The sequence below is a fragment of the Paenibacillus sp. J31R120 genome (genome assembly GCF_056269225.1).
The window spans coordinates 576,714-1,432,022 of the sequence record NZ_JBWDNN010000001.1 but is presented as its reverse complement, the minus strand read 5'-3'; the positions used below and the strand labels follow the sequence as shown (position 1 = coordinate 1,432,022).

Genomic DNA, 855,309 nt, shown 5'->3' with positions numbered 1-855,309 from the left:
CTGGTGTACCAGTTGTTCCGCCAGGAGCACCGCTGGGTAGCCAAGTACGGACGGGATAAGCGCTGAAAGCATCTAAGCGTGAAGCCCCCTTCAAGATGAGATTTCCCAATTCGTAAGACCCCTTGAAGACGACGAGGTTGATAGGTTCGGGGTGGAAGCACAGCAATGTGTGGAGCTGACGAATACTAATCGGTCGAGGGCTTATCCTACTGCTAAGGATGATTGAATAGTTACTTTCGTATCCAGTTTTCAGGGTGCAAAATCCATTTAAAAAACCACCATTAGGTGGTTTTTTATCGTGTAGATGTAATTTCTAATTTTTTTTTAACGTTACATCATATTAAATAGGTTTGATTGTAACCGTAAAATTTTTCTTTTGAGTTAAGGGGGATTTCACCTCACAAATATAAAAAGTATTAGAGTCAACATAGGCTAACCTAGAGCCATTTCTAACCTCAGAAAATTTCAATTCATCATTTCCACCTTTGTCGATTGCTAAGCTGAACGTAAGATCATTGTTTATTACGCCGTCAACCGTCACTTCAATGTCCATGGATGAGCAGGAGCTGAACCATTTCGTTGAAAAATTTCCGCTTGTTCGGCTCCTTTGATCTGTTAATTTTGTAAAACTAGAAACTACGATTGCAATAGGTCTGCTCATTCTCGTTCCTCCTATACAAAATCAATCTTTAATAGAAAATCGTCCTTCATTCATGGAATAGCTTTATTTCTAATTAGCCACATAAGGATTAATTGTAACCTTAAAATTTTTGTTTGGTGGACATTGTTTTACTATAATATAAAGTGAATTGCTCTCGATATACGATAATTGTGTGTTGTTGCGTACATTATCAGCTCTTACAGGGTCGCTGCCGCTCTTATCTTCCGCGATTTTAAAGACGATCGTATCATCAATCTTACCGTCAACTGTAACTTCCACGAGCATTTGATGAGCACCTCCAAACCAAACAGTCGAGAAGTTGCCGCTGGAACGGCTGCCTTGGCCTGGTAGAGGCTTTGGATCCGATACAATGATTCCTATAGATCTATCTGCCATAAATAATCCTCCTTCTACTTGTGGTAATTACACTTCGAGTGTATTCATCCAAGGATTTTGATATTACAGAAATTGGTTCAAATACGAAATCCTGAGATCGACTGTACATATGTAGCTAAGACAACTGTGACTGCAGATCCGAATGCTGTTCAATACGACAACGAAACATATGATGATACACCAAAATGAATTGGCATATCGAGTAGTAAACCTAAATTTTCTAGTGTCCAATTTTGGGATGTCACGCAAGCAGAAGCGATACTTTAAAATGGGTTTAGAAGAAACCAACTAGTTAAGAATCCTCGTTAAAGAAACATGGCTAATTGATGAAAGTCCTGTATACATTTAGATAGAATCTAAAATTGCAACGTAGGCTAGTAAGGTCAACTGGGATAGTTTATCATTTTTCTAAAGAGAGAAAAGAAAAAAGAGAAAAGTGTCAGTAAAAAAATAAAATGCAAAAACAAAACACGGGATTGTGACACAATTCATAAAAACATGGATATCGAATGAACCAGCTTTGTTACGAGGTTTCACTTCATACTTGTTCACAAAACTCGTATTTTGTACATATGTCTGTAAGAATACTCAAAGCCTTTTGCATCAAGACTTCTTATATGATGTGCCACATTATATAGGTTTGTTTATGAGTTGTTCTCCTCGTTTGAAATACTAAGTTGTTTTTCTTATGTAGTTTATCCTCGCAGCTTGGTTTTGTGTCTCGGGATTCGTGCCTTTCAACTTCATCCTGGAGTGGTCGCATTTCTTTTACGTAATTTTTTAAATACCGAGTATTCCTTATTGGACTTAATAAAACTTAATATCTTTTCCGCACATTCTGTTGGATTCATCTCTTCCGTATTTACTTCGAGGTCATATTCATCAAAGCAATATACTTTGCTAAACTGTGAGGCTACTAGTCCAATCCGTCTATCTCCTCTTGTTTGCTCTCTTCTTATGAGTTCTTCTTTCGAGCATATTACACCTATAAATAACGTAGGCTGATCCAAAAATTGAACAAGAAACTCATTAAACCTCTTGTCATTGTCGATTACGGTATCTACTATTACATTAAAACCTAGTTCTGATAACAATTTAATTGTCGAATGGTACACTGAGAATACTGAATTATCAATTATTTGCGAGACAACTTGATGATCTATTTCTCTTGGAGGTTCATCTGGAAATTTATTATTAATAAAATCATTGTAATTTTTAAAAAAATCATCAATTGATAAATGATAAAAAGGAATCTCCTTCTGATTTATCAGTTCAGTCGATATGGAGGACTTTCCAGAACTTGAAGTTCCATTTAGATAAACTAATATCCCTTGCTTCAATTTAATCATCCCTTCAAAAAATAATCTTTGCATATTTTTCAGATACGTTATATTCACAAAGTTTATAAAACTATCCATCTCAGAAAATATTCGAGAAACGATTGAATTATCCTGCCTGTTAGCTGAACGCCGCCGCACCAGTATAGAACTTTATTTTCACCAGATACGTACGGCGTAACTAATGTTTACTGGTGCTTTTCAAATTCTTCTTTCAACCAGAGCTTATTATTCTGTGCGATGTATTGCTCTGATTGGATTAACAACTCCACAAGCTCTGACTTTGAAAGCTTCATATACCGCCTTCTAACGCGTTCTATATCTCGGTCTTCCTTAACGTATAAATGGTTTCTTCTCATCATCAAATACGATGAGTCTGTACTTACTAACTGTCCCCTCTGGACAATATTGATGAAAATAGCTCCTCATATTTCCCCCTTAACTAACCGTTCAAAGGCAATAAAAAAAGGCCACTCCCGATAACAAAAAGGGACGCGCCAATATCATGTGACACATTATATGAGAATACAGGTCTAGCATAGCTTCATCAATCAAACTTATAACTCATTACTCGTCTGTAGATTTGTGACACAAACATTACCTTAAAAGGGTTCTACATAATAGTCATGCATAAATATGTAGAACCCCTTATTTTATATGATTTGCGTAAGTTTAGTTCTTAATAACATTTGTCTCGAACTTTATTTTTTCAGTCTACAACTTTCTTTTCTATCGACTTTCCATAACTCCACCCTAACCAACTGAGCCGCTATCTTCTCGTGGTTATACTGTCCCGTATTAGCGAGTTTCCCTATGAATCGTATATTTTTTTAGCCGCGGCGAATACTTCTTTATCTCCAACCGCTCGGGCGTTCTGCGTTTGTTTTTGGTCGTCGTATAGTTGCGGTCTCCGCTTTCCGTGCAGGCCAACGTAATAATAACTCGCATCGCTTATCCTCCTTTCCTTTAAAACGTGCTGAACGCAACATTTCAACACGTCTTGGGCTGGTATTCGGCCAAAGCCTCGTCAATATGAGCCGTTCGGAGGCGACGATCCTCAATAATCGCCTTCCTCTTGGCCTTAAGCACAATTTGATCCATATCTGCATAGCTGCAGCCAATCAGCCGCTCCGAGGCGATGGCCTGAACGCCTTCCTCATGCCCGAATTCGCCAATCAGGAGCGAAATATATTGCTCTCTACCCGCTTCATCCGGCAAGCTGTACGCCATCTTCGTGTCGAAGCGGCGCCAGATCGCGTTGTCGAGCTCCGTCTCCAAATTCGTTGCGGCCATAAAGATACTGTCGCCCTCGAATTCGTCCAGACATTGAAGCAGCGTATTGACGACCCTGGCCATTTCTTTTACTTCATCGTTGTTTTCCCGCGTTCTTGCAATAGCGTCGAATTCGTCCAGGAACAGCACGCAGGGCGTTGCCTTCGCATATTCGAATATTTTGCGCACGTTGCTCGCCGTCTCCCCCAAATGGCTGTGAATAATTGCATCCAGGTTCACCAGAATGAGGGGCAGCTCCAGCCGGGACGCCATATAGAAGGCGGTCAGCGTCTTGCCTGTGCCGGGAGGACCGAACATGACGACCTTATTCGGAATAGGCACCTCATGTTGCTCGAACCTCTCCTTCATCCCCAAGATCGTAATGAATTCCTCAACGATCTGCCGGTTCTGGGAAGGCAAGACGATCCGCTTCACTTTCCTTGTACATTCTTTTGCCGCGTAATAAGCGGCCATGTCGATTCCTTTGGCTCGCGGTAGCCGCGCATTCGATGCCGTTTTGCCCATCTAGCATTCTCCCTTGATGATAATTGCGCCGCTCGCAGGCGGGTCATGCCACCCTCGTCGCTCACGATATCCAGAACAAGCCTTCCAGATCCATCTCCACCTGCTCGAGCTGACGCTCGAAGTCGGGATCCGGCTGTATGGCGGGAGGACGGGGACGAAGGCCCCGTCCTCCCGCCTTGCATACACGCGCCAGCTCCCCGCGTCCAACCGGAATTGCGCGATGACGACGCGGCTCCACTCCCGCTCCGGATAGGACGGCCTTCTCTCGCACAAGGTCAAGATGTTGCCGTTCCACTCATAAACCAATCTGACCTGCGCTATTACCAGCTGGACTTCTTGATGCCCGGAATTTGGCCTTTGTACGCCAGCTCCCTGAACACGATGCGCGATACTTTGAACTTGCTCAGGTAGCCATGCGGCCTGCCGGTCACTTCGCAGCGGTTGTGCAGGCGAGTCGGCGACGCATCCCTCGGCAGCTTGCTTAGACCTTCGTAATCCTTGTTTTCCTTCAGCTGTTTTCGAATTTCCGCATATCGGGCTACAATAGCGCGTCTTTTCATTTCTTTGACAACCCTCGATTTTTTGGCCATATCGATCTCCTCTTTTATTTGTAATAATTACGATTAATTATAATCGACCATCTTCAAATTGCAACCCCTACGACGCAGCGAATTCATTTTGTTACTTAAAATCCTAATTAATTTCCCTCATGACATGCCTCAGCTCCGGCACGATAATTCGGCTGACCGCCAAGCGAACCGCTCGGGAGGAGCCCGGCATGGAGAATACGGCCTTCCCGATTTCCTCCGCGTAGCTCAAGCAGCGGAACAATTCACCAAAGCCGTGCATCTCCTATCCAGCAAATCCCTCACTGCTTCATAGGTGGGTCCAGCATGGCGATTCCCGTTCCTCCGTTCAACAGAATCGTCTCGACGGATTCATGCGCTAGCCGCCGCATAATCGTCTTGAACGATCCGGTACGCGCTTACAACGTATCCCGCTGTCTCCCAGCAGTTCGTGCATCAGCATTCCGCTCTTGTCCAACTGCTGCGTTCTCGTATCCGACACGATAATAATTATGCAGCAGACTGATGCGGGACTTTCCTTGCGATGTTTTTAAACGGACGTTTCGGTCATATCGATCTCTCCTTCAATCGTTATCGTCATAAGTTGCATCGCTGCGCAGCGGCGTACGCAGCGCAATAGCGAACAAGAGGAGCATCAGCGCCGAGAGGAGCGCAAAGGTCGGCTGAGCGCCGATGCTCGCGGCGGACAATCCGCCGAGCAGCGCGCCGAATGGCGACCCGCCATAAGCGATCATCCGGCCGCCGGCATGCACTCTGCCTTGCAGATGATCCGGCGTCAGCTGCTGGCGCAAGGTGATTCCGTTCATTATAATTAGCGTACTCGCGCCGCTCCAGAGCAGATAGAATGCCGCCGCTGAAGGAAGAGTGCCGCTCATAGCGAAACCGAATAACGAGGCGCCGCTTCCGGCCAAGCCTGCGATCGTAATTCGCCCCGGCCGAAGCCTGGCTCGGAGACGGGGCAGACTCAGGCTTGTCAGCAGGGCGCCGAGCGAGCCGGCTGTCAGCAGCAGGCCGAACTGCGGCGCTTCGTCCGCAATGCCCAGCTCGCTTGCGGCGAACACGACAAGCAGGCCGGCCGCAGCTCCGCCGACGAAGCTGTTGCCGAAACCTAGCATTGTCAGACTGCGGATGAGCGGCTCCGCCCATATAAATCGCAGACCCTCGCGTATATCCGTCCCGAGCTTTCGCAACCGTCCCTCGGGAATTGTCTCCGAGCGAGGGCGTTCTGACTGGAACGACTGACGAATCGAAACGATCATGAATGAGGACACGAAATAGCAGACCGCCGTTACGGCAACGGCCCATTCCGCGCCCCACGCCGCGATGATCACTCCGGCAAGGAGCGGAGCCGCAATGCGAATGACAGTATCCGATGCGATAAGCAAACTGTTCGCAGCCACCAGATTGCGCCGTCCCACAAGCTGCAGCAGCGCGCCGTGACTAGCGGAGTCGAAGCCAACAAAGGCAACGGCTGCCAGGAACGACACCGCAATCATGTGCCAGGGAGAAGCGTGACCGACCAGCAAAGCAGTGGCAGGCACAGAAGCGAGAGCGGCCGCGCTGAACAAGTCGCAACCGATCATAATCCGCTTGCGGTTTCTGCGATCGGCAAACGCTCCCGCAAGCAGACCGAACAGCAAATACGGCAGACTTCCGCTGGCAGCGACCAAAGACGTGAAGATCGGCGACGAGGTCTGCTCGTAAATATAGAACGGCAGCGCCACAACCGATATTCCCGAGCCGAAGTAGCTGAGCAGATTGAAGGCGTAATAACGAGCGAAGCCCTTGCATGTCCACAAGGAAGCTTTGCTTGCAGCTGATTCCGTAAGCCGGCTCACTTCCTCACCCCCGGTCTACGCAGCAGGTAGAGGAAGAAGGGCGCCCCGAGCAGCGTCGTTACCGCTCCAACCGGCAGACTGGACAAATGATGCTCCATACCCGGCAGGACGAACGTAAGCGTGATGCTCTGCCCCGCCCAGTCGGCTGCCGTCAGCAGTACGGCGGATAGCAGCGCGCTCGCAGGGAACAGCCGGAGCGGTTGAGAGCCAACGAGCCGGCGGGCGATATGAGGCCCGATCAGACCTATAAAGCCGATCGCTCCTACCGCGGAAACCGCCGCAGCCGTCAAGGCGGCCGCAATCAGCATCAGCCGCAGCTTCATCCGGTTCACGGCAAGACCGAGCCCCGCGGCTGTCTCGTCGCCCAGCCGCAGGAGCGATGCATGCCGCGCGAGCAGCATAGCGAGGCCGAATAGCGCCAGCCCCCACGGCCATATATGACTCCAATGCGTCCACACTCTGCCGTTCAATGAACCGAAATTCCACAGCAGAATAGAGGACAGCCCATCTTGATTGCGGAGCAGCAGAAGCGATGTAGCCGACTGGATGATCGAGGTAGCTACGATCCCCGTCAAGGCTAGCCTAGCGCCGTTGTTGCCCTTTCTGCCGTTCAGTAAATAAATGATGACGACAGCAGCCATGCCGCCTGCCATCGCTGCCCACGAGAGCCCGCCGTTCGCCAGCCCTGCGCCCGGCCACCATTGCATAGCAAGCACAACGGACAGTACGGCGCCTGATGATACGCCGATCAGCCCGGGCTCCAACAGCGGATTGCGCATCACGACCTGGAGAATCGCTCCGGCCAAGCCCAGCATCGCGCCTGCAGCCATCGCCACCAGAACGCGGGGAAGCCGTAAATTCCATACGATATGCCGTGTACCGGCATCTTCCGAGACATTTAGAAGCGCCTTCACTACCTCCGCTATGGAGAAGGAGGTGCGCCCAAATGCAATATGGAGCACGAGCATCGCCGCAAGCAGCACGGTTAGCACAGCCAGAATGATGATATAGGATACGCGGAGCGAATCGCGTTCTCTGCCTATCATTCGATTAGCCAACGGGTCCGCCCCCTCTCCGAATCAGGACGTACAGCAGGAAGACGCTTCCGCCGAGCAGCGTCGTCCATACGCCGACCGGAATTTCCATTGGAGCGAACAGCAGCCTTGCAAATCCGTCTGCAGCCGACAGAAGCGCCGCCCCGCAAATCGCAGAGACGGGCAGGACAAGCCTGGCATCCGTCGTGCGAAGCATAGCCCGGGTCAAATGCGGCGCCAGCAGCGAGATATAGCCAATCGGGCCGCATTGCGCCACGGTTACCGCGACCAGCAAGGCGCAGGTCACAAGGAGCAGCATCCGAGTACGCTCGACCTTCATACCGAGCCCGGAGGCGACATCGTCGCCAAGCTGCAGAAGATTAACGGAACGCGCCAACAGCATCGCGATAGGGAGTATAATCACGAACCAGGGGATGAGGCGATCGACATGCTCCCAGCTGCGGTTGGCCAGCGAGCCTAACAAATAGGTATAGAGCAGATTGACATCGTTGCTGGTCCCAAGCGCGATAAGCACGACCAGAAGGCCGTTCAGCATGGCAGAGACGGACATGCCGACAAGCAGCATGCCAGCGGCTCCCCGGCTTCCCCTTGCCGCAAGGACAACGATCGCTCCGCCTGCCAGTCCCCCGACAAGCGCCAGCAGGGGCTGTAGCTGGAATGGCACCGGCAGCCGCAGTACCGTCAAAGCAGCTATGACCAGTGAGGCGCCTGCGGATATGCCGAGCAGCTCGGGCCCTGCCAGCCGATTGTTTAGCGTACCCTGCATCAGCGTACCGGAGGCGCCCAAAAGAGCACCGACCATCAGTCCGAGGATGTAGCGCGGCAGCCGAATTTCGCCTGCGATAATTTGCTCCAGCTCATCCCCTCCCGGGGCGAACAGGGCAGACCACACGACATCCCAGTCGAGTACGGGAGTGCCGTATTTCATTCCTGCCGCAAAGGACGCCGCAAGGATGAGCGCTAAAGCAAAGACCGTAAGAATAAGGGTTCTTCCGGCCTTCATGATTGGAGTCCGATTCGGCATATGTCTGGTCAGCCTCCTAGTACTGGTCTGGGTACAGGAAAGCCAGTGCCTCGTCCAACATAATCGATAACGAGCGCGTTCCCCGGCCATCTCCCCAGATCGGCGAGCGTACCTCGTGCACTTGACCGTTCTCTACCGCCTTCAGCTTGCTCCACAATGGCGATTCGGCCAGCTGCTCCGATACAGGCTTCGTCCCCGGACTGTAAGAATAGCTCTCGACAAAGATTATGTCGGGATTCTCGACCAGCAGCTTCTCCAGGGAATAAGGAACGCTGCCCTCTCCATATGTATCGTCCTCCGCTTTCTCGACCTTCCAAGGGTAGTTGGAAATTTCCTTCATCACTGTACCGCCGAGTCCACTGTCTGTAATGATCGAGAAGTTGACGTCGGAGCCATAAATAATCAACGCCTTCTTGTCCTTCGGTGCCTGCTCGCGAGCCGCTTCCAGCTTGTCGAGGAATCGCTGCTTGGTCACTGCCGCCTCCTCCGTTCTACCCGTCAATTCGCCGATCGTCTCGAGGAACGCAATCGACTCCTCATAGCTCTTCGGATTGCCCAGGAAGAGTGGCGCAACTCCGTTCAAGCCTTCGCGGAGCGAGTCGTGCACGCCCGAAAGGCCGATGACGAGATCCGGCGCCGCGGTCACGAGATCCTCCAGACTCGGCTCGAAGAAGCTGCCGCCGATCGAAGGGAACAACTCTCCTTCGCTTCCATAAAATTCTGGCGCGCTGGCGATGGTGCGAACGCCGCTCTCTGCAATTGCGGTCGGCTTCATGCCAAGCTCAGCCAACACGTCTACGCATAGGGATACGACGCACGCCACCTTCTCGACAGGTTTGTCGACCGTTATCGTTGCGCCCGACACGTCGGTTGCCGTCACAGACTGGAAGCTTGCCACCTCGTCCGACTTTAGCGACGGAGACGACGACTCTGCCGGGGAAGACTCTTCCGCAGTGTTAATGGCGTTGCCCGCGTTGCTTCCGCATGCCGCCAGCATAATCATCATAAGAATAAGTGCCAAGTGTATCGCTGCTTTCTTTTGTCGCATGAAAGTTAACCCCTTTGTGTTCAATTAAAAATGATATTCGACATCGCATGATCTCATACAAATCGAAATCATTTCGATTATTAATCGTAATAGTTACTATTAAAATTGTCAATGCATTTAGCACATTTTTCGTATACGACTCCAGAAACCGCTTCAATTTCGCTTTCCGATAATTGCTCCCCCAAAAATACAGCTACGTCACGCTGACCCTCCCAGGGCTCGATCTCATAGACGTCCAACGTCTATTCAATCGGCCCATATTCTTGGCCCCATGCGGCAATAGGTACATATTCTTGACATTTGCAATTGACAAGAATTTGTTCCTATAAAACAATAAAACCGCGATTTACGTGGTATTTAATCGGCCCCTATTCTTGACATCCTACAATTAATGGTTCTTAGAAAGTATTTTTTTTCTATAGATAATTTATGAGCTGCTCTCTTTTAAGTTGTAACATTTTGAATTAATCTTTCAATAATAAAAAACAACAGTCTTCGAAAATGGACTGTTGTTTTTTATTACTGTGTTGTTACACACCTCATGTTAAATCTAGATTTTACTGAAACGTTCCTTCGGATATAAACTTCAATATCTACATTAGGAAGCACTTTATCGAGCCATTATGGTAAGTACCATGCACTACGATTAAGAAAGAGTCATAATTGCATTAGCTGGATTGAGGGGCATTTTTCCATTAATGCTTTTTGCATTAATAATCAAAATATACACCTTTACTGATATTGGCAAAAATATAAACTATAGTTAGATTCGCGCAAGTAGTTTAATTATACGTGTCTGCTTTAATGAGGTTATGCCTAAAAGGGGTGATGCTTCTAAGCGTAAAACAAAAATGTGAAATCGATCATTTAGAACAGCATTAGTTGCAAAGTAAGGAAAATACAACAAGTCGCTGACAGAAATGATCTCCGATTGGATATTCTATCTCAAATTAGAGGAGATGATGTTTAATGAAGGCTCGTAAATTAGTGATGTTATTTGTTGTTGTTGTAATGTTGCTCGCATTACCGTTAAGCGCAAGTGCTAGTGACGCAGGAACGATTCAAGGACAAGGAAATCTTGTTGTTTCTGGTACTTTTGGCGGTGCTGGAACCCCATCATTATGGATCGATGTTTATAGTGTCGTTAACGGTGTAGAGACACTTGTAGGAAGTGCTGCTCAAGGGGGACAAATGTACGTGCAGAACGAATTTACTTTCACGTTTTACAACCTACCACAAGGCACTTATAAGATTACTTATTTTGTCGGTCCTAATGCAGGTGCTGATTTCACTACGATTGCGTTCTATTAATACCTAATCGAAGGTGACGATATTCAATTAGTAGCAGAAGCCCCTCGAATCGGCTGATGAATGGTGCTCTCTTGTGGATCACAGTTCAATCGGACGATCAAGGGGCTTCTCTACATTACCAGTACCATGGAGCCTTTCGGTATAAATACGTTGAATCAACGTTTGAATAGCAATAGGTAATTGACAAGAATTTGTTCCCATAAAACAAAAAAGCTTATTTTACATAATTGTGGCTGATTAGAATGTCAGAAAGGACTTTGGTCGGAATGACGAACTCTTGAACTCCCATATATCCGGGTGCTACTTCATATTTATCAAATGAAATGACAAGATGGTTATCGGAGTTAATGTAAAAACTTTGATCGGCGCGAACACTCTGGAACATTTCTATTGAAGAGTCACCCTCTTCGTTCTCTATCCAGTAAGTCTTATCAGGGTCGGCTTTCACACGCTCTTTCATTTGTTCCTTAATGTTTTTGCTAATCACTTCAATGTACTGATCATCCTTAAATAGTAAAGGAAGAGTCAATAAGATTTGATTCTTCTTATCGATTGTATCATACTTCATATTCTCGGAGGATGAACCGGTTGTCTCGACGACGTATCGGGCAATGGCGAATATATCGTCTGTATCGGTCAATACGGTATAACCCGCATCCACTCCTAGAGCAGCTTTGCTTGACTCTTCCTGGAATTGAACGTATAGCGCTTTGGCCTCCTCCAAATATTTCTCATTCAAGCCAAGCTCTAACGCTTTATCCTCGAGATTCGTGATACCTGGAACTTTTATATTGGCGTTGTGACTGTCTTCATTCACGATATACTCCCTAATGGTGAGTACCTTTATTAATGGCCCTACTCCAGGAATTGCGGAAAAGGCATTGGCTACGGACGTACTGACGTTGATTCCAATTAAAAAAAGCAGGACCGCTGCAACCGCGGCGGATATCCACCTAGAATGCGTTTTTCTCCTATAGCTTTTCTTTAAAGCTTGATTAACGATGATATCTAATTCATCTGGAATTGGAATTTGCTTATATTGTTGCTTTAACTTCTCCAGTTGATCATCCATTCTTATCGCTCCTCCTTGGACATGTAGTCTTTCATCTCACCTTTTAATACATGCAGCGCCTGATACAATCTGGTCTTGATCGTATTCACGTTCTCGTTTAACACGTCTGCCACTTCTTCGATCTTTAAGTCCTCGAAAAACCGGAGTACAATTACACTTCTATATTTCTCGGGCAGTTCCTCAAGCGTTTTTTCGATATCCATGTCCGAGTACACATCTTCCGCTCCGTTCATAAACGTCTGAAGCTTCTCATCCTCCATCGGTTGAACCTTCTTGCGTTTTCTCAAAAAGTCCAAAGAAGTATGAACGACAATACGGTAAAACCAACTCTTAACAGCACTTGGATCCTTCAGAGATGCCTTGGTTTTCATCGCTTTATAGATGGCATCTTGAACGACATCCAAAGCGTCGTCTTTATTTCTTACATAGCTGTAAGCCAGCCGATATATGCTATCTTTATTAAGCGAAATAAATTGCATGACCATGGACTTTTCATCGATATTTCTCACAATTTTTCATCACTCCTCCTGTTGTATGGCTTCAAAAACAATGGAGGCATAATACTTTGCACCTTCCAGCTTCAAATGGACGCCATCATTAGTGAAAAATGAGCCTTTATTTTCGCTGGCGGAATACCAATCCACAATCTTCGCTTTTGGAAATTCCGCTGCTACCTCTTCTAAGGTAGAGTTGACCGAATTTTGCCATTTTCGAGGAACTCGTGTGTTCACTAGCAAAATCTGTTCCATATCTCTGAGGGAGGTCAGCAATTCACGCAATTGCTTTTTGCTGAAGGCACCGTTTGTCCCTAGTTCGATGATTATTCGATCCCCAAGCTTTCCTTCCGCTTTGAGTTGGTCTACGACGTCTTGAGCCTGGGACATTTGCCTGCCTACCTTGCCATCAATGACAATACCAGGCAGCAGCTTCTCCAAATGCGGTGCAGCATCCAGAATGACGGAATCGCCTATCGCTGTTATTCCTTTGCTTGTCTCCGATTTCGATTCATCGGGTATTTCTATCGGCTTAACGGTTGACGATTCCTTGGGAACCACAGTTGGCGATGTATCTTCTATTTTAATCTCCGGAGTCACAGTGTTGATTGTCGTCTCATTGATCATTGGTTTTTCGGCATTCAAGCTGCTGGAACAAGAGATGAGAAATAAGATCAAAGCAAAGAGAGCTATTGTAAACCCATACCGAGGGTTGAAAGGAATTTTCTTCAAAAGAGTCGCTCCTGATCCACGACGGATTGGCTCCTCGATATATTTCCAAGATATAGTGGCCAACAGTAAACTCAAAATGAGCTGAAGAATAACTCTGCCTCCATTAAATCCATCCGTATTCACGCTTGGGCTCGTCAGGATAATCACGGGAAAGTGCCAGAGGTATAGACTGTATGAACGTTTGCCGATCCATCGAAGCGGCTTGCTTCCCATTACTTTGGCAACGATGCTTGCCGGATGAGCAAGTACTGCCGTGACTATTGCTGACAGAATGGAGAAAAGCATCAACCCGCCTTGATATAAAAAAGGATTATATTCATTCGATCTCCAAACCAACCAGATCATTCCTAACAAACCTACCCCGCCAACGATGTCGAGCAGCAAACGAGATTTGCCGGAAACCTCCCCGGATAGATTCCGGCTAGGCCATGCCACCGCTAAAGCCGCGCCAACAAGCAGAGCGAACGCTCGCGTATCCGTACCATAGTAGACCCGGCTTGGATCTGTGCCGGGAACGTAGATCATAGCCATCGCGAGAGCCGAAGCCGCTGCGCCGAGCAATATGAGCAGAATCAATTTGCCTCGTCGCGGCGCTATAAGTAATCCGAATGCTAAGACCAACGGCCATACGAAATAAAATTGTTCTTCAATAGCGAGCGACCAGAGATGACCGATTGGAGATGGCGGGCCAAAGCTTTCAAAGTAAGATACCTGATGAAAAATAAGCCACCAGTTGTTGAAGTACAGGACTGAGGATAAGAAATCTCCCTGCAGCGCATCAAGTCGCGGACGATCAAACAACATTAACCAAGTTCCCACAACAGCAAGCATGAACAACATCGCCGGCATCAGTCTGCGAATGCGTCGCACCCAGAAATCCCCCAGATCGATCCGTCTTTTGCTTTGCCATTGCACCATCAGTTGATCGGTAATAAGATAACCGGACAACGTGAAAAAAACACCTACTCCAAGAAGTCCACCGGGCGCCCAGGATACATTGAGATGGTATGCGATGACAGCCAATACCGATAGAGCTCTCAACCCGTCCAGTCCTGGCATGTAATGAGCTGTTCCTACACGAATGTCAGGTTTTTGTGCTTTGTTCATTGAATGTAACCTCCAGCTGATTTGCGTATTGATGCTTAGTTGTTAAACATGACGAGTACAAGACGTGCAGGGTACAAAAAAAGTTTGATTTCGGTGCAAAACTTTATTGCAGCGGAAAGTTCAACTTAAAAGAGCATTTCAATTAGAAAATGTGAATGTTTTGTGTCAGGAAAACTTTTTCATATGCATCGTCCGTCTTTACCATGCAAACTAAAAAACGAAAACAAGGAGATGGAAAGCAAATGAAAAAGAGTACTTTTCGTATTCTAAAAGTTGGTGTCGCATGTAGTGTTTTGTTAGGTGGAGCAAGCTTCGGAGGTATGGTTTCCGCAGCAGCCGGATCCGCTGTGCCAACAGTCCCAATCTCAGCGAAGATCACGAATCCCGTTACAGTTAAAGAAGAAATCCTAACATCGAGTACAACTTACCTAAAAACGAATATACACGTTCCCCAATTATCAGGCATGCAGGATACTCGATATCAAGACCAGCTCAACGATATTATCTTGTCTCACGCTCACAAAGACCTGAAGCATTGGGAAGAAGAAGCGTCGGCTGCTGCTCAGAAAGCGAATGAGAATGGGTTTACATACCATCCGTATGAGTTGACCATTCATTATGAATTGAAATCCAATGGAACCGAGGAAGGCATCATTTCGTTAGTCGTCACAACTGAAGGTGCTACCGGCGGAACGAGTATGCCGCGTGTAGACACTTACAACGTGCGCAATGTTCAGGAAGCCGCGCTTGTTACGCTGCAGGACTTTTTTGGATCCGATTATACAAAGAAGATTGATGAGCATATCTCGAAAATGATCAATGAGCAACAGGATGCCTATTTTGCAGATGAATTCAAGGGTATCCACGAAGAACAAAGCTTTTATGTTGAAAACAAGCAGGCTGTCGTTGTATTCCCGAAATACGCCATCGCTCCAGGCTCGACAGGAACACCGGAGTTCCGGATCCCGATGGAGGAGTCGAAGGCCGAAGAAGGCGCAAAGCCTGGCGATGCCATTTCCATCGTCATAAACGGCAAAAAAGCTCTCCAACCAGGGTTTATGAACGAAACTGGCAACCGGATCATGCTGCCTCTTCGTGAAGTTTCGGAAGCCCTCGGGTTTACGATTACATGGAATGCCGAAAAAAGGTCGGCAGAACTGACTAAGTCGGAGTCACCAATCTGGACACTTGTACAGGTAGGGAAGGATCAATATACCGTGAACAAGATGGCGAAGCCTCTTGGTGCTGCCCCTATCATAAAAGAAGGAACCATGTATGTGCCTGCTGACTTCTTTAAAGAAGTATTACAGGCGAATGTATGGGCGGAAGGAAAGCGGGTAACAATATCCTCCAATGGAGAAAGTTCATAAATAGCCACAACGTGGTATCGGTGGTATCCTTATGAATTAGGAGCTTCTGTGTGCTAATCTTTGGAATAAAGCTGACATATGTAAAAACAGGTCACTTCATCGTATTCACTGATACGAAGTGACCTGTTGTTTTTTCGAAGTACCTGTGTAGCATATTTGTTTGGTTTGCCGAACAAAGTGAAGAAGAGTCAATACCAAAATTAAGAAGATGCGTGGAAGAAATGCTATCTGATACTGAGAAATACCGAAAATTGAATCCTTCGAACGGCTGGGGAATTACGAAGTTGCATAGGGTCGTAATCTGTTGTTAAACTTGCTGAACAACTGGGAACATTGTTAGAGGAATCTATGATTTATTCTGGCTGTAGTAGTGCGCCCCTGACCGGCATTAGCTAGGTCAGGGGCGCTGAAACAGATAAATATTGCAACAGTCTATAACGTGACTACGTCCGCATAAAATTGAATATCGTTACGGCAACTGGAATTTCTTTTTCGACAAGCCCATTTTGTTTATTTAGATCATTCAATTATTCGCAAATACAAAAACGTTATGTTAAGAAAATTGGTTTGTGTCGATTGTGAATTGATAAGTTGCGGAATAACGATCGCGATCGTTTCCCGTTAGCTAAGAGATGATATTTTTAACCAGCCGCTGCACTGCATCATATTCCCCCACTCTTCCTGCTCCTCTCTAAAACAAATGTTACCAACTAATACAACTTACTCTTCAGCGAAGTAAACATTCGAACGGAACAAACGAGATCGGCAACTCTTAAACACCTGGTTTTCCCCATACGATAAGTTCAAATGAGGCAGATATTATTTCCTATCTTCAACATTTCTAGACCTATAAATGCCGGCTTTCCGGAAATCACCAAGGTACATTTCTTTACTTCATTTATCAGCATCGTGAAATGAATCGGTAATCGGTACATATTCTTGACATTGTTCCTATAAAACAAAAAAATGCGATTCACGCGGTATTCAATCGACCCATATTCTTGACATCCTACAAATGACAAAGACCTCTCAGCTTTTTCAATTTTGTAGTGGTTCTCGGGTACATTTAAGTATTCAGATAAGTCACGTCGTACTTGTTCGCTAAAATAAACGAATTGTTCTTTGTTTCCTTTTCTTATAACACGGATGCAACCTCTTATTACCCCCAGTTAGTGCAGATACCGAGTTTCAATCTCTCTCGTAAACGGAGTGCGCTCCCACCCAAAGTAGCTCCGAAATCGTGAGGATCGAATCGCACTTGAACCTGTGAGCCTGAAAGCTTTGCCTCCACTTCATAGGTCGTGCCCAAGAGCGAATTGCGGCCTGTCTTGTCGGCCTTTCGCGACTCCTCCAGCAGGAATACTTCCGCGAGCTCATGCGGAGGCATCGTACGAATCGAGTGGTCGTCCTTCTGGTAACGGTCAAGTGGACGCTGCTTAAAGCTGTTATGGACTTTCTGGTGGTAGGCGACCTCAAGCCACGCTGCGAAGAAACGGTTGAGGTCGATGAGCGTCTGAATCTCCCCTTGCTCGATGAGATCATACTCTTCCGGACAAAGCTCTGATCCACGAACCGGAAGAACTCTTCTTTTTTACCGCGTACTTGCGGACGCCCAGGGCGAGTATGCTTAAGCTGTATGAAGAATATAAAGCATTAGACTTAAGTTGTTGATCTGACGCGATTTTTCAGTTTATTAATCGTCAGTTTTTGATAAATAAGTATTAGACGGATTATAATGATGGCAACCCTAAATAAAAACCCATTTGAGGCTAAAGTTAGAAACTAATTTGAGCACAAAAAAAGAGGGAGAGTATTGACTCCCCCGTTATATATCTAGAAAGTAAAAGCTTCGCTCGTACCTTGTTCCCATTTGTTAGAACTGGTTGACCAACCAAAACCGAAAGGATAAGAAATAGAGTTTAACGTTGTGGTTGACCACGTATGTCCAAAGCTAGCGCTAAAGCTTATAGTTTGACCAGTCGGTACACCACCTACAAAATCAAAATAATACCAACCAACTTGTCTCCAATTATCATAATCCGCCCATTTAGCGAAAACAGTACCACCATTTTCTAATTTAAGACGATCTTGGTACGCCCAAGCATACCCTCTTTTATCGGGGTATTTAGCTGCAGCAGTTGACCAATCTTTATGAAGTGCAGAAGGATCATCATAGCTAAGTACCCATAGTTCCCTGTTATAAGTGTTGATATCTTTATGAAGAGAATAAATTGAATATCCCTCAAGCCCCCCAAGGTCCTTCCAACCATTATTCCCAGCAAACACTGGATTACTATCTTCTTTCCATTTAGTATTTATAAAATTCCCTGCTGAATGAAGTAGGTACTTATTAACTGCAGAGTCATAATACAATTGTAGTTCTGTTATTTCGTAATCACCTGCTGAGGATGCTAGGGTACCAACTTTATCCTTTTTTACTTTATGAACTTTTTCTAGTCCATAATCGGCATAACTTGCTTGTAAATTAATTAACTCTTGTTTTGCATCTTTAATTTTTCTATCTAGCTGTTGTGTGTTCATGCTGTTATAAGAAACCTCATTATTCTCAACAGCCATCATTGTATCTTCTAATTTCATCAAATTACCTTTAGCTTGCTCTAATTTCAAGAAATAGCTTCTTACTTCATCAGATCTAGCATCTAGTAGTTGCTGTTCTTCATCTGTTAACTCAATTATTGAATAGTTGCTAGATTCTGCACTAACAATTCCCGTTAAAAAGAAACAAAGTAATAAAAATGACAAAAACACCTTTCTCATTTAATCATCTCCTAAAGTATAGTATTTTTTTAATACATTATTCATACTACTAAATTATACTAAAATAGTCAACTAAAGTGTATATTCATCTTTTATGGATGAGCAATGTCAAATAACAAAGATTAATAAAAATCCGGTCAGCCCACCCAGATTGAAACTAGGGTCCCGCCAAAGTTGAAGACACACCTCTCCCCTTTACGGAACATGCAAAGGTTGGCAGTATGAAGATAATATGGATAGTCAATCCATTCCACGCATCATTCTGGATCTCTGTCAAAATAGTAGATAAAAAATTATCAAATCACAGCATTAAAGTATATTTATGTTCAAAATGACTGGGAGTGGCATAGCGAATCGATGAATAAATGCACTCATTGTTGTATAAAACTTCGATGTACTCGAAGATACTTTTCTCAGCTTGTGCACGGCTTCGCGTATTTGTTCAGAAAGGATTCGATGCATGCATTGTCGTAGCAGTTGCCTTTTCGGCTCATGCTACCGGTCATGGAATAGAGTTTGAGCTGTATCTGGTACTCGTGTTAGGCATACTGGCTGCCACGATCGGAATGATGTAAGACCTCTTCTTCGGGACGTTGACTACGCTTATGTGAAACGAAGTTTATCTTTTTTATCTGACATTTGGAAGTCAGAATGGCCATCAAATGGGTACACAAAAGTCTTCTACCTGATGCGATATTCAAGCGAAAAGGACTCTTTTATTTGCTGGGAGATGATCCAGAAATGGCAACAAATCAAATTGAGTTATCCCCCAATAAGGAAGACAGTGTAATCATCTGTATCTGATTTTGAGACGGATTTTGCAATGAGACATTAGCATTTTAGCCTATAACATCCCATAAAGGAACATTTAACCTGTATAGCATGTATAATCCCTAGAATGTGCCGTGCCTTCTACGTGAGAGGGCTTAAATGAAGCTTTCACACTCCAATGCAAGCAGTTAGCTCATTTGTGGTAATGAAATAAGCCACTCGATTGAGTGACTTATACGGGACTGCCACCCGTTTGTGAGACAGGGATCAAAACACCTTTTAATTTATGTGACCAATCGTCAGTATTCAACAGGCGACTGACTATTTAGTTTCGTTTGAATCCGAATTGAGTTATAGTAAGTGATGTGGTAATGCCTTTTCCTTTGACAGCTTCCTGGTACGCTTGTGCCGTCTAGACATTGCCCTGATCGCTGTGGAGCATCATTCCTGACAGAGCAGGCAATTGATGAAGTGTGTCGAGTTCAAAAGCCGTGTTCTGCTTGTCCGATATACTCCACGCTACAATCTTTCCGTTGAACAACTCGAGAAGACTTGAAAGGTACAATATTTTCCCGCCAAACGGCAAGTACTTAATATCCGTTTCAAGCTTTTGCACGCTTTAAGAGATGTTCTGCTACATACGCTGGCTGACCTGTTGTCTTCCGCCTCTTGACTCTGACTTGGCATTGTAGCTGCTCCTGTTGCATGATTCGTTGTATGCGCTTGTAGTTCATCGTATGCTATCTACGCAGCCAAGCAGTGATTTTCCTGTATCCATAACAGTACTTGTGCTGCATACAGAGCTTCCGAACTTTTTCGACCACGCGATCTAATGGCTTCTCCTTCGCCACTCGCCCGCGATAGTACGTTGCACGAGAAACGCCGAGCCAATTATAAACTTGAGCAACACTCACAAACCCTCGAAGCATCTCGACCAATTGCACCACAAGACACCTCCTCTCCAACTCTTTGTACTTTTTTAGTACGTCCAGCTGTTGTTTCAAGAAACGGTTCTCCGCCTTTAACTGCTTATGTGCTGTACTCAGGCCCTTTCCCATAACTGTATTGTTTGCCTACTGGATGCTTTAACCGATTAAACTCACCATTACGATACCATCTCATCCATGTTTTAACTTGTGTCTTATTTCGGATATGGAGGCGTTCCATGACCTCTTTTACGGGCACGCCTGCTAATCTCATTTCAATGGCCTTTATCTTCATTTCCAAGGGATAGCTCACTTTAGTTGCCAACGCAAAATACCTCCAAGGTTATGCCCATTTCTTACGACATGGATCTATGTTCCTGAAGGTGATTTGATTTGTCTCACGTTATGGGGTCAGTCCCTACATCACTAAGTGTTGCAGGAATCTTTTTTCTCACATAGCTCTTTTATTAAACATAAATTGTAATACTCATATAAATCAGTTCCATTACCATATCAAATATTGTATATTTAGCTAAATTAATAAATTTATAAAATAAAGATTTATAATAATCACCAAATTTGAATTTTTTCCCTGGATTTATGATTGATTTATTATAATGATAAATTGGGTCTCAAATACTTTCTTGATGTTCCTATTTACTTTATTAATGTGACACATTAGATGGAGCCCATTGGAACATGTAAAGAACTATTGTCTTCCACGTTTATTACTTGGCACATTATTTTCAGTTCTTTTTCTGTAACATTATTTAAATAATCTTTGGAATTTTTTTTTGTTTCTGTTCCAATGTTGCATTTATAAACATTGCTCATTCAAGCAGACGCGGAGGAAGGAATTTGCATTGGATACGAACACTTCGTTTTTTTCTCGGGGAGTTCCCCGATGTTGGTTATCTTTGTCTCGATCCCCGCACCTTCTTTAATCCTTTGCTTCGTCTCTGCCTCTAGCAGCGTCAGCAATTCCACCGCAATGACTTGCGCTACATCCCCTCCCTCCATAAAACTACCCGTTAGTTCAGCTCCTCATTTTTTTCTCCAAATATTTTTATATAGATCAGTAATCGTTATTTCAATTATACTAGTGTCTTCATTGTTTTCTTCATTTGATTCATCACTCAAAAAGAAAGCAAAAGAAAAACAATCCCCATCCTTATAATTCAAACCACATCTGCCAGCTACTCTAGCTTCGATTGTATTACCATCGTATTCGGCTGTTAATTTTGCTGTTGTTGATGTAGTGAAAAAATGAACGTTGATCGTCTCATGATGAAGACCCGAAATAAGCGTAGCTCCTGACAAAGAATACTGTCCAATGGATCTAAATCCGATTTCATATCCTCCGTTGCGTATCCTCTGAAGCGATGAAACGTATATCCTATGTTCTCCATCATTATAGATCTCTTTTCCAATGTTACTTTCTAAATCTGACAAATCAACTTTAATTGAATACCTTCCATCCACCAGGTTACCATTTTTATTTGTATATTCTTCTGTATTATTTGCAATAAACCTCATTCCACTAGACCATAAGCCGAATAACCCCGATGACCAAAGAAATACAACCATCACTGCCATAAGAAGTATAGTGATGTAGAGTATCTTTCTCACTTTCACGTCTATCAAGCTTCCCCTCGTATGATTGGTCCTTAATGTCGCGCAGCAGAACCAAAATATTACCAACACATAAGTAAGACGGTTTACCCTGAAATAATGATCCATTTTTTAAAAAAATTTTAGTGATAAACTGTCTGTTAGCCTAACAAGGAAATTGAGTAACTACTACAGTAAAATGCAATTTGTTTAATCAACTACCATATCCCGTCATCAAAAGATAAACAGGAAGGTTCATAGCTTATATCCCCCTATATATGCGTTTTAGGATCGGCGGTTGATTCATATAATCGTCTCCTCAATTTTGGGATTCACGTAGTTTCCAGGGCAATTTATACGTAATCCCCTGATTTTTATTTGCCCTATTATCGATTAAATGTCTTCTCATAAGACATCACTCCTCTCATTTTTAATACCACAATTATCCACCTTATACATATAAATTGCAAACCACAGTTGAGGTCTCCTACTCCGGGTATACTCTTCACTAGCTCTACTTCGGGGAGACTCGATGCCATCTTCTTCATCTGCTCTTCCAGCTTACTTAGCTGCTCTGTAAACTGAAGCAATAAAGAGACCATACCGAGCAAAGCAACGGTTTGAGAATGGCTTTTTCTCTGCTCTTTCCAATCTGCCAGCACGTTCCGCTTTTTCTTGTACTCAGCGCTTGGAGCGCGACTTTCCGGCTCCGCTATTCTGGATTACCTCGTGAAGACTTCCGAGATTCCCCTCTAGACAACGTGCCAACACCTTTAAAGACGTAACCGAAAACAGATCCCGAAAAACCTTCTCGTATGCCGGAAAAACCTGATCTATTAAGGCTCTGGTGTTTAACTTCGCTTGCACAAACAACCCCGTCACAAACTCATGTTGTCTTGTCACATGTTGCAGCTCTGTAAACGCCTCGTCCCATCTACGATGTGGCGTGACGTCTCCGCGATAATACATTCCCGCTAAATGCCATGCATCCGCAGCATCTGTTTTGACCTTACGTAATTGCGTTCCTTTGGCCCGTTTCGACTGCAACGGATTCACGATAAAGTACGTCCAGCCGCTACGCTCCAAATACGCTACCAGTACACGATGGTAGTGCCCTGTTGGGGCAAGTCCTGTTGTCTCCTGCAACTCCGCGAGCAGCTCTCCCAGCCGTTCAAATCCCCATATGCTCTCCGCCTTTCCATAAGGTTCGTTTCTTTTCGTAAAGCCCTGGACCACACTAAATCCTTTTGCCACATCCACACCTACTACTGGCTCCATAATAACCTCCTACAGCATATCTTGCCGGCACTCCCACGATAGTTCCAAACCCATAGCTTCGCTTGTGATGCAAGGTCAAAAGCCTCTACCAGCTCAAACATGGTCATTGGGGGTAGTGGGAGAACAGTTTTTGTGACGGGGTCTGACCCCTAAAAGACGCACGTTCTCCCGGCTACCGCCATCGTATACCGACCATAAAAAAAGGCCAACCAGTAATAACTGGCTAACCTGATAATACGAAAAGGACAATACCGTTCACATGAAACGAATGTCCACATATGATGTGTAACACTATATGAAAATACAGTAGTTTCATAGCTTCGTAAACTAAACTTAGAAATTGATTTTATATAGTGTTTTGTACATATGTCTATATATTAGTTACATCGCACAAACGCTTCTACGACGTTAATCTGTATACTTATTCCTATCTCCTCTTTGTGAAATGAAAATGAATTTTCAACCGTTCAAACTTCTGGATTTTTAGCAAGAATTTCTTTCTCTCCATATTGATATAGCGAATCAGTAATTTTAATGTTGCTGGATAAATTTAGATGATTGAACTGCTAATTTTGAATCATTCCATTTAACTCGCTCACCTTGGAAGAGGCTTTTCTTCTTTAACCAGTAAAAAAATGTTTCAAGCATGTTCAAGTAGGATAGAGCGGTCCCTTCGCTTACCCTTCTTAGTTGGAAATGATAATACTCAGAAGCGGAGCGTTGAACTTTTTCCATATAAAAAAAGAGGCAAGTAGTCACTGTTTTGTGATTACTTGCCTCTTTTTATCGCAAATTTATAATCAATCCGCTAAAAAGACATCTTTTTGGGTAGTTAGTAGTAACCTAAGAGTATTAGGTATGAGCGGCCCTGATTGGAACCCGTTTGAATAGAAAATTGATAATATAAAGTGAACAATACTATTTACTTCGATTATCTGATGTATCTACAGCCCCATCAAATTTGTAATGATATTTTTGAAAGGTTATTTATCCTTTGCAGACACAAGATCAGAAAATACAGCTTTTATCAATTCGATATGTGCTTTGTCGTAAGTCAGAATGCCGACTTCCTGCAGTAGATACTCATTTTTCACAGGAAACGGTTCGAGGTGAATAGTTAGCATGTACTCATTATCTACTATAATTCGAGTTCCTCTGACATCAGAGAACTCCTTAGTGGCAACACTCTTTTCATTTATCATTCCTTTGATTTTTGAGACTACGGGTTTTGATTTTACCCCATGGCCAATATAAATCATCGAATTCTTAGAAATTGCTTCAATCAAAGCCAACAGGCTATATTCACTCTTTTCTAACATGTACAAGTTATCTGTAATAACGACAACTTCTCTGGGTTTCCTTTGCGTAAGAGATCGTAGAATGGATTGGTATTCTTGGTACAACAAAAGCCGGTCTGTAAAATAACTGCTGTAGATTTGATCCATGTCTATACTTGAACTTTGGATATGAGTTACGAACACAGATCGCTTATCCTCTAAAGTCTCTATTGCATACTCCTCTTCAGGATACCATTTGAAGAATGTAGAATTCTTACGCTGACCGTATTCCCTCGTATCATATATTTCATAAAATGATCTAGGGTGACTTTTCATTTGTTCTCTAAGAGAAGTGTAATACAAATCATTATTAGCGTCGCTTACCAGTTCAAAGTAAATGTTGTCAGTATCTTGGGAGTAGTAAACATGAGCTGGCAATTGATCGTACACTCGGTCGTAGTCCTCAATAGTAATGACCCGGTATAATTCGTCTACACCAGCAGTGTCATTTCCCATAAATCTGTCGCGGCTCTCACTAACTCTTATATTATACAACTCTCTGATTTCATGTTCGTTGTTGGCAAGAAAATGTCCAGAGAGATCTTCTATGTTATTTAGGTAAACCGTACATTTCGAATTGTTTCGAAGCTTGGATCTGTACGTGTTCTCATCTTTTACAATTACACCTGTAAGCATGTTGACGTAGACATTTTCCATATAATCCGGTTCGATTCGTATGGATTTTAGTTCGCGCAAAACCTTCCTTCCCGCATTGGAGAGGGAGATAACCCTCCCCATGTGGGTAATATAATCAGCTACGCCGAGTTCCAGGAGAATTTTGTCGAAATAGTCTTTGTCAACGCCAAGCACTTCACGTATCTCATCATAGTTTGTCCACTTCTCTTCAATGAGGCGGAGAACGACTTCTTGTGCCAATGGTAGATGATATTCCCTTCGAGTAGTGATATTCAATTTCATTCGAACATAAGGAATGCCGATCGTAATTGTCTTCAAATACCGTAGACCCTCAATTTGTGGAGGAATATTCAACTTCAAATTTAGAATGTAATCATTTTCTCGCATGACTTGGCTCCTTGTATTCAATAATTTCACAGCCGTCTGTTTGAGAAATATAAAGGTCAATCTCTGGGAGTTTGTTTGTAGGTTGTCTATTTCGCATGAAATGATCTTTGTCTCCAACTATAACTAACAATCTACGTGCTCTGGACAAAGCTACATTAATTCTCTGCGCAGATTTCTGAAAACCGATATCATTCTCTGTATTACTGCGGACGGTACTAAAAATGACTATGTCTTTGTCTTTTCCTTGATACGCATCGACCGTATTTACCTCTATATTGCAGATATTTTTGAAGTCAGCCCTCGCGACAAATTCTCTAATAATGGACTTTTGATAGCTGTAACCTGTTATCACTGCGATTTCATATTCACGAGCGGCCTCTTCTTTATCTATATCCCAAAGCATCTGCTTTATAATTTGAATTTCTTTATCATTTTTATAGGTTTTTTGATCTTGGTGTGTCTGATGCCTTCTTTCTCGCCGATTCCATACCTTACTAGTACTCACCCATATCAATTGTTTTCCTTTATACAATTTCAGTTCATGAGTTCGTTCATCATTGGGGATTCCAGTGTGAATCTCATTTCCATAAAAGACTCTACTAATCATATCACCAATGGTTCGGTGCATCCGGTATTGCGTCGTCAAGCGGATCCGGTTGGATTGCGGGAAATTATCATAGAGACGCTTAAAAATACCGTTCTCAAAATCTTCTTGTATTCCATGTGAAGTTAGCTTGATGGCCTTTGCATTTAGTACAGGTGGCAATTGTTGATGATCTCCGACTAGGATCAACCGGCTTCCCTTAAGGAGAGGGATAAGAAGTTCCGGTACACTCGCTTTCGCTCCTTCATCAACAATGACATAATCAAAATTCATATTTCGGGTAGATGGATTCGAATTAAAACCTGTACAGGTGCCCGCGACAATGGTTGCATTTTCGATTAGTCGTGATTCTGAATCACTGGCAATTCCAAGACGATTTATCCAGTTATTTTGAATAATAGCGGTTCGAATAATCCGTTGCTTTTCCGGTTCATCCAGATATTTGGACTCCAATTGCTGGATCAGCAACTCTTCCTCCTCTGAACGGTTCGTTTGTGAGTGCATTTCAACGTATCGCTTTAGCTCATGCGGATCAATTCCATATTGTGTGGCTAGATCAATCATCTTTCGGTTGGAAGCTTCTTTTGTTTCTTTTGCCCATAAATTTCTGGCATTTAAGACACTGTATTTATCCCGTATAGCTGGCAAGATATTCTCATCTAGTCCAATTCGGATTATTTTCGTACTGAAATCTTGTGGAAAGTGTAACCCTTCCAAGACGTTGTCAACAGCGGTATGTGACTGCGACACAATCAGGATTTTAAACTTTTCTTGTGAAATATCGACATTATTACGGTTTAAGATCTGATTAACAAACTCTCGAATGACCGTAGTTTTTCCTGTTCCAGGAGGACCTTGTATGACTGCAATCGAGGATGTGTTTAAGGCCAATTTTACGGAATCCTTTTGGTTGGAATCTAACCTCTTATTGAAGAAGTCAATGTTATTGAAACTTCCTATGGATTTAGGGGGTTCAAATCCTAGAATAATATCCCGTAAATTTTCATTGCACAAGGCCTCATCGTTTTTAAATGAACGGATAGCGCTCATTTGCTTGTCAAACAGATTAATTTTAAAACGATAATCTTCAACGAGTTTCCCTGAACGCGGAATCCCATTAATTTTTTTAGGAGACTTAACAACAAGATACACGGTATCATCCTGGTAAGCGATTTCCTTGAACTTTCCAATCACCACTGGCTTTGTTCTGTACTTTCGATCAGGTTCCTCTAGTTGGAGATCGAAAATAATTGTTGTTTCATTCGTAAATCCTAAGCTTTCTACCGTCGTATTCAGTAGTTCGAACTCCATCGTTTGATCCTCTGCGTTATAGCGATAGCTCGTGTAGTCTAAGCTTTTGGCTGCTGAAAAAAGTAAGTCTTTTTCCTTTTCGAGATAGTCTAACCATATTCCAAAAAACTTCTCAAACTGAGTTTGTTTACTCGCATCAGATTGATAATCGATCCGATGATCCACGAGATCATTTACAACTTCGTAAGTTTGGAAATCCATCTGTATTGATTGATTCATCGAATGATTAAAGATGGGTTTGCCAGCTATACGCAAGTACATTTTCTCATAACGTGATCGATCTGTCTGTTTGAGAAATTTAATATCATTCACTAGAAAATTTTCGTCGTAATCCTGGTACACGCCTTTCAAAAGGTATCCGTCCGTCGAGAAAAATGACACTTCATCTCCGTTTTCCAACCTACCACTATCAAGCTTGGAATCGACAAATCCATATATATCTTTTTCGAACCACTTGTTTAAGTATTGATCAATAAATTCATTAAGCTTGACGTGTCGTGGTACAAATCTTAATGTTCTGGCCTGCTCGAGCATTTCTAGAGGAAATTTGATCGAGAATTTCGTAACTGACATTAGGGTGCCGATTATCTGAGCCAGTTCTCGTTTTAGATCAGTAATGGTTTCATATCTTACTTTAAGATCAGTTTCGACAGCTTTTATCAGGATGTTCTTTAATGGTGGAGTAATGTCGGAACTCTGTGAAATGGAGACATGGAGGTTTTCAGGCAAATCGGGCTCACAGCCGGTTAAGAAAAAATAGATCGTGGCCCCTAAAGAGTAAATGTCGCTTTGAAAAGAAGCATTTTCTGGATGATACCCCACTTCTGGAGCTGAATAAAGATTCGAACCGAATTTATTAATGGTTTCACCCGTTACCATACCCTTAATCTTGGAGAGACCGAAGTCAATCAGTTTCGCTTGTCTGTGTTCGATGATCATTATATTAGACGGTTTGATATCTCTATGTAGTATAGCTTGGCTGTGCGCAGCTTCAACAGCATCAATAAGCTGAAGAATGATTCTAATTTTGTCACTATATTCAATAAATGATCGATCAATCGTTTGAAGGTTTTCGCCGTTAATATGTTCAAGAAAGATTCTTCCTTTTTTTTCGCCATTTTCACCAGGTAAGAACTCAAAATCATACATTTGGATAATGTGATTATGATGTAGCCGGCGTAAGGCTCCTACCTCTCTTTCAAAAAGAAGCCTCGTATAGCGATCCAAATTTCCTTTTGTCTCTTTTAAAACAATATACCGCTCCTGCGCTTCGTCATAAAACCTAGAAATCAACGAAAATTCAGTTTCAGCAATTCTTTCAAGGCGGCGCAGTGAATTAAATTCCATTGAGAACCCTCTTTTCCTGCATCTTTTTTCCTATATTATATCATAACAGTCAGAATGGAACGTGTGTTAGTAGGCAATTCCACCTGTCTTTAAATATGGAACCTATAAGTTGTCAGTAAAAGGTTTAATTTTATGAAGTGGCACTGGTTAGGTGAGGTTGGACGAGCCTTTCTTTGGATTGGAATGCGGTTACCTGAACGTTATAATATAAGAATCAATTGTATTATTGAAGATACGCAGTAAATAAGGGGCGAAGCTCGTCAGTTCCCGCTCCGTTTAATTCACTGGGGTTGCGAACATGCTGGCCGTTGCAAACTCAGTCTTGACTGAAGAGGACTACGTTGCTCAGCTTACCTGCAATCTTCTCGAGTCAGCCGAAAGCCACTGCAGCCTCCGGGGCGCATTGCCGGAGAATCGACAATACTTTCACTTTACCACTCCTAAGGTCGGCCGTTGTCGCATCAACCCATCTTCGCGCAGATTTCCTGCAGCCGGATGGTCAGCTCATCATGACCGTCCGCAAGTTGAAACGTGCGACTTGCAGCGTCTCCTGTCCGGTGCCCGCTACAACTACTGGCATAGCCGGACACCAGCGCTTCAGCCCCTCAGCGATTAAAGTCACGCCGCTGTTCACTAATCTGCTCCGGTTTGAAGCTATACGGTACTCGCTTGCAGCATCTTCACGGATGATCTTCTTTGACATGGACATCGACACCGAAGGCATCGTCAAATCCTGGACTTCTATTTGGGCGGCCAGGAATGCGCCAATAGCTGGCGTGAAGTACTCAAAGACCTCTATGACCGCGGAGTGCAAGAAGTGCTGCTTGGCGTATTTGACGGGTTACCCGGACTGGATGCGGCCTTAAGGAAGTCTATCCGAAGGCAGTCATACAACATTGTGTCGTTAATAAAGTCCCCTCAACGTTTCGAAAATCTTAAGTACAGCCCGCTCTGAAGTCATTCATGACCTGAAGACGGTGTACACCGCTGTCGATGAAGAGTTAGCCCGTGCAGCTTTTGACACCATGAAAGCGAAATGTGGCAAGCTGTACGCCAAAGAAATATGTTCCTGGGAAGATCAGCTCCCAACTTTGTTGACGTTCTACAAGTACCCGCGCTCATCAAAGAAGCCATCTACACCTCGAATCCGATTAAGTGAATGAACAAGGAGATCCGTAAGCGTCTATAGCCGATGAATAGTCTAACGAACATTGATGAACATAAAAGGTTGTCTACCTCGAAGTCATCGACTACAATGAGGATTTGTAGAGCGGAGACAAAGAAGTGAAGTCCAAGTTAAACAGCATACTTGAAGAACGGTATCTTTACGGGTTCTTCTGAAATGATCTAGCAATTGGTGGCGGGAGACCTCCTACCAATCCAAGGAGTCGATAATCCCCTCGACTTTGTTACAGCTCAAGCAAAACCTCCATGCACGAATCAGTCTTTCCCCGCTTTACAGAACCTTTCTTGAAATGAACAATTGCCCTCAGGTTGAGGACTAATTGCTCCCATCCAAATCTCTCCAATATTGAGCGTGCTTTGTCGATAAATATAAGAAGTGCTGCTGGGTTATAACAAAAATAAGGGGGATTTATGCGAACTGAAATAATGATGCTCATTGAAGTTGTTCTTACAGTTGTCGGAATAACAGTTGCCGGAATCATTTTAGGAAGAATTAATTCGAACTATTTATTAAAAGGCTCAATGGAGAGTCCGAGATTTCGTATTTATGTTGCATTATCGTATTCCATTGTTGCAATTTTACTTTGTGCTACACTCGTTTTAGGTGCAATCGCGGTTCCGACCTCTATGATACTGACAGTTATTTCTTTTATAAACGATACTGAGGCTCCGTATTTTATTGTCATGCTATTTCAATGGATATTAGGGGCTTTATTCTTCCTTGTCTCAGTAAATATTTTAGGAATTAATAGTCCTGAAAAAAAAAGAAGAGAATTAGTTAGTTTGCAGTACACAAAATATGGCCGATTGCGAAATTGGAGCAGGGCTACAAGCGCTTATCGTAGAAGATCTGGCTGGACGGACCGCTTTACGTCACAAGCGGCAGCTGTTATTTCAGAAGGCGGTGAAGGAGAAATTCAAATTTTAGCTCCTTCTGCGAATACCGCCGAATATGAATATTTAACAGCATGGAAAGCATCTGCTATCTTAAAAAATCGTGTATTCGTGAGCGCTAGCGATAAGGTAGATATTGAGAATCCCTTAGAGTCTTATCAGGATGAACGGGTTAGTTTACAGTATACCTCTGGCATTAATGGTTACGATCTAAAGAACATTTATGCTGACCAGCAATTCGATGCCGTATATGATGTAAAAGGTGTACTCTGGCATTCCCTAAACCCCGTTAATGACGGAACGAATACAGGAAAAATTATGAGCATTTATTATGATTTGCTTAAGCCAGGCGGCATAGTCATCATTGACGGAGGCAAGGAGAAAAAAGGGAAATTTAAACCATTTTTAACTATGATTGAATTGCAGTTATTCGGTCGCTTATCCTCGTTCGGTGAAAGCTCGACATTCGATAGCTTCGAACAGTTTTTCGAGAGGAACGCTACACTTCAAGGCATGTTTGAACAGGTCGTTAAAGAGGACGGCATAGCGACTCTTGTTTACTACAGAAAAAGGATTCTTCCATAGAAGCGTTTGAGTCGCAAATGCTGTTTCATCCACTTAAAAAACGTCTCAATCGCCCAGCGACTATGGTACATATCCGTGATTTCGTCACTTGTCAGATTGAAACGATTTTTTACGAGATGAGCACACTACCAATTCTCTGCAATCTTCTCCGGGGGACTAGAGCTTCTCCTGCAGCTCTGTGGTAAATTCAATCGAAAACTAGCCTGTTGGGATACTTGAAGCTCTTCGCAGTTGATAGGCCTTCTGTGCGACTTCATACCGTTAAATCATTGTGCGGTTCTGGTGTAAATGATGGTTGCGATATTCCGTTTTACACGAGTTCATTCATTGGCTTCTTTGTTGTTCTAGCTGTCGTACTTCATATTACAATTCTTTGTAAAAAGAGAAACAGCTAGCTGTTATCTCCTCTTAGACATAATCTTAATTGTGTCACAACCCATATAGAGCTGCGGTGATACTGTCTTTTTTATCAGCAATACCCATCATTCAGGCTTGAAATCTATTTAGTGTCATACACTATATGCCTCGCTTTTTAGAGTTTATAAATAATAAGTTTGAAAAAGCCGCCAATGGCGGCTCGATTTTAAAATTATCAATTTGAAGGATATGCTTCATCCAGTTCATTCTTTACAGCCCAATGTACTAATGTAGTACTCTACCAAGCATGAGGTGCGCTTAGTAATCACCTCTATTTTTTAATAATGAATAATGCCGAAAAAGTCAGCATGACCCTACTATTTTCTATACTCTCAAACGTAAAAAGGGGCTTATCGCCCCTATCTTTTACACTTTAAATTGACGTAAGTAAGATTGTAAATCCTCTGCCATCTGTGCCAATGATGTTGCCGAAGCACTGACCTGCTCCATTGCCGCCAATTGCTCCTCAGTTGCAGCCGATACATTTTGTGTACCCTCTGCTGAACGTCCTGCAATTTCGGTAATCACATTGACCTGATCAACTGCGTGTTCCGTGTTGCTGTTCATCTGGATGGAATAAGACGTTACTTCTTGAATTTGTGCAGCTACTTGCTGAACAGAATCTAAGATCTCTGTAAACGCTGCGCCTGCTTGGTTCACGACATCCATTCCAATCGCAACTTCACGCGTGCCTTCTTCTATTGAATCAATCGCTAGCGCGGTCTCGCTCTGAATGGAGGCGAGCAGTTCAGCGATCTGATTCGTTGATTGAGCCGATTGCTCGGATAGCTTGCGCACCTCGCCTGCTACGACTGCGAAGCCGCGTCCATGCTCACCGGCACGTGCCGCCTCAATCGCAGCATTAAGCGCCAGCAAGTTTGTTTGAGCCGCAATTCCAGAGATGACCTGAACGATATTGTCGATGGCAGCCGAGCGCTGTCCGAGCTGATTAACGGTGCCGTTTATCGTATTAACCGTATTTTGTATCGATTGCATTTGCTGCATGACCGATTGTAGTCTACGGTTACCCATCTCCGCGCTTTCCGAAGCGTTCAGAGCAGAAAGAGCAACACTCTGGGCATTGTTTGATATTTGCTGTACCCCTTCGGCAACTTGATGGATGGAACGCACACTTTCCTCCACGTTATGTACCTGCTGCTCAGAACCATCTGCTACCTCTTGAATCGATACTGCAATATGTTCTGTCGCCTTACTTGTATGCTCCGCGTTAGCAGACAGTTCCTCTGCAGATATCGCTACATTCTCAGATGTACGACTAACTTGTTGAATAAACTGACGCAACGTACGAATCATCGTATTTACTGCACTAGTCAGCTTGCCAACCTCATCCTTCGACTTCACGGCTAATTCCACTTGATTCAGATCACCGTTAGATACACGTTCCGCCGCTTCCGCAACCGCAACGATCGGACGCGTAATCTGCTGTGCAATAAAGTAGGCCAGAAGGATGACAACTAAACAGACGGCAACTACGATAAAGAATACTGACCATTTAATAGAAGAAACTGCTGCTGTAATCGAATCTTCTGGAATGTGCATATAGATGTTATACCCTGCGGTAGGGACTGAAGCATAGGCAACCATGTATTTTTTCCCATCATCCGAGTAGTCAAAAGACGTTGCTTCAGACTTGTTTTGGCCCAAAATTTGAACTAATCCAGAACTCAAATTCGCTTCTTCCGCCGTCTTTCCAATTAATTCTTTATCCTTGTGGAGTTGAATCATCCCTTGATTGTCTACGACGATCGGATACCCCACCCCATTATCAATGTACAAGCTATTAAAAATCTCATTCGTGAATTCTTCGAAATTGACAAGTCCCGTTAAGGCACCCGTCACTTTTCCATCGGCCTGCTTTACAGGTACGGCTACAATGATCGAGCGTTGACCTGTAGTCTTTGCTAAAATAACTTCTGTATATGTTTCGTTTCCTTCCATTGCGTTTTTAAAGAAAGGACGCATACCTAAATCAATACCTACACTTCCTTCAAATGTGTCTGCTTTCACAATGCCATCCATACCGATAAATGTGTTACCGTCATAGTGCGGGGCGTTCTCTTTTAAACTTTGAATAAATGTCATCTTATTTGTATTATCATCTGTACGAATATCAGAAGTACTAGCGAGTATCCTCATTTCACTCATACGTTCTTTAAAATACTGATCCATCATTTCAGCTCTGCTTTTCACCAGCGAAACATAGGCATCACTTTGTTTCTCAATCAATTTAGAGGATGCTGTACCATATACGAATATGGAGGTGAGGACAAGGGGAATAAGGGAAACAATAAGAAACCAAGCTATTAGTCGATTATTAAGCTTACCTTTAAACACCTTGCCCACTAAAGCAACTGTGGATGCATCCTTCTCTTTTGGTTTTGCCTGTTCTTTCATTACCTCATACCTCCATTTTGTAAGCAAATAAATATCATTAAATCGATTAATGCTATATTTCCTAGTCGCGTCAGTAGAATTTGAGCATGGTGAAGAGGTCGCCAAGGCAATCTACCCTAACTGCCTTTCTTGACAACCTCTTCATACGTACATTGAATTAATTATGCCTTAAAAGATTAATAGCCTAAAGCCGCACCTTCACCGCGCGGGTCAGCGCCAGCAAACTTAACTTTTGAGATTGGATCGATCACAACCATACCGGATTGACCAACCTGATCTGTGTAGTCGTCAATCTTTTGCACTGGATGGCCGCGACGAATCAATTCATCCATGACGGATTGAGGAATACGGCCTTCCATTCTTAATCCGTTAGCAGTCTCTCCCCAGTTACGGCCATGCAACCATCTTGGAGCTTCAATTGCATCTTGAACTGTCATGCCAAAATCAACGAAACGTGTGACCAACGCTGCTTGTGTCTGAGGTTGTCCCTCGCCGCCTTGTGTACCATATAACATATACGGCTTGCCGTCTTTCATCAACATAGCAGGATTAAGCGTATGGAATGTACGCTTCTTAGGCTCCAAGTGGTTAATGTTTGTTTTATCTAAGGAGAAGAAGCTGCCACGGTTTTGCAATAGAACGCCTGTGTCTTTCGCAACTACACCTGCACCCCAGTCAAAGTAATGACTTTGAATAACGGATACAGCGTTGCCATCTTTATCAACGATTCCGAGCCATACGGTGTCACCTTTAGGGTCAAGCGGTTTTACGTTTGTTGCAGCTTTTTTCATATCAATGCGTGCCGCTAACTTTTGACCGTGCTCTTTTGACAACAACTCATTAACTGGAATTTTAACGAAGTCTGGGTCAGTCAGCCATTTATCACGATCAGCAAATGCTTGCTTCGTAGCTTCAACCATAACATGGTAGTAGTCAGCTGTGCCCTCGCCCATTTTCTTCAAGTCAAAATTGTTCAAAATGTTCAAGATAGACAAGGAAGCCATACCTTGAGAATTCGGTGGAACGTTGTAAGCTTGATAGCCACGATAGTCGACAGAGATTGGCTTAACCCAATCCGCTTTGTGATTAATGAAATCTTGATGAGTCAAGGAGCCGCCATTCGCTTGAATGTCAGCAGCAATCTTTTTACCCGTTTCACCTACGTAAAATTCACTAGCGCCGTTTATGGCAATACGTTTCAACGTCTTTGCCAAATCTTTTTGCTTCATCATTTCACCTGTTTTGAAAGGTGTGCCGTCCGGCTTCAAGAAAACTTTACTGAACGTTTCAAACCGTCCCAAATCTTTTAGCTCTTGATCCGTTGGATCGATAGCCGTGTTTGTCCATCTTTCTTGGTTAGGAGTTACAGGGTAGCCTTTCTCCGCATACTGAATTGCGCGTTTCAACAAATCATACCAGTCCATGGACGATTTCATCGTTTTTTCAGCATATTCGTAAGCTTCGCCCCAACCTGATACTGTCCCTGGTACTGTGTTAGCTGCCAAGTACCCGCGGGAAGGAATTTTATCAAAGCCCTTATTTTTATAAAATTCAATGGTTGTCTTCTCACCGGAACGTCCGCTTGCATTCAACGCTTTAATCTCTTTCGTCTTCGCGTTGTAAATAAGCCAGAATGCATCCCCGCCTATACCTGTGTATTGCGGATATACTACCGCAAGTGTCGCCTGCGCAGCAATCGCTGCATCAACCGCGTTACCACCATTCTGAAGCACTTCGAGTGCTGCAGCGGAAGCTAAATAATGAGGTGTTGTAACGATGCCGTTCGGCGCCATCGTCGTAGGACGATTAGCTGCACCGGCAGATGACCCAAAAATTGAAAAGCACATGACTGTTGTCATCAACAAAACGGACCATTTTTTCAATTGAGTACGCATATTTCTCCTCCTTAATAAGTATTCTGATATTGCTTTGCAGAACTAACCAATCCCTCTTGTAACCACCCCCTTCAATAGGACAGACAGCTTCATTATGCAATTTTTCGATTAATTTATGATCATATGATCATATAAGTAGCGATAATTACCTAGCTTACATTTCATATCGTGATTAGTAAGCCAGCAAAAGGATCATTTATTTAAGACTATCGATTCAGTAATACGACAAAGATGTCTTTTATTGTCACTATTACTATATCGGTTAGGAGTATCCACTTTTTATATTTTTGATGAAAAATTATTTATTCTTATATAATTTCCAGTCATTACTTTAAAGGGCCTTTCCTGCATTCACAAAATTGGTACTATATTCCTATATAAATATTTAGTTCTATATTCCTAGAAAGAGTGTCATTTACACGAAAACGGCAGCCGATTGTCTGGTTGGCTGCCGCGGTATCCTATCCACTCTATTAATTAACTAATCAACGGAAAACGAATTATAACTTCTGTACCACGCTCTATGGCGCTGTTAATGTGGATAGAACCTTGGTGTTGGTCGACGATCCAATGCGCGATCGATAGCCCTAGACCCGCTCCATGATACCCTCTATCTCTAGAGGAATCTCCCTTATAAAAGCGGTTAAATACCAGCGGCAAATCATGTTCCGAAATACCCACTCCGTTATCCTTGACGGTTACGAGTACCGACTTTCCCTGCCTAAGGCACCCAAGATCTATTTGTCCATCCGCCTGCGTAAATTTAATGGCATTGTCGAGCACAATCATGAACAGCTGTATAAGACGATCCTCATCACCATTTATGAGCAATTCCGAGCCTTCGACATGAAGCTCTAACCGCAGCTTTTTATAATCTATGATTGGCTCCATTTTTTTTGCAATCTCTTTCATGATTCCGTCAACTCGCACAGGTTGGCATAAGATGACTTCCTCATGTGAATCGCCTCTTGCCAGAAGAAGCAGACCGTCTACCATGTTTCTCATTCTTTTCGTTTCTTTCAGAATGGCTGAAATTGGAGCGCTCTCTTCCTCGATCGTATGAACGGGATGGCGTAACAATATTTGTGTTTGCCCCCGGATGACCGAAAGCGGGCTCCTCAGCTCGTGAGAGGCATCTGCAACAAATTGCCGCTGCTTGTCCCAGGCTTTCTGAATCGGAATGAGCGCCCGTCTAGCCAATCCGTAACCTGCGATGACAGATAATAACGCGCCGATACCAATTCCGGTACTAATATTCCTTAATAACAGTTTCAAATAATGGATCTCTGTAGAAATTTCCGTAATTGCCTGAAGTGTTTTCAAAGGCGCTGTATCAGACAGCTTCTCTATCATTGGCAAATTGCCTAGATAAGGTCTGCTTACGAATCGAAAGGTTCTCTTACCCACACGTATCGACTCCGGCTCCATGTGGCCTTGTTTTTCCCGAAGTTTTGAAGCTAATTTGTCATATGGCGATTTATAATATATGCTTCCAATCAAGGTATCGTTGGAATCCCAATAAAATGTCATAAAAAATCGTTCCGGTTCATCCCAGTTAACGTTAAGGACATGTTCCCCGTTGGGTAGCGTATATTGATACAAGTTGTCCATATTAAACACGAGATGACGGTCAATGTCGGAATAGATCCGATAACGCGCCAGCCCGTATAACGCTCCCCCCAGTATGATGAGCAGGCAAAATACGACCGCACTGTTCCAGATCGTCATTCGTACTAGCGTGCGTTTGATCATATCGGGGTCTCTTCTCCTTTTATTTGGCGGACTTGATATACTGATTCACTTGCTGCTCCAATATCGGAAATGGCATACTACCGTTTCGAAGAAGAACGGAATGAAAAGTTTTAATGTCGAAACGATCCCCGAGTTCGCTTTCCGCTTTCTCTCGTAGGGATTGAAATTGATCATATCCGATGGAATAGCTCGTTGTCTGTCCCGGAAAAGCAATGACGCTGTCAATAAAGGCATCTGATTTCTTTCCAGTCATGCTAACCAGGTATTCATTAGCTTGTTCTCTTGTCCATCTCAGCCCATTAATGCCCGTGTCAATAACCGTTCCAACGTGAAAATATAGCAGATGTTCTTGAACCGTCGCCTGATTAAGCAAGCCCATCTCTACGCCTAAAGTTTCCACATAGGTGGCCCATCCTTCTGTGAATCCGGGTAAACTAGTCATTTTCCGGACTAATGGAATTTCCGATTGGTTGTATTGAATGGAATATTGAAAATGGTGTCCTGGAACGCCTTCATGCATCGCAAACATTTTGGCAGAATCTTTGTAAAATGGTATGTCGGGCGGGAAAAAAAATCTTCCATTCCTATCGCCATTAATAGATGGGCGGATATAAAACGCGCCTACATTAGATAGCGGAGCCGGATATAACTGTACATCCACTGAATTGTCGGGAATAAGCGCTTCTTCAAACCAATCGGATAATTTGTGCTTTACTTCCGAGATACTGTCGTTAACGGTTTGCAGTAATTCATCTCCTTTTACTGTGTTCCACGAGACAGAGCCTCTTTGCTCCTTTACATTCTCTTCTGCTCTGCGTTTGGCGATCTCGTTAATTTCCAGAGGACTGAAGTCCGTGCTCGTGTAAAATCTAAGTTGGGCAGAATAATATTCGTCGCCACCCGGCTGACTCCAAAGCCCCTGACTCAGGGATGCTTGATTCAAAAAATCATTTTCGATCAAAACGGCAACTTTGCCGTAAGAAGGCAGTACATGATCGCTTATAGTCTGTAGAAGCTCCTTTTTCAGTTCCTCTTCTTTGAACGGTTCGAGCTTTATCTCCGATAATTTCTCTACATATGAAGTGTACAAAACCGATTCCTCCGGTTTCGTCTTCTTCAAATTTTCGTAGCTCGTGCGTATTTCCTTTAAAAATTCTGAAGAGGGAATGAATCCTTTCTCTTGTTTGCCCTGAATTCTGTCTATGATATGTGCGACCTTGTCGGAAAACCCATTCAGCGCAACAATATAATTTTCGGCATCTGCTTGGTTACGAATCGGATAGTTATTAGCAAAAGCTGGCGCGAAATTAATGAGGGAAAAATATACGTCTGTGTCCATATCCGAGTTTTGGTTCAATTGTTGTGACGTGATTAGTTGCCATTTGACGATATCATAGGTAAGCTTGTCTTTCGAGGACAGCTTGGCAGCGTTATATGTATTCAATTCTCCTAAAAATTGTTCGATATCATCGTATTTTTTTTGGTAATAGTCATCTGAGTAAACGGAAAGCTTAGTGGGATCCCACCCGAGACCATTCACATCTTCTAAACCAAAATAAAGCTGTGCTTCGGGGTCCTCATTCAGACTGGCAACCACTATCTTTTGCATCATATTGGCAAAGTTCTTTGACTGCTGATCAGCCCACCATAACGAACCGCCTGCAATCAGCAAAACAAGTAATCCCGCTGTCAAAAGAATAGTCAATCTGGTGTTCTTAAACATCTGTCTTACAAAGTTCATTCATTCATCTCCCCTCTAAGCGTATAAGAAGAATATACACGATAAAGCTTTGATTTCCCTTTGAACTGCTACTCGTTTATTCTGAGTATATAGCCCAAACCTCTTACGGTCTGGATATATTGATCGGCATGCCATGAGGACAGCTTCTTCCGAAGATAATGGATATAAAGCTCCACGATGCCAATTCCCGCTTCCGAATCGAGTCCCCAAATCCGGTTATAGATTTGCTCCTTCGTCACGATCTGTTCTTTATTCATGAGCAGGTACTCAAGCAGCTCAAATTCCTTTTCTGTTAAAGTCAGCTCTTCTCCTGTAACCGTTATGACTCGGTTCCGAACTTGAATAACAATCGGGCCGTAGCTAATTTGCTCTTCTAGATTAACCTTGCCATAACGGCGCAGCAGCACTTTAGCTCTGACGATCAGCTCCGGAATCTCGAAAGGCTTTACCATATAATCGTCCGCTCCGATCGTTAACCCCTTTATCCGGTCGTTCAATGCGTCTTTGGCCGTCAGGCACAGAATCGGGGTATCCACATTTTGCTTCCTCAGCTCTTGGATAAACGTAAATCCATCAACCTTAGGCAGCATAATATCCAAAATAATTAAATCGAACTCGCCGTACAATGCGTGATGCAAGCCCTCATCTCCGCTGTAACACTCCGTAACCTTATGCCCTTCATCCTGCATAACTCTTGCAATGGTATACGCTATCGCAATATCGTCCTCGATAATCAGAAGCTTCATATTCCCCTCCATCAATGAATATATATGGAATAGTATAACATATTTTAATAGGATTGAGAGTTTACTGCCAGTAAGATTTCCCCTCCTAAGTCTCTCTGAAATCACATAGTACATCTTTTGAACTGAGGAACAGCGCCCCGATAATACAGCAGCCATCGCGACAGCCATCGTGAAATGAATCAGTCAGCGGAACATATTTTTAACATTTGGAGATGACAAGAATATGGTCTTATAAAAGAATCTATGATTTAGTAAATAAGCTTTGGATATTACCATTTATATACAGCTTCCCTATTTGTCCATATCATTATCTTTTTTGAATCATATATTAGAGTATGGAAACTTGTCTTAATCGAAAATGAAAGGAGGGATTTTATTGAGTCATAAAACAAAGATTTTATCAACTGGCGTGTTACGAAGACACTCGAGTACTGAATTTCTTACTGTTGAAGCAATGAACGTTGATCTAATGATTCGCGATCAGTAACAGTTCAAATGTTTGACTGGTCATCCGGTTCCCCTGTTTTAATATCGATGGCTGATCCTACAACTCAAACAATACCACCTAATCAATACAGAACCTTTAGATCATTTGAGCTTACTCCCTCAACATTTGCTTATGAAGTAAGAATAGTTCATCCAAAAGATAAGGATGTTGTGACAAATGTTTTTGGACTTAGCGATATTGCATTTGACCCACAGGAAGGAAACAATGTCTTGCAACATGACTTAGCTAAATTGAAATTGCGTTAATCCACTCGTGTGAAGAATAGCTGTTTAGATGAAAGCGTTTGGTTATTGTGACCAGGCGCTGTTTTCTTTTACACGATGTCGGCTGCCTTACCCATTATGCTGTCTCCCTGCTCCTCATTTGTCGAAAGGTAAATATGTCTATATTCCTATTGAGAATAAAACATACATAAAATAGAATCTATGTAATCGTCCTCCTTTCACTCTCTCAGCGTTGTTACACTCTTCCCTTTCCATTGTGAGTTGGACAATGAACTTCAAACTCTTTGGAAAGGAGAATGTGGAACTTATTGAATGAACAGTTTGCAAGATGACTCGATTTTGTATCCATTCGCTTGACTGAAAGTCCATTCTAAGGAGGAATCGTTAATGATGATGGAACAGCAAGTTATTTCGAATCGAATGATCAGAGGTACCGTGATGAAAAGAGCTTTTATCTCCGTCGTGCTGATGGTAGCCCTAATGGTTTCATTCGTGTCGTCGGCATCCGCTGCTTTTTCTTATACGAGCCCGATCTACAACCTCAGTGGCGGTACCATCTATTTCGGCAACGGCGTAATCGTCAACACCGGTCAATATTACGACACTCTTACCGTCAACGTGTACAAAAAAGAATGTACCACAACATCCACCTCATCTTGCACGAACGTATGGGTCGGTTCAAAAACCATTTCCCTGTCCTCTCAGCAATACGTCTATCCTGGCGCATCAGGCGCACCTGTAATCCCTATCGTTACAGGAACGACAGCAGGTCAATATTTTTATACATTGTCCGCTCCCGGCAGCTGGCATGTAATGGCTGGCATCCACAATTAAGCGTAAAAGCCACTCCTTGGGATCGCTTTCTTGATTAAAACAGCAAAAATAAAGGAATGGCGATGCTGAAGGAGTTCATCCTTGCATCGCCATTCAATATGCCCCGATTAATCTTTCTACTCCCATACTCTTAGAACGTAATCACCACATTCCCTCTTTTGCGTTCCGAATCCACATAGGCGTGCGCTTCCGGAACTTGCTCCAGCGCGTATTCGCGATCGATATCCGCGCGGAGCTTACCGGTATTGTAGAGCTCAGTTATATATTGCAGGTTAGCCTTGCTCTGTATGAGGCCGGCCGTTGCGAACTTGGCTTTACTGCCTCTCGACAAGGAGGTGAGGAGGACGGCGAGCATAATCGACAAGGATCGGACGGTAGAGAGATAGATGCCGTTGCCGGAGAGCGATCCCTTACAATCACGGTATATCCGCTTGCCAACCGCGTCGAAGATCACGTCGTATGTGTTGCCATTTCGCGCAAAATCTTGTTTGGTGTAATCGATAACGGTATCGGCACCGTTCGCCAGCACCAGCTCGGCGTTCGCTCCGCTACATACGCCGATTACTTCAGCGCCAAACGCCTTCGCGAGCTGTACGGCCGCCAGTCCGACGGCTCCGGAGGCTTCATTGATCAGCACCTTCTGGCCAGGCTGCAGCCTGGCTTTGTCGCGAAGGAAGGTCAGCGCCGTTGGGGTGCCGTCGCAGATCGCGGCTGCTTCCGCGAACGTCATGCCCTCCGGCATGACCGCAAGCGGCTTGGATTCCGGCAAGCATTTGTATTCGGCGTAGGCGCCGGAAGTAGTCGCGCTAATGCCTAATACGCGATCCCCAACGCGAAAGTGCTTAACGTCGTGGCCGACAGCGTCGACGACTCCCGCAAGCTTCGTTCCCAGGATGGGCTGCTTGGGCTTCTTCAGCCCATAGACGAGCCTTACGATGAAAGGATATCCCTTGCGGAAGGCACAATGCGCCGGGCCCACGGTAGTGGCTGCTATACGAATGCGAACTTCGTCATTCCCGGGCTCCGGCATCGCGACGTCTTCCAGCCGCAGGACGTTCGGAGAGCCGTATTGGGTACAAATGATCGCTTTCATCCTCTTTCCTCCTCGAAATAAAAAACTTCCTCAAGCGGAACGCCGAACGCGCGCGCGATACGGAACGCGAGCTCCAGCGAAGGCGAATAATTGTCCTTCTCAATGGTGACGATGGTCTGCCGCGTGACGCCTGCCAAATCCGCGAGCTGCTGCTGCGTCATCTCGTTATGGTTAAAGCGAAGCTTGCGTACATGATTGCCAATCAGACTCTTACCCATGTCAGACTCCCCTGCGATAGTAATTCAACTGCGCGATATACCCGACGGCCTCTGACAGGAAGGCGAAGCCGACGAAAGTGACGAACATCGTGTTCGGCGTCATGCCTAGCGCGAGCGTACCCATGGCTAGTACTGTCCCCATGCTGAACGTGATATGGGTGACCCGGGTAGCCTTCAGATTGATCAGCTTGTCGAGCTCGTCAGCGAACGAAGGCTCGTCTTCGTTCGTCGCTAACCGGTTAATAATCGAGAAGAGAATATGCAGAATAATCTTCACTGCGACGGTGACCGGAATGAGCACGACGACGAAGAGTCCCCAGAAGCGAAAGGGGTCCTCTTGATCAAGCGCGCCGAATGGTGCGGTCCGAAATACGTACAAACAATAAGAGCCAAAGATCAGAAAAGTGCTGAGAAAATAAAAGATCGTTTTTTTCTCCTGAAAGGACAAGCGGAACGCCTCCTCGATATGAGTAAAGTTTGATATACACAATGTAAAATAAAACAAACTGGCAAAAAAATAAAACAACAGCTGGATTCTTGCCAGCTGCTGTGGTCTTGAACTATTAGAGGATCAACCCAACCAACTAGGCGGCAGCTGCTCCTGGATTGCATTGCTGAACTATCTTTCACCGTCAGCGTAATGAACTCTGTCAAATGCCCCAAAGCGTAGCGTGAACATAGTGATATCTGAAGGATACGCTTCTATGAAACACCAACACTTCTTTTATGTAACTTCTTAAATGCAGAGAATTCGCGATTTAATTTAATAACATTTAATATCAAATTGGCGCATTCATCTGGTTTCAAGGCTTCAGTATTTAGTTCAATGTCGTACTCCTTAAAGCCATAAACATTATCATACTGTGAGATTGCTAATCCAATCTCTCTATCTCCCCTTCGTTTTTCTCTTCTAATTAGTTCCTCTTTCGAACAGTTTACGCCTACAAATAGAACAGGATGATCTAATAATAAATCTATACATGTATTAAACCTCTCGTCACTATCATTTACTGTATCTACAATGATATTCATCCCCTTTGCCGACATAAATTTAATGGTTGAATAAAATACAGCAACCAGTGGATCAATAATGATATCGTTCGAAATTTGGACATCTTCTCTATGGTCTGATTCAACACTAGAACATTTAGTGTTAATAAAATCAATGTAGCCATTAAACAATCTTAGAAAAAAATCATCAATCGATAAATGATGAAATGAGATTTCATTTTGATTTAATAGTTCTGTCGATATGGAGGTCTTTCCCGAGCTTGAAGTTCCATTTAGAAAAACGATTATGCCTTGCTTCAATTTAAACACCCCTTATTTAAGGTATTCGTGTAGTGATCAAGAGATCCTGACCGTTAGTTAACTTAGTACTTGTCTTGGGTTAACTATTTGATGAGAGATATAATAACCAGCTGTCTTATCAAAGAGTTCAAAGCCATCATCCTCAAAGCTATATCTAAATATGGTCTGCTTTGATATCTGTGTATATCAATCACTTTCTACTGTAACTATAATATTGGCAATCGTGTTATTAAAGAAAAGTTGCATTTGTTGATCCGTTGTCATTTCATCTCTTCTCAGTACAATACGCGGACAATCGAAAATCGGGACGATTTTGTTTTTCTTTGGGAACAAATATTTTGATACTATCATCCTCACTAAAGTGATACAGCATGTCATTTCTCCCCTTTCCTATATTAGAGTCTCAATACGGTAATTAGTTCGTTGTGACTGATCTCGCCGTTCTCACGAAAGCCAAAGCTTTCATAAAGCTTTTTAGCGACGAAGTTATCGGGCGCATAACAAATCCAACAGTAATGTGCAGGCCCAGCCGGTAAGGTGCGAATAAATTCCAATATTTTCTCCATAGCTTCCCGGCCATAGCCCTTGTTCTGATATTGTTGATCAATCATCAGTCGCAAGATGCAATAGCTGTCGTCTGCAATTGAGGGGAGCTCGTCGTAACCGGTGATTCCATAAGTCAGCATAACAAAACCGACCGGCTGCTCATCTGCATAAATGGCCAACGGAAATGGATGTCCGCCATTGGTTGTAAGGACATAACACGAAGCAACACTTGAAAGATTAGACGCAACAAAGCGACGTTGTTCTGCTGATACTTCCAAGTTAAATATGGCGCGTCTGTTTTCCAGCGTTATTGTTCTGAGAGTAATCATTCAGTTTTTCTCCCTTTATCCACTATCGTTTTGCTCCGCGGTCGCATATATAATATTACAGTTTTCACCAAAATATTGTAGACTTATATTGAATTTTTTTATACACTATTATGTATCCATGTCTTTTTTAGGTGTATCCTTTTTGGCATATGGCAACTAGTAAATCGGCACATAGTTGTGCTGGTTTTATTTTTTATTAACGTAATCTTCCCATGGAATGACCGGTAGTAGAAATGGAACAAAGACGCTTTTCTGTTCATTTGCAGCTAACTAGTTATTTTGCTTTTGTTGCGGTCGATGATAGTCGTAGGTAAAAAGCGATTCCGACAGCAGCTGTCAGGAATCGCTTTAGCTTGTTTTCTATGCAAAACGAGCTTGTTGCCTCAAAGGGAGTCAACAAACGTTGACGCTTGGCAACAACACTATTGGCGAATGATTAATACATCTCTTGGCGGTGTGCCCGTACGACGAATCTCGTTAATCTGAGCATTCGTCAGATTGCGTCCTACAAGAACGAGGGAAGAAGTTAAATCGTTAAAATCCCCCAGGCTAGCTACGTTCTGATTGCCGCGGAATACGCGGAAGGAGCCTCTGAAATTAATATCTGAGAATAGTACAAGCGTCACTTGTCTTCTATTTACAACATTGCGCAATCTAAAGCTAGAGAGCTCATCATTGAAAACAAATGCGTTCAAGTCTCTGATCGCTACTCCGCCGCGTCTAAATAAAATCCTTCTCCCAGAAAAGTTATTATCTCTGAACAGAGTCAATCTCACATCTCGATTTGCCAATTCTATCAACCTCCATATCTGTGATTAAATAGATTATGAAAACTCACAATGGAATGATATGGATAAGAATCCTAAGTAAAATACCCGTTTCGCAAATGGAGATAAATAGCAGCGCCTTTCGTTGGCTAAAATAAAAAGAACCCTCCACTTCTGGAGAATTCTTTTATTGGTTGTAAATGTACCAATTGCAGCCTGTATGTAAAACTAATGTCTTCGTTTGTTTAGCTACACTTGTTTAATCGGTATATAAATATCAAGTATCAGTACTTTCTGTCCACTTCTTTGAGGCATTCCAAATCTTTGATCCGTATAAACTTCACATTTAAAGTAATTTTGCCAATCTACTTCATAGCCATTTTGGCGAATGGCTTCTATTGTCAGTTGATCTGCATTCGGGTAGATCTCATGCTCTTCGCCCTCAATCCAAGTTTTTGCAATGGTACAAGCTGGTATGTCATATGCTACATATCCATCAGGCACAGGTGTATTCACTTTCATTAAAAAACCTGCAACGTATGTAAATGTTCCATCCTCATTGTTGAAATCTCTTACGTACCCCTCATATCCATTCGGCGTTTCGGCAGGGCAATATTCAGTCATGTTTGCAAGCGTATCAAATGTTCCGTCGGAGAAGCATTGTTGCCACAACGATGGAATCGTTGGATATTTTGATGGGAAAACAGGATTAAAGTTTTCAATCTTGGTTCTTATTTCTTTTCCAACCATCTTGTACGGACCAAACTCAACAAATTCAATTTTTTTCAATATAGCCATAGTCATCTTCCTTTCTGAGTAATAGGAACCCACAGTTCATTTTGAGGAGAGTGTCCTGGAGGATAAAAGCATTCAACTGCTGGCAGGTCTGCCAGTACATAATCAGATGTTGGAACCCAATCCGTATACAAACACTTCCAAGTGCTTACGAGGTCGGCAGGATTTTGGGCTTCAAATACAACCCATTGGCCCTCAGGGAATGTTAACTTTTCCATATCCTCAGGTGTTTCTTTTTCATATTGTACCGCCAAGTAATAGAAGAAAGTATCATTCTTACCCCAGTCACCTTCTGTTAAAATGCCCAATATGCCATTAGGTGCTTTTTCTGAGTTTTCACCCATTAAACCAAGTAATTTGTCGCCAATGCCGTTCATTTGTGCTTCTTGCCAGAGCTTAGGTATGGAATGGTACGCATGATCCGTATTCACGCAATTTTTGAAGCCTGCAGCTGAAAATCCAGGATTTTTTTCAATTCTGTAGTTCATCTCTGCCCTCCCCTTAATCGAAATATGGAAAGACATACGTGGATAAGCCTTCAGGTTTACCCCTGATTTACGAGCTGATGTTGGTGAAATCCCGTGCAGCTCACGGAATGCTCGCGTAAAAGCAGCATGAGATTTATAACCATAGGTTTGCGCAATTTCAATCACACTTTTGTTGCTTTGTTGCAGCTCAAAAGCAGCAAGTGTCAGCCGCCTTCTTCTGATATAATCAGAAAGCGTCACCTCTGATATAAAGGCAAACATTCGTTGGAAATGAAAATTCGGGCAACAAGCTGCTTTTGCAGCTTGCTTATAATCGATTTCCCCACTCAGGTTGCCCTCAATATAGTCAATTGCTGCATTCATTCGATCAAGCCACTCCACTAATGGTCCTCCTTCCATACATAAGTCTAGCAGAAAAATAAACTGCTGCTTTGCAGTTGTTGTACAAAAAATGCAAAGAACTGTTACCTTACATTGAGTTATTTTCCAGTGATCTTTTGTTCTATCTCCTTTAAAGATAGATATATCGCTCGAAGATAGAAAATAATATACAAGAAACCCAGGATTAAAATAAAAATCAAAAAACTCATGATAGTCACCTCTTTCAAATAGTAATGCAGCTTATAGATGTTACTTAAACCTCAAGTCTATACTAGATAGAAATTAATGAGAGATAAACACACGGGGTATCATTATAAAAATTAACAATCAATTATATCGTTGGGAATATCTTGCTAGAAGAGATTATAACAGACTTGACTATTACAAATAAAACAAAAAATCGCTCTGGTCATAGGTACAGTGAATCCCAGTTCCTCATAGATTAAGATTCGGTTCAGCTCCAGAAGCTGATCTTCGGAATAGTAGCAGTAGCCAGTATCGTGAAATGTAAATTGAACAAACAGCCCATCACGCTGATCGGCTGCCTTGTTGTTTTATTCATCAATCATCCAGCCTGAGTCTGTCGGTCCTGGATTGAACACCTTTGCTGTTCTATTCAGCCGCGCTAAACCGACTCGATCTTATCAATCACTGCCGACTTCATAGCAATGTATGCAAGATTATTCGAGTCAGGCCTCCTTTTTCTTACTGCCATCTATCTGTTATGCCTTGTAGTTTCCACTTACCATCTTCTAATTGAAACAAGACTACTGATCTTTCCTGTAAGCAGTAAAGCTGCGAGCTTGTTTTCGCTGCTGCAGGTATTCCCTGCTTTATTCCTTGGCATATCGCTTCCAATCGTTTGGCTCAATCGTTACATTTATCTATCTGTTATTCATTTCATAGATTTTTTGTAAGGTATTAAGGTGCATTGCTTTATCTTCGGGCGACTCAGCGAATTTATACCACTCCACAAGCCTGTATCCGAACATAACAAGGATTAGTTCATGGATACAATCATCGGAGATATGGGACACATCCGCATATTCCGAGAAGCCCCTGTAATACGCTGGAATGCATTTTTGGTAGTACTCAATCATATGAGAGACGTCCACTTCATCCGTTATTAAACTCGCGATATCCTCGCCCATGTAACCCCATCCGGCGGTATCCCAATCAATAAGTACGATTTTATTGTCCGAATAGAATATGTTGGCCACCCAAAAATCTTTGTGGCAAAGCACTATTGGCAGCTTTTCAATGCGACTGAATATTTCATCCGCGTTATTATCTATGTCTATGAGCATTTTACACAGATGCTTCGGAATTCCGCAGTCATCGAAGCGTATGTAATCATACACAACATCCCATGACCGATACCGCAAATAAAAGTTTTTCGTAAGCTCAACCTTGCTTAAGTTGGACAGATTCTGCATTACGTCTGGTCGTTCAGTGTATAGCTTGCCTTGAAATCGCCCCAATTCCTCGGCTATACGTGCATACATATCCGAGGTCAGATCTAAGCCTGATACCCCATCGATATATTCCATCCATAGCTGTATCTCATCGCCGTTCATCTCTGCGTGATAGCATTCTGGCCAGCAGAGCGATTCAGTGAAAGATTCACCGAAATCCGATGTATAAAGGTCGTATTCCCTGCGCCATGAATCTGGGTCGCCGTAGCGTTCCCATTTTCTCTGTGTTTTCCAAACCAGCCTATACGGCAAACTTTCACCGTCGGAAACTTCAGCCATGCCCGTTACAAGCCGAACAGCTCCTACTGTCCCGCCTTGCAGCTCTTTGAGTTGATAATCTGCGCGGATTATCGTTTTATCGAGCATTTTACTCAAAACAAGCGCTAGTATTTCGGGCTTTACAAAGCTTTCATCATGGTTGTTCATTTCTTGTATCCTCCCCTTTACGTATAAGGTAACGCTCCCAAAGCTCTGGCGCTTCCGAATATCAACCTATCGGCGGCGTTTCAGCTTCAATTTAGCTAATTATTTCAATCAATCATTGAACCGATCCTCACCAAAAAAGTAATGTTGTTTATTGGACATAAAAATACCGCGAACAAGCAGCCTCCTAAGAAGCTGCTGTTTCGCGGTGAAAAGCCAAAGGCCGGTTTATCAAAAAGGATGCTATCCCGTTAACAGCAGTATTCACAAAAGGTTACTATGCCCGATATTCAGTTAAGTTAAAACCACCAATACCATATAAGCAGACATTAAAAACATCTCCTATCGCGTGAAAAGTTGAAATCCAATTTCACTTCTATAGTGTCACATAACCCTTTGTGAGTAATCCATAGAAAATTTGATTATAAACAAATTTTACCACTTCCATTTCATACGCCCCATGTGCTTTTCCAAGTCCCCCGACTTCAGTGCCGCCTCCATTACTGTTACTGATCTTACTTTAAATAACTCCCTGTTAGCGATTGTTTCGCTTGAATGATTTGCGAAGGCATCCCCTCAAATACGATCTGGCCGCCCTTGCTGCCTCCATCAGGCCCCATGTCGATAATCCAGTCAGCCTGGCTGATCACGTCAAGGTTATGCTCAATGACGATGACCGTATTGCCTTTATCTACGAGTCGGTTTATGATCTCCATAAGAAGGCCGATATCCGACATATGCAAGCCTGTCGTTGGTTCGTCCATCACATAGATGCTTCCATCCTTATGAAGCTCGCTGGCCAGCTTGATGCGCTGACATTCTCCGCCCGATAGCGTACTGAGCGGCTGACCAAGCGTAATGTAATTCAGACCGACATCGCTCATCGCCTGTAGCTTACGCAAGACGTCCTTCAGCTGGAAGAAGTCCAGGGCCTGTTCTACCGTCATCTCCAGCACATCCGCAATGGACTTTCCATGAAGGTTGTAAGCTAACACCTCTTCCTTGAAACGTTTTCCGCCGCATGCATCACATGGCAGCTTCACGCTGTCGAGAAAAGCAAGATCCGTATACACAACGCCTAACCCTTGGCAATTCTCGCAAGCTCCTTTAGAGTTAAAGCTGAATAAGCCTTGATTCACTTTATTGGCGGAAGCGAACGCTTTGCGAATGTCATCCATGATGCCCGTATACGTCGCGGGATTCGACCGAGTTGATGCGCCAACTGCGGATTGGTCGATGACGATTGCATCCGGATGCTGATTCAGGAATAACTCGTTAATCAACGTGCTTTTCCCCGAACCAGCCACTCCGGTAACGACTGTTAATATTCCTGTAGGAATATCTAGGTTCACGTTCCGCAAATTATGAAGAGATGCGTTCCGAATCGACAGCTTGCCGGACGGCTGTCTGCAATCTTGCTTCAGGACAAGCGGGCGTCTCATATGCTTGCCTGTCAGCGTACCAGATTCCAGCAAGCCATGGAAGCTGCCTTCATACACGATATTGCCCCCTCTGCTGCCCGCGTGAGGTCCAACGTCAACGATATGATCCGCCACCTTAATGACATCGGGATCATGTTCGACGACAATAACCGTATTCCCCTTGTCGCGCAGCCGCTGGAGCAGTTCGCTCAGTCGGTGCACATCGCGAGGATGCAACCCGACGCTAGGCTCGTCAAATATGTACGTGACATCTACCAAGCTGCCGCTCAAATGCTTCACCATCTTCACGCGCTGGGACTCGCCGCCGGACAATGTATCCGTTGCGCGATCCAATGTCAGGTAGTCCAGTCCAATATCTACAAGATGCTGCAGTCGCTCCGTCAAGGATCTGACGATTGGCACAGCAACGGCATCATCGATCTCTCGAACGACTTTTATGAGCTGGCCAACCTCCATTGAAGTCATTTCTGCAATATTGTGTCCGTTAATCCTGCAGCTCAGCGCAGCCTGACTGAGTCTCGCTCCACGGCAACTCGTGCACGGACCCTCGGAGATGAAAGGCGCAACCGCTTTTTGGGTGCGTTCGGACTTCGTCTTCACGTCCTGCTTGATGTATTTATTGGTGAATTTCTCGATAATGCCTTCCACCGTCATATTCATCGCTTTACCTGCGAAATCCATTTGAACTTTCCTCGCCTTAGCGTATAGAAGACGCTCAAGTTCATCTTCCGAATAGGCGTCCAGCTTCTTGTCGGGGTCTAGAGCACTCGATTGAATGACCATATTCCATTCCCATCCGTCCACTGCGTAATCTGGAAGCAGAATAGCCCCTTCGTGCAGTGATCTCGACATATCCACTGCTTTGTTCAAGTTTACTCCAAGCCTTCGCCCCAATCCGCTGCACTCCGGACACATCCCCTGCGGATCATTGAACGAGAACATGCTTGCTTGCCCGATATGAGGTTGTCCCACTCTTGAGAAAAGGAGACGAACAATCGGAGTAATATCGGTAATCGTGCCCACAGTAGAATGAGAGCCGCCGCCTAATCTCTTCTGATCCACAATGAAGGCCATGCTTAAGTTCTCTATCGCATCCGTATCAGGCTGCGGAATTCGAGGCAGAAAGTTTCGCACAAACATGCTGAAGTTTTCGTTCAGCAACCGCGTCGATTCCGCTGCGATTGTATCAAAGACGATGGAAGACTTCCCAGATCCGGATACTCCGGTAAATATCGTGATTTTTCGTTTGGGTATACGCAAGGAAACATCTTTGAGATTATTCTCCCTCGCTCCAGTGATGACAATATGATTATGATCGTATGCAGGCATTCCTAACATCCTTTCTTCCGCAAACTGTAATTGAACTGAACGTGTCCATAACAGAAGTAAACCGGCTGCAATCGATATGCAGCCGGTTTACGAAACACGGTTTATGCCGTTCTCCCTGCTACCCACTCACTCTGCTATGATCTGTTAGAAGCTCCCAGCTTCGCTGCATGAATCCCGACAATGATTAGCCACGCAATGTCGGCTAAGATCAAAATGCGTCCAAACAATCCGGCCAAAACCTCAGGCCCAAATTGCCCGTCTTGCGGGATTTGCAGAATGAAAACGAGCATCGCGATGATTGCAATAACCGCGCTGGTAAGGAGTCTGTTTTTTATAGGTCTCCAAGCATCAAGTCGAGATAACGAAAGGCTAATCAACAATGCAGCTACCGGCGTATAGTCCAGCATCGCTCCGATAGAGTGCATCCTGCCATTAAACGTGGCATCATCCGGACTCATGGAGATAGGATCGGTCACGAAGATCCCAGCGATTATAACGCCAATTGCACTAATTCCAAGAATGACAAGTCCAATGTATCCCGTAACCGTACGAATTTGCGGGAAAATGGTAATCGCCACACTGATTTGGGCGACAGCCAGCAATCCAAAAGCCACGTGCATCATCCAACCAAAGTTGCCTAAAGCGTATTCGCTGATAAAGCGCCATGTCGGATCAAATTCAGGCTGCAGCAGATGAAGAATACTAAGAAGCAGTATGAACAATGCTCCAGAGAAGATCGACACAAGCGCAAATCTGGAGGCAGTCACCGTTAAAGGTTTTGCAACGACCAGCTGCTTAGCCAATACCCCATCCTCCCTCAGTCGAGACTCTCGTCATCGTGGATTCATATCCTCCACCGCCGGGATAATGCCATGCCCCCGTATTAGTGGTTCCATCAGAACTGAATTCTCCTTTAAAATAAGAAGGTGACCCTTTGCCTCCAGCCCAAATGACAAGCATATCCCCTTCTATTTCGTAAACATAATCAAACGTATTGCCCAGCGTATCGTAATAACGGGATTGAATATCCGCGCTACCGCTCTCGCCGAACGGTTTCAAGTGTCCTATCATCTCAATGCCTTTCACTTCCTGTCCATCTTGGGATAGATGGACGCGCTGAATCAAAAAGTGTCCGCCTTCCATCCACTCATAGGTTACCGTTCCTTCTGCTCCGCCGCTAATATGCCAAGTACCGACCAGACGATTGAGTGTTTGAAGATCCGTCATAGTACCCTTCTCCTCGCGCCATATGTCTTATGATTTGAAATCAAATACAGCCTTTGCCAATCCATCAGGAGCCATCATGACTGCAGAATGGTCTTGTCCAGCGAGAGAGTGAATTGCAGCCTTTGGCAATTGATTGACAAGCGCGCCTGCCGCGTCATGGAAGAGCGGTTCGCTGTTCTCCCCTGTCATAATCAAGGTTGGAATGCTAATGTTCCATCTGTTCGCGGGAAGCGGGTTCCCCGACTGTGTGGTTCCCATAATCAGTCCATCATAAGCAAGCGTATGTGCCAGAGACTCCATCTTGTTCCAAGAAGGGTCCGCCTTCATGTATCCGATGTATTCACCTGGAATACCTAGAGCCTCGGAGGCGAAGTATTCGACTGCTTCTGATCTGTTCCCGGCTTCAATCAATGAATTCAAATGTTTAACGTAGTCACCAGGCACGGGCTTACGGCTGTCGTTGATAATGAACGGCGGTTCGTACAAATAGAGACTTGCGATCCGATTCCCTAGCAGGTTTGCTGTCTCAAGTGCCAACACGGCTCCGGACGAGCTTCCGAACAGGCAAGCTTGGCCGCCTGCGACTTCGATTAGAGCCTCGATATCTTCCACTTCTCTTGCGACTGCGTAAGGAGCAGTATCCGTACTGCGTCCCCGTCCACGGCGATCGTAATTGTATACGGTGTAATGAACCGACAAGTGCTCGGCTAACTGCGAAGCATCTTGATGGTCTGCGGCTGCCGAAGAAACCAAGATGAGTGCAGGACCAGTTCCTTGTTTGGTATAAGCAATCTGTGTGCCATCCTTTGAAGTAACCGTCTCCATCTTGTCATTGCCTCCCATTAAGTTTTCTAAGTATTCTTCCAGTCGATCGTAGGCATCCGTAAATCCTTCCATCATGCCCATTGCTTCTGCATTGTCCAATTGTTCGCTAGTAGCGAATCGCGTCACGATACTAATTCGTGTTCCTTCGCTTTTTTCCTCGAACAATACGGTTGTGTACATTTCACTGTCCGTAACCATATTCCACTCGCTGTCGGCAAAGGTGTCGGTATACACCAGTTTGTGTGGTACCTCTACCTCATCATAAACAGCTCTGCAGTAGGCCTCTTCGCTGCTATTGTCATCCGCTTTTAAGCTGTATCGCCACACTCCGCCTGGCCGCACATCCATTTCATAAACGGTTGTCGTCCAGCCTTTCGGCCCCCACCATTTTGTAATATGTGTGGGTTCCGTCCAGCCTTCCCATACAAACTTGGCAGGAAGCGCAACGTTACGTTCGATAGTGAGTTCTCTGCGCTCGTGATTTTTACGTATGGTTGTTTTTCTTTTCATCTGCAGTCATCCTTTTCAGGTAGTTTTCAAGGGAATCCAGCCTTTTGTTCCAGACATCGCGGTAATTTAGCATGTAGCTCGCGATAAAACTGTTGATACCTGTCATAGATCCTCCTTCTTTTTGTAATCCTGCATATACTCCTCAAAATGGTCGAGACGTTCTTCCCATAGAATGCTGAAGGAATCAAACCATTCATCCAGCTCCTGAAACGGCCCGGCTTCAAGGCTGTAAATTCGCAGCTGTGCTTTGCTGCGTGCGCGCACCATCCCGGCCTCGCTCAAAATGCGTAAATGACGGGAAACGTGCGGCTGGCTGATACCTAGGGCTTGGACGATTTCTCCTACCGACTTAGGACCATTCCTAAGCAATTCAACAATGTTGAATCGATTAGGTTCGGCAAGAGTAAGTAACGTTAACTGCATGGTTGCTGATCTCATGTCCTTAATATATATTATGGTGTATATACATGTCAATATATATAAAGAGCATTTTATAGAATATAAGTAAACAAAGAAACTCCTAATGTATATAGGAGCTTCTTAGCGTATTTTTTAGTTATATTTTTGAAGATAACAAGGATGAACCGTTATAGGGAATCATCTTCTTTATATGCGCTCATTGATTTTGATCAACAATTTCTTTAAGACTTGCTTCTCCTCGTCGGTAAGGACTTGAACGATTTCTTCCTCCACCTTTTGGAATGAATCTTGAAAGTCTTCAATCAGTTCAATCGCTTTTGGCATTACATATATATTTTTTTGCCGTTCATTATTGGCTGGGATTTTGCGTTCGATGAACCCTTTTTGCTCTAGACCTTGAAGCATGCTTGTAATGCTAGCCCCACGTAGATGAAACCGATCTGCAAGGTCCTTTTGAATAATATGATTATTTTGGTTCTCGTATATATAGTCGATTACCTTTCCTTGTTGAGCATTTAACCCGAGCTCTTTTATACTCTCGTCTGCTCTTTTCTTTAACTTAAGACCGATAATCTGAAACAAATCCAGATAAGGCGTATCCTTCCGGGATTGCATGATCGTCCCCCCTGTAATTGTTAGGAATCTAATTGTAAGTAAATAAACTATACAGCGATCCTATAGGCTTGTCAAACAAACATTAGTTTATTGACAGTTAGGTTTCTAACAGTTATACTTCGAAGTGTTGAATGACATACACTCAGGAGGAATTCAAATGGAGAAGGTAACTCAAAACGCTGCGTTAGAACAAGTTACGGTGATTACAAATGTACGTATCTTTGATGGAGTTCAAATTATTGCGGCCAGACATGTTGCCATTAAAGGGGAGTCCATTATTTCAGTGGGTGGAGACCTTCCGTCCGATGCAGCGATTATAGATGGAGAAAATGCAACTTTAATGCCTGGACTGATTGATGCACATGTCCACACTTCAATCGGCGGATTACGAGATGCCTTGAAATTCGGCGTTACAACAGAACTTGAAATGAACGGCGATTTTACTAAAAGAGGGCGCGAGATTCAGCTTAAAAATATAAATGACATCGCAGACGTCCGTTCTGCTGGCACAGCGATCACCGCTCCGGGCGGACACCCAGATGAATTACTGCCGGATGGAGATGAAATACCGGAATTCGTATTAAAGGAACTAGCGAAGTTATCGGAGGAAGACCGGGAAGCGATGATGGCCGCATACGCTCACGATCACGAAGAAATACCGCAAGTGACGACAGTGGAAGAAGCGATAAAACATGTGCATACCCAGGTGGAGAATGGAGCCGACTATATTAAGATCATGATTGAAGAAGGAACGGTCATGGGTGCACCTGGCCTGCCAGTATTAAGCGACGAGATTCTAAAAACAGCCGTGACAGAAGCCCACAGGTTCAATAAGCTGGTCATCGCCCACGTCTTGACGGCTCATTCATCGCAAGAAGCCATCGACTTTGGAGTCGACGGTTTAGGCCACTTGTTTATTGACAGACCCGAGTACACGTCCGAGTTAGTGAAATCCATAGCTGGTTCAGGCGCTTTTGTTACACCATGCTTGGTGTTGAATTCATCGATTATTGGAAATCCGGCATCGGAATTGGCGAATGATCCGCGTGTTCACTCCAAATTGAGTCCAGACTGGATCGATATATTAAACTCAAGCTTTAATACGTTCCCACAAGGCAATATGGAAAACAGCTTTAAGAATGTGATGGACCTTCACCGTGCCGGAGTTGATATTCTGGTAGGGACAGATGTCGCGCCGGTCCCCGTTCCGAACCTTGGCGGACTTGCTCATGGGGCCAGTGTCCACCACGAAATGCAGCTGCTGGTGAAGGCGGGGTTCACTCCGATCGAGGCTCTGCAGTCGGCTACTAGCAAACCGGCCCGTTGCTTTGGTCTTCAAGATCGCGGCCGTATTACCGAAGGTATGCGCGCTGATCTTATTCTAGTCAACGGTGATCCGACTACTCATATTTCGGATACCTTGTCGATCAAATCCGTGTGGTTTAATGGTTCACAGCAACTAGGTTAATCCGATTCGATTACCCAGTACAATAAAAACTAAAACTCCGTGCCAAAGGTCGGAGTTTTAGTTGAATGAATTGATTATTTTAAGATTGATGCTCATCGCTTCCAACAGAATTATTAGTTAGCCACTGTTGAAGCTTTCAAATTGAGTTTGTAACCAACGCTGATTCGGTCAAAATAATCGGACCTTCCGCAGTAATGGCGATTGTATGTTCGTACTGCGCGGAAAGCGAGCCGTCAGCGGTTCTGGCGGTCCATCCGTCATCATCAATCGTCATTAACGCTTTTCCGGCATTTAGCATCGGCTCGATCGTAAAAACCATCCCTTCCTTCAAGCGGAACCCTTTACCCGGACTCCCGACATGGGGAAAGTTAGGTTCCTCATGCATCTCTCTTCCTACACCATGAGCGAGCAGATCGCGCACCACTGAGAATCCGTTTCGCTCCGCATGGGATTGAACCGCGTGCATCACATCGCCGATTCGGTTTCCGACAACCGCTTTTTCGATACCGAGATATAAGCATTCTTTCGTTGCACGCATCAATTTACGCGCTTCCTCCGTCACCTCGCCGACCGCATAACTCCATGCTGAATCGCCGATCCAGCCATCCGCTTCCGCGACAATGTCGATGGTGACGATGTCGCCTTCCTTGAGCGGCTCCCTGCTCGGAAAACCATGTGCAATGACGTCATTGACAGACGCACATGTTGCATACGGATAGCCGTTGTAGCCTATTGTATAAGCCTTGGCGCCATTCTCCTTCAGGAACCGCACCGCAAACGTCTCAATATCGAGCGTTGTGACACCCGGCCGTATCCGATCTGCAATGGCTTGATGGAAAGCAGCGACAATTCGGCCGGCTGTTCTCATTTCTTCAATTTCTTCTTTCGATTTTAGAATGATCATTTCCTTTAATTCTCCTTTGACTGTAAGTCAGAAAAAATCATATCGACGATCCCTTCCACATCGATCTCGTTCCGCATGTTGTGGTGGATATTTAATGCTGCGTAACCCACAAGCGAGCCAAAAATTAGATTAGCCCTTTTATCCGATGATTGGGAACCAATGCCATCACGAATCATTGCCACAAACGGCAAATAGATCCGTTCCTGAAATTCGGCAAACAGCTTGCTGAACCGGTTTCCCGGGAAGTGATGAAAATTATCCGAAACCGTTTTAAGTAAAATAAATATAGAAGGATCCTGGATGCAATTCCGCAGGAGCAGCCTGGAGAACGACGCAGCTTTAAGCAAACTGCTGCCGTCCCCCGATATAGCGGGCTGTACGGCCGACTCCGTTCGATTCAGGGCATCCCACAGTAAATCTTCCAAAAGCATGTGCTTATTTTTGTAGTAATGATATACGGTTCCGTAGCCGAGCTCTGCTTTGACCGCAACATCTCGTACTTCCAATTGAATGCCCTTCTCCAAATATACTTCCGCAGCCGCTTGCATGATTTGGTTCATCCGCATCTCCCGAATCGCATCATTCTGTTCTTTGGTACGTGGTGACATGGCTCCTCCTTTTTAGACCTGCTGTAATGTCAATGTAAAAACTAATATACATCAAATAGAAGTAAGGATCAAGCTCTTCAACCTTACACACAACTTAATTCCGCTAAACTCAAAGAAGCCGCGATTTACGCGGCACTTAATGAGATAACGTTCTTGTCATCCGACACATGGCTGTGACAAGGCTGGTTAAGAGATCCTGATGAGCTCATTTCGTTCATGAATTAATACGTATTATATATGTTATCACATTCACCCGGAGTCGGTTCATAAAAACAGTGCTTCTTCCAGCGTCCTGCGAGCGGCTGATTATACCAAGTTGGCGGACATGGTCCGGGACTTTCGAACGATCCTGGGCGGAAATACCATAGGGAATATTTTCCAGGCCAATTCCGCTCCCCATTCACAGACCGTTGCGCCAGACGGCGTTCCCTCTCTCTTGCATTTTGATAATACAAACTATGCTGCAACGCTTCGAACGCATGCGGCTGGTTGATCATTTGGGGTATGGTCCGGATATCTTTAAAATCGGAACAATTCCCTCTTATTCGGTTAATGCCAACATTTCCAACAAGGAGCATGCCCATTTCGCCTTCGGTCTCAGCCTCAGCTCGAAGCAACCTTGCCAACATCTTAATGTCCTGTTCCCTGGCTTTTACGACTGCCATTGGCTCACCTCTTTAGATTTCTAGACTCATCATATTGTAGGTAAAGCGGATGTGTTACTCGGTATGCATGAAAAAACCGGACCCTCACAAGGAATCCGGTTCTTATATTAGCTAGCAGTCTCAATTAACGTCATCTTTAATGTAGCAACCCATGCTTTTCTTAACTGGCTTCTTGTTTGCTACTTTTATTGTTTTCGGGGGAAGCCATGCCTCTTAGCTCTCCACGAAATAAGCAGCGCCACAAGCAAAAGTGCCAACAGTACTCCCGGGAAGGCCTGTACACCAACTTGCTCTAATAAAATCCCGCCTATAATGCCTCCGCTGGCTATGGCTCCATTCCATACCATTACATTAATGGGCATCACGATATCAACGCCTTCTTCACCGCTTGCATCAGCCAACGCGGTTTGCAATAACGTGGCGGCACCGCCGAAGGTTAGCCCCCATAACGCAACAGCTATATATACGATCGACGCCGATGTGCCGCCAGCCCACAGAGCAACAGACGCGAGCGCAAAACCGAATAAACTGATCAATACCATCAGGCGCAGCTTGCGGTCTATCAGCATGCCGACAATCCAGATGGAGACAAGCGCGGTGATTCCAAAGACGAGCAAAACAAGATCGACACGCTCTGAAAGTCCGGAATGCTCAAGAAATGGCGCAATATACGTATATAGAATGTTATGTGCCAGCATCCAGGTTAGCACCACCATTAATATCGGACGGATACCTGGCATAACAAACACCTGACGGACTGTCATTCTCTTCACAACAGGTTGCCCGGGATAATCCGGCACTTTCCATAACACCCAGCAGATTAACAAAAGAGTCAGAGAAGAGATAAGTCCAAATACCGCGCGCCAACCGACCAGGTCACCAAGCAAAGTTCCGGCCGGCACCCCAAAGGTAAGCGCAATCGGTGTTCCTACCATTGAGACAGCAAGGGCGCGTCCCCGCAGAGCTTCAGGAACCATTCGTCTCGCGTAACCGGCGATCATCCCCCAAGCCCCGCCGGCAGCTACACCAGCGAGAAATCGTGAAACAAGAATCAGAGCATAGCTGGTCGACAAAGCGGTAACCGTGTTGAAGATTAAAAATCCCGCAATAATGGCGAGCAGCAGCGGACGCCGCCGCATCCCTCCGGTGAACATGACGAATGGAATCGCCGCAACAAGCGATCCAATGGCATATAGGGTTACGAGCTGCCCAGCCATCGCTTTCGAAATATTCAGCCCTTCCCCGATTAATGGCAGCAGCCCGGCTGGAATGGTTTCTGTAAGAATACAGATAAACCCTGTCATCGCCAATGCCAGCAGGGCAAGCCAAGGAAGCCTATCAGGCATGTGGTCCGATTGGATCACGCCTGTGGATGATGAAAAATTAGACAAATTAGTTTCCTCCTTAAGATCAGTTCACTTCTGGATCAATCATTCCAAATGTTAAACCAACGACACTTTACTTGTCAAGGACTTATGGATCGATTAGTATAGAAGTATTAAAGGAGGTCTTCTTATGGCACGAACGGGACGCCCTCGCGCATTTAATCGTGACGAGGCAGTCATTTCGGCGATGCTTCTATTCTGGGAACATGGCTTTGAATCCACTTCCCTTGCTCAGCTGCGCGCTGCGATGGGAAATATATCTGCAGCGAGTTTTTACGCGGCCTTCGAATCCAAGGAAGCTCTGTTCCGCGAAGTGGTGGATCAATATATCTCTACTTATGGACAGGTATCGGAAAGCTTCAGGGATCAAAATCTGACAGCGAAAGCATCCATCGAGCAGGGACTAAGGCGATCGGCACAGATGCAAACAGAGAGTTCCCATCCTTTAGGCTGTTTGTTGGTTTCATCCGCTGTAACCTGTTCTCCTGAGCAAAAACACATTCAAACCATGCTCTCCAAGGAACGAGCAAAGGTACGCGGTTGGCAGAAAGAATGTATAGAACGGGCCGTAGTCAATGGTGAGTTGCCCGATTCGACGGATATCTCCATGCTAGTTACTTTGTTTGACACCTTTCTTCAAGGCATTTCATCACAAGCCAGGGATGGTGTTTCACTTGAGGACATTGATGCTGCTATCACCCTGCTGATGAGAGTATGGGATGACCTATCTGCTAACGGGGAAATGATAAGTGAGGATTAGTTAGGCTTCGTGTAAAAGCAACCAAAGTTGCTGCTGCGAGAACGGTACCTGCAACACCGGACAAGGACATCCATTCTCGCGCATTGCACAATGAGTGCAGTGCCTATGACTCAAAAAATTGAAACAGCGACAGCAAAAGGACAAGAACATACAGTCCTAGCTGTCGCTATTTCATTGAGATATCGTGCTCCTCGTACTCTACAATGAAGTTCTGGTAGACGATCTTGAGCGGCTTGATGCCCCTACCACTCCTGTCGATTTAAGTGCTCGTGTTCACATTTCTGACAAATTTAATTGGCATATAACTCTAAAGTGCCATAGTGAATATCGAGTTCCTCCACGTATAATTACCGTCGTACCAATGTAGATTTTAAAATCACAAGGAGGTCCCCATGAGTCTTAATCCCCCCACTGCCCCTGCTTCACAAACTGCGGTAGAGAACAAAACTTCTAAACCGAGACTTCTATCCGCGCTATACCAATCTGTCTGGAGATGGCATTTTTATGCCGGAATAATTTTTGCCCCGTTTCTAATTATTCTCGCGTTCAGCGGCTCAGTCTATCTCTTCAAGCCACAAATCGAAGCCTATTTGTATAAGGACATGCTGACCGTTCGAGAGGTTGGCGCAGCACAGATGTCAATTGATGAAATCATTGCAAAGACAGAACGAGCTTATCCTGGGACTTCAGTATCCTCGGTTGAAGTTTCGGGGGATTCCGCCGCTACAATTAAGCTATCCGCCAGCCGCAATGACGTCACCACGACGATGTATGCGGATCCCTACACTGGCAATATTGCCGGCATGATGAACAGCGATAAAACATTTACAGCATTTTTCAAAAAAATGCACAGTCAGCTCGTCATCGGCGGTACGTGGGCCAACCGTCTTGTCGAATTGGCCGCATGCTGGGCGATTATTCTCGTCGTAACCGGCTTGTATTTATGGTGGCCGCGTAACCGATTCCAAATTTGGGGGACGATTCTGCCAAGGTTCAGCAAGCCGGGAAGCCGCCAGTTTTGGCGTGATCTCCATGCTGTACCGGCCTTCTGGCTCTCCGTGTTTATCATCATTTTAATTGCATCCGGGTTGCCGTGGTCTGGAATACTTGGTGGTCAAATTGACCGTATCGCCAATTCCACGAATACCAATTACCCGCCATACGCGCTCAGCTTTTTGGATAAGCCTGAATCAGTAACCTTGACCAAAGATATTGCCGAAGATGTTCCGTGGGCTTCCGAGAACCTTCCGGTTCCCGAATCAAGTGCTGGAGGCTATCTGAAGCTTAAGGTTGAAGATTTAAAGACGATTGCCGACAAGCAGGAAGTGGCACCTCCCTATACGATATCGCTGCCCCGCGGCGATAAAGGCGTGTACACGATCGCTACTTCACATTCAAGACCAGGGGATAATGCCACACTGCACGTGGATCAATATAGCGGAGCTGTGCTCACGGATGTTCGGTTCGGAGATTACGGGGTAATGGCGAAGGTTATTACAATGGGTATCGCTCTCCACGAAGGAAGGCTCTTTGGACTCGCAAATCAAATTCTTGGACTAATTACAGCCCTTGGCGTAATGCTGTTGGCCTTAAGCTCCTACTTCATGTGGCGCAAACGGAAGCCGAGTGGCAAGCTAGGCGCTCCTCCGCGGGCTAAGGACAAACGCATTACAATAGGCGTGCTTGTCATAATGCTTATATTCGGAGCCTTGATGCCTTTGGTGGGCTTATCCATCATCGTTGTTATCTTGCTTGACTGGTTGATCATTCGCCATATTAAATCGCTGAGAGCCTGGTTCTCGGCTTAATGTAAGGAGGAGCGAATTAAAATGTCGAATCGCAATAACTGGCGAAATATAGGCTTTTCCACACTGCTTGCTGCTATGCTTCTGTTAAGCGCATGTACCGCCAATGTTGATTCTGTTGATGAGAATGGGCTGCAGCCGCATCTGAAAGTCGACTTACACATTCCGGAGAAATTGGTCCTGCATGAGAATAACTCATTTAGTGTTCAGGTGATGAAGGACAGCCAACCTGCGGCGGCAGATCAAATCCACTTTCAGTTCTGGCCTGAAGGCAAGTCTGAGCAGGCAGTGACACTCGATGGCAATAAGATTGACGAGGGTGTATATGCAGTCGATTATCGTTTAATGGAGCAAGGGATATATGTTGTAAGATGCTTTATTGCATCTGACTCATTAGAAGTGATGCCAGCCAAGAGGTTTGCCATCGGCTCGGAAGCAGTGCTTCATCTGGAGGCATTGGAGGAGCAAGAAGCGCAAGGCAGTCTGTCACAGTCGAATCAGGCAGCGGGTGGACATCATCACCACTAAGCCGATGTCCAGAAGCGCTAACCACATCTCAATTGCTCCAACGGCAATGCTTGATGTATGTTGGATTTGTTCATGATAAAGTGTTACATTAGTGTAGAATCGCACATACGTTCGTCATCCATATGTGTTGTTGAGATTACCCGCAAGTCACTTGAGGAGGGTATCGACATGGACAAGAATACTGTACATCAAACAAACATTATAGGCGCTGGCGAGGTTGGCTCCGCCGTCTCGATCGACATGGACAAAAATGCTGTGCATACAGCAAACAGTCTTTATTGGGATACACAAGGAAATGACTTCTTAGGAGCAATCGTGCTTCCTTATTATGGAGCGTTTGTCTCAGAAGAAAAATGCCAGCTGTTTGGCGATGTCTCAGGGAAAAAGATGCTGGAGATCGGCTGTGGAAACGGGCAATCCTTGCACTATCACGGAGAACGCCAAGCATCTGAACTATGGGGTATGGATCTATCAGAAAAACAAATCGAAAAGGCAACGCAACATCTAAAGTCATGCGGTCTTGCGGCGCAACTGATCTGTTCTCCCATGGAAGAAGAATGCGGCCTGCCCGTCCATTATTTTGACTATGTTTATTCGATTTATGCCATAGGCTGGACTACTGACCTTGAGGGTACTTTTGACCGGATCGCATCTTATCTCAAAAAAGACGGTGTATTTATTTTCAGTTGGTCTCACCCTATACATAAATGTGTTGCTGCAGAAAATAATAGCCTTGCTTTCAAAAAAAGTTATTTCAATGAATCGTGGTATTCGGTATCTCTTGCTGAGGGTGCGCTAACCTTATCGGACCGCAAACTATCCACCTATGTGAATGCCTTGGCAAAGTCGGGTTTTGTCATTGAGCAAATGATTGAGGAATCTGATGAAGAAATGATGCAAGCGCGGGGCGAAAACAACGATTTTGCCCAAAAAGCAATGATGCTTCCTGTCACATTTGTAATCAAAGCAAGAAAATTATAGCATCCCTATCCCATTACTCCTCGGAATCGGATTTCGAATCCTCCGAACGCTCCTGCCGCGGCTTTCTGAACCAGGTAAAGAACGACAACACGATTGCAGCTGCGGCAAAAAACACCGGTTGCGCCCAAGGATATTTCAGCATCATATCGGATTTCCAAAACGCCATAAAGCTTGCCATCCTATCACCTCCCCGCTTATTCGTCAGACTTGTTTTCTTCGCATCCAGGATACCGCCATCAATAACATGGGGATGAATATCATTAAGGATAAATATATGGGGCTGTATGGGACGATCTTCTCTACCACAGTAATATGTACGATCACATTCGGTGCCATGGTTAGGCCGAGTACAAACGCAATGAAGCAGACAGGTATAATAAAACTGCGGTTGCTCTGCGCGTAGGTTAGCTTTTGAATACTCCGGATCGTAGCAAACAGATAGATATACGTCTTTAAGAATGCCATGAAGCAAAAGTACAGAACACCTGTCGCATCGAGCTGCGTAATGAAATCCGCAACGTTAATGGTTTGGATTAATGCATACATGGGGTAAGTCGCCCGTTTAAATATCTCTTCTCCAAATACAGAAACCGCCATGGCATCCGTATAAGCGATAAAGGTGCCTGCCAGAAGAGTCGACAGAAGCATCGTTCGGCCCACCCGTCCCTTGGGCTTGACTGATGTCCAGACCATCGCCAAAGCAAGCGACTCCCCATAGGATTGAATGATCCCCAGCGGCCAGACCACCTTCCACACCCTGTCCCATCCTTTGTCCAGCAATGGGAATAAGTTATCGAGGTCGATCACTCCGGTGCTCATAATTAATACCACTTCAAAGATATAGATGAGACCCAGAAGCGGAAGGATGATTTCGGCCAATCTTCCCATCACCTTTAAACCCAGGAATAGCGCGTATCCAATGACCATGATAAAGATCGCCAGAATGGCCCATGAAGGCGTACCGGGCAAAATCGTCGAAGGCACCAAATTGTTGATGTCTGCAACGATCCTCCCTGCGATATACAAAAACAATAACGGATGGAGCCAAGCGATAGGCGTACCCAGCCATTTGCCGAATTGTTTCGGGTAACATTCAATATAGGTCAGGCCCGGGTTTAATTGAGTGACACTGACATAAACCATGATGACGACTGCTCCCAAAACGGTGGAAATCAAAACCGCCAGCCAGGAATCTCTTCCTGCCCCAGAGGCGAATCCAAATATAATGGTTGTCCCGATCTGATAGATAATGGAGATCGCCAGCAATTGATGCCTAGAAATAGTGTCCATACCGTAATATTCCTATTCCTTATGCGAATTTAATGGTTCTATTTTTCCAACTCTTCTTCATCTACAACGGATTCATTCGCACGTCCAGTCCCGATAAGCTTAAATTTGGCTTTCGTGTTGACCTCAATATTCGGGAATTCTTCTTCCCATCTGGCCACATATCTTTTGTTCCAGTCGTTCTTATGCTGCCGATGCAAAATATTCCCAAAACCAATGACATCCGATTTATACTGCTCCTGCAGCTTTTTCACTGTCAGGGTTACACGGTCTTCAATCTCTTTTTCCAGCGCATGTTGAATGAGGTTCAAATTGTTCATTTCTTTCATGCTTAGTTTAGTTGAGTTTTCGAATAATTCACCACTCATTTTAACCGTTACATCAAATTGAATCTTCTCCCCCGAAATGTTCGATTTGAACTTGGTTTTCGCGCTAATAAGCTGGACGCTTACTCTGCCTGTCGATTTATCTTTCCCGGGTATAGCAACCGTCAGAACGGTGTTTTTCATCCTGTTTCTTAGCCATAATAAACATTCAGCTTCAGACCGGTTCATCCACCCGAGTAATTTGTCCTTGCGATAAATTCCGACACCGACCAGTCCCAGCCCTTGCTCGTCTTCTTTTGTCGGCTTGCCGCTCTGATCACTCAACGGTACGACCTGCATCTGGGAGCTGGTAGGCTCTATTCCTTTTTCAAATAAACGGTAAATAAAATCTCTAATGCTGGCGCTATCCAGCATGCTTGCTTTCTCTTCCTCCCTCATCTCCTCCGCTGTAAATATTTCAAAGTTCGCAGGAGCTTTCAATAACTCGATGGCCTCTCCCCGTGTCGTCAGCAAATAGCTGTTCCCCCGGGCCTCCCGATGCCTGGAGAAGAAATCAATAGCGGGTGCAATACCTGCTCTGGCCAGTTTTTCACCCACGATTATGACCCGATTATGAGAGAAAATAAGCTGACGAGGGATCTTTTTCTGAATCACGTTAAGCGCATCCATGATTGTATCCCCTTTGGCAGAGAGAATCAGGGTAGCATTTTCACTGGAACCGCCCTTCTCACTCATTCCCTTGGTCATTTTCATTTTTAGAATCTGTACACTTAATTTGTACTTTCCATCTTGGGCAAGGTCGATGGCTGACGCTGTGACGATGGCGACATCGTTTAATTCTATCCTGCTCCAGCAACCGGTCTGCAAACTAAGGATGAGCAGCGTGAGCAACAGAAGGATCAGTTTTCTCATCACGACCTCGCATAGAACCATTTATTTTTGAGTCGGTCTCCGGTGAAACAAAGAGGACAGGATAGGAGTATGATGACTCTCTCCGTCTGATTGGGAGGACTTCGTCATCTTCACCCAGTTGGCCCGGAATAAGACATCTTTGAGATCACCTGCACGCAAAGGAGACAAGGGTGACATATAGGGAACACCAAATGACTGGAGATTAAGCATATGAAGCAGCAACAACAGTACCAGCATTAAGATGCCATAGAGGCCAAATGTTGCAGCTGCAATCATCATGGGAAAACGAAGCAGCCGGAAAGCAAGTCCCAATTGAAAGCTTGGGAACAAAAAGGAAGCGATGCCGGTCATTGACACAATGATCAATAGTGGTGAAGATACAATACCAGCTGCTACGGCCGCCTGACCAATAACCAAGGCTCCCACAATGCTTACCCCTTGTCCTACCGGACGCGGAAGACGGACACCGGCCTCCCGCAATCCCTCAAAAGCAACCTCCATCAGCAAAGCCTCCACAAAGGCGGGAAATGGTACCGTTTCCCGGGAAGAAGCAATACTGATTAGCAGCATCGTCGGTATCATTTCATGATGATAGGTAGTTAGCGCAATGTAGAGAGACGGCAGAAGCAGAGAAGAAACAACGGCGATAAAACGCAAAATACGAATAGCAGAAGCAACAAAATACCGTTGATAATAATCTTCAGGGGTTTGCAGCAGTTGAAAAAAAGTACCTGGGACAACTATGACGAACGGCGTGTTGTCCACGATGATGGCGACCTTGCCTTCCAGCAGATTTCCGACTACTTTATCCGGACGTTCCGTCACCAGCACTTGAGGGAATGGCGATACGGAATTATCCTCAATCAGTTCCTCCACATAACCGCTTTCCAATATAGCGTCAATTTGAATCCGGCCGACTCTCTCTTTTACTTCTGTAATTAAACTTTCTTTTGCAATGCCCTCCAGATAGGTAATGGCAATGTCTGTGCCGGATAACTTGCCTGCCGTACATATTTCCGTCTTTAACTGCGCTGTTTTTAGCCTTCTGCGAATCAGACTGATATTGGTGCTTATGTTTTCTTGAAAGCCATCCCTCGGGCCGCGGATTACAGCTTCCGTAGCCGGCTCTTCAATGGATCTTGTCTCCAGCTCTTTCACGTTCAGGAATAAGACTTGAGTTGAACCATCCAGAAGCACGGCAAGCTCTCCCGATAAAATCCTTTCAACGGATGCCTGAAAATCATCGCTCCAGCTCGTTTGTGACGTGAAGCTGAGCTTTGACTGGATGGCGGCTTTATGATCGTCAGTTAGCCCCTCTGATTCTCCTGTCAGGCTTGATTCAATGGCATATTTCAACACGTTCATATCAACAGCACTGATATCACCCAGTCCGCTTAAAAAGATAAACGCACCTTGCTGCGCTGTATTCAATTCAAAGTGTCGGTACTGGATATCCCCGCATTTGTTAAAAACAGCCTGGAAGTGCTTGAAATTCACATCCAAATCTGCACTTAGCATATCACTGCTGGCAGCGCTGTCTCGTTGCTCGTTGGGTGCCAATTCAAAATCATCCTTTTTTTGCCTAACTGATTTTTATTAATATGGGCCAGCTGTTTTCGGATTATACGAATACAAGCGATATCACGGTGTGACATCGCTTGTTTCCTATATATAATCACACGCTGATAGGCAATTCACGGATCTTAAGCTTTCGTTGCTGGTGTCCATAGAAACCGGCCAGCGCAGCGGCAATCGCCATAAAGATAGCGCTGGATGCCACGCCGAATTGCAAGCCATGCCGCTCGACCACCCCCCCCCCAACGATGGGACCGATAATCTGTCCAGAGGCAAAAAAAGCTGTGGCTATGCTAAGACTTGCCGCATATGCGTGGTGAGGAACATGACGACGAAGGAGCGCAGTTGTCATCAGCGGCGGGGTAATGAAGGAAACCAGCCCAATCATGGCGGCTCCGAGCACCGTAAATAACATATGATTGGTGATTACCCCTATCACACCGATTGTCCCCAAGGTTAACCCCGAAGCCAGCGTATAACCGCTCGGCCATCGGTCAATGGCTTTGCCTCCGATCCATCCATTGAACAAACCCGCAAACCCGATTCCGGACCATATCAACCCGGCATAGAGGGACGGTATGCCTTTGCTCACGAGATAGGGAATCAAATAGGTGAAATAGATGATGTATCCCCAGCCGAAGAAGAAATAAGAAGCGATCAGAAACAAGAGCTTCTTCGGGTTCAACAGGAGATGATACACATGAACATTTTCTTTGACCCGTGAGCTCGATTCGGTCTGCGAGGGTAGTGGCTCGGCTCCCCTTTTTCTGGTGACAAACTCGAAACCAAGCGCGGCAATGACCCCGAAAACGCCCATGGCTACCCAAGCATACCGCCACCCTTGCAAGTGTAAAGGATCTATAGTTAAGGGGGCGAATAAACCCGTTATTAGTATGCCGGCAGATCCGCCTAGCCATATAAGCCCCGATGCCACTCCTCGTTCTTCTGGTCGAACAGCATCCATGGCAATGGACAGGACTAACACGGTTGCGTAAGCCGATAACAACCCGATTACGAACCGCCAAAGCCCCAGCGCAGTGAAATGATCACTAAAAGCCGAACCGATCAACGTCAATCCGAGCAACAAGCACGTCATCCGATTTAAGGCATGTTTGCGGTTTGGATAACGTGTGATCAAGGGAGACAGACATAATGTCCCGGCCAAATAACCGATAAAGTTAACTGTGCCAAGTATACCGAGCTGTCCGTAGCTCCCCCCGATCTCCCTCTGTATCCCAGGCAAGAACATACCGTAGGAGAGCCGGGAAAATCCAAGTATGACGACAAACAATAACGATGCCCATAGCGTAATCCAATTCAATGCGGATTTCGTACCCATATCCCCCATCTTCCCTCTCTGATGAACCTGTATCCTATCCTTGTCTTTGTATGTTGTACTGGATATAAGTCTACGATTGAACCGTTATCCTTCTTGCAAGACAATCTCCGCTTCGAAGCCCAGCTGCTCGCACAGCTTGTGTATACGGCGCATGTCCTGTGTGCTGGTAACCCACTCGCAACCGGAGATGGATGCCTCATGCGCTGCCCATTGCAGCATATAGACCAAGGCATCCGCATGGGGTTCCTTCGTAGCGAAGTCCTCCAGCACCAGCGCGTCGCCACGGACTGAGGCACACGCGTAGGCCCAGTGCTGGTCGGCAAAGCTGCGGGCGACCACACGCGTTTCGCCATCCGACTGGCCCTGCGTGGATAGCATTTGCAGCCATTTGCTATAGGCGCCAGGCCCGATCGGGGCTTTCGGGCTCCCCCATGCAAGTGAATCGGCAGCCAGCTTCCGCCATTCCTCATCCCCGGCTACATGCTTCCATTGCTCAAGGTGGATAGAGTCTTGGAAAGTCGGTTTGAATCGGACTTGCCAGCGGCGTTCGCCTGACCTGATGCCATCAGCTTGAAGCAGCTCGGATACAGGAACTATGGCAAGACCTTGGGCCAGCGTATGTTGAACAAGCGATTTAACAGCTTGCGGCGTTTCCTTGGCGATTTCGTTGGCATGAAAAATTAAAATCGAACCTTTGACCAGATGAGGTATCACCCGCTCCACAAGCTGCGCGCTTGGCGGTCCCGACCAGTCCACGGTATCCTCCCCTTCGATGAGCAGATAATTCCACTCCCGGAGCCATTCCAAATTCTCCTCCCCATAAGAGGCGTAAGGAAAACGCATAAAGGTTGGGGCTGGCCTTCCCGTTGCTTCCTGATAAGCGAGCTCAGCCAGCTTCAGCTCTTCGAAGAAAACGGCTTTGCTCACATCTGCCATTCTGCGATGATGGTAGGTATGTGTGGTGAGCTCATGGCCCCTGGCTAGCATTTCTCTTGCTTTCGCGGGGTACCGATCGAACCACTCGCCTGTTAAAAAGAACGTCCCGCGCGCGCCACCCTGCTCCAAGGCATCCAGCCAGGCGTCAATCGATATCCGCATCGGACCGTCATCGAACGTAAAGGCACAGTGAGAAACCGCTGAATTGCCGTGAGTAATAACCAATTTTGTCATTGTAAATCCCCCTTCTGTGGTATCTATCCAACAAGATACCGTTGTCCCTATTGTAAAATCACGGTAATGTTTTGTAAAATTGAATAATATGAATGAATGGTTCAAATTAATTAAACAAAGGTGATGACAATGGATCTTCGAGCTTTAAAGACCTTCGAGACTTGCGTGCGTTATGGACATTTTCTGAAAGCCGCCGAGGAACTCCAATATGCACCCTCTACGGTAACCCTTCAAATTCAGCGCCTCGAAGCTGATCTGGGTGTTTCCTTATTCGTACGCGACGGAAAACGCGTGATCGTGACTGAAGCCGGCCGATGGCTCTATCAGGAGGCCTCGACTTTACTGAAGTCGATCGGAGCTATGAGGCAGACCGTCTCGGATATTGCTGAGGGAGGCAGCGGCTCGGTGCGATTTGCTTCTATCGAGCCCTTCGCAAGCCAGCAGTTAGCGACCGTTATAGCCCGCTTCTGCAAAGCTCGACCGAAAGTGGAGTTATCCATGGAAGTAGGCGGCAGCAGATCAATTGCGGAGAGGATTCGTGCTGGCGAATTGGATTTCGGTATTTGCTCGGCTCCACCTTCGAAACACATGCTGGAGTTTGAGCCGCTGATCGAGGAAAGATTAGGGGTTATGTTAAATAGGAATCACCCATTAGCCGAACGAAACAGCATCACGGCCAGCGACCTGGTTGGGCAAACCGTTCTAGTCAAAGAACCAACCTGTACCTATCGAGAGCTTTGGGAAACGGCAATTTCTGAGGCTGGACAAAACGGGTTCGCTTGTATGGAGGTTGGAAGTTTCTTCGTCATTCAACAAATGGTGAAGGCAGAGCTCGGCATGGGAATTGTTCCGATATACAGCGGTCTGGAACAGGAGGGTTCCTTGGTTATACGACCACTAGCTGATTTGAACCCTCTAGTTACAATAGGCATTGCTTATAAAGATAAAAACTATCTAGGCCAGGCAGCATTATTGTTAATGGAAGAAATTAAACAGATCTAAACTGGACTTGCAGCAGTAAAAAAGGAACCTTCTTGCAAAATAACGCAGGGGTTAACGCCCTCTGCTCTCGAGGCGAACAGGTATCGCAAGCCAAAGAACCTCTGCTTGACCAGAGGTTCTAGTCCTTTTTTTGCATTTACGCTCTATTTTGGGATGCTTGTGCTTATAAGACTTAAGTAGCCGTCGAGACGTTGCTTAACATCCTTCCACTCACTAGCCAGAATGCTGTACAGCACGACGTCGTGTACGGTTCCGTCGGGTTTGATTCTTGCCTGCCGCAGGACTCCTTCTTGTACGGCCCCAAGCCGTTCGACGGCACGCTGCGATCTGACGTTGTAATGACTAATCGAAAATTGGACGCGAAGCGTGCGCAGGTGTTCGAAGCAGTAGTCGAGCAAAAGCCTCTTGCATTCGGTGTTGACGGAGGTTCTCCATACGCGGGGCGATAGCCAGGAGTAGCCGATCTCTGCATGGCGATGTCCCAGGCTGATCCCTGCGATTCTCGTTGTGCCAACGATGCGACCCGTACTTTTTTCGATTACGGCAAAAGGAAGCTGAGAGCCTTCTGCCCGCTCCCGCAGCGCTTCATCGACCAGGGCTAACGCTTGTTCCAGCGTCGTGATTTTCCGCCATGTAAACTCCCATATTGCATCGTCATGCAGCACAGCAGCCAGCTCTTCTTTATGCTCCGGCTCCAGCATTACGAGATCGATCGTTTGCCCCATCAGCTTCATTCCGACATCCATTATGGTCGTATTCATAGGATTGCGCCGCCTGTTCGTTTTGTTTTTTTGTCTAGTTCTATCATACCGGATAACGAGCGGACGGAGATTGGATGTTTTGTAAAACGACGCTGGAAAATGCTAACATAGCCAAAAGCCCCCGCCCGGTCATCCTTGACCAAGCAGAGGCTTCTACCTTCGCTCTATTCGCGTTTACTTGTTGTGCGAATTCACTGCCGCCCGCTTATCCGCCAGCATGCTGCCCGCTCCGATGGCCAGAGCCAAGCCCACCAGTATGGCTCCAACCCACGGAAGAGAAGCCAGCGACATATGGGTAATAACCCACCCGCCGACGAAAGCGCCCACCGCATTGCCGAGATTGCCCGCAGAATGGCTGGATGTGGAGGCTAATGCCGGGGCGTCCTTGGCGATGCTCATAATGCGCACCTGCAAGCCTGGCATAACGGCGAAGGCGCCTGCGCCCCAGACAAAGATCGTCACAATAGCGGCAATCTCGTTTTGGATCGTAAAGGTCAATGCCGTTAAAGCCACAACGACGACGGCATAGGTTCCCAGAAGCGAAGGCATGAGCTTCCAGTCCGCCAGTTTGCCGCCGACGATGTTGCCGACGGTTACGCCAACGCCGAACAATACCAGTATCCAGGTGACGCTGTGCTCAGCAAATCCTGTAATATCGACGAGCAACGGCGTGATGTAAGTGAAGACAGCGAACAGCCCCGCGTTGCCCAGCGCACAGATGAGCAGGAATACCATCAGCTTCGGATTGACCAGAGCCGCCACCTGCTGAAGAATACCGGTCGCCTTCGGCTGCTGCAAACGCGGGATTAATAGAATGATGCCGATCAACGCGATAACTCCCATCAGGGCAATAGCCCCGAAGGACGCACGCCAGCCCATATTTTGCCCGATGTAAGTGCCTAGCGGCACGCCTAAAATATTCGAAATGGTCAAACCGGCCATCATAACGGACACGGCGCCTGCTTTCTTGTCGGGCCGTACCAGGCCTGCCGCGATGACCGCCCCCACGCCGAAGAAGGTGCCGTGCGTGAGTGCGGTCAGTACTCTCGCACCCATTAGAAAGGCGTAATTCGGTGCGATTACGGCTAAGCCGTTCCCCGCGATGAAGAGCAGCATAAGCACGATCAACAGCTTTTTCTGCGGAATTCGGTGAGTCAGCAATGTAAGGATTGGGGCGCCGACCGCCACACCTAGTGCGTACATCGTGATTAGCTGGCCCGCCGCGGGTATGCTTACGCCCAGATCGCTCGCTACGTTAGGCAGAATGCCCATAATAACAAATTCGGTCATACCGATGGCGAAAGCGCCGACGGTAAGCGAGAACAATGAGATCGGGAAACTTCCTTTCGCCTCTCCCGGGAGGCTTTTATCTGGTTGCTTTAATTCCATGATGCCGTTATTCCATCCTTTCAATCTGTTAAATCATGCAGGAAGCGTCGATGCTTGTATTCAGTCCATAGAGAGCATTCTACTAGAAGTTAAACGAGATGTCTCTACTGTATAGAAATAAAAATCGGCTACCCACGCATAAGCTCGGCTTAAAACGCTTTCAGCTCAATTAAGTCGATCTAACCGACTTAACGTAATGATTGGCGCACCTACGCTGCATTTAAGCCGGTCTCATCGACTTATCGTTATCTCGGGACACTTTTAGCCCAATTAAGTCGATCTAATCGACCTTGCGAAACGATTGGCGCACCTTCGCTGCATTTAAGTCGGTCTGATCGACCTATTTTTAAAGGACAGGAAAAAAAAAGCCTGCTTCGCCGCAGACTTTGCTTTCCCCTCTATCGTGTTCATTCTTATCTTGAATCCTTGCATTCCTTTACTCATTCCGGCTATAAAGTCTGCGTCTACTTCTTCATGCTGGTATGGACTATCTGGGCTTCATTCTTCAAAATCATTTCATACAAGGAATCCATTAACTCCTTCTCATCATCAATAAACTTTTGTTGTATAGGCAACATCAATCACGAAAATAAAAAACCGCGATTATCGCGGCTTCTTCTGAATACTATGTCCTATCATACATGTTCCCTAAGTGGCGCTCATTTGACGTGCACGAATTTGTTCCCTGGCTTCATCGCTTATTAAAGCAGGCGTCCATTTTGGTTCAAACACAAGCTTCACTTCGGCTTTTTCTATTCCTTCGACCGATTCTGCCGCTTTTTTGACATCTGCTACGATTTGATCAACCAAAGGACATTCGGGAATGGTAAGCGTCATCTCTATGACGACTTTCCCGTTGCCTTTCTCTTCAATTCCGTACACAAGTCCAAGATCAACGATATTTATGCCGATTTCAGGATCGATAACCTCTCCGAGTGCCGTCATAATCTGTTCTTCCTTCATGGGCAGCCCATTCCTTTCGCTGTTGGCATTGAGTCATTACTCGTCATAGTATGCGTATGGAAGCACCCAAACAATCGGAATTAACATTCGGAATAGACCATTTACGTAAAAGTCAGCAGAGACGGAACATTTACGACCTGGCTCCAACATCTGAAATTCCAATGATGCCGCAAACTAATGGACATGCAATCATAAATAAGACCTAATTATGAAAGGCCATCCTTTGCAGGACAGCCTCTCTTAGATACCGCATATACTGCTGCCATTGCGCAGCTAAACTTGTCTTTGATGCATGACCTTAAATCCAGCATCTGAAGCAGTAACGTACTCGATATAATTCACGGAGCCGTTAAAGTTCAAGTAAGCTTCATACCGCATGCGTATTCCGGGTAAAGTAATGAAATCCAATACATTTTCCTTTGGAACCCACTTGCACTCGCTCGTTTCATCAGAAGTAGCCAACTCTCCACCCGCTGCAATGCAAACGAAATCAAACATGACCTTCGTAGGAACATCCGTCAAACCGTCATACCACTTATGGATCGCTGTATTCGATACAACACTAACTAAATGGCTGACAGTAGCGTCTATTCCACTTTCCTCTTTGATTTCACGAATTACGCCATCAATCAGGTTTTCTCCCACTTCCGTTATCCCGCCTGGATACACCCAGCCATCATCATGGGCTTTGACTAACAGGATGTTTCCCTTCCCATCTTCTACAATTCCGCCTGCCGATACAATATGTGTCGGAAACGCCATTATACAACCTCCTGATACCGTAAGTTGTATATTTATTCCTCATCCTCCTTGTAATTTCCTTCGTCTGCGGATTTGCTTCAGGCGTCTTACTCCAAAACAAAGCAATTTGTCTCTTGTCGTCCCTCCGCCTCAATAGCGATAACTTCCCTTGCTGCTTCTATAAATGATTCTATGATTGGTGAAAGCCACTTGTCTTTATGCCATAACATCTGTGTATATACGTGCAGGTCCGGTATTTGCCAGGGAAGTGCAACAAGTTCGCCCCGTTCAACTTCGGCCTTCGTCGTTATTTCAGGAAGAAAGGCAATGCCAATCCCTGCGATTGCACATTGTTTAATGGCTTCGGCATTTTGAAACTCTAAATACGTAATGCTATCAATGCCCTCTTGCTCAAATCCCCGGTCAAACATGGTTCGATACGTACAACCTTTTTCATTAGTCAAGAACACTTCTCCATGAAAATCTTCCAGCTTCAGTGAGGTTTGTTTCACGAGCGGATGATCTGGAGCGGCAAAAAAGCGGAAGGTTTCTTCCACCAACGGTTCTACGGTTAACCCTGTTGATCGAATGGTCTCGTCCAACATAAAGACGACATCCGCGGTTCCGTCAAAAAGTGTCTGTTTGAGCTGCTGATTAGGAACAGAGCGGAAGATGAGACGCACTCCCGGATGGCGCGAGCGAAACAGGCGAAAGACAACTGGAAGCCGATAGGCGCAAAGAACCTCGTTGGCGCTTATCGTTAGCGTACCGCTCAGATGTTCATTGTCATGAACGACGCTGCGGGCTTCGTCCAATTTTTCAAGAACGCTTTGGATTTGAATTAAAAAGCGTTTACCCGCAGATGTGAGAACAAGCTGCTTGCCCAAGCGGTCAAAGAGTCGAACGCCAAGCTCCTCCTCCAATGCTTTTATTTGCATGGTGACGTTGGAAGGAACGTAGTTCAGCACTTCCGCAGCCCGGCTAAAATTTAATGTGAATGCAACCGTGCGGAATGTATTCAGTTGGCGCAATTCCATCCTACGACCCCCGTTTGCTTTCAATAATTTTGAATACTACTTTGAATTCTGTTCACTTTTATTGAGGGTATCACGAATCTATACTAACAACAAGCCATACATTCTATGGTTTCATTTTGAAGGGAGAGACAACACGATGGATTATGAGATTTTCGATTTAGGTGACGTAGCCTTGCAATCAGGCGTAACGTTGCCTGGCGCTTTTCTAGCTTATAAGACTTATGGAAGGCTGAATGCACGGAAGGATAACGTCATCATCTATCCTACTGCTTTTGGCGATCAGCATGTTCAAAATGAATGGTTGATTGGAATAGGCAAAGCACTGGATCCGGAGAAATACTTTATAATCGTCCCAAATCTGCTGGGCAATGGATTATCTTCATCTCCCAGCAACACGCCTTCCCCATTCGACCGGACAAATTTCCCGCAGGTAACCATCTATGACAACGTTAAATTTCAGCACCGGCTGGTCACAGAGAAATTCGGCATTCAAAAGATCGCTCTCGTAGTAGGGTGGTCTATGGGAGGTATTCAATCCTTCCAATGGGGAGCAAGTTATCCCGACATGGTAGAACGAATCGCACCCTTCGCCGGAGTTGCGAAGACATGGCCGCAAACGTATGTGGTTCTAGAAGGAATGAAAGCTCCGCTCATGGCTGCAGCCCGCTACGCTTCCAGTAATCTAAACGGATTGACTTCGTCAGATATGCGTGCCGTTGGGCGTGTTTATGCCGGGTGGGGGCTGTCGCAAGCTTTTTACAGAAATGGACTGTATCGTGAGCTGGGCTTCGACACATTGGAGGATTTTATAGTCGGTGTCTGGGAGGATACCTTCATGAAGCTGGATCCGCATAATGTGCTGGCCATGTTATGGACAGGCCAATTTTCAGATATAAGCGCTAACCCCGCTTATAATGGAGATTTTGATAAAGCGCTCAAAAGTATTAAAGCGCATGCCTGCATCATGCCAGGAAGCACGGATCTCTTCTGCACAGCGGATGATAACGAATACGAGGCTAAGCTTATCCCTAATGCTGTTTTTAATCCGATCAAGTCAATCTGGGGTCATCTAGCCGGTCGCGGAATCAACAATGCCGATAATCAATTTATTGATGACAGTCTAAAACGATTGCTGGCGCTTGGTGCAAACGGGTAGATAGTTGAGACAAGATTAACTAAAAAAATCAAGCGATAGAAGGTTCTATCGCTTGATCTCTATTGCTACACTTTGCAATTGATGCCGCCGTCAATCGCTTCACTACATTGTACTGTCGAGCAGCTTCCTATCTATTAGAACGCACTAAGGAACATAGGTTATGCTGGAGGCACTGGACATATTGCTGCCATTCGAATTTTTCATGAAAATAACATAAATGATATGTACCCCGCTAACATAATCTGAATCAATATAATAGTTTGTCCCGAACGATAGCGTTACGTCTTTGATGATAAACTCCCCATCTTGGGTTTTTTGAATGCTTCTCACGACAACTTGATCACGGTGAACGGCATTCGGAGGATAGTTCCATTCAAGTGTACGTTCATTGCGTGATGCCCCTGTGAAATGAAGATTAGTGACAGGCGATAAAACATCTGCAAAGATCGTTGTAGCAATGCTTAACAATAAAATGACAGCAAATACAGTGGAAACAGAAGCTTTAAAGCCCAATCTTCTCAATAACATAACAATACCCCCTAGTGGCTTGAATTTATTCACACTATAAGTGTATTATAGAAAATAATGGATGTAAATCATTAATTCAATACCGCCAAAGAACATGAATTAGATCATAAGTGTCGGTCCAATTGCATAATGCTCCGTCTTCGCCACCGCCGTCGCTTCTCTCCATCCTTAAGAGGATAACTATATAGATCTCTTATTCGGCAATTACAACGTTTGAGATACGACCGGGTCATTTTCATCATCTCCGATTAAACGTTTGGAAGGAACTGATAATCCTTGATAGAATAACTATGAAGATGATCAGGTACTACATTTTGTGTCAATAAGGAGATAAAACTATGGCAAATAACAAATTATTAAGAATGGACAATGTTGGCATCGTTGTAGAATCCCTTGATGACACAATCTCTTTCTTCGAGGAGATTGGCTTGACGCTCGAAGGGCGAGCTACTGTCGAAGGTGAATGGGCTGGTCGCGTAACCGGGCTGGGTTCACAGTGTGTAGAGATTGCTATGATGATTACCCCGGATGGCCACAGCCGACTTGAGCTTTCGCGTTTTCTCACCCCGCCTACTATATCAGATCACCGAACTGCTCCTGTAAATGCCCTCGGTTATCTTCGCGTCATGTTCACCGTTGAAGGCATTGACGAAATGGTATCCAGACTCATCACTAAGCATGGCGCTCAGCTCGTTGGCGAAGTGGTACAGTACGAGGACTCCTACCGACTCTGTTACATTCGTGGAAAAGATGGACTTCTAATCGGTTTGGCGGAACAACTCGGTAATAAATAAGTGGCGTTTATCCACGGTCCCGAAATAAGGAACGAGGAAGTTAATGCCGGGACATATCCGCACCGACTAACCGCATCGCGGCCGGCAGCAAGCTGCCTTAACTCGGTGGGACTTCGTGATGCATGAACTTTTACGGCTATCAATGCAAAACCAAATTAAAGGGACTCAACTAACGGGTACGATAGCTCAATAAACCGCCTAGGATTTAACATAGCCAAAAAAAGCACCTCTCAAAAGCATATGCTTCTGAGAGGTGCTTCCTTTTGCTCATAGGACGCGATACAAGAAATCAATACAATGTCTGAACGGATTGAGGCGTAAAAGGAATAAGCTCCTCTATCTTGCCTTCTTGAATCTTGCGGACCCAAGCCGGGTCCGCAATCAGCGCCCGGCCGATGGCGACCAGATCGAACTCCTGATTCTCCAGTTTAGGAATCAAGCCATCCAGGCTTGCATTGCCCGAGCCGCTTCCAGTCGTGAAGAAAGTCGACACGTCACCTTCCAAGCCGACGGAACCCACTGTAATAGTCGGTTTGCCGGTCAATTGCTTCACCCAGCCCGCGAAGTTCAGCTCAGAGCCTTCGAATTCCGGCTCCCAGAATCGACGAGTCGAGCAATGAAAGATATCCACACCCGCTTTCACCAACGGCTCGAGAAATTGCTTCAACTCCTCCGCTGAAGATACGAGCTTCGCTGAATAGTCAATACCTTTCCATTGCGAGATGCGCAAGATAATTGTGAAGTCGGGACCAACAGCTTCACGGCAAGCTTTCACCACTTCTGCGGCAAAGGTCGTGCGTGCGATGAAATCGCCTCCGTAACGATCCGTTCTTTGATTCGTTTTCTCCCAGAAAAATTGATCGATTAAATAACCATGAGCGCCGTGCAACTCAATGCCGTCAAAACCGAGACGTTTGGCTTCTGCAGCTGCTTTGGCGAATTCCTGCACAATATGTGCAACTTCTTCTTCCGTGTACTCATTCACATTTCCGCGAGCGCCCATATGCCAGATTTGTGGGACGATCTTGCCTCCCGCTTCGTGAACTTCGGATACAACTTTAGCCCAGCCGTTCAAGGCTTCTTCGCCGTAAATGTGCGGGACGTCTTTCTGATTACTGGAATCGGCATGGTTAATGACCGTGCCCTCCGTTACGATTAGTCCAACTCCGTTTTCTGCTCTGCGACGGTAATAAGCCGCCACATCGGGACCGGGAACGCCGTTTGGCGATTTTTGACGCGTCATCGGCGCCATAACCGTCCGGTTAGACAAGGATAGGTTACCGAGCGAAAAAGGACGAAACAAAGATTGTACCGTTTGTGTATTAGTCATGATTACCCTCCATGATAGCTATTTTTAGAAGCATGCGCATGCATATAAATTACCGAAATAAAAGTATTCTGTCAAGTTGCTCTCATTTTAAAAGCTTTTGAATCAGATTTTCCAGTTCTTTCAAGGTTCCATCACCTTGAAGCTCCTCATTCAGCACCTGCCTGACGGTTGCAAGGGCTTGCTCATATTTATGTTCCCCTAATTCTGTAATCTTAGTATAGATGCCTCGTCGATCCATCGTGCAGGTGTGCCGTTCCAGCGCTCCAACACTAGGCGCTTCCATACGATCCACAAGACGCGACGTTGCGCTTTGACTTAACCCCACCTTCTCTTGGAGCTGCTGCAATCGCAGTTCTTTGCACGGGGAGCTGGATACGAATTTAAGGACGTAAAATTCCTTTAATGATATATCATATTGCCTCAGCAGCGCTTGTTCCAACTTATCGTTGACGCTGGAATGGATTTGGGATACAGACAGCCATAGATCCAGACGTTCGGTATTATTATGCAAGACTAGACCACCCCATGAATAATTGTTCGTACCGTACTTATTGTAGCAAGCTTGTCTGAAATGGTCAAAACCTTGATGTGCTGCGTTTCAGATTGGTATGCAGAATGGTTTCTGCTTGTCCGATAGGTCGATTGCACATAAGAAACACTTCGTACCGTTAGCCAATTAGCAAAGGCAGCCGATCTTTCTTGCCGGCTGCCTTCGTGTCTTTTATTTAGCTATCGCGGAATTTACTTTTGTAATGCTGCAGCACCTTTTTCAAGAAAGCTCTTGTCTCCAGCACTAACCAAGGAGTACTTGCCATCAGATACCTTAAGAATCGTCACCGTGCAATTGCCGATATCTTCACCTTTGTACTGTCCTGGTACAAATGCTTCCAAAATTGTGGCAATCTCACCTCCATGAGAAACAGCCAGTGCATTTCCGCCGCCTGCTTTCTTTGTCTCATCCACGATTTGTTGGATCGCCTGTTTCGTCCTTTCCGTGATTTGGCTGTAATTTTCGGCAGTCTTCGTTGGGTCGTTGGCTGCAATCGTATTGCTGATCTCTTCATCGCTCAGCTTTTGAACCAATGTACCGTATTGTGACCAATCCTCATCAAAAGTCAGGCCTTGCGATTCAAATATGGGGATCCACATCTCTGCATTTGTCTTTCCTTCATATCCTCCATAGAACCACTCACGAATACCCGTAAGTTCTTTGGCCATCAGACCTCCCCGATCCCCTTTTTCCAAAATATAGTGGGCAGTTGAGCGAGCTCTCCCCAGATCACTTGAGTATGCAGTTACGAATGAGATATCTTTTAAACCCTCCGCTACCTCTTTTGCTCCTTGTATGCCCTTGTCTGTTAATGGGGTATCCGACCACCCTTGCACTTGTCCGGTGGTATTAAAGAATGTTTTTCCGTGACGTACAAGGTAGATATAAATATCGTCGGCTTCCTGGTTTGCCTCTGTATTCGTTTGACTAATGGATGGCTTATCTTCATTAATTGAACATCCGCTAAAAATCAGTAATCCGATCAACAATATAGAAAAACTCTTTATCTTATTATTAAATATCATTTTTGATCTCCCCCATTATTATAGTGTTAAAAAGAAAAGTGCTTAACATGCCCGAAATGAAATTATTCAGATTCATACAAGAGTAATTAAGGGACCGATATAAATCATCGGCAGCGTACAAGATCGTTACTTAAATTGAATCAACCCATACGTCTTTGGTGAAGGTTACCAGTCACAGGGCAAAACACTCTGTCATCCACTTCATTAATCGATACATTCTAATCCCTCCCAAGTTATTATTTTCGTAATGTGCATGCTCAGTATATCTACAAATGACAGCGCTTTCTTGTTGTTCTTTGCGCAGGATAGGGGTGTTTTTTGTGGAAACATTTTTATTATTTTCTGTTTTGCACTTAACGGTCTGGGAATATACAGCAAAAAACACCCCTGCATGTTGTTAGCAAGAGTGCCTCTTGATTCACGAGAAAGCAGTAGAGGGGTGCGAAGAAATAGAAGTAGTGGTCGACTAACCCGACAAGGTAAAATTCCCATTCGTCAGGTATGCAAAAGCGGTTAAGGCAGATAGAGATAAAGAGGTTACGATCGGCAACACAAACTCCAGGGAGTTGCCAAACTTCAGACATCCTTTTATAAGCGGGCGATGCAGGATTGCGCATTTCCTTTGTATGATGAGCTTCAGGCCACCTCGACTCCATCATTTCTCAATTAATATAATCGAATTGGAATTTATTTCAGAATTGACGGTGGTCGATTCATAAAGCGCTAGAGTACATCAATTTATAATATTGAAGATCGTTAGGGTTGAGCCAAGCAATAAGTCTAACCGCGGTACGATTCTATACTTCGATAGTTCCATAGAATATTGCATATTGAATTCAAGGTATATAGAGTTTACACCAATCCCTCGATTCATTAACCTAAAAAAATACTGCACAAAATTTTCATTTTGTGCAGTAACCTCGTAATGTAATCTATATCAAGATTACTTGATCCGGCGCGACTTCCTGCTTTGGCGCTGTGCCCTTCGTCGCGATTCCAGAAAACGATTCAATGCTGTCCGTATTACCATGCGCCCAGGCTTCAATCCGCATGGTCTGTTACTCCATGGACATCGGACAAACAGGCAACTTCTATAACAATGTAATTTATCGCGCAGCCCATACCGTAAGCGAAGAAGTCGTCACCCTGCGGAGCAATATTCCCGTGACAGCTTGTGCTGCTCGTCGAATAGGCGAACCATTTTATCGGATAGCGCCAAAATGCTGTTGCCGCTCAGCAGCTCGCCGATCATCGGCGCGACGCCAAGCTCGTTCAGCAGCCGCGCCCGCAGCCGGATTGCCATCATGGAATCGAGGCCGATCTCCGGCAATGCTTTGGTCGTATCCACGGTATCAGCGGTGAAGTGCAGTAAATCGGCAATGATCGCTTCTACGTGCCGTTGCACGGCAAGCTCCCGCTCAGGCAGGGCAAGCGTCTTGATCGTCTCCATCGCAAGCTCGCCCGAAGCCGATGTGCCAGCGTAGCCGGGCTCATCCTCCTCCAGCAGCTCAAGCAGCGGTATGTCGTCGTACAGCTTGCGGAAGGCGCGCCAGCCCGCGGAAAGTGCTACGATTTGGGTCATGTTTTGCCCGATCAAATGCTCAAACAATCGCATACCGACGGCCGGGGTAATGATGTCGATACCATTCGTCTCGAAAATATCGGTCAGTTGCAGCTTCTTAACCATGCCGACGGACCATGGCCCCCAATTGATGCTTAGCGCTGGCAAGCCGAGGGAGCGACGATAAGCGGCGAGCGCATCCAGGCACGCGTTGCCTGCCGCGTAGTTCCCCTGTCCCGCCGCGGGAAGCAGCGAGCCGAGCGAGGAGAACAGGACGAAAAACTCAAGCGGCTGCCCGAGCATCGCCTGATGCAGTAACCATGCGCCTTTCGCTTTCGGATCGTATGCTTCGTCGAATATCCGGTCGTCCATCTGCATCAGCAGCACGTCCTTCACCGCTCCCGCGCAATGTACGACGCCGCGTATGGGCAGCGAGACGCTCGCTTCGTATTGCTGAATAAAGCCGGTCATCGCCGCTTCGTCGGTCATGTCTACGCCAACGACCGAAACATGCGCGCCCGCCGCTTCCAGCTCCCGGACAAAAGCGATCCGCTCCCCTTCCCGGCTGCCTGCAGTCTGCAGGTCCCACATCGACCGCTCGGGCAAGGGGTTCCGGCTGAGCAGAAGCAGGTGTCTAGCGCCTTTGTACACCAGCAGCCGCGCTACCTCCTGACCTATCGCACCGAACGCTCCCGTCACGAGATAGGCTCCGTCAGCCCTGCATTGCAAGGGCAGCGAAGACGGAGTCTCGCTGTCTCGCTTCAGCCGCAGCGCATAGCGCCGACTGTCGCGGTAAGCGATTTGATTTTCCGCGTCGCCGGCCGTCATTTCGTTTACAAGGCATTGTGCCGCCTCTGCGGCCGAAGCGAGCGGGTCCACATCGATCAGCCCTTTGCCGTACTGGCGCAGCTCCTGCTGGCCGATATACCGGCCTAGCCCCCAAGCTCCCGCTTGGAACACGGCAAGCGGGCGTTCCGCCTCGGGCACGCTCTGCGCCCCCTGCGTGACGATCCATACGCCGGTGTCGGCGTCGGTACGCGCAAGGCTCTGTGCCAAGTACAGGAGCGAGTGCGTGCCGAGGCTCTTGATCCGCGCCCATTGGTTGCCGAGCGGCCGGCCGGCCAGCTCCTCAGGCGCAGGCAAGTCGGCGTTCCAGACATGTGCGACACCGGACAGCGTCCCTCCTGCCACCTGCGCAGCATCAGCCAGCAGCCGGTCGTAATGGCCCGGGTTGGCCGGGTCGATCCGGCTGGCCAGAGCTTCGCCGCCGAAGGCGTACTCGTCCCCGGCGACGGCCAGCAAGCAGCGGCTGCCCGCTTTGCGCAGAAGCGCCGCCGCTTCTTCAGCGATGCTCTTGGCATCGGCCAATAGCAGCCACGTGCCGGTAGGCCGGCGGTCCAAGGCGACGGCTGTACCCGGAGCGGAGGCTGGAAGCTCGGCTGCCTGCCACTCCAGCCGGTTCAGCCAGCGTCGCGCCTGTAATCCGTTCATCCGGCTTGTCGCCGCATCGACGGACTGCTTCACAAAGTCGAGAAACTCGGCGACCAGCATGCCCCGCTCGTTATAAACGCGCAGATTGCCGCGGGTGAGCACCTCATTGCGCTCGACCATCTGGCTGTGCGCCCATAGACGCCCATCCGGCCTGGCGTAAAAGCGAATGCTCCCGATTCGCACGGGAATGCGGAACTCATGCCCGAAATCTCTGGGCTGCTCACCTTCAGCTGGAAATTCGGCGGCGAGCAGCGCTTGGAAGCACGCATCCATCAAGCTCGGATGGAAGATGTACTCCCGCGTAGCCGCTTCCTCCAAGGGCAACTCGATTTCAACCCAAGCTTCGTCCACCCCCAGATGAACCCGCTGGATGCCTTGGAATGCAGGACCGTAGTCGAATCCGGAATGTTTTAAAATGCGGTAAGCCATCGCTTTGTCGATAACCAGAGGCGTCCTTTGGCGGGCAGCCGTAATATCGCTGGCCACTCCCTCCGCATGGAGCTGAAGCTGCCTTACCCGGCCAGAAGCGTTCAGCACGAACGCCGAGCGCTGATCGTCCTGCGCAGAGAAGATGCGGAACGTGCCATTTTCCGTGTCCAGCACATGCTGCATGACCGCCGACGGCTGGCTCGCGGGCAGCGTCAAGCCACGATGAAACTCTAACTGCTCCAGCACGCAGCTGCCTTCGCCCAGCGACAACGCCTGCGTCAGCGTCGCCATCGCTCCCTCGATATACGCCGCCGCCGGATACAACACCTGGTCCAGCACGCGGTGATCGCGCAAATATGGGAGGCGGTGCAGCGTGATTTCACTTTCCCACGCTTGGACAGCTCCCGGCAGCGGCCTGCCGAGCAGCGGATGATCCTTGTGACCTTGGCGGATATGCCGGACAAATTCCGGTTCGTGCCAATAGCGCTTTTTTTGCCACGAATAGGCTGGAAGCGTCATCCATCGCCCTTGGCGATAGATCGCCTGCCAGTCCGGTTCAAAGCCTGCGGCATACAGCTCGGCCAGCCCGCGCATCATCGCTTCCGGCTCATCCTCCTTGCGGCGGATGGAAGCAACCACCAGACCCGGCTTATCGCTCAAGCATTCCGCCAGCGGTCCCGACAACACGGGATGGGCGCCGATTTCCAAGTAATTGGTATACCCTTGCTGGATGAGCTGAGCAATGGCGGACGCATATGCTACCGTTTCCCGCACGTTGCGCCACCAATAAGCGCCGTCGATCTCCTCGCCGCGAATCTCGCCCGCAGTTACGGAAGAATACAACGGAACGGATACCGGCCGGGACGGAACATGCCTTAAGCTCTCTATCAATTCTTCCCTGATCGGCTCCATATACGGGCTATGAAACGACGCTTGCACGCGAAGCTTGCGGGTGAACAATCCCTTCTCCTCTGCCCGCCGCACAGCTTCGGCCAAAGCCTCCACATCGCCCGACAGCGTGACGGAGGTCGGACTGTTGACCGCACCGATGCAGACCTTATCCTCCAGGTCGGCCAGCAGTTCCGCGGCTTCCTTCTCGGACACGGCGATGAACGCCATTCCCCCGGTGCCGCTCATCCGGTCCAGCAGCCGGCTGCGGTGGTAGACGACGCGCAGCGCGTCCTCCAGCGTGTAGACGCCTGCCTCGTGAAAAGCGGCCACTTCGCCTGCACTATGGCCGACAATCAAGTCCGGCACCATGCCCCAGGAGCGCCACAGCGCGGCGAGCGACACTTGCAGCAGGAAGCTGATCGGCATCGAGATCGCCGTTTCGTTCATGCGGCTGTCGGCTTCGTCCTTGCGAAGCTCCGCCAGCATAGACCACCCAGCAATCGGGGCGAACAACGAGTCACCGCGCTCCATCGTTTCACGGAAGACCTGCTCATGCCGCAGCAGCTGCCTGCCCATCCCGTACCATTGTGGCCCCATGCCAGAGAAAGTCCATACCAGCTTGGGCTTCTCTCTGGCCAGCTTTCTGCCGGAGAAGACGTTCTTTGGCTGCGCCGCATTGCCTGCCGAACCCGAGCCGTCCAACTGCGCGGCCAGTTCCTCGCGGTTGCGGAACACGAGTGCCTTCCGGTGGCTGTGGTGCTCGCGCCGTACGCCTGCGCTCCAACACAAATCCTCCAGCGCGAGCGGCTTCAGATGGCTGCTTTCCATCAAGTGTCGCCAGTACGCGGACAGCGTCTGTGCAAGCGCTTCGGCTTTGCGGGCCGACAGGGGCAGCACATACACCCGCTCCCGTACGTTATCCATGCCCGCAGCTTCTGCGCCCGCTTCCGAAGGTGCCAGCCCGGGCTGCGCTCCCGTTGCCTCGGCGCCGACCAAGACCGCCGCCCGCATGCCCTCGCCAGCTCCACCCGCCAGTGCCTGCTCGTTCGGCAAAGGCTCCCGCACAATGGCATGCGCGTTGGCACCGCCAAAGCCGAACGAATTAACAGCGGCAATGGCCGGACCTTCGTGCTCGGGCCATGGCTCCACGGCTGTTGGCACCTTCAGCCTCCAGCGGTCAAACGCAATCGCCGGATTCGGTTGCTGTAAATGCAAGTGCGGCGGAATTTGCCGATGCCGGAGACAGAGCACCGCTTTAATGAAGCCGGCGATACCAGCCGCCGACTCGGTGTGGCCGATGTTCGTCTTGCACGAGCCGACAAGCAGCGGCTCACTCACCGGCCGTCCTTCGCTGTACACCTCCCCGATTGCCCTGGCTTCGATCGGATCGCCAACTGGCGTCCCTGTACCATGCGCTTCGACATAACGGATGTCCGTCGAGTTCACACCGGCCTTGCGAAGCGTATCGCGGATCAGCCGTGCCTGCGCATCACCGCTCGGCACCGTAATGCCGGCCGTATGCCCGTCCTGGTTGACGCTGCTGGCGAGAATGACCGCTTGGATCTGGTCGCCCGCCTCCATCGCATCGGCCAGACGCTTGAGCGCAACGACTCCGACGCCTTCCCCGCGAACGTAGCCGCTAGCGGACGCATCGAACGTCTTGCAACGCCCTTCAGGAGACAAAAAGCCGCCCGCGCTCTCGACCACCGTATATTGCGGCGCAAATGTCAGCACCACGCCCCCTGCAAGCGCCATCGCGCTCTCCCCGTTGCGCAAACTCTCGCAGGCGAGATGCAGCGAGACGAGCGAGCTCGAGCAGGCGGTATCGACTGTCATCGACGGGCCGCGAAAATCGTAGATGTACGATATCCGGTTCGACAGCATCGTGGCCATGCTGCTGGCCGCCGTGTACGTGCTGACGCTGCGCTGGAACGGGTCGCCGAATTGCAGCGCGTGGTAGTCCAGCGCGAACGCACCGATAAACACGCCGACATCGGTCCCCCGCAGCTTCGCGGGTACGTGTCCGCCGTCTTCCAGCGCCTCCCAGGTGACCTCCAGCAGCTGGCGCTGCTGCGGGTCCATCCGTTCGGCCTCGTTCGGCGAGATGCCGAAAAATTCCGGATCGAACCGGTCCATGTCGTCGATAAAGCCACCGAAGCGGGTCACCATTTTGCCATTGCGCTCGCGGTCCGGATCATAATAATCGTCTACGCTCCAGCGCTCCGGAGGAACTTCGATGATGGCGTCTTGTCCGCTACGGAGGAATTCCCAAAATTGCTCCGGGCTATTCACCCCTCCGGGGAACCGGCAGCCCATGCCGACGACGGCAATGGCCTCCCGCATGTCTCGGCCATCGGCGGTTTGGAACGGCTCTTTTTTTTGCATCGGTCAGCGACCTGCCTTTCTGCATTTATCTACTGTTGCAAATGGAGCCCATACGCAGACGGAGGCCACATAATCGCCTTCCGGCCCTTCCATCAGCTCATAACCGAGCGTATAGACGTTGCCCCACGGGTCGACGCACAACTTATCCGCATTGACGCCTGCGGTGGAAGAGAGGAGTGCGCCGTCTGCGCCGTAAATGTCCAACCTATATTGGCTCGGCTGCGAGCCATCTCCTTCATAATATAAAAGGTACATTCTTCCTGAACTGTCGATATCTAAATCTAAATAATGGATATGGATGTCCGGCTTTAGCGGCAACAAGACCGACATTCCGAAGTATGGGTACGGATTACCGAATACGTCGAACGCCTGAAGCCGGCGGTTGCCCGCCTCCAGCACCATGAACTGGCCGCCCGGTGTAACCGCAACCGAGACAGGCATGAACAGCAGTCCTTCTCGAGTTCCCCGGCCACCGGCCGACATCGGAACCGGCGCATCCTCATCGCTCATAGCTACTGTGCTGAGGCGCACGACTTGCAAGCGATCAGCCGCAGCGCCTACGGCAGCGGCGAAGCCGGCCGGATGGACGGCCAGATCATCCACGTAGCTTAGCCCAAGCGTCCCGAGGCTTGAGCCCGAAGGGAAGCGAAATGACGTCGTATCGCCCACTTCGATGGACCTAAGCCCATATGGAGCCGTGCGGTTGTCGTAAAACAAATTGTCCGCAGCTCCGTTGCCGCAAGCGATCGTCGCCACCGTATACAAGCCACATGACGCGGGCTTGAGTGACTGCTGCGCGGAGGCCGACACTGACACAGCTTGCAGCCGGTACAGCTGCTGTCCGCCGGACCCGCCGCTGCACGGAAGCGCCCCCGGCCCCGAGGCTCTCCAGCCATAGACCAGCGTGCGGACCGCCGCATTGTAGGACAAACCGGTCAACCGGCACAGGTGCGTACCGGTGTTGCTGCAATCGAGCGCGGTATGCGTAGCCGAGCCGGACGAAGAAGCAGGCTTCCAGCCGTAGCCGTTAACCTCGTCAAAGGACAGCGCCATTACCGGTTTGTATACCGTGGACGAGCCAATGACCGCTTCCGCTTCTTTAAGCACGATAACCGGCTGCTGCGCAGCTCGGCTCGTTAACGTGCCTTGGGCCAGCACCGCACCGTCCTCGTCATAGACGAACGCCTGCACCAAGGCGTACTCCCCGCCGAGTACAGCCGGGAACGACGCCTGTACGGGACTGCTGGTCCATAGGCCGTTCATTGTCCCTTCAGTGTGCTTGCTTCCCCCGCTCGCTTCCCAGGTCACGCGATAGGATGCCGCCTTCAGCGGGTACGCGCCATGAGCAGGATCGGGCCGAAGCTCGACGACCGCATCGACAACGAGCTGCATACTGAACGGTTGCACGAACGAGGCAGGAACGGACAGCGTCTGGACAATGCCGCTCACCGCCCCCGGCAATGTCGCAAGCAACCCGGAAATTGGCCAGTTCAGCCCTTGGGCGCCAACGATCAGAGCGTCATGGCTGAATTGCTTTTTCAATTCTGCCAGCAGTCGCGGCAAGGCGCCGCCGAACAACAGCATTCCTATCTGCTGCTGCAGCAGCAGAAGCGCTTCCTCTGTAGACGGCGCGTTCACCAAAAGCCCGGCGGCGCTTACAACTTCATCCAAAAACCTTTTATTAGCAATCAGCGAATTGTACCAAGCCTGATCCGGGTTAGCCGTCTGCTCTCTCATCAGCCAAGGCACGGCATAACCGAGCAGGCCGGTGACGATCAGCGGCAGCGCGTTCACGGTCGCGTTCCAGCCTAGTGCGCCAAGCGTGCCGAAGGTAAGGCGAATCGTCGCCGTCCCTTTCGGGGCGCTGCCTTCGAGCGTCACCTGCTCCGCCGTCATGGGAATGCCCGCGATGGCGAGAGTTGGCGGCGCGAAGCCGAGAAATTTCAGCGTCGCCGTCTCGAAGACTGAGCTGCCTTCCGGCAGCCGGGACGTCCAATCAGCTGGTGCAATCACTTGACCGTCCGCATCGGCAAATTCCGCGTAGACACTGTAAAAGGCCGGAAACGCATTGGACAGCACGAATTGAAACGCTCCAGTAACCGGGTCGGCGCTGACAGACTGGACCGTCAGGCCGAATTGCGGCCCGAACCGTTCCGCTGTCCACGCAAAGGGCGCAACCGGCGGAACGGACGATTGTATCGGACCCGATATGCCTTCCTGTACCGTCCACAGCTTGTCTTGCAAGGAAGCGTCCTGCTTGACAAGCGCCAGCGTACCCTGAAGGATTGCTACGGCGCTGCTCGCCGTCTGTTCCGACCAATTGTATTGATAAACAGGCTCCGTTCCGAGCTTGCCGACTTCCACCTTGCGGGCCCAGCCGCTTGCCTCCGTTACCGGGCCTTGCTTGGAAATGGCGGTGGCAAATGCGTTGAGCACATTTTCCTGGCTGTTCATATAAGCGAGTACCGAGGTACCGATCGAAGGGTCGGGCGAGGACAGCTCGGCATGGCTGCCGGCCATTGAGCGCGCGTAATCGATCGGCGTCGGATTGCTCGCAAGATCGTTATCGGATTGGTTCATAATCGCAACAACTCCTCTCTTTACGGGCACCAGTGATCCGGGCTCGGTACACAAACAGGCGGCTTCGGAGGGGCGGCCGACGTCATCATCTGCTCCCACGTAATGCGCTCCGGCGGTCGCTGGTCCAAATAGCGGGACAGCCGCATGCCGTTCGGACATGTCGTCGACCGGTCCATGACATTCTGCGTCAGCTGCGTCGTCGGCAGAGCGATCCGCACATTTTCCAGCTCATGATTCGCTCCAGTGCGAATGATCATCAGCACCCGGCCGTAAACATGCAGCGTGTTGTCGTCCGTGCTGTTCAGTACGTAGAACTCGGAATAGCCGTATTGCAGCTTCGACGTATCCGATTCGATATTTTTCATGTGCCAGAAGCTGCCCGGGACGATCACTTGATCGATATTGGCTGTCGGCAGCAGAGAATAGCCATTATTGCTAAACGCGTCCTTGATGGCTTGGGATACTCTTTTTCGGTCCAAATCGGTGCTGAGAGACTGCGCCATATCGAACAGATGAACGCCGAACGGACGGCCCGATACGTTCAGCTTCTGGTTCACTTCCGCGATATTATAAACCGGATATACCGGGTCGGAGCCATTTAAGATCGTCCAGCTGCTGCTTGGAATGTTTACAGTGACCGTCGCATTCGAGGCGAGCGGATAGTTTTGGGTCTGAAATTGTGTCCGCAAATCGGACGAAATCGTCCCATTGTTCAGACCGGTCGCATAAGACATAGGCAGCGTGAAAAACGGCCCTTGATCGAGCGACACGGCCGCATTCGTCAGCACAGCCCCTTGCAAATGCGCTTGGACGAATGATGCGCCTTGCAAATTGGCGAAAGCGAGCGACGCGGACTTTTTGCTGACCGAGGTGCGCAAATAAGCGCCGTTGAAAATCGTTTCGATCAAAATCGCCTGGCTTAACGTGCAGCCGTACATGCGAGCCTGCGTGAAATCCATGCTGCCCAAGTTGGCATTCGATAAATTGACATCCTCCAGATCGGCGTTATTAGCCTTCGCGGAAGCGCCGTACCAGTTCACGCCCGACATATCGACCGCATACAAGTTCGCGTTCGTGAACACCGCGTTAGGCATATAAGCGCCGGCCAGCACGGCTGCATCGTGCACGTCGGAGTACACCCATACGATCAGCTCCGAGCCGTTGTTCGTGATCGTATAAATCGTGTTGACATCGGTAATGACCCAGTTCTCATTCGGGATGCGCGCCTCCAGCGTGGCGCTGCCCGACAGCGGATGTCCCCCGTTCTGAAACGCGGTCCGCACACCGGAGGTGATCGAGCCGCTGTTCAAGTCGGGAGCAAGTGACTTGTTCAGCGTGAACGACGCTTCCTTCGCGCCAAGCTGTGCGCCGGTGAAATCCGCCGATGTTAACGTCGCGTTGGACAGGCTGGCACTGTACAGCTTCACGCCGCCCGTAAGCTTTGCTTTAGTCAAGTTGGCATAGCTAAGATCCGCACCGGTCAGGTCAGTGTTGTCAAGCAGCGCTTCGGTCAGGTCGGCGCGGGTGAACGTCACCTTAGACAGTGCGCAGCCGATCAGCCGCACCTTCTGCATGCTCGCGCCCGTGAAATTCGTATTGGCGTCGATTTGCGCCGTCCGCAAATCCAACTCATCCAGCTTGGCAGAGACGAGTGTCGCGCCCGGCAGATGAATATCGTCGACGCTCGCTTTCCTGAGATCGGCGCGCGTTAAATTCGCATGGTCGAATCGGGCGTCTCTAATAAGCGCTTCGCTCAAATTGGCGTCGGTCAAATTGCCGTTTTGGACGCGTGCATTCAAGAGCACCGCTTTCGTCATATTCGCTCCGGTGAAATTGCTGCCTTCCAAGTTGGCATCGGACAGCTTCGTGTTTAGCATTGTCGCATGGGTCAAATTAGCGCCCGGCATCGTTACCTGATTCATGACGGCGTAAGACATCGTAGCGCCTGAAAAGTTCACGCGCGTTAAATTTGTAGTGGCGTTCGGAAATACAGCCCCGTATACGTTGCAGGCCGACAAATCGGCATCCGACAAATTAGAGTCGATAAAAGTAACTCTGTTCAGATCCGCAGAAGCCATGTAAGCCCAAGTGAGGTCTTTGTTTATCGCCATCTTGGAAGCTTGAATTTCCGCCAGTCCCGGCGAAATAGTCTCTTGATTTAGCAGCGTACTCGCCGGCGGATTGTTGGCCGGCACCCTGCTCACCGTACTGCCGCTGACGTTAACGTAGTGCCTCGTGCCAGACGCTTGCTCCACAAGCCGGACGGAAGCTCCCGACATCTCCAGCATAAACAAAGCAGGGGAGCCGGTTCTCGGCTCCGCTGCGGTATACCCGCTACCCTTATAAGTGACATATTTCCCGTTATTGCCTTGCAGCCAAAATCCGCTGCTTGTATTGCCATAGCCGTTGAACCGCTGGTTCCCGCCCGGCGTCGAAGCGTTGACGGCCACAAGCTTACCGCTCGCATCCAAGCTGATGTACGAGCTTACACTCGCGCTGCGCAGCGCCCATTTTCCGATAAACCTCATATCTGATGACATTGATTATCCTCCCAGCACGCGGCTACAAATGATCAACTTGTTGGATGGAAACATTTCCGCTCGTGCCTACCGCGCCGGGAGTACCCGCCGTTCCGGACACCCCGTTCGCCCCATCGCCCGCGGTGGATGGCGGCACGCCCGGCTTGGAGCCGTTCACTCCTCCAGGGCCGCCTACACCGCCACTGCCCCCCGAGCCGCCTGCTCCGCCTACACCGCCGGTTGAATTGCCGGATACAGGCTGTATCATGGAAGCCGTCACATACCGAACCGTAATATCGCCGCCGTTGCCGCCGTTGCCGCCATTGCCGCCGTGTCCGGCATTGCTGCCGCTGCCGCCGACACCGCCTAGCCCAACGGGAAGTGAATCCTCGCATTTGGCCGCCTGCTGCCCGGCATTGCCGCCGGCGCTGCCATTGCCGCCATTGCCGCCGCTTCCGCCGCTTCCGCCATTGCCCCCCTGACTAATAATCATAATAATCGACTGCGTTACGATCTCCCCGCAGCGCAGCACGAAATCAAACGCGTTTTCTCCCGCACCGCTATTGCCGCCGCTCTCTCCCGTCGTCGGCGCATTATGGCCCGACTGTCCATTTGTTGCGGGGGTGCAGTGAGGATTATGATGTTTGTTGTACGATCCATTTTTTCCGTTCGCTCCGCTTTGCGTAGCACTTTGCCCGTCGATACCTGTTGCTCCTGCTACCCCGTTCGCGCCTTGAATGACAATATCGCTCATATGATCATTCCTCTCCTAAAAGTGATGCCTGGCTCCATTTTTATTAGATCGGCACGTTATTGACGTAAATTCTACCCGGCGTGCCGGTGATGCCATTGGAGCCGACCCTGCCCGCGTTGCCTCCGCTGCCGATAGAACTCCCCTGACCGCCGTTGCCGCCGTTGCCGCTCCGGCCGCCTTGTCCGGCTTTGCCCTTGTTCGGATTGGGCGAGAACTGAAACGACGTGCCGGGAGCGGCCGACGAGTAAATAATATTAACGATTCCGCCGTTGCCGCCATTGCCGCCGTTGCCTCCGCTTCCGCCGTTGCCGCCTGTGCCGCCATTGCCCTGCGCTCCTGCCGAGCAATGCCCCGTTTTGTCTCCACCGGCACCGCCGGCTCCGCCGATCCCCCCGTTGCCGCCGACTCCGCCATTGCCGCCGTTACCTCCAATATTACTGACCTTGACGATACCGCTAATTTGGTCGTAAGTCATCGTTATGTCTCCAGATGCGCTGCCGGCAGAACCGTTGCCGCCATTGCCTCCAGGCTTTCCTGACTCGCCTGTGCCGCCCTTCCCAGGCTGTCTGTCGCACGAGTTTTTCCCGCTGGAGCCGGAAGAGCCTTTACTCCCGGTGCTGCCGTTGCCGCCGTTGCCTGCTACTGGGCCTGACGAACCGTCTACGCCTTCGTTCGTAATCGTCGGGTTTGAGCCGCTACCCGGCTGCTGGGTGAAAACATTGGATAATATTTTGACTTTTCCGGTAGTGTTAATACGCCCGCCTGGCTCTATCGTTATCGTATTGTAGCTGAATGTCACCGGCTGGCTGGAGCCTCCTTGCAAGTTCGCCGTCTGACCGCTCCGCACGATTAAATCGTTCGCCGCCAAAATAGCCAACTCCGTCGGAAAAAAATGCTTCTGAATGACTTCTTTGTACGACTGTACTTTCTTCGAATTGCCCTCAATGTACGCTGTGTAGGCCTTGCAAATCGCACTTTGCTCCTGAGCCGTCAGTTCCTCGTACGACAGCAATGTTCTGGCTGCCGGCCATGACGGCGGCACCTCGTACAGTTCCTCCAGCGTGCCGTTTTCGTACAAATGATCCGGATTGCCGCCGAATTCCTTGAACTCCTCAACCGAATTGATCGTTACAAAAACCGGTTCCACGACGGACGGAACATTAGGATCAGCGGAAAAGTATACAGGATCAGGGCCGGCCACATCGATCGTCTCCTTATGGATAATGTCTTCCGTCAGACCGTAACGGGACATAAACGTATTGCGCAATTGATTGACTATGCTCATGGCTTAGCGCCTCCTCGATTAATAAATAGTTCCGGTTTTGATGCTGATTGGCTTACTGCTTGATGAATTTGTTCGCCATAATAATGACGGGAGTATGGCAAAAGATTTGTCCGCCCGGCTCCAGCGTAATCGAATTGACATTGAGGATGAGCGGATCGTGGCCTTCCTCAGGCTCGATCACAAGCGGATGATCCGGTTTGACGACGATATCTTCCACGGCAAACACACCGGCCTGAATGGGGAAATACCTCCGCTCCACAATACCCGTGTAGCTTGACACCATCTCCTGTTGCCCGGCAAGCATCGTGCGCAGAGCGGCATAGACTTGACGCTCCTCCGATTCGTTCAGATGCTTGACATCGACTTCTTGCTTGCTTTGCGGCCAAGGCTCCGGAATAGTTCGGGGAGCGGCCGCTCCTGTGGAGCCGCCGACAAGCTCCTTCAATTCCTCGACCGTACGAATCGACACCATCTTGGCCTTCACCGCCGATGGAACCTGCGGCTTGGTAGACAAATATGTCGGACCCGGCTGGTCCCCCGTTGTCAGGGTGCCTTGGTAGATGTCCGCTTCCGTCAAACCCAACCGGCTGGATGTTTCTTTGAACAGATCGACCACATGTTCTCCTCCTTATATGTGAAACTATATATTTATGAAAAAGTCCCTTTCCCGTCTTTATGCGCTGTACCATGAAGAAGCAGGCGGGCAGAGACGCTTCATACAGCAAATTGGGAGCGGCTTCTACGATGCCGGAATACTGTATACTTGCAGGCTGCTGCCGCTGCGGATGACATCGTACGTTTTGGCCCCGTCGATGACGTGCCAGAAGCCGCTTTCGCTCACCGTCTCGATCCGCGTGGAGGCGCTTAGCGTAATTCCGTTCGCCGCAAAATCCGCCTGTACGGCAGTCACGTTATGATTGTCGTAGTTCGGCTGCTTCTCCAGCGGAAGATCGAATAACGGCGGCGTCGGCGTCCAGTGGCTAATGCTCGGCTCCGTTCGGTTGTTAGGCCCGACGATCGCCTCGTAGTTGAGCGTGTACACGCTGCGCCAAACATCGATGACGAATTTGGCCGCGCTTATATATTGCGGATGAGTCGGCTGCAAGCGAGAGTTCGGTGTCCGTACGAGGAACGAGCCGTCGGGGTTGTAAATATCCATGATGTAATTGCTCGTCACGCTGCCGCTCGACACATACGAGAGTACGTAAATATACCCTTTCGCCTCGACCGCGACGTCGAGGTACGTAATATCCGTGCGCCCGTCCGGATTGTAGAGCTTCATGTGCGGCAAATAGCGGTTCACATTCAACTGCCGGCTGTTCGCCGCATCTTGGGCTATATAATAAGACTTGGCGCCGGTCCGGTCTTCCACGACCCAAGTACTGCCCTCGGCACGTACGTCGACCACAACGTTTGTCAGCGCATGGTTGACGCCTAGCACATTGCCCCCTTTCTTGATGTCGAAGACGGCGCTGCGCGTCGGGTCGGTAATTAACCATTGCTGGCCTTGCACGACAATCGTCACAAAAGCGCTGATTTTATGATCATTCATGTGCTCTTTGTCGTACGCTAGGTAGACGCCTTCGTCGGCGAAAGCATCAATCAGGTAATCGGTCAGCACGCCCGAGTTCAAGTCGGAGGCCAGCGATCCGGCCAAATCGAAAATATGCGTCAAGCCGTTCGCTTGGAACTGCTGCTGCAGCGCCGCGGAAAATTGGCCTTTGTCCAAATCGGCGGAATAGTCGGAAGCCAGCAGCGTAAACAGCTTTTCGCCCAGGAAGCTGGCCACCGGGTTTCCTTTTGTATCGAACGACTGAATACGCTGGTTGACGGTTTCGAGAATGAGCACGCGCCCGTCCGGCGTCACCGCCAGCGCCCGTGGTCCGCTCAGTAGCCCTTGCCTCACGCCGAGCCCCGATACCATCTGCGCATCCTCCGCCTTGTTGTCGTCCGACGGCGCCTCGGGAATTTGCAAAATTTCCATCTTGCTGTCCCGCCAACTGACGGCAATTACCGCACCTTCCGGATGCACAACGACTCCGTCGAGATTGGACAAATTGAATTTGCCCCAGCTTTTCAAATTCGGACCGTTCAAGCCGAAGCCCGGCTTGCCGTCCATCAGATCGACACGGCGCAAGTGAAACTGGTTATTGCGCGTATCGACAATAAAGTTGTTCAGGCTGACCTCACGATCCTGTCCTTCCTTCGGCTCGACACCGAACTGGTCGTAAGCGATAGCCGGCTGGACGGCAAACGCCGTCTCGGACAGCTTGAAGCGTGACTGCGGATCGGCCAGCACGGACAAGTTTTGCGCCAAATAATTTTGACTGCTGGCGCTCCATACATAGCCGACCTGGTACGCCTGCCCGTTCAGCGTCATGCCGACCGGCTTGCACAGCCGATTGCCTCCGCTGCTGCAATCGAGACTCGCCACCGTCGCCGTCGGCAAATCGCCCGCATGCCAGATATGCTTTTGACTCGGAGCGTCGTAGACGATTTTTTCCTTATATTTGTATTGGGTATCCTGCGTGAGCGGAACGAGAATTTCTGTAATGCTGCCAGAAAGCCGCAGCGAGGGTGAGCCGTCGTCCGGGAAAGCGGGCAGCCATTCGCCCTGATATTTGCCGCACAGCCAGCCGTTCTCGGAGTAGATGCCCGCCATAATTTGCAGCTTGCCTCCGACCGGAATATCCGCGAACGTAAGCTTAAGCGGCGTGCTGGACGTCGTCTCCGGCATTTTGCCCTTCAGCACGAAGTTCGTTCCGCCCTGGTACTGGACGGTCACTTGATAGTGATGGGACACAGCTGGCCAGACGGCCGTCTCCGGATGTCCTGCTTCGCCGTGCTCAGGGTCCGGCTTCAACGTAAACTCCAGATCCATGGAACGGGCCACGGTGGCCGCCAGCGTCGATGGGGAGGACATAATTTCGCCCGTCGTAACAGCCATGCTCGCAACATTAATCGCCATGTTCGCCGCCCGAAGCGCCCAGCCGACAAACGGAATGTTAGTGGCAAGCGCAGCCGCTGTAATTTCGCCCGTTATTTTCAGTGCGAGCTTCTCCAGTCCCTTCTTCACCAGCATGCCCGCAACTGCATTGGCTACGGTGGACAGCGCCCACTTCGTATGACCAAGCGCAGATGCCGTCGCCACCCCTCCGCCGACGATTGGGAAAGCAACGCCCAATACGGCGATAATGTTATCCCAATCGTCGACGAATTCGTTAAACCATTTGGAGCTTGTAATCGCCGCTCCCGCTACGAGGAAGATGGTCGGGATGCCGTACTGCATAATGCCCGTCATCAGGGACCCGACCAGTGCTATATCCTTATCCCACTGAGACGTGCCCAGACCGCCGAATTGCAGCTTAAGGCTCGTCGCATCGCTTGGAAATTTGAACGACAGCGTTTTGGGATCGGTGGGCATCGGTATGCCCATCACCGAGTTGACCGCCGAGACCGGCGTAATAAATTTTTTGTAATCCGTCTCGAACCAGCTTCTCATAAATTCCGGTAGCTTCTCTTCCCAGCCCTCCGGATTTTTGATTTGCTCGCCTTTCTCGTTAAAAAACTGCGCAAACGCGCCTACCGATCGCAAATACGTATTTTTCACATCGATGGAAAACGTGCCGTCCGCATGGAACTTCAGCGAGCCTGCATTCACGTCCAGCCCGTGGTTCGGCGTAAGCTCCTTTACCGTCCACTTGAACTGAGGGGCGGCAGGCTCTAAGCCATCCACACCGGTAGCGTACGCTCTGCGAACGGTGACATTGCTGGAGCCGCTGTTGTCCTGATGCTCGCTCGCCGTTTTGCCCTGGTTTACGCTCCACGTCTGGTTTTGCAGCGCGGTATCGTTGCTCGCCGTCTGCATCGCTCCGCCGTTCGGCGCTGTCGCCGCATCTGTTGTCATTTCCGACCATTTGTACTCTAAAACGCGGTCGCCTACTTTGCGATCAGCCAAATCGAACTCAAAATAAAGCGGGTTGCCGTCCTTATCAACGGAATCGGTAATAGTCGCCCATCCGCCCGTCGAGCTGGCTTCGCCTTGTTTGCTGAGGATGATTGCCAGATTTCGAACCCGGTTATATTGCTGCGGATTAACGATTTCGGAAGGGTAAATATGATCGTTGGTCACAATGGCGGCCGTATGCGGCCGGTTGGAAGCAAGCTCCGGATTGGAGAACAGAATCGAGATCGCAGTATCTATTGGCGACTGCAGCAGCTCGGCATCGACACAGGCTTGAATGAGCTCGCTATTGCTTAAGCTATTGGCCAATTTGGTTAGGCCCAGTGCGCTCAGCTTAGGATGGTGGTATATACCGTTCCGCGCCATTTTGCGCTCATAGTACTTTCTGCGATGCCGCTCGGGAATATGGATCGACACGTGATGTAGCGCAGGTAGATAAATGTCGGGGTTGGGATCGGGCGATGTGACCCGAATACGGGTCAAATGCTCGGTCGGAAGCAGCTCTTCTGGAATTTCTGCATAGTGTGTGAACAGGCTACGGCTCGTTTCCGAGAGCAGCGAAAGCGCCCCGTTGCCCGAAGCGGCAGTGCGAAGGGTATGTACGGTATGCGCCTTCGTTACCACCTTTTCCGTGCCCACCCAAGTGGTGAGTTCTTGGCCCTTATAGCCCTCCACCAGTTGGAAATGAAATGTTTTTGCCATCTACATTCTCCTTTCGGAATTTACTTCTGAGACGCAAGGGCTACCGACATTTAGATGTAAAAACTTGTGAAAAAACCCTTTTGTTGTACTCTTATAAATTATAGCAATAAATAGTAACATTTGGGAATTTATTTTTCGGAAGATTGCGAGCTTGCCAATTCCGTGCATGACGAACTTGGGCTGCCAATGGCAGTCCTTTAAAAAGGGGGAATTATGAAGCGATCCTTAAACCTAATCTTTTACTGAATTCAGGAGCAAGAAGATGAAAAAATGCGCGGCGTCAAGATTGGAGCCGATATGTACGGATTTTCAGACGAATGTTATTCAAAATCACGTTAAGCTTCCTCCCCTGTTTGTTTACAGCCTGCTCATCGAGGAGTAAGATTTATCAATGTAAGCTCACAAATACATGAATCCTTGATCGCTTAATTCTGCGCAGCAGAAACGGGGGAACCATCGGAATGGCTTGCCGTTCCAGGGGTGAATCGCTTGATTGTCTCAATCGGCGTAAGGTTACTTTCAGACCTGAATCCGTCAGCTAACCTCGTAAGCGTCTCGAAAGAGGAACTCATCGCGTTTTTTAGAAACCGCGGGAAGGTCCCTACTTTCCTGCGGTTTTTTTGCCATTCGATGAAGAGATTAAGGTTTATCGTTGACTCGGAATTGAGCTGCAATCCTCATAAAATGGAGTGGATGACGACATGGCAGCTTTTAAACGTTTTTTAATCGGCAAGCCTTTGAAGACAAACGAACTGGGCGAGCAAAAATTGAACAAGAAAAAAGCGCTCGCGATTTTATCCTCGGACGCTCTCTCATCCGTCGCATACGGACCTGAGCAAATATTATTGGTTCTCATTACGGTTAGCGCCGCAGCATTCTGGTATTCGATCCCCATCGGGATCGGCGTGTTAATCTTGCTGACTGCCCTGATTTTGTCGTACCGTCAAATCATATTCGCTTATCCGCATGGTGGCGGGGCTTATGTCGTTTCGAAAAATAATCTCGGCGTATACCCCGGTCTGGTGGCAGGCGGGTCACTACTTGTTGATTATATTCTGACGGTAGCCGTCAGCGTATCAGCCGGTACCGATGCCATTACGTCCGCCTTTCCTTCGTTGCATGAATACACGGTTCCAATTGCCGTCGTATTCGTACTTCTGCTTACTCTGCTGAATTTGAGAGGCGTGACAGAATCAGCGTCCATTCTGGCTTATCCGGTATACTTGTTTGTTTTGTCCCTATTGATCTTGATCGGAGCCGGCTTATACCGCATCATGGTCGGCGGCGTAGCTTCGGATCTGCATACGCCAATCGGCACGCCAATCGCAGGGATCAGCTTATTCTTACTGCTTAAGGCATTCGCTTCCGGAAGCTCCGCACTGACCGGGGTCGAGGCGATTTCTAATGCAATTCCGAACTTCAAGAGCCCTGGCCCTAACAATGCAGCCAAAACATTGTCTGCTATGGGAATATTGCTCGCTCTGTTGTTTTCGGGGATTGTGGTGCTCGCGTACTTGTATGGCATCAAGCCGCTTGAGGAAGCCACCGTCGTTTCGCAAATCGCCGAAACAACGTTCGGACGCCATATTATGTACTTTTTCGTCCAGGGGACTACTGCTCTTATTCTGATACTTGCCGCCAATACGGGATACTCGGCATTCCCGCAGCTTGCAGTCAACCTGGCGAAAGATAAGTTCATTCCAAGAATGTTCACCGTTCGCGGCGACCGGCTCGGCTATTCGAACGGCATTATAATTCTAGGATTGCTGTCGATTCTGCTCATCATCGCTTTTCAAGGAAAGACGGAGCATCTGATCCCGCTCTATGCTGTTGGGGTATTCATCCCCTTCACATTGTCCCAATCGGGCATGATGGTGAAGTGGATACGCGAGAAGCCGGCAGGCTGGATCACAAAGCTGACCATCAACTCGACGGGAGCTCTTATCAGCTTCACGGTTACGATGATGTTCTTCATCACCAAATTGGCGCAGGTATGGCCGGTACTTGTGTTTTTGCCGCTCATCGTTTATTTGTTCCACCGCATCAAAAAGCATTACGAAGCGGTCGGCGATCAACTGCGTCTTGCCACATGTGAGCCGGCGGTTCCGATCAAAGGCAACGTCATCATCGTGCCGGTATCCGGCATCACCCATGTCGTGGAGCAGTCGTTAAATTATGCGCAGTCTCTCGGCGCCGAGCAAATCATCGCCGTCTACATCCCGTTCGACCGGGAAGAAGAATCAAAGTTCGAGAAGAAATGGAGCCAGTGGAAGCCGGAGGTTCGCCTGGTCACGCTGCACTCCCCATACCGAAGCATCATCCAACCGCTCAGTAAATTCATCGACATGGTGAAACGCAAAGCGGATGAGTCGAATTACCAGGTAACGGTCGTCATTCCTCAGTTCATTCCAAAGAAGGGCTGGCATAATCTTCTTCATAACCAAAGCAGCTTTATGATCCGGACGCATCTGCTCTACCGCAAGGACATCATCATTACGACCGTACCGTACCATTTGAAGAAATAAACGAAAAAAGCTTGGATTCCTGATTGGATTTCCAAGCTTTTCTAGTTGCATTTTTAGGTGAATAAGTTAGCAGTTCTGTACGCATATTATCTTCGACATTTTTTTATAGACTTGTTACGTCTAAACTCAAGTTAGTGTGGTCCAGCGAGAAAATGGAGATGATACCTATGGAACCCATTGAAGTCAGTCTGTTTATGACGGGAGAACCGTATCCATTCAAAAGCTTTAAACTTACTTTTTCGGAATTCAGAGTATTTCTCGATTACATTAAACAAAACGGTTTGAATCGGGATTATCACGATCGGCAAGAAAGGGACAAGCTCGTCCAAAAAAGAATCTGATTTTGTACTAGTTGAGAAAGCGGAGCGAACTAATGTATTTGAAACTGTATTGACCTTCGAATTTAAGGATAAATAGCTTGAATTCTCTTTGTATCATGTGAGTATGCACGAATCCCTATCTACTAATCGACGAGAAAAAGCCCGATTCACTATTAGGAGTGAGTCGGGCTATTATAATGTGACATCAATATATCTAACATTATCTAATGGATTATTTAAACTAAAATCTATGAATCCACCATTATATGCTCCCTCATTGTACGTGATTAAAAAAGTTTGTTTTTTTAACGCAAGCCCGTGATTTGAAAGCCACATTAAGACCTCATTAGCTCCTTCGCTAACTGTTAGGTTGTCTAGAATTGTTTTCCTTGTATAATAATGCTCAATCGATCCAGCAACTAAGTCAGAAAGACTTAAAAGATCTAAGAAAAGAGGATCTGTCCCTTTTTGAAACGGTTTTGAATAGCCTACTACAGGATATTCTGCTCCCTTAAAGGAGTGTATTGCATTTTTAAACATTCTCGCTGTAGCTTTAGATAATTTTTCATTAGCCATAATGCTATCTTCATCAGTCATCCAAAATATCTTTTTTCCATTCGGCACCATTAAATTAGTCAAATAAGCCATTGTACCAATAATTCTCTGTACCTTTTCGGCAGTATCAGGTTTCCACTTCCCCAAGTTTTCTTTCTCGAGATGATTAACCAGTTGCCTCAGTGACTCCAAATTGTTTTGGCCAAAAACAGAAATTACATCCTTTTCTACAACCAAAGTAAAAATGAGCCCATTGACTGCCCAATTCATTAATTCTAGATACTCTTTCAATGATCTTTTGATGGGACCATAATGAAGGTCTTTAAATGCGATTTCCTTATAAGGATGGTTTAATCCATATTTAGTGCGTAATTTTAGTATCTCTTTCTCATATAAGATACCGAGATAATCGTAGTCTACAAATGCAAACGTATATGTGTAATATTTACTATTAGGAGATTCCCCTCCATAATCAGACAATATTGCAACTGTATCTGTTTTTTCAAAGTTAGGTAATAGTAAGCGTTTGTTCATCTTTCTCTTTATAAATGATGTATTAAATAATTCAAATAGAGTAGGATTTCCACTTTCCAACATCACAGGAAGATCAATTTGTTTTAAAATTAATGAATTTACAAACTTAGTTAAGTCCTGCTCCAATGTTATGCCTCCAAAAACCTCTAGTCAGCTTTGCACGTATTGCGACGATTCAAATCTAGAATCTCGTTAACGTCGTATTCCTCGAACTTATCCAGCAGCGGGTCGCTGCCATGCTTTAGCTTAAGATCCATCTCTTCCGGGTACAGTGGAACGATAGCGTAGAAATGCACGGTCCGCCCATCCTCCATTTCTAGCGAAATAAAATCTTCATCTACTTCAAGAGGAGGCAACAAAATGATTCCGCTCATGCTCGTTTGCTGTGAAAGCGGTTCGGCCGGATCTCCGTTAGGTATCGTATGCTCCCAGCCTAGCCAAGTATCGTAGTCATGGGGAAATCTAGCCAGCATCTTCAGCCATCGAATAGGCCAATAGTAATCCGGATTTTCTAAATCCTCTTGCGAGAATCGCCAATCCGGAGGCAGGCAGATCATCAATTCCGCAAATTCATAGCCTTCCGCATCTTCTGGCGTATTCATAGGCAAAAAGCTCATGCCCGTTGTGAACAACGTATAGTAGTTGCGCTCAGGAGTCGGATGAATAATGTGAACGTCAATATGTACAACATCCGATAGGATTTCGTGAAATACGGAATTGATCTCCCCGATATGCCGTTGCACATGTTCTTCAATTCTGCTCACCCATTCTTCTTCCCCGTATTCCGCTGGTTGCCATTCCCGCTGTCTATCGCTGTAGCGATAGATCGGGTAACCTGACTCCGAATACTCCGATGATTTCGACATGTTCGCCTCTCCTCTGCTTCATCCAATTTCTACCCAATGGAATTAGTATAACGAAGCTGTATATTTTAGACAATGAGAGTAGAGTCCCTTACTCCATATTTCCAGATTGATTCAGCCATTGCTTTCAAGGCATCAGTTCTCCTCCGTCAAAGCGTCAATCTCAATCACAATCGTTGATCCTTTGCCAACTTCGCTCAATACTGCGATGTCACCGCCATGCGCTTCAACGATGTCCCGGGCAATCGCCATGCCAAGGCCCGATCCTTGATGCGCTGCTCCCGTATGGGTCCCCCGGTAGTAGCGGTCAAAGATACGCTCCAACTCCTCCTCGCGAATGCCCTTCCCGTCATCGCGAATCATGATCCGCGTCCGCTCTCCGCTTTCCAGGCTGACCGTAATCCGAACATGTTCGTCATTATGGACAACGGCGTTATAAAGCAAATTGAAAATGACCCTGCGGAACAAAATGCCGTCTACTTCCTGCATGATGTCCTCCCGATCCGTCTGAAACTCAATATGCCGATCCGCATATCTCTGATCATTAAGTACATCAATGACTACACCACGGAGCAGGCCAGTCAAATTTATCCGTTTCCTATCAAGCGAAAAATCCTTATTTCTGAGCCGTGTCGATAGATTCAAATCCTCGATCACTTCTTCAATGTACACCGACTTCTTTTCAATAATAGCGGCGTATTCACGAATTTCCTCCCAAGTAAAACGGTAATCGGGGTCCTTCATCATTTCGGCGTATCCTTTGATCGAGGATAGCGGAGTTTTCAAATCATGCGAAATATTGCCGATCCACTCCTCTTTCATCCGATCCAGTTTTATTCGCTCACGCTCCGATTCCTTCAGACGGGAAGACAGCAGATTCATATTTTGAAAAACGCCGTGATAAATTCCTCGCTCCTCCATCTTCGGATAAGCCTCTTGACTTGCGAGGCTGCGAATGCCGCCGATCAGTGTCTGAAGCGGCAGGGTAAGCTTTGTGCTGAACAGGTATCCGACGATAAGCGCAATCAAAATATCAACCGCAAATACAATCAGCGCCGCGCGCAGCGTCATCAGAAAACTCCGGTGATCAAATGAAAATACATACCGTTCGAGATACGGGTTTTCGATGCCGACCAAATAGCTGAGCCTGCGATCTTCAAAGCCTGCCTCCCCGACGAAAACGGTCGTATCCTTGTTCACTTCCTGATATTTGTACATCTGTACAATATCCGCTGGAGTATAACGGTCCGGGAGCTGCATAGGCTGCCGGTATTCATACAACACCTGTCCGCTTTCGTCCAGAATCTGAATCCAGGCGTTCTGCTCCTCCAATTGCCGCTGCCCCTCATCCGTGATTCCCGCTGACGAACCGGAAAATTGCATATGCCGCTGAAACTCGCGGGTAAACGACTCTGGCGAAGTTGCCTCGCCGGGAAAAAAGGGCATCTGGTTCACTGCTCTCACCACAATATAACCAATCGTCATCAGCCCGTTCAGCACAATAACCAGACTGACAATGAGGACGATCGAAGCCAGGTATCTCCCCGTCAGCTTCCATTTCATCGCTATTCATCCTTTACAACAAGCTTGTACCCCAGCCCTTTGACAGTTAAGAGATAATCCGGTTCGGATGGCCTCTGTTCGATTTTTTCCCGCAAGCGACGAATATGTACCATAACGGTGTTGTCCATCCCCATAAATTCTTCCCCCCAAACGGTGTCGTATAGCTGCTCCTTACTCATCACCTTGTTGGGATAAAGCAGGAATCGCTTCATCAGTCCAAGCTCCTTCGGCTTTAGATCGATGCTCCTCCCGTTTTTGAGAAGCTCCGCCCTGTCCTCATCCAGCTGGAACGGCCCTGCGCGCAGCACATGTCCGGCAGCCGTCTCCTCCTTGCCGAACGCGGCTCTGCGAAGCTGCGCCTTGACTCGGTAGGCCACTTCCTTCGGGCTGAACGGCTTCGATATATAATCATCGCCTCCAATCGCGAATCCCAATATCTTGTCGATCTCTTCCGTTTTGGCAGACAAAAATAAAATCGGAATATGCGAAACGGCTCGTATCTCTCTGCAAACCTCGTACCCTTCCCCGTCCGGCAGCATAATATCGAGCAGCACGAGATCGGGAGCATGCTGTCGGAACTGCCTTAATCCTTCCTGCGCTGTTCCAGCCGTCACAATCTGCTCGATCCCTTCCTTATGCAGCACCGTTTCCAGCAGTCTGACAAGGTCTTCCTCATCGTCGATAATCAGTACCTTCCTATTTGGCGTCATCGTGTCGAACCCCCAACCGTTTCTTTCTTTTATTATAGCTTTGTTAAACCTTATTGTTGAAATTTGATAATTACGAACGAACGTTCTATTTATTCTAATTAAGCTAACGGGCAGGTTTGGGATTAGCAATCCATAAGAAACAACCCAATTTGAATTATGCTAAAATGCAGTAAATGTATAATGAAGGTATCCCTCATAAACAAAGGAGAACTGAAATGAGAAAACTCGTTCTATTTCTGCATGCATCGCTTGACGGTTTTGTAGAAGGGCCGAATGGTGAAATGGACATTGGCTGGATTTCCTACGATGCTGATTTGGAGAAACATGCGAAAGAAATTCTGAGCACTGCCGACACTGTCATTTGGGGGCGTGGGACTTATCAGATGATGCACAGTTACTGGCCATCTGTGCCTTCGAACCCATCAGCTTCGCAGCACGAACGGAATCATGCCGAGTGGATTGAAAAGACAGCCAAAATCGTTTTTTCCACGACGCTGGAGAAAGTCGAATGGAATAATTCCAGACTCGTGAAAGAAGACATCAAGGAAGAGATCAATAACCTCAAACAGCAGCCAGGCAAGGATATGGTCATCCTCGGCAGTCCTAGGTTCGCACACCACCTTATGCAGCTTGATTTAATTGATGAGTATAAAATTACGGTTTCTCCCGTCCTGATCGGTAAGGGATTACCGTTATTCCAAGGTCTCGAGGAGAAGATCAATCTTAAGCTAATCGAAAATAAGACCTTTGATTCTGGAGCTATAGGTCTCGTTTATCAGACGGTTAGATGACCCTGTCACTTAAGGTGATTAGGCTAACGGGAGACGATAGCTCAATTAACCGCCTTTTCACAAAGGCGGTTTTCTTATGGTCACAAATCAACATTAGCATTTAACACAAGCGACTTAGAGGTTTCTTCCACCTAGTACGCAATCCGCTCGCCTATCCGAACCTTTTTTGCGCGGCTTCGGGAATATCATCAAAACTCACTTCCTGATAAGAGGTGACGCCTTTCCCTTCCTTGACGTACAGCTTAAGATATGCTCCTTCCCGAAGCTGCTTCGCTGCGGTAAAGGGCAGCTTAGCCACTTCCCCGTCGTCCTTGTACGACGGAAGCTCATAGGCATACCGGATATAGTCATCCGGCATATCTTCGTTCACTTTCGCTCCCGCACCTTCAATCTTCGTATAATAAGCATCGGCTCCCAACCGATTGAAATTGAGAGTTTGCAGCGTAATCAGTCCCAGCAACGCGCATCCCCCGATAATCGCGATAACGACCCATGCTAAATTTGAGCTTCTCATCCTTCTCCTCTTCCCTTCTTCTTAAACCAGCCAACCGGTGCGACTCTAACGCTTGACGCAGCGAAGATCGGCAACATAGTCAAAATAAAAGCTTCGTTTTCCCCTATGCAAAACAACGATAAGCGCATGCACAAACAGCGCTGCCCACATGATGGTGGCTATCAAAAACAATACAATCTGCAGCCATACGCCGTATTCATAAAAGGGAGAACCGTACGGCAACGACATATCGGTCAAAGCCCCGAACATTCCCGATAACAGCCATGGCACATATAGAGCGAGCGTCCGCTTCAGAAGAGACCTGAGCGTCGGCGGCCGTCCCTCGCGATCCGTCAGACGGAGCCGCAGAAGGCTGCTCCCCAGTGTCTTGCCTTTCAGGACATAAGGCACAACCCCGAACATGACCAAAAATCCGATCGTAACATGCGTCGCTTCGGCAAAAGCGTTAGCGGTCACAATCCCCGTAGTCAAGGAATAGCTGAACCGGATGATCGCATAATCGACTAGCAGTGCAAGCAACTGTGCCACCGGAGCCGCATGTCTTTTTTCCTCGAAGCTTTCCTTTTTCGCTTGCAAGCTCGCCCTGGAGGGGAACAATGCCAGCACAATCGGCGCCATCATATAACCGACCCATGTACCCGTACTGTTCAAGAGCAGGTCGTCGACATCAAACAAGCGGTAAGGGCATTTGTATAACCCGTAAATTCCGGTCAATTGCGTCACTTCGTAAAACAGCGATAGCAAAAAGCCAAGGCCAAACGCTCTTCTCCAATGCCGTTTCTCACGGAAAAAGTAGCGCAGATAGACGCCGAACGGCACAAGCAGCAGCATGTTAAAAGCGGCCTGCCAAAACGCTTTTTGCTTAAGAATTTGCGGATACGTGCCCGGCTGCGACCATACGACGGTGCCGTCTTTCAACATATCCGTCATAAAGGTAAACGGCATCAGGGAATAATATTCCGTGCCCGGCGCTTGCTGCGCGCAAGTGTCGTAAGAAGCGGGCAGCGGCAGCAAAACGAGAAACAACGCTGAAATCATATAATAGATAAACGAAAACATGACCACGGTAGCCCATGAGCTGAAGAAGCCGTATTTTCGATAGCTGTAAATGAGCCATGGCACGAACAGCAGCATCCCGAGAAAAATAGAGAACAGAACGGCCACTAGCAGCGGCTGCGTATAAAAAGACATTCCATCACCTTATCCTGTTTTGCGGATTGATTTTAACAATATGGTTAAGATTGGCATCTTTTATGCGCCATTTGCAATTGAACGCTTCTGTCGCTTCCGGGCTGACTTGCCGTAGGTCAGCGCTCTCCACAGCTTCTCCAGCGGCCCCATTCGGAAAAAGTGCAGCCATACGACGCTGATTGCCATTTGAATGGCATAAATAGCTGCCGCAACCCATACGATTTGCCCGGGAGTCGGCAGTTCGATGCCGAATGCATTCAGCAGGGCCACCCCTATCAAGCTCTGAGCCACATAATTGGTAAGCGCCATACGCCCCACCTTGGCGACCGGGCTAAGCACAGCGGCGATTAAGCGACTCTCCAGCAGCCAGAACAATCCGGCAAGATAGAAATAAGTTAAGGGAACCGCTCCAAAAGCGACAATGGAGGATAACTGCGGGTTATCGTTGATGGACGCCACCCATGTCCACGCCGCGAGCCCGACCGCAATCGGCAGCAGCAGGAAAAACAGCTTCCGAATCGAGCGCAGATGCTCGCTCGTTCGACCGATCCATCCCGCTTTGGCGGCAAGGAAGCCCGATAGAAACATCAGAAAGATCGTAACCGAATCATTTGCGAGAAAGCCGGCCGTCCCGGCAACCGCTGGCGCCGGGTTCGGCAGCCACAGCATGAATGAATTCGCCATAAGATGAAGCGCAAGCAGCACGCCCCCGAACCGTGTAATGGTCGACAAGCTAGCCCTGTAAAAAGGGATCAGCAGAAACCCGGCAATCGCGTACATCGGCAATATGCTGCCCCAAAATATAAAGATGTGCACAATGCCCATCAGCAGCAGAACAGTCAGTCTTCTTGCAAAACGCCGTCGCGGTTTGTCGCCGCGGCTTTCAGCCCGCGAAGCAAACAGGAAAAATCCAGCTCCGAATAGAAACGAAAAGATGGAAAAGAACTTTTTTTGCACCAATACGGTAATAAGCGATTGGATGATGGCGTCAGCCCCGGCGATTGCGGGCATCTCCATGCCTTCTGTTATGACGCGATAGCCGCCGACATTAATCAGCAGAATCCCGAACAGCGCCAGGCCGCGGATCATATCGAGCGAACCGATTCTTTCATTTGGCATAATCGATGGTTGTTGCATACGTAAACCTCCCGACAAAGATGTAAGCTAATTCAGTGTAGTTCCCGCAGCTTACACCCTCTTTATGCCAACCTTACAAGAACCTTAAACAATGCTTAGATCACTTCTTGTGCTGGATACGACTTCAATAGCAAATAAAAAATGCCGATCATAGATGATCAGCATTTTTTTTGATTTTAGGAAGAGGAATATTGCTCGTCGCTGACTTTTTCCAGCCATTCTACCGCCTGACCGTTAAGTCGTTCCTGTATGGCGATATGAGTCATAGCTGTAGTGGGCGACGCTCCATGCCAATGCTTCTCGCCTGGCGGGAACCAGACTACGTCACCTGGACTGATTTCCTCGATCTGGCCTCCCCAGCGTTGAACCCGCCCTTTGCCTGCCGTTACAATTAAAGTCTGGCCCAGAGGGTGAGTATGCCATGCGGTCCGTGCTCCTGGCTCGAACGTAACGCTAGCCGCAGCTACGCGAGCAGGATCGGCTGCCTCAATCAGCGGATCAACTCGAACAGTGCCGCTAAAATAATCAGAATTTCCTTTACCTGAAGGTTGCGATCCCACTCGTTTAATTTCCATTGTTTCATCCCTCCGATTAAGTTGCGTATTCTGTCCTTGCTCTCCTGATGAAGACAAGATAGGAAAGGATGGCCAGAACACTGGTTGTAAAAATAACGATGCCAAAAGGGATGGCAGAATTCTCGCCTGCAATGCCTACTAGCGGAGATGTAACTGCGCCTAAAGCATATTGTAAGCTGCCGAGTACGGCAGAGGCGCTTCCTGCTATTCCTCCATGCTGTTCCATCGCCATGCTAACCGAAACCGGTCCCACGATGCCAATAGATACCGCAAACATGAAAGTAGAACCAAAGATCATCCATAAGGATCCCTTCCATAATACTACAATGAGGAGAGCAGCTGTGGAAATAAAGGATAACGTTAATCCCATTCGCAATAGACTGCCTCCCTTCAGCTTTCCTGCCACTCGTTTAACGACTTGCGATCCAATCATAATAGCCAGGCCGTTCAAAGCAAATAAGAGTGAAAATTGATGCGGTGATACCTCGAATATATTTTGATAAATAAATGGAGTTCCAGCAACAAATGCAAATACACCAGCGAATAAGATACCGTTAACGAGAGCATATCCCATGAACATCCGATCACAAACCAGTCGCTTATAGTTCCTGATCAGTGTCATGAAATGGCTTGGGACGCGATGCTGTACAGGCAAGCTCTCCTTCATGCCCCATGCTGTGAGCCCTGTTAATAGGATTCCAAACACGCCCAGAACGATAAACACGCTGGTCCATGTGCTAAATGATGTAACAGCACTTCCTGCATTAGGGGAAATTAAAGGTGCAACATTGCTGATTAAAGTAAGCAGGGAGATAAATTTCGTCAGTTCGACTCCGCTATATCGATCCCGAGCAATCGCTCGGGATATGACAAGTCCAGCCGAGGCGGCAGCCCCTTGAATGAAACGCAAAAAGATAAAGACTTCAATATTGGGCGCGAAACTACAAGCCAACGATGAAACGATGTAAAAAATCATAGCGATCAGCAATGGCTTCCGTCTGCCGTAACTGTCGCTTAATGGTCCCATAACTAGCTGGCCCAAGCCTAATCCTAACAGGCTAGCGGTTAAGCTTGCTTGGATCAGGGATGCGTTCGTTTCGAAAGCATCCATCATTTGCGGCAGCGACGCAAGATACATATCAACCGTAAAGGGACCAAGCGCGGAAAATGCAGCCAGAATCAATGCCAGTCGAAGCGATAGATTTTTGATTTTATTGTTCATATTTACAGAGTGGATATATCGATCACAAATCGATACCGCACGTCACTGCGCAGGATTCGCTCATAAGCTTCATCCACTTGCTCGGCACGAATGACTTCAATTTGAGGAGTTATCCCATGGCTGGCCGCAAAATGCAGCATTTCTTGCGTTTCCGGAAGTCCGCCGACCAAGGAGCCCGCAATGCTGCGGCGACTCATGATAAGAGAGAACACCTGGTATTGACTCGGTTCAGCCGGTGCGCCCACATTAACGAGCGTACCATCTACGCGAAGCAGCGATAAATAAGCGTCAACATCAATAGCAGCGGATACCGTGTTCAGAATGAGGTCGAATCGGCCTGCCAGCGTGTCAAAGGTCTCTGGGTCCAGCGTTGAAAAGTAATCATTCGCACCAAAAGCCCGTGCTTCTTGGTCCTTATCTTTGGCCCGGCTTAAAACGGTAACTTCCGCGCCCATCGCATGCGCAAACTGGATCGCAACATGACCAAGACCGCCCATTCCCAGAATGGCTACCTTTTTTCCTGGACCGGCATTCCAGCGTTTGAGCGGAGAATAAGTCGTAATTCCCGCGCATAGAAGCGGGCTGGCTGCATCCAGCTCCAAGCCGGCCGGGATATGCACCACGAATCTTTCGGTAACGACAATCTTTTGGCTGTAACCGCCATAAGTAGGATTGCCGTCATAATCCAATGAGTTATAGGTGGCTACATGCCCTTTGGTACAATACTGCTCTTCTCCACGGAGGCAGTACTCGCATTCTCCGCAAGAGTCCACGTAGCATCCTACGCCAACTCGATCGCCTATAACAAAATTCGTTACCTTCTCTCCTACTGCCGTTACAATCCCTGTAATCTCATGACCAGGCACCATTGGGAATATTCCTCCCGCCCAGTCCCCGTGAGCACTGTGAATATCAGAATGGCAAATGCCGCTAAACTTAATATCGATCAAGACATCATCAGGACGTAGCGCTCTTCTTTCAATCGTCGTTTTTTCAAAAGGCGCTTTCGCCGTTGGAACACGTAAAGCGTATGTTTTGCACATAGGCATAAACTCCTTTTCCATAACTGAATAGGTTTCGGCTAATCAACTAGATTTGATTAATCGACATGTGTCTATTATTATGGAAAGAGGCGCAAACAATCAATGGTTAAAAAAACGGATTCTGTTGAGATATCAACAGATCAGCGGAAATTGTCAATTAATTCGAAAAGTGTGGTGGGATACTGTGGTTAAAATGGATCGGAGAATACTTAAAACCCAGGAGTCTTTGAAAAATGCGGTTGTCGAACTCATGACTGAAAAAAGTTTTGATCACATAACCATTCAAGATATCGCAGACCGGGCCAACGTAAATCGCGGGACCATCTATCTTCACTATCAGGACAAATTTGATTTATTGGACCAGCTAATCGAAGCTCATCTCCATGAACTAGGAGCGATGGATGAATGGGCATGCGACCTGGATTGGGTCGATGCCCTTGTCCCTTACTTTGAATATTTCGAGAAAAACTATTTGTTTTTTTCGACGATGTTGGCAAGTACAGGCGTTCCTTCATCGTTCAGAACCCGGCTTCTTGCTTCATTTATGAGAGGCTTTAAAGGCGAGATCGACCGGGAAAGCGGAAGAAATACCGACTTAATGGATGATGTCATCCTCCAATATGCCGGTACCGCTTATGTAGGAGTCATTGAATGGTGGATTCGATCGGGAATGCCCTATCCGCCTCGCGTGATGGCCAAGCAAATTGGGACTTTGTTGGAGAGAAGCTTATAATGCTCCATCAGCATAGATGAATGGAAGGCTCATAGGGTTCAATTGACTGCGATAAACAAAGGGACAACTCGATAAGTTGTCCCTTGTTTTATTGGTGAATTACTGAATTGCAGTTTAGGCTTTCAACCGCTTAATATCTTGTCTCGGAGGAGAGCCAAACATTCGAGCATACTCACGGCTAAATTGTGACGGGCTTTCATACCCTACTCGAAATGCCACATCAGTGGCATCTGCTGATTCCGTTAATAGCAATCGCCGCGCTTCCTGAAGCCTCAGTTGTTTTTGAAATTGAATCGGACTCATCGCCGTTACCTCTTTAAAATGCCTGTGAAAAGACGAAACACTCATATTCGCTATTTCGGCTAGTTCTTCAATCCGGAAAGAACGAGCATAGTGCTTTATAATGTGCTCGATCACTTCTTTCATTTGATGGAGCGAGCTTCCTTCCATAACCACTTGCTTTAAAACATGTCCATTCTCGCCTTCCAGCACCCTGTAAAGTATCTCCTTCATAAATAACGGAGCAAGCACCGGAATATCCTTGGGACGATCTAATAAACGAGCTAATCTAAGGACGGCATCCAACAAAGACGATTCCATCCGGCTGACAAACATAGCTCGTTCAGGAGTTCCGCTCAGATCCTCTCCATATCCTGCTTCATGTATCGTGTCTACGATTTGACTAGGAGTAAATTCAAGCTTGAACCCCAGGTATGGAGCGTCAGGGGTTGCTTCCGTCACTTGAGCTAAAACCGGCAAGTGAACGGATGCCACAAGATAATCCGCCGGGCTGTATCTGAAACGCTCCTGTGCCAGCCACACTTCCTTTGCACCTTGAACGACCATGCATAAAGAAGGTTTGTAAACGCCATGTCTTGGAACGTCAACATTCGAGACACGAATGAAAAATAAAGATGGAATTGCCGTGGAGTGTACTCCGTCACCTTCTGAATAACGCTCAATGATCTGGAACAGTTCATTCTGCAGCTTCTCGATCCTATCAGACATTGGTTCCTCCCACCCCGTCATTTTTACAATTCGATTATAGCCCATATCCATTGGATACATAAGAGCAGTGAGAGGATTAGGCAAACAATTGATAGAAATGGGATAACTGTCTCTTTAACAACAAGCGCATAATAAGGAGGTCAGCAGTCATTAGTGTACAGGAGGATTCTATCATGCAAAAAGTAACGTTGAACAATGGTGTTGAGATGCCGATTCTAGGTTTTGGCGTATTTCAAATTCCGGATGCAAATGAATGTGAACAAAGCGTTTATGACGCTATTATGGCTGGTTATCGCCTGATTGATACTGCTGCATCTTATCTTAACGAAGAAGCGGTTGGGCGAGCGATAAAGCGGAGCAGCGTATCACGTGAAGAGTTATTTATTACTACAAAGCTATGGGTTCAAGATACGGGTTATGAGCGAACAAAGAAGGCATTTGAACAATCGCTAAGAAGATTGCAGCTTGACTATCTGGATTTGTATTTGATTCATCAGCCTTATGGCGATGTGCATGGCTCCTGGCGTGCTCTGGAGGAGCTGTATCGTGAAGGAAAGATCCGTGCAATTGGCGTAAGCAACTTTCACGAGGACAGACTCATTGATTTGATCATTCATAATGAGGTTGTTCCAGCAGTAAACCAAGTGGAAACACATCCCTTCCACCAACAGATGGAAAGTTCAACGTTTATGAAAGAAAATAATGTTCAAATCGAATCCTGGGCGCCGTTTGCGGAAGGAAAAAATAACTTGTTTCAGAACGAGGTGCTGGTTGCAATCGCTGAGAAATATAAAAAATCTGTTGCTCAGGTCGTATTGCGTTGGCTGACACATAGAGATGTTGTTGTCATACCAAAGTCGGTTCGTAAAGAAAGGATTGTCGAAAACTTCAATATTTTCGATTTCGACTTAGACAATGAAGATATGAAGTCTATTGCTGCGCTTGATACGAAACAGAGTCTGTTTTTTTCACATCGAGACCCTGAAATGGTGAAATGGATCGGTACGAGGAAACTCGATATTTAACGATTGTGCTCGGAGCTAAGCTTCAGAAGTTACATTGGGCTGGGGAATCCATTCGATCCCAAGTGGGAGAAAAATCAAGGTGCCCGTCTGAGACAAGCACCAAATCCTTCTCAGCTCAAATCGGAATGCCTATCATTGCCTGTCTGTGACTGATAAGCATGGAAATTATCAAATTCTTCGCCTTTCCACATCCAATACGCCTGAGCTTTGGTGCTATAGTGATTAAAGTCAACGATATTCCCTTCGTTTTGGGTGAACTCGTTTGTGATCATTCGACCATCCTCATTCGCTTGGATGTTGTTGTTGCTGAGTTCATTGTTCCTTGTGTCAAAGGCCAAATTGATTTCACCATAGCCAAGTCGCTTGGCGTTGTTTTCCGTTAACGTATTTTCTTTAATGATACAATTTTCCGTTCGTCCTCGATCTTCGTCATAGCCGCCAAGCGTAATACCTGCAGCACTATTGTTATAAATCCGATTAAGTGACACCTCAACATTCGAAGTCGCGCCTCCGGCATGCTCACTTGCCAGTTCAATCCCGAAATCATTGTCGTGTATGTCGTTGTCGATAATCTTGATATCTTTGCCACCGTCCACATAGATGCCAGCGGCTGAGTATTCGTTGCCATAGGCGGGATTGCCATATGAAGAGATATGGTACACCTGATTTTCTTGAATCACACCGTTCCGTGCCTGATCCTGGGCAGGGTTCGGTGCGGTACCTTCGAACCCGATAATATCAATGCCGATATTGTCGTTATCATGCACGATGTTCTGCTCTACCCGAAAGCCGTCTACATTGCCATTGATCGCCATCGCTTCGCTGGCTCCCAGCTTCAGGTTGTACAACTCATTTTGGGTAATGGCAATCTGATTTAGCGGGGCTTCCGAGTTGCCGTATACGGCAATGCCGTGTGCATTGCCGCCGCCTGCTTTCTGCCCCGCAGTGGTCCCCATATCGTGAATGCGATTGCCTGTAATCTCAATATTTCTGCCGCTTCCGCTCACATGTATGCCGATAGGTGTGACATCTGCGGAGCTTGTATCGTAGTTGCGTATTTCAAGTCCTGACACACGTATAAAGCTGGCATTGTTGATGCTAATTGCTCCATCATCTATTTGCTGTACGCCTTTGCCATCCATTATGACCGTATGTCCCTTTTCGTTGCACAGAGATATGTACCCCTCTTCTGGCGATCCGGATTTTTCGATGCTTACTGTTTGGTGATATACACCTTCAAGAAGGATAACAGAGAAGCCTGGCTTCACTAATTCAATTGCTTTTTGGATGCTCGCGAGCGGCGCATTCCTAGTTCCCGAATTGGTGTCTTTACCTTGCGGTGAGACATAATAATCCATTGCCAGCGTCTCACTCACCGCTTCTGATTGTTCCGTGACAGAATCTATTGCGTCATTAGCATCTATCCCCGTCATGAAGTAAATGGCACCTGCCGACAACAGTATAAGAAGACTAGTCCACATCATAATCGATTTCTTTTTTTTGCTCATGATACGATACCCACATCCTTAATACTCCACTCTAATCAAACTGGTACATAGATGCCGCTGCCCCTGCCAAGCCTGCCACCTGCTTGTAAGTACGCTTTTGCAGCACGCTGCAAGCTCGTTTCCTCGCCATATTCGGATGGATCTGCTGCGACTCGATTGAAGATTCGTTGCTCGGCTTCCTTAGAAGCCTCATCGATCTCGTAAATTTGGAACAGCCGCTGAAACTGCAGAATGTTCGAATCGGCCTTCAGGATTTGATCAAGACCGGGGTACAGCAGCCAAGATTGGCAAACAAAAACGGACGGGATGCCTCTGAAGAAATCACGGGCTAACGAAAAGGAATGAACAACTTCTTGCGGAGCTAACGGGTCCCCTTCTGGAATGTGGACATTCAGCACGAGCTGATTCTTCTCCACTGTCAGGCCTCCAGCCTTCAGATCGCCTTCAATAGCAATGGGCTGAAATTGCAATCGACCCAGCCGAAACAGACGAAGCCGGACATGCTCCTGCAGCCAGTTGTACTCCTCAATGCCATACTCACCATAACCCCGGTAGCACACCTCGCTCCAAATCCGTATATCTGAAAAAGTATCGAAATATACGCTATCTGCGATTCCCCGCACTCGATACTCCTCATAAGCATCGATGGCAAGTCTAACAAATAGATAAAGCAGCTGTTGCCTGTAACCAGCAACACCCGTGACATGCTGGAAGAACGCATACCGATTCGTCTGAAAATGTCGTACTAACTCCGTATATTCACGCTCACTCATACGATAATCAGCAACGATCCGGCTTGCTGCCTCCCCTAACTTGATTCCGTTGCAAAACTCCCTTATATGCATGAAACTCATCGCTCTCCTAATCGCATAGATGTAGTTGTTAGATTCTGTTGATGCGTTTGATTCGTATAACATAACTGCTTGAGACAAATAGTCTCATTTGAATAACTCGCCGTCAACCTAAAATCTAAATAGCTGCGTCGTAAAAATGAATGAGATCAAATAATTAACATCCACTCGATATTAGCCAAGCTCCAGCAAAAAAAGCGCAGTCCATAGGAGACCACGCTTTTCAATATATTTAACATAATTAATTATAAGTTTTCAGACTTGCGATTAAAGCAAATCAAAGGCTTTCAGCAAGGCGTATTCACTTGATTTGGCCCACCGTTCAAGCTTCTCCAAAGGTTAAGAGTTACCGCAATAAATCTTGGTAGTCACTGCCCTTAACAATATCTTCCGCTTTAAATCGCGTCCATTTATTAACCGTTACTTCAGGATTATTTTGTAAATAGCTTTCCATGATGGTAAAGCCTAACTTATAACTCGACCACATAGGGATCCCCTTGTTATAATTCCCCTGATGCAATTCCTGGTATACCGATGTGAAATCTTCCAATTTCATAGATGTTCTAATCACATCCAAGACAATCTGTTCCGAGTCAGCGGATAAAGCTTCGGTCCATGGAACTGTCTGATCCGGGTAAATCAATGAGGCAAAAGTATCTGCTTTCCCCTCAAGAATGACGGAATTCACTAATGTATAATCGCGCGCACCGAGGCTTTCCAAAGCGACGGTAAGATTATATTCACGTGCAACTGTATATTTTAGCAACGCTTCTGAAAATGCAGGATCAACATGCAATAAAATGACATTCTGATTCAGCGCAGCACCTGTTACACCCCCCATCTCTTGAACATGAGTTGTGTTATCCGGGTTAAGCGGCATAACAAAGATTGTTTTATTTCCCCCTTTAAGCAGTTCTAAAGAGGATATAATCGCTTCCTTAATTAAAGAATTTATGTTGTCCTGATTGTGAAGCAATTCTATCGTGTTGTCTTCCAATTGTTGCTCCAGAAGGGTCGGCGTAAAATAAGAATCCATATCTTTGGACAAACCCAAGTTCCTCTTCTTTGTCAAATTATAGAAAGGGGTGAACACTTTATTGTAATGCTCCTCTTTATTGTCTAGAGAAGGATCTTCCTTAATGGAAGCCGTGTAATGAAGTACTTCTTTATACAGCGGTATGATTTCAAATTTTCGATCTTGATGAGTAAATTCGACCACCATTGGCTTAGGAACGTTCAAATTTTCTATAACCTTATTAGAATCGTTGGTTGTGCAGCTAGACAATAGTAGCAATGAGAGCATACATAATAAGGTGATTGTTTTCTTCATCTTGTTCTCCATTCTATCTATATTTTCATACTTATTAATACAATTAATAATTTCGCCAAAATAACGATAACTCCTCCTAAATTATAGGAAAATATTTTCTTGATTTATGAAAAAAATAGGAAGAGACATCACCGTTATCGGCGATGTCTCTCTTGTGGTGCAGCTACTCCAGCTTCAAAATCTGGAATTCGCATTTTTCCGTTTTTCAACCGGCAATATGGCTTCTATCACATCCCAATGCTCCGCAATCTTTCCATTCTCCACTCGGAACAAATCATAGAAGGCGGTAGGCTGGCCGTCGAAGGTCCCTTCACTCACCGCAAGCACAAAATCTCCTTGCCCAAGCACCTGATGGATTCGATTATACTGAAATTCTATATTCCTCTCCTTCAACGATTGCAATGCGGCATGAACACCTGAGAGGCCGTCTGCGATATGCGGACTATGCTGAATATAGCGATCGCCATCAAAGTAGGAAGAAAGCAGATCAGGATTTTTCCCCAGCAAAATATTTTCCATATAGCTCGTGACCAATGCTTTATTCACATCTGTCTTGTCGATATCCTTGATCGTAACCGCCCCGTCAATCATCGTATGATGGCTTGGTGTCCTCTCCACCATCTCTTGCATATTGTCCCAGTGTTCGACAATCAGCCCATGCTCAAAACGGAAAATATCAATGATAATTTTCGGGCCAAAAAACTGATACACGGAATGAAGAACAACATAATCACCATCAACCAAAGCGCGCTTAACACTTACCTTTGTACCGATTTTCTGCAAATGATCAAGTGCGCCAAGCATAGCCTCTCGCCCATCGGACAAGGCCTGGTTGTGTTGAATATAACAATCTGGATGAACGTAAGCCGTAATTGCTTCTGGGCTTCCGCTTTCGAAGCTTTCAAGCACAGCAATTGCCTTACGCACTAGCTCATTTTGATGTTGAATAGTCATAGAATGTTCCTCCTTGGAGTTTATAGTCATTCGATAAATAATGAACACATTGTTGTTTATTTATCTTTCGCTCATTATAATAGAGGCAACTATCATGCTCAATATTCAATATGTTGCTTTACGAAACATAACAGACAACTAATTAAACTTTGTCGTTTAACGACGATAAATAAGTGTGGGGAGAACCATAACATGAACAAAATTAAGAAAACCGACCTCAGAATATTGCGCACCAAACAATCTATTCGCAAGGCGTTCTATGAGCTGCTCCAGGAAAAAGGTTATGAAGCGATAACCATCCAGGATATTGCCGACCGGGCTGTGATCAATCGAAACACCTTTTATCTTCACTACCAAAGCAAACCCGATTTATTGGATACCTATATAAATGAATTGTTGAGCGATCTGAAGAATGCAGTCGTTCTTTGCCCCATTAGTATGAATCCGTTCAGTATTTCTGTACTTGAGACCGTTATGCAGACTGTACTGGAGCATATCTCACTGAACATGAAGTTTTACCATTCGATGTTAACGGAGGAGAATAGAATCTATCCTTTTCAAATGAAGATGGAGAATATCATTAAAGATAAATTAAATGAGGAGTGGAAGCCTGCTCGGAAAAACTCCGCAATAACCAAGGAATTGCTGCTTGAATATCTGGTATCATCTTTCATGGGGATTGTCCTTTGGTGGATCAAGAACAATAAGCCCCTGCCAGCAGATGAAGTTTCAGCTCAATTTAGCAGTCTTGTCGCTTACGGACATTTGAAGGCAGCCGGTATTGTTGTTGAGGACTAGAACTGGAATATGAATAAAATTTTTACTTTTTTCCTTGGTACCTAAACACAGAAGCAGCTGAGATGATGCTCAGCTGTCTTCAGTGCTTATTTATCGCCCTTCACTTCAACTTTAACTTACCGCTTCCTAGTTAAGCATATGGATTTCTTAGTCGCAACAGGAAGTCTTGTTTGCACTTGATGCTATAGTTCGGCCGCTATCAAGGCTGTTGCCATATTGAACGGAACGATTGACGCTGCACACACCCGTCTCCGGTAAATCCAGCTCTACTTTCACAGCCGCTTCCCAATCCCCCGTAATTGCTGCAACAATGGATCTGACTTGCTCATAGCCGGTAGCCATTAAGAACGTTGGCGCGCGTCCGTAACTCTTCGATCCGACGATATAAAAGTTATGGTCCGGTTGCCGCAGTTCTTTTTCACCATGTGGTCTTACGGTACCGCAGCTATGAATGTTAGGATCAATTAATGGCGCGAGCGCAGTTACGCTCTCGATGTCTGTATCCATGTCCATCCTGACTTCTCTAAGGAAAGAGATATCCGGGCGTGATCCCGTATTGCTGATGACTTCATCCATTCCATTAATGCTCACCGGTTCCCCATTCACGTTACCGAGAACATTAATCCTGGCTCCATCCTTCTCCAAACCGTTAATTAGAAAAGAAGTGTATACCGTGATCTTTCCCGATTCGACCAGCTTCTGAAGCCGCACTCCGAGCAAACCTCGCTCACGAAGAGCATCTTGTTCCTGACCACCAAAAACCTCTTGCACGTTAGACTTTCGGATGATCCAAGTTATCGTTGTTTGCGGATGCTGCTCCTGCAGACGCTCCAAGTCCAGCAACGCATGAATGGCGGAATGGCCGCTTCCGACTACAAGCACATTCTTGGCCGCATATCGTTTCTGTTCCTTGCCTAATAGATCTGGAATGCCGTACGTAATCTGACTGCCTAATGCCTGCTCCTCCCTTGTCCAGACCCCATCCGAAGCAACAGGATTCGGATTCGACCATGTTCCTGAGGCGTCTATGACCGCCTTGGCTTCATACTTGATCGTTTGATTTTCGTGTTGAACATGCAAGACAAAGGGCAGCTTATCGCGACCGGCTGTTTTCGCTTTGCTCAAACCTTTGCGACTCACGGCAACGACTTTGGCATCATAATGGACAAAGGGCTTGATCGCAGGAAGCTGTGCCAGCGGCGCCATATACTCGTCGATCAAATCCTTGCCTGTTGGAAATGCTTCCTCATCGGGCAACTTCCATTCTGATGCCTCCAGCAATTGCCTAGCCGCTTTATCTGTAATAAATGGCCACGGAGTAAACACGCGTACATGTCCCCAATTGCCCACATTTCCTGCAATATGCGCAGCGGCTTCAAAGAGAATAAAGGACTCTCCCTTCGTGACAAGATGGGCAGCAGCGGCCAAGCCTACCGGGCCCCCGCCGATTATCGCTACTGGCAGATCATGATTAGTTAACACAGGAGTAGAAGCTTTCATCGTAAGCTGAACCGGAACCGGTTTTGAACAACATTGACTCATAGGGATAACCTCCAATTATTTAGATATTACTCAAGCGTCATTCATCAAGCTTTTTGGTTTATGTATTCTCACCTCCTTTTCGTTTATTATTTGCAATTTGCAAGTATCTGTCGAAAGAAAATCACCCGAGAGGGGTGATACAACACATGCTGGATTTAGCCATGGCTCCATTTAATAGCTTGATCGATCGCAGGACGGTTTCTTTCTCAAAGTCATTCATATGAGAGAACACTTCATCCAGGTATTCGTTCATTTGATGATCGATTGTTGCAGCCACGTACTTCCCTTCTGTCGTGAGTGAAAGCACTTGTACTCTCCGGTCTTCAGGATCAGGAACCTTCTTGACTAAATTCATTTTTATAAGGGCCTGTATCTGCCGGCTAAAAGTGGTAACATCCGTACCTAGCGACTCTGACACTTGCTGTATGGATGGTTTAGTTTGTCTGTCAATTTCATAAAGAATATGGCTTTGAACCAGCGAAATCTCGAATCCCCCAGCTGTACAACAGTTTTTATTAAGAAACCCAAACCGGCGTGTCATAATTTGAAAAAGACCCCGAACATTTTCCATTGGCTTCACCTCATGTATTTAGTTATACATTATAAATTTGCATATTGCAAATAATAATTGAAAGGAAAGCGGAACACAAGTAATCAAGCATCTAAGGCAATCATCAACGACGCACCAGTTCCCGTATCGGAATCAAATTGTTTTATAACCGTTGCTTACGTTATTATCAAACGATGCCAAAGCAAAACGAGGCACTCATTAACTTGAGGCCTCATTATTTTGGATCAGATCGAAATGATTGTAGATTGAACTGTTCCCTGTAATTTGTTACTTTCCTTCTTCAAGAAACTGCTCGATTCGCTGCTTGATTGCATCGCGGACTGAGCGGAATTGATCCATAATTTCCTCTTCCGTTCCGTCGGCCTTGGCTGGATCATCAAATCCCCAATGCCATTTGGTTACGTGAGGGTTAGAAATCACAGGGCAATGTTCATCGGCATGTCCACATAGCGTAATGATATAATCAGCTTGGTTTAAAATAACTGGATTTATCACATCTGAGCTGTTGCGGCTAATATCAATACCAGCTTCCTTCATCACGCTGATCGCCCGCGGATTAAGTCCATGCGCTTCAAGCCCTGCGCTTTTCACATCATACTTATCCCCTCCCAAAGCACTCAGAAAACCATCCGCAATCTGGCTTCTGCATGAATTGCCGGTACATAAGAAATAGACAAGCGGTTTGTTTTGAACCATCCGTATACCCTCTCCTTTATTTAATTGGTGCCGCCCTGATCACGGCTAGGTTGTTGACGCCGATTCATTCGTGATTTAACGAACAGTCCTATCAACAAAAGCAAGAGTACTGCGCAGGCATTGCCTAGCCAGGGATTGATCTGGAACGTTTCGAGTATTGTGAGCCACATAAATAGACCGACAAGCGTTATGAACAGCGTAGGTATAGTCAGCAGCATCCCGACTTTGAAGTAGTACCCCCAACTGATCTTGACGTTTTTTGTGGACAGCACATGAAGCCACAATAATGTTGCTAATGAACCAATTGGTGTAATTTTCGGACCTAAATCAGACCCGATCACATTGGCATAAATCAGGGCTTCTCGAATAAATCCATCCGTTTGCGTACCTTGAATAGCGAGAGCGTCAATCATAACGGTCGGCATATTATTCATTACAGATGACAAAATGGCGGCGATAAACCCCATCCCTACCGTAGCGGCGAACATTCCTTTGTCCGCAACCCATTGGATGACGTCGCCAAGCGCATCCGTAAGACCCGCATTCCGGAGTCCGTACACAACGACATACATGCCAATCGAGAAAAAAACGACAGCCCATGGCGCATCCTTCACTAACTGCCATGTCCGTATCACAGGGCTTTTTCTTGCGGCATATAAGAAAGCAATCGCAGCAAGGCCGGCAATGATGGATACCGGTATCCCAAACCATTCGCTGACGAAATATCCGATTAATAGAGCACCTAAAATGAACCAAGACAAACTGAAGAGCCTGATATCCTTGATGGCTTCACTTGGCCGTTTCAGCTGTGTTAAGTCGTAGTTTCTTGGGATACGTTTGTTAAAGAACAGATATAACACGACTATACTTGCCGCGATGGAGAAAAAGTTCGGTACAAGCATGCGACTGGCATATTCCGCAAACCCGATATTGAAATAATCAGCGGACACAATATTCACCAGATTGCTCACTACAAGCGGCAATGAAGCCGTATCGGCAATAAAGCCACTTGCCATAATGAAAGGTAGAATCATCTTCTGCTCGAACTGCAGCGCCCGAACCATTGCAAGCACAATTGGCGTTATGATTAAAGCTGCTCCATCATTGGCAAATAGTGCAGCAACCGCAGATCCCAGCAAAATAATATACAAAAACATGAGCAATCCGTTCCCGCGTGCCAGACGCGCCATATGCAGGGCTGACCACTCAAAAAATCCGATGCTATCAAGCACTAATGAGATGAATATAATCGCGACAAAAGCTAGAGTAGCGTTCCATACAATTCCCGTCACCGTTCCTACATCGGCTAAGCTCACAACGCCCAAGAGCAAGGCAAGCATAGCGCCTGCAGTTGCGGACCATCCGATGCTTAATCCCTTCGGCTGCCAGATTACGAATGTTAACGTAAGCAAGAAAACAAGAACAGCTATGATTACCATGGAAGATCCCCCGTATTAATCACACACATTTTTTAATTGATCCACTTTCTCCTTTAGAGATGGCAGCAAATTCACAATGGCCTGAACCTCGGGCTTGTCTTCGATGTGTAGTGAATAATAAATCCACTGGCCCTTTCTGGATTCGCTGACGAGCCCTGCGGCTTTTAATTTCCGCAAATGCTGGCTGGCATTGGGCTGCGATGTTTCAAGGAGTTCCACAATGTCACACACACATAGTGCGCGTTCTTTCAGCATGGCTACAATCGTAAGTCTTGTCTTATCCCCCAGCAGCTTTAATTGCTCCGCTAATGTATCGATCCCTTTCATGCGGATTCTCCTCCTTTCTGATTACTTCTTGGTATTATTATATACGCATATAATTATATAAGTAAATGATTATATTATTAACATAAAAATGCTTGTCCAGACACTAGTCAAAGCCAGAATTGATTACGAACACAAAACAACCTCAAATCATTTGATTTGGGTTGTTTTGTATACCGATGCTGCTCGTCCCTAACACAAAGCTACGTTAAATCCCTCATAGTACCGTCAACGCTTATGATGCTGTTTTTTTAACGACAGGAATCCAAATTTACATCTCATACATGCCGCCGCTTCTGTCATAGCTCATCTCGAACTCAGGTCCTTTGGCGTATTCATAGTCACTGGTTGGAAACCATTCCGACGAAATTCGTCTCCACAAAGCATGGATATCGTTTTGCGGGTTTACGCCAGTTGTAAATATCGCATAAGTTTGCGGAGGAATCTGCACCTGTTCAAATCCTTGCGGCAAGCCGCTCTGTGGCATGAAATAACTAATCATGTAGGAAAACTTCTCGCCATTGTTATTGTAAAAAACCGAATGAATCTCGCCATCTGTCCCCAAGCCTGCTGCAGCACGGATTCGGTCGACGGTTCCGTCGGCAATGCTCCTCTTCCAAAATTCCGGTATTTCAATATACGGATTTTCGCCACCGGCTTTGATCTTAGTTGAAACACCAAACATGTCAAAGCCTTGCTTTTCTTCGATTTTGTAATTCATCTCCACAGCTCCTCGAATCGAAATCTGAAAGGATAATCGAGGATAAGCCTTGAGTGAGACACCTTTGTCGCGCGCAGACATTGGCATCACACCATGCAATTTTTTGAACGCTCTGGAAAACGCCTCAGGCGATTCATAACCGTACTTGTATGCCACATCAATAACCTTCACGCCACTATTTTGCAGTTCAAATGCGGCAAGCGTTAGTCGCCTGCGCCGAATATATTCCGACAACGGAACATCGGTGATGAATGGAAACATGCGTTGAAAATGATAGGTTGAGCAGCAAGCGATTTGAGCCACTTGGTCGTAGTCGATCGTTTCCGTAAGATGTGTTTCTACGTAGTCCATGGCACTATTCATGCGTTCCAACCAATCCATATCGATCATCCTTTCAAAAGTTATTATAAGGGACTTTTGGAAAGGAATCCTTGCAATTGATGCACAGAAATATCATGTTTGCCAGTCCCTAATTATCATCTTTTTCAATAATGGTTTAGCATTCGAATCAACTAATACCATAAGTCCTGTATCTACACAGTATAGGCCTCCTATCGTTTTCTTGCCTAAGAGGTAACAGCAAATCTAACGCAAACGGCTTACAAGATCAACACCTACAGCTGCCAGAACACCCGCTCCGATTGTCCAGACCAGAACGCCGACCGTCATCCATAGTGTCACATAACGTCTGGATGCTCCCGATACGAGCGAAATAAACGCCCCAATATGATGACCGAACACGATAGGCCCAATCAATGCGACACCAGGCACCCCGTATTTATTAAACAGCTTGCGAGCGGCTTCCATTCTCTTGCCGGAACCCCCGTCCTTCTGTTTAGCTTTTCGGCGTTGACTCAGCTTTTCGTACAGCACAACAATCGCCATAACGGACAGCCAGTTCCCAAGCGAAGCAGCTATGATCGTCGGAATGGCCGAAAAGCCAATAACAATCCCCACTGAGGCCGCAACATAGCCTTCCAGGAAAGGCACGAGCGAGACCAGAAACACAACTCCTAATTGAATGAATAGATTCGCTTCCTTTACGCCTTCCAATATGCTCCCAATATCCATCTGCCAACCTCCAACGCTGCAATATAACAGCAAGATTCAATCAAAATAAAAGAGTTCTTCGAACTTCTTGTCCAATGCAATACATAGAATCAAGGCCAGTTTTGCTGTTGGATTAAATTGTCCTGTCTCAATGGAACTAATCGTATTCCGGGAGACACCGACTAACTTTGCAAGCTGTGCTTGTGATAAATGTTTTTCAGTCCGTACTTCTTTCAAATGGTTTCTAAGGATCAATTCATCTTCCATCGGCTCACCCTATATACTTCCATAAGTTGTGATCAATTTTAAAATATGGACAATCGATAAAATCAGCGTCGCAAGAGTATAAATAATTGAAAATGCAATATCGCGTCTGCGTTTCATCCGGAATGCTTTGTAGATGAAGCCGGCCGCGGATACCGAAAATATGACGGCGTATAAGCCAAAATCAAAACCATCGCCAATCACACTTTGCGTCACAAATAAAAAAGTAGCTAATATTGTCGCCGCAAGAGAACCGATATTGCCCGCTTTGATCTGAACTTCTATTTGGTATAAATCCTTATTCTTGTTTTCTTTTCTGCTTTTAGACAAAATTTCATCTTTATTAATGAGGATCCCTCCTTAGATATTTGCCAAGTTTTATTGGCATAGATTCAGTATAGAGTTGCCAAGTTTACTTGTCAAACATTTCGTATGATCCATGCACAAAGTAACACCTGTCAGATAAACCGACAGGTGCTTCAGAACCCTTCTGGAATCAACTTTATTTCACTGTAAAAATTCGAGCACAGCACTCAGAAATCCGGCTTGATCCTCCACATTAGATAAGTGAACTACGGGCAATAGGAGCAGCTTGGCGTTCGGCACTGTCTCGGCAATCCATTCACTGTGTGCGGGAAGCGTCACCGTATCATATTGGCCCCCAATAACCAAAGTCGGGTTTTTGATTAACGCGGCAGTCCGTCGCATATCCATATCACGGATCGCAGCCCAGCTTCCAGCAATTCCTTGCGGACGGGTAGCCAGCACCATCTCGCGGAAGGAGGCGACTTGCGGGGTTTCTGACTCCAGCATGTGCGAAGGAAACCAGTTCTGAATGAACCTATCTGCGAATTCGGGCAGCTTCCCAGGCTCCAGCACGGAGGTTATTAAACCTTGCCATTGCTCGGCTGGCCCCAAATAAGAAGACGTATTGCTCAGAATGAGCCGGTCAATCCGCTCCGGTGCGTAAATACCTACCCATTGGGCAATGACGCCGCCGAGCGACAGACCGAGGAAATGCACACGGTCGATGTGAAGCGCGTCGAGCAGTTCGGTGACATCTCTTCCCAATCTATCAATCGAATAAGGGCCGTCTGGCGTTTCCGAGTCGCCATGCCCCCGATAATCGTAGCGAAGAACGCGGAAATGCTTGGAAAGCTCAGGGATTTGTCCCTCCCACATGTTCATTGATGTCGCGATAGAGTTCGCAAGCACGAGTACGGGCTTGTCGACCAATCCATCGAACCGGTAAGCAATCCGAACGCCATCTCCTGTCGTAAAATAGTTTAGCTCCTCAACTCTTCCCGTTTCCTTTGTCTTCATTATGCTCAGTCTCCCTTTTTCCTTTATAGTTGCATTTTATGGAAACTGCACTACAATTTAAATAAGAAAATGACGGCATTTGGGGCTTAAAAACTTAATTTTATCGTCGTTTCCCATTTAAACTTTATAAAAATGAGGTGATCTGTTTTTGGACCACATCGATGGAAAAATACTGTCCATTCTTCATGATAACGCCAGAATTACGGTATCTGAGATGAGTCGCATGATTGCGATGTCGCAACCGGCTGTAACGGAACGACTTCGGAGATTGGAGGAACGAGAGGTCATAACGGGTTATCGTGCAGAGATTTCTCCGTCCAAGCTTGGCAAGTATACAACCGCGTTTGTACTGTTCAAATCCAATAAGTGCAAAGAATTCGAAGCTTTCAGCGAAGCTGCTCCTGAAATCGTAGATTTCTACAGAACCAGTGGAGAGTATAATTATTTATTCAAAGTTGTAACAGAAACCGGTGAGTCGTTAGAAAGCTTCTTAGAAGTTTGCCACGCATTTGGATTTTCAACGACCCTTGTCGTCCTTTCCACTCGCTTCGAGAATAAAAGCCTTGTTGCGAGCCGTAAAGCATCAAGCGTCACTCCATTGGATCAGGCAGGAGAAGATGAATAAATAACTGGTGTATCATGCACTGACAACTTTCCAACATATATAAAAAAGAAAGCCGATTATCAAGTAACCGGTTTTCTTCTTATTGGCGATGGTGTAACCATGTCCATCTACTAACTGACCATTAGCTAATAGGCGGAACGCCGTGTTCAGAATGGAAAGTTCTTGCCTCTTTGTTTTCCATGGCTCTAACAAACCTTCCATTCCCATAAGTTCCTTCCGGTCCAGATCGGTGTACGGACTCGCAGCCCGAGACAGTCAAAATCCAAGCTGCGTACCAGCGGCTAAGACCTCTAAGCAGCAGTGGTAACAGCAGCGTGAGAATGACGCCGACCCCGCAGGCGATCCAGGAACGTTCGGCGGATGTCAAGTTCCAGTCGAACAGCAGGTCCAGTCCCCATTCGTTTGCAAATAAATAAAAATCGAACAATCTCATGCTTACTTCATAAGCGACCGGCGAGCAGCACTGCGAAGGACGTTATCGGCAGCACGATAGCAAAGGTGAACGCCGCGATACTAATAGGAAACTGCATAATCCCGAATAAGATACCACGATATGAACGACCATTTTTCAAAACGGATGACACCCATGACCACCATCCCTGCTGCTCTCCGGGAGTCGGGTCTGTTGGAGTGGAAAAAGCAGGATGCTCTTTTCCCTGGAGCCAGGCCGACACGTATCTCGCTTCCCCTTCCATGATCGTCCGGCATAGAACCAGCGTCACAGCTAACAGCGGTAAACCTATCAGAAATATTGATAGCGGTAGGCTTACGGACAATCCGGCTACGAAAATGACGAATGCAGCGATTCCCTTAGGAAGAGACAGGACGAGCATTTTCCACGCCTGCAAGACGCTTGGCTTTTTCATAAGTACAACCACACTTTCTCGTTTTGTTGCTCTCATTGTAGCCTTTTCCGCTAGGTATCATCCTCATTCTGACGAATGGAATCGGAGCAAGACCTTAGTCTAGTTCGGCGATTCCTCCCGCATCATAGCCCTACAACAGTTCGAAACGCAGCTTGGACTCTTGAACCACTGTTCTCTCTTCTGAAAAAGACACGTTATACCCCATTTCCAGTACCGCAGCGATACGCTCATTCCCCTGTACGCCGAACGATTCAGCATGGCTTCGGTCATACATCCATTCATGAAGTGTCCAACGGACCCCTAAGTCCCGCTCATGTGCAAGGAGGCGGAAGTTTTGGATGAGGCAGCTAACCGCCGCAAAATCCTCCTCTTGTTTATGATGATCCGCCTCTTCCCTCATTACGATAAGCAGATAAGCTGGTGCCGGCTCCTGCAAACCTTGAAGGATCTGGCCAGTGCGGTTATCGGCGAAAATAAAACGCCATGGCTCGCGAAGGCCATCGTTCGGTGCCCATACGGCAACATTAAGAAGCTCCAGAATCAGTTGTGGAGATACCAAGCGATCTACAAAGTGTATCGGTTTGCTCATCTCTCCAGCTAGATCGGATAGTTTCATATTCACACTCTCCTTTATATAGCGCTGCCCTGCAATATTGTCCACTTCCGCTCGGCAGGCGTTCTTTTGCGGCCCCTAGGGGCTTTGTCATAGTAGCCCAAATGGAGTATGCCAACAAATCTTTCATCCTCGCGCTTTCCGATACCTCTAAAGAAGCTTTCTTGCTGAAAGATGGATTCCGTATCCCAAATCATGCCTAATCCCTGTTCCCATCCCAGCAGCTGAAAGCTCTGCATCATCCCGCAGACAGCTGCATAATTTCGGTCGCTCGTCAGGCGATCCGGCCCTTTAGCGGACAACACAATGACATGAGCAGGAATGTCGGTAAATCTTTTTTTCAACACATCCAGCAGTTTTCCTGGAATCAGCTTGCCCAGCTTACTCTGCGCCATCTGCGCAAGCATATAATCGACCAACCGTTTGCTGGACTCGGGAGTTCCGGCATACATAACGCGCCATGCACCATCTTCGAGGGCAGGCTGCAGCCGGGCTGCATCTCTCAGCAAGTCAACGACAAGCTCTTGCGCTACCGGCTTGTTATTGCATTTTCGAATACTTCTCCGATCCATGATCAATTCAGCCAAATTCATGTCATTCATTCCCTTCTGATCATCTGGATTCAATGTATATACGACTGTCCTGAAGAAACTGATGGATCACCTTCAGTTCCTCTTCCGAGTATTTGTCCAAGAAGCGATAAAATCGTTCAGCTTCAAGCTCATGAAGACGTTCATGCAATTCAAAGACTTTTTTGCCTTGCGGCGACAAGCGAAAATAACTCTCTTTCTTGTTGTCATTCATTTGCGTGCGTTTGACGAAGCCTTCCTCCAGCAGTTTGTTGCCGATTTTGGTAATACTCGCCTTCGACAAATTCATTTTCTCGGCAATCCCCGTATTGTTAATCGGTTCATGCCTTCCAATGCAATCAATGACATGAACTGTGGTCAAATTTTGTGGGAGCTTCTCAATAGCGACCCTCTCTGCAATATTGAAAAATTGATCGATTTCCGTATCCTTATAGCTTTCAAATACGTGCAGAAACCGGATATATTGATCATACAAATGCTGTTTCGTTCGATCATGCGTGTCCATTCTTTAGTCACTCCTTGTTTACTAGTTAATTTAAAATGAATGCTAATTTATGAAGAGCCAAGCGATTTCAATGATTATTTTGTTAACCTCTTAACAATATAACATAAGTGATAATCATTATCAACTATGCTTTAAGTGCCTCATCAGCTTTCGTTATCTTTCCGCCATGAACATTTGAAGATATAAAAACACCTTCAATTTCTTGAAGGTGCTTCCATTCATCTAATTAATATGGTCTTATTCAAAATGGTATAAATATACATCCTCCAGATTCGGTTTTACTAACCTGGAAGGTTTCCCTTCTAACGGTTTCTCATGTATGATTCGTGCCCATACACCGTCAGTTTCACGAGTAATTTGACTCACCCGGTATTGCTTTTGAGTTTGAACAAGCTCCTCCTCTGATAATAAATACTCTCCTACCTTACCTTCAATAGTCTCTGTAACTTTTACAGCTTCATCCATCAAGACCAATTCTCCACGCTTTAATAAGATAATCTGTTTGGAAATAAACTCTATGTCGGGAACGACATGCGTTGCTATAAGAACAATCTTATTAGCAGCTATAGTTGAAATAAAGTTTCGTATTCGAATACGTTCTTTTGGGTCCAGCCCTGCAGTTGGCTCATCAAGAATGAGAATCTCCGGATCATTAAGCAGCGCTTGCGCGATTAATATACGTTGCTTCATGCCCCCAGAATAAGCTCCAAGCTTTTTATCCGCATCTTGAGTTAAATTTACCGTCTCAAGCAGAAAATCAATTCTCTCTCTGGCCGTTGTAGCTGTCAATCCCTTTAATGCAGCTATGTACCAAAGAAAACGCCTTCCAGTAAAATCTTCATATACTCCTTGCTGCTGTGGCATGTAGCCCAAGATTTGGCGATATTTTTCACCTAAAGATGTGATGTTTTTTCCATTGTATCGGATTTCCCCTTCATCAGGTTGAAATTGATCCGTAATTAAATTCATAAGTGTAGTTTTTCCTGCTCCGTTAGGACCAAGAAGCCCATATATACCTGGAGTTAATTCCGCAGTAAATTGGTTTATTGCCGTTTTGCGCCCGCGTTGATAACGTTTTGTGATTGCGGAAATACTCAGTTGCATGAACGGTTGCCTCCAAACTGTCATCTATTGTACAAACGTTTTGCCATAATACTTGAACAAAAGAAGAGTAAAAGCAGGACAGTATAATAAATTGTTAATCCGAGTGAATACGAGTTTTGAGAGAAAGCGTAATATAATTGAAAGACCGTATTGAATGTAAACGGCGCTATCCATTCGCCTCCTATATATTGCAAGCCGAGTGGAAGGATAAACAAAAAAGTTGCAACTATTAAGAACGTAACCTGTTTTCTCATTAGTACAGCCAGCAAGAATAACACTTGTATAAGAATGAATAGTCCGATAATTTGCAGTATGCTACTCGCAATTAGATATTCAAAGATGGAGAAACGCCATTCGATTTTTTCTAAATCTTCAATGCTTTGAACCTTCGCATGTATATCCCATTTAGGATATAACCTAAATGCATTTAAAAATTTCGGGACTTGCAATAGTATAAAAGTGGAAGCTCCATATAACAGTGCAATTATAAGCTTACTCCTATAAAGATGCTTCCTTCCGTGTGGAGTGCTTCTTAGCAATCTTGTCATATCTTTACGATGATCTAATGCAATCAACGAACTCATACCTATAGCAAGAAATACGATATACACAATGCTCTCCAGTATATCTTCTTTCTGGCGGTTGAATAATTGATCTGTAGATATTTTATTCACAAAGCTAGCCTGAATTCCTCGCTCATCCTGTAGCCATAGTAAATAGTCTCTTTGTTTTTCTACCAACCGAAAAATTTCTTCTTGTTGCATAAGACTCTGAAGACGTAATAACTCGCTATTATATTCAGAAAACTCGATCACACTATCGTGATATAGCTCATCTAATCTATCAAGTTGATCAGGAATTCTATCAAAGTTAGTTCGCTCCTCTTGAAGAAAGCGTATCTTTTCATCCGTAATAACACCTTCAAGCTTGGATAAGTAAGCGTTATATACAGATGCTTCTATTCCAAACCGTTTTTCTTCATGATCAATTAATTGCCACGCATATAGTAATGCAACAAATACTACCAGTATGGTTTTTGCACTAATATACAATTTATATGATTCGTGAATCATTAATGAATTACTTTTCTTTTTCATAAAAATCAAACGACTAAACCATTCTGTCCATCTACTCCAAAACGGTTTTCCCATCCAAAAAAAACCAGTTGAATGCACACGAATACTAACAAATAATAATATGACTGAAACAATACCTAGAATAGAAAACGTCAGATTATCTTTGCTAATAGGATAGCCGGCAAAATTCAAATTTCTATAATCTCCAAGAAGACCATATGTATCAAAAAAGGCAATAGGATTTGAATATTTAAGAATATTTAATGCGGAATTAGGGTTTATTGAGTAATAAGCGAATAAACCAGTTCCAACTAAGATAATAATTATGACATAGACAGCACCTGAATGCTGAAATAACAAAAACAATAATACGAAAAAGATAGCAATAAAAACAACACTTGCCAGCTTCAAAAGAAAAAACTGAATCAAATAATGGTTTACAGAAAGAAGATGAACAGCGTTTTCAAATGAAGGCATGGATTGAATAAATCTAGACTTATCTCCAAAACCATATAGATATTCCATAACGCCCAATAAGCTTCCGTAAGCAAACAAGGAATAAATACTCGCAACTCCAATGAATACAATAAGCTTTCCAATTAATAGGCGCATTCTTCCGTAACGTGTTGTACGCAGGAATGCAACGAGCCCAAGTTCCTTATCCATTTGAAACAAGATAAAACCGAGTAAAAACAATACGATCACGACAATGGCATCTGTTGCTCCTAAGCTTGTACCTTCAATGATACCATTCTCTATACCAAGTTTAAGTTCAGTACCTTGAAGCAGATTGAAATCAGCAATCGTTTTATCAATATTTCGGTACGAAAAAGATTCCTTATCTGCAAAAATGGAAGTCTCTTGCATCTTCTTCCCATGTTCTTCCATTAAAATAAATTTTTTCTCGTAATTTTCGAAGTATTCATATTGATTTTTGATTAAAGTAATAACATGCAGATCTTCGTATATTCGTAGCGGTTCAAGAACATAAACGCTTTTTTGAAACTCAATATAGAGATCAGGATGTTGTTTTTGAGCTTCTTCCGCCATCCTCTTCCATATTTCATCCTGCTGATTAAGTATGGGCATAACGAAAGTTAATAATATATTCAATCGTTGTTGTTCGCCTGCAGCTTTGAGAATTCCATCACTTTGGTTTAAATGATTATAGTCCTGTTCCTGAATTTCATACTGATGTTTTATATTAATAAGTTCACGATTTTCTGAAATTTGATTATTGTATTGAACCAAAAGATTGATAAACAAAATACTCAAGGAAATATACAAAAACCATTTTCGATTCCAAACTTTTAATAGCTCGTAGGCGACAATCTTATGCATACTGTCAATTCCTCGCGGTTTCTATCAAGGTTTGCAGCTGTACTTCTTTTGATCCAAGAAAAAGATCTTTATCCAAAAACAACAGCGTGTTTTTATTGTCGATCACATTCCTGGCAAATAGATAACGATCGTCACCAACTATCATTTGAGCACTGATATGCAATTGGTTAAGATCAACTTCATTGAACTTAGTTCCATCTTTGTAAACAGATAACTTATTCTCTTTCTCTCTAGCTTCTTCAGATAAAAAAACTGGTATTGGCCAAATATAAGAGTATAGGGAATCTTGAGAAAAGTTAGAGAGCAGCGATTCAGAAGTTTTCCTAATATCAACCTCTTGTTCATTTTCCCCATGTAGATCAGAGCTATAGAAATTAAAGCTACGTTTATCTGACTGACCATAAAAGTGTCCATAGTAAACCCTATTATTTGAAATAGCTTTAATACTAGAAGATCTATTTTCTTCAGACGACCACATATCATCAACCGTACCACTAACAATGTCATAACGCTGAGTATCATACGAATGCGTTGTTTCACTTGTTTTAAGTTTCGTCCAATATACTTGCTTACCATATGGGAGCAAATCCACGATCCTTAATTCTTGGTCGTTACTAGTAAAAAGATTCTCTTCTTTATTGTTTTTTGCTAATGAAACTCTACTAATGGTTGTAAGTGAATTGCCGTCTTTATCGCTATTAGTCGCAGAAAAATACAAATACCCTCGGTGTATTGCTAATCTATTGGGTTCTGATGCAAATGTAAACACTTTTTTGTGGTTTGTGCCATCTGCATCCCTGCGGACCAGGCTCCAAATCCTGTTGTGTGGATTCTCGATGTCGTCTGCATCTCTGACACTCTCCAAGATATATAGCTTTGAATCATAATACTGAAGAAATCTTGGAAATTCTCGAGTTTCGACATACGCATAACAATTATTAACGTTTGGAGTAGTATCGCATCCGTTATTCGGCCGATTGTCTAGTACAACTGGCTTCATGCTCTGCTTATCTGTATAATAAAGTAATTTTGAATGTTCAAAATAGTAGCCATGATCAGAAGGAGTTAATAATAATCCCATTCCTTGATGATGAAATGAATAAGGGTAATCAGTTTCTGTATGATAATTGTCATCTTGCACGAACGTTTGATTCTTGGAACAGCCGATCAAAAGAACAATTACAAGTAAAACCGTCGAAATTTTCAGATATTTGTTCATATGTATCCCTCTCATTGCTTGTTGAAATTCTGTTAATGCTGCCGTAAATGAAGTACCATTCACGGCAGCTATTATTTTAATTAGAAATTACAGATCCGTATATCCTACATGATAACTACTACCATACGTTACCTCGTGCGTACCGCTTCCCGAAAGGAAGTGAGCAGGTTTGTATGTTGCATTCGCAATTGCGGTAACCCCATATTGTTGATTAGTGTTGCCAGAAGCAGAAGCTGTACGAGTATCAAAAATTTGTGACGATTGATAATTATAAATAATTTTCACTGAAACCTGAGCATTCCTTCCTGTATAAGAAGTTGTTCCCGAAAGAGAGTAATTGACATCGTTTTTGGAAATATGTCCCGAGAATGAATTTCCGGAAAGGTTTTCATAAACGCTACTTGCTGCAAATGCTCCGTTAACAGTCATAACTGATGCGATTGCAAACACAGCTAAAACAAATAGACTTTTCTTAAATGTTTTCATCCAATATCCCTCCATAAAATTTGGTTAAACCGGCCGGTTTATTTGGAGATCAATCCCATATATGTATATTACTATAAATATATTGAAAGATCAACCATATGAATCTATTTAATAATATGATTTTAGTAGAGATAATTCACTGTATAGTCTGAAATCATATTCGCTCTAAAGTATAATTTTGTTCAGAACTCTACATATCCTAATACTAGAACACCTATAAACAATGTTTGGTTGCATGTAAAAACAATTTCCAACTATAAAACTTTCTTACATTTCTCTTTTTTTATATTAAGGTTTCATTGGCGTTGATCCTACTAATTTCCAATGTAAAAACACCTCCAAGGCTATCCCCATATTTTTCGACATGGTTCTATTTTCTTGAAGATGTTTTAATTGGTCTCATGTTGTGGAGTCAGTTCCTTTTCAGAATACTGGTAATCACTATACTACTCCTTGTGATTTCACTGAATATGAATTTTAGTAAATTATTGACTCAGAAAACACATTAATAAAAACTAGTATGACTCTGTTAATCTAATTTACTCAGATTGCCCAAATGTCTACCCGCTTTAATTTGAAAGTAAAATCTTTTTTTACCCTCCGCATGAAATTACTCCATATCTGCACCAGATAGATTAAACGCAGCATACCTACTATTAGCTTCCTCACTCGCTGAATACTAGCAGCAAATTGTACATAGCTGTTATTTTAGATATAAACTGAAAGGCCCATATAACAAAGCTTATTTACTCCCATGAAAAAAAGCTGCGATCCGAAGTGACACATATCAAAGAATATCTTATAGTTAATATTTGCAAACATGGCATACTATCGAAACTATCAACATGGATAATCCGTACTGCTTCTCTTGCATGGAGGCCAGGTATGCCTCTCTATCTCGTCATAAAAGTAAAAAATGTTGAACTACATCGTATGTTTACAGTCTGTTTTTGGGATCAAAGAGGCACGCATGTCCTACATTACGCTACATAACACTAACCAAATTCAGAGGGCACGATTCAAGTATGCCAATATTTATTGACCAAATTCGCTCGGAAACGCCTACATCCAATGGGTCATCCTTCGGTATCATTGCTCATCAATATCCGGAATTTTGAGGCTTACATCGGTATAGGACAAAGGATGCGCATTGGATTCCAAAATAGAAACCTACAAATATCTCTTAGAGAAAACTCCGATATAATGAATAGAATGGATGTATCCAAAGCTATGCATAATTCCTCTGATATTGCGCAGATAGTCGATATCTAATTGAATAACTCTTCGCTTCCATTTTTCATTTTTTCTTCAGTTTTCCCCCATCTTCTAAGTTTCTTTTTAGAACGAATATCCAACATTAACCCTCCAAAGATGTGTTAACTGCCAGAAACTGCAGTCAGTCCTTATTATTATTCAATAAATCTTTGATGAGTTTATTGCTATTCTCAAGTATTCTTAGCGTTTCAACCGATTGCTCAGAATCAGTCAAAAAGCTGGACGAGAGAGGGTTTAGTTCTCTTACGGCTTCAATAATTTCCTGCATCTGTTCATCTTGCACATGAATGTCATTTCGTTTTTCATCTTCAATGTTTGATTTAATCTGTTGTAAATGCATTCCGATGTTATGAGCAAATTCGTATAAAGGTTCTTGTAAGTCTTTGGCGATCAATGCATCCACTTCTTCTTGTGAAATGTTGGTTAAAGACCTCATTCTCGAAAGCTGACTCCATTTAAAGGGACCATCGATCTGCCCAACAATAAAACGATAATCTTCAGATGATTGGGCTTGAATTGTATATTCGAGTATAAATGAATAATTTGTCCAAGCACCAAAAATTTCTGTCCGCAACGCGTTATCGGCATCAGCCAGTAGCCAGATTTTTTCCTGAGAGTATTCCTTGGATGACGTACAGCTTGCTAAAAACACAGTTACTAGTATGGAAATGCACAACAGTAGCTTTTTCAGTCCCCTTCACCTCCAAGTATAGAACGTCAACTATTATCACTTAGTTGCTGTATATTACCTGCCCGTTCCATATGAGTTGTTGTATCCCAGTATCATCCACTGCCCCAATGTACAAAATAAAAAAGCCAATCAATGTAATTGATGGGCTACTCTTGTTGTGTATATGTCTAGGCTTTAGGATAGGAATTGACTTTTTAGAATCGATTAATGGAAAACGGTGAAATATCAATATCATTTTTTCCAGAAATAATCAAGTTACTTAAGGCTTCGCCAACTGCACTGCTAAACTTGAATCCATGACCAGAGAACCCCGCTGCAATTGCAATGTTGGGATACTTAGGATGTAAATCGATAACAAATTTTTCATCAGGAGTTAGGGTATACATGCATGTTTTACCGTACTTTAAGTGTTGAATGTCGGGGATATATTGTTTCAAAAATGAAACCAAGTCACCTTCATCCTCTGTTAATTCACCAAAACCCAGTATCGATTCATCTGGATGAATGGGAACACCGCCATCATGACGGCCTACTTTTATACCGCTGCCCGCAATACTCGGAAAACCGTAGTAAACGCCTTGGGGTGTCATAACATCAAAGGCTGGAAAACGGTTTTGATTATAACGTTCCTCATCAGCTTCAAACCAAGCAAATGTCTTCCTCACAGGTGTAAGAGGAATATCCAAATCCAGCATAGACAGCAACTTCCCTGACCATGCTCCTGCGGAAACAACTAACGAATCTGCGCAAAAGGTTTGGGCGTCTGTCTTAATGGTGACTCTCTCATCTTGAATGGATATTTCCTTTACCCTGCTATTGGTAAGAATAGTAGCACCGTTCGACTCAGCAAGCTCTTGATAGGCCTCAATACATTCCTCACATTTCAACACGCCCGACGCGGGTTCAAAGCAGCCAATGAAGTCTTCGGGTATCGTAATGCCAGGCCAACGCTGATGGATTTCGTTTGAATCCAATATATCGAGTGGAAGCGAATACTTCTTGGCACTAGCGATAATATTTTGCATGGATTCGGAATCTGACTGCCCAATACTGAGAACCCCTGTTTGAAGAAATAGTTGCTTGCCGGCAGCCTTTTCTAATTCATTCCATAATTGTTGCGCTTTAAGGACAAACGGGACATATTCCTCACCCTCGGCATAAGCATGTCGAATAATTCTCGTTTCCCCGTGATGGCTTCCTCTAGGATGTGGTGGGTTAAAGGAGTCTAATAATAAGGTTTTTTTCCCACTCTTGGCTAAAAAATAACCTGCTGCCATTCCCATTGATCCTGCACCAATGATGATTACATCATAATTCATGTCTTACAACCTCCATAACCGCAGCTTAATTGTATGCAATCTAAACCGTTTGGCTGCATATTCCAACTTGATTAATAGGTTAAATTATAATGTCTGGTACTGCAAGAAGAAGTCTTTCGCCAAGACAGACATCACTTCTTCATTCTAGAAAGTCGGTATGAGCTTGAGCATCATCCCACAGCTCTGCTACCACGTATTTCGAACGCTATGCATGCAAATAGGATATCACTACTTATATCTAATTATAATGAAATGATGAGGACATTGATTGTGTTATGCAAAGATATCAATTATTATATAGTTGTTTATCTAACATCATTGATTTGAATATATTGTCGATTAGAAATGAGGAATAGTTATGCTGCAAAAAGCAACTTTCGCTGGTGGATGTTTTTGGTGCATGGTAACCCCATTTGAAGAGCAGCCTGGAATTCACGGGATTGTATCTGGGTATATGGGAGGTCACGTGGAGAATCCTACTTACGAGCAAGTACTAACCGGGGAAACCGGACATTTAGAAGTAGTTCAGATTACTTTTGATCCTGAGATATTCCCCTATGAGAAATTGCTCGATCTTTATTGGCCGCAGATTGATCCTACGGATGCTACAGGACAAGGAAACGATCGCAAGAGCCAATATCGTGCTGCAATCCTGCATCACAATGAGGAGCAAAGATTGTTAGCGCTAAAATCGCGTGAAGAACTTGGAAATAGCGGTCGCTTTGAGAATCCCGTCGTTACTGCAATTGAAGAAGCCTCTACCTTCTATCCGGCAGAAGAGTATCATCAAAATTATCATCGCAAGAACCCGGATTTTTACAAAGAATCCCGAATCTATTCAGGTCGCGATGCTATCATTGAAAAATACTGGAGTAAAGATTAACAATCATAATAGAGAGTCAACCAAACTATTAATTCCCCCTCTATTCTAAGGGTTGCCGCCTTTTCGGCAATCCCTTAGACTTCAGCATTTGCTTTCTGTTTGAAGCTCGGCTATTAACTCTCCCAATTTAGATGCCCTTTTCTCATTTTGGCTATGTAAAAGATTTGTCCCGTATGGCTCGGGAGATGTCTGAATTGATGCAGAAGCATTTCAAGAACGGTGGCATGATTGTCTAAAGCTCCATTTAAGGTTGAATAATCCCTGTAGGGTTGTTCCAATAATCTTTCAGGATTTGCTTTCATCATTTCAAGCACTTGTATAATGCAGTCATATGATTTCTTTGAAAGCTCCAATGCTTGCTCTTTTGACATTTGCAGATCACGAGCAAATTCTGTTGTTCTATCTTGGTTTTTTGGAGCAGCAAAGTATACCGTTTCAAACCATTCGTAGACAGCTCCTGAAATATGTGCAACCAAGTTAGCAATGCTGTTGCTCTCTGGCGTAGGTGACCATACGATATCCTCTTCAGCTAATTGTTCAAGTACCATTCGAGTCCACTTCTGATCAGCTTTGTATTTCCTTAACAAAAAATCAATTACGATAGCCGAAGTGTCCATATTCCCCACGCTCCCTTTTGCGCACATTTCAAATAATGGTAGGCTTGTCAAGCAGACGGTCACTTGCGAAACATCCATCAGCTTAAGATCATTCTTGCCAGATGCTCTCCAAGACGATTCATCGTATGCTCGGCCCCTGGGACGGCATAAGTTTTCACCTTATCGAATACAGCGGCAGTTTCTTCAAATAAGGTATGATATGTAAGTTTGGTCTTGCCATTCATGTCCTCGAACATTGCAGCTGCCGTAAAATGAGGGAACACCGCATGCTTGAACACAATTCGCACAGGTCTAACGATCTCAACGAAAATGTTCGTATTTGGAAAGTCCACGCCATCAGGACTGTGCATGATAAACTCCCATGCTCAGTTCGGCTGCAAATCAAATTTCTGAAAGGTCGACGTAAAGCCATCCGGCCCCCACCATTTCGCCAGATGCTTCACTTTCGTCCAAACACGAGATCGCGCGGGGCATTCAATTCGCGAGTGATGTCAATCTCATGGTCGCCTACTTGCGCTGCACGGATATTTGCATCATTGATCTGGCACGCTTCCATCCCCACAATTGAGACTCTTATGATCTAAGCATACCAAATAAATCATACCCCGATTTCTTTTATATTGCTTTCTCGCACAAGTAAACAAGTGAAGTGATAGGTAACGTCTAAATTTCCCTTGCATGATAGCTTCGCAGAAGTGTTTTTCAAACCTGTACATATTATTATATATCGTAGCACGAGAGCCGAAAATTATTGTTACTTTCAGCTTTAAAAGCGAGGCTTACATCAGGCACTGCTACTCTCCTTGCTGTAAGCCGATTTTCTCGGCTTGCATCACCCACAGACGGCTACTTCCGCGCTCTAAGCCGATTTTTTCGGCTTACATCATCCACAGACAGCTACTTCCACGCTCTAAGCCGATTTTTTCGGCTTGCAGCACCCACAGAGGGCTACTTCCACGCTCTAAGCCGATTTTTTCGGCTTGCAGCACCCACAGAGGGCTACTCTCCTTGCTCTAAGCCGATTTTTTCGGCTTGCAGCACCCACAGACGGCTACTTCCACACAATAAGCCGTTTTTTTCGGCTTGCAGCTTTCAAAGATGGTCACTCCTTCCCCATCTCCTTCAATTCGAAAGTAATCAAAGCTCCCCCGCACTCTTCAGCTTCTCCATAATTCTCCGCTTCCGGTACATCATTTTACCCGTCTCTGCGACATCCTGAAGCGTGGATCGGTTCAAGAAAGCGCCGAACAGCATGCCTGCGATCGGAATCATCTGGAACAGCTTTTTCCATCCGAAGTTGTCCCTGTACGTGAGCATCACCTCGCGCCAGCCCTCTAGCTGGGACATGACTTGTCCGCTTTTCTCCCCTGAATGGAAAGCAGCAAGATCATCCAATATCGCTTTCTTGCCGACGATATCGGAGGAGGAGAACTGAAGACACTTCACAATAAAGATGCGCTCCGATTTCTCTTCCGGGTCATAGCCGTAGCTAATCGCGATCTCCTGCAGTGCTTTGAGGGAGATGCCGAGCAGAAGCGGAATGTCGATGGCGAGCGTGAAGAAGCCGCCAAATCCCGTAGTTGCGCCTTGCACCGTAGCGGTCTTGGTGCCTGATTCGATTATGCTGTCCGCCATCTGATCCATTCTGCTAAGCTCAAGCTGGCCGATCCGGTTCAGATCCGATGATCCAACATGGTCCTCATTCGGAAAAAACTTGCGGTACATCTGCTCCTTGCTGATCAAATAATGCCCGCCGCTCTGAACGTAATTCCCAAGCTCGTCAAGCGCCGTTCCTATTTTCTCCTGAATGAACTTGGGCGTAATCCGGTCCAATAGGGCAAAGGGCAGTCTGCCGAGCTTTTCCCAGAAGAAAAGGTCCTTCTGATCTTTCTCCCATTGTTCGATCTGTCTTAATTCCGCCCTTAATTCATCTGCAGCCTCTATATTCGTCATCTTGACACGGACACCTCGCATGAAATTTTCTTATGCCTTACATACTGACAATACCGCCTCGACGTTTCACAAAATGCTGATTAATCTTTTATACATGTGTAATTTACAGTAATGTTACTCAAAGAAAAAGAAAGGAAGCGCACCAGGCGCTTCCGCTCTTCCATCGCTTTATTCCTCGAAGGACAAATTCTCCGGCTCGTCCCGCAGTTCTCCGCTGATCTGCATATTCGTGCTTGGCGTACGCGCATCCACGATTTCGAATGCAAAGCTGTCCATCCATACTTTTCCTTGACCTGTAAGCAGTACGCCGAAAGAAATCGAGTCGCTGTCCGCCGACACATCAAGCACGATAGAGTATAGGTTCCATGGCAGGGTGCCTTGAATTGGGCGATCGCTCATGTTATCGAACTGAACCGTGTCCCCCGTCGCGTTGTCAACTCTCATCCAAAGCCCCGCAAAATCGCTCACCTTCTCCGCCTGGATAAACGCGGATAGCTTGATGCGCTCGCCTTTATATTTGTCGGACTTGAGTTGCTGCATAATCGTCGCGAACTGGGTTTCCGACGTTGCGGATACGGATTTCAAATAACCTGACACCTTTCCCATATGCACCGTCTCCCTGTCAACCCCCATCTCGTAGTGCGACGGATCACTGCCGCTTAAGATCCAGCCCTTTACTTTTCCATGCTCGCTCATATTCGTATTCTCCTCTCGTTTCCCCTTTGTCTGTTGCACGCTCCCCATCATCTTGCGGTAACGTCCGGGAGGCATGCCGTATTCTTTTTTGAAAGCGCGGGTGAACGCTTCCTGCGATTCGAACCGGCTGCGGAACGCGATTTGGATAATATCTTCCTTCGAGTACAAAAGTAACGAGGAAGCGCTGGCTAGTCTGCGCGAGCGGATATAATCCGTCACGCTTATGCCGACCTGCTCCTGAAAGATCCGGTGGAAGTGATACATCGAGAAGCCCGCGGCGGCCGCCGCGTCCTCAAGCTTCACCTCCTCCTCCAAATGCGCTTCGATATAACCTAAAGCTTGATAAATCATGGGATGGTATCTCACGTGATCACCTCTTGTCATCAAGAATAGCATAAGCTCGGACAGCGATTTTTGATTTGGATTGCGATATTTCAGCTTCGTCATTGGCAGCCAGCGGCTCCAAAAGCAAAAAGGCTGCCTGTTCGACTGGCAGCCCTAAAGTAATCCATATTCATTTATCCTTAGCTATTATTCACGCTTTACGAATACCCAAAGAAGGCATCCTTTTTGATATTGCCTTTTGGAATTTGTTTCTTCTGCAAGTAATCCGATATGGAGTCAACCAGCGGCTTCGGTCCGGCAACAAAATATTTGCCGCTGTCCTTATGCACACCGGCGAACTTGTCGATCTCCCCATTCAAATCATCCCTCGAATCCAGATACGTGATACGTATGGAGACACGTCCAGCTATAGCATCAAGCTCTTCCCTATATGGAAAAGACTTTTGGCTATCCAGATAAAGCAGTTGGATTTGCCGCCCGTTCCGATTGCCTTCCGCCTCGATTTGCTTGAGAATTGAACGAATCGGGGTAATGCCAATGCCGCCAGCAATCAGAAGCGAAGGGCTGTTATCCTGTATCGAAAATGCCCCTACAGGTCCACTCATCTTAACGGTCATCCCTTGCTTTAATTCTAACATCGCTTTTTTAAACTCGCTTGGGTTATCCCCTATACGCATAGTTAACCGAATCACGTTCTCTGCCGGAGCAGAAGCAATACTGAACGGTTTGGTTGGATTCTTCACTTTCTTATGCGTAATGCTGAACAACCCATATTGCCCTGCTTGCCAGTTCAGATCCTTGTCTTTCTCAAAAATAAATGTGTATACATCGTCGGCTTCCTTGCTGCTTGATAAAAATAACAACTCTCTCTTCTTGAACATAGCGACCATATCCTGAATGAAACCCACTTCCCCAACCCCCTCTACAATTAAGCGAGCATTACTGCAAGTACCGTCCCGTAATCGACTGCTCCGCATGAATGATCTGTGAAGGCAGACCTTCGAACACGACCTGGCCGCCTTTGCTGCCTCCATCCGGCCCCATATCGATAATCCAATCCGCTTGGCTGATGACATCGAGATTATGCTCTATTACAATGACCGTATTGCCTGTATCTACAAGGCGATTCATGATTCCCATCAACTGGCCGATATCTGACATGTGCAGGCCAGTCGTTGGCTCGTCCATCACATAGATGCTGCCCTTCTTATGAAGCTCGCTTGCAAGCTTAATGCGCTGGCATTCCCCGCCCGAGAGCGTGCTGAGCGGCTGGCCGAGCGTCACATAGTTCAGCCCCACATCGCTCATGGCCTGAAGCTTGCGCACAACTTCTTTCAGCTCGAAAAACTCCAGTGCCTGCTCAACCGTCATCTCCAGCACATCGGCGATGGACTTGCCGCTCAGCTTATATTCAAGCACTTCTTCCTTGAACCGTTTGCCGCCACAGACTTCGCATGGGAGCTTCACACTTTCCAGGAATGCAAGGTCTGTATATACGACGCCTAACCCTTGACAGTTCTCGCAAGCTCCCTTGGAGTTGAAGCTGAACAGTCCTTGGTTTACCTTATTAGCAGAAGCAAACGCCTTGCGTACATCATCCATAATTCCCGTGTAGGTCGCAGGATTGGAGCGTGTAGACACGCCTACCGCCGATTGGTCAATGACGATCGCATCCGGATGTTGACTGAGAAATACTTCGTTAATCAGCGTACTCTTTCCTGAACCGGCGACTCCGGTAACGACAGTAAGCACTCCGGTAGGAATATCTACACTTACATGACTCAGGTTATGCAAAGTGGCATTATTGATGGAGAGGTTGCCGGCTGGCTGCCTGCATTCTTGCTTCAGTTGCAGAGGACGCTTCATATAGTTGCCTGTCAGCGTACCTGATTCCAGCAAGCCGGAATAGCTGCCCTCATAGACGATCGTACCGCCGCGGCTGCCGGCGTGAGGCCCAACGTCGACGATATGATCCGCTACCTTGATCACATCAGGATCATGCTCGACGACAATGACGGTATTGCCCTTGTCACGCAGCTTTTGGAGCAATTCGTTCAATCGGTGTACGTCGCGGGGATGCAAGCCAACACTGGGCTCATCGAAGATATATGTGACATCGACCAGACTGCCGCTCAAATGCTTCACCATCTTGACGCGCTGCGACTCGCCGCCAGACAACGTATCCGTCTCACGGTCCAGCGTCAAATAGTCAAGTCCGACATCCACCAGATGCTGCAGTCTCTCTGTGAGCGACTTCACCATCGGCACTGCAACAGAATCGTCAACTTCGCGAATCACCCGAATGAGCTGCCCGACCTCCATGGAAGACATATCTGCGATGTTGCGGCCATTAATTTTGCAGCTAAGCGCAGCTTGGCTAAGCCTTGCGCCACGGCAGCTGGAGCATGGGCCCTCCGTCATGAACGGCGCAACCGCCTTCTGCGTGCGCTCGGACTTCGTCTTCACGTCTTGCTTGATATATTTGTTGGTGAATTTTTCAATGACGCCTTCCACCGTAATATTCGTTGCTTTGCCAGCGAAGTCCATCTGCACCTTCCTCGCCTTGCCATAGAGCAGCAGCTCCAGATCCTCATCTGTGTAATCGCTTAGTTTCTTGTCCGGGTCGAAGGAGCCTGATTGAACGAGAATATTCCAATCCCAGCTGTCCACTGTATAGTCGGGAAGCCTAATAGCGCCTTCACGCAGCGACTTGGTCACGTCCACCGCCATGCTCATATCCACGCCCAGCTTGCGGCCGATTCCATTGCACTCGGGGCACATGCCTTGCGGATCGTTAAAGGAAAACATATGCGCTTGTCCAACATGGGGCTGACCCACCCGGGAGAAGAGAAGACGGAGAATAGGCGAGATATCGGTAATGGTGCCCATTGTGGAATGAGAACCGCCTCCCAGACGCTTCTGATCTACAATAACCGCCATGCTTAGGTTCTCGATCGCATCCGTATCCGGCTGCGGGACGCGAGGCAGAAAATTACGCACGAACATACTAAAGTTCTCATTCAGCAAACGTGTCGATTCTGCAGCGATTGTATCGAAGACAATGGAGGACTTACCTGACCCGGATACACCGGTGAAAATCGTAATTTTTCGTTTAGGTATGCGTAAGGAGACGTTTTTGAGATTGTTTTCCCTTGCACCCGAGATGACGATGTGCTGCTGATTCGCTTCGCTCATGATTCCATCCTTCCATTAGCAAAAATTTCTTTATTATTAAATTTCATCCATTCCATACGCGCAGCAAGTGGGTCAATACGCGCATCGCGCGGGATTGACCCCCTATTGATATGGACCGGCTCAGCAATATGCAGCAGCCGGCTAAGTTGAATCCCCTAAACAGCCAACAGCTTCTCAAGCTCGCCGCACCATGCGCTCCAGCCATGCTTGGCGCCTGCCAGACCATGCGGATTGGAGAATCCGGTTTGCTCCAGGTGGAGATTAACCCCTCCATCCCCCAGCTCCTGCAGCGTCCACACGACGGTGTGCTTCTCTTCGCCAACAGCCCAAGTATAGGACAAGCGGCTCGGCGGCTCTACAACTAGCACTTCGCCGTTAATGACTCCATCCCAGTACTCATTCGGCTCAGCGCGGAATTGAAAACGATGACCTACAATCGGCCTAAAATCATTTTTCAATACCCACTTCTCCAGCTTCTCTGAATCAGTAACGGCGGCCCAAAGCTTCTCAATCGTAGTGTTGTACTGAAAATCCAGGTTTAATACCAAACTCATATTTCATCCTCCTCAAGTAGTTGGTTCAATCGAAGCATATTCGCACTCCAGAACTTGCTGTAGAACGCTACCCAATCTTGTACTTCACGAAGCGGAGCAGGATTTAGCGTATATCGCGTTTCTCTGCCGACCTTGCGATCATGGACCAGACCAGCTTCTTTCAGAATCGTCAAATGCTTGGACACCGCGGTTCGGCCCATATCAAACTGTGAAGTCAGCTCATGTAGCGGCTGCTCCTCACCCAAGGCCAGCAAATGAATCAGTTCACGTCTGGTCGGATCTGCTATCGCGTCAAATACATCCCGCAAATGGTTGTTCTCAATCACAACATCCACACCTAATTATTAGTGATATTTCATTCATTAGACACCATATGGTGACGAATAGATTATAGGACACCGTTTGGTGTCCTGTCAACCGATTTATGATTAATCGGTCTTTTTGCATAAAAAATAACAAAATCAGTCTTCGTTCTTACTAACTCAGTTCCTGAACAGAGCCGTCTAAGTAGCCAACAATAACCTTTTTCGCAAGACGAATGAATAGTCCGTTCTCAACAACTCCTGGTATCAGGTTGATCGAAGTCTGCAGCTCTTCAGCCTGTTCGATCACCTTGAAATCACAGTCCACAATATAATTGCCGTTATCCGTCACAAACGGTTTATTTTGCGATGTCCGCAAGCTGGTCACACATCCAAGCTCATGCAGCTTTTGCCGGGTTAGATTGGCTCCGAACGGTACAATCTCTACTGGCAAATGAAACTTTCCAAGCTTCGGAGCCAGCTTGCTCTCATCGACAACGATAACAAGCTCTTTGCTGGAGGCTGCAATTATTTTTTCGCGCAATAACGCGCCTCCTCCGCCTTTGATCAAGTTCCAATCACCATCAACCTCATCCGCCCCGTCAATCGTCACATCAATAATGTTCACCTCAGATAGGGATAAGACCGGGATACCCAGTTCAATCGCTAATTGCTCGGATTGAATAGAAGTCGCCACGGTCTTGATGCGAAGACCTTCTTTCACCCTCTTGCCGATCTTCTGAATCGCCCAATAAGCGGTAGATCCTGTGCCAAGACCTACGACCATACCGTCACGCACATACGCTACAGCTTTCTCCGCTGCAACCCTTTTCGACTCCATCATGATGCCTCCTTATTCGTCTTGTTTTATCCCTAATTCTAATCCATGAACTGCAAAGGTTTAATGCTTTTTGGGCCAAATGGCTCTCTCTCCGATAGGATAGGATTGCAAATCATTGGTTTTCTGCAACATTTTTGAGCGAAATGCCGTCAAAAGGTCGTAATCGAAGAGCTCCGATTACTAGAATTTCGATACAAGGAGAACGACCCCATGAAAAAAACAACGATGTCTCTTCTCGTCGTCACCGCCTTGCTTGGCGGCCTGCTGACCGCTTGCTCCGGTAATACGAACAACAACGGCGCTACTCCGCCAGCAACGAACACACCAATTGCAAGTGAAAGCCCGACGCCGAGCCCAAGCCCGTCTGATGAGCCCGAAAATAGCGAAAAACCGGATGATAACGCAACTAAATCATCTACTGATAAAATTATGAAAGCTATGCTGGACAAGGTAGAGCAACCGGGGCTTATGGACCTGACTAAGGAAACGCTCGACACCTATTATGTCATCAATACCGATCTAATTGAAGAATTTACGATCAAGACGCCCGCATTCAACCTCAGCTCCAATGAGATCGCAGTCATTAAAGTCAAGGATAGCAAACATATCGATGAAATCAAAAAGAGCATGGAGCAGCGCGGCGCCGACGTGCAGAAGATGTTCGAGAATTACTTGCCTGAACCTTACAAGCTGGCCCAGAACTATAAAATCGCTACTGTCGGTAATTATGTATTGTTCCTGATTTCCGAAAGCGCCGATGAGCTGGAGAAAGCCTTCAAAGAAGCGGCAGCCAGCGCATAACACACTTGTATGCACTACGAGAAAGACGCATCCTCCCACTTCAACAGTGGAATTGGATGCGTCTTTTTAAATGAACATGCCTAGTATTAGACATCAAGAGTCAGACAACAAGTATGCTAAACCTTGCGAACAATCTGGCAATCCTTTATTTCATAGATCGTGTCCGCTGCATGCTCCAACAGCCTCGCATCATGCGTGATGAACAGAATCGTGCCCTTATAGCACTTCATCATGGACTCCAGCGCCTCCACTGCCGGAATATCGAGGAAGTTGCTGGGTTCATCCATCAGCAATATGTTGTAGCGGCCAAGCAGCAGCCTGGTCAGCTGAAGCTTCATTATTTCACCGCCGCTTAGCATGGCCAGCTCCTTGCGCACATCCTGATGCGAGAATCCCATGGAGGCCAGCGCAGAGCGAATTTCGGAAGCCCCGTAGTCGCTATTCTCCAGCATATATTCCATCACACTTTGATTGCGGTCGAACTTATAGCCAGTCTGGACCAAATATCCGATTTCCGCTTTTGGAGATAATGTGATGCCCGCCTCACGTTCGATGATCATGCGGAACAGCGTTGTTTTCCCCGTTCCATTCACACCGGTAATGCCGATCTTCGCGCCCAGCGGGAACTGGAACGAAGCATGATCGAATATGACTTGGTCACCGTACCGCTTGTTCAATGCCTTACCCATGATTGGATAAGGGTTGTGAAGCGCAAGCGATCCGCTTTGCCGGAATTGGATGGTGCGTCCCGATTCGGGAAGCTTCATTTCACCAAGCGCTTCGATCCGGTGCTCCATATTTTTGGCGGCTTGATGAAGCTTTTTTTGCTTGCTGCCAACCGTTTTCTGATGGCCCAGGCGTCCCCCGCTCTCGGTCGCGTTTTTCTTGGAGGAGCCTTTTGCCTTCTGGTTCATCTTGCGGGCGAGACTTTTCTTCTCCGCAATCGCCTTCTCCAGCCGCTCTCGTTCAGCCGCATGCTTCTTGTACTCCACTTCCTGAACTTGCCGTTCTTCCTCCTTCTGAACCAAATAATCGGAATATCCGCCCCAGTATTCCGTAATCCTGCCATCCTTCAGCTCCCAGATCTTGTCGACGACCCGGTCCAGGAAATACCGGTCATGGCTAATGACCAGCAACGCGCCAGCATAATGCTTAAGCTGTCCAATCAAGAAGTCGATTCCAGCGCGATCAAGATGGCTTGTCGGTTCGTCCGCCATCAAGCCATGCACCTCACTCGACAGGGCCTGCGCAATCTTCAGCCGCGTCTCTTCGCCGCCGCTCATGCCCTCCAGACGGTTACGGTCCACCCCAAGCTTGCCCAATAAGGCGTAGTCCTTGACCTCCTGCAGAATCGCATCATCCAGCTGAGGAATGTAGGCAATCTCCCCATGCCGCGCAACCTGTCCGGAGGATAGCGCCACCTCACCGAGCAACGCTTTCAGCAGCGTACTCTTGCCTGCGCCGTTCGCACCTACCAGTCCGATGCGGTCATCATCATAAAGCTCCAGTTCTTCGATATCCAGAATGTCTCTTCCCATATATTCAACATAAAGGTCATTTGCCTTGATCAACATATTCATTTCTATTTCCTCCTTCATTCATCGCAGTGATTTGCTCGCAGGAACGTTCCTGCGATTAGCGAAGTGAGGATTATATGAAGAAGTACCAGTTTAGCCTTCGCATAACATCAACCTCTTTTCTTTCAAAAGTCTCGTCCCTCATGAGTAGTGGGCAACAAAAAACAGACCTAAGTCCATAACGCGGGCTCAGATCTGCCTATCACGAAGAGAGAACATCTCGATATAGGTATAGCGAATAAAGCTAACCTCATCGCTCACTATGTTCCTCATACGTATATATAAGCATCTCTAAAAAGCCCACTGATTGTGGAAAATTCGCTCTTTATCGCCTGCTTATCGAATACGCATGGAATGCAACATAGATGAACGACCCTCCTTGCTTAAAAGTACCCCTATCCTAACACCGGCAGCTGAAGGTGTCAATGGCGCGAATCCGCTCGCTCCAGGCAGGATTTTTCCAGAACGTGCAAATGAAATGAAACCTCGTTTATAGTTCAAGTGTATATATTTTTAGCTGGCAAAATAGATAAGAGGATGTGGGATACATGATACCAAGCGAGCTATTGTACTCCAGAACGTTCTGGGACCGTTACTTCTGGCAGCTTCAAGACGACTTCAGCTACGAAATGCTGGAGGACAATCCTATTCACTTTCAATTGACCGAAGAACATGTCTTGCTCCTTGATCCGGGAGACGACTTTTCTTACATTTCGCTCAGCTTTCAATATGAGGATGAAGAGGAAATCGAAATTGCGTGGGATGATGAAGCTCACTTTTACCCTAACGTTCTGAGATGGAGTGAATATAAGGCGATCGTAACTCGAATAGCTGAGGCGCATGAGATCGATTCTTGGATTCCTGCCCTGCTCCTTAGGAGATTTGTAGGCATTCAGAGCTTGGATGAACTTCAAGCGGTGTCGGCTTGGGAACTGGAGATGCGGAGAGCATCAGGACTCTACGTTGAAGCCGAATTAAAAGAATGGTTCGAACATAGCATTGTCCAAGCTGAAGAAGATTGGGTCAACATAGATCGAAGATGGGTCTACCGTGAGCCATTAGGATGGGTAGTTGAAGGAGAGGACGCTTATTCCTTGAGAAATTCCGACAACACTCCCTTTCCTTTTCCCCAATGGAATCAGATGTTGACTGATCTTGGCAGTGAATGATAACTGTAGCGGGCATTCGTTGCCATTCAACGAATGCCCGCTACTCTCTCCCTTACATAAATCCGCCAAAAAAATGCTTTGCCGACTCCCGGGAATATCCGTCGCTCCCTTGCCATATCGCCATCGATACAAAATCCGAGTCTCTGCCCTTCCGTGTACGAGGTGTATCTTTGGCGGCAAGCACTCCGGCAAAACCCAGTACTTCTAGAAGCATATCTCTTTCATTTTTGCTTGAAGGCAAGACTTCCTTCCAGCGCTTCTCCAGCATCCGCGGACCATCTTGTTCCCTGCATGCTTCAACTGCCTGAAGCATATCCTTCAGAATGATTAGATCCTGCTCGCTCACGGCTGTTTCTTCCTCCCGGCTGAGCAGTTCGAGATCAAGCCAGCAGTACAGCAGATGGTTCAATCGAACGCCACCCCATTTGACGCGTTCGAAATTCAGTACATTAAGGTCGGCATTCGTATAATCAGCATCAGACATTAGCCTGCTGCTGTCGCAATGACCACAGCTGCTATAGCTTGGAAGCGCAACGCTTTGCTCCCCATAGGCGTGCAGAGGCAAGTCTGCGGTAAGCGCCCAACTGGACAGCGCGCTGCGCAAGTGTACCTTTCGAGTGGACAGACTGTGCAGGAAAGCCGCTGCCACACGCTCCTTCGGAATAACAACTTGCAGCTCCTTTAGCTTATGGATCAGCTCATCATGCGTGATGGTCAGCGGATCGAACATAAGCCCCTGACCCTTCGCATATTCGAAGTCTTCCCCGGCGAATGGCGCATGGCTGCTTCTCCACCCCTGGGAGGTCCAAAAGGTTTGCATCAATATTTTTTTCGCCTTCTTATCCACTGCGTTACACCTCTATTAAATTCGACATCAATAATTCAAGAAAATGTTCAAGACTATCTGCTACTTTTTCTGCCTCTTCGAATTCAGGCTCATATCCGCGTACAATAGCCCCTTTATCCTTCGATAAATCAATCGCGTAGAAGGAATATCCGCCATCAACGGACATCACGATTGGCAAATGATTGTCCCACCATGAAGTGATCTCTGTTTGCCAATTACGATCATCCGCTGCTGCTTCTAAGCTGAGCAATTCAAATTCATTCCATCTGAATGCACCGTCTGAGTTATTATTAAATTCATTCTCGCACATAAACCATGTCTTCTCATTTGGCGAAATACACGTTTCAACCACACTTAAAAAATCTGAAAACTCAGTAGGGATTTCTTTATATCTTGTAGTAATATTGCTATTTACATTTAATTGAAACTCGGATTTTCGGGAAATATCCCAACCATTTTCATTCGCCCAGATGATAAATTCGCTAATCTTTTTATTCATAATCCACCTCCTGAAAATTTACTAACCTAACATGTCTCTATGATGCTTCTCTTCGTTTATATTACCATTATAGAACAACCGTTCGTTTCTTCAAATAACAACATCATCATTTAATAGATTCCATACAAAAAAGGAAGCCCAAGGCTTCCTTCTCTCTACCTATTGAGCTGAAGAACCCGCGCGATCCTCGGCAAAAGCTTTGCGGTTCCACCAGCCGACGCCAGCGGCCAGCACGCTGATCGCCGCAGCGATCAAATACATATTCACAATGCCCAGCACTTCTGCAACGAAGCTCATGCCGAACAAGGAGATGCCGAATAGCAAATTCAACAATGTCCCCTGAGCAGAAAATACTTTAGGCAGCTGATCCTTCGAACAGCTCCGCTGGATGAGCGTTCGGCGCGCAACAGCCGACAGCTCTGTGAACGGTCCCGTCACCAGTACAATGAGCAGTGCCAGCGGCGCTATCGTATTAATCGCGAACCAGGCTGTACACACCGCATATCCAAGAATACCCACCAGCATGAACAGGAAAAGCCGTTTCTCCAGCCGCTTGACGAGTGCAATGACGAGAAAGCCACCAATTACGGTGCCGGCAAAATAGCTGGCGTTGATATACCCCCACCAGTCCTCATTTTTCAGCAGCACTTCCTTCACAAATACGAGCATGAACGCGCCAACCCATACCGTGCTGCCAAGCGCGTCGGTCACATCCATAAAGGTCATTGAGCGCAACCGTCTGGATTGCCATAACACAACCCAGCCTTCCTTCAGCGTATCCCATCTGGAAGGCGCGTTCGCTTCGCCGCCGTCTGCTGAGGCGCGGCCCGTGCGTACATCCCATAGACTACGCCGCTTAGGTTCCGTCGGATCTTCGATCAGCAGCGTCACCGCCATCGCCACGCCATATCCGGCAGCTACAGCCAGCAGAACCGGGAACGGGCCAAATGCTGCGACCAGGATGCCGCTAACCGCCCATCCGGCGAACTGGATCACCTGATCCGATGTAGCGACCATCGCATTCGCCCTTAGCAGCGCGTCATCATGAACCAGACGCGGGATCAAGGCGTTCCGGGCAGGTGAAGTCCACCCATCGAGGAACGAGATGAACAGGATGAGCACATACACAGGCAGCAAGTCCTCTCCATCTACCATGGGGGATAAATACAAAGCCATGACGCCAAATAAGAGAAACTGCCCAAGCTGAGAGACGGTTAACAGGAAAGGCAATCTGTATTTCACCAGCATCAGCGGAGCTGCCAGCCCGCTAATAAATTGTGCGGCGACTCGAAAAAACGGCACCAATGTCGCAAAAATAATAGAGTTCGTCCTCTCCAGCACAAGCGTAGTAAGCGCAACCATATACAGAACGTCTACCGTGTTGGACAAGGACTGCGAGCCCCATAAATAATAAAATGAACGTTTTACCATCACTTTTAATCTCCATCTATTTTGTTCATGAATGTTTGTATATGACTGTTAAAAGTGATCCATCAAATGGGACCCATACAACTCATGCTCCTCTCCCAAACGGGTCGATCCAAAAAGCCGGTAGAATCTATTATAATGTATTATTCATATTTTTAAAGTAAAATATTTAAAAAGTAATTACCCCCTATCCTGTTTATCCTGGGATGAGCCGATTGAACATTTGGACATGATGACCGAACGCGAGCATTTGACGATATTTTGGATTACATTTATAAGAACCACGGCAAGTCCTGAGAAAAAACAAACAGCGACAGTCGATGACTTGAATCCAAGCCATGGACTGCCGCTGCTATGTTCCAGCTATCTAAAATCATTTATCTTGTATATTCTTCAATGCTCCTCTGATCCGTTACCGCTCTTGCCTTTCTTACATCTTTATAATGATTGACGTTATTTTTCAATTGAACCATAGTTGTCCACACCATCAAGACAAACAAAAGCACGCTCATTAATCCAAATGCAAAGAAGTAGTAATTGAAATAAAAGAACCATACAACCGCAGCAACTGCCAGAAGCATCAGAATCCAGAAGGTCCACTTTAAAGCCTTTCTCAATCCTATCCCCTCCAGTAATGGATTTCCATTATTTCTCTATTTACTAATATGATTATAACATATTTTCTTTTCCTAAATCGTTCCATAACCCCTTTTCCAAACATTTTATTGTTTTCTTTCGCTTCGCTTCTTTCGTATATGCGAATATCATGATATATTAGGTAGTGCCTAATATAGTTAGGTAACACCTAATAAAATAAGTCAACATTTAATATTTAATGGGGTGAAATAATGCTTACATGGATGCTGCGACAAGTTATGGCTGCCAGAGGCATATGGACGGGTGCGGACTTAGCCAGACAACTAGCCGACAAGACGAATTACCGTCTATCCCCTGCTTCCATCAGCGCTTTAATAACTCGACAGCCCAAGCAAATGAAGGCCGAGACGCTTGATGCGCTATGCACAGTTTTGGAATGTTCGCCTAATGATTTGTGGGTATATACCCCACCACATACAGAGAAAGGGGCATAAGCATGTCCGAAAAAAGCATTTTGCCATTTGGAGACCCGATTTTGCGGAAGAAAGCCAAACCTGTTGCCGAATTGAATTCGAAAACGTTAAAGCTTCTTGATGATATGGTGGAAACCTTATACGCCCGCGAAGGTCGCGCAGGTCTTGCCGCGCCCCAGGTCGGCATTCTCAGAAAGCTGATTGTTATGGATTGCGGGGAAGGGCTGATCGAGCTTATTAACCCTGAAGTGATGGCATTAAGCGGCGAACAAATGGGTACGGAAGCTTGTTTGTCTTTCCCTGGTTACTTTGGTTATGTGAAGAGAGCTCATTATATTAAGTTAAGCACATTAAATAGACAAGGCAACCGAATCATCCTAGAAGCGGAAGGCTACCTTGCCCGCTGCATGCAGCATGAGATCGATCATCTGAACGGAGTGCTGTTTGTCGATTATGTTCACGAGAAGTGGCTGTATCACGAGCAAACCCAACAGCGTATCGATGTCCTTCAAGTGATTCGATTAACGAATCAAGGCGTTTAATGGATAGAGTTTCTTTGCGCGCAAATTAATCAGCCATTCGCAAATCAAAAAACAGCCGACCTCAACAGTCGGCTGCTCTTCATGTTCTTATTTTGCAACAGGCATTTGAAATCAGTTCTCGCCTAATACAGCCCCCGTCAAAAATGCCTCCACTTGACTTAAATAAGGTGTCTCCAGCACGATTCCATCATGATCCATGACGACATACATAGGAAATTGCTTTACGCCAATCGCCTTGGCCCACTTCACATTCCGGTCCTGTACTTGATCCCAAAACTGGATAACGGTAATCGACTTCGTTATTTCGGGATTGCTATTGTGGAAAATGTTAAGTTCCGTTGTCTCGGAATCAGAAAGCACTCCCTTATAAAACAAATGTATGGCATAAGTTCCGGCCTCTGTCGGCTTCAATTCTTTTAGAACAACTTCTTTCGTATTTCCGCTGCAACCCGATAATACCGAACTGCTTATCATAACCACTGCTAAAACCATCACCTTATGCCTCATAATATCTCCTTCCTCGCCACGCTAATACTGCACCAACCATCAGCACTAGCCATTCAGCTGCTATTCGTTATCTATTTTCTTCTTATGCTTAATCAGGACTTCAACTTTCGCAGCATCGACGAAATTGCCTATTCCAATTGTTTCGTAAGTGTAGATTTGATGCTCGCCTGTACCGTCAGGAGATTTTCCTGTACCTGCTCCTTCTGCGTTAAAATCAGCGCTCCCTACTTTCTGGCCGTTTTTATCAAAAAAGGCAATCTCCGCTTCAAACTGATAATTTCCTTGTTGAAGAATGGCGTAGTTGAACCGGAGTTTTGTGAATCCATCGGCTGGCATTAGCTCTGCTTGGCTAATCGCTATTAAACCTGAAGGATCTCTGTTATCCACTATCGGTGGCAAAAAAGCTGATACAGCCTCTGGCTGAACATACTCTAGGGTCGCATATGCATACTTGGAGATATCGGCAGATGTGGAAGAGTTGACTTCAATGATCTGTTCCCCAGACGCGTTGATGGCAGCATGAACGGGTACACTGCCCAGAACATGTCCCTTTTCGTCATAAAATCCAAGTATCGCTTCAAGCTCTATGCGGCTCCCGGGCTCAACGATTAATTTGCTTTTATATAGCGTGTCAAAAAAAGCTTGTCCCGCATATAGCTGTGCGCTTACTTTGGTGATCTCTCCTTTGCGGGCAACACTCACATAACCTGCGCGTAAATCGCTTGAAATGCTGTGCATGGTGAACCCGCTATCCATTCTGACTGTTTTCTTGGCATCATCATAAATGACAACCGCATCCAGACTTTCAGCAATAAAACGAATAGGTACGTATACGCGTTTATTGTAGTTTAGAGTCGCCATATCATTAGGGAGATCTACAGATTTGCCGTTCACTTCATATTTAACCGGAAGCAGACTTGCCTTAATCGCATCTCCTGCATATACGGCAGTAGCGGTTGTGGCTAGCATACCGCAAATAAAACCAATGGCATATTTTCGCATGACTTTCCTCCTAAACAATCCTTAATATAAATGCGCATCTACCGGCGGATCACACAGTATCCCAAGCTCTTTTGAATGACTCGATCGTATCATATCGTCGCTCTCGATCTGTACTTACTGCTTGTATGGCTATGTCGTAAAGCGATCTGCTTCCTTCCCATTTGGACAGCGAATGATCCATTTCACCACCAATAAGACCAAATGCGATTGCGCCCATCGTATACACATTCGTTCTCGCATCGATGGTTGCTCCCAAGATATATTCCTCCGGAGACTTCGTCCGTACTGAACCCCAGAAGTGCTCTCCCATGTCATTGACAGCCGGAGCTAGCCTATAAAAGTCGATATCGCAGATTTTCGTTCTATCCTCAGAGAAGTCATACAGTATACTGCCATCATAGAAATCAACCGCTACATAACCCTTTGACTCCACAAAGCTATGGAATTCATATATCACATCAAGAGAATGTAATCTCTTCTCAATTGGCAACTGTTTGAATCGAAAGAAAGGCGACTGCGGATGAGTATATTTCAACTTGCCAGCATATAACCAATGCGAGTGCAAGCATTCGCCATCAAACCATTCAAAAATGGCGGCATACCCAGCCTTCGTCTCAAAATGATTAACCAGATTAATTAAATGAGGATGATTCAAGTCTTTATATAGCGGCATGGCAGCTCTTAATCTAGTTATTGCGTCTATAGGGTCTCCTGAAAAACCTATAGGCCTGCTTCCCGCATATTTTACAAATTGCTTGATGCCATTTCTCTCCACTCCGAAGCTGATATTGCCGGAATCCTGTTGATCAAACACGCAAAAAACAGTGCCTAGCTCTTGCAGCCACTGGAAATCATGAAGTTCCTGCAGTTCAAAAGAAACCTGGTCAATCTTTAGCTCAACTGATTTTTGGTTCATAAAATGCTCCCCTCCATACTGGGGATTCACGTACTTACAGGGCTATTTATACGCTATCCCCTTATAGTTATCTGCCCGATTGTGACGTTTCAGTCCCTTCATATGACATCACTCCTTCCTTTTTTTCAACTCCATAATTATCCACTTATTATGCTCAGTTGGCAACCTGAACAATAGTTCCGATAACATGCAACACTTTACTCTCTTGCAACGTCTTGATGTCAGCATAACTAAATTCAGGAAAAATGGATCGAATGTGAGAGGGTGTACATTGATGAAAAAAGGTTCATTTTCAGCTTATTGGAAGCCGATTGCCAAGCTGGTTCTTGCGTCATCGCTTGTAATCGGCACTGTGACCGCCGCCCCGACAGCTGTTCATGCCGTCACTGCTGCAACTATGAAGCTGGCTAACAGCGAACAAGCCATTAAGCGTGCCAAAGAATTGAATTTGCTCCCGGAAGGAGCGACTGTCACCAGCAGCATGGACCTAAACAAGCAGTTTTGGGAACTGGAGTATAAGTTGCATAACCAAATAGGCGAGATCTGGCTTATCATTGAGACTGGCGAAGTCCTTAAGTTTTATGAGAGCAATTTTGACCTCATCGGTGAAGGCAAGGACAAGGTAACCAAAGAAGAAGCAGTACAGGTGGCAGAAGCTTTCATCCAACAGCTCCCGTGGAAACTCGAAGACACTTGGATATACAATCCATATCCGATTTCTGAGTATAATAAAGAGAAGTTTGGCGAACCGATTCGATTCGACCGTGCACACAATGGCATTCGATTTGAAGGTAATTATATGAACCTATCGGTTAATCCTCTAACCGGAACAGTAACGACTTACACCGTATATTGGGGCAAAGAAACCTTTGATGATACACCTTCAATCCTGTCCTATCCAGAGGCAGCCAAGAAAATGTATAAAGAAGCAACGCCCTTTTTGCATTGGAATGAAAATACTTTGCCCAAGAAACTTACTTATTCCCTCCATGATTATTACTTATTGAATCAAGCCGGCCAATTTCCGGAAGCACTGAATAGAGAAACGCCCGCGTTTACTGACAAGTTAAAACCGAAATACCCGTTAGAGCTTGCGAAGCTGCGTTTGCTGTCCAATTATGAGTTAGAGCTGAATTACATCAGTAATGGAACTGGAGATACGATAAAGCCCTATTATAACCTGCGAATCAAGCCTGGAGTTCCACTCTTTTACTATGGTGATCGCCCGTCCATTCAAGCGAATACCGGCGAATGGCTCGACTATATTAACAATCCCGTAACCGAACCATTCCCGCCTGCCAGCGAATGGCTCATCGATGCCGCTGTTCCACCTCAAAGCATCAAATACAAGGCTGCCGTCGTATGGAACAATGAGCTGCTGAAGCTGGTGAATGAACCGCTGGTTCATCAAGGCACTACACTACTGCCATTCCGGGAGCTGCTGGAGCGGATGGGTGCCAAAGTAGGCTGGGATTCCAGAACTCGTGTTGTAACAGCTAGCAAGCAAGGCACGACGATCGAGATTCCGCTTTATCACGATATCATTTATATTAACGGCGTAGCCCATAAATCTGCTCCAGCGCAGATAAGCAAAGGCCGAACCTATATTCCAGCGCGGGTGGTGCTCGAAGCCTTTGGCGCGAAGGTAGGCTGGAACGCCGCATCACGACTCGTCCTTGTCTCAACGAAGGATGACGTCCCTGTTTTGACAGCGGTGGGGCTAAAGCAACTGCGTTTTCAAGCTCATATTAATTGGCTGGAACGCTCGATACAAAAGTAAAAAACAGAAGCCGGGACATCGCTCCCGGCATCTGCTCCATTAAGCTTCTCCTCGATCGTACATCCTCTCATCCTGCAAGCGAATCAGCACTTTGCCAAAACGTCCGCCCTGTCTTACCCTAACGTTTCCTGTGGGGTACGCTTGCTTCAGATAATCTGCGATAAGTCCCTGATTGCGCTCATCTACCGGCAGACCGAGCTTGGGCAGTCTCTTCAGCATTTCCTGCAGAGCCGCCTCATGTGACATGTCGCTCTCTTTCTCCTCTCTTGTAATAAGAGACTCGTAGGAGTAGCCTTTAAGATACAGCAAATGAAGCAAATATCCCATCTCCAGCGGCTTTGACTTGAAAGGCATGCCGGTCAGAACCGGCCACAATTCACGGGTTAAGCTGTTCTCTGGAATACTTACCGGCATACTGATATAACAATATTGCTTCGCACTATAGAGCAGCTTCTCCACGCTTTCCCAATCGACGATAACCGGGCACATCGAGGCAAAAACAAGATCAAACGTCTTGGACCAGCCTCTATCCTGTACATCAATTTCTTCAAAAGGCTCGGAGATGATCTCCACCCTATTGTCCGGGAATCCTGCTATGTTTTCCTTCAATAATTCAACCTGAGGGAGCGATGACTCAATTGCCGTTACCTGCGCTCCACGCTCCAGAAAAGGTACCGTGAACACGCCGGAGGCGGCGCCAACATCCAGCACAGAAGCATTCTTCAACTGAACGCCCTGTCCTTCAAGCCAGCTCAGGATTCGCGCGCTTCTCTTTCTCCCTTCTTCATTGAACGACTGCTCGTTGAACGTCTTGGCTTTCGGATCAAAGGCTTTGGCAGGATCGACTCCTGCTTTCCTCATCGTATTGACCATCGTATCGCCGCGAGTCTTCCATTCCTTCTCCCATAGAGCTTCATCAAAAAGATTGATCATTACGATTCCCTCCATTTATGCTGACAGATCATGTGCAACCTTCGTTTGATTAGTTTTTGGATGATCATAACCAAGCCTCGGTATTCAGTTCATTGTTCAAAGCTGCTGCTGCGACCGAGCCATTAGCGGCGGCGATGATCTTCTGATGCATGCGCGAAGTCATGTCCCCAGCGCTGAATATGCCTGGAACGCTTGTTTTCCCGAAGGCATTCACTGCGACATGTCCCTCTTCGGATAGCTGACAACCGATAGAGTGCGGCAAGTCCGAGCCCATCACCAGGTCTGGCTTGAAGAATATGCCTCTGCACGGAATAGACGTCCCGTCTTCAAGAACAACCTCTCGAACAATTCCTTCTTCGGAATGAATATGCCGGATTGGAGAATCGTATAGCGGCACTCTGCGCTGAAGCGTCTCGCGCTCAGAATCCGTTAACCCGTCATGACCGTTCGTACAGAATGTGATACGATCCGACCATCCCGCAATAACGGGAGCGAAATGGATGAGCTCCGGTCCGCTGTTGATGATGACGAGCGGCTCATCCCGCAGCTCCCAGCCATCGCAATACGGGCATACGAATGCGCTTCTGCCATAGACCTCCGCAAGGCCGGGAATGGGAAGCGGACGGTCCTTCATGCCGACGGCAAACAGCACCTTTTTGCCCTCAAGTTCAGTGCCTTGTGAAGTCGTGATCTGAAAATGTCCGTCTGATCCTGTGATCGACACTGCTGTATCGTCAACGAACGATACGGTTGGATAGGCGCTAATCTCCTCCTTGGCAATTCTTCGAAATTCACTTGGGCTTATGCCGTCGCGTGTGAGAAAGCCATGGCCCGCATGCGTCACCGCGTTGCGTGGACGTCCCTCATCAATGACCGCTACATGCTTACGTGCTCGGCCTAGTACAAGCGCTGCGCTCAGGCCCCCCGGTCCCCCGCCAATAATAACTGCATCGAATTGTTTTTTTCCTATTGTCATTATATAGACACCTCCATGGATCTTCAATATCCATAATTAATGTGCAAGAAGCGGATCACTTCTTGTTATGGTCTTGATTACATTGATTGGTATACCTGTCTAACACGGTTTGAATCGTATGCTCCCGCAAATATTGATGAAGTTGGGCCTCCGCGCCGATCATCACTTGTTCGATCAGACACCCATTCCCCTTCGGAGGACATGGCTCATCATCTACCGGGCTTTCCTCTTCCGTTAAGAGCTGATGCTGCTTGGACTTCGAGTTCGAGCATTCGAACATATGCTGCCTGCCTTCAATCACCTGTATGACATCAAGAAACGAGATCTGATCTGGCTGACGCGCAAGTTCGTAACCGCCATTCACTCCGGGTACTGCACGTACAATCCCGTCTTGTCTCAGCTTGGACATAATCTTGGACAGATAGCTTTCAGATACGCCAAGTGTTCCTGACAGTTCCTTAATGCCGACGTTTTGTTGGCGTTCCGAATGTGCCAGATGCATCAAAGCATGCAAGGCGTAATCCGTACTTTTTGAATACTGCATAGCTCCTCCTTCCTTCCTCTTGTTATTATCGACCTATAATGTCCACAATAACCGATATGTTTTTATTTTGCAATCCTTTTTATCTAAAAAAGAATCTGGAAAAAGAATTCATTCTGCTTGAATAGGCTGATCTTTGTCAACGATACATCCATTTGCGGCTGCCTTTAATCGAGCATTTTCATATAAGACATGACATGCTCCTCCACTATTTCCTTCTCTTCATCCGACATAGCTTTCATTCTGAATTGTTCATAACCTTCTTCAGGAATAAAGATCGTCGATGGTTCTTGAAGCTCCTTCTTATGGCTGAATCCGCCGTCTGTAATCGAAATATCAGACTTGTGGCTTCGCGAATGCGATACCTCACTCTTTACATAGTTGCCATCCAGATCGTAATAATCTTCGATCAATTTTACATCCGTTCTCAACAGATTCTTGCTTTCTTCCGACGTCGTTATCGCATTTGTTTTAATATAGCCCGTAACTTCATAATTTCCTTCTTCGTTTTCTTCCATCGACTCGCTAACAAAAACCTCGATATGTCTTACAACATTCATGTTCCCGCATGAGCTCGTCAGAGCGATGACCAACCCCAACACTATGAGCTTCATGCTCCATAATCCGAAATAGCGCATCCACCGTCCCCCTCAGCGTACTAAGCTTCTACTTATTACTTAGACGCTTGTAAGGGATAGCTGGTTGCATATCTTTTCCAGTTGAGGATCAGTGAATCAAGCCGCTTTCCCTTGCTTTCTCTACCATTTTGGCGGAATAACGGTTGATCCATTTTTTAAGTGCCAGTCCGAGCAGAAGCGCCACCCCGGCAAAAACAGCCAATGCCAGTAGATCACGCAAGACGATATCCCAAAGAATGCCGCCGACCGCCTCTCGCATCATGCTGATGGCATAGGTGAATGGCAAAAACGGATGAATGGCTTGGAAGAACAGCGGCGTCACTTGGATCGGGAACGTCCCTCCTGATCCTGCAAGCTGAAGCACTAGCAGGACGATCGCCATTGCCTTGCCCACATTGCCGAATATCGATACGAGCGTATACACAATGAGCATAAAGATGCTGCTTAACAATATGCCGAACAGCACAAACCAGACGGGATTGGCTACATAAGCCTTGAGCAGCCAGATATCTCCCAATGTCACAAGAAGCGATTGTACAATCGCAATCGTAAGAAAGGTCAGGTAGCGGCCCAAATAAACCTGATAGCTGCGATAAGCATGCTCCGTATCGTGTACGTCCACCGTCAGCAGCGAGACAAGCAGCAGCGCTCCGACCCAAAGGGACAGCGTGGTGAAGAAAGGCGACATGGCCGAACCATAATTCGGAATCGGAAACAAGCGGTTCTCCTTTAACACGACTGGCTCTGCAAAGAAAGCTCCTTCGCGCTCGGCATCGTTTTTCAGCAAGTCAATCAGCTCATCCAAATTTCCTTCCTTCTCCAAGCTCCGAATCCGGCTTGCAACCTCCCTCAGCTTTTGCTCAGCCCCCGGCAAATTGGCTTGTATTTTTTTCAGCTCCCGGCTGCCAGTCTCCAGCCCCTTTGCCGCATCGCCTACAATTTTCGCAACCGAAGGCAAAGCCTTGTTCGCCTCCGCCAATACCGCCCCGGCTCTTGCTGCGGTTTGTTTTGCTTTCTGTGTCGCTTGTTGAATGGCTGGCATTAACTCGCTGTCAAAACGGCCCAACACATCCGTAAGCGCCGCTGTCGTTTTCTTTGATAAGGCGCTTAAGCTGTCTACAAGCGATTCTGCAGGCTTCTCGCCTCGCTCGATGGCTGTGTGGATTTGCTGAACAAGGGACAGCTGCTGCTGAAACCGGTTTTTCACGCCTTGCAGGTCGGCAATAGCAGGTGCCAGCAGCTTGCCCTCCGCCAGCTTGTTCAACCGTTCAAGCAATTGAATTAAACCGTCTGCAACGGCAACAGCGCTTGTTAGGCGCCTTCCCGCAAGTTCAAGCGGAGCTAGAACAACTTCCGGATCGATAGATGAATCCTGCAGAATGGCCGTTAGCTCCTCCATAGCTTGAGCAGACTGAAGCAGCAGCTGCAAATCCTGCTTCATGATTGGTCCTGCTTGATCAAGGGATGAACTGCTCTGATCCAAAAATTCGCCGAGCTGCTTCGTGAAAGCTTCTCCGTCCTCTGCCAAACGAGCAGCCTTCGGCAGCTCCGATTGAACGGTGTTAGCGATTTTTTTCGATTTTTCAATATCTGTGGCCGCAGTGGCTACCGCCTCGTTAATCGCCGGTATAAGCGATTCCAATTGGAATACGGCACCACGCACTTTCTCGATCGCAGGTTGATTCTCCTCCAGCTCGATACCGATCTGGGCAAAGATGCGGAAGATTGTTTCATTCGCCGTCTTTACAAAGCTGGCCCGCACTTGCTCTACGATGCCGCTTGCGCCTTTCTCTGCAATTTTGGGCGAAACCGCATTAATCTTTTCGTTCACGGCAAAATCCAGCTCCGCTTGCTGAAGATTATTGCTGAGCACGGTTGCCATTTTGGCAGAGAAATCGGACGGAATCGTAATACTGGCGTAGTAATCGCCATGCATTACGCCCCTCATCGCTTCACTCTCCTCAACAAATACCCAGCCGATCTTTTTGTTCTCCTTCAAAGAAGCCACGATCTCATCCCCGGCATGAATAGGTGTGTCGCGGAGAACGGCACCTTCGTCGTTATTCACAACCGCAATCGCAAGAGAATGAGTCTGACCATACGGGTCCCAGGATGCTTTGATATTGAACCAGGCGTATAGGGAAGGCAGAAAAGCAAGACCGAGGATGATGACAGCAGCAGCAAGGTTACGGAAGATACCACGTAGATCCTTCGTGTAGATTGACCAGATATGCCCCATATTTACCCACTCCTAAAAATGGCTTGTCTTAGTATTTCTGGATGGGGGCAAATCTACACATCGGCGATTCTTTATTGGGCCAACTGAAAAAAGACAGCAGCTAAGCGCTTAGCATTAGCTACTGTCTTTTTATTTTCGCGGTGAATCAAGCTGTTGCTGCGAACGTTAATCCCAATCCATATAAAAAGTTGCCTTAAGCAAGCCCTCGCTGCAATCTGGACAGCTTAGCTGGACAGGAGCGTTGTGCTCAATCGTTATCTCTTTCATCATCGTAGCGCATCCCTTGCAACTGTACGTTTGTTTAAATTGCGAAGTTTCTGACTGCATCTCAATGTACAGCTCGTTTTGAATACCTCTGCACTGCGGACATACATACATCGCGTCATAAGCATTAAATGTTGTTGCATGATCCTTCATAAAGATTTCGATCTTCCGCTTGAGTGAAGGATCATGAACGAACGAGGCAATCGACTTAAGTGACATATACGAAAAACCAAAACCCACAAAAATTTGATTATGATATTGGCAGGTATCGCATTCCAGTTTGAACGCTTCTCCCATATTCAGCCCTCCCGTTACTCCTAATCATTTCAGCGGGATATGGTATAACCGGATTGCCGTCTCCAGAGATTCGTTAAGTCTGCGAACCGTTGCAAAAGCAGGCTCCAGCGTCTCTTCTATTCCATCGACAAATAAGTCCATATGCCATTTCAACGTTGTTCCTAACTGCCTGCCGATGGGAGATTCCGGTGGAAGTGCGAATGGTCTAAGCTGCACCTTCGTCCCTGCCCGCGCGCAGTCTCTTACAAACCAAGCCAAAAACTCCACAGATACTAGGCTTTCCGGCGAATAATCAAACTCGATCTCCAACTGGAGCAGCACTTCCGACTCCATCCCGCCGCCGGTTCGCAGCAGGGCGGCATGAGGAAGATGTGCATTATCGCTGTACCCCAGCATGTCCGCATCAATCGGCTCCAAATTTTCAACTCCGCTTTCAACGCCCGTAATGCCTTTTAGCTTAAAGAGGGTATGGTGAAATTGTTCGATATCGATCGGGTAGCTCATATTTTTCTCCTTGTCGTGATAGAATCTGCCTTGCACAATGATATTCGATTAGTCCCTGTACCTATAGTACCATATCATAAATTTGACAATCAGGTATCTGCTTCATTACAGGCAATGAATGCGATTGTGGTGGAATATCTACATATCTACATGAGCCCGTTCAAAACTTTGCTTATAAAAATAACCAGCCGTCGATTGCTTCCTGACGACTGGTTACTTGAACTTGAAAAAGGTTTGGACTTGATTTATGATCGGGCTTATCGATTAATCTGTGTAAGTCAATGTACCTTTCACTGTTGCACCTGTATTCGTATATTCATCCACATAGCTGACAACGACATGATATTCTTTGCCTCCGGCAAGATAGACATCATTCGTTTTCGTTTTATTGGCTGTATCCACGACTTCTGTTACAACGGTTGTTGTCCCCTGCATAACCACGCACATTCCGGCTACTGCTGAGCCACTGCCAGTACAAGTAAGTTTGGCGTATTTATGCCCGCCTGTAATCTTCGAGCCGCTCTTGGTCATGGGCGAAGATCCGCCTGTCACGGTTGCAGTTGAGGTATGTGTGGCAGCAAAAACATAAGTAAATGATGCTAATAACATAACCGAGCTTAATAAAGTAACAACCAGCTTTTTCTTCATTCCTAATACCTCCCAAATTTAGTAACAACAGTTAGAATCCTATGATTCGTATTTCCCATTTAGACCATCGCCCGTGTGGTTGCTGATCCCTTCCTGTAACAGCAAAAAGCAGCCAATCGTCTAAGATGGCTGCTTTTTGCGTATTTCCATGCACTTTCGAAGTCCTTTTTATACCCCAGTGAACAAAATATTGATATCCTCGTTGCCGTTTTTCGTTTTCCATCCGTTGAAGCCTGCCGCGTCAGTAATGCCTGGTTTGAACCCGAGTTCGTACACCTTGCCCGCCGTCAAGTCTTTGGACAGCTTCAGCGTCACTTCGGTGACGATCGCATTCGTGTTGTTCAAATCATCGCCTGAGATGGCAACGGCATCACCATCGCGCTCCTTCAGCGTGAAGGATTGTGCGCTCACATTTTTCACCGGCTCGCTGAATATGACTTTGATAGTCGAGCGGTTCAGCACAATGACTTGTTTTGCGTAAGGAAGATCATTGGCAGTCACCGTTCCCGCGAACGTGGTTTCGTTCGCAGTCTCTTGTGTTTGAAGCGAGGTAACGCCTGTTACCCGTGCCGTATAGACATGGCCCGCTTGGAACAGGTTCGGATTCGGATCATTTCCGGTACGGAATTGGACGGTCACCACACGATTCGTCCCGGCTTTACGTACCGCATATTTGCTCCATCCGTTATTGTTGATGTTGCTGCCATTATCCTTCAGAATTGCAGCGCCTAGAGCATTCACATCCGCGTCGCTAATATCTCTGTCGAACGAGATCTCGATCGTATTTTCGCTAATAGCCGCTATGCTTTGAAGCTTTACCGGCAGTACAGGATTGGAGATGCCTCCAAAGAGAAGCCCCGTCTTCGTATCCATCACATTGCCTGCAAGATCAGGAATGCCCGATACAGTCAGGCTGTATACGGTTTTGTCCTTTTGGGCAGAGGTCCGAAGGGTAACGGTGCGTCCCTCGGTGTCCAGGCTTGCGGATACAATCGACAAGCCGCTAATACTGTAACGTCCCGTCTGTACAGCAACCTCTCTCTTCACCGGCTCGCTGAATTTAATGGTTAAGGATGCGTCAGTATTGACTCTGAATTCCGAATCAACTACAGTCGGCTTGATCGAATCATCATTGCCGACAATTGACAAGTCTGAGCGTGTATTCATCACATTGCCGGCGAGATCCTTGATATTCTTAACGGTCAGAGAATACTTGGTATTGTTCGTTTGGCTTGAGGTGGTCAGTGTCACCTGTCTCTTATCTGATGACAGCTGCAGCGATGTAACTCTCAATCCGCCGGAGAATGAATAGTTATTCGTATTCGTTGCTGTTCCCGAGTCAACTTGTTCGGAGAATGTCAGCACATAGACGCGAGCCCCTAACCGCTCAAAGCCAGTAATGGTCGGTTTCGTCGAATCTGACTTCGTTGAAGTAAACGTCCATGATCTGCCATCGATAGTGAGATAATGAGTGCGGTTTTCAGCCTGATAATTAGTCGTAAGCAGCACAGAGTAACCGTCACTTGCCACTGTCGCGTATGCGATCGTCACATTGTTGCCGCGATCATCACGCAGCGAGAATCTGCTGGTATCTACCGAATCGATCCTCGTCTTCAAGTTGACACGTACCAACTGGATGTCTACAGCCTCTACCGATCTCACATCAAGCGCGGTATCCCAGCCGGAATAGACGGCATAGACCGCATCTACAAGCACAGCGCGCGTCGCGTTGACGGTGTAGTCGTTCCGAGGTTCAATCCAGCCTTTGCTAAGTGCGGTTCCTACCGCACCCTTAGCCCAGGCGGATACCTTGCCCGTAAACGAAATATTCGAATTTGATGGGGTATTATTTACTTTCAGCAGGATGGCGGCCAGCTCCTCGACCTTCACCGGAGCCGTCGGCGCGAATTTGTTATCTCCTTTGCCGACCATCAGATTAGCGCCGCGTACCGCTTGAATTGCAGCGTAGGACCAGCGTGTCTTCAGCACATCCACAAAGCTTGGCGTTGAACTTGATTGGGGCAATTCAAGCAGCTTGTAGAGTACGGTAGCGAATTGTTCACGTGACATGGATTCGTAGAGACGGGATGATCCGTCCTCAAACCCCGTCATAATGCCTTTCTGCTTAAGCACTTGGAACTTCTCTTCCGTCGTGAGCGACGACGCTCCCGCGATCGGAATTGCCAGTCCAAGCAGTAAGGTTAGCGCAAGCATTGCAAGAGCGATTTTCCTCATAATTACAGTCCTCCTATAGGTTTTTGCTGGAACCGAAGCCAGCGAATATCTCTTTAACGATCTGACCGAGGAAAATGTTTCTGTCGAAGCCTGTCACATGCAAAACTAGTCAAAATTCGAGCAAACTTTCAGATTTCCGCCTTATATTTCCCTCTTCATTGCATCCATTAATGATGTGAATTAAAAACGATTTCCCTAAGGAAATCGCTTTTACCTTTATTCATTTTCACCTCTAGACACCCTTGTTCTCCCAGTTAAGCTGCGCTTGGAAGCGATAGCGCTTCAGCTCAGCCGAGGATAATGGCGGCAGCGACTCTTCGGTGGTGACCAGAATGAATCTGGAATCCCGATCCCAGCCGACCTTAGCCCCGAATGTCTCCAGTACGATACGAGCTGGAATATAGGTGCGTCCCTTTTTTAACCGGGCAGGCTCCTCCAGCTTAATGGCTTTGCCGTTGATGTAGGCCGTATCTGAATCTACAAGGAGTTCAATCGTGACACCGTCTTTGCTGGCAGTTACTTTCCTCGCTTCGGAATCCCACTTGATCTTGGCGCCCAGCTTCTCCAGCAGCTCGCGGAATGGGACAAGGGTATGACTGTTTTGGATAAATGGTTCGTTCTCCATCCATAGCAGCTCATTATTCCATACAATTGCGGCATCGTAACCGATTTTATTTACCGGCGCGGCATGAACCAGCCAATCTCCCGCGGGAGGAAACGTTGTCTTAATCGGTTCGTTCAAGAAATTGAGCCATTTCCCCGAGTGGGCGTCTATAGTCGGATGCCAGCCGTCCATGAAATACGTAATTTCCGGTTTAAGTCTAAGCCGGTAAGCAAGCTTGCCATCTATATATTCCAGGTTGAGGTCATACATGCTGAGCAGCCGTTTTTTTGCGGTCCAACTGGAATAACCGGACTTTATTTTCTCTTCAAAGGGAGGATTCTCCCATTGATATTCCTTTGGAAACGTGCCGTCCATATCCATGATGTATTGCTGGTGGAGCGCATACACTAGCTGCGGCTGTTCCGGGTCCTTAATGCCTTGCCATAAGAGAAAAGGCTCAATGGCTTCGTAGAAACGCTTGCCTGCTTCAATCAGACTGATTGGCATTGCCTCGCTTGCTTTATCCGGCGTGTAGACACGTTCTTCCCAATCTGCATAATAGGAATTAATTTGGCCGGTTCGGCGGTCTACCGCAACGCTTGCACCATCCCACGCATCACGAACACCATGATGAGAGCGGTCAAAGCGAACCTGATGGAATCGCTTGGACTGGAATTTCGTAGTGTTTTCAGCGAGCGGATAAGGATTGAATACCCAGCTGTCCTCCAGCTTCCAGTCCTGCTGTTTCATGAAATCCATGGCGATTTGTTTTACTTCATCGATCGAATAGTTCATTTTGCTTTCATCATCGGGATCATCGCCGGGTTCGCCTCTGAAGCTCGATCTTTGGCTTACTGCATATTTCGCAACACGCCCATCCTTTGCATACATAACAACTTGACCTGTATGGAATGGACTGCCGCCTTCGTCCTTTTCATCCTTTTGGAAAATGACGTCCCACTTATCGCCATCTTGCTTGGCTGTTGCTCGTGCTCCTTGGGGAATGAGATTTAATGAATGAGCACGCTCAATCGCTTCGGAAGCGTCGTTAATCTTCGTATCCGCAATTGATTCTGCATGTACAGATGACGAAGGCAAGGCAGTCAAGGCCCCGCCAAACGCAAGCGTCGCTGCCAGAAGAAGCTTTATTGTTGGTTGTTTGATCATGTTCACCTGCTCCATCCATAATGGTTAATCATCGCTACTGTTCTAAACGCAGCAGGTGAAATAATGTTGCGACTTTTGCGATCATGTTATGAAGTGTGCAACTTGCTACTTCTTAACATCCAAGTGCCCGTTATCAATCCGCCTAAGCTCTTCCTCTGAGTAATCGGCAATCTTATTTGCTCCGTTTTCACTCGTCAGCTCAATTTTGTATTTCTTCTTGATGTAAGCGTGCAGTTCGTTCATGTATTCTTCCGTAAGATCAACCAGCCCAGTTTTCCCATTAATCCGGCCCAGAATGATACCGATGACTTCACCCGCAAGCGAAGTATTCGGCTGAATACGCGCACTGCCATAAGCCGGTGCGGATGCCCCTACATTTTTGCCAGCGACAATGACATTCGAATAATCCTTTAGAATAAATGATCGCAGCGGCATTCCGTATTTATCCGGCTTTCCAAGCGCTCTTCCCCATCGCTCTTCTTTCACGCCTTGGATATCCAACGAGTATCCGCCAATACTCACATTGTCCCAGAACATGTTGCCCGAGAACATATCCGTTGCGGTAAGCACATAATCCGTTACATAGCGGTCATAATCGCGAATGTACAGATAGTCCGGATAACCGTTTACCTGCGCTTGCTCCCATCCGGGCAATTCCTTCTGCAAGTGGGCCAGTACGCGATCCGTCTCCGCTTTCCCAAGCGCGACAGCTTCTTCAACCCGCTGCGGGTCGGATGGATCGACATCATAGATCAATAATGCGTTAATTAACGCATCACCGTCTTTTTGATTCAATATGTTTAGTCCGCGCAAAAAAATATCTTCCCGGGTCGGAGTGTAGCTGCTGCCTACCTTGCCAAATCCCCATGTAAAGATATTCGTCACATGGGTCGTACCGCCATATCGTTCTTCCCTCGCAGCCTGATCCAATCCCATCACGGATTTTTGGAAGGTTTCCCAGTCGACCCCTTTGAACTTCATCATAATGGAAGAGGCCATATAAGCCTTTTCTTCCAGATCGAAGATCGATTCAACGCCTGGAATTCGATCCTGCGACAATTGGCTGGACAAGTAGGCAAAATCCGTGTTTTCCACCCAATACTTGGATTCAACCGTTTTCTCTTCGCCTGCTTGATTTTTGTAAATCAATTTCGTCAAATCTTGTTTGTCACTCTCGCCTTTATCAGATTCAATCGATAGGATTTCAATTCCGGATTCAATATGTATACCAGACAGCAATTGATTATAATAAGCCTCAAAATCCTCTAGTTTACGGATATTCCCATTCTTTAGCTCTACAAATAATTGCTCAACCTTTCCTTGCAGCAGCGTCTTGTTCGAAGCATCTGTTGGCTCGTCCAGATATAACATCTGACCTTGCAGCAGCTGACCGCCAGCCTTCTCTCTAGGGTCCAAGATAACGACGGATAACCCCTCATCCTTGGCAGCTCGAGCCAGATACGCCCCTTCAACTTCAGAACCGATAATAACAAGATCGGGATTGTCAATCATTACCGTTTGCTCCGGCTTCTCTTCACCAGGGCTTACACACCCGCCAAGCATCAAGATTGCGAACAACATTACTAACCCTCTCAATTTCTCACTCCTTAAGTATGTATTCAATTCCGTCTACTTCTCTATCCTATAACGCAACAACCATACCCTAAGTTACAAATTTTTGTCATTTCACTAGCATCATACCAAGAATACTGTCGCTTCCAGTCTATGAAACTGGATTACAAGATTTTGTTATAAGAGACTGTTTATGATGGACCATTTGATTTTTTTATTTGATAGTTGGAGTTGTCATTAAACACGATATTTAGGGGGTTGTATTCTATTTGATATCCATTGTTTTTGAGCATTTGTGCTGCCTGGTGACCAATCTTGAATGGATACTTTTCAGTCGCAACATACCTATTGGGAGCAACCTTTTCATAAAAAACAAGTTGATCCTTCCACATCGTGGGTCTTTGAAAGTGTATGATAGCAAGAAAGTGTCCATCAACGGTCGAGCTGGTGTTCAACTCATGAATATATACGGGGAATGTGTCTTTGTAAAAAATATAAGTGAGGCCTGTAACAAGGAGTGGAATACAAAGTAAAATAACGGTTAGTATTCGTTTCTTAACGAAAAGAAGGATAAGTAAAGTGAAAATAATGCTATATAAAGCCATAAAAACCGTACGAGTTAGGACAACTTCCATATGGCCCCACAGGATAAGCACTTCATGATCAGGCTTATTGTTTAGCCAAACACGAATGGTAGTTAGTAAAACTATCAATATGGAGATCACAATGATGAGTGGAAGTCGTGATTTTATCGTATTCATTTTCAACTCACCTCTAAAGTAATAATCTAGCATATATACTATTATATAGAATGCTTGTTCAGCCTACAATTACTCAGTGTTTCTCTTCTGAGAAACTCGCTGTCTGAGAAACATGTTAATGAATCAGACCAATATGGAATCTGAACAATTGTTATTCGTCTCATTGTAGAGACATTCGGGACTCGCATAAATTGGGACGACAAGTAAAAATGAGGTATACTATCGTCGAAATAAGCAAAAACAGCGACAGCCTCCTGATCAGGACTGTCGCTGCTGTTATGTTAGCTGGAGTACAGGGAGCAATAAGTACGTGTGAAATTCCCGGCAAGCAAATCTTCCTTACGGATGTAGAATTGAAGCTCCCCCGCATCCCACCAGCAAAATCCTACATCTCGATCTGAGTCCAGTGCAAGTAGAAGCAGGGTATCGCGGACTTCTTGCTCCGCTTTTGTCTGGTCCCCGTTCAAATGTACCGTTATTCGCTCCAACGCTTTTGACTCAGAATAGTTATATTCTTCGCCCGTAAGCAACGCCAGCGCCGCTTCATATTCGCAATCTCCATGCTGTGTCGCAGGATAGCCAAACATAACTGCCAGATCACCTGAGTTATTATCAGTCAGATCAAAGGTCAGCTCTTCATATTGATCGTAATCATGCTCGTCATCCTCCAGCTGTTCACTATCCGAATAGCCATAATTCGGAGGCTCGATCGACGCCCTCCCCATTACTTGATATCCGGTGAAATCGTCTTCCAGCGTCGTATCCTCCGGCGATAGCCTGTGTGTTGCACCGTGGAGCTGTTCCTCTGTCAAGAACAATACTCTATGTTCAATATGATAGGCCGGTTCATCTATTCCGACGAAAAACAACAACATCCCGTCCTTCGGCAGAAGCGACGACTCATCGTGAACCGCTATCTCGGACAGCCGCAATTGAGCCAAAAAAGTCATAGGCGTCCCGTCTTCATCTATCGGCCATTCCATATCTGCAGGCAGATCGGGATCGCCGCCAATGCGGGAGTTGCCAACCTGCTCGTAACTCTCCAGTTCTTGCTTAGACAAGCGGATACCTTGGCGTACCGTCTTCTTCAAATAGTCTAGTGCATGCTCGAACCCATGCTCCTGAACTATTTTATGCAGCTTCACTTGATTGTTGGCGCTTAGCAATGTGGTCACTTCCTTTTCATAAAATGCTGCTGTCTCTGCCTATTCGCTGCTTGGAACCTCCGGCCAATGAAAGCCTGTCACTTTCTCGCTCCAGTTCCAGAAGCGGCGCGCCTCTTCGGCATCACCTGCGCGTGCGGTGACCGGTGCCAGCTTTTGCTTATAGTAGTACCCGCCACTTACTCCTTGAACATCGGGTGAAGTCGCTAGGTATATGGCAGTGGCAGAGCCTTGCTCAGGTGTCAGAAAAAATGGCCGCAGCATACGATGCACCAACGTACCGAAGCCGGTGCTCCGGTTGACGCCAATATCCGTAGAAACTGCTCCAGGATGAAGAGCATTGACCGTAATCCTCGTTCCCTTCAAGCGTCGAGCAAGCTCCTTGGTAAACCAAATATTCGCCACCTTGGAGCGTCCGTAGGCGCCCCATACTGTATAGCGCTTTAGCAAATGAGGATCATCATAATTCATTTGTCCGATTTTGTGCGCGCCTGAAGAAACAACGACAATCCGTCCTGCCTCGCTTTTCGCAAGCAATGGAAGCAGTTGTCCTGTCAGAACGAAGTGGCCTAGATGGTTCACGCCTAGCTGACGCTCGAAGCCATCCACCGTTTCTTCTCTTCCAATGGTTACAACACCTGCATTGTTGACAAGCACATCAATCCTCTCGCAGGCAGCAGATAACTCCTCGGCCGCCGTCTTAATACTAGCCATTGAAGCCAGATCGCAAAGCACGAATTGGGCGTCATTTCGTCCACTATGGTCATTCATGTATCGGACAGCTTCCAATCCCTTCTCGCGGTTCCGACCCATGAGGAAGACCTTCATTCCATGCTTCGCGGCAAGCAGCGCAGCCGTCTCTCTGCCCATCCCCCCGCTGGCTCCAGTCACGACGGCGATTTGTCTGTTATCATCTTTCATAAATATCACTCCTCTCTATTTACAATAGCTATTCTCTTTATGGATCTTACTATTTAATCTGTATTTATATATCTATTACGATCAAGTTCCTGCCAAAATTCAACTCACAAACATTATTTCACACTATTAAACTATTCTCAAACCATAATCAAAAAGGCAGCCGATCTACTTGACCGCCTGCCATGGAATCATTGCAAAATCATAACCCTATCTTCCACTCTTCCTCTAAAATAGCGTAAAAATACTCATCCCACCATCCTGTGCCCTTCTTGTAATGGGCAGGGATGCACTTTCTAAAATGTGCTTCTCTTCTCATCCCGATCTTTTCCATAATGCGATATGATGGAACATTCTCCGGCTGGCACGTCGCAATGACGCGATGAGCGTTCAATTGCTCAAAAGCGAACTTGACCACTTCTTGGGCAGCCTCAGTCGCAAACCCTTGATTATGGTATCTCGGATGGAACACCCAGCCGATCTCGTACGTATTCTCGCCATACCATTTATGAAAAACCATATGACCGATTAACTTATCCCCATCAAGTAATCGAACGGCAAATTTCTCCGCTGTCTCCGCCATGTTTTGAAGCACAAAAGCTTTTGCTTCCTTTTCTTGAAATACTCCTTCCGGCATATATTCCATCACTTGACGGTCAGATGTATATTCAAGAACGGCAGACCAGTCCTCTGGTACGAAACTTGCCTATGCTTAATCGCTGTGTACTTAATTGCATGATTATACCCCCTGTCATCACTCCATATTAGCATTTGGGGGCGGTGAAGGACGGCTATAGGAAAACTATCCCAAGTTCCTGCTCTAACTACTTTAATGTAATTCTCTCACTCTCAAACCGGGATTAGTTAAATGCAGTTCCATCAATTTATTGGAAATAGCAAGTGCTTGCTCTCTATTACTCGCAGGACCTGCAAACATCAATCCATCGTCTCCATCCCAATAACCACTACTCAAGCCCTCTTCGGATTCGACTTTTTTAAGGAATAGAAATGAAACTGAACTAAAATCTGAATTGGCGAAAAAGGCACCGTCAGAGTAGAGTCTTGGTTTAACTTCCCATTTACTCATTACTTCAATAAAACTATATGTGATTGTCCCATAGCCATTACTGTCAAAACGAACCGTAACTTCCCTACTCTCCTCCGGTACCGGAATATCCCGGTTCGCGAAGTCAATCGTCCCTTTAAAGGTGCGAATTCCTTTTAAGCTTCTGGACCAATGGCCCTTTATGCGTACAGTCTCAGCTTGCACATTGCCGCTGTTTTCAGCTCCGAGCTGATAATTCACACCTTCAATCGTCTCAGCGACCGGATGTTTTCGGGTGTATTCATAAATTGATCCAATCAAAATGATAATGGCTCCAAGCAATAACACGATTAAGCCTATTTGAATCGGTCTTTTATACCTATGTACAAGCATTCATCTACACGCACCCTTCTCCCGCACTAAAGCTGCATCTGCCATACCTTTATTACGTGAACGCAGTATAACGCCCTTTAGTTGCAAATAAATACCATTAGCTGCAGACAGAAAGTTATTACTGCATTCGAAGCTGCTATGTTCCTTTGCATCCCGTCATGAACCGGTCTGTCCCAACAGCCAGGCCAATGGCTGGTTACAACCAAAGCTCCTCATGCTACGATATCCCTCAAATGGACTATCCCCAAGACACTTCCCGCGAGGAGGACGCCCCATGTTAACGACGCATAGCTTGCGTGGCTTATTCGTTCCTGTCGTCACACCTTTTGATGAGCAAGGCAAATTGGATTGGTTGTCCTATGAGAGGCTTCTGGATCGGCTAGTCGGAAGCGGCATTCAGGGGCTTGTCTTAAATGGCGTTACAGGAGAAGCTTCTTCGTTGGCTGATCATGAGCTGGAGGCCTTAATCAGAATCGCGCGTGACGCATCCCGAGACATTCCCGTCATTGCAGGTATTGGCTACAGCAAAGCATCGACCACGGATAATCGCATAGGGATTCTAAAAGAACTCGGTGCTGAAGGTGCATTAGTACCGTTATCCAGTCTTCACTCCAGTCTTCAGAAGACGTTCACACCACTTCTGGAAGAATTGACGACAGCCGGGCTACCGGTTATTTTGCATGATCTTCCTGTACCTGGAGAACGGCCAATGGCGATTGAACAGGTATTATCCTTGTTGGAGTATGATCAGATTATCGGAATTAAGACTAGTACCGGAGATATCCGGAGATTATTTAAGCTGGCCCGATCTTCGGAGAAATCGGTGCTTTGCGGCGAAGATGCATTGTTTTATGCATCGCTCAGCTGCGGCGCAAAGGGCGGTATCCTTGCAAGCTCCAATCTGGACAGTGATTCGTATTTGAGAATCGTAGAACAATTCCGTGCCGGTTATATTCCGGATGCCGGACTAATCTTTGATCAATTGACGCCGCTGATTCGATTCTTATGCACTGAGCCATCCCCTGCTCCGCTAAAGTGGCTGCTTGCCCAGCAGGGATACATTCGCTCGGGGAAGCTACGTCTGAAAGCATGAGGACCAAGCTCCCTAGACGATCATTCGAACAACAAATAAAGCGCATGCCATGGTTGGCATGCGCTCTATAGGCTGCAACTGGATCTTACTTTTGTTCAGCCGTTTCCACATATGTTTTGAAATTGTCTAAAATCGCCTGCCACCCGGCTTGCTGCATCTCTACGGAATTGGTCGCCTCCGCTTCGAAGGTTTCAATGATTTTGGTGTCGTTTCCTTCGCGAATAAACGCAATCTTCACTTGTCTGCCATCGCCAATCGTATAGGAGATACTTTCGTTGACGTTCACCTCATCATATACGCCGCCAAAATCAAATCCGAAGCTGCCGTCTTTTGCTTCCATTCTGGATACAAATGTACCGCCGGCTCTCAGGTCATTCTCAGCGTAGGGTGTATGCCAGTCGTCCGAAGCCTTATTCCACTGCTTAATATGCTCCGGCTCCGTCCAATAGCTCCATACGCGCTCGACTGGAGAAGGAACGATTGCTTCCACTGTTATCGTTGCTGGACTATCTGCTCCCATTTCATAACCTCCTAAGTGGCATTCGTAGAGTGCTCGTCTACGCCTCTTATTATAGCATGAAGTTCATGGCTAGATTTCTTTACAATTGCTTTCATTAATAATGAATTCAAATGACCAAACAGCCCCCGCCCTATAGGCTTAATGGGAGCTGTTTTCGATAAGTTTAGTGATGATAACGATACCAGCTCCGATGCTCATCCAGCGGGATTATAAACAATTTCAGATGCTCTAGTCTCTCCAAATGATCCTGACTGTTCATTTACCCGGTTACAGCTTGGCATAAGGACGCGTTCATTCGGCTCAGGATGGACGTCATCAGCAGAAATTCGCGCAGAGGCGCCGTCAGATGCGGGAACACCTCTAAAGGCTGACATCATCGATCGATGCCAGCCTTTGAGTGGATATGAAGTTATCCTTGTATCCGAAGTTGAGCCAGGGTTGTCTTACCCATCTCCCTTACCGCTGCAGCGCCTTAATATCTTTGATGATCTTCTCGTATGGCGTATTTTCCAGCCCGTCATATTTGGCCACGACCGTACCGGATTGATCGACCAGGTAGAAGGACGTGCCGTGAATCACTTGCCCGGATGCTTCGTCCTTTGCGATAGGCGCTTTGAAGGAACGCAATACAAAGGTTTTGATCGCATCAAATTCATAGCCGGTCAATGCGCTCCAATTGGAGAAATCCGCATTAAATTTCCCCAAGTAGCTCCTGAGTGCCGAAGGGTCATCATGCTCGGGGTCTACCGAGAAGGAGACGAGCTGTGCATCCACATTAGCCGACTTCAACCGTTGCTGCAGCTCGGCCATATTGACCGACATCACGGGGCACACGGTCTCGCAATAGGTGAAGATCAAATTAGCTACCCACACGCTCCCCTTCAGATCCGCTAAGGAAATCTCTTTCTCATCCTGATTGGTGAACGCAAACGGCTCTACCGAATAATTAAGCTGGTTAGGCTTGCCATTGCCGCATCCGGCGGCCGCCAGCATAGCTAGAATTAGAATGCCTGTCAAAGCTATCCTCTTCATCGTTATCCCGCCTTTCTATTTCATCTTCGCCAGCCATTGCGCCAAAGCTTCGATTTCGGCCTGATCGAGTCTATTGCCATAAGCCGGCATCCCTCTCCCGGAACCTTCTCCAATTATGGTTGCCAGCTGTTCAGCCGTATAGGCGGAGCCGACGATATGCAAGGCCGGACCGACCCGTCCGCTGAGATCATGGGCATGGCATGAGATGCATTGCTTCTTGTAGATCGCAACCGCGCCAACATCTGCTGGCGTGGAGATGGTCGATTGAAGCACGCTGTTATCCGCTTTCTGTCCGCATGCGGACAGAAGCAGCAACATCGCCAGTACCGCCGCGAAGAATCCATAACTTCTTCCTCTTCTCATCGTTGTCCCTCCTCTGCATTCCGCAAGCCTCCTATAATGCGACCATATTGTACATCATGATCCACATCGATCCCGCGACAATAACGAGCAGAATGACGAGCCCGAAGAGGAGCGATATCAGGTTGTAGCGCGGCTTCTTCTCCTCGCGCAGATGCATGAAGAACAGCAGCTGCACCGCCAGCTGCAGCACAGCGGCGATCATGAGCGCGATTGCGCTCGCCTTCCCCTCCAGCCAACCGTTTAGTACGACCCCGATTGGGATAAAGGTCAACACAAGGGAGAGTACAAATCCGATCGTATACGATTTGAACGAGCCATGCGCTTCTTCCGGCGAATGGGTCGAATGCGATTGTGCCAATTAGCTCACCCCCATTAAATAAACGACCGTAAAGACGAAGATCCAGACGACATCAAGGAAATGCCAGAACAAGCTGATCACATTCACCTTGCGCTTGGTCACCGGAGTAATTCCTTTTTTGGCTAATTGAAGCATGACCGCGATCATCCATACGAGCCCGATTACAACGTGCAAGCCATGTGTGCCGACCAGTGTATAGAACGCGGATAAAAAAGCGCTGCTGCCCATCGTGGCCCCTTCGTGAACCATATGCGTAAATTCGCTAATCTCAAGCCCGATAAATATGCTGCCTAACAGGACCGTGACGCCCAACCAGCCGATCAACGCCCGCTTGTTCCCTTTATTCATCGCCAGCAGTGCCAATCCGCAAGTATAGCTGCTCGTCAGCAATATAATCGTACTGGCGATAATACCGCCCAGCTCGAACAGCTCTGCCGGGCCCGGACCCCCGTTCGTATTGTCGCGAAGCACAATATACGTGGCAAAGAAAGTACCAAAAATGATCACATCCGTCATCAAATAAATCCAGAATCCTAAGGTCCGCATCCCCTCCTGATCAGGATGGTCATGATGCTCAGCAGACTGCTGAGATGGATGGACCGCTGCCTGTGCGTGAGATTGAGACATTATGCGTTCACCTCGCCTTTCCGCGCTTGCGCTTCCGTACGCTGAATTTCATCAACAGAAATGTAGTAGTCCGTATCATAGTTAAAGGAATGGGCGAGCATGCATACTGCTACGCCAGCCAGACCCGCGATGATGAACCATGTCCAGTGGAATACAAAGCCAAATCCGGCAACAAACCAGCAAGCTGACATTAGAATCGGAATACCCGAATTTTTGGGCATATGAATCGGCTCTAATTTCTTTGCAGCAGGCACAGTCCGCTCGCCCCGCTCCTTCCGCTCCCACCAATCATCTTGTACAGTGACCTCAGGCAGGGTGGCAAAATTATATAAAGGCGCTGGCGATGGAATCGACCATTCCAGCGTTCTTCCGTTCCATGGATCGCCCGTTGTGTCCAGATTCGCGTTCCGATGCTTCAGCCCATGCGCAATCTGCCACACCTGAATAAGGAAGGCAATGCCCATAATGACAGCGCCGATTGTGGAGACCAGATTGAGGTCGCCCCACCCCTTGTCCCAGCCGTAAGAGACAACACGGCGTGTCATGCCCATTAGGCCTAGCACATATTGCGGCATGAAGCAGAGATAGAAGCCGATATTCCAGCACCAGAACGCCCATTTGCCGATGCGCTCATTCAGCTTGAAGCCGAACAGCTTTGGCCACCAGTAGTAAAGACCAGCAAAGTAACCAAACACAACCCCGCCGATAATAACATGATGAAAGTGAGCCACTAAGAAATAACTGTTATGAAATTGAAAGTCCGCTGGCGCAACTGATAGCAGCACGCCTGTCAGTCCCCCGGTCACAAAACAAGGGATAAAGCCGATCGTCCATAACATCGGCGTCTCGAATGTGATTCTGCCGCGGAACATGGTGAATAGCCAGTTGAACACCTTCACCCCTGTCGGAATCGCGATCAGCATCGTCGTCAGGGCAAAGAAGGCATTGACATCCGCCCCGGAGCCCATCGTAAAGAAGTGATGCGCCCAGACGAGAAAGGACAAAATACTGATGATCATCATCGCGTATACCATAGATTTGTAGCCGAACAGCTTCTTCCGCGAGAAGGTCGCTACAATCTCGGAGAAGATGCCGAATGCCGGCAGGACAATGATATACACCTCGGGGTGTCCCCACATCCAGATCAGATTAATATACATCATCGGATTCCCGCCGCCATCCAGCGTGAAGAAGTGCGCACCTGCGTAGCGGTCCAGGAACAACAGAGCAAGCGTCGCGGTCAGAATCGGGAAGGAGAAAATAATCGCAATACAGCTAGACAGCACCGACCATGGGAACATCGGCATCTTCATCAGCTTCATGCCGGGCGCCCGCATTTTCAAGATCGTCACAATAAAGTTGATGCCTGTCATCAGACTGCCGATCCCTGAAATTTGAATCCCCCAAATATAGAAGTCTTGTCCAACGCCCGGGTTATACATCAGCTCCGAATAAGGCGGATAAGCAAGCCAGCCCGCATCCGGCGAACCGCCTATGATAAAGCTGAGATTGAACAGCATCGCTCCGGCGAAGAACAACCAGAAGCTTAGCGCGTTCAAGAACGGGAACGCAACGTCTCTGGCCCCGATTTGCAGCGGAACGATCACGTTGAACAAGCCGAACATAAATGGCATCGCCATAAACAATATCATGATGACGCCATGCGTCGTAAAAATCTGGTTATAATGATCCGGCAGCAAGAAATCAAGCTGCGGCACAGCGAGCTGCACGCGCATCAGGAGCGCATCGACGCCGCCCCGGAATAACATCAGAAAGGCGGACAGGATGTACATAATGCCGATCTTCTTATGATCGACCGTAGTCAGCCATTCACGCCACAGCCACTTCCATTTCTTGAAATAGGTTAATACCGATACGATGGCAATAAGCGTCAGCGCAATGCTGACATCTGCCCCGTAGATTAACGGATCTCCCGTTACAAAAAAATCGGAAGCAAAGTCTTTTACTTTGTCCCACATCTTAAACTCTCCCTTACCTATTAATCTCCGGCTGGCCTCTCAGCGAGCTCGAACTTTTGTGCTTCCTCCCATGACAATCCATGGTTGTGGGACGATGCGTATTTGGTTACCGTCATCTCGAACAACCCTTCCGGGAAGGACGAATACGTTTTGACCTGCGAGGTAGCCGGCTCCACCAATTGCTTATACCCCTCTAGCGTCAATACGGGCGAAGACTTCTTGACCCCGTTCACCCACTCGTCAAATTCCTCCTGCGAGGTAGCCTCCACATCAAAGTACATATCCGCGAAGTGCGTGCCCGTAAAGTTGGCGCCGGAGCCCCAGTACTTCCCTTGTTCATCCGCCTGCAAATATAGAGTCATCGCCATACCCGACATCGCGTACATCTGACCGCCAAGCTGTGGAATCCAGAAGGAATTCATCGGCGAATCAGCCGTTATCTCGAAGCGGATGGGTACTCCAGCCGGAACCTTAAGCTCGTTCACGCTCGCAATCCCCTGCTCCGGATATTGGAATAGCCATTTCCAGTTCAATGAAGTCACTTGCACCGTCAAAGCTTGTTGCTCCGACTCCAACGGCTTTGAAGGCTCCAAGGCATACGTGCCTTTCACTGTAAACACAGCCAAGATCAGAATGACGACAATAGGCACCCCCCACCAGATCGCCTCCAGCTTCGTGCTGTGCTCCCAATGAGGCGTATAAGCCGCTTTCCTGCCTTTCTTGTCGCGATATCGCCACACGATAACCGCTGTCAGTATGAGTACCGGTATAATGACGATACTGCACAGCACCAGCGAGATGATGATGAGATCAAGCTGCTGATCTGCAATCGGCCCTTTTGGATTCAGCACAACCATATGCTCCGTGCATCCGGTTGCGAGCAGGAGCAACAGGATCGGCATCAGTACGGAGGTCAATCGCTTGCTTGCTTTTGACCATTTCATAAGTTTCAGCTCCTTTCTTCATGCTTTCTGGTTTTGAAATCAACCTAACTTTAGTGGAGATCAAGAGAGGTGTCACCAGCCGGTGCAAGCGAATATACAACCAGCCATGTTCAACAAATTGCAACAATTAGCAGACCAGAATAATCCAGCGCCCACTAAGCTGCCGCCCCCTTTTCGCTGCAAGGCCTCAACAAAAAACCAGCCTATATCCGCATAAGACGGTCATAAGCTGGTTTTGGCAGGGATGATCGCAACGATTATAGATATTCTTTGATCTTCCGCTTCTTCAGCAGCTTCATGAAGACCATACCAGCCAATAAAGCCCAGACTGGCGTGGAGATCCCGAGCATGCCCAGATGAAGTGCGGCAATCGCAAAGGTGATGCATGCAGGAATCAACAAGAACTTATCTGAGAAAGCGGATTTCAGCGCTCGCAGAAACAATCCTAATAAGGAGAAACCTGTCAACATGGCGACAAATGGGGATGGCAAGGCATCCAACATATCAATGACTCTCCAAGAAAATGCACCAAAGACAATAACGATCACGCTGGATAGGAGCGCTGCACCGTATCTTTTCTCTTGAGGTCCCGCTTCTGCGCTGCTGCAGAGAGCGCTCATTAATCCGCCGACATTTGCTGCATTCCCTCCAAATAAGCCTGTAACCATACTGGCGAATCCGGATGCCATAATCGTTTTATTTACGGGTGGCTTAAAGTGATTGCTTCTGAGCGCCGCAAGCGCTACTGCAAGATCATTGCTTAATATTAAGACAGACATAGGAATCGCAATGGTCAGGAAGCCTTGAATGGTGAACTCCGGAATCACAATCATTGGCGGGATGTATTCAGCATGCGGCAATGCGGGGAATCGGTATTCGATGCATAGACCAATCAGCCCGAACAGTATGGACCATAGCAACGGAGGCAGCTTCTTGTAGAGCTTGGGCATGATGAAATAGCCCGCCGCAGCCAGCAATCCGGCATAAGGAAGTTGAACGGCTGCCGGAATCATCCCCATAATATAGGTCAGAAGGACACCAGCCAGCAAGGCGTCAATTAACAGCTTGGGGATCACGTCCATCGCTTTGGCGAAAAAGCCGGAGATTCCCGCCAACAGAAGCAAAACGCCGGACATGACGAATGCGCCCGCCAATTGAGGAAAGGTGAAACCGATAGCCGTTGTCCCTAAGAAAGCAGTCGCCGTTATGGAGTGAGCCCCGGCAAACGGGATCTTGTACTTCAACGTTAAGAAAAGATTCAACAAGCCTCCGATCACATAAGCCGAGGTGAACCAGGAGACTAGCTCTGCCTTGGTCAGTCCTGCCGTTTCTGCTGCTTGAACAATCATGATTGCACCGCCGGTGCATGCCAGCAGTGCAGACATTAACCCGGACATGATCGTTTTTGTACCCATAAGCTTCAACCAACCTTTATTTATTTATCCGCAAGAAATGGTACGAGCCTTGAAGCTTTCCGCCCATACGGAATATATCCGTCGTCCCCTCATCATAATCATTGTGCGCTGCCATGAAACCATCCGTTTCAAAAGAATATAGACCATCCATGTTCACAGAATGCTAAATGATAACGACAAAATCGCCGGTTCATCCTCATGAATACGTGTTACGATAATAGTCGCATTTGACTACACGGACATCATGGTTCAAGGGGATTACAACATGTGGATGCCTGATCGCAATAACAAAAAGACGCTGTACGAGCAAATTGCCGACCATCTGGAACAAAGAATATCTTACGGCGAGTTCCCTCCAGGGAGCTTGCTCCCCTCCGAGCGGAGGCTTGCTGAGCAACTGGGTGTGAACCGCAGCACCGTCATCTCGGCATTCGCGGAGCTACGCTCCATGGGCATTATCGAAAGCCGCTCCGGCAGCGGAACACGGGTGAGCACCTCCAAATGGGGAGCTACGCCCAAGCATACGCCCAATTGGAGCCGCTATGCCGAAGGAGGCAGCTTTCTGCCTAACTTGCCGTTTATGCGGAGAATCCGCGAGGCTCTTGCGCAATATCCATCCCTGATCGATTTTGCGAGCGGCGAGCTGTCGGCAGATCTGGCTCCTACGCAAGAAATCTCTTCATTAATGAGCAAGCATGAATATACCTCCTATCTGGGTTACGACAACCCGCAGGGTTCGATTCCGTTAAGAGAGGCTTTAGTCGACTATCTACAGCAGCACCGCGGAATTCGGACAACGGAGTCCTCGATTCTTATCACATCCGGTTCCCAGCAATCGTTATATTTAATTACGCAATGCCTGCTGTCACCTGGCGATGCCGTGGCCATCGAAGATCCTTCGTATTGCTATTCGCTGCCGATGTTTCAGTCAGCGGGGCTTCGTCTATTCCGCTTGCCGGTCGATCAGGATGGCATTATGCCCGAAGATGTTCGAACTTTGTATAAAAAGCATCGCATTAAGATGGTGTTCCTCAATCCCAACTTCCAGAACCCGACGGGAACGGTGCTAAGCAACGAGCGGCGCAAGCGTCTGCTAGATATCGCCAGCGAATTAGGGCTCCCTATCGTAGAAGACGATCCCTTCAGCTTGACGTCCTATGAAGCCGCTCCCCCGATGCCGCTCAAAGCAATGGATAACGTCGGCTCGGTGCTGTATATGGGGTCCTTCTCCAAAATCGCCGCTTCAGGCCTCAGAGTCGGATGGATGGTAGCGCCGCATTCTATTGTGGAGCGGCTGGCTGATGCCAGACAACAGATGGATTTTGGGCTAAGCATCATTCCGCAGCAAATCGCAGGACAATTCCTGCAGTCGCCGTTGTTCCTTCCCCATCTGGACAATCTTCGGATGCAGCTGCAATTCAAGCGGGATCTGTTCATGGAGTCCTTGGAGAAGGAGCTTTCAGGTCTAGTCGAATTTGTGGCGCCGGAAGGAGGCCTGCATCTATGGTGCAAGCTGATCCCGAATATCCCCGAGGGCAAGCTGTTAGAGGAATCGATCAAGCATGGAACGGTATTTGTACCGGGAAGCGTGTATGGCTCCGATCCGGGCTACGTTCGATTTACATTCGCCAGAGCCAAGCTAGAGCAAATCGAACCGGGCATAGCCGGTTTTGCGAAGGCGCTGCGTGCGCTGATGGTATGATGATCAGCGTACAAGCATACACAAAAAGGAGCTGCCCTGAATGTCTGAAGTGACATAGGGGCAGCTCTCTATTTGATTCGAAAATATCTATATTGTTATTGTGCGTATGAACTTTGGGGTATTACTCGCTCATTGGCTGGGATTAAGTCGATAGGATCGACTTAAATGCCCGTAGCAGCCTCGAGCGTCCCTTTTAAGTCGATAGAACCGACTTAAATGCCCGTAGCAGCCTCGACCGTTCCGTATAGGTCGATAGGATCGACTTAAATGCCTGTAGCAGCCTCGACCGCCCCGTATAAGTCGATAGGATCGACTTAAATGCCCGTAGCAGACTCGACCGCCCCGTATAAGTCGATAGAATCGACTTAACTGCCTGTAGCAGCCTCGAACGTCCCGTATAAGTCGATCGGATCGACTTAAATGCCCGTAGCAGACTCGACCGTCCCGTATAAGTCGATCGGATCGACTTATCGACATAAATACGCGAACCAGCCTCGTCTGATACGAAGAGCTATCTCAACAGTCATCAAATGACTGAGAGACGTCCCTTCTTCATTTTGTAAAGCCAAAAACCATAGAAGTATAGCCTACCATTTACGAATGGAACGGTTTCTTTGAACATTCAATGTACCTTGGACCAACTTCATCTGCCAATGGACGCAGAGGACGACATTCCTCTCCATCACCTCTCATCATTCTTGAACGAGATCAGTAAAATCACCAAAATACGGGTAGACATAGGGGTCCTTCGGAGCTTCCATCATCTCGATCTTCTGAGCATCCAAGCTAATAATTTCGATCCCGTCATATTCGGTCACGCCGATTACGCCTGTTAGCTTCATCCAGGAATCTTCAGCATAGCTTGCCGCCCTGCTTGATTCCACCAGTATCCCGTAAGGCATGGAATCGGCGGCACAGCATGTCATGGCCATACGCGAAATTACAAATTGATTAGGAGCCATATTATCCTCACGGTATACAAATCCGCTAATCTCCAGCTTCTTGCCTACAAAATTTTGCCGATAGAGATCGATCACCGTAATAATTTCCAGAAATCCCTCTTCAACGACCGGTATGACTTCTTTAGGATATAGTTGTTGCCCCAGCGCGCCATACTCTTCCGTATATGTATCCGTAGGGAACAAGTCTTCAAGCTTCTCCTTAGAGGAGACTTCTCCATCAGCCTTATCCGTTATCCCGGTATCCTTATCCCGCAGCTGTTCCTCAATCGCAGCTACCCGGTCCTCAGGAATGAGGGCGTTTTCCTTAATGATTGCAGCAAAGGAATCTTCTTGCCCATGCTCTTCATCTTCTATATCTTCCGTGAGCGGCGGCGCAGACGGCATGATTGGCGTCTGTATGCTGCTTACATTCAGATTCATCCCTTTCACAGCTGCCACTTCACTGCCCATAATTTTGTCAGGCAGCATGAAGCCCATAAGGAGAGGAACAATGAATACCCCGTACATCAAGATATTTTTGCTTATTGAGCTTGAATGAGCGTGGCCGCAGTCGCATGCCGTCTCTTCATTCCTCTGATGCGTGCTCTGCAATGCCAGATAGATATAATAGACCGCCAATAGAAACAGGACAATCGACGTAACCTTTACGTACGGTATCATCTTGGGCACGATGTAATATTGCAGCTTATCGATCTTGACCAGTTTCACCACATAGAAAGCGAAGCCTGCCAGAATAGCGGCTCGAATCAAATAATGAATACCCATACTCTTATGTTCATGCATGTCCGCTCATCCCCTCTTCCCCTCTTCCCTTTTAAAAATAAAACCTGCCCACGAGTAAAGCGCCTAACGGAACCAGAATGGCGACAAGCACAATCAACAGGATGACAAATCTGGCTTTGAAAGCAGAAAGCAGCATGAGCGTTCCCTTCAAATCAATCATCGGCCCGAACACCAGGAAGGTAAGAAGTGAAGTAGCGGAAAAGGTGCTCATAAATGAAGCCGCGACAAAAGCATCCGCTGTGGAACATAGAGAAAGGATGTAAGCAAAACCAATCATAAAGATGTGAGATGTATATTCACCCTGACCGATGTCTATTAGTTCGGAGCGCGGAATAAACGCTTGTATGAGAGCTGTTATAAAAGAACCCAGAATCAGATATTTGCCCATGTCAAAAAACTCGGAGCCTCCATGCTGGATGGCCTCCTGGAGCTTGTTCCTCTTCTTCGTGGAGTGAGTGTTCCCATGCGTATGATGAGCATGTGCCGCATCCCGTGTATCCTTAAGCGGATTATGTTTGACGAACAAATAAATAATCAGGCCAATACAGGCGGCAACGGCAATAGCTAGTCCCATACGCGCGTATACCATTTCCGGCTTCGTCCGGAACGCTACGAATGTAGCAGAGTAGACCACGGGATTCACAATCGGACCAGCAAGGAAAAAAGCGACACCCGCGTATAACGGCATCCCCTTTGCGATCAGTCTCCTTACGACCGGAATGAGCCCGCATTCGCATACAGGGAACAAGATGCCGAGGAAGCTCGCGACCAGCACGCCCAAGATCGGATTTTTCGGAATGAACCGCTTAATCCATTGTTCAGGAATATACACTTGCATGAGCGACGACACCACAACTCCAAGCAATAAGAAAGGCATCGCTTCAAGCACAATGCTGATCAGCATCGTCTTGAACGTGTTCATCCCTTGCACATTGGCAAGTACATCCGTGCTCAGCATCTCAGGATACACGGCAATTACAATGATCAGTCCTATGACTATAATAAAGGTTAAATTAATTTTCCATGTAGACGTTGACGCAGGAACCCACCTCCTTGTTCGTAATGATTACTTTTAAAAGAGTATATAACCCTTTTATTGGTACGTCAATGCTCTTTCATTTTATCCAAACCAACCAAATAAGGACATAGCTCCTAAGAGCCATGTCCTTGAATGGAAGAACGATGAGATCGTTCGTCTCCTATCCTTCTTCGCCTATCAATTGCCGTTCGATTTGTTTCATTTCATAAAAGTTTCCCTGCCGGTCCATTAATTCGGCATACGTGCCTTCTTCGACAATCCTTCCTTGATCCATCACTATAATGTGATCCATCCTCTCCAACCCATTCAGCCGATGACAGATTAGAAGCATCGTGTCGTTAGCCGACTGCTCGAACAGATACTGGAAGATGGCTTGCTCGGTAACGGCATCCAGTGATGAAGTCGGCTCATCGAGCAGCCATAACCGGCCGCCCTTCAGAATGGCTCTTGCCAAGGCAAGTCGCTGTTTCTCTCCATCGGACAAATTTTCGCCTTTTTCATATACGGCATCGTCCAATGATTTGTACGGCAGTTGTACGTTATTCATCACGGTCGTCAATGCTTCATCGGAGTGCGTGTCCCCGCTCAACAGCAGATTGTCCCGAATGGTGCCTCGAAAGAAATGATGATGCTGCAGCACGACGGCTGACCTCTGCCAGATGCTGGCTTCATCCAGCTCCTCTAGCGAAATGCCATTTATCCGAATTTGACCTTGAGTTGGCGTGTACAGCTTCAGCAGCAATTCGAGAATCGTCGTCTTGCCTGCTCCGCTAGGTCCGACAATCGCCGTTTTTGTTCCGGACGGGATACGTATCTGAACATCCCGCAGAGCGGCCCGCCATTCCCCCTCGTATTGAAACTGTAGTTCAGAAAACGCGATAGAAGGTGCCTCTTGATCAGATAAAGTCCTCAACGGCTCTAGCGGCTGCTTTACGTCAGGTTGGACAGTCTCCGCGAGTCTTTGGGCCGCATGCTCGCTATCTTGCTTATAAGCAGGGAGAGTCGCCATTGCCGCAGCTTCCTCGAATACAGTGAGCGCAGCCATAACAAGCATGGCCAGAAATACACCATCCAAGGAGTTATTGATGATCAAATACCCGCCTAGGACAAGCACACTCCAGGTAATAAAAAAGGTCATAAATGCATGAATCGATTGCCCGTACAACAGATGGGACCCTGAGGCTTGCTGCTCGTCGGCCAAAGCTGACGATGATTGACGCAGCTGTTGCTCGCGCTGCTCCAGCTGTCCGTACACCTTCAATTCAAGAAAGCCGTACAGCATCTCCGTCAATTCAGTCGAAAGCGCTGCGCGCCCAAGACGAACGCGACCGCGAATGCTCCGCAGGCCATGCATGACGATTGCTGGAATAACAAACGCCGTTACAATCATGCCCAGCACGAACAGACATGAGATCCAAATCGAATAGAAGGAAGTAAATAATACCGTTGCCAAAAATACCATCACCAGCACCAACGGCGGATAAGCGACCCGCAAAAAATAATGCTGCAAACTCTCCACATCCCCGACAATGCGTGCCAGAAGATCCCCGCTTCGCTTATTCCGTTGAATTCCGGGAGCCAATGGAACCAGTCTCGCAAAAAAATCAGTACGCAAGCGGCTTAGAATAGAGAACGTCGCTCGATGGGTATACAGCCGTTCCGCATAGCGACTGAACGCCCGAAGCAGTCCCAGTATCTTCACGATAGAGATTAAGACAATCAAGGTATAGAGCGGCGGGGCGAATACCGTCTTCGAGATGAGATATCCGCTAGCGGAGAAGAGGCTCACGCCCCCTATCCCAGCCACGAATCCGCCTACGATGGCTATGGCAATATCCTTCCGCTCCCGTATCATCGCTTTCGTCAGGATCGCTAGTTCGCTCATCCGAGTCTCCCCTTCCGCTGAATATCCACCATCTCCGCATACTGCGGCAAGCGTGTGATGAGCTCATCATGCCGGCCGCTATCCAGAAGTACGCCATTCTCCAGGAAGACGATGCGGTCAGCATCGCGTATCGTATACAGACGATGCGCGACGGTAATCATCGTCGCTTGTCTCGCCAGCTCTCCGATCGACCGTTGCAGAACTCTTTCGGTATACATATCCAGCCCGACAGTCGGTTCATCGAACAAAATAACAGCGGGCCTGTTCAAGAAAGCTCTAGCCAGCGCAAGCCTCTGTTTCTCGCCGCCGGACAGCCCCCTGCCGCCTTCGCCAACCAGCGTATCGCAGCCCTTCTCCAGTTCGCTGATCAAAGTCGATAGACCAGCAGAAGCTGCTGCTTGCTCGATCTCGGAGCGGGTCACGGCTCGTTTCGTACCAATCGCGATATTGTCAGCTAAAGTTCCGGCGAATATATAGGGATGCTGGGTAATATAGCTGACTCGTTCGAACCAAGATGCATCCCCATAAGAAGCGAGGGGTCGGCCATTCACCACTACCTCGCCCGATATCGGACGGAGCAAGCCGGCAATGAGATGCAGCATCGTTGTTTTGCCAGAGCCGCTCTTGCCCACAATCGCAATCTTCTGACCCGGCAATATGGCTAACGAATCTGCAGCTAGCTCGAAGGAGTCCTCACCGTATCGGAATCGGACATGCTTCAGCTCGATTGTTGGCGGCATAAGAGTCGTCATCGCCTCTACATCCAGCCTGTCCGTCGCGCTCATTGCATTCGCCTCTCGTGTTTCTTCCTTTGATGCCTCTAGCAAGTCTTCCACTTTTCGAGCCGCTCCCATGCTGGTTCGTCCGCTATGAAAAGCGGTTCCCGTATTTTTTAATAGACTGAAAAACTCAGGAACAAGCAGCAAAATAAAAAAGGCGGTTTCAAAGGTCATGGAGGATTTGAAAACAAGAAGCTGCAGCGCTAGCTCAAGCGACACCAGCCCAATGCTCAGCATCACGATCAATTCCAGCATGAAAGTATTCGTAAAGGCGATCCGCAGAATCGCCATAGTGGCATCCCTGAAGGCAAGGCTGCTTTGCTTAATCGCTTCCTCTTGATGGCGTACTCTGCCATAAAGCTTCAAGGTGATCAGCCCCTGAAGCGAATCTAAAAATGTACCGGAAAATTGGGCCAGCTGGTCGAATTTCTCCTCCGACTTTTTTTTCGTCTTTAATCCTACCAGCACCATAAATATCGGAATAAACGGAGCCGTAACCAGCATAATCAACCCGGACGGATAATGCAGAATAAAGACGGTGACTATTAGCATGAGCGGAATAATGGCCGCTTCCATCATGCGGGGCACATATTGGCTGAAATAACTGTCCGTCTCATCGACCGCATCCAGCATAACGCTCACTTTGCTTCCCGTCTGTCCGCCGTGTGCAGTTGGTACGGAATCGTTAACCAGCTTGCGCAGCAGCTCGCTTCGCATCACCTTCTTCACGTGTGCGGCCATCTTCAAGCCGATGTGCCCGTTCAGATGTACGAATAATGTGCGTGCCAGCATGACAGCAAGCAGTGCGCCCAACATAACTGCAATGGACGAAAGCGTTGCTTTCATGACAAATATCCGGTTCACCGCTGCGGACAACAGCGCGGCTTGGCTGATTATGGCTGCACCCAGGGCGAGTGAAGTGAATCCAAGTACGATCAAGCTCTTCCGCTGTGACGACAGTTGTACAGCGATCAAGCTGCGTTTTCTACTCACGCCAATTCCCCTCCTATTCCCGCCGATTGTCAGGAGCCGCGACTGCGCCTGCGGCTGTCGTATCGCCCGGCTTACTTTTTGCCTTTCACATAGTCCGCATCGAACAGGAACAGCTTGAACACAAGTGCCAGAGACGGGATGAGCAAGAGCAGCCCGCCAATAAAGGCAATGACAAGCGCAATCCCCATCGATTCCTGGGTCGCTCCTTCCTGAATGGTAATGAACGGGTCTAAAATATACGGATACTGACCAATCCCGTAAGCAAAGAAGGCGCAGAAGAACTGCAGCATGACGCATATGAAGGCTAGTCCGTAGCGGCGGCCAATATACAGCAGCCACAAAGCCGACATAAAAAATCCAACGGACAGCGCCAGCAGCCACCACAAATCCATCATGTTCTGGAAGTGGCGCTCATTATGCTGGCTTAAGTAGATAAAGGCTGTCAGCGCTGCAATAATGGTAGGCGTGCTCCAGAACAGCGCATAATTCCTCATAAGCTTAAGCGCCGATTGGTCGGCAGCTCGCGAGGCATAGAAGGTCAGAAAAGACCCACTGATGAACAAGACCGACACGATCGCCAGCGCAACAATGCTCCATGACAGCGGACTGGTGAAGAGCTTGAAGTATTCCAGTGACACAATGCCGCCTTGCTCCGTAATGAACCCGCCTTCGGACAGCGTCAGCGCGACCGACAGCGAAGCCGGAATTAACAATCCCGTCGCTCCATAAAGAAAAAGATAGACGATGCTTTCCTTGGAGCCGTAATTCTCGAAAGCATAGAAGGAGCCGCGAATCGCCAGCAGAATGACCGCGATGCTTCCCGGCACAAGCAGTGACGAGCCGTAATAGTAGGCGGTATCCGGGAAGAAGCCGACAATGCCGACCAGGAAAAATACAAAAAACACATTCGTAATTTCCCATACCGGCGACAAGTAGCGGGAGATCAGCCGATTAAGGAGATGATCCTGCTTGGTCAGACGGGCATAATAGGCAAAAAATCCGGCGCCGAAATCAATCGAGGCAACGATCAAATAGCCGTATAAAAATAGCCACAGCACCGTAATGCCGATTAACTCATAACTGATCATGTCCGCTCACTCTCCCCTGCTTGTTGACTATGCTTACTCTGCATATAGCGCTCGAACTCCGCATCAGCAGGGTTGTTGCGGAACAGCCGCCGCAGCACGATCGCGCACAATACGCCAAGCACAATGTAGAGCAGCAAGAATACAAAAAATAGCGGCATGACATTCGGCGATGATGTCGCCGCTTCTTCTACGCGCATATAGCCGCGGATAATCCATGGCTGGCGCCCTACCTCTGCGTAGAACCAGCCCATCTCGACCGCCAGAAAGGCCAGCGGCGCGCATAAGGCAATGACCCATAGCAGCAGCTTGTTATGCTCGTTGCGCTTCTTCCAGAGAACGAACAGGAAATAAAGCGCCGATACCGCCAACAAGAGGAATCCGATCGATACCATAAAATCAAACAAGTAATGAACAAGCAGCGGCGGATGCTCGTCCGGCGGAAATTCATTCAGTCCTGTCACTTCAGCATTGAAATCTCCGAATGCCAGGAAACTAAGCGCTTTGGGAAGGTGAAGCGCTCCGATGACTTCCCGCTCGGCATTCAGCCATCCCAGGAAGATCAAATCCGCTCCGCTCTCCGTCTCAAAATGCCATTCCGCCGCAGCCAGCTTCTCCGGCTGATGCTCCGCCAGAAACTTCGCCGATACATCACCGGCAACCGTCGTCAGCAAGCCAAATACGAGCAAAACGCCCATCATCAGATTCAGCGATTTCTTGTAATAGGCCGTTGCTCCCTTTCGGATCATCGTAAATGCGGCAATGCCGGCCAGCAGCGCGGCTCCCGTCATATAAGCCGAGGTGAGTACATGAAATACTTTCGACGGCGTAGCGGTATTCAGCATGGCTTCGATCGGATTAACAGCAGCGAAGTGACCTGCTTCCAGAATGAACCCTTCCGGCTGGTTCATAAATCCGTTGACCGTTGTTATAAAGAACGCGGACATGCCTGCTCCGGCGACAATCGGAATGGTGAGCAGCCAATGCATATACGGGTTGCGGAATCGGTCCCACGTGTATAAATAAATGCCTAGAAATATAGCTTCAAAGAAAAATGCAAAAACCTCCATAAAGAGCGGCAGCGCCACCACATTGCCCGCAAGCTTCATAAAGTTCGGCCACACCAGCGCCAGCTGCATCGCTATTGCCGTACCGGTAACGACGCCTACCGCAACTGAGATGACAAATCCGCGGGTCCACCTTTTTGCCATCAAAATATAATGCGGGTCCTTCTTGCGTATGCCGACAAACTCCGCAATTGCGATCATTAACGGAACACTAACGCCAACAGTGGCAAAGATGACGTGAAAGGACAAGGTAAGCCCTGTTAGCAATCTGCTCCATAACACCGTATCAATCTCCACGATATTCCGACTCCTCTCGTCTCGAATCATAGCTGGCAAAGATCGGATATCCTCAGCTTTCAAGTACTAGTATAAACAAACCCAACATCATTAATCGTCCAGACCGGACGACTTCAATAAAGGTTCAACTTTTTCTGACATCCTCGTGAAAATCAAGCAAACAGCCCGATCGAGTCATTGCTTCATTCTTATATCTGTGTTATTGACGAGGGTGCATCCTTTCATGACAGCGGATATAAAAAACTCTCGTCCCCTAATAGGACGAGAGCTTGAAAGCAGTATTCATGACTAATCTTCCATCGCCGTGAATTGGAACAAATAGGCTTGCTCATAAGCAAATTGCAGATGATCGGCCACGTTCCGATACCAGACGGGGACCGGAGACAGCTCCACGAATTGTTCCGGAATCATGCGACGGATGGATACTTTGAAGCCCTCCCGGAAAAAAGCCCCGGCAATATCATCAAGCGTATGCTCCTGCATGGGAACTGCGGAATGGGCATTGATTCGTTCCTTGATCAACGGGAAGCTTGGATTATTGGGATAATCCGCATAGGTGGCGTAATAGACGCCTCCCGGCTTTAATGCCTGCTTCATCTTGCGCGCATGATCTTGAAGATCAGGAAGCAAATACATGACCGCCAAGCTAAATGCAACATCAAATCGCTGCTCGAATTGCTCCGGGCTTGACGTTAGCACGTATTGAATCGGCAACTCCCCTCTCCGGCGATTCGCCAGCTCGATAGAGCGGCTTGCCAGATCAGTGCCGATCGCCTCCTTGAATGGCCGAAGCTCATAGAGCAGCCGCAGAAATCCGCCTTGGTTGCAGCCAAAATCAAGCACGCTGCAATCTCGCAAATCCTTTTCGGGAATAAAACGAAGCACTCGCTTCCAATGCGGCAAATGAGAATCCTCCATGCTCTGATCCCCTTCCTGCCACCACTCATCATAATAGGTTTCCTCTTTTATCATCTTTCTCCTCCTTAGCGGCTATTAGTGAGGGCTTGCTTGCCGCCGCTTCCGCGCTGTGCCCTGGCTTCCATAACGATAAGCCGATACAACCGGCAATAATCAACAATCCTCCTGTAATCGTCGCGGCATCCGGTGTTTCGCCCCACAACAGATAACCGAACATCGCATTCAGCATTAGACCGAAATAACTGACCACCTGGACCACGATGGCACTTTCATGCGTAAAAGCTTTGGTTAAGAACAATTGCCCGATTAACGAGACAATGCCGATCAGCAGCAGCAGCGCAACTTCTCTCCAATTGGGCGATACATAATGTTTCATCATGAATGGAATCGCCACGAGCATGGAGGTAACTGTAAAATAAAAAACAATCTCATAAGCCGAATGCTTTTTGCTTAAATACCGGATCGAGATGCTGGCCGCTGCTGAGAACAACGCGCTTAGCAGACCGACAATAGCGAAAACGGAATAACTGGAATAGGCATTCGGCTTCAGCAAGATGAAGGCGCCAAGAAAGACGACAAGCAGCAGCCAAATAGAGTTGCGGGATATTTTTTCTTTCAGAAATAAAGCTGAAAGCACGATCACAAAAATTGGCGCCAATTGAGCTAATATACTTGCATCGGTCAAAGGCAATTTGGCGAGCGTATAGAAGAAAGCCAGCATATACAGCCCGCCCATCATTCCGCGGAAAGCCAGCATTGGAACTCCCTTTCTGGAAAAGGCGATTCGTTGCTGACGCATCATCGCGACGATCAGTAACGTCCCTATTAATCCGCGGTAAAAAGCGATTTCGGCGGAGGGTATCGTTGCGCTAGCCTCCTTGACGAGCACATTCATTACACTGAACACAAAAGCAGACAGCAAAGCCATCAGAACACCATTTTTCATGGGAACCTCTTTCATCCTTGCAGAAGGATCTGCTTATTTTCTGCTGTTTTATCTGGCTTTGATATCCAGAACATCCCGCAATCCGTCGCTAATCAGATTACAGGCGAGTACAACCAACAGAATAGCTAGCCCGGGAAAAATCATCAACTCAGGCGCGGTCTGGAAGTAAGGTCGTCCGTCGCTAAGCATCGCTCCCCATTCCGGCGAAGGCGGTTGTGCGCCTAACCCCAGATAGGATAGCGCCGAGATCAGCAATATCGTCTTGCCTACATCCGCCGCTGCCATAATCGCAATCGGCGCATACATCTGTCGGAGCAGATGCCTCCTAACAATGGTCCACTTCCCGCTGCCGGATACGATAGATGCTAATATATATTCCTTCTCCCGTTCTGCAAGCGCAATTCCTCGCACCAATCGGGCATATCCAATCCACTTCACGATCGCAATTGCGAGGATCACATTCGTCAAGCCAGGACCAAGAAAACCGGCAACAGCAATGGCTAGCAAAAACTCCGGCAATGCTCCAGCACCATCTGCCAACCGCATTAGCAAGGAATCAAGGCGTCTATTAGCGAAGCCTGCGACAAGTCCGACCGGCACGCCGATGACAATAATTGTCGCACTGGCAACAAGCGACAATCCGAGCGTCGTAGAAGTCCCCGCCATTAGCCTGGAGAATACACAGCGGCCTAGATGATCTGTCCCGAGCGGATAGGTCAAGCTCGGCGGAAGCAGCCTGTCTGACATCTGTATTAAGAGCGGACCGTTAAGAATTAGCCACGGACTGAGCAAGGCAAGCAACAATACGATAACTCCGATAACCAGACCAGCGCACAGCATAGGACTCCGAAGCGTCGTGCGCCATAGCGCTCTTCGTTCCAATGCCAATGGCGGCCCTTCCTGCTGAACCACTTGTTTCAAGATCCTCTCCTCCCTCCAAGCCGTATACGGGGATCGAGTATTCCAAGGCCGATATCCGACAGCCAATTGGCAAGTCCAATACATACACCTGTAAGCAGAATATAGCCTTGAATAACCGGGTAGTTGCGCTGTGTAATCGCTTCCATCGCCATGCTGCCAAGACCCGGCCAGCCAAACAGCGATTCCGTAACAACAGAGCCTGCCATCAGCGCTCCCATGCTCATTCCCATTAGGGAAACCACAGGCAATAATGCGGCTCTTAGCGCATGTCTAGCCATTACACTCCACTCCCTGATCCCTCTGGCTCTGGCTGCACGAATATATTCCTGCGACAAGGTGTCCAGCATGCCTGCTCGAAGCAGGCGGATATATTCTGGCGCCATTACAAAACCAAGTGTGACCGAAGGAAGTATCAAATGGCTGATGCTGCCGCCGCCCATCATCGGCAGCCAGTTCAACTGATAAGAAAAGAGATAAATAAGCAGCAGCCCTAGCCAGAAGCTGGGGATGGATGAGCCTAACAAAGCGAACAAGCGGCTCATATAGTCGGGGAATCGATCCTGATATTTGGCTGCCAGCATGCCAAGCGGGAGCGCAAGAATCAGCAGAGCTGTAATGGAGCCCGCCATTAGTATGACTGTTGCGGGCAACCGTTCGACTAGTAGATTCCACACATCCCTGTTCGACGTGTAGGATTGGCCCAAATCCAGCTTAACAACGCCAGCCAGCCATTCTCCATACTGCTGATAGAGCGGCATATCAAGACCCAGTTGTTCCCGAACCAGACGAGTGTCCTCCTCCGTTACGGCACCTTCATGCGCTTTCAGGATGGTTAATACTGGATCTCCCGGTGCGAGCTTCATAAGAATAAAGGTAACCAGACTTAAGACGATTAACATCATCACGAGCTGAAGCAGCCTGAGCGCAGCATGCGTCAGCATTTCACTGTACGTCCAGCTTATTGGTTACAAGGTAGAACTCTTCGGCACCCGGACGCCAGTTCATAATTCTGTTATGAACGCCGACCAATATATTCGGATGAATAATAAAGGAGTGCACCCTTGCTTCGTTGATCACTTGAACCGCCTGTTGCGTTAATTGGCTGCGTTTCTGAACATCACCCGTTGAATTCAGCTCCATCAGAATGGGCTCCAGGTTGTCCACTTGAACATTGGCGGCGTTGTAGGAGCCTCCAGGCAGATAGGCGGAATTCAGAAACGAACCGCCGTCTCCGCGCGGCGACGTCAAGTAGCTTGACGTGGATAGGTCCCAATCGGAATGATCCTTGATATAGACATCCGGATACTCGACGGCTCTGATCTCAATGGTTACACCTGCCTTTGCGGCTTCAGATTGAACAAGTAATGGAATAAGGGGGAGCTCGGGATTAATACCCGAGAATGCGATAAGCTTCAGTACAAGCAGCTTGCCATCCTTCTCCAGCTTCCCATCTCCATTCTTCTTGTAGCCTGCGCTCTCCAAGAGTTTTTGCGCCTCTGCCTGATCGAGCTGCTGTACGCCCCCATCGTTGCCGAACGGAAGCGTTTTGTTGAAGGGCCCATTGGCGGGCAGTGCATGTCCTAGCATGATGTCCTTTACGATTGTGTCCCGGTCGATCAGCATATCGATTGCTCTCCTGACCCTTATATCCGAGACGCTGGCGCTTTTGGGGTTATAGGTGAAATAATGTGTGCGAAGGCTCGTCACAGACTGAACCGACAACTGTTGGTCTGATTCAATAGTTCCCAAGGCTTCCGGCGCCAAATGATAAACGATATCCGCTTGCTTCGACTGGAAGGCAAGCGTCCTGACATTGGCATCCCCGTTAAACAGAAATTTCACCGCGCTCAGCTTGGCTATACCGTCCCAATAGCCGTCATACCTGTCCAATGTTATTTCTTGACCGGGAATGAATTGAATGACTTGGAACGGCCCCGTACCGACTGGCGCTTTGTTGAATGCTTCCTTCCCTAGCTTATTCTCGGCGGCAACACTAATAATGCTTGCTGTCGGATGGACCAGCTCCGTCGGAAAGGCGGGATGAGGTTCTTTCGTCGTAAAAGTCAGCTCTTGTCCGTTCGCCTCCATCGATTGAAGCTTCAATCCGGCCGATAGCGCTTCGCTATCCTTCATTCCTCTCTCGAAGGAAGCCTTGACAGCAGCTGCGTCAAGCTTTGTTCCATCTTGAAAGGTAATACCCTCGCGAATCGTAAAGCTCCATGTCCGCTCATCCTTTGCCTCCCAGGCAGATGCAAGCCATGGCGATACTTCCATTTTCTCGTTAAGCCGAACTAGCGTCTCGGTCACTCCAGCTCTTAATGCAATCCACTCGTTATGGGGGTCCATTGATTCATTCGGCAAGCTGTGGATGATTGTCACTTTTTTATCGGTGTCCGTTTTGGCCGATTGATCTGTGTCTTTCGCACATCCAGCAAGCAGCGCTGATAAGCATATTGCGAGTATCCATAACCGCTTCATATCGCGATATAACGGTTGTCTGTGCATAGCTAGCCCTCCGACTTTGTCGATTATTTAATGCCATTAATTAATGTAGCTAATTATCTAAATGCTCCTATTTGACACCTTAAGCGTCAGCAGAATCGCCTCCGCTTGTTCTTCAGAGTGATCCTTCAGCAGATCGGGATGTACCTGATCCGCCCCCGCCTCTTGTATGAAGGAAGTCAGCTTGCTTTCAAACCGATTAATGAGTACATGCGCATGCGGCATATTCAAGCCAAGCCGTTGTCCCACCGCGTGAAGCATCTTCAATCGTTTGTAATCTTCATAAGGAATTCGGGGGATCGTCCAATACCCGTTCTTGATTGCGGCTTGCTGATAGGAAATAGCGGAAAAATCCGCATATTTGCCCTGACTGTCAGGCTCTGAGAAGGGATCGATTAAGATGGCGGAATAGCGGATGTATAGCAGATATTGTTGCTGGATCGGGTCCATATCCGGGAAGTTCTCTATATCTGAGCGCGATAACGTCGTTTCATGAACAGGATAGTTGTCGTCATTCAGAAATTGCAGCAGGTTCAGCGGCTGCACGCCGAGTCCACGAAGCAAACTCGATATCTCCTTCCATAACAGCACCATACTGCGAATCGTATGCTGCGTAATCGGACCTTCAGGATACAACTTATACAAGTACTTGCGGGAAGGATGGCGGCCAAAAACTTCGTTCAACGAAAAGTCGTTCATGAATAGAGGCGGATGAACGTAGGTTGTAATGCTTCTGCACTCCGCTTCCAGCGGATTGTAGGTGATCTCGCATTGGACATGACGGGATTCGAGCAATTCCTTAACTAGAAGAAGCGATGGGCTGGCTACGCGGTTGGATGATACGGTCACTTTTCGCTTAAGTCCATTCACTACTGACTTCAATACCGTTGCTTGATTGGAGGGAAACCTAGATGAAGCATAATAAGTGGAACAGCTTATAATTTCAATCTTAGCTGCCAGAGAGCCAAGCGAGCTTTGGACAAGAAGATTGGAACCAATTCCGGGAGAGAGAAGAATAATCGTCTTCAGTCGTGGTAGCGCTTCCAGGTTCAAGCTTCGAATGACTTCCATATAGCTGTCTCCTGGCGTACAGAGAACAAGTGTATGCCATAGGTCCTCGATGCTATCATAACCGTTGTAAAAACGATTCAGTTGCACTTCTCCTGACAGATGCCTTGCCCTTGGCACCTGAATATCGACAGAAATCATATCGTCCTGCTCGCTTAGCTCCTGGTGGATTCGATTGGCATGCGCGCCTTCTCGATTTAACAAACCTATCCATGCAGAGCGCTGGCTCCAGTCTATCGCCGCATGAATGCCGGCAGGTCCTGCGCCGATGACAAGCGTATTACCGAAGGGGGTGGTCAACAACGGATTCATAGCTGTGTCGCCTCCATCTCTCTAGCTCCTTTTCGTTGTAGCATAACGGTGTCGTAGATTCGTTTGCTCTGGATTATGGGAGTAATCTCCCATTCATCAGAGGGATCCAACTCCAATGGGAAATTAAAAATCGACTTCACACCATTCCCATATCTTAAAATGATTTTTGTGTCCATGCCGGCTGCTTCCTTCAATTCCCTGAGAAGCTCAAGCTTGTTGCCCACAAGTGAAGCGATTACAACATGCGTTGCTTTTTCGAGGAAGAATATGCCGTCTTGATAGCTGCCGGAGAACGTAAGCTTAGCCTGCAGTCCAGCCGCTTCAGCCACTCTTCGCCCCAGTGCCACGGCCTCTTCATCCGTATCCAGACAAAACACTTCCGCACCGGTTTCCTTTGCCATCGTCAATGCGGATACTGGAAAAGCGCCGGAGCCGATGAACAGAATCCGTGAAGCGGCTTCCATGCCGAACAGCTTCAGCTCTTGCTTGACCGTTGCCGCCAGCAGCGACAAGTATTCGCTTACATTCTTCTTCTGTTCAAGCACTTGACAGGATTGATACTTTTCCAGTCGGCACAACGCTTGATTGGAAGCAGAACGAAGCAATTCTCCATGCTGCCGAATCTCTTCACGGTCTCCCCATTCCCCCCACAGCGCTTCGCTCTCATCTGATGTCATAAAGCTGCATAACGCATCGAGCTTTAATTGCAGCAACTCATAACATTCCGAGCATTCTTCCGAATAAGCCTTCAATCGATGAATCTCATATTCGAAGGATTGCAAGGCAAGCAACAGGGCATATTTCTGCTTCAAACAACTTCCCTCCATTTCATATGAATTTTCGTCAAAATTGTAAAAAAAACCATATTACACTCGAAATTATACAGCATTTGTATGAAGCTGAAATGACTCGAAAGAGTCATTTCATACCACGCAAAAAAGTCCGATTTACCTTTTACAGGTAAATACGGACCTTCTACATCTATACGTAGGATGATGTCTATTTAAAAATGTGCAGCGGAAATGAGCAGCCGGGTATAGGGATGGCGCTCCTTGTCCCACATCTCGTCCTTGGCGAATACATCCAACAAGCGACCGTCCTTCATCACCATAATTCGATCGCTTATTTGTTCGATTACGGCAATATCATGGGAAACAAAGAGATAAGACATGCCCAGCTCTCTCTGCAATTGCTTCAGCAGATGCAGAATCTGGGATTGAATCGTAACATCCAGGCTGGTCGTCGATTCGTCGCATACGAGCAGCTTCGGCCGAAGACTGATGCCTCTGGCAATCGCGACCCGCTGTCGCTGTCCTCCGCTCAGTTCATGAGGATAACAATCCAGATGTTTGGGTTCCAGCTCGACCATCTCGAACAAGCGGGCAGCGGTATCCTGCCTCGAACCTCTCACATCTGACAGAAACGACGGAATGGCTTCCGGGAAGTTGTCCAGCGGCTCCATGACGGAGCGCCAGACTGGCAACCGGTCATTCAGCGAAGCCGTAGGGTCCTGGAAGACAGCCTGAATCCACCGTCGCTGCTCACGCAGCTCTTTCCCGCTCAGCCTGTGAAGGGATGTCCCATGCAGCAGAACATCTCCTTGATCGGGCTGCTCCAAGGCAAGCAGCAGTCTGGCTACGGTGCTTTTGCCGCAGCCGCTTTCCCCTGCTAGCCCCAGGCACTCTCCCTCATCAATATGAAAGGAAACGTCTTGCACAGCTTCCACTTTCCCCTTGCTTCCGGCATGATAGGACTTGCACAGCCGATCAACGGTTAGTACGGCATTCATGATTCGTTTCCTGCCTCCTTGCCTACTCTCGCATAATTACATACAAATTGGAATTTGCTAGATGCTTACCAGAAATGAGGAGGGACTTCGAGCTTCGGACAAGCTTCCAGCAACTGCTTCGTATACGGATGCCTGGGCTGCTCCCGAATTTGCATCGGCTCTCCCAGCTCCACGATCCGCCCCTCCTTCATAACCGCGACACGGCTCGCTCGCTTCATGACATGACGCAAATCATGAGAGATAAATAAGATTGCGCAGCCGGTCAGCCTCTGAAGGTCTGTCATAAGCTGCAGCACACGCTCGCCCGTAATGACGTCAAGCGCCGTAGTCGGCTCATCGGCAATGACCAGCGCGGGCTCCAGCATGAGGGCCGCAGCAATTGCTGCCCGCTGCCGTTGTCCTCCGCTGATCTGGAACGGATAGCTGGCGTACACGCGCTCCGCCGGCAATGCTGCTTGATCAAGCCAGGACAGCACCAGCTCTTTGGCAGCCCGTCTGGAGAGCCTCCGGTGAGTCCGTATCATCTCCGATAATTGGCTGCCGATTGTCAAAAACGGAGTAAAGCTGCCTTGGTAATTTTGAAAGATCCAGCCAATGCCTGTCCCTCTCAATCGCGTTCGCTGCTTCTCCGGCCATAACAGGATATCCTCGCCTTGAAACTGAATGCTTCCGCTTGTTACTCGCATGGATTGGGGCAGCAGTCCTGCAACTGCGCTTGCGGTAACGCTCTTCCCGCTGCCGCTCTCACCTACGAGCGCCAGTGTCTCACCCTTGGCAATGGAAAAGGATACCTCATGAATAAGCGGAACAATCAGCTTATGTTGATGAACAGAGATGTTCAGACGTTCTATCCTTAAGACTTGCTCTGCGGCATGACCCGCAAGGTTCGATGGATGCACTTGATCAGGTTGAGTCCAATCTGTAGGCACAAGCTTGGAAGTCAAACGTGCAGTCATGTCCATTCCCCTCCGTCTCATCAATAGGCATTCACCCTCTATCGCTCTGTTCCGATGTAAATATCGACATGATTCCCCTTGGTTCTTCCAGTTTATATGATTTCTCGGGTTTATAGTAGATGAAATTAAAAAAAGCCGCCTGAAAGGCAGCTTTTATTCCTCTACTCCTGTACAACCTCCACCGGCACAGGTTTGCCAGCTTCGATCAATCGTTTGTTGACGACGAAGAACGCCGTCAATACGAGCATGAGCAGCCCCGTACCAATAAGCAGCCATTCGATCTGAATCACATCGGCTAGCGGACCGAAGATCAGCATTCCTAGCGGCATCATGGAGGTCGAGATCATGCCGAACACGCCGAAGATACGGCCAAGATAATTGGGATCGACCTTCTCTTGCAGCATGACGGTTGTCGGTGTGTTGAAGATCGGCATCGCCACGCCGAACACTGCCATAAACGCCAAGTAGATCCAGAACAACGGAGCCATGCCGAGCGCTACGGTGCATACCGCCATAATGACACTGGCGATTGTCATCGTGTACACCTTATTTTTGAAGCCGCCCCACGAGGCGATGATTCCCCCGCCTGCCATCATGCCAATTGAAAACGCAATTTCAATTGCCGTCAGTCGCCACACTTCATCTCCGAAGGTGCGCGCTGTCTGCAACGGGGTCAGGAATGCGGCAGGCGCCATCAGGACAAAGAAAAACGCAAAAAAGATAAAGAAGGTTTTCAGAAAGGCATGCTGACCGATATAGCGAAGTCCTTCCTTGAAATCGTCCAGATAGCCTGTTTGCTGGGCTTCGGTTGCCTTCTTATGCAATGGAATTTTGAGAAAGAAAAACAAGGTAGAGATAGCGATAGCCGCTGTCACCACATCGATAAATAAAATGGCTTCGACCGATGCCGCTGACATAAGGCCCGCACTAACGATTGGAGCGACGAACATGATGATCGCTTGGATGCTTCCATTTATGCCATTCACTCTGATCAGCTTATCTTGCGGTACAATTTGCGGAAGGATCGCCCCTACTGCAGGTGTCTGTATCCCCGCTCCGAGTGCCCGTACAGCTGCAATGACGAAGAACAACCACATTGCTTCATAACCTAGCATAAACGTAATGGCAAGAATAAGCGTAACAGCTGCTATCATTCCGTCTGCAATCATAATGAGATTTTTCCGATTGAAGCGGTCCGCCCATACGCCTGCGAATGGAGAAAGCAAAAAGGTTGGTATAAATCCGCAAATGATGTACAGCGTCATCATAATGCCGGACTGCGTTGTCAGCGTAATGTACCACATGATCGCATATTGCACCAAAGCGGACCCGAATAGCGAGAGCGTCTGGCCGCTTAAAAATAAAATAATATTTCTCTTCCAATGGTTCTGTTTATATTCTTCCGTCTTCGACATCGTATATGTACCCTTTCCGTTTTATCTCATTCCGTTCATTGAGACCTATTCCACGATTATACCCAACAGTATCTTGCCTATACGACAGCTGCTTGGTTGTCCTCCCCTCTGAACTCCAACATGTTAACTTTATCACGAAATGAAGCCGAATATTTCTTCTTATTTGCTAATTATTTGCGAAGTTCTCTCCGCAGCATCAGATCGTTGAAAGGCAACCTCGATTCGCGATAGTTAATGACAATAATTATTGGCATTAACTAATAGGAGCAGGAGCATTGACTTGCCATCCTGAGCTGTCTTCCGTTCCGTTCCGTTTCGATTCCCAGAAGCTGCATTAGCCATGCCTGCTGCTGGGACACAATACTAGAATAAATCCCAATCTATATCAAGAAGATAAAGGGATAATTTCTTTGAGAAGCCCTTCCTTGCATTGGAATTTGAATGAGGATGAGACACGAGTGTTAACTTGTTTGAGTGGAGAAAAGCTAGTAGATTTGTGACTGGTGTAAGCAGGAGGGGTTGCGGTCATTATGACTCATACGAAGGTTTCTTTCCATAAAGGCCGAGGCCCGAGGGATATGCTTATCCCTCGGTCAGATCGGCATGGAGATCGCTTGCGACCTCAACCATCTTGGGTACTACCGCTTCGTTCGAGACGGCGACGTACAAATCGCCCATATAATGGCGGAACGGAATCTTGGCGTCGCCATAGCTCCACATGAAGAAATCTCCGTCTATCGTCATCGTGCTATCTGGTCCCTTTACTGTAAAAGACGCAGCATATTCAAAGTCCGGCTTGGATGCAAAATATTGTTTGCATTCCTCCAGCGTAATGACCTGTTCCTCTGCCTGTTCTTGAAAGGAGCGGGTGATGCGAAATCGTTGGCTCATGGTTATGCCTCCAGTTCATCTTGATTGATTGGCTACCTCATCATCACTATTAGAAATTATAAATATAATGCGACGAAATCCAATAGTCAAGCCCGCTCCTGCAAATACAAAAAAGCCACTGATTTGAGCTTGCAAACCGGTGGCATCGTTCATTATATAAGCTGCGATTACTCAAACCCGACAATCCGATGAGGAACATACGGTTCCTCAAGCGAGGCCACTTCCTCTGCCGTCAGCTTAAGGGAAAGCGCATCTACCGCATCTTCCAGATGCGAGATTGCGGTAGCGCCGATAATCGGCGCGGTAACTGGCGCCTTCTGCAGCAGCCATGCCAGCGCTACTTGAACGCGAGGCACGCCGCGCTGCTCTGCTATTGCAGCGACCCGCTCCACAATTAGCCGGTCTGTGTCCGCAGTTGCATCATATTTGGACCGCTGTACCTGATCCGTCTCAGAACGATGCGTGGCTTCCGACCAGTCTCGTGTCAATCTGCCAGAGGCGAGCGGACTATAGGGAATGACCCCGATCTTTTCTTCTCTGCACAGCGGGAGCATCTCTCTTTCCTCTTCGCGATAGAGCAGATTCAGATGATTTTGCATAGAGACGAATCGGGTCCAGCCATTGCGCTCTGCTACATACAGCGCCTTCTGGAATTGCCAGGCATACATCGCCGATGCGCCGATGTATCTGGCTTTCCCCGCTTTCACCACATCATGAAGAGCTTCCATTGTCTCTTCGATCGGAGTGAGATAATCCCAACGGTGAATCTGATAGAGGTCTATATAATCGGTTCCGAGGCGTTTGAGACTTTTATCGACTTCGCTCATGATCGCTTTGCGGGACAGGCCTGCGCCATTGGGGCCAGGATGCATGCGAAAGTGAACCTTGGTCGCAATGACAATCTCATCCCGATTGGCGTAATCTTTTAATGCCCGGCCAACGATTTCCTCGCTCGTTCCATCTGAATACACATTTGCCGTATCGAAGAAATTGATGCCCAGCTCCAGTGCCTTTTTCAATATAGGCCTGCTTCTATCCTCATCAAGCACCCAAGGATGAATCCATCGTTCTGCTACGCCAAACCCCATACAGCCAAGACAAAGGCGAGATACATCCAGTCCGGTATTCCCAAGCTTCACATAGTCCATGCGATTACTCACTCCCTCAGCTCATCTTTATCCATAGTTTAACGTATGGAGCCAGCTAACAGTCAAGCTTTGATTAAGAGTGCCGTCTTTTCAGCATCATGAACCTTATTTCTTCAACGGATCGAGGCCTTGCGTTAAGCTCCTGTTAAGGGAACAGCAAAAAACCGCGCGAGGCGCGGTTTGGATTGTTGGCATATTCATTCATTTTGCTTACACTTTATATCCGAATGCTTTGGCTAATCGGCCTAAGCCGCCCAATAGCACTTTTTGCACAAATCTTGGCGGACCAGCAATATAGCCGTCCATAGACGCCCATGCAGCGCCAAGCCAAAGCGGATTGCGCGGGATGCCCTTCCGGTTCATCAGTCCCTCCGTCTCCAGCTTATGAATCAGCTCGAACATATGCCAGTGATTGCCGGGCGGACGTATTTCATGACGCATCACGAGCAATTGGTTATCTTCCTTCCAGAATTGATGAACCTGGCGGGGCCATATGGATACGATAGAACCGGGACCCGCAGCCATCACTTCTCCGTCTACCTTAAAGTGAATCGTCCCTTTCTCAATCATGAATCGCTCTGACAAAACCGGATGCCAATGAGGTCCGTTAATGGCCCCCTTCTGGGTCATGCGATGCTCCACCATCAAATACTCTCCCTCTTGATCCTTCCCCAATGCCTTGCAAATAATTGTGCGGCCGTCCGGATAGCGCAGCTCATTCTTTAGAGATTTTGATCCGGTCATCTCGCTCATCTCACCCCCACTGATCGATTAATTGCACCAGGAAATCCGCGAATGTCGGAGCATACACATCTATTATTCCGTTCATCAAATCATATTGCATAACGTTGAACTCATTATGATCATTGACGGATGAAGTATCGAAAAAGTACAGTTCATCCGAATCCGGCACATATAGGTCCAGCCTGTCCGGAAACGCCTTGACCCAGTCCTCGTCCTCTATATTCAGCCGATGGATATAGAGCAAGTCGCTATCATTGATATCTCGATGCTCGGGAGGCCCAAGCGAAAGGATCTCTCCGCCGTCCAGCCGCCCGTTGCCGTAATTCCGCAGCCACCAGCAATAAGAAGGCGGCAGGGCAAATCCCAGCTCCGCTTCCGCTTCGGTGATCCAGCTCTCTTCAACGCCGTGTCCATGATGCCATTTGATCCATTTCGTGCGTTCCAGCTTCTCTGCCAATTGCTCATACATACGTACAAAGCAGCCCCCTTCGCAAACTATTATTCTCTTATTCTACCCAATCGTTTCCATAGGTTCAAATCCGCAACGGTTAGAAATGGAATAGAAGCGATATCTTCGGAGGCGCCGGCTTCAATCATTGTCATTCCTGTCTCTTTTCTTATGCTCCCGTTTTTTCTTCTCCTGGTCTTTCTTACGTTTCTTCTCTTCCTTCTCCCGCTCTTTCCTTTTCTTCTTTTCTTCCTTCTTTTTATCCTTATGGCCTTTGTTCCCGTCATCTGTTGCGGCAGAATCCTGCTTGACGGGAATCAACCCTTTCACGACAGGGAACGGAATGGACGACTGGTCTTGCAGCGCTTGGCTCATCAGTTCCTTGAACACAAGAGCGGCGGCCTTGGATGAAGTGGTCAAATAATGCTGGCTGTCCGGCTGATCATAGCCGAGCCAGACAGCCCCGACCAACTGTGGCGTATAGCCGACGAACCAATTGTCTCTTGCACCGCCTGCAACTCCTGGCATTTCGGTCGTACCGGTCTTGCCCGCGACCTCTCGTCCTGCGATCGCCGCTGCCTTGCCGCTGCCGTTCTCCACCACGCCTTGCAGCATAGCAGTCATCGTCTGGGCGACTTCGGGTGCTACGACTCTCGTTCCCTCGTCCTCCTTGCGTTCCGCAATGACCGTTCCGTCAGCTGACTCGATTCGCGAGATAGCATGGCTGCTTATGCGGTTCCCGTCATTGGCGAATGCACCATACGCTTCCGCCATATGCTGCGGAGACACGCCGTGCTTCATGCCGCCAAGTGCGAGACCAAGCGTCCGGTCCTCCGCTTCAAGCGGAATGCCGAATCGGGTCAAGGCATCGATGCCCTGATCGATGCCCAGCTCATTGAGCAGTTTCACAGCCGGAATATTGTACGACTGAATCAGCGCTTCATACAACGTGACCTTGCCGTGAAACCGGTTGTCTACGTTCCTCGGCTCATAGCTACCGAAGCGTACCGGCTCATCTGCGATACGGCTATCTGGCCGGAAGCCGTTCTCCAGCGCTAGTGTGTAGGATGCAAGCGGCTTAATCGTAGAACCCGGCTGCCTGCGCAGCTGCACGGCGCGATTGAAGCCGCGGAACGGCTGATTGCCTCTGCCGCCCACCGCTGCCTTGATCCCGCCAGTCTTCGGATCGATCAGAATGGCGCCCGCTTGAATAAGCTGATCTCCCATGCTTGCCGGGAACAGGCTGTCATTCTTGAATATATTCTCGGCAGCCTGCTGCATGCCGGGATCAAGCGTCGTGTAAATGCGAAGCCCCCCGTGCAGAACATCATTTTCCGTCAGGCCGTACTGGCTAATCGCCTCGCGAATGACCTGATCCGTATAATACGGATATTGAATGGAGTCCGCCCGGTTCGGCCTGGATTCGCGAAGCGTGAGCGCCTCTTTGATCGCTTGGTCATAGGCTTGCTCATCGAGGTAGCCTTGATTCTTGAGCAACGAAAGCACAACGTTACGGCGTTCGATCGCTTTCTCCGGCCGCTTGTACGGCGACAGCACCGAAGGCGCCTTCACCAGTCCCGCAAGCAATGCCGCTTCCGCTTCTGTCAGACTTCCGACGGATTTCCCGAAGTACACTTCCGCGGCACGTTTAACGCCCCACGCCCCTTCGCCAAAGTAGATTTGATTCAGATACATCGTTATGATCTGGTCCTTGTTGTATTGCTCCTCGATTTTTTGAGCGAGCAGCACCTCATTCCACTTGCGCTTCAGCGTTCTCTCATGGGACAGGAATACATTTTTCGCCAGCTGCTGCGTAATCGTACTGCCGCCCTGAACGGTCTGCCCTGCCGTTACGTTCTGCATGAGCGCCCTTCCGATGCCCCATATATCCATGCCTTCATGCTCATAGAAGCGCCTGTCCTCCACTGCCACAATCGCATTAATCATATGCTTCGGAATCTCCTCGAAGGCGACTGGCTCAATTTCATTCAACGAGATGATGACCGCTTCTTGTCCTTTATCATCGTATATAACGGTAGGCGCAGGCAGCGGCTCATCCAGCCGCGTCACATCCTGGGCTGAAACTAACATCCGAAGGCCAACCCAGCTAGAGGCGCCCAGCAGAAGCAGGACCACTCCAAGCAGCATTAGCCCTTTTTTCCATAACCCGATTCGTTTTTTCTTTTGTTTATCTTTTGATGCCTTACTCATTACTGCAGTCCCCCCCGCATTTCTTATCTTTATAGATAAACATTCGTAAGGGGGCGCCGATTTGAGTCGTTCGGCCTATCAAGCGGAGACATCCAATATTCCCATGTCTAGCCCTCAAAATTGGTATATAATAGAAATTAACCGCTAGCAGATCCTCCCTTGTTATGAGACGAAGTTGACTCTCGTTCTGGATCTGGAAAGCGGTTTTTTTGTGGAATCCGGTGGGCAATTCGGGGTATGGGGAGGGATGAAGGTTAATTGCAGGTCCAGTTAAGCTCAACCCGCAGTTCAAATTCGAAGGAGGTTATAAGATGAAGAAAATGATAGTTGTATTGTTGACTGTATTTTTTGCTTTTGCCGCGACAGCTTCAGCCGATGGCGGTTATCATGTCGTGAACCCAGCCGGTAACTATGACCTGAGAGCCGGTATACTATGTTTCTCCAGCACGCCATGCGATGTGACGATCAAGCTGCACTACGCCGATCCATACGGTCAGCCTGGCACGTTAGTCTATCAAACAACCAGGACGGTATCCGGTTCCTACACGGAGCTGAGAATTCCGGTCGGCTATTTGTCAGGCAACTATATTACCGACTTCACGTACAGCAGCTACAATTGCACGCTGGATAATGTCCATCTGATGCCTACTTCATACTCATAACTTGAATTGTTAAGGTTGAAGGGCCCTTCGACGACTTGTCGAAGGGCTTTCTGATTTTACTTTATCACCGGGAGCAGCTGTTCCTTAATCAAGGACCAGCGGTCGCGCGGATTCACCATAAAGGAGGATGAGATCGCAATAACCGTATGTTGCTCAGGCAAGCAGCAGATCACATTGCCCCCGTCGCCCATGGCCGAGAAGGATCGAAGGCCGTCTTCATGGCGCAGCCACCACAAATAACCGTATTGATTGGGATTCATCGCTATGGATTTCGCTACCCAGCTCTCTGGAATAATCTGCCGTTGAACCCGCTTGCCGCGATTCAGATACAATAGGCCGAACCTCGCCATATCGCGTGTCGTAAGGGTTAGCCCCCATCCGCCCGTCGAATAATGACCGGGATCATGAACCCAGCCTCTTACCTCTTGGCCGAACAGCTCGTCAAAGCCGTACGCCTTCATCGGGTAATTCGGAATCGACTGCATGCCGGCATGTCCAAGCAAATGCATGTTGGCAAATTCACGCGCGCTTTGACCCGTTGTCCGGGTAAGAATGGCTGATAGCAGATGAGCGCCAGCGGTACTATATTTGAAAGCTCCTATCTCTCCACCCTTGCCAAGCATATCCAATGTGTATCCAATCCAGTCGGGCTGCATGCACATTTGGTCCAGCGGCTCCTGCCAATCTGCAAAAGGATACGGTGCCGTCATCGTAAGCAGATGGCGGAGCGTAATGTTCTCCCGTTGTCCGTCGGCTTCCGATCCGGAAGGCGTATACTCGGGGAAGAAATCCAGAACTCTGGCATGTTCATTCGCAATATATCCTTTATCGATCGCAATGCCGATTAATGCAGACAGCACGCTCTTTGTAACCGAGGCAACATGATGCTTATCGCCGACGCCAAAGCCGTTATAATAGTTTTCATACGCAATAGAACCGTCTTTCACCGCCACAATGCCGGTAATATTGCTATATTCAGCTGCTATTAATTCATCCAATTGCAATAAACTAGCCGAGTTTCCCGCCTTTTGGAGGGATGTTTCCTTATAATCAGTCCACTCATTGTCAGGCATGTTACTCCCCCTATGCTGCGTACATTTACGTTGGAACGCCAAGTGCTGCTCCGTTACTTCTTCCTGACGGGAAAGTAAACCTCCGTCACATTATCCTCCGGGTCGGCTGTCTGCATGGGATCTGTCACATAGATGTCATAAGGCGAACTGATGACCTCGAACCCTTCGTGTTCGACCCATTCCCTTAACCTGGCAAGCACGGATGGCATCCCGGAATAGGAGCCCTTCAGTACGGACCTCGCGCATAAACCGCCTGGAAAGTCTCTCGTTCCGGTCACGATCTCCTTCACCGGTACTGCAAATTCGGTATCGTTGCCTGACGGGTTAAACTCCGGGCTGTGATAAATCGTCATTGGCGTACCTAACAGCGTCAGCTTGTCCTTCGCAATTTTCTCATAGAGCTTGCTGAAGAACAGCCCGTAACCAGCCGCATAATCTTCTCCTCTCATCCATTGGCGAGTACAAAGCAGATTCATCGGCCCCGTCTCCACCAGTTCAACTTCTATTCCGTCCAAATAAGCCATAATCGGAATTCCGCTATGGAGCCGGTCGGCATCCTTCCTCAACTGGTTCAAGGTGTAGGTGTAAGCCTTAATCTGTTGCTGCAGATCGCAGGCTTTACGCTGGAGAGCGGAGGCCAGCTTCTCGTCAGACTGGTCCGCTTCCCATTCCAGCATCGTTTTAATCTCGTCGAGCGAGAAGTGATACGATTTTAAGCGGTTGATGAACAGCATCGTTTTCAGCTGCAGAATAGAGTAATACCGGTAGCCGCTTTCCGGATTGATGACCTCGGGATGAATCAACCCCACCTCCGCATAATAGCGAAGCGTCTTTGTGGATACGCCGCATATTTTCGAGAACTCACCAATTGTGAGCATATGTCACCCCCCACTTTTCACTGATTTTAAGATCATGTTCCCGTTGAGCCAAGGCCTTGCTTAGCTCTTACTATGCGCCTTCCCCTAAGGGCAAAGTCAACGGCCATTTGAATACCGCCATACTATCCTGTGAAACGAAAAAAGCCGCGATTCACGCGGCTATTACGGTTAGTCCTCTTATATAATAAAATAATCCACTAGAAACATAACCGAGATGGCACTGGTTACAATCAGCAGGAGCCCGCCCAATTTATAACTTATCGTTGCTCCATAATTCCGTCGATGCTTTCGAGACAAGAGAACAGCCGGCAGCCAAAATAGAATCGCAGCGAAAAAAGGATAATGAAATCCGCTTTCTCCGTTAGAATAAACGTTTAGATTCAATAGCTGAAACAGGTAATGGCTGATGATAAAGCCATCTGCAAACTTGTAATTGAACAAGAAACCAAGCGCCAAAATGAACAACGCTACTGTACCAAGCCCGATTGTTTTTTGGTTTGCCATAGGATCATCCCCTCCACTCCCTGCATGTTATGTACAGTATAACAGATTGGAAATGGGATATTAAGGGTCACTGAGCAGGGAATTGTCTTCCATTATTTCAATACCGATGCGCTGAATATTTGCTGCAGCATCAGCGTTGCTGCGCCATAGAGCGAGCCCTTGTCTCCGAAGGATGCTGGGATGATGCGCTCCTGCCGGAACGGAAGCGGGAACGGAAAGGCTTCGATCGCCTCCTTCACCTGGCTCATGAAACGTGGCGATCCGTTCATCCATCCTTCAATGATCATCACCTCAGGGCTGACGAAGTTGCCTGCGCTCGCCAGCATAAAGGTCGTCACATATTGCACCTTGTCAAAGATCGGCTTCAGCCATTCTTCGCCTGAATTGTAGCGCTCCAGCACTTCATCGAATGTAGCCGGGATTGGGACCTCCCGCTTCAAGGCCAGTGCTTGGCTTTTCTTCAATATATAAGGGCTTGTCAGCACAGTCTCGATACAGCCTACCGCTCCGCAGGTGCACTGCTCGCCGCCGGGATCGACCGGAATATGTCCAATCTCGCCGGCAGTGCCTTGATATCCCGCATAAATAGTAGAATCGATAATGATGCCTGAGCCGATACCTTCATTAATAGTCAAATAAACAATGTTGCTGATCCCCTTCGCCGCACCGGAATAAAACTCCGCAAAGGCAGCCGCGTTGGAGTCGTTCACCAGCTTCACAGGGATATTCGGATAGGAAGCCGCAATATGCGCTTTGACGTTGAACTGCTTCAATTGCAAGTAACGTGACACCAGCACAGTCTCGCCGCTTGAATCAATGATGCCCGGAGTCGAAACGCCAATTCCTTTAATTAGCGACGAATCGACGCCAGCTGCTTGCTGCATGCAGGAGCTAAGCGCTTCGTCGATTTGACCGGCGATCCGCTCATTGCCCTTCCCGATCTCCGTCCTGTACTCCGCAATGCAATCTCCATGCAAATTCATGATTGCGCATCGCAAATACTGATTGCCAAAGGACAAGCCAATGACGTAACCGCCGTCCTTGTTGATCTGAAGCGAGATCGCCCTTCTGCCTACACCGGTCGTCTGTTTCTCGCCCAGCTCTTCCACCAGCTTCAACTGAATCAGCTCTTCGATTAATGCGGATACCGTCGTAGCGCTCAGCTTTGTCATCGTCGTTAATTCCGCCCGCGTTCGCATGCCTTCGCGATGGAGCAGATTCAATATGGTCGCCATATTTATTTCTTTCATGAGCTGAAGATTGCCTTTCACCTGCACCCAAACCTATCCTTTCACCGACTGCATGTTTCCTATATTTTAGCATAATAGAGGGGCCAGACATAGCATATCCTCAGGAAAGGAGAGCCGGATTCGACTCCCCTTTCTTGCATCGAACTAAATATTATCCGCTTGCCGGATGGACAGATTTCGGTAGTTTTGCACCACATCCTGGACTTGTGCCGGTGTCAGAACTGTGTTTTTCGCATGATAAACCCAATCCACATCCATCTCATACGTTCTAGGTGTCGATGTGCCCATCAGCTGCTCCGCCATGAACCAGAGATTGAAGTTAATCGACATATTTGCTCTCGGATAATACTTGCCGCCATGTGTAGATAGCAGGCTGCCGTCTAAATAATATTTCACTTCACCGCCAGAGACGACCATCACCAGCGTATGCCAGCCCGTATAATTGCCTACATGCGCGGTATACAAATTGTCTTTGCTCCATGGATTATTGCTGTACGTATACCAGGATGTATTCCACATCGCCGGCTGCGGGACGCCCCATCCGCCGTTGGCCAGCAACTCGAAGTCAAGCTCGCTGTACAGCGGATCGTTGTCGTAGCGCAGCGGGGAGATTGTAAAGAACGTCTCCACTATGCCGTCGCCATCCGGCCCCGAGATAGGAGCATCAGTGAATCGTACTCTTGCCGCATAGGTTCCTTCTCTAAATTTCATGGAGGAGGTATAAATCTCCGACTGGCTTGTGCCCGCTCCTGTTCCATTCGTGCTGGCCTTAAGGCGCATAATCTTGTTGCTTGCGAGCGAGGCGTCGTCATGGAAAGAGATGTTGCTGGCAGACCAGGAAGCGCCAGCCGGACCAGGAGCTCCGACCCCTGTACGGATAACCCAGTTATGCAATCCGATATTAGAGTCGTAAGGGCCCGAATAATTGAAGTCATTGAACAGAGCATGCGTGACAACCGGAGGCGTAACGCCGCCCGAACCTTCGCCCCACACTTCTACCTCTACGTAATGATTGTAGATGTTGGCGCTGCTGCCGTTGGTATATAGCCGGACATATCTGGCATTGACAGCAGAGAAGTCAATGGTCTTCCCAGTGCTGCTCTCGCTGTATTCCGCATGGCTGCCGACGCCGAGTCCAGCGCTATTGTTGGTATCGTTGTTGAATACTGTCGTGACTCCACTGCTGAAGCTGGCGTCATTGGACAAGCGAACAATGACATCCCGGTATGTTCTGCCGTCCGCGAAGTAATGCCATACCTTCACCTGGGTAAGCGAATAGCTTTGTCCCAGGTCGATCTGTATCCATTGCAGATTCTCGGTCACGCCTACATGATTGTCGCTGCTTTTGTTGCCGTCCGTCACGAGAGAAGGACTTCCCGTGATCGGCTGGCTTGCCGTTACGGATTTGCCTGCTGCCAGATTGCTCGGCGCCGCATAGGATACCTCTTTGTAGATCGGTGTCCCAAGCAGCAGCAAGCTCATCACCAGCACCATCAGACTCCATTTCCTTACGCTTGATCGAGTGCTCCAACTTAACATTGCACAACCGCCTCTCAAAAGTGTAGGTAATACAACAGTTGAATCCACTTGCATCTGCGATTCGTGATGCCGTGCTCCTTAGCCCCTCTTACCTCTATCTCATGCAATCCCCCCTCTCGGAACAAGCAGCTCGGCCAGTGCCGTTAACGAATAATCTGAAGTGGAGCATAGCAGCGCCTTGCTTGCCTGCTCCGGCAGAGCCTCCGCGTCATAGGGATTGCGCAGTATGACCGCAAGCAGCGGCTTACGCTTCGCCAGCGCGCGAGCCAAATCCGCTTGCCCTTCGAATAGATGCCCATTAATCGTTCCCTGTATGACGGCATCAAAGTCTTCTGCTTGATCGGCGACCCGCTTCTGTTCGCCCGCATCCGGATTTTGCGACAGAGAGATCGCCGTCAACTGAATGCCTCGACTGGCCAACAGCCCGGCAAGCGGCAGCTGCTTATCATCGGAATTGTCGGCTTTGCTTTGTCTCTCCAGGTTCGGAACGACGAGCAAGTAACGCTTGTCCGTCTGTAAAGGAACCATCTGCTGCAGATCATCCGTCAGCTTCACGGTCTCCCTGGCGAGAACAAGGATGCGTTCCTTCCACTGTTCACGTGGCACCGGTGAAGCCGATGCGCGGTAAGAGGCCATTTTGGCATGCAGCTCATCGATTCTGGCCATGGATTCGTCGATCCGCTCCTCCGGGATAACCCCTTCCCTGACTGCCTTCACAATACCCGCCATGACCTCATCCTGGAATTGCGGCGTATGGCACATCAGAATCCTGTCATTGCCGGCCAAGACAGCCATAACCCCGATCTTGGCAGGCTCATAGTTGTTCTTGATCGCGCCCATCTCGATATCATCGGTACAGATGACACCTTGGAAGCCCAGCTTATTCCGCAGCAGCTCTGTAGCGAAATAATAGCTAAGCGAAGCCGGCAGTCCTTGCGATTCCGGAATAGCTGGGAACACGATATGAGCAAGCATCACGGAATCTACTCCAGCTTCAATCGCCTTCTGGAACGGAAGGAGCGGTCCCGCCAGCAGTTGATCCAGATCAAGCTCGCAGGTTTGCAGGTCGATATGGGAGTCTCCGCTAACTTGGCCGTGACCCGGGAAGTGCTTGGCTGTGCACGCCACTCCCGCTTCATGCATGCCTGCGATATAGGCAGCGCCCAACCTTGCAACCGTGCTCGGATCCTCGCCGAACGACCGGATGCCAACGACCGGATTATTAATGTTCGTATTCACATCGAGCACCGGTGCCCAGTTCATCGGAATGCCGACCGCATGCAATTGGCTGCCGATCAGCTTTCCTTGCTCATGGGCGATCCGTTCGTTGTCTGCCAGCCCGACAGCCCGATTGCTCGGCATATAGGGATAGAAGTCTTTCAGATTGGAGAGGCTTCCGCCTTCCTCGTCGATGGACAGATAGAATGGCTTCGGATTAGGCGTTGATGCTGACAATTGGATTGCAGACGCAATCCATTCCTTCAACTGTGCTTCGGATTCGATATTATGAGGAAAGATCCCCAGCCCGCCAAACGGATAAGCGCCGAATCTGTGCGATGTCTCTTCGTCTATATAAGGGCCGGGTACTCCGATTACGCACATCCTCGCAATCTTCTCTTCCAGGCTTAGTCTGGTATTGCTCTCCGATTGCGGACAGCTAGCGGCTGATTCCATACTCTCCATCCTTTCTCTATCTGTGTTGCTCTAAGATTCCCTTTACTTCACAGCGCCTGACGTTACACCCGCCACGATATGCCGCTGGAACATGATATACATGACAACGACCGGAATCATGGATAATAACAAGCCTGCGAACAGGGGTCCCCACTCTGTACGGAATTGCATTTCCGCCTGCATGACGGCTATACCGACCGGAACCGTGTACTTCGCAGGATCATTCACGAACACCGTGCCCATCAAATATTCATTCCACGTATTCAGCGCGTTCATAATGCCAATCGTAATGACGCCGGAACGCGCAAGGGGGAACATCACTTGAAAAAACGTCCGGTAATAACCGGCTCCGTCGATATAAGCAGCCTCCTCCAGCTCCCTCGGCAAAGACTTGAAGAAGCTGACCATGACGAATACGCTGAAAGGCAGCGCCCACGCCGTATACACAATAATGAGTCCGACAAGATTATTAATTAACCCCAGATCATTCAGCAGGAAAAATAACGGTACAAGCCCGAGTATCATAGGGATCATCATCGCTGATAAGTAGACATAGTACATGACCTGGCTGCCCTTGAATGCGAACCGAGCCAGTATATATGCCGTTGTCGCCGAAAGTACGATAGCCAGGAATGTGCTGGCTGCCGTAACGACGACCGAATTCATAAAGAAATCGTTGAAATGATACCGGTTCCATACATCCGTAAAGTTGCTCCACAGTAGTGGCAGTTTGGGCAGCGCCCAAGGTTTCTCCAGCATAAATTGCTTATTGTCCTTCAATGCGCCGAGTCCCGTCCATATGAGCGGGTACAATACCGCTGCTGTCCACAGCAGCAGAATCATTTGGGACAATATCGTTAAAGCTCGATGGCTTCGCTTGGTTGTGATCGGATTCATGGCCGCTTCCTCCTATGACAGTTGTGTCTCGTCACGGCGCAGCAACCGTTGAAGAACCAACGTAGTAATCAGTGATATCGCAAGAATAAACACGCCGATAGCTGAGGCATAACCCATATGGAATTGCTTAAAGCCCATCTGATACAGATAGGAGCCCATCACCTGCGTAGCATTATCAGGTCCGCCCTCCGTCATAATCCATACCATGACGAACGAACCGTTCAATGTCGTGATGGCAATATGAAGAATACTCACCTTGATTTGCTCCCATATCAGCGGTACCGTGATGGACCAGAACTGCCTGCCTTCCGATGCGCCATCGATCTCCGCAGCCTCATACAACGAAGTCGGAATGGTCAATATAGCTGCTACCAATAGCAGAAAATAAAAGCCGATCCCCGCCCAGATCGAAGGCCATAGGATAGACCAGAGCGCCGTATCGGCTTGACCGAGCCAAGGCGTCCTTACAGGCTCGTCGGTAAAGACCGAGAGCAGCGAATTCAAAATGCCGATGTTCGGATTATAGATAAATCTCCACAGCACCCCAATGACCACGACCGAGATAATATTGGGCATAAAAAAGACGATTCGATAAATCTTTGCTCCGCGAAGCTTGAAGCGTGTGACCGCTACTGCAAAAAAAGTTGCCAGCACCACAATGCCGATTACTTTGCCCGCGACAAGGAAATAGTCGTTCGTAATCGATTTCCACAAGATTGGATCCTTGAAAAGCTCCACGAAATTTTGAAGACCGATATACGTCATAAACTCCGAGCTTCCTGACCAGTCGAACAATGAGATGTACATGCCGCGCGCAATGGGATAGATGGTGAACATGGCGAAAAACAAAAAAGTAGGGATAAGGAACGACAGGATAAACCATTTTCTCTTGTTCGTATTGATCATTCTGACCCTTCCTTGTATCAGATTCGTGTGACGACCTGAGCCGGAGGGCCAGCGCACGTCAGCTATTGCTGTAGCACAGGCAATCCGGCAACAATCAGTTCGTCAGAAGATGCAATCTATTTGCGCGCTTTGGCCGCTGCAGCTACCACCCGCTCGCCCCATTGCTGCGGTGTAATATTGCCTAAGGTCAAGGCCACCGTCGCATTGTTCATCTCCGTCTTCACATCCGGATTAAACTCGACAACCGGAGCTACCAGCGTACTGCCGTCGCTATAGAAGCTCATAGCCCCCTTCACCACATCGCTCGCTGTTGAGGATTCCAGATCGGCTTTCACGTTCATAAGCGCTCCTGTCTTCTCTGCGAAGTTCAGCGAATGCTGCTTGGTGAATACGAATTCGATAAAGGCTTTGGCCGCCTCTACGTTTTTCGCCTTTTTCGCAATGGCCATGGTAGCTGTATATGGAATGGCCACATATTTCCCGCCATTCGATTGTGTCACGGATGGAACGTACGCGAACTTGAAGTCCTCCGGCGTATCGTTTTTCATCTCGCCCTCCAGCCACAACCCATTCGGAATGAAAGCCGACTTATGCTGCAGGAACAGCATTTGAGAGTCTGTATGATTCAGCGCCGACGAAGCTTTGTCAATATATCCAAGGCTGCTGATCTCGCTGAGCTTCTCCAGTGCCTTCAGAACCGGCTCACTTTGGTAGACGCCTTCCTTCATCTCACCCATTTCAACCAAAATAGTAGCGTTGTCGCCATTGGCGGAAATGATTGCGGGGAACAGGAACCCGCCATGAATGTATTCCGGGTAGACACCTGTATGGATATAAGGGCTAATGCCGGATGTCTTAATCTCTTCGCTTAGCTTAAGGAAGCTGTCGTAGTCGGTCGGTACCTGCCAGCCGTTCTTCTCGAATAGCGCTTGATCGTAGAAGTTGCCGTAAGCGCCGAATACAAGCGGGATATTGTAGACGTTGCCGCCGTACACCTCAGGCTGCGAGATCAGCACATCCAGAATCGGCTCGCCGTCTACATTGACAGCCGACTGAATCCATTCCGTAATGTCCAGAAGCTGATCGTCTTCGATCATTTGTCTCGGATTGGAGCCAGCTCCATCGATGTAGACCACATCCGGCGGATCGCCTTGAATCCAACGCGGCTTCATCTGCTCGTTGATGACTGCTCCGGCTGATTGCTTAATGTTCAGCTTCGGATTAGCCTTCTGGAATTGCTCGATCGTCTCCAGCCACCAAGCGTCTCCGTAACCGCCTACAAAGTATTGAATCTCGAAATCTCCCGTCAACCCTTCTTGGGCCGGCTCCTCGGATTGAGCAGGCGTTGCTGTCGGGGCATTCGTGGCGTTGCCGCCTCCTTCATTGCCAGACTTTGCGCCGCAGCCCATCACTGCTAGCAGTAGAAAACATGCGACAAGCGTTGCTACAAGCTTCGTTTTTTTCATAGCGACCTCTCCTCTTGTATCTTCTTCGTACAATCAACAAGCGTGGAACAACTGGAAGCAGCTACCCTCCTTATATGCGGTATGTACGGCCAATTAATTATTTTGTCCACTGGACTAATTAAATAATAAGAGCAACATCCGCCACTTGTCAATAAGGGATTTTATCGTTTTCAGGAGCACAAAAAAAGAAGCTGGATCAGGACAACTCCCCTGAACCAGCCTCTATCTTGAATGATTTCAACCTAAGCGTCGCTATTCTATTCTTTCTTAACCTATAGCTCGGTAATCTGATGAAGATCAAGCTTGATACGTTTGAGCTCCTGCTCCATCCATTTCTAGGTCCGACTGCTTAATGGCGCTCCGTATAACGATACACAATAAGAAAAGAAAATAGCTGTCATGACAATCAGAAAAACAGGACCGCTTAGTGCCCATATCCCTGCTGAAGAAGCTCTTGCCTTTTTGCCACCTAGCGCAACAGATCTTGCCAATAACCCCGGCAATGGATACATAATAACTAGTATAAAGATTGCTCTAAGCCGAGAAACTCGGCTTACACAGCGGAAATGAGCTGCGCGGCAGGCTCTAAGCTGAGAAATTCGGCTTGCAGCACGCGAAGTAACACCTTCGTATATGCCGAAGTTAACATTTATAAAAAATTCTCTCATAAATTCTATTATTTCGCAATCAGGTCATGATCGACGATCGTCTGCCGCAGCAAATTAATAAATTGCTGCGCTGCAAAGCCGATGTACTTCTCCTTATGGTAGATCAGTCCGATCGACCTGCGGACAGGCGGATTCTCGATCTTGACCATAGCGATGCGGTCGTTCTTCCACATATGCAGCAGCGTTTTGGACAGGATCGACACTCCCGCGTTCGCCTGCACCAAACTTAGAATCGATTCCGTCACATCCGTCTCGATTATCGGCCGCAGCGGCGCATCAATCAGCTTGAATGCGGCGTCAATCTGCACACGGCACTGATAATGCTTCGGAAATACGATAAAAGATTCGTCCTTTACGTGATCCAGCGTAACGGATATCTTCCCTGCTAGCGGATGCTGAACCGATACCGCCAGAAACAGCTCCTCTTCGTAGAGTGGAACGATCTCCAAACGTTCGTCCTGCACCGGCACAATCGTAATCGCCATATCCATTTCATTTTGTACAATGCCGCTTACGACATCATCGCGGCCGATCATCCGCACTTCAATGTCCGGGTACTTCTGATGAAAGGCGAACAGCAGCGTAGAGACCAGACGATTCAGCTCGCCCGGCAATACCCCGATCGACAGCTTCCCGGACCTGAGCGTCTGCAGCTCCTGCAGCTCTTCTTTGGCGCTTTGGAGACTTTGAAAGATTTGATTGCCATGCTTGAACAAAATATGGCCCGCCTCCGTCAGAGAAGTGCGCCTCCCAATTCGGTCGAAGAGCGGCATCCCAATCTCGCCCTCCAGCGCCTTGATCTGATGGCTTAATGTTGGCTGGGTTACGCCAAGCTGCTCAGACGCACGCGTAAAGTGAAGCTCCTTCGCTACCGCCATAAAATATTCCAGTTGTCTGATCTCCATCTCTCTGCTCCTCCTGTCACATGATGAAACCAGAAATAACACCCAGTAAGGTGGATGTTATTTCTGGTCTTATCATTATTCCTTCCAAGGCGAATGCAACACGCACTCGCAAAAATTCGTCCGCTCAAAGCCCGGCAGCAGCATCGCGCATACATCGGCTTTAATATTCCCGAAGGTTGTCTCCGGCTTATGCTTGAACCCTTCTAGGAACGCAGGCAGAATTTTGTTCTTGAAGTTGTTGCGCGGGTAAGCCGCCACCACCTGCGCCCGAATCTCTTCCGTCAAACTGTCGAAGTTCTCTCCCATGACATCATAACCGACGCCGGAATAGATAAGCGCCACCTCCGGCTCCTTATACTGCGCAATGCCGATCGTCGTATGCAGCGCAACGGCGTCCCATACAAGGCGGATCGATTGCTCCGGAACGCCATGCGACTGAAGATAGCCGCGGGCCGCGTTGGCGCCGTCAACCTCGAAGCGTTTGTCCGGGCTGCTGTAGGTTTTGGTCAGCCCCAAATCATGGAACAAAGCGCTAATGTACAGTAGCTCTGGATCAAAGGCTACACCTGCATTCCTCCCCTGAAGCGCCCCGAACAGAAATACGCGATGCGAATGGTTCCACAATAGTTCATTGCCGTGCTCACGAAGCAGCTCCGCCGCGCCAGACGCAAGCTTACTGTCCGGAATACGAATATCAGCGACAAGTTGACTCATCTTTTTCCAGCCTCCTTAGCGTTTTCAATCAGTTGCATCTTGATTGTATAAAGGTCGGAATGATAGATCAATATTATCGTTTCTATGACTATTATAGATAGGACACATGATTTGCTCGCGCATAACACATGATTGCCGATTACAGCCGGAGCTTTGCACAAGCCCGAACCGGGAATGTCCCCATTCCTTTTATTTTGGGCGGAACAGCATGAAACATAAAGCCAGCGTCTGGCAGCAGCTGCAAATTACATAGATGCTCGACGATCGGAATGCCGGCTTTCAGCAAGATGGAATGGACGGGTCGTGCTTTACCCAAAGTATCGTCGATGTTGAAAGAATCAATTCCGACCAATACCGCTCCCTGGTCCAGCAAATATTGTGCCGCGCCTTCCGTCAAATGGGGAGCGTTCACGAAATACGATTCCGTATTCCAGTGGCGATCCCACCCTGTATGGATTAATACGGCCCGCCCCCGAATATCATGCCCATAGAATGCCTGTTCTCCAATAGTTGGCCCATCCACCGACGCTCGAACAACAATCGCATCCAATCCGGCAAATCGCTCCAGCTCCATCTCCGACAAGTCCTTTCCGTCTGCATAACGGTGGAATGGCGTATCGATGTACGTCCCGGTGTTCGATACCATCTCGATCTTCCCGATCTGGAATTCGGTCCCCTCTTCATACATGCCCTTTGAAGCTTCCCGGCTTAAATAATCGCAAATCACCGGGGCTGGAAGTCCTTTGTACGTCACTAATCCCTCTTCGATCACATGGCTCAAATCAATCCACTTCTCCATCCCATTGCCTCCCGATTATGGTATAGCTTGTCTAAACTTAAGTATTGCGATTGTAAACCGCGAAATCAATGTTGCGCTTTCTATCATTCCATAGAATTCATCTATTGAAGGAAGACACCAAACCCCCTATTTTCTCAATCACTTTCTCTTCCAGGCTGACAACTTGTTCGGTTGCGATCCGCTTTAATTCAGGGTGGTCGCCGACGCATATGGAATGGTCTGCCTGCTGGAACATCGGTATATCATTGGCATCATTACCGAAGGCGATAAATTCCTGCGGACGCACACCCAATGCTTGAAGTCCCTTCCACTTGCTCGTACCTCTTGGACTAATATCAATGATGGCTTCCGAACCATGCATATAAGTGACTACAGGGAGCTTTTGCAGTTCACCGAGCAGCTGGCGTGAATCAAGACTGCGCAGCACGACCATTTTCACAATTGCATTCAACTGTTCATACGGCAAATTGCGGGCTTTGCGATCCGGGTCCAGATTACGGCGTATCGGATGAGTGTCATCACCTGTATATGCGTAATCCCATTCACCGTCCATCAAATATTCGGCTTCATATTTCACAATCAACTGGATAAGACGTCCTAATGTTACTTGATCGAAAGGAGAGGTTGCCAATATTCTCCCCTCTGACGCTACGAAAGCCCCGTTGCCCCCTATCATGGGATAGTGATGCATATGTACGGGCAGAATGGGCAGCAGGTCGCGAATCGGCCTAGCAGAGGCAAAAATAAGCTCAAACCCTTGGCCTTCAAGGGAAGCTAATGCTTGAACCATAGCGGGACTTAAAGGTTTCCCGGAAAAACAAATGGTTCCATCCAAATCAAATACAATCTTCTTCATCCATGTCTTGCTCCTTCATTTTTTCTCTCATCTTAGCAATTCCGAGTATAATAAAAAGGACAAATGTCCAAAACGGAGGAATATGATGAAAACGAGCATTGATCCGATGCGTATTCAACCCTATTTGGAGGAACACCAGCTTGTCCGTCTTCTCCCGCTGTCCGCTACACTTCCGATTCAACTGCGCGATTATGACCGGGGCGAAGTCGTCTTGCATGAAGGCGATGAAATTGATGGTCTTTATTTCCAAGTGACTGGACGAACGAAGGTCTCCTCCAGCATCACAACCGGAAAGGCACTGCTTTTGAGATTCTGCAGTCCCTTGTCCGTCTTCGGAGATATTGAATTAATCCAGAAAGTAGCGGTACAATCCCAGGTCGAGGCGAATGAGCCATCAGCCTTTATTTTCATCAACAAACAAACGGTTGAAGCAGAGATGATGCATAATAACCTGTTAATGCAGGAACTGCTTAAGCATCTATCCTATAAGCTGCTCACATGTACGACGGCTTCAAGAATTAATCTGCTGGCTTCTGTCGAGGAGCGATTCGCAAGCTATCTGATCGCAACCAAGCTCCAGCATGAGTTCGGCAAAGAAATGGAAACTCCGCACATTGCCGAAATCGCATCTCTAATTGGAACAACGCCCCGCCACCTCAATCGCGTAGTAACCAAGCTCATTGGGACAGGCGCCATTAGAAAAGAGAAAAAAAGAATGGTCGTACAGGATTGGGATCAGCTTAATCAGCTATCCAACGGTCTTCGTTACGAATAAAAGATTGAAAAATGCATATTCATGTAACTTTATGGCTATTTTTCTGTAAATATTTACATAACTTTTCATAAAGTATAAAGTAAAGATAGATTTCTAATCTATTTATGAAAAGGGGAATGTTTTATGAGGAAAACGTATACATTCATACTTGCTGTCGCACTATTATCTTTAAGCCTTTTAACGCCAACAAGTAAGGTTTCTGCTTATGATACTTCTCATACGATGAGTGACGTGCTAGTCGGTGGAGCTGTATTCCATACGGGTCTAATCACACCTTTTGGCCCAGGCACGAAGCTTCATAGATTTACGACTCACAGAAGCGGTACAGCGCTCATTACTGTGGTAAATACGAATTACGGCGGGCCGCTGCAAGTTCAATTGCTGGATGCCAACTATAATGTCATCCCTAGTCATAATAACGGGATCAGCGTTCAAGCCAACCAAACCTACTACTTGAAAGTTACGTTGACTGCGCCGACTCATCCTAACGGAGCATCCTACGTGTATATGGGTCATTACGTGGTATAGTTAAGCTTACTATAAATGATGAAGAGGCTGCCCTGCTGGGGGCAGCCTCTTTCTTGCGCATTGGAACGTATGGAAGAGCGGGAATCGCCGTGTAACGGTCCATCCTCTGCCCTATCCCGTCAGCAGCTCGGCTATTGCAAAACCGGTTTGCTTACTCGATGCTGTACAAATTTGCTGAACAAAAAGCGTACGAGCGGCCCCATGACGATCAGCTGCAGCGGGAAAGCAAATATGAAATTGCGGAAGCAGAGCGAGAAGTAGCTGGCAATCAGTGATCCGCCTTCCAAATGACCGAAATAATAAGACATGCCGAGCCCGAAGAGCGACATACTGAGCACCATGCCCATCACCATAAAAAACGCCAGAGACAATATAACATAGAGCTTCTTTGACTTGTTATAAGGCAGCGCAAAAGCCAGCTTTTTCGCAATTGGTCCCACCACAAACATCTCCACGACAAAGGCGACTGCAAAACCAGCCAGCAATTGAATCGCTGCCGCATGCCATGTCAGCGTACCTATCGCATCGCTGCGAATCAAATTGTACGACGTCATAAAGACGACCATACCAGTTACCATCATTAACCCAAAATAAAACTCTTCTTTCTTCGTCCTTGGCACTAACCCTCATCCTTTCTGTTCACCTTTGTCATTATAGAAGGTATGACCCCCTCTTCATAAGTGACAAATTCTTGAACAATGTAGCTGGATGTATCGGTCAAGTACTTGTTGCTTACCGAAATCAAAACAGCGGACAGAAGGGACAATGTCTTGTCCTATCCGCCCGCTGCACTTCATCTTGTACCACCTATTTATTGCTCAAAAATAACTACATTACTTGCGCCGAAGCTGCCTGGAAATGGGGTTAGCTCGACGTATGAAGCACCAGCTTCATTCCTTCGACCTTGAGCGCGTTCATTTGTTCCACCCAGCTTCTGAACTTGCCGAACGTCTCGTCATCGCAACCGAACAGACGCTGGATCTCATCCGCAATCCGCTTCTCCTCGTCATTGAAGTTGCCGTCTGCAAAGATCAACAGCAGCAGCTCAGCCAGGAAGATATGCTTGATTCGATCGTCCTGCAGGTTGCCAATCAACTCAGCCGTCGACAAATGCGCTCTTGCCTCTGGCGTCCAGTCTTCAAGTCCAAGCTCAACGAGCCAGCCTTGAATATAATTTCGTTCATTTCGATTAATAAATCCGTCTGATGAAGCAATTCGATGCGCTAGATCAAGAAAGGCTTCCTTATGCTCGCGTTCCACGATAAAATGCAAAAACAATTGTGCACACTCCTCTTCTGACACCCCAAACATGTCCACATAGTGGAAACAGGGAGTTATGTTCAGTTTAGTAGAGTCGCGGACGGAATTCAACTGGATACCCTCAATTATTTGGGCTTCCAATCATCCATCAATCAGTTGAGTCAAAGCCTCGCGGATTGGCGTCACGGGACGGCCCAGCAGCTTCGCGAAATCACTGCTTTCCACCTCAAGCGCCCCTATGCGAATGCCTTCCTGAATGCCGGTCAGAATCGGCAGCACAAAGTCTGGAATACCCGCCTCTTTCATCATGTCGGCATAAGTCGCATCATCCACCTGCTGAATCGAAACCTCCCGGTTCAGTACATCGCCGAGCGCAGAAGTGAATTGTTCTTGGCTCAGCAGCGGCCCGGACAGCTCATAGATGGTATGCTCATGTCCTTCGCCGGTCAATACGGCTGCTGCTGCCTCCGCATAATCCTGCTGCAAGGCCCAGCCTACTTTGCCCCCGTCAGCGGAAGTCACCCATGGCGCCCCGGCTAGAACGGCTTGAATACTGCCGGCTTCATTCTCCAGATACCAATTGTTGCGCAGGAACGAATACGGAATGCCCGTCTTCACAATGACTTCTTCCGTCACACGATGCACAGGGGCGAGGAAGATCGGGCTTTCGGCTGCATTCGCCAAGCTGGTGTACGCAATAAAAGCTACGCCTGCGCGCTCAGCAGCAGCGACGGCATTCGTATGCTGACGAATTCTCGCATCATTGTCTCCGTCAGCTGAGATGATCAGCAATCGGTCAATGCCTGCAAAAGCGGCATCCAAGGTATCAGGCTGGTCAAAGTCGCCATGACGCACATCCACACCCCGCGTCCGCAGATGCTCCGCCTTCTCCGGATTTCTGACGCTTACAGCCAGATCGGCTGCCGGTACTGTCTTCAATAACGTCTCCACAATTTTAGATCCCAATTTACCCGTTGCACCAGTCACTAACATTTTCATTGCTCATTCCTCCATTAATCGTTTTTGTTGTAATCCTTATCGTTATAACTATAATAGTTACAACTGTATGAAAAATAAAAGCCCTCTTGCGGGAGCTTTCATTTATTCGAATTTATCCGTAAGCTGGCCTAGCGTCGTCTTCGAGAGCCGCTCTTCCATCGCGGACTGAGCATCGCTCAATTCCACTTGCAGGACCGACTCGATATTGCGGCCGACCGGACAATGCTTGTTCGGATCTTCATGGAACCGGAACATTTGATTCTCCTCAATCACATTGACTGCCTTGTAGATATCCAATAATGATATCTCTTCCGGCTTCTTCAGCAGTGAAGCGCCCCCTACACCTGGACGCACCTCAACGAGCCCCGCTTTCTTCAGCATCCCCATAATTCTGCGGATGACGACAGGGTTCGTATTGACGCTGGCTGCAATATAATCCCCTGTACACTCATTCGGTGTATAAGCAATCAGCGACAGGGTATGAACCGCAATGGAGAACCGTGTGCTAATTTGCTTCAATTGGATCACCCCGTTGTATACATTATAGTTACAACAAGCCGCTTAGTCAATGAAGAGTCGCATTCAGAGCCGCTCCGCTAGTTGCTGTGCTTGGTCTGCCACACTAACGAGTAGCTGCCCATTCTGTCTGGGCGAGCAACAGGTCCGTAAGCAAGTCTAACTGGCTTTCAATCGAGATTGGATCAAAATACGAATAACTCTCGCAGCCCAATTCGAAGACACGACCATTCCGGACCGCGTGCAGCTCTTGCCATATCGGGCGGCCCTCCACGTGCTCGATCCCTTCCGTTTCATTTATGACAAAAATATAATCGGACTCCCCCGCATACTCCGACAGGCGATCAATCGGAATGTTCTGCTCGAAGTGAATACCGCGCGCCATCATGTGCTTGACAGGTTGGGGAGGCAGTAGACGAAGCCCGTTATAAATCGACCAGCCGCTTCTGCCGTAGTGGCTGCCGAATACGGCGAACTGCTCGCCTGTCTCTTCGAAACGAATAATCGTCGCCACGGTCCTCTCATCGGCCACCTTCGCCCGATGGAGCAAAGCCCGTGCAGTTGCCGCCTTATTCTCGTAACGGACAATATAGCGGTCCACATCCGGCGTGCTCCCGATCAATTCGCCCACGATCCGCATATCATCATAGACGGTTCGATTCCCGTCATACGGAATAAGCACGGATGGCGCAATCTTCGACAGCGGTTCATAATCGGCCACATTGTTGCTATTCATCAGAATCAGATCCGGCTCCAGCCTCGCAATCATGTCTAAGGAAGGGGTCACGCCGACATCTGTAATGCCTGATTCCATCTCCTTCAAAAAAGCGCTGCCGCCCCACCAGGTCAAATTGGCGCCAACAGGCTTCATCCCCATCGACATCAATATCCCGCCATAATAGAACGCGACGACCCGCAGCTCGCTTCGGCGCTGGCGAATATATTGCTTCGGCGACAAGCCGACCATCTGCTTGAAGCGGCGGCTGAAATAATAGACATCCTGAAAGCCGGCGCTGCGCGCGATGCTGCTTAGCGGCTCGCTGGAAATAAGCATTTGTTTTTTGGCCTGATTTATGTGAAGCTCCGTCATATATTCTAACGGACTGCGGCCTGTCATTTCCTTGAACAGATGGTTGTATTGGCGTACGCCCGAGTTCGCCAGTCTCGCCAATTCCTGAATACTGTACTTCTTGCCATTGTCCGTATGGAGCACGGCAATCGTCTGATCGACAAGCCTTCGCGGGTCTACGGCCGAATCAGAGCCGCTCCGCTCGCATAGGTAATAGAGCAGCTCCTGCAGCCGAATGTGCTGACGGAATGCTTGCAGTTCGGCCCCCTTCCCGCTGACGGATGCCTGATTAACATAGAGCTGCCCAAGCATGGCGATCCATGTAGCAGGGTGAACCGGCAGTCGGCCGCACAGAGCGTGCAGAATCCTCGAATCCTGCGTATCCGGCTGCTCATCCGCACGGCCCGCAGCTACCTCTATCGAGCATTCCAACTGGTAGTAGCTTAATGGCGAAGCGCCGCTATCTTCAAGCTCATACACCGATCCGGGTGCGATCAGATAACCGCCTCCCTTCATGAGCCGAACAGGTCTGCCGTCTATTCGCCAAATTCCGTCGCCTTTGCCGACGCCTAGAACGATATAATGCTGGGCAAAGGAATTGACGTGACGCTTGCCAGCCATCATTTGATTCATCTGTATATCGATTAAATGAAACAAACAGGAACGAAACGGGATAGGGAAAGCATTCATGCTTGCAGCTCAACTCCCTCTCAATCTATGAGAATGATTATCAACGATAAATTTCATTTTATCGAAAGGAGCCGGATCTTTCAATGCCTAATTAACGCGGAAGAATGAAAAAACCGCCGATCTCGGCGGTTTATGGTAGAAGCAATGAGTTCTCCCTATTTGCTGGCAATCAAGTCGGTAATGAGATCCAGCTGGCCTTCGATTGAGATGGGGTCGAAAAAGAAATAGGTTTTGTCAAGCTCAATCACCTTGTTGTTTTTTACAGCCGGAAGCGACTTCCATACCTCGCTGTTTTGCAGCTGATCCAAGCCTTCACCTTCATTGGATACGAAGATGTAATCGGCATCTGCTACGTATTCAGGCAGTCTCTCCAGCGCCAGCTGCTGGACGATTTGCGCGTTGCTGTCCACAAGCTCCGTCTTAATGATGTCCGGCATTTTGAGGTTCAGACCATGGTAGATCGACCAGCCGCCGCGGCCGTAATTGTCGCCGAATACGCTGAACTGGCTTCCTTTGCCTTCGATTCGAATGATGGCTGCCGTCGTATCTTCCGTAACCTTGCCTTCTACCCGCTTGCGAGCTGCTTCCGCTTTCTCATTGAATTTCTTCTCCAGCGACTCGGCTGCATCCGGCTTGCCCAGCACCTCAGCGACCAGCTTCGCATCCTCGTAAGGGTTGCGGCTGCCATCGTATGGAATCAGGATGGACGGCGCGATTTTGGCAAGCTCGTCGTAGTTCTCTTCATTATTGCTGTTCATAATGATGAGGTCCGGATTCAGCGCAGCCACCGCTTCCAGCGAAGGAGGTCCGCCAACGTCAACCAGATCCTTCTCCTGCTCCGCCAAGAACGGGCTGCCGCCCCACCAGGTCAGATTCGCGCCGACCGGCTTCACATCCATAGCGAACAAAATATGATGGTAGTACAAGGCGACGATCCGTTTCGGCTCCGCCGGTATCTCGACATCCCCCTTAACCGTGCTGACAACGCGAGTCTCTGGCTTATCCCCGGACTCCTTTTTCTCCCCATTGCCGCATGCGCCCAGTACCAGGGAGAATGACAGAATCAATCCAAGCATTATTTTTTGTGTATTTCTTGCTAGCATAATGTACCCTCCATCTTTTGATAATGTTTCTCATTTGAGTTCATTATAAGAGTGCTAGATGGCGAGAACAATGGAGAATTACGCATATTTTTATGCCAACGCCCTTAATGCTCGCCGATTCTTACAAAAAACATCCCTTACGCCGTATTCATGAGGCCTGTTCTCTATCCCAAAGAAGAAGGCTGCCCGCGGGCAGCCTTCCATAATAGGTAAAGGATACAATTATGTGATGAGTTCAAGACTGGCTGGCACATGACCGCCTGCCCATACATCTTTGGCATAGCGGCCATCTTGCTCCAGACGCTGGAGCCAGTCGGCCGCTGTCTGATCGTCTTTCTTGTATACCTGGCTGTAGGCTTTGCGAAGCGCAGCCTCGACCTCAGGTGCCATTCGGCTGCCGTCGCCGCAGATGTACAGTCTGGCCCCGCTGTCCATTAGTCGCATCAAATCTTCCGAGTGCCGCTCCATCAGATGCTGAACGTAGCATAAAGGCTGGCCTTCCATTCGGGAGTATGCGGTATGAAGCGTCACGATTCCCTCTTGGGCATACGTCTCCAGCTCTTCGCGATAGAGAAAGTCAGCGGCATTGCGACAGCCGAAGTACAGATGCGCTTCACCAAGTGTTGCGCCCTGCTCCTTAAGCGCAGCCCGCGCTTGCAGGAAACCCCGGAACGGAGCTACCCCAGTACCTGGGCCGACCATCACGATCGGCACCGACGGATCTTCCGGCAACTGGAAGCCGGATTCTGGCGTGCGGGTGAAGAGCAGCACCTCATCTCCTGTACTTAGTCCGGCGAGATAGCTGGTGGCTACCCCGCGGTAGCGTCCCTTGCCGCTCCAAGCGGGCGCATCCACAACGGCTACCGTCACACTGGCTAGACTAGGATGCTGTGCCGGAGAGCTGGAGATCGAGTAATATCTTGGCTTCAGCGGCGGCAGCAGCTCCAGGAATGCTCCGAAGGGCAGCTCGCATGCTTCATATTGCTCCAGCAAATCCAGCATCGAAATTCGCTTGCCAAGAATGTCCCTTAGATACTTCTCTTCTTCGAGCATCCCCTCGAGCTCCCGCTTATGGGGCGGACAGACGGTCCATGCGGCAAGCACCCGCAGTTGGGCGCGAGTAGCCGCTTCCTGCAGCTCCACACTGTGCTTCAGCAATTCCCGCAGCTGGACAGGACGTTCCAACGGAAGATGTGCGAGGCTTCGGCCATTGGCCGTCAGTACCAATGGTTCACTGCCTTGGAAGCGGAACCTGCGAAGGACCCGGTCCACGTTCTCCGCGATGTTGCTGGGCAAGATGCCGATATGGTCCCCTTCCCGGTAGGATACGTTCTCCGGCAGCCGAAGCTCGATATGCCGCGTACTGCGGCCGCTGTCTTGCGCTTGCAGCTCCCGATTCACCTCTGTCCGGGCATAAACCGCATTGTACATACGCGCAATCGGTTCAATAGCTCCATCCGTTACGAAAGTGACTTCCAAGCCACCCGTCACCTGCACGGAGCTCGCTGCTTGCTCCGGATTCAGTCCGAATGCGTGGGCCAGATGCTGCCACATGCTCTCCTGCCACTCGTCCACCAACTTCTCAAAGTCTCCACCAGCATCCGCCTCGCCGCGGGGTGAGAGCCGTTCAGCACCCTTAAGCTCCAACTGCTCGTCGATCCACAATGGCACATTCTGGTACGTATTCGACCAATTGCGATCCCCGCATCCCAATACAGCATACCGAACGCCGCTCAGCTCGTCAGCCTGCGTCTCTTCCAGCCACTTCACGAACTCTGCCGCATTATGCGGTGGCTTTCCGTTATACGATGCAGTGACGATTAACACTACGCCTTCCTTCGGAAGCTTGCCGGCCCAATCATTCAGCGCCCCCGCTTCGCTTCGGAAGCCGTAGCTGTGGGCCGTATCGGCAATCCCCCTCGCAATCCCTTCTGCCGTACCTAGATTAGAGCCGTATAGTACCAACAGCGGCAAGCGCTCGACACCTGCGATGACTCCCGATTGCGACGATCTCCGTTCCTCAGCCGCACGCTCCGTTCTTGCGGCTGAAGCCGGGGCTTCCCGTGCTGCATAAGCGGGTACGACAGACTGCTTGCCGGGACGTTGCTTCACGCGAATGTGGAAATCTCCCGGCTTCAGCGTCAATGTCTGCTTCACATCCAGCTGATAATCGAGATAATCATCCAGCTCAAAATGCTGCAAAATCATGCCCAGTACAAGCGTTGCCTCGTATAATGCGAACTGCATGCCGATGCAAGCCCGCTCCCCGTTGCCGAACGGCTTATACGCATGGTGGGGCACCTTCGACGAATCGGCGAACCGTTCGGGACGGAACAGCTCCGCGTCCTCGCCCCAAGCATCCTTGTCGCGATGAAGCTGGGGCAGCAGAACGCTGACGCTCTCCCCTTTCTTCAGCGGATATTGTCCGCCGATCACAGTGTCTTCCTTCGCATAGAGGTCGAAGCCCGGCGCTGTCGGCCAGAGCCGCAGCGATTCATTCAGGATCATCCGGACATATTTCAACTGAAGCACCTGTTCATAAGTCGGAACCGGGTCCGTCAGGACACGATCCGCTTCCTCGTATGCCTTACGCAGCGCCTCCGGATTTTTCAGTAAAAAGTAGATGGCGAATGACAACAGCCCGCTTGTCGTCTCATGTCCCGCGATCAGAAAGGTAATAATCTGATAGCGGATATTCTCGTCGTCCAGCTTCTCCCCTGTCTCCGGGTCCTTGCCGCTCAGCATGCGGGCGAGCAAATCGGTTTCCTCTCCAGTGCCGCTTGCCTTCCGCTCCTCGATAATCTTGTCGACCAGAGAAAACATCGTCTGAATATCCGCTTCAAATTGCCTTCTGGTCTTCACCATGAGCAGATTCTGTATGCCAAGGCGAGAGCTCTTCAGCATAGCCTCATTCAGCGCACGCACCATGCTGACGATGAACGGACTGTGATCCTCCCGGTAAAAGCTGTTGAACCGGTAGTTGAATCCGCACAGTCCAATAGTATCGAGCGTCAGCCGTGTCATATCATCGGGAACGTCTATGTTTTCGTTCGGATTCAAGCGAGCCCACTTCTGAACGAGCTGCTGCGCAATATCGAGCATCATGCCGTGATAGCCTTTCATCGCCTGCTGGCCGAAGGTCGGGAGCAGAATGTTATGCGCCTTGCGCCAGTTCGGCTCCGATGTCCGGCTGGTGAACAGCCCGTCGCCGCCGAAGGCGCGCACATTCTCAAGCTCGCTGTAGATATGCTTGTCGAACCGCTTAATATCGCACACCTCTGCAACCAGCTCATGCCCGGAGATGACAAGGCTTGTGAAGCCCGGAGCTGTCAGCCGGTAGATCGGCCCGTACTCCTCCGCCAGCTCTCCAAGGGAAAGGGATGGCTTATCCTTGTCAATCAAAGGCAAATTGCCGAGCGGTCCGAATGTTTTGGGCTGGGGAATCTCCCCTATTGGGTTATCCTTCATCATGTATTTCCCTCCGATGTTCGTACATTAGGTTCGTACGCCGTAATACAGGGTGTCCAGCACCAGCTTGGCTGCGGCATTTTTCGCAATATTGCCTTGCTGGACCTGCTGCCAGGTCAGTATGAGCAGAGAATACAGCACGTTTAGAATCCATTCCGAATCCATATCCCGGCGCATGATCCCTTTCTCCTGCATGGCTCGGATGGAGGTGCGGATCGGCTCCAAAATTTCACGTTCGGCAGCCGCCATCTCTTCGCTGTAATACAGCGACGCCTCGTGGGTCAGATAATGGATTTTATCGCCCATCGGGACCAGCGCTTCCACCAGCGCCGGTATATAGGCTTCTTCATCTTTCGTTTCCTCGGCAATGCGCTTAATGGTCTCTCCCACAACCTTGGTAACTCTGAGGCATAACTGCAGCATCAGTTGGTCTCTGCTCTCCACATAGCGATGAAGGGTTGCAATGCCAATGCCTGCATGATCTGCAATCTCGCTTAATGAAGCTGTCGGTTTATCTACCAGCAGCTCTGTCGCTGCATCCAATATGGCATGAAGCTTGGCTTCCTTCGCGGCTGATCTGGATTGACTCATATCCATTCCTTCTTTCGGCGTTTGATCTAATTTTGATAGATTAATCTATCATATGAGAGTATTTTAACGCATATTCCAACCGGAATCAAATCGGACTGCAAACGGCTTATGCGACACGCACGAGCGAACCAATAGGGGATGGCATCTATGTATTTTTAGGGAAATAGTGGTAAGATATTGTTGTAAAATGACGATTGGGAGGATAACGAGATGGGTTCACGATTAATGCACGCGATTATAGCGAATCGAATGGCAGATGCTTTGCAAATTCAGGACAAGCCATCCTTTTTGCTGGGGAGCCTGGCACCGGATGCGGCGTCGCCCAAGGACGCCTCTCATTTTTTCACCGGGGATATTCGCGATTATTCCAGAAGCATAGATTACAAGGGGTTCCTGTATAAGTATCAGTCGATGGAGAATGACCCTTATCTGTGGGGATACTTCACGCATCTAATTGCGGATCATGTCTGGCTGAAAGGCTTTTATTTGCCTTGGCTGAGAAACCGGATGGAGAACAATCCTGAAGTCTTGCAGCTCTACCACAATGACTTCCGCTTATTGAACGGAAAATTGCTAGATTATTACGGTTGCCAGGAGGAATTGAGAGACAGCCTCTCCTATCGTCCCACTGTTGCAAATGTACAGAAAGTCTCGTCACAGGAGATCGAAGCGTTTATCCCTCTCGTAATGGAGGATATGGCTTACGAGCCAACGGTTATCGACGAGAAGCTGCATGTCTTCACTTTGGATCAGATCGTTGGTTATATGGAGACCTCCGTAGAACTGGGGATCTGGCATCTGCGAACCATGCCGGGAATCAAACCTGCGATTGCGATCTAGTTGAACTTCATCCATTCCTTCAAAAAAAGACAAAAAGAAGCCTGTTGTCCAGGCTTCTTCATCGTTGGTTGCGCTCCATTATAGAGCGCTCTTATTTACGAATCATTATTCGTCCCTCTCCAGGCTCTAACGTTCCACCGCTTCATCCTTTGCAGCAAGCGCCGGTACGTGCGGTTTTCTCGCCATCCACAATAGACTGACGGCCGCTGCGAGCGCTAATACAGCTACAAGAACGAAGGGCAAATGCTTGTCGACCTGATAAAGCGATGCCGTTGTAATCGGCGCGATGATCGCAGATACGCCTTGCACGGCTCCCACCAATCCCGCGGCTGCTCCCTGTTGCTCCTGGCCTACGGCAAGAGATGCTCCTGCCATAAAGCCCGGCATCATCCAGCCTGCGCCGATCCCAAAAAGGAAGAATGCCAGCATATACAGCGCCATATGTGCCGATAGCAGAAATACGACCATGCCGATCACGAGAAACACAGAACCGGCAGCCAGCATTCTCCGAGGCTGCCACTTCAGCCATTTCACTTGGACGAGCTGCACGGCGAGCATGGCCACACCTGAGCACATCAGCCCGAATGACACGGCCTGCGCCGTCCCTTCCGGCGACAGCGCCAGCTGGTCTTGCAAATAGAAGCCGCCAATTACTTGGATCGTCACAATGGCCATCATCGTAATTAGCCCGAACAAGAGATAGAATCGAAGCCCCGGCTGAAGCGGCGACACTTTGGCTGCCTTCACGCGCATGCCAGGCTTTACCGCTGGAATCAGCACCAGCGCAACGAAGAACGCTGCGGCGGCGATTACAATGCCGAAGTATAACGGCCACAGCAAGCCAATGAGTGTAAAGGCACCCGCTATGGCCGGGCCGAACACAAGTCCCATGCCGTTCGCCGCACTTAAGATCGCCATCGCCCCTCCGCGTTCGCTCTCATTGGTCATGTCGCCCATATAAGCCTGGGAGGCGGATAAGACAGCGGGAATAAACGCCCCGATCAGACTGCGCGTCAAGATCAGCAGGGTAAGCAGAACGCCGCCCTTCATCCAGCCGTTCAGACCTCCAAACAGTGCAGCCGTGAATAACAGGCAGCTAAGCGACATTCCGGCGAATCCCAACAGAATGACGGGCTTCCGTCCCTTCGTATCGCTGATTCTTCCCCATATTGGCGCCATGACGGCCATTGCTATGGAACCTAACGAAATCATCAGACCGGAATGGCTTTCTCTAAGCCCCAGCTCGCGAATGAGCGGCGGCATAATTGGCGCGATGAGCATCATGCCCAGCATCGCGACAAATACACTGAAAAATAAGCTTCCCTTTATTTTGTTCATTACTCCCATTCTCCTTTGCCATAATTGCTCTCAGGAAGAATTATAGGAAAGCCCGCCCTGCGCTGCCGCCTTTGTACGGAAAAAATAACGGTGGGACGGATTTTATCGCATTTTTTTGACAGTGGAGGGCTTCATGCCGAATCGCTTGCAGAACTGCTCTGCGAAAGCGCTGGTATTACTGTACCCGACAGATGCGGCTGCTTCCGTGACATTGGCCTCTTGATTGCGCAGCATAGCCATGGCGCGATTCAATCGGACTTCCCGCAAATAATCGAATACCGTGGCGCCGAAGCACGCCTTGAATCCTTTTTTGAGCTTAAAGTCGTTCAGTCCGATCATTCTGGAGAGCGCCAGCAGCGAAGGCGGTTCAGTCAGACGGGACTCCAGCACCTCCCGCGCATGATGCAGCTTCCGTACATCCTCACGTGACAAGCCTTCCGGCAGCGGGGACAGCTCGAATACTTGAAGCAGCAGCCTGTTCAGCATCTCCAGCGCGGATGCCTCCAGCAGCAATGGAGAGGTGTCCGTCCCTTTCAGGTTGCCGATCATGGATTGGATCATCGCCAGCATATAACTGTCGATCTGGAATGCATACGCTTTGAGCGTCTGCCCTTCGATCATTCGTCTGAATTCCAGACTGTTGCTGCGATGAGCCGCCAGCTGTTGAACCGCATAGTGGAATAGCGATACCGGAATGCCAAGCGCAAAGGTGACGTACGGCCCTTTGGCAGGCGTATGGAAGTGAACCTCAAAGTCCTGCAGGAACACAAAAGCTCCTTGCCCGTCTGGAAGGGAATATTCCGTACCCGACACTTCTGCGTGACGCTCCCCGGCCAGCGTGAATTGAAGCTCGATCATCTGCCCGCTTGCCGAGAAGGCAATCGGACCTGGTCTGCCGCAGTGCAAGTCAGAATATACAATTTCGATGCCGCTATACGTGGTGACCCGGTATATCGCGCCAAGCTTCGTATTTTTCTGGAACAGATAGGTTCGTCCATCCTCCTGCCGGAACAGCGCCTCTTCGAAATATTGTTGATAGATGCGGGATACCACGCTAGAATCCATATAAGCTCACCTCCAGTTGGTTATGCGTCTGATCTATAAGTGATCTGATCTTAATGATCTAATTGAGAATATTTATCAATCATTGTAACGAAAAAAACGGCTGTTGAACAGTCATCCCTGGAAATTGCTTCTGCAAGGAGCTCAGCAGCACCGATTCGTCATCTCACCTAATGAAGGAGGAGTACACCCATGAGCGAGCCGATTAACCGCATTAAGCACGAGATTGGAGATGATCTTCTGCAGAAGCTGAACAGGCTCTCTCCATCCGACTTTAATTCTATCATGCTTGAAGTATATCGAATGAGGACCGATTCGCTGCGTCCCTCCGATATGCTTCGCAGTTACGCCCGCAGCCGCTTCTCGAAGCCAAGCGAGCTCGATCCGGTCGCTTATCATCAGCTTGAGGCAGAGCTGCTTGGCCTCGCCAGTCAGCATGACATTCAGCCTGTTCTATTATCTCCGGTAGCTCCCCTCGGGAACTGCTCCAGCTATGGCACGGTCGACCAGAATAAGATCGTGTCCGCATCCAGAGGCACGGAGGTGCTTGCCGATTCAACGAATATGATGGCAACGATTGCGGCTGACCGTATCAAGCAAGGAATTGGGAACCATGACGAGGGCGCCCACCTCTGTTCCACGCATCGCGTCGTGCGCGCCCAGCAATTCAATGGACCAGGCTCCTTCGCCCATTTCGGCATATACGGCATGGTGTCAGTGGGCAAAGCGAAAGGCTCCTATCAATGTGAGGCGAACCTGCTTGGCAAGCAGTTGGGCTATTATCAAACGCTGTTCCGCTCCCGCTTTCACGCCGAGCTGTCGGTCGTCCTGGAGCAGCGCAGCGGCTATGCGGACGGTGCCGGATTTCTAACGAGAATGGCCGCTATCATCCAAGAACAATTGCCGGAAGCCTCCATAACGGTACAAGAACCGAATGAGACGAACAGCTATTACCAGGGAATCAACTTCAAGCTGTTCATGACGAATCAGCACGGGAGAACTGAGATTGGCGATGGCGGATTTGTCGACTGGACCCAAATCATGCTTGGCAACCAAAAGGAACGCTGCTTGATTAGCGGTATCGGGCTGGATCGGCTTATTCTAATGGAGCTTAACGAATGACACCCGAAGAGCGTTTGCTAAGCGCACCAAAAAAACTGCCCACGGTTTCGCCGTGAGCAGCTTATCTTAAACCTTCCCCTGTTTTCCTTGCCCTACCCGTTCGGCAAGCTGCTGAAGATCCATGCCCCTCAGCGCGCCCTCAATCAGCTCCGGCAGCTTATCCGGCGAGCAGCCGAAGCAAGGGATGCCGTACTGAGCCAGTCTCTTCGCCACATCCTCGTCATAGGACGGCACTCCGTCATCCGACAGTGCGAGCAGGCAGATCGTTTTGACGCCGGATTCATGCATCTCTCTCAGCCTGCGAAGCATCTCCGTCCGATTCCCGCCCTCATACAAGTCCGAGACGAGAATGAACATCGTTTTTTTGGGCTCCGTGATGAAAGGCTCGCAGTAGGTAATCGATTTGTTAATATCCGTCCCCCCGCCAAGCTGAATGCCGAAGAGCATCTCCACGGGATCATTCGCACATTGCTCGCTCAGGTCGACGACCTCCGTATCGAAGGCAACCACCCGCGTATCCAATGAAGGCATGCTCGCAAAAATGGAGCCGATAATCGATGCGTAGATGACCGAATTGGCCATGGAACCGCTCTGGTCGATGTCCAGAATGACGGTCCATTCTTTGCTCTTGCGCGCACGATCGAAGAAGTAGACCTTCTCGGGAATAAGCAGCTTGCGCTCTGTATCATAGTGCTTTAAGTTTTTGCGGATAGTTGTCGCCCAGTCGAGCCCCGTCATGGATGGAAGCGGCGAATGCGCCCGGCGGTTGAGCGCGCCGGTCACCGCTCTCGTCAAGTCTTGGGCAAGCCGCTTCACAATCTCATCCACGACCTCGCGTACGAGCGTCCTCGCCGTCTCTTTGGTACGCTCGGGAATTTGTCCCCGCAGCGACATCAAGGTGGCGACCATGCCGATGTCCGGCTTCACCTGAGACAGCAGCTCCGGCTCGAACAAAAGCTGCGTCAGCCCTTTGCGATGCACCGCATCCGACTGGATCACCGACACAATATCGGGCGGGAAGAAGGTGCGCACATCGCCCAGCCACTTGGCCAGCTTCGGAGAAGAAGAACCCAGACCCGCCGATCTCGCGCGGGAGGCGCTGCTTCCCGATTGACCGGCGCCGCTTGCATCCGTTGCGCCTGATGTGCCGTCATAGATCGCCGCCAGCGCTTCATCCATCAGCAGATCCTCGTTGCTCAGCCAAGGCGTGTCCGCTCCGGCACCCCGTGACGCCTGCAGCTTCTCTTCAGCCGCCGCCCCCAAGATCAAGCGCCATCGTTTGACTTGTTCCGGATCAGGCTGTGTCATCGTCTACAAGTCTCCAAAGTCAAAGTCGTTAAGTTCATCGAGACTCTCCTTCTCTTGTTCATTAAGCGGCTGCTGCAGCCGGGCGCCGGCCGATTCTGCGCTGACTCCCCACAAATCGCCCATCATCTCGGCAATTGCAGCCTTCTCTCTCGGCTCGAACGAACCGAACGCTCTGCGCAGGAATACGAGCGACCGCTTGAACGGCTCCGCCTCCAGCGACCCGACATATGCATCCAGCTGACGCCACAAGTAAGTTCTTGACAGCAGCGCATAGCGATTGCGCATGGATATCCCCTCGAACCAACCCGCCCCCAGATCGGCAGGGATGCCGGGGGACAGCCTTCTGGATACTTCCTTCGCGCACTCCTCCTCGCCAGCCGCATTGCGTTCCAGCAGGATCGAGAATGCATAGCCGGACAGCTTCGCGTTGCGGTCGTCACGCTCTGCGAGCCTGCGCAGCTGGTCTATCCACAGCTGATCATCCAAATCTTCATAATGCTCCTGCGCAGCTGTATTCAGCAGATGAATGGCTTCGATTATGCCAGCCGCCGCGTCATCATTGCAGCCTGCCGCTTCTTGAAACATCAGCGCTCCGCGCAAGAAGAGCTGCTGCATGATCGGAATCAGCGCAGCCGTATCGACTCTGCGGATGGAATCGTATTGAAGCATGACAGACAGTTCGTGAACCGTCTGAGCAATCTGCTCGAAGCTGCCTGCATCCACCGCAAGCCGCTGCAGCGTGCTTGTCGCCTGTCCCATCACCTGCGGCAGCCCGCATTCGCATGAGCGGCGAATCAGCTTCGCGGCTGCCGCAATATCCGCGCATGCCAGCAGCTCCTCGTGAATGACGTATGCGGTAGCCAGCTCGATCGTCTCGCCCTTAAGCGTCGACTCCACCGTCTCAATCTCGGCTTCCGGCGACCATTGCAGCACCCAGTGCTCCGCCCAAGTCGCGTCGCTTTGCCTCACGTTTTGCTTGCGGGCGAAGCGAATGCCAAGCGCAGCCAGTCTGTGCAGGAAGACGGATCGATTCAAGTCGAGATAAGCAGACTCCTCCGACTTCACTCTTCGATTCTCGCGCAGGTCCAGCTCCAAGTCGGCTGCCACCAGCGATTTGTACTTTTCCAGCTTCAGCCGCTTCAGCTCGCGGTTCAGGTCATCCTGCACCGGGGTTTGGCTGACGCCTTCCGGCAAGCTGCCGATCGCGGTTCCGATATCCGTCCGCGCCAGCGCTTCTGCCACGACCGAATATTCGCCGTAACCGAACAGCACCGTTGCCGCATCCCGCAGGTCCCGCCAGGTGGGCCGAATGCCGTCATGCATCGCCGCCAAGGCATCTGCTAGTCGCACAGCTTCAATGACGGAAGCCGTGGATCGCCAGGTTCCCTCCTCGCGCATCCGGGAAGCGACGGAGGACAGATACAGCGCAGGTAGCGCGGCAAGATCGCCCTGTTGCATGCAGCACCAAAGCAATTCGAAATAGGCTGGCGCCTGATTGCCGGCGCCATAACCGGAATGTGAGGACAATTTGTAATAGGAATAAGGCATCAGCGTCATCTTCGCTGGCACACGCGGAAGCTTGGCTAGCTCCTCGTCGGTCATTGCTGGCAGCGACAGCGCAAGCGCCGGTGTGTGATGCGCTCCGCTCAGCACCACAATCTTCTCAGGCAGATGTCCGCTCGCAACCGCTTCATGAATTTTGCGCCTCATATACGATTCGCGTATCTCATTGTAAGCTGATTCCTGCGGTGCCAGCCTAAGCTCTTCGTCCTCTGTAAGGACTCTCATCTCGGTCGAGTAATGCAAGATGGCGCGCCGGTAGGCATCCGGCTGAAGATTATGCTCGAAGTGCCTCTCCCAATACGATTCATAATCCGGCTCTCCCGAGAGCTCCGCTATCCGGCTGTATAAGCTACCAGTTGATAATTGCGGCTCATCACTTCCAGAGGCTTCCGCCTGCGGAGCGCGTCTCCGATCGGCGAGCGCCAGCGAGACCTCCGTAGGCAGATCGATGAATTCCGCATGGCAGTTATTCCGCTTGGCCCACTTGAGCGCCTGATATTCCGGCGAATAGTCGGCAAAGGGATAGAGCAGCGTACGGACGGGAAGCTGATCCGTGTAAGCCAGTAAAGCCACCGGAGGCACAACACCCCGAGACGTCAGTTGAGCAGCCAGTTCCCCCGCGTCGCTGGGCCCCTCGATCAGGATCGCAGTCGGCTTCACGGCCTGCAGCAAGGCGAGCAGATGATACGACCCTGCCGGCGAGAGATGCCGGATGCCGAAGTAATGAGGCCCCGAAGCTTCGCTCACCCGTTCATCTCCGTACAAGCGCTGTACAGGCTTCGCCATGAGGACCCCCGTTTTTTCATAATATTGTCGAGATATTCCTTCCACACCTGCTGATCCTTCGTATCGTCCTTCACGATCGCTCCCTGCAAGCCTGCTGCCACATCTTCGTCGGTCAGCTGGCCGTTGCCGAAGCTGCCGGCAAGCGCCATGCTTCCGGTCAAGAGAGAGATGGCCTCAGCTGTCGAGATGACGCCGCTTGGCGACTTCAGCTTCTCCTTGCCGTCCAGCGTCACGCCGCTGCGAAGCTCGCGGAAGATGGTCACCACTTTGCGGATCGCATCCTCGTCCGGCTGCGAAGCGCGCAGCTCATAGCTTGCGGATATCTCGCTCACACGTCTGCGCACAATATCGATTTCCGTCTCAATGCTGGACGGAGCCGGCAGTACGATAATATTGAAGCGACGCTTCAAAGCCGCCGACATTTCATTGACGCCACGGTCACGGGTATTCGCCGTCGCAATGATGGAGAAGCCTCGCTCCGCAGAAACCTCACGCCCCAACTCCGGAATCGAGATAGTCTTCTCCGACAGGATCGAGATAAGCGCGTCCTGCACCTCGGATGCGCAGCGGGAAATCTCCTCAAAGCGGGCGATGCCTCCCCCTTCCATAGCGCGAAGAATAGGACTGCGAATGATTGCCTGGTCGGAAGGTCCTTGCGCCAGCAGCAGCGCATAGTTCCATGAATAGCGGACATGCTCCTCGCTTGTTCCCGCCGTCCCCTGCACGACCTTGGATGAATCGCCATGGATGGCAGCAGTCAAGTTCTCCGACAGCCAAGACTTCGCCGTGCCCGGCTCCCCGATCAAGAGCAGCGCTCTGTCCGTCAACAAGGTGGCGATCGCCATCTCGACCAACCGCTTGTTGCCGATATACTTCGGTGTAATGACGGTGTCTCCCGCCTGGCCGCCTGTGATAAAGGTCAGCACAGCACGAGGAGACAGCTGCCAGCCCGCCGGCTTCTCTGCCGCTTTGTCCGCTTCCCGAAGCGCTTCCAGCTCATGCGCATACAACTTCTCCGCCGGCAATCTTAAGACATTTTGTTTTTGATCCATTCCCATACTCCGCTCCCTCTCTCGCTTGTCGCATCATCGGGCGCAGCTTCCAGCGCCTCGATGAGCTCTATCATTAATTGTTTTACGGAATCATAGGCCAAGCCCTCGGCAATGATGCGAAGCTCTGGCGCATAAGACTTCGGCAATGACGCAATCATTCGCTGCAACCGGATGTCCATATAATAGAACATACGCTGACCCTGGCTGCGAAGCAGCTCCATCAGCAGCTCCGGCGCTTTCTTATAGCCGACGCGGAACAAGGTCGTCAACACGTTAAGCGTCTGATAATCGTTAATTCTGGCGCGTTCCTCCAGCTTGGAGGTCAAATACGAGGTAATGGCGCGATCTTCACCCTGGGCGAAGTAGCAAACCAGCTCCGTCATATCCTGCTCGGCAAAGAGATGGACCCACCGCGCATCCCAAGCACTGCTTGATACCGCATAGATTCTCTCTCCATCCTCGTATAGCTGCTCATGAACGATGGATTGCAGGGCGTTCTGCAAACTCTTAGCCGAAGCAGAGCGCCCCTTCAAATCCGGGGCAAAACGATCATACAGCTCGGAAGGCGACAAGCGTCTGTATGCAGCACGGAAGCTGTAAGCGATAAATTTGCGCTTGTATCGGGTATGCAGCTCGATGCCGAATGCATCGGCTGCTTCGCTGTTCAGTTCAAGCAGCAAATCCGCGGCCGTTTCTTGCACTGCCTCGGTATCGGCTTGGATGAACGCTTCCGTATGAAGCAGCCGCTTCACTAGCGGTAGAGCTTCTGCCGCAAGCTGCTGTCCGTGGCCTTCCAGACAGCGGATATAGGTATACAGCTGCCCGATTGCCGTGACGCGCTCTTTCCCCTCCAGTTCCAGGCAACGGCTTAGCTCTTCATCTGCCTCTATGAGAATACGCTTATGAAGCATGAGTTCGTCACATGCCTTGATGGGATCGATGACAAGCTCTCCGCCCTTCGACTTGGCCGCTTCGAGCAAGCGATCGATTGCCCATGGGGAGCCCAAGCGGGCAAGGGCGAAGAAAGCCGCTTGGCGGACTTCTCTACGCTTTTCGGCGCTCTGCTCCAGCAGAAACTCCTCCTGATCAGGGTAGCCGCCGAGCAATTCAATCGCGGCAACCTTAAGCTCAAACGTCCCGGAGTTCCCCGCTTCCTTCACAAGCTCAAGCACCGACTCGCCTTGCAATCGATACAGCAGCTTCAGCCTTCTTGCATCCCCTTTGCCCCCTTGAAAATTAAGCCCCGTGCGCAAAGCGGGGACAGCTGGCAGGCCGAACTCCGGGATCATCTTCTCTTGTACGAATTCGGGAATCTCGGCATACACATCGTCAAGCGCACCGCAGATCGCCGGTATTACGCGCAAATCGAGGAAGCTGCGGTCCTCGTAGGATTGGCGAAGCTGCTCCAGACGTCCTTGGCCCTTCGTGGTAAGTGCCATAAGCAAAGGATGCAGCCTTCGATACGTCAAGTCGGTAGGTAATAGGAGCCCTTCGCTTTCCACAGGCTGCGGGGTTCCTTGCACATCCGTCTTGCCTTGCGTATGAAGAATTGCGCTGAGCAGCGTCGACAGCTCCAGAAGCTTCGCCGGACTATCGGCGCGCGGCGCGGATATCAGACCTTCCGCCGCATCTGCAAGCCGATTGAACACAGGTGCGGATTCACCGATCCTTCTTAAAGAAGGTACTAATTTGGATATTCGCAAGTCGCCTTCCGCCAGTGCGCTGCCGGCAACAAACAGACGGCGTACCTCTTGCTGCAAGTTAAGCAACAGATCTACACTCATATCTTCTCTCTCCTCTAGTACAGCAGCCGAATGATTCGGCGCTCCGTGATGATGCTCATGGGCTGGACTTCCAGACGTCCGGTATCGACATCATGCCGGAACATGACTAGCGCAGCCTGTTTCTTCAGATCGTCCGCCGGCAGCAGCGGCAGAATCTCTTCCAGGCGCTGGGGAGCGGTAATCACGGTCGATGCCACAGGAAGATACTTGCCCTGCGCATCGCGAAGGACGTACCCCTCCTCCGTCTTCTCGATCGCCTCGAAGGCGACCAGCTTGACGGGATTGCGGTCCGACAGCGGATTTTTGATCCCGTTCTTGACGGCCTTCACCACATCGGGGTACGAAGCTGCCGCAAGAGACTTCACCGTGCTATAGTCCGCATTCGAGGCATCGCGTTGCTTCGTTTTCTCCCAGCGCACTCTGGCATTGCCGTCCCCCGGATAGATGAACAGCTCTTCGGTTTGTATGACTGCATGGAAGGTGTCTTCTTCCTTGATCGCTTTGGCTGCGCGGAAAGGGCGAAGTTGCCTGGTAATATGTACGTTGCCGTCTTGCAGATCCACCCACCATCCGGCATCTACATATTCGCCGCGCGCCGTATCCGTGTAAGACAGGAAGGACAATTGCAGCAGCTCCGCATCCCGCTTCACCCGGCCCAGCTCCCTAAGTTCGGCCAGCTGCCAGGCATGACCCAGCAATTCTTCCAGCGCCGTCTCCGTATCCTGCGGCGAATCGGGATCAGCGAGACGCTGCTCCAAGTAGCTTCTGCCCTTCCGGGCAAGCGCATAGAGACGGATAAGCTGCTCCATAGCCCGGGTATATGCACCTTCCCGGTTATCTTCCTCCGTCAGCAGCAGCGCAAGCTCCTTCAGTTCCGCTTGCGCACCGGGGATATAATAATTGCCTAATTGCTTCGCTTGATCTTCAAGCAGACGCAGCGTTTGCTTGTCAATGCCGCCCAGCCCGTTCTGCACCGTCTGCAGCACCAGCTTCTCCAATAGGCTTAATCCTTCCATTTGAGCATTCATTTTTTTGATCAATGCGGATTTGTTCACCTTCCGTTTGGCTGGGGGAGCATCTCCCCTCGCCTCTGCCGATTCGGCTTCCTTCTTCTTCTCCTCGCGTTTCTCCGCCTTCTCCCGCTTCTCCGCGATATCTTCAGGAATTTCGGCTTGCTCGAAAGGCTTCCCGAGGGCAAAAGCGTACATTAAGCCCAGCGCATGCTTGCATGGAAATTGTCTGCTTGGACAGGAGCAGCGGGATACAGGACTTTCCTGCTGGATGAAGTCGACCGAACAGCGGTACGGTTGTTTGCCGCTGCCCTTGCACTCGCCGAATAGAAGCGAGCGGTCTTCCGTTATACGCAACACTTGGAAACTGTTCTTCTTGACCAGATCCCGGCCATTCTTCATCGCCCCTGCATTAGGGGCCAGATGATCGATAAATGCTTCTGTTAGAAAATTCATGATCTACCTCGCTAATGATGATGGAATCGTAATACCTTCTACACGGGGACGCCGATTTCCTTTTTACGGAATAGGCCGCCATAATCCAAAGCCTCCTAGTAAAGTATGCCGGGCCCGCACCCGTCCATTCCTATCTTTTCACCCTTTTCCCGCTGTATTGGCGGTCCTATCGGGCAAAAAAAGGACTATGCACATGCTGACAAACTGCAGCACATGTATAGTCCGTCTTCTATTACAATTTAGTGAACTTTCACACTTTACTTCATCATACGCAGCAGTTTTTTGTAAAGCTTGTCTAGCAGATGGTTGATCCATTGCGTCAGTCCATATAACAACAATACGGAAGCGACAGCAAAGAGCGTCAATAACAAGCCGCTGCTGATGGTTAAAGTTTCCCGCACGATTCCGCGAATGATCAGAACGGCATACGTTAATCCGATCATCCCGCTGCCGATCCCGAACAGTCGTTTCATTCGGATCACCACATCCTCTCCCCCTGAAGCCGCTGCGAACAGCTCTACACCTTCAATAGCGGCGTCATTCCGCAAAGCTAGACTTCAAGGTACCCTACTAAAGTATACCAAAAGCATGCCATACAGCACTATTCCGACGATGAAGGTGACGGCTCGAGGCCATACAGCTGCCCGCAGCCTGCCTGAATATCCGAGCCGAATTGCGTTCGGACCGTAACCTGAATGCCCCTGGCCTTCAACACTTGCACAAAGGATCGGACCCGCTCGCGGTCGGATTGCTCATAGTCAGGCGTCTCTTCCGTTGCATTATATGGAATCAGATTAACATGATACAGGTGCTCCCATGTTCCTCTTCCTCTCAATAACTCTGCCACAGCTTCGGCATGCTCGGCCCCGTCGTTCATCCCTCTTAACATGATGTAGGCAATGTACACTTTGCGTCCCGTCTCCTGGATATGCTTATCCAATACCTCCATGACATCGCGGATTGGAAACCGCTCATTGATCGGCATAAGAGCACTTCGCTGCTCATCGAACGGCGAATGGAGCGAGAACGTCAGGTTCACTTGCGGAAACTCCTCTCTAAGCCGCTGTATCCCCGGCAGAATGCCAATGGTGGATACCGTAATTCTGCGCTGGCCCAATCCAAACAACCGGGGATCGGTCATCACCTTCAGCGCTTCGAACAGATTAGGATTGGCGAGCGCCTCTCCCATTCCCATAAAGGATACACTGTCCAGAGCATACCCGTTCAAATGAAAGTACAGGAGCTGGTCGGTCATTTCGTCAACGGTCAGATGACGTTTTAGCCCCATCGTTCCGGTGGAGCAGAACCGGCAGCCGAATCCGCAGCCGCATTGAGAAGAGATGCAATAGGAATCCCATCCACTCTTGTAGCTTAATCTGACGGCTTCGACTCTTTCATTGCCCGCAATCGCTAACAAGAACTTGCTGGCCTGCTCCGATCGCTGCTCCAAAACCGGGGTTACAGAGGACACTCGGTTGCCCAGTTGTTCCACTAAGGCATGCCGCAAGAATTGAGGCAGCATATGCATCTGTTCATATTCGCCGATCCTCTGCTTAAAAATTGCTTCAGTAATTTGCTTATATCGATACCCTGGCTGTTTCAAGCTTTGCAGGATGTGTTGAATCTTTTCATATTTAGATGTTGGCTTCATCTTAATCTCCCTCTAGCTCGGAGAAAGCACAAAAAAGCACCAGCGAACCGGTGCTTTTCTGCATCTTGCATTAACCAACTATACGTCACATCGAAGAACACTTTGCCTATGACAAAGAGCGCTAATGGCGACGATCTATAGGAGGATAAAGTTCCGGTAGCTGTTTATTGTAATGGTGAACCATGCCGACAATCGCTTTCCTTGACAGGTTCACAACCACATCTACAACTTCACACATCACTTCATCCTCCTTCCAAAACATAAGAATACGTACAATCAACACCATAACAGCTTACGTAGTTGCCGTCAAATCGAATCATATGTCATTAGACCAACGCAATTATCGATAGGAGAGTTTTATTATTGATTGACCAATCATTTTTAGGCTAAAAAATAAGTTCTTACCGAATACGTTCCACGCTTAAGAGGTTTGCAGCTCCTTTATCGTTGCCGCGATGCCTTGTTCGAACGCGGTCTTGCGGATCGGGCCAATATGCCGCTCATACTTCTCCCCGCTTAATACCACAGGCTCTTCGGTCAAATATAACATCTCGACGACTTCTTTCATAACCGGAACGCCCATGCCAATGAGGGAGAGACCTATCCGTCCCAGCGGAATGACGGCTTTGGAAGCTCCGCTAGCCTGCTGCGCAATACGCACAATGTCGCGGCCCGAGATCAGACCCGCGCCCGGGATATTCCAGTTCTGGCCGTAAGCGTGGTCATGCCTGGCAAGCTCTACGACCATTGCAGCGGCATCCGGCAGATAGACATATTCGCGAGGAGTACGCATGTTGCCGATAAAAAAGGCCATTTTCCCCGCCGCAATGGCTTCTAGCGTAGAGCCCAAATAGGAAGCGGCATTAGCGGTTGGGCCGTAATAGTCTGGCAATCGCGCAATGATAACGCTCGACCGGGCCCATCGGCTCTTGTCGAACAGCATATGCTCGAATTGCAATCTAGTCTTCCCTTTTCTCGTATGCGGCGCCTTCGGATGATTCTCGTCCACCCGCTCCGACTGTCTCCTGCCATACGGATAAATGCCGTCAATCGCTACAACTTTAATGCCAAGCCGATTCGCCGCTTCCATAATCGCTTCCCCGAGCGGGAGCAGCTTGCTCTGCATCTCGTTGTATGGAACGTTCGCGCAATGAAACAACACATCCGCATCCTGGGCTGCGGCAATTATATCTTCTGGCTTCAGAGCATCCCCCTCTGCAAAGGATAAGTTCGCATACTCGCCTATGCTTGCCGACAATTCATTCAGCTTCGTACGCGAACGCCCGAATGCGATCGTCGGAATGCCCTGCTTCGCCAGCTCTTCCGTAATTGCGGCGCCTGTGCCCCCTGTTGCTCCAATCACAATTGCTTTCTTCATCCCCATCAACTCCCTTATTGGATTCATTTGAATGTCCTTATCATATGATGAATTTAGTAATTGGTCAATCACTAATTAATTGATCAATTAATTATTTGGTCTGAACAGGAATTATGCTGCGATACGATATAAACGAAAAACAGCGACAATCCAGGACCTTCTTCCGTCCAGGGCTGTCGCTGTGCCATTTCCAGCATAATTGTCCTTGATTTAAAATGGGCTCATGCCTGCAGTGTTTACTTTTTCCCCCTCTATGGATATCCCCATTTGTGATGTAATTTTATGATAAAACCCAACTCGTCGAGCGATGCGTCGGTCGCTTTCGTCGAGGTTCCCTTCCAGATTGCCGTTAATAATCATAATGGTAATTCCAAATCCCGCCTCTGTTCTTCCTTTCGAACGATCAGATTCAGTTGGCGTCCAGCTGCCCACCATCACATCATGAGCGGAGGGCTTGGGAGGCTGAGGTGTCATCCAGAACAGGAGAGCCGTCATAAAGCCTAGCTTGCCGTCATTAACAATAAGCTCAGGCTGCTGAAGCAGCGTATCTTTGGTGCCATAGATAATTCCACTAATCAATCCGTAATTGTAATTCCAGCTTAGCTGAATCGGTCCACGCCCATGATAGGATTTGCCTGCTGCTGGCGGAAAGTTGTCATTTTCTTCAACATAATTGACCGTGTTGGTGTTCATATAAGCAATTTCTTCATTCCAAAACAGTCCCCATGCAAGCGGACCTCCAGGGGATGTTGGCGCACCTCCGCCCGTTTCATGTGCAATGTTGGCAAGAAATGCCGCAAGCTCTCGCTTTCGGTTCAAGTCAGACCCTTCTTTAATAAAGGAACCAAAATCAACCGTTTGCGACAAAATCGGAACGTTCTTATTGGGGAGTGTATGAAAGTTAACGTTTTGGTAGATCAGCGTTTCTGTCTTTGTTTCTTTATCCAGGCGAAATACGCGGCTGTTGGCAGTATCATCCTCTCTGTATTCCACCTTATATTTGATATTAGCGACATCCGTAATGGCCGCAATCAAGTTGTCATAAGAGTAATAGTCGATTTGATCTGCATCGTAATAAGCTTGGTCAGCGGCAAATGTATGCCATTCCTTCGTACCAATCCGGTAGGGAAACAATTGTTCATAATTCTCTCGCGACAGTGCGCTTTGTACGGCGGCTACGGCATTGGCTGGTGAAAATTGCGGATCTATTCCGTCCCACAAGGATAAGACCTCGGAATCAGAAAGTATGCGGCTTTGGCCAACCCGCAATTCATCTAAAGCTTCAGATTCCATTTCACTTCCCCCTTCAGTCCTCTCTTCAGATGAGAGCGTTATTGGTGCTTGTCGTTTTATTTTCGCAGAATGTGAAAAGGGATTTGATGCTAAATAGGTGAACAACAACCCAACAGTCAGTGCAACAGCGATCATAAAAAGAATTCTCTTCCATGTCATCCCGATTTTCATAATCAACCTCCAATTCTGGAAACAAAGCACGATTCCAATTATAGTCAAATCAATAAGCGTTTTCTATAGGAGTAATCAACGATAATTGATAGACAGCCCCCTAATTTACTAACCGTACACCTGCAAAAAACACAAAAAAGGTTGGCTTCATGCGATGCCAACCTTTTAAACCATGCCTATAAAAAAGAGCCCCAACAGGAGGCTCAAAGGTGTTAACGATCGTTACTTGTATAACACTTTATCTATATTGTATTTCGCTTTCATTTCATTGATAATATACGTTTCATAAATTTCTCTATGGACAGGGTCCTCCACGATACAAACCTCGATCTTCGTGACTTCGTTCCTGTGATTTTTCATGACGGATACCGTGTCTTCAAAATGTTTTTTGATTCGCGGTCTAAGCTTACGTGCTTTGCCCACGAACAGGAGCTCATCCTGATCATTATAGAACATGAAGATTCCTCCCGTTTCTCTCGAAATCAGGTGGAAATCCGTAAACCCGTAAATATGGCTTAGCTCAGGCTCTTTCTGCTTGTGTATGGTGACATCTGGCGTTGGAATTGTGATTTGTATCATCTGCATTAGCTCCCCTTTTACCGTCCATGCTCATTTGAATAACTTATCCATTATAACTGCTTTCATTCAAGTTGTCCTGCTTTACTTACATGTGCTTTTCGAATGCCACTCTATATTGGTTGAAGATGGCCTCGTATTTCTTTTCAAAGATGGTCCAACGGTTTTCCGCTCCGTGTTTTTCCTGCAATGCATTCAAATACTGCTTAGCTGCCGCAACATCATTGGATTGCAAGAGCACATGAAAGCTCTCTTCCCCCAGATGCAAATATGGACCTGCAGTGTAATAATCAACAATCGCTCTGGCACTTGTCATTGAATCGTAGAAGGGGATAACTTCTTCTAAAGCGCTTAACAACGTTTCTCTTACATCATCCATATTCGTCTCAGCCGTAATCGCAAAACGGTCCGGAGCAGACTCCGCAATTTCCCCGATTCTTGCCCTGAAGTGACACTCCGCTTCCTGGGGTGATGTCAATATCGGCTTCCCTTGCAGCTGTGCCAAATCCGCTGAATAGATCCCGCAATTGACATAAAACATCACATTGTCCGCTGAATTTCCAGAGTATTTTTGGAAGTTGAATAGGTAGATAATGCCTTCTGTCCCCTTTTGGAAATTCAAGCTTTTCTTAGTGAATCCATGCTTGGAAAGAAACGGCTTAACGTCCTGCTTGATCAATTCGTTAAAGAGCTGCTGCAACATAATCCCTCCCAGATAAAATGGCACTGCTACTCACAAACCTTTACCCGTCGCCTTTAGCAGGCGAAGCAGCAGCTCTTTGCGCGGTTCTTGCGCCTTGCGTGCCCATGCAGCCAGCTTGTCCGCCTTGCCCCAGATCGGGTACAGCACCCGTTCAGCTTCGTAATCCGTCAGTGCCTCAATATGCTGCACCAATATGAACAGCTTGTCATCGCTTTCCAGTTCCGGCTGGATCTTCAGCTTCAACGAATCGTGGGAACGCCGCAAACAGGCAACCAGAGCAGGAGCCGAGCGTTCGGTTACCCCATGAGTTTCGGCAAATACGGCCGTGAACTTGTCGTGTGCCAGCTGATGCTCATCATCCACAAGCGCCATGTAATCCTCGACTAGCGGAAAATACCGTTCATCCGAAAGTCCAAGACCGAATATCGCATAGCTGCCTGGCATTACGCTTTTTTCGCTTTCCGTATCCATGTACCATTCATACTCTTGCATCGCAGCACGAGCATATTCCTCCAGTAACGGATGCAGCTCGGAATAAGCCAGCGCATTCGCAAAGAAACGATGCGTATCCGATTTGGCAAGCCCCTTCACAGGCAATACCTCTCTTACGCTGGATTTCAGCTTAATTTTGTAGCTTTTCGGGAAACCCTTACGCAGCAAGGAGAGAATAAACGATATTGCCAGCTCGTACGCACGGGCTTCCTCCTTGCGGATCACGACCGTAATGAGCGAAAATACATCATTAGCCTTGCATTCCGCCAACTCATGGCGCATATGCACATCCTCTGGCGAGAAGCTGTCGCTGCCTTCCTTCAGCATGCGACCGGCTTTGCTGCTGCCAAGTTGCGTTGCAAGCTCCAGGTACGTCTGGCCCCTTGATTTGCTATAGTTCGGCTCATAACGAAGAATCATTGCCGAACCGTACAACAAAAGGTCGATAGACTGATTATGCTCATCCTTGTTCTCAAAAGCAGCACCCGGCTTGATAACATATACATTAGTCCTGTATTCGGAACGAGTAATCTCGATGTAACGCGGCAAGAATACATCCTCGGCCCAATCGGTCAAAGCCTGGATCATATTGCTCCGATGCTCTGCGAGCGCTTCTGTCCGTTCTTTGTTAAGCTCCTGAATTCGGTCAAATATAGCAATTACCTTTCCAACTTCCAATTCTCGAAATAATTGCGGATCGAGCAGATGTCGCGTCAAAAAAAAGGTTTCAAGCGGCTTGGTCGGGTAGGAACTCTGCTCCAGTTTTTTCTCGATGTAGGTATGAATACGCTCCAGAAGCTGCCTCTTCTTCTCTGCATTTACTGTTTCCAGCACCACTAATTCCACAGTCCCGTCTGTCGAAGCGAAGCTTCCCTGCATGGTGAACCGGTAGTCGATGAGTGGCGACGTCACAAGCTTGTCCAGCTTCATCTTTACGAACTCCGCAAGCAGCGGCTGAACTTCATGCACCACCTGCTCCCTCGTAAAAGGTGAAGTCTGCGCAGGCTTCTTGTCCGCAGCATCCCAGCCAAAATTCAAACTGTCCACGTTAGACCTGCCGGGCCGGTAATCCAGCGTAACATCGTTAAAGATGCCTATTTGCAGTGTAGTGCGCTTGACCGCGCTCTCCACGTCCGTTCGATTTTCCTGTTCGTCAAACCAAGCATTAATCGCGGTTTTCATCTCTTCCAATGCTTCTTCCTGCAATATGTTCATCATCCCACGCCTTTCCACGAGCTTCATCCGTAATCTCGTCATGTCCTTACACTTAACTACACAAAATATGTATTAGCGTTCGCATCCCCTATTATTTTACATGCCTGAGCGCTGCCGGAACAATGAGTCAAACGTCCGGTTACCAGAAAGGAAAACCGGATTCAAAGACGTATACACGGCATAATAAATAAAAGAACCAGCTAAGATGCTGGTTCTACATGTCTTCACTCATAATGGCTTTTTGCTATAGCACACAAATTTACTGAAAAAAAGGACACCCCTATAGAATGTCCTTTGTTCCAGATGTTGTTAGATGAGAACGAACGGCAATGCTGATTCGTTAGAACCCATTTCTAATCGCCTAAATCCGTCCCTCAAAGCTCTACAATCTTAGTTGCAATGCGGCTTACAAACTCTCTATCATGTTCGACGAACAAGATGGTCGGCTCGTATTCCAACAGCAGCTCTTCGATCTGCATGCGGGAGATGACGTCGATAAAGTTCAGCGGCTCATCCCATATATGCAGATGCGCCTCTTCGCACAGGCTTTTGGCGATAAGCACCTTCTTCTTCTGACCGCCGCTGTATGCGGAAATATCCTTCTCGAATTGCAATCTGGAAAAGTCCAGCTTTCTGAGAATTGCCTTGAACAGGCTCTCATCAATGCCATGCTCCCTGGCGTAATCGGTCAGATTGCCCTCAAGATGCGACGTGTCCTGCGAGACGTATGAAATCTTCAGTCCGCTCCCCACTCGGAATGTGCCGGTATGGGTGATCGGTTCGCCAAGCAGCAGCTTGAGCAGGCTGGACTTGCCGGAGCCGTTTTTGCCGGATAACGCGATTCGCTCGCCTTTCCCAATACCAAAGCTGATATCCTCACAGACCGTCCGGTCACCGTACTGAATCGACACATGATCGAATTCGGCCAGCTGGTCCCTGTGATAGTTAAGCTGTGCGATCTTTAGGCTTTCAGAGCTTTCGAGGTTTTTCAGAAGCTTGGATTTATCGTCAATCGCCGATTGCTGGCGCTGCTCCATCGACTTGGAGCGCTTCATCATTTTGGCCGCTTTATGCCCGATATAGCCTTTGTCCACCTTGGAGCCGGAGTTTAGGGTGCCGTTTTTCGTCTTCTCCACTTCATCCGACCAGTTGCCCGTACGCTTGGACGCTTCGGACAACCGCTTAATATCCTTCTTCAGCTTATCATTCTCTGCCAGCTCGTAGTTGTCTTGCTTCTGCTTGTTCTCCCACCAGTCGGAGAAATTGCCCTTCTGAATGTCAATATTGGTCCGGTTGATGGACAAAATATGGTCAACGCAGTTATCCAGAAACGCCCGGTCATGCGATATCAGTATATATCCGCGCTTAGACTTCAAATAATCGCTGACCAGTTGTCTGGCGCCCATGTCCAAATGGTTCGTCGGCTCGTCGATGAGCAGGAAGCTGTTCTCCTTCAGGAACAAAGCCGCAAGCAGCACCTTCGTCTGCTCGCCGTTCGACAAGGACGAGAACGGCCGGTACAGGATCTCTTCTGAGACATCAAGCAGCGTAAGCTCCTTCGCCAGCTTCCAATACTCGTAATCCGGGTAGATCTCATCGACGATGTCGATCGCCATATGGTCCCGATTCTCAACGTGAAACGGGAAGTAGTCAAAGCTTACCTTGGCCGATATCGTGCCGCTGTACTCGTATTTCCCCAGCAGCAGATTCAGGAACGTCGTCTTCCCCCGCCCGTTTCGGCCTGTGAATCCCAGCTTCCAATCGGTGTCGAGCTGAAAGCTGACCCCTTCGAATATATTGTCGTAGCTGCCATCATAGGCAAACGTCAGGTTCGATACTTGAATTAATGACATATAGGATGCCTCCCTGTATAAAAAAATAAGAGCTGCAAGAAAGACGCCCTCTCGCAGCTCAAATCAAGCTATACAGCCCTATCCAGCCAGCCAATGCCAGAAATGAATAGAGGTATCCCGTTTGAGTGAAGAAGATGCAGTCTTTCTTGCATACAAAAAATAAAACAAGCGATGTTGTCCGTTCGGTCCATCTTGTTTTATTGTCTCGCATCGTGCGCAAGAAATCCTACATCGATCCTCTTCACTCCAATCCTTAAATTACTGCCATATTACCATATCCTCAACCGGGATTCAACCATTGGCAGTCTGAGCATTCGCTTGCTCCGCCTTGTTGACTGGTTCTCTTCGCTGCCACTTGACCTTATACATCACCAATCCGGCAATGAGCAATACAGCGCCGATCGCTTTCTGCGGGGTCAAAGGGACCTCCTGCAAGCCAAACCAGCCCAGCGAATCCCACCACAACGCGCAGAGCAGCTGGGATGCCATCACAATCGCAATCGCGTAGCTGGCGCCAAGCTGCTTGACCCCGTTCACCACACATGTGACAACGCCGATTCCAAGCAAGCCGCTGAACCAGTACCACACGGGCATGGTGCCAATGTCGAAGAACGCCCGTCCTTCCATCAGTACACCCATTCCGAACGATGCAAGCAAGCCCATGCCCAGCACAAGCGCCGATGTTGTATGCGAGCTTACGGCTAGGCTGACTTTGTTATTGAACATTGTCTGCACGCTGATCAAGCAGCCTGCCGCCATTGCCATTACAATTCCCCAAATCATGGCCTCTCTCTCCTGTCCTCAGTTTCATAAATATTTCGTCCCGCTACCCGGTTTAAGCCTTGTCGGTCCCTCACGATAAGCATTCCATTGTCCCGCTTCACTAATCCATCGGTAATGAAGCCAAGCAACACCCGATTCATATGCCGGTAGCTCGTTCCGAGCAGGCTTGCCGTATCCTTAATAGTCGATATCGCCACCCCATCCTCCCCACCTTCGCCGCTAGATGAGGTAACGGATAACAAATAACTGGCGAGCCTGACTTCTACTGGATGAAGCAGATTGAAGCTGAGCGACAAGGATTTCGAATAAAACTTTTCGGTAACCTTATCAAGTAGAAACCGCAAAAATCGGGCTTCCCCGTCTAATTCACTCAGCCAGCGCTTATGGAAGGCAATCGTCTCCACTTCCGTAACTGCCGTCACGGTATTGAGATTGTCCCACCCCCGGACACCCTCAATCTCGCCTAAAATGCCTAGAGGCTTCATAAAAGCGACCAGTAAGGTGTTACCTTCGAACGAGGTTGTATAGACCTTCACCTTACCTTGTACAAGGAAATGAATGTACTGAGGCTCTTCCCCTTGCTTGCACAGCTCCTCCTCCGGCCCAAAACGGAACAGCATCAAATGTTTTTGCAGTAATTCGGGCAATACATCGGCAAGCTGAAACTGCCGGATATAGTCTTCCGTTCTCTCTTCGTTATGGCTCGCTTTCATCCGCTCATCATTCCTTCATCTCCATATACAGCGGCAGCTTACAAGGTTAGACATAGGATGCCAATAACCATCAATCCTAAGCCAGCCCATTGTGTTCCCCGCAATTGAACGACAGCCGCTGCTCCGAACCAGCCGGCCTTCTCCATCATCAAGGTCGCGATCATCTGCGCGATTAACAGCGATGCTACAGTCAATGCCGCGCCATTCATGTGATAGGCTGTAATGTTGCTGAACAAGATAAAAGCAGCAAACGCCCCGCCGAAGCGATAGACCGGCTTGACCTCCTTCAGATTGCGCCACGACTGGTCGCCGAGCAGCAGCACAATCAATAACGCGGCTATAAATCCCGTTCCTTGCGTAAGAGTCGCCGCTTGCCATGTGCCGATCCGTTCGCCAATCGACGCGTTAGCTGTCCCTTGCAGGGTCAAGAATGCTCCACCGAGCACCGCATAGATTACGCCTTTCATTTTCCGCTCTCCCTTCTTACATCCTACCTCTTATTTAACGATAAGGAGACAATTGCAGGAAAGGACATATGTCCTCAGCACAATAGAAGAATGGCCTCATCCCTTCTCCCAGCTCAAACTTTGCAGCAAAAATAAAAAGCCCGCGGCTCATCGCCGGGGGCTGGCAGCATCCTGCTGCGATCTTGCTCTCTTCTGTGGTTCTACGCGTCTTTGTTTCTCGCTGTCTGCAATGCGCTCTCGTTGTGATGCAATTTCTTCAGCATGGATTGATAGACATTGCTTTCGTTCACGCTGAGCCCTTGCCGGTTGTCCTTCAAAATCATTCGGTAGATATTGCGCTTCAACAGTTCACTTCTCCGGCCCAACACTTCTTTGTAAGTCATGTCCAATCACCATCCTCTATATTTCCTATCTATTATATCGGAGATGAAAAAACATGAAAAACCGCATATGACGACAATAAAATTGAAAATTCTCGCCATTTCCTGAAAATGCCGCACAGAGAAGTGATGATCGAAAAGTTGCTCCCGTATGCTCGCTTAGACGCCCCAACATCCGATTTACGAACCTTACATCCCCCGAAATTTCTCAGGAGTCATGCCTGTGAACTTCATAAACACCCGATAAAATGGGCTGGTGCTGGAAAATCCAACCATATAACTGATGTCCGTTACGGTATGCGTACTCCCCCGAAGCTGCCGTTTCGCTTCCTCTACCCGCAGGCGCAGCACATACTGATACGGCGTAACTCCCGTAGCCAGCTTGAATGAGCGGATAAAATGATATCGGCTCTGAAGCGCGATGGCCGCAAGCTGGTCAATCTCCAACTGCTCCGTATAGTGAGTACGGATATAATCGAGCACTTGCATCATGCTCCAATCCGACGCCCGCTCCGCCTTTAACGCCGGTTCAGCCTTCAGTCTTCCCTCTGCCGCAAGCATAGCCCCAAGCTCGGCAAGTGCCAAAGACTCTGTCTCCTCCACGGCCAATGCATTCATATGGTCCATCGCGATGAACCGGGACGCGCATCTCTGAAAGTAAGTCAGCATCGCAGCAGGCGCGAACGCCCTCTGAATCGGCTGCTCCTCCCGGCACGCTTGCCTAATTAGCTTATCCTTTGCAATCACGATAATAATGCCTGAATCATTGCTCATCTGGAAGCAATGGCGATCCGCTGGATGGACGACCAGCCCTTCGCCCGCGCGCAGCTCCATTGGCCGGCTCTCGTAATAGAACTCGCAGCTTCCTTTGATCGGCACGGTAATTTGATATTCATGATGATGGGCATGAGGGATATTAACAAATTCATTTTCTATTTTGTACAGCTCGATATTCGGCAATCTAATCTGCATTTGTGTCTGCATGGCACTCACCCTGGAGTAATTATAGCAATTATTGCGCGAATAGAAAGCATTTTTTGCGAGGCGCATGGCAACCTCTATCCGCTATGATGAAATCTAAATCTACAGAGATAGGATGTTGAGAATCATGTCGCAAACCGCAACGGCCCTGCGGGCCAACCAAACGGCGATGACCGTGCTGCTCGGCGTCAGCATGGCTCATCTGCTGAACGACGCGATGCAGTCAGTCGTGCCTGCCGTCTTCCCCATCTTCCAGGAACAGCTCCAGCTAAGCTTCGTCCAGATCGGCTGGGTGGCATTCACACTGAATATTACAGCTTCTGTGTTGCAGCCGCTGATTGGAATTTATACGGACCGGAGACCGATCCCCATTCTGCTGCCGCTCGGCATGGTATTCACGCTGCTAGGCATGATCGGGCTCGCTGTCGCTCCAAGCTATGGCTTCCTTCTGCTCGCAGCTGCGCTTATCGGAGTAGGCTCCTCTGTCCTTCACCCGGAGTCATCCCGCGTCGCCCATCTGGCAGCCGGCAGAGGAAAAGGCTTCGCTCAATCGGTGTTCCAAGTAGGCGGCAATGCCGGTCAGGCTCTCGCTCCGCTCATGGTCGCCTTCGTCATTAGCCCGCGGGGACAATACGGCTTTCTTTGGTTCACGCTGCTTGCCGCCATCGGCATTGTGATTCAATACCGGATTAGCAGATGGTACCGCGAGCAAACCTCCGCAGCCGCTGTCGCCAAGCGTAAAGCGAGCACATCAGCCGCTGCACCCAAGCGATTCAGCAAGTCTTTTATCGCATTTGTACTCGGAATCTTGATCATGATGCTGTTCTCCAAATTCGTTTATCTGGCCAGCATGACAGGCTACTACGCCTTTTACTTCATGGACACGTACAAGCTCCCGCTTGAACGGGCCCAGCTGGCGCTCTTCGCCCTTCAATTCGCCGGCATGGTCGGAACATTCCTTGGCGGGCCGCTAGCAGACCGGTTCGGCAGACAGCGGATCATCTGGTTCTCCATACTGGGCACAGCGCCGTTCTCCCTGCTGCTCCCTTATGCGGGACCAACAGGCTCGATCCTGCTGTGTATGGCTATTGGCCTGATCCTGATGTCCGGATTCTCGGTCATTATCGTCTATGCGCAAGAGCTGCTGCCGGGTCATGTCGGCACAATTGCCGGCTTGTTCTTCGGACTTTCCTTCGGCCTTGCTGGTCTTGGCTCCGTTGTCATGGGCTGGCTCATGGATACGCACAGCGTAGAGCTGATGGTCAAGGTATGCGCCTTCCTGCCGCTGCTCGGCCTGTTCGCCCTGTTCCTTCCCAAAGATTCGAAGATTATGGGAAAGCAGTCTTAGCGGTATAAACTTCATATCGATAACAGAAAAGGCAGGAGACGAACGTCTCCTGCCTTTCAACGTGTGAAAGGTGTTTTTCACATTGTTGGAACAAAGTATTTGGGGCATTACCTGGCATGGTTTCGCTATCTCGACAGCAAGGACTAAGAGAACACAACGTCGAATAAGAAGAATATGCTGATCTCTTATTGCCTGTTTTCTGTTGAAAGAGACGAACGCCAGACTTTCACGGATGGCTTACAGATGAGCTATCGGGTAGAAATGGTATTGTAGAAATAATCCAACTGTGAAAAGATGAGGTGTATACTATTGTTTCTAAGGTTTCATGGCAACTATTCAAGTCCTTATACAAAGCAACCCTATGGCATTTTTGTAGTGATTTATCACTTACAGCGTGACGGTAAATTATCTGATGAAGATAGTAAATTATATAATGAAACAATAGACTGGTTTGAAGAAAATCTCCCTAACCCACCTTATTATGCTGAAAATAATTCGATTAGAGCCGTTACATGGTTTAAGAAGAATAATCATGCTCATGAAATGATTGAGAAATTAACTCCATTTCTTGATATTGCACGAAAGTATAATGTTGAGATAATAAAATCCGATGCAACGGATGCCCCTGGTGAAGTCGTTTATGAGGACGACTACCAGATAGGTGTAGTAATGGAAAGTATCGGGGAACACTAGATGAATAACCGCCCTACGGGGCTGTTATTCTATAAGCCGAAAATCAACCTTAAGATTTAACAAAGCCTATGATATAAGAAGGATTTGTATCCGCATTCTGGTCGTACTTCCTCACAAACTCAGACCCGGAACAGCTCGCCATTGATCATTGTCCACTCCACCTCGAACCGATCGTTCAGCAAGACCAGATCAGCATCGTATCCGGTGGCGAGGCTCCCTAGCTTATCAAGTCCTAAGATTCTTGCCGGCGTTGCCGAAGCCATTCGAACGCCGTCGCTTAACGGAATTCCGGCTTCAACCGCAAGCCTGAGCGCTTCATTCATCGTGACGGTGCTGGAAGCCAGCGTCCCATCCTTTAGCCTCGCTACGCCATCGACGACTTGAACTTGGTGCCCGCCGAAGATATACTCACCATCGCCAAGACCCATCGCTTGGAGCGCATCCGTAATGAGCACCATGCCGTCAGCCCCTTTCAAGCGATGCATCATACGAACAATTGCAGGATGCAGATGAATGCCGTCCACGATGGCTTGCAGGCTGACATGCGCTTCCTCAAAAGCGGCTACCACGACCCCAGGGTCGCGATGATGAATGGGACGCATTCCGTTAAAACAATGCGTGACATGACTGGCACCGGCTTCAAACGCCTGCTTCGCTTCCTCATAAGTAGCATCCGAATGGGCAATGGCGATAACGACATCCTTCTCCCTCAGGTAAGCGATCAGCTCCATCCCTCCGGGCAATTCCGGCGCGATCGTCACCATCTTGATCAGTCCCTCAGCTTCGCGGAATACTAGCTCCATCTCCTCCAGATCGGGGTGACGCAAAAACTTCTCATTCTGCATCCCTTTACGCTTGGGATTCAAGTATGGCCCTTCCAGATGCAGTCCGGCGATTCGTGCACCAGTCTCATTCCCAACGACACGCTTGACACTGTGGATCATCGCTAACAAGTCTTCCATGGATGAACTTACAGAGGTTGCCAAAAAGGACGTACACCCTGTTGCAGCGCATGCGCGCGACACTTCCTGGATGCTCTCCTCGCTGCCGTCCATCATATCAAAGCCATTCGCTCCGTGGATATGAACATCAATCATGCCGGGGATAAGCAGGCAGCCGTTGCCGTCAATCCGTTCGTATTCAACACTAGGCCGTGTTGATTCGCCGAGCTCGACCCTCTCGATTTTCCCGGACCTGATCCATACTGCAGCCGGCTGAGCCTCATCACCGGAATGTGGTATACGGACATTCTCAATTATCTTAAGATCCATGCTGGTTCTCCTCCTCATTCAAGTTGCCATTGCATTCAATCACGGTAATGTTTTTCTGATCCAATACTTCATGGATTTCGACAGGGATGGCTTGGTCCGTTACCAAAATATCTATACCGTCAAAATCCAACCGATAGACCGACTTGCGATTGAATTTGGTGAAATCCGCCACTACAATGACCTGATCGGATCGCCGCGCCATCTCCTTTTTAACAGAAACATCATCTTCATGAGGGTAGTACAAGCCATCATTGTGGATCGCAGATGCCCCAATGAACGCTTTGTCGGCTCTTATCTCCTTCAGCTTGTCTATCACGGAAGGACCATATAGCCGCCGATCCCTGGCATGCAAATAACCACCGAGCACATAGACTTGCATATCCTCTCTTCCGGAGAGAATGCTAACGATATCTATTGAATGCGTAATGCCTATTAACTCAGCCGCCTTCAATTGTTCAGCCAGGCATTGCACGGTCGTCGACACATCCAGGATAACAGTCTCCCCGTCATGAATCAGTTCCGCTGCTGCCTTGCCAATGAGACGTTTGCGATCGGATTCTTCGATTAATCGATCCTGGTAAGTCGCTATTTCTCTCTTCAATTGAGGCAAAGCGACTCCGCCATGCGTTCGGATGACAACCCCCTCTTTCACCAGCTTTACAATATCCCTTCGCGCGGTATCTCGGGAGATGTCCAGCAGAGCGCAAATATCCATCACGCTTATGGCGTGATGCTCCTTCAAGTATCCAAGAATCTTAAGCAGCCTTTCCTCTTGATACATCCAACCACCTCATTTTACACACATTCTACCATGATTTTTAAGTAATTCACACATATATTTAAGTATTTATAAGTATTTAATGATGTTGAATTAATTATGAACTTCCTCTATTTTATCTTATCGCAACAAAAAAACCGCATCGGAATGCGGTCCAAAGAATTTCATATCTCAGCTATGCTGCACCATTATTTCGAGAGCTCATCATTCAGTACAATGCCAAAATAAGTTTTGAGCGCCTCCGTGTACTCCGACTCATTGCCCGGCTTAAAGGCTTGTACGCCATCCTTCCTGAACAGTCGGAATTCTCCTTCCGCAATCGTGTTGCGGCCCTCCTCTGTCTGGATGGCAAGCATCTTGACAGTTCTGAATATGGATTCCGGCGCATGCTCGCACCAGAACGATGCCATGAGGAAATCCTTCGCGAGCTGCGGTTCCTCTGTAAAAGAGAACAGACGAGACCACTGCCCATCCTTCCGCTCCATTAAGAACCATCCGAATTCAGCATCCCGATCCAGGCGATAGCATTCGCTGCCTTGCGGCTGCTCCAGCCCTTCTTGCAGCAATAGCGGCCTCCTCGGCACCACTCCGCCTACTCCCACATCGCTTAGATAGCGGGAGTCTCCTACCTTTACCAACAGAACATGATGCCGGCGCTTAGGCGGCAGATCCGTCTCGTCCCTCCAGAATCGGGCGAAGCAGCTTGTCACGTCATAGCCAAGCTCGCGCAGCAGCCATCCAAAAAGCGCATTCAGCTCGAAGCAATAGCCGCCGCGTCCCTGCACCACGATTTTATGATAGAGATTCTCCGGCTCCAGTGAAAGCGGCTTGCCTCGCAATATGTCCAAATTCTCATACGGTACAGCCTGCAGATGACGTTCCTGAAGTCCCGCCAGCGCCTCTGCGCTCCCGTCCAACCTTCCAGTATATCCGATTCTCTGCAAATAGAATTGAGCGTCCATCTTCCGTTCCCCCATTGAAATCAGTATGTAGACTCTTCCCTATCTTACAATAGGTCAGGCCATTCCGGGAACCTTCATGCAAGCCATGCTTGGACTGTCGTCCATGCAGCTTACGAGTAACCGATTCGCTTCATGTAACCGACCAAGGTCATGCGGTTGTTAATGGAATGTTTGTATTCCGTGCGCTTATAGCCCATCTTCTCGTACAATCGGCAGTTCCCCCGCTCCTGCAGAATCGTCTGCAGCTCCCACACCTTATGATCGGGGAACAATCCCTCCGCCAATCGGATCGCCTGCTGAGCGATACCCTGTCCTTGGAATTCCGGAAGCACGAAGATCGGACTGATCCATGCGCTGTTTTGACGGTGGACGATGCGAATCGCCCCCACGATGACACGGTTAACCAAGATGTTGTAAAAACGCCCATTTCGAATTTTATCGATCAGGCGCTCCAGCGGCTCATTTGCCGGATTTGTATCATCGTCCAAATATTTGTTCAGCAAAGGCAGAAAGGTACGTTTCTGCATCGCATGCAGCTCTTCGGCTTGTTCAACCTTCACTTCTACTAATTCTATCACGAGCACTCCCCCTAGTATGGTTTTCACATTGAAAATTACGAGCATTTATATGATTAACTGTTATGTTTAATATAGTTAAGTGAATATAATCAATAATTTACAATTGATAACATAAAAACAATGAATTATTATTGAAGTGCAAGCGCTTTAACTTCATAGATTCTTCCTGCGAAAGGAGTGATTCAGAACGAACCGTTATGAGCGAGGTAAGCTTCACTCAGCTTAGATAGGATCGTCCGACAACAACATCACTTTTAGGAGGGATTTGCAATGAAAAGCAGTATGGTCAAGTTTCTGTTAATCATCGTTATCGTGATAGGAACCATCCCCTTATATTCGCTTACAGCTTTCGGCGCCTTAGCTACCCCCACATTGAATGTCAGTGCTTCAAGCGGAACGTGCAATCTAAGCTGGAATGGCATATCCGGTGCAACAGGCTATGATATTTACCGGAACGGCAATTGGTACAGATGGGTAAGCACGACATCGACTGCCGACACAGGATTATCCAACGGCACGACCTACACGTACACTGTAGCCGCGCAGAACGCCAACGTATCTCCGATCGACACTTCACCGCAGAGTGCCAGCAAGACGTGTACGCCAAGCTCCGGCGGAGGCGGAGGCTCCTTATCCGCTCCGACACTGAACGTCAGCGCGTCTAGCGCCACTTGCAGCCTAAGCTGGAATTCGGTATCCGGCGCGACCGGATACGATGTATTCCGGAACGGCACCTGGTACAGATGGGTGAACGGCTTATCGAGCATCGACTCCGGATTGTCGAATGGAACCACTTACACGTACACGGTATCCGCTCAGAACGCCAACTCGACACCGATTGTTACTTCTCCGCAAAGCGCCAGCAAGAACTGTACGCCTAACGGCACAACCAATCCAAGCGGATTCATCGTCTCCCAAGCTCAATTCAATCAAATGTTCCCTAACCGCAATTCCTTCTATACGTACTCCGGCTTAGTAGCCGCTTTATCCTCTTTCCCTGCATTCACCAATACCGGCAGCGACACCATCAAGAAACGGGAAGCTGCAGCCTTCCTGGGCAACGTCGCTCAAGAAACCGGCCATCTTCAACACATTGTCGAAATAAACACCGCCAACTATCCTTTCTACTGTGCCTCGCATGCGCAATATCCTTGTGCTCCTGGCAAGCAATATTATGGACGCGGCCCGATTCAGCTAAGCTGGAACTATAACTACGGCGCTGCGGGCGCAGCACTCGGCTTGCCGCTGCTGAGCAACCCGGATCTGGTTGCGCAAGACGCATCTGTCGCGTGGAAAACCGCACTTTGGTTCTGGGTAACGCAAACAGGCGCCGGCACGATGACTTCGCATAACGCGATCGTCAATGGCGTGGGCTTCGGCGAGACGATCCGCACAATCAATGGATCGATTGAATGCAACGGCGGCAGTCCGCAATCCGTCAACAACCGTGTCAGCTACTTTACGAACTTCGCCAACATACTGGGTGTTTCCACAGGCGGCAACCTCACTTGCTAATGGAACAATAAATGTGGTGCATTAAGCTTAAACGGATTAGGTTAGAATGTTCCACGTATTGAGATTGAATCCTATTCATGAAGTTTGAATCAGACAGGCGCGCGATCACTCGCTCAGCCGCACGCCTGTCTTTTTTATTTACGATGCGAGGAAATTTACAGGTGTATTTGGGGGATTCTTCCTTTCCCTTCTATAGAATATACAATAAAATAAGTGATTCTGTAAAACCGTCTGGATCAAAGAATTAACCAGCAGGCAGCTCCATGATCAAAAAATCGCAAACAAGCACAAAAACTGCTCAGCATTGGCATATCCTATCACTTCCTCAATCCTCCGCCTCACGTGAAGCTTCATCCTCAATTAAGGTAAGAGCCATGATCCTTGTCTGACGCAAGCGCTATGAACCTCAAGTAAGGTAAGAGTCATGATCTTCGACTGAGGCAAGAACTATGATCCTCAAATAAGGTAAAAGTCATGATCTTCGACTGAGGCCAGAGCTATGATTCTCAAAGAAGGCAAAAGCCATGATTTCCTCGATTGTAGTCTTGAGCTCAGATGTTCCTTCATAACTCAGCACTCCAGCAAATCTATACTCAACTTTATGTCTCACTCCTCACTCCAAATGGAAATCCTATGGCTAGTGAGGCTTATTCTCGTCTGTTGCTGACTAAAAACACATTTGTTCAGAACAAATTGAAGGAAATGATGCAAAGAGCGGCTTATAACTCTCAGGGTGCCGCTTGCGCTTGCTCTAAGCCGAATTTCTAGGCTTGCAGATATCGGGGCGCCGCTTGCGCCTGCTCCAAGCCGAGTTTCTAGGCTTGCAACCCTCGGAGCGCCTATTGGCAACGCACATTCATTCTTGACAGAGAAGTAAACAGCTCCTCAATCACACACGGCAACATAAAGTAATTGTCCCAACCGTCGATTTCAGGATTTCCTCTCCTTCACACGTGATTTCGCGCAACAAAGAACCTTCATCCCCCACATTCATAGTGGTTTTGAAGGTTCATTTGCAGCATATATGGGATTCGATCAATGAAGCGCCTCCTTTTGGGACAGCTCGCTCCTGCGATCAGGACACCTGAGATTCCTCATAGATCACTTCATGCTCCAGCCGATTGGCATGCAGGTCCCAATAGACTTCGGCAATACGGTCCGGGTCGAAGTACGTATCCTTCGCTACATATCCGGCAATGGTGACGATGCCTACGTGAATACCCTTCGGCGCCAGCTCCTCTCCCAAAGAGAAGGACAAGCTGCGCAAAGCGGCTTTTCCTAGCGACAGGGACGCATATTTCGTAGACGGATGCAGGGCAAAGCCCCCTCCCGTGAACAGGATCGTGCCGTTGCCCCGCTCTTCCTGGCCAGGAATCACTTGCAGAGCACTCGCCAAAGCTCCTGACACATTGACTGTTAGCTCCCGGCTTAGCTGATCCGGCGTCAGAGAGGTCGGCAGCCCGGATTGAAGCGCCGCTGCATTATAGACCAGAACTTCAGGCGTGCCGTAGCTCGCTTTGATATCCTGGAAAGCAGCCGCAATGGATTCCGTATCTCCGGCATTTCCTTGCACGCCGTATGCTTCAATATTCGACGCAATCAGATCACCTACAAGCTGCTGCAGTGATTCTGCATTGCGCGATACCAGGATCACACGAAAGCCTTTGTTGCCGAACGCTTTTGCCACGCTTAGCCCGATGCCTGGTCCCGCGCCTACAATAACTGCCGATTGTTTGCTCATGTCGAGCACCCCTTTCACGATCATTGGCATGCGCCCGCCAATTCATTTTGAACTCGCATTTAGCTGCACATGCATTCATTATCGCAGCCCATTGTCTTAATATCCAATCGTAATTATCGTCATTATTGAAGACAATTTTCAAATCGTCTATAGGACGTTATCATGAAGCACGCTTCGTATCCATTCCCGGAACTTTCGTTTCGCCGTAGTCTCGCTTATGTGTGGACCGCTAAGACTCCATCGTCTCATGTTCGAACAAGCTGGCTTCCCGGTAGTTGATGAACATGCGAAGCTTCCCGGTCATGGAGCGGTCGATCTCCCCTTGCTCATAAAGCGATTGGATGACATTGCGCTCGCTCTGAATGGCCTTCGCTTGCAGCTCCTTCTTCTGCTCCTGCAGCTCGTCATTCATGGAAGGCCTTATTTGCTCCGAGCGAAGCATCTCTTCGATCTGCCGATAGTGGGCGATAACGGACATGGCCGCTGCGCGGTTGGTGTCGTCGGTGCAGGCTTTAATTTCTTCTACCGCATCATGGATGGATTGAAGCTTAAGCTCCTTATACTGCTCCAGCTCTTCCCTGCTCCACTTGGGTTTGCGCCCGGGATACAGGCTTTTCTTGATGAAATGACGCACAGTAAGCATCACGGCGGAGAACATGAACTTAAGCCGGTTCGTCAGCGCCACCTCCGTCTGTTTAAGCGCATATTTGCATACATCGGCGACTTCTTCATCTATTTCTCCCTGCTCCAGCTCGCGGCGTACGGTTCTGGCCTCTGCACGAAGGGCGAGCAGTCTCATCTCCACTGTCTTCTTCTGAATATCTGCGAAATTCCCCTGCTCCTTGCCCTTTAACCATTGCAGCTCCTGCTGATATTGAGACATAATAGACAACGCTGCAGCCCGGTTGTCATCATTCATCTGATCGCGCACGGTCTTCAAGCCCGCTTTCAACACCTTGATTTGCACCTGGTTCTCCGAGAAGCCTTCTTCTTCCGCAGCTTCTGCCTGCGGATTGCGGGTAAGAACCGGAAGCATGGCGCTGGCCAAGACTAGCGTCAGCAGAATGACGCCCGCGGACAGGCAAATGATCAAATCACGCTGAGGAAAAGCGGCTCCGCCCGCTACGACTAGCGGAATTGAGAATGCGCCTGCCAGCGTTACTGCGCCTCGCACGCCTGACAGCGATGTGAGCAGCGCGTCCTGCAGCTTCCGTCCGGAGGCGAACAGGTACACCCATATGAATCGCAACAGAAGCAGAACCGCCGTTATAAGCAGAATATACCCTATAACAATGCCATTTCGGTAGGCCTCATCTTCAATAATAACAGACACGACGCTCGGCACCTCTAGCCCCAAGAGGACGAACACCAAGCCGTTCAAAATAAACAAAATAACGGTCCATGTGCTTTCCGACACGATCCTCAGCTCGGCAGAAGCCGCCTGGAGGCGATCCCGCTCGATCGCATGGACGATGCCTGCCGCCACGACGGCCAAGATGCCAGATACGCCGATCTCTTCCGATACCAAATAAATCAGGAACGGCGTCATGATCATAATGAGCATGTGCACGGTGACGTCCTCCATGCCCAGCCTCCGCAGATAGACGCGCAGCCATATGATCAGGAACGCCATCAAAGCGCCTGCCGCCAAGCCGCCGACCGCAATAAGAAAGAAGCTTACTGTCGCGCCAATTGCTGAGAACTCCCCTGTAACGGCAGCCGCTATCGCAAATTTAAAAGCAACCAGACCTGAAGCGTCATTCATCAGCGCTTCGCCCTCCAACAGTCGCATAATGGAGGACGGAAGCCGGATGCGTCCTGCCAGCGAGCCTACGGCAACCGCATCGGTCGGCGACAGAATGGCGGCAAGCGCAAACGCTGCGGCAAGCGGAATATCCGGTATAAGCCAGTGGATGAATGGCCCTGCGACAAGCACCGTTGCCAGGACGAGGCCAAGGGCCATCAGCAGGATCGGCGCCCGTAGCTGCCACAGCTCATTCCTCGGCGTCCGTCTACCGTCATTGAAGAGCAAAGGAGCGATAAACAACACAAAAAACAGCTCCGGATTCAGCTCCAGATGCTCCACGACGGGTGTTAGCGCGATCGCCATGCCAAGCGCGATCTGTATGAGCGGAATGGGAATAAAGGGAACAAATCGGTTCAGCACATTCGACAATCCGATAAAACCAAGCATGATGAATACAAGCAAAAACAGTTCCATACCCCTGCTCCTTTGCATAGCAATGCTGCCAAACCAAGCCTAGATGGTTATTATTTGATTCCTTGTCGCAATTATGCCTGTCTAGGCTTCTGCATAAGCGAAAAGCCCCCGCTCCTCCAGAGGGAGGAATGAGGGCCCTTCTTATTTATGAAGACGTTCTAAGGCTGCAGCTGCCAGAGAGCTGGTACATTGCTTGGCTCCCAGCCTGTAAGCGAAGTATGCCCCTGGATGCATTTGTAGACTTTGCCGTTATAGGAAACCAGTGCATTCACCGCATACGACGTGTTCGGCGCCCATGGCGTCGCGCTTGGGCCCTGAGCCGTCGTAGCCGTAATGGAATTGCTGTTGCCGGACTCATTATTCGACGGGTCATAGGCTCTGACGGTGAACGTATACGATGTGTTCGGCGACAAGCCCGTCACGAGCTTTTCCGTATCCGTTCCCACCACTGTAGCGACCACCGTGTTGCCAGAGTAGATCCGGTAGCCGGCAATGCCGTTCGCATCTGTGGATGCACTCCACATGAGCGTTACCGAGTTGGAGCCCGGCGTTCCCATGACATGCAGTCCTGTCGGGTTGGTCGGCGGCGTATTGTCGATCGGCTGCGCAACCGTCGTCACCGTAACGCTATTGCTCGCTGGTGAGCGGTTGCCTGATCCGTCGAAGGCCTTCACCGTGAAGTTATACGTCGTGCCGGCGAGCAGATTCGTCACATTCACGCTGGTCTGATTGCCCGGAACAGTAGCAATTGGCGACGGGTTAGAGCCGGAGTAGATCTCGTAACCGGCTACGCTGTTGTTATCCGTGGAAGCTCCCCACGAAAGTGCAGCAGTCGTAATGCCCACTGTACCCGCTGTCAGGTTCGAAGGCGTTGTTGGAGCGATGGTGTCCGATGGGCCGAATTGCGCATCGATGGCGATATACCATGCGTTTGGCGTATCGGCAATATCCCATACCGCAAGAATAATATGATAGCCTGTTCTCGCTGGAACGCTACAAGTATGCGACAGCGTCGCCGGAGGCTGCTGTCCATTGCCGTTAACCGTACAGAACGGCGTCAGATCCAGCTGCGCGCGAGTCAGAGGCGCATTTGGATTCCAATCCGGCTTTGTGATGAAGTAACGGTAGCTCGTCGTGGCATGACGCGCCGTGAACTTCCATGTGAACGTATTCGTGCCGCTTGTCATATTGACTTTGTTCCAGCGAGTCGCCGATTGCTGGTCGAGGGCGGAGAAGGCCGCGAGCCCCGCACTGGCAATCTTGCCGTCAGCCGGACCTGCATTCGGGAAGCCTTTTAGTCCTTCAAGGCTTTGCGGCTCATAAATAATCGGACCGCAATTCGTATTCAGACCGTTTTTGCATTGAATGGCCCGGCTTGCCGGATTATCGACATAACCATGGGCAGATGCAGACTTGGCAAAAGCAAGCATACAGGCAAATAACAGCAAGAGACCACCGCTAACCATCAGAACGCGCTTTATGAGAGTCGAATTCATACGGACTTGAACCATCATCACATTACCTCCTTGGGTTTAGGTTGGTATGGGTGTCCACCTATCTCCTACACATCATGGAGTGCTTGTAGCGGGCTGCCTCCTCTCTATGTCGCGGCCAAACCTAGCGGGAAAACATAACGAAACAGACCAACCCCCTTTTACAACCGATTTATATAAACTCATAAAGAGCCTATATACGCATAGTAACCTCTGCACAATCGAGTTGAGACGGGTTCATCGCACGTACGCTTGGTCGCAAGCGCGGGTAGCAGTATGTAGCACGGGATGAACAATGCATTAAACGAGTTGAAATACACAGTTGATATGACAAGCATCACAAGCATATATTGTAAGCGCTGTCATTATGGTGAGGGATCAAATATTGCGAAGCTGGGCACGGCAAAAAACGGAGTCGGTTGAACGGCTTCCTTCTAAATTAAGCTGTAGAGCCAATGTCTTGATGAGGGCATATCGGAAGTAAGGACGGATGCTGGAGCGTTAATCGGTTCAAATGAAGTGGGACTGATGGATAGTCGCGGAAAATGTGGGGTCGAAACAAGCTGAATCTTACCGGATTGGGATAGGTTCCCGTTCGGAATTCTGCTGAGGTATTAGAATAATTCTATTATAATGCAAATTCTACTATTTGTGTACTATTATTTTTGAAAAAATTTGGATATGCCCGAAAAGCTGACAAACTACCCTACAGCCCGACCAAATCAATCAGGAGCGCAATCACCTTGCTCGACTTGAATTTATGATTCATCAAGATGCTGATCCAATCGGCGAAGCCGAGCAGCAGCAGACCTGTCACCAGCACGATTTCTTTTGTTGCGACGCGCTGTCTGATCATAATCGTCAGAGATCCGCCAAGTATGACCAGAAACATGAAGATAAACCACATCATGAAGCAGACCCCTCCCTCCCTTTGCCCCTGCCCTTCCGTATCCATGAGACTACAAGCAGCAGACACGGAATGAACACGCTGTAAAGCAACGTGTATTCAAAATCATATCTTTGGCTGAATTCGATATTTTCGACCACATTATCATAGCCGAGCGCAAGTCCAGATATAAGCAGGATTAAGGGGAGCGTCACCCAAAACCGGCTTGAAATGCGGAACAGCTGACATAAGCCCAGCACCGAGCAATAATAAGCGATAGAGAGCTTGATGAAGATCGCGGCAAGCAAGATTAGCGCAACCGTCGATTCCAGATGCTCAAAGAATGTCCCGATATGCACCTCTTGCGCAATAACGAACAGCGGATAGGTATCATGGGAAGCGCGCGGCACACCGAGTACCCCAATTGTAAAAAGCGTCGTCACGCTAAGCATCGCCGTCGCTACCACAATCGCCAGAATAAAGCTTCGCTTCACTTTAGACTGCACGAATGGGAATAACATCAAAAACACCAGCGACTCCAGAAATGGGAATCCGAATATGTAGCGCGTCTCCTTCACCGTCTCCCATACGTTCATGCGAAAGCTGCCCTGGAACCGATTCCAGTCCCACTCAATCAGCGCCATGCAGAAGATTAGAATAAAGGTAATCGCCATAATGATGAACAGCAATTCGGACGATCTGGCTATCGTATCGATTCCCTTCATCACGGCATAAGCGGTAATAATCAAAAACATGACATGGAATACAGTAAGCGGCGTGATCGGCATCAAGGTTTGTTTCATAAAGTCCCCCACATTGCGGGTGATGAATACCGACAGCTGAATGAAATAAGAGATATACATGATAGCCAGCAAACCGCCGATCGGCTTACCTGCAACTTGAGTGCAAATCTGAATAATGGACAAGCCCGGATGCTGGCGGGCAAGCCTCAGCCAGAGCAAGGCCGCCAGGATGCCTATGGCGCCGGCCCATATCGGCACCATCCAGGCATCCTGCTTGGCTACTGCAATCAGGCCGCCCGGCAAGAAGAAGAAGGAGGTCCCGGCCAGAAAGGAAAGCGTCAGGACGAAAAACTGCCATACCGTCATGCTATTGTTTTCCATTAGCCAGTCCTCCCTCATACGGATTAATAATCTCTCCGACATCGTTCACCGAGCTGGTGACAGTCAGATTAAGCTTGGTCTCCTTCCAAGCATCTGCTTTCCCCTGGATCGTCTTCCATGCCTTCCCTCGCTTGTTCTTGATTTTGTCTTCCAGGCCAAACAGATCCCAATCTTTCTTCAGCGCTTTCTCATACAGCTGCCCTGCTGTCTCGCTGACCTCGCGGTTGAACTGATCCGTTAGCTGGGACAGATTCTCCCATGAGAGCTTCTCGTTCTGCTCGTTATTATGAATCGCTAGATTAGCAGTAACCGATACGTTCCATACAGGCACTCCGCCCGTCAACGCCATGCTTTGTTTCACTTTGATTTTGTTGGCGGACAAATCAATGTCCATCTTGTTTAAGGTGATCGACTGAAAAAAGCTGTTGGTCTCGCCTTTTAATAAATTGTAGAAGCCGTTCTCCCGCAGCCCGATCTTCCCGATCATCCGATCCTGCTTGAATACGGCGGCGCCGCTTAAGACCAAATTGCTGCGATTCGCTTCAATGGACTCAAAGCGCTTGGTCGTCAAAAACGGCTTGTCATCACGCAAGCTGATAATCGGCAGCACGGTACAGGTGCTGGATTCCATGTTCTCCACCAGGTCCTTTACCCTCGACTTTAAGCTGATTCGCCCGGTGGATTTATTCGTGTTGTACACAAGCGATCTCAGCGTGCGGCCCGGCAGCTGTTCCAGCGGCGTATAGGTCATCATGACATCGGATAACTTCGAATCCGTGACGAACAGCAGCAGGCTGGAACGCCGGTTATACTGCCGTTCATAGAAATTAACGAACTGCCGCAGCCCTTTGCGGGCAAGCGACTCCGTAATGATATGGGTCTGATAGTGGTCTGTGAATAGCTTGCGTGGAACGCTTTCGGCAGACTTATGTCCCATCTCGCCTCTTGATTTGCCTTCGATCTTGTACGTGTAGACCGGAGATGTGCCGCCTCTCCCCGATTCTTGGGAGAACGCTAGCGGATTGACAATCTGATAATAAACGATGGTGCTGCCGGTATCCTTATTTTCCTCCGAGCCAACTAGACCGACGATCGCCAGTTCATTAATTTCAGTCCGGTCCCAGCATCCCGTCAGACAGCATATCGCAAGTCCTGCCAGCGCCAGCCTCCGGAGCGCCGCTCTCATGGCCCCCTCCTTCTTTCCTTCGTCTGATTCGTTTGCGGATAGCTCTTCATCCATGGACGGGGCACACGGACGAGCACATCTTTCCAATCAGACAAAACCGCAGGAGCCACAGGAGACAGATACGGGACATTAAAAGATTTAATCGAAGCCAAGTGAACGACGGTGAATAACACACCGCATAACACGCCGAACAATCCCATAGCGCCGGCCATCATCAGATAAAAAAACTGCAGCAGTCTCTGCGTAATGCCAAAGCTGTACGATGGAGCGACAAAGTTGGCAATCGCCGTTATCGCCACGACGATCACCATAGCCGTAGACACCAGTCCTGCCGTGACAGCCGCTTGTCCGAGCACCAGCGCGCCGACGATCGAGATCGCCTGCCCGGCGATGCGCGGCATCCGAAGCCCGGCCTCCCGAAGCACTTCGAAGGTGACCATCATAATGGTCGCCTCTACAAAAGCCGGGAAAGGAACGCCCTCCCTCTGTCCGGCAATGCTGATGAGCAGCGAGGTCGGCAGCAGCTCCTGATGATAGGACACGACAGCCACATAAAGGGCGGGAACAAAAATCGAAAGCATAAACGACAGAATGCGCACCCAGCGCAGCAGCGTCGCAATATCTGCCCGCTGATAGTAGTCTTCAGGGGCAATAAAAAATTGAAACAGCGTAATCGGGCCTACAAGAGCGATAGGACTGCCGTCCACTAATACCGCAACGCCGCCCTCCAATAGATGGGCCGTCACTACATCCGGTCTTTCCGTGCTTAGAAGCGTGGAGAACGGTGAAAATGTACGGTCCTGAATCCATTCCTCCACATAGGCGCTATCCAGCACGCTGTCGCTTTTTATGGCATGCAGGCGTCTGCGGAATTCCTCTACAACCTCGTCCGATGCCAGGTTGTCCAGGAATAATAACGACACATGATTTTCCGTTTCCGTGCCGAGAACAACTTGTTCAATGTGCAGATGCACATTTTTGATCCGTTTGCGCAGCAGCGACAGATTACTGCCCAGCTCTTCCGTAAAACCAAGCTGGGGACCGCGCACCGTAGACTCCGTGAGCGGCTCGGACACGTCCCGTTTGCTGCTCTGCGCGATCTGAACCATCATCATTTCCGGAGCACCAGACAACACAATCAGACAGAAGCCTTTAAGCAGACTTTCCACGCATAGCTTGGGGTCTTTGGTACAGGCAATTGAACTGAACGGGAGACGGTTTCGGATCACACCAATTCTGTCTTCCGGCGAATGGTCCTCTTCCAATGAATCCGTATCCGTCAAGAAGGACAGCAATTCCTGTTCAATCTTGTTCTTATCGGTCAACGTATCCAGAAACACACAGTAGCAAGAAATATCCGGACTTACGACTAGCGAATGAATCGTGAGATCTGGCGGATTATGCAGCGTATCCCGAAGCCAATCGACAAATGCGGACGGGTCATGGCGGTCATAGCAAGGTTCCTGTACCTGGCGCGGTTCTTGATTGGACATACGCGAAGCTCCCATTCATCAACAGTAATCTTCTTCCAGTATGTCCAACCAGGTTGTGGATATGCACGAATGTGGAGCTCTTGCCCATACAGTAATGTACCTGTTCTTTTGAGCAAAGGACTGATTGTATCCGTCGAAATTGGGTAAATTAGGTTTGACTTATGCTGTGGAATCACATAATATATGAGTAAGTATTCATACATTGTTTTGAGAGAAGGTTGCCTTATGAATGAATATCGTATTAAAGGACTTTCATGCGCTGGCTGCGCCCAGCGGATTGAAGATGAGATTAAAGGGCTGGAGCATGGGCAAGACACTAAGCTAAGCTACAACTCCGGGAAGCTGACTCTTCACCCCGACGTGTCCATGACCGATGTCAATCGCATTCTGAAATCGGACGGCGCTTATATCGCCAAGCCGCATGACCACGATCATTCGGGGGAGCATGGCGATCATGACGGCCATGACCACAGCCATTCGCATGGAGAAGGCAATTCCAGAATGCTCAAGCTGCTTATCGGCTCTGGCATCATCTATGCTGCCGCTTTGCTGCTGGAAGGCTTGCTGGATCAACAAGCCATCATTCTTCTCTTCTTGCTGGCCACGGTCATCAGCGGTTATACCACCTTCATTCGCGGCTTGAAGAATTTGTTCAAGCTTACCTTCAATATCGATACCTTAATGACCATCGCATTAATAGGCGCTGTCGCAATCGGCGAATGGAAGGAAGCCACATTAGTGGCCATACTGTTCGGCCTGAACGAATTGCTTGAAGGCTATGGCATGGAGAAAGCAAGAAGGTCCATGGAAACCTTGCTCCAAGTAGCGCCCAAGGAGGCCATCAAGCTGGAGCATGGACAAGAGCGGATCGTCCCCATCGCTTCGCTGCAGGTTGGTGATCTGGTTAAGATCAAGCCCGGTGAGAAGATCCCCTCCGACGGCATCGTATCGGATGGCAGAAGCTCGGTGAATGAAGCCGCAATTACAGGGGAATCCTTGCCGGTGGAGAAAGAGACAGGCGAGCTTGTCTATGGGGGCAGTATCAACAATGAAGGGCTGCTGATTGTTCGTATTGTGAAGGCCTATAAGGATTCCTCCCTGGCTAAAATATTGCATCTTGTGCAGGAAGCGCAAGAGACCAAGACACCTACTGAGCTATTCATCAATAAATTCGCCAAGTATTATACGCCGCTGATTATGCTCATCGCTGCGATTGTCATGGTCGTACCGCCCCTCTTCTTCCAGGGTGAATGGATGGGCTCGCTCTATCAAGGACTGTCCGTTCTCATTGTCGGTTGCCCTTGCGCGCTTATCCTTTCTTCGCCAATCGCCATCGTGTCTGGCATTACGCGTACCGCCCGCAATGGCATACTCGTGAAAGGCGGCGTCTTTCTGGAGCAGCTTGGCAAGATTGACACGCTAGCCTTCGACAAGACGGGAACGTTGACCAAAGGCGAACCGCATGTCGCGCAGGTTGAGGTGTATGATGAGGAACGATTCTTCCCTATTGCCGGGGCTATCGAAAGCACCTCTTCCCACCCGTTAGCAAAAGCTATCATGAAGGAAGTCAAGAGCAAAGGAGCTGACCTCCCGGAGACGGACGAGATTAAAACCTTATCCGGCAGCGGCATACAGGCTCGTATCAACGGTGAGAGCTATTGGCTGGGCAATGAAAAAAGCATTGGCCATCTGTCCATACCGGATTTTGTTCAAGCCCGGATTAACGGCATGAAGGAAGACGGACTGACACTCGTCCTGGTCGCTGACGATCAGCAGGTGCTTGGCTTGTTCGGCATCTCTGACGAGATCCGCGAAGAAAGCCGCAATGTCATTGCCTCGCTGCATCAGCTTGGCATTAAGCATACCGTCATGCTGACAGGCGATCATCCGAAGACAGCGGAGAAGGTAGCTGCAGCTGTCGGCGTCTCCGACTATTACGGCGGGCTGCTTCCCGAAGATAAAGTCAATCGGGTGAAGGAGCTGTCTGCACAAGGCACAGTCGCTATGATCGGCGACGGGATCAATGACGCCCCTGCGCTTGCATCCGCGCAGCTAGGCATTGCAATGGGCAAAGGCACAGACAGCGCGATTGAGACAGCAGACATCGTCTTGATGCAGGATCACTTGGGCAAGCTGCCGGAAGCAGTATCGATCGCCAAGCGTGTGAATCGGATCATCAAATTCAACATAATCGTCGCGCTAGGCTTAAAAGTCATTGCCTTGCTGTTAACAATTCCGGGCTGGCTAACGCTGTGGATCGCCATTCTATCCGATATGGGCGCAACGATCTTCGTCACCTTGGTCAGCTTGACCGTCATGATTGACAGCAAAACGTTTCGCAAGAACTAGCGATTCCCTCGTTATCATCTCATAAAGCTACAACATAAAAGAACCTTCAACACCTGATGAGGTCTGTTGAAGGTTCTTTGGTATCGTTACGAACCGGTACCTAGTGATCGCGGCTCACCATGTAGTGCAGAAGCTGCTTCAGAAAACCGCTCGGCCGCCCCATCTCGCTAAGCGCATCCGTAGCTTGGCAATAATGACCCCACATCTCTCTTCTGGCGGCATCCAGGCCAAGGATGGCGACGAAGGAGGAGATATTGTTGTCCGTATCCTTGCCGACAGGCTTGCCAAGGGTATGCGAATCTCCCTCTGCATCCAGCAAATCGTCCTTGATCTGGAAAGCAATACCTGCATGATAGGCGAAAACCTTCAGCCTCTCCATCTCGGCATCATCTGCTTGGGCCAGAATGGCAGGCATAACCAAGCAAGCTTCGAAGGCGATACCCGTCTTGTAATAGGACACGGCCCGGAGCTGTTCCAGCGTCAGCGACATGCCTTTGAACTGCAGGTCCATCGCTTGGCCCATGCTCATCTCTCCAGCCTTCTGGGAGGAATATCTCATTAGTGACAATACCGCCTTTGGATCAAAACCTGTGAGAGAAGCCTGCTCCTGCGTTGCTTTCTGAATCAGATACAGTCCCGTCAGTTCCGCTGTTGCACTGTCATGCACCTGATGAAGGGTAGGCTTCCCTCTTCGAACAGAAGCATTATCCTGAGATGGAAGATCGTCGAAGATCAAGGATGCCGTATGCATATATTCGAGTGAACGGATAAGCGGCGTAAGTGAAGATGGCAGCAGCCCATACACTTGTACACCCATCACCCACGCCAATACAGGACGCAGACGCTTGCCGTCTCCCTCAAGGCTGTAATTCGCAGCGTGTATAAGCGAAGTCTTCATTGGCGGTATATCCGTGTCGGCGGAGATTAGCAGCTGGTCGTTGATCTCCTCCCGCACCGATTCAACTGTTTCGTGAAATGCCTCCTTCTCCTCTCGATTACGCTTCAACACATCAATCAGCCGGTCCCGCAGCAGCTTATCGTAGAAGTCTACGTCTTCCGCTTTATGTACCATGTGCTGGATTAGGCGGTTGAATTCCGGATTGCCGGATGCCAAGATGCCCATCATTTCGTTATATTTGTCAGTGCCGATCCTCTCTTTGCAGCGCTTCAGCCCGTTAATCGCCCGGTCGAGCATGATATCCCTCGTCTTGCTGTCGCCATGGTAGACATGATGGATCAGATGAGCAATGACGGTCCAATACAATTCGAACGGATTAATCAAATCCGGTCGCTGGTCACGATATGTGAGGTAATACGTATACGGCGTAACTGCACCGTCTCGCATGTCGTCGAATACATCGGCAAAATCATCCGCCAGTTGATTATAGATGCCGTAGTAGAAGGTATGCTGGTCGAAGCCATCATCCTCGGAGGCGCTTAGAACGGTTCTGACGATTAAGCGCGAAGAGGCAGATTTCAGAATAATGGGGTAATACAGCTCTTCATTCGTGTATGCCGGGTTCACCAGTTCTTTGCGTCTATCCTTATCTTGAGATTGGAAAAACACATAGGATTGCTCATAGAACGTCTGTAATCGGTCCGGCTTTTGATAATATTTAATGTAATTAAATGCTTCGCGAAGCTCCGCATGAACGTATTGCACAAGTTCCCGATTCGAGCCTGACCAATCGCAGTGCTCAGGGACCGTTCCTTCTAGAATCGAGCGGCGAATCATCTCGGAATATTGCTGCTTCTCCTTCACATCAAGGAGCCCGCAATCCAGCAAATCATCGATAAACGGGTAGGTCAGGCCATAGGAATAGCCGAGCCTTATCGCTTCATTAAGCCTTTTGGAACGTTCGGCGGGATCGGTCTCCTCATCCAGATCATCTGTAACATGCAGGACGACTCCGACGATGATCTTGATCAGCTTGCGCAAGGCATGATCCGCGTTCATCTCCTCCGGCAATCTTGAAGATACCGTCTTCAGCTTACCCATAACCCAAATCACAGCATCCTCGACGCCTTCCTTCTGAGCCCAGCGATACAAGACTGCCATGCTGAACTCGTCTGCTTGTCCTCCCTCGCCCTGCTTCGAGGAGCTGATTAACCTTTTCTTAACGTCATTAACTACTCTGCGTATTTTCTGTTGGGTCTTCGGAGAATCAAGCGCCTGGCCCAAATCTCTCATATAGATATAGGAGACGCTTCGATCCAAATAATCATCCAGCTTGCCCGTATACTTCAACCACTGAATATAGCGGTTATCGTGACGGGAGTCCGGCTTGCGTGCGCTTCTTGCCATTAGCGACATCACCGTTTGGTGGATCGGGTTTCTTTTCCAATGTCGAATATCTTCTGTAAGTGCAGGTACATACGACTTGTCGGTCACCTGCCTGTGTAAGGCGGCAAAATAGTGGGCGGCTTTCTGCTCCGCCCGCCGATACCATGCATCGGCATCATCCATTAACGTCTCATTCATACAGTGGGTTCCCTCAACTTCTATTATGATAATTTGATTTACTTGTTCCATTCGGACAGATGAGGTCGCTCCATAGAGGGCCGGTCTTGGCTATTCTGCCCTGGCCGACCGCCGGATCATGCTTACCACTATATACGCGAAGGAATCACTTGGGTTACGAAGATATCAAGAGGGAATGAAAGGCATTTCCGCAAACCTTCAGGAATAAGGTTAATGCCATTAATTGAAACAAGCTGGAGCCTTGAACGATAGAACTTCTCTTATATAGTTGTTCACCTGCACATATGCCATACCGTATATCTCCTTTATCGTGCTAAGGAATTATCGCAGATCATAAATGAAATCTATAATCAACATACAATTCTATTCGAGAGATGTAAATATAGACATTAAGCCTTAATGGAATCACATCTCTTCTGCTTCATAACGCAGCAAATGCAATTGTCATAACTTACAAACGGAGATAGAAGAACGTTGACCGCTCATTAGTATACATAGCTTCATCTTTTATATATAATATAGATGATGTAGGTTCACGTGGATAAGGTCTAAGGACTCTATTTCAATCTCCCTACTCTTATTTATGTTGGGGCCTATTCTGAAGCGGGAGGTGAAGGGGCAATGAAAGAGGAACTTGAATTATCCACACGAGAAATCATTATGAAAATGCTCAAAACCCAAAGCGAGTTGAGTGCCAAAGATATTACAGAGCAGCTCGGCATTACCGGAATGGCCGTCCGCAGGCATCTCGCCGTACTGGAGAAGGAAGAGCTGATTGAATATACGACAGTCCGGCAGCCGATGGGACGCCCGGTATCGGTCTATCGCTTGACGGAGAAAGCCGAGGATTTTTTCCCGAAGCGATATCACGCCGTTGCGCTTGATCTGCTGTCCGAGCTCAAGGAAGAAGCCGGAGAAGAGATGGTCAATCATCTGTTCGATCTGCGGCAAGTATCCTTGCAGAAGCGATATCTGCACAATCTGGACGGCAAGGACCTGGAGAGCAAGATTGCGGCCTTGACCCAGATTCAGAGCAACAACGGTTACATGGCCACCTGGGAGAAAACCTCGGATGATGTATATGAGTTAACAGAATATAATTGTCCAATCTATCAAGTAGCCAATAACTACAATCATGCCTGCACCTGCGAGCTTCGGCTATTCGAATCGCTGCTAGGCGCCGAGGTGAAACGAACGGAATGCCTGGCCAAGCAAGGCAAGAAATGCGTCTACCGCATTCGGAAGAAGAACTCCTCCGATCCTGCGCAATAGATGATAACACCGGCTCTGCGCTTCTACTTTATATACAATAGTATTCACTATGTTGATTATATAGATTCGCAGCTTTACTCAGGGCAACCTGGTCTTACAACGAATGAAACGCAGCAATCCATCTGTCTGGATCAAGCAAGCGTCAACTTATGAGGAGTGTACTGAACATGGAAACAAACCAGCCTTACCGCATCTTGTTGTACTACAAATATGTCACCATTACGGACTATGAAGCATTCGCCGCAGAGCATCTGGCTTATTGCAAGGAGCTTGGCGTCAAAGGAAGAATTCTTATCGCTGAGGAAGGCATTAACGGCACATTGTCCGGCACTGTGGAGCAGACGGATGCCTATGTCGCTTATATGCGCAGCCATCCCCACTTCTCGGATATGGTCTTCAAGGTCGACGAAACCGACCAGCATGCCTTCAAGAAATTGTTCGTGCGTCCCAAGAAGGAGCTTGTTACGCTTCGCTACCCTACGCCGCTCGATCCCAATGTCACTAGCGGCAAACGCTTGTCGCCTGAACAATTCCACGAGCAGCTCCAGCGTGACGATGTCGTTATTATCGACGGACGAAACGACTATGAATACGATCTTGGCCACTTCCGCGGAGCGATCCGTCCTACGGTAGAGTCCTTCCGCGAATTCCCGGAATGGATTCGCAATAACCTGCAGGATGCGAAGGACAAAACCATCCTGACTTACTGCACAGGCGGCATCCGCTGCGAGAAGCTTACTGGCGTCTTAATGAATGAAGGCTTCAGCGATGTTGCCCAGCTTGATGGCGGCATCGCCACTTACGGCAAGGACCCGGTCGTGCAAGGACGTCTCTTCGATGGCAAAATGTATGTATTCGATGAGCGCATCTCTGTCCGTATTAACCAGACGGAAGAAGACATCACTGTCGGCAAGTGCCATCATTGCGACAGTCCGACCGATCATTACATTAATTGCGCTGATGATCTGTGTCATCACCAGCATCTGGTCTGCGAGGATTGTCTGGAGACGCATGAGGGCTACTGCTCCGACGACTGCAAGACGAATGACAGCCTCCGACAACAAGCTCTTTAATCGATAGAAACGGCGAGTTCCCGATTGGGAACTCGCCGTTTTCTTGTGCTATATAAAGGTCACTTAAACTTCATATGACTGCTATGACCGGGCGACAATCGCGCCTGTGGATCGATATACACCTTGGCATTGTTGACCGCCGTCGGCGCTTCGCCGAATCCCACCGCAATCAGCTTCAGCTTGCCGGGATACGTCGTAATGTCTCCTGCCGCGAAGATCCCCGGAATGCTGGTCTCCATTCTGGAATCCACTCGAATCGAGCCCTGCTGAACCTCGATCCCCCACTGTGCAATCGGTCCAAGCGAAGACACAAATCCGTAATTCACAATGAGCGAATCGCAGGGTAGCGTCATTGCCTCGCCTGACTTGCTGCTCACAACGGTCATCCCTTCCAACCGCTCATCACCGGATAATCCCTTAACTTCCATTGAAGTCATAACCTTCACGCTAGACCTCATGAGCTGCTCTACACTATGCTCGTGGGCTCTGAATTTATCTCTGCGATGAATGAGCGTAACGCTCTTCGCGATCGGCTCCAGCATAAGCGACCAGTCGACTGCGGAATCCCCTCCGCCACAGATCACTACATCCTGTCCGGCGAATGCTTGCAGGTCGCTTATAAAATAATACAGCCCCTTGCCCGCATAGTCTCTTGCCTCGGCAAGCTCCAACGGTCTTGGCTCGAACGCGCCTACACCGCCCGCAATAATAACCGTACGGCCATAATGGACGCCTTTATCTGTCACAACTCTGAATCGCCGTTCCTCTTCTTTCACAACCTGCTGCACCTTCTCTTCCAGATGCACCTGGACTGGGAACATGCTGAGCTGCTGCTCCAAGCGCGACACCAGCTCCCCGGCTGTAACCGCGGGGAAGCCCGCCACATCATATATATTTTTCTCCGGATAGAGAGCGGCCAATTGCCCCCCGAGCTGCGGCATACTGTCAATGATTTTCATACTGGATTGGCGCATGCCGGCATAGAAGGCGGCGAACATCCCCGCCGGTCCTCCACCGATAATAAGCATATCTACTATTTCTTGTTGCTTTTCCATGATCATGACTTGCATTCCTCTCTAAAACAATGATGTTAGCACTTCTTGGCGGTTCCTTTATACATGGCAGTCCGGAAGCTTGCTCCGCAGCCGCAGCTGGCTTTCACATTCGGATTGTCCATGGTGAACCCTCCGGTCATTCCTTGTCTTTGGTAATCGATTTTCAGACCTTCCAGAAACGGCATGCTTCTGGACTCTACAAGCACTTGAAAGCCGTTCATGGACAAGAAGATGTCCTCCTCCGTCCGTTGATCATCGAAGCGCAGGTCGTAGGACAGGCCGCTGCAGCCTCCATCGACGACACCAACACGAAGATACATGTGCTCAAGATTCAAATTGTCCAGCATCTCAAGAATCTGCTCAGATGCGTTTTCACTGATTTCTATCATCTATCTCAACCTCATTTCAGATGGAATCCACACTTTTTATATGTTTGGGTATAAAAACTTATAAGTAAATCATAATCGTAATTTCGGAAGGAGTCAATAAGTAAACTTTTTAAACGATAATGTTGACTAAGTTGGCGTTCGTGTCTAAGATTAATGGTGTCACTTCCCATACCCACTAAGGAGGATTCAAGCATGGCATTTGTCATTACTTCTCCCTGTATTCCGGAAAAAGCGGCTGAATGTGTAGACGTATGCCCGGTAGACTGCATTGTCGAAGGCGACGATCAATATTTCATTGATCCCGATCTCTGTATTTCATGCGGCGCATGCGAAGCGGCTTGCCCTGTAGGAGCCGTATTCGAGGAAGACGATGTCCCCTCGAGTGAGTCGCATTACATAGAGAAAGCTATTCATTTTTTCCAAAACGCGTAATGTGATAAACGGGGCTCCAGCAGCAATAGGACTGGCCCGGGGGATCTTCTAATTATCCCTGGATCAGTCCTAGTCCTGCTCAGGACATGCTGGATCTTCCGCTTCATGCGCCCATCTTCAAGTCTCCCTCGCTTTCGATGGATACTTCAAAGGTAATGTCCGTCTTCAGATGCGGCAAATAATCGGTGCGCCAAGCCTGCAGCTGATCCCGTGTCAGCTTGTTGCGGTATAGCTGGCCAATTCCCAATATGTCCGCTTGCTCGGTCTTCATTTTCTTCAACACACCAGTGAGCCGTTGCTCCAGAATCGTCTGCAGCTGTTCTTTGACCTGCTCTTTTGTCGGGTTTCCTTTCATCTCCAGAAGCGTTACTTTCAAATGAATTTTGCTTTTCAACACCGGTATCCCGTCTTCCATAGAGCTCTTATTGCGAATTCGGCTGCCTACAATTTGAACAGTCGCACTGTTCATCACCTCAATCTTGCCCTTTACATCCAGCCCATTGAAGATATTGGCCAGCAATGTCTCATTCGCGGATAGCCGCCCTACCATCTTCCCGTTTCGGATAATGCCGCTGCCCATCGTCTCGATGACTGTCCCGCTGCCGGATTTGATAATCGGAATCGCTTCGTCATGTGTATACGAGTGTATGCTTCGGAACAGCTCCCATATACGGGACTGCGCCACCTGCGGGCTCCATCCGGCATTGAATTGGAAGAAATCCTCCAATATGGTGCCGTTATTTTTGCTATACCGTTTGATCTTCGAGAAAAAATGCTCGATCCGCTCATCACAGATGACGGCCATCGTTCGCGGAGAAATGACGTTCGTTCGCATAAACGCAGACACGGCATCGTTAATCCCTTTCTCTGCATATCCCTGTTCAATTAAAATCACTTTCAGATGAAGCAGATCCATCTGCGTCTCCATATTGGCGCCGATTCGATCCACGATCTCGTTGATCGTACTCCCTGTTGCCTGTACAAACCGGAAATCTGTCCCCGTATTCGAGTTTTGGCTGGGCTCCGGAATTTGCAGCACAACGGTATACAGGTCTTCGGACTTGGAGATGCCCATCACAACGGGAAGTGAACGGTGATTGATATCTTTGTTGTCCCAGCAGCCCGTTAATGTCCCAACACCTGCAACTAGCAGCAACAGCGCCGCAATGCGCCTGCGTGTATAAGGACTCATCCGCTCTCCCTCGCTTTCTGGTTCTTCGCGTGCCGATATCCTATCACGAACAGTACAATTGGCAAAATGACAATCGCATAGATACGAGGAATCGCATTCCACCAAAGCAAGCGATCCAGCACGAGCCAATCCGGAATGAGCAGACAGATCATATAGATCATCGCCGCAAGGAGGAGCAGCGGTACCCAATCCGGTGTACGGACTGTCAGTTGCAGCACACGTACGGTCATCCATATAATAAGCGCAAGCAGCAGCATAATAAACGAGATCAGACACACCATGAAAAACATCGATACACGATCGAACATCAGCCATGTAATCTCGACCGTCTCCGCAGTCTCCAGAAAGGGCAAATTGAACAGCACTGCAGTCGATCTGCCATAGGTCAAAATCGGGATATAGACCGATACGAGCAGGACCGGAAGCATGCAGATGCATGCGATCAGAACTCTCGAAGGTTTGAAGGCTACTGCCGGCTGGATGAATCCAAGAAACAGAAAGCCTCCGCTGAAGGCAAGCAAGCTCTTGTAGAATGCGGGATGGGTCATGAACGAAAACGACAAGGCCTCCTTGTCCAGCAGCGGAAACAGATAGTTCCAATCGGCATTCTGGAATGAGCTGAGCAAAACGAACAAGACAATGGGCGCTGCCAGCAAAACAACAAGTACAGCCGTGCGGAATATCGCTTCCAGCCCTAGATAGGCAATATACACCGCAATTCCGAGAAGCAGCGCCATAATCGCCCATATCGGCGTGCTGGTGAGGAAGAGTGACATGATGACTTCGGAATACGCGCGGAGCGTAATGATCGACACGACGGTAAAATAGACGGCGACCGGAAGAAGCATCACAATCGCAACAACTCTGCCCTTTTCCTGCAAAATCGAGATGATGCTTTTCTGCCCGCCGAAGTAGTCTACCCCCTTCAGATAGATTCCGACCATAATGAGGTAGAAAAAGAAGCTCATCGCAACAGGCAGCCAGTGGCTGCTTTCGGCGCTTTCGATAATTTGGCTCGGGTAGAAGAAAAAGATGATCCCAAATTGGCTTAGCAAAAATACGGCTATGACCTGTCCTGTCTTAGCCATTGGAATCACCGCTCGGTTTCATCATATGTACATAAGGAATGCCAAACGAGGTAACGCTCGCCATATAAGCGCATATGAGAATAAGGCCCGCTACCAGCCCGTATAAGCCGAATCCGGCAGAGAGAAACAGGATCAAGTATTTGAATGCCCGGATGGTAAGCGAATTATGGTATCCGACCACCGTGGAGCTGGATATGGTTGTCGCCGCCAGTACAATAATGAGAATATTGCTGACCAGCTTGGCGCTGACGACAGCCTGCCCTAATATGATGCCGCCTACCATCGTCAGCGTAGGTCCGATGCTCTTCGGCAGCCGGATGCTGGCTTCAATAATGAGCTCTAATATGATGAGCAGAAGCAGCGTCTCGACCAGCGACGGATAAGGCACATCCATCCGGCTTCTCGCGATCGTCAAGGCAATCTCGATTCGCAGCAAGTCCGGGTTCACAGAAACAAGAGATACATACAGCCCAGGAATAATGACATTGGTAAGCACACCGATTATCCGGAGGAAACGGGTCAAATACATGAATAGGAGCGGGAAGTTCCGGTCATTCTCGACTGCGAACATATCCGTTAGCAGGCTCGGCACAACAAGCGCGAACGGGAAGCGGTCCAGCATAAGCACCACCTTCCCTTTTTGCAGCGCCATCTCCACCTCTTGCGGCAGCTCGGTCGAGTTGAATTTGGTGATGCTGGTCCATGGATTAAAGCCAAGCATGCTGCTCAGATTTTGCAGGTTTTGCACATTCATGCTGATATTCTCTTCCAGCTTCTGAATCACGCCCTCCAGCAGGCCAGGGATGACGCATCTCTCCCGGTAGATTAAGACGATCTGCTTCTGCTTGTCCGCTCCTGTCCAGTACGATTGAGTTCTCAAATCTTCGGCAGCTGCATGCTTGCGGATAAGCCCAATATTCGTATCCATGTCTTCGACAAAGGCGCTGATCGAGCCTCGCACAACGCTTTCGGTAATGGGCGCTTCGATGTTTCTGGACAAGAGACGGGCTGTTGGCGTGAAGCTGATAATCCGGTCTCTGCCCTCGAACCAGATCAGCAATTGCCCGCGCATTAAGAGAGAAACCAGCCGGTCCGCATCCGGTTCGTCAAGAAATTGGCCTAATCCCTGAATGAGGGGCGGCGAATCTCTCCCATCGGTATCCGCGATTCGCGCGGATTGAGCTTGAAGATGGCGCAGTGTCTCAGCAAAATCGAAAAAGGTTTGATAGCCGAGCAATACGACTGATTCACCTGCCATCGTCGTGGGAAACCGCATGAAGTCCGAATCTTGGCCTATGCGCAGGATGACCTGATCGATTAATTTCAAGGCAGATTCTCCTCATCATTTTTCATACTATATTTTCCCGTTTTCTGGATAATATGCGCGCAGAGCTTCAACCTTTTTCCTAGAAAGACCAATCCTTAGCTAATTGCACAAACTCCGCAAGAACTATTCTTCCGATCGCTGTTGCACCCTGATTCCTTTGCTACGGCTCTGAAGGAATTTAATCTGCAACAAAAAACCGTTCCTTCGTTTAAATGGAGGTTCGACCCACCCATTACAAAAGGAACGGTTTCTTCACTTTATTCAATCACTTGTGCTGGAACCAACTATATGATTGGATCATCGTCTTGACGTACAGGCATATGGACCGTTATCGCCGTACCTTTGTCCGCTTTGCTCGCTGCAGCGATTCTGCCATGGTGGAGCGTCACAATCTTTTTGGCGATCGCAAGTCCAAGCCCGCTTCCGCCGATACTGCGATTACGCGATTGATCCGATTTGTAGAAGCGCTCGAATACTTTATCGAGCTGCTCCGGCGCAATGCCAATTCCGGAATCGGCAATCGTGATTATGATTTCATCATCAGAGTACGACAAGCTTATTACGATATGACCGCCTTCAGGTGTAAATTTAATGCTATTGCCGAGCACATTCATCCAAACCTGATTGAGCTGATCCCGATCTGCCATGATGGGGAATGTACCCTCCCAATCCAGATCGATCAATATCTTTTTGGCTGACCATTGGGGCTCGCAGGTCACAACAACCTCGCGTATTTGTTCATCCAAATGATAGCGGGTCGCTTCGAACGGGTGATGCTCGGAATCCAGCGATGCCAGCTTCAACAGATTGTCACTAAGCTTGGACAGCCGCCCGCTCTCAGCAATAATAATATCAAGATAATGGTTGCGATCCCCCTCAGCTACAAGACTGCTCTGCTTCAAAGCCGTGGCAAAGCCGCTGATGGAAGTTAACGGTGTCTGAATCTCATGCGACACATTCGAGACAAAGTCCTGCCTCATTTGCTCCAATTGCTTAAGCTCCTTCGCCATCACATTAAAATGATGAGTCAATGCCCCCATCTCATCCCCGCCTGCCGCTTTGACTGTAACATCAAAATCGCCCTTTGCCAGCCGCTTGGTCGCATGAGTCAACGCTTGCAGCTGCTTCACCAAATACCGGGCAGCCAGCACCATACAGACACTTCCTATGAATAAGCCAACTAGCAAGATGAGCAGCATCATCCGATTCATGACATCTTCATTCTGTGAGGAAAATTGCATAAACATGGCATGCGGCTTGCCCTCTATCAAGAAAGGAAGTCCAATATAGGTCGGCTCCCCATTGCCTGGCGAGCGGTACACATTCCCTTGCAGCACATCGTTTATCGCGTCCGGCTCAACCCTGACATGTTCGGTATCGGCAATGCTATAGTACTTCACAGCGCCCGACTGACTATGAAGTTGAATAGGATGAGCTGACAGGTTCACCATACGCTGGATGAATGAATCCAGATCACCCGGCTTCGTTTGTTCATAGAGAAGCATCAATTCCTCTCCAACCGCAATCATATCATTTTGTCCCGTCGAATGAATTTCTTGCTTAAAGAAGTAATAGCCGATTAGGAAGGAAGACAGCAAGCTGAACAAAATAATGGCAAGAAACGTAGCCATAATGCGCACATACAGCGTTTTGATCATGAGAGAACTAACCGGTATCCGAGGCTGCGGGCGGTCTCAATCTGAAAGGACTGTTTTCCATCGGAAAACTTCTCTCTCAGCCTCTTAATATGCACGTCTACGGTTCGATCATCGCCTTCATAGTCTTTCCCCCAGATCTGAGCGATCAGCTGCTCGCGGGTGAAGATTTGTCCTGGGTGATTAGCCAGCTTGAACAATAGTTCAAATTCCTTCAGCGGAAGACTGATTCTCTCCTCTCCCCGCATCACTTGATAGCTTCGGCGATCGAGCAGCAAGTCCCCTAGCTGAACGCTCTGTGAGGATTCGATTCTGTACCGTTTCAACAAGGCTTTCACTCTCATCACAAGCTCCAGCGGATCAAACGGCTTCGTCACATAATCATCCGTCCCGAGCTGGAAGCCCTTCACCTTCTGACCGGACTCTCCCTTAGCTGTAACCATCAATAACGGAATATTCGCATTATAGCGGCGGATCTCCTTGCATAAATCCCATCCATTAATATGCGGCATCATAATATCTAGAATGACCATGTCCAGATGAGTATTCTCTACGATCTCCAGCGCTTCCGCACCGTCTCTTGCTTCTACAATCTCGTACCCTTCCGCTTTCAAAAATAAGGCGAGCAATTCGCGAATATGCGCATCGTCATCCGCAATCAGAATGTTGGTCATCTGCTTTCAAGCCTCCAATATAGCTTCTGGCTCCCCTCAAGCGAAAGGGAATCCTTTGTGTTAACCAAACTGCCAGCCGAGCAGGTTCCAATGATAGAAGAACAAGCTGAGCAGAATAGCCGCTAGTGCCGCAAGCGTGTAATGGACTCGCTTTAGTAACGTCCAATATTTCTTTTTCCATGCCCATACCGCAGCCAGTACCATTGCTACTGCCAGCACGACAAGCAAGATCGGCATGAACAAGTACACCTGCAAGGCTGTCGTGATTCGGCTGAGCCGATCCACCAAATCCATATTCAATACGATAACAAAAGTTGCCGCACAAGTCATTAGCGCCCAAGCTGAGGTGAATGCCGCTAGCCGCTCTGTCCATCTCTCTGGCTTCGGCATCGCTTGATTGGCGCGAATCCGGTAGATGAATCCCAGCAGGATCGTGACGAACACAAGGAAAGACAAGACTAACAAGGGCAGCCAGAACATCGTACGATTAATAAGCGATGTACGTTCAAGCGGTTCGGATGACAGAAAATCCATGAGGAAATGAGTAACGTTTCCTGAATCATCCGTACGGAACCCGATTTGATTCGTCCCCCCAACCGCCTGGAATAGATTCGGTCCTATAGGAGCAAAGAGCTGTTGCTCCGCTCCGCTGCCAATTACTAAGCGGTTATCGGCAACATCAATACTAATCTGTGCCAAAAAACTGTAAAACTTATCGATATCGGAGTGATTTCGGCGCAAAAACTGATACGAGCCCGCGTACTTCTCCAAGTCCTGTTCAAGCTCCACAGCCACTGGCGGCAGCTCGCTCTCCTGGATCGGGAAGTACCGATTGAAGAAAGCTATCGATAATGCGCTAGCAGCCGCTCCTCCCTCTCCGCCGCTATAGGACACAAAGATGCCGATCCCTTTATCGGGTACAAGGTACAGCTCCGTGTTGAACAACGGGTCGGCGCCACCATGTGAGATAATGCGTTGACCGTTCAATCTCAGCTCGTAAAAGCCAAGGTTCATGCCGGGCAGCCGTTCATCGAACTGAAAGGCAGGCGAATGCATGAGGCTGGTCGTTTCCGGTTCAAGAAGCTTCGCATCCTCATATCGTCCTCTCTGGAGATGGGCAATCATGAATCGCGACATATCCATCGCCGAGACCGAGCCTGAACCCGCAGGACGGAAGCCTCCTTCGAAGGTAAGCGGCTTAGTCACATACCGGCCATTCTCGCGCGCATACCCGAGGGCTGCATAAGGCGCCAATTCGGCAGGGACTGGCTCTTGAACCGTTGCATATTTCATACCTAGCCGATCGAAAATATTTTTCTGTATATAATCGTTGTAGGCAAGCCCGCTAACATCTTCCACGATTAAACCTGCGAGCGCCGTGCCGTAATTGGAATAGGCAATCATCTCTCCTGGCGGCATGACGCGTGCTGGCCTATGCTTGACCAGCGTCTCCGTTATGGATACCGGCAGCTTCTCAGGGTCAGTCGTAATTTGATAACCGACGCCTCCATCCTCAAACCCTGCATTATGGGTCATCAGATGCCGCATCGTAATCGGCTCTTTATAGGTTGCCGGTATCTTCACCTCTTTTAAGTAAGTATTGACGTCCGTATCAAGATCGATCTTTCCCTGTTCGACTAATTGCATGACGGCTGTCCAGGTGAATAGCTTCGTCGTAGACGCGATCCGAAACAAACTCTTCTCGGGATCGACCGGCTTGCCTTCATCCATATTGGAATAGCCATACCCTTTCGCAAGCAAGCTTCTTCCATCCTTAACGATTGAGATTACCGCGCCTGGAATATTCATGTCGGCCATCTGAATCTCCATGATGCCATCGATGAAGGCTTCCAGCTCAGCTGTGTCATTCAGATCAGGCAAGCTGTCAATTGACTCCACGACTGGCTGTATCGAGGTTGATGCCTTAGCTGACGCAGTCGTATATAGGCCTCCTATATTCGCTCCTGCCAAAACGAACAACAACACGAATACAATCCCTTTTATTGATAACTTAAACTTGGATGCAGACATGAGTAACCCTCCAGCTTTCTATAAATGGTGATACGGAGCTCCGACTCTCAGTAGGGAGCTTATCACAGAAATATGAATGGAGAGTGAACAGTCAAGAACGGCTTGCTCCTTAGGCAGCTGTTCTCAGCCTGATCCGAAGAACAACAAAAAGAACATATCCCTGTTCGTCAAATGACTTCGGGGACATGTCCTTATGGGCTTGCTGATATGAATCCCGTTCAACCAGTCTACGATGCGGAATAGCTATTCCGCATACTGCTTCAGCAGCTTCTCTGTCGTGACCGTTTCCTCCAGGTCTTCTTTTGTGATGATGCCTTTCTCTTCCCAACACGCGATGCATTTCTCTTCCGTATCGCACTTATGCGCTTCGGGGCAAGTGTAGCAGTATTTGATCATATTCTCCGTCACAACGTTAAGCTTAATGTTCGTTGCCATATCGCATGACCTCCCGCTAGTATGACGCTCTTAATGAAGACACACACTTTAGTCGAACTTGCTGAAAAATCTTTCGATTTCCACTTTGGCATTATCCACCGAGTCGGAGCCGTGAATGACGTTGGCTGCAACATCGAGACCGAAGTCGCCGCGGATCGTGCCTGGAGGAGCTTCCGCCGGGTTCGTCGGACCGATTAGGGAGCGAGAGTTTTGAACGGCGCCCACTCCTTCAATAATCATCGCGAATACAGGTCCGGAAGTAATATACTCCACCAGTTCTTCAAAAAACGGCTTATGCCGCAGATGACCGTAATGCGCCTCTGCTACTGCTCTATCGACAGACTTCAGCTCGGCTCTTATGAGCTTCAGTCCTTTTTTCTCAAATCGATTGACGATTTCACCGATTAGTCCTCGTTCTACGCCGTCTGGTTTGATCATCACAAATGCTTTTTCGCTCATCGTCGTATCCTCCTTGGTGCCCTACATGCGGCAAACTTGCTTCGGGCAGTTCTCGCAATGGCATACTTCCCGCAAATAGGCGATATCCTTAATGACCATATGGCCGCTTTGATTGTAAATTACGCCATCTCTCTTCAGCTCGCTGAGCATCCGGTTGACACTCTCACGCGTCGCGCCGATCATATCGGCCAGCTCCGTATTGTTGATTTTCAGATCGATAAAGATGCCGTCTTCGATCTCCTTGCCATACGAATTGCTAAGTCTTATAAGCAACGAGCATAACGCTCCGGTTTTGCCGAACATAATGAGATCGCGGAATTTCGTCTGGGTCAGCCTGTGCATAAGACCCATCCACTTCATAAACTCAATGGCCAAATCGCTGTTCTGCCACAGCAGCACCTCAAGGTCCTTTCGCTGAATGACGCCAACCTTGACATCCTCCGTAACCTCTGCGCTGAAGTTATGCACCGAATCTAGAAACGGGTCCATCTGTCCAATCAAATCGCCCTCTTGATGAAGATATAGAGTTAATGTCCGGCCATTGTCTGCCGACTTCGTGGTGCGGACACGTCCCTCCATAATGTAATAGAGATGATTGGCCGCGTCGCCCTCCCAGAATAAGCAGCTGCCCTTCTCGAAGTGCCTGACATACATGATGCCTTGCAGCTTCTCGAAGCTCTCTTGCGACAGCAGGGGCGCAAGTCCTTCCGGTTGCCTCACCTTCATACCCATTTCGTTCCTCTCCCTCCGAGCGGTTCTTATATTCTTATCATACCTTCAGAGGGGTCAGGGGTACATCGGGGGTTTCACTGATCTTTCGGGGGAATTACCCCCTATATCTTGGAAGGGATACCGCTGTGATGATCAGGTAAAGGAAGAAGCGGCATCCGTAATTTCCCTGGTTGCCTTATGCGAGCAAAGAGCTTCGCTCCCTGGCGTCCTCGATGATCCCTTTGGCGCGGGTGACCTCCCACTCCGTCGGAGTCTGTACATCATCCAGCGTATATTCACGGCCAAGCTGCTGCCACTTGTATACGCCCATCCGGTGATAAGGCAGCAGCTCCAGCTTCTCGACCGTTGACAGCTTGCCGACAAATTCGCCTAGCGCCTGCAAAACTGCTGCATGATCCGTCACGCCGGGGATCAGCACATGCCTGATCCACATCGGCTGCCTCCGAACCGACAGCCACTGCGCAAAAGCAATGATCCGGTCATTGGGCTGCGTTGTCAGCCACTCGTGTTTCGTTCTGTTCATCTGCTTCAGATCGAGCAAGACCAGATCTGTATAACGCATCAGCTCTGCCGCATGGCTCGGCTCGCAAAAGCCGGAGCTGTCTAGCGCGGTGTGCAGACCGTACTTCTCCTTGCATGCCTTGAACAACTGCGTGACGAAGGGGGCCTGCAGCGTAGGCTCCCCTCCTGTCACCGTAATGCCCCCGCCTGATGCCCGGTAATAAGGCAAGTAAGGCTCAAGCTCCTCCAAGATGTCGTCTACCGTTACTTGCCGTCCGATGGAAGTATCCCAGGTGTCGGGATTATGACAGAACCGGCACTGCAACGCGCAGCCCTGCATGAACAAGACAAAGCGAATGCCTGGTCCGTCCACGGTACCGAACGTTTCGATGGAATGAATCCGGCCTTTCATGCGGGTCACGCTCCTCTCATGATGACGTTCACACCTCTTTATACCTCGCCGTGGAATGTACGGTTGATGACATCCAGCTGCTGTTCTCTGGTCAGCCTGATGAAGTTGACGGCATACCCCGATACACGGATGGTCAGCTGCGGATATTGCTCCGGATGCTCCATGGCATCCAGCAATTGCTCACGGTTGAAGACGTTCACGTTCAGATGATGACCGCCGCTTAAGGAGTAGCCATCGAGCAAGGCTGCCAGATTGGAGACGCGCTCTTCATCGGCCTTGCCCAGCGCCTTCGGAATAATCGAGAATGTGTTGGATATTCCGTCCAGGCTGTGCGCATACGGAATCTTCGCGACAGATGCGAGGGATGCGAGAGCTCCTTTACGATCACGGCCATGCATCGGATTCGCCCCCGGTGCAAACGGCTCGCCGGCTTTGCGGCCGTCAGGCGTGCTGCCAGTCTTCTTCCCATATACCACGTTCGAAGTGATCGTAAGCACCGACATCGTCGGAATCGCACCGCGATAAGTCTTATGCTTGCGTAGTCTGTTCATGAAGCCTTCTGCAAGTCCGACTGCAATATCGTCTACGCGGTCGTCGTTGTTGCCGTATTGCGGGAAGTCGCCTTCAATCTCGAAGTCTACCGCAATGCCCTGCTCGTTGCGAATCGGACGCACCTTCGCGTATTTAATGGCGCTTAAGCTATCCGCCACAACCGATAGACCGGCAATGCCGCAAGCCATCGTACGTACGATATCCCGATCATGCAGCGCCATCTCGATCCGCTCGTAGCAGTACTTGTCATGCATATAGTGTATGACGTTCAGCGTGTTCATGTACAGCCTTGCCAGCCAGTCCTGCACAATATCGAACTTCGCTTTCACCTCTTCATAATCCAGCACATCCGACGTAATCGGCGCAATGGCAGGTCCGATCTGCCCGCCCAGCTTCTCGTCTACTCCGCCGTTAACGGCGTAGAGCAGAGCTTTCGCCAGATTGGCGCGTGCGCCGAAGAACTGCATCTGCTTCCCGATCCGCATGGCCGATACACAGCAAGCAATGCCATAGTCATCTCCAAAGTGCGGACGCATCAGATCATCGTTCTCGTATTGGATGGAGCTAGTCTCTGCCGACACGCGGGCGCAATAGCGCTTGAACGCCTTCGGCAGCTGCGTCGACCAAAGCACGGTCAAGTTCGGCTCCGGGGCAGGTCCGAGATTATAGAGCGTATGCAGGAAGCGGTATGAGTTTCGCGTGACGCGCGTCTTGCCGTTTAGTCCCATGCCACCCAGAGCTTCGGTAACCCAGGTCGGATCGCCGCTGAATAGTTCATTGTAATCCGGTGTGCGCAGGAACTTCACAATCCGCAGCTTCATGACGAAGTGATCGACCAGCTCTTGGGCTTCGCTTTCTGTCAACGCGCCTTCTCTCAGATCACGGTCGATATAGATATCGAGGAAGCTGGACACCCGGCCGAGGCTCATCGCCGCGCCGTTCTGCTCCTTGATCGCAGCCAGATAAGCGAAATACAACCACTGCACCGCTTCCTTCGCGTTCTCTGCCGGTACGGAAATATCATAGCCGTATGTGGCAGCCATCTTCTTCAGCTCCGCCAAGCTGCGGATTTGCTCGGAGAGCTCTTCCCGAAGCAGAATAACTTCTTCCGTCATGGCGTCCACTTCCAGCTGGAGCAGCTCCTCCTTCTTCGAGGCAATCAGCCGGTCCACGCCGTACAGGGCAACCCGGCGATAATCGCCGATAATCCGTCCGCGCCCATATGCGTCAGGCAAGCCTGTAATGATGCCCGCTCTCCGTGCGGCGCGCATCTCTGTTGTATAAGCGTCGAATACGCCTTGGTTATGCGTTTTGCGAATGGTCGTGAACAGATCCTCCAGCTCAGGCGCCAGCTTGTAGCCGTACGCGTCGCAAGCATCTGCCGCCATTCGGATGCCGCCGAACGGCTGCACCGCTCTCTTCAAAGGAGCATCCGTCTGCAAGCCGACAATTTTCTCCTTGGACTGATCAATATAGCCCGGCGCATGCGACGTAATAGACGATACCGTATTGACGTCGATATCATGGACGCCGCCTCGCTCGCGCTCTTCCTTGAGCAGCTGGCTCACCTGTCTCCATAACAATTCCGTGTTCTCCGTCGGACCTGCAAGGAAGCTCTCGTCACCTTCATAGGACGTAAGGTTGCGTTCGATGAAGGACGGAACGTCAACTCCCTTCTGCCAGCTTCCTGCCATGAATCCGCGCCAGGCTTCAGGTGTGCCGGACCGGTCCGTAATTTGCTTCTCTGTCATTGCCATATGAAACACCTCCGTTATAAGGTAATCTTACGATGTTCTCACACGCTTCTCTATGACATTGCTCACAGCAGGCTAACACGATTTCATCGTGGTGCGCACGATTCGTTCATAATCTTCCTCCGTCTGAATGGATTGAACGAATCCGCTCTGAATGCCGTTCTCTTGGAAGAACCACTCACTGCCCCTCTGCCACTTGATTTGATTGAGTAATGCGGACTTGCTGGAATAACCGCCCTTCAGCAGCTTCTCAATCGGCTCGGCGCTGGACCGGTCATAGACGCCATGCAGCGGATAGGCTTTGCCCTTCACCCATGGAATAACAGCGTCCAGCCCTTCCTGCAATTGCGTCAAGAGCAGCTTGGCGGCGTCAGCGGATGGAAAAGGCATATGACAGCCGAGCAGCCACACATGACGGTGTCTTGCAAGCGCAAGACCGGCATGCATGCCGCTCAGCAGTCCGTGACCGATGAAGTAATCGGTTATGATGCGGATATCCCGGTCAACAATGCGAAGAAGCGGCTGCGGATCGTTGGTCACAATCGTGATCTCGCTGCAGCAGGTTTGCATCTCGCGGATTTGCCGATGAAGCATAATTTCCCCGTCCACCTCCAGGAAAGCCCGGTTGCGACCGTTCATGCGGGGGTGATTGCCGCCCGCCAAAATTACGCCTGACATCATCATAATTGCTCCTCCCATCTGAAGTTGATGAAAAAGGAGCTGCCGATCCTAAAGCGATCGGCAGCTCTCCCTGTTCTCTTAGAAGTTGCCGTAGAATGCGTTGCGGTACACGTCCGCAAGTTCCTTCACCAGCGGCATTCTCGGGTTCGCAGTTGTACACTGGTCCTCGAACGCCCGGTCTGCCAAATAATCGACCTTCGCCTCGAAGTCTGCCGGGTCTACGCCAAGCTCCTGGAATTTCTCCGGAATGCCAAGCGCTTGGTTCAGCTTGCGAATCGCTTCGATCAGGCTGTTCACGCCTTCCGCTGTCGTGCGGGCAGGCAAGCCCAGCATGCGGGCGATCTCTGCATAACGCTCGTCAGCGACGAAGTGGCTATATTTCGGGAACGAAGCGAACTTCGTCGGCTTCTGCGCATTGTAGCGGATGACATGCGGCATCAGGATCGCATTCGTCCGTCCATGCGCCGTATGGTATTCGCCGCCCCACTTATGCGCAAGGCTGTGGTTAATGCCCAGGAAGGCATTCGCGAAGGCCATGCCGGCAATCGTCGAAGCATTGTGCATCTTCTCGCGGGCCAGCGGATCGGCTGTATGATACGATTTCTCCAGGTTCTGGAATACAAGCTTGATGGCATGAAGCGCAAGCCCGTCTGTATAATCACTCGCCATCACCGATACATACGATTCAATCGCGTGGGTCAGGACGTCCATGCCGGTATCCGCAACAGCCGTCTTCGGCAAGCTGTAGACAAATTCAGGATCAATAATGGCGACATCCGGCGTCAGCTCATAATCCGCGAGCGGGTACTTGGTGTGGCCTTCCTGCTTATCGGTAATGACTGCGAACGAAGTGACCTCCGAACCGGTACCCGATGTGGTAGGAATCGCAACAAACTGAGCCTTCTCTCCAAGTCTCGGATACTTATAGACGCGTTTGCGAATATCCAGAAACTTCTGCTTGAGCGAGTGGAAGTCGGTCTCCGGGTATTCATAGAAGAGCCACATTGCTTTCGCCGCATCCATCGGCGAACCGCCGCCAAGCGCGATAATGCAGTCCGGCTTGAAGCCGTCCATCAGCCGCGTCCCGCGCTCAACCGTCTCAACCGACGGATCGGGCTCGACATCCGCGAACACTTCAATTGATACCGGGGTTGCCCGCTTTCTCAAGTAATACTCCAGCTTCTCGACATAACCCAGCTTCACCATCATCTCATCGGTGACGACGAGCACGCGCGAGATGCCCGGCATCTTCTCCAGGTATTGGGTAGCGCCCTTCTCGAAATAGATTTTCGGCGGAATCTTGAACCATTGCATATTGACTGTACGATAGGCCACGCGCTTAATATTGAGCAGGTTCACGGCCGTTACGTTCGATGTGGTGGAGTTATGTCCGTACGAGCCGCAGCCAAGTGTCAGCGACGGCAGATTCGTATTGTACAGATCGCCGATCGCGCCATGCGTCGAAGGCGAGTTCACAATGACCCGGCCCGTCTTCAGGCGGTCTGCAAAGGCTTGAATCACCTCGTCATTCTGCGAATGAATGACCGAGGAATGGCCCAGGCCGCCGAAAGCGACCACTTCCGCCGCACGCTCAATGCCTTGCGCCGCCGTCTTCACTTTGTAGCAGGCCAGCACCGGACTTAGCTTCTCGGCAGACAGCGGGAACGCCGTTCCTACGCCTCCAAGCTCGGCAACCAATATCTTCGTCCCTTGCGGCACTTCGATACCCGCCATATCGGCAATCTTGACTGCCGGCTGGCCCACGATGACGCCGTTGACGGCGCACTTCTCACTGTTAATGACGAGCTTCGAGACCGCTTCCGTCTCGGCCTTGTTCAGGAAGTAACAGCCATTGTCCTTCATCAGCTTGCGGACTTGATCGTAGACAGGCTCTTCAATGATGACAGCTTGCTCGGATGCGCAGATCATGCCGTTGTCGAACGTCTTGGACAGAATCAGGTCGGTAACAGCTTGCCTCAGATCCGCCGATTGTTCAATAAAGCACGGTACGTTGCCCGGTCCTACGCCAAGCGCCGGCTTGCCTGTGCTGTACGCGGACTTCACCATCGCCGATCCCCCGGTTGCAAGCACAAGGGCAACATCAGGGTGATTCATCAGCTGCTGTGTCGCTTCCACGGAAGGAGTCGCGATCCACTGGATACAGTGAGCAGGCGCGCCGCTTGCCACGGCTGCTTTCAATAGCGTCTGGGCTGCGGCTGCACTGCTATTCTGTGCGGAAGGATGGAAGGCAAAGATAATCGGATTACGCGTCTTCGTAGCAATCAGTGCCTTGAACATCGTCGTCGATGTCGGATTCGTCACCGGAGTTACGCCAGCGATAATGCCTACTGGCTCCGCAACCATCCGGTAATTCTCATAAGCGTTCTCTTCGATGACGCCAACGGTCTTGGCGGACTTGATGTTATGGTAGATGTATTCCGTCGCAAAGATGTTTTTGGTCATTTTGTCTTCATAGACGCCGCGGCCCGTCTCCTCCACCGCCATCTTGGCCAGCGGCATGTGCTGATCGAGACCAGCCAGCGCCATCGCTTGAACGATACGGTCAATTTGCTCCTGTGACATGGACAGATAGGCTTCCTGTGCAGCTCTTGCGCGTTCGACCAGTTGGCCCACTTCCTCAAGAACTGAACTCTGAACTTCTAATTGGCTTGCTTTTACCGCCATAGGTTCCTCCTCCTTGGAGATCTCCGTTTAGTTTCTCTATCTCCTTGTTGACCTCATCTTAACGGAATGCCGCTTAGAAGACGGTGACATAAATCACAATTAAATGGAAATTTTAATATTTTTTATGAAAATAAATAGTCCAGGTCCGTCAATATTTCCTCTGCCAGCGGGAAGATTAGCTCTTCCTCCATTTCGAAGTGTCCGGTCAGGATCAAGCAGCCTTGCGTCAACTGGTCACAGCCGTCCTTCAACATCTTCATCAGCGTCAAGTCCGGGCGGCCCTTATCCAACATCAGCATACCGATCAACGTGCGGCTCGTTTGCAGGAATGAATCAAAAAATTGCAGCGCCAGCTCATGATCCTTCTCCAGTACCCACAAGGACGGCAAGATGGTTGGTTCGTCCTTCTGCTTGTAGTAACGGGAGAATACAGGGAACAGCTCCTCGTCTTCCCACTTCGCATGGCGCTCCAATACTTGCAGCAGCTCTTCCGCGTGCGCCCGAAGCTCCTTCAACATCTGCAGCGTGCCGTAATCGCCGTTGCTGGCTGCCGTCCTTGCGCTGAGCTCGCCCAGCGAGACACAGCTTGCCTTTAATTGCTCATGCTCCGTCTGAAGTCGAATGGCCAGCTGCATGAATGCGCTTGGCCTTGCAGAATCGTTGGGGTCCAATTTCACTGTTTTAGACGGGGTATGGAACATCATCTCCACCTCCAGTTATAGTTCAATCAGCTCATTGTCCCTTGTAGTATAGAGGCTTCGCGGCGGCGGTGCTGTGAGATATATCACCATTGCGGGACAAAAAAAGAAAGCTTTCGCTTAAGCGGAAGCTTTCTTGGCTAACACAATGTTAAGCATGCGAGGTGACCGGGAATAAGAATGGATTCGAAGGCCAAGGCAACCCAGGCTTGACGAATAACGCGTCGTCCTCTCCATCCAGAGGTTCAACCCGAAGCTCCTTCCATTCCACATCAGGCGTGAAATGAAAATGGACGATTTTCGTCTCCTCATTAATCAAGCTTGCTACTATAGACTCGATATCGATGCTGGTTCTGCTAACTATATCGAATAGATGGAGCTCACTTTCCTCATGCTTGAAAAGAACGATCGCCTCTAGCTTTTCAAAGTAATAGAAGTCGTCAGGGAAAGCTAACGTGCTGTAAAACGTAAGCAAGTGCTCATCCCTTATGACGCCAAGCTTATTCGAGACAGGCACTCTGCTCGCTGCCATGGATTGAAGCAGCTCTTGATCCTCCGCATGTTGGAGATCCAGCCGGCGAATCGGACCTGAAGGTGCCTGCAACTGCCCAAGCGACGTTACCTGTAGCGAGAAGCTGCTCTCCGCCACACGTTGAAAGCCGAATTTGGGATAAAAATCATGTACGGTATCATTGGCGAATAGATAGATGAAGTCGCATTTGTTCTCATAGATGTCTAAGATCCGTTGCATCAGCTTGCCAGATAAGCCCTGATTGCGATAATCAGGATGCGTCATCACGGTGCCGATTTGAATGGCTTGATATATCCTGCCATCCGATACCAGGGTCATCTTGTTAATAGAAGCGTTGGCGATGACTTTGCCTTGGTCTGCATAAGAATAGCACACATACTGGTCATTCCAGCCTCCGTTATCATACCAAGCACGGAAGTCCAATTCGAACACAAGCTTGGCCAGCTCAAAAAAGCTCTCTCGGTAGGTTTCGTTCTCTTTCACATTTTCGATCCATAGATATTGGCTCATCTCAATCCTTCAACTCTTTCATCTGCAATTGTCATGCTTACTCAGGTTATGATCTATCTTCTAGTCCTGTAGATTGTGCACTCTTCCAGTCTTTGTTCCGTAATATCTCCGCTTCATCCCCGGCAAAAGCGGCCATCGCTTCACGGTCATCCATAAGCTGATACCTCATCCATGCTGTCAAATAACCTCTGTGTTTGCCGCCGTCTCCCTCGATGGCGGTATGTGCCGCCCCTTTCGCCATAGCCATCATGACCGGTATGTCTGGATTAGCGTTCTCCAGCGCCAGCTTATTGGATGAGGTCGGCGATACGATAAAGTCCCGGGTTCCCCCCATAATGAAAAATGGAACCTTCAGTGCCGATGTATCATAGATGTCCTCCGGGTCGCACCACTTTAAATCAGGCAATGCAATCGAGACCACGGTACGTATAGCAACCCCGACATCATGATTGGTATGAGCGTTAATAACGCCGGTGGAGCCTTGAGAATGGCCTGCCACCGCAATTTGATCCGGATCGATACGCTTATACAGAGGACTTGCTGAATCGCCATTATGGGCTAGCATATATCTGATTGAATTGGCAATTTCATGACCCGTACCGGTCGTTGTACTATACGTATCTATCACTACAAATCCCCAGGATGCTAAATGGCGGAACAGCTCATCGTAATTGGCAGGCAGCGCCCCTGTCCCGTTGCCCCATGCAATAAGGGGATGTGCCTGTTGCGAGTTTGGCTGGTAATAAATTTTGTACAGCAACGCTCCTTGAGCATCCTTAACCTCCAGCGTATCTACCAGATATTCGCCTGGTGCCGCATACTTGGCCTCAACGGTTCCCTCTGCATAGGATACCGGGGCCGAGTTCGCCAGAAAGTATAGCAACACGGCAAAAGCGATGATTAACACCAAGAGAAAACCTAACGTCCCTCGCACCCATTTGTTTCCTGCGATTTTTTTCAATTGCAGCATCTGCACATCCAGCTCCCTATCTTATGACTCTCTCAAATCCGGTTACAATTGGTTAGATAAATATGGATATAAACAGCTTATCACAGAATACTCGGCTAAAAAAACAACTTTTATATGAACATATATTGATTTAAGAGTCGATATGATAAGATTAGTTCTGGCATTTATTCTTCCGTCGGAGCTGATGACGTGTATATCTACTTTTTTGAGACGCTGCTCTACTTATCCTTCGCCGTTACTGGCGGCTATATCTTGCTCCTGTTCATACCGGATCGCTCCAAGCCGCAATTAATCGTACCGTTCGACCTGTTTCAGTATGGATTATTGGCGATTCCCGTCTTCTCGTTTATGTCCATCTTGCGTACCAGCTTCATTTTGCGTGAATTTGCAGAGACCATGCCTTATTACGAGCTGCTGCTTATTGTGCTGAAAGATTACAAGTACGGAAACGCATGGATTTGGATCTTGATCGGCGGGACGGGCATGTATGTCATCACACAGCTGTTCCAGAAAAAGATTTATCACTTCAAATGGCCGCTTGCCGTGTTGTGGGTGCTGACTGTGCTGGCTCACGGCTGGGCCAGCCACCCTGCCGGCTTCTCCAGTTGGGGCTTTGTCTACCAATCTGTACACGTTGGAGCCGTATCGGTCTGGTTGGGCGTCTTGATTTTGGTCGCCTGGTATACGAAAGGAGCTTTGAACTGGAAGCCTTTCGTCCGTTGGTACACGCCGATGGCTATCGGAAGCATGATTCTGATCCTCATTGCCGGATTCGCCATGATGTACATTTTGGTGGACGGCTATATTCGTTCGTGGGGAATCAATTATGGCGAAGCGCTTCTGCTCAAGCACCTTGTCTTTCTGCCGCTCCTGCTGCTCGCCTTTATGAACGGCTTTCTATCGAAAGTGACGGATCAGGGCACGAATGAGCGTAAGCTGATCTGGTGGCTGCGGGCAGAGACTGTTATCGCCGTCGCTATTCTGGCTATAACCGCGTACATGGGCATGCAAGAGCCTCCGCATGAAGGTGAATTCGAAGATCCCGCACCTTCCCTCCTGTTCACCTGGCTGCACGGCGATGTGTCGCTGATGTCTATGCGCTGGCACTGGAGCCTTCCTTCTCTCGCCCTTCTCGCCGTGGGAGTCGCGGCATTAAGCTTGCTTATCCTGAGCTATAAAAACAACCGCCGCGGTTCGTTCATCTGGCTCGCTGCCGTTGCGGTTCTCTGTCCGTTCATAGGTCTGCTGCTAGCTGTCTATTAAGGGGACAAATCGTATTGATGGTGGTCGCTTCACCCTATCCAAGTGGTCATAACGGCAAAAAACTTCCGCGCAGCTATGCGCGGAAGTTTTCTTGTGTCAGCCATTCGGCCAGCTCATGCTCGGATAGAACGGTGTAGCCTTCCCGTCTTAACAGCGCTGTCGTCACGCCGTCTCCCGGCTGCTTAACGTTGCGGAACATCCCGTCATAGATAAAGGAGCTGCCGCAGGAGGGGCTGCTTTCCTTCAGGACAACATGTGTCGCGCCATGCCGCTTGGCAAGCTCCAGCGTCGCCAGCGCTCCCTTCACATATAGCTCGGTCACGTCTCGGCCCGACTTCTCGATGACCTTGGCGTTTCCTTGCCACACATCCTCGCCAAGACCGCCTTCAATCTCTGCCGGCTCCCTCGGAGTCGCAAAGCCGCCAAGCAGTTCAGGACAGACGGTCACCGCCGTCCCCTCAGTTACCAAGGTCTGGATCGTAGCGTCCAGCGCATCCGTTCCGTTGTATCGTACCTTCATGCCTGCCAAGCAGGAGCTAACTAATAGTTTCATTACTTATGTCCTTTCGACAGCCTCGGATTCCTCTTACAAAAACAGCTTCATGCCTTCGTGGCTGGCCACAAAGCCTAACCGGTCATAGAACCGGTGAGCGTCGCTTCGCGTCTTGTCCGTTGTCAGCTGTACCAATTGGCAGTTCTCTTGCCTTGCCCGTTCAATCGCTTCCTTCATCATCGCTTGTCCGATGCCTTGTCCCCGATAAGCCCGGTCAACCCGAACAGCCTCTATAATAGCTCGTCTCATGCCTTGTCTGCCTAAACCAGGGATAATCACAAGCTGGAGACAGCCCAATACTGCGTCCCCTTCTACTGCGAGCAAAATATGGTTGCCGCCTTGCGCTTCCATATCTGCGAATGCCTCGTAATAAACCTCTGGCAGCGGGTCTTCGTACCGCTCCCGCTTTGATCCCAGCTCATCATCGGCTAAGAGGCGAACAATCTCCCGCACATCTTCCTTCCCTGCTTTTCGAAATTTCAACGACATCCTCTCCTTCTTCTCGCTGCACATGCTGTTCCGTTCATTTCACTTCGAACTCTATCGTACCACAACGATTCACTTAATGCCTCTAACGCCAGGCAGGAGATTTCATTTCTTCTAATGGGCTGATATCAAATAAAACGTATAATGAGTCATGATGTCATCCTCAAAAAATACTCTCAAAAACGGAAAACCGCCTTCAACAACTAGCGTTATTTCATTACCAGCTTCATATTCCGTCACATATCCCGTTAATGCATATTCTAATTGCTCATATTCATTGTCAACATCTCCATAAAAAAAGCCAAGGGGATCGGATTTCCAATCCTTATCCTGAGGGAATAATGTCATCACTTCCTCAAATGAATCACCTACCCGCAAACCTCGCGGACCAGATATATCCCCAAAAACATCTACGACAGCTGGCGTTAGCGTTTTAAACCAATCCAAGTAAGTATACGATATGTTTTCATCGGAATAGACCGTCGTACTGGCTATTTCATTCACTTCCTTCTCCAACACTTCTGCCTCCATCTGTTCCTTGGTCCAATCCGCTCTCAGCAGTTCGAATTGAAGCATCTCTGCTTCTGTAAAAACAGGCAGATCCGGCTGACTGCTCGGCATTGGCAGTGCCGATTCCAAAGATATTGTTGTATTGGATGGAGTAGGTGAATGTGGAATATTGATTTCAGTTTCAGGGTCAGCGCATCCTGCGAGCAGTATAATTAGAAAACCGTAGAGCAACTTTTTCATTATCATCATTAACCTCTTTTCCTTCATTTCTGCATCAGCCTGCATTTATAATGCTTTTCATGGACTCCAAATCACCTTCTTGCAGTTCAAACCAGGTTTCCTGCTCCCCATCGAGAAGCTGTGCGTGGTTCCGGTAAAGATGAAGCTTAATTTCCTCGCCGTAATAGTAAAACGTGAATGCCATCTCGAGCATTGCCGGATCAACAGGCTTTTCAACAGGCTTTTCAACAGGCTTTTCAACAGGCTTTTCAACAGGCTTTTCAACAGGCTTTTCAACAGCCTTATTTTCCAAGTAAAAGAATGCCTTTGCCATAGCCAATATCCTGCCGGGATTGGTGAGATAGACATCTGCGTCCACTCTCATAAGCCCACTGTCGATCATCTTCAAGGTCGTTGATTGCTCGGCTGGGACATACTGCGGCCGGTGCATAAAAGCTTTTGCTAATGGATAGACGTCTGAGCTTGCTACAAAATACTCGTTGGGATACATCTCCTCGAATTGAATGATGTTGCGCTGGATGATTCGTGCGCGTACAACTCCCTGATCGGTGGTCAGCACTAACTCTACCGGCTCGACATCAGGCATTGGCGGGCTGCCTGGTTGTATCGTTGACTGCACAGCAAATAAATGCGACACAGAAGATAGAACATCGGAATCCGTTATGAAAACGGAGCCTAGTTCATCTCTTATCTCGATTTTCTCCATTTCGGGAAGGTTCGCCAAAAATGCCAGCTTCGGATATTGCTCCGTTACGGAGGGCGATGCTTGATTCGCTTCGAGCTTTGCCTTCCATGCCGCGGCATTCTTCTCGGACGCACGGAGCTCCGCTTGCAACTGTTCAAGCTGTGCGCGTAATCGTGTTGATTCCGTCTCCAGCAGCGATTCTTTTGTAACCGATACTTCACGCCCATAAGTACAACCGGATATCAACAATCCGATTAACATGACAGCCATGATCCATTGACGCCTCAACTACTACGCCTCCCATCGTCCCGTTCCACTTACATCTTATACCAATAAACTCAAAGAGAGGATAAAAGGTTGCATCTCGCAGCCTTCACATTTAAATAAAAAAGGCTGTCGAACTGATGTCCGGCAACCTGCGAATATAGAGAATATATACGTAAAGGCTGATGATCCAATAGATCACCAGCCTTCACAGATCAGATTATAGATGAGAAAACTTGGAGAACATCTTGCCGTACCGCTTCTCAAGACCTTGGGATACCAGATGGAACCCAAGGATCAATACAACATAAGCAGCCAGAGGCACATAGAAGATCCACTGATTAGCGTAGAAGTTCATTCGGTTCTGGCCAATTAGCCCACTCCATTCGTTCGTGCGGCTGTAGTATTCCAACGGATCGGGATACATTGTTGTACCGCCAACGAATATATGGAAGATTGCCAGCTGTCCGAACAACGTCAAAATAAGTATGATCTCTTGCACAATCAATATAAGGAAGCTTTCCTTCAGATGCGGGAGCAGGTGGGAGCGAATAATTTTCCAGCCTCCCGCGCCAAGCGATTCGGAAGCCTGAACGAACTGCTTCTCGCGAATAACCATTGTCTTTTCCTTTATAGTCGAAGCCACAGACGGCACGCCGATGACAAGCAGTACAACCGCTAGCAGCATCGACATCATAAATGAAGATGCATTCGGATTAATGGAGATGCCAATCATAATCAGCCATACAATTAGAAAGATCGGAATCCCATTCAGCATACTCCAGAACGAATTGCCTTTTTTCTCCGTGCCCTGCTTGCCGTAATAGCCCAGCATCAACCCCATTAATCCGCCAATGACGACCCGTGCGACTGCAATGCCAATCGCCAGGAAGATGGTATACTTGGCGCCATGCAAGAGCTTCGTCAAGAGATCATAACCGTTCTTATCTGTTCCCAGCGGGTATTCTGCGCTTGGAGCAACGGGAGGCGCAATGACCATGCCTTCCCCATCCTCGCCCACTATGTATTCAATTTTTAGCTGATCCTCCAGCCCGTGCGGAGCAAGAAGCGGACCGAAGAGACCGATGAAGATCATTATTCCAGTAATGATCAAGCCTGCAAGCAACGTCTTGTTCATCGCTCGAACACCTTCCCCAATGCAAATAAACAGACTCTCAATAAGCTGTAGCCTAGCCCATAGAGGAGAAGGAATGACAACAATCCGTTTACGACGATGTCATATTGATACTCTCCTCCAACGAAGGCATGAGCGAAGATAAGCATCGACACGCCTTTATTGTTGAACAGGTATTCCACGATAAACAGATTGCCCATCACAATGCCCATTAGCTTATGCAGATCCCCCTTCACATAAGGCAGCACATTCGGCAGGCCGTGATAAAAAATGATATACAGCTTGCCCAAGCCCTTCGCTTTCGCATTGCTAATGTAATCTTCCGTTAGCGTCAGCTTCATCTGCATGGCCACATTGCGCAGCATATAATTTGCCGGAATAATAATCATCGCCAGAAGCGGAAGCACGACTGCCGGATCATCTGCACTTAATGTCGCTACATCGAACAAGACAACGCCGGTTTCTTTGGCAATAAGCACAATGATAAATTGCAAGAGCAGCACGATTACAAAATCAGGCAGCGCTCCGACAAAATCGGCAAGGCTCTTCGCCCACCCCGCCTTCGAGACGGCAAAATAGATTCCGACGAATATGCCGATCAATGAACCCAGAATGCTTGCAGCCGTCACATAATAAAATGAAGTAAGAAAATAGCTGCCGATGCGATCCCAGAAGTGATGTTCGTTTTTGCCCGAATAATAGGTGAATGATTCCCCTGTTCCTAGACCCGCAACGTATGCCTTGAAGCTCTGGAAGCCTTGTCCCCATGAAAATTGCAGCCCGCCGTCGCCGGAACCGAAGTGAAGCACGACTGGCATCATGGCGAATAGACATACGAACAGGATTATGCCCGGAATAATAATCGTCATCTGTGCCGTTTTCGGCATAGCAAATGTCCCTTCTCTCTCTACTATCATTTGGATGCATTTATTATAGCTGTAACCTTGACTCTTTCATAAGTCCAAAATTTTGCAGAAAATAACAACCGCCTAAGCTTCTCAACTGTAGACGGTTTTCTAGCGGATAGTCCACTCAAAAAAAAGGAACATATTAGACCTAATCCTTGTCTTGTGCGTGTATTTATCTATAAAGGAGTTGATCAAATGTACGTATTTATTGGTTTGATCTTTATTGCATTTGGCATCCTTTATCTCGTCAAACCGGATTTTGCATGGTATATCAATGAAAGCTGGAAGGTGAAAGACGACTCGGAGCCTAGTCAAGGCTATCTGATGATGACCCGATCTGGCGGTATTGTTCTTATCATCGTCGGCACGATTTTTCTGATAGGCGGCATAGTCTAACAAGCTGTCGAGATTCTAGCTATTGCTGTCCTCGCGGGTGCGCAGCTTCAGATGAAGCAGCGGATAAGGCTTTCCCGAACCGTCCAGCGGCGAGCGGCCGATCTGCTCGAAGCCGAATCTGATATAAAACGCGTGGGCGCCTTCATTCTGTTCATTCACATCAACTTCCAAATCAGTGCCCTTTAATTCAATGGCATGGGTAAGCAGAGCCTTGCCAATTCCCTGTCCATGGCTTTGAGGATCGACAAACAGCATCTCGACCTTCTTGTCGTCAAGACCGATAAAGCCTAGCGGACTCCCGGCTTGATCAACCACCGTCCAGATCTCCACAGCGGCTAGGACTCCTCCGCTTACCATGGTGTAAAAGAACGCAATATCTTCCTCCGTCAGGAAATGATGCGTCGCGCGGACGGACCGGTGCCAGATGTCGACCAACTGGTCGTGCATGTTGCTTCGATAAGCTACAATTTTATAAGTCATATGGTGTGTCCCCTTTTTACCAATTACATTTATATTGTCGTTAATGTCGTTAACGTTTATCTATGAATCGAGCCGGGAGTTGGTTGCTATAATCACAATCCGGAACGTTATGACCGACACGCACAAACTAAAACGAAGTGGGACTGCCGTATCGAACCAGCACATGCCAGAGCAATTTCAGCTCTTGCAGCATGTCCTTGGCGCTACCCCGATCGCTCCATGCATCGGGATGCCTAACAACCTCCGCTGCCGCCGCTCCGATGGCATGCGCATCGACCCTTCCGTTCACCGCAATTCTTTGGGCCAAGGACGGCATCGCCGGTCCTCGGAAATTAGAGGGTACATCCGCAGCCTTCAGTGAAAATCCCATGTGCCAATACAGCCTGATGTCATATAGGCGGCATATGCGCTCCAGCAGCTCACCCGTCTTCGTACCCTTAAAGGATGGGTCGGCGACAAGCGCCTCCGCATCTTCTTTCAATAAAACGGACCCATGTACTTGCGCTTCAATATAGTGATTCAAATTGCGCATGGCGGGTCTCTTCGACGGTTCGATAAATGGAAGGCCAAGCTTGTGAATCAGATGCTCCACCAGCTTGCCAGGTGTCAATTCTCTCTCCCCCAAGGCACACTCGTTATGAAAGGCATCCTTCAACAAAGCGGCCAATACCATATTGAATTGTTCGCAAGTCCCCTTCTCCTCCGGCTCCTGATGCGAATCCATATACGTGAACGTGCAGCGGCAGGTAACATTCGGCCGCAATAGAAAATAACATGAGCCGAATCGGGGAGCTGGACCGTCGGGATGAAGCATCAGGTTTAGCGCTCCATACTTAGGTCGATCAGCATTCGTCGTCCCCACCGTCTGGTAAGCCCCTCCGAACAGACGCTCCTCCCATATGTCCCTTTGGCCGCCAGGATAGGCGGATACACTCCCATTCGATAGAAGCGTCTCGAACTGACTCTTATAGACGCCTTCCTCCAGCAGCGCTTCCGCAATACTCTTCATGGCCGGATTCAGCCGGTCGGGATGAAAATGCAAGGCGACACGCGCATGTTGATTTATACTCGCCACTGCTTGCTCCAGCGTCTCGCCGGGTATATTGGACATCGCAAGAACTTCTTTTATGAGCAACTCCGCTTCGCCCTTGCGGGATTGCGCGTATGCGGCAATATGATCGATTGCCAGCTGCTGCGCTGGCGTTAAGCAATGGGACATGTTGGTCTCTCCTATTCTTGCTGAGCTAACCCATGAAATGGATTAAATCATATTACCACAATAGCCGTTTTCGTGTGAAGGATGAGATAAAGCTATCATTATTTACGGTTAAAAGGAAATAAAAAAAGGAACAGAACGCCCAAGCGTCTGCTCCTCTATATGAACCCTATCCAATCGTTCTCTTTATCTGATGAATAGAACTTGTATTATGCCTGTACGGCATGCTTCTCGCGAGCAATCTGGGTAGCTTCTACCATGTTGCGCAAGGATGCTACTGTCTCTTCCTGGCCGCGTGTCTTCAGACCGCAGTCCGGGTTGATCCAGAACAGCTTCGGATCAAGTACGCGCAGCGCGCGGTCGATCATATTGGTCATCTCGCCAACACCAGGAACGCGCGGGCTGTGAATGTCGTATACGCCAAGACCGATGCCCAGCTCATACGTGTTCTCCTCGAAGCTGTGAATCAGCTCGCCATGGCTGCGGGAAGTCTCGATGGAGATAACGTCCGCATCCATCGCTTCGATAGAACCGATCATGTCATGGAATTCGCAATAGCACATATGCGTATGAATTTGTGTCTCAGGCTGTACTGTAGCCGTCGTCAAGCGGAATGCCTTGACCGACCATGCCAAGTAAGCGGCCTGATCCTCTTCTTTCAGCGGCAAGCCTTCACGGACAGCCGGCTCATCCACCTGGATCATGCCGATGCCTGCTTGCTCAAGCGCTTCTACTTCTTGTCTAAGCGCATAAGCCAGCTGATAAGCAATCTGCTCGCGTGTAATATCGTCTCGTACGAACGACCAGTTCATGATCGTAATCGGACCTGTAAGCATGCCTTTGACAGGGCGCGCTGTCTTCGATTGCGCATACTTCGTCTCTTCAACGGTCATCGCTTGCTCGAATGCCACATCACCGAAGATGATTGGCGGCTTCACGCAGCGGGAGCCATAGGATTGAACCCAGCCATATTGCGTGAACGCAAAGCCGGCCAGCTTCTCACCGAAGAATTCTACCATATCTGTACGCTCAAACTCGCCGTGCACCAGAACGTCAAGTCCGATTTCCTCTTGAAGCTTAATCCAAAGGTCGATTTGCTCTTGGATAAATGCTTCGTATTGAGCCTCGCTCCATTCTCCCTTACGCCACAGCTGACGAGCTTTGCGAACCTCTGCGGATTGCGGGAAGCTGCCGATCGTTGTCGTAGGCAGAATAGGAAGCTGCCACTTGTTCTGCTGCGCAACATGACGCTCCGCGAACGGCACACGGCTTGGCTCGCCTGCGCTAATGGCCGCAACTGCTTGCTTCACATCATTGCGGTTGCGCTGGCTGGACTCACTAAGGGCAAGTAAATCTTTGTCGCATTGTGCGATTTCCCCGGCAATTGAAGCTTCTCCGGAAGTCAAAGCTTTCGTCAGCAATACAAGCTCGACTAGCTTCTCGTCTGCAAAAGCAAGGGCGCCTTTCAGCTCAGGCAGAAGCTTCGCTTCCTTGCTTACCGTTACCGGCACATGCAGCAAGCTGCAAGAGGATTGTACGATCAATCGGTCTGGGGACACGAGTCCAGCCAGCTCCTGTGCCAGTGCCAGCTTCTCGCGAAGCGACGCTTTCCAAATGCCGCGGCCGTCGATAATGCCGGCACCCAGCACCTTGTCCGACGGGAAGCCGAACTGCTTGATCGCTGCAAGATTGCCCTTCAAGCCGTGCACGAAGTCAAGGCCAATGCCTTGAACCGGAAGCTGAACGATCGCTTCATAGTTGTCGACCGATTCGAAGTAGGTTTGCAGCAAAATGTTCAAACCAGGAACAGCCCTGTTGATCGTCTCATAAATGCTGCTAAGACGCTGAATATCCGCCTCATCCACATTTGTAACCAGAATCGGCTCATCGATCTGAACCCACTGTACGCCTTCCTGCGCCAGCTCTGTCAGAACTTGCAGATACAGCGGAACCAAGCGATCCAACCATGCGTCTGTCTCGGAAGCTTCATAACCTTTCGACAGCTTCAGGAAGGTAAGCGGGCCTACAATGACCGGCTTGCCTTCAATGCCCAGCTTCTCCTTCGCTTCACGGTAAGCGTTCAGCGGCTTGTTCTCCGTCAGGGCAGGCGTAGCGCCATCCAGCTCAGGCACAATATAATGATAGTTCGTATTGAACCATTTCGTCATTTCACTTGCAGTCGCTTCCTTCGTACCACGAGCCATGCCGTAGTATACCGAAAGCGGTACAGCGCCGCCCTCGTAAGGGAATCTCTTCGGCACAATGCCGAACATTGCCGCTGTATCCAGGATATGATCATAATAGCTGAAGTCATTTACTGGAATAAGGTCGATGCCTTGTTCCTTCTGCTTGCGCAGGTGATTCAACCGGATATCTTGAAGCTGGCTCTCGAATGCCGATTCCTCCAGCTTGCCTCCCCAGAATGCCTCAAGCGCCTTCTTCCACTCACGATCCGCTCCGATGCGCGGATATCCCAATACACTGCTCTTCACCATTCTCGCAACACCCCTAAATGAATTGTTACAAGAAAGATAACATGGATTTATGGATATAGCATAACTGGATTATACTATGACTAGTTATAGCCAATAGCTATAACAAAGCGCATAGGGGTTGACAGCCCCGTTAGCGAATGGCTATTGCCCTATTGCTTGCTTCAGCGCCTCGACATATGACGTGCCTAGCTTGGACAAAGCTACGTTCTTATGGGATATCCAACCTACATTAATGCTTTCATTGACATCCAGCGGGACCGGGATAATCTCGTTGCCATTCAGATCGGAGCTGAGCACGCCTGTAGAGATCGTATATCCGTTCAAGCCAATGAGAAGGTTGAACAGCGTCGCCCTGTCGTTCACCCGAATGCTCTTCTTATGAATCAGTGTACTTAGAATTTCCTCGGAAAAGTGGAACGAGTTATATTCGCCTTGATCGAATGACAGATTCGGGTAAGGCTGCAGATCTTCTATTTTAACGCTGGATTGTTTTGCTAACGGATTTTTAATGCTGACAAAAATATGCGGCTTCGCCGTGAACAGGCTGGTGAACTGAAGATTGGCCGACTTCAGCAGCTTGTTGATTACTTTCCCGTTAAACTCATTCAAATACAGAATGCCGATCTCGCTGCGCATGCTCTTGACGTCCTCGATAATCTCATAGGTTTTGGTCTCGCGCAGAGCCAGCTCGTATTCGTCCTGGCCGTACTCCTGCACCAAGCTTACGAATGCATTAACAGCAAAGGCATAGTGCTGGGTGGATACCGAGAAGTGCTGCGGAGAAGGCTTCGCATTCAGATAGCGGCTCTCTAGCAATTCGGCTTGCTCCACCACCTGCCGGGCATAGCTGAGAAATTCCGCGCCTTCCTTGGAGAGCGAGATGCCTTTATTGGTACGCTCGAAGATCGAAATGTTCATTTCCTCTTCCAGATCCTTAATCGCATTGGACAAGCTGGGCTGGGAGATGAACAGCCGCTTGGCCGCTTCATTAATGGAGCCTCGATTGGCCACTTCTATCACATATTTCAACTGCTGCAGAGTCAAAGAATAGGCCTCCTCTTTTCGTGCGTATGCCATGAACTTATATGTCTCCTATTATACCTAATAACAGACGCAACAGACGATCCCCTTTCATTCGCAATCAAAAAAACCGCGATCACTCGCGGTTCATTGCAGGATGGGACGACGAATAGGGCGGAATTTGCGACTTGCTTCCATTCCAGAAGTCAGGGCTTATGACCTAGAAGAGAGAACTGCCCTTCTCAATACCCGTTGCCAAGGGACACTACATTTCGGGCATGCTCCAATGCTTCCTCAATCCCAAGTTAATTCACATTACTTTACATGAAGCGAATGGAACCGTCAAGCCGCACGACAGAATGATCGAGGGGCTTCGTATGATTGCCCTCTGTTAGCCTTTTGCGGTCTCAATAATGATCTTATAGACGGTCGTCAACGCATCTTGTGCATCATAGCGATTCATGCTGCGTAGATAGGTTTGTTTGTTGCGGGAGATGTCTTGCACGGATGCCAGCAGCGATTCCGAATTTAGTTTCTCTTCAAGCAGCACTTTGCAATACCCGCTTCGCTCGAACGATGCCGCATTCAGAAGCTGATCGCCTCTGCTCTGTTGCTTGGTAAGCGGAATAAGAAGCATCGGCTTCCTTAAAGATAGAAACTCAAAGATCGAATTGGAGCCTGCCCGCGAAATAACAAAATCGCTCATGGCCAATATATCGGGCAGTTGCTCATTCACATATTCATATTGGCGATACTCCGAACTCACAACCTTCTGATCCAGTTGGCCCTTCCCGCATATATGAATGATCTGATACGCCTTCGTTAGCTCTGGCAAGGCTTGGCGCACAGCTTCATTGATTCGCCGGGCCCCCAGACTCCCGCCCATAATTAGAAGCGACGGCTTACCGTTATCCGGCAGTCCGGTGAACGACCGTCCGCGCTCCGCGCAGCCTTTCTTTAAACTCTCGCGGATTACAGCTCCTACATAACGGCTCTTCTTCTCTCCGATCGCCTGCGCAGTCTCCGGAAAGGTCGTGCATATGACCGTAGCGAACGGGCTGGCCAGCCTGTTCGCAAGTCCCGGGGTAATATCAGATTCATGAATAATCACAGGTACTTTATTCATCCATGCCGCCATGACAACCGGCACGGAGACGAACCCGCCTTTGGAGAACACAACATCGGGCTTTTCCTGTTTTATAATCCGGTAGGCTTGGAAGATACCTTTGACTACTCGGAACGGGTCCTTCACGTTTTGCCAGGATAGATACCTTCTAAGCTTGCCTGTGGATATAGGATAATAGCTGACCTGCGGAAGCTCGGAGACAAGCCGTCTTTCAATGCCGTCACTCGACCCGATATAGGTTGTAGACCAGCCCTTCTCCGCAAGCTTCGGTATTAAAGCGATGTTCACAGTGACGTGGCCCGCAGACCCGCCCCCTGTAAAAATAATATTTTTCATACCGTCACCCGACTAAGATTTTTAACCCATTATACTCGATTGGCGATCATTGTTGCACAGAAGTTCAGCGATATCCTGCTGCATGGCATACCAAAAAACCGCAATACTTGCGGTTGGCATGCAAGATTAGAGGTTTCATCCCCATCCGGCAGACCGTCATGAGCGGACGATGCTCCGCTCCTTCAGCTTGGCAATGACCTGTTCGAGTCCTTTGTTCTCCTGCTTGAAAAAATCGCTCATCGGACAGGCTACGCGAGTAAGTCGATCCAGAACATACGGAATATTAAAGGTTCGTACCGATAACTGCTCATTAACCTCCTCCCAATAAAGCGGTGTGGCGACAGTCGCATCTTCGTTCCCGCGCGTCGAGTAAGGACTGATGATCGTTTTGCCCGCAGCATGCTGAATGTAGTCGATGTACAATCTTCCGCCCCGGTTCTTCTTCAATCGCTCAATGGTAAAATCGTCCGGAAACTGCTCGACCAAATAATTCGCTAAAAAGGACGTAAACACTCTGGCATCGTCATACGTCAACTGGCTGTTCGATGATACCGGGATATGAATTTGCAGACCTTTTCCGCCTGAAATCTTGGGAAAGCTGATAATTCCGAACGAATCGAAAATGCGTTTCATCTCCGTAGCCGCTTTCACCGCCAACTGGAACTTCTCACGGCTTGGCGGGTCCAGATCAAGCACAATTTCTAGCGGGCGATCGTTTCCAATCGCTTGAAACGGAATATGATATTCGATCGCCAGTTGATTGCCAAGCCAGCATAACGTGGACAAATCATTGCAGACGATATACGATTTGTCGCCTTCTCGCTCGGTAGCAATGAAGGAAGGCGCATAATCAGGGCAATCCTTCTGGAAAAACGATTCCCCCGGTATCCCTTGCGGATAGCGGATTAGCGTTAATGTCCGGTTCTGCAGAAACGGCAGCATATAAGGCGAGATTTGAATGAGATAGGCAAGATAGCCCTCTTTGTCGATATGAAGCTCCTTCCATACCAGCTTCTCGGGATGCGTAATCCGAACCTCGGAGTGGACGATCGTATTATCCCTGATGAGCTTATCCCAAGTGCATTCCGCAGAAGGTACGGCCAGCTGAAACGAGATAAAAGCCGGATCGATCAGCTCGCGCTGCTCGACGGTCTGGAAGGATAACTCGACACAGATGGCCGGTGCGACAGCTATGAACGCTCCTTCAGACTGAATTTGATTTTGCTGAATGGTCTGCCTCAATGTTTCTTTGTCCCTTGCATTCAAGCCACGAAGGAAGGCTCCCATCGGTACGATTGTGCGACCTTCGTACAGCCCCACCGCAAAGGAATCCGTTGCTGCATTCAGCCCCAATATGAAAAATATGCCTTTATACCGTTCCCTTTGCCTTCGCTTGGGGAATGGTTGGAGAAGACCGCTGCCCATTTGCTGATGCCCGCCTTTCATCTGGCTTCATTTGGCAATAGCTTGTCCATTCCCGCTGTGAATATCCAGATGACATGGCAGTAACAAAGGTAGCCGAGGCTCTGCTTCTACGGATACTGACTTTTCTCCACTTTCTATCGTTTACAGCTTAAATGGTACGATGTATTGATGGCATACGGTCTCATATCCCAAGGATTGGTATAGGCGAATCGCGGTTTTATTATCCTCGACAACGTTCAAATAAATGTGCTCGCTAATCGCGTAGCCCGTACGTGTCAGCTGTGCGCATATCTTCCTGCCATATCCACGATTTCGCCAGCTCGCATCCGTGCCGATATTGCCCAGTTCCACATAGTCCTCTGAGTAAATATGATAGCCCCCCAGAGCGATAAGCTCCTGACCCGCCCATATACCGTAAAAAGGATACTGCAGCTCTTCCCTGGTAAATGCCATCGTGTTCCATTCAGCCAGCCTCGATTCGATCCGGTTGTAGCTCTCCGGCTCAAGACGAACAACTTGCTCATCAACCGGCGGAAGCGCCTCCGGGTGACGATGCTTCATCAGTATAATCGGAGTAGCGGGGCTTATGATTTCCAGCTGCTCTTCCAACAAGTGCTTGTCTTCCGCATTCACCATACAACTCCCGACCGCCTCTTGCGGCAACTTCAACCTCTCTAACATGTCGATCATAAGCGGCTTCAATCGGAAGGATTCATGCACCGGATAGACGGAAAAGGCATGAAAGGGCATGCCTCTCAAATAAGCCAGCACGCCTAGCAGTTCTCCATTCGCGGAGTAATGACCAACTTGAACCGTACGTGCTCTGCGCGCAGTAAGATAAGAGTAGTATAAAAAGTGCCTCTCTCTGTCCATGACAGCCAAGATGGCATCCATCTCCTCGGGTGATAATAATCGAATCATAAGTCTTCTCCTTAACGTATTGCTTGATGAATGCTATCGTCTCTTCATCTGCCGCGAGAAACAGAATGACGACAATAGCGGTTACTTTCATTTAACCATAGTCCGGTAAGAGAATATAGCTTCCCATACAATCGAAAGAGGAAGGGCTCTGATGAGCCCTTCCTCTTTCCGTTCCCGCTTGATTACTGAATGGTCAGATTGAATCCGTTTTGAATCAAGTACACGTTCGGATGCGCAATGTCATTCGTCGTCAAGTTATTGAATGTTGCGGAGCCATTGCCTGTATACGTGTAGATGGCAGCACCAGGATGCGGTGACGTGAAGCGCGAGGTCAAGATGCCGTCCTTGCCAGTGCCGTTAATATTAATATTGTTGAATACGATATTCTCGAAGCCGCCGCCGTAGCCAAACTGAATAGCGCTGCGCTGCGTGTTGAGGATATCGATGTTCGTGAACGTCACGTTTTTGATCGGATCATTGGACGCTTCCAGATCGATCGCCCCGCGTTCGCCATTGTATAGATCTTTGCTGGTGCCGCTGTTAATAATGGTCGTATCCGAGAACAGAATACCGGTATTGTTCTGGAAGTGATACCCCGGGAATACCGTATTCATTCGGATCGCTGAGCCGCCGACCGTGTCGACGATCAGATTATGGGTCGCTTTGTGACCGCTGCCGCCGAAGAAAGCGATAGCCGCTGCACGCCAGTTGTTCTCGATTGTATTGTAGGAGAACGTGTTGTTCACGCCTGCAGGCGCAGCATTTACGTTACTCGTCCATACAGCCAGACCGTCATCGCCGTTATTGCGAATGCTGCTGTTGCGTACAGTGGAATTGCTGGTGCCTTGCGCGAAGTTAACCCCGTCCGCTAGGTTGTTGCGGATACGACTGTTCTCGATAATCAGACCGCTTGCTATAATTGCCGGTGTATGAGCATAATCGCCTACCCAGAAGCCGCATTCAAAATGCTCTACCCATACGTTGTGCACCTTGGAGTTGGTGCCGAAGTTATCCATGAAGCCCTTGTAGATCGCTTGCTCCCCATAACGTGAGCGCAGATTGGAGTTCATATAAATGTGGCTGAAATCCAGCTGGCCAGTCACGCGGAATGAAATGCCGCCTGATGCCTGATTCGGGTTCGTAAACTGGATATTCGTATGCCAGATGCCCGCACCCATAATGGTGATGTTATTGATTTTGTTGGCTACGCTACCTACCTTCCACATATTGCCCAGATGGAACGTACCGGCAGGAATGTACAGGATTTTGCCGGATGAGACAGCCGCCTCCACTGCAGCTTCGAATGCTGCAAGATCGTCTTGGCCGTCATTCGCGACCGCACCGAAGTCGGTAACGGATACCGAATTTGCCGGTCGGGCAATAGCCGTCGGTACGGATTCGATCTCCAGGAAGTCTACGCCGTACTCCAGACTGTCAGCATTGGATTTCTGAATGCGAATGGTGTCTCCCGGCTGCAAAGGCGTATCCATCTTCCAGTGAACCTCGTCGAACCGGAAGAGCGGACGGCCGCCAGCCGGCGTATCGGCCGGATGATCGCTGGAGAAGTATTGCCAGCTGTAATAAGATGTGAGCGGCACCGTCTTGGCTTTGACACCATTGACATACACATCCAGCGATCCGTTCAAGCCCATGCCATTAGCCGAATCCGGCATCGTGAATCTCATCGTTACGCCGTCCCCGCCCTCTCCCGGCCGAATCGTCCACTGAGCATAGGAGCCGTTCGATGGAAGGGAGATATAACGTTGCCCCGAAGCTTCCGATGCGGTCAACGCTTGATCGAATGTAGGCGCGGATTGCAAAGCAGCTCCGCCGCCTCTCGTGGCGTCATCCGTGTCGTAACGGGTATATGGCATGCTGGCTCCGCGCTGGGAGTAGACAACCAGGTTCGTGTTGCTGACATTATTGGATTGTTTAATTGGCAATTCATTACCATCGGCTGCAATCGTAGTGGTCAATGTATAGTTGCCTGGTGTTGCTGTCCAAGTCCCGGGCAATGTCACGTTTGCGGATGCACCTGCAGCAAGTACGCCGTTATAAGATCCGCTAAACGTTTGAAGTGTGGAACCCGCCGGATTTTTCAGGGCTACTGTAATGCCATGGGCGCCGCCAGTTGAAGCCATATTGCCTTGGTTCTTCAAATTGACAGTCAATGACACAGTATTGCCCGCTACCGGATTGCTTGGCGTCCAGGATACCGTACCGACCAGATCGGAGCTCGCGACTGGCGCAACTACAAGCGGTGTAGAATGAGTGTAGCTGTTATTGGATTCATTCAGTTCGATGACTGAATTGTTCTCATCCACCTTCGCATGAACGGAATAAGATGCCGCAGTCCGATTGCCTGCATTCAGCGACACCGTGGTCGATGCCCCTGCTGCAAGCCCGCTAACTGGCGCAGAGCCCGCTAGTGTGTTGTTCAGGTAGAAATTCACAGTCGTGGCTCCCGAAGGAGCTGTGCCGTTGTTTTTGACTGTAGCATTTAGCGTAATGGCATTGGTCTCAATCGGAGATGCCGGCGACCAGGACATGCCCGTAATAACCAGGTCCGGGTTCGCTGATGCTGTACCGAAAACCTGGAATTCAGCCACTTGTCCGGCTGGCGCGCCGGAATTCGCCGTGAAGTTCAATTGCAGACGCTTCACGGTTGCTGTAACCGGAATCGTCACTGTATTGCCGGTCGCAGGGTTAAATGAATAAGACTGAGCCGATACCAGATTGCTGAACGTCGTAGCAGCCTGGTTATGTCCCAGTACTTGAATCGTCTGGTTGCGCGAGCTCCATGCCGTCGATGGATTCAACTTAAGCACAATGGACGTAATGTCATGGTTCGCTCCCAAGTCAAGCGTCAGCGTACTTGGATTGCTGCCTCCCTCCCAATACGTGTCGGTGCTGTTGTCATTGGCATTAGCAGCCACAAATGTGAATGTGCTGGAGGATGCAGTAATGGACTTGCCGATCGCAATATTGCTGCCCGGAGGCGGCGTTGGCGTCGCGGTTGGCGTTATAGTCGGTGTTATTGTTGGTGTTGGTGTTGGTGTCGGTGTTGGTGTCGGTGTTGGTGTCGGTGTTGGCGTTGGCGTGGATGTCGGAGTTGGCGTTGAGCTGGCCGCCTCTACAGTAATTTGATCAAGATTAACGTTGCCGGAATCGCCTGAATCATATTTGTATGCGATGGTGTTCGTTCCTGCATTCAGATTGACGCTCTCCACCTTGTTGCCCCATGTATCCCAGTTGGCGAGATTAGGCAGGCTGGTTTGCCGCAGCTTCGTGCCGTTCACATAGAGACTAAGCGTCTTGTCGCTGCCGCTCGCATTGGCGTATTTCAGCGTCACATTATGATTGCCGCCCGCTTGCGCTTGAACGGTAAAGGTTGTAGACGCCCCTTGAGTCCAATAGCCGTCGACGAAACCCGTTCCGGAGTAACCGGTATGATCCGTATTCACTTTGGCTCCGCCGGATAAGGCAGCCGCTTCCGCTTGATACGAGCCTGTCGGCTGCGGAGTCGCAGTAGGCGTTGGTGTCGGTCCGCTTGCGCCATAGATTTCGAATTCGGATAGCTGTGCCGCAGGCCAGCCTGAATTGTTCGTCACTTGCAGGCGGACATACCGTGTGCTTGTGGCATCAAAGTTGATCGTAACGGAGTTGCCCGCTACAGACGGATTAAACACATAGTTCGAAGAACCGACGAGCGTCGAATAGGTCGATCCATTCGTGCTGCCTTGAATGGCGAGCGTCTGCGTCCGTGTCTCCCAGTTCGCCGGAAGCTTCAGCACAATCTGATCGATGCTTGTGCTTGCTCCGAGGTCCACTTGAATCCATTGCGGGAATGCGTTATTCGTACTTTCCCAATACGTCCCTTGATTGCTGTCTTTTACATGATTCGGGCTATAGGTTTGAGATTGGCCGCTTGCCGTTATGTTTTTGCCTAGCGTCAGATTAGGCCCTCCTGCTGCTTCCGCCGGTTCGCCCGGTCCAATCGATTGGAACAATGTTGTTAATAGCAAGGCTGCAACAAGCGACCATGCAACATACTTGGTCCGCATTTTATTCCTCCTCCATTTTTTTAGATGCGAGAAAGGGTGAAGCCTATGTCTAGGTTTGAAAGCGATTACAACTTATTGGGTTCACGGTATCGCTATATCCATCCTTCTCCTCCTCCCTTCAGACAAGTAGCAGGCACCGCCTTGCTTGCCATACATTTTCATTATAGAAATGGATTCGTCGAAGCTATAGAAGCATTTCTACGGAAAATGTATGCGTTTCCAAGATGATCAACATTTATTTCCTATGTTTAGAAGTAATTCCTGTGCATTTCAATAAACATGGAAAGCGCGGACATTAAGCTTATCTACTTGTACCTCGAAGGATAATATGAGCGTTCCTGATGCACCCTATTGCCATTGGGGGATCATGGATGTCTCAATAGTTGAATCGAAACAAAGGAGCTATGTTCATGAAAGCTGTACGGGATTTAATGTCTACCGAATGTAAAACGGTAACCCTGCAAGACAATGTCCATGAAATTGCAGTCATAATGGCTGAGAATGATACCGGATTCGTACCGGTCGTCGAGACAGAAGACCACAAGAAAATTATCGGAGTCGTAACTGACCGTGACTTGGTGCTTCGGGGGTATGCGCAGAAACGTCCGGGCTCCTGTCCGGTGCAGGACGTCATGAGCGGTTCTTTGATTACCATCTCGCCGGATCAAGATGCAGAAGCTGCAGCAGATTTGATGGCTCAGCATCAAATTCGCAGGCTCCCTGTGGTGGAAGACGGCAATCTGGTTGGTATTATTACGCTTGGCGATCTGTCGCTCGGCAGCACAACCGGACGCGATGCCGGTATCGCGTTAAGTGAAATTTCCGAGGAACATCATTATTTGCAATAGCATCTGTCGTGACAACGAAAACAAGGAGCTCCTTGCGCGCTTGCGCTTGGAGCTCCTTGTTTTTAAGAACCGCAACGTCATACATGCGGCTCTCTCTGAAAATAAATGCAGGCTGCCCTGCTTGTTACATGCCATTACGCCTTGCTCTTCTTTTAATAATTGTACTAAGAATCGCCATGAATACGAATCCGCCAACGAATCCCCCCACATGGGCATACAAATCCACATTCGGTACAATTATGGAGTATACAATACCGACAATAAGAATAATCGTGACCGTCTTGGAGCTATCCGCATCCAGTACATCTTTTCTGAAGAGCGACAGGAACAAGTACGCGCCGTAGATGCCATAGATTCCTCCCGATGCCCCCGCCCCGATATACAAATCATGATGCAGGAAATAACTGAAGATATTGCCTACAATACCGGAGGCCAAGTAGAGCACGGCGAATTTCCACACACCCAGCATCCTCTCCAGCGGTGCCGCAAAAACGTATAGCGAGAAGCTGTTCATAAGCAAATGCATAAAGCCAATGTGCAGAAACATCGAGGTGATGTAGCGCCATAGCTCCGGCTCTATCGCCCCTCCGCCGAACATTGCGCCGAATCGGTACAGCGTCTCGACTTGCGTAGAGCCTCCCGACAATTCCAATAGGCCAAACATAACCAGATTAATTACAATAATGATGCTGATCACCGGATACAGCCTCATATACTCCCGTAAACTTTCTCTTCTTAGAAACATAAGCCAACCGTCCTCTTCTCGCTCACATACGCGTATGATGTTGTCATTCCCATGCAGCATGGTCATTCGATCAGGTGTGTACTGTCCATTATAGTTCAAACTGAATAAACTGTTCAAATGAATGCAGACAAGAATACCCATCCCAAGGACATTGAAACCCGCTATTCAAGCGGGGCTTCTTATGTTGACGTGATCATATAGTTGTGCAGGCTAACTTAATAGCTAATTTTTTGAGCGGCGGTATCAAACCTTAGAATGAGCATGTGCCCATCACTTTACACGATGAACTTGGAGATAGCCATTCATATTGCCCCCGATTTGGACGTCAATCTCCTCTCTCTTCACCGTTCCATTGTTGTAATGTGCCATAAAAACGAAAGTTAGCGTGCCGTCCGGCAGGTTCTCGAAGGTTGAATCCCATAGTTCGCCTTTCCATCTGGCATGGATATTCCCGGATGCCCTCAGCTCTGTCCGGAACGTACCCATCGTTACCTCAACGCGTTCCGCTCTTGTGGCTGTTCCCGTAGCTGTCGTGCCCGCTTCGAGAATAAACTTCTCTCCTGCCCAGAATACATGGTAACCGCGCGGCGACTCCTTATTGCCGGATTGCTTCATATTAAAGGCTTGGCGATGCTCATTCCACAGTTCCGTATGCTTCACCGCCCCGGTAACGCCTAGCGGCAATACTTGTAATGTTTTCGTAACGATGACAGGAGCTGCTTTCCCGTCGCTAACTGTTAACTTCATCGACCAAGTCCCGAGCTGGTTTAATCGTACAACAGGCCCGTTAGCAGGATAAGGATGATTGAAGGTATAGCTGTAAGGAAGCTTAGTGCCTGAGGGACTGGTGAGCTCGTACTGAATGGACAATACATCCTTGTCTTCATCGCTGACATTAGTTTTGAAAGTCACCGTATCTCCTTCATAGATAGGCTGAGGTGACCAATCGAAATCGCCTGTCGGCGGTCGGTTCAATACGATATAGAAGTATTTTGGCGCTGAATATGGGCTCCAATCATATCCGTCATACACTTGCACCTCTGCCCGGTATCTTGTATGTTCTGCAAGCCCTGCACTTGATGGTACGTCATGGTAATTCCTCGACGCCGTAACCGATTGAGTATCATAGATGAGCGCTCCATTCTCGCGCTTGATCTGCAATCGATACCGTTGTCCGGTATGGCCGTCCGGATCGCTCATCTGCCAAATGATACGTGGCGTTAAAGTATTGAACTCGGTGGCTGTCGCGTTTGTTGCGCCGCTTGGCGTTGTGATCACAACGCTTGGCGGTCGATTATGAACCATTAAGTTTAGTGTAATCTCTGCAGTCGCTCCATCATTGTCTGTAACAATTTGACGAATATGCCATTGTCCGATTGAGGCAAAGACGCGATCAAAGTCGGCCAGCTGCGTATAGGGCCCCTGTGCACCATTTGGCGGCGTTACAAAGTATTGATGCTTGTCAATATAACCATCCATATCCGTTGCTGTGCTGGTAATCCTTACAATCGTATCGATAAAGGCAGGCGTTGGCATCATTGTAAATCCAGGGATCGGCTTTTGATTGACGATATGGATTTCTCTCGATTCAATTTCACTCACCGCGCCCAGTTGATCGATTGCCCAATTCTCAAGCAGGTACTTACCTTTTTGCTCAAAAGTGATCGATATATTTTGCTTATCAAACGATCGAATCTGGCCGTCTGGTGCCGTAAGCTTCCAGTAAGACTTCAGGCTGGCAACGTCTTCCGTGTCCTTATCTGTTCGTGTAGCCGTGTACGTATAAGGCTCATAGATATAGCCTGTCCAGGTGCCGCTCGTTATGGCCGATACCGGTGCATGGTTGAGCACATCGAAGGAATGGGTTTCGTAGGTCGAAGCTCCATGCGGGTCGGAAGCTTTGAGCTGAAGCATCCATGTGCCGACCGCCGCTTTGCCAAGTCCTCGATCGCGGATCCGGAATGACAAGTCCTTGGTTGTTCCCATTGCAAATTCCTTAGAGCCATAAATGAGCGTCCATTGATAGCTGACAGGATCGCCGTCCCGGTCCGGGTTAACCGTTCGGTTAAAGGCCCTGTTCAGATCGTCCCGATAAACCGGCTCTAGCGGATCGAACTGTGCAATTGGCGGATCGTTCACAATATCCATAAAGTCCGTATGTGTATTAGACCACAAAGGCTCTGCCACGCGCGGGTGATCCTTTACGCGGAGCGTGATGGTGTATTTGCCAAGAGCCGGTAAACCTTGCTGCGCTGCATACTGTTTAATGAGCGTGCTTGACGGTTTGTTGGAACCCTGATAAAGCTGTACGCTGCCTTTCTTCACCGTCCATACCCTTTGCCCGATCGGATCGTTGTCCGGGTCATAAGATTGGTCCAAGAACGTCGCCGTACCGTTTAAGGATATTGTTTTGTTGTCGATCGTAAAGAGCGCAACCGGCGGCCTGTTAAATGGATTCGTGGATACGAAACGAATCGTCTCCGGCGACCACGCGCCGTCCAAGTCCTTGACTCTTAAGGAAATAAGATAGTCTGTGTTCGGATTTAGCACGCTTGGCGCTTGGCCGTCTGTCCAACCGGCATCGTCTACGCGCTTCCACTTCCATACCTTTTGAATAACGCCTCGATCGGGATAAGAATAACGATCAAGGTCATAGGATAGGTCTGTAACCGTTAGCTTGCGAGTTGGATCGACTATGGCCTTGAAGTCGGCTACAGGCGCACGATGCACGTACACAACCATTCGCGAAAGTGAATCCTTGCTCCACTGACGATATTCATCAAATAGCGGATTCGTAGAGGGATTGTCTTGTACTTGGGCTACGATTTCATACATGCCGACCTTCGTAAAATACTTGATCGGCTCCAGCGTATATTGGCCTGTCCCTTCGAGCATCCCCATGTTGTTCTCGTAAATATTCGGGTCATGCGTGGTTCGCCAGCGTTCCGTTCGCTTCGGATCGGATTCGGCATCCTCGTAATACGTCTGAACGGTAATTTCTGATGAATACTCCCCTGTGACTGGATCTGCATTCAGTACGATATAGTTAGTTAGCTTTTTCACATTCGTAATCGCCGTACTCTTGATGTAGTTCATCGTGCTCGTGACAGCAGAAACTAAATTAATGTTGTCATAGAAGGCTCCCAATTTGTTGTTAGAAGCGACGATGTTATTGAGAGTCGTTCGATTCGTCATGCTGCCAATGCCTAAGAAGTGAGCGTTATACTCTTTCAATGTTGTAATTGTATCGTCATAGACCAGTTCATCGTCCAGAGCTGGCATCAACGGACTATGGACATAGGCAATATAGTTGTTCTTGTTGTAATCCCAATGAGCCAGGTATAGCAGCTCCTGCAGGTTCTTCCGATCTGCCTTGATGACCTGCATGTTCACGCGAATGTTCGCAAGCCGCAGGTCAATTAGGCGTTGGTTGAATCGATTGCGGATCTCCTGCTCGGTATAAGGCGTGTCACCGATAATCACATGCAAGTTGACTTCTCTCCGGTCGGTGATGAAGCTGCTGAGATCGGAGAAAGCCGTTTTCAAGTTCCCGTTATTCAAAAAGGTTCCGTTGTGGCCGATGTTCTCCAGCAGCCTATAGATTTGATCCTGATTGGATGTTGTACCAAGTCCGATGAAGGACATATTGTGTTGCGTGAGCAATGCCGCAATTTCGCCCATGCCACTTGCTCGGGCAATGGTGTTCAGCGAAATATCGTCTACACGCACATAAATTTTTTCAGCATCAGGCCGCAATGGAGCTTCAGCGATAATATCTTGGATCGTACGAGTGTTCGAATTGTACCAATGAGGATATCTCAGAATACTATTGAGTCTAAAGTTAGCAATTTTCTTTTCCTCACCTGTATCCACATTTAGTATTCTAAGGCCGTAACCGGTTCTATCATCCCCATGGCTGTAAATAACATTTGAGCCTTGGATACTGTTTATACTTACTATGTTGGATGAACCAGGATACTGAAACGAAATTGGACGAAGAGAGTTGGGATCGTAAACATCCTCCATAATCCAATATGTTCTGGTGAAGTCAACAAACACCTCTTTTGGCCACATCAATAATAACCGACCATCATCCAGAGCCCGAAAATCATAGATATAAGGCAATTTCTCTAGAATCTTGGTCTTAGAATCATCTTCTTGGTTGTAAACCCATATATCGTACGTGGATGATGAATTTCCCGGTGTTTTTACCGACCAAAAAAATAAACCATCGCGCGATAGCTGCATCGATTTATCTACATTCGAACTTCCTAAAGATATCTGTTGCTGTTGTGGTGTCCGGTAGTTTTTTAGAACATATAAGCTTTTACTCGTTTCGTTCCAGAAGTGATACTGATAATAATAATTGTTTTTGCCCATAATTAGGTTCTTTGAATTTTCAGATGGTGACTGAGAGACTATCCTCTCAGAGTCCGGAAAAGTGACTTTATTGTAACTAGCATTCGGATCAACTTTATAATTTTGCCAATTTATACGATAGGTTCCTGACCAAATCGGATGACCGCCGGTTAAAACATAGATATTACCATCCGGTGCAACTACCCAATCGCCATAAGATTCTGTCGTATTGGGTACGGAATTAAAAAATTTACTTTGAGGATCTAGTACCCCCATATAACCCTGATGATAGTTTATTAGGATCAAACCATTAGGTAAAACCATGCCTCCAGCTTCTACGGCTCCTGCTACGACTAAAGAAGTTTCATCCGTAATCAAATCGTATTTATATAAATCCGAAGTGCGACTACCAGGCTGTCCATTACTACCTGTAAAATAGATAGCATTATTCCCTTCGTTAGACTCGTCGACTATGACGTTATAATCGACGCCAGATGCTTGCAGGGCTGGGATGAGCAACTCGTTCACCCGACTCTGCACCTCATTCTTTTTATACTTGGTGTTGCCTACATCCACAATTACGTCTACTTTCTTCTTTTCCTTCACTTCGAAGTCGACGAATGGAGCTAAGTTCTTGACCTCTGTATCTATAGGGCTCGCGCTTACGGAAGGCAAAAAAAGCGTAATTATTAATAACCATATCAGTATGAGTGTAAAAGAAAAGGGCCTGCGTTTATTCAGGCCCTCTTGGGCAAGTGGTTTGTACATATGATCTCCTTCATTCCCATGTTTGGCTTCGACGACGGTCATCAGCCGTAACAAAAACCGGAATAGTCTCCTGACCAAATTCTTCTATCGTTTCTTTATGAAATTGATATTTTCCGACATGATCGGCATAATAGATAACTTCCTTTACATCGCCTTCATAAATCAGCTTTCGCTGTTCTCTGAATATTCCGTCATTATTAGCGTCAAAGATCACATACCATTTTCCCCAGGCAACAATGTCTCCATCTGGTGAATAAGAGTTGTCTTTTAATACAAACTTCGCTCTATTCATATGTTTGGGATCCCGGTATTCAATCATGGACTCAGCCGATATGACCGTAACAGGCGGCAGGTCGGGTTTAATGGTCACAATGCGCGAAGTGGTGTCCTTGTAACCAGCCGTATTTTCGACACTGATACTAACGATATAATCCCCAGGTTGCTTAAATAGCACATCAAAGCTGCTCCTGCCATTTAAACTGCCGCTATACTTGATCATGCTCTGAGGAATATCGTCATACAACGATTTAATTGTCCATTTGGTTTTACTTTCGACAACCGGATAACGTGATGAGGTAAAAGAAAATTCGGAAAAAGTGACTTTTCGATTTTCTTTAAGCGTTCCCGACTGAAAGATATTGGCCTTAACGAATGGTTCTGTAACGACTAGACTATGCTGCGCACAGTCTCGTTCACCGTCATTATCCCAAACACAAAGCTGTACTTTCTGTGGGCCAAGTTTGTTGTAGTAGACTTCTCCAGCGGGAACATCGACAAGAATGCCGATCGCATTCGGCGTATTCCATACATACTTTTCGATTGTGCCGTCCGGATCGTAGGAGCTTGTACCATCAAGCGTGATATCGTCACCAAGCATGACCTCGGTTGGCGCATTGATAATGGCGACAGGCCCCATGCCCTTAACAGGCGGGTCAGGCGCTTTCTCCTTGTACACATTGGTGGAAGCATGAATTTTGCCCGTGTCCATACATTTACCGTTTACAGGATCAACATAGTAGGAACTAGGTTTATAACAAGCTCTTACACGCCCAACATACACTTCATCATGTGAGTTCTTGTTTGTCATCCTAGAGGCCGGTATGACAAAATCAAACGTCCTACTGATTTTCATATTTCTGTTTGCAGGAATCGCTTTGGCTTCAAACTTTTGATCACCAAGCTCGTTGTTTAAATACACATCGTAGTAATCAATTGCTCCAGTATCTTTAATGTCTGATATTTCAGCATTAATGGTAACCTTAACCTTTACATCCTTGTTCTCGAAGCGAACGCTATTAGGATCAGATTGTACTTCTCCTGTAATATACGCTGTTGCAGTTTTGGCGTAATTAAATGTGATTGTACCGCCGTAGCTGTATGCATCGTATTCAGCTTCCCCTTGAAGATAGTATTGTAGGCTGAATGGATAACCGTAACATTGCGCGTGGCCCGTGTAAAAGGCTGGATTTGATGCTGGGATTTGATTTATGTCTGAAAACTCATAAAATTCCGCTTTATATTGAAGTGCAAGTCTTGGCTTTTTAGGATCATAGTCTTTCAATCCTAAAGCAGTATACGACTTCATTAAAGATGTATGAGTCTTAGGCGGAATTATAATAGAGTTCTTCTTTACATTTTTTGCATCGACTGTTTCTCCTTTGCTATTTAACCAAACTGCCGGATGATTGTTCAGGTCTATATTCATATAACCTACTATTTCGGACATTTGTGCATAGGGTGGAGAATACGTTGGCAATGAAGCCGATTCTTCGCGGAAATAATCTTTTCTGTATTGGAAATGCGTGTCTGTACTAAAACTATTGATCTGCCACTTTCTACCGTCACTGTATCTGCAGAATGCATTACCAGGAGATTTATGAAAATTGACTCCACTTCCACCTGATGCATTTTGATAACCCTTCACTATCTCTTTAACTGATCTTTTTTCTCCAGATAAAACGACTTTTATAGTCCTAGTGTTCGGATCAGACGTAAATGAAATAATTTTCCCCTTTCCTTTAAATGAATATCCAGAAGGGATTATTGTTCCAGCTTCAGAAGGCCAATCCATAACTATCTCAATTTGCGGCTCGTTATCTGAGGAATGTTCTTTAATAAGGTATGTGCTTTGTAGGTTTGTATTGGCAGTAGCAGTTGGTGATAAAAATAATAATGACGGCAGACTACTTAGTAAGATAGTTATGCTAACTATTTTCTTCATTTTGCTAAATCACTTCCAAGCGCTATCGTCTCTATTGATGAAACATTGTTATAGTTCAAGTTAACAGCTAAAGTTCTAAATGGTTTCTCACTAAATAAATCAATTTGAACAATGGTACTCGTTATAGATTCTCCTGGTTTAAGTTTCCATCCGTATAGCACCTCTGTGTTGTTCATAGAACCGTATTTAATTGATCCAGTACTAAGAAACAATCCGGACGTTTCATTAGTGGCAGAGAAAAACTCGACTTTCGGGTGAATATCTACCCCATCCTGCTTAATATCTTTCTTTGAAGTGTTTTCTAATGTGACTTTGCTCTGTACAATATACTTTGCACGGTCAAAATACTGCAACTTATACTTATTGTGCAAGTCTTTTACTTCCTTTGAGTCCGCTTTGTATAAATAGGCATCATGTACAGTTAACTTCAAACCACCAGCCTCCAGTACAATAGGGAAATTCGTGACAACCTTCAATTCCTTAAATGCACTCAAATTATGCTTCCCCACCGAAGGATCATCCGACGTAATCAAAACCGTCCTCGTCTTATCATCAAAATCAATCTTAGCTCCAAGAGACTCTGCGATAAAACGCAACGGTATAAACACACGTCCGTTCTTCAACTCCGCAACTGTGTCCATGGTAACCGTCTTACCATTCACACTGAGTTCCTGCTGCCCTACTGTAATGACGATGACCGTCTTGTTTTTCTCCATGGTCACCGTACGGGCTTGGTCATCCCACTCGATATGGTCATCAAGCACGCCAAGTGCGTTACCGACCAGACGTACCGAACCCATTGTGCGATAATCTTTATTAATATAAGGCTGAGGCTCTCCAGCGGGTGTCACGAATACGGTTCCGTTAATCTTGATTTGCGGCACCTTGCCTGCGGCACCTGCAGCGGGAACCATCAGTACGCTCATTAATAGGAAAAAAGCTACTACATACGTCATCTTTTTCATGTCATACACTCCAATCGTTAAAATGATATATGCTCTCAACCTCGCATGTTACGCCTAAGAGAAAACCACTGACCCTTATATATCGACATATTGTTCCATCATTGTCAATCATCAGCGCAAATTCTCTCATATTTAATCTCTACCAAATCTACAAAGCGCTCATCATAGACGCAAAAAAGCACCAAACACATAGGAAAATTAATCCCTATCCGCTCGGTGCTTCCGAAATCGACTTAGTAGATATTCATTGACGATATCGTAACACTTTTGGAGAAATTTGTCGATAGTGTATCGAACAATTTATTTGAATGTGGTGGAGCTCTTCACGAGTACAGAATCATATTGATGATAATCCATTCTTCTTTCAAACATTTTCTCATTATTTAATGTAAAGCTATCCATGCGCAGCTCCTTGCCTTCCTCCAACAATACTATGGCTTTATGGGAGCCGCGGTTCTCTATCCAAAACTTAAGCTTGCCGCTCAAATAATTGTTGTATAAAAAATAGGTATCGTCGCCGCGCTTAACGATCAGCTGCCAATGATGGCGTTCATTCCACAAGTATTGGCCCGGCTTACTCTGGTCCTCGACAGGAGCCGGATCAATGTACATACGAATCTGCTCCAGTTCCCCGTCGCCATCCAAGTCCTGATGCATGCTGTCCGCCAGGAAAGCGTCCTCATTAATAGGTGCTAATTCCGCTTTAATTTTCACACTATCACTGGAAGAGTTAGAGGCGACACATCCCACACTTGTGATAAGAACTAGGAGCAGCATCGCCAGCCTGGACACGATCTTCATCATCTTCCCCCTATCTCCTATTAAAGTTGAAATAATTAAACAGATCCAACAATTAACTCTATTGTATATGATCGGACAGCTCATTAGAAGAAACGCGTTTGAAAAAACACCATGAATCAGTACATCAGCATTTGCAACCGATCCCGCCATTTCGCTAATACGATGAACCCATCCTGCTCCGCTTCCTTGGCTTGTTGGAGCAAGGAGATGGCTTTCTGGACTGCCTGCTCGTTCTTCGGATCACCGCCCATCGGGAATGGGAATAAGTTAGATAGCTCATTCAGCGCATGGGCCGTTAACCTGTAGCAAGTCCACGCACTCTCTAACAACTCACGGTCCTGTTCAAAATCCGGCTCATCCAACAGACCCTGAAGAAAATCCCTGGCGAAGCCGCGAAGCTCTGCGTATACCACTGCGTTGTAGGCATTGAAGAACGGGACAATCCGGTCTCCACGAAAAGCCTTCATCCATGCATCATAGGCGGCAAACCCGCGCACAAGCGCGCCATCGCCCGAATTACGTGATTCCTCCGAATACCCATGCTCAAGAACGGCATCCAGCAGACGCAACAGCGCGGATTTACGATCGACAGGACGCTCCTCTTGAATGGCGATAAGTCCGATCTCCGATGTTTTACCTTTGCCGATTTGCTCATATGGCACTTCGCCTTCCTGAAGCTTATCGAGCGCAGTCAGCTTCTGCTCATGATCATCGTAGCCATAAACCATGCCATATTCCGCATGAAACAGATCCCAAACCATAACCGGAAGTCCGCGATCAATCGATCTTTGTGCCGTTTGAATGACATCCGTAACGGTATTCGGCTGCGCCGGAAGATAAGTCAGCACTTTAAACTCAAAACCTAAGTTCGTAAGCAGTTGAAGAAATGATGGTTCACCAACAAGTGTGAACGGACCTCCGATATGTACGGTTTCTTTAATAATATGGAGGCTGAACGCTTGACCCGTCAACGCATTCACTTCCGCAAGCGACAGGTTCTTTTGATTTGTATACTGCAGCATTCCCCATAAGCAATACGTAACCGACGGTCTCGCACCAAGAAAATGACTGTCCCCTATCCGCTGAGTGTAAATATTCGGTCGTCCAAGTATTTTAGAGGAAGTGGCTTTCTCGGCTCTTCGCCTGATCAAATGCTCCTGTATGTACACGCGAATACGCTCTTGCTGAAGCTTCTGCCGTGTTCTTGCAATCGATTTGTAGACACTGCTCATGGTCATATCGAACAAAGCCGCAATCTCCTGCGGGGAGAGCTGTCGGAAGAAATACGCTTCGAATATACCGCGTTCCCGCGGCTTAAGACAGGTAAAAAGATTCAGAATCGTCTCCATGGTCTCCTGGCGGACGATTTGCTCCTCCGGGTTAGAGGCAGACTCCGTCTCCTGTATTCTGACGCTCATCATGTAAGTCATGATGCTCTCCACATCTTCCCAGTCCACTTGGTTGGAAGAGGAGCGCTTTGCCAGGCTCGTGAAGGGCTGCTCATGACGATACGGTCCGCCTCGCCGCAGCTTCATCATCGCCTGGTTGCGCACAATGCGGTGAAGCCAGGGAAGAAAACGAGTGACATCTACTAACGTCCCGAGATGTACAAAAGCTTTCATTAGCGCTTCCTGTACAATATCCTCCGCAAGATACGGATCCTGAGCAAGACTCTTCGCCTAATTATGGGCTTTCGCTCGATGGCGGCGAACCAGTTCGCTGAAGGCATCCTGGTCGCCGTTCTGCGCCCGCTCGATTAGCTCGCTTTCGTCGTCTTCTGAATGGAAGGACGCTCCGATTATAATTTCCTTCATGGTCAGGCCACTCCTCATCAAGATTTGGTGATCTATCTGATTGATGCCATGAAAGCAAACAATTGGACATAACCAAGCGATTAAATAACCTTATTCGTCTTTTTCTTCCAAAAATCCTCTATTTTCGAGTCATTTCGAATGGAAATCAGTCCCCCCAATCCTCCATCATGCTCCGGTTATGGCCGCGCGATCGGGAAGTTTTCGACGCCGATTGCTTCCTGTCCCGCTGCCGCAGCGTGGAATTCTCCTTCCGGGCTAGTCTTGCCAGCTCGCGTTCCGTTTTCTTGTAATTGCTGTATCTGTCGCCATCCAATTCGCCGCTGCGAATGGCTGCCTGAACTGCACAGCCCGCTTCCCCCTCATGCTTACAGTCCCGGAATCGGCATTGGCCAGCCAAGTCTTCAATATCTGAAAAAGCTTGCTGCCAGCCTTCCTCGGAATCCCAAAGCTGAAGCTCCCGCATACCCGGCGTATCCATCATCAACGCGCCGCTTGGAAGCAGGAACAGCTCGCGGTGTGTCGTCGTATGTCTGCCTCTTGCATCGCTTTCCCGAATGCCTGAAGTCGATTGCCATTCATCCTCCGCCAGCCAGTTCAGAAGCGTCGACTTGCCGACTCCCGAGGAACCCGTTACAGCAACCGTCTTGCCGGGCTTCAAATAGCTCAGTAGCGCGTCCTTCCCTTGATCCTCCAAAGCACTAACCATATGCACAGCTACGCCCGGAGCAACATCCTCCACCTCTGTTATATACCGCTCGGGATTATCGCACAGATCCGACTTCGTAAGCAGGACAACAGGCGTTGCTCCGCTCTCCCAAGCGGCAATCAGATACCGTTCCAGCTTGCGTACATTAAAGTCGCCATTCATAGCTAATGTAATGAACAAATAGTCCATGTTGGCACCAATAATTTGCTCATCCGGGATCGATCCGGCAACCTTGCGCGCCATCGACGACTGTCTGGGCAAGACAGCTTGAATCACAGCCCGAGGCGGAGATTCATCCAGCATATCGGCCATAACCCAGTCGCCTACAGCAGGGAAATCTCCTTTGCCCGTTGCTTGAAATTCGAATCGGCCGGATACATTCGCCAGTCGTTCACCAGTTGATGTGATTACCTTGTAGGCATGTGAATATTGGGCGATAACCCTTGCTGGAGCTGTATTTTCGAGCTTTTCGGAGCAGGCGGCGCTTTTATTGCTCCATTGTTCATTCCATCCGAATACTTGCAAATAATCTGTAAGTTGAGTAGTCATTTCATTTCTCCTTTTAGTTAAAAATAAACACGAAAAAACCGCAGGAATACTCCTGCGGCAGCATCAAAAAAACCGCAGTAGCCTAATTTCGGCTCTCCTGCGGCTGTTAGCTTAAAGATAAGTTAAATCCATTGCTCATGATGGATACGAGCAACAAACGACGGTCTTTTTTAGCTAATAGAATGCATAGATCTGTAGGGGCCGAAGCATATTGAGTTTCTGGAGCGAACGATTGTCATGTTCATGTTTCTCATATCTAACAGCCTCCTCGTGTTTCGTTGATTTTTATTATAGGTCTGCAGCCCGCAGATGTCTAACAACAACATAGCTATAGTTATTCTTTACCAAAGGACAACAAAAAAACCGCGATAATCGCGGTTTTTTGATCTTGAGTGTATGAGTGCATAAAGAAGTCCGTACGTTCAGGCAAAATTAGAACGATGCCGCAACCTTAGCTGTTTCAGCCAATCCGTCTGCGATAATTTCAGCCGTTTTGTCCTGGAATTGATTATGGCCTTCAATTACGACCACTTCAGGTTTAATGCCGAACAATCCGAAAGCACCTAGAAGCGGTCTAACAGCGGACTCCACCTCAGCCATTGGACCGGAAGAGTATACGCCGCCGCGAGCATTCAGCAATGCTACTTTTTTGTCGCCGACAAGTCCAACCGGACCTTCTGCCGTATACTTGAATGTTTTGCCTGCTTGCGCAATGTACGACATGTAGCTGGTCAATGGTGCAGGAGCAACATAGTTCCAAAGCGGGAATGCAATTACGACTTTGTCCACTGCCAGGAACTGCTCCAGAAGACGGTTCGCTGTCTCTGCTGCCGCTTGCTCGCTAGGCGTCAAGTCGAAGCCTTGGTTTTGCTTGAACGTTCCTGTAATCGCCTCGTTGCCGTAGTATGGTAGATGCTCCTGGAATAGATCCAGCTCGGAAACCGTATCGGAAGGATTAGCCTCCTTGTAAGCTTTCAGGAATGTATCGTACATCTTCACGCTTACCGCTTGCTCGCTCGGGCGGTTGTTAGCTTTAATAAAAAGAACGTTTGCCATGGTTATTTGCTCCTTCATCCTAAGTTCATCTTTATAATGTGCCTATCCAAAGCACATTATAAAACATCATTTTTCTAATTGCAACTAGATAAAGCACACTAATTTAAGGAAAGTAGCTATTCTATAGTTATTAATAGGGTTTTCGTCACATTTTCATCACAATTTCCCCTGGAATGAAAAAAAACGCATCTGCCGCGGGGCAAATGCGCTTCTCAAAGCGTGCAATGATCAATTCGTTTGGCTACATCTTCAATAGTATATTTTCGCAAGTAATTGATGGTATGTTGTTCGGTTTCGAACAGGATTTTTTCCAGCTCCATATCCAGCTGCTCCCCCGCATCGCCGCATTGCATCTCCAATTCGGTCTCCGAGGCTTCCCGATTAACGGCGTAATATATATCACCGAGCGTAATCTCGTTCGGGCATTTGAGCAGAGCATAACCGCCCTCTCGTCCACCTTTGGACTCTACAATACCAGCAGTGGCAAGCGACTGCAGCACTCGGCGCATGAAGGTCGCATGCGACTTGACCTGGCATGCAATTCTAGCGCTGGATAACACCCCACCGCTCTTGGCAAGCCAAATGACCGCATGAACGGCTATCTTGAATCGTGGCGGTCCGATATGGATCCCGCGGTTCGTAATACTCATTCTCCTACGCTCCTTTGTCACGCTAATGCACCTGATAGCATGCCATTAGTTCTTAATGCCTATTATATAATGAAATGATTGATATTACTAATAATCACTTCTTCATGATATTTTTGAATGATGTGATGATATTAGCAATTAACTCCCTATTTCTTTCGCTCCAGTTTGTATAGTAAAGGTATTACCTACTGCAACAAGGTGAGATATACATTGATATGCCTCATTCTCTAGAGTAGGCATTTCTAAATTCACCATATACAATCCCCCTCTTATATACTCACCAGTATTAACAATTGGAGTGATTGTACCAGAAAAAATCATACCATTGCCAAAGTTTATTCCAGGTCTATTAATAACTTTAGTACTAACATTGTGAGAGAGCGCAGACTCATCAAATAGAATCTCTGCTCTGAGCAATAACATCGCAGCCCTCCTATAATCGATGAATAATATCTCTTATAAATTCATTGAAATCATATAATTTTGGAAAGTCAATTGTAACTGTACCACTTTTGAAGATAAAAGGATCCACATGTTGATAGTCAGCAAGATTATCTAGGATCTTTTATGAACTTTTCACCTCCACTATTGCTGCAAGATCACTATATCAATTACTACAATCATAAGTAGATAAAGAAAAACTAAAGGATATGACTCAGGTACAGTACCGGAGCCATGCCCTAGAAGTCGCCTAAGTATAGCATTATAGCGTCTAACTTTTGGGGAACCACATCCAAGTACCACTCAAATGTGACACTTCGCAAGGTATAATCGCAACTGCCTACCCGAAAGGAACGGGAAGCCTTTGCTCCAAAAATCGTCTCGAAAGCGTTTGAAATCCAAAAGAATTCGATGCGGAAGATGGAGGATCAGGCCAAGCTGTTTGGTCAGCGGCATAACGTACATTCCCGTCCTTGTCTACCGTTTGTACCCTAGTTTGGCGGTTTGAACTCCGAATGGCATTCATCATTCGAATACGGTTGATGGCAGCACTGCCTACTTCAGCAGCATTCAATGAAAGAGTAATCCGAATGTCGATCCCGGCATATACGAGGACTCGCGCAATTTGTTGACATGTTCCGTTCAACCGTCTGCGGTCAAGCCGTTTTCGTTGAAGTGAAGTAGCCTGATCTAGCATTACATATTAAAAACAGCCGCATCGAATCTATAACGATAGATCCAGCCTGGCCGCTTCCATCACCATGCCATGATACATCCCGGTGTCCCAAAGAGCCACTCAGCGTCCTCCATCGACGTTGTCTCCGATACCCAAATGAAGACGCGTGGACAATCTATTTGGAAGCCAGTAATACGGAGTACTACGTGTTTATGGCAAAACAACGGTCTCCCCGGCGCGAAGTCCCATCAACACCTCTGTCTTGTCGTCAATTTCCAGCCCGGTCTTAATAATACGCCGCTCAGGTTGGCCGGTGCTGTCGTTTATCATCACATACGGCTGCTCCTGATCTCGCATGACGGCCAGAGTCGGTACAACGACCGCATTCTCCTTGCGCTGCGTCTCAATCTGTCCCTCCAGTGTCAGACCGCCAATGAGCCAATCTCTGGATTCCAGTTCAATCACAACCTCAAATTGCGAGGCTTGAGAGCCATCTGTGGTTGAGGCTTGCTTGGGGAACAGGGAGAGCTGAGTGATCGCGCCTGTAGATGTTTTGTCTTTTTGTCCGCTCATGTTGACTTGAACCTGCATGCCCTCCTTGATCTTAAAAATGTCCTGCTCCGATACGTTTGTGACGAACTGCAGCTTCTCGGTGTTGACGATCTTGCCGAACAGTTGCCCCTCGGTCAGCGCACGCGTCTTCGGATTCGTATCGGTGAACAGGAATACGCCAGTGGTCGGGGCGTAGACAGTAGCCTTCGCCAGCATAGCCCTCTTGTCCTTCAATTCTTCTTCACGCAGCGCCAGCACTTCCTCATTCAGTTTTTCAGTCAGCTTCTTGCTCTCTCTTTCGACAAATGCTTTTTTCCGTTCCTCGCCTGTTGTCATGTTGCCGACGGCTTCGGTTTCCACGGACTGCTGCAGGTTGATCTGCTGCAAATTCGCTTCTATGCGGGATTTCTTAATATCAGCCTCCAGATTTTTTATTTCTTTCATCAACGCCTTCGTGTCTAGCGACATCAGCACCTCCCCTTTCTTGACCCGCTGCCCATGCTTGACATTCCAACTCTGCACATTTACTGACAGCGGCGCGAACACATCGATCTCCTCAGTATAAGCGGCCTTGCCCTTCACTGTCAGATTCTCGGCCAACGTCTCCTGGGTAGTCTCAAAGATTATGGAAGGTTCTGGTTCGGATTCTATAATTTCTATTGACGTATTATTTTTTTCATAAATAAGATAGCCTGCGCCCAACATAACAACTGCAACTGCAATCCATGTAATCCATTTCTTCATAACTTTGATCCTCTCAATGTGATTTGTCCATTGTCCTTTATGTCTAGCCGTTCTTGATGACCTCAAGCGCATTGGTTCGAGAGGCGCTGATGGCTGGATAGATGCCGGTGAAAATACCTGTCAGAAGCGCAAATCCAATACCGACCGGCAACACGGACAGCGATATGCTGACTTCCATCACATTCAGCGTCAGTAATCCCGTTGCGACCGCCCGGTTCAGTCCCGCTACGGCGAGATAGGCAATCGCAATTCCGGCAATGCCGCCCATCAGCCCCAGTACTGCCGCCTCCCCCACGAATAGCTGGCGAATCTGCCACAGATTGGCTCCCAATATTTTCATGACGCCAATTTGCCTACGACGTTGATGCGTGGACATCGTCATCGCGACGAAAATTGAAAGCGAAGCGAGCATCAGGATGAAAATGCCGATGCCGAGCGTTGTCTTCTTGAAAGTGGCAAACTTCTCTTGAATGACTTTCTCTTGAAACAGGTTGCTCTGTGTATTCAAATACAACTTGCCGATCAAACTCTCTACCTGTGCAACATAACGCTTGTCTTCCACCTTGACTGTCAACGAGTCAAGCTTGAGCTTTGCGACGGTACCGCTGTTTTCGCCGAACCGCTCCTTGAGCAGTATTGCCGTGTCCAGTGAGACATAGAGCTGTTTGTCATAGATGGAGTATTCCTCGCTGCTGCCGTCCTTGACCTGTAGAACGCCTCGAATGCGCAGCGGCAAGCTGGATTTGACGACATTGGCGTTGTTGATATTCATGGTCTGACGAAAATGAATTTGCTGTTGAAACAGTTCGGTATGTTTACGCCCTAACTCATCATACTTCATGTAAATCTCGTCATTGTAGGGATCGGAAGAAAGCTTTTCAATCAAGTCCTTTTTCGTCTTCGGATCCATTAAACCGAAGGAAGCGCCATAGTTCGCAACGACTGTATCCGGCATCGTGGACACGCCACCTTCGGCAAACGCGTAGCCGAACCGGGAGAGCATCGTCAGATCGGTGCCGATGACTTGTACATCGACGCTTTTGTCCTCCATAGTGTACATCTCCAACAGTGGCACATTCACTTGCGGCAGGACGGCTGTCACATGCGGCAGCCGTTTAATGACATCCAGCTTCTGCATCGTCATTGCGCCGCGGTCGAATGCAGAGCCGGAGTTACTGCCTCCTACTGTTTTGGCCGATACAGTAATCTCATCCATTTTGTAAGTCCGGTTCATCTCGGCGATGCTCTGTGCCTGCGCTGAACTGCTGATGCTGATCGCCAGGATGATCGCAGCGCAACCGACGGACAGACCGATCATGCATAACAGCGTAACAACCTTTCTTCGGCTAATTTGTCCCCAAGCCATCCGCAGCAAGTCATTCGGTCTCAAGCTGCTTCCTCCTCACATTGCAATCGGGGATTGGCGATTGTCCACCAGATGCCCCTGCTGCAGCGTAATCGTGCGACCCATTTGCGCCGCAACCTCTGCTTCGTGCGTTACGATGATAAAAGTGGTTCTCAGATCAGTGTTCAGCCGATGCAGTATAGCCAATACTTCTTCCTCAGTGCTTGTATCCAGATTGCCCGTCGGCTCATCGGCGAAGATGACGGACGGCTCTGTTATGAGAGCGCGCGCGATGCTGACCCGCTGCTGCTGTCCGCCGGACAACTGGGATGGAAACAGGCCGGATTTGTCGGTCAACCCTACCTGCGCCAACAGTTCCATTGCCTTCTGCTTGCGTTTAGACGGGGAGACGCGATGGAACAACAAAGGCAGTTCTACATTTTCACGTATCGTCAGGTTTGGAATTAGCTCATAGGATTGGAAAATGTATCCGATATGGAGGCGTCGGTACTCGGCGAGCCGATTCTCGCTCAGCTTGACAATATCTTGTCCGGCGATTCGAATGCTGCCGGTGTCCGGCTTCATGAATCCAGCCATCAAATGAAGCAGCGTTGACTTGCCGGAGCCGGAACTGCCGAGAAGTGCCACCATCTCGCCTGCGCTTACCGTTAAATTGATATCCTTTAGTACAGGAATTACACCGTCTGCATTGCGAAACGAATGCGACACCTGTTCAACTTGCAGCATTAACATCATTCCTTTCTGAATAAAATAAAGCGATATCGTACAGATAGAGATTTCTGGACAATCCAAGGGAATGTACATATGGCGAGAATACCGACGATAGCGAAACATTAGGGTCCGGCGCACCGGCCCAAGAGTTAAATTCTGTCTTAATTATACGAGCCAGATGTATCGGTTGCTGACAAGGTTGTATCCAATTTGTAACATATGAAAGGGAGGCTGCTTTTTTTATTGACAGGCTATGTTATTGATTGAATGACGTAGCAGACAAAAAAACGCTTGTCGGAAGTATCAACTCCCTGACAAGCGTGAATGGTGAAGGTGAAGACGTACCCTGGATTTTTGGTACTTGCAACATGTGGTTACCAGCCGCTCAAGGTGAAACGGTACAATTCGGTCTGGTTAATGGCGTAGCTGGTAGCGAACAGATATTTGTCATACCAGGAAAGCATGAACAGATTGTCGATATTGCGATAAATAACCGTGTCGGAGACGAGCACTCCGTCCTCAAGGTAAGCGACATGAAGCTCATTATTCCGGTTATCCTTCCCTGTCAAGTAAGCGATGCGAGAGTAGCCATCGTCGATGGCGTAATTCCAGATGTCTCCTTCCTTCAGTAGCTTATAGGAGCGGTCTTCCAGGTTAAAGCTATACAGGCCGGTTGTGTCGTCGATGGTACCTTGCAACAGCATACTTGTGTCACCGTAAAGGTTAAACTGCTGCAGATAGGTGCTGACGATGATCTCTTCCACCTGCTTCTCGTCGCCGCTGACATGAAAACGATAGATGCCAGAGCGCTCGCCAACCTGAGCCAATACATAGAATCCGCTCTGCGACGATCCTTCCGGGTCGACTGCTGTCATATCAATCATAATGAAGATTTCATCCGGCGAGATTTGCTCGCTGATGTCTGCGATCATACTTACCATCTCATCATAACCATACGTCTGCTGCAAGGCGGCAGACGAGCTGCCGTTTGTCTCAAATAATGTAAAGTTGTTGCCGTCGAAGCCTATAAGTTGATTTTTCCCGGCATATACAAGAGGCTCGTTGGGAAAATGGTGCGTTTCAATGATATGTTTATCCTTCAACTGGTACATGTAATTATGCTGGTTATCCGAATCCTTGTCATACTGGGTATAGAGTAATTGATTGCGATCCGGCGACAGCACAACACCAAATTCCACATTGTCCGCAATATCCGCCAGTTCGTTGTCCTCCACCTGCAGCCTGGACAACTTGATTCCGCTGAACGCGCTGGAAGGGCGATTCAAAATGACGGTGCGCTCATCCGCTACATCGAAGGCGTACACCGGGTAATCGAGATACAGCCGAACGACCGAATCAATCCGAAACGTATTGTTCGGCATTGCCTGCAGCCGATTTTCCACTTCCTCTTTGGAGATGGTAGTTAATTGCGAGCCATCCTTGCCTTGTTGGTACAGGTCGCCGATGCCGTAAATGCCGCCGACAAATATGAGCAGAATAAAGCCAAGCAGCAACAGATCACGCTGGCTGCGGCACAACCGTGAACGTACGGGACTATTCATGACGCACCTCCGGGAAGCGAACGGTAACTGTAGATCCTTCCTTCAAGCGGCTGTTCATGCTGATCGTCCCGCCGTGCTGCTTGACAATGCTCTGCACAATCGACAAGCCCAACCCTGAGCTGCCCTTCTCATTACGTACCCCGTCATCGCTTCGGTAGAATGGTTCGAACACATGCTCCAGTGCCTCCGGCGCAATGCCCTCGCCCCGATCGACGACTGACAGGATGTATTCTCCGGCAATGCGGCAAGCGGTGACGGTGATGACCGAGTCGACATGGCCGTATTTGATCGAATTGTCGAGCAGATTTAGCAGTACCTCCTTCAGTTTGTCTCTGTCCCCTTGCATAATGAGCATATCCTGCAACTCGTAATTGATGGAGATGTTGTATTTAGCCCCTTTTACCAGCATATCCTCACATGCCTCTCGAACCACGTCGGCTAGATCGACGATATCCATGCGGTATGTATATTCGGGAGGCGCTGCAGTCGACAACTCCAAAATATCAACGACAAGCCGGTTAAGCCGATTGCTCTCCTTTATAATATGCTCCAGACCTTTATTGAAAAAAGCCGGATCGTTAAATCCGTTGTCTTTCACAATCTGCGCATATCCCAAAATCGTTGTGAGTGGCGTCTTCAACTCGTGTGTCACATTGTCGAAGAATGCCTTGCTGCGAATCTGAACGTACCTCACCTCATCACGTTCCCGCTCGATTACATCAATCTGCGCTCGAATTCGATCCATCATCACCTTGAAGCTGACAGCCAGTTCGCCAATCTCATCTCTGGTGGAAGGATCGATTACGACATTCAGATTGCCTTGTGCAACCTCGGCAGAACGCCTGGTGAGCTGTCGGATCGGTTGTGTAAGCGCGCGCGCCATAATTGCCGATGCGATGGTAATGAAGACGAATATTGCTGCGGCGAATCCTTTGATCGTCTCCTGAAACCGTAAATTGCGCAGATAGAGGTGTGTATATTCCTTCTGGTATCTGACGATGCCGAGGATACTACCACCTGTTTCCAATGGAAAGGAGAGCGTCACCACCACGCGTTTGTTCTTTATTGAGGTCTTGTACGCGATCTGGCTGTTCATTGCAGCGTTCAAGTCGAGTGCATCAGCAGGCATTGCTCTTGCGGTGCTGCTAAGCGGTTTGCCGTCCGGGCTGTAGAAAACGAGACTGCCGTCGACCACCGAACCGACCTCCCGAGCCAGCCGATTCTTCTCGGCATCAAGCGAAGCTTCGCTTATCCGTTTGTTGCGCACTAAAAAATACTGATTGATGGCGATGTCCAGGTTCTTCTTGACATCTAGCATGTTATCGTGAATCATGCGATGCATATTTTGCTCCGCTACATTATAAGAGATAATAAGCAGAGTGGAGAGGCCGACAAACACGATTGCCGAGAAGATCGACACCAGCTTGAACTGGATCGTCCATTTCACAGTCGTACCTCGGCATCAAGTCGGTAACCGACTCCGAATACCGTCTCGATCACAGAGCCTGCAGCGCCCGAGCCGGCATCCAGCTTTTTGCGGATACGCTGCACATGAAGATCGACCGTACGTGTATCGCCTGGAAATTCGAACCCCCACACCTTGTCCAGCAGTTCGCTGCGGGTGAACACTTTACGGCTGTGTTCAGACAGGTACAGCAGCAGTTCGAATTCTTTGTTGGTCAGTTCGACTTTCACGCCACGGCTCCACACCTCCCGTTCGTCCTTGCGAATCTCAACATGTGCACCCAGATGCAGCACCTTCCCGGAATGGCTCACCATGCTCTGGCTAATCTGCTCAATACGTCGGAAAATCGCACGAATCCGGGCGATTACCTCCCGAATATCAAACGGCTTTGTAATATAATCGTCAGCTCCCAATTCCATACCCAGCACCTTGTCGACCATTTCCGACTTGGCTGTAATCATAATGATCGGAATCTTCCGTTCGGCGGACAGCCTGCGGCACAGATCAAAGCCACTGACGTCAGGCAGCATCAAGTCGAGCAGCACCAGATCGGGGCGCTCCACTTCCGCAGCCTTCAGCCCTTCAGCGCCAGTGGCGGCGCATCTTATGATGAACCCCTCCTTAGCCAATGAATAATTCAATAGATCTCGGATGGCGTCCTCGTCTTCAATAATAAGCAATTGTTTCGGTCTCAATTCCCGTCACTCTCCCAAATAGCCAAGTCAGTAAACATGTTACATCTATGATACAAGTGACACTACGATCGATACAAATTTCGGATACAATTAATTGGAGTTGCACATAAATGCTGTCGAATAGAACTGATATCTCAAAGAGGTGTAAGCCAGCAATGTTGGACGAGAATGTATTTCGAGACGCATATGCCAACTATAAAACAGATATTACCCGATATCTAGTCAAAATCACTGAAAATCTCCATGATGCCGAAGATCTGGCTCAAGAGTGTTACATTCGACTGCTTAAAACGGCTAACAGCGTGCCGGAGGAAAAATTGTTTCTTTACTTACGCGTAATCGCCCGCAATCTGGCGATTGATTCGCTGCGCGAGGGAATGCGCTGCAAGGTGAAACTACAGCAGGCTGAGCTCAAAGTTCAGCACAACGATGTGTACGAGTTGGAAGTGCTCGAGGGGATTGAGGAAATCGTTTCGCTGGTGGCTAACCGCGCACATCGCCAAATATTGGAGCTGCGGTTGCTTCATGGCTACTCGATCAAAGAGACCGCCACCTTGGTAAACAAGAGCGAGAGTTTGGTGCGCATGTCGCTATTTCACGCGGTTAAGCGTATTCGTTGTCATAGCGGCTGGTACAGGAGCCGCATGGGGTTGGCGAATCGACAGGCTGCATCAGCCGATCAAGCATCCCATCGTTGAGCAGCGCTGAGATGTGTATGAATAGAAAGAATTGACTCCCTCACATTGCTTAATGGATACGGATAACTAAACCAGATTATGAAAGGCCACCTTCATTATTTAATTCTGTTATGCTCCCCTTTAGGTAGACAGGTGAAATAATAAAAACCTGTTTATCAAGGGGGGGTTTTTCATGTCTCAAATAAATGAGTACTGCGGGGAAGAGAAATTAGCCATTCTGAAGGAGTATGAAGCAGGACGGGGATCACGAAATGAGATCGCTTGTAAATATAACATTAACGTCAGTACGTTGAAGGAATGGCGACGTCGTTATGAACTGTACGGATTCGAAGGATTAGCATGGCGTGCAGAGAATAAGAGCTACTCAGTGGAACTTAAACTTCAGGCTGTTCAAGATTATCTATCTGGAAGTACTCACAGAATGAAATCATAAGGAAGTACCGTATGGCAAGCCGTACTCAGCTCCGAAACTGGATTAAGAAGTATAATAGTCATAGCGGTCTAAGGCCGTATAAGAACGGGGGCGGAGCCGCTATGACAAAGGGACGGACAACGACTTGGGAAGAACGAATGGACATTGTCATGTATTGCATATCGCAAAATCGAAACTATCAAAAAGCAGTAGAGAAATATCACGTTTCTTATCAGCAAGTTTACGGATGGGTAAAGAAGTACGAAGCAGATGGCGAGAACGCATTGCGAGACGGCAGAGGGCGCACGAAGGCACCTGAAGAGTTATCCGAGGTCGATCAGCATGAATTGTCAACATTTTCATATTAAGCAAATAAATGATTCGATCGCCGCTAGCCGACTTTTCAGGCATTCCGCTCATGCAACAGCCGTAGCTTTACCTATATTCAAAAGTTTAAGGATGAAATGGACGTGCAGCTCCCTCTCGTTCATGGTAATATTTAGATATCGCAATATTACCTTATTCGGAGGTGCGCATATGAACCTGGCCAATAAAATTACGATGATAAGGATCGGAATGATTCCGCTCTTTATACTGGCATTGCAACAGTATCCGGCATGGATGACAGAGCAATTTGGCTTTCTGAACCATATGAATCAATATGGCTTATACTGGGCAGTTGCTCTATTCCTGATAGCGTCTGCAACAGACAAGCTAGATGGCTATATTGCACGCAAATATAATCAGATCACGAATTTCGGCAAGCTGCTGGACCCGCTCGCTGACAAGCTGCTCGTATCCGCAGCATTGGTCATGATGGTCGAGCTGAGCATGATTCCATCGTGGATTGCAATCGTCATTATTGGCCGGGAAGTTATGGTGTCGGGTATTCGAATTCTTGCCGCCGCAAAGGGAATAGCCCTTGCCGCTGACAAACATGGTAAAGTGAAATTAACGCTTCAGGTGGCTGCCATTACCGCTGTCTTGTTAGGTAATTACCCGTTTTCCTATCTCACCCATGTTTCGATTGATTACATGCTAATGGTAGCTGCTGTAGCTATGACCGCATATTCCGGATACAACTACTTCAAAAACAACTTCAATAAACTGCAGTTAAATGGTTAGGCTTGCGAAATAATGCTTTCACACATCACCCGCACCGCCTCCCAATCTGTATCGCAGTAAACAAGAGAAAAAAAGGGAGGCAGCTCGCGCTACATCCCCATAATATGATAACCAGCGTCGACATGCAGCACTTCTCCGGTAATGCCGCGCGCCAGATCGCTAAGCAGGAACAGCGTCGCGTCCCCTACTTCGTCCTGGTCGACATTGCGTCTAAGCGGCGCTTTCTCCTCGATCGTTGTCATAATGTCGTTGAAGCCGGATACGCCCTTCGCAGACAAGGTGCGAATCGGCCCAGCCGATATCGTATTGACCCGAATTCCGAGTTTCCCCAGATCCTCCGCCAAATATCTGACGCTGGCTTCCAGCGCCGCTTTGGCGACACCCATAACGTTATAGTTTTTGACGACGCGCTCAGCGCCGATATAGGATTGGGTGACGATGCTTCCGCCTTCTGTCATGATTGGGCTTGCCGCTCTTGCTATTGCCACCAGCGAATAAGAACTGGAATGCTGAGCCAGCGTATAGCCCTCACGCGTCGTATCAATATAGCCGCCCTTCAAGTCCTCCTTGTCCGCAAAGGCGATGGAATGAACAAGCCCGTGAATAACTCCGGTCTTCTCTTTTATTTCCCTGAACGCGCCCTCGATGCTCAGATCATCATTCGCATCGCAAGATACGCACATAAGCGGCTCTATTCCGTTCTCCTGCAGCAGCTCCTGCAGCTTCAAGAAGGAGCGTTCCTTCCTATACGTGAAGATGAGCTTGGCGCCTTGCGTATGCAACGCCTTTGCCACACCCCAAGCCAAGCTGCGATTATTCGCCACACCCATCACAACAATGGTCTTTCCATTCATTAGTCCTTGCATTTTCCTGTACCTCCTCTGATCCACACTGATCAGAACTTTTTAGTACCTAGTACTAATTTTATCGTAATGGTTTTTGGTTCATGTGTCAATTTTGATTGATCATGACAAAAACCCGCTGCCACTGGGCAACGGGTCTCCGCTTCAAACAATTATCGGTGCATATCAACTAATCCCGGACTATGTTCATTAGGCATGTCAGGCATTTGTGGTACAGGGAATCCTGCTGGAGGTGGAGTCACTGCCAGTTGTCCGCCATTGCGGCTAGGTGTTTGACCCTGGAATACTTCTGCTATGCGAGTTTGGTCTAATCTGAAATTGAATTGGACATTGTGATAGCCCAAATCAACGTACTTCCGACATTCCGGATATTTATTAATATCGTAATTCGGAACCGGGAACAATTTCCCCCACTCCACTCCTAGCGTTTCCAGCGCTTTGGCGAATGCATTCTGATGCGCATTATCTCTTACAATCAGAAAACCAAGCGTTTCACGGAATGTTTTGTTGGAGCTCATCTCATAAATCCTTGTCTTCTGAAGAACACCGGTTGATTCAAGCACAACATTGTTCAGCATATCGCTAATCAAATTCCCGTGACTGTACACCCATGACCCGTTCCATGGATTCCCGCCTGCGTCGACAGGCAGCGAGCTTTGCGCACCCATAATAAAGTGATGCGGGTTGGCGTGCTTGATTGCCTCATCGATGGGAGCGCCATCTACGCCAGCATTTCCGGGAGCAGAATCGCCTGCGCCGTTTAACAGCTGATTAATCGTGTTTTGCACCAGCTCCACATGAGCGATTTCTTCCAGAAATACACCTCTTAATAAATCACGGAACTGCTTTTCTTTGCCTCGAAAATTGGAGCTTTGGAAAAAATACTGCATCATGGTGCGCATCTCGCCGAACTGTCCGCCTAATGTCTCCTGCAATACTTTGGCTGCTGCCGGATCAGGCTGATCCGGTTCAATAATATTGATCAATTCCTCTTTGTAATAATACACGTACAACGCTCCTTTTTTTGCGGATAATTAGGCAGGAACCTCAAGCTCTTCATTAAACACGTAACGATGAAAGAACCATTCAGCGATTCCTAGAATCAACGAGATGGTCACAATTTCACCCATGCTTAACGTCCAATTGAACATGTCGGATATCACATAAAGATAGACAGCAGCTAACAGAAAATCTGCAATCGTAGCGAATAAGTTATTGGTTAAGCGAAGCAGCAGCTGGTCGCCTATGACATAAGCCATTACCGTTAGTCCTGTTGCAGCCAATACCGCTCCCCAAAACGACGCTTCGGAATAATAAAGCAGCAACGCTACCACAATGGCTCCATTTACAAGCCATTTCAATAAAAATTTCAGCAAAGTTTTCATACTCCTTTCGCTCTATTTCTCCCCAAAATGTACGTGTATAGCGTTCCTCCAATCCTTGACTTTAATCCAAATTTCTGATCAGCAAAAAAAGAAGCCCTGTGGAAGCAGCTTCTTGCGATTGAACTTATTGATAACTCATCTATCCAATGACCCAACCCGCACTTACGCCAGCTGTGCCGCTTGATGCAGGGATTCCGCCGAATTGACTACCTTATCGGTAGCCTGTCCAATCTCTTCAATCGACTGAACTAGCGCCTGCATCCCCTTCTCAACCATCTCAACATTGTCGAGACTGCTCGACATGGACTGTACAATATGCTGAAAAGAAACCTCAGTCGCTTCGGATTCCGATTTACTCTCCTGCACGATGCGGTGAACGTCAGCGATTGAAGCCGCCACTTTCTCCGAATAATCACGGGTTTGCATGATGTATGTATGGATCTGGCTGACGGAATGCTTCGTCTGATCCGACAGCTTTCTCACTTCTTGGGCGACAACCGCAAATCCTCGGCCGTGCTCGCCCGCCCTTGCCGCCTCAATGGCAGAGTTGAGCGCCAGCAGATTCGTCTGTACCGCAATATCCTGTACCAGATTTACGACATGACCGATATCCTGCACAGAATGGTTCAATTGCTTCACCACATCTTCTATCGAGCTTGTCCGCTGCAGTATGGATGCGATGCGATTCTCCAATCCCGTAAGCTTGGATTGGCCTTCCGCTGCAAGCGCCTGCGTATGTCTGGACGCTTCCGCTCCGCGTTGAACGGAGCCATTCACCTCGCTGCTGCTGGCAATCAAATGCTGCACTGATGTCCTCGTCTGCTCCGCAATAACTGTCATATCCTCGCTTACAATCGTAATTTTATGCTTTAATTCCGCTTTAACCCGCTCATACTGGAGCCCTCTTTGACGCAAATTCTCCTTCTCATAAGCTTCCAGCACAATTTGCTGCTCGAAATTAAGAATTTTCGTAATGACCGTGCTTATGCGCATAAGCTCGTCCCGATTCTCGATATGACGATACACCAAATTCAGGAGCGTATCCTGCAAGTTTTGAAAAGCGCCCATATACCACTTCGGCTCCAGTCCAATCCGGTAGTGAACACTGGCAACGCGCTGCCTTTTCATCAGGAAATCCTCGTCAATATGACCGCTGAACATCTCAATCAAATGAGCTTTCAGCGTCAATTGGAGACGCTCGATCGTGCTATTCTCCACAATGATTTTTTTCAACTGATCCACATTCGTAATCGTACGATAGAACGCAGCTACAATCGTATCGATATGCTTGGCAATCAAGGTTTGTAACGACTGGGCAAGCCGAATGTCATCCAATGTTAATTCAATCATTTCTAGCTGCTTCAGAATAACCGGATCGTCAATATCAATTGTCGCCGTCCTCAGCACTTCCGTCTCTTGCCATTCCGGCAGCTCGAACGACTTCTTATTCCCCATCAGTTGGCTTGATATAGCCGAGAACGGGCATTTTTTCATTGTTTCCTGCTCCTATGCTCAAAAGTGTTGTATGTAACAGAAACGGGCGTGGCGCAGCTTTAATCACACTATGATAGCACCACTCTCATTGTAGTGGATTTTTTTGGACATTGTTCAGCATCCAATCAAAAAACTATGAAGATTTAAAGAACTTCTCATGCCGCGTGCAGCCTGAAAAGAAGGCATCCCATCAGATGTCCCCAATTCTGTTTGGCACTTCCTTTTACTGGATGTATTGTACATTAGAAAAATAAGAATGTGAGCGGTAATCCCACCGGGGCCGTAATCATGGAATGAAGGAGGACACAGATATGGAAAGGGGCATTTATATCGTCACAGGAGCCATGGCAAGCGGAAAGTCGACCGTAGCCGAGCTGCTTGCCCGCCGTCTGGAACGAGCCGTTCATTTGCGCGGAGATACCTTTAGAAGAATGATTGTGAAGGGCCGGGAGGAGATGCTTCCCGAGCCGTCGGATGAGGCGCTCAGGCAGCTGGACCTGAGGTATCGTCTGACAGCGTCAGCCGCTGACGGCTACTACGAGGCGGGATTTGCGGTTGTCGTCCAGGACGTCATCGTTGGACCTGCGCTCATGCCATTTATCTCCCGCATCAAGAGCCGTCCGGTCTACCTAATCGTGCTGGCGCCGGATGAAGAAGAGCTTGCCCGAAGAGAAGCGCAGCGAGGCAAAAAAGGTTACGGCATCTGGACCGTAGCAGGATTGAATCGTCTCCTTCAACAGGACACGCCCAAGCTGGGGCTTTGGCTGGATACGTCTAAGCTGACACCTGAGCAGACCGTAGATGAGATATGGAATCGCGTCAATCCAGAAGGTTTGGTGCATCACACAGCTCACTAATTGCCGGACTTCCCCATGTTGATCAAAGCATCAGACATACCCATACTTCATTGCAGGCGCAGACAGGCTCATAATCTGCCTGACAGCGAGCATCGCAGCATGCTGCTGCCTGCTTTTTCCCGCCTTCTCTCTCATCGTTTGCAGCAAAGCAGGATTGTTCATCAATTGCTGAAGCTGCTCCGGAAGACGATCATCCTGACACCATACCGCAACGCCCTTGCGAGTCAAATAATTGGCATTATCCTGCTCCTGGCCAAGCGTCGATTCGAATAGCATCATTGGCAGCTGGAGCGCCTGCGCTTCGGAAGTTGTAAGGCCGCCCGGCTTTGTAATAAGCACGTCCGCACAAGCCATCCAATCCTGGATGCCGTCGATATAGCCTTTCAGCAAGACGTTATCGCGCCCATGCAGCGCTTCGCTCATCCGATGCAGCAGCTTCACATTCCGGCCGCATACGAACACAAACTGCACATGAGATGGGAATTGATTGGATTTTAGCTGCTCGATAAAGCTCCCCTTAATCATCCCGAAGCCTCCGCCCATGACCATGACGACAAAAGCATCAGGCTTCAGACCCAGCTTCTCGCGCAGCTGCTTCTTGCAGCTGGACTTATGATAGGACGGACGAACCGGAATGCCCGTTACTACGATTTTGTGCAGCGGAACATCCTTTTTCAGCAGCGCTTCGCCAACCTCTTGCGAACCGACCAAATATAAGTCCGTATAAGGATGAATCCAGTAGCTGTGATCCGAGTGATCCGTAATGATCGTCACAGCGGTCAAGGATGTCATTCTTTTTTCCTTCATCAAAGAAAGCGCGGCGGACGCAGGCGGGAACGTGCTGACAAGCACGGTCGGCTGCTCCTGCTGGATCAGCTCCAGAAGCCGGTGCAGGCTGGATTGGCGGAATTTCTTAAGCCATCCGGTGAGCGGATTGGCCTCACGTGTTTTTTGATACAGGAATCCGTAGAGCGAAGGAAGATGCTTCACGCCTTGCAGAAAGCAATAACGTTCAATGACATGCATCCGGGGATGAATCCATTCCATCAGATCGATGACCTTAACCGACATGCCGGGTTTGCAGATTTCCGATGCCTCTACAATCGCTTTTGCCGCTTGCATATGCCCGTCGCCCAACGTCCCGGACAAAATCAATATTTTCTCTTGTTTCATGATTATTCGTCCTCCTAATGTGAGATGAGACGCTGCCAACGCGGACGCATCTTGGAGCCGGGCGCCGTCTTCATTCCGATACTGAATTACTCTTATTCTATCAATATGGTCATTATAGCCCATCCATGATGATCCCTTAACAGGCTAAGGTATTGTTTTGCCCTCCGACCTCAGACGGAGGAGAACTGTTCTTCAGGCTTAGGAACCGATCTCCTGCCCAAGCTGCTCTTGTTGTCCTTCTTGCGCAAGTTCCGCTTGCTTCGCTTTTCTTTTTTTACGCTTCCGAATGTAGATAATAATGAGCACGATAGGAACAATTCCTATCAACAAATACAACGATACATCCTTGACCATTCCTTCGGCGGACCGGCCGTAGAGATAGAACAATGTGCCTACAATGTAGAACTTGGCCGCACGACCTATAGCTGCATAAGCCATCAATCGCCATAACGGGAAATTCAGACAGCCGGACAAGATTGTAAACACTTTAAAAGGAATCGGCGTAAAGGAGCCGAGCAGAATCGCAGCTTCTCCGTTTCTCTGAATCAAGTTGCTGGCGGAATCGACCCATGATTTTTTCAGCATCCTGTTCATGACCGAATGCCCTAGCCCCTTTCCAATCCAATAGCCCAGCGGTGTGCCCAGCAAACATCCGATGAATCCGATCGTTGCCAGCCACAGCGCATTGGACGGATCAAGCAAGCTTAATGATACTTGTGTAAACAAAGCGGGAATCGGGAAGATCACCGCGTCTGCGAATGAGTGAATAAATAATCCCCAAGCGCCGTAATTCAGTAAATAGTTGATGATATCCTCTAGCAATTGCCCGTGCTCCTATCCCGCAGTCTGTCGGTGACCCCTTTTTTTGACCTGCGCACAACGCCGTAAATACGTCTACTGTAATCCTATAGGTATAACCGCAATCCAACAATTGGTGGAGGTCTAGTTTCCGTCCCAGACCTAAGACCAGTCTCCGTCCCTTCGCGGGTCGGTTATCAGGCAGGCAGCCTGTAAGGTATGCTAACAATGGCAGACATGGGCACGCTGTTTTAGTAGAAGCGGCTCCAGTGGTGCCGCACGACAATAAGCCACTCGGATTCATGCAAAAGGAGTTATCGCAGTTGAAGCTACTTGAAATCGTAGAACAATTATTTGCTCAATACGGCTATCTTGTGTTGTTGATCGGTCTGCCGCTGGATGCCATCGCTCTCCCGATTCCGCCGGGCAATACAACGCTGACGTATACCGGTTATCTGGCGTATAAAGGCGTGATGCACTGGCTGCCGGCTGTAGCATCGGCGTATGCTGGCGCGATTATCGGCATGACCGTTACCTATTGGATTGGATACAAGTTCGGGCAGCCGCTGTTTGACCGATACGGCGAACGATTATTGCTGAAGCCGGTACATATGGAGAGAACCAAGCAAGCGTACGAAAAACACGGCAACAAGCTGCTGCTTTTTTCATTTTTGATGCCAGGTGTACGGCAATTTATCGGCTATGCGACTGGCATCATTCGTGTGCCTTTCCGCACATTCGCACTCTACGCCTACACAGGAGCGGCCATATGGGTTATCCTGTTCACCGGCATTGGCTTCCTCTTCGGCGAGCAGTGGAAGCATGTGCTGGTATGGGTAGAGCAATCCTTGCTGTACATTACCATCGGCGTAGGCGCAGCGCTCACCATCTTCCTATTCATGAAGTGGCGCAAGCATTTGCAGCAAAAGAGAACAGCCGCCAAAGCAATCGATCGCTAACGTTTAGACGGACAGCAAAAAACCAGCCCATTTCAGCAAACGCTGAGATAGGCTGGTTTTTTCATACAGAAGCGGATAGCAGTCAGCTGTTTGAAGGAATAAGTTCAATTTCCGCCTAGTGCCTCCCCATTGAGCTTGACACCGGCAATGATGGTATTGCCCCATTCGGGAAGCCTGATGGCTTCGCCCGAGAACCGGCTTCCAGCGAACGAGCCATGATGTAGCTTGGCCCCTTCAAAGCTGCAATCCTCAAAGCGACAGTGCATGAACATCGCACCTCGAAATTGCACATCGTCGAACCGGCATCGGATGAACGTCGCATCACTCGCTATTGCCTTGCTTAAATTACAGCCTGTAAAATAACAATCCTCAAAGCGCTCGCCAAGTCTGGCATTGTTCAGCTTCGCCCCCCGGAACGAGCACTCGTTGAATTGCCTGGTCATATATCTGCCATCCAGCTTTACCCCATCAAAACAGCAATTCGTAAATTCGGAAGTATTCAGGCTCGACTCTGCAAATAAAGCATACGACAGATCGATTCGCTCCGTCTTCAAATATTGAATCGTTGTATTCAACGTGAATCCTCGATAATCTTCCAGTCCATCATCAGTCAAGCCGAAGGGAGACGATGGAAAAGCGCGTCCTTTCTTATGCAAGTTTTGCTTGCCCGTAACTGCATCCAGCGCCTGGTTCAAATCTATGATCTGATCCTCGCTCCATCTTGCAATCCATTGCTTTTTGCTCAATGCAAGAAACCTCCCCACTCGTACCCTGGCGCTTATGCCAGAATAGTTATCTCCTTATTTTAACAGAGAACGCTTGGCATGGCATTCGTGTACATTGAATACCGACTTGCTAGGCATAAAGCAAAACCGATCCCACTCAGCAATGGCTGAATTGGACCGGCTCTTATCCTGTTAAAGTATTACTATGACGACGAACTTGATGATCTCGCGGATCTCCTCTTCCACTTCAACTTCGGACTAACTGCATTGATCACCATCACAAGAATCAGTACGATTCCCCAAATGAAATCCTTAAAGAAGTTGCCCACATGAAGCGCGTTGAGACCGCTGGACAGGAATTGAAGCGTCAGAACGGCCATCACAACGCCGGCGATCTTGCCGAATCCTCCGTTCGGATTGACGCCGCCAAGCACTACGACAAGAATTGCTTGCAGAATATACGATGTTCCATAGTCGGCTTTGGCCGAATTGGTCAGTGCGATCATGACCAGACCGGCAATAGAAGCCAGCAGACCACTAAGCGCATACGTCTTCAGCAACACCGTCGTATTGTTGATGCCACCGTAACGGGAAGCCGTCGGGTTACTGCCGAGCAGCTGCAGCTTCATGCCGTACGGACGGCGATTCAACAAGAGATAAGCGGCTACTACACAGAGAGTGAATATCAGGAGGGGAACGGGAATGCCGATAAGACTGCCATTCCCGATTGTGGAGAATTGCTCCGGTAATCCGACAACAGCCTGCCCCTTCGTAATGACGATAGCAAGACCCATGAACAGCTGCATGCTGCCCAGCGTCACAAGAATCGGCGGAATGCCGATCTTCGCAACGGCAAATCCGTTGAGCAAGCCGCACAGCACCCCTACGATAAGGGCGCATACGATTCCAAGCAGCATATACAACAGGCTTGTTCCAGCCGATGCCCCTTCCGGCACAAGCCGGACCATGACCATGGCAGCGAGAATCGATGTCAAATTCGCAATGCCGACAATCGATAGATCGATGCCGCCTGAGACCATCGTCAGCATCATCGCGAGCGACAGGATGCCGAGGACAGGAAATTGAAATGCCATAGAGCTGAAGCTGTCGAGCGTCAAGAACGTGCCCGGACTAAGAATCGTCATCGTAACGAATACCAGGACCATAATGACGAACAGCCGGGTCAGGTTTCCGTCCGAGGATAGCCAACGCTTCAAGGAGAACGACAGATCGTCGTATGACGCATCCGGTCCCGTACGTTTTGTAGCTTGATTGGTCATAAGTACCTCCTACTGACTGTCGTCAGGTCAAGATAGATGATTGGTTTGATGACGAACGTTTGATTTGATAAGCGGCGATACCGGTTCCGATCAGGATAAGCGCGCCGATCACGAAGCGCTGCCAGTAAGACGGAATGCCGACCAGAATGAGGCTGTTCTGAATCGTTACGATCAGCAGCAAGCCGAGCAATGCGCCCGTTACCGTGCCGTGGCCGCCCGTAATCCTTACACCGCCGAGCACCACCGCCGCAATGATCAGGAGCTCCGTTCCAAGCAGATCGACCGGATTGGAGCTTCTCATCATTGTTGTCTGGATCATGCCGGCGATGCCGGCCAGGAAGCCGACGAAGCCGTATACGAAGCATTGCAGGAACTTTGTATTGAAGCCAATGCGCTCTGCCGATACCGGATCACCGCCAAGCGCGTAGATGCCGCGGCCAATCATCGTATACTTCATCATAATGGCCACCAGGATGATGACAGCTGCTGTAATAAGGACAGACATCGGCAAGCCGACCGTAATGCCCGCATCCGTCGTAAATTTGATCACTGATGTCTTACCGAATTGTTCCAGCGGTGCTGGCAGATTGCTAATTTGGCGGCTGCCAACGAAGGTAAGCAGGAATCCGCTGAACATCGATGAGGTGCCTAAGGTGACGATCAGTGTAGGCAGCTTGAAGAAAGCAATCAGCAAGCCATTAATCAAGCCCAAGCCTAGCCCGATGATGCCCGCCAGCAGGAATGCCGCGTAGACAGGAACATCAAAGCCCAGCAGCAAGATGATCTTCGTAGCCGAGAACATGCTGAACGTTGCAATGGCCGGGAATGACACATCAATGCCGCCCGATATAATGACCATCATCGTACAGATCACGAAGATGCCCGGAACAATGCTGCTCCGAATCAGATCGAACATATTCGCAGAGCTGAAGAAAGCGCCGTTTTGGCTGCCGATAGCGGCGAACAGCACCAGTATAATTACCGCCACATAAAACTCGCTTGTTTTTGTCCATTTTCTCATGCGGTGTTCCCCCTGTGCTCTGCAGCCCCTGCCTCTTCTTCATGAGCGTCGTGCAGCCGCGACCATACATCCTGCGTGAACGTCTTGCCTTCCGCTTCCCCGATGATTCGTCCGCGCTTCATAACCAGCACCCGATTGCAGCTCTGCCGCAGCTCCGGCAAATCATCAGAGATCATGAGAACGCCCAGCCCTTGTCCCGCCAACTCCCGAATGACCTGATGAATATCTTCCTTCGAGCCAATGTCTACGCCGACGGACGGACCATTCAGAATCAGCAGTTTGGGTCCCGCTGCAAGCCATCGGGCAAGCACGACGCGCTGCTGGTTGCCGCCGGAGAGTGTCTTCACCGGAGAGAGCGGCGAATGAGCGACAATGCCCAGCTTTTCAATCCAGCTCCGAACAGTCGACTTCACTTTGCGCCTGTCGATCATGCCCCATTTGTCCTTCTGCTCGTCGATGACGCTGACAACCATGTTGCGCTCAATCGATTGCTCCAGGAATAGTCCCTCTGTCAGCCGGTCCTCCGGCACATAGGCGATTCCGTGCGCCTCCGCGTCCTGAACGGACCGGATGCTGACGGGCTCGCCGTCACGGTAGATCCCTCCCGATGTTGCGGGAGTCAGACCGAATAGCGCTTCCGCCAGTTCCGTTCTGCCAGAGCCGAGCAAGCCCGTTAACCCCACAATTTCACCGGGATGAATGCTAAGCGATATATGTTCAAAGCAGCCCTTTAACGACAAGTTGTCTGTTCTGAGCAGCGGCATGCCTGATTGCTTTCCGATCTCATAATAGCTTTCGTCAATTTGACGCCCGGTCATATAATAGACCAGCTTCTCGCGGTTCAATTGATCCGCGCGTTCGGAGATGACGTTTTTTCCATTACGCATAATCGTAATCCGCTCCGAGAGCTCGAACACTTCTTCCAGCTTGTGGCTTACGAATAAAATCGAGATGCCATCCCGCTTCAATCCCTCAATGACACGAAATAAAGCGCGTACTTCCTTCTGAGTAAGCGCGGTGGTCGGTTCATCCATAACGATCAGCTTGGCTTCGTGCATAAGCGCCCGCGAAATCGCGATCAACTGCTTGTCGGCAACCGACAAATGCTCCACTTTCGCACTCAGATCCAGGTCAACGCCAACCTTATCCAGCGCCTGCCGCGCCGCTACGCGCATCTTGCTCCAATTGATCCATTTTTTCCTCGCGGCAAGCTCGCCGTTCAAGGCGATATTTTCGGCTACCGTCAAGTTAGGGAAGATTGAGAAATCCTGATAAATCACTTGAATTCCGGAATTGATCGCTTCAATCGGGTTCAGCTGACTGCGCAGTTCTCCATCGATTCTTATCTCGCCATGATCCGGCGCGTGAACGCCGGACATGACCTTGATCAGAGTGGATTTCCCGCAGCCGTTCTCCCCGGCCAAACAATGGACTTCGCCATAATCGATCCGCAGCGACACATCCTTCAAGGCATGGACGCCGGCGAACGATTTATTGATATGGTTCAGTTCAATCAGGGCTTTAGGCATGTTCGGGTCACCCTCTCCTAGAAATCGTAATCGGTTACATTTTCTTTCGTAACGCCCACCCATGCAGCGCCGTACAAATATTTGCCGTCCTTCACAATCAGCTTCTCGTAGCCAGGTACGCCCAGGTCGTAGCCTTCTTTAATCTCGCCTGTTTTGCCTTCCAGCACCTTCACAGCTAGGGAGTTCATTGCTTTCGCCGCTTCAGCCGGGTCCCAGAAACCGATCATCGACATCGCGCCGCTATCCAGATACTTCTGCGATACGGACGGAACGCTAGTGCCGACCACGTTCACCTTGCCGATCAGGCCGGACTCTTCAATCGCCAGCGCCGCGCCTGCCGCATCGTTGCCGGATGCGCCTTGGAAGCCTTTTAGATTAGGGAATGCCTTGAACGTCTCGCGCAGCTTCTCGCTGGCAATCTTCTGGTCGTCATTCGTCTCCAGCTGGCGGGCAACCGCTTTCATATTCGGGTATTTTTCCTGCTGACGGTTATAAGCGCCTTCTTCCCACTGCATGTGAGATTTGGTTGTCAAGCTGCCTACTGTCGTCATATATTCGCCTTCCTCGCCCATAGCCTTCGCCAGGTTATCCATCAGGAATGCGCCGTATTCCAGGTTGTCGAATGCTTCAATGTTGAAGTCCGTATTCACCATGCCGTCCGCTTCATGCGTGATGACGACGATGCCTTTGTCGCGGGCTTTCTTCAGCACAGGCTCAAGCGCCTCCGCGGAAAACGGAACAACCGTAATCGCATCCACCTTCTGGGCAATCAAATCTTCGATAATTTGCACTTGGAGAGCCGCATCCGCTTTCTGAGGACCTTGCATGAACGTATCGTGTCCGGTCGTCTTGCCGAATTCCTTTACGCCTTCCTCCATCCGATCGAACCAGGCTACACCGGTCAGTTTAACAACGGTAGCGATTTTGTATTTCTTGCCGCCTTCATTGCCGCCGTTGTTCGTCCCACCGCTTCCATTGTTGCTTCCCGAATTGCTTTCGCCGCAAGCGGTGAGGATCACCATGCAAAAGATAAGTAACATAGCAACTGCTGACATCGAACGTTTCTTGACCATTGATTGCTTCCCCCTAAAGATGATTTAAATTTTATGTCAAAACGTCCAGCAGCGGAATTACCGCTGCCTAAACGCCTTCACATCATCCATAAAAGCTTTCACTCTTGCCTGGTCCACATGATTTTCGAATTTTCCGTCTATTTTGAAGGCCGTTCCCACTACGGCTCCGTCGGCAATCGATAATTGCTCAACCAGATTCTCACGGCGAACGCCTGTATTGGCAAGCACGACCGTCTCCGGGACTGAATCTTTCACTTTCTTCAAAATTTGCGAATCGGTCTGCGCTCCTGCCGTCAGGCCGGACACGCACAGGGCGTCAGGGCGGTTGTTGAATACGGTCGACTTGGCGACGCTTTCGATATCGCGGTCCGCAACGTATTTTGCCGCTTCCGGTACGATGTTGAACAGCAGCTTAACATTGCCGGCCCCGATTCGCTGCTGATGGCGCACTGTCTCGCCAACGTTCGTATTCCAGAGGCCAAAGTCGCTGGCATATACGCCGGTGAAGATTTCGCGGATGAAGAGCGCTCCGGTTGCCGCTGCCAGATCAAGCGACTTCTTTGCATCCCAGAGTACGTTCACGCCGAATGGGATTCGAATGTCCGGCTTCAACTCGCCGACAATACGGGCCATGGCTGCCACCGTCTCCGTCTTCACTTCCGTCAGGTACGGCAAGCTGAATTCGTTGGAGAACATAACGGCGTCTACCCCGCCGTCCTGCAGCGCCTTCAAGTCTTTTCTGGCCATCTCTACGACGTAGTCCATCCCTTTTTCGCTATTGAAGTAGGGATCTCCGGGCAATGCCATCAAGTGGCACATCGCAATAACCGCTTTCTCCGTACCGAGTACATCCTTCAACCATGTCATATCGTTCATCCTCCCCAGAATGTGTCTATCTCATCTTGTTGATTAAGTTCCTTCTATTAGAGCTTGCCGACGCGTCATTATCCCCTGCTGAAGTCCACATTGCCGTCAAGCGTGTGCACCAATTGCTCCAGCAGTTCAATCAGCTTGCTCACATCGTCCAGATCGACGGATTCCACCGGCGCATGCGTATATCTCGCAGGGTAGCCCAGATCGACCATCGGCAAGCCGTCGTTTTCCAGCTGGCTGAACGAGGCGTCCGTCAAGATGCCCATAAATACGGCGGGCTGAAGCGGAATTTGGCGGCTGGCAGCCACTTGCTTAATATGTTTGACCAGCTTCGGATTCGGAATCAAGCCGCCCAGCGTGCCTCTGCCATGGAACGTATACATCCCGATGCTTGGGCCGCCGCCTAGCACAATATCACCTTTCGATTTCAGATCCGGCGTGTCCGTAGCAATCGTAATGTCAAGCGTAATCGCCAGATGCGGATTAATGCGGCGCACTGCCGGCAGCACGCCCCGCAGATTGAACTCCTCTTGGACCGAGAAGACGAGGTAGAGCTCGCAAGGAAGCTCGCTACCCTTCACCCGGTCTGCCAATTCAAGCAGAGTCAGGCACCCCACGCGATTGTCGAGCGCATTGGAGAATACGCGTGAGCCGTTATCGAAGTATTGGCGTGCGTACATGACAGGCATGCCGACCTCGAAGCCTGCATCTTCCGCTTCTTTCCTCGACCGGAACCCGAAGTCTGCGAATACTTCACTTACGGGCAGGACGCGGTACTTCTCCTCTGAAGGTGTCACATGATGTGCCTTTGTCCCGATAATGCCTTGCCATGTCCGGCCGTTCGCCTCCGCGATTACGGTCTGGCCCGCCAGGCTTTTCTCAGGAATGCCGCCCAGCCGCTCCACCCGAAGGAAGCCGCCCTCCTCAATCTTGTTTACGACAAGGCCCAGCTCATCCATATGGGCGAAGATCATGACACGGAACGGCTCTTTGCCTTCAATCTTGTTCATGCGTACCGTCACATTGCCGAGCGCGTCGACCTGAACATCTTCCCCTGTCGACTTCAACTGATCTGTCACATACCGGATCACCGGATCTTCATAACCGGAAACTGCCGCAAGCGAGGTTAATTCCTGCAATCTCTTTTTCATGTAGGTCATTTGCTCTTCCATTCGCTAGCCTCCCAAGCTTATCTGACTGTCTTCTCTGTAATCTTGATACATATAAGTCCTACAAGTCCTTCATCAGATCCTTCGTCCGCTCATACAAGCGATGATAGATGGCGTAATGCCGTTCATACACATCCCGATGATCAGACCCCGGTTCAATATAACGAATGATGTTCACCCATTCGTCGATTTCCTCCAGCCGATCATGCCAGCCCAATGCCAGTCCACAAATGTAAGCGTTTCCATATGCGGCGCCAACTGTAACCTCAGGAATCGCTTGACGCACCTGACAGATATCGCTAACGCTTTGCAGCCATAGCTTATTTTTGACGCCGCCTCCCACAGAGACGATTCGCTCAACCGATGCGCCAAGCTCCCTCATGACATCCAGGTTATGGCGTATAGAGAATGAGATGCCTTCCAGCAGCGAGCGGTACATATCAGCTGTTGTATGATTTAAGGATAAGCCGAACATCATGCCTTTGGCTGAAGCATCATGAAGCGGCGTGCGCTCTCCGCTGAAGAACGGCAGCGTGATTAATCCGTTAGAACCAGGCGGACTTAGTTCCGCTTGTGCGGCCATATGGATGTATGCCTGCTCCACCGACCAGCCTGACGTTTCCCCGCTTCCCTTGTCACGTCCCAGACATTGGTCGACAAACCATCGGGTAAGCGAACCTGCTGTCGCCGTGCCGCCGGTCAGCGTATTGGCCCCCGGCACGATATGGACATTGGGCCATAGCTCTCTGGTTTTCATTATCCGGTCCGTCGTCAGGATAAAGAAGGTGGAGCTGCCATACATCATCATCAGATCGCCTTGATGGATAGCGCCGATACTAATGGCCTCCGCCATGGCATCCGCTGTGCCGGCAATCACTCGTGTACCCGGTGCCAATCCCGTCTCTTCTGCAGCTCGCGGAGCAACAACTCCAACAATATCCGTGCTCCATGTCAAATCCGGAAGCTTATCGACCTCCGTCGTACAGGAGACGGTCTCGTCATTCCACTCCAGCGTATGGATGTCAAACAATGGTGCGTAGTTGACAGCGGTATAACGATCGATTACGCATCGTCCCGTCAATTTGTAGACCAGATAGCCGGAGCCGCATAAAAACTTGAATGTCTTCTCGTAAACCTCCGGCTCATGATCCTTGATCCATTTGATCTTCGGTCCCGCTGCCTGCGATGAGAGTGACTGGCCGCCAATCTGGAACACGCGCTCTTCTCCGATCGCATCATTCAACGCTGCAATCTCGCGTTCTGCCCTTGTATCGACGCCGTACAGAATCGCTTTACGTAGCGGATTCCCTTCTCTGTCGATCGGCAGAACAGCAGGAGCAATGGAGCTGACGCCTACAGCCGCGATCTCATCCGCCGATATGCCATATTTCATTCGCGCCATATGGGTAAGCGTTTGCGACAATTGCTTAAAGTCATGCCACCACGTCGCTTCTGCGTCATGCTCGGCCCAGCCTCGATGCGGGATTTCCAGCTTATGTGGGACGGCGCATTGCGCGATGATCTTGCCCTCTCGGTCAACCAGCACCCCTTTGGATTCGTATGTTCCAATGTCAATGCCGAGTACGTATGACATCTGATGTCCCCCCTCAGTCGGCTTCACGAATCCTTCCTGTTTCTAAAGGCTATACAAGTGTAATCTTCCCTTGAAAGCCGAGGTCAAATACCGGATGCTCACTTTCCTCATCGCTTCGGTTCGTAATAATTTCGCTTAATTGATCAAATTCACATACTTTGAGCAGGGAGGACTCGCCAACTTTCGTGCGGTCCACCAGTGCAATCACTTCCTTGGACTGGGCGATGAAGGTTTGCTTCACTTCCGCTTCCTCCACGCTGTAATCCGTTAAGCCGCGTTCCTTATTCACTGCAGCCAGGCCTAAGTAATAACGGTCGAAGTTGAATTTTTTGATCGATTCGATCGCGACACTGCCTACCATCGACATTTCATTAAAACGAATAAGTCCGCCTATCATATACACATGGAGATTGCTCTTGGACAAGATGGATGCCACCTGGAAGGAAGAAGTAAATACGGTGATGCCTCTCCTCTTGACGAGCGCTTTCGCAAGCTCGGCCGTCGTCGTTCCTACATCCAGAGCGATAACCTCCCCTTCGCGAATTTGGTCAGCCGCGTACTGGCCGATCCTCCGCTTCAGGTCGTGGTTCTTCTTCTCCCGCTGGACGAACAACGGCTCTGCCCCCTGATCAGGTAGCGCAGCCCCGCCTCTCCGTCTGGAAATGATGCCTTTCTTCTCCATCGCGACCAGGTCGCGCCGTACCGTCACTTCCGATACGTCGAGAAATCCGGCAAGCTCTTCAACGGTAAGCGGCGAATTCTCATGCAATAAGCTGATGATTTGCTTCTCTCTTTCAGTTGACATTGCAATCAATCTCCTTGTTTGTATAATATCACAGCAATCAAATTCAAATCAATAATTATCATAAATTGATCAATATAAATCTTAAAATGATCATAAACAACTTTTCATGAATTGTAAACCCTTTCATTGCCGTTTCAACGATTAATTTCTCTTTAATCGACAAAAAGAGGTCCTTTTCCCTTTTTAAATACCCCCAGTCCATTGATTCTCCTTACATTTAAAAGAAATAAACAGGAGCTTGTCGATCATAAGAGGTCTATTTCCCCTTTTCGCAATAAAAAGAATGATCATATTGATTATCAATTTGATCATTCTTTATAAGTTTTGATCATCTAATTCGATCAATAGCGCATATGCATTAACCTGATACTTTTTCCAGCCAAATGTCCTTGAAGTCGATCCAACCCAGCGAGTTCACGCCGATGCCTTTAATATGCGGATTGTAGAACATCTGATATTTCTTATGAAGCAGGAAGAGAACTTGCGTCTCGTCGCGCAGCTTATGCTCGATATCCATCAGCTCTCTCCATCGCTCATCCGTCTCCCTGCATGCCAGCGCATTATCAATCTTCGCTTCGATCCATTCCAGCAGCTCAGGGTCCAGATGCTCGCGCAGGAAGTTGCCCGTCTGCTCGAACAGCTCGATCATGCATACCTCATCCTCGGCAAATACGACGCAGTACAATAGACAATCCGCGTCAGACAACACCTTTCGCTCACGAATGCTCATCCAGTTCTCCAGAATGACCTCCACTGTAATGCCATGCGCGGTCAGCTCCCGCTGCAGCCAGCGCGCATCCTTCTCATGGATACCGTAGGTCGCAATCTTGATAGGCTCTCCCCGGTAACCGGATTGCTTGAGCAGTTCTATTGCTCTCTCTACATTTTGGCAGGTGGCTCCTTTGTAGGACTCCTCGCCCGGATAGAAACCGCTGGCGGGATGCATCCGGTCTTCTCCAAGCTCGGTAACCATCCGATAGCGGTCAATCAAGAGATCGACTGCCTTGCGGAAGTGCGGCGATTGTTGAGGCCCGCTCTTGCAGCGGTTCCAAGTGAGCAAGCTGCAGCCGTTCGAGACGTTTTCGACCTTCTTCCAACCCTGCGCAGGCTTAAAATCCTTGGAGTCATGATCGATCAGCAGTTGATCCCAGTTTTTCGCGAAAGCCGCCGTATCCTCCGGCATCGTGACGATAATGACCCCGTCCAGATGCGCCCTGCCCTGGAAATAATGCGGGTTGGCCTCCATAATGAAGCGATCTGCTGTCCATTCCACGAAGCGGAACGGTCCCGTCCCGACCGGACGCTGCCAAAACTGTTCATTCTGCTCGACCAGATCATGCGGCACAATTGACATGCCCGGCGAGCACAAGTAGCGGAGCAGCAGCCAATTGGGCTTCTCCAGCTTGATCGTTACGGTGCGCGGCCCTCTCTTCACGATCTCCGTAATCGAGCGCACGAACCAGCCCGAAGCATAACTGCCTCTAAGTCGCTCCAGGGAATAGATGACATCATCTGCCTCCAGGTCGCGCCCATGGTGGAATGCAATGCCTTTCCGCAAATGGAAGGTCCACTCCCTTCCCTCCTCGTCATGCTCCCACGCATGTGCAAGTGAAGGGATAATCTTCTTGGTCTCGCGGTCATACTTGACCAGACAATCGAACAGTTGCTTAACCATATGCGCGCTAAAAGCAAAATACAAATCCTTCGGATCCAGGGTCAGAATCGGACGATAGACCGGCAGCCTAAGCAAATCCGCCTCCAGATCATCGATCAGCTCCGTTCTGTATCCGAAGTGGCTGTTCATCCATTCCACGAATTGATGCCGCACTCCCGTACCTTCCCCATAGCCCTCAATCAGCTCGAACGCATGCTTGTATTCGCCCTTTGACGCATAGAACTGAGCCAGCTCCAGCAGCTTCTTCTCCTTCGGATAGAGAAAGGTCACCTTGGAGCGGTTCCCGCGGCCGCGGCCCGCTTGCCAATGAATGAACCCTTCCTCCTCCAGCTTGCGAACGATAAACTTTACGTTGCGCTGCGTACAATACAGCGCTTCAGCGAGGCTCTCAAGCGATACTTCGATCGGCTTGCCCGAGCCGACTGACTCTGCCACTTTGCTATACATCATCAAATACCGTTCTTCACTAATCATGACGATGCCCTCCTCCGCCAGAGGCCTTAGTATGTAAAAGGGGAAATAATCATCTTCGATTATACACTTTTTCTACCCCTTTTGCGAGTGCATAATGGGATTCATATACAGGAGAACAGGAGTGGTGACGATGCTGTGGCATGATTATGTTCCAGGTCAACTATGGAAGGACCGGGTAGAGGAGCAGGAGAGGAAAGCGGAATTGGAGGCGTTTGTGGCTGAACGGAAGACACCGGAGGAAAGCTCAAGCAAGAAAGAAAAATCAAAGGCAGCCGGCACTTTTCTGAAACGATTCGGGCTCATATAATAGAAGTAGATGAATAGTGACATTATCATGGGTAAAGGAGCCATACGCATGCTTACATCACCATTGATTCAATTGCTGCCGCAGCTCACTCCCGAACATATCGCCGGGCTGTCGGGCATGCTGCAAGACGTCGTAGAAGACGGCGCCTCCATTGGATTCCTCTCTCCTCTATCGCGTGAAGAAGCTGAGCAATACTGGCGGAGCGTCACTGAACCCGGCATATTCTTATGGGCAGCTGTCTTGAACGGCAGAATAGTCGGAACGATTCAGCTGCAGCTTGCTATGAAGAAGAATGCTGCGCATCGGGCGGAGATCGCCAAGCTGATGGTCCATCCAACAGCGCGCAGGCATGGAATCGCCAGAACACTGATGCATAAGGCCCACGAGCAAGCCAAGAAGGAAAACAGAAGTCTGCTCATTCTGGATACGAGAGCTGGCGATCCCTCCAACGAGCTCTACAAGTCGCTTGGCTATACAGAAGCCGGGCGCATCCCCGGATTTGCCCGCTCCTCCGAAGGCGGATTCGACGCAACTGTCATCTACTACATGAATCTGTAATGGTGTGATGCATCCGTTTCCCGAAGCATGCATAAGCCTTCACTTCCAGTTCATCCTATACGGATGGAGGTGAAGAGCATGTCCGGAAGAAACAACAAGCCCGACAATGACGGTCCTGCCGCAAGCCCGTCCAGGCTGGATCAATTCGGCGATAAACTGGCTGACGACACGAAAGCGTCTCCCAAGCAAGTCCGCCATAACGAGAAGCCTGCTAATTAATCTGTAACGCAGAAAAGGAGTGCCGCTCAGGCTTAAGCCGGCAGCACTCCTTTTCTATGTTCACGGCATCAGCCGAAGAAATAACTGATGTAGATCATTACAAGCAAGCCGGCAATAAAGGAATAGGTTGCCGGTCTTTCAAACCCGTGACTATGCGATTCCGGAATAAGCTCCTTATAGACAATGAACAGCATCGCCCCGGAAGCAAAGGCTAGACCGTAACCGATCAGCATCTCAACATAGCTGGCGGCAAAGTATCCGACAATTGCGGATACAACCTCCACAAGGCCCGTCAGCGTCACGATCAGCATCAGCTTCAGCTTGCTCACTCTCGATTGCATGAGGAAGATGGCCAGCACCAGTCCCTCTGGCATATTCTGCGCGCCAATGGCTATCGCAACCATCGGTCCCAAACCTTCATTGGAGCTGGCATAGCTGAATCCGGTACTAAGGCCCTCAGGGATGTTATGTATAAATAGCGCAATAACAACAAGCAGCGACTTGGAGTCGAAGGAGCTGATTCCCCTTTTCTGCTCGATATCGATATGCGGAATGTTTTTCTCCAGCAGATCAAGCACGAACACCCCGATAATCAATCCGATGGTGAGCGGGATTAAGCCGGACTCGTTCAGCGCCTGCGGCAGCAAGCCGAATGTGGAAGCCGATACCATGATCCCGGCTGTAAAGGCGATCAGAATGTCCTTCCACTTCTCCGACAATGATCGAACGAACAAGAGTGGCACGGCGCCAAGCACCGTTGCCATTGCAGAGATAAAGCTGCCTAGAAGCGCTGCTGTCATGATGTATGGCTCCTTATCGATGTAGTTGCTTCAGAAAGCATAAATCGCGCTCATGGATAAAGCGTCCTTCATAGGTGGCCGGCTCATGCTTCTCCATGAGCTGGATGGCGTCTTTCAAGGAGCGCCAGCTGAGCGATGCCCCAGCCTCATCCACGGAAGGTTCGCCCCCTTCCTTGTCATGGGTCCGGATTTGTCCGACATAGCCGTATGAGAACTGCAGCAGCTCCCGTTCATCCCGATATTCAATCACAAGGCCAATGTCATCCGTCAGCTCGACTTCCGCGCCTAATCCCTCTTTGGCCTCACGCTGCATCGCCATCTTCATCGTCTCCGATGCTTCGATGCCGCCGCCAGGCAGCTTATAATAGTTCCCGTCCTTCTTATGCAACAACGCGACTTCATATCGAGCATTAAAGATAATGCCTCTGACGGCTCGTCGCATCCAAAAATTGCCGCCATGTCTGCGCGAGGTGGCGTCGCGTCCGCTAAGTCCCAGATCACGTTCATAGATTTCCCGCAGTAGCTCCATCACATACAGTTCCTTCCTGTTGATCTTTATCCTATGTAAGGACTAACGCTTCATACCTTCCGCCACCATGCTCATAAAGGTTGTTATATGCTCTGGATGGCACGCAATCAGACAAGGCTGGTCGGCCGATCCTGAGAACGGATTACCTTCGAAATCTACTACAACGGCCCCTGCCTCCATCGCAAGCAGAATGCCGGAGTACAAGTCCTCACCCTCCGAATGATAGACCATAATGGCATCGAGATCGCCTCTTGCGAGCATGCTCCATTGCAGCGTCGGCGCCCACAGGCGCATCATTCGCTTCGTATGTACATCGATATAATGCCGAAGCTGTACAGCCTCTTCACGCTGCTGAACAGCATGACCTTGAATCCAGCCGACTCTCGCCTTGACGAAAGCCCGTGCAGGATTCATAGACACCGGACGTTGATTGCAATTTGCCCCTTCTCCAAGAATTGCTGTGTACAATCGATCGGTTATCGGCTCATAGATGACGGACAGCACCGGCTCGCGCCGCCGCATAAGCGTGATCGAGATGCCGAATAAAGGCAGCCCCACCGCAAAATTATTGGTGCCGTCAAGCGGATCGACGAGCCATTGCCACTCGCTCTGCTTGCCGTCATCGCCCGCTTCTTCGGACCGGATCGCATGGTCCGGGAATACGCTGCGAAGCTTTGCCAGAATAATAGCCTCCGCCCCATGATCCACTTCCGTCACCAGATCGCCATGCTCGTCTTTCTCATCTATTCGGATGATCGAACCGAATCGTTCCTTTATATATCTTCCTGCCTCGTAAGCGGCTGCAACCGCCACTTCTTTGGCTATGTTCATCATCATTCGTCCTGCTCCTTCTTCTCTGAATAAAAATGCAGCCGATTGCCGAACGGATCCGTGATTTGAACCGCATTCCACTCCTCAGAGAAGCCCGGACGCGCGTAACCGTATTGCTTGGCTAATAAGTGCTTTTGCCAAGCCTTTGCATTGTCTACTTCTATTCGAATGGCCGATCCAGGCGTACAATCGCCGTGATGCTCTGACAGATGCAGCACGCAGCCGCCCTTGGACACTTGAGCATACAAGGGGAAATCGGCTTCATAACGATGCTCCCAATCCAAGCTGAATTCCAGAAAAGAGAGATAAAATTCCTTCGCTTTGTCTTCGTCAAAAATGCGAAGAATCGGTACGGCTCCTTTAAATTCCATTAGCGGCTCCTTTCTTACGGCGATGCCGATTGGGCTGTATCCTATGCGCTTCCACGATTATACATCTTCTTGAGCAATCAAGAAAGAACCAATCATAACGCAACAAACCCCTCCGCAGCACCAAGGCTCCGAAGGGGTTTCATTTGCTGGAAAAAGATCATTACGCCTTGCGCCGCTCAACCAGGTTAATCCCGATACCCATACAAATCACGCCGATTAACGCAAGCTTTGCCACCGGCATCAGAATCTCTGCCCAGCCCGCATCATACAAGGCTACCTGCTTCAATGCATGTACCGCATGCGTGATGGGCAGTAATTCACCGGCAAACAGCAGCAGCTTGTTCGTCATCAAGCCCGGCGGGAAGTAGATTCCCGCCAGCAGCGGCATAATTGGCAGTATAACAGGCAGGAGCATCTGGAATTGTTCCGGAGTTCGCACGATTCCCGCTAGCAGCATGCTAAGCGATACGATAGCTGCGGAATAAATCATAATGATGACCAGCATGAGTCCATATTGATTGCCCAGATCATAGCCGAGGACGAGATCGAAGAACAACAGGACGGTCGCCGTATGAATCAAGCCGATAATAAGACTGTAGCATAAGTGACCCATATACATGCCGGTTTTGGTGACGGGCGATAGGATAACCCGATTCCAGATTCCGAACGCTTTCTCCTCCATGACCGAATTGATTTTGAAGCCGATCGTGAACATGGCCAGAAATAACGTAAATCCAAATAATAGCTGAATGCTCATATCGTTGCCGACAAGCGTCCTGCCGTCCGGACGGACTACATTCGCATGCAGTGGAGGGCTCGCCATAAAGCTCTCGAATGATTGGTATGCAGCCTCTTCATCGCCTGTCAGGCCCGCTGCATAAGCAAGCCTTCCATCCTCGGAAGCGATTCGGTTCAAGTGCTCGGATACCATCGATTGATTAAGCCCTTCACCCGTAGTGACGATCCGATATTCACCCTCTGCCAGCAGCCTCACAGCCAGATGAGTCCGGCCTTCGCGCACGTCGCGAATCGCCTTCTCCTCACTCTTCAGCTTAAACGAGAAGCTGTCAGAATCATTCATTCGCTCCACTCGCTGCACCGCTTCCTCATGACCGATCCCTTTATCCGGAAAAACCGCGTATTCAGGAGTGCCATTCATATTCGAGCTGAATAACAGCGTAGCCGCAATGCTGATCGCGATAAAGACTAGAATAAGGGCAGGCGAGCGGCGATCATGTTTCCATTGCGCCAAAAATACAGCTATCATATCGCCCGCCCCCTTCTTGGATAGATCAATGCGCTAACAGCGACCAGTACGATTGCATAGATCAACAGAAACAGCAATTGTGAAGATAACCTGCCAGCATCCTCATACTGAATCCAACTGAGCGCCATCATGAGCGCATGGCCGTTGGGCGTCCATTCCCCGATAGAGCGCAGCCATTCAGGCAGCACATACAGCGGGACAAATCCGCCGCCAATTACACCCATCATAATTAATAGAAGATTGAACAACGCATTCGCCGCATCCACATTGTTCATACGGAACATGACAGAGGTAAAGATGGACGCCATGGATGCGACCATAAATGAAAACATCATAATGATTAAGGCAATGCCAATCCAGAATCCAGCCGATCTGCCGTGGAACAGACCCAAGACAAAGTGGCATATCGTAAGCACACTGGTTAGTTGCATGCATGCAATCATAAACGATGCGACGAGCTTGCCCCCAAGATAATGGAAGGGATTGTTGCCGCTCAGCCGTATCCGTTCAATTACACGCTCCCGCTTCTCTCCCGAAGCATGAAGGGCAATTGTAGCCGCGATGAACACCGTAAAGATCATGCCGATGGAGACGCTGAAATATTGGAAGCTGGTCAACGGCTTCACGCTATTCAGCAGTTCAACACCGCCCTTCGGCAATGAGAAGTCACCCTCATTCACCTGATGTTGCCCCGGTGCCTCTTGCAGCACATAGCGTAGCCCCATCCCGACATTCGCTTCTCGCACATAGCGATCCACTACCCCCATCACCATTTCCAGCTTAATGGAATGGTCATGCGCGGTTACGATGACAATGCCGCCTTCTCCTTCTTCAAGCCATGCGCGCTTAAGCGCCTGCTGGGAGAAACCGGATGGTATCGTGAGGACAGCTGTCACTTCCTTCTTCTCCAGCAGCTCCGATGCTTGGTCAGCACTAGTCTCTACAGTACGAATCCATTCCTTTATCTCGTCGCTGGCGAACGTCATCCGCAGTCCTTCAATCAATGGATAGCTCTCCGACGCATGAAGCACACTTGCCTTCCACTCTTCATCTCGATTAAGCGTCTGGACCGTATCTCTGAATGCCGCAATTGCCGACTCCTCGTTATCCTCGACCACCAGTGCGATGCTTACCGACCGCTCGCTTGGTTCTCCTTCAATCCAACTGGACAGTGCAAATCCCAATATGACGCTAAGCACGACAGGAACCAGCAGCACGACCAGCATTTCGCTGCGGTCACGCCAGAAGATCAGAAGATCCTTCTTCAAATAAGGAAACATGCTGCACCTCCTCCTAATCCCGCAGCTTGCGGCCGGTCAGATGCAAGAACACATCTTCGAGGCTTGGCGTATGGACCTGGAAGTGAACGATCTGCACGCGGTTTCGCTCCGCAGCCTGAACGACCTCTGTCAGAATGCCGCTCTGCTTAGTGACGATCAGCTTGACGCCATCCTCCGTCTCCTCCGCCGATCTGACGAACGGCAGACGGCGCAGCTCCTCCACCAGCTCCGGGCATGGCTTGGAGAGCTGAGCAACCATCGTTTCCTCGCCGGACAGAATGCGCAGCAGCTCTTCCTTCGTCCCCGATGCGATCAGCCGGCCGTGATCCATAATGTATACGCGGCTGCACAGCTGCTCCACTTCCTCCATATAGTGGCTAGTGTAGAGGACAGACATGCCCTTCTCCCGGTTCAGCTTGCGGACTGTATCGAGAATATGATTGCGGGATTGTGGATCAATCCCGACTGTCGGCTCATCCATGATGACGATCTTCGGCTCGTGCAGCAGCGCAGCCGCAATATTAATGCGCCTCTTCATCCCGCCCGAAAACGTCTTGATCAGCTCATGCTGACGCTCGGTCAATCCAACAAGCTCCAGGGTATCGGCAATTCTCTCCGCAAGATGCTTCCCCTTCAGCTTATAGATGCTTCCGAAAAAACGCAGGTTCTCATAGGCGGACAGCTTCTCGTACAATGCGATTTCTTGTGGCACAACGCCTATCATGCGGCGAATTTCGCCCGGCGTCTTCAGGACGCTCCGTCCTTCCAGCCGTACATCTCCGCTTGACGGGTACAGCAGCGAGGATATCATGGATATCGTCGTGGATTTGCCGGCACCGTTAGGTCCCAACAATCCAATAGCCTCACCCTTCTCCATATACAGGTTGATGTTGTCCACAACGGTCTTGCCCTTGAACGTTTTGCGCAGCTCTACTGCTTCCAGCATGCTCCAATTCTCCCATCCGGTATAGAGTAAGCTATTATGCTGCAGCTTCTGTCATTCAGTGTAAAGCAAGAAAGACAGTGTCCCCACTGTCTTCCGTCACGAAGCTGCGTCTTAACCATGACTTCCGTCATGTTTCTGTAGACAGTCAGGCCATCCACTTGCGTGGATCCATGCAACTCATACCACATGATGGCGGATCGCGTATATGGCGAGCTGGGTTCGATCGCGAAGTTCCAGCTTGTCGAGCACGACGCTAATATGGTTTTTGACCGTGCCGACCGATAAGGACAGCTCGCTTGCAATCTCCGCATTGCTGCGACCCTCGCCGACCAGCCTGATTATATCCTTTTCCCTTGGCGTAATTGCGGGGTCTACCTCCGCTTGCTGGCGATCGTTCATCAACAGCCGGGGAATGACCTTGGCTGCTACATCCTCCTGCAGCGACAATCCGCCGGCCAGACAGCTCTTAATCGAGCGCAGCAGCGCTTCCGGCTCAGCCTCCTTCAGCATATAGCCATTCGCTCCGCTCTTCAGCGCCTCCATCGCATAATCGTCGTCGTTGAAGGTAGTCAGCATCAGAATTTTCATAGACGGCCATCGCGAACGGATGATTCTTGCCGCCTCGAGACCATCCATAACGGGCATACGGATGTCCAGCACGGCAATATCGAAGATGCCGCTCTCGCAAAGCTGGACCGCTTCCTTGCCATTAGCGGCTTCACCCGTTACCTTTAGCCCAGCATCGGTCTCAATCATCATCTTCAATCCTTGCAGCACCATTGCCTGGTCTTCGGCCAATAAGATTCGAATCATGCCATGCCCCTTTCCTTCGCAACAAGCGGCAGTGTACCGCTTACGATAAATGTTTTTTCGTTCTGGATAATGTCCAGCTTGCCGCCGGCTTGCCCGATTCTCTCTCTCATGGAGCGGAGGCCGAAGCCCTCCCGATAGGGCTTGGCCTGCTGGATCGGATGCAGCACCTCGAACCGGAATACGCCTCCGCCCGGCGCCTCAAAAATAATGTCCGCTTCTTTCGTTCCGCTATGCCTCATCATATTCGTCAGCGATTCTTGTACTGCCCGGTAGAGCGCTACCGACTGGGCCGGGGTCAAGGGAGCTGTAAGCGCGCCGTGCCGCAGATTAAAGTTGACACGCAGGAAGCTCTCCACTTCCAGCCTTCGGATCAGGTTGATTACCGCGGACAGACCGCCGACTTCGTCATCCTTGAGCGCTCTAACAGCGCTACGCGTATCGTCCAGGCTCTCCTTTGCCAGCTCCTTCAAGTGACCAAGCTTCTCAGCCGTATCCGGGTCCCGTGTCCCCATCCGAAACACCTCCAGCTGCATGAGCAGCGCTGTCAGCTTATGGCCTACCGAATCATGAATGTCGCGGCCCACCTGCGCGCGCTCTTCTTGTCTTGCGGCTTTTTCGTTTGTTGCCAGCAGCCGCCTGAGCTTCCGATATTCCGCAAGGAGTGCCTCTCCCCGTGCGATCTCATGGCGCTCGCTTGCATATGTAAGGCGGAATGCCGCAAAAGCGGCACCGGCCAATAAACCAAAAAAAGTTATAAAATAAACGGAAAAACCCGGGAGCCGGGCAAACGTCGGCAGCAGCGCACCAAGCCAGCTTATTACGCCAATGGAGCAAGCACTGGCAAGCGGCAGCCGGTACGCCCCTTTCCCCGCAATAAGAGCGAGGAGCAGCAGCGTATACGGATTCGGCTCTCCTACCGGCTCTGGCCATAGACTGGCGGTGGCTGCAATTGCCAGCAAGGCAAGCAGCAGCAGCTGGACGACAGGCACTCGGCCGGCAAGGGGAACGAGGAAATAAGCGCCCATACCCATAGCACATATTAACAAGCGCCAAGGCATGTCCGGCAAAGGCCCCCCATGCCCGAACATAGCAAGTCCCCATGCCGCAATCAGCATGGCCAGCCAAATCCAATAGGATCTCATCAGCGCTTCCCTCCTAAGTGCATAAGAATAAGAAACGACCGACATACTTGCTGCCGGTCGTATTGTTTCATTATAGGAATCAGGCTTGCTGCAATCCTTTGCTAAATGCAACAACTTCCTCATAAGGCAGCTTGCCGCCGAATATATCAAGCGCACTGCCGATCGTCAAATCCAGCTTGCCGCCGGATAGCTCCAAGAATCGCTCCATATCAGCAATCGACCGGGCACCGCCCGCATAGGTCGTCGGAATCGCAACCCATTGCGCCAGATCACGGACAAGCGACTCCTGAATGCCGCTCTGCTTGCCCTCGACATCTACCGCATGGATCAAATATTCGTCGCAGTAGCCTTCCAGCTCCCGAATATTCGCCTCATTCACTTCGAAGTCGCTGAATTGCTTCCATTGATTCGTCACAACGTACCACTTGCCATCCTTCTCCTTGCAGCTTAAGTCGATGACCAAGCGCTCCTTGCCGACTTCAGATACGATTCGGCGAAGATGCTCTTCATTTAATTGTCCGTCGCGGAATATATAGGAGGTCACAATAACATGCGAGCCGCCTTTCTCCAGATAAGCAGCCGCGTTGTCGGCCGTGATGCCGCCGCCGATCTGCAGGCCGCCTGGATAACGAGCGAGTGCCTGCTCTGCGGCAGATTCATTGCCTGGGCCCAGCATAATGACATGCCCGCCCGTCAATGCGTCCTTCTTGAACAAATCGGCATAATAACCGGAATCATGGGCGGATACAAAATTTTCGATAATGGCGTCGTTAAGCGTCTCGCCTACGATCTGCTTCACTTTCCCTGCGTGAAGGTCGATACATGGTCTGAATTTCAACGTCGTTCCTCTATTCTTCTAGTATGATATAAGCAACAGCTTATCGTGTCTCTCTCTATTCTGACATAGAGTACCGCATCATCGCAATAACTAGTTCCGTCATCTGGCTAAGCGTTCTGTATCCTATTAAGCTGCTCGCCTAAATCCAATTCCGATCGGTCAAATAACCCTTTATTGCGTTCGTAATCTCTAGCAGCAATTGCCGCTGACGCTTTAATAGCGCTATCTCCTGATGAGCGCCAAGCAGAAAATCCAGCTCATGGATGAGCGGCTCCGGGCAGAAGGCTAGTTCGGATAACTGCTTCCCGATCTTCTTATCGCCTTTAAAATAGGTTTCATTGGCCGACAGCAACACCTGGAGCAAAGAATGAAAGGTTTGTTGGGCGATGCCTGACGCATAGACAAAGTCTCCGCGCTCAATCGCGCTCAGATAATGAAAATTGTCCAGCCAAAACGTTGATTTCCACCAGAATTGTTGGATGATCGCTTCCCTAAGCTTGTTAGGATAAACTCTCACTTGCCGCTTCCACTCTGCCAATATGCCCTTTTCATCTACCAGCGGCTGTACAAAGCTCACTTCCGACAAACAAATATAATTATAATACCCGCTCAGCGTCCAGAACGTCGGCTCCACAAAAATTTTGCCTGCAAGGCAATCCTGTATCGCCTGTTCATAGACCGAGATGGATTTTACGCTTGTCTCGATTTTCATTCCTTTGCAGTAGAAATCCGCGCAGCCGCCCCATAACGTTCCATCGATACGCTCATCGATATAGCAGGACTGATCCGCATCGGCGATGGCGGAGATAAGCGACCGGCGTTCCTCCAGCGGCTTGACCCCTTCCGTGTAGACATAGAAATCAAGGTCGGAATACTCATCCATATACCCTTTGGCATACGACCCGCCGAGCGCTATTGCATAACGTCCGGTAAGCGTTTCCCTTAATACGGGTACAATCTCTTCAATTCGTTGTATCACATGTATATGTTCTCGCATTTCGCTTAACCCCGCTAATCATGAATAGAATACAACATCAATCGCTTAATAATTATACATTTTCACGTCTTGAAAGGAATAGTAGATAATCTATCTATTTTTTTCATATTTAGATGTTTATGCGATGCGTTCCCACGTTGTCGCATTCTTCATTTGATAATCCGAATAGACCGCTTCGTTCGACAAATCGTAGACACGCACCACATTCGCTCCATCATCCAGTCGCTTCAGTTCCTCCAGATAGCCTTGATCGGCAGACAGGCTTTCCAGAAACGATTGGCTGATTTCCATTCTCTCGTTCTGCCAGCGCGGGAAAAACAGATCTGGGGAATGATTGCCCAGCCCTTCGAAAACCAGCACCATCTCCTCGATGCCGTCACGGTCCATATCGACCTCTTGCAGCCTGCCCCAAGCATCGAAAGAATATATTTGACTCTCGTCATTCCCGTCGACAAGAAGATATTTGTACAAGCCAGGACCTGCCGCCATCAGCGGAAGCCTGCCCAGAATCCTAGCTCCCTCTGTACCCGCAACAAACTGCTGCATGACAAATAGATCGATGCACCGACTCGGCGCATCCAGTTCCATGCCGGGAAGAAGATCAAGCAGCGGATAAGTCTTGTCCTTCCATTGCAAAATGCCATGTACAGCAGCGGCAGTCCCGTCCCCGTCCGCCTCAGCGTTATAGATATGAAGCTCCACAGCTTCATGATTCGCCATGCCAAAAGCCAACGATTGAAGCTTCTCCCAATCCGGTCCAGGCTCTCCTTCCGCCAGCTCCACAACATCAAGCGTCCGGTAAGCAAGCTTAATCTCCTCCGGGAAAGTGAACGTCTGCTGCGGATGGACGGAAGATTCATCAGGCGTAGGGACTATTGGGGAAGATGACGGAGCCTGCCCCATTTTCTTTACCTTTCGTGCTCCCCCCTGGCTCGGATAGGAATCATTAACCCCTCCGTTCATCCAGTACTGAATACGGTCACCGACTTTGAAGCGAGAGGAATAGGCATTCAGCCAGATCGCAGAACCTTCATAGTCCGTGAAAATATCATTCCAAGACATGCCGAGATACGGTTCAGCAGAATAATCGAGTACGAGAATTTGCTTGCCGTCTGTGTCGAATACGACGCCTTCTCCATCGGGAGAGGAAGAGGCACAGCCCGCTAGGACGATCAAAATAATCAAGCAAAACCAGAATCGTTTTTTCATCTGTCATCATCCGCCTTTCTATCGGCAACAGGCGTCAGTCTGCACGAGTCCCGTATTAGGATTACGGGCAGATCGAATCAAGAATTTCTTTATCATAGATTTTGGGTAGAATATACAGGCAAATGTAGATGCTGTCCGCAACGACTCGGGACAGCATCCGTATGACATGAGATGCAGAAATACGCGGTTGTAGAAGGGTTAGGGTGGGGTTAAAAGAATGTCCTTTATAATCCGGCGCCGCAATTGGATATGTATGAACTTACTTCAGCGCCATGGGAACAAGATGCCGGATGATCAGCTCTCTCGCCCATTTGGCATCATTGCGTTTCGTAATTTTCTTCCGGATAACAATGGTCAGACCCATTGAAGGGATATTCATCAGGTGCTGGCCGCCATGGCCGAATGCAAAGTAGCAATCGGCGCATCCATTAAAGGACTCCGGAGAGATCCACCAATGATAACCGTATCCGCCGTAGATTGGCGGCTCATAATGCAGCAATCCGCGGTGATGCAGGGCAACGGATTGTTCAATCCATGCGGGAGATACAATCTCCGACCCGTTCCAGCTTCCGCCCTGCATATACAGCATGCCAATCTTGGCCAAGTCATGCCCATATAGAGATAGCCCCGTACCGCCTTCGCTGATCCCGTTTTTCTCAGACCAGCGGGCTGCCTCGAAGCCTAGCGGCTGGAATAGCCGCTCCTTCGCATAGTGCACTGCCGATTTACCTGTTGCCGCCGTCAGAATGGCGGACAGAAGATGCGATCCGCCAGAATTATAGGTGTACGCATGACCAGGTTCATGGATGACCGGCTTAGCCAGTGTAAAAGCTACAGGATCGGCAGATGCCCGCATTTCCTTATAGGGCTTGTCGAAGTCCGGCCATTCGAAGCCCGGCGTCATCGTAAGCAAGTGCTTGATCGTAATCTTCCGACGCGACTGCTCATCGAGCAGCGATACGTCCAAATAATCGCCGAGCGGCTGATCAATGCTGCCGATCTCTCCCCGAGCCTGAGCGATTCCGATTAGCGCGGAGAGCACACTTTTGGTAATCGAATAGAGCGGACCAAGCGTATCAGCGCCTCCGTCATGCCAGTCTTCCAGCAGCTCCCCGTTACGATAGACGATTACGGACTTGATCCGCCATTCCTTTGCAAGCTGTTCGATTTCATCGTTCATTAACAATGCCATGCCTTCTTTACCCCTCTGCGCTTTGCGTCATGATGCGTGATTGCCGGCCTGGAGCGATTCTTCCTGCGCCTGCTTCGGTGTAATAAAGGATAGCAGCAAAACACCGACCGAAAGCCAAGCGACCCAGATGAAGATATGATGCAGGCTCGTTTCCAGTACAGCCGGATCAATATCATTCGCGGTCCCGGTATGCAGCATCAGTCCGAACACCGTGATACCGATTGTCTGACCCAGCGTACGGATAAAGTTATTGCTTGCAACCGCCGCGCCGCGCAGCTCCCTGCCGACTGCCGAGGAGACCGCAACCGTGAGTGCCGTCAGCGTCAACCCGAAGCTGATGCCGGAGAGGAAGGTATAGAAGACCAGCAGCCAAATGGATGATGAGCTGTTAACCAGCGCAAAACCCGCATTGCTGACAAGCAGGAAGCAGGCTGAAATGATGCATATCATGCGCAATCCCGTCTTGGCAATCAGGTTGCCCGCCAGAATCGAGCCAAGCGGCCAAGCAATGGATAACGGAATCATCAAAATGCCGGAATAGGTAGCCGTCTTGCCGTATACTCCTTGGAACCATAGCGGCAAATAGAAGATGACAGCTACATTAATGACACATAACAGGAAGCTGATCAGATTCGCCATAGAGATTAGCCGGCTTCGGAATAGCTGAAGCGGAATGATTGGCTCAGGCGAACGTTTTTCGATCCAGATGAAAAATGCAAGGAGCGCGGCGGACAAACCAAATAACGCCGCCGTTCCCCAGCCGCCTTGCGTATCCCCGCCCTCTCCCCGCAAAAGAGACATCGCATAGAGGAAAAAGAACATGCCAACGCTGAATACAACGATACCCGGATAATCAATATGGCGTTTTTTCTTCTCCAGCTTCTCTTTCATGGCAAGAGAAAGCATGATAAGGGCCACAATGCCAAATGGCAAATTCATGTAGAAGATCGCTCTCCAGGATACATAATCGACAAGAAGACCGCCAAGCAGCGGACCCGAGATACCGGCAATCCCCCAAATACTGGACATCCAGCCTTGAACCTTGGCCCGCTTCTCGAACGGGTACAAATCACCTATAATGGTATATGGAATTGTCGTGAGCGCACCAGCGCCAAGCCCTTGCAGCGCGCGAAACCAGATCAGCCCGGTCATGGACTGTGCAATGCCCGACAGCATCGATCCGGCCAGAAAGATAAGCGCGCCGATTATAAACATTCTCTTTCGGCCATATAAATCCGACAGCTTTCCGTAGATCGGCGTCGTAATAACCGTTGCCAACAAATAAATGGAGATGATCCAGCTGTACTGCTGGACGCCTTGCAGCTCGCCTGTAATGCTGGGCATAGCTGTGCCCACGATCGTGCCTTCAATCGCAGCAAGAAAAGTCGCTACGAATAGAGCGACTGTAATTTTTGTACGTGATGATTCTGTTATTTCTTCCTTCATAGGGTATAAGTCCTTTCGTTACGACACGCAGGTCGATGCGGCTTCCGAGCACAGGCCTCCTTTCGGAATCATGCAGAAGCCGAAGCACTGGCGCATAATGTAGCTCTGGCGCTGCGGCTCCTCCCGTTTCCAAAATTCAGGGTCCTGGTACAATTCGGCGAGAACCCGCTTGGCAGCTTCGCAAGCGGCAGTCTCATCGCCAAGCATCGATAAGCATATCGTATATGTAATGGATTCACAGCTTCGCAAAGCTGCTACTTTCTGTCCAAATTTCAACATTTTCCCCTTCGCTCCTTCATCTTGCACGTAAGCTAACCCTAATTATAGCGTTGCTTCGACAGGAAAAAGTTACGAAAAGGTTAAATTCGAAACGTTCAAATCATCGGCGCGTATGAAAGATATGAAATCCGTCCGATTTGTGTTACTCTTGTACATTAGATTCCCATACTCACGAAACTATAGGAGAATAGGAAGCGTGTTTCTAAAATGGCTTATGACTTATTGCTGTCCATTATCGAGCAGGTCGGCTATGTAGCCCTGTTCCTCGTGCTCTGTCTCGGTCTAATCGGCTTGCCCATTCCGAACGAAGCCGTCGTCATGACAGGCGGCGCATTATCCGCTGCCGGCGCACTGTCACCGGCTCCCGCTTACTTGATGACCTTCCTGGGCATATGCTCTGCCATGACGTTCGGGTACAGCATCGGCCGATTCTCGGGCGCCAAGCTGTCCAACTGGTTTCGCCGAAAGAAAAACATCTCCAAGTTTCTCGACAAATCGGAAGAGCTCAGCGAGAAATACGGCGGCTATGCGCTTAGCATCAGTTTATGCTTTCCGTTCTTGCGCCATGTAACCCCTTACGTGATGGGACTTAACCGAATGAGATTTATGCGCTTTATGCTGTTTGCGTATCCTTCGGCATTTGTATGGTCAATGATTTACTTCATCCTCGGCGCTTTTGTCGGGGACAAAGTACAAGATCTCTCCAACGAAATCTCATCCTATGGCACATGGATTCTGATCCTCTTGTGTGTCGTCGCAGCTGGTTATATCACATATCGCTACATCAAGAGCAAGAATAAAAAGAAATTTATCGATCATTCCGCATAACGGCATTATGCCGAACGAAGAAGCCCACGTCACGAGGACGATCCTCTCGGACATGGGCTTTCATCATTATTGCGCCAGCTTGTCCTTCGCTGCCTGAACCAGCTGATCGAATAATTCGTCATTCTCCTCCAGCTCGTCCTCCACCTGTTCCAGTTGCTCTTCTTTCCCCGATTTGTTCAAAAAGAAAAGTCCGTAGCCCCACTCCGTGCCGCGCTTGCTATGCAATGTAATCTCATAATCATGCGTATGCCCTTCAACACTAAAGTGTACTTTTCCGACGTAGCCGTCTCCCTTTGAATAGGTCATCGCCGCATCCATGATGTTTACCGTGATCATTCTTTGGTCATCCTTTCCGTTCTTGCTGTACAAGACGCATCTCGTCCATATCGTTAGTAGGATAGCATAGCCTACCACTAGGCGCAACCGGATTCATGATCAGGTACAATCCAGGTGAACGCCTATGTCCATCCCTGCATACATTACAGTACGATAGCCGGTACTCCGGTTACGTTGCATCTGGGAGGATGATCGCGTATGGCTATTCAGTTAGCTGCGGTTCACTGGGTTTATCTCGTCTTTGTAGTGGCGATCATAGGCTTTATGATCATGCGCAGAGACACCACGCTTGTCTGTATCGCAGGCATTCTGGGTATTGGCATTCTGGCCACCGCTTCGATTGAAGGTTCCGTCAGTGGAATATTCAACAGCTTTATCTATGCCATTAAGGAATTAATCAGTACGATTCTCATTATATCCATTATTGTTGCCATGAGCCGGATTCTGATTCGAACGGGCATTAATGAAGTCATGATTGCGCCATTCGCCAAATTCATGAGAACGCCTTCATTGGCCTTCTGGGGAATCGGCCTCATCATGATGGTGACCTCGCTTTTCTTCTGGCCGTCACCTGCTGTCGCGCTGATCGGAGCCGTCCTGCTTCCCGTTGCGCTCCGCGTAGGCCTGCCCGCGCTTGGAGCAGCCGTAGCCATGAACCTGTTCGGACACGGAATTGCGCTATCCGGCGATTATATTATTCAAGGAGCGCCTAATCTTACTGCCGCTGCTGCAGGCATACCCGTTAACGAGGTCATGCAAGCCAGCATCCCTCTAGTCATTGTGATGGGAGCGGTCACAACGGTCACAGCCTTCTGGCTGATGAAGCGCGATATGCGGACAGGACGATGGAATGACGGGTTGATTGAGCCGGTGAATGACACGGGGAGCCATACGGCAGAGCGGGACGAAGCGGAAAACGATGTGCTGTCTCTTGCTGCCAAGCGGATATTGGCCATCATCATTCCGATTCTCTATGCGCTGAACGTAGCGGCTATGTTCGCCTTCAACCTGCAAGGAGGGGACGCTACCGCGCTGATCGGCGGCACCTCAATCCTGATCATGCTAGTCATCACGATGATGGCGCATCGGGGAAAAGGATTGGAGAAAGCGACAGGGTATCTGATTGACGGCTTTCTGTTCGGCTTCCGTGTGTTCGGGCCTGTCATTCCGATCGCCGCTTTCTTCTACCTGGGCGATGCCGGCTTCTTCGCGATGTTCGGCGAGAAGCTGCCTGAGGCTTCGAATGGTATCGTGAACGACCTGGGCGTTGCACTGGCGCATGAAGTGCCGGTCAACGGCGTTGTCGGCTCCGTCACATTAGCAGTTGTAGGCGCAGTCACAGGGCTTGATGGTTCGGGCTTCTCCGGCATCTCGCTTGCCGGCTCCATCGCACAGCTGTTCGGCCATGCGATCGGCTCTGGCATCGCTACGCTAACGGCGCTTGGTCAAGTTGCTGCAATCTGGGTTGGCGGCGGCACGATTGTGCCGTGGGCGCTCATTCCCGCTGCTGCGATCTGTGGAGTAAGCCCCTTTGAGCTGGCCAGACGCAACCTGAAGCCAGTCGTCATCGGCCTGGTCGTCACGACCATTGTAGCTATGTTTCTGATTTAATGATCTATCGAACCTGCGCACATGCTGACGGCAGCACTGGCCTTACATGCTCGTCGGCCTTCTCTTCTTGCGTTGACGCATGATGATGATGACCACAAGAAGAATAGCGGCAACACCTACCCACACCGCCCACCATAAAGAGCTCGCCGTTCCAACATGTTGTCCCGCCCCAGGCTGCGGCGGCACACTGCCTATGCCGAGCTCAGCCAAGTCCGTCCCAGCCGCGCTGTGGAGAGCGGTTCGGCTGCATAAGCTGACTTCCAATGAATCTCCCGAATTTCGAGCATAGACGATATACCTGGACCCTTCCTGAAATTCATAGCCGCAGCTTGCCCCGGACTGGGCAGAGGTGACAGCAATCGTCGGCGACACTTTTCCTTTCCATATCTCATGCACCTCGAACGTCCATGTTACAAGATCAGCTGATGACTTGGAGAACAAGCGCACGGGTTCTTTTTTGCCCTTCACCGTACCGTCGAACACCACATCGTTGTTCTGCTTCGCTTCGCTGACGCTGCCCGGAAACGCACAGCTGCATGCGCTTGCCCCCTCGGGGCCGATAGCGAAGCTCCCGAGCAGTACCGCAACCACGATACTTATCCATACCAACTTTCCAGTTTTCATCCGTGTACCCTCCTCTTTCTCTATCCATCACGGTTTATTAGAGAGACGTTCGAACGACGGAAAAAGTTACAAAAAAATGTATATCAGCCTCATCGCACCAAGACAAAAAACGGCCCGATGCGACAAATTTGCCGCGTCGGGCCGTTTATTTTCAACGGCGCATGCCGGAGTGAAGCGATTTTAGCACTGCCTTCGCAACACCGGATTGCGCTTAAAAAGGGTTTAGACTGAACCTTGCTTCGTTTCTTCTACAGTCACAGCTTTGCCAGGCCAGAAAGCGTGTTTGCCCAAGATTGCCGTGATGGCCGGAACAAGAAACGGTCTTACGATAAACGTATCCATTAATACGCCAATCGCTGTTATAAGGCCGAATTGGACGAGTACCTGAATCGGCAAGGTAGCAAGTACAGCGAAAGTTGCTGCTAGAATCAAGCCTGCAGATGTAATGACACTGCCTGTCTCGCTTACGCCCTCCCGGATCGCTTGCAGCAGCGGCATCGTTTTTCGCTTCTGCCAGATGCTGGAGATCATAAAGATGTTGTAGTCCTCGCCAAGCGCAATGAGGAATACGAAGGCATAAAGCGGGATCGCGCCCTGTATCGCGTCGAAGCCCATGAAATGATGAAGAATGAGCCAGCCGAGTCCGAGTGCTGCTACATACGACAGCAATACGGTTCCAATCAGATAGATCGTCGCGGTAACAGATCTTAGATACAGCAGCAGCAGAACAGCGATAAGCCCGATTACAACCGGCATAATGACACGATTGTCCCGATCCGTCAGCACCTTGGTGTCATATTGCTCAGCCGTCTGGCCGCCGATCCATAGCTTTTCTTGCGCATCAGCAGCCCCCGCATCGGTCAATGCCTGCTCCGCAGCATCTCTAATATGCGGAATCGCGTCCATCGCGGCTTGTGAATACGGATTGACATTCAATACCACACTGTATGACGAGTATGCGGCATCAACCTCGCTCACCGTTGGTTCAGAGACATGATCGACCTCTTTCACAGCGCTCAGCTTGCCTGCAAGATCGGCTGCTTCGCCATTCTGCACTACGACGGTCACCGGCGCAAGCTCGCCAGGCGCATAGTTATTCTGAATGACTGTGAAGCCTTCACGCGACGGCATATCTTCCGGGAAGGAAGAAAGCAGATCGTACGTATATTTGATGCCGGTCGAGCTGGTAGCTAATACGCCAAGCACCGCAATACAGGCAATCGTTACGGTCCATGGCCTGCTTACAACTAGCTTGCCGACCCTGTCGCTAATCGTTTTGCGCTTTGCTTTGGCCTCATAAGGCTTCCCTTTCTTCGCCGCCCGCTCCTTCTCCATCTCCTCCGTACGCGGGATGAACGGATAGAAGGACTTCCTGCCAATGACCGACATCAGCGCAGGGATTAGCGTCAGGCTGGCAATCATCATAATCAGGATGGCAAGGCTGAACGGCACCGCAAAGCGGTCATAGGCACCATACTTGGCGAGCAGCAGTGCGAACAAGGAAAGCACGACAGTGAAGCCGCTCATCGCAATCGCGCCGGAGGCTCCCTTGAACGCACGCACCAGTGCAATGGAGCGGCTGCTCTCCTTCGTCAGCTCCTGCCTGAAGCGTGTAATGAAGAATAAGCAATAGTCGGTACCTGCACCGAACAGCAGTACGGTCATAATCGCAATCGCTTGCGAATCTACCGTAATCCACCCCTCGCCTGCCATCCAGCCAAGCAGCGGGCTTGTGACCGCGTAAGCGAATCCGACTCCAACAAGCGGAATAAAGGCCAACACTGGCGAACGGTAGATCAAGAGCAGCAGCACCAGAACTAGAAGCACTGTCGCCGCCATTAAGACAAAGTCAGCATTTTGGAACAGCTCCGTAGCGTCGATCGAGATGCCGACCGGGCCGCTAATGCGAGCGCTAAGGTCAGATGCTCCCTCGATCGGAACTGCGAACGGATCGGAGCCGACAGCTTCCGTCGCCATCACTTTGATCTTCTCCATATTTTCCTTCAGTAGCTCCGTCTCGGTCGCCTCAGCGAAAGCGACTGGCTGCACAAGCGTCGACCCATCCTCCGAAGCGAATTGCTGCAGAGCCGGCATCGGCATTAAGTGCAACGGAACAAGCTCTCCTTGCGCTTCAAGCGGATTCTCAGCCAGCTCTTTGGTCAATGCTTGAATCGCCGCATAATCCGCATCGGCAAGCCCGCCTTCGCGATGCCATACAATAAGTGCGGGAACGCCCGCCCCGCTCGGGAAATATTGCTTAATCATCTCGTCCGCAAGGACAGACGGGCTATCCGCCTGCAGATTGGGCGCATTGTTCTTCTCCTGATCCCCGACGGGAGGCAAGGCGATGGTTAAGATAGCCGCTAGAGCGACCCAGATCGAGATCGTCACCCACCTGGCGTACTTTCCCGCAAAAAATGATGCCAACTTGTTGAACATTCTCTACTCCTCCGTTTCGTTCCTTCCAACTTAACGTTATAATAAAAGTGTTGCGATGAATTAATTATATATACCCGAAGGTTAATTAATCAACCTATAGATTTGAATTTTTTTTGAATGGAGGATACGCATTTGCAACCCACACCGCCCAAGCGCAGACCAGGCCGTCCAAAAGCGACCGGCATCCCGCCAACGATGGGACAAATTTTGCGTACAGCTTCGCAGCTGTTCATGGAACAGGGATTTGAGAAAGTATCGCTTGAGAGCGTAGCGCAAGCCTGCGGCGTTACGAAAGCCAGCGTCTATTATTATTTCAGCAACAAAGCTGTGCTCTTCACGGAATGCCTTCTCTTCGTGCTGAAGATCGCCCATGACCAAACTGCTAAGATCGTGAATGGTCCCGGTACCCTTAAGGAGAGGCTGCTGGAGGTCGCTAGCCGTCATATGCGCAATGCCCATATCGATTTCGAGTCGATGATGAGAGAAGCATCCCTTGGACTTGCCGATGAGCAAGTCATCCGCATTCGCGATGGTGAACAAGCGCTTCACAAGCTGCTCTCAAGCGTTTTTCAGCGCGCGATGGACGAAGGTGAAATCGTCAGGAACGATCCCATGCTGCTCTCTCATGTTTTCACCGCAATGATGACTGTACGCAACCGCAAGGAGATTGTGAACGATTTGCAAACTGTGGAACAAACCTCCTCCGAAATCGTAGAATTGCTATGGGAGGGTCTTGCCCCGCGGCGAGAACCAAGCCCCTGAGATGACGAACCGGAGGTACAACATGTTGAAAACCGCAATTGGCAGACTACGGGTGATCGGAATATTGGAGGGGTTATCCTTCCTGATCCTGCTCTTCATAGCTATGCCGCTCAAGTATTGGGCCGATTCGCCTGGGATGGTTGCAATTGTCGGCAGTTTGCACGGTCTTTTGTTTGTTCTTTATATTTTGGCTGTTATTCACGTTACGCTTAAGCATCGCTGGTCATTCTGGAAGTTTGCGGCCGCTTGTGCCGCTTCTGTATTGCCGTTTGGCCCATTCGTTGTAGACCGCAAGCTGCTGCGTGATTAGAACCGCAAAATAATGAAGGCATCCGCATACGTCCCTAAGGGGCAGCTGCGGATGTCTTTCGTTTCATTGCCCTTCCGGGACCATAAGAGCAAGAATGAGGACGAAGCGCACCCCTTTGCCCTGATAAGATGATATCGTAATAAGACAAGACAGGAGACACAGGAGGCCAAGCAATGACCCCGTTATCCTTTGAAGAAATGTGGTCGCGCATTATTGCATGCGACAGCAGCTATGACGGATTGTTTTATACCGCTGTGAAAACAACCAAGATCTATTGCCGTCCGTCATGCCGTTCCCGTAAACCGAAGAAAGTCAATGTAGCGTTCTACCGTCATATGGACGACGCGGAGAAGGCCGGTTACCGTGCTTGCAAGAGATGCCGACCGGAGAGCCAGCATTCGCCGAATGTCGGCGTTGTCCGCCAGGTGAAAGAATTTCTGATCGGGCATCATAAGCAAAAGCTGGAGCTGCGGGATATCGCCAGTCATGTCGGTCTGAGCGCCTTTCATTTGGAGCGGTTGTTCAAGCAGGAGACTGCCGTTACACCACGTGTTTTTCTGGAAAAAATCCGGATAGACCGGGCCGCTCATCTGCTTTTGCACACCGAAATGTCGAATCTGGATATTTGCTATGAGACCGGATTTCATAGTCCCTCCAGCTTCTATAAGGCGTTCCGGCAGGTCAAGGGAAGCTCGCCTGCCGAATACCGGAAGACGAGACAGTCGCCACAGGAGGAACGGACACAATGACAATGTATAAGCTGGATATGGATACCCCTATTGGGGTGCTGGAGATTGTCGGGACTGACACGGAGGTGGTCTCGATTCTTTTTCCCGATCGGGATGCGCTGGTCTATCTATGCCATTCCGATACGCCGGTTGCGCTGCAGCAATGCGCCAAGCAAATGGAGGAGTATTTTAACGGCCAACGGTGGGCCTTCTCCTTTCCCTATCGCCATGAAGGCACGGCCTTTCAATCGCAAGTATGGAACGCGTTGAAGGGTGTTCCATTTGCCAAGACCGGCACCTATCAAAGCCTGGCCGATGCGATCGGGAATGTGAAGGCTGTCCGCGCCGTCGGCAGCGCGAACGGCAGGAACAAGCTGAGCATTGTCATTCCTTGCCATCGCATCATTGGCTCGAACGGCACGCTTACGGGCTATGCCGGCGGCTTGTGGCGCAAGGAATGGCTGCTGCGTCACGAGCAGAATGTCGCGCAAAGGCGGGCCTGTCAAGACAGAGACGAGCACAGCTGACGCCGTTAGGCTATAAACAGCAGAAAGCCCGGATACACGCTGCATGAGTGTGAATCCGGGCTTTCTGTCGTTTACAGACGAATTAGAGAATGATGAAGAAAAATAATGCCGCAAGCGCGAAACGGTAATACGCAAAATAGCTCAGGCGAAGCTTCTTCATCATATTGATGAAGGTAACGACTGCAATCATCCCCACTACGAAAGCGGAGATTAACCCGATAAGGAACAGAGGCATGTCCCCCATTGTCAGAAACTCACGGCTGCCGATCAGGTCGACTGCACTCGCGCCAGCCATAATCGGCACAGATACGATGAACGTAAACTCTGCCGCCGCTTTCTGGCTTGTACCGACCAGCATACCCCCGGAGATCGTCGATCCGGATCTGGAGAAGCCCGGCCAAAGCGATAATATCTGGAAGCAGCCGATGAGGAACGCTTGCTTGTACGTAATATCGTCAAGCTCCTCCGCGACAATCTTCCGCTTCGACCTGTCAGCGACAATCATCAATATCCCGCCTAATACGAGACCAACCAACACGGTTTTCGGACTGAACAAATGATCTTTGATGACGCTATGCAGCAAGACTGCCAGCACGGATGCCGGCAGCATGGCTAATGCAACGTGCATCGCATTTAGTCCGCTGCCCTTCTTCAAATTGAAATTGAGCAGCTTGACGAACCTTTGTCTGTACAGAACAAGCACTGCCAGCACGGCGCCGAGCTGAATGACAACCTCGAACGTCTTGGCCCGGTCACCCTTGAAGTTCAGCAGCTCCCCTGCCAGAATCAAGTGTCCCGTTGACGATACGGGCAGGAATTCCGTCAAGCCTTCCACAATGCCCATAATAATCGCTTTAATAATGTCTTCCATCTTGCTCACTCTCCCCAATCATTAACCACGGCAGTCGGCCTCTCCATAAGCTTATGCATGTCCATACTGGCTCATTTCACTTTCGGCCGAATCGGTATAAATTTCAATCTTCCGGATGCGATGCTCGTCGCGTTCCTTAATGACGAAGATCGCGTTGTCGTAGCTCCATCTCTGACCTTCCGGCAGATCGGGCTTCTGCATATAGAGCCAGCCTCCGATCGTGTCCGCTTCGTCGCTGTGAAGCTGAAGCCCCACCGCTTCATTCACTTCGCCGAGGAGCGCTTTTCCGTCTACCAGATAATGCTCTTGCTCCAGTCTCTCAATCTCCAGCTCTTCATCCTCGTCAAATTCGTCACGGATGTCACCTACGATCTCCTCGATCATGTCTTCAATCGTAATGAGTCCGGACGTTCCGCCATATTCGTCGAGAAGGATGGCCAGGTGAGTCCGCTCTAGCTGCATCATGCGCAGCAGCTGATTGACCGGCATCGCGTCCGGCACGGTGAGCGGCGGTTGAATGATTTTTTTCAACTCTGTTGCGTCGCTGTTGTTAAAGTCGTGTAGAAATAGATTTTTGGTGTTGAGAATGCCGATGATATTGTCCTTGTCCCCTTTGGCGACGGGGAATCTCGTATACTGCTCCTTCTTGATGATGTCAATGTTCTCTTCTTTGCTGTTCTCGATATACAGACATACCATGTCGGTCCTTGGCACCATGATTTCACGCGCGAGCCGTTCGTCAAAATCGAATATACGTTTCACATAGCCGTATTCGTGTTTGTTGATCTTCCCGCTCTCATAGCTGTCCGACAGAATCATGCGTATCTCTTCTTCGGAATGGGCATCGTGCTCGCTCGCCGGATGAAAGCCCAGCAGCCGCACTAGCTTGTTCGCGGAGCCGTTCAGCAGCCAGATGAACGGGTACATCGCTTTATAGAACAGAATGATATAGGGAGTCGTGAATTGGCTCACCTTCTCTGATCTTATAATAGCGACCGTCTTCGGCGCAAGCTCCCCCAGCACCACATGAAAGTAGGTCACCAGCATAAAGGCTATGATAAAGGAGAGAGCGGTCGCAAGCTGGCCTTGAATGCCCGCCCAATCGAACAAAGGATGAATCAACTTCTCGATCGTCGGTTCGCCCAGCCAGCCGAGTCCCAGCGCCGTAATGGTGATGCCAAGCTGGCAGGCGGACAGGTAGCCGTCCAAATGTGTCGTTACTTGCTGGATCGCTTTGGCGTTTTTGATGCCCTCGTCTACCATTTGCTGCACACGGCTCGCTCTCATCCGTATAATCGCAAATTCCGTCGCAACAAAAAATGCCGTAAACAGGAGCAGCAGCGCAAAAAGAATAAGATTAAGAGCCATGGAGTGTCTCCCTTCAGGTGGCATAGATAGGCGAAGAAGCCTGCACGGCTTCTCCACTTATACAGCCTTGCCCGTATTGGAAACCCTCATACTCCATGGCAGTGTCTAGCGTTATCGTCTTGCGTTACCAAGGCGGAGAATCATCTTCTCCATCGCTCGTCCGGTAGCCGCCGCTATCGATGTCAGCGGCGTCCTCGTCCGCCGGCCGGCTCGTCCCGATAATCGGCAGCACCTCCGACAGTTCGCGCGGCAGCAGCAGCTCGACAGGAGACATGCCCTTCTCGAACTGGAAGCCGTCGCCTTCAATGACGACTACATACTTTCCGTTATGCTTGGCGAAGTGAATGCTGTCACCGAAGTCCGACAGCAGCCCTTTCACCGTCACTCCGCCCAGCTTGAAGGAAAACGGCAAATCCGGCTTTTGCTCCACGAGCGCCGCTGAAGCATGCTCTACCTGCTCCTGCGACCACCATTCCTGCAGGTCGCGCTTCTCGCTCGCAGCCCATACCTCTACCGCGTTCACTTCCTCGCTTCGCTCCGTGCTCGTCTCATCCTGCCACTTGTCGGCAATATATTGATGCACCATCTCCACGACCTGTTCGCCAATCACTTCAGGCAGCGGCTTCTCGTAGGAAACGTATTTCAAGAAATCCTCGAAGTACCTGGCATGGGATGCCTGATGAATCTTCAGCTCCCAATGATCAAGCGAACCTTCTTCATGCATATGAGGATATTGAATCGACTTGATGCTGCGTGCGCTGATCGCCATATCCACCTGCGCGATGAGACTACGCTCATCCGAGATACGGGCAATCTTCGGCTCAAAATCGCATTTCAGCAAAAAGAGAAACGGCTCATTGAAATACGTATTTAGCGTGGACAGCGCAATGATGAATGCGCCGCCGCGCACTGCGCTTGTATCCATATAGATGCGGACCAGTTCGTCAGTTATGCCGAGGAATCGATCCTTCGAATCCGCGTCTCTCAGTCGCTGGAACAGATTATAGTTCTGGTTGCTGCCAAGCTCATAGCCCGGCTCGACCATAAAGCGGCCGATCTTCGTCGGGGCGTTCGCCGTATTGGGATTGCGCTCTACTTTCCGTTTTACAATCCGGATAAATTCGTCATCCAGGAAACTTTTAAGCTCACTCTGCTCATAATCGTCGCCATCCAGCGTCTGATAATGCTTAAAGCGCCTGCCCGACGAGGCCGTCGATTGCTCGCCATCGGTATGAATAACAAAAAAAGATAAATAATGCATGCGAAAATCCACGTCTATCATTCCTCCACGATTGCTGGTGTCATTGTTATAGATTAGCACATTCGAACGCGTGGAGGATACTCGATTATTAGAAACGAGGTCCGTCTTGAATGCGGCTACCGATTGGGTCAGCTAGCTTGCCATATCCGCATTCGCCTTCCTCTGGAACCGCCAGTCCGCGATCCGTAATCGTATCCGCCAATATGCGGATAAAGTAAGGATCGCAGCCGTATCTGACCGCTTCACAGTAACATTGAATCAGATCATCATTCGGGAGCTTCGATTGGTGAATGGTGTATCGCGAGTCCATAACCATGTCTCTCTTCCTAATTATTTGGAAACCACCGCCATAATTCGACATTTCTGTATTCATTATAGAGGTTGAGACTGAAAGAACGCTGAAATCCACCGCAAGCAACCGAGATCGGACGTGCACGCGCATATGCAAGAAAGACCCGGCCAGCGGCCAGGTCCTCACGTTATGTATGCATATACTTTTCCGGGTTAACGGCTACTTGCCGAAGGGTAAAGGAAGGCGGATCGCCTAAATCTTCTTGGAATAAGCGGGATATTTTATCATAATGCGCTTCAGCAGCCAGAGGATCATGCTCCAGCAGATGCGCGGCAATAATTCGGGCCTGATATTCTTCGTGATACGGATTAGAGGCAACCATCTGATACAGATACGGCAGCGCATCAGCATAATGTCCGCCGCTCAGCTCATATCGGATAACAGCTTCCAGCATGACATGAAAATCAGATTCAGCCTTCAGCTTCGCTGCGGCTGCCCATTCCCAATCATGCTCCTTCAGAAATCCCTCGTGATACAGCTGCACGGCTTCCCGCGCGTGACGTATATGTTGATCCGTTCGATAAGTTCCGCATAAATCGGCAAATTGGGTCCATTCATCACGAAGAGGCGGAGCTTTAAGTCGGTAGCTGCCGCCTTCACCTTTATCTTGCTCTACGATGTCGAATAATCCATGCTGTTCCAAATCCTTGCGAAGCTGATAGACGGTGGAGTGAAGATTGACCTGCGCTCGTTCGACATCTTTGCCGGACCATAATGCTTCTATGATTTTGCTTTTGCTGACCGGGGAACCCCGGTTAATAAAGAGAAGCGCCAACAATTCTCTCGATTTTGAGTTGCGAAATTTGACAAGAACGCCATGTTCCGTCTCGACCCTGAACCAGCCGAAACATTTAATAACCGCTTTCATCGTTCTGCTTGGCATGGTAAGCGCCTGACGGGCTACGAACCGGTTCAGGGCTCTCCCCATGCTTTCTTTGGTGACCGGCTTCATAATATAATCCAGCGCTTCAACATCGAAGGCTTGATGGGCGTATTGCTGAAAGGCGGTGATGTATACGATCTGCACCTTTGGCTGAATGGCGTAGATCCGCCGGCCAAGCTCCAATCCATGCATGACGGCCATCTCCATATCCAGCAGCACCAGATCGAACTTCCCGCCTTCTGCTTCCATAAGCAGCATCGCCGGATCCGTATGTATGCCTTCAATGGAGACGTTGTCATAACCGGAGAGCACTTTGCAAATGCGCTTTAAAGCCGGAGCCTCGTCATCTACAATTCCTACCCTGATCTTCATTTCTTCACCTCAACAACCCCCTGCCGCATCCAATCCGAATATTCGATCTAATAGGCGTGCCGAGCATCCCGGAATGCTCCCACGATGCGATTTTGCGCTTTGCACACCTCCTCGGCCCTTCATACGGGCAGTCGCAATTATCGCGTCAGATCCGTCCCGAGACTGCTTGCATCGCAGGAGTGGACATACGTTTTCACAAAGATGGAATACATGAGCGGCTTAGCGGTTGTGAAGTCGCTGATGTCTACCCAATAATACCCCGGCTCATAGGCGTCTCTGACGGATATCGGCTGTCTCTTGCCGGACTTCAGCATGGTAACGACCAGCGGCAGCTCCACGTCTTGCACGCTGGCCTCACGAATCAAGTGAAGAATACACTCGCCAAGCTCATCCGTTAACGTCTTGCCGAACGGAGGCATTACGACCTGGCCGCCGCTTCCGATTGAGCGATTGAATCTAAGTTGGTCTACAACAAGGCCGGCCAGCAAAAGCATGAATCTTGCAATTTTATAGCTTTCCTCATCTTCTGTGCCAACCGCTATTTTCGGGACGTGATCCGATAATCTTGCTCCATAATGCTGCATCTGATTACCCCTTTAAACGTAATGCATGCGCTCTACTGCCCATTTTGACGGCATTCGCCATAGTTCGACAGCACTATTTTCATTATAAGGCGTTTGGCTGAAAGCAAACTGAAAAGGAAGCCGGCATCTTCTTTTCACGACCAGTCCGTTCCCTGCTCCGGGATGCGAATCTCGACCCTGGTCCCTTTCCCAAGCTCGCTCCATATGTTCAAGCCTTGCCCATAGATGAGCAGCAGCCTTTGGTGAATATTCATTAAGGCCATTCCGCTTAACCTCGCATCCGATCGCAGCAAAGTCTGTGCCCGTTCGAGCGCCATACCTGCTCCGTTATCTTCGACGATAATTATCAGGTATCCATTATCGGCTCTGGCCGTCAGCTTAACTTTTCCCCCTTCCTGTTTTTGAGTCACACCATGCTTAACCGCATTCTCTATGATGGGCTGAATAATTAATGGTGGTACGGTAATATCCAATGAATCGTCGATATCATATTCAATTTGCAGACGATGACCGAATCGGGCCTTTTCGATGTACAAATAAGATTTCACCAGCTCGATTTCTTCACTGAGGCCAATGAACTTGCTCGTATCCTTCATCTGGAAGCTGTTTCGCAAGTAGGAACTGAGCTTCAGCAGCAGGTCATGCGCCTTCTGCGGCTCCTCCAGCGTGAGCGACAGCGCGGTGTTCAGCGTATTGTACAAAAAATGAGGCTTGATCTCAGCCTGCAGCATAGCGATATTGGAGGTTGCGGCTGACTCTGCGAGCTGCTTCATCTCTAGAAACATATCGATCCGTGCGTGAAGCTCATGGGCATGGAACGGCTTCAGCAGAAAATCATTGACACCTGCCCGAAAGCTCTCCTGCATATCCGTCACACCTTCTTTGAAGCTCATCATGATCGGCAGCTCCGCATGGCTGTATCTGGATCGAATTCGGCGAACCAGCTCGATGCCGGACATCCCCGGAACCGATCCGTTCAGCAGCATCACATCCAGCTTGCGGAATTGATCGATATACACGAGCGCCTCCGAACCGTTCATCACCGATGCGACATGATAGCGCTCGTCCGTCAGTGTATCATGAATCATTCGCAGCGAGCAGCAGTCTTCGGCCACGACGAGAATATGCAGCGTAGTCCCGCTTCCCTGATCCGTCCTCACTGCCGCAAGCTCCGGCGCTGCGCTGTTGGAGCTCCCTTCTGCTGCTTCGGGAACTTCCTTCTCCTGATTGGAATGATCCGGGGAGCGGATGCGCGCGGGCAAGCGCGGTTCCAGAAACCGCCTGGAGAAGTCGGTTGTCTCCATAAAAATTAATAAAAAAATGACATAATACAGGATCGGCTTATTGAACAACATAGTCACATTGCGGCTCAGCAAATAATCATGGAAGAGCGCCAGCACACATAGCACCAATCCCATAAGCCGGGCAATGGACCCTTCCCTGCCGCGCCTGATGGCATGCATGAGCATATACAGCACATAACCGCCTATCACGAACACATAGAAATAAAACGCTAACCGAATCGCCGGGTACAAGTGAAGCGGCACTACGATCAAAGTCAGGTTGAACAGAATACCCGTCCATGCCAGCATTTTCATAACAGACTTATTGAATTCATTCGGGAATAACTGATGGACAAACAGGATCGTAATCGCAATGCCTCCATACAGCGAGAGAGAATCCAAAAAGGTCAGCCAGTTCACCGACAAGCCGGGAACAAGCTGCAAGATAAACATATGTTCAATAACTAGCATACGGATCCCAGCCAGAATACACAGGATACTATAGTATAACGCAGCAGGTACGAAGCCGTACATGATCCAGGAATAGAAATAATACAGTGAGATAATGATGGCTGAACCGAGAAAAAACATCGTTCCTGCCAGCTCTTGGTCTCTGAGCATCCGCATATGCTCCGCGCTGCCGAGTTCGAGCGCCTCCACCATGCCTCCGTCCCGTTCCGTATAGTTGGAGATGTGGACAATCAGATCAAGTGCAGTGGATTGCGGCTTGAAGAAGACCGTTTGGGGCAGATAGGCTGCGATGGCGTTCTCTTCCCCATCGGAAACCTTGCCGCCTTCTGCTATCGTCCTTCCGTTTGCCATCACTTTGTATGCGGTTGGCAGAACCGGTATTTTCAAAGCCAGCACATCAGCTGAGGACTGCAGCTCTACTTTTAGCCGAAAAGTCGCATATCCTTTATGATGGGGCCTAAGCCCATTCAGATTGTAATGACTCCAAGGTTGCGGCACGCGTACGATCGTACCCGCATGGAGTTCAGGTTCGCGTGATTGAAGCTCTCCGCTGGTCAATAGCTCGTCCCAATAGAACGACCACTCTCCCGCGAGCGATACTCTTCCATCCTTCTGCAGGCTCCAATTCTCCAACTGCAATACGCCTTCAGCCGGAACTGGCGAAGACTCCTTCAAGCTGCCCTTCATCGCAGAGGCCGCGATCAATAACACAACGGCGAGCAGGATCACCAAAAAATAAGTGCTGCTAGCAATCGATCGTTTCTGTTGAACTACCATTCTCTAGGAATCTCTCACTCTCGGCTGACAATCTCAACATATTTCCTATATTATACTGAAACGGAAAGGGACGCGCGAATGAGCAAGCAACAGTCGGCTTATGGCAAGGTTCATCGCAAAAACGCCGAGAATGGACCATTTCGGCTAAGGCAATTCATCTATTGTAGGATGGCATGAATTTCTATTGGCTCTATGCAGGTCAGTATGCCCGTTCACGAAATGAATCGCAACGGGCAACACGCCTGAACCTGGCATCATGGATGCTGGATTGTATCTATCATCTACCTTCTAAGAACGATGCTTGTCGCCCGGCAATAAGCGAAGACTTGTTCCCGCGATACAGCAGCTTCAGCTTATGCAGAGCTCTCGTGCAGCCGACATAAAGCAGCTTCGCGTCCATCTCGTCGTAACTGTCACTGCCTGCATCCGCAATTAGCACAGCGTCGAACTCCAGACCTTTGGACAGATAGACAGGCACGACTGTCAGACCGCCGCCGTAAGTAGGCTGCTTGCTCTGCACAAGTGAAGCCTTCAGACCTTGATCCGCCAAATAATTATAAATTTCCTCGCATTCGCGCTCTGTTCTGCCAATGACGGATATGGTGTCATATTCCCCTTTGTTACGCCATTCCGATACGGTCGCATATAGCTCAGACAGCCATTCCTTATCTGGTACGGCTTGTGTCTCCACGGGATCGCCGCTCCGGAATACAGGCACAGCTGGCTTCACGCCTCCGGTCATGCCGCTCAGAATTATGTTGGCGAAATCAATAATTTCCATTGTAGAACGATAACTTCGATTGAGCTCGAAGAATCCGGTATCCTCCCCGGAGAACAAATCCATCAGCTCGCTCCAGCTCTGAATGCCGGCATAGCCGTGAATCCCCTGTTGCAGATCGCCTAGAATCGTCATGGAGGTCGTGCGTTGACAAAGCCGCAGCGTCTCCAGCTGGAACGGCGAATAATCCTGCGCTTCGTCAATGACGATATGATCGAATAACGACACCTTCAGCCCATACAATCTAAGCTGGATATAAGCAAGCGGCGCCAGGTCCTCCGCTGCTGCCACACCTGCTCCAATACGCTCCGCTGTCGCTTTTGCGATGGGCTTCGGCACTTGAGGCAGCGCGTTTTTGCCTTTGAACAACGAGGCGTATAGCTTGACAGCGGTGAAGGACGGGATACGCTTCACATAGGCGTTCAGCTTGGCTAGTGCAGCCGACCGTTTCTTCTTGTCAGCCACACCGCGATGCTTCAGCTCCGACTCCAGCCAGCGCTTGATTCGGCTCGCAAGACGGTCTCGCTTCACCATGATCGTCTCTTCCCCATAATCCGTGTCATACCACTCCCGCATCGTCTCCGGCGTCAGCAGAAAGCCGTCCAGCGGGCTGAACTCGCTCGTCGGCACGATACTGGCCTGCAGTTCGGCGAGCCGCTCGTCGATCGCCTGCTTGAACGTCAGGCTCCCTTTCCAGCGGCCGGATGCCTGCTCCAGCTCCTCGTTTGTCCGATGCTCCTCGAACCAGTAAGCCATCGTCTCTGAAGGATCAGCCAGCTTAATGTCATGCTCAAGCAATTCCACAGCCCAATCGCTGAACGTCGTCTGACCGATATCGCCGACACCCAGCTCTGGCAAGACACCGGAAATATAATCAAGAAACATTCGGTTTGGCGCGAAGATCATCATTCGCTCCGCCCGAATTCTGCCTTCGTATTGGTAGAGCAAGAATGCGAGCCGATGCAGCGCCACAGTCGTTTTGCCGCTGCCCGCAACCCCCTGGATAAACTGCGCCTTGCCGCGCTCTGCCCGGATAATACGGTCCTGCTCGCCTTGAATCGTGGAGACGATATCCCGCAGCTTATTGTCCTTGTTCTCGCCCAGCCGGTACAACAGGAATTCATCCGATACTGCGCCCTCCTCCTGCCCCCGGACGTAGCTGTCCACCAAGCGGACGATTTCTCCGCTGCGAATCATGAAGTTTCGCTTCAGATGGACATAACCCGTCACTTCGCCGTCAGGCGATTCGTAAGCGGCAGGATCGTCGCCTCCTGTGAAGGAATAGAACATGCTTGCGGCAGGCGCGCGCCAGTCAATGACCAGCAGCTCGTTACCGCCGTTTTTGGCTACGCCTGCTTTGCCAATATAGAGCGCCTGGACATGCTCCGGCACCGCCGGCTTCCGACCGTCCTGAGAAAGCTCCTGAAAGTCCATCCGGCCAAAATACGGCTCTTTCCTTGCAATCTCCAGACGCCGTTTCCGTTCCTCACGCTGCAGGTCGAGCATTTGCTCGGTAAAGTCATCCCCGGTATACCGGGGGCCAATGCCCCCAATTTGTTCCTCTATGTCTCTAAGAGCGCCGTCGAGCCTCTCTTGTTCCAATTGCTGTGCTGATTTCTCCGACATTTCCCTTTCCCTCCTAACCGTAAATAGCCGAGCCCGTAAGGAGACCCAGCTTAAATGAATGATACGCAAACATTATATTAGGCAGCGACTCCCCTTATCCAGAAGCCGGTAACCAACAGCAGCACAAGAATATGTACCGCAACCAGATAAGGAATTCCTACAGTAAAAGAATGATGCTTCGTCTTGTGGCGCCACAGCTTCATGCCGTACCAGGTGCCCACCGCACCGCCAATAGCTGCCACAAAAAACAACCGGCGTTCCGGAATGCGCCTTGCTCTTCTTTGTGCCCGGCGCTTATCCATTCCCATCTGCACAAATCCGTACAGACTAAGCAGAATCCAATATCCGAATACGATTGGTAGCCAATTCATTGCGGCTGCACTCCTTCCTGGCTCTATGTTGTGGACGGTCTTGGTTTTGCCCGTTTTGTCGCGACCGCCTCATAGGGATCTTCCGGCCAATAATGCTTGGGATATCGTCCCTTTAAATCCTTTTTCACCTCGAAATACGCGTGCTCCCAGAAGCTGGCCAAATCTTTGGTCACTTGCACAGGACGCTGAGACGGGGACAGCAAATGCAGCGTTACAGGCAGTCTGCCGTTCACCAGTCTCGGTGTTTCCCTCCAGCCGAACAGCTCCTGCAGCCTTACGGCAAGCACGGGGGAACCCGGATCACTGTAATCAACCGGAATCCGTGAGCCGCTAGGCACCGCAATATGAGTGGGAACCTGCTCATCCAGCTGACGCGCCTGATTCCAGGTCATCCGGTCGCCGATCAGTTGCGCCATCGGCAGCTTGCTAAGGTCGGCAAGGCTTTTCATGCCATAAATATGCGGCTTAAGCCAAAGCTCCATCGTATCGAGCAATGCCTCCTCAGACACGTCGGGCCACTGCGGATCGCCGCTCAGGCTCATCAGCCGCATGCGGCCAAGCAGACTAATGGCATTCTTGCTCATAGGCAGCGCTGAGATGCCCTTCAACCTAATGCCTCGCAAGAGCGTATCCGCTACTGCCTCCGGGTCCGGTCCTTCAAGCGGAACCTCGCTAAGTACGATCGCCCCCAGCCTGATACGCCTCCTTGCGCGAACGGACTGCGTCCCGGCATCCCAATCCACCGCTTCCTCTTTCGCCAGAAGCGCAGACAAGCCCGCTTCAAGCTCGGTTTGGCTGATGTCTGCAGCGAGGCGAATCCGCCCTTCCGCACCGGCATCGTCCAGCTCGCAGATGACGAGGTAAGGCGATCGCGACAGCGGCTGCAGCTCCGGCAGAACCGCCCCTCGGCCGTTAGCCATCACATATCGGCCATCCGGTCTTCGCTGAGCTACCCGGTCCGGGTAGGCGCTGGCAAGCAGCGAGCCGTCCGACCATGTCTCGGACCGCTTCTGCGGATGGAGCGAAGCGGCAGCATCTGCTCGCCGCTCCTCCATTCTTCGCTTCCACTGCTGGGCCTGTGTCTTGATCCGATGAGCCGCTGGCAGGGTGCCGCCTGCTCTGTGCAGCGCATCCACGCGAAGAGCCATATCCACATTGCGCTCAGTCCCTAGCAAATCCCGCTCGCTCAGCAGCGCCGCCAGATCGCAAGCCCGCTCCAGCGCAGCAGGCCGATCTTCCGCCGCAAGCAGCATCGCGCCGAGTCGGGGATGCATGCCCAGCTTGGCGATTCGCTGTCCTGCCGGTGTCGGCTTGCCGTGATCGTCCATCGCATTCAAGCTCTGGAGCAGCGATACTGCGCCTTCATACGCAGCTTGGGGCGGCGGAGTCAGCCATTGTAGCTCTACTGGATCAGGCGTACCCCATACAGCCAGCTCCAGCGCCAGCGCTGACAAATCCGCGTCCAGCATCTCTGGCTTGGTCTGAGGCAGCAAGTGATTCTGCTCTTGCTCGGTCCACATTCGGTAGCAATGCCCCGGCGCCAGGCGGCCGGCGCGTCCTCGCCGCTGATCAGCGGAAGCTTGCGATACCTGCACCGTCTCCAGACGGCTTAAGCCCGTGCGCGGAGAGAACCTCGGCACTCTCGACAAGCCGCTGTCGATCACAATTCTGACACCTTCCACAGTAAGGCTGGACTCTGCGATCGATGTTGCGAGCACGATCTTGCGTTCATTCGGCGCGCAGGGCGTAATCGCAGAAGCTTGCTCCTCTAGTGAGAGGCTGCCATGCAGCTCTGCGAGACGAACGCCGGGAGGCAGCCCTTGCCCCCGCAGCCAGTTCCCCGTTTTGCGAATTTCGGCCGCTCCAGGAAGGAACACCAGCACGTCTCCCTCTGCTTCCCGCATGGCTTGTCCGATTGCTTGTCCAATTGCCTGCTCCAGGGGGGCGGTTGACCTCGCTGGCGCATAATGTGTTTCCACAGGGTAGCTTCGTCCCTTGCTGCGGATGACCGCAGCGTCTCCCAGCAAAGCGGCTACCGGCTCGGATTCCAGCGTCGCTGACATCACGAGCAGCCGAAGCTCCTCGCGCAGCAGCGATTGTGCCTGCAGGCACAAGGCAAGCCCCAAGTCGCCATGAAGATGGCGCTCATGGAATTCATCGAATATGACCGCGCCGACTTCATCAAGTGACGGGTCTTCCTGCAGCATCCGCGTCAGAACGCCTTCCGTTACGACCTCAATTATGGTACGCAGCCCGATCTTGGAATCCAGTCGAACGCGGTAGCCGACTGTCTCCCCGACCTTCTCCCCCAGCATTTGAGCCATAAATTGAGCTGCCGAACGTGCGGCTAACCGCCGCGGCTCCAGCATCACTATTTTCTTCCCGCCCAGCCATGATTGTCCCAGCAATGCGAGCGGCACTCTTGTTGTCTTGCCGGCGCCGGGTTCGGCTACAAGAACCGCGCCGTTCCCGTTCTGCAGCGCAAGCAGCAATTGGGGCAGCACCTCATCGATGGGCAAATGTGTCATCGTCCCGATTCCTCCAACCTTCCAGCTAGTTCCTTGATGAACCTATTTTATGATCCGCAGCATTTGCAGAACGGGACGAGTATCCCCGGCAAGCTTCATCTCCTTGCTCAGCAATTGAGATGAACCATCACCGTCCAAGAAGATGCCGTCCACAAGCCGTCCAGCGCCGATCGTGCCGAGAATCGCCGTTCTGAATTCATGCAACGTGCCGCCTGTCTCGCTCACAATGAGGTACAGCATGCCTGCGTCATCGTATACGGCAGCGGAGCGCAGACGCTGCTCATCCGGGAACGGCGCGTTCTCTGCCACCGTCTGACTCACCCAGCCGGCGTCATCCCCCAGGCTCATGCTGATGCCGCCCTGCGCCCAGAATCGGGTATGATCCTTGACCTTTACTTCAGAAGCCGTTGATACCACTTGTACGGAGAGCGAATCGGCGGCGCCGTCCCAGACCAGCGTCCCTCTCGCATACTTCATATTTTCTCCGCCGCTTCCGTACGCATTGACCGCTCCATTGACAGAACGGCCGTTGACGATCCCCATGCTGATCAAAGTGTCGCCGTAGAAGAAACCGCCATTGATGCCAACCTTGTTTGTCAGCGTCACATTCTCGCGTACCACATCAAGCGTGACAAATGCAGGCTTCGTCACGAGCGCATGGAGCTTCATACCGTTCGCAGCTTCGGCGTATTCATAACGGTATTGGGTAATGGCTTCCAGCGGCGCATCGGCTCCCGGCGATCTGTTACTTAGAGAGCTGTACAAGATCATGAATAGAATACCGGCAAATAGCAAAATGCCTCCGATAATGCCGATTACCAATGTCATTTGCTTTTTGGTCAGCCGTTCTGCTTGCCCTTGGCCTGCGCCGGAATTCGTACTCATGTCCTGACATCCTCTCCCCATCGTCCGAATCTATTAAGCATTATATTTTACCGCTTTCACAGGCGGTTTGTCTACTTTATAGCGTCTATTCCCCCTGTTTCCCCTCACAAAAACAAACATCGCTGCTCCTAAGGGAAGCAACGATGCTTGCGAACGCTTATTGAGCCCGATCGTCAAGCGGATAGAAGATCAGGTTGATCGGGAACGCCGATCCGGCCGGAGGACTGAACTCAATGTCCAGACTCGCTTCCTTGCCCGTTGTTTTATGCAAAATAATCATGCCGTCGAATGCGGTCAGTACGCCCGATGCGGGCACCTTGACCAACTCTCCGTTTATTTTGAACGGCCCTTTGAACGGACCGCCTTTGGCCAGAATCATAATCGCCATCTTCCGCGGCTTGTCGGAGTGAATCTTGTACACGGTGCCGTAGTTGCCGTTTAGTAAAGCTTCTGTTCCGCGCTGAGGATCATAGCCCTTCTGGAAGGCATCCGTCTTGCCGTCGCCGATCACCAGCTTCATCGGCTTCTTGAACGTATTCGCCGTCAGGTCGAGTCCCCAATCGAAGCCCGCAATCTGGAATGTGCCGCGAATATGCCCGGTGAACGGCAGCTTCGGCATATCCAGAATCGCATTCGATACTTTGTCCGCAGCGGCGAAAGTAAACTGCACTTCGCCGTCAGTCTCCACATCGTACATTAGATTGACGCCCGATCCGGGGTAGAAGTCCGGGAATTGCTTGTAGACGAAGGTGCTGCCCGCCGGAATGGTCATCGTCTCTTCCACCGTATCATCCATCAGATAATCGACCATAGCTTCGCTGCCAATCAGATGCGCATAGATGGACGGATACACCTCGCCTTTATTCGTGGTGCGTATCGTGACCGGCTTATCGGACTTGTTGGTAGCCATAATTGCGAAGCTCACTGTCTTGTCCGTGCCGTTCAGATGGTCGGCATACAATCTGCCCTTGCCGTTAATGCTGTCCTGATACAGGATGCCAAGCTCGCGGAACGTTTCCGGGCTGTCGCTCATGAGCAGCGTACGCGATTTGTCCTCCGTCACCTTTTTCGGAACATCCGGCAAGTTGAAGTAATTGTTGTACAGCGTACTCCAGTTGGTAGTGATATAACTGCCAGCCGGCTTGGTATAGATCGGATATTCCGCTTCGCTCAGATACACCTCGTTCGTTACCTCAACATTGCGCGTGAACGGCTTGCTCTTATGCCCCATCTTGTCCGTTGCAACAAGCGTGACGGGATAAGTTCCGGCTTTGAAGAACACGTCTTCCTTGCCTGTCCACTCCAGCTTCACCCCTTCTGCATCGGGATCATAGCTGAGATTCACATATTTGATCGGCTCGCCGATGCGGTAAGTCTGCTTGCCCAGCGCGAACTTTGCGATAGGCGCAGAATTGTTCAATTCAGGGTTATAATTGCCCTCCGGCTTATTCACGTGGATGACATCAATGCGGCGAAGCTCTTCATTGTACGTATATGTAGCGCCCATATAATCCGACAGCCAGGTGAGCTTGATCATCAGCCTGCCATTCAGCAGCATCGCCACATCGTCGAAGGGATAGGCGAGTCCGTTCACCCAAGCTTGCTTGTTCACGGTATCCAGCAAGATCTCATGCGTTGGCGTAACCATGAGCACGGTGCGGGTCTTCTCTTGCCACTCCACCTTCATGCCGAAGGCGTCGCCGAGAAACTTGGCTGGCACATAGCTTCTGCCCTTGCGCGCGACCGCCGGCGAATCCAGCGTCACTTGTTGTCCGTTGAGGAAGGCTTCCTTGTTGTCCAGATAGAACACAACGTAAGTCGTTCCTGAAGTAATCGGCGTCTCTCCGGCAGACGCATGGCTGATCGGTGCGGTCATTAACATGGCGGAGAGAATTAATGCAGCCGCTTTAACTTTTTTGCTCCTTCTAGGTTGCAGCATTCAGTCACAACTCCTCAATCTAGTAAAATAGGATAGCTTGCCGGTCTGCGCCAGGCTCAAGCCCACACCTATAGACGCTCAACAATTGGAAAAGTTGCAACATAATTTCACACTATTCATGTAATCCTTGGCATTTCCCAAGTTAACCTGTTCTTTCAATCTTCCAATTGTCGATCCTCTATCCTATCAGCCTTGCCCCATTCAGGCCGGTTTAGACCTCATGCTGGGTAGCTCCGGCCTCCAGCACCGTCTCATAGACCGCTTCGCCGATCGCACAGCCGATTGTCGTAGCCGCTCCGGCATAGGCATGAACGGCATCCCCCCACTCCGCAGACTGGCTTGCACCGATTGCAATGGCATCCGTAGTCGTCCCGGTCGCAGACTGCCCGTTAGCCGCTTCCCGAATATCCAGCCGCTGCAGCGCCGCTGTCTTCGCTTCCGTGGCTGTAATGACCGCGTTCACCATGGCGGATTCCGTCATTCTGGCATCAAGCAACAGGATCGTGTTAATCGTCCCCGGCGCATAGGCGGAATACGTCTCCCGCTTCAGCCCTGCCCGAGCCGCATTGCGAGTCCCTACGGTCGTTATGCACAGCAATCGGAACCGGTCTCCTGTCATCTCCGTCACGGAAGCATGAGTCAGCTTGGCCGCTGTCAGGAAGCCTACCGTCGAATCCGGGTGCAACCCCCAATCCCCGCATCTGTGCTTAAAATCGGAGACGGGATCGTCGCAGCGGTAGTCCAGCGGTACCTTCCAATTGACAAAACCGTCTGCCATAGAGAATCCGCCAGGCCAGATTGCACTGCTTAACGTATAGCAGGCATGAGGAAGCCTCACTTCAATCCTGTCTTCCTTAAGTTCTGCCGCCAAGCCGTTCCAGCAGCGGGAGGCATACCGGGTATCATTACGAAAGGGCTGCGTCATCCGGCTTCTCCTCCCTTAACCCCGCAATAGCGTAAATGCGGGGAAGATCCAAGTAAGCCCTAGCCGTATCCGCCAGCCGGTCGAAAGCCGCTTCGCGCCTCTCGCGGAACCGAACGACTTCTGGCATAGCGGCCCAGCCCTTATCTGCTCTCGCTTCGTTCAGCCATGCTCTCCGGAAGCTGTCATTATGAAGAATGCCGTGCATGAATGTGCCCCAGACTTTGCCGTCCTGCGTGGATATGCCCTCCGGCCGGAAGGCTTCGCCGACAGTAGAGGCTTGTCCATCGTGTTTTTCATGGATGAGGAATGGCCTCAGCAGATCCGGGCTGCCTGGAATCATTTGACCCATATGAATCTCATAACCGTCGATCGGACAGCTCTCGCCGCTTCCTCCCAGCCGCGCAGTCCCCTCCACTCGCACGGTTGTTTTGATGGGCTGAAATTCAATATTGAACGGAAACAGCCCGAGTCCCGGGCATTCCGACTGCTTTGACTCTACGCCATGCGGGTCTAGCAGTCGCTCTCCCAGCATTTCGTAGCCGCCGCATATGGCGGCGACCCTTCCACCGTTTCGAATATGATCCAAGACAAGCTCAGCAAGCCCTTGCTCCCGCAGCCAAGCCAGATCGGCAATCGTATTTTTGCTGCCGGGCAACAGGACCAGATCAGGCGCCCCCCAATCATGAGCGTGCTCGACGAAACGCACGTCTGTGTCCGGTTCCGCAAAAAGCGGATCGACATCGGTAAAGTTGGATATACGGGGAAGCTTTATTACGATGATATCCAGCCTCTCCGCCCCGCCTTGCAGGTCGGTGTTTGATGTCAAAGTAGCCGGACGACGTTGAGCCGCAGCCCTAGTACCGCTGAGCGACAGCGAATCCTCGTCCTCCAGCTCCAGTCCCGGCAAATACGGGAGGACGCCAAGCACAGGCTTGCCCGTCCTCTCCTCCAGCCAATCCAGACCCGGCTGCAGCAACGCGACATCCCCGCGGAATTTGTTAATGACAAATCCGCATACACGATCCCGCTCGTGAGGCTCCAGCAGCTCCAGAGTCCCGACAATCGATGCAAATACGCCGCCGCGATCAATATCCGCTGCGAGCACGACAGGCGCATCAGCCCATGCCGCCATGTTCATATTGACGATATCCCGGTCCTTCAGATTAATTTCCGCCGGGCTGCCCGCGCCCTCCAGCACCACAATATCGTATGACTCTCGCAGTATGCGCAGCGATTCCCGGGCAATCCCTCCCGCTATAGGAAGATAGCGTTCGCGATATTCCCGGGCCTCATAATCTCTGAGAGGCTTGCCATGAACGACCACCTGTGACGACATCTCGCCTGTAGGTTTGAGCAGAATAGGGTTCATATCTGTCGTCGCGGCAATGCCGCAAGCATCGGCTTGCATGCCTTGAGCGCGTCCAATCTCTTTGCCGTCCCAAGTGACATAGGAGTTAAGGGACATATTTTGCGATTTGAACGGAGCCGTCCGATAGCCGTCTTGGGTGAAGATCCTGCATAAGGCGGCCGTAATCAGGCTCTTGCCGACATCGGAGGCCGTTCCTTGGATCATCAGTGTTTTGCCCATCACCGTTTTACGATCCGTAATCATACTGTGCTCTGGCCCAGCTTCATTCCCCTTCATAAGCTATTTGCCCTCCTGTTCCGACATCGACATGCTAGTACTCAGTTCGTCAACCAACCGCGCGTTCTGCTCGCGCAGCTTCACCGCAATGCGAATATATCTCCCATCCAATCCCGGAAAGTGCGAGCCGTCACGGATGAGCACGCCTTTTGCCCCCATTGCGCGTTGAAGCTCTGCCGAACTCAGGCCGCAGCCATCCGGCAATCGCAGCAGCAGATAGTTCGTCTCGCCCGGATACACGCGGAATCCAAGCGCTTCAAGCTCACGGGACAGCCAAGGTCTCTCCTCCTGCAGCCAGCGCAAGGAAGCTTGGGCGAACGCCTCATCGCCGAGTACAGCCTCACCGATCGATTGGGCAAGCGAATTGACACTCCAAGGCACTTGCAATCTGCTCAGCTCAGCAAGCGAGTCCGGATGTCCGATGATATAGCCGAGCCGGATGCCCGGAATCGAATAAAACTTCGTCATGGAACGGACGACGTACAGATTGCGGTTTTGCGCCGCCTCCCGGACCAGGCTATAGCGCTCTTCCTCCGGCACAAAATCCATAAAAGCTTCATCCACCACAACCGTGGCGCCGCTATCCAACAGCTCGTATACCCGAGCAGGCTCGATGAGCGCGCCCGTCGGATTATTCGGAGAACCCACCATATACAGCTTCGCATTGGAGCGCTTCAGCGACTCCTCTACCCATCGCTTATTCAATCGAAATTGCTCTGTCTCATAGAGCGGCCCTTCGTACAGCGCTGCTCCCGTCTTGCGGATCGCATCTCCATATTCCGAAAAACACGGAACGGCGACCGCAGCCGCTTCAGGGCGGGTCGCTCTCACAACAAGATCGATCAGTTCGGCGGCTCCGTTGCCGATCAAGATGGCACCCTCTTCAATTGCGTGTCTTTGCGACAGCATGGTACAGAGCCTTCTTGCGACAGGGTCCGGGTATCTGTCGATTAAAGCTGCATACTGCGCCAATACTTCGCGGACCGCATCAGGAGGGCCTAGCGGGTTCATGTTGGAGCTGTAATCCAGGAACGAGGAGGAAGGCAGCCCGAAGCATTCCTCCGCCGTTCTCAGATCCCCGCCATGTCCATAACGTTCAAGCATAGCTTCTCTCTCCTTCTGCCTGTTTGGTAGCAACCATCCATTTCTGCTTGATTCGATATGTAATAAACCTCACTGTTGTTCACAAAAGGCCGGATGACCTGCCTGGCTTCAGCTCGGCTAATAAGCCCAAATAACGACTGCCGCCAGCATGGCAAGCTCTACTGCCTCATTCAACGCACCGTATGTATCCCCCGTCAAACCGCCAAGCTTCCGATTAAGCCAGACGGACATCACTCCGCCTGTAATGAGAGTTATGATGCAGCCGGCTCCAGCAATGAGCATGGCTTCAATTAAATTAATGTTATTAATCATTAATAAAGTAAATGAAATGACAAAAGCCAATACGACTGCAATCAGCGCATAGCCCAGCTTAACGCCGTGGAATAACCGTCCGATCCCTTCGTTCGGCCGTGCAGGCTTCCATCCAGCAATGGCGACGCCCATCCAAGCGCGGCTCCATACCGCACTCATGACAAGAATCGTCGGAATCGCTACATGACCGCTATACTCGCCTCCCATTAACCAGGCGATTAACGAAGCCTTTAAGAGCAGCAAAAGAACAGCCGCAATGACGCCCATGGCGCCAACCCGGCTGTCCTTCATAATCTCAAGCATCCTCTCTCTCGACCGATGGCTGAGCACTCCGTCAGCCGTATCCATCCAGCCGTCCAGATGCAGCCCTCCGCTTAAGCCAATCCAGATCGCAAGCAGTACAATAGCGGACGTCCAAGGAGGAAGCACATGCGGCAGCGCCCAAGACGCAGCAGCCAGACATAAGCCGATAGCGGCCCCGGCTAATGGGAAATAAGCGATGCTTCTCGTCAAAACCGGACGTTCGAACGGCACTTCGACCGGAACCGGAATTCTGGTCAAAAATTGAAAGGCGGCCACAACCGCTTGCCTATGCAGTTTTACAAGAGACATAGCCATGCCACTCCCATTCCCGCCAGCGCCAATACGCTGACTGCATATAAGATATGTATCGAAGCCCGTATATCCCGCGGCTCCAGCTCACGCGTTTTCCAGCCCATGCGCGCTCTCTCGCTCGCTACGCCAAAGTACCGGTTGACCCCGCCGAGCTGAATGCCGATCGCTCCCGCTACCGCGGATTCCGGTATCCCGCTATTGGGGCTGGGATGTAGGGAGGCGAACGCTCGAATCGACCGCCAGCTGTGGCCTGGCTTCATCCCCGGCAGCAAGGCAGCTGCCACAACCATGAGGATGCCGGTCAGCCGAGCCGGGATATAATTCAGCACATCATCAAGCCGGGCAGAGCATCGGCCAAAGTAGATATACGTTTCGTTACGGTACCCGACCATAGAATCGAGCGTATTGACAGACCGGTACAGCATTGCAAGCGGAGCGCCTCCGATCAGCGCGAACAGCAGCGGAGACAGGAAGGCGTCTACCGTATTCTCAGCTACTGTCTCGATCGTCGCTCTGGCTGCCTCCGGTTCGCTTAAGCCATCGGTATCCCTGCCCACAATATAGCCGACGTAACGGCGCGCCTCTTCCAGATTGCCCCCTGTCAACGGCATATACACCAGCATCGCCGCATCCTTCAGTCCTTTGACTGCCAGCGTTGTCGAAATGAACCACGCGGACACCGCATACCCCAACCATGTATGGACGGCATCCGCAGTCCATACGATCAGCGTCATGACTCCCCAGCTGACTATGATCGTAATTAGCGTAAGAAGGCATCCGCGAAGCTTGGCCGCAAATGGCGATGCAGACATATCCTTCGGATACAACAGGCGTTCCAACCCTTTGATGAGCCGTCCAATCCAAATGACGGGATGAGTAGGCCACTTGGGGTCGCCTATTATCCAATCGATGACAACGGCTGCCATTGCAAGCAGCAGCAGCTCTTGCACACTATAGAAGATCACAGCTCGTCCCACCGGAATGCGATTGCCTTCAGCTCGACGGGAATACCCGCCGTAACCAGAAAGACGCGGTCGCATATCTCAGCCAGCCGCTGGTTCAGCCTGCCCGCCTCATCGCGGAATCGGCGGCCTAGCGAATATTCCGGCACGATCCCGTCTCCCACCTCATTCGTTACAAGCAGAAGCGGATACGGATAGCTTCGAACAGCTTCGATAAATGCGTCCGTCTGACGGGCGAGCCGGTCAGCTCCATCCTGTTCTTCCTCCGAATGCAGCAGCCAGTTGGTGAGCCAAAGGGTCATACAGTCAAGAAGCACGGGAGGTGCCGTCCACGGCTTGCCTTCAGCTGCGGCCTCACGGCTTTCATCCGCAAAGTCCAAGGCAAGCTTGCGAAGCAAGGCTGCGGCCTCCAGCGGCTCCTCCTTCGTCTCCCAACGGAAGCCAGAAGCTTCGCGATCCCGCATATGCAGGCGAATACGTTCCTTCATCTCCTCATCGTAAGGCTGGCAAGTGGCAATATAGACGCCATGGGTTCCAAGCCTGGCTGCGTATTGTTCCGCGAAGCGGCTTTTGCCGCTGCGCGCGCCGCCTGTAATCAGTATAGCCATGAGCCTTCCTCCCGGTTATGACTTCGATATTCCCGCACTGTCAAAGGTCGCCATCTCCTGCATTAGAAGAAGCGAAGCATCCAGCAGATGGAAGCCGAGTACCGCTCCCGTGCCTTCGCCCAGCCTCATCTCCAGATGAATGAGCGGAGACAAGCCGATCGCCTCCATAAGCCTGGAATGGCCCAGCTCATGCGACAAGTGGGAAGCCAGCATATACGGAACCGTGCGCGGCGACAGCCTGGAAGCGACAAGCGCCGCCGTCGTGGAGATATAGCCGTCTATCACGACCGGACAACGATTCGCTGCCGATCCGATTATAACGCCGACAAGACCGGCAATTTCCGCGCCGCCTACCTTGGCGAGAACATCTAGCGGATCGCCGGGATTCGGCTGATTCAGCTCGATTGCGCGCTTAACCACTTCAACCTTATGGGCGAGCACACCGTCATTAATGCCAGTGCCGCGGCCAACGGTCAGCTCGGGTGAAAGGTCCGCAAGGACAGATGTGATAGCAGCGCTCGCTGTCGTATTGCCGATGCCCATCTCCCCTGTTGCAAACAATCGCGTTCCCTTCGCGATTTGCGCCTGGGTGACAGCAATGCCGGTCATAATGGCTTCAACGGCTTCCGACCGGTTCATCGCGGCTTCCTTCGCCATATTCCGGGTACCCCATACGACTTTGCGGCTTTCGAGATTATCATGCTTGAGCTCGGCTGCGACACCGATATCCACGCATACCACCTCTGCCCCTGCCTGGCGCGCCAGAACATTGACAGCAGCGCCGCCACTCAAGAAATTATGAACCATCTGCGGCGTAACCGCTTGCGGGAAAGCGCTGACGCCCTCCACGCATACGCCATGATCAGCGGCCATCACTATGACCGCCCGCTTGGACAAATCCGGCCATAGCTCGCCTGTCGCTCCTGCGAGCTGAGCCGCAATCGCCTCCAGCTTGCCAAGGCTGCCCGGCGGCTTCGTCAATTGATCGGAATGAAGCTCCGCCCGGCGGGCCGCTTCTTCATCGAAAGCCGGAATCGCGCTCAGGACTGCAAAGAGACGCTCCTCAAGTTCGGTATTGTTCATGCTTATGACTTCCCCCTCAACTGGCTGATCTATTTCCGTTTGCCGTTTTCGCTAGACTAAGCTAACTCCCGCATCGACGACAATGCTCGCTTACTTATGTGTGTTGCCTCCAAATCTGAACAGCTTCGATTGATTTACATGGATTCGTATCAGCTAAGCCTGACTAACGTATCTGGCACAGCTTTACTCTGATCCCGGCTGCAATATTAATTGCGGCACTCCCGTTGCGGGATGCTTGATGAGGGTCGTTTTCGCTCCATACAGCCGTTCAATCACGACTGGCTGCAGCACCTCTTCAGGCGTTCCCTCCGCCGTAATCCGTCCCTTGTGCAAGGCGATGAGCTTATCGCAATATAAGGAGGCCAGATTCAAGTCATGCAATACGGCGATAACAAGAAGGCCTTTACGCTTCTGCCATGCCTTCACTGTGTCCAGCAGCTCGATCTGATAGCCGATATCGAGATAGGTAGTCGGCTCATCCAGGAGCAGGATCTCCGGCTGCTGGGCCATCAGCTTCGCCAACGCCACACGCTGGCGTTCTCCGCCGCTTAGCTGATGCAGCTTGCGGCTTTGAAGGTCGACTAACCCCATTGCATGGAGCGCCCCGTCTATAATAGACTCGGGATCCTCCGGCTCTCCGCCAAGCCAGTTCTGGTGGGGGAATCTCCCCATAGCCACCACTTCGCGTACCGTAAATCCAACTGGCGGCAACCCGCCTTGCTGCAAGACAGCAAGCCTTCGGGCCAGTGTCTTCCCCGGCATATCGGATAGCGGAATGCCGTCAAGCGTGACCGTCCCCGAGCATGGCGCATCTGAGCCGGACAAGATATGGAGCAGTGTCGATTTGCCAACGCCATTGGGACCAATAATGCCATAGATGCGATTTCGTTCGAACGTAGCCGATATCGCCTCCAGCACAGACGCTCCTTGTATAAGAGCACCGACTTGCTTGGCAACCAGACTCAAGATTTAGCCCCTCCTTCCACCTTCATCCTGCGGTGCAGCAAATAGGCGAAGAACGGAGCGCCGATTAGCGCCGTTACGACTCCAAGCGGCAATTCTTTGGGGCTGAGCACATTGCGTGCCAGCGTATCCGCCCATAACATAAAGATCCCGCCCCCGATGCCTGCAAGCGGAATAATAAGCCGATAATCCGGCCCTACAATCAGGCGAATGAGATGCGGCACCACGAGACCTACGAATCCGATGACACCGGACACCGACACAGCCGCAGCTGTAAGCAGCGTAGATATGATCATGACAATCAGCTTGGTCCGCTCCACCTTAACCCCCAGATGGGAGGCATGCCTCTCGCCAAGCGTGAACAGATTCAAGGATGGGCTGAAGTACAGCAGAATAGGCAGCGCGATGACCAGGAATGGAATCATCATATATACATGCTCCCAGCTTCTATGAGCCAGCGAGCCCATAATCCAGAACAGGATCTGGTTGACGACTCCTTGCGACATCGATACCATAAGCGATACGAACGCCCCGAGGAACGATTGAATAATGACGCCTGACAAAATAATCGTCTCGATCTGCATGACGCCCCTGCTGCGTGATAGCCAGATCACCGCAAGCAAGGTTAGAATCCCCGTAGCGAACGCGACCACCGGTATCGTCCAGAGGCCAAGCGCAAGCTGCATGCCTGTCAAAATAATAAACGCAGCCCCGACAGAGCTGCCCGATGCAACGCCAAGCGTATAGGGATCGGCTAGCGGATTGCGGAGCACTCCTTGAAATCCTGCTCCCGCCAGCGCAAGACAAGCGCCAACCAACACATCCAGCCAAATCCGCGAAAGCCGCACCTGCGTCACGATCGCAATTTCCCCGCTTGTCCATTTGTCGGCGGGATCAGGCATTCCCGGAAGCTGGTGAATCAATATGCCCCATACATCCACAAAGGACAATCCTGCGGAGCCGATAGACAGGCTAGCTATCATAGAAACAGCAAGAAGGAGCAAAGCTGCTCCTCCATACGTTATTCCTTTTATTCGCAACATTTATTTGACAAGCTCAGGATGGATCGCTTTCGCAAGCTCAAGCAGTCCGTCCGCCAGTCGAGGACCAACGCGCACAAGCGGATCGTTGGTTACGGCGAACATTTGATTGTTCTTCACCGCATCGATAGCATCCCAGCCGGGACGCGACTCGATTCCTGCGACGATGGAGCTCTTCTCCTCTCCGAAATCAGGGTAAATAATCAGCTGCGGATTTTGCGTTATGACTTCTTCGCCATTAACTTCGAACCAGCCAGGCTGAGCCGCAGAGATGTTAATGCCGCCAGCCAGCGTCAGAAGCTCGTCCAAAAACTCTCCCGAGCCAACTGTCCAGCCAGGCGAAAACTCCAGGTAAACCTTTTTCTTCTCTGCGTCTTTAACCGCCGTCGTCACTTGCTCTTTCACTTCGCGCATATGATCCGCAACTTCTGCGGCTCCAGCTTGCATATTCATAATTTTACCGATTTCCTCTACTTTGGCAACTACTTCATCGTAGGTTTTCGGATTTGTTGCGTAGACATTCAGTCCAAGCTCGCGCAGCTTCGCAATGGCATCGACATTCATGGAAGACGAAGCCAGGATCAGATCGGGATTAAGCGCAGTAACAGCCTCGATATTCGTTGTCATATCGCCGACCTTGGCGATGGTAGATGCTTCCTCCGGATAGTTGCTCCACTGGTCGACACCTACCACCTGAGCGCCTGCACCGATAGCGAATATCGTTTCGGTTTCGCTAGGCACCAGTGTTACGATAGCGCTTGGCGCTTTTTCGAACGTAAGGGCTGTGCCTGTTGCGTCGGTTACCTCATATGGATAGGTCGTCTGACTGGCTTCCTCCGATGGCTCCGGCGTTGCTTCCGGGCTTGGGGATGCCGATGCGCCCTGTTCGGTCTGGTTATTGCTGTTGGCTGCGCCCTTGTCTGTATCTGTGGTCGCACCGCATGCCGCCAGAACTACCATCATCATAATGAGCAGCAGGCTTACGGCTGTTTTCATTTTTGTCCAAGATATTACCTTCATTTTCTCATTCACTCCTGTATCAGATCGTCAATTTTATTGCAGAATTGCTTCTGCATCTTGCATTTGGACACAAAAAAAAGCATCCCCGGCCCCTGTGCCGGAAACGCCCGTGTCAATCGCCGCGATACGCGCAGCGAAACATGCCTCTCCAACACCTCCCTAAGTCCACGTAGGTAACAGCGTTCATACAAAAAGGCAGGTCTCCTGGCTCGGATTGTCGCACACCGCGTCTTCCCGAGCTGATCGCTCAGTGACGTACTACGGCTGCGTTGGCACACATGAATCGCAGATTCGTGTTCATGCCCTCCTTACAGTGGCGGGTCCGCGCCGGAATTGCACCGGCTTCCCTATTAAGCTTTTGCGACACGCAGGCGAACATCAAGCTTGTCCGCTGTGGTTGACATGCTGCGCCTCGCAAAGCACCTCATTGCTTTCAACTATTAAAATATCAGTAGTTACTATACACTTCCCGCCCGCAATTGTCCATCCATTTGCGCGATCACACTGACGTTCGGCCAAGCTCAGCAAGGCATAAACCGCTCATCTTCCGACATAGGTAATGTATAACGGGCAGCCAACGATCTAGTGTTCGAACCTCCTTATGCGACCATATGTTCATTGGGCAACTTCGGATTACTTGTTCTACAGATGTATGATTGCTCATCGTATAAGGAGGCATTAAGATGACCAAAGCTGTAAACTCGTCGGATCACACATCCCCTTCCAGCCGCAGAAGCTGGATTTCTTGGACATTATTTTTCGCGACAGGGATAGCCGTCGCTGCAATGATCGTGCTCATGCTTAGGCCTCAGTCTATCTCTGCGGATGCCGCCATTACTGTACACAGCTATAACGGCGGACAGCTGGAATGGAATATTGTCGATTATCCCGCCACCGTCCTCGCCAACAACACCTTTCAGTTAAAACTAAGCGATGCTTCGGGTAACCCGCTACAGGGAGCGCAGCTCGATATCAAGCTGGAGATGATTAGCATGGTCTGCGGTGATTTCGATTTCTCCTTAACCGAGACGGCGCCAGGCGTATACTCTGGCGAAGGGGTGCCGTTAATGCCTGGTCTATGGAAAGCTTCGCTGACCATCGACGGCGACCGAGACGCCATCGTAACCCGAACGCTAAAAGCGGTCTATTGAAGCTTGCCATTTTAGGAGTTTTCGGCGAATTGGTGTGCCACGCAACCTTATTTCACCATTTTCACTTGTTATGAGCAATTAAAAATGTCACACAACACTATTTTACCAGTGTCGCCGTTTCCGCACGATTAAGCGTGTCACACAACACTATCTCACCAGCCGAGCCTATCATGAACTACCATAGCCACGGCGATACGGACGGGATGATTCCATTCGCGGCAAGTCCTCTTAGAATCGAGATCAGGCCGACGGCGACGGCTGTCACGACGCCGGCTCGACGCATGAAACGCCGCCAACGTTTGTTGGCGAACGCAGCGATTGAAGCGGCGAACACAAGGGCAGGCATAGTCGCAAGGCCAAACAAAGCCATCACGACCGCCCCCTCCGCCAATGAGCCGGTAGCCGCAGCATTCATGCTCATCGCATAGGTCAAGCCGCATGGCAGGAAGCCGAATGCAAAGCCCGTTGCCAGCAAGTGAGCCGTCTCTTTGCGCTCGGAGACACGTACGCCGGAAGCTAGCTCCTGATGAAGCCTCCCTGACAAGCGGTTCAGGAACGGGATCTGCACTTTCCGCCATAGCCATAGCAGGACGAAGCAGCCGCCAATAATGGAAGCAAGCCCTCTGATCCCCGCGAATTTGCCGGCGACATCGACAAACGAGCCAACCGCCCCCATAGCAGCCCCTAGCAACGAATAGGAAACGATCCGACCCACGTTATAGAGCAGCATCGATCGTCTGGCAGATGCAGCCGATTGCAGCGACACGGCCGATACGATGCCGCCGCACATACCGATACAATGAGGAGCGCTGAACAATCCCGTCAACATAATGAGGCCAATTCCGTTCAGGCTGAGCGACATTAGCGGTTCCTCTCCGCAGACCGTTCCATGCGAGGGCCTAGCCGCAGCGCATTGGCAACGACCGATACAGAGCTGAGCGCCATCGCTGTACCCGCCATCCACGGCTCCAAATAGCCGATAGCCGCAAAGGGAATAATGACGGCATTATAGCAGAGCGCAAATACGAGATTTTGCCGGATATTCCTTATCGTCAGTCGGCTAAGGCGGATCGCCTCCGTAATCGCCTGCAGCCTGGAGAAGATAAGCGTGATATGCCCCGCATTAAGGGCGCCGTAAGTGCCGTTTCCCATCGCAATGCCCACATCGGCTGCAGCCAGCGCAGGCGCATCGTTCCAGCCGTCGCCTGCCATCGCGACCCGCTTGCCTCCCCGCTTCAACCGCTCGACAAGCGCCAGCTTGCTCTCTGGCAGCATGGAAGCATGGACCTCTTTAACGCCCAGCGCTTTGGCGACGGCATTCGCGGGAGCTGCATGGTCGCCTGTTGCGACGATCGGCTGGACGCCCAAGCGCTTAAGCTCTCTTGCCATCTGAGCGGCGTCGCTCTTGAGCCGATCTCTGAATCCCATTACGCCTGAACAAGCCCCTCCTTCCATAACGTAAACGACTGTCTCTCCATGCGCCTCCCGCTCCGATGCCTGCCGCCTTGCTTCTGGCGATATTTCAAGTCCAAGACTCCCGACATATCTAGCATTGCCGATCACCGTATGTACACCGCGTATCCATCCCTGTGCGCCTCCTCCCGCCGCATAAGCGATTCGCTCCGCATCAGGCGTAACAAGCCCAATTCTTCCCGCTTCATCCCGGATGGCGTCCGCTAACGGATGCGAAGATTCTGACTCCAGCGCAACCGCCAATCGAAGAAGAGATGAACGGCCAAGCCCGATCGGACCGACAAAGCTGACCTTTGGCTTACCTTCGGTCAGCGTGCCTGTTTTGTCCAGCACAAGCGTACGAATCGAAGCCAACCGCTCCACCGCGCCCGCTTCCTTGGCAACAATGCCCCGCTTGGCGAGCCGCCCTGATGCAATAACTAGCGAGATCGGCGCGGCAAGACCAAGCGCGCACGGACAGGCCGCCAATAGGACAGCTATGGCGCATAACGCCGCTTTGCTCCAGTTGCCCGGCTCGATCGCAAGCCCCCATATGGCCAAGGTCAAGACCGCGGCGATCAGCATGGCGGGGACAAACCAGCTGGCGACGGCGTCTACTTGCGATTGCAGCGAAGACTTCGCCCGCTGGCCTTGATGAACAAGCTCCTGGATACGGCTAAGCAAGGTTTCGTGACCGGCCGCTCCCGTAACAACCGTCAGCTTGCCGGAACCATTGCGGGTCCCTGCCCACACGCCGTCTCCCGCTCGTTTGGCGACGGCAGCGCTCTCGCCCGACAGCAGCGATTCGTCCAGCGTCGACTCGCCATGCTGGATCATTCCATCTACAGGCACGAATTCCCCTTCACCCACATGGACGATATCCCCTTTGCGCACATATTCGGTTCGCAGAGAAGTGACCGTCCCGCCTCGCTCGACAAGCGCCGACTGCACCCGCAGCTCATCAAAGCCGATCGACTCCCGTTGAGCCTTTAATGAGGCGGACGTTTCAATATATTTACCCAGCAATATCGCCGTCATCACGACAGCGGACGTCTCGAAGTACAGAGGCGACCCATGCGTCCCGCCATCGAACAACCCGTCTCGAAAAACGACATAATGGCTATACAAATAGGCTGCCGTCGTCCCGATCACCACTAACACATCCATATTGGCGCTCCGCTGCCTGACCGCATAATAGGCGCCAAAGTAAAACGGCATCCCGATCACAAACTGAACAATCGTCGCAAGCAGGAGCTGCAGCCAAGGCAAAAACAGAATATCCGGCAGCAGCTCGGCAACCGGCTGCAACCCCGGCAGATGCGTCGCCATGTCGGCCATTAGCGGCAACGTTAGCAGGATCGCCGCAATAAGCCGAAGGCGAAGCCAGGTCCGCTCCCGGTGCAGCCCCTCGCTTGCGCTTTCGTTCAGCTTGGCGCTGAATCCGAGCTGACCCACCTTCTCCGCTAGCCGCTCCTTCGTGACTTGACCGCCGCTTACCTGCACCCACGCAGTACGCAGCGGAAAGCTCACCGCCACCTCCGTTACGCCTTCCATCCGGCTGAGTGTCTTCTCGATTCTGGCTGCACATGCCGCGCAGCTCATCCCCTGTATCGTAAAATCCAGCTCCTGGCTATATCCATTCCGATTACCCGTATCCATCATGGCCACTTAACCTCCAATCAGCGAAAAACCCCGAACGTCTGCGACGCCGGGGCCTGTACCGCCGCCTTACACTATATGAGCGCAAGACGGATTGCATGATTGGAATCTATAGATAGCGCTTCTTAATCCCGCTCGTAGATCGAACCGGAACGGCTTGCGAATAATTCGGTGTACACTTTCTCAGCATAAGCGTCCGTCATGCCGGCAATATAGTCAGCGACAACCCGCTCCCATGGCCATTCGCCCTTCTGGTTGTCATAGCTTTCCACCCAATCCGGCGGCAAGAGCAATCTGCCCGTATCGTATTGCTCCAGACTGTCCCATAGCCGGATAAGCATGTTTTCGCTGCGCTTCTGCAGCCGCTGCACCCGAAAATCTTTGATCAGCGTCACCCAAGCAAGCTTCTTCAAAATTTCCATCGTACGCAGCAGTTCCAAATCCTCGGCGCCTTCCTTGACGAACGTCACGCGTTTCCAGCCGGTCTTCGGGTCGTCGATAATACCGACGCCGCTCGCGAACTTGCTTACCCATCTGGCCTTCATCTCCCGGCGTGTGCGGGAAGTCTCTCGTCCGTACTGGACGAAGATTGATTTCCACTCGAGATAATAGCTCTCCAGCACCCGGCGCACCATCGCCTTCAGATTCGTGCTCTCCCACTGTACCGCCGCTATACTGGCAGGGTCATCCAGGATTTCCCGCACGACTCCTTCTACCAAATGATCATCCTCGACAAACTCCTCCGTCAGGAGGATCTTGCCAGCACGGATGCCGTCTTCGATATCATGGGTGGAATAGGCAATGTCATCACAAAGATCCATAAGCTGCGCCTCCAGCGTACTGCAGCCTGCCGGCATCCCCCATAGATCCCGCAAATATTCGATGCCCTTCCATTCCATCGGGTAGACGCCCTTCATCCGACCGGGCTCATCCATGTTATACGGATATTTGTTGATTGCCAGCAGGACGGCCGCCGTCAGATCCAATCCTCGTTCACTGCCAGCCCGCTTCTCCAGAAACATAAGGATGCGGAAGTTTTGCGCATTGCCCTCATATGGCACGCCATACCGGTCCCTCAAAATCCGATCCAGCACCTCCTCGCCCTTATGCCCGAACGGCGGATGCCCCAGATCATGCGCAAGCGCCGCACATTCCACAACCTCCGGTACGAGCTTCAATCCGGGATGCTCGTTATTCGCTAGAAACGGATACGTCTTGCCGAGTCTGCGGGCAACCTCTCTTGCTATCTGAGACACTTCGAGAGAATGGGTCAGCCTCGTCCGGTAATAATCCCCGGAGCCCGCGCCGAATACTTGCGACTTACCCTGCAGCCGCCGGAAAGCCGGCGATTGGATGAGCCTCGCGTAATCCTTTTCGTATTCGTCCCGATCCTCGCTCGATGGCGTATGATCTGGTTCGTGGAATCTAATTTTTCGTATATTCATAACAATCACCTATCCTGAAGTCGATTTGCGTGCGTACGAGCCTTGATGTCCTGTCTTGATCCCGCAGGATTTTAAGTCCCCCGCATTTGAAAAGAAAGCGGCGCGTACCGGAAGAAGTTCCGGCAACGCGACGCTTTTGGCACACCTTATAATGTTCCGAATGTCACGCCGAATTCCAGCAGCATTCTGCGATTGGCTGTACTGTGCCAGTCGCACTTGCAATGAAATTCTGCCTGCAGATCAAGCGGCAGCAGCTCTGGCTTCTGGCACCGGCTGCTTGCTCATCGGATCGCTGACGCTTACCCATATCATACCATAAACCTTAAGGCATGCATAAGCAGCAACTCGTGTATTCGCATTCTCCACCGGGATAGGCGGGACTTCAATAAGCGAAAGGGCCTATGCCGCTTGCGCCCAGGAATCGTCGAGTAAGGCAGTGATTGCATTGCCGACGTAACGATCTATGTCCTCACATAGGACAGACTGATCCGGCTGGATAATGCCGAGCCGGTTCAGTCCGAGAACCTGCCCTGTGGTGGATTACTTCCGCTTTATCATCTTCCATAGCTGTGCAGAGATCAGATTCGCGGTAGCTTCCTTCCGGTAAGCCGAACCTGCGAACAGATTCTCCGCCGCCATGTATTGTCCTTTAATCGCTTCATGGATTAACCCAAGCATATGGTCGCTAAGGGTCGTTCCGTTTATCGTCCGCTCCGCCTCCATCTGCCGGTCTGGCAGGGCCGTGCCGCCTTCCGCCAATATGTGCGGCTCAGTAATGCGCACGTCCTCAGCTATCTTGCCTTGCGCGGCAACCGTCTCAAGCGATGGGATGAACACTTCCCGCCGGCCTACTATTTCATAAAAGGCGAACATCTCTTCCTGCGCACGGTCCGTATCGCGTTCACTAACGACCGGAATCTCCACTCTCACGAGCAAATCACCCGGCTCGCGCGCGCCTCCCTTTCCTTGAATCCAGTCCAGAATGGGACAGCGGCTCCAGCCCCTCCCGCGAAAGATGACCAATTGGGCATTCATTGCCATGAGCGCCGGCACCGCATCCCCGACAAGGCTGGATACATGGCCGCCGATCGTAGCCAGATGACGGAAGGCTGGCGCCGCAATCTGGTCAATTGCGGTGACCAGCAGCTCGCCGTGCCGCTTCAGCAGCGGATGCCGGCGGCATTCGTTCAGCGCTGCACCCGCGCCAATGCTGACAGCCCCGTCCGACAACCGGAGGTTATGCAGCTCCGGAATGCCGAGCAGGCTGATCAGATGTTTCCGCTCCGGTCTGATGCCGTTATGCCTCTGCATGCGAAGCAGCGTGCCGCCAGCTGCGTAGCTGGACTTCTCCCCGAAGCTCCGCTTCAGCCGCCAAGCCTCTTCCACGCTTCCGGGCTGCCATACACTCGCAAACCCGGCATCCTTGCATTCTGCCAATTCCATCGCCATAGCGCATCCTTCTCCCCTGTCTTAAGTGGTCTAGAACCACTGCTTTCTCATAAGGCACACCCCGTACCTTGAACTCCGAAGCAGACATGTTGCGCTCGCCAACCGGCAGCCAACCATACCAGAATGATTAAGATAAGATCCCAGGTCAGCATTTTCATATAAAAGCCCGACCACGACATTGACGACGGGTAGAACGCTAGCCGTATGAAGCACATGCGTCGTCAGTCTACCGCCCATCATTCCCCCCCCCCGCCCGCTAGCCAATAACGGAGTCCTCCTCCACATGCGCAAGTCGGAATGCTGCGATTTTGCATACTTCCAGCAAAGCGTGCCTCTTCTCTTGTTCTGCTGTATTCATCATCCGCTTCTGCAAGGAATCAGCTACCATATCGGCCGTCAGCCCTTTCACAGCCATAATAAACGGAAACCCGAACCTCTCCCGATATACGGTATTCATGCGCTGGAAAATATACGCCTCATCACGCTCCAAACGATCCAGCCCGCCACGCTGCTCATCCGTTGGAGCTGCTGTCATTCGCAGCTTCGCACCCATCTCAGGATGTGCCCTAAGCAATTGAAGCTGCAATGATTCCTCGGCTTCCATCACAATTACCGCCATCGACGCCAGCAGCTCTTGCCGCGTTCGGAATGGCCTGCAATGCCATGCCTTCTCCGCTACCCATGGCGAGCAATCAAATAAACGCCCGTATCGCTCTACAAATGCCGCCTGTTCGCCGTTACTCCAATTCGCATGCCGCTTCACCATGTATCATTCCTCCTATATCCATCATGCGCCGTCTCGGCTCTCTTCCATATCGTTCAGTCGCCGCCTGCACCGCGCTCCCGCGCGTGAAGCGGAATCCCGCCCCCAGCAGCTCCGTCTCCAGCGCGGCGAGCAGCTCCAGAACGCGGCATCTATCCGACTGCTTCCCTATTGCCGCAACCGACCAGTAAGCGTTGGAGTGACGCCGTTCAATCTGATCCAGCCTGAATCCCCGCACTTCTTGCAGCCTGCGTGAAATCTCTTTACCATCCACGCCTCCCGGTACCCAGGCACAAGCCGCATACGGAAGCTTGCTCTCCGTATCCATTGCCGGAAGAAGCCCCATCGCGTGCATGCCTTGCTCCAGAGCTTCGGCATGAAGCCTCTCCTCTGCAATCTGACCGTTACGTCTGCCATCATCCATCCATTGCTGAAGAGCCGACTCCGCAGAGGCATGTTGTTCTCCAAATAATGCGGGGTATCGCTTGGCGTTCCTCCAGTCTTCGCATAGCTGAAGAAACGGACAATCTCCCCATCGGCGATGCAGCAGCTTTGCCAGTATACGATCGTTGTATGATACGATCGTCGTTCCTTGCGTGCCGTCGGTATCGACTCCGATCGATCCGAACGCCGCATCCAGATGCCATTCCTCCGATCGGATCGGCATTCGACCAGCTGTTGCCGTACAATCGGCGACAATACGTATGTCGAGCTCCCCGCACACCTTGCCGATTCCATCAAGCGGCTGGCATCGCCCCGTCACCCATTCACCGTGGGCAACTGCCAAAAGGGATGGCCTGTGCTTCCTCAGCTCCCGCTCTATATCGTCGGAATCGAACGGCTCTCCCCAGCTCTGCTCTATTAGAATGACATCAGCTCCCAGCCGCTCGCATAGATCCGCCATTCGCCTCCCAAGCGGGCCGTTCACCAGTACGAGCACCGACTCGCTAGGGCGAATCAAGCTGATCAGCAATGCCTCCATCGCGTCGCCTACCGTTCCTGCAATGGGATGAGACCAGCCGAACCGCCTCTGGAACAATTCCGAGGCCAGGCGCTCCTCCGGGTATACCGGACTAATCGTCGCGCAGCCTTCAGCATAGGACCCTATCGCTCGCAGTCTTCCAAAGCCGGTTATCGAATAAGCGGCTTGCTTCCTTAGCGGCTCGGACTGTTTTGCACGATCCAACCCTACTCCCCCTCGCCTGATCGCTCTACGATATCCCGATCAGAAATTATATAAATGTTATGTTATATCACATACATCTGCTTGAAACTATCATATGATGCTTGATTTCGATTGTCATTGTTTAAGATCAATAAAAAATCAGAGACTATTCGTGCAAAATAACTAACAGAAAGAAAAAAAGCTATTCACATTCGCATCCGAATCCCGTATATTATGTTATATAACCTTACATAAAGAGGCGATGAATCATGCTGTTAAAGGATCTTATTCAAATTCCGGCACTGCAAAACGCACGGCTCACTGCAGGCGCCGAGGGACTGAACCGGAGCGTAAACTCGGTTAATATAATGGATGTGCCGGATACCAATCGTTTGCTGAAGCCGAACGAATTGCTGCTGACCACTGATTATGCGTTGAAAGGCCATCCCGAATCATTGGATACGCTAGTTTCTCATATGGCCCAGACCGGATGCGCAGGGCTCGCCATTAAGACAAACCGGTTTCTCGAAGAGATTCCCTCCTCCGTCCTCGCAGAAGCGAACCGGCTCCGATTCCCGCTGCTGGAGCTGCCGCTCGATTATTCGCTTGGAGAAGTGCTGAACGGTGCGCTAAGCAGCATCCTTCAGAACAAGACGGAAGAGCTCAGCTATGCGCTTGATACCCACCATACCTTCTTCAATCTCATCCTGAATGGAGAAGGGCTGTCGGAAATCGTCGACAAGCTGGCTCAATTAATCGCAAACCCCGTCGTCATCCTCGGCTCCAAGCTGGAGCTGATCAGTCTGTCCTCTACAGTCAAGCCCAATATTCATCTTCTGAACAAATGGATTTCGCAGGCCGCCAAGCAGCAGCTTGCACCGGGCGTCTATCCCATCATGAACGCACTGCCATCGGATGGCGCATGTTATGTCTTCCTTCAGCCCATACCGACGCCGCAACGTCCGGGCTATATTATCGCTTTTTCCAATGAGGGGGTCATGCGCAAGCTGCATGCGTTGGCGCTGGAGCAGGCTGCGCATGTGCTAGGCTTTGAATTACTAAAGACGCAGGCGGTCAAGGACAGGGCCCGGAGGTTCAAGATCGAGTTTTTTACGGAGCTGGTTCAAGGAGAAATGGCTTCCGAGCAGGAAATAATCCATCGGGGCAAGCAATATGGCCTCTTCCCGGCGGAATCGATGTTATGCGTCGTATGCGGAAGGGATACCGACGAAGGAACTGTCGCTGGCCAAGATCATGCAGCGGCTGAACGGAGAGCGAGAGAAAACGATTCTCTCTATCATTCGCTAACGAAAGAATTCGGGAGGCTGGGCATGCCATTTGTCTTGTTCACCTTGAAGGACAAATGCATAGCCCTGTTGTCCGCCAAGGAGCTCCTTGGCTCTTCGGCGGACGGGAAGCTGAGATTATCGCAGCTGTTGGCGGGGATATCCGAGAGGTTGTCCGGTGAGGAGGACATAAGCTTGTCGTACGGAATAAGCGCTCCGATCAATAAGCTTGCTGATATCCCAAACGCCTACAAGCAGGCTCTGGACGCTTACCGGTTGGGCAGAAGCCATAACAAGCAGCGGTTTGTCCAGTATTATCATACGAAGGAATTTACCGACTTGTTAAGACAGATTCCAGTGGATGATTTACAAAAATTTTTACAGGAAACGTTCGAGACATGGCGCGGTATTGATGAGAGCGAGCAGCGCGAGTGGCGCAAGACGCTTCGCGTCTTTTACGATAATCAATGCCATATCGGCGAGACGGCAAAAGGGCTCTATATTCATCGCAATACCGTGCTGTACCGCTTGAACCGGATTGAACAGCAGACCGGCTTGCAGGTTCGAAATCCGTCAGATAGCTTGCGCATCCGCATCGCGCTTTTGATTAAAGACGACTTGGCTATCTAACTTCCGACTGCCAGAGCGCAAGCTGCTGATCGAACCGAGCGAGAAAATCCCTTTTCTCCTCGCCTTGAAGGAATGCGGCCTCTGCTCCGTTCTGCGCAATTCGGGCAATCTCTGCTTCAGAGAAGCTCAGCTCAGCATGAAGCAGCTCGTATTCTTTCGTAATTGTTGTATGGGATACCGTCAAATTGTCGGTATTGACGGTGACCGGGATGCCGAGATCGAAATATTCCCTGATGGGGTATGACGCCAATCCTTCTACCGCTTTGGTCTGCAAGTTGCTGATGGGGCATAGCTCCAGCGGAATGCGCTCGCGCCTGATCAGCTCCACTACGCCGGCATCCTCTCTCATCCGTACGCCATGGCCGATCCGATCTGCGCCAAGCAGCTCGACAGCTGTACGAACACTGACCGCCCCGGCTGCCTCGCCCGCATGAATGGTGATCGGAAGACTGCGCTCACGGGCCATGGCGAATATATCCCGGTAAAGCTCAGCCGGATATGCCGCCTCCGCACCTGCCAAATCAACGGCAACAACACCTCTGCCCAAAAATAACGAAGCCGCCCGAATCACCTCGCGATTCAGCTCTTCCGAATGCCCCCGGAGGCAAATGGCGATACAGCGCGCCGTCACGCCGAAATCTCGTTCGCCTTGCTGCAATCCCCTCACCACGCACTGAATGGCATCCTCTACCGTCATTCCCAGCTTCCGATGGAGCTGGGGCGCAAATCGCACCTCGATATACATGCAGTGATGAGCAGAGGCTTGCTCTACCACCTCGTAGGCTGTACGCTCCAGCGAAAATGGCGTATGAAGAAACTGTCCGACAAAGTGGAATTTGTTCAAGTATTCAATCAGGCTTTTGCATTCACCCTCTACCCGCATATACGGGAGCAGCAGCTCCGGTTCCTCGACAGGCAGCCTCTCGCCAATCTCGCGAGCAAAATCCATAATCGCAGCCGGCTTCACGCTTCCGTCCAGATGCAAGTGCAGATCCACTTTCGGCAAGGTTAGCATCCGATTCGTCATGATAGAGACCTCCTCCATATTTGCAAATGCCGCCAGGCTTTATATAGACCGGATGCATAAACGAGCATTTTGACATTTGAATTGAACCTTACTATATAACGCGAGCCAGGATGATGTAAACAAAATTAACATAAAGTCCATACATCCTTATTTTGGGCTTGCGAAGCCTTTCATAAACGTAAAAAAAACGGGATCTGGCTTCATTCGCCTTCTCCCGTTCCTTGAACCTTATTTATTGGCCAGTCACGACATCGCCGCTCCATGCCAGCATGCCGCCTGCTACGTTCACGACATCAAAGCCTTGGAGACTCAAATGCTCGCATACACGTCCGCTTCTGCCGCCGCTGCGGCAAATAAATACGACTTCGCCTTCAACGTCATGCACTTCATGGGCACGGGCTTGAAATTCGGATAGCGGAATCAATCTCGCTTCCGCAATATGGCCTTCCTCCCATTCTTCCGGCTCACGCACATCGATCAAATTTAGTTTAACCCCGGATTGCAGCTGCTCCTGCAGCTCGGAAGTTGTCATTTCGCGATACATCTATTCATCACCCTTCATCTCGTAATCATCCATTCGAAAGCATTGTATCGTGTACAGGAACGAATGTCCATGACAACCTTTGGCTAACGCTTATTTTTATGCTTGGCTGCCAGCAGCCTGTTGATAGTTGCCTGAGACGCCGCTTCATTCCGTCCGGCATCCGCTTCTGTGCTTGCCGCTTTCTCCGCCCGAAGCGGTTCGCCGGCTTCATCCCGTTCTGTTGGCGCTTGGCTTCCAGTCTGAGAAGGTTTTTTCTTTTCGCTGCGATTATCCGATAGACGTTCTGATTGGTCCCGCTCTGCGGGTTCCGCTCTCTCCTGGATTCGAGCGGCCGCGGCTGATTCAGCAGTATTCAGTGAAGATCCGTTCCGATTACTCTGGTTGTAAAAACGGCTGCGCTCGCTCGCTCGTTGCTTCAAGCGGCTGATCGGCCGGCTCGGTACGCCAGCCGCTTCTGCATGTTTGCCCGAAGGCATCATTTTACGAATCGGAGCATACAAAGCTTGTCCCATTCGCGCCCACGGAACGGAGAGCCTTCTAATCGCAATATCAGCCAGCCACATCAGCAAAACCAGCAGCAGAAGCTCACGCGACCAATCATACGGCTGCTTATATGAAGCCGGCTGGAACCGGTAGCTTTCCTTTGCCTCTGCCAGACTAAGTGTCCTGCCGCCGGTGAGATTCGCGATTTTCGCCAGGAGCTCCTCCCCTTCGTGATTGCCGATCCGGTATTCCGCCGCATACGGCACAACCAGTCCTGTCGTGATCCCGCCTGTTACTGAAGGTTCTGCACCTTCGGCTCCGTACCCTCCGATATAGGACAAATAAGCGCCCGGAGCAAGCTCAGGGATCGTTGTCTCATAACGGCCCGGCGCTACTGGCATGAGCCGCTTGACCTCCTGATTGCCATCCTCGCCTTCCAGGCTGACTGCAAGACCGCCTTCCGGCACGGTATCCGCTCCGCCAGTCGACTCCACAATCAGCTTGATGGCCCCGCCGTTCATCTCCGTCCTCGCACGGTAAGGCGAACTGTCGAATTGGGGGAACGTCCACTTCACCCACTCGGCAAGCACCTGCGGCAATCGGCTCCATGTCACCCAATCCGGCGCCCACTTGCCCGTCATATCGCTTGTCCAGGCTACTGTACGTCCGGCGCCATATGTCCATCGGGACAAAATCGGGTCGCCTTCATGCGACCAAAGCGCCACTTCAGCCAGCTCCTTGGCCGTTGTCGCAATATATGCGCGAAGCTGCGGCACGCCATCCTGCCACAATCGCCCCCAGTCCCCTGCTTGGCCGACGGTTGGGCTCAATTCACCCTCCACAATGTAAGTCCGGGACATTAATATCGTCTCACGGCTGAAAATAGCGGGAATCGTGCTTTGATCATTGGTGAAGTAATAACGGCCCTTCCCTTTGCTCGCGAGCCATTCCAGAAGCGCTTGGTCTGCTCCATCGCCGATGGCGACCGTAGACAGGGTCATCCCATGTTCGTTCATGCCGGCGGTCACCGATTCGTAAGCTTCGTTGCCTGCGGATTGGCCGTCTGTGAGCAAAATCATGTGCTTGCGCTGAGCATCCGTATTCAGCAAGCCCTCATATCCGGCGGCTAGTGCCGTATAAATTTCCGTACCGCCTTCGGCTTGTATGCCCTGAATCTTCGCAATAACATCATCCCGTTCCGACAACGCCGTCGGCTCAACAATCCAGGCTGGTCCCGAATCGAAAGCAATGACACCAACCTTGTCATCATCTCGCAGCAGCTCCACTGTCCGGATTGCCGCTTCCTTCGCAAGCTCCAGCTTGCCGTCCGACATGCTGCCCGAACGATCGATAACCAGCACAAGTCCAAGCGATGGAATTTGCTTCCTGCCTTGCAAATCCATATAGACAGGCAGCGCTCGTTCGATTGGCGTATGAAAGTAACCGCCAAGCCCAAAGCTCTCCTCCCCGCCAAGCATCAGGAGCCCTATGCCGTAGTCGCCGACAGCGCGGCCAATCCACTCCATTGGTTTCTCGGCAATGCGGGTCGCAGGCACATTATGGAGAATAATGCTGTCATACATCGCATATTGCGCCAGCTCCAGAGACAGCTGTTCCGGCGCAATCGTGTCGTAACCGATCATCGATGCGGCAAGCGCCTCTTCGATGTTGCCAGAAGAGCCTTGCTGCCCTTCCACAATGAGGACCGCAGGAGGACCGCTGACCCGGCTGAAGGCGTAAGCCGTATTGTTAGCAGGCTGCTCGTCGCCAGACGCGTGAATTTCCGCCCGGTACCGGTGGAATCCTGGCTCCAGCCCTACACCTTGCAAGGAGAACCGGTTCTCCCCTCGTTCCAGTTGAATCGTAGAGACGGACATCTCCCGGTCATCCTCGTATAGCCGAATTTCCGCATTTCCGTCAAAGGTGCTCTGCACGGCAAGCTGCAAGCTGAAGGTCTCTCCTTGCTTGATCGAAAGCGGTACGAGAAGCTCATCGATTGCCGCATCCCGTTCCTGTCCGGATGCGATATAGACCGTATCCACACGGATGCCTGCTTCTCTCAGCAGCCTCGACTGGCGAAGCGCGTCTCCCGCATTTTGCTCGCCGTCGGACAGGAGAATGATTCGTCCGCCGTCCTTGCCAAGCAACGACGCTCCCATCTGCAAGCCTCTCGACAAGTCGGTATGCCGAGCATTCAACGATGTGCGGAAGTCGTATGCCGTCTCGCTCGGAAGCTGCTGGGATGAGCGCGCTCGGTCTGTAACGGCTTGCAAGCCGGCAGAGATAATGGCGCCTGTATCCCGCTCTGACTTGCCGCTCCATCCTTCCGCAATCCAGGAACCGATAAGCGCATCATGGTTCATGCTGGCGGAGCGATCCGCCACAAATACAACATGCCGTTGATCAAGGGATCGATAGGGATGAATCCCTGCCAGCAGGGCAATAAGCAGCAGTATGATGAGGGAGCGAACCGCAATAGCCGTGTGTCTGCGGGCTCCTCTCAGGCGCGGCGTATGCCGGTACATCCAGTAGATATAGGCGAGCCATGGCACTAACAGGGTATACATCCACGGGTAATCAGCTTGTATGCCCACGACGATACACCTCCCATTCCGACAACAGGACAATTAGAATCAATAGGATAGCCCAAGGCAATAGCGGATTGGCAGCAGCCGGCAGATCGCCAGTCGACTCGGAGCTGCTCCCCGGCAGCCCCCCTTGGGATATACCCTTCAGCTGAAGCTCAGCCGCAGGCAGCAGCTCTTCCGGATGAGCCGTAACCGACAGATATCGGCTTGCGAGCAATTCGCCATTCTTCCCCCGCTCCAGCAAGCGGTACAATCCCGGTATCTCTGGCGCTTCAAGCATGCCGCCCGTATCCGACAGGGATAGCCGCTCCTTCAACTGACGATGCTCCTGCATGGTGCCGGCGCCTGCTTGTTCCACCGTCTCCCATTCCCCATACTCGATCTCCGCATGCAGCGATGCCGCAAGCCTCTCTCCGGCGGCAGCTGTTCCAAGCTCGCCCTGCGACCCGCCACCCATCCATTGAGAGGATTGGAGGACGAGAACAGGGAACTCAGGACGAAGCGGCAGATCCGTATCCTGAAGCTTGAACGTATACCGGAGCCGGGGTTTGCCTTCTACGATTCCCGCAAGAATCGCCGGATCGCCCCCATACATAAGTACGGCTTCTCCCCAGTCCCCATCCCTTTGATCCAGCTGATACATTCGTCCGATATGCGTATCCGCTAACGTGATATAAGACGTTACGGCATGCTCCTGAGCCTGTACCACTGTGTTCTTGGGCACTGCCGATCTCTCGCCAGCCAACGGGTGATCAATCAGCCAAAGCGGCTTGCTCGCCAGCAGCGCCGCCCACGCCTGATCATCCCGCAATTGCTCGTAAGCGCCATCTACCACAATCCAGTCAATCCCTGCCGCTTGCTCTCCGCTTGGCGGGGCCGAACTGGCACTCGCTTTGACAGGGATAACGCCCGAAAGCAGCAACGCTTTCTCCAAAAACATATTCCCTTCGTTCGAAACAACAAGTGCTTGGTTGCTGCGCTGGATGACCGGAAACCCATAAGCCGCATTATCCGTTCGAACACTATCATTCATAGGAAGCAGCTGAGCCTTGTAATATGCAGCCGGGGCCAGGCCGGATAGCTCGACGCTCCCCCATTCTCCAGGAGCAATGCTGACCTTGCGCGCGGCTATGCGCTCGAGAGGGCGATCCTCATGCCCGGAATAGATTTCTACTGTATATTCCCTCTCCCGCTCAGCGTCATTGCGCACCGTTACCGCAGCATGGTGATACCCCGGCTTGCCGGCATCAGGACGAATACCGAAGTGCAGGATGGAGCCATTCTGATCCGCAGACTCCGAGCCGACTGTCACAACCTGAAGAGGGTGAAACAGCTGCAAGCCGTTCGCTTCCTCCGCATCCCTCCACTTGCCGTCTGTAAAAACCACCGTAATGCCGCCGCTGTGTCCATAATGCAAGGAATCGGCAAGCGAAAGAGCTGCGGTATGATCCGTTCGCCCGTAGTAAGGAGTCAATTCATCAAGCGCGCGGTACAAGTCCTGACGGCTGTTCGCTGAGGAAGCAATCTCCGCCGGGACAGCGCCGGTTGCAATGACCCTGACGGGCCGATTCTCGGGCTGCTGGTCAACCCAATCCTTCGCCGCATCAATGGCAAGCTCGAATTTGGTCTTCCGATTGGCCGCAGACTCAGCCTCGGCTAACGCCGTCATGCTGACCGAACGGTCTATCACAAGCACTGCCAATTCATCCGAGCTGTAGGGCTTCATGCTGACGGGCTCCATCAAAGCAAGGACAAGCAGCGCTGCCGCAAGCAGCTGGAGAAGGAGGAGCCAGCGGCTGCGCAGCCGCTGCCAAGGACGATTCGCCTCCTGCTCCTGCAGCAGCCGCCGCCATAACAGATGGCTTGCCACTTCCGTATTCCGGTAAGTCTTCTTCAATAGATACATAGCCGCAATGACAAGCAGTGACACGAAGAACCATGCCGATGCTGCGGACAGAAATTGCATCATGCTCCTCCTTTCTATCGTTTCTTGCGACTCCTGCTATCCACGAACGATTGCCAGATTGCAGATTTCTGAATCGTATGTCTGCCAAGCCATCTCCCTAAAGAACAAAGAGCCAACCCCATAATCATCATGAGAAGTAACCCTGCAAATTTGCTATCGAGTCAAAATGCCATATATAGCGGCAAACTCGCGAATAACATTCTCTATGGGCATGCTCGTATCGACGAATGCATAATCCGCCCCGCGTTCAGTGCAAGCCTTGCGCAGCGTCTCCCGGTAGCCGGCCACTTCTTCCCGGTATTGCTTAAGCAGCCTCTCCGATACCGCCACCTCCTTGCCCGTCGCAAGCTCGCTGTCGATCAGATTCAGCTCGCCAGTCCAATCAGGGCGAAGCTCCTCTGGCGACAGCAAATGGATCAGAACTACCCGCTGGCCTGCAGCCGCAAGCGTAAGCAAGGTCTCCTCGATTCCCTTCTCGAACATCGCGTCCGTGAACAGCCAGGAGATGCCTGAGCGTCTTGGAAGCGCCCCGGACGTCTGGAATGGAACGGATAAATCTGATAACGGTGTCTGTACGCCCGGAGCCGAGGGGGTGTCCCTCTTCGCTATTCCTTGTTCTCTCTCTTGAGGCATTCGGCTGCCGCGATAACGCTCCGCCATGAATCGGTACAGCTTCATGAAGGAAGGTCTGCCATGTATCGCAGGCAGATGCTCGATCATGCCGCTCTGATTGAAAAGACGAATTTCTACCCGATCTTCGCCGACCAGCGCCGCGTACGAAATGAGCGTAGCCAGCCTCAAGGCATATTGCAGCTTCGTGCAAGCAGCGCCTCCCGAGAACGCCATTGAAGGCGAGACGTCCACATACATGTTTGCATGAAGCTCTTGCTCATCCCAATATTGGCGAATGTAAGCGCGTCCTGTACGACCGTAGACATTCCAATCCAGCCGCCTGATATCGTCTCCCGGCACGTAAGGGCGATAGTCGGCAAATTCTTGCGAACCGCCCAGCATCGCTGACCGCCGCTTGCCTGCCATCGTTCCTCTTAGCCGGTTGCCGCCAGCAAGACGAAGCCGCTCTACCTCAGCCAGCAGGCCAGGATCAGGAAATAAGAGCCTGAATGACTCCTCGGCAGTCATGGAGCCCATTGCAGGTCCAGATTCAGACACCGGACCAGTTGATTGCTCCCGGCTCAACGATTGGCCTCAATCGACTGCAGAATGGATTCCGCCAGTCGGTCCGATGTCACGCCAAGCGCCTGCGCCTCATACGTCAACACGACGCGATGCCGCAGCACCGGCAAAGCAGCTGCGCGCAAATCCTGCCACGATACATGCATTCTGCCGCTGCATAACGCGCGAACCTTGCCGATGGAGATTAATGCCTGGAGAGCCCTGGGTCCCGCACCAAACCGGGCATAACGCTTCACATCATCTGGCGCGTCGTGCTCGGATGAATGCGTCATCATGACAATTCGGACTGCCAGATCCAGTACATCCTCAGCGACCAGCAGCCCTTTGGCCGCTTGCTGAAGACCGGTCAATTCCTCTCCCGTCATAACGGATCGTGCCGCAGGAGAAGTCATGGAGGTGGTGCGCAGCACAATCTGCTTCAGCTCTTCCCTGGTGGGGTATTCGACACCGATCTTCAGCAGGAAGCGATCAAGCTGAGCCTCGGGGAGCGGATAAGTTCCCTCCTGCTCGATCGGATTTTGCGTGGCTAGTACAAAAAACGGCTTTGGCAGCACATGGCTGATCCCGCCGGCAGTAACCGTCCCCTCCTGCATAGCCTCCAGCAAAGCGCTCTGCGTCTTCGGCGTAGCCCGGTTAATCTCGTCGGCAAGCACCAGATTGCCGAATATCGGTCCCGGCTGGAAACGCTGGGATGCCGAGCCGTGCGCGCCAAAATCAATTAGCGTCGTCCCCGTAATGTCGGATGGCATCAAATCCGGCGTGAACTGAATTCGTGAAAACGACAGTGACACCGTGTCCGCTACCGTCCGTACCAGCATCGTCTTGCCTAGTCCCGGTATCCCTTCCAGCAAAGCATGTCCGCCTGCCAGCAGGCTCCACAGCAATTGCTCAACGACCGTCTCCTGGCCGACAATCACTTTGGCTATCTCTTGCTTAAGCGCCCCAATCTTCTCTACGGCAGCCTGAAGCTGCTCCTTCGATTCAATCATGCGCAGTTCCTCCGATCTCAATCTATCATTCAATCAGTCAATCTAGCGATTGGGCTGGATCTCGTCAAAATATTGTTTTACTTTATCCTGCATGCTTGCCGGCAGCGAGGATCGGCCCAGCGATTGCTTGGCTTCCGCCGCGTATTCGCTGTATACCTCTTCATATGGCCGAGTCAACCCGTCAATCATCGGAGACTGTCCGCCTTGTTCGATCTGCCCGCCTGTAGACGGCCCGCCATCCACGTAGACGTCGCCTGGGCCAGCCATTGTGCGGGGTGTCGTTACCAGCGTCCGGCTGCCGGCTCCCAATCCGGCTCCATTACCGGACCCTGCGCCGCCGCCAGTACCTTGGCCGGTTCCCGATCCCGAACCGCTCCCAGCACCTTGACCGCTTCCCGATGCCGATCCGCTGCCAGCACCTTGACCGCTCCCTGATCCCGGTCCGCTGCCAGTTCCTTGACCGCTTCCCGATGCCGATCCGCTGCCGGTTCCTTGACCGCTACCGGAGGAGCCTGTGCCCTCTTCGCTGCCCGAACTGCTTCCATTCCCTTGACCGCCGCTGCCACCGGAGCCGGGCTGGCCGCCTGCCGAACCTTGGCTTCCTGATCCGGCACTTGAAGCGGCGCCGCCCCATGACGACGGAATGGATGGGCCAGCCCCTTGACTGCGCATACTGTCGGCAATAGCTTCTCCGCTGCGGCCAAGCTGCTCGACCATCTCCCGTGCCAACTGCTCCAGCTCCCCTTGCGTCAGCTCTCGGCCGAGTTCTTCTTCAAGCCCGCTAAGCGCATCGCCACTTTCTGAGTCTGCTTCGCCATTGTCCCGAACCTGCTTCGCCGCCTCTTCAAAAGCCGACGCTAGCGCATCTGCACGATTGCCTTGCTCCTGAGACCATTGCTCTGCCAGCTTCTCCAGCGCTTGAGCCAGCTGTTCACGCTCCGCATCGGTAAGCTGCTTCAGGCTGGAGCGAACATCATCAATCGCCTGAGACACCGCCGCCGAGTCATGATCCTGCAGCGCCGCGCCCAGCGGCCTCAGCTGCGGCTGACCGCTCATCGCTTCTGCAACGGCATCCAGTCGCTGAACAGCTTCCTTGGCCGTGTCAGCAGCCCGCTCCAGCCCCCGCATCGCTTCCGCAAGCTTCTCCAGTGCCTCTGCAGGCTTCATGCCGCCGGACGCCAGCTCCTTGCGAAGCTCATCAAGCGGCTTCAATATCTCTTCCTTTGCACCTTGCGGCAGCTCCAGATTCTCCAGCTCATCTTCCAATCCTTGCACGTCCTGTTCCAGCTCGGCAACCGAGGATTGAATCTCCGCTTGCGCTTCTGCCAATTCCTGCAGCGGATTCGGAATCAACAGCAATAAGACGATTCCCGCCCACACCACCGCCAGACCGAATATAACGGGCCGAACCGTGCGCCATGAAGGCCATGGCAACCGCTCTTTAAGCTCGGAGACATACCGACCGGCAGCCAGTGTCGCTTCCTCGCGCTGGAGCCGGACAATGACTGGCTCCTCTTCCACCTCATAAGCGTCCAGCCCGTCAAGCGCTGTCACAATAGCGTCTTCCGTATCGGATTTGTCCATTTCCCTTGCCGCTTCCTTCTCCGATACGCTTCTCCATAATCCAAACCACACGCCTGCCAGAAGACCCGCTAGCACAAAAGAGAGGCAAAGGATAACTGCATGAAGGAGAGGCCACAATCTCGCAGCGCCTAGCACAAGCAAGCCCGCCATGCTTCCCGCAAGCAAGCCACTCAAAACCATGCGCCGCAGCCTGAACCATGTCAAGCGTCTGCGGACGGGCTTCAACTGTTCCATTAAGGATTTCCCTGCCATCCTCATTCCTCTCCTCCCTGTACTGGGTTATCTCCTTCTTGACGTTGGCCGCAGGTTCCGGATCGCGATCCATAATGCGGCAGCCGAAAGCACCGAATAGATGAGCATAAATTCCAGCCACAGCGGCATCGGCGCGCCCCTGCCGACTTGACCGCCGTACCGGCCCGACCTAAACACTTCATCCGAAATCGAAGGATCAAGAATGCTGTAGAGCGCCGCTGCCGGATTCCACGCAAGAATATGGCCAACCCAGCTGTAATTGGACGCCGCTCCAGAAGGCTGGGCGTAATAGTAATTCGATGTCACATTCATCATGATAAAATAGAGAATCGCCGTTCCAACAAACAGGAACAACGTGACTCCATAAGTGGAAATAACCGAAAGCATGGTCTTCTTCAGCAAGGTAGAGAAAAAGATGCCAAAGGAGCCTAGCACCAGCATAATGAACAAATAAAATAGAAAGACCAGCACCATCTGCTTCGGAGATATGCCGCCGTACAAAAACACCATGCTGTAAATCGGAATCGTACTGAACACGATCAGCACCATAAAGCCAAGAGAGGACAACAGCTTGCTAATAATAATGGTAGCTGAGCTTTGCTGCGTCGTCAGCAGCAAATTCAGCGTCTGCTTCTCGCGTTCTCCGCTTATAACCCCAGCGGTAAGCCCCGGCGCCATGAATGCCACCAGGCCAAGCTGAGCCATAGCGAGGAAATAGAAGAGCACCTTGCTTTGCTCAGGATTAAAGGCTACACCGCCGCGCCCGGACATCTCCTGGGTCAAATAAATTGCCGCGAATGCCAATAAACCGATCGCGATCAAATAGAAAAACAACGTCCACATCGCCCTAGGCGTTCTCATGCGCAGACGAAATTCTTTGTCCAATACCGGATTAATGGGATTGAACCTGCCTAACCAGCCTCTTGTCTCGCCGTTTCTCATTCGATTCCGCCTCCTCCCCGGGTAATCTCCAGGAACACATCCTCCAGATTCGTCTGTGCCTCGCTGAAGGAGACGACACGGAAGCCGGCTGCCATAAGCGATGCCAGCAAAGCCGCCTGCTCTTCGTCATGCCCGCCAAAGTGAATTTGCCAGCCGCTCTCGTCCCGGAGCAGCTGATTGACATACGGCTGTTCGCGCAGGAACTGCTCGGCCTCCTCCTCCCGGCCTATCAGGCGGACATGCAGGAAGCGCTTGACGCGCAGCCTGTTCTGGATATCTGCCACATTACCTACCGCAACCATGGAGCCGTGCTCGATAACGCCAATTTCGTCGACCATCTCCGCAAGCTCCGGCAGAATATGCGACGAAATAATAATTGTCTTCCCCATCGCTTTCAATTCTTTCAATATTTCGCGCATCTCGATTCTGGCACGCGGATCTAGACCGGATGCCGGCTCATCCAGAATCAATAGCTCGGGATCATGCACCAGGCAGCGGGCGAGGCAAAGCCTCTGCTTCATGCCGCGCGACAGCGTATCGACATAAGCGTCCTTCTTATCGCTCAGATTCACCAGCTCAAGCAGCTGAGGGATAAGCGCTTCACGCTCCGCCTTCGGAATGCCATAGCTGGCTCCGTAGAAATGCAAATATTCAACCGTCTTGAACTGATCATATACACCGAAGAAATCCGGCATGTAGCCAATCCTCTTCCTCACTTCGTGAGGATGCTGCATGACATCGAAGCCGTCAACCTTGGCATAGCCGGAGCTAGGCGCCATCAATGTAGCGAGTATCGACATCGTGGTCGATTTGCCTGCTCCATTAGGCCCGACAAACCCGAATACCGTTCCTTTGGCAATCGTCAGATCAATCCCTTTGAGCGCTTGGAAGCTGCCGAAGTGCTTCGCCAAACCGCGTATCTCAATCATGGGCTGCCCTTTCTGGAAGAGTTCTTCCTCGCCCGTATTAACGTTTAATTCCGCCCTCTGTTCATTCATGAGCTCAGCTCCTCTCCTTCCAGGACAACGTGAGGAAATACGGTTTCCGTCTGATTCTGCACATCAAGCTTGATTCGAATCGTTCCTTGCTCCGTTATATATTCGTTTGGTGCGCCAAGATCGCCCTGAATCAGTCTCCACTCGCCAGCGGCTTCATGCCAGATGCTCCAATCCACACCCGCGTTGCCAAACCCTTGCGCAAATTGAATATCCAGCTTGTCATAGGCGATTCGCTCGCCACTGGGAATCATATACTCCAACTCAGCCGTGCCCGCGCCTACCTGCATCACACCGTTGCCGTAGCCTTGCAGCACTTGCAAACTGCTTGAAGTAATTAGCGGCTTGATAACGCCGGCAGGAACAAATACACGGTCTCCAATCCGATTGATCGGCAGCAGCTCCTGCACCCACATTTTCAGATTATCCGATTTCACTTTGCTCCCGCTTACCTTATAGCCGCTCTCATGATCCTTGCTGAAGCCGACAATGACCGGCGCAGACATTGACGGAAGGCTATTCAAATGATCGAAATAGCCGCGTATTACTTCGCGCTCCCGCTGCCATTCATCCTTGACGCCGCCGACGGTGCCATAAGGGAAAATCATCCCCGAATAATCGTAGTAGCTTCCAATAACCGGCGGCATGTTATAGCTTATATTGCTTATCGTAGAGCTTTCCCCTGCTTTCAAATCCCCGATCGACTTCACTTGCCCGTTCAAGAGCATTGATACGCGGGTCAGATCGGTTCCGGTCTCATTGGTCACAACAACCTGGATAGAACCATTCTCCTCCAAGTACTCCGACTTGATTCCTCCGTTCCCTCCGGGACTTGCGACCACACGCTCCATCCACAGCTTGCGGGTCGACCAATAAGGAACGGAACGCCATACCGCCTGGACGCTGTCTGTCCGGTCGATGATTTGAAAATTGCCGTTCAGTTGCAGCATGCTGACCCAGTTGTTGTCGGAATACATGCCGAGCGGCCGGTTCTCGCCGAATTCTGCGGTTACTGTCCCGCCTGTCGGATTGAATATGGCCGTCGCTCCCGAAATAACCGAACGGCCGTCCACTGACATTTCAATAACTTCTATGGTATGCGACTGCGTGCTGCGCTTGTCTCCCGCTCCAATGAAAAAGACGAGAACTCCCGTAATAATAGAGACGGAAGGGATGAGCCACCATGCCCATTCCCTGCGATCCGTCTTGACCAGCACTCCGTACAGCAGCGGCGCGACAATCAGCACGTATAATCCAAACATCAGTAGCAGCAGCGGAAAGGACGGCGGCTTAATCGAAGGGAATTGGTCAATCGCCGAATTCAGGGTGCCTTGCAAATCGCTGTAGAAAGACACGCTGACCCGGCTGCCGCCTGTGCCTAACGGATTGGATAAAGAGTCCTTCAAAAACTTGGACCACAGCGTAGCACTTCCCGGCCAAGCCGCAAGCGGCGACAGGGAAGGATCAAAAGCCACATAGAGGACGGAGCCAAAGCCTACCTCCCGGTTGACGGCTAGAGGTAAGCTTCCATCCGCCATCTCAATCGTGCCCGCCACAATTCGGCCGCTTGAAACGGTAATCGGCTGTTCCAGCTTCAGCTCCGCGCCGCCGCCAGAAGCGGCAAGTACATCCGCATGTTCCAATTTGGCCAGACCGGTCGCCTCGACTGCAGCAATATCACGGAACGCTTCCGACGATTTAGCATAACCGGCTCCGCCCGACAGCACAAGCGTTCCGCCTTTCACGACCCAATCCTTGATGGCTTGCACAGATGACTTATTCCATTCGGCAGTCGGCATGTCGTTAATAACCAACACGTCGAGCATATCAAGCATAACCGAGTCTGACGGCAGCTCTTCAGGAGTTAAGGGAATTACCTTAATCTCATAGCCCTTAAGGTTCAAGGTCGGCATAAAGTTAAGCGTATCGGGATCGCGCGAGACGACGCCGATTACAGATCCTCCAATCGCTCGCCCCTCCAGCGTGTCCACTCCGATGATCGGCACAGCCTTGCCGCTCTTGTATGATCCTTCGAAAAACCGGATCAGACTTGAATCCTTGTTCAGTACGTTACCCGGCAGCGCAAATGAAACCTCTACGGGCGAGCCGACAGGAAGATCAACAGGCACCACAAGATCAGTCGTAATGCCCTGAGAGTTAATCACGGACAATACGGCTTCGCCTGATTTGTCTTCGCCTGTATGATTGGTCATAGTCACACTGACCGGATACCATTTGTTCTGCTTATACGAGCCTTGAAAGCCAACCTTCTTCTGAATGGCGATTCCTCCGTCTTCGCCTGCTGCTGCAGCCTTCGGTATGTATACAGCCGTAATCAGTACGCACGCCATCATCATTGCCGTATGCCATGCAATGAGCCGCTTCCATCTACTTTTCACGCGGACACCCTCATTTCTATTCTATGTTCTGTTATTAATTGTAACGAATATGGGAGAGGAATGGTTGCTTTATTTGCCAAAGTTTAGATGGATGCCATGCAGACTACGGAAAAGATCAGAGCTATATTTGCACGGTGGTATAGATTGACGAAAATAGTATACTGGGTTATTTTAGAAATATACAATTATTTGAATAAAAGGAGATGATGCTTATTTTTATATAAATAAATGAAACTTTATACTTTTCCATGTATTTGCTGCTATTTTTATTTCTAATCTATTAGCGCAGCCGCTACAGGACATAGGCTTGTGAAAAAATACATACACAGGGGGAACGAATATAAATGAAATCGGCAAAATTTAACTGGTTTTCCGCTTTGCTTCTGCTGGCCCTTCTCCTGCAAGGCTGCTCAGCAATTGGCATTGGCAAGGAAGAAAAAAAAGAGATTACAATGAAGGTATTGGCGTCGTCCCAAGACTTCCCGCTCTATATGCCGCTTTTAAATGAAAAGTTTCCACACATTAGCTTTCAGGTTATCGATGTGTATAGACAGATGGTAAAAGAAGAAATTGAGTTGGATAAATGGGATGAGCGTCTGGTTGAAATTATCGAAGAGGAGAAGCCGGATTTTCATATGAATATGCCCCCGGATTATTATATCGAAGATTACCCGCTGCTTGACATGGCGCCTCTATTGACACGCGACCGCGTCGAGTTAAACGACATCCAGAAGCAATTTACGGAAAGCCAGCTCAATGCAAAAGGCAAGCTGACCGCATTAAGCCCGACATTCGACCGTGAACTGCTATTTGTCAATCGCAAGCTATACCGTGAGCTGGGCATAACGGAACCGATCTCCCCGATGACTTGGGATCAATTCCGCCAATCGGCTTTGGCTATTCAGGCCAAGGACTCCTCCGCCACCGGATATAAGATCAATCGCGATTGGTATTATTCCTACTCCTGGGTAGGAGAGAACATACTAGGCTTGCAGCGAATTGAAAATAATCAGCTCATGATTAATAATATCGAATGGCGTCAATTGTTCGAGCAGCTGTTCGAGGATACGTTCAAGAACACGATCAAATCTCAGCAGATGATTACTAACAACCCTAATCTGACTCGTACAGGACTATATATTGGCAGGGCTTCCTATCTCAAAAACATCTTAAAAAATAACGAAACATCCGACGATTGGGCACTCATCGAATTGCCAAAAGATCCCTCCAGCCAATGGAGCAGCTCCGTCTATACTTCTACAAGGCTCTCGATTCATGCTGAAAGCCCTTACAGCGAAGAAGCGTGGGATATTGTGAAGTATCTGATGAGCAAGGAGGCAGCGGAACGCATCGCCTCCGATAACCTAGCCGAAGGGTTCGTCACCTATTCGGAGCATCTCGATATTGGAGACTTTCCGCTGGATCCTCTTCTTGCAACCGGCTCATCCGGAACAATGTCAATGTCTGCTGTTCAATTAACCCAACCGGCAGAGCAAGCACTAGTTGATGTGTTCCGAGGACAATTCGAGGCCGTCTCCATGGGCATATTCACCTTCGATCAGGCTTGGGAGGCCGTGGACAAGATCGTTCAGGAAATCAACTCGAAACCAGAAAACTTCGTTAATAGCTAAAAACGGCAAAAGGCATGCTCCTTTGAATAGAAGAGGAGCATGCCAATTGTACGTTTGCACATTATTTCATTGGTTACAGTATGGTCCTTTAATTCATGTCATACGCAAGAGTGTTATCCCATCCATCTGTCTTATCTATTTCAATGCGAGCCTTATTTAGTTCATCTCCATAAGCTTAACAGTCAGCAGATTCTCCGACTCCGTCTGTATCGTTAACGTTATACGGACTCCGAATTCACGGCCTTCCTGTCGCAGCCACAGCAGAAATCGTTCCTCCGCTACTCCCTCAGCTCCACTGAACCTTCCTTCATACTTATAATCTACAATGGAAGCTCCGCGATAAGCTTTGGTTGTCTCTTCCATCGCAAGCTTGCCCCACTTCGCATATGCCGGGGCGGCAGCTTGAACGACAGCAGCAGGATCGGCGAACACTTGTGCATCCGGGTTCGCAATGCTCAGAAGCAGGAATATCGCTTTCACAACCACCTGGCCTATAATCGAAAACCATCTCCCTATCTTACGCCAAATTGGCAGAGTTGTGGTTAGTTTAACCAGGCAAGCCGTTGTTTAGTCATAGCGGTATATCACTATTAGTCACAAATGAACGGATTCGGCCGCTAGTCCCAAGCTTTGTAGAGCGCATGAGTTCCTTTATCTCCCAGTCCCGTGTCAGCAATTCGCTGGTATAGCTCTCTGGCAAGCGCCAAGCCAGGCAGCTCTATGTCCATCTCCGCTGCAGCATCAAGCGCAATGCCCATATCCTTAATAAAATGCTTCACATAAAAGCCCGGTTCAAAGTTCCCGGCAACGATGCGCGGCGCCAGATTGCTGAGTGACCAGCTGCCTGCGCTTCCGGCGCTTATGCTCTGGAGGACATTGTCCAGATCAAGCCCGGCATTCTTTGCATAGATAAGCGCTTCGCATACGCCAATCATCGTAGAGGCAATCGCAATCTGATTGGCCATCTTCGTATGCTGGCCAGCTCCGGCTGCGCCTTGCAGCAGCATCTGCTTACCCATTCGTGACAAGATCGGCAGCACCGCTTCATAGTCCTCGCGATCGCCGCCAGCCATAATGGTCAGCGCCGCATTGCGCGCCCCGATATCTCCGCCCGATACGGGAGCATCCAGCGCATGCATGCCGCGCGCCTTAGCCGCATCATAGATGCGTCTTGCCAAAGCCGGACTGGAGGTTGTCATATCAATAAAGTACGTCCCGCTGCGAGCGGAGTTAATCAGGCCGGACGGCCCCAGATACAGCTCTTCCACGTCGGACGGATAACCGACCATCGTCACAATAACGTCGCAGACCCGTGCCAGATCGGATGGCGTTTCCTGCCAGATCAAGCCCTGCTCGATAAGCGGAAGCGCCTTTTCCTTCGTACGCGTATAAATATGAACCTCGTAACCTCCTTGCTGTACGTGGCTCGCCATGCTGCCGCCCATGACACCTGTTCCAATAAAGCCTATTTTAGTCGATTGCGGATTCATTCTGTTGCCACTCTCCCTATCTATCCGTGATAAAAATGATCTCATTCATTCCCGTTTATTCCACAGTCATTATATCAAAAAAGCAGCCCCGTGGACGATTATCCACAGGGCTGCAATCTCAATACTTCCTATTAGGATTTTGTTAGCGCTGCAGCGCCTTTTTTCGCTTTTTTCCGATTCAGGAATTCATAGACGATCGGTACGATAATGAGCGTAAGCAGCGTCGAGCTCGTCAAGCCGCCGATAACGGTAACGGCCATGCCTTTGGAGATCAAGCCCCCGGATTCGAAGCCGAATGCGAGCGGAAGCAAAGCTCCGACAGTTGCGATCGCTGTCATCAGAATCGGACGCAGACGCGTTACGCCGGCTTCCAGAAGCGCTTCACGAACCGTGAGCCCTTCATTCTCTTTGTGAATGACGCGGTCGATCAATACAATTGCGTTCGTGACGACGATACCGATGAGCATTAGAGCCCCGATAAGTGCAGTTGCACTAATGGTCTCGCCCGTAACAAGCAAGCCCAGCATAGCGCCGATAACGGTGAACGGAAGCGAGAACAGAATCGTCAGCGGCGTCAGTCCTCCGCCGAACGTCAGCACCAGCACGAGATATACGACCGCTATTGCCGCCAGAATCGCCATGCCAAGCTGCGAGAATGTCTCGTTCATTTGCTCCGTAACGCCGCCCATGTCGATATTGACGTTGCCCGGAAGCTTCATGCTGTCGATTGTTTTCTGAATGTTTGCAGATACTGCGCCTACATTGGATGCCGCTACATCAGCGGATACCGATGCATAGATTCGATCGTTCAGACGCGTAATCGTGTTCGGAGATTCACTTTCTTCAATCTTCACCAGATCCTTCAGAGCAACTTCCATGCCAAGCGGCGACATGATCATCACATTTTCCAGATCGGACAGATTGCGGTACGTTTTCTCCTCAACTTGCAGGTAGACATTAATGTCTTCCCCGTCCTTCTCAATTGTTGTCAGAAGCGGACGCTCACGCACAGGACTCAGCGCCATGGCGACCTGACCTGCTGTCAGCCCATATTGGCTTAGCTTGTCGCGATCAGCGACGATACGATATTGATCATAGGTCTCGGACAAGCTGGAGCTGATTTTTTTCAGATCCGAATTTTCACCAAGCTTGGCCATCAGATCATCAACGACAGGCTGCAACGCCTTCATATCTGGACCATATACGTTCATCGTAATGGTTGAACCGCCAAGGCCGCCGGAGAAGTCCTGCTCCTTCCATTCGCCTTGTCCGCCAAGCTCGCGCAGCAGCGGAACGATTTTTTCTTTTTCTTCTGTGAAACCTTTGAAATCTTTGTTATAGGAAAGGTTGAACAATCCCGATTTGGAAGCGCCTGGGCTCATCGGATTTTGTCCGCCTACCGCGTATTGCACGACGGAGATCCCTTCGCGTTCCATCAAAACCCTCTCAGCCGCCAGCGCGACTTTCTCTACTTGGTCGCGAGTCTCACCAGGAGCAGGGCTATACGTAATAATCATCGACTTCTGCTCATCGGCCGGCAAGAAGCTGAAGCCGACTATAGGAGCCAGGAACAAGCTGCCTACAAGAAGCAGCACGGCTGCTGCAAAGGTGACGAACTTATGATCCAGTGTCCAGCGCAGCACTTTCTTGTACCAAAGCGCCAGGCGTCCAGGTTTATCTTCATGAATTTGATTGGCCTTAAGTCCGTTGCGGAACATCATATGCGCCATCATCGGCACGACCGTAACCGCGACGACGAGCGATGCTGCCAAGGCGAATACGACAGTCAGCGCAAATGGCATGAACACTTCCCCGACCATGCCGGATACGAATCCGAGCGGCAGGAATACGGCTACTGTTACGACCGTAGAAGCCATAATCGGCACGAACATTTCCCGCGTTGCTTCCAGAATGAGGTCCTTGCCCTTCAGTTTCTCGCTGGAGAGAGACATTCTTCGGTATATATTCTCGATGACGACAATGGAATCATCGATGACGCGGCCGATCGCAACGGTAATCGCGCCAAGTGTCATAATGTTCAGCGTAATATCCATCTGCTTAAGCGCAAGCATCGCCATCAGAATCGACAATGGGATGGATACGACGGATATAATAGTTGAGCGAATATTGCGCAGGAACAACAGGATGATAATGACAGCCGCCAGCGCACCAATCAGTGCTTTGCTCAGCATCGTATGAACGGATGCTTCGATCGGCTCGCCTTGGTCGAACGCAACCGTAATCGTCAGCCCTTCGTTCGCTTCTTCCAGCTCTTTGATGTTATCCTTCACCCGATTGACGACATCGACTGTATTGGCGTCGGCTGACTTGACAATGCTGATGCCGATTGCGTTTTTGCCGTTCGTGCGGGATACGGACTCCGCTTTGCCGGTAATCTTCAGATCCGCAACATCGCTTAGCTTCACGCCTGGAAGCAGCACAAGGTTGTTCAGATCCGTTTCGGTTACGATGTTGCCGTCTACCAGAATCGACTTCTCGGTATCGCCGAATTCGAAGATGCCAAGCGGCACAGAAAGCGCGGAAGCTTGAATGATGCCCTTCACAGCATCCTCGGTCAAGCCCGTTGCAGCCAAAGCTTCAGCGTTGAAAGCCAATTCGCCTTCCATGATGTTTTGTCCGGAAATCTGTACATCCGCTACGCCGTCAAGGCCTTCCAGACGAGGCAAAATATTTTCCGTTACTTGCTTGGTCAGCTGATCCAGCTCCAGCCCGTCATTCGACAAGCTGAGCGACAGCACCGGGAACGCATTCATGCTGATGCGGGAGACACCAGGCGCCTGAACGCCTTCCGGAAACTTCAGCTCCGACAGAAGGCTCTTCACCTCTTCGGCTGCCTTGTCCATATCGGTCTCGTACGTATATTCGATGACGACGGAGGAAGCATTCTCGAAGGAGGTCGAGGATACATTATTAACGCCGCTCAAATTACGCGTTCTTTGCTCGATTGGCTTCGTAACCTTCTCCATCACTTCTTCCGGGGCCGCGCCCGGATATACCGTCGTTACGCTGACGATCGGAATCGTAATATCCGGAATCGTCTCCATCTTCATGCTCGTGCCGGCGTATAGACCGGAGAACAGGATGATGAGAGTCATGATCCACAGTGCGAACTTGTTGTTCAATGAAAACTTAATAACACTTTTCAATGCTCTCCACTCCTCGTCTTCTATCTCTCTTTCTGCTATACCTTAAACCGATAACCAACGCCCCAGATCGTCTCGATATATTGGGGATTGGACGGGTCGTGCTCGATTTTCTCGCGAAGCCGCCGGATATGGACGGTTACCGTGGCCGCATCGCCATTGGAATCAAGCCCCCAAATCCGCTCGAACAGCTTCTCCTTCTCAAATACGCGATTGGGATGGGACGCAAGAAGCAGCAATAGCTCGTACTCTTTGGTGGTCAACATAGCCTCTTCGTCATGTATGGTGACGCGCCGCGCCTCCTTATCAATCGTAAGGCCGCGAATTTGGATATGCTGCCCAAGGCTTGACTTATCAGCCGTCAACCTCTCATAGCGCGAAAGATGGGCTTTGACACGTGCTACAAGCTCACTGGGACTGAATGGCTTCGTCATATAATCATCGGCTCCAAGCCCCAGTCCTCTTATCTTGTCTATATCTTCCTTCTTGGATGTCACCATAATAATCGGGGTGTTCTGACGCACCCGAATCTCACGGCAAATCTCAAAGCCATCAAGCTTCGGCAGCATCACATCCACGATAATCAGATCATAGTTGCCATCAAGCGCCAGCTGCAGGCCGATATCGCCCCTGCCTTCAATCTGCACTTGATATCCATGACTTTCCAAATAATCGCGTTCGAGCTCGGCGATCGATTTCTCATCTTCAATGATCAATATGTTCTTCATGCTCGTTCACCGCCTTGATTGCCGTTCTGAGGGGAAGCTTGATGCAGAAGCGCGCTCCTCCCTCCGGCAAGTTCTCCGCCCAGACAAAGCCGCCATGCCCCTCCGTCATCTGCTTGACGATGGCAAGTCCCAGCCCGCTGCCGCCGGTCTCTGAGTTTCGGGACTGCTCCGCCCGATAGAAGCCGTCAAAGATATGAGGCAAATCTGCCAAGTCGATCCCGGGACCGGTATCATCGATCTCGATGATGGCGTGTTCATCTTCTCTTCTTATCCTTACCGTAATCACGTCTTCCCGATCATCGACATCCTGCTGCATATACTTCACGCAATTGTTCAAGATGTTCGTGAATACACGATTCAGCTTATCAGGGTCAGCCGCAACCTGCAGTCCTCCCTCGGAGAAGTCCTCGAACTTCAAGACAACGCCCGCCTTCTCCAGATCGAAGCGCTGCTCGCCCATGAAATCTTCCACATATCGGCCAATATCGACGACCTTGAAGTCGTAAGCAACCTTCTGTAGATCCAGCTTTGAGAAGAGGAACAGCTCGTCGATCAGTTGGTCCATGTCGGTAGCCTTGCGATAGATGGTATGCATATATCGCACACGCTTCTCATCGGTATTGGCAATGCCGTCCATAATGCCTTCCACATATCCTTTGATTGCAGAGATCGGCGTCTTCAGATCATGGGAGATATGCGATAACAGCTGCTTTCGGTTATCCTCATATTGCAAGCTCTGCTCAATGGAATGTTTCAGCCGGATACGCATCTCTTCGAAGGCGGAGCCAAGCTGGTCGACTTCATTCTGCTTGCCTAGCTTTGCCTTCCTCGTGCGAAGCTCATGCGTTAGATCCCCCTCCTTGATTCGGAGCGCTGCCGTACGCAGCGATTGAATCGGCCGGATGATGCTGCGGGAAACAAAGTAAGTCAATAGCAGACTCGTCAGACAGACAAAAAGCAGTCCTGCCAGCAGTGTGAGCGGATGCCAGAATATGGGGACAGGTTCCGCACGATGGAACAAGACCATCGTTCCCGGACTTCCATCCGGGTAAGCAAATTCAATCTCATGAGAAGTGAACCGATAAAGTCTGAAGGACATCTGCTCCGGAGGCTGGTCGGCAAGCACCTTCCAATCCTCATCTGGTGAGAGTTCCTGCAGAAAAGGCGAAACCTCCGTTACCTCTCCGCTTCGGGTAAGCACAAAACCGGCCCACTGTTCCATAAGCCGCTCCTGCAACCCTTTCAGAAACGCCTCATTCTCCAGCTTCGCCGTATCTTCCCGAATGACATAAGACAACTCCCCGTAGATAATTGCCTGATTAAAGCTCTCGTTCTGTTTGGCGTCGGTAAACTCCCGCAAATCCTGCCTCTCACCGGCAAAGAAGATAAAAAGCATAAACAGCATGAGCAGGATCACCGGAACAAAAGCCATGGCCAGGTAAGACATATAAAGCTTTACCTTTATAGACACTGCTTCACACTCCGTGTATTCGATGAAATCAATGTTTTCACCTATCGTCTATCATAAAGACCATTTCTAAACGAAACTGAACGCTTTTATTACAAAATTATTACGTTTCAGCGGGAATGCCTATTGAAGACCTCCGAACTTGCCAAGCGGCCAAATCCGATAGACCGCCTTGCCCTCCAAACTATCGAGCGCTACTGCTCCGAATGCTCGGCTGTCCTTACTCCACTCGCGGTTGTCGCCCATGACGAAGACATGGCCTTCAGGCACGGTGAAAGGAATCTCGACTATTTCAGGATAAGTAAACCCCTTCGCATACGGCTCTTCCAGCTTCACGCCGTCGACATATACGTAGCCGTCCTTCATGTCAACCGTTTGACCGGGCAGGGCAATAATTCGTTTCACAAGACGGCCTTCTTTATGTTCCGGTCCGTTAATGATGACGATATCGCCTGGCTTCGGATCGTTGAACCGGTACGACCATTTGTCCTCAATGAGCCGCTGGCCTTCTACCAGCGTGTTCTGCATCGATATGTTATGTACCTCGGTTTGGGCGTACACATAGTTTTGGAACAGCAGCGCAACTACAATTGCAATACCCAGCGACAGCGTCCAGTCCTTGATTTCCTTCAACCATCTGTTGCCCTTCGATTGTGTTTGTTCTTGCTCCATTTGGAGGCCTCCTCTTTCTGCGATAGGATATAAAGATAATTGCTATGTTACCTATAGTCTACAACCTATCCCATATACGAAACAACATAGGTTGAAGTTCCAGCCTGGCTGAGGCTTCGTCATAATGAAGTTAAGCATAAAGCAGCTAAGTGCAGCGCATAAAGTCAGGCATCCGCGTGACAATCTACGAATGAATAAGATAAAGTGAAGATGGGAAGGGGTTGAATACAGAAATGTCTGATTTAATAAATGAGGGTAATCTAACAGCAAGCCACGTGCGTCCCCACTTGATGCTGGATATCGGAGGCGTGCTTGCGACCAATCTGTCGCCCCGCTTCTGGAATGAGGTCGCCAAACAAGCGGAGTCTCCGGTGGAGCTGTTATATGCCAAATATAAAGAAGAAATCAGCCGGGGATTATGGATTGGACATTGGTCCGAGGTTCAATTCTGGGATTGGATCGGCACCCAGGTTCCGTCCATAAGCGCATTGCAGGGCCAGACTATCCTGATGGAAAGCCTGACCCCACTGCCTGGTTTGCTTAAGCTGCCAAAGTGGAGCAAGCACGCCGACATTCATATATTAAGCAATCATCTGTCTGCCTGGGTCGATCCTATTCTAGAACCGGTCCGGCCTTTTCTGACCACCGTCACTATCTCCAGCCAAGTCGGCATGAGCAAGCCCCAGCGAGAGCTCTACGATTACGCCAGCAGCTTGCTTCCAGCCTCGGCCCCCGTCCTGTTCATCGATGATCAGGACAAGAATTTGCGCCAAGGCGCCGCTGTAGGCTGGCATACGCTGCAGGCCGATTCAGAAGGTCATTGGATTGGCGAAGCAGATCGATGGTTGGCCCGAATGCATACGCTACAACCAGAATCGGGCAGCTAACAATATTGCGCTAGCTGCAATGGCAGCAAGCAGCAGCCCCCCGTCCGCGCTTGTAAAAGAGAGCTTGAAGCCTTGAGTCGTACGGATTGCATGCTGACCGAAACCCCTTGCCTCCAAGGCGTCCGCCATGCTCTCTGCCATCCGAAGGATGGCACGGATATAAGGAATGAACAGATAGGGGAGCAGCCGAAGCGGAATGGCACTTCCCCTTGCCGTGGACTTTCCGCGCGCCTTCACAATCTTGGCGAACCGGCCCCATTCTTTCATAAGCAGCGGAATAAAACGAAAGATCAGCATAACCAGCAAGCTAAGCGAATGAATCGGCACTCGAAGCTTGGTCATCCATCCGAATGTTTGCTCCAGTCCCCGCTGCAATCGAATCGGTGACATGAGCGTGAGCAGCGGCATCCCGAGCATCATAATGAACCATAGCTGAATCATTCTAATAGCGAGGGGCTCGGACTTGCTCCATTGCAGCTCGAACGGCTGCAACGATACTGCTCCGATCAGAATAAATGCAAGGGAAAAATAAAGAAACCCTCGTATGATTGGCAATAACGGAATAAGCAGCTTGCGAAATGGCAGGATGCATGCACCGGCAACTAGCGCACCAACAGCAAGTTTTGGCAAGCTATTGAGCGTTAAAAAGCCTGTCGTCAGGATCAAATAAGCGGAGACAAGCGCTCTGGGATCGAATTTTTCTTCAAGTTTTATGCGATTCGTATCCCTTTCACTTGCCCTTCTAGCAGTATCGCTCCCCGTATCATAATTATATAATTGCTCAATTGGTTTGCCAGTGCGTGCAATTGGATGAGTAAATTTCGCTTCCGGTTGCGGTTGGACCTGTTCAGCAGCTGCCGCTGTCTCCTTACTCAGCAGCTCCCTAGCCAAGCGCCGGGCCAGCTCTTCCGGCCGTTGCCAGAATGAATCACCCATTCCCTTCGTTGCGGGGATCGGGCTTCTCTCTCTCAGTAAGCCCTTGTCTTGAAGCGTCGCTTCCGCAAGTAGCGCTTGAGGCGAGGCTGCGCCAAGCGCCAGCGCCGCCTCAGCGGGAGCTGCTTCGTATGCTCTGCCATCGCGTATAACGATCAAGCTATCTGCCATCGGCAGCAGCGCCTCAAGATCATTCGTCACTACGATCGCTCCGCGACCAGACGCCCGATAATCCGACAGCATGCTGACCAAGCGCTGGATGCCCTCTGTATCCAGACCTGCCGTTGGCTCATCCAGCAGCAGCCAATCCGGTTCGCATGCCAGGAGACAAGCGATGGCCAGCCTGCGCTGCTGGCCGCCGCTGAGCGTCCAGGGGTCTCGTTCAAGGAGAGAACCATCCAGCCCCATGCTGCTCATGGCCGCTTGCATGCGAGCATCCGCTTCCGGGCCTTCCATACGGTAAGGCCGCAACGTAAAAGCAAGCTCCTCCCTAACGGACGAAGCGAACCATTGCGCTTCCGATTGCTGCATTGCAATGCCTATGCGGCGGATGACGGCGCTGTTAAGCCGTTTCTTCCCCTTTTCCGTCCACAAGGAATCTTCTCCTAGCTTTATCGATCCGCTTCCCAGCTCACGAAGGCCCGCCAGACTCTCCAGCAGCGTTGATTTCCCCGCTCCGTTATGGCCCAGCAGCAGTATAATCTTCCCCGCTTCTATACGCATACTCACATCTTGCAGCAGCGCTTGCTCCGTGACCCCGGAAGCATACACACTAATCTTGTCCAACTGCCAATCAGCGGCCATAGCCAGTCACCGCCTCTGCCAGCTGGACCGCCGTTAATGGAATGAACGGAAGCTCAATCCCCTGTGCCGCAAGCTCCCACGCTACCTTAACCGTATAAGGAGCCACGAAACCTTCCTGCTCTCCCGGACTATCCGGGGCTTCCAAGGCTGTGCGCCGGAACAGAGCTCCGGCTGAGCCCTCGAATACGATACGGCCGTCCTTCAAGACGAGCGTACGATCCCCCGGAAGCAGCTCCTCCAGGCGCTGGGTAATCCAAAGCACGGTCGTTCCTTGCTGATGCAAGCGCCTGACATGACCGCACACGATCGCGGTCATCCCCGGATCGAGCATCGCCGTGATCTCGTCGAGCAGCAGAATAGGAGCATCTGCCGCGAGACAGCCTGCAATGGCTACGAGCTGCTTCTGGCCACCGGATAACGTATCGAGGGGCTGATGCATGCGGCCTTCAAGACCAACCTCCCTAAGCGCTTGCTCCGCGCGCAGAACCAGGCCATCGGCTGGAGCCCCCTGCCGCTCCAGCAAGGTGACCACGTCCTCCCATGGCGTGGAGCCAACCAGACCCGCGTCTGGCTGCTGCATGACAATCGGTATCGGCTTCCCGCCCTGGCTGCCCGCTCTATGAAGGCTGCCCCGAACGCCTTGACGGATGAGACCTCCTGCTAGTTTCAGAAGCGTGCTCTTCCCGCTCCCGTTCATACCTAGTATCGTAATCCATTCGCCGCGATTCACTGTCAAATGAATATCCTCGAGTACATCTGCGCTCGGCTCACTTGCCAATGAGATCGGCGCATAAGAGACATCGATTAGTTCAAGCTGTATATGTTGAGTCAAAAAAATTTCCCCTTACCTCTTCCCATGATCGAAAGGCTGTGCTAGAATTCGATTTGTTAACCTAAATACATAATAATTGGTTAACAATAATTCCGCAAGTATGAAAAGGAGATTCTATCGATCATGAAATCCATTTCTATTCGATCACTCGTGTACGTCGCATTATTCGCCGCATTGTTCATCGTGCTGAGCATGCAGCAGATGAAGCTCAACTTCTCCGTTATTCCCATTACACTGCAGACCTTCGCCGTTATATTGTCCGGCTTGTTCCTCAGGCCCCGGCTTGCGTTCGCCAGCATATTTGTCGTCATTGTACTCTCTGCTTTCGGATTGCCGTTGTTCGGCGGCAAGGGCGGAATCCCGCATCTGATCGGGCCGACCGGCGGATTCATCTTCGCCTTCCCGTTCTGCGCTATGTTCGCCAGTATTGCGGTACATAAGCTGCTGACGTCGAGACGCATCATCTCGAATAAGGCTTACGCGCTCATCGGATTTTTTCTTATCTTCTTTATCCTGAGCTCCATGCTGTCTTATGTTCCGGGATTGCTATGGATGAAATATACAGCTGAATATACCTGGACCAAAACCTTTATCGTCGGCAGCTCCTTCCTGCCAGGCGACGCCATCAAAGCGTTTATTGGCGCGCTGGCAGCCGTATCGCTTGCTTCCTTTGTCTACCGGTTCCGCAGCGCAGACGCAGCCGGAACGACTGCAGCCGCTCCTCGCGAAGCCCAAGGCTAAATGAAAAACCAAGAAAATAAGCCGCTCGCCCCTACGGCAATCAGCCGTAGCCGGCAAGCGGCTTTTGTTCATTTATTCATTAATCGCTGCAATTCTCGGGATCAGGCTCGCTCGCGTCTTCCACATTAATGCGGTCTGACACGGTGTCGCGGATAACCGTTACAACCAACTGAAGCAGATAGTTGATATCGGATTGGCTTTGCTGGAACTGCGATACGATCGGAATGCCGTCCAGCTCGTCCTGAAGCGACTCCATCTCCGTCTCGATTTTTTTCACCATATCCGGATTTTTGAACGTTTTCTCGAACGCGACTACTTCCTTCTGCTTCTTCTTGATTTGGTTGATCAGCACCTGTACGCGTTCATTGGTGTTAATCTGCTGCTCTGCGCGGCGGTATAGCTGAACTTCGTCGGAATGGAATATCACTTCCGCAAGCTCCTTGGCTTTCGCCATAATGTCTTCTTTCACGATCAGATCGCGCGTATGAAACGACGGGATATCCGTCGTGCCGCCATGATGGCTGCAAGCTACGCCATGCTCATGTTGATGTTCTGCCATTCGTCATCTCTCCTGTAATGGCCGTTAGCTAACGGCTTCGTCTAAAGCCGACAGTATCGGCTCTGCTTTGATATACCAGGTCTGCGTCTCGGTAACCCTCGCATGCACGAACGATCCGATCCACTCCTTGGGGCCTTCCATATGGACAAGCTTATTCGTCCGGGTGCGTCCCGAAAGAACATTGGCATTGTTTTTGCTTTCGCCTTCAATCAACACTTCAATCACTTCGCCCAGCATATCATCATTCTTCTCACGGCTAAGTGCAGCCAGAAGCCCGTTCAACCGCTGCAGACGGCGCTTCTTCGTCTCCATCGGCACGTTGTCCTCCATACCGGCTGCAGGCGTGCCCTCGCGCGGAGAATAGATGAACGAATAGGCAAAGTGGAATCCGACTTCCTGCACAAGGGACATCGTCTCCTCGAATTGCTCGTCCGTCTCACCCGGGAAGCCTACGATAATATCCGTGGTTAACACGACATCCGGTATAGCCGTCTTAATGCGTGACACCAGGTCCAGGAACATCTCGCGCGAATATTTGCGGCTCATCCGCTTCAACACTTCCGTGCTGCCCGACTGAACGGGAAGATGAATATGCTCCACCAAATTGCCGCGGCTTGCCAGCACCCCGATCAAATGATCGTCAAAGTCTCGCGGATGGCTGGTCGTAAAGCGGATTCGCGGAATGTCGATCTTCGACATATCGTGCATCAAATCGCCGAACCGGTATGCGATATCCTCGAAGTCCTTGCCGTACGCATTGACGTTCTGCCCCAGCAGCGTCACTTCCTTATACCCTTGGCGCGCCAGCTCGCGCACCTCGGCAATGACGTCCTCCGGACGGCGGCTGCGTTCCTTGCCGCGCGTGTATGGCACAATGCAATAAGTACAGAACTTGTCGCAGCCATACATGATGTTCACCCATGCTCGCATGCCCTCGCGTTTCTTCGGCATGTTCTCGATAATGTCGCCTTCCTTTGACCACACCTCGACGACTAATTCCTTGCTGTAATAAGCATTCTGAAGCAAATGCGGCAAGCGGTGAATATTGTGAGTCCCAAATATCATATCGACAAAGGAGTGCTTCTGCAAGATACGCCCTACAACGGATTCCTCCTGGGACATGCAGCCGCAAACGCCTAGCAGCAAATCAGGCTTCTCGGTCTTCAGCACCTTCAGATGGCCCAGCTCGCCGAACACCTTGTCCTCCGCATTTTCCCGAATCGCGCATGTGTTAAGCAGGATGACATCCGCCACGCTCCGGTCCTCCGTGGCGGTATAGCCCATCTCCTCGAACATGCCCTTCATTACTTCGGTATCATGCTCATTCATCTGGCAGCCATAGGTTTGAATCAAATAATGCTTGCCCCTTCCCATCGTCCGCAATTCCTCCGGAATGGAGAAGTCATAGTGTACCTGAATCTCTTCTTTGCCCCGTTTTTTCTCGTCTTTATAGGAAGGAGCGGAAGATAGCTGGATGTTGCGCCCTTTAATACGTAGAGTCGTGACGCCATCTTCCTCACTCAGGATTTTGGCATCGCTGAAGTCGAAATATTTGGAATAGTCCTTTTCGCCCTTGCCGCCTGCAGCGGCTGGCGCTTTCGGAGCCTCTTTCGTCATGTCTCTTGTCACTTCCTTTATGCTAGATCCGTCATGCTACTGCGAATTCATTCCAACACAACAATACAAAATTATACCACATCGACCTTGCCTAATCCATTGGTACGTCAGCTTTTGGAAGCGATTGCGATCCAAAGCCTGCCAGAAGCCTCAGGACTTGAACAAAGGATCGATATACAAGCTGCAAAACTGCTCGTAAAGCCGCTCGTGGCTATACCCTTTCACGCATACAAGATGCCTGTAAGTATGAGGGGACAATACCGCGATATACGAATGTGCGATAAAAGGCGCGTCGATCTGCTTCAGCCTGTCTTCGTCAGGCAGCTCGGATAATAGATCTGTCAGGATGCCATGCATGAATAGGTAGGGCGGAGACTGATAGAAGTCATCCTTATTTCTTTCGGTCATAAGCTGCGCTTGTATCACGCCCAGCATCTTCGATTTCTCGCCCAGAAAATCGAGCAGAATCCCTATAACTCCACGGAGCCTCTCGTGAACAGGCTGATCAGCCGTCTCACGGATATAACCGTTGATTGTGCTCTGCATCTGATCGAAGGTATCCTGCATAAGGCCAATACATAAATCGGCTTTATTCGCATATCTTCGGTACAGCGTGCCCTGCCCTACTCCAGCCGACTTGGCAATCTGATGCATACTGACCGATTCTACGCCATGTTCGCTGAACAATTGCGTAGCGATATCCTTAATGCATTTGCTCAGCTCTTCCTTGGATCGGTTGTTTTCAGTCGCCGACATCTCCATTCTCCTTGCTTCAATTTATCTATTCCATGCTCTATAAATATCATTCGTTTTCTCTTCCAAGAGAACCGTTATAACCAAAAAATTCGTTTGACTTTTAATGGATTCCTCTATATGATTCAAAAATGCGGACAATTGTCCGCAGTCTGTCGTCCACCTTTATTTTAGCGTTGGTGCTGCGGCAGGTCAATGAAAGAAAGAGAACACCCTTTATGGGATAGGAGGAATACGCAATGGCTTCACCTTCAATACCAGCACCGCATAACGGCGAACCATCCATACGCAGCATCATGCTTCCGCTCTTAGCGATCATCGTCGGCATGTTTATGGTCATTTTGGATGGAACGGCTATGAATGTCGCCTTGAACCAGTTCATGGTGGAGTTCGAAAGCACGTTCACTCTTGTTCAGTGGACGGTAACCGGCTATGCGCTTGCACAAGCGGCCGTCATTCCGCTGGCTGGATGGCTGTCCGACAAGTTCGGAGCCAAAAAGATCTTTTTGCTATCTGTCGTCATGTTCACGATCGGCTCGATCCTTTGCGGCCTTGCCGGAACCGTCGAGCAATTAATTGTTTTCCGTGTCATCCAAGGTCTGGGCGGCGGCATGGTTGCCCCTATCGCGATGGCTTTCACTTACCGGCTTAGCCCTCCAGGCAAGCAAGGCGCTGTCATGGGCATGATCGGCATTCCCATGCTGCTGGCTCCCGCTTCCGGCCCTGTCGTTGCCGGCTGGCTGGTTGAATACGCAACCTGGCATTGGATCTTCCTGATCAATGTGCCAATCGGTATTATTGCCGTAATTATCGGCCTTCGCACACTGCCGAATCTGGAGCGTCAGACGGTGCCTGCGCTTGACTTGCTGGGTATGATCTTCGCTCCGCTAGCCTTTGCGGCGCTTGCATACGGCATTAGCTCCGCAGGCAGCGAGCACGGCGGCGGCAGCGGCTGGACAGCTCCGGAGACACTGATTGGTCTGATTGTCGGCGGCGTCGCACTTGTCATCTTCATTGTTGCAGAGCTCCGCCGCAAGAATCCACTGCTGGAGCTTCGCGTGTTCAAATCCGCCGACTTCACGCGCGGTGTCGTGCTGCAATGGATTGTACAAATCGCCTTGTTCGGAACGCTCTTCCTTATTCCGCTATTCCTGATTCAGGCGAAAGGCTACTCCGCGTTCGAGACTGGCTTGATCCTGCTTCCTCAGGCGCTTTCGGCTGGGGTGTTCATGCCGATCGGCGGCAAGCTGTTCGATAAGGTGGGCGCACGTCCTGTCGTTATCTTCGGTCTGCTCCTTGTATCGACGGGCGCATATTTACTGTCCAACATTACGGTGGATACGACGATTCCGCAAATTATGGTGCCACTTGTGCTGCTGGGCTCCGGCATGGGCTTCTCCATGATGCCGCTTAATACGCACATCATTCAATCCGCGCCAAGACATCTTGTCGGCCGGGTAACGTCCCTTACAGGCGCGGCTCAGCAGGTTATGAGCTCCTTCGCCATTGCGGGTCTGTCTACGCTTCTGGCGGACCGGATCAAACATTATTCCGCTCAGAACCCGGGACCGGAAATTCCATACCTGTCATTCGGTGACGCCTTCTTCGTCTTGTCCTGCATCGGCGTGTTCGGCATTCTGGTTGCCCTGCTGCTTCGCAAGCCGAAGCAACAGGATGACGGTGTTGCCGCATCCGACAAGCCGGATGTATCTATGATGATGGGTCACTAACTGCAATATCAGAAAAGCAGCTTGCATCGATGCAAGCTGCTTTTTTGTATCTGAATGGTTATCCCTGTATATCTTTGCGTCTGAAAATATGAAGCGACCATCGATAAGAACTATACAAAATCAACAATCCGGCCAAGGGTATTCCTGCAGCAAGCGGCACATTGAACCCGAAAGCATCAGAGAACTTCTCCACTGTATCGCCTGCCACACCAAGGAAAAAGTTCATTAAAAGTAAGGCGGCGAACACCATAATATTACTGCTTCTAATCCCCAGCCAAAACTGAACGAGCAAGTAAATCGCTGCATACAGCATCGATACTCCAAATGCAAGCAACATGATAAATCCCGATACAGCAGTGGAATGGCCTGTTGTGTATGCATTCACTGTATGAACCAAAACCATCAGAACAAGCCCCAACAAATAATAAAAAAAGACCGATATATATTTGGCTAAGACGATCTGTTTGCGGTTTATCGGTAATGTGGATACAAACATCATGCTCTTGCTTCGAAATTCAATACTGGCTGTCAGCATGACCATCATTACAGTCGGCAACACTAGGATCAAAAGCGGCGAGACTGAAGTTCGAAAATTCCAGCCAAATATAAGAGCAAAGATCGCCACAAAGGGAAAATACCACCTTAGCACAATAAAATCTTTTCGTATCAGATAAAACAAGGCGATGATGTCAAACTCCCCTTTCACGGTCTAGCCCGCCATATCCTGCCGCGTAAATATGATTAGCGATAGCCGGTACGAACCATAAAAGAGCAATAGGCTAAGCGCAGGAATGCCGATAACAACAAATTCATTCGCTATTAGATAATCAGAGAACTTCTCAATAATGTTCGCAACCGTACTGAGCACAATGACCATAAAAAAGATAGATACGAATGAAATGATATTCGAGTATTTGACCCCCAGCCAATATTGAATCGGATAATAAAACGCTGCATATAGCATCGTAAAGCTGAAGGACAGCAATATCATTAGGATTGTAATCTCGGCACTCATAGCCATCGTATTTTCAACCGAATATGCAAATTCATTAGCGGCATGGATCACAGCCATTAAGATGAGTCCGATAAGATAATAGAAAAAGACCGTAACATATTTAGCAGATACGATTTGCTTGCGGCTGATCGGCAGTGTCCCGATAAACATCATAGCCTTGTTGCGAAGCTCCATATTGGCAGCGAACATCATCATCATAATAGGCGGAAGCATGCTGATCATTAGCGGACTAAAGGATGACTGCAAAAATACGCCAAACACTAACGCATAGCCTGCATTAAAAAGGAAATACCACCTCAGCACAATAACTTCTTTTCGAATGAGGTTATACATGCGCCGCCGCTCCTTTCGCGGTGAAGAACATGATGTCCTCCAGAGTCGGCCTATCTACCTGCGCATGGCCATCGAGCAACGACTCCACCGATTGACGGTTATCCGTCAGCGCCTCGAATCCGGTGCCCGTCTCACGAATACCGACAAACAGCTTGCGAACATCCGCATCCAGCAGCTCATTGCTCCCTTTCACAAGGCCGTACCGATCAAAGAGCCCTTCCTTCGACTCGTTGAAGACCAGGCTTCCTTTATGAAGAAAAGCAATATAATCGGCAACACGATCAAGGTCGGTCGTAATATGGGTCGAGAACAGAATGGACTTGCGCTCATCCAGCATAAGCTCGGCAAGCAGTTCCAGCAGCTCTCTGCGAAATACGGGGTCAAGGCCTGCTGTCGGCTCATCCATGATGAGCAAATCGGCTTGATGGGACAAAGCAAGCGCCAGCGACAGCTTCATCTTCATCCCTTTGGACAAGCTTTGTACCTTGGCCTTGGGAGACAGCTCGAAACGGTCCAGATACCGCTTGAATAATCTATCGTCCCACTTCTTGTAGAACGGTGCGTAAATGGTTTTCAGCATCCCTATTGTCAATTGCTCATAGAAGTGGCTATCATCCGCTACAAAGCCGATCCGTTCCTTAATCTCCGCCTCCTGCTTCTGAACGCTTCGTCCGAAGACGCGAATCTCTCCTGCCGCGGGAACCGCCATTCCCATGATCAGCCGGATAAGCGTACTCTTGCCCGCTCCATTAGCTCCGATCAATCCGGTAATAAACCCCTGCCGTATATCGAGCTGAATATCCTCCAGCGCAAACCTCTTGAAGCGTTTGGTTAAGTTGCGTACTTCAATGACATGCTGTTCCATTCTCTACTCCTCCATCCCTTGATCAATAAGTCGAATATGGTCGAAGAGCTCCTCCAAGGTCAACTGAAGGGAACGGCTCTCCTCGACAATGTCAGCCAGCTTGCTCTCCAGTTGCTTAAGCCGCTGCTCTCTAATAAACTCAGGGTTGGCTCCGGAGACGAAAGAGCCTTTGCCCACAACGGAATCAATCAGCCCTTCCTTCTCCAACTCCTCATAAGCGCGCTTCGTCGTAATGACGCTAATCCCCAAATCCTTCGCAAGCTGGCGTATGGATGGCAAGCTCTGTCCAGGAGACAGCTCACTATTCAAGATCAGACTGCGAATCTGCCGGACGATCTGACCGTAGATGGGCTCATCGGACGCATTCGATAAAATGATATTCATAGATCTACCACCGTCTATCATGTATTTAATGTATATATATAATATATACACTATGAACGGTTAAGTCAATTCAGAATTTGACATGCAGCAAAAAAAGGCTCTTCGGGATTCACACCCAAAGAGCCTTCCTCGCTGATCCAATCTAACTAATCGATAATTTCCGCCATGTCTCCGTTTTTCACGCCTGCCGCATTCGCTTCGTCCGTATCGATATGCATATCAAGCGCAAAGTCAGCCGAGACGCGTGCGACCACATGCTCGAACACCACGCCGCGATCACCGCCTACACGAACGCGCAGCTTTTGCTTATCGGCAATGCCGAGGCGCTCTGCGTCACTTGTATGGAAGTGAATATGGCGCGCTGCCACGATTACGCCTTCCTCAATGACAACTTCACCTGCCGGACCTTGAATTGTAATGCCTGCAGATCCTGCAATATCGCCGGATTCGCGTACTGGAGGATTAACGCCCAGCGCGAATGCATCGGTACGAGACACTTCAAGCTGCGTGCGCTTGCGCACCGGACCCAGAATGCGCACTTTGCCGAAGGAGCCCTTCGGGCCAGTAACAGCCACGGTCTCATTCGCCGCATATTGTCCCGGCTGTGACAATGGCTTCATCTCCGTCAATTGATAACCCTCGCCGAACAATATATGTACATGTTCCTCCGATAGATGGATATGTCGTGCCGATACGCCTACTGGTACTTGTCTGCTCATGTTGTTGCACTCCTGTTCTCTTGATTTATTCCTTAATAGCTATAAAAAAGCATACGGCTTAGGGGCCGTATGCTTATCATAGCATTTATTTAAATTCGGCGACAAGCTGATCGAATTGCTCTTCAGAAATGGCAAGCTCTTGCTTCGCCAATCCCTCAGGCTTAAAGCCCGAGATCATATCTTCATAAGACTTGCGAGTCGTATTCTGATAAATCAAGCCCGTCAGCATGCCGTTCGTCTCCATAATTTTATTCATGGCCGCTACACGATCGCTCGGATTGTAATCCGGGAATTGCTCCAGGTTGACGATATTTTCTTTGAACCAATCGTAGGTATTGATTTTGTTGAACGTGACGCATGGACTGAATACGTTGATCAAGGAGAAGCCTTCATGCTTGATGCCTTGCTCGATCAGACTCGTCAATCCTTTCAGATCACTGGAGAACGACTGGGCCACAAAGGTTGCGCCTGCCGACATGGCAATCTCCAGCGGAGAAAGCGTCGTCTCAATCGAGCCTTCCGGCGTCGACTTCGTCTTGAAGCCCTCCGCGCTGCGCGGAGACGTCTGGCCTTTCGTCAAGCCATAGATCTGGTTATCCATCACGATATACGTAATATTCAGGTTACGGCGAATCGCATGAACCGTATGCCCCATGCCGATTGCAAAGCCGTCGCCGTCGCCGCCCGAAGCAATGACCGTCAATTCGCGGTTGGCGAGCTTGACGCCTTGTGCGATCGGAAGCGCACGGCCATGAATGCCGTGGAGACCGTATGCGTTAATGTAACCGGATATCCGCCCGGAACAGCCGATGCCGGAAATAACCGCCAACTGCTCCGGCTCCAATCCTACATTCGCTGCGGCGCGCTGAATCGCGGCCTGAATCGAGAAGTCTCCGCAGCCTGGACACCAGTTCGGCTTCACATTGTTACGAAACTCTTTGAACGTTGCCATTTTAGCTCAGCTCCTTACTTGCTTTATAGACTTCAAGCGGAAGGAATGGATTGCCGTCGTACTTCAGCAGGCTTTCGATCTTCTCGGAGAAGCCCGCGTACATTTTAATTTGGCCAGCCAGCTGAGCCGTAGCATTGTTCTCAATAACAACGACTTTTTTGGCTTTTTCCAAATAAGGCTTGAGCGCATCCGTAGGGAACGGATGGATTTGGCGAACCGTAATATGACTCGTCTTCACTCCATCTTGTTCTAGCATAGCTCTAGCCGCATCGATCGTTCCGCCCGTCGATCCCATGCCGATAATCAATAAATCAGGTGTATCATTTGGCGCATCGACGCGAATCGCATCGCGGATCAATAGACTATTCAGCTTATTGAGACGCTTATCCATCATGCGCTGGCGGTTCACTGCGTTCTCAGACGGACGGCCCACTTCGTCATGTTCTACGCCTGTCACGTGATGCAATCCGCCCTTCTCGCCCGGCAGCACACGCGGAGAGATGCCGTCTTCGGTAAACTCATAGCGCTTGAACAGCTCCGGTCCTTCCAGTGCAGGAGCGTCTGTCACCAGTTTTCCGCGCGAGATTTGCACCTTGCTATAATCAAGCGGCTCGCAGGACTGCTTGCCCAGCGATAGCTGCAGGTCTGTCATCACAATGACAGGAACCTGATATTGCTCTGACACATTGAACGCTTCTATCATATCGTAGAAGCAATCCTCAATGGAAGCCGGCGCAATGACGACCTTCGGAATCTCGCCATGCGTGCCGTATACCATCGCATTTAAGTCGGACTGCTCCTGCTTGGTAGGCAAGCCGGTCGATGGGCCGCCGCGCTGCGTGTTAATAATAACTAGCGGCGTCTCGGTCATACCTGCCAGACCAATGGCCTCCATCATCAGCGACAGACCTGGCCCAGCGGATGCCGTCATAGTACGGACACCGGCATAGTTCGCGCCGATCGCCATCGTTACAGCCGCAATCTCGTCCTCTGTCTGAACGACGGTACCGCCGAACTTCGGCAGCTTCTTAATAAGATATTCCATAATTTCAGATGCAGGTGTAATCGGATACGCGGACATCAACCGGCAGCCAGCCGCGATGCTGCCAAGTCCGATCGCTTCATTGCCGATCATGAACAGCTTCTGCTTGCCGTCTGCTTCGTCCAGCTTGAATTCGTCCAGCGGTCCGCCCGCTTGCTCCAGCACGAACTCGGCGCCGCGCTTCACCGCTTCAATATTTTTCTCCACAATCGCCGGTCCTTTGCGGCCGAACTCTTCTTCCACCGCTTGGTTGAACACCTCAAGCGGCAGGCCGAGCAATGCCCATGATGCGCCGGAAGCTACCATGTTCTTCATAAGAGATGTGCCAAGCTCTTCGGCCATCTTCGTAATCGGCACAGCAAATAAGCGGGCGTCGATTCCATCCGGTACGGCCGGATCGAATTTGGCGTCCGCTACGATGACTCCGCCTTTGCGCAATTCGCGAGCATTCAGATCGATACTCTCCTGATCGAATGCGACCAAAATATCCAGATCATCCGAGATCGCCCGAATCGGCTTCGTGCTGATACGGATTTTATTATTTGTATGACCGCCTTTTATACGTGATGAAAAATGACGGTACCCATATAAGTAGTAACCTAGCCGGTTAAGCGCTGTGGAAAAAATACGGTCGGTACTCTCTACGCCTTCACCCTGCTGTCCGCCAATCTTCCAAGATAATTGACTTATCAAAATGCCCATCTCCTCTGCTTCATGAAGGTGCATGAAAATTCGACAACATTAAGCATTATATAATAGAAACGATTATAGTCACAACAATTTTATGTTTGAGGTCACGGTTTTGCAAGATGTAAACGCTTAGATAAAAGATAGTTTGTTTCGATCATTCCCATATCGCCGCGAGATCAAATTCCGTTTAGTCCACGGGGAGTTGTCCCCTCAGGAATGAGAGAGCATTTCCGGACAAGATGCCTTGGGCTTGCTCTGGGCTATATCTCTTCAGCAGCGCCTCTTGCAGAGCCACAACTTGTCCAGGATGCGACAAGCCTTGCACATGGCGATCAATCCCGTCAAAGTCCGATCCAAGCGCGAGATGCTTCTCCCCGCCAAGAGCGCATATATGCTCTACATGGCGCAGCACATCATCGATCGTCACGTCGCCTGCAGCACGGACAAATTGCGGCACATACGTGATGCCGATCAATCCGCCGCTATCCATAATCGCCCTGATCTGCAAGTCCGTCAGGTTGCGGGGATGATCGCACAGCTCGCGCGCATTGGAATGCGATGCGACAATGGGCCTCGACGACAGTGAGGCGACATCCCAAAAAGCCCGTTCCGACAGATGTGATACATCGACGATAATGCCCAATCTATTGCACTCCTGTACAAATGCAGCTCCCTGGTCCGTCAATCCCCCGGCCCTGGCTTCCATAACACCGTCCGCCGCCCAGTTGGCATCATTCCATGTAAGCCCCGCTGCCCGCATGCCAAGCCGCTTCAGGAGCCGCAGCATCGATAGCCTGCCTCTCAGTCCCCCCACTCCCTCAAGGGACAATAGAGCGCCAATCTTGCCCTCCTGTGTGCATGCATCGAGGTCTGACACAGTCCGTATGATCCGCAGCTCCGGAAAGCTCAATATTTTCTCATAAAATAGATCTATACTTTCCAGGATCGGGTCCATGTCATGATAATCGGGACGGCTTGGCGATATAAACACAGCAAATGTCTGTAAGATGACATGACCTGCCTTGAGCCGGTCCAGTGTCACATCCAGAACACTCGGCTTATTTCCTTGAAAGGTTAATTCCCGGTCCCTTAGCAGCTTGGACAATACGTCACAATGAAAATCCACAATAGCCATAACCATTCATCCTCTCGGCTTATCTCAAAGCAAAAAACCTGTCTACGGGGTAAACAGGCTGATGTCGAGGCGTATACATGCGGAACCGTTAGCGCGGCTCCACTATAAGTTTAATCGCAGTCCGGTCTTCTCCGTCAATGACAATATCCGTAAACGCAGGGATGCAAATGAGATCCACACCGCTAGGGGCGACAAACCCGCGCGCAATGGCTACCGCCTTAATCGCTTGATTCAATGCACCAGCGCCAATGGCCTGAAGCTCGGCGCCGCCGCGTTCGCGCAATACGCCAGCCAGCGCACCTGCGACGGAATTCGGATTGGACTTCGCTGATACTTTTAATACGTCCATAAAAAGTACCTCCCCTGGAATGTTGGATGGATTCCACTTCTAAAATACTATTCGAGAGAAGGCGAAAAATTCCTGCTTTTATCGCGCGAACTTTACTAACAGTTCTGAATTGTCTGATTTTTATGCGCAAAAAAAGACTGCTCACCCCGAGCAGCCTCCTCGCTACATAAGCAGCCATTCATCTTCCGTCAGCCGGATCTTGTTCATCTTGGTCGCTTTGCCGGTCGCATCATCGATCTGTACCGACAACCCGTGCAGATGCCACTTGCCTTCGTCCACGACGAATCGGGATGGAAGCTGGGTCAGGAAACGATGAAGCACCGCGCCCTTCTCCATGCCAAGCACGCCTTCCTTGGAGCCGACCATGCCAACATCCGTAATATAAGCCGTTCCTTCCGGCAATATCGTATCATCGTTCGTCTGAACATGCGTGTGTGTACCAAGCACGATCGATGCTCTTCCATCCAGGTACCAGCCCATGGCAATCTTCTCGGATGTCGCCTCCGCATGGAAATCGACGAGAATTGCTTTAGTCGTGTTCTGAGCTTCCTCGATCAGAGCGTCAGCCGTCTGAAACGGACAATCGATCGGCGGCAGGAACGCACGGCCTTGCAGATTGATAATGGCCAATTGCTTGCCGTTCGCCTTAATGATCGCCATACCCTGTCCTGGCGCCTGCGACGAAAAGTTGGCGGGACGTACGATTCTCGGCTCATCATCGATCCATTCGAAGATATCCTTGTTGTCCCAAGTATGATTGCCCATCGTAATCCCGTGAACGCCCCACTCAAAAAACTCGCGTGCGATGTTTTTGGTAATGCCCCGGCCAGCGGCGGCATTTTCGCCGTTCACAATAATGATGTGCGGATTGTATTTGTCGCGCAGTGCCGGCAATACTTGCTTCAGCGCGCTTCGACCCACATTCCCTACAATGTCACCAATAAATAATACATTCATCCTGCTATCCATCCTTTATAAGCCTGCAATGCAGAAAAGTGGCTGACAAGCAGCCACTTCTCCGAATGCATATGCATGTTACTTCGCGTATTCCACTGCTCTTGTCTCACGAATAACCGTAACTTTAATATGTCCCGGATAATCGAGTTCACTCTCGATCTTCTTCGTAATGTCGCGAGCAAGACGGAACGCTTCCGTATCGTCGATCTTCTCAGGCTGTACCATTACGCGCACCTCGCGGCCCGCTTGAATCGCGTACGACTTCTCGACGCCGTCGAACGATTCTGTAATAGCTTCCAGCTTCTCCAGACGCTTGATATACGTCTCCAGCGTCTCCCGGCGCGCTCCCGGACGTGCTGCGGACAAGGCGTCCGCCGCTCCGACCAGCATCGCGATGACGGAAGTAGCTTCCGTATCGCCATGGTGAGAAGCGATACTGTTGATCACGACTGGATGCTCCTTGTATTTCTTGGCCAGTTCAACGCCAATCTCGACATGGGAGCCTTCCACTTCATGGTCAAGCGCTTTGCCGATATCATGCAGCAATCCTGCGCGCTTCGCCAGCGTAATATCCTCGCCAAGCTCCGCTGCCATCAATCCTGTCAGATATGCAACCTCCATGGAATGCTTGAGTACGTTCTGACCATAGCTAGTCCGATATTTAAGCCGTCCTAGTATTTTGATCAAATCCGGATGCAATCCATGAACGCCAACCTCGAATGTCGCCTGTTCACCATATTCACGGACACGTTCGTCAATCTCCTTGCGGGATTTCTCGACCATCTCTTCAATCCTCGCAGGGTGAATACGACCGTCCGCCACCAGTTTCTCAAGGGAAGTTCGAGCAATTTCGCGGCGAATCGGGTCAAAGCCTGACAAAATGACCGCTTCCGGTGTATCGTCGATAATGAGATCGATACCGGTCAATGTTTCCAAAGCGCGGATATTACGGCCTTCACGACCAATGATACGGCCCTTCATCTCTTCATTAGGCAAGGTAACAACGGATACCGTCGTCTCCGCCACATGATCGGCCGCACAACGCTGAATCGCCAGCGATATAATGTCACGTGCTTTTTTGTCTGCTTCTTCCTTCGCTTGCTGTTCAATTTCCTTGATCATTTGTGCGGTCTCGTGACGTACTTCCTGCTCGACATTGGTCAAAATAATTGACTTAGCGTCCTCCATTGTTAAGCTGGAAATACGTTCAAGTTCGCTAAGCTGCTGCTTATAAATGGAGTCAATCTGCTCTTGTGTTTCTTCGATTCTTTTCTCCTTGTTGGCTACAGTTTCTTCTTTGCGTTCTAGCGCTTCTAATTTTTTATCCAGCGACTCTTCTTTCTGGAGCAGGCGTCGTTCCTGACGTTGCGCCTCATTGCGCCGCTCGCGGATGTCTTTCTCAGCTTCTGCACGTAGTTTGTGGACTTCGTCTTTCGCCTCGAGTACCGTTTCTTTCTTCTGTGCCTCTGCGTCTTTCTTCGCAGTTTCTACGATTTGGACCGCAGCTTGCTCAGCGCTTGAAATTTTCGCCTCGGCAATCGACTTTCGAGTAAAATAACCAATCCCAAAGAAAATTGCGCCAACAAGGATAAAGATCGGAATCAAGATCCAGATGCTTACATCTCCCATCTTGTTCACCTCCTTGCTGCATACACCAAGGCATTGCTTGGGATGTTATTAGGTTTTCAACCGGTTTCATACCGTTTCATCATGTTCCATTTTGACGAAATAAATCGTTTCGAATCAACTTTTGGAAGAAAAATCGATTCAAAATTGTGAAGGAATACAACCTCATTTTATCTTTACATAAAATCAGTTGTCAAGCAAAACGCCATCATCTTCCTGCTCTCCACTATCCTTGTCCTTCCACTCTATGCCGCGAATGGCTTCGCGCACGATATCTCCAGGAAATCCCCTGCGCAGCAGAAATGCCATCAGCTTGGCCTTACGCTGCTTCGGGTCGCCTTTTACTGACCTGCTTTTCTTCTCCGCCAATGTTTTGGCCGCATCCAGCTCGCTCTCGCGATCCAGCTCTGTTACCGCTTCCGCTGCGACTTGCTTCGGGACACCACGCTGCTGCAGTTCCTGCCTGATCATCAGCCTGCCCTTTAGTCCGCTGCGCATCCGGCTTGTTACGAATTGACGCGCATATTGTTCATCATCCACAAGTTGTTCGGATTCTAAACGGTTCAGCGCATATTCAATATTGTCCTCTTGAAGCTCCTTGCGTCCCAAATATTGAGCAATCGCTTTTCTCGTCCGCGGCTTGGTGCCCAAATAAGAAATGGCGAGCGCATAAGCCTTATACCGCTCGTCTTCATTCCGAATATCCTCCAGCTCAGCTTTCGGAAGAAACTGCCCTTTGAACAGTCTGAAGCGAATCATAATATCTTCATGTACAGAAAGCAACGGCTCCTCTGTCTCGGGATCAGGGAAGATCACGTATCGCTTCTTCTCCGCGCGGTCCCGCTTGACTGTCCCTATGATCCACCCGTCTTCATGGTCTATCCGGTCCATGCCCATGGTTACTTACCTCCCAATACAAAAACGTCGCCGCTCCCCATGGAGAGCGGCGAACGCGATACAATTATTCTTCGTCGAAATCCAGATCGTCCTCATCTTCATCAGCGGAGAAATTAGCTGGCGTAGCGGTTGCGGACAGGTTGCTGGCCTCCCGGATTTGCTTCTCGATTGCAGCCGCAAGCTCTTTGTTATCTTTCAAAAATTGCTTGGCATTCTCACGTCCTTGGCCTAGACGTTCACCGCTATACGAGAACCAGGCGCCGCTCTTCTGAACAATATCCTGCTCTACGCCGATATCAATCAAGCTGCCTTCCCTGGAGATGCCTTCACCGTACATGATGTCGATCTCGGCTTGCTTGAACGGAGGCGCAACCTTGTTCTTCACGACCTTGATACGGGTACGGTTGCCGACCATATCATTGCCTTGTTTCAGCGTCTCGATGCGACGTACGTCCAGACGCACGCTGGAATAGAACTTAAGTGCGCGTCCGCCCGGTGTCGTCTCCGGATTGCCGAACATGACGCCGACCTTCTCACGCAACTGGTTGATAAAGATAGCGATCGTCTTCGACTTCGAGATAGCGCCGGACAGCTTCCGAAGCGCTTGCGACATCAAACGGGCCTGCAGGCCGACGTGAGAGTCACCCATGTCGCCTTCGATCTCCGCCTTCGGCACGAGCGCCGCAACGGAGTCAATTACGATAATATCGACTGCGCCGCTTCGCACAAGCGCTTCCGCGATCTCAAGGGCTTGCTCGCCCGTATCCGGCTGCGAAAGCAGCAATTCGTCAATGTTGACGCCCAGCTTGCTGGCATAAAGGGGATCCAGCGCGTGCTCCGCGTCGATGAAAGCGGCTTGTCCGCCGATGCGTTGTACTTCTGCAATGGCATGAAGGGCAACGGTCGTCTTACCTGACGATTCCGGTCCGTATACTTCAATTACCCTGCCTCTCGGCAATCCGCCGATGCCGAGCGCGATATCTAGAGCAAGCGAGCCGCTAGGCACGGTCTCAACCTGCATGTGTGTCGATTCACCCAATTTCATAATGGAGCCTTTGCCAAATTGCTTCTCAATTTGACGTAGTGCGTTATCTAATGCTGCGCGACGATCCGCCAACCCACTCACATCCTTCACTATTTATACTAGTATGATACCTTATTTCGGACTGGTTGCCAATAGTTTTTTCGAACACACATTCGTAATTTTTGTTCTCACGCCCTCCCCTCCACTCCCATCCAGCGGCGAAGAAGACATAAAAAAACCGCAGCAAAGTAATCTTCGCCACGGTTCTTCCGGTAATTAGGACTAATTATATCGTCTGTCTCGACATTTGACAACAAAAATTTCACTTTTTATGCTTGCAGGGCAAGCCAGAGCCGGTACAGCGCCGCCTTCACAGCGCGCAGTCGGATCATAGAGCGACCGCCGCTCAGCTTCGCCGTATAGACCACCGGATCCTTGCCCCGCTCCGCTACCGCGAAATAGACGAGTCCGACAGGCTTGCCTTCCGATTCCGCAGGTCCCGCTACGCCGGTCAGCGAAACGCCGAAGTCGGCATCGGACATCAGCCGGACGTTCTCGGCCATCATAGCTGCCGTAGACTCGCTGATTGCCCCAGGTGCCTCCGGGCCTTCAAGCTGGGTCATCGGGATTCCGAGCAGCTTGTTCTTCATGACGTTCGTATAGGTGACAACGCCTCCTACGAACTCTCCGCTGCTGCCAGGCACGTTCGTGACGAGCTCGGCGAACAATCCGCCGCTGCAGCTCTCAGCGCTTGCCAGACGGCGTCTGGAGCTTCTGAGAAGCCTTATAATCGCCTCTTCGATTGGAATGTCCGTTTGGGCATAGAGATGCTCCCCGATGCGTTCCTTAATCGCATCGACGGTGGCATCAATCTTCTTATCCGCCTCTGCGGAAGTCCGTGCCTTCGTCGAGACGCGTACCGACACCTCGCCTTCCTTCGCATATGGAGCGATGGTGGGGTCTTCCTGACCTTCAATCAGGTCCAGCAGCTTCGCCTCCAGATTGGACTCGCCGATTCCGGCGAACTTCAACAGACGCGAGAACAACGGCACCTCCTCGCCCAGCATGGAACAGATCCAGTCCTGAGCCGGTCCTTCCAGCATCGGCTTCATCTCTCTTGGCGGACCGGGAAGCAGCACATACAGGGTACCGTCCGCTTCCAGGGCGTTCCCAACCGCAAGTCCGGTCGAATTATGAAGCGGCTCGCTTCCTTCGATCATATGCGCTTGCCTGCGGTTGCTCTCGACCATCGCCATCCCTCTGGATGAGAACATCTCTTCTATAACAGCCATAGATGGCTCATGGATGATCAGATTGCGATTCAAGTATTGTGCCAGCACATCTTTCGTCAGATCGTCCTGGGTCGGTCCCAGGCCTCCTGTGAACAACAGCAGATCGGCGCGTCCACGTCCGATTTCAATCGCCTGCCTTAACCGGCCGGCATTATCCCCGACCACCGTCTGGAAATAAACATCAATGCCAAGCTCGGCGAGCTTCTGGGATATCGCCTGCGCATTCGTATTTACAATTTGTCCAAGGAGCAGCTCCGTCCCCACCGCAATAATCTCCGCCTTCATCGTTGCCCCCTTCTCCAGCCGTGCGGCTGATATGAATCATGATAGGAAGAGCACTCTCCCGGGTATGGGAAAGTGCTCTCTTTCGACTTAAACCTGTTCGCCCGAAAACAGCGAACCAGACCAGGTTATTCAACCGGTATAAGATGCTTGTTCTTCACAAAATAATCAATGCCGGAATAGACCGTTATAATGGCAGCCGCCCAGCTTGCAATCAAATCGAACGGAAAATCGATCAGCGCAAACGGGAAATTGTTGATCAAGAGCGCAATAATCATTGTGATCTGAATGGCTGTCTTCCATTTGCCCCAGGCACTTGCGGCCATGACGGAGCCTTCCAGCAATGCGATTTGACGCAAGCCGGTCACAGCAAACTCTCGGCTAATAATAACGATGGCGATCAGCGCGTTCAGCTTGTCCATCTCTACAAGCGAGATTAGCACAGCTGCTACCAGCAGCTTATCGGCCAGCGGGTCAAGCAGCTTGCCAAGATTCGTCACGATTTTGTTCTTGCGCGCAATATAACCGTCCAGACCATCCGTGCTCGCTGCAATGATAAAGATAAGTGCAGCTACGATCTGATTATATGTAATCTCAAAATCGGAGAAGCTGAGCGTGCCCAAGTCCAACTTCATAAGCAGGAAAAACATGATGACTGGGACAAGGAAAATTCTTGCCAGCGTTATCTTATTCGCTAAATTCACGCGATACCCTCCCCGGAAAGGTCAAACTCATACGCGTGCGTAACGCGTACTTTTTGTATGGTTCCTATTGGTGCGCGGCAGTTCGAGACGAATTCTTCGCCGTCGATTTCCGGCGCATCGTACATCGATCTGCCAATATAAACATCGCTGCGGCCGTCGTAACGTTCCACCAGCACGTCAATTTCTTTCCCGATAAACTTGCTGCCGTTGTGTTCTTTTACAAGCCGGAAGCTGCGTTCGTGGATTAATCCTGACATGATTTCGGAGTCGACTAAGTTTTTCTCGCATCCAAGCGTGACAACTTTCACTCTCTCAGTCATTTGTCTATCGTCAAATCCCTTCTAAACGCATTAGCGGTAATTCGTAAACTGAAGCTCCACAGGTAGATCAGCACCTCTAAGCAAGGCCATAACAGCTTGCAGATCGTCGCGGCTTTTTCCCGTTACCCGAATCTGGTCGCCTTGAATCTGGCTCTTAACCTTTAGCTTGGAATCGCGAATCAGAATATTGATTTTTTTGGAAATATCCTGTTCGATCCCCTGTCTCAGCTTGATCCGCTGCTTGACGGTCCCGCCGGATGCCCCTTCGATTTTGCCGTAATCCATATTTTTAATCGGCACGCCGCGCTTGATCATTTTGGATTGCAAAATGTCGATGACGCTTTTCAGCTTGTAATCATCATCCGAGCCTACGACCAGCTCTTCTTTCTCCAGCGCAATGCTGCTCTTGCTGCCCTTGAAGTCGAAGCGCGTCTCGATCTCCCGCTCCGCTTGCGTAATGGCATTGGCAAGCTCCTGCATATCCACCTTTGAAACAATATCGAACGAGCTTTCTGAACTCATTATATACTCCCCTTTGCTATGTAATACGGCCAGCCTATTCGCCAGTGATCGAATCCGGCACTTCACCGCCGCCTTCGGTTTCTCCTCCGCTTGCTCCATCTTCGCCTTGGGCTCCCTCTTCCATCAGCGGATTGATAAGGAGCTGCTTGGAGCTTGAGCGGTCGCCGTCCGGCACGAGCACGCCATCGATCCAGATTTCCGTAAAGTCGGCGCGCCCTACATTAATATATAGCCGTGTCGTCAAATCAAATGTCAAGACTTCTCCGTCTTCGACATTCGTATAATACAGCTTTTTGCCCGACTTGCTGCCTTCCTGCACGCCTACCCAGTTACGTCCGCCCTTAACTTTCAACTCAACCTTATGATTGACGCCCGCAGGACCGATATCATACATATCGACATTCCCTACTTTGCTGTTGAAGGTTACGGTCGCCGGAGCTTTCGTAGGCGGCGGAGGGGTCGGCGATACAGGCGGCGCGCTTGTATTCGTTGTCGGCTCTGGCGGATTCGAGTTTTCCGTAATCTTAGTGTCGTCTACTTTGCCCGGTGATTTGTTATCCTTGTTAAAAGCAAAGTACCAGATAACAACAACGATTAGAATAAGAAAGCACCACATCACAACATTAAAGCCAATCTTCCCAAGCCGCTCGGAGGCGCCCGACTTCACCTTTCTCGGCTTGCGCACCGGAATGGGCTCTGTTGTCGGCTCGACGGCAGGTGCTGGCACTTCATGCTGATAAAGCCTGAGCACTTCATCCGGATCAAGACCAACGGCCTCCGAATAATTCTTGACGAAAGCGCGCACGTAAAAAGTCCCTGGCAATACACTATGGTCGCCGGATTCGATCGCTTCCAAATACCGCTTTCTAATTTTGGTCAGCTCTTGAATATCATCGAGCGACAAGCCTTTTTCATTTCTGGCCTTGCGCAGCAAAGCACCTAATTCAGACATGGAAATGCCTCCTTCCGATTGGATTAGAAATCGTCCGAATAGTTGGCAGTGAATGATTCGTATGAAATCTCTTCATCCGGTGTATTGCGCAGTTCGATAATAATATCGAAATGGCTGTAATCGTAATGCGATTCCTTAACGAATATGTCCGGATGCTCAATTACTTTCGTTGACGGCATCGCCATAATCTCCTGCAACAGGGAATGATGCCTCTCATTCGAGCGTATCGTGCTCACGATTCCGTCAATAATAAAGATATTGTTAGGCTGCATCTCTTCCTCGGACAACTGACTGCGAACCGTCTGACGAAGCAAAGTAGATGATACAAAGGCCCAGCGTTTATTGGAGCAGACACTGCCTGCTATGATCGATTCCGTCTTACCGACGCGCGGCATGCCGCGAAGACCAATCACTTGATTGCCTTCTCGCTTGAATACTTCCCCAAGAAAGTCCACGAGTAAGCCAAGCTCGTCTCTTACGAAACGAAAGGTTTTCCGATCGTCGGAATCCCTTTCGATATAACGGCCATGGCGCACAGCCAATATATCTACAATTGTAGGCGTTCTCAGCTTGTTCACCGTAATATTATCAACCTTCTGCAGCATTTTGCCCAGAAGATCGATCTTCACATCGTCATTGGTCTGAAGCAGCATGCCGCGAGTGCGGTCCTCTACGCCGTTAATCGTCATAATATTTACTTCCAGCATACCGAGCAAGGAAGCGATATCTCCAAGCAAGCCAGGGCGGTTCTTATGTATCTTGTATTCCATATACCATTGCTTCGTCTCCAACGATGTCACCGTCCTAAACCTGAATAATAAAGAGTATAAGGCCAGAAATCAAGTTTCTTCCCCATAAACATACCTTTAATCATCTATTCTACAATTTTCGTCATTATCCTGCAATGAAACAAAACATTGCAGAAAAGCCTCCGCTTCTGGAGGCTTTCCTGCTGACCGGTATAAGTGCTACGATTTCTCGACGAGCTTGACCATCAGCCTTGCGACTGTCTTGCGCTCTGTTTCGTCGCCAATATCCCAAAGCTGCTTCAAAATGCGTTCTTCATCATTTTTGGGATCAACCTTTTCGTCAAGGAAAGAACCGATCTCGAACGCCAGATTGGCGATCGTATCTTCCGTCAGCCCCATCTTTTTCGCTTGAGATACGCGATCGGCCAAAAAATGCTTCCATGTCTCGAAATTCGTCAGGACCGTTGACATGCCTCTTCGCCTCCTAAGGTTAGTGTGGGATAGAAAAGAATCATCAACAGTCCTTATTCTGCGCATTTCCGCAGCGACTTATTCAATTCAAGGACGAATATGACGCAGCTCAGGTATGCCATCCACCGTTCGGACTAATTATTTGACCTGTAATATAAGATGATTCCGGCAAGGAAAGAAAATAAACAAGCGATGCGATTTCTTCGGCGGAGCCGAAGCGGCCGGCAGGGATTTCCTGCTGCAAAGCCGCTTTCTCCTCCTGATTAAACCCGTTCATCATCAGCGTATCCACCACTCCCGGAGCAACAGCGTTCACGGTAACCCCGGATGGAGCAAGCTCCTTGGCCAGCGCTTTCGTGAATGCATTCATCCCGCCCTTTGTCGTGGAATAAAGCACCTCGCAAGACGCGCCTGACATGCCCCATACAGAAGATACATTAATGATGCGGCCGTATCGCTGCGCGATCATGCTCGGCATGAACAGCTGCGTACAAAGAAACATCCCCTTCAGGTTGACAGACATCACATCATCCCATTCCTGCTCCGTCACGTCAGCCAGCATGCCATAATGCGAGATTCCGCCATTATTCACCAGAATATCCGGACGAATGTCATGACTCTCCAACTTCTCGCGCATTCTCGACAATTGTTCACGCGAACGAAGATCGGCGGAGATCGTCATGACATTGGCTCCAAGCGCCATACACATTCTCGCGGTCTCATTCGCGCTTTCATGTGATTCCAGATAATGGAGAACAATATTGACCCCTTCCGCGGCAAAGCGCTTTGCAATCGCAGCGCCTATGCCACGGCTCCCCCCGGTGATCAATACTGTCGTCTCCTGCAAATTTTTCATCATTTCGCTGTTGGTTTCTCTACGATGGAGACAGCCAGCTGCTCGAAATCAAAATGCTCGCGAAGACGCTGATTCACTTCTTCAAGCGTGCACGCCTCGTAGAAGCCCAGCACATCGAACATATCGGCATCGCGGAATCGGTATCGGGTAAATTCACCCGCTATGGATTCGGGGGAGTTCAGCATGCGAAGATAACTTCCGATTTTTTTGCGTTTCGAACGCACGAATGCGGATTGTTCGATGCCCTGGTTAACAGCCGAAGTAATGCCTGAACGCAGGGCCTCAATTAAAGCATCCGGATCGGGCGTATCTCCGCCAATGACCGAAAACGCGTAATCGCTGCTGGAATTGTATTCATGACCGAATGAATCGGAAATTAAATTTTGTTCATAAAGTGACTGGTACAGCTTCGTGCTCGGGCCAATCAAGGCTTCAAGCATCAGCTTCGTCGTCACTTCATTGCGAAGCAGCGCCTCGCCAGTCAAGCCGACCCCTTTCTCCTTGAATCCCAGCATGCACTTAGGCAGCGAAACCGACAATTGCGCCACTTTGCGTGGGATTTTCACAGAAACAGGTTCTTCATCAAAGTAACGCTCGATCTGACCTTGCGGCTCGAAGTTCTTCGCTTTTTGATTTGCCTTCACCAGGTCGAAGATTTCCTTCACATCCACTCCGCCAACAACAAACAGCAGCATGTTGGACGGATGATAGAAGGTCTCATAGCAACGGTACAACGTTTCTTTGTCGATCTGATAGATGGATTCTACCGTGCCGGCGATATCAATGTGTACGGGATGGTTGTGATACAAAGCGTCAATAAGCCCGAAGTATACACGCCAATCCGCATTGTCTTTATACATATTGATTTCTTGCTCGATGATGCCCTTTTCCTTATCCACATTGGTATCCGTGAAATAGGGCTTCTGCACAAAGTTGATCAGCGTCTCCAGATTGGCATGGATTTGCTCCGTTGCCGAAAAGAGATAGACCGTCCGGTCAAACGTCGTGTAAGCATTCGCCGAAGCGCCTTGCGAAGCAAATACAGCAAAGATATCGCCTTCCGGCTCCTCGAACATTTTATGCTCCAGAAAATGCGCGATCCCGTCCGGCACCCGGACTGCCTCCTGAGTGCCGACGGAGAAGCGATTGTCGACGGAACCATATTTGGTGGAGAAGGTAGCGTACGTTTTCTGGAAGCCTTCCTTTGGCAGGACAATTACTTCAAGGCCATTATCCAGCACTTCGCGGTACAACTTCTCCTGTACATTGGGATAATTCAGCGTCTCCATCGCTTAAGCCTCCTTTCGATCGCGCAGGAAGTAGACTGTGTCGAGCTGAACGCGCTTCGCCACTTCTACAATATCGTCTGCGGTAACGCCTTGAACTTGCTCCAGCAGCTGTGCCGACGTTCTTTCATTGCCGGTCAGGACACTGTTGAAATCATAAGAGAGCATCTCGTAGGCCGAATCCTGCAGCTCGCGCAGATGCCCCGATATCATCGCTTTGGTCTGATTAATCTCAAGCTCGGACAGCTCGCCGCTCGCCATACTCTCCAATTGCTGCTTGATAATGGCTACCGCTTTTTCGTAATGATTGAATTCGATGCCCGATTGGATGGTGCAAATCCCTTTGTGCCCGTCAAGCCGAGATGCCGCGTAATAGGCCAAGCTTTCCTTTTCCCTCACATTAATGAACAGCTTCGAATGCGGATATCCGCCCAAGATGCCATTGTACATGAGCGCAGCAGGATACAGCTTGTCGTCGTAGCCGATCCCCGTTCGCAAGCCCATGTTGAGCTTGCCTTGGCTTACATCCAGCTCATCCACAACATACTTGATGTCATAAACGTCATGCTTAACGTCTGGTGTGGAATAGCGCGCAGGCATACCCGGCTTCAGCTTGAATGCCTCTGCGACTAGCTGCGTCACTTCCTCCAGCGAGGTGTCGCCTACAACATACAAATCCAGTGCGGCGCGGTCGAGCCATTCTTCGTAATGGCGGAACAGCGCATCTGGCGTAATGCCGTCAATCTCCTCCAGCTTGCCGAGCGGATGAAGACGGTACGGTTCATTGGCGCACATCTCCTCCAGACAGCGCTCTGCGGCATAACGGATCTTATCGTTGACAATAGCCTCTAGCCTCTTCCTCAGCGTCGCTTTCTCCGCTTCCACGTATTTGGCGCGGAATCCGCCGCCTTCCTTGAGCGGATCGGTCAGGGCATCGCCAAGAAATTGCAGAGAAGCAGCCAGCAATGACTGCTCTGAGCTTACGAACTGGTCATTGATGACATCCATTCGAAATTGTACGATCTGGGAATCTCCTCTTTTATATACATCGAAACCAAAGCCTGCTCCGTACATATCGTCCAACTTCTCGCGGAACGCGATTGTCTCCGGCGTTCTAGCCGTACCCCGGCGCAGAACGAAGGGAATAAGGGCAATCGGCGTCACCGTATCCTCACTTAACGGAATGCCCGCAAACAAAGATATCGCAAACGTCTTGAATCGTTTCGTCGGCAGAACATGCAGTCTAACTCGCTGCAGCTGCCCCCTTTGGAATAAGGACACGCGGTTTGCTCCCTTCATAGATGCCGTTTTTACCATTTTAACCTAATGGAAATGGAAGAAGCAACCGCCACTGCGCTCACGCAGAAGCGGCTGCTTCCCTTATCCCAGGCCTATCTGACGGCATGCTTACATGCAGAATATATGTTTCCCAATCGTCTTTACCTGTGTCCGAGTCCATATCCAGGCCGATGTCGCTGTTACCGGATTGAAGTAGTAGAGACAGCCGCCTGAAGGATCCCAGCCGTTAATGGCATCCATGACTGCCTCCTTGGCCTTGGCATTCGGAGTCAGGTAGATCTGGCCATCAGCCACTGCTGTGAAGGCACGCGGCTGAAAGATGACACCGTATACCGTATCTGGGAAGCTTGGTGATTTCACGCGGTTCAATATAACAGCAGCCACTGCTACTTGACCCTCATAAGGCTCGCCTCTCGCTTCGCCATAAACGGCATTAGCCATAATTTGAATATCATTCTCGGATAGGCCAAGCTTATTGGATGGCGCAAGATTGCTTCCTGAACCGGCACCTCCGCCGCTGCTGCCTCCGGATGGCGGCGCTTGCCCCGTACCGCCGCTTGTCTGGCCAGGCTTCCAAGCTTTGGTCGCGTTCACAAGCTTCTTCTTCGTATCTGCACCGACAAGGCCATCCGATTTCAAACCGAACTTCCATTGAAACCATGTAACCGCGCCTTTGGTCTTGGAGCCGAATACGCCATCTATCTTCCCGTTGTAGTAGCCGAGAAACGTAAGGCGTCCTTGCAGCTCATACACATCCTGACCTGTGGATCCAACCTTAAGTGTTGCATTGCTGAACGTTTCTGTCGACTCGCGGCTATTCCCTTTGAATAAGGAAAAGGTACCGCATACGAGCAGAACGATGATCAAGGTCACCGCTAACAAACGATTTCTCATGTAGGGATCTGCCTTTCTCTTGCAAGTTAGTTCGCTTTAGGTAGCGTTACCTAACTCTAGTATGAGAAAGTTCCCCAGCTTCTATGCAGGCGATTATCGCATTTGGACTAAGAGCTGACCCGGCTTGCTTGCAGCTGCTCCAGCGTCATTAGCACCTCGCGAGGCTTGCTGCCTTCATACGGACCAACGACGCCTCTCGCTTCCATCTGATCAATCATTCTGGCCGCTCGCGTATATCCGACCCGCATTCTCCGCTGCAGGAGCGAGACGGAAGCTTGCTTCGCTTCAACGACGATTTGGACCGCTTGATCGAACAGCTCATCCAGCATCATATCCTGATTTTCCGTTTCTTCCTCGATTTCCGGCACCAGATCCTCTTTGTAGTCCGCTTCACCCTGATCCCGCGCGAAGGCGACAAGCGCTTCAACCTCCTGATCAGATAGGAACGCGCCTTGCACACGAATCGGCTTCGACATGCCTACAGGCAGGAACAACATATCGCCTCTGCCCAGCAGCTTCTCGGCTCCGGCCATATCCAGAATGGTTCGCGAGTCAACCTGCGACGATACGCCAAACGCAATACGCGACGGAATATTCGCTTTGATCACGCCGGTAATAACGTCAACCGACGGCCGCTGGGTGGCGATAATCAGATGAATCCCGGCTGCACGGGCCATCTGTGCCAATCTGGCAATGGAATCCTCGACATCTCCCGCCGCTACCATCATCAGATCCGCAAGCTCGTCTACAATAACTACAATGTAAGGAAGCACTGCAGACGGATTATCGGCCATTAGCGTATTGTAGCCTTCAATATTGCGCGTGGACGACTTGGAGAACAGCTCATACCGTTTCTCCATCTCTACTACAATCTTTTTCAGCGCAAGCGATGCTCTGCGTGGATCGGTCACGACAGGCGCCAGCAAATGAGGGATGCCGTTGTACACATTAAGCTCAACCATCTTAGGGTCGATCATCAAAAACTTCACTTCGTCAGGATGAGCTTTGTACAGAATGCTCGTAATTATGCCATTGATACATACCGATTTTCCGGAGCCCGTCGCTCCGGCTACAAGCAGATGGGGCATCTTGGCCAGGTTGCCGACGATCGTCTGACCGGAAATATCTCTGCCGAATGCAATAGACAGCTTGGAGGAAGAGTTATGGAACGCAGGTGTTTCCATTACTTCTCTCATCGTGACAACCGATACTTCCATGTTCGGAACCTCGATGCCGATAGCCGATTTCCCCGGAATGGGAGCCTCCATGCGCACATCTTTCGCTGCCAGCGCAAGCGCAATATCATCGGTCAAGCCCACAATCCGGCTGACCTTCACGCCGGTTGCTGGCTGTACTTCATAACGGGTAACTGCAGGGCCGCGTACAACATCCAGTACTTTCGCCTTCACGCCGAAGCTTTCGAGGGTCGCTTCAAGCTTCCGTCTGGAGTCATACATATCCGTAGCATCCGATCCTTTGGCCATTCCGCTCGGCTTATGCAGCAGTGTGAACGGAGGAAGCATATACGGCTTTTCCGCTGGAGACTCCCCATCGACCGGCCTTCTCGGAACAGCTCCCTCCGTATCTCCATCCGCAATAATGGCTTCAGAGTCTAGGAGTGGATTGGATCGCTGCTCTACACTCTCGGGTAGCTCCTCAATAGTTGGATGATATGCTTCTTCGCTAGAAGAAACGTCAGAAGTCAAAGTTTGATCTTCCGGCTCTGCGTCGTGGCGCGGCCACACCTGCTCGTCTTCCAAAGCTGGCGCAGTAGATGCTCCGTCTGTATTCCATTCATTATGTATAGCTGAACCTGGTACTGGATCAGCAACCGCCCAAGGAGGCTCATTGTCGTTAGTTACAGTAGCTTCGGTATTGACCGGACGCTCTCCGGAAGGCTCCCAATCGCCAGCCAATTCACTCTCCCAGACCGGCTTTGCACTCGTCTCGGAATGCTCATGCTGTGACAGCTGCCATTCGTCCTGCTGGTCCTGAGCCTTCGATTCCTGCTGCCCCTCCTGCTTCCACGCAAAAAACAGAGACTTGCGCTTCCGTCGCGGAGCGGGCTGATAATCATCCTCGTCCTCCATCGTCCCATCATGATCATTGGGCTGTACCTGTGCGGCAACGACGGCAACTTTCGCAGCTTTTCGCTTGCGCATCGCGCTTCGCTTAGCCATGAGCAGCTTGTACATGCTTCCTGCCCGTTTGCGTATGACTCCCAGCAATTCGACATAAGATTTGCCTGTAATCAACATAATGGAGATTGCGAACATCACAATATTAATAATTAGAGCACCGTAGTAGCCAAACAACATAAATAATAAGGAATATTGAATCGCGCCGATATAACCGCCGCTAATCGTCTTGTCTCGTATGGATACATCATTCGCAGGCGACACCGAAATCAATTGATCTCTGAGATCGGTGCCAAGTGTACTCATAATCACTCCACCCGATAGCGCTTCCCGCTCCACTCCCGCAAAACGGAGATTCACCTCGGAGATGGAGCTGCTTAATGTGAAAGCGAGCACGAGAATAAGGAGGCCTGTCCTTCTGCTTGACCAGCTTTTGGGCCATGCCCGCTTCACCATAACGCTAAGTCCAACGTAAACCCCGATAAGAGCCAGCACAAAATAAAACTTGCCTAGAGCAAGGCCGAACAGCTTGGACAATGCGCGGCCTACAGCCGCTTCGCCCGACAGGGCAATGATCGATATCGTAATAAGCAATATGCCGTAAACTTCGTATTTTAATTGAGCGCCAATGGATTTCTTTCGTCTCTTTTTCTTCGCCAATTCCGTCACCTCTGGTCTACCATTATAGCACAGATATTGGTTAAGGGGCTACGAAAGAGCGCAACAATGGGAACACTTATTCTTTTATTTCGTTGTAGGGGATCACAGCGCCCGGCATGAAAGCCGGGTTCAAATAATCGTGAAGGCTGCAGTCCAATAAACGTACAATTCGTCCCATGCCAGGCGCAACGGGAATAACTTGCATTTTGATGCCTCTCACCGTCACCTCATGCATGGGTTTGTCCTGCTCATCATGGATGCCTTGCAGCACCAGTTCTAACGGCATTACAGTATGAAGCGTCATTGCGGCACGCCTCCCGGCATCGGCATCGGCATCGGCATAGAGGCTCTGCGCATTTCAATCATCGCATTCAATTCCCGCAGCGATTCGCCCAGCCCGCCTACCGCATCAATCAAACCATGCCGGACAGCGTCCGTACCGATAACAGTTGTTCCGATATCTCGTGTCAGCTCTCCTGTCTTGAACATCAGATCCTTGAAGGTATGCTCCATAACCTTGGAGTGGGAGGTGACGAATCGAACAACCCTCTCCTGCATTTTATCCAAATACTCGAAGGTCTGAGGTACGCCAATGACCAATCCGTTCATTCGGATGGGATGAATGGTCATCGTAGCCGTCTCGGCAATAAATGATTTATTGCCAGCAACAGCAATCGGAACGCCAATAGAATGTCCGCCTCCAAGTACAAGCGTCACCGTAGGCTTCGACAAGGAGGAAATCATCTCCGCAATCGCAAGTCCTGCTTCCACATCGCCGCCTACCGTGTTTAATACGATCAGCACGCCTTCAATCTTATGGTTTTGCTCTGCAGCGACAAGCTGCGGGATAATATGCTCGTATTTGGTTGTCTTATTTTGCGGCGGCAATATGAGATGTCCTTCCACCTGACCAATAATGGTCATGCAAAAAATATTCGATTCCGTCGGCACAGGAGTTAACGCTGTACCAAGCTGCTGAATATTTTCCACAACACTGCCCATTTTTCTCTTGTCATCCGGCATAGCCGGGTCCGGCTGGTCGCTTCTGTAAGCTGTTGGATCAAACGGATTTGTCATTTGGTCATGTCCCCTTTGATGGCAATGAATAGCTCGTCATAGTATGGAATGGAGTCATAATTTTATACAGCACCCGTTAAGAAGAAGTCCGGTTTATTGGCAGCCATGTCTAACAACAAAAAACGCTCTTTCATCCTCATAGGATAAAAGAGCGCTTCATAGGTGATGGGTTTACGTCGCTTACACTTCCATAATAATCGGCAGTATCATTGGACGACGACGCGTTTGTTCATATAGGAATCTGCCGAGCGCATCCTTTACATTGGTCTTAAGGGATGCCCACTCGTTCACTTTATCGTTCATCAACTTGTTCAGCGTCGATGTTACGATGCGGTTCGCTTCATCAAGAAGACCTTCCGATTCGCGTACATAGACAAAGCCGCGCGAGATAATGTCCGGACCGGACATGATCGTGCCGTCCTGCTTGCTGAGGGTAACGACGACAACAAGGATACCGTCTTGGGACAAAAGTTTGCGGTCGCGGAGCACGATATTGCCTACGTCTCCAACGCCAAGACCGTCAATCAGGACATTGCCTGCTTGGACCTTGGAGCCCTTGCGAGCATTGCCGCCTTGGAATTCCACGGTATCGCCGTTATCGATAACGAAGATATTCTCACGTTCTATGCCAATCGATTCACCAAGCTTGGCGTGCTGGCGAAGCATGCGGTATTCGCCATGAATTGGGATAAAGTACTTCGGTTTGATCAGGTTGAGCATAAGCTTAAGCTCTTCCTGGCTGCCGTGACCGGATACGTGTACGCCGGATACGGAGCCTGGACCGTAGATGACGTTAGCGCCAAGACGGAACAGCTCGTCTACCGTACGTCCAACATAACGCTCGTTGCCCGGAATTGGCGTCGCGGCAATGATCACCGTATCCCCTGGCAAAATGTCAACCTTGCGATGCGTGGAGCGTGCCATGCGTGTAAGCGCCGACATCGGCTCGCCTTGACTGCCTGTGCACAAAATTACCACTCGGTCGGCTGCAAGTTTGTTCACTTCTTCCGGCTCGATAATCATTCCTTCTGGAATGTTCAAGTATCCAAGCTCTGAAGCGATGCCAACTACGTTGACCATGCTGCGACCTACGACAGCAATCTTGCGGCGAGTTGCGATCGAGGCGTTAATGATTTGTTGAATCCGATGTACGTTCGATGCGAATGTCGCAACGACTACACGTTGTGTCGACTTGCGGAATATATCTTCCAGCTCTTCGCCGACATTGCTCTCGGATGGTGTGTAGCCCGGACGCTCCGCGTTCGTGCTGTCGGACAACAGTGCCAAAACGCCGCGGCTGCCGATTTCGGCAATGCGCTGCAAGTCGGCGAATTGATCGTTGACCGGGGTATGATCGAATTTAAAGTCGCCCGTATGAACGACAATGCCTTCCGGTGTATCCAGGCTGACGCCTACGGAGTCCGGGATACTGTGATTAGTCTTGAAGAAGGTCGCGCGAATGGAGCCCATTTGAACTTCGGAATCGGCGTTAATGAGGATACGCTTGGTTTCCCCGAGCAAGCCCGCTTCCTTCAATTTTCCTTCAATAAGTCCAAGCGTTAGCTTCGTGCCATATACCGGCACATTCAGATGTCTGAGAACATAAGGCAGACCGCCAATATGATCCTCGTGACCATGGGTAATGAGAATACCGCGAACTTTGTCGCGATTCTCTGTCAAATAAGAGATGTCCGGAATGACAATATCAATGCCGAGCATGTCCTCTTCTGGGAATTTCAGGCCGGAGTCAACAACGACGATATCGTTGTTATACTGAATAACGTACATATTTTTACCAATTTCGCCTACTCCGCCTAGTGCAAATATAAGCAGCTTATCCTGGTTGTTCTTTTTAGACAAGTGGATCTATACCTCCTACGGTAAATGTAATGTGAAAAAAACAAATAAACTTGCAATCTATGCGTATTACAATAAACGTCAGATGCCGCTCTGACGATCATTTCTTCATGTTCAATTTTGCCGCACCCATTCACTTGATTTCATTATACATGATGAAAAAGCTGGAACACAAGTCATACAAGTCAATCGTTTCAAACTTATTGCCGGGAGCCTTTAGCAAATAATAAAGCCGGTGCTGTATGCACCGGCTCAGGTATAAATAATTTTATAAATTACAAGACCAGGTCGCGCAGAAACTTGGCTTCTGCTTCGTTCGCGTCCACAAGCGGCAGACGTACCGAACCTACCGGCAGTCCCTTCAGCCCTAGCGCATATTTGACAGCGACCGGATTCGGCACTGGATGCGGACAGTAGAATAGTCCTTTGAAGATCGGGAACAATTCACCGTTCAGGCGCGCTGCCTCTGCGACCTTGCCGCTTACATAAGCATCGATCATTTGCTTCATTTTGGCGCCTACGATATGACCTGCCACGCTTACAATGCCGTATGCTCCCACTGACAATGCCGGCAGCGTCGCACTGTCATCCCCGCTGTATACGAGGAAGCCTTCCGGTGCCCCGCTGACGATTTGGGTCAGCTGTTCCAGCGATGCGCAGTCCTTGGTCGCCACTACATTGTCCAGTTGAGCCAGTCTGAGCGTCGTATCGACGGAGATGTTAACACCTGTGCGCCCCTCTACATTATAGAGGATAATAGGCAGCTTGGTTGCTTCCGCAATGGCTTTGAAATGCTGGTACAAGCCCTCTTGGGATGGCTTGTTGTAGTACGGAGCAACAAGCAAGATTCCATCAACGCCGCATGCTTCCGCCTCCTGCGTCAGGTGGATGGAATGGGCTGTATTATTGCTTCCCGTGCCTGCAATAACCTTGCAGCGGCCCGCTGCATGCTTCACGACAAAACGGAACAGCTCCAGCTTCTCGCCGTCCGAGAGCGTCGGGGATTCCCCTGTTGTCCCGGCGACTACCAGACTGTCGCTTTGCTGCTCTTCTATTAAGTAATCGACTAGCTTCCCAGCTGTTTGCCAATCAATTTGTCCATGTGCGTCGAACGGTGTTACCATTGCCGTGATCAATCTTCCGAATTCCATCTGGGAACCTCCTAAAAGTTTGCGAAGCAAACTTGCTTCGTAAGCATTCACTTAAAGTTTGCGAAGCAAACTTGCTTCGTAAGCATTCGCCTAAAGTTTGTGGAGCAACTAGCTTTATATGATAAAGTTTGAAAACAAACTTACCTCATTAGCACTGTATCGTATTATAGCATGATTTTTATTCATAACTCTATAAACCTATCGGTGAAGGTCGAATTTGGCATGCAGGGCGCGCAGCGCTTTAGCCATATCCGCTTCTTGTACGAGCACCCATATCGTCGTATTGGAGTCGGCGGACTGCATGATGGTAATGCCTTGCTCCGTTAAAGCCTCAACGATGCGAGCCATCACGCCGGGCTGGCCATTCATCCCCCCGCCTATGACTGATATTTTGGCACAGCCGTGTATCGCCTGGGGGGTGAATCCCCCTGCTGCCAGCAGCTCTAAGGCGTGCCGGGCATCCTGATCGAATACCGTGTATACAGCTCCGCTTGGTGTTACATTAATAAAATCGACGCTGATATGATGTTTGGCCATCGTCTGAAACACCTGCAACTGCATATCTGATCGGCCCTCTAACGCCCTTACCGTTATTTGCGTAACGCCTGCCACATGTGCGATGCCCGTCACCGGTCTATCCTTAAAGGCCTGTTCAACTTTGGCGACTGACTTGTCTGTTACGAGCGTACCCGTCCCATCAGAGAAGGTAGATCGGACACGGACCGGAATATGGGCTTGCTGCGCGATCTCCACAGCACGCGGGTGAATGACTTTAGCTCCTTGCCTGGCCATGTTGCCTATCTCCGCATACCCTACCACATCAAGAGGTCTAGCCTCGCTGACAATTCGGGGATCTGCAGTCAATATCCCGTCTACGTCCGTATAAATATCAATCATCTCCGCTCGCAAAGCAGCGCCAAGCGCCGTTGCGGATGTATCGCTGCCGCCGCGCCCCAGTGTCGTCATATCGCCGCTTGCCGTCACGCCTTGAAAGCCGGTGACGATGACAACCTTCCCGTCATGCAGCAGCTTGAGCAGGCGCTCCGTCTGGATGGACTTAATTCGCGCGGAACCGAATTGCTCGTCGGTCACAATGCCTGCTCCTCCGCCTGTTAAAGCGGCTGCCTGAATACCATGGGACTGGAGCATACTGCATAAAGCGGCTGCGGAGATGATCTCCCCGCAGCCGAGCAGCATATCCAGCTCTCGTGCAGGCAATGAATTGCCGTTGTCACGAATAAGCGAGAGCAGCGTATCCGTCGCATACGGTTCGCCTCTGCGGCCCATGGCCGAGACGACGACCACGACAGCATATCCGCTCTCCCGCTCTCTAGTAATATGATGAATAACGCGTTCTCTTGCATAATCGGTAGATAGCGAGGTTCCTCCGAATTTCTGAACCAAAATTCGCATACCGTCAGCCTCCATCATCGACCGAAGACGAAAGCAGCGTCATACCCGTGCCTTATCCATTAACCTTATGTGATGTGTATTCGACGATCTGAACGGTATTCCTTGCAGCGCTTGTTTAGAAGGTTCTCGGAGATAATCCGCATACCGAGACCGCGCTTATGAACGAGGTCGCGATTCAAGCGGCCATCGGATACGCAAGTCATTCTGACGTATCCGCCGCAAGCGGGTATTACTGATTGGCTTCATGGTCAGGCGAGTATCATGCCCGCACATCCGCCAGCCGCTGCCTGGCATCTTCCAGTTCTTAGTTGTTCTTCAGTGTTAGTATCAGGAATGTCTCTCTATCAGCAGAGGCTGAAGCTGCTTGCCTTGCAAAGCGGCCTCGCACGCTTCCATAACCAGATCCATTCTGGCAACCAGAGAATTCGGCTTCTGAATCGGATTATCTTGACCGAAAGGCACAAAATAGATATGTTTAGCCACTAACAACTTTGCTATATTAGCGGCATTCAATCCAAGACCGTCATTCGTCGAAATGGCGAGTACAACGGGACGACTGTTGCGCATTTGCGCCTTTGCCGCCATAAGCACCGCACTGTCGGTAATCGCATTTGCCAGTCTGCTTGTCGTGTTGCCCGTACAAGGAGCAATAACAAGGACATCCAGCAGCTTCGATGGACCGAGCGGCTCCGCCTGCACAATCGTCGAAATGATTTCATTGCCTGTAATACCGGTAAGCTGCTCCTGCCATTCCTTCGCCGTGCCGAATCTTGTATCTGTCGTAATCAGCGTATTCGACACAATAGGCACAACGTTCGCACCCGCATCGACAAATCGCTTAATCTCCGGCATCACTTCGGCAAATGTGCAATGGGAACCCGAGAGGGCATAGCCGACCGTCATTCCATTCCAATTCATATCCCATTCCCCCGCTTAATCGTATCGTCCATAATCAACTGACTCAAGCAATCCGCTATGATACGTCCAGCTGTCTTAGGCGCCACGATACCGGGAAGTCCGGGTGCAAGCATCGCTTTAATTCCCCGCTTCTCCGCGAAACGAAAATCCGTTCCGCCAGGCTTCGACGCAAGGTCGATAATAACGGCCCGAGATGGTAAATTTGCGATAATTTGCGCTGTGACTATCATAGTCGGAATTGTATTAAAAAGCAAGTCGATATTGCCCACATTTTGCAGCAAACCGCCCATGTAGAAAGGCTCGAAACCCATCTCGGATGCCCGTGCGAAATGCTCAGAACGTCTGACGCCGACCTTCACTTTGGCACCTAATCCCTGAAGCGTTCTTGCCATGGTGAATCCGGTTCTGCCGAAACCAAGCACCATGGAACTCGACCCGTGTATCGTAATATCGGTATGCTGGATCGCCATCATCAAGGCGCCTTCCGCTGTAGGAATGGAATTGTAGATCGCTACATCGTCACGATCGAACAGCTCGATCAGCGAAAGTCCGCGGGTCTCGCATAGCTGCCGCAAATAAGGCTTTGCCATTCCGGTATAAACGGTGCAATGCTGCGGCAGTCTCGCGAAATGCGAATCCGTCAATTTCATCTCGCGGTCGCTGAATACAGCATGGATTAACCCCTGTTCATCGGTCCCGACCGCAGGCAGCAGCAGAGCGTCTGCACCTTCGAACAGCGTTTCATCGAACTCTGCGTGTACGGCGCCGTCAAGCGATGAATGCAATCCGTCAAATCCGCATACCGTGACGGAAGCATCCAGCTCGCTCAGCTTACGGATCACTTCAAGCTGTCTCGCGTCGCCGCCAAGCAGCAGCACTTGAACGCCAGTTAACATCGGGCTTCACTCCCTTCTGGCAAATAGATATAGACTATCGTATGCTTGCGCCCAAAGGGGGGTGAAAAAACAATAAAAAAAGATCGAAGCGCCTAATCGCTCCGATCCTTATGCCTTCTTATTCCGTTACTTCACGCCGGTATGTCCGAAGCCGCCAGCGCCGCGCACCGTATCCGGCAATTCCGCTGCCTCTTCGATGACAACAGCCGGAACCTGCTGGAATACCATCTGCGCAATCCGCTCCCCGCGTACAATCGTGAACGGCTCTTGGCCCAAATTAACGAGCAGCACCTTCACCTCGCCGCGATAATCCGCATCAATGGTTCCCGGCGAATTCAGGCACGTAATGCCATGCTTGTAAGCAAGCCCGCTTCGTGGTCGGATCTGTGCTTCAAGCTCCATTGGCATTGCCATTGCAAATCCTGTCGGCACCAGCATCCGCTCGCCGGGAGCCAGGACGAGCGGTTCGCCTACCGCCGCCTGCAGGTCAAAGCCCGCTGCCCACTCCGACATTTTGCGCGGAATCGCGATATCATCATTGCCTTCCAATCGTTTAAACAGCACCTGGTACATATTGATCCCTCCTAAGCTTAGACGCTTCCTTGTCGCTTGATCCGACCATGGCGACCGCGAACGGCATAGCAAGCATCTTCCTCGTGACGTCTTGTATATCTTCCATGGTCACATTATCAATTCGATTCAACAGTTCGTCAAGCGTGTAATGCTGACCCAGCATTAGTTCGTTTTTGCCGATCCGGTTCATCCGGCTGCTTGTGCTCTCCAGACTTAGAATGAGCGAGCCCTTCAGCTGCTCCTTCCCGCGATGAAGCTCATCCTCGGCAAGTCCTTTGACAGACAGCTCGTTGATTTGCTCCAATGTCAGATCAAGCACTTCTTTTGTCTGCTTTGGAGCTGTTCCTGCATATACGGTAAACAAGCCGGAATCGGCATAGCCCATATGATAGGAATACACAGAGTAAGCAAGTCCCCGCTTCTCTCTGATCTCCTGGAACAATCGCGAGCTCATCCCTCCGCCCAGCGCATTATTAAGCAAAATCATGGCATAAAGCTGCTTATCCTTATTCGACAATCCGGGGAAGGTCATGCAGATATGGTTCTGCTCCGTTTTCTTCTTATAAAAGATATATTCTCCCTGGAATGCCGGCGCCTCGGGAACCGTAGGCTCCGCATGGTTGGAAAATCCACCGAAGTGAGACTCCAGCAACTCCAGCAGCCCCGCTTCCTCCACGTTGCCAGCCACACTAACAACTATATTCTCAATCGTATAGCGCTCTTTCATATACCCTTTGAGGATATCTGGCCCCATCGCTTCCAGACGTTCCTTAATGCCCAGGATGGAATAAGCGAGCGGATGTTGGCCATACGATGCGCGAGATGCTTCGTCATGCACTTTGTCATCCGGCGTATCTTCGTACATGGCGATTTCCTCTAATATAACGTTTTTCTCCTTCGCCAGTTCTCCTTCATCGAATTGGGAGTTGAAGAACATGTCGGACAGCGCATCCACTGCAAGAGGAAGATGCTCATCAAGCACCTTTGCAAAGTAACAGGTATATTCCTTAGCCGTAAAAGCATTCACATTGCCGCCAATGCCATCAAACAGGTCGGCGATATCTTTGGCGGTGCGCTTCTCTGTTCCTTTGAACAGCATGTGCTCGATAAAATGGGAAATGCCGTTATTATCCTTCGTCTCATTGCGCGAGCCGGTTTTCACCCAAATGCCGAATGAGACCGAACGCACAGTCGGTATGTATTCCACGACAACGCGCAGTCCGTTGCTAAGCGTATATTTGTTCAACTGTTGCCCTCCTAAATTTACGAAGTAAGAACAAACTTCGTAATCATTAGCTAAAGTCTTGTGAAGCAAAAATTGCTTCGCAAGCTTTAAACATGAATGATACCACTATATCAAAATACGTGAGCTCCCTCAACACGTGGAATCACTCGATCGGATGACAACGTCTCGCTGACCGTGCCGATCGCGTAGCCTTTGGCGAACGCACTGTCGATCATACCGGCCAGCGCATCGCGAGTGGTTGCCGTCGGATGCATCAGGATGAGCGATCCAGGCTCCAGCTTTGAAGAAATTTTTCGGATAACCGCATCAGCTGGCGGCTTCCGCCAATCGACTGTATCGATTGTCCACAGTACAGTGCTCAGCCCCTGATCTCTTGCGATTTGCACGGTGGCAGCATTGTATGATCCTGATGGAGGAGCAAACCATTTATTTTCGACTTGCAAAAGCTCCTTCAAGAGCTGCTCCGTTTTCGCGATCTGATTGTATTGCTCTGATCTGCTTAAGGACTTCATATCCGGATGGGAATACGCATGATTGGACAGCTCATGACCTGCCTCCTGTATCTTTTTAGCCACATCCACATTTTTCTTCAGCCAGCTGCCGTCCAGGAAAAAAGTTGCCTTAACTCCTTTGTCCTGCAGCGTCTGAAGAATCGGATCCATATATTCATTTCCCCATGCCACATTAATCATGAGGGAAATCATCGGCTTCTCCGGGTTGCCCCGATAGATCGGCTGAGGCCCTAGCTGGGATAGCTGAATTTTCGGCGCAATCTCTTTGTATTGATAAGAAATCGGACTATTGCGCGGCGCCTTCAGCGCAGCCTCATAAGTCTTGTCGATATCGATGGATAGTCCATTATAGCCAGGAATCGCAAACCATACGCGATCTAATCGCGCATCGATCGGCGCGACCGACCTTGTCTCCGCTTCCGCTACGATCGCTTGATAAAGCTCCCGCTTCTCTTCCTCTGAATAAACGGGCTGCCCGATTGCCTGAACCGCGTCACCCGCCTTGACTGTAGCAATGAAGGATGCAATATCCCCGTTCATTTTTACGAAAACGAGTATCATCAGCATACTCGCCGCAATAGCGGCGGCTTTCTTCAGATGCATATGCCCCACTCCATTTCCATCAGTCGCGCGAGAGACAGGTGCCTATGCGCTCATGAACCAATGTATGAGCAGGAGGACAAGAATATGCTCGTCTCCATAAAAACAAAAAAGAGACAGATGGCTCTGACTCTTTGGCTTATGCTATAGGCTGGGCCGGGGATAGCCCGCTCGTCTTAAGACTGAGCAGGCTCCTCTGCCGTAAGAATCGCTTTGCGCGACAGATTGATTCTGCCTTGCTGGTCGATCTCCGTCACCTTAACTGTAATTTGATCGCCAATCTTCACAACGTCCTCACATTTCGCTACGCGCTCTGTGGACAGCTGGGAGATATGGACAAGTCCGTCTTTGTTAGGCAGAATCTCGACGAATACGCCGAATTTCTCGATGCGTTTTACCGTTCCAAGATAAATTTCGCCTATCACGACTTCCTTCACGATGCCCTCGATAATCGCTTTGGCCTTTTGGTTCATCTCTTCATTCGAAGAAGCAATGAATACCATGCCGTCTTGCTCGATATCGATTTTTACGCCGGTCTCTTCAATAATTTTGTTGATGATTTTGCCGCCGGCGCCAATAACGTCACGGATTTTGTCCGGGTTAATGCGAAGGGTCAAAATCTTAGGCGCATACTTGGACAAATTCGTGCGCGGCGCGGACATTACTTCGGTCATTTTGCCCAAAATGTGCATCCGTCCTTGACGTGCTTGCTCAAGCGCTTGCTCCAGAATGCTGCGGTCGATGCCGTCGATTTTGATATCCATCTGAATGGCTGTTACACCCTCAGCAGTACCCGCAACCTTAAAGTCCATATCACCAAGGTGATCTTCCATGCCTTGAATATCAGACAGGATCGAGAAGTGGTCTCCGTCTTTGATCATACCCATTGCGATACCCGCTACAGGCGCTTTAATCGGAACACCGGCATCCATCATTGCAAGCGTACTTGCACAGATACTAGCTTGGGAAGTTGAACCGTTCGATTCCAGAACCTCGGACACCAGGCGGATCGTGTACGGGAAGTCCGCTTCCGATGGAATAACCTTCGACAATGCACGTTCGCCAAGAGCGCCGTGGCCGATTTCCCTGCGGCCAGGAGGACGCAACGGACGAGCCTCGCCTACGCTGAACGGCGGGAAATTGTAATGATGCATGAAGCGCTTCGTTTCCTCTGGCGAGATGCCGTCGAGGATTTGCACGTCACCCATTGCTCCGAGCGTACAGATGCTAAGCGCTTGCGTCTGACCGCGTGTGAACAGGCCGGAGCCGTGTGTACGAGGCAGCAGTGCAACGTCGCATTCGATTGGACGGATTTCGTCGAGTCCGCGGCCGTCTGGACGCACTTTATCATGCGTGATTAAGCGGCGCACTTCTTCCTTGACGATATCGTACAGTACTTCCTTCACATCGGACAACAGCTCAGGCGTATCCGCATATTGCGCTTCGAAATGAGCGACAGTATCGGCGTTAACCGCATCGATCGCTTCTTGACGCGCGTGCTTCTCCGCAATTTTGATCGCATCCACAAGACGTGCGGAAGCAAAGGCGCGAACATCACTGTTGACAGTAGCATTTACCGTATGTAGCTTAACAGCCATCTTCTCTTTGCCGGTCAGTGCCTGCAGTTCTTCAATCTTCGAGACGATGGATTTAATCTCGTTATGTCCGAACATGATCGCTTCCAGTATGACAGCTTCCGAAACCTCACTAGCTTCAGCTTCTACCATCATAATCGCATCTTTAGTACCTGCGACAACGACAAAAATATCTGTCTCTTGCTCTTGAGCTACCGTTGGATTAATAACGAATTGTCCGTTCACACGACCCACAACAACCCCGCCAATAGGGCCGTTAAATGGTACATCGGAGATCGAAAGCGCAGCGGAAGTGCCGATCATTGCCGCGATTTCTGGCGAGTAGTCTTGATCCACACTCATTACAATATTCGCAACTTGAATGTCATTACGGAATCCATCCGGAAATAGTGGACGAATCGTACGGTCTGTCAAACGGCTGGACAGAATCGCTTTTTCGCTCGGTCTTCCTTCACGCTTAATGAATCCGCCAGGAATTTTGCCGACAGCATACAAACGTTCCTCATAGTTGACAGTCAGCGGGAAAAAATCCAAGTCTTTTGGTTCCGAAGAAGCGGTAACGGTACATAAGATAACCGTCTCTCCATAACGAACCGTAACTGCCGCATTGGCTTGTTTGGCCAATCGTCCTGTTTCCAGAACCAGTGGTCTGCCGCCAAGCGACATTTCAATACGTTGAAGCATCATAGTCCCTCCTTTTTCCTATTACAAAAAGCAACCCGAACCCCTGTTCCAGAGAACTGGAGGTCGGGATGAATCAGGTTGCTTTTCGTCACGCATGTTTTAACGGCGAAGGCCGAGTTTTTCGATCAATGCGCTGTAACGTCTTACGTCTTTGTTCTTCAGGTAAGCAAGCAGCTTACGGCGTTGACCAACCATCTTCAGCAAGCCGCGACGGGAATGATGATCCTTCTTGTGCTCGCGCAAGTGTTGAGTCAAGTTCACGATGTTTTCCGTAAGGATAGCGACTTGAACTTCAGGAGAACCCGTATCGCTCGCGTGAGTTTTGTGAGTTTCAATCAGTTCATTTTTGCGTTCTTGAGTGATTGCCATCCTAGTTCACCTCCTTCTTTGTAATCGCCATTAGCCTCGCTGCCGACGGTGAGATCGGGCAACCAAGCTAAGGTTCAGTATGCGGCTGGCTGCTCGTCCACAGTATGAACCCTATGCCAGTCACAACATTCTAAAGTATAGCATAAGTGTTCCCTGTTTGTCGAGAAAAGCCCGCTTAAAGTTCGGTGAGCAGTGCTCTCGCCCGATCAGAATCCGCGGCAATCTGTGCAATCAGCTCTGTGACAGAACCAAACTTCTGCTCCGGTCTAATAAAGTATCGGAACTGTACGGTCATCTCCATACCATAGATGTCCTCGTCGAAGTCGAACAGATGCGCTTCCATCACCGGTACAATCTCCGACTTGTTGAAGGTCGGCTTCATCCCGTGATTCAGCACGCCGCTGTATGACTTGCCGTCCACCCAAGCCGTAATGGCGTATACGCCGAGGCTTGGCGAGACATAAGGAGCTTTCAATTCCAGATTCGCTGTAGGGAAGCCAATCGTTCGTCCTCTTCCGTCTCCATGGACGACCGTGCCGACGACCTCATACGAACGGCCCAGCAAGGTATGGGCCATCGCCAGGTCGCCTGTCTCCAGCGATTCTCTCGTATAGGTACTGCTTACTTTCTTGCCGTTCTCGAAGAGCGGCTCGACGATATCGATCGTAAAATCGCTGCCGCCAAGCTCGCGGAGCATCTCCGCATTGCCCGAGCCCCGGTTGCCGAACGTAAAGTCAAAGCCGACGACGGCATGCTTCACGCCTAGCGGGATCAGCACGTCCGATACGAATAGCCCCGGCGTCAAAGCCGCAAACGTATGGTCGAACTTCATCACGAACACAACGTCGATGCCCAGCTCCTCGAATAATCTCATCTTGCTCTCCATTGGCGTCAAGCAGCGGTAATACTGGTCGCCGTGGCCCAATACTTCTTTGGGATGCGGTGAGAAGGTCAAGACGGCTGATAACATGTCCGACTTGCGGGCATGCGCTACAGCTTGCCTTACGACATTCTGGTGGCCGCGGTGCACACCATCAAAATGGCCCATCGCAACGGCAATTGGTTTGCCGTTGCAGCCGTCCGCTTGACTCAAAGGATATGATAAAGGAATAATTTCCATCGATGACACCTGCATTTCTACATGAACTTTAATGGTGCTTCCGCGAATGACGCATCGCCCTTCGCGGAAGTCCAGCTAACGTTGTGCGGTGAATCCCGGGTCAATCGTCGTGATGTTAGGGTTGGCTGGAATCCGAAAATACTTTGACTGGTCTCACCTGCGAGGTGTCGACATCCACTTGGAATATGCCTAGAAAACTTCCGCTCGCGGAAGATTCGTACAAGCGGACAAGCTCGTCCTGCTTCCACTCTCCAGCTCCCAGAGCAGCTTGCGACAGCTGCAGCTTCTGACCCCGCAGCGCTTGCTGCGCGGAATGCGGTGATACCGTCGCATACGGAATATGGGCAATCGCCTGGTCAGCCGCAATGAGATGCTGCTCAAGCTCACCGGCTTGAACGAGCTCACCAATCTGCTCCAGCGTAAGGCATCCCTCCGCCGATATGCCGCCTGACATCGTCCTAACCAGCTTCGCCATCGTAGCGGGAAGCCCAAGCGCTTTTCCGATATCTACGCATAACGTACGAATGTACGTGCCTTTGGAGCAAACAACCGAAAACGTAATTTCAGGCTGGTCGCCTTCCAAATCCGCTTTCAGCAAGGAAATCGCATGAATGGTTACTTCCCTGGACTTGCGCTCAACCGTCTTGCCTTCTCTCGCCAATTCATACAGACGCTTCCCGTCTACTTTGACCGCCGAGAACATGGGAGGAACCTGATCGATCGTCCCGAGAAACCGTTGCAGCACTTCCTCGATTTGAGCTTCGCTGAGCGTACCGACTGGCTGCCGGTCGATGATCTCGCCCGTCAGATCCTCCGTGTCGGTAGCGATGCCTAGTCTGAGTACCGCTTCATAGGCTTTAGGCCTCTCCTGCACATATTCAACGACCCTTGTGGACCGGCCAAGGCATAAGGGCAATACACCCGTAACCATAGGGTCCAGTGTGCCGGTATGTCCAACTCGTTTCAGCTTAAGCAGCCGTCTAACTTTGGCTACGACATCATGAGATGTCCAGCCCTCCGGCTTCCAAACGGCCAAAATACCATCCATCGGTTATACCAACGCCTTTCTAACTGCTTCTACCAAACCGCTCATCGCGCCCCCAAGCGGCCCTTCCAATCTGCAGCCGGATGCGCGCACATGTCCGCCTCCGCCAAAGGATTGGGCAATTGCCGCAACATCCGCCTTGCCGGCTGAACGCATGCTGGCTTTCACGGCGCCATCGCTCGTCTCCTTGAAGAGAATGCCGACTTCTACGCCATCTACGTTAAGCGCATAATTCACGATGCCTTCCAGATCCTCAGGAACGGCCCCGCACGCGGCCAGGTCTTCCTTGCCGATGTAGAGCCAGCCGATCTTCAAATCTTCGCTGAAGGTCAATCTCGCAAGTGCGGTTTGAAGCAGCTTCAGCTTGGCAATCGTCATTTTCTCCAGCAGATGATCAGCAAGTTCGCTTCCGGATACGCCGAGTCCCAGCAAGCTGGCGGCAATCTCCATGACGCGAGGGGTTGTATTGGAATAGCGGAATCCGCCCGTATCGGTAAGCAGACCTGTATAGATGGCCTTTGCGCATTCCAGATCCGGCGTGAATCCCGCATGAATGATCAGATCGTACAATATTTCAACTGTCGCCGCGGCTTCGGGACGAATGACATTAACGGTACCAAAGCCGTTATTCGTCGGATGATGATCGATGTTGAGCAGGCGGCAGTTCTCCGGAAACATGGAGGCCACGTCTCCAATGCGGCGATAATCGGCGCAATCGATCGCGATAACCGCATCGAAGGAAATGTCCGGCTGCTCATACTTTAACGATAGGATATGGTCAAAGCCGCGCAAATATTGCAGACGGCCAGGCAGCTCGCTCTCATTGATCATGACTGCCTTTTTGCCTAGTCGTTCAAGCAGCCAACTGACGACCAGCGTCGAGCTGATGGCGTCTCCATCCGGCTGAACATGCGACACGACAAGGAAGGAAGCATTGGCCTTTATAAAGGCCAATGCTTCATCCAACTGCTGTACCATTTGGTTACCGCTCATCAATTCGATTCGTTCCCGCGGTTTATATCTTCAAGCAGCGATTCAATGCGGCTGCCATATTCGATGCTGCTGTCGAATTTGAATAGCAGCTCCGGTGTATGGCGCAGCTTCATGCGCTTGCCCAGCTCGGAACGCAGGTAGCCTGTTGCACTTGCCAATGCTTTAAGTGTTGCTTCCTTTTGTTCGTCATTGCCAAGCACGCTCAGATAGATGCGAGCTTGAGACAAATCGCTGGTTGTCTCGACACCAGTTACCGTAATGAATCCGATACGAGGATCTTTGAGCTCCATCTGGATAATTTGGCTCAGCTCTTTTTTAATCTGTTCGCTGACCCGTCCTACGCGTATTTTTGCCATGCTTTAATCACCTCTCTACCGTTTCCATGACAAACGCTTCAATCATATCTCCCTCTTTAATATCGCTAAAGCGATCAAGCGTTATACCGCACTCATAGCCTTGGGCCACTTCTTTGGCATCATCCTTGAACCGTTTGAGGGAGTCGATTTTGCCTGTATAGACAACAATACCGTCGCGAATGACTCTTGCTTCTGCAGCGCGCGTGATCTTGCCGTCCACAATCATCGAACCGGCAATTGCGCCGACTTTTGTTACCTTGAATACGTTGCGCACTTCGGCATGGCCGATAACAACTTCTTTGTAGATCGGATCCAGCATGCCTTTCATGGCTTGCTCGATCTCGTCAATTACGTTATAAATAACGCGGTGCATGCGCACGTCAACTTTCTCTTGACCAATTGTCGCTTCCGCTTGAGGGTCTGGACGGACGTTAAAGCCGATGACAATTGCATTCGAAGCGGATGCCAGGATGATATCCGATTCTGTAATGGCGCCTACGCCATTATGAATAATCTTGACGCGCACGCCTTCGATATCAATCTTCGCCAGGGAGCCTTTAAGCGCCTCTGCGGAACCTTGAACGTCGGCTTTAATAATCACGTTAAGGTCCTTGATCTCTCCGTCTTTGATATGCGTATACAGATCATCCAGTGTAACGCGCGTGTTCGCGCCCATCTCGGATTGGCGATGCTTGATCGCACGGCGTTCTGCGATTGCGCGTGCTTTGCGCTCGTCTTCGAACACCATAAACGGATCGCCCGCTTGCGGCACTTCAGTCAAGCCTGTAATCTCAATCGGAGTCGAAGGACCTGCTTCCTTCAGTCTGCGGCCACGATCGTTCACCATCGCTCTGACACGGCCGAAGCAGTTGCCCGCTACGAATGCGTCACCGATCTTAAGCGTACCGTGCTGCACGAGAATACGTGCCACTGGGCCTTTGCCTTTGTCCAGCTCGGCTTCAATAACCGTTGCTCTGGCGCGCTTGTTCGGATTTGCCTTGAACTCGTTCACTTCTGCAACGAGCAAGATCATCTCAAGCAAGCCTTCCAGATTAATGCGCTGCTTGGCGGACACTTCAACGAAGATCGTATCGCCGCCCCACTCTTCAGGTACAAGCTCATACTCCGTCATTTCTTGCTTGATTTTATCCGCGTTCGCTTCCGGCTTATCGATTTTGTTCACTGCAACAATAATCGGTACGCCAGCCGCTTTCGCGTGGTTGATCGCTTCTACCGTTTGAGGCATGATGCCGTCATCCGCAGCTACGACGATAATTGTAATATCTGTTACTTGTGCACCGCGTGCACGCATGAGCGTGAACGCTTCATGGCCTGGTGTATCCAGGAACGTAATCTTTTTGCCGTTGATCTCGACTTGGTATGCGCCGATATGCTGTGTAATGCCGCCGGCTTCAGCACCTGTTACGTTCGTTTTGCGAATCGAATCCAGGAGTGTTGTTTTACCATGGTCGACGTGACCCATGATGGTCACAACCGGAGGACGGCCAATCAAAACCTCTTCGTCATCGTTCTCTTCCACGTTCTCGAAGTCGTCTTCCTCAACCGGAATCTTCACTTCAACTTCTACGCCGTATTCGCCAGCGATCAGAAGAATCGCATCCATATCGATTTCCTGGTTGATCGTCGCCATTACGCCGAGGAATAGAAGCTTCTTGATGACTTCAGAAGCGTCCTTATGCAGCAGCTTCGCCAGATCGCCGACAGTCAGCGTGCCGCGGACAATAATTTTCTTCGGTGTATTGTCGATTTTCTCACGCGGAGGCTGTTGCGGGCCTCTGTTGTTACGGCCTTTGCCGCCACGGTTGTTGCCGCGGTTGCCGCCATAGCCTGGACGACCGTCCTCGAAACGCTTCTGATTGCCGCCACTGCGGTTGTTCTTGTTGCCGCCACGGTCATCACTGCCGCTGCGAGGTTGCGATCTGCCTGCATTGGAATCAAAGCTGCGGCTTTGTCCTTGTGGAGCTTGAGCCGGACGATTGCCGGATGGTGCGCCTGAGCCGCCTTGACCGAAGGAGCGGTTGCCGCCTCCGCCTTGGCCTTGACCCTGACCGGCAGGACGATTGCCCTGATAGCCGCCGCCTTGGCCGCCGGACGGACGATTGCCGCCTTGACCTTGGCCTGCTGGACGGTTCCCTTGATAGCCGCCCTGGCCTTGACCGGACGGACGGTTGCCTTGATAGCCTTGACCGCCGGATGGACGGTTGCCTCCGCCCTGACCTTGACCGGACGGACGATTGCCTTGATAGCCTTGGCCGCCGGACGGACGATTGCCGCCTTGCTGGCCTTGACCGGATGGACGGTTGCCGCCGCCTTGACCTTGTTGGCCTTGGCCGGACGGACGAGCACCTTGATTGCTTTGCTGTGGTCTTTGTTCACGTTGCTGCTCTGAAGGTTGTTGTGTTTTCGTATTAATAGAGTTCATTGTCCCCTGTCTGTCTTGAGATGTTGTATTCGCGGTCTGTTGCCCGCTTTGAGAAGATTGCCCGCGATTGGCAGGCGCCTGAGCTGCGGATACGGCTGCGCCGCTTGATTCTTGGGCGCGCTTTGCCGCAGCGTTCGCTTTGATATCCCGGAAGAATCCTTCCACTTTATGCACCATTTGATTTTCCATGACACTCATGTGGTTGTTCACTGGCAAATTCAAGCGTTTTAGGATCGTAATAATTTCTTTACTGCTCATATTAAGCGACTTCGCGTATTCGTACACGCGCAGCTTGTCTTTATTGTCTTTGCTCTCCTGTTTGTTGCTCAATAGGATCCACCTCCGTATTTTGGCTCAGATGACTTCCAATCATTTTTCCGAATTGCATATCGGTAACCGCCAGCACGACGCGTTCAGGCTTGCCTATCGCCCTTCCTAGCTGCTCTCGATCGAATGCCTCGGCGAGTTGTATTCCGTAGGTGCCGCATTTATCTCGAAATTTTTTCTTCGTGTTGTCGGACGCATCTCCTGCGAGAATGACGAGATGGGCTTTGCCTGCTCTTACAGCTTTGAGCACAATTTCATCACCAGTGATGAGCTTTCCCGCTCTCATCGCCATTCCGAGCTGCGACAGCACCTTATTCGTCTTCATCATCCGGCGTCTGCTCCTTTGTTGCAATGAATTGCTCCTCCACCGCAATGAAATCTTGTTCCAGCTGATCGTATATATGCTCGCCGACAGGCTGCTTCAATGCCCGGTCCAGCGCTTTCGATTTCTTCGCAAGTTTGAAGCAAGCGACTTTCCCGCACAGATATGCTCCGCGACCGGCTTTTTTGCCGGTCAAATCGATGCCGACTTCTCCATCCGGTGTGCGCACGACCCGAATGAGCTCCTTCTTCGGCATCATATCCTGGCAAGCGACGCACTTGCGAAGCGGTACTTTCCTCGGTCTCACCGTACACCCTCCTTTGTCAGCGTATTAGCCGCTAACGGATTAGTCGATGGATACGGAATCCTGATGCATCGTACCAGTAGCCGATTTTGGACGTCCGTACTCCTGCTCCGCCTGCGTCTCGCTTTTAATATCAATCTTCCATCCCGTCAGCTTGGCTGCAAGTCTTGCATTCTGGCCCTTGATGCCGATCGCCAGCGACAGCTGGTAGTCCGGCACGATGACTCTCGCCATCTTCTCCTGCTCGAATACAATCACTTCAAGGACCTTGGAAGGACTAAGAGCGTTCGCTACATATTCCTCCACATTTTCCGACCAGCGCACGATATCGATCTTCTCGCCCTTCAGCTCGCCTACAATGGTCTGTACGCGCATGCCTTTTTGGCCGACGCAGGAACCGACCGGATCGACTTCGTCATTGCGGGAATGAACCGCGATTTTGGAACGGAATCCCGCTTCGCGCGCAACGGAACGAATTTCGACGACGCCGTCATAGATTTCGGGCACTTCAAGCTCGAACAATCGTTTAAGAAGTCCTGGATGCGTGCGGGATAAAATGATTTGAGGACCTTTAGTCGTATTCTCTACCTTCGTAATAAACGATTTCACGCGGTCGCCATGCTTGAACTTGTCCGTTGGCATAAGCTCGGTCAGAGGCAGCACAGCCTCTACTTTGCCCAGATCAACAAACAGGTTGCGAACATCCTGACGCTGCACGATACCATTCACGATATCCTCTTCTTTGTCGATAAAAGCATTGTAGATCAAACCGCGCTCGGCTTCGCGGATACGCTGCGTCACCACTTGCTTCGCTGTCTGAGCGGCGATGCGGCCGAAGTCGCGCGGCGTTACTTCAATCTCCGCGACATCGTCCAGCTGGTAATGCGGGTTGATCTCGCGAGACGCTTCTACCGTAATCTCCAGGCGAGGGTCAAGCACCTCGTCAACAACGGTTTTGCGCGCGTATACCTTAATGACGCCGGTATGACGGTTTATATCGACTCTCACGTTTTGCGCAGTGTTGAAATTGCGTTTGTAGCTGGAAATTAGAGCGGCCTCAATCGCTTCAAGCAGCACATCCTTAGCGATACCTTTATCTCTCTCGATTTCCTGCAACGCTTCAATAAAATCCATACTCATTGGAACGATGTTCCCCCTTTCATAATAGAAGCAAAAATTAAAATTGGATAGCCAAGCGGGCGCTGGCGACTTTTTCGTAAGGAATGTCATGCTCTTTTTTGCCAATACGAACAACGGCAGTTTCGCCGTCGAACGATAGCAGCGTGCCTTCAAACTCCTTGGAGCCGTCTACCGGCTCGTAAGTCGTGACATAGACATACTTCCCGATCGCCTTGCGCACATCTTCAGGCTTTTTCAGCGGTCTTTCCGCTCCTGGTGAGGATACTTCAAGGAAATAGGCTCCGGAGATAGGATCGTTAGTGTCTAGCTGCTCGCTGACGTATTCGCTGATACGCCGGCATTCGTCGATGTCAATTCCGCCTTCCTTGTCTACGAAAATGCGCAAAAACCAATTGCTGCCTTCCTTGATATATTCAATGTCGACCAGTTCAAAGCCATTGTCATTGAGAAATGGGAGAACCATAGCCTCAATGGCGGATTTGATAGTGGATGTGCTCAAATTGGGTTAACCTCCTGTATAGGTTGCAATGTGATATTGCCGAATACAAAACGTAAAGAGTGGGTTTCCCCACTCTTCTGCATCAAGAATCTATCCTCATCATTGCCACAAAAATTATATCATAACCGCATAATCGTGACAAGAAATGATTTCTAGTCATCCCGTATGATAACAACTCTCATGGGCCGTAATTAGAACAAGGATAGTTGATTGGATTCCGGCAAACCTCTGAAGCAGCCCATACCGCTTAGCACCTCGATGATTGTCTTCGTCGCCTTGGACTTCATCTGGAAATCTTCAATGGAGAGGAATTCGCCGTCATTGCGCGCTGCCGCAATATTGCGAGCGGCATTATCGCCGATTCCTGCAATTGCGGCAAACGGCGGAATAAGCGATTCGCCTTCCACCTGGAACTTAATCGCATCGGAACGGTACAGATCGATCGGCTTGAACGAGAAGCCCCTCGCCGTCATCTCCAGCGACATCTCCAGCTGAGCCACCATGTTTTTCTCCTTCGGAAGCGCATTAAAGCCCTTCGCCTCAATCTCAATCAGCTTGCGGAGAATGGCGTCGTATCCCTGGCACAGCAGCTCCAAATCGAAATCATCCGCCCGAACCGTAAAGTAAGTCGCGTAGTAATGAATCGGATAATAGAGCTTGAAGAAGGCCGTACGCACTGCAGATATAACATAAGCAGCCGCGTGCGCCTTCGGGAACATGTATTCAATGCGAAGGCAGGAATCAATATACCACTGCGGCACCTTGCAGCGCTTCATCTCATCGATCCACTCCTGCGTAAGGCCTTTGCCCTTCCGCACGCTCTCCGTAATTTTGAACGCCAGTCCCGCATCCATACCGGCCTTGTAGATCAAATAAAGCATAATATCGTCACGACAGCCGATTACGGTTTTGATGTTGCAGGTTCCTTTTTTGATCAGCTCCTGCGCGTTGCCCAGCCATACACCCGTTCCGTGGGACAATCCCGAAATTTGCAGCAAATCCGCAAAGGACGACGGCTGCGTCTCCTGAAGCATCTGTCTCACAAACTTCGTCCCCATCTCCGGTACGCCGTAGGTAGCGACGGCGGATCGGATTTGTTCCGGCGAAACGCCAAGCGCTGCGGTCGAGTTGAACATGCTCATGACTTTAGGATCGTTCATCGGAATCGTCGTCGGATCGACCCCGGTCAAATCCTGCAGCATTCTCATCATAGTCGGATCATCGTGTCCAAGTATATCAAGCTTAAGCAAGTTTTCATCAAAGGCGTGATAATCGAAGTGCGTCGTTTTCCACTCCGCGCTCGTATCGTCTGCCGGAAACTGGACCGGCGTTACATCCTCGACCTCAATATAATCAGGAACAACGACGATGCCGCCGGGATGCTGGCCTGTGCTCCGCTTAACGCCGGTACAGCCGCTTGCCAGTCTCGCAAGCTCTGCTCCGCGCCACTTCTTTTGATGCTCTTCCTCGTATTTCTTGGCAAAGCCATACGCCGTCTTCTCCGCTACGGTACCGATTGTTCCCGCTCGAAACACGCTTTTATCACCGAACAGCACTTTTGTATAGTTATGCGCAATAGGCTGATATTCCCCAGAGAAGTTCAAGTCGATATCGGGAACTTTATCACCCTTGAAGCCAAGGAACGTCTCGAACGGGATGTCCTGGCCTTCGCCTTTCATCGGTTTGCCGCAATGCGGACAAGTCTTGACCGGCAAGTCGAAGCCGCTTGGCACGCTGCCGTCGAGGAACCACTCGCTGTGTCGGCAATCCGTGTTCAGGCACAAGTAATGTGCAGGCAGCGGATTAACCTCAGAGATACCAAGAAACGTAGCTACGACCGAAGAGCCTACGGAACCCCGGGAGCCGACCAAATAACCGTCACGATTGGACTTCTTCACCAGTTTCTCGGATATCAGATAGTTGGCGGAGAACTTGTACTTAATAATCGGCACAAGCTCCTTCTCCAGCCGATCGATCACAACCTGCGGGAGCTCGTCGCCATACATGGACTTCGCTGTCTCGTAGCACGTATTGCGAATCTCTTCATCCGCGCCATCGATATTCGGCGTGAACAGCTCCTTCGGAAACATGTCGTACGTCTCGAAGCGATCGGCAAGCTCCGACGTATTCGTCACGACAACCTGTTTCGCTCTGGCTTCGCCGAGGAAGGCGAATTCCTTCAGCATCTCCTCCGTCGTGCGGAAGTGGGCATCCGGCTTGCGCTGTCCTTTAAGCGGGCTGAAGCCAGTAATGCCATGAATGGTAATATCCCGGTACATCTTGTCTCTAGGGTTCAAATAATGCACATTGCCCGTCGCAATGACAGGCTTTCCAAGCTCGTCCGCAATCTCACAAATGCGGCGCATCGCACCTTCGATCTCTGCGCGGCTGCCTACCAGCCCTTTCTCAACCAGATGCATATAGAAGTCGATCGGCTGAATTTCAAGCACATCGTAAAATTCCGCAACTTCCTGTGCTTCCTCCTGCGACTTATTCAGCACCGATTCGAAAAACTCGCCCTTCTCGCAACCGGATATGACAAGCAGCCCTTCCCGCAGCGCCACTAGTTTGGTTCTCGGAATGGTGGCAACCCGTTTGAAATGTTCGGTATGAGATAATGAAATTAATTTGAATAAGTTCTTTTTGCCTACTGCGTTAAGCGCGTAGATATTGCAATGGAACGGCCGCGCGTTAGACAAATCCAGCCCGACGTAATCGTTCAGCTGATGCAAGTCTTTAATGTTGCGTTCTGCAGCGTCTCCAATCAGACCAAACAACACACCGCCGAGCGCTACGGAGTCGTCAACAGCGCGGTGATGATTCTCGAGACTGATCTTGTATTTGTCAGACAGCGTATTCAGACGATGATTCTTCATGTTCGGATAGAGGAATCTGGCCAGCTCCAGCGTATCCAATACGGGATTCGTGACCTCCGGCAAGCCTAGTGCTTTGCAGTTGGCCTGGATGAACCCGATATCGAATCTGGCGTTGTGCGCGACCAGAATATCGTCCCCGATATACGCGATAAACTCACGCAGCTTCGGCTCAAGCTCCGGAGCGTCCTTGACCATATCGTCATTAATATTCGTCAACTGCTGAATATGATAAGGAATCTTCTCATGCGGGTTGATGAAGGTGGAGAAACGGTCGATTTCCTTGCCGTCCTGCATCCTCACCCCCGCGAGCTCGATAATTTTGTTGTTCACGACGGACAAGCCCGTCGTCTCGATATCGAATACGATGTACGTGGAAGTTGCTAAAGGGGCGGGACGCGAGTTCAAAACCATCGGCACTGCATCGTTGACGACGTTCGCCTCCAGTCCGAACAGAACCTTCATCCCATGCTTCTTGGCAGCTTTCACGGCATCCGGGTAACATTGAATATTGCTGTGATCCGTTACGGCGATTGCCTTATGCCCCCACTTGGCCGCCATCTTCACATATTCACCGATTGGCGTCACGGCGTCCATCGTACTCATCGTCGTATGAAGATGGAATTCGACACGCTTCTCCTCGGCCTTGTCAGCCCGCTCCGGCGGTGAATTGATCTCATGAAGATCATTCGGCATCATCACAAGCTCAGGCTCCTGCATGAAGCGGTCGTATTCGATTCTTCCCCGCGCCTTAATCCATTTGCCATTCGCAAGCTGGGAGAGAACTTTCACATCGTCCTTCGTCTTGGCGAACATCTTCATGGCGATAGAATCAGAGAAGTCGGTGACGTTGAAGATGAACAACGTGCTGCCGTTGCGTAGTTCCTTCATATCCAGTCCGAACACCGCGCCTTGCACCGTAATCTTCTTCTCTTCATCCTGAATGTTCATAAGCGGCACGGCTTCTTCACGAATGTCATAGCCGACCGCAAGGCGAACAACCTCTTCGCCATTATCCTCGCCAGCTGCCGATTCCACCATCGCATCAGCCATCAGTTGCTGAACAGCATCGCGCTCTTCTTGCATCTTTTTTTGTTGAAACTCTTCATAAATCTCTTGTCTTGCCTCGCCTACGACCAGCTTAACCTGGCAATCCCGATCAAAATAGGTTTTGTAGAAGGCAGCGACTGCATCGTCCACCTTCTTCTTTCTCGCCAGTTCCAGTCCCGTCGAGTCGAGCAGCGACAGCGTAATGCTGTTTCCTAGAGCTTCGATGGACGCCTTCTGAAGCCAGCCGTTTACTGACGCAATCTCGCGCTGAGCCCACTCGATGAAGAGCGGCCAATATTGCATAACGATATTCTCTGTCTCCACAACCGAATCATACTGGAACACAAAGGTTATCGCGGCAATATGCTCGAATTTCATCCTTACCGCCTGGCATAATCCGTTATAGGCTTGTAAAGGAACCATGGACGTCTTGCGGATGCAAAACGTCCATTCGCGGTTGCTGTTGCTCACAACAACCTGATCTATATAACCATCCTGAAAATACGTATGAATAAGTTCTTGCGGCAGCCCCGCTTGCTGCAATAGCAGCTCGAAGCGCTGTCGCTTGTTACCGGTTAGGCTCATCACAATCAGCTCCTGTCGATCCGAACCGAAAACCCTATTCAGTTCTTAATAAGCGCGGGCAAAGACGACCGTATGCTTCGCTTCGTCACCGCACACGAGGCAAGATGTCTTGTGAACCGAAGGCTCGAACGGAATATTGCGGCTAGTCGCGCCAGTTTCTTCCTTCACTTGCTTCTCGCATGCTGCAGAACCGCACCATCCGGCTTCTACGAAGCCGCGCTGCTCTTCCAGGAATGCCTTCATCTCATCCAGCGTATCAACGGTACGTGAATTCTCTTCACGGAACGCTTTCGCCCGGTTGAACATCTCCTGATGGGTCTCCTCCAGCATTGCTTCCACTTCAGCGACCAGGTTATCCTGCTTCACGATCCGCTTCTCGCCCGTGATACGGGAGACGAGAACGACAACACCATTCTCCATATCGCGAGGACCAAGCTCCAGTCTCAGAGGTACGCCGCGCATCTCGTATTCGTTGAACTTCCAGCCTGGGCTCACATCGGAGCGATCGTCTACGCGTACGCGCACACCGGCTTTCTTCAGCTCAGCATACAGCTCGTCCACGCGTCCTACCACCTGCTCACGCATCTTGGCTGGTCCGATTGGAATCATAATGACTTGCGTTGGCGCTACTTTCGGAGGCAGAGCCAAGCCGCGGTCGTCACCATGAACCATAATCAACGCGCCGATCAAGCGCGTGCTGACGCCCCACGATGTGGTATGAGCGAATTGAAGCGTATTCTCGCGGTCCAAATATTTGATATCAAATGCGATAGCAAATTTATTGCCCAGATAATGCGAAGTTCCGGCTTGTACGGCTTTTCCGTCCTTCATCATCGCTTCGATCGAATAAGTGTCCACAGCTCCAGCGAAACGCTCGGAAGGTGTCTTCTCGCCCTTAATGACCGGAATAGCAAGGAAGTCCTCTACGAAGCTTGTATACACATCAAGCATCTGCATCGTTTCCTGGCGCGCTTCTTCCTCAGTCTCGTGAGCGGTATGGCCTTCCTGCCACAGGAATTCACTTGTGCGAAGGAACGGCAGCGTGCGCTTCTCCCAGCGCACCACATTAGCCCATTGGTTGATGAGGACCGGCAAATCGCGATAGGATTGAATCCATTTCGCGTACATGTGGCCGATCATGGTCTCGGAGGTCGGGCGAATCGCCAGACGCTCCTCCAGCTTCTCGCCCGCAGCTTCCGTTACCCACGGAAGCTCCGGATTAAAGCCCTCGACATGCTCCTTTTCCTTCTGGAAGAAGCTCTCGGGAATGAATAGAGGGAAATAGGCGTTGCGATGTCCCGTTTCCTTAAAGCGGCGGTCCAGATCACGCTGAATGTTTTCCCACAGCTCATAGCCTTCCGGACGGAAAACGATACAGCCGCGCACCGGCGAATAATCCATAAGCTCCGCTTTTTTGATTACATCGATATACCATCTAGAGAAATCTTCGCTTTGCGGCGTAATTTCCGTTACAAATCCTTTTTCCTTTGACATGAGCGACAGACTACCCCCCTCGAACTAATCGTAAAATATCATTATAGGTCACAACAAGCATAAGCAGCATCAGCATCGCAAATCCGACGAAATGCACCATACTTTCTTTGTTCGGATCAATCGGCTTTCTTCGCACAGCCTCCAGGCCAAGGAAGATCAATCTGCTTCCGTCCAGCGCTGGAACTGGCAGCAAGTTGAATATGCCGAGGTACAAGCTAAGCAATGCCGTCCAGGACGTCAATTGAACAATGCCTTTACGCGCAATCTCGGCTGTCATGTCAGCCGTTCTGACCGGACCGCCCAGATCCTCCAGCTTGAATTGACCGGTAACCAGCATTTTGAAGCTTTCAAATATAAACTCTGTTGACACCTTCATGAGTGTTGCGGCTCTTGAAATAGTTTCGGTGAATGTAGCCGATCTCATCGGCGGCGACGCACTGATGCCGACCTTGCCGACGCCGAGCTCATTCAACATTGGCGTGACTTTGATCGTATGTACTTGTCCGTCCCTGTTCACGATCATTTCGACCGGTTTGCCAGGCGATTTGCCGATGATATCGATCATTTGTTCCAAATCCGCGCCGATTTTGACGCCGTTCACGGATTCCACCACATCGCCTTTTTTCAGATCCACTCCGGCTGCGGGCATTTTCTCCTCAATGGAGCTAATGATCAGCTTATCCGGATTCTCCACCGGTACGCCTACCATTTGAGCATACACGGCATAGAGCACGAATGCCAGAATAAAATTCATCATCGGTCCGGCAAATATCGCCATTGCTTTCTTGCCCACCGACTTGCTGCCGAAATGCCTGTCAATCGGCGCGATCTGTGTGTCTCTGCCCTTGGAAATAACGAGCGCTTGCGGGTGAACGTCGTATCGCTCCGATTCTCCCTCTACCAGCAAGGAAATCGAAAGCCTGCGCTCCAGATCAACATCCTCCACCTCGCCGCGAACGGTACCTGTCCGCTCATCCAGTCGATCGAGGAAGATGCGAGTGACTTGATTATCTTTAATCCGAACGGCTACTGTCTGCCCCGGCTGGACTTCCACGATCTCGGGATCTTCGCCCGCCATCCTGACAAATCCGCCAGCGGGTATGAGCCGCAGTGTATATCTGGTTTCGCCGCGTTTGACGGAAAGAAGCTTCGGCCCAAAGCCGATCGCAAATTCCCTGACGAGAATACCCGCCCGCTTGGCAAAATAGTAATGTCCCCATTCATGTATCGTCACAATGACGAAAAATACGAGCACGGTCGATAAGACGACCTGAATCATCCCCATAGACGTGTTGCCTCCTGTTCGTTACGGCCTGTACATAGATTATCATTATTCTCCCGCCCGATACAAGAGAACCACTTTTTCGGCAGGGTCAGACCGTCGCGGCTAGTCCGCGAGCCCACTCGTCCACTTCGGCAATCGTCTGTAAATCATGGACATCGCATACGTTATGCCGCTCTACTACAGTTTCCAGCACCCGCTCGATATCGAGGAAGGAAATTTCCCTGTTCAGGAATCGGGCTACCGCCACTTCGTTCGCCGCATTATACACCGTCGGCGCGGACTGTCCCAAACGCCCGCAATCGAAAGCGAGTCTGAGACACGGGAAACGCTCGTAATCCATCGTTCTGAAATTAAGCTTGCCAATCTCTGCGAGGTTAAGGCGCTCGGTAGGCGTAGGAAGCCGCTCCGGATACGTCAGTGCATACTGGATGGGAACGCGCATGTCCGGCATGCCGAGCTGAGCGATGATGCTGTGGTCGTTGAATTCAACAAAAGAATGAATAATACTCTCTGGATGAATAAGAACATTCACCTGATCGTAGTCCAGGCCGAACAGCCATTTGGCTTCAATGACTTCCAGACCCTTATTCACCATGGTAGCAGAGTCAATCGTAATCTTGGCGCCCATCGACCAGTTCGGATGCTTGAGCGCATCCTCCACGGTGACACCAGCCAGATCTGCCCTCGTGCGATCCCGGAACGAGCCGCCGGAAGCTGTCAGCGTAATGCCGAGCACGTCGCTCCGTCTCTCGCCATTCAGACACTGATAGATAGCAGAGTGCTCAGAGTCGATCGGCAGAATCGACACACCGCGCTCCTTGGCACGCTGCATGACGATATGTCCCGCTGTGACCAGCGTCTCTTTGTTCGCGAGGCCGATCGTTTTGCCGGCATGGATCGCTGCCAGTGTTGCCGGCAGTCCTCGACTGCCAATGATGGCGGTCACTACCGTATCCGCATCCGTTCCGGCGGCAACCTCAATCAGCCCCTCTTCACCGTAGGTTACACGCGTTCCTTGCGGCATATAAGGCCGTGCTTGCTCTGCCAGCTCCTTTGAAGCAAGACTAACTAATGCGGGTCTAAATTCTTTCGCTTGCTCGATGACAAGCTCCACATTGCTTCCCGCTGACAAGGCAGTGACACGGAAGCGGTCCGGCTGATGCCTGACGATGTCCAGCGTCTGCGTGCCTATGGACCCTGTTGAGCCTAATAGCGCTATCTTCTTCAACTAAAGTACCTCCAACTTAAACAGGGATAAGCTCCGTTAACAATAATAGCGGAAATACGATCAACCAGCTGTCGCAGCGGTCGAGCACGCCGCCGTGGCCGGGAAGCAAATTGCCTGTATCTTTAATGTTCCGAACACGTTTGTACGCCGATTGGATCAGATCGCCGAATTGTCCTGCGATGGCTGCAACAACGCCAATCAGCAGCGCTCTGCCGATACTGACTGTATCCGGACCCAGAAGGGCAAACACAACGGCTACAATTAACGACAGTACAACGCCGCCAATTGCGCCTTCAATGGTTTTGTTAGGGCTAATGGAAGGCCATAGCTTCGTCTTGCCAATGGCCCGGCCGGTGAAATACGCGCCGATATCCGAAGCCCATATGCAACCAAAAGATAAAAACGTCCAGAACAGGCCATGCTCACCCATGTCGCGAACCGCAATCATGGCAGCAAATCCATAACCCACATATAACGCGCCAAGCAGCATGAGCGAAGCGCCGTCTATGGTCGTTTTGTTTTTGGTTACGACCGTGACCGCAAGCAGAAGAAAGGCCAGCATCCACATAATCGTGAGCGGCGAGGGCATGCTGACACCCCATGCCTCCCACGGAAGGACGAAGTACAGCACTCCGGCGAAGCCAAGCAACGCGGAAGGGTGAAACGGAGAAAAGCCGTTCATACGGGTATATTCATAAAATCCGATAATGGCAAGCAGCACCAGCAATCCTGTATAATAGGCTCCGCCCAATACGGCCAGGGCGACAAACACTGCGCCTGCAATGACACCTGTAATCAATCGTTGTTTCAATGCCAAGTCACACTCCGTCGTTTGATGCTATAGTCCGCCATATCTCCGACCGCGTCGTTGATAGGTTTCAATGGCTTCGTGGAAATGCTTTTCCGTAAATTCTGGCCAATATACATCCGTAAACCAAAACTCACTGTATGCTAGCTGCCAAAGCATGAAGTTGCTTAGCCGTAGCTCGCCGCTTGTACGAATGAGCAAATCCGGATCAGGAATGTCACTGGTAAGCAACCGGCTGGACATGACGTCTTCGTCGATTGCTTCCGCATCCAGCTTGCCGTTTTTTACGTCGAGCGCAATATGTTTGATCGCATCCAGCATCTCCATGCGGCTGCCGTAATTTAGAGCGAAGTTAAGGACAAGCCCCGTATTGCTGGCTGTCTTGCTGACTGCTTCTTCCAAGGCATGTATCGTGTGGGGAGGCAAGTTATCCCTAGACCCCATCATGCGCACTTGCACATTGTTTGCAATCAAATCGTCCAGCTCAATCTCCAGAAACTGCTGCGGCAGCTTCATCAGGAAGTCGACTTCAGCTTTAGGACGCTTCCAGTTCTCCGTAGAGAAGGCGTACATGGTTAAATATTGTATCCCAAGCCGATCCGCCGCAATCGTAATGCGTTTGACCGTTTTCATCCCGGAGTGATGGCCTGCCATACGCGGCAAACCGCGTTTCTTGGCCCATCGTCCATTCCCATCCATAATGATGGCTACGTGCCTCGGCACATGACCCGTCTCGATTGAAGCCGGCTTCGGTGCGAATGATTCGCTTAGTCTTGCCCAAAGTCGCTTGATCATCTAGCTTCCTCCCAACCGATAAGAACAATCGTCTATCGGAGTACTTCGAGGATGGGCTGTATTGCCCATCCCTCTTCGTATGATCAATAAAAACGTAACCCCACCTGTCGGAGGGGCTAAAGCGTGAATTAAACTTCCATAATTTCTTTTTCTTTGGCAGAAAGAACTTTCTCTACTTCTGCAATATATTTATCTGTTGTCTTCTGAATATCGTCCTGATGGCGACGCGACTCGTCTTCGGAAATATCCGTTTTCTCAAGCTTCTTCACGTCATCGTTGGCATCGCGGCGAATGTTGCGGACCGCTACTTTTGCCTCTTCGCCGAATTTCTTGGACGTCTTCACCAGTTCAGCGCGGCGCTCCTCCGTTAGAGGCGGTACAGAGATCCGGATGGATAGACCATCATTGGATGGCGTAAGACCTAGATCCGACTTCAAAATCGCCTTCTCGATCGCTCCCAGCGATGATTTGTCCCAAGGCTGGATCATCAGCGTCCGGGAATCCGGCGTATTGATGTTCGCAAGCTGGTTCAGCGGCGTTTGGGCGCCGTAGTATTCAACCTGGATACGGTCAAGCAGCGCCGGGCTTGCTTTGCCAGCGCGAAGCGTGGACAGATCGCGCTTTAACGCGCCGATCGCTTTCTCCATGCGCTCTTCTGCACTTTTCTTAATCGCTTGTGGCATGTTATTTAGCACTTCCTTTCACGATCGTACCGATTTTCTCACCTAGCACGACCCGTTTAATATTTCCATTCTCTGTGATGGAGAATACGATTAGCGGGATATTGTTGTCCATGCAAAGCGATGATGCCGTGGAATCCATTACGCCCAGATTGCGGTTAAGCATGTCCAGGTATGTAAGTTCTTCGAATTTCTCGGCGTTCTCGTCTTTGAACGGATCAGCGGAATATACACCGTCTACTTTGTTCTTCGCCATCAGAATCACTTCGGCTTCGATCTCCGCAGCGCGCAGAGCGGCTGTCGTATCTGTCGAGAAGAACGGGTTGCCTGTTCCTGCAGCGAAGATCACGACGCGCCCCTTCTCCAGATGGCGAATTGCGCGACGTCTAATATACGGCTCAGCGATTTGCTGCATGGCAATCGAAGTTTGAACGCGAGTTGGCACATCAATTTGCTCCAGTGCGTCTTGAAGAGCCAGTGAATTCATGACGGTGGCCAGCATGCCCATGTAATCCGCCGTTGCACGATCGATGCCTTTGGCTGTGCCTGCGATGCCTCTCCAGATGTTGCCGCCGCCTACGACGATAGCGACTTCTACGCCAAGATCAACAACTTCCTTCACTTGATTGGCTATGGAAGAGATAACGGAAGCTTCAATGCCGAAACCTTCTTGACCGGACAATGATTCGCCGCTCACTTTCAAGACGATGCGTTTAAATACAGGATGTTCCAACGTTATTACCTCCATCATGCACCTCGCAAGCGAGGACACTCTTTTTTATTCCTATTAAGCTAGAATTGTACGATATGCCATTTATAGAAAAGAAGGCGGGGCGGACGCCCCGCCCCGCCTGTGCGTTCGGATTACAGTTTCGCTTGAGCCATAACTTCTTCAACGAAGTTGTCGACTTTTTTCTCAAGACCTTCGCCCAGCTCGTAACGAACGAAGCGACGGATCGAAATATTTTCACCGATTTTGCTGATTTTTTCATTCAGCAGGTTAGAGATCGTTTTGTCCGGATCTTTAATGAAGGACTGCTCAAGCAGGCAATACTCTTCATAGTATTTCGAGATGCGGCCTTCAACCATTTTTTCAACGATTTTCTCAGGCTTGCCTTCGTTAAGCGCTTGGTTTTTAAGGATTTCTTTTTCTTTTTCGATCTCGTCAGCCGGAACTTCTTCACGACGAACGAATTTCGGATTTGCTGCAGCGATTTGCATCGCGATATCTCTAGCAAACTCACGGAATTGATCCGTTTTTGCAACGAAGTCAGTCTCACAGTTAATTTCTACCAGTACGCCGATACGGCCGCCAGCATGGATGTAGGATTCAACTACGCCCTCAGTCGCAACACGTCCAGCTTTGTTCGCTGCCGCAGCAAGACCTTTCTCGCGAAGCAATGCGATCGCTTTTTCTACGTCGCCGCCTGTTTCGTCCAGCGCTTTTTTGCAATCGAGCATACCTGCTCCCGTTCTCTCACGAAGTTCCTTTACCGCGCTTGCGCTAACTGCCATGAAAAACCCTCCTAAAAGTTTACATCAGAATTTTGTTCAAAAAAAGGGTAGTGAGAGGTTTGCACCATCTGACCACCCTTTGTTGTTACGAAATGATGTTTTAGTTTGCGATTAGGCTGTTGTTTGCTCGCCTTGGTTCGCTTCGATGATCGCGTCAGCCATTTTAGCTGTAAGAAGCTTAACTGCACGGATCGCATCGTCGTTACCAGGGATAACGTAGTCGATTTCGTCCGGATCACAGTTCGTATCAACGATACCTACGATTGGGATACCCAATTTGCGAGCTTCAGCAACTGCAATGCGCTCTTTGCGCGGATCGATAACGAACAGCGCGCTTGGCAGGCCTTTCATGCCTTTAATGCCGCCCAAGAATTTCTGAAGACGATCTTTTTCTTTACGAAGAATGATAACTTCTTTCTTCGGAAGAACTTCGAACGTGCCGTCCTCTTCCCATTTCTCAAGCTGCTTCAGACGATCGATACGCTTTTGAATCGTTTGGAAATTCGTAAGCGTGCCGCCGAGCCAGCGTTGGTTGATGTAGAAGTTGCCGCAACGCTCAGCTTCTTCTTTCACCGAATCTTGAGCTTGCTTCTTCGTGCCGACGAACAGCATAGTGCCGCCCTCAGCTGCTACGGATTTAACAAAGTTGTACGCTTCGTCAACTTTCTTAACCGTTTTTTGCAAGTCGATAATGTAAATTCCGTTTCTTTCTGTGAAGATATAACGATCCATCTTCGGGTTCCAACGACGTGTCTGGTGACCGAAGTGTACCCCAGCTTCGAGAAGCTGTTTCATGGAAATAACCGCCATTCTTCAACACCTCCTGTAATGGTTTTTGTGTGTCCCTCCGCTTGATCGCGTTTTCCGACAAAACTTTCGCCTGGCGAAAGCACCGTTGTCAGAATTGATCAGCGTGTGTTTTTAACACCGTCATTTAATATATCATAGATGATGTGCCCATGCAAGAACACTTTGCCACTTCCGTATGAGAAATCCATTATTGCGCGGCCAGCCACGCTTCCGCCTCCGTCTTGCTAATCGGTTGCCCCGTTACGCCCCCGATTGCCCCGGCGATTCCGGCATTCTCGTTAATCAAAAAATAACCGGCTCTGGCCTGCTTGTTGTTGGCTTTCATTTGTTTGATGAATGCAGCCGCATCATCGATAATGTCATTGGCAAGAAGCAGCTCCGATGTTTGGGTCAAATTAAAGCCGGGCTCGATCCGGATGAGCTTCTGAGCGGGCTCCTTCAGCTCTTCCTCCTCTACCGTCCCTGCATCCGCAACCGGCGCTTCGGACCCCTGAGCTTCCGCAGGAGGCGCCTCAGGGGTCCCTTCAGGAGCGGCATCCGGCGGTTCCGTGACGGCATGGTAATTGCCCGCTGAGGAATCAGGCGATGGTTCGCCTCCAGTCGGCTGTTCCTCCTGCAAGCCGCCTTGCCTTAATTCCTGCTCCATTTTGTTCAGCTTGTCCTGGCTGTTCTCCCCCAGCATGAATAGCTGCAGCAACAGGGCTCCCGCGACAATCCCGACGCCGAGCCCAAGCACAAAGGATCGTTTGTTAAACATGAAGCGAGCCCTCCTGCTTGGACAAGCCGATAATGAGCTGGACTTCCCCTTTGTTCATGCCAAGCTTCTTGGCTATGGCTTCGATCGATTTGCCTTCCGCATACAGACGGAACAGCTCCGAGTAGCGGTCATGGATCGAATTGGACTTGGGACTTTGATCCTCAATCGTAATCGCCGCTTCCTTCCGAGCTGAGGGTTCGGCGGGTACGTAGGCTGCTTGCCCCGCCATGCCGGCGGCGGCAGTCCCTTCCGACTGCAAGCGGGCCTCGGCAGGCTTCACAAGCGTCTCCTGAAGCAGTTTTTCGAGCTGCCCGCAGCGCTCTTCTAATGTAGCAATTCGTTTATCCTTGCTGTCGGCCTCCTGCTTGGCCGTTTGCTGTGATTCCGCAATCAGCCGGATCAGGTGTTCATTGTCCTTCTCCATGTTTTCCATAAACTGATCAAGCGCGGTCTCCATATTGCGTACTGACTGCGGGGCTTCATTACTGTCCGGCTTCTTTCGCGGCATGGCGAAGGCGCCGACGGCGACAACCGCCCCAACGAGTACGATATATTGCCATGGTTCCATATGTAGCATCCCGCCTCTTTTTGCTTTTCCTGCTGATCTACAGCTTGATATCCAGATGATGACCCTTATACGGATGCACCGGCGGCTCGTCAGCTGGCAATTCCTCGTCCGTGCCATCCGCTTTCTTGCGGGTTCCCCGCTTATACCCGCCATCATTCGCACCGTCTTGATCCGCACGTACTTGAGGCTTCGAGGACTGCTCGACCGCTGTATTCTGATTGCGCAGTTCTTCCGTTTGCTTCGACGCCTGATTCGCCAGCATGTTCTGCTCCGCCAGCGGCCGCTGCGCAGCCTGCTGCTGCATGCCGCTGAACTCCTGCGTACGCGGAACCGACATTTGAAGATCCAGTGGCTTAAAGGTCATTCAAGCCGCACCTCCCGTTATTTAGACTTATGGGTCTTTTAAGGGTGATAAGGAACCATCGCAATATCTCCCTCCATTAACCGGAAGGAAACGCGCTGAGCGCTGTCCTTGACAAACTTGGTGTAGCGGCCGATCACAATCTTGGCTCCGCCGTAAGCGGTTCCGCTTACATTTATTCTGGAACGGTTTGTATCCTCCAGCGTCTTCTCGATCTCCAGCATACGTGCCTTCGACTCATCGATCAATACGCTAGTCTGCCGTTTGGTTGCATTAAGCTTCGCGCGCAATTCCAGCCGGTCAGGCGTTAATTGGCCCGCTGCCGCCATTTGATCTAATATGACAAGCGCCTTCTCCGTCTTCTCATTGCTTTCAAAAGATTGCTTGATCGTGGTGCGCAGCTCTGCAAGCTCCTCTCGAAGCTGCGGGTTGACGCCAACCTCGATTGCTGTTGCCGTAGACATCGCATTACCGAGCGTACGCGCAACAACTTGCTCCCCTGCCTGTATAATGCCTCCGACGATTAGTCCTTTTGCTCCGGAACAAATGACATTTTTGCCCGCTTTCACGGTCGAATGCATGATGCTTTGCGAGACGATAACATCCTCCCCAGCAAAAACATGCCCGTCCTGAATAAAGGAACTGCGAACATTACGCCCCGCCTTGACATGACCCTTATTGCTCGCCATAATGCCGCTAGTGATCTCGATCGATCCATCCGACTCCAGCTCTGCACCCTCTACACCGCCAACTACGCGAATGTCGCCTGATGCCCTCACCCTAAATCCGGTCAGCACATTGCCGCGAATAACGACCGTTCCTACGAAGTCGATATTGCCGACGCTGTAATCCACATCTCCATTCACCTCGTACACGGGAAAAACATTGATCTTTCCCTTGTCCGTAATCGTAATGAGTCCGTCAATTGCTGCGTATAGAGCGGTATCGCCATTTTGCACAACGTTTTTCCCGATTTTGAACCGGGCTTTCTTGCCGAATTTGGGAGGGATGACTTCGCCGGTCACCATCTTGCCGGAGGAACCGGAGAGCGGCTCCACAAGCTCGGCAATCAATTGGCCGCGCTTGACGTTCTTCAGCCTGCTTACTTCTTTCAAGTCCACCTTGCCGTCTTGATCCTCTGCAGGCTTATGCCGTTTGCTGTCTTCCATGTCATAGACGAACCGTACTGCTCCGTCCTTTCCTTCTCCAGGGGCTTCCCCTTGTGCGACCAGGGTCTGCTCCCTACAGTAGGCAAGCGGATTTCTGCATATTTGATCCAGCACATCGATTCGGAGTCCATGGACAACACCCTTGCTGCGTAAGTATTGTTCTAAATCCGATGACGCACATACAAAATCTTCCGTTATCCGACTGAATGTTAGGAAGGCAGACAGCTTGTCAGCTGAAGTCTGGATACGCAGGTATGAATCTAATTGAATATTGTCCACCTTACTCCCTCCTCTCTAATGCTGCATAAGTTGATCTTTATGTTTAGCCAATGCTCCACGCAGTCTCAAAATAGCCTTGGAATGGAGCTGGGAAATTCGCGATGGGGATAGCGACATCACTTCTGCGATTTCGCTCAACGACAATTCTTCGTAATAAAACAGCGATACAACCGTTCTTTCCTTCTCCGTCAATCGTTCAATGCCTTTGACCAACGATTCTTTCAAATAAAACTCGTGTACTTTGTAATCCGGATTTTTCGCTTTGTCATCGATGAGCAGCGACATGCGCGTCTCTGATTCTTCTTCGCGGATCGGATCTTCCAGTGAACAGATCGTTGCGACGGAGATGTCCTGAAGCATATTGGTAAATTCTTTTTCAGTTACTTGCAAATACGAACTGACCTCCAGATCTGTAACCGAGCGCATATACTGCTGCTCCAGATGCTGGTACGCCTCCTCCACCCGCTTCGCTTTCTCGCGTACGGATCGCGGCACCCAATCCCCTTGACGCAAGCCGTCAATGATAGCGCCGCGAATGCGCCAGGAAGCATACGTCTCGAATTGCAGTCCCCGCAAATAATCAAACTTCTCAATCGCATCAATCAGCCCCATGACGCCATTGCTGGCAAGATCGTCTTTAATGACATTCTTTGGAAGTCCGATTGCCATGCGATTGGTTACATACTCGACCAGAGGCAGAAACGTTTCTATCAATGCCTTCTTCGCTTCAAGATCACCGTGTTCTTTCCAAGCTTGCCACATCTGGATGTTAGTCAAATGAGGCGTCTTCAGCTCAGCCATCGAATCACTCTCCTGTCAGGTGACGTAATGCCTTCGCCAAATCTTCTGGCTGTTTATTAGTTGTAGATACGAATTGCGGAGGCGTCAGCGGACGGAACCCCGGGGCAGCTTCATCATTGCCCGCGCCCTGTCCCTGCTCTTCCGCCGGTGTAGCTCCTTGCATTTGCGCTTTCAACAATTCATTCAGATCTTCGCCTTCGTCCGGGGTCGTCATATCAAGTGAGCCGCCCTTCGCCTCATCCGTATCTTGCGAGTCTCCGATCATCGCCGGGGGCTTCAGAATAAAAGCCATGAGAAAACGAGCGGGATAAGCAAGCGCAAAAAATGCGATGCACGCATAAAAACTTCTAAGCATGATGACGGATAACGGATTGTTGCCGATGGAGAAGAGAACCGTCAGAACTATACCCGTTATGCCGAATACCACATTCCACCGCCAAGTACCTTGCATCTTAAATCTCCTTTACACCATGCTGCACGCTTCTGATGAGCAAGATTCCTTTGTAACTGTCGAACTCTACCGTTCTGCCGTAGTTGCCTCCCGTATCTGCCCCCAGAATCGGGATGCGATAGTGCTGCAGGATGGCTGTGCAAGACTCCACATTGCGCGGCCCGATCCGCAGCGTATCCGAGCCGCCAAGCGCGAACATCTGGGCTCCGCCCGCCATCTTGGCTTCTAACCGGTTTAACCGGGCGCCTACGGCCTGCATTCTTTCAAGCAGCTCCGGAATAGCGGTATCTGCATATTTCGCCTGATTAAACTGCGCTTCACGAGCGATCTCCGACGAAGGAAGCATTACATGCGCCATGCCGGCAACTTTGCTCTGGGAATCGTACAGCGTCAGTCCAACACATGATCCCAGTCCCGTTGTTTTCAGAACGGCACCATCTATCGCGATATTCAGATCGGCCATGCCCACCTTCACTAACGTTTGCCCTGTCATCCCAGTTCGACTCCCAATGCCTTAAAAATTTTTTTAAACGATTCCGGATCGGGAATTAGGAAGAAATGTCCTTCCAGCGATTGCCGATCTTCCAGAAACGTCGTTTCGATCAATAAGGCGGAATCGCCCATCTCTCCGAATTGCATTAAGCCGTAGCTCAGTATTGCGCCTGCCATATCATGAGCGATTGCAGGTACGGATGGCACCATCGGCAGTTGTGTGAAATCGGCAAGTGAGGACAAGTAGGATCCCGCTAATATATTGCCGATTTCGCATAATGCGGACAGCTCCATCTCTGAATAGCCATTCTCGTCCTGATGATTCATCGAAAGAAGCTGATTCAGTATGCGCTTGGCCGACTGCTCTTCAATAATAAAGAACATATTGCCGGGAGCTTCGCCCTCTACCCTTAGAAAGACAGCAAGCACGATTTGCTCCGCGCCGCCGACGCGATCTGCCACTTCCTCGAACGGCAGCAGACTTACCTTTGGAACCGCCATATCGACAGGCTTGTCCAGCAGCTTGGACAATGCGGTTGCCGCATTGCCCGCCCCAATGTTGCCGACTTCCCTTAGTACATCCATCTCAAATGCTTTAAAAGAATCGAATAGCGACACAGGTTATACCTCAAGCTGCTCAAGCTGAATAATCTCGTTTTTGTTGAGCACTTCCGAAAGGTTCAGCATAATAAGCAAGCGTCCTTCCCCCAGCTTGGCAATCCCGCGAAGATACTTCGCTTTGATGCCCCCGACAATCTCCGGCGGTGAATCGATCGTATCGGTGTCGATATCGATTACATCGTTGGCCGAGTCTACGATAAAGCCTACTTCCAGGTCTGCAACGGCAACAACAATGATACGGGAGTGCTCAGTATGTTCCGTCTCGGACAAGTTGAACCGGCCTCTAAGGTCGATCACCGGAACGACGATACCACGCAGATTGATGACTCCCTTGATGAAGGTTGCGGTCTTCGGGACGCGAGTAATGGGCGACAATCTCTCGATCGTACGGACTTTGTCGACTTCAATCCCATACTCCTCCTTGCCTAGCGCGAACACGATAACCTTTAATTCTTCTCCCATCGAAAACCCCTCCTTATTTAATCAGTGCATTCGGATCGATAATAAGTGCAACCTGTCCATCACCCAGTATGGTAGCCCCGGATATCGCATGGATTTGAGTCAGGTACTGTCCAAGTGTCTTGAGTACAATCTCGCTTTGGCCGATGAACTCATCTACCATTATCGCTGCCCACTTGTCCCCTTTGCGGATGACGATAATTTCGGTTTCAACCTCTGTTGATTCGTCATAATCCGGCGACTCCAGCACTTTGCTAAGCGATACAAGCGGAATGATCGAATTGCGGAACTGAATCATTTGATTGCCATGAACCTGCAGGATATCGGCCCGCTTCACGATCCCGGTCTCGACGATCGAAGTGAGTGGAATCGCATATTTCTCCGATCCCAGCTTAATGAGCATCGCAGAGATAATCGAAAGTGTCAGCGGTAATTGAACAGAGAATTTGGTGCCTCTGCCAAATGCCGAATCGACGGTTACATTGCCGCCAAGCGATGTGATCTTCGTCTTAACGACATCAAGACCAACTCCGCGGCCCGAGATATCGGAGATTTTATCCGCCGTGCTGAAGCCTGCGGCAAAGATCAGCATATTGATCTCTTCCGAGGTCAGGTTGCGGCCTTGTTCTTCCGTTACGACGCCGTTCTTGATCGCAATCTGGAGCACTTTCTCCTGGTTAATGCCGCTGCCGTCCTCTTCCACTTCAATGAAGACATGGTTGCCGCTATGATAAGCGCGAAGATGGATGGTGCCCGTCTCCGGCTTGCCGGCAGCGATACGGTCAGCAATCGTCTCAATGCCATGGTCGACGGAATTGCGAAGCAAGTGAACAAGCGGATCGCCGATCTCGTCAATGACGGTACGGTCAAGCTCCGTATCTGCGCCTGTTATAACCAGCTCGATCTTTTTGTCCAGCGATTTGGACAAATCCCGAATCATTCTCGGGAATCGGTTGAATACCGAATCAACAGGAACCATCCGCAATTTCAGAACAATGTTTTGCAGGTCGGAGCTGACTCTCGCCATGTGCTCCACCGTCTCCGTCAGATCGTTGCGCTTCACTTCACTCGCAAGCTGCTCCAGACGGACACGGTCAATGAGCAATTCACTGAACAGGTTCATCAGCGTATCCAGACGTTCGATATCGACACGAATTGTTCTGGCTACCGCGCCTCCAGTCGTAGGAGGCGTCTTCTTGACCGGCTCCGATGCTTGCTTCGCGGAGCTTGCCGCAGCTGGCGCTTCCGCTGCCGGTGCAGCGGGTGCTTCCACAGCAGCAGCCGCTGGCGCTGTTGTCAGAGCAGCTAATGATTCAGGATCAAGTGGCGTAACCTGAACCGTCGCGATTTCCGAGATGTTGCCAATTTGCTGGAGCAGCTCTGATTCTTTTAAGGATGAAATGGTAAAGACGGAAAAGGAACGGTCAAACTTCTCTTGCTCCAGGTCCTGTACGGAGGGTTCAGACTTTACGATCTCGCCGTTGCGCTCCAGCAGGTCGAACACCATGTAAGAGCGGACGGCTTTGAGAACACAAGTCTCCTCCAAGGATACTTGGATGAAAAACGGCTGATGGCCGCTCTCCATCGATTGCAGCAGAATGGACGACTGGAATTGGTCCAGGAGTGCCGCATTTGTTGAAATGGATGGTGCAGCTGCCACCGGTGCAGGAGCAGCGGAGCTGCCGCTCTTGTAGTCGCTTTTCAAAATCGTCTGGAGCGAAGCGACAATAGCTGTAACATCGGCTTTTCCCGTGCCGCCCGCCACGATATCTTGAACCATCGCCTCAAGCGCATCGAGCCCCTTGAACAACGTATCAAATATAAAGCTGTCCATCTTCAGCTTGCTGTTGCGCACCAGGTCAAGCACGTTCTCCATCTCATGCGTCAAAGCCGCCAAATCTTCAAATCCCATCGTCGCCGACATGCCTTTCAGCGTATGCGCCGAGCGGAAGATCGATTGCACAATGCTTAAATCATCAGGGTCGCTTTCCAGTTGAAGCAGGTTTTCGTTCAAGGATTGAAGATGATCGTTGGATTCGTCGATAAACATGGACAAATACGCGTTCATATCCATTTCCAAGCACCTCCTGTTAGTATGATCGTAATGGAAACTACTTTTATGTCAAAATTGTGCTGGCAAGCCGTCCGGCAATCGCATGCAAAGGAAGAATATGCTGTGCTGCTCCGCATTCGACGGCTGCTCGCGGCATGCCGTATACGATACAGGTTTCTTCGGATTCTGCAATCGTTGTGGCAGCACCGCCTTCAGCCAGAGCCTTCAGCCCCTTGGCCCCGTCGCTTCCCATACCTGTCATAATGACAGCATGCCGTTCAATCTCTGGGAAGGACAGCAGCGATTCAAACATCACATCTACCGATGGCCGATGGCCGTTGCGCTGCGGTTGATCGGTCAAACGAATGAAGTATCCGGCAGCGTCCTTGCCGAGCTCCATATGCTTCCCGCCGGGAGCAACGTGTACGACACCCGCATTCACCCGCATCCCTTGGTCAGCTTCTACAACGGTTAGAGCACTAAAGCTGTCCAGCCGTTGCGCGAGCGATTTTGTGAATTTGGGCGGCATATGTTGAACGACGAGCACTGGTGCCGGGAAACCGCTTGGCAAGGAACAAATGACCTCATGAAGCGCTCTTGGACCGCCAGTAGATGTACCAATGGCGACAATATGCTTGAACACCCCCGATCCTGACGCATTCCGAGCAGCTTGCTGTTGTGCGGCAGATGACTGCACTGGCGGCTGCTTGGATGGCAATCCGCTGCTAGGAGCTGTCGACCGACTCTCCGGCTTGGCTGTTTTCTCGGCTGGCTTTGGCGCTGCGGACTTCCGCTTCACCTCCGGCAAAGGTTCTGTCTTGACTTTATGTAAAGGGGTTGCCGTTGGAGGAGGCATGTCGGTCGGCTTCGGCCTTGCCTTTACGCGAGGCTCCGGCGTCTGCGCAGCTGTCTCTGGCTTCGGTCTCTCCGGCAGGGTTCCCGTTTTGCTTCGTCTGGCGAATACTGCAATCCGCAGCTTCTCCAGCAGTTGCTCGCCCACTTGATGGATATCGCCTGACTTTGACATCGACGGCTTGCGGATAAAGTCCAGCGCACCGTACTGTAGAGCTTTGATCGTATCGCGTGCATTGTCTTCGCTGATGCCCGACAGCATGATGACCGGCGTCGGAGTCTGCTTCATGATGAGTTGAAGGGCTTCGATACCATTGAGTATCGGCATCTCCAAATCCATTGTGATGACATCCGGCTTATGCTCTGCAGCAGCCGCGACAGCTTCTGCACCGTTGGCAGCTGTCGCAGCGATAACAAACTGCTCATCCTGCTTGATGAGATCGCTGATGATGGTCCGCATGAACGCGGAATCATCGACTACTAGAACGCGATAGGTTGCCAATCGTATCTCACCTCAATTCCAAAGGATTATCTTGAGAGTCTGAACAATTTTGTCAAAAATCCTTTGACGCCGCTTGAATCCCTGCGGGTTAACGGCATGTCCAAAAACGTTTTGGCTATTCGCCCTACTGCAACGGCTGATTCGCACTCCGGATATGCGATCATAAACGGTACTTGCCGTTTCACCGCCTTTGATACAAGCGGGTCGTCTGGAATCATGCCTAGTGATGGAATATCGGAATGGAGAAAGCGGCTGGCGACAAGACTGATTTTTTGTGCAGTCGCTCTTCCTTCCCGTTCATCGGTAGCACGGTTGACGATAAGCTTGAACGCGACACTCTGATCCATGGACTTCACCATTTTGATCAATGCGTACGCGTCTGTCAGGGATGTCGGCTCAGGCGTCGTAACGACAATCGTTTCTTGCGCTGCTGTAATGAATTTGACGGTTTCCTTGGACAAGCCCGCTCCCGTATCGAATAGAATGACGTCGTATTCGCCGTGAAGCTTCTCTACCTCAGCTGCAAATCTGGCAAGCTGATCTTCCGACAATTCCAGCAAGTCCTTGAAGCCCGAGCCTCCTGCGATGTAGTGCAGTCCTTCCGGCCCGGTGGATACAATATCCCAGATCGTCTTCTCTTGCTTCAAGAGATGATAGAGACTGTAAGCCGAGGACTGCCCCATCAGCACATCAATGTTGGCCATCCCGATATCGGCATCGAACAGAAGCACTTTTTTGCCCAGCCTTTGCAGCGCTAAGGCGAAATTCAGGCTAAAGTTTGACTTTCCGACTCCGCCCTTGCCGCTTGTAACCGTAACGACTCTTGTTTCCTTCCGATCCATGCGATGATCTTGCTGTCTGACCATATGTCGCAATGCTTCGGCTTGATCATTCATGTTCAGCGTCTCCAAGCAGCAGGTCTACATAGCTGTCAGCTTTGAACCGCTCGATATCATCGGGCACGTTCTGACCGCTGGCCAGGTGTGTAGGGTACAATCCATTTTTTAGAACCAGATTCATGATGGCTCCGTATACCGTCGTTTCATCAAGCTTCGTAAATAACACTTTTTGAATGCCGAATTTGGAGAATCGCTCGGCGACCGTGGCCATGTCCGTTGTTTTGCCCGTCAGGCTGAGTACAAGCACCGTCTCATTCGGCTCACTGGACTGCAGGAGACTAATGACTTCGGATACGTGAAGCTCACTTCTGAAATTGCGTCCCGCCGTATCCATCAAGATCAAGTCCCGCTCGGACAGAGCCTTATAGGCTTTGGGCAAATCCATCGGAGAAAACACGACCTCCAGCGGCACATTCAAAATATTCGCATACGTTCTAAGCTGATCGACTGCTGCAATCCGGTACGTATCCGAAGTAATAAATCCGACATTTCTGCCCCGCTTAATCGTTTGCTCCGCCGCCAGCTTTGCAATCGTCGTGGTTTTGCCCACTCCTGTGGGACCTACAAAATGCACCACACGCGCTTCTCTGCTAATCTCGGCATTGCTGTATGGCCGAATCCACTCTACCAAAATTCGCTTGGATTCGTTCCAAACCTCTGTGCGGTCGTATACTCGCTCCGCGCTCTGCTCGGATTCACGCAGGGCCTCAATCAGCTTGTCCGACCACTCTTCGTCCAGCTCTTGCTCAAACAATCGTTCTTTCAACGCGATCATCGGTTCGGACAAGGTATGGAGCTCACTTTGGTGACGGGATAGCTTCACCATGTACTCTCGCAAATCTCGAATCTCGTTAATAATAAACTGCTCGCGCTCCATTCGCTTATCCGAGATCGTCGGTTCCGGCTGAGGCTGCGGTGGCTCCATAACCGCCGCAGCCGCTCCAGCACGCTGAGCGGTCTGCAGAATTTGCTCGACGACCGCATTCACTTCCGGTGACGGCTTGCGTTGCGGCAGCTCCCCTTGCTTCGAAGCGCCAGTCTCTACGGCTGCTATCACTTCCATCCGTTTCTTGCGGAACATGCCCATAAATCCGCCGACCTTAATTTCCTTTGTATCCAGAATGACCGCGTCTTTACCAAGATCCGTACGAATCATAGACACTGCTTCGGGGAGAGCATTCACGACGTACCGCTTTACTCTCATAAATTAACCACCCCTACACTCTGAATTTCAATATTCGGCTCTAGCTCGCTATAAGACAATACCGGCACTTCCTGCATGGTTCGTTCGATAATTTGTCTCAAGTACATCCGAATCGTAGGCGAAGCCAGTACGATCGGCTGCTGACCTGATTGGATCTGCCTGCTTACATGCTCGTTAAGCTTCTGATAGATTTGCTGAGTAGATACCGGGTCAAGAGCAATATAGCTTCCCTGATCGGTCTGCTGCACCGACTCTGCAATTCTCTTCTCAAGCTGCGGACCTACCGTAATGACACGCAGTGTGTCTCCACCAGGAGAGAACTGCTGTGTAATTTGGCGAGATAGTGCTTGCCGCACATATTCCGTCAGAATATCGGGGTCCTTCGTATAGTGGCCGTGATCGGCCAGCGTCTCAAAGATGGTGACCAAATCCCGGATCGAGATTTTTTCCTTAAGCAGCTTCGCCAGCACTTTTTGCACATCGCCTATGGTGAGGATGGACGGAATTAACTCGTCGATTAGCGCCGGATACGATTCCTTAACGTTCTCAACCAGCATCTTCGCTTCCTGACGGCCAATCAGCTCATGGGCGTGGCGCTTAATAATCTCGGTAAGATGAGTGGCTACGACAGATGGCGGGTCAACTACGGTGTAACCCGACAGCTCGGCGCGCTCCTTCATCGCTTCGTCGATCCAGATAGCCGGCAATCCGAATGCAGGCTCCATCGTTTCGATTCCTACTACGGAATCATCCTCGAAGCCTGGGCTCATCGCCAGATAGTGATTCAGAAGCAAGTCACCGCGTGCGACTGTGTTCCCTTTAATTTTGATCACATATTCATTCGGCTTAAGCTGAATGTTGTCGCGGATACGTATGACCGGTACAACCAACCCAAGCTCAAGCGCGCACTGCCTGCGGATCATAATAATACGGTCGAGCAAATCGCCGCCCTGTTGCGTATCCGCAAGCGGGATCAAGCCATATCCGAATTCGAATTCAATCGGATCCACTTGAAGCAAGCTGATGACACTTTCGGGACTGCGGACTTCCTCAATCTGCTGCTCTTCCACCAGCATTTCGTCTTGCTCCAGCTGCTTAGCCTGCTTCTTCTGCATGACGTATGCTCCGACAGCCAGAATAATCGCGAATGGCCAGGTGCTTAGAATGCCGATCGGCGTCAAGCCCAGGACAGCGATCGTTCCAGCGGCAATGTAAAGCATTTTTGGATACTTGAATAGTTGAGATGTCAGGTCTTCGGACAAGTTGCCTTCAGATGCGGCACGCGTCACAATCAGACCGGCTGCGGTGGAGATCAGCAGCGCTGGAATTTGGGCGACCAGACCGTCACCAATGGTCAGGATCGAGAACGTCTCCAGTGATTCGCCGAATTCCATTCCGTGCATGGCCATACCGACGATGAAACCGCCGATAAGGTTGATGATCAAAATAATGATGGTCGCAATCGCATCGCCTTTAACGAATTTACTTGCGCCGTCCATCGCTCCGTAGAAATCTGCTTCTCTCTCGATCTTCGAGCGGCGCTCCCGCGCTTGCTGCTCGTTGATCAGGCCGGAGTTCAGGTCCGCGTCGATACTCATCTGCTTGCCGGGCATCGCGTCGAGTGTAAATCTCGCCGCTACCTCGGCTACGCGCTCCGAGCCTTTGGTGATCACGATAAACTGTACAACGACGAGGATAAGGAAGACGATAAAGCCGATAACGACCTCGCCGCCGCCAACCCAACTCCCGAAGGTGGCGATAACCTCGCCCGCTTCAGCATTCTGGAGAATACTTCGGGTTGTCGAGACGCTAAGTGCCAATCGGAATAGTGTTGTGATCAGCAATATTGCCGGAAAGATGGAGAAGTCGAGCGCCTCTCTCGTGTTCATGGCAACAAGCAATATGATCAATGCGATCGAAATATTCAAAATGAGCAGCAAGTCGATGAGGAAGATCGGGATCGGGATAATCATCATGAGTACGATTCCGATAATTCCGAAGATAATGAACAAATCCTTAGCTTTCATGATGTCTTCCTCCTCCCTAGCGTGTGTGAGACCAGGAACCGCAGCTAGCGTCCCTTCATCTTATATACGTAAGCCAATACTTCGGCCACAGCCTGGAACAGGTCTGCCGGAATGACATCCCCGATCTCGGCCCGCTCGTACAGCGCTCTGGCCAGCGGCTTGTTTTCCATCGTAATGACGCCGTTCTCCTTGGCAATCTCTTTGATCCGCAAGGCCACATGATCCATCCCCTTGGCCAATACGGTCGGCGCTTCCATCTTGGAGGCATCATACTTCAAAGCGATGGCAAAGTGTGTCGGGTTCGTAATGACGACGTCGGCTTTCGGGACATCCTGCATCATCCGCTGCAACGCCATTCTGCGCTGTCGCTCGCGAATGCGCCCTTTGATGAGGGGATCGCCCTCGGATTTTTTATATTCATCTTTAATATCTTGCTTGGACATTTTAATGCTTTTTTCATGCTCATACCGTTGATATAGGAAATCTAGAAAGGCCAGCACCGCCATTACGGCACCGATTTGAATACCCAGTTTAATGGTCAGCCCTGCGGTGAATGCAAATATTCGTTCAAGGGGCTGCATCGATAACGATAGCAGCTTGTCCCACTCACGCGTAATAGTGGTGTAGACAAGAATGCCGATAATGCTGACTTTTAATATGCTTTTGAGAAACTCTACCAGGCTGCGCATAGAGAAGATCCGTTTAAAGCCTTCAATCGGATTCAGCTTGCTCAGCTTCAGCTTGAGCGGCTCCCCGGTAAGCAGGAAGCCAAATTGAATGACGTTGCCCACGATGCCGATAACCATAACGATGGAGAATATTGGCAGCAACATCACAAGCAACTGCTTCGTAATACTGAGGAACAGATCCATCACATTTGCCGTAGTCACTTCCATCGTGAGCCAGTGCTCGAACAAGCCGCCGAACAGTCCGTTAATATGCGACTTGTAATAGTTGCCTAGCATGATGAAGGAAGCAAATGAGAATAGAAGAATGAATGCGCCTGGCAGGTCGGAAGACTTCGCGACCTGGCCTTTTTTTCTGGAGTCCTGGCGCTTCTTTGGCGTCGCTTTTTCTGTTTTTTCTTGGTTGAATAGCTGCAGATTCAGCTTCAAGCGATAGTGTCGCACCCATACAGCCCCCTATTGCCCTGCAGGCGGTCCTTGTACGATACCGAACAGCCCTTCAATCGATTGGAACATAATCGTAAACAGCTTGTCGAATAGCATAGCCATACCAGGTATCAGCAAGATTAGAAGAAACAAACCAAGCAATATCTTTAGCGGTATGCCGACAACGAATACGTTGAATTGCGGGGCTGTCTTCGTCAAGAAGCCAAGTCCAACATCCGCTAGAAACATCGCCACAACAAGCGGCGCGGCAATCTGTAGTGCCAACAGGAATGTATTGCTGAACACCCGGATCAGATATTCCGTCAAGCTGCCATTGAGCAGTTGGCCGAACAATTCATTATCCAGCGGCATCCATTGATAGCTGTTCATGAGACCGGACAATAAATAATGATGTCCATTCATCATCAGAAACACGACCAGCATCAGCATGTACTTGAAATTGCCCAGCAGCGGCGCGGACACGCCAGTATGGGGGTCGACGACGTTCGCCATTGCGAAGCCGATCTGCATATCCATAAAGGCACCAGCTGTCTGCACAACCGCAAAAAACAGATAAACGACAAAACCGATCATAAGACCTATTAAAATCTCTCTCAAAACGGCGATGACATACTCAGCTGTGTCCGGTACGATCGTCTGGCTCATGCCATACGACAGGAACACCATAAATGACATAAAAAAGCCGAGGCCAATCTTAAAGGTATTCGGGACGCCTCGCGACGAAAATACCGGAGCTACGACGAAAAACGCAGTAATTCGACAAAAGATTAACAAAAAAATAGGAAAACCTTGTACGATTGCATTCATTCACTCACAACCTAACCGATATAGTGATGAAGATTGTTCAGTATACGGTAAGTGAAATCGACAACCGTATTCAGAATCCACGGTCCAAATACGATAATAGAAATAAAGACAGCTACAATCTTCGGAACAAAAGCGAGCGTCTGCTCCTGGATTTGCGTAGTTGCTTGGAACACGCTTATCATCAAGCCGACAACCAACGCAAGAACGAGCATCGGAGCGCTGGCTTTTAATACCGTATATACAGCTTCGCCCGCCAATCCGATGACAAAGTCAGCACTCATCCTGTTCCCCTCCAGCTTTCATCATGTATTGAAACTGAGCAGCAGCGACTTCACAATTAAATACCAGCCATCTACCAGCACAAATAGCAGCAGCTTAAACGGCAGTGATATCATAATTGGCGGAAGCATCATCATCCCCATCGCCATAAGCGTACTGGCTACGATCATATCAATGACGAGGAAAGGGATAAAGATCATAAAGCCCATCTGGAATGCTGTTTTCAATTCACTGATTGCATAAGCGGGAATGAGTACCGTAAGCGGAATGTCCTCGAAGGACTCAGGCTTTTCCGTTTTCGTATAATTCATAAATAAAAGCAAGTCTTTTTCCCTCGTGTGAGAGAACATAAATTTCTTCATCGGGACAGCAGCCTTCTCAAATGCCACTGTCTGAGAGATTTCGCCCTTCAGGTAAGGCTGTAAGGCCACCTCGTTCACCTGCCCAAACGTCGGAGCCATAATGAACAAAGTAAGAAACAACGCTAATCCAATCAATACTTGATTTGGAGGCATCTGCTGTGTGCCTAATGAAGTACGTACAAATCCAAGTACAACGACTATCCGGGTAAAACTCGTCATAAGCACCATAATGGCTGGCGCGATGCTTAGTACGGTAATGAGCAGCAGAAGCGACAAAGCGCTTGTTCCCGGCTGTTCCCCTTCGCTGCCTCCGATATTAATGGAGATATCGGGCAACGGCTCAGCAAATGCTTGCGTATGTATGAGGAGGGACAGCAGCAGGATAGCCGTAAAAGAAAGCCACCTCTTATTTCTCATGATCCATCAACCGTTCATTCTTGTTTTGGTCTTGCAGCATGTCCTCAAGCTGCTGTTTGCGGTCAGATTGCTTGTTCAGCTTGTTTTGCAACATCTGCTCGAAGGACGAGGAAGAAGAATTCCATTGCTCTTTCCCCGGTTCCGGCTGTGCTGAACGCCGATTCCGCCATTGCTTCACCATACTCGTCAAATCCTTTGGCGACCAGGCTGTGTTCGACTGGTTGTCCAAAGACGCGATAAGCTCGGCAGCTTCTTCAGCATCCACAAGTTTGTCTATTAGCGTAATCTGCTGGCCAACTCCAACGATGTATATCCGGCCGCCGATCTCCACGACCTGGACCGAGCTATTCTGACCAAGTGCTATGCCGCCTAAAGATCGCATCGAGCGATTGGCTCCCCAAAGCTGGTTGCGTCTCGACAGCCACTTGATAACCAGAATGATTAGCGTGATGACGATGGCAAGCGCCACCATAACCCAAACCATATTGCCCAGCAGCTCGCCTGGGCTTGTATTAGCGATATCTATGGGTTGCTCGATATCGGAGTTGCTGCCGCTGGAGCCAGCAGCAGCGATTGTTGGCAAAGTCGCAAGCCCGATGATGGTAAGGATCGCCGCGCGCATTGTTGATTTCCCCATAAGAAACGCCGTTAGCCGAGCGTTTTCTTGATAGCTTCAATTACGCGATCAGCTTGGAAAGGCTTGACGATAAAGTCTTTGGCACCTGCTTGGATGGCGTCAATGACCATCGCTTGTTGTCCCATTGCGGAACACATGATGACTTTAGCGTTGCCGTCCATCTTTTTAATTTCCTTCAGGGCGGAGATTCCGTCCATCTCAGGCATTGTGATATCCATGGTGATCAAGTCTGGTTTCAGTTCCTTGTATTTCTCAATAGCTTGTGCGCCGTCTGGGGCCTCACCTACTACCTCGTAACCATTTTTAGACAAGATATCGCGAATCATCATGCGCATGAAAGCAGCATCATCTACGATAAGAATGCGGTTTGCCATCTTCATTTCCTCCTAGGATGTTATTGTAATTTTTGAATGCGGTCCCATTGGCTTACGATATCTGTAACACGAACGCCGAAGTTCTCATCGATAACAACGACTTCGCCTTTGGCGATAAGTTTGTTATTGACCAGAATGTCAACCGGCTCGCCTGCCAGCTTGTCCAATTCGATGATAGAGCCTTGCGACAACTCCAGAATATCCTTAATTTGCTTCTGGGTCCTTCCTAATTCTACAGTGACCTTCAGCGGAATGTCGAGCAATAAATTCAAATTCGTTCCGTCAGTCGGCGCATATGGAGGCTGGCTGAAATTCGCGAATTGTACGGGCTGAACATTTACATTGCGACTTGCGCTTTGAGCGAATCCGGCCGGAGGCGCACCATACGGATCGTAAGCCGCTGCTGGCTGTCCTGCAGGCTGTGGAGGCGCTTGATGCGTCATCGGTGGCGGAGGCGCCGGCACATTGGCTGCAGCTGTCTGCTGCACCGCCGCTTGTTGTTCCGCTGCCGCAGCAATTTGCTGGGTTGCAGGCGCATCGGACGGCGCTAATGGCTCTTCCATCGTTCCCATCAGGGTCGAAACCATCTGCTTGGCGAAGGAAACCGGAAGCAACTGCATAATGGTGGAGTCGATCAAGTCCCCAATCGTCAGATGGAATGAAATTTTGATAAATACGTCAACTGGCGGCAAGTGATTCATACCGTCTCCGTTGTTCACATCCAGAATATCAATGCCCGGAGGTGAAATGTTGACAAATCGATTAAAGATAGTAGACATGGACGTCGCGGACGAACCCATCATCTGATTCATTGCTTCTTGTACAGCGCTGATATGAATTTCATTCAGCTCCTGAGCTATTACTTCGCCCTCGCCGCCAAGCATGAGATCGGCGATGACTTGGGCGTCCTTCGTACGAATGACCAGGGAATTGATGCCTTCGAAGCCGTCAACATATTGAACGCTTACCGCAACATGAGGCTTAGGAAAAATATCGCCGAGCTCTTCGCGTCTGACCAGCGTCACTTGCGGCGTTGTAATGTCTACTTTTTTTCCCAGCAAGGTTGACAGTGCAGTAGCAGCGCTGCCGAATGTAATGTTGCCGATCTCGCCCAAAGCATCCTGCTCCATGGAGGACAGGTAATCGGAAAGCTGCACTTCATTCGATGGAGACTGTACGTCATCTGGTTCGTTAGAGGATTGACGAAGTAACGCGTCAATTTCCTCTTGTGACAAATAATCCTTACTCATCATAATCTTCTTCCGCTCCTTCGCTTACAATCTCTTCCACCTGAACAGCCATCTTGTCTCGAATTGAGCCAGGGCTGCCGATAAATTTCAACTTCTCACCAACTTTTATTTTCAGACCTTCATCAACTGATTTATTGAGCGTTAACACATCGCCGATTGCCAGGTTCAAAAACTCATGGATCGTTATCGAGGTTTCTCCCAGCTCTGCTACGATTGGCAGCTTGGCTTTATTCACGCGTTGTTCCAGAATTTCAACCTCTTCCGGAATCCGTTCCTTCTTCTGCGATACAAACCAGTGATGGACGGACAATCTTGGCATAATCGGTTCCAGCACGACATGCGGGATACAAAGATTGATCATGCCCGTTGTATCGCCGATTTTGGTGCTGAATGAAATAAGTGCAATCGTTTCGTTCGGAGATACGATCTGCATGAACTGCGGATTCGTCTCCAGCGCTTCGAGTCTTGGCGAGATATCGATAACCGTCTTCCACGCTTCCTGCAAGCTGTCGAACGTTCTTGCGAAGATGCGCTCCATAATGGTCGTCTCAATTTCAGTCAGATTGTTGATTTTTGATGGCGCAATCCCTTGTCCGCCTAACATGCGATCCAGCATGGCGTAGGCGACGTTCGGATGAACCTCCAGCACCATGCGTCCCTCGAGCGGCTCAGCTTCGAAAATGTTCAATATCGTCATCTTCGGAATGGAGCGGATAAACTCGTCATAAGGCAATTGTTCTACGTCAACGACGTTAATCTGAACAAACGTGCGAAGCTGCGCCGAGAAATAGGTTGTCAAATATCGCGCGAAGTTTTCGTGAATGCGTGTCAAGCTTCGGATATGATCCTTCGAGAAACGAACGGCACGCTTGAAGTCATATACACTAACCTTGCGCGAAATTTCTTCCTTCTTTAAATCCTCAGCATCCATTTCACCTGAGGACAACGCAGCGAGCAGCGCGTCAATTTCGTTCTGCGATAAAACATCAACCACTTCTCTCACCCCCTTCGAGGAATCTCGCTACTGATGGATTTACATTCTTGCGACCATAATGTTTGTAATTTCTACTTTCACCAGCTTGCCTTTCGGCATGACAGGGTTAATCAGGTTCAGCAGTTTCGCTTCCAGCGCGTCTTCGCCAACAGATCCGTTAAGGTCTTCTGCCGTCATATCTGCTAGTGTTCGGCTAATGATTGGCTTAATCTCGATCTCCAGCACTTTGTCGAAGTCTTCTTTTGTCTTCTTGGAATCCAGTTGGAATGCAAAGCTAACAATGACAACATTTTTGGAATCCGCTAGGTTGCGACGGAAATCCTTAAGCTCTGATGTTACCTCCACGCGTTCTTTCGCCGACAATACTTCGATCTTCACAGGCTTTTTCGCCGCCTCTGCATCTGACGGATCTTTAGTCAGCGAGTTGAACAAAAATATGGCCACGATTGCGATGAGCGTAATGGATAGCAAAATGGTTATTAACCAAGGCAACATTTTTTTCATGTCGAAGGACCCTCCTGTTATTCACTCTTTTGGGCCGCTGCAACGAGGCCAATTGTTTGAAGAAACTGCTGATTCAGCTCGATGAGCTCGCTAGTCTTCTCTTTAACAACCAGCTTATTGCCGGTCGTAAGCGTTATAACCGTATCAGCAGCCTCTTCAATCAATTCAATAAAAAGTGCATTTATTGTTACTTTCGTTCCGTTTAAACGCGTTACGGTAATCATCAGCTACCCCCCTCTTATGTAGGGGAGGCTGGTAGCCTCCCGCTTAGTTCATTCCTATCTTATCGATTAACGTTTCAGGTTAACGACTTCCTGCAAAATCTCGTCCGAAGTCGTAATGATTCTGGAGTTGGCCTGGAATCCACGCTGTGCAACGATCATTTCGGTGAATTCAGCCGTCAAGTCGACGTTGGACATTTCCAGCTGACCAGAGATAATAGCGCCAGTTCCGAATTCAGGGTCATTGGCAGCCAGCAGCTCGAACTCGCCGTCCGGATTCGCGTTGACCGTCATGCGATACAGGTTGCCGCCAAGCTTCTCAAGACCGCTTGGGTTAACGACCTTCGCGAGTCCCAACTGAGCTACCTCTACTTGGCCGTCAGGCGTAACGCCCAGAACGGTGCCGTCTTGGCTGATGCTGAATGCCGTGACTTCCTCATCCAGTACGATTGGTGCGCCATCGATGCCGAGTACGAACAAACCATCAGCTGTAACCAATTGACGTGCCGCATCCAGGTTGAAGTTACCTGCGCGTGTCAGCATCATCTCAGCGCCGTCGCCAGCGGAAACTACAAAAAATCCATCGCCGTCAATACGTACGTCTCTTGCCTGGTTTGTAGTCATGGCGCTGCCTGCCGTATGAATGGTATCAATGGAAGCAATCGATACGCCAAGACCGATCTGCTTGGCGTTAACGCCGCCGCGTTCGCCTTCCTCAGGAGCCGTAACGCCGGACACGGTCTGGCTAAGGATGTCCGAGAACATAACGCGACCGGCTTTAAAACCGACGGTATTCACGTTTGCGATATTGTTACCGATTACGTCAAGCTTGGTTTGAAACCCTCTCATACCGGAAACGCCTGAATACATGGATCTGAGCATGCTTTATTCCTCCAATGGGTTGTATTTGACTCACGGCTGCTTCAGTCGATCCGCAGCCTGAGGCCTCCTGTACGGTCCAGCCTCTGTCAAGACAAAATAATAGCACTGTCAATCTGCGTAAAAACGTTGCTTTGCATCTGCTTGCCATCCATCGCCGTAACGACAGTGCGCGTCGGAACGTTCACGATCATCGCAATATCCTTGAATACAATGAGTGAATCTTTTGCACCTTTGGATGCAGCATCATCGACCGCTCGCATGATTTGCGTCAGCGATTCAGGCTGCAATTGAATCCCTCGCTGCTCCATCCGCATCTCGGCGTGATGGCTGAACTTCAATACCTGCGATTCCAGCATATCTCGGAATTCAGTAGATGAAGGCGTCTTTCCCTGCTGACCTCTCGCAGCCTTGTCAAGCTGCAGCGGCGCAGTTCTTATGGGATACAAGTGGCCGATCTTCATACTGTCGCTCATGGCGTTGCCTCCTCTTCCGAGTCGCCATCCGTGGACGGTGGCTGAGGTTCGCTCTCCGAGATAGACAACAGATAATCCAGCGCAACTTCCTTGTCCCCAATTCTGGAATAAAGGATGCCGTCTTTCGATACAATGGATTCGACTTGGCCGCTAAGCGTCTGTATCCCGCCCGCTTCGTCATACTCATTCCATTGCACCCACTTGCCGATCAGGCTGGATGCCGAACCAATGCTATTGCGCATTTGCGTCAGCGCCGTGTTCATATTCATCAGTTGCTCAACAGATGTAAATTGAGCCATCTGTGCGATGAACTCCTTGTCCTGCATCGGCTGCATCGGATCCTGATTACGGAGCTGCGCGACCAGAATCGATAGAAACTGATCTTTGCCCAGCGTATCCGAGGGCTCTCGCTTAGCTGCCGCCTGTACATTGTTTTTGTGATAGTCCGGCCAAACCAAACGTGGAGATACACCTTCTGCCATTACGATTCACCTCCGATCGATGCTTCTCGTATAAGCCGTTAAGCCGTTTCATTAATAGCGCGTCCATAACCCAATCCTTGAATCGCGGCTTGCTCGACCAGTTCGGATTCAAACGCGTTATCCGTTACATTCTCATCTTCCCCAAAGCCAGAACGGTTGTCTGAGCCCTGCTTGCCTTGTTGACCTGCTCCGCCTTGCTGATGCGACAGCTCCATAGATGCTGGACTTTGCGTCACCTCAAGCTTCTCCACGTTCAGCCCCTGTGCTTGCAAAGCTGCCCGCAATTGAGCCATCTGATTTTCCAGCAGATCTTTGGCTTTGGCTGTGTCGGTCTGGAACATCGCTGTCAAGACGCCGTTCTGCATCGAAATGCGCACATCTACCTGTCCTAACTGCTCAGGGAACAGCTTAAGCTTGGCTTCTGACAATCCGTCTACAGAGCGGATGTTGAACTTCTGAACAATCAGCCCATTCATCGTATCAGCAAAACTGTCTGCGAGCACAAACGCGGTAGGCGCAGCCGATCTTGCAAGAAGCGGTGCAAAGTCACGAACATTATGCGGACCTACAAGCGGCAACTGAGCAGCAGCCGATTGATCTGCAGGAACTTGAGCTTGAGGGTCAGCTTGCGTTTGAACCGCTTGTCCCTCGCTCAACGCAGACATTACCGCCTGAAGAGCTGACGGATGTACAGTCTGCTGAGATAATCTCTGCAGAAGAGCACTTGCATCCTTGGAAGAAGCAGGTTGAGCCACTAGCCATGAAGGCAATGCATCAGCATCGGCTTTCAGAGCTCCATTCTTCTTGCCAGATTCATCCGTCTCCAGAGCCGCGGACATAGCCTGCAATTGATTGGCGATGAGCGTGAGCGGCTCTTGTCCTTGAACTTGCTTCAACGAACCTTGCTGCAGCAGCGTTTGCAATTGAATAAGTCCAACCTGCATGCTTGCTTTTGTCTGTTCAAGCGCTTGAGCATTCTGAGCCATGCCGCCTGACTCTTCCGTATCCCATGCACTATTCGAGGTGCGCGGGGTTGGAATTCCGAGCAAGGCAAGCAAAGCCTGGAGCGCGTACAACATCGATTGCAGCTGATCCAGCATGCTGCCGGAATCTGTACCCTCATTCTCCGTTGCGGCATCCAGCTTGTCCATCAATCCGTCGATCAGTGACATCAGGTCTTCTGTTGAGACAGCTGCTTCAGCTGCATTCAGAGTTACAACCGTATTCTGAGGCGTAATAACGCCAAGAAGTCCCGCTTGTTGTGCGGATGTGCCCGATGGAGTCGACTCGCCGACGATTTGCTGTACAAGCGCTTGCTTGAAGCTGCCTTCCGCTCCTGTACCTGTACCTGTTTTCGTCGTTGCCGTTCCGCTGATCGCGGATGCCTGTCCTGTAACGGCCATGCCTGGAATGATCATTTCCATATGTATTCACCTCCTTTCCCGTTCAATAGTGTCTGGAAGGAGTCCCATAACCTTATGTGCCGGACATCAGCTTCGTCATGATATTCGCCGTCGCTGTTTTATCCGCTTTGGACATCTCCGTCAAAATTGCGGATCGTGCCGCATCTTCTACTGAATTCAAAATCCGGATCACTTTGCTTGGGCTGATCTCCATCATTTTGATAAGCATCTCCCCTGCGCTCTTCGCATCCATTGAGGTAAAGGTTGCATTAAGCTGTTCCTGATTAAGCGTAGCCGATACCGGCTTCTCTTCCGCCTTCTCCGTTTTGTCCAGTCGGGCTTGCAAGGCGGCAATCTGCATATCCTTCGCATTTTGACTGTCCTTCAGCTTCATGGTAGCCTCAGCCGCAATGCGCGGATCCATCTTCTCCATAATGCGCACCCGGTCATCCGGTCTCATGGAGGAGAACAGCAATACGATCTCATCCGTCGTCATGTTCTGTACAATAGGAGCGGCCTTGCTTGGCGTCATCTTTGAGAACATGCTGGCGAGTTCCGTAATCTTGGCCGCATATTCCTCGTCTTCCAACCTTTTGTCTTCGGTCTGCTGCTTCAGAAGCGCGTTCTCCGACTGCAAATCCTGAACCGCATTTGTTTGAGCACCTTTTTCCCCATTTGCAACAGCCAATTCCTGCTTGACGGAGGCAAGCTCCGTCTCAAGCTCTTCGATCTTCTCCATCATTTTAATGGAGCGGATCTGACTGTCATCCATAGAGCCTCCGGTCACCTTTGGTTCAGGCAGCACATTTTTGACAACAGGAATGGATTGTCCGAATTCCAGCGCACGATTGCGGAAGTCTGAATCGAACATCGCATAGAGCACGCCAAGCAGCACGATGACAAACAGGATGGGTATTAACATGAACATCAATCGTTCAAATGCGTTGTAGCCTTGTTTTTCTACTTCTTTATCCGCCAATTCCACTCACTCCTCTAGCCGGTGTTACGCTTCACTTATGGGGTTGGCATGATAAAGCGGACAGTTGCCATTTCATCCAGCTCATTCTGCTCCTTGAGCTGCAGCGCTTGCCGGAAGCGATCCATGGCATGGTCTTTTGCTTTGAGCCATACTTTCTCATCTTTCATTCTGTCCGCCAGCTTCGAGCGGTTCTGCTCGACGACCCGCTCTGCCTTCTTCACATCCAGCAGCTTGCTCTCGATACAAGTCTGCAGATAATCCAGATATTGACCAATGATCTGCAATTCCGCAAGCGGCACAGCACGTTGCGAAGCCGCTTGAAGCCGCTCTTCCCATTCAAGCTTCGTCTCCTGTAGCTCATGCAGCGACTTCTCCTCTGCTGACAGAGCTCCCAACGCACTTGATAACAGCCATTCCTGCTGGGTCTTTTGGCTTGTCTTCAAATCAACGACTTTTTGAAAAGAATAATGAAAGGAAGCCACCTATGACTCAACTCCTGTGAAATTCGTTCACCAATCGTTCCTGCGATTCGCTAAGCGTCACTTTTTCATTCGTCTTTTGCCTCGTAAAGGAATGAATGGCGTCGATATATTCGAGAGCAAGATCAATTTCTTTGTTGGAACCTTGTTGATACGCCCCAATATTGATCAAGTCTTCCGAATCCTTATAAATAGAAAGAAGTCGTTTCAGATCATTAGCTGCATCCTGCTGCTCTTCGGTCACAATTTCCTTCATGACGCGGCTGACGGATGCCAGTACGTCGATAGCGGGAAAATGTCCCTTATGCGCCAAATGGCGGCTGAGCACAATATGTCCATCCAGAATGCCCCGTACCGCATCGGCAATCGGCTCATTCATATCATCGCCGTCTACCAGAACTGTGTAGAATGCGGTAATCGAACCTGTCGGTCCCGTCCCAGCACGTTCCAGCAGCTTGGGCAGTGCGGCGAATACAGACGGCGTATAACCTCTTGTAGCGGGAGGTTCGCCAATAGCGAGTCCGACTTCACGCAGGGCCATCGCATAACGCGTAACGGAATCCATCATCAACATGACGTTCAGACCGCGATCCCTGAAGTATTCCGCAATGGTCGTTGCGATTAACGCGCCTTTCATCCGGATCAACGCAGGCTGGTCGGAAGTAGCTACAATAACCACAGATCTTGCAAGCCCTTCCGGACCCAGATCCTTCTCGATGAACTCCAGCACCTCGCGGCCGCGTTCACCGATAAGAGCAATGACGTTTACATCCGCTGATGTATTTCTGGCAATCATGCCTAGCAGTGTACTCTTGCCGACCCCGGAACCTGCGAAAATGCCAACCCGTTGGCCTTGGCCGACAGTCAGCAGTCCATCTATAGCCCGCACGCCGATGCTTAGCGGCTCTGTCACCCGGGGGCGGCTGAGCGGATTGCTTGGCTCATTATGGGTCGAATAGTGATGCATCCGGCTAGGCAAGTACGAACCGTCGAGCGGATTGCCGAGCCCGTCCAGCACTTTGCCAAGCAGCTCGGAGCCTACCTGTACGGTAAGCGGTTTGCCAGTACCGACAACATCGCAGCCCGGGCTAATGGAATGCAGATCGCCCAGAGGCATCAGGATAACCTTGTTGTCCCGAAAGCCAACCACTTCCGCTTTCAGCGGCTTAGCGCTTTTCGACGGATAGATATAACATAGATCGCCGATGCTCGCGTCCGGTCCTTCTGATTCAACGGTCAGTCCGATAACCTGCGTCACCTTGCCATTCACGCGAACCGGGTCAAGCGGTCTAAGGTGTTCGAGATACTTCAGGGCGTCAAGATCACTCGCGTTCATCCGCATGTCCTCTTTCATCGTTCTGATGGGCAAGCGCGATCAGCTCGCGTTTAATCTCCGACAATTGGGTATCGATTCTTGCGTCAATGCTGCCGTAAGCGGAGCGTATGACACAACCGTTATCCTTGACCGAAGAATCCGGCAAGATCTGAAGCTCCGCTTGTGAATCAATCGACGCATGGAGCTCTTCGCGTGCAGCCTGTACGAATGTCAGCTGCGAAGGAGCTACACATAGCGTAATTACGCCTTGCTCCCGTCTGCGGGATAATGAGCGGCGAATCATATCAATCGTTACATCCGGTGTTAGCGACAGCTGTTGGCCGATAATCTTCTCGGCTATAGCACAGCTAAGTTCCACCAGGAACGGCTCGGCCTCCTGAATGATCTGTTCTCGTGAAGCGTAAGCGTGCTGTAGCACTTCAGCTGCTTCCGAAATTTTGGATTCCCAGTTCTCGCGCAATTGCGCCTCGGATGCTGTTTTCCCTTCAGCGTAACCTTGCTCATAGCCGGATGTCCTGGCTTCTGTAGAGGCAAGCTCGTCTGCCTCCCGTTTTTCGAGCCACCATACATCGATCTGGGCTTGTGCATCAGCGAGCATCTTCTCGCATTCCTGCGCGGTTTCCTGAAGTCGATTTTCAGCAAATGTTTCGGCATCCTCCAAAATCTGATCCCGGAGCATCACCGTTTCTTCGTCTGGACCCGGTTCCGCGAGCGGCTCCATGTCCATATCGGAGCGTTCAGGCTCCTGGTAAGGATTGAGCCATTTCAGCTGCTTCAGTTGATCCAATGGAATAACACTGGAAGATTTAATCAAATTAGACAATGATATCATCTCCTCCACCGCGTGCGATGATGATTTCACCCGATTCTTCTAACCTGCGAATCGTAGCCACGATTCGGGTTTGGGCTTCTTCCACGTCACGCAGCCGCACAGGACCCATGAATTCCATTTCTTCCTTGAACGTCTCGGCCATACGCTTGGACATATTGCGGAAGATCGCTTCGCGAACTTCTTCGCTTGCCACCTTGAGCGCAAGCTGCAAATCTGCGTTTTCGATATCCCGGATGATGCGCTGGATGGAACGGTTGTCGATATTGACGATATCTTCGAATACGAACATCCGTTTTTTGATTTCTTCCGCCAGCTCCGGATCTTGAATCTCAAGCGCATCGAGAATGGTCCGTTCCGTACCGCGGTCTACGCCGTTCAATATTTGTACGATTGAATCAATACCGCCCGCATTCGTATAGTCCTGTGTAACCGTCGCCGATAGTTTCTGCTCCAGCACCCGCTCAACATGAGAGATAACTTCCGGTGATGTGCTATCCATAAGCGCAATTCTTCTTGCAACATCCGCCTGCTTGTCTTGCGGCAAGGAAGACAGAATTTGCGATGACTGCTCGGATTGCAGATACGATAACACGAGTGCGATCGTTTGCGAGTTTTCATTTTGGATAAAGTTCAGGATTTGCGTCGGCTCTGCTTTTCTAGCGAAGTCAAACGGTCGTACTTGAAGCGTTGCCGTCAGACGATTGATAACTTCCAGAGCTTTCGCTTCGCCAAGCGCCTTTTCCAAAATATCTTTGGCATACGTAATGCCGCCTTGCGATATATATTCCTGCGCCAGACAGATCTGATGAAATTCACTCAGGATCAGCTCTCGATCATGGCTGTCGACTTTCCGTACATTCGCAATTTCAAGAGTAAGCTGTTCGATCTCTTCATCTCGCAGGTGCTTGAAGATTTGCGCCGACACTTCAGGACCTAGTGTAATTAACAAGATTGCCGCCTTCTGGCGTCCCGATAAGCCTTGCGTTGGTTTAGACAATTACAGCACCTCTATTCATCCACAAGCCAGGTGCGAAGGAGGTTGACGAATTCGTCAGGCTTGCGTTTGGCGAGTGTTTCAAGATTTTTACGTGCTTGGCTGTCGTTATTGACACTTTCAAAATCAAGTGTCGGATACTCCATTTTAGAAGGAGCAGCAGCCATCTCCACTTCCTCAACTTGCGCCTGTTTCCGTCTGCGTGTGAGCATAACGACGAGTCCGCCGATAATGGCCAGCGCAGCAACGCCGATGCCGATTGCCCAAGGCATGGAAAGACCGCTTGTTTGAGTTGCCGTGGCACTTTCCGCAAAATTTCTTGCGATAAGCGAAACTTTTTTGTTGATTAGAGCGTCATCATTAACATCCTGTCCCGAATCAGCGAGCTGGGAGCGAACCAAAGTAGTCAAGTAATTGGTAATTGCCGCTCTAGAATCCTCGTCGTTAAGCTGCGCTGCTTCAACACCAATACTGATGGACAAGTCTTTTAGGACAAAAGGCCCAGATTCGATATTGTTATTGATTCGGTCAAATTCATAATTCCGAACTTGCGAGTTTGATTCTGACGAATTGCTGCCTTGTCCGGCCGCTTCATAACCCGGTATATCTGTCTCGCCCGTCCCTGCTACTCCACCCGCTTGCGCGGAAGATCCCGTTGAAGACGAGCTGTTCAACTCTTCACTCAGAACAATGCCATTGTTGTTGTTATTTTGCAGAGGTCTAACCAGGCTCTCCTGTGTCAGCTTCTTATCAAAGTTCATGCTGCTGGAGATACTGACCACCAGATTGTCGGTGCCTACCATACGACCAAGAAACTCCTGGATATTCTTCTTAAGGTCCGACTCGTATTTGCTTTGAATTTGGAACTGCAACTCAACCAGGTCTGTACTCCCTGTTCCGACTCCCCCTGCCTCAGAGGAAACCAGTTCGCCATGCTGCTTGGAAGAAATCGTGATGTCCTTGATCGCAAGATCAGCCACTGTAGCTCTCACCAAATTGTAATAGCCGTCGATTTCTTTTTGATTCGGTCTGTAGCCAGGCTTGAATTGCATGACAATCGCAGCCGATGCTTTAGTCGCATCTTCCGGTCTCAGAAATACACTTTCCTCCGGCGAGTTGATCAAAACCTTGGAATTTTCAACCCCTTGCAATCCGTTAAGCAATTTCTGAACTTCGCCATTGAGCGCATTCTGGTAAAGCACATTGAATTCATTTTCCGTTGTGCCAAGCTTAGACGAATTGGAGCTAAAAATTTCAAAGCCGATAGAACCGTTCTGCACCAAGCCTTGAGAGCCTGCATCCACTTTCACTCGGGATGCCACATTGCTTGGAACCATAATGCTTGTGCCACCTGCCTCAAGCTTATATGGAATACTGTTCGCGTCCAAATAAGTCATGACCGCTGCAGAATCTGTCGCATCCAGATTTTGAAACGCGAGTTCATATTCCGTTCTCGTGAACACGATTGTCAGCAGGATGACCGCCAACAACAATCCGCTAATAGATGCCCCCAACCATATTTTTTGTTTTCTGCCCATCTGGCTCCAGAACAGCTTGAGCCGTTCGCGATATTGGGCGAATCTCTCGTTCACATTGTCACCTCACCCAAATACTTTGCTAGGAAAAAAGTACGATTAAATTTGCATCCGCATAATTTCTTGATATGCCTCAACAACCTTGTTGCGGACTTGTGAGGTAAACTGCAAACTGAGATGAGCCTGCTCTGCCGCCAGAAGCACCTGCGTCACGTCCACCTGACCGACCAAATATTGATCATTCATTTTATGAACGTTTTTCTCCTGAGCGCCGACGCTCTCAAGCGCCTTCTGCAGGTACTGACCAAAGCTCTGTGTCAACTCAGCCGGAGTCGCTTGCTCAATCGGCTTGGTCTGTACCATCTTAGCTGGGGCCACCGGGCCCAGTGACATCGATTGAATCATTATATTCCCTCCGGTCTATTACGGATTTAAGCTCGGCCGATCTCGAGCGCCTTCATAAACATCGACTTTGTGGCGTTGATCGCTGTGACGTTCGCCTCATAGGCTCTCGATGCTGCAATCATATCTACCATTTCCTTTGCTACGTCAACATTCGGCATATGTACATAACCACTTTCATCTGCATCGGGGTGAGTTGGATTGTATACCAGCTTGTTTGGCGTCTGGTCTTCTTGAATGCGGCTTACCTTTACCCCTTGAGCAGTTCCATTGCGCCCCATCTCATTGGCAAGGACATTCGAAAATGATTGCCCATTCGGTTCCAACACGACCAGCTTCCGCTTATACGGTTCGAACTTTCCGTTAACGAAGCTTCCGCGTGTTGTCTCGGCATTGGCAATATTGGAGGAGATGACATCCATCCGCATGCGCTGCGCCGTTAGCGCCGATGCGCTTACATCAAATCCCGTTGACAATTTCATCGTCTAGCCCCTCCCTTCTATTGCGGTACGCATCATTTTCAGATCATGATTAATTTGCTGGGTATACAAATAATAGCTCAGTTGGTTCTTGGCAAGAAGTGACATCTCACGATCAGGGTCGACGTTGTTCTTATTGTTGTTCATGGTAGTCGATTCGTCGGTTACGACCTCAGCAACAGGCAATCTGGAAGCGTTCGAGCCGATCGAAATATGTCTGCTGTCACTGCTTCGACCCGCCAATTTACGTTCTGGCCCCATCGTTTCCTCTAGCAATTGCTCGAATACTAGCTCTGATCGTTTGAAATGCGGCGTCTCGGCGTTAGCAATATTGTTCGAGATGACGCGCTGCCTGATTTCTGCAGCATAGGCCGCAGCCTCCATCCGTTGAAATGCTGCGCCATTCAACAATTTCATGTAGTTTCACCACTTTCGCTATAGAAATCTTAAGTTACCTATTCAACAGAATAATCTTCATTCCTTCTTCATTCGACATAAAAACATTAAAAAAATGAGATAAATCTGTCGATTATTGCTGACACGAATATCTTCATCAATTCCCTAAATTATTACAATAAGAAAATAGCCCTATCTTTGATTAAAAGATAGGGCTTCCATGGTTAAATCGGACTAGGTCCTATGATTTTATCTTTTCGAGCTCTTGCAGCAGCTGATGGTTCAAAATCCGGATATAGGTCCCCTTCATCCCGAGTGATCTCGTCTCGATGACGCCTGCACTCTCCAGCTTGCGCAGCGCATTGACGATCACGGAACGTGTAATGCCCACGCGGTCTGCAATCTTCGATGCGACCAGCAGGCCTTCCTTCCCGTCCAGCTCTTCAAAGATATGCTCTACGGCCTCAAGTTCGCTGAAGGACAATGATCCTACCGCAACAGAGACAACGGCGCGGCTGCGAACCTCCTGCTCAATCTCATCAGCGCGCTCACGCAAAATCTCCATTCCGACGATCGTCGACCCATATTCGGCAAGAACCAAGTCATCATCATTAAATGAGCCTGATGGCCTAGTCAGCACAAGCGTGCCAAGCCGGTCACCGCCACCAATAATCGGTACTACTGTCATTATTTCCTGGTCCCCCAGGCGTGTCAGCGACTGGAACATGTCCGGCTCAGGCTTGACGTTAGTCATCGATTCTCCTGTCTCCAGGAAACTGGCATTCGTCTCTGGCGAGAAGCGAAGCTCGTCCCCCGTAAGATTACGGATAAAATCATGATCATACACGTCCACGGCTGCTGAACCCAAAATTTTGCCTTTGCGGCTTACGACGAATACGTTGCTTTGCACGGTAGAGCATAGCACCTCAGCCATTTCTCTGAAGCTGAGAGCTTTGCCGGCCGCTCGCTGGAGCAGCCGGTTCAGCGTTCTTGTCTTGTTCAATAAACTCATTTCCAAATGCCTCCCAAAACTGTAACCACTACAATATATATTGACTCAGATCGCGATCTTTGGCAATGCTGCCAAGTTTCTCGCGCACATATTCCGGCGTAATTGTCATTTTCTCCAAAGAAAGCTCTGGCGCTTCAAAGGAAAGGTCCTCTAGCAGCTTCTCCAATATCGTGTGGAGTCTGCGCGCACCGATATTCTCCATATTGCGATTCACATCCGCGGCGATAGACGCCAGCTCATGGATCGCCTCCGGCGAAAACTCCACCTCAATGCCTTCCGTTTGCAGCAATGCCGTATACTGCTTCGTTAACGCATTTCTTGGCTCGGTGAGGATGCTAATAAAGTCATCCAGGCTGAGGCTAGTCAGCTCCACCCGGATCGGGAACCGTCCCTGCAGCTCCGGAATAAGATCCGAAGGTTTGGCAACATGGAAAGCTCCTGCCGCAATGAACAACACGTAGTCCGTTTTGACCGGGCCATACTTAGTCATGACGGTTGATCCCTCAACAATCGGCAGAATATCTCTCTGCACGCCCTCACGGGACACATCAGGACCTGAACCGCGTGAAGGGCTGGCAATCTTATCGATCTCATCGATAAAGATAATGCCGCTTTGTTCAGCGCGAATGATCGATTCCGAGATGACGTCGTCCATGTCGATCAGCTTGTTCGCCTCTTCCTGAATGAGCGCTTTGCGCGCTTCTTTCACAGGGAGCTTACGTTTTTTAGGCTTTTTAGGCATCAGCTGGCCGAAGAGCTCTTGCATATTCATACCCATGCCTTCGGGACCTTGGCCCGATAGCATATCGAGCATATTAGGCGACGTGTCCTCCACTTCAATCTCAATCACTTCATTCTCAAGATTTCCTGCCTCTAGCTGCTCACGGATTTGATAACGTTTGGCTTGCAGAGAATGATCCTGTTCTTGGTCTTTCTCCTCTTCCTTCTCTTCGCTGCCGCCGCCGAACAACATCTCGAACGGATTTTTATTCGACTTCGGCTTCACCGCGGAAGGAGCAAGCAGCAGAACGATCCGCTCATTAGCCAGTTTCTCCGCCTTATCCTTGACGCCTTCTGTTTTTTCCGCCTTGACCATGCGAATCGCGATCTCCACCAAATCACGGACCATCGACTCCACATCACGGCCGACGTATCCGACCTCGGTAAACTTGGTTGCCTCCAGCTTAACGAACGGCGCTTTGACCAGTTTGGCGAGCCTGCGTGCGATTTCGGTCTTGCCGACGCCGGTAGGCCCGATCATCAGGATGTTTTTCGGCACGATCTCATCCCGTATCGTCTCATCCAGCTTGCTTCTCCGATAACGGTTCCGAAGCGCTACCGCAACGGAACGCTTGGCGTCCTTCTGGCCAACGATATATTTATCCAGCTCCGCGACGATCTGGCGCGGTGTCAGTGCGTCTTTTCCCATTCTCCATCGCCTCCGCTTCTTCTACTAGCCGATTTCTTCTACAATAATATTCGAATTCGTATACACGCATATCTCAGCCGCAATCTGCAGGGACGACTTCGCAATTTCTTTCGCCTCCATGCCAGGTGCATGACGCTTAAGCGCCCTGGCAGCCGACAAGGCGAACGTTCCGCCGGAGCCAATAGCCAGAATATCATCATCTGGCTCAATGATTTCCCCGTTGCCGGAGATGAGCAAGAGGCCGCTCTTATCCATGACAAGCATCATTGCCTCCAGCTTGCGCAGGATGCGGTCGGAACGCCAGTCCTTGGCCAATTCGACGGCGGCACGCTGCAAATTGCCGTGGTGCTCCTCCAGCTTCGCCTCGAACTTCTCAAACAAGGTGATCGCATCCGCTACCGACCCAGCGAACCCGGCAACAACTTGACCCCGATACAGACGTCTAACCTTTTTCGCTGTATTTTTCATCACCATGCTATTGCCGAACGTCACTTGACCGTCGCCTGCAATAGCTCCTTTTCCTTCATGACGAACCGCACAGATCGTCGTCGCATGAAATTGCATTTCCATCGGCCAGGCCTCCTTCAAGTAGTAAGAAATCGTATTCGCCCTCGAATGAAGAGGATCATCTCTTACGGTACAAACCGTTGCAACCGGCGCATATGCTTAAGTACTATGATTCATAGTGTTGCAAAATACTTGTTTTGAGAACAAATCGCAGCCGGATAGGCTGAACACCTCTATGTTACTGTACGGCGGCCGACGATAAATGTTCCTGTTTAAATTGCTCAATATGCTCCAAAGCGCGGTTCGCAATCGCTTCATTTTTTTCTTTCTTGTTCTTGATCCGTTTCTCTAGCGGCGGGAACAAGCCGAAATTAGCATTCATCGGCTGGAAATGCTTGAAATCTGCCGTCGTAATATATTGAGCCATGCTGCCTAGAGCAGTCTGCTCAGGCAATACGAGAGGTTCGAGTCCCTTCGCCACACGAGCGGCGTTCAAGCCCGCAATCAGACCCGATGCAGCCGACTCGACGTACCCTTCCACGCCCGTCATTTGACCGGCAAAAAATAGTGTATCCCTGTTTTGAGTCTGGTAAGTCGGCTTCAGCAATTTGGGCGAGTTGATGAACGTATTGCGGTGCATGACGCCATAGCGGACAAACTCCGCATTCTCAAGCCCTGGAATAAGCGAGAATACGCGCTTCTGCTCGCCCCACTTCAAGTGGGTTTGGAAGCCAACCATATTATAAAGCGTACCCGCAGCATTATCCTGACGCAATTGGATAACCGCATGAGGAAGCTTGCCCGTATGTGGGTTGACCAGTCCCACAGGCTTCATCGGGCCAAACAAAGCAGTCTGCTTGCCCCTGCTCATCATAACCTCGATCGGCATGCAGCCTTCGAAATAAATTTCTTTCTCGAATTCCTTAAGCTCCGCCTTCTCAGCTGTGATGATGGCTTCGTAGAACACGTTGAATTCTTCTTCGGTCATCGGGCAGTTCAAATAAGCAGCTTCGCCTTTGTCATATCGGGACGCCAAATAGACTTTGCTCATGTCAATCGATTCTTTGTCTATAATCGGAGCTGCCGCATCGTAGAAGTAGAAGTATTCTTCGCCAAGCAAACCCTGTATTTGCTTGGAGAGATCCGGCGCCGTAAGCGGACCGGTAGCAATTACTGTGATGCCGTCTTGCGGAATTTCCGTTACTTCTTCATTACGCACCTCAATAAGCGGATGATTATGGAGCCTGCTCGTAATTTCACCGGAGAATCCGTCGCGGTCAACCGCAAGCGCCCCGCCTGCAGGCACCGCATGAAGATCAGCGCTGCTTAAGATAATAGAGTTCAGCATGCGCATTTCTTCCTTCAATACGCCTACTGCATTAGCCAAGCCATTAGCGCGAAGGCTATTGCTGCATACGAGCTCAGCGAATTGATTCGTATGATGGGCCGGTGTCTGTCTTACCGGGCGCATTTCATATAAAGTAACGGGCACGCCCTGCGAGGCGATTTGCCAAGCGGCTTCACTTCCGGCAAGTCCTGCTCCGATTACGGTTACTTTCTGTGTCAATGGTGTTCATTCCTTTCCGTGAATTAAAACCCAAAACCCTTAAAAGGATTTCGAACCCTCCCAAGGGATTTCGAACCCTCCCAAACCCTCCCTTCCAAGGGAGGGCCCCAAGGTGCTGCGCCCCTCTGGACACCCGCCTGAATGACGAACATACCTACAGCGAGGATTTGTTGAGCCTGCCTGCATAGAACGCTTAGCCCCTTCGGGACAAGCCCAGTTTATGCGAACAACCTTTCAGTCAAGCACCAGATCGTGCAAACAAACCTTTCGGTTAAGCTCCAGTTCGTGCGAACAGCCCCTTTCGGGACAAGCTCCAGTTTGTACTCAGATACAACCCATCTACTGGCAACCATTCGTGTGACTCAGCTCAATGCCCGGAGACAAGCTCCAAGCTCGCGCGATTAACCCTTGGTGGGTTTTTAAGATTCTTTATTTTTGCTATAAGGCGATTCGTAATTATGAATAGTTCTGCATCGCGTGATGCTATTTTTCATTTCATAAATGATATTGCAAGGCGCAGACGATCGATTATACCACAATCGGGACGGCTGATCTAATATAGAATCAACAAGAGCGCCAAATGTGCGTTTTATATGCAAATAATAAACTTGCCTTGGCAAACTGTGCCAAGCCTGAGGAAGTCCTTCAAACAACATCATCCTCCCTGATGCAGGGAGGACGTGTGGTTACGTGTGTGCGATATGCAAGTCAGCGCGAGGCCATGTTACAAACCCTACGCCTGTTCTTCCTGATCATCATCCTGTACTTCCTCCGAATAATCGCAGGAAACGCATTGCAGCTTTACGCCGCTGCGATTTCGCTTCTCGACAAGCATGGCCTCGCAATTCGGGCACGGCTTGCCGGTCGGCTTATCCCAGGATACATAATCGCAGCCCGGATACTGGTCGCAGCCATAGAAGATGCGGCCCTTCTTACTGCGCCGCTCGATAATATGGCCTTCACCGCATTTCGGACAGTCGACTCCGATATCTTTGACGATCGGCTTTGTATTCCGGCATTCCGGGAAGCCCGAGCATGCCAGGAACTTGCCGAAGCGCCCCATCTTGTACACCAGATGTCTGCCGCACTTCTCGCAGATCTCATCGGATACCTCGTCTTGTATCTCAATTTCTTTCATCTCTTCTTCTGCAACTTCAAGCCGCTTCTCGAAGGAATCATAGAAATTAGCCAGTACCTTTACCCAATCTTCCGTTCCTTCCTCGACATGGTCGAGGTTGCCTTCCATGTTAGCCGTAAACTCCGCATCCAGAATCTCGGGGAAAAACTCCTCCATCAACTGAATGACCAGATCACCAAGTTCTGTCGGCATAAATTTCTTTTCTTCCATCGCTACATACCCGCGCTTCTGGATCGTCTCCAGCGTAGGCGCGTACGTACTTGGCCGGCCAATGCCCAGCTCCTCCAGCGTTCGGACGAGCCTTGCCTCTGAATATCTTGGAGGCGGCTGTGTGAAGTGCTGCTTAGGCTCGATGCTGTCCGACTGGATGACGTCGCCAACTGCAAGCTGCGGCAAAAACTTGTGTTCTTCAACGGTGCCGTCATCATTGCCCTCAACATACACCTTCATAAACCCGGCGAATTTCACCTTGGAGCCAGTAGCGCGGAACACCGTCTTGCCGGATTCCATATCGACAGTCATCGTGTCAAGAATCGCGGAGGACATTTGGCTGGAGACAAAACGCTCCCATACCAGTTTGTACAACCGGAATTGATCTCTTGAAAGAAATGGCTTCATCGTCTCCGGATCACGTAGAATCGATGTCGGACGGATCGCCTCATGCGCATCTTGTGCATTGCTGTTCTTCTTGGTGTAGACACGCGGCTGCTCCGGTGCGTAATCCGGTCCGTATTTGTCGACGATATATTCTTTTGCTTCTTCTTGGGCTACAGGAGAGATCCGGGTCGAATCCGTTCTCATATACGTAATGAGACCCACCGTACCTTCTTTCCCAAGCTCGACACCCTCATACAACTGCTGAGCTACGGACATTGTCTTCGATGCGCGGAACCCGATCTTGCGTGCCGCTTCCTGTTGAAGCGAGCTTGTAATGAATGGAGGAGCCGGATTGCGTAGGCGCTCCTTCTCCTTCACTTGGGCTACGGTGAACGGATTGCCGCCCATAGCCTGCAGCACTTCCTGCACATCGGCTTCCTTGCCAAGCTCACGCTTCTCTCCAAGAATGGAATGATATTTGGCTTCGAATGCAATGCCTCCATGGCTCAGCTTTGCTGTAATCGACCAATATTCTTCCGGCACGAACGCGTCAATCTCATTATCGCGATCAATGATCAGCTTCACCGCGACAGATTGCACCCGTCCGGCAGACAGCCCTTTTTTGACTTTCTTCCATAATAAAGGACTGATCTTATAGCCTACCAGACGATCCAATATCCGTCTCGCCTGCTGGGCGTTAACCAAATCCATGTTGATTTTCCGCGGATGCTTGAACGCATCCTTAACGGCTTGCTTTGTTATTTCATTAAATACGACGCGGCAAGTATCTTTTTCGTTCAGCTCCAGGTAATGGGCCAAATGCCAGGCGATCGCTTCTCCCTCGCGATCGGGGTCAGCCGCTAGAAAGACGTTTTTCACTTTTTTACTGGCATCCTTCAATTCTTTCAGCACGCTGCCCTTGCCGCGAATCGTAATGTATTTCGGATTGAAATCATTTTCGACCTCGACGCCGATCTGGCTCTTAGGCAAATCCCTGATATGACCCATGGACGCTTTTACGATATATTTGCTGCCCAAATACTTTCCAATCGTTTTGGCTTTGGCCGGTGATTCGACAATGACTAATGAATCTGCCATGCGAGGTGCCTCCTCTCTCTACGACAAGTTACAATGCTATATATATGGAACCGGGCTGAAGCTCGATTTTCCGTTTTATACATAAATTTAGCAGAAGTGCGTTCAAATGTCCAAACGGAATAGCGGACAGCTCGTGCAATTCATTAATGGATAAGGGTTGATCCTGCAAAAAAGCAATTAATTTGCGCTCCTCCGGCTCTAGCGATTCTGTCTCCAGCATCGCTGAATCATGCGCTCCGCTGCTCCCAAATGGGGCGGCTTGGTCGAGTAGCCAAGGCAGCTCTTCAAATATCTGCGGCGTCTCGCTCAGCAATCGCGCTTTCCCCTCACGTATAAGCTCATTGGGCCCATCGCTTTTTGGAGACGTAATCTGTCCTGGGACAGCAAATAGCTCGCGATCCATCTGAAGCGCGTGCTTGGCTGTAATCAGCGAGCCGCTTTTGCGAGCACCTTCGACGACAACGGTCGCCCTGCTGAGCGCTGCAATAATGCGATTGCGCTGATGAAATTGGCCAGGATGGAGCTTTGTGCCGATCGGAGTCTCCGACAGCAGCAAGCCCTTTTCACTCAATTGCCGGAATAAAGAAGCGTTCTCTGCCGGATAGCAGGTATCAATTGGCGTTGGCAGAACAGCAATCGTGCCTCCTGGGCCCTCAATTGCCGCTTCATGGGCTTTGGAGTCAATCCCCCGAGCAAGACCACTCACAACTGTAACCCCCGCCTCAGAGAGCTCCTGAGCGATAGCAGAAGCCATATGTCTGCCATAGGCTGTCGGCACTCGCGTACCGACCATCGCAACAGCTGGACGCTCCAGCAGCTCCAATCGCCCCTTGGCGTATAATACCCAGGGAGGCTGCGCGATCTCCAGCAGTATGGAAGGATACTCAACATCGAAAGGCGTAAGGACAGCTACATCATCTCGATCCTCAAGCGCTCCTGCTCCCGCCGCTTCCCTCCGGGCAGCATCTCGAAAAAAGCACTCCGTCTTCTCCGCTTGCTCCTGCTTAAGACCGATGTCCAGCAGCTCTTGCAAAGTCCAGTCATGCTTGCGCCACAACCGATGACGCACCGCTTTCTCAACGGCATGCCAGCCAATGCCTGGCAGTTCATAATAGGCAATGACCATTCTTCTGCGCAACCTATGCTCGTTATCCATATAACCAGCCCTCATTTCTTTCGGGCCGGCCTGCATTCCTATCTATTGTGCGTTACGGAGAAGCAGAATGCAAGTCGGCCGCCAAATTTGTAAGCCGTCCCAGGTTGGACGTCCAAGCTTATACGGCGTGAATCCGTGATTCTCTCCATGAAAAACATCCATTAGCCAAGTTCTATACTGAACGATCAGCATTCAAGTCGGTAGATACCGATCAAACAAAAAAAAGCAACCTTCAGACACCGTGAATGGTGTCCAAAGGTTGCTTACCTTCATCATATGTTTACTTGCGAGTGATGCATTTCTCCAGCAAGCCTTGCTCTTCCAGAACGCTTACAAGCGTGGAGCCCATCTCCGATGGAGTTGGAGCTACTTTGATGCCGCAAGCTTCCAGCGTAGCGATTTTCTCGGCTGCAGTACCTTTGCCGCCGGAGATGATCGCGCCTGCATGGCCCATACGTTTGCCCGGAGGCGCCGTTGCGCCGCCGATGAAGCCAACAACCGGCTTCTTCATGTTCGCTTTGATCCACTCAGCTGCTTCTTCCTCAGCCGTGCCGCCGATCTCGCCGATCATGATAACCGCGTAGGTGTCAGGGTCGTCGTTGAAACGACTCAGAATATCGATGAACTCGGAGCCTTTCACCGGATCGCCGCCGATACCGACTGCGGAAGATTGACCGATGCCGCGAGTCGTCAGCTGATGAACCGCTTCATAAGTCAGTGTTCCGGAGCGCGATACGACGCCTACATGGCCAACAGTGTGAATGTAGCCCGGCATGATGCCGATTTTGCATTCTCCTGGCGTAATTACGCCTGGGCAGTTCGGTCCGATCAAAACCGTCTTGCTGCCTTCCATGTAACGCTTCACTTTCACCATGTCCAGAACCGGAATGCCTTCTGTAATACAGATGACCAGATCCAACTCAGCATCGACGGCTTCCAAAATGGAATCAGCTGCGAATGCTGGCGGAACATAGATAACGGATGCCGTAGCGCCCGTTGCGTTTTTGGCTTCCAGAACGGTGTTGAATACCGGCAGGGAAACGACGGAGCCGTTCTCCAGCGTAATGTCAACGTTCGTGCCGCCTTTGCCAGGCGTTACTCCGCCTACCATCTGCGTGCCGTAGTCGAGAGCTCCCTTGGCATGGAACATGCCAGTTTTGCCTGTTATGCCTTGAGTGATGACCTTTGTATCCTTATTGACCAAAATACTCAACTTAACTCACATCCCCTGATTGAATTCGTATGCGTATCGTCAGCCGCAGGTTCAGCGGCTTTATTTTACGAGTGCGACAATTTTTTGCGCGCCGTCAGCCATGGAATCAGCTGCGACGATGTTAAGGCCGGATTCGTTCAGCAGCTTCTTGCCAAGCTCAACGTTCGTGCCTTCCAGGCGAACGACAAGCGGACGGTCAAGGCCAAGCTCTTTTGCAGCCGCAATAACGCCTTCCGCGATAACGTCGCATCTCATGATGCCGCCGAAAATGTTGACGAAAATGCCTTTTACTTTCTCGTCAGACAGGATGATTTTGAAAGCTTCCGTAACTTTCTCTTTCGTAGCACCGCCCCCTACGTCCAGGAAGTTGGCCGGGTCGCCGCCGTAGTATTTGATAATGTCCATTGTAGCCATAGCAAGGCCTGCGCCGTTAACCATGCAACCAATGTTGCCGTCAAGCGCAATGTAGCTAAGATCATATTTGGACGCTTCGATTTCTTTTGCGTCTTCTTCTTCCAGATCGCGCAGCTCAAGAATTTCTTTTTGGCGATAGAGCGCATTGGAATCGAAGTTCAGCTTCGCGTCAAGCGCCATTACGTTGCCGTCACCCGTTACAACAAGCGGGTTGATCTCGGCAATCGAGCAGTCTTTCTCGACGAAAGCTGTGTATAGAGCCAGCATGAACTTCACAGCTTTGTTCACAAGCTCGCTTGGAATATTGATCGCGTAAGCCAGCTTGCGCGCTTGGAAAGCTTGCATGCCGACAGCCGGATCGATAACTTCTTTGAAAATCTTTTCAGGGGAATGCTCGGCTACTTCTTCAATCTCCGTGCCGCCCTCTTCGGAAGCCATCATCGTCACACGGCCAGTGCCGCGATCCAGTACGACGCCAATATAGTATTCTTTCTTAATATCGCAGCCTTGCTCGATCAGAAGACGTTTGACTTCTTTGCCTTCCGGACCCGTTTGATGAGTCACAAGCACTTTGCCCAAGATTTCGCTCGCGAACGCGCGAACCTCGTCCAAATTTTTGGCTACTTTAACGCCGCCCGCTTTACCGCGGCCGCCTGCGTGGATTTGCGCCTTCACGACAACCACCGGTGTTCCTAGCGCTTGTGCCGCTTCGACAGCTTCGTCAACGGAGAATGCGACTTTGCCCTCCGGCACGACTACACCATACTGTTTCAGCACCGCTTTGCCTTGATACTCATGGATATTCATTGTTGAAATCCTCCATTTCACAGACTTGAATCAGTCATATGTACACAAACCTTTATCATTGTAGCACTTTTCCTTGTCCAGTTCCTTAGTTTTTCCTTGAAAGCGCAAACCTTTTTGATATGGATATCATCTCAAAATGAGATCAAAGCCCGACTTACGCCAACTAGTATGACCTATTTGATGTCTTTTAATCGCAGGGCAGACTGTTATTGACAGCGATGTTCCCTGCCGCTATGATAAGAATCAATCGAATGAAATGAGATACGTGAGGAAGCACCTTCGTGATGGATTTGACCATCAATGGAGGTGCTTTTTATTGTTCAGCATCATGCACAGCGCCAGCGTAATCGGCGTAGAGGGGAAGAACATCTCGGTCGAGGTCGATATTAGCAGCGGCCTTCCTCAAGTAAGCGTAGTCGGACTGCCGGATCCCGCCGTTCGCGAATCGGTAGAGCGAGTCAGAGCCGCGATCAAGAACAGCGGCTTCTCGTTCCCGATGGACCGTATTACCGTCAATCTGGCTCCAGCCGATCTTCGCAAGGAGGGAACAGCTTTCGACCTGGCCATTGCAGCCGGAATATTGACTGCAAGCGGACAATTGGAGGCCTCTCTTTTGGAAGATGTCCTGCTCATCGGAGAATTGTCGCTTAACGGCGGAATCAAGCCGGTTACAGGCGTGCTTGCGATGTTGGAGCAAGCCAAGAAAATGGGAATTAGACGCGTACTCCTTCCGTCTGCCAACCGGAAAGAAGCCGCATGGATATCCGGAATCCACATTTACGCCCTGTCTCATTTGCACGAGCTTAAGCCCAAGAGTGGCTATCCTTCGTACTGGGACCAGTTCATCGATGACTCTGTGGCAGAGAACCCGGAAGCAAGCGGCAGTGAGAACGGACGGAGTCCCGGCTGTGAGGACTTCGCCGATATTATCGGGCAGCATCAGGCCAAGCGGGCTATGCTGATAGCCGCTGCAGGCAAGCATAATATTCTGCTGTGCGGTCCTCCGGGAACCGGCAAGACGATGATGATCCGGCGCCTGCCGGGCATCCTGCCGCAATTGACTGAGCAAGAAGCGCTGGAGGTGACCAAAATATACAGCGTCGCCGGCAAGCTGCCGGATGGAGCAGGCGGCTTGATGGTCCGTCCACCCTTTCGGTCTCCTCATCACAGCACCTCATCCGGCGGCCTGATCGGAGGCGGCTCGATACCGAAGCCAGGCGAGATTACGCTCGCCCATCGCGGCGTCTTGTTTCTGGATGAGCTGCCGGAATTCCCGCGCATGGTGCTGGAGCTGCTGAGACAGCCGCTTGAGGATCGGATCGTCTCGATCGCAAGAGCACGAGCTACAGTCCGTTTCCCTGCCAATATTATGCTTGCCGCATCCTATAACCCATGCCCATGCGGCTATTACGGGCATGACTATGGAGAGAAGCGATGCACCTGCAGCGCCCCGGTCATAGCGCGCTACCGCTCCAAGTTGTCCGGCCCGCTGCTCGACCGCCTCGATCTGCATATTGAGGTGCCGCGGCCGGTTTCTTTCGAACAACCGGGCAACGAGACCATTTGCTCCACAGCAGAGCTTAAAGATAAAGTAGAGGCCGCACGTTCCATCCAAATGGATAGAAACCGCAGGTGGGGCGCTATAACCAACGGCGAGCTCACTAGCGAGGGATTGCGCAAGACGGCAATGCTGAAGCCTGATGCCCATAAGCTGCTGGAGAATGCATTCCAGATTCTTGGCATCAGCATGCGCGCGTATGACCGATTGCTAAAGCTAGCAAGAACGATCGCTGATATCGAATGCAGCGACTCGGTCGAAGCCGAACATGTGGCGGAAGCGATCCAATATCGCCGTATGGATGCTCGCATGACCTGATCATCTCCTCTTGCCAATCAGCAGGATCAGTCTATTCAGTAAAGCATTAAACAACCAACAAAGCCGCATCATGAACCTGAAGAGATGTCCCCCCGGTTCAGAATGCGGCTTCATAATGTCTATATTCGGCAATGGTATCATCAGCACCGATCGTAACGGCAATCACATCGAATCGCATAGCGGCGTCATGCCGGTTAGTCAATTGCATATACTTCTGTGCAAGCATTCGAACCTGCCTCTGCTTGCGGGGATCAACCGATTCCGCAGCCGTCCCGTATCTGCCGCTGCTGGCGGCGCTGCGAGACCTGACCTCTACAAAAACAATCCGCTCGCCGTCTCTGGCAACCAAGTCAAGCTCTCCTTGCCTCGTGCGCCAATTGACTGCCAGAATAACATAACCCCCAAGCTCCAGGCGCCGCTTGGCCTCCGCCTCCCCGATCCGGCCTATTCGCTGGCGATTAGCGCTCATCGATCATCTCTTTCGCTCTCCGATCTGACTGATAGACGAAAGTCAGTATTTCTGCAACCAAAGCATACAGCTCTGGCGGTATTTCTTGATCTACATCCAGCTTGGACAGCACTTCAACGAGCGACGAATCCTCTTGAACGGGCACTCCGCTTTCCTTTGCCTTCTCCAGAATCCGATCGGCAATTAGTCCATGCCCCTTCGCCACGAGCACAGGAGCGGCCCGGTCCCCGGGCTCATACTTGAGTGCTACAGCCTTGCGCATAGGCGCCGGCCTGTCCTTATTCTCATGCTCCGGGCTCATATCCGGTAATCCACTCCTTTGTACCGCGTAGAGGCGAACTGCGCAAGATCAGGCGGCGCCTGCTGCTTCTTATCCTTCGCCACGCTCGCCGGCTCCTCTCCTGCATCCCGGTTTGGCAGAGGAGTGGTGCGCAGCGAGAGCAGCTGATACCCCGTGCCATGGAGCCGCTCGGCAATATCGCTGCGCGAGCCCTCGATAAGATCCGCTATCGCAGGATGGTCATTCCATATATTTAAACTGACGATTTTATCCGTTACATTCACATCGACCAGCGTATCGCCCAATGACGCCATGGAGAGATTGAACAGAAGGCGGCAATTATCCGCATCGAGCTCCCCTTTTTTTCCGCGCCTGGTCTGGATATGGACGGATGCTGTCGTTCCCCCGTCAGCATCCTTAAGCGGAATAAACATCGTTACATGGGTGAACACAGAGCTATTGCGCTCCGGGGTCAGCAGAAGCTGCTGGCCGGTAATCTGATGGATGAGCTGCTGAGCGGTCTCCTTGATTGCTGGTGGCGTATCGCTTGCTTGCATAAGGGTAAGCAATGCGTTTTTCAATGTCTCCGTCGGTATTGCGCTTGCAGGCGCGGCTGCTGCATGTGGGACAGGCTGCGATGACGCAGGGATCTGATCTCCGCGACTCACCGCATCCGATATAGTTGCTTGAAGCGGCTGTGTAACCTGTGGAGATTGCTGAGAAGCAGGCTGCGCCGAAGCCGCTTGTACTCTTCCTGCTTCTGTGGCGCCCGCTTCAGTGCTTCTTGCCGATAGAGCAGCGGAATCGCTTCGCACTCCCGCCGCAGGTGGCTCAGTCCGGGCTGCGACGGTTGCTGTCGTTTCTCCTTCGACACCAGCCGCCAGAGACGCTGCCTGACCTGGAGCTGCGCCTTGAGGCTGTGCGCCAGCCGTTCCGGCTTGGGAACGCAACAAGCCCGTATCGGCTGCAGCTTGCTTAGATGTCTGCGCTGCCCCCTGCTGCCCGCTGGAATCCACCGCGGTCGCCGCCTTCGCAAGCTGCAGCTCATGATCGACGCCAAGCCACTTCATCATGCCGCCAAGCCAGTTGGTACCAGCAGCCGCTGCTGTAGACTGGGTTGCGGCTGCTGGTCCGGCAAGAGCCCCGCTCGTCCCTCCGGCAGCAGCTTGCACTGCACTCTGACCTGTAACTTGCGATGCACTCTGTCCAGTAGCTTGCGCAGCACTCTGCGCTGCGGACTGGGAGGCATGCGGTGTGACAGCTTGCGCAGATTGCCCTGGTGCAGCTGTCTGCGCAGTTGCAACCGCCTGCTGCCCTTGACCTTGTGCGGCCGCAGCCCCACTCGCCGAGCCGCTGCCGTTGCCGCTTGCAGCAAGCCCTCCACGCAACAAAGCATCGCCTTGCATCAGCAGCGCGAGTACGCGCGCTCCCGCTTGCTGAGCCGATCCCGCATTGACGCCCGCTTCCGCTGAGCCGGAGCCTGACACAAACGATCCCAGTTGCCGCTGCAGCGAGTCCATCAGCTCATGCGGCGCACGGCCGAACATCACCTGGCCCATAGACGCAATTGTGGTTGCCGTCATCGGCAAGCCACGTTTGAAAGCAGCTGCGGCTGCCGTCATCCATTGCTCCACATCCATTCCTCGCGGCATTGCCGCCAGCGCCGCCTGGAATGCCTGCGCTGTTGCCCGGTTGAACGGGAATCCCTCTCTTCTTAGATCCTTAATAATATCAAGCGCCCAGCGCTGATCCGGAAGCCCAAGCTGCTTGGCGTAATCCCGGAACGTATCGTCCAGCAAGCCGGACGCGCTTAGATCTACTGCCTTTAACATCACAAGCGATCCATTCGATTCGGGCTGCACTTGCAGCATAGCCGACTGACCAGCCGTCATAGGCATCTCCAGCTTGGCGCGAACTTGTACGCCATTGATTTGAATAAGCGCTTCATTATTTTCAAATGTCTGCACCACGACGCCTCTTACGACCTGGCCGACTTTTAATTCCATAGCCCGGGCATCCCCGCTTACCGCATCACCCAGCAACCCTCGCATCATTTGACTGATATTCACAATCGATTCTCCTCCGCCCCGCGGATTGCTTCCACATAAAAAGATATAACTAGTATATCGGTCCCCAGCCTCTATCCCTGAAGGTCCGATTAATGATGAATTTCAATGTGCGATGCCACCCTTTTTAACACAAAAAAACGCCCGTACTTCAGCAGAAGAACGAAAAAGGCGTTCTTCGCCGAATGACAAGCGTTTATCTAATTCTATACCTCACCAAGCAGCTTGCGCAAAAACGTGCGCCGATGGAGAGGAGACGGGCCGAGCTCAAGCAGCCTCTCCTGATGAAGCTTGGTCGCATACCCTTTATGTATGGCAATCCCGTAATCGGGAAATTTGCGGTCCCAGTCGCCGGCACAGAGCCGGTCGCGCGTGACCTTGGCCATAATGGATGCCGCTGCGATGGACTGGCTAGTCGCATCGCCCTTAATAATGGCTTGCTGCGGCAGCTCCAGGTCAACCTTCTCTGCATCGACTAGCAAGTATTGCGCCGGCACGCTAAGCGATTCCACAGCTAGCTTCATCGCCAGGCGAGCCGCCTGTTTAATGTTAATCCGATCGACTGTCTCGGCGTCGACATGCGCGACGGACCAGGCAACAGCCTTCTCCGCAATGATATCGTACAGATACTCGCGCTTCTTCTCGGACAGCTTCTTGGAGTCGTTGATTCCATCAATGACAAGATCGGGAGGCAGGATGACCGCGCCAGCGACTACATCGCCGAACAGACATCCGCGCCCTACCTCATCCACACCCGCAATGCGGACTATCCCTTCATTCCAAACTGCGCGTTCCAGTCCCAGCAAGTTTCTTTCCCCCGTTTCCCCCATAACGCTGCCTACCGTTCTCTCACAGGCATATCGTCGTAAGGGGCTTCCAGCGTAATTCTGCCCAGCTTGCCCGCTCTGAGGTCGCGCAAGATAATGCCAGACGCCTTCTCCAGATCGACGCGTCCGCCTCCCATTAGGCAACCGCGCTTACGGCCGATATCTTCCATGATGCGCACGATCTCTTCACTGTCCTCGGGATCGGAAGGCGGCTTCTCAAGCTCGTATCTTTCCTGCAGTGCAGGCCAGTAACGGTCAGCCAGCTCACGTACGGCAAAAAACGCAATATCGTCCACGTTAAGAATTTGTTCCCGGATCGCTCCTGTCATGGCCAGCCGGTAACCGACCAATTGATCCTCGAACTTCGGCCACAGGATACCAGGTGTATCAAGCAGCTCCATCTCTGTGCCAACCTTGATCCATTGCTGGCCTTTCGTGACGCCTGGCTTGTCGCCGGTAGCGGCAATATTGCGGCCTGCGAGACGGTTGATCAGCGTTGATTTCCCTACGTTCGGAATGCCGACAATCAGGCCCCGCACAGCGCGCGGATTGATGCCTTTGGAAATTTGCCTCGCAATTTTCTCATGCAATATCTCTTTGGCCTTAGCGGGAATATCGCCTACTCGGGTTCCTGTCTGAGAATCGACGGCGACGCACGCATGACCCTCATGGGCAAAATAAGTCATCCACTTGTCCGTCGTCTTCGGATCTGCGAGATCGGATTTGTTGAGCACAATCAATCTCGGTTTGTTTTGCAGAATATCGTCCACCATCGGGTTTCGGCTTGATAACGGCACCCGCGCGTCAAGCAGCTCTATGGCAATGTCGATAAGTTTAAGTTTGTCTTGAATTTGCCGTTTGGCACGGGTCATATGACCCGGAAACCATTGAATGGCCATGCCTTCACCTCATGTCTAATACCGATGCTTGATAAAACTGATCTTGTCGAGCGGCCAGAAGATGACATCCGCCCGTCCCACGATCTCTTTGTCCTCTACAAAACCGATCATACGGCTGTCTGTGCTGTTGTCGCGATGATCGCCCATCGCGAAGATCGTCCCCTCCGGCACCACCATCTCTTGCACCATATCGTTCGGGAAGTTATAGCTTGTGCCGTCGCCATTGTACAATTCTCCTCTGGCGTGAGCTTCTTCAATCGCTTGCTTAATATAAGGTTCCTCAATCAGCTTATCATTAATGTACAAATCGTCGCCTTCGAGCTTGATTTTGTCTCCCGGCACTCCGATTACGCGCTTAATGAACTTGCGTCCTTGTTCCGGAACGTCGAATACGACCACTTCTCCGAATTTCGGTTCGCTGAACGTATACAAAATTTTATTTACGATTAACCGCTCGCCCGACTCAAAGTTAGGCTCCATAGACGGTCCGTCCACGATAAACGGCGAGAACAGGAACTGGCGAATGAAAAATACAAGTACGACCGCAATGACGAGCGCCTTGATCCATTCTACAATTTCCTTGTACGCTCCCCCTTTTTTGTCACCAGAACGCTGTCTGGTGGAACGTCCCGTCATCTCGTCGGATTGACGGTTCGCTTCGTTGGGTGAAGCGCCGATTGTTTCATCCGGGCTTTTATCCTCGTTGCGATGTTGCGAATCCATCCATTTCGCCTTCTTTCCTTTAACGCTGTAATATGTAAGGGTAGCGATAAAAAAACGAAAAGGAGCTTGTTTGCGCAAGCCCCTCTTGACGTTTGTTCTTAGCGAATCTCTTTAATTCTAGCAGCTTTACCGCGCAGATTGCGAAGGTAGTACAGCTTAGCGCGACGTACTTTACCACGGCGTGCTACTTCGATTTTGTCGAGCTTAGGCGAATGGATTGGGAAAGTTCTTTCCACACCAACACCGTAAGAAATTTTGCGCACCGTAAAAGTCTCGCTGATTCCGCCGCCGCGACGTTTAATAACAACGCCTTCGAACAGCTGAACACGCTCACGCGTTCCCTCGATAACTTTAACGTAAACCTTCAGCGTGTCACCAGGACGGAAGCTAGGAAGATCACTACGCAATTGTTCTTGAGTAATTGCTTGTACGATATTCATTGAGTTCACTCCTTCCACCATAGACGTTCATGTAAGCTCCTGGACTCCTCTGAGCCGATCTTCGCTTATAGCGGACCGTCCGACTTTACGAACAACATTAGAAATTTTACCATAGTTAGATGCACAAATCAACTGGTTTCTTCCACCTGGCATGTTCATGTATACTGTCATTGACATATGAGTCAGATGGAGGTGTGCCTTGTTGCCACATAAAACGGAACCTGGCCTAAAGGCGGTTCCCATACGACCCGCAAAAACAATCATTAGCATGATGACAGTGGCAGGCTTGCTCCTCTCTCCTATCGCGCCAGCCGAGCAGGTATGGTCGGAAGCCTTAACCGATACGAGAGGCCACTGGGCTTCATCGTACATCGAATGGGCGTTGGACGAAGGACTGGCGAAAGGCTACGAGGACGGAACCTTTCAACCTGACAGAGCGGTAAGCGAAGCTGAATTTCTCGCCATGCTCCTGCGAGCATATGAATCAGCTCTGCCCGAAGCCAGCGCAGGAAGCCAATGGTACGACTCGTATTACCAGTTTGCGGAACACTTCGGTTGGCCCGTATCCTTCAATAATGATCGTGGAAGCTTCCGAAGGGGACAAGCGGCATTGTTAATGGCAACGGCGGCAAGCGGCAAGCATTATTCTGAAAATGAAGCGATTCAGTGGCTGCTGGACGAAGGCATATCCAAGGGTCGCACCTCAGCGACCATTAAGGGATTTGTGCCAGATGGCGGCGTCACGCGGGCAGAGGCGCTGACCTTTCTGTTCATGCTCAAGGATCACACGAGGCAGTTGTCGGGTACCAAGGTTCAGCAGGAGCCTGCCGGGTTGCACGGCATTGACATCGGAGATCAGGTAGAGAAGCTCACCTTCAAGCTCGGCAAGCCGGACCGTATCGACCCAAGCGAATTTTCGTACAGTTGGTATGTATATAACCGGAACCATGCACAGCTAGCAATGTATGGCGTCATGGACGGCAAGATTGCAGCCCAGTTCTCCATGTCGAAGAAAGACTGGAGCCTTCCCGGCGGCCTTACGACAGGCCTTGCGCTAGGCGAAGCCCGAAAGGGACTCAGCGGCACATCCGATGCGGAGAAGAAGGAAACCTATTATACGTATACGGCCAATGGAATCCAGACTACCTTGTTCATCGATTCGCAAGACGGGGACAAGATCTCAGGCATCCTGCGGCAAAAAAACTCATTGTCCAAACAAGCGCCAAACGGCAAAAACACAGCGTTCCGCGACGCAATGGAACGGCAATTATTCGATCTAGTCAACGCGGAGCGTGCCGTTAGAGGCATTCCCGTGCTGCAATGGGACAAGCTAGCTGGCTCAGCGGCAAGAAGCCATAGCGAGAACATGCGAGACAAGCAGTTTTTCAGTCACAAAAACCTGGACAATAAAACGCCGTTCGACCGCATGAAAGCAAAAGGAATATCGTACCGGCTAGCCTCAGAGAACATTGCCGCCGGCTTCGACAATAGTATATTCGCACATTATACTCTTCTGAATTCAACGACTGGCCACCGCGAGACGCTGCTTAACGCCAAGCTGACTCGGCTGGGCACCGGTGTTGCGATTGGCGGTTATTATCAAGTGTATTATACCCAGGACTTCTACACGCCGCTTCAGACGGAAGAATAGCTTTACAGCCAATAAGGGAATGCAGCCTCCTCCGGAAGCCGCATTCCCTTATTGTTGTTCGGTATCCTCCCGTTTGGGCAAGGAAGCCAGCCATTTCTTCTCCTTTGCGGTCAACTCCGCAGTCTCCAGCAGATCGGGACGGCGCTCCAGCGTCCGCAGAAGCGATTGTTCTCTTCGCCATGCTTCAATATTGGCATGATGCCCGGAGACGAGAATATCCGGTACGCTCCATCCCCTGAATTCAGGAGGTCTTGTATAGTGAGGGTGTTCCAGCAATCCCGTGCTATAGGAGTCCGTTACCGCGGACGTCTCATTGCCGAGCACGCCGGGCAGCAGCCTGACGACACTGTCGATAACCGTCATAGCGGGTATCTCTCCGCCAGTCAACACATAATCCCCGATAGACAACTCGTCCGTCACGAGATGCTCCCGAATACGCTCGTCATAACCTTCGTAATGGCCGCAGATGAGGACAAGATGCTGCTCCCTCGAGAGCTCCTCTGCTTTTTTCTGCGTGAACGTCTCCCCTTGCGGGCACATCAGGATAACGCGAGGCTTGATACCCGGGTCCGTCTGCAGATCCTCTACTGCCGCGAACACCGGATCTGGCTTAAGCACCATGCCCCCGCCGCCGCCGTACGGATAATCGTCCACGGTGTTATGCTTGTTACCCGAGTACCGGCGGAAGTTGACCGCTTCCAGCGATACGATTCCTTTTTCCTTCGCCTTGCCCAGAATGCTTGCTCCGAACACACCTTCGAACATCTCCGGGAACAGCGTCAATACGTCAATTCTCACGTCGCTAGATCAATCCTTCCATCAGCCTTACGGTAACCCGCTTGTCCGTTACATTGACATCCAATACGACCTCATCGATCACCGGCAGCAGAAGCTGTTTGCCCTTCGACTTCGGACGATCTACGACCCACACGTCATTGGCTCCGGGGCTCAAAATTTCGGCAATGACACCGAGCTCTTCTCCCTCTTCTGTGACGACAGCGCAGCCGATAATCTGATGGTAGTAGTATTGCCCTTCCTCCAGCTCACCTTGCTCCGACTCGGAGATTTTCAGCAGCCAACCCTTGTATTTTTCGACCTCGTTAATATTGTTGAAGCCGTCCAGCTTGAGCAGATAAACGTTTTTCTGCTCTCTAGAGCTTATAATCTTGATCTCTCGCGATTCTCCGTTCTCCTCATTCACCATAAGCAGCTTGCCTCCCGGGGCAAACCGTTCCTCCGCAAAATCCGTCTGCGGCAATACCTTCACATCACCACGGATACCGTGCGTGTTCACGATTTTGCCTACCGTGTACCATTTCCTGTTCATGCCATCATACCTTCTTTCCGTTGGTTACGACTATTATAACACGGCAAAGAGGGTCAGGACATTCGTCCCAACCCTGAAGATGCCAGTCCATTATGAAAGTATATCGACGATGACGCGCTTGCTCGATTTGACGGAGGCGGAGGTTACGACCGTCCGCATCGCTTTCGCGATACGACCTTGCTTGCCGATTACCTTGCCTACATCATCGGGATGAACCGATAACTCGTAAACCGTGCTGCGTTCATCATCCTTCACGCCGACCCGCACTTCGTCCGGATGATCCACCAAAGCCTTCGCTATGACAAGAATTAATTCTTTCATCACAAAGCCCTCCGCTCTTCAACCGTTACTTCTGAAGCTTAAGCTCATGGAACTTTTTCAGAACACCAGCTTTGGAAAGCAAGTCGCGAACAGTGTCGGAAGCTTGCGCTCCAGTTTGAAGCCATTTCAAAGCTTTCTCTTCGTCGATCGAAACTTGAGCTGGCTGTGCAACCGGATTGTAAGTACCGATCTCTTCAATAAAACGTCCATCACGCGGGGAACGGGAATCCGAAACAACTACGCGGTAGAAAGGAGCCTTGTGAGCACCCATACGTTTCAAGCGAATACGTACTGCCATTATCATTCACCTCCTTCGAAAAATGAACTGCGGTTTATCTCACATTAAAATGGAAACTTCATATTGCGTCCAAGCATGCCCTTCAGGCCTTTCTTGCCGCCTTTGAGCCCCTTCGGACCTTTCGGTCCCATCATGGAAGAGAATTGCTTCATCATCTTGCGCATATCATCGAATTGCTTGATCAGACGATTCACTTCAACGATGGTCGTTCCGCTGCCCGCCGCAACGCGCTTGCGTCTGCTGTGGTTGAGCAGCTCCGGCTTCTGCTTCTCTTCCTTCGTCATGGAGCGGACAATCGCCTCGATGCGGCCGATCTGCTTCTCATCGACCTTCAGATCCTTCATTCCGCCCTTCATCTTGTTCATGCCAGGCAGCATATCCATAATCTGATCCAGCGGCCCCAGCTTACGAACCTGCTCCATCTGATCCAGGAAGTCATCGAATGTGAATTCGGCGGTGCGCATCTTGCGTTCCATCTCGGCAGCTTTGTCCGCGTCAATGCCCGCTTGAGCCTTCTCGATCAGGGACAGCATATCGCCCATGCCCAGAATCCGCGAAGCCATCCGTTCCGGATGGAACGGCTCCAGAGAGTCAATCTTCTCGCCCATAGCCGCGAATTTGATCGGACGACCTGTAACCGCCTTGACGGACAGCGCAGCGCCGCCGCGCGTATCGCCGTCAAGCTTCGTCAGAACGACGCCGGACAGCTCTAGCTGTTCATGGAAGCTCTGCGCTACGTTGACCGCGTCTTGACCGGTCATGGCATCAACAACGAGGAGTACCTCATCCGGTGTCACATGCTCATGGATTCGCTTCAGTTCATCCATCAGCTCTTCGTCGATATGCAGTCGGCCTGCGGTATCGAAGATGACGTAATCATTGCCGTTGTCCTTCGCGTGCTGCAGACCGGCCTTCGCAATGTCGACCGGAGAAGTCTTGTCCCCAAGCGAGAATACCGGCGCTCCAATCTGCTCGCCCAGCACCTGCAGCTGCTTGATCGCAGCCGGACGATAGATGTCGCAGGCAACCAGAAGCGGCTTATGGTTGCCCTTCTGAAGCAGCTTCGCCAGCTTGCCAGAGGTTGTCGTCTTACCGGCGCCCTGCAGACCGACCATCATAATGACCGTCGGAGGCTTGTTCGCCTTGGCAAGCTTCGCCTGCGTGCCGCCCATCAGCTCCGTCAATTCCTTGTTGACAATATCGATGATGACCATGCCCGGAGTGAAGCTCTTCGAGACGTCCAGACCGATGGCCTTCTCCTTCACCTTGGCGATGAAGTCCTTCACGACTTTAAAGTTAACATCGGCCTCCAGAAGCGCCAGGCGAACCTCCCGCATCGCGTCATTGACATCGGCTTCGGATACTTTGCCTTTGCCCTTCAGCTTGCTGAACACATTCTGAAGCCGATTGCTTAAGCTTTCAAATGCTGCCATGAACTCCCGCCTCCTTCTCTTGCCGTTCCTTCCGCCGCCCGAAATTGCCCGATGGCGTCGATGATCGACTGTTTATCCCATTCATTCGTCACGATGGCCTTCACGTCGCGCTCCAGCTTATCGGTTATCTCCATCAGCCGCTCGTGTCTTGCCAGCAGGGACAGCTTCTCTTCATAGCTCTCCAGAATGCCCTCGGCGCGCTTGATATTGTCGTAGACCGCCTGGCGGCTGATCCCGAACTCGGATGCAATCTCGCCGAGCGAGAAGTCATCGTGATAATAATAAGTAAGTATAGTACGCTGCTTATCTGTAAGCAAGCTCTCGTAGAAGTCGAACAGCAAATTAACTCTTGTCGTTCTGGCTAAGGCATCCGGCATATGTTCCTTCATCCCGTCGCCCCCTTCTTCGTCTTGCCGCAAATGTTACCGTCAAGGAAAATCCCTTTACACTTATGCAACGACTCTTATCATACAGGATGGCAAATGCCCTGTCAAGCTTTTGACCTTGTCACCACCTGATGCTCTCTTGGCAACACGATATGCCCGGACACCAAGTGCCCGGGCGTAGTTCCATTCATCGCTAGTCTTCGAATAAAATGAGCGCGACGAGCGCGACATCGGTGACGTCTACTTTGCCGTCTCCGTTCAGATCATATCGTTCATCGGCTCCCGGCTTGCCCGCTTGCTTCGCAACAGCAACCAGATCTTCAATGCTCACCTTGCCGTCGCCATTCACATCCTCGCGATGCTGCTTCAATGCTACACTGACGGTTAGATCGCGATCGGTCGGATACAGAACGCCGCTGTCCGGCGTATGCACAGCCCCGACAGTCGAACCCTTCTTCAGAACGACTGCAGCTTGGCCGCTCCCTTCTTTGGCTTCGAAAAGCAATCTTAGGATATCCGCATTCCCATTCACTCCGTTTGCTCCTGTCGCCGAGACGACAGCAAATGCGCTGCCTCCCGCCTGATCGATGCGGCTGTCCAGAAAAGCTCCTTCGCCAAAGCTGTCTCCGCGCTTGATTTCCTTCAATTCAAGCTGGCGAGGATCGAAGCTGAAGGCCATATTGGCACCATATAAGCCTGCCGCTTCATCCATTCTGACGCGGATCTCAAAGGTTGTGCCCGGCACGGCTGCAATCGGTGCAGTCAAGCGCAGCTCTCCCGGCGCAGCATACTGCTCCTCCTCCAGGGCCACGCTCATGAGCCTGCCCTCCTGCGCATAATAAATCCGGCCGTCATCGCCGATATCAAACAATGCGGTCGCAATGCCTGAATCCACATAAGCAAGTGTCTCGGGATCAACGGCAATCAGCTTGCCGTAAAGATCAGCATACATAAACCCGTCATCCGAGAACCGGATATGGATCGGACGCCACATGCCGTAATTTTGCACGCCGCTGAATATCTGCTTGCTCTTCACGATAGCTTTCGACTGCGGATCGATCGCGAATAATGCCCCGTCTGCTGCCGCCCACAGCAATCCATCCTTATCGAAGGTCAGTCCGCTAATCATGATCGGCGCTTTGGACGCGCCAGGAATATTCGGCTCCCATTCAGCTATCTTCTGTTCCTTGGCCACATCCCAAATAAACATCTTGGCCTTCGTCTCCGGTGTTGCGCTGTCCAGCCCCCCGCGGATTGTCGTGGAACCATAGATTAAGCCGTCACGGTAAGCGAGTCCTACAATGCTTTGACCCGGCACAATATTACGGTAAACGCGCAGCGTGCCCTGCGGATCGGATTCCTCGAATACGGCTAGCGCTCCGCCGATCTCTCCATAGGACGGTATCGTGCCGAAGAAGGCTTTGCCGTCTCCGAATGTATTCACATAGGGCCGATCCTGGGATTCTCCGATTTGAAGAAGCTTAACCGGATTCTGGTTCGGCTTCGCCGAATCCGGCTGCAGCGGCAGAGACGTATCATACATATGGATGGATGCGCCGGGGTACTCCCCATAGTAGACCCGGCTGCCGCTTATGCCGATGCTCTCCGCTTGCCCCATAGTGAACGTCGAGAACTGCTCAATGGCAGGGTCGTATACCGCAGCGGTCGCGGCCGTATATCCGCTCATGAACAGCTTGCCCCCAGGCCCCTTCTCCAGTGCGTGAATAGACAATGCGCTGCCTTGAATACCGGGCAGGCGAGTCGTTACTTTACCCGCTTCGACGTCGAATAGGGCGACGCTGCCGCCATAATGCACCGTAGCAAGCACTGGATTCTTGAAGCCGGGATCATCTTCAAGCTCCACCCAGCCTGAATTGCGAAGGCTGGAGCCATACGGGATGCCGGTGGACACCGCTTCGCGGGTTGCCATGTCCCATGCCATTAGCTCTTTGTTTTGCAGGAAATAAACCTTGCCGTTGTATGCAGGAGAAGCCCGCAATCCTGCCGCTCCCCAATATTCTTCCTCAAGCCATGCGCCACTTGCCAGATCATAGATGATATAGATCGCCTTGCCGTCGCCGCTGAGAAAAGCAAACAGGTAATCGCCGCGCACATCGAGGCCATATACGAACGGATACTGCTGGACACCGTCAATGGGCTTAAGCGGAATAAGCGTCTTCTCCCCGGTCTCGACATTCAGCTTCACAATATCGCCAATCGAGCCGATGCCGGCATAGACATATCCATCATGATAAGCAATGGAACGGACATAATCCCGACCTTCTACCATCACGCCATAATCTCTGAATTGTCCTGTAGAGGGGTTATATTGAAACACCTTCCCTTGATCGAACGTACCGCCATAGACGTTGCCGTTCTCGTCAACCGTTAGCGACCAGATCGACTTTGCATCAGACACCGCGGTCCCCAGTTGCTCGATCGTGCCGCTATCAGGATTATAGCGATGCAGAATCGGCCCACCATCGGACACGCCAATATAGACGCTCCCATCCGGCGTTATGGTATGAGACCAAGCGCTTTTCCCTTCCGGCAGCGGCACGGCCTTCACCAGCCGGTTGGCGTCCAGGTCCACCGCATTGAACATAGCCGGATTGCCCGCCGACGTCGTGTAAACCATGTCATGACCGTTTTCCATTCCGTATACTCCTTCAAATAAGGCAGCCTGCTGGATCGGCTCTCCTAATTCGACCGGCGTTCCGAAGTGATGTGCCGGCGCAGCACTTGCATGATGAGCCGGGATGGCCAGCGCAGCCGCAATCAGAGCAACAGACAGAAGCAGAGCCAGCGTATAGCGTTTCGTCCTCATTCGGTATCCCCCTCCACCAATAAGCGTGAAATCATGGCCATATCTGCGAAATCGATTTTACCGTCGCCATTAAGATCAAACCGGGCATAGGCTCCGCTCGCGGGGCTGCCCACAGCTTGTGCGACGATAATCAAGTCCGCCAGGTCAACTCTGCCGTTATCATCCACATCTCCGGCATGGGCTTTAATGGTTACAGCCAGCGTCATACCTTCTTGGAATACGGTCGATACGCCCGTCTCGTCCGCATCTTGCTTCGCTGCAATAGCGAAGGGCTCCAGCTCAATCTTGGCGGACGCCGAGGCGGCAAGCGGTTGAAATTGCACGATTGCAACCTCCGAATCACCCGATACAGCACGCTCGCCTAGCTGTGTTACAATCACCTTTAATCTGCCGGGAACCAGCTCACGCGCCTCGGCATACACCTCTTCGCCACCATGGAACGATTCAGCGGCTTGCACAGATACATACTGGAACTGGGCGGGATCATAGGACAGAATAGTCTCAACCGCATATAAGGAGGATGCTCCCATAACCGTCAGGTTGACCGAATAGTTCTCTTTCACCGTCGCAGCCGCAGGACCGCTTATCGATAACGAACGGGCGGCAGGAGCTGTTTCTCCGGGAAAAACACCTTCGATTTCAAAATCATCATAAAAAGCGCCTGACGTCTGATAAAAATTAGAGAGCGACGCCATTAAACGAACCGTCTTGGCGTCAGAAGGCGCTTGCAACGACTTGGTCGTCAGCTTCACCCACTTGGATTGGCCCGTATGATGAATAAGTGCATCCGTATCGGAGCCAACCTGCTGGCCCGCTTCATTGTAGAACCTCATAATAAAGCTGCCGCGATTGGGAACGGAAGCTCCGTTGTGCATGAATGACGAACCTTCAATATACATCCACACGGAGCCTGTGTAATTCTCTCCAGGCACAATATCCATCGCCTGAGACCAGATCGACACGCCATCTGCGCCGTCCTTATCCGTAATTTTGAGGCTGTAGCTGCCGCTATGCGCCCTCTCGTCCGTAATCTCGTACGTAACGGAGCTTCCCTTGGGAGCTATAAAGGTTGTCCAGCCCGGGATAATGCCTCCGGCTGCAGGCTCCTCGAACCCGCCGTTGCGCAGTTCCGCCGGCGATGCAAATGCGGTCCCTGCCGAAACCCAAAGCGATAATGCAAGCACGGCAGCAAGTGCAATGGCGATTGCCCGATGCCAGCTGTTCCGAATCAACATGACTCATTCCTCCTCGTCAGCTTCATGAACTTGTTCAATTGAATAGCCGAAACCCCAAGCTCTGATGATGCGCATAAGCACCACTGCAGCATCGTCGCGGCCGATTCCATCATTTGCAAGAAAACGATTATGCTCGTCGCCCTGCATGAGTGCGGATGTGCGCAACCGGTATACGGCAGCCTTCGCCCATTGCGGGATATCTGCGTCATCAATATAGCTTTGGACGGTTGGATGGGCTCCCGCTCCCTTGTCCGAACTCATCTTATCCAACATGACTGCAAGCTCGGCTCTGCTGATTCGCTCGTCGGGACGATAGGAACCATCTTCATAGCCCGTTATCCACCCTTGCAAGCCAGCGGCAGCGATATACGGCGCATACCAGCGACTATCCTCCACATCTGTGAATAAAGCACTACCTGCTTGCTCCTCTGTTGAGATGTCCAGCCCCCATGCCCGGACAAGCATGGCGGTCCACTCCGCTCTAGTCACTGGACGTCCCACGCCGTAGGAATCGTCGCTTATGCCATTCACCACGCCTTTGGCCGCAAGCATACGGATCGATTGGGCCGCTTCATCGTACGTGAAGCCAAGATCGATAAATTCCTTCGCGTAGAGCAGAAAGCCGTATTCTCCATCCTCCAAATGCGTCGTAACCGTGCGTTCCGCTGCATTCCGCCCGCTCTCGCGTACATAGACCCATTCCCCGGATGGTGCGTGCCATCGATAGACTCCGGCCAGGCCGCTATCCATACTTGGTGGAATGAGCCATCGAACCTTGGCTGCGGGAGCTTCATGATGCAGCCCGAACTGAAATCGATAGCTTCCAATCTGCTCCACTCGGGTAATCCCATGCCGTTCAGAAGATCGAATAAGCGGGTCAACCGATAGACTGGCATATCCCGAAGAATCGAACAACAGCTGTTCCGGCTCCAGCATGACGGCAAAATGCTTGTTTTTCATTTCCAGGCCAAGCCCGAGCGCCACAACATGATTCTTAATCGATAAAGCTATACGCAGCTCCGATCGGTCGCGCTCATCCGCCGCTAATGTCAGAGCATATGGATAGGAGGCGGCAGCTCCTGCTGCTTTGGCCGCCTGCTGCAGCAAGCCATAAGCATCCAGAGCAGGCGTAATCGAGGCATTATTGAATACAGCCTGCATGTGCCCAGCCTCTATCAGAACGGGATGAATGGTCAGCAAGCGGATAGAAGTGTCCCGGACAAGCGCCGACCAGCCTTCGATATCCAACTGAATATCCGGTCGTCCAAGTCGATCCGTCAAGAGCGCAGCCGCTTTCCGGGCATCAGCCTCCCCCCGGATGTCCAATTGACTCGGATATGTAGAGGGATCAACAGGAGCAACGGGACCACCTGACGGCAATAGCCGGATCGTCAGCGGCGAGGCAGCATGCAGCTTTACTTCCTTCAAGTCGGGGTAAGCTTGGCCGTCCTGTTCTCTTGTTGTCCGCTCACGGCTAACCCCTTTGACCGCTGTAAGCTTGATCTCTGTATTAACGCCTGATGTCAAAGCGCGAAATCTAAGCTTGGCGATTATCGTTTCGCCGGCAGCGGTGTCTTCGGAATGTTTGGCAATAGCCGATAGATGCAGGATGCCTGTTGCCGGGTTAGCCGCTTCGCTTTCAAATAAGGAATAGTCGACTCCCGTTGACTCGTGAAGCATCATAGCGCTGGAGTCGTATTCCAAGATGAACTCAATTCCGTATACATCCTCCTGCGCATTGGCCGATACCAGCACTTCCGTCTCAGCGCCCTTGACTATGGCGTCCTTGGAGGCGGACAGCGATAGCTCCGTTGATTCCGCTACAGCATACGCGGGCATATCCATGACAGAGCAACAGATGACGAAAGCGATCACCCAATAGCATAATTTCCTCATTGTATCTCTCCTTGTTTGCTTTCCTTTCATTCGAACTGAGCCTCATGTATGCGCTTACCAAATCTTCATGTACAAGCGTCACCCCCTGTGTTCGCGATTGCATTACTCCGTACGCCATCATTGTATACAAGCTCCTCTTTTTCCGTAAATCTATCGATTTCCCGATGCTGAGCAATTTCGGACATGCCGCTTCCGATTTCCCCTCAGCCCTTGCCCTGACTGGCACCGGAGGTGAGGCATTTCGCTAAAGATGTAGAAAACGCTAAATTATGCAGAACCGTGTCGCGGCGAACGGCCAAAATGGAAGGCATACAAAAAAACGTCTAATGGCGACCGATCGGTCGCCATTAGACGTTGCTCATTCTTCCTGTAATGCCATACTTAATTGGCAGCTGGCGGCTGCTCTTCCGACTCGCGGCTGATCAAGCCCGCGAACAAGGCATGTACGAACTGTTCGGAATCAAAGGTTTGCAGATCGCCCATTTTCTCGCCAAGGCCTACCAGCTTCACCGGCAGATTCAGCTCATTGCGGATCGCCACAACGATACCGCCCTTCGCCGTACCGTCCAGCTTCGTCAGAACAAGACCTGTCACGCCGCTCTTCTCGCCGAACAGCTTCGCTTGGCTAAGCGCGTTTTGGCCTGTCGTCGCATCCAGCACCAGCAGCACTTCATGAGGAGCCTCCGGCAGCTCGCGCTGAATGACGCGGAAAATTTTGTTCAGCTCTTCCATCAGGTTCGTCTTATTCTGCAAGCGTCCAGCCGTGTCGCATAGCAATACGTCGACCTTGCGCTGCTTGGCCGCCTGAACGGCATCGAACATGACGGCTGCGGGATCGGCGCCCGACGATTGCTTAATGACGTCCACGCCTACGCGCTGCCCCCACACTTCAAGCTGTTCGATAGCTCCCGCGCGGAACGTATCGCCTGCTGCCAGCAATACATTTTTGCCTTCGCTCTTAAACTTATGCGCAAGCTTGCCGATAGTCGTCGTCTTGCCGACGCCGTTCACGCCAACGAATAAGATAACCGTGATTTCCCCAGGAGGCGCCATTCGCAGCTCGGCATGATCGTCTCCCTTCAGCAATCCAACCAGCTTCTCTGACAGCACTGGCTGCAGATCGGACGCATCTTCGATTTTACGCTTCTTCACTTCCGCGCGCAGATCATCGATTAACGTCATCACCGTGTTAACGCCAACGTCCGCACCAATCAGAATCTCCTCAAGCTCCTCATAAAACTCTTCATCAATCTTCTTGCGGCGAGTAATCAGCTCTTCGACCTTCTCGACGAAAGCCGTACGCGTCTTCGCCAGTCCTTCCTTAAATACGTTCGTGACCGCTTCCGTCTTGGAAGCAATGCTTTCCTTTAGCTTCTTGAAAAAACTCATCCCAGCCGTTCCTCCTGACCTTTCCTAACCTGCATGTATGGTTACACTTAAGCCGATACCGGCTCTCCCGCTTCTTCTTCCAGACGTACCGATACCAGCTTCGATACGCCGCCTTCTTCCATCGTAACCCCATAGAGCACATCCGCTTCCTCCATCGTTCCTTTGCGGTGGGTCACGACGATAAATTGCGTCAGCTCCGAGAATTCGCGCAAGTATTGTGCGAAACGGGCTACGTTTGCTTCGTCCAGCGCTGCTTCGACTTCGTCAAGCACGCAGAACGGCACCGGCTTCACTTGCAGAATGGCGAACAACAGCGCAATCGCCGTAAGCGCCCGCTCTCCGCCGGACAGCAGCTGAAGGTTTTGCAGCTTCTTGCCCGGAGGCTGAGCCACAATATCAATGCCGGTATCAAGCACTCTATCCGGATCGACCATGACCAGGTCAGCCCGTCCGCCGCCGAACAGCTTGGCGAAGACGACGCCAAAATGTCCGCGAATGGCTTCGAATGTCGTCCGGAATCGCTTCGACATCTCGTCGTCCATCTCTTTGATGACCTGATAGAGAGCTGTCTTCGCTTCGATCAGATCGTTCTTCTGCTCCGAGAGGAACTCGTAACGTTCCTTGACGCGTTCGTATTCTTCGATCGCACCCAGATTGACCTCGCCCAGCGCGGCAATCTGTCGCTTCAAATCGCGGACTTCGTTCTGTGTGCCAAGCACATCTTCCGGCACCGGATATTGCCCCTTCGCCAGCTCGAAGCTGAGCTCATACTCCTCGCTCAGCTTGCGAAGCAGGTTGTCCAGCTCCACGTCTTGCCGGTTAACGGCAATCTCCGTGCTTCTCATCTGATCCTCTACGACGCGAAGCTGGGCACGCTGCTCCTTCGTCTCGCTTTCGCCTTGCTCCAGCTCGGCGATGCGCTGCGCTCTGGCTGCCCGCTTCAGGTCTGTCTGCTCCGCGCAATTCGCCTTCTTGATTCGCAGATGATTGAGCTGCTCAATCTGGGTAACGCTCTCCTCGGCATGTCTTGCCATCTCTTCAACCTGCTGCTCGGACAAGGCGCGCAGGCCCGACAGCTCGCTCTTGGCGCGCTGAATATCGCTTCTCACGCGGTTAGCCTGATCCTCGAAGCTATGCTTCTCTTGATCGGTCTTCGCGACCGCAATCTTAATATCGGTCAATTGTCCTTGCAGCTCTTCCTTAGCCGATTCGCTCGCCTTGCGGCGCTCCTCGGCCAATCGGATCGCTTCCTGCAGCCTTGCCTCATCCAGCGTTAATTGCTCCAGACGCTGCTCCGCCGCTGCCGCCATCTGCTCAATCTGCTCCCGCTCTTCCGTCTGTGAGCTTCGCTCAGAGGTCGACACCGCGTTTTGTTCCGACAGATGCTTCGCCTCTGAACCAAGCTGCTGCAGCTCAGCACGGATGCCTTGCTCGCGAATCCGGGTTTGCTCGGCGTTCTCGCGCAGCTCCTCCATATCCTGCGAACGGATCGATTGTTCCTTACGCAAGTCGCTTAGTCGGTTCTTCAGCTCCGCAACCGTCGCTTTCGCATCCTTAATCTCCTGATCAAGCGCTTCGATCTGCCGTCCTCTTCCTAGCAAGCTCGCGCCCTTCTTCTGCAAGCTGCCGCCCGTCATCGAGCCGCCGGCATTGACGACGTCGCCTTCCAGCGTAACGACACGATAGCGGTACTGGCACCTGGATGCAATCTTGTTCGCCTGCTCAAGCGTCTCCGCGAGCAGCACGTTGCCCAGCAAGTTGTTCACGATGGCCTGATAACGGTCATCACAGCCGACCAGATCTGCTGCGACGCCGACAAAACCTTCCACAGCGGAAAACGTCCGCTTATCGTTCTCCGGCACCATCCGCCCCCTGATAACATCCAGAGGAAGGAAGGTCGCTCGTCCAAGCTGGCGCTGCTTAAGGAAAGCAATAGCCGCCCGTGCCGTGCGCTCATCTTCCATGACGACATGCTGGAGAGCGCCGCCAAGCGCCGTCTCCACCGCAACCTCAATGCGCTGCGGCACGCGAATGAGCTCGGCTACTGCGCCGTGAACCCCTTCAACCGCGCCCGAGCCGCGCCTAGCAGACTTCAGAACTTCCTTAACGCCCTGCATAAAGCCGTCTAGCGCATCCTGCATCTCCTTCATCGTATCCCGCCGGGAAATGTGGCTGTCAAGCCGTTGCTCCCACTTGCGGATTGCCGACATCACTTCCTCCAGTTGCAATGTGAGCGACTTGGTCGCTTCCGATTGCTCCAGCATACGATTTCTTGTCGTGCCAAGCGTAGTCAGCGCATCGGCTAGTGACTGCTCCAGCGCGCTGCGCCTCTCATCCAGCCGGGCCATCTGCTCCGTCCACTTCGATTCGTCCTCGCTGAGCCGCTCCATCCGACGCTGAAGCGTCTCTCTCTGTTGCGACGCATAACGAATTTCGTTGCGATGCTGCGCCATTGCGCTCAGCACGTCAAGCAGCTCGCTCTTCAGCTTCTCCTCCGCATCCACAACCGCCCCGCCAGCAACGCCAACAAGGTTCGCTTCCTCGGCTGCCAGTTTGACACGGAGCTCAGCAAGCTCCAGCTCAAGCGCAGCGGCGCGGCTGCGGAACTCTGCCTCTTCCTTGACCAGCGCCAAAATCCGCTCGTCCTGCGATGCAATGGATTCCTCCAGCTGCCGCTTGTTCTGCTCCAGGTTGCGGCCGCGCTCCTTCAGCACTTCGCCGTAGCCTTCGCATTTCTCCGCATCCTCGCTGATTTGCAGCATGGAAGCATGCAAGACGTCCAGCTCTTGCTCGATCTCGCGCAATTGAAGACGGTCTTGCTCCAGATGCGCATCATGCTTGCTGACGACTGTGGATAGTTGAAGCTGCTCCCCTTGAAGCTTCTCCAGCTTGTCCGTCGCCTGTGACCAGGCTTGATGAACCGTCTCTATATTATGTACGTACATCGAAATTTCTTTGGTTTTCAACGTTTCCTTAAGCGCCTTGAAGTGGATCGCCTTCTCCGACTGCTTGCGCAGCGGTTCAACCTGATCCTCCAGCTCCGACACGAGGTCGTGAATCCGCAGCAGATTCTGCTCGGTCTCGTCGAGCTTCTTCTGCGCTTCGCGCTTGCGGGACTTGTATTTCACAATGCCAGATGCTTCCTCAAAGATACCGCGGCGGTCCTCGGAGCGCGTACTCAGAATCTCTTCGATACGCCCTTGGCCGATAATGGAATAAGCTTCCTTGCCAATGCCCGTATCCATGAACAGCTCCGTTATATCCTTCAGCCGGCATGGCTGCTTGTTAATCATATATTCGCTATCGCCGCTCCGGTGTACCCTTCTGGTCACCGTAACCTCGTTGTACTCCAGAGGCAAAGCGCCGTCCGCATTATCGAGGGTAAGCGAAACCTCACCGTAGTTGACCGCTTTGCGCGCGTCACTGCCGGCGAATATAATATCCTCCATCTTGCCTCCGCGCAGGCTCTTGGCGCTTTGCTCGCCAAGCACCCAACGGATGCCGTCGGAGATATTGCTTTTTCCTGAGCCGTTAGGCCCGACCACCGCCGTAATACCGGTTACAAATTCAAGCTCGGTCTTGTCGGCGAAGGATTTGAAACCCGCTAATTCAATCCGCTTCAAAAACATAGTTTGGCTTTCACCTCACCCACCATTGTACCACATAATTGTTATTTGCGTTAATCATTTCAGACGCTGCGCATCCCGTAATCACACCGCTTGGAGGCAACAAAAAAGAGGCTATCCGCCTCCTCAATCAGGTTCCATAAACTTCCTTATTCAGTTGCGGCTGCGTTGCCGGCCGCTTGCCGACGCCTGCTCGCTTTCTTCTCGATTGTCAACATGCAGGGATAAGCTAGAAGCAGCAAAAAGGTCAGCAGAATCGAACCTGTCATATAGGATTCGAACAATTGGACCGACCATCCGTCCTCGCCAATAATCATATAGGCGATTGCATTAGATATCCCAATGCCGTCATTGGCCTCCGCCGACAGGCTGACTGCGTGATTGTGTGCCAGGCAGATGAGCGCCAAGAAAGAAAAGCCAGTTGCCAAGACGATGCCTTTCGAATAAGGCATCGCAACGCCATAATAACTGAACGTCCGGACTGCTGCTGCGATTAGTACAACAACCACGATATAGATCATACGCCCATCTCCTCTTTCACTCGCATACGCTGCTTCTTCAAGGATTTCACCCTCATTTTACCATATTAAACCTATCATCTCCATCAAAAAGACCCCTTCGTACCGTCATCCGGCCAAAAGAGGTCTTATCCATCCGATATGGTCATCTTCGCCGGAGTCCATACGCTCTCCAGCATCCACGGCAACTGTTCCACACGCGCCTTCACGCGTCTTGAGCGGTAAGCGTATTCCATGCTTCCGCAGCTGCCCGCTGCTCCGCTTCCTTCTTCGTGCGGCCGGCTCCAAGGCCATACCGTTCCTCGCCCAGGCATACCTCGACGATAAATTCACGGTCATGAGCAGGTCCGCGCTCTTCCACAATGCGGTATTCAACCGGACCAAGGCCGTTATGCTGCGCTTTCTCCTGAAGCTTGGACTTGGCATCCTTCATGAGCAAGCCAAAGTCGTTGGATTCGATGAAGGGAAACATATGCTCTTCCAGAAATACACGCGTGCGCTCGATCCCCGCATCGAGGAAGATCGCTCCGATAAACGACTCGAACAAGTCTGCCAATAACGCTTGACGATGCCTGCCCCCAAGCTGCTCCTCACCCCGTCCCAGCAGCACATACTTGCCCAGCTCCATCCGCTCCGCAAAGTAAGCGAGCGACGGTTCACAGACGACGGATGCCCGCATTCGGGTCAGCTCGCCTTCCGGCCGCTTCGGATAGGTGGTGAACAAGTATTCAGAGACGAGCAATTGAAGCACCGCGTCGCCCAGAAATTCCAGACGCTCGTTATCCTGTACCGAGCCCCGCTTATGCTCATTCACATAAGAGGTGTGCGTGAACGCTTGTCTCAGCAGTCTTGGACGTTTGAAAGCGAGCTGCAGCTTCTGCTGCAGCTCGTCAAAATGTTCATGCTTCATATGCTTTCATCACGATCGTAGCATTATGGCCCCCAAAGCCAAACGAATTAGACAGCGCGTACTTCACGTTCGCTTCGCGAGGCGTATTCGGCACGTAGTCCAGGTCGAGCTCAGGGTCCTGGTTGTCCAGGTTAATCGTTGGAGCAATGACACCGCTCTTCAGCGTCAGGCCAAGAATAACGGCTTCTACGCCGCCCGCCGCGCCGAGCAGATGGCCCGTCATCGACTTCGTGGAGCTGACCGCCACTTTGTAAGCGTGATCACCGAACGTCTTCTTAATAGCCGTTGTCTCGGACTTGTCGCCTACCGGTGTGGATGTACCGTGCGCATTGATGTAATCAATCTCGGACGGCTCGATGCCAGCATCACGGATTGCCTTCACCATGCAACGCGCAGCTCCATCCGGATCAGGCTCTGTCATGTGATGAGCGTCTCCGCTCATGCCATAGCCAACCACTTCGGCATAAATCTTAGCGCCGCGAGCGATGGCATGATCAAGCGACTCCAGTACGAGCACGCCTGCACCCTCACCCATTACGAATCCGTCACGATCCACATCGAACGGACGACTTGCTTTCTCAGGCTCTTCGTTGCGCGTCGACATCGCGCGCATCGAGCAGAAGCCGGCCATGCCTGTCGGACGGATTGTTGCTTCCGCACCGCCGGCGAACATAACGTCAGCGTCGCCGCGTTGAATCATCTTGAACGAATCGCCAATGGAGTGCGTGCCTGTCGCACAAGCGGTAACCGCTGTGCTGTTAGGACCTTTCGCGCCAGTCAGCATCGACACTTGGCCGGATGCCATATTCGCGATCATCATCGGAATGAAGAACGGGCTAACGCGCTTCGGACCTTTCTCCAGCAGTACGTTATGCTGATCTTCCCAAGTGCCAAGACCGCCGATGCCGGAACCGATCATCACGCCCACGCGCTCAGCGTCGGCATTCTCGCCGATCTTGATGCCCGAGTCCGCCACAGCCAGCTTGCTTGCGACAGCCGCGAATTGAACGAAGCGATCCATGCGGCGCGCTTCTTTTTTATCCAAACCGTACTCTTCGGGATTGAAGTTTTTGACCTCCGCCGCAATGCGCGTCGGATATTCGGAGAAATCGAATGCCTCCACTACGGATACGCCCGACTTTCCTTCAAGCAGGTTCCCCCAAAATTGCTCCAAATCGGAACCTAGCGATGTAATGACCCCCATGCCTGTAACGACAACTCTCTGTTTCATTGCATTCACCTCTGCAGACAGCGATTTAGAAGACCGTAATGATGAATCTTCCTTCTATATGAAAAGCGGTTAGGCTTCATTATAAACGTTATAAAAGCGTCGAAAATGCGCTACATGGAGAGAAGTCCCGTATATCGCAACGGGACTTGTCCATCCTTAGGTATGAGATTGTATGTAAGTCACAACTTCTCCCACCGTAGTGATTTTCTCTGCATCTTCATCAGAGATTTCCATATCAAACTCGTCTTCCAGCTCCATGACCAATTCAACGACGTCAAGAGAGTCAGCTCCGAGGTCATCTTTGAAGGAAGCTTCAAGGGTTACTTCTGCTTCGTCTACGCCAAGGCGGTCGATGACAATACGTTTTACGCGTTCTACTACTTCGGACATCCGGTTCACCTCCTCCACCGTATTATACGAGAATTAAATGTAAATTGCCATCTTTACCTTACTGGGCAAAAGGCCTACATTCACTGGTTAATTGCTACATGTACATGCCGCCGTCAACGTGGACCGTCTGGCCTGTCATATAGGCTGCCGCATCGGATGCGAGGAATCTGACCGCATTGGCAATATCTGCCGCGTCGCCAAGGCGCGCGAGCGGGATTCCGGCGGACAGCGATTCCTTCATATCCTCCGACAGCTTGTCCGTCATGTCGGTCTGGATGAATCCAGGCGCGACGCAGTTGACGGTAATGCCGCGCGAAGCAAGTTCTCTTGCGCTAGCCTTCGTCAAGCCAATAACGCCGGCTTTCGCCGCAACATAGTTAGCTTGTCCAGGATTGCCGAGCACGCCGACGACGGAAGAGATGTTAATAATCCGGCCGGAGCGCTGCTTCATCATCGAACGCGTAACCGCTTTGATGCCGTTGAACACGCCTTTCAGATTTGTCTCGATGACCTGATCGAATTCTTCTTCCTTCATGCGCATAATTAAATTATCTCTTGTAATGCCAGCGTTATTCACAAGAATATCCAGCGCGCCAAGCTGCGCGATAACTTCCTTCACCATGGCGTCGAATTCATCGGCTTTGCCGACATTCGCTTTCACAATGATCGCACGGCGTCCCAGCGCTTCAACAGCGGATGCTGTCTCCGCAGCAGCGGCTTCGCTGCCGGAATAGTTAATCGCCACGTCGGCGCCCGCCTCTGCCATCGCAATTGCGATGGCGCGGCCGATGCCTCGCGAAGCGCCTGTTACGAGCGCTTTCTTCCCTTCCAGACTCGCAAACATTAGGATCCCCTCCGTCTTGGATTATTTCACCTGCAGCGCATCCAGCGCCGAGATGTTATTTACCGATATGACACGGACATTGCGGTCGATTTTTTTGATCAAGCCCGCAAGCACCGTACCCGAACCGATTTCAACAAACGTATCTACGCCTTGCTCGATCAGGTAGCGCACGCTGTCCTCCCACAATACAGGAGAATAGACCTGCTCCACAAGCAGCTTGCGGATAGCGGAAGCATCCGACACTTCACGAGCCGTTACGTTCGCCACTACTGGAACGGATGCATCCGAGAACGTCACACCTGCAAGTGTAGACGCAAGCTGTTCAGCCGCTGGCTTCATCAGCGAGGAGTGGAACGGACCGCTTACCTCAAGCGGAATGACCCGCTTCGCTCCCGCATCCTTACCCCGCTCCACAACAGCCTGCACGCCTTGCGCTGTACCGGAGACTACGATCTGAGCCGGACAGTTCACATTCGCCAGCTCCACCGCGCTTCCTTCGGCAGTAATCACTTCACACAAGCTCGCTAGCGCGTCGCGCTCTGCGCCAAGCACTGCCGCCATAGCGCCTTGCCCGCTAGGCACGGCCTGCTCCATATACAAGCCGCGTGCGCGAACCGTACGCACCGCATCCTCGAAGGACAATACGCCCGCCGCGACGAGCGCGCTATATTCTCCCAGGCTGTGGCCCGCTACATAATCCGCCTTAAGGCCGCTCGCTTCCAATAGCTTCAAGTACGCAACGCTTACCGTGAGTAGTGCCGGCTGCGTATTTGCTGTCTGCTTAAGCGCCTCGTCCGGTCCTTCGAAAATAAGCTGGGTTAATTCCATGCCCAGTGCCTGATCGGCTTTCTGGAAGATGTCCCGAACATTCTCGAACGCGTCGTATGCGTCCTTGCCCATGCCTACAGCCTGAGCTCCCTGTCCGGGAAATACAAATGCCGTCTTCGCCAACGCGTTTCCCCTCCTAAGCCAATTCCCATACGGTTCATCCGCTTTCACAAGCGGACCTGTCACCGCATTATATTACCAAACCAGTACGGATGCTCCCCATGTCAAGCCGCCGCCGAAGCCGACGAACACCAGTGTATCGCCTTGCTTTACGCGGTTCTGCTCTACGGCTTCGGCCAGAGCAACCGGAATGGATGCAGCCGACATATTGCCGTATTTGTCCAAATTGATCATCGCTTTCTCCTCCGGCAGATTCAGCCGGTTCAGCGCAGATTGAATAATCCGGATGTTCGCTTGATGCGGGATAAGCAGATCTACGTCTTCCTTCGCAAGGCCTGCCTTGGCAAGCGCGTCCTCTGCAGCACTGCCCATAATACGCACAGCAAACTTGAACACGTCATTGCCTGCCATATGGATGTAATGCTGCTTCGTGGAGATACTGTGCTCCGAGGACGGGATACGCGAACCGCCGCCGCTAACCTTCAACAGCTCGCCGCCGCTTCCGTCTGCTCCCAGCTCGAAAGAGCGGAAGCCTCTGCCCTCTTCGACCTGCCCAAGTACAACAGCACCTGCGCCGTCGCCGAACAGAATACATGTGTTGCGGTCGGTATAATCCGTAATGCGGGACAATGTCTCCGCGCCTACGACAAGCACATGCTTGTACATGCCGGTGGCAATCATATTCGATGCCGTCGCCAGTCCGTAGATGAAGCCGGAGCAAGCTGCGGACAGATCGAATGCCGCCGCTTTGGTTGCCCCTAATTTCGTTTGCAGCAGGCAAGCGGTGGACGGGAAGAACATATCCGGCGTAATCGTTGATACGATAATCAGATCGAGATCCTCCGCCGTCAGGCCCGCTGCAGCAATCGCTTGCTTTGCCGCTTCATAAGCCAGATCGGAGGTTGCCTCCGCTTCCGCTGCCATCCGACGCTCCTTGATTCCCGTCCGGGTTACGATCCATTCGTCATTCGTTTCTACCATTTGCTCCAATTGCTGATTTGTAAGAATCCGTTCGGGCACATATTTGCCCGTTCCAATAATGCCGACAGGATGCAAACCCATGCTTCACACTCACTTCCCGTTAATTTCAGAAGAGATTGATTCTATCATATTGCCTTGAAGGGCAATTCTTGCCTGACGAACCGCGTTTTTCACTGCGACAGCGTCGGATGAGCCGTGGCACTTCACGACTAGTCCATTGAGGCCGAGCAGCGGCGCCCCGCCATGCTCCTTGTAGTCCATCTTTTTCTTAAGCTTCTTGAGCTGCGGCAACATGATCGCTGCTGCAATCTTCGTCAGGAAGGAAGTACCGAACGCACTCTTCAGCATTGTGAAGATCGTGCCCGCCGTGCCCTCCAGCGATTTCAGCATAATGTTGCCTGAGAATCCGTCGCATATAAGCACGTCGCAATTCCGGTTCAGGACATCTCTGGATTCCACGTTGCCTACAAAATGAATCGGCGCCTGCTCCATGAGCTCATAAGCCGCTTTGCTTATTTCGTTGCCCTTCTTCGCTTCTGTGCCGACATTCAGCAGTCCTACTCTTGGCTGCTTGATGCCATGCACCTTCTCGCGATAGATGCTGCCCATGACCGCATATTGTGCCAGATGCTCAGGCTTCGCGTCCATATTCGCACCGAGGTCCATCGCCAGAATGCCTACATCATCCATCGTCGGCAAAACAAAAGCGAGCGCGGGACGCTCGATGCCCTCCATCCTGCCTACAACCAGCAAGCCTGTCGTCATAAGCGCTCCCGTATTGCCAGCTGAGAGCATGGCGTCAGCCTGCTTGTCCTTGACCAATTGGCCTGCCACGACCATGGATGCGCCCTTCTTGCGTCTGACCGCTTTCACCGGCTCATCATCCGGACCGATCACCTCATCCGCGTGAATGAGCTGAACGTTGGAAGGAAGTCCTTCCTTAAGCAGCGGTTCGATCACAGCTTTATCGCCTACAAGCAGCAGCTCGGTGTCCGGCCATTCGGCCGCGGCATCCAGTGCGCCTCTTACAATCTGCTCAGGGGCGTGATCTCCCCCCATTGCGTCAATGGCGATCCGCATGTTCTTCTCCTCCTCCATCATCCCTGTTGCCAGCGGATCTGAAGATGACGAAGTTGCCTTGGAACACCATTTCGTCACCTACATATGTGAATAACTCGACTTTCGATTTGCTTCGCTCTCCCGAGATCGAACGGACATAGGCCTTGGCGATGCATTTCTCGCCCAGCCTTACCGGACGTATGAAGCGGATGTCAGCCGTAACGGTCAACGCGATGGCGTCGTCGATCACGGCAACGGCCAGTGAGTTCGCTTGCGCGAACACATGATGGCCCCTCGCAATAGACGTGCGGGAAAAGACATGCTCTTCCCTGATCTCAAAGATTGAGATACCGCTCTTGTCCAGCTCCAGGTCCACAATCTCCCCGATCACCTCATGAAGCGGCAGGGAGCGTACGGAATCATAGGAACGTTCCGCCATCAGCTTCAACCGTTCCCGAAGCTCCGGTATACCGAGCTCCATCCGGTCAAGCCGGATCGTCTGTATGCTGACCTTCAGCAGGCGCGTCAGCTCCCGGTCCGTCATAAAAGGATTCTCATCGATATGCTGGGCCAGCAGCTGATGCCGTTGGCGCTTGGGCATTCGTTCCATGCTCGTCTCACCCCTTTGTCCATCATGTGTATTAGGAATGACTGAGCGCCAATTCTAGCAAAACGTTATCGCCGACCATTCCCTACTAGATATATGTTAAGCGTATATTTTTATCACCTGGTACTAAATTAGTATATAAAAAAAAGTCATTCTGCGCAATGAAACCAAAAAATAGCACCTCACCGCGAGATGAAGTGCTATCATGGAAATCATTATTATTGGGAAATGATCTCTTTTGTTTTGTAATATCCACACACTTTGCATACGTGGTGAGCCAATTTCAGCTCTCCGCATTGCTCGCATTTTACCATACCCGGTATCGCAAGTTTGAAATGCGTGCGACGCTTGTCGCGGCGAGTTTTGGATGTTCTACGCTGAGGTACTGCCATCTTTCCCACCTCCTTCACAAAATCAATGCCGTTACTCCTTAAACAAATCCTTCAGCGATTCAAAGCGAGGGTCGATCCGCTCGTTTTTGCATTCGCAGGTTCGCTCATTTAAGTTTTCTCCGCAGGTCTGACAGAGTCCCTTGCAATCCTTGCCGCACAGCGGCGCAAAAGGCATGAACACCAGAAGCGCTTCTTCCAGAAACGGCAACAGGTCCAGTCTGTCCGATTTCAATTCCACAAATTCTTCGTTTTCGTCCGTGTTGCCGTCTGCTTCCTCTTTGGAAGGAGGCTTGAACTGTTCGAAGAAGGGAATGACCGTATGTTCCTTAGTCGGTTCAAGACAACGTGAGCATGCAAGCTCCAAATCGATGGTTAGTGTACCGTCGACCGTTACGAATCCATCGTGACCAGCAACCTCAAGCGATACATGGAGCGGACCAGCCGCAATTACATCCGCCCGTCCCTTGAACAATTCGCTCACATCGAGCGCTTCTTGCACGGTTGCCTTCAGGCCCCTGGACATCATCTCTTGCATATGAAACTGCATATCATCACTCCAAACAAACAAAGATTATTATAGCTATTCAAACGATCTTTTGTCAACAATTTCACGTTGCAATTCGTATTGGACATCTTCCGCTGTGATGCGGCATCCTCTCTATGCTATAGTGAAATCACCTATAAATCAAGAAGATGGGGAGACTTGCGAATCCAATGCGCGCTGTAGGCCTAATTGTAGAATACAATCCGTTCCATAACGGACATCTTTATCATTTGCGCCAATCGGTCAAATTAACAGAAGCCGATGCCGTAGTCGCCGTCATGAGCGGCAACTTCCTGCAGCGCGGCGAACCTGCAATGTGGGACAAGTGGACACGGACCCGCATGGCACTGGAGGGCGGCTGCGATCTGGTCATCGAGCTTCCCGTCGCCTATGCGACGCATGCGGCGGAATGGTTCGCTTACGGCGCGGTATCGCTATTGGAGGCGACAGGCGTTGTCGATGCCTTCTGCTTCGGTACAGAGAGCGGCGAGCTCCCTCCTCTGCTGCAAGCAGCGGAGATTGCGGCTTCCGAGCCGCCGCGCTTTCAAGCGCTGCTCAGAAACCAGCTGGACACAGGGATAAGTTATCCTGTGGCCTACAGCGGCGCCCTGCAGGCGTATCTGACTGAGCAGGGCCATGCCGATGCCGCTTCGTTCCCCTTCGATACGCCGAACCATACGCTCGGCTTGCATTACCTTATTGCTTTGAAGCGCATCAAAGGCGCAATGAGCCCTTACACCATTGCCCGCGAAAAAGCGCAATACCATCAGGAATCGATCACCGATGGCTCCATCGCCAGCGCGACGGCAATCCGCAAGCTGCTGCTGGAGAGCCAGTCACTGGGGGCGGCAAAGCCATTTGTTCCGGTATCAACCTACCGGAACATTCAGTCCTGCGCCTCGACTGGCGTCTCGCCTGTGAGCTGGGAGCGCTATATGCCCGCATTAATGCATAAGCTATTAACGATCGATCCAGCTTCGCTGGCGTCATACCGCGATGTTAGCGAGGGGCTAGAGCATCGCATACTGAATGCTATGCCTGAGCTTGGCGAAGCAAGCTTCGGGGAGCTGCTGTCGCTGCTCAAGACGAGGCGCTACACCCGTACCCGGCTGCAGCGCGCGCTCCTGTCCGTCTTGCTCGGACATGCGCAGGAAGAGTTTACGCCGGACAAGCTAGCCGGCGGGGTAGAGTATATTCGTGTGCTGGGCTTCACCGAGAGGGGAAGGACGCTGCTGAAGCGAATGCGCGTGACATCCTCCCTGCCCGTCCTGCTCAGCGCCGCCAGGCCGCCTGAGCCCTACCGCTACCTCGACCTGGACGTTAGGGCGAGCAACGCTTATTTGCTCGGCGCGAGCGGACGCCATCTGTCAGCGTCGCTGTTCCGCGACTACAGAGAAAAGCCCGTCATGATTTGACGGGCTCTTCGCTTGAACACGCGTCGGCTAGGTTGAGCGATGAGCGAGACGCCCATAGACACGAGACACGTTTAAGTCGGTCTTACCGACCTATTTCACTCGTATGGACGCTTCGGACACTTTAGGTCGGTCTCACCGACCTATTCCACTCGTATGGACACTTCGTACACTTATAAGTCGGTCTTACCGACCTATTTCGCTCGTATGAGCTCTTCAGACACTTTAATTCGGTCTCGTCGACCTATGCCACTCGTTTGGGTTCTTCGTACACTTATAGGTCGGTCTCACCGACCTATTCCACTCGTATGGGCTCTTTAGACACTTTAAGTCGGTCTTGTCGACCTATTTCACTCGTATGGGCTCTTCGTACACTTATAAGTCGGCCTTGTCGACCTATTTCACTCGTATGGGCTCTTCGTACACTTATAAGTCGGTCTCACCGGCTTATTTCACTCGTATGGACGCTTCGTACACTATAAGTCGGCCTTGTCGACCTATTTCACTCGTATGGGCTCTTCGTACACTTATAAGTCGGTCTCACCGACTTATTTCGCTCGTATGGGCTCTTCAGACACCTTAAGTCGGTCTCGTCGACCTACCTCACACAGCGTACCCACCGTCAAAACACCGAACTGAAGCGCTCAGCAAGTCTCTAGTGCACCCACAGTACGGTTCACCACATTACAACATATTAATAAGTTCCGAAACTCACATATTACCGGTTCGACGCAAACGCAGCTATAGCATCCAGCGCTTCCTGAAGCGTATCTACACCAACTATTTTCATATCCGTCTTAATGGATTTCGCTTTGCCCAGCGCATCTCTCTCATTCGCCTTAGGGACCAAGAATAGCTCCGCATCCTCTCCCGAAGTCGAGACCACCTTCTGCTTAATTCCGCCTATCGCACCTACCTTGCCTTCCGGGCTAATCGTACCTGTGGCTGCGATCCGCGCTCCCTGCGTCAGATCGCCTTCCGTGAGCAAGTCGATAGCGCCCAGCGTAAAAACTAGCCCGGCGGATGGCCCGCCAATCTCCCCTGCTGAAATTGAGAGTCTCTGCTCCTTATGAGTCGCTTCAACTGTTCGCAGCTCGACAAAGCTCTTCGCGCCCAACAACAACGCCAACCGCTTCTCATCCGATTCAGCAGCACCATCCGTATAAGTAGCCGAAGGCTCCAGCTCCATCATCATCTGCTTGCCCTCTCGTTCGATCTCCATCATGACCGATTCTAGCGCGCCTCCCGCCTTCTTTTCAAGCGCCTCAATGACTTGATCTGCGGCATCCTCGACGCTTTCGAACGGCTCTCCGCCTTCCAACCGCAGCAGCTTATCCCCTGCGCGCAGCCTCCCGACCGGCTGATCGGAAATTCGGATGATATCGGTAATGACGATGGCCTCCGTCTTCACTTCGTAGGGCACTTTCAAATACCGGTAAGCCGCCTCAACCGCGTCGTATTGCGAACCTTCCATAATTACTGTCAGCCGTTCGGCGTACTGTTCCTTCGTGTAATTGCCGAATACGGAGCTTTTCTGATAAACATCCCGATCCCGATTTACCGACGCCTTCATGACCCCCCACAAGTTAGGTTCAATCAGCTTGACTGCCGTCAGCAAAAACTGCCCTCCGTCCGCAGGCACACCGGATTCCAGCGAGATCATTGGCTCCACCGGCACAGCAATGCCCGGTTCGTATACCAGATAAGGTGTAGGAGCATACAGAAGCCCCCACATCACAAGCGCGGTAATCGCCGCCGTAATAAAGATGCGCCGCACAGCAGTTAGTCCTCTTCGCATAGGCTCCCTCCCATCGATGCATGCTTATTGATTCATGGTCTATCTTCACTTCGTACAACGTAAGAATAAACGTAAATGGTTTGTCCCAAAGGAGTTGATCGGCATGCCCAAAACCATCATTCTTGCCGTCTTGTCTATCCTGCTGGTGGGCTCCATCATCGTACAGCCCGATGCCTCGTTCCAGGCTTCTCTGCAAGGCCTTACCGTATGGTGGAATATCGTGTTTCCGGGATTGCTCCCGTTTCTCGTCTTATATGAGATCATGATGGCCTTCGGCCTGGCTCATGCGATCGGAACGACCCTGCAGCCTCTCATGCAGCGCGTGCTCGGTTTGCCCGGCGAAGCGGCTCTGGCCCTCGTATTCGGCTGGGCAGGCGGTTATCCCGCAGGCTCGGAGGCTGTCGCTTCCTTACGCAAGCGGGAGCTGCTCGACCGGGCACAAGGACAGCGTCTGCTATCCTTCGCCCATATGCCGAACCCGCTCTTTATGCTTGTCGTAATTGGAGCGGGCTTCCTTCACAAGCCGATTGCAGGCATGATGATAGCAGCAGCCGTCTGGGTGTCCGCCCTGTGGCTGCTGCTGATGACTTCGATATTTCGCCAGCGGAAGCAAGCTCCGGCAGCCAAAGATCAGACACGCCCTACCGGCTGGCTGTCGGCATTCGCGCATGGCCTCCAAGCCGGCCGGGAACAAGACGGCCGCAGCTTCGGTAAGGTGCTTGGCGATGCCGTCTCCGGCAGCGTGCAAAAGCTGATGGTCGTAGGAGGCTTCATGATCTTCGCCGCTGTGCTGGCCAAGCTGTCGGAGCCCTTGCTTGCCCCGCTTCAAAAGAAGGGCTTCTCCTTCATCGGCGCCGCCTTCTTCGAGAGCCATCTGGGATCATACGCCGCCGCCATCTGGAATGCGCCGGGCGGCAGCGCCGCTTTCGGCTGCGCCGTTATTGCGGCCATATTAGCCTGGAGCGGCCTCGCCGGCATATTACAGACCGGCTACGCCATTGCAGGAACTGATCTCAAAATGCTTCCTTTTGTCGCCCATCGGCTAAACCATGCGCTGCATGCTTTTTTGCTAACCTTTTTGCTTTGGCGTCCACTAAGCTGGCTTGCCGGAAAACTCGCGCCGGAAGGCGGATTTCCGGTTATGTTATCCGGCCACTATTATACATCCTCGATAGATGTCAGCATGCCGATGACCGCCTTGACAGCAAGCGACTTGCCTGTCCTATGGCTATACTCCGTCGCTTCGGCAGCTATTGTATTCGCAGTGATGCTCATTCTATACGCATTTATACCGGGAAAGTCGGGACCGGCTCGCATCCATCGCTAGCGATTCGTATTGGCGGATTGTTCCGATTATCCGAATGCAATCAGGAGCGGGCTTCGTATATCTCTTTGAGGCGTGCTTCGACGACAGGCGGCACCAATTCTTTCACTTCCCCTTTGAATTGAGCGATCTCCTTTACAATGCTGGAGCTGAGATAGGAATATTTCGGATTCGTCATCATGAACATCGTGTCGATCTCGCCATCTAGCAAATGATTCGTTGAAGCGAGTTGAAGCTCATATTCGAAATCGGTTACCGAGCGAATGCCGCGGATAATAACATCCGCTTCTTTACTGCGCATGAATCGCACCAGCAAGTCGCGGAAGCTGTCAATTTCTACATTCGGCAAATCCTTAGTCACTTCGCGAAGCAGCTCCTTGCGCTCCTCGACACTAAAAAGCGGATTTTTGCTCGTGTTGTTCAAGACTGCGACGATCAGACGATCGAATTGTTTTGCCGAGCGCTGAATGATGTCCAGATGGCCATAGGTAACGGGATCAAAGCTGCCTGGATATACGGCGATGCGTTCCTTCCGGGGTTGTCCTGCTGCTTTATTCTCATTCGTTGACATCCGATTCGCTCCTATTCGTATCTTCCATAATTTCTCCTATGTATCGATATATGGTAACGGCTATATCGCCGTATTTTGCGGTTCTGGTCTGCTCGAAGCCTGGCATGTCATCCGGATATGCAACGGTCGCGTCATGCTCCACGACAATAGTAGCATCCGGCTCCAGCATGCCCTTTTCGGCCAACTCGCCCATGACTTCATTCATCTCCGTCATCCGGTAAGGCGGGTCCAGGAACACGAGTGTAAAGCTGAGATCCCGCTTTGCCAACGCTTTCAAGGCGCGATCGGCATCATTGCGGTAAATTTCAGCATCGCTCTCCGCCCCCGCGGTTCGCACATTGTGACGAATAATATCCACACTTATCTTATCCTTATCGACAAATATTACTTTCTCCGCGCCCCTGCTCCATGCCTCAAGGCCAAGTCCGCCTGTACCCGCGAACAAATCCAGCGCGATGCCTCCGTCGAAGTAAGGACCGATCATGCTGAAGATCGCTTCCTTTACCTTGTCCGTTGTGGGCCTTGTATTCATGCCCGGCACGGCCTTCAGCGCGCGCCCTTTCGCCGCGCCTGCGATGATTCTCACTGCTTTTTGCCCCTTTCGCAATCATTCACCGCTTATCGTACCATACATTCCCACGGAGAATAAAGATGAATACTTGAATCGGCCGTCAACCGATTTAGCCTTTTTTCCGCCACCCAACCACTCCAGCCCGCAGCGCCATAGTATACAAAAAAGGAGGAAGCTCATGCCCAACTATCGCATTATTGTAGATTTGTCCGATCGCCAGCTTTATTTGCTCGACGGCAATATCGTTGTTCGCGCCTACCCCGTCGGCATCGGGAGAATGGTAACCCAGACCCCTCACGGAGAATTTACGATCATTAACAAACAGCCGCATCCGGGAGGTCCGTTCGGCGCATTCTGGATGGGCCTGTCCAAGCCGTCTTACGGCATACACGGTACCAATGATCCCTCATCGATCGGCGGAGAAGTCTCGCATGGCTGCATCCGCATGTATAATCAAGATGTTCTGGAGCTGCAATCGCTAGTGCCTATCGGAACAAGAGTAACGATTCGGCCTTAGAGGCATACGAATGATCCATTCATGACAAAACAGGGCTCTCCATATAAGAGGGCCCTGTTTTTACTGCAAAGCTGAGCTGCTTAGGCGCCGCCAAGTGATTTACGAATATCGAACACATTTTGAAACGTAGTATTCTTAGCGTTAATTATTGTGCGGTAATGGCGACATTGGTCTCCTTGAACCAGACGATCGTTTTCTCATAAGCGATGATGACTCCATTCAATTTCCGATTGAACGGAAAAATTCTCATCCCATACAAAAAATGCCGCTTCAAAAATGCGGCCAAAAATAATCAAGGCCCCCTTTCGGGGGCCTCTTTCATGGAAGAAGACAGATATGCCCTTCAGTTTACTTGTGTGTCCTTTGGTATTATGGGGTATCTTTACTTGTATGTAGTGAATAGTTGGCGTTTTTTGTGCTTTGGTGATGGTTTGGTCAACAATTGGTCAACAACGGTCAACATACAGCGGGTGAAATTACCAGTGACTCTCGATAAAGCCTACTACCTGTCCCCAGACTTGGCTGGCTCCAATACCCATAATCTACTATTGAGTCCATCAGTCAATCCGGCAAAATAGGAATCGCTAGAGTGACGATTCTGAGCTAGTGCCTGGTGGCCGCGTTCTGTGCCGTTGACAACTACCCCTGCATAGAGACGATGCACACAAAGGACGAGGTCCGTTCAGTTAAGGATGTTCCCAACATACTGGAGCATGTTGTTGTCGATAAAAAAGCAATGCAGATCGCACTTCTTTTCTTTTTCATAAAACCGATAGGCACGCTTGGAGGTATGTAGTAGACTGTAGAGGGATTTATCCACTTCCGGAAGGAGTAACACGATGAGCGATTATATCTACATTTGCCCTGCGTGCAGGACTCATAACGATCAATCAGCAAACAATTGTATTAGATGCGGGCATTGGATGCTAAGCACAACCTATCCGCCAATCATTGTAAAAAAGAAATCTTCTGCAGCAAAAATTATTGGGATAGTCGCTATTTGTTTTGGCGGCATCGTTATTTTTGGCACTCTCCTTGTTGTAGTATTCCTCTCCACCTTCGATGGAACAAGCAGTACAAACGGGGATACGCGAGCAGCTGTGAGTCAAAGCGGGAAGAAATAATCCGTTGAAAAAGTTGTTGGCACCAGGAGTAATCCTGTTCCTATAGGAAAAACACACTCATTTTCGGTTGAACAGTTTTTCGCTATAACCGGTGCAGATAAGAAGAACTTTGATGTATCTATAACGTTGAATAAAACCATTCGCGGTAAAGAGGCTCAAGAAGTCGTAAAAGGTTGGAATGAATATAATCCATCGCCGTCAGCGAATCACGAATTCCTGTTGTCGGACATTAACGTTAAAGTTGACAAATCGAGCTCCGGTGAAGCCTTATCAGTTAACAACTGGAGGTAACGAAAGATGATCTCAATCCGTTGATTGATGTTGCTGGAATGTGGTTTTCTACGAAATAAAAAAAGCCCGCGGACCGTAATGGACAGCGGGCTTAGTTGTGCCTGTTTATTTAATGTTTGGCTTTACGAGCTGATGTGCCAGAACTGTCGCACCAGTCACAAGCACGCTTTGAATAGCACCTTGCAGCAAGTCTCCAACGAGCAGGATACCACTAGCAATGCCGAGAACCAGCAGCAACCATGGGAATGTCCAGTCTGACACCTTTGGCGTGTTCTTCATGAACAGATTACGCGCTCTACTCCTGCCGGAACAGAATACAATACTGTGGCTTCCATTACCCTCCGAATACAACCCAATTCAATTTCGCCATGCTTGTTCCCGCGCTTTTCAGCGATTCTATTCTTCATCCATTTTTTGTAGCCTCTTCGGTCAAATAGAACTTAGCAACTCAATTTATTGTAAATATTAACATTTAAGTATAAAATCAAACAAAGGCGGTGTTTATAATGAACTTTGTACTATACATGTCGATTGGAGTATGCGGTATTTTCTTTCTCTCATTAGCGTTCGTCATTGGCAAGATGCTCATTAAAAAAGGACTACCGAGTAATAATTACACTCCATTTGACTACATCACGGCCCATTCTCATGTTGAGTTTCACGATGAGAAACAAGAGAAAGAAGAAAATGAGGATCAAGGTGATGATAAGAACAAGAACATTATTTCGTTATCAAAACGTTCTTCTCGTCCCTAATACAACATGGTTCAACTGCTACTCTGCTGCCATAAATCATCCCAGTGTCAACGGGAGCCTCATGAAACATTCCCCCATTCACCGTTATACATCCGCTTAACCCAAGTATAGTCTCATTGTTCTGTTTTCTTCTTCGATTCAATAAATCCTTACAGCGTTTATACACCATTCCTGGGTATTTTCTGCTGGCAAAACGCCACTTTGCAGTATGCATTATTAACCAATAAATATGTTCATTTCCTCGTGACCTCATCTCTGAGCGGGGAATCGCAATAATTGCTGCCATCTTGCATCATGTTCCTGATCCATATTTCCTCTTTCCGGTTCAAGTAAACAACAACGCGGGGAACATTCATGGTTATTGGGAAAGTACCTTGTCGAAACTGATCTTTGAAGTAACATCGAAGGACAGTTATTGTTTTCAAGTCAAAAGGAGAATTAAACCTTATTTCGAGGCATGTTCATAGGGGAGAAACAAACCTTGCACATACTTGCGTTATGAAAAGAATGAGGGGTCCTAACGCTCAGATTGAAAAAAAACCCGCTCAAATGTGCCTCCCAAGTTATATTTTCCAAGCGATGTCGTCTTACAAAAATAATCGAGGCCCCCTTTCGGGGGCCTCTTTCATGGGAGAGGAGAAACCGGACGAAGAACTTATGGGGAAACGTAAGTCTTCTCCGCGGTTGTCTACGGCATCTTCCGACGCCGATGATTTTATCTTGTCCGGTTTCGCCACGAATATACATCGCAGGCAAAAATAATATAGCAGCCAGAATGGGAATGCTGAAAGTAATTATTCAATAAAGCAGCTTGCAAGCCATTGCGATTGTCCCCAAAAAAATCTATGGAGGTTATTCGTTCATGCATACCGTATGGAAAGGCGCCATCAGCTTTGGTCTCGTCCACGTCCCCATCAAAATGTTCACCGCTACGGAGGATAAGGATGTTCGATTCCGCAGCATCCACAAGGAATGCGGCACGCCCATCTCCCAGAAGCGCGTTTGCGCCCACTGCGACCGGGAAATTGAAAATGACGAAATCGCAAAAGGCTTTGAATACGAACGAGGCAAGTTCGTCCTGTTCACCGAAGAAGAGCTGGATGCACTGCGGCCAGAGTCGGCTAGAACGATTCAAATTCTGGATTTCGTCAACCTGACCGATATCGATCCCATCTATTTCGAAAAAGCCTACTACCTGTCCCCCGATATGTCAGGCTCCGGCGCTTACGGCTTGCTGCTTGAAGCCATTCGTCAAACGGGGAAAATCGGCATTGCCAAAATTTCTATCCGCAGCAAAAGCCGTCTCGCGGCAATCCGTGTCGTAGACAATTGCTTGTGCCTGGAGACGATGCACTTCCCCGATGAGATCCGCTCCATTACCCACGTGCCTAACTTGCCGGAGCAAGTGTCCGTCAACGACAAGGAGCTGGAGATTGCCAAACTGCTCATCGATCAGCTCTCAGCGGCGTTCGACCCGGAGAAATATACAGACGACTACCGCAACTCGCTGCTGCAGGCGATTGAATCCAAGATGGCTGGCGAAGGCGTCGATGTCGTAGCGGCACCGGCCACCGATTCGACCAAGGTCATCGACCTGATGGCTGCGTTGCAGGCCAGTCTCGACGCAGCCAAAATCCCGACCGATACCGGTAAAGCCGGAGCAAAACGCAAACCCGCCGCCACCAAAGAGAAGAAGCCGAAGAAAACAACGAAAGGCACAGCTTCATGACAGGATCATCCAGCAGCAGGATACCTCTGCCGTCTGTTCCGATGTCCCCGATTCTGGCGCCGGATATTCCGGAAGGACCCGAGTGGTGCTATCAGATCAAATGGGACGGGGTCCGCACGATTGTCAGACTGGACGGATCAGGCGGGGTGGAGCTGTTCTCCAAAAAAATGGAACGACGGAACAAGACATTCCCGGAAATTGTAGAGCATCTGACAACCTTACAAGTCGGCGCGTGTGTCGCGGATGGGGAAATTATTTATTTTGACGGCGTGAGGCCTAATTTCCAAAGAGGACGGCTTGGCATACGCAACGGCAACGGACGGGACGAGCTGCTGCTCGTCCTGTTCGATCTGCTGCATGACGGGGACGAAGACCTTCGCCCGCTTCCTTTCCGTGAACGATTTGCGCGGCTGGCCTCCAAATTCCCGGAAAAGACGCCCCGATTGATGGTTTCGGATTTATTCGACGATGGGCAAGCATTATGGGAATGGCTGCATGAGCGCGGCTGGGAAGGCCTTGTCTCCAAGAAGCTGGACAGTCCTTATACGGAAGGCAAACATCATCAATCGTGGTATAAGAAACGCAAGGAGCTGTACCTTCACGCTGAGGTGGTCGGCATCAAATTAAGGGAAGGACAAGTGTCCAGTCTTGTGCTACGATATGAGGGTCAATATGTCGGACATGTATCGGGGCTGGATTATGCGTCGAAACGCATTCTGGAGCAGTTCATGCGGGACTATCCCGGGGAATGCCCCTTCCCGGTACTGACGCCCGGTATGAAAAAATCCGAAGTGGCCTGGCTAAGCGTCCCCTTCCCTTGCCGCGTCTCCGCGCTGGAATTTACAGACAGCGGCCTTCTCCGCCAGCCCAAGCTGATTGGTTTTGGAGATGGAGACGTCTGAATGTAAGCAGGATGAAAAGACCTTACATAGCGCCCCTGATCAGCATGATCTATGCAGGAGGTTATCGAACATGAACAAAAAAGCACTAGCAGCGGCAGCACTCGCGTTATCCTTATTAGTAGCGGGCTGCAGCCAAAACCAAGCAAATTCGTCCGCATCGCCAAACGGACAAACCGAAGGTTCCACGAAGCCGGAGCCGACCAAAAAACCGAAAAAAGAATGGGTAGAAGCCCAGAAGCTGGCTCTCGATCACGTCAATATCTACTTGAACGGCAGCGACGTGGCGGAGAAGCAAAAATATGTGGAAGAAAGCGTCAATCCGGAAGTGGCCTCGCTCTTTCTGTTAGGCGCAGCGTCTATACGCAAGGAAGAAGAAAAATTTAAAAACCCAACCGTCGCCGAAACCGTTGACTTCAAGGGCGAGAATGGCGCCAAAGGGACATTGACGTTAATTACTGCGGATGACAATCGTGAAATTATTGTTCTAGTCATGGATTCCAAAGTAGCCTTTGCCTTCTTCAATGAAAATAATAGCGACGAGATGCAAGAAACGTACGAGAAAATGAGAGATCACTTCAAGAGTTAATAAGAAACCCGCTGATCTGGGCAGATCAGCGGGTTTTGTATGTATATTAGAGCTTAGCGAAAACCAAACCATGATTTTTTACATACGTTTTTGCGTTGAACTTGCAGGAACTCGTTAATTCTCGCTTCGTCCAGCTTCTGGAACAATTCCTCCGCACCATGCTTAAGCTTAAAGTCCATCTCTTCTTTGTATATAGGCAGCAGGGAGAAAAAGTGCACTTCCTTCTCCTCGGACATCTGGAGCGTAAAAAATCCATTCGGATCTTCCGCAATTGTTGGCAGGGAAAGCAACATGCCTGACAGCTTCGTATTCGGTGCAAAAGGCTCCGCCGGATCGCCATTCGGAATGGTATGGCCTGCATATAGCCAGCTGTTATAGTCATGCGGCAATCTGGCCAATGTCTTCAACCAGCGAATCGGCCAATAGTTCTTATCATCTTGCATAGCTTCTTCCGTCAGCGGCCAATCAGAAGGCAGACATAGCAGCAGTTCCGCAAAGCGGAATTGCTCGGCTCCTTGCGGTACCGTCATGGGCAACGCGCTCATGCCGCATGTAACTAACGTATAATAATTTCTTCCTTTCGTTGGCGGCACGCGCAGTACATCGATATGAACCTTATCGGATACGATTTCATGAAAGACAAAATCAACTTCGCCGATATGCTTCTCGACGTGGGCAGTTACCTTCTCAATCGTTTCTTCGTCGCCATATGCAGGTTGAAAAGAGTCTTCTCGTTCCTTGTGCCTGTGAATGGGATGTCCTGATGCAGAATATTCCGTTTGGCTCATATTCGTTCCGCTCCTCATGTGGAATGATGTCTCCCTTATTCATTCCACCCGTAGCTTCACTTTTCCTGCCTGTATTCGACTTTATTTGTCATAAATCGCCAAATCGTCATTTGGAACCGGTATTCCGTTCGCGAATGGTTTTCGCTAGCTGATCGAAGCTGATACCATATTGCCTGGCGATATCCATGGCAAAGCTCTTTCCTTGCGGCCGTCCAGGCCGAACTTTATAGGAACGGTTCGATAACGTGCCGTCATGCTCCGTATTCTCTTTTATACCAGCAACCATACTGATCAGCTTACTGCTTCCGTCTACCTCTACATTAATGTGATCGCTGCTCTCAGCCAGATCGTGAAGATGCGTAGCCACTACCGCTCTAACTCCCAATAGCCTAAGCGCGCTGACAATATCCTTCATCAAATAGAAGCTTTCCCCCGGACTGGTCGAGGAAAAAGATTCATTGAGCAGCACCATGCTGTTAGGCGTAGCCGCGCCAATGATCTCTCCAATCCGCTTCGACTCTACGCCAAGACGGCCCGTTTCCAGCGATGCTTGTTCTTCTACGTTGAAATAAACATGGAGAGAGTCCACCGGACTCATCTCCGCCCGGCTGCATGGGACATAGAGTCCGCATTGCATCAGCACCTGGGTTAATCCGATCGCCTGCGCGTACGTCGTTTTGCCGCCAGAGTTAGGTCCCGTCAAAATAAAGATGCGTCCTTCTCCATCAAAACAGACATCATTCAGTACGATATGCTCCTTCAAATCGCCGCCTTCCACCTTGTAGGACATACGCATAGCCAAATTCACATTGAAGTTATCGTCCAATCGGATCTCCTTCTGCTCCATCGGAAGAACAGTCGGCCTGCACATGGGCAATCCATAGCCACGCATCCGCTGAATGAATTTAACGGCGCCGATATAGAAGGCGAATTCCGCTTCCAGCTCCAATATCCATTTGCAGCGAATATGCAGATACTGATCGATGATAGGATAAACGGGCTTCAGCACATTTTTCAGCAGCTTCCTCAAGTCCCGGAACAGCACTCTGCGCAAAGAAGCCTCTTCTTCCGCTGCGATGCTGATCTGGATCTTCTCCGTGTTATGGACGACCGATTCGGTGACGTCAGGGTCCTTATACAGCTCCGATATCCCTTGATACTCATTGCCTCCCGCGAACAACTTGCCAAATAGGGACTCTCCCGAGAACCGCTTGTCATTGATGGATACCAATGTGGCTTGTACGGGATTCATCTGCGCATCCAGATTAATGCCAATGGTTACGCTTGCGATGGAATCGAGCCCTTGCTGTAATGTGGGAAGTTGGGTCGCCAGGTTTTTGTAATCTGCACTATCGAAGATACGCAGGATTCGATCCCGCAATCGGCGTAAACCAGCAGATTTCAACGTCTCTCCGCCTGCAAAAGCCTTCTGCATTTGAGCAATAAAATCAACATATATCGTCAATTCTCTCAGACGGGAAACTGTCTGCAGCAGCTCACTATCATGAGAATAGCTTTTGCCTGTTGCAAACCGCATCTCATCGATAATCGCATTGCCCTTTTCCACATGGCGAAGCAATTCGGGATGGTCGATGAAATCATCTATAATGTCGAGCCTGTACGCAATTACACTGGAATCGGGAGTGAATTGTTGCACCATGCTTTTCACGTGTTGATCATACTTTCGGTCTCCGGCTATCGCATGAATAAGAGGCATGCATTCCAGTTCTTTCAGCTCCTGGTCGGAGAGGCGGATCGCTGCTTGATGAGTCCTGGATGGAAATAGGAGATGGATCGGTTCTGATGAAGAGACGGCCACGTGATTCATCCTTTCATGTTTAAGATCAATGAACACGATGCTAACAGCTGGAAGTTTTCTTCCTTCTATCATATCGATCTCTATTTATTTTGTAAAATATTGATATTATATCCAATCGATAGCTTGGATTTGTCTTTCAAGCCCGTCCGTTACACCTTCTATGGCTCTTTGTATTGGAACCATAATCTTCTATAGTCGTATAAGCTTGTAATTATTACTAACCTTGAGATGGAGGAGTCTTATGACAAATATCCCCTTTAATTGGAAAATCGAATTTAAAAAAGCTCTCATTCCCGCAATGATTGCCGCAATTCTCAGCTTCGCCTTCTGGGGAATTCAAACTACGTTGCAATCCAACGAAAAAGAAAGGGATTATAAGATCAAGCTATTCGAAGCGCAAGTCTCCCTATTGCAGGATTATCGAGCGGCTACTATCGACAGACTAGAGCTCAATATTTTAGAAAATGAGAGAATGGGAGGGTACGGACATTCCTCTAAGGATTACTACGCGCTGCAAGAGGAATTGAAATCCCTGTCTCCTGTTCTATATGAAAAAGCCGCAAAAACAGAGGACATTCAGAATAGATTGATAAGTAACTTTATACTTATGGAAAACTTAATGAATGCCAAGTCTGTTGACGCTATACATGATTTCAAACGAGACGTGATGCAATTAACATTCTCCGACCATCTTAATATTTATGAAGCTTATAAGATGGCTAATCTTCCTGGTTATGTTCCGGACGAGCAAAAGGTCGACTATCATATTCAAGAGATCAAACAAGCTATAGCCGATCATTACAATTCGCATCTGGAGAAGCTATTGAAGGCCACTTCTTCGGATATTTTTTGAAGCGCACACCAAGATATGAAACTCCATGGAATCCGGGTCGCATGCATTCTTTCCTATCGGGCATATCGTCCAACCCTTCACACATATAGTTGGGCAAGGAATGATATGGAAAGGAGCGCGACCCCATGAGTGCAAGTGATCAGTTCCGAACGTACCGGCCGTTTATCGGGCCGTTCGACCCTTGCCCGCCCATCACCGAAAAAAGCTACAATGTGCCGCCGCAGCTGTTCATTCCATTTCAGCCCCCTAATCTGCCGCAATTCTCGCCTTATGAAGCTTTGAAATATGGAACGCTTTGGCCGGCGCTATATGGTCCTTATCCGGACCCATCTCGCAAGGAAGCAGGTGGTGATTGATGTCTCACGTGCTCGATGAAGCCTACTATAAGCAGCTTCACGACTTGCAGGCCGTCGATTTTGTGCTGGTGGAACTGAATTTATACCTCGATACCCATCCGGGCGATGAAGCCGCAATTGCGCAGTACAATCAGTTCGCTGAGCTTCGCAAGCGGATCGCCGAACAGTTCGAGTCGCAATATGGCCCGCTCATGAACTTCGGACATAGCCTCTCCAGAGCGCCTTGGCAGTGGAAGGAAGCGCCTTGGCCTTGGCAAGTGTAAGAGAATAGTCTGCCGAAAGCTTCTTGTTCCGCAATTACGACGGGGAAAGCGGGGAATGCGCGCCAATGTGGGCCTATGAGAAGAAACTTCAATATCCCGTAAGGGTAAGCAAATGCGATCCATTGATGGCCAAGTTTCTGATGGAGCAGTATGGCGGAGCCGATGGCGAATTGGCTGCTGCACTGCGTTATTTGAATCAGCGATATACCATTCCGGATAAAGTAGTTGGGCTGTTGACGGATATTGGGACGGAGGAATTTGCGCACTTGGAAATGATCGCCACCATGGTCTACAAGCTGACCAAGGATGCGACGCCAGCGCAGTTGAAAGCGGCGGGACTCGGGGATCATTACGCGGCTCACGACAGCGCTCTGTTCTATACAAATGCAGCAGGCGTTCCATGGACTGCCTCCTATATCGCTGCCAAGGGCGATCCCATCGCCGATTTGTATGAAGATATTGCCGCAGAGGAAAAAGCCAGAGCCACCTATCAATGGCTAATCGACATGACGGATGACGTGGACCTGCAAGACAGCTTGAAGTATCTTCGTGAGCGGGAGATCGTACATTCCCTTCGTTTCCGCGAGGCGGTAGAAATACTTAAGGAGAAGCAGGATCAGCGGATTTATTTTTAGTGTTTATTATCAAAACGAAATAACCCAGCCGACTGGATTCAGCGCGGCTGGGTTATTGATATTGATGAATTTTTTTTCAATTTTCCATTTCAGAAAAACCTTAATCTTCCTCATCGGTATCGCCCCCATGCACTGTTACGAATCCTTCCTCCCAATGATCTTTGTCAATTTCATATGTATCAATGTAAAAATGTTCTGCGTAATCCTTAAAACCTGGGAGTACCATGTATCTTTCAACTACCAACTCTGCTTTCTCTAGCGATGAATAGATGCCGATAGTCTTAGTTTCATCATACTTCCCGTCTTCTCCCACTCCATAAGAGTGCTGCACTAAAAAAACTGCTTCCATTTTCAATCCTCCTCTTTGGGGTATACGTTAAAGTCATTAACAACGATCTATAAATTCAGTCCCGATTTCTAGGAAGGTAATAGACATTAGTAAAACTAAGCCCGTCATCCATTTCTTCACCATCAAGGGTCTGCAGAAAATGATATTGGGCAACTTTTCTATTGTTAACTTTAACATCAAGTGTAGTTTGTACGAATCTGATGGGCTGATCCCATCTATAATTCACAACTAATGCTATTTTTGCTCTCAACAGCTCTGTACAATTGGTGATATCCGTATATTCAAATGCTTCGGCATATTCCTCCGGCTCTTCAACACGCCATGTATTTACATATTCCCAAAAGCCTTCTTCCGCTTTTTTGAATGATTGATGTTCCTTAGCGAATCTCTCCAATTGCTCAGTGTTCATTCTGTCCCTCTTTTCTAAAATCCCCATGCTAGCTCACCGTTACCGCATTTTTAGTAGACAGTCTCGGCACTTTATTAGATATCCATAAGACTATTATAGGAACAATCTACTCTTCAGTAATGCGTTTCAATATCTTAGCCGGATTGCCCGCCACAATGACATCCGACGGCACATCTTTTGTAACTACCGAGCCTGCTGCCACAATAGAGTTGTCCCCGATCGTTACACCCGGCAAAATGACACAATGCCCGCCAATCCACACATTGTTGCCAATTGTAATCGGAATACCGTAGCCGCTTTTATTCCGATTCATCGGTTCTATTGAATGCCCCGCCGTATAAATGCCAACATTCGGAGCGATCATGCAGTCGTCGCCAATACGGACTTCCGCCATATCTAATATGGTGCAGTTATACCCGGCATAGAAGTTCCGGCCAACGTGAATGTTATAACCCAAATCACAATGGAAGTTATGTTCAATGTTGACTCCTTCACCGATGCTGCCGAACAATTCTCGTATCAAGCGTTCTTTCTCTCCTGAGTCCTCTGGTTCTGAATAATTAAAAGCCCTCACCAGTTTTTGCGCACGCAAGCTTTGTACCCTTAGCCCATTCGTTCCTCGCTCGTAATAAACCTTTTGTTGCTCCTTATCTTTCATCATTGCATCCTCGCATTTCAACCTTTAGGCTTGTTCATTTCGACTTATTCTAGTACTATTCTGCCCTAAAACGGTACATTAAATAAAGCTTTCATCCCTCATATGGCATAACCTTCTTATAAAAATCAAGCTTCTGCGCGGTAAATCTTTATTTTTTAATAAAAACTTACCTTCTCATACAATATATGAATTATAATAAGTTTTGTGGAATGGAGATGATATACACTCATGAAATGAAAGAGTATCGATTTTCCACATTTATTCTACTAACCATTTACGCATAAGGTGTGACACAAATTGAGATGGCGCATGTGGCTTACGATTTTCGTCCTGATATGGCTAGGCTGTTACTTGCTTTTATTAGAGGTGTTAGGCTCCTTTCTGGTAGCATTATTTTTTCATTTTGTTGTTTATTCGATTTATTCCTTGATTGCCTCTGTTATAAAAGTGTTGAAAGACCGTAAAAACTGCACGGATATGTTTCGAGGTAAAGAGCCGCCTGCGTACTGGGAGTATGTGTTCCTTGTTATTATTACGCTGTATCAATCAAATCTTGGTCCGCATAGCCTTTCATTAATAGCAATCATGGGCACAACTATACTCTCGGTTATTGACCTCACTGAAGAGTATGGGGAGATTGTTCTTCTTATTGCCCTTGTGGGATCGGTCGCTATTTGGGCATTAATTAGTCACTTGCTCCTTCGAGCATTCAGAGCTCTATACCCACAAGCGAACAAGCATGCACAACGAAAGACCCGCAATCGACGGTCTGGTCGGAAGAAAGCCGCTAAATAGAACAATCGAGTGAGAGGAGGAGGCTAGCCTCCGTCCTCTCACACCACCGTACATGCGGGTCCGCATACGGCGGTTCCAATAAGTTAACAAAGCTCCACATAACGAGAAAGCAAACTTTTCAGCCCTTTCGCTTCCCAATAGGAAGTTGGAAGGGCATTGTTTGTGTTGCGAGACATCTCCCACGCGCCTCGTCTAGAATTGGCCATGACAAAGTAAGACCATTCCGGGACACCGAGTGCTCGGAGCTCACGGATTCGGGTGCGTACCCGTTTCCATTGCTTCACAGACACATACGTAATCGACGACGAATCCCATTTGTCGCAGGTCTCACAGTGGCCCTTTGCGGAGGCTAGTCGGAAATAGTCAATCCAGCCAATTAGATATCGGTTAAGATGCAGAATCCGGCTTTCCATGGACATCGATCGTGTACGGTTCGTTATCTCTCGTATCTTTCCTTTGTATCGTGAGATGGTTTGTGGGGTTAAACGAATCGTAGCTTTCTGTCCCTCAAGAAGCTGAATCCAAGGAACTTACAGTTCCAAGGACGGTCTACCGCGCTTTTCTCTCGATTCACTTTCAGTTTTAGCTTTCCTTCCACGAAGCGTGTTACCGAATTCATGACGCGTTCGCCCACACGTTTGCTGGCGACGAAGCCACTCGCTTGGAGGCGAGTCTGAGGTTGTCTCCTCTGATCATTCGCTCCAGCAATTCGTTATTCGCTTCGCGAGAGGATGCAGCGACTTGTGCCGACGAAGAACTCGGCGCTTTCGGCTCACCTGACGGCTCACCGTTTCTATTTTGCCGTAAGCTCTCTTGTGAAATATTCAGCTGTGTTTGCTCTTCATGCGAACGCATCGGTTTCCTCTCTCCTTTCAGTTCGGCCCTTCCGGTTTCCGGCGTCCCGTTCTCCCGTACTATGGCTTCTGCTGACTCCTGCGGATTCAGCGCAGCTTCTCAGCCGCGGTTACGAAATCATTTAGCATATTCCGCAGGCCTTCTTAAGAATAAGAACGTCATCTTTCTGCTCGCAGCCACTGGAGTTTACAAAAATAGCCCATGGCGACTTCGGATTTCGTCATTTATGGGTGACTCATCCGGCTATTCCTGCCTCGAATCCAGTTGGTGTACCTTGGCTCGTGCATTTGCCTCCAGCTTCCTTTAGATTCCACCTCACGGTAGACACCCTTGCTCTTGGCTAACGGTAGGCGTTCGCCAGCCCCCATTCGGAACTTTCACCCTAGAGATGACGCCCATACTGGGCGTACCACAAAAAAAGCCAATCCACGTTAGATTGGCTTAACAGTTTTTATTTTGAACTTTATGAAAAGGTTACGATCTTTCATTCTTTTCAAAGCGTATACAGGATGTAATGTTCAGAAAACCAACTCGATAATAGCAATCCAAGTAGAACCATTAATATAACCAGTACTAAATCCACTAACAAAACTCTATTGCCAGATTTACTGAGAATAGCAGTCACTGCAGCCACGAACACAATTGCAATAATAAACTTTATAAGTTGTGGTATTTGAAATGCTGTGAGTATTGTGAAGCAAATAAAAATGAATATAAGTATAGAGAAACTAACAACGAGATGTTTAGTAACGTTTTTCATCATTAGAACAGTCCTTCTACAATTAAAATTCTCAATTAATAATTTCAATGCTAACAGCAGGTGTAGTATTATTTAGTATAGCTGTTACACCTAATTCATTCTCTATATTTGTAATATAGGAAATTGCTAAGCCACTATTATTACCAGCTACTACAATTCCATATATCGCAGCAAAATCTCCGCATTCATATCCACAGGATGCATATACTGCAGAACCACTGTCTCCTGCCGTTCCACTCGATGCTGTTCTTCTTTGATTTTTCACCCACGTTGTACCAAAGAATCCATCCCAATCAATATTTGTAATGGCTGTACAGTATGTGGTATTACTTTCTCCTAAAGATGGACATACAATTAAACCCTCATAATCATTAAGTTGTCTGGAAATTAATTTTATATGGGCACTAGTTTCATGTCCTAGTACATAAGAAGTTGTTATACTACTATTAACTTTTACTAGCCCCGCATCAGCACTAGTATTCCAGTAAAAGCTTTCATTTGATGTTTTTCCTATTAATCTTTTTTCTGGATCAGGATCATAACTTTGGTTAGTGTCAAGTCCTGATCCCTTGATACAATGCCCCGCTGTTACTAAGTAGTAGTTGTTAGATGAGTCCTTTGCAGAAAAGCCAACGGAACAAAAACCACCTTGAGGATTAAATTGAGCTCCCCCCGGAACTGGCCTGTATTTGTTTGATGCTCTATCATACGGCTCTAATATTTCACTATTATTAATTTTTACAATGTCTCCATACTTAGCATGAAGTTTTTCTTCAACTTCCTTGGTTGGATTTGTAATATCAATAAGTACTTTTTCTTCGGCAATTGATATTCCTACACCAATTATATCTATTCCCTCCTTCCCAAGCGCTTCAATTGAATTCACAATTTCGCTCTTTTTACTTTTTAGATCATCTTCGGAATAAGTCACTTGTCTAAAACTAACTCCTTCTGCAATTTTTTGTGCTTTGCTACTTAAGATCTTAACTTGTTCTAAATTTTTATATCCTATCTTTATTTCCCCTCCGTCTTTCTGATCTATATAAATTGACGCGATTTTTTCATCTGACATTTGTTCTACAATTCCAATAATATTCTTTATATTATTTTGTCTCATTATTCTTTTTTCCATTTCTTCTTTTTCTTGTTTTGTTAAAACAATTTCCGATCTACCTTTCTGGTTACTGTTAATTAACTTCTCAAGGTGTTCATCCTCCACCTGTAATCCAAACGCTTCTCTGAATTTCTTATTCGAATCAAATACTTTAGGATCAACTGCGATAGCTGATGAATCACTTGCATAATTAATAGATACCGAACTTGTGGAGAATGAAATGGATGTAATTAAAGCAAATAATGCGGAAACTAAAATAAACTTTTTCAACATACTCAAATCCCTCCATATTTAATAGTGTAACTACACCTATATAACCCCCCCCTCTAGATGGAAAAGTTGCAAAAAAAAGAAATATTTTTATAATTCGCTAAGATAAAGGGTGTGATATCCTGTGATGCTGAAATAAAAACGAAAAATAAGAAAGTTCGAGGGTTGCAGGACACAATTATTATAAGACTCTAGATTCTAATGATACTAGTGGTGATAATCAAGTAGGAAGGAGCGCCTAGCTCCCTGCACCACCGTACATGCGGGTCCGCATACGGCGGTTCCAAAAGTTCCAAATAACGAGTAAGCAAACTTTTCAGCCCTTCGCTCCCCAATAGGAAGTTGGAAGGGCGTTATTTGTGTTGCGAGACATTTCCCACGCTCCTCGTCTGGAATTAACCATGACAAGGCAAGCCCATTCCGGGACTCCGAGCGCCCGGAGCTCACGGATTCGGGTACGTACCCGTTTCCATGCGCAGTCTTCGACGGATCCATTTGTCGAGGGTCTCACAGTGACTCTTTGCCGAGGCTAGCCGGAAATATCCGATCCATCCCATGAGGTATCGGTTGAGCTGTGCAATCAGGTTTTCCATAGACATCGATCGCGTTCGGTTCGTCAGCTCTCGCACCTTCTCCTAGAATCGCGAAATGGTTTGTGGAGCTAATCGAATCGTAGCCGTCTTGTCTCTCAGGAAGCTAAAGCCGAGGAACTTACGGTTCCAAGGGCGATCTACCGGGCTTTTCTCTCGATTCACTTTCAGTTTTAGCCTTCCTTCTACGAAGCGTGTTACCGAATCCATGATGTGTTCACCTGCACGTTTACTGGCCACGAAGATGTTGCAATCGTCCGCATAACGGACGAACCGCAATCCTCGTTCTGCTTGTCTAAGTCGTCCAACAGAATGTTCGCTAGAAGTGGGCTCAGCGGTCCGCCTTGTGGCGTGCTTTCTCCCGTTTTCTCGAACACGCCATTTGCCATGACTTCTGCGTTTAGATAAGCACGGATGAGTTTCAAGACACACTGTCCGTCACTTTCCGTGCCACCCTTGCCATGAGCATGCCGTAGTTCACTCGGTCAAAGAATTTAGCCAAATCCATGTCCACGACCCATCGAAAACTTTCTTGGATGTAGCGCTGGGCTTGCTTCCCGAGGGTGAAAGCCGTAGCTGTGCCTGGAGAAGTCTGCGTCGAAGATCGGGTTCATCACTTGTAGAAGGGCTTGCTAGAGGAAGCGATCCATCACGGTCGGGATGCCGGCAGCCTCACGCTGCCTCCGGGTTTGGGGATTTCCACCCGTTTGACTGGTGCGGGTCTGTACGTTCCCGTCAGGAGTTCGGCTTTCACCGCTTCCCGGTGTGTATTCAGGTAAGCTTGTAGATGCGCACCGTTACGCCGTTCACGCCAGGCGCTCCTCCGTTCTGTACCACTCGCTTGTAGGGATCCGAAGGTTATCTCCTCTGAGCATTCGTTCCAACAAGTCGTTTTTCGCTTCCGAGAGGAAGGGACGACTTGTGCCGACGAAGAACTCGTCACTCCGACATACCCTGACGGCTTCACCGCTTCTCTTTGCCGCAAGCTCTCTTGCGAGATATTCTGCTGTCTTTGTTCTTCATGCGAACGCATCGGTTTCCTCTCTACTTTCGGTTCGGCCCTTCCGCTTTCCGGCGTCCCGTACTCGCGTACTATGGCCTCTGCTGACTCCTGCGGATTCAGCGCAACATTCCGATTGCGGTTACAAAATGAATTCGCGTATTCCGCAGGCCTCCTTAAGAATAAGAATGTCTTTCTGCCCGCAGCCACTGGAGTTTACAGGAATAGTCCTTGGCGACTTTGGATTTCGTCATGTGGGTGACTCATCCGACTTGCCCTGCCATAAATCCAGTTCGTGTACCTTGGCTCGTGCATTTGCCTCCAGCTTCCTTCAGATTCCATCTCACGATGGACACCCTTGCTCTTGGCTAACGGTAGGCGTTCGCCAGCCCCCGTTCGGGACTTTCACCCTAGAGATGACGCCCATGTTGGGCGTACACAAAAACAGGCCGTCACATGATGTGGACAGCCTGTTTTTTCTCGCGGCATAGCCTGTATATGCAACATATCTCATTTTCCCTACTCAACCGCTATAAAAATAAATCCATCCCGGTACCCAGCAGCCCTCTCTTACGAGCTTCCAGCACATTCGGATCATACACATCCACCTTACCGCACTGCAGACAAGATACGAAGAAATAATGATGATGCTGGATATCCAGCAGCTTGCTGATGCCCGTGCCCGTCATCGCCACTTCTTGGACGTTGCACTCCTCATGTCCACAGCGCGCGCATGTATAATTATTCACCAATTGAGAGGCTGTAGCCTCTTCTTCCAGCTCATCTTGTAGCCCTTCCTCTGCAACCGCGGAGCTTTCCTTTCCGCTGAGATGCTCCGGCAGCACCTCATGCTTGCATAATGGGCAGATCGTACTGTCCAAGATAACTTGCTCGCCGCACCACGGGCAATTAACTTCCTCCATATCCGCAGCCCTCCCATTGATTGATTTGATTTCGTCAACAGTGATAGCCCTTACTTGTTATTAACTGTATTCGCCAAACTCTCCTGCAATCCTTTTATTCAATCATTTTCCCGTATGTGCTCCCACAGCAACGATTTTCCTATGAGCAAAAAAAATTCCCGCATGCGCCTAGCATGCGGGCAGATAGCTGTAGACACGCCATAGTCGTGCCGGGAGTTCTTTTAGCCAATGATAGCAATAATTAACTTTGGGATGGCCTGAGCAAAATGATCAGACCGCCTTACGGCTGCGGGTCCTGACCGCTGACTCGGCGCAGCTCGTTCGCCAGCCGGTTGAATTCCCTGCGGGCTTCCGGTACTTTCGTGGACATATAGGCTGCGCTCAAAAACAGAATAATGGCGTTCGCATCCTCCGGTTTCAGCATCGGCTCTTCTACCTCCCCGCCGTCGTCCTTCAGCTTGGCGTCGACGCTTGCGACGAATGCTCTCCAGCCGCTCCAATCGCCTTCATCGTTCATGAGGCGGGGGCAGTTTTTGCCGCTCCAGTCATAGTGTCTTCGCAGACGATTCGTCCCCCAGCCTCTCTCTCTGAGCATCGACGCGACAAGGGTCGCCGCGTTCTCCAGCGTCTGGGCGTAATTGCCGCTTTCCGTAATTTCGATGCCGATTGAAGTCCGGTTGCCGCTGCCCGAGCTGCTGCCGTCGCCTGCATGCCAAGCCACTTCCTGCAGCGGTAGACATTCGATGGCTTCTTTCTCGTCGATGACGATATGGAAAGATGCCGTTACTGTATTTGATGGATTCGTCAGCCAGTTTCGTTCGTTTCGTGCCGTGCTGGTTGGGTTTGCCGTGTTGTGTATCGTGATGGTCGTAGCGTTCAATGCGTAACCGGGCCGCCTGTTATGCGGCGTCGACTTCGGAATATGATCTACCACGTACGCATACATTCCAACTGCTCCCCTCATAAGCTTGATGATGATCGATTATATTACTTAATATATTCTTCAGCAGAATGAGCGGAAGGGCTATTCGAACAAAACCGCCCTTGCCCGGTCGTCCCAGGATATCGGAAGACCCAGCACGCCAGCCATATCCCTAACCTTCACATACCCGGTTGATGCAGACAGCATCGATTCCAGCTCCAGGCCGTTGACGGTTACCTGGCTGCCGGTCCAGCCGATCTTCGCTCCCAGCGCCTCGCCGATCCGCCTTGCAGGTATCCAGGTCGTGCCGCCTTGCAAGTACCCGCCTCCCAATACTTGGCCTTGATTGATGATAGGCACAACGGAAGCCGCCTCAAACCCTTTCGGCAAGGGAACAGGCTTCGCCATCTCATCATAACGGAGCAATCCATACTGGCGAATAATCGCCATCAGCTTCGACGGGTAGGCAGGGTCTGTCGCATAGCCGCAGGCCAGCAGCATCTGTGTCTGTCGCTCCGGTGTCGCGGCATGACGCACTCTATCGTATCTGGATGTATTCAGCAGCAGATCAAGGTCTTTGTAGAAATGATAGATGCTCTTATACGCGCGGAATGCCGCCTTCGATATGACGGAGCGCCCGTCCACATACTCCCATGTCCCCTTTACGACAGCTTCGCCCTGCCAATAGGCATTCGTCCGGCCGCTGCCTACTTTAATGCCGCCCAGATTGTTCCATGCGTGAATTTCTCCCCCGGATTCCAGCAAGCTCTGCGCCAGTCTTACCGACGGAAACATTGAAGAACCTTCCAGATGAACGAATATGACGGCCGGGGCGATAGCCGCAAAAAATTGATCTCTCGTTAGCTTTGCCATGCTTGTCACTCCTTTTTCGCCGTATCACATGCGCACAATCTCCTCTTTACGTTGTATGCGACAGCTTGGCATAAGGAAACGGCCCTTTGTCCGCCATGGACAAAGGGCCGTTCTTCTAACCTTTATAGGATTCCGTAAAACTCCTTGGTGTTGCGGAGCAATATAGCCTCAGCTTCTTCTAACGCCAAACCCTTGATTCGGGCAATGTCTGCTGCGGCATCTCGTGCCATTCCCGGTATGGTCATACGCCCGCTATATGGCCCCTCAAACGGCCACGGACCGTCTGTCTCTGCCATCAGCCGCCCCATCGGATAGCGCTCCACCAGCTCAATGATCTCTGATTCGTATGCCACATCAGGCGTAATCGAGACGTAATAGCCGGATGCGATCATGCGGGCAACCGTCTCTGCGCTCCCCTTGAACCAGTGAAAATGTGCTTTCCTTACCCCGTGGCGCTGCAGCAAATCGCAAGCCTTATCCGCATCCTCATAGACGGCATGAAGCACAATCGGCCTGTCGAGCTCGGCAGCCAGCTTCACGAACGACTCCAGCCACTTCAGATACGGTGTCTCATCGAAGCTCTCGCCCGCAGCTTCCCTCTCGGTACGCATGTAATAGGGCAAGCCTACTTCTCCAATTGCGAATGCCTCACCGCGTTCATGCCGGGCACGTATCCAGTCCAATAACTGCTCGCGCTCATCCACTCCCGGCAGCTCCTGCTCCGGATGAAAGCCGTATGCCGGATGCACACGACCCGGATACTGACGCATCAGCTCCTCATTCGCCTTGCAGGAGGCCAGATGCATCGAAACGGCGACGACTGCTTCTACTCCGCTGCGGAAGAAGGCTTCCTCCAGCATGGGATGAAGCTCGGACGGCTCATACAGATCGAGATGGATATGCGCATCAATCACGCTGCTCCCGCGCTCCTGCCTCGCTCTATCTTCCATTCCCGCTCGCCTCCTTCGTTCCTTCCGCCAGATGGCGGTAGATTCGGCTTCTCAGCTCCATGAACCTGGCATCCTCGCGCAGCTCTTCCCTGCGCGGGCGGTCGAACGGAACCGTAATTTCATCCAAAATAACAGCGGGAGACGCCGACAGCACAATAATACGATCAGACAGGTACAGGGCTTCCTCGATGCTGTGGGTAACCAGCAGCACGGAGCGGCGATTCTGCTCCCAGATCGACAAGAGCCACTTCTGCATATGCTCCCGCGTCAAGGCGTCAAGCGCGCCGAACGGCTCGTCGAGCAGCATCAGTCGTTGCGGAGACAGCAGTGCCCTGAGAAACGACACGCGCTGCTGCATGCCGCCGGACAGCACATGCGGATAGGCGCCCGCATATTCGGCAAGGCCGATCCGCTCCAGCCAGACTAGCGCTTCCGCCCTCGCTTTCCGCTTCTCCACGCCTGCAATCGTTAGCGACAGCTCAATATTGCCCGCGACTGTCCGCCACGGCAGCAGCGACGCTTGCTGCGGCATATAGGCGACATGACCGGTCTCGCCCGTCGTCGCTTGTCCGCCGATTCGCACTTCGCCTTCCGTAGGCTGCTGCAAGCCTCCGATAACGCCGAACAGCGTCGTCTTGCCGCTGCCGGACGGCCCTACGACGGAGACGAATTCGCCATCAGCCACTTGAAGAGACAGCTGCCGCAGCACATCCTTCGTCCCGCGAGCATCGGCAAAGCTTTTGCTTACATTTTTAACTTCCAGCATGACGTCCTGCCTCCCCCTTTCCTGGCCGCCAGCGGATAACCGCACGCTCTACAAGCGCAATCAGGCCAAACAAGGTCAAGCTAATCATAACGATCAGGATAGCGGAAGCGAATGCCCGCTCCGGCATATACCCCCTCGTCGACAGTACCATATAGCCGCCCAGCCCCATCTTGGGTGACAGCATCTCCGCGAAGGTCGCGCTTAGCACACTGTAGGAGGCTGCAATTTTCAGCCCCGAGAACAGGCTTTGGAGCGCGCTCGGCAGCTCTAGCCGCCAGAACAGCGTCCACTTGCCGCTGCCGATCATGCGCATATAATTGCGCAGGCTCTCATCCGTACCCGTCAATCCGCCCAGCATCGCAATGCAGACCGGGAAGAAGCAGACGAGCATAACCAGCAGCGCCTTGGGCAGCAGGCCATAGCCGAACAGCATCGTCATAATCGGTCCCAAGATGACGATCGGCACGTTCTGGGACAGGATCAGCAGAGGATAAATGCCCCGGCGCACCCCCGGCAGCAGATGCAGCAAAGCGGCGAGCACGAAGCCCGCCGCCGTTCCCCCTGCGAATCCGATGGCTGTAAGGCCAAGCGTCGCGCCTGTATGCTCCATCAGCCTTGGCCAGACGTTGCTTGAGAACGCCGCTTTGACCACTTCAACCGGAGACGGAATCATCCAGTCCTTGACGAGTGCAAAGGAAACCGCTGCCTGCCAGCAGGCAACTAAAATCCCAAGCACAAGCGCCGGCGGCCATACGCGCGACCACAGATTCCGTCTATTGTCCATCTGGATATTTCTCCAGCAAGCGGCCCATGAAGGCGCCGTTCTCCGGATTATAATAAATCTTCACTTGGGAAATGACCGACGGACAGCCCATCTCGGCCATGGCCTCGCTCATGCGCTGCACGATAGCCAACAGATTGCTCAGCTCACCCTCCATCGTCGTCTCCAATGGAGCGACGCGATAAGGCACGCCCGATTCTTTTATAATATCGATTGCCCGGTCTACATAAGGAAGCACGCTGGCTCCTCCAGGTGTTGTCGGCAAGATTTGAATGCTTACGAGTGCGTTAGCCATATGATCCCTCTTTCCTTTCGTCATCAACTATTTCGCTTTAGCGAGTGATCTACTTCAAGCTGTATCCTTCACTTAGCTTACTTTCAAATACCGCTTACTCCGGCAAAAATTCGTTCGTGAACGCCTTCTCCGCTTCCAGCTCCGACTCCAGCAATCCGCGCTCGAACATCCAGTCGGCATAATTCTTCCATACGCTCAGCTTCTGCTCGCCCCAGCGCGGAGCATCATCCTGATAGCGCGGGCTCAGCCACTTCTGGCTGGCTCTGACCAGATCTGGATTAAGGTCCGGCTCCGCCTTGATCAGAATTTCCGCTGCGTCCTCCGGATTGTCGATCGTATATTGGTAACCTGCTGCTGCTCCGGCCGTGAACGCCTTGACCAGCTCCGGCTGCTTCGATACCAGTTCCTCGCTCGTCACCAATACCGGCGTATAGTAGTCCAGCTTGTCGCTATAATCGGTCAAATACACCATATTGATTTCTTCGCCGCGCAGCTCCGACTCTACGCCAGTCCAAGCATAGTAGATCCACGCAAAATCGATGTCGCGTTTGACAGCCGTGAAGAAGTCGCTGTCGCCAATGCTCATGATGTCGACTTTGCCGACATCCGCGCCTTCCTCGCGCATGAGGGAGTCAATCACCGCTTCCTCCACAGGTGCGCCCCAGCCGCCGTAGCGCTTGCCTTCGAACTTCTTCGGCGAGTCGATGCCCTTCTCCTTCGGCGATGCAAAGCCCGACGTGTTATGCTGAATAACCGCCGCGACGGACACAAGCGGCACACCCGCAATGCGGGCCATCGTAACGGACTCCTGATAGCTCACACCGAATTGCACGTTGCCGGAAGCGACCATTTTGTCCGCGCCGTCCTGGCCCGGCTGAATAATCTCGACATCGAGGCCCTGCTCCTTGAAGAAACCTTTATCCCTGGCAACGTACAGGCCTGTATGATTCGTATTCGGCGACCAGTCCAGCACGACCTGCACCTTCTGCAGTTGCTTGTCTCCTTCGCTTCCGCCTTCTTCCGCATTTTTGTTCTTCGTTCCCCCGTTGCCGCCTCCGCAAGCGGCAAGCGCCACTGTCATCGCGAGGATCGCGAGCGCAAGGCTCCAACGTTTCTTTTTGCTGCTGTACATGGTGTTTCCCCTCTCCTCTTGCTCTCTTTTTGCCCATTGACGTTCGGCCTTGTCCGGTCCCTGCTCCTGCGTGTGAATAAAAGAAAGACGCCTCCCGGAATCGGAAGACGTCGTGTTGTCGGCTAATTTCTTCACTTCCCCCGCAACCCCTCCGCTACAAAACCACAAGGTATGATAGCGAATGTCTTGCAAAAGAAGCATAGCTTCTATTCCTACGCCGGCATTATCCGGATCAGGTATATGGGTCGGAATGCGATCATTCCCTCTCAGCCGGCTAGTCCAGCTCCCCAGAGCGTATTCGGTTACGTCAATTACGTTTCCATTATAGCAAACTCCGATCAGAATGCCAGACTTTTTTTCCCTTATGTGCCCTGCGACCCGCGAAGCGCCGCTCCACGGTACTTCTTACGGATTCCTACCATCAGCAAAGCGAGCGGCAGCGCAATCTGGAAGAATGGCGCAATCTTCAGCGTGATGTCCAGTCCGATCCAGATATGATAGGTGTTGTTCGGCTCCAGGAAAGAAGCGGCGTAAATCAGGGCGCCAATCGGGAATACAAGCGTACGGTAAGACCAGCCCGTCGCCTCACTCGCCATCAGAATGGAGGCAATATATAGGGTTGCAATTTTCACAAATAGTCCGATGAACAACAGGAGCGTCACCACGACATCGAGCCGTTCCAGGAAATTAGCGAGCCTGACAAGCTGCAACACATGCAGCAGCGGCAGCGCGGTCAGCTCCGCCAGCTCCGGACCGAGCACACACAGAATGAGGGCATTCATGAATACCAGAAAGATCGAGACGCCGATCTGTGACCAGTAGGTCACCTTGCTGATCGATTTCTTCTCGCTTACATGGCCGAACAGCACCAGGAAGACGACCATCTGGGCAAAGGGAAACGACAGCAGATTCGGAAAAGCCGCTTTTAGAATGGGCATCGGACCGTTCTCCATAATCGGCAACAACTGGTTCACCTTGACCAGTCCACTGAAGAAAACAAGCAAGATGACAAGGAAATAGCTGAACAGGACAACTGGAAACAGCAGTTGGATGATGCGGACCAGCACTTCGACTCCTTTACTTGCCGTATAAGCCGCCACCGCCAATATGAGCAGCATAACGATCCATTTGGGCGTAAAGTTGAGCAGCGCCATCGTCGTCAGCTCGCCTACATCGCGGACATTCCGCATCGATTCGTAGGAGAGCCAGATCGCATGGACAATTGCAATGAAGCCGCCAATATAGCGGCCAAAATGATATTTGTACAAATCTCCGAGTCCGGCGTTCGGAGCGCGTTTATGAATACGAAGATAGATAACGGTCAGCAGCAGCCCCGCGAAGGCTGCAACCAGCATAGCGATCCAGGCATCCTGCTTCGCCGTGATGCCCAATTCGAAGAGCGGCGTACTGCCGATCAGAAATACGATAATGAGAATCGCCAGCTGGTATTTGCCGAACTGTTGCTGTTGCTGCTGCATAACGAATCTTCCCCCTCCTTCGCAATCAAGACATATGTCGCGGATTATGCCCCCGGCTTCTTCTGCGCTTCCTTGAAGCTTTTGCCGCTCATGCCTGTAGAGCTCAGCTTCATGTTCACGTTCAGTTCAACCTCCATTCGCGGAAACTCTTCCTTCCAGCGGCTCTCCAAGGGTTTCCAAGCTTTAGGATGCTGCTTATAAATCTGCGTACCGAAGCCGAGCACATCTACCTTGTGCTTGCGAACCGCTTCCCAGCCATTCATTACAGTCGCAGCGATTCGCTCCTCGACAAGCCGCTCGACCTCCCACACTTCCACCGGCTTCATCAAGTCGCCGCCACAATCGTATTCCAGCAGCGTGCCTTGCGCCGCAATATCTATCTTCATGACCCATTTGTCGCCCCGCTGCAGCGGCTTAAATTTGGTAGAGGAGTGGAGGATTCTCGCTGAAGAGCCCTCCCTGCCCTTGCCCCCGACAGAGCAGGCGAACGAAACCGTTGTCTTGTCTACATGGTTGGTCAGCCACATGACGCCTTTGCTTTGTTCGTCGTTAATCCACCCTACAAGCTTGTCCCCGTAGACAAGGCCAAGCTCGCTGAGCCGCACCTTGGATGGCGTCGATGTCTGGCTCAGCGTATCAACCCTGTCCGTGCTCTCTCCGGAGCCAGCCAGCGCAAGACCCGGTATGCTTGTCGCTTTGGTATGCCCGAGCAAGTCCATGAGCACGTGATGGATCGTCATTTGCCTGTAGGACGAGCTGTTTATCTCTTCATTGACAATCATCCGCTGAATGGCCGCTCCCGGAATTTGCTCCAGCGGAATAAGCTGCTCCAGCATCAGCCTGGCCGTGCTTTTGGAGAGAAACACATCCACCGTCTCCCGGGAATCGTGATTGCGCAGATAAGCCTCCAGAAGCGGTCCGATTCCTTTTCTCGCCGCTTCCTGACCGATAATCACAATCTGATTATGCGAGAAATACAGCCGCCTGGACGACTCCTGGCTCGCCTTGCTAATCGCAATGCGGAAGTTGTCTCCTGTCGAAGAGAATACATTCACTGTTGCCGTCCGCCCGCCGCCTGCCTGGCCAGAGATGGCCTTGGGGATAACGACCTGGTTGGTCAGCACCCACTTCCCGTTCTCCCAGTCCACTCCCGTGGCGGATATGATGGCAATATCGTTCAGCTCGACTCTATTCCAGCAGCCCGTCTGGAGCAGAAGCAGCGAGCCTAACAGCAGAATCCGAATTGCTTTCATCCGTCTGCCTCCCGTCAAGGTTTTCCTTCAATGGCGCTGGGCGGGAGGCCTTCTCCCGCTTTTCTGCCGCCTCGGATTGCGCAGCTTCATATCAAGCGGCCTCAGTACGATCGACCACCATGGCACACGGACGAATACGTCCCGCCACAAGCCGCTGTTCTTGGCTCCCGGAGCAATCGGCGACATGTACGGAACACCGAAAGAACGCAGCGACACCAGATGGACCAGCACGAACAACACTGAAATAAAGATGCCGAAGAAGCCGAGCATGCCCGCCATAATCATAATGCCGAAGCGGATAATGCGGGAGGTTGCCGCCATATTGTTCTCCGGCATCACGAAGTTGGAGATCGCGGTGAACGATACCACGATGACCATGCCCGCAGAGACGATTCCCGCCTGCACCGCCGACTGTCCCAGCACGAGCGCTCCGACAATCGAGATCGCGGGGCCGATCGCGCGGGGCATGCGAAGCCCCGCCTCCCTCAGCACCTCGAAAGTCATCTCCATAATCAGCGCTTCGACAAGTCCAGGGAACGGCACCCCCTCCCGCTGCGCAGCGAGGCTGATCAGCAGTGTCGTCGGCAGCATCTCCTGATGAAAGGTTGTAACCGCGATATACAGGGCAGGCAGCAGCATGGACATGACATAGGCCGCATAGCGGATCATGCGCACGAATGAAGCGATGTCGAACCGCTGGTAGTAGTCTTCTGGAGACTGAAAGAAGCTGAAGAACGTGGTCGGAGCAACCAGTGCAATAGGGGTCCCGTCGACGAGAACGGCCACTCTTCCCTCCAGCAGCCCTGCCGCAACGGAATCCGGCCGCTCTGAATTCAGCAGCGTCGGGAACATCGTGAAGGTCTCGTCCTGAATGTACTCTTCGATATAGCCGCTCTCCAGAATGCCGTCAAGATCAATTGCGGCAAGCCTCCGGTACACTTCCTTCACAATGCCTTGATCCGCAACCCCATGAAGATACAGTACAGCTACGTTGGAATGCGTCTGCGTGCCGATCTTATGCGTCTGCACATGGAGATCCGGCGAGCGGATAATCCGTCTGATCAAGCTAATATTTGTACCCAATTCCTCCACGAACCCGCGCTGCGGCCCTCTAATGACCGTCTGCGTCTGCGGGATGCTGATCGCCCTCTCCTTGGCACCGCCCACCGCAGCCATCAGCGCAACCGTGCTTCCATCTATGAAGATCAAGCACCAGCCCTCCGTCAATTGCTGGAGTCCTTCCTCCAGCGCTACGGCTTCCTTCACACCGCCTATTGACACAACACTTGTGCGCAGCGCTTCTACCAGCCGGTCGCTTTTGCTCTCCATATGAGGCGGAAGCTTCATCGACATCAAGGGAGCCAGGAGGCTGTCGTTAATCACATCCGTGTCAACGAGGCCCTCGATATACACCATCCCCAGCTCCCGTTCCGGGGCGGCATCGCTGCGGAACAAGCGGACGACGAGATCGCTGCTGCCGCCGAACCGGGCACTCACGGCTTGAACGTTGGCCCGCAGCGAGGGACTAAGCGGCGTCAACGCCGTTTTTTTCGTTTGTGTCATGTCGCACCCTCTGTTTCCAAGTTGCCTCTATTTTGGCTCGATTCCCCTTGGAATATGTATGTAACCAACTCTGGCGCGGGCTAATACAATGTACTGACGAAAAAGCAAGAACAGAGAGGGAAAGGTTGTGACAGCTTGAACAGCATCAGCTTGTGCATGATCGTCCGCAATGAAGAAGACAGCCTGGGGCGCTGTCTGGCATCCGTCAAGGATGCGGTGGACGAGATCGTCATCGTAGATACCGGCTCGACAGACAAGACCAAGGAGATAGCAGCTTCGTTCGGAGCCTTTATTTATGATTTTGAATGGATTGACAATTTCGCGGCAGCCCGCAACTACAGCTTCGAGCAAGCGACTAAGACGTTCATCCTGTGGCTGGATGCCGATGACATCATTGAGCCGGAGGATCTCGCCCGTCTGAAGGCGCTGAAGGAAAAGGAAGAGCTTCCGTACGACAGCGTCACGATGAACTACAATTTGACCTTTGACCATAACGGCAATCCTGTCTTCAGCCTGAAAAGAAACCGTCTGGTCCGCCGCAGCCGCGGCTTCCGCTGGATCGGTCCCGTGCATGAATACCTGGCCGTATCGGGCTATACCTACCATAGCGATATCGCGGTGACGCACCGGAAGGAGCGGCGCCATACCGACCGCAATCTTCGCATCTACTTAAAGCGTCTGGAGGGCGGAGAGGAGTTCTCTCCGCGCGATCAGTATTATTTCGCCAATGAGCTTCGCGATCATGGCCGTCTTCAGGAGTCAGCCGACTGGTATGAGAAGTTTCTGGTATCGGGACTTGGCTGGGTGGAAGACGAGATCGCTGCCTGCATGAAACAAGCCGATTGCTACGGACGGCTGGGACAGCCGGATCGGCATATTGCGTCGCTGCTGCGCACGCTGAATTACGACCTTCCTCGCGCCGAATTTTGCTGCCAGCTCGGAGCTGTCTTCCTGGAGCAGAAACGTTACCAGCAGGCCATCTACTGGTTCACGCAGGCGACGCGGCTGGAGAAGCCAAAGGATATGATGGGCTCCACGGATAATGCCACATGGACCTGGCTGCCCCATCTGCAGCTGACCGTCTGCTACGACCGGCTTGGTGATCGTGACAAGGCCATCGAGCATCACCGCATCGCCCAGAGCTACAATCCGAAGCATCCCAGCATCGTGTACAACGAGAAGTTTTTCAGCAGCGCAAAGACCTGATACACGGCGCGAACTATTCGTGAAAAAAGCGGCGTCCTCCCTGTAACAGGAGGGCGCCGCTCTGTATTTCTTTTATCGGACAGGCTAGGGGTCTGGCCATATCCAAAAAAGGCGGCGTCCTCCCTGATGAAAGAGGAACGCCGCCTTTTTGGATACTAATACATGCCTGAGAGCGCTTCTTGCCATTCCGGACTTTGAGCCGGCTCATCAATTTGCTGAAACCTTGTGATGCCAAAATCGTCCAGACTTCCTTTGAAGAAAAACACAACCTGATACTCCCTTAGTTCCCCCTGCTCCTCAAATGTCAGCGTGACTCTCCCGACCGGCGAGCTGTCATCATTTCGTACCCTCAGATTTTTATAAGTAACAGCGTGGACCCCTTGTTCCTGCAGATCCCGGACTCTCTGAGCCCAAGCCGTGTTAGCCTCACTCTGCTCCCGCTTGTTCTCCCCATTTTCCTCACCAAAGTGTATGTTCGTCGAAGCTGCCTCCAGACTGCCAGCTGTAAGATTGCTGAAAAAGGAATGCGCGACATATCGCCCATACAGCACATCCCAATAATTCAATCCCGCGACAAGAATAAAAAATAATATAACTGCCCCGATAAGTGTTCTTTTTAAAGGCTTCATCCTACAACCTCGCTCCAGCCGATCAGCCCGCCTACAGCAGTCTGGCTCCTTCGTAATGGCGTTTCACACCCTTAATTATACTCCGCTGGATTATGAATACAAATCTATGAGATTAGTTGGAAAGCCTGCCGTATGCACCTTTACGGACTGCATGCTGCGCAATTCTTCTCCAATGCAGAGGGGACGCCGCTTTGCGTCGTTGTCAATAATAACCACTTAAAAAAAGATAGCACACGATCGTATGTTCTGTATATAATAAGCATATCATATAGAGAACATACATTCGCATTATTAAGGGATAGGGAGGCAACAAGCATGGCTCGCGACAGAGTAATCATGCTGGCCGACTGCCAATCATTCTACGCCTCCGTCGAGAAGGCGGAGCATCCGGAATACCGTGACCGTCCGCTCGTCGTAGCGGGTGACCCGAAGCGTCGCTCCGGCATCATATTGGCAGCCTGCCCCATCGCCAAGAAGTACGGTGTCACAACGGCCGAGAGGCTGGGCGATTCACTCGCCAAGTGCCCGGACCTGGTTATTGTACAGCCGCGCATGGCGCTGTATATTGACATTTCGCTCATGATTACACGCATTTATCAATCGTACACAGACCTAGTCGAGCCTTATTCCGTCGACGAGCAATTTCTAGACGTGACCGGCTCCCTCCATCTGTACGGCTCCGCCGACGAGCTGGCCGCACTCATCCAGAAGCGTATTCAGGAGGAGACGGGCATCTACACCCGCTTCGGCATCGGGCCGAACAAGATTCTGGCGAAGACGGCCTGCGACAATTACGCCAAGAAGAACGATTCAGGCATCTACACGCTTACATCAGATAAGCTCGCCACGACGCTTTGGACACTGCCCGTAGCGAAGATGTTTATGGCGGGAAGCCGCATGACCCGGCATTTCAACGCGATGGGACTGGAGACGATCGGCCAGCTCGCCGCAACGCCGCTGGAGAAGCTGAAGACGCTTATGCGCCGCAAATTCGGCCGCAACTCCGATATTAACGCGGAGCTGTACTGGCGGATTGCGAACGGTCTCGACGACAGCCCCGTTACGCCTGGCACGCATGAGACAGCCCCGACGACGATCGGTCATATGATGACTCTTCCGCGGGACTACGGAAGCCTGGAGGAGATCAAAGTCGTGCTGCTGGAGCTGACTGAGCTTGTCTGCCAGCGCTGCCGCAGCAAGAGCTACATGGGACATGTCGTATCAGTCGCCTGTATGGGCGCCGATTACAGCAAGCCAAGCGGCTTCAGCCGCCAGATGAAGATGGACGATCCCACTAACGTGACGAATCAGGTATACCGCTATGCCGTCCAGCTGCTGAAGCGGCACTGGGACGGACTGCCCGTCCGCAAGGTAGGCATCAGCCTGTCCCAATTCGCCGCGGACGAAGAATACCAGCTGTCGCTGTTCGAGCCGGACCGCGAGAAATGGATGGCGCTGGAGAAGGCGACGGACGCCATCAAGCGCAAGTATGGCGATGCCAGTATCGTAAGAGCGGTCTCAGCCACTGACGTCGGCCAAGCGAAGGATCGTTCCAGAAAGATCGGAGGACATTACAAATGAGGAAGAAGCTTGAAGGCAACGGACTATGGGAATCCAGCCGCATGATGCTGCCGGAGCATAAGACGGCAATCAATGACCATTCGGAATCACTCAAGCGGCGCCAGCGAATCGAGCTGGACGAACAAGAGTGGGAGCATGTCTCGCGGGTCGTCTCGGAATCACTGCTCAGAAGGCAGCCTATTGCCGTGCGGCTGTTCCACCCCGTCGAGCTGCTGACCGTCATCGGCATCGTCGACCGTGTGGACGAGCTGAAGGGCCGTTTCATGGTTGACGGCGAGTGGTTCCCGATCGGAGATATAGAAGGGGCAGCACTGGAGAAGCAGTAGGCTCCATTGCATGGCGGCATCGAAATGCAACTGCAACCCACAACATAAGAGCAATCATGTCACGTGTTCGACTATGTGCCATGAATCCGCACAAAAACCCTTGCCACACACCAATAAATCTAAAAATCAAGCAGCCGCGATCCCACCGGACCGCGGCTGCACTATTATGAAGACGGCTGCGTACCTTCCTTGCTAATCCCTTCGCCTGGCACAGGCGATTCCCCCCGCTGAACCGCCAGAACAGCAAGCTCCAGCTTGCTCAGCATCAGCCCGTATTCATTTGTGAGCTCGAAGTTGCGGGGCAGCGGAAGCTCGCGGAAGTAAGGAAGAACCGCATCCACGCTATGGAACCAGTCCCCCTGCTCCGCAGGCTCGACGGGATGATCCTTCCAAGCTGCTTGCAACGAAGGGCTATAGATACGCGAAGCGCCCTTCTTCAGCCGCCCGCCCAGCAGCTTCTCCTCATAGATGCGGCGGGGCGGTTCATGCCGCACATCCTCGTACAGCAAGGCGGCATAGTCGCTGCGCGAGCCGCTATGCTTCACCGCAGCCGCGAAGCATCTGGCCCCGTCGAAGACGCGGGGAACGCCGAAGAGCATTGCATAGAGGCGTTTCCCGAATTCAATACGCTCCTGAATGTCGCGGAAGTCCTCCAGAATAAGCCCCGCAAGCTGGAGCCCATCGCCATTCTCCCCATCGCATGCCTCTTTCCCGCCGCCGCTTCCGTAAGGGAAGAGCACGCCGTTCAGCTGCAGCAACGACTGAAGGCCGAAGAACAACGTATGAAGCACGCGCTTCTCGTAATATTCGTTCCGTACGACGCGGCTCTCGATATAATGCTGCTCATTCACAATAAGGGCTGTGGTCAGCAAAGCAGAATCCTTTTCGCGCCAAAACAGCTTCCATACCGGAAGCATAAACTTCGATACGCCAAAGGCCGGCAGCAGATGGAACAGGCTGCGTCCCAAGACCCGGCTCCACTGGTACAGGAGAAGCTGCGGATACGCATCCTGGAAGATCAGCGCGTTCGCGCGCTCCAGGAAGAGGAAGACGTCGCGCCGCTGCTCCTCCGTGAGCAGCCGCGGCAGCCATTCCCCTTGAAGGTCGGTCATATTCCACCCGCCGTTGCGGGATACGAGATGGGCCAGCAGCGCCCAATGCAGCTCCGGGGTGCGGAAGTACATATTACGGTAAGCTTCCGTCCTCGTCACATTGTTGCGGTTCGCTTCTGCCGTCTCTGTCCGAATCCGCTCAATGAGCATCTGCTCATCGGCCGTCCAAGGAGTGCCGTCTACAGCGCCATGTCCCTTCTCGCCGTCGGCATGCCCGGATGCAAGCTGCTTCGTCCATACTTCCTTCAACCGGGCGACAGCAGCAGGCGATAGCTTTAGCGGCTCCGCCGATTCCAGCATATCGCTGGACGCGCTCATCGCCTTCCACTTTCCCGTCGCATAAGCCAGCGCTTCGCCGGGCAGCGCCAGCAGATGCCCGAGCCATCCGCCGAGCCCGGCTCGCTCATCCCGATCTTCGCTCCCGGGCTTCTTCTCCTCCTCCATCCACTGCTCCTCCTTCCAAAAAAATCGCTCTTACCATTATCCGCGAATGATTGGCACCTCATACCGAGCGGAACGCACATACCGTACCGTATGCGCGAGAGCGACGGCTTGCTTCTCGCAAGAGCCGAATGAGAAAGATATAATGAAGAGGACAAGTTCCAAGGAGGACACAAACATGTGCGGACGCTATACGGTAACCATTACGCTGGAGGAATTAATGGTGAGGTACATGATCGAGGAGACGAACGTCCCCTTTCATAAGCCCAAATACAATGTCGCCCCAGGCCAGCATGTGCTGGCGATTATTAACGACGGCAGCCGCAACCGGCTTGGCGAGCTGAAGTGGGGCTTCATCCCTTCATGGGCGGACGATCCAAAGGTCGGCTATACGATGATCAATGCGCGTGCCGAGACAGCCGCTTCGAAGCCGGCGTACAAGAGCGCTTTTCAGAAAAAAAGATGCCTTCTCCCCGCAGACAGCTTCTACGAGTGGCAATCGACCGCACGCGGCAAGCAGCCTATGCGCATCAGGCTCAAAACCGGATCCCTATTCAGCCTGGCCGGCCTATACGAGACATGGACATCCCCAGGCGGCGAGCGGATCAGCACCTGCACCATTCTGACCACTACGCCCAATGAAGTCGTCGCCCCTATCCACGACCGGATGCCCGTCATCCTGACTCCGGAGCAGGAAGCGGTCTGGCTGGGTCGCGAGCAGCAGAACATCGCTATGCTAACCTCGCTGCTGAAGCCCTATCCTTCGGGTCAGCTTGAAGCCTATCCCGTCAGCCCCGCCGTAGGCAATGTGCGCAACGACGACCCGTCGCTGATCGAACGGCATGAGCCAGGCGGACAGTTGGAGCTATGGTAATAAAGGATCGTTCATCATCCGATTATCCCCTCTCACCTCCGAATTCCGCATACAATCACTCCCTCAGGGAAAAGATGTAAATACTTTCGACATCTCAATCCCGGGAGGAGAACCGCATGAGGAAATCGCCGAATAATAAAGACCTCCCGCCCAACCACTCGTCAGACAATTCCGAGAAACCAGCGGGAGAGCAGCTCATTGCCGCATCACTCGCCGATAACCGTGAAGTGCTGGAAACCGTATTTACCCAATGTACTGATCTCAAAATCACGACCTGGACCTACGGTCCCGAGCTGGCATATTCGGCCTCTTCCGTTTATTTTGATACCCTGACCAAATCCACGCCCACCCACTATGTAAAGGATACGCTGCAGAACCTGGTGTCGCATGAGCTGGGGCCTGCTTCCGAGTTGACCGTGCAGGATGTCAGCCGTTTTTTCGAGCAGCAAGGCATCGCCTCTCCCCATGTTGAACTGCTTGCGGAGATCTCTGCGGCAGTCGCAGCCATTCTGGACGGAAAGGTCGTTTTGTTTTTTGACGGATGGCCCAAGGCTCTGGCCTATTCCGCCTTTGACGTTGAGCAGCGCCAGGCATCCGAGCCAATTACCGAGCCTACTGTTCAAGGCCCTCACGTCAGCTTTATCGAAAGCCTGGAACGCAATATTGGCGTCATTCGCACTCTGTTGAAGTCGCCTCATCTCAAATTCGAGCGCTTCATATCCGGCGAGCATGTCCAGAGGACGGTATCCTACGGTTATTTGGATGGCGTCGTGCAGCCAGAAATACTGGACGAATTCAAAAAAAGAGTAGGCCAAATCGGCCAAGAAGAAATCGTAGAAGTGTCCTATCTGGAGGAGTGGATCGGTGAATCTCTGTATTCCCCTTTCCCGCAGGTCCGGTACACGGAGCGTCCCGATACGGTTATTGCCGCCTTGCTGGAAGGCAAAATTATCGCCATGGTGAACGGAAGCCCGTCCGTGCTCATATGCCCCGGCAGCTTTATTGAATTTTTCACCAACAGCGAGGATTATTATTATCGTTCGATCTTCTCATCCTTGATTCGGATTTTACGGATAGCCGCTTTCGTCATCGCTCTGCTGCTGCCCAGCACCTATATTGCGCTGTCTACCTTTCACTCCGAATTGATCCCGACCGTACTTCTGCTCGCGATCCTGAACACGCGGGAGGGCATTCCGTTCCCGGCATTGGTCGAGGCTTTGATCATGGAGTTTTTCTTTGAGCTGCTGAGGGAAGCGGGAATCCGGTTGCCGCGGCCCATCGGCTCCGCCGTCAGCATTGTTGGAGCGCTCGTCATCGGCCAAGCCGCCATTCAATCGCAGATTGCCTCGCCAGTTATGGTCATTGTCGTTGCTTTGACAGGCATCGCATCGTTCGCCTTGCCTCATTACAATATGGCGATTGCGCTGCGAATCTTGCGGTTTCCACTGATGTTCCTCGCAGCGACTTTCGGCGGGCTTGGCATCATGGTCGGCATCATCCTGATCTATCTCCATCTGGCTACCTTGCGTTCGCTCGGCGTGCCTTATCTCTCCTCGCTCGCGCCGCTGGATATCGAGAGATTGCGGGATGCCGTTGTCGTGCTGCCAAGACTGCTGCTCCATTCGCCCCGGAGCCGGCACCTCTACCGAAAATCATCAGGGAGGAAAAAAACATCGTGAAGCGCCCTCTCTCCTTGCTTGCTCTGCTGCTTGCCCTCAGCCTGCTCTGCGGATGCTGGGATAACAAGGAGCTGGATGAATACGGCTATGTCCAAGCGATCGCGATCGATATGATTGACGAGCATCAAATTCAAATTACGACCCATTTCTATAATCCTTCCAGCAAAATGGAGATGGGCAATGTGGGAAACACCGCACCCAAAGGGATCAATATCGTGACCACCGGCGAAACCTTTTTTGATGCGATGAGGGAAATTCCATCGAAGTTCGGTCGGAAAGCCAAGTGGGATCACATGCGCGTCATTCTGCTGGGCGAGCAGCTCGCCAGATCGCTGAACATACGGGAAGTGCTTGATTTCTTCTCCCGGGACCACGAACCGCGAGGCACCATCCTTCCCATTATCGCCCAGCATTCAGCGGGACATTATCTCGACATCAAACCGTTTATCGAGCAGACCATCGGCCAACAGTTCAAACGAATGGAGATGAGCGGCACGCAATTTTCCGCCGAGACATCGAGCATTCCGTTATACGACTTGGCGATTCAATTAAGCAGCCCGTCCAAAATGTCCACCATTCCGTATCTGCATAACGACGGCACAGAACCCATAGCGATCATCTCCGGCGTTGCCTTAATTCGTGACGGGAAGATGGTTGGCGTGCTTAAGGAACCGGATACGGAAGCGTTCATGATGCTGACGGATAAATACAAATACGGGGTGTTAGAGTTTCCGTGCTTGAACAATGTCAACCATCGCATACAGGACAAAGAATCGCTGGAAGTGTTGAGCTTCAACAGCAGGCTAAGCCCCACAATCAAGGGAGATGCCATCCATGTTATCGCGGACATCGCGATTGAGGGAACGATCGGCGAGCTGCGCTGCTCCCATCTAAAAACCAGCAAAGATGTGGAGCAGTTCGAGGAGGCCATTACGCAGCAGGTCGAGAAGCAAATCCAGCATCTCCTGGCCCTCTTGCAAAAAAAGAAGCTCGACGCGCTAGGGATAGGCAATCAAATTTTTCGAAAACACCCGAAGTTATGGAGACAGCTCGAGCCGGAATGGGATAGCTTGATTGCCGAGAGCCAATTCGAAGTTCATGTGGATGTGAGCGTGCTCAGCACGGGGATGAATGCCGGCACCTTATTCGGAACAAAGGAGAAATAGCGATGCTGGGGAAGTTGATCTGCATTCTCATATTAGCTGCCGCGATGCTGAGTTATGACATCCCGAGACTAAAGAAGTCCACTAAGCATGACCGGATGGTCTACGGCATTCTGATGCTGCCTATGCTGTATCTGGCCTTTCTCTTCATCACCGCCAAGCCTTGGCCGAATGTGGACACCATTTTCAATCTGTTCAACAAGCCGGCACAGCAGATCGTTCACTGGTTGAATCCGGCACAATCTTAAGGGAAAGGAGAGGAACGCATGAACAAGCAAGAATATATCAGCTCCATCCAAATGTCCATGCTGCTCCTCTTCTTCATGACCGGCTCCTCGATCGTCATTGTGCCCGCTCCCTTGACCAATCTGGGCGGCAACGGCGCATGGATCTCTCTTATCATTGCTGCGGTTATGGGCGCACTGCTGCTGGCAGGCATTCTATACCTGCACCGGAAGTCCCCCGAGCTCTCTCTCATCGGACAAAGCCGCGCCTTGCTGGGCAATACGCTTACGCTCATCCTGCTCCTTCCCCTCACATGTGTCATGTTCTGGAACATCGCAGGCATTGTCATCGAGATTGGCACTTTTTTCAAAAACACGATGCTGAAGGAAACGCCGACATATGCCGTGAATTCACTGTTTTTTGTTACCATCGCGCTTACAGCTTTGGCTGGCATTGAAGTGATGGCCCGTATGGCGGCAGTGCTATTGGCGCTGATGTTTGCCTTTATCGTCTTGGTCTGGCTGCTGGTGGGAAGCCTGTATCATCCTGAATATCTGCTCCCCGTAATGCCTGACGGAATCGGCCCGATTCTGAATGCCGCCTATGTCGTCTACGGCTTTCCCTATTCTGAGCTGGTCGTCTTCGCCGTTATCTTGCCGTTCGTGCGTCGCAAGGACAATACCAAGCTGGGCAAACATATGTATGCCGCACTTGTCGTCAACACGTCGACGCTCATTTTATCCGTCATCAGCAGCATCATGGTGCTGGGGCCGCTGTCAGGCGATTTGAAATATTCGCTGTACCAGCTAGCCAGGCTGATCTATTTTCAAGAGCTGATTGAGCGCATCGAGTCCGTTATCGGCTTTTCGCTTATCGTCGGCTTTTACTTCAAGGCGTCCATCCTCCTGTTGATCCTGATGAAGCTGCTGAAGGAGCTGCTCAAGCTGGACAACGAGCGCTACCTGGTGTTCCCCGTCTCCTTTATCTGCCTGCTGCTATCGGTCACGACGTACACCAAGGAAGCCGAGCTTGAGGAACTGGTGAACACCTCTTGGCCGCTGATCAACAACATTACCTATGTGATTCCGGTTTTGATTATATTGATTGTGGCTGTGATTCGGTCGCAGTTCAGTAAGGGTAAGAAGCAGGGGGGGTAAGAGACCGCAGCCATTAAAACATCCTCTGTATAAAAGACAACGAAGCCGCCTATCGAAGGCGGCTCGATTCGAAAACTATTGATGTGTAACACCCATTACTGGTTCACAGCAAAAACTCCGATCTGTCCAATCCACAGCGCTCCGTCACCAAGCATGATGCCTTTCCAGTTCACAAACACCTTATCCGCAGCTGCGCAAGCCACTATCAATGGATTCATGATGAAAGATTAATTACCGCTGAATAATACAGGTCCTTGGTCAATTATTCTGTGGAGCATTCGTCAACCACTCAGCCAATTCTTCTGTCTGCATCAATACCGATAACGGATCAATGAAATAGGAGCGGGAGTTGGACCATGCATATAGTCTGTCATTTTTGACGGCTTCCAGTTGTCCCCAAATTGGATCCTTGCGAAGTTCCTCCAGCGATCTCTCGGTAGTCAGGATAATATAGTCTCCGGCATATTGGTCCAATAATTCTAGTGAGATATTTTTATATTTTTCTTTCAACAAAGCTTCATCATAGGATGGAGGTGCTATCCGTCCTAGATTCTCGTAAATAGCTTGTCCGCCACGGCCAAACTCACTGCCATATATACTTAATGTCTTGTCTGTTTCTTGCATAATACTAAAGGTTGCATCTGAGGGGATCACCGCTTGGACCTTCGCATTGGCAGCAGAGATTCGCGCAGCATAATCGGATATCCATGTGGTGGCCATCTCCTCCCGCCCCAGCAGGTTTCCAAAAAACTTCACTTCCTCTTCAATGGATGGAAAGTCCCCATAGGGAATGGAAATCGTTGGGGCAATTTTACTGTACTTTATATATTCTTCCTCATCCGTAGTCATTACGACAATCAGATCGGGATTAAGATCAATCAGCTTTTCAAAAGAAACATCATTGCCGGAAGAACCGACAATCTCAATATTGTCCGTTAAACCACTGAAATACGGGTTGTCCATGATGCGCGTCGTAGAGCCGATTGCATTAGCCTTCACTGCCAGAAGACTGCTCAAATATTGAATCGCTACGATGCGTTCGGGATTTTTTGAAACTTCCACCTCTCCGAATATGGTATTCACGATCTTGGTGGCTGCCACAGGCGTTGTTTTTTGGATGGATTCTGAAGAATTTAAGCCGGGAGCAGATATTTCCTTTGGAGACTGCAGACTAGAGTTGCCCCCTCCGCAAGCTGTAACCAATAAGGCCATACAGAGCAGGAGTGTTGCCATCCTATTTTTTCTAGATGTTCTGTTCATGTGATACTCTCCTCTTGTTTTATGGTGATAATAATTATCATTATCAACATAACATTGAGAAGCGGGCTCTGACATGGACAATCCCCACCTTTTATATGGATTAAACCGAACATCCTCTTCACCAGACAGCTCTTTTTTGAAATGGCTAGGAGAGAGACCCATGTTCTTTTTGAATATGCGGTTAAAATAAAACACATCCTCATATCCTACACTCTGAGAAATCTCACCAATCGAAGCATCTGTGTATTGCAGCATATGACACGCTTTGTCAATACGAAGTCCAATTAGGTAATCGATCGGGCTGCGCGTTGTCAATTCCTTGAATCTACGGGCCAGATACTGGGGATTGTAGCCGAACCTTTGTCCTAGAAACTCCAATGTCAACGGTTCGTCCAGGTGCTTATGCATATACTGGACTACTTGCTTAACAACTTCTGCAGGAAGGAGCTCAACTCCTAACTGCTGTTTTTGCTGAAGCATTTCCAGAATAAATTGATAGAACAATGTTTTTGCCACAAATTTATCCTTCTCCGTCGATTTGCTCCATGCCTCTTCCATTCTCAGCATGATCTGATAGAGCCCTACAGGCTGTGCGGGAGCAAATGCAAATATTTGCTGAAACGGAGGAATTTCTCCCTTTTTCAGAAAATATCTTCGGCGGAGCGAAAACTCGCCATGATAAAGGACCAAATAATATTCCACATATTCCATTGCTTCAATATCCAGCCTCATACCCTTGCAGCCATGCACACAATAAAAATGTTCAGCTGGATGAATAAGCCCATCCATCCGTATCGACGCTTTGCCCCTGTATAGGAATAGAAAAGCACTTGCAGGCAAATGGTAGCCGTTGCTTGATTCTCCCGCAGCAAGTGTATACCGTCGGATGTCGGCCAGCTCAATATGTAATTGATTCCATACTTTGTACTCTTCTTGCCGCTTCATCGTATGATGAATGCTCCTTCCTATAATCCTTTTATTTATGCACCTTTCTCAAGAAGCTTCAAGCCCTCACTCCCTGACGTTCTTCTTCAACATCACGACCCTTTCCACGTTAATCGCATACTTTTGTGACTAAGTTAACAGGAGGTTCCTGTTGAGCGCCTTAATAGTCTCTTCATTATAAACACCAGTTGTTTAGTCAACAAGTGGATCTCTATAACCCACAGTTTTAAGCTTCTTTCGCATCAAAATACGATAAGTATTGCACCCATCATAACCTCTTCCAAATTTTAAAACGTTACACTTAAAATCACCTTCGTTTTCATTAATCCCAAGTTAAAGACCCCCGTGCTACAGAAGCAACGGGAGTCTTATATTTTCATCAATTTAGGACTTCTCCATCAAAGCTAAATCGCATGAAGTGAATCGCTAATTTTTAGTAGTCGCAGCCAGTTTCGTGATCTTGTCGGCAATATCTTCCGCTTGTAACAGGGATGAGAATGAATCCGCCGCAAAATATTTCTCCATTTCAATCTCAATCACATGATGATTTTTGACAGCATTTAAGGCTGTCCAAGTCGCTGGCAGCTTGGGCGGCTCTTTACCATCAACTGTAAGCACAATGACGTAATCGCCTACATAATCGTTTACAGACTCCCAAGACACTTCAACACGGTCCGCTTTTTTGTCAATAATTTCACTTTTCACTTTTGGGGTAGGATTCAGACCCAAAATATCGTATGCAGCTCTGCCTCCCCGTTCGCCTGAGTTGCCAATCACCATCAAAAATTTGTCTACAGTAATATAATCCACAATTGAGATAGTTGCATCTTCTGGAATTATATTTTTGATTTTATTGCGGGCAGCTTCAGTACGTATTTCAAAATCCTCAATCCATTTTTTGGCTTCTTCTTGTCGGCCCAGGATATCGCCCATAGCCGTAATTTCTTCCTGAATGGTTGAGTACTGGCTTGTGTCAAACACGACAGTCGGTGCGATTTTGGAGTAATTATCATAGGCTTCCTTATTCCAAGTAATAATCACATCCGGAGACAAATCCAACACCTTCTCCATCGAAATCTGCCCATCTAAACCAATATCTTTAACCGTTTCAGGTAAATAAGGTTTTAGAAATTCAGCAAAGTTCATTTGTGTACTGGACGCCCCAACTGGCGTTACCCCCACAGCTAAGACTGGCCCTAGGTCCCAGTCAACAACAACACGTTCAGGATGCACCGGAACATTAACTTCTCCAATGACCGTTGATAATTTCCGCATGCTCGTATCTTCTTTAGGCTGATTGGAAGGCGTATTTTGAGTAGACTCCACACTTTGGTTTGAAGTTCCACTTGCTGAGCCCTGGTTATTATTTCGACTAGAGTTTCCATTCGCGCAAGCTGCAAGTATCAGCGTAAAACATAAGATCAGAGTTAACGCTATTTTCGATTTTGTTCCTTTTAACATCTGTCTGTCTCCCTTTGTTTTTAATTGATAATGATTATCATCAATAATATAACAAGAAGAAGCATTTTTGCCCATAGAGGATACGAACCCTTCCCATGGACTATCTGAACCGCCCAGGCTCTCCTTCACTTTCTTTTTGTATTGACCTGGCGTCATCCCGACCTGCTTCTTGAACAGACGTGTAAAATAAAAAACGTCATTATAACCTACGTTTGAAGCAATCTCCTGTACAGTGGCATCTGTCTGAATCATTAATTCCTTTGCTTTAGCCATCCGCGCTTGAATCACATATTCAATAGGGCTTCTCCCCGTACGACGTTTGAACTGCCTCGATAAATATTGAATGCTGTAATTCCATAGCTCCGCCAATGACTCAAGAGAAATAGACTCATTGAAATGTTCGTGAATGTACTGAATGATCTCTTCTACCATGTCCGTTTCCTTTGAAGCAACTCCCTGAAGCTTAAGCTGCTGGACAAGTGTATATACGAACTGATAAAACCAGATTTTCACATGAAAACGTTCCACAATCTGTTTCCGGTTCCATTCCTCATACATGGAATCCACGTGACGATATAAATTGACCGGAGCAAGAGGCCGACAGGCATACGGCAGCTGAAATGGGTTGTTCATGTAATATTTCTTCTGCATTTCCTTACTAACTTTGGCGGACATACTACCTCTATATAAAATGTAATAGTACGTGACCTCATCTTGTCCAACCTCGATACTTATACTACTTCCTTTGCCTGCATGTAGGAGATAAAACCGTTCAAATATATGTATATCACCATCCAGCCAAATCTCGCCTTGTCCCTGCACTACATATAAAAAAGCACTGGCTGGGAGAAGATATTGCTGCTTCCCACCGCTACTTATCACAAGTTGGCGAATATCCACCAGCTGAATTGAGGCATTGTCCCACATTTGGATATACTCTTCCCAGTTCACTATTCCTACTCCCCCGTTTTGACAACATCCTGAACCTATTATTCAGCAATAAATCCCTTTGCAGTTCACTATGATGATATTCAATAACGATAATCATTGTCAATTAGAAAGGAGTATATTCATAACATATGCTCAAGGAACCGCTACATTTATACTGTCGGAGGTTTAAGATCAGTTGAAAAAACATACCTCATTTTACAATTTTCATTTCAATACATCCTCGACTTTCACTAGCTTTACTTGATGATCCGGTATCAGTAGATTTCTAAAATCAAGATGTTCCCCTTTTAAATACTGGTCAAAAAATGCAAGGCTCACCTCGTTCGTCATTTGAGTTGTGCTACGGCCACTAGAAAAGACAGGAACGATGAACGGAATATCAGTAAAGCTATAATGATTGTAGTCCTCAAATAATGCGAAATAAAAATCTTTTCCCGAAGCCTGCCCCGTCATATACAGATTTTGCAAAACATTTTTCACAAATTGTTTCTGAAATTCATCTGAGGCTTTGGTTGAGCTCACGTAATCCAATGTCTTGGATCCGCTCATATACAGGAAGGGCTGGTGGATGCCCTCTGTCACCGGACTCCCCCATAATCCCCCGTCATAGCTGATTCCTGCCTTGATATTCTGATCGTCTGCCATAACCTGAGCTATCGTGGCTCCGCCATAAGAATGTCCAACTACACCAATGCTGTTGACATCCATCTCATGCAATATGCTCTGAATATCAACCAATGAGTCTGCCTTGCTTCTTAATTGATCGATAACAAAATCCATATCCTTCGCGCGAATGTCAACTTCTGTTTCATACAAGTGCTCCTCTAATACAGACGCTAGCTTTCCCTCAGCCCTAACTGCAACTGTTCCGTCTGGATAGGTTATATCACTGGATGTATAGGGGTGATCCATTCCCACCACCATATACCCGTTGCTAACGAGCTCTTCCACCAAACTCAAATTCTGAAATCTTGTAGAACCATTCCCCGGTGAAAAAAGAATCACTGGATATTTACGATTTGCTGGCATGACAGGTGCTGCATGCACAATATGAGTCGGAATTTTTTTGAAATAAGAGAAGAGCGATTGTGGTAAATGCAGTACGGAATTAAGAGCATCTCCTACCTCATAAGGATAATGCTGCTTCTTGCTGGAGGTATCCTTTACGGTAGGATACCAGATTTGAAGCATGATTTTACGGTTATCATCTGCCGCAGTCGTATATGGTTCTTGCCGTGATGCATCTTCCAGACTTAGCGATAGCTCGCCAATTCCATGTGGCCCGGATGGATTTGCAAGCGAGAACTGAGGGAAAATATACAGGGATACTCCTGTACCCAAAGAAAACACAACAGTCAGTCCAACTGTAAAAACGGTCAAAACCTTATTTTTTCTGCGATTTGATTGTTTATTTACTAGTGAGATTACAAACAGAGATAGGGATAATACGATTAAACAGTATAAAGGAGCTAACGTCAGGCGAACTCCATAGATAGAAAGCAGTAGGACAAATAAAAGTACAAGTAGTACGTTTAGACTTGCCATCATTTTTCTCTTGCTCCTATTTAAGGAACCAAACAAATTCACGCAGGATAATAGCAGTATGATCAAGCATAGTAGGTTATACATGAAGCCCTCCGTGACTCACCCGATCCAACTGTGTGATACCTAATGTGCGAATGATTAAATGGTTCAGTGCCTTTTCCTCGTATTGCACCATATCCCTATTATTGCTCGGTCCCTTCAACGCTCCGGTAATGATTAATCTCATGATGAGCCTTGCTGTTTCCAAAGGATACTCCGTCTCAAACAAACCTTCCCTGTTGCCCTGCTCGATTAAATGTGCGTACGGACCCGAAAAGGTATCAATTAGAAGTTCAATCAATTTACTCTGATACACTTCATTCATGCTTACGACCTTCATGGTGCCAATGATCTCCTGCTTCCCATGTAGAATATCATCTCTGATTTTCATAAAAGTAAAGCATTTATCAATAGCATCAAGCTGCTCCTCGCCTAGAATCTCTTCCGCTAACGTCGACAATTCTTCAGCAATATGCTGAATACATTCCAAGATAATCTCTTCCTTCGTCCCAAAATAATGATAAAATCCTCCCTTGGAAAGCCCAGCAGCCTCAAGAATGTCCGTTATATTGGTATCCTCATAACCTTTCTCCAGAAATAATTGTTCTGCGATAGCTGCAATTTCTCGTCTTCTATTAGCAAAGTTTTTCTTCGTTCTACTCATAAGCCCTCCATAAACAAACCGTGGTCTGTTTATATTATGTTTGTTTTCTGTACATTTATCAAGCTCTAAACCTATAACTCGTCTGATTAACACCTTGCAGAAGATATAAGAAACTTCGATATGGCTTTCTCAAATCGTCCATGCATAAAAATGCGCAAAAAAGCCGCCTTAATGAAGGCGACTTATTCGAATCCTATTGTTAATCGTTTACTCGTAGCACCCATTACCGATTTATAGCGAATACTCCGATTTGTTCTCCAGTCAGTCCAATCCATAGCGCCCCGTCGCCAACCATGACGCCTTTCCAATTGACGAGGAGTTGATCGCCTTCGACTTTTTGAGCCAATAGCTTCTTCTTCACGTTAGCCGTCATGATCTTATCGTATTTAGAGATAAAATCTCGTTTGGATAGGATTTCAACGGTTTTGCCCTTGCTGTTCACTTTCAGCGGATACGCCATGCTGCCCGCCACTTCGAATTTATTGCCTTTGCGAACGTCATCTTGAAGCTTGGTCAGGAAATGCTCAAGTTCCGCTGCGCTCTTAATCCCGGCAACCTCGTACGGGTTGTTGATGATATTGACCGCAATCACGCCAAGCTTATTGTTCTGCTTGCCAATCCACAGATCTCCTTCGCCCACCATAATGCCTTTCCAGTTCACAAACACCTTGTCCGCAGCTTGCGCCAGCAGCTGTTCACGCACACGGGAAGTGAAGATTTGATCGTAGCTTTTGATAAACTCATCCTTGTTGTGAATGACAGCTTGTTTATTGTCGTGATTCCAATTCATCGGATAAGCCATCAGCTTGGCTACGTCCTCTGGTTTGTTATCCTTAACGGCCTTCTGCAATTGGGCAAAATAACGCGTGAATTCTGCTGGATTGTCTATGCCGGCAACATAATAAGGATTCTTGCTGTCCGATACCGTGACGGAAGTAGCTGCTACCGCATGGCTGCTTTGCGCGGCCCAAGCTTGCCCGGAAAAGGATGCCAGTACGGCTGTGATGCTAATAATGACTGCGGCTTTTTTCATGTTAGTGTTTGTCATAATGGATACCTCCAAGTGGTTTATACTCGGAAGTATACAGAGATGATGTGTCCGACGAGTGTACGGAGGGTGTGCAATAGCGGGTATTTTGGTCACACGCAATTGCATACTGTGCAGATCTTTGAATACGCCCAGGTCATAAGAGTATCCCTTTGCTTCGAGAGAACATCTTCAAATTTATGCATTCGAAATTATAATGGACGGCCTATACCCACTCTATATCCTCATTATTTTTTATGCTCAAAAGCACGTATAACGTCATCAATGGCATGCAGATCTGCAAGCGGAGACATCCCCAAGTTAAACCATTCCTTACCGCCCACCATGTACACCTGATCTTTCTTAACGGCGGTCATGTTTTTCCAAAGGGAGGAATTTATCATGGCTTCATATCGGTTTTTCACTTCGACACCTTCATCGTCCAGTTGCAAAATAATATGGTCTGGATTATATTCCGGTATCTTCTCCAATGAAATCGTAAGACTGAGTTCACTTTGCGGGAACTCTTTGACAGGCTTAAGGCCTAACGTTTTATGAATAAAGCTGCCACGGTCAATGTTTTCTCCATAAATGATAATCTCTTTGGCCCTAATCATCATGTACATCACAGTCTCATCCCCAACTAAGGAATGAAGCTTTTCTTTTGCTTCCTTTTCATTCACCTGTAAATCTGCAATCACTTTCTCAGCCTGCTCTGATTTGCCAAACACGTCAGCTATATCCCTTAGTTCGTCTCTCCAATCGTCACGCTGTGGCAATAACACAGTGGATGTGATCTTTGAAAGCTGGTCATAGTCCTTTTCCGCCCACCAAACAGGAGCAATAATAAGATCTGGCTGCGACGCCAGAATCATCTCAAAATCAGGTGTTTGTGCAATTCCCATCTTTAAAGTATCTTTCAGGGATTCCTCCAAATAAACGGGAAACTCTGCATGATAGTTTTGAACAGCAACTGGTTTAATACCAAGCGCATACAGAAAATCAGGATACACTACAGATAGCGAAACGACTCTTTTTGGGTCTACAGGTATACTAACTTCACCCTTCAAGGTTTGCAGCACACGTTGTTTGGGATCGCCGCCTTCGTCTGCCCCGACTGCATTATTTTTTGGAACATTTGATGCTCCGCACGCTGCGCTTACCATCATTACTAGTACAATCATGACTGCTACAAACAAACTTCGGTGCTGCTTCATTTTCTATAGTCCTCCTGAATGTGAATAATCGATGATAACCCTTAACTAAAAATGATTATCATTCTCTGTTAATAGGAGTATAAATGAATTTGCACCCATAACATATTGACAATACCGACATTATTTTATGTACGATCAAGCCATAGCTTAATGATTTCATCCAATAGAAGATCATGAGTAAACGCTGTATACTCGATCCAAGGATAGGATGGAAGAAAATCCACTTTAAAGGTTTGTACTGCCTTAAGATTGACCCATTCTTTTGCTTGGAGCAGTGTTCTCCAGTTTGATTGAGACTTTCGACCCTCATCTATGATGAATAATAGTCGGTCCGCATCTATACCCACCAAATCATTGAGCGTAATCCGCTTGCCCAAAGGAGTGACGTCTTGTGCGGGCAGTAATTGCAAATCATCGAAAAACACCGTACCCACACTCCGATTCCCCAAAGCATAAAAACGATCAGCCGTAACTCTTACAATGAGCAACCGGTCATCTTTAATTGCAGACTTCACCTGTTCTCGTACAAAAAGAACTTTTCGCTCATACTTTTTAAGCCATGTCTCAGCCGCAACTGTTTTGTCTAGAAATTGCGCAAGTAGGCGTAGATGTGTGCGCCAATCATGCTCCCCCCATGGTACGAAATAGGACGGGGCGATTGCGCTCAGTTTAATTTGTTCCTCGAGCGGCACCATGGAATCAATTCCGATAATAAAATCCGGCTCAGCCAGTCCAATTTCTTCTCTTTTGGTCAAAGAGTCAGAGCTTAAAGGCAATAAAGCATCTACTTGATACTTCCTCTTGTAATAATCTGTCCATGGATGATCTGCTGGAGCAGCATATGGAATGATTTGCAGGGCAATGAGCTGTCCAATGTTAGGGAAATTATAGGCAACGATTTTTCTTCTGCTATTTTTCATAAATTCCGCTGGCGGCACACCCGATATTTGTTTGAATTTGCGCCGAAAATAAAGATCATCCTGATAACCAACATAACGTGCAATATCCCTCAGTCGATGAGGCCCCCCTGACCGCATCAGACGTTGCGCCTGTTCAATTCGATAGACAGCCAAATAATCAATAGCACTGTAACCATACTTTTTCTTAAATAATCTCATAAAGTGACGGGTACTAATCCCCGCCACCTTAGCCAACTGATCGATTGTCAGCTCTTGTTGGTAATGCTGCTCAATATAGCTTTTCACATGCTCAAACGCTGATTCAGAACCTTGGTCTTGAATAGACAGAGCATCATGCATGAGGTTAAATAATAGCTCCTGAAATAAAATTTGACCTCTAAACTGGGTTAAATAATCCTGTTTCTGAAAACATTGACGGATCTGCTGACATAAAGAAAGAGTAGCAACCGGAGATTTCGCGGGAACCTCTCCCTTTACCGGAAACTTGCTTTTTCCTAAGGCTTGAGCTGTGGCTTGGTCGCCGTCTATCACATCGAATCGCATATAATAAAAGCCCCGCTCATCCAATGTATGTACAGCTGCTTCAACAAGCTGACCAGGAACACAGACATACATACTTCCTTGACGGAGCTCGATAAACCTTCCATCAATCGTTAGTTGCCCCTGACCGCTAGCCGCTACGAGAACAAGATGAGACTCGAGAAACTGCAATCTTAAATTCCATCTATTATGTTGATTATTGATGTACTCTATATCCTTAAGCTTGAAGCTCAGTTCATCAAGTATGGCATATTCCTTTTGTTTCTTCTCCAACGTATCATCCACGCAAGTTCACCATCCTTGTTCCAGTAGACATATTGTAGCGTAATCGCTTCGCAAAATAAAAACAAGTCGGAACATCTGATTAAACCATGCTTCAACTTGTTCTATTTCAAGTTATGTTGAACGAGCTCCCTTCCCAATTAAACACAATCCGCTCCAACAGCTTTCTTCTACATGAATAAAAGAGCTGATCTTCGACATACCGAAGTAACTTCTGTATTTCTTTCAGGGATCATCCTAGCTTTTCTCTAGAGACCACTTCTTCATATAACCTCCCTGTTATATTTCGCCTCTTAAGCCCAGAGGCGAGCATATACCCAAAAACAGCCTTTTCCCACTCCTTTTATTGCATAACTCCAGCTCCCATCCTGCAGAAAAAAACTCCGTGCGCACTTGCTTGCCATTTATTGTTTGTTGCTTTCTGTTCATGAGCCTTCATGTTTATGAAATTTTAATTATATTCATATCGTTAGTTTATTTTTTCAAATGCGCTAGTTTATTTCCGGGATGGATAATTAAGAGGACAATAAACTGCTTATAAGCAGAACGAAAGGAAAAACATATGCTTACAAAAAACAAAGAGACTATTTTAGTTGACAATGTAACCAAAAAATACGGCAATAAGACAGTTGTTGAAAATGTATCTTTCGCCGTACGCCCAGGCAGGGTAACTGGCTTTTTGGGACCTAATGGCGCTGGGAAATCCACTACTCTTCGTATTTTACTTGGCCTTGATCGTCCGACTAGCGGAACCGCTCTGATTGAAGGGAAACCGTATAGCGAACATACTCAGCCTTTGCGAACGGTTGGAGCGATGATAGACGGTGCATCCGCTATTCCGGAACGCCGAGGGATTGATCATCTCCGCTGGATTGCTCAATCCAATCGAATTCCAAAACAACGTATAGATGAAGTGCTCGAAACAGTCGGTCTTACCAATGCGGCCAAAATGCGGGTTCGCAAATATTCTTTAGGAATGAAGCAACGTTTAGGACTGGCGGCAGCGCTGCTTGGTGAGCCGCGCATTCTAGTATTGGATGAGCCTGTTAACGGACTAGACCCTGAAGGGATAAGGGCAATCAGAAGTTTTCTGCACCAATATGCACAAAATGGAAATACAGTACTGTTATCCAGTCATCTTATGGATGAGACAGCCAAGATTGTTGATGATATTGTCATTATCAACAAAGGGAAAATAATTGCTTCCGGTACTTTGGATGATGTAACTGTGGGGTATTCTTCGTTAGAAGAAGCGTTCTTTGGATTGACTGGTATAAATGGTGGTGAGAGCTGGTGATTAAGACCATCCATTCTGAATTTACAAAGATAATTACGCTGCCGAGCGTATGGATTGTCACTGGAATCATCCTTGTTCTTGGTTTATTTTATCAAATCCAAGGATTATCCTTGAATTTGGAAGCATTGAAAACTTTAGATTCTAACGGAATGCACTGGTGGTATGGAAAGCCAATTGATGCTGAGCTTGATCTTTTCGATGGTATGGTGGCTGTTATTTTTAATCCAGGCTTATTTTTCACTATACTTGGTGCTGTGATTGCTGGGGCTGAATTCCGAACAGGTCAGCTTGGATTAAGCGTTCTGGCTGTACCTTCCCGAACCCGGTTTGTCATCGGAAAGACGATTGCAACTGCGCTTTATGCGTTCATCATTGGATTGATTTTTGCAGCCATGACCCTCTTTTTCACATACCTTGCTGTGAAGAACTGGCAACCGAATCTCATATGGAGGCCAGAAGCACTGATACAAATGGCAGGCGGAGTATTGTTCATTGTTGCAATAACCTTGTTAACGCTTGGAATCACTCTTATTACCAGACGCACTTTGCCTGGAATACTTGTAATGGGAGGACTTATCATGGTAACTGCCTCTCAAGTAATCGCTTCATTCATACCAGCTTTGGACGCATGGACGCCAATCAGCGCTGCACGGAACTTTCTGTTGCAATCTGATACCGGCATTTCCATCGCGCCATTCAGTTCAAGCCCTGAAATCGGGGCATGTGTACTAGCCGGATGGATCGTGATCATGTTCATTGTTTCTATGGCTACAATTCAGCGGAGGGATGCACGATGAATGCGAGTATACAGCATAAAGAAATCCGCATCCGCGATGTTGTCGCCGCAGAGATAACCAAAATCATCTCACATCCACTGGTTATTGTTGCCCTTGCAATCACGGTGATCATCAACCTTAGCTTTGCAATTATTGATGCAATCGGAGTCTCGTTCCAGACTGCTTCCAATCAAGCGCCGGCGACACTTTCCAACTTTGAGGGGGTCATGTTCTCCCCTATTTACGCTTTCCTCGTGCTGCCTGTCATCGCAGCAAGCAGTGAATACAAAGACGGACAATTTCGTATGACGCTCACAGCAATTCCAAATCGTCAAACACTGATGATAGGAAAGTTTATCGCAATGGTTATTGCTGTACTCTCAGCAACCCTTGTCGTACTCGTTCCTCCGCATTTGATTATTGGTATTGCAGATGGACTTAGTATCGGAGCCCTTATGGTAGACCTCGGTTGGTGGATTATTGTTTACTTGCTGATGTCTTTCATCGCCTTCGGATTGGCCGGTTTCTTGCGCAGCACGATTGCACCATTGGCTATTTTGATCATGATTCCTGTATTCGCTGCCACGGGTGTTCTACGTCTGCGTTTTTTACCGCACCAGGCAGGCATGAGTTTGTTAGGGACACCTACCTATGATGCAACTGAACTTCCGGCGCAAATTGCGTTCATTGCACTTTTGTGTTGGGCATTGTTATGGGTGCTTACTTACTGGATATCTCTTATACGGCGAGATAGCTAGAGAATAATAAGTCGAACATTGAGGAGGTTGCATTCTCTCTCCAATGAACTTGTGATGTTATAATTACCAACGAGGAGGGATTGACATGAAAAGTATTAAAGTTATGGTCGTAGATGACGAGCTTGAAATAGCTGAACTCATTAAGGATTACCTTGAAGCGGAGCAATATGACGTTATTATCAGTACCGATGGAAAGGAATGCGTGAAACTATTTAGGGAGTATCATCCACAACTTATCGTCTTGGATATTATGTTGCCGGGCTTGGATGGCATGGAAGTATGCAGAACCATACGAGCCGAATCTACTATACCTATTATCATGCTAAGTGCAAAGAAAACCGAGATTGACAAAATTTTAGGGTTGGGGTTGGGGGCTGATGATTATGTGGTAAAGCCTTTCAGTCCGGGAGAGGTTGTGGCAAGGGTTAAGGCCCAACTAAGGCGATATCATCAGCTTTCCGCTCCTGCCGATAAAGGAGACATTCGGTTATTTCAAAACTTAGAGATTGACTTGAAAGCCTATACGGTAAAGCTGAACGGAAAGCATGTGGATTTTACGGCAAAAGAATTTGAAGTCTTACGATTCTTGGTTCTATATCCCAATCAGGTGCTAACCCGGCAGCAAATCTATGAAAATGTATGGGGTGTAAATGAATATGGGGACTTAAATACCGTAACCATCCATATTAAAAAAATTCGAGAAAAGATAGGAGATAATACTTCTGCGCCTGAACTTATTAAAACGGTTCGGGGGGTCGGCTATAAGCTTGGGGGTAGCGATAAATGAGAATTGGACTTCGGAAAAAGGTGATACTCGCCTTCCTCTCCGTGTTATTTCTCCCTATATTTGCAGTATTGGCTACTGTGAATGTATCAGGGATTTTTGCTGATGCTCGGATCATTTTGGCTGTCCTAATTCCATTTTTTATTTGCGCTCTTATCTTAGGTTGGATTATTTCCTCCAACATTTTGCGACCGCTCTACGAACTGAATGCTGCAACACAGAAAATCATTGAAGGTGATTTCGATTTTTCTCTTTCTTACGACAATAATGATGAAATGGGAGATTTATGCGCAGGCTTCGATTTAATGAGGGAACAACTGAAAACTTCGTTAGAAAAACAGGCTGCGCTTGAGCATTCCCGCAAAGAATTGATTGCAAGTATTTCTCATGATTTGCGTACACCCATGTCCTCCATTAAAGGTTATGTGGAGGGTTTGCAAGACGGTATTATCCATGACAAGGAGAAGTTTAACCGATACATTACCGTTATAAAAAACAAAACAGAAAGTCTTGATAACCTGATAGAAAGCCTTTTTCAATATTCACAGCTTGACATAAACGACACCAAAGAGGCGCTTTGCGTTCGTGAGTCAAGAGAATTGCTTGAATCCATAATAGCTCCTATTGAAATTGAGTTTGTCGATCAGCCGGTGCAACTGGAAGTTGTCAAACCGTTCCCCTCAGTACGCCTATATGCCAATGAAAATAGCATTTCGCAAGTTTTTGATAATTTAATCAGCAATGCGAAAAGGTATGTACATGAAAATGGATCGATAAGGATTGAGGCAATCATAGATGGTGATTACCTAAAAGTTTCGGTTATAGATAATGGGACAGGCATATCACAAGAGGAGTTGTCCCATGTGTTTGACCAATTTTATCGTACTGAAAAATCTCGTTCAAGAAGTTTCGGAGGAGCGGGGCTTGGACTTGCAATATGCAAAAAAGTAATTGAAAATCACGGCGGAAGAATATGGGCTGAAAGTATACTGGATGTTGAAACAACTTTCTGCTTTACCTTGCCAATTAGTTCGTAAATGTATAATCATTAGGTCATTAATCCCTTTGACTGCTTGACAGTAACTCTCTAATTTTTCTAATTTGAAATAAATCGGCCGATTTATATAAACGATTTGCAACTGCCAATAATCCAAAGATTATGGTAGGTAACTAAATGCGCGTATATAAAGGACCTTCCTATGGCAATAAACTTGGAGGTGTTTTTACGTATAAGACACAAGTGAAAACATGAGTGAGCTGGTACCGTCGTGGGGAGTTGAAACGGTAGCCTGTAGGTAAACAATATACCTACGGCAAAGGGCCAGAATACAGCACAGAACTGGAGCAACTGAGGGTGGAGAATCGTTTCTTGAAACAACAGCTAGACGTGCTAAAAAAGTACAAGGAATTGGAGAGGAGGTATCTCAAAAAATTGTAGTGGAATTGGTGGAGACGCTTCGAGGGGTGGTGAGCGTTACTCAAGTTTGTGCTTGGCTCGGCGTTCCTCGTGCAACGTACTATCGCTGGAGAGCGGCGAAGGAGAAGCCATTGGATCACGTGGTCGAAAAAGTTCGGGAGCTCTGTGCACAGCACAAATTCCGTTATGGATACATCACGGCATTGCTACGTAGGGAGCATACCATCAATCACAAACGGATACAACGAATCATGCAGCAGGAGCAACTGCAATGCCGAGTTAGAATCAAGAAACGGAAGGCAATGGGTCAGCCAACGTATGTAGCCGAGCATCGGTTAAAGCTTTAATTTCAGGCTGATGCTCCGAACCAAAAGCTCGTGACAGATATTACGTACTTGCCTTTTGATGGTAAAATGTTATACCTTTCTAATATTCTCGATTTGTTTAACGGAGAAGTTGTAGCGAGTAGTGTATCGGACAAGCAGGACACGGCTTTTGTACTCGACACGCTCCATCAATTGCCAGTGCTTTCAGGAGCTATGCTTCATAGCGATCAGGGCAGTGTCTACACGTCACAGGCGTACCAGGAAGCTGTCATAGGAAAAGGCATTACCATGAGCATGTCCCGTAAGGGTACGCCTGCTGATAATGCCCCCACCCTCATCGTTTCATTCCACACTGACTCCACGTTTCAATCGGTAATGGTACTCGTATAATATTCAATTATGTCTTTCCGACGGATAATCCCGATAAAAACTTGATTCTCGTCAATCACCGGAACAAAGTTCTGATCGGCAGCCAGCTCCAGCATGTCTTCGAAGTCTGCTTCGATTGCTACGCATTCATTGCGCGTCCGGCATTTGATTTGATTAACTTTCACGTTATCGAGGTTATGGAATCCAAGACCTTCCGTATACTTCATTTTCCACAACAAGTCGCCTTCAGAAAGCGTGAACACGTACTTCCCATCCCCGTCAATCACAGGAATAGCGGTGTATTGTGTCTTTTCTAATATTTCAAGGGCCGTCTGCAGGTGGTCGGTAGAATGTATATAGGCCACTTTGTTTTTGGGAAATAAAAAATCGGATATTTGCATCGAATGCTGCCCCCTTCTGCCGAATCCCAACATCTTGGGTGTCTAATGATAGATGTGTATGTATCTAGTTTAGCATACCCCGGCAATCAATAAAAACCCCATCTGGGAAATAAGCTGTTCAGCACACATATACCCTATAAACGCCGAGCTTGATCGGGCTCAAAGGGATGGAACTCGGAACCCGTTTCAGCCTTTTAGTTATCCACAGCTATTATCTGTGTCTTTCATTTTCTATAGGAATCATATGCCCATAGCAACAAGGCAAGGCCGCTTACCGCTGCCCCAAGCCAGCATACTCCCATCCACCCTGCCCAGGCATACACAGCGGTTGAAGCAATCGAGCCTGACGCACTGCCAATAGAATAAAAGATCATATAAGCAGCAGTTAAGCGGCTTTGCGCCTCGGGACGAGCCTTGTAGATTAAGCTTTGGTTCGTCACATGTACCGCTTGTACCGCCAGATCAAGCAGAATAACCCCAACCACAAGAAAACCAATAGAGCGGTATAGGAGCCCGATTGGCACCCAAGCGATTAACAGAATCGCCAATGAGATGCCGCTGACCCGTCGGGCATACCCCATGTCAGCCAGTCTGCCTGAATAGGAAGCCGCGAGCGCCCCCGCAACACCGGCAAGCCCAAAAGCGCCAATCGCGGTATGAGACAGAGACAATGGCGCGCTACTTAATGGGAAAACCATAGCTGTCCACAATATACTGAAGGCCGCAAATATGAGCATAGCCAATAGAGCACGGATTCGCAGAATCGGCAGATCGCGGTACAGTTGAATTACGGATAAAACAATGCGGACATAGCTAAGCCCGGCACGTTTTGATTCTTGTTTTGGCAGCAGCAGATACAACGCTATACTGCCCAGCAAGGTAAGACTAGCCGAAAACATATAGACGGAGCGCCACCCCAGCCAGTCGTTCAAAGTACCCGCAATCGTTCGCGCCAGCAAGATCCCGATTACAATACCGCTAGTGACTAGCCCAACCGTGCGTCCCCGGTCTGTTGGAGCGCTGAATGCGGCGGCAGCGGCCACCATCGTCTGAGCGACTACAGCCAACAAACCGACGATGGCGATTCCAGTGAACAGAACGGGTACGGATGACGATACGGCTACCGTCAATAAAGCTGCAACAGATAATAACATCTGTATCGCAATGAGCTTGCGCCGATTGAACAGGTCCCCCATGGGAACTAATAGCAATAAGCCTGCCGCATAAAAAATCTGGGTGACCGTTACCACGATGCCAATTGAGGCTGGCGCAATCCGAAAGTCATGCGCGATAGAATCAAGCAGCGGATGCGCATAGTAAACATTAGCGACAGAAAGTCCGCTGCATACGGCCAATAAGAGAATAACAGAACGAGCCAATCCAGCGTGAGTGGATGGGACGCCCTGAACTTGAGGAGAAGCATTCATACGGACTAACACCTTTCTAAAGAGAGAGTTGGTATTTCATTTTGTACCGTTCGGTATGTTATATGTTATGTAGATTACGCCATTATTCAAGGTTATGTCAACAGGAATAAAGTGAACTTTGAAGACGAAACTGAATCGGCATGTTTCCTATCCCCTATTCTATTGGTTTTCTCCGCGATCACCCAATATAACGTTCATACCAAACTTGACAGTTCGGTCGTCTGGATTTACGCTATAATCAATACTGATTGATACAAAAAGGTGATTCTAATGGTGAGACAACGTGAATTTGATACAGAGAAGGCACTCGATGCAGCGATGCGCATTTTCTGGGAAAAGGGATTTGAAGCTTCCTCGCTCCGTGATTTGACTAGCGGGATGGGGATTCAGAGGCCTAGCCTATATGGTGCGTTTGGGGACAAGCAGGAGCTGTTCGAAGCTGCGTTGCGCCGGTACAACGCTTGGCATGCCTCTCAGGTGAGGTCGCGGCTTCAACGCGGCGCTTCCGTTAAGACCGCATTCCGGGAGTTATTTGAACAGATTGGTGTAGAGGAGAATAAGAGGTCCGATATTCATCGGGGTTGCTTTTGCATCAACACGATGGTCGAGCTGGCTCCGCATGATTCCAAATTTGCCGTACTGACGCGCGAGCATCAAATGTATTTGGCCGCTATATTCAAGGAAGTCATTGAATATGGGCAGCAAAAAGGCGAGCTATCCGGTGAGCTTCATGCCGAAGCCCTTGCGCAATCCCTCGTCGTATCCATGATCGGGCTGACTGTTATGGTCAAGTCAAAGCCGGATGATGCATTCATTAGGCAAAGCATAGATATGACCTTATCCTTATTGGATGGAGGAAAGTAAGACTTGGTCATACACAAACCAAAACGACCGTCCTCGATAGCGATATCGAAGAACGGTCGTTTGGCTGCGCGATTATGAATATCTTGGCTTATAGATCCGATCGGTATCAATATCCAAGACGATGTCGGGCTTTAGCTCCGCTGTGCCTTCAATTTCGGTCATGTTGCAAACTTCGCAAAACAGTCTAGCCAGCTCACGAACCGAAGCGGTTTCGCTGCGGAACCGATTGTACAGACCGGACAATTCCGCTAACGAATAGTCACGATCGGTTGTCAGATAAGCTTGGCCATAATACCCGTCAATTTCGATAATCAGAAGAAAGCAGCTCCTATTGTCTGCTCAGAGCTAAGTGAGTTATCTCGCCGCAAACTCTTTCAGCAGCTTTATTTTATCCAGTCTGATCGTTCCGGCAACGGCCTGAAGATTCTCTTCCCCGCTCCAGTAATCATACCGTCGCAGCTCTTCATAATCGAAGATTCTCTCCCAGCTCTCTTGTTTGGTCATTCTCAATAAACCTTGGTCATACCGTTGATCCTCACGCTCCGTAAGCGCAAGAAAATGATCATTCAGCACGATATGCCATGCCATAAAGTTGGAAATCAGTACTTCGTCCTCATCGAGCTGGACCTCAAGCAATACGCCTCTTTCACCCTTAGGCAATTTGCCGCTGTATCGCAGATCGGGGCGCTTCGTCCATAACCATACCGGAAATCCGCCTTCATAGCGCGGCATCCGCTTTATCATTTGACCGATCATCCATCCGTAACTTCGCATGAAATCCTGCCATACATATTCAGGGTTCCCCTCTAAGAATCCATTTGCTTGTGCTTGATCCCAAGCTTCCACGGTTTGAATGGTCCAATACTTCATGGTGAATTCTGCCTCTCGGTCATTCGAAATTTCCTGTTACAACACCGCCGAAGCCCCGCCATCAATATTAACAGCTGTACCCGTCACATAAGAAGCCGCCCCCGAGACAAGGAACGTGATGACTTTAGCGGCTTCCTTCGTCTGCCCAATCCGCCCCAGCGGAATGTTATGGCGAGGATCAGCTGCGAATTCGTCCCACGTAAGCTCCGGTGCCGATGCCTTCCAATGCTTCTCGATCTGGTCGCTGCGGATCAGTCCGATACATACCGCGTTGACCCGGATATTGTCCGCTGCCAGATCCTTGCTCATCGCCTTAGTCAGCGCGAGTCCCGCTGCACGGCTGACGGAGGTCGGAAGCGATGATGCGGATGGCGCTTTTCCTTTGATCGCCGTCACGTTCAGAATCGCCCCGCCTCCCTGGCGGCGCATATGTGGTATAGCGGCTTTAGAGCTATGTACCGGACCAAGCAGCTTCAGATCCAGATCCGTGTCCCAGCTCTCCGAGTCCACCTCTTCGAATGGCTTCGCTGCGGATGTGCCTGCGTTATTGACCAGAATGTCGATAGCGCCAAAATGTTCTGCCGTGCGCTCTACAGCTGCCCGCGCTTCCGCTTCCACAGAGATATCCGCCGAGATAATCAGCGCCTCGGCCCCTGTCGCTTCTTTAATCCGCTCAGCCGCTGCTTGCAGCGTTTCCAGATTACGTGCCACAATAGCAACCTTCGCGCCTTCCGCAGCCAGCGTCAGCGCCGTCTCCAGCCCGATGCCCTTGCTGCCGCCCGTTACCATCGCCACTTTATCCCTTAATCCGAGATCCATGAACACAACTCCTTATCCATCGCAAAGTATATATGCCACCCTAATCATATCACAAAAAAAAGCTGACCCCTTAAGGTCAGCGGAACATGCCCCATAGCTTCAGCAAATGGAACGTATTATTGGGATCGATCTTTTGCGCAAGCACAAAATTAATGACCTGATCCTCTTGTGTATCCGATAATTTCTCTTGCAATATGACAGCGGCTGATTTCACCAGCTTGCGTACTTTGACGCGGTCCTGCAAATCGTATTTGGTCACATGCCCAAGCAATTGCCTGATCCGGTCCTTCACGACAGGATTTTTCATCTTCAGCTTCACGCGCTCGACTAACTGCGGCTTAATGCCGTAATTCTGGTAGCTCACCGGCTGACGCACCTCCGCTTCCGCATTCCTTCTCCATAGTTCCACATGAACTAACTATATGCCGAAGGGGCGCAATAATTGCCTAGTCCAGCTGCTCGCCCTGAAATAATTGATCCTGCCGGAGAATGCTCCATAGGCGCGAGAAAGATTCATTGCTCCAGAAGTCTTCCCGTTCCGTCAGCCTTCCCGCATCTTCGCGCGCAATCTCCAGCACCTCGTAATCGGCCACCATATCCGCAACGCGGAATTCCGGCAGGCCGCTCTGCTTCGTGCCGAAGAAGTCGCCGGGACCGCGCAACTCCAGGTCACGCCTTGCAACCTCGAAGCCATCGGTCGTATCCGTCATGACCTTCATCCGCTCGCGCCCGTTCTCCGACTTCGGATCGGCGACGAGCACGCAATACGACTGGTGCTCGCCCCGGCCAACCCGTCCGCGCAGCTGATGAAGCTGCGACAAGCCGAAGCGCTCAGCATCCATAATGACCATCAGCGTAGCGTTCGCCACATCGACGCCTACCTCTACGACTGTCGTCGCGACAAGCACCTGCGACTCATTCGCGCCGAATTCGGACATGACCGCATCCTTCTCCGCTGCTGTCAGACGGCCATGCAGCAGGCCAATCCTCAGGTCGGGGAAGGCTTGCTGAAGCTGGACATACTGATCAATCGCATTTTGCACATCCAGCTTCTCCGATTCCTCGATAAGCGGACAGATGACATACACCTGCCGCCCGGAATCGACCTCTTTGCGAATGAATCCCAGCACACGCTCCATGGAGCCATGCTTGACCCAATACGTCTTGATCGGCTTCCGTCCGCGCGGCATCTCCTTCAGCGTCGAGACGTCCATATCGCCATAAGCCGTAATGGCCAGCGTCCGCGGAATTGGCGTCGCCGTCATCGTCAACACATCGGGATTCATCCCCTTCTGCCTCAGAATACTGCGCTGATTGACGCCAAAACGGTGCTGCTCGTCCGTCACGACAAGACCAAGGCTCCGGAAAAACACACCTTCCTGAATGAGCGCATGCGTGCCCACTACGACATCGATGAGCCCCATTTGCAAGCTCGCCAGCAGGTCTCTGCGCTTCCGCTCCGTCAAGCTGCCCGTCAGCAAGCCAACCTGCAAGCCGAGGCCGTCATACAGACGCTGGAGCGACTTCGAATGCTGCTCTGCCAGGATCTCCGTCGGCACCATAAGCGCGCCTTGATGCCCTGCCTTTACCGCGCCGTACAGCGCAATCGCCGCCACGACCGTTTTGCCCGAGCCGACATCCCCTTGCAGCAGGCGGTTCATGCTGTAACCCCGGCGCATATCCGTCAGGATTTCGTTGACGACCTTCTTCTGCGCGTCCGTCAGCTCGAATGGCAGTGTCGCGGCGAAGGAGCGTATGGTCTCACTCTCAATACGGAAAGCGATGCCGTCATTTCGGACTCGATTCAGCGAGCGATAGGCCTGTAATTTCAGCTGAAAGAGAAAAAGCTCCTCATAGACCATCCGTCTGCGTGCTTCCTGACCCTTGCGGAAGTCGCCGGGCATATGCAGCAGCTTGAACGCTTCCGCGCGAGTCATCAGTCCGTGCTTCTCTACAAGCTCATACGGGAGCACTTCTTCCACCATCGGCCCATACTGCTCCAGTGCCGCTGCAATCATCTTCTGAATCCATGACTGTGTAATGTTGCCCCCGATGGAATAGACGGGCTGGAGCGAGCCCGACTTCGAGTTTTTGGCGCTGTCGGGGAATTCAGAATCCGATACGGTCATCTGCAGCCGGTGCTGCTCCCACTTGCCGGTCAGCATAATTTCACGGCCTGGCGTCAGCTGCTCCTTCAAGAAGTGGCGATTGAACCATACTGCGGTCACAAGCATACCGCCCACCTCAATCTTGCAAGTGAGGCGAGACTTGCTTCTGCCATAGCGCTGCAACATGCCGTTGCCGCGAATAATGCCCAGCACGGTTGCTTTCTCCCCGTTTTTCACTTCTGATAATTCACGAACACGGTAATCCTCATATCGAAATGGGAAGTACCCCAGCAGATCGGCTATTGTGCGAACGCCAAAGGCGTGAAGCTCCCCTTCTTTCAGAGCGCTCACGCCTTTGAGTTGTCGAACTGAAATTTGATCCAGCTTCATCATGCCTCATTCACACCCTGTAGACGAATACGGCAGATGTGCCCGGACCCGTATGTACGCCAATGACCGAGCCGACTGTCGTATAGCCAACCTGCTTCACATTGATCGCTTCTTTCACCCGATTACCTAGCTCGTCCGCTATTTCCTTATTATCCGTCTTCGCCAGAATGAGACCGACCGGCTCATCGCCGAACTTCTCCTTCAGCATCTCTGCAATACGCGCCATCGCTTTCTTGCTGCCGCGCACCTTATCCACAGAGTAGACGCCGCCGTTCTCGTCGAGCGAGAGTATCGGCTTAATATTCAAGATCGAGCCGATCAGCGCCGAAGCTCTGCCGATACGGCCTCCCTTATGCAGGAATTCAAGACTGTCTACGAGGAAATAAATTTGCAGATCCTTCTGGATGCGCTCAATTTCCTCCAAAATCCGTTCCTTGCTTTCTCCGGCTTGCGCCATCTCGGCCGCTTTCACCACCTGAAGACCGATACCGTACGACGCGGATTTGGAATCGACGACCGTCACATCAGCCTCACGTTCCAGCATGGATTCCGCAATAAACGCGGATTGATAAGTGCCGCTTAGGATCGAAGCCAGATGAATCGAGATGATCGGCGAATCCGGGTCCTCGTCGAGCAAACGCTCGTACAGCTCCGAGAATTCGGCCGGTGAAGGCTGAGAAGTCGTCGGCAGAATCGGCGACGCCTTCAGCTTCTCGTAGAACTCGTCAGCCTGGATGGTAATGGAGTCCGTATACGTCTCTTCCCCGAACAGCACCTTCAGCGGAACCATGGAAATACCGAGACGCTCGCGAACCTCTGCCGGTATATCCGATGTGCTGTCTGCCACAATGCGTACTTTACCCATCTAATCCCCTCCCAAACATCGATGATAGGTCACCTATTCTACAGCGAACAAATAAGGATAAAGCGGCTGTCCGCCATGCTGAACCTCAATTTCAAGCTCCGGGTATTGCTCCTCTGCCCACTCGCATATAGCGGAAGTCAGCTCGTCTGTCGACTCGTCTCCAGTCAACACCGTCAGCAGATCCCCTCCGTCTGCCAGCATGCTGCCCAGCAAGCCTTGGCAAGAAGCCAGCAGGTCCATATGGGATACGACAATCGCCTTCTCCTTGATGCCGATATAATCGCCTTCGCGAATCGTTACGCCATCGATGGAGGTATCACGGACCGCCTTCGTCACTTGTCCTGAGATGACGCCTTCCGCCGCACTCTTCATCCATGTGCCGTTGCGCTCCGGCGTCTCGTCTTCCTTGAACGCCAATACCGCTGCAAGGCCTTGCGGAATCGTACGTGTAGGAATAACGGTAATATTGCGGTCGCTTAGCTCTGCCGCTTGCTCGGCTGCCAGAATGATGTTGCCATTATTCGGAAGCAAGAAGATATGCTCAGCCGACAGCGCATCAATCGCCATCAGGAAGTCTTCCGTGCTTGGATTCATCGTCTGTCCGCCCGACAGCACCGTATCGACATCGCTGCCCAGGAACAGATCGGCAATGCCGTCGCCCATCGCTACTGCGATGATGCCATAAGGCGCTTGCTCGAATACCTGGCCCGGCGAAACTCCCGTAAGCGCTTGTCCCGCCAGCAGCTCTGCGGAGGACAGGTCGGCACCGCTGACTGAAGCGCCGGTATCGTGCGCCACAATATCGCGATGCTGCTCGCGCATGTTCAGGATGTGGATATCCGTCAGCTCGCCGTACGGCAGCGAAGCGTTAAGCACATCGCCCGGTTTGCGGGAATGGACATGCACCTTAATAATGTCGTCATCGGTAATAACGAGAATGGAGTCGCCGTCTCTCTCCAATAACTTTTTGTAAGCGGATTCATCAAAAAACATCGCAGTGGAACCAGTACGTGTACGATTAATAAAAAATTCCATGTCATATAAAAACTCGATATCTTCCGTAGACAACAGGGCTTGCGCGGAGCTAGGCACGCCCCTGCGCTCCACTTTCGCTGCGGACGGTACAGCCACCTCTTCCGGCAAGGCTGCCTCGGACGGCAATTGGAACAGCTCCTGGTAGCCGCCGGATTCGCTCTCGGTCAGACTACGTACGAAGCCTTCATAGATGTATACGAGCCCTTGTCCTCCGGAATCGACAACGCCAACCTGCTTCAGCACCGGCAGTTGATCCGGCGTGCGTTGCAGCGCTTCATGCGCCTTCCGATGGACTTCAACCATCAGATCGGTCACATCTGTTGCCCGTCTAGCATATTGAACGGCATGCTTGGCCGCTTCTCTTGCAACGGTCAGAATCGTCCCTTCAACAGGCTTGACTACAGCCTTGTACGCCATATCGACGCCATGCTGGAACGCTGCAGCAACCTCCACTGCCGACGCTTCGCTATGCGTCGAAAGCGATTTCGAAAAACCGCGGAACAACTGCGACAAAATAACGCCTGAGTTGCCTCGCGCGCCCATAAGGAGTCCCTTGGACAATGCTTCCGCCGCTTTGCCCACATGCTCGGAAGGCTTGCTGCGAAGCTCTCTGATGCCGGAGCTCATCGTCAAATTCATGTTCGTGCCAGTATCGCCGTCCGGCACAGGGAACACGTTAAGTGCATTTACGCGTTCCGCGTTGTGCTGCAACAGCTCTGCCCCCAGCAACGCCATAGCGGCAAAATCCGATCCGTTAATCGAGCGCTTACCCAATGAAAATTCCCCTTCCTGCTACCTGGATACCCTTACGTCTTGTACAAATATATGGACTTCATCCACCTGCAAGCCAATCACGCTATTGAGCACATAAGTAACTTTGGATTGAATGTTATGCGCCACTTCAGAAATCTTCGTTCCGTAGCTTACAATGATGTGAAGGTCAATATGCAGCTTGTCATGCTCGCGCCGAACCTCTACGCCGCGGGACATGTTCTCCCTGCCTAGCAGCTCTGCAATGCCGTCTTTCAAGCCTTTGCGAGAAGCCATGCCGACAAGTCCATAACAATCCATGGCTGCGGAGCCAGCCAGGACGGCGATGCAATGGTCTGTTACATGAATAGCGCCTAATTCCGTATTCAGTTGTAATGTCATGGCAATACACTCCCTTACAGTATATTATGGACTATGTACCATTGTACTATAAACATGTCCGTTATTGAAGTCTGTACATGAAAAATGACGAACAATCCTTAGAATTGGGTTGAATAGGCGCTATGTTTATGATACGATATTCGAGTGTGTTTAATGATACATGTGTATGTGAAACGAACGTTGGAATCCAATTTCTAAAACTAACGCTAATGCAGCGAAGTTTGCTTCACAAATTTTGAAGGAGGTGTAGTCATGTCCCGCAAATGTTATCTGACTGGCAAATCGCCGCGTCAAGGCAATAACGTATCCCACGCTAACAACAAAACTCGTCGTTCTTGGGGCGTTAACGTGCAAAAGGTTCGCATCCTCGTTGATGGCAAGCCTAAGCGCGTATACGTGAGCGCTCGCGCTCTGAAATCCGGTAAAGTAACTCGCGTATAAGAATGGCTCGCGCCATAGACAAAAGCACCTGAATCTCAGGTGCTTTTATTTTTTTCCTGCCACCCTGGCCTATTCCGTGGGCGTCGGCGTCGGGATCAATTTTTTTGGAACGTGTTCAAAATCGCTTTAACAAACCCGCCCAGAAATTTCGGCAGCTTGATCGTATAAAATTTCATGCCTTCATCCCTCCTCAGACACGCTCATGAAATGGTTCCGTGACACATCCTGCGCTCATGTAACCATCCTATGCGAAGGATCATTGTCCTATTCCATTGCAAGCGCTCTAAGGGAGGGGATTATGAATTGTCCTATTGAAAAAGCTCGGGGTTCTGTTGTTGGAACGTATACACGACAAAGCTGAGAATCGTAATAAAGGTAAAGACCAGTGCAAGCACAATATAGAGAACGCGCATGCCGACCGTCTCGAACCGACGGAAATAACGAATGCCGATATAAAGGGCGAGCAATGAAAACAAAAATTTCACAAAGCCGTCAATCTGCGTGAACAGCGCCATACAAATGCCCGTCAGCAGCGAATAGAACATAACGACCAGACTGGTCTTTACGGTCTCATTCATGCCTGTCCCCCTGGCCTCAGCGCTGCTATGGCAGCCGCACGGTCCACTTCTCCGAATACGGCGTTGCCAGCTACCAGCACATTGGCGCCCGCTTCAACAATTGCTCCAGCCGTCTGGCGGTTGACGCCGCCGTCTACTTGCAGATCAACGCCTTGCAAGCCGCGCTCCTGAAGCATTTCCCGAACTTGACGAAGCTTCACCAGCGAATAAGGAATAAATGATTGTCCGCCGAAGCCCGGGTTCACTGTCATGATCAGAACCAGGTCCAGATCATGGATAATCGGCTCCAGCACAGAGACCGGCGTGGCGGGATTAATCGCGACTCCCGCAGGCAAGCCCTTCTCCTTAATGGCATGAATCGTACGATGAAGATGGACGCACGCCTCTGCGTGAACCGTAATCCGGTCCGCCCCGGCTGCGATATAATCGGCCAGAGACAGCTCCGGACGCTCAATCATCAGATGAACGTCGAAGGGCAAAGTTGTTACCGAACGAACCGCCCCGATGACAGGCGGGCCGAAGGTCAGATTGGGTACGAAGTGGCCATCCATCACATCCACATGAATCCAGTCGGCACCGGCCTTTTCCACTGCCTGAATCTCCTCGCCCAGTCGCGCAAAATCCGCTGATAGTATAGAAGGAGCGATAATAGTCATAGTTGTCAGTACCTCCGTTTCATCTCTTTCATCTCTGTCTGGAACAGAACGTAATGATCGTATCGGCTTTGCTCGATTTCGCCCGCCTCCAGGGCGGCGAGCACGGCGCAGCCTGGCTCATGAACATGCGTGCAGCCGCGGAACTTGCAATCCGGCGACAACTCTCGCATCTCGATGAAGCAATAGCTTAGATCATCAATGCCAAGCTCTCCAAAGTCCAATTGGCTGAAGCCTGGCGTATCCGCGACATAGCCGCCTGCGACGTTGATAAGCTCGACATGTCTTGTCGTATGCTTGCCCCGTCCCAATCGATTGCTGATCTCATTCGTCTCCAGCGTCAGACCGGGCACAAGAGCATTGAGAAGTGAGGACTTGCCAACGCCAGACTGGCCGGCGAATACGGCCAGATGGCCCCTCAGACGTTCCTTCAGCTCCTGAATGCCAGCTCCTTTGCGAGAGCTTGTCCCGTATACCTCGTAGCCGAGCTTGCGATAAATACGGTTGACGGCAGAAGCGGCAGAAGCAGCTTCCTCCGCAAAGCCGCCTTCCGTCTCCAAATCCTGCTTGCTTAAGCAGAGGACCGCAGGAATGCCCGCATGTTCAATATGCACAAGAAACTTGTCCAGCAGCTGCAAGTTCAAGACAGGCTCCGTTACCGAGAAAACAAGAATAGCCAGGTCGATATTCACGACCGGGGGACGGATCAGCTCTGAGGAGCGGGGAAGCAGCTCCTCTACTGTTCCTTCCCCATTCTCCGTCAAGCTGAAACGCACTTCATCGCCTACAAGCGGCGTGAGCCCCCGCTTCTTGAATACGCCCCGAGCACGGCACTGCACAGTCTGAGAATCAGGGGAATCCCCTTCAGCCCTGACGTAGTAATAGCCGCTAAGCGCCTTGACGATTCTGCCCGAAGCCTGCTCTGTCTTAATGCTCTCCTTCACTTTCGCCATTGAATTGGTCTACCTCCGCATTTGCCGGTTCCTCAGGATTGTTGGTTTCAACAGGAGGCGGCGTTGCGCCAGGGATATTCATGCCCGGCGCTCCTTCCAGCTGATTGTAATTGATATTGACGGTATCCACGAAATGTCCGTCACGGTATACCGAGACCGTCGCGATCGTATCCGGCGACAGCACCAGTGTTACCGGAATCGTAACCGTTCCGTTAATGGAACGCGTCTCGCCCTTCACATCTCCTCGTGCGTCCGAATAATCGATTCGGATTTCGCTCGGCTTATCCAGGCTGGCTGGTGAGATGGTGACATTATAGGACCCGCTCTTGGCATCCGACGGGATGCCGGAGCTGACGGTCAACTTGATTGGGGTGCCTTTCGGTATTTTATCAGATGGATTAGCGTTATCTACCTGAATAATATGATCCTTTGCGTGAATATAACTCGGGACGTATGAGATATCGCTTTCTTCCAGCACAAGCTCCATCGACTTCAGCCATTGCCGCGCTGCCGACAGCTTGTAATCGGTCAGATCAATCATCTCGACCGTCTCGCGGCCGATGCTGACTGTGAACGAAATCTCCGCCTTTTCCGGATCGAATTGTTCTCCATTAGCCGGCGTCTGCTCCAGAATCGTATCAGCAGCTTCCTCGCTGTTCTGTTCCTTGATTCGGATGCGGTCATCCGTGACGCCTAGTGTATTTAATTCCTCTTTGGCGATCTTGATGGACTGGCCGACGTAATTTCTTAACGTCGACATCTCCGGACCATCGCTGACGGTCAATGCGATTGATGTTCCCGACTTAACCTTCATATTCCTCTTGCTTTGCTCCATAACTTGGTCCTTCGGTACATCCCGGCTAGGCTCCCTTGTCACTGGGTCTTCCACGCGCAGGCCCTTTTCCTGAAGCTTGACTCTGGCATCCTCCAGCGTATCGCCGACCACGTAAGGCACATCGACTTCTTCCGTCTCGAATTTGTCAAGCACCCACATAAAGCCAATGATAATAAGCGCCAGCAAGGCCAAGGTGACGCCGACGACAATCAGCGGCTTTTTCCACCCTTTTCCTTTGCGATTGCCTTCTTCCTGCCAATTCGCACTCGTGTCTGTTGCGCTTGGCTTCGGTTCTTTGCGATCGTTATACGAATGATTAGTCACAGACAGCTCGCCTCCTCGGATAGCCGGCATGACGCGCGTCTCCTCCATGTCGCTGAAATGCGAGAACGTAGCCTTCGGCTCGTTCAGACGATCCGGCCGCAGACAAGTATCCAGATCAAGCAGCATTTCATGAGCGGAGTCGTACCGCTCGCTCGGATTTTTACGCATCGCCTTGAGAATCACGTTCTCCACACTTTGCGGAATATGAGGATTAACTTCACGCGGGTCCTCGAACGTCTCTTGCAGATGTTTCAGCGCTACGCTGATCGGGCTTTCGCCCAGGAACGGCAGCTTGCCCGTCAGCATCTGGTATAAGACGATGCCAAGCGAATACAAGTCAGACTTCTCTCCCGTATTGATGCCTTTCGCATGCTCCGGCGAGAAATAGTGAACGGAGCCGAGGACAGAGCCTGTCTGCGTAATGGTCGTCGAGGTGACCGCGCGGGCAATGCCGAAGTCGGTTACCTTCACCCGCCCGTTGTTGCCAATAAGTATGTTATGAGGCTTAATATCACGATGTATAATATGATTCTGATGCGCATGATCCAGCGCATCGCAGATTTGGACGGCGACTCTGACAGCTTCTTCAGCCTGAAGGGGCGCGCGCTCCTGAATGATTTCGTTCAGGTTGCTGCCTTCCACGTATTCCATCACAATGTAGTGCGTATCTTCCTCTTGCCCGACATCATAGATACTAACGACATTGGGATGGGACAGGGCTGCTGCTGACTGCGCCTCCCTGCGGAATCGGCGAATGAACTCTTCGTCATTCACGAATTGCTGGCGCAGCACCTTGACGGCGACATTCCGGTTAAGCAGGACGTCATGGGCCTTATATACAAGCGCCATTCCGCCGCCGCCGATTCTCGATAATATCTCATAACGACCGCCTAAATCATGTCCGATCATAGTGAGCCCTCCTCCCGCTTAGCACCGGCAGCTTCCTGCAGGAGCACGACTGTCACATTGTCGTCCCCACCTGCTTCGAGCGCCAGCCCTATGAGATGATCCGCTTTGCCTTCGAGCCCCTTCTCCTCGCCGGCAACAACAGCATGCATCTCTTGTTCGCTAACCATATTGGTCAATCCGTCGCTGCACAGCAACAGCACGTTCTCCGGAGACCATGCCAGCGATTGGACGTCGATCTCCACCTGGGGATCGGTCCCGATGGCCCGGGTCAGCACATTGCGACGCGGGTGATTGGCGGCTTCTTCATCCGTAAGCTGGCCGGACTTCACCAGCTCATTGACCAACGAATGATCCATCGTAAGCAACTGAATCGCATCCTTGGTCACCTTGTAGGCTCTGCTGTCGCCGACATGCCCAATAATGGCGCTATTGGCATGAAGCAATGCGGCTACAATGGTCGTGCCCATATTATGATATTGTTCATTGCTGGCCGCCATGGCGTAGATCGTCTCGTTCGCCTCGCTTATCGCCTGACGGATCAACATCTTCCCTTCCTGCTCGGTTAAGTCAGGCTTCGCGGCATGCTGCTCCAGCACGCTGCGAAAGGCGCCCACCGCCATTTCGCTGGCGACATCGCCGGCCTGATGGCCGCCCATGCCGTCAGCAACGATAGCCAGCGTTACGCCATTATCCAGTTGACCCACCCATGACTGGTCTTCGTTGACATGCCTGACTCGTCCGACATTACTGCGGTTTGCCGTTAACAATGGTTCATCACCTCGTCGTGGACTCCATATGTTTCGCTCTCAATTGGCCGCAAGCGGCAGCGATATCATGGCCTTGCTCCCTGCGAATCGTCACGTTGATCTTGTTGCGCTCAAGTATGCGCTGGAATTCGAAGATATCCTCGCGCGGTGTTCGAACGTAATTGCGCTCCGGCACATGGTTGACTGGAATCAGGTTGACATGGCATAGCATGTCCTTCAGCACATCCGCCAGCTCCTGCGCATGCTCGGCTTGATCATTGACTCCGCCGATCAGCGCGTACTCGAACGTGATTCTTCTGCCCGTCTTGGCAATATAGTAGTGGCAAGCCTCGATAACATCTTCAAACGGGAATCTTCTGTTGACTGGCATCAGCTTGGAGCGCAGCTTATCATTCGGCGCATGGATCGACAGCGCCAGGTTGATCTGCGTATTCTCATCGGCGAACTTGTACATGCTTGGCACGATGCCGCTTGTCGATACCGTAATATGGCGCTGGCCGATATTCAGCCCCTTCTCGTGAATCATGTTCCGAAGGAATGTCATCGTAGCGTCGTAATTCTCGAACGGCTCGCCTGAGCCCATGATGACGATGCTCGATACCCGCTCGCCGCTCGCATCCAGCATCTGCTGGGCAGTCACGACTTGAGCGACAATCTCGCCAGCGGTCAGATTGCGCTTCAGCCCGCCCAGCGTGGAGGCGCAGAACGTGCAGCCGATCCGGCAGCCGACCTGTGTCGTTACACAGACGCTGTTGCCGTAATTGTGGCGCATAATTACCGTCTCGATCGCATGATTGTCATGCAAGCCGAACAGGAATTTAACGGTTCCGTCTCTGGATTCGAATTTTGTAATTTCCGTAAGCGTGACGAATTGGAACTGCTCGTCTAACTTCTCGCGAAGCGGCTTCGGCAGATTGGTCATCTCCTCGAAGCTCTTCACGCGCTTGACGTAGATCCAGTCGAACAGCTGGTCCCCGCGGAAAGCAGGCTCGCCATTCTCCTTCATCCAATCTCTCAATCCGTCCAGCGTATAATCATAAATAATCGGTTTCATCTCATCACACCTGTATTTTATTGTAGAACGGCCTCAACTATGACTACTCCAGCTTCACGAGGGCCGTTGTCGATTTATTTTACCACAAACGCCCAACCTCAGCCAGAAGCCGCGTCAGTGCGCCTTAACCATGCGCGCAATATAGAACCCATCGCTGCCAAAATGCTGCGGAAGCAGCTGCAATTGACCGTCAAACTCATCACCAATCACGCCTGCAGCCCGCAGATTGGACAGAATGGCATCCGGCCAGTCCGCATCCAGCCTGAATTCGGGATGCTCCTTCAGGAAAACTTCAATCTGGCTCTCGTTCTCCTCTTTCTCCATCGTGCATGTGCTGTAAACCAGCGTGCCACCAGGACGAACCAATCCGCTCACGCGATGCAGAAGCTGGCGCTGCAGCCCGGCAATCTCCGAGATATCGCCTTCCGTCTTCGTCCACTTAATCTCTGGCTTTCTGCGGATGACGCCGAAGCCGGAGCAAGGCGCATCCAACAAGACAGCGTCCATCGACTCCGGAGCGAATCGCTCGGAAAGCGTCATCGCATCGCCGACGACCGCTTCCACGTTGCGCAGCTTCAGCCGTTCGGTCTGCGAAGTAATCAGCTCCCGCTTATGTGCATGAAAATCGTTGGCCCATACCTTGCCTTTTCCATCCATTAGCTCAGCCATATGCGAGCTCTTGCCGCCAGGCGCAGCGCAGCAGTCCAGCACCTTCATTCCCGCCTTGGGGGCGACAACCTCTGCGACAAGCATGGAGCTTTCATCCTGCAAGGACCATAAGCCATGCCGGAAGCCCTCTGTATCGGCCAGGTTGCCCCCGCCTGATACCACGATTCCGGAAGGCGCAATGGCGGAAGGCTCCGCATGTACCCCGCTGTCCTGAAGCTGCTTCAGCCGTTCTTCCTGATTGCCCATTAAAGGATTCACCCGAATGCTGGCATGCGGCTGCTCATTGCCCGCTGCGCATATTGCCTCGGCTGTCTCGGCTCCGTATGCTGCCACCCATCTCGCCACAAGCCACTCCGGGTAGGAATGTCTAAGCGCAATTGTAGCGACCGGCGTCTTCTCCTGAATCGCAGACAACACCAGATCCGCACGGCTCCGGTCCATGCTGCGAAGTACGCCGTTCACCATGCCCGATATCCCTGTATGCCCTCTTCGTTTGGCGATAGCCACCGCTTCGTTCACGGCTGCATGCGTCGGAATTCGATCCAGGAACAACAGCTGGTAGGCGCTCATCCTCAGCAATTGATGCACCCACTTGTCCAGCTTGTGAAGACCCTTGGACACGAATTTGGACAACCAATGATCCAGTGTAGCTTGCCGGCTGATCGTGCCGTACACCAGCTCCGTCGCAAGGCCCGCATCCTGCCTGGACAAGCCGGAATCCTGCAGCGACCGGTTCAGCTGAATGTTGCTGTAAGCGCCGGATTCTGCCACCTTCACCAAGATGTTGAGCGCCAGCTCTCTAGGCGTTACGGCTTTGCGCTTCGGCGCGTCTGTCTTCGGCTGGTTTCCATTACGCCCTCCATTGCGGGGGCGTCTGCCATGTGACGTTCTGCTTGGAGCGTGACCGCCTTTGCCTGCCGGACGCCCGTTATCGCCGCCGCTCATTGCGCTTCTCCTTCACCGAAGCTGGTGCCCGGTTCCATCCGCGCTCCCTTGATCCACTCCGATACAGCCATTACGCGCTTGCCTGCCGGCTGAATCTCCTTCAGCAACAGCCTGCCTTCACCAGTCTGCACTACAATGCCTTCCGCGTCGGCAGATACGATTTCGCCCGGCTCCGCATTCCCGCTTCGTCCCTGCAAGGCCTCGCATGCGCGAACCTTAAACACCTCGCCGTTCAAATAGGTAAAGGCTCCCGCCATCGGCGACAAGCCTCTGACCTGGTTGAACAACGCTCTTGCCGGCTTAGCCCAATCGATTCGCTCATCCTCGCGGCTCAAGTTCGGCGCATATGTAGCTTCTGCCTCCGCTTGCGGCACAGCCTTGGCCGTACCGTCTATAATGGACGGCAGCGTCTCGCCCAGCAGCTTGGCGCCAGCAGCGCTCAGCTTCTCGAATAGGGTCCCCGACGTATCTTCATCCAGAATCGGCAGCGCGACTCTGCTGATCATATCGCCCGTATCCAGTCCCTCCGCCATATACATGATCGTTACGCCCGTCTCAGGCTCCCCGTTTATAATCGAGCGCTGGATCGGCGCTCCGCCCCGGTACTTCGGCAGCAGCGAGCCATGCACGTTGATACAGCCGAGACGCGGAAGCTCCAGTACAGCTTTCGGCAGAATCTGTCCGTATGCGGCCGTCACGATCAAATCCGGCTTATATTCCGCTAATTGGGAAACAGCCTCCGGATTTCTCATCCGTTCAGGCTGCAATACGGGTATACCAAACGACAACGCCGCTTCCTTGACAGGGGGCGGCGTCAACGTTTTTTTGCGGCCCTTCGGCCGATCCGGTTGCGTTACGACTGCGACCACTTCATAGCCGCTTGAAACGAGCAATTGCAAGGAAGGGACGGCGAAGTCCGGCGTCCCCATAAATACGATACGCATCAATTACTCGCCGCCTTTTCTCGGGATCTCCGAAATATCATAGACGCTCTCGGCCAAATCCGTGAACAAGATGCCGTTCAAGTGGTCGATCTCATGCTGGAACGCGCGCGCGAAGTATCCGCTCGCATTCACGGTGAGCTTCTCGCCGCTGCTGTTCTGCCCTTCAACTACGATACGATCCGCCCGGCGCACCTCGCCGTTCAGATTCGGAATGCTCAGGCAGCCTTCCGGACCAAGCTGCTCGCCTTCTTGCTCCACGATCACCGGGTTAACCATCTCCACCAGCCCGTTCTCATCTCCTACATCCACGACAATCACACGCTTGGAGATACCGATCTGCGGAGCCGCAAGGCCGACGCCTTGGGCGTCGTACATTGTCTCCGCCATATCCTTCAGCAGCTTCTTCAGATTGTCATTGAACTTCGTAACCTCCTTGGCTACTTCGCGCAATACCGGATCCGGTTCCTTCACGATCAAACGAATACTCATGTTGTTCCCTTCCTTTACTCAATATCTATCGATTTTTTATAAAATGACCTGGGGATCAACGTCGACGCTGAACATCACGTTTTTCTGCGGCGCCCCTTCCGTGAACGGCTGGAGAGCGCGGCGGACGAGCGCGGATGCGTCGATGCTACCACGATATTTTATCACACATTGAAAGCGGTAGCGATCTTTCATTCTCGCAATTGGAGAAGCGACGGGACCGAGCACTTCAAGCGCCCTCGGGAGCCCGCTTCCAAGCGGTGCAAGCAAGCCCTCATGCTCGGCCAGCTCCTTCAGCTCGACCGCAAACCGGCTGCTTACCGATACCAGCAGCGGAAGCTGCTCATGCGACATCGTCACCAGCACCAGCCGGCAATACGGCGGATATCCCATCACTGAGCGGTGCCGCAGTTCCTCGCTGATGAAGGCCGCATAATCATGCTGCTGTGCTGTCGTAATCGCATAATGCTCAGGCGTGTAGGTTTGAATGACCACTTCGCCCTCCAGCTCATGCCTGCCCGCCCTTCCGGCGACCTGTGTCAACAGCTGGAATGTCTTCTCTGCCGCGCGAAAATCGGGAAGATGTAGCGACGTATCCGCCGCAATAACGCCTACTAACGTAACATATGGGAAATCGAGCCCTTTAGCTACCATTTGCGTGCCTAGCAGCACATCAGCTTGCCGTTCTCCGAACCGCTTCAGCAATTTCTCATGCGCATGCTTCTCTGTCGTCGTATCCACGTCCATGCGGATGACCCGAATGCCGGGGAACAGCTTGGCGAGCTCCTCTTCCACCCGCTGTGTGCCTGTGCCGAAGTAACGAATATGCTCGCTGCTGCAAGCCGGACATTCCGCAGGCGCTTGCTCCGCGTGACCGCAGTAGTGGCAGCGCAACACTCTAGTTTTCTGATGATAAGTAAGCGAGATATCACAATGGGGACAAGATGCCGTATGTCCGCAAGAGCGGCACATGACGAAGGTCGAATAACCTCTGCGGTTAAGCAGCAGCACCGCCTGTTCGCCGCGCTCCAACCTATCCTGAAGCTTGGCATGCAGCTTGCGACTGAACATGGAGCGATTCCCGCCCCTCAGCTCCTCACGCATGTCAACGATCTCAACCTCCGGCATCGGACGGCCTCCTACCCGCTCCGGCATTGGCAAGAGCGCCGAAGCCGCCCCGCTTGACTGAGAGATAGGGCGTTTCGCTGCCGCATAAGACTCCATAGATGGCGTAGCCGAGCCTAAAATGACAGTCGCGCCATGATGCTTTGCTCTTCTTACAGCCACATCACGCGCATGGTATTTGGGGCTTTCCTCCTGCTTATAGGATGACTCATGCTCTTCATCAATAATAATGAGGCCGATACGGTCGAACGGGGCAAATATCGCCGACCTTGCGCCGATGGCCACTTCTGCCCGCTTGCTTCGGATTTTGCGCCACTCGTCGAACCGCTCGCCGCTAGACAAGCGGCTATGCAATACGGCGACGGCTTCGCCGAAGCGTCCCTTGAAACGCTCCACCATCTGGGGTGTGAGCGAGATTTCCGGCACCAGCACGATCGCTTGCCGTCCCTGCTCCAGACAATATTGAATCGATTGCAGGTAGACCTCTGTCTTGCCGCTTCCCGTTACGCCGTGCAGCAGCATCGTCCGGCCCTCGCCTTCATCCAGCGAACCTATGATGCGGTCAAACACGGCTTGCTGCCCATCCATAAGCGGCAGCGGCTTTGTGCGGTTGAAGTTCCGGTCGGCATAAGGATCGCGGCCGCTCTCTACCTCGCGAAGCTCAAGCAGTTCTTTTTCGACCAGCGCCTTTATGCTTGCCGCCGAAGCACCCGACGCCTGAACCATGTCCTGCAGCGGCATCGCCACGCCATGATCATACATGAAGGTCAGCGCCTCGCGCTGCTTGGCCGCGCGTGCGGGAACGAGCTCTAGCGCCTGCTCCAAGCCGAGTCTTGATTCCGGCAAGGAAACCGTCAGTACTTTTTTGACCGACAGCCTGTCCTTTATAGAAGATTGCTGGAGCAGCGTTCCGTCGCTGAGCGCTTGCTTCACGGAAATCGTATGCTCCGGGAAACGGGCAAGAAGAGCATCCAGCTTCACAAGGCCGTCGCTCTTTCCCATCCACTCTACAAGCTCGTCAGACAGCATGCCGACGTCCGCTGGATCAGCCAAGCCGATTTTCTTCTCTTCCTTCCCCTTCAATGCAGCCGGTATCATCGCTTGCAGCGCTTGTGTCCATGAGCAGCAATACTTGTCGCTCATCCACCTGGACAGCTCAATCATATCCGGCAGCAGGGGCGGAACGGCGTCCAGCAGCTCGGCTACCGGCTTCAAGCGAGACCTGTCTACCGAAGCAGATTCCGCTATGTCTATGACGAAGCCTTGCAGCACACGTCCGCCGAAGGGAACGCCTACCCGGCTGCCCACTTCGATCCATGGCTGCATCTCCATAGGCACCTCATAATCAAACGGCCGATCCGTCTGGCGGCTCGGCACGTCAACAATCACTTTGGCAATCATAACCGGCTTCCACCGCCTGCAGCTATCCGTTCGATGATCAGTTCCATCAGCCTGACCGCAGTCGCCCGCTTCGACATAAGCGGCAAAGACTCGATCAGCCCCTCCGGCCCATACACTTCCACTGCATTCGTATCACCATTGAAGCCGACACCTTCCCGGCTGACATCGTTCGCAATAATCAAATCACAATGCTTTCTACGCAGCTTATCCATGGCGTATTGTGCCAGATGCTCGGTCTCCGCAGCAAAACCAACCAGAAACTGATGCGTTTTTTGCTCGCCGATCGTCGCCAAAATATCCGTTGTGCGCTCTAGCTCAAGCACCAGCCGCTCACCGACTTTCTTCAGCTTCTGCTCATGAACCAAGACGGGCCTGTAATCCGCGACAGCCGCTGCTTTCACCACGATATCCGCCTCTTGGAATTGTGCCGTAACAGCATCCAGCATATCTGCCGCAGATTCCGTCCGCACTACCTTGACGCCCTGCGGCGGCGGCTCTGTCGTACGTCCGGCGATTAGCGTTACGTCGGCGCCCATCAATCGGGCGGCTTCCGCAATCGCGAAGCCCATCTTGCCCGAGGAGTCGTTCGTCAAGTAACGAACGGGGTCCAGACGCTCCATCGTGCCGCCTGCCGTCACGACTACTTTTTTTCCTTTCAGCTTTTGGTTCTGCGAGAACCAAGCGCCAACGGCCGTTACGATATCTTCCGGCTCGGCCAATCTCCCCTTTGCGACATATCCGCAAGCCAACTGGCCTGTTCCAGGCTCCACGAACATGACCCCGCGCGCAGCCAGCCGCTCCATGTTATCCACGACTGCAGGATGCTCATACATATGCACATTCATAGCCGGTGCAACCAGGATCGGACAAGTCGCCGCAAGCAGCGTCGTGCTCAGCATATCGTCCGCATGCCCATTAGCAAGCTTAGCCATGAAATTCGCAGTGGCAGGCGCAATCACGATCAGATCCGCATGGTCGGCCAAATGAATATGCGTAACCACCTCCGGATTGCGCTCGTCGAATGTATCGATATGAACCGGATTGCGTGACAGTGTTTGCAGCGTCAGCGGCGTAATAAATTCAGTAGCGGACTTCGTCATGATGACATGCACGATCGCTCCAGCCTGAACCAGCTTGCTGCATAACGCGGCGCCTTTATAGGCTGCGATGCCTCCGGTGATGCCTAATATAATTCGTTTTCCTGCTATCATGCTGCCAACTCCTATTCATCAAACATCCGCCTTCTGCAAGGCGGATAGTTGGTTACCATTCCATTCGTTCTCTCAAGCTCATAACATGAGCGACATGATGCCTGCCGTGCCAAGCCATATAAGCGAGTAAGAAGGATAATTTCATTTGGCTTCCCTTCTCGGGATGATAAAATTCCTTCTCAAAATCAGCTCGTTCCAACGATCGAAGCAGCAGCGAGGTTCTCGTATGCACTCCGTCAATAATAAGCAAGCTTGAATCCGGTGCTGTACTCAGGGAATCCGCCGTGTTCACCCATTTTTCCTCGTTGAACGGCTTAATCGTCGGGTTGGATTCAGTCAATGCAAGCTTGAATCGGGAGAACATGTTCATGCTGGCATCCGCAAGATGATGCACGATTTGCCTGACCGTCCAGCCTCCCGTCCGATAATAAGTATCGAGCTGCACATCGTTCAGTCCTTCGATTGCCGCCCTCAGCTCGCCAGGCAGCTTCTCTACTTCGCTGATCCACTTCTCCATTTGTACGGGTGACATACCCTCGAACAAAAACCTGCCATTGGGATAACGCAATTGCTCCATGATAAACTCCTCCTTAACGTTTTGTGATACAAAACTGACTTCGCAAGTCCAAACTTAAAGTACTGTGAGTCACAACGGACTTCATAAGCTTAGGACCAAACGTTTTGTGATACAAAACTGGCATCATCATCTGCAGCTTCTGTTTATGTGTAAGATAGCGGATGCACTTGTATGGGGCAAGATGGGTAGCGTTGCATAGTGCGATTATTGCGATTGGCGGAGCAACAGCGGAAAAGTTGCATTCTTTCTTTATCATATCATAATGCGAGCCAAAAACTAGACAGCGTATTGGCAGCCGATGATCATTACTTATTGTTGATTTATGAAATGAACAACACCAATCGATATCAAGACGACTACGAATACGATTACAAAGGCCAGGAAGAAATTTTGTACAGAAGAACGTCCCTTGCTCGTATTCTTCAAGGTCTGAACTTGCTTCTCTAGCGCATGAATCTGCTGCTTCAGCTCCTGGATATCGCGTTTCTCCTCAGACATTTGACCGCCGCCCCCTGCCAGAAATAAATTGACCCATCTATACCGTTATTTCATAAAGACGTTCGGTCTGAGAGACAAGTTGACTTTTTTGATCTTCATTTCACTTAATTCCATTTATGTGAACCCCAGGCATGTATAGAACCGCTTATACCTCTCGTCAGCTGCGCGCCAGGAGGATTAGTCGTTTCTCACAACACTATTCCGCCATATCCTCCAACTTCGGGGAATTAGTCGTTTCTCACAACACTATTCCGCCATATTCTCCAACTTCGAGGAATTAGTCGTTTCTCACAACGCTATTTCGCCGCTTTCCCCAACTTCGAGGAATTAGTCGTTTCTCACAACGCTAATCCGTCTATTACACTAGCCTTGATGATTAGAATCTTTACACCGCGATCGCAGATTGTAAACCTACTTCGTTTTTCTGCTGCTTCTAACGGCCGTCTGGAGTTCCATATGTTCGTCGTTCTTAGCCGCATCCAGCAGCTTCTGGTACGCTTCGGACTCCATTCCGTAGATCGCGATCTTTCCTTGATCATTATAATGAACACCCCAGCCGAACTTTTTCGGCAGCTGGGAGGCTCTCATGCAAGGATGGCTCTTCGCCAGCAGCTCATCCCGCAACCGGAATCTCTCGTCCTCAGGCATATCGGAATCAAAGCCCTTGTGCCGGAAGTACACCTCGAACAGCTGCTCCTCGAAAGTAAATCGATAGGGCTGAGCGGACAATAACTCATACTGAATGACATGCGCCGGCTTGCTCTCCCGCTTCGATACCGGCTCAACTCCCATCTCAACCGGACAGTCCGGCGCCACAGCCACAAACATATTGGTCCAATGTCGAATCATAACGATCAGCTCCTGTCAGAAATCGATTGGTAGACGAAGTTGAACAAATGGATCTTTTGCCTGGTTACACTCGTTTATCTATAATATGTTTTTTGTTCTCATGAACCTCTTTCCGAAGTTCTGTGATTTCCGAGATCAGACTATCGATTTTCCTCGACATAACAGAATTATCTATTGCACCACGAATGACCAAACTTAAAATCAGGAAAAATAATGCAACCAAAACCATCACAATTATGTATCCTTCCACGCCTGATCCCCCCCGACTACATATTGTCCTTCTCCTACAGAACTTACACCATACATATATGACTATCCAGACAAAAAAAGAGGTGTATCCCTGTCGCCAGTTCACACCTCATGCTTTGATTAATCTGCCGTGCTATTCGTCTTTCGCTCCAAGCGATTCCACTTGAATCACATCGCCGTAAATCTCCTCAAGCGCTACGCCAACATACTTATGCGAACGCGGGTTGACCAGTTCGGACTTCTCCCCGTTGCGCAGCATGCGCGCTCTTCTGGAAGCGGCTACGACAAGCGTGTATTTGCTGTCTACCTTCTTCACCATTTCATCAATGGATGGGTACAACATTAGACATTCTCCTCACTCAGGCTTTCTCGATTGTGGTCTTCATTCCCGTTACATAAGGCATGAAGCGTTCCCTGCGGCAATGCTCGGCGATCACAATACTGCGAATCCGATCGCAAGCCGCATCTATCTCATCATTAATAACGGCATAATCATAATGGCTAAGGAGGTTCATTTCCTCAACGGCGACATTCATACGGGTATCGATGATATCCTGCGTCTCCGTACCGCGCCCCGTAATCCGCTGCTTAAGCACATCTAGCGACGGCGGCAGCAGGAATATAAAAATCGCTTCCGGGAAGTTTTTCTTCACCTTGAGCGCTCCCTGCACTTCAATCTCCAGAATGACATCCTTGCCCCCCGCAAGCGTACGGTCGACAAAATCACGGGGAGTCCCGTAATAATTGCCCACATATTCTGCGTGTTCAAGCAGCGCGTCACGTGCGATCATATCCTGGAATTGCTCTCTAGACTTGAAAAAGTAATTAACGCCTTCAACCTCGCCCTGTCTCGGTTGCCTGGTTGTGGCCGATACGGAATAGACAATCTCCGGCATTCTTGCGCGAAGCGCAGTGCATACCGTTCCTTTTCCCACTCCGGCAGGACCGGACAAAACAATCAACAATCCCATTTGTTCCATACTCCCCGTACTATTCGTCGTTATCGTCATCCTTGGTGGATAATCGATGGGCAACCGTCTCCGGTTGAACCGCAGATAAGATCACATGATCGCTGTCCGTAATAATAACCGCGCGAGTCCGGCGGCCGTATGTCGCGTCGATCAGCATATGGCGATCCCGTGCTTCTTGAATGATTCGCTTGATTGGAGCCGATTCCGGGCTCACGATCGAGATAATGCGATTCGCAGATACAATATTCCCGAATCCGATATTAATGAGCTTAATAGCCAAGCCAGGTCCCCCTCCGCCTACGGTCCTTCTATGCGCAATGATAGGTGCCGATTTCCAAAAAACGACAGACCATTGCTCTATTGTTGACGAAAAAATGAATGAGCATACGTTCGTCTACTGCCGTCCGCTCCAACTTATGCCTTATTCTAATTGATTTCTTCCCTTGGAACAAGCAAAAGTTAGGTGACATCCATTTTTTGGATGATTTTGAGCTAGCGTTTTGTTTTTTCCCATACGTATTGAGTGAGTTGTACAGCCATGTCATAGAACATAAATGGTGTAATGAGATAAATGCCATTAAAGTGCTGCAAAGCGCAATCCAGCAGTTCCTTGCCGATCTGCACGCCTTCAGCTCGGCCTGCCGGACCTTCCAATCCTGCCATGCGGGCGCGAACGTCATCCGACAGCTGAATGCCTGGAACTTCGTTATGCAAATATTCCGCATTCCGTCCGTTCGCAAGCGGCATAATGCCGATAAAGACAGGCACGCTGAGATGTTTGGTCGATTCTGCGATTCTCTCGATCAGTCCCGTATCGTAGACAGGCTGCGTCATAATGTAATCCGCGCCGGAAGCGATCTTCCGCTCAAGGCGCTGAACCGCTTTGTCCAGATGCTTGACGTTCGGATTGAAGGCTGCGCCCACGACAAACTTCGCTTTCTGCTTCAGCGGCTTGCCGGAGAAGGCTACGCCATCATTGAGCTGCTTGATCATCCGGATCATCTCGAAGGACGTCAGATCGTACACTGAGCTGGAATCCGGCAAGTCGCCGAATCTGGCAGGATCGCCCGTAACTGCGAGCACGTGATCGATGCCAAGCGCGTCCAGCCCCATCATATGCGACTGTGTGCCGATCAGATTGCGATCGCGTGCCGCGATATGGACAAGCGGACGAATATCGAGCCGCTCTTGCAGCAGCGCAGCAAGCGCAATGTTGCTCATGCGCGTCACGGCCAGCGAATTGTCCGCCATCGTCACGGCGTCTGCCTTCGCTTCTCTCAGCGCCGCTGCGCCCTCCATAAACTTGCGGATATCGAGATCGCGCGGCGGGTCAAGCTCGACGATCACTGTATGGCGCTCCTTCACCAGATCAACCAAAGTCGGCTCTTGATGGATATCCCCGTAGGAAGCTTGTTCAGCCGGCTTCGGCGCATTCTCGCGGACAAGCTCCGACTGGCGCTTCGCCGCGGCGGCCGCTCCAGGCTGAGGAACATAATTCGCAAGTGAAGCCGCCATGGCAGCCACATGCTCCGGCGTTGTGCCACAGCAGCCGCCGATAATGCGGGCGCCGCGGTCTGCAAACTTACGGGCGCATTCCGCGAAGTATTCCGGTCCGGCGGAATACGTATATTTGCCGTCTACATAATCCGGGATACCGGCATTCGGGTAGACGGAGAACGGCAAAGCAACCGGCGCGTTGATAGAGTCCATCGAACGCATAATGCCGTTAGGACCGCTGCGGCAATTGAAGCCGACCACATCGGCGCCTAACATCTGCAGCTGGTTGAATGCGTCCGCCAGCGTAATCCCGTCCGCTGTACGTCCGGCGTCTTCTACAGCAAACTGGCAAATAATCGGAATATCCGTCAGCTCGCGTGCAATGCGAACCGCAAGCTTCATCTCTTCCAGATCATAGAACGTCTCGAACAGCAATCCGTCGACGCCTTCCTCGACAAGTATCTTCATCTGCTTCTCATAAGCGCCCACCACGCGCTTGGTCCTCAGGTTCTTCCGCTTGCCGTCGCGAATCGAGCCTATCGATCCCACGACATAAGCATCCGCACCAACCGCTGAGCGGGCAATTCGTACCCCTGCGCGGTTAATGGCCTCCATCTCGCCCTCCAGCCCGTGCCTTGACAGCTTCTCCAGGTTGGCCGAGTAGGTGTTCGTCTCGATCAGCCTTGCGCCCGCTTCATAATAATGGCGGTGCACGCTTTCGATGACTTCAGGCTTCAGTACATTGAATTCTTCATAGGAAACGCCGACAGGGAACCCCATCTGATAAAGATAGGTTCCCATGGCTCCGTCGCCGACCAGGATGCGCTCTGCCAGCGCTTCCCGCAGATTCGGTCTTCTCAATTGTTCCGCCCCCATAGCAGCCACCTACAACACTCCGCGGAATACTTCCGCGGCAGGCCCTGTCATATAGACGTGATTATCGCTCTCGTTCCATTCGATCAGCAAGTCTCCACCCTTCAGGGAGATCGTTGCCGTACGATCTGTCGCTCCTGTCAGCACGGATGCGACAAGCGTAGCGCATGCTCCTGTGCCGCATGCAAGCGTCGGTCCTGCGCCGCGCTCCCATACACGCATGTCCGCTTGCGAACGCGAATTGACCGTTACAAATTCAACGTTGATTTTGCGCGGGAACATCGGATGCGTCTCCAACTTCGGTCCCCACGTCTCCAGATCGAAACCGACTGCGTCATCCACATAGATGACGCAGTGCGGATTGCCCATCGATACAGCCGTGAAAGCAAACTTGCGGCCATCCACTTCAATCGGATGCTCAATGACGCGATCTGCGTCTACGGTAGTCGGCACTTGCAGACCGGCCAGAATCGGCTCGCCCATATCGACACGCACGGTTTGCACTTTGCCGCCATTGATGGTCAGCTGCACCTTCTGTACGCCCGCACCAAGTGTCTCGACCGTAATCTCTTCCTGATTCGTCAATCCGTTGTCATAGACGTACTTCGCCACGCAGCGGATCGCGTTACCGCATTGCTCCGCTTCGGAACCATCGGAATTGATAATCCGCATACGAAAGTCTGCGTTCTCCGAAGGAAGAATATAGACCAGTCCGTCTGCGCCGATGCCGAAGAACCGGTTGCAGAGCGATTCTGCCAGCCCCGCTACATTATCAGGCAGCGCCTTCTCTCCCGCGACAATGATAAAATCATTGCCAAGACCATGCATTTTCGTGAAGTTCATCTATCGATCTCTCCTTATAGCCCCAATGTATGCTAATCTATCATCATTCCTATTAGCATACCGCAAAGGAGAGAGAAACGCTATTCATAATTTGCATCAACATTTGCACTTTTCCACGTTATCTGGCAGCGGTTTGCGGACCTAGCGGCCATTTGGAATTCGTCTTTGTTTTGCCGGATTTGCCTAGCACGCTGCCAATACCCATTACAAAAGTCGGAATTCCCGCGGCTACGAATACGAGGCACCATTCGCGGAGGCCGATCGGTACCGTCTTGAAGATCGGCTGCAGCGCTTCAATATATAGAACGCCGAGCATAAGCAGCAGCGAAGAGAGAACCGCCAGCACCAAATATTTGTTCTGGAACGGATTGCGATGGAAAATCGAGCGTGAGCTCCGGCAATCGAACACATGGATCAGCTGTGCCATGACGAGTGTCGCGAACGCGACGGTCTGGGCTTTCATCAAGCCGTCGGCCGTACCCGCACCTTCTCGCAGCGTAATCCAGAAGGCGCCAAGCGTACAGATGCCGATCAGCACTCCCCGGCTAATAATTTTCCACCCCAGCCTGCGGGCAAAAATATTCTCTTTCGCCGAACGCGGCTTCTGCTGCATCAGATCCTTCTCCGCCTGGTCTACGCCAAGCGCCATCGCCGGAAGGCCGTCCGTAACCAAATTCACCCATAAAATCTGGATGGGTACGAGCGGGAGCGGTAAGCCTGCCATCATGGCAAGGAACATGACCAGTATTTCACCTACATTGGAGGCAAGCAGATAACGAATGAACTTCCGGATATTCTCGTAGATGCCTCTGCCTTCTTCAATCGCCGCTACGATCGTCGAGAAGTTGTCGTCGCTTAAAACAAGCGCGGACGCCTCCTTCGATACATCAGTTCCGGTTATCCCCATGGAGATGCCGATATCCGCAGCCTTGATTGCAGGCGCGTCGTTGACTCCGTCGCCCGTCATCGCCACGACATGCCCTTTGCGCTGAAGCGCTTTGACGATACGCAGCTTATGCTCCGGGGATACGCGCGCATAGACGTACGTATTGTCGACCAGTCGATCAAGCTGCTCGTCGTCCATCCCCTCCAGCTGCCTTCCGCTCATTGCGATGCCGCCGCGAGGCATAATGCCGAGCTGACTGGCGATCGCTTCCGCCGTCAACTGATGATCCCCCGTAATCATGACTGTCTTAATTCCGGCTCTGCGGCAAGTCGCAATCGCATCCTTCACTTCGCGGCGCGGCGGATCGATCATGCCGGCCAACCCTACGAAGATCAGATTGTTTTCTGCCTCTTCTTCCGTCTCACACCGCTCCGTGGACCGCAAATCCCGATAAGCGAAGCCAAGCACGCGAAGCGCGGACTGCGCCATTACTTCTCCCGCCTCCGCGCATTTCCGCTTCAGCGTGTTGGTGAATGGAACAACCTTGCCCTCCCACAGGACGTAGGCGCATTGCTCCATCAGCATATCCGGCGCTCCTTTGGTGCAGAGGAGTCGTCCGCCTTGATGGGAGAGCAGCACCGACATCCGCTTCCGCTCCGAATCGAACGGAAACTCCTTGACCCGCTGGTAGAGCGCCTCCAGCGACTTGGCCGACGAGCCCAGCTTGGTCGCCAGCACCGCAAGCGCGCCCTCTGTCGGATCGCCTTTCAGCGTCCACTCCGGCTGCGGCTCCTTGCTCTTGCGGCGCTTCTGCTCCGCCGGCTCCGACCTGACAAGCAATGCGTTGTTGCAGAGAGCGCTAATTTGCAAGAGCCGTTTGATGGACTGGTCATTTTTGAGATCAAGCGCTTTGCCGTCTTCATAGATAGCTCCCGTCGGATCATAGCCTTCGCCGCTGACCTCCAGCTTGCGGCCGCCAATCCAGACATGAGTGACCGTCATCTTATTCTGCGTCAGCGTCCCTGTTTTGTCCGAACAGATGACGGAAGCGCAGCCGAGCGTCTCCACCGAAGGAAGCTTGCGAACGATCGCTTTGCGCTTGATCATCCGCTGGACGCCTAGCGCCAGCGCGATCGTCACAATAGCAGGCAAGCCCTCCGGTATAGCCGCCACCGCGAGGCTGACGCCTGCGAGAAACATGCCGTATGCCGGCTGGCCGTGCAGGATGCCTGCCACTACGACCATAACCGTCAAGCCGATCGCTACGACGATAAGCAGCTTGCCGAGCTGTTCCAGCCGGTGCTGCAGCGGCGTCTCCATCGACTCCGTTGCTTGGATCAGACCGGCAATCTTGCCCATCTCCGTCGCCATGCCCGTCCGAACGACGACGCCTCTGGCTGTGCCGCGCGTAACCATCGTGCCCATAAATCCGATATTCCGCTGGTCGCCGAGCGGCAGATCCTCATCCCCAATGACCGCAGCATGCTTCCCGACCGGAACGGATTCTCCTGTTAAAGCCGATTCCTCGATGTAGCAGCTATTGGCTTCGATAAACCGGAGATCCGCAGGCACGCGGTCCCCGCTTTCAAGATAGACGATATCCCCGTTCACCAGATCCTTGGCCGCTACTGTAACCAGCTCGCCGCCCCGAATGACCTTGGCCGAGGGCGCCGACAGCTCCTTGAGCGCCCGAAGCGAGCGCTCTGCCCTGAATTCCTGCAAGAAGCCAAGGACCGCATTCAAAACAATAATGGCCACAATCGTAATGGCGTCCAGGTATTCGCCAAGCAATCCCGATATTAAGGTGGCGCCCATCAGAACGAGCACCATGAAATCTTTGAACTGATTCAGGAAAAGCACAATCGGCGAGATTCGCTCTCCTTCCGACAGCTCATTGTGTCCGTGCTTTTCGAGCCTCTCCACAGCTGCAGATGGCTTAAGACCGCCATCTTGCGAGCTGCCGAGCGCTTCAAGAAGCTCGCTTGTCCCCATCTGATGCCATTTCAACTGTTCCATCCATGATTCCCTCCCGTTGGTTGCCGTTCCAGCGGACAGCCCATACTTACGCTAAATGTATTCGGACAGCCTATAAAATATCCCAGAGAGGCTTAAGTTTTTGTCCCGAATATGGCATGATAGAGTCATACTGTAAAAGAGAGGTACACTAATTATGGCATTAGACGGCATGGTCGTCGGAGCGGTCGCCGCAGAGCTGCAGCGCTGCGTCGGCGCGCGTATTCATAAAATTCATCAGCCCACCGAGCATGACCTCGTATTGTCCGTGCGCGGAGGAGGACTGAATTCGAAGCTTCTGTTGTCTGCGAATCCTACTTATCCTAGAACACACTTCACTTCGGCAACATACGTCAACCCGCTGGAAGCACCCATGTTCTGCATGCTCATGCGCAAGCATTGCGAAGGCGGCGTTATTGAATCTGTTCGGCAGATCGGGCGAGAGCGCATCATCCATATCGATATCCGGCAGCGGGACGAGCTGGGTGATCTGAATTTCAAAACGATTGTCATTGAAATCATGGGCCGGCACAGCAACATCATCCTGATCGACACGGCCACCGGCGCCATCCATGACGGCATTCACCACGTCACGCCTGCCATCAGCTCCTTCCGGATCGTCATGCCGGGCGTAGCCTATGCCTCGCCGCCGGATCAAGGCAAAAGCGATCCGCTAGCCGTCGCAGATGAGGATCAATTCCGAGCATTGCTGACCCAGTCTGTTGAGGAAGCACCCATCCCGCTCCACCAGTCGCTAGTCGGCGCCTTCAGCGGACTCAGCCCGCTTCTGGCAAAGGAAATCGTCAACCGAGCCAAAACCCAAAGCTCGGAAGAGGCAGCCGCGATTCCTCCGTTATGGAGCAGCTTCTCCGCATTAATGGGCGCCTTTCGCGAGAACCGATATGAGCCTGTTATCGTCACCGATACAGCGAGCGGCAAAGCTAGCTTCTCCGTGACGCAGCTTTCCCATATCCATGGGACAAGCGTCACCTTCGGCTCTGTCAGCGAATGTCTGGAGGCCTTCTACGGTGATAAGGCCGAACGGGATACCGTGAAGCAGCGTGCAGCGGATCTGATCCGCTTCGTTCAGAACGAGAAGAGCAAAAATACGTCCAAAATCAAAAAGCTGGAAGATGCGCTGGAAGAAGCGAAAGACGCCGAAAAGTACAGAGTGCTTGGCGAGCTTCTGACCGCCTATATGCATCAGTTCAATCGAGGCGAGGAGTCGATCGAGCTGGTCAACTTCTATGACGAGGATCAGGCGACGGTCAAGATTGCGCTGGACCCGCAGCTGACGCCGTCAGAGAACGCCCAGCGCTACTTCCGGCGATATACGAAATACCGCAACAGCTTGACGGTCGTCGCACAGCAGATGAAATTGGCGGAAGCTGAGATTACTTACTTCGAGACGCTGATTCAGCAGCTCAACGACGCGGCACTGTCCGATATTGAAGAAATTCGGGAGGAGCTTGTCCAGCAAGGCTACCTCCGCGAACGCAAGACGCGGGGACCGAAGCGGAAGAAGGCGCAGCATCCGTCGCTGCTTTGCTATACTTCCTCGGAGAACGTCCCGATCTACGTCGGGAAAAACAATATGCAAAACGAATATTTGACCAACCGGCTAGCTTCTCCTACGGATACATGGCTGCATACGAAGGATATACCGGGCTCCCATGTCGTCATCCGGGGAGGAGACTTCGGGGATGCTACGCTGGAGGAAGCGGCGATGCTTGCCGCTCATTACAGCCAAGCCAAGGATTCAAGCATGGTTCCGGTCGACTATACCTTCATCCGGCATGTTCGGAAGCCAAGCGGAGCGAAGCCAGGCTTTGTTATTTATGACCATCAGAAGACGCTGTTCATCACACCTGACACCAATCGTCTCAAAGCGCTGCCATCCGTAGTGAAATAAAGGTTCACCCCATAATAAACACCCCCTGAATGATCATGGATCGGCTGACAAGCCCAATCCATGAAATTCCAGGGGGTGTATGATTTATGGTGACCTCAATATTCCGCCACTCTTAATAGATAGCGTACACTTTTACCAGGAAAGAAGTCTGTGCACCGCTTGGATTGGCAATATAAAGCGATCTTGCCGAGATGACCTTCGATGTATTCCCGCTAATGACATCATCCAATTCAGTGGGGTCCGTACCTGCTGATACATCCCGTTTCACATCGAAAGTGATGTCATACTGGTCTACTCCTCCACCTTCCACTTCCCATCTTAATCGCTTGGTTCCGGGTGGAAGAACCTCCGTACTGAAATTTCCGCTTGAACGATGCTTTTGTCCGCTTAACGGCGCTTTCTCCGATCTGATGCTTGTTACCAATTCCTGTGGCATGAATTTCCCTCCAATATTTATATAAATTTGTTACATTAACATCCATACTCATATATGGAATCAAGTAGAACAAATTCTATAAATTGGAAACGTATTCATGGCGATAAAGGGGTTGGAGGCAAGTTTCCCATGCAGATTATTCAGAGAGCGATAGGGATGGATGAATCAATTGGAAGAGCTCATGCTCGCCGCCATACGTCGAAGCTGCTCCACAACGATAAGCTCTACCCCGCTGCTCCCGAGCGGCCCATGGTAGCTCTCGCCTTCCCGTTCACCGTGAAAGTCTGAGCCTCCCGTAACGATAAGCTCATGGCTCGCCGCGAATGTCTGGTATCGCTCCGCGTCCTCCGCACTATGATCAGAGTGGAACGCTTCTATGCCGTGGGCGCCTTCTGCTGCCCAGCGGTCTAGCAGCTCGTCCCGTCCGTACAGTCCCGGATGGGCAATCACGCTAACGCCTCCCGCCTCGCGAATCCAGCTCAGCGCCTCGGTCGTCGTGACGCTCTGCACTTGTACATAAGCTGCCGCTCCCGAGCCCAGATAACGCGCGAACGCTTCCTTCATATCGGCGACGACACCCTTCCGGATTAACGCCTCCGCAATATGCGGACGACCGATGCTCCCCTTATTGCCTTTAGCTGCTTCGCGAACATCCTCTATGGAGATGTCAATACCAAGCTCTTGCAGCTTATGGAGCATCTCGTCATTGCGCCGGTCGCGGGCGCTTCCGATCCATGCAAGCCTGTCCTGCCAGATGGGATCCGCGTTATCGGTATAATAAGCCAGCACATGGATATCTGTATGGTCAGTGACCGTACTAATCTCCACTCCCGGTATGACCATCATGCCGATTCTATCACCCTCCGCTATTGCTTCTTCTACGCCGGCAACCGTGTCATGATCCGTAATCGCGATAGCGGACAATCCCGCAAGCTTCGCTCTTCTGACGACTTCCGCGGGCGCATACATGCCGTCCGAGGCCGTGGTGTGGGCATGCAGGTCTGCTCTGCCTGTTACAGCCATTGCTGAAGATCCCTCTCTCTCAGGAAAGTCAAGAAGGTGACAGCTGAGATCGGAAGTAAAGCAGATTTTAGATAGATGGAATAAAAATGCCTCAAGAACTTGGTATCCGACACCTTGACGACCTTGATCAGCCCTAAGGCAACCTCATGCTTCACCGAAGACGCCGACAGAAAGGAGATGCCGAGCCCCGCTTCCACCGCGGATTTCACCGCCCCCGTACTGCCAAGCTCCATCACGATCTTCATGGAAGCCGGGTCGATTTTCTTCTTCTTTAGCTGCTCTTCCATCACGAGTCGGGTGCCTGAACCTTGCTCGCGCAGGACAAAAGCATATTGCATCGCCTCAGCAAGCGTGACGGACTTGTTCTCGGCCAATGGATGGCCGCTTGGAACAACAAGCATCAGCTCGTCGCTCATGACCGCTTCCATATGCATATCGGGATGATTGACGGGCGCTTCGATCAGCCCGAAGTTCAATTGATGGTTCAAAATATCTTCCATAATCTGTGCGGTATTCATCACTTTCATGCTTATGGAGATATGGGGATATTCCTGGCCGAAAGGCCCCAGCAGACGAGGCAGCACATATTCGCCGATCGTCAGACTAGAGCCGAGCTGCAAGCGTCCCTTCAATTGCTTGGTAAAAGTAGACATCGCTTGATCCGTGTCCCGAATCAGATCAATGCTGTTTTTCGCGTAAGGCAAAAGCGCCCTCCCGGCTTCCGTCAGATCGATCCTCTTCGTAGAGCGAAGCAGCAGCTTTGTGCCAAAATAATCCTCAAGCGACTGTACCTGCATCGTAACCGCAGGCTGGGTCATATGAAGGGCTTGCGCTGCGGCGGAGAAGCTTCCGCGCTCTGCAACGGTATAAAATATATGCAATTGATGAAAGTTAAGCGCCATATGCAATCCGTCCTTTCTTTGGCCTTATTATATACTAGTGTCCCTGAAAGAAGCGACATGATTATGGGAAAATGAAGAAACGCGACCCTGTGGATCGCGTCCTAATTCCAATATTTGTATTATGTACCGATTATTTTTTGAAAAGCAAATCGTCATTTGCGTTTCCGGCTGTTTTTCACAAGCGTCATTCTTCTGGAATGCCTCAGCCAGGAATAATAGGACTTTAGGTCTCGAAGCTCAATGGTCTCCGACATTCTGCCCAGGAAGGTAACGATGATCATCTTATGGAGCGGGTTGCCCAGCAAATCAAGCTCCGTAAGCGAATCCGCGAATTCCGCGACAAACACGAGATCCTCGTCAATTAAATAAACATCCTGCTCATTGCGATAGTAAGGTACGATCCGGCCCTTCTTCAAGCATTCCCACAAATACTCGGCAATATCTTCGTATCCGGTCTTTTCGCTCTCGATCCGATCTAGCCAGCGACTTTTGGCATGGTTAGTAATAATGACGTCAACCACCTTTTTGTCGCCAAGTTCGACATAAAACGACTCATAGGTACTCCATCTTCTCGTCATTTTATCCTTCATCTCGCAACCTACTCCTTCCAAGGAACCAGGGCTTTTATCCTATTTATTTACTTCCATTCTACCATGATTGTCCGATTTTTCAACAATAAAATAAACTCAGGCCATATATGTCTTAATATGTAAATTAGCACATAAAAAAACCGCCTCTCAGCGCTAATTATGCGCCAAGAAGCGGTTACTTCTGCTGTATTCCCGAATTACAGGCTGTAAAATCTTGTTTTATCTTCGTTCTCCTTGCTGTACTCCGTTGGAATCTCGGTGCGGTAGGAACGCTCTACCTTCCGCACGAAGGACAAACGGCTCATCTGCTTCAAGGATTCCTCTGTCTTGTCGGCATTCATATACAGCACGACATAATGAAGCTTCCGCGACATGAAGTGAATCGTCCCGAACCGCTCCAAAGCCCTAGCTGCCTTCAAATCGCTCACCCATACGATAAACCCCGTTCGATCCGGTAACATCAGCTTGCTCCTCCTCCATAACCTCCCGAAGCTTTCATGGTGCGGCTAGTTATCCGCACCCGCCGCTGCCGCAGCCGCATGATCCGCCGCTGCCGCAACCGCCTCCCTTGTTCCTCTCGTTACCCGGCACCTTGATCGTATCGGATACCGACTCCGCAATCATGCGGGATACCTCATACAGCATATCGTCCACAGCTTGCTCGGACGCCTTGAATTTGCTAACGCATTCCAGGTCCGCAAGCTGCTTCTCAATTTCCTTTACCTTGTCTTTCGCTTCGTGGTAATTCGGATGGAAACGTCCGAAGCGCTGGCATTCCTCAAACAGCTCCTTCGCCTTGGCGAATTTGATCTGCAAGCTCTTCACTTCATCGTTCTCATTCACTACCGACTTCCAATATAAATAATCGGACACTTCCGCCGATTGATTAATCCAGTCCCCCAGCTCGTAAGCGGACAAAAGCAGCGACGCCATATCGAGCGAAGATCTGACGCCATCTTCTTGCTCCGACTGAGCTGTCCATGATTCGGCAACAGGCATTGATCCACCTCTTTTCAATTCGCTTGCTATTAATTTATCATATCATAGCCCCTAAGCCAATAGAAAGAGGAGGTTAAAGGATTACACCGCTTGGCAGCATCAGCTTCATCTCTTCCCACATATCGGGAGTCAGGCGGCTTCGCTCCGATTGATTGTCGTCAACCAGCTTGCCTGTAACGGACCATTGTTCGCCGCGAAGGTCGATCTGCTCCGGTATGAAATGCCGCAATTGCCCCTCCAGCTTAAGCTGTACGGCCGTTTCCATAGCAACAGCCTGCTGCATCAGCTCTTTTCGTGTAGAGGTGTGGTAGCTGCGCAGCTGTCGCCACCATGCAGCGGGTACCTGATCTAGTCCCGAAAGAAGTTTAACAGCTTTGGCTTCCATCGCCTGCTCCAGTTCGTAATGCCGCAATGACATCGATTCATAGAGCCACTCGCCGGACTCAAAGTACCGGTCAGCGGCAAATTCCGGATAGGACTGAAGCTCTGTGCCGAGACCAGTCAGATCAGGATAAACCGCACACTTGTCCTCAAATGATTCAATGATTCTCTTGCGAGGCGGATATCCCGCCTTATTCAGAAGCAGCCTGATCTCGCCAACCGCAGAGGGATGTATGATAAAATTCTTTTCGCTGATTCGAACGAGCAGATCCGGGGCAGCTCCGGACAGCTTCATCGCTTCCTCCGCCAGCTCGGCCGTATCGCATCGCAGAAGTGTAGCCTGCTCGAATGTATACCGGCAAGCTCGAATCGCCCATTGATCCAGCATCGACCTGAGCTGCACTGGCAATTCCTGCTCTCTGCTGGCCTCCCTCAAAAAGCTGGCGATCCCTTCCTTGGTTCGTCCCTGCTCCAATGCCGCAGCGACGGAGGCAGCCGTCAATCGATACAAGACCGGCTCTTCACGGTGGATTCGCTCCGCAATCAATTCCAGCTCCCATCTCATCCCGAAGGAGCTTCCCGGCGCAGCAAGCAGCTCTCCGGTCGGCTGCAGGATGAGCTGGCCCTCCAGAACAGACGAGAAGCCGCGCCGGCGGAACATAAGCTCTGCCCCTTTGCTTGGGTGCTGCCGCTCGGCCAGCTCCATCCAGCCTAGCTCCTGCATGAGAAACAGCCAGCGCTCAACCTGATTCCACATGGAGCCATTCACATCAACTATCCCGCTTCTCTCTATTAATAACGTACCCCATTCCGCCACTTCGCTCGCTGAGAGCCACTCGCCTGATGGAGCGTTTGCCAATGCAGAGCCAATATGCGCATCTTCTCTGGAGCCTCTCAGCAAATATCCGCAAATCCAATGAAACAACCCTTGCTCCCGTTCGCAATCGCTCATAGCGCACCAGCTCTGCAGCCTTTCCTGATCAACGTTGATACCCTTCTCTTCCCGTCTCTGCAATCCGAGCGCGGCGGCAGCAGCCAAGCCAACGGCAACCGGGACAGGGTAGCTCTCTCCGCGCGCAACACGCCATGAAAGAGCTTTGAGAGGCCCCTCCTCCAGCTCCAGCGCAGCCTGCAGACGCTGGAGCGTTTTTTTGGACAAAACGCCCTTGGACGTGAAGGCCGTCTCTGACTTCATTAGTGCTGCCAGCATGTACAACACTCTGCGGCCAAACGGCTCCTTCACGCCGAGAAAACCGCCGGAGCCATCCATCAGCGGCTGAACGGGGGCTGCCGATCCCGCCCATGGGCAAGGGAATAGACTTTGCTGCCAGATCATGAAAGAGTCTAACGGTATGAAGCAGCTCCGATCCCCCCACATTTTGGCTGCGAAGAGTACGATGCCTGCTTCCTGAAGCTGGCTTAACCCCATACGGGCCTCCGCCCCCGAAAGTATCGTATGCTCCCGAAGTTCGGCCAAAAGCCGTTCTTCCTCAACCGGCGCAGCTCCAAATCGCAATATCAAGGAAACCAGCGATTCCTTGGCAAGCGAAGACAGACGGTTCGACGCCGCATTCACTGCACGTCTGTCCAGCATGGCTTCTCGCCAGGACATTTCTTGCGCAGAGGCTTCCACCCATACAGCCGATCTTGCAAATTGCTTCATGCGTTCATCCGATAGTTTGACGCTTGCTTGTGCCAGGTTCATCCGTTAGCCGCCTCCGATCGCAATCCACTGCCGCAGGCTTCCGCCCCCGACAGTTGCATGTATTCATACCCTTGCTCCAGCAGGAACAGCTGCCGCTTAAGAGCAAATTCTGTTTCCTTCGTCCCTTCCGTTACCAGCGTATAAAACCATGCCCGATTATCACCCTGCTTCGGCCTGAGCAGCCGTCCGACACGCTGGGCTTCCTCCTGTCTGGAGCCGAAGCTGCCCGACAGCTGAATCGCCACTGAGGCATCCGGCAGATCGATAGCCAAATTAGCCACCTTGGATACGACCAGCACATTTATACTTCCGCTCCTGAATTGATCATACAGCCGCAGCCGCTCCTCATGCGGCGTCTCACCGGTCAAGAGCGGGGCTCCTAGCTCACTGGCTACCTTGCGAAGCTGGCCCAGGTATTGGCCGATGACTAGCGTCTGCTTGTCCCGGTAACGCTCCAGCAGCTCTCTAACGACGGGCAGCTTGCCGGGATTCTCCGCTGCGATGCGCAGCCGGCTGCGCGCCGCAGCCGCCGAATAGCTGTGATGCTGGGAGGCATCCAGCGGTATCCGGATTTCAGCGCAGCTGACCGATGCGATATAAGCTCCCTTCTCCGCTTCCTTCCATTGCATATCGTATTGCTTGGGCCCGATCAAGGAATAGACATCCTCCGCGCATCCATCCTCGCGCACAAGTGTAGCCGTGAGTCCCAAGCGGCGCGTTGCCTGAATGGATGCGGTCATGCGGAATACAGGGGCCGGCAGAAGATGTACTTCGTCGTAGATGATGAGCCCCCAATCTCTTTCGTTGAACAGCCCCATATGGGTAAAGTCTCCAGCCTTGGACTTGCGGCGGGTCAGCAGCTGATACGTCGCGATGGTCACCGGCTTCACTTCCTTGACCTTCCCGTTGTACAGTCCGACGCTGTCTGGCGCAAGCGTCGTCTTATCTAATAATTCTTCCCTCCATTGCTCAGCCGAGGTGCGACTGGAGGTCAGAATGAGCGTCGCGGTGCCAAGCCGGGCAAGCGCCGCTATGCCGACAACCGTCTTCCCTGTTCCGCAAGGGAGCACAACAACGCCGCTCCCGCCTCTTGCTGCGCCGTCCTGGATGAAGGAGCCTACAGCCCGCTCCTGATAATCTCGCAAGGCGAATGCAGTCCCCCTTACAGTCTGCTCTCTCAAACGGAGAGACAGGGACTCGCCCGCATGATAGCCGGCCTGATCCATAACGGGATATCCCTGCTTGGCCAGTTCCTGCTTCAGCAGTCCACGGCAATCCGGCGCCAGCTGCCATATTTCCGGGCTTCTGACCGTCTGCACCCAAGCCATTACGCATGGAATCCGCCCTAGCGACTCCAGTATGTCGGCATCGCCGTTCAATAACAGCGCCGCATCTTCGGCATACAGCCTTAGCTTCCCGTAACGACTTGCCCACAGCCGAATGAACCCCTCCGCTTGAAGAGGCACATCGTATTTGGCATGCGTCTTTAACGCCTCGACTACCTGCTCCCCGGTCCATCCTTCATCAAGGGCATGCCATAACGTCATCGGCGTGATGCGATAGGTATGGATGGTGCCCGCCCGTTTGCGCGCCTCTGCGAACCGGTGAAGCTGCTCGCGAGCAGCATGTGCGGATAGACTTCTTTCATCCAGCAATACAGTCAAGTCGGACTGTACAATGATTGCTCCTTCGGTTTTCAACGGGCATCCGCCTCCCATTTTGCGCTTTCTCTCTCCACAGTATGAAAGTTTCCGTAGGATTTTATCCCTGTAACCTGCTTTTCCTTCATCGATTATTAAGGCCAATCTGTGGTATAGTAGAAAAGGATTTATTTGAATGCAACCTTTTAAACGGAGCTGGAGGCTATACTTCTATGAGACGTTCATTGCAATTGCTACTTCTGATGCTCTCCATCATGCTGGCAGGCTGCTCTGCCATTTCCATATCTGCGGACAAAAATGTGAAATCGGATACATGGTATCCGGTATCCGGTTACGTAGACGGCGATACGTTCAAAATCAAAGTCGGAGATACGAACAACACGATTCGTATGCTTTATATTGATACGCCCGAGACCAAAAAGGCGAATACACCGGTACAGGCATACGGGCCTGAAGCCTCCGCTTTCACGGAGGAGCTGCTGAAGGAATCCGGCGAGGTCAAGCTTACATTCGATAAGGAAAACAAGGACCGCTATGACCGGACACTTGCCATTGTCGAGCTGAAGGACGGCCGCATTCTGAACGAGCTTCTGCTTCAGGAAGGACTGGCCAAGGTGCTTATCGTAGAGCCTAATGTGAAGATGGAGAATGTATACAAGCAGCTGGAACAAACCGCGAAGCAGAACAAAGTAGGGCTCTGGAGCTCCGGCAAGGAGACAAGCCAAGCGGAAATATCGGTTCAGAAGTCGTATCATATGGGACTTGTCATTGAAGTGGATAAGCGGGGAGAGCTGGTTACCATTACGAATACGACGAGACTGCCTATCGATATGGATGGCTGGAAGCTCGTGAGCGTGCGAGGCAATCAGACGTATACGTTCCCGGAAATTGAATTGCCTGCGCAGAGCAAGCTGCTGGTCTCTTCCGGAGAAAGCCATGTCAAGGACAAGGACTCACTCGTTCTCTTATGGGAAGTCGATAATGTGTGGAACAATACGGAGCCCGATCCTGCGGAGCTATATAATGAAAACAATGAGCTTGTCGCCTTGTGGGAGGACGAATAATCGTCCTCCTCCGCAAAGCGGCAAGCTCATTTTTTGTCTGGATAATCGCTGGCGTATCCCTCGGCCATACCAATCAGCAATCTTGCCGAATTCAGCATAGCCCTCTCGTCCATATCGAATTTGGGATGATGATGCGAATATACCGCGCCGAGTTCCGGATTGCCGGCGCCCACGAACATGAAGCAGCCCGGCTTCTGGTTCAAATAATAGGAGAAGTCCTCGGCTACCGTAATGGCCTCTGCTTCTAGGACTTGCTCGTCTCCAAAGATCGGCCTTGCAATCTTGAAAAAGCGCTCCGCCTCTGTCTCATCATTCACAACAGGAGGATAACCCACGCGCATATGATAAGCATGTTTGGCGCCGTACATCTCGCACGTATGCCGTACGAGCGATTCCAGCCGGTCATGAATCATGAATCGGGTCCCTTCGTCGAAAGCACGCACTGTGCCCTTCAGCTGGCAGCGCTCCGCAATGACATTGTTGGTCGTCCCTGCCTGGAAGGAGCCGATTGTGACGACCGCCGGATGCAGCGGATTGACATTGCGGCTGACGATCGACTGAACGCCTTGGACAAGCGCCGAACCCGCCACAATCGCATCAATCGTTCCATGCGGCAGGCCGCCATGGCCGCCCTTGCCTTCGATATCGATTATGAACTCGTCGGCTGAGCTCATGAATGGACCTGGACGGCTTGCTGCGCTGCCATACGGGAGCGGCGTCCACAGATGAACGCCGTAGATGACGTCGATCCCTTCAAGCGCACCGTCCTTGATCATCTCGATCGCTCCGCCTGGTGTCACTTCCTCAGCCGGCTGGAACAAGAGCCTCCGCTCCCCCGCCAAGAGCTCTCGACTCCTGCTGTAGAAGTCCGCAACAGCCAGCAAAGCCGCCGTATGACCGTCATGCCCGCAAGCATGCATGACACCCGGCACCTTGGAAGCGTATTCGCATTCCTTTTCATCCTGAATCGGTAGACCGTCGATATCCGCCCGCAGGGCGACGGCCGGGCCAGGCAGCTCTCCCTTAATCGTTGCAATCAAGCCATGGCCGCCTACGTTTCTCCGCACCTTGCAGCCCAGCTCTTCCAATCGGTCCGCGATCCAGTGCGAGGTTTCCTTCTCCCTGAATGACAATTCAGGATGCTGATGGAGATGCCTGCGCCAGCGAACCATGTCCGGATAACGTTCGCTTAGCCATTTCTCCGCAATCGATTCTAGCCGCAAATCGCAAACCTCCTATCTATTTGCATGATCGTCATTTCCTGTTTGGTATAGTGTATCAGATGCCCGTTGCTTTGTGGAGCCTAGCCCGTATAATGGCACAATGCGAGGTCTTCGTTCTCAAAAATGTCACGAAACTTTGCCTTGACGATTAGGAGTAAGGCTTGCGCTGACTGGGGAAACATACTATCATGAGAAAAGAATGTACAACTATGTCTTGTGAATTTGGGAGGAACTGAAATGATTATTGAAAACTCCGGTTTGAATGGCGTTCAGAGCGAACTTGGCCATTTGGACGAAGCCGCTGAGAAAGTCGGCTTTGTGCGTTGGCAATGGGAATATTATCGCGCTACATATGATTTGAAATTGACAGACCGCACGAGCGGCAGCGAATACTTCCTTCGCATGAATACACGCGCGGTTGAAGGCAAGCTTGAGAATCCCCACGCCGTACTTCATATTGAAGCCGTATACATCGGCCGGTCTACGTTCCCTCACGGAATGGAATACGAATCGCCGATTCCAAAGCATATCCTGGAGACGGCTACACAACGACTCGGGCAGTTAAAGCAACAGCTCGTGTAACGGGGCTTCTATGAAGAAGGCCTCGCAGAACGTCAGTCGTGGAAGGCCGGACTTCCTGCTTCTCATCATGACGCTGCTGATGGTTGGCTTCGGGCTCGTCATGGTGTTTAGCGCCAGCTCCGGCGTCGCTGTCGTATCGCCCAGATACGGTAACGACGCCTTTTATTTCACCAAGCTTCAGCTTGCTTGGGCCGTATTCGGCATATTCATCATGTTCTTCATGATGAATCTACGTTACCAGGTGTTCAAGAAAGCGTATATGCTTCTCTTTCTGCCCGTGCTGATCATGCTCGTACTCGTTCCTTTCATCGGTGTTGAGATCAACGGCGCGAAGAGCTGGTTCGGCGTCGGATCACGGGGCATTCAGCCTACCGAACCTGCGAAGCTGGCCATTATTTTGTATCTGGGCGCGCTGATTACGAAGAAGGGCGAGAAGTTCCGTGACTTCAAAAAAGGCCTGCTTCCTGTCATTATCGTGGTCTGCCTGATTTGCGGACTTATCATGCTCCAGCCCGATCTGGGCTCCTGCATGATTCTGGCCGCTTGCGCTTCGATTATGATTTTGGCCGGAGGCTCCAATCTGAAGCATGTGTTTCTTGCAGCGACGCTCGCGATACTTGCTGTAACGGTGATGGTCAGCATCTCTATGGCGATCAATCCGGATCCGTGGCAATACCGGGTCGCGCGATTCACCTCTTACATGGACCCCATATCCAACTCCCAGGACGGCGCCTTCCAGTTGATCTCCTCGCTGCAAGCGATGAGCCACGGCGGGCTAACCGGAGCGGGCTTTGGGGAAAGCGTACAGAAGCTGCATTATTTGACTTATCCCTATAATGACTTTATCTTTGCGGTCATCGCGGAAGAGCTCGGATTTATCGGGAGCGCCATCTTCCTGCTCTTCTACCTGCTGTTCCTCTGGCGAGGGCTAATTGTAGCTCTCAGATGCCCGGATCTATACGGCACGGTGGTCGGAGTTGGCATTGTAAGCTTGTTCGCCGTACAAGCCTTTATCAATATTGGAGGCGTTACGGCAACGATACCGCTTACTGGCGTTACGCTCCCCTTCATCAGCTACGGCGGATCATCGCTGCTTGTCTGTCTCATGTGCATGGGCGTCTTGCTCAGCATATCCAGAGAGTACAATCGGCCGGAAAAGGTTAAACACTAATTCAACAAAAATACGGCACTTTCCGATAATCGGAAAGTGCCGTATTGCGTATGATCGATTATTTCAATCGTTGCTGTGGTTCATCCGGCTCTTCTTCCTTGAACGCAACGCCTTCCACCTTCACGTTCACTTCGACCACTTGCAGTCCGGTCATATTCTCCACCGACTCGCGCACATTCAGCTGCAGCTGGCGGCTAACCTCTTGAATCGGAATGCCATAATGAACGATGATTCGCAGATCAATGGCTGCTTCCAGTTGACCTACCTCGACCGACACGCCCTTTTGCACGTTCTTGCCGCTTAATCTCTTGGCAAGCCCTTCAGATATACCGCCAGACATCGCCGCAATGCCTGGCGTCTCGAGTGCTGCAAGTCCCGCTATCGTAGCTACTACATCGTCAGAAATACGGATTAATCCAGTTTGAAGGTTCTCGGTCATGTCATCCACTCCTCAATTTGCCATATATGTTCATTGTAATAGAACAGACGACATGAAGCAAGGATTGCCCCTATATTCTGCGTTAGGTCTAACGGCATAGGCGGACATAAAAAAAGGCAGCCCGTATATGGGGGCTACCCCTTCGCTTTGCGATCCAAAGCTTCATATAATACAGCCAAATTACGTTCCAGCCGGTTAACAATATCTTTGCCCGCCGGTTCGGTAATCAAGCCCGCCCGAATGGCGAAATCAACCTCTTTGGAAAAACCGTATATCTGTGTATCCAAGACCTCCTCATACAAGGGACATTGACGAGTCGTCAAATTCTCCATCTGTACTTCGATCAGTTTCTCTATCTTACTCGCGTCCTCCTGAAGAAGACGAAGCGCTCGTTCATGCAATAGATCCGTAACTTCCGGTGCAGACATTCTTCTCCCCTCCTATGCGCGTAACCTGTCAAACTCTATACCCTTTATATTAGACGAAAAGTAGGGAATACACAAGGACAAAACAGAAAAGCGCCTCTTCCAATGGAAAGAGACGCCATTCTTATCCTTGATCAACCAATATTAACCGCCGATTACGGTTACGTTCAGGTTGTGCTTGGAAAATACTTCCGCCATTGCTTTCTTCGCTTCTTCAGCGTCAGGACCATGCACATGCAGTTCGTAGGCGTGGCCTCCCACCAATGTCGTGAACAGCCCAAGGATGCTCTTTACATCGATATATTTGCTGTCGGCTTGCAGTACGATGGAAGAAGTGAATTGGCTAGCCGCCTGAGAAATTTCTACAATTGCTGCGTTATTGGACATGGGGAATCCCTCCATATGATTAGTAAAGCTTTCCTGTCACCATGATACCCTGAAACCTTACATCCATCAAGAGGTTTGGCGAAAAAAACGCAGTCTATTCCATTATTTCAAGTGCTCTGGATTTAGACCTTCCAGCTCAGGGAGCACAAAGATGCCATCTTTGCGGATCAGAACGTCGTCAAAATAGATTTCGCCGCCGCCGTATTCCGGACGCTGAATAAGCACCAGATCCCAATGCACCGAAGAGCGGTTGCCGTTGTCGGTATCCTCATACGCCTGACCAGGCGTGAAGTGCAGGCTCCCCGCAATCTTCTCGTCGAACAGAATGTCGTTCATCGGTTGAAGAATATACGGATTGAAGCCGATTGCGAACTCACCAATATAACGGGCGCCTTCGTCCATATCCAGAATTTCGTTCAGCCGCGCATTGTCGTTGCTCTCTGCCTTCACGATCTTGCCATTCTCGAAGGTAAAGGAGATATTCTGGAACGTCGTGCCGGAGTATACGCTAGGCGCGTTGTACGTAATCGTTCCGTTGACGGAATCGCGCACAGGAGCGGAGAATACTTCGCCGTCCGGAATGTTCCGGTGACCGGAGCACTTCTTTGAGCCGATGTCTTTGATCGAGAATGCAATATCCGTTCCCGGCGATACGATGCGCACCTTGTCCGTACGGTCCATAAGCGCTTTGAGCGGGTCCATCGCTTTTTCCATTTTGCTGTAATCCAGATTGCAGACATCGAAGTAGAAGTCCTCGAACGCCTCTGTGCTCATATTGGCCAGTTGAGCCATCGATGGCGTCGGGTAGCGCAGGATGACCCATCTTGTTTTTTTTACGCGTTGTTCCATATGTACAGGGTTGCGGTAAACTTGCTCATACAGACGCATCTTGTCGTCCGGCACATCCGCCAGCTCATTCACGTTGTCGCCGGAGCGCACCGCGATGTAGGCCTGCATATTTTTCATCCGCTCCAGATCCAGCTTCGCCCACAGCTCAATTTGCTCCTTCGTCGCATGCATCAGCATAGTACGCAGAACAGAACGGTCGCTCATCTCCAGGAACGGTCTGCCGCCGCGTGCAGCGACCTCTTCAATCAAGCACTTGGCCAGCTCGCTTTCAGATCCGATCATATCAATCAGAACGTTCTCTCCTGGCTGAACGTCTACCGAATATTGCACCAAATTTTGTGCCAGCTTCTTCAATCTTGGATCACGCATCGTGTTTCATCTACTCCTTCTTGTCATGTTGCCTCATAGCGAAAAAAATGAGTCTGTATCTCTCATTATCGTATCATGATCGGCCCCTTTGCGCACTTTAGTCCGTTCGCGCGGCAGTGCTGTCAAATGCCTGAAAACGGACGGATGTATGCCGGTTTTCCCTCCTTTTTCGCCCATCGCGTTCATAGTTAAAGGTTGTTTTCTCCTCCATCTTAAGCGGAAGCATTCTCTGCTTGTCAACCACGATCTCATACTCCGTGCGCACCTCAAGCGAGCGCAGCATCGCATCGAGCTCCCGCTCCGCTTGCTCGGCCACTTCCTTGCGCTTTGCGCTGGTTGCCCCGCTCTCAATTATAACCTCTCCCGTCACTTGCTCCAGCTCCTGCTTCAGCACGCCGGTCCAGCGGTTTTTGGCCGCATCCCGTTTCTCGACGGCACGCAGCACCAGGGTATCCGCTCCGCTTGTATCCCGCACGCCGTTTTCGGCGATTTCCACCGATTCATGGGAACGCTTGAGTGAATCCAGCACCTCGACCGGATTCCAGTACAGCGGATCTTGCTTGTCGGACTGAATGGTGAGCTGATGATGATTCACCACCTTGCCTTCGAACATTTGCGGCTTGAACATGACGCCTTCCTCCAGCCCCATGCTCATCGATCCGCTAAATGCATATTGATCCATTGCCGCGAGGCCCGCATACGATAAGCTCAGCCACTCCTCCGGCGTTCTGTTCCTATCAGAGACAGAACAGCCGCTTAGTCCTGCAGCAAGCAGCAGCGCGGCGATTAGAGCCCCTATCTTGTGACGTCCATACATGATATCTCCTCCTGTCTAACCATGGCACAGACGCTTCTAGCGCATTCTGCCGTTCTCTCTGCCACTAGCGTCTCTTATTCTCCTCTGGATTATTCCAAACCACCTTCTGCTGTACGAACCCTCTTCCTTCATGCTCAAAAAGGACCCCTACAAAAAGCCGCCCTCCATAAGTACGGCATAGAAAAAAGCGCCTCCACAGGAGACGCTTTTTAAATGGCTATTATTGTTATTCGCCAACAATGATACAGTTCCGGCCCTTGTTCTTGGCCTCGTACAGTGCCATATCCGCCCGATAAAACAACGACTCTACACTAATCTTCTCATTGTCGAACGTCCACTCCGACACACCGCATGAGACAGTCACAGTGGGGTCCGTCTCTTCGGCGACCTGTTTGCGTATCCGCTCGGCTATGCGAAGCGCTTGCTCCGTCCGAATGCCCGGCAAATAGACCGCAAGCTCTTCCCCGCCCCATCTTGCCGCAATGTCTCCTTGGCGAATCGACGCAGAGATGATGCTGCTGACCTGGATCAGGATGCGATCGCCGACCTGATGGCCGTACGTATCGTTGATGCGCTTGAAATAATCAATATCGACCAGAATCAACGAGCCGAAAGGATCCTTCCGCTGCCTGCTCTGGATTTGCTCATTCAGATAATGACGAGCGTGAAGTCCGGTCAGCGTGTCGGTAATGACCATTCTTCGCACCTCCGCATGCAGGGAAGCGTTCGCAACAGCAAGCCCAATATGCGTGCTCATAACTTGAAGCAGCTTATAGTTGTCATAAGAGAAAAAATTGGCAACCTTGTGAGTCACCAGGATAACGCCGACCACTTCGCCGTCGACGAAGATCGGTGCGGCAATAAGAGACCGCGATCCCGTATTGTCCATTAGCTTGGATGTCACGACGCGTGTATTCCAGTAGTCCGATATAATGAGCGGTTCCTTCGTCCGGTAGATCATTCCGCAAAATCCGTATTCCGGCGAGAAGTGCTCGCTTGCCATGGCGGGGATATTGCTGGACTTCACTACAAATTCGTTGCTTACCTTGTCAAGCTGAAGCACACAGCAGTAGTCGGCATCGAATATTGTCAGAAGCTCGCTAGTCGCAAATTGAAAGATCTCCTTCAACCGAAGAGATTGATTCAGTCTCTTGGTCATCTCATTGATCAAACGCAGTTCATTAATCAGCAGATTGGACTGCTCGTACAGCTTTGCGTTCTCGAACGCGGACCCCGCCGTGTCTGCAAGCAGCAGGAATGCCGGCATGTCCGACTCATCCCATTTGCCCCGCCCTAACGTCATGCATAACACGCCGTATGCCGCTTGCTTGCCGGTCATCGGGACCGCAAGCCGCATCGTGCCGTCGCGCTCATGCTCCATGGCCGGCTTACTCTCCAGGAACGCCTGGGCGACAATGTCATGCGCAGTATTCTTGAAGGCCAGGGGCTTTATTCTAGGGTCTCCATCTACATAATCCTGTGAAAGATAGAGATGAATCTCGGAATTTGGGTATAGCGACTCCAGGCTCGCCAGCATCTCCGACAGTACAGAAGAGACGTCAATCTGGTCATAGAGACGCTTGGCGGCAAGAAACAGCGCATCCCTATGGTTCGCTTCGCGATCCTTGCGGTGCTGCTGCTGAATCAAGTCCCGTACATATAGCTGCTCGAACGCATAATAGAAGCAGCTTCTCATATGAAGCGCGGCGGATTCAAGTTCACCTGTATGGGGAGCATCCGGTTCGCCCGCGTATGTGTAAAGCAGTACAGCGAATACCACATCGTCCGAACGGCGGCGAAACGGAATGGCGATCGCATGACAGCCCTCAGCGCTAATCTTGCTGGTTACGCCTTCGCTGAACGCCTCCGGTACAGCTTCTCTTGCCAACCGGTCACGTATGGCTGTGTCCGGTTGATGGGCTGGGTCAGTGAAATCAGTGAAGGCATGGCACAGGACATCTCTCGTATAAATCCCGAATTGGCCCATACGCAAAGAAACCAGCCCCGAAGCCTCCTGTCTCCATCGAAAAAAACTCTCTTCTAATAGAGATGGGAGATAGGGCTCGTCCGCATCATGAATATCTTCATTGGCAAACCAAACGGGAAGTTCCGCCTTTCTTTCATTAACCATGCAGCACCTAACCCTTTCCGTGAATGCAAGGGACAGCTCACTCATTAACAATATCATACTTTATTTTTAAGAATTTTGCACTATCGTTCCCAAAATTTATAGGACTTTAGACGCTTTTATCGTGAATCAGGCCTTTATAATCATTCGAGGAACAATCTTGACTTTTCGCTCCAATTTCATATAATATTAATTGATGAAAACATGGGCGTACGGTTTTGTGTCACCCTCAGGAAATTCGTTCACTGACAAGCCTGCGGCTGAAGTGCTTGACAGGGATGGCATTCATCCATAGAACGTTTATCCGCGCAACACAACCCCATTCTCAAAATTACATTTGATGAAGGAGTTAACACGACACATGGCACGTTATACAGGACCTAAATTTAAACTAAGCCGCCGCCTGGGCATCTCCCTGAGCGGAACTGGCAAAGACTTGAAACGCCCTTTCCCACCAGGACAGCACGGCCCTAACCAACGCAGAAAGATGAGTGGCTACGGCGTTCAATTGCAAGAAAAACAAAAGCTTCGCCACATGTACGGTTTGAACGAGAAGCAATTCCGCAACCTGTACGACAAAGCGGCTAAGCAAAAAGGTAAAGCCGGTGAAAACTTCATGGCATTGCTTGAAAGCCGTCTGGACAACCTTGTTTACCGTCTGGCATTCGCGAACTCCCGCGCTGGCGCTCGTCAGCTGGTAGCTCACGGCCACGTGACAGTAAACGGCAAGAAAGTCGACATCGCTTCCTACACGGTTGCTATTGGCGACGTAATCGGTCTGCGCGAGCGCAGCCGCGGTCAGAAATCGATCAAAGAAGCTCTGGAAGGCCGTCATCACCTTCCGAACTACGTGGAATTCAACGAGCAAGCAATGGAAGGCAAGTACATTCGCCTGCCTGAGCGCGCTGAGCTGAGCCAAGAAATCGATGAGAAACAAATCGTCGAATTCTACAGCCGTTAATAGCGGTTAAACGCAAACTGACTTCTAAAAACCCCGAAACCCCATATAACAGTGGGATTCCGGGGTTTTTGCATGTAACGGTAAATTGCAGGATAATGCAATAAAATGCACTGAATTGGGGCTAAGTGGGGCTGTTTTTCTTTTTTAAAAATAGGGGTAGACGCTGACGGAAAATAAAAAAGAGCCGGGGGTTCATTGGGACTGACCCCCTAACGTGAGACAAATCAAAACACCTTCAAGAACATTGATCCATGTCGTAAGATATGGGGATAACCTTGGAGGTGTTTTTGCGTTGGCAACTAGAGTAAGCTATCCCGTGGAAACGAAGATGAAGGCCATTGAAATGAGATTGGCAGGCGTACCTGTAAAGGAGGTCATGGAACATCTCCACATCCGAAATAAGACACAAGTGAAAACATGGATGAGATGGTATCGCAATGGTGAATTGAATCGGTTAAAGCAACCAGTAGGCAAACCATACAGTTATGGGAAAGGACCTGAGTACAGCACAGAGTTGGAGCAGTTAAAGGCAGAGAACCGTTTCTTAAAACAACAACTGGACGTGTTAAAAAAGTACACAGAGTTGGAGAGGAGGTGTCTGTAAAGATGGTAGTGCAATTGGTCAAGATGCTTCGAGGGATTGTAAGTGTTACTCAAGTTTGTGCTTGGCTCGGCGTTTCTCGTGCAACGTACTATCGCTGGAGCGTGGCGAAGGAGAAGCCGCTGGATCACTTGGTCGAAAAAGTTCGGGAACTCTGTATGCAGCACAAGTTTCGTTATGGCTACAGGAAAATTACTGCTTGGCTGCGTAGAGAGCATACGGTGAACCACAAGCGCATACATCGAATTATGCAGCAGGAGCAGCTGCAATGCCGAGTCAGAGTCAAGAAGCGGAAGACAACAGGTCAGCCAGCGTATGTAGCCGAACATCTCTTAAAGCGTCAATTTCAATCGGATGCACCGATACAAAAGCTTGTAACGGATATTACGTACTTGCCGTTTGGCGGGAAAATGTTGTATCTTTCAAGTATTCTCGATTTGTTCAACGGAGAGATTGTAGCGTGGCGTATATCGGACAAGCAGGATACCGCTTTTGTACTCGATACCCTTCATCAATTGCCTGCTTTGTCAGGAACGATGCTCCACAGCGATCAGGGCAGTGTCTACACGTCACAAGCATACCAGGAAGCTGTCAAAGGAAAGGCATTATCATGAGCATGTCCCGCAAGGGTATGCCCGCTGATAATGCCCCCATCGAATCGTTTCATTCCACACTAAAGTCTGAAACGTTCTACCTCGAAGGTTTAACTCATACAACGACGGCAATCGTTGAACAGACCGTTCGAGACTACATTTCTTACTATAACGCAATTCGGATTCAAACGAAACTAAATAACCAGTCGCCTGTTGAATACAGACGACTGTTCGCATAAATGGAAAGGTGTTTTGATCCCTATCTCACAAACGGAGGTCAGTCCCCATTCCCTCACGGCTCTTTTTTATTTTAGCACAAGTTCCACTTCTGGGACAAGATGGGTCAATGCAACTTTCTGGCCCGATCAGTCATCATCGTCTACACCTTCAATATCGGCCAGTTGGTACCAGTCCCCTTAACCATAAACTGCCCGCGCTGCTGACTGATTCGATCAACCATCCCGATAACCTGCAGCTGCTCCTCTTCATCATAGAGCCGCAACGTGATAATGGTCCGCTGGTTAAGGGATTGAGTTAGCTTACGACCGATATGCTCCAACTCCTGGTCGTCTAGGCTGATCCGTTGCCGGTTATCCTTATTGGCGTTGTGGAAGTTGATCGCAGCCTTATGTTCCGGCAGCATCATGCGGCTGGACTCCCATAGTCCATTGCCTTCTAATTTCTTGCGCATCGCTCATCACCTAAACAGGAACATATGTTCATATGTTTATTATATATCCGACATTGGTTCCTAACAATAGAAAAAAACGCTGACCTATTTTAGGTTAGCGTTTTATCTGAGGTTAAATCAAATATATCCTTGCTTTACCCAGCTTCTACATCTTCAGCTTCTACAGTAACATTATTATTTGCTTTGATAACAACACAAATACAATCCTTCGGCTCGAAGCTATTTGGGGTAAAGATTTTCCCTTCTTTTAGTTCAGTCTTCTGTACTCGTCGGTCATCCACATACCGCTTTGACAATTTTATTGCATCGCTCCTCTTAGCACTATGAGCCAAGACATATATATTTTCGAATCCTTGCGCCAAAGCTTCATTAACACGCTTAATATAAGGGGATAACCCTAATTGATATAATGTATCCGCTCTTGCTAAGATTATTATCTTTAATTTAAAGAGTGACGAGGTAAAATCTAAAGGTACCCTTTCCTCATATTCTCTTGTAGTTATTGTATATAGAAAGTTTATTAAACCTGTAACCTCTTTCTCAGTTATTTCCCCACTAAATACTCTTGGGTATAATTTCAATCCCATCTCATGCAACTCTGGGATGAATATCTGATAAAGCATTGAATTTTGGTCGAGAGTCACTAAATAATCAAATTTAGTTTTCAAATCAGAATCAGCCTTAAAGAGCGGATTAAGTATTTCAGCGTAAAAAGAATTAAGCGAATCTGAGCTATGGCTTTCTAATATCTTTCTAGTCACAATAAGGCTAGTCGTTTCAAAAATTGCTTCAGGTATGTATTGCTTTGAATTTGGTAGAAGCCCTAATCTAACAAAACCAAGAGATGCCAACATAAAAGTCCTATTCTGATCATCGTGGTAATTTAATCTTATAACTACTTTACCATCCTTAATAAATTGATCTCTGTTCGATTCGGTAACCCAATTTATTTCAGGCTCATGTGAAAAAACATCCTTACCCATTTCTTTATTTAATTTACTAACCGATCCTTTAATACCAACCTCGAATCCCTTTTTCACTTTATATTTCCTTGCTTTCTTGAACATATTGAAAATACTGACGAACATCAACAAAAACCTATCAAACGATTCTTTATGAAAAATTCCCCATAGTGCAATTAAAATCAGAACAATGGCTAAAGACCCCAAAGGAGAAAATAAACCAAGGAATTCAAAAGTGTCAATTGCTTTCTGTAGTAGCTCTGGAGTTTCAGGTATATCAGTTGGCTGAGGAACACTCGTTCCTTGTGAAGCAATCAAGATTTTATTACCCCTTTATCTATTAGTGTATGATAACAAGCCCAACTTGTACAACATACATGTATCTCATCTTGATAAGGAAAAACTGACAACATATTCTGTATTGTCACTATTGAACCGCAATTGGTACAAACTATTTCATTCTTTGTCATTTGTTCTAGTAAGCCAATGGATGCCAGAAACATTTCTATATCCTCTTCATAAACGGCCTTCATTTCCAATTTACTCATATAGGACTTTGGTACCTCCTTAGCTAATAGGCCAAAAAAAGTATTTTTAATGCCATTCAATAGATTATTCATATTTCCCTCCATTGTCAATTATTATTAAATCTATTTTTGACCAAGTCACTGCGATTCAATCACTTTCTCATATACATACTTAAGTGCTTCAATTAATATGAGAATAAGCCGACCAAACTCTACCACTACATACCCCAAATTACCCTCATAATTCCCTCAGTTGGCATTCTCAACTTCGATAGAAACTAAGTAAATCTCAACGAAAACTATCAGCGCGCTAAAAAGAATACCTAAAACTCAATGAAGCCCGCAATCACGAACATATTTCATTCTAAGGTATTCACTTAAACCATTCACAACACAACGTAATTGAATTCATGGCCGCACTGCAGTCGAGTCTGGATGCCGATACGCCTTCGAAGATACCAGACGATAAAAAGAAGAAGAAAGCGAAAGAGGGGAACGTGTCGTAAACGTTCCCTCTTTTTCATGAAACCAATAGGCACGCTTGGAGGTATGTAGTAAACTATAGGAGAAATTACCCATTTGAGGAGGAACTAGACTTGAAGAAGAAATTACTCATCACTTTGGCCGCAGGTGCTATTATTCTTACATCTGCCGCTGCAGGTGCATACGGCGCAACGAATCTGCAAGCTATCAAAGCGAACCTAAACTTGGGGATCAAGTTTAAGGTTGATAACAAGGCTTGGGTGCCGAAAGATGCGAATGGCAAAAACCTCTATCCTATCACGTACAATGGAACTACCTATCTCCCAATTAGAACGGCTGGCGAAGCACTTGGTGTTGAGGTCGGCTGGGACGGAGCTAATAACACGGTGTTGTTGGGCGCGGGCGCTGCAGCTATTGAAAGTGGCTCAAGTGGCTCTAATCCTGCAAATAAATTAGAACATACTGATAATGAGTTAACTGTTACCATCGATAAAGTTGTGCAGGATAGTGATTCTTTAAAGCTTTTCGTGACCTATACAAACAACTCTAAAGAATCGAGGTTAAGCACTGAGGGTACAGCTACAATAGTATCGGATGGTAAACAGTACCAATACAACTCAAAATTTAATTTTGAAAGATACTATGAAACTGATGTTGATAAAGCACCCAACTCTATTGAGCCAGGAGTTACAGCAAAATCCGTTATCTTTTTCCCTCCAATCGACAATGTGAAAACAATTAACATTCTTCTGAGACCACATTTTGGTGAGTATCGTTTTAATGATGTCAAAGTGGAGTTAAATTAGAACTAGCATAATGGCCTCCTTCGTTTAAACAAAAAAAGCCCGCGGACCGTAATGGCCTGTGGGCTCAAATATGGATTAGTTTCTTAGTCTTCTGACGTGGATGAAATGGTTTTCCTTTGAATAATTAATTCGGTAAATCGAAATCAGGTACTTTTCATTGCAAATCATTAACTACCCTAAATTCCCTAAGCTCTTTCCCTCGTTTACTGATTTGCTCCTTTATGTAGGGAATGGCAGTTATTGGATGGGTGTAAATGTCTATGCCATTAATAACGAATCTTTTGAATCCATTTTTCGACACTTTGTGTTGCTTACCAGCTCCATCCCAATAAAAAAACTCTTCTATAGATTTTGAAGGGACGCTAAGAACAGTCTTAGATAGTGGAGAAGTTCTTAAGTCTCCCTCTCCTGTTTTTCCTGGAGCTTTCAAAATAACTTCAGACAAATTACTATCATCATCATTCCATACTGATATCCAGTGATCATTAGCCTCTTTGATTTCAGATATTGAAGCGTTTTCCCTCAGTAGCCTACCTTCACTACCTAATTTGACTCTAAGGTGACTCACTCTGTGCATATTAAATAGTGTTAGCATTTCATCCTCACTGTATTCTTTTTCGGTCAAAACCAAGTTTAACTCTTGATTATAAGTCTCTCTAAAGGTGGTATTTAGAATTCTATTAAGTCGCGCCCTTGTAATATCTTTATCTAGGTTAGGAGAAGAATAGTCGCGTATTTGTAACAATAACAACTTATCATTTAAGTTAATAGAAAAAAACGTATGAACAGTAGGGGTGTCGTCTGGTGGGTATAGAACTTTTTCATCATCAAAAGACTCTGTAAGCGGCGGATATTCCTGACATAAACTACCGGTAATAACTCCATCTTCCTCTTGTATTTCAGATGTGATACAATACGACAGATCCCTTTCTTCTTGCTGAATAGGAAATGTTTTAAAACTCTCGAGAAAAACCTTGGATTTCCCCATCAAATCTTCAGGAGTAACAATTTGGTAAACTACAAAATCCATTGACGGCATAAAGGCCCACCTTTCAAGTATGATTAGTAAAATCATACCATACTAAGCAGGCCTTGGGTCACATTATTTTCAACAAAGTGACAAATTACCCGAATCGGTCCAAAAAGCTTCTCCTCCATCGATTTCAATCCTAACGTTACTTCCTTTTAAATCAACAATTTTTGCAGTTTGTCCTACATATTGTTCCTCTGATGAATCGATGATTTCCACCCAATCATTTACTGCCATCTGTACTTCTCCTCCTTCATTTACTTTCTCTTTATTCATTTTATCACCTCTTATTCCAAAATGTATATATATTCCCAATATATTATGCCCATAAAAATAACTTTTGACTTCCAGTTTCTCTGTGTCTACTTATGATTCACTGTCTGCTTAACAAGTTGATGCGTCAACACAGTCGCGCCAGTCACAAGCACACCTTGGATAGCGCCTTGCAGCATGTCTCCCGTAAATAGTACCGCCCGTAATAGTTGGGACGAAAGAGAGGCCGCTTGGCCTCTCTTTTTTTGTCTACTGCGGCGGTTGTCCATAAAAAACAACAACACTTGAAGCCCTTTCGCCTCCACTTCAGAGTACGAAAGGGCTTTTAAGTTTGACATTTGATCATGCATTCCTGTCATTGTGCCGCCATTGTAAGACTGCCATAGGCAATAAGCGACGCTGGCAACGTCAGGAGAGGCTGCTGCGGACATGCGGGCTTGATGCCGGTCAATCCTCAGCCGGAGGTGCTCCAGTGTCAGAGTTCAATCGAGTAGGAGGGGGCGGTAAGCCCCCGTCCTCTCACGCCACCGTACGTACCGTTCGGTATACGGCGGTTCATGTCATATTCCGCAATTGATTGTATCGGTCCGTAAGACTTCTCAGACCAAGAGACAGCCAATCATGGTTATCTAGTGATCGGTGGAGAATTGGACTACACGCGATACGCCAATATTTCTTCCTCGAATTTCCCCATTCGTATGCCCTTTGTTTTGGGACCCCCAGCGACAGCAGGTTTCTCGCCTTTGTCTTTGGTAGCTTCCATTGTTTCCAAACACACATCCGAAGTCTTCTTCTTGTCCATTCGTCCAACTCTTGGAATATGTTTTTCGTATCAACAAGTGCGTAATAGCCACTCCAGCCCGTCAGATATTGATTCAGTTCCTTTATTCGCATCTCGATCGGGGTCCCTTTGCTGCGTGAGGTGATCGTTTTGATCTTTGCCTTCACACGCTCCAAGGATGATTTCGCGATCTTTACCCTTGGATTCTTCTTATCCCAACTGAATGTAAACCCTAGAAACTTCCGTTTCCATGGGCGGTCTACCGCACTCTTCTCTCGATTGACTCTCAGTTTCAGTTTCCCTTCAATAAATGCGGTCATGGATTTCATCACGCGATGCCCTGCCTTCCACGTTTTCACGTAAATGTTACAGTCATCAGCATATCTTACGAAGCGAAGGTTCCTCTTCTCCAGTTCCTTATCTAATTCGTCAAGGACGATATTAGATAACAATGGACTCAGCGGACCTCCTTGCGGCGCTCCTTCCGTTGATGCTTGGACAAGGCCTCCTTCCATAACTCCCGCCTGCAAATACATGCGAATGAGCTTCAACACGGTTTTATCTGTTACTCGTTCCGCTAGCTTTGCCAATAGGCGGTCATGATGGATATGGTCAAAGAATTTCTCCAAATCCATGTCTATTACAATACGATGTCCCTCTTGCATGTAGTTACTCGCTTTCCTCACCGCATCATGTCCTCGCCTTTGCGGACGAAATCCATAGCTTTGTTCGGAAAACGTTGGGTCAAATACGGGGTTAATACTTGCGTGATCGCCTGCTGAATGAGGCGGTCTGTCACGGTTGGTATACCTAAGAGCCGAGTTCCACCTTTCGGCTTCGGGATTTCGACCCGACGGACTGGACTAGGCTCATAGGTTCCGTTTCGTATGCTTTCGCCAATCGCTTGCCAGTTTTGTACGATGTGTCTGCGTAAGTCTTTTACCGACATGCCATCTACGCCATGGCTCCCCTTATTCGCTTCGACCCTTGCTAGCGCCGACAGCATATTGCCTCGTGACAGCACTTCCTCGATCATTCTTCGATACACTCCCTTGCGTGAATATCTCTTCTCTTTGTGCCGTTGATGAACTCTGCCCTTTTGAGTACCCTCGCGTATTCACCGCTACTTTCCTCAGATAAGTCCCTTCAAAAAAAAATTGGGATTGTCTGCTTTCCATGCCCATCCTCGAACGCCAAGTCGTTCCGTTCCTATTCCATGTTCAACCCTTCCGCAAGCTGTTGCAATAGCTTGCGTACTATGGCTTCTGCTGACTTCTGTACGTTCAGCTTGCTCTCTCGAGCAGGGTTACGAAGTTTACTTCACTTACCATACAGATCTCCCCAGGTAAGAAAGCTATCTTCCTCTCCATCTATCTGTTTCATTTACTTTCGTACGCCTTCGGCAGTATGGGCTTCGACTTGTTATGCAGTCTCATCCAACGTACGCTAGCCTTTTATGAAGTTCGTGTTCCTCAGACCGGAGATTTGCCGCCGGCTTCCTTCAGATTCCACATCACAATGGACACTCTTGCCTTAAGCTATGGTTACTACTGCCTTCACCATTCGGGACTTGAACCCTAGAGATAGCGCCCATGCTGGGCGCACATAAAAAGGAGGAAGGCTGCTGTGAGCCCTCCTCCTTCAAGACCGCGCTCTGTACCCTCTCGGAAATCAAGCTTGTACGGATACGCTTCCGCCTTGCTCCAGCGACCGTGTGATCGCTTCGAGCACGCGCCCGATAACGATGCCCTGACTTAAATTCCAGGCCCCTCTATCGTTCCCTACAGCCTCGATATCGTGAAGCCACTGCTCCAGCATCGTAAGCGGACGTTCGCTCTCCTGCAGGAGCGGCAGATCCGTCCAGTCTTCGTCGCTCAGCCCTTTGATCCGCGCCGAACCCGCATAACCGCCCCCGGTGAACATGCCCTCTGTCCCGAACAGCTCCAGCGTGAACGGAGATACCGGGGATACGTAGCCCATCTCCACCGTTACAAGCAGTCCATCCTTAAATTCCAGCACGCAGACAGCCGTCTCAGGTGTACGAGAAGCCGAAGCGCCGGCAGACAGGGCCGTGACCGCTACCGGCTGCCCCAGCAGCAGACAAGCCATATAGATGCCGTGCAGCCCGATGTCCGTAAGCAAGCCTGTTGGATCTTCAACAAAATGCGGCGGCAGCATGCCTTTCAGCAGCCCGCCATGGGCATTGCGGATACGCACGCCGGTTAGCCGCCCCAGACGTTCCGAATCCACAATTTGCTTAGCTGCTAGACATACCGGCTTCTGGGCAAGGGGAAGATCAAGAGCGAATGGAACCCCTCCCGCGCGGATTGCCTCCGCCACCCGCTCCGCATCCGTGCCATTCACCGCGATCAGCTTGTCGGCCAGCACTGCTTTGCCCGCTGCCACGGCATCCGCGATTAAAGCGGCTGCGCGATCGGGCGCAGCTGTCACAATGACGCCCGCAATAGCGGGATCGGCGAGCAGCTCCTCATGCGACTTGACTGCAAGATTCAGTCCCTCCGCTGCTGCAACGGCCAGCTCCTGACGGTCATCGCTAATCGATACAAGCTGTGCCTCGCCCTTCCCCGACAGCATAGCCGCATATTCCTTCACATGAAATCCGTTCCAACTGCCTAACACTCCTAATTGAATCATCTCGCCACTCCTTCTATCTTTATAAGCTGACTAGAATAACAGCCGCAACCCCGATCAATGCCCCTGTCCAGCCTGCGGTGGTCAGACGCTCTCCGTACACCGCTCTGGAAGCGAACAGCAACCCGACGATGACGCTTCCGTTGACCGTTGGAAATAAATAAGCTCCGGCAAGCTTCGGCGTTAGCCATACCACCAATCCGTTGCCAATGCCTGTCGTCGCCGCCAGGGCAATGATGACCAGCCACGGGAAGCTGCTAGGCGGTGTATGCCGTAGAGCGATCCTTTGAGCCACCCTCTCTGGGGCTAAGCCCGTTCTCCGCTTCCGCCCTGCAATGATTAGCGCTGCCAGCAGCGCCACAGCAGCAGCCGACAGGAATCCGATGCCGAGAAATGCAGCCGTCTCTCCGCCAACCGCAATCTGCTGAAGCTTGCCGAATACAGACAGCAGCCCGTTCAATACAAATGCACCAAGCGCATAGCCGTACCAGCGTTTCTCAGGACGCGCAGACGCTCCCTTCCTCCCGGCATCCACAACCAGAATGAAATAGAAGGACAACAAGAACAACACAAGGCCGATCGCTTGGAGAAAACTAAGCTGTTCTCCCCATAGCACGCTGCTTGCGGCTACCGGAATGAGCATGCTTGCCGAGAAACAGAATGAAGAATAAGATAACGGCCCGCATGACAACGCCTTGGCGTACAAGATCATCGTCAGGGCGAAGTCGATGCCGTACAGCAGACCCGTCCCGATCGATGCCGGGCTGACTTGCAGACTGCTGTCCGTCAGCGCCCATGCCGCCAGACAACCAGCTGCAACAAGAAACATGTAAGCGGCGTGAACCGTTAATGTATCCTGCCCTCTGCCGCCCAGCCTCTTGAGCAGAAGCGATTGAAGCAAGAACAAGGAAGCTGCCGCAAAAGGCAATAATAAGACCACGGAAACAAACTCCTTCAACTATACATAGATGCTAATCGATAATGGGAAAAGCTGACGGGAACAACACATCGCCGGAACGGCGCTCCTGATCGGTCTCTGTATAGCAGGCTTTATATTTATCGAAGCACTGCTGGGCTTTCTCCCGAAGCTCCTCCGCATCCAGATCCGGCAGCGCAAAGTTTCTCATGACTGTACGCCCGTTAATCACGACGTCACGGACATTCGCGCCGGTCGTATTCATAATAAGCGTACGAATCGGGTCCTCAATCGGCGTGACGCGCAGCGAATCCAGCTCAACGACGATGATATCGGCTTTGGCGCCCGGCGCCAGCTTGCCCAGATCATCGCGCCCAAGCGCCCTCGCTCCATTCGTCGTTGCAGCGCGGAACAGATCCGCTTCCGTCGTCTTACGCGCCGCGGCCTCGATTGCCCCGCCATACGGATTGAACAGCTCGCCGCGTTCGATAATTCGCGTCAAGTTCCAAGCGAAGTTAAGGTTCTGGATCATATCGGCCGGATGTGTATCCGTGCCCATCGTCATATTGACGCCAGCCGCAAGGTAGTGGCTGAACGAATAGAGTGCCTGGCCGCCATGCGATTCCGCGATTGGCGTATGAACCACAGAAGTAGCGGAATTCACGAGCAAAGCCAGCTCATCCGTCTTGGGTTTGCCGCTTCCCAGCATCGGTCCGGTCAGGATAGCATGCGGAATAAGCGTTCTGGCGCCCAGGAATTCCAGATGGGCCAAATATTCCATCGGCGAAAGCCCGTACCGTTCCAGCAAATATGCCGCTTCCTGAGGTGATTCCGCGCAATGAAGGCGAATCGGAACCCCTGCGCTGTCGCTGAATGCCTTTGTCTCTTTCAAGACATCCTCCGTCAGATTCGGCAGCTGGCAGGGCGATAGGAATGCTCGGATTAGTCCGTCGAACGAGCCGTCGAAATCTTCCACATACCGGAAAGCATCCCGAACGCTTGCCGGACCTCTGACCGTATCGACCGGAGCATGCGGGGAAGGCGACATTCGGTAACTTGGTCCCAGGTACATGCGCATGCCTAGCTCGGCGGCGATCTCTGCCCCGTCGGCCATTTCCTCGTACGTCTCCGCCCACGCCCGGAATCCGTCGCCAGCAATCGGCATGCCGGTCGTAATGCCATTCATAATAAGCTGGGCATAGGAGAGGCGATGCTTGGTGCGCAGCTCCTCCCGGCTGAACAGCTCGGATCTTCGGAAGGTATCCGGATTGCGCCGATACCGGTCTCCCGGTGTCCTCGGCACCGCGACATCAAGAATGCCGTGGTCGATATCGACCAGCGCATCGAGATCAATGAAGCCGGGGCTGATAATGGCCAGCCCCATATCCCGTTCTTCATCCACGACTCCGGGGTATTGCTTGCCTACGTACAGGATAGTGTCGCCCTCGTAGACGACTTCGCCGTTTCGATAGATGACGTGGTCATTGCCCTCATAGCCGATGACGTAAGCGCCTTTTAGCTTTTTCTTCATGAGCGCAGCCCCATCTCCTGAAGCAGACCGCCCAGATGATTCGTCGCCTGCTGCAGCCGCTGGTCGCGCTGCTCCGCATAGGAAGGTCCCTCGTAAATGGCGGGATCAGGAAGCAAGCCGGCTTGAATGCGCTGCTGGCAGCGCCATGCGTGCCTGACGAGCTCGGCAGTCTCCTCTACCGTCAGATCAGGATGGCTGTTGCGCCACTCTGGCACATACAGATCCAGATGCATGAGGCCTTTATGGTCTTCGATCTGGATATGCAGATCCGGCTGATACGCCGAGATGATCGAGAAGATTTCGCGGAAGTCGATGAAGCCCTCGCCCGCCGGCTTCACTTGCCGGACCAGCCCCCTATCCGAGAAATACAGGATGCAGTCCTTGGCATGCATCTGATGCACGTACGGAGCCGTTCGGCGCGCTACGCTAACCGGGTCCTCCGCACGCGACACGACATTCGCGGTATCGAACGCCACGCCGAGCACATCCTCGCCAACTTCCTCGATCAGACGCAATATTTCAAAGGACGTGATTTCCTCATGCGTCTCCAGGTTGATCCGGGTTCCGGTATCTCTGAGCGCGGGTGCAAGCGATTTCAAAAACCGGGCGGTCGCCTGCAGCTGCTCATCCCATGTCACATCCGTACGGAATCGGTCATAGACGTGATAACCCGAGTGCTGTCCTTTCCAGCCGGCCGTCACCCCGATTAGCTCCTTGGCGCCCATGTATGCCGCCGCTTCAAGCATTTTCTCTACGGCACGCTTGTAATCGCCGCCGCCAATCGTCCATGCCTCTGGCGTTTCATTCGTGTTGAACGGATTGACCCGGCCGATGCCGAAGTCTACATACAAACCCAGCTCTCTTGCACAATCGGCCGCGGCCTTAAGTTCGGAACGATCCAGCGTCGGAGATACGGAAAGCGGCAGCTTGTAATATACGCCGTCGAAGCCATCATGCTTCGCCTTCTGGAGCGCCTGCTCAACAGGCAACTCCTCCTGCAAAAAACCGTGATGCATATCAATGCCTAATTTCATATACGTTCACCTGCCCCAATCCTGTTAATATCAAAATCTTGCAGTCTACGATTCATCGTACAACGAGACTAGGAACGAATCATCGGGAATAGCCGCTGCAGTTGCTCCTCTGTCGGACGGCTGGCGTATGGCGCGAATTCGAATGGCTCCGCATACCGTACTTGCGACGCCCGCTCCTTGCCGTATCCGCGCTCCAGAGCCGGCAGCATCTCTTCGCTTGCATCGAAGAAGGAAGCCCAGCCTGCAAGCAGAAATTGCTTTTTGCCCTCCCAATCCTCTGGAACGGGATGATCTTCGCCCCAGGAGCTGAACTCGTAGAACTGGGTGGCATGGGCATCGCAGGCGAGCAGCTTCTGCTCTACCGCTTCTCCAATGTCTACAACAAGATCGGCTGAATATCGTTCCTTCATGGAGTAGTCCGGCATGAGCAGATAGATCGGATTTTTCTTCAGAATAGGCGTATCCTGAACCGTCAGCGGCACACGGACGAACGGCGCCGCGTCGCCAACGATATGTCCGGCATAGCGGTTGTCAGGATGACGGCCGCCTTCCGGATGGAACGAGATGACCACATCGGCCTGGAAGCGGCGGATCTGGCGAATAACCTCCTGGCGCAGCTCAATGGTTGGAAGCAATTCACCATCGTGGGTATCCAGCACCTCATATTCGACGAGCCCCAGCCGCTGCTTCGCCAGCTCCGCTTCCCCCTTGCGCCGCTCCACCAGTTCGGAACGATCCATGGTTGGATGACCGCAGCAGCCGTCTGTCAGGGACAAAAATTTGACGCGGTGACCCAGAGAGACGAATAGCGCTGCCGTTCCGCCTGCATAGATATCCGGCTCGTCGGGATGCGCCCCTATTACCAAAACGTTCAACACTTCGTTCATTTCACCCATTCCTTTCGCAGAACCACCCTATTACAGGTGTCATAATGGTATGGTTGAGAACAGGGCATCGCATGCCCTGTATCCCGATTACTTCATGGAGTTATTGTAGAGCTCGATCAGCTTCTTCACGCCTTTATTTTCCATATCCTTCACATAGTTGTCCCAATCGGCGTCATTGCCAAGCCGTCCGAATACAAACCCGTCATGCGCTTTTGCATAGCTGTCCTTAAGCGTCGTCAGCAGCATATTCTCTTCTTCCTTCTCGTCTGAAGTAAGCTTCGGAACCTTCACAATTGACGGGAACCAGTTGTTCGCCCGCGCTTCTTCGGTAAGCGACGTTACAAGCGGGTTGTCCAGAACCTTGGTGAACCAGTCGTAGGTGTACAGCATCGTGTAGTTCTGGTTAGAGGCGCCGCTATCCCACAGGGCGCGCTGGATGCTCGTTGCGCCTGTAATTTTGTCCGTGAACTGCTTCTTGCCGTCCACAACGGTGAAGGAGTCGTTCTCCTCGCCCCAAGTAACGATCTCATTGCCTTCGTCGCTGTATAAGTAGTTCACAAATGCAAGCAGCTCTTCAAAATATGGCTTATTGGCCGCCGAAGCCGGAATGACGATGCCATGAGGAATGCGCTGCGTGCTGGCAGCCAGCTTGCCCCCAGGACCTGCAATCGGCGGAATCGGAGTCAGTTCAAAATCCGGGCTGACATTTTTCTTGCCGTCTGCATTAATCTGCGCAAGCTCGCTGATCCACGTATACGTGAATACGCTCTTGCCCGTCACCATCTTCTGCTTCCAAGAATCCAGGCTGGAGGTGAACAGTTCTGGATCAGCCAGCTTCTCGGACACCAGCTTGTTCAGGAACGTCACATATTGCCTGTAATTCTCGCTTGTATAGAGGTACGTATAAGATTGCTTCTGTTCGTCGTAGACAAAGCCGTTATAGGAAGGATCGATGCCCCATGCCGCGCCAGACAAGTTGCGGATATTCTCCGCCCGGACAAGGTTCGCCATCGGGAACGACGCAGGATCCTTTTCCTTCAGCACTTTCAGCACGTTGTACAAGTCATCCATTGTCTCTGGTATGCTAAGGTCATACTTCTTCAGCAAGTCCGTCCGAATGACCGGCGCTGTATTATAGAGAGCCGCCTCGTTCATGACTGGAGCCACATACAGCTTGCCGTCCTTCGTACGCCAGTTGTCGAGCTCATCCTCGATCTCGTATTCTTTGATTTTTTTCTCGAGATTCGGCAGCTTATCCATGTAGTCGCTTAGCGGAAGGAGCACGCCGTTCTGGGCGAATTCCAGCACGATCTCTTGCGTGACTTCCGTTACCAGATCGGGAATGGTACCCGAGCTCAGAACGATCTTGAGCTTATTCTTATAGTCAGGTGAAGGAACGGCCTGCACATCGATCTGCACATTGCCTTTAGTCTGCAATTGCTTGAAGAGCGCCCATTCCTTATTGAACGGATAAGCGGAAGAATCGCTGTACATCATGGACAGTCCAGTCGGACCAGCGGAATCGGAGCTCGGCTCCTTGGATGATTGAGAGCAAGCGCTAATCGGCAGCGCCACAAGCAAAGCCGCCAGCGTCGTCATGACCCCTTTGCGAAATTTCGTATTCATTGGTGAATCCTCCCTTTTTTTGTAGTAGCACAAGTGAGATATGAGATGAATCAGCCCTTGACCGCGCCGAGCATCACCCCCTTGGCAAAATGCTTTTGCGCAAAGGGAAATACGCAGACGACAGGAATCGTCGTGACCATAATAACAGCCGCCTTGAGTGAAGCGGAGGAGAGCGTTGTCAAATCATTCTGACCAATGCCCGACCCCATGGAGGCCAGATCGGCCCCGGCGACAATATTTCTTACGATCATCATAACCGGATGCATATCGCTTGAATTCAAATAGATCATGGAATTGAACCAGTTGTTCCAATAATACACGATCAGGAACATTGTAATCGCCGCAATGACCGGCTTGGATAACGGAATGACGATTTTAAACAAAATTTGCATCGGATTCAAACCGTCGACCATGGCCGCCTCCTCCAGGCTGTCCGGTATCCCCTGGAAAAACGTCATCATAAGCAGCAAGTAATAAGGCGTGATGCAAAATGGAATAACCACGGCCCAGATCGTATCGATTAAGCCCACACTCTTCACCACAAGATACGTCGGAATCAAGCCGCCGCTGAAGAACATCGTGAACATCACGATTAAGACGAAAGCCTTGCGTCCCTTCAGGAACGTTTTGGACAGCGGATACGCGCATATGATCGTCATAAACAATCCGATCGACGTGCCAAGCAGCGTCTGGAAGATGGAGTTTTTGAACCCCTGCAAAATCGTCGGATGATCGAAGATTCTGAGGTAAGCGTCAATATTGAAGCCGATCGGCCAGACGACGACCTTCCCGCCTAATATAGCCGCCGATTCACTGAACGAAACGGAAATAAGATGAATAAACGGAAATGCGATGGCGAGCATGACCAAGCTCAGTATGCAAAAGTTGAAGATCATAAATACGCGATAGCCTTTGCTTTTCCGGTATAACATACGACCCCTCCTTAATAAAGCGATACGCCCGACAGTTTGCGCGAGATATAATTGGCCGCCGAGACAAGCCCGAAGCCGATTAATCCGCCGAACAGGCCTGCTGCTGTCGCGTAGCTGTAGTTGTTGTTCTCAAGTCCCATGCGGAATACAAAGGTATCGATAATATCGCTCGTTGCGGAGTTGCTTGCCGTATAGAGAAGCAATACCTTCTCAAAGCCGAGCGAGAGCAGCGAGCCGAGCGATATAATGAATACAACCGAGATGGTAGGCAAAATCTGCGGAATCGTCACATGGATCGTCTGCTTCCAGCGGCCTGCCCCGTCCAGCTCTGACGCTTCATATAATTGTGTGTCGACTGAAGCCAGCGCCGCTACGAAGATGACGGCATTCCAGCCCATGTACTGCCAAATATCCGAGCTAATATAGATGAAGCGGAACCACTCCGGCTGATTCACGAAGAAGATCGGATCAATGCCAAGCGACCCCAGCACCTTGTTGACGATGCCGTTCGTAGGCGACAGCAGCTCCTTAATTAGTCCGACTACGACAACGATGGAGATGAAATTTGGAAAATACGAGATAATCTGAATGAATCGCTTCAGCCGCGCACCCATGATCTCATTAATCAGCAGCGCAAAAATAATCGGAAGCGGGAAGCTGATGCTGAGGTTCATCACGCTAAGCAAGATCGTATTTTTGAAAGCCAGCCAGAAGTTCGGATCTTCCATGAACATTCGGAAATAGCGTAAGCCTACCCATTCCGTGCCATAAGCCGGTCCGCCCGGCATGTACTTCCGAAAGGCCAGGATATTGCCAAGTATCGGCCCGTAACGGAAGATGGCAAAATAAAGAAGCGGCAATGCCAGCAATACATAATAGTAATAATTTCGTTTCCAGTATGAGCGCCTGGCACGCTTGATGTACGGTACGGGATCATTCGATCGCGGCGATGCGGCGGCGTTGTTCATGTCGTTACTCCCCTTCATGTGCGGTTAATTCGGCCGTCAGGTCCGTGAATCCATCAAACCACATCTCGCGACTCGCCCGTAATAGCCAAGTTCGCTTGCCGGTCACGCTTTTCGCCTTTGCTGTTTTGCAGACGAGCGCAGGCTATTGTCACTCTTTTCGCCCATGTCACAGCATTCGCTACCCCAGCGGTGCGGACAAGTACTATGTCGATGTTGCATATTTCCCCATGTCCCACAATTCTACTTTGTTGCAGAATTCGCACGGCTGTGCATTGCTTTTGTACGGGAGGTTACCTATAATTTGAACCAAACTTGTCTATTCGGATCGACCTGTTCAATCCAACCAGCTACGAGTACAGAATGTCGATGAGGTGAGAACATGCGAAATATCCGTCACAGATGGTCACGGCTCGGCTTCCGGAGTATTTTCTACCGGCTAATCATTTTATTCGTATCGCTGTCCGCCTTCATTCAGATTGCATTGTTTCTGAGCACCAGCATTTCCATGAACTATATGGAAGGGCAGCTCAGGGAGAACTATGACCGCTCCTTGTCCAACCTGTCTTCTACAATGAACAATCTGTTCGACGGCATTTATCAATCGAATTTCCTGCTGGCGCTTGATCCGAACATTCTGAAGGTTATCACGACCCAATATGCGGAGGACGATATCGGCAAATACGCGGATTATTCGCAAGCCGTGCGCTCGCTCTCTCGCATCAAGGCAAGCAGCAACTACATTGACAATGCCTATATCTATAAACGCGATGAATCCGTCATTATTAGTGATAACGGCACCTATGAACCGGGGTCATTCTATGAAAGCGTATACAAAATGGAGCAATATCCGCTGTCCTTCTGGGAAGAATACAAAACAAACCATCATTTATTTACGATTCTGCCTCCTTCCGTCGTCTCGGGCAGCTATAGCAATAGAGGCGAATCGACGATCTCGGTCGTGCAATCGACGGTCGGCGGTCATTACTCCAATAATTTGTACGTCATTAATATGAAAGCAGAGGCTGTCCGCACTTTGCTGCAAAGCTATATGCAGACACCAAACAGCCTGATCATGGTCGCCGATACAGAAGGAAATCTGCTCGCTTCGACCCGAATGATCGATGTGACGATGCAATCCTTTATGAACGAGCTGCTGCTGAATCCGGAGACGAAATTTGACGCCGTGCATGGGGGCGAGAACATGCATATTATCAAGTACACGACCAACTTCTTTTTCCGTGACGTAACGATGGTGGTGGCGGTTCCCCACACGGACCTGACTTCCGCCCTAACCAAGATGAAAAGCTGGAATCTCACGATTACCGGCATTCTGTTTCTTGTTTCTCTGCTGCTGTCGATCTTGTTCAGCCGGCGCTTCTACTCGCCGATCCGCTCGCTGGTACAAACCTTGCAGGGTCCCGGTCCCAAAAAGGATAAATCGCATTCGCCTTTCAACGAGCTGGAATTTCTGAATACGGAAATCAAACGGATTCTGACGGATGTCGATGATCTGAACCGGACCTTGTCCTACTCGCTGCCTATCGCAACCAAGCATTTTTTGGCCAAGGTGCTGCAATCCAACTTTCCGTACGATCATGATGTCATCGATTCGTATTTGAACAAGCTGGATTTCCGGTTCCCGAATTCGTATTTTCAGGTCAGCCTGATTCAGTGTAACTTCCGCAAGCCGTTTTATGATCTGTATTCAGAGAAGTTTCAGAACGAAGCGACGGATACGATATTCCGCATACTGAATGCGTTATTGCCGCAAGAGCATCCCGTCTATATCCTGGAGCTGGATGCCCATATGTTCGCCGTGCTGATCAACCCGGCAACGAAGGATGACTTGGAAGCCTATTCGGCTTACTTCGAGCAAATCGACAGCTTGTTCCGTCAAGACGAAGCCGAGCTGCGCATTCACATTGGCATGGGCCGGGTCTATGAAAATTATACGGGGATGCAATCATCTTATGTAGAAGCCATGAAAGCATTGTGGCAGGTGTCTCCCTTCGATTCCAACCGAATCGTGCAATATTCGGAGTATGAGCCCCATGAGCCACGTTATGTGCTAAGCCGGACGGACGAGAAAATACTGGCCAACCTGCTTGTGGCAGGCAAGCGCGAAGAGTTCAGAGAGCAGCTGGATGGCGTCATATCCGCCAATACGGACCGCTATATGACGGGGACCAACATGAAGCAGCTATTCGTTCACTTGTATCTGATCGGCATCCAAACGTTGAAAAGCAAAAATATCGCCGAAGACCATGAGGAAGAGCTGGATATGACGCAATTCCTGCTCTCAGCAGATGTGGGGTCCACGCAGGAAATGACGGAGCACTTACACCGGTTTTTTGATCGGGTGCTTGAGCTATGCGAGTCGCCTCCTTCGGACGCCTTCAATATTAAGCTGTTCCGAGCCTATCTGGACAACCATTATGCCGAGGAGATTACGCTCGACATTCTGGCGGACAAATACAATACGACACCCAAGTACATGTCGCGGCTTCTCAAGAAGGAGCTGGGCACAACCTTCCACAAGTACTTGCAGCAGCTGCGCATCGACAGAGCCAAGGAGCTGCTTACCTCCTCCTCAGCCCCGATCCATGAGATATGGGAGCAGGTGGGCTTCAACAACCGCAATACCTTTATCCGCACGTTCAAAAATCAGGAAGGCATCTCACCAACCGACTATCGGAGATGCCATCGTCCTGGCGATTAGCGCACCGCTGCGCCAGGTTACGCCACAGCAATGCCATACGCGCAGCAAAAAAGGCCGAGATCAGGGAAGTTTGTTTTCCCTGTCTCGGCCTTTGCTTCTTGGAGCTATTATTCAGTCGGATCGACCGGCTTGATCGGCACCTGTGCAGCAGGCTTGCTAGCTGCCGCTGGAGCTGGAGCCGTAAGCACCGCTTTCGGCGCAATCGCCTTGGAGGTCAGACCTTGAATCAGCTGATTCAAGTCGATGCCGGACACACTCTTAAGCATCTCTGGCGCTGTTGACATCAGCGACGTCACATAGTTGCTAAGCCGCGCTGCGCCTTCGCCATTGCCTGTATCGACTACCGTCAGCTTGTCGATGGAGCTGATCGGCTCCGCCACTTTACCCGCCAGCTCTGGCAGCATCTTGACGATAATATCGAGAACGGCTGCTTCGCCGAACTTCGCAAACGCATCGGCCAGCTTTTCCTTCGCTTCCGCTTCTGCCAGACCGCGCAGACGGATAACTTCGGCCTCTGCCGTACCTTTGGCGCGTTCAGCCTCGGCTTCCGCCAGACCGTCCAGACGCTTCTGAGCAGCTTGCGCTTTCGCTTCCGCTTCGATCCGGTACTGCATGGCATCCGCTTCACGCAGTTGCTTCGCTTTGTTCGCTTCTGCCGCTTGCTCGACGGCATAACGATCGGCGTCCGCTTTCTTCTTCACTTCCGCATCGTATTGCTTCTCGCGGCGAAGAATCTCTTTTCCCTCCAGATCGATCTCTCTTTCCTTCCGGACGAGCTCGACCTTCATCTGCTCCTCGACTACGCTTTGCTTCGCGCGCGCTTCCTGAATGGAATACGCCTGGTCCGCTTCCGCTTTCGCCGTATCTTGGTCGCGCTTAAAGGAAGCAACCTTCATTTCCTTATCCTTCTCGGCTTCCGCGATATTCGTATCGCGCAGCAGCTCCGCTTTCTGACCCGCTTCAGACGCAAGCGCCTTCTGGATACGGGCATCCCGCACCGCTTCCGCTTCGGCAATCTCTGCGTCACGCTTAACCGCTGCAATACGCGGCTTGCCCAGCGCATCCAGATAGCCATGCTTGTCGCGCAGATCCTTGATCGTAAAGGAGACAATCTGCAGTCCCATCTTCTTGAGGTCCTTCGCCGCTACTCCTTGCACCTCTTGAGCAAACTTGTCGCGGTTACGATACACTTCTTCTACGGTCATGGAGCCCAGAATCGCCCGCAGGTGACCCTCCAGAACCTCTTGAGCTTCACCCTTCAGCGCTTCCGTCGGCTTGCCCAGGAACTGCTCGGCAGCCGTCGCTACGTCTTCAATCGCGCCGCCGATCTTGATAATCGCAACGCCGTCAGCCATAACGGGAACACCTTGCTCCGTATAGACCTCCGGTGTCGATACGTCCAGCTTATGCGACAGTAACGACAGGAACTCTGCTTTCTGGAAGATTGGAAGGATAAATGCGCCTCCGCCTCGAATAATCTTCACCTTGCGGCCGGACTCGTCTACAAGGGCATTTTTGGTCCCGAGGAATGACCCTGTTACCAGCATCGCCTCATCCGGGCTTACGGTCTTGTAGCGCGCCCAGAATGCGAGGCCAAGGACGACCAGAACCCCAACTACAATAATAGGAATTGTTAAGTACTGTTCCATTCACTTTCTCCTCTCTCTTCTAAGGTTTTATTAGATCGACAGGTTCAGCTCGGACACATACAATACGCCTTCCCTGACGTCAATCACAACGACTTGCGCTCCGCCGGCAATCGGCTTCTTGTCATAACTGGCGGCGATCTGATTCGTATTGCCCGCCCCTACCTTAACCAGCACCTCTCCGTAACCGTTCTCCGGAATCGGAACGAGTACTTCGCCTCGAGATCCGGCAAGCGAGCCAATCGTGAACGCAATCGAGTTCTCGCTGTTCTCCATCGGCTTCACATATAGGAAGAAAACGGCGATTGCGCCTACAATGGCGATGAGCAGAGCAATCAGCGCAATAACCCATATACCAAGCCCGCTGTATCTCTCCAGCAGCAGCCCTGCTCCCCCGAAGATCGTAATACCGCCTACCAGCGTCATCGGCTGGAATATGGACGGACCGTCTAGCGACAGGAAGTCAAGCACTCCGTCCATCGCCTGGCTCAGCCAATCCCCGAATATAACGCTGACGAGCGCGTACAGAATACCGCCGATGAGACATGCCATATAGATCGTCTCCATTTTCCTCCTCCTCTCTCAAAAGGCATAACCTGTTATCGCTTCCGTTATTTATTACGTTTTAGTTGTAAAATAGTTTCTAAAATTAAGTAAAAACGACAACACATAATTCACTAATGATGCGATGAATACGGCCCCTTCTTCCATTTACTTGAAAAAGGCTTGTTTATCGCGCTGTGGAATCGCATGGCATCCGTTCTGAACGCCCTTGTACGATGTATGTTGCGGCGGCGGGTTGCCCTTCTCCATGGTACACTTGAACGATAAATGCGGCAAGACTCTTATTCGTATCTGTCAGGCCGCGGCAATGTTCACAACTGGTCAGCTGCGTGATTCGAATATCAACAGCTGCATCAATGACTCTGTTCCGCGAAAACTACGTACATATTGCGACATTGCTTTAAGCCTGCTTTCATAACGACAATTTCATTTCATGCAATAGCCTAACAAAACTTTTCCCCCTGTTTCTTCGTCTATAGATGAAGAATAAATTACAGTCCTTGCTTTAGCACCCTCTGCTGTTTGCTGCACTCCAAGCTGAATTAGCGCAGCGTCATCGAGTTGTCATATGGACAGAAGTGGAATATCCAGGCACGAGGCATGTACCATAATGGGTTTTGTGCTATAATGGTAATGCTATTTTGGAGGAGGAGTTATAAGCATGCAAGAAGATCGTCAACCATCGCCGAAGGCACCTTACAGCAGATGGCGATTATTCGGATTGGTATCATTCATTACTGTAAAATGGATTGTTTATTTTGGCATAATTTTTGGCTTGCTGGCAGGCGGCGTCATGACAGGCTACGTGGCCGCTCTGGTTAAGGATGAAGAAATCAGGCCGCAAAGCGTCATCCAGGATAAGGTTGGCGAATATTCCATGACCGGCTATGTATACTTCAACGATGACTCCCTGGTGGGACAGCTGCGGACCGACGAGGACCGGATCGTCATTACATACGACGAAATTCCGCAATCCGTCATTGACGCCCTGCTGTCTACAGAAGACAACAACTTCTTCGAGCATGACGGCGTTGATATTAACGGCCTCGGCCGCGCGGTCAAACAGAAGCTCTTTAATGAAGATACGCAAACCGGCGGCAGTACGCTGACACAGCAGCTTGCGCGCCGGGTGTTCCTTAGCCTGGATAAGACCGACAGCCGCAAAATCAAGGAGATCTTCCTGTCGCTGCGCATGGAGCGTTATCTGACGAAAAAAGAAATTCTGGCAGCTTATCTGAACAAAATGCCGTTCGGCAATGGATCCAATGGTTATCAAGTATTCGGCATCAAAGCCGCAGCCAAGGGCATATTCGGCATTACCGACCTGTCCAAGCTTAATACGGCCCAATCCGCTTACCTGGCAGGCCTACCGCAGCTGCCTTCACTCTACACCGCCTTCACCGGCTCAGGCAAGTTCAATGAAGCCGGATTCGAGCGTGCCGTGAAGCGCCAGCAGCTCGTTCTGAAGCGTATGATGGAAACTGGAAGGCTGAATCAGCAGCAGTATGAAGAAGCGCTCAAATTCGATATCCGCTCTTCTGTCGCTCCGCCAAGCGAAAAGGCGTATACAACCTATCCGTACCTGATGCTTGAAGCAGAGCGTCAAGCGGCGGAAGTACTGCTTATGCAGAGCGATCCGACGCTGACCAAAGCCGACCTTCGCAAGAAGGAGAACGCCGGTCTGATCGAGGAAGCGCGGGAGCAGCTGCTGCGCGGCGGCTATCACGTCTACACGACGATCGATAAAGATGTCTATACCATTATGCGCGAGATTGCCAGCAATGAAGACAACTTCACGCCATACAGCGAGAAGAAAGGCATCGAGCAGATCGCAGGCGTCATGCTGGATCACAAAACAGGCGCCATTATCGGGATGCTGGAGGGTCGCGACTTCTACGAGGAGCAGATGAACTTTGCGACGCAAATGATTCGTCAGCCGGGCTCCACGATGAAGACGCTAGCCGCTTATTTGCCCGCGATTGACGCAGGCATCATTCAGCCGGCAAGCATTATCGACGATGCGCCGATCGTAATGAAGGACGGCCAGAAGGGCTTCCATATCCCGATGAACGTAACGAACAAGTTCAGAGGACTTGTGACGGCACGCGATGCGCTTAACCGCTCGCTTAACCTTCCAGCGCTTAAGATTTTTAACGAAGATGTCACGATTGAAAAAGCATGGGAATTTGTAAGATCGCTTGGCATTACTACGCTGCAGCCTGAGGATGCTTATTCCCAGACGGGCGTTATCGGCGGTCTGCGCATTGGCGTCTCTGTGGAAGAGTTGACGAACGCTTACGGCTCTATCCCGAATCAGGGCGTCTTCCAGGACGCTTACATGATTGAAAAAATTACGGATGCGAACGGCAAAATGATCTTTGAGCACAAAGAACAGCCGAAACGTGTCTTCTCGGAGCAAACGGCCTTCCTTATGACTGACATGCTGAAGACGGTTATATCCGATCCTTCCGGCTCCGGCCATCAGGTATCCAAGCAATTCAAGCAATACGGCAAGATTCCGGTAGCCGGCAAAACCGGCTCCACCCAAAGCTATGGCGACGTATGGTTCATGGGCTTCACGCCTGACGTCACGCTTGGTGTATGGGCGGGTTATGAGGAGCAGATTAATTCCCTCTCCAACAACGGCCAGACCCGCGCCCGCTCCATCTGGACGCTTATTATGAATAGGCTGACGGAACAGAAGCCGGAGCTATTCGTAACAGACAGCTTCGCGAAGCCGGATGGCGTCGTGAAAGCGACCGTATCCAAGGCAAGCGGCCTGTTGCCGACGGGATTGACCAAGTCAGCGGGATTGCTCGTAACTGATTGGTTCAACAAACAATATTTGCCGAAGAAAGCAGACGATGCGCTCGTCAGCATGAAATACATTACGTATGAAGGAATTAACTATGTCCCTAACGAGCTAACGCCTGACGACATGCTGAAGGAAAAAGTCGTTATCAAGCGCAAGAAGCCGCTTGATGTGCTGATGGACGAAATCAAGGAAGCGCAATCCAAGCTGCCAGCCAAAAACAGAAGGCCGCTTGAGGTCTATGTCCCTATGGACGCACAGAATGACGCGCCTTCCAAGACCGATCCGCGTGCAGATGACGGCGCTGCGCCACAGACGCCGGGCGATGCGAAGCTTAGCTCTTCGGGCGCAGGAGACATTACAATCACATTCTCGGCCAGCAAGTCGCCTGACGTAGTCGGCTACAGGCTGTACCGCTCAACGAATCAAAGCGATTATGCGAAATTCGGTACATCCATCCTTCTTGGAGACGAAACCAAGTTCAGCTTTAAGGCTTCGGACAAAGAAGCGGCAACGTATTATGTCGTAGCCGTCGATGTCGTTGGCAAGGAATCCGCTCCAAGCGCCATTCTGAATTATGGCTCCATCTTGCCGGAATTGCCTGAAATTCCGGGGGTACCGGGTATACCTGGCGGCGAGAATAATGGCAGCAATAATGGAAACAACGGCAATAACGGCAGCGAGACAGGCACAGCGCCTTCCGCACCTACCGGATTAACGGCGGAGAGCTCCGATCTCAGCATCCTGCTGAGCTGGGCTTCCAACCCGGTGTCGGATCAAGTTACGCTCTACCATATCTATTACAGTGCCGGCAGCGACGGCAATTACGTCAAGCTGGGAACCACTTCTCAGACCAGCTTCGAGCATTTGGCGCCTCTGTCCAGCGGCAGCTATCAGATCACGGCTGAGAATAGCTCGGGCGTATCGTCGCCATCAGCAAGAGTAACGGTTGGGCAATAACACATCGGCGGTATCGTACCCCTAGCATATGTCAACAAAGCAGCGCCTCCTTCCGGGGGTGCTGCTTTTAGGTTTGGCGTTTTTTGATGACTGCCCTCTTCTATTCTTCTCTTCTTTCTTCCCTGCTATGTTTCGGCTGACGGTATGTGAACAAATAAAGAAGAAGCCTCTAGGTCTGCGAATAGACCTAGAGGCTTCAATATGAATTGCTTATTAATCCTCGATTGTGGAGAGGTCGCCAGTCGGCAGGTTAAGCTCCCATGCCTTCAGTACCCTTCTCATAATCTTGCCGCTGCGCGTCTTCGGCAGCTTATCCTTGAATTCGATCTCTCTTGGCGCAGCATGTGCGGAGAGGCCTACCTTCACGAACTGGGAAATTTCCTTCTTCAGCTCTTCTGTTGGCTCGAAGCCTTCACGAAGTGCGATAAACGCTTTAATAATCTCGCCGCGCATCGGATCAGGCTTGCCGATAACGCCAGCTTCCGCAACCGCCGGATGCTCAACAAGCTTGCTCTCGACCTCGAACGGACCTACGCGCTCGCCTGCCGTGTTAATGACATCGTCGATACGGCCTTGGAACCAGAAGTAACCATCCTCGTCCATATAAGCGGAGTCGCCGGATACATACCAGCCCTCGAGGCGGAAATACTCTTCGTACTTCGATGGGTTGTTATAAATCTTGCGCATCATGGACGGCCAAGGCACGCGCACAGCCAGATTGCCCATGCGGTACGGCGGAACTTCATTGCCGCTGTCGTCGATAATCGCCGCTTGAACGCCAGGCAGCGGCTTGCCCATGGATCCCGGCTTAATGTCCATGCTCGGATAGTTGCAGATCAACTGTCCGCCAGTCTCTGTCATCCACCATGTATCATGAATACGCTGATTGTAGACCTTCATGCCCCAACGCACAACCTCAGGGTTCAGCGGCTCGCCAACGCTGAGCACATGGCGCAGGCTGGACAAGTCGAATTGCTTCGACAGATCGTCGCCCGCTCCCATCAACATACGGAATGCCGTTGGTGCGCTGTACCATACGGTAACTTTATATTTCTGAATAACACTGTACCAGTCGCTAGGGCTGAAGCGTCCGCCGCGAATGACATTCGTCGCGCCATTCAGCCATGGAGCGAATATACCGTAAGACGTACCCGTTACCCAACCCGGGTCAGCCGTACACCAGTAGATGTCGTCGTCCTTCAGATCCAGAACAACTTGACCTGTATATTTGTGTTGGACCATCGCGTTTTGCACGTGGAACACGCCTTTTGGCTTGCCCGTCGATCCGGATGTATAATGCAGAATCAGCCCGTCTTCACGATCCAGCCATTCAATCTCGGCTTCGTCAGACATCTTGCTGATCTCTTCTTTGAAGTTTACAATTCCTTCTTCAGCAGGGATATCGTCACCGTAGACGATAATATGCTTCAGACCAGGCAGCTCATCTCGCTTAATGCGATGAAGAAGCGCAGGCGTCGTCACGATTGCGACCGCTTCGCTGTCCTGCAGCCGATCCTTGACCGCCGTCTCCATAAAGGCTTCGAACAACGGTCCTACTACCCCGCCAACCTTCAGGGTCCCCAGAACGCTGAAATACAGTTCAGGCGTACGCGGCATGAAGATGAAGACGCGCTCTCCCTTGCCGACTCCAAGCTTGCGAAGGAGATTGGCGAAACGGTTGGACTGTTTGCTCAGCTGCTCGAATGTATACGATTCATCGCGTTCGCTGTCGCTGTAGTAAAGCGCTACTTTATTGCCTCTACCAAGCTCGAGATGGCGATCAATCGCTTCATAAGCCATGTTCACCTTTCCCGTCTCATGCCAGCTGAACTGCTTCTCGATTTGCTCCCATTGGAAGGTTGCTGCCGCTTCTTCGTAATTTTTCAAATTCGGGTTCGTCGCTGTTGCCGGTACACGCTCTTGATGCAAGTTGATCATTCTATCACTCTCCCATCAAATCTGTAAAACATTGTATAGGTATGCGCTTTCAAAAATCCTCTATCATTATACCACAACACCTTTCCTTTCGACTACGCTTTTCATTTTCTTGATTGTTTGTTATAAACAATAGTAGGAAATAATCAATTTGGAGGAAGAAATAATCAGTTTTCTCGCGACAGTTGAAATGAAAGGGGACCACTGAATGGAGCACCGAAAGCGGCTGCAGAGAGACATGATTACGACCCGTGACAACCACGAGCTGATTATTGAGGGGCCTATCCCTCCCGATCGCCTGGCCACATACACGATGCATCAGTCGCTGGATGCCTTCCGCAGACCGAAGGACCAGCATGAAGCGCTCGTGGAAATTGCCGGATTGGAGGAAGGGCGTATTATTTTGGCCCGCGAGGGCGACTTGATTGTCGGATATGTAACGTTCCACTACCCGGATGAGCTCGAGCGCTGGTCCGAAGGCGGCATGGAAGATCTGGTCGAGCTTGGGGCGATTGAGGTCGCCAATGATTACCGGTCCTACGGGCTGGGCAAGCGTCTGATCAACATGGCTTTTGCCGAGGAACAGCTGGAAAATATGATTGTATACACAACGGAATATTACTGGCACTGGGATCTCGAGGGCACAGGCCTGAACGTATGGGATTACCGCACCATGATGGAAAACTTAATGAAATCAGCAGACATGATCTGGTATGCCACCGATGATCCGGAGATTTGCTCGCATCCCGCGAACTGCCTCATGGTCCGTATCGGCAAAGAAGTGCCGCTCAGCTCCATCGAGAAGTTCGACCGAGTCCGGTTTCGCAATCGATTCATGTATTAAGCCGTACATTTTGCAGGGAAAGGAAATGAGCTCAGAATGGTATCAAACGCTGTATTCATTCATCATCCCGATTCATCCGGCTATAAATTTCATGATGACCATCCCTTCGATCCGATCCGTCAAGCGTTAACGATCGATCTGCTGAAGGAAACGCAAGCGCTTACGAACGAACAGATCATACGGCCTGATTATCTAATTGATGATAATATGCTTAAGCTCGTGCACCGCCACGATTATGTGCAAGCCGTCAAAATGTTGGATACGGAAGATGATCCCCGCAGCAAAGCGGTGCTTGCCGAGCAATTCGGACTGCAAACGGAGGACACGCCTTTTTTTCCCGGACTGCACAAAGCGGCCTGCGCGATCGTAACAGGCTCTGTAGAAGCCGCAGAAGCCGTTATGAGCGGTCGCACCTTGCACGCCTTCCATCTTGCCGGAGGATTGCATCACGCGTTCCCAGACCGCGCCTCGGGCTTCTGTGTGTACAATGACGCTGCGATTGCCATCACGCATATTCGCAACAAGTATAACGCCCGCGTTCTCTACATCGATACGGATGTCCATCATGGAGACGGCGTCCAGTGGTCTTTCTACGATGATCCCGATGTGTGTACGTATTCGATTCACGAGACCGGCAAATACCTGTTTCCCGGTACCGGATATGCGTACGAGAAAGGTGTAGACAAAGGCTTTGGCACATGTTTTAATGTGCCGCTGGAGCCGTTCACCGAAGATGAATCGTGGCTGGAAAGCTTTAATGTGACGATCCGAAAGGTGATTGAGGCATTCAAGCCTGATGTGATTCTAAGCCAGCACGGCTGTGACGCCCATGCGTACGACCCGCTGTCGCATATCCACTGCAGCATGCGCATCTATCAGGAGATTCCCGCTATTCTGCATGAATTGGCACACACGTATACAGAAGGCCGCTGGGTCGCACTAGGCGGTGGCGGCTACGATATATGGCGCGTCGTTCCACGGGCATGGGCCCAAGTATGGCTGGAGATGACGGATCATCCGCTGGCCGCAGCCATCCGGGCGCATGAAGTAAAGGCGCTGCCGGCTCCCTGGCTGGAGCGCTGGAGGGATAAAAGTCCCGTCCCGCTGCCAGACGACTGGCAGGACGACAGCTCCGCCATCCCGCCGATCCCGCGCCGCGACATCATTAACGAGCAGAACCGCAATACACAGTCGATTGTGATACAGGATTTATAACATGTTATAGGAATTATGTGAATGTAGGTATCATAGGAACGTCATTTGCTCTATAACGGTAAGCAACCCGAATAGCTATCAGCCAGCGCACAGCGTCTGGCTGATAGCTATTTTGCAGTAAGGGTGCGAGTAAGGAGTATAACAATAGCTGGTTGGTGCGATAAGAAACTAGCGGTGCTTCTAATCGGGAGCATGATAATTTGTCGCGTCTGTGAATGTATTGGTGCTACGAAACGTTGTTTTGCCGTTTTGAGGGGGTTTGTGGATTTAGTGTGCCTCGCAACGTTATTTAGCCGATTTGATGAGTTATGTGAATTTAGCGGTGCCTTGCAACGCTATTCGGCCGATTTGTCGTGTTTTGTGAATTTAGTGATGCCCTGCAACGCTAATTTGCCTGTTGAAGCATTAAGTGAGCATAGCGATACCTTGCATCGCTAATTAAATTTAATTTATTCCAATGTATTTTGGTCAAGCCTTTTCTCAGCCCGGCTCAATCAACCGCATAAAAAAGCCGCTCCACCATCGTTTGCGATGGCGTAGCGGCCCTATAAGTGCTTAGATATGTTTGACCATCTCGTCGATGATCTGATGTGAATTCGTCGAGGCTTTCCCCGTGAATTCCGCAAAGTTGACATGTGCGGAGCCGTCAGCCTTGTCCGACATGGAGCGGATCACAACATAAGGAACGCCGTGCATGTCGCATACTTGAGCGACGGAGGCCCCTTCCATCTCGGCGCAAGCGCCTTGCATCGTCTGATGCAGCGCCTCCACCGCTTCGCGGCTGGCGATAAATTGGTCGCCGGACAGAACTTTGCCCTTCAGGCTGCGTCCCGGGAACAGCTTCTCGCTTGCTGCATACGCTAGCTCGACAAGCTGCTTGTCCGCTGCGAATTCAGAGCGCGGATGGAACGGAATGACGCCTTTGGCAAAGCCCAGCGGCGAACAATCCATGTCATGCTGAATGCAGCTCTCCGATACGACGATATCGCCGATATCCAGCTTAGGGTCCAGCGCTCCCGCCACGCCCGTGAACAGAACGCATTCTGCGCCCGCATCCAGCAAAATTTGAGTACAAACCGCGGCATTCACTTTGCCAACGCCCGACTTGCAATAGATAACCTGCTTTCCGTGCAGGGTGCCTTCATAATACGTGATGCCCGCTTTCGTAAATTCCGAAGCGACGGCGACATGCTGGTGAAGAAGCTCGATCTCCTCCGCCATTGCGCCGATGATGCCGATTTTCGATATAGCCATTGTTTATTATATTCCCCCTACCGATTGACGATTTACAATCTCATGCGGCAGTGTAACCTTGGATTGTTCGACATTTTCCTTCTTCATAAGCTTCGTAAGCAGACGCATGGATACCGCCCCGATATCATACATCGGCTGAGCGACAGCAGTAAGCTGCGGACGAACCATGGACGCCATGCGGCTGTTGTCTACGCTGATAATGGAAATATCCGCAGGCACCTGCAAGCCGGAATCTTGAATGCAATGAATCGCGCCAATCGCCATTTCGTCCGTAGCGGAGAATACGGCTGTCGGGCGTTCCGCCAGATCGATAAAATATTTCATCGCCTCGGCGCCGGACTCATACCGGTAATTGCCGATGCGAACCAAAGTATCATCGTATGTAATGCCCGATTCCTCCAGCGCGCGCTTGTAGCCTTGAAATCTCGCATAGCCATTCGAAGGGTCCTGCAGCGTGCCGCTAATCATGGCAATGCGCTTATGTCCCTGGGATACCAATTTCATGACAGCATCATAAGCCGCCTCTTCATGGTTGATGTCCACGGAAGGAATTTGGTTGTTGTCGTCACTTGTCGCGCACAGCACAATTGGAACGTTCGCTGTCTTGAACGCTTGCAAGTGGTCATCCGTAACTGCGCCGCCCATGAACAACAGGCCGTCGACTTGCTTCTCCAGAAGCGTATTGATTACGCGGATTTCTTTATCCTTCTTCTTGTCTGCGTTGCACAAAATAATATTATAATGATACATATTCGCGATATCTTCGATTCCGCGTGCCACTTCGGCAAAAATCGCATTGGAAATATCCGGTATGACTACGCCTACCGTCGTTGTTTTTTTGCTCGCAAGTCCGCGAGCTACCGCATTTGGTCGATAGCCCAGACGTTCAATGGCTTCGTACACTTTCTTTCTCGTCGCTGGCTTAACGTTCGGGTTATTGTTCACGACCCGGGATACCGTAGCCATCGACACACCTGCTTCTCTTGCTACATCATAAATGGTTACCGTCACGGATTCTCTCTCCATTTGCTCAGAATTTTATTTTTTCGTACGCCACATATTAGAGTAATGATACGACAAAATATTACTTTTCGCAATGTACGCCAGAGCGGGCGCCATCCGAATGTGCGAATGTTGAGGCCCATGTCCCGCCGCGTCAATAAACGCATGAAGGACATGCCGTCACGGAAGCCTTATTATCAGAGCCGTACAAGCGAAATAATTCGCTATAGAGCGCAGGACGTTATGTATGAAGCCTTCTTCTGCTTATTTGCTGAAGCCGCTTATTGATGTCGGCAATCCACGCCTCATCCTCGAGCGACTGTGCCAGCAAGTGCAGATCAAGAAGCATATTCACCCGCTGCTCGATCAGCGCCTCAACTTCATGCAACTCTGGCTGCTGCTTGTTCGCTTTGGCTTCCACTAACAAATCTGCCCATTCATTGCATTCGTTAAACAGGAACGTGCCTTTATTTGGCTCAGCCCCGAGCTGGGCAATCAATCCGGTCAAATCCGGCTTTACCTCCGGAATCACTTCGCTTCTGCTGCAGGTCGTGCAAGAGAAGATCGGCACATTGTCGATCTCAACCTTTCCTGAATAGATGACGGTGCGCAGCTTCATCGTCATCGTCTCACCGCAATGGCATGTCTTACGCAAGATGGTCAGCTCCTTCTCATAGCGGCAGAACCGCTATCTTACCTAATCGTATTCCTACTGAGAGTGAGTAAAATATTCGACCTTTTTTGGCAAAACTCCTGCTTATACGGCTATGTAATTTTTACTACTAAAAGTCATGAAAGGCGGTCAAGCCGCAATGCGCCGCCACATTCGGCGAATGACCGGAATCGACACCAAAATCGTCCAAATGGCTGCCCCGATCATATCATTGCGCACATCCATGATATCCATCATTCTTCCATCTACAAACAACTGATGGTACTCGTCGGTCACACCATACAAGCCGCATAACAGCACAATGGCAATCTTCATCAACAGCTTATCTGAGCGTACGCCAAAGCCATAATCAAAAGTGGCTGCAAGAATAAAATAACTGACAAAATGTCCCCAATTAAAATCCGTCATATTGGGAAATAGCTTCTGAAAAAACGGCAGCACCGTTCCCACTTGATCACCCGTTCGGGACGACAGCGTAAATATGACAGCCATCCAAAGCACGGCGGGTATGAACCGGATAAGCCGGCGCCCTGACAATAGCTTTTTTTTATAACTCATTTGATTCATATATACTCCTTCGCTACAATATGAATGTAACCATTTCATGGAGAGGGAGGGGATCTCATGTCCTTGCAGAACCAAACGGTGATCTGCCTGCTAGACGATGAATTCGAGGATTTGGAGCTATGGTATCCCGTCTACCGCGTACGCGAAGCCGGAGCTACCGTCTTATATGCCGGTCCAGAGAAGGGAAAAACCCATATTGGCAAATACGGCGTACCGGCCGTTGCCGATCTGGCATTTGACGAAGTGAACAGCGAGGAAATCATTGGTCTTCTCGTGCCGGGCGGCTGGGCGCCGGACAAGCTGAGACGATATCCTAAAGTGTTGTCGCTCGTTCAGGAGCTGAATGCGGCGAACAAGCCGATCGGGCAAATCTGCCATGCCGGCTGGGTGCTCATCTCCGCCAAAATCCTGGAGGGCCGCCGGGTGACGTCCACTCCCGGCATACGTGACGATATGGAGAATGCAGGTGCGACCTGGCATGATGAGCCGGTGGTCGTCGACGGCAATCTCATCTCCGCGCGCCGTCCGCCGGACCTTCCGCCTTATGCGAAAGCGTTCGTGGACGCATTGGAACAGCGAATGGGTTAACCATTCGCTGTTTTTTCTTTCGGCTCGCGCTTGAAAGCCTCCAGCATAGCGATAACTTCCGAGCTCGTGCGGCACAGCTGCAGCTGATCCAGTAATCCTTTGCTCTCCTCCTGCTTCGTCCCGAGAAGCCGCTCCTTCACATGCAAGATCGAATGGGCCGACATGCTCAGCTCATCGACATCCAGACTCAGCCAGATCGGCAGGGCTCGCATGTCCCCGGCCAACTCGCCGCATACGCCTACCGTAATACCGGATCGCTTCGCAGCATCCACCGTCAGCTTCAGCATCCGCAGCAGCGCCGGATGAAAAGGCTCATACAGATGGGAGATTTCTTCATTCATGCGATCTACCGCAAGCGTGAATTGCACGAGATCATTGGTCCCGATGCTGAAGAAATCGACCTCCTGCGCCAGCAAATCCGCGATCATGACGGCCGCAGGCACTTCGATCATAATGCCGACCTTCATCCCTTTGTCATAAGGAATACCTTCCTGCTCCAGCTCCATCTTTGCTTCGTTCAATATCCGATTGGCGCTGCGCACTTCGTCTACCGACGAGATTAGCGGATACATCAGCTTCACCTGCCCGTATACGCTTGCGCGAAGGATCGCACGAAGCTGCGTCTTGAAGAGATCGGTGCGGTCAAGCGAAATGCGAATGGCGCGGTAGCCCAAGAACGGGTTGTCTTCCTCTGGCAGCTCAAAATAATCCAGCTGCTTGTCTCCGCCTACATCCAGCGTTCGAATAACAAGCGGATCTCCGTCCAGCTTCTCAGCGACGCTGCGGTACACCTCGAACTGCTCCTCTTCCCGTGGAAAACGATTGCGGTCCATATATAGAAACTCGGTTCGGAATAGCCCTACGCCATTCGCACCGCTCGACAGTGCAATCTCCAGTTCCTTGATGGAGCTGATATTCGCCTCCAGACGCAAAGCTTTGCCATCGGGTGTCACCGAATGACGCGTGGCGAAATGCTGAAGCTTCTTCTTCTCTTCCTTCTGCGTGTCATGCAGTTGATTATAGCGTTCGATGACAGCCTCTACGGGATCGATATAGACTGTGCCGTCGCTGCCGTCAATGACAATGGTCTGACCAGTCATAATCGGTTCTGTCAATCCTTGTTCCACGCCTACCACGAGCGGAACGCCCAGCGCTCTGGCCATGATCGACGAATGCGAGGTCGTGCTGCCTGCCAGCGTCACAATGCCAAGCACATGATCCGGGTTAATATGGGCGAGCTGGGAAGGCGACAGCTCCTTCGCAATAAGGATGAAGGGCTGCGTGTCCACCGGCAGCGCAATCTCCGGTACGCCGAGCAGATGCTTGAGAAGGCGATTGCCGACATCCTTAATATCAAGCGCCCTCTCCTTCATGTAATCGTCGTCCAGCAAGTCGAACATCGTGACGAAGTGATCGATCGCTTCCTTCACCGCCACTTCGGCCGCCTTGTACTGGCGCTGGATAATGCCCTGAATTTCATTCATGAAAACCGGATCATCCAATATGGCGAGATGAGCGTCGAATATATTCGTCTCTTCCGAGCCGACGACCTCCCTCAGCTCATCCTTGATCTGCTCGATCTCATGCTTCGATGTCCGAATGCCTTCATATACCCGCTCAAACTCGCGGGCGAAGTCGGCTACATCGATCTTTTGGTCCGGCACTTCCCACTCCCAGTTCGGCAGCACGAACGATTTTCCGATCGCGATGCCTGACGAGGCGCCTATTCCTTGAATCATTGCGTTTCCCCTCCACCGTTGCTCTCTTTAAGCACAACTGACATAACCGAAGACTGTCCTTTCTTCACCGCTTTGAACGGCGCAAAGCGCCATGAGCGGACCCGATCGGAATTGGTGATGACCATTGGCGTGGCAAGTGACTTGCTCTCCTTGCGCACCTTCTGCAGATTAAAGCGGATCAGCAGCATCCCCGGCGTCACCTCGTCGCCTTCCTTCACGACCGCCTGGAAGTATGACTTTCCGGCGAGCTTGGACGTGTCGATGCCGATATGCAGCAGCACTTCCAGACCTTCTTCTGTCTTAATCCCAATCGCATGCATCGTCGGATAAATATGGATGACTGTTCCCTTTACAGGCGAGACAAGCTCGCCCTTGTCCGGCAGGAAGGCGACGCCTTCTCCCACCAGCTTGCCGGCAAAGATCGGATCCGGCACTTCCTCAAGCGGAATCATCCGTCCCTGCATCGGCGAATGGAACAACACTTGCGCCTGGTCTCTCTGAATGGCCTTCATCATTTCCTCGCGAATCAGCTCGGAGTACGTGCCGAACACGACCTGGACATGGCCTCCGCCCAGTCGTATGACGCCCGCCGCGCCAAGATTGCGAAGCGCGTTAATATCGAGCACCTTCTCATTGGATACCTTCAGCCTGAGACGGGTAATACAGGATTCCATCTGTATAATGTTCTGCTTACCGCCAATCGCTTGCAGAATGAGCGGAGCGCGATACGGAATATCGCCAGCCCACTCATCGAGCTGGGAGCCTTCCTCGCGTCCAGGCGTCGGAATGCGGAAGCGGCGAATAGCCCAGCGGAACAAGACATAATAGACGATGCCTACGACGATACCAATCGGAATCAGCAGCCAGCCCCGCGTGGCGAGATGTTCATTAATGACAAAGTCGATCGCTCCCGCCGAAAAGGAGAAGCCGTGCAAGATGCCTAATTCGTAGGTAACCCACATAATAATGCCGGATAGGATCGCATGCACAACGTACAAATACGGCGCTACGAACAGAAAAGCAAATTCAACCGGCTCCGTTACGCCTGTCAGGAACGAAGCAAGCGCAGCATAGAGAAACGTTTTCCGAATCTTGGGCTTAAGGTCTTCCCTTGCCTCATGAATAATGGCAAATGCAATGGCCGGCAGCGCAAACATCATCGTCGGATACAAACCGGCCATGAAGCTTCCCGCTGTAGGATCGCCGGCAAAGAACCTCGGCAAGTCGCCGTACACCATATTCCCGGCTTCTGTCTCATAGCCCCCAATCTGGAACCAGAACACATGGCTGACCAAGTGATGCAGGCCAAAGACGACTAAGATCCGGTGGATAAACCCGTAAAGGAATATGCCAAAGCCGCCTCCCGATGCGACGATATCACCCAGCTTGACCAGCAAGGCTTCCAGATAAGGTGCTACATTAATCATGCCAATTGAAAATAACAACGCGATAAAGCTGACAAAAAGCGGAACAAATCGCGGACCGCCAAAAAACTGGATATATTCCGGCAATCTTAAATCCTTGAACCGTTCATGACTGATGCCCGATATAATCCCAATAATAGCTCCGATCATTACCGTTGGCTCAATGTTCCCGTCCGCAGAGCCTGTAATGCCGGTATAAATAATCATGCCGATCAAAGAGGCCATTCCGGCAGCTAACGCATTGCCGGTTAGACCAAGCGCGACGCCAAGCGCGAATATAAACGGCAAATACATAAAGATGATCTCGCTTGCCGCTTGAAGATGCGCAGGCATACCGGGTAAACCTATGTAATCCCAGGGCAGCTGGCTCAAGCTTAAAAACACAGCCGCGCCAGGCAGCACGATCATTGGCAGCATGAAAGCTCTGCCCAATTGCTGCAAGCTCCCTATGAATGTCATTCTGAACCTCCTAAAACGTCAAATCGCATGTATATGCTTAGTCTGTCTCATTCACATCTATTACGATGTTAAGCTCTCGCTCCCCATTTGTCAAAATAAAAAGACGGGCCTTTCGGCCCGTCCTTCGTTGATGATTCTATCCCGTAACGAACGGATTCTTAACGGGAGTATTGATTCGATTGCGCGCTGGAGGACTGATAACCATATCGCGCAATAACCGGGCCGGATTGCTCGTAAGCATTCGTCGCTTGGTATACCGGGTTAATGGACGTGTTGGAATGAACAGGTCCATGAGACTGGTATCCCGCTTGGCCATACGATTGTTGCGAATATTGAGCCGGTTGATACGATTGTTGGCCGTATTGTTGCTGGCTAAAGCCTTGGTTTTGTGCATCTGGACCAGATTGATAGCCATAGCGCGCAATAACCGGACCTACGTCGCCGAATGCAGTAGCAGGCGAGCTTGCATGGCTTTGCACCGGCCCATGGGATTGGTACGCGTGATTCGAAACGGCCGGCTGCGAGTAGGAATGAATGGCTGGAGCAGCATGCTGCTGGTAGCCATATGACGAATGCTGGGACCCGGCGTTATTGTAAGACGGGCTTACAATAGATTGGGATTCCCGGCCAAACGACGGGTAGCTAAGTTGTCCTTGATAATGGGACTGAACATAGCCAGATGGTTGGAAGTTTTGGCCTGCATTCGAAAACTGTTGTTGTTGACCGCCTTGGTACTGTGCCGGCTGTTGCGAATATTGATTCACGTTGTGTCCTCCTTGGGTTTCACCATAAGTCTTCAGAAAGCAAAGCGAAAGCCGCCTATAGCTGCGGTCATCCCCTTCACTTCAGAAGCCTTTCTTATTGTGGAGTAGACACGTCTGAATTATGAGCGTCAGGTTTTGGATTTTCCGCCCGGCAGAAGAATGGAATCTTCTACCTTGATGCAGCGATCCATAATCACGTTCAAACCTTCCGAAGCTGCAATCTCGCCCGCTTCCTCATTCAAGATGCCAAGCTGCAGCCAAAGCGTCTTCACGCCGATCGCCACCGCCTCTTCCGCAACCGGCGGCGTATGCTCGCTGCGGCGGAAGACGTTCACGATATCGACAGGAACAGGAATGTCGCTTAACTTGGCATAGCTCTTCTGGCCCAAGATCGTATCCGCGTTGGGATTAACGGGAATGATCGTATAGCCTTTGGCCTGCATCGCCTCTGACACCATATACGATACTCGCTCAGGATTATCGGACAAGCCGACAACCGCAATCGTATCGCTGCCGCTCAATATCTCTTTGATCTGCTCTCTGTCCGGGTTTTGAAAAGACATGGCTGCACCTCCAAAAAAGTGGGTAATCTGTTAGTGCGATCCCTCGACCCATTCCACCTGAGCGCCGAGCGCCGTCAGATGATCGAAGTAGATCGGGTAGGACTTGGCTACATGATGTGCGTCATGGATACGAATCGGCTTCTTCGAGCGCAAGCCGACAATAGATAACGCCATAATAACGCGATGGTCGTAATGCGCATTGATATCGACGCCGCCTTCAACGCCTTCCGGACGCCCGTGTACAATAATCTCACTTTGGCGTTCTTCCACGTTGGCCCCCGCTTTGCGCAGCTCGTTCAAGTAATCGGTAATGCGGTCGCATTCTTTGTAACGCAGATTCTCTACATTGTAGAAGCGAGATGTGCCTTCGGCGAACACAGCTGCTGCTACCATAGCCAGCACCGCATCCGTCGCATGGTCGCCATCAAATTCCACTGCCTTCAGCTTGCCAGTGCCCTTCACATGCACTACGCCGTTCTCATGCGTAAGCGGCACTTCCATCATCTTCAGCACGTCAACAACCGCTCGTTCGCCTTGCTTGCTGTTCTCCATCAGACGGTTCACGATAACATCCGACTCCGTAACGGCAGCCGCTGCCAGAATTGCAGCAGAACCAGGGTAGTCCCCTTGAACATGGTACGTCTTCGCCTGATAGCTCTGACGGCCCGGCACACGGAAGCGCATGTAATCTTCATCGGCATGTATAACAATGCCCGCTTGCTCCAATACTTCAAGCGTCTGTCCCACTACAACCTTAGACTTCAGATCATGCAACACTTCGATTTCGCTGTCCTCGTCCAGAAGCGGCGTAAGAAACAGAAGCGCGCTCAGGAACTGGGAGCTGATATTCCCAGACACTTGAATATGTCCCCCGCGCGGCTGTCCGCCCTTGATTGTAATCGGCAGCTTGCCTTCATTATGCTCAATTGTAACGCCCATCTTGCCAAGCGATTCGATCAAATCATGATGCGGACGCTTGCCGAGGGAATCCGGGTAACGATTGATAAAGGTTACGTCAGGGCATAGGGATGCAATCGCCATGAGGAAGCGCAGCACAGCGCCGGCGTTGCCAACATCCAATTGATCGACCGCTTTCGGATGGCGGCCAAATCCTGTAATGACAATTTTCTCATCGTCTTCTTCTACGGTTGCGCCCAGATCGCGAATACAACGGCGCATCGCATCGCTGTCCTCGCTATGAGCCGGATAATATATCGTGCTCGTGCCTTCCGCCAGTGCGGCGACAAGCAGGTAGCGTGTCGTATAGTTTTTGGAGGACAGGGCCTCAATTCTTCCTTGCAGCTTTGGAGTCGGCGTTACGATTACATCCATCTTCAATAGCTCTCCTTCAACATTATGATTTATGGGAAAGTGGAATGTTGCTTCCACGCCATTACAATACGGTCAACGACATCTTCGACCGACAGTTCCGTCGTATCGACTGTCAAGTGGGCAAAATCATAAGCGCCCTTCCTCGTCTTCAGGAGCCCGTAGACGCGTTCGCGAACAGCGCCTTTCAGCAGCGGTCTGGACTTGTCCAGCAGCACCCGGGCAATGATCCTCTCCGGATCGCAGGACAACGCGGCCACGAAGCCATGCTTCAGCATGGCGCTGCGGTTCTCCTCGCGCAGCACAGCCCCGCCTCCAGTAGCGATAACAGCATGCGAGGGCTGCTCCAGCAGCTTGCGCAGCTCACGGGATTCCATATCGCGGAACGCTTGCTCTCCGTCTTCAGCGAAGATGTCTGAGATGCTGCGGCCTGCCGCGCGCTCCACCTCTTCGTCCGAATCGGCACAGCTCCACTCCAGCTTCTCCGCAAGCAACCGGCTTACGCTGGATTTGCCGGTCCCCATGAAGCCGATCAATATTACCTTTCCTTTCGGGGATACTGACAAGATCATCATCCTTTTGCCCTTTAAAGGCGTGAATTCTTCCATATCATATCATTTTTTTGCGAGAAGAGGGTATAAAAAAGTTGATTATGCCGTATGGATGATAAAGATGCATAGCTGATGCATATTCCATGATCGGAGTGACTGCGCTTATGTCAAGCGAATCCTACCCCAATTCCCTATTCTTAACGCAAAAAAGAATCGACCTCATCCTTGACCCCGAGCATCCCCTATGCCGAGATGATGTGGTATGGATGCTGGGTTATATCAAAAAAAAGGTGGCTGACGAAGACCCATCGTTGATGGGACTGTCGCAGCCACGCCTGTTGCAAAACTTTCTATACTTTGCCGAAGCCTCCATGGCGCTTATTCAGCGCAGGCATTACTGCGATCAAGAAGCTGACCGGTTAAGACTCTGGCTTAAGCAAGCTTCCCATGGCCTTATCCAGGACCGTGAGTCTTAGGATTGCAGCCAGTTGAAGTGGAACGAACCTTCTTTGTCCACACGCTTGAACGTGTGAGCTCCGAAGTAATCGCGCTGCGCTTGCAGCAGGTTCGCTGGCAGACGCTCAGTGCGGTAGCTGTCGAAGTAAGCCAGCGCGCTTGCGAACGCCGGTACCGGAACGCCGCTAGTCACAGCTGTTGCAACCACTTCACGCCATGCGCCTTGGTACGATTCCACGATATTTTGGAAGTACGAATCAAGCAGCAGGTTGCGCAGCTCAGGATCGCGGTCATACGCGTCTTTAATATTTTGCAGGAAGCGGGCGCGGATAATGCAGCCGCCGCGGAAGATCATCGCGATGTCGCCGTAGCGCAGATCCCAGCCGTACTCTTCAGATGCAGCGCGCATTTGTGCGAAGCCTTGTGCATATGAGCAGATTTTGCTCGCGAACAGCGCTTTGCGAACCGCTTCGATGAAGGCTGCCTTGTCGCCTTGGAATGGAACCTTCGCAGGCCCTTTCAGCACTTTGCTTGCAGCGACGCGCTCATCCTTCATAGCGGACAAGAAGCGCGTAAATACGGATTCAGTAATGATGGACAGCGGAACGCCCAGATCAAGGGAGCTTTGGCTTGTCCACTTGCCTGTGCCCTTCTGGCCGGCAGAGTCCAGAATAACGTCAACCATCGGTTTGCCCGTCTCTGGATCATACTTCGAGAAGATATCACGAGTGATCTCGATCAGGTAGCTGTCCAGCTCGCCTTTGTTCCACTCTGTGAAAATTTCATGCAGTTCTTCGGTGCTGACGCCCAGCACGTTCTTCAGCAGGTCATAAGCTTCGCAGATCAATTGCATGTCGCCGTACTCGATGCCGTTGTGAACCATCTTCACGTAATGGCCCGCTCCGTCGGGACCGATGTACGTGCAGCATGCGTCTTCGCCGACTTTGGCAGAGATAGCCGTCAGAATCGGCTCAACCAGCTCATAAGCGGACTTCTGGCCGCCAGGCATGATGGACGGTCCTTTCAGTGCGCCTTCTTCACCGCCGGATACGCCAGTACCGATAAAGCGGAAGCCTTTCGCCTCCAGATCTTTGCTGCGGCGCTGCGTATCAGGGAAGTACGCGTTGCCTCCGTCGATGATGATGTCGCCTTGATCCAGAAGCGGAACAAGGGAATCGATTGTTGCGTCCGTACCTGCGCCTGCTTGTACCATGATTAGAATTTTGCGAGGCGTCTCAAGAGATTGTACAAATTCTTCAATTGTAAAAGTAGGCACCAGGTTTTTGTCGGCCGCTTCCTTCATCAGCTCATCCGTCTTCTCGCGGGAACGGTTGAACACGGATACCGTAAAACCTCTGCTTTCAATATTAAGAGCAAGATTCTTGCCCATGACGGCCATTCCGATTACGCCAATCTGTTGTTTTGACATCTGGTTCTTCCATCCTTCGTCATTATATTTAGTCACAATAGCTTTATTCTACTCTTTTTGAACGGATATGAAAACCGTTTGCTCCGAAAAATGTCGCTGTGAGCCATTAGTTTTCTTAACTGAAGTCCAAAGTTTTTCTTATATCCGCTCATTCGCACATAAAAACGACCCCATGCTTTTCGCCCCCGGCGTCCGGCATAAGATCGTTCTAATTGAAGACTTTGGCGATGGAAAATCATCCGTTACAGCTCCAGCTGCAGCATCTCTGACCGAAGCGCAGTCAGCCGCTCCTTCGATAATGTAACCGCTTCCTCGTCATTGGCCTCCAAAGCCTCGTGCAGGACAGACAACTCGTAGTCCAGCTCATACCTAAGCACGGCAACCCGCTCCTCCGCCCGCTTCGATTGAAAGGCTTTGATCATTTCTTCTATCGTGACAAAAGGTTTCTTCTGATAAATAATCCGGTGCTCCATTCCTGACACCTCCACAAGTCGTATAATCTCACCGAACATAATATTCTCGATTACGATTTGACGATCCTTGATCCGCTTCACGACCGCATGTCCACGTGTGTCATTAATCAGCTTTTCCAGCAGTTCTGACAGCTTTTCATCCTTGATGACATAATCGCCTACAATTTTGTACCGGTTTTTCATACGTTGGAAATGCAGCTTCACCAGCTTGCGTCCGGTGCGTATCGACACCAGAAACTGTCCCTCCGTCTCGCTCCAATACAAGGAGTACCCTTCCTGAATAAGATCACGGATGAGATTTTGGATTTGCCGGCGTTCGAATCGCAGCTCCAAATTGCAATACTCGACCTCATAGCTTTTGTTCACGGCAATCCCTCCCTTGGTCAGTATAGTTGACGAAATGTTCTGATAATTTGTTCTTATTAATATCTTATACTCCATCATATGTTATGGCAACTTGGATTATTGACTAATTTTCCGAAGAGACCGTCTTTACGTTCAAAAAAAGGCTCTCTGCTGCCCCTCCGGTTGATAAGAACTTCGAATTAGCCTATAATGATAATTATTATTTTTTGAGACACGTTATTGTTCATATAACTAATATTTCGTACAAAGGAGCTCTGATCATGACGACCACTTCCACCGCCTTACCCTCCTCCTTGGAGGGCTTTACATCCCATGATTTCGATGTATTCCAGATGCAAGGCCTTGAGGAGCGCATGCAAGGGATTCAGGAGAGAATCCAGCCCAAATTCCGGGCGCTGGGCGAGCGTCTAACGGCCGAGCTTGCACCGTCAGCCGGGAAGGAGATGCATCTGCATATTGCCCGGCATGCGCGACGCAAAGTGAATCCGCCGAAGGACACCTGGTTATCGATATGCGATAACAAACGGGGCTACAAGGCTCATCCCCACTTCCAGCTGGGGCTGTTCGATGACCATCTGTTCCTGTGGCTTGCCTTGATCTATGAGGTGCCGAACAAAAAAGGAATTGCCGCTCATCTGATGAACCATCTGGATGAGGTAAAGACTGCTGTGCCTGCCGATTATGTGCTGTCGATGGACCACATGAAGAAGGATTGCACGGTCATCGGCGACATGTCCGATGAGGACTGGAAGCAGGCGCTTATCCGCTTCCGCGACGTGCAGAAAGCAGAGCTGCTCATCGGTCGTCATGTCAAAGCCGACGATAAGCTGCTGCATGACGGCGACGCTCTGCTCGCTTACGCATCGTCCACCTATGAGCAGCTCATGCCAATCTATCGGATGGCTTGCTCGGTTTAATGAAACGGTACTCATATGTAGAAATAGGCTGCCCGGGCGTTGTTTCCGGACAGCCTTTTTTATAGGGTGCTCATAGAGCGCACTTCCGACAGCTTATTAAATCTCGGATGCAGCCGCTGCTTCTGCCACTCCTTCGCGACGGACGTCCCTTCTCTGCCTGCGGGACTTCTGGAAGAACAGCAGCTCATACACGCATGGAACGATAATGAGCGTCAGCAGCGTAGCGGCGGTCAAGCCGCCAATGACGACGATGGCTAGGCTCTGGGATACAATGCTGCCGGATTCATGATTGCCGAATACGAGCGGCAGCATGGCGCTGATGGTAGCAAGCGCGGTCATGACGATGGGCCGCATTCTGGTCGTTGCCGCTTCGATAAGAGCGTCGCGCACCGTCATGGTCGCTTCGTTCTGCTTCACCCGGTCGATCAGTACGATCGCATTCGTCACGACGATGCCGATCAGCATGAGGGCTCCGAACATCGACGTGAAGTCCGGTGTGACCCCGGAGACCAGCAACCCTATAATCGCGCCGATGGCTGCAAGCGGCAGCGAAATCATAATCGCAAGCGGTGCTCTAAGCGTCTTGAACGTCAGCACCATAATCAGATATACGAGGCCGATCGAGATCAGTGCGGTGAAGCCCAAATCCGCAAAATCATCCATCTGATCCGCAGAGGCCCCGCCTACCGATGCCTTGACGCCATCCGGTAGCGCCAGGGCGGTCACTGCTTTCGTAATATCGGCGCCAATAACGGAAAGCTGCTTCGGGTCTACACTGGCAGTGACGCGAAGATAGGGTTTGCCATCCTTGTGATAATACAGCGACGGCTGCTCTGACTTCGTCAGTTCCGCTACCGAGCCGATCGGCTGCGGACCTTCATCCGTCATAACGGTTAGCGCGTTCAGCTCATTCCGGCTGCCCGGACTCGCAACAGGAAGCAGCAGCACCCCCGTCTCTTCTCCGGCTACCTGTATAGCGCCGATCGGCGTCGGATTCAACAAGCTGTGCAATTGCATCGCCACTTGCTCCCCGCTCGCCTTCTCCGGCTTCAGATGATACGTATACACGGTTTTCTGCTCCTCCAGGTTGCTCTCTACCTTCAGCACGCCTGTAATAGATGCGATTTCCTGCTGAAGCTTGGCAGCTGTCTCTGCCAATTGGTCCAGATGATCCCCTGTCACATCGACATAGATCGTCGATGAACCGCCGCCCATCATCAGATCCACGGCATTTGCCTGAAGATCAGCTTTTGCATACTCCGACTTCTGACTGCGCACATCCTCCATAAAGGCTTCGGCATCGACTCCTTCCTTCAAGTCAACAATGTACGAGACCAGGGTAGGTGAGCCAACTTGCCCATATTGCGCACTGTCGGCGCTATTGCCCAGCGACATCATGACCCATTCTACCGAAGCATGGTTCAGCATATAGCTCTCCAGCTTCTCACCCGCGCTTCTAACCTCGCTGGACGGCGTATCGCCGGCATAATGGAGCTCGACGCTTACGTTCTCCGCACTGGAGGAATCCAGCGCCCCCTTGGGCATCGCCACATAGGCGCCGACCGAGCCAGCGAGAAGCACAACCGACAGGACAAGCGGCAGCCACTTATGCCTCAGGTTCCAGGCGATAAAGGCCGAGAAGCGCGACGAACCCGTATGCGCCGCCTCCTTCGTTCCACGCAGCAATACGGCGCTGAGCAGCGGCACAACGGTCAAGGCTACAAGCAGCGAAGCAAGCAAGGAATACGTGACGGTCAGGGCGAAAGGAAGCAGGAAGTCCTGCAGCGAGCCGCGAAGCAAGCCCATTGGCAGGAAGACGGCTACGGTTACGATCGTGGACGATGTAATCGCCGACGCTACTTCCTTCGTCGCATCCGTAATGAGCTTGATGGAGAACGCCTCTCGCTGAAGCCTTCTATAGATGTTCTCGATGACGACAATGCTGTCGTCCACCAGCCGGCCGACTGCGACAGCAACACCGCCCAGCGTGATGATGTTGAGCGACACGCCGGATACTTGCAGCAAGTACAATGTGATACCCAGCGATAGCGGAATCGAAACGATCGTTACGATCGTCGCTTTGAAGTTGCGCATGAAGAGCAGGATGACGATCGTTGCGAACAATGCGCCGAGCAGCACTTCCCTCATCATGCTATTGACGGAATGCGTGATCGACTCGGAGGTGCTTAGCGGCAGCGTCAATTCAATCCCGTCATGCTCCGCATTCAGCTGCTCCATCTTCTCCTTGATCCCGTTGCCGACCTTCACCGCATTGGCTTCTCCCGACTTGGCGATCGTAATCATGACCGCTTCCTTGCCGTTCATACGGCTTATGCTGTCCTGAGAAGCCCCAATTTCCACTTCTGCGACATCGGCAAGTTTTATTCCTGGCACTACCGGCAGCGATTCCAGCATTTCCTTGCCGGATACGGTATCGACGACATTCACATTGGCGAGAGTGCCTTCGATGTTTTTCTCACCGAGGGATACCGACACACCTCTGCCTTGAAGCACGCCCAGCAAGGCTTGAACAGGAACGCCGGCAGCCTCCAGCTTCTTGGCATCGGGTTTTACGGTTACCGTCGAATGGGACCGTCCTGTGACCACAATCTGCCCGGCACCTTCCATATTTTTGAGTGAAGCAAGGACGCTCTCCAGCTTCTTCTCCTTCTCCGTCTGGCTAAGTCCAGCTTCATAGGAAAGCATCATCCAGCCGATTGGAATCATCGAGGTGTTCTGCTGAACGACAAATGGCTTCATGACACCTGCCGGCAACTTCACAGCAGCTATTGCAGTCTCGATCTCCGCCTTCGCTTCCTTCATGTCTGTCTTGGAGTCGTAATGTACAATAATTTGCGAATAGCCGTCTCCCGTTGTAGAGAAAACCGACGTCTTTCCTTTCACGAACATTACCGCTTCCTCCAGCGGATTCGTGACTTGCTTCTCCATGGTGCCGGCATCGCTACCTTGGCCCATAGCCGCAATCACAACCTGCGGATTGTCCGCCGACGGCAGAAATTCCATCGGCAGCCGGAAATAGCTGATCACCCCCATAACTAGCGCCATTACGACCAATAAGCCGATCGCCGCCTTGTTACGGAAAGACCATTTTGTCATTTTGTGCATCATTCAGGCTCAATCTCCTTCTCCAACTTTGGTGATCTGTTTTGTCTGTTCTAATCATACGGATTGGAAAAGAACAGGAAAAACGTCTCGAGACGGTTATTGAACCTCTTCGCTGGGCGGAGCCTGAATTAGACTTTGGTCGGGGAAAATAGGCATTCCAAAGACCGACATGCATCAGCAAGCAGACAAAACTCAAACATAATGGCCCCCTGCTAAAGAAAAACCCGCAAGACCAGCCATAAGGCTTGTCCTGCGGGTTCTCATACAGATTTAGTTATGATGTACTGCTCCAGCGATTAGGAGGAAACGGCTCTCTCCTTCTCCTGCGCGCCGTCGAGAAACCGGAATCTGACGACCAGCAGCAGCGCCGCCAGGCATAAGATGCCACCTAGCAAATACGGCAGGCCCATCTGCACCGTAAAGAGCAGGGAGCCCAGCAGCGGCCCAGCAATGCGGCCCAGGCTGTCCATAGATGAGCTGAGTCCGGAGGCGACGCCTTGTCCCACTGTCGTCTTCTGCGTAATTAACGAAGTAACGCAAGGACGGATCAGCGCATTGCCAATGCCGAATACGGCCAGCGACATGATTGCCCACCACAGCGAATGTGCGAACAGCAACAGGAAAAACCCTAGCGCTGAAATAACCAGGCCGATAGCAATATACTTCGGCTCTTCGCCCTTCTTGATCATGCGGCGAACGACACCGCCTTGTACGAGAGCACCCACCAGTCCGCATACGAAGAACAGGAGGCCTACTTGAAGCGGCGTGACGTCAAAGCGCTTCATGCCGAAAAACTGAAGTGTAGCTTCCATGCCCGCCAGTGTAAAGGTTACAAAAAAGGCAAGAACGTACAAATATTTGAGCGGACCCCTGAAGGCCGTCCATCTGGACACCCGCTTCTCCGACTTAAGCTTGCGCTTGTCAGGCGTAAGCGACTCCTTCAGCTTCCACGAGGCAAGTACGAACGTGACCAGCGCCAAAGCTGCTGCGGCAAAAAACGGTGTGCTCAGCGAGAAGACGCTCAGCAAGCCGCCTACTCCCGGCCCAAGCGTAAATCCGAGGCCGATGGACATGCCGACAAGCCCCATCCCCTTCGTCCGCTGCTCCGGCGGCGTAATGTCCGCCACATAAGCGACGATGACAGATGCGACCGCTCCGGAGAACAAGCCTCCAAGCGCACGCGAAACATACATGAGTGTCAGATTGTCTCCAGCAAGCCCGAATAACAGAAAGCTCGCAGAGAAGCCGATCAGGCCTGTCAAAATAATCGGGCGTCTGCCGATCCGGTCGGACCAAGTCCCCCATATCGGAGATAAAATAAACGAAACCAGAGAGTAGAGCGCCAGCATTCTCCCTGTATGGATCTCCGCGCTCTTAGGGTCCGCAGCCTGAATAATTTCCGGCATAACCGGGATGATAATGCCGAAGCCAATAAAGGTAATCATAAGTATGGACATCACTATAAGTAATCGCTTGTCTTTCATCCTGCTATCCCTCCACCAAACTATCGTACCATATCCCAAAAGTAGCAATCTATGAACAATTCAAGAACAAATGCCAAGCTGCCCTTCCAAGCCGTACTTTCCTCATAAAAAGCTTCTTGCAATCCCCTTTGTTTTTGTTATACTCTATTTTGTTTGTACATCTTATCAGGAAAGGCAGGGATGATAGCGTTGGACCATAAAAAAACCCCGCTCTTCACTGCGCTTCGCCAACATGCGGAGCAGAATCCCGTTCAGTTCCATATTCCGGGCCACAAGAAAGGCCTCGGAAGCGATTCTGAGTTTCGTGAATTCATCGGCGACAACGCCTTGTCGATCGATCTCATTAATATAGCCCCGCTGGATGACCTGCATCAGCCTACGGGCGTGATCGAGGAAGCGCAGAAGCTGGCTGCCGATGCATTCGGTGCCGACTATACGTACTTCTCGGTGCAAGGAACAAGCGGCGCCATCATCACGATGATTATGTCCGTCTGCACGCCAGGCGATAAAATTATCGTCCCGCGCAATATTCACAAATCGATCATGGCCGCGATTATTTTCGCAGGCGCCAGACCGGTCTTCATCTCGCCTGCCAGAGACAATAACCTGGGCATCGACCATGGCATTACGACGCGCTCGGTCCGCAAGGCGCTTGAGAGGCACCCGGACGCCAAAGCCGTGCTCGTCATCAACCCAACATACTACGGCATCTGCGCGAACTTGAAGGAAATCGTTGATCTGGTCCATGGTTACGACATCCCTGTCCTTGTTGACGAGGCGCATGGCGTGCTGATCCACTTCCACGACAAGCTGCCGATGTCTGCAATGCAAGCCGGCGCCGACATGGCTGCTACAAGCGTCCATAAGCTGGGCGGCTCCATGACGCAAAGCTCCGTGCTTAACATTCGCAAAGGGCGCGTCAATCCGCAGCGCGTACAGACCGTCATCAGCATGCTGACGACAACTTCGACCTCTTATATATTGCTGGCATCGCTGGACACTTCCCGCCGCAATCTGGCGCTGAACGGCCGCGACATCGCAGAACGGGCGATTGCACTCGCTCAAAGCGCGCGCCAGCAGATTAACGAGATTCCGGGCCTGTATTGCTTCGGCGAAGAAATTCTTGGCGATGAAGCTACATTCGATTACGACCCGACGAAAGTGACAATCCACGTTCGTCATCTCGGCACTACGGGCTACGAGACGGAAAATTGGCTGCGAGACAACTATAATTTGGAAATCGAAATGAGCGATATGTATAACATTCTTTGCCTAGTTACGCCTGGAGATACCTCCGAATCGGTAGCAAAATTGGTGGAGGCGCTAAAAGGCCTGTCCGCTGCCTTCTACGAAGGCGCCGAAGCACGCGAGCTTGTGGTGAAGATACCTGATATTCCGCAGCTGTCGCTTACGCCGCGCGATGCGTTCTACGCCCAGACGGAAGTTGTCCCGTTCAAGGAATCCGCAGGAAGGATCATCGCTGAATTCATCTATGTCTACCCGCCGGGCATTCCGATTCTGCTGCCGGGTGAGGTTATCTCGCAAAAAAATATCGACTACATCGTCGATCACGTGGAAGTCGGATTGCCAGTCAAAGGACCGGAAGACCGCAGCATCCAGTTCGTAAAAGTTATCGTGGAAGAAACCGCGATTTCTTAATGCTTCCTCTTATTGCCAGCTTCCTCGGGCCCATGCTATGATGGGCTTGAGGTGATCCGCGATGAGTCAGAGCGCTTACATTAAGCTGGTGAAAGGCTCCGAGGACCAGGAACTGACGCTCGAGCATATTCAAGGCACGCTGCTCCGCTACCAGGAACAGACAGCCAAGACCGGCGAGCAGCTTGGCTGGAATTATGCCGGAGCCGCCTTCCCCTATACGATCGAATCCTCCGGGGATGAGCGATGGTTCTACCTGAAAGGCATCAACGTTCATTACAAACATATGATTATCGGTCCGGGCATGGCACAATCCGTCGCGGGCGAGCAAGTACCTTGCATCCAGGTCGTGCTTCCGGACGAAGCGACGCATGGCGACAAGGCGAAGGCGAATGAGCTTTGCCGGTATATGGCGAAGTCGCTTGCAGCCGAGCTAACCATGTTCAATGGCCGGACGATCTATTACAATCCCAGAAAATAATCGCAGCACTAGATTGGCTAATGATCGCAAAGAGGGGCTCTCCGCCAGGAATAATCCTGCGGGAGAGCCCCTCTGTCATGTCGCAGATGGAGACTGGACCTTATTGGTCTTCGTTCTCTGTGCGAGCGATTTCTTCATAGATAGCCGTTACGCGATCCCACTCTTCGTCATCCTCGATGCCGACCAGGAACGCTTCCTCATCTTCTTCTTCGATGCGGAAGATAACGCCGTCTTGTTCAGGATCTTGACGATCCAGCAGAACAGCATATACCTTTTCCTCGGATTCGAACGTGTATACCATTACCATCTCGCGCTCTTCGCCTTCATCATTTGTTACGATAAAGACATGCTCTTCATGCTCATGGTCTTGTCCGCATCCGCAATCTTCCCCATGCTCGTGCTTATGCTCGCTCATGTTTGTTACCCCATTTCAATTAAGTAGTCATACTTGCCAATCGTACCATGTCAGGATGCATAAGGTCAAACAAATGCCCCGTCATGAACGGGGCAGCATTTCATTATTTTTTGGGCACAATAGCTGGAATCTCCTTCTCGGAGACAACCGCCCAATCGTCGGCATCCGTTACCTTCATATAGAATCGCACCGTATAGGTTCCGACGGCATCAAATTTATAATCGAATTCTTCTGTAACAAACCAAAAGTTATTCGACGACGTCACGTTCTCGCTCTGAATGAGCTTTTCTCTGCCGCTTGGGTCCGTAATCGTCACTTTTACAGATTTGATATCCGTCTGCAAATTATCGATCTGAGAGAATACTTTGATCTTGCCCGAGAAGCCTTTGTTGACAACCCCGAACGGGCTATTGCCCTGGTACATGAACATATGGACATTCGGCTTGTACACCGTTGCCCGCTTGCTTGCATTATCCCATTCCACAATCGCTTGCATCGAACCCGCAACTTGCCTTAATGGCAAATATGTCGTGCCATCCACGATAATGCCGCCCGAATCGAGTTCGGTGCCATTAATGAGCACCCGCACCTTCTGAGCAGCAGCATTCGCAAAGATGATCGTCCCTCCGCAAAGAGACAGCAGCATCAGCCAGATGGCCACTTTCTTGAAATTCATGGCTGCCATAACCCCCATCCGCATATTCTGAATGTAAGGTTATACTCTTCTTCTTGTACAAAGTTGCGGCTGTTCGGAACATTTTTTGACCGTGAGATCAAATGATTTCCCTTTTGTCAAATGCTGTTGAAATCTGCGCTTGCCTGGGAAATGATTCAGGGAAATCAGACGTACGTTTTTGTTAAGATACAAGGTATGCCCTTCCCTACCGCACCCGGTTCCTGCATACGGGACAAATAATTCAAACCGCGCGCGCAAGGCGTCTTGCATACGGCGCATGTATCGGACAGAACCAGCTTATAGGTGACTTGCTTCCGATCATTGGATATTTGCTTTTTCTTCGATACCTTGCCTTTTCCCTTGCTCATCTCGGGCCACTCTCCTCCACTCTTCCTGCTGCTCTGACAGTGTATGTCGGTATGGGCAAATTTGCTTCCGATGTTGGCATTGTCCTATAAATTTTGTTACATTGAAGGGGAGCGATTACATAAGGGAGAGGTAGAAATCATGCAGATTACGATGCTTGGAACCGGCAGCGCATTTGCCAAACGCTATTACAACAATAACGCCCTGATTGAAGCCGGCGGTTACCGGCTGCTTCTGGATTGCGGCATTACGCTGCCCAAGGCGTTGCATGAAGCCAATCTGGACTTCTCGCAATTAGATGGCGTGCTGATCAGCCACATTCACGGCGATCATGTAGGCGGGCTTGAGGAATACGCCTTTCAGATGCTGTTCAAGCATCAGCGCAAGCCAGTGCTTTATATTGCCGAGCCATTAGTGGAGCCGCTGTGGGAGCATACGCTGAGAGGCGGACTGACACAGGGGAATCTGCAGGAGTTGTCGGACTTCTTCGATGTCCGGGCGCTTGCGCCGGGCAAAACGGTGGAGCTGGCCCCGGGAATCCAGGTCGAGCCGATACAGACAAAACATATTGATGGCAAAGCGAGCTTCTCCTTCCGATTCAACCGTCGCTTCTTCTATACAGCGGATATGAAATTCGATGCGCCTCTTTTGGAAGAGCTTGTGCAGGACGGCGTGGAGACGATCTTCCACGACTGCCAGCTGGAACCTCCAGGCGTCGTACATGCCACGCTCGACGAGCTGCTGCAATTGCCAGAGGCTATTCAGCAGAAGGTATGGCTGATGCATTACGGGGACGCCATGGAGCAGCACAGAGGCCGGACTGGCCCTATGCAGTTCGTGGAGCAGAGGAAAACCTATGAGGTATAAGGCGAGGCAAAGCTGGTATTCGAGAATGGAGAACCTTAAGCAGATATGAAAAAGGAGCCGGATGCACTCCTCAGGCGGGAATGGCATCCGGCTCCTTTGTTCTTTCATTTGCCGCTATCTATTCAAATATGGGAAGCTGATCCAGGTTGTTGGTTGGATCGCCGTCGGCATCGCCACGGATGTAAGTCTCGCCATCGCGGCCTTTGAATGCGTTCACGCCCGCGATTCGTCCAGCCTGTACATCTTGAAGCGCCTTGGCATAATCGAGTACGCGTCCGGCGGAAGTCTTGAACGCCGTCAAATCTCCATCGCCATTCTTCTGCACCGCTACAATCTGTTCTCTCGTATCCGACTGCTGGTTGCTCGTTGACTCCATGCTTCGCTACCTCCTTCAATTGGGCAATCAAGAAGTAGCATACCCCGCTAATCGATACTTATTCCTGAATTTTCCGCTGCCAGACGAATTGTTCATCATAATCTTTGGAATCTGTCTTCATGAATGCCGCCAGAGATCCGATCACGACGCCTATGATGCCGAACATGATGATTGAGCTAAAGGCCAAATAAGCGTATTCAGCCGCCATCCCTTTCGCCTCCCACCCTTTCCTTTCTATGAAGGTATGCAGATGAGAGGGCTTCCATTACGTCGATGTGCGCTTCTTTTTCTTACGCCTGGACTTTCTGCCGGATACTTGCGCTTCCGCCGACTCGTCCTCTGACTTCTCGCTTCTTGCCGCAAGTACCGCCAATAAGCCTAGTATATCCCCGATCACGACTACGACGGCCGCAATTAGAGCCAGGTCGTCCGCTGATAGTCCTTTGTTGTCATCATCTCCGGATCCAGACATCGCCTTACCCCGCCCATCGTACTATGATGATAGCAGTCTATTCAGTTAGGCGCGGTTGGTTTGGGCTGATGAGCAGAAAAACAGGCATCCGCCTTCTTTCACAGCATTAATCATTAATGGCTTCAACCACAATAGACATCTGTGCAGGCGTCTATCAGAGTCCTTTCATTGGGGTATATGGAGAGCGTCAAATGCTCGGGAATCGAGCTCATCGACATCGTTGCCAGTCTTCCTATTTCTTCCGCATATTGCGAGCCAGCTCATCGATTCGCTCCTTGTACGAATCATCCTGAACGCCCCCGTCTGTATAAATGAGCAGCGCATTATTAATGTCATAGTAAGCGGGCTTATAGCTTAATGCAATCGTCTGCCTCTCCAGCTGCTTCCGTCCTTGGAATTGCTCTTCTTCGGAATCAAATATGTACATATAGAGACTTGATTCATTGTCGTCCAGTTCGTAGGCCTTCTGCGATCGCAATCCCTCTACGTCCAGACGATATATTTCAAACAAATCTTTCTCCTCAAATGAAAAACCTTCCTGTATAAGCTTGTTCTCGATCCACTCCTGATCAAGCAAGCGAAGCTTCATGTGAAACTCATCATTGGAGCAGCCCGCTGCCAGCGACATACAGAGTAACAATGCTCCGATAAAAACAAGCGGAAACCGAATATGATTACGCACGCCAAGCCCTCTCCTTTATCTAAACCGTCACCCTTTAAAACGCAAAGGGGATTGGAAAGGTTGCCCTATGCGATTGACCCCTCTCTATTTCTCGCCCATGATTGCATAAACCATTCTATTAAGCTTATGATGAAGTTGAAGTGGTCAAAGGAGGTTGAACATGGCACTCATATTCGTCTTATTAGGTTTGATATTCCTTATGATTATCATCTCGGCTTACAAACGAAACAAACAAAACCCTTCCAATCCGAATCAACATAAGGATAGCAGTAGCGTGCCTATTATTCCCGGTGGTGACGTATCCGGACACGGAAAGTCCAAGGGCGGTTCTGCGGAAAGCGACAGCTCGGATCATTCATCCGGAGACAGCGGCGGGGATGGCGGTGGAGGAGGAGATTAGAGAATCTCTAGTCCCCCCGCTTCTTTTCATACCAACATTTATTCATCATTATGGCTCAAAAAGGTCTGGATCACATCAAAGAGCTTGTCCCGCTCCGCTGAGCGAATATCATGACCGGAATGCTCGAAGCCCTCGACGGTTATGCGCTTAGCCATTCGCGTGTAATGCTGCACATCCTCATCGTCCAACAAGCTTCCCTCCAGCAGTCCTCTGAGCACTAGTTCAGCTTGGTCGATGCGGTACTCAAATGGTATTTGACGCGATTCCTTCTGAATGCCCCACACCGCCTCGGATCGAATATGCTTCGTCCGCTCGTAGGGAATCAGATAGTTGTGAATATAGTCTTCCGCCCATTCTTCGGTCATCGCTTTATGCTGGGCCGGATAGTCCTGGACGATCACCGACTGGACGCGGTCACCATGCTGCTGCAAATAACCTAGCGCATAGGACACGCCTCTAGAATAGGCGTACAGGTGAAAATGCTCCAGTCCGCTGGCTCGCACGACGGCTTCGATATCAGAGACATGATCTCCCAAACCATAGCCCGAAAGTGGCGTGCCGCTCTGCCCTCTCCCTCTGAACGATAATACGACGCATCTTCTAGGCGACAAATAAGCAATCAATTCCTCATACTCCGCGGCCGTCTCCGACAATCCCGGGCAAATCAATACTGGTGTTAACGATGAAGAACCTCCTGAATCCAAATAGTGAATGTCTACTCCATTGTGATGTGCAAAATTCGATGTGATCGTCATCGGTACCCTTCCCCTTTTCCCGTGAATCATACTTCATCCAATATGTTCCATGTTATGATCATTATACTGGAAATCCGTACTATGAACAGTTCAGCTTCGACATTCCCATAGAAGGAAGTGAATGAAATGAAGGAGCTTGTAGGACAATGCCGAGCATGCGGGAAAGAGGTTTATTGCCGCGACGGTTTTTTGGATGGCGTTGTACAGGGGGATTCATCCGTTCTTTGCTTTGCATGCGACTCCGATTCGCAGCTTGTAGACGGGAACAGCGGAGACTGAGCAGATGACATGTTATTTTTGCTAGAAAGGCCAAGATAGCATGGAAGATGATCCCGGTTATTCGTAAACGTCAGACCGAATTGAGGAAACCATTTGCGGGGAAAAGATAATGTGTAAGAGCTATAAGCATGTATGGGGTCTATAACCAGGTAGCATACTAATGCTGTCTTGCCAAACTCATCCAAAGGAGTGTTTCTTATGCGCGAAGGTTTGATTCCGACTGTTCTTGGAGCTGTGGTATCTGCTTCTGGTGCGACACTGCTGAAAAGCAAGTATAAACTTGTGGGAACCGGTGTACTTGGCTTCGGACTTGCCCATGTTATTCTTGGGGCAATCGACTTGGTTGAGCATCGATAAGTCTGGCAAGATGGGGGAGGACATTGCGTCCTCCCTTTTGCATGGGGATGCTTCTGTCACTCGTTAATTCACGCTCAGAAATGTAAATTTTATGAAACAAAATTGCGATGCCGCCGTATTTACCCTATGTAAGGAATGATACAGATGAATATCGCCTCTTGGATTGGGATCACGATTGCCGTAGCGGCAGTTATTGGGTTGCTGGGCAGGTCTAGAAGACGCCAGATGTAAATTCAGATCCATAAGGCTGTTGCAAACCTTTGTGCAGAATCCATATCCCGGTGTCAGGAGTGATCCATATGTTGTGGATAATTGTATCGGTATCTATGACGTGTATTTTGCTATATATGGGGCTTCCCAAAAAGAAGAAGAACTAATGCATTCTATACAGGAGCATCTTCTCGAGCATGATGGTCCTGATCAAAGCGTCGCTACCTTTGTCCATTCATGCAGCCGCGGAATCTTACGCCCTGGTTACGATAAAACCCGCCAACCTGTTAATGGTTGACGGTTTTCATAGATATGCGGGCAATCTCGCCGGTAGCTATGCTTTTGTTGCCGTTACTTTAATATCGTCATAATACAGGGTTGTTAAGCCTTCGAACCCGGAATCCGTGCCGATGAGCAGATAGATTTTGCCATGCTCGTCTGCTTTCACTTGCGCGCTGTACTCAAAATCGACCCGCTGGTAGCCTTCTTTCTCCGAGTCGGGTTTGATGACGTTGCCCAGTACCTTTGCGTCTTTGCCGCTAAGCGATTGGTTGCCGATATCGACGTTCATTCTATAATACTCCTCGCCTGCTTGCGGAGTCGGAACAGCCGCCGGTTCCTGGCTCAGAATGCCGGCTTTCACATAGACGCCTTCGCCCGGCGCGCCTCCGATACCTACCATTCCTCCCGCTTCATCTGTATAGAGCGCGAAGTCCAGCTTCACATCATAAACCGTGTTAGGCTCGAAACCTTCTACACCGCGGGTAAGAAACATAAACAAATCATCGCTTCGATTATGTCCCTTTAATTTGAGGCCATAGTTGGAAGTCCCCTGATCAGGCAAAAGTTGTCGCGCGTATTCCAGCTCGTAGATGTCTTTTTCGTAATTCACCGGCAGGTCGGCGAATCCGCCCTTCCATCCTTCTTGATCCTGATCAAACGTATAGCTCATTTGAATGGCTTCTGCCCTCTTGTCTGAGATCGTAACGGTTCGATCCTTAGCCCCCCACTCCACCTTCGCTCCCATGAGAGAAGCCAGGCTGCGGGCTGGTACAAATAGTGTGCCTTTTACTCGCTGAACAGCTTCGGGAAGCTTGATCTGCTCTCCCTTCTCATTCCATGCAAGGTTGGAGCGATCGGTCACTTTCACCAGGTTAACCTTATCTCTGGACAGAGTAACGGAGTTCTCCTTATCGTTCCAGCTCACATCTGCTCCCAGCGACTCGGCCAAGGCCCGGACCGGCACCATTGCGTTCCCGTTCAGGATATAGGGAGCAGCTGCCAAGGCATGCTTCCCGGTATGATTAACGTAAGAGGCTTCATTGATTTTGAACTCAACGGAATGCGCATCCGCCGCAGCTGAAGAATAAGGAACATGGTGAAGCGTTGCTGCAGTTGCAACGATTAATCCGGATAATATAATTTTTTTGTAGCTCATGTTAGTTGGCACCTTTCACTTGGGATGCCATGATAGACGTGGGTGGAGGTAGGAAGGTTGCACCTAAAAAACCGCTCAAATGAGCGGCTTATATTCGTTGTATTGATTCTCAAGCTTTTTTGAATAGTGGAGAAATTCATCTTGAAGCTCTTTTAAGCGATGATGCCAGGGTTCGAATAGTTCCTCACGGAAATTATCATCCGAAAATAGATTTCTCAACATTCCGAGCGCTTCATACTGTTTCTCTAAGTTGCCTAACTGTTTATCAAATTGCATCATAATTTCGAAACACTCTACTCCTAGCTTTGCAGACTCTTCAATTAACGATTGATATTCTTCCGATTGCCGAAAGTCAACCACTATATATTTCACATTACCGATACTCAAATAATAAGAAGTTTCAGAAGCTTTTTTTATAGCGATTTGCGCAAATATCTGTTCTATTTTTCGCTGGATTTTTCTGCTGATTAGCAATTGCTCAGGGAAACGATCCACAAAATCTTTTCTGCGAGCGTGATTGATTGTATATTTGACACCAATAAGCGTCATTCCGCCGCCAATGATGCTTCCTCCCGCACCAATCAATCCTCCCAATACTGACGAATCTTTCCCTCCTGCCAGTTGATAACAGAAAAAAATTAAAGCAACTGTTATCGCAAATAAGCAAATCGTAAAAAAAATCAATGATGTGATAACCCCAAAACTTGACCATCTTCTCATCCATAATCCCCCAGTTCGCAACTATAATTCGACAACAGGGGGCAAATTCCTTCTATAAATAAAAGGAGCACCCATCGGGAGCTCTCTTGTTCAGACTATTCGGCTTTATAAATAATCATGATCGTATCGTAATTGTTCGAGTTGTTGGAGCCTTCCGGATTGCCTGTACTCCAGCCTTTAATATCTACAATGTTCTCGGAAGGAATCTCAGCTAGAAAGGTATTCACCTTTGTCGTGAGCTCGGGATGCATAATTCCTGCGAACAATTTAATTTGTGTCTTCATTAATACTCACCTCCATACGAGACACTTCGACATCCAGTCTCTAAAACCTTCTTATGACGTCAAGCATTAACTGAACTGGCACACTTCTTCCATTTACTGTGTGTCAGAGGTCTGGCGCTCCCCATAATCTTTCGATACCCGTTATTTCCTGACCATTAAATGCCATTTTATAAATATCCGGCTTGGATGCTTGCAGTAAAAAGTTCAAGCCGTACTGTTTGTCGTAATAGCCCAAGATTAAGGTCATGATGGCCCCATGCGTACCTATCGCGATCCGCTGTCCTTGATAGGCCGTTAATAGTTTGCGCATAACTGCGACAGCCCGATTCTGACAGGCTTGATTGGATTCGCCGCCCTCTAATGCATATTCAGGATTAGCATAAGATTGCTCCAGCAAAGGCATCAGCGTCTTATCCGGCAGCCGAATGTCCTTTCCGTCAAAGCTTCTCTCTCTTAAATCCTCTATTTGTATGATGTCTTTCCCCGAGCGCTCCGCCAACTCCTGAATCGTCAAGATAGCCCGTTGATAGGGGCTAGACACGAACACCTCGATCCCTTCCGTGTACAGCAGCTCCGATACTTTGCGCGCATCCGCTATCCCCTTTGGAGTCAGACCTCGCATTCTTTCCGTACCTTCCGTCAAGGGCGAATCGCCGTGCCTGACCATGTAGATATACGTTTTCATGAAAGACCTCCAAATCAATTATTCCAAAAAATAACAGACTCAAGTCTAATTCGTTATTTATCTATCCCATTGATCATGTAGTTCTTATTCGGCAGCGATTATCGGGAATCCTTTGAAAGGATCCGAAATGATATGGGAAAATATTTATTTAATAGGATTATATGATAATATAGTGAAAGGAGGTGAGGGTACATGACTAGATTACAGATTCGACTAGTAGAGGCACGAATGAGGAGCGGGCTGACGCCAGCTCAAGTCAGTGAGGCAACGGGGATAGAACTTAACACGATTTGTAGATTAGAGACAGGCGCATGTGTACCGGACCCCAGTCATATCCGTACATTGTCAGACCTCTATGAAGTTTCAGCAGATTGGCTGCTCGGGCACATGAATAATCCCACATCCAGTCTTTCCGAAATGGAAAAAATCGCAGCTAAAGCCGTTAATTCGAACGATCTAGCAGCGTTTCTTGAGCAGCCATTCGAGCGCAACGGGAAACCATTAAACCGCGAAGCAAAAAAGAAGTTGTACGTGATGGCCCAGCTTCTTCTTGATCAAGATGATTGAAAAACGATTCAATCATTTCTTTTTTGGATTCTGAAGAACTTGCAAGCTTATATAGAAAAGTCGAGACATCAATGCCACTTCTTTTCTCCATGATCTCATCGACCCTTTCACACCTGTCTGTTATTGCCATTTAACCCCACCTTAACCAGATAGGCAAGAATCGTTCGTGTCCCCAATCTTTTTAATTCGTCGACATAATACGACATACACCGTAGTTGAATGATGATATACTATCCATTTTTGTAAAATAAAATGAGGCTTGACCCTTTATTGGTCCAGCCTCATTCCATTAAGTGAGCTCTAATTGAATTTGCGGATTTTTTACGATAAGCTCGTCCATAATAGCCTTGTACTTTGCCCGCGACATCGTACACCATTTGGTAGTTGACCCCACTTCTTTCTCGAAACATGCCCGTGAAAAAACGGGATCAAGGTACGTAATATTCTCCATGTTTACTGCGGCAGTTCGATCACACAATTTAAACGTATAGCCTTGCTGATTCAGCACTTCCATCCAATAGCTTAATGTTCCATTCAAGTTGAATATCTCATCCGTTGTGTGAAACAGCACATTTTTTTGGCGCTTGTCACATTGAATGAAATGAATATCCCGGATATTAACGAGAACAAGACCTTTTTCTCCATTCACGGATATGACCATGTTACCAACTCCAGTTATTCAATCTTAGCAAAAAATTCCTCTGGCAAGTCTTCTTGATGTACAAAAACCCAACTTGGCCCTTTAACAAGAGCTACTGCTACTGCAGAAAGCACGGTAGCCAGCGCTGCAAATAATGTATGCTTCATCCCGATTCACCTCCCTTCAAACGTATGATCATGAACGATTGAGCCAAAAAAGCGGCAGCGATCACAGAGGACTGAATAAAGAAGTTAGATAGAATCAGGATCGCAGCAGCAGCCTTTAAGTATTTGAAGTATTTTTTGGGAAACAAGGTTCTCCCTTCAATTCTTGAGGGAGCGTAAAGCAATACAAGTACGAGACTAATCGAAGTCATGCTATGTATGGCTGCAAGCTGGAATTCGGCCAATGACAACACGGTCGCGCCGATCGTTGTCACCAAAATACACATCTCGCTCGTGCCCATATGTATTCCGCCCGACACCTGCCGCAATATGGCAAATGAAAGCAGCACGGTCCACATTTCTATCAATCTGCCTGTCACAAGCCCTATTACCGTTGTCAGCAGAAGGATAGGAACAATATTGAGCAAAAATACGAGGGTATGCCTGATCCGTCCCACACGATTCGAAAACTCGGGCGCCTCTTTCACAATTCCTTCTGCCAGGCGCGTTGCCAGTACGCTTATCCGCATAGGTTCCGATGTCACTCCTCGGCTTCTTTTCGCACTGCATAATAGACAAAGATAAACATAGCCACCATAAAGAAAATACCTGCCAAAATGAGATTCTGGCTATACAATACGACGGAAAGCCCAATACTGAACAGAATCGCCAGCACGGTCATAATCTGTTTTTCGAGCGGGAATTTAAATTTGTCAAAGTCATTGGTGAATCCGATTCCAAATTTATAGAGCAGACGAGCAAAGACGGTTCCAATGACCCCTGTTATCAATTGCACTTGCCAACGAGTGTGATAAGCGTCATTCAGCCCTTCAAGCGATCCGAACATGACGATAATAACGAGAAACTGCAGCAGAGCGTAACCAAAGTAGCCGATGATGACCGATGCCAATGCCCCTATTAACGGCAGCTGTACTACAAATCTCATAAAAAGGACTGAGAAAACGATATTGATCAATGGGGAAATATAAGATAAATCCGTTTCTGACATGAAGTGCCCCTGAAGGTTAGATAGCATAACGATGACAAGAGCATGCCAGATGTAGTTCTTCAATTCAAAACGAAACACATAAAGCATCAATGCGTACACTGCAAAACCTTCCAGAGCTGCGAACAGCATAGACAACGTTGTGTCCCACACATCCACCATTCCTTTTGGAGCTCGAGAATCTCCTATGAATTATTGCTGGTTCTGCCACTCCATGATTCCTTTTTCTCTTTGTATTCCCGTATCGTCTCTGCGAGCCACATCGGCCGCTTGCCAATATGGAGATAGGGCTCAGGAAAAAAACGCGTTTTTCTGGCGTGATGCATGTTTTTCGGATGTATATGGAGGATGTCCGCTACTTCCTTGGCTCCGATTAAAGCCGTGACATCCGGCAGATCAGTCAGACCTTGTAATCTCTCAATCTCTGCTATTAATTCAAGAATAGATAATGCTGCCTCTCCCCCTACTCTATCGGCGATCATCCGATGCCTCTCTAGCGATAACATGGAACCACCTCCATCAAGTGGTGATATAAACAATATACGGTAATACCATATAGAACACAAGTATTTACAAAATGTGAAAATGGCGAAAGATAGCCGAATGCTGAATTAATCATTTCAAAATTTGAAAAGCCAACAGCCTTACCATTCACGTCTAACAATTTGTTGAAAAGGTTTTTACTGGAAGAATATCGAATTGGTTTTTGTCTGGGTGTGTCGAAAAGGAGTGGATATATGTCAAGTTCTGATGGTGTTAAAAACACTATTTCCTGCCCCATTTGTAATGCTAAAATAACAATCTCTCTTAAAGGACTGATTGCAAGGGAAGCGTTTTACTGCGGTGATTGCGCGGCGGTTATTCAAATTAAGCCACCCAATGAGAACATAAGAAAGAACTTTGTAGAGTTTCAAACTAAATTAGCTAGACCGGAACGTCCAGCTAAATCAATTTCAAATCCAGTAGATTAATGACTTGTTACACCCTGACCAGTCCCTAACTTCTCACCTGTTCAAAAAAGTATTCAGTCTAATATCCATCTGTTGTTTTTAGCTGCCATTCATCTTTAATGAGTGTCTTTACATCGTCGAAGGTCTGTACCCAAGATTTTTTGATTAGGAGAAATTTCACATCGTGGCCGTGACATCGAAATGTCTGAAGTGAATGGGAAGAAGATGGGAAAATGGAAGATAACTGGTGTGGAGAAGATAGATCGAGGTCATTGCACTTTCTTGAAAAACAAAAGAAGCCTTGATACACAAGGCTTCTCGGCTATGATCTGTAGTGGGCTCGAACCACTGACCCCTACCCTGTCAAGATAGTGCTCTCCCAGCTGAGCTAACAGATCACGTTAGCGACAAGATATAATATAACAAATAAACGGGAACAGGTCAACACTTTGGGCATACACTTTTCAAAAAAATTTACCTGTAGAGGAATACCTTGCAACCTATTGGTCAAAGCTTCCGTCAAAGAATATGCAGCTGCAAAAACAAAACGAGGTGAGCACATGAAGAAGAAACCATTGTTAATCATGGCCCTTACAGTCATCCTGATCTTTACTCTAGGACAAACCGTGATGGCATTCTCCGATGTAGCCAACAACCCTTACGGAGACAAAATCAAGGCGCTAAAGGAGAAAGGAATCTTAAGCGGGGTTGCGAACGACCAGTTCAAACCCGGCGACAAGCTTACTTATGCATCCGGTGTCTCCATGCTGGTAAAAGGTCTGGATCTCAATCTCAACCTCTTTGATTTTATTAAGGAACCAAAAGCAAGCGACTTTTTCACGAATTTGAGCGATGACGCTTGGTACTCCCATGCATTCATTGTTGCACAGGCCCATGGACTTGAAATACCAAAAGATGTGAAGGCCAACGATCCGATCACAAAAGAGCAATTCGCTCATCACCTGTTCCAAGCAATGATGACGAAAGGCGACTACGCGTTCATCGAAATCTACAAAATCATTAAAGACGAAGCCGATGTAAACGGCGCTTACATGAACAGCATCCAAAAGCTGCTCATCAGCAACATCGCAACAGTCGACAAAGACAACAACTTCTACCCTACACAGCCGATTACACGCGGCGAAGCTGCTGCTTGGCTGCATGACGGAATGAAATTCGTCGCTGAAACTAAGCCAATCGAGCCACAGCCTGAGCTTCCTGAATTCGAGCAAAAGCTTACGATTGAAGCTGTCAATGAATCTATCAATAAAGTAACGATCACAGCACAAATGCCGCATCCGGGCTACGGCCTGCGTATCGCATCGATTCAATTCGATGGTGAGCAAGCAGTCATCTACACAGAGCCAATTCTGCCAGATCCGGATAAAATGTACCCGCAAGTCATCACCGAAGTAAAAGTAACAACTTATGTAGATGCTGCATTCAAGCCTGTCCTCCCTGCAAAAACGGACGGAAGCTCTTCCTCCAGCAGCGAAGGCATTGTGAACGAATAGTCTAATCGCATTTAAGGGAGGCTCTCTAAACCTGGTTTAGAGAGCCGCCCTTTTTGCTATTCATTCGGTATTTGCCAATCTACAGGCTGGATGCCTCTTTCCGCAAGAAACTCATTCGCTCTGGAAAACGGTTGACTTCCGAAGAAACCATTTCTCGCTGCCAACGGACTTGGATGCACAGATGCGATTATGCCATGTTTATTCGTATCAATTGATTTAGCCTTTTCCTGTGCATGCTTGCCCCATAATACGAACACAATCGGCTGCTCCCGTTCATTAAGCAATTCAATGATTCTGTCCGTGAACGTCTCCCACCCCATCTTCTGATGGGAAGCCGGCTTCCCGTCCTGTACAGTCAGTACGGTATTCAGCAGCAACACGCCTTGGCGCGCCCAAGGCTCCAGATTGCCATGAGTCGGTATGGTGCAGCCCAAATCCGCAGCCAGCTCTTTATAAATATTGCGCAGCGAAGGCGGCAGCTTCACTCCCTTCTGGACGGAGAAGCTTAAGCCATGGGCTTGTCCAGGACCATGATAAGGATCTTGTCCCAGAATGACAACCTTCGTATTCGCAAGTGGCGTAAACTTAAGTGCGGCAAATAAATGTTCTTTTGGCGGATAAATCGCTTCTTCCTGGTACTGAGTTTCTATCGTCTCTAGCAGCTTCTCCATATATGGCTTGGACAGCTCATCGCTTAGATGTCCTTGCCAATCATTGTCTGGTAACATAATCAATGTCTTCCAGCCTCCTTATCCTATGAATCTTTCTTCTATTATAGCTGGATTTGGAATGGAAGCCTATCTCCCCATACGACAGATGTGCCATCCTTCTTGAGTACATAAGTTGCTCCGTTCAATGCAAAGATACGATCGACATTTTGGATTTTTGCCGGATGATTGAAGCGGTCCACTCCTGTTCTCGTGTCATAATCAATTATAGTTCCATCCGAGCAATAGATAACAAAGTGTCCATCCGAACCTGTAATCGATACGGCGTTTTTGATGCTTGCAGGTGTCTTGCAGTCATCGCCCCAGCATGTTACTGTCCCGTCTTTTTTCAAAACCATCGTATTTTGTCCGGCTATGGCAATGGCTATTACATTTTTCAAACCAGTAGGCATAGCTGATCGTCCAGAAACATCGCCCCATTCCACAACAGTGCCGTCCTTGCGAAGCGCTGCTGCATAGGATTCGCCGGCTGCAATCGCTGTGGCATTTTTGACAGTGGCAGGAACTTTGAGCACAGACGAACTACTCCATCCCCATGCCTTCACGGTACCATCCTTCTTCAAGGCAAGCGAGTAATCCAGACTTGCCTCAATATCAATAATGTCCTTTAATCCGTTAGGCACGCTTGTTGTAGGTGTACGAGTGACATTGCCCTCCAAATCAACGCCGTTATGGCCGCCCCATGCTTCAACCATTCCGTTTTCTTTTAAAACCAGCGCATGTATACTTGAAAAAGCAAATTTCTTCAATCCGTCTGCCCGTTCGGGAGCATCAGCCATAATGTAGCTGTTTCCTTGTACGGAAATCCGCTTATCTTTGCCAACTATAAAACTTAGCTCATTATTTTTGTACAGGAATGCCGCGTTCTTCACATTCTTCAATTGACTATTGCCACTGAAATCATACGGATCAAGTACGATAATGTCCCCGTTCGTCAACTCGCCAATATCGCCAGTTACTTGGCGGAATGCCATTTGGTCATATCTTTTTAATTCTTTGCCGGTATACGCGTCAAATGCAATGACCGCTCCGTTGTCCATCATCACCCATAACGCTTCAGAATGAACGCCGAAGCTGATGGAAACTGGCTTCGCCTTTTCATTTTTCAAGGTGTCAATTCGAGCAGAATGGCCAAACTCATCCCATATCGTAATAGTGACATCCTCATGTAGAATGGCCGCATACGATCCGCCGCTTGCAATGGCCGTTGCTTTTGCCGTTTGGGTTGGCATCATCTTTGCTTTATATCCCCATGCAACGACTGTGCCGTCCTTTTTCATGGCCAGATTAGGAACTCCAGCCGCTATCGCAACAACATCTTCAAGACCTTCAGGCACTTCGATAAAGCCCAGTCGGTTGTTTCCCCAACCCGTAACTTTCCCATCTTGGCTCAGTGCCAATGAATACTCATACCCTGCAGCTACTGCCGTTACATTCCGCAGTCCAGACGGAACGGTCGCCTCACCATAATTGTTGTTGCCCCAAGCGATTACCGTTCCATCCTTCTTCACGGCCAGCGCATGCTGGTTACTGGACACGGAGACGGACACAATTTCCTTTGTTGCAGCAGGGATTTTTTTCAACTGGGGTGAACTGAACTTCGACCATTGTGTTAGCGTTCCGTCTGTACGAACCGCTACATACTCCGTATCATTCATAGCAACGGATGTGATCGATGAAGCAGCTTGCGCTGGAACGAAGCCGCCATAATACGAGGATGACCATTGTACGAATTGACCATCCTGCGTCAAACCAAGAGCACCCGCTTCCCCGTCGGCCACCATTGCAGAGAGCTTAGTCATGTCCGGTAGCAACGAAACTTTGCCCTCCTTCCAAACGGCAATAGAGCCGTCAGCCCGCAGCAAGTAAACCTCGTCAAATCCCGCTTCTATGCCAACGATATCCCGGTAAGGCGCTGTTTGAAGCTCGGTTTTCTCGAAGCCGCTGCCCCAGGCAATAGCCCTGCCGTCTTTCGTAAGCGCCGCAGATACCTGCGAACCCGCAGCAATAGCAACGGCGTGGGATACTTCTTTCGGAACTTTGGTATTTCCTCTGTAAGCTTTGCCCCAGGCGGTTACGGTTCCGTTTTTCTTCAAAGCCAGCGCATGATAGGCTCCGCCAGAGATATCCGTTACACCTGCCAAATCCTTCGGAATCGCCGTCAGTGGGCTGCCTCCGTCATCGCGATAGCGATGGTAGGATACTTTGCCGTTCTTATGTACGATTAGCAACGTGCCCGCACTTGCCGATATGGCTACGGCATCCTTAACCTTTGCAGGATCAACTCCTGCATAAATACTCTGCAGACTATCTCCGCTGCCCCATTTGACGATAGTGCCGTTCTTTTTCAGGGCAAAAGCCATTTTGCCGGACGAGGTTAAAGCGACAACGTCACGCACATTAGCAGGTGTCTTAGGCTCACCAACAAATGGATCACCCCATACGGCAACTGAACCGTTGTTTTTGACCGTCATATAATGAAATTGGTTTGAAGATAGCTTTTTTTGATTGGCAAGAACCTCGGTTGCGGTCAGTTTCTTGATCTGATTGGTAGGACCCGGTTGTACAGCTGCCTCTGCTTGCGGCAATCCGGATAACAACACCAGGAATGCGATTATAACCGACAGGCTCTTTATCGTCTTGCTGCGTCTCATGCACTCTCTCCTCTACCCAACAATTGGATAACTGAATATCCTATTATTATATGGCAATTAGGTATATTTGTCTCATTTTGTCTAAACAGGAGATGTGCAACGTATTTTATAAAATAAAAGAATCATATACGAAATTGTATTCTTTCAAATATCGCCAATTAACTATGAATGTTGTAAGCTTAGAGTTGATTAAACGGAGAGGGGATTTTCGAAGCTTTGAAAAAAATCATCATATTCTCATTCATCATGGTCCTGTTGCTTACTTCTTGCGGAGGGTATGAAACCAAGACGCTTCTATCAACCGAGTATGAATACGAATTGGTATTCCCTAGCGACAAATATCCGGAGACCGCACTCCATATTCATGGGGCAATCGCACAAGGATACTCCAGCATTTGCACGATTGATCGAGGCGGGGCTGAAGCCAATCGCAAGCTATCGCTTGCCGGCATTGACACAAGAGATGGCTATGATCGGGACGAGTGGCCGATGGCCATGTGCGAGGAAGGCGGTAAAGGAGCTAGCGTGGCATACATAGACTCTAGCGATAATCGCGGGGCTGGAAGCTGGGTTGGACACCAGCTATCGGACTATCCGAACGGAGCAAAAGTATTGTTTATCGTAGATAAGCCGAAGGTGCTGTTCCCGAATCATCCCGTGACGGCTAAGCCGTCAGATGCTCCAGTGGAGACACCTATAACAGAGGAGCTTCTAGATGATAAAATAATGGATGAGGTTATCGTATACGCCAACTGTGCCGCTGTCAGAGCAGCCGGCAAAGCGCCTCTTCATGAAGGCGAACCCGGCTACAGCAGAAAGCTGGATCGGGATGGCGATGGGGTTGCTTGTGAATAATGGAGTACGGAAAAACCTCTTGATCGTCATAAAAAATGCACTCCCAAGAATTTCATCGGATAACCTAGGTTATCCAATGTCTATTCTAGGGAGTGCACTACAAGCGGTTATCGGCTGCAGCTTAAGGGTTTTACGCAAGTTACTGTTCCTTCACATTTAAACTCATTTACAAGTTATAACTCTTAGAGGGTGCTCGATTGCTTGCTCGTATTAATATTTTTCTTTCTCATCAGTATAAAGGCCTCATAACGTCTCAAACGTTACCCCTTTGCTTCCACTAACGATGAATTTACCATTCTTTCCGGTAATCCTACACTGCTACTATATACATACCCATCTTGTCGGCTTCCTCATGTTCATCTTAGAACTCCGTCACCATAAACCTTGTCATTCTTAATTCTTAAAATAATGAGTCGATTGTCTATACTAGTTAAAGCGTAAACGAGCTCTACGCTTTCTTCATATATTCGAACTTCTATATCTATGGACTGGTTAATAAAAGACTCAAAACTCAAATATCCTACATCTTCAAAAATGACATCCGGTCATATCCACATTGAAAAATATCTTATCGCCGCTCGAACAGCTTCAAGCGTATAACCTTGTGGAAAATCAACAGAGTCCTACGTCGAGTTCTTCTCATTCATTGCCTTCAAAATGCTCATGATGAATTCCTTCCATTCCCACAATCTTTCCGGTCGCTTTATGATAATAAGGAAACAACTGATTAACTGGCAGCTTTAGCAACTGGTAATGATGATCCTTCGGCAGGTTTTCCATTTCTGATACTGCTCCTTCACGCGATAAAAAAATTCCAATCGGATAGAAGTTAGGAAAACTTCTAGTAGAATCTGCAACAAAAATTGCCCAGATAAATTTTTCACCACTATAAATTAGACTCACTCCATGATTTTATTCATTCCTAATTTTAACCAAAACCCATCTTGAATGTAACTGAATATTCGCTTCCCAATATGCTGAGTCTGATTAGAAAAAAAGTTGTATAAAAAAAGCACCCATAGCTGCTACCTAGGGTGCTGTTTCGGCGTTACTATTTATAGCTAACCGTAAAATTGTAAGTTTGAGTGCTAGAAAATTGAGTTAAATCATGTCCTCTAACTTGGAAATAGATGGTTTCACCTGGATCGGCACTACCTCCGCCTTGATCACTATTACCTACTCCATTATCGCTTACTGGAACAGTAATCGGTGTCCCATTATAGAAAACGACCATAACAAGATCATAATTTTTGCCGTTTGGGGAAATCAGCTTGCCTTCAAAAGACTTTCTGCTTCCCGTATTGTTTGTCCATGAAAACCAATCTACGTCAGCCGGAGAATCAATATAAGTCGATATTCCTAATATAGGAGCCTGAAGTTGATACGCAGTTGGTAAGCTGTCTGCCCATCCATCATAAGCAAATGCTGACGTTGCGCCTGCCAATGACATGACTAAAGCCATCACGCCGATAATCAATTTCTTTCCGATTCTCTTCATTCATTTACCACCTTCCGATATTTTTGTTCTCAATAACAAATTTACACATTAAATATACTATTATATCCAAATATGTTAAATAGTCTATGATAACTAATTAAGGATCCAAGTTATTTGAAACTCATTGTTAAAGCGTAGAAGATGAATCACTATGTTCTTGACATTGGTAAGCACATTAATTCTGCAGCATATCTTAGAGAGCAGCTCTAACAAAACAAAAAACACTCTTCCTCAAGAGTGTCATAAATAAAAGAACCTTCCATATCAAGGGATTTTTCATTTTTATGTGGTGCCGAGGACGAGAATCGAACCCGTACGGTGGTCACCCACCGCAGGATTATATATTTTGCAACGGTCTTCATACACCATCTTCTACGTCAAGCAAATTGGAGAGGGAGTCCTTTAAGCATGCGGGTTAAAGGAACTTTTTTATGTTCCATGAACTCTGCGTTCAGGAGATTGTATATGAAGGCCACCTCCAGATCTCTCCTCGAGCGTGCAGCAGGTGTATCATGTTACAGCTTCCAGCCGAAAGTCGAACACAGCAAAACGGCGTCCGAACCTCTTATGGTTCAGACGCCGTTTCTTTTTGTCATTCACTCTAGCTTCGGCTGACCGGAAGCGTCTATTTGTCCGTCAGCTTCAGCGCGCTGCTGCGTCCGGCAATGTCCGCGGCCGATATGTACTGTCGTGTCGATTGGCGCGAATGGACTTGGAAGCGTTTTCATTTATTACGTCTTCAATCGCCCAATGCGAGCTTACATCGGCAGCCAATGTAAGCCGTATTGAACGATACTGCTTTCATCCTCGTACAAATAATGGCCTGTCCACTTGTTTTTGATGCGCACGAAATCGCCTGCCGGCTGAGGGCCCTACGCTGCCCAGACTGCGTTGTCCTTGTCGAACGGAAACATCGGTCCGGCAACCAGCGTAGACAGCAGCATTACAATCGCCAGCAGTATCGATATCGGTTTTCTGCTGCGTAGCATCAACATTTTCCAAGACCTCCTATTTTGTGAGTTAACCTCATTATAGGATAAGATCCCGGCCGCAATGATTGGCGATATTAAGGGGAATATGTGCGTTTTTACGGAAATGGGGCACAATGGCGAAAAAATGATAGTTCATTTTCATTAGACGGGTGAGCTGTTACAATAAATATGACTTTTATCTTTTTTCCCAACCCATTTCAACCAATAAAGGGGCCAAGTTATGAAACAAGTAAATCGTCAACTCGTATCGGATCAGGATTTCGAGAGAATGCGCGTCTTCTCCCAGCTTATCGCCGTGTACCGTGACAAAGAACTGTTGGACGCCAATATTCGGATCGTCACCCACGGCGAGCACTCTGTAACCTGCGACAACGATGTCACTTATATCAAGTCGAACCACCAGTTTTACCGTCTGTAGACGGCGCTGACTGCCGTACACGCTACGACGACATAGGGTTTAGACTCACCTTAGAAATTGAAACAGCGATAGCAGAGGACGTGAAAATAAAGTCCCAGGCTATCGCTGTTTCATTAAACTGACGTGTTATACTCGGATCGTACAATCGGAGAATTTCTCTATGGATTGAAGCTTAGTTTTACGGTGCCTACGTATACGTTGGCATAAGAATTGGCATTTACCTCAATTCAATCATAGAGAGAAGCCACCATTACATTGCCTACTCTCTCCTATCGTCTCTTATGAATCTTGATTGGCAAGCCGATAATACTCCCGGTAAAGCTGCAGCAACTCCGCTTCTTTCTCCGCGATCCTCTCGGAGATTTCTTCCAGACGAGGTCCAGCAGGCTCGAAGGTTCCGTCGGTCGACAACGCATCGACATCCGCATTCGAGGATGGCTGCTGCTCCTCGGGTATCGCCTGTTCGGTGGTCTGGCTCCAGTTAATCATAAAACCGAACGTTCCAGCAACCCAGTCATCCGCTTCTTCCCTGCCGAATTCCCGATAGATGCTTGCGTATTTTTCCAATGCCGCGTTTACGGTAAGCCGACGCTCCCAGCCCAGAATCCCCACCGCATCCTTGGCCCGAGATACGGCCAGCATCAGCTGAAAGTCGTTCAGCTTGCCACGCACGGCTTCAATATGATCAATTTCACTTATTAAAATCGGGTATACATTAGCGAATTCTATCGATTCCTGCACCATATCATCTTCTGAAATGATAAGGCGTTCCATTCCCGCTCAATCCCTTCCTGTTGGTTTCAGTTGTGTGCCTTCTATACTATTCGAAAGTTAATAGCAATTTCAGACGGACAAATCTCGTAATTTTTCTTTATTTACCTGCCACATAGCATAAGCAAGCAGCGTATCTGTGGCGAACAGCTATTCCATATGTGCATACTGATGCGCTCCGAATTAATCATCTGAAAGGAAATGCTTCAATTCTATTTTTAAGGATGATTACATTTCAAGCTAAAAGTTTGTCCCCACTCCGTCCCCAAAAACAAAAAAGACACTCATTCCTCATGAGTGTCAAAAAAATACAAACAAAAAATCCCTCTCATAACAAGGGATTTCGCAATACCTATGTGGTGCCGAGGACGGGAATCGAACCCGTACGGTGGTCACCCACCGCAGGATTTTAAGTCCTGTGCGTCTGCCAGTTCCGCCACCCCGGCATGGTGATGCTAAGACAAATGGTGGGCCCTGAGGGACTCGAACCCCCGACCAATCGGTTATGAGCCGACCGCTCTAACCAACTGAGCTAAGGGCCCTCGAATAACGTATATTTCAACGTATTGATCGACAAGTTTGGTTGCGGGGGCAGGATTTGAACCTGCGGCCTTCGGGTTATGAGCCCGACGAGCTACCGAGCTGCTCCACCCCGCGACAATTTCCATTTGAACAATAGCTTCAATAAATGGCGACATGAATTAATATACTATAGGTCAATACTTACAGTCAAGCATTATTTTCTAAAATATGCTACGGGAGAAAACGTACCCCATATCGTCCCTTGCGCGAGCGAAAAACCTCCACCTCACGAGGGCAATCATAGCCATAGATCCACCAGTCATTTTCCATACGCTTCACCAAGCATCCCGCTTGAAATTTCGTCTCATACAAGCGAAGCCAATATACCCATTTCATGAAAGCATGCCTCCATTTGCGCCGATGTTGCGTATAGAATACCCCAAAATATGCGTTTACAAGCATGTTCTGTTCTTAGCGATTCCATGTTTCGGGTATACTAATAGTAACAAGCCACCATAACCTTGGAAAGGAGCTGAATGCAATGCAATTCGGTATTGCCATATTCCCGGAGAAGGAAGTTCAGGATGCCGCCAATAGCTGGCGCATTCGTCATGACCCGCATTACTGCCATATTCCTCCCCATATGACGCTGCGTGAAGCAGAGAATTGGAGCGATGAGCAGCTGCAGCAGGCGATCCAGCAGATAAAAGCTGCAGCGAGCCACGCATCTCCATTCCAAATGACCTTCAATCGCGTCTCCACCTTTTTTCCAGTTAGCCCTGTCCTGTATTATGCGCTGGAGGACCCTGCCCCGGTCATCAAGCTGCATGAAGCAATCTGCAGCGGACCACTAGCCATCACACAGCCGAAATACGTCTATACGCCCCATGTGACGATCGGGCAAGGGATGGCCGAAGGCGAACTGCATGATCTTCACGGCAAGCTGAAACTAAGTCAGATCCGCTATACCAGCCATGTGGATAGAATCCATCTGCTTTACCAGACCGACCAAGGAGCCTGGACGGCTTATCAATCCTTCCAACTGGAAGGGAACGTCTCCAGCTCCTGAACATGAATAAAGCCGCTGTACGGCCTCTAGAGGCTGTACAGCGGCTTTATTCATTCCTTATTCTTCAACTGCTACTTCGTCAACTGATACTTCTTCCACATCAATTTCCCCAGCAGCAGCTTTTACAGCTTCTTCTTCCGTCATCGCTCTTGGCATAGGCATAATATCGATGTTGCCATCGCCCCCGCCTGCGTTTGTTTGCTGAAGCGCGGCGTTGCCTTTCGTCTCCCACTCAGCGAGCGCTTCCTTCGTCGTCTTGGTGCCGTTCATGACCTCTTGGAACAGCTCGTAGCCAAAGCTCTGAGCTTGCCACAGACCCGGCTTCTCACGAGACAGCTTATCGTCATTATTGGATACTGGCGGCAGCGGCTTAAGCGAAGTGAACGCGTCGATATTGTACGTCAAGTCGCCAACCGGCTTCAAGAATTCCTTGCGCGCTACAAGCTCATAATTGCTTCTCGATTTCAGCTTTGCCCATTCCTTACTGTTCGAGAACTTGACGAAGTCCCAAGCACCATCCGGATTTTGTGCCTTCGAGTTAATGCCCATCAGCTGGCTGAGGCCGATATTGCCGCCCGCATCCGGATTTGCTGCACTTACTGGCACTGTTACGACATCCCAGTCTACCATATTAAAATCTTTAATATTCCCAGCATTGTCGTTGGCTCTGCGAAGCTCGTTCACGTAATACGATTCGCCGATCATCATGGCGACATTGCCGCTCAAGAACAAATCGCCGAAGAATGGATCGAATGGCGCATCCGAGCTGCTGCTTCTCTTTTCATACAGCTGATTCATATGCTGCTGATCTGGTACGATCTTGTCTTTGTGAAGACCGTACACTGAATCCCATACATTTAGCCATTGATCATTATTGACCAGCATCGTCTCGCCTTTTTCATCCCAATAACGCAGCTGCAGGGCATTGCTATAGTAGTTTGCGTCACTGAATGGATCGTTAGCCCAGCGATTGAAGGAGAAGCCAAAGACGCGGTCTTCACCCTCGCCGCTCGCTACCTGACGAGCTTTGTTGAAGATGTCCTCCCATTGCATTTTGTCCGTAGGAGGCTCAATATTCATATCTGCAAAGATCTTTTTGTTATAAAAGAGTGCCGAAGACGTAAACGTCGGCGTCAGCGCATAGATGTTGTTGTCGCCTACCGACTTGATGCCGTCGATAACCGTTGGCACATAGTCGCTAATATCAAATTTGTCCTTCTGAATCATCGGATCAAGCGGCTGCAGCAGATTGTCTTGCGTGAATCGGCGCAGCATGTTGTAATCCAATACGACGACGTCAACCGGGTTTTGGCCCGTCATCATTTCTTTCATTTTTTCATACGGATCAGGCTGTTCTTGTTCTTTGCCAGGCTCTGTCTGTACATAACGCTGATCTTCGTAGTTGATCGCGCCTACAATTTCGAACTGTACGTTCGGATTTTGCATCTCGAACATATCCGTATACTGCTGACGGAAGTAAGGCTCATTGTCGGCACCGCCATACAGTACGCCGATACGTATGACTGACGACTCAGCCTTAGACGGATCGTTGCCTCCGCTGCATGCGGACAGCAAGCCGGTAAGGAGCGTGAGCGTCAGAGCAATCATCGTCCATCTTGAAAAACGAGATTTGATTTGGCCATTTTTATTCATTGCCACTACCTCCTAATGATTTTGGTGAAGAGATGACGATCCGCTCTCCGTCGAATTCCATGGATGCTTTATCTTTAATACCCAGTGCCGTAAGATACTCCTTCGGCACCTGAAGCCGTCCGACCCGGTCCACAACCACGTACGCTTCATGAACGGAATTGAGGTTTCGGCCCGCAGACTGAATTAAATCCCCCCCATCCGTAATATTGGGATTGCGTTTAATAAATTCCGTACTAGTGAGACCGTCACGTATGGCCACGACGCGGTCAACCTTGCCAGCCAAGGTCATGTCATGCGTAACGATGACAATCGTGATGCCGATCTCCCGGTTCAGCTTCCGGAAGATGCCCATAATCATGTCGGAGGTAGCGGTATCGACAGAGCCTGTTGGCTCATCCGCCAGCAGAAGCTTGGGACGGTTCGACAGAGAGATCGCAATGGCTACCCGCTGCTGCTCACCACCGGAGAGCTGATGCAGCTTGTTGTGCATCCGCTCCTTCAATCCGACCCACTCCAGCAGTTGCTTCGCGTACGCGCGATCCGTCTTGCCGGAGAGCATCATCGGCATCTCCACATTCTCAAGCGCGCTTAGATAAGGCAAGAGGTTGCGGGCATTGTTCTGCCAGATAAAGCCGACCGTATCCCGCTTGTACTGCACCAATTCCTCTTCCGTAATTTTAAGCAGGTCCCATGGACCGACTTTAACCTGACCGGCTGATGGCCGGTCAAGTCCTCCAAGTGTATTGAGAAGCGTCGATTTGCCGCTGCCGCTGTTGCCGATAATGGCCATCAGCTCGCCGTCCTCGACAGTCAGATTCAGACCTTGCAGTGCAACGACCTCGAGATCGTCTGTTTTGTAGATTTTAACTAGTCCTTCGCAATGGATCATTGGCCGTTAACGCTCCTCTCCCATTTTCACTGCTTGATGCACCTTCAGCCTGCGGATATGCAGGAAGAGCAGACCCGCACCGATCAGCATCATCACGCCTACGACAATGAAGAGCTGGTTCGTATCCTTCGCTTCGAAAATAACGCGGAACGGCGGAACCGTCTCAGCGACATTTTCTGTCGTCTGCAAGAAAGGCAGGAAGAGCTTACTGACCACTTTGCCGATCAGGACACCGAGTCCGATCGCAAGGCCTGCTGTGAACAGCTGCTCCAGAAGTAGCATCCCGGTCAGCTGCTTGCGCGATAATCCCATCGCACGCAGGACCCCGAATTGTACGACCCGGCCCGACAGGTTGAAGAACCAATAGAGCACATAGCCCGCCAGCGTAATGACTACCGATACAAGGAAGCCAAGGCTCAGGATGCCGAAAACGCCGCCTCTTGTCGGATGCTTCGATTGGGTAAGGAGCTCGCTGCGAACGTCTTTTATGCTCGCAATTTCCATACCTGCCTTCTGTAGGCCATCGACGACTGGCGCAACAAGCGCGTCAGGTTCCATCTTCAGCCACACTTGGTAAGGCATAATCGGTATCTGGTCGAAAATATAATCTAGGTTCGTAATAATGAATGGCGCCTTATCCGGGTACAGACTCGGCCAGTACGGCAGAATCCCAACAACCGTAAATTCAATCATCCCATCAGGTAAGCCAACGGAGACGATATCGCCGAGCTTCATCTGATACTTGTCGGCAACTCCTTTCGGAATAATCGCCGCGTGCTCGTATAACCCCAGGTTGTGCAAATAATAGTACGGATGCACGGGATAAAGATCGTCGCGGAACCAAGCGACTTCCGAGAAGTCTTTGTTGTCGATGCCAAGTATATTGCCTTGGCCGATCGACTTGCCGGAGATGACGATGTTGCCTTTCGTCGTCAGAACGCGGGCAGCAGCCTCTACGCCATCCAGCTGACGGTAAATCTCGAATGGCGGTTCATTATACAGAATACGGGATGGTACGCCGCCGCCATTGTTGCCGCCGCCTCCACCGCCGTTTCCGCCACCGCCACCGTTGCCACCGCCTCCACCGCCGCCTCCATTACCGCCACCGCCGCCGTTGCCACCGCCAGCCGGCGGCTGAGTAATCTCAGGCGATCCGTGCCATACGGTCTCAATGATGACATCTGATCCGTATTTATATAGAGTGCGTTCCGTAGAGTTCAGGTCGATCGTTCTTGCCGCCGACGCATTGTAGACCCCGAGTCCAAGAGTTAACACAAGGAGAATCATCAACGGATAATACCCCTTAGACGAACGGGACAGCTGGGTTAGCGTCAAGTAGAGCGGCACTGGCAGGAACTTGCGTCCCAACCAGTTGAACAGCTTCAGCAGCCATGGGAACAGTCTCAGGAAGAACAGGCCCAGCGCGAAGATCGACAGCGCCGGTACGAAGAACAGGAATGGCTGAACGTTCAGCTGATCCGTTGTCATGCCCGTCTTGAACGTCAGCATCTGGCGTTCGTTGAACATATACCAGCCGTATCCGGCTGCAGCCAGCAAGAGCACATCGAGGAACCACCGCTGCCAGACCGGTTTGCGGTCGGAGCGAGCCAGATCCTGTTTGTAGCTAACGATGGATGCTCGCGCATACATAACGGCCGGTATTACTGTCGCCATAATGGCAAGCAGAACGGCGCTGCCGCCGGCTATCATCGCTTCCGTCGAGAAACCTACCGGAATCGACTTCCGATTGACGAAGGACAAGAAGCCGTTGGCGGAGCCAATGCTCTTCGCCATGAACCAGCCGATGAACGGCCCAAGTCCAAGCGCTATTGCGCCAAGCAACAGACCTTCAAGCAGATAGATCGATATAATCTGCCTGGTTCCCGCCCCCCGGCTTCGCAGTACAGCGATATCGCTGCGCTGCTTGTCGAGCGATTGACGCGCGTTCATCGCGATGAAGAAGAACACCATCGCAATCATCGGTGCGGCAAGCGTGAAGAGCAGCGTCTGCAATTGAAGACTTTGTTTCTTAAATTCAGTCAGGATGGAAGCGAAAGAAATTTCCACTCGCGTATCCTTCAAGCGTTGATACAGCTCAATATCCATCCGGTTAAGCGTGCGTCCCAGTGGAGAGAGCTGGCTCGTCTTCACCTCGGACAAGTCGAAAGAGTAGTACCAGCCTGCGTTATGAAGCGGGATTTTGTTCTGCTCCATCAGCACTTTCTGGAAGGTCTCTTCGTTCACTTGCAGGGTGTTGAACAAGCTGTCGAAGCCTTGATACCAATAAGCATCCGACGCGTCAAGCGGGTTGACAGCGCCGACAATCTGAACGCGAAGCGTCAGGTTCAGACCGCCATATACCGGGTATTCGAAAATATCGCCGATATGTACGTCATTGCGGAACATCGCTTCTTCCAGCATAACGGCTTCAATAATATCCGACTTGCCTGCGCTTTCCTCGAACCAGCGGCCTTGCACAATCTCCGCATGGTCCTTAAGCTGCGTCAGCGACATGATGGTCAACTGACGGTTACGGCCGGCATCGACCTTTGTTGGATCTTCAGGCACGACATCGGCACTGCGAATGGAGTAGTTTTTCAAATAAGTTGAGTATGTAAAGCCGATGTCCTTCGGAACTTCCGTTTTGATATACTCATCCAGCGTTGACAGTGCGCCTAGTTCGGTCGTCTGTCCTGGAGTAGACTGATAGCGGATCAGCAAGGAGCCAGCGGGCATGCCTTCGCTCTTCTCCTGCAATGACTCCGCTACTACCCGCTTAAGCGCTCCGTCCGCATACATCGGTATGCTTGTCGCGAAGGCGACGGCCAGGATCAGTCCAGCCAGCGTACTTAACGTCAACCATCGCGTATTCCACATTTTGCGGAATAAGAATCGAAACAGCGGAATACCCATGGCTATTGACCTACGACTTTCTGCCCCGGCTTAAGCCCTTGTAAAATTTCCACTTGAGTAGCCGTCTGCTGACCTACTTGAACGTCCACCTCGCGCTTTCCGTTTTCATCAACGATCTGCACATAGGTGCGAGACCCGATTTTGCGAAGTGTCGACGGCGGAACGACGATGGCGTTTTCGGTGCGCTTCGTAATGACGTTGATCGCTACCGGCGTGCCGCGGTTCAGATCCTTCGGCAGCTTCGGAATATCCAGCAGCATAAAGTCTTCCGGACGCTCAGGCTTGTTGTTTTCGCCATTGCCGCCGCCAGGGAAGCCGCCTCCGCCGTTGTTCTGTTCGGTTGACTTGACCGGCAATTGCTTAACCTTGCCGGAGAGCTTGCCTACGCCTGTAATGGTAACTTCTACTTCCATGCCTACTGCAACCTTCTCAAGCTCCGTTTTGTTCAGCTTGGAAGCCGGGGTAATGAGCGAAGTGTCCGCTACGATCGCGATGGGATCATAAGCCTTCACCGTGTCGCCCTTCTGAACATTAAGCGATACGATTGTTCCGGAGAACGGCGCAACCAGCGTCGCTTTTGCGATCTCTCCCTCAAGATCAACGAGCTTTTGGCGCTTCTCCTCGAATTGGATCTGCTGCTCCTCGAATTCGAGCGGCTCCATCGTGTCGCGGTCCCGAAGCGTCTTCTTCATCTCGTTCTCATCGCGGCGGAACGCAAGACGGTCATTTCGGAGCTGCTTCTCCAACAGTTCAACGTCCAGCACCGCGATAATATCGCCCGCCTGAACCTTGTCGCCTGTCTTTACATAAACATCTTGAATATGCTTCTCGTTAAGAGTGAAGTACAGCGTTTCTTCCTCCATGGAGATGAGTTTTCCTGTCAAAGGAACGCCCTGTACCAGATTCGCTGTTGTGACTTCGTATTCCGGTTTCTTCGAGATTTGCGCCGGCACAATCTCCGGCAATACTTCCTCTTCCTTCTCCTTAGGCAGCAGCGAGCAGCCGCTTGTAAATACGATTGTCGTGCTCATTGCAACTATCAATGAACGTTTAAATAAACTTCCCGTCCACCATTTCATAGACATGATCGGCAACCTCCAAAATTGTAGGATCGTGTGTAGTCATACAGATAGAGACATTTTCAGTGCGAATAATATTTTGAAAGACTGCCATAACTTGCGCAGACATCCCCGTATCCAGCTCGGCCGTTGGTTCGTCGGCAAGCAGCATAATCGGCTTATGGGCGATGGCCTTGGCTATCGCAACGCGCTGCTGCTCACCACCGGACAACTCGAACGGACGGTGATGCATCCTCTTCTCAAGTCCAACAAGCGTCAAGCATTCCTCTACGCGTTCCTTCCACTCAGACCTCGGCGTGCCCGCCATGCGAAGCGACAGCTCGACGTTCTCCCATGCAGACAGCAGGGGCATCAAGGCGAACGCTTGGAATATAAACCCCATATCTTTGCGCCTTACGAGCGTTCTCTCATCGTCGCTCTTCGTGCTGAACGGCTGGCCGTTGAAGATAATCTCACCTTTGCTCGGTGTATCCAGACCCCCAAGACAATTAAGCAACGTCGTCTTGCCGGAGCCGGAGCGACCCTTCAGCATAACGAGCTGCTGCTGCTTTACTTCCATCTGGATGCCTTTCAAGACATGCAAAGACCTGCCTCCAACCTGGAAGATGCGTTCAACCTGGTTGACAGACAGCAACGTTTCACCGGGCCCTTGCGAAAGCCTTTCGCTTGCACTCTCTCGCTGCACGGCTTCCTCTGTTTGAGCCTCTTGATCATCGTTAATCTCAGCATTTTGTATGATGGCCATAGGCTTCTCCTCTCCCCCAATCCTCTACCTAAAACTTCATAATTCTAATCTACAGACATAGACGGTGATAAGTATAAAAAAGTTACGATAAGTGACATGATTTTCTAAAACATTTTTTCAGCTTGTCTTCAGCTTCCAAGCAAAAATCCGCCCCGACCCAATATTCCTTGGCCAGAGCGGATAACTCGTTTCTATTTCTTCACTTTAAAGTGCGCTACCGAGCTATTAAGCTCCCTGACAATCGCATCCAGTTCCTTCGACGAAGACGAGATGCTCTCCATTAACGCGAGCTGCTCTTCTGTCGCCGCTGCGACGCTTTCCGTCTTCTCCAAGTTGGCTATGGTGCTTGTTGCACTCTGCTCCACCGATGCGCTTACTTCCTCGGAGCTTGCCGACATCTGCTGCGTAATCGCAGAATTCTCCTGAATTTGCTGCGTCATTTGCGTAATCGATTCCGCAATCAGATTCAGATTATGGCTTACGTCCTTCATCCGTTCTCCGCCATACTCCACCTGCTGCATCGTCTCTCTCATGTAGCCCGACGCACCGGAGATTTCCCTCTGCGTGAGCGACACCAGATCGTTAATATGTTCAGCCGATTCCAGCGAGCTTGCCGCCAGCTTGCGGATCTCGCCCGCGACAACGGCAAAGCCTCGTCCATGCTCCCCAGCCCGCGCCGCTTCAATAGAAGCATTCAGCGACAGGATATTCGTCTGGTTGGAGAAGGCCGTAATGTTCTCGGCAATAGCACCAATCTGCTGCGACCGGTTCTCCAGCGTGCCGATAGTATCGGACAGCTTCGTAATAACCGTCTTGATCTCGTCCATCTGGCCTACAAGGCGGTGGAGCGATTCTTGCCCTTGATCCGCCTGTGCCGTCGTGACATTCGATTGATCCGCAATATCCGATGTATTCTCGGCAATTCGCCCGATGCCTACCGCCATCTCCTCAATCGCTCGCGACATCTCCTCTGCTCCACGCGCCTGGCTCTCGGAGCTGGTCGCTACTTCCTGAATGTTCTGCGCGACATTCTCCGAAGCCAAGGCGGACTCGCTTGCGGCGCTTGCAAGCTGCGAGGACGATTCGCTAACCTTGCGCGTATTGCCCACAATACCAGCGATCAGCCCATTCATATTGGCGATCATATCGTCCACTGAACGCGAGATTTGGCCCAGCTCGTCCTTCTTGTACTTGCTGTCGGGCTGAACCGTCAGGTCTCCTTCGCCGACCAGCTTGGTCTTCTGTACGACAGTACGGATTGTATTCATAATCAACTTGATCATCACAACCGAATATCCAATGAGCAAGATCGCTACTAGGATCATGGACACCAGAGTCGATAACTGGTTTTTATCCAGATCTTTTTCAATTCGGGCAATCGTCTCACCGGCATGGACATCCATGCTCTCGCCTACTTCATCAATGCCGCTCCGACTTACCTGGAAGTCATTATCGATCAGTTCGCTAATCTCGGACTTGCCGTCCTCGCTAGCCGAATACACTTCCTTGAACCAGTTATTGAATGCTGTGTCAAACGCATCAAAAATTTCGCCTGCCGTCTTTCCTGAAGATCCATGAGCCAGATGAAGCAAATCCGCTTTTTCGAGCAGCTCTTTGGCAGCCGCTACACGTTCTACCGCCTGGTCCCTGTTCTCCGTCATCTCTGTTTGGGCGGCGACGAACCGTTCATGCTCCAGCTTCCCGGACTCGATTTTCAAATAAGCAACGTAAGCCTGATACATGTCGCGGTCTGCATTCAGAATCAAGGATTCTACCTGATTCGCGTTCTCATAAATTTCCTCCGCCATAATATCGAATGTCTTTCTTTGTTCGCCCAGTACATACAGGACGGACAGTGCGTAGCACAATAGCGGCAGCACCGCTAACAGCGCAATTTTCCAACGCAATGAAAAATTCATCATTAACCCCCAACCTTCCGCGATTCTAAAACTATCTATATGTATATCGGTTACTCACCCTATGGAAAAAAAGAGGAGAAGACAAGATTTTTTAAGAAAATTGTCGAATTTTCAATCTGGACAAATAGAAAGCGCATTCCAAGCGCGTTTTGCACCAAAAAAAGCGTACTGTCTCAATGGACAGTACGTCAGCGTGTTGAGTAACCCCGTCATTTTATGTCCGGGGTTTGCTATGATGAGAAATTTCGGTGTTCTTTGAGCGGAAGCATTTATCAAACTTCAGAGGGACGTTCCATCTCTCCGGATCGAAGCATAGTATTCTGCTTTCCGATATTTGAACGAGCATAAAATAACCATGTAATTATGTGAATTTGTATATTTATACCTAATCATTAAGGCGTTATATTAAAAGAAATAGGTATAAAAATAGACTGCCGAAACTATCCCGACAGTCTATCGCTCTTCCTAATCGTAGTTTTGAATGGTGCCGGCTACCGGAAACGTTCCGCTAGTAATGTGCAGCTTGAACTGGCAGCCGGATGGCATGGGTACAAGTTCATCAACTGAACCGCCGCTGGCTGGGATAAAAGTAGCAGGGCTATAAGTGGTCGTTCCTGAACAAACTTTTTCATAGAAGCCATAGCCGCCGCCGGATGAATTAAATTTCATTCTGCCCATTTGACCTTGACCGGTAATATACGAAGAACTCCCATCATTTCCTCCTCCTTTGGCGTAAGCGGAACTGGATTGATTGGCAGCATATACAGTGGTTGCAGTCATAATTAAGATCAATGCAGCAAGTCCGTAGATTCGAAATACTTTTCTCATAAAAAACCTCCTATAGGATATTATTGGAATACAGTTTGAGTTTACGATTATTAGAAGGTTGGTTCAATGAGGCTTAATATCCAATTTATGGTTCGACAAACTTCTCGATAACTACCACTTCGTACATCAAGCGCATGGAGCTTTGTAAAAGGTTTCACGACAGTCTGAAGAGGAGAGTGGAGAGGATAAATGCCCTCGGCATTTTATGTACATAGGCAAAAAAAGAAAAACCCTGCGTTTAAATAAACACAAGGTTTCTCGATAAGCTAATGTCTCATTGAGACAGTACGTTCTTCATTATTTATTGCCGGCTATTACTTGCCGAACGATTGCGGATCATTGCGCCAAGCCTGAAGCGCTGCAACGTCTGCTTCCGCTACTTTTCCAAGCTGAACAGCCGTCTCAATCAGGGCTGAATAGTTCGATAGCGTGTCAAGCGTGAAGCCGTCATTCTCGAACGCTTGAGCCGCATGCGGGAATTGATAAGTGAAGATGGCCAGAACGGCGCTCACTTCAGCCCCTGCCTCGCGAACAGCTTGCGCAGCCTTCAGGGAGCTGCCGCCAGTGGAAATCAAGTCCTCGATAACGATGACTTTTTGACCCGGGTTAATCCGGCCTTCGATTTGATTTTGCTTGCCGTGGCCTTTTGCTTTGTCGCGAATGTAAGCCATCGGAAGATTCAGCTTCTGAGCAACCCAAGCTGCATGCGGGATGCCTGCAGTAGAGGTGCCTGCAATCACTTCCGCGTCAGGGTAACGCTCGCGGATAATCGTTGCGAAGCCTTCCGCCACCAGATCACGGATAGCCGGATACGTCATGGTAAGACGATTATCGCAGTAGATTGGGGATTTTAGACCAGAAGTCCAGGTAAACGGTTCGTTCGGACGAAGCGCGACTGCTCCGATCTCCAGCAAACTTTTTGCAATTTCGTTAGGCAGTGCCGCCAATGATACGTTACTCAACCGAAATCAGCTCCTCGATAATAGATTCCAATGCTTCGCGCGGCTCTGCAGCCGCAGTAATCGGGCGGCCAATGACCATATAATCCGTACCTTGACGAAGCGCTTCAGCTGGCGTCATAATGCGGGACTGGTCGTTCAGCGCTGCTCCGGCAGGCCGGATGCCCGGTGTGACCGTCTGGAAGGTAGCGCCCAGCGCCGACTTGATCGCCACCACTTCCGATGGAGAAGCCACGACGCCGTCTAGACCCGCTGTCTTCGCAAGCGAAGCATAACGAAGCACCGCTTCCTCCACCGTTCCCCCGATCCCGATTTGCTCGTTCAGGACCGGCTGGCTTGTACTGGTCAGATGAGTAACCGCAATCACTGCAGGCTTCACTGCACCGCCAGACAAGGCGGCATCCACGCCTTCAAGCGCCGCTTCCATCATGGCTTGTCCTCCGCCTGCATGTACGTTGAACATATCTACGCCAAGCCTTGTTACACTGTTGGAGCCGCCTTTGACCGTATTGGGAATGTCATGCATCTTCACGTCCAGGAAGACATAATAGCCGCGTTCCTTCAAGCTCGATACGAAAGCAGGTCCCGCCGCGTAGAACAGCTGCATCCCAACCTTCATATAGCAAGGAATGCCCTTCAGCTCCCCGATCAATTTCTCGGCTGCAGCAGCATCCGGGTAATCCAGCGCCACCATAATGCGCTTCGCTGCTTGTTCTCTTGTCAGTTTCACAGCCATGTCCCCCTCTATATAGTGTTGAAGCTTCTGAGGCGGATGAACGCCCCAGAAGCTTCGTCTTATTGCTTACTTCTGTACAACCGGCATCGCGTGCGAGGAGAAGTTGATCGTCTCCATCATGTTAAGCAATGCGCGAACGGTATCCAGGGAGGTCATGCAGACCACGCCGTTCTCGACCGCTTCCCGGCGAATACGGAATCCGTCGCGCTCCGGCGTTTTGCCTTTCGTCAGCGTATTAACGACGAATTGGGCTTTGCCTTCGCGTACCAGATCCAGGATGTTCGGCGAGCCTTCGCTCAGCTTGTTCACGCGGGTCACATACAGACCTGCCGCTTCAAGCGCGTCGGCCGTACCGCCGGTTGCGATGATTTTGTAGCCGATATTGTAGAATCCGCGGAGCAGCTCCGTAGCTTCCTCTTTATCTTTATCCGCAACGGTTGCCACAATCGTGCCCGCTGTCGGAATTTTCATGCCTGCACCGATAAGTCCTTTGTAAAGGGCTTTCGCATATTGCACATCACGGCCCATAACCTCGCCCGTCGATTTCATCTCCGGTGTCAGCGTAGGGTCGACGCGGCGCAGCTTCGCGAAGGAGAATACCGGTACTTTTACCGATACGTATTCGTCTTCCGGCCACAGACCGTCTGTATAACCAAGCTCGGACAGCTTCGTGCCCATAATCGCTTGTGTCGCCAGGTTCGCCATCGGCAGGCTCGTTACTTTGCTCAGGAACGGAACCGTACGCGAGGAGCGCGGGTTAACTTCGATGACGTAAGCTTTTTCTTGATGGATAACGAACTGGATATTAACCAGACCGATAACTTTAAATTCTTTGGCAATCTTGATCGTGATGTCGACAATCTGCTGCTTGATATCATCAGACAGTGATTGCGGCGGATAGACCGCAATGGAGTCGCCGGAGTGAACGCCTGCGCGCTCGACATGCTCCATAATGCCCGGGATGAGTACGGTCTCGCCGTCGCAGATTGCGTCGACTTCCGCTTCCTTGCCCAGCATGTAGCGGTCGACCAGAACCGGATGCTCCGGATTGATCTTCACAGCCACTTCCATGTAGCTAAGCAGCTCTTGGTCGGAGTAGACGATCTCCATAGCGCGTCCGCCCAGAACGTAGGATGGACGTACCAGCACCGGATAACCGAGCTTCTGAGCCGTTACAACCGCTTCGTCGACCGATGTTACCGTGCTGCCTTCAGGCTGCGCGATGTTCAGCTTGCGAAGCAGCGCTTCGAACTTCTTGCGATCTTCCGCAGCATCGATGCTCTCCAGGCTGGAGCCCAGGATGCGCACGCCCGCTTTGGCAAGCGGAGCAGCCAGGTTGATCGCCGTTTGTCCGCCGAACTGTACAATGACGCCGATAGGCTTCTCTTGCTCGATGACGTTCATCACGTCTTCGAAGAAGAGCGGCTCGAAGTACAGGCGGTCGGATGTGCTGAAGTCGGTGGATACCGTCTCCGGGTTGTTGTTGATAATAACCGCTTCATAGCCCGCTTTTTGAATCGCCCATACGGCGTGAACTGTCGAGTAGTCGAACTCGATGCCTTGGCCGATACGGATCGGTCCGGAGCCAAGCACCAGCACCTTCTGCTTCGTCGTTTCGATGACTTCATTCTCTACTTCATACGTCGAGTAGTAGTAAGGTGTTGTCGCTTCAAATTCCGCTGCGCAAGTATCAACCATTTTGTAGACTGGCTTCAGGTTGTTTTGCAGACGGAACGCGCGTACATCCGCTTCTGTCGTATGGCTGCCATTCGGGAAGCCTTCCTTGCGGATTTCTGCGATGGAGCGGTCGGAGAAGCCTTTGCGCTTCGCTTCATACAGCGACTGAGCCGACAGTGTCGCTTCCTTGCGCAGACGATCCTCGAAAGCGACGATGGATTGGATTTTGTCCAGGAACCACCAGTCGATATTCGTAATGTCCTGCAGCTCTTGCAGGGAGAAGCCGCGGCGGAATGCTTCCGCTACGAGGAACATGCGCTCGTCATCCGGCTTAGCCAGGCGCATGCGCAGCACGTCTTCCTCAAGGGAAGTCGCTTCTTTCAGATGCAGGCGGTGTGCTCCGATTTCCAGGGAACGCACTGCTTTATGAATCGACTCTTCGAATGTACGGCCGATCGCCATAACTTCGCCAGTCGCTTTCATTTGCGTGCCGAGCTTGCGGTTCGCGTTTACGAACTTGTCGAACGGCCAGCGCGGAATTTTCGATACGATATAGTCAAGTGTAGGCTCGAAGCATGCATAAGTCTGGCCTGTAACCGGGTTTACCAGCTCATCCAGTGTGTAGCCGATTGCGATCTTTGCAGCCATCTTCGCGATCGGGTAGCCAGTCGCTTTGGATGCCAGCGCCGAGGAGCGGCTTACACGCGGGTTAACTTCGATGACATAGTATTGGTAGCTGTGCGGGTCAAGCGCGAACTGAACGTTGCAGCCGCCCTCGATGTTCAGCGCTCTGATGATTTTCAGAGATGCCGAACGCAGCATTTGATATTCACGGTCAGACAAGGTTTGGGAAGGAGCTACGACGATACTGTCGCCTGTGTGTACGCCAACCGGATCGAAGTTCTCCATGTTGCAGACCACGATGCAGTTGTCATTTGCGTCACGCATAACCTCGTATTCGACTTCCTTCATGCCGGCGATCGATTTCTCAATCAAGCATTGGCTAATCGGGCTGTAGCGGATGCCGGAGGCTACGATCTCGCGCAGCTCTTCCTCGTTCGCGCAGATACCGCCGCCTGTGCCGCCCAGCGTGTAGGCAGGACGAACGATGATCGGATAGCCGATGCTGTTTGCGAATGCTACCGCATCTTCCACCGTCGTAACAATGTCGCTGTCCGGTACCGGCTGCTCCAGCTCTCGCATCAGCTCACGGAACAGGTCACGGTCTTCCGCTTTCTCTATCGCTGTCAGCTGTGTGCCGAGCAGCTTCACATTTTCGCGTTCCAGCACGCCAGCGCGCGCCAGCTCAACCGCCATGTTCAGGCCGGTCTGTCCGCCAAGCGTAGGCAGCAAGCCGTCTGGACGCTCTTGACGAATGATTTGGCTTACGAATTCAAGCGTAATTGGTTCGATGTATACTTTGTCAGCCATGTTCGTATCGGTCATGATCGTAGCCGGGTTGCTGTTGATCAGTACAACCTCATAGCCTTCTTCCTTCAGCGCTTGGCAAGCTTGCGTCCCTGCGTAGTCGAACTCCGCCGCTTGTCCGATGACAATCGGGCCGGACCCGATTACGAGAATTTTTTTGAGTTCATTATTTTTGGGCATATTGAAGCTCTCCTTTCAACGTCTCCGACAACACAGCCTGACGAGGTTTTTGTGGGTTGTTTTGTTTGTGCGTGCGGATCATCTCCAGGAATTCGTCGAACAGATAGCTGGAGTCGAACGGTCCCGGTGCCGCTTCCGGATGATACTGAACGGAGAATGCCGGGAACTTGCTATGTTTAAGTCCTTCGATCGTTTTATCATTGTTGTTGATATGTGTAACTTCCAGTTCGGTTCCTTCAATTGAAGAATCCACAACGGTGTAGCCATGATTTTGGGAAGTGATATAGCAGCGGTTTGTCGCCAGTTCCTTAACCGGATGGTTGCCGCCGCGATGGCCGAATTTCAGCTTGCCTGTATCCGCTCCGCAAGCCAGTGCGAACAGCTGGTGTCCGAGGCAGATGCCAAAGATCGGAATTTCACCAAGCAGCTCAGAGATCATCTTAACCGCATGCGGTACGTCTTTCGGGTCCCCAGGGCCGTTGGACAGCTGGATGCCGTCCGGCGCCAGGCGGCGAATCTCGTCTGCCGTAGTATCGTGAGGCACAACTACAACGTCGCAGCCGCGCTGCGTCAGCTCGCGCAGAATGCCGCTCTTCGCACCGAAATCAACCAATACGATACGCTCGCGGTTGCCTGGGCTTGCGAATACATGCTTCGTCGATGTGCGCGCAACCTGGTCTGTCATCAGAGTGGACAGGCTCAGGCGCTCTGCCAATTCTTCCACACGCTCGTTGCCCGTTGTAATCAAACCTCTCATTGTGCCGAAGTGGCGCAATTTGCGGGTGAGCATGCGTGTATCGATGTCGCTGATGCCCGGAATGCCGTATTCTTTCAGCAGTTGGCCCAGCGAATATTGAGCGCGCCAGTTGCTTGGCACCGGCTCATGGCGGCGAACGACAAAGCCGTGAATGTAAGGACGAATGGCTTCGAAGTCATCGCGTGTAATGCCGTAGTTGCCGATCAGCGGATACGTCATGGTCACGATTTGTCCGCAGTACGAAGGATCGGAGAGAACCTCCTGGTAACCTGTGATGCCTGTATTAAATACAACCTCGCCCATCATCTGCGCTTCCGCGCCGAAGGACAAGCCGGTGAATAACGTTCCGTCTTCCAACAATAGTCTTGCTTGCATCCGTATCACTCCTCTGGTGTTCTTTATGCTTAAAATGGTATCCGAATCTATTCCTTATTCCGACCAGACGACTTTGCCGTCGACAATCGTTGTAACCGGCCAGCCCTTGAGCTCCCAGCCGCCGAATGGTGTATTGTTGCTCTTCGACAGGAAAGTCGCAGGGTCCACTGCACGCTCATTCTCCAGATCGACGATCGTGAGGTCTGCCGGCGCGCCTTGCTCCAGGCGGCCTGTCTCCAGGCGGAACACGCGTGCAGGATCTTGCGTCATGCGCTTCAAGAGGAAGCCAAGCGTCCACTTGCCTGTCGCAACAAACTTCGTATATAGAAGCGGGAAGGCTGTCTCGAATCCGACGATGCCGAATGGCGCAAGGTCAACGCCGCGAGCTTTCTCTTCCGCGCTATGCGGCGCATGGTCGGTTACGATCATGTCCAGTGTGCCGTCCTGGAGCCCTTCGATGACGGCCTGCACATCGCGCGGCGTGCGCAGCGGCGGATTCATCTTCCAGTTCGCATCGTCCAGACCCGGAATATCCTCGTCCGACAGAAGCAGGTGATGCGGACATACCTCCGCAGTCACCGATACGCCGATCGACTTCGCCAGTCTGATGAGCCGTACCGATTGCTCCGTGCTGACATGGCAGACGTGGTAGTGTACGCCTGTCGCTTCTGCCAGCAGTACGTCCCGGCCAACATGGATTGCTTCGGATTCATTCGGGATGCCTTTAATGCCATGCTTGCGGGAGAATTCGCCTTCCGATGCCCAAGCGCCTTCCACCAGAGAATCGTCCTCGCAGTGCGCGATGACCGGCATATCCAGCGATTTGGCCAGCGCCATCGCGTTTTTCATCATTTGCGCATTCTGTACGCCTACGCCGTCGTCCGTGAATCCGATTGCTCCCGCTTCCTTCAAGGCAGCGAAATCCGTCAGCTCTCGTCCAAGCTCGTTTTTCGTAATGGCTGCGTAAGGCAGCACTTTCACCAGTCCAGCCTCAGTCGCTTTGTCCAATACATATTTTACGGTCTCAGGCTTGTCGATGACAGGGCGTGTATTCGGCATGCATGCGATTGTTGTGAAACCGCCTTTCGCCGCCGAACGGGAACCTGTCACGATGTCCTCTTTATGTTCAAAGCCAGGGTCGCGCAGATGGACGTGCATATCGATGAAGCCTGCCGATACCAGCTTGCCCTTCGCGTCAATCACTTCCGCGCTGCCAGTGTCGATCACTCCGGCGTCAACAACTTCAGCAATTCGTCCGTCGCTTACGCGTATGTGTTTTTGCTCCAGCTTGCCGCTCTCTTCATTCCATACGTTGCCGTTAATTATCCACAATGACATGTTCTGATCACCCTCCGATTGTATTCGCTCTGTCGCCTGCTGCCAGTGGCTTCCACGGAAGCCTTGTCCCTGCGCGCTTAGCTAAGTGCGCGTTCGATTACCGCCATACGGATCGGTACGCCGTTCTCCATCTGAGGGAAAATGCGGGATTGCGGATGTTCCACCAAATCTCCGTCGATCTCTACGTTCCGGTTGACCGGAGCGGGATGCATGATGATCGCATGAGGCGCGATGCGCTGTGCGCGCTCTACAGTCAAGCCATATTGCTCGCGGTAGGACTCCGCCGAATTCAGCATGCCGCCCTCATGGCGCTCCAGCTGTACTCTCAGCATCATGACTACATCCGCCTTAAGCGCTTCGTCCATGGAGATGTAAGGCGCGTCCAGCTCCTTCGCCTGCATATTGTCCGGTGCGCAGAAGTTTACATTGGCTCCGAACTTGCGCAGCGCCCACAGATTGGAACGCGCTACCCGGCTGTGCAGAATGTCGCCGATGATCGATACGTTCAAGCCGCCCAACGAACCGAACTGCTTGCGCATCGTATATAGATCGAGCAGCGCCTGCGTAGGATGCTCGTTATTGCCGTCTCCTGCATTGACCAGCGGTACTTTGATTTTCTCAGCCAGCTCGGCGAGCAGCCCTGACGGCTTGAGCCGAATGACGCCGACGTCGATGCCCATCGATTCAAGCGTCCGTACCGTGTCATAGATCGACTCGCCCTTCTCGACGCTGGAAGCAGCCGAAGAGAAGTTGATCACCTCGGCGCCAAGCCGCTTCTCCGCTACCTCGAACGAAAATCTCGTTCTAGTGCTGTTCTCGAAAAACATGTTCGCCGCAAACTTTCCTTGCTGACCCCCATGCACTTTAACCGGGTGCTTCTCCCAATAAGCCGCTCGCTCCAGGATGGATTCGATTTCTTCTTTGTCAAGGTCTTTCAGACCGAGCAAGCTGCGCTCTTTCAATTGTGCAAGCGTCATGTCAGGTCTACCCCCTTTGGTTGATTAAGGTCACTTGATCGAGTGTATCGATCTCTGTTAGCGCGACTTGGATTTGTTCTTGCTTGGAGGTAGGAACGTTCTTCCCGATAAAGTCAGGCCTGATCGGCAGCTCGCGATGACCCCGGTCGACCAGCACAGCAAGCTGAATGCTTCTCGGCCTCCCGCAATCCATCAGGGCGTCCATGGCGGCGCGGATCGTCCGGCCTGTATACAGCACATCGTCGAACAGGATAATGATCTTGTCCTTCGTTGTAAAAGGCATGCCCTCCAGCTCGCCAAGCGCAGCCGAGGCTTCCGTCTTCGTCGCCGCCGCATCCAGCCGATCGTCCCGATAATGCGTGATATCGAGCTCCCGAACCGGAACCGGCCTTCCTTCAATCTCGCCGATCCGTTCCGCAACGCGGTTAGCCAAATAGATGCCTCTTGTCCGAATCCCTACGATGATGCAGTCGTCGATGCCTTTGTTCTTTTCGACAATTTCATGCGCGATTCGCGTCAACGCCCGGCGAATCGCCGTTTCGTCCATAATGACCAGATGCTCTTCTTCTGCCATAGCCGCTCACCTCTTCACTCAACTTTTTTCCGTAGCTCCGACAAAAAAACTCCTTGCGGAGTTCGCAAGGAGTTGGTGTGATTAGTCAGGAATAGAGCAGGTCCATTCTCACCTGCGGTATGAGCCGCAAGTCGAGGGTTCCCCATCCTATCCGAATATAGACCTATATTCACGCTACCTTGCCAGTCTCACGGGACTGATTTAAAGGTACTGCTCTGTATCATAGGAATTATCCCATGTTCGACATAAGAAGTCAAGAGCGTAGTGCCCTTCGCATAGTCATAGTGTAAGAAATCCGTACCCGACTATACAAGGATAGCGCTGGCAATGCCATAGGTTTGTTTATCAAATATCCATTACAGGCTAAGCTGGCGGATGCGGTCTACCGCTTTCTCCGTATTCTCGCGGCTGCCGAACGCCGTCAGACGGAAGTAGCCTTGACCGCTTTGGCCGAAGCCTACGCCCGGCGTGCCGACAATATTCGCTTCGGAGAGCAGCTTGTCGAAGAAACCCCAGGAATCCATGCCTTGCGGCGTCTTCAGCCAGATGTAAGGCGCATTCACGCCGCCGAACACTTCAAGGCCGATCGATGCCAGTCCGTCGCGGATAATCGCTGCATTCGTCATGTAATATTCTACAAGCGAAGAGATTTGCTCCTTGCCCTCAGGAGAATAGATCGCAGCAGCGCCGCGTTGCGTCACATATGATACGCCATTGAACTTCGTGGTGTGGCGGCGGTTCCACAGATCGTTGATCAAGACGGAATTGCCGCTTGCATCCAGACCTTTCAGCTCGCGCGGCACGACCGTATAGGCACAGCGTACGCCTGTGAAGCCGGCTGTTTTGGAGAAGCTGCGGAATTCGATAGCCACTTCGCGCGCGCCTTCTACTTCATAGATGCTATGCGGCACATCCTTCTCCTGGATGAATGCCTCATACGCAGAGTCGAACAAGATCAGGCAATTGTTTTCTCTCGCATAGTCTACCCATACCTTAAGCTCGTCCTTCGTCAGCGTCATGCCTGTCGGATTGTTCGGATAGCACAGGTAGATCAGATCTACTTTGCGATCTGGCAAGCTTGGCTTGAAGTTATTCTCCGCCGTACATTCCAGGTAGACGATGTTCTCGTAACGCTTGGTCTCCTGATTGTACTTGCCGGAGCGTCCCGCCATAACATTCGTATCTACATATACCGGATACACAGGGTCCTGTACGGCTACGATGCTGTCCTGGCTAAAGATTTCTTGGATGTTGCCTACGTCGCATTTGGAACCGTCACTGAGGAACACCTCGTTCAAAGCGATATCAATGCCGCGCGCTTTGTAATCATTTTCGATGATGGCTTGAATCAGGAAGTCATAGCCTTGCTCCGGGCCGTAGCCGCGGAACGATCCTGGCTGAGCCAGTTCATCGACCGCTTCGTGCATCGCCTTAAGTACCGCTTCCGGCAGGCCGCGAGTTACGTCGCCGATGCCCAGGCTAATAATCTCGGCATTCGGGTTCTCCTGAATGAATGTTGTACGGCGTTTGGCAATTTCGGAAAATAAATAGCTGCCTTGCAGCTCCAAGTAGTTGTTGTTTATGGCTGTCATTGCTTTCACCTTTCCTTTTGTAGAATCCACCTAATCTACGTTTAGGATAGCGCACTTGTGGGTCGAACATAATGCAGGATATCGTCAAAAGTTTGCACTTATTTCAGTATCACATTCATACGTTCGTCATCATGCGGCTAGACGAAAGCAGCCGATGCATATGCACCGGCTGACAACCCTTCTTATCTTGACTTCAAGCTTGCGAGCACATGCTCATAATCTTCAGGAAGCGGCGCTTCGAACAGCAGCCTCTCCCCTGTCCGGGGATGCGTGAATCCTAGTACCGCAGCATGCAGAGCTTGTCCGTCCAGCGCAACCGTCTTGTTCCGTCCGTATGTGGGATCTCCCGCCATCGGATAGCCGATATATTTCATATGAACACGGATTTGATGCGTACGGCCCGTCTCCAGCTGAAGCTCCAGCAGCGTATAGTCGCCTAGCCGCTCCAGCACGAGAAAATGTGTAACCGCTGGCTTGCTGTTATGCTCCGTTACTGTGAACAGCTTGCGATCGTTCCGGTCGCGTCCGATCGGCGCATCGATCGTGCCTTGATCATGAGGCACGTTGCCATGCACCAGCGCGATATATTTCCGCGTGACGGAATGTTCCTTCAATTGCTCGGCAAGCGATACATGCGCCAGATCGTTTTTGGCCGCCATCAGAAGGCCTGTCGTGTCCTTGTCAATCCGGTGTACGATACCGGGGCGCAGCAAGCCGTTAATGCCCGAGAGATCCTTGCAATGATGCATCAGCGCGTTCACCACTGTGCCGGAGGAATGCCCAGGCGCGGGATGAACGACCATTCCTCTTGGTTTGTTAATCACAATGACATCCGAATCCTCGTATACGACTTCAAGCGGTATGTCCTCGGCTTCGATATTCGCATCCGCCGATTCCGGCACATCGATCGCAAGCACATCGCCTAGAACCAGCTTGTAATTTGCTTTTACGATCTTGCCGTTCACGGTTACCGCTCCAGCCTTAATCCACTCCTGAACTTGTGTTCGGGACAAGCCCGGCATGTCCATTGTTTCGGCAATCCATTTATCAATTCGCTCACCCGCATGCTCAGACTCTATTGTCCATTCCACGAGCGTTGCGTCATCATCTTGCAGTAGGTTGCTATTCATGCTCCATTTGGCTCCTTGTTGTCCTGTCCTTGCGCGAGCTTCTCCTCGCGGGCGCTAAGCAGCGCATCCAGCAGAATAAGCCCCACGCCTATTACAATTGCGGAATCCGCAATGTTGAAGATTGGGAACGTATAGCTGCCGAAGTTGAATTTGAAGAAGTCAACAACTTCGCCGAAACGTACGCGATCGATGAAGTTTCCGACAGCTCCGCCCAATACCAGCGTCAAACCTATAAACAATCTCGGCTTGCCCGTCTTGCGCATCGTATGCGTGTACCAGATTAATCCAGACACGATAGCTACCGTAATAATAATGAAGAATACGCGTTGTCCTTCCAGAATGCCGAAGGCAGCCCCGCGATTGCGGTGCGACGTAATGAGGAAGAAGTTGCCGATTACGCTAATTTCATCGTACAGATTCATTTTGGTCGCCACGATTTTTTTGGTCACGTAATCCAGGATGAGTACGATCACAGTAATGAGGTAGTAATAGTAATAGCGCATCTGATCACTCCTAAAAAAGGTAACTTGCATTCGGCATGCCGCCATCGTTCCTACATGGCAATATCCGCTTCACCTAGTGTAGCATAGGCGAGCGGCTGGAAACCAGTTATATCCTAAGCGGTTGGGCCCTGCTGCCATCCAGCCATGCCCATACTGAAATCGCCCGCTTCGGCAAAAGCTAATGGAGCAATTATGTATGGTACAAAGGACGGTGCTTTTTCTTATGTCTAATCCATCCAGTTCCCAGCTCGCCCTGCTTCGTCTTCGCCTGCAAGACGAGCATAAGGAAATTGAATCCCGATTGATGCATAACCAGCATTACGGCAAAGGCGATTCCCTTCGCGACCAGACCGGCGAATTGTCGCCTATCGATAATCATCCCGGCGACCTTGCAACCGAGCTGTACGAGCGGGAGAAGGACATCTCCCTGCTGGAGCAGGAAGAGCTTCACCTTCGCCGGATTGAGGCCGCTCTTGCCGCCATGGAAAGTGGCTGTTATGGCGTCTGTGCCGTCTGCAGCGAGCCGATTCCTTATGAAAGGCTGGATGCGGTCCCGGACACGCTATACTGTGTCAGCCACGCCCCAAGGAATATTGTCTCTGACCGGCGTCCTGTAGAGGAGATTTTCCTTCAGCCTCCATTTGGCCGGACGAGCATGGACGAGCACGAGGACGGCTACAACGGCTTCGACGGCGAAGACGCCTGGCAGATCGTCGAGTCTTGGGGCAACGCCGATTCGCCGGCGATGTCAGAGAATCGGAACGCCACCGATTACGAGCATATCGGTATTGAATCCCAAGAAAACGACGGCTACGTGGAATCGCTCGAAAGCTTTCTCGCAACCGACATTACTGGCCGTTATGTAACAGTTATCCGCAATCGCGAATATGAGCATTACATGCAGGGCGAGGAAGGCGATCACATGCTGGAGGACGAGGACGATCAGGCGTAGCGCCTAATAGCCCTTCCCTTCCAGCTGAATCTGTACAATCCGTACGATATCTGCAATATAATCCCCGATAATGGGAAGATTGAGCGCTCCGAGGATTTGCAGCACATACAGAATTGTTGCGGCAAAAAACGTGAACCCGATTGCGATGCCGACGCCTCTTGCTACACCTGACAACAGATTGCGCCAGATGAGCGAGATGGGACGATTCAGCAGATCAACATATTCCGCAATATGGGTTCTCTCCATCTCCGAGGCAATATGCTGCATTCGCTTATCAAGAGCGGTCAGCGATTTTTGAAGCATGGTTAAGTCACTCGCTTCTTGCTCTGGGAGCGGATGTTTCCCTTGATGTCTTCTCTTCGCCATACCCATCACCTCCGGTTCAAAGCAGAGAAGCCCGCTCCGCCAGCATGGCGGGCAAGCGGGCTTCATCCTGTAAGCTTAGCGCTTTAGCCGTCTTAACCTTCTCTTGCGGAACAAGCATAACCGCCTTCGCGATTTATGAACTTTGCAATTGTTCCCTTACTATTTCCCTAACCTTTGATGAAAATGCCTACTTCCTTCTCGCCCAGCTTTACTCTTTCCATACCCTCTAAAGCTTCGAACGAAACGGATTGCAGCAGCACGTTGTCATGGAGAACATCCGAGAACGCTTCAAGCGCAGCCTTCAGCTCGCTGTCTACGTCCAGCGCCAGGTCGACGCGCTTCTCGATCGGCAGATCCTGCTTCTTGCGCGTATCTTGCACAGCGCGTATCACTTCACGCACCCAGCCTTCTTGCTCCAGCTCAGGCGTGATGTCCGTATTCAGCGCTACCGTCATGCCGCCGCCGGACGCGGATGCGAAGCCGGACTTCGCTTGCTTCTCGACAAGCAGCTCATCCAGAGCGATCGACAACGCCTCTCCATCAGCCGTCGTAAAGCCGAAGCTGCCTCCGGTTACGACTTCGCGAGCTTCGTCAGCTGACAGTGCTTTCAGCGCGCCTTGGATCGGGCCGACATGCTTGCCGTATTTTTTGCCCGCAACCTTCAGATTCAGCTTGAGGTTGAAGTCAACAAAGCCGCTGTCGGAATGCTGAACGACAATGCTCTTCACATTGATTTCGTCCTTGATGATTTCTTCGTAATCCGAGATCGGGAATTCACCGTCCAGCGATACGATCAATTCGGACAATGGCTGACGCGTCTTGATCGACGTCTCGTTGCGTACGTTGCGCGCCAGCTCGACGATACCCTTTGTGCTTTCCATATCGCGCTCAAGCGTATCGTCGATAACCGCTTCATCTGCGACCGGGAAGTCAGCCAGATGAACGCTGCCTTCGCCTCCCAGATTGCCGTATACGTCATCCGCAAGGAGCGGCGCATATGGCGCGATTAGACGGGATAGGGTCAGAAGCACGTGGCGAAGCGTCTGGTATGCCGCCACCTTGTCTTCCGTCAGTCCGCTGCCCCAGAACCGGTCGCGGGAGCGGCGGATATACCAGTTGCTCATCTCGTCGACGAACTGCTCGATCGACTTGGCAGGGTTCAGGAAGTCGTTTACTTCAAGGCCTTTCGTAACCGTCTTGATCAAGCTGTTCAGACGCGATACGATCCAGCGGTCCAGCTTATTGCCGGATACCTTCTCAGCATGCTCCTCCGGCTTGTAGCCGTCGATGGAAGCATACAGCGCGAAGAACGCGTGCGTATTAACGATTGTGTCAATTACCTTCGACTTGGCTTCGCCTACGATGCCTCTGGAGAAGCGCTTGCTGTTCCATGGCGCGCTGTCTGAGAGAAGCGCCCAGCGGAAGGCGTCCGTGCCGTATTCGTTGATGATCTCCCAAGGATCGATAACATTGCCCTTCGACTTGGACATCTTCTGTCCGTTCTCATCGAGAATGTGGCCGGTCGAGATAACCGCTTTGTACGGCGCTTTGCCGTTGTAAAGTGTCGATACCGCCAGCAAGCTGAAGAACCAGCCGCGCGTCTGGTCGATGCCTTCGCAGATCATATCTGCCGGGTACTGATCCTGGAACTTCGTCTCGTCGCCGAACGGATAGTGCTGCTGAGCGAATGGCATGGAGCCGCTGTCGAACCATACGTCGATCACTTCCGGCGTACGTCTCATGACTGCACTCTCAGCGTACGGCGATTTCAGTATAATATCGTCCACATAAGGTTTGTGAAGCTCGATATCTTCCGGCACATCGCCTACCGCGCGGGCGCGGAGATCCGCAATGCTCTCCGGCGCGTATTCCTTGCCGGTCGCTTCGCATACCCATACGTTAAGCGGGGTACCCCAATAGCGATTGCGGCTGATATTCCAATCAACCAGATCCTCCAGGAACTTGCCGAAGCGTCCTTCGCGGATATGGCCTGGATACCAGTCAACGCCATTATTGTTGGCGATCAGTTGATCCTTAACTGCTGTCGTCTCAATGAACCAGCTTTCTGTCGCGTAATAGAGCAGCGGTGATTTGCAGCGCCAGCAGAAGGGGTAGCTATGCTCATAGCGCTCTTTGGAATAGAGCAGCCCCTTCTCGCTCAGCATCTTCACGATATCAACGTCGCAATCCTTCACAAAGCGTCCCGCAAGATCCGTCACTTCATCGACATAACGGCCGGCATTGTTTACGACGCTTAGCATGCTGATGCCGTTCGCGCGTGCAACCTTGTAGTCGTCTTCGCCATGAGCAGGCGCGATGTGAACAATACCCGTGCCGCTTGTGTCGCTGACGAAATCGCCCGTAATGACGATATGGCCCTTCTCGATCGGCACATAACGGAATGGCGGCTCATATGCTTTGCCAGCCAGTTCGGCGCCCTTCAGTGTGGACAATACCTCGTAGTTTTCCTTCAGCACGCTCTCCGCAAGTGCTTCCGCTACGATGTACACCTCGCCGTCCTTCGATGCGCGGACATAATTCAGCTCCGGATTAACCGCCAGCGCTACGTTCGCTGGAAGCGTCCAAGGCGTCGTCGTCCAGGCAAGCACATAGTCGCCGGAATCGATTAGCTTGAACTTGGCCGTTGCGCTCAGATCCTTCACATCCTCGTAGCCTTGCGCCACTTCATGGGAGCTTAGTGTCGTCTGGCAGCAAGGGCAATACGGGCTGACGCGGTGACCGCGATAGAGCAGGCCTTTCTTGTGAATCGTTGAGAGAATATGCCATACGCTCTCGATATATTCATTCTTCAGCGTAATATACGGATTGTCGAGATCGGTCCAGTACGCGATCCCTTCCGTCAATTCCCGCCATTGCTTCTCATATTCGAATACGCTGTCCTTACATTTCTTTACGAAAGCTTCCACACCGTAATTCTCGATCTCCTGCTTGCCGGAGATACCCAGTTGCTTCTCCACGCCAAGCTCAACCGGAAGGCCGTGTGTATCCCAGCCCGCTTTGCGGACGACGCGGTAGCCCGCCATCGTCTTGTAGCGGCAGATAAAGTCCTTGATGACGCGTCCCAGTACGTGGCCGATATGAGGCGCGCCGTTCGCTGTTGGCGGTCCTTCGTAGAAGACAAAGTTAGGTTTGCCCTCCCGATTTTGAATCGATTGCTTGAACGTATCATTGTCTTTCCATTGCTGCAGCACTCGCAGCTCGCGGCTGCGCGCGCGTTCCTTCACGTCTACGCGTTGCATGTGTCATAACCCCTTTCATGTCTTGAAAATAAATAAAGCCCCGTCCCCTGTAGAAGGGACGAGGCTTGTCTCGCGTTACCACCCTTGTTCCGCTGAACCTCTTCATGAAGAAGAGCTTGGCAGCGTCCCCATAGAGACGATGCGATCTGCGGCACTTAGCAGCGAATCTGGCTGATTCGCGGTCCCTGTAACGGAGGACGGCCCGTCGACGCTTAATGCCGCTTGAACAGCGGGTTAGGCGCCTCTTCTCGGAGATGATATTCCGTAATGGCTCACACGCCGGACTTGCAGCAATCATCCGGCTCTCTGGGGAATGAACGCATAACGTACTTGTTCTCGTCATGGAAGTTCGATTGATTGTAGTAGTTTAGTTATAGCTTAAATCGGCGGTTCTTGTCAAACGGGCTTTCACCCATTCCTCCTTAACCGCGCAGGAGCTCGCGCTCCGGGTCGCGCGCCGAATTCGACGAATCCAACGTATCCCATCCATCTTGCTTCAGCAGATCAAGCTGCGCTTCGACAAGCGTGCGGAAGCGAGCACGGTAGATCGAGGCTTGCTTCTTCAGCTCTTCGACCTCCAGCGAAACTTTGCGCGACTTGTTCAGCGAGTCGTTCACGATGCGGTCGGCGTTTTTCTCCGCTTCCTTGATAATCAGCTGCGCTTCTTTCTTGGCATTGTTGCGCACTTCATCTGCCGCTTCTTGCGCGACGATAATCGTCTTGCTCAGCGTCTCTTCGATATTGGAGAAGTGATTCAGTCTCTCCTGCAGCGCCAACATCTGATTTTGGATTTCTTTGTTTTCACGAATGAGCGACTCATAGTCTTTGATGACTTGGTCCAGGAACTCATTCACTTCATCCTCGTCGTAGCCGCGCAGACGGCGCGAAAACTCCTTGTTATGTATGTCCAATGGCGTAAGCGGCATTGGCGCACCTCCCTATTCCTGTTATGGTTCCCCACGCAACCGGCGGCAGCCATCGCACGTTCACCACCCGTTACATTCCGATGAGAAGAGATTCGACAGTCCCTCGCCTTTTCCTGCATCCGGTCAAATAAATTTGCCGATCTTTACACGAATTCTGCCCTTTTTTGTCACGCCGTCGACTTCAAGCACCTTAAATCGACCAAGACCCTTAAAAGATACGGTATCGCCTTCCTTCAGCGGCTCCGACGGATTCTCCTCCGTCTTCCAGTTCACCCGGCAGCGGCCCGCCCGAATCGGGTCCACAATCTTCGAGCGGCTAATGCGGTACACATCGCTGGCGATGCCGTCCAGCCGCATAGAAGCAACCGTGAAGCTCATCTCCTCCAGCTTCGATACGATCGGCTTCAGCCCTTCAAGGGGCAGAATATCCGTCAGCACGTTTAATCGGTGCACTTGACGGAGGTGTATATTTAAATAATCGGCTATCTCATCCGTAACCATAATATGCGCGAACGTCTCATGAACATGAATATCTCCAATCCGGTCGCGTTTAATGCCCAGGCCAAGCAAAGCGCCCAAGAAGTCGCCATGATCCAGTTCAAGATGGGTTGCTCCGGCCGCTCTCGCTTCAAGAACGGCAATATGCATCGGCTCGTTGTCTACGTCGCGGTAATCTGGCGCGATCAGCGCACGCTTGCGCTCTGCATTCGCATGACCGCCATCCAGCCGCAGAAGCACATCAGGATTGCGGTTAGCCAGCATTTCCACAATCTGCGCTTGTCTCGGGTCCAAAAAATCGGTCCGCTTCAGCTCATGCTGCATGGCGGACCGATCTATCCATTCCAGTACCCGATCGACAAACGGCTTCTCTTCGGGGTGAAAATGATTATAAATTGCTGTTTTCATGTCGCTGTCCTCTACAGAAGCAGGAATTCAAGCACAGACTGCAAGCCGATCACAATGAAACGCAGCGCAAAGATTGCGACGATCGGGGACAAGTCGAGCACGCCGCCGATAGGCGGAATAAATCTTCTGAAGATGCCGATATACGGTTCGACAATCCGTCCGAGCAATTGCCCGATAAAGCTCTCCCGAGCGTTAGGGAACCAGGATAACAGAACATATCCGATAATCAGATAGCTGTAGATGGTGCCTGCCGTACCAATAAGCCCTAAAATATACAATTCCAATCCAAGGTCACCTCATTTTGTTGTAATCGATCTCCTCTGCCAGCATTTCCGTTATGGCACCTTGAATTTCAACCGTGTCCGGTGTGCACAGAAATATATTAGGACCGAGCTTGGAGATGCTGCCGCTTAAAGCGTACACTGTACCGCTTAAGAAATCAACAATGCGTAGGGCAAGGTCACTTCTGACCCGCTGCAGGTTGACGATGACTGCGCGGCGGGAACGCAGATGATCCGCGATTTCCTGCGCTTCGTCATAGGAACGAGGCTCGCTGAGCACGACCCGAACGTTCTTCTGCGAGTGGATGCTGACGACATTATTGCCGCTGCCTGTACCGCTTCCGGTACCGCTGCCCGTAATTCCGCTATTGTTCCTTAAGTTTCTACGTGTCTCGAACGGCGAGGTTTCAGACTCTTGCTCATCCGATTGCGTGACACGCTCCCGCTCGACTACTTCTTCCTCTTCCTGCAGTCCAAAAAAGTTCATAAACCGGTTCATGACGCTCATTCCTCATTCCTCCTCTTTCCCGACTAATGTTGTGCCAAGCCGAACCCATGTCGCGCCTTCTTCAATGGCAACCTCAAAATCATTAGACATACCCATCGAGAGATGAATCAGATCTTGCGCATGAGCCGAAGAGGCCCTAATCTCATCCCTTAATTGACGCAGCGCCCGGAATACCGGTCTCGTCTCCTCCGGCTCCAGTTCGTACGGCGCCATCGTCATCAGCCCGATCGGCCTAACCCCCGGATAACTCGCAAGCTTGTCCAGAAAAGCAGGCAGCTCCTCCGGCTGGAGTCCGTGCTTGGATTCCTCGCCCGACACATTGACTTGAATAAAGCAAGGGACGATTATACCGAGCTGCGCGGCGCGCTTATGGATCGCTTCTGCCAGCGACAGCCTGTCCAGTGAATGTATATATGTGAATTTCCCAATGACGTCCTTGACTTTATTCGTCTGCAGGGAGCCGATAAAATGCCATACCGGCGTTTCATCGTCCGATGCGTGCTCGCCGCCGCTTAGCGCCAGCCACTTCTCCTGCGCATCCTGCCAGCGGTTCTCGCCGAGATTCGACAGGCCGCTTCGGAACGCTTCCTTGGCTGTATCCAGCGACACATATTTCGTTACCGCAATAATATGAACATCTTCCGCTTGCCGGCCTGAGCGCTCGCATGCTGCGGCTACTCTCTCTTCCACCGAGCGGATTCTATCTAGCATAGACATCTTTGCTTTCACCTTTCCCGAATGCCAATCCAGCTGGCCATTCGTCCCGTTTTGCCGCCTTCCACCCGATGAGAGTAGAACAAATCAGTCCGACAGCCGGTGCACCAAGTAGTTAATTCGATACGACTCGGCAAAATTCCTGCTTTTATCATAATCTGTCGGTTTAAATCTTTCAAGTTTAGAGAAGCTTTTCCATTTCTCTTCCTCTGCATGCAGTTTTCCCGCACTTCGTCTGTGAGCTTCAATTCATCCATTACGCGGTCAACCTCCGTGATCACGAGCCCGTCTACCTCATAGCAGCAATGCCCGATGGAAGGTCCGATAGCGGCAAACATTTGATTCGGGCGAACCCCGTATGCGCTCTCCATAGCCTCTGCGGTACGCGCCGCAATCCCTTCTACGGTGCCTCTCCAACCAGCATGAGCAAGAGCTACTGCGCCTGCCTCAGGCGCATAGAAATAAAGTGGCACGCAATCCGCATAAAAGGAAGTCAGCAGCACGCCTGGCACATCCGTCATCAGCGCATCGCATCCTGTGATCGTATCGTCCATGCTTTCTCTGCCTTTGCCCCGCTCCGCCAGCGTCACTTGCGCGACACGGCTGCCATGAACCTGTTCGGCACAGGTCCACGCCTCGAACGGCCATCCCAGCGCTTCTGTCACGCGCTTCCGATTCTCGATAACAGCCTCTTCATCGTCTCCGACATGAAGTCCTATATTAAGGCCAGTCCATGGATTTCCGCTGACGCCGCCGCCCCTGCCCGTAAAGCCTGCAGTCAGCCTTTCGTCAACTCTCATCCATTCCGGCAACAAAAAAAGCGAAGGCTCCTTCGCTGTATCTTCCCTCTTGCTTTGTACAAACGGTTCCATTCTCTCACCCCATGAGTTGGACATAAACAGCTCCCCTTCTGGGCAAGCCGCCTATGTCCAGTTTACCGCCTCACGCGCGGACGTGCAAATCATCTTCATCAGACCGCAGCGCCTTCGCTTCATCCATGCGGACCAGAACGACATCCGCTCCGATCTTGACAATATTGCGCCACGGAATGACCATCTCGGTGCCATTGCTCCCGAACAAGCCGAATACTTTCGTATACTGCGGCACGACAATGGAATCAATGCGGCCCTGACGCAAATCCAGCTCCAGATCGCTAATGTGTCCCAGTTTTTTTCCGTCTACGATGTTAATGACGTCCTTGGACTGAAAATCGGAAATTTTCATTTTGGATCACCACATTTCCTGCGAATTAATCAAACGCAGCTTCTTGTATCAGTATATGATTCATTCGCCCAATATGTCCCCTTCACAAAAAAAGGAAGACATGATACCTTTATTGTACGATATCGTACAATAAGGAGGATTGATTCCGTCTATGCCCAAAAAAATCGCAACCGAAGAGGACTGGATTCAGCTTGGCTTTGCTCAATTTGCGGAAGGAGGCGAGGGGGCGCTTGTCATTGAACGTCTGGCAAGATCGCTTGGTACGAGCAAGACCAGCTTTTACTGGTATTTCAAAGACCGGGCTTCGTTCCTGCGCCGAATCATCGATGAATGGCGGCAGAGGAGCACCGCCTCGCTTATCGCGGATTCCTCGCTTGATGGCCTCTCCGCGCAGGAAGCCGTTTTGATTGTTTTGCAAGGCATGTTCGCCACCAACCAAAGCCGGGATTTTCTCTATCATTTGCGCAGGCTGGGGCGTTCAACACCCTATTATGCCGAGCAGCTGGCACAGATTGAAACAGCCAGACTGTCCCATATGTCAGCACTCCTCGCCGCGATGGGCCATTCACCGGAAATCGCGGGACATAAAGCCGAGCTCCTCTACAGCTATTACTTGGGCTGGCATGAGCGCCAGCATGGAAGAGAACAGCATGCTGCTGAATCAGAGGCAGCCATCGCATTGATATGGCCTTATCTGGAACGGAAGGGAAGCGAATGCTGATGATTTCTATATTAAGCTGGAGCCTTGCCGGCATCTTCACCCTGCTCGGCGGACTTCATTTGTACTGGCTCCTTGGAGGCAGAAAGGGAATTCATGCGGCCATCCCCACCGTAGCCGAACATGACAAACCATTGTTCGTACCCGGGAAATTTGCGACTACTGCCGTTATGCTGCTGCTCTGGCTCGCCGCATTCTGGATGCTTTTGCTGGGGCAAGAGTGGCCGTCTCTATTGCCGTCATGGTTTGTGTCTACAGGCGGCTATGCAATTAGCGCCGTTTTTCTTATTCGGAGCATAGGAGACTTACGCTACATCGGCTTCTTCAAAACGCATTGCAGCAGCCCCTTCGCGCGAATGGACAGCCGTTATTATTCTCCGCTTTGTCTGGCCCTCGGAGCGTCGACCCTATTTCTGCTCTTGAATTAACAGCAAAGACGGCAGTGCCGAGTTGGCGCTGCCGTCTTTGAAACCTGTCCTTCAAGTTTTAACATGCTTTTGCATTTGCTGAATCGCCGACTTCTCCAGCCGCGACACCTGGGCCTGCGAAATGCCGATCTCATCGGCTACTTCCATTTGGGTTTTGCCTTCGAAAAAGCGCATCGACAGAATCATCTTCTCCCTGTCGTTCAGCTTGTGCATCGCTTCGCGAAGGGCAATCTCCTCAATCCACGACACATCCTTATTGCGATCGTCGCTAATTTGATCCATGACATAGATGGGATCTCCCCCGTCATGATAGATCGGCTCGAATAACGAGACCGGGTCTTGAATCGCATCAAGTGCGAATACGACATCTTCCTTCGGCACGTTCAGCGCCTCCGAAATTTCGAAGATCGTCGGTTCCCTGGAATTTTTGTTCGTCAGGCTGTCGCGAACTTGCAAGGCCTTATAGGCGATATCTCTGAGGCTCCGGGATACCCTGATCGGGTTGTTGTCGCGCAGATAACGCCTTATTTCCCCGATAATCATAGGCACGGCATAGGTGGAAAATTTAACGTTTTGACTAAGGTCGAAATTATCGATCGCCTTCATAAGTCCGATGCAGCCCACCTGGAACAGGTCGTCTACAAACTCTCCCCTATTGTTGAACCGCTGGATGACGCTCAGAACGAGCCGCAAATTGCCGTTCACCAATTTCTCTCTTGCTGCCCATTCACCCCGGGCTTGCAACGCCGTAAACAGCTCCCTCATTTCGACGTTGGTTAATACAGGCAGTTTCGCGGTATCCACACCACAGATCTCGACTTTATTTCGGGTCAACGTGATTACCTCCCAAGGAGAAACATTAATGTTCATTATCTCCCCGGACCCTCTTTTTATTCCTATTCTGACATCCTTCGACAAATGCAAAAGGGGCGCTATGCGCCCCGTCCGTTATACCATCTTATTAAATTCCTTGCGCAGCCGCTTAATAATCCGCTTCTCCAGCCTGGAAATATAAGATTGCGAGATGCCCAGCATATCGGCGACATCCTTCTGCGTCTTTTCTTCCCCGTCGGCCAGACCGAAGCGCAGCTCCATAATGATCCGCTCGCGCTCCGACAGCTTGTCGAGCGCCTTGTGAAGCAGCTTGCGGTCCACCTGCTCCTCGATATTCCGGTAGATCGTATCGTTTTCCGTTCCAAGCACATCCGAGAGGAGAAGCTCGTTGCCGTCCCAATCGATATTCAGCGGCTCGTCGAACGATACCTCCGTTCTTGTCTTGCTGTTGCGGCGCAGGTACATCAGGATTTCGTTTTCGATACAGCGGGATGCATAGGTAGCGAGCTTGATTTTTTTCTCCGGGTCGAAGGTATTGACTGCCTTGATCAATCCGATTGCGCCGATCGAAACCAGGTCCTCAATGTGTATTCCCGTGTTCTCAAATTTTCTAGCTATATAGACTACGAGCCGCAGATTGCGCTCGATGAGCATCGCCCGTATCGCCGAGTCTCCGGAAGGCAGCTTCTCCAGCAGATATTCCTCTTCCTCTCGCGTCAGGGGAGGAGGCAACGCTTCGCTGCCGCCGATATAATAAAGTTCTTCGCTCTTTAGTCCGAATAAAAATAAAATACGATAATAATATAATTGCAGTATCAGTTTATACTTGACGAGCATGTGGCCCATCCCTCCCCGATGTAGTGTGCATATAAAACTTACGTTTGTACCATAGCCGGATGGATAATCGCTTGATAAGCCCCATCTGCCGCAAGCTTGCCGCCATCGAATCCAATCAACACCCTGCTTGTTTCAAATACTTGTCCTTCGCGTGCCACTTCCACCGAATCGGGCTTTAAGGCGAGCATAAATTGCGAGCCTCTATTGACTCCCCGATACGGTACCAGCCGCAGCCTGTCTTGCCACTCGAACGATGAATCCGCATCCATGCCCGCAATCAGCCGGTCAACCCCGCCTTCCCTTACGCTCTTAATCCATGATTCCGGCAGCGCTCCTTCCCAGCGGGAGACCTCCATGACCATAACAGGGGTGCGTGTGAGCGGATCATACAGCTGATTGCCCGTATCAATCAAACCTGTGCAAGCATATGTCTTGTCCCCTATTGTAACCTTGACCTCGGCCATATGATTGCGCACAAGCTCGCGCTCCCGCCGCCCGATCATGACTGCCCGGTATACATACAGCCCTATCGCAAATGCAGCAGCCAAATAAAAGATGGACAGCTTAATCTCGGCTTGTATGCTGCCCCCGGCGATTGTAAGCGTCTTCCACATCGCGCCTGACCCTTGCATGAACAAATAATACAACCCGAGCACTGCTCCAGCTGCAACAAAATTAACGGAATAGAAAGCTGCAATGTTCCGCATATAATGCTGCAACGACGAGAATCCGAACGCAATCCATACCATAACTAAGGAGAATAGGACCTTGACAACGAGCGTAAACAGGAATGATAGCTGGGGGTACAGCATAAGTACAACATAACAGGCTCCAAAAGCCGATGCACCTAATATGCGCCACGGTTTTGGCTTCGTATGGCGTACCCAGGCCGTGGTCAGCAATACAGCGCCGTCTACCAGCAGCTCACGCAAAAACAGAATATCCACATATACCGTCATGCCATTCCTCCTCCTCCCTTTTCTGCCGAATGCTCACATAGATTCGGTTTGGGGAGAACGATTGAGACTAGTATATGTTAATCGTATTTCAAAGTCTGTCTATTCATGACGGGTTCACCCATCTTTTTTTGTCGACTTCGCAAATAAAAAACGAGGCCATTTTAACCGCAATATCATTCCTTAACCATTAGACTCTTCTAGAAGTGACTTCTATGAGGGGAGGGCTTCCACTATAGGGCTCACTATCCCCTCTTCTCAGGAAGCGCATTTTTCTAATGAGATGCTCTGTATATTCCCCCTAGAAGTAAGCCCCTTTACTTCAGTGAATAGCGCTAAACCATGCAATGAAAAGACGCTTTCGGCTGCCAATCACCTGTTTATTCGCTTCCATTCGACTTTCCTGTACTTTCTCCAGTCTAGTACGCAGCAAAATGATTATTTCGTTTAATTGTCCCTAACATGCTGTCGAACATCTTCCTGAGCTGATGAGAATCTGCCCTCTACAATAAGAGGACTGATGGACACAATTGTTTAATGAATATTCTCCCTTGAAACCAAGAACAGTGATTCATTAATATAGAGATAATCGAACTTTTAGAATGGAGTTAGACGATGAACGTGCAATACACCATTTCGAACATTGTTGAGAGCTTAAAACCTATCACTGGAATAAATGCTCTCGTTCTTGGCGGTTCAAGAGCCAAAGGAACTGAAAACCACAACTCCGATATTGATATTGGCATCTACTACGACTCCGAAAAAGGGCTGGACATTACCCGGCTTCGTCAGGTTGCCACAGCAATCGATGACGACCATAGAGATAACTTAGTGACAGAAATAGGTGACTGGGGGCCATGGGTGAATGGCGGGGGTTGGTTGAAGGTCAATCAGATTTCAGTTGATTTGTTGTTTCGGGATCAAAAAAAAGTGTCCCGTGTAATGGAAGAATGTATCATGGGAAGCATCACCATTGATTATCAACCGGGACATCCCCATGGATTTGTCAACTCGATTTATTTGGCTGAGATTGCATGGTGTAAAGTGTTGTGGGACCCTTCGGGAATTATAGGGGAACTTAAAAGCAGGACCATTCCATACCCCTCTGTTTTTCAAGAAGCCAACATCCAAAAATTTTTATGGGAGTCAACCTTTGCTCTCGACAATGGATATAAAGGCATATACAAAAAAGATTTATCGTATGTTGCCGGATGTCTTTTCAGGTCAGTGTCCTGCTTGAATCAGGTTTTGTTTGCAATGAACGAGACTTTTTCGATGAATGAAAAAGGGGCTGCAGCCATTGCGGATTCATTCAGCATAGTGCCAAGCCAATACTCGCAGAGAATAAATGAAATTTTCACTTTAATCACGGAGGATCATGAGAATTTGAAGAAAGCGATTTACATGATGCGTGGGCTGATTCAGGAAACGGAAGCACGGATAGTTTGAACTTTGAAATGATAGTCAACAATAAAAATGACGGTGCAGGATAAAGATTCCTGACCGTCATTTTTGTTCCTATCTATCCGAACGAGGCTGCTTGCGCAGGAACGCCGGGATTTCCAATTGATCGCTTGAGCTTCCAAGGCCGAATGGCTTCACAGAGGAAGAATTAGCATTGGACTTCGTTTCCTGCTGAGCGGGCTCTTGTGCGCCTCTGCGTGCAGGCTGCGCAGTCGCTTTGGCCTCAAATCCTGTTGCGATAACGGTAACCTTGATTTCATCCTTCATATCTTCTTCAATGATTGCGCCAAAAATCATGTTCACATCCGGGTCGGATGCGGAGATGACGATTTCTGCAGCTTCGTTCACTTCATACAGGGACAGGTTGCTGCCGCCTGTGATGTTCATGATTACGCCGCGCGCGCCGTCGATAGACGTCTCCAGAAGCGGGCTCATAATTGCTTTGCGAGCTGCTTCAGCTGCACGGTTCTCGCCTGTTGCGATACCGATGCCCATCAGAGCGGAACCGCGTTCCGTCATGATCGTTTTAACGTCGGCAAAGTCAAGATTGATCAGACCAGGTACTTGGATCAGATCGGAGATGCCTTGTACAGCTTGTCTAAGCACGTTGTCCGCTTCGCGGAATGCTTCAAGCATCGGCGTCTTCTTGTCGACGATCTCAAGCAATCGGTCATTCGGAATGACGATCAGCGTGTCGACTTTCTCCTTCAGCGCTTCAATGCCATGCTCTGCTTGAGCGGCGCGCTTGCGTCCCTCGAAGGTGAACGGACGAGTAACGACACCCACCGTCAACGCTCCGCATTCACGAGCGATCTCCGCAATGACAGGAGCAGCGCCAGTACCTGTACCGCCTCCCATACCTGCGGTAACAAATACCATGTCTGAACCTTTAAGCTGATTCATGATCAGCTCACGGGATTCCTCAGCCGCTTTGTTGCCGACATCAGGATTGGCACCCGCGCCAAGTCCTCGCGTCAGCTTATCGCCGATCTGAAGCTTGTGCTCGGATTTCGCCAGATGAAGCGCCTGCGCATCAGTGTTCACCGTAATGAATTCAACGCCTTTTACACCGTTCTCAATCATTCGGTTCACGGCATTGCTGCCGCCGCCGCCTACGCCTATTACTTTTATTTGAGCGAGCTGTTCAAGCTCCAAATCGAATTCCAACATCTCTCATTTTCCCCCAGTTCAAATAAATTCATTAAACATATTTTTAATCCGCTCGAACATACCGGGTTTAGATGAAGGTGCAGGACCCGCCTTGCGGCTTGGCGCCGATGCTTTCTTCACTGCGCCAGCGCCTCGAACGCCCATATATTTCGATACATATTGAATCATGCCCACACCACTGCTATAGGCAGAATCCTTCACTCCGATATAATCAGGCAATGCTGTACGGACTGAGCTCTCCAGCTCTAACTGGGCTAGAGCGAGCGTTCCTGGAAGAGCAACCGCACCGCCTGTCAGCACATACCCATTCACTTTATCGCCGTAACCTAAACGGCGCACCTCTTGCCGGATCAGCTGGAAAATTTCCTGCATCCGCGGCTCGATGATGCTAGCCAAGTCCCTTTGCGAAAATTCCTTTTCGACATTGCTGCCCATGCGGGTTACTTTGAACTTCACGTCTTCCGCAGCATCAGCCACGATCGCGCATCCGTACTTCAGCTTGAACTTCTCCGCCTGGTCGCTTTGCGTACGCAAGCCGTAGGCGATATCGTTCGTCACAAATTCGCCGCCGATCGGCAAAGTCGAGATGGCAGCGAGGCCGCCTTGCTCGTACACAGCGATCGTCGTTGAAGCCGCGCCAATATCGGCGAGCACGGTTCCGATCATCTTCTCGTCCTTCGTCAGCGACATGACGCCCGAAGCTAAGGACAATAAGATGACGCCCGATATGCGCAGACCAGCCTTCTCCACACAGCGCATCAAGTTATGTATGGCTGTCTTCGTGCCGGTTACAATTGTTGCTTCCACTTCAAGTCTGACGCCGATCATGCCCCGCGGATCGGATATTCCTTCCAGTCCATCCACCAAGTATTGCTTCGGCACCAGGTTGATGATTTCCCGCTCCGGCGGCAATGCTACGACTTTCGCGGCTTGCAGCACGCGTTCTATATCTTCTTCTCCGATTTCCCGATCCTCATTGGATACGGCAACAACGCCATGATTGGTCTGCAATCCAATATGATTGCCTTGTATACCGACATAAACATCGGATATCTGAATATCGACCATGCGCTCCGCGTGCTCTACAGCGTTGCGGATCGACTGCACAGTCTGATCAATATCGACGATTGCTCCCTTGCGTATACCCTCTGAGTCGGCAGATCCAACTCCAATAATATTAATGGCTCCATTGTTCATCTCGCCAATAATAGCACGAACCTTGGATGTACCGATGTCCAAACTGACGATGATGTCATTGCTGCTCAACTTGCGGCACCTCCGTTCCCAAATAATAATGAGTGCGTTTTATGTTGTGAATACGAGTAAGTCTCTCTACTTATTCAACGCTCTTAATATTTTCCCTCTTTTTTCAACAAATTTTTCATAACTTTCATGAAGCATTGTCGAAGTGTGGCTTTTATGCCGATTTAATGTTTTTGGTCAGTGCGAAAAGGAAACTGAATGGACATAGCGCCGCCGCCCGCAGCGCATGGTTATGCCTATTCTTAGAAACATCGTAAATAAAATTCTACCATTCTTTCAAGGAATTTAGTAGTCTATTTTTACTCAGAATTCACTTTTTCTGAATGAGACTCGTCTCCGTCTTCCTCAGTATGGAAAGGAACGTACGTATCGGCAAGAAGCATGGTAATTTTACCCGGCTCCTGCGTCTCGATAACGGCATTCAATGCATCAATTTTCTCCGTTAATACAGAGACGGCTGTGATGACTTCGAATTTGGTACGCGTGTACATGCGAATTCGGTCCGGATACGCCTTTGAAGGTATCGGAGATATCTCCGACAGATCCGACAGCTGCTTCGCCGGTATCAGAGCCAGCTGCTTGGTTAGCTCCAGCTTCACCGGATCAGTTGTCTCCCAGCCGGATAATACCGGCTTGTCCAGCAGCTGCAAGCCCTCTTGCTCGGCTGACACGCTTGTCCCGTTTGATAACAGCGCTGTCAAATCCCCTTGTGCGGATAATTCAAATGCAACAACCGGATATTCCTGTACCGTAATCTTCACAATTCCCGGGAAGACCTTCATTACTTTTGCATCTTCAACCTGAGGCAGCGTCTTGACGTTTGCGGATATATCAGCTGACGCGATCTGGAAGAAAGCGTCACCTACTTCGATTCTCGAGGCTCCGGCAATTTCCTCCGTAAAGGTGAAATGCGTGCCGGTAATTTGAATTTCGGATATTTTGCTAATGGATGAGTTAAAGAATAGTACCGCAAGCAGCGCGATAAACAATAGAAATAGAACGGCAAGCAGCTTTTTATTGCCTCTGCGTTTGCGCGGTGGTTCCTTCAGCACAGGCATTTGTGTGCTCATAACTTGTCCCTCTTTTCTGTGAAACGAAGGCTTCCTAAGGGTTTGCGGAGCAAACCCAACATCGGAAGCATAAGCTTAGGGTGCGTAAGCAAACCCACATCGGAAGCATAAGCTCTAAGGTTTGCGTAAGCAAACCCACATCGGAAGCATAAGCTCTGAGGTTTGCGTAATCAAACCCACATCGGAAGCACACGTCATCACCAATGGCCGATGTACAGGAAAGCCATTCGTTTCTATATAGCCGAAGTCTAGCATATGATTTAAAGATTAGGCGCCTGCGGCACAGGTGAAGACCGGGATATGCGCGCTCCAAGCCTGGTTAGCATGGTCTCGATCCGATCGTAGCCTCGATCGATATGGTGAACTTGCTCCACGATCGTTCGGCCTTGCGCGGCAAGCCCTGCTATAACAAGGGCGGCTCCAGCCCTCAGATCGGTCGCCTCCACCGTCGCTCCGTACAAGCGCGGCACGCCCCGAATGAAAGCGGCATTCAAGTCGACGCGAATATCGGCTCCCATGCGCGACAGCTCATCCACATGCTTAAGCCTGCCTTCGAAAATCGTTTCTTTCAAGATGCTGACTCCGTCGGCCAGCGACAGCAAAACCATGATCTGAGATTGAAGATCAGTTGGAAATGCCGGATAAGGCGATGTGACGATCCGTTCAACCGCCTTTGGTCTGGCAGAACTGCCGACCTTTATTATATCACCGTCGACGACAATTTGAACACCTGCACGGCGCATCACATGAATAAGCGAGGATAAATGGGCGGGCTGTGTATTCTGGAGCGTGACCTGGCCGCGTGTAGCCGCGGCTGCTACCATGACGGTTCCCGTTACGATACGGTCCGGAATGACCTTGTAACGGCAAGGCGTAAGCCGATTGACGCCATCGATGGTAATGGTGTCGGTGCCCGCTCCCATAATTTTGGCGCCCATGGCATTTAAGAATCGCTGCAAATCTTGAATCTCAGGCTCTCGCGCAGCATTGCTGAGCGTTGTACGCCCCTCTGCAAGAACGGCAGCCATCATAATATTTTCCGTAGCCCCGACGCTCGGGAAGGACAGATGAATGTCGGCGCCAGTCAGCTTACTTGCCCGGCATACAATCCGGTTGCCCACTTCCTCGATCTCCGCGCCAAGCGCTTGCAGACCTTTCAGATGCAAATCAATTTTTCTCTCGCCGATGGCGCATCCGCCAGGCTGGTAGACTTGTGCTTCGCCGAAGCGAGACAGCAGCGGTCCCATGAGGAAGATGGAGGAGCGCATCTGCTTCATCAAATTCTCCGGCACATGGGACGTATGGGCGGATGTTGTATCCAGTACCACCGTGTCGTCCGTATGCTCGGCGCGACATCCTAATTCGCGCAAAATGTTCAACATGACGTCGATATCCAGCAAATGCGGCACGGAATCGATCGTCGTCGTGCCTTCTGCCAGCAAGCTGGCAGCCAATATCGGCAAGGCGGCATTTTTCGCTCCTTGGATAACTATGGTTCCTGAGAGTGGTTTCCCGCCTTCAATCACCAATTTGTCCAATGTATCACCTCCGAATTACCGCTCGCCCACCACCAATACTTCCGGCACCAGCTTGACGCCAAAACGCTGCTCTACAGTGCTCTGAATATGGGACATAAGGGCGAGAACATCTCTAGCTGTCGCTTGCCCGGTGTTGACAATAAAATTGGCGTGCATTTCGGATACTTGCGCTTCCCCGATTCGGAATCCTTTAAGCCCTGCTTCCTCGATTAGCCGCGCCGCATAATCGCCCGGCGGGTTGCGGAACACGCTGCCTGCAACTGCTAGCTGCAGGGGCTGGGTCCTCAGCCTGCGCTCCTTATAGGAGGCCATAGCGGATGCAATCTCCATCCGGTCTCCCTCCGCAAGCTCAAACGCTGCTTCCACGACCAGACCCTTCATCTCGTGAAGAGCGGAATGACGGTATTCAAAGCGCATTTCCTCTGCTCCGTAACGAACCAATTCTCCTGTTTCCAGTACAATGTCAGCATATTTGAAAATACGTGACACATCCGATCCGTGCGCCCCAGCGTTCATGTAGACGGCTCCGCCGACCGTGCCCGGAATTCCCCCCGCGAATTCAAGCCCCGTCAAGCCTTGCTTGCCTGCCATAACCGACAGTTTGATAAAAGAATAAGATGCGCCCGCAATCGCGGTCGCCCCTTCAAAACGCACGTAATCGAGACCATTGGCCGGTTTGATCACAATGCCGCGAATGCCCTTGTCGCCGACAAGCATGTTGGAGCCGCGACCCAGATTGGTCCAGCTTTGCCCATGTTTAATCAACAGCTTAACAATGGCAATAAGTTGTTCTTTTCCTGCGGGAAGGATTAATAGATCGGCGGGACCGCCGATTTTCCATGTTGTATGTTTGGTTAGCGGTTCATCATATAATAGTTTTCCAAGATTCGCTTGCTCAAGCTCCGCTATAAGTGCTTCCATCTGCGACTACCTCCTTCGATGCTGCGTTTCTTGCCGTTCGCTGCGGCTGCATAGCCGCTATTATGTGATCTTACGCTCCCGTTGGTGTCGGTCACGAATATAAGGTATCTTATGCCCCCCTGGCACGTTGTGTGACAATCGCCCAGTTCGCCCGGTCTATCTCCGCTTGCGGTCCATTCGCATCAGCGCATCCGCAATGCGGTTCGCCGAATCGGGTACAGCCAGCTTCGCCGTGGACGCCGACATCGCCTTCATACGGTCCGTGTCGCTAAGCAGCTCTTCCATCAAGCCGAGCAAAGCTGCGCCGGACAGGTCCTTCTCCAGCAATATTTCGGCTGCGCCCGCCGATACCAGACTGCGCGCATTCGCTTCCTGATGATTATTGGTTACATTAGGGGATGGAATCAGAATGGACGGCAGTCCCAGCGCTGTAATCTCCGCCAGTGAAGATGCCCCTGACCGGCTGACGACAAGCGTAGCATCCTTCAGCACTTCCGCCATGTTATGAAGATACGGCACCAGTGTCAGCTTCTTAAGCGACCCGGGCGCTTCTTTACTGATGCGCTCCTTCGTGGATTCATAATAAATTTCGCCGGTCACAAAGACGATATGGGCGTCTCCAATGCGCTCCAGCATAGGAGCCATCGCAATGATGGCCTCATTCAGGGCGCGTGCCCCGCGGCTGCCACCCACGACAAGCGCTAGACGCGTGGACGGCGGCAGGCCTAATGACTGAAGCCCCTTGCCAGGAACGGCTCGGAGCACGTTGGTCGCACATGGATTGCCTGTGAACGACGTTTCCTTCGCCCTAGGGAACTGCGATGCCGATTCCGGGAAGCTGACGCCGACATGATCGGCGTAACGGGATAAGAACTGATTGGTTAGGCCCGGAATGGCGTTCTGCTCATGAATGAACGTCGGGATGCCGAGCTTGGCTGCCGCATAGACAACAGGGCCGCACACATAGCCGCCTGTGCCGATAACGACATCCGGCTTGAATTCGCGGAGCAGCACTTTGGAACGCTGCGCGCCTTTCAGGAATCGCACAATCGTCTTGACGTTCTCGAATGACAGCTTCCGGCGGAAACCGGTAATCTCAATTGCCTCGAACGGGATGCCTTGCTCCGGCACGACTTTGCTCTCCATGCCTTTGGCTGTGCCGATATATAATAGCTTCGTGTCCGGATCGTTCTGCATCATATGCTTGCCTACGGCGACCGCGGGATAAATATGGCCGCCGGTTCCTCCACCGGTCAACACGATACGCATAATCTTCACCTCGAATAACGGGATATGTTCAGCAGGATGCCGAGCGCTGTCAGCAGCAATGTGAGCGAAGAGCCCCCATAGCTGACCAGCGGCAGCGTAATGCCGGTAACGGGCATCATGCCAATGACGACACCAATATTAATGAGCACCTGCACGCCGATAATGCCGGTAATGCCGACTGCGAGCAGACTGCCGAACGTGTCTGGGGCTGCGATAGCAGCGCGGATACCGCGCCAGACGACCACCAGGAATAATAATATTAGAGCGACGCCTCCGATAAAGCCAAGCTCCTCCGCCAGAATGGAAAAGATAAAATCCGTCTGCGGTTCAGGAAGATAGCTGAACTTCTGCCTGCTCATGCCAAGGCCGAGTCCGACCAAGCCGCCGGGCCCGATAGCAAATAACGATTGAATGATTTGATAGCCGCCGCCGAGCGGATCGGCCCATGGATCCAAAAAAGATGTAATACGCTTCAAGCGATAGGGAGCTGCAAGGATCAAGCCGACTAAACCGACGACGCCGATCATCGCCAGACCGCCCAGATGGGATAATCTGGCCCCTGCCGTAAAAATCAAAATGAGGGATGCGCCTACCATAACCGCGCCGGTACCGAGGTCCGGCTGCAGCATAATCATACCGAATGCAAGGCCGACAAGCCCAAGCGGCGGCATTAACCCTTTGGTGAAATGAGTAATGGTCTGCTGCTTCTCCGACAGCCACTTCGATAGGAACAAGATCATGGCCAGCTTCATGAACTCCGATGGCTGAATGCCAAAGGAGCTGATGCCAAGCCAGCTGCGCGCTCCGCCGCGGACGACGCCCACGCCAGGGATCAAGACAATAACTAATAGCCCGAAACATACAATTAAGGCCATCGGCGCCCACTTCTTCCAAGCGGAATAATGGACGTTCATAGTAAATAGTAACGCACCTACGCCCAGTACGGCAAACAATAGCTGCCGCTTCACGTAATAAAACCGGTCGCCGAACTCATGGAAAGCGAGCACGGCGCTCGCGCTATACACCATTACAATACCGATCGTAAGAATAAGCCCTATTGCGGCAAGCAGCCAAATATCCGGGGCAGACCGCGCTTTTGCCATCGCGAACACCTCTTAGCATGGGAAAGTAGGGACAGGCCCCCTACTTACAAGGTATGCGCCGATTGCTTAAAAATGCTCCCTCTCTGCTCATAGGATGCAAACATGTCCCAGCTTGCGCATGCAGGCGACAGCAGGACGGTATCGCCCGGCTCTGCCAGCGCAGCCGCTTGGCGCACGGCTTCCCTGAGCGTGCTTTCGGCGTCACCTTCAGCGTTCACCGAATGGGCATTAGCTAAACCTGCCAGCTCTGCGACGCGAAGAAGCTTCTCCTTCGTCTCTCCCAGCGCTACCAGACCTTTCAGATTGCGGAATGCAGGCAATAGCTCCATATAATCGGAGCCTCTGTCCAGTCCGCCGGCTACGAGCACGATAGGTCCTTTGAGCGAGCGGATCGACATCGTGGAAGCAGTCGAGTTGGTCGCTTTGGAATCATTGTAGAACTTTACGCCATTCAGCTCGCGGACAAATTCCAGCCGATGCTCGACACCCTTGAAGAGCTCCAGCGGCTTCGCGAGTCCTTCAGGCGGAGCCCCGGCTGCAAGCGCCGCCGCAATAGCCGCAAGCGCATTGGCTGTATTATGCCGCCCCGGTATGCCCAGCGTGTCGACCGGCATGATAATGGTCTCGCCACCGCCTGCCGAAGCCGGACGGCGATACACAATCATTCGCCTCGGCTCTTCTAATCCGTCTGCGTGAATGTCTCTGTTGTACGGAGGCTCCACGCATACACCCGTCTCCAGCCGTTTGTATATGGAGAACGGCAGCACATCGGCAGAGAGGCCTCCCGCAATACCCCGGCAAGTCTCGTCATCCCAATTTAGTACGGCGGTATCCCCGCTCTCCTGATTAGCGAACAGCTTGCGCTTGGAGGCGACATAATCCTCCATGTCTCCGTGATAATCCAGATGCGTCTCAGCCAGGTTCAGCAGCAGGGCAATCCGTGGACGGAATGCAGAGGTGCCTTTCAACTGGAAGCTGCTTAGCTCCGCTACAATCCAGCCATCCTCTTCTGCTTCCCCGACAGCGTCGCATAAAGGCAATCCGATATTCCCTGCCACGATCGGCTTCATGCCCGCCGCCTCCAGCAGCTTGCCGATGAGTGTCGTTGTCGTGGTTTTGCCGTTAGAGCCTGTAATCCCGATAATCGGAGCGGGAGAAAACCAATACGCAGCTTCTACTTCCGTAATCACTTCTACCCCGCGCTCAAGCGCTTGACGCACCGGAGGCGCCGAATAGGGAATACCGGGATTTTTGACCAGCAAAGCGGTTCGCTCGTCGATCAGATCGTCCGGATGGTAGCCGCATAGCACAGAAATGCCCAAAGCGGTCAATTCGTCCGCTTCGGGACATGTCTCCTTCTTATCATTAACGATCACATCTGCGCCCAGCTTATGGAATAGCTTCGCTACGCTGACGCCGCTTCTGGCAAGACCCAGGATAACGACACGTTTGTCACGATAGGTTGACGGATGATTCATAACGACATCCCTTTCTATGGATGCAGGAAGCGGCTCTCCGTGCGAGAACCGCCCCTTGCGTAATAATGTTGGTTTGTTAGATGACGAACATAATGCCAACAGCGGCGAACAGCAGCCCGACCAGCCAGAATACCGTCACGACCTTCCACTCCGACCAGCCGACCAGCTCGAAATGGTGATGGATCGGACTCATCTTGAAGATGCGTTTTCCTCTAGTCTTGAACGAAGCAACCTGAATAATAACCGATAGCATCTCCAGAACGAAGACGCCGCCAATGACGATAAGCAGAAGCTCCGTCTTGGTCAGAATCGCAACTGCGGCAATGCCGCCGCCAATGCCAAGAGAACCCATATCACCCATGAACACCTTCGCCGGGTGAGCGTTGAACACCAGGAAGCCTAGCACTGCGCCTATCATAGCAGCCGAGAATACGGCAGATTCATGCGCAGATGTCTGCAGCGCTACAATCGTGAATGCGCCGAACGCAATCGCGCTTGTCCCCGCCAGCAAGCCGTCGAGACCATCTGTAAAGTTGACCGAATTGCTCGCCGCGAACAGGATAATGACAACCAGCGGATAGTAGAACCAGCCCAGGTCAAAGCCCCATGCCGTTCCTGGCACTGTAATCTCCGTGCTGTGATTCATATTGTAGAGCATGGCGCACACGATGATAGAGAACAGAAGCTGTCCGAACAGCTTCTGCCTCGCCGTGAGGCCAAGCGATCTCTTGAATATGATTTTAATGTAGTCGTCCAAAAAGCCGACAAGTCCAAAGCCGAGTGAAGCCGTCAGCAGCACCCAAAATTCAGGTGTTTTATCCGCGAAGCGGATGAACGCAATCATAAGGGCAATCATGATGAGAATGCCGCCCATCGTAGGCGTTCCACCCTTCTTCAGGTGACTCTGCGGGCCTTCGGTACGGATCTGCTGGCCGAACTTCAGTCGCCGAAGCAAAGGAATGAACAATGGTCCAAGCAATACTGCTAGCAAGAATGAAACGCCTATCGAAAATAAAATGACCATCATGTCCATTTCCTCACCCCTTCTCCAAAGCTTGGACAACCTGCTCCATTTGCATTCCTCTTGAGCCTTTTACAAGGACAAGATCCCCCGGCTGGAGCTGTTCCCTAACCCACTCGGTTAGTTCTTTTTTATTTTCAAAATGCCGGATATAGCCAGCTTCCGCCGCATTCGGCAAATTCTTCGCGGCAGCTTCCGACGTGATCGCCGCTAATGCCCCGAATGTTGCCACCGCTTCCGCCTTGCCTTCCGTTATATATTCGCCAATCTCCCTATGCAGGGACGCTTCCTCCGGACCGAGATCCAGCATATCGCCCAGCACGATCCATCTGCGGCCGAAGCCGCCGAGTCCGCTTACCAGATCAATTGCGGCGCGCACCGCCGTGGGATTAGCGTTATAAGCATCGTTAAGTATAGTTGCTCCGTTATAGGCTTTCAACGGCTCGATCCGCATGCCAGTTAGCTGCAGCCCCTGAAAACCACTTGCAATGTTTCCGGGTTTGACCCCGAATACACGGGCCGCTGCAATTGCAGCAAGGGCATTGCTAATATTATGACGGCCAGGGGTGGTAATATGAAGCTTTTCCATTCCCGTGTCCGCGGATTTGTAACGAGCGGAGAACATGCTCCCGTCAGTTGCAAGCTCAATATTAGCCGCTGACCACTCATTCACGTCTTGTAGGCCGAACGTGCGAAGCGTGATGCCCTCAGGCAGGGGCATAGCTTCTAGCCCTTCATGAAGAAGCGGCTCGTCGCCATTGAACAGAAGGATGCCGTCATCGCCAAGGCCAGCCACAATTTCGAGCTTCGCCTTCGCAATTCCGTTGCGGGAGCCCAGTTGCAGCATATGGGCTTCGCCAATATTCGTAATGATAGCCACGTCAGGCTGCGCAATCTTCGTCAGCAGCTCAATTTCGCCGAAGCCGCTCATGCCCATCTCCAGTACAGCGACTTCCGTCTCCTCGTCCATTTTCAGAATGGTCAGGGGCAAGCCGATATGGTTGTTCAAGTTGCCTTCTGTCTTAAGTACGCGATATTGCGTGCCCAGCAGGGCTGCCGTCATGTCCTTTGTCGTGGTCTTGCCGTTGCTGCCGGTAATGCCGATCACACGGGCCATAAGCTCATTGCGGTAAGCTCCCGCCAGAGTTTGCAGTCCTTCCAGCGTATCCTTGACGAGCAGGAACGGAAGATGCGACAGCGAAGCCGGAATCTCTCTGCCCCGCTGCCACATGATCGCCTTCGCCCCGCTGGCGACGGCCTGCTCCACATAGTTGTGTCCGTCAAATCGGTCGCCGACTAGCGGTACGAACAGCTCGCCGCTCCCCGCTAATCTGCCATCCGTCATAATACCGTTTATCATGTCCTCCGGGCGGCCGCCCTTGCGCGCTCCGCCGCACATGGACGCGAGCTGCCCTACTGTCCGTTTTATCAATGTAATAGTCCCCTTATAGCTTCTTTTGCTTCTATTCGATCATCGAAAGGATAGACTCTCCCTCCGACAAGTTGGTAGGTTTCGTGACCTTTCCCCGCAATCAATACTACATCGCCTTGGCTTGCCATTTCAACCGCTTTTTGAATCGCGGCACGGCGATCTGGTATGAATAGGCAGCAGGACGCGTCCGTCTCCTCCTCTGCCAGCCCCGCCGCGATGTCCGCTATAATCCGGTCCGGGTCCTCTGTCCTCGGATTATCGGATGTCACGATGACCATATCGGCGTACCGGGCTGCAATCTTGCCCATGAGCGGCCGCTTGGTCCGGTCGCGGTCGCCTCCGCAGCCGAATACGCATATGATGCGGTTGTCCGCAAATTCCTGTACCGCTCGAAGCACGTTCTCCAGACCATCTGGTGTATGGGCGTAATCGACCACAACGGAGAAGGGCTGCCCTTCCTCCACGCTCTCCACCCGACCGGGAACACCGGGAATCGATTCCAGCGAAGCCTTAATCGCTTCCAGCGCGACGCCTTCAATCAGCCCAGCGGAGATCGCTGCCAAAGCGTTGTACACATTGAACTTCCCGGGCAGGCGAAGCTGGATATCGGCGTCTCCGCGGAACGTCTCGACATGGAAGAAAGTACCTCTGGCCGTTACGGATATCGAAGTCGCCCGCACATCGGCTTCCTGCTCCGTGCCATAGGTGATCACTTCAGCAGAAGTAAGCAGCCTGAAGCGGGCCGATGCCTCATCGTCGGCATTCAGCACGGCATAGGAACGCTCCTCTGCCGGCTGCGAGTAAGCATTGCCAAGTCTGGAAAAAAATAGCCCCTTCGCATCGGCATATTGCTCCATCGTGCCGTGATAGTCCAGATGGTCCTGCGTCAGATTTGTGAAGATCGCCGTTCGGAATCGGCAGCCCTTCACCCTGCCTTGCTCCAGCGCATGCGAGGACACCTCCATCGCGCAATAGCGCATGCCCGCATCCCGCATCTCACCCAGCTGCCGCTGCAGCTCATGCGCATCCGGCGTCGTCCCTTTCATGGGGAACGACCTGCCGTCGTAGCGCCACTCGATCGTTCCAATGACGCCTGTACGCATCCGCTGGTCATTCAATATTTTTTCTATTAAATAAGTCGTAGTCGTCTTGCCGTTTGTGCCCGTCACGCCGATCAGCTTGATGTGCTCGCTTGGATGGGCATAGACATGATCCGCGATTATAGCTGTTGCAAGCCTGCTGTCCTTAACGAGCAGCTGCGGCACGTCGATCGCAAGGAGCCGCTCTGTGACGAGAGCTACAGCTCCCTTGCGGACGGCATCTTCCGCATATGCATGGCCGTCTACCGTCAGCCCCGGCACGCACAGGAACAGCTGCCCGGGCTTCACCAGTCTCGAATCCTTCTCCATATCGCTAAACTCCGTCTCTCCATCCCCAACCAAACGAGCCGTAATGAGTAAATCCGTAAGATCGCGCAGACGCATCTCCTTCAATCCTCCCTCGAATACTCTGACGGAATACTATATGCCGCCCAGAGCAAACGCGTTAACGGGAGAAAAACTTAGTGTGCGTGAGGAATATCCTCTTCATCACCCAGATAGATGCGGATCGTGGAGCCCCGATCGACCCGCGTGCCTGCCGCAGGCGCCTGGCGAATGACCACTTTGCCGGTTCCTGCGGAAGTCAGATTGAAATTCATATTCAAATCCTCATAGAGATCGGATACGCTTTTCCCAATCAGATTAGGAACCGTAACGATCGGCGTCTCGCCGTACCTGTACAGCCGGTCGATCTGCTTCTCCCGAGGAGGGATATCCAAAATCGTCAAAGCGTCTTCCATGATATTGCGTACGATTGGTGCTGCGACGACACCGCCGAACTGGATGCCCTGAGGATTATCGACAGCGACGTAGACCACAATCTTCGGATCATCCGCAGGCGCAAAGCCAATGAACGATACGATGTGCTCATTCGGGGAGTAGCGCCCGTTCACAACCTTCTGCGCCGTTCCCGTTTTGCCGCCTACGCGGTAGCCGTCAATAAAAGCATTGCGACCTGTGCCTTTGGCGACAACGCTCTCCAGCGCTTCGCGCACCTCCCGCGATGTCTCCTCGGATATGACCTGCCGTACCGCCTCCGGCTCCATCGTTTGCACGACTTCCCCGCTTTCGCGGTTGATGAACGCCTTTGCCACATGCGGCTTGTAAAGCGTCCCCCCATTAATAGCGGCTGACACGGCCGCTACCTGCTGAATCGGGGTGACGGATACGCCTTGACCGAACGCAGTCGTCGCCAGCTCTACCGGTCCTACCTGACTCAGCTTGAACAGGATGCCGTTCTCCTCACCGCCGATATCGATGCCTGTCTTGGTGCCGAAGCCGAAGTTCTTAATATATTGGAACAGCGTATCCTTGCCCAGCCTGTTGCCTAATGCAACAAAGCCGGGGTTGCAGGAGTTCTCTACGACTTCCAGGAAGGTCTGGCTGCCATGGCCGCCCTTCTTCCAGCAGCGCAAGCGCGCTCCCCCGATCTCTACCGCACCGGGGTCGAAAAACCGTTCGTTTTTCAAATCCACTTTATTCTCTTCGAGTGCTGCTGCCAATGTAATGATCTTAAAGGTAGATCCGGGCTCATACGTCATCCAGATCGGCAAATTGCGGTTGTACACCTCAGAGGCAACTTCCTTGTACTTGTCCGGCTCGTATGTCGGGCGACTGGCCATGGCGAGGATTTCCCCATTGCTGGGGTCCATCGCGATAGCGATTATGCTATCGGCCTGCAGCGATGTCATCGCCTGGTCAAGCTCGCGCTCCATAACCGTCTGGACCGCCTGGTCGATCGTTAGCTGAAGCGTCAGCCCTTCCTTCGGCTCGACATACATATCCGAGGAATTCGGCATCTGGCGTCCTGCCGCATCCGACAGCCAGGAGACATTCCCCTGGATGCCGCTGAGCATTTCATTATACTTGGACTCCACACCCGTAAGTCCCTGGTTGTCGATGCCCGTAAAGCCAAGCAGATGCGCAGCCAGGCTGCCATAGGGATAAAAACGCTTATTATCCTCCGCGACCACAATGCCCGGCAAACTCAATTGCTGAATTTCATCCGCCTTCTCCAGCGTAATCTTCCTGCCGCCGGGAGCGAGCTTCACGATCATCGATTTGGTCTTGAGCTTCTTCAAGATGTTCTCCTGCGGCATATCCAGCATTCTGGACAATGTCGCGGCTGTCTCCTCATGATTCTTCACCTGCACAGGGATGGCCCAAACCGTTGGAGAACTGATATTGTATGCAAGCTGTACGCCGTTGCGATCCCATATTTCGCCGCGTTTGGCGACGTACGGAATGTCCCGTCTCCATGAATTCTCCGCCTTCTCCGCCAGCTCCGCACCTTTCCACAGCTGAACGTAAGCAAGCCGGAATCCCAGCGCAATGAACGCAACGCCCGCAAGGATCAGCACGATGAACAGCCGACGTCTAACCGTCACATTCGATACTTTCATTTCTATTCCTCCTTGTACCGCCGCTTGGCAACGAGCGTACGCTAACGCTCATTCCCAGCCTATTCGGGACAAGGGGGGGTTATGACAAGCTATCAGGCCGCGTCCTAATTTTCTCCGACATGCTCAATATCCGTGATGTCAGGCGGATCGCCGTCTGTCGTGCCCGGCGGATCGGCATTGCTGTTGCCTCCGGAAGCGTCAGTTCCATCGGCATCGCCTTCGCCGCTTTCGCCGTCGCCACCTTCTGTATTTGTTTCTTCAATGTCATTCGGATCAGGCTCGACATAATCATCCGAGCCAATCGGAGGAGACAGCTTCACTCGTATCGTCCTCACTCCGTTTTTCTCCTCCACCTTCTGCGAGACGACGAAGCCCGTCCCTTCCGTTACGAGCTTCGCTCCAATCAGCGAAGACAGCTCTAGAGCATCCCTTAGTGATACGCCGGTCAAATCTGGCACCGGAATCTTGTTCCGCTGCTCCGTGATGAGATAGAGCCGCTGAGTTGGATGGATCAGGGAGCCCGCCGCCGGAATCTGGGCGACGACTGTGCCGCCATTGCCTACAATCTCGAACGGCATCGCCTTGGCTTTCAATTGCGCTTTGGCCTTCGAGATATTGGCATCCTTCATATCCGGCACTTTCACTTTAACTTCCTTTGTCTCCGAATCGCCCTCCGGCACCCAGTTAGGAGCTACGCCCATCTTGCGCAAGCTCTTCAGTACAATCTCGCGGAAGGCCGGCGCCGCAACGGTACCGCCGCCCACATTCGGACTGTTCGGTTCGTCGACGGCAATATACAGGACGATCTTCGGGTTGTCAACCGGCGCATAGCCGATAAAGGAGACCATGAATTTTTCCTTCGAGTATTTGCCATTAATGAACTTCTGGGCCGTACCCGTCTTACCCGCCACGCGGTAGCCTTCGATATAGGCGTTTTTACCTGTGCCGATTGATTGGTCAGAAACAACTTGCTCCAAATATTCACCCACTTGGCGAGAGGTTTGCTCCGAGATGACTCTTCTGACCATCTTTGGTTCCGTCACCGTTGTGGTTTTGGTATTCGGGTCGGTAATGCTTTTGATAATATGCGGCTCCATCAGCTTGCCGCCGTTAGCGACGGCGGCAACGGCTGCCACCTGCTGGATCGCCGTTACGGCTACGCCTTGGCCGAATGAAGCCGTAGCAATTTCACTATTGTACTGAAAGCGGATTGACCCAGTCGCTTCATTCGTCAGTTCGATGCCCGTCTTCTGACCAAAGCCGAAGCGTGTGAAGTAGTCGCGAAGGCCCTCCGCTCCTAGACGCTCCAAACCCAGCTTGATGAATGCTACGTTACTGGACAATTTCAAGCCTTCCAGGAAGGTAATTTTACCCCATCCGTCCAGGTTATGGTCACGAATAACAACCGTGTCGCCCGGTATTTTATAACGACCGGATTGATACTCTTCCTCCGGATTGAAGTAGCCTTCCTCAACAGCCGCCGCTAGAGTGGCAATCTTGAACGTAGAGCCAGGCTCATAGAGAGATCCGACGGCATGATTGTACATGTTGGTATATGGACTCTTCCAATATTCGTTCGGGTCATACTCCGGCATATTGGCCATCGCCAATATTTCCATCGTATTAGGATCGGCTGCAATCGCTGTTGCGTTTTTTGGATTGTATTTCTTCACAATTTCACGGAGTGCTTCCTCCACATAGTCCTGAATATCATTATCGATCGTCAGGGCAATATTGCTGCCGTCCTGCGCCTGCTGGAAGTCCACCTCGCCTTTGGCAAGCTGCACGCGCGCCCCGTCCTTCTCATAGCGGAAAAAGCCGTCCACACCGGTCAGTCGGTCGTTGAAGTACGCCTCGACGCCCGTCATCTTCTCACGGTCGAGGCTGACATAGCCTACCAACTGCGAAGCCAGCGTTTTGCGCGGGTAATAACGCTTCAGCGTCTCGTTGATCATAATGCCCGTATCACTGCCCAATTTCTGCTCAATCAAATCCTTTTTCAATTCCTCTCGGAATTCAAGCAGCTTATCCGCCAGAGCTTTCTCAATCTGCAAGCCGCCATTGCGAAGCTCTCTATGGGCGAAATACACCCCTTCATCATTTTTGGCGGTAACGACCTCGCGCGCTGCGCTCTCCGAGATGCCTAGCGAATCTTTCAGTCCTTTAATAACCTCCTCTGCTATACCCAGCTTGTCTATTAACCTCGGATTTACCGAAACATTGTAAGCGAGCGTATCCATTGCCAAAACGTTGTCGTTCCGGTCCGTAATCGTCCCCCTCTTCGCCGTAAGCGTCTCAGCTGCCGCCCAGCGGTTTTTCGCCATAGAATAATAGGTATCTCTGTCTATTACTTGCACATAATAGATTCTTCCGATGAGAACGAGAAAAAGGAGGGTCATTACCCCTCCGAACAACAACGTGCGCAGTTTAATCCGTTTACTCATAATGTCACACCCTATTCATGCATAGCTATGCTGGGATTGACGTTATCTTTCTTCACGGTGATCCCGTTGTCCATATCACTCACCATGCCTTGCGTTTCCGCCAGCTTGCGGATACGCTCCGGATCGTTGAGCATTTCCACCTGCCGCTTTAACTCCGCCATCTCTACATTGAGCGTCTGTTGCTCCGAATTCAATTGTTTGATATGGAGATTCATATCGTAAATGTGCGCGAAACGAGAAATAATAATTCCGGCTACGACAACACAGATGATAACCGTGAACAGATACAAAAGCTTCTCCTGTACAGGCAATGACTTGCGTTTGATGACAACTTTCTTCGTTTCGCGAATAACTTCTTTCTGTTCCGGCTTTCGCTTCGGCTGAAGCGCCAGATTACCATTAACGTACGCCACTAGTAGATATCCCCCTCTTTTATCCCAGCTTTTGGGCTATTCTTAGCTTCGCCGACCGCGCTCTCGGATTATCCTCCAGCTCTGCCTCGCTTGGCAGAATCGGCTTGCGGTTAATGAGCTTGAGTATGCCTTTATTCCCGCATACACATAATGGAAAGTCCGGCGGGCATGTGCATTTCTCCACATACTTGGCAAAGATCTGCTTGCAGATCCGATCCTCCAAGGAGTGGAAGGTGATGACGGAAGCTCTCCCCCCGGGAGCCAAGCATCTGATGCTCTGCTCCAGCGCTTCCTCTTCCGCTCCCAGTTCATCATTGACTGCGATCCGCAGCGCCTGGAAGGAACGTTTGGCCGGATGGCCGCCTGTTCGGCGCGTTGCGGCTGGTATCGAAACCTTAATCAACTCCGCCAGCTCGCCTGTCTGTTCAATGGGTGCTTGCTGCCGGGCCTTTACAATATTTTTGGCAATATTGCGTGCAAACTTCTCTTCGCCGTACCTGTCTAGAATACGTGCAATTTCCCGCACGTCCCATGTATTCACGATTTCGTAGGCCGTCAAGTCGCTCTCTCTGTCCATTCTCATGTCCAGCGGCGCATCGTGATTGTAGCTGAAGCCTCTTTCCGCTTCATCAAGCTGCGGGCTCGACACGCCAAGATCGAACAAGATCCCGTCTACCTGCGGCATCCCGTCTGCCATCGGCACATCGCATCCCCGCAGCTCTTGCTCCAGGTAACGGAAGTTGCTTCGTACAAGCGTTACTTTATCGATATAAGGGGCAAGCCTCTTGCGCGCATTATCCAGCGCCCAGTCGTCCTGGTCGAATGCGATCAACCGTCCTCCTGCACCGAGGCGGGACGCAATTAGCTCACTATGTCCCGCTCCTCCGAGCGTGCAATCGACGTATATGCCGTCCGGCTTGATGGCCAGGCCGTCAACCGCCTCCTCCAATAACACGGTCTTATGCTGAAACACGCTTTCGTCCTCCCATTTCTATTGTCCACCCTGATGTCAGGCCAAACTTAAAAGTTAAAGTCAAAATCAACCAGCTTTTCGGCAATTTCATTGAAGGTCTGCTCCGATTGCTCGTAATAGCCCTCCCATGTCTGCTTGCTCCAAATCTCCACGCGGCTGGACACGCCCAGCACCATGCAGTCCTTATCGAGCTTCGCATATTCCCGCAGATGGCTTGGTATATTTACCCTTCCCTGTTTGTCCAGCTCGCATTCCGTCGCCCCGGAGAAAAAAAACCGGGTGAAGGCGCGCGCATCGGACTTCATAAGCGGCAGCGTCTTCAGCTTCTGCTCCAGCACGCTCCACTCGCTCATCGGGTAGACGAATAAGCAATTATCCAGGCCGCGTGTAGCGATAAAGGTTGAACCGAGCGAGTCACGGAATTTCGAAGGAATAATAATGCGCCCCTTCTCATCAATGCTATGTTGATATTCACCCATAAACATGATGCCGCTCCACCCCTTCCCCCAAACGCTCCACTTTGCCCCACTTTTCCCCACCTTGATACAGTAGTTCGCCACCTAAAATAAAAATCCTGCTCCAAGAGCAGGATTTTCGAAAAATATTTTAGCCTATTAATCATCTATTCCTAGCCGTTCTTCAAAGGTTAGTTCTTAAGGTCTAACTCCCTGTCTCACCACAGCAAAAGGTCCTAGGTGAATAGACAGCGAATTAATGTTCGGTCCAGCTGTCCAGATAAGCGATCTGCTCTGGCGACAGTTGGTCGATGCCAAAGCCCAGCGATTGCAACTTCAGTCTCGCTACCTGCTCATCCAGCTCGTAAGGAACGTTGACCACTTTGCTTCCGATAGATTGGAACTCATCGTTCACGTATTTCAGAGACATCGCCTGAAGCGCAAACGTCATATCCATAATCTCGGCAGGGTGTCCGTCGCCGGCTGCCAGGTTAACCAGTCGGCCTTCTGCCAGAAGGTAGATATTCCGGCCATCCTCCATTTTGTACTCCTCGATATTGCGGCGTACCGTACGCTTGCCGGTAGACATGGCCTCCAGCTCCACTTTGTTGACTTCCACGTCAAAGTGGCCTGCATTGGATAGAATTGCTCCGTCTTTCATCACTTTGTAATGCTCGCCGCGGATAACGTCGCGATTGCCCGTCACGGTTACGAACATATCACCAAGCTTTGCCGCCTCTTGCATCGGCATGACCGCAAAGCCGTCCATGTAAGCTTCTACTGCTTTAATCGCGTCAATTTCAGTCACGATCACAGTAGCCCCAAGGCCTTTGGCGCGCATCGCTACGCCTTTGCCGCACCAGCCGTAGCCGACAACAACAACGGTTTTGCCCGCTACGACGAGATTCGTCGTACGATTAATGCCGTCAAATACAGATTGGCCTGTGCCGTAACGGTTGTCAAACAAATATTTGCAGTAAGCATCATTCACAGCGACCATCGGGAAGCTCAGCGAACCTTCCTTCTCGAGTGCCTTCAGACGAATAATACCCGTCGTTGTTTCTTCCGCGCCACCGCGCAGATTAACCCCAAGCTCGCGACATTCGGAATGAAGCAGTGTCACAAGGTCGCCGCCGTCATCGATGATCAAATCCGGCTTCGATTCCAGTGCCTTGATGTTCAGCGCCTTGAACTCGTCTGACGACGGGTTGTACTTGGCGAATACAGTAATGCCGTCTTCTACAAGCGCCGCGCACACATCATCCTGTGTGGACAACGGATTACTGCCAGTAATCGTCACATCTGCGCCGCCTGCTTGAACCACCTTCGCCAGGTATGCCGTCTTCGCCTCCAGGTGAAGCGAGATCGTCACTTTCAATCCTTTGAACGGCTGTTCCTTCTCGAATTGCTCTTTGATCTTGTTCAAGACTGGCATATGGGCGCTTGCCCAATCAATCTTCAGATGCCCTTCCGGCGCAAGAGTCGGATCAGCGATTATGCTTCTTTCCAATTGGTTCACTATGATTCCCTCCAATAAAGTTCTTTACCTTACAAATATACAATTTCATGTCCGCCCGTGCGGTCATAGGGCGCATCAAGCAGCTTGCCTAACCAAGCATCGCCATAGCGATTCCAATAACCGACCATCGACAGCACGCGCTCCTGCGGCTTATTCGCTGGAAGAATGGAGCCAGCAATACGATCAAGCTGTCTGATCGATGCCTCGAATTGCTTATTGTGCGCATCCACCGTTTTGGATTCCATGTAGCTGATCTGCTCCAGGATTTTGGTCATGTTGGTTTCGCCCAGCTTGGCAAGACCTGCCTGTACGGAAGCCGCCATATCAACGAGCGGCTTATACATCTCCTCGAACGACGCTCTCACAGCACCGAACTTCTCTTCGATGGCCAGTCCGTCCTGTTCCTTCAGCCAAGCTTCCTTGCGGGCGTCGAAGCGTTCCATCACATCAGCGAACGACAGCTCGTACTTGGTCATATTTTTGGCGATCGTGCCTTCAATTAGCGTATAGGACATGCGCGGCACTATAATCGGCATCTCCATGCCAAGCGTTCGGAAAGCCTCGCCTGTAAGCGCCCAGTAGGCGATCTCCCCAAGGCCAAGCACTGTTCCAAGCACAGGGAACAAATAATCTTGCATGAGCGGGCGCGTGAGCACATTGTTGCTCAGCAGCTCCGGCTGCTCATCCGCAAAGTGCAGCAGCTCCTCCGCAGACCATGAGGAAAGCCCTTTCCGATCCTGGAAGGCTCCTTCTTTCTTATGAAGCAAAGTCCGCTCTCCGCCCTTCTCCGGATGGAACAGGAACACATTCGCGCTTCCCGGTACGACATCTGCCTGAAGCGTATAGCCAAGCGACTTCACTTTGCCTGCGGCTGATAAGTAAGCTTGCTCCAGCTCATCATTCCGTTCGATAAGCTTGCGGAACATCGGGGATTCCAAGCTGCGGATGTCTGGACAATCCGCATCAAGCAGCACAAGACCTTCCCCTCCGAACAAGCTGCTAAGCAGCCCCGCGAACATATCCGACAGCGAAGACGATTGCCGGGACAGGTCCGTCAGCTTCTCCAGCATATGCGGCTTAAACTCGGAATGAGGCAGCGATTGCTCCAGCTCAGCAATCAATTGCTCCCAACCTTCTGGCGCAATTGCCGTCCGGCTGACCGACGTTCTTGGCCCTTCCGGTCTGGCTGCCGCCAGCTTCTTCAGCTCCTGCTCTGCTGTAATGACAAAAGCATGATTCGCTTCATCCCAGTCATGGTCTTCTCCGGCGATCCAGAAGACAGGTACTACGGTTGTTCCAAGCTGCTCGCTTGCCGACTTCGCCGCGTTGATGATAGAGACGGCTTTATGTATGACAAGAAGCGGGCCAGTCCACAGCCCTGCTTGCTGACCGCCGATTACGACAGGCGCGCCTTCGCTAATTGCAGCAATATTAGCCAGCGCTTTCTCAGATGCTCCCCACTTTGCTTGATACGCGCTCAGGCTCTCTGCCACGTCAGCCGCATTCGCTCTGGTTGGAGTCAAGTCCCGCAATGCACGGTAACGACGCTCCCAATCTGATGCGGTACCTGCATGATAACCGTATAATTCCTCGATTCTTGCATCCGATCGATGAATGTATGCCTCCGTCAATGGCTGGGCAACGGGAAGACGATACGATTCTGTTGACATCATCAGCCAATCCTCCCTTATGTGTAATATTATGTTGAATGGGTCAGACGATCCGATCCGATACGGTACCCCATGTAAAAAGTAACGCCAAAGCCATTGTACACAAAGAACGATAGGCCCGTCAAAGCAAAAACGCCTCTGCGCGGCAGAGGCGTTTCTTCTATATATAGTGTCCTTTATGCGACGGTAAAAACAAGCTTGCTTAACAAAATCAGCATAAACACCAGGTACAACGCGGTTGTCGCAAAAAAACTTAGCCGCCAGATCGCCCGGAAGACGCGCTTGACGTCTACGTTGCCGCGCTTGCGGAACTGGGCGTTGCCCAGCAATCCGCCTGCGAGGATCATGACCAGCAGAATGCCATAAAGTCCAAAGGAGCTTTTGAACAGCATATTGAATAAAGCCGATACGCACAAAATAAAAAATACAGTCGATACGTCCATTGCCATAATGAGCGCCTTTTTTCGGTTCTGAACAACGGCGCCGTAGCCGAACAGAACGATCGCAAAAGGAAGAATCGGTATAACCGCGAGTGCCGTATAAACGATTTGTATGCTATTCCATATCGCGCCCATGCTTGTCCCCTCTCTTTAATGCATCTGTTCGTAAGATTCCACGATTGCCGCCATCGCCGCATTCATCGGTGCGTTCATCCCATACGAAGCAGCCAGCTCCGCCACAGCGCCATTAATAGCCCTTATCTCTGTCACTCTGCCTGCGCGGACGTCGGCCAGCATGGATGAGACATTGGCACTTGTCCGTACGCATACGTCCAGCACCCCTTCCCAGCTGTCGCCGGGATCTTGCATCCCTGCTCTTATTAAAATTTCTAACGTTTCATTATGTAATGCCCGCATTATATGTAGACGCCGCTCATGCTGAGGGAGCTCGCCATTGGTCACATCAAAGATTGCAGTTAGCGGATTAATGACCGCGTTGATCAGCAATTTATGGAAAATCCGATTATTGATCTGATTCGACAAGAAGGCCTGAAATCCTGCCTTTTGCAGAGATAATAGAAACTTTTTTTGAGATTTTGCGCGATTTTCGTCAATCTTGGGGCTATTCTCGGCTATTTCACTAATCCATAGCTCACCAGTACCGGCAAGTCTGACCGTTCGCTCATCCTCGCGTTTAGCTCCCATCGTGGTGACAGCCGCATAGACAGGCACGCCGCCTAGTCCCGCGGCCAGCTTCTCAAGATGACCAATGCCATTCTGCAAGCATAATACGGCTGTATGGCTGCGTGCCTGTGCCATTACACGAAGGTGTCCGATAAGCTCATCATCAATTGCCGTCTGCTTGACAGCAAGTATGATCCAGCTCTCCCCCCCGTTCCTTGGCGACTGGACCGATAGGCGATGCCTCTCCATCGGCTCGCACGCCAGCCGAACCGTTCTGCCGCTCCCTTCCGTGTCCACCAGCCGAATGCCGGCTTCTTCTATACGAAGGGCCTGCCTCACCGTCCGCGTCCATAATGTCACGGCTTCTCCCGCCGATGCGAGATTGGCCGCAACCCATAGCCCTATAGCTCCCCCGCCCACAACCTCGATTTGCAAGTTGCTGCCCCCTGTCCTATCGCTTGTCACCCGTATTATACACTGGGCCCTTTTCAGATGAAAAGCCCGCCGTATCATATACGGCGGGCTTCCCTAGTATCGCTATAACTTATTCAATGCGTTCCAGATTGCCATTGGCATCCATCTTGAACCTGGGCTTTGCTTCCTCTTCACTGGACAACACGGTCAGCCGACGCGCGCGATCCATAATCTGAATGAGGGTTTTGTAGTCGTCATTTACAGCACGGTAATCCGTCTGAGCACTGTTCGCTTCCTTCGCCAGTCTCTCATTCTCGCTGCGCAGCCGGTAAAGCTCTTCTTCCTTGTCTTTCAAATCCTTCTCGAACAGCTTGATCTGCCGCGACAAATCCTGGTAGGTGGCCTTCCAGCTTCTAAGGAAGCGGATTACGGCGTCAATCGAAATTCCTTCGTCCAGTGTGACTACATCATGCTTGAATGAACGTTCTTCTGTGTCATATACCGCAAGCGATGAAACTTGTGATGTTGCTGTAACAGTCTGCTTTTTCAAGTAATTGCGTTTTTGACGCTGTTGCTTGGCAATCT

At 50.2% G+C, this 855,309-nt stretch carries 788 protein-coding genes, 4 tRNA genes, 1 rRNA gene, 18 pseudogenes, 3 riboswitches and 1 other annotated feature (1 of these 815 cut by a window edge); of the genes and pseudogenes, 131 read left to right on the top strand and 680 right to left on the bottom strand.

Features of this window, described 5'->3' with window-relative positions; translation table 11 throughout:
• A 23S ribosomal RNA gene (locus AC0YNW_RS06570) occupies nucleotides 1–209 on the top strand; the annotation flags it as partial.
• 131 nt (nucleotides 210–340) lie between these two features.
• Here AC0YNW_RS06570 and AC0YNW_RS06565 read toward each other — a convergent pair.
• The 12 genes and pseudogenes from AC0YNW_RS06565 to AC0YNW_RS06510 form a co-directional block, all read right to left on the bottom strand.
• The gene (locus AC0YNW_RS06565) at nucleotides 341–661 is read right to left on the bottom strand and encodes a hypothetical protein (protein WP_387478927.1); all 321 of its coding nucleotides are present in this window, start codon (nucleotides 659–661) and stop codon (nucleotides 341–343) included.
• A 69-nt stretch (nucleotides 662–730) separates the two neighbouring features.
• On the bottom strand, nucleotides 731–1,057 hold the full coding sequence (locus AC0YNW_RS06560; RefSeq protein WP_475831240.1) for a hypothetical protein: 327 nt from the start codon (nucleotides 1,055–1,057) through the stop codon (nucleotides 731–733).
• Between the two features lie 743 nt (nucleotides 1,058–1,800).
• The gene (locus AC0YNW_RS06555; protein ID WP_475831239.1) at nucleotides 1,801–2,397 is read right to left on the bottom strand and encodes a chloramphenicol phosphotransferase CPT family protein; all 597 of its coding nucleotides are present in this window, start codon (nucleotides 2,395–2,397) and stop codon (nucleotides 1,801–1,803) included.
• Between the two features lie 795 nt (nucleotides 2,398–3,192).
• Nucleotides 3,193–3,342: a 50S ribosomal protein L33 gene (gene rpmG / locus AC0YNW_RS06550; RefSeq protein WP_475831238.1), complete on the bottom strand. Its 150-nt coding sequence runs from the start codon at nucleotides 3,340–3,342 to the stop codon at nucleotides 3,193–3,195.
• A gap of 42 nt (nucleotides 3,343–3,384) precedes the next feature.
• On the bottom strand, nucleotides 3,385–4,191 hold the full coding sequence (locus tag AC0YNW_RS06545; RefSeq protein ID WP_475831237.1) for an AAA family ATPase: 807 nt from the start codon (nucleotides 4,189–4,191) through the stop codon (nucleotides 3,385–3,387).
• Nucleotides 4,192–4,464 carry a DUF3024 domain-containing protein gene (locus tag AC0YNW_RS06540; RefSeq protein WP_475831279.1) on the bottom strand — a complete coding sequence of 91 codons (273 nt, stop codon included), beginning with the start codon at nucleotides 4,462–4,464 and terminating at the stop codon, nucleotides 4,192–4,194.
• A 47-nt stretch (nucleotides 4,465–4,511) separates the two neighbouring features.
• Nucleotides 4,512–4,781, bottom strand: coding sequence for a 30S ribosomal protein S14 (gene rpsN, locus AC0YNW_RS06535; RefSeq protein WP_475831236.1), 270 nt, complete (start codon nucleotides 4,779–4,781; stop codon nucleotides 4,512–4,514).
• Nucleotides 4,782–4,884: 103 nt separating this feature from the next.
• Nucleotides 4,885–5,271, bottom strand: a pseudogene (locus tag AC0YNW_RS06530) (MogA/MoaB family molybdenum cofactor biosynthesis protein).
• Nucleotides 5,272–5,341: 70 nt separating this feature from the next.
• On the bottom strand, nucleotides 5,342–6,616 hold the full coding sequence (locus AC0YNW_RS06525) for an MFS transporter (RefSeq protein ID WP_475831235.1): 1,275 nt from the start codon (nucleotides 6,614–6,616) through the stop codon (nucleotides 5,342–5,344).
• Nucleotides 6,613–7,674: a FecCD family ABC transporter permease gene (locus AC0YNW_RS06520; protein ID WP_475831234.1), complete on the bottom strand. Its 1,062-nt coding sequence runs from the start codon at nucleotides 7,672–7,674 to the stop codon at nucleotides 6,613–6,615. Before AC0YNW_RS06520 ends, AC0YNW_RS06525 begins: the two co-directional genes overlap by 4 nt.
• Nucleotides 7,667–8,695 carry a FecCD family ABC transporter permease gene (locus AC0YNW_RS06515; RefSeq protein WP_475831233.1) on the bottom strand — a complete coding sequence of 343 codons (1,029 nt, stop codon included), beginning with the start codon at nucleotides 8,693–8,695 and terminating at the stop codon, nucleotides 7,667–7,669. Before AC0YNW_RS06515 ends, AC0YNW_RS06520 begins: the two co-directional genes overlap by 8 nt.
• A gap of 16 nt (nucleotides 8,696–8,711) precedes the next feature.
• Entirely contained in the window at nucleotides 8,712–9,743 is a 1,032-nt protein-coding gene (locus AC0YNW_RS06510; protein WP_475831232.1) for an ABC transporter substrate-binding protein, read from the bottom strand.
• 969 nt (nucleotides 9,744–10,712) lie between these two features.
• On the opposite strand from AC0YNW_RS06510, the gene AC0YNW_RS06505 reads away from it, so the two are divergent.
• Nucleotides 10,713–11,054: a hypothetical protein gene (locus AC0YNW_RS06505; RefSeq protein WP_475831231.1), complete on the top strand. Its 342-nt coding sequence runs from the start codon at nucleotides 10,713–10,715 to the stop codon at nucleotides 11,052–11,054.
• A 214-nt stretch (nucleotides 11,055–11,268) separates the two neighbouring features.
• Here AC0YNW_RS06505 and rsiV read toward each other — a convergent pair whose 3' ends face one another.
• From rsiV to AC0YNW_RS06490, 3 genes are read right to left on the bottom strand one after another with little or no spacing between them, the layout of a single operon-like run.
• A complete protein-coding gene (rsiV, locus tag AC0YNW_RS06500) occupies nucleotides 11,269–12,126 on the bottom strand; it encodes an anti-sigma-V factor RsiV (RefSeq protein ID WP_475831230.1) in 858 nt (285 codons plus the stop codon).
• Between the two features lie 2 nt (nucleotides 12,127–12,128).
• On the bottom strand, nucleotides 12,129–12,635 hold the full coding sequence (locus AC0YNW_RS06495) for an RNA polymerase sigma factor (RefSeq protein ID WP_475831229.1): 507 nt from the start codon (nucleotides 12,633–12,635) through the stop codon (nucleotides 12,129–12,131).
• A gap of 9 nt (nucleotides 12,636–12,644) precedes the next feature.
• Nucleotides 12,645–14,459, bottom strand: coding sequence for an acyltransferase family protein (locus AC0YNW_RS06490; protein WP_475831228.1), 1,815 nt, complete (start codon nucleotides 14,457–14,459; stop codon nucleotides 12,645–12,647).
• Between the two features lie 242 nt (nucleotides 14,460–14,701).
• Between AC0YNW_RS06490 and AC0YNW_RS06485 the strand changes: the two genes are divergently transcribed.
• Nucleotides 14,702–15,829, top strand: coding sequence for a stalk domain-containing protein (locus AC0YNW_RS06485; protein WP_475831227.1), 1,128 nt, complete (start codon nucleotides 14,702–14,704; stop codon nucleotides 15,827–15,829).
• A gap of 1,159 nt (nucleotides 15,830–16,988) precedes the next feature.
• On the opposite strand, the gene AC0YNW_RS06480 is transcribed toward AC0YNW_RS06485, so the two are convergent.
• On the bottom strand, nucleotides 16,989–17,216 hold the full coding sequence (locus AC0YNW_RS06480; protein ID WP_475831226.1) for a Mu transposase C-terminal domain-containing protein: 228 nt from the start codon (nucleotides 17,214–17,216) through the stop codon (nucleotides 16,989–16,991).
• On the opposite strand from AC0YNW_RS06480, the gene AC0YNW_RS06475 reads away from it, so the two are divergent.
• A complete protein-coding gene (locus AC0YNW_RS06475) occupies nucleotides 17,205–17,393 on the top strand; it encodes a hypothetical protein (RefSeq protein ID WP_475831225.1) in 189 nt (62 codons plus the stop codon). The genes AC0YNW_RS06480 and AC0YNW_RS06475 overlap by 12 nt on opposite strands.
• 269 nt (nucleotides 17,394–17,662) lie before the next feature.
• Here the strand turns inward: AC0YNW_RS06475 and AC0YNW_RS06470 are convergent, their stop codons facing one another.
• The 8 genes and pseudogenes from AC0YNW_RS06470 to AC0YNW_RS06435 all read right to left on the bottom strand — a co-directional run bounded on the left by AC0YNW_RS06470 (nucleotide 17,663) and on the right by AC0YNW_RS06435 (nucleotide 29,518).
• Nucleotides 17,663–18,607: a hypothetical protein gene (locus AC0YNW_RS06470; protein WP_475831224.1), complete on the bottom strand. Its 945-nt coding sequence runs from the start codon at nucleotides 18,605–18,607 to the stop codon at nucleotides 17,663–17,665.
• Between the two features lie 301 nt (nucleotides 18,608–18,908).
• A pseudogene (locus AC0YNW_RS06465) lies at nucleotides 18,909–19,025 on the bottom strand (hypothetical protein); the annotation flags it as partial.
• Nucleotides 19,026–19,677: 652 nt separating this feature from the next.
• Nucleotides 19,678–20,629: pseudogene (locus AC0YNW_RS06460) on the bottom strand (IS3 family transposase).
• A 719-nt stretch (nucleotides 20,630–21,348) separates the two neighbouring features.
• Nucleotides 21,349–21,939, bottom strand: coding sequence for a hypothetical protein (locus AC0YNW_RS06455; protein WP_475831223.1), 591 nt, complete (start codon nucleotides 21,937–21,939; stop codon nucleotides 21,349–21,351).
• Between the two features lie 657 nt (nucleotides 21,940–22,596).
• Entirely contained in the window at nucleotides 22,597–23,193 is a 597-nt protein-coding gene (locus AC0YNW_RS06450) for an IS110 family transposase (RefSeq protein ID WP_475831222.1), read from the bottom strand.
• A 983-nt stretch (nucleotides 23,194–24,176) separates the two neighbouring features.
• Nucleotides 24,177–25,553, bottom strand: coding sequence for a hypothetical protein (locus AC0YNW_RS06445; protein ID WP_475831221.1), 1,377 nt, complete (start codon nucleotides 25,551–25,553; stop codon nucleotides 24,177–24,179).
• Nucleotides 25,540–28,815: an AAA domain-containing protein gene (locus AC0YNW_RS06440; RefSeq protein WP_475831220.1), complete on the bottom strand. Its 3,276-nt coding sequence runs from the start codon at nucleotides 28,813–28,815 to the stop codon at nucleotides 25,540–25,542. The genes AC0YNW_RS06445 and AC0YNW_RS06440 overlap by 14 nt, the downstream gene beginning before the upstream one ends.
• 499 nt (nucleotides 28,816–29,314) lie before the next feature.
• Nucleotides 29,315–29,518 carry a hypothetical protein gene (locus AC0YNW_RS06435; RefSeq protein WP_475831280.1) on the bottom strand — a complete coding sequence of 68 codons (204 nt, stop codon included), beginning with the start codon at nucleotides 29,516–29,518 and terminating at the stop codon, nucleotides 29,315–29,317.
• Here AC0YNW_RS06435 and AC0YNW_RS06430 point away from each other — a divergent pair.
• Together AC0YNW_RS06430 and AC0YNW_RS06425 are read left to right on the top strand one after the other, a co-directional pair.
• A pseudogene (locus AC0YNW_RS06430) lies at nucleotides 29,493–30,075 on the top strand (IS256 family transposase); the annotation flags it as partial. The gene AC0YNW_RS06435 and the pseudogene AC0YNW_RS06430 sit on opposite strands and share 26 nt — an antisense overlap.
• A gap of 336 nt (nucleotides 30,076–30,411) precedes the next feature.
• Entirely contained in the window at nucleotides 30,412–31,479 is a 1,068-nt protein-coding gene (locus AC0YNW_RS06425) for a hypothetical protein (RefSeq protein WP_475831219.1), read from the top strand.
• Here the strand turns inward: AC0YNW_RS06425 and AC0YNW_RS06420 are convergent.
• The 6 genes and pseudogenes from AC0YNW_RS06420 to AC0YNW_RS06395 form a co-directional block, all read right to left on the bottom strand.
• Nucleotides 31,470–31,595 (bottom strand): annotated as a pseudogene (locus AC0YNW_RS06420) (transposase); the annotation flags it as partial. The gene AC0YNW_RS06425 and the pseudogene AC0YNW_RS06420 sit on opposite strands and share 10 nt — an antisense overlap.
• 667 nt (nucleotides 31,596–32,262) lie before the next feature.
• Nucleotides 32,263–34,311 (bottom strand): methyl-accepting chemotaxis protein, encoded by a 2,049-nt coding sequence (locus AC0YNW_RS06415; RefSeq protein WP_475831218.1) that lies wholly within the window; start codon nucleotides 34,309–34,311, stop codon nucleotides 32,263–32,265.
• A gap of 176 nt (nucleotides 34,312–34,487) precedes the next feature.
• A complete protein-coding gene (gene ggt / locus AC0YNW_RS06410; protein ID WP_475831217.1) occupies nucleotides 34,488–36,206 on the bottom strand; it encodes a gamma-glutamyltransferase in 1,719 nt (572 codons plus the stop codon).
• A 477-nt stretch (nucleotides 36,207–36,683) separates the two neighbouring features.
• The gene (locus AC0YNW_RS06405) at nucleotides 36,684–37,958 is read right to left on the bottom strand and encodes a sensor histidine kinase (protein WP_475831216.1); all 1,275 of its coding nucleotides are present in this window, start codon (nucleotides 37,956–37,958) and stop codon (nucleotides 36,684–36,686) included.
• Nucleotides 37,959–37,977: 19 nt separating this feature from the next.
• A complete protein-coding gene (locus AC0YNW_RS06400; protein ID WP_475831215.1) occupies nucleotides 37,978–39,699 on the bottom strand; it encodes a DUF885 domain-containing protein in 1,722 nt (573 codons plus the stop codon).
• A gap of 68 nt (nucleotides 39,700–39,767) precedes the next feature.
• Nucleotides 39,768–40,445 (bottom strand): response regulator transcription factor, encoded by a 678-nt coding sequence (locus tag AC0YNW_RS06395; protein WP_475831214.1) that lies wholly within the window; start codon nucleotides 40,443–40,445, stop codon nucleotides 39,768–39,770.
• Nucleotides 40,446–40,803: 358 nt separating this feature from the next.
• Here AC0YNW_RS06395 and AC0YNW_RS06390 point away from each other — a divergent pair.
• A pseudogene (locus AC0YNW_RS06390) lies at nucleotides 40,804–41,198 on the top strand (hypothetical protein).
• Between the two features lie 366 nt (nucleotides 41,199–41,564).
• Nucleotides 41,565–42,011: a hypothetical protein gene (locus AC0YNW_RS06385; RefSeq protein WP_475831213.1), complete on the top strand. Its 447-nt coding sequence runs from the start codon at nucleotides 41,565–41,567 to the stop codon at nucleotides 42,009–42,011.
• A gap of 130 nt (nucleotides 42,012–42,141) precedes the next feature.
• Here AC0YNW_RS06385 and AC0YNW_RS06380 read toward each other — a convergent pair whose 3' ends face one another.
• The 17 genes and pseudogenes from AC0YNW_RS06380 to AC0YNW_RS06300 form a co-directional block, all read right to left on the bottom strand.
• The gene (locus tag AC0YNW_RS06380; RefSeq protein ID WP_475831212.1) at nucleotides 42,142–43,104 is read right to left on the bottom strand and encodes an NAD(P)-dependent alcohol dehydrogenase; all 963 of its coding nucleotides are present in this window, start codon (nucleotides 43,102–43,104) and stop codon (nucleotides 42,142–42,144) included.
• On the bottom strand, nucleotides 43,101–43,322 hold the full coding sequence (locus AC0YNW_RS06375; protein ID WP_475831211.1) for a helix-turn-helix transcriptional regulator: 222 nt from the start codon (nucleotides 43,320–43,322) through the stop codon (nucleotides 43,101–43,103). The genes AC0YNW_RS06380 and AC0YNW_RS06375 overlap by 4 nt, the downstream gene beginning before the upstream one ends.
• Before the next feature lies 1 nt (nucleotide 43,323).
• On the bottom strand, nucleotides 43,324–43,770 hold the full coding sequence (locus AC0YNW_RS06370) for a hypothetical protein (RefSeq protein WP_475831210.1): 447 nt from the start codon (nucleotides 43,768–43,770) through the stop codon (nucleotides 43,324–43,326).
• Nucleotides 43,771–44,024: 254 nt separating this feature from the next.
• A complete protein-coding gene (locus AC0YNW_RS06365) occupies nucleotides 44,025–44,633 on the bottom strand; it encodes a chloramphenicol phosphotransferase CPT family protein (RefSeq protein ID WP_475831209.1) in 609 nt (202 codons plus the stop codon).
• Between the two features lie 57 nt (nucleotides 44,634–44,690).
• Nucleotides 44,691–44,795 carry a DUF6886 family protein gene (locus AC0YNW_RS06360; protein ID WP_475831278.1) on the bottom strand — a complete coding sequence of 35 codons (105 nt, stop codon included), beginning with the start codon at nucleotides 44,793–44,795 and terminating at the stop codon, nucleotides 44,691–44,693.
• A gap of 233 nt (nucleotides 44,796–45,028) precedes the next feature.
• Nucleotides 45,029–45,508 (bottom strand): GNAT family N-acetyltransferase, encoded by a 480-nt coding sequence (locus AC0YNW_RS06355; RefSeq protein WP_475831208.1) that lies wholly within the window; start codon nucleotides 45,506–45,508, stop codon nucleotides 45,029–45,031.
• Nucleotides 45,509–45,930: 422 nt separating this feature from the next.
• A complete protein-coding gene (locus AC0YNW_RS06350) occupies nucleotides 45,931–46,299 on the bottom strand; it encodes a hypothetical protein (protein WP_387479060.1) in 369 nt (122 codons plus the stop codon).
• Nucleotides 46,300–46,524: 225 nt separating this feature from the next.
• Nucleotides 46,525–47,073: a GyrI-like domain-containing protein gene (locus tag AC0YNW_RS06345; protein ID WP_475831207.1), complete on the bottom strand. Its 549-nt coding sequence runs from the start codon at nucleotides 47,071–47,073 to the stop codon at nucleotides 46,525–46,527.
• A gap of 2 nt (nucleotides 47,074–47,075) precedes the next feature.
• Nucleotides 47,076–47,939, bottom strand: a complete 864-nt coding sequence (locus AC0YNW_RS06340) for an AraC family transcriptional regulator (protein WP_475831206.1) — start codon at nucleotides 47,937–47,939, stop codon at nucleotides 47,076–47,078.
• Between the two features lie 413 nt (nucleotides 47,940–48,352).
• A pseudogene (locus AC0YNW_RS06335) lies at nucleotides 48,353–48,442 on the bottom strand (MerR family transcriptional regulator); the annotation flags it as partial.
• Nucleotides 48,443–48,823: 381 nt separating this feature from the next.
• A complete protein-coding gene (locus AC0YNW_RS06330; RefSeq protein ID WP_475831205.1) occupies nucleotides 48,824–49,840 on the bottom strand; it encodes an aminoglycoside phosphotransferase family protein in 1,017 nt (338 codons plus the stop codon).
• A gap of 512 nt (nucleotides 49,841–50,352) precedes the next feature.
• Complete coding sequence (locus tag AC0YNW_RS06325; RefSeq protein WP_475831204.1) at nucleotides 50,353–52,608, bottom strand: ATP-binding cassette domain-containing protein; 2,256 nt, start codon at nucleotides 52,606–52,608, stop codon at nucleotides 50,353–50,355.
• A gap of 134 nt (nucleotides 52,609–52,742) precedes the next feature.
• A complete protein-coding gene (locus AC0YNW_RS06320; protein ID WP_475831203.1) occupies nucleotides 52,743–53,411 on the bottom strand; it encodes a DUF998 domain-containing protein in 669 nt (222 codons plus the stop codon).
• Complete coding sequence (locus AC0YNW_RS06315) at nucleotides 53,404–53,835, bottom strand: hypothetical protein (RefSeq protein ID WP_475831202.1); 432 nt, start codon at nucleotides 53,833–53,835, stop codon at nucleotides 53,404–53,406. The genes AC0YNW_RS06320 and AC0YNW_RS06315 overlap by 8 nt, the downstream gene beginning before the upstream one ends.
• A gap of 27 nt (nucleotides 53,836–53,862) precedes the next feature.
• Nucleotides 53,863–55,170, bottom strand: a complete 1,308-nt coding sequence (locus tag AC0YNW_RS06310) for an alpha/beta fold hydrolase (RefSeq protein ID WP_475831201.1) — start codon at nucleotides 55,168–55,170, stop codon at nucleotides 53,863–53,865.
• A gap of 102 nt (nucleotides 55,171–55,272) precedes the next feature.
• On the bottom strand, nucleotides 55,273–55,593 hold the full coding sequence (locus tag AC0YNW_RS06305) for an ArsR/SmtB family transcription factor (RefSeq protein ID WP_387479084.1): 321 nt from the start codon (nucleotides 55,591–55,593) through the stop codon (nucleotides 55,273–55,275).
• Nucleotides 55,594–55,776: 183 nt separating this feature from the next.
• Nucleotides 55,777–56,205: a MarR family winged helix-turn-helix transcriptional regulator gene (locus tag AC0YNW_RS06300; RefSeq protein WP_387479087.1), complete on the bottom strand. Its 429-nt coding sequence runs from the start codon at nucleotides 56,203–56,205 to the stop codon at nucleotides 55,777–55,779.
• A gap of 157 nt (nucleotides 56,206–56,362) precedes the next feature.
• On the opposite strand from AC0YNW_RS06300, the gene AC0YNW_RS06295 reads away from it, so the two are divergent.
• The gene (locus tag AC0YNW_RS06295) at nucleotides 56,363–57,673 is read left to right on the top strand and encodes an amidohydrolase family protein (protein WP_475831200.1); all 1,311 of its coding nucleotides are present in this window, start codon (nucleotides 56,363–56,365) and stop codon (nucleotides 57,671–57,673) included.
• A gap of 136 nt (nucleotides 57,674–57,809) precedes the next feature.
• Here AC0YNW_RS06295 and map read toward each other — a convergent pair whose 3' ends face one another.
• The 4 genes from map to AC0YNW_RS06275 form a co-directional block, all read right to left on the bottom strand.
• Complete coding sequence (gene map / locus AC0YNW_RS06290) at nucleotides 57,810–58,577, bottom strand: type I methionyl aminopeptidase (protein WP_475831199.1); 768 nt, start codon at nucleotides 58,575–58,577, stop codon at nucleotides 57,810–57,812.
• A 5-nt stretch (nucleotides 58,578–58,582) separates the two neighbouring features.
• Nucleotides 58,583–59,185, bottom strand: coding sequence for a TetR/AcrR family transcriptional regulator (locus tag AC0YNW_RS06285; protein WP_475831198.1), 603 nt, complete (start codon nucleotides 59,183–59,185; stop codon nucleotides 58,583–58,585).
• Nucleotides 59,186–59,406: 221 nt separating this feature from the next.
• Nucleotides 59,407–59,850, bottom strand: coding sequence for a cell wall hydrolase (locus AC0YNW_RS06280; protein ID WP_475831197.1), 444 nt, complete (start codon nucleotides 59,848–59,850; stop codon nucleotides 59,407–59,409).
• 185 nt (nucleotides 59,851–60,035) lie between these two features.
• Complete coding sequence (locus AC0YNW_RS06275) at nucleotides 60,036–61,241, bottom strand: MFS transporter (RefSeq protein ID WP_475831196.1); 1,206 nt, start codon at nucleotides 61,239–61,241, stop codon at nucleotides 60,036–60,038.
• A 124-nt stretch (nucleotides 61,242–61,365) separates the two neighbouring features.
• Between AC0YNW_RS06275 and AC0YNW_RS06270 the strand changes: the two genes are divergently transcribed.
• From AC0YNW_RS06270 to AC0YNW_RS06255, 4 genes are all read left to right on the top strand, one after another.
• On the top strand, nucleotides 61,366–61,995 hold the full coding sequence (locus AC0YNW_RS06270) for a TetR/AcrR family transcriptional regulator (protein WP_475831195.1): 630 nt from the start codon (nucleotides 61,366–61,368) through the stop codon (nucleotides 61,993–61,995).
• A 392-nt stretch (nucleotides 61,996–62,387) separates the two neighbouring features.
• The gene (locus tag AC0YNW_RS06265) at nucleotides 62,388–63,803 is read left to right on the top strand and encodes a PepSY-associated TM helix domain-containing protein (RefSeq protein ID WP_475831194.1); all 1,416 of its coding nucleotides are present in this window, start codon (nucleotides 62,388–62,390) and stop codon (nucleotides 63,801–63,803) included.
• Nucleotides 63,804–63,824: 21 nt separating this feature from the next.
• Nucleotides 63,825–64,328 carry a FixH family protein gene (locus AC0YNW_RS06260; RefSeq protein WP_475831193.1) on the top strand — a complete coding sequence of 168 codons (504 nt, stop codon included), beginning with the start codon at nucleotides 63,825–63,827 and terminating at the stop codon, nucleotides 64,326–64,328.
• Between the two features lie 168 nt (nucleotides 64,329–64,496).
• Nucleotides 64,497–65,309, top strand: a complete 813-nt coding sequence (locus AC0YNW_RS06255) for a class I SAM-dependent methyltransferase (RefSeq protein WP_475831192.1) — start codon at nucleotides 64,497–64,499, stop codon at nucleotides 65,307–65,309.
• A 13-nt stretch (nucleotides 65,310–65,322) separates the two neighbouring features.
• Here AC0YNW_RS06255 and AC0YNW_RS06250 read toward each other — a convergent pair whose 3' ends face one another.
• The 6 genes from AC0YNW_RS06250 to AC0YNW_RS06225 form a co-directional block, all read right to left on the bottom strand.
• Nucleotides 65,323–65,487 (bottom strand): hypothetical protein, encoded by a 165-nt coding sequence (locus AC0YNW_RS06250; RefSeq protein ID WP_475831191.1) that lies wholly within the window; start codon nucleotides 65,485–65,487, stop codon nucleotides 65,323–65,325.
• A gap of 23 nt (nucleotides 65,488–65,510) precedes the next feature.
• Nucleotides 65,511–66,599 carry a GerAB/ArcD/ProY family transporter gene (locus tag AC0YNW_RS06245; protein ID WP_475831190.1) on the bottom strand — a complete coding sequence of 363 codons (1,089 nt, stop codon included), beginning with the start codon at nucleotides 66,597–66,599 and terminating at the stop codon, nucleotides 65,511–65,513.
• 38 nt (nucleotides 66,600–66,637) lie between these two features.
• Nucleotides 66,638–67,834, bottom strand: coding sequence for a Ger(x)C family spore germination protein (locus AC0YNW_RS06240; protein WP_475831189.1), 1,197 nt, complete (start codon nucleotides 67,832–67,834; stop codon nucleotides 66,638–66,640).
• Nucleotides 67,835–67,855: 21 nt separating this feature from the next.
• Entirely contained in the window at nucleotides 67,856–69,394 is a 1,539-nt protein-coding gene (locus AC0YNW_RS06235) for a spore germination protein (RefSeq protein ID WP_475831188.1), read from the bottom strand.
• A 115-nt stretch (nucleotides 69,395–69,509) separates the two neighbouring features.
• Entirely contained in the window at nucleotides 69,510–70,748 is a 1,239-nt protein-coding gene (locus AC0YNW_RS06230) for a YbfB/YjiJ family MFS transporter (protein WP_475831187.1), read from the bottom strand.
• Between the two features lie 84 nt (nucleotides 70,749–70,832).
• Nucleotides 70,833–71,918 (bottom strand): polysaccharide deacetylase family protein, encoded by a 1,086-nt coding sequence (locus AC0YNW_RS06225; protein WP_475831186.1) that lies wholly within the window; start codon nucleotides 71,916–71,918, stop codon nucleotides 70,833–70,835.
• A gap of 129 nt (nucleotides 71,919–72,047) precedes the next feature.
• Here AC0YNW_RS06225 and AC0YNW_RS06220 point away from each other — a divergent pair, with 129 nt between their 5' ends.
• Complete coding sequence (locus AC0YNW_RS06220) at nucleotides 72,048–72,920, top strand: LysR family transcriptional regulator (protein ID WP_475831185.1); 873 nt, start codon at nucleotides 72,048–72,050, stop codon at nucleotides 72,918–72,920.
• Nucleotides 72,921–73,063: 143 nt separating this feature from the next.
• On the opposite strand, the gene AC0YNW_RS06215 is transcribed toward AC0YNW_RS06220, so the two are convergent.
• The 5 genes from AC0YNW_RS06215 to AC0YNW_RS06195 all read right to left on the bottom strand — a co-directional run bounded on the left by AC0YNW_RS06215 (nucleotide 73,064) and on the right by AC0YNW_RS06195 (nucleotide 77,811).
• Nucleotides 73,064–73,681: a GNAT family N-acetyltransferase gene (locus AC0YNW_RS06215; RefSeq protein WP_475831184.1), complete on the bottom strand. Its 618-nt coding sequence runs from the start codon at nucleotides 73,679–73,681 to the stop codon at nucleotides 73,064–73,066.
• 174 nt (nucleotides 73,682–73,855) lie between these two features.
• Nucleotides 73,856–75,070, bottom strand: a complete 1,215-nt coding sequence (locus AC0YNW_RS06210; RefSeq protein WP_475831183.1) for an MFS transporter — start codon at nucleotides 75,068–75,070, stop codon at nucleotides 73,856–73,858.
• Nucleotides 75,071–75,718: 648 nt separating this feature from the next.
• On the bottom strand, nucleotides 75,719–76,033 hold the full coding sequence (locus AC0YNW_RS06205) for a metal-sulfur cluster assembly factor (RefSeq protein ID WP_475831182.1): 315 nt from the start codon (nucleotides 76,031–76,033) through the stop codon (nucleotides 75,719–75,721).
• Between the two features lie 273 nt (nucleotides 76,034–76,306).
• Nucleotides 76,307–76,795 (bottom strand): NUDIX hydrolase, encoded by a 489-nt coding sequence (locus AC0YNW_RS06200; protein ID WP_475831181.1) that lies wholly within the window; start codon nucleotides 76,793–76,795, stop codon nucleotides 76,307–76,309.
• An 86-nt stretch (nucleotides 76,796–76,881) separates the two neighbouring features.
• Nucleotides 76,882–77,811, bottom strand: coding sequence for a LysR family transcriptional regulator (locus AC0YNW_RS06195; RefSeq protein ID WP_475831180.1), 930 nt, complete (start codon nucleotides 77,809–77,811; stop codon nucleotides 76,882–76,884).
• A gap of 136 nt (nucleotides 77,812–77,947) precedes the next feature.
• On the opposite strand from AC0YNW_RS06195, the gene AC0YNW_RS06190 reads away from it, so the two are divergent.
• Entirely contained in the window at nucleotides 77,948–78,967 is a 1,020-nt protein-coding gene (locus AC0YNW_RS06190) for an alpha/beta fold hydrolase (RefSeq protein WP_475831179.1), read from the top strand.
• 144 nt (nucleotides 78,968–79,111) lie between these two features.
• Here AC0YNW_RS06190 and AC0YNW_RS06185 read toward each other — a convergent pair whose 3' ends face one another.
• Nucleotides 79,112–79,495 (bottom strand): hypothetical protein, encoded by a 384-nt coding sequence (locus AC0YNW_RS06185; RefSeq protein ID WP_475831178.1) that lies wholly within the window; start codon nucleotides 79,493–79,495, stop codon nucleotides 79,112–79,114.
• A 338-nt stretch (nucleotides 79,496–79,833) separates the two neighbouring features.
• Between AC0YNW_RS06185 and AC0YNW_RS06180 the strand changes: the two genes are divergently transcribed.
• Nucleotides 79,834–80,289 carry a VOC family protein gene (locus tag AC0YNW_RS06180; RefSeq protein ID WP_387479150.1) on the top strand — a complete coding sequence of 152 codons (456 nt, stop codon included), beginning with the start codon at nucleotides 79,834–79,836 and terminating at the stop codon, nucleotides 80,287–80,289.
• 289 nt (nucleotides 80,290–80,578) lie between these two features.
• On the opposite strand, the gene AC0YNW_RS06175 is transcribed toward AC0YNW_RS06180, so the two are convergent.
• From AC0YNW_RS06175 to AC0YNW_RS06130, 10 genes are all read right to left on the bottom strand, one after another.
• Nucleotides 80,579–81,619, bottom strand: coding sequence for an NADH:flavin oxidoreductase (locus tag AC0YNW_RS06175; protein WP_475831177.1), 1,041 nt, complete (start codon nucleotides 81,617–81,619; stop codon nucleotides 80,579–80,581).
• Nucleotides 81,620–81,701: 82 nt separating this feature from the next.
• Complete coding sequence (locus AC0YNW_RS06170) at nucleotides 81,702–82,130, bottom strand: MarR family winged helix-turn-helix transcriptional regulator (RefSeq protein WP_475831176.1); 429 nt, start codon at nucleotides 82,128–82,130, stop codon at nucleotides 81,702–81,704.
• A gap of 230 nt (nucleotides 82,131–82,360) precedes the next feature.
• Nucleotides 82,361–83,194 carry a histidine phosphatase family protein gene (locus tag AC0YNW_RS06165; RefSeq protein ID WP_475831175.1) on the bottom strand — a complete coding sequence of 278 codons (834 nt, stop codon included), beginning with the start codon at nucleotides 83,192–83,194 and terminating at the stop codon, nucleotides 82,361–82,363.
• 1,141 nt (nucleotides 83,195–84,335) lie between these two features.
• Nucleotides 84,336–89,909 (bottom strand): type I polyketide synthase, encoded by a 5,574-nt coding sequence (locus AC0YNW_RS06160; protein ID WP_475831277.1) that lies wholly within the window; start codon nucleotides 89,907–89,909, stop codon nucleotides 84,336–84,338.
• A 45-nt stretch (nucleotides 89,910–89,954) separates the two neighbouring features.
• Nucleotides 89,955–92,531 (bottom strand): hypothetical protein, encoded by a 2,577-nt coding sequence (locus AC0YNW_RS06155; protein WP_475831174.1) that lies wholly within the window; start codon nucleotides 92,529–92,531, stop codon nucleotides 89,955–89,957.
• A gap of 20 nt (nucleotides 92,532–92,551) precedes the next feature.
• Complete coding sequence (locus AC0YNW_RS06150) at nucleotides 92,552–95,071, bottom strand: pentapeptide repeat-containing protein (protein WP_475831173.1); 2,520 nt, start codon at nucleotides 95,069–95,071, stop codon at nucleotides 92,552–92,554.
• A 22-nt stretch (nucleotides 95,072–95,093) separates the two neighbouring features.
• The gene (locus tag AC0YNW_RS06145; protein WP_475831172.1) at nucleotides 95,094–95,804 is read right to left on the bottom strand and encodes a hypothetical protein; all 711 of its coding nucleotides are present in this window, start codon (nucleotides 95,802–95,804) and stop codon (nucleotides 95,094–95,096) included.
• A 43-nt stretch (nucleotides 95,805–95,847) separates the two neighbouring features.
• The gene (locus AC0YNW_RS06140) at nucleotides 95,848–97,089 is read right to left on the bottom strand and encodes a hypothetical protein (protein ID WP_475831171.1); all 1,242 of its coding nucleotides are present in this window, start codon (nucleotides 97,087–97,089) and stop codon (nucleotides 95,848–95,850) included.
• 52 nt (nucleotides 97,090–97,141) lie between these two features.
• Entirely contained in the window at nucleotides 97,142–97,705 is a 564-nt protein-coding gene (locus tag AC0YNW_RS06135; protein WP_475831170.1) for a hypothetical protein, read from the bottom strand.
• Between the two features lie 123 nt (nucleotides 97,706–97,828).
• Nucleotides 97,829–101,755 (bottom strand): hypothetical protein, encoded by a 3,927-nt coding sequence (locus AC0YNW_RS06130; protein ID WP_475831169.1) that lies wholly within the window; start codon nucleotides 101,753–101,755, stop codon nucleotides 97,829–97,831.
• A 412-nt stretch (nucleotides 101,756–102,167) separates the two neighbouring features.
• Nucleotides 102,168–102,324: riboswitch (cyclic di-AMP (ydaO/yuaA leader) on the top strand.
• 132 nt (nucleotides 102,325–102,456) lie between these two features.
• Between AC0YNW_RS06130 and AC0YNW_RS06125 the strand changes: the two genes are divergently transcribed.
• Nucleotides 102,457–104,280, top strand: a complete 1,824-nt coding sequence (locus tag AC0YNW_RS06125) for an APC family permease (protein ID WP_475831168.1) — start codon at nucleotides 102,457–102,459, stop codon at nucleotides 104,278–104,280.
• Between the two features lie 512 nt (nucleotides 104,281–104,792).
• On the opposite strand, the gene AC0YNW_RS06120 is transcribed toward AC0YNW_RS06125, so the two are convergent.
• The 4 genes from AC0YNW_RS06120 to AC0YNW_RS06105 form a co-directional block, all read right to left on the bottom strand.
• Nucleotides 104,793–105,815, bottom strand: a complete 1,023-nt coding sequence (locus tag AC0YNW_RS06120; RefSeq protein WP_475831167.1) for a hypothetical protein — start codon at nucleotides 105,813–105,815, stop codon at nucleotides 104,793–104,795.
• A gap of 20 nt (nucleotides 105,816–105,835) precedes the next feature.
• The gene (locus AC0YNW_RS06115) at nucleotides 105,836–106,555 is read right to left on the bottom strand and encodes a suppressor of fused domain protein (protein ID WP_475831166.1); all 720 of its coding nucleotides are present in this window, start codon (nucleotides 106,553–106,555) and stop codon (nucleotides 105,836–105,838) included.
• Between the two features lie 132 nt (nucleotides 106,556–106,687).
• On the bottom strand, nucleotides 106,688–108,115 hold the full coding sequence (locus tag AC0YNW_RS06110) for a sensor histidine kinase (RefSeq protein ID WP_475831165.1): 1,428 nt from the start codon (nucleotides 108,113–108,115) through the stop codon (nucleotides 106,688–106,690).
• 2 nt (nucleotides 108,116–108,117) lie between these two features.
• A complete protein-coding gene (locus AC0YNW_RS06105; RefSeq protein WP_475831164.1) occupies nucleotides 108,118–108,825 on the bottom strand; it encodes a response regulator transcription factor in 708 nt (235 codons plus the stop codon).
• A 215-nt stretch (nucleotides 108,826–109,040) separates the two neighbouring features.
• Between AC0YNW_RS06105 and AC0YNW_RS06100 the strand changes: the two genes are divergently transcribed.
• On the top strand, nucleotides 109,041–109,616 hold the full coding sequence (locus tag AC0YNW_RS06100; protein ID WP_475831163.1) for a dihydrofolate reductase family protein: 576 nt from the start codon (nucleotides 109,041–109,043) through the stop codon (nucleotides 109,614–109,616).
• Between the two features lie 151 nt (nucleotides 109,617–109,767).
• Here the strand turns inward: AC0YNW_RS06100 and AC0YNW_RS06095 are convergent, their stop codons facing one another.
• The 6 genes from AC0YNW_RS06095 to AC0YNW_RS06070 all read right to left on the bottom strand — a co-directional run bounded on the left by AC0YNW_RS06095 (nucleotide 109,768) and on the right by AC0YNW_RS06070 (nucleotide 115,298).
• Entirely contained in the window at nucleotides 109,768–110,130 is a 363-nt protein-coding gene (locus AC0YNW_RS06095; RefSeq protein WP_475831162.1) for a YxeA family protein, read from the bottom strand.
• Between the two features lie 45 nt (nucleotides 110,131–110,175).
• Nucleotides 110,176–111,321 (bottom strand): VanZ family protein, encoded by a 1,146-nt coding sequence (locus AC0YNW_RS06090; RefSeq protein WP_475831161.1) that lies wholly within the window; start codon nucleotides 111,319–111,321, stop codon nucleotides 110,176–110,178.
• Nucleotides 111,322–111,381: 60 nt separating this feature from the next.
• On the bottom strand, nucleotides 111,382–112,458 hold the full coding sequence (locus AC0YNW_RS06085) for a DUF418 domain-containing protein (RefSeq protein ID WP_475831160.1): 1,077 nt from the start codon (nucleotides 112,456–112,458) through the stop codon (nucleotides 111,382–111,384).
• Between the two features lie 176 nt (nucleotides 112,459–112,634).
• Nucleotides 112,635–113,033: a (R)-mandelonitrile lyase gene (locus AC0YNW_RS06080; protein ID WP_387479206.1), complete on the bottom strand. Its 399-nt coding sequence runs from the start codon at nucleotides 113,031–113,033 to the stop codon at nucleotides 112,635–112,637.
• Between the two features lie 16 nt (nucleotides 113,034–113,049).
• On the bottom strand, nucleotides 113,050–114,255 hold the full coding sequence (locus tag AC0YNW_RS06075) for a multidrug effflux MFS transporter (RefSeq protein WP_475831159.1): 1,206 nt from the start codon (nucleotides 114,253–114,255) through the stop codon (nucleotides 113,050–113,052).
• Nucleotides 114,256–114,257: 2 nt separating this feature from the next.
• Nucleotides 114,258–115,298 carry an NAD(P)-dependent alcohol dehydrogenase gene (locus tag AC0YNW_RS06070; protein WP_475831158.1) on the bottom strand — a complete coding sequence of 347 codons (1,041 nt, stop codon included), beginning with the start codon at nucleotides 115,296–115,298 and terminating at the stop codon, nucleotides 114,258–114,260.
• Nucleotides 115,299–115,482: 184 nt separating this feature from the next.
• Here AC0YNW_RS06070 and AC0YNW_RS06065 point away from each other — a divergent pair, with 184 nt between their 5' ends.
• A complete protein-coding gene (locus AC0YNW_RS06065) occupies nucleotides 115,483–116,031 on the top strand; it encodes a TetR/AcrR family transcriptional regulator (protein WP_387479422.1) in 549 nt (182 codons plus the stop codon).
• A gap of 114 nt (nucleotides 116,032–116,145) precedes the next feature.
• On the opposite strand, the gene AC0YNW_RS06060 is transcribed toward AC0YNW_RS06065, so the two are convergent.
• Nucleotides 116,146–117,039 carry an AraC family transcriptional regulator gene (locus tag AC0YNW_RS06060; protein ID WP_475831157.1) on the bottom strand — a complete coding sequence of 298 codons (894 nt, stop codon included), beginning with the start codon at nucleotides 117,037–117,039 and terminating at the stop codon, nucleotides 116,146–116,148.
• Nucleotides 117,040–117,212: 173 nt separating this feature from the next.
• Between AC0YNW_RS06060 and AC0YNW_RS06055 the strand changes: the two genes are divergently transcribed.
• Complete coding sequence (locus tag AC0YNW_RS06055) at nucleotides 117,213–118,064, top strand: aldo/keto reductase (protein WP_475831156.1); 852 nt, start codon at nucleotides 117,213–117,215, stop codon at nucleotides 118,062–118,064.
• 110 nt (nucleotides 118,065–118,174) lie between these two features.
• Here the strand turns inward: AC0YNW_RS06055 and AC0YNW_RS06050 are convergent, their stop codons facing one another.
• From AC0YNW_RS06050 to AC0YNW_RS06035, 4 genes are all read right to left on the bottom strand, one after another.
• Nucleotides 118,175–119,572, bottom strand: a complete 1,398-nt coding sequence (locus AC0YNW_RS06050; protein ID WP_475831155.1) for a DUF1565 domain-containing protein — start codon at nucleotides 119,570–119,572, stop codon at nucleotides 118,175–118,177.
• A gap of 35 nt (nucleotides 119,573–119,607) precedes the next feature.
• Complete coding sequence (locus tag AC0YNW_RS06045) at nucleotides 119,608–120,426, bottom strand: acyltransferase domain-containing protein (protein WP_475831154.1); 819 nt, start codon at nucleotides 120,424–120,426, stop codon at nucleotides 119,608–119,610.
• Nucleotides 120,427–120,769: 343 nt separating this feature from the next.
• Nucleotides 120,770–121,753 (bottom strand): DUF2268 domain-containing putative Zn-dependent protease, encoded by a 984-nt coding sequence (locus tag AC0YNW_RS06040; protein WP_475831153.1) that lies wholly within the window; start codon nucleotides 121,751–121,753, stop codon nucleotides 120,770–120,772.
• Nucleotides 121,754–121,927: 174 nt separating this feature from the next.
• Complete coding sequence (locus AC0YNW_RS06035) at nucleotides 121,928–122,707, bottom strand: nuclear transport factor 2 family protein (RefSeq protein WP_475831152.1); 780 nt, start codon at nucleotides 122,705–122,707, stop codon at nucleotides 121,928–121,930.
• Between the two features lie 192 nt (nucleotides 122,708–122,899).
• Between AC0YNW_RS06035 and AC0YNW_RS06030 the strand changes: the two genes are divergently transcribed.
• Complete coding sequence (locus tag AC0YNW_RS06030) at nucleotides 122,900–123,505, top strand: TetR/AcrR family transcriptional regulator (RefSeq protein ID WP_475831151.1); 606 nt, start codon at nucleotides 122,900–122,902, stop codon at nucleotides 123,503–123,505.
• Nucleotides 123,506–123,652: 147 nt separating this feature from the next.
• Here AC0YNW_RS06030 and AC0YNW_RS06025 read toward each other — a convergent pair whose 3' ends face one another.
• The 10 genes from AC0YNW_RS06025 to AC0YNW_RS05980 all read right to left on the bottom strand — a co-directional run bounded on the left by AC0YNW_RS06025 (nucleotide 123,653) and on the right by AC0YNW_RS05980 (nucleotide 131,435).
• Complete coding sequence (locus AC0YNW_RS06025; RefSeq protein ID WP_475831150.1) at nucleotides 123,653–125,047, bottom strand: NAD(P)-binding domain-containing protein; 1,395 nt, start codon at nucleotides 125,045–125,047, stop codon at nucleotides 123,653–123,655.
• Between the two features lie 121 nt (nucleotides 125,048–125,168).
• Nucleotides 125,169–125,618: a MarR family winged helix-turn-helix transcriptional regulator gene (locus AC0YNW_RS06020; RefSeq protein ID WP_475831149.1), complete on the bottom strand. Its 450-nt coding sequence runs from the start codon at nucleotides 125,616–125,618 to the stop codon at nucleotides 125,169–125,171.
• A gap of 267 nt (nucleotides 125,619–125,885) precedes the next feature.
• Nucleotides 125,886–126,314, bottom strand: a complete 429-nt coding sequence (gene arsC / locus AC0YNW_RS06015; RefSeq protein ID WP_475831148.1) for an arsenate reductase (thioredoxin) — start codon at nucleotides 126,312–126,314, stop codon at nucleotides 125,886–125,888.
• Between the two features lie 20 nt (nucleotides 126,315–126,334).
• Entirely contained in the window at nucleotides 126,335–127,753 is a 1,419-nt protein-coding gene (locus AC0YNW_RS06010) for an arsenic transporter (RefSeq protein WP_475831147.1), read from the bottom strand.
• A gap of 15 nt (nucleotides 127,754–127,768) precedes the next feature.
• Nucleotides 127,769–128,080, bottom strand: coding sequence for an ArsR/SmtB family transcription factor (locus AC0YNW_RS06005; protein WP_475831146.1), 312 nt, complete (start codon nucleotides 128,078–128,080; stop codon nucleotides 127,769–127,771).
• A 268-nt stretch (nucleotides 128,081–128,348) separates the two neighbouring features.
• Nucleotides 128,349–129,179 (bottom strand): AraC family transcriptional regulator, encoded by an 831-nt coding sequence (locus tag AC0YNW_RS06000; RefSeq protein ID WP_475831145.1) that lies wholly within the window; start codon nucleotides 129,177–129,179, stop codon nucleotides 128,349–128,351.
• Between the two features lie 204 nt (nucleotides 129,180–129,383).
• On the bottom strand, nucleotides 129,384–129,869 hold the full coding sequence (locus tag AC0YNW_RS05995) for a small multi-drug export protein (RefSeq protein WP_387479255.1): 486 nt from the start codon (nucleotides 129,867–129,869) through the stop codon (nucleotides 129,384–129,386).
• Between the two features lie 36 nt (nucleotides 129,870–129,905).
• Nucleotides 129,906–130,115, bottom strand: coding sequence for a helix-turn-helix transcriptional regulator (locus tag AC0YNW_RS05990; protein ID WP_387479258.1), 210 nt, complete (start codon nucleotides 130,113–130,115; stop codon nucleotides 129,906–129,908).
• A gap of 9 nt (nucleotides 130,116–130,124) precedes the next feature.
• Entirely contained in the window at nucleotides 130,125–130,445 is a 321-nt protein-coding gene (locus tag AC0YNW_RS05985) for a DUF6442 family protein (protein ID WP_475831276.1), read from the bottom strand.
• Nucleotides 130,446–130,619: 174 nt separating this feature from the next.
• Nucleotides 130,620–131,435, bottom strand: a complete 816-nt coding sequence (locus AC0YNW_RS05980; protein ID WP_475831144.1) for an alpha/beta fold hydrolase — start codon at nucleotides 131,433–131,435, stop codon at nucleotides 130,620–130,622.
• 148 nt (nucleotides 131,436–131,583) lie between these two features.
• On the opposite strand from AC0YNW_RS05980, the gene AC0YNW_RS05975 reads away from it, so the two are divergent.
• Entirely contained in the window at nucleotides 131,584–132,060 is a 477-nt protein-coding gene (locus AC0YNW_RS05975; RefSeq protein WP_475831143.1) for an Lrp/AsnC family transcriptional regulator, read from the top strand.
• A gap of 121 nt (nucleotides 132,061–132,181) precedes the next feature.
• Here the strand turns inward: AC0YNW_RS05975 and AC0YNW_RS05970 are convergent, their stop codons facing one another.
• From AC0YNW_RS05970 to solA, 11 genes are all read right to left on the bottom strand, one after another.
• Nucleotides 132,182–132,493 carry a hypothetical protein gene (locus tag AC0YNW_RS05970; protein ID WP_475831142.1) on the bottom strand — a complete coding sequence of 104 codons (312 nt, stop codon included), beginning with the start codon at nucleotides 132,491–132,493 and terminating at the stop codon, nucleotides 132,182–132,184.
• Nucleotides 132,494–132,500: 7 nt separating this feature from the next.
• Nucleotides 132,501–132,962 carry a sensor domain-containing protein gene (locus AC0YNW_RS05965; RefSeq protein WP_475831141.1) on the bottom strand — a complete coding sequence of 154 codons (462 nt, stop codon included), beginning with the start codon at nucleotides 132,960–132,962 and terminating at the stop codon, nucleotides 132,501–132,503.
• Nucleotides 132,963–133,056: 94 nt separating this feature from the next.
• Entirely contained in the window at nucleotides 133,057–133,542 is a 486-nt protein-coding gene (locus AC0YNW_RS05960) for a nitroreductase family protein (RefSeq protein WP_475831140.1), read from the bottom strand.
• A gap of 14 nt (nucleotides 133,543–133,556) precedes the next feature.
• Nucleotides 133,557–134,132, bottom strand: a complete 576-nt coding sequence (locus AC0YNW_RS05955) for a nitroreductase family protein (RefSeq protein WP_475831139.1) — start codon at nucleotides 134,130–134,132, stop codon at nucleotides 133,557–133,559.
• A gap of 19 nt (nucleotides 134,133–134,151) precedes the next feature.
• Entirely contained in the window at nucleotides 134,152–134,634 is a 483-nt protein-coding gene (locus AC0YNW_RS05950) for a MarR family transcriptional regulator (protein WP_475831138.1), read from the bottom strand.
• Between the two features lie 237 nt (nucleotides 134,635–134,871).
• Nucleotides 134,872–135,738, bottom strand: a complete 867-nt coding sequence (locus tag AC0YNW_RS05945) for an ABC transporter ATP-binding protein (RefSeq protein ID WP_475831137.1) — start codon at nucleotides 135,736–135,738, stop codon at nucleotides 134,872–134,874.
• A 20-nt stretch (nucleotides 135,739–135,758) separates the two neighbouring features.
• Nucleotides 135,759–138,155: a hypothetical protein gene (locus tag AC0YNW_RS05940; protein WP_475831136.1), complete on the bottom strand. Its 2,397-nt coding sequence runs from the start codon at nucleotides 138,153–138,155 to the stop codon at nucleotides 135,759–135,761.
• Between the two features lie 4 nt (nucleotides 138,156–138,159).
• Nucleotides 138,160–139,374: a hypothetical protein gene (locus AC0YNW_RS05935; protein ID WP_475831135.1), complete on the bottom strand. Its 1,215-nt coding sequence runs from the start codon at nucleotides 139,372–139,374 to the stop codon at nucleotides 138,160–138,162.
• A gap of 87 nt (nucleotides 139,375–139,461) precedes the next feature.
• Nucleotides 139,462–139,860, bottom strand: coding sequence for a hypothetical protein (locus AC0YNW_RS05930; RefSeq protein ID WP_475831134.1), 399 nt, complete (start codon nucleotides 139,858–139,860; stop codon nucleotides 139,462–139,464).
• Nucleotides 139,861–141,256: 1,396 nt separating this feature from the next.
• Nucleotides 141,257–141,787 carry a hypothetical protein gene (locus AC0YNW_RS05925; protein ID WP_475831133.1) on the bottom strand — a complete coding sequence of 177 codons (531 nt, stop codon included), beginning with the start codon at nucleotides 141,785–141,787 and terminating at the stop codon, nucleotides 141,257–141,259.
• A 233-nt stretch (nucleotides 141,788–142,020) separates the two neighbouring features.
• Nucleotides 142,021–143,145, bottom strand: a complete 1,125-nt coding sequence (gene solA / locus AC0YNW_RS05920) for an N-methyl-L-tryptophan oxidase (protein ID WP_475831132.1) — start codon at nucleotides 143,143–143,145, stop codon at nucleotides 142,021–142,023.
• Between the two features lie 358 nt (nucleotides 143,146–143,503).
• Here solA and msrA point away from each other — a divergent pair, with 358 nt between their 5' ends.
• Nucleotides 143,504–144,028, top strand: coding sequence for a peptide-methionine (S)-S-oxide reductase MsrA (gene msrA, locus AC0YNW_RS05915; RefSeq protein ID WP_475831131.1), 525 nt, complete (start codon nucleotides 143,504–143,506; stop codon nucleotides 144,026–144,028).
• 113 nt (nucleotides 144,029–144,141) lie between these two features.
• Here the strand turns inward: msrA and AC0YNW_RS05910 are convergent, their stop codons facing one another.
• From AC0YNW_RS05910 to rpiA, 9 genes are all read right to left on the bottom strand, one after another.
• On the bottom strand, nucleotides 144,142–144,645 hold the full coding sequence (locus tag AC0YNW_RS05910) for a DinB family protein (protein WP_475831130.1): 504 nt from the start codon (nucleotides 144,643–144,645) through the stop codon (nucleotides 144,142–144,144).
• Between the two features lie 77 nt (nucleotides 144,646–144,722).
• Nucleotides 144,723–144,995: an SRPBCC domain-containing protein gene (locus AC0YNW_RS05905; RefSeq protein ID WP_475831129.1), complete on the bottom strand. Its 273-nt coding sequence runs from the start codon at nucleotides 144,993–144,995 to the stop codon at nucleotides 144,723–144,725.
• 787 nt (nucleotides 144,996–145,782) lie between these two features.
• The gene (locus AC0YNW_RS05900; RefSeq protein WP_475831128.1) at nucleotides 145,783–146,598 is read right to left on the bottom strand and encodes an EcsC family protein; all 816 of its coding nucleotides are present in this window, start codon (nucleotides 146,596–146,598) and stop codon (nucleotides 145,783–145,785) included.
• A 168-nt stretch (nucleotides 146,599–146,766) separates the two neighbouring features.
• A complete protein-coding gene (locus tag AC0YNW_RS05895) occupies nucleotides 146,767–147,660 on the bottom strand; it encodes a helix-turn-helix domain-containing protein (RefSeq protein WP_475831127.1) in 894 nt (297 codons plus the stop codon).
• Nucleotides 147,661–147,836: 176 nt separating this feature from the next.
• Complete coding sequence (locus tag AC0YNW_RS05890; RefSeq protein WP_475831126.1) at nucleotides 147,837–148,547, bottom strand: FAD-dependent oxidoreductase; 711 nt, start codon at nucleotides 148,545–148,547, stop codon at nucleotides 147,837–147,839.
• Nucleotides 148,548–148,578: 31 nt separating this feature from the next.
• Complete coding sequence (locus AC0YNW_RS05885) at nucleotides 148,579–150,834, bottom strand: ATP-binding cassette domain-containing protein (protein ID WP_475831125.1); 2,256 nt, start codon at nucleotides 150,832–150,834, stop codon at nucleotides 148,579–148,581.
• A 155-nt stretch (nucleotides 150,835–150,989) separates the two neighbouring features.
• Complete coding sequence (locus tag AC0YNW_RS05880; protein ID WP_387479303.1) at nucleotides 150,990–151,388, bottom strand: SRPBCC family protein; 399 nt, start codon at nucleotides 151,386–151,388, stop codon at nucleotides 150,990–150,992.
• The gene (locus AC0YNW_RS05875; RefSeq protein WP_119801615.1) at nucleotides 151,385–151,714 is read right to left on the bottom strand and encodes an ArsR/SmtB family transcription factor; all 330 of its coding nucleotides are present in this window, start codon (nucleotides 151,712–151,714) and stop codon (nucleotides 151,385–151,387) included. Before AC0YNW_RS05875 ends, AC0YNW_RS05880 begins: the two co-directional genes overlap by 4 nt.
• A 151-nt stretch (nucleotides 151,715–151,865) precedes the next feature.
• Nucleotides 151,866–152,534 carry a ribose-5-phosphate isomerase RpiA gene (rpiA, locus tag AC0YNW_RS05870; RefSeq protein WP_475831124.1) on the bottom strand — a complete coding sequence of 223 codons (669 nt, stop codon included), beginning with the start codon at nucleotides 152,532–152,534 and terminating at the stop codon, nucleotides 151,866–151,868.
• A 207-nt stretch (nucleotides 152,535–152,741) separates the two neighbouring features.
• Between rpiA and AC0YNW_RS05865 the strand changes: the two genes are divergently transcribed.
• A complete protein-coding gene (locus tag AC0YNW_RS05865) occupies nucleotides 152,742–153,332 on the top strand; it encodes a DUF4358 domain-containing protein (protein ID WP_475831123.1) in 591 nt (196 codons plus the stop codon).
• A 116-nt stretch (nucleotides 153,333–153,448) separates the two neighbouring features.
• Here AC0YNW_RS05865 and abc-f read toward each other — a convergent pair whose 3' ends face one another.
• The gene (abc-f, locus tag AC0YNW_RS05860) at nucleotides 153,449–154,912 is read right to left on the bottom strand and encodes a ribosomal protection-like ABC-F family protein (RefSeq protein WP_475831122.1); all 1,464 of its coding nucleotides are present in this window, start codon (nucleotides 154,910–154,912) and stop codon (nucleotides 153,449–153,451) included.
• 545 nt (nucleotides 154,913–155,457) lie between these two features.
• On the opposite strand from abc-f, the gene AC0YNW_RS05855 reads away from it, so the two are divergent.
• Complete coding sequence (locus AC0YNW_RS05855; RefSeq protein ID WP_475831121.1) at nucleotides 155,458–156,078, top strand: hypothetical protein; 621 nt, start codon at nucleotides 155,458–155,460, stop codon at nucleotides 156,076–156,078.
• A gap of 52 nt (nucleotides 156,079–156,130) precedes the next feature.
• On the opposite strand, the gene AC0YNW_RS05850 is transcribed toward AC0YNW_RS05855, so the two are convergent.
• The 4 genes from AC0YNW_RS05850 to AC0YNW_RS05835 form a co-directional block, all read right to left on the bottom strand.
• Complete coding sequence (locus tag AC0YNW_RS05850; protein ID WP_475831120.1) at nucleotides 156,131–156,925, bottom strand: hypothetical protein; 795 nt, start codon at nucleotides 156,923–156,925, stop codon at nucleotides 156,131–156,133.
• A 4-nt stretch (nucleotides 156,926–156,929) separates the two neighbouring features.
• A complete protein-coding gene (locus AC0YNW_RS05845) occupies nucleotides 156,930–157,424 on the bottom strand; it encodes an SMI1/KNR4 family protein (protein WP_475831119.1) in 495 nt (164 codons plus the stop codon).
• A 159-nt stretch (nucleotides 157,425–157,583) separates the two neighbouring features.
• A complete protein-coding gene (locus tag AC0YNW_RS05840) occupies nucleotides 157,584–158,855 on the bottom strand; it encodes an MFS transporter (protein WP_475831118.1) in 1,272 nt (423 codons plus the stop codon).
• 374 nt (nucleotides 158,856–159,229) lie between these two features.
• Nucleotides 159,230–159,469: a hypothetical protein gene (locus AC0YNW_RS05835; protein ID WP_475831117.1), complete on the bottom strand. Its 240-nt coding sequence runs from the start codon at nucleotides 159,467–159,469 to the stop codon at nucleotides 159,230–159,232.
• Nucleotides 159,470–159,700: 231 nt separating this feature from the next.
• On the opposite strand from AC0YNW_RS05835, the gene AC0YNW_RS05830 reads away from it, so the two are divergent.
• Together AC0YNW_RS05830 and def (AC0YNW_RS05825) are read left to right on the top strand one after the other, a co-directional pair.
• Complete coding sequence (locus tag AC0YNW_RS05830) at nucleotides 159,701–159,943, top strand: helix-turn-helix domain-containing protein (protein WP_475831116.1); 243 nt, start codon at nucleotides 159,701–159,703, stop codon at nucleotides 159,941–159,943.
• 2 nt (nucleotides 159,944–159,945) lie between these two features.
• A complete protein-coding gene (def, locus tag AC0YNW_RS05825) occupies nucleotides 159,946–160,464 on the top strand; it encodes a peptide deformylase (RefSeq protein WP_475831115.1) in 519 nt (172 codons plus the stop codon).
• 111 nt (nucleotides 160,465–160,575) lie between these two features.
• On the opposite strand, the gene AC0YNW_RS05820 is transcribed toward def (AC0YNW_RS05825), so the two are convergent.
• The 3 genes from AC0YNW_RS05820 to AC0YNW_RS05810 all read right to left on the bottom strand — a co-directional run bounded on the left by AC0YNW_RS05820 (nucleotide 160,576) and on the right by AC0YNW_RS05810 (nucleotide 162,889).
• Entirely contained in the window at nucleotides 160,576–160,959 is a 384-nt protein-coding gene (locus tag AC0YNW_RS05820) for a hypothetical protein (RefSeq protein ID WP_475831114.1), read from the bottom strand.
• Between the two features lie 72 nt (nucleotides 160,960–161,031).
• Nucleotides 161,032–161,973, bottom strand: coding sequence for a stalk domain-containing protein (locus AC0YNW_RS05815; protein ID WP_475831113.1), 942 nt, complete (start codon nucleotides 161,971–161,973; stop codon nucleotides 161,032–161,034).
• A 49-nt stretch (nucleotides 161,974–162,022) separates the two neighbouring features.
• Complete coding sequence (locus AC0YNW_RS05810) at nucleotides 162,023–162,889, bottom strand: protein kinase family protein (RefSeq protein WP_475831112.1); 867 nt, start codon at nucleotides 162,887–162,889, stop codon at nucleotides 162,023–162,025.
• A gap of 274 nt (nucleotides 162,890–163,163) precedes the next feature.
• On the opposite strand from AC0YNW_RS05810, the gene AC0YNW_RS05805 reads away from it, so the two are divergent.
• The gene (locus tag AC0YNW_RS05805; protein ID WP_475831275.1) at nucleotides 163,164–164,669 is read left to right on the top strand and encodes a copper amine oxidase N-terminal domain-containing protein; all 1,506 of its coding nucleotides are present in this window, start codon (nucleotides 163,164–163,166) and stop codon (nucleotides 164,667–164,669) included.
• Nucleotides 164,670–164,708: 39 nt separating this feature from the next.
• Here the strand turns inward: AC0YNW_RS05805 and AC0YNW_RS05800 are convergent, their stop codons facing one another.
• The 16 genes and pseudogenes from AC0YNW_RS05800 to AC0YNW_RS05725 all read right to left on the bottom strand — a co-directional run bounded on the left by AC0YNW_RS05800 (nucleotide 164,709) and on the right by AC0YNW_RS05725 (nucleotide 181,495).
• Nucleotides 164,709–165,602 (bottom strand): class I SAM-dependent methyltransferase, encoded by an 894-nt coding sequence (locus AC0YNW_RS05800; protein WP_475831111.1) that lies wholly within the window; start codon nucleotides 165,600–165,602, stop codon nucleotides 164,709–164,711.
• Between the two features lie 64 nt (nucleotides 165,603–165,666).
• Nucleotides 165,667–166,572 carry an NAD(P)/FAD-dependent oxidoreductase gene (locus AC0YNW_RS05795; protein ID WP_475831274.1) on the bottom strand — a complete coding sequence of 302 codons (906 nt, stop codon included), beginning with the start codon at nucleotides 166,570–166,572 and terminating at the stop codon, nucleotides 165,667–165,669.
• A 61-nt stretch (nucleotides 166,573–166,633) separates the two neighbouring features.
• Nucleotides 166,634–167,122: an RrF2 family transcriptional regulator gene (locus tag AC0YNW_RS05790; protein WP_475831110.1), complete on the bottom strand. Its 489-nt coding sequence runs from the start codon at nucleotides 167,120–167,122 to the stop codon at nucleotides 166,634–166,636.
• A 164-nt stretch (nucleotides 167,123–167,286) separates the two neighbouring features.
• The gene (locus tag AC0YNW_RS05785; protein ID WP_387479350.1) at nucleotides 167,287–167,757 is read right to left on the bottom strand and encodes a hypothetical protein; all 471 of its coding nucleotides are present in this window, start codon (nucleotides 167,755–167,757) and stop codon (nucleotides 167,287–167,289) included.
• A gap of 88 nt (nucleotides 167,758–167,845) precedes the next feature.
• Entirely contained in the window at nucleotides 167,846–169,996 is a 2,151-nt protein-coding gene (locus tag AC0YNW_RS05780) for a YhgE/Pip domain-containing protein (protein WP_475831109.1), read from the bottom strand.
• Nucleotides 169,997–170,161: 165 nt separating this feature from the next.
• Entirely contained in the window at nucleotides 170,162–170,557 is a 396-nt protein-coding gene (locus tag AC0YNW_RS05775; protein ID WP_475831108.1) for a hypothetical protein, read from the bottom strand.
• A gap of 24 nt (nucleotides 170,558–170,581) precedes the next feature.
• Entirely contained in the window at nucleotides 170,582–171,061 is a 480-nt protein-coding gene (locus AC0YNW_RS05770) for a hypothetical protein (RefSeq protein WP_387479358.1), read from the bottom strand.
• 264 nt (nucleotides 171,062–171,325) lie between these two features.
• Entirely contained in the window at nucleotides 171,326–171,709 is a 384-nt protein-coding gene (locus tag AC0YNW_RS05765) for a hypothetical protein (protein WP_387479361.1), read from the bottom strand.
• A 168-nt stretch (nucleotides 171,710–171,877) separates the two neighbouring features.
• A complete protein-coding gene (locus tag AC0YNW_RS05760) occupies nucleotides 171,878–173,944 on the bottom strand; it encodes an Ig-like domain-containing protein (RefSeq protein WP_475831107.1) in 2,067 nt (688 codons plus the stop codon).
• A 232-nt stretch (nucleotides 173,945–174,176) separates the two neighbouring features.
• Nucleotides 174,177–175,715 carry a copper amine oxidase N-terminal domain-containing protein gene (locus AC0YNW_RS05755; protein ID WP_475831106.1) on the bottom strand — a complete coding sequence of 513 codons (1,539 nt, stop codon included), beginning with the start codon at nucleotides 175,713–175,715 and terminating at the stop codon, nucleotides 174,177–174,179.
• 105 nt (nucleotides 175,716–175,820) lie between these two features.
• Nucleotides 175,821–177,296 carry an FAD-dependent oxidoreductase gene (locus AC0YNW_RS05750; protein ID WP_475831105.1) on the bottom strand — a complete coding sequence of 492 codons (1,476 nt, stop codon included), beginning with the start codon at nucleotides 177,294–177,296 and terminating at the stop codon, nucleotides 175,821–175,823.
• Between the two features lie 182 nt (nucleotides 177,297–177,478).
• A complete protein-coding gene (locus AC0YNW_RS05745) occupies nucleotides 177,479–178,048 on the bottom strand; it encodes a hypothetical protein (protein ID WP_475831104.1) in 570 nt (189 codons plus the stop codon).
• Nucleotides 178,049–178,329: 281 nt separating this feature from the next.
• A complete protein-coding gene (locus tag AC0YNW_RS05740; RefSeq protein WP_475831103.1) occupies nucleotides 178,330–179,214 on the bottom strand; it encodes a YwqG family protein in 885 nt (294 codons plus the stop codon).
• Nucleotides 179,215–179,253: 39 nt separating this feature from the next.
• The gene (locus tag AC0YNW_RS05735; RefSeq protein WP_475831102.1) at nucleotides 179,254–180,132 is read right to left on the bottom strand and encodes an SDR family oxidoreductase; all 879 of its coding nucleotides are present in this window, start codon (nucleotides 180,130–180,132) and stop codon (nucleotides 179,254–179,256) included.
• A 199-nt stretch (nucleotides 180,133–180,331) separates the two neighbouring features.
• Nucleotides 180,332–180,866, bottom strand: a pseudogene (locus tag AC0YNW_RS05730) (GNAT family N-acetyltransferase).
• Between the two features lie 92 nt (nucleotides 180,867–180,958).
• Nucleotides 180,959–181,495, bottom strand: coding sequence for a hypothetical protein (locus AC0YNW_RS05725; RefSeq protein ID WP_475831101.1), 537 nt, complete (start codon nucleotides 181,493–181,495; stop codon nucleotides 180,959–180,961).
• A 346-nt stretch (nucleotides 181,496–181,841) separates the two neighbouring features.
• Between AC0YNW_RS05725 and AC0YNW_RS05720 the strand changes: the two genes are divergently transcribed.
• Entirely contained in the window at nucleotides 181,842–182,660 is an 819-nt protein-coding gene (locus AC0YNW_RS05720) for a dihydrodipicolinate synthase family protein (RefSeq protein WP_475831100.1), read from the top strand.
• A gap of 85 nt (nucleotides 182,661–182,745) precedes the next feature.
• Here the strand turns inward: AC0YNW_RS05720 and AC0YNW_RS05715 are convergent, their stop codons facing one another.
• The 9 genes and pseudogenes from AC0YNW_RS05715 to AC0YNW_RS05675 all read right to left on the bottom strand — a co-directional run bounded on the left by AC0YNW_RS05715 (nucleotide 182,746) and on the right by AC0YNW_RS05675 (nucleotide 189,898).
• Nucleotides 182,746–183,180, bottom strand: a complete 435-nt coding sequence (locus AC0YNW_RS05715; protein ID WP_475831099.1) for an SRPBCC family protein — start codon at nucleotides 183,178–183,180, stop codon at nucleotides 182,746–182,748.
• 163 nt (nucleotides 183,181–183,343) lie between these two features.
• Nucleotides 183,344–183,538 (bottom strand): annotated as a pseudogene (locus AC0YNW_RS05710) (winged helix-turn-helix domain-containing protein).
• 98 nt (nucleotides 183,539–183,636) lie between these two features.
• Entirely contained in the window at nucleotides 183,637–184,212 is a 576-nt protein-coding gene (locus AC0YNW_RS05705; protein ID WP_475831098.1) for an SCO family protein, read from the bottom strand.
• Between the two features lie 15 nt (nucleotides 184,213–184,227).
• Nucleotides 184,228–184,575: a c-type cytochrome gene (locus AC0YNW_RS05700; protein ID WP_475831097.1), complete on the bottom strand. Its 348-nt coding sequence runs from the start codon at nucleotides 184,573–184,575 to the stop codon at nucleotides 184,228–184,230.
• A 31-nt stretch (nucleotides 184,576–184,606) separates the two neighbouring features.
• Nucleotides 184,607–184,933 carry a cytochrome o ubiquinol oxidase subunit IV gene (cyoD, locus tag AC0YNW_RS05695; RefSeq protein WP_475831096.1) on the bottom strand — a complete coding sequence of 109 codons (327 nt, stop codon included), beginning with the start codon at nucleotides 184,931–184,933 and terminating at the stop codon, nucleotides 184,607–184,609.
• On the bottom strand, nucleotides 184,934–185,560 hold the full coding sequence (cyoC, locus tag AC0YNW_RS05690) for a cytochrome o ubiquinol oxidase subunit III (RefSeq protein WP_475831095.1): 627 nt from the start codon (nucleotides 185,558–185,560) through the stop codon (nucleotides 184,934–184,936).
• The gene (locus AC0YNW_RS05685; RefSeq protein ID WP_475831094.1) at nucleotides 185,560–187,539 is read right to left on the bottom strand and encodes a cbb3-type cytochrome c oxidase subunit I; all 1,980 of its coding nucleotides are present in this window, start codon (nucleotides 187,537–187,539) and stop codon (nucleotides 185,560–185,562) included. The genes cyoC and AC0YNW_RS05685 overlap by 1 nt, the downstream gene beginning before the upstream one ends.
• 20 nt (nucleotides 187,540–187,559) lie before the next feature.
• A complete protein-coding gene (cyoA, locus tag AC0YNW_RS05680; protein WP_475831093.1) occupies nucleotides 187,560–188,483 on the bottom strand; it encodes a ubiquinol oxidase subunit II in 924 nt (307 codons plus the stop codon).
• A 257-nt stretch (nucleotides 188,484–188,740) separates the two neighbouring features.
• The gene (locus AC0YNW_RS05675; RefSeq protein ID WP_475831092.1) at nucleotides 188,741–189,898 is read right to left on the bottom strand and encodes a benzoate/H(+) symporter BenE family transporter; all 1,158 of its coding nucleotides are present in this window, start codon (nucleotides 189,896–189,898) and stop codon (nucleotides 188,741–188,743) included.
• A 265-nt stretch (nucleotides 189,899–190,163) separates the two neighbouring features.
• On the opposite strand from AC0YNW_RS05675, the gene pdxR reads away from it, so the two are divergent.
• Entirely contained in the window at nucleotides 190,164–191,600 is a 1,437-nt protein-coding gene (gene pdxR / locus AC0YNW_RS05670; RefSeq protein ID WP_475831091.1) for a MocR-like pyridoxine biosynthesis transcription factor PdxR, read from the top strand.
• A gap of 692 nt (nucleotides 191,601–192,292) precedes the next feature.
• On the opposite strand, the gene AC0YNW_RS05665 is transcribed toward pdxR, so the two are convergent.
• The 21 genes from AC0YNW_RS05665 to AC0YNW_RS05565 all read right to left on the bottom strand — a co-directional run bounded on the left by AC0YNW_RS05665 (nucleotide 192,293) and on the right by AC0YNW_RS05565 (nucleotide 216,759).
• Nucleotides 192,293–193,345, bottom strand: coding sequence for a TIGR03943 family putative permease subunit (locus tag AC0YNW_RS05665; RefSeq protein WP_475831090.1), 1,053 nt, complete (start codon nucleotides 193,343–193,345; stop codon nucleotides 192,293–192,295).
• Between the two features lie 31 nt (nucleotides 193,346–193,376).
• Complete coding sequence (locus AC0YNW_RS05660) at nucleotides 193,377–194,303, bottom strand: permease (protein ID WP_475831089.1); 927 nt, start codon at nucleotides 194,301–194,303, stop codon at nucleotides 193,377–193,379.
• 241 nt (nucleotides 194,304–194,544) lie between these two features.
• A complete protein-coding gene (gene cydC / locus AC0YNW_RS05655; protein WP_475831088.1) occupies nucleotides 194,545–196,269 on the bottom strand; it encodes a thiol reductant ABC exporter subunit CydC in 1,725 nt (574 codons plus the stop codon).
• The gene (gene cydD, locus AC0YNW_RS05650; RefSeq protein WP_475831087.1) at nucleotides 196,266–198,041 is read right to left on the bottom strand and encodes a thiol reductant ABC exporter subunit CydD; all 1,776 of its coding nucleotides are present in this window, start codon (nucleotides 198,039–198,041) and stop codon (nucleotides 196,266–196,268) included. Before cydD ends, cydC begins: the two co-directional genes overlap by 4 nt.
• Nucleotides 198,042–198,112: 71 nt before the next feature.
• The gene (locus AC0YNW_RS05645) at nucleotides 198,113–199,129 is read right to left on the bottom strand and encodes a cytochrome d ubiquinol oxidase subunit II (RefSeq protein ID WP_475831086.1); all 1,017 of its coding nucleotides are present in this window, start codon (nucleotides 199,127–199,129) and stop codon (nucleotides 198,113–198,115) included.
• Entirely contained in the window at nucleotides 199,126–200,490 is a 1,365-nt protein-coding gene (locus tag AC0YNW_RS05640) for a cytochrome ubiquinol oxidase subunit I (protein ID WP_475831085.1), read from the bottom strand. The genes AC0YNW_RS05645 and AC0YNW_RS05640 overlap by 4 nt, the downstream gene beginning before the upstream one ends.
• Nucleotides 200,491–200,778: 288 nt before the next feature.
• Nucleotides 200,779–201,462: a class I SAM-dependent methyltransferase gene (locus AC0YNW_RS05635; protein ID WP_475831084.1), complete on the bottom strand. Its 684-nt coding sequence runs from the start codon at nucleotides 201,460–201,462 to the stop codon at nucleotides 200,779–200,781.
• Nucleotides 201,437–202,354 (bottom strand): DMT family transporter, encoded by a 918-nt coding sequence (locus AC0YNW_RS05630; RefSeq protein ID WP_387475307.1) that lies wholly within the window; start codon nucleotides 202,352–202,354, stop codon nucleotides 201,437–201,439. Before AC0YNW_RS05630 ends, AC0YNW_RS05635 begins: the two co-directional genes overlap by 26 nt.
• A gap of 48 nt (nucleotides 202,355–202,402) precedes the next feature.
• A complete protein-coding gene (gene nikC, locus AC0YNW_RS05625; RefSeq protein ID WP_475831273.1) occupies nucleotides 202,403–203,194 on the bottom strand; it encodes a nickel transporter permease in 792 nt (263 codons plus the stop codon).
• A 77-nt stretch (nucleotides 203,195–203,271) separates the two neighbouring features.
• Nucleotides 203,272–204,216 carry a nickel ABC transporter permease gene (gene nikB, locus AC0YNW_RS05620; RefSeq protein WP_475831083.1) on the bottom strand — a complete coding sequence of 315 codons (945 nt, stop codon included), beginning with the start codon at nucleotides 204,214–204,216 and terminating at the stop codon, nucleotides 203,272–203,274.
• Between the two features lies 1 nt (nucleotide 204,217).
• A complete protein-coding gene (nikA, locus tag AC0YNW_RS05615) occupies nucleotides 204,218–205,780 on the bottom strand; it encodes a nickel ABC transporter substrate-binding protein (protein WP_475831082.1) in 1,563 nt (520 codons plus the stop codon).
• A gap of 57 nt (nucleotides 205,781–205,837) precedes the next feature.
• Nucleotides 205,838–207,157: an opine metallophore biosynthesis dehydrogenase gene (locus AC0YNW_RS05610; protein ID WP_475831081.1), complete on the bottom strand. Its 1,320-nt coding sequence runs from the start codon at nucleotides 207,155–207,157 to the stop codon at nucleotides 205,838–205,840.
• Nucleotides 207,154–207,969, bottom strand: coding sequence for an SAM-dependent methyltransferase (locus AC0YNW_RS05605; protein ID WP_475831080.1), 816 nt, complete (start codon nucleotides 207,967–207,969; stop codon nucleotides 207,154–207,156). The genes AC0YNW_RS05610 and AC0YNW_RS05605 overlap by 4 nt, the downstream gene beginning before the upstream one ends.
• A gap of 191 nt (nucleotides 207,970–208,160) precedes the next feature.
• Nucleotides 208,161–208,946: an ABC transporter ATP-binding protein gene (locus tag AC0YNW_RS05600; protein ID WP_475831079.1), complete on the bottom strand. Its 786-nt coding sequence runs from the start codon at nucleotides 208,944–208,946 to the stop codon at nucleotides 208,161–208,163.
• A gap of 65 nt (nucleotides 208,947–209,011) precedes the next feature.
• Nucleotides 209,012–209,902: an ATP-binding cassette domain-containing protein gene (locus AC0YNW_RS05595; protein ID WP_475831078.1), complete on the bottom strand. Its 891-nt coding sequence runs from the start codon at nucleotides 209,900–209,902 to the stop codon at nucleotides 209,012–209,014.
• A gap of 161 nt (nucleotides 209,903–210,063) precedes the next feature.
• A complete protein-coding gene (locus AC0YNW_RS05590; protein ID WP_475831077.1) occupies nucleotides 210,064–211,317 on the bottom strand; it encodes an MFS transporter in 1,254 nt (417 codons plus the stop codon).
• A 582-nt stretch (nucleotides 211,318–211,899) separates the two neighbouring features.
• On the bottom strand, nucleotides 211,900–212,208 hold the full coding sequence (locus tag AC0YNW_RS05585; RefSeq protein WP_387475292.1) for a hypothetical protein: 309 nt from the start codon (nucleotides 212,206–212,208) through the stop codon (nucleotides 211,900–211,902).
• Between the two features lie 167 nt (nucleotides 212,209–212,375).
• On the bottom strand, nucleotides 212,376–213,356 hold the full coding sequence (locus AC0YNW_RS05580) for an aldo/keto reductase (RefSeq protein WP_475831272.1): 981 nt from the start codon (nucleotides 213,354–213,356) through the stop codon (nucleotides 212,376–212,378).
• A 210-nt stretch (nucleotides 213,357–213,566) separates the two neighbouring features.
• Nucleotides 213,567–214,100 carry a cupin domain-containing protein gene (locus AC0YNW_RS05575; RefSeq protein ID WP_475831076.1) on the bottom strand — a complete coding sequence of 178 codons (534 nt, stop codon included), beginning with the start codon at nucleotides 214,098–214,100 and terminating at the stop codon, nucleotides 213,567–213,569.
• A gap of 10 nt (nucleotides 214,101–214,110) precedes the next feature.
• Nucleotides 214,111–214,569: an SMI1/KNR4 family protein gene (locus AC0YNW_RS05570; RefSeq protein WP_475831075.1), complete on the bottom strand. Its 459-nt coding sequence runs from the start codon at nucleotides 214,567–214,569 to the stop codon at nucleotides 214,111–214,113.
• Nucleotides 214,570–214,689: 120 nt separating this feature from the next.
• Nucleotides 214,690–216,759 (bottom strand): transglycosylase domain-containing protein, encoded by a 2,070-nt coding sequence (locus tag AC0YNW_RS05565; protein ID WP_475831074.1) that lies wholly within the window; start codon nucleotides 216,757–216,759, stop codon nucleotides 214,690–214,692.
• A 311-nt stretch (nucleotides 216,760–217,070) separates the two neighbouring features.
• Here AC0YNW_RS05565 and AC0YNW_RS05560 point away from each other — a divergent pair, with 311 nt between their 5' ends.
• Nucleotides 217,071–217,421: a hypothetical protein gene (locus AC0YNW_RS05560; protein WP_387475284.1), complete on the top strand. Its 351-nt coding sequence runs from the start codon at nucleotides 217,071–217,073 to the stop codon at nucleotides 217,419–217,421.
• 56 nt (nucleotides 217,422–217,477) lie between these two features.
• Here AC0YNW_RS05560 and AC0YNW_RS05555 read toward each other — a convergent pair whose 3' ends face one another.
• From AC0YNW_RS05555 to AC0YNW_RS05495, 13 genes are all read right to left on the bottom strand, one after another.
• A complete protein-coding gene (locus AC0YNW_RS05555; RefSeq protein WP_475831073.1) occupies nucleotides 217,478–218,494 on the bottom strand; it encodes a serine hydrolase domain-containing protein in 1,017 nt (338 codons plus the stop codon).
• A gap of 53 nt (nucleotides 218,495–218,547) precedes the next feature.
• A complete protein-coding gene (locus AC0YNW_RS05550; RefSeq protein ID WP_475831072.1) occupies nucleotides 218,548–219,372 on the bottom strand; it encodes a MerR family transcriptional regulator in 825 nt (274 codons plus the stop codon).
• A gap of 177 nt (nucleotides 219,373–219,549) precedes the next feature.
• Nucleotides 219,550–219,876: a hypothetical protein gene (locus AC0YNW_RS05545; protein ID WP_475831071.1), complete on the bottom strand. Its 327-nt coding sequence runs from the start codon at nucleotides 219,874–219,876 to the stop codon at nucleotides 219,550–219,552.
• A gap of 92 nt (nucleotides 219,877–219,968) precedes the next feature.
• Entirely contained in the window at nucleotides 219,969–221,153 is a 1,185-nt protein-coding gene (locus AC0YNW_RS05540) for an ROK family transcriptional regulator (protein WP_475831070.1), read from the bottom strand.
• A 117-nt stretch (nucleotides 221,154–221,270) separates the two neighbouring features.
• On the bottom strand, nucleotides 221,271–222,665 hold the full coding sequence (locus AC0YNW_RS05535) for a galactose-binding domain-containing protein (RefSeq protein ID WP_475831069.1): 1,395 nt from the start codon (nucleotides 222,663–222,665) through the stop codon (nucleotides 221,271–221,273).
• Between the two features lie 99 nt (nucleotides 222,666–222,764).
• Nucleotides 222,765–224,339 carry a beta-N-acetylhexosaminidase gene (gene nagZ, locus AC0YNW_RS05530; protein ID WP_475831068.1) on the bottom strand — a complete coding sequence of 525 codons (1,575 nt, stop codon included), beginning with the start codon at nucleotides 224,337–224,339 and terminating at the stop codon, nucleotides 222,765–222,767.
• Nucleotides 224,340–224,381: 42 nt separating this feature from the next.
• Complete coding sequence (locus AC0YNW_RS05525; protein WP_387475272.1) at nucleotides 224,382–225,236, bottom strand: carbohydrate ABC transporter permease; 855 nt, start codon at nucleotides 225,234–225,236, stop codon at nucleotides 224,382–224,384.
• A gap of 12 nt (nucleotides 225,237–225,248) precedes the next feature.
• Nucleotides 225,249–226,142 (bottom strand): carbohydrate ABC transporter permease, encoded by an 894-nt coding sequence (locus AC0YNW_RS05520; RefSeq protein WP_387475270.1) that lies wholly within the window; start codon nucleotides 226,140–226,142, stop codon nucleotides 225,249–225,251.
• A 116-nt stretch (nucleotides 226,143–226,258) separates the two neighbouring features.
• The gene (locus AC0YNW_RS05515) at nucleotides 226,259–227,608 is read right to left on the bottom strand and encodes an extracellular solute-binding protein (RefSeq protein ID WP_475831067.1); all 1,350 of its coding nucleotides are present in this window, start codon (nucleotides 227,606–227,608) and stop codon (nucleotides 226,259–226,261) included.
• A 676-nt stretch (nucleotides 227,609–228,284) separates the two neighbouring features.
• A complete protein-coding gene (locus AC0YNW_RS05510) occupies nucleotides 228,285–229,181 on the bottom strand; it encodes a LysR family transcriptional regulator (protein WP_475831066.1) in 897 nt (298 codons plus the stop codon).
• Nucleotides 229,182–229,256: 75 nt separating this feature from the next.
• Nucleotides 229,257–229,895, bottom strand: coding sequence for an HD domain-containing protein (locus tag AC0YNW_RS05505; protein WP_475831065.1), 639 nt, complete (start codon nucleotides 229,893–229,895; stop codon nucleotides 229,257–229,259).
• Between the two features lie 139 nt (nucleotides 229,896–230,034).
• Nucleotides 230,035–230,694, bottom strand: coding sequence for a cyclase family protein (locus tag AC0YNW_RS05500; RefSeq protein ID WP_475831064.1), 660 nt, complete (start codon nucleotides 230,692–230,694; stop codon nucleotides 230,035–230,037).
• 97 nt (nucleotides 230,695–230,791) lie between these two features.
• Nucleotides 230,792–231,550 (bottom strand): HAD-IIB family hydrolase, encoded by a 759-nt coding sequence (locus AC0YNW_RS05495; protein ID WP_475831063.1) that lies wholly within the window; start codon nucleotides 231,548–231,550, stop codon nucleotides 230,792–230,794.
• 82 nt (nucleotides 231,551–231,632) lie between these two features.
• Here AC0YNW_RS05495 and AC0YNW_RS05490 point away from each other — a divergent pair, with 82 nt between their 5' ends.
• A complete protein-coding gene (locus tag AC0YNW_RS05490) occupies nucleotides 231,633–232,325 on the top strand; it encodes a Crp/Fnr family transcriptional regulator (protein WP_475831062.1) in 693 nt (230 codons plus the stop codon).
• Nucleotides 232,326–232,448: 123 nt separating this feature from the next.
• Complete coding sequence (locus tag AC0YNW_RS05485) at nucleotides 232,449–232,853, top strand: hypothetical protein (protein ID WP_475831061.1); 405 nt, start codon at nucleotides 232,449–232,451, stop codon at nucleotides 232,851–232,853.
• Nucleotides 232,854–232,984: 131 nt separating this feature from the next.
• On the opposite strand, the gene AC0YNW_RS05480 is transcribed toward AC0YNW_RS05485, so the two are convergent.
• The 8 genes from AC0YNW_RS05480 to AC0YNW_RS05445 all read right to left on the bottom strand — a co-directional run bounded on the left by AC0YNW_RS05480 (nucleotide 232,985) and on the right by AC0YNW_RS05445 (nucleotide 242,549).
• Nucleotides 232,985–233,473: a DUF2798 domain-containing protein gene (locus AC0YNW_RS05480; RefSeq protein WP_475831060.1), complete on the bottom strand. Its 489-nt coding sequence runs from the start codon at nucleotides 233,471–233,473 to the stop codon at nucleotides 232,985–232,987.
• A gap of 244 nt (nucleotides 233,474–233,717) precedes the next feature.
• A complete protein-coding gene (locus AC0YNW_RS05475; RefSeq protein WP_475831059.1) occupies nucleotides 233,718–234,131 on the bottom strand; it encodes a tellurite resistance TerB family protein in 414 nt (137 codons plus the stop codon).
• 123 nt (nucleotides 234,132–234,254) lie between these two features.
• Nucleotides 234,255–235,112 carry an SDR family oxidoreductase gene (locus AC0YNW_RS05470; RefSeq protein WP_475831058.1) on the bottom strand — a complete coding sequence of 286 codons (858 nt, stop codon included), beginning with the start codon at nucleotides 235,110–235,112 and terminating at the stop codon, nucleotides 234,255–234,257.
• Between the two features lie 102 nt (nucleotides 235,113–235,214).
• The gene (locus AC0YNW_RS05465) at nucleotides 235,215–235,631 is read right to left on the bottom strand and encodes an Rrf2 family transcriptional regulator (RefSeq protein ID WP_475831057.1); all 417 of its coding nucleotides are present in this window, start codon (nucleotides 235,629–235,631) and stop codon (nucleotides 235,215–235,217) included.
• 103 nt (nucleotides 235,632–235,734) lie between these two features.
• On the bottom strand, nucleotides 235,735–237,387 hold the full coding sequence (locus AC0YNW_RS05460) for a helix-turn-helix domain-containing protein (protein ID WP_475831056.1): 1,653 nt from the start codon (nucleotides 237,385–237,387) through the stop codon (nucleotides 235,735–235,737).
• A gap of 155 nt (nucleotides 237,388–237,542) precedes the next feature.
• On the bottom strand, nucleotides 237,543–238,490 hold the full coding sequence (locus AC0YNW_RS05455; RefSeq protein WP_475831055.1) for an ABC transporter substrate-binding protein: 948 nt from the start codon (nucleotides 238,488–238,490) through the stop codon (nucleotides 237,543–237,545).
• A gap of 222 nt (nucleotides 238,491–238,712) precedes the next feature.
• The gene (locus AC0YNW_RS05450; RefSeq protein WP_475831054.1) at nucleotides 238,713–241,961 is read right to left on the bottom strand and encodes a bifunctional cytochrome P450/NADPH--P450 reductase; all 3,249 of its coding nucleotides are present in this window, start codon (nucleotides 241,959–241,961) and stop codon (nucleotides 238,713–238,715) included.
• A gap of 24 nt (nucleotides 241,962–241,985) precedes the next feature.
• Complete coding sequence (locus AC0YNW_RS05445) at nucleotides 241,986–242,549, bottom strand: TetR/AcrR family transcriptional regulator (protein WP_475831053.1); 564 nt, start codon at nucleotides 242,547–242,549, stop codon at nucleotides 241,986–241,988.
• Nucleotides 242,550–242,759: 210 nt separating this feature from the next.
• Here AC0YNW_RS05445 and AC0YNW_RS05440 point away from each other — a divergent pair, with 210 nt between their 5' ends.
• Entirely contained in the window at nucleotides 242,760–243,389 is a 630-nt protein-coding gene (locus AC0YNW_RS05440; protein ID WP_475831052.1) for a zinc dependent phospholipase C family protein, read from the top strand.
• A gap of 126 nt (nucleotides 243,390–243,515) precedes the next feature.
• On the opposite strand, the gene AC0YNW_RS05435 is transcribed toward AC0YNW_RS05440, so the two are convergent.
• Together AC0YNW_RS05435 and AC0YNW_RS05430 are read right to left on the bottom strand one after the other, a co-directional pair.
• Nucleotides 243,516–244,727, bottom strand: a complete 1,212-nt coding sequence (locus AC0YNW_RS05435; RefSeq protein ID WP_475831051.1) for an MFS transporter — start codon at nucleotides 244,725–244,727, stop codon at nucleotides 243,516–243,518.
• 102 nt (nucleotides 244,728–244,829) lie between these two features.
• Nucleotides 244,830–245,792: a helix-turn-helix domain-containing protein gene (locus AC0YNW_RS05430; protein WP_475831050.1), complete on the bottom strand. Its 963-nt coding sequence runs from the start codon at nucleotides 245,790–245,792 to the stop codon at nucleotides 244,830–244,832.
• A 189-nt stretch (nucleotides 245,793–245,981) separates the two neighbouring features.
• On the opposite strand from AC0YNW_RS05430, the gene AC0YNW_RS05425 reads away from it, so the two are divergent.
• Nucleotides 245,982–246,911 carry a hypothetical protein gene (locus AC0YNW_RS05425; protein ID WP_475831049.1) on the top strand — a complete coding sequence of 310 codons (930 nt, stop codon included), beginning with the start codon at nucleotides 245,982–245,984 and terminating at the stop codon, nucleotides 246,909–246,911.
• A 66-nt stretch (nucleotides 246,912–246,977) separates the two neighbouring features.
• Here the strand turns inward: AC0YNW_RS05425 and AC0YNW_RS05420 are convergent, their stop codons facing one another.
• From AC0YNW_RS05420 to AC0YNW_RS05335, 18 genes are all read right to left on the bottom strand, one after another.
• Entirely contained in the window at nucleotides 246,978–248,219 is a 1,242-nt protein-coding gene (locus tag AC0YNW_RS05420) for a VWA domain-containing protein (protein WP_475831048.1), read from the bottom strand.
• Between the two features lie 3 nt (nucleotides 248,220–248,222).
• On the bottom strand, nucleotides 248,223–250,568 hold the full coding sequence (locus AC0YNW_RS05415) for a DUF5682 family protein (RefSeq protein ID WP_475831047.1): 2,346 nt from the start codon (nucleotides 250,566–250,568) through the stop codon (nucleotides 248,223–248,225).
• On the bottom strand, nucleotides 250,526–251,620 hold the full coding sequence (locus tag AC0YNW_RS05410) for an ATP-binding protein (RefSeq protein WP_475831046.1): 1,095 nt from the start codon (nucleotides 251,618–251,620) through the stop codon (nucleotides 250,526–250,528). Before AC0YNW_RS05410 ends, AC0YNW_RS05415 begins: the two co-directional genes overlap by 43 nt.
• Nucleotides 251,596–253,404 carry a HEAT repeat domain-containing protein gene (locus AC0YNW_RS05405; RefSeq protein WP_475831045.1) on the bottom strand — a complete coding sequence of 603 codons (1,809 nt, stop codon included), beginning with the start codon at nucleotides 253,402–253,404 and terminating at the stop codon, nucleotides 251,596–251,598. The genes AC0YNW_RS05410 and AC0YNW_RS05405 overlap by 25 nt, the downstream gene beginning before the upstream one ends.
• A gap of 14 nt (nucleotides 253,405–253,418) precedes the next feature.
• Nucleotides 253,419–254,870, bottom strand: coding sequence for an SWIM zinc finger family protein (locus AC0YNW_RS05400; protein WP_475831044.1), 1,452 nt, complete (start codon nucleotides 254,868–254,870; stop codon nucleotides 253,419–253,421).
• A 257-nt stretch (nucleotides 254,871–255,127) separates the two neighbouring features.
• Nucleotides 255,128–255,418, bottom strand: coding sequence for a hypothetical protein (locus AC0YNW_RS05395; RefSeq protein WP_475831043.1), 291 nt, complete (start codon nucleotides 255,416–255,418; stop codon nucleotides 255,128–255,130).
• A 53-nt stretch (nucleotides 255,419–255,471) separates the two neighbouring features.
• The gene (locus tag AC0YNW_RS05390; RefSeq protein WP_475831042.1) at nucleotides 255,472–256,521 is read right to left on the bottom strand and encodes a Cfr family 23S rRNA (adenine(2503)-C(8))-methyltransferase; all 1,050 of its coding nucleotides are present in this window, start codon (nucleotides 256,519–256,521) and stop codon (nucleotides 255,472–255,474) included.
• 421 nt (nucleotides 256,522–256,942) lie between these two features.
• A complete protein-coding gene (locus AC0YNW_RS05385) occupies nucleotides 256,943–257,899 on the bottom strand; it encodes an SDR family NAD(P)-dependent oxidoreductase (RefSeq protein ID WP_475831041.1) in 957 nt (318 codons plus the stop codon).
• Between the two features lie 210 nt (nucleotides 257,900–258,109).
• Complete coding sequence (locus AC0YNW_RS05380) at nucleotides 258,110–259,363, bottom strand: chitinase (protein ID WP_475831040.1); 1,254 nt, start codon at nucleotides 259,361–259,363, stop codon at nucleotides 258,110–258,112.
• A 222-nt stretch (nucleotides 259,364–259,585) separates the two neighbouring features.
• Nucleotides 259,586–259,942 (bottom strand): nucleotide excision repair endonuclease, encoded by a 357-nt coding sequence (locus AC0YNW_RS05375; RefSeq protein ID WP_475831039.1) that lies wholly within the window; start codon nucleotides 259,940–259,942, stop codon nucleotides 259,586–259,588.
• 85 nt (nucleotides 259,943–260,027) lie between these two features.
• Entirely contained in the window at nucleotides 260,028–260,642 is a 615-nt protein-coding gene (locus tag AC0YNW_RS05370; RefSeq protein WP_475831038.1) for a DUF4304 domain-containing protein, read from the bottom strand.
• 30 nt (nucleotides 260,643–260,672) lie between these two features.
• Nucleotides 260,673–262,352 (bottom strand): DUF6138 family protein, encoded by a 1,680-nt coding sequence (locus AC0YNW_RS05365; protein WP_475831037.1) that lies wholly within the window; start codon nucleotides 262,350–262,352, stop codon nucleotides 260,673–260,675.
• 371 nt (nucleotides 262,353–262,723) lie between these two features.
• Nucleotides 262,724–264,202, bottom strand: coding sequence for an Lsa family ABC-F type ribosomal protection protein (locus AC0YNW_RS05360; RefSeq protein ID WP_475831036.1), 1,479 nt, complete (start codon nucleotides 264,200–264,202; stop codon nucleotides 262,724–262,726).
• A 291-nt stretch (nucleotides 264,203–264,493) separates the two neighbouring features.
• Nucleotides 264,494–264,985: a DMT family transporter gene (locus AC0YNW_RS05355; RefSeq protein WP_475831035.1), complete on the bottom strand. Its 492-nt coding sequence runs from the start codon at nucleotides 264,983–264,985 to the stop codon at nucleotides 264,494–264,496.
• The gene (locus AC0YNW_RS05350) at nucleotides 264,982–265,698 is read right to left on the bottom strand and encodes a Crp/Fnr family transcriptional regulator (protein ID WP_475831034.1); all 717 of its coding nucleotides are present in this window, start codon (nucleotides 265,696–265,698) and stop codon (nucleotides 264,982–264,984) included. Before AC0YNW_RS05350 ends, AC0YNW_RS05355 begins: the two co-directional genes overlap by 4 nt.
• Before the next feature lie 38 nt (nucleotides 265,699–265,736).
• Nucleotides 265,737–266,165, bottom strand: coding sequence for a DMT family transporter (locus tag AC0YNW_RS05345; protein ID WP_387475200.1), 429 nt, complete (start codon nucleotides 266,163–266,165; stop codon nucleotides 265,737–265,739).
• A gap of 200 nt (nucleotides 266,166–266,365) precedes the next feature.
• The gene (locus AC0YNW_RS05340; RefSeq protein WP_387475198.1) at nucleotides 266,366–266,548 is read right to left on the bottom strand and encodes a hypothetical protein; all 183 of its coding nucleotides are present in this window, start codon (nucleotides 266,546–266,548) and stop codon (nucleotides 266,366–266,368) included.
• 186 nt (nucleotides 266,549–266,734) lie between these two features.
• Nucleotides 266,735–267,529, bottom strand: coding sequence for a helix-turn-helix domain-containing protein (locus AC0YNW_RS05335; protein ID WP_475831033.1), 795 nt, complete (start codon nucleotides 267,527–267,529; stop codon nucleotides 266,735–266,737).
• Nucleotides 267,530–267,653: 124 nt separating this feature from the next.
• On the opposite strand from AC0YNW_RS05335, the gene AC0YNW_RS05330 reads away from it, so the two are divergent.
• The 3 genes and pseudogenes from AC0YNW_RS05330 (at nucleotide 267,654) to AC0YNW_RS05320 (ending at nucleotide 269,567) form a co-directional block, all read left to right on the top strand.
• Nucleotides 267,654–268,874 (top strand): MFS transporter, encoded by a 1,221-nt coding sequence (locus AC0YNW_RS05330; RefSeq protein WP_475831032.1) that lies wholly within the window; start codon nucleotides 267,654–267,656, stop codon nucleotides 268,872–268,874.
• A 36-nt stretch (nucleotides 268,875–268,910) separates the two neighbouring features.
• Nucleotides 268,911–269,052 (top strand): annotated as a pseudogene (locus AC0YNW_RS05325) (IS1595 family transposase); the annotation flags it as partial.
• 131 nt (nucleotides 269,053–269,183) lie between these two features.
• Nucleotides 269,184–269,567 (top strand): hypothetical protein, encoded by a 384-nt coding sequence (locus tag AC0YNW_RS05320; protein WP_475831031.1) that lies wholly within the window; start codon nucleotides 269,184–269,186, stop codon nucleotides 269,565–269,567.
• Between the two features lie 119 nt (nucleotides 269,568–269,686).
• Here AC0YNW_RS05320 and nagA read toward each other — a convergent pair whose 3' ends face one another.
• The 4 genes from nagA to AC0YNW_RS05300 all read right to left on the bottom strand — a co-directional run bounded on the left by nagA (nucleotide 269,687) and on the right by AC0YNW_RS05300 (nucleotide 273,156).
• A complete protein-coding gene (gene nagA, locus AC0YNW_RS05315) occupies nucleotides 269,687–270,838 on the bottom strand; it encodes an N-acetylglucosamine-6-phosphate deacetylase (RefSeq protein ID WP_475831030.1) in 1,152 nt (383 codons plus the stop codon).
• Nucleotides 270,828–271,619: a DeoR/GlpR family DNA-binding transcription regulator gene (locus AC0YNW_RS05310; protein ID WP_475831029.1), complete on the bottom strand. Its 792-nt coding sequence runs from the start codon at nucleotides 271,617–271,619 to the stop codon at nucleotides 270,828–270,830. Before AC0YNW_RS05310 ends, nagA begins: the two co-directional genes overlap by 11 nt.
• A 185-nt stretch (nucleotides 271,620–271,804) precedes the next feature.
• Nucleotides 271,805–272,578, bottom strand: a complete 774-nt coding sequence (locus AC0YNW_RS05305) for an arylamine N-acetyltransferase family protein (RefSeq protein WP_475831028.1) — start codon at nucleotides 272,576–272,578, stop codon at nucleotides 271,805–271,807.
• Nucleotides 272,579–272,688: 110 nt separating this feature from the next.
• Nucleotides 272,689–273,156 (bottom strand): GNAT family N-acetyltransferase, encoded by a 468-nt coding sequence (locus tag AC0YNW_RS05300; protein ID WP_387475186.1) that lies wholly within the window; start codon nucleotides 273,154–273,156, stop codon nucleotides 272,689–272,691.
• 270 nt (nucleotides 273,157–273,426) lie between these two features.
• Here AC0YNW_RS05300 and AC0YNW_RS05295 point away from each other — a divergent pair, with 270 nt between their 5' ends.
• Entirely contained in the window at nucleotides 273,427–274,671 is a 1,245-nt protein-coding gene (locus AC0YNW_RS05295; RefSeq protein WP_475831027.1) for a chitinase, read from the top strand.
• Nucleotides 274,672–275,746: 1,075 nt separating this feature from the next.
• Here the strand turns inward: AC0YNW_RS05295 and AC0YNW_RS05290 are convergent.
• The 7 genes from AC0YNW_RS05290 to AC0YNW_RS05260 all read right to left on the bottom strand — a co-directional run bounded on the left by AC0YNW_RS05290 (nucleotide 275,747) and on the right by AC0YNW_RS05260 (nucleotide 284,815).
• Nucleotides 275,747–276,412, bottom strand: a complete 666-nt coding sequence (locus AC0YNW_RS05290) for an SDR family NAD(P)-dependent oxidoreductase (protein WP_475831026.1) — start codon at nucleotides 276,410–276,412, stop codon at nucleotides 275,747–275,749.
• A gap of 229 nt (nucleotides 276,413–276,641) precedes the next feature.
• Complete coding sequence (locus AC0YNW_RS05285; RefSeq protein WP_475831025.1) at nucleotides 276,642–278,633, bottom strand: Na+/H+ antiporter; 1,992 nt, start codon at nucleotides 278,631–278,633, stop codon at nucleotides 276,642–276,644.
• Nucleotides 278,634–278,791: 158 nt separating this feature from the next.
• Complete coding sequence (locus AC0YNW_RS05280) at nucleotides 278,792–280,144, bottom strand: lytic polysaccharide monooxygenase (protein ID WP_475831271.1); 1,353 nt, start codon at nucleotides 280,142–280,144, stop codon at nucleotides 278,792–278,794.
• Nucleotides 280,145–280,832: 688 nt separating this feature from the next.
• Nucleotides 280,833–281,036, bottom strand: coding sequence for a hypothetical protein (locus tag AC0YNW_RS05275; RefSeq protein WP_475831024.1), 204 nt, complete (start codon nucleotides 281,034–281,036; stop codon nucleotides 280,833–280,835).
• Nucleotides 281,033–282,136: a GerAB/ArcD/ProY family transporter gene (locus AC0YNW_RS05270; RefSeq protein ID WP_475831023.1), complete on the bottom strand. Its 1,104-nt coding sequence runs from the start codon at nucleotides 282,134–282,136 to the stop codon at nucleotides 281,033–281,035. Before AC0YNW_RS05270 ends, AC0YNW_RS05275 begins: the two co-directional genes overlap by 4 nt.
• A complete protein-coding gene (locus AC0YNW_RS05265) occupies nucleotides 282,123–283,322 on the bottom strand; it encodes a Ger(x)C family spore germination protein (RefSeq protein WP_475831022.1) in 1,200 nt (399 codons plus the stop codon). The genes AC0YNW_RS05270 and AC0YNW_RS05265 overlap by 14 nt, the downstream gene beginning before the upstream one ends.
• On the bottom strand, nucleotides 283,319–284,815 hold the full coding sequence (locus AC0YNW_RS05260) for a spore germination protein (protein WP_475831021.1): 1,497 nt from the start codon (nucleotides 284,813–284,815) through the stop codon (nucleotides 283,319–283,321). The genes AC0YNW_RS05265 and AC0YNW_RS05260 overlap by 4 nt, the downstream gene beginning before the upstream one ends.
• A gap of 225 nt (nucleotides 284,816–285,040) precedes the next feature.
• Here AC0YNW_RS05260 and AC0YNW_RS05255 point away from each other — a divergent pair, with 225 nt between their 5' ends.
• Entirely contained in the window at nucleotides 285,041–287,164 is a 2,124-nt protein-coding gene (locus tag AC0YNW_RS05255) for a heavy metal translocating P-type ATPase (RefSeq protein ID WP_475831020.1), read from the top strand.
• A 100-nt stretch (nucleotides 287,165–287,264) separates the two neighbouring features.
• On the opposite strand, the gene AC0YNW_RS05250 is transcribed toward AC0YNW_RS05255, so the two are convergent.
• Complete coding sequence (locus AC0YNW_RS05250; RefSeq protein ID WP_475831019.1) at nucleotides 287,265–289,646, bottom strand: polyprenyl synthetase family protein; 2,382 nt, start codon at nucleotides 289,644–289,646, stop codon at nucleotides 287,265–287,267.
• Nucleotides 289,647–290,267: 621 nt separating this feature from the next.
• Here AC0YNW_RS05250 and AC0YNW_RS05245 point away from each other — a divergent pair.
• Together AC0YNW_RS05245 and trhO are read left to right on the top strand one after the other, a co-directional pair.
• Nucleotides 290,268–290,918 (top strand): helix-turn-helix transcriptional regulator, encoded by a 651-nt coding sequence (locus tag AC0YNW_RS05245; RefSeq protein WP_387475166.1) that lies wholly within the window; start codon nucleotides 290,268–290,270, stop codon nucleotides 290,916–290,918.
• A gap of 167 nt (nucleotides 290,919–291,085) precedes the next feature.
• Entirely contained in the window at nucleotides 291,086–291,991 is a 906-nt protein-coding gene (gene trhO, locus AC0YNW_RS05240; RefSeq protein ID WP_475831018.1) for an oxygen-dependent tRNA uridine(34) hydroxylase TrhO, read from the top strand.
• 59 nt (nucleotides 291,992–292,050) lie between these two features.
• Here the strand turns inward: trhO and AC0YNW_RS05235 are convergent, their stop codons facing one another.
• Nucleotides 292,051–293,052: an NAD(P)/FAD-dependent oxidoreductase gene (locus tag AC0YNW_RS05235; RefSeq protein ID WP_475831017.1), complete on the bottom strand. Its 1,002-nt coding sequence runs from the start codon at nucleotides 293,050–293,052 to the stop codon at nucleotides 292,051–292,053.
• A 29-nt stretch (nucleotides 293,053–293,081) separates the two neighbouring features.
• Nucleotides 293,082–293,435: a HesB/IscA family protein gene (locus AC0YNW_RS05230; RefSeq protein WP_475831016.1), complete on the bottom strand. Its 354-nt coding sequence runs from the start codon at nucleotides 293,433–293,435 to the stop codon at nucleotides 293,082–293,084.
• A gap of 192 nt (nucleotides 293,436–293,627) precedes the next feature.
• Here AC0YNW_RS05230 and AC0YNW_RS05225 point away from each other — a divergent pair, with 192 nt between their 5' ends.
• The gene (locus AC0YNW_RS05225) at nucleotides 293,628–293,867 is read left to right on the top strand and encodes an indolepyruvate ferredoxin oxidoreductase subunit alpha (protein WP_475831015.1); all 240 of its coding nucleotides are present in this window, start codon (nucleotides 293,628–293,630) and stop codon (nucleotides 293,865–293,867) included.
• Between the two features lie 103 nt (nucleotides 293,868–293,970).
• Here AC0YNW_RS05225 and AC0YNW_RS05220 read toward each other — a convergent pair whose 3' ends face one another.
• The 16 genes from AC0YNW_RS05220 to AC0YNW_RS05145 form a co-directional block, all read right to left on the bottom strand.
• Nucleotides 293,971–295,059: a Ger(x)C family spore germination protein gene (locus AC0YNW_RS05220; protein WP_475831014.1), complete on the bottom strand. Its 1,089-nt coding sequence runs from the start codon at nucleotides 295,057–295,059 to the stop codon at nucleotides 293,971–293,973.
• On the bottom strand, nucleotides 295,056–296,147 hold the full coding sequence (locus AC0YNW_RS05215) for a GerAB/ArcD/ProY family transporter (protein ID WP_475831013.1): 1,092 nt from the start codon (nucleotides 296,145–296,147) through the stop codon (nucleotides 295,056–295,058). Before AC0YNW_RS05215 ends, AC0YNW_RS05220 begins: the two co-directional genes overlap by 4 nt.
• Entirely contained in the window at nucleotides 296,140–297,474 is a 1,335-nt protein-coding gene (locus AC0YNW_RS05210) for a spore germination protein (RefSeq protein ID WP_475831012.1), read from the bottom strand. The genes AC0YNW_RS05215 and AC0YNW_RS05210 overlap by 8 nt, the downstream gene beginning before the upstream one ends.
• A 284-nt stretch (nucleotides 297,475–297,758) precedes the next feature.
• Complete coding sequence (locus tag AC0YNW_RS05205) at nucleotides 297,759–299,132, bottom strand: HAMP domain-containing sensor histidine kinase (RefSeq protein WP_475831011.1); 1,374 nt, start codon at nucleotides 299,130–299,132, stop codon at nucleotides 297,759–297,761.
• Nucleotides 299,129–299,803, bottom strand: a complete 675-nt coding sequence (locus AC0YNW_RS05200; RefSeq protein WP_475831010.1) for a response regulator transcription factor — start codon at nucleotides 299,801–299,803, stop codon at nucleotides 299,129–299,131. The genes AC0YNW_RS05205 and AC0YNW_RS05200 overlap by 4 nt, the downstream gene beginning before the upstream one ends.
• Nucleotides 299,804–299,863: 60 nt before the next feature.
• The gene (locus AC0YNW_RS05195; protein ID WP_475831009.1) at nucleotides 299,864–301,834 is read right to left on the bottom strand and encodes a serine hydrolase domain-containing protein; all 1,971 of its coding nucleotides are present in this window, start codon (nucleotides 301,832–301,834) and stop codon (nucleotides 299,864–299,866) included.
• A 243-nt stretch (nucleotides 301,835–302,077) separates the two neighbouring features.
• Nucleotides 302,078–302,269 (bottom strand): hypothetical protein, encoded by a 192-nt coding sequence (locus AC0YNW_RS05190; RefSeq protein ID WP_387475144.1) that lies wholly within the window; start codon nucleotides 302,267–302,269, stop codon nucleotides 302,078–302,080.
• Nucleotides 302,270–302,317: 48 nt separating this feature from the next.
• Nucleotides 302,318–302,728 (bottom strand): nucleoside-diphosphate kinase, encoded by a 411-nt coding sequence (ndk, locus tag AC0YNW_RS05185; RefSeq protein ID WP_387475142.1) that lies wholly within the window; start codon nucleotides 302,726–302,728, stop codon nucleotides 302,318–302,320.
• 21 nt (nucleotides 302,729–302,749) lie between these two features.
• Complete coding sequence (locus AC0YNW_RS05180; protein ID WP_387475140.1) at nucleotides 302,750–303,460, bottom strand: Crp/Fnr family transcriptional regulator; 711 nt, start codon at nucleotides 303,458–303,460, stop codon at nucleotides 302,750–302,752.
• A gap of 175 nt (nucleotides 303,461–303,635) precedes the next feature.
• Nucleotides 303,636–304,373, bottom strand: coding sequence for a pyruvate formate-lyase-activating protein (gene pflA / locus AC0YNW_RS05175; RefSeq protein ID WP_475831008.1), 738 nt, complete (start codon nucleotides 304,371–304,373; stop codon nucleotides 303,636–303,638).
• Nucleotides 304,374–304,411: 38 nt separating this feature from the next.
• Nucleotides 304,412–306,682, bottom strand: coding sequence for a formate C-acetyltransferase (gene pflB / locus AC0YNW_RS05170; RefSeq protein WP_475831007.1), 2,271 nt, complete (start codon nucleotides 306,680–306,682; stop codon nucleotides 304,412–304,414).
• Nucleotides 306,683–306,754: 72 nt separating this feature from the next.
• Entirely contained in the window at nucleotides 306,755–307,363 is a 609-nt protein-coding gene (gene mobA / locus AC0YNW_RS05165; RefSeq protein ID WP_475831006.1) for a molybdenum cofactor guanylyltransferase, read from the bottom strand.
• 75 nt (nucleotides 307,364–307,438) lie between these two features.
• A complete protein-coding gene (gene adhE, locus AC0YNW_RS05160) occupies nucleotides 307,439–310,045 on the bottom strand; it encodes a bifunctional acetaldehyde-CoA/alcohol dehydrogenase (RefSeq protein WP_475831005.1) in 2,607 nt (868 codons plus the stop codon).
• A gap of 122 nt (nucleotides 310,046–310,167) precedes the next feature.
• The gene (locus tag AC0YNW_RS05155; RefSeq protein ID WP_475831004.1) at nucleotides 310,168–310,749 is read right to left on the bottom strand and encodes a hemerythrin domain-containing protein; all 582 of its coding nucleotides are present in this window, start codon (nucleotides 310,747–310,749) and stop codon (nucleotides 310,168–310,170) included.
• A gap of 145 nt (nucleotides 310,750–310,894) precedes the next feature.
• The gene (locus AC0YNW_RS05150) at nucleotides 310,895–311,785 is read right to left on the bottom strand and encodes a GNAT family N-acetyltransferase (protein WP_475831003.1); all 891 of its coding nucleotides are present in this window, start codon (nucleotides 311,783–311,785) and stop codon (nucleotides 310,895–310,897) included.
• Nucleotides 311,786–311,831: 46 nt separating this feature from the next.
• Nucleotides 311,832–312,755, bottom strand: coding sequence for a poly(ethylene terephthalate) hydrolase family protein (locus tag AC0YNW_RS05145; protein ID WP_475831002.1), 924 nt, complete (start codon nucleotides 312,753–312,755; stop codon nucleotides 311,832–311,834).
• Nucleotides 312,756–312,944: 189 nt separating this feature from the next.
• Between AC0YNW_RS05145 and AC0YNW_RS05140 the strand changes: the two genes are divergently transcribed.
• Entirely contained in the window at nucleotides 312,945–314,018 is a 1,074-nt protein-coding gene (locus AC0YNW_RS05140) for a copper resistance D family protein (protein WP_475831001.1), read from the top strand.
• Nucleotides 314,019–314,091: 73 nt separating this feature from the next.
• On the opposite strand, the gene AC0YNW_RS05135 is transcribed toward AC0YNW_RS05140, so the two are convergent.
• The 6 genes from AC0YNW_RS05135 to AC0YNW_RS05110 form a co-directional block, all read right to left on the bottom strand.
• The gene (locus AC0YNW_RS05135; protein ID WP_475831000.1) at nucleotides 314,092–314,571 is read right to left on the bottom strand and encodes a 2-thiouracil desulfurase family protein; all 480 of its coding nucleotides are present in this window, start codon (nucleotides 314,569–314,571) and stop codon (nucleotides 314,092–314,094) included.
• Nucleotides 314,572–314,604: 33 nt separating this feature from the next.
• Complete coding sequence (locus AC0YNW_RS05130) at nucleotides 314,605–315,060, bottom strand: GNAT family N-acetyltransferase (protein ID WP_475830999.1); 456 nt, start codon at nucleotides 315,058–315,060, stop codon at nucleotides 314,605–314,607.
• Between the two features lie 111 nt (nucleotides 315,061–315,171).
• Nucleotides 315,172–315,807 carry a hypothetical protein gene (locus AC0YNW_RS05125; RefSeq protein WP_475830998.1) on the bottom strand — a complete coding sequence of 212 codons (636 nt, stop codon included), beginning with the start codon at nucleotides 315,805–315,807 and terminating at the stop codon, nucleotides 315,172–315,174.
• A gap of 34 nt (nucleotides 315,808–315,841) precedes the next feature.
• Nucleotides 315,842–316,780: a hypothetical protein gene (locus AC0YNW_RS05120; protein WP_475830997.1), complete on the bottom strand. Its 939-nt coding sequence runs from the start codon at nucleotides 316,778–316,780 to the stop codon at nucleotides 315,842–315,844.
• Between the two features lie 196 nt (nucleotides 316,781–316,976).
• Entirely contained in the window at nucleotides 316,977–317,894 is a 918-nt protein-coding gene (locus AC0YNW_RS05115) for an ABC transporter permease (RefSeq protein WP_475830996.1), read from the bottom strand.
• Nucleotides 317,891–318,778, bottom strand: coding sequence for an ABC transporter permease subunit (locus AC0YNW_RS05110; protein WP_475830995.1), 888 nt, complete (start codon nucleotides 318,776–318,778; stop codon nucleotides 317,891–317,893). Before AC0YNW_RS05110 ends, AC0YNW_RS05115 begins: the two co-directional genes overlap by 4 nt.
• 216 nt (nucleotides 318,779–318,994) lie before the next feature.
• Here AC0YNW_RS05110 and AC0YNW_RS05105 point away from each other — a divergent pair, with 216 nt between their 5' ends.
• The gene (locus AC0YNW_RS05105) at nucleotides 318,995–319,195 is read left to right on the top strand and encodes a DUF6199 family natural product biosynthesis protein (RefSeq protein ID WP_387475110.1); all 201 of its coding nucleotides are present in this window, start codon (nucleotides 318,995–318,997) and stop codon (nucleotides 319,193–319,195) included.
• 15 nt (nucleotides 319,196–319,210) lie between these two features.
• Here AC0YNW_RS05105 and AC0YNW_RS05100 read toward each other — a convergent pair whose 3' ends face one another.
• From AC0YNW_RS05100 to AC0YNW_RS05065, 8 genes are all read right to left on the bottom strand, one after another.
• Nucleotides 319,211–319,675 (bottom strand): acetyltransferase, encoded by a 465-nt coding sequence (locus AC0YNW_RS05100; protein WP_475830994.1) that lies wholly within the window; start codon nucleotides 319,673–319,675, stop codon nucleotides 319,211–319,213.
• 127 nt (nucleotides 319,676–319,802) lie between these two features.
• On the bottom strand, nucleotides 319,803–320,894 hold the full coding sequence (locus AC0YNW_RS05095) for a DUF3626 domain-containing protein (protein ID WP_475830993.1): 1,092 nt from the start codon (nucleotides 320,892–320,894) through the stop codon (nucleotides 319,803–319,805).
• Nucleotides 320,895–321,100: 206 nt separating this feature from the next.
• The gene (gene metE, locus AC0YNW_RS05090) at nucleotides 321,101–323,386 is read right to left on the bottom strand and encodes a 5-methyltetrahydropteroyltriglutamate--homocysteine S-methyltransferase (protein ID WP_475830992.1); all 2,286 of its coding nucleotides are present in this window, start codon (nucleotides 323,384–323,386) and stop codon (nucleotides 321,101–321,103) included.
• Between the two features lie 141 nt (nucleotides 323,387–323,527).
• Nucleotides 323,528–324,430 carry a LysR family transcriptional regulator gene (locus AC0YNW_RS05085; RefSeq protein WP_387475102.1) on the bottom strand — a complete coding sequence of 301 codons (903 nt, stop codon included), beginning with the start codon at nucleotides 324,428–324,430 and terminating at the stop codon, nucleotides 323,528–323,530.
• 367 nt (nucleotides 324,431–324,797) lie between these two features.
• Nucleotides 324,798–325,868 (bottom strand): undecaprenyldiphospho-muramoylpentapeptide beta-N-acetylglucosaminyltransferase, encoded by a 1,071-nt coding sequence (locus AC0YNW_RS05080; protein ID WP_475830991.1) that lies wholly within the window; start codon nucleotides 325,866–325,868, stop codon nucleotides 324,798–324,800.
• 156 nt (nucleotides 325,869–326,024) lie between these two features.
• Nucleotides 326,025–327,293 carry a DNA ligase D gene (gene ligD, locus AC0YNW_RS05075; protein WP_475830990.1) on the bottom strand — a complete coding sequence of 423 codons (1,269 nt, stop codon included), beginning with the start codon at nucleotides 327,291–327,293 and terminating at the stop codon, nucleotides 326,025–326,027.
• 141 nt (nucleotides 327,294–327,434) lie between these two features.
• Nucleotides 327,435–328,214, bottom strand: a complete 780-nt coding sequence (locus AC0YNW_RS05070; protein WP_475830989.1) for a GNAT family N-acetyltransferase — start codon at nucleotides 328,212–328,214, stop codon at nucleotides 327,435–327,437.
• Between the two features lie 182 nt (nucleotides 328,215–328,396).
• The gene (locus tag AC0YNW_RS05065; RefSeq protein ID WP_475830988.1) at nucleotides 328,397–332,278 is read right to left on the bottom strand and encodes a CARDB domain-containing protein; all 3,882 of its coding nucleotides are present in this window, start codon (nucleotides 332,276–332,278) and stop codon (nucleotides 328,397–328,399) included.
• Between the two features lie 410 nt (nucleotides 332,279–332,688).
• On the opposite strand from AC0YNW_RS05065, the gene AC0YNW_RS05060 reads away from it, so the two are divergent.
• Nucleotides 332,689–333,126 carry a CBS domain-containing protein gene (locus tag AC0YNW_RS05060; protein ID WP_475830987.1) on the top strand — a complete coding sequence of 146 codons (438 nt, stop codon included), beginning with the start codon at nucleotides 332,689–332,691 and terminating at the stop codon, nucleotides 333,124–333,126.
• A 124-nt stretch (nucleotides 333,127–333,250) separates the two neighbouring features.
• On the opposite strand, the gene AC0YNW_RS05055 is transcribed toward AC0YNW_RS05060, so the two are convergent.
• The 17 genes and pseudogenes from AC0YNW_RS05055 to AC0YNW_RS04975 form a co-directional block, all read right to left on the bottom strand.
• Nucleotides 333,251–333,871, bottom strand: coding sequence for a rhomboid family intramembrane serine protease (locus AC0YNW_RS05055; RefSeq protein ID WP_475830986.1), 621 nt, complete (start codon nucleotides 333,869–333,871; stop codon nucleotides 333,251–333,253).
• Nucleotides 333,872–334,141: 270 nt separating this feature from the next.
• Nucleotides 334,142–337,552: a fibronectin type III domain-containing protein gene (locus tag AC0YNW_RS05050; protein ID WP_475830985.1), complete on the bottom strand. Its 3,411-nt coding sequence runs from the start codon at nucleotides 337,550–337,552 to the stop codon at nucleotides 334,142–334,144.
• Between the two features lie 1,456 nt (nucleotides 337,553–339,008).
• Complete coding sequence (locus AC0YNW_RS05045) at nucleotides 339,009–341,219, bottom strand: hypothetical protein (RefSeq protein WP_475830984.1); 2,211 nt, start codon at nucleotides 341,217–341,219, stop codon at nucleotides 339,009–339,011.
• Nucleotides 341,216–342,184: a copper amine oxidase N-terminal domain-containing protein gene (locus tag AC0YNW_RS05040; protein ID WP_475830983.1), complete on the bottom strand. Its 969-nt coding sequence runs from the start codon at nucleotides 342,182–342,184 to the stop codon at nucleotides 341,216–341,218. Before AC0YNW_RS05040 ends, AC0YNW_RS05045 begins: the two co-directional genes overlap by 4 nt.
• Before the next feature lie 300 nt (nucleotides 342,185–342,484).
• Entirely contained in the window at nucleotides 342,485–342,988 is a 504-nt protein-coding gene (locus AC0YNW_RS05035) for a hypothetical protein (protein ID WP_475830982.1), read from the bottom strand.
• Nucleotides 342,989–343,101: 113 nt separating this feature from the next.
• Nucleotides 343,102–344,652: pseudogene (locus AC0YNW_RS05030) on the bottom strand (sigma-70 family RNA polymerase sigma factor); the annotation flags it as partial.
• A gap of 12 nt (nucleotides 344,653–344,664) precedes the next feature.
• Nucleotides 344,665–344,799, bottom strand: a complete 135-nt coding sequence (locus AC0YNW_RS05025) for a hypothetical protein (protein ID WP_475830981.1) — start codon at nucleotides 344,797–344,799, stop codon at nucleotides 344,665–344,667.
• A 145-nt stretch (nucleotides 344,800–344,944) separates the two neighbouring features.
• Nucleotides 344,945–346,054 carry a ribosome small subunit-dependent GTPase A gene (gene rsgA, locus AC0YNW_RS05020; protein ID WP_475830980.1) on the bottom strand — a complete coding sequence of 370 codons (1,110 nt, stop codon included), beginning with the start codon at nucleotides 346,052–346,054 and terminating at the stop codon, nucleotides 344,945–344,947.
• A 432-nt stretch (nucleotides 346,055–346,486) separates the two neighbouring features.
• Entirely contained in the window at nucleotides 346,487–347,110 is a 624-nt protein-coding gene (locus AC0YNW_RS05015) for an FMN-dependent NADH-azoreductase (protein WP_475830979.1), read from the bottom strand.
• Nucleotides 347,111–347,322: 212 nt separating this feature from the next.
• Nucleotides 347,323–347,760 (bottom strand): RrF2 family transcriptional regulator, encoded by a 438-nt coding sequence (locus AC0YNW_RS05010; protein WP_475830978.1) that lies wholly within the window; start codon nucleotides 347,758–347,760, stop codon nucleotides 347,323–347,325.
• Nucleotides 347,761–347,898: 138 nt separating this feature from the next.
• Nucleotides 347,899–348,183, bottom strand: coding sequence for a hypothetical protein (locus AC0YNW_RS05005; protein ID WP_475830977.1), 285 nt, complete (start codon nucleotides 348,181–348,183; stop codon nucleotides 347,899–347,901).
• A gap of 904 nt (nucleotides 348,184–349,087) precedes the next feature.
• The gene (locus tag AC0YNW_RS05000) at nucleotides 349,088–350,173 is read right to left on the bottom strand and encodes an efflux RND transporter periplasmic adaptor subunit (protein ID WP_475830976.1); all 1,086 of its coding nucleotides are present in this window, start codon (nucleotides 350,171–350,173) and stop codon (nucleotides 349,088–349,090) included.
• A 43-nt stretch (nucleotides 350,174–350,216) separates the two neighbouring features.
• Nucleotides 350,217–351,563, bottom strand: a complete 1,347-nt coding sequence (locus AC0YNW_RS04995; RefSeq protein WP_475830975.1) for an ABC transporter permease — start codon at nucleotides 351,561–351,563, stop codon at nucleotides 350,217–350,219.
• 12 nt (nucleotides 351,564–351,575) lie between these two features.
• A complete protein-coding gene (locus AC0YNW_RS04990; RefSeq protein WP_475830974.1) occupies nucleotides 351,576–352,265 on the bottom strand; it encodes an ABC transporter ATP-binding protein in 690 nt (229 codons plus the stop codon).
• 359 nt (nucleotides 352,266–352,624) lie between these two features.
• Entirely contained in the window at nucleotides 352,625–353,812 is a 1,188-nt protein-coding gene (locus AC0YNW_RS04985; protein WP_475830973.1) for a hypothetical protein, read from the bottom strand.
• The gene (locus AC0YNW_RS04980) at nucleotides 353,805–355,259 is read right to left on the bottom strand and encodes a sensor histidine kinase (protein ID WP_475830972.1); all 1,455 of its coding nucleotides are present in this window, start codon (nucleotides 355,257–355,259) and stop codon (nucleotides 353,805–353,807) included. The genes AC0YNW_RS04985 and AC0YNW_RS04980 overlap by 8 nt, the downstream gene beginning before the upstream one ends.
• Nucleotides 355,256–355,972 (bottom strand): response regulator transcription factor, encoded by a 717-nt coding sequence (locus AC0YNW_RS04975; RefSeq protein WP_475830971.1) that lies wholly within the window; start codon nucleotides 355,970–355,972, stop codon nucleotides 355,256–355,258. Before AC0YNW_RS04975 ends, AC0YNW_RS04980 begins: the two co-directional genes overlap by 4 nt.
• A 155-nt stretch (nucleotides 355,973–356,127) precedes the next feature.
• On the opposite strand from AC0YNW_RS04975, the gene AC0YNW_RS04970 reads away from it, so the two are divergent.
• From AC0YNW_RS04970 to pgsA (AC0YNW_RS04955), 4 genes are all read left to right on the top strand, one after another.
• Entirely contained in the window at nucleotides 356,128–356,670 is a 543-nt protein-coding gene (locus AC0YNW_RS04970; RefSeq protein ID WP_475830970.1) for an RNA polymerase sigma factor, read from the top strand.
• A 172-nt stretch (nucleotides 356,671–356,842) separates the two neighbouring features.
• On the top strand, nucleotides 356,843–357,103 hold the full coding sequence (locus tag AC0YNW_RS04965) for a helix-turn-helix domain-containing protein (protein ID WP_475830969.1): 261 nt from the start codon (nucleotides 356,843–356,845) through the stop codon (nucleotides 357,101–357,103).
• 11 nt (nucleotides 357,104–357,114) lie between these two features.
• A complete protein-coding gene (locus AC0YNW_RS04960; RefSeq protein ID WP_475830968.1) occupies nucleotides 357,115–357,450 on the top strand; it encodes a helix-turn-helix domain-containing protein in 336 nt (111 codons plus the stop codon).
• Between the two features lie 169 nt (nucleotides 357,451–357,619).
• On the top strand, nucleotides 357,620–358,207 hold the full coding sequence (gene pgsA / locus AC0YNW_RS04955) for a CDP-diacylglycerol--glycerol-3-phosphate 3-phosphatidyltransferase (RefSeq protein WP_475830967.1): 588 nt from the start codon (nucleotides 357,620–357,622) through the stop codon (nucleotides 358,205–358,207).
• An 89-nt stretch (nucleotides 358,208–358,296) separates the two neighbouring features.
• On the opposite strand, the gene fabI is transcribed toward pgsA (AC0YNW_RS04955), so the two are convergent.
• The 4 genes from fabI to AC0YNW_RS04935 all read right to left on the bottom strand — a co-directional run bounded on the left by fabI (nucleotide 358,297) and on the right by AC0YNW_RS04935 (nucleotide 361,949).
• Nucleotides 358,297–359,073: an enoyl-ACP reductase FabI gene (fabI, locus tag AC0YNW_RS04950; RefSeq protein WP_475830966.1), complete on the bottom strand. Its 777-nt coding sequence runs from the start codon at nucleotides 359,071–359,073 to the stop codon at nucleotides 358,297–358,299.
• A 149-nt stretch (nucleotides 359,074–359,222) separates the two neighbouring features.
• Nucleotides 359,223–360,077, bottom strand: coding sequence for a manganese catalase family protein (locus AC0YNW_RS04945; protein ID WP_475830965.1), 855 nt, complete (start codon nucleotides 360,075–360,077; stop codon nucleotides 359,223–359,225).
• A gap of 27 nt (nucleotides 360,078–360,104) precedes the next feature.
• Complete coding sequence (locus AC0YNW_RS04940; RefSeq protein ID WP_475830964.1) at nucleotides 360,105–360,446, bottom strand: DUF2512 family protein; 342 nt, start codon at nucleotides 360,444–360,446, stop codon at nucleotides 360,105–360,107.
• A 171-nt stretch (nucleotides 360,447–360,617) separates the two neighbouring features.
• A complete protein-coding gene (locus tag AC0YNW_RS04935; protein WP_475830963.1) occupies nucleotides 360,618–361,949 on the bottom strand; it encodes a protoglobin domain-containing protein in 1,332 nt (443 codons plus the stop codon).
• Between the two features lie 311 nt (nucleotides 361,950–362,260).
• Here AC0YNW_RS04935 and AC0YNW_RS04930 point away from each other — a divergent pair, with 311 nt between their 5' ends.
• Complete coding sequence (locus tag AC0YNW_RS04930) at nucleotides 362,261–362,806, top strand: AAA family ATPase (protein WP_475830962.1); 546 nt, start codon at nucleotides 362,261–362,263, stop codon at nucleotides 362,804–362,806.
• A gap of 30 nt (nucleotides 362,807–362,836) precedes the next feature.
• Here AC0YNW_RS04930 and AC0YNW_RS04925 read toward each other — a convergent pair whose 3' ends face one another.
• Both AC0YNW_RS04925 and AC0YNW_RS04920 read right to left on the bottom strand, forming a co-directional pair.
• Nucleotides 362,837–363,979 carry an MGDG synthase family glycosyltransferase gene (locus AC0YNW_RS04925; RefSeq protein WP_475830961.1) on the bottom strand — a complete coding sequence of 381 codons (1,143 nt, stop codon included), beginning with the start codon at nucleotides 363,977–363,979 and terminating at the stop codon, nucleotides 362,837–362,839.
• A 198-nt stretch (nucleotides 363,980–364,177) separates the two neighbouring features.
• On the bottom strand, nucleotides 364,178–364,801 hold the full coding sequence (locus AC0YNW_RS04920; protein WP_475830960.1) for a YqaA family protein: 624 nt from the start codon (nucleotides 364,799–364,801) through the stop codon (nucleotides 364,178–364,180).
• A 299-nt stretch (nucleotides 364,802–365,100) separates the two neighbouring features.
• Between AC0YNW_RS04920 and AC0YNW_RS04915 the strand changes: the two genes are divergently transcribed.
• Nucleotides 365,101–365,736 carry a DedA family protein gene (locus AC0YNW_RS04915; protein WP_475830959.1) on the top strand — a complete coding sequence of 212 codons (636 nt, stop codon included), beginning with the start codon at nucleotides 365,101–365,103 and terminating at the stop codon, nucleotides 365,734–365,736.
• Nucleotides 365,737–365,840: 104 nt separating this feature from the next.
• On the opposite strand, the gene AC0YNW_RS04910 is transcribed toward AC0YNW_RS04915, so the two are convergent.
• The 10 genes from AC0YNW_RS04910 to AC0YNW_RS04865 form a co-directional block, all read right to left on the bottom strand.
• A complete protein-coding gene (locus AC0YNW_RS04910; protein WP_475830958.1) occupies nucleotides 365,841–366,482 on the bottom strand; it encodes a pentapeptide repeat-containing protein in 642 nt (213 codons plus the stop codon).
• Between the two features lie 182 nt (nucleotides 366,483–366,664).
• Nucleotides 366,665–367,741 carry an ABC transporter permease gene (locus AC0YNW_RS04905; protein WP_475830957.1) on the bottom strand — a complete coding sequence of 359 codons (1,077 nt, stop codon included), beginning with the start codon at nucleotides 367,739–367,741 and terminating at the stop codon, nucleotides 366,665–366,667.
• Between the two features lie 22 nt (nucleotides 367,742–367,763).
• A complete protein-coding gene (locus tag AC0YNW_RS04900; protein ID WP_387475040.1) occupies nucleotides 367,764–368,762 on the bottom strand; it encodes an ABC transporter permease in 999 nt (332 codons plus the stop codon).
• Complete coding sequence (locus tag AC0YNW_RS04895) at nucleotides 368,759–370,291, bottom strand: sugar ABC transporter ATP-binding protein (RefSeq protein WP_387475038.1); 1,533 nt, start codon at nucleotides 370,289–370,291, stop codon at nucleotides 368,759–368,761. Before AC0YNW_RS04895 ends, AC0YNW_RS04900 begins: the two co-directional genes overlap by 4 nt.
• A 17-nt stretch (nucleotides 370,292–370,308) precedes the next feature.
• The gene (locus tag AC0YNW_RS04890) at nucleotides 370,309–371,364 is read right to left on the bottom strand and encodes a substrate-binding domain-containing protein (RefSeq protein WP_475830956.1); all 1,056 of its coding nucleotides are present in this window, start codon (nucleotides 371,362–371,364) and stop codon (nucleotides 370,309–370,311) included.
• A 57-nt stretch (nucleotides 371,365–371,421) separates the two neighbouring features.
• A complete protein-coding gene (locus AC0YNW_RS04885) occupies nucleotides 371,422–372,231 on the bottom strand; it encodes a BtpA/SgcQ family protein (RefSeq protein ID WP_387475034.1) in 810 nt (269 codons plus the stop codon).
• Nucleotides 372,232–372,308: 77 nt separating this feature from the next.
• On the bottom strand, nucleotides 372,309–373,409 hold the full coding sequence (locus AC0YNW_RS04880; RefSeq protein WP_475830955.1) for a M42 family metallopeptidase: 1,101 nt from the start codon (nucleotides 373,407–373,409) through the stop codon (nucleotides 372,309–372,311).
• A gap of 58 nt (nucleotides 373,410–373,467) precedes the next feature.
• A complete protein-coding gene (locus AC0YNW_RS04875; RefSeq protein WP_475830954.1) occupies nucleotides 373,468–375,000 on the bottom strand; it encodes an FGGY-family carbohydrate kinase in 1,533 nt (510 codons plus the stop codon).
• A 49-nt stretch (nucleotides 375,001–375,049) separates the two neighbouring features.
• Nucleotides 375,050–375,805, bottom strand: coding sequence for a DeoR/GlpR family DNA-binding transcription regulator (locus tag AC0YNW_RS04870; protein ID WP_475830953.1), 756 nt, complete (start codon nucleotides 375,803–375,805; stop codon nucleotides 375,050–375,052).
• 358 nt (nucleotides 375,806–376,163) lie between these two features.
• Nucleotides 376,164–377,954, bottom strand: coding sequence for an ABC transporter substrate-binding protein (locus AC0YNW_RS04865; protein ID WP_475830952.1), 1,791 nt, complete (start codon nucleotides 377,952–377,954; stop codon nucleotides 376,164–376,166).
• 130 nt (nucleotides 377,955–378,084) lie between these two features.
• Here AC0YNW_RS04865 and AC0YNW_RS04860 point away from each other — a divergent pair, with 130 nt between their 5' ends.
• The 3 genes from AC0YNW_RS04860 to AC0YNW_RS04850 all read left to right on the top strand — a co-directional run bounded on the left by AC0YNW_RS04860 (nucleotide 378,085) and on the right by AC0YNW_RS04850 (nucleotide 379,038).
• Nucleotides 378,085–378,261 (top strand): hypothetical protein, encoded by a 177-nt coding sequence (locus AC0YNW_RS04860; protein ID WP_387475024.1) that lies wholly within the window; start codon nucleotides 378,085–378,087, stop codon nucleotides 378,259–378,261.
• Nucleotides 378,262–378,309: 48 nt separating this feature from the next.
• The gene (locus AC0YNW_RS04855) at nucleotides 378,310–378,819 is read left to right on the top strand and encodes an N-acetyltransferase family protein (RefSeq protein WP_475830951.1); all 510 of its coding nucleotides are present in this window, start codon (nucleotides 378,310–378,312) and stop codon (nucleotides 378,817–378,819) included.
• A gap of 78 nt (nucleotides 378,820–378,897) precedes the next feature.
• Nucleotides 378,898–379,038: a hypothetical protein gene (locus AC0YNW_RS04850; protein ID WP_387475020.1), complete on the top strand. Its 141-nt coding sequence runs from the start codon at nucleotides 378,898–378,900 to the stop codon at nucleotides 379,036–379,038.
• Between the two features lie 68 nt (nucleotides 379,039–379,106).
• Here the strand turns inward: AC0YNW_RS04850 and AC0YNW_RS04845 are convergent, their stop codons facing one another.
• The 15 genes from AC0YNW_RS04845 to AC0YNW_RS04775 form a co-directional block, all read right to left on the bottom strand.
• Complete coding sequence (locus tag AC0YNW_RS04845) at nucleotides 379,107–379,838, bottom strand: ZIP family metal transporter (protein WP_475830950.1); 732 nt, start codon at nucleotides 379,836–379,838, stop codon at nucleotides 379,107–379,109.
• A gap of 13 nt (nucleotides 379,839–379,851) precedes the next feature.
• On the bottom strand, nucleotides 379,852–380,367 hold the full coding sequence (locus AC0YNW_RS04840; RefSeq protein WP_475831270.1) for an NUDIX domain-containing protein: 516 nt from the start codon (nucleotides 380,365–380,367) through the stop codon (nucleotides 379,852–379,854).
• Nucleotides 380,368–380,409: 42 nt separating this feature from the next.
• A complete protein-coding gene (locus AC0YNW_RS04835; protein ID WP_475830949.1) occupies nucleotides 380,410–381,204 on the bottom strand; it encodes an inositol monophosphatase family protein in 795 nt (264 codons plus the stop codon).
• Entirely contained in the window at nucleotides 381,201–381,569 is a 369-nt protein-coding gene (locus tag AC0YNW_RS04830; protein ID WP_475830948.1) for a glyoxalase superfamily protein, read from the bottom strand. Before AC0YNW_RS04830 ends, AC0YNW_RS04835 begins: the two co-directional genes overlap by 4 nt.
• 160 nt (nucleotides 381,570–381,729) lie before the next feature.
• Entirely contained in the window at nucleotides 381,730–382,836 is a 1,107-nt protein-coding gene (locus AC0YNW_RS04825) for an ABC transporter permease (RefSeq protein ID WP_475830947.1), read from the bottom strand.
• Nucleotides 382,833–384,116, bottom strand: a complete 1,284-nt coding sequence (locus AC0YNW_RS04820; protein ID WP_475830946.1) for an ABC transporter permease — start codon at nucleotides 384,114–384,116, stop codon at nucleotides 382,833–382,835. The genes AC0YNW_RS04825 and AC0YNW_RS04820 overlap by 4 nt, the downstream gene beginning before the upstream one ends.
• A 13-nt stretch (nucleotides 384,117–384,129) precedes the next feature.
• Nucleotides 384,130–385,062 carry an ABC transporter ATP-binding protein gene (locus AC0YNW_RS04815; protein ID WP_387475009.1) on the bottom strand — a complete coding sequence of 311 codons (933 nt, stop codon included), beginning with the start codon at nucleotides 385,060–385,062 and terminating at the stop codon, nucleotides 384,130–384,132.
• A gap of 177 nt (nucleotides 385,063–385,239) precedes the next feature.
• Nucleotides 385,240–385,875 (bottom strand): response regulator, encoded by a 636-nt coding sequence (locus tag AC0YNW_RS04810; protein WP_475830945.1) that lies wholly within the window; start codon nucleotides 385,873–385,875, stop codon nucleotides 385,240–385,242.
• Complete coding sequence (locus AC0YNW_RS04805) at nucleotides 385,872–387,017, bottom strand: sensor histidine kinase (RefSeq protein ID WP_475830944.1); 1,146 nt, start codon at nucleotides 387,015–387,017, stop codon at nucleotides 385,872–385,874. Before AC0YNW_RS04805 ends, AC0YNW_RS04810 begins: the two co-directional genes overlap by 4 nt.
• A gap of 79 nt (nucleotides 387,018–387,096) precedes the next feature.
• Entirely contained in the window at nucleotides 387,097–387,855 is a 759-nt protein-coding gene (hisA, locus tag AC0YNW_RS04800) for a phosphoribosylformimino-5-aminoimidazole carboxamide ribotide isomerase (RefSeq protein WP_475830943.1), read from the bottom strand.
• Between the two features lie 139 nt (nucleotides 387,856–387,994).
• Nucleotides 387,995–388,852, bottom strand: coding sequence for a nucleotidyltransferase domain-containing protein (locus AC0YNW_RS04795; RefSeq protein WP_475830942.1), 858 nt, complete (start codon nucleotides 388,850–388,852; stop codon nucleotides 387,995–387,997).
• A gap of 117 nt (nucleotides 388,853–388,969) precedes the next feature.
• On the bottom strand, nucleotides 388,970–390,061 hold the full coding sequence (locus AC0YNW_RS04790; protein WP_475830941.1) for a DUF3221 domain-containing protein: 1,092 nt from the start codon (nucleotides 390,059–390,061) through the stop codon (nucleotides 388,970–388,972).
• Between the two features lie 259 nt (nucleotides 390,062–390,320).
• Nucleotides 390,321–391,253 carry a serine hydrolase domain-containing protein gene (locus AC0YNW_RS04785; protein WP_475830940.1) on the bottom strand — a complete coding sequence of 311 codons (933 nt, stop codon included), beginning with the start codon at nucleotides 391,251–391,253 and terminating at the stop codon, nucleotides 390,321–390,323.
• A gap of 27 nt (nucleotides 391,254–391,280) precedes the next feature.
• Nucleotides 391,281–392,699 (bottom strand): MDR family MFS transporter, encoded by a 1,419-nt coding sequence (locus AC0YNW_RS04780; RefSeq protein WP_387474995.1) that lies wholly within the window; start codon nucleotides 392,697–392,699, stop codon nucleotides 391,281–391,283.
• Between the two features lie 18 nt (nucleotides 392,700–392,717).
• On the bottom strand, nucleotides 392,718–392,978 hold the full coding sequence (locus tag AC0YNW_RS04775) for a hypothetical protein (protein ID WP_475830939.1): 261 nt from the start codon (nucleotides 392,976–392,978) through the stop codon (nucleotides 392,718–392,720).
• Nucleotides 392,979–393,185: 207 nt separating this feature from the next.
• Here AC0YNW_RS04775 and AC0YNW_RS04770 point away from each other — a divergent pair, with 207 nt between their 5' ends.
• Nucleotides 393,186–393,806 carry a DedA family protein gene (locus AC0YNW_RS04770; RefSeq protein ID WP_475830938.1) on the top strand — a complete coding sequence of 207 codons (621 nt, stop codon included), beginning with the start codon at nucleotides 393,186–393,188 and terminating at the stop codon, nucleotides 393,804–393,806.
• Nucleotides 393,807–393,872: 66 nt separating this feature from the next.
• On the opposite strand, the gene AC0YNW_RS04765 is transcribed toward AC0YNW_RS04770, so the two are convergent.
• Entirely contained in the window at nucleotides 393,873–394,142 is a 270-nt protein-coding gene (locus tag AC0YNW_RS04765) for a hypothetical protein (protein ID WP_387474989.1), read from the bottom strand.
• A 198-nt stretch (nucleotides 394,143–394,340) separates the two neighbouring features.
• On the opposite strand from AC0YNW_RS04765, the gene AC0YNW_RS04760 reads away from it, so the two are divergent.
• Entirely contained in the window at nucleotides 394,341–395,753 is a 1,413-nt protein-coding gene (locus AC0YNW_RS04760; protein ID WP_475830937.1) for a hypothetical protein, read from the top strand.
• A gap of 42 nt (nucleotides 395,754–395,795) precedes the next feature.
• Here AC0YNW_RS04760 and AC0YNW_RS04755 read toward each other — a convergent pair whose 3' ends face one another.
• Together AC0YNW_RS04755 and AC0YNW_RS04750 are read right to left on the bottom strand one after the other, a co-directional pair.
• Nucleotides 395,796–396,377, bottom strand: coding sequence for a hypothetical protein (locus AC0YNW_RS04755; RefSeq protein WP_475830936.1), 582 nt, complete (start codon nucleotides 396,375–396,377; stop codon nucleotides 395,796–395,798).
• Nucleotides 396,378–396,599: 222 nt separating this feature from the next.
• Complete coding sequence (locus AC0YNW_RS04750; RefSeq protein WP_475830935.1) at nucleotides 396,600–398,816, bottom strand: MMPL family transporter; 2,217 nt, start codon at nucleotides 398,814–398,816, stop codon at nucleotides 396,600–396,602.
• Nucleotides 398,817–398,948: 132 nt separating this feature from the next.
• Here AC0YNW_RS04750 and AC0YNW_RS04745 point away from each other — a divergent pair, with 132 nt between their 5' ends.
• The 4 genes from AC0YNW_RS04745 (at nucleotide 398,949) to AC0YNW_RS04730 (ending at nucleotide 401,143) form a co-directional block, all read left to right on the top strand.
• A complete protein-coding gene (locus tag AC0YNW_RS04745; RefSeq protein ID WP_475830934.1) occupies nucleotides 398,949–399,578 on the top strand; it encodes a TetR/AcrR family transcriptional regulator in 630 nt (209 codons plus the stop codon).
• Between the two features lie 22 nt (nucleotides 399,579–399,600).
• Nucleotides 399,601–399,888 (top strand): DUF3817 domain-containing protein, encoded by a 288-nt coding sequence (locus AC0YNW_RS04740; protein ID WP_119801443.1) that lies wholly within the window; start codon nucleotides 399,601–399,603, stop codon nucleotides 399,886–399,888.
• Between the two features lie 173 nt (nucleotides 399,889–400,061).
• Nucleotides 400,062–400,637 carry a bifunctional transcriptional activator/DNA repair enzyme AdaA gene (locus AC0YNW_RS04735; RefSeq protein ID WP_475830933.1) on the top strand — a complete coding sequence of 192 codons (576 nt, stop codon included), beginning with the start codon at nucleotides 400,062–400,064 and terminating at the stop codon, nucleotides 400,635–400,637.
• On the top strand, nucleotides 400,634–401,143 hold the full coding sequence (locus tag AC0YNW_RS04730; protein ID WP_475830932.1) for a methylated-DNA--[protein]-cysteine S-methyltransferase: 510 nt from the start codon (nucleotides 400,634–400,636) through the stop codon (nucleotides 401,141–401,143). The genes AC0YNW_RS04735 and AC0YNW_RS04730 overlap by 4 nt, the downstream gene beginning before the upstream one ends.
• 82 nt (nucleotides 401,144–401,225) lie before the next feature.
• Here AC0YNW_RS04730 and AC0YNW_RS04725 read toward each other — a convergent pair whose 3' ends face one another.
• From AC0YNW_RS04725 to AC0YNW_RS04620, 22 genes are all read right to left on the bottom strand, one after another.
• A complete protein-coding gene (locus tag AC0YNW_RS04725) occupies nucleotides 401,226–402,014 on the bottom strand; it encodes an undecaprenyl-diphosphate phosphatase (protein WP_475830931.1) in 789 nt (262 codons plus the stop codon).
• A 51-nt stretch (nucleotides 402,015–402,065) separates the two neighbouring features.
• Nucleotides 402,066–403,382 (bottom strand): hemolysin family protein, encoded by a 1,317-nt coding sequence (locus tag AC0YNW_RS04720; protein ID WP_475830930.1) that lies wholly within the window; start codon nucleotides 403,380–403,382, stop codon nucleotides 402,066–402,068.
• A gap of 124 nt (nucleotides 403,383–403,506) precedes the next feature.
• Complete coding sequence (locus AC0YNW_RS04715) at nucleotides 403,507–404,655, bottom strand: DUF3900 domain-containing protein (RefSeq protein WP_475830929.1); 1,149 nt, start codon at nucleotides 404,653–404,655, stop codon at nucleotides 403,507–403,509.
• 76 nt (nucleotides 404,656–404,731) lie between these two features.
• Nucleotides 404,732–404,959 (bottom strand): sporulation histidine kinase inhibitor Sda, encoded by a 228-nt coding sequence (sda, locus tag AC0YNW_RS04710; RefSeq protein ID WP_475830928.1) that lies wholly within the window; start codon nucleotides 404,957–404,959, stop codon nucleotides 404,732–404,734.
• A gap of 163 nt (nucleotides 404,960–405,122) precedes the next feature.
• On the bottom strand, nucleotides 405,123–406,250 hold the full coding sequence (locus AC0YNW_RS04705) for a response regulator (RefSeq protein WP_475830927.1): 1,128 nt from the start codon (nucleotides 406,248–406,250) through the stop codon (nucleotides 405,123–405,125).
• A 137-nt stretch (nucleotides 406,251–406,387) separates the two neighbouring features.
• A complete protein-coding gene (locus AC0YNW_RS04700; protein ID WP_475830926.1) occupies nucleotides 406,388–406,834 on the bottom strand; it encodes a hypothetical protein in 447 nt (148 codons plus the stop codon).
• Between the two features lie 134 nt (nucleotides 406,835–406,968).
• Nucleotides 406,969–409,365, bottom strand: a complete 2,397-nt coding sequence (locus AC0YNW_RS04695; protein WP_475830925.1) for a histidine kinase — start codon at nucleotides 409,363–409,365, stop codon at nucleotides 406,969–406,971.
• Between the two features lie 277 nt (nucleotides 409,366–409,642).
• Nucleotides 409,643–411,769 carry a HelD family protein gene (locus tag AC0YNW_RS04690; protein ID WP_475830924.1) on the bottom strand — a complete coding sequence of 709 codons (2,127 nt, stop codon included), beginning with the start codon at nucleotides 411,767–411,769 and terminating at the stop codon, nucleotides 409,643–409,645.
• Nucleotides 411,770–411,846: 77 nt separating this feature from the next.
• Complete coding sequence (locus tag AC0YNW_RS04685; protein WP_387474960.1) at nucleotides 411,847–412,140, bottom strand: DUF1294 domain-containing protein; 294 nt, start codon at nucleotides 412,138–412,140, stop codon at nucleotides 411,847–411,849.
• Nucleotides 412,141–412,163: 23 nt separating this feature from the next.
• Nucleotides 412,164–414,668: an ATP-dependent helicase HrpB gene (gene hrpB, locus AC0YNW_RS04680; protein ID WP_475830923.1), complete on the bottom strand. Its 2,505-nt coding sequence runs from the start codon at nucleotides 414,666–414,668 to the stop codon at nucleotides 412,164–412,166.
• 42 nt (nucleotides 414,669–414,710) lie between these two features.
• Nucleotides 414,711–415,553 carry a phosphodiester glycosidase family protein gene (locus AC0YNW_RS04675; RefSeq protein ID WP_475830922.1) on the bottom strand — a complete coding sequence of 281 codons (843 nt, stop codon included), beginning with the start codon at nucleotides 415,551–415,553 and terminating at the stop codon, nucleotides 414,711–414,713.
• Between the two features lie 157 nt (nucleotides 415,554–415,710).
• Nucleotides 415,711–417,492, bottom strand: coding sequence for a copper amine oxidase N-terminal domain-containing protein (locus tag AC0YNW_RS04670; protein ID WP_475830921.1), 1,782 nt, complete (start codon nucleotides 417,490–417,492; stop codon nucleotides 415,711–415,713).
• A 211-nt stretch (nucleotides 417,493–417,703) separates the two neighbouring features.
• Entirely contained in the window at nucleotides 417,704–418,417 is a 714-nt protein-coding gene (locus tag AC0YNW_RS04665) for an adenosylcobinamide amidohydrolase (RefSeq protein WP_475830920.1), read from the bottom strand.
• The gene (locus AC0YNW_RS04660) at nucleotides 418,398–420,062 is read right to left on the bottom strand and encodes a cobyric acid synthase (protein WP_475830919.1); all 1,665 of its coding nucleotides are present in this window, start codon (nucleotides 420,060–420,062) and stop codon (nucleotides 418,398–418,400) included. Before AC0YNW_RS04660 ends, AC0YNW_RS04665 begins: the two co-directional genes overlap by 20 nt.
• A 3-nt stretch (nucleotides 420,063–420,065) precedes the next feature.
• Entirely contained in the window at nucleotides 420,066–421,166 is a 1,101-nt protein-coding gene (cobD, locus tag AC0YNW_RS04655) for a threonine-phosphate decarboxylase CobD (protein ID WP_475830918.1), read from the bottom strand.
• Between the two features lie 117 nt (nucleotides 421,167–421,283).
• Nucleotides 421,284–422,090, bottom strand: coding sequence for an adenosylcobinamide-GDP ribazoletransferase (gene cobS, locus AC0YNW_RS04650; RefSeq protein ID WP_475830917.1), 807 nt, complete (start codon nucleotides 422,088–422,090; stop codon nucleotides 421,284–421,286).
• Entirely contained in the window at nucleotides 422,078–423,058 is a 981-nt protein-coding gene (gene cbiB, locus AC0YNW_RS04645) for an adenosylcobinamide-phosphate synthase CbiB (protein WP_475830916.1), read from the bottom strand. Before cbiB ends, cobS begins: the two co-directional genes overlap by 13 nt.
• Nucleotides 423,055–423,663: a bifunctional adenosylcobinamide kinase/adenosylcobinamide-phosphate guanylyltransferase gene (locus tag AC0YNW_RS04640; RefSeq protein WP_475830915.1), complete on the bottom strand. Its 609-nt coding sequence runs from the start codon at nucleotides 423,661–423,663 to the stop codon at nucleotides 423,055–423,057. The genes cbiB and AC0YNW_RS04640 overlap by 4 nt, the downstream gene beginning before the upstream one ends.
• A gap of 15 nt (nucleotides 423,664–423,678) precedes the next feature.
• Complete coding sequence (gene cobT / locus AC0YNW_RS04635) at nucleotides 423,679–424,746, bottom strand: nicotinate-nucleotide--dimethylbenzimidazole phosphoribosyltransferase (protein WP_475830914.1); 1,068 nt, start codon at nucleotides 424,744–424,746, stop codon at nucleotides 423,679–423,681.
• 183 nt (nucleotides 424,747–424,929) lie between these two features.
• Nucleotides 424,930–425,712: an ABC transporter ATP-binding protein gene (locus AC0YNW_RS04630; protein ID WP_475830913.1), complete on the bottom strand. Its 783-nt coding sequence runs from the start codon at nucleotides 425,710–425,712 to the stop codon at nucleotides 424,930–424,932.
• Nucleotides 425,709–426,752: a FecCD family ABC transporter permease gene (locus AC0YNW_RS04625; protein WP_475830912.1), complete on the bottom strand. Its 1,044-nt coding sequence runs from the start codon at nucleotides 426,750–426,752 to the stop codon at nucleotides 425,709–425,711. Before AC0YNW_RS04625 ends, AC0YNW_RS04630 begins: the two co-directional genes overlap by 4 nt.
• On the bottom strand, nucleotides 426,753–427,769 hold the full coding sequence (locus AC0YNW_RS04620) for an ABC transporter substrate-binding protein (protein ID WP_475830911.1): 1,017 nt from the start codon (nucleotides 427,767–427,769) through the stop codon (nucleotides 426,753–426,755).
• 177 nt (nucleotides 427,770–427,946) lie between these two features.
• Nucleotides 427,947–428,164: riboswitch (cobalamin riboswitch) on the bottom strand.
• Nucleotides 428,165–428,452: 288 nt separating this feature from the next.
• On the opposite strand from AC0YNW_RS04620, the gene AC0YNW_RS04615 reads away from it, so the two are divergent.
• Nucleotides 428,453–428,920 carry a FixH family protein gene (locus tag AC0YNW_RS04615; RefSeq protein WP_475830910.1) on the top strand — a complete coding sequence of 156 codons (468 nt, stop codon included), beginning with the start codon at nucleotides 428,453–428,455 and terminating at the stop codon, nucleotides 428,918–428,920.
• Between the two features lie 175 nt (nucleotides 428,921–429,095).
• Here the strand turns inward: AC0YNW_RS04615 and AC0YNW_RS04610 are convergent, their stop codons facing one another.
• The 8 genes and pseudogenes from AC0YNW_RS04610 to AC0YNW_RS04575 form a co-directional block, all read right to left on the bottom strand.
• A complete protein-coding gene (locus tag AC0YNW_RS04610) occupies nucleotides 429,096–429,782 on the bottom strand; it encodes a sulfite exporter TauE/SafE family protein (protein ID WP_475830909.1) in 687 nt (228 codons plus the stop codon).
• Nucleotides 429,782–432,034 (bottom strand): heavy metal translocating P-type ATPase, encoded by a 2,253-nt coding sequence (locus tag AC0YNW_RS04605; protein WP_475830908.1) that lies wholly within the window; start codon nucleotides 432,032–432,034, stop codon nucleotides 429,782–429,784. Before AC0YNW_RS04605 ends, AC0YNW_RS04610 begins: the two co-directional genes overlap by 1 nt.
• 122 nt (nucleotides 432,035–432,156) lie before the next feature.
• The gene (locus tag AC0YNW_RS04600; protein WP_475830907.1) at nucleotides 432,157–433,476 is read right to left on the bottom strand and encodes a deoxyguanosinetriphosphate triphosphohydrolase family protein; all 1,320 of its coding nucleotides are present in this window, start codon (nucleotides 433,474–433,476) and stop codon (nucleotides 432,157–432,159) included.
• Between the two features lie 146 nt (nucleotides 433,477–433,622).
• Nucleotides 433,623–433,742, bottom strand: a pseudogene (locus tag AC0YNW_RS04595) (aromatic ring-hydroxylating dioxygenase subunit alpha); the annotation flags it as partial.
• Nucleotides 433,743–433,905: 163 nt separating this feature from the next.
• Nucleotides 433,906–434,013 (bottom strand): annotated as a pseudogene (locus AC0YNW_RS04590) (hypothetical protein); the annotation flags it as partial.
• Between the two features lie 3 nt (nucleotides 434,014–434,016).
• On the bottom strand, nucleotides 434,017–434,925 hold the full coding sequence (locus AC0YNW_RS04585; protein WP_475830906.1) for an FAD binding domain-containing protein: 909 nt from the start codon (nucleotides 434,923–434,925) through the stop codon (nucleotides 434,017–434,019).
• 256 nt (nucleotides 434,926–435,181) lie between these two features.
• Nucleotides 435,182–435,691, bottom strand: coding sequence for a 2-oxo-4-hydroxy-4-carboxy-5-ureidoimidazoline decarboxylase (gene uraD / locus AC0YNW_RS04580; RefSeq protein WP_475830905.1), 510 nt, complete (start codon nucleotides 435,689–435,691; stop codon nucleotides 435,182–435,184).
• Complete coding sequence (locus AC0YNW_RS04575) at nucleotides 435,663–436,874, bottom strand: aminotransferase class V-fold PLP-dependent enzyme (RefSeq protein ID WP_475830904.1); 1,212 nt, start codon at nucleotides 436,872–436,874, stop codon at nucleotides 435,663–435,665. The genes uraD and AC0YNW_RS04575 overlap by 29 nt, the downstream gene beginning before the upstream one ends.
• A gap of 248 nt (nucleotides 436,875–437,122) precedes the next feature.
• Between AC0YNW_RS04575 and AC0YNW_RS04570 the strand changes: the two genes are divergently transcribed.
• On the top strand, nucleotides 437,123–438,769 hold the full coding sequence (locus AC0YNW_RS04570) for a PucR family transcriptional regulator (RefSeq protein ID WP_475830903.1): 1,647 nt from the start codon (nucleotides 437,123–437,125) through the stop codon (nucleotides 438,767–438,769).
• Here AC0YNW_RS04570 and add read toward each other — a convergent pair.
• From add to AC0YNW_RS04520, 10 genes are all read right to left on the bottom strand, one after another.
• Nucleotides 438,762–439,796, bottom strand: a complete 1,035-nt coding sequence (add, locus tag AC0YNW_RS04565; protein WP_475830902.1) for an adenosine deaminase — start codon at nucleotides 439,794–439,796, stop codon at nucleotides 438,762–438,764. The two genes, AC0YNW_RS04570 and add, sit on opposite strands and share 8 nt — an antisense overlap.
• 232 nt (nucleotides 439,797–440,028) lie before the next feature.
• Nucleotides 440,029–440,340 carry a rhodanese-like domain-containing protein gene (locus AC0YNW_RS04560; RefSeq protein ID WP_387474914.1) on the bottom strand — a complete coding sequence of 104 codons (312 nt, stop codon included), beginning with the start codon at nucleotides 440,338–440,340 and terminating at the stop codon, nucleotides 440,029–440,031.
• 83 nt (nucleotides 440,341–440,423) lie between these two features.
• Nucleotides 440,424–443,417, bottom strand: a complete 2,994-nt coding sequence (locus AC0YNW_RS04555; protein ID WP_475830901.1) for a VWA domain-containing protein — start codon at nucleotides 443,415–443,417, stop codon at nucleotides 440,424–440,426.
• A complete protein-coding gene (locus AC0YNW_RS04550; RefSeq protein ID WP_475830900.1) occupies nucleotides 443,401–445,380 on the bottom strand; it encodes a BatA domain-containing protein in 1,980 nt (659 codons plus the stop codon). Before AC0YNW_RS04550 ends, AC0YNW_RS04555 begins: the two co-directional genes overlap by 17 nt.
• Before the next feature lie 150 nt (nucleotides 445,381–445,530).
• Nucleotides 445,531–446,574: a DUF58 domain-containing protein gene (locus tag AC0YNW_RS04545; protein WP_475830899.1), complete on the bottom strand. Its 1,044-nt coding sequence runs from the start codon at nucleotides 446,572–446,574 to the stop codon at nucleotides 445,531–445,533.
• A complete protein-coding gene (locus AC0YNW_RS04540) occupies nucleotides 446,571–447,560 on the bottom strand; it encodes an AAA family ATPase (protein WP_475830898.1) in 990 nt (329 codons plus the stop codon). The genes AC0YNW_RS04545 and AC0YNW_RS04540 overlap by 4 nt, the downstream gene beginning before the upstream one ends.
• Nucleotides 447,561–447,602: 42 nt before the next feature.
• Nucleotides 447,603–449,396: a hypothetical protein gene (locus AC0YNW_RS04535; protein ID WP_475830897.1), complete on the bottom strand. Its 1,794-nt coding sequence runs from the start codon at nucleotides 449,394–449,396 to the stop codon at nucleotides 447,603–447,605.
• A 27-nt stretch (nucleotides 449,397–449,423) separates the two neighbouring features.
• Complete coding sequence (locus AC0YNW_RS04530; RefSeq protein WP_475830896.1) at nucleotides 449,424–450,338, bottom strand: ABC transporter permease; 915 nt, start codon at nucleotides 450,336–450,338, stop codon at nucleotides 449,424–449,426.
• Entirely contained in the window at nucleotides 450,335–451,267 is a 933-nt protein-coding gene (locus tag AC0YNW_RS04525) for an ABC transporter ATP-binding protein (RefSeq protein WP_475831269.1), read from the bottom strand. The genes AC0YNW_RS04530 and AC0YNW_RS04525 overlap by 4 nt, the downstream gene beginning before the upstream one ends.
• 65 nt (nucleotides 451,268–451,332) lie before the next feature.
• Complete coding sequence (locus AC0YNW_RS04520; RefSeq protein WP_387474902.1) at nucleotides 451,333–453,732, bottom strand: hypothetical protein; 2,400 nt, start codon at nucleotides 453,730–453,732, stop codon at nucleotides 451,333–451,335.
• Between the two features lie 344 nt (nucleotides 453,733–454,076).
• Between AC0YNW_RS04520 and AC0YNW_RS04515 the strand changes: the two genes are divergently transcribed.
• Complete coding sequence (locus tag AC0YNW_RS04515; RefSeq protein ID WP_475830895.1) at nucleotides 454,077–455,363, top strand: ABC transporter substrate-binding protein; 1,287 nt, start codon at nucleotides 454,077–454,079, stop codon at nucleotides 455,361–455,363.
• 156 nt (nucleotides 455,364–455,519) lie between these two features.
• On the opposite strand, the gene AC0YNW_RS04510 is transcribed toward AC0YNW_RS04515, so the two are convergent.
• The 6 genes from AC0YNW_RS04510 to lepB (AC0YNW_RS04485) form a co-directional block, all read right to left on the bottom strand.
• Nucleotides 455,520–455,843 carry a DUF3889 domain-containing protein gene (locus AC0YNW_RS04510; protein ID WP_475830894.1) on the bottom strand — a complete coding sequence of 108 codons (324 nt, stop codon included), beginning with the start codon at nucleotides 455,841–455,843 and terminating at the stop codon, nucleotides 455,520–455,522.
• Between the two features lie 137 nt (nucleotides 455,844–455,980).
• Nucleotides 455,981–456,853 (bottom strand): NAD(P)-dependent oxidoreductase, encoded by an 873-nt coding sequence (locus AC0YNW_RS04505; RefSeq protein WP_475830893.1) that lies wholly within the window; start codon nucleotides 456,851–456,853, stop codon nucleotides 455,981–455,983.
• A gap of 131 nt (nucleotides 456,854–456,984) precedes the next feature.
• A complete protein-coding gene (locus AC0YNW_RS04500; RefSeq protein ID WP_475830892.1) occupies nucleotides 456,985–460,020 on the bottom strand; it encodes an efflux RND transporter permease subunit in 3,036 nt (1,011 codons plus the stop codon).
• 35 nt (nucleotides 460,021–460,055) lie between these two features.
• Nucleotides 460,056–460,745: a response regulator transcription factor gene (locus AC0YNW_RS04495; RefSeq protein ID WP_387474892.1), complete on the bottom strand. Its 690-nt coding sequence runs from the start codon at nucleotides 460,743–460,745 to the stop codon at nucleotides 460,056–460,058.
• Complete coding sequence (locus AC0YNW_RS04490; protein ID WP_475830891.1) at nucleotides 460,723–462,216, bottom strand: sensor histidine kinase; 1,494 nt, start codon at nucleotides 462,214–462,216, stop codon at nucleotides 460,723–460,725. The genes AC0YNW_RS04495 and AC0YNW_RS04490 overlap by 23 nt, the downstream gene beginning before the upstream one ends.
• Nucleotides 462,217–462,336: 120 nt before the next feature.
• The gene (lepB, locus tag AC0YNW_RS04485; protein WP_475830890.1) at nucleotides 462,337–462,885 is read right to left on the bottom strand and encodes a signal peptidase I; all 549 of its coding nucleotides are present in this window, start codon (nucleotides 462,883–462,885) and stop codon (nucleotides 462,337–462,339) included.
• A gap of 233 nt (nucleotides 462,886–463,118) precedes the next feature.
• Between lepB (AC0YNW_RS04485) and AC0YNW_RS04480 the strand changes: the two genes are divergently transcribed.
• Nucleotides 463,119–463,772 (top strand): HAD family hydrolase, encoded by a 654-nt coding sequence (locus tag AC0YNW_RS04480; RefSeq protein WP_475830889.1) that lies wholly within the window; start codon nucleotides 463,119–463,121, stop codon nucleotides 463,770–463,772.
• Here AC0YNW_RS04480 and AC0YNW_RS04475 read toward each other — a convergent pair.
• Both AC0YNW_RS04475 and AC0YNW_RS04470 read right to left on the bottom strand, forming a co-directional pair.
• Nucleotides 463,749–465,509, bottom strand: a complete 1,761-nt coding sequence (locus AC0YNW_RS04475) for an ATP-binding cassette domain-containing protein (RefSeq protein ID WP_475830888.1) — start codon at nucleotides 465,507–465,509, stop codon at nucleotides 463,749–463,751. The genes AC0YNW_RS04480 and AC0YNW_RS04475 overlap by 24 nt on opposite strands.
• Entirely contained in the window at nucleotides 465,499–466,341 is an 843-nt protein-coding gene (locus AC0YNW_RS04470; RefSeq protein WP_475830887.1) for an energy-coupling factor ABC transporter ATP-binding protein, read from the bottom strand. The genes AC0YNW_RS04475 and AC0YNW_RS04470 overlap by 11 nt, the downstream gene beginning before the upstream one ends.
• 123 nt (nucleotides 466,342–466,464) lie before the next feature.
• Between AC0YNW_RS04470 and AC0YNW_RS04465 the strand changes: the two genes are divergently transcribed.
• The gene (locus AC0YNW_RS04465; RefSeq protein WP_475830886.1) at nucleotides 466,465–467,082 is read left to right on the top strand and encodes a biotin transporter BioY; all 618 of its coding nucleotides are present in this window, start codon (nucleotides 466,465–466,467) and stop codon (nucleotides 467,080–467,082) included.
• Nucleotides 467,083–467,161: 79 nt separating this feature from the next.
• Here the strand turns inward: AC0YNW_RS04465 and AC0YNW_RS04460 are convergent, their stop codons facing one another.
• The 3 genes from AC0YNW_RS04460 to AC0YNW_RS04450 form a co-directional block, all read right to left on the bottom strand.
• Entirely contained in the window at nucleotides 467,162–467,641 is a 480-nt protein-coding gene (locus tag AC0YNW_RS04460; RefSeq protein WP_475830885.1) for a YlbF/YmcA family competence regulator, read from the bottom strand.
• 24 nt (nucleotides 467,642–467,665) lie between these two features.
• On the bottom strand, nucleotides 467,666–469,258 hold the full coding sequence (gene miaB, locus AC0YNW_RS04455; RefSeq protein WP_475830884.1) for a tRNA (N6-isopentenyl adenosine(37)-C2)-methylthiotransferase MiaB: 1,593 nt from the start codon (nucleotides 469,256–469,258) through the stop codon (nucleotides 467,666–467,668).
• Between the two features lie 150 nt (nucleotides 469,259–469,408).
• Nucleotides 469,409–470,014, bottom strand: a complete 606-nt coding sequence (locus AC0YNW_RS04450) for a TetR/AcrR family transcriptional regulator (RefSeq protein ID WP_475830883.1) — start codon at nucleotides 470,012–470,014, stop codon at nucleotides 469,409–469,411.
• A gap of 236 nt (nucleotides 470,015–470,250) precedes the next feature.
• On the opposite strand from AC0YNW_RS04450, the gene AC0YNW_RS04445 reads away from it, so the two are divergent.
• Nucleotides 470,251–471,741, top strand: coding sequence for a DHA2 family efflux MFS transporter permease subunit (locus AC0YNW_RS04445; protein WP_387474871.1), 1,491 nt, complete (start codon nucleotides 470,251–470,253; stop codon nucleotides 471,739–471,741).
• Between the two features lie 58 nt (nucleotides 471,742–471,799).
• On the opposite strand, the gene AC0YNW_RS04440 is transcribed toward AC0YNW_RS04445, so the two are convergent.
• The 101 genes and pseudogenes from AC0YNW_RS04440 to sucC all read right to left on the bottom strand — a co-directional run bounded on the left by AC0YNW_RS04440 (nucleotide 471,800) and on the right by sucC (nucleotide 572,800).
• A complete protein-coding gene (locus tag AC0YNW_RS04440; RefSeq protein WP_475830882.1) occupies nucleotides 471,800–472,447 on the bottom strand; it encodes an ABC-2 transporter permease in 648 nt (215 codons plus the stop codon).
• 3 nt (nucleotides 472,448–472,450) lie between these two features.
• On the bottom strand, nucleotides 472,451–473,089 hold the full coding sequence (locus AC0YNW_RS04435; protein ID WP_387474867.1) for an ABC-2 transporter permease: 639 nt from the start codon (nucleotides 473,087–473,089) through the stop codon (nucleotides 472,451–472,453).
• Entirely contained in the window at nucleotides 473,082–473,954 is an 873-nt protein-coding gene (locus tag AC0YNW_RS04430) for an ABC transporter ATP-binding protein (protein WP_387474865.1), read from the bottom strand. Before AC0YNW_RS04430 ends, AC0YNW_RS04435 begins: the two co-directional genes overlap by 8 nt.
• 3 nt (nucleotides 473,955–473,957) lie before the next feature.
• On the bottom strand, nucleotides 473,958–474,338 hold the full coding sequence (locus AC0YNW_RS04425; protein WP_387474863.1) for a GntR family transcriptional regulator: 381 nt from the start codon (nucleotides 474,336–474,338) through the stop codon (nucleotides 473,958–473,960).
• A 146-nt stretch (nucleotides 474,339–474,484) separates the two neighbouring features.
• Nucleotides 474,485–475,057, bottom strand: coding sequence for a phosphate propanoyltransferase (gene pduL / locus AC0YNW_RS04420; RefSeq protein WP_475830881.1), 573 nt, complete (start codon nucleotides 475,055–475,057; stop codon nucleotides 474,485–474,487).
• 85 nt (nucleotides 475,058–475,142) lie between these two features.
• A complete protein-coding gene (locus tag AC0YNW_RS04415; protein ID WP_475830880.1) occupies nucleotides 475,143–476,009 on the bottom strand; it encodes a 2-oxoacid:ferredoxin oxidoreductase subunit beta in 867 nt (288 codons plus the stop codon).
• Between the two features lies 1 nt (nucleotide 476,010).
• Nucleotides 476,011–477,744 (bottom strand): 2-oxoacid:acceptor oxidoreductase subunit alpha, encoded by a 1,734-nt coding sequence (locus AC0YNW_RS04410; RefSeq protein WP_387474857.1) that lies wholly within the window; start codon nucleotides 477,742–477,744, stop codon nucleotides 476,011–476,013.
• A 184-nt stretch (nucleotides 477,745–477,928) separates the two neighbouring features.
• On the bottom strand, nucleotides 477,929–478,876 hold the full coding sequence (locus tag AC0YNW_RS04405) for a dipeptidase (protein ID WP_475830879.1): 948 nt from the start codon (nucleotides 478,874–478,876) through the stop codon (nucleotides 477,929–477,931).
• A gap of 88 nt (nucleotides 478,877–478,964) precedes the next feature.
• Nucleotides 478,965–479,225, bottom strand: a complete 261-nt coding sequence (locus AC0YNW_RS04400; RefSeq protein WP_006036664.1) for a stage V sporulation protein S — start codon at nucleotides 479,223–479,225, stop codon at nucleotides 478,965–478,967.
• Nucleotides 479,226–479,387: 162 nt separating this feature from the next.
• On the bottom strand, nucleotides 479,388–480,182 hold the full coding sequence (locus AC0YNW_RS04395) for a TIGR00282 family metallophosphoesterase (protein WP_475830878.1): 795 nt from the start codon (nucleotides 480,180–480,182) through the stop codon (nucleotides 479,388–479,390).
• 78 nt (nucleotides 480,183–480,260) lie between these two features.
• Nucleotides 480,261–481,811, bottom strand: coding sequence for a ribonuclease Y (gene rny, locus AC0YNW_RS04390; RefSeq protein ID WP_387474850.1), 1,551 nt, complete (start codon nucleotides 481,809–481,811; stop codon nucleotides 480,261–480,263).
• A gap of 183 nt (nucleotides 481,812–481,994) precedes the next feature.
• Entirely contained in the window at nucleotides 481,995–482,705 is a 711-nt protein-coding gene (locus tag AC0YNW_RS04385; protein WP_475830877.1) for a RecX family transcriptional regulator, read from the bottom strand.
• Nucleotides 482,706–482,769: 64 nt separating this feature from the next.
• Complete coding sequence (gene recA / locus AC0YNW_RS04380; RefSeq protein ID WP_387474846.1) at nucleotides 482,770–483,822, bottom strand: recombinase RecA; 1,053 nt, start codon at nucleotides 483,820–483,822, stop codon at nucleotides 482,770–482,772.
• Nucleotides 483,823–484,058: 236 nt separating this feature from the next.
• The gene (locus tag AC0YNW_RS04375; RefSeq protein ID WP_475830876.1) at nucleotides 484,059–485,306 is read right to left on the bottom strand and encodes a competence/damage-inducible protein A; all 1,248 of its coding nucleotides are present in this window, start codon (nucleotides 485,304–485,306) and stop codon (nucleotides 484,059–484,061) included.
• A gap of 125 nt (nucleotides 485,307–485,431) precedes the next feature.
• Nucleotides 485,432–486,007, bottom strand: a complete 576-nt coding sequence (gene pgsA / locus AC0YNW_RS04370; protein ID WP_387474842.1) for a CDP-diacylglycerol--glycerol-3-phosphate 3-phosphatidyltransferase — start codon at nucleotides 486,005–486,007, stop codon at nucleotides 485,432–485,434.
• Nucleotides 486,004–486,207 (bottom strand): annotated as a pseudogene (locus tag AC0YNW_RS04365) (30S ribosomal protein S12 methylthiotransferase RimO); the annotation flags it as partial. The pseudogene AC0YNW_RS04365 and the gene pgsA (AC0YNW_RS04370), both read right to left, overlap by 4 nt.
• A gap of 150 nt (nucleotides 486,208–486,357) precedes the next feature.
• Nucleotides 486,358–486,849, bottom strand: a complete 492-nt coding sequence (locus tag AC0YNW_RS04360; protein WP_387474840.1) for a YajQ family cyclic di-GMP-binding protein — start codon at nucleotides 486,847–486,849, stop codon at nucleotides 486,358–486,360.
• A 34-nt stretch (nucleotides 486,850–486,883) separates the two neighbouring features.
• Complete coding sequence (locus AC0YNW_RS04355; RefSeq protein ID WP_475830875.1) at nucleotides 486,884–487,801, bottom strand: helix-turn-helix domain-containing protein; 918 nt, start codon at nucleotides 487,799–487,801, stop codon at nucleotides 486,884–486,886.
• A gap of 23 nt (nucleotides 487,802–487,824) precedes the next feature.
• Nucleotides 487,825–488,592 (bottom strand): DUF3388 domain-containing protein, encoded by a 768-nt coding sequence (locus AC0YNW_RS04350; RefSeq protein WP_119801378.1) that lies wholly within the window; start codon nucleotides 488,590–488,592, stop codon nucleotides 487,825–487,827.
• A 177-nt stretch (nucleotides 488,593–488,769) separates the two neighbouring features.
• Nucleotides 488,770–489,021, bottom strand: a complete 252-nt coding sequence (locus AC0YNW_RS04345) for a DUF3243 domain-containing protein (protein WP_119801377.1) — start codon at nucleotides 489,019–489,021, stop codon at nucleotides 488,770–488,772.
• Nucleotides 489,022–489,130: 109 nt separating this feature from the next.
• Nucleotides 489,131–489,877 (bottom strand): elongation factor P 5-aminopentanone reductase, encoded by a 747-nt coding sequence (ymfI, locus tag AC0YNW_RS04340; RefSeq protein ID WP_475831268.1) that lies wholly within the window; start codon nucleotides 489,875–489,877, stop codon nucleotides 489,131–489,133.
• The gene (yfmH, locus tag AC0YNW_RS04335) at nucleotides 489,877–491,166 is read right to left on the bottom strand and encodes an EF-P 5-aminopentanol modification-associated protein YfmH (RefSeq protein WP_475830874.1); all 1,290 of its coding nucleotides are present in this window, start codon (nucleotides 491,164–491,166) and stop codon (nucleotides 489,877–489,879) included. The genes ymfI and yfmH overlap by 1 nt, the downstream gene beginning before the upstream one ends.
• A 3-nt stretch (nucleotides 491,167–491,169) precedes the next feature.
• Nucleotides 491,170–492,462, bottom strand: a complete 1,293-nt coding sequence (gene yfmF / locus AC0YNW_RS04330) for an EF-P 5-aminopentanol modification-associated protein YfmF (protein ID WP_475830873.1) — start codon at nucleotides 492,460–492,462, stop codon at nucleotides 491,170–491,172.
• Nucleotides 492,463–492,570: 108 nt separating this feature from the next.
• Nucleotides 492,571–493,356 (bottom strand): spore cortex-lytic enzyme, encoded by a 786-nt coding sequence (sleB, locus tag AC0YNW_RS04325; protein ID WP_387474831.1) that lies wholly within the window; start codon nucleotides 493,354–493,356, stop codon nucleotides 492,571–492,573.
• Between the two features lie 107 nt (nucleotides 493,357–493,463).
• The gene (locus AC0YNW_RS04320) at nucleotides 493,464–496,154 is read right to left on the bottom strand and encodes an FtsK/SpoIIIE family DNA translocase (RefSeq protein ID WP_475830872.1); all 2,691 of its coding nucleotides are present in this window, start codon (nucleotides 496,152–496,154) and stop codon (nucleotides 493,464–493,466) included.
• Between the two features lie 76 nt (nucleotides 496,155–496,230).
• Nucleotides 496,231–496,458 (bottom strand): YlzJ-like family protein, encoded by a 228-nt coding sequence (locus tag AC0YNW_RS04315; RefSeq protein WP_387474827.1) that lies wholly within the window; start codon nucleotides 496,456–496,458, stop codon nucleotides 496,231–496,233.
• A complete protein-coding gene (locus AC0YNW_RS04310) occupies nucleotides 496,455–497,177 on the bottom strand; it encodes a ClpP family protease (protein WP_475831267.1) in 723 nt (240 codons plus the stop codon). Before AC0YNW_RS04310 ends, AC0YNW_RS04315 begins: the two co-directional genes overlap by 4 nt.
• Before the next feature lie 234 nt (nucleotides 497,178–497,411).
• Nucleotides 497,412–499,091 carry a ribonuclease J gene (locus tag AC0YNW_RS04305; protein ID WP_475830871.1) on the bottom strand — a complete coding sequence of 560 codons (1,680 nt, stop codon included), beginning with the start codon at nucleotides 499,089–499,091 and terminating at the stop codon, nucleotides 497,412–497,414.
• A gap of 272 nt (nucleotides 499,092–499,363) precedes the next feature.
• A complete protein-coding gene (dapA, locus tag AC0YNW_RS04300; RefSeq protein ID WP_475830870.1) occupies nucleotides 499,364–500,239 on the bottom strand; it encodes a 4-hydroxy-tetrahydrodipicolinate synthase in 876 nt (291 codons plus the stop codon).
• 198 nt (nucleotides 500,240–500,437) lie between these two features.
• On the bottom strand, nucleotides 500,438–501,652 hold the full coding sequence (gene dapG, locus AC0YNW_RS04295; protein ID WP_475830869.1) for an aspartate kinase: 1,215 nt from the start codon (nucleotides 501,650–501,652) through the stop codon (nucleotides 500,438–500,440).
• 327 nt (nucleotides 501,653–501,979) lie between these two features.
• Nucleotides 501,980–502,570, bottom strand: coding sequence for a dipicolinate synthase subunit B (locus tag AC0YNW_RS04290; protein WP_387474819.1), 591 nt, complete (start codon nucleotides 502,568–502,570; stop codon nucleotides 501,980–501,982).
• Nucleotides 502,567–503,466, bottom strand: a complete 900-nt coding sequence (gene dpsA, locus AC0YNW_RS04285) for a dipicolinate synthase subunit DpsA (protein ID WP_475830868.1) — start codon at nucleotides 503,464–503,466, stop codon at nucleotides 502,567–502,569. Before dpsA ends, AC0YNW_RS04290 begins: the two co-directional genes overlap by 4 nt.
• A gap of 126 nt (nucleotides 503,467–503,592) precedes the next feature.
• Nucleotides 503,593–504,039 carry a dUTP diphosphatase gene (dut, locus tag AC0YNW_RS04280; RefSeq protein ID WP_475830867.1) on the bottom strand — a complete coding sequence of 149 codons (447 nt, stop codon included), beginning with the start codon at nucleotides 504,037–504,039 and terminating at the stop codon, nucleotides 503,593–503,595.
• Nucleotides 504,020–505,285: a M16 family metallopeptidase gene (locus AC0YNW_RS04275; protein WP_475830866.1), complete on the bottom strand. Its 1,266-nt coding sequence runs from the start codon at nucleotides 505,283–505,285 to the stop codon at nucleotides 504,020–504,022. The genes dut and AC0YNW_RS04275 overlap by 20 nt, the downstream gene beginning before the upstream one ends.
• A gap of 110 nt (nucleotides 505,286–505,395) precedes the next feature.
• Entirely contained in the window at nucleotides 505,396–506,400 is a 1,005-nt protein-coding gene (locus AC0YNW_RS04270) for a polysaccharide deacetylase family protein (protein ID WP_387474811.1), read from the bottom strand.
• A 173-nt stretch (nucleotides 506,401–506,573) separates the two neighbouring features.
• Nucleotides 506,574–508,676, bottom strand: a complete 2,103-nt coding sequence (gene pnp, locus AC0YNW_RS04265; RefSeq protein WP_475831266.1) for a polyribonucleotide nucleotidyltransferase — start codon at nucleotides 508,674–508,676, stop codon at nucleotides 506,574–506,576.
• A 99-nt stretch (nucleotides 508,677–508,775) separates the two neighbouring features.
• Nucleotides 508,776–509,045, bottom strand: a complete 270-nt coding sequence (gene rpsO / locus AC0YNW_RS04260; protein WP_119801362.1) for a 30S ribosomal protein S15 — start codon at nucleotides 509,043–509,045, stop codon at nucleotides 508,776–508,778.
• Between the two features lie 175 nt (nucleotides 509,046–509,220).
• Nucleotides 509,221–510,165 carry a bifunctional riboflavin kinase/FAD synthetase gene (locus AC0YNW_RS04255; protein ID WP_475830865.1) on the bottom strand — a complete coding sequence of 315 codons (945 nt, stop codon included), beginning with the start codon at nucleotides 510,163–510,165 and terminating at the stop codon, nucleotides 509,221–509,223.
• 115 nt (nucleotides 510,166–510,280) lie between these two features.
• Nucleotides 510,281–511,213, bottom strand: a complete 933-nt coding sequence (gene truB, locus AC0YNW_RS04250) for a tRNA pseudouridine(55) synthase TruB (protein ID WP_475830864.1) — start codon at nucleotides 511,211–511,213, stop codon at nucleotides 510,281–510,283.
• A gap of 3 nt (nucleotides 511,214–511,216) precedes the next feature.
• Nucleotides 511,217–512,203: a DHH family phosphoesterase gene (locus AC0YNW_RS04245; protein WP_475830863.1), complete on the bottom strand. Its 987-nt coding sequence runs from the start codon at nucleotides 512,201–512,203 to the stop codon at nucleotides 511,217–511,219.
• On the bottom strand, nucleotides 512,203–512,559 hold the full coding sequence (rbfA, locus tag AC0YNW_RS04240) for a 30S ribosome-binding factor RbfA (protein ID WP_387474803.1): 357 nt from the start codon (nucleotides 512,557–512,559) through the stop codon (nucleotides 512,203–512,205). The genes AC0YNW_RS04245 and rbfA overlap by 1 nt, the downstream gene beginning before the upstream one ends.
• A gap of 7 nt (nucleotides 512,560–512,566) precedes the next feature.
• On the bottom strand, nucleotides 512,567–515,332 hold the full coding sequence (gene infB / locus AC0YNW_RS04235) for a translation initiation factor IF-2 (protein WP_475830862.1): 2,766 nt from the start codon (nucleotides 515,330–515,332) through the stop codon (nucleotides 512,567–512,569).
• Entirely contained in the window at nucleotides 515,301–515,654 is a 354-nt protein-coding gene (locus tag AC0YNW_RS04230) for a L7Ae/L30e/S12e/Gadd45 family ribosomal protein (RefSeq protein ID WP_475831265.1), read from the bottom strand. The genes infB and AC0YNW_RS04230 overlap by 32 nt, the downstream gene beginning before the upstream one ends.
• Nucleotides 515,641–515,958: an RNase P modulator RnpM gene (gene rnpM, locus AC0YNW_RS04225; protein ID WP_387474798.1), complete on the bottom strand. Its 318-nt coding sequence runs from the start codon at nucleotides 515,956–515,958 to the stop codon at nucleotides 515,641–515,643. Before rnpM ends, AC0YNW_RS04230 begins: the two co-directional genes overlap by 14 nt.
• Nucleotides 515,959–515,997: 39 nt before the next feature.
• On the bottom strand, nucleotides 515,998–517,095 hold the full coding sequence (gene nusA, locus AC0YNW_RS04220; RefSeq protein WP_120106636.1) for a transcription termination factor NusA: 1,098 nt from the start codon (nucleotides 517,093–517,095) through the stop codon (nucleotides 515,998–516,000).
• 37 nt (nucleotides 517,096–517,132) lie between these two features.
• Nucleotides 517,133–517,594 carry a ribosome maturation factor RimP gene (rimP, locus tag AC0YNW_RS04215; protein WP_387474794.1) on the bottom strand — a complete coding sequence of 154 codons (462 nt, stop codon included), beginning with the start codon at nucleotides 517,592–517,594 and terminating at the stop codon, nucleotides 517,133–517,135.
• 191 nt (nucleotides 517,595–517,785) lie between these two features.
• Complete coding sequence (locus AC0YNW_RS04210; RefSeq protein WP_475830861.1) at nucleotides 517,786–522,102, bottom strand: PolC-type DNA polymerase III; 4,317 nt, start codon at nucleotides 522,100–522,102, stop codon at nucleotides 517,786–517,788.
• A 45-nt stretch (nucleotides 522,103–522,147) separates the two neighbouring features.
• Nucleotides 522,148–523,596: a proline--tRNA ligase gene (gene proS, locus AC0YNW_RS04205; RefSeq protein ID WP_475830860.1), complete on the bottom strand. Its 1,449-nt coding sequence runs from the start codon at nucleotides 523,594–523,596 to the stop codon at nucleotides 522,148–522,150.
• 10 nt (nucleotides 523,597–523,606) lie between these two features.
• Nucleotides 523,607–524,881: an RIP metalloprotease RseP gene (gene rseP, locus AC0YNW_RS04200; protein ID WP_387474788.1), complete on the bottom strand. Its 1,275-nt coding sequence runs from the start codon at nucleotides 524,879–524,881 to the stop codon at nucleotides 523,607–523,609.
• Nucleotides 524,882–524,969: 88 nt separating this feature from the next.
• On the bottom strand, nucleotides 524,970–526,109 hold the full coding sequence (locus AC0YNW_RS04195; RefSeq protein WP_475830859.1) for a 1-deoxy-D-xylulose-5-phosphate reductoisomerase: 1,140 nt from the start codon (nucleotides 526,107–526,109) through the stop codon (nucleotides 524,970–524,972).
• Nucleotides 526,110–526,125: 16 nt separating this feature from the next.
• Nucleotides 526,126–526,920, bottom strand: coding sequence for a phosphatidate cytidylyltransferase (locus AC0YNW_RS04190; RefSeq protein WP_475830858.1), 795 nt, complete (start codon nucleotides 526,918–526,920; stop codon nucleotides 526,126–526,128).
• A gap of 27 nt (nucleotides 526,921–526,947) precedes the next feature.
• Complete coding sequence (locus AC0YNW_RS04185) at nucleotides 526,948–527,712, bottom strand: isoprenyl transferase (RefSeq protein ID WP_387474782.1); 765 nt, start codon at nucleotides 527,710–527,712, stop codon at nucleotides 526,948–526,950.
• 128 nt (nucleotides 527,713–527,840) lie between these two features.
• Complete coding sequence (gene frr / locus AC0YNW_RS04180) at nucleotides 527,841–528,395, bottom strand: ribosome recycling factor (RefSeq protein ID WP_387474780.1); 555 nt, start codon at nucleotides 528,393–528,395, stop codon at nucleotides 527,841–527,843.
• A gap of 1 nt (nucleotide 528,396) precedes the next feature.
• On the bottom strand, nucleotides 528,397–529,125 hold the full coding sequence (gene pyrH, locus AC0YNW_RS04175; protein WP_387474778.1) for a UMP kinase: 729 nt from the start codon (nucleotides 529,123–529,125) through the stop codon (nucleotides 528,397–528,399).
• A 131-nt stretch (nucleotides 529,126–529,256) separates the two neighbouring features.
• Nucleotides 529,257–529,907, bottom strand: coding sequence for a translation elongation factor Ts (tsf, locus tag AC0YNW_RS04170; RefSeq protein ID WP_387474776.1), 651 nt, complete (start codon nucleotides 529,905–529,907; stop codon nucleotides 529,257–529,259).
• Between the two features lie 111 nt (nucleotides 529,908–530,018).
• Nucleotides 530,019–530,717 carry a 30S ribosomal protein S2 gene (gene rpsB / locus AC0YNW_RS04165; protein ID WP_119801345.1) on the bottom strand — a complete coding sequence of 233 codons (699 nt, stop codon included), beginning with the start codon at nucleotides 530,715–530,717 and terminating at the stop codon, nucleotides 530,019–530,021.
• Nucleotides 530,718–530,904: 187 nt separating this feature from the next.
• The gene (locus AC0YNW_RS04160) at nucleotides 530,905–531,474 is read right to left on the bottom strand and encodes a hypothetical protein (protein WP_475830857.1); all 570 of its coding nucleotides are present in this window, start codon (nucleotides 531,472–531,474) and stop codon (nucleotides 530,905–530,907) included.
• A complete protein-coding gene (locus AC0YNW_RS04155; protein ID WP_475830856.1) occupies nucleotides 531,467–532,042 on the bottom strand; it encodes a DUF6115 domain-containing protein in 576 nt (191 codons plus the stop codon). The genes AC0YNW_RS04160 and AC0YNW_RS04155 overlap by 8 nt, the downstream gene beginning before the upstream one ends.
• Nucleotides 532,043–532,079: 37 nt before the next feature.
• Nucleotides 532,080–532,406 carry a hypothetical protein gene (locus AC0YNW_RS04150; protein WP_475830855.1) on the bottom strand — a complete coding sequence of 109 codons (327 nt, stop codon included), beginning with the start codon at nucleotides 532,404–532,406 and terminating at the stop codon, nucleotides 532,080–532,082.
• Between the two features lie 38 nt (nucleotides 532,407–532,444).
• A complete protein-coding gene (locus AC0YNW_RS04145) occupies nucleotides 532,445–533,851 on the bottom strand; it encodes a DUF342 domain-containing protein (protein WP_475830854.1) in 1,407 nt (468 codons plus the stop codon).
• A 15-nt stretch (nucleotides 533,852–533,866) separates the two neighbouring features.
• A complete protein-coding gene (locus tag AC0YNW_RS04140) occupies nucleotides 533,867–534,652 on the bottom strand; it encodes a FliA/WhiG family RNA polymerase sigma factor (RefSeq protein WP_475830853.1) in 786 nt (261 codons plus the stop codon).
• A gap of 4 nt (nucleotides 534,653–534,656) precedes the next feature.
• A complete protein-coding gene (locus AC0YNW_RS04135; RefSeq protein ID WP_475830852.1) occupies nucleotides 534,657–535,103 on the bottom strand; it encodes a hypothetical protein in 447 nt (148 codons plus the stop codon).
• Nucleotide 535,104: 1 nt separating this feature from the next.
• Nucleotides 535,105–535,596 (bottom strand): chemotaxis protein CheD, encoded by a 492-nt coding sequence (locus tag AC0YNW_RS04130; protein WP_387474762.1) that lies wholly within the window; start codon nucleotides 535,594–535,596, stop codon nucleotides 535,105–535,107.
• Nucleotides 535,593–536,213: a chemotaxis protein CheC gene (locus AC0YNW_RS04125; RefSeq protein WP_387474760.1), complete on the bottom strand. Its 621-nt coding sequence runs from the start codon at nucleotides 536,211–536,213 to the stop codon at nucleotides 535,593–535,595. The genes AC0YNW_RS04130 and AC0YNW_RS04125 overlap by 4 nt, the downstream gene beginning before the upstream one ends.
• A 3-nt stretch (nucleotides 536,214–536,216) precedes the next feature.
• On the bottom strand, nucleotides 536,217–536,678 hold the full coding sequence (locus AC0YNW_RS04120) for a chemotaxis protein CheW (RefSeq protein ID WP_475830851.1): 462 nt from the start codon (nucleotides 536,676–536,678) through the stop codon (nucleotides 536,217–536,219).
• Nucleotides 536,679–536,691: 13 nt separating this feature from the next.
• Entirely contained in the window at nucleotides 536,692–538,749 is a 2,058-nt protein-coding gene (locus AC0YNW_RS04115) for a chemotaxis protein CheA (RefSeq protein ID WP_475830850.1), read from the bottom strand.
• 43 nt (nucleotides 538,750–538,792) lie between these two features.
• Nucleotides 538,793–540,082 (bottom strand): protein-glutamate methylesterase/protein-glutamine glutaminase, encoded by a 1,290-nt coding sequence (locus tag AC0YNW_RS04110; RefSeq protein WP_475830849.1) that lies wholly within the window; start codon nucleotides 540,080–540,082, stop codon nucleotides 538,793–538,795.
• A gap of 26 nt (nucleotides 540,083–540,108) precedes the next feature.
• A complete protein-coding gene (locus tag AC0YNW_RS04105) occupies nucleotides 540,109–540,978 on the bottom strand; it encodes a MinD/ParA family protein (RefSeq protein WP_475830848.1) in 870 nt (289 codons plus the stop codon).
• A complete protein-coding gene (gene flhF / locus AC0YNW_RS04100; protein WP_475830847.1) occupies nucleotides 540,971–542,185 on the bottom strand; it encodes a flagellar biosynthesis protein FlhF in 1,215 nt (404 codons plus the stop codon). The genes AC0YNW_RS04105 and flhF overlap by 8 nt, the downstream gene beginning before the upstream one ends.
• Nucleotides 542,182–544,212: a flagellar biosynthesis protein FlhA gene (gene flhA / locus AC0YNW_RS04095; protein WP_475830846.1), complete on the bottom strand. Its 2,031-nt coding sequence runs from the start codon at nucleotides 544,210–544,212 to the stop codon at nucleotides 542,182–542,184. Before flhA ends, flhF begins: the two co-directional genes overlap by 4 nt.
• Nucleotides 544,213–544,256: 44 nt before the next feature.
• Nucleotides 544,257–545,342 (bottom strand): flagellar biosynthesis protein FlhB, encoded by a 1,086-nt coding sequence (gene flhB / locus AC0YNW_RS04090; RefSeq protein ID WP_475830845.1) that lies wholly within the window; start codon nucleotides 545,340–545,342, stop codon nucleotides 544,257–544,259.
• A 12-nt stretch (nucleotides 545,343–545,354) separates the two neighbouring features.
• Entirely contained in the window at nucleotides 545,355–546,152 is a 798-nt protein-coding gene (fliR, locus tag AC0YNW_RS04085) for a flagellar biosynthetic protein FliR (RefSeq protein ID WP_475830844.1), read from the bottom strand.
• 11 nt (nucleotides 546,153–546,163) lie between these two features.
• The gene (fliQ, locus tag AC0YNW_RS04080; protein WP_120106685.1) at nucleotides 546,164–546,433 is read right to left on the bottom strand and encodes a flagellar biosynthesis protein FliQ; all 270 of its coding nucleotides are present in this window, start codon (nucleotides 546,431–546,433) and stop codon (nucleotides 546,164–546,166) included.
• A gap of 21 nt (nucleotides 546,434–546,454) precedes the next feature.
• Complete coding sequence (fliP, locus tag AC0YNW_RS04075; protein ID WP_475830843.1) at nucleotides 546,455–547,210, bottom strand: flagellar type III secretion system pore protein FliP; 756 nt, start codon at nucleotides 547,208–547,210, stop codon at nucleotides 546,455–546,457.
• Nucleotides 547,200–547,832 (bottom strand): flagellar biosynthetic protein FliO, encoded by a 633-nt coding sequence (locus AC0YNW_RS04070; protein ID WP_475830842.1) that lies wholly within the window; start codon nucleotides 547,830–547,832, stop codon nucleotides 547,200–547,202. Before AC0YNW_RS04070 ends, fliP begins: the two co-directional genes overlap by 11 nt.
• A gap of 26 nt (nucleotides 547,833–547,858) precedes the next feature.
• Nucleotides 547,859–548,221 carry a response regulator gene (locus AC0YNW_RS04065; protein WP_475830841.1) on the bottom strand — a complete coding sequence of 121 codons (363 nt, stop codon included), beginning with the start codon at nucleotides 548,219–548,221 and terminating at the stop codon, nucleotides 547,859–547,861.
• Nucleotides 548,222–548,241: 20 nt separating this feature from the next.
• On the bottom strand, nucleotides 548,242–549,474 hold the full coding sequence (gene fliY / locus AC0YNW_RS04060; protein WP_475830840.1) for a flagellar motor switch phosphatase FliY: 1,233 nt from the start codon (nucleotides 549,472–549,474) through the stop codon (nucleotides 548,242–548,244).
• Nucleotides 549,464–550,465 carry a flagellar motor switch protein FliM gene (gene fliM, locus AC0YNW_RS04055; protein WP_475830839.1) on the bottom strand — a complete coding sequence of 334 codons (1,002 nt, stop codon included), beginning with the start codon at nucleotides 550,463–550,465 and terminating at the stop codon, nucleotides 549,464–549,466. Before fliM ends, fliY begins: the two co-directional genes overlap by 11 nt.
• Nucleotides 550,466–550,504: 39 nt before the next feature.
• Nucleotides 550,505–550,969, bottom strand: coding sequence for a flagellar basal body-associated FliL family protein (locus AC0YNW_RS04050; RefSeq protein WP_387474729.1), 465 nt, complete (start codon nucleotides 550,967–550,969; stop codon nucleotides 550,505–550,507).
• A gap of 17 nt (nucleotides 550,970–550,986) precedes the next feature.
• Nucleotides 550,987–551,193 (bottom strand): flagellar FlbD family protein, encoded by a 207-nt coding sequence (locus tag AC0YNW_RS04045; RefSeq protein WP_116043501.1) that lies wholly within the window; start codon nucleotides 551,191–551,193, stop codon nucleotides 550,987–550,989.
• A gap of 66 nt (nucleotides 551,194–551,259) precedes the next feature.
• Nucleotides 551,260–552,072, bottom strand: a complete 813-nt coding sequence (flgG, locus tag AC0YNW_RS04040) for a flagellar basal body rod protein FlgG (protein WP_475830838.1) — start codon at nucleotides 552,070–552,072, stop codon at nucleotides 551,260–551,262.
• 86 nt (nucleotides 552,073–552,158) lie between these two features.
• Nucleotides 552,159–552,545 (bottom strand): TIGR02530 family flagellar biosynthesis protein, encoded by a 387-nt coding sequence (locus AC0YNW_RS04035; protein WP_475830837.1) that lies wholly within the window; start codon nucleotides 552,543–552,545, stop codon nucleotides 552,159–552,161.
• The gene (locus tag AC0YNW_RS04030; protein WP_475830836.1) at nucleotides 552,542–553,027 is read right to left on the bottom strand and encodes a flagellar hook capping FlgD N-terminal domain-containing protein; all 486 of its coding nucleotides are present in this window, start codon (nucleotides 553,025–553,027) and stop codon (nucleotides 552,542–552,544) included. Before AC0YNW_RS04030 ends, AC0YNW_RS04035 begins: the two co-directional genes overlap by 4 nt.
• Before the next feature lie 38 nt (nucleotides 553,028–553,065).
• Entirely contained in the window at nucleotides 553,066–554,451 is a 1,386-nt protein-coding gene (locus AC0YNW_RS04025) for a flagellar hook-length control protein FliK (RefSeq protein ID WP_475830835.1), read from the bottom strand.
• Between the two features lie 52 nt (nucleotides 554,452–554,503).
• Nucleotides 554,504–555,415: a MotE family protein gene (locus AC0YNW_RS04020; RefSeq protein WP_475830834.1), complete on the bottom strand. Its 912-nt coding sequence runs from the start codon at nucleotides 555,413–555,415 to the stop codon at nucleotides 554,504–554,506.
• Nucleotides 555,416–555,444: 29 nt separating this feature from the next.
• Nucleotides 555,445–555,891, bottom strand: coding sequence for a flagellar export protein FliJ (gene fliJ / locus AC0YNW_RS04015; protein WP_475830833.1), 447 nt, complete (start codon nucleotides 555,889–555,891; stop codon nucleotides 555,445–555,447).
• Between the two features lie 7 nt (nucleotides 555,892–555,898).
• Nucleotides 555,899–557,224, bottom strand: a complete 1,326-nt coding sequence (gene fliI, locus AC0YNW_RS04010; protein ID WP_475830832.1) for a flagellar protein export ATPase FliI — start codon at nucleotides 557,222–557,224, stop codon at nucleotides 555,899–555,901.
• Complete coding sequence (locus tag AC0YNW_RS04005) at nucleotides 557,211–558,047, bottom strand: FliH/SctL family protein (RefSeq protein ID WP_475830831.1); 837 nt, start codon at nucleotides 558,045–558,047, stop codon at nucleotides 557,211–557,213. Before AC0YNW_RS04005 ends, fliI begins: the two co-directional genes overlap by 14 nt.
• Nucleotides 558,040–559,053 carry a flagellar motor switch protein FliG gene (gene fliG, locus AC0YNW_RS04000; RefSeq protein WP_387474710.1) on the bottom strand — a complete coding sequence of 338 codons (1,014 nt, stop codon included), beginning with the start codon at nucleotides 559,051–559,053 and terminating at the stop codon, nucleotides 558,040–558,042. The genes AC0YNW_RS04005 and fliG overlap by 8 nt, the downstream gene beginning before the upstream one ends.
• An 11-nt stretch (nucleotides 559,054–559,064) precedes the next feature.
• On the bottom strand, nucleotides 559,065–560,642 hold the full coding sequence (fliF, locus tag AC0YNW_RS03995; RefSeq protein ID WP_475830830.1) for a flagellar basal-body MS-ring/collar protein FliF: 1,578 nt from the start codon (nucleotides 560,640–560,642) through the stop codon (nucleotides 559,065–559,067).
• A gap of 42 nt (nucleotides 560,643–560,684) precedes the next feature.
• Nucleotides 560,685–560,990 carry a flagellar hook-basal body complex protein FliE gene (fliE, locus tag AC0YNW_RS03990; RefSeq protein ID WP_475830829.1) on the bottom strand — a complete coding sequence of 102 codons (306 nt, stop codon included), beginning with the start codon at nucleotides 560,988–560,990 and terminating at the stop codon, nucleotides 560,685–560,687.
• A gap of 26 nt (nucleotides 560,991–561,016) precedes the next feature.
• The gene (gene flgC, locus AC0YNW_RS03985; RefSeq protein WP_475830828.1) at nucleotides 561,017–561,469 is read right to left on the bottom strand and encodes a flagellar basal body rod protein FlgC; all 453 of its coding nucleotides are present in this window, start codon (nucleotides 561,467–561,469) and stop codon (nucleotides 561,017–561,019) included.
• Between the two features lie 3 nt (nucleotides 561,470–561,472).
• On the bottom strand, nucleotides 561,473–561,883 hold the full coding sequence (gene flgB, locus AC0YNW_RS03980; protein WP_475830827.1) for a flagellar basal body rod protein FlgB: 411 nt from the start codon (nucleotides 561,881–561,883) through the stop codon (nucleotides 561,473–561,475).
• Between the two features lie 220 nt (nucleotides 561,884–562,103).
• Nucleotides 562,104–562,874 carry a GTP-sensing pleiotropic transcriptional regulator CodY gene (gene codY / locus AC0YNW_RS03975; protein ID WP_387474700.1) on the bottom strand — a complete coding sequence of 257 codons (771 nt, stop codon included), beginning with the start codon at nucleotides 562,872–562,874 and terminating at the stop codon, nucleotides 562,104–562,106.
• Between the two features lie 28 nt (nucleotides 562,875–562,902).
• The gene (gene hslU / locus AC0YNW_RS03970; RefSeq protein WP_387474698.1) at nucleotides 562,903–564,303 is read right to left on the bottom strand and encodes an ATP-dependent protease ATPase subunit HslU; all 1,401 of its coding nucleotides are present in this window, start codon (nucleotides 564,301–564,303) and stop codon (nucleotides 562,903–562,905) included.
• Nucleotides 564,304–564,327: 24 nt separating this feature from the next.
• Nucleotides 564,328–564,873 (bottom strand): ATP-dependent protease subunit HslV, encoded by a 546-nt coding sequence (hslV, locus tag AC0YNW_RS03965; RefSeq protein ID WP_387474696.1) that lies wholly within the window; start codon nucleotides 564,871–564,873, stop codon nucleotides 564,328–564,330.
• 175 nt (nucleotides 564,874–565,048) lie between these two features.
• Nucleotides 565,049–566,377 (bottom strand): FADH(2)-oxidizing methylenetetrahydrofolate--tRNA-(uracil(54)-C(5))-methyltransferase TrmFO, encoded by a 1,329-nt coding sequence (gene trmFO / locus AC0YNW_RS03960; RefSeq protein ID WP_475830826.1) that lies wholly within the window; start codon nucleotides 566,375–566,377, stop codon nucleotides 565,049–565,051.
• A 733-nt stretch (nucleotides 566,378–567,110) separates the two neighbouring features.
• A complete protein-coding gene (topA, locus tag AC0YNW_RS03955) occupies nucleotides 567,111–569,210 on the bottom strand; it encodes a type I DNA topoisomerase (protein WP_387474692.1) in 2,100 nt (699 codons plus the stop codon).
• A 28-nt stretch (nucleotides 569,211–569,238) separates the two neighbouring features.
• Complete coding sequence (gene dprA / locus AC0YNW_RS03950) at nucleotides 569,239–570,366, bottom strand: DNA-processing protein DprA (RefSeq protein ID WP_475830825.1); 1,128 nt, start codon at nucleotides 570,364–570,366, stop codon at nucleotides 569,239–569,241.
• A gap of 280 nt (nucleotides 570,367–570,646) precedes the next feature.
• Complete coding sequence (sucD, locus tag AC0YNW_RS03945; protein ID WP_387474688.1) at nucleotides 570,647–571,579, bottom strand: succinate--CoA ligase subunit alpha; 933 nt, start codon at nucleotides 571,577–571,579, stop codon at nucleotides 570,647–570,649.
• Between the two features lie 60 nt (nucleotides 571,580–571,639).
• The gene (sucC, locus tag AC0YNW_RS03940; RefSeq protein ID WP_387474686.1) at nucleotides 571,640–572,800 is read right to left on the bottom strand and encodes an ADP-forming succinate--CoA ligase subunit beta; all 1,161 of its coding nucleotides are present in this window, start codon (nucleotides 572,798–572,800) and stop codon (nucleotides 571,640–571,642) included.
• Nucleotides 572,801–573,116: 316 nt separating this feature from the next.
• Between sucC and AC0YNW_RS03935 the strand changes: the two genes are divergently transcribed.
• Nucleotides 573,117–574,676, top strand: a complete 1,560-nt coding sequence (locus AC0YNW_RS03935) for a YifB family Mg chelatase-like AAA ATPase (RefSeq protein ID WP_475830824.1) — start codon at nucleotides 573,117–573,119, stop codon at nucleotides 574,674–574,676.
• A gap of 97 nt (nucleotides 574,677–574,773) precedes the next feature.
• Here AC0YNW_RS03935 and AC0YNW_RS03930 read toward each other — a convergent pair whose 3' ends face one another.
• The 7 genes from AC0YNW_RS03930 to rplS all read right to left on the bottom strand — a co-directional run bounded on the left by AC0YNW_RS03930 (nucleotide 574,774) and on the right by rplS (nucleotide 580,380).
• Entirely contained in the window at nucleotides 574,774–575,145 is a 372-nt protein-coding gene (locus AC0YNW_RS03930; protein ID WP_475830823.1) for a YraN family protein, read from the bottom strand.
• Nucleotides 575,135–575,446: an EscU/YscU/HrcU family type III secretion system export apparatus switch protein gene (locus AC0YNW_RS03925; protein ID WP_475830822.1), complete on the bottom strand. Its 312-nt coding sequence runs from the start codon at nucleotides 575,444–575,446 to the stop codon at nucleotides 575,135–575,137. The genes AC0YNW_RS03930 and AC0YNW_RS03925 overlap by 11 nt, the downstream gene beginning before the upstream one ends.
• Nucleotides 575,443–577,494 (bottom strand): hypothetical protein, encoded by a 2,052-nt coding sequence (locus tag AC0YNW_RS03920; protein WP_475830821.1) that lies wholly within the window; start codon nucleotides 577,492–577,494, stop codon nucleotides 575,443–575,445. Before AC0YNW_RS03920 ends, AC0YNW_RS03925 begins: the two co-directional genes overlap by 4 nt.
• 203 nt (nucleotides 577,495–577,697) lie before the next feature.
• Entirely contained in the window at nucleotides 577,698–578,321 is a 624-nt protein-coding gene (locus tag AC0YNW_RS03915) for a ribonuclease HII (RefSeq protein ID WP_475830820.1), read from the bottom strand.
• Nucleotides 578,322–578,329: 8 nt separating this feature from the next.
• Nucleotides 578,330–579,217: a ribosome biogenesis GTPase YlqF gene (gene ylqF / locus AC0YNW_RS03910; RefSeq protein ID WP_387474674.1), complete on the bottom strand. Its 888-nt coding sequence runs from the start codon at nucleotides 579,215–579,217 to the stop codon at nucleotides 578,330–578,332.
• Nucleotides 579,218–579,232: 15 nt separating this feature from the next.
• Nucleotides 579,233–579,853: a signal peptidase I gene (gene lepB, locus AC0YNW_RS03905; RefSeq protein WP_475831264.1), complete on the bottom strand. Its 621-nt coding sequence runs from the start codon at nucleotides 579,851–579,853 to the stop codon at nucleotides 579,233–579,235.
• 185 nt (nucleotides 579,854–580,038) lie between these two features.
• Nucleotides 580,039–580,380 (bottom strand): 50S ribosomal protein L19, encoded by a 342-nt coding sequence (gene rplS, locus AC0YNW_RS03900; protein ID WP_475830819.1) that lies wholly within the window; start codon nucleotides 580,378–580,380, stop codon nucleotides 580,039–580,041.
• Nucleotides 580,381–580,582: 202 nt separating this feature from the next.
• Here rplS and AC0YNW_RS03895 point away from each other — a divergent pair, with 202 nt between their 5' ends.
• Nucleotides 580,583–582,031 (top strand): S-layer homology domain-containing protein, encoded by a 1,449-nt coding sequence (locus AC0YNW_RS03895; RefSeq protein ID WP_475830818.1) that lies wholly within the window; start codon nucleotides 580,583–580,585, stop codon nucleotides 582,029–582,031.
• Nucleotides 582,032–582,079: 48 nt separating this feature from the next.
• Here AC0YNW_RS03895 and trmD read toward each other — a convergent pair whose 3' ends face one another.
• The 22 genes from trmD to AC0YNW_RS03785 all read right to left on the bottom strand — a co-directional run bounded on the left by trmD (nucleotide 582,080) and on the right by AC0YNW_RS03785 (nucleotide 605,196).
• Entirely contained in the window at nucleotides 582,080–582,829 is a 750-nt protein-coding gene (gene trmD, locus AC0YNW_RS03890) for a tRNA (guanosine(37)-N1)-methyltransferase TrmD (RefSeq protein ID WP_475830817.1), read from the bottom strand.
• Nucleotides 582,830–582,833: 4 nt separating this feature from the next.
• A complete protein-coding gene (rimM, locus tag AC0YNW_RS03885; protein WP_475830816.1) occupies nucleotides 582,834–583,358 on the bottom strand; it encodes a ribosome maturation factor RimM in 525 nt (174 codons plus the stop codon).
• A 90-nt stretch (nucleotides 583,359–583,448) separates the two neighbouring features.
• Nucleotides 583,449–583,679: a KH domain-containing protein gene (locus AC0YNW_RS03880; RefSeq protein ID WP_119801287.1), complete on the bottom strand. Its 231-nt coding sequence runs from the start codon at nucleotides 583,677–583,679 to the stop codon at nucleotides 583,449–583,451.
• A gap of 25 nt (nucleotides 583,680–583,704) precedes the next feature.
• A complete protein-coding gene (rpsP, locus tag AC0YNW_RS03875; protein ID WP_387474661.1) occupies nucleotides 583,705–583,977 on the bottom strand; it encodes a 30S ribosomal protein S16 in 273 nt (90 codons plus the stop codon).
• 44 nt (nucleotides 583,978–584,021) lie between these two features.
• A complete protein-coding gene (gene ffh, locus AC0YNW_RS03870; protein ID WP_475830815.1) occupies nucleotides 584,022–585,410 on the bottom strand; it encodes a signal recognition particle protein in 1,389 nt (462 codons plus the stop codon).
• Entirely contained in the window at nucleotides 585,389–585,799 is a 411-nt protein-coding gene (locus AC0YNW_RS03865) for a putative DNA-binding protein (protein WP_387474657.1), read from the bottom strand. The genes ffh and AC0YNW_RS03865 overlap by 22 nt, the downstream gene beginning before the upstream one ends.
• A 190-nt stretch (nucleotides 585,800–585,989) precedes the next feature.
• Nucleotides 585,990–588,623 (bottom strand): cohesin domain-containing protein, encoded by a 2,634-nt coding sequence (locus AC0YNW_RS03860; protein ID WP_475830814.1) that lies wholly within the window; start codon nucleotides 588,621–588,623, stop codon nucleotides 585,990–585,992.
• Nucleotides 588,620–589,858: a cohesin domain-containing protein gene (locus tag AC0YNW_RS03855; RefSeq protein ID WP_475830813.1), complete on the bottom strand. Its 1,239-nt coding sequence runs from the start codon at nucleotides 589,856–589,858 to the stop codon at nucleotides 588,620–588,622. The genes AC0YNW_RS03860 and AC0YNW_RS03855 overlap by 4 nt, the downstream gene beginning before the upstream one ends.
• 3 nt (nucleotides 589,859–589,861) lie before the next feature.
• The gene (locus tag AC0YNW_RS03850; protein WP_475830812.1) at nucleotides 589,862–591,754 is read right to left on the bottom strand and encodes an S-layer homology domain-containing protein; all 1,893 of its coding nucleotides are present in this window, start codon (nucleotides 591,752–591,754) and stop codon (nucleotides 589,862–589,864) included.
• Nucleotides 591,755–592,135: 381 nt separating this feature from the next.
• The gene (gene ftsY / locus AC0YNW_RS03845) at nucleotides 592,136–593,143 is read right to left on the bottom strand and encodes a signal recognition particle-docking protein FtsY (protein ID WP_387474649.1); all 1,008 of its coding nucleotides are present in this window, start codon (nucleotides 593,141–593,143) and stop codon (nucleotides 592,136–592,138) included.
• 47 nt (nucleotides 593,144–593,190) lie between these two features.
• Nucleotides 593,191–596,772, bottom strand: a complete 3,582-nt coding sequence (smc, locus tag AC0YNW_RS03840) for a chromosome segregation protein SMC (RefSeq protein WP_475830811.1) — start codon at nucleotides 596,770–596,772, stop codon at nucleotides 593,191–593,193.
• A 146-nt stretch (nucleotides 596,773–596,918) separates the two neighbouring features.
• Nucleotides 596,919–597,290, bottom strand: a complete 372-nt coding sequence (locus tag AC0YNW_RS03835) for a hypothetical protein (RefSeq protein WP_475830810.1) — start codon at nucleotides 597,288–597,290, stop codon at nucleotides 596,919–596,921.
• A 202-nt stretch (nucleotides 597,291–597,492) separates the two neighbouring features.
• On the bottom strand, nucleotides 597,493–598,197 hold the full coding sequence (gene rnc / locus AC0YNW_RS03830; protein WP_387474643.1) for a ribonuclease III: 705 nt from the start codon (nucleotides 598,195–598,197) through the stop codon (nucleotides 597,493–597,495).
• The gene (gene fabF / locus AC0YNW_RS03825; RefSeq protein WP_475830809.1) at nucleotides 598,187–599,428 is read right to left on the bottom strand and encodes a beta-ketoacyl-ACP synthase II; all 1,242 of its coding nucleotides are present in this window, start codon (nucleotides 599,426–599,428) and stop codon (nucleotides 598,187–598,189) included. The genes rnc and fabF overlap by 11 nt, the downstream gene beginning before the upstream one ends.
• A gap of 156 nt (nucleotides 599,429–599,584) precedes the next feature.
• Nucleotides 599,585–599,818: an acyl carrier protein gene (acpP, locus tag AC0YNW_RS03820; RefSeq protein WP_120106762.1), complete on the bottom strand. Its 234-nt coding sequence runs from the start codon at nucleotides 599,816–599,818 to the stop codon at nucleotides 599,585–599,587.
• Between the two features lie 94 nt (nucleotides 599,819–599,912).
• Nucleotides 599,913–600,662, bottom strand: a complete 750-nt coding sequence (gene fabG, locus AC0YNW_RS03815; protein ID WP_475830808.1) for a 3-oxoacyl-[acyl-carrier-protein] reductase — start codon at nucleotides 600,660–600,662, stop codon at nucleotides 599,913–599,915.
• 21 nt (nucleotides 600,663–600,683) lie between these two features.
• On the bottom strand, nucleotides 600,684–601,613 hold the full coding sequence (gene fabD / locus AC0YNW_RS03810; protein ID WP_475830807.1) for an ACP S-malonyltransferase: 930 nt from the start codon (nucleotides 601,611–601,613) through the stop codon (nucleotides 600,684–600,686).
• 72 nt (nucleotides 601,614–601,685) lie between these two features.
• Nucleotides 601,686–602,672: a beta-ketoacyl-ACP synthase III gene (locus tag AC0YNW_RS03805; RefSeq protein ID WP_475830806.1), complete on the bottom strand. Its 987-nt coding sequence runs from the start codon at nucleotides 602,670–602,672 to the stop codon at nucleotides 601,686–601,688.
• Between the two features lie 9 nt (nucleotides 602,673–602,681).
• Entirely contained in the window at nucleotides 602,682–603,671 is a 990-nt protein-coding gene (gene plsX / locus AC0YNW_RS03800; RefSeq protein WP_475830805.1) for a phosphate acyltransferase PlsX, read from the bottom strand.
• Nucleotides 603,655–604,251 (bottom strand): transcription factor FapR, encoded by a 597-nt coding sequence (fapR, locus tag AC0YNW_RS03795; RefSeq protein ID WP_387475340.1) that lies wholly within the window; start codon nucleotides 604,249–604,251, stop codon nucleotides 603,655–603,657. Before fapR ends, plsX begins: the two co-directional genes overlap by 17 nt.
• Nucleotides 604,252–604,475: 224 nt before the next feature.
• The gene (gene rpmF / locus AC0YNW_RS03790; RefSeq protein ID WP_116043433.1) at nucleotides 604,476–604,649 is read right to left on the bottom strand and encodes a 50S ribosomal protein L32; all 174 of its coding nucleotides are present in this window, start codon (nucleotides 604,647–604,649) and stop codon (nucleotides 604,476–604,478) included.
• 31 nt (nucleotides 604,650–604,680) lie between these two features.
• Complete coding sequence (locus AC0YNW_RS03785) at nucleotides 604,681–605,196, bottom strand: YceD family protein (protein ID WP_475830804.1); 516 nt, start codon at nucleotides 605,194–605,196, stop codon at nucleotides 604,681–604,683.
• Nucleotides 605,197–605,363: 167 nt separating this feature from the next.
• On the opposite strand from AC0YNW_RS03785, the gene AC0YNW_RS03780 reads away from it, so the two are divergent.
• Nucleotides 605,364–606,608 (top strand): nucleotidyltransferase, encoded by a 1,245-nt coding sequence (locus AC0YNW_RS03780; protein WP_475830803.1) that lies wholly within the window; start codon nucleotides 605,364–605,366, stop codon nucleotides 606,606–606,608.
• 715 nt (nucleotides 606,609–607,323) lie between these two features.
• Here AC0YNW_RS03780 and AC0YNW_RS03775 read toward each other — a convergent pair.
• Complete coding sequence (locus AC0YNW_RS03775; protein ID WP_475830802.1) at nucleotides 607,324–608,403, bottom strand: S16 family serine protease; 1,080 nt, start codon at nucleotides 608,401–608,403, stop codon at nucleotides 607,324–607,326.
• 103 nt (nucleotides 608,404–608,506) lie between these two features.
• Between AC0YNW_RS03775 and AC0YNW_RS03770 the strand changes: the two genes are divergently transcribed.
• The gene (locus AC0YNW_RS03770; RefSeq protein ID WP_475830801.1) at nucleotides 608,507–609,730 is read left to right on the top strand and encodes a nucleoside recognition domain-containing protein; all 1,224 of its coding nucleotides are present in this window, start codon (nucleotides 608,507–608,509) and stop codon (nucleotides 609,728–609,730) included.
• Between the two features lie 40 nt (nucleotides 609,731–609,770).
• On the opposite strand, the gene coaD is transcribed toward AC0YNW_RS03770, so the two are convergent.
• Both coaD and rsmD read right to left on the bottom strand, forming a co-directional pair.
• Nucleotides 609,771–610,298 (bottom strand): pantetheine-phosphate adenylyltransferase, encoded by a 528-nt coding sequence (gene coaD, locus AC0YNW_RS03765; RefSeq protein WP_387474623.1) that lies wholly within the window; start codon nucleotides 610,296–610,298, stop codon nucleotides 609,771–609,773.
• Complete coding sequence (rsmD, locus tag AC0YNW_RS03760; RefSeq protein ID WP_475830800.1) at nucleotides 610,285–610,905, bottom strand: 16S rRNA (guanine(966)-N(2))-methyltransferase RsmD; 621 nt, start codon at nucleotides 610,903–610,905, stop codon at nucleotides 610,285–610,287. The genes coaD and rsmD overlap by 14 nt, the downstream gene beginning before the upstream one ends.
• A 142-nt stretch (nucleotides 610,906–611,047) precedes the next feature.
• On the opposite strand from rsmD, the gene AC0YNW_RS03755 reads away from it, so the two are divergent.
• Nucleotides 611,048–611,386: a L,D-transpeptidase gene (locus AC0YNW_RS03755; RefSeq protein WP_387474619.1), complete on the top strand. Its 339-nt coding sequence runs from the start codon at nucleotides 611,048–611,050 to the stop codon at nucleotides 611,384–611,386.
• Nucleotides 611,387–611,531: 145 nt separating this feature from the next.
• Here AC0YNW_RS03755 and AC0YNW_RS03750 read toward each other — a convergent pair whose 3' ends face one another.
• Nucleotides 611,532–611,672, bottom strand: a complete 141-nt coding sequence (locus tag AC0YNW_RS03750; protein ID WP_475830799.1) for a hypothetical protein — start codon at nucleotides 611,670–611,672, stop codon at nucleotides 611,532–611,534.
• A 34-nt stretch (nucleotides 611,673–611,706) separates the two neighbouring features.
• Here AC0YNW_RS03750 and AC0YNW_RS03745 point away from each other — a divergent pair, with 34 nt between their 5' ends.
• A complete protein-coding gene (locus tag AC0YNW_RS03745; RefSeq protein ID WP_475830798.1) occupies nucleotides 611,707–611,964 on the top strand; it encodes a hypothetical protein in 258 nt (85 codons plus the stop codon).
• A gap of 261 nt (nucleotides 611,965–612,225) precedes the next feature.
• Entirely contained in the window at nucleotides 612,226–612,510 is a 285-nt protein-coding gene (locus tag AC0YNW_RS03740) for a hypothetical protein (RefSeq protein ID WP_475830797.1), read from the top strand.
• Nucleotides 612,511–612,906: 396 nt separating this feature from the next.
• On the opposite strand, the gene AC0YNW_RS03735 is transcribed toward AC0YNW_RS03740, so the two are convergent.
• The gene (locus tag AC0YNW_RS03735) at nucleotides 612,907–613,080 is read right to left on the bottom strand and encodes a phage holin family protein (RefSeq protein ID WP_475830796.1); all 174 of its coding nucleotides are present in this window, start codon (nucleotides 613,078–613,080) and stop codon (nucleotides 612,907–612,909) included.
• A gap of 227 nt (nucleotides 613,081–613,307) precedes the next feature.
• On the opposite strand from AC0YNW_RS03735, the gene AC0YNW_RS03730 reads away from it, so the two are divergent.
• The 5 genes from AC0YNW_RS03730 to AC0YNW_RS03710 all read left to right on the top strand — a co-directional run bounded on the left by AC0YNW_RS03730 (nucleotide 613,308) and on the right by AC0YNW_RS03710 (nucleotide 616,773).
• A complete protein-coding gene (locus tag AC0YNW_RS03730) occupies nucleotides 613,308–613,556 on the top strand; it encodes a DUF3951 domain-containing protein (protein ID WP_475830795.1) in 249 nt (82 codons plus the stop codon).
• 627 nt (nucleotides 613,557–614,183) lie between these two features.
• Nucleotides 614,184–614,318 carry a hypothetical protein gene (locus AC0YNW_RS03725; protein ID WP_475830794.1) on the top strand — a complete coding sequence of 45 codons (135 nt, stop codon included), beginning with the start codon at nucleotides 614,184–614,186 and terminating at the stop codon, nucleotides 614,316–614,318.
• A gap of 100 nt (nucleotides 614,319–614,418) precedes the next feature.
• On the top strand, nucleotides 614,419–615,285 hold the full coding sequence (ku, locus tag AC0YNW_RS03720) for a non-homologous end joining protein Ku (RefSeq protein WP_475830793.1): 867 nt from the start codon (nucleotides 614,419–614,421) through the stop codon (nucleotides 615,283–615,285).
• Complete coding sequence (locus AC0YNW_RS03715; protein WP_475830792.1) at nucleotides 615,282–616,187, top strand: ATP-dependent DNA ligase; 906 nt, start codon at nucleotides 615,282–615,284, stop codon at nucleotides 616,185–616,187. The genes ku and AC0YNW_RS03715 overlap by 4 nt, the downstream gene beginning before the upstream one ends.
• Before the next feature lie 70 nt (nucleotides 616,188–616,257).
• Nucleotides 616,258–616,773, top strand: a complete 516-nt coding sequence (locus AC0YNW_RS03710; protein ID WP_475830791.1) for a hypothetical protein — start codon at nucleotides 616,258–616,260, stop codon at nucleotides 616,771–616,773.
• A 53-nt stretch (nucleotides 616,774–616,826) separates the two neighbouring features.
• Here AC0YNW_RS03710 and AC0YNW_RS03705 read toward each other — a convergent pair whose 3' ends face one another.
• Both AC0YNW_RS03705 and AC0YNW_RS03700 read right to left on the bottom strand, forming a co-directional pair.
• Complete coding sequence (locus tag AC0YNW_RS03705) at nucleotides 616,827–617,561, bottom strand: suppressor of fused domain protein (RefSeq protein ID WP_475830790.1); 735 nt, start codon at nucleotides 617,559–617,561, stop codon at nucleotides 616,827–616,829.
• A gap of 106 nt (nucleotides 617,562–617,667) precedes the next feature.
• Entirely contained in the window at nucleotides 617,668–619,380 is a 1,713-nt protein-coding gene (locus tag AC0YNW_RS03700; RefSeq protein ID WP_475830789.1) for a MutS-related protein, read from the bottom strand.
• A gap of 241 nt (nucleotides 619,381–619,621) precedes the next feature.
• Here AC0YNW_RS03700 and AC0YNW_RS03695 point away from each other — a divergent pair, with 241 nt between their 5' ends.
• The 4 genes from AC0YNW_RS03695 (at nucleotide 619,622) to AC0YNW_RS03680 (ending at nucleotide 621,487) form a co-directional block, all read left to right on the top strand.
• The gene (locus tag AC0YNW_RS03695; protein ID WP_475830788.1) at nucleotides 619,622–620,233 is read left to right on the top strand and encodes a hypothetical protein; all 612 of its coding nucleotides are present in this window, start codon (nucleotides 619,622–619,624) and stop codon (nucleotides 620,231–620,233) included.
• Between the two features lie 125 nt (nucleotides 620,234–620,358).
• Complete coding sequence (locus AC0YNW_RS03690; RefSeq protein ID WP_475830787.1) at nucleotides 620,359–620,589, top strand: spore coat associated protein CotJA; 231 nt, start codon at nucleotides 620,359–620,361, stop codon at nucleotides 620,587–620,589.
• Nucleotides 620,589–620,852: a spore coat protein CotJB gene (locus AC0YNW_RS03685; RefSeq protein ID WP_116043405.1), complete on the top strand. Its 264-nt coding sequence runs from the start codon at nucleotides 620,589–620,591 to the stop codon at nucleotides 620,850–620,852. Before AC0YNW_RS03690 ends, AC0YNW_RS03685 begins: the two co-directional genes overlap by 1 nt.
• A 65-nt stretch (nucleotides 620,853–620,917) precedes the next feature.
• Nucleotides 620,918–621,487 carry a manganese catalase family protein gene (locus AC0YNW_RS03680; RefSeq protein ID WP_387474593.1) on the top strand — a complete coding sequence of 190 codons (570 nt, stop codon included), beginning with the start codon at nucleotides 620,918–620,920 and terminating at the stop codon, nucleotides 621,485–621,487.
• A 100-nt stretch (nucleotides 621,488–621,587) separates the two neighbouring features.
• Here AC0YNW_RS03680 and AC0YNW_RS03675 read toward each other — a convergent pair whose 3' ends face one another.
• From AC0YNW_RS03675 to AC0YNW_RS03665, 3 genes are all read right to left on the bottom strand, one after another.
• Nucleotides 621,588–621,836 carry a DUF7336 domain-containing protein gene (locus tag AC0YNW_RS03675; protein WP_475830786.1) on the bottom strand — a complete coding sequence of 83 codons (249 nt, stop codon included), beginning with the start codon at nucleotides 621,834–621,836 and terminating at the stop codon, nucleotides 621,588–621,590.
• 55 nt (nucleotides 621,837–621,891) lie between these two features.
• Complete coding sequence (locus AC0YNW_RS03670; RefSeq protein WP_475830785.1) at nucleotides 621,892–622,245, bottom strand: hypothetical protein; 354 nt, start codon at nucleotides 622,243–622,245, stop codon at nucleotides 621,892–621,894.
• Nucleotides 622,246–622,351: 106 nt separating this feature from the next.
• Complete coding sequence (locus AC0YNW_RS03665) at nucleotides 622,352–622,903, bottom strand: sugar O-acetyltransferase (RefSeq protein WP_475831263.1); 552 nt, start codon at nucleotides 622,901–622,903, stop codon at nucleotides 622,352–622,354.
• A 309-nt stretch (nucleotides 622,904–623,212) separates the two neighbouring features.
• On the opposite strand from AC0YNW_RS03665, the gene AC0YNW_RS03660 reads away from it, so the two are divergent.
• On the top strand, nucleotides 623,213–623,698 hold the full coding sequence (locus AC0YNW_RS03660) for a hypothetical protein (RefSeq protein WP_475830784.1): 486 nt from the start codon (nucleotides 623,213–623,215) through the stop codon (nucleotides 623,696–623,698).
• Nucleotides 623,699–623,781: 83 nt separating this feature from the next.
• On the opposite strand, the gene AC0YNW_RS03655 is transcribed toward AC0YNW_RS03660, so the two are convergent.
• The 15 genes and pseudogenes from AC0YNW_RS03655 to AC0YNW_RS03585 all read right to left on the bottom strand — a co-directional run bounded on the left by AC0YNW_RS03655 (nucleotide 623,782) and on the right by AC0YNW_RS03585 (nucleotide 639,223).
• The gene (locus tag AC0YNW_RS03655) at nucleotides 623,782–624,111 is read right to left on the bottom strand and encodes a group II intron maturase-specific domain-containing protein (RefSeq protein ID WP_475830783.1); all 330 of its coding nucleotides are present in this window, start codon (nucleotides 624,109–624,111) and stop codon (nucleotides 623,782–623,784) included.
• 202 nt (nucleotides 624,112–624,313) lie between these two features.
• Nucleotides 624,314–624,553 carry a hypothetical protein gene (locus tag AC0YNW_RS03650; protein WP_475830782.1) on the bottom strand — a complete coding sequence of 80 codons (240 nt, stop codon included), beginning with the start codon at nucleotides 624,551–624,553 and terminating at the stop codon, nucleotides 624,314–624,316.
• 791 nt (nucleotides 624,554–625,344) lie between these two features.
• A complete protein-coding gene (locus AC0YNW_RS03645) occupies nucleotides 625,345–626,700 on the bottom strand; it encodes a S1 family peptidase (RefSeq protein WP_475830781.1) in 1,356 nt (451 codons plus the stop codon).
• Nucleotides 626,701–626,984: 284 nt separating this feature from the next.
• Nucleotides 626,985–628,320, bottom strand: a pseudogene (ltrA, locus tag AC0YNW_RS03640) (group II intron reverse transcriptase/maturase); the annotation flags it as partial.
• 497 nt (nucleotides 628,321–628,817) lie between these two features.
• Entirely contained in the window at nucleotides 628,818–629,210 is a 393-nt protein-coding gene (locus tag AC0YNW_RS03635) for a zinc ribbon domain-containing protein (RefSeq protein ID WP_475830780.1), read from the bottom strand.
• A 280-nt stretch (nucleotides 629,211–629,490) separates the two neighbouring features.
• Nucleotides 629,491–630,156: a peptidoglycan recognition protein family protein gene (locus AC0YNW_RS03630; protein ID WP_475830779.1), complete on the bottom strand. Its 666-nt coding sequence runs from the start codon at nucleotides 630,154–630,156 to the stop codon at nucleotides 629,491–629,493.
• 78 nt (nucleotides 630,157–630,234) lie between these two features.
• Nucleotides 630,235–631,005 carry a glucosaminidase domain-containing protein gene (locus tag AC0YNW_RS03625; protein ID WP_475830778.1) on the bottom strand — a complete coding sequence of 257 codons (771 nt, stop codon included), beginning with the start codon at nucleotides 631,003–631,005 and terminating at the stop codon, nucleotides 630,235–630,237.
• 122 nt (nucleotides 631,006–631,127) lie between these two features.
• Nucleotides 631,128–631,955, bottom strand: coding sequence for a TatD family hydrolase (locus tag AC0YNW_RS03620; RefSeq protein WP_475830777.1), 828 nt, complete (start codon nucleotides 631,953–631,955; stop codon nucleotides 631,128–631,130).
• On the bottom strand, nucleotides 631,945–632,721 hold the full coding sequence (locus tag AC0YNW_RS03615; protein WP_387474571.1) for an ABC transporter ATP-binding protein: 777 nt from the start codon (nucleotides 632,719–632,721) through the stop codon (nucleotides 631,945–631,947). Before AC0YNW_RS03615 ends, AC0YNW_RS03620 begins: the two co-directional genes overlap by 11 nt.
• Nucleotides 632,708–633,505, bottom strand: a complete 798-nt coding sequence (locus AC0YNW_RS03610) for an ABC transporter permease (RefSeq protein WP_475830776.1) — start codon at nucleotides 633,503–633,505, stop codon at nucleotides 632,708–632,710. Before AC0YNW_RS03610 ends, AC0YNW_RS03615 begins: the two co-directional genes overlap by 14 nt.
• The gene (locus AC0YNW_RS03605) at nucleotides 633,495–633,797 is read right to left on the bottom strand and encodes a thiamine-binding protein (RefSeq protein ID WP_475830775.1); all 303 of its coding nucleotides are present in this window, start codon (nucleotides 633,795–633,797) and stop codon (nucleotides 633,495–633,497) included. Before AC0YNW_RS03605 ends, AC0YNW_RS03610 begins: the two co-directional genes overlap by 11 nt.
• Before the next feature lie 94 nt (nucleotides 633,798–633,891).
• Entirely contained in the window at nucleotides 633,892–634,929 is a 1,038-nt protein-coding gene (locus tag AC0YNW_RS03600; protein ID WP_475831262.1) for an ABC transporter substrate-binding protein, read from the bottom strand.
• A 192-nt stretch (nucleotides 634,930–635,121) separates the two neighbouring features.
• A riboswitch (TPP riboswitch) is annotated at nucleotides 635,122–635,229 on the bottom strand.
• Nucleotides 635,230–635,291: 62 nt separating this feature from the next.
• On the bottom strand, nucleotides 635,292–636,407 hold the full coding sequence (locus AC0YNW_RS03595) for a GerAB/ArcD/ProY family transporter (protein ID WP_475830774.1): 1,116 nt from the start codon (nucleotides 636,405–636,407) through the stop codon (nucleotides 635,292–635,294).
• Nucleotides 636,408–636,451: 44 nt separating this feature from the next.
• Complete coding sequence (locus AC0YNW_RS03590) at nucleotides 636,452–637,660, bottom strand: Ger(x)C family spore germination protein (RefSeq protein WP_475830773.1); 1,209 nt, start codon at nucleotides 637,658–637,660, stop codon at nucleotides 636,452–636,454.
• A gap of 27 nt (nucleotides 637,661–637,687) precedes the next feature.
• Nucleotides 637,688–639,223: a spore germination protein gene (locus AC0YNW_RS03585; protein WP_475830772.1), complete on the bottom strand. Its 1,536-nt coding sequence runs from the start codon at nucleotides 639,221–639,223 to the stop codon at nucleotides 637,688–637,690.
• A 135-nt stretch (nucleotides 639,224–639,358) separates the two neighbouring features.
• Between AC0YNW_RS03585 and AC0YNW_RS03580 the strand changes: the two genes are divergently transcribed.
• Complete coding sequence (locus tag AC0YNW_RS03580; protein WP_475830771.1) at nucleotides 639,359–640,429, top strand: glycosyltransferase; 1,071 nt, start codon at nucleotides 639,359–639,361, stop codon at nucleotides 640,427–640,429.
• 155 nt (nucleotides 640,430–640,584) lie between these two features.
• On the opposite strand, the gene AC0YNW_RS03575 is transcribed toward AC0YNW_RS03580, so the two are convergent.
• Nucleotides 640,585–641,058: a hypothetical protein gene (locus tag AC0YNW_RS03575; RefSeq protein ID WP_475830770.1), complete on the bottom strand. Its 474-nt coding sequence runs from the start codon at nucleotides 641,056–641,058 to the stop codon at nucleotides 640,585–640,587.
• Nucleotides 641,059–641,373: 315 nt separating this feature from the next.
• Here AC0YNW_RS03575 and AC0YNW_RS03570 point away from each other — a divergent pair, with 315 nt between their 5' ends.
• Together AC0YNW_RS03570 and AC0YNW_RS03565 are read left to right on the top strand one after the other, a co-directional pair.
• Nucleotides 641,374–642,639 carry a DNA polymerase IV gene (locus AC0YNW_RS03570; RefSeq protein WP_475830769.1) on the top strand — a complete coding sequence of 422 codons (1,266 nt, stop codon included), beginning with the start codon at nucleotides 641,374–641,376 and terminating at the stop codon, nucleotides 642,637–642,639.
• Nucleotides 642,636–642,965, top strand: coding sequence for a YolD-like family protein (locus tag AC0YNW_RS03565; RefSeq protein WP_475830768.1), 330 nt, complete (start codon nucleotides 642,636–642,638; stop codon nucleotides 642,963–642,965). Before AC0YNW_RS03570 ends, AC0YNW_RS03565 begins: the two co-directional genes overlap by 4 nt.
• A 164-nt stretch (nucleotides 642,966–643,129) precedes the next feature.
• On the opposite strand, the gene AC0YNW_RS03560 is transcribed toward AC0YNW_RS03565, so the two are convergent.
• The gene (locus tag AC0YNW_RS03560; RefSeq protein ID WP_475830767.1) at nucleotides 643,130–644,521 is read right to left on the bottom strand and encodes a DUF2515 domain-containing protein; all 1,392 of its coding nucleotides are present in this window, start codon (nucleotides 644,519–644,521) and stop codon (nucleotides 643,130–643,132) included.
• A 175-nt stretch (nucleotides 644,522–644,696) separates the two neighbouring features.
• Between AC0YNW_RS03560 and AC0YNW_RS03555 the strand changes: the two genes are divergently transcribed.
• The 5 genes from AC0YNW_RS03555 (at nucleotide 644,697) to AC0YNW_RS03535 (ending at nucleotide 649,616) form a co-directional block, all read left to right on the top strand.
• A complete protein-coding gene (locus AC0YNW_RS03555; protein ID WP_475830766.1) occupies nucleotides 644,697–645,392 on the top strand; it encodes an SOS response-associated peptidase in 696 nt (231 codons plus the stop codon).
• 116 nt (nucleotides 645,393–645,508) lie between these two features.
• Nucleotides 645,509–647,071, top strand: coding sequence for a spore germination protein (locus AC0YNW_RS03550; protein WP_475830765.1), 1,563 nt, complete (start codon nucleotides 645,509–645,511; stop codon nucleotides 647,069–647,071).
• Nucleotides 647,068–648,237 (top strand): Ger(x)C family spore germination protein, encoded by a 1,170-nt coding sequence (locus tag AC0YNW_RS03545; RefSeq protein ID WP_475830764.1) that lies wholly within the window; start codon nucleotides 647,068–647,070, stop codon nucleotides 648,235–648,237. Before AC0YNW_RS03550 ends, AC0YNW_RS03545 begins: the two co-directional genes overlap by 4 nt.
• Nucleotides 648,238–648,239: 2 nt before the next feature.
• Nucleotides 648,240–648,482: a hypothetical protein gene (locus AC0YNW_RS03540; RefSeq protein WP_475830763.1), complete on the top strand. Its 243-nt coding sequence runs from the start codon at nucleotides 648,240–648,242 to the stop codon at nucleotides 648,480–648,482.
• Between the two features lie 18 nt (nucleotides 648,483–648,500).
• On the top strand, nucleotides 648,501–649,616 hold the full coding sequence (locus AC0YNW_RS03535) for a GerAB/ArcD/ProY family transporter (protein ID WP_475830762.1): 1,116 nt from the start codon (nucleotides 648,501–648,503) through the stop codon (nucleotides 649,614–649,616).
• Nucleotides 649,617–649,711: 95 nt separating this feature from the next.
• Here the strand turns inward: AC0YNW_RS03535 and AC0YNW_RS03530 are convergent, their stop codons facing one another.
• From AC0YNW_RS03530 to AC0YNW_RS03495, 8 genes are all read right to left on the bottom strand, one after another.
• Complete coding sequence (locus AC0YNW_RS03530) at nucleotides 649,712–649,834, bottom strand: hypothetical protein (RefSeq protein ID WP_475830761.1); 123 nt, start codon at nucleotides 649,832–649,834, stop codon at nucleotides 649,712–649,714.
• 40 nt (nucleotides 649,835–649,874) lie between these two features.
• The gene (locus AC0YNW_RS03525) at nucleotides 649,875–651,821 is read right to left on the bottom strand and encodes an AraC family transcriptional regulator (RefSeq protein ID WP_475830760.1); all 1,947 of its coding nucleotides are present in this window, start codon (nucleotides 651,819–651,821) and stop codon (nucleotides 649,875–649,877) included.
• 426 nt (nucleotides 651,822–652,247) lie between these two features.
• On the bottom strand, nucleotides 652,248–654,233 hold the full coding sequence (locus AC0YNW_RS03520; RefSeq protein ID WP_475830759.1) for an AraC family transcriptional regulator: 1,986 nt from the start codon (nucleotides 654,231–654,233) through the stop codon (nucleotides 652,248–652,250).
• Between the two features lie 204 nt (nucleotides 654,234–654,437).
• Nucleotides 654,438–655,781: an alpha/beta hydrolase family protein gene (locus AC0YNW_RS03515; protein ID WP_475830758.1), complete on the bottom strand. Its 1,344-nt coding sequence runs from the start codon at nucleotides 655,779–655,781 to the stop codon at nucleotides 654,438–654,440.
• A gap of 73 nt (nucleotides 655,782–655,854) precedes the next feature.
• Entirely contained in the window at nucleotides 655,855–656,481 is a 627-nt protein-coding gene (locus AC0YNW_RS03510; protein WP_475830757.1) for a TetR/AcrR family transcriptional regulator, read from the bottom strand.
• Nucleotides 656,482–656,704: 223 nt separating this feature from the next.
• A complete protein-coding gene (locus AC0YNW_RS03505) occupies nucleotides 656,705–657,529 on the bottom strand; it encodes a hypothetical protein (RefSeq protein ID WP_475830756.1) in 825 nt (274 codons plus the stop codon).
• Nucleotides 657,530–657,756: 227 nt separating this feature from the next.
• Entirely contained in the window at nucleotides 657,757–658,725 is a 969-nt protein-coding gene (locus AC0YNW_RS03500; protein WP_475830755.1) for an ABC transporter substrate-binding protein, read from the bottom strand.
• Between the two features lie 125 nt (nucleotides 658,726–658,850).
• The gene (locus AC0YNW_RS03495; protein ID WP_475830754.1) at nucleotides 658,851–660,470 is read right to left on the bottom strand and encodes a helix-turn-helix domain-containing protein; all 1,620 of its coding nucleotides are present in this window, start codon (nucleotides 660,468–660,470) and stop codon (nucleotides 658,851–658,853) included.
• 559 nt (nucleotides 660,471–661,029) lie between these two features.
• Here AC0YNW_RS03495 and AC0YNW_RS03490 point away from each other — a divergent pair.
• The 6 genes and pseudogenes from AC0YNW_RS03490 to AC0YNW_RS03465 form a co-directional block, all read left to right on the top strand.
• A complete protein-coding gene (locus AC0YNW_RS03490) occupies nucleotides 661,030–661,764 on the top strand; it encodes an ABC transporter ATP-binding protein (RefSeq protein ID WP_475830753.1) in 735 nt (244 codons plus the stop codon).
• Nucleotides 661,761–662,561 (top strand): hypothetical protein, encoded by an 801-nt coding sequence (locus tag AC0YNW_RS03485; protein WP_475830752.1) that lies wholly within the window; start codon nucleotides 661,761–661,763, stop codon nucleotides 662,559–662,561. Before AC0YNW_RS03490 ends, AC0YNW_RS03485 begins: the two co-directional genes overlap by 4 nt.
• Nucleotides 662,558–663,298: a hypothetical protein gene (locus tag AC0YNW_RS03480; RefSeq protein WP_475830751.1), complete on the top strand. Its 741-nt coding sequence runs from the start codon at nucleotides 662,558–662,560 to the stop codon at nucleotides 663,296–663,298. The genes AC0YNW_RS03485 and AC0YNW_RS03480 overlap by 4 nt, the downstream gene beginning before the upstream one ends.
• An 85-nt stretch (nucleotides 663,299–663,383) precedes the next feature.
• Nucleotides 663,384–664,085: a response regulator transcription factor gene (locus AC0YNW_RS03475; protein ID WP_475830750.1), complete on the top strand. Its 702-nt coding sequence runs from the start codon at nucleotides 663,384–663,386 to the stop codon at nucleotides 664,083–664,085.
• Complete coding sequence (locus AC0YNW_RS03470) at nucleotides 664,082–665,119, top strand: sensor histidine kinase (protein WP_475830749.1); 1,038 nt, start codon at nucleotides 664,082–664,084, stop codon at nucleotides 665,117–665,119. Before AC0YNW_RS03475 ends, AC0YNW_RS03470 begins: the two co-directional genes overlap by 4 nt.
• Nucleotides 665,120–665,370: 251 nt before the next feature.
• A pseudogene (locus AC0YNW_RS03465) lies at nucleotides 665,371–666,179 on the top strand (IS3 family transposase); the annotation flags it as partial.
• A gap of 11 nt (nucleotides 666,180–666,190) precedes the next feature.
• On the opposite strand, the gene AC0YNW_RS03460 reads toward AC0YNW_RS03465, so the two are convergent.
• Nucleotides 666,191–666,595 (bottom strand): CBS domain-containing protein, encoded by a 405-nt coding sequence (locus tag AC0YNW_RS03460; protein WP_387474527.1) that lies wholly within the window; start codon nucleotides 666,593–666,595, stop codon nucleotides 666,191–666,193.
• 224 nt (nucleotides 666,596–666,819) lie between these two features.
• The gene (locus tag AC0YNW_RS03455) at nucleotides 666,820–668,022 is read right to left on the bottom strand and encodes an MFS transporter (protein ID WP_475830748.1); all 1,203 of its coding nucleotides are present in this window, start codon (nucleotides 668,020–668,022) and stop codon (nucleotides 666,820–666,822) included.
• Nucleotides 668,023–668,292: 270 nt separating this feature from the next.
• On the opposite strand from AC0YNW_RS03455, the gene AC0YNW_RS03450 reads away from it, so the two are divergent.
• Nucleotides 668,293–668,886, top strand: a complete 594-nt coding sequence (locus AC0YNW_RS03450; protein ID WP_475830747.1) for a TetR/AcrR family transcriptional regulator — start codon at nucleotides 668,293–668,295, stop codon at nucleotides 668,884–668,886.
• 354 nt (nucleotides 668,887–669,240) lie between these two features.
• Here the strand turns inward: AC0YNW_RS03450 and AC0YNW_RS03445 are convergent, their stop codons facing one another.
• From AC0YNW_RS03445 to AC0YNW_RS03415, 7 genes are all read right to left on the bottom strand, one after another.
• Nucleotides 669,241–669,756 (bottom strand): DUF3841 domain-containing protein, encoded by a 516-nt coding sequence (locus tag AC0YNW_RS03445; protein WP_475830746.1) that lies wholly within the window; start codon nucleotides 669,754–669,756, stop codon nucleotides 669,241–669,243.
• 36 nt (nucleotides 669,757–669,792) lie between these two features.
• Nucleotides 669,793–670,575, bottom strand: a complete 783-nt coding sequence (locus AC0YNW_RS03440) for an SDR family NAD(P)-dependent oxidoreductase (protein ID WP_475830745.1) — start codon at nucleotides 670,573–670,575, stop codon at nucleotides 669,793–669,795.
• Between the two features lie 76 nt (nucleotides 670,576–670,651).
• Nucleotides 670,652–670,939 (bottom strand): stage VI sporulation protein F, encoded by a 288-nt coding sequence (locus tag AC0YNW_RS03435; RefSeq protein WP_387474519.1) that lies wholly within the window; start codon nucleotides 670,937–670,939, stop codon nucleotides 670,652–670,654.
• A gap of 82 nt (nucleotides 670,940–671,021) precedes the next feature.
• A complete protein-coding gene (recG, locus tag AC0YNW_RS03430) occupies nucleotides 671,022–673,073 on the bottom strand; it encodes an ATP-dependent DNA helicase RecG (protein ID WP_475831261.1) in 2,052 nt (683 codons plus the stop codon).
• Between the two features lie 10 nt (nucleotides 673,074–673,083).
• Nucleotides 673,084–673,938, bottom strand: a complete 855-nt coding sequence (locus AC0YNW_RS03425) for a DegV family protein (RefSeq protein WP_387474517.1) — start codon at nucleotides 673,936–673,938, stop codon at nucleotides 673,084–673,086.
• Between the two features lie 33 nt (nucleotides 673,939–673,971).
• On the bottom strand, nucleotides 673,972–675,708 hold the full coding sequence (locus AC0YNW_RS03420) for a DAK2 domain-containing protein (RefSeq protein ID WP_475831260.1): 1,737 nt from the start codon (nucleotides 675,706–675,708) through the stop codon (nucleotides 673,972–673,974).
• 57 nt (nucleotides 675,709–675,765) lie between these two features.
• Nucleotides 675,766–676,125 (bottom strand): Asp23/Gls24 family envelope stress response protein, encoded by a 360-nt coding sequence (locus tag AC0YNW_RS03415; protein ID WP_116043323.1) that lies wholly within the window; start codon nucleotides 676,123–676,125, stop codon nucleotides 675,766–675,768.
• 252 nt (nucleotides 676,126–676,377) lie between these two features.
• Here AC0YNW_RS03415 and rpmB point away from each other — a divergent pair, with 252 nt between their 5' ends.
• Complete coding sequence (gene rpmB, locus AC0YNW_RS03410) at nucleotides 676,378–676,566, top strand: 50S ribosomal protein L28 (RefSeq protein ID WP_068683988.1); 189 nt, start codon at nucleotides 676,378–676,380, stop codon at nucleotides 676,564–676,566.
• A 95-nt stretch (nucleotides 676,567–676,661) separates the two neighbouring features.
• Here rpmB and spoVM read toward each other — a convergent pair whose 3' ends face one another.
• The 21 genes from spoVM to AC0YNW_RS03305 form a co-directional block, all read right to left on the bottom strand.
• Complete coding sequence (gene spoVM, locus AC0YNW_RS03405) at nucleotides 676,662–676,742, bottom strand: stage V sporulation protein SpoVM (protein ID WP_010345573.1); 81 nt, start codon at nucleotides 676,740–676,742, stop codon at nucleotides 676,662–676,664.
• Nucleotides 676,743–676,874: 132 nt separating this feature from the next.
• Nucleotides 676,875–677,144, bottom strand: a complete 270-nt coding sequence (locus tag AC0YNW_RS03400; protein ID WP_387474514.1) for a hypothetical protein — start codon at nucleotides 677,142–677,144, stop codon at nucleotides 676,875–676,877.
• Nucleotides 677,141–677,800, bottom strand: coding sequence for a ribulose-phosphate 3-epimerase (gene rpe / locus AC0YNW_RS03395; protein WP_387474512.1), 660 nt, complete (start codon nucleotides 677,798–677,800; stop codon nucleotides 677,141–677,143). Before rpe ends, AC0YNW_RS03400 begins: the two co-directional genes overlap by 4 nt.
• 5 nt (nucleotides 677,801–677,805) lie before the next feature.
• On the bottom strand, nucleotides 677,806–678,750 hold the full coding sequence (gene rsgA / locus AC0YNW_RS03390) for a ribosome small subunit-dependent GTPase A (RefSeq protein WP_475830744.1): 945 nt from the start codon (nucleotides 678,748–678,750) through the stop codon (nucleotides 677,806–677,808).
• Nucleotides 678,725–680,818 (bottom strand): Stk1 family PASTA domain-containing Ser/Thr kinase, encoded by a 2,094-nt coding sequence (gene pknB / locus AC0YNW_RS03385; protein ID WP_475830743.1) that lies wholly within the window; start codon nucleotides 680,816–680,818, stop codon nucleotides 678,725–678,727. Before pknB ends, rsgA (AC0YNW_RS03390) begins: the two co-directional genes overlap by 26 nt.
• Entirely contained in the window at nucleotides 680,815–681,585 is a 771-nt protein-coding gene (locus AC0YNW_RS03380; RefSeq protein WP_475830742.1) for a Stp1/IreP family PP2C-type Ser/Thr phosphatase, read from the bottom strand. Before AC0YNW_RS03380 ends, pknB begins: the two co-directional genes overlap by 4 nt.
• Before the next feature lie 7 nt (nucleotides 681,586–681,592).
• Nucleotides 681,593–682,639, bottom strand: a complete 1,047-nt coding sequence (gene rlmN / locus AC0YNW_RS03375; RefSeq protein WP_387474504.1) for a dual-specificity RNA methyltransferase RlmN — start codon at nucleotides 682,637–682,639, stop codon at nucleotides 681,593–681,595.
• Nucleotides 682,640–682,753: 114 nt separating this feature from the next.
• Nucleotides 682,754–684,253: a 16S rRNA (cytosine(967)-C(5))-methyltransferase RsmB gene (rsmB, locus tag AC0YNW_RS03370; RefSeq protein ID WP_475830741.1), complete on the bottom strand. Its 1,500-nt coding sequence runs from the start codon at nucleotides 684,251–684,253 to the stop codon at nucleotides 682,754–682,756.
• Complete coding sequence (gene fmt, locus AC0YNW_RS03365) at nucleotides 684,250–685,197, bottom strand: methionyl-tRNA formyltransferase (RefSeq protein WP_475830740.1); 948 nt, start codon at nucleotides 685,195–685,197, stop codon at nucleotides 684,250–684,252. Before fmt ends, rsmB begins: the two co-directional genes overlap by 4 nt.
• A gap of 3 nt (nucleotides 685,198–685,200) precedes the next feature.
• Nucleotides 685,201–685,686 carry a peptide deformylase gene (gene def, locus AC0YNW_RS03360; RefSeq protein WP_387474498.1) on the bottom strand — a complete coding sequence of 162 codons (486 nt, stop codon included), beginning with the start codon at nucleotides 685,684–685,686 and terminating at the stop codon, nucleotides 685,201–685,203.
• Between the two features lie 36 nt (nucleotides 685,687–685,722).
• Nucleotides 685,723–688,209 (bottom strand): primosomal protein N', encoded by a 2,487-nt coding sequence (priA, locus tag AC0YNW_RS03355; protein WP_475830739.1) that lies wholly within the window; start codon nucleotides 688,207–688,209, stop codon nucleotides 685,723–685,725.
• Nucleotides 688,206–689,420, bottom strand: a complete 1,215-nt coding sequence (gene coaBC / locus AC0YNW_RS03350; RefSeq protein ID WP_475830738.1) for a bifunctional phosphopantothenoylcysteine decarboxylase/phosphopantothenate--cysteine ligase CoaBC — start codon at nucleotides 689,418–689,420, stop codon at nucleotides 688,206–688,208. Before coaBC ends, priA begins: the two co-directional genes overlap by 4 nt.
• A gap of 52 nt (nucleotides 689,421–689,472) precedes the next feature.
• Nucleotides 689,473–689,997, bottom strand: a complete 525-nt coding sequence (locus AC0YNW_RS03345) for a YfiT family bacillithiol transferase (RefSeq protein ID WP_387474492.1) — start codon at nucleotides 689,995–689,997, stop codon at nucleotides 689,473–689,475.
• Nucleotides 689,998–690,306: 309 nt separating this feature from the next.
• Nucleotides 690,307–690,495 carry a hypothetical protein gene (locus tag AC0YNW_RS03340; protein WP_387474490.1) on the bottom strand — a complete coding sequence of 63 codons (189 nt, stop codon included), beginning with the start codon at nucleotides 690,493–690,495 and terminating at the stop codon, nucleotides 690,307–690,309.
• A gap of 411 nt (nucleotides 690,496–690,906) precedes the next feature.
• On the bottom strand, nucleotides 690,907–691,344 hold the full coding sequence (locus tag AC0YNW_RS03335) for a DUF6157 family protein (protein WP_475830737.1): 438 nt from the start codon (nucleotides 691,342–691,344) through the stop codon (nucleotides 690,907–690,909).
• 382 nt (nucleotides 691,345–691,726) lie between these two features.
• A complete protein-coding gene (rpoZ, locus tag AC0YNW_RS03330; RefSeq protein WP_119798088.1) occupies nucleotides 691,727–691,936 on the bottom strand; it encodes a DNA-directed RNA polymerase subunit omega in 210 nt (69 codons plus the stop codon).
• Between the two features lie 16 nt (nucleotides 691,937–691,952).
• Nucleotides 691,953–692,564, bottom strand: coding sequence for a guanylate kinase (gmk, locus tag AC0YNW_RS03325; RefSeq protein WP_387474485.1), 612 nt, complete (start codon nucleotides 692,562–692,564; stop codon nucleotides 691,953–691,955).
• Between the two features lie 19 nt (nucleotides 692,565–692,583).
• Nucleotides 692,584–692,844, bottom strand: a complete 261-nt coding sequence (remA, locus tag AC0YNW_RS03320; protein ID WP_005548256.1) for an extracellular matrix/biofilm regulator RemA — start codon at nucleotides 692,842–692,844, stop codon at nucleotides 692,584–692,586.
• 212 nt (nucleotides 692,845–693,056) lie between these two features.
• Nucleotides 693,057–694,862, bottom strand: coding sequence for a bifunctional homocysteine S-methyltransferase/methylenetetrahydrofolate reductase (locus tag AC0YNW_RS03315; protein WP_387475331.1), 1,806 nt, complete (start codon nucleotides 694,860–694,862; stop codon nucleotides 693,057–693,059).
• A gap of 84 nt (nucleotides 694,863–694,946) precedes the next feature.
• Entirely contained in the window at nucleotides 694,947–695,777 is an 831-nt protein-coding gene (gene dapF, locus AC0YNW_RS03310) for a diaminopimelate epimerase (protein ID WP_475830736.1), read from the bottom strand.
• A 118-nt stretch (nucleotides 695,778–695,895) separates the two neighbouring features.
• Nucleotides 695,896–698,679: a calcium-translocating P-type ATPase, SERCA-type gene (locus tag AC0YNW_RS03305; RefSeq protein WP_475830735.1), complete on the bottom strand. Its 2,784-nt coding sequence runs from the start codon at nucleotides 698,677–698,679 to the stop codon at nucleotides 695,896–695,898.
• 154 nt (nucleotides 698,680–698,833) lie between these two features.
• Here AC0YNW_RS03305 and AC0YNW_RS03300 point away from each other — a divergent pair, with 154 nt between their 5' ends.
• A complete protein-coding gene (locus AC0YNW_RS03300; protein ID WP_475830734.1) occupies nucleotides 698,834–700,588 on the top strand; it encodes an Rqc2 family fibronectin-binding protein in 1,755 nt (584 codons plus the stop codon).
• 112 nt (nucleotides 700,589–700,700) lie between these two features.
• Here AC0YNW_RS03300 and AC0YNW_RS03295 read toward each other — a convergent pair whose 3' ends face one another.
• The 8 genes from AC0YNW_RS03295 to AC0YNW_RS03260 all read right to left on the bottom strand — a co-directional run bounded on the left by AC0YNW_RS03295 (nucleotide 700,701) and on the right by AC0YNW_RS03260 (nucleotide 708,324).
• The gene (locus AC0YNW_RS03295; protein WP_387474469.1) at nucleotides 700,701–701,024 is read right to left on the bottom strand and encodes a DeoR family transcriptional regulator; all 324 of its coding nucleotides are present in this window, start codon (nucleotides 701,022–701,024) and stop codon (nucleotides 700,701–700,703) included.
• A gap of 165 nt (nucleotides 701,025–701,189) precedes the next feature.
• Nucleotides 701,190–702,047 (bottom strand): PHP domain-containing protein, encoded by an 858-nt coding sequence (locus tag AC0YNW_RS03290; RefSeq protein WP_475830733.1) that lies wholly within the window; start codon nucleotides 702,045–702,047, stop codon nucleotides 701,190–701,192.
• On the bottom strand, nucleotides 702,038–702,949 hold the full coding sequence (locus AC0YNW_RS03285; protein WP_387474466.1) for a selenium metabolism-associated LysR family transcriptional regulator: 912 nt from the start codon (nucleotides 702,947–702,949) through the stop codon (nucleotides 702,038–702,040). Before AC0YNW_RS03285 ends, AC0YNW_RS03290 begins: the two co-directional genes overlap by 10 nt.
• Nucleotides 702,950–703,101: 152 nt before the next feature.
• The gene (locus AC0YNW_RS03280) at nucleotides 703,102–703,539 is read right to left on the bottom strand and encodes a hypothetical protein (protein ID WP_387474464.1); all 438 of its coding nucleotides are present in this window, start codon (nucleotides 703,537–703,539) and stop codon (nucleotides 703,102–703,104) included.
• Between the two features lie 197 nt (nucleotides 703,540–703,736).
• Complete coding sequence (locus AC0YNW_RS03275) at nucleotides 703,737–704,000, bottom strand: YlbG family protein (RefSeq protein ID WP_387474462.1); 264 nt, start codon at nucleotides 703,998–704,000, stop codon at nucleotides 703,737–703,739.
• A gap of 49 nt (nucleotides 704,001–704,049) precedes the next feature.
• The gene (locus AC0YNW_RS03270) at nucleotides 704,050–704,538 is read right to left on the bottom strand and encodes a YlbF/YmcA family competence regulator (RefSeq protein WP_475830732.1); all 489 of its coding nucleotides are present in this window, start codon (nucleotides 704,536–704,538) and stop codon (nucleotides 704,050–704,052) included.
• Between the two features lie 73 nt (nucleotides 704,539–704,611).
• Complete coding sequence (locus tag AC0YNW_RS03265) at nucleotides 704,612–706,624, bottom strand: helicase-associated domain-containing protein (RefSeq protein WP_475830731.1); 2,013 nt, start codon at nucleotides 706,622–706,624, stop codon at nucleotides 704,612–704,614.
• Entirely contained in the window at nucleotides 706,621–708,324 is a 1,704-nt protein-coding gene (locus AC0YNW_RS03260; RefSeq protein WP_475830730.1) for a DNA repair helicase XPB, read from the bottom strand. Before AC0YNW_RS03260 ends, AC0YNW_RS03265 begins: the two co-directional genes overlap by 4 nt.
• Nucleotides 708,325–708,497: 173 nt before the next feature.
• On the opposite strand from AC0YNW_RS03260, the gene AC0YNW_RS03255 reads away from it, so the two are divergent.
• Nucleotides 708,498–709,349: a thermonuclease family protein gene (locus tag AC0YNW_RS03255; RefSeq protein ID WP_475830729.1), complete on the top strand. Its 852-nt coding sequence runs from the start codon at nucleotides 708,498–708,500 to the stop codon at nucleotides 709,347–709,349.
• A 26-nt stretch (nucleotides 709,350–709,375) separates the two neighbouring features.
• On the opposite strand, the gene AC0YNW_RS03250 is transcribed toward AC0YNW_RS03255, so the two are convergent.
• Nucleotides 709,376–710,521 carry a M20 metallopeptidase family protein gene (locus AC0YNW_RS03250; RefSeq protein WP_475831259.1) on the bottom strand — a complete coding sequence of 382 codons (1,146 nt, stop codon included), beginning with the start codon at nucleotides 710,519–710,521 and terminating at the stop codon, nucleotides 709,376–709,378.
• A 288-nt stretch (nucleotides 710,522–710,809) separates the two neighbouring features.
• On the opposite strand from AC0YNW_RS03250, the gene AC0YNW_RS03245 reads away from it, so the two are divergent.
• Both AC0YNW_RS03245 and ftsW read left to right on the top strand, forming a co-directional pair.
• Entirely contained in the window at nucleotides 710,810–711,154 is a 345-nt protein-coding gene (locus AC0YNW_RS03245; RefSeq protein WP_475830728.1) for a YugN family protein, read from the top strand.
• A 10-nt stretch (nucleotides 711,155–711,164) separates the two neighbouring features.
• Entirely contained in the window at nucleotides 711,165–712,325 is a 1,161-nt protein-coding gene (gene ftsW / locus AC0YNW_RS03240; protein ID WP_475830727.1) for a putative lipid II flippase FtsW, read from the top strand.
• A 58-nt stretch (nucleotides 712,326–712,383) separates the two neighbouring features.
• On the opposite strand, the gene AC0YNW_RS03235 is transcribed toward ftsW, so the two are convergent.
• The 6 genes from AC0YNW_RS03235 to AC0YNW_RS03210 all read right to left on the bottom strand — a co-directional run bounded on the left by AC0YNW_RS03235 (nucleotide 712,384) and on the right by AC0YNW_RS03210 (nucleotide 717,742).
• Nucleotides 712,384–712,764, bottom strand: coding sequence for an Asp23/Gls24 family envelope stress response protein (locus AC0YNW_RS03235; protein ID WP_116043270.1), 381 nt, complete (start codon nucleotides 712,762–712,764; stop codon nucleotides 712,384–712,386).
• A 134-nt stretch (nucleotides 712,765–712,898) separates the two neighbouring features.
• The gene (locus AC0YNW_RS03230; RefSeq protein WP_387474447.1) at nucleotides 712,899–713,192 is read right to left on the bottom strand and encodes an Fpa/YlaN family protein; all 294 of its coding nucleotides are present in this window, start codon (nucleotides 713,190–713,192) and stop codon (nucleotides 712,899–712,901) included.
• Nucleotides 713,193–713,333: 141 nt separating this feature from the next.
• A complete protein-coding gene (locus AC0YNW_RS03225; RefSeq protein WP_387474445.1) occupies nucleotides 713,334–713,576 on the bottom strand; it encodes an HPr family phosphocarrier protein in 243 nt (80 codons plus the stop codon).
• 102 nt (nucleotides 713,577–713,678) lie between these two features.
• Entirely contained in the window at nucleotides 713,679–714,794 is a 1,116-nt protein-coding gene (locus tag AC0YNW_RS03220) for an aminopeptidase (protein ID WP_475830726.1), read from the bottom strand.
• A 97-nt stretch (nucleotides 714,795–714,891) separates the two neighbouring features.
• Nucleotides 714,892–715,611, bottom strand: coding sequence for a hypothetical protein (locus tag AC0YNW_RS03215; protein WP_475830725.1), 720 nt, complete (start codon nucleotides 715,609–715,611; stop codon nucleotides 714,892–714,894).
• Nucleotides 715,612–715,837: 226 nt separating this feature from the next.
• A complete protein-coding gene (locus AC0YNW_RS03210; protein ID WP_475830724.1) occupies nucleotides 715,838–717,742 on the bottom strand; it encodes a diguanylate cyclase in 1,905 nt (634 codons plus the stop codon).
• 358 nt (nucleotides 717,743–718,100) lie between these two features.
• Here AC0YNW_RS03210 and rpsD point away from each other — a divergent pair, with 358 nt between their 5' ends.
• Nucleotides 718,101–718,700 (top strand): 30S ribosomal protein S4, encoded by a 600-nt coding sequence (gene rpsD, locus AC0YNW_RS03205; RefSeq protein WP_119798108.1) that lies wholly within the window; start codon nucleotides 718,101–718,103, stop codon nucleotides 718,698–718,700.
• Nucleotides 718,701–718,992: 292 nt separating this feature from the next.
• Nucleotides 718,993–720,133: pseudogene (locus tag AC0YNW_RS03200) on the top strand (IS3 family transposase).
• Nucleotides 720,134–720,273: 140 nt separating this feature from the next.
• Here AC0YNW_RS03200 and AC0YNW_RS03195 read toward each other — a convergent pair.
• The 3 genes from AC0YNW_RS03195 to AC0YNW_RS03185 form a co-directional block, all read right to left on the bottom strand.
• Complete coding sequence (locus AC0YNW_RS03195; RefSeq protein WP_475830723.1) at nucleotides 720,274–720,585, bottom strand: YolD-like family protein; 312 nt, start codon at nucleotides 720,583–720,585, stop codon at nucleotides 720,274–720,276.
• 134 nt (nucleotides 720,586–720,719) lie between these two features.
• On the bottom strand, nucleotides 720,720–721,865 hold the full coding sequence (locus AC0YNW_RS03190) for a hypothetical protein (protein ID WP_475830722.1): 1,146 nt from the start codon (nucleotides 721,863–721,865) through the stop codon (nucleotides 720,720–720,722).
• Entirely contained in the window at nucleotides 721,862–722,167 is a 306-nt protein-coding gene (locus tag AC0YNW_RS03185; RefSeq protein WP_475830721.1) for a hypothetical protein, read from the bottom strand. Before AC0YNW_RS03185 ends, AC0YNW_RS03190 begins: the two co-directional genes overlap by 4 nt.
• Nucleotides 722,168–722,670: 503 nt before the next feature.
• Here AC0YNW_RS03185 and AC0YNW_RS03180 point away from each other — a divergent pair.
• The gene (locus tag AC0YNW_RS03180) at nucleotides 722,671–723,363 is read left to right on the top strand and encodes a stalk domain-containing protein (RefSeq protein WP_475830720.1); all 693 of its coding nucleotides are present in this window, start codon (nucleotides 722,671–722,673) and stop codon (nucleotides 723,361–723,363) included.
• A gap of 154 nt (nucleotides 723,364–723,517) precedes the next feature.
• Here the strand turns inward: AC0YNW_RS03180 and AC0YNW_RS03175 are convergent, their stop codons facing one another.
• The 12 genes and pseudogenes from AC0YNW_RS03175 to AC0YNW_RS03120 all read right to left on the bottom strand — a co-directional run bounded on the left by AC0YNW_RS03175 (nucleotide 723,518) and on the right by AC0YNW_RS03120 (nucleotide 735,993).
• Nucleotides 723,518–724,402, bottom strand: a complete 885-nt coding sequence (locus tag AC0YNW_RS03175; protein WP_475830719.1) for a hypothetical protein — start codon at nucleotides 724,400–724,402, stop codon at nucleotides 723,518–723,520.
• A gap of 69 nt (nucleotides 724,403–724,471) precedes the next feature.
• Nucleotides 724,472–724,669 carry a hypothetical protein gene (locus tag AC0YNW_RS03170; RefSeq protein ID WP_475830718.1) on the bottom strand — a complete coding sequence of 66 codons (198 nt, stop codon included), beginning with the start codon at nucleotides 724,667–724,669 and terminating at the stop codon, nucleotides 724,472–724,474.
• A gap of 86 nt (nucleotides 724,670–724,755) precedes the next feature.
• A complete protein-coding gene (locus AC0YNW_RS03165; protein ID WP_475830717.1) occupies nucleotides 724,756–725,004 on the bottom strand; it encodes a hypothetical protein in 249 nt (82 codons plus the stop codon).
• Nucleotides 725,005–725,221: 217 nt separating this feature from the next.
• Nucleotides 725,222–726,483, bottom strand: a pseudogene (ltrA, locus tag AC0YNW_RS03160) (group II intron reverse transcriptase/maturase).
• A gap of 635 nt (nucleotides 726,484–727,118) precedes the next feature.
• Nucleotides 727,119–728,102 (bottom strand): Gfo/Idh/MocA family oxidoreductase, encoded by a 984-nt coding sequence (locus tag AC0YNW_RS03155; RefSeq protein ID WP_475830716.1) that lies wholly within the window; start codon nucleotides 728,100–728,102, stop codon nucleotides 727,119–727,121.
• Nucleotides 728,103–728,121: 19 nt separating this feature from the next.
• Nucleotides 728,122–729,039, bottom strand: a complete 918-nt coding sequence (locus AC0YNW_RS03150) for a hypothetical protein (protein WP_475830715.1) — start codon at nucleotides 729,037–729,039, stop codon at nucleotides 728,122–728,124.
• Between the two features lie 31 nt (nucleotides 729,040–729,070).
• Entirely contained in the window at nucleotides 729,071–730,546 is a 1,476-nt protein-coding gene (locus AC0YNW_RS03145; protein ID WP_475830714.1) for a chlorohydrolase family protein, read from the bottom strand.
• Nucleotides 730,543–731,580: a sugar phosphate isomerase/epimerase family protein gene (locus AC0YNW_RS03140; protein WP_475830713.1), complete on the bottom strand. Its 1,038-nt coding sequence runs from the start codon at nucleotides 731,578–731,580 to the stop codon at nucleotides 730,543–730,545. The genes AC0YNW_RS03145 and AC0YNW_RS03140 overlap by 4 nt, the downstream gene beginning before the upstream one ends.
• 68 nt (nucleotides 731,581–731,648) lie before the next feature.
• Entirely contained in the window at nucleotides 731,649–732,467 is an 819-nt protein-coding gene (locus AC0YNW_RS03135) for a PIG-L deacetylase family protein (RefSeq protein ID WP_475830712.1), read from the bottom strand.
• Nucleotides 732,468–732,554: 87 nt separating this feature from the next.
• Nucleotides 732,555–734,093, bottom strand: a complete 1,539-nt coding sequence (locus tag AC0YNW_RS03130) for an extracellular solute-binding protein (RefSeq protein ID WP_475830711.1) — start codon at nucleotides 734,091–734,093, stop codon at nucleotides 732,555–732,557.
• 50 nt (nucleotides 734,094–734,143) lie between these two features.
• Nucleotides 734,144–735,025: a carbohydrate ABC transporter permease gene (locus AC0YNW_RS03125; protein ID WP_475830710.1), complete on the bottom strand. Its 882-nt coding sequence runs from the start codon at nucleotides 735,023–735,025 to the stop codon at nucleotides 734,144–734,146.
• A gap of 11 nt (nucleotides 735,026–735,036) precedes the next feature.
• Nucleotides 735,037–735,993: an ABC transporter permease gene (locus tag AC0YNW_RS03120; protein ID WP_475830709.1), complete on the bottom strand. Its 957-nt coding sequence runs from the start codon at nucleotides 735,991–735,993 to the stop codon at nucleotides 735,037–735,039.
• Nucleotides 735,994–736,372: 379 nt separating this feature from the next.
• On the opposite strand from AC0YNW_RS03120, the gene AC0YNW_RS03115 reads away from it, so the two are divergent.
• A complete protein-coding gene (locus tag AC0YNW_RS03115; protein ID WP_475830708.1) occupies nucleotides 736,373–738,712 on the top strand; it encodes a helix-turn-helix domain-containing protein in 2,340 nt (779 codons plus the stop codon).
• 107 nt (nucleotides 738,713–738,819) lie between these two features.
• On the opposite strand, the gene AC0YNW_RS03110 is transcribed toward AC0YNW_RS03115, so the two are convergent.
• Nucleotides 738,820–740,361: a flotillin family protein gene (locus AC0YNW_RS03110; protein WP_475830707.1), complete on the bottom strand. Its 1,542-nt coding sequence runs from the start codon at nucleotides 740,359–740,361 to the stop codon at nucleotides 738,820–738,822.
• Nucleotides 740,362–740,391: 30 nt separating this feature from the next.
• Nucleotides 740,392–740,925, bottom strand: a complete 534-nt coding sequence (locus AC0YNW_RS03105; RefSeq protein WP_387474415.1) for an NfeD family membrane protein — start codon at nucleotides 740,923–740,925, stop codon at nucleotides 740,392–740,394.
• Between the two features lie 658 nt (nucleotides 740,926–741,583).
• Between AC0YNW_RS03105 and AC0YNW_RS03100 the strand changes: the two genes are divergently transcribed.
• Nucleotides 741,584–744,694 carry a transglycosylase domain-containing protein gene (locus AC0YNW_RS03100; RefSeq protein WP_475830706.1) on the top strand — a complete coding sequence of 1,037 codons (3,111 nt, stop codon included), beginning with the start codon at nucleotides 741,584–741,586 and terminating at the stop codon, nucleotides 744,692–744,694.
• A 213-nt stretch (nucleotides 744,695–744,907) separates the two neighbouring features.
• Here AC0YNW_RS03100 and acsA read toward each other — a convergent pair whose 3' ends face one another.
• Complete coding sequence (gene acsA / locus AC0YNW_RS03095; RefSeq protein ID WP_387474411.1) at nucleotides 744,908–746,632, bottom strand: acetate--CoA ligase; 1,725 nt, start codon at nucleotides 746,630–746,632, stop codon at nucleotides 744,908–744,910.
• A gap of 205 nt (nucleotides 746,633–746,837) precedes the next feature.
• On the opposite strand from acsA, the gene AC0YNW_RS03090 reads away from it, so the two are divergent.
• Together AC0YNW_RS03090 and AC0YNW_RS03085 are read left to right on the top strand one after the other, a co-directional pair.
• A complete protein-coding gene (locus AC0YNW_RS03090) occupies nucleotides 746,838–747,473 on the top strand; it encodes a GNAT family N-acetyltransferase (protein WP_475830705.1) in 636 nt (211 codons plus the stop codon).
• Between the two features lie 36 nt (nucleotides 747,474–747,509).
• A complete protein-coding gene (locus AC0YNW_RS03085) occupies nucleotides 747,510–748,688 on the top strand; it encodes an acetoin utilization protein AcuC (RefSeq protein ID WP_475830704.1) in 1,179 nt (392 codons plus the stop codon).
• Between the two features lie 555 nt (nucleotides 748,689–749,243).
• Here AC0YNW_RS03085 and AC0YNW_RS03080 read toward each other — a convergent pair.
• The 4 genes from AC0YNW_RS03080 to AC0YNW_RS03065 all read right to left on the bottom strand — a co-directional run bounded on the left by AC0YNW_RS03080 (nucleotide 749,244) and on the right by AC0YNW_RS03065 (nucleotide 752,175).
• Nucleotides 749,244–749,942 carry a 5'-methylthioadenosine/adenosylhomocysteine nucleosidase gene (locus AC0YNW_RS03080; protein WP_475830703.1) on the bottom strand — a complete coding sequence of 233 codons (699 nt, stop codon included), beginning with the start codon at nucleotides 749,940–749,942 and terminating at the stop codon, nucleotides 749,244–749,246.
• A 6-nt stretch (nucleotides 749,943–749,948) separates the two neighbouring features.
• On the bottom strand, nucleotides 749,949–750,953 hold the full coding sequence (gene ccpA / locus AC0YNW_RS03075; RefSeq protein ID WP_475830702.1) for a catabolite control protein A: 1,005 nt from the start codon (nucleotides 750,951–750,953) through the stop codon (nucleotides 749,949–749,951).
• A 232-nt stretch (nucleotides 750,954–751,185) separates the two neighbouring features.
• Nucleotides 751,186–751,599 carry a hypothetical protein gene (locus tag AC0YNW_RS03070; protein WP_387474401.1) on the bottom strand — a complete coding sequence of 138 codons (414 nt, stop codon included), beginning with the start codon at nucleotides 751,597–751,599 and terminating at the stop codon, nucleotides 751,186–751,188.
• 147 nt (nucleotides 751,600–751,746) lie between these two features.
• Nucleotides 751,747–752,175 (bottom strand): VanZ family protein, encoded by a 429-nt coding sequence (locus tag AC0YNW_RS03065; RefSeq protein ID WP_387474399.1) that lies wholly within the window; start codon nucleotides 752,173–752,175, stop codon nucleotides 751,747–751,749.
• 66 nt (nucleotides 752,176–752,241) lie between these two features.
• Between AC0YNW_RS03065 and AC0YNW_RS03060 the strand changes: the two genes are divergently transcribed.
• Nucleotides 752,242–752,772 carry a type 1 glutamine amidotransferase domain-containing protein gene (locus AC0YNW_RS03060; RefSeq protein ID WP_475830701.1) on the top strand — a complete coding sequence of 177 codons (531 nt, stop codon included), beginning with the start codon at nucleotides 752,242–752,244 and terminating at the stop codon, nucleotides 752,770–752,772.
• Here the strand turns inward: AC0YNW_RS03060 and ptsP are convergent.
• From ptsP to AC0YNW_RS03030, 6 genes are all read right to left on the bottom strand, one after another.
• On the bottom strand, nucleotides 752,769–754,511 hold the full coding sequence (gene ptsP / locus AC0YNW_RS03055) for a phosphoenolpyruvate--protein phosphotransferase (RefSeq protein WP_475830700.1): 1,743 nt from the start codon (nucleotides 754,509–754,511) through the stop codon (nucleotides 752,769–752,771). The two genes, AC0YNW_RS03060 and ptsP, sit on opposite strands and share 4 nt — an antisense overlap.
• Nucleotides 754,508–756,394, bottom strand: a complete 1,887-nt coding sequence (locus tag AC0YNW_RS03050) for a glucose PTS transporter subunit IIA (protein ID WP_387474393.1) — start codon at nucleotides 756,392–756,394, stop codon at nucleotides 754,508–754,510. Before AC0YNW_RS03050 ends, ptsP begins: the two co-directional genes overlap by 4 nt.
• Nucleotides 756,395–756,552: 158 nt before the next feature.
• Nucleotides 756,553–757,158 (bottom strand): hypothetical protein, encoded by a 606-nt coding sequence (locus AC0YNW_RS03045; RefSeq protein WP_475830699.1) that lies wholly within the window; start codon nucleotides 757,156–757,158, stop codon nucleotides 756,553–756,555.
• A gap of 128 nt (nucleotides 757,159–757,286) precedes the next feature.
• Nucleotides 757,287–757,721, bottom strand: a complete 435-nt coding sequence (locus AC0YNW_RS03040) for a CoA-binding protein (protein WP_475830698.1) — start codon at nucleotides 757,719–757,721, stop codon at nucleotides 757,287–757,289.
• Between the two features lie 30 nt (nucleotides 757,722–757,751).
• Nucleotides 757,752–759,053 carry a 3-phosphoshikimate 1-carboxyvinyltransferase gene (gene aroA, locus AC0YNW_RS03035; RefSeq protein WP_475830697.1) on the bottom strand — a complete coding sequence of 434 codons (1,302 nt, stop codon included), beginning with the start codon at nucleotides 759,051–759,053 and terminating at the stop codon, nucleotides 757,752–757,754.
• Nucleotides 759,054–759,082: 29 nt separating this feature from the next.
• Nucleotides 759,083–759,616: a shikimate kinase gene (locus AC0YNW_RS03030; RefSeq protein WP_475830696.1), complete on the bottom strand. Its 534-nt coding sequence runs from the start codon at nucleotides 759,614–759,616 to the stop codon at nucleotides 759,083–759,085.
• A gap of 149 nt (nucleotides 759,617–759,765) precedes the next feature.
• Between AC0YNW_RS03030 and AC0YNW_RS03025 the strand changes: the two genes are divergently transcribed.
• Nucleotides 759,766–760,077, top strand: a complete 312-nt coding sequence (locus AC0YNW_RS03025) for a hypothetical protein (protein ID WP_387474383.1) — start codon at nucleotides 759,766–759,768, stop codon at nucleotides 760,075–760,077.
• Here the strand turns inward: AC0YNW_RS03025 and gndA are convergent.
• Together gndA and AC0YNW_RS03015 are read right to left on the bottom strand one after the other, a co-directional pair.
• Entirely contained in the window at nucleotides 760,074–761,486 is a 1,413-nt protein-coding gene (gene gndA, locus AC0YNW_RS03020; RefSeq protein WP_475830695.1) for an NADP-dependent phosphogluconate dehydrogenase, read from the bottom strand. The genes AC0YNW_RS03025 and gndA overlap by 4 nt on opposite strands.
• 242 nt (nucleotides 761,487–761,728) lie before the next feature.
• Nucleotides 761,729–762,325, bottom strand: a complete 597-nt coding sequence (locus tag AC0YNW_RS03015; protein ID WP_475830694.1) for a hypothetical protein — start codon at nucleotides 762,323–762,325, stop codon at nucleotides 761,729–761,731.
• Nucleotides 762,326–762,585: 260 nt separating this feature from the next.
• On the opposite strand from AC0YNW_RS03015, the gene AC0YNW_RS03010 reads away from it, so the two are divergent.
• Complete coding sequence (locus AC0YNW_RS03010) at nucleotides 762,586–763,242, top strand: DUF1054 domain-containing protein (protein WP_475830693.1); 657 nt, start codon at nucleotides 762,586–762,588, stop codon at nucleotides 763,240–763,242.
• A 96-nt stretch (nucleotides 763,243–763,338) separates the two neighbouring features.
• Here the strand turns inward: AC0YNW_RS03010 and AC0YNW_RS03005 are convergent, their stop codons facing one another.
• Together AC0YNW_RS03005 and AC0YNW_RS03000 are read right to left on the bottom strand one after the other, a co-directional pair.
• Complete coding sequence (locus AC0YNW_RS03005) at nucleotides 763,339–766,371, bottom strand: efflux RND transporter permease subunit (protein WP_475830692.1); 3,033 nt, start codon at nucleotides 766,369–766,371, stop codon at nucleotides 763,339–763,341.
• Nucleotides 766,372–766,664: 293 nt separating this feature from the next.
• Nucleotides 766,665–767,852, bottom strand: a complete 1,188-nt coding sequence (locus AC0YNW_RS03000) for an MFS transporter (RefSeq protein ID WP_475830691.1) — start codon at nucleotides 767,850–767,852, stop codon at nucleotides 766,665–766,667.
• Between the two features lie 189 nt (nucleotides 767,853–768,041).
• On the opposite strand from AC0YNW_RS03000, the gene AC0YNW_RS02995 reads away from it, so the two are divergent.
• Together AC0YNW_RS02995 and AC0YNW_RS02990 are read left to right on the top strand one after the other, a co-directional pair.
• Nucleotides 768,042–769,511, top strand: a complete 1,470-nt coding sequence (locus tag AC0YNW_RS02995; RefSeq protein ID WP_475831258.1) for an aminotransferase class I/II-fold pyridoxal phosphate-dependent enzyme — start codon at nucleotides 768,042–768,044, stop codon at nucleotides 769,509–769,511.
• Nucleotides 769,512–769,572: 61 nt separating this feature from the next.
• Entirely contained in the window at nucleotides 769,573–769,989 is a 417-nt protein-coding gene (locus tag AC0YNW_RS02990; RefSeq protein ID WP_475830690.1) for a DUF1885 family protein, read from the top strand.
• 100 nt (nucleotides 769,990–770,089) lie between these two features.
• On the opposite strand, the gene AC0YNW_RS02985 is transcribed toward AC0YNW_RS02990, so the two are convergent.
• The 3 genes from AC0YNW_RS02985 to AC0YNW_RS02975 all read right to left on the bottom strand — a co-directional run bounded on the left by AC0YNW_RS02985 (nucleotide 770,090) and on the right by AC0YNW_RS02975 (nucleotide 771,448).
• Entirely contained in the window at nucleotides 770,090–770,404 is a 315-nt protein-coding gene (locus AC0YNW_RS02985) for a DUF1292 domain-containing protein (RefSeq protein WP_387474369.1), read from the bottom strand.
• Nucleotides 770,405–770,507: 103 nt separating this feature from the next.
• Complete coding sequence (locus tag AC0YNW_RS02980) at nucleotides 770,508–771,080, bottom strand: stalk domain-containing protein (RefSeq protein ID WP_387474367.1); 573 nt, start codon at nucleotides 771,078–771,080, stop codon at nucleotides 770,508–770,510.
• A 164-nt stretch (nucleotides 771,081–771,244) separates the two neighbouring features.
• Nucleotides 771,245–771,448, bottom strand: a complete 204-nt coding sequence (locus AC0YNW_RS02975; RefSeq protein ID WP_387474365.1) for a hypothetical protein — start codon at nucleotides 771,446–771,448, stop codon at nucleotides 771,245–771,247.
• Nucleotides 771,449–771,587: 139 nt separating this feature from the next.
• Here AC0YNW_RS02975 and AC0YNW_RS02970 point away from each other — a divergent pair, with 139 nt between their 5' ends.
• Nucleotides 771,588–772,313, top strand: a complete 726-nt coding sequence (locus tag AC0YNW_RS02970; RefSeq protein WP_475830689.1) for an MBL fold metallo-hydrolase — start codon at nucleotides 771,588–771,590, stop codon at nucleotides 772,311–772,313.
• A 118-nt stretch (nucleotides 772,314–772,431) separates the two neighbouring features.
• Here the strand turns inward: AC0YNW_RS02970 and AC0YNW_RS02965 are convergent, their stop codons facing one another.
• The 4 genes from AC0YNW_RS02965 to AC0YNW_RS02950 form a co-directional block, all read right to left on the bottom strand.
• A complete protein-coding gene (locus tag AC0YNW_RS02965; protein WP_475830688.1) occupies nucleotides 772,432–772,689 on the bottom strand; it encodes a DUF3892 domain-containing protein in 258 nt (85 codons plus the stop codon).
• 58 nt (nucleotides 772,690–772,747) lie between these two features.
• Nucleotides 772,748–772,897, bottom strand: coding sequence for a hypothetical protein (locus AC0YNW_RS02960; RefSeq protein WP_387474359.1), 150 nt, complete (start codon nucleotides 772,895–772,897; stop codon nucleotides 772,748–772,750).
• A gap of 57 nt (nucleotides 772,898–772,954) precedes the next feature.
• Nucleotides 772,955–773,161, bottom strand: a complete 207-nt coding sequence (locus tag AC0YNW_RS02955; RefSeq protein ID WP_475830687.1) for a hypothetical protein — start codon at nucleotides 773,159–773,161, stop codon at nucleotides 772,955–772,957.
• Nucleotides 773,162–773,393: 232 nt separating this feature from the next.
• Entirely contained in the window at nucleotides 773,394–773,843 is a 450-nt protein-coding gene (locus AC0YNW_RS02950; protein ID WP_387474355.1) for a hypothetical protein, read from the bottom strand.
• Between the two features lie 160 nt (nucleotides 773,844–774,003).
• Between AC0YNW_RS02950 and AC0YNW_RS02945 the strand changes: the two genes are divergently transcribed.
• Entirely contained in the window at nucleotides 774,004–774,243 is a 240-nt protein-coding gene (locus AC0YNW_RS02945; protein WP_475830686.1) for a hypothetical protein, read from the top strand.
• Nucleotides 774,244–774,281: 38 nt separating this feature from the next.
• Here AC0YNW_RS02945 and AC0YNW_RS02940 read toward each other — a convergent pair whose 3' ends face one another.
• Nucleotides 774,282–774,998: an alpha/beta fold hydrolase gene (locus AC0YNW_RS02940; RefSeq protein ID WP_475830685.1), complete on the bottom strand. Its 717-nt coding sequence runs from the start codon at nucleotides 774,996–774,998 to the stop codon at nucleotides 774,282–774,284.
• Between the two features lie 126 nt (nucleotides 774,999–775,124).
• Here AC0YNW_RS02940 and AC0YNW_RS02935 point away from each other — a divergent pair, with 126 nt between their 5' ends.
• From AC0YNW_RS02935 to AC0YNW_RS02925, 3 genes are all read left to right on the top strand, one after another.
• On the top strand, nucleotides 775,125–775,277 hold the full coding sequence (locus tag AC0YNW_RS02935; protein WP_475830684.1) for a hypothetical protein: 153 nt from the start codon (nucleotides 775,125–775,127) through the stop codon (nucleotides 775,275–775,277).
• Between the two features lie 198 nt (nucleotides 775,278–775,475).
• A complete protein-coding gene (locus AC0YNW_RS02930; RefSeq protein WP_119798148.1) occupies nucleotides 775,476–775,634 on the top strand; it encodes an asparagine synthase in 159 nt (52 codons plus the stop codon).
• Nucleotides 775,635–775,769: 135 nt separating this feature from the next.
• Nucleotides 775,770–775,865 (top strand): LPXTG cell wall anchor domain-containing protein, encoded by a 96-nt coding sequence (locus tag AC0YNW_RS02925; RefSeq protein ID WP_475830683.1) that lies wholly within the window; start codon nucleotides 775,770–775,772, stop codon nucleotides 775,863–775,865.
• Nucleotides 775,866–776,178: 313 nt separating this feature from the next.
• Here AC0YNW_RS02925 and AC0YNW_RS02920 read toward each other — a convergent pair whose 3' ends face one another.
• The 4 genes from AC0YNW_RS02920 to AC0YNW_RS02905 all read right to left on the bottom strand — a co-directional run bounded on the left by AC0YNW_RS02920 (nucleotide 776,179) and on the right by AC0YNW_RS02905 (nucleotide 778,971).
• Entirely contained in the window at nucleotides 776,179–777,282 is a 1,104-nt protein-coding gene (locus AC0YNW_RS02920) for a copper amine oxidase N-terminal domain-containing protein (protein WP_475830682.1), read from the bottom strand.
• Nucleotides 777,283–777,357: 75 nt separating this feature from the next.
• A complete protein-coding gene (locus tag AC0YNW_RS02915; RefSeq protein ID WP_475830681.1) occupies nucleotides 777,358–778,002 on the bottom strand; it encodes a hypothetical protein in 645 nt (214 codons plus the stop codon).
• 95 nt (nucleotides 778,003–778,097) lie between these two features.
• A complete protein-coding gene (locus tag AC0YNW_RS02910) occupies nucleotides 778,098–778,286 on the bottom strand; it encodes a hypothetical protein (protein ID WP_387474345.1) in 189 nt (62 codons plus the stop codon).
• Nucleotides 778,287–778,389: 103 nt separating this feature from the next.
• Nucleotides 778,390–778,971, bottom strand: a complete 582-nt coding sequence (locus AC0YNW_RS02905) for a histidine phosphatase family protein (protein WP_475830680.1) — start codon at nucleotides 778,969–778,971, stop codon at nucleotides 778,390–778,392.
• A 192-nt stretch (nucleotides 778,972–779,163) separates the two neighbouring features.
• Here AC0YNW_RS02905 and AC0YNW_RS02900 point away from each other — a divergent pair, with 192 nt between their 5' ends.
• A complete protein-coding gene (locus AC0YNW_RS02900; RefSeq protein ID WP_475830679.1) occupies nucleotides 779,164–779,538 on the top strand; it encodes a helix-turn-helix domain-containing protein in 375 nt (124 codons plus the stop codon).
• 289 nt (nucleotides 779,539–779,827) lie between these two features.
• Here the strand turns inward: AC0YNW_RS02900 and AC0YNW_RS02895 are convergent, their stop codons facing one another.
• Genes AC0YNW_RS02895 through AC0YNW_RS02875 form a run of 5 tightly spaced genes read right to left on the bottom strand, consistent with a single transcriptional unit; the run spans nucleotide 779,828 to nucleotide 781,854 of the window.
• Nucleotides 779,828–780,199: a LytTR family DNA-binding domain-containing protein gene (locus AC0YNW_RS02895; protein WP_475830678.1), complete on the bottom strand. Its 372-nt coding sequence runs from the start codon at nucleotides 780,197–780,199 to the stop codon at nucleotides 779,828–779,830.
• Nucleotides 780,200–780,213: 14 nt separating this feature from the next.
• Entirely contained in the window at nucleotides 780,214–780,345 is a 132-nt protein-coding gene (locus AC0YNW_RS02890; protein ID WP_475830677.1) for an AgrD family cyclic lactone autoinducer peptide, read from the bottom strand.
• On the bottom strand, nucleotides 780,342–780,872 hold the full coding sequence (locus tag AC0YNW_RS02885; protein ID WP_475830676.1) for an accessory gene regulator B family protein: 531 nt from the start codon (nucleotides 780,870–780,872) through the stop codon (nucleotides 780,342–780,344). The genes AC0YNW_RS02890 and AC0YNW_RS02885 overlap by 4 nt, the downstream gene beginning before the upstream one ends.
• Nucleotides 780,873–780,883: 11 nt before the next feature.
• Complete coding sequence (locus AC0YNW_RS02880; protein WP_475830675.1) at nucleotides 780,884–781,510, bottom strand: hypothetical protein; 627 nt, start codon at nucleotides 781,508–781,510, stop codon at nucleotides 780,884–780,886.
• A gap of 23 nt (nucleotides 781,511–781,533) precedes the next feature.
• Nucleotides 781,534–781,854: a hypothetical protein gene (locus AC0YNW_RS02875; protein ID WP_475830674.1), complete on the bottom strand. Its 321-nt coding sequence runs from the start codon at nucleotides 781,852–781,854 to the stop codon at nucleotides 781,534–781,536.
• Between the two features lie 231 nt (nucleotides 781,855–782,085).
• On the opposite strand from AC0YNW_RS02875, the gene AC0YNW_RS02870 reads away from it, so the two are divergent.
• Complete coding sequence (locus tag AC0YNW_RS02870; RefSeq protein WP_475830673.1) at nucleotides 782,086–782,319, top strand: hypothetical protein; 234 nt, start codon at nucleotides 782,086–782,088, stop codon at nucleotides 782,317–782,319.
• Between the two features lie 304 nt (nucleotides 782,320–782,623).
• Here the strand turns inward: AC0YNW_RS02870 and AC0YNW_RS02865 are convergent.
• Nucleotides 782,624–782,696 (bottom strand) — tRNA-Val (locus AC0YNW_RS02865).
• A 162-nt stretch (nucleotides 782,697–782,858) separates the two neighbouring features.
• Here AC0YNW_RS02865 and AC0YNW_RS02860 point away from each other — a divergent pair.
• A complete protein-coding gene (locus AC0YNW_RS02860; RefSeq protein ID WP_475830672.1) occupies nucleotides 782,859–783,812 on the top strand; it encodes an S-layer homology domain-containing protein in 954 nt (317 codons plus the stop codon).
• A gap of 56 nt (nucleotides 783,813–783,868) precedes the next feature.
• Here AC0YNW_RS02860 and AC0YNW_RS02855 read toward each other — a convergent pair whose 3' ends face one another.
• Both AC0YNW_RS02855 and AC0YNW_RS02850 read right to left on the bottom strand, forming a co-directional pair.
• On the bottom strand, nucleotides 783,869–784,540 hold the full coding sequence (locus AC0YNW_RS02855) for a uracil-DNA glycosylase (RefSeq protein WP_475831257.1): 672 nt from the start codon (nucleotides 784,538–784,540) through the stop codon (nucleotides 783,869–783,871).
• A gap of 44 nt (nucleotides 784,541–784,584) precedes the next feature.
• Nucleotides 784,585–787,194, bottom strand: a complete 2,610-nt coding sequence (locus AC0YNW_RS02850; protein ID WP_475830671.1) for an RCC1 domain-containing protein — start codon at nucleotides 787,192–787,194, stop codon at nucleotides 784,585–784,587.
• Nucleotides 787,195–787,410: 216 nt separating this feature from the next.
• Here AC0YNW_RS02850 and AC0YNW_RS02845 point away from each other — a divergent pair, with 216 nt between their 5' ends.
• Nucleotides 787,411–788,049 carry an excalibur calcium-binding domain-containing protein gene (locus tag AC0YNW_RS02845; RefSeq protein ID WP_475830670.1) on the top strand — a complete coding sequence of 213 codons (639 nt, stop codon included), beginning with the start codon at nucleotides 787,411–787,413 and terminating at the stop codon, nucleotides 788,047–788,049.
• A gap of 639 nt (nucleotides 788,050–788,688) precedes the next feature.
• Here AC0YNW_RS02845 and AC0YNW_RS02840 read toward each other — a convergent pair.
• The 4 genes from AC0YNW_RS02840 to AC0YNW_RS02825 all read right to left on the bottom strand — a co-directional run bounded on the left by AC0YNW_RS02840 (nucleotide 788,689) and on the right by AC0YNW_RS02825 (nucleotide 790,542).
• The gene (locus AC0YNW_RS02840) at nucleotides 788,689–788,952 is read right to left on the bottom strand and encodes a hypothetical protein (RefSeq protein ID WP_387474325.1); all 264 of its coding nucleotides are present in this window, start codon (nucleotides 788,950–788,952) and stop codon (nucleotides 788,689–788,691) included.
• 148 nt (nucleotides 788,953–789,100) lie between these two features.
• Nucleotides 789,101–789,547, bottom strand: coding sequence for a hypothetical protein (locus AC0YNW_RS02835; RefSeq protein ID WP_387474323.1), 447 nt, complete (start codon nucleotides 789,545–789,547; stop codon nucleotides 789,101–789,103).
• Between the two features lie 596 nt (nucleotides 789,548–790,143).
• Nucleotides 790,144–790,275, bottom strand: coding sequence for a hypothetical protein (locus tag AC0YNW_RS02830; RefSeq protein ID WP_475830669.1), 132 nt, complete (start codon nucleotides 790,273–790,275; stop codon nucleotides 790,144–790,146).
• Nucleotides 790,276–790,419: 144 nt separating this feature from the next.
• Nucleotides 790,420–790,542 (bottom strand): hypothetical protein, encoded by a 123-nt coding sequence (locus AC0YNW_RS02825; protein ID WP_475830668.1) that lies wholly within the window; start codon nucleotides 790,540–790,542, stop codon nucleotides 790,420–790,422.
• Between the two features lie 217 nt (nucleotides 790,543–790,759).
• Here AC0YNW_RS02825 and AC0YNW_RS02820 point away from each other — a divergent pair, with 217 nt between their 5' ends.
• Complete coding sequence (locus AC0YNW_RS02820; protein ID WP_387474321.1) at nucleotides 790,760–790,957, top strand: hypothetical protein; 198 nt, start codon at nucleotides 790,760–790,762, stop codon at nucleotides 790,955–790,957.
• Between the two features lie 279 nt (nucleotides 790,958–791,236).
• Here AC0YNW_RS02820 and AC0YNW_RS02815 read toward each other — a convergent pair whose 3' ends face one another.
• From AC0YNW_RS02815 to AC0YNW_RS02795, 5 genes are all read right to left on the bottom strand, one after another.
• Complete coding sequence (locus AC0YNW_RS02815; protein WP_475830667.1) at nucleotides 791,237–791,731, bottom strand: hypothetical protein; 495 nt, start codon at nucleotides 791,729–791,731, stop codon at nucleotides 791,237–791,239.
• Nucleotides 791,732–792,085: 354 nt separating this feature from the next.
• Nucleotides 792,086–792,174, bottom strand: a tRNA-Leu gene (locus tag AC0YNW_RS02810).
• A gap of 19 nt (nucleotides 792,175–792,193) precedes the next feature.
• Nucleotides 792,194–792,270 (bottom strand) — tRNA-Ile (locus AC0YNW_RS02805).
• Between the two features lie 38 nt (nucleotides 792,271–792,308).
• A tRNA-Met gene (locus AC0YNW_RS02800) sits at nucleotides 792,309–792,385 on the bottom strand.
• 96 nt (nucleotides 792,386–792,481) lie between these two features.
• Nucleotides 792,482–792,646, bottom strand: coding sequence for a hypothetical protein (locus AC0YNW_RS02795; protein ID WP_387471859.1), 165 nt, complete (start codon nucleotides 792,644–792,646; stop codon nucleotides 792,482–792,484).
• A 145-nt stretch (nucleotides 792,647–792,791) separates the two neighbouring features.
• Between AC0YNW_RS02795 and AC0YNW_RS02790 the strand changes: the two genes are divergently transcribed.
• Nucleotides 792,792–793,319 carry a 2'-5' RNA ligase family protein gene (locus tag AC0YNW_RS02790; protein WP_475830666.1) on the top strand — a complete coding sequence of 176 codons (528 nt, stop codon included), beginning with the start codon at nucleotides 792,792–792,794 and terminating at the stop codon, nucleotides 793,317–793,319.
• A 57-nt stretch (nucleotides 793,320–793,376) separates the two neighbouring features.
• Here AC0YNW_RS02790 and AC0YNW_RS02785 read toward each other — a convergent pair whose 3' ends face one another.
• The 17 genes from AC0YNW_RS02785 to lspA form a co-directional block, all read right to left on the bottom strand.
• Nucleotides 793,377–794,972, bottom strand: a complete 1,596-nt coding sequence (locus AC0YNW_RS02785) for an ABC transporter substrate-binding protein (RefSeq protein WP_475830665.1) — start codon at nucleotides 794,970–794,972, stop codon at nucleotides 793,377–793,379.
• On the bottom strand, nucleotides 794,965–795,861 hold the full coding sequence (locus AC0YNW_RS02780; protein WP_387471865.1) for an ABC transporter ATP-binding protein: 897 nt from the start codon (nucleotides 795,859–795,861) through the stop codon (nucleotides 794,965–794,967). The genes AC0YNW_RS02785 and AC0YNW_RS02780 overlap by 8 nt, the downstream gene beginning before the upstream one ends.
• Nucleotides 795,862–795,867: 6 nt before the next feature.
• Nucleotides 795,868–798,774, bottom strand: a complete 2,907-nt coding sequence (locus AC0YNW_RS02775; RefSeq protein WP_475830664.1) for an ABC transporter permease — start codon at nucleotides 798,772–798,774, stop codon at nucleotides 795,868–795,870.
• Between the two features lie 2 nt (nucleotides 798,775–798,776).
• Entirely contained in the window at nucleotides 798,777–799,859 is a 1,083-nt protein-coding gene (locus AC0YNW_RS02770; protein WP_475830663.1) for an efflux RND transporter periplasmic adaptor subunit, read from the bottom strand.
• Entirely contained in the window at nucleotides 799,825–800,598 is a 774-nt protein-coding gene (locus AC0YNW_RS02765) for an ABC transporter ATP-binding protein (RefSeq protein WP_387471871.1), read from the bottom strand. The genes AC0YNW_RS02770 and AC0YNW_RS02765 overlap by 35 nt, the downstream gene beginning before the upstream one ends.
• A gap of 191 nt (nucleotides 800,599–800,789) precedes the next feature.
• Nucleotides 800,790–802,520 (bottom strand): methyl-accepting chemotaxis protein, encoded by a 1,731-nt coding sequence (locus AC0YNW_RS02760; protein ID WP_475830662.1) that lies wholly within the window; start codon nucleotides 802,518–802,520, stop codon nucleotides 800,790–800,792.
• A 462-nt stretch (nucleotides 802,521–802,982) separates the two neighbouring features.
• Nucleotides 802,983–803,345: a hypothetical protein gene (locus tag AC0YNW_RS02755; protein WP_475830661.1), complete on the bottom strand. Its 363-nt coding sequence runs from the start codon at nucleotides 803,343–803,345 to the stop codon at nucleotides 802,983–802,985.
• 314 nt (nucleotides 803,346–803,659) lie between these two features.
• A complete protein-coding gene (gene pyrE / locus AC0YNW_RS02750; protein ID WP_387471877.1) occupies nucleotides 803,660–804,307 on the bottom strand; it encodes an orotate phosphoribosyltransferase in 648 nt (215 codons plus the stop codon).
• Nucleotides 804,300–805,034: an orotidine-5'-phosphate decarboxylase gene (gene pyrF / locus AC0YNW_RS02745; RefSeq protein WP_475830660.1), complete on the bottom strand. Its 735-nt coding sequence runs from the start codon at nucleotides 805,032–805,034 to the stop codon at nucleotides 804,300–804,302. Before pyrF ends, pyrE begins: the two co-directional genes overlap by 8 nt.
• 72 nt (nucleotides 805,035–805,106) lie before the next feature.
• Nucleotides 805,107–808,325 carry a carbamoyl-phosphate synthase large subunit gene (gene carB, locus AC0YNW_RS02740; protein WP_475830659.1) on the bottom strand — a complete coding sequence of 1,073 codons (3,219 nt, stop codon included), beginning with the start codon at nucleotides 808,323–808,325 and terminating at the stop codon, nucleotides 805,107–805,109.
• The gene (locus AC0YNW_RS02735; RefSeq protein ID WP_475830658.1) at nucleotides 808,312–809,457 is read right to left on the bottom strand and encodes a carbamoyl phosphate synthase small subunit; all 1,146 of its coding nucleotides are present in this window, start codon (nucleotides 809,455–809,457) and stop codon (nucleotides 808,312–808,314) included. The genes carB and AC0YNW_RS02735 overlap by 14 nt, the downstream gene beginning before the upstream one ends.
• Before the next feature lie 54 nt (nucleotides 809,458–809,511).
• A complete protein-coding gene (locus AC0YNW_RS02730) occupies nucleotides 809,512–810,795 on the bottom strand; it encodes a dihydroorotase (protein ID WP_475830657.1) in 1,284 nt (427 codons plus the stop codon).
• 77 nt (nucleotides 810,796–810,872) lie between these two features.
• Nucleotides 810,873–811,772, bottom strand: a complete 900-nt coding sequence (locus AC0YNW_RS02725) for an aspartate carbamoyltransferase catalytic subunit (RefSeq protein WP_387471887.1) — start codon at nucleotides 811,770–811,772, stop codon at nucleotides 810,873–810,875.
• 7 nt (nucleotides 811,773–811,779) lie between these two features.
• Nucleotides 811,780–812,346, bottom strand: a complete 567-nt coding sequence (pyrR, locus tag AC0YNW_RS02720) for a bifunctional pyr operon transcriptional regulator/uracil phosphoribosyltransferase PyrR (RefSeq protein WP_387471889.1) — start codon at nucleotides 812,344–812,346, stop codon at nucleotides 811,780–811,782.
• 356 nt (nucleotides 812,347–812,702) lie between these two features.
• Complete coding sequence (locus AC0YNW_RS02715) at nucleotides 812,703–813,938, bottom strand: LL-diaminopimelate aminotransferase (protein WP_475830656.1); 1,236 nt, start codon at nucleotides 813,936–813,938, stop codon at nucleotides 812,703–812,705.
• 182 nt (nucleotides 813,939–814,120) lie between these two features.
• The gene (locus tag AC0YNW_RS02710; RefSeq protein ID WP_387471893.1) at nucleotides 814,121–815,068 is read right to left on the bottom strand and encodes an RluA family pseudouridine synthase; all 948 of its coding nucleotides are present in this window, start codon (nucleotides 815,066–815,068) and stop codon (nucleotides 814,121–814,123) included.
• Entirely contained in the window at nucleotides 815,065–815,571 is a 507-nt protein-coding gene (lspA, locus tag AC0YNW_RS02705; protein ID WP_387471896.1) for a signal peptidase II, read from the bottom strand. The genes AC0YNW_RS02710 and lspA overlap by 4 nt, the downstream gene beginning before the upstream one ends.
• A gap of 223 nt (nucleotides 815,572–815,794) precedes the next feature.
• Here lspA and AC0YNW_RS02700 point away from each other — a divergent pair, with 223 nt between their 5' ends.
• Nucleotides 815,795–816,523, top strand: a complete 729-nt coding sequence (locus AC0YNW_RS02700; RefSeq protein WP_475831256.1) for a TraR/DksA C4-type zinc finger protein — start codon at nucleotides 815,795–815,797, stop codon at nucleotides 816,521–816,523.
• Between the two features lie 3 nt (nucleotides 816,524–816,526).
• Here the strand turns inward: AC0YNW_RS02700 and AC0YNW_RS02695 are convergent, their stop codons facing one another.
• From AC0YNW_RS02695 to AC0YNW_RS02655, 9 genes are all read right to left on the bottom strand, one after another.
• Nucleotides 816,527–816,826 carry a DUF5665 domain-containing protein gene (locus tag AC0YNW_RS02695; protein WP_475831255.1) on the bottom strand — a complete coding sequence of 100 codons (300 nt, stop codon included), beginning with the start codon at nucleotides 816,824–816,826 and terminating at the stop codon, nucleotides 816,527–816,529.
• Nucleotides 816,827–817,056: 230 nt separating this feature from the next.
• Nucleotides 817,057–820,149, bottom strand: a complete 3,093-nt coding sequence (gene ileS, locus AC0YNW_RS02690) for an isoleucine--tRNA ligase (protein WP_475830655.1) — start codon at nucleotides 820,147–820,149, stop codon at nucleotides 817,057–817,059.
• Nucleotides 820,150–820,200: 51 nt separating this feature from the next.
• Nucleotides 820,201–820,501, bottom strand: a binding site (T-box leader).
• 70 nt (nucleotides 820,502–820,571) lie between these two features.
• Nucleotides 820,572–821,075, bottom strand: coding sequence for a DivIVA domain-containing protein (locus AC0YNW_RS02685; protein ID WP_387471900.1), 504 nt, complete (start codon nucleotides 821,073–821,075; stop codon nucleotides 820,572–820,574).
• A gap of 123 nt (nucleotides 821,076–821,198) precedes the next feature.
• Nucleotides 821,199–821,981, bottom strand: coding sequence for a YlmH family RNA-binding protein (locus AC0YNW_RS02680; RefSeq protein ID WP_475830654.1), 783 nt, complete (start codon nucleotides 821,979–821,981; stop codon nucleotides 821,199–821,201).
• An 11-nt stretch (nucleotides 821,982–821,992) separates the two neighbouring features.
• Entirely contained in the window at nucleotides 821,993–822,265 is a 273-nt protein-coding gene (locus AC0YNW_RS02675; RefSeq protein WP_387471904.1) for a YggT family protein, read from the bottom strand.
• Nucleotides 822,266–822,272: 7 nt separating this feature from the next.
• Nucleotides 822,273–822,770, bottom strand: coding sequence for a cell division protein SepF (locus AC0YNW_RS02670; protein WP_387471906.1), 498 nt, complete (start codon nucleotides 822,768–822,770; stop codon nucleotides 822,273–822,275).
• 3 nt (nucleotides 822,771–822,773) lie between these two features.
• A complete protein-coding gene (locus tag AC0YNW_RS02665; protein ID WP_387471908.1) occupies nucleotides 822,774–823,487 on the bottom strand; it encodes a YggS family pyridoxal phosphate-dependent enzyme in 714 nt (237 codons plus the stop codon).
• A gap of 8 nt (nucleotides 823,488–823,495) precedes the next feature.
• Nucleotides 823,496–824,380, bottom strand: coding sequence for a peptidoglycan editing factor PgeF (gene pgeF / locus AC0YNW_RS02660; protein ID WP_475830653.1), 885 nt, complete (start codon nucleotides 824,378–824,380; stop codon nucleotides 823,496–823,498).
• 46 nt (nucleotides 824,381–824,426) lie between these two features.
• Complete coding sequence (locus tag AC0YNW_RS02655; RefSeq protein ID WP_116043074.1) at nucleotides 824,427–824,708, bottom strand: YlmC/YmxH family sporulation protein; 282 nt, start codon at nucleotides 824,706–824,708, stop codon at nucleotides 824,427–824,429.
• 151 nt (nucleotides 824,709–824,859) lie between these two features.
• Here AC0YNW_RS02655 and AC0YNW_RS02650 point away from each other — a divergent pair, with 151 nt between their 5' ends.
• Together AC0YNW_RS02650 and AC0YNW_RS02645 are read left to right on the top strand one after the other, a co-directional pair.
• Nucleotides 824,860–825,429, top strand: coding sequence for a TetR/AcrR family transcriptional regulator (locus AC0YNW_RS02650; RefSeq protein ID WP_475830652.1), 570 nt, complete (start codon nucleotides 824,860–824,862; stop codon nucleotides 825,427–825,429).
• Entirely contained in the window at nucleotides 825,429–825,854 is a 426-nt protein-coding gene (locus AC0YNW_RS02645) for a DUF3995 domain-containing protein (RefSeq protein WP_475830651.1), read from the top strand. Before AC0YNW_RS02650 ends, AC0YNW_RS02645 begins: the two co-directional genes overlap by 1 nt.
• A gap of 51 nt (nucleotides 825,855–825,905) precedes the next feature.
• Here AC0YNW_RS02645 and sigG read toward each other — a convergent pair whose 3' ends face one another.
• The 3 genes from sigG to spoIIGA all read right to left on the bottom strand — a co-directional run bounded on the left by sigG (nucleotide 825,906) and on the right by spoIIGA (nucleotide 828,484).
• The gene (sigG, locus tag AC0YNW_RS02640) at nucleotides 825,906–826,688 is read right to left on the bottom strand and encodes an RNA polymerase sporulation sigma factor SigG (protein WP_116045726.1); all 783 of its coding nucleotides are present in this window, start codon (nucleotides 826,686–826,688) and stop codon (nucleotides 825,906–825,908) included.
• Between the two features lie 114 nt (nucleotides 826,689–826,802).
• Nucleotides 826,803–827,525, bottom strand: coding sequence for an RNA polymerase sporulation sigma factor SigE (gene sigE, locus AC0YNW_RS02635; protein ID WP_120107319.1), 723 nt, complete (start codon nucleotides 827,523–827,525; stop codon nucleotides 826,803–826,805).
• A gap of 38 nt (nucleotides 827,526–827,563) precedes the next feature.
• Nucleotides 827,564–828,484 carry a sigma-E processing peptidase SpoIIGA gene (gene spoIIGA / locus AC0YNW_RS02630; protein ID WP_475830650.1) on the bottom strand — a complete coding sequence of 307 codons (921 nt, stop codon included), beginning with the start codon at nucleotides 828,482–828,484 and terminating at the stop codon, nucleotides 827,564–827,566.
• 612 nt (nucleotides 828,485–829,096) lie between these two features.
• Here spoIIGA and AC0YNW_RS02625 point away from each other — a divergent pair.
• The gene (locus AC0YNW_RS02625; protein ID WP_475830649.1) at nucleotides 829,097–829,930 is read left to right on the top strand and encodes a nucleotidyltransferase domain-containing protein; all 834 of its coding nucleotides are present in this window, start codon (nucleotides 829,097–829,099) and stop codon (nucleotides 829,928–829,930) included.
• A 69-nt stretch (nucleotides 829,931–829,999) separates the two neighbouring features.
• Here the strand turns inward: AC0YNW_RS02625 and ftsZ are convergent, their stop codons facing one another.
• The 21 genes from ftsZ to AC0YNW_RS02520 form a co-directional block, all read right to left on the bottom strand.
• Nucleotides 830,000–831,115: a cell division protein FtsZ gene (gene ftsZ, locus AC0YNW_RS02620; RefSeq protein WP_475830648.1), complete on the bottom strand. Its 1,116-nt coding sequence runs from the start codon at nucleotides 831,113–831,115 to the stop codon at nucleotides 830,000–830,002.
• A gap of 18 nt (nucleotides 831,116–831,133) precedes the next feature.
• Complete coding sequence (ftsA, locus tag AC0YNW_RS02615) at nucleotides 831,134–832,381, bottom strand: cell division protein FtsA (RefSeq protein WP_387471926.1); 1,248 nt, start codon at nucleotides 832,379–832,381, stop codon at nucleotides 831,134–831,136.
• 296 nt (nucleotides 832,382–832,677) lie between these two features.
• A complete protein-coding gene (locus AC0YNW_RS02610; protein WP_475830647.1) occupies nucleotides 832,678–833,448 on the bottom strand; it encodes a cell division protein FtsQ/DivIB in 771 nt (256 codons plus the stop codon).
• 260 nt (nucleotides 833,449–833,708) lie between these two features.
• Complete coding sequence (gene murA, locus AC0YNW_RS02605; protein WP_475830646.1) at nucleotides 833,709–834,986, bottom strand: UDP-N-acetylglucosamine 1-carboxyvinyltransferase; 1,278 nt, start codon at nucleotides 834,984–834,986, stop codon at nucleotides 833,709–833,711.
• Between the two features lie 15 nt (nucleotides 834,987–835,001).
• The gene (gene murB, locus AC0YNW_RS02600) at nucleotides 835,002–835,907 is read right to left on the bottom strand and encodes a UDP-N-acetylmuramate dehydrogenase (protein WP_387471932.1); all 906 of its coding nucleotides are present in this window, start codon (nucleotides 835,905–835,907) and stop codon (nucleotides 835,002–835,004) included.
• Between the two features lie 156 nt (nucleotides 835,908–836,063).
• Nucleotides 836,064–837,176, bottom strand: a complete 1,113-nt coding sequence (gene murG / locus AC0YNW_RS02595; protein WP_475830645.1) for an undecaprenyldiphospho-muramoylpentapeptide beta-N-acetylglucosaminyltransferase — start codon at nucleotides 837,174–837,176, stop codon at nucleotides 836,064–836,066.
• 5 nt (nucleotides 837,177–837,181) lie between these two features.
• Nucleotides 837,182–838,279, bottom strand: a complete 1,098-nt coding sequence (gene spoVE / locus AC0YNW_RS02590; RefSeq protein ID WP_475830644.1) for a stage V sporulation protein E — start codon at nucleotides 838,277–838,279, stop codon at nucleotides 837,182–837,184.
• A 44-nt stretch (nucleotides 838,280–838,323) separates the two neighbouring features.
• Nucleotides 838,324–839,757: a UDP-N-acetylmuramoyl-L-alanine--D-glutamate ligase gene (gene murD / locus AC0YNW_RS02585; RefSeq protein WP_475830643.1), complete on the bottom strand. Its 1,434-nt coding sequence runs from the start codon at nucleotides 839,755–839,757 to the stop codon at nucleotides 838,324–838,326.
• A 76-nt stretch (nucleotides 839,758–839,833) separates the two neighbouring features.
• Nucleotides 839,834–840,790 (bottom strand): phospho-N-acetylmuramoyl-pentapeptide-transferase, encoded by a 957-nt coding sequence (gene mraY / locus AC0YNW_RS02580; RefSeq protein WP_475830642.1) that lies wholly within the window; start codon nucleotides 840,788–840,790, stop codon nucleotides 839,834–839,836.
• A gap of 4 nt (nucleotides 840,791–840,794) precedes the next feature.
• The gene (locus tag AC0YNW_RS02575) at nucleotides 840,795–842,207 is read right to left on the bottom strand and encodes a UDP-N-acetylmuramoyl-tripeptide--D-alanyl-D-alanine ligase (RefSeq protein WP_475831254.1); all 1,413 of its coding nucleotides are present in this window, start codon (nucleotides 842,205–842,207) and stop codon (nucleotides 840,795–840,797) included.
• Nucleotides 842,207–843,694, bottom strand: a complete 1,488-nt coding sequence (locus AC0YNW_RS02570) for a UDP-N-acetylmuramoyl-L-alanyl-D-glutamate--2,6-diaminopimelate ligase (protein ID WP_475830641.1) — start codon at nucleotides 843,692–843,694, stop codon at nucleotides 842,207–842,209. Before AC0YNW_RS02570 ends, AC0YNW_RS02575 begins: the two co-directional genes overlap by 1 nt.
• A gap of 77 nt (nucleotides 843,695–843,771) precedes the next feature.
• Nucleotides 843,772–845,712 carry a stage V sporulation protein D gene (locus AC0YNW_RS02565; protein ID WP_475830640.1) on the bottom strand — a complete coding sequence of 647 codons (1,941 nt, stop codon included), beginning with the start codon at nucleotides 845,710–845,712 and terminating at the stop codon, nucleotides 843,772–843,774.
• A 104-nt stretch (nucleotides 845,713–845,816) separates the two neighbouring features.
• A complete protein-coding gene (locus tag AC0YNW_RS02560) occupies nucleotides 845,817–848,156 on the bottom strand; it encodes a penicillin-binding transpeptidase domain-containing protein (protein WP_475830639.1) in 2,340 nt (779 codons plus the stop codon).
• An 11-nt stretch (nucleotides 848,157–848,167) separates the two neighbouring features.
• Nucleotides 848,168–848,569, bottom strand: coding sequence for a cell division protein FtsL (gene ftsL, locus AC0YNW_RS02555; RefSeq protein ID WP_475830638.1), 402 nt, complete (start codon nucleotides 848,567–848,569; stop codon nucleotides 848,168–848,170).
• Nucleotides 848,570–848,588: 19 nt separating this feature from the next.
• Nucleotides 848,589–849,542 carry a 16S rRNA (cytosine(1402)-N(4))-methyltransferase RsmH gene (rsmH, locus tag AC0YNW_RS02550; protein WP_475830637.1) on the bottom strand — a complete coding sequence of 318 codons (954 nt, stop codon included), beginning with the start codon at nucleotides 849,540–849,542 and terminating at the stop codon, nucleotides 848,589–848,591.
• 47 nt (nucleotides 849,543–849,589) lie between these two features.
• Nucleotides 849,590–850,027 (bottom strand): division/cell wall cluster transcriptional repressor MraZ, encoded by a 438-nt coding sequence (gene mraZ / locus AC0YNW_RS02545; RefSeq protein ID WP_387471953.1) that lies wholly within the window; start codon nucleotides 850,025–850,027, stop codon nucleotides 849,590–849,592.
• A gap of 226 nt (nucleotides 850,028–850,253) precedes the next feature.
• Nucleotides 850,254–851,516 (bottom strand): adenosylhomocysteinase, encoded by a 1,263-nt coding sequence (locus AC0YNW_RS02540; RefSeq protein ID WP_475830636.1) that lies wholly within the window; start codon nucleotides 851,514–851,516, stop codon nucleotides 850,254–850,256.
• Between the two features lie 29 nt (nucleotides 851,517–851,545).
• Nucleotides 851,546–853,189, bottom strand: coding sequence for a bacillithiol biosynthesis cysteine-adding enzyme BshC (gene bshC / locus AC0YNW_RS02535; RefSeq protein WP_475830635.1), 1,644 nt, complete (start codon nucleotides 853,187–853,189; stop codon nucleotides 851,546–851,548).
• Nucleotides 853,190–853,362: 173 nt separating this feature from the next.
• Nucleotides 853,363–853,761 carry a DUF3397 domain-containing protein gene (locus AC0YNW_RS02530; RefSeq protein WP_387471960.1) on the bottom strand — a complete coding sequence of 133 codons (399 nt, stop codon included), beginning with the start codon at nucleotides 853,759–853,761 and terminating at the stop codon, nucleotides 853,363–853,365.
• Between the two features lie 15 nt (nucleotides 853,762–853,776).
• Nucleotides 853,777–854,745, bottom strand: coding sequence for a 2-dehydropantoate 2-reductase (locus AC0YNW_RS02525; protein ID WP_475830634.1), 969 nt, complete (start codon nucleotides 854,743–854,745; stop codon nucleotides 853,777–853,779).
• A gap of 109 nt (nucleotides 854,746–854,854) precedes the next feature.
• Nucleotides 854,855–855,309 carry the 3' portion of an RsfA family transcriptional regulator gene (locus tag AC0YNW_RS02520; protein WP_475830633.1) on the bottom strand. The gene runs 196 nt beyond the window's last position, so only the last 455 of its 651 coding nucleotides appear in the window; its start codon lies beyond the right edge, outside the window; it ends in the stop codon at nucleotides 854,855–854,857.

Bases quoted from the DNA above. Each gene is read 5' to 3' on its own strand.
- AC0YNW_RS06565 (WP_387478927.1), bottom strand. From the start codon at position 661: ATGAGCAGACCTATTGCAATCGTAGTTTCTAGTTTTACAAAATTAACA.
- AC0YNW_RS06560 (WP_475831240.1), bottom strand. From the start codon at position 1,057: ATGGCAGATAGATCTATAGGAATCATTGTATCGGATCCAAAGCCTCTA.
- rpmG (WP_475831238.1), bottom strand. From the start codon at position 3,342: ATGCGAGTTATTATTACGTTGGCCTGCACGGAAAGCGGAGACCGCAAC.
- AC0YNW_RS06545 (WP_475831237.1), bottom strand. From the start codon at position 4,191: ATGGGCAAAACGGCATCGAATGCGCGGCTACCGCGAGCCAAAGGAATC.
- rpsN (WP_475831236.1), bottom strand. From the start codon at position 4,781: ATGGCCAAAAAATCGAGGGTTGTCAAAGAAATGAAAAGACGCGCTATT.
- AC0YNW_RS06515 (WP_475831233.1), bottom strand. From the start codon at position 8,695: ATGCCGAATCGGACTCCAATCATGAAGGCCGGAAGAACCCTTATTCTT.
- AC0YNW_RS06510 (WP_475831232.1), bottom strand. From the start codon at position 9,743: ATGCGACAAAAGAAAGCAGCGATACACTTGGCACTTATTCTTATGATG.
- AC0YNW_RS06505 (WP_475831231.1), top strand. From the start codon at position 10,713: ATGAAGGCTCGTAAATTAGTGATGTTATTTGTTGTTGTTGTAATGTTG.
- rsiV (WP_475831230.1), bottom strand. From the start codon at position 12,126: ATGGATGATCAACTGGAGAAGTTAAAGCAACAATATAAGCAAATTCCA.
- AC0YNW_RS06490 (WP_475831228.1), bottom strand. From the start codon at position 14,459: ATGAACAAAGCACAAAAACCTGACATTCGTGTAGGAACAGCTCATTAC.
- AC0YNW_RS06485 (WP_475831227.1), top strand. From the start codon at position 14,702: ATGAAAAAGAGTACTTTTCGTATTCTAAAAGTTGGTGTCGCATGTAGT.
- AC0YNW_RS06475 (WP_475831225.1), top strand. From the start codon at position 17,205: ATGCGGAGGCATCGTACGAATCGAGTGGTCGTCCTTCTGGTAACGGTC.
- AC0YNW_RS06480 (WP_475831226.1), bottom strand. From the start codon at position 17,216: ATGCCTCCGCATGAGCTCGCGGAAGTATTCCTGCTGGAGGAGTCGCGA.
- AC0YNW_RS06470 (WP_475831224.1), bottom strand. From the start codon at position 18,607: ATGAGAAAGGTGTTTTTGTCATTTTTATTACTTTGTTTCTTTTTAACG.
- AC0YNW_RS06450 (WP_475831222.1), bottom strand. From the start codon at position 23,193: ATGGAGCCAGTAGTAGGTGTGGATGTGGCAAAAGGATTTAGTGTGGTC.
- AC0YNW_RS06445 (WP_475831221.1), bottom strand. From the start codon at position 25,553: ATGCGAGAAAATGATTACATTCTAAATTTGAAGTTGAATATTCCTCCA.
- AC0YNW_RS06440 (WP_475831220.1), bottom strand. From the start codon at position 28,815: ATGGAATTTAATTCACTGCGCCGCCTTGAAAGAATTGCTGAAACTGAA.
- AC0YNW_RS06435 (WP_475831280.1), bottom strand. From the start codon at position 29,518: ATGTCAAAGAAGATCATCCGTGAAGATGCTGCAAGCGAGTACCGTATA.
- AC0YNW_RS06425 (WP_475831219.1), top strand. From the start codon at position 30,412: ATGCGAACTGAAATAATGATGCTCATTGAAGTTGTTCTTACAGTTGTC.
- AC0YNW_RS06415 (WP_475831218.1), bottom strand. From the start codon at position 34,311: ATGAAAGAACAGGCAAAACCAAAAGAGAAGGATGCATCCACAGTTGCT.
- ggt (WP_475831217.1), bottom strand. From the start codon at position 36,206: ATGCGTACTCAATTGAAAAAATGGTCCGTTTTGTTGATGACAACAGTC.
- AC0YNW_RS06405 (WP_475831216.1), bottom strand. From the start codon at position 37,958: ATGATCAAACGCACGCTAGTACGAATGACGATCTGGAACAGTGCGGTC.
- AC0YNW_RS06400 (WP_475831215.1), bottom strand. From the start codon at position 39,699: ATGAACTTTGTAAGACAGATGTTTAAGAACACCAGATTGACTATTCTT.
- AC0YNW_RS06395 (WP_475831214.1), bottom strand. From the start codon at position 40,445: ATGAAGCTTCTGATTATCGAGGACGATATTGCGATAGCGTATACCATT.
- AC0YNW_RS06385 (WP_475831213.1), top strand. From the start codon at position 41,565: ATGATGATGGAACAGCAAGTTATTTCGAATCGAATGATCAGAGGTACC.
- AC0YNW_RS06380 (WP_475831212.1), bottom strand. From the start codon at position 43,104: ATGAAAGCGATCATTTGTACCCAATACGGCTCTCCGAACGTCCTGCGG.
- AC0YNW_RS06375 (WP_475831211.1), bottom strand. From the start codon at position 43,322: ATGGGTAAGAGTCTGATTGGCAATCATGTACGCAAGCTTCGCTTTAAC.
- AC0YNW_RS06355 (WP_475831208.1), bottom strand. From the start codon at position 45,508: ATGATTACTCTCAGAACAATAACGCTGGAAAACAGACGCGCCATATTT.
- AC0YNW_RS06345 (WP_475831207.1), bottom strand. From the start codon at position 47,073: ATGGCTATATTGAAAAAAATTGAATTTGTTGAGTTTGGTCCGTACAAG.
- AC0YNW_RS06330 (WP_475831205.1), bottom strand. From the start codon at position 49,840: ATGAACAACCATGATGAAAGCTTTGTAAAGCCCGAAATACTAGCGCTT.
- AC0YNW_RS06325 (WP_475831204.1), bottom strand. From the start codon at position 52,608: ATGCCTGCATACGATCATAATCATATTGTCATCACTGGAGCGAGGGAG.
- AC0YNW_RS06315 (WP_475831202.1), bottom strand. From the start codon at position 53,835: ATGACGGATCTTCAAACACTCAATCGTCTGGTCGGTACTTGGCATATT.
- AC0YNW_RS06310 (WP_475831201.1), bottom strand. From the start codon at position 55,170: ATGAAAAGAAAAACAACCATACGTAAAAATCACGAGCGCAGAGAACTC.
- AC0YNW_RS06305 (WP_387479084.1), bottom strand. From the start codon at position 55,593: ATGCAGTTAACGTTACTTACTCTTGCCGAACCTAATCGATTCAACATT.
- AC0YNW_RS06300 (WP_387479087.1), bottom strand. From the start codon at position 56,205: ATGCAATCCCGGAAGGATACGCCTTATCTGGATTTGTTTCAGATTATC.
- AC0YNW_RS06295 (WP_475831200.1), top strand. From the start codon at position 56,363: ATGGAGAAGGTAACTCAAAACGCTGCGTTAGAACAAGTTACGGTGATT.
- map (WP_475831199.1), bottom strand. From the start codon at position 58,577: ATGATCATTCTAAAATCGAAAGAAGAAATTGAAGAAATGAGAACAGCC.
- AC0YNW_RS06285 (WP_475831198.1), bottom strand. From the start codon at position 59,185: ATGTCACCACGTACCAAAGAACAGAATGATGCGATTCGGGAGATGCGG.
- AC0YNW_RS06280 (WP_475831197.1), bottom strand. From the start codon at position 59,850: ATGGCAGTCGTAAAAGCCAGGGAACAGGACATTAAGATGTTGGCAAGG.
- AC0YNW_RS06270 (WP_475831195.1), top strand. From the start codon at position 61,366: ATGGCACGAACGGGACGCCCTCGCGCATTTAATCGTGACGAGGCAGTC.
- AC0YNW_RS06265 (WP_475831194.1), top strand. From the start codon at position 62,388: ATGAGTCTTAATCCCCCCACTGCCCCTGCTTCACAAACTGCGGTAGAG.
- AC0YNW_RS06260 (WP_475831193.1), top strand. From the start codon at position 63,825: ATGTCGAATCGCAATAACTGGCGAAATATAGGCTTTTCCACACTGCTT.
- AC0YNW_RS06255 (WP_475831192.1), top strand. From the start codon at position 64,497: ATGGACAAGAATACTGTACATCAAACAAACATTATAGGCGCTGGCGAG.
- AC0YNW_RS06250 (WP_475831191.1), bottom strand. From the start codon at position 65,487: ATGGCAAGCTTTATGGCGTTTTGGAAATCCGATATGATGCTGAAATAT.
- AC0YNW_RS06245 (WP_475831190.1), bottom strand. From the start codon at position 66,599: ATGGACACTATTTCTAGGCATCAATTGCTGGCGATCTCCATTATCTAT.
- AC0YNW_RS06240 (WP_475831189.1), bottom strand. From the start codon at position 67,834: ATGAGAAAACTGATCCTTCTGTTGCTCACGCTGCTCATCCTTAGTTTG.
- AC0YNW_RS06230 (WP_475831187.1), bottom strand. From the start codon at position 70,748: ATGGGTACGAAATCCGCATTGAATTGGATTACGCTATGGGCATCGTTA.
- AC0YNW_RS06225 (WP_475831186.1), bottom strand. From the start codon at position 71,918: ATGACAAAATTGGTTATTACTCACGGCAATTCAGCGGTTTCTCACTGT.
- AC0YNW_RS06220 (WP_475831185.1), top strand. From the start codon at position 72,048: ATGGATCTTCGAGCTTTAAAGACCTTCGAGACTTGCGTGCGTTATGGA.
- AC0YNW_RS06215 (WP_475831184.1), bottom strand. From the start codon at position 73,681: ATGAATACGACCATAATGGATGTCGGAATGAAGCTGATGGGGCAAACG.
- AC0YNW_RS06210 (WP_475831183.1), bottom strand. From the start codon at position 75,070: ATGGAATTAAAGCAACCAGATAAAAGCCTCCCGGGAGAGGCGAAAGGA.
- AC0YNW_RS06205 (WP_475831182.1), bottom strand. From the start codon at position 76,033: ATGAAGGAAGAACAGATTATGACGGCACTCGGAGAGGTTATCGATCCT.
- AC0YNW_RS06200 (WP_475831181.1), bottom strand. From the start codon at position 76,795: ATGGCGTTTCCGACACATATTGTATCGGCAGGCGGAATTGTAGAAGAT.
- AC0YNW_RS06195 (WP_475831180.1), bottom strand. From the start codon at position 77,811: ATGGAATTGCGCCAACTGAATACATTCCGCACGGTTGCATTCACATTA.
- AC0YNW_RS06190 (WP_475831179.1), top strand. From the start codon at position 77,948: ATGGATTATGAGATTTTCGATTTAGGTGACGTAGCCTTGCAATCAGGC.
- AC0YNW_RS06185 (WP_475831178.1), bottom strand. From the start codon at position 79,495: ATGTTATTGAGAAGATTGGGCTTTAAAGCTTCTGTTTCCACTGTATTT.
- AC0YNW_RS06180 (WP_387479150.1), top strand. From the start codon at position 79,834: ATGGCAAATAACAAATTATTAAGAATGGACAATGTTGGCATCGTTGTA.
- AC0YNW_RS06175 (WP_475831177.1), bottom strand. From the start codon at position 81,619: ATGACTAATACACAAACGGTACAATCTTTGTTTCGTCCTTTTTCGCTC.
- AC0YNW_RS06165 (WP_475831175.1), bottom strand. From the start codon at position 83,194: ATGATATTTAATAATAAGATAAAGAGTTTTTCTATATTGTTGATCGGA.
- AC0YNW_RS06160 (WP_475831277.1), bottom strand. From the start codon at position 89,909: ATGCGGGAGGCCATTGCCGTCGTCGGCATGGGCTGCCGGTTCCCCGGA.
- AC0YNW_RS06155 (WP_475831174.1), bottom strand. From the start codon at position 92,531: ATGAACCAATCCGATAACGATCTTGCGAGCAATCCGACGCCGATCGAT.
- AC0YNW_RS06150 (WP_475831173.1), bottom strand. From the start codon at position 95,071: ATGTCATCAGATATGAGGTTTATCGGAAAATGGGCGCTGCGCAGCGCG.
- AC0YNW_RS06145 (WP_475831172.1), bottom strand. From the start codon at position 95,804: ATGAGCGATATTGTCATTCAAGGCGCGAACGGGGTAGCAGGAGCAACA.
- AC0YNW_RS06140 (WP_475831171.1), bottom strand. From the start codon at position 97,089: ATGAGCATAGTCAATCAATTGCGCAATACGTTTATGTCCCGTTACGGT.
- AC0YNW_RS06130 (WP_475831169.1), bottom strand. From the start codon at position 101,755: ATGGCAAAAACATTTCATTTCCAACTGGTGGAGGGCTATAAGGGCCAA.
- AC0YNW_RS06125 (WP_475831168.1), top strand. From the start codon at position 102,457: ATGGCAGCTTTTAAACGTTTTTTAATCGGCAAGCCTTTGAAGACAAAC.
- AC0YNW_RS06115 (WP_475831166.1), bottom strand. From the start codon at position 106,555: ATGTCGAAATCATCGGAGTATTCGGAGTCAGGTTACCCGATCTATCGC.
- AC0YNW_RS06110 (WP_475831165.1), bottom strand. From the start codon at position 108,115: ATGAAATGGAAGCTGACGGGGAGATACCTGGCTTCGATCGTCCTCATT.
- AC0YNW_RS06105 (WP_475831164.1), bottom strand. From the start codon at position 108,825: ATGACGCCAAATAGGAAGGTACTGATTATCGACGATGAGGAAGACCTT.
- AC0YNW_RS06100 (WP_475831163.1), top strand. From the start codon at position 109,041: ATGAGAAAACTCGTTCTATTTCTGCATGCATCGCTTGACGGTTTTGTA.
- AC0YNW_RS06095 (WP_475831162.1), bottom strand. From the start codon at position 110,130: ATGAGAAGCTCAAATTTAGCATGGGTCGTTATCGCGATTATCGGGGGA.
- AC0YNW_RS06090 (WP_475831161.1), bottom strand. From the start codon at position 111,321: ATGTCTTTTTATACGCAGCCGCTGCTAGTGGCCGTTCTGTTCTCTATT.
- AC0YNW_RS06085 (WP_475831160.1), bottom strand. From the start codon at position 112,458: ATGCAACAACCATCGATTATGCCAAATGAAAGAATCGGTTCGCTCGAT.
- AC0YNW_RS06080 (WP_387479206.1), bottom strand. From the start codon at position 113,033: ATGGAAATTAAACGAGTGGGATCGCAACCTTCAGGTAAAGGAAATTCT.
- AC0YNW_RS06075 (WP_475831159.1), bottom strand. From the start codon at position 114,255: ATGAACAATAAAATCAAAAATCTATCGCTTCGACTGGCATTGATTCTG.
- AC0YNW_RS06070 (WP_475831158.1), bottom strand. From the start codon at position 115,298: ATGTGCAAAACATACGCTTTACGTGTTCCAACGGCGAAAGCGCCTTTT.
- AC0YNW_RS06060 (WP_475831157.1), bottom strand. From the start codon at position 117,039: ATGTCTGATAGGATCGAGAAGCTGCAGAATGAACTGTTCCAGATCATT.
- AC0YNW_RS06055 (WP_475831156.1), top strand. From the start codon at position 117,213: ATGCAAAAAGTAACGTTGAACAATGGTGTTGAGATGCCGATTCTAGGT.
- AC0YNW_RS06050 (WP_475831155.1), bottom strand. From the start codon at position 119,572: ATGAGCAAAAAAAAGAAATCGATTATGATGTGGACTAGTCTTCTTATA.
- AC0YNW_RS06045 (WP_475831154.1), bottom strand. From the start codon at position 120,426: ATGAGTTTCATGCATATAAGGGAGTTTTGCAACGGAATCAAGTTAGGG.
- AC0YNW_RS06040 (WP_475831153.1), bottom strand. From the start codon at position 121,753: ATGAAGAAAACAATCACCTTATTATGTATGCTCTCATTGCTACTATTG.
- AC0YNW_RS06035 (WP_475831152.1), bottom strand. From the start codon at position 122,707: ATGACTATTCAACATCAAAATGAGCTAGTGCGTAAGGCAATTGCTGTG.
- AC0YNW_RS06030 (WP_475831151.1), top strand. From the start codon at position 122,900: ATGAACAAAATTAAGAAAACCGACCTCAGAATATTGCGCACCAAACAA.
- AC0YNW_RS06025 (WP_475831150.1), bottom strand. From the start codon at position 125,047: ATGAGTCAATGTTGTTCAAAACCGGTTCCGGTTCAGCTTACGATGAAA.
- AC0YNW_RS06020 (WP_475831149.1), bottom strand. From the start codon at position 125,618: ATGGAAAATGTTCGGGGTCTTTTTCAAATTATGACACGCCGGTTTGGG.
- arsC (WP_475831148.1), bottom strand. From the start codon at position 126,314: ATGGTTCAAAACAAACCGCTTGTCTATTTCTTATGTACCGGCAATTCA.
- AC0YNW_RS06010 (WP_475831147.1), bottom strand. From the start codon at position 127,753: ATGGTAATCATAGCTGTTCTTGTTTTCTTGCTTACGTTAACATTCGTA.
- AC0YNW_RS06005 (WP_475831146.1), bottom strand. From the start codon at position 128,080: ATGAAAGGGATCGATACATTAGCGGAGCAATTAAAGCTGCTGGGGGAT.
- AC0YNW_RS06000 (WP_475831145.1), bottom strand. From the start codon at position 129,179: ATGGATTGGTTGGAACGCATGAATAGTGCCATGGACTACGTAGAAACA.
- AC0YNW_RS05995 (WP_387479255.1), bottom strand. From the start codon at position 129,869: ATGGATATTGGGAGCATATTGGAAGGCGTAAAGGAAGCGAATCTATTC.
- AC0YNW_RS05990 (WP_387479258.1), bottom strand. From the start codon at position 130,115: ATGGAAGATGAATTGATCCTTAGAAACCATTTGAAAGAAGTACGGACT.
- AC0YNW_RS05980 (WP_475831144.1), bottom strand. From the start codon at position 131,435: ATGAAGACAAAGGAAACGGGAAGAGTTGAGGAGCTAAACTATTTTACG.
- AC0YNW_RS05970 (WP_475831142.1), bottom strand. From the start codon at position 132,493: ATGAGATTGTTCGATTTTTATTTATTTGCAAACGAATGGGGACTGGAC.
- AC0YNW_RS05965 (WP_475831141.1), bottom strand. From the start codon at position 132,962: ATGAGAGCAACAAAACGAGAAAGTGTGGTTGTACTTATGAAAAAGCCA.
- AC0YNW_RS05960 (WP_475831140.1), bottom strand. From the start codon at position 133,542: ATGAAACTATCCGATCTAGCTGGAGAGATGAGCAAACCGATACACTTT.
- AC0YNW_RS05955 (WP_475831139.1), bottom strand. From the start codon at position 134,132: ATGAATTTGGCTGAATTGATCATGGATCGGAGAAGTATTCGAAAATGC.
- AC0YNW_RS05950 (WP_475831138.1), bottom strand. From the start codon at position 134,634: ATGGACACGCATGATCGAACGAAACAGCATTTGTATGATCAATATATC.
- AC0YNW_RS05945 (WP_475831137.1), bottom strand. From the start codon at position 135,738: ATGCAACTGAGTATTTCCGCAATCACAAAACGTTATCAACGCGGGCGC.
- AC0YNW_RS05940 (WP_475831136.1), bottom strand. From the start codon at position 138,155: ATGCATAAGATTGTCGCCTACGAGCTATTAAAAGTTTGGAATCGAAAA.
- AC0YNW_RS05935 (WP_475831135.1), bottom strand. From the start codon at position 139,374: ATGAACAAATATCTGAAAATTTCGACGGTTTTACTTGTAATTGTTCTT.
- AC0YNW_RS05930 (WP_475831134.1), bottom strand. From the start codon at position 139,860: ATGAAAACATTTAAGAAAAGTCTATTTGTTTTAGCTGTGTTTGCAATC.
- solA (WP_475831132.1), bottom strand. From the start codon at position 143,145: ATGAATTATGATGTAATCATCATTGGTGCAGGATCAATGGGAATGGCA.
- msrA (WP_475831131.1), top strand. From the start codon at position 143,504: ATGCTGCAAAAAGCAACTTTCGCTGGTGGATGTTTTTGGTGCATGGTA.
- AC0YNW_RS05910 (WP_475831130.1), bottom strand. From the start codon at position 144,645: ATGGACACTTCGGCTATCGTAATTGATTTTTTGTTAAGGAAATACAAA.
- AC0YNW_RS05905 (WP_475831129.1), bottom strand. From the start codon at position 144,995: ATGCACAGTCCTGATGGCGTGGACTTTCCAAATACGAACATTTTCGTT.
- AC0YNW_RS05900 (WP_475831128.1), bottom strand. From the start codon at position 146,598: ATGACGAATATAGAGGCTGCAGATGAATTAAGGGCGGAATTAAGACAG.
- AC0YNW_RS05885 (WP_475831125.1), bottom strand. From the start codon at position 150,834: ATGAGCGAAGCGAATCAGCAGCACATCGTCATCTCGGGTGCAAGGGAA.
- AC0YNW_RS05880 (WP_387479303.1), bottom strand. From the start codon at position 151,388: ATGAGTTTGGTATTAAACCTGGATTTTCAGTACAACACTACGATTGAG.
- rpiA (WP_475831124.1), bottom strand. From the start codon at position 152,534: ATGATGGAGTCGAAAAGGGTTGCAGCGGAGAAAGCTGTAGCGTATGTG.
- AC0YNW_RS05865 (WP_475831123.1), top strand. From the start codon at position 152,742: ATGAAAAAAACAACGATGTCTCTTCTCGTCGTCACCGCCTTGCTTGGC.
- abc-f (WP_475831122.1), bottom strand. From the start codon at position 154,912: ATGAATATGTTGATCAAGGCAAATGACCTTTATGTTGAATATATGGGA.
- AC0YNW_RS05855 (WP_475831121.1), top strand. From the start codon at position 155,458: ATGATACCAAGCGAGCTATTGTACTCCAGAACGTTCTGGGACCGTTAC.
- AC0YNW_RS05845 (WP_475831119.1), bottom strand. From the start codon at position 157,424: ATGAATAAAAAGATTAGCGAATTTATCATCTGGGCGAATGAAAATGGT.
- AC0YNW_RS05840 (WP_475831118.1), bottom strand. From the start codon at position 158,855: ATGGTAAAACGTTCATTTTATTATTTATGGGGCTCGCAGTCCTTGTCC.
- AC0YNW_RS05830 (WP_475831116.1), top strand. From the start codon at position 159,701: ATGCTTACATGGATGCTGCGACAAGTTATGGCTGCCAGAGGCATATGG.
- def (WP_475831115.1), top strand. From the start codon at position 159,946: ATGTCCGAAAAAAGCATTTTGCCATTTGGAGACCCGATTTTGCGGAAG.
- AC0YNW_RS05815 (WP_475831113.1), bottom strand. From the start codon at position 161,973: ATGCGAAAATATGCCATTGGTTTTATTTGCGGTATGCTAGCCACAACC.
- AC0YNW_RS05810 (WP_475831112.1), bottom strand. From the start codon at position 162,889: ATGAACCAAAAATCAGTTGAGCTAAAGATTGACCAGGTTTCTTTTGAA.
- AC0YNW_RS05805 (WP_475831275.1), top strand. From the start codon at position 163,164: ATGAAAAAAGGTTCATTTTCAGCTTATTGGAAGCCGATTGCCAAGCTG.
- AC0YNW_RS05800 (WP_475831111.1), bottom strand. From the start codon at position 165,602: ATGATCAATCTTTTTGATGAAGCTCTATGGGAGAAGGAATGGAAGACT.
- AC0YNW_RS05790 (WP_475831110.1), bottom strand. From the start codon at position 167,122: ATGCAGTATTCAAAAAGTACGGATTACGCCTTGCATGCTTTGATGCAT.
- AC0YNW_RS05785 (WP_387479350.1), bottom strand. From the start codon at position 167,757: ATGCGCTATTTCGGATTATGGAGCATGAAGCTCATAGTGTTGGGGTTG.
- AC0YNW_RS05780 (WP_475831109.1), bottom strand. From the start codon at position 169,996: ATGGGGCATATCTGGTCAATCTACACGAAGGATCTACGTGGTATCTTC.
- AC0YNW_RS05775 (WP_475831108.1), bottom strand. From the start codon at position 170,557: ATGGGAGAAGCGTTCAAACTGGAATGCGATACCTGCCAATATCATAAT.
- AC0YNW_RS05770 (WP_387479358.1), bottom strand. From the start codon at position 171,061: ATGAGCTACCCGATCGATATCGAACAATTTCACCATACCCTCTTTAAG.
- AC0YNW_RS05765 (WP_387479361.1), bottom strand. From the start codon at position 171,709: ATGAAGAAAAAGCTGGTTGTTACTTTATTAAGCTCGGTTATGTTATTA.
- AC0YNW_RS05760 (WP_475831107.1), bottom strand. From the start codon at position 173,944: ATGAGGAAAATCGCTCTTGCAATGCTTGCGCTAACCTTACTGCTTGGA.
- AC0YNW_RS05755 (WP_475831106.1), bottom strand. From the start codon at position 175,715: ATGATCAAACAACCAACAATAAAGCTTCTTCTGGCAGCGACGCTTGCG.
- AC0YNW_RS05750 (WP_475831105.1), bottom strand. From the start codon at position 177,296: ATGTTGTTCGCAATCTTGATGCTTGGCGGGTGTGTAAGCCCTGGTGAA.
- AC0YNW_RS05745 (WP_475831104.1), bottom strand. From the start codon at position 178,048: ATGAATACGATAAAATCACGACTTCCACTCATCATTGTGATCTCCATA.
- AC0YNW_RS05735 (WP_475831102.1), bottom strand. From the start codon at position 180,132: ATGAAAGATGATAACAGACAAATCGCCGTCGTGACTGGAGCCAGCGGG.
- AC0YNW_RS05720 (WP_475831100.1), top strand. From the start codon at position 181,842: ATGTTAACGACGCATAGCTTGCGTGGCTTATTCGTTCCTGTCGTCACA.
- AC0YNW_RS05715 (WP_475831099.1), bottom strand. From the start codon at position 183,180: ATGGGAGCAGATAGTCCAGCAACGATAACAGTGGAAGCAATCGTTCCT.
- AC0YNW_RS05705 (WP_475831098.1), bottom strand. From the start codon at position 184,212: ATGAAGAGGATAGCTTTGACAGGCATTCTAATTCTAGCTATGCTGGCG.
- AC0YNW_RS05700 (WP_475831097.1), bottom strand. From the start codon at position 184,575: ATGAGAAGAGGAAGAAGTTATGGATTCTTCGCGGCGGTACTGGCGATG.
- cyoC (WP_475831095.1), bottom strand. From the start codon at position 185,560: ATGTCTCAATCTCACGCACAGGCAGCGGTCCATCCATCTCAGCAGTCT.
- AC0YNW_RS05685 (WP_475831094.1), bottom strand. From the start codon at position 187,539: ATGTGGGACAAAGTAAAAGACTTTGCTTCCGATTTTTTTGTAACGGGA.
- cyoA (WP_475831093.1), bottom strand. From the start codon at position 188,483: ATGAAATGGTCAAAAGCAAGCAAGCGATTGACCTCCGTACTGATGCCG.
- AC0YNW_RS05675 (WP_475831092.1), bottom strand. From the start codon at position 189,898: ATGGGTACAAAAACGATCATGTCCGGGTTAATGTCTGCACTGCTGGCA.
- pdxR (WP_475831091.1), top strand. From the start codon at position 190,164: ATGTGGATGCCTGATCGCAATAACAAAAAGACGCTGTACGAGCAAATT.
- AC0YNW_RS05665 (WP_475831090.1), bottom strand. From the start codon at position 193,345: ATGCATGAACATAAGAGTATGGGTATTCATTATTTGATTCGAGCCGCT.
- AC0YNW_RS05660 (WP_475831089.1), bottom strand. From the start codon at position 194,303: ATGCTGAGCACGGATGTACTTGCCAATGTGCAAGGGATGAACACGTTC.
- cydC (WP_475831088.1), bottom strand. From the start codon at position 196,269: ATGAGCGAACTAGCGATCCTGACGAAAGCGATGATACGGGAGCGGAAG.
- AC0YNW_RS05645 (WP_475831086.1), bottom strand. From the start codon at position 199,129: ATGATCAGTTATGAGTTAATCGGCATTACGGTGCTGTGGCTATTTTTA.
- AC0YNW_RS05635 (WP_475831084.1), bottom strand. From the start codon at position 201,462: ATGATAAAAGAGGAAACCTATTATGATGAGTGGTGGCAGGAAGGGGAT.
- AC0YNW_RS05630 (WP_387475307.1), bottom strand. From the start codon at position 202,354: ATGAAAAATGGTGTTCTGATGGCTTTGCTGTCTGCTTTTGTGTTCAGT.
- nikC (WP_475831273.1), bottom strand. From the start codon at position 203,194: ATGCTGTGCGCTGGTCTGGTTATCGGAGTTATCGTATTGTTGCTTGCC.
- nikB (WP_475831083.1), bottom strand. From the start codon at position 204,216: ATGCTGACGCATGCTGCGCTCAGGCTGCTTCAGCTCGTGATGATGTTA.
- nikA (WP_475831082.1), bottom strand. From the start codon at position 205,780: ATGCACAGACAACCGTTATATCGCGATATGAAGCGGTTATGGATACTC.
- AC0YNW_RS05610 (WP_475831081.1), bottom strand. From the start codon at position 207,157: ATGAATCCGTTGTTGACCACCCCCTTCGGTAATACGCTTGTCATCGGC.
- AC0YNW_RS05600 (WP_475831079.1), bottom strand. From the start codon at position 208,946: ATGAATGCCGTACTAACCGTTGATCGGCTGTGCAAGTCCTATCATGCC.
- AC0YNW_RS05595 (WP_475831078.1), bottom strand. From the start codon at position 209,902: ATGACTGCACGTTTGACTTCCAAGCTTGTGCCTACAGATTGGACTCAA.
- AC0YNW_RS05590 (WP_475831077.1), bottom strand. From the start codon at position 211,317: ATGTCGAAGACGGAAGAATATAAACAGAACCATTGGAAGAGAAATATT.
- AC0YNW_RS05585 (WP_387475292.1), bottom strand. From the start codon at position 212,208: ATGAGCCAACGATTTCGCATCACCCGCTCCTTTCAAGAACAGGCAGAG.
- AC0YNW_RS05580 (WP_475831272.1), bottom strand. From the start codon at position 213,356: ATGGACTATGTGAAGCTTGGGAATACCGGACTGGATGTATCTCGCCTT.
- AC0YNW_RS05575 (WP_475831076.1), bottom strand. From the start codon at position 214,100: ATGACCGGATCAAAATCTCTAAAGAATGAGCTGCGCTATCCGGACGGC.
- AC0YNW_RS05570 (WP_475831075.1), bottom strand. From the start codon at position 214,569: ATGTATGAGCAATTGGCAGAGAAGCTGGAACGCACGAAATGGATCAAA.
- AC0YNW_RS05565 (WP_475831074.1), bottom strand. From the start codon at position 216,759: ATGAGTAAGGCATCAAAAGATAAACAAAAGAAAAAACGAATCGGGTTA.
- AC0YNW_RS05560 (WP_387475284.1), top strand. From the start codon at position 217,071: ATGAAGAAAATGATAGTTGTATTGTTGACTGTATTTTTTGCTTTTGCC.
- AC0YNW_RS05555 (WP_475831073.1), bottom strand. From the start codon at position 218,494: ATGCCTGACAATGAGTGGACTGATTATAAGGAAACATCCCTCCAAAAG.
- AC0YNW_RS05550 (WP_475831072.1), bottom strand. From the start codon at position 219,372: ATGCTCACAATTGGTGAGTTCTCGAAAATATGCGGCGTATCCACAAAG.
- AC0YNW_RS05545 (WP_475831071.1), bottom strand. From the start codon at position 219,876: ATGGCAAACCAAAAAACAATCGGGCTTGGTACAGTAGCGTTGTTCATT.
- AC0YNW_RS05535 (WP_475831069.1), bottom strand. From the start codon at position 222,665: ATGTTAAGTTGGAGCACTCGATCAAGCGTAAGGAAATGGAGTCTGATG.
- nagZ (WP_475831068.1), bottom strand. From the start codon at position 224,339: ATGGAATCAGCCGCTAGCTGTCCGCAATCGGAGAGCAATACCAGACTA.
- AC0YNW_RS05525 (WP_387475272.1), bottom strand. From the start codon at position 225,236: ATGAATCCGATCACAACCAAGCGAAGCCATCGAGCTTTAACGATATTG.
- AC0YNW_RS05520 (WP_387475270.1), bottom strand. From the start codon at position 226,142: ATGATCAATACGAACAAGAGAAAATGGTTTATCCTGTCGTTCCTTATC.
- AC0YNW_RS05515 (WP_475831067.1), bottom strand. From the start codon at position 227,608: ATGAAAAAAACGAAGCTTGTAGCAACGCTTGTCGCATGTTTTCTACTG.
- AC0YNW_RS05510 (WP_475831066.1), bottom strand. From the start codon at position 229,181: ATGGAGATCAGACAACTGGAATATTTTATGGCGGTAGCGAAGGAGCTT.
- AC0YNW_RS05505 (WP_475831065.1), bottom strand. From the start codon at position 229,895: ATGAGTCAACTTGTCGCTGATATTCGTATTCCGGACAGTAAGCTTGCG.
- AC0YNW_RS05500 (WP_475831064.1), bottom strand. From the start codon at position 230,694: ATGGAGAAGTGGATTGATTTGAGCCATGTGATCGAAGAGGGATTAGTG.
- AC0YNW_RS05495 (WP_475831063.1), bottom strand. From the start codon at position 231,550: ATGAAGAAGATTGTATTTGATTTGGATGGAACCATTTGTTTTTCCGGG.
- AC0YNW_RS05490 (WP_475831062.1), top strand. From the start codon at position 231,633: ATGATGAAAACGAGCATTGATCCGATGCGTATTCAACCCTATTTGGAG.
- AC0YNW_RS05485 (WP_475831061.1), top strand. From the start codon at position 232,449: ATGAGGAAAACGTATACATTCATACTTGCTGTCGCACTATTATCTTTA.
- AC0YNW_RS05470 (WP_475831058.1), bottom strand. From the start codon at position 235,112: ATGAAAATGTTAGTGACTGGTGCAACGGGTAAATTGGGATCTAAAATT.
- AC0YNW_RS05460 (WP_475831056.1), bottom strand. From the start codon at position 237,387: ATGAATGCTTTCCCTATCCCGTTTCGTTCCTGTTTGTTTCATTTAATC.
- AC0YNW_RS05455 (WP_475831055.1), bottom strand. From the start codon at position 238,490: ATGCTAGCAAGAAATACACAAAAAATAATGCTTGGATTGATTCTGTCA.
- AC0YNW_RS05450 (WP_475831054.1), bottom strand. From the start codon at position 241,961: ATGATGAAGGATAACCCAATAGGGGAGATTCCCCAGCCCAAAACATTC.
- AC0YNW_RS05445 (WP_475831053.1), bottom strand. From the start codon at position 242,549: ATGAGTCAATCCAGATCAGCCGCGAAGGAAGCCAAGCTTCATGCCATA.
- AC0YNW_RS05440 (WP_475831052.1), top strand. From the start codon at position 242,760: ATGGGTTCACGATTAATGCACGCGATTATAGCGAATCGAATGGCAGAT.
- AC0YNW_RS05435 (WP_475831051.1), bottom strand. From the start codon at position 244,727: ATGAACAAAATAAAGGGAAGCTTATTTTTCAGTGTATTTGTCGCGATG.
- AC0YNW_RS05430 (WP_475831050.1), bottom strand. From the start codon at position 245,792: ATGGATTCTAGCGTGGTATCCCGCATCTATCAACAATATTTCGAAGAG.
- AC0YNW_RS05425 (WP_475831049.1), top strand. From the start codon at position 245,982: ATGAGCGAGCCGATTAACCGCATTAAGCACGAGATTGGAGATGATCTT.
- AC0YNW_RS05420 (WP_475831048.1), bottom strand. From the start codon at position 248,219: ATGACACAGCCTGATCCGGAACAAGTCAAACGATGGCGCTTGATCTTG.
- AC0YNW_RS05415 (WP_475831047.1), bottom strand. From the start codon at position 250,568: ATGGCGAAGCCTGTACAGCGCTTGTACGGAGATGAACGGGTGAGCGAA.
- AC0YNW_RS05410 (WP_475831046.1), bottom strand. From the start codon at position 251,620: ATGGATCAAAAACAAAATGTCTTAAGATTGCCGGCGGAGAAGTTGTAT.
- AC0YNW_RS05405 (WP_475831045.1), bottom strand. From the start codon at position 253,404: ATGAGTGTAGATCTGTTGCTTAACTTGCAGCAAGAGGTACGCCGTCTG.
- AC0YNW_RS05400 (WP_475831044.1), bottom strand. From the start codon at position 254,870: ATGAATTTTCTAACAGAAGCATTTATCGATCATCTGGCCCCTAATGCA.
- AC0YNW_RS05390 (WP_475831042.1), bottom strand. From the start codon at position 256,521: ATGAAGCCAACATCTAAATATGAAAAGATTCAACACATCCTGCAAAGC.
- AC0YNW_RS05385 (WP_475831041.1), bottom strand. From the start codon at position 257,899: ATGAAGAAAGCAATTGTGATTGGAGCAACAGGGGGCACAGGCGCCGCA.
- AC0YNW_RS05380 (WP_475831040.1), bottom strand. From the start codon at position 259,363: ATGAAAATCGGGATGACATGGAAGAGAATTCTTTTTATGATCGCTGTT.
- AC0YNW_RS05375 (WP_475831039.1), bottom strand. From the start codon at position 259,942: ATGATACAAATCACAATTCCAACGCCAGATGTCACCATACACAAGCAG.
- AC0YNW_RS05370 (WP_475831038.1), bottom strand. From the start codon at position 260,642: ATGTTGCAGCAGCTCTTTAACGAATTGATCAAGCAGGACGTTAAGCCG.
- AC0YNW_RS05365 (WP_475831037.1), bottom strand. From the start codon at position 262,352: ATGATGAACATATTGCAGGAAGAAGCATTGGAAGAGATGAAAACCGCG.
- AC0YNW_RS05360 (WP_475831036.1), bottom strand. From the start codon at position 264,202: ATGTCATTAATTCAAGTATCGAACCTGACGTTTGCCTATGATGGCAGC.
- AC0YNW_RS05355 (WP_475831035.1), bottom strand. From the start codon at position 264,985: ATGATTTGGGGAATTGTAATGGCAATGGCGGCAGGCTGCTTGATCAGC.
- AC0YNW_RS05350 (WP_475831034.1), bottom strand. From the start codon at position 265,698: ATGAAAGCGAGCCATAACGAAGAGAGAACGGAAGACTATATCCGGCAG.
- AC0YNW_RS05345 (WP_387475200.1), bottom strand. From the start codon at position 266,165: ATGAAAGGCGTAATCTATGCGGTGCTCGGTGGAGCATTCTTGACCCTG.
- AC0YNW_RS05340 (WP_387475198.1), bottom strand. From the start codon at position 266,548: ATGACTTACAAAGAAGTGTTGGGCCGGAGAAGTGAACTGTTGAAGCGC.
- AC0YNW_RS05335 (WP_475831033.1), bottom strand. From the start codon at position 267,529: ATGCAGACACAAATGCAGATTAGATTGCCGAATATCGAGCTGTACAAA.
- AC0YNW_RS05330 (WP_475831032.1), top strand. From the start codon at position 267,654: ATGTCGCAAACCGCAACGGCCCTGCGGGCCAACCAAACGGCGATGACC.
- nagA (WP_475831030.1), bottom strand. From the start codon at position 270,838: ATGGATCTTAAGATAATTGAGAATGTCCGTATACCACATTCCGGTGAT.
- AC0YNW_RS05310 (WP_475831029.1), bottom strand. From the start codon at position 271,619: ATGTATCAAGAGGAAAGGCTGCTTAAGATTCTTGGATACTTGAAGGAG.
- AC0YNW_RS05305 (WP_475831028.1), bottom strand. From the start codon at position 272,578: ATGGACGCTCAATTCTATTTGCAGAGAATCGGATATACTGGAAGGTTG.
- AC0YNW_RS05295 (WP_475831027.1), top strand. From the start codon at position 273,427: ATGAAAAGCAGTATGGTCAAGTTTCTGTTAATCATCGTTATCGTGATA.
- AC0YNW_RS05290 (WP_475831026.1), bottom strand. From the start codon at position 276,412: ATGAGCAAACAATCGGCAGTTATTGTAGGCGCGGGACCAGGCATCGGG.
- AC0YNW_RS05285 (WP_475831025.1), bottom strand. From the start codon at position 278,633: ATGGAACTGTTTTTGCTTGTATTCATCATGCTTGGTTTTATCGGATTG.
- AC0YNW_RS05280 (WP_475831271.1), bottom strand. From the start codon at position 280,144: ATGGTTCAAGTCCGTATGAATTCGACTCTCATAAAGCGCGTTCTGATG.
- AC0YNW_RS05275 (WP_475831024.1), bottom strand. From the start codon at position 281,036: ATGATGTGGTTTATCTTCATGTTTCTGGTCATACTTGGCGGATCTCTG.
- AC0YNW_RS05270 (WP_475831023.1), bottom strand. From the start codon at position 282,136: ATGGAAAACAATAGCATGACGGTATGGCAGTTTTTCGTCCTGACGCTT.
- AC0YNW_RS05265 (WP_475831022.1), bottom strand. From the start codon at position 283,322: ATGAGAGCGGCGCTCCGGAGGCTGGCGCTGGCAGGACTTGCGATATGC.
- AC0YNW_RS05260 (WP_475831021.1), bottom strand. From the start codon at position 284,815: ATGTCCAATCAAGAACCGCGCCAGGTACAGGAACCTTGCTATGACCGC.
- AC0YNW_RS05255 (WP_475831020.1), top strand. From the start codon at position 285,041: ATGAATGAATATCGTATTAAAGGACTTTCATGCGCTGGCTGCGCCCAG.
- AC0YNW_RS05250 (WP_475831019.1), bottom strand. From the start codon at position 289,646: ATGAATGAGACGTTAATGGATGATGCCGATGCATGGTATCGGCGGGCG.
- AC0YNW_RS05245 (WP_387475166.1), top strand. From the start codon at position 290,268: ATGAAAGAGGAACTTGAATTATCCACACGAGAAATCATTATGAAAATG.
- trhO (WP_475831018.1), top strand. From the start codon at position 291,086: ATGGAAACAAACCAGCCTTACCGCATCTTGTTGTACTACAAATATGTC.
- AC0YNW_RS05235 (WP_475831017.1), bottom strand. From the start codon at position 293,052: ATGATCATGGAAAAGCAACAAGAAATAGTAGATATGCTTATTATCGGT.
- AC0YNW_RS05230 (WP_475831016.1), bottom strand. From the start codon at position 293,435: ATGATAGAAATCAGTGAAAACGCATCTGAGCAGATTCTTGAGATGCTG.
- AC0YNW_RS05225 (WP_475831015.1), top strand. From the start codon at position 293,628: ATGGCATTTGTCATTACTTCTCCCTGTATTCCGGAAAAAGCGGCTGAA.
- AC0YNW_RS05220 (WP_475831014.1), bottom strand. From the start codon at position 295,059: ATGAGTCCTTATACACGCAGGCGCATTGCGGCGCTGTTGCTGCTAGTT.
- AC0YNW_RS05215 (WP_475831013.1), bottom strand. From the start codon at position 296,147: ATGGCTAAGACAGGACAGGTCATAGCCGTATTTTTGCTAAGCCAATTT.
- AC0YNW_RS05205 (WP_475831011.1), bottom strand. From the start codon at position 299,132: ATGATCAAAACGCTGTATGTGCGCATTATGGCTACGTTTCTTGCCATT.
- AC0YNW_RS05200 (WP_475831010.1), bottom strand. From the start codon at position 299,803: ATGACCAACATTCTGATTGCGGATGACGATGCGCATATTCGCGAATTG.
- AC0YNW_RS05195 (WP_475831009.1), bottom strand. From the start codon at position 301,834: ATGTCTGCATCCAAGTTTAAGTTATCAATAAAAGGGATTGTATTCGTG.
- AC0YNW_RS05190 (WP_387475144.1), bottom strand. From the start codon at position 302,269: ATGGCAACGAACATTAAGCTTAACGTTGTGACGGAGAATATGATCAAA.
- ndk (WP_387475142.1), bottom strand. From the start codon at position 302,728: ATGAGCGAAAAAGCATTTGTGATGATCAAACCAGACGGCGTAGAACGA.
- AC0YNW_RS05180 (WP_387475140.1), bottom strand. From the start codon at position 303,460: ATGGGTATGAAGGTGAGGCAACCGGAAGGACTTGCGCCCCTGCTGTCG.
- pflA (WP_475831008.1), bottom strand. From the start codon at position 304,373: ATGAAAGGCCGGATTCATTCCATCGAAACGTTCGGTACCGTGGACGGA.
- pflB (WP_475831007.1), bottom strand. From the start codon at position 306,682: ATGGCAATGACAGAGAAGCAAATTACGGACCGGTCCGGCACACCTGAA.
- mobA (WP_475831006.1), bottom strand. From the start codon at position 307,363: ATGATGATGTCAGGCGTAATTTTGGCGGGCGGCAATCACCCCCGCATG.
- adhE (WP_475831005.1), bottom strand. From the start codon at position 310,045: ATGGCGGTAAAAGCAAGCCAATTAGAAGTTCAGAGTTCAGTTCTTGAG.
- AC0YNW_RS05155 (WP_475831004.1), bottom strand. From the start codon at position 310,749: ATGATGTTCCATACCCCGTCTAAAACAGTGAAATTGGACCCCAACGAT.
- AC0YNW_RS05150 (WP_475831003.1), bottom strand. From the start codon at position 311,785: ATGAGCCAATATCTATGGATCGAAAATGTGAAAGAGAACGAAACCTAC.
- AC0YNW_RS05145 (WP_475831002.1), bottom strand. From the start codon at position 312,755: ATGCTGCAATTGAAAAAAATCGCAGGAAACAAATGGGTGCGAGGGACG.
- AC0YNW_RS05135 (WP_475831000.1), bottom strand. From the start codon at position 314,571: ATGAAACTATTAGTTAGCTCCTGCTTGGCAGGCATGAAGGTACGATAC.
- AC0YNW_RS05130 (WP_475830999.1), bottom strand. From the start codon at position 315,060: ATGTCGTTGAAATTTCGAAAAGCAGGGAAGGAAGATGTGCGGGAGATT.
- AC0YNW_RS05125 (WP_475830998.1), bottom strand. From the start codon at position 315,807: ATGAAAAAGTTGCTCTACGGTTTTCTAATTATACTGCTCGCAGGATGC.
- AC0YNW_RS05115 (WP_475830996.1), bottom strand. From the start codon at position 317,894: ATGAACAAGACGTTGCTTGCAGGCTTGATCATTACTGGAATAATGATC.
- AC0YNW_RS05110 (WP_475830995.1), bottom strand. From the start codon at position 318,778: ATGCCGAAAACGGCACAGATGACGATTATTATTCCGGGCATAATCCTG.
- AC0YNW_RS05105 (WP_387475110.1), top strand. From the start codon at position 318,995: ATGTACGTATTTATTGGTTTGATCTTTATTGCATTTGGCATCCTTTAT.
- AC0YNW_RS05100 (WP_475830994.1), bottom strand. From the start codon at position 319,675: ATGACTTATAAAATTGTAGCTTATCGAAGCAACATGCACGACCAGTTG.
- AC0YNW_RS05095 (WP_475830993.1), bottom strand. From the start codon at position 320,894: ATGTCCCATTGCTTAACGCCAGCGCAGCAGCTGGCAATCGATCATATT.
- metE (WP_475830992.1), bottom strand. From the start codon at position 323,386: ATGGTGAAGAGCAGTGTATTGGGATATCCGCGCATCGGAGCGGATCGT.
- AC0YNW_RS05080 (WP_475830991.1), bottom strand. From the start codon at position 325,868: ATGAAAAATATTATTTTTACAGGGGGCGGGTCTGCGGGCCACGTCACT.
- ligD (WP_475830990.1), bottom strand. From the start codon at position 327,293: ATGGGCAGCGGTCTTCTCCAACCATTCCCCAAGCGAAGGCAAAGGGAA.
- AC0YNW_RS05070 (WP_475830989.1), bottom strand. From the start codon at position 328,214: ATGATTCGATTATTATCACCCGAGGAGATGGATGCCATCTTGGCTGTC.
- AC0YNW_RS05065 (WP_475830988.1), bottom strand. From the start codon at position 332,278: ATGCGGACCAAGTATGTTGCATGGTCGCTTGTTGCAGCCTTGCTATTA.
- AC0YNW_RS05060 (WP_475830987.1), top strand. From the start codon at position 332,689: ATGAAAGCTGTACGGGATTTAATGTCTACCGAATGTAAAACGGTAACC.
- AC0YNW_RS05055 (WP_475830986.1), bottom strand. From the start codon at position 333,871: ATGTTTCTAAGAAGAGAAAGTTTACGGGAGTATATGAGGCTGTATCCG.
- AC0YNW_RS05050 (WP_475830985.1), bottom strand. From the start codon at position 337,552: ATGGGCGAAATTGCGGCATTGCTCACGCAACACAATATGTCCTTCATC.
- AC0YNW_RS05045 (WP_475830984.1), bottom strand. From the start codon at position 341,219: ATGAAGAAAATAGTTAGCATAACTATCTTACTAAGTAGTCTGCCGTCA.
- AC0YNW_RS05040 (WP_475830983.1), bottom strand. From the start codon at position 342,184: ATGAAAAAGATGACGTATGTAGTAGCTTTTTTCCTATTAATGAGCGTA.
- AC0YNW_RS05035 (WP_475830982.1), bottom strand. From the start codon at position 342,988: ATGATGAAGATCGTGTCCAGGCTGGCGATGCTGCTCCTAGTTCTTATC.
- AC0YNW_RS05025 (WP_475830981.1), bottom strand. From the start codon at position 344,799: ATGAAGGAAATTATAATCGGAGCGTCCTTCCATTCAGAAGACGACGAA.
- rsgA (WP_475830980.1), bottom strand. From the start codon at position 346,054: ATGACTACTCAACTTACAGATTATTTGCAAGTATTCGGATGGAATGAA.
- AC0YNW_RS05015 (WP_475830979.1), bottom strand. From the start codon at position 347,110: ATGGCAAACGTTCTTTTTATTAAAGCTAACAACCGCCCGAGCGAGCAA.
- AC0YNW_RS05010 (WP_475830978.1), bottom strand. From the start codon at position 347,760: ATGAGTATTACGAACCGCGGGATCCATATCGGACCGCCACGATTCAAG.
- AC0YNW_RS05005 (WP_475830977.1), bottom strand. From the start codon at position 348,183: ATGTTATTGCTCAGAGCAGAGATTCTATTTGATGAGTCTGCGCTCTCT.
- AC0YNW_RS05000 (WP_475830976.1), bottom strand. From the start codon at position 350,173: ATGAAGAAATGGATTACATGGATTGCAGTTGCAGTTGTTATGTTGGGC.
- AC0YNW_RS04990 (WP_475830974.1), bottom strand. From the start codon at position 352,265: ATGCTGCAAGTTGAACAGGTGTCGCATTCGTTTCGCAATGCAGACGGT.
- AC0YNW_RS04985 (WP_475830973.1), bottom strand. From the start codon at position 353,812: ATGAATAGTCCCGTACGTTCACGGTTGTGCCGCAGCCAGCGTGATCTG.
- AC0YNW_RS04970 (WP_475830970.1), top strand. From the start codon at position 356,128: ATGTTGGACGAGAATGTATTTCGAGACGCATATGCCAACTATAAAACA.
- AC0YNW_RS04965 (WP_475830969.1), top strand. From the start codon at position 356,843: ATGTCTCAAATAAATGAGTACTGCGGGGAAGAGAAATTAGCCATTCTG.
- AC0YNW_RS04960 (WP_475830968.1), top strand. From the start codon at position 357,115: ATGGCAAGCCGTACTCAGCTCCGAAACTGGATTAAGAAGTATAATAGT.
- pgsA (WP_475830967.1), top strand. From the start codon at position 357,620: ATGAACCTGGCCAATAAAATTACGATGATAAGGATCGGAATGATTCCG.
- fabI (WP_475830966.1), bottom strand. From the start codon at position 359,073: ATGCAAGGACTAATGAATGGAAAGACCATTGTTGTGATGGGTGTGGCG.
- AC0YNW_RS04935 (WP_475830963.1), bottom strand. From the start codon at position 361,949: ATGAAAAAATGCCCGTTCTCGGCTATATCAAGCCAACTGATGGGGAAT.
- AC0YNW_RS04930 (WP_475830962.1), top strand. From the start codon at position 362,261: ATGGAAAGGGGCATTTATATCGTCACAGGAGCCATGGCAAGCGGAAAG.
- AC0YNW_RS04925 (WP_475830961.1), bottom strand. From the start codon at position 363,979: ATGAAACAAGAGAAAATATTGATTTTGTCCGGGACGTTGGGCGACGGG.
- AC0YNW_RS04905 (WP_475830957.1), bottom strand. From the start codon at position 367,741: ATGACCAATCAAGCTACAAAACGTACGGGACCGGATGCGTCATACGAC.
- AC0YNW_RS04900 (WP_387475040.1), bottom strand. From the start codon at position 368,762: ATGAGAAAATGGACAAAAACAAGCGAGTTTTATGTGGCGGTAATTATA.
- AC0YNW_RS04895 (WP_387475038.1), bottom strand. From the start codon at position 370,291: ATGCCTAAAGCCCTGATTGAACTGAACCATATCAATAAATCGTTCGCC.
- AC0YNW_RS04890 (WP_475830956.1), bottom strand. From the start codon at position 371,364: ATGGTCAAGAAACGTTCGATGTCAGCAGTTGCTATGTTACTTATCTTT.
- AC0YNW_RS04885 (WP_387475034.1), bottom strand. From the start codon at position 372,231: ATGACATGGTTGAAGGATGTACTCGGTACGGAGAAAGCGGTTATTGCG.
- AC0YNW_RS04880 (WP_475830955.1), bottom strand. From the start codon at position 373,409: ATGGAAGAGCAAATGACCTACATGAAAAAGAGATTGCAGGAATTAACC.
- AC0YNW_RS04875 (WP_475830954.1), bottom strand. From the start codon at position 375,000: ATGTCATACGTACTCGGCATTGACATTGGAACATACGAATCCAAAGGG.
- AC0YNW_RS04870 (WP_475830953.1), bottom strand. From the start codon at position 375,805: ATGTCAACTGAAAGAGAGAAGCAAATCATCAGCTTATTGCATGAGAAT.
- AC0YNW_RS04865 (WP_475830952.1), bottom strand. From the start codon at position 377,954: ATGATTAGTGAAGAACGGTATTTGATGATGTATAGCAAAGTGGCAGAG.
- AC0YNW_RS04860 (WP_387475024.1), top strand. From the start codon at position 378,085: ATGCTGTGGCATGATTATGTTCCAGGTCAACTATGGAAGGACCGGGTA.
- AC0YNW_RS04855 (WP_475830951.1), top strand. From the start codon at position 378,310: ATGCTTACATCACCATTGATTCAATTGCTGCCGCAGCTCACTCCCGAA.
- AC0YNW_RS04850 (WP_387475020.1), top strand. From the start codon at position 378,898: ATGTCCGGAAGAAACAACAAGCCCGACAATGACGGTCCTGCCGCAAGC.
- AC0YNW_RS04845 (WP_475830950.1), bottom strand. From the start codon at position 379,838: ATGACAGCAGCGCTTCTAGGCAGCTTTATCTCTGCAATGGCAACGGTG.
- AC0YNW_RS04840 (WP_475831270.1), bottom strand. From the start codon at position 380,367: ATGGAGCTACTGCGGGAAATCTATGAACGTGATCTGGGACTTAGCGGA.
- AC0YNW_RS04835 (WP_475830949.1), bottom strand. From the start codon at position 381,204: ATGATGATGAACATAGCCAAAGAAGTGGCGGTTGCAGCCGCTTACGAG.
- AC0YNW_RS04830 (WP_475830948.1), bottom strand. From the start codon at position 381,569: ATGGAATTTAAAGGAGCCGTACCGATTCTTCGCATTTTTGACGAAGAC.
- AC0YNW_RS04825 (WP_475830947.1), bottom strand. From the start codon at position 382,836: ATGATAGCTGTATTTTTGGCGCAATGGAAACATGATCGCCGCTCGCCT.
- AC0YNW_RS04820 (WP_475830946.1), bottom strand. From the start codon at position 384,116: ATGTTTCCTTATTTGAAGAAGGATCTTCTGATCTTCTGGCGTGACCGC.
- AC0YNW_RS04815 (WP_387475009.1), bottom strand. From the start codon at position 385,062: ATGCTGGAAGCAGTAGAGCTGCGCAAAACGTTCAAGGGCAAGACCGTT.
- AC0YNW_RS04810 (WP_475830945.1), bottom strand. From the start codon at position 385,875: ATGATTCGAATCTTATTGGCCGAAGACCAGGCAATGGTGCTGCAAGGA.
- AC0YNW_RS04805 (WP_475830944.1), bottom strand. From the start codon at position 387,017: ATGAGATCCTATTGGATTTGGCTGGCCATGCTGATTGCGGCATGGGGA.
- AC0YNW_RS04795 (WP_475830942.1), bottom strand. From the start codon at position 388,852: ATGCGAGAACATATACATGTGATACAACGAATTGAAGAGATTGTACCC.
- AC0YNW_RS04790 (WP_475830941.1), bottom strand. From the start codon at position 390,061: ATGAAAAAACGATTCTGGTTTTGCTTGATTATTTTGATCGTCCTAGCG.
- AC0YNW_RS04785 (WP_475830940.1), bottom strand. From the start codon at position 391,253: ATGGCATTGTTAATGAACGATGAAATCGAACAGCTTGCAAAGGAATGG.
- AC0YNW_RS04780 (WP_387474995.1), bottom strand. From the start codon at position 392,699: ATGAAGGAAGAAATAACAGAATCATCACGTACAAAAATTACAGTCGCT.
- AC0YNW_RS04775 (WP_475830939.1), bottom strand. From the start codon at position 392,978: ATGTTGAAATTTGGACAGAAAGTAGCAGCTTTGCGAAGCTGTGAATCC.
- AC0YNW_RS04770 (WP_475830938.1), top strand. From the start codon at position 393,186: ATGGCTTATGACTTATTGCTGTCCATTATCGAGCAGGTCGGCTATGTA.
- AC0YNW_RS04765 (WP_387474989.1), bottom strand. From the start codon at position 394,142: ATGATCACGGTAAACATCATGGATGCGGCGATGACCTATTCAAAGGGA.
- AC0YNW_RS04760 (WP_475830937.1), top strand. From the start codon at position 394,341: ATGGCTATTCAGTTAGCTGCGGTTCACTGGGTTTATCTCGTCTTTGTA.
- AC0YNW_RS04755 (WP_475830936.1), bottom strand. From the start codon at position 396,377: ATGAAAACTGGAAAGTTGGTATGGATAAGTATCGTGGTTGCGGTACTG.
- AC0YNW_RS04750 (WP_475830935.1), bottom strand. From the start codon at position 398,816: ATGTTCAACAAGTTGGCATCATTTTTTGCGGGAAAGTACGCCAGGTGG.
- AC0YNW_RS04740 (WP_119801443.1), top strand. From the start codon at position 399,601: ATGTTGAAAACCGCAATTGGCAGACTACGGGTGATCGGAATATTGGAG.
- AC0YNW_RS04735 (WP_475830933.1), top strand. From the start codon at position 400,062: ATGACCCCGTTATCCTTTGAAGAAATGTGGTCGCGCATTATTGCATGC.
- AC0YNW_RS04730 (WP_475830932.1), top strand. From the start codon at position 400,634: ATGACAATGTATAAGCTGGATATGGATACCCCTATTGGGGTGCTGGAG.
- AC0YNW_RS04725 (WP_475830931.1), bottom strand. From the start codon at position 402,014: ATGGAAGACATTATTAAAGCGATTATTATGGGCATTGTGGAAGGCTTG.
- AC0YNW_RS04720 (WP_475830930.1), bottom strand. From the start codon at position 403,382: ATGGCTCTTAATCTTATTCTTTTTGCGCTGCTGCTCCTGTTTACGGCA.
- sda (WP_475830928.1), bottom strand. From the start codon at position 404,959: ATGGTTATGGACTCGCGATACACCATTCACCAATCGAAGCTCCCGAAT.
- AC0YNW_RS04705 (WP_475830927.1), bottom strand. From the start codon at position 406,250: ATGAAGATCAGGGTAGGAATTGTAGATGACGAGGCTCCGGCTTTAAAG.
- AC0YNW_RS04700 (WP_475830926.1), bottom strand. From the start codon at position 406,834: ATGCAGCATTATGGAGCAAGATTATCGGATCACGTCCCGAAAATAGCG.
- AC0YNW_RS04695 (WP_475830925.1), bottom strand. From the start codon at position 409,365: ATGGTAGTTCAACAGAAACGATCGATTGCTAGCAGCACTTATTTTTTG.
- AC0YNW_RS04690 (WP_475830924.1), bottom strand. From the start codon at position 411,769: ATGTCGGAGAAATCAGCACAGCAATTGGAACAAGAGAGGCTCGACGGC.
- AC0YNW_RS04685 (WP_387474960.1), bottom strand. From the start codon at position 412,140: ATGAATTGGCTACCAATCGTATTCGGATATTGGATTCTGCTTAGTCTG.
- hrpB (WP_475830923.1), bottom strand. From the start codon at position 414,668: ATGACACATTTGCCCATCGATGAGGTGCTGCCCCAATTGCTGCTTGCG.
- AC0YNW_RS04675 (WP_475830922.1), bottom strand. From the start codon at position 415,553: ATGAGTACGAATTCCGGCGCAGGCCAAGGGCAAGCAGAACGGCTGACC.
- AC0YNW_RS04670 (WP_475830921.1), bottom strand. From the start codon at position 417,492: ATGCTGCAACCTAGAAGGAGCAAAAAAGTTAAAGCGGCTGCATTAATT.
- AC0YNW_RS04665 (WP_475830920.1), bottom strand. From the start codon at position 418,417: ATGACGCAGCCCTTTCGTAATGATACCCGGTATGCCTCCCGCTGCTGG.
- AC0YNW_RS04660 (WP_475830919.1), bottom strand. From the start codon at position 420,062: ATGAAGGGGAATGAAGCTGGGCCAGAGCACAGTATGATTACGGATCGT.
- cobD (WP_475830918.1), bottom strand. From the start codon at position 421,166: ATGCTTGAACGTTATGGACATGGCGGGGATCTGAGAACGGCGGAGGAA.
- cobS (WP_475830917.1), bottom strand. From the start codon at position 422,090: ATGTCTCTTGTAAAACTGCATAGGCAAGCGGTTGTGGCCGCCTTTCAA.
- AC0YNW_RS04640 (WP_475830915.1), bottom strand. From the start codon at position 423,663: ATGGCTATACTGATTACAGGCGGCGCGCGCAGCGGCAAAAGCCGCTTC.
- cobT (WP_475830914.1), bottom strand. From the start codon at position 424,746: ATGAACAATACCGAACTTGAGGAGCGTCTCTTTGCAGTCCTGAGCGCG.
- AC0YNW_RS04625 (WP_475830912.1), bottom strand. From the start codon at position 426,752: ATGTTGCGAATAAAAGGAATAACGTATGGAGGAGCAGCTTTGCTCCTT.
- AC0YNW_RS04620 (WP_475830911.1), bottom strand. From the start codon at position 427,769: ATGAAGGTAATATCTTGGACAAAAATGAAAACAGCCGTAAGCCTGCTG.
- AC0YNW_RS04615 (WP_475830910.1), top strand. From the start codon at position 428,453: ATGACCAAAGCTGTAAACTCGTCGGATCACACATCCCCTTCCAGCCGC.
- AC0YNW_RS04610 (WP_475830909.1), bottom strand. From the start codon at position 429,782: ATGTCGCTCAGCCTGAACGGAATTGGCCTCATTATGTTGACGGGATTG.
- AC0YNW_RS04605 (WP_475830908.1), bottom strand. From the start codon at position 432,034: ATGATGGATACGGGTAATCGGAATGGATATAGCCAGGAGCTGGATTTT.
- AC0YNW_RS04600 (WP_475830907.1), bottom strand. From the start codon at position 433,476: ATGAATATACGAAAAATTAGATTCCACGAACCAGATCATACGCCATCG.
- AC0YNW_RS04585 (WP_475830906.1), bottom strand. From the start codon at position 434,925: ATGGCGATGGAATTGGCAGAATGCAAGGATGCCGGGTTTGCGAGTGTA.
- uraD (WP_475830905.1), bottom strand. From the start codon at position 435,691: ATGGTGAAGCGGCATGCGAATTGGAGTAACGGCGAACAGGCGGCATTT.
- AC0YNW_RS04570 (WP_475830903.1), top strand. From the start codon at position 437,123: ATGCTGTTAAAGGATCTTATTCAAATTCCGGCACTGCAAAACGCACGG.
- add (WP_475830902.1), bottom strand. From the start codon at position 439,796: ATGACGAATCGGATGCTAACCTTGCCGAAAGTGGATCTGCACTTGCAT.
- AC0YNW_RS04560 (WP_387474914.1), bottom strand. From the start codon at position 440,340: ATGTATCGCGAAATGACAACTTCCGAGCTGCAGGAGCAGCTGCAATCC.
- AC0YNW_RS04550 (WP_475830900.1), bottom strand. From the start codon at position 445,380: ATGATGCAATTTCTGTCCGCAGCATCGGCATGGTTCTTCGTGTCACTG.
- AC0YNW_RS04540 (WP_475830898.1), bottom strand. From the start codon at position 447,560: ATGATTGAATCGAAGGAGCAGCTTCAGGCTGCCGTAGAGAAGATTGGG.
- AC0YNW_RS04535 (WP_475830897.1), bottom strand. From the start codon at position 449,396: ATGGCAGGGAAATCCTTAATGGAACAGTTGAAGCCCGTCCGCAGACGC.
- AC0YNW_RS04530 (WP_475830896.1), bottom strand. From the start codon at position 450,338: ATGAGAAACGGCGAGACAAGAGGCTGGTTAGGCAGGTTCAATCCCATT.
- AC0YNW_RS04525 (WP_475831269.1), bottom strand. From the start codon at position 451,267: ATGATTGAGATACGCGGTTTGGCGAAGCACTTCGGCAGCTTCCAAGCG.
- AC0YNW_RS04515 (WP_475830895.1), top strand. From the start codon at position 454,077: ATGAAATCGGCAAAATTTAACTGGTTTTCCGCTTTGCTTCTGCTGGCC.
- AC0YNW_RS04505 (WP_475830893.1), bottom strand. From the start codon at position 456,853: ATGAATCCGCAATCGACTAAAATAGGCTTTATTGGAACAGGTGTCATG.
- AC0YNW_RS04495 (WP_387474892.1), bottom strand. From the start codon at position 460,745: ATGAAGAACATATTGATCATTGAAGATGAGAAATCGATCGCCGAGCTC.
- lepB (WP_475830890.1), bottom strand. From the start codon at position 462,885: ATGGAGCAAGAACAAACACAATCGAAGGGCAACAGATGGTTGAAGGAA.
- AC0YNW_RS04480 (WP_475830889.1), top strand. From the start codon at position 463,119: ATGTCTGATTTAATAAATGAGGGTAATCTAACAGCAAGCCACGTGCGT.
- AC0YNW_RS04475 (WP_475830888.1), bottom strand. From the start codon at position 465,509: ATGGCCGCTGATTGGCAGTTGGACAAGATTAGTGTGTATGCTTCCGGG.
- AC0YNW_RS04465 (WP_475830886.1), top strand. From the start codon at position 466,465: ATGAAATCCATTTCTATTCGATCACTCGTGTACGTCGCATTATTCGCC.
- AC0YNW_RS04460 (WP_475830885.1), bottom strand. From the start codon at position 467,641: ATGGCAGAACATCAACATGAGCATGGCGTAGCTTGCAGCCATCATGGC.
- miaB (WP_475830884.1), bottom strand. From the start codon at position 469,258: ATGACGAAAGAGGCTCCGAAAGCGCCAGCCGCTGCAGGCGGCAAGGGC.
- AC0YNW_RS04450 (WP_475830883.1), bottom strand. From the start codon at position 470,014: ATGTCGGCGACTGAAAACAACCGATCCAAGGAAGAGCTGAGCAAATGC.
- AC0YNW_RS04445 (WP_387474871.1), top strand. From the start codon at position 470,251: ATGGCTTCACCTTCAATACCAGCACCGCATAACGGCGAACCATCCATA.
- AC0YNW_RS04435 (WP_387474867.1), bottom strand. From the start codon at position 473,089: ATGTATAACCTCATTCGAAAAGAAGTTATTGTGCTGAGGTGGTATTTC.
- AC0YNW_RS04430 (WP_387474865.1), bottom strand. From the start codon at position 473,954: ATGGAACAGCATGTCATTGAAGTACGCAACTTAACCAAACGCTTCAAG.
- AC0YNW_RS04425 (WP_387474863.1), bottom strand. From the start codon at position 474,338: ATGAATATCATTTTATCGAATGCGTCCGATGAGCCCATCTACGGTCAG.
- pduL (WP_475830881.1), bottom strand. From the start codon at position 475,057: ATGAGCAGACAAGTACCAGTAGGCGTATCGGCACGACATATCCATCTA.
- AC0YNW_RS04415 (WP_475830880.1), bottom strand. From the start codon at position 476,009: ATGGCAACGTTCAAAGAGTTTCGTAACAATGTGAAGCCGAACTGGTGT.
- AC0YNW_RS04405 (WP_475830879.1), bottom strand. From the start codon at position 478,876: ATGGCTATTGTGGATTTTCATTGTGACGTATTGTCCAAGCTGCTAAGG.
- AC0YNW_RS04400 (WP_006036664.1), bottom strand. From the start codon at position 479,225: ATGGACGTATTAAAAGTATCAGCGAAGTCCAATCCGAATTCCGTCGCA.
- AC0YNW_RS04395 (WP_475830878.1), bottom strand. From the start codon at position 480,182: ATGAATGTATTATTTATTGGTGACATTGTAGGGAATGTGGGTCGAAGC.
- rny (WP_387474850.1), bottom strand. From the start codon at position 481,811: ATGGGAGATGTAAGCATCTGGATCTTGATTCCGATCTTTATCCTTGTT.
- AC0YNW_RS04385 (WP_475830877.1), bottom strand. From the start codon at position 482,705: ATGGGCATGGACCGGATAGACCATGAAGACGGGTGGATCATAGGGACA.
- AC0YNW_RS04375 (WP_475830876.1), bottom strand. From the start codon at position 485,306: ATGAAGGCGGAGATTATTGCGGTGGGGACGGAGCTGCTCCTTGGACAA.
- AC0YNW_RS04360 (WP_387474840.1), bottom strand. From the start codon at position 486,849: ATGAGTTCAGAAAGCTCGTTCGATATTGTTTCAAAGGTGGATATGCAG.
- AC0YNW_RS04355 (WP_475830875.1), bottom strand. From the start codon at position 487,801: ATGTCTGAATTAGGTGCTTTGCTGCGCAAGGCCAGAAATGAAAAAGGC.
- AC0YNW_RS04345 (WP_119801377.1), bottom strand. From the start codon at position 489,021: ATGTCAACGGTCCTGACGAATTTCGAGACATGGAAGCATTTTTTGGCC.
- ymfI (WP_475831268.1), bottom strand. From the start codon at position 489,877: ATGAAAAATTTGCAGGAGACGACAGTATTGATCACCGGGGGGAGCCGT.
- yfmH (WP_475830874.1), bottom strand. From the start codon at position 491,166: ATGGAGACGCTGAATTATCCCAATGTACAGGAGAAGTTGTACCGCGAA.
- yfmF (WP_475830873.1), bottom strand. From the start codon at position 492,462: ATGAAGGGAGCAAACCGCGTGTCCTTATTCCAAAGGGGGCAGCTGCAG.
- sleB (WP_387474831.1), bottom strand. From the start codon at position 493,356: ATGAGAAATCGTTTGTTAGCGGTGACCTTGATCATCGTTCTGCTCGTA.
- AC0YNW_RS04315 (WP_387474827.1), bottom strand. From the start codon at position 496,458: ATGACGCTTCATACTGTAATGCCGTTAGAACTGGTGCTGCAAGGCATC.
- AC0YNW_RS04310 (WP_475831267.1), bottom strand. From the start codon at position 497,177: ATGCCGGATGACAAGAGAAAAATGGGCAGTGTTGTGGAAAATATTCAG.
- dapA (WP_475830870.1), bottom strand. From the start codon at position 500,239: ATGGAATTCGGAAGATTGATCACGGCAATGGTAACACCGTTCGACGCA.
- dapG (WP_475830869.1), bottom strand. From the start codon at position 501,652: ATGCGAATTTTGGTTCAGAAATTCGGAGGAACCTCGCTATCTACCGAT.
- AC0YNW_RS04290 (WP_387474819.1), bottom strand. From the start codon at position 502,570: ATGAATTGGAATGGAATGACGGTCGGCTATGCCCTCTCGGGTTCCCAT.
- dpsA (WP_475830868.1), bottom strand. From the start codon at position 503,466: ATGTTAACTGGCGTTCAAGTGCTGCTGCTTGGCGGCGACGCGAGACAG.
- dut (WP_475830867.1), bottom strand. From the start codon at position 504,039: ATGTACCAGGTGCTGTTTAAACGATTGGAAGGCAATGATGATATCGCG.
- AC0YNW_RS04270 (WP_387474811.1), bottom strand. From the start codon at position 506,400: ATGCATCTGAAGAAAGCCGCCGCTATTGCGGCGAGTATGCTGATGATA.
- pnp (WP_475831266.1), bottom strand. From the start codon at position 508,676: ATGCTTCAACGTATTGAAATGTCGCTTGGCGGCAGACCACTGGTTCTG.
- rpsO (WP_119801362.1), bottom strand. From the start codon at position 509,045: ATGGCAATCACTCAAGAACGCAAAAATGAACTGATTGAAACTCACAAA.
- AC0YNW_RS04255 (WP_475830865.1), bottom strand. From the start codon at position 510,165: ATGGAAATTATTCCTTTATCATATCCTTTGAGTCAAGCGGACGGCTGC.
- truB (WP_475830864.1), bottom strand. From the start codon at position 511,213: ATGGATGGTATTTTGGCCGTTTGGAAGCCGGAGGGCTGGACATCTCAT.
- AC0YNW_RS04245 (WP_475830863.1), bottom strand. From the start codon at position 512,203: ATGAGCGGTAACCAAATGGTACAGCAGTTGGATGAAGCATTGGCCTTT.
- rbfA (WP_387474803.1), bottom strand. From the start codon at position 512,559: ATGGCAAAAATACGCGTAGGACGGGTCAGCGAACAGATTAAAAAAGAG.
- AC0YNW_RS04230 (WP_475831265.1), bottom strand. From the start codon at position 515,654: ATGAAGACGAATAAGGTGCTGTCGCAGCTCGGAATGGCGATGAGAGCG.
- nusA (WP_120106636.1), bottom strand. From the start codon at position 517,095: ATGAGTATGGATTTTATTGAAGCGTTGCAGGAAATCGAGAGAGATAAA.
- AC0YNW_RS04210 (WP_475830861.1), bottom strand. From the start codon at position 522,102: ATGAGCCTAACCGGTAACAAGCGACAGCGCTTCGAGCTGCTATTGCAG.
- proS (WP_475830860.1), bottom strand. From the start codon at position 523,596: ATGTCAAAGGAAAAAGGATTTGTAACGGAAATTACGCCGCAAAGCGAA.
- rseP (WP_387474788.1), bottom strand. From the start codon at position 524,881: ATGGGGATGATTCAGGTCGTCTTATCGACCGTGCTCGTATTTTTCGTC.
- AC0YNW_RS04185 (WP_387474782.1), bottom strand. From the start codon at position 527,712: ATGATCAAGCGACTTTGGGCAAGACTAAGCGAATCATTCGCACCGAAG.
- frr (WP_387474780.1), bottom strand. From the start codon at position 528,395: ATGCCACAAGCGATTAAGAAAAGTGCAGAAGAGCGCATGGAGAAAGCG.
- tsf (WP_387474776.1), bottom strand. From the start codon at position 529,907: ATGGCAGTTAGCGCAAGCGCGGTAAAGGAACTTCGTGAGAGAACGGGA.
- rpsB (WP_119801345.1), bottom strand. From the start codon at position 530,717: ATGGCGGTTATTTCCATGAAACAGCTTCTCGAAGCTGGGGTACACTTC.
- AC0YNW_RS04160 (WP_475830857.1), bottom strand. From the start codon at position 531,474: ATGTTTAACAAACGATCCTTTGTGCTTGGGCTCGGCGTCGGGATTGTC.
- AC0YNW_RS04155 (WP_475830856.1), bottom strand. From the start codon at position 532,042: ATGGAACCATGGCAATATATCGTACTCGTTGGGGCGGTTGTCGCCGTC.
- AC0YNW_RS04150 (WP_475830855.1), bottom strand. From the start codon at position 532,406: ATGACCTTTAAGCCACTGGATCTTCAAATGTCGGTTCCGCGTACGCAG.
- AC0YNW_RS04140 (WP_475830853.1), bottom strand. From the start codon at position 534,652: ATGGCTGAGCTGAAGACGCCTCATTTGACTAACATCCAGATGTGGCAA.
- AC0YNW_RS04135 (WP_475830852.1), bottom strand. From the start codon at position 535,103: ATGCAAGGTACTTGGCGGTGGAATGTGGTATTCGGCATAACGGGTATA.
- AC0YNW_RS04130 (WP_387474762.1), bottom strand. From the start codon at position 535,596: ATGACAGGGCAAACGTTAGTGAAGGTGGGCATGGCCGATCTGAATATC.
- AC0YNW_RS04120 (WP_475830851.1), bottom strand. From the start codon at position 536,678: ATGGGAGAAGAATTAAAGGTTATCGTGTTCGCGCTAGGCAAGGAGGAG.
- AC0YNW_RS04115 (WP_475830850.1), bottom strand. From the start codon at position 538,749: ATGGATATGAACGCGTATTTGTCCATGTTTATCGACGAATCCAACGAT.
- AC0YNW_RS04105 (WP_475830848.1), bottom strand. From the start codon at position 540,978: ATGAATGATCAAGCCGAAGCATTGCGACATATGGTCAGACAGCAAGAT.
- flhF (WP_475830847.1), bottom strand. From the start codon at position 542,185: ATGAGAGTAAAGCGGTACGTCGTGAATGCTCTCCCCGAAGCAGTGTCT.
- flhA (WP_475830846.1), bottom strand. From the start codon at position 544,212: ATGAAAGCTAAGGATTTGTTCATTATCTTCGGAATTATCGGAATCGTA.
- fliR (WP_475830844.1), bottom strand. From the start codon at position 546,152: ATGAATGCAATCGTACAAGGTTTTCCTATTTTTTTGTTAATCTTTTGT.
- fliQ (WP_120106685.1), bottom strand. From the start codon at position 546,433: ATGAGTGCTGACTTTGTCATCGGATTGGCGGGCGAAGCTGTATATACG.
- fliP (WP_475830843.1), bottom strand. From the start codon at position 547,210: ATGAGAAATAAGAGGTGGCTTTCTTTTACGGCTATCCTGCTGCTGTCC.
- AC0YNW_RS04070 (WP_475830842.1), bottom strand. From the start codon at position 547,832: ATGCGCGCGGCGATCCTTACCATCATCGGGCTTGCGACTTTGCCAACA.
- AC0YNW_RS04065 (WP_475830841.1), bottom strand. From the start codon at position 548,221: ATGGCAAACCGCATTCTTATCGTAGATGATGCTGCTTTCATGCGCATG.
- fliY (WP_475830840.1), bottom strand. From the start codon at position 549,474: ATGATGAGTAAGGATTATTTGTCACAAGAGGAAATTGACGCGTTACTT.
- AC0YNW_RS04050 (WP_387474729.1), bottom strand. From the start codon at position 550,969: ATGAAAAAAATGTTGCCTTGGTTAATAACCATTTTGCTATCCATTACG.
- AC0YNW_RS04045 (WP_116043501.1), bottom strand. From the start codon at position 551,193: ATGATTACCGTAACGCGTTTAAACGGAACGAAAGTAACAATAAATGCA.
- flgG (WP_475830838.1), bottom strand. From the start codon at position 552,072: ATGCTCAGATCCATGTATTCAGGCGTTTCCGGTATGAGAGGGTTTCAA.
- AC0YNW_RS04035 (WP_475830837.1), bottom strand. From the start codon at position 552,545: ATGAGCGACAGTATGAAGATCGGCCACTTGTATCCCATAAGAACTGCG.
- AC0YNW_RS04030 (WP_475830836.1), bottom strand. From the start codon at position 553,027: ATGGCAGAAGGTGTATCTCCACGTTTGGTTTGGCCGGACTATCACAAA.
- AC0YNW_RS04025 (WP_475830835.1), bottom strand. From the start codon at position 554,451: ATGGAAATGATCATTCCAGGCATGGCCGTTACAGGACAGGCATCCGCG.
- fliI (WP_475830832.1), bottom strand. From the start codon at position 557,224: ATGAACGCGAGTGATCTTGACGCCCTGAAGTATCTCGAACACCTTAGA.
- fliE (WP_475830829.1), bottom strand. From the start codon at position 560,990: ATGATTCAATCGATGTCACTGGGCCCGGTGGCCCCAGCTAAGATGGTA.
- flgC (WP_475830828.1), bottom strand. From the start codon at position 561,469: ATGAAATTGTCAACGGGATTTGATGTAAGCGCATCGGCGCTAACGGCG.
- flgB (WP_475830827.1), bottom strand. From the start codon at position 561,883: ATGAAATTGTTGAATGGCGCAGCATTTCAACGGATGGAGGCTGCGGCC.
- codY (WP_387474700.1), bottom strand. From the start codon at position 562,874: ATGAGTTTATTGAACAAGACAAGAACGCTGAACCGGCTGCTCCAGCGA.
- hslU (WP_387474698.1), bottom strand. From the start codon at position 564,303: ATGGGAAAAGACGCACTGACACCGCGCCAGATCGTCGCGGAGCTGGAT.
- hslV (WP_387474696.1), bottom strand. From the start codon at position 564,873: ATGGAAATGCAATTTCATGCGACGACGATCTGTGCGGTTCGTCATGAA.
- topA (WP_387474692.1), bottom strand. From the start codon at position 569,210: ATGGCAGATTCATTAGTCATTGTCGAATCACCGGCCAAAGCCAAAACG.
- dprA (WP_475830825.1), bottom strand. From the start codon at position 570,366: ATGGATAACGAGCATAGGTTGCGCAGAAGAATGGTCATTGCCTATTAT.
- sucC (WP_387474686.1), bottom strand. From the start codon at position 572,800: ATGAATATCCATGAGTATCAAGGCAAAGCGGTGCTGAAACAGTATGGT.
- AC0YNW_RS03930 (WP_475830823.1), bottom strand. From the start codon at position 575,145: ATGAGCGCTAATCGCCAGCGAATAGGCCGGATCGGGGAGGCGGAGGCC.
- AC0YNW_RS03925 (WP_475830822.1), bottom strand. From the start codon at position 575,446: ATGAGCCCGGAGCATGAGAATAAGGACAGGCCGGCGCCTATGCGCAAG.
- AC0YNW_RS03915 (WP_475830820.1), bottom strand. From the start codon at position 578,321: ATGGGGGAAACGGGGGAAAGAAACTTGCTGGGACTGGAACGCGCAGTT.
- ylqF (WP_387474674.1), bottom strand. From the start codon at position 579,217: ATGGCCATTCAATGGTTTCCGGGTCATATGACCCGTGCCAAACGGCAA.
- lepB (WP_475831264.1), bottom strand. From the start codon at position 579,853: ATGACGGGACGTTCCACCAGACAGCGTTCTGGTGACAAAAAAGGGGGA.
- rplS (WP_475830819.1), bottom strand. From the start codon at position 580,380: ATGAATATCGTACAAGCAATTACTCAAGAACAATTGCGTAGTGATCTT.
- rimM (WP_475830816.1), bottom strand. From the start codon at position 583,358: ATGAACAGGAAATGGTACACGGTAGGCAAAATCGTGAACACGCACGGT.
- AC0YNW_RS03880 (WP_119801287.1), bottom strand. From the start codon at position 583,679: ATGAAAGAATTAATTCTTGTCATAGCGAAGGCTTTGGTGGATCATCCG.
- rpsP (WP_387474661.1), bottom strand. From the start codon at position 583,977: ATGGCAGTACGTATTCGCTTGAAACGTATGGGTGCTCACAAGGCTCCT.
- ffh (WP_475830815.1), bottom strand. From the start codon at position 585,410: ATGGCAGCATTTGAAAGCTTAAGCAATCGGCTTCAGAATGTGTTCAGC.
- AC0YNW_RS03865 (WP_387474657.1), bottom strand. From the start codon at position 585,799: ATGAAGGAACATATGCCGGATGCCTTAGCCAGAACGACAAGAGTTAAT.
- AC0YNW_RS03860 (WP_475830814.1), bottom strand. From the start codon at position 588,623: ATGAGGACGAAACGCTATACGCTGGCTCTGCTTCTGTCTGTTGCTCTG.
- AC0YNW_RS03855 (WP_475830813.1), bottom strand. From the start codon at position 589,858: ATGTTGATTCGGAACAGCTGGCATCGGGCAATCGCCATTGCACTTGCT.
- AC0YNW_RS03850 (WP_475830812.1), bottom strand. From the start codon at position 591,754: ATGAGGAAATTATGCTATTGGGTGATCGCTTTCGTCATCTGTTGCTCT.
- ftsY (WP_387474649.1), bottom strand. From the start codon at position 593,143: ATGAGTTTTTTCAAGAAGCTAAAGGAAAGCATTGCTTCCAAGACGGAA.
- smc (WP_475830811.1), bottom strand. From the start codon at position 596,772: ATGTTTTTGAAGCGGATTGAATTAGCGGGTTTCAAATCCTTCGCCGAC.
- AC0YNW_RS03835 (WP_475830810.1), bottom strand. From the start codon at position 597,290: ATGATCTATATCGTGGTTGTTGTACTAATCGCAGCAGCAGTCCGGACG.
- rnc (WP_387474643.1), bottom strand. From the start codon at position 598,197: ATGAAGCATGAACATTTTGACGAGCTGCAGCAGAAGCTGCAGCTCGCT.
- fabF (WP_475830809.1), bottom strand. From the start codon at position 599,428: ATGAAACAGAGAGTTGTCGTTACAGGCATGGGGGTCATTACATCGCTA.
- acpP (WP_120106762.1), bottom strand. From the start codon at position 599,818: ATGTCCGAAGTAGTAGAACGCGTAAAACGTATTGTCATCGACCGCCTT.
- fabG (WP_475830808.1), bottom strand. From the start codon at position 600,662: ATGTTTGCGAGTCTGGAAGGGAAGAAAGCGCTCGTAACAGGCGCTTCG.
- AC0YNW_RS03805 (WP_475830806.1), bottom strand. From the start codon at position 602,672: ATGGGTTTGCATCCTGTCGGCATTATTGGAACGGGCAAATATGTGCCC.
- plsX (WP_475830805.1), bottom strand. From the start codon at position 603,671: ATGCGGATCGCCATTGACGCAATGGGGGGAGATCACGCCCCTGAGCAG.
- fapR (WP_387475340.1), bottom strand. From the start codon at position 604,251: ATGCCCAAGCGCCAACGGCATCAGCTGCTGGCCCAGCATATCGATGAG.
- rpmF (WP_116043433.1), bottom strand. From the start codon at position 604,649: ATGGCAGTACCTCAGCGTAGAACATCCAAAACTCGCCGCGACAAGCGT.
- AC0YNW_RS03785 (WP_475830804.1), bottom strand. From the start codon at position 605,196: ATGCAGTTTCATATGCAAGAGATGATGTCCAGGGGCCTGAAGGCAACC.
- AC0YNW_RS03780 (WP_475830803.1), top strand. From the start codon at position 605,364: ATGCGCGCTGTAGGCCTAATTGTAGAATACAATCCGTTCCATAACGGA.
- AC0YNW_RS03775 (WP_475830802.1), bottom strand. From the start codon at position 608,403: ATGCGAAGAGGACTAACTGCTGTGCGGCGCATCTTTATTACGGCGGCG.
- AC0YNW_RS03770 (WP_475830801.1), top strand. From the start codon at position 608,507: ATGCCCAAAACCATCATTCTTGCCGTCTTGTCTATCCTGCTGGTGGGC.
- coaD (WP_387474623.1), bottom strand. From the start codon at position 610,298: ATGTCAACGAATGAGAATAAAGCAGCAGGACAACCCCGGAAGGAACGC.
- AC0YNW_RS03755 (WP_387474619.1), top strand. From the start codon at position 611,048: ATGCCCAACTATCGCATTATTGTAGATTTGTCCGATCGCCAGCTTTAT.
- AC0YNW_RS03745 (WP_475830798.1), top strand. From the start codon at position 611,707: ATGGAAGAAGACAGATATGCCCTTCAGTTTACTTGTGTGTCCTTTGGT.
- AC0YNW_RS03740 (WP_475830797.1), top strand. From the start codon at position 612,226: ATGAGCGATTATATCTACATTTGCCCTGCGTGCAGGACTCATAACGAT.
- AC0YNW_RS03735 (WP_475830796.1), bottom strand. From the start codon at position 613,080: ATGAAGAACACGCCAAAGGTGTCAGACTGGACATTCCCATGGTTGCTG.
- AC0YNW_RS03730 (WP_475830795.1), top strand. From the start codon at position 613,308: ATGAACTTTGTACTATACATGTCGATTGGAGTATGCGGTATTTTCTTT.
- AC0YNW_RS03725 (WP_475830794.1), top strand. From the start codon at position 614,184: ATGGGAGAGGAGAAACCGGACGAAGAACTTATGGGGAAACGTAAGTCT.
- ku (WP_475830793.1), top strand. From the start codon at position 614,419: ATGCATACCGTATGGAAAGGCGCCATCAGCTTTGGTCTCGTCCACGTC.
- AC0YNW_RS03715 (WP_475830792.1), top strand. From the start codon at position 615,282: ATGACAGGATCATCCAGCAGCAGGATACCTCTGCCGTCTGTTCCGATG.
- AC0YNW_RS03710 (WP_475830791.1), top strand. From the start codon at position 616,258: ATGAACAAAAAAGCACTAGCAGCGGCAGCACTCGCGTTATCCTTATTA.
- AC0YNW_RS03705 (WP_475830790.1), bottom strand. From the start codon at position 617,561: ATGAGCCAAACGGAATATTCTGCATCAGGACATCCCATTCACAGGCAC.
- AC0YNW_RS03695 (WP_475830788.1), top strand. From the start codon at position 619,622: ATGACAAATATCCCCTTTAATTGGAAAATCGAATTTAAAAAAGCTCTC.
- AC0YNW_RS03690 (WP_475830787.1), top strand. From the start codon at position 620,359: ATGAGTGCAAGTGATCAGTTCCGAACGTACCGGCCGTTTATCGGGCCG.
- AC0YNW_RS03685 (WP_116043405.1), top strand. From the start codon at position 620,589: ATGTCTCACGTGCTCGATGAAGCCTACTATAAGCAGCTTCACGACTTG.
- AC0YNW_RS03680 (WP_387474593.1), top strand. From the start codon at position 620,918: ATGTGGGCCTATGAGAAGAAACTTCAATATCCCGTAAGGGTAAGCAAA.
- AC0YNW_RS03675 (WP_475830786.1), bottom strand. From the start codon at position 621,836: ATGGAAGCAGTTTTTTTAGTGCAGCACTCTTATGGAGTGGGAGAAGAC.
- AC0YNW_RS03670 (WP_475830785.1), bottom strand. From the start codon at position 622,245: ATGAACACTGAGCAATTGGAGAGATTCGCTAAGGAACATCAATCATTC.
- AC0YNW_RS03665 (WP_475831263.1), bottom strand. From the start codon at position 622,903: ATGAAAGATAAGGAGCAACAAAAGGTTTATTACGAGCGAGGAACGAAT.
- AC0YNW_RS03660 (WP_475830784.1), top strand. From the start codon at position 623,213: ATGTGGCTTACGATTTTCGTCCTGATATGGCTAGGCTGTTACTTGCTT.
- AC0YNW_RS03655 (WP_475830783.1), bottom strand. From the start codon at position 624,111: ATGGAAAGCCGGATTCTGCATCTTAACCGATATCTAATTGGCTGGATT.
- AC0YNW_RS03650 (WP_475830782.1), bottom strand. From the start codon at position 624,553: ATGCGTTCGCATGAAGAGCAAACACAGCTGAATATTTCACAAGAGAGC.
- AC0YNW_RS03645 (WP_475830781.1), bottom strand. From the start codon at position 626,700: ATGTTGAAAAAGTTTATTTTAGTTTCCGCATTATTTGCTTTAATTACA.
- AC0YNW_RS03635 (WP_475830780.1), bottom strand. From the start codon at position 629,210: ATGGAGGAAGTTAATTGCCCGTGGTGCGGCGAGCAAGTTATCTTGGAC.
- AC0YNW_RS03630 (WP_475830779.1), bottom strand. From the start codon at position 630,156: ATGTATGCGTACGTGGTAGATCATATTCCGAAGTCGACGCCGCATAAC.
- AC0YNW_RS03625 (WP_475830778.1), bottom strand. From the start codon at position 631,005: ATGGCAAAGCTAACGAGAGATCAATTTTTTGCGGCTATCGCCCCGGCC.
- AC0YNW_RS03620 (WP_475830777.1), bottom strand. From the start codon at position 631,955: ATGGAAGATAGAGCGAGGCAGGAGCGCGGGAGCAGCGTGATTGATGCG.
- AC0YNW_RS03615 (WP_387474571.1), bottom strand. From the start codon at position 632,721: ATGCTGGAAGTTAAAAATGTAAGCAAAAGCTTTGCCGATGCTCGCGGG.
- AC0YNW_RS03610 (WP_475830776.1), bottom strand. From the start codon at position 633,505: ATGGACAATAGACGGAATCTGTGGTCGCGCGTATGGCCGCCGGCGCTT.
- AC0YNW_RS03605 (WP_475830775.1), bottom strand. From the start codon at position 633,797: ATGGCTAACGCACTCGTAAGCATTCAAATCTTGCCGACAACACCTGGA.
- AC0YNW_RS03600 (WP_475831262.1), bottom strand. From the start codon at position 634,929: ATGTACAGCAGCAAAAAGAAACGTTGGAGCCTTGCGCTCGCGATCCTC.
- AC0YNW_RS03595 (WP_475830774.1), bottom strand. From the start codon at position 636,407: ATGCAGCAGCAACAGCAACAGTTCGGCAAATACCAGCTGGCGATTCTC.
- AC0YNW_RS03590 (WP_475830773.1), bottom strand. From the start codon at position 637,660: ATGAAAGCAATTCGGATTCTGCTGTTAGGCTCGCTGCTTCTGCTCCAG.
- AC0YNW_RS03585 (WP_475830772.1), bottom strand. From the start codon at position 639,223: ATGACACAAACGAAAAAAACGGCGTTGACGCCGCTTAGTCCCTCGCTG.
- AC0YNW_RS03575 (WP_475830770.1), bottom strand. From the start codon at position 641,058: ATGAAGCCTTTAAAAAGAACACTTATCGGGGCAGTTATATTATTTTTT.
- AC0YNW_RS03570 (WP_475830769.1), top strand. From the start codon at position 641,374: ATGGCTCGCGACAGAGTAATCATGCTGGCCGACTGCCAATCATTCTAC.
- AC0YNW_RS03565 (WP_475830768.1), top strand. From the start codon at position 642,636: ATGAGGAAGAAGCTTGAAGGCAACGGACTATGGGAATCCAGCCGCATG.
- AC0YNW_RS03560 (WP_475830767.1), bottom strand. From the start codon at position 644,521: ATGGAGGAGGAGAAGAAGCCCGGGAGCGAAGATCGGGATGAGCGAGCC.
- AC0YNW_RS03555 (WP_475830766.1), top strand. From the start codon at position 644,697: ATGTGCGGACGCTATACGGTAACCATTACGCTGGAGGAATTAATGGTG.
- AC0YNW_RS03550 (WP_475830765.1), top strand. From the start codon at position 645,509: ATGAGGAAATCGCCGAATAATAAAGACCTCCCGCCCAACCACTCGTCA.
- AC0YNW_RS03540 (WP_475830763.1), top strand. From the start codon at position 648,240: ATGCTGGGGAAGTTGATCTGCATTCTCATATTAGCTGCCGCGATGCTG.
- AC0YNW_RS03535 (WP_475830762.1), top strand. From the start codon at position 648,501: ATGAACAAGCAAGAATATATCAGCTCCATCCAAATGTCCATGCTGCTC.
- AC0YNW_RS03530 (WP_475830761.1), bottom strand. From the start codon at position 649,834: ATGAATCCATTGATAGTGGCTTGCGCAGCTGCGGATAAGGTGTTTGTG.
- AC0YNW_RS03525 (WP_475830760.1), bottom strand. From the start codon at position 651,821: ATGAAGCGGCAAGAAGAGTACAAAGTATGGAATCAATTACATATTGAG.
- AC0YNW_RS03515 (WP_475830758.1), bottom strand. From the start codon at position 655,781: ATGATGGCAAGTCTAAACGTACTACTTGTACTTTTATTTGTCCTACTG.
- AC0YNW_RS03510 (WP_475830757.1), bottom strand. From the start codon at position 656,481: ATGAGTAGAACGAAGAAAAACTTTGCTAATAGAAGACGAGAAATTGCA.
- AC0YNW_RS03505 (WP_475830756.1), bottom strand. From the start codon at position 657,529: ATGACAAACACTAACATGAAAAAAGCCGCAGTCATTATTAGCATCACA.
- AC0YNW_RS03500 (WP_475830755.1), bottom strand. From the start codon at position 658,725: ATGAAGCAGCACCGAAGTTTGTTTGTAGCAGTCATGATTGTACTAGTA.
- AC0YNW_RS03490 (WP_475830753.1), top strand. From the start codon at position 661,030: ATGCTTACAAAAAACAAAGAGACTATTTTAGTTGACAATGTAACCAAA.
- AC0YNW_RS03480 (WP_475830751.1), top strand. From the start codon at position 662,558: ATGAATGCGAGTATACAGCATAAAGAAATCCGCATCCGCGATGTTGTC.
- AC0YNW_RS03475 (WP_475830750.1), top strand. From the start codon at position 663,384: ATGAAAAGTATTAAAGTTATGGTCGTAGATGACGAGCTTGAAATAGCT.
- AC0YNW_RS03470 (WP_475830749.1), top strand. From the start codon at position 664,082: ATGAGAATTGGACTTCGGAAAAAGGTGATACTCGCCTTCCTCTCCGTG.
- AC0YNW_RS03460 (WP_387474527.1), bottom strand. From the start codon at position 666,595: ATGCAAATATCCGATTTTTTATTTCCCAAAAACAAAGTGGCCTATATA.
- AC0YNW_RS03455 (WP_475830748.1), bottom strand. From the start codon at position 668,022: ATGAATGCTTCTCCTCAAGTTCAGGGCGTCCCATCCACTCACGCTGGA.
- AC0YNW_RS03450 (WP_475830747.1), top strand. From the start codon at position 668,293: ATGGTGAGACAACGTGAATTTGATACAGAGAAGGCACTCGATGCAGCG.
- AC0YNW_RS03445 (WP_475830746.1), bottom strand. From the start codon at position 669,756: ATGAAGTATTGGACCATTCAAACCGTGGAAGCTTGGGATCAAGCACAA.
- AC0YNW_RS03440 (WP_475830745.1), bottom strand. From the start codon at position 670,575: ATGGATCTCGGATTAAGGGATAAAGTGGCGATGGTAACGGGCGGCAGC.
- recG (WP_475831261.1), bottom strand. From the start codon at position 673,073: ATGAAGCTGGATCAAATTTCAGTTCGACAACTCAAAGGCGTGAGCGCT.
- AC0YNW_RS03425 (WP_387474517.1), bottom strand. From the start codon at position 673,938: ATGGGTAAAGTACGCATTGTGGCAGACAGCACATCGGATATACCGGCA.
- AC0YNW_RS03420 (WP_475831260.1), bottom strand. From the start codon at position 675,708: ATGGCGTTGCTGGGGGCAGAGCTGTTGCAGCACAACGCGGAACGCGTA.
- AC0YNW_RS03415 (WP_116043323.1), bottom strand. From the start codon at position 676,125: ATGACATTACAACTGAATACGGAATTAGGCGCTATTCATGTAACAGAC.
- rpmB (WP_068683988.1), top strand. From the start codon at position 676,378: ATGTCCCGCAAATGTTATCTGACTGGCAAATCGCCGCGTCAAGGCAAT.
- spoVM (WP_010345573.1), bottom strand. From the start codon at position 676,742: ATGAAATTTTATACGATCAAGCTGCCGAAATTTCTGGGCGGGTTTGTT.
- AC0YNW_RS03400 (WP_387474514.1), bottom strand. From the start codon at position 677,144: ATGAATGAGACCGTAAAGACCAGTCTGGTCGTTATGTTCTATTCGCTG.
- rpe (WP_387474512.1), bottom strand. From the start codon at position 677,800: ATGACTATTATCGCTCCTTCTATACTATCAGCGGATTTTGCGCGACTG.
- rsgA (WP_475830744.1), bottom strand. From the start codon at position 678,750: ATGGCGAAAGTGAAGGAGAGCATTAAGACAGAGCAGGCTTCGGGCAGA.
- pknB (WP_475830743.1), bottom strand. From the start codon at position 680,818: ATGATCGGACATGATTTAGGCGGTCGTTATGAGATATTATCGAGAATC.
- rlmN (WP_387474504.1), bottom strand. From the start codon at position 682,639: ATGAAACCGATTATTTATGATTATACGCTGGACGGATTGAGAGATTGG.
- rsmB (WP_475830741.1), bottom strand. From the start codon at position 684,253: ATGAGCGGCGGCGATAACGGGCGTCCGGCAGGCAAAGGCGGTCACGCT.
- fmt (WP_475830740.1), bottom strand. From the start codon at position 685,197: ATGCGTATCGTATTTATGGGGACGCCGGACTTCGCCGTCCCTTCCTTG.
- def (WP_387474498.1), bottom strand. From the start codon at position 685,686: ATGAGTATTCGTTTGATCGTGAAGGAACCGGATCCGGTATTGCGCGAA.
- priA (WP_475830739.1), bottom strand. From the start codon at position 688,209: ATGATTGCCAAAGTGATTGTTGACGTGCCGAGCCGCCAGACGGATCGG.
- coaBC (WP_475830738.1), bottom strand. From the start codon at position 689,420: ATGATAGCAGGAAAACGAATTATATTAGGCATCACCGGAGGCATCGCA.
- AC0YNW_RS03345 (WP_387474492.1), bottom strand. From the start codon at position 689,997: ATGGAGCAATTGCGTTATCCCAATGGCAGGTTTTTGTTCGAGGGTATG.
- AC0YNW_RS03340 (WP_387474490.1), bottom strand. From the start codon at position 690,495: ATGTCTGAGGAGAAACGCGATATCCAGGAGCTGAAGCAGCAGATTCAT.
- AC0YNW_RS03335 (WP_475830737.1), bottom strand. From the start codon at position 691,344: ATGATTCGACATTGGACCAATATGTTTGTGGCTGTGGCGCCGGACTGT.
- rpoZ (WP_119798088.1), bottom strand. From the start codon at position 691,936: ATGTTGTACCCATCCATTGATGAAATGGTGAAGAAGGTAGACAGCAAA.
- gmk (WP_387474485.1), bottom strand. From the start codon at position 692,564: ATGGGATTGTTGATTGTTTTGTCCGGTCCTGCCGGAGTGGGAAAAGGA.
- AC0YNW_RS03315 (WP_387475331.1), bottom strand. From the start codon at position 694,862: ATGGGAACCTATCTTTATCAGATGGGGTTCCCTGTCGGCGTTTCCTAT.
- dapF (WP_475830736.1), bottom strand. From the start codon at position 695,777: ATGAACTTCACGAAAATGCATGGTCTTGGCAATGATTTTATCATTGTC.
- AC0YNW_RS03305 (WP_475830735.1), bottom strand. From the start codon at position 698,679: ATGGAACAGTTGAAATGGCATCAGATGGGGACAAGCGAGCTTCTTGAA.
- AC0YNW_RS03300 (WP_475830734.1), top strand. From the start codon at position 698,834: ATGGCATTAGACGGCATGGTCGTCGGAGCGGTCGCCGCAGAGCTGCAG.
- AC0YNW_RS03295 (WP_387474469.1), bottom strand. From the start codon at position 701,024: ATGCCACAGGAATTGGTAACAAGCATCAGATCGGAGAAAGCGCCGTTA.
- AC0YNW_RS03290 (WP_475830733.1), bottom strand. From the start codon at position 702,047: ATGGCTGTAACAGGCAGAGCAGACCTGCATGCCCACACCACGGCCTCG.
- AC0YNW_RS03285 (WP_387474466.1), bottom strand. From the start codon at position 702,949: ATGGCGCTTAACTTTCATCAATTGCATATATTTTATACCGTTGCAGAG.
- AC0YNW_RS03280 (WP_387474464.1), bottom strand. From the start codon at position 703,539: ATGAAGGATAAAATGACGAGAAGATGGAGTACCTATGAGTCGTTTTAT.
- AC0YNW_RS03275 (WP_387474462.1), bottom strand. From the start codon at position 704,000: ATGTTACCGGATCGAACGGGGTTTATCGTATGGGTGAGCGATTTGAAG.
- AC0YNW_RS03270 (WP_475830732.1), bottom strand. From the start codon at position 704,538: ATGCCTGTTGCCGAATCATGGACAGCTCAGTCGGAGCAAGAAGATGGC.
- AC0YNW_RS03265 (WP_475830731.1), bottom strand. From the start codon at position 706,624: ATGAACCTGGCACAAGCAAGCGTCAAACTATCGGATGAACGCATGAAG.
- AC0YNW_RS03255 (WP_475830729.1), top strand. From the start codon at position 708,498: ATGAGACGTTCATTGCAATTGCTACTTCTGATGCTCTCCATCATGCTG.
- AC0YNW_RS03250 (WP_475831259.1), bottom strand. From the start codon at position 710,521: ATGGTTCGCTGGCGCAGGCATCTCCATCAGCATCCTGAATTGTCATTC.
- AC0YNW_RS03245 (WP_475830728.1), top strand. From the start codon at position 710,810: ATGATTATTGAAAACTCCGGTTTGAATGGCGTTCAGAGCGAACTTGGC.
- ftsW (WP_475830727.1), top strand. From the start codon at position 711,165: ATGAAGAAGGCCTCGCAGAACGTCAGTCGTGGAAGGCCGGACTTCCTG.
- AC0YNW_RS03235 (WP_116043270.1), bottom strand. From the start codon at position 712,764: ATGACCGAGAACCTTCAAACTGGATTAATCCGTATTTCTGACGATGTA.
- AC0YNW_RS03230 (WP_387474447.1), bottom strand. From the start codon at position 713,192: ATGTCTGCACCGGAAGTTACGGATCTATTGCATGAACGAGCGCTTCGT.
- AC0YNW_RS03225 (WP_387474445.1), bottom strand. From the start codon at position 713,576: ATGTCCAATAACGCAGCAATTGTAGAAATTTCTCAGGCGGCTAGCCAA.
- AC0YNW_RS03220 (WP_475830726.1), bottom strand. From the start codon at position 714,794: ATGCGTGATCCAAGATTGAAGAAGCTGGCACAAAATTTGGTGCAATAT.
- AC0YNW_RS03215 (WP_475830725.1), bottom strand. From the start codon at position 715,611: ATGTATGGACGTCACAAGATAGGGGCTCTAATCGCCGCGCTGCTGCTT.
- AC0YNW_RS03210 (WP_475830724.1), bottom strand. From the start codon at position 717,742: ATGGTTAATGAAAGAAAGGCGGAACTTCCCGTTTGGTTTGCCAATGAA.
- rpsD (WP_119798108.1), top strand. From the start codon at position 718,101: ATGGCACGTTATACAGGACCTAAATTTAAACTAAGCCGCCGCCTGGGC.
- AC0YNW_RS03195 (WP_475830723.1), bottom strand. From the start codon at position 720,585: ATGCGCAAGAAATTAGAAGGCAATGGACTATGGGAGTCCAGCCGCATG.
- AC0YNW_RS03185 (WP_475830721.1), bottom strand. From the start codon at position 722,167: ATGAATAATCTATTGAATGGCATTAAAAATACTTTTTTTGGCCTATTA.
- AC0YNW_RS03175 (WP_475830719.1), bottom strand. From the start codon at position 724,402: ATGCCGTCAATGGATTTTGTAGTTTACCAAATTGTTACTCCTGAAGAT.
- AC0YNW_RS03170 (WP_475830718.1), bottom strand. From the start codon at position 724,669: ATGAATAAAGAGAAAGTAAATGAAGGAGGAGAAGTACAGATGGCAGTA.
- AC0YNW_RS03165 (WP_475830717.1), bottom strand. From the start codon at position 725,004: ATGTCAAACTTAAAAGCCCTTTCGTACTCTGAAGTGGAGGCGAAAGGG.
- AC0YNW_RS03155 (WP_475830716.1), bottom strand. From the start codon at position 728,102: ATGATTCAATTAGGAGTGTTAGGCAGTTGGAACGGATTTCATGTGAAG.
- AC0YNW_RS03145 (WP_475830714.1), bottom strand. From the start codon at position 730,546: ATGAAGAAAAAGCTAAAAGGCGCTTACGTCATCGGCTATGAGGGCAAT.
- AC0YNW_RS03140 (WP_475830713.1), bottom strand. From the start codon at position 731,580: ATGAAATTAGGCATTGATATGCATCACGGTTTTTTGCAGGAGGAGTTG.
- AC0YNW_RS03135 (WP_475830712.1), bottom strand. From the start codon at position 732,467: ATGAACGAAGTGTTGAACGTTTTGGTAATAGGGGCGCATCCCGACGAG.
- AC0YNW_RS03130 (WP_475830711.1), bottom strand. From the start codon at position 734,093: ATGAATACGAAATTTCGCAAAGGGGTCATGACGACGCTGGCGGCTTTG.
- AC0YNW_RS03125 (WP_475830710.1), bottom strand. From the start codon at position 735,025: ATGTTATACCGGAAAAGCAAAGGCTATCGCGTATTTATGATCTTCAAC.
- AC0YNW_RS03120 (WP_475830709.1), bottom strand. From the start codon at position 735,993: ATGAACAACGCCGCCGCATCGCCGCGATCGAATGATCCCGTACCGTAC.
- AC0YNW_RS03115 (WP_475830708.1), top strand. From the start codon at position 736,373: ATGCGAAATATCCGTCACAGATGGTCACGGCTCGGCTTCCGGAGTATT.
- AC0YNW_RS03110 (WP_475830707.1), bottom strand. From the start codon at position 740,361: ATGGAACAGTACTTAACAATTCCTATTATTGTAGTTGGGGTTCTGGTC.
- AC0YNW_RS03105 (WP_387474415.1), bottom strand. From the start codon at position 740,925: ATGGAGACGATCTATATGGCATGTCTCATCGGCGGTATTCTGTACGCG.
- AC0YNW_RS03100 (WP_475830706.1), top strand. From the start codon at position 741,584: ATGCAAGAAGATCGTCAACCATCGCCGAAGGCACCTTACAGCAGATGG.
- acsA (WP_387474411.1), bottom strand. From the start codon at position 746,632: ATGATCAACTTGCATCAAGAGCGTGTACCGGCAACAGCGACGAACCCG.
- AC0YNW_RS03090 (WP_475830705.1), top strand. From the start codon at position 746,838: ATGGAGCACCGAAAGCGGCTGCAGAGAGACATGATTACGACCCGTGAC.
- AC0YNW_RS03085 (WP_475830704.1), top strand. From the start codon at position 747,510: ATGGTATCAAACGCTGTATTCATTCATCATCCCGATTCATCCGGCTAT.
- AC0YNW_RS03080 (WP_475830703.1), bottom strand. From the start codon at position 749,942: ATGGCTATATCGAAAATCGGCATCATCGGCGCAATGGCGGAGGAGATC.
- AC0YNW_RS03065 (WP_387474399.1), bottom strand. From the start codon at position 752,175: ATGAGTTATAAAAAAAAGCTATTGTCAGGGCGCCGGCTTATCCGGTTC.
- AC0YNW_RS03060 (WP_475830701.1), top strand. From the start codon at position 752,242: ATGTCCTTGCAGAACCAAACGGTGATCTGCCTGCTAGACGATGAATTC.
- ptsP (WP_475830700.1), bottom strand. From the start codon at position 754,511: ATGATTCAAGGAATAGGCGCCTCGTCAGGCATCGCGATCGGAAAATCG.
- AC0YNW_RS03050 (WP_387474393.1), bottom strand. From the start codon at position 756,394: ATGACATTCATAGGGAGCTTGCAGCAATTGGGCAGAGCTTTCATGCTG.
- AC0YNW_RS03040 (WP_475830698.1), bottom strand. From the start codon at position 757,721: ATGTCTTTTCAAAACCCGGACAGAGAGCAGATCAAAGAGATATTGAGC.
- aroA (WP_475830697.1), bottom strand. From the start codon at position 759,053: ATGGATGTAATCGTAACGCCGACTCCAAAGCTGCAAGGAAGAATTGAG.
- AC0YNW_RS03025 (WP_387474383.1), top strand. From the start codon at position 759,766: ATGTCAAGCGAATCCTACCCCAATTCCCTATTCTTAACGCAAAAAAGA.
- gndA (WP_475830695.1), bottom strand. From the start codon at position 761,486: ATGTCAAAACAACAGATTGGCGTAATCGGAATGGCCGTCATGGGCAAG.
- AC0YNW_RS03010 (WP_475830693.1), top strand. From the start codon at position 762,586: ATGACGACCACTTCCACCGCCTTACCCTCCTCCTTGGAGGGCTTTACA.
- AC0YNW_RS03005 (WP_475830692.1), bottom strand. From the start codon at position 766,371: ATGATGCACAAAATGACAAAATGGTCTTTCCGTAACAAGGCGGCGATC.
- AC0YNW_RS03000 (WP_475830691.1), bottom strand. From the start codon at position 767,852: ATGAAAGACAAGCGATTACTTATAGTGATGTCCATACTTATGATTACC.
- AC0YNW_RS02990 (WP_475830690.1), top strand. From the start codon at position 769,573: ATGAGTCAGAGCGCTTACATTAAGCTGGTGAAAGGCTCCGAGGACCAG.
- AC0YNW_RS02985 (WP_387474369.1), bottom strand. From the start codon at position 770,404: ATGAGCGAGCATAAGCACGAGCATGGGGAAGATTGCGGATGCGGACAA.
- AC0YNW_RS02980 (WP_387474367.1), bottom strand. From the start codon at position 771,080: ATGAATTTCAAGAAAGTGGCCATCTGGCTGATGCTGCTGTCTCTTTGC.
- AC0YNW_RS02975 (WP_387474365.1), bottom strand. From the start codon at position 771,448: ATGAGCAAGGGAAAAGGCAAGGTATCGAAGAAAAAGCAAATATCCAAT.
- AC0YNW_RS02970 (WP_475830689.1), top strand. From the start codon at position 771,588: ATGCAGATTACGATGCTTGGAACCGGCAGCGCATTTGCCAAACGCTAT.
- AC0YNW_RS02965 (WP_475830688.1), bottom strand. From the start codon at position 772,689: ATGGAGTCAACGAGCAACCAGCAGTCGGATACGAGAGAACAGATTGTA.
- AC0YNW_RS02960 (WP_387474359.1), bottom strand. From the start codon at position 772,897: ATGGCGGCTGAATACGCTTATTTGGCCTTTAGCTCAATCATCATGTTC.
- AC0YNW_RS02955 (WP_475830687.1), bottom strand. From the start codon at position 773,161: ATGTCTGGATCCGGAGATGATGACAACAAAGGACTATCAGCGGACGAC.
- AC0YNW_RS02945 (WP_475830686.1), top strand. From the start codon at position 774,004: ATGGCACTCATATTCGTCTTATTAGGTTTGATATTCCTTATGATTATC.
- AC0YNW_RS02940 (WP_475830685.1), bottom strand. From the start codon at position 774,998: ATGACGATCACATCGAATTTTGCACATCACAATGGAGTAGACATTCAC.
- AC0YNW_RS02935 (WP_475830684.1), top strand. From the start codon at position 775,125: ATGAAGGAGCTTGTAGGACAATGCCGAGCATGCGGGAAAGAGGTTTAT.
- AC0YNW_RS02930 (WP_119798148.1), top strand. From the start codon at position 775,476: ATGCGCGAAGGTTTGATTCCGACTGTTCTTGGAGCTGTGGTATCTGCT.
- AC0YNW_RS02925 (WP_475830683.1), top strand. From the start codon at position 775,770: ATGATACAGATGAATATCGCCTCTTGGATTGGGATCACGATTGCCGTA.
- AC0YNW_RS02920 (WP_475830682.1), bottom strand. From the start codon at position 777,282: ATGAGCTACAAAAAAATTATATTATCCGGATTAATCGTTGCAACTGCA.
- AC0YNW_RS02915 (WP_475830681.1), bottom strand. From the start codon at position 778,002: ATGAGAAGATGGTCAAGTTTTGGGGTTATCACATCATTGATTTTTTTT.
- AC0YNW_RS02910 (WP_387474345.1), bottom strand. From the start codon at position 778,286: ATGAAGACACAAATTAAATTGTTCGCAGGAATTATGCATCCCGAGCTC.
- AC0YNW_RS02905 (WP_475830680.1), bottom strand. From the start codon at position 778,971: ATGAAAACGTATATCTACATGGTCAGGCACGGCGATTCGCCCTTGACG.
- AC0YNW_RS02900 (WP_475830679.1), top strand. From the start codon at position 779,164: ATGACTAGATTACAGATTCGACTAGTAGAGGCACGAATGAGGAGCGGG.
- AC0YNW_RS02895 (WP_475830678.1), bottom strand. From the start codon at position 780,199: ATGGTCATATCCGTGAATGGAGAAAAAGGTCTTGTTCTCGTTAATATC.
- AC0YNW_RS02890 (WP_475830677.1), bottom strand. From the start codon at position 780,345: ATGAAGCATACATTATTTGCAGCGCTGGCTACCGTGCTTTCTGCAGTA.
- AC0YNW_RS02885 (WP_475830676.1), bottom strand. From the start codon at position 780,872: ATGCGGATAAGCGTACTGGCAACGCGCCTGGCAGAAGGAATTGTGAAA.
- AC0YNW_RS02880 (WP_475830675.1), bottom strand. From the start codon at position 781,510: ATGGTGGATGTGTGGGACACAACGTTGTCTATGCTGTTCGCAGCTCTG.
- AC0YNW_RS02875 (WP_475830674.1), bottom strand. From the start codon at position 781,854: ATGTTATCGCTAGAGAGGCATCGGATGATCGCCGATAGAGTAGGGGGA.
- AC0YNW_RS02870 (WP_475830673.1), top strand. From the start codon at position 782,086: ATGTCAAGTTCTGATGGTGTTAAAAACACTATTTCCTGCCCCATTTGT.
- AC0YNW_RS02860 (WP_475830672.1), top strand. From the start codon at position 782,859: ATGAAGAAGAAACCATTGTTAATCATGGCCCTTACAGTCATCCTGATC.
- AC0YNW_RS02855 (WP_475831257.1), bottom strand. From the start codon at position 784,540: ATGTTACCAGACAATGATTGGCAAGGACATCTAAGCGATGAGCTGTCC.
- AC0YNW_RS02850 (WP_475830671.1), bottom strand. From the start codon at position 787,194: ATGAGACGCAGCAAGACGATAAAGAGCCTGTCGGTTATAATCGCATTC.
- AC0YNW_RS02835 (WP_387474323.1), bottom strand. From the start codon at position 789,547: ATGAAGAGAATCGGAAAGAAATTGATTATCGGCGTGATGGCTTTAGTC.
- AC0YNW_RS02830 (WP_475830669.1), bottom strand. From the start codon at position 790,275: ATGAAAACGCTTCCAAGTCCATTCGCGCCAATCGACACGACAGTACAT.
- AC0YNW_RS02825 (WP_475830668.1), bottom strand. From the start codon at position 790,542: ATGTTGATGCTACGCAGCAGAAAACCGATATCGATACTGCTGGCGATT.
- AC0YNW_RS02820 (WP_387474321.1), top strand. From the start codon at position 790,760: ATGAAACAAGTAAATCGTCAACTCGTATCGGATCAGGATTTCGAGAGA.
- AC0YNW_RS02815 (WP_475830667.1), bottom strand. From the start codon at position 791,731: ATGGAACGCCTTATCATTTCAGAAGATGATATGGTGCAGGAATCGATA.
- AC0YNW_RS02795 (WP_387471859.1), bottom strand. From the start codon at position 792,646: ATGAAATGGGTATATTGGCTTCGCTTGTATGAGACGAAATTTCAAGCG.
- AC0YNW_RS02790 (WP_475830666.1), top strand. From the start codon at position 792,792: ATGCAATTCGGTATTGCCATATTCCCGGAGAAGGAAGTTCAGGATGCC.
- AC0YNW_RS02785 (WP_475830665.1), bottom strand. From the start codon at position 794,972: ATGAATAAAAATGGCCAAATCAAATCTCGTTTTTCAAGATGGACGATG.
- AC0YNW_RS02780 (WP_387471865.1), bottom strand. From the start codon at position 795,861: ATGATCCATTGCGAAGGACTAGTTAAAATCTACAAAACAGACGATCTC.
- AC0YNW_RS02775 (WP_475830664.1), bottom strand. From the start codon at position 798,774: ATGGGTATTCCGCTGTTTCGATTCTTATTCCGCAAAATGTGGAATACG.
- AC0YNW_RS02770 (WP_475830663.1), bottom strand. From the start codon at position 799,859: ATGTCTATGAAATGGTGGACGGGAAGTTTATTTAAACGTTCATTGATA.
- AC0YNW_RS02765 (WP_387471871.1), bottom strand. From the start codon at position 800,598: ATGGCCATCATACAAAATGCTGAGATTAACGATGATCAAGAGGCTCAA.
- AC0YNW_RS02760 (WP_475830662.1), bottom strand. From the start codon at position 802,520: ATGATGAATTTTTCATTGCGTTGGAAAATTGCGCTGTTAGCGGTGCTG.
- AC0YNW_RS02755 (WP_475830661.1), bottom strand. From the start codon at position 803,345: ATGAGAAAAGTATTTCGAATCTACGGACTTGCTGCATTGATCTTAATT.
- carB (WP_475830659.1), bottom strand. From the start codon at position 808,325: ATGCCCAAAAATAATGAACTCAAAAAAATTCTCGTAATCGGGTCCGGC.
- AC0YNW_RS02735 (WP_475830658.1), bottom strand. From the start codon at position 809,457: ATGCAAGCAAGACTATTGTTGGAAGACGGAACGTTATTCACCGGCTTG.
- AC0YNW_RS02730 (WP_475830657.1), bottom strand. From the start codon at position 810,795: ATGTCATTGTGGATAATTAACGGCAACGTATGGAATGAAGAGAGCGGC.
- AC0YNW_RS02725 (WP_387471887.1), bottom strand. From the start codon at position 811,772: ATGACGCTTGCACAATTGAAAGAGCGCAGCTTGCTCGGTCTGAAAGAC.
- pyrR (WP_387471889.1), bottom strand. From the start codon at position 812,346: ATGGCAGAAGAAGAGCATCTGGTCATTATGGACGAAACGGCGATTCGC.
- AC0YNW_RS02715 (WP_475830656.1), bottom strand. From the start codon at position 813,938: ATGACAGCCATAAACAACAACTACTTGGAGCTGCAAGGCAGCTATTTA.
- AC0YNW_RS02710 (WP_387471893.1), bottom strand. From the start codon at position 815,068: ATGAATAGCAACCTACTGCAAGATGATGACGCAACGCTCGTGGAATGG.
- lspA (WP_387471896.1), bottom strand. From the start codon at position 815,571: ATGCGCTATTACTATTACTACCTCATTACTGTGATCGTACTCATCCTG.
- AC0YNW_RS02700 (WP_475831256.1), top strand. From the start codon at position 815,795: ATGTCTAATCCATCCAGTTCCCAGCTCGCCCTGCTTCGTCTTCGCCTG.
- AC0YNW_RS02695 (WP_475831255.1), bottom strand. From the start codon at position 816,826: ATGCTTCAAAAATCGCTGACCGCTCTTGATAAGCGAATGCAGCATATT.
- ileS (WP_475830655.1), bottom strand. From the start codon at position 820,149: ATGCAACGCGTAGACGTGAAGGAACGCGCGCGCAGCCGCGAGCTGCGA.
- AC0YNW_RS02685 (WP_387471900.1), bottom strand. From the start codon at position 821,075: ATGCCGCTTACGCCATTGGACATACATAACAAGGAGTTTTCGCGCCGT.
- AC0YNW_RS02680 (WP_475830654.1), bottom strand. From the start codon at position 821,981: ATGAAAACAGCAATTTATAATCATTTTCACCCCGAAGAGAAGCCGTTT.
- AC0YNW_RS02670 (WP_387471906.1), bottom strand. From the start codon at position 822,770: ATGAGCGTCATGAACCGGTTTATGAACTTTTTTGGACTGCAGGAAGAG.
- AC0YNW_RS02665 (WP_387471908.1), bottom strand. From the start codon at position 823,487: ATGTCTATGCTAGATAGAATCCGCTCGGTGGAAGAGAGAGTAGCCGCA.
- pgeF (WP_475830653.1), bottom strand. From the start codon at position 824,380: ATGTCCAACTCATGGGGTGAGAGAATGGAACCGTTTGTACAAAGCAAG.
- AC0YNW_RS02655 (WP_116043074.1), bottom strand. From the start codon at position 824,708: ATGAAAATTTCCGATTTTCAGTCCAAGGACGTCATTAACATCGTAGAC.
- AC0YNW_RS02650 (WP_475830652.1), top strand. From the start codon at position 824,860: ATGCCCAAAAAAATCGCAACCGAAGAGGACTGGATTCAGCTTGGCTTT.
- AC0YNW_RS02645 (WP_475830651.1), top strand. From the start codon at position 825,429: ATGATTTCTATATTAAGCTGGAGCCTTGCCGGCATCTTCACCCTGCTC.
- sigE (WP_120107319.1), bottom strand. From the start codon at position 827,525: ATGCTCGTCAAGTATAAACTGATACTGCAATTATATTATTATCGTATT.
- spoIIGA (WP_475830650.1), bottom strand. From the start codon at position 828,484: ATGACGGTATATGTGGATATTCTGTTTTTGCGTGAGCTGCTGGTAGAC.
- AC0YNW_RS02625 (WP_475830649.1), top strand. From the start codon at position 829,097: ATGAACGTGCAATACACCATTTCGAACATTGTTGAGAGCTTAAAACCT.
- ftsZ (WP_475830648.1), bottom strand. From the start codon at position 831,115: ATGTTGGAATTCGATTTGGAGCTTGAACAGCTCGCTCAAATAAAAGTA.
- AC0YNW_RS02610 (WP_475830647.1), bottom strand. From the start codon at position 833,448: ATGAGCACACAAATGCCTGTGCTGAAGGAACCACCGCGCAAACGCAGA.
- murB (WP_387471932.1), bottom strand. From the start codon at position 835,907: ATGGAAGCACTTATAGCGGAGCTTGAGCAAGCGAATCTTGGAAAACTA.
- murG (WP_475830645.1), bottom strand. From the start codon at position 837,176: ATGCGTATCGTGTTGACCGGTGGAGGAACCGGCGGCCATATTTATCCC.
- spoVE (WP_475830644.1), bottom strand. From the start codon at position 838,279: ATGGCAAAAGCGCGGTCTGCCCCGGATATTTGGCTGCTTGCCGCAATA.
- murD (WP_475830643.1), bottom strand. From the start codon at position 839,757: ATGAATCATCCGTCAACCTATCGTGACAAACGTGTCGTTATCCTGGGT.
- mraY (WP_475830642.1), bottom strand. From the start codon at position 840,790: ATGGACATGATGGTCATTTTATTTTCGATAGGCGTTTCATTCTTGCTA.
- AC0YNW_RS02570 (WP_475830641.1), bottom strand. From the start codon at position 843,694: ATGCGTCTGCGCGATCTTACGGATTTACTCATTACGGCTCGTTTGGTT.
- AC0YNW_RS02565 (WP_475830640.1), bottom strand. From the start codon at position 845,712: ATGAAAGTATCGAATGTGACGGTTAGACGTCGGCTGTTCATCGTGCTG.
- AC0YNW_RS02560 (WP_475830639.1), bottom strand. From the start codon at position 848,156: ATGAGTAAACGGATTAAACTGCGCACGTTGTTGTTCGGAGGGGTAATG.
- mraZ (WP_387471953.1), bottom strand. From the start codon at position 850,027: ATGTTTATGGGTGAATATCAACATAGCATTGATGAGAAGGGGCGCATT.
- bshC (WP_475830635.1), bottom strand. From the start codon at position 853,189: ATGATGTCAACAGAATCGTATCGTCTTCCCGTTGCCCAGCCATTGACG.
- AC0YNW_RS02530 (WP_387471960.1), bottom strand. From the start codon at position 853,761: ATGGGCGCGATATGGAATAGCATACAAATCGTTTATACGGCACTCGCG.